The sequence below is a fragment of the Paenibacillus sp. FSL R7-0026 genome (assembly GCF_038004485.1).
GTDB classification, from domain to species: domain Bacteria; phylum Bacillota; class Bacilli; order Paenibacillales; family Paenibacillaceae; genus Paenibacillus; species Paenibacillus xylanexedens_A.
In genome coordinates, this window is the sequence record NZ_JBBORG010000001.1 from 634,386 (window position 1) to 1,557,131 (window position 922,746).

The window sequence follows — 922,746 nt, forward strand, 5'->3', positions numbered from 1 at the left end:
GCGATTTTCAGTTCACTAGCCGTTTCCTCTCGTAGTGCATCCGTATGATTGACCTCTGAACTTCCTTGGTAAATAATCTGATTCTGACCATCCACCACATAGATCTGTTCCTTAGCCGGATCATACAGCCTGCCACAGATTGCTGCAATGGTATTCATATTCAGATCAATGGCGAGTACACCCAGACGCTCGGTGGACGGAATATCCTTGATCACCCGATGCAAAGTAATGACTGTTCTTGCAGGGTCATCGGGGGAGGCGGCCTTGAATCCGTACGTGTGACTCATGTGGGCCGATTCCACCCAGATATCCGGGCTGTCACCGCCTGTTTTTCCATGAAGCGAGCCGGAATAGGCCTGTTTTCGTTCCTCCCGCTTCGGAAAGGGATTTGTAATTAAGGTGGATTGATTAGCGGCAAAAGAGTGCAAATACAGCTGGAATACATCCGGCACAGCCGCGCGGATGGTCTGCAAAGTGGTGTACACCTCGGCAACCGCACGATAATCACCAGGAATTTTTGCCAAGTTACGCAGAAAGTTCGGGTCGTTATACACAGCGAGCGACGCTCTGGCCACGTTATCCACATAGTTATTGAGATTGGTGGACGCTTGGTAGATCAGGCGTTTGTTTTCTTCCACAGCTTGTTCCCGCAGGGCCGTCTTGGTCTGGATAAACGTCATGCTGATCGAAGCGAGCAGTGGAAGTGTGGTAGCAATGAGCATAAAGGCAATCAATTTTGTGCGGATACTGTAGTATTTGGACATCGGAACACCCCTTCTGGTTGCAGGTTAAGAGAGGACAATATTTTACCCCCAACTGTTCACAAGGGTCGGTGTTTCCCTCGACGATAATGGGGTTTAATAGAAAAAGAGACCAATTTCATCCATCTATAGAAGGGGAGAACGATATGAAGCATCGCAAATCTTCACAGCTGTTACAGCAGCTTGTGTTCGTGGGTCCCTCCATCGTGTTTTTTATTCTCATCATCGTGGTCCCTTTCCTGCTTGGCATGGTGTATTCCTTCACGGACTGGAACGGGGTATCCGAGAACATTAATTGGGTAGGGTTTGATAACTTCGTGCATGTTTTTGCGAATGATCCCAAGTTCCAAACGGCGTTTTGGTTTACGGTGCGCTTCACCGTGGTTGGTGTAGTACTGACCAATGTGATTGGCTTTTTCCTGGCGTATTTCCTGACCAAACCGCTTAAGACGAGAAACATTCTGCGTACGATCTTTTTTATGCCTAACGTGATCGGTGGGTTGTTGCTCGGCTTTATCTGGCAGTTCATATTTGTGAAAGGGTTTTCAGCAGTAGGCGATGTAACCGGCTGGTCCTTCTTCAACCTTCCTTGGCTGGGAGACGAACCAACCGCCTTCTGGGGAATCGTGATTGTGTTTGTATGGCAGACCGCAGGTTATCTGATGGTCATCTACATCTCATCTCTGACAAATGTATCCCCTGATCTGCTGGAAGCTGCCGAGATTGATGGCGCAAGTCGCTGGCAGGTACTGCGGAGCATCATTCTTCCGCTCATTATGCCAGGTGTAACGATCTGTCTGTTCCTGGCGATCTCCTGGTCGTTCAAAATGTTCGATCTCAATCTGTCACTAACCAAAGGTGGACCGTTCGGATCAACAGAGTCGGTTGCACTTAATATTTACAATGAAGCCTTTGTAAATAACAGATATGGCATCGGAACCGCCAAAGCACTCGTGTTCTTCGTAATCGTTGCCATCATCACCATGATTCAGGTACGTCTGACGAAGAGCAAGGAGGTAGAAGCCTAATGGAGACGACGAAAAATTACCGCTTCAGTACCATTGTAACCGAGATTGTCATGGTACTCCTTGGACTTTTATTCCTGGTTCCGTTTTACTTCCTGTTTGTGAATTCGGTCAAAACCTTCGGTGATCTGCTCACCAATTCGGCTGCATGGCCGGAAGTATTCCAGTGGGGCAATTATGCTAACGCCTGGGAGAAAATTAACTTCCCGTCCGCGCTGATGAACTCGCTTATCGTTACCGTGGTCAGCAATCTGTTGCTTGTGCTGATCAGTTCCATGGCCGCGTACCGAATGGTCCGCAGCGATACCCGGTTCAACCGTATTTTGTTCGGCATGTTCATTGCCGCCATGGTGATTCCGTTCCAGTCTATCATGATTCCACTCGTTACTGTAACCAGTAATCTGGGATTGATCGACAGCCTTGGCGGACTCATTATCTGTTATCTCGGTTTCGGGGCACCGATGTCTGTCTTCCTGTTCCACGGATTCGTAAAATCCGTCCCACTGGAGATTGAGGAAGCAGCCCGGGTGGATGGAAGCTCTGCCTACGGGGTGTTCTTCCGGATCGTATTTCCACTCATGAAACCGATGTATGTAACCGTCATCATTTTGAACACACTCTGGATCTGGAATGATTATCTTCTCCCATCCCTGATCCTGCAAAGCTCCAACCTGCGTACGATCCCAATTGCGACCTTTGCGCTCTTCGGACAATATACGAAGCAATGGGATCTGGCTTTGCCGGCACTTGTGCTCGGCATCATGCCGATCATTATTTTCTTCCTGTTGATGCAGAAGTATATCATTCAGGGGATTACGGCTGGATCAGTTAAAGGGTGAGTGCGAGGGCAGGGTCGCTGCCGGGATCAAGCGTGGAGTGCGAGTGCAGGTCGCTGCGGGATCAAGTTGCGCTTTCGGTCGCTGTTGCTCCTCGGTGGCCTGAATGTATTAGGGCAAGGAAGCCACCGAGGTTCAAAGGCGAACGCTCCGCTCCTCCATCGCATCCTGATCCCTTTGCTCCCACCTCGCATGGAGGTGTGCAAAGGGAGCCATGCCCGCATAGCTTGGGCATGACTCCTAGGGAAGAGAAAGCATCGATAATGAGAAAAGAGCAATAAAGAGAAAAGACCAAGAAAGAAATGATTTAAAGACCAGGTTCGATAAGACAGAAGGTGAGTATGTAAGGGCAGGGTCGCAGCGGGCTCAAGCGGGGAGTGCGAGTACAAGGTCGCAGCGGGCTCAAGTTGCGCTTTCGATCGCTGTTGCTTCTCGGTGGCCTGAATGGATTGGAGCAAGGAAGCCACCGAGGTTCAAAGGCGAACGCTCCGCTCCTGCATCGCATCCTGATCCCTTTGCTCCCACCTCGCATGGAGGTGTGCAAAGGGAGCCATGCCCGCATAGCCTGGGCATGACTCCTGAAGAGAAAGCATCGATAAAGAGAAATGACCAAGAAAGAAGCTTGTATAGCCAGGGACTTCTTCTACAGAGTGAAGTGATGGTAAGCTCCTTTTTTAAAGCGCTAACGAATCCACCGCATCTTAATAGGTGGATAATCAAGGAATACAAATTGTAACGAACCTCAGTAACGTTATTTGGATGTAAAACGGCGTCAGAGCCCTAAAAATTGACCAAATCGACGAAATAACGTCGCTGTGATTCGTTAGAATGGGAACCTGTGCAAATAGGTGCGAATAACGTGCGCTCGGTTCGTTAGAATGAAAATACGCTTCAAGGGAAGGTTATTCTGTCATCGGAGTGCCAGTGTAAATATTCATTAGTTGAACTGTTATACTGAAACTACTATAGGGAGAGTGTATGTATGAAAAGAATGACAAAGTTGACGTTGCTTATGCTGATTGCTTTTTCAGTAATGCTCGCGGGTTGTGGCAATGGGGACAAGAGTGGCAGTCCGGTCAACACGGATACTCAAGGTGGTGGCGAGGCTGCTGCTGGAGATAAAACTATTAAAATCTTCCAATTCAAAGTCGAAATTGCGGAAGCGCTCAATCGTCTCAAAGCGGAATATGAATCCTCCCATCCAGGCGTCAAACTGGACATTCAGACTGTAGGTGGCGGCAGTGACTACGGTGCTGCATTAAAAGCCAAGTTTGCGGCTGGCGAACAACCAGACATTTTCAACGTAGGTGGTTATCGTGAATTGGATACATGGCTTGAATATCTGGAAGATCTGTCTGGAGAATCATGGGCCAAGGATGCACTCGAAGTAGCCAAAGAGCCAATGACCAAAGACGGCAAGCTCTACGGACAGCCGCTCGCGCTGGAGGGTTATGGTTTCATTTATAACAAAGACCTCTTCCAAAAAGCAGGTATTACCGAAATTCCAACGACACTGGAACAATTGGACCAGGCTGCACAGAAACTTCAGGCCGCAGGCATAACGCCTTTCTCGAATGGATATCAGGAGTGGTGGGTGCTGGGTAACCATAATGTAAACGTGGCATTTGCGAATCAGGCAGATCCGGTGAAATTCATCCAAGGACTTAACGAAAGCACGGAAAAAATTCCTGGCAATCAGGTGTTCACCGACTGGATTAACCTGCTCGACTTAACGTTGAAATACAGCAACAAAAACCCGCTGACAACCGACTACAATACACAGGTAACCCTGTTTGCAAGTGGAGAAGCGGCGATGATGCAACAAGGGAACTGGACTCAAGTTCAGATCGATGGAATCGATCCGAATCTGAATCTGGGTATCCTGCCAATGCCAATTAACAATGAACCGAATGACAAATTGTTTGTCGGCGTGCCGAACTACTGGGTTGTGAACAAGAATTCCCAAGTGAAAACGGAAGCAAAAGAGTTTTTGGAATGGCTTGTAACTTCGGATATCGGGAAACAATATATGACCAAAGAATTCAAATTCATTCCGGCGTTCAGTTCTATCACGGCATCGGAAGAGGATCTGGGTGACCTCGCCACAGATATTATGAAGTATAGCCAGGAGAATAAAACACTCAGCTGGAACTTTAACCGTTTCCCTGAAGGTGTTCCACAGGAGTATGGTAGCACGATCCAAGCTTACGTTGCAGGCAAGTCGGATAAAGCCGGATTACTCGACGCATTGCAACAGAACTGGGATAGTCTGAAAAAATAATCCGGATCATGGGCGGTATCCACAGGTTACCGAAAACTGTTCAGAAATTTTTGGATAGAAAAGTTAGTCTATTAGATAAATAAGTCAATTGAAACAGGTTTGCCAGAAATCTTATTCTGGTTGGCCTGTTTTTGTTTTCCGAGGAGCCAATAGCGCTCTGAAAAATTCAAAGTTAGTAATATCCCTGAAATGTGGATAACCCGAAAGTAGTTTAACGATCTCATGACGAATTTAACACAGAGTTAATACTATATGTGGATATCCTGTGTGTATAACACTCTAAATGTGGACAAGTAAGGAGGAGTTGGAGCATAAGAGCATCTTTTGTTAACAGAAATACTTGTTTTCAACTAACTAGTACTGTATAGTTCTAAATATGACAAATCCAAAAATGAACACAGGACCTGCCAAATCCAAAAGTACCAATCCGGTGAACCGGACCAAGGCAGTTGAAGTGGCGGCACAATTATTTCTGCGTAAGGGGTACAGCTACGTCAGCATGGATGAAGTCGTGCGAGTGAGTGGGGTATCCAAGTCAAATATTTATTATCATTTTAAAAACAAGGAGGAACTGCTTCAGGCCGTGGTACAATACTGGATTGCCCAGTATGAGTCGGAGCTGTATCTGCTGCTCAGTCAGCGTGAGCGAGGAGTGGAGGAGCGTATCTACTCGTTTATGGCATTGCTGTCGGCAGGTATTGAGGGCCGTAATTACGAAGGGAGCTGTCCTTTTGTTACGTTATATATGCAGACACCGGACAGTGCACCCCAAGTGAAGGAAAGCATATCCAGATTCTTTCGTGAGCTTAGACCGATGGTGGAGAAGTTGTTTCAGCAAGGTTTGGATCGCGGTGAATTTCGCAAAGAGATCGAGCCGGGACCGGCTGCGTTGTTGTTTATTGCAGCACTGGAAGGTTCACTAATCCTAGCGGGAACTGCGCGTGATGTAGGGATTATAGAACAATCGGCACGTACTTTTTGTCAGATGCTTCGTTAATCGAAGCTCTTTTTTTGAATATAACTAGTACTATATAGTACTAAAAGGAGCCGTAACAGAATGATTGTACATACTAACCGTGTAGTCAATGAAGAAAACACAGCAGCAAATTCAACAAACATGAATCAGGTAATAAGCAAGTCTGATATTGCAGAAACAACCATTTTTATGACAGGAAGTACAGGTTTTATTGGCAAAGAAACGGTCAAACAACTCACGCAGGGAGACGCACAATTGCTCTTGCTGGTTCGTTCGGAACAGCGAGCCAGAACTGTGCTGAAGGCTTATGGAGTGAAGGATTTCGACCGAATTACCTTTATTACAGGTGATTTGTCCATGTCGGGTCTTGGCCTTACCGCAGCAGATCGGGAGCGTGCTCTTGATGCGAATGTGATCATGCATGCGGGTGGAACGATGGACGTCACTTTGGAACGAAAAGTAGCCGAGCAGATATTTATGAACGGGGCCAGAGAAGTGGCACAGCTAGCACAGGAAATCCACCGTACTCATGGATTGAGACACTTTATCCACGTTGTTGGTTATATGAGTCCTTATGGAGAGCGGAATGAACAGGGGAATTATCTACAGGTTGAGCATGTGGATAACAATGAAAGTGCGTATGAAGAGATGAAGTTTCATGCCGATCTGCACATTCGCGAGCATGCAGAACAGCATCACTATCCCTTATCCGTTGTAAATCCGAGTACAGTGGTTGGACCACGTCCCACAGGTGAAACCGAGCAAACGGGTGGGATTGGGCTGCTCATTCAGGCGATTCAGAAAGGACTTATGCCGGTAGTGCCGGGAGGTTCATCCTATTGGTTACCGCTTGTGGAGAATGACATTGTTGCACAGACGCTTGTTTTTCTATCCAAGGAAGCTGCTCCAGTCGGAGGAACTTATCCACTATTGGCGCGGAGGGAAGACAGTCCCAATATGAAGGAACTGTTGCAACTCTTGGCGCAGCAATTGGACGTACCCAAGCCCAAAGGGGCTGTGCCACTACCATGGATTCAATGGATCATGAAATCAGGTGGTTCACGCATCAGTGGTGTTCCGGCGGAGTCGGTTGCTTTTATTACCAACAGGTCATTCCCGGTTGAAGAGACGGAGGCTCTGTTCACACGTATGGGGCAATCGTGGCCGGACATCCGGGAACAGCTTCCGCTGGTTACAGCCGATCTGGACTATCGTCTGCGGTATACGCCGTTACCTGAGGGTTTTCCGACAGATTATATTCGGTCACGGAGCGGAAATATGGCTATGCTTGGTTGGGAGGGTGAGGGAGAGCCTTGGATTATTGTACATGGTTTGCTTCAATCTGCGGATGAGATGTTACCGTTAGGAAAACAGCTTAGGGACCTAACCGGGAACCCGGTATGGTTAATCGATCTCGCTGGATTCGGACGGTCCCCTGTGCATCAGGGAGATGAAGCATTTGAAGGTCAGGTGGATGCGTTGCTTCAGGTGCTCGGTGAGTTTGAAGGTCCGGTGAAGCTGGTGGGGCATTCGATAGGGGCTGCTATTGCAGCTGCGGCACAGATACGTAGCGGGCGGACAAACATTCGGCTGGGGTTGCTTCAGCCAGTAGCTAACAATTCGAATCCGAATGTCCTGAGATGGATTTCCCGTTTGCCAAGAGGTGTGATGCGCTCCATGCTGCGTGGCAGATCGGAGAAAAGTTGGAAGCGAATGTTCAGTTCATTTAGCGGCGTAGGCGACAGCAGTGTTATGCCCGATACCATGGGCAAGAGAATACGCTCCAGTCTTCAGTCCCCTCGCATTGCAGGAGCACATGCAGACTTGTTGCGCTGGATCCACTCGGATCAGAGGAAAGGCGCCAGATCAACGTTGTGGGAGAAAATGGAAAGTCAGCATTATGCCAAGAGTGTATTAGTTGTATGGGCCAATCAAGATCAGGAATATCACTTTCCCCAGGATATGAACTCACAGGTCAAACGGATAGATGTACCCTATGGACATTACTTTCCGACGTTTCAGTATAAGGAAACAGCTGCAATCCTCGCCGAATGGGCCGATACCTTGAGGTGAGTTCAGGTTTGGACATGCAGGAATCCCGTGCCAATTGTCGAAAGGATCAAGTCGACTTTTGAGAGCTGAACCAAAGACAGGAGAGATGAATGTATGAGCAAGCAACGTGTGGAAATCAGTAAAAATGTGCTAACCGAATGTCTCGGACTGCGCAGCGGAGAGAATCTGGTAGTTGTCGCAGACGATATGAAACGGGATCTGGCTGAATCCATCTATGAGGCAGGCAAAGCACTTGGTGCTGAGTCGGTCCTGTTAATTATGGAGGAACGCAGCAGATCTGGAGAAGAGCCACCTGCGCCGATTGCAGAGGCCATGATTCGAGCAGATGTAGCCGTGTGTGTAACGCGATATTCATTAACACATACCCAGGCACGCAAAAAAGCCGCAGCTTCAGGGACCCGAGTGGCAACCATGCCTGGCATGACAGAGGATATGTTTATGAACGGAGCCATTACAGCTGAATATTCACAAGTAAAGGCGTTGACCGAGAAGGTAACGGATCTATTAACCGCAGGTCGCCATGTGCGAATAGAGAAGCAGGGCCATAGTCTTTCCTTTTCCATTGAAGGTCGTAACGGTGTACCAAGCACAGGTATGTATTTGAACCCTGGTGAATCGGGCAACTTGCCGTCAGGAGAAGCTTATATTGCTCCCGTTGAGGGCAAGGGCGAGGGCAGTATTGTTGTAGATGGTTCCGTTGCTGGAATTGGGGCACTCCGTGAACCGATGCTATTGACCGTTAGTGAAGGACGGCTGGTGTCAGCCGAAGGACCAGATGGGGATCAGTTACTGGAAACGCTTGGTGAGGGCGATGGTCGTTTTCTCGGCGAATTCGGGATCGGTACCAATAATAAGGCACGAATCACGGGTGTGGTGCTGGAAGATGAGAAGGTGTACGGCACAATTCATGTGGCCTTTGGCAGCAATAACACATTTGGTGGAACGATTGCCGCAGGTGTTCATATTGATGCAGTTGTACAAAAGCCGGACGTGTACATCGATGACAAGCTGATCATGCGTCAGGGTGAATTGGTCGAATAACTACAGCGAAGGAAATTGGGCATGTCCACAACGTGTCCACAGTAATGGATAACTGAAGCGAAAATTCGGATTTTACGTCAGATTTACAAACAAATACACAACATGTCCACATTAAATTAATGAATATCCACATGAAACGCCAAAGATATCCACAGCATGTGTGCAATATGTGCACAACTTATCCACAAATCAGGTATAACTCGTGTTTTCATGCGATAAAACAGTCGTTTTGGAGTAATAAAACAAGTTATCCACAGGAATAGCGCTTTTTTGTTCCAAGTATTTGAAAACATAGAAACAGATCCATAATATATGGGGATAAAAAAGACCAAAAATCGGCACAAAGCTGATCTTTGGTCTTTTTTTTGAATATCATTTTTCAATCCGATGTCAGGTTACTTACGCTCATTACTAAAACGACTGACTTCCACCACCCTCCATAACAGGGCAAATGAGCAGAGCGGAGACAGCAACTGTAATGCAACGTCTGTTGAAGTTGGCAAAATTGATCTGAAGCCTAAACATTTGATCAAAAATAACCGATACACCAAAGTAACATCTAGTGGGACGAAAGTAGTCTGATTATACGGAATGAGAGGGTATGGGGATAACTATGGACGAGGGAATGCAATATATTAATTTTTCGGTAGGAGATCAGATCTTTGCACTTCGAATTGATGAAGTTCATGAGATCATCAGAATGGTACAGGTAACAACAGTTCCATTTGGAAGTCCGGAGATCCGAGGTTTTGCTTCGCTGTACGGTAAGGTCGTTTCGGTGGTGAGTCTTCGTGTATTGTTGGGCATGCCAGACCAGGAGGATACCTCTTCTACACGTATTATTGTGGTGCCTTACAAAGGTGGATTTGTACCGCTGATTGTAGATATGGTCGATTCTGTCGTAAGTTACGATCGTTTCGAGGAACCAGCTGAGGAACACCGCCGTTTCATGCTTGGCGTTTTTGACAAAATCGGGTTCTGTGAAGATCATCGTGCAGGCATTTTGAACCTGGATGTATTACTGGGCAGCTTGATCAGATCATAGGAGTATAACGATCCGTAATTCTTTCAATATTCAGTATTATCCTTCGGTTTACCCAAATGTTCCTCATCCGCTTTTCGGGAGAAGGGACATTTTTTTGTGCCGCTAAGCATTGAAATAACCACTTTTTATGGGCAAAGGTTTTTAAATCCAGTCATTTTCGTATATGATGGAGAGTAACAATGCGAAGGGATGACGGGAGACTTTAATGATGCAATCGCTGTATGGAGTATGGCTTGGTGACGTATTTTTTTGTTTTTCCGGTGAAACATCGGAACCACGTGTGGATGCATGGAGCCACGTGGTAAGAAGGTTGAATTTTGGCGACGGGGGTCGTCTGTTTCAGCCTGCCGCTCTGCGTCTTGCGGAGCTGCGCTGGCCGAATCCGCTGAGGAACACGGCTGAAGCCAAGAACACGAAGCGGCGTCAACTGCTGGGACGCACATTGGAAGGATTGGCAGTCTCGCCTAAGGATGCCTTCAGGCTGCTGCTGCAATGGGATGACCGTTTGTTAAATGCAGCCGGAATTCAGGTTGGAGAAGAGATGCGTTACTGGATCAAGGCAGCGCAGTTCACACAGGAGCTGCTGTTGCGGGGAGCAATTGCTCCATCGGCTGAATTCGCAGCAAAGACCGGAGCACGGCGACGGACCGGGCAAGAGACATTAACAGGTGTATGGTGGCCACGCTTGCAGCAGGAGGAGGACATCGAACGCTTCCGCGATCTTGCTGAAGCGATGCCCCCGATTGGACTTTCTGCTCCTGGAGCTTATGCTTCATTGGAACCGGAAACGCGTGAAGAAGCAGGGGCTGCGGTATTATTTTCATTCATGAGTGGCATGATTCATGCTGTAGTGACAAGTGAACTGGAGGGCATGGACAGTGAACTGTCCCGTTACCGCACCCCATATCGACGCGGATCTTCGCCAGTAGCCGAACTCTGGTGGAACAGTCTGATCTCGATGTTCCGTCCTGTGACGGTGCAAGGGCCGACGGACGATATGACAGCGTTTATTCATACGTTGCAAGAAGTTGGTGGAACGTCAATGCCAATCGTGGGAGCAGAAGAGATGGCGCCTGCTGAAGGACAATTGAAGCTGGTGCTCCGTTTGGAGCCTCCACTGGGCGAACATGAAACGATCTGGGGAATAAGCTTTTGGGTGGACAGTGAGCAGGAACCAAGCCTGAGGTTGCCTGCACGGACCATCTGGGCACATCCAGAGCGAGATCTGGACCGGGGGAAGGTGTTATATACCTCGGCGGCAGAGCAATTATTGATGGCACTTGGGCAAGCAGCAGAACTGGCACCTGAACTGGAGACGGCGCTGCTCACCGCTCGTCCGGAGGAAATTAAGCTGGAGCAGCAGGGTTTCTTTGAATTTCTCACGCATGCGGTTCCGCGTTTGCAGAAGGCCGGGATAACCGTTCTCATGCCTTCAAGGTGGAGTCGTGCCGGGAAACGTCGTGCGGGACTGCGTCTGCAGATGTTGAATCGGGGAACAGAACGGTTGCCTGGAGCCACATCGGCACTGGGCATGGAACAATTGGTTGCTTTCAAAGCGGAGCCTATGCTGGATGGGAAACCGGTCACGGCGGAGGAACTGGCAGCATTGGCTGAATCCACAGTTCCGTATGTCATGTTCCGTGGTGAATGGATTGAAGTGGATACAAAAGAAATTCGCCAAGTCCTGCGTTATATGAAAAAAGAAGAAGAACAATATATGCCTCTCTCCGAATGGCTGCATCTGGCAGCGGATGAAGGGGAGGATTCCGCATGGAAGGGCCTCTCCGTCTTTGGCGCCGAATCTGATGGGATGCTTGCTTTCCTGCTCGATGGACAGGTGCTTCGCAGTATTGAGCCTCGTCAGGTTCCGGCAGAATTGCATGGTGAACTCAGACCTTATCAGGAACGAGGTTACCAATGGTTATCCGCGATGCGTGAGCTGGGCTTTGGCGTATGTCTCGCGGACGATATGGGACTTGGGAAGACGATTCAGGTAATTACCTGTCTGCTGGACCGCAAACACGAGGAACGCCAGGCGGCTGAAGAGGAAGCCCGTGAGAATGAACTGTTGAATGGATCAGATGATTCTTTCTCGGCGGATCAGAACACGAATGAGCAGCCTGTTCATCTGCCTGCACTTATTGTGTGTCCTACCTCGCTGCTTGGAAACTGGCAGCGTGAGCTGAAGCGGTTTGCCCCGGATCTGTCGCTGTACATTCATCATGGCGGACAACGGCTGCACGGGAATGATTTTCAGGCAGAAGCGCAGACGCATGACATTGTACTGACGACCTATCATCTGGCAGGCAGAGATGGCCCGGATCTGGCTTCGTTGCACTGGTCCACTATTGTGCTGGATGAGGCACAATATATTAAGAACTACCGTACCAAACAAGCGCAAAGCGTAATGCGCCTGTCTACACTTCATCGTATTGCGATGACAGGAACGCCTGTAGAGAACCGACTGAGCGAACTTTGGTCGATTTTCCAGTTTCTCAATCCGGGGTATCTGGGCACAGCTTCATCGTTCCGCCAGCGGTATACGGGACTGGGGCCATCCGAAGAAAATGCAGCATCCTTGCGTGAGCTTCATCGACTGGTATCTCCATTCATGCTGCGCAGGCTGAAGAGTGATCCGGATATTCGCAAGGATCTGCCGGAGAAGCTTGAACTGAAATCCTATTGTTCTCTGACGCCGGAGCAGACGGTGTTGTACCAGCGTGTGGTGGATGATCTGATGGGTGGTCTGGACGGCAGAAATGGCATTGCCCGGAAGGGGATTGTTCTGTCCTCCCTGACCAAGCTCAAGCAGATCTGTGATCATCCGGTGCTGGCGGACAGTAATCGGAAAGACCACGGCAAGGCTGAGGCATCCGGTAAGATGGAACGTTTGCTTGAATTGCTGGACGCCATCCGTGATAACGGGGAATCGGCACTGATCTTCACTCAATATGTTGCTATGGGAGATCTGCTGGTAGCACGATTGAAACAGCGATATGAGGAAGAGCCGTATTTCCTGCATGGTGGTGTGTCGAAGGCGCAAAGGGACGATATGGTGGAGACTTTCCAAAAAGGAGAGGGGCCGTCCATGTTTGTTCTATCTCTTCGTGCCGGAGGTGTAGGTCTGAATCTGACACGTGCGAGTCATGTGGTTCACTATGATCGGTGGTGGAATCCCGCGGTTGAGAACCAGGCGACGGACCGTGTATTCCGAATCGGGCAGAATCGCAATGTGCAGGTGCACAAGCTGATCTGTCAGGGAACACTGGAAGAACGAATTGATGAGCTGATCGAAAGCAAGAAGGCACTCTCCGAGCAGGTCGTTGGTTCGGGTGAGAATTGGCTGACCGAGATGTCGGATGATGAGCTGCGTGGCCTGATTTCTCTTCAGGGTGAGACGTGGCTGTGACCTTGAACATTCAGAGGAATATAGATGTTGAGAAAGGGGGATTATTGTGAGCGAAAAATGGAAGATCGAGCTGCATATGTCCCCCGGTGGATGGACTGCAGAACTAAATACAGCGGCGGATGCGGATCAGGAAGTTTCCGTTTCCGTTTCCGCTTCCGCTGCTGAGGGCAAGACCGGATCAGCCGCAGGCATGTTCACGGTCACGGGAACGCCGGCGCGACTGAGCGAAGCCCAGCGCGAGGCTGTGCTGGCTCAGCTGCGCAAGCGCCCGCTGACGCTGTACGCCCTGCTGCGCGGCGGCCCGGCGCCCGAGGAGCTCGCCGGGCTGCTGCCGGCTGCGCAAGCGCCCGAGGGCTCGCCAGGCGCAGCAACGGCCAGCGCGGCCGTGGCGTGCACCTGCGGCCGCCCGGGCTGCGCGCATGCCGCGGCCGCTGAGCGCGCCGTAGCCGCGCGCCTCGCGGCCGAGCCGCTGCTGCAGCTGGCGCACGCCGGCCTGCCGCGCGAAGCGCTGCTCGCCGGCGTGCTGGGGGCATGGGCGGAGGAACTCGCCCATGATCCCAGCGGCCCCGGCCGCGCAGCGGAAACGGCTGGCCGCCCGCAAGTGCGGGGCGGCGAAGGCGGCGCGGCCGTCGGCGAGTGGATTGCCGAGGCCGCCGCGGACGGCGCCATGCACCAGCCGGGGCCGGGCTTTGGCGCCGTTGAGGTGCGCCTCGCGCAGCCGGGCAAGCCGCCGGCCCTGCCGGAGCTGACGGCGTTGCTGCCGGGCGTGCCGGCCACCGCAGGGCTGGATTTGATCCGCGAGCGTGTAGCCGCGCGGATGTGGCAGGCTGTCCAGAAGAAGACGGACAGCCCGGCAACCAAATGATGCACCCATCAGAGCGGGGGAGATCTCAGATCACCCCTGCTTGTTTTTATTGCAGCATGTTGCATTATTTGATTTAATTCATTTCCGGTACAAGATGAATTTTGTCTTTATCCAACAATGCTCATTAGTAAAGTGCATCTCGGTATTATCATTTTTTTGCATAATGGATATATGAAGGCATATTCCCATTTCACTTTTATTGTGTACAGCACGGGGATGTTGCTCTAAAAGTCCAAAAAACGATCATACAGGCTGTACAGCTCGTATATGTTCATTCGGATCTCTTCTAAAGGAGGTCTTTACCGGTGGAGCTTCGCTCCCAATTAAGGTATACTGTCGCAGGGAACACTGCACGAGAGAACTATATAACATTTATATTATTGCGATAGGAGTTTTTACATGAAATCAATTACAGGAAGACAGCGTCGCATGGTGGTTATGCTGTCCTCATTGATGATATGCGGAGCATTGCTTGCCGCGTGCCAGAACGGTTCAGGCACAGAGGAGAGCCAGAATCCGAATGGAACAGGTAACACACAACAGGAGACGGACGGCACAACGGTTCATTTTACGGAGGATAAAGGAACGGATGGCGACAATGCTGGCGGGGATGACACATCATCTTCTGGCAACAGCGGTGAAGGCACGGATAGCGAGTCTGGGAATGCTTCAGCGGGTGGAGAGCAGGGCTCTTCGGACAATGGGAATGGCGCGACAGCGGAAGATCCATTACTGGAGAAACGCAGTATCAGCGCACTGCAAACAACGATTGATGCACAATCCGTGGTAACCAATGCTGAGTCTATGACCGTCATTGTGAACAAACAACGGAGTCTGCCTGACGGGTACGAGCCGGACGATCTGGTAGAGCCGAATGTACCGTTCTCCTTCGACGAACCTCACGAGAAGCGGCATATGCGCAAGGAGGCTGCGGAGGCACTGGAGAAGTTATTTGCAGGTGCAAAAGCGAATGGCATTGAGCTTCGTGCAGTGTCCGGCTATCGTTCATATCAGCGGCAGGTATCCATCTACAACAATAATGTCAAAACCAAAGGTCAAGAGTACACGGATCGCGTGAGCTCTGTGCCAGGCCGAAGCGAACATCAGACGGGTCTTGCCATTGATGTATCCAGCCCGAGTGTGGGCAATGTGCTGGAAGAGGTATTTGGCACATCGAAGGAAGGTCAGTGGCTGGCTGAACACGCTGCAGAATACGGATATGTCATCCGTTATCTGCAAGGTGAAGAAGATACCACAGGTTACGTCTATGAGCCTTGGCATATTCGGTACATCGGTACCGATTTGGCACCGGATGTGGCGAAGAGTGGGTTAACTCTGGAAGAATACTTCGATGAGGCTAATATCAAGTTGTAATTTGGATGTTTCATCCTTAATGAAAAGATACTAATACTAATTCTCATAAATCCCCGAATGAACCGTCCTTGATCTAACCAATGGGCAGTCATTCAGGGGATTTTTTTCTGTGCAAAGATGTTAATGGAGTTAAGATAGAATTAAACTTGATTCCATTGTCTGAGATGATGGGGGACTGATATAATTCATGTTTAATCTGAAGAGACAAATACAACCAAAGCGAGGGACGAGAGAATGAGCAGACAGCAGGTATTTACGGGCTCCCCATGGGAACCATTGGTGGGATATTGCCGTGCCATCCGTGTAGGGAACAGAATTGAAGTGGCGGGTACAACCGCGATGCAAGATGGTGTAGTTGTTGGGGCAGGTGATCCGTATGCACAGACAAGGTTCGTTTTGCAGACGATCGAGAATGCACTGAAAGAACTGGGGGCTGACATGTCACATGTGGTGAGAACCCGGATGTTTGTGACCGATATCTCCAGATGGGAGGAAGTTGGCAAGGCACACGGTGAATTTTTTGGACAGATCCAGCCTGTAGCCACCATGGTTGAAGTTAGCGCACTCATTGATCCCTTGTTGATGGTTGAGATTGAAGTGGAAGCGATTGTTGAAGATGAAGTCACAGCCGATTGATTTTGACGGTTATCCGGATGATTTTCTAAGGAACACAGGACGTCTTATTTGGCGATAAGGTCCTCTTTCTAAAATGTAAGGAACGTCAGACACGTTATTTCCCGAATTCCTCTGATAAAAATGCTATAAACAGCTGTTTATTCAAATTAGCGTGCCTGAGATTCCTTAGATTTCTGCGGGCGCTTCAAATCCTTGAATAAGACGCCTCAGATTCGTTAGCGCTAAATCCAATTGCTCTGACATTCAGTATGTAACCCATTTCGTATGCAGCGCACATCGCGCGTGTCTGCTCTGGACAAGTTTCAGCTACGCTTTGATTTGAAGCAGTTTGTAGACACGCTCTAAAAAACCAAAACCAAAACCCAAAAACCCAAAAAGCCCAAAAAAATAACCTTACCCGTGCTTGTCAGAAGACAAGCGGATAAGGTTATTTTGAATTGACTTCGCCGCCTGGCCGCACGGCTGAGCTCTTGATGCGCCAAACTCATGACACTGCGCGCCAGGAGCTACATGTGGATGGCTGGTCATTATGATGCTCCACACTCATGACCCCGTGCTAAGCGATGCACGCGGTCGTCTGCAACAACATATAACATGTGTTTCAGCCAGACGTTTTTCCAATCGTATTATTTCGCTTCCAGCTCTGCTGCAGGTGTTTCAACAACCACTTTCCAAGCTGTTCCGATTGGAGGCAGGCTGCGTGTCAGCATAGGGCTGTAGAACCCAATGACTTTAGCGCCTTTGGTCAGTTCTTCAGCTTTTACCGTTTCACCTTCGTGGTTCACGATCAGCGTGTCTTTAGCAATGTTCAGCACGACATGGTCAGGAGCTGTTTCGGTTAACCGTGTACCTGTAATCTCAATCTGTGAGATGCTGCCTTTAGCTGTTGTTACATTTTCAATTGTACCAGCTGTCCCCAGAACGTCTTTCAATTGTGTTTCAGATTCTGTAGCGTTATCCAGCACAGTGACTTTATAGGTAGGCGTTTGTGGTGGCAGGCTGCGGGTGGTGATGAGGGAATGCTCAGCTTCCACGTTCATGCCAATGGCTAGATCAGTCAGTGCAATCTCTTTCCCCTCAACTGAGATGAATTTGGTCTCATCGCTCAGATTGAGCACGATGCCATCCAACCCTGCACCGCCAATCTGGATGGACTTGTATTTATCTTGGTTCGAGATTCTGGTAATTACACCACGTTCAGTAACCGTCTTCACGTCCTCTTCACTAGAGATCGTCACCTGATTTCCTGTTGTGTTCACTTGTCCATGCAGAGCTTTTTCCGCAAAAGAAGCCGGTACATACAATTTGCCGCCTGTGATTTCGGGCGCCGTACCCAGCGTAAGCAGCATTTTATTCACGGAATATTGATCCTTGCCTGTAATTACCTGTGTCCACAGAGCACCACGAGTCAGCTCTGCAGTTTTAGTTTCTTTATTCCATTCCAGTTCAATACCCAGTGCGTCGGTAAGATCACGCAGCGGGATCATGGCTACTTTGCCATCTTTGTTCCAATAACCATCAGAGATGGTTGCGCCATTCACGGATACGTTTACTACACTCACTGTGTTACTATCTGCTGAAACGGATGTTTGATGGACTGGTTTTGTGTTGTCCAGTGTTGCTGCATAAGCGGCTCCACCACCCAATGCCATGGATAGGGCCATCAGTGCACTTACTTTTTTCATGTTGTTGTTCATCAATATTCATCCCTTCTAATCTGTGTACTGACGCGGTAAAATCTTCCTTAGGGCCGCGCTTCAAGTTAATAGACGGGACAAATCGTCTAAGTGTTGCAGTTGAAATGTAATGAATGTAAGCGGTAGATTAGTTTAAATTAGAAATATCGCTTGTATTGCAGGTTATCCGCAGCAGGATCAGGTTAATTTCAGGTAAGTGGCCAAACCTTTGTCCTATTTCACATTCAAGTACGAGGAGGAACGGATTAGATGAGTGATATGTTGGTAGCGCTCTATCGTTTACCGGAGCAAGAGAGTGGACTGAGAGCGTTGGAGGAATCCTCCATTGTGATTCGAAGAGCCATTGCCCCAGAGAAACAGCTTGTACTGGATTGGGTGAGGTCACATTTTAGTCAGGCTTGGGTGGATGAATGTGAGGTCGCTTTTGCGCGTCAGCCGGTGTCCTGTTATATTGCGGTTGAGCATGGGAAAATGATTGGATTTGCCTGTTACGAAGCGACATGTCGCAACTTTTTTGGACCGGCAGGTGTGAGCCAGGATGCACGAGGCAAAGGTGTAGGCACAGCCCTGTTACTGGCCTGTATGCATGCGATGAAGGCGGACGGTTACGGGTATGCGATTATCGGATCAGCGGGACCTGTGGATTTCTACGCCCGGACGCTGGGTGCCGTGAAGATTGAAAATTCAACGCCGGGTATTTACGAAGGCTTGCTGCGGGCAGACTAGACAATAATGATGTTGTGGAAGTTGTGGAAAAGGAAGGGAGGACGATGATGAGCACGAAACAAATGTTGCACATCGGAATGATCGGTACGGGATCAATCTCGGATCTTCATATGAGGTGTTATGCCAAAAACGAGGATGCCGTCATCTATGCCATTTGCGATCTGAACGAAGAGCGGGCTAAGGCTGCTGCGCAGAAGTATGATGCTCAATCCGTATACACTGATTATCGGGAGATGCTGGAGGACCCGCATGTGGATGCCGTCAGTATCTGTACTTGGAATAATACACACGCTGAGTTTGCCATTGCTGCACTGGAGGCAGGCAAGCATGTATTGCTGGAGAAACCGGTGGCAACCAATGTGGAAGATGCACTGCGGATTGAAGAAGCGGTGAATAAGAGCGGACGTACTTTTATCGTTGGATTTGTGCGTCGGTATGATAACAATATGCAGATGATGCGCAGATTCATTGATGCCGGGGAGTTTGGTGAACTGTATTATGCCAAAGCTTCCATTCTGCGGCGTCACGGCAATCCAGGCGGTTGGTTTGCAGACAAAAGCCATTCCGGTGGTGGCCCCCTGATTGATCTCGGCGTACATATTATCGACCAATGTTGGTACCTCATGGGCAGGCCGAAACCTGTTTCGGTCAGTGGTAATACGTATCGGAAGTTGGGCAATCGTGCCCATATCGAACATCTTTCTTTTTACAAAGCAGCCGACTACAGCGCAGCTGTGAATGACGTAGAAGATATGGCGAATGCACTCATTCGTTTTGAAAATGGAGCTTCGCTAGCTGTGGATGTGAGCTTTACCCTTCATGCACGCGGAGATGAATCTTCGGTAAAATTATACGGCGAGCGTGGTGGGTTCGAACTGGAGCCAGAGACACTGATCGTCACGGAGAAAAATAATACCATCCTGAATATTGAACCCCAGACGGACAATACGGGTCTCCATATTCATAGTGCATTCCAGAACCAGATTGACCACTTTGTGGATTGTTGCCTGAACGGTACAGAGCCGATCAGCCCAATTGCGGATGGTGTGGCTTCCACGCGCATGTTGTGCGGAATCTACGAGTCCGCTGAGAAAGGGCAGGAGATTCGTCTGGATTGAGTCCATTTTACATGGCAGTTGTCCTTCATTATATTAAAAAGCATGCGTCTTCCGCGTGATCTGCGGTTACGCATGCTTTTTGGCATCAGGTCATTTATTCAGTGGTGAGTTCTCGTACCCAGGGTCATCATAATCCGTATCCTGCAGCCTTGGAAGCACGTTCATGCTCTCAATTGCCTGCCGGGTATCCGGCGTGCCATGGTCATACAGAAAGGTATACAGCAAGGTCATGCCATCTGAAAATTGCTCTGTTGCCTCATCGTGGTCTGCTGATTTGTAGGGTACGGGAGCCCGTTGCAATGTATAGGCATCGTCATCCTCCAGCACCTTCATCAGATCTTTCAATCGGCCCAACTGTTCGTCATCCACCAACACTTCAAAGGGTGTAGATTCGTTCTTTGTTCGTTCAATCAGGTTATGAGTTACCGATACATACAGATGTTGTTTGCCGTCCTGCATAATCCAACCCCCATTCTGAAATGGAAAAAAGACGCTTCTACTGTTAATAAACAGCAAAAAGCGCCCTGAAACGAGCTACTGTGCTCGTGTGTTATTTACTCATCCACATGTTCAGTCACATATGACCAGCCATTACCTTTTCCTTTGAGTTATTTCCCAAATCTCCCCGTTACGGGCACCTGGCGGGTGCCGGCCTCCATCGATCCTGAACACAGGGGACAGGCGGGAGGGCCCGAGGATGCCTTCTTGGTTGCTTTTGAAGGCACAGCCGGCTTCTGTCTTAGCCAAGCTTTACAGGTGGATGAACTACACTTCCAGACCGCAACGGTCTCCGTACGCTCAGCATTACCTGAACCTGAAGTGTGCGAATGTGAACTGGAGGAACTTGTAGCTGTTGGACTCAGACCTGTGGTGCTGAATGCCTTATGGTTGCGAATCTCCCCACTGCCACGTCGTTCACCGAGGCGATCCTCATCACGTTCATTGTGGACCTCGTAGTCACGACGGTCACTGTGGCTGATGGCACGACGCTGTGCCACATCCCGACCTTCGGAACGGGCACCTGAGCCCGAGCGGGCATACTGTCCATTACCTTTACCATATGAAGCCTGACTGCTCGTCCGGCTCTCCTCACGAGGTTTGCGTTTGTCCGGAACTTCCATGCCGAAGGCTTCAAGCAGGAAGCGGGACACATCCGCTGGTTTTCCATGATGGCTCGCCGGTGAGGTGACATACAAGTACTGCTTGGCCCGTGTGATGGCAACGTAGGCGAGCCTGCGTTCTTCCTCCAGCGCCATGTCCAGTTCGGCATCTGTCTGCTGCATAGCAAGCGCAGCTTTCTGATCCTCAGGAATATCCTGACGTAGTGCGGTACTGTGAGGCACAATGCCTTCACTGGCTCCAATCCAGTACACACAAGGGAACTCCAATCCTTTGGCCCGGTGGATCGTCATCAGCTGTACCGCGTCACTATCCTGCGCACGGCGCAAAGATTCCATCTCACGGTGTCTGCGGGACAGCTCATCCGCGAATTGGATGAACTCTTCTACCGTTTCGAATTTTTTGACGGCAGCTTCGAATTCATCCAGGGTTTCCAGCATCGTTTCCTTATAATGGGTGAAGATGCTGGGATCACCACTTTCCATATACTTGTCGTAGAACTGCCTGCGCATCTCCTGAATGGCGATGATGGGCTTTAGTTTGTATAGCGATTTGATCAGCTTGATGCGTTCCTTGACCTGTTCCTGCTGGAACGGTTTCAGCTTGTCCCATTTCACCAGATGGATGAGTGGGTATTTCTTGGCCTGTTGTTGTTCACAACGCTGTATCCATTCCAGACCCGCATCGCGTGAGACGTAGAGCGGACCCAGTGCACTTGGAAGAGCATCCATGGCTCTTGGATCAAGGGACAGACGCAAATGATCCATCAGGGGTCTGATGAGAGACTGGTCATAGAACACCGGGGAAGCACCATGCTGTACAAAAGGCACATCTTTCAACACAAGCTGCTCGAATACAGCCCGGCTGCTACTTGCTGTCCGGTGAAGAATCGCAATATCGCGATAGGTGTGCTGTCCTTCTTCGACCTGCTGGCACAGCTGGTTTACCACCCACGCCGCTTCTTCCTCTGCATTAGAAGGTGTAGCGAAGCGAGGCGCATCTCCACGGTTTCCGGCGGCACGTAGCCGTTTGTCACGTCTGCGTTTATTGCGGGCAACAAGTTCACTTCCGAGTCCCAGAATGCGTGCATCACTGCGATAATTAATATCCAGCGTCACAATGCGTGCACCAGGGTATACTTTATCGAATTCCAAAATTGATTCCTGGCGTGCGCCATTAAAGGTATAGATCGTCTGGTCATCGTCTCCCACAACCATCAGGTTGCGGTGAGCGGAAGCCAGTTTTTGCACAATCTCATATTGCAGATGATTGGTATCCTGGAACTCATCAACCATAATGTACTGGAAACGCTTCTGAAGCGGCCCCAGAACAGCAGGATCACGAAGCAGAGCGGCTGCCCGCAGTAATATATCATCAAAGTCCATTTTGCCCCGCTCCTGCTTCCAGGCTTCGTAACCAAGCAGGACACGCTTGGCATCGCGTTCTTCCTGTGATTTTTCAGGCAGATCGGTTGTTTCCGATCCTTGCATCTTCCATGCGGACAGCATGGCCAGAAGACTTTCAGGCTGGAAGGCTTCACTCATGCCATTTTGGCGAAGAAGCATCTTCAGTACGGTATGTTGGGCCCGTGACTCGCCAAAGATCTCTTCCTGCACACCGTAATGACGCAATAATGTCAGCGCAAAAGAGTGGAAGGTGCGAGCCTGTACGGCTCTCGCGGCTGCCGGGCGTATGCCTGGCAATGCGGCGATCCGGTCTTTCATCTCGGTGGCGGCTTTGTTCGTGAACGTCACCAGCAGGATACTGCCTGCATGTACGCCGCTGACCTCTATGAGGTAGCCGGCTCTTGCAGCGAGTACAGTTGTTTTGCCACAACCGGCTCCGGCGAGCGTCAGAATCGGTCCTCTGCCGTGACGGACTGCCGAGATTTGTGGTGCATTTAACTTGATACCTGCCTCTTCCAGAGAACGAAAATAAAAGGCATCCTGTTGCTCATTACCCACGAGTTGCCGACTGGTCTCCAGCGGAGCAGACGGGGACTGGGGCAGGGACGCCGCCGGGGTAACCCCGAGCGGACGGGGGTAGAACGTTGAGTTCGGACTTAACATGTTTCATCCACCTCTGTATGCATTCAGGGATAGGACTATCCCGGCTAAAAGTAAACCATTTGCCCTTTTCACAATCGCATTGTAAATTGGTATGATAGAGTTAGTCGCCTAATCAGGCGGTTAAGTATGGTCAAAGCTTCATTATACCCGAACATATGGTCTTGACGAAAGCCCCCGATTTCATCCAGTATCGGTATAAAACGGGCACCTGCACGAGATTACGCAACTTTTTGGCATGATATCGTATAAGTTATATGCCTGAGCATTTTGCATGAAAGATGTAATATGCTAATTTACTATTAAATAGAAATGATAATATTGGTTTTGACGGGACAGAGGAGGAATGGTCATGAAACTGCTTCAGCGCATCAAAGACGGAGCGAACAAAGCAACAGAGCGTGCCCAACACGCCGTTGAGATTGGGAAACTGAACAACCAGATTGTGGGCTTGCAACAGGAACAGGAAGTCCATTTTACAGATATGGGTCGCATCTTCTATGAGGGTTATCGGGCACAGGATATGACGCGTGCAGAAAAAGAGATGGTGGATCTGTCGCAGCTCTGCGACGAATTGCAGGACGAGATTGATAGTCTGCGCAACAAGATTGCACAACTTAAGAACGAACGGTTGTGCGAGTGTGGACACGTCGCTTCCCTGGATGCCAACTTCTGCCCTAAATGCGGACGCAAGTTGGGTGAACTCAAGACAGCAGCGCCCAAAGTAGGAGTCGCAGGAGCCACCACAGCCGCGAGACAGGAGGCAGCTGTAACTCAGACCCCAACTCCAGAGCCGGACTTCTACGATGCGCCACCTGAGTTGGAACTGGAGGAAGACGAGCCGTACCATACGGTCATTCCGTCCATAGCGGATCTGGAAACGGAATCGGAATATAACAGTACGGAATTTACCCAGGAAGAAAAGGAAGCGTTTGATGCCGAGTGGGAACGTCGCAGAGATGAAGAGATGCAACGGGAACGTGAGCGTCAGCAGGAACTGGACGAACGCATCCGCTACTGGAAAGAAAACAACCCGATCGTGAACACGGTGGACGTACAGACCGAAGTATCACGTGAAATGGTGAATTGTCAGATTTGTGCAGCCGAGCTACCCAAAGGGTCGAAGTGGTGCCCGCGCTGTGGTGCCGAACAGATCTGATCTGATGCAGTAGAAGCACTGCCGCATCAGTGTGAGGCAGTGCAGGTTGCTGACAGCATGGGGGGACGGGAATATGGACCAACTGCTGCATCATTTGCGTCATCTCGGGTTTACCGAGATGGAATCTAAAATTATGGTGGAACTCGCCCGTCAGGGATCAGCCTCAGGATATGAGGTTGCGAAGCGGCTGGGCGTGTCCCGTTCCAATGTATATGCGACCCTGCAACGGCTGGAACAGCGTGGATTCTTGCGGTGTAGTCCTGGGGAACCGGCGAAGTATAGTGTGCTGAAGCCAGAGGAGATGACACGTATGATCTCCGATCAAATGCGTACCTCGCTGGATTATGTCCAGAGCAGCATGCCCAAGAGTGAACCGGAGAAGCCTGTCTTCTATAACGTCGAAGGTGACAAGAATGTGTTTGAGAATCTGAGCCGTGAATTGGCCGAGGCTCAGCACGAGATTGTCGTAGACGTTTGGCGTGAAGAGGCAGAGCTGCTACGTAATGACTTACAGCAGGCTGAAGCTCGGGGTGTGCGGCTGTTATGGTCGTGTGATGGTGGCGAAGGCATGCTCGATCAGCCTGTCCCTTGGCCGGGTTTGCCTATGTATGGTACAGGTAATGGTCGGAAATTTTCCCTGGTGGTCGATCGCCGCTGGTGCATGTTAGGCATGCGCGGTGAATCATGCGCCACACAGGCACTAGTTACGGAGCATCCGGTAATGACCGGGCTGCTGCTGAATCATTTTGCTCAAGAGCTGGTGTTGTACGAACTGGAACAGGATATGGGTGAGGAACTGGAGTCCCGCTACGGGCATCGGTACGAAGAACTCTCTGCGCGTTATTGGTCTTCTCCTTCAGGAGAGGGTGACCAGAGCTAGACAGATCGGCAACTAATTCACCTCTGATGGAGTGAACATGCCAGCTCATAGGTACCTATCTTGATGAAACGAATACGTGTGTACATAAAGCAGGCGCTGCCCAAAGGCAGACGCCTGTTTGTGCTGGTTTGAGATGTGACAGTGATGTTCGTCACAGCATCTGTTCCCAGTCAAGTCGATAGTAAAGGTATGAAGTTATGCTATTTTTGAGAAAATGAAGCTATGAACATTCGATTGAACTGGATCGGTTTGAACAGGATTGTACACGTCATTCTTTGGGCACGTGATACAGAGCTTCCAGCACGTCCGTATAATAAGCTGTACCATGGGGTACAAATTCCGTTGCCCGAATCTCGCGAACGATACGTTCCGGTTCATCAGCTGCATGATCACTGCTTGACGGGTCCTTATGACCGATGGAATGTGGTGGTGATATCAATGGCTGAGTCTGAACTCCTGTAGCTTGGATGACGTCGATCTCGCCACGGAACATAGCGAGTAGATCATCCAGCGGCACTTCATACAGGCTATCCACCTCGCTGGGCTGCAGAACGTAGGCTTCGAGCGGCTGGTTCAGACATAATCCATAGACGGCGCTGAATTCCCGATCTATGAATGGGACACCACGCACCTCTCCTTGGAGCTGCTGTGTAGCCGTGAGTAGATAGGTTAGTGCCTCGAATGGAGTATAAACACCCAGTTCTTCCTCCAGCTCACGACTGGCGTCTTGCAGTTGTTCACCTGCGGTAAGATGGCCTGCTGCTGTAATGTCGTAACATCCGGGAAAGGTATCCTTAATATCACGCCGCCGCTGAAAAAGAACCCGTCGCTGCTCGTCTTTGTCACGCACGATCCAGCAGTGGAATGAACGGTGCCAATATCCTTTGGCATGGACCTCGCTGCGGAGTGAAGTGCCGATCCAATTTTGCTGATCGTCATAAATGTCGAAACGTTCTGGGGTCATGAAACGTATCTCCTTATATAGCAGATTTTAAAGTTCAAAATTTCACAAAGTATGTTTTAAACGAAAGGGGAACCATCGTATGGAATGCATTGTACACTTTCAGGTGATTTATCCGCAACCTCAGGAACGTAAAAGTCTTAGAGGACTTATATTTGTAGGGCAAGGTCAGGAACCGGCTAACAGTCAGTTAAGCAGCATGTTTAAGGATATGGGATTTAATGTACGTTTGGAAGATGAGGCCCAGTTGTTGTTCAAGCCAGTGGATGCTTCGGCAAACTTTGAATATATTCGTGTGACAGAGCTTGATACTGGGGAAGAAGTTTACAAAGAAGATAAAGATCTGAAGTCGATCCTGGAGCATTTGCTGCCACGCCGTTTCTAATTCATGAGCATGGCCGCGAATGAAATTCATGGGGGAGCATATGTAATACATGTATGATAGGCACAAAAAAGGCCCCACCTTTACGGTGGAACCTTCAAACCTTTAAGCTACGCAACCCATTGTTAATGAAGCCCATATGGCTAGCTTTTCATACATAAACCCTAGCAAGTAAGAGGTTGTCCCCCGCATCAGGATTTATATCCGTAATTCAACTCGGTGCGTCTTTAAACGTTCATTGTGATTATGCTAGAGCGCCGGTGCCTTCAGCTTCGAGCTCTGAAGTACAGTGTGAGCAGCGGGTAGCCGCGGCCGGAATTTCCGATAGGCAATACTTGCAAGCCTTGGTCGTTTTTTGCGGCTCGGGCTTTTTGTGTTCTTTGCTTTTCAGATAGTTGATGCCCTTCACAAGCATGAAGATACAGAACGCAACGATAAGAAAATCAATCATGACGTTGATGAACTGACCATAAGCAATTACCGTAGCCCCAGCTTCGTTGGCTTGAGCGAGTGTGGTGATGTCCTGTCCGTTTGCTGTTTTGATATCCCGGTCCAGGTTGATGATTTTCTGACTGAAGTCGATTCCACCCATCAGTTTTCCAACCGGGGGCATGATGATATCATTCACAAGGGATGTGACGATTTTACCAAAAGCAGCCCCAATAATGACACCGACCGCCAGATCGATGACGTTGCCGCGGACGGCAAATTCCTTGAATTCGTTAAGTACGCCTTTCATGTTTGCATATCTCCTTTGATCATTCAATTCAAAATATAGGCCGCGTTTCCATTCATTCTCCGTTCAGGTTCGCGCTTCCGTTCTCATATTGTACATAAAAAACACATTCCAATCACCCCCTGTTTGCAAATTAAGACAAGTTTCCGCAACTTCCATGAAAATACTTCTTTATTTCACGCCGTCGATTCGGTATACTTCTAACATTGTCAGTTATGTTTAACCTTTTACATTCAGGTTCGCGATCATACATTGTAACGAATCATGGAGCCAAAAAATTAAATATGCCGTTACTCGTATATGTGCAGGAATAGGCCTGCATGTCTCTACCTGATCACCGGAATGATCGGACTACGGGAAAGATGTTGCAATGTTTTGTAGGGTTGGCATGAGATCATTCTCAGACAGTTTGACTGAAGAGCAGGTTCAAGTGGCTTTTATCTGTTTCTGACTACACTGTTTGAAGTTTCTCACAACAGGATTGAACTCCTGTCATTATGTCCATCCAGTACACTTGCAGCATCCATACGGCTTGTCCATATACGTACAAGTCCGTCTTTCCCGTCTCCGGTTATTCCGCAGCGTGTGAAAAGGCGGGCTTTTTGCTTTTTTACCATGCGATTGGAAGAGCATGTTAGCTTCTGTGCGGAGGGCATTCAGGGGGAAGAATTACAATGCAATTGTTAAAAGACAAGGTGAGACAGGAAGGTATTGTCCTGTCCGAGCAAGTACTCAAAGTGGATTCATTCCTGAACCACCAGATGGACCCGGTTTTGATGAAGGAAGTGGGCAAGGAGTTCATTCGCCGCTTTGAAGGCGAGAATATCACACGTGTGCTGACGATTGAGTCGTCAGGGATCGCACCAGGCATCATGACTGCGTTGGAGCTGAACGTGCCGCTAATCTTTGCACGGAAGCAGAAGTCGCTCACACTGACAGAAGATATTCTGGTAGAGAAGGTCTACTCCTTCACGAAGCAGGAGACCAATGAAATTACCGTTGCCAAGAAGTTCATGAAGCCTGGTGATCGCGTGCTGATCATTGATGATTTTCTGGCGAATGGCGAAGCAGCATTTGGTCTGGCTCGCATTGTGGAGCAGGTTGGAGCTGAAGTGGTGGGTATCGGTATTGTTATTGAAAAAGCATTCCAGCCGGGAGGTCGCTTGCTGAAAGAAGCAGGATACCGTGTGGAATCGTTGGTTCGCATCGGGGCCCTGTCGGATGGACAGGTTACATTTGCGGACGAGGAGGGCACGAACTAATATGGCACGCGAACGTATTTTTCAGCGGCATCGGCATCCAATCAAAACGTTCTCACTCGGATTACAGCACGTGCTTGCGATGTATGCAGGAGCTGTTGTCGTTCCATTGATCGTCAGTAACGCATTGGGTTTTACACAGGAACAACTAACCTATCTCATTGCCATTGACTTGCTCGCATGTGGTGTGGCTACACTGCTTCAGGTATGGGGAAATAAATATTTCGGCGTAGGGCTGCCTGTCATGCTCGGCTGTGCATTTCAGGCTGTGTCTCCGATGATCCTAATCGGGATGAACAGTGGGGTATCTGCCATTTACGGAGCAATTATTGCCTCAGGGCTGTTCGTATTAATCTTTTCCGGAATCTTTGGGAAGCTTATTCGGCTCTTTCCGCCAGTGGTTACGGGTTCGGTGGTTACGATCATCGGTTTAACCTTGATTCCGGTTGCTTTCCACGATCTGGGCGGCGGTCAGGGATCAGAAGATTTTGGCAGCGGAGTTAATCTAATGCTCGGCTTCGGCGTGCTGCTCTTTATCATTCTGATGACTCGTTTTACAACCGGTTTTATCCGTTCCATCTCAGTATTGATTGGTCTGCTTGTAGGTACGATTGCGGCAGGGTTTATGGGCGAGGTTAATTTTGCTCCTATTCGCGATGCAAGTTGGTTCCACGTTGTTCAGCCGTTTTACTTCGGTACACCGACATTTGAGATTGTACCGATCCTGACGATGATTCTGGTGGCGATTGTCAGCGTGGCTGAGTCCACAGGTGTATTTATGGCTCTGGGCAAAATTCTGGACAAGGACCTGTCGTCCAAGGATCTGGCGCGCGGTTATCGCGCAGAGGGTCTAGCCATTGTGTTAGGTGGTATTTTCAACTCATTCCCGTATACAACGTATTCGCAAAATGTAGGACTGGTACAGATGACACGTGTGAAGACACGTGATGTCATTGTGGTGGCTGGTGGAATCCTGGTGGTCATTGGATTTGTACCAAAAATTGCAGCCCTCGCACAGCTCGTTCCAGGGGCAGTACTTGGCGGAGCCATGGTGGCCTTGTTTGGCATGGTGGTATCATCAGGCATTCGAATTATCGGCAGTCAGGTTGATCTGAACCGACATGAGAATCTGTTTGTCATCGCTTGTTCTGTAGGTATGGGACTGGGTGTTACTGTTGTGCCTGAGTTGTTCGCAGGTGCACCGGCCTGGGCTCAGATTATGCTCGGTAATGGTATCATCGCAGGCAGCTTCACGGCGATCTTCATGAACCTGCTGTTCAATGGTCTGGGTACCAAGGAAACGGCTGCCAAGATGGCTGAACAACAGGCAGATGCCATCCTCGGAGAGACGGGTAAGTCAGCTTAATTAGCCGAATTAGGCTAGGGTTATCATCCAGCAGGATTGTTATGTTAACTGTTATAAATAGACGATTCACAAGATAAATAATGAATCAGGTTAATCATGATGATATACAGCGTGAATGGTTTATGACATACATCATTTATGCTATGAATATTCAATGGCATGAACAAGCCCTCTTTATATGTGAAACACCGAAGATACAGGCTCAACAGAGTCGTGTTTTCGGTGTTTTTTTTATTTTGTTTATCATCAGCATAGCGTCCAATGTGCCGCTGTACAGGAACAATACAGGAACAAGACCTTATGCCGGATGTAAGAAGTTATTCACCTAATTCGATGGCAAGCCAAGTTGAATGAAGGATAGACTGTTATCATGCACGGGGGTATACACCCAAGAGATAAGCGATCCAATCGCTTTTTGATTACATAACAATAATTTCACTGGGAGGAACGATGAATTATCAACCTGTATTAAAACAAGATCGAATGAAGTTTCTGGATTTGTTTCGAGGGTTTTCCTTGATAGGCCTACCATTCGTAAATGTATTGGCATTGTGGGTTATGTTGAAGCCGGATACTCGTGTAGATTTTTGGATCCAACGAGCATTATATTTTTTGGTGGAGGCACGTTTTTACGATATCTTCTGTTTTTTATTTGGCCTTGGATTTTATCTTTTTCTAAGCCGGTCAGCTCCCAAAGGTCAAACCAAGCTGTTTCTCTATATCCGCAGGATGCTTATTTTATTAGCGCTGGGATATATTCATCAACAGTATCAGTCTGGAGAAGCTTTATTTCTTTACGCCATCATAGGGCTGGTTGTCATTCCGTTATATTGGGCGCCTCGAACTGTGAATTTGGTGATCGGTGTGGTGGGATTTATTGCAGCAGCCGCGATAGGTGTCAAAATGCTAACGATTCCTTTTTTAATTTTACTGGGATTGTCAGCAGGTCAATATCAACTAATGGAGAAGATCCAGAAAGGACTTCCGTATCTGGGCAGAATCTGGTTCATTTCATTCATCGCTTCTATCTTGGGGATCGGTATCATGTGGTGGTTTGCTCCTCCGGATGCGATGAGTCCGTTTCTATATGAAGTGATTGGTGCGAGCATGGCTGCCGCTGAGCAAGTCAATATGGATGCTGCTTTTCGATTAGAACATATCGGTGTGGCAATTGGTCCGGTGGTATCTATCTTTTATCTAAGTTCATTACTGAGATTGAACCAGAACATGACCTTTGCCAAATTGTTAAGTCCCCTGCATGCATTCGGACGAATGGCCCTGACCAATTACATCGCACAGACCATTATTTTGTTGGTGGTATACCAACTCATATTTGCAGATGCTGCTGTATCGTATACGGTGTCTACCCTTGTGTGCATTGGTATGGTTATTGTACAAGTCATAGCCAGTAATCTGTGGATGCGCTGGTTCCAGTATGGGCCGCTGGAATGGGTATGGAGATGTGGTACCTATCTAAGTTTCATTCCGATCCGTAAAAAGCATTCTAAGCCACGTGTTCATGACACAAGGGTGAGAGGTTGACTCTTTTTCCTCGTTATAATCAAAGACGATCCACATCCGGTTGAACGGAAACGGATCGTCTTTTCTTTTTGGAACACGTATACCTTTTGTTTGAAGTTACAGATGACGCAACTGTTTTTCTGCAAAATCGCCAACCCATGGCAGTTTTAGCCATTTCCCCTGCAGGCTGGTAACGACCATAATAAGCCAGACCACTACACCAAGCAGGGATAACAGCGATGCCACCAGTGGTCCGAACAACGGAAGGAAAGCCGATAATACATGCCCGACCATAATGATGCCAAAGACCGTTACAGATTGCAGGGCATGAAATAACACGAACCGACTCCGCTTCTCCACAGCGAGAAAGACAATCCCACCTACAAAGGTAAACAGATAACAAAGCATGCCGGCAATATTTTCATCCAGACCGCTAGACGATTTCATGGGGGACATCCGGTCCAGCCTCCTTTGACCTTTTTAACTAGGTTATGAGAGAGATGGACAGAACTGAACCGATGAATTGATTTGCCTGTGAACGGATGGGGATGTAAAACATAGGAAAAAGAAAACAGGGGCAGAGTAAGCCATTGTACAGCTTACTCTGCCCCTATTATCGTTTACGTTTAAACATTGCTTTAAACGAAATCGTTATCCGCCCTCGATCTGTCTCCGAGGGTGTGTAATCTTGCCCATTTTATCGGTGTCGTTTTCTTTGGGAACCAACCGCTCATCGGTTCGTCCTTCGTGATGATTATCATATGCATATTCGGTCAGTTTCCATTCCGACTTGCCAAGAACGGGATCGGCCGGGAAATGTTGCCCCCGGTGCAGATGTTCCTCACGTCCGGCTTCATTGATGTAAACTCCGTCTACTTCCACCTTTTCATGCGAAAGGGGCAGCATATCTTGTTCTTTGCGGTCCATGAGACGACGCCTCCTTTGGATACCAGTAATTTAACTGTATGGGTTGTCCGTGATAATATCCCCCGAATAGTTCGGTGTTATGCTGGATATATTAATTCCGTATAGAATGGTGGCAATCTTAACATATGATTCGGAATTAAACTTTTTGGGCATGAAAACCGTTATATTTATTAGAGGAAATCGTCAAGTCGTAAGATACTTCCGAATATGCTACAATAAGATTATGATTCATTCCGAATCATATCGGGTATTTATAGTGTCAGGTACTTGCTTTCTAGCGAGGTTCCCGACCTAAAGCTTGCTTTAAGCCGCGCACACAACTTCATGGATGGCATTTAAGACTTATTCGGCATTCTCTAAACGGAGCATTCACTTTCAACGTTTTGGGAGGGAATTACAATGGCAACGAAAGGTCACAATGAGGTCAAAGAAAGTTTGAGGGAAATGACTCGGATTTTCCGTCCTAAAGATCCAAAAAAATTCGTGAAGGAGTACGTGAGAAAATACCGGATTACGGGTGGATACGAGGAAGAATTGACTTCTGTGGTTGAGCATGAGCTTGTCAAGATGGATTCTTCCGTGTCCTGAAACAACACACAACTCTGATTATACTGTTCCGATAATGAATAGAACCGTCTCCCGGGCGATAAGCTCCGGCAGGCGGTTTTTTTTGCGTTCCTGCTGCATATATATGGGAGTACACTTACAGCGGGAAGGATGAATGCATGTGGACCCTATTTTGAAAACCAAAGAAGAGATTGGCTACATGCGGGAAGCTGGACGAATTTTGCGAAGTTGTCACCAGCATATTGAGCAGTGGATGATACCCGGTATCACGACAACAGCGATTAATGAGCGGGTGGAAGAGTTTCTGGCAGCACGAGGAGCCACACCGGAGCAAAAAGGGTATAAAGGATATCCGTACGCGACGTGTGCCTCTGTTAATGAAGTGGTCTGCCACGGATTTCCGGGGGAAGAGGAGCTGGCGAGTGGGGATGTAGTGACCATCGATATGGTGGTGAACAAAGACGGCTGGCTGGCTGACTCGGCCTGGACATATGGAATTGGTGAAACAAGCAGATCCATTCGCAAGCTGATGAGACGCACGGAGAAGGCACTTGAGCGGGCGATTGCCCAGGCAGTCCCAGGGAATACACTCGGAGATATTGGAAGTGCCATTGAACGAACAGCCAGATTGTATCGGTACGGAATTGTGAAGCCTCTCATTGGTCATGGGATTGGTCAATATATTCATGAACCTCCAAATGTTCTGCCTTATGGCAAACGCAGAACGGGCACGATGCTCACCGAGGGTATGGTTATTACGATTGAACCGATTTTTACAAAAGGCAGTTCCGGGGCCGTTGTGTGGGATGAAGATGGATGGACGGTAAGGACGGTAGATGGCAGCTGGGGGGTCCAGTATGAGCATACAGTTGCGATTACTGGGAATGGCCCCTTGATTCTGACCGATGGCACGTGAGATGAAGTCAGTGAAGAAGAGGACTTAAGTTGAACTTTCTCCCAAATGCTCCATGCTGTTTTGAGCTTGAAGATAGCGGTATGGAGCGATAGGCATGTCTTCTGAATGGATATGGAAGAGGTTTTCCATAAATTCTGATCTTTCTTTTGCATAATAGCACATGTTTTCAATGTGAGAAAAATCACCAATAAATCGAGTTTTATCACCGAAATTTGGCAAAAATTTTCAAATGTAGAGTGTAATACTTTTAACTGAAATCGTTTGCAAATCAAGTTGTAGAGCGGTTTTTTACATAAAGTGAACAATTTGTGAACATGTGTCCAAAGATTGACAAAATCATACCCTCAACTTATATTTAATAAGTGATTGAAGCATATAGAATGAATTGGAAGAATGCGCAGACATGCCCTGAGCAGGAAATCACGGGAGTACTGGAAGCGTTGTTTTTGTAAGCGTTCTGTATGATGAAGAGGATTATGCGTATCGTGCTGAAACGTACCTTTTGTTGCCTTTCTACCGAACGACAACGGTAATCTACGAAAACGTAAAAAAGTGGGGTAGATCAATGATGAAACAGTGGCAGGTTGCAAAGCGAATTCTCCCCTTGCTGGCGGTGTTCTCTTTGCTGCTATCCGCATGCGGGCGGGAAGACTTGTCGGTAATGAAACCTCAGGGTCCTGTAGCGCAAGGCCAATATGATCTGATGAAGTTATCCATCGCGATTATGATCGTGGTGCTCATCATTGTATTTGCTATAGCGGCCTATGTTCTGATCCGGTTTCGTAGACGAGCCGGGCAGACTGAGATGCCCGAACAGGTTGAAGGTAATTTCAAGCTGGAAGTAATCTGGACAGCCATTCCGTTATTGCTGGTTATTGTTCTGGCAGTACCGACGGTCCAAACGATTTTTGCCCAAGGCGAAGATCTGTCCAATGACAAAAACGCACTTAAGGTCCAAGTCACCTCGCATCAGTACTGGTGGGAATTCACTTATCCTCAATATGACGTAACCACCGCTCAAGATCTCATCATCCCGACCGGAACAAAAATCGCATTCGAATTAAAAACCGCTGACGTGCTTCACTCCTTCTGGGTGCCGTCACTTGCGGGCAAAATGGACACAAACCCGGATGGAACACTTAACAAGTTCAGTTTCTCTGCACCGAATGAAGGCGTTTACCGCGGTAAATGTGCCGAATTATGTGGCAGATCGCATGCTTTCATGGAGTTTAAGGTAAAAGCAGTGAGTCAGGAATCCTTTGACAGATGGGTGAACCAGATGAAAGCACCTGCAGTCCTTCCTGAAGACACTCAATTGGCCGAAAAGTTCAAAACAAACTGCCTTTCTTGCCACGCTGTTGGTGATCAAGGTGGACCGGTTGCACCTAACCTGACGGGAATCGGCGGCAAGGAATCTGTCGCAGGCATTTTGCTGAATTCTCGCGAGGGACAGGAAGAAGGTAGTCCGGTACTGGATAACATGAAAGAATGGCTCCATGATCCACAATCCGTGAAGCCGGGCAATACCATGCCGAATCCCAAAGATCTTGGGTTGACGGATGAAGAAATCGACGGAATTGCCGAATATCTGGCCAACTACAAATTGGACTATGAATAGAACAGCAAGGACGAAGAAGGGGGTACACAACCTTGGCTCATGCGCATAGCGTCAAGAGGTACAGGGGCTTGATGGATTGGATCACCACCGTCGATCACAAAAAAATTGCCATTCTCTATTTGGTTGCGGGTGGATTTTTCTTTGGAATCGGCGGCATTGAAGCCATTTTGATTCGGATTCAACTGATGAAGCCTATGAATGATTTTGTATCGGCACAGGTCTTCAACGAATTGATTACAATGCATGGAACAACGATGATTTTCCTTGGTGTCATGCCACTTATTTTTGCCATTATGAATGCTGTCGTGCCTTTGCAGATCGGGGCACGGGACGTTGCTTTCCCGTTTCTTAACGCGCTGGGTTTCTGGACATTCCTGTTTGGTGGATTGTTGCTGAACCTGAGCTGGGTTATGGGCGGAGCACCGGATGCTGGCTGGACCTCATATACGCCGCTTTCGGGCAGTGAGTACAGTGGAACGCATGGTGTGGATTTCTACACCATCGGCCTTCAGATCGCGGGTCTGGGAACGCTCATCGGGGGCATTAACTTTCTCGCAACGATTATTACAATGCGTGCTCCAGGCATGTCCTACATGCGGATGCCGATGTTTACATGGACGACATTTATTACATCTGCCATTATCCTTTTTGCTTTTCCTGCCATCACGGTGGGGCTTGTACTTTTGACGTTTGACCGTATCCTGGGAGCGAATTTCTTCGATGTCGCAGGTGGCGGTAACCCGGTACTCTGGCAGCACATCTTCTGGATCTTCGGGCACCCGGAAGTATACATTCTGATTTTGCCGGCATTTGGTATTATCTCGGAGGTTATTCCGACCTTCTCGCGTAAACGGTTGTTCGGATACAGCTCCATGGTATTTGCTACCATCCTGATTGCCTTCCTGGGCTTCATGGTATGGGCGCATCACATGTTTACAACAGGTCTGGGTAATGTAGCCAACGCGCTTTTCTCCATCTCCACGATGTTGATTGCCGTACCTACCGGGATCAAAATCTTTAACTGGCTCTTTACGATGTGGGGTGGACAGATCCGTTTTACAGCGGCAAATCTGTTCGCAGTTGGATTCGTCCCAACCTTCGTTATGGGTGGCGTTACAGGCGTTATGCTGGCATCTGCTCCGGCAGACTTTCAGTTCCATGATACGTACTTTGTTGTAGCCCACTTCCACTACGTTATTGTAGGGGGACTTGTACTTGGATTGTTCTCGGGACTGCATTACTGGTGGCCGAAGATGTTCGGACGTATTCTCAGCGAAACACTGGGCAAATGGACGTTCTGGACATTTATGATCGGTTTCCAATTAACGTTCTTTGTACAGCATTTCCTCGGTCTGATGGGGATGCAGCGCCGGATCGTTACATATTTGCCGAATCAGGACTTTGACCTGCTCAATCTGGTCAGCTCCGTCGGTGCGTTTCTAATGGGTGTTGGGGTTATCATGTTCCTCGTGAATATCGTGATCACAACGAGAAAACCAGCTGGCGCGCCAAACGATCCGTGGGAAGACGGCCGTACACTGGAATGGTCTATTCCATCTCCGCCGCCGGAATATAACTTCAAGCAGACGCCGCTGGTACGCGGAATTGATGCATATTGGAAGGAAAAAATGGCAGGACATACGGAGATGACACCGGCAGAACCTGTAGGTTCGATTCATATGCCTTCAGCAACACCGTTGCCATTTGTGATGTCAGTAGGTATCTTTATCGCCGGACTTGGCTTGATGTTCAGCAAGGACGAATTTGGTAATGCATTTATGAATGTCATTTTCAACAATTATATTGTAGTTATTATTGGTCTCGTAATCACATTTGGCGCAATGGCACTTCGTTCACTTTATGATGATCATGGCTGGCATATTGAACCGGAGGATCAGGATGAGAAGGGGGCTAGAACATGACAACCTCACATGCCGAACCGGTGAACGACAAATTGCCACATGAACCGGAGAAAGCAACGCTGGAAGGCCGTAACAAGCTTATCGCCTTCTGGTTGTTCCTTGGCGGCGAGACGGTACTGTTCGGTACACTCTTTGCTACCTTCCTGGCACTTCGTGGCCAAACCAATGATGGACCTACGGCGAATGAACTGTTCCACCTGCCACTCGTGGCCGCGGCAACGTTCATTCTCCTGGTCAGTAGTTTGACGAGTGTATTTGCGATTCAGGCCATGCATAAGGGCAAGCGAGATGCACTGGCGTTGTGGCTTGGCATCACGGTAGTACTGGGTATGGGATTTCTCGCACTGGAAATTTACGAGTTCTACGAGTATGTGAAACATAAAGAGTTTGGCATGACCACGAGTGCTTTCAGTTCAGCATTCTATACACTGGTCGGGTTCCACGGAGCCCACGTTGCTTTTGGTATTGTGTGGATCGGAATCATTATCGGTCAGCTGTTCAAAAAAGGATTGACGGTCGTAACCGCACCTAAAGTATACGTCTCCGCAATGTACTGGCACTTTATTGACGTGGTCTGGGTGTTCATCTTTACGGTCGTGTACCTGCTCGGAAAGGTGGGGTAGCACATGTCGGCACAGGATAAGACAGATCAACAGCCTGTGAAACACCGTCACCGGACGGAAGGGCCACAGAAACACGTCGTGGTGTTTATCTTCTCCATTATTCTCACGCTGATTGCGTTTGCGGCTGCTTCTGCCGGAGGGGTCAACACAACCTTTATCATTATTATTTTGCTCGTCATGGCTATTCTTCAAGTATTCGTTCAATTGGGTTATTGGATGCACTTGAAGGACAAAGGGCACTTGATGCCGATTCTGTTCATGGCCTTTGGCTTTTTCGTAGCCTTTACGTGCATCATTATGGCACTCTATTGGGTCTGGTGGTAAAAGAGATGGCGGCGGCGCATTGCCGCCGTCTTTTCCCCTTTTTGGCGAATGAATCTTCACAAAGTAATGAAGGCAACAACCAAATCAGGTCACGGGGAGGTTTCCCGTATGCTCGGGTTGCAATATTTTAGCTTCAACGACTTATGGAGTCCGCTTATATTGGCTTTATTTCTGATCATTGCTGCGGCTTATCTGGTACTTGTGGGACCGTTAAGCGAGCAAATAAAGGATGCAGAACCTGCGACTGCTGCACAGAAAATCATGTTTATTACAGGGTTGTTTGTCCTGTATCTGGCTCAAGCTGGCCCATTTAATCTACTTGGTCATGTAATGTTTAGCTTCCACATGGTGAGCATGGCGTTCTCCTATCTGGTAGCCCCGCCGCTGATGATGAAAGGTTTGCCGATTTGGGTATGGCGCAGAATCGTGCGCTGGTTGCCTACACGCCAGCTATCTTTCCTGGCTCATCCGATCGTTGCGGCAGTGCTCTTTAACGGGCTGTTCTCGTTATATCACCTACCGATTGTACATGATTACGTCATGCTGAATTTTACCGTTCACCGGTTGTATTATATTGCATTGTTCATCACCTCGATGCTCATGTGGTGGACATTGCTGAATCCGTTGCCAGAAGGCAGACAAGCATCGGGGTTATCCAAGATTGGTTTTATTTTTCTGAATATGGTACTGCTCACGCCTGCGTGTGGATTGATTATTTTTGCGTCCGAGCCGTTGTATCAGACGTACAGCAACCCGGCAGTATGGGCTGAAGCAATGCGGTATTGTGTGTCAGGAGATTCTACGGCGTTACTTCGCTCATTCGGTGGGCCTGCGTTCTTCAACTTCCTGTCTTCCGCGAAGGAAGATCAGCAGGTCGGTGGCATTGTAATGAAGTTTATTCAGGAAGGAATCTTTGCCTCCATGCTGGCTTATGTCTTTTTCCAATGGTATCGGAAAGAGAAGCAGGAAGATGATGATGATTCGTATCCTGCAGGGGGCGCAGGGGGGCCGCTCAATCCGGCTGCCAAATAATGAAGTAATGTTCTGACAAGAGGGGGAACACACGATGGATATGTATTTTTGGCTACCAACGATCAGTACTTCTTTCATTGTGATTAGTGCAGTACTGGTGGGGATTGGATGGGTACTGATTATTCGGGGTAAACGTGAGGCTCATCAGTCCGCCATGGTAGCAGGTGCGATTGCAGCTCTAATCTTCTTTGTGATCTATATGTCTCGTACAGTGTTCGTGGGCAATACAGCTTGGGGCGGGGACCCGGATCTGGAGATTTTTTATCGGATATTTCTGATCTTTCATATTATCCTCGCTACCGTAGCAGCGATATTCGGCATCTCCACACTGGTTCTGGGGTTCAAAAAGAAGTTCGGAACACATCGCCGCTGGGGCAAGTTCACGTCCATGATTTGGTTCGGATCAGCGCTAACAGGTGTTGTCGTGTATGTTCTTCTGTATCTCTTATATCCTGGTGGTCATACACGTCCGGTATGGGAAGTTATCCTCGGCGTATAAAAGTATAGATATAACCTCCGGCTACTTGGGCGTGTGTCACTATGACCTTCTGAAACTATGAAAATAGACGAATCTAGTAGACGATTCGTCCACGCTCCCTCTCTCATTCATTCATAGAATGAGTTTGAGAGGGGGAAAGTAAATGAAAAAAACAGTCAATGTCAGTCAAACGTATCCACGTCTCACGGTGTATTCTGAAGAGAACTACAGAGGGAGAAGCCGCATTTATCGTGGCAACACGGGTCTTCGTAACCTGGACAATATTTTGGATGGGGTGGAGAGCCTGCGCTTTTTCTCAACAAGTTCGAATGCAACGCTGGTTGTGTTTACGCGTCCTAACTTTCAAGGTGGATTCCGTGTCTTCCGTGGCAATACCAACTTGAGAGATTTGGATGATCTGATCCGTGGCAATGATGTGGAATCCCTGATCTCCACCAATCAACGGTTAACGCTGGCTCAGATTCGTGCAATCCGCAGGGATCGCAGTCTGCCTAGTGGTTATAACCTCGTTTAATCGTAAGGCCTCTTCTGTAAACAGGTGCTAGAGAACGGCAAAGGGCTGTATCCGAATTGTGTTTACACAATAACGGGTACAGCCCTTCTTTTGTGCTTGGGGAATTTCGTTTATTCCCCTAATCCCCGCCGCCCCCACTGTCGCCGCCGCCACTATCCCCACCACTATCGCTGTTGTGATGAGAATGTGTGTCTGATGAAGAATCCGACTCATGATGTTTGTGATCCGGTGTGTGTCTGGAATGTCGATCATAGGAGTCATCTCCTGTAATGACCGGATATCCCGAAGCAGAGTCGGTATAACCGTTGTTACGACGGATGCGGTGTCTCCCTTTTTTGGCAGAATGACGGTGAGGCTCATCCCGGAGGACCAACCATATTACGACGATAAGGAAAAGGAGGACAAAACCGATCTCTACCAGCCAATCCATAGCTGTAACCTTCCTTTCTTTGATTCGTTACTATAATTTATTTTAACGTAAATCCGTACTGTGTCCCATCCCGTCTTCCTGATTCAGGAAAATTAGGGGTTGACGGGATGAGATTTCAGTCTATATACTGTGTATATTGATATACACAGTAAACACAGTGAACACAGTAAGCAAGATGAGTGAGTGAATGACAGGTGAAAGGCAGGCAGGCATATGAACGAATGGAAGCAGGCGTGGTGGCTGACCCGCAGCCAGATGAGTAAGGATAAGCTCCAATGGCTATGGTCTGCAATATTCATGATTTACACTGGCAGCATGAGCGGTGTGATGTTAGTAGGACAACAACAGACAGATTTCATTAATCCGGTGGTGGATGCCTTCTTTTTACTTATGTTGCCATTTCAAGGGTTTATGTTCTGCAGGCGCTCCTTCCGTTACATACATGAGGATTCCTATACGCAGATGCTGGCCTACTATCGCAGAATTCCTATCCCTGAACAAGCGGTGATGTGGTCCAGGTTACAGCAGTCTCTAATGGCGTTTGCTTACAACGGTATCTTTTTCTACGGATCGTTATTTGTGGTTAACCTTCATTCTGAAGGATTCCGATGGGATCAATATCTGGCCTTTAGCCTTACCTGTACAGGTTATGGACTTGTGGTAACAGGATTGTATATTTACGGAGAGTTTCTGAACAGTGGCAAGAAATATTTGCTTCTCAGTACGCTTTTTGTACCAATCGCCATTGGCATGTCCTTACTGATTCGAATGTCAGGCAGTTACGGATTACGGCTTGTACTGGATGAAAGTAAATCATGGGGGCTACTTTCCCCGATCATGTGGATTGCTCTGGTGGCTGGCGTAGCGGGACTATGGCTGTTTAGTCGCTTGACGCTGAAGAAGCTGGTTCAACGGGATTTGAATTAAAATGAAAATTGAGCTTATGTACGAATACAGGATGAAACCGGCACGGTCAGGTAACAGACTGGAGTGTACCGGAGGGCGAGGTGCAAGATGTGAAAATACCCATTCAAATTAATGAAAATAGCGCTGAACCTTTATACCACCAAATTGAAAATCAGTTAAGATCGTTAATTATTACGGGTCAGTTGGGGGAGGGAACACATTTGCCGTCCATTCGTGAGTTCGCCGGAGCACTGAATTGCAGTGTTATTACGGTTAGACGGGTCTATCAGGATCTGGAGAATGAAGGCCTGCTTCGTACGAAGCAGGGGACAGGTACATTTGTGGCCCAGGTAGAAGCCGGCGACAGAGAAAATTATAGATTGAAGGCCGCACAGGAAGCGATGCAGGCAGCGGTGCAATCCGGGAAATCGGTAGGGTGCACGGAAGAAGAGATGGAGAGCCTGTTCCGGGAAGTCCTGAAGACTATTTACGCGAAGTAAGGGAGTGATGCATACATGGAACCTATAGCAATCCAGTTGAACGGCGTATCCAAAATGCGAAAACGCAGAGTTATTGGCCCGATTGATCTTTCCATCCCGGAAGGGTATGTAGTCGCTATTCTCGGTCATAACGGTTCAGGTAAAAGTACACTTCTTAACATGCTGCAGCAAGTAGTGCTGCCAGATGCCGGACAGATTATATGGTTTGGGAAGGAACATGAGGGGCCGCTCCCCGTTGAACTGAGACAACAGATCGGTTTTGTGGCTGACAACGCTGGTTCGGAAGAGAACCGGATAACAGCACAGGAAGCAGCCCATTTTCGGTCCTACTGGTACCCGCGTTGGGATATGAAGTTGTTCGACCAACTGATTCACGATATGGAAGTCCCTGTTGATGTGAAGCTGAACAAGATGTCCAAGGGAGAGCGGCGAAAGTTTGAGATTGCAGCTGCAATTGCAGCTCGCCCAAGATTATTACTTTTGGATGAGCCTTCATCAGGACTGGACCCCTTTGCCTGGAAAGTGATGGTTGAGCAGTTCCGTACCTTCATGGCTGGGGGAGACACCACGATTCTGATAGCCACACATATTGCGGATGAAGTCAAAAGGCTTGCGGATTACATCGTATTGATGCACCGAGGTCAGTCGCTGGGGATGGCCGAGAAAGATATGGTGCTCGATCAGTGGAAGGAAGTCTGGTATGAAGGAGACTTAAGGCCAGAGAGTATCCCCGGTGTTGTGGAATCTTCTTTGGAAGAGGGAAGTCTGGTTCGCGTAATTACAACCCGGGTCAGCGAAGCGCAGGAGAGGCTGGAGCTGTCCAATAACCGGGTATTGAAAATCCGTAACTTGGAATTGGATGAAGTGCTGGCATTCTGGATTGCCGGGTATGCACCCGTACAGTGGAAATAACCGAAGGGAGACGATAAATGATGAACCGATTGGAATTGAAGCAAGTCGTCAAGCAATATGCAGACAAAACAGCCGTTAATGGAGTCACGCTCAATGTAAAAGAGGGGGAGATTTACGGACTGCTCGGAGCCAATGGTGCAGGTAAAACAACAACAATGCGTATGGTGCTTGGACTGATTCACCCTGACGGAGGGAATATCCTGTACAACGGCAAGCCCTATAATACGGAGCTGCAACAGATTATGGGTTATCTTCCGGAAGAGCGCGGATTGTACCCGAAGGTGAAAGTCAGCGAACAGATTAATTACCTGGCACGACTTCGTGGCATGAATGGTAAGGACGCAGATCAGAGTCTCAAGTACTGGCTGAATCGGTTTGAGGTACCTGAGTATTACGATAAGAAGATCGAGGAGTTATCCAAAGGTAATCAGCAGAAAATGGGCTTTATCGCGGCTGTAGTGCATAGACCGCAGATTCTCATTCTGGATGAAGCGTTCAGTGGACTGGATCCTGTGAACGTGGAATTGCTCAAGTCCACCGTCAAGGAATTGCGTGACGAAGGCACGGCCATTCTGTTCTCAACACACCGTATGGAGCACGTTGAAGAGTTGTGTCGTCAGATCACCATTCTGCATCGTTCCAACACGGTGGTACAAGGAGAGATCAAGGAGATCAAGAGCCGGTATCCGCGTGAACAGGTATTCCTGGGTACGATTGGTAGTGTGGAAGGACTCGAACAGTTGTCTGGTGTGAAGAAAGTCGAGCGGAATGAGCGTGGTTACCTGATACATATTAGTCAGGTGGAAGCGGCTCAAGAGATTCTGAGAGCAGCCATGACTCAGACGACAGTGGAACACTTTGAACTGAAGGAACCAACGCTTAACCAAATCTTTATTCGTGAGGTAGGTGAGTCGAATGAATAAAATGGGAACGATTACGGGTTTTACATTCAAAAACAAAGTTAAAACGAAATCATTCATGGTGACGACCATTGTACTTGCACTTTTAATTTCAATCGGACTCAATGTCCCGTATTTCATTACCTTATTTAATGGGGGTTCCATTGGCGGAGTTTCAAGCAGTAATCCTGTAAATATCGGTCTTCTGAGTACAGGGCAGCCTGAAGTTTCGGAGAAACTGGAGAGCTTCTCTGCGGCTCAAGGAGATCAGGCCTATCGATTCATTGCCAGTGGTGACAAAGATGAGGCTGCTCTTGCGGCGGATGCGGAAGCAGGGCTTACCGATGGTTATCTGAAGTTTGAAGCTGTTTCCGGGCAAGAGTTCCCGCAGCCCATTCTATATTCAGCAGATGACGTATCACCTCAGATCATTGCATCCATTGAAGCAGCGTTGCAGAGTGTGAAGCTGGATGTGGTTGTGAAGGATGTACTCACAGCGGAGCAGAAGGAACTGATTACAACACCTGTGAAGCTCACTGAGCAAAGTTTGAGTACAGATGAGAGCGGAGCAGGCACTGAGTCTGAAGGTGCAATGAGCCCGATTAACTATATTGTGGTGTACTTGCTAATCATCCTGCTGTTTACCTCAACGATGATGACAGGTAACATGATTGCCTCCGAGATCACAGCTGAGAAGAGCTCACGTATTATGGAGATTCTGATTACGAGTGTATCACCGCTCAGTCAGATGTTTGGTAAAATCATCGGAATTTTCATGGTGGGGATGCTGCAAATTGGGATCTTCGGAGCGGTGGTTGCCGGAAATATCTTGCTGCCGCATAACCGTGCAGTATTAGGTGATTTCAATATGAGTTTGAGTGATGTGAATAGTGCAGTTATTGTGTACGGACTCATATTCTACATTCTGGGTTACTTCCTGTATGCCGTGTTGTTCGCTGCCATTGGTTCAATGGTAAGCCGTACTGAAGAACTCGGTCAGGCTGTTCTGCCGATTACGATGTTGTCGCTTGTTTCCTTCTATATTGCGATCTTCAGTATTTCTACGCCGAACATTCTCTTGTTGAAAATCGCAAGCTTCATTCCATTCACGTCGCCGACCGCGATTCTGGTTCGAATCGGCGCAGGAGTTGCGCCAACTTGGGAGATTCTAACGTCCTTAGCGATTCTCATTGTATCCATTATCATCTTCGGATGGCTTGCAGCCAAAATCTATCGCACAGGTGTGCTGATGTACGGTAAACGCCCAACCTTTAAGGAATTGTTTAAAGCCATGAAGGCATATAAGATCTAGGTTGAGTGTTTGAAAGAGGAGGAGGAGGGAGAAAGTGCTGCTCCGTTTTGGAGTGGCACCAATTCCCACCTTTATCCGTAGTATCTAAGGATGTCTATTCTATTAAAACCGTATTGGCAACTATATTCCTTAAAGGAGAATACATAATATGAAGAATTGGAAACGCATGCTCTTATCTCTTACCATCTCGGTAGGTTTGCTCGCATCTGCAGTGCCAGCTATGGCTGCTCCACAAGGAACTTCCGTCAAGGTTAATGACCAAGCTGTGAAATATGCTACAGGAGCGCCGATCCTGGAGAAAGGTACAACATTGGTTCCACTGCGGACTACGCTGGATGCTATGGACGTGAAGCTAACAACTGCGACAGATGATACGATTACGGCTGTAGTAGATGGCAAAACGATTACACTCAAAAGCAAGCTTACACGTATCAACGGTGTAACGTATGCGCCAATCCGCATCGTCGGTGATGCTGCGGGTTATGAAGTTCGCTGGGATGCTGCAACGCGCACCGTGCTGTTGGTATCCAAAGGGGGAGCAACTGAAACTGCGCAAACCGGTGGACGTGGTTTCATGTGGGAAGTTGAAAGTAATGGCAACACGGTCTATCTGGTAGGGTCCATGCATATTGCGGATGAGAGCTTCTATCCATTGCGTCCGGAGTTTGAAGAAGCCTTTGCGGAAGCCGACTATCTCGGGGTAGAGATTGATATTAGCAAAGCCGCTGATGAAGAGCAGCAAAAGCTGGTTCTGAGTCTGGGTTCGTATCAGGATGGTACAACACTGAAAGATCACATCTCCAGTGAAACGTATACTAAGCTGGGTGATGTATTGAAGAAAAATGGTCTGGAGTCTAACGCTTTGGATGCATTTAAGCCTTGGGTAGTAGAGAGTACACTTGCAAGTTTGAAGTCTACAACTGCAGGATACGAAGCGTCCGCAGGAGTGGATCTGTATTTCATCCAGAAAGCGATCGAGCGCAAACTTCCAGTTATTGAGTTAGAGAGTTATCAATCTCAACTTGGTATGTTTAACGACTTTTCCAAAGAAACACAAGAGGAAACACTGAAAGCGACAATCGAAAACTTCGACGTGTTGGATAACAGTGTGAAAGAAATGGCTGAGATGTGGAAAACGGGTAATGACGAGCAACTGCTTGAACTGACAAACAGCTTCTCCACTAACGAGGAATATAACAAAGCAATGCTGGTTGATCGTAACATTGGTATGGCGGACAAAATCGATGGTTACTTGAAAAACGGCAAAGGTGAGGAGTATTTCATTGTTGTTGGTGCGGCACACTACTTGGGCGATCACGGCATCGTGAAACTGCTTGAGGATAAAGGATATAAAGTAGAACGTAAATAAATATAGATTACTATAGAAGGTAACCCTTTCGTCTCGAATATAAGAGTTGAGAGGGTTACCTTCTTATATATAGAAGAAAGACAGATTTAATAAAGAAGATCAAGCTGCAGGATAATACAATTGAACCTAAGAGTTCATTGTAGATTGCAGGTCCTCAATATGGTTAGATCGTGGATTTGATATGTTTTGAAATTAACTCTTTACAAGTGTATGTTCTACATGGTATATTCTATTTCCGGCCAAAAAAACACGAAATATACGGTGCGGCAAGCGAATGAAATAAGCTTCGAAAGAAACTTAAAAAAAGAGCTTGCAAAGTTGGTTCGGACATGATATTATATAAGAGTTGCTGAAGAGAACAACATTCGGTAACGAAACAAGTTTGATCTTTGAAAACTGAACAACGAGTGAGTAAACATTCTGCTTGCAGAATGAACGCAAAAGTTTGAGACGAGCCTTGGCTTGGATCGGCTGGAGCACAAATGAGATTTTTAATCTCGTCAGATTCAAAATGAGCTTATCGCTCTTTTCAATACTTTATTGGAGAGTTTGATCCTGGCTCAGGACGAACGCTGGCGGCATGCCTAATACATGCAAGTCGAGCGGAGTTGATAGGAAGCTTGCTTCCTTGATACTTAGCGGCGGACGGGTGAGTAACACGTAGGCAACCTGCCCTCAAGTTTGGGACAACTACCGGAAACGGTAGCTAATACCGAATAGTTGTTTTCTTCGCCTGAAGGAAACTGGAAAGACGGAGCAATCTGTCACTTGGGGATGGGCCTGCGGCGCATTAGCTAGTTGGTGAGGTAACGGCTCACCAAGGCGACGATGCGTAGCCGACCTGAGAGGGTGATCGGCCACACTGGGACTGAGACACGGCCCAGACTCCTACGGGAGGCAGCAGTAGGGAATCTTCCGCAATGGGCGAAAGCCTGACGGAGCAATGCCGCGTGAGTGATGAAGGTTTTCGGATCGTAAAGCTCTGTTGCCAGGGAAGAACGCTTGGGAGAGTAACTGCTCTCAAGGTGACGGTACCTGAGAAGAAAGCCCCGGCTAACTACGTGCCAGCAGCCGCGGTAATACGTAGGGGGCAAGCGTTGTCCGGAATTATTGGGCGTAAAGCGCGCGCAGGCGGTCATTTAAGTCTGGTGTTTAATCCCGGGGCTCAACCCCGGATCGCACTGGAAACTGGGTGACTTGAGTGCAGAAGAGGAGAGTGGAATTCCACGTGTAGCGGTGAAATGCGTAGATATGTGGAGGAACACCAGTGGCGAAGGCGACTCTCTGGGCTGTAACTGACGCTGAGGCGCGAAAGCGTGGGGAGCAAACAGGATTAGATACCCTGGTAGTCCACGCCGTAAACGATGAGTGCTAGGTGTTAGGGGTTTCGATACCCTTGGTGCCGAAGTTAACACATTAAGCACTCCGCCTGGGGAGTACGGTCGCAAGACTGAAACTCAAAGGAATTGACGGGGACCCGCACAAGCAGTGGAGTATGTGGTTTAATTCGAAGCAACGCGAAGAACCTTACCAGGTCTTGACATCCCTCTGATCGATGCAGAGATGTATCTTTCCTTCGGGACAGAGGAGACAGGTGGTGCATGGTTGTCGTCAGCTCGTGTCGTGAGATGTTGGGTTAAGTCCCGCAACGAGCGCAACCCTTATATTTAGTTGCCAGCATTTCGGATGGGCACTCTAGATAGACTGCCGGTGACAAACCGGAGGAAGGTGGGGATGACGTCAAATCATCATGCCCCTTATGACCTGGGCTACACACGTACTACAATGGCCGGTACAACGGGCTGCGAAATCGCGAGATGGAGCCAATCCCAACAAAGCCGGTCTCAGTTCGGATTGCAGGCTGCAACTCGCCTGCATGAAGTCGGAATTGCTAGTAATCGCGGATCAGCATGCCGCGGTGAATACGTTCCCGGGTCTTGTACACACCGCCCGTCACACCACGAGAGTTTATAACACCCGAAGTCGGTGGGGTAACCGCAAGGAGCCAGCCGCCGAAGGTGGGATAGATGATTGGGGTGAAGTCGTAACAAGGTAGCCGTATCGGAAGGTGCGGCTGGATCACCTCCTTTCTATGGAGAATCGTTTCCTGCAACGGAAACATTCAAATACGCAGCTTAGCTGCAAAAACACTCACTCGTTGCTCAGTTTTGAGAGCTCAAACTCTCAAACAGCTTGCTTTTGCATGGAGCTTGTTCTTTGAAAACTAGATATCGAAACGAAACAAACGCGAATTAGAACATTCCTTTTTAGCTGAACTTGTGTTAAACAAGTTTCAATAAAAACGGTAGATTGCTGGAGCGAGTGATCGAAATGGAGCGACTTTTGGATTTGGACGTAGTCCAAACCAAGCGGAGCGACAGCTCGAACACGAGCGCAATGGTTAAGCTACTAAGAGCACACGGAGGATGCCTAGGCGCTAGGAGCCGATGAAGGACGTGGCGAACAACGAAACTGCCTCGGGGAGCTGTAAGCAAGCTTTGATCCGGGGGTGTCCGAATGGGGAAACCCAGCTGGGGTAATTTCCAGTTACTCACAACTGAATACATAGGTTGTGCAGAGGCATACCAGGGGAACTGAAACATCTAAGTACCCTGAGGAAGAGAAAACAATAGTGATTCCGTCAGTAGCGGCGAGCGAACGCGGAGAAGCCCAAACCAGAGAGCTTGCTCTTTGGGGTTGTGGGACGTCTCACATGGAGTTACAAAGGAACCGGTTAAGCGAAGAGGTCTGGAAAGGCCCGCCAAAGAAGGTAAAAGCCCTGTAGTTGAAAGTCTGTTCCCTCCGAGACGGATCCCGAGTAGTGCGGGGCACGTGAAACCCCGTATGAATCCGGCAGGACCATCTGCCAAGGCTAAATACTTCCTAGCGACCGATAGTGAAGCAGTACCGTGAGGGAAAGGTGAAAAGCACCCCGGAAGGGGAGTGAAATAGAACCTGAAACCGTGTGCTTACAAAAAGTCAGAGCCCGTTTTAGGGGTGATGGCGTGCCTTTTGTAGAATGAACCGGCGAGTTACGTTCCCGTGCAAGGTTAAGGTGAAGAGCCGGAGCCGCAGCGAAAGCGAGTCTGAATAGGGCGATGTAGTACGTGGACGTAGACCCGAAACCGGGTGATCTACCCCTGTCCAGGGTGAAGGTGCGGTAACACGCACTGGAGGCCCGAACCCACGCATGTTGAAAAATGCGGGGATGAGGTGGGGGTAGCGGAGAAATTCCAATCGAACTCGGAGATAGCTGGTTCTCCCCGAAATAGCTTTAGGGCTAGCCTCGGAAAACAGAGTCGTGGAGGTAGAGCACTGATTGGGTGCGGGGCCCGCAAGGGTTACCAAGCTCAGTCAAACTCCGAATGCCATAGACTTACTTCCGGGAGTCAGACAGTGAGTGCTAAGATCCATTGTCAAAAGGGAAACAGCCCAGACCATCAGCTAAGGTCCCCAAGTGTGTGTTAAGTGGGAAAGGATGTGGAGTTGCACAGACAACCAGGATGTTGGCTTAGAAGCAGCCACCATTGAAAGAGTGCGTAATAGCTCACTGGTCGAGTGACTCTGCGCCGAAAATGTAACGGGGCTAAACACACCACCGAAGCTATGGCTTGATGCTTTGCATCAGGGGTAGGGGAGCGTTGTATAAGGGTTGAAGGTGTACCGTAAGGAGCGCTGGACATTATACAAGTGAGAATGCCGGTATGAGTAACGAAAAGATCAGTGAGAATCTGATCCGCCGAAAGCCTAAGGGTTCCTGAGGAAGGCTCGTCCGCTCAGGGTAAGTCGGGACCTAAGGCGAGGCCGAAAGGCGTAGTCGAAGGACAACAGGTCGAAATTCCTGTACCACCGTAAGCCGTTATGAGCAATGGGGGGACGCAGTAGGGTAGTGACGCGGACTGATGGATGTCCGTCTAAGCAGTGAGGCTGATGTGTAGGCAAATCCGCACATCGTAAGGCTGAGCTGTGATGGGGAGCGAAAATTATAGTAGCGAAGGTCATGATCTCACACTGCCAAGAAAAGCCTCTAGCCAGGTGATGGTGCCCGTACCGCAAACCGACACAGGTAGGCGAGAAGAGTATTCTAAGGCGCGCGGAAGAACTCTCGTTAAGGAACTCGGCAAAATGACCCCGTAACTTCGGGAGAAGGGGTGCCCCGGTAGTGTGAATAGCACGAGGGGGCCGCAGTGAAAAGGCCCAAGCGACTGTTTAGCAAAAACACAGGTCTGTGCGAAGCCGTAAGGCGAAGTATACGGGCTGACGCCTGCCCGGTGCTGGAAGGTTAAGGGGAGTGGTTAGGAGCAATCCGAAGCTGTGAACCGAAGCCCCAGTAAACGGCGGCCGTAACTATAACGGTCCTAAGGTAGCGAAATTCCTTGTCAGGTAAATTCTGACCCGCACGAATGGCGTAACGACTTGGGCGCTGTCTCAACGAGAGATCCGGTGAAATTTTAATACCTGTGAAGATGCAGGTTACCCGCGACAAGACGGAAAGACCCCATGGAGCTTTACTGCAGCTTGATATTGAATTTGGGTACGATCTGTACAGGATAGGTGGGAGCCTTTGAAGCATGAGCGCCAGCTTGTGTGGAGGCAACGTTGGGATACCACCCTGATCGTATCTAGGTTCTAACCTGGTACCGTAATCCGGTGCGGGGACAGTGTCAGGTGGGCAGTTTGACTGGGGCGGTCGCCTCCTAAAGAGTAACGGAGGCGCCCAAAGGTTCCCTCAGAATGGTTGGAAATCATTCGAAGAGTGCAAAGGCATAAGGGAGCTTGACTGCGAGACCTACAAGTCGAGCAGGGACGAAAGTCGGGCTTAGTGATCCGGTGGTACCGCATGGAAGGGCCATCGCTCAACGGATAAAAGCTACCCTGGGGATAACAGGCTTATCTCCCCCAAGAGTCCACATCGACGGGGAGGTTTGGCACCTCGATGTCGGCTCATCGCATCCTGGGGCTGAAGTAGGTCCCAAGGGTTGGGCTGTTCGCCCATTAAAGCGGTACGCGAGCTGGGTTCAGAACGTCGTGAGACAGTTCGGTCCCTATCTGTCGTGGGCGTAGGAAATTTGAGAGGAGCTGTCCTTAGTACGAGAGGACCGGGATGGACGTACCGCTGGTGTACCAGTTGTTCCGCCAGGAGCACCGCTGGGTAGCTATGTACGGACGGGATAAACGCTGAAAGCATCTAAGCGTGAAGCCCCCCTCAAGATGAGATTTCCCAGTATGTAAGACCCCTTGAAGACGACGAGGTAGATAGGCTGGGGGTGGAAGTGCAGCAATGCATGGAGCTGACCAGTACTAATCGGTCGAGGGCTTATCCAAATAGCAAGTGATAATTCGCATGTTTCGTTTCGAATCTAGTTTTCAGAGAACAACACTCTGAAATGTAAGCTAAGCTATGCGTTTGGTGGCGATGGCGGAGGGGTTCCACACGTACCCATCCCGAACACGACCGTTAAGCCCTCTAGCGCCGATGGTACTTGGACCGCAGGGTCCTGGGAGAGTAGGACGCCGCCAAGCAACAGGAAGACACACTTGATGATATCGAGTGTGTCTTTTTTTGTTACTTTTTTCTGCGGAGAAACAAACTAATTATATAGATAAGACAGCATCAATATTTCATTAATATGAAGACTTTCAGAATTAATAATTGGACTACGGAGTAATGCTGATATACATACTTCCAGATGATCAACTTCTGAATCTTAGCTCGTTCAGCAACCTTTCAGTTGAATTTAACGTACGTTTCAGTGGGATAGGGTATAGTGAAGCCAAGTAAAGAGGAGGAGAACCATAATGAATATATCTTCTACAGCCAGCTCCACTACATCATACATATCGACATCTTCGAGTTCGGACAATTCAAGTAGCTTGGAGAAACAAAAGACGAAGCTCGAAGCACAACTGGAGAAAGTACAATCCAGCAAGGACGATGAGAAGACGAAGGAGACAAAGACCAAACAGCTTGAACAGCAAATCAAGCAGATTGAGTCACAGATTGCACAGCAAAGCTCTCAAGGAGCCGGTACAACTGCTACGAAGGAGGCTCCACCTGCCCAACCACCATCCAATGGAATGGGCGTAGCTACCCCTAAGGAGATTGCAAACGCAACGACAGACAGCAATGGTCGATTTGATATACGCATCTAATTTACATCTAAATTTAGGATAAAACAAAGCCCTGAGCGATCTATATTGATCGTGCAGGGCTTTTGTTTATTTGTCTGTTAGATTATTTATGAGGTCTACCTACATTCTATTACGTTCCATTGATTTTCTATCTGTTGCCGTAATTATCTGGTAACTACCGTTACTCAGACTGCAACGCGTTTATTCGATCCGTAAGGGATCGTTTTCTATAGTACACGGCTATGGTTGCAAGAACCAGCATTTCGGACAGTGGTACGGCAAGCCACACACCCGTGACACCAAAGAATGAAGGGAGTATCGCAATCAACGCAATCATGATGATCATTTCACGCGCAGCTGTAATCCAGATGGCCATTTTTGCATTACCTACAGATTGGAAATAGGTGCTCATGACAAAGTTAACACCCATAAAGACATAGGCAAATGTAAATATACGTAATCCGTAAACGGCATTATCCGTTACGCCACTACTGAAGTTTCCAAAAATTTGTACGAAATAAGGTGCACCGATCTGAACAACAACCAGTAACAATAGACCGCATGCCAGAGCTGTTTTAGTGGCTAAACGTATCGTTTGTTGTACCCGTTTTATCTGATTGGCACCGTGATAATAGCTGATCAGAGGTTGGGCAGCAGACGCCAGACCCAGGAACGCTAACAGTACCACACCATGAATATAGTTCAACACGGTAAAGGATGCTACACCATCCGTGCCCGCAATGCGGTCCATCGAGATGTTATGGGAGACAGAGAAGACCGACATGCCAAGTTCAGCCAGAAAGCTGGGGAAACCAATGAGTAGAAGGGAAGCCAGCAGTTTGTTGTTCCATTTGAACCGGGTGAACGTGAGATTATTTGTTTTTTTGAAAAAATGAGTGAACAGGACAAGCAGCGCCAGAGATGCCGATATGATTGTACCGATGGCTACACCGCGTACACCCCATTCGAGTACATACAATGTTATATAATTGATGATGATATTGGCTACAGCAAACGTAATCTGAGCGTACATGGATGTGTTGGGATTCCCATCGTTTCGTACAAAGATAGAGAGTGCATTCTCAATGGTGAAAACGAACCCGAACAATAACATGATATTCATATAGTCCGAAGCAAACGGGAAGGTCTCGGCGTTTGCACCGAGGGAGTATACCAGCTTGTCTTTGAATGTAAATGCAACATATCCAATGGCTACCGTAACTATCATAATCAGCATAATGGATTTGGTGAAAATTTGTTTGGCTGATGTGATATCTTTTCTACCCATAGCGTTGGAGTACAAGGTCGCCCCGCCCATACCAATCCACAGTGACATGGCAACAAATAGTGTGTAGACAGGTGAGGCAATGCCGATTCCGGCCATCGCGGTAGAACCCAGTTTGTGTCCAACCATAATGCCGTCGATAATAAAATTAAAAGCAACTACCAGCATCCCTAATACAGAAGGCACGAGGTAACTTATAAAAGCTTTACCTACAGATTGCCCTTCCAATGGATGCGTCCAATTCGTATTCATAATGACCTCCGTTAGTAAACTGAATGTTCATTCTGTATTTAATAATACTGAACGTTCGTTCTGTATGATAACACGGCATGAATTCTCTTGGCAACTTTTACGTTTAAATATCGTTTATGTGATAGAGTAGGTGGATATTTATAAGGCGGGAGGAATCTCTTGATGAAACAAAATAAATACGATGAAGCTGAATTTTTCGACAACTATAGTAAGATGGCTCGTTCCGTTCAAGGGCTGGATGCAGCCGGGGAGTGGCATGAATTGCAGACTCTTTTGCCTGATTTGAAGGACAAGCGTGTGCTGGATTTGGGATGTGGTTTTGGGTGGCACTGCCGGTATGCACGAGAGCAACAAGCGAGTTCAGTGATCGGTGTAGATCTGTCTGAAAATATGCTTCAGCGTGCTCGTGAAATGACGGACGACCCGCAGATCCAGTACAAGCAGCTGGCGATTGAAGATATTGATTTTGCACCGGGACAATTCGACGTTGTGATCAGTTCACTGGCTTTGCATTATATTGAACGGTTAGAAACGGTGTACGCTAAGATCAATGATTGTCTCGTAGAAGGGGGCACATTTGTACTATCTTCCGAACATCCCATCTTCACCGCTCGCGCTGCCCAGGATTGGTATTACGGACCCACAGGTGAGATTCTGCACTGGCCCGTGGATGATTACCACGATGAAGGCAAGCGTGTGGCGAACTTTCTGAATCAGGATGTAGTCAAATACCATCGCACACTGGCAACGCATCTCAATGAACTGATTAAGGCAGGGTTTGCTATTCAAAAGGTGGCTGAATCCAACCCATCACCAGAGATGATTGAACAGGTTCCAGGCATGAGAGACGAGAAGCGGAGACCGATGTTTCTGATGATTGCTGCTGTGAAAGTATAACGATGAAAATGATATGTTAGACCAGAGGGCAGAAAGAAACTGTGGAAGTGGAGCGTTCGCCTAAAAGCTCTCTGATAGAGATTACTAACTAAGTAAACTTGAAGGAATCAGTGTGTTCAGCGATGTTGAACACGCTGTTTTTTTATTTTGCTACAATAATAAGAAATAATGTCCAAAACAGGGAACCAAACCACAGTAGACTCAGTCATATTAAGTGAGGTGAACAACAGTTGGATGATCAATTACTGGCACAGGCTCAGACCATAGACAATTACACACTTAGCAGCATAATGGATGACTACGGAAATGACGTGTGGAATTACGCTTATTTTCTGACAAAAAGTGCCGAACAGGCAGATGAATTGTCTCAGGAGGTATTTATTCGAGCGTACTCGGGGATCGCTCATTATCGTGGAGATTGCTCACTGAAAACATGGCTGTTGACGATTACTAGAAACACGACTTTTACATATCGAAAATCCAGATTCTTTCGTAGCAGTCTGTGGGGAGAGACGTTACCCATTGAGACAGAGCGTGGGGGTTCGGGCCAAAGAGTCATGATTGCAGAGCAGCCTGCACATCCTTCGGCCGAGATGGAAGTGATGCGTAAGGAGCATATCCATGAAATCTGGGATATTGTTCTGGCGTTGCCAAAGAAGTTCCGGGAGATTCTTTTGCTGAATCTGAAATATGAGCTTACGACGAGTGAGATTGCTGAGATGTTGAAAATCAGCTCAGGCACAGTAAAATCCAGACTATCCCGAGGTAAGGATAAGGTACGGAAACAATGGGAGGAGCGAAGCAAATGAGACACAAGGATGAGCAATGGGAGAAGGAAATCCGGAAGGAACCGTTTGCGTCGTCTCCTTTTACAGAGGATCACAAGCGAAAGGTGCTTCAACAGGTGGAGTGGATGAAGAAGTCGGAAGAGGGGAGCAAGGGAGATGGGCCAGAGAGCAGATCTAGGTTGTCCAGGCCGCAAGTAGGCAACGTATCACACAAGCGTCGCCTTAGAAGAGGGCCTCTTGTTGCCGGCACGGGTGCGGTGGTTATTGCTGCTGGATTGTTCCTATGGATCTGGGATGATGGACAGCTGGTAAAACCCGTGATCGAGCAGGTCTATCCGACAGCAGCGTTACAGTTATCCGATGATCTGAACACGAATCTGCTAACCGACAAAATGAAAAGAAGTGTTGCGACTACGATGCGAGATGATCTGGGCAGACAGCTAAAGATTACGAAAGTGGAAGACCTGCCTGTGTCCGGCAGAATATATGTAGAGGCTGGAAATGAAAGCGAGAAGGAGTATGCGCAGATATGGCTCGATGCAACAACAGGAAATCTGCGTGAGGTAGGAATGAGACGTGAGATGCAGCCAAGCGAGCTGGAACACCGTTATCTGCGTCAAGTTCCATCGCTTTTGCAAAGTATAGGCAGCACTCCAACGCTTAAACCTGCATCAGTCCAACGTTTTGTGAGTATGAAGCAAGGGGAATCGGAGCCAATATCGCATACGACATTAGCGTTAGAGAATGAGACTGGCGATGGTTATGGGGAGATTGTATGGCAACAGGACAAGGCTGTCTCAATCACAGGCGACCTTAGACCTGATCAAATATCCCAGATAGCGCTGGCGGATGCCAGAAATGCGATTGAGGCTCTGTCTGGTAAAGCCAATCTTGATCTGGTAAGAGCAAGCCGAAGCAAAGATGATGAACTCGGCAAGGATACAGTCTCCTTTTCCTTTAAAGATAACTACTTTGTACAGATGACCGAAGGAAAAGCGGGCCTGGGCTATACCGTAGGGGACGCTAATTATTATGAGCAACAAGAAATAGGCAACATCGAAGAGATGGAGGCTTATCATGAGAAATTATACAATATTGATGAGTCTCTTCTTAGAGAAAAAGTGGGACCAATAGTAAAAAAGATATTTAACATTGATTTTGACGCCTATAAACTTCGCAGAAATGCCGAGCAATTGGGAATCGTCACATTTGAATTGGAGTCGAGCACCGATGTTTTTCAGGTTGAATACAGGGAAGATGGACGGATCAAGATGATCACCAGAGGCGAGTTATAGGCCTGATCTTATATGTTACAATTTACTTCATAGATGAATGAGTATAAGGAGATAACGATGAAATATTTGGTGAGTTCATGTCTGGCGGGGGTAGCTTGCCGTTACAATGGAACAGCGAGTCTGGATGAGAAGATTCAGGAGCTGGTGGAGCAGGAGCAGGCTAAGATGGTATGTCCGGAGCTGCTTGGCGGATTCTCCACTCCACGGGAACCGGCTGAAATTATCGGTGGCACGGGCAAGGACGTACTGGCAGGCACTGCAAAAGTGATCGAGAAAAGTGGCAAGGACGTCACAGAACTGTATATCAAGGGAGCCTATCAGACGCTGGAATGGGCGCGAGAATTGAATGTATCGTGTGTGGTACTGAAGGAGTTTAGTCCGTCCTGTGGTACAAAGATGATCTATGATGGGAATTTTGCCAATCACAAGGTAACTGGAGAAGGTGTCACCTCAGCATTGCTGAGACAAGAAGGATATACCGTCATTTCTGAAAATGAATGGATGGAGCAACTATAGGTCGCACAGATATCGTTAAATATTCACAGAAAGGCCGCTGGATTATATCCTGGCGGCTTTTCTGTTGTCTCCCATTACTTTTCTCATTAAAAGAATAAAGACGATTTTCCTGAAACGCTAACAAACAGTATGTATACATACGATATAGATATAAGATATATAAGGCTATCAACTACATAAGCGGGGGAATAATCATGTCAATTCAGTCTAAGCCAAAATATAAGAAAGGAAATAAAATCAAAAATATAAAATTAACAACAACGATGGTCATCATGACTGTAATTAGTCTAATCGGCTTGTTTACTGTCTTTCTGATTGGGATTTTCGGAATGAACGAAGCAAAAATGGGACAAGGTATCCTCTACAATGACCGCTTCCAGCATCAAACCAATGTTCTTGAATTGAAAAGTAATTTCTATAATATGCGCGCCAATTATACAAAGGTTCTTGATAATGCAGAGTATACCGACAAACAGTACGATCAGGTTCAGAAAGGTAAGAAGAGTATCACGGATGGCTTGAATGAATTTTCAGCAAGAACATTGGATAACAAAGAAAAAGAGATATTTGCAGATTTGGCAGCAAAGATGGATACATATTATCAGGATATTGAGCAAATCATGGATACCAAAAAGATGTCGGGCACCTACGATAGTGAAGAGAGAGGAAGAATTAACAAAAGCAGTACAGCGATTGTGGAGACGATCACCCTTTTGAGTGCGCATAACGAAGAAGAGTCAGCCAAGCTCTATGCGGATACACAGGAAGTAATTCAGCAGCGAGCATTGGTGCTCGGTTCGGTTCTTTTGTTTTCACTTGCAGCACTCATTCTTATTTCATTTGTAGTGATTCGCAGTATACGTCAACGAATGAAAGCTATCACCCGTTATTGTGAAGAAATAACACAAGGCAACTTAACGGCATCCTTAGATCCGCATCTAACACAGGGAAATAATGAGATAAGTGTCATCGCACGAGCTATTCGTACAATGAGCGATTCCACAACAAATGTCATTCGTGGTGTAGTTCAGGAATCTCATCATATCAACCAGGTTAGCGATCTTACCAACCAGAACATGGCTGGTCTGAATGAACGGATTCGTGAAGTATCAGCTACAGTTGAAGAGCTCTCTGCTGCAATGGAAGAGGCTTCAGCCCATACGGAAAATATGAATCATTCGGCTGCTGAGATGCAACAGGGAGCTGAATATATATCGGAACAGACATCTAAACAAGCAGAGTCCGCCTATGTGACCAGCACAAAGGCTGAAAAGTTGAAGCAGGAAGCCCGCGAATCGAGCCGAGCAGCCATAGACATGTATGATCATACGAGTAAGAAGATGTCAGAAGCGCTGGAGCGTGCAACAGCTGTAGATCAGATTGGTATATTATCTCAGTCTATTTTGGATGTTACAGCGCAGACTAATCTGCTTGCACTCAATGCATCCATTGAAGCTGCAAGGGCTGGAGAAGCAGGCAGGGGTTTTGCGGTTGTAGCAAGCGAGATTCGAAAGTTGGCTGATGATTCCAGACAGGCTGCCGATCAAATTCAGCAGGTCACGGAAGAAGTTATGCAGTCTGTAACCAATCTATCCTCGAATGCCAAAGAGTTGCTATCCTTTATGTTCAATCAGGTTGGCAAAGATTATAAATTATTAGAGGATACAGCTGAACAGTATTATGTCGATTCCCTTGATCATGCCAATGCCGTTAAAGATCTCAATGCAACCTCACAACAAGTGACTGCGAATATCAAAATACTAGTGGGCTCCATTCACGAGATTGCATCAGCCAGTGAACAATCAGCCGCATCCAGTCAGGAAATCGCAGGACACATGGTCGCCTCTGCTGCGCAATCTGTGGAAGTAGTTAAACAATCTGATCAAGTGAAAGATAGTGCATTAAATCTGAATAAGCTGGTTCAAGATTTCAAGATTTAAAAGGAAAAGAGTTATAGATAATCCACTAGGCCATGTAAGTGCCCAGTGGATTATTGCTGTCTTTCGTCCAATACTTACTTTTATAAACCAAGAAACAATAATGTGCGTACTTTTAATTTATGCGCATAGGTCCTAAACTAATACTTGAGATGAAACCACTTAAACATTATTGTTCAACATAAAAAAATATATAAAAGGACGTGGAGCTCCATGGAAGTTACAGCAAAGTCAAAGACAAAGGAAGACATCTTAAAGGCGTATCATTTCCGGCATGCAACAAAGATATTTGATGATACCCGCAAAATCTCGGATGAGGATTTCCAGTTTATATTGGAGACAGGCAGATTATCTCCAAGTTCCATTGGTCTTGAACCGTGGAAGTTTCTGATTGTACAAAATCCGAACCTGCGTAAGCGTCTGTCCGAAGTCTCTTCCGGCGCTCAAAAGCAATTGGCTACAGCAAGCCATTTTGTTGTTATTTTGGCCCGGTCAGATGCCAGTTATAATTCTCCCTATGCGGAGTACATGCTGAAGGAAACAAAGGGAATGCCAGATAACGTATTTGAGCTAACAAGTGAGGCTTATGGAAAGTTCCAAAATAACCAGAAGATTCTGGATAATCCACGATCATTATTTGACTGGGCATCTAAACAAACTTATATTGCACTCGGCAACATGATGACGGCGGCAGCTCAGATCGAGATTGATTCTTGTCCAATCGAAGGTTTCAGCCGTGAGGGCGTCCACCGTATTATGGAAGAAGAGGGCTTGCTCGAAAATGGCGCATGGGGCGTCTCTATGATGGTAGCCTTCGGTTATCGGGCAGAGGAGCCCCAGCGTGAGAAGTCCCGACAATCCGTTGAGAAAATCACGCAATGGATTAACTGAATTCAGCATGAATCCAACATGAATTCAAAAACGATTAGCTAAGATCTAACATTATAGATCAGGATTAAAGTAGAATCGAAACAGCCCGATATTTTCCACATGTTAGCAGGATGGAAAGGGCTGTTTTTCTTTTTTATAAAAAAGAACTTGAAAATACATAGATGTCTATGTATAATGAGGTCATGCCTAAATATAACGCAATTGCACTGATTGCAAGAATCAGAGACCATGTCAATAAACGGATTGTACACGAATTGGAACAGCATGAGGTAACAGGGATTGTACCTTCTCATGGAGATGTATTAATGTTCTTGTACCGGGAAGAGACGTTGTCGATCAAGATGTTGGCTGAACGTATTCAACGCACGCAACCAACGGTAACGGTACTGGTCAACAAGCTAGAGAAGCTTGGCTATGTTGAACGTAGCAAGAGTGCCGAAGATAGCCGAGTGACGATGATTCGCCTAACCGAACAGGGGAAGCGACTCGAACCGATCTTCCATCAGGTATCAGAGCAGATTAATGACATCATCTATAGTGGCCTGTCCGATGAACAGTCGGAGCAATTGGAGAGCTTGTTATCCATTATTGTCCGAAAGTTATAATGAATGAACTCTTCTGTCTGCAACCCTTCCAGATTTGACTGGGATGGAGGCAGAGGAGCCCAAATATTTTTTTACCCATATACATAGATATCTATGTATATGGGAACGTATCAATATAACCCCATTTTCGCAACCTAACTCAAACCAAAACCTGGAGGGATTATCACTATGAAACATCTTATCGTATATGCTCACCCGCACACAGACAGCTTGAATAACGCAATCCTCAATACTGCTGTAGAAGCTCTCGAAGCTCAAGGCCATGAAGTGGTCGTTCGTGACTTGTACAAGCTTGGATTCCAACCCGTATTGACCGAAGCTGACACAGCTTCCATGCGTGCAGGACAGACACCACAGGATATCGCTACAGAGCAACGTTTTGTTACAGATGCAGAAGTTATCACATTCATCTATCCGATCTGGTGGACAGGACTTCCTGCCATTATGAAAGGATATGTTGACCGTGTATTCGCCTATGGTTTTGCGTATGCAGCAGGTGAAGCGGGAATCGAGAAATTGCTGACAGGAAAAAAAGGCCTCATCATCAACACACATGGTACACCAAGTGAAATTTATGATCAGATTGGCATGACTGCTGGACTGAAATTAACTTCAGACGTAGGTATCTTCGATTTTGTAGGTATCGAAGCCGTAGATCATCTGCTCTTCGGTAGTATTGGATACCTGGATGCACCCGCATATCAAGCCATGTTGGATCAGGTTAAACAGACGATTACAACCAATTTCTAATATGGATGTTGAATCCAGATACGGATTCCATATGATACCAGACCGACTCGATCATGAGTCGGTTTGTTTGTTCATGTGTTTGCAAAATGGATGAAAGGGGGTATAATCGTACCCATGGAACCTATACTTATATTCAAAGCATTATCGAACGAGACACGTAGACAAATCCTGTTGTGGCTCAAAAACCCGGAACAACACTTCCCACCGCTGGAACTATCTCAGCATCCGGATGGTGGCAAGAACGGAATCTGTGTCGGCACGATTCAAGTGAAGGCTGGACTGGCTCAGTCGGTTATCTCCAGTTATCTGCTGACCATGCTCAAGGCAGGCTTGCTGCTCTCCGAGCGAAGAGGACAATGGACGTATTATCGGCGCAACGAAGAGACAATCCGTCAGTTTGCCGAGTACGTGCAGAACGAGTTATAAGCCGGATGCCGGAACGGAAGCTAGGATGCATATGCAGGCAGGGATTCCGTCCGGATGCAAACGGCTAGTTTATCATCACATTACCATATCCAGTTGCGATTTAATTAATCTATATATCTGGATATACAAAAATATATTCATCGAGGAGATTAAACGATAATGACTACAGAAAATACGGCTTCATCCCATAAAGAACATATTAATGACGTTAAGCTTTCCATCCTGGATCTGGCTCCCGTCGTTGTAGGTGCAACACCCGCTGATGCGCTGCGCAACAGTCTCGATCTGGCACAGCATGCTGAGCGTTGGGGATATCACCGTTACTGGGTAGCTGAACATCACAACATGCCGGGTATTGCTTCATCCGCAACTTCGGTTGTTATTGGATATCTGGCTGGTGGAACCAAAACGATTCGTCTGGGTTCAGGGGGCATCATGTTGCCCAACCATGCACCGCTTGTTATCGCTGAGCAGTTCGGTACATTAGAGTCCCTGTATCCTGGCAGAATTGATCTGGGACTGGGTCGTGCACCCGGCAGTGACCGCCGTACATCGCTGGCGCTGCGTAAAGATCTGAACAGCGGGGAAGATTTCCCGGAGCTTTTGGCAGAACTTAGAGCCTACTTTGATGCTTCGGCGACTTCTTATCACGCGCCTGTTCGCGCAGTACCAGGAGAAGGACTGAACATTCCGATTTACCTCTTGGGGTCCAGTGATTTCAGTGCACGTCTGGCAGGTCAGCTGGGATTGCCGTTTGCTTTTGCCAGCCACTTCTCGCCCGATTACACCCGTATTGCACTGGAGACGTATCGAAACAACTTCCAACCATCTGAAAGCTTGAAGGAGCCGCATGTGATTGTTGGTGTTAACGCTGTTGTTGCGGATACAGACGAGGAAGCCGCATGGCTGGGTACAACGATGCAACAGCAGTTCCTGAACATTATTCGCGGCACAACGGGATTGGTACAGCCCCCGGCAGAGATGGAAGGCAAATGGACGGACCGTGAGAAAGCTGGTGTTGAGCAGACGCTGAAGGCAGCTGTTAATGGTTCACCAGAAACCGTACGTGGACAGTTGGAATCCTTCATTCGGCAGACGCAGGCAGATGAGCTGATTATTACGTCGATGATCTATGATCATAAGGCACGTCTGCATTCCTATGAGTTAATCGCACAATTGGCGGGAAAAGCTTAATCTTCATTTTTCAGCGTAAAAGCTGGCTTAATGGTAGGGTATAGCTATAAATTTACGGTTCGTCTCTCAGTGAGGCGAGCCGTTTTTGAATAGGGAGAATTTGCAAATGATTGGTGTGGGGCAGAAGACTCATTTTGGGGTAAAATGACTTTACCGGTTTAATTTGAAACGGTTAATCAGCACCATACGTATAAATCCAGAGTGTTATACATATGTTGGCTTGTACAAGGTATTTTATTTTTTTCAGATGCAAGGGGCATTTATCTAGCTTAATAGTTTAGTTTTGATTAAGGGTCATAAGAGAGGACGACACGCCTATGGAGCAACCTGAGCAACCCCGCGTTTGGCCGGAGCGGTTCAAGCGATTTTTTCTTAACAACAAGTTTGTGCTATTTCTGCTGATTCTGCTGTTGGTGGGACTGAACGTGATGGTTCTGACCAAAGTATCCTTTGTTCTTCATCCGCTCGCAGTACTCATCAAAACCATTGTGTTACCTATTATTCTGTCAGGCATACTCTACTATCTGCTGAATCCGATTGTGGATGTGATGGAAAGATGGAAAATCAAGCGTGGCTGGTCCATTCTGATCCTGTATCTTGCAATTGGAGGCATTCTGACGGTCGTTGTGCTGGCAGTCATTCCAGTTGTGCGTAACCAGATTGTAGGACTAATTGAAAACTTTCCAACGTACAGTGAGACGGTAAAACAGCAGTTTGAGGAGCTTACGGGCAGTAAATTGTTCGGTCAGTTCCAGGAGACGGTGAATCTGAATTCGCAGGACTGGTGGGGAACAATCTCCCAAAAGGCTACTGAAATTCTGAACTCGACCTGGACCAAATTGGGCGGATTCCTCGGAGCTTTCACGGAGACCGTGCTGTCCATCGTAACGGTTCCGTTCATTCTGTTCTATTTGCTGAAAGACGGCAAGAAGCTGCCAGCTAAAATTCTGTCTTTCCTGCCGATCAAGAGCCGTACAGGTGCAATGCATGTGCTGGAAGACATCAATCACCAGATCAGTTCATTCATTCGTGGACAGATTATCGTCAGCTTCTGCATCGGTATTCTGCTCTACATCGGTTATATGGTCATTGGCCTGGATTATGCACTGATTCTTGCAATTATCGCATCGTTCACGAGTGTTGTTCCGTATCTGGGACCAGCAATTGCAATTACACCTGCGTTGATCGTGGCCCTGGTTACTTCGCCAGTGATGCTGCTGAAGATGGTTGCCGTATGGACAATCGTGCAGTTAATCGAGGGTAAATTCATCTCACCACAGATCATGGGCAAAACGCTGAAGATTCATCCCATCACGATTATCTTTGTCATTCTGACTTCGGGTAATCTGTTTGGAGTCGTGGGCATTCTGCTCGCTGTTCCAGGATACGCGGTGCTGAAAGTATGTGTATCACATATCTTCAACTGGTTTAAGGACAGATCCGGCCTGTACGACCCGAACAAGAACAATCTTTTATAACCGAAGTGGCAAGCTTCAATAGATAGTTAATCAGAAGATTTAGTCACTTTGTATCCTGTATAAAACGGTACCCTTACCAAGAAGAACCCCCGTCCATCGGCATATAGTCGAGAGGCGGGGGTTCTTCTGCATGAACAGGCTTGGCTGCTGCCTAGCTGTGTTTAATATGTTGGAGCGTTTGCAGGAAAATCTGCTCAATATGAGCATCATCCAGAGAGTAGTACACGGTCTTGCCTTCCTTGCGCCGCTTGACGATCCGCATGTTGCGGAGTGAACGCAGCTGGTGTGAAATGGCCGACTGTCCCATGTCGAGCAGAACCGTCAGGTCATGAACACATAATTCTTTCTGTAACAGCGCATCAATAATACGTAGACGTGTGGGGTCGCTGAATGCCTTGAACCAATCTGCCATCTCGGAAGAGGTCTCCCGATCTATGAGTGAAGTACGAATCGTCTGCACGTCGGCTTCAGTACCTGAGCAGGCTGCATCACATTCGCTTGGTGCTTTAACCGGTTGTTCCATTTCCTATCACCGCCTATGTTAACTCAACATTTGCATAATTCGATTTAACCATTTGGTAAGTACAACAACTAGACGAATAAAACCATTTCGATCTAATTGTTGTTGATTGGAATTCACTGGTTCGGATTTATGCAAAAGTTTAACTATAGCTCTATTATATCCAAAACCCGCCTAAAGCGAAATGATTACTATTAGCATAATCTGTATGAAAAATCAACAACGATTGTTGACACTCATGTTTAGGCGTGCATATAATAGGGGTAACCAAACATATGAATGAGTGCTCATATATTGAATACAATTAAAATATAACATCGTTATTGTACTGCAAAGGGGAGAATTCACATGGGAACCGGACAGGAACAGGTGAAAAGGGAACTGCTGCTTGATGGACTGGATTGTGCGAACTGCGCATTAAAGATTGAGAATGGCGTCAAAAAAATTAAGGGCATTAACGAATGCTCTGTCAATTTTGTTACCAAAACATTATCGCTGCACACCACTTCCGATATGGATGAACAGGTAGTGGAAGAAGCCAAGCGCAAAGTGCTTCGGCTGGAGCCGCATATTCGCATTTCGGAAAAAGGAAAACACGTGAACGGACATGTGCACACCCATACAGGGAGTGCAGCCGGTACGCATAACCACGGTCATGACCATGCCGGACATAATCATGGACATTCACATTCACATGGCAAACACTCGCATACTCATGATCATGGACATTCGCAGGGCCACGCACATGATCATACACATGAGCACGGAAGTCATGCTGGACATGATCATAGCCATACCCATGATGATGCCCATGCAGGCCACTCGCATGAACATGGTGCAGGACAGACAAAAGTGTTACTTGCTCGTCTTGCTGCAGGATCTGTGTTGCTCGCAGCTGCAATCTGGTCGCCGCTGGAGGGCTGGGCACAGTTTACTCTCTATGCGCTCGCATATCTGATTGCCGGGGGAGATATCGTGCTCCAGGCGTCCAAAAACATCATCCGCGGTCAGGTATTCGATGAATACTTCCTGATGTCCGTCGCTACCTTGGGTGCTTTTGCCATTGGAGAGTATCCGGAAGGGGTAGCGGTCATGCTCTTTTATCAGCTCGGGGAGCTGTTTCAGGGCATGGCGGTTAATCGGTCACGCAAGTCGATTCAGTCACTGATGGACATTCGCCCGGACTACGCGAATATCCTGACGGGTTCGGGTGACGAGACCCGGCGTGTATCTCCGGAAGATGTACGGATTGGTGATCGTATTGTCGTGAAAGCAGGAGAGCGAGTACCGCTGGATGGTATCGTTAGAGCTGGGCGTTCCATGGTGGACACTTCTGCTCTGACAGGTGAATCGGTACCTCGTGAGCTGGAGTCCGGAAGTGATGTACTGAGTGGATTTGTGAACAAAAATGGTATGTTGACGATTGAAGTTACCAAAACGTTTGGTGAATCAACGGTATCCAAAATTTTGGACCTGGTGCAGAACGCAAGCAGCCGGAAGGCGAAAACAGAGCATTTTATTAGTAAATTTGCCCGTTATTACACACCGGTTGTTGTTATCCTTGCAGCCTTGATTGCATTTGTTCCGCCGTTGATACTTAGTGGAGCAACATTTGCCGATTGGATCTATCGTGCATTGGTCTTTCTGGTTATCTCATGTCCTTGTGCGCTGGTGGTCTCTATTCCACTTGGATTCTTTGGTGGTATCGGAGCGGCTTCACGTAACGGGATTCTCGTTAAAGGCAGTAACTACCTTGAAGCGTTGAACGATGTGAAAGTTGTTGTTTTTGATAAAACGGGTACACTAACCAAAGGTGTATTCAAAGTAACAGCCATTCGTCCAGAAGTTGGACGTACGGAAGATGAACTGATGAAGCTGGCAGCCATTGCGGAAGCCAATTCCAATCATCCGATTGCCGAATCCATTCGCGCAGCTTGGGCCAAAACCATTCCTACGCAAGGTGTGGAAGGTTATGATGAAGTTGCCGGACATGGGATCAAGGTGAGTGTAGATGGTCGGGAAGTGCTGGCAGGCAACGCCAAATTAATGAAGCAGGCGGGTATATCCTATACCACACCAGAGACGGCTGGAACGATAGTCCACGTGGCTGAAGCTGGCACGTATGTTGGTCATCTGATCATTGCCGATGAAGTGAAGGATGACGCAGCCGCGGCCATTCAGGCGCTGAAGAAGCTAGGCATCCGCAAAACGGTCATGCTGACAGGTGATGCCAAAGCCGTAGGTGAAGCGGTAGGACGTGAGCTGGGTGTGGATGAGGTCTATGCTGAATTGCTGCCACAGGATAAAGTCGAAAGACTGGAGCAACTGGAAGCTGCCAAATCTCCGAAGGAAAAAATGGTGTTTGTCGGTGACGGCATCAACGATACACCTGTACTGGCGCGCGCCGATGTGGGTGTGGCGATGGGTGGACTCGGTTCAGATGCCGCGATTGAAGCGGCAGATGTGGTCATCATGACCGATGAACCGTCGAAACTAGCGAGCGCAATCCGCATTGCTAAGCGTACACGAATGATTGTGTGGCAAAATATCGCGTTTGCTCTGGGGGTTAAAGCGATTTTCCTGTTACTCGGTGTGTTTGGCATAGCCACCATGTGGGAAGCGGTATTCTCGGATGTCGGTGTCACGGTGCTGGCTGTTCTGAACGCCATGCGTGTACTTCGTGTGAAGAATATCTAAGTTTACGAAACGATCCAGGCGGCTCTTCGTATATACGTAGAGCCGTTTTTATATTTTTTCAAGGCAATTATGTAGATAAGTCTAACTAGACATTTACACGAGAACGGAGAGGACAGGAATAACCTGAATAAGCGAAGCTACATCGGCAGGTTATTCTGTCATCGGAGTGTCAGTGTAAGCAGGTCTATGGAAGACAACAGTGAAGGGGAGAACGTTTTGACAGGAGCAGTAGCAGGGATCATCATTGGAGTGTGTTATTTCATTCTGGGGTTCATGGTGTTCAAAAAACCACCGAAAATGATTAACGGAATATATGGTTATCGGACTCCGCGTGCAATGAGTAATCCCGAGTTGTGGGACGAAGCGCAAAGTTATAGCGCCAATCTGATGATGCAATTTGGTGTGATTATTACGGTATTCGGCATTATCGGTTTCTGGCTTACAGATGTACGAGCTTTGGTGCTGAGTCTGGTTGCTACAGGGTTCTATACGTTCAGACTATTTACCAGAGTTGAAGGCCGGTTGAAGCAAATGCAACGTGCTCAACAGCAACAGCAACAGAATGAGCAGAATGTTTAAGGTAAAATGATAAACAGTTTAGAGAGGAAGACTCGCGTGTGAAGCGGGTCTTTTTTTGTTGAAGATAGAGAATGGAAGTCGATGTTCAACTCGCTAAGACTTTATATATAAAATATAACGTTGACGTTAACGTTAATATTATATATAATTATGTACATAACATTATAGATATATGGAAGAGGTGAGGGAAATGAGTTTATATAAAATCGACGACGTAGCCAAGGAATGCGGTTTGACTAAGCGAACCATTCGGTATTATGAAGAGATTGGTGTCATGCCTTCACCTCAGCGGACAGATGGCGGGACGCGATTGTACACTCGAGAGGATATCGATTATCTGAAGAAGGTGGTTCGCGCCAAAGAGGTACTTGGATTCTCCCTTCAGGAGCTACATACCTATGTGGCAACGGCAGATGCCTTGAACGAACAACGTTTTGACTACCAGCAGACGACCGAAGTGAGAGAACGGATCGAGAAGCTTACCGCGATGGAAACAACGCTGGATGGTCAGCTGCAACTGATTGAGCAGAAACTTCAGAGCATACATGCCGTACAGGCTGAACTGGAAGAGCTGCGTGAACGCGTTCGGAGTGGTATTCAGAAGTTACAGGCACATGATCCGCAGGGTGATGAAGACGGCTAACCCAATTAGCATCTAATATTTAATAAACAAAACTGTATACACATATCGCTACATGGAGTGAGCACCATAGTACCTGTGGCGATCCTGTACAAACACCGGATGTTCCGGTGTCATTTGTGCCGTTTTGTTACCTCTAATTCTGAAAATGTATAGATTGTTTTCATTATTTTCACGGTCGTTTTCAAATAAAAAGTTTCACCACATAAATTATTCACAGGAGGAATTACGTATGAAAAGAGAGCCATCATTACCGGACGAATTGCCGTCATCACGTGGGGGCCTGTTATCCCAGCCGCGAGCGGTATGGGCGGTTGCCTTTGCATGTATCATATCCTTTATGGGTCTGGGTCTGGTTGACCCGATTCTGCCCGCCATTGCAGATCAGCTGCATGCTTCCAAAAGCCAGGTGTCACTGCTATTTACCAGTTATAACGCTGTAACCGGGGTAGCGATGCTGATTACAGGTGTTGTATCCAGCCGAATTGGTGTGAAGTGGACGTTGCTCAGCGGTATATTGCTGATTATTATCTTCTCGTTCCTCGGCGGTACCTCAGACACGGTAGGTGCACTGGTTGGTTACCGTGGCGGTTGGGGACTTGGTAATGCCTTGTTCATCGCAACGGCGTTATCCGCCATTGTGGGACTGTCCACGTCGGGGACAGCCAAAGCGATTATTTTGTACGAAGCAGCACTTGGTCTCGGGATTGCGGTTGGTCCGCTGCTTGGTGGTGAGCTAGGTTCCATCTCTTGGCGTGGCCCGTTCTATGGCGTAGCTGTCCTGATGGCGATTGCCTTTATCAGCATTACATTTATGCTGCCCAAAATGGCCAAACCGAAAACACGCAGTTCGTTGTCTGATCCGTTCAAAGCATTAAGTTATCCTTCATTGAAAACATTGGCGATTACCGCCTTCCTGTATAACTTTGGTTTCTTTACCTTGATGGCTTATTCACCTTATGTAATGAATCTGGATGAGCACGGGTTGGGTTACGTATTCTTTGGCTGGGGACTGATGCTGGCGATTACGTCGGTATTCGTCGCACCAAGATTACAACGCCGATTCGGATCGGTTCCGTCCATGAGTGTCATGCTTACATTGTTCGCGATTGATCTGGTTGTTATGGCAGTAGGTACGGTGATGGGTTCACCAACTACCGTTATTGTGGCGGTCATTGTAGCGGGGATTTTCCTTGGGATTAACAACACGTTAATTACAACGGCTGTTATGGAAGCTGCACCTGTGGAGCGTTCTGTTGCTTCTGCTGCATACAGCTTCGTTCGTTTCCTGGGTGGTGCACTTGCTCCATGGCTTGCAGGTAAATTGTCCGAGTGGTTCCTGCCGGAAACGCCGTTTTATTTTGGCGCATTAATGGTTCTGATTGGTGTCGTGGTACTGCTGGTACGCCGTCATCATCTGCGGGATATTGATTCCGCCATTACATCTCATTAATTCACTGGAGGAGGAATTGCAATGCTGAAACATATATTGGTTGCTGTTGATGGTTCGGATCATGCGCATAAAGCTTTGGAGCAAGCATTGATCCTGGCTGAAGATATGAAACATCCCGCAAGTCTGTTGATCGTGCATGTTAATCCTGCCATCTCCATTAATGAACCTGCATTGGGTGTTGATCTGGAAGCACGGATTGCCGAAGAAGGGCAACATATTATAGAACCAGTGACCAGACAGCTGTCTGGACGAGACGTAGCATATGAGACACTGCTGATTGCGGGTGATCCCGTTCATGAGATCTGCCGTGTAGCGCGAGAACGAAATTGTGGAATGATTGTGATGGGTACCGGCGGGAAAGGCATGCTCGCAGAGATGATCGTGGGCAGTGTCAGTCATGGTGTGTTAAAACATGCAGGATGCCCCGTCCTGACGGTTAAATAGGTTGTGAAATCCTTTATAATGCAATAGCTCAAGATCGCCACAATGGCTCATCAGGCACGTTACAAGCTATGATTGCCGAACACCGTAGTGGGTTGACGGCACGGAAATAGTGTATAAATAGATTAAGTTCAATAGGTTCTAAAAGGATGGAGGATGCAGCATATGAAAAAACAACATCTGTTTATCGGTGGCAAACCGACCGAATCTGTAGATTATAAAACACTTCAAGCACCATACTCCGGGGAAACGCTGGCAGAAGTCTCTTCGGCTTCAGCCGAGGAAGCGGAGGCTGCTGTTGCAGCTGCGGTTCAAGCTGGGAAGGCAATGCGCCAGATGCCTGCACATCAGCGTGCAGATATTCTGTACAAGTTGTCCTCCATGCTTGAAGAACGGAAGAAAGAAGCAGCGCAAATCATAGCGCTTGAAGCGGCGAAGCCGATTACCGCAGCACTGGCCGAGGTCGACCGGACGGTGGAAACGTATCGTTTTGCCGCTGAAGAAGCCAAGCGGCTGACCGGAGAGACGGTTCCGATGGATGCAGCCAAAGGTGGGGAAGGGCGTATCGGTTATACGATGCGGCAACCTCTAGGTGTCATCGGTGCGATTACACCGTTTAATTTTCCAATGAATCTGGTAGCCCACAAGGTAGGTCCAGCGCTGGCAGCAGGCAATACGATTGTTCTCAAACCTGCGGAGCAGACGCCTCTGTCTTCCTATTACATTGCTAATCTGCTTCAGGAAGTCGGATTGCCGGAAGGTGCACTGAATGTGGTGAGCGGTGATGGCAAAACGATTGGTGATGTGCTTGTGGAGCACCCCCATGTTGCTCACATTACGTTTACAGGCAGTCCAGCGGTAGGCACGAGCATTCGTAGCAAAGCAGGACTCAAACGCGTGACACTGGAGCTTGGGTCGAATGCAGCGGTGATCGTGGATAAGGACGCAGATCTGGACAAAGTGGTTCCTCGCTGTGTGACCGGTGCTTTCACGTATCAGGGACAGGTATGTATCTCGCTACAGCGAATCTACGTACATCGCGATATCTCGGAAGAATTCATCCGGCGTTTCGCTGAAGCGGCTAAACAAGTGGTGGTTGGAGACCCGCTGAGCCCGGATACGGTGGTCTCTGCGCTGATTACCTCCAAGGATGTACAGCGTACACTCGACTGGATTGAAGAAGCCAAACAGGCCGGGGCTGAAGTAGCAGCAGGTGGTCAAGCTGAAGGAGGCGTTCTGCGTCCAACGGTACTGATTAACGTTCCTCGTGATGCCAAGGTATCCTGTCAGGAAGTATTTGCTCCCATCGTGGTGATTAATACCGTGGATTCGGTTGAAGAGGGCATTGAACATGTTAACGATTCGATATACGGGCTTCAGGCAGGCGTATTTACAAACGATATTCATACCGCCCTCCATGCTGTTGATCAGATCGAAGCAGGCGGAGTTATGATTAATGATATTCCGACCTTCCGAGTGGATCATATGCCCTATGGTGGGGTGAAACAGAGTGGTATCGGACGTGAAGGTGTAAAATATGCTGTAGAGGAAATGACGGAATTGAAATTTGTTATGTTTAACAAAGGGTGATTCTTTTCGTTTCCCGTGCTCTATATTCCGTATGCCAATGAAAACATAACCTCACACTCCTGTGCCACGATAATGGCACAGGATTTTTTTATAGAAGATCATAGAAATTATATAAGTTCAACAAAATAGTTACACATAAAGGAGAGGACAGAAATTACCTGAAGAAACGAAGTGTTCGCCTTTATCACCGGATTTTTCCCTTTAAAAAGGGAATCAAAAAAATCTGGGGATAACAGTGATCGGAAGGTTATTCTGTCATCGAGTGGCCAGTGTTAATATTATTTGGTTGAACTTATATATCAAAAAAATACATGCGGATTCTTAGCCGACTGCGGGTTCACATCTGATGAGACGGGTATAACATAGTTAACATACCGCAACATAACTGACCAAACGCCGCTCATATCACCGAAGCATGATGTACCCATCCAGAGCACGAGCGGAATGAAGCGGTACAGCATTGCCGAAAGTCTTATATTCTCTCATTATTCAAATACAATGCAGTATGAATTAAGCCTGAACTCTGGAGTTGCAGGACAGGCAGGAGGTGTATTCAAATGGCATATTCCATGGTTGACGTATCGGGAATGTCAGGCGTAAGTCTGAACGAGCTGAGCCAGTATGCGGAGACAGGTCTTCTGAATCCGGCATTTGGGGATGTAGATGAGGACATCTATTATGAAAAGCAGGAATTGTTGAGACTCCAGCAAATCCTTTTCTGTAAGGAAGTAGGTATGAAGGAGAATGAGATTGCCCCGATGCTCCGGGATAATCCTCAGGATGTCATACGCATCATGAAGCAACATCGTATTGATATTCTGGAGAAGGCACTCCGTCTGCATGGATTGATTCAGACACTGGACAAAACGATCTCTCATTTGCAAGGTGAACAGGAAATTGATGAACATGATCTTTATATCGGTTTTGTAAATAAGGGGCGTCACCAGTTGCTGAATGAATCGGGTTCTGACCCTGTAGTCACTAATGATATGAACCATGTGCAGACAGACGGTGCTCAGAGGTCCGACATCCAATCTTCCAATTCATCCACATTACCTGAAAAGCAGGAGTTGAAGTCAAAAGAAGATTATCTGGATTCCCAGGCGAAAATTGATCAAGTTCATCTGGACTTGCAACAGGCCATTGAGGATGGATTGGAGCCCGGTAGTGCAAAAGTACAACAGATTATTGGCAGGCATCTTGAATGGATCAAAGGTTATTATACACCCACAGCTGAGATCTATCGGGATTTGGCCAATCTGTATGTAGAGCATAAAAATTTCCGTCAGATGTACGATGGTTACCACCCGAGGCTGGCTGAATTCCTGCGGGATGGGATGATGATTAAAGCGGAACATGATTTATCCTAGATGCATAAAGTAACATGGGCGAGCAAGAACATGGGTGTGTATCATAATGGATAACAAAGAGCGCAGACCTCTGAGAGGACTGCGCTCTTTGTTATTACGGGTTCTTCATCATCGTGTGTGATGAGACTCCGATCACCTTATTCATCATTTCCTAAAGGGGTATGGTTGCCTCCAACTGCTCTGTGATCAGGCTTACGGCTTTCTCCAGGAAGACGCGGTCTTCGTCATCAAAACGGTTTTTGATCGGGCTGTCGATATCCAGCACCCCGTACAGTTCGCCGTTTTTGATAATAGGTACGACAATCTCGCTGTTCGATGCTGCATCACAGGCAATGTGGCCTGGGAAGGCATGAACATCGTCAACGACTAGGGTACGTTTTTCCGCAGCAGATGTGCCACATACACCACGTCCTAGTGGAATTCGGATACAAGCAGGCAGTCCTTGGAATGGACCGAGGACCAGTTCTTTTCCATCATACAGATAGAAGCCGACCCAATTGGTGTCGGTCATAAATACATTGAGCAGCGCAGCAGCGTTCGCCAGATTGGCAATCGCACTAGGTTCATCGCGGATCAGAGCACTTAACTGTCCCAGGACGGCGGTGTGCTGCTCACTTCGTGTTCCTTCATAGGAAACAGCTTGAAACATGGTAAATCACCCTCCCGAGCAAAATGGTACTTATTTTCAAGATAGTGCAGAGGATGCGGTTAGTCAAGCGGAGGATTTCGGAAAGGGAAGGGAATACCTGAAGAATCCTCCTGTTTCTCAGCTTCTTACGTGGGGTAATTACTTAGCAACCACGGAGGGCTACAACCCGGGAAGGAGCTTGGCTTATGCATGCAGAGGTACAGAATCTTTTTGTACGGATTCATCTACTATATTTCGCCCAAAATCAGGATTTGAACGTTAGCGAGGCACTGCCCCTATTGGAAGAACGGGGATATCGCGTTGGAGAGCGGGAGATCAAGCAGGAGCTTGAACACCTGACACAGGAGAACTTCCTGACCGCCCACGGGGACCAATGGAGCCTGACCGGGACTGGCATCGAAGAATTCAAGGAAATCACGGCTGTGTTTGGCCGGGTTAGCGATGAATTACTGGGGAAGGGCAAGAAAACGTCCAAAGCTTAAAATTCATTTGGACAAGCCATGATTCCGTAATTCACTCAAACTTGAATTGATCCATACGTACAACAAGACCGGGAGCGAAATTGGCCCGGTTTTTTGACGTGTGTGCATGACTGAACAGTTGCCATTCGGCGCAGGTTATGATTAGATGACTAGTGAATATTATGGTCTGCGGAGATAGATCGGATCGGAGTGTCTTTATATGTATAAATGCAAAGGAAGAATTCCCGAAATGGAGACTGCGCGGCTTCGTCTGCGTAAAATGCGTCGCCGGGATGCGGCCCAGATGTTCGCATGCTGGTCAGATCGCGAGGTGACCCGTTACATGAATCTTGCACCCATGATTGGGACAAGCGAAGCGGCGGACATGATTGGACTGCTCAACCAAATGGCAGGAGAAGAGGATGCGATCCGATGGGGGATTGAACTTAAAGAAACAGGCAAGCTCATCGGCAGCTGTGGCTTCAATACATGGCAGCTTGAAGGCGCATTCCGGGGTGAGATTGGTTATGAGCTGGGACGTGATTATTGGCGCCACGGTTATATGACGGAGGCTTTCTCCGCATTGCTGCCCTTTGGATATGAGACCATGGGTCTTAATCGAATTGAAGCGCTGGTTGATCCACGTAATCTGGCTTCCGGCGAGTTCCTGACAAACCGCGGCTTCACGCGGGAAGGCTTGCTGCGACAGGTGCAACATACGTCCACCGGATACAAGGATATGGTGATGTATTCGATGCTGTATGATGAGTTCCTTCGTAAGAAAGGTAAATAAAAGAGAGAAAGAAGCGAAGCGTTCGCCTTTATCACCGGATTTCTCGTTTAGAGAGGAGAAGAAAAAATCTGGGAATAACAGCGATCGGAAGCTTGTTCTGGTTCGTAGTAGATGTGTAAATTAACGTACCAATTATATAGAGAACAAAGAGAGAAGGGTTTGTGTGAATGCAACTGGAGGTTTAAAGCGCAGTTTCATCTTGACGGGGCTGTTGCTCGCGACATTTCTATCAGCGATTGAGGGCACCGTAATTGGTCCGGCAGGGCCGACCATTGTCAGTGAGCTGGGAAGTGTACAGCTGCTGAGCTGGATCTTCACCGCATACCTGTTGACGATGGCTGTGAGTACGCCCATTTTCGGTAAAATCAGTGACCTATATGGACGAAAGCCTGTATTTCTGATTGGCTGTGCCTTATTTTTACTGGGTTCACTCTTGTGCTGTCTGTCGCAGAATATGGAGCAGTTGATTATTTTCCGTGCTATACAGGGGATTGGTGCGGGTGCGGTAGTTCCTGTTACATTTACGATTATTGGGGACATCTACGCCATTGAAGAACGTGGCAAAATTCAGGGCTGGATCAGCTCCGTGTGGGGCATTTCCTCTCTCGCGGGACCGCTGCTTGGCGGTTATTTTGTAGATAATCTGGGCTGGCAGTGGATCTTTGGTTTTAATGTGCCATTTGGTTTGCTTGCGATGTGGTTTGTATTTCGTTATCTGAAGGAAGATATCTCTCCGCGTACGGCCAAAATTGACTATGTCGGTGCGTTGACCTTCACGGTGGGCATTACTGCATTGTTATTTGTCCTGTCGGCGGGTGGGCAGTATTATGCCTGGAGTTCTCCGTTGATTGTAGGACTGAGTGTGGTCGCCGCTCTGTTTATTATTTTATTTTTTGTGGTGGAAAAAAGAGCTCAGGCCCCTATGGTTCCACTACATCTGTTCCGAATTCGGGACATCCGTGTAGCGAATATCGCAGGACTGCTGACCAGTACCTTGATGATCGGCCTAACCAGTTATTTGCCGCTCTGGGTGCAGGGGGTTCGGGGCGGAAATGCGACGGAATCCGGGCTGCTGCTCGCGCCGATGTCGGTGGGTTGGCTCATTGGTAGTGTGATGGCAGGCCGTCTATTGATGAAAATTGGATCACGTATGACCGCATTGATTGGGTTAACCGGAATTGCGATCGGGTCGGGTGGACTCTTTCTGGTGGGTGGGACATCCCCGCAGGCTGTGCTATTTATATTGACCTTTATTTATGGTCTCGGCTTCGGATTTGCGTTTACGATCTTCACCATTATTGCGCAGTCTTCTGTAGGGTATAAGGAACGTGGCTCCTCTACGGCACTGCACACGTTCATGCGTACGTTGGGACAGACGATTGGTGCAGCGGCTTTTGGTACCTGGTTGAACTATCGGATTTCCACGTTATCCAGTGAGCAGAATCTGGCTGAGGCGGGAATTTCGGAGAATGATCTAAATGAACTGCTCGCACCACATACGGATGCTGCCCTATCGGATGACAAATGGGCGCTACTGCGTAACGTTCTGGAAGGAAGCTTGCATTCCCTGTTTGTCATTATGTTTGTCATTGCACTGATCTCGTGGGTAACGACGCTTGCTCTACGCAAACGTTTAATTGTACCCGAAGATGCAGATGCTCCACCGCAGCCCCAAGGCTTAAAGTAAAAAGAAGATATATATATACGAAAAACCGGATTCGCCGATGTCAGGCAAATCCGGTTATTTTTGTTGATGGCACATGTGCGTGGACTAGAGTGTATCTTCAAACTCAGGCAAGTGATACGTTGGGGGGATGTCCGGGTCTAAAGTATTTTGAATTACAGGCTGGCTGATCCTGGTGAATCGTCCAGACGAATTTCTAAGGAACGGAGGACGTCTTATTTGACCTTCTGCTCCTCTTTCTAAATTGTAAGGAACATGAGACACGTTATTCCCCGAAATCACCTGAAAAACACGTTGTAAACGGCTGTTTATTCAAAGATAGCGTGTGTCAGATTCCTTAAAATGCTGCGATCGCTTCAAACCCCTGAATAAGACGTCACAGGTTCGTTAGCGCTCCCGCTCTATAGCTGCTCCAGTACATTCTGTTACACTCTGGCTTTCGGCAGGTTTGAAGATACGTTCTAGCTGCTCGCTGATAAACGGTCTGCAGAATGTGCAAGCCTTCCCAAGAGTTCGGACAGCAATTCCTTGTCTTCCTCACTTAGTCCACTTACCGCCCGATCAATCTTCAACGCATAGCCTGGATAGATGTCATCCATGGTGCGCTGTCCTTCTTCGGTCAGTTCCACAAAGATGATACGTCTGTCCTGCGGACAATGTTTGCGGTGTAACAATCCTTTTTGCTCGAGCTTATCGATCACATAGGTCACATTACCACTTTGCAGCAGAAGTTGTGCGCCTACCTGTTGAATCGGCTGAGCTCCTTTCATATATAACACTTCGAGCACCCCGTATGCGGTGGGGTTGAAGCCATGCACTTTGCTTCCGGATACAGCGTGTTCATTCACGCTCTTGAATGTCTGGGCCAAGGTGCGGTACAGATGAAGTGAACGTTCGGTTCCGATTTCTTGTAATTCCAGCATGCTGATCCCGCCTTTTCAGATTAGTTTTATAAGTTGAAATGATAAAGTTACAACCTACCACTACGAGGACAGAACAACCTTCCAATCACTGTTATCCCCAGATTTTTTGAAATATTCTTCAAAGGTAAAATCCGGTGATAGCGTATGCTTCCGATGGAGCTTTCTTTCAGAAAGCTTTTAGGTGAACGCTTCGCTTTTTCAGGTTATTTCTGTCCTCTCCGTTATGCTGTTCATGTAAAAGAGTATTTCAACTTATATGAGTTGGTTAGTTATGTTTGACGATTCAGGTTGTCGCCATGGTTTAATTGTAAACTTCTATTTCGACGAAAAACATGCGATATGTCACAAGATTTGCATTTTTAGCATTTAAAATTTGATCATTCATCATGCTGAAAAATCATCCTTCAGATGTCGCTTTTTCTCCGCCTCTGGCAGGAGGTCGAGTCAAGGGCTGCTCTATATAATGAGTTCATACTGTGAATTGGAATATAATGGAGGAGAACAAGGATGACAAGTGATTTAACGTTTGAAGGACAACGACCGCTGAAGAATAACCGATCTTTTGTAACATTGATGGTGGCACAGGCCATTTCCAATCTGGGTGATTGGCTGCATCTGCTCGCAATCCTGACCCTCGTGGGTATCCGCTGGAATGCAACGCCATGGGAGATTACATTTGTCACACTCTCCGCAGCACTACCCATTCTGTTGACAGGGCCATTCGCAGGCACGCTTGCAGATCGCCTGAACCGAAAATGGCTGATGATTGTAGCTGATGGTGCACGGATCATCATTGTGGGTGCGTTAATTTTTGCTGACCAGATCTGGCACGTTTACATACTGCTTATCCTCAAATCCCTGTTCGATGTAATCTTCTCTCCGGCCAAAAACGGAAAGCTGAAGGAAATTGTACCTCGCGAACAGCTTGCGCAAGCTGTATCCATTAGCTCGGTGATCGAACAGATGTCCAAAATTATCGGTCCAGCGCTTGGTGGACTGCTGGTAGCCGCTTTTGGCATTACCTGGTGTTTTGTTCTCGATTCAGCGTCTTTTCTGATCTCCGGCATCATTTTATTGTGGATTCCTGGAACTCGGGTGATCCAAACCGCAATTCATAACGTAACAGAAGTAGAGGAAGAGACAGCTGGGGATGTTCGCAACCGCTCAAAAGGCTCTTTTTGGAAAGAAACACTGGAGGGTATCCGCATGCTCGCATCTCTCCCTCATGTAGGAACGTCTCTGATCTTGCTTGCTTCAGCCATACTTTTTCTGCAATTTGCCGATTCACAGACTGTGGTGTTATTCAGACAACTTCCCGGAATTTCAAGTGATCTGCTGGGATGGTGCGTGGCAGCAAGTGGCGTAGGTACATTAATTGCAGCGATGAGTGTACGGAAGTGGAAGCATGCAGGGCATGTTTTGAAAATGGGTCTGGGCACCATACTCATGGGTCTGGTTATCGGCGGAGCCGGAGTTATTGTTGGGATTTGGCCGCACGCCGGGTTAGGTGCCAATCTGTTGTTAGTTTCCCTCTTTGCCCTGGCAGGTGTTGGAATTGGGTTTGCAATTGTCCCCTTTCAGATCCTGTTGCAGGAACAGACACCTGAGGCGATGACAGGCAGGGTGTTTGGAACGGTAGGCAGCGTGATGACAGCCAGTAATATTATGGGCCCGGTGGTAGGCGGATTTATGGTCACCTCATTTGGTGTAGTGCCGGCTTTTGTCTGTTCAGGCATTTTGATGACCCTGCTTGGTTTGATTTATTTGATGAAACGTAGCGGGGAAAAAGCCGATCTGAATGGCTCCATTGCAGCCAAAACAATGATTGCAGGCGACTGAAAACAGGCCGGATCTGCTCAGGTTAGAACAGTTGAAATGAAGGTTTGAATTTACTTCAAATTTTAAGTTTATGATTAAAAAGCGTTTGAGTAAACGCCTTCACGTTTAATGAGGAACAGGCAGAAATCCCTGTATTCTAATTATTCCTAGGGGAAAACTCATATGCCTTGTCCCACCAACGCATTAGCGGAAAGGGGGTGAAGCAACTTGAATGTAAAGTTACCAAAATCAATTATGCGTCTTGGAAGCATACCACTGGCAATACTCGCCGGGACTTTGATGCTGGGGTTTGGATCGTCACATGTATACGCAGACGAGGCTCAGGTATCTTCTGAAAAACCGTCCAGTGGATTGTCGCTAAATTTGTTTTCACGTGATTCGGATGGCGGGTTGAATCTGACTCCGTCGGTATCGGTATCCACACCACTACTGGATGTTGAAGTTCCGTCGATCAAAGCGAATGAATCGACAGGTAAGCTGAGTGTATCTGAGCTGAAAGTAGATACACCGCTTGGATCGGCCGGAACATCAGAGATTGGGATTGATGCGAAGAAGGGAACCGTCGAACTGCCGTCAGTACAGGCGGATACACCGGTGATCAAAGCCGATGTATCAAGCAGTCAGGTGAACCTGAACGAAGGGACAGCTTCCTTGCCTGGCGTTACCGCAGAGGTACCCGAGGTGATCAAGGCAGAGACGTCTGCTGTGAAAACAGACCTTCGGCAGGGTAAGGTTGAATTACCTTCCGTGAAGGTGGATGTACCTGAAGTTACTTCGGTCAATATCTCTTCATCCCAAGCGGATCTGAGTAAGGGAAATGTCCAGCTTCCTTCTGTGAGAGCAGAGGTTCCAGTTGTAGACGTATCCGCTGAACTCAATCCTGATCAGGAAAAGGTGGAGATTCCAAGTGTGAAGCCGGAACCGCCTGTAGTCACTCCGGAAAAGCCAACGGTTGTCAAAACACCGAATGGTGAAACTTCCAATACGAGTGCACTCGCAGACCCTGTTTCACCACAGAACAACGAGGAAGGACAGGACGCAATACAGGTTACGGGCAAAGTGATGGAGGTCACACCGGAACCAGAAGTACGTCCAGAACAACCTGCTGTCCCGCAGGCATTGCCTGTGGAAGGAACCGATCTGACGCAGGATTCCGATGTTAGTGCAGGTTTGCCCGATAACGAGTTATTCCTCGTAGATCAGACAGCTGCTAAACCAGCTGTCACTGAACAAGTGCAGAGTAACCAGGAAGCCGATCTGAAACAAGATGATGTCGATGCAACATCTCCATTGCAGCCTCGCACAGAACGACCTACCAGTTGGTCTGTTGCGGCAACTTCTCCCGGAGCAGCTAATGCTTCCGCAGGGACAAGCTCCGGTTCGTCCGGTGTACCTGGAGGTGGAGCAACCGCTCCAGCTGCTGCACTTCCGGGAGCAACAACGGGTCTAGTTACGCCAGATTACGATTTTGCCTTCCGAATGGAACGGCTCGATGGGTTCAGTCAATGGTCACAGGCACCGCCTGGGCGGCCGCCGAAATATACCTCTTTCTCTTAGGCAACAATGGCGTTAATTCAACCAAAATTGAGAAGGAGTGTATATAATCATGAAAAAAGTGAATCGTTGGGTAAAATTGTCGGTATTGTCGGGTACGTTGGTGGCTGGATTGCTGGGAGCTTCGCAGGCAACTTACGCAGATAGCTATAGCAATAACAGCAGTGGCAATCTGGATCTGAATGCAGGTTTGCGTGTGGAGTTGGGATCTCTTCTGTCAGGACATCGTGACACAGGTCACGGGAACAATGGTAGCTACGGAGGTTCATCCAGTACAACTGGAGCATTGAATCTGGATCTTGGCCTTAACGCCGGCTTATCCTCAGAGAGCACAAACCGATACAATGATCGTTCTTCCGACCACACAGCTTCACGTAGCAGTTCTGGCAAGCTGGGCCTTGGTCTGAATGCCAATGTGTCGGGAGAAGGTACAACGATGAGCGACTATTCACGAGGCGGCGATGATCGGAACGTAAACAGTAGCACTACGAGCGAAAGTCGTGGAGCGCTGGATCTCGGTCTGAACGTGAATGCCGAAGGAGAGAGTGCAGCGATGACTCAATCCGAACGCAACAATAGCGTGAATGACCGTGAGCGTAACGTAAACAGTAGCACTGCGAGCGAAAGCCGTGGAGCGCTAGATCTGGGTCTGAACGCGAAAGCAGAAGGAGAGAGTGCGACATGGACTCAATCCGAACGCAATAACAGCGTGAAAGACACCGAGCGTATCACGAACAGTAGCACTGCGAGCGAAAGCGGCGGAGCACTGGATCTGGGTCTGAACGCGAAAGCGGAAGGTGAGAGTGCAACGATGGCTCAATCTGAACGCAACAACAGCGTGAATGACCGTGAGCGTAACGTAAACAGTAGCACTACGAGCGAAAGCCGTGGAGCGCTGGATATCGGTCTGAACGCGAAAGCGGAGGGAGAGAGTGCGACATGGACTCAATCCGAACGCAACAGTAGCGTGAAAGACAGTGAGCGTAACGTGAGCAGCAGCTACGCAAACGAAAGCCGTGGCACCTTGGATCTGGGTCTGAACGCGATAGCAGAAGGAGAGAGTGCAACAATGACTCAATCTGAACGCAGCAACAGCGTGAAAGACAGCGAGCGTAACGAGAACAGCAGCTATGCGAGCGAAAGCCGCGGCGCACTGGATCTGAGTCTGAACGTGGATGCGGATGCAGAGAGCGAAACTACATCTGTGGTGGAGACAAATCGGTAATATGAGATTTTCACTGTAATATGAAGAAGCAGGGGATCCGGAACCCCTGCTTCTTTTTTATTTCGAACTCAAAATAATATACAAACTGATAAAAGTTTCAGTATAATTGTTATAACAGTTGAATAGTATAATTAAGGAGGATAAATGAATGAATAGGGTGAGTGAGATGGAACGAAAAGTAACGAAATTCGGAAATAGTCTTGGATTAACAATGACAGATGCCTTCAAACAAATTGGTCTTGAGCAAGGCGATATGGTTCAAATCGAGGTAAATCAGTCTAACGGGGAGATTATTATTAAGAAGTCTACAAAAGTTAATTTGCCTAACGGAATCAGTAGTGATTTTATGGATACATTGGCTGATGTGATGGGTGAATATGATCAAACCTTGAAAGGTCTCAAGGATAGATGAGCATGACCCGGTATTTGAGTATTCAAGAGGTTATTGCGATCAACGTCGCTATGATTAAGCGTTACAGTCCTGGAGAGCAGATTGGAGTTAAAGATTCTGGTCTGCTTGAATCTGCTGTTTTAAGAGCACAATCATCAGTTTTTGGCAACGAAGCCTACCCATCTATATATGAAAAATCTGTCGCGATCTTTCAATCTTTGGGCCAAAATCATCCTTTTCATAATGCTAATAAAAGAACGGCGTTTACCGCATTAGTAATCTTTCTGCGTTATAACAATGTGTATCTTAAAATGGATCAAACTTTTGCTGAGGACTTTACTGTTGATATGGTGAAGCATAAGTATACATTTGAACAATTAGTCTCAATTATTCGTACATACTGTGTTACTGAAAATGAAATATAATACTAAGCAATAAGTCATACATTACTATGATTTATTGCTTTATTTTTTTGCCGAAATAAGAATGCTCAAAATGATCAAACAAACAACACAAAACTCTTATACAATAAAATGAGATGATCTAACAAGCCCCGAATCAGAACAGGAGTGTTCGATATGAAGATAGAGCATGAAGGTACAACCATACAGGAGTCCATATTGGACGTACATATTACAGAGGCAGGATACGAGCCGGGACAATCAACCATACGCAATATTCGAATGAATGTGGCGCGAGGAGAACTGGTGGGTATTATCGGACCCAATGGTGCGGGCAAAAGTACCACAATCAAAACGCTTCTTGGTCTGCTGGAACATGCGAACTATGAAGTGACGATTGGGGGAGATGGTCGTTATGCCTATATCCCGGAGCAACCGGTTTTTTATGAATATATGACGCTATGGGAACATCTTGATCTGGCTGCAGCGGCGTATGAAATGGAGGAAGAAGCTTTTGTTGCCCGAGCGGAGGAGCTGTTGGTTCGTTTCGGTATGGACCATGTTCGAAATGATCTTCCAGCTAGTTTTTCAAAGGGCATGCGGCAGAAAATGATGCTGATGGTCGGATTTCTGTCTTCACCGGATATCTATATTGTGGACGAGCCGTTCATCGGACTGGACCCTCGTGCAACCAAGGATTTTCTAAAATTACTTGATGATGAACGTCGCCGCGGCGCGGGTGTGCTTATGTCTACGCATGTACTGGATACCGCTGAACGAATCTGCGACCGGTTTATTCTGATTGCTTCGGGCAGATCTGCTGCCGAGGGAACATTGGATGAGATCCGTGAAGCGGCAGGATTACCGGAAGCCTCTTTGTTTGACTGTTTCGATGTACTGACGTCTTAGATAGAGAGAGGGTGAGAGAGAATGGAAACTTCCCAGCGTTATACCCCACTTCGTTTATACAGACGAAGACGCAAAGAACATTTCAAGGAACAGATGAAAAATCTCAGACTCGTCGTGGATTGGACAGTGTGGGTATACCTGCTTGTTCCGGGTCTGCTCTATCTGATTGGATGGTACACGAGTCTGTGGACCAAACCACTGCCTGCATGGGCGACAGGATTACCGCTCCCCGTACTGACTGGGCTGATCGACGTCGTTATGCTTACCGGTGGTGTGTTGATATTTGTGGAGGAAGCGGATGTATTGTTTTTGAAATCAAGGCCGTTGTGGATGCGCACGTTAATGAGGCAAGGGCTCTACCGGTCCTGTCTGCAACATCTGGGCAAAATGATCCTGATTACAGCGCTGACCGCACCCCTGTGGTCCCGTGTATATGAGATGTCGAATCTCCAGATTGCACTTATGACTGTCTGGTTTGGTGCAGTAGCTTCATTCCAAGCCATAACACTACATATGACGAAGGTTCGACATACAGGATGGCGGCGCTGGATTCAGATGATCCCTCTCGTCATTGGCATAGGTTATATGACCATTCATGCGACATCATGGATGCATGGACAGACGTGGAAAATCATATTTGGAATCGTAATTATCATGCTTCTTCTAATTACAGTTGGACAGATGAGGCTATTGATGAAGGGAACGTTTGAAGGGGATGTGCGGGAGGATGTGCGGAGCAGGCTGCAGCTTACAGCTCTAATGTTAAGCCGGGCGGTGAGCAAGCCGAAAGCCCCACGAACACGTTCTATCATCTTCCGCAAACCACGTAAACTGTTACGCAATCGTTCCATCGCGAATCGGACAGCGGAGATTGCATTCAAGTCATTTTTCCGGAACTCGGCCACGATGAAATTGTATCTGCAGCTTGGCGGACTATCCATCGCAGCAGTTGCCTTACCACCTTTTCCGGTCAATGTTATCGTGTGTGCGTTATTAATCATCATGTTGACGGTGATGTTTTATCGTTCCTGGGATGTTTTTGCCACGTCCGACTATGTTCAGCTTATAACGTATGACTCGGAGGCGCTGCATCTTGCAGGTTCAATGATGGTTCGGATGTTGTTCATCCCGATTGGTATTCTTATGGGATTCACGCTGGGATTGGCCTGGCTCGGCTGGATCGTCGGTATTCTGACAGCTGCAGGTGCGTTGGCTTTTGGACTCTGTGTCTTATCTATTGCTGGATGGGTTCGGCTGACCCGTGCTTAAAAGAATTCCTTCTAAATCAGAGCATATCGTGCGCTATATCTGCCCATGCTATAGAAGAAGAATCTCATCTATGGGTGATGAGAGATTAGCTGTAGCAAGGAGGAAGAGACGATGATGGATAATAGCGAACTACAGGTGCACTTTTCAGACGATTCAGCATTGAATGCCGCAAGGGCAACCTTGGAGGAATTGGGATATAAGCCGTATCAGTCCGGCCCGCTGGAATTGTACATCCCTACAGATCGCCAAGATCCTCAGTCTGCCGTAGAGATTGTACAATCTCATGGAGGTAGTGCCGTATTTGCCTCGCAAACGGAAGAACTGGATCAATTTCAGAATATATCAATTCCGGCTCATCTCGTGAATGAGGACTGGAATGAGGGTTATGCGAGTGGAAACCAGGGAAGTCAGACCGAGCAAGGCAGACATAACTATAGTGATGACCCGGCATACGATGATTCGGCTGATGGATTCTCAGGCAGTGTGAAAGCATAGAAGCATCACAAGCTAAGAGCAATTCGAGCCAATTTTTCTAAAATGGAACAATGCCCAAAAACCCCGATCGTCCACAATAGTGGATATCGGGGTTTTTGGCATCTGAGCTAATTCATCATGCGCTTAAAGTGTGTAATACCTATTATAGTTTAGCGTGTTTATATTCTGCGGCATGCATGCCAGCCGTATATCCTGTGGAGAATGCAGCGGTGATATTATACCCTCCGGTGTAGCCGTGAATATCCAAAACTTCACCGCAAAAGAATAGTCCAGGCAGCAGCTTGGATTCCATTGTTTTTGGGTATATCTCCTTTAAGTGGATTCCTCCCCCAGTAACAAAGGCTTCTTTGAGCGATCTTGTTCCGTCTGCACGGAAGGTAAAAGCTTTCATTAGCCCACACAAGTTGCTTAACATACCTTTGGGGAAATGGTGGAACGTGAGGTCATCGCTGATCTCTGCCCGTTTCATCATTAAGGGAATCATACGTTCAGGAACCCATGTTTTTAAAATGTTTTTGACAGCCTTGCGGGATTCTTGTTCCAATACCTGTTGCACCTGTGCTTCCAATGCACCTAGGGACAGCTCCGGGAACAGATCAATGCTCATAATGACCTGTGGGTTTCCAGACTTCATCTGAACCTTGCGGATAAATTGGCTGCAACGCAGTGCGACGGGCCCGGACACTCCAAAATGCGTGAAGATCATATCCCCGCGATGGGAGATGACTGTTTTTCCTTTGGCATCCACTACGGATAGAGCGATATCCCTCAAAGACAAACCTTGCAGTTCTTTGGACTGAATCCAACTCTCTCCAGACACAATGGGCACTTCGGTTGGATATAACTCTGTAATTGTGTGACCCGCAGCCTCAGCCCAAGGATAACCGTCTCCGGTTGATCCGGTTTGGGGGACGGATTTGCCGCCGGTAGCGATGATGACAGAGCGCCCAAGAATGGTTTTACCGGATATCAATTTAACACCCTGTATCTGCTGACCGTTCTGAATAATTTCCTTGACCGGTTCTTTGGTGCGAATCTCAACGCCGAGGGAGACAATTTTGCCTACCAGCGCATCCACGACTGTTTTCGCTTTATCGGTTACAGGGAACATTCTGCCGTTGTCTTCTTCTTTCAGGGCAATTCCGAGATTCTCGAAGAAACGCATGATTCCCTGGTTGTCCAAATTTTGAAACGAACTATATAAAAAGCGTCCATTACCCGGAATATGCCGGATGAGTTCATCCGTTTCCTTGGCATTGGTTACATTGCATCGACCTCCGCCAGAGATACCGAGTTTACGACCCAGTTGATCTCCTTTATCCAGCAGAAGCACGGAGGCTCCATGCTCGGCAGCAGCAACGCAAGCCATCAGGCCCGCAGATCCACCACCAATTACAATGACATCATACATATGTTATTACCCTCTTTTTTCATTGAATTTGTCTGTTTTACGAAAAATGTGTCTACTCCTGGCTTTTTCTGAAATATAATGGAGTTATGAGCAGTTCTATTGTGCAGTCTTAAGGGATATATTGTAATATACTGTCGCCTATGTTTTAATCAGAAATACATGAGGGAATGTGCAGGCAGAGGAGGAGATGGCATTGTGGTTGCGTTAAAGGACATGCTTTTACAAGTACTGCTGGCAGGGTCGGCGGTATTTCTGATTCCCTTATTCCGTCTGGTACTCTCCAAGCGAGCTATTGCCAAAATGGAACATGCCGGAACCGTTCATACCAGTTTTGCTGTGACAAGTGTCGCGAGCATGTTATTGTGTCTGCTGTTTACGCTCTATGCAAGCCCGATGGCCGTACCCATATCACTAAGCATCGTACCTGTGATACTTGTTATTTTGTATTGTAAGTCCGCTATAGGCGTAACGCTGTCTATTCTACATATTCTCTTCTATTTTCTTTTTGCGCATCCCTATGATCTGTACGGATTTCTCCTTCATACGGGCATTCTTCTCTATCCTATTGTATGGTTGTCTGCCAAACGATTCAAGCATAATACACCTTCGCGCAAAATGGCGATCCTCATCATCCTGATTACAATGGAACTGGTTGTAACGAGTCTGTTATGGATCGCATCCCTCCAGAATGAATCCACTTACTCTGCGACCTACATGATACTTACAGCACTTGGATATACCGCTGGAGCCATTGTTGCGGGCAGTCTGAGTCTGCTATGGCTGGAACGGATGAAGCACTATCGCGGGCTGGAGCAGCATCTCTCGGAAGTCCACCACCGATACATAGCTGAAACGGAGAAACTTCATCAGATTCTGAACGCAGTGCCTCTCTCCATTGCTACCGTAGATAAACAAGGCACAGTGATGTTTGTCAATGAGATGATGGAGCAAACGGCAAGGGAGCAGCTACCTTGTACCTCCACGCCTGATCTCATTGGACAGCCTGCCAGTCAATTTGTTGAACAAGGTCAGGCGGATAAGATGGATAAAAGCATTCGCAGAGCCATCGTTCATGGTGAGATTAGTGGGTTGACCGTTCGTTACGGTGCATACGTATTTCAGTCCCGAACCGTACCGATCTATGCTTTTTCAACAGAGTCTGCGAGAGAAGTTACAGGAGCCATGCTGATCATACAGGATATCACGGAGCTTGAGATGTTGCGAAGTGAACTGGATAATGTGGATCGTCTCAGTCTGGTGGGGCAGATGGCTGCAAGCATTACGCATGAGGTGCGTAATCCAATGGCGGTTGTGAGGGGCTTTCTTCAACTTATGCAAGAAAAGAGTCCTGACTCCCTCGATCACTATTACCGGATCGTTCTGGAAGAACTGGACCGGGCCAACAGTATCATTAATGATTTCTTGTCTTTGGCTCAGAATCGTATTGCTGAGAAAGAAGAATCCCAGTTACACGATATCATCCATGAACTCAGTCCATTGTTATGGGCGGATGCGAACCTGCGTGGTCAGAGTATAGAACTCATGTTGGCCCATAATGTGCCAAAGCTGAATCTCAATTCTAAGGAAATCAAACAGGTGGTGTTGAACCTGGCCCGTAACGGGATGGAAGCCATGAATGAGAAGGGTGTGCTTACGCTGGAGACACGGATTGTGGATGATAAGGTGGAACTGTGTGTACGTGACACAGGACCTGGTCTACCCAGAGTGAAGAAGGAAAAGCTGTTTGAACCTTTCTATACCACAAAAGCCAAGGGAACCGGACTTGGATTGTCCATGTGCCTGAGTATTGTGGAACGACATAATGGAACCATTACTGTGGAATCGGAGGAAGGCCAGGGCACGACCTTCAAAGTGGCATTTGAACGTTAGTCATTCAGCATATATTGCCAGACATTGAGACATAATATTATGGAAGAAGCCTTTCCGCAGGCGGTTTCTGAATCTTGCTTTCATTGCTTATGGATGTATAATAGGAATAGCACATCATTACATCCATAATGTTCGATATGAATGTAACGTTGTTTTGGAGAGTTTATTGGCCTTTAATTCTATCGAGATCATAGAACAACCATTTATAAGGAGTGAAACCGAATGTCGATGTCATTTGATCAATACATGAAAGATATGGTTCAACCGATGCGGGATGATTTAACTCGTCTAGGAATCCAGGAGTTGCGTACTCCTGAAGAAGTGGAAGCAAGTCTTCCGGATGCAAAAGGAACAGCGCTGGTTGTTATTAACTCTGTCTGCGGATGTGCCGCAGGTCAATGTCGCCCAGGTGTGTCCCAAGCACTGCAGCACGATATTACACCGGATCACCTGTACACTGTATTTGCTGGTCAGGACAAAGAAGCAACTGCAAAAGCACGTGAATTCTTTGCACCGTATCCTCCATCTTCACCGTCCATCGCTCTGATGAAAGACGGAGAACTCGTTCACTTTATCGAGCGTCATCAAGTGGAAGACCGTTCTGCAGAGGATATTGCGGCTGATCTCAAAAGTGCATTTGACCGTTACTGCCGTTAATTCGCTCCAATAGAACGCCCCGCCCTTCGGATCACCGATGCCGGGGCGTTTCATTTTGGATAGATAAGGTTATTGAACCATTCGGACCTTTCAAGCTGGACATCAAATTTCATTCATTTAGAAACGGGGTGTGTGAACGATGAGTTTGCAACAACAGATCATCGCTGAATTGAAGGTTAAACCAAGCATTAATGAAGAAGAGGAAGTACGCAAGCGTGTTGATTTTCTGAAGACGTATGTGAAAAATGCGGGTGCCAAGGGTTTGCTGATTGCGATCAGCGGCGGTATCGACAGTGCAGTGGCTGCGGCGTTGTGCAAAAAAGCGACGGACGAGCTCACGCAAGAGAACAACCAAGAGTACAAAACGCTTGGTGTGTTCCAACCTTATGGTGAACAATCCGATATCGATCACAGCTACGCTGTAGCCAAAGCATACGATCTGAAGCATGTTGTGGAAACGAATATTGAAGATGCGGTGAACGAGATTGCGCTGGAAGTGGAGCAAGGCTTCAAATCCTTGGGCAGCCCACGTCATATGACTCACCAAGGCAAAGGTAATGTCAAGGCGAGAACTCGTATGGTTATGCAATATGCGCTTTCGTTTGAAGAGAACCTGCTCGTTGTAGGTACGGATCATGCGTCCGAAGCCATTACAGGCTTCTATACTAAATGGGGCGACGGTGCTGTGGATATCACACCACTGAGCACGCTGAACAAACGTCAAGTACGCCAGCTGGCAGCATACCTGAACGTTCCACAGGCTATTTTGGACAAAGCACCATCGGCAGGGCTATGGGAAGGTCAGACGGACGAAGATGAGCTGGGAATTTCGTATGAAGCGAACAGCGACTATCTCGAAGGCAAACAGATCGATCCGGCTGCACAAGAGCGCCTTGAAGCGTTCTATACGCGCACACATCACAAACGCAATGCCATTCCTGGTATCTAATACGGGTGGATGAGCATGATCGTTATATAGGGAATGCAAAAAGAGTCACTGCTCACGCAGTGACTCTTTTTGTTATGTGGAACGAGAAACCGCAAAAATCCAGGTGACTACTATATTAAAGATGAGTTAGCTATTCCAGTCTTTGATCTGTTGCAGGGTTTGGGTGATGGCTTGCTCCAGTTGCGGAGTGGTTTCTTTGAATGGATGTACCGTATTAAAGGTGTGGTTCCCTTCAGGTATCTGGTGCCATGGGATATCAGGGCGTGCTTGCACAAGTGCGGCAGAACCGTCACGCAGACGCTGTGGATCTTCTGTTCCCTTAATGAGTGCGACTCGCACAGGTGAAGAAGCCAAACGGTCAATGATAGCGTAACGTTCGCTATGCTTGTCCAGGTCTTCCAGAATAGCCACGTCCAGTGGCATCTGCTGGCCTGTTCGTCCGTTAACGACATGGCTGCGGCCATGCGTACGCATTTCTTCTTTTTGCTCTGCTGTGAAGAGATCCAGATTGGTTACGCCATTCCAGGAGACGACACCTGCCACCTGCTCGGGATGATCCAGTGCATAGACGAGACTTACGCCCGCACCGCGGCTATGGCCAACCAGGTATACAGGAAGTCCAGTGAGTTCAGGTTGTGTAGTCACATGTTCCAGTACCAGGGCCAGATCGGCAAGCTCCCGGCTGTAGGTATTCACTGCGAACTTTTCAAGTTCAGAGAATTGCTCCAGATATTCGCCGATACCGTTGTGAGAGAAATTAAAGGTCAGCACATGATGTGTCTGGCTTAGCTGTGCAGCTGCATAGGGGAACATGCCCCAGTCTTTGAAGCCTTTGTATCCGTGAGACAGAACGATAACACCTTGAGCGGGTTGTTGTGCAGGGAAAAAGTCCCCGCGAATGATCGCATCTACGTCAGTGGGCAATTCAAAAGTTATGGGCATTATTCAGACCTCCTAAGAATTTCAGACGATTCCTGATTCATATTTTAGCATATATGGTAATGCGGATAGGTACTCGCTTCTGATCGCCCCTCCTGCTACAATAGAATACGTGTTCGGAGAGTTACGGATCATGTGATTGAATGGAGATCTTTTACAGTATAAAAGATTAAGCGGGTGAAGCGTTGATGATATATGGCATAGGTAATGATGTGCTGGAGATTGGACGTATGCGGAAGTTACTGTCCGGTCGCCATGCGGAAGCTTTTCTGAAACGAATTTTAACGCCAGCAGAGCGGGAGATCGCAGTTCGTCGAGGGAAGCGGATGACGGAGTTTGTATCCGGTCGATTTGCAGCGAAAGAAGCGGTGTCTAAGGCATTTGGCTGCGGTATTGGTGGTGTCATGGGCTTCACTGACATTGAAGTGCTGCCTGATGGGACAGGACGTCCCGTGGCCTCGCTGTCCAGTCAAGCCTGGGAACGTCTGCAGCTGCCATATGATAAGCAATATGACATTCATTTGAGTATTACGCATCAGACGGAATTGGCAGCGGCCTTTGCAATCGTGGAGCAGATGGAAAAGTAGTTAGCTTGGCAATAGGAGAGGACGGAAATATGGGTTTACAGGAACAGAAACAACATTTCAGCGTGAATTTGCTGGACTGGTATATGGTCAACCGACGGGATTTGCCGTGGCGTCGCCACAACAATCCGTATTTTACATGGGTATCGGAGATTATGCTTCAGCAGACTCGGGTAGATACAGTAATTCCGTATTTCAATCGTTTTATCGGGAATTTCCCGACCGTGCAGGCGTTGGCGGAGGCACCTGAAGAGGACGTCTTGAAAAATTGGGAGGGACTCGGTTATTACTCCCGTGCACGTAATCTTCAGGCAGCCGCGAGACAAGTCATGGAGCTGCACGGAGGCGAGATGCCGCAGGACAAGCCGGCTGTCTTTGCATTAAAAGGGGTGGGCCCGTATACTGCCGGGGCCATTCTCAGCATTGCCTTCAACCAGCCGCAGCCTGCGGTAGATGGCAATGTCATGCGGGTACTGTCCCGATACTTCCTCATCGATGAGGACATTATGAAGGGCAGCACCCGGGTGTTGATGGAAGAGCTCGCAGGAGAGCTCATTCCGGAAGGGCGGGCGCGTGATTTCAATCAGGCGCTGATGGAGCTTGGCGCGCTGGTGTGTACACCCAAAGCACCGCACTGCCTGACTTGCCCGGTCATGGAGCAATGTTCCGGCCGTATCGCCGGAAGAGAGCTTACACTGCCGGTCAAGACGAAGGCGAAGCCGCCGCGCCCTGAGCAGCGGCTGGTCGCGATTGTGGAGGGCCGCGGTGCTCATCGCGGCCAAGTGCTTGTGCGCCAGCGCCCAGACACGGGCCTGCTTGCCCGTATGTGGGAGCTGCCGCATGTGCTCGCGGCGCCCGCCGCAGCCAGCAAGAAGGCGGCGCCGCTGGCGGATGAGCCGGCCATGGCATTGCTGGCCGGCAGTTTATGGGCGGAAGGCTTCGCTGCCCGCCCGGAAGGGCTGGCTACCCATGCGGAGCATGTGTTCAGCCACATTGTCTGGAGCCTGCAGGTGTACAAGTGTACCGAGCAGGACCAGAGCAGTGAGCTTCCGCTGATCGCAGCGGAAGCTAGAGCCGCCTATGTTGCACAGGCGGCAACAAGGGAGGGCACAGCCTCATTATCAGCTGTGTCACCTGAGTCAGACACAATGCATTCATCGGAGCCAGGCACGCCTAATGCGCAGAACATCGTAACATCGCTTAACGATGGAGAGATGTTGGCACCATCTGACGTTAGTGACCTAGCACTGAGTACTACGACACTGACAGGTAAAGGCGATGGCTTGACCTACCGCTGGATTGGACCGGAAGATATGGATAAGATGGCATTTCCGAATATCTTCCTGAAGCTGATCAGCAGTTATTTTGCCGGGGCGTATGATCAAGTGAATGATTAAATGGGGGAGCTAACGAACTCCAGAGGTCTTATCATGTGGATATACCACAATTATAAATTCTAACGAACCTGAGTGACGTTATTATAGCCAAATCAACCCAAAAGTGCGTATCAAAGCCCATATCTGGGGAAATAGCTACTCTGAGATTCGTTAGGTTTGTGATACGATGAAATATGGAGCAATAACGTGTCCTGGGTTCGTTAGAAACAAAACACTCATTAACTATAGTGATAGCAAAAAGAGAGCCTGATCACGGTCATAATGACCGAATCAGGCTCTCTTTTATGTTAACTGTTGCATGCTAACAGTCTTATTTTGCAGAAGCGTAACGTTTGTTCACTTCATCCCAGTTAATTACATTCCAGAAAGCGGCGATGTAGTCAGGACGTTTGTTTTGGTAGTTCAGGTAGTAAGCGTGCTCCCATACATCCAGACCCAGAACCGGAGTCAGACCTTCAAAGAGAGGGCTGTCTTGGTTAGGTGTGCTAGTGATGGACAACTTACCATCTTTACCAACTACGAGCCAAGCCCAGCCGGAACCGAAGCGAGTTGTAGCTGCTTTAGCGAAATCTTCTTTAAATTTATCAAAGCCACCCAGTTCGCTATCGATAGCTGCTGCGATATCGCCTGTAGGAGCGCCGCCGCCGTTAGGTCCGATGATTTCCCAGAACAGGCTGTGGTTAGCATGTCCACCACCATTGTTGCGAACCGCTGTGCGGATGCCTTCAGGTACGCTGTCAAGGTTAGCAATCAGATCTTCCAAGCTTTTTTCTTGCAGTTCAGGAGCGCTTTCCAGAGCTGCGTTCAAGTTAGTTACATAAGTATTGTGATGGCGATCGTGGTGGATTTCCATCGTTTTTGCATCGATATGTGGTTCCAGTGCGTCGTTAGCGTAAGGAAGTGCTGGTAATTGAAAAGTCATAATGAAATACCTCCTGAGATTTTAGGTTTTTTTGAAAACAGGTACATATGTAATAATACCCTTGCCACTAATATTAAACCGCATTCGAGCTAATTAAGCAACATTTTTGTTTATTAAGTCCCCCGAGGCGTTGATCTAATGATGGGCCAGAGATAACAAACATATTTTACCCTTTATGCAACTATTTATGTGTTTTCAGGCGTTTAAATGGATGAAAAGTTTAATATTCGTATGTAAACGGTTACAATTAAGCGCTTTCAAAAGAAAATGCGTGTTTTATGGAGAAAAGTATGGTTTAATTGACGAAGAAGCGGTATTTTCTCGTTTTTTGTCATTATATGAACATTGGGTTTTTGGTAAAAAGGGATTCCCTTTTTGTAAAAAACCTCATCTAAGCTAACGAAAAGGGAGATTTAAGACATGCACGTTCGTTCCTTTCAGTTGAGTGATGCAAGCCAGATGACGGAGCTTCTCCAGGTTGCACTATCGGAAGAGTGTTATGAGAACACGATGGGCCCGTTTGCCCGTCAATTGTCATGGGATTCTGACCTGATCATGGTTGCGGAAGAAGAGGGAGACCTCGTAGGCGCTTTGATCGGTACGATTGATCACAACCAAGGTTGCATCTACCGTATTGCGGTACATCCAGACTATCGTCGCCGTGGAGTCGGCAAAACACTTGTCGAGGCTATGGAACAGCGGTTCCAGCAGCGTAAAGTCAGCCAGGTATGGGTGGCGGGTGATGAGCACAACAAAGTAGCCATGCCTCTATATGAAGCAATGGGTTACGGTGCCAATCAGATTATGAGCGCTTTCCAGACTCTTAGTATTTTGTCTAAAGCTTAGTTTGCATGTTTAAAAAGAAATAAAAAAGATTCTCATTTCATATTAGGCATATCTCTTTAACGTGTAATAACGTGAGGGATGTGCCTTTCTATTTATATGAGTGTTCTTCACGTCATATTCCTCTGGTTTCCTCATTTACTGAACATGCCTCGGTGTCTCCGAATTTTATTTAAACCACCGCGACTATCCCGGCTGTATTGACGATAACCAAGGTATTGGTGCTCATAACCAATTGTTTCACTCTCCCAAATGGAGTAGACTGAAAGGGAGTATGGTCACTATGTTACAAGTTTAATTCAACTATTTAATAAATGAGGTGTCCCTTTGAATTCCAATAATCATTCAATGGAACATGTGACTTCCGAGCAACGAAATGAACCGTCAAAGCCTGAACAACCGGGCAAATCCTGGGTTGTCGAGCTGTGGGACTGGGTCAAAACGATTGTTGTTGCTTTTGTAATCATGATGCTGCTGAACCTGTTTGTGTTCAATCTGTCGATGGTCAAGGGACAGTCCATGCAGCCGACACTGGTTGAGCGAGATCGCCTTTTCGTCAACAAAATTGTATACCATCTGGGTACTCCTTCCCGATCAGATGTGATCGTACTTCGTGATCCAAGCGAAGGCGTGGAGAAGAAGGATTTTCTGGTGAAACGGATCATTGGACTTCCGGGAGATACAATTGAGGTTAGGGATCACCATCTATATGTGAACGGCGAGCAACAAGCGGAAACGTACACCGATATTGAGGTGCAGGACCCGGATTTTGGCCCAATCACACTGGAGCCGGATCATTTCTTCGTGATGGGGGATAATCGTCATGAAGGCAAAAGTAAGGATAGCCGAGTGTTTGGCAGTATTACATCCGACCAGATTGTAGGCAAGGCTGAATTTATTTTCTGGCCGTTTTCTGAATTGAAGAAATTGTAAAATGCTGACAGGACAACAACTTCAGACTGCATTTTGCGTTAAACCATATAGACTTGTTCCGTTTGAATTCAAGTATGCAAGGCATATATAGAAATTAACGCCTGTCCTCTTACCGTGAGGCGGGCGTTCACTATTTACGGAATAAGTATCGGAAGAAGAGAGGGAAGAGAAATGACGAGCGTACAGACCGGGGCAGCACAGGATGCCTCCGTATGGGAGAAGTTAAAACAAGAGATCAAGGCAGCTGGCCCCGGACTGGGCATTGATGATATCGGATTTGCTTCGGCTGATCCCTTTGTTTCCCTGAAGTCGCTGCTGGAGCAGTCGCGGGATAAGGGGTATGCTTCAGGTTTTGAAGAGCCGGACATTGAAAAAAGAGTGCACCCCGCCTTAAAAGATGGCGAGCCCGCTTCACTTATTGCAATAGCCGTGGCATACCCATCCAAAATGGTGAATCCGCCGAAATCGGAGCCTGGTGCGTATCGAGGTATTTTTGCCCGTTCGGCTTGGGGTCAGGATTATCATCAGGTCCTGCGTGCAGCGATGGACAAGCTGGTGAATTTTATACGTGAACGTGTACCTGAGGCTATGATCGAAAGCATGGTAGACACCGGAGCATTGGTGGATCGTGCGGTGTCCCAGCGTGCGGGGATTGGTTTTAGTGCCAAAAACTGTGCCATTATCTCACCCAAATTTGGTTCATGGATTTTTCTCGGAGAACTGGTAACGAATATTCCTTTTCAACCAGACACACCTGTGACCGAGGACTGCGGTGAATGTACAAAATGTATTGATGCTTGTCCTACAGGAGCATTGGTAGGGCCGGGGCAGTTGAATTCACAGCGTTGTATTTCTTTTGTAACCCAGACGAAAGGGTTCGTGGATGAAGAATTTATGCTGAAAATAGGCAACCGTCTGTACGGTTGTGATACGTGTCAGATTGTCTGTCCGAAGAACCGGGGCAAGAACTGGGATCACCATCCCGAGTTTCACCCCGATCCGGAGATTGTGAAGCCACTCCTACTGCCGCTGCTGGACATCGGTAACCGGGAATTCAAGGAACGTTTCGGTCAGAGTTCCGCCGCTTGGCGGGGCAAGAAGCCGATTCAACGCAACGCCGTTATTGCCCTGGGCAATTTCAAAGACAAAAGTGCTGTACCCAAACTTACAGAAGTACTAAAACGTGATCCGCGCCCCGAGTTGCGGGGAACCGCAGCCTGGGCGTTAAGCAGAATTGGAGGAGAAGACGCCATGAGAGCAATTGGGGAAGCTGCCGCTAACGAACAAGATGGGAACGTACTAAGCATGCTGCAGAAGGCCGAGGAGCGACTGAGTTCGTCCGAGACCTTACCCAAACAGCCACAGGCTGGGCAAGTGAGTGAGAAGCAGCCAGAGGAACAGAACAACGAGAACAATGCCTTACGTGCATTACAACAGGATTTGAAAATGGAAGCTGGGATTGAACCGGGTAGTGAGCAGTCTGCACAGCCTGCCAAACCGGAAGCCGCAGCGTGGAAACCTTCAGCCGTTACGGGTCTTCATGGAAAGCCCGTATACTACGATGAGGTACTGACACCGATTGGTACTCTTACGTTATGCGCGACGGATGAAGGGCTGTGTCATATTGATTTTGGCGCCTTTCACGTACGCGAAGCTCATCTGCAACAATGGGCCCGCATCTGGATTGGCGAGTATCGATATGAGAAGAATGAAGAGAAGCTCAGCGAAGCTGTAAAGCAGTTAAAGGAGTATTTTGCAGGGGAGAGAAAAACGTTCGACTTGCAGCTTGATCGGCTTGGAACACCATTCCAGCTACAAGTATGGCAAGTTCTGTCCGATATATCTTATGGAGAGGCCTCATCACACCAACAGGTTGCGGAAATCATCGGCAGACCCAAGGCTGTTCGTGCAGTTCTGGACGCCATTAGCAAGAATCCGATTCCGATTATTATTCCCTGTCACCGTATCAGTGGTAAAGACGGTACCCTGGTGGGTTATGTAGGCGGTCTGCAAACCAAGGAGCAATTGCTCGCATTGGAGCAGCTATCGTAAGAGCGGGGGACGTTCATGAAGTATGTAAACGTGGAGAGCGTGGAAGCGGGGGAGCTTCTGGGCAAGACGGTATATTCCAGTAACGGCACGGTACTGCTGTCTGCCGGAGTCCAGCTCACCGTATACATGGTCAATACGCTGAAGCGTATTGGCGTGACCATGTTATACATCCAGGATGAAGCGTATAAAGATGTGGATGCAGAAGACATTCTGGATGAAACCACGAAACGGGCAATAATTAATGAAATGAGTGTCACACTCGAATCCATTCGATCCGGGAAAGACTGGAGTCCGAGAAAAGTTGCCCTCAGTATAGAGAAGTTGCTGAATGATGTACTGAACGGGCGTGAAATGCTTGTGCAGCTCACCGATATTCGTACCAAAGACAATGCACAGTATGTTCATGCGATGAATGTATGTTTGTTGTCTTCGGTCATCGGACTGAATATGGGACTCAATTATAATCAACTGAAGGACCTTGCTGTGGGGGCATTATTGCATGATATTGGCAAAGTGGGGGAACCTCCTGGCAGTGGCTCTGCAGCGAATTCTTCGCTGCACCATACATGGCGTGGATTCGAAGTGATTAAGAACAAACGGGAGTTCAGTCTGTTGGTCGCCCATACAGCCCTGCAACATCATGAGCATGTAGATGGTACAGGCATGCCGAGAGGGATCAAGGGGAGTGACATTCATCTGTTTGCGAGAATCGTTAGTGTGGCTAATATCTACGATAATCTCATTAATGGTTTATCCAAGGACAGTTTGATGCCACATGAGGCCTGTGAAGAGATGATGGCGTTGTCTGGTACAAAGCTGGATCGGGACATTCTGATTGAGTTCAACAAGAGTGTATCCGTGTATCCCAATGGTACAGCGGTACGACTGTCCACCAAAGAGACTGGAGTCATTGTGCGTCAACATCGGGGATTGCCCGGCAGACCTGTAATCCGGGTGGCGCGCGGAAGTACGCGTTATTCTCTGGATGTGGTTGAAATCGATCTGGCTCAGCATACAACCGTTTTCATAGAAGCTGTCATGACGTAGCTTGTGTGCGGTTCAACTGGAAAATCCGTTTGCTCAAGGCGTGCGGAAATGCTATGATACTTTCAGGAAATCCGGTCTGTGTCAGGTTTGCAACTTATGTGTTGAACATCATGAAGTGACACGGATTATCAGGCTTTTTAGAATGCATACAGAGGTGTCTAAGAGATGGATATTGTTATACCGATTATCACATTGATTGTTGGTCTGGTCGGGGGATTTTTCATCGGGGTGTTCTACTTGCGTAAACAACTTGAGAAAATGCAAAGCAATCCGGACATGCTTCAGAAAATGGCGAAGCAAATGGGCTACAACCTGAATGGCAAGCAAATGCAGCGTGCCCAGCAGATGATGAAGAATCAGCAGCCAGGAGCGAAAATGCCTCAGCCGCAACAGCATCCTGCGCGTAAAAGTTCGGGCCGCCGAAAATAATAGCAGTGAAGTGAATAACTGCTTACCTTATTGTGGTTCGAAAGGAGGCGTTTGGCAGTGGCTGGCGTTAAAGATTATTTGAATTCAAAAGTATCCGACAATCGGGAGAAGATCGAGTATCATGTAGAGCAGATCCTGAAATTGATCGGAGAAGATAGTACACGTGAAGGGCTGCTTGAAACGCCTGCACGTGTGACCCGAATGTATGAAGAGATTTTTGGCGGATATGAAGTAGACCCGCGCGATGTGCTCGGTGTCACGTTTGACGAGAATCATGAAGAACTGGTTATCGTCAAGGATATTGTCTACTACAGTCAGTGTGAGCACCACATGGCGCCGTTCTTCGGCAAGGTGCACATTGGGTATGTACCAAGTGGCAAGATCGTTGGTCTGAGCAAAATGGCTCGGCTGGTCGAAGCAGTAACACGTCGCCTGCAAGTTCAGGAACGTATTACTTCACAGATCGCTGACATTCTGACAGAGGCCGTTGAACCTCATGGAGTTATGGTCGTTGTGGAAGGCGAGCACTTGTGCATGTGTTCCCGCGGCGTGAAGAAACCGGGAAGCAAGACGGTGACGTCTGCTGTACGTGGTTCTTTCCGTGAGAATCCGGCACAACGTGCGGAGTTCTTGTCTTTGGTGAAAGATTAAGATCAGGTATGTCCACTTACTGGACAAGCCGGATGAGTAAGTTCCTTTGGTTTTGGAAGCAGCAGTTTCTAAGCCATAGGATGTGATATAAATAAGCCGTGTTCCCTGGGAACCGGCTTATTTATATATGCGTTGTCATTCCTATATACTGGATACATATGAATTCGTTAAGCCGGAGGTAATGGAACGATGAGTGTACCTTCCCATTCAGATCAACCGGTTCAGCCGGAAAAGGAACTACAGGCAGATCAACAGGCTACATTGCGTCTGCAAATCTGGGAGACACCACTCATGCGACAAGGTAGTAGTGTACTCGAAGCTTTTGCTTGGGAAGAAGTTATGTGCAGGCGGGTTGGGGCAGGGCATCTGCCTGTTGCACATATATGGAGACACCCAGATGCCTTTGTAGCGGGCCTGCGTGACCGCAGGTTGCCACAGGCTGTAGAAGCGATGGAACAGATTAGAAGCCAAGGGACAGCGGTCTGTGTTCGGCCTTCCGGTGGAGCGGCAGTACCCTTGAACCCAGGGGTAGTCAACGTGTCACTGATTCTGCCTAATCCCGGACATGCCATCAATATTCATGATGATTTCAGGGAGATGGCTTCGATTATTGCCGAGTCGCTAACGCCGTGGTCGAATCAGGCGCAAACTGGTGAGGTTCAGGGTGCTTTTTGCCCGGGAGATTATGATGTCAGTGTAGGTGGATTGAAATTCTGTGGTATTGCCCAGCGCAGGCAGGCAAAGGCGTATATTATTACTGCTTTTATCATCGTGGAAGGTCAGGGAGATCAACTGGCAGCGGACGTGCGACAATTCTATCAGCATGCAGCAGGTGGAGCGAGTGAAGGATATCCCGATGTTCAGCCTGGCACGATGGCAAGTCTGAAAGAATTGGCAGGTATACCTTCAGCTGCGGCATATACTGCCGCTTTGGTTCGAACACTGCGCGATCGCTATCCACAGGCGGAGACCAGCAGGGTGCTTAGCGTTGGCTCTGAAGAAGTACGCCTGACAGCTGAGCAGATGAAGCTGCGCTACGATTAACACTTTTTACTAGGGCTTGGAATTGGTTAATAGAGATGATATGATGTGATTTCGGAAGGAGAGTGTTAGGATGGACACATTGAGATATACGTATTTATATGAGGTTGTATCAACAGGCGAAAAATCCGAGTTCAGCCAAATGGCAACAAGCAAGGAAGAGGCTGCTGCACTGATCGTTGCACGTATAGCCGATCTGGAGTTTACAGATGAGTCTGATATCAAGCTGGGCGATCTGATCTCCATTAGCAAACAGGTTGGCGACAACTATGTGGCGTGCGAGGGCTGTGCTTCTTAAGTGAACATTTAGAAATAGGAAGTCTTACAAAATACAAGCAAGTCTCTTTTTACAGGAGGCTTGCTTTTTTGTATACACCAAAAGAGATATCTTTCAGTCATTCGGCTGGAGATATCTCTTTTTTCTCTAATCCATCTAACCCAAAGCTTAATAAGGCGGCCACAACAACTTGCGTGCTGTTTCGTAACGCTCGGCAACCGCGGGCCAGTAGACAACATTCCACCAATCCTCGATATACTTTTTGCGTTCATTCTGATGTTTCAGATAGTAGGCATGTTCCCACACATCCAGTGGCAGGAGCGGTACGATATCGGACTGGGACAGGTTCTGGTGTTTTTCCGCCTGCAAAATCTCCAAACGATGTGCTCTCGGGCTCCAGACAAGCATCGCCCAGCCACTGCCTTCCACCTTGTTCGCGGCTTCTGTGAATTGATTCTTAAACGCTTCATAACTTCCGAAATCCCGCTTGATCTGCTCTGCCAGCATACCGGAAGGTTTGCCGCCACCAGCAGGATTCATAATTGTCCAGAAGATCGTATGCAGGTAGTGGCCTGCCCCGTTGAAGGCAAGTTCACGTTCCCAATGTTTGATGAGTTCAAAGTTATTCTTTTTTCGCGATTCCGCCAGCTTTTTCTCTGCTACATTTAGTCCATCCACATAAGATTGATGGTGTTTATCATGATGGATACGCATCGTCAGCTCATCAATATGTGGCTCCAGCGCATTGTACGCATAGGGGAGAGGTGGCAGTGTGTGTCCTCCGATGGGAACCGGCTTCTCTTTTACGGGAGGTGCTGTAGAGCTGGGTGTGGCTTGTGTTGTTCCCGTAGAAGGCGGTTGAATGGTTACGGATTGAATCTGAGCTGAAGCGGCAGGTGCATTTACATTCCCCTCTGGAGAAGTTGGAGCTTCTGAAGCTTGGCGATGGATGCTTCCTGACTCTGACGTATGCAACGCATTTTCCAGAAAAAGTGATGGCTCCGAATCCGTTTCGCGCAAGATGCCAGGTTGGCCAAGCGTATCCAATACGCCCAGAAAATACTCCGACTCGCGGATAAAATGCAGAATGAGTACTTTGGCAAGCGGAACAGCTTGCACAGCAGCACTTTGCTCCAGAAGAACATACAGCTGTTTGATGAACTCTCTCGATTGCTGCCGAGCTGCCAACACAAGTTGATCGATACAACGAACGATGTAGGGAGCAGGCGGATGGGTTCCGGGCAATAGTTGTTTTAAAAGCTGATTGGCTACTCGCTCACTGTTTGCAAAGGTAACCTCCCATTCCTCCAGTAACTTGACGTATGGGGGCTCCAGATCAGGAACCAGGGCACGAATGACGAGTGTATGTTCTTTCTCCTGCTCTTTCCAGAAACGGATTTCCTCCAATATCCGCAGAGGAAGCAGGTGACCATATCCATACCAGTTCATCTATGTTGAACCTCCTTCAGATGTAATTCATTGCATGCAGACCGTCTGTTCATGCGTCCCAAGAGTATATTCCACGAGCTTGTTGTCCTATGAGTGCAAAAAAAAGAGCCCCTGAGGGCTCTGGAATAAATTCAATGATTGAAATTTGGTTATTCTCCATTATTCGTGTTCTGTACATCGTCACTGCTTGTTTTCGTTACATGACTCAGGAAAGTTGAGACACGGCGCAGATATTCCTTTGGATGCTCCCGGAAGATCAACTCATGATGCGCATCCTGGACAATCCATACATCCGAGTACGGATTGGTCTGGTTGGCGGCGAGTTGCTCCGCAATTGGATAAGGCGCCTTCTCGTCCTCTGTACCATGGATGAAGAAAATCGGAAACGGATAATCTTCCTTTTTCACTTCCTGGTATGGAATCTGTTGTAATCCGGTGCCATTCAGAACAGGGAACAACAGTTTCATGATCTCCAGTGTAGGCTGACGTGGCAGATCGATCTGGTTGTGAATGTTGTGGTACAGCGTATCTGGCTCCAGCAGGAACGCACTGTCCAGAATCATTGCATCCACTTCCTTCGTAATCAGTCCGGTTTGAAGCGCCGTACCGGCACCCATGGAGAAACCCCAGACAACCAGTTCCTGTGCACCACGTTGCTTGGCGAACTGGATGGCACCCAGCAATTGCTGTGACTCAGCTTTACCACCTGTGGCCACAGCTTTGTTCACCTGTGAGGCGAAGCCATAATCGAACATGACCACGTTGAACCCAAGTTGATGGGCATAGTGAGCCAGGTCATACATGGGTACCCATGTTTCTTCACGATTGGCACCATAGCCGTGACTGAAAATAATCGTTTTGCTTGCAGCATTGTCAGCAGGTATATACCATCCCTGCATCGTCCGGCTGCCATCTGCTGCCGGGAACGTGATGTCTTCGTACTTCATGTTCTTGGCCTGCATTGGATTGGAGAAGACCGGCGCTACAGTAGGATTGGATAATACCCATGCGATATAACCATGCAGTGCAATAAAACAAAACAGTAGAAAAAATACAACGGAGAGCAGCAACGCTACGATAATATGTTTGAACCGAATCAGCCTCGGTGATAGGGAAGAGGGCAGGTCGGACACTTTTGTTTGCAGCGGGGCTTCGCTCTGGGATGATTGATACATGAATGCCCCTCCTTTGAAGTTCAGTTGAAGATAACAACGACATGAAAAGAGAATTGCGTCGATTTCAGAGCCTGCTTCAGAGCGATATCTTAATGTAATATATCTTTATCGTATGTTCCAATATAGTCAAAGTCAATTGATTGAGGGCATTTGTTACGCAATTGTTATATAGTTCTTAAGATATATGGGTAACATTACCTTAGTGTGTAAATTACAGGGGATTAAGTCTTATAAAAAGGAAAAATTTACACGTTTGCCTATTTTGATTTTGGCTCTTTTTGGTTTACAGATGAGACCGTTTCTCATATAATTTATGTAACCAAGTTTCATGTGATGAAACATGAGGAGGGCATTATGCCATGGAAGATCGCAAGTTAACCGTCCGGGCTGTGGAACGGGCGCTGGATATATTATTATGTTTTACCACACGCAGTGATCTGGGACTCACCGAAATTGCCAGCCAGATCGGCCTGCACAAAAGTACAGTCCACCGTTTGATGGCTACGCTGGAGGATCGAGGGTTCGTGATCCGCGATGCAGCAACAGAGAAGTACCGACTTGGCATCCGAATCTGGGAGCTGTCAGCTCATATGTCCCGCAGTGATGATCCCGCTATACTGCTGTTACCTGCGATGGAGCGACTGAGAGATCGATTGGGAGAGACCGTGAGTCTGTACCTGCGTGATGGAAGTGAACGGATTCGGATTCAGGCTGTGCAAAGTGATCAGGCGATCCGCCGTGTCGCTCCTGTTGGCGTTAGACTCCCGCTGTCTGTGGGGGCTTCCAGCAAAGTTTTGATGGCGTTTGCCACGGACGAGGATCGTGAAGAACTGATGAACGGGCCTGAATGGCCTGTGTTTATTGATCCGGCGGTGTATTTGGCGCAAATGGGAGATATCCGGGATAACGGATATGCAACGAGTTATGAGGAACGTGAGCCGGGAGCTGCCGCGGTATCTGTACCGATTATGGATCGCAGAGGCAATATTGCAGCTGCGCTCTCGGTCTCAGGGCCTGTCAGTCGACTTTCGCAGGAGACATTGCATGAATACGCACCTGTGTTGAAGGATGCAGCTACGCAAATGGGGCTCATGTTATCCTGATGTTGAGGTGAGGTTTTTCTCCAATTGAGTTGGTGTTCTGGAATATAAAGGTTGTTTTTATGTTCCGGTTGCGCTACTCTGTAATGGACGGCCCAACGGGGCCAGCTTCATTGAACATGAACGGCGGCTTATGTAAGCCGCAACTTACTAACGTTACTGGGGGAGTCCGAATTGTCCGGACTGAGACGGAATCGCATGAGATTCCGGACCCTTTGCACCTGATCTGGATCATACCAGCGTAGGGAAGTAATCGGCGATATGACCACAACCACCACATGATGTGACCCTTGTAGGGCTCCGTTAAGGAGCTGATTGAAGGTGCATTATTGGTGATGGACATAAAAGTCGGTTCCTTCGGGGATCGGCTTTTTTATATACAGTGAACGGGCGATATAGCGCGGATTTTATGGGCTCCTTTTTCAATAACCTGCAAAAGTGGGCTTGGATGAGGAGGGAAGTCTCATAGATCGATGATCTGTGGCAGCCTCCGTCTGTTGTTATCTGTACATGAAAGGTGTCTCCCTTGGTCTGGTGTAGGATCGCTCTTTCTTCTCTGCATTGCGCATGATTGGGACAGGTACGAAATTGAGCTAATGACGAAACCAACCAAACAAGCGACGAACACTGAGGAGGAGACAAGCGAACATGAGTACAGGAAATCAAACGGGACAACAAGCGATGGAACAGCAACATAACGATCAGCAGGTGGAAAAGGAAACAGGGGCGGCCGGACGGGTTCAGCCCTTTCCCGGCAGCCGCAAAGTCTACATTCAGGGCTCACGGCCGGACATTGCTGTTCCGGAGCGTGAGATAGCCCTTCATGACACGAATACTCCCCAAGGGGTGGAGCATAACGAACCGCTGCGTGTCTACGATACGAGCGGCCCGATGACCGATCCCGCATTTCATGCGGATATCCGTGCAGGTCTACCAGCTCTGCGCACTCGCTGGATCACAGAGCGTGGCGATGTCGAAGCTTATCAAGGCCGTACGGTTAAACCGGAGGATAACGGACTGAAGCCCGGAGGGAAGAGAGCCGGCGCCGAAGAGTATCCCGGATTACGTGGCAAACCCTTGCGGGCACAGCCGGGACGCTGTGTAACCCAGATGCACTACGCGAGGCAGGGAGTCATTACGGCAGAGATGGAATTCGCCGCCATTCGTGAAGGCGTGGAACCGGAATTTGTGCGGCAGGAGCTGGCGAGTGGACGGGCCATTCTGCCATCCAACATCAATCACCCGGAGAGTGAGCCGATGTTGATCGGTCGTCATTTTCACGTGAAGATCAATGCCAACATCGGCAACTCTGCCGTATCTTCCTCCATTGAGGAAGAGGTGGAGAAGATGACTTGGGCGGTACGCTGGGGATCGGATACGGTGATGGATCTGTCCACAGGCAAAAACATTCATACCACCCGGGAATGGATTATCCGCAATTCACCTGTGCCGATTGGTACGGTGCCGCTGTATCAGGCGCTGGAGAAGGTGAATGGCGAAGCGGAAGCGCTGACCTGGGAGTTGTACCGTGACACTCTCATTGAGCAGGCAGAGCAGGGCGTGGACTACTTTACGATTCATGCAGGTGTGCTGCTACGTTATATCCCGATGACCGCCAAGCGGATGACAGGTATTGTGTCTCGGGGCGGGTCCATTATGGCAGCATGGTGCCTTGCGCATCATCAGGAGAATTTTTTGTACACCCATTTTGAAGAAATCTGCGAGATTATGAAAAGGTATGATGTGGCGTTTTCGCTGGGAGATGGACTTCGTCCAGGCAGTATCTACGATGCCAATGACGAAGCTCAGATGGCGGAACTGGCTACGCTCGGGGAACTGACACAGATCGCATGGAAGCATGATGTGCAGGTGATGATCGAAGGTCCGGGGCATGTACCGATGCATAAGATCAAGGAGAATGTGGACTTGCAGATGGAGATCTGTAAAGAAGCACCGTTCTATACGCTGGGGCCGCTGACGACCGACATTGCCCCGGGTTACGATCACATCACGTCCGCCATTGGGGCGGCCATGATTGGCTGGTTCGGCACGTCCATGCTCTGTTATGTTACGCCAAAAGAACATTTGGGCCTGCCCAACAAGGATGATGTGCGGGAAGGGGTCATCGCCTACAAGATCGCGGCCCACGCTGCCGATCTGGCGAAGGGCCATCCGCGTGCCCAACGCCGGGATGATGCATTGTCCAAGGCACGGTTCGAGTTCCGCTGGCGTGACCAGTTCAACCTTTCGCTGGACCCGGAACGGGCGCTGTCCTACCATGATGAGACGCTGCCGGCAGAAGGGGCCAAAGAAGCTCATTTCTGCTCCATGTGCGGACCTAAGTTCTGTAGCATGCGCATTACGCAGGACATTCGTGCCTTTGCCGCTGATAAAGGATTGTCCGAGAATGAGGCTGTAGCTGCCGGGATGCAGGAAAAGGCCGAGGAATATCGGACACGTTCCTAGGCGCCGGTACAGCGCAAGCTGGGCAGTCTGACATCGTTTGAAGGTGAGAATACTGCTATCATGTCTTCTTCATCATCATATTGATCAGCTTCCTGATACTTTTTATCAGCATTATGGTTGATTGTCTAGCAGATGTTTAATAAAATGAATGTAAGTAAACACCAATAAGAGTAGCCAGGCCAATGGCTACTCCTGCACAGCATTTGCGGTGGGTATTCCTCCGAGTGCAGCAAGTTCAGATGAAGTGACCCGTCAGGCCGTCAACCTGTGGCGGGTCACTTCTTTTTACGATCGATGTATGTCAGGAGCGCAATAATTAACATCGCGAACACGATTACGTCGTTAAAAGAGAAGTTCATAGGATCACCTCCCACTGGAGGCAAGCCTATTTCCCACCACAAATTGGCTGTACAAAGTGATTATACCATTTGAAATGCTCTTGTTCGAGAGCATTTTTATTTTGCAAAAGGAGTCAATATAGTAGTTTTCACATGTTTTTAGTGATTGTAATGTTTCACTCCAAATCAGCCACTACTATCGAGCCAGGCCCAAATTCTTCTCCAAATACATCGCAAGCAATGCTAGCGGGCTATGGATTGGAATACCGCGATCTACTGTAACCTGTGCAGCTGCGGGAGCCATAGACAGTTGGGCTGCCACTACCGTTTTACGCGGATACTGCTCAGCAATCTGCTGTAAGCCTTCACGTACCGCTTCGAGATACCCTTGCTGATCTCCACGCATAATCAACTCAAATGTCCCAGGGATGCACACCGCATCCGTCTGAGATGTCTTGGCAACGTGTAGTTGCCCATTCTCAACCTCTTGCTGTAATACCTGATTCATTCGTGCCATCGTGCCTTCAACGGTTGCCGGGTTGGTGAATGCTATTATGTAATCTCCTGGTACTCGCCGCATCTCCTGCAATAACGGATCATCTATGCCGATCACAGGCACAGGGACCTGTGTGGCTTCCTGCTCCAGTACTGTCGCAAACAGGGTACACGTAACCAGAATGGCATCGGCATGACACTCAGCGATCCATTGGAGCGTCTGGGCTACCTTCTCGTGAATAACGACCTTGGAAAAATCAGCGTCATGTTTAAGACGGTCCAGACCTGGATCGACGTAATGGACCAATTCAACTTCATAAGGAGCAAGCGTCTCTTCAATTAAAGCGATGTTGGAATAATGAGCGTGAAAACAACCAATGGTGATCATGTGCTAAGTCCCCTTTTACAGTTCGTATATGTCATGGATCTCGTAGATATTTTAATCATTATAAAAACATGCCTGAGGACTGTACAGTCGTTTATGGCTCAACGCCAATAACCGCCCTTCCGCCAAGCTGCGGAAAGACGGTCGATAACCTGACTCGACTAGGGTCCGGTGTCCATTTTTATCTAAGGGAAGGAGAAGCATTTTTCTTCGCCATTTTTTGCTGTAAAATTTCATGAAAGGATAGACCTTGAGTGTTCTCATTCTCCTTTTTAGGAGCAGTGGTCGCCGTGTTGCGCGGATATTGGTGATGGTACGGGATCATTTGCTGAATAGGCATGCGGATCATCTTGGTTCCTCCTTTGATGCGTTTTTTTGAATTATGTATTTCGACTGGTTACCATGCCAGGTGCGCATATAGGTACATGTGACTTGTTAGACGAAATAGAAGAGTTTAAAGCGTAATTCCAATTGGATTGTAGTGATTTTACCCGGTTTTAAGGAGATGTAAACGTTTTTAGGCAAATTCAGGAACAAAGGACCTGATATGAGAGGTTTGATATGGGAGGATCGAATCGGTTGTTATGTGAATAGTCCCAATTTTAAGGAAGTCAATGGTACCCGCATATGAGGCATATTGTCTGGTTAAATGATGCAAATCATGCTAACTAACTTGGTACCATGGTCGGGTTGTTTAGGGGGTAATGTAGTTCCGGATATAACAAAAAACTGCCGAGTGTACTCGGCAGCTTGCTTGATATGAAGATGGATGCGATGAAACTTGGATTCTGTCTGAGGTGGTATCGTGTTGGCTTTATCTACTTTGGCGAACAGCGATGTATATATCCACTTGTACACTTTCGGGATTCAGGCTGCGTTCATCATATAATTCAAAATCCCCGGTGAACGTACGATCGCTTTGTTTATCCCATGCCCACACGGCTCCCCAGGCTTCGTGAGCAACCTCTGCCATCGGTCCTTTTCTGGAAGTGAATACGGCGTAAGTTGCAGGAGGGAGTAAAATGTCGTCCAATCCTTCAGGCAATGATTCGTTCGGACTGACCTCATGCCCTACCAGTATGGTGTATTCTCCGGTTATCCCATCGGTGTAATCCGTGTAACAACCATAGCGAGCAACTTCGGTTGCAGGGAGGTGCTCTGAGGCAAAATAATTGTTCCAGAGTCCCTGAATACAGCCTTTGCCACTGATCTCAATGGCATTGGTTGTGCGGGCGGATACGCCGGCAAGACGTTTGCCTGGGAGCGTGACATAACGAACGGGCCGGGTTGAGAACGAATGATCTGTTGTTACCTGACCAGGATTAGCGGAAAAAGTAGGGTTTTCAGCGAGAGATTCTGCATGTTGATCCGTTGTATTTGTGCGCCAACGCTTCAAAAAAGGAAGCTGATTACGCAGCATCGAACGAGCGGATTCCTCATCCATGCCTTCGTCCTTCAGAATGGCAGTGCACATCTCCGTCATGCCTTCAAGTGACATACCGGGCTGCTCAAACTTGCCCTCTTTGTAACAATAAATGCAGTACTCACGGGTTGTGCTTCCATCTGCTTCCGTTCCGAATTGGGCAGGGGTTGTGAGCGGCATGCCGCAGCTTTGACATACAGTGACGTTCATGATTAGTTCCTCCTCATATATGTAGAGATTGAATATATCTGAAGTATACGAGGAGGAACTGGACAGCTGTCTGTCAGGTTTGAGTCGGGGAGATATAATTTTGTACAATTTGCTCCGCGATACGGCAGATTTCATCCCGAATATGCTGAGGTTCCAATACTTCAACGTCCGCGCCGAAGCCCAGAATGAATCCATATAACCAGCCATCCTCGGGAAAAGCAACCTGGCTGATGTAATACCCAGTCCCATCAGGCATGACGTTCTCGATCCCAAACCATTCTTCCGCAATATGACGGACGCGAGCATGGAATTTCAAGGTTAACCTAGCTTGATTGTCCGGACGGCTCCATTCCTGTTGCCAGGGTCTGTCCTGTGGGTTGATGACTTTACGCTCGAAGTGCTCATTAGCAAGTGTGACATCTTGCATGCGCACAAGCTTGAACATGCGAAATTGATTCCGCTCGTGACAAAAAGCATACAGATACCAGGAATGCTTCTTGAGTACGATGGTATGAGGGTCGGCAGTTCGGTGAGTATGGATACCTTCCGCACTGCAGTAGGTAAAGGTTACGGGGCGTAATTGATCCATCCCCTGTTCGATAAGTTCAAGCTTGATTTTCAGCGCTTCGGGATGTGTCCAGGTTGAATAATCAACGATGAATCGATTGGTATTGGCCTGAAAATCGTCATTTTTGGATTCAGGTACGATACTGCTGAGTTTTTCGACCAGAAGCTCACGCGCCGCATTAGCATGGGAAGTGGATACACTGCGCAGTGCAGTGACGATGGAAGCGAGGTCCTTGTCTGTTAATACGTTTCGATCCAGACGGTAGCCCTCTGCCAGACCAATCCCGCCGCTTGCCCCCTGATACGTCACCACCGGAATGCCAGCTTGGCCCAATGTGTCGATGTCCCGATAGATGGTTCGGATCGATACTTCGAACATATCTGCCAAGTCTTTGGCTTGTACCCGTCCACGATTGATTAGCAGCACTACGATGGCTAATAAACGCTCCAGTTTCATAGTTTTAATGTCCTTTCATTTATGGATCTATATAAATTGGACAACATTTACACTGAACACTACGATGACAGAATAACCTTCCAATCGCTGTTATCCCCAGATTTTTTGATTCCCTTTTGCAAAGGGGAAAATCCGGTGATAAAGGCGAACGCTTCGCTTTTTCAGGTTTTTTCTGTCCTCTCCGTTAAAGTGTAAAGGAAAAGTCCAACTTATATAACATTGCTTTCAATTGTTTATCTGGTACTTATCTGTTAGATTCATAGGTGTTATAATGCCCAGCATCACACATAGGAGTGGAATAAGCAATGAAGCGAATTACGATTCTGATCGCAGACGATGAAGTTGAGATCGCTGATCTGGTTGCTTTACATTTACAAAAAGAAGGATATCACACCATCAAGGCCTTTGACGGGAAAGCGGCGGTTCAAGCTGTTCAGACCCAAGCGATCGATTTGGCGATTCTGGACATTATGATGCCTGGCATGGATGGGTATGAGGTGACCCGTAAAATTCGTGAGCAGCATCATTTACCGATCATTTTCCTGAGTGCCAAAACGTCAGATATGGACAAAATTACGGGACTTGTGATGGGCGCGGACGATTATATGACCAAACCGTTTAATCCGATGGAACTTGTTGCCCGGGTCAACTCTCAGTTGCGTCGTTCGCTGCAATTCAGCCAGTCTGTGCCTGTGCAGAGGTCCATTCTGGAGAAGGGTGGGCTCATTATCACGCCAGATCAACATCGCGTTACACTCTACGGCAAACCAGTGGAACTAACACCGAAGGAGTTCGACATCTTGTATCTGCTCGCGAGTCACCCCAAGCAGGTGTTCAGTGCAGAAAACATTTTTGAACAGGTGTGGGGAGAAGCCTATTACGAGAGTGGGAATACCGTGATGGTCCACATTCGGACCCTGCGCAAAAAGCTGGGAGAAGATGTGAACAAGAACAAGTTTATCAAAACCATCTGGGGTGTGGGGTACACGTTTAATGACTAAACGAAGAAGTTTTCGCACAACCATGATTATGTTGTTAGGGTTGAGCATGCTTGCTTCTGGCGCAATTACCTATGGGATTTACAAGCTTTTACAAGCTTATTATTCGGGTGTCCGTGCGGAGGATCAGCTCGCTGAATATCGTCATTTTATGAAAAGTATCGGGGATATCTATTTCTTCCTGATCTTATTTATTCCACTGGCCATTTTATTTTTCTTCTGGTTTACCAAGCCCTACGCGACGTATTTCAAGGACATTTCCACAGGGATCAGGCATTTGGCCAATGGAGACTTTCAGCATCGTGTGCAGATCTCTTCGAAGGACGAGTTAGGTACGATTGCAGAGGATGTGAACCTGGCAAGTGAGAAGCTAAGGGACGCGGTGGAACGAGGGGATTTTGCTGAAAATAGTAAAGATCAGCTTGTCGTTAATCTGGCGCATGACCTGCGAACCCCGCTGACGTCTGTGCTTGGATATTTGGATCTGCTCATGAAGGATGATCAGTTAACGGAGGAGCAGGTGCGGCACTTTACATCGATTGCATTCACCAAATCACAGCGTCTGGAGAAGCTGATTGATGATTTGTTCGAAATTACCCGTATGAATTATGGCATGCTGCCTATAAATAAAACACAGCTGGATCTTAGCGAACTGCTGAAGCAGATGAACGAAGAACTCTATCCTGTATTTGAAAAGAACCAGCTAGTCGCCCGACTAAAAATAGACACTGACCTTACGGTCTCCGGTGATGGAGAGCTGCTGGCTCGTGTGTTCGAGAATCTGCTGATTAACGCTGCACGGCATGGCAAGGATGGCATGTACGTAGATATTAATGGATATCGGGATGCAGAACAGGTCATCATTCAGGTAATTAACTATGGTGGACATATTCGTCCGGAGGAATTGCCACATATCTTCGATATGTATTACACCGGAGATCGCGCTCGGACCCCCCAGGAGGGTGGGACAGGCCTTGGTTTATTTATTGCACGCAATATAGTGGAACAGCATGACGGGACGATTTCGGCGCAGAGTGATGTGGTACGGACGTTATTTGAAGTTCGTTTGCCCGTATTCCAATAAGGCTCGACGTCAAATTTAAGAAAAACTTTAAAATTGCCCTGCTTTTTCTTTAACTTGTGTTGTCTATCCTTGATGTATGAGGTAAAAGGAGGAACAAGCATGAAAAAGTGGGGCTTTTTAATATGTATCGTTTTGATCGGATATATCGTTACGCAATCACCGGGATGGATTCAGCAGAAGGATGAATTGCCCATCGAGATCCAGAATACGCGTGAAAATCCCGCAGGTTATACCGTATTCGTCACCGGAAACATTGAGGATCAGGTACATAAGGGGAACTTGTTACTGGTTAATAAGCAATACCCCATTGGCGCGGAAGGGGTTAAATCCGATATTGTATATATAGCGGATGAGGATGAGCTGCTTCGTGGATATGGAATCATGGATCGGAAAATCATGTTATCTCGGCAGGTGGCGCAGGAGTTTCAGAGGATGGTGGAAGCAGCAGGCGAAGAGGGAGTCCGATATTTTCTCGTCAGCAGCGGGTACAGGGATTTTGAAAAGCAGGACGAGCTATATCAGGAAAAGGGTTCAGACTATGCACTTCCTGCGGGTCACAGTGAGCACAATCTCGGATTATCCCTGGATGTTGGTTCAAGCTTGGCTGCCATGAATGAAGCACCAGAGGGTGCCTGGCTGGAGAAGAATGCATGGAAATACGGATTTATTTTACGTTACCCGAAGGATAAAGTGCGCATCACCGGTATTCAGTATGAACCATGGCACTTTCGATATGTAGGGCTGCCGCACAGTGCTGTCATGCATAAGAATAATTTGGTGCTGGAAGAGTATCTTGATTTGTTAAAAGAAAAAGAGAACATTACTGTTGAAGTAGAGGGTGAGGAGTATCATATCCGTTATTACCAGGCCACCCAAGATACGACCGTTTACATACCTGAGCACGGCCAAACTGAAATATCGGGTGATAACATGGATGGTGTCATCGTCACCGTAAAGAAATAACAGGGCAACACAAGGGAGGCGAAACAACATGAAGCACAACAACCAGAAGAAAAGCAAACATTACATCCTTTGGACTGCCGTGTTCATTATCTATGTATATCTGCTGACGAAGCTGATCCTGTTCAAAGGAAGCCCGGTCGATTTTGGCATCGTGAAGGATCGACTGATGGCGTTCTTGCAACAACCGGATCTGGTCCATACCCGAACCGTCAACCTGACACCATTTCAGGAAATCTCACGAGACTGGAACAGTCTATCGTTACATCGTCCGGGTACAGCAATCCATCTGGTAGGCAATATACTGGCTTTTATCCCGCTGGGCATCTTCATTCCCGTGTTGACGGGTAACAAGTTATTCTCCGGAGTAAAAGTGCTACTGCTGTCTGTGCTGCTCAGTTTGGGTTATGAAGTGACACAGCTGTTGACGGGCATGGGGATATTCGATGTAGATGATCTGATGCTCAATACGCTTGGCGGCTTCATTGGATATATCATTTATACCATGGCTATGGGTCTGAAAAAGGTGTTGTCGGTAGGGGAATCCCGCGTGACGACGAAAAAGTTAAATTCTAAGGAAAGTCACGTGTAAGGAGGGGAACAACTTGATGATTATAATGGCTGTACTGTTCATTAGCGCAGGGCTAATGTTTCTCGTGTATCCACACAAGGTAACGGATGCTTCGGAAAAACAGATTGCGGAGCGAGTGATCATGTCTAGATGGGTTGGAGGCTCGTTAATTGCTCTGTCGTGTTTGTTTCTGATCATGGGCACGATTCAACTGTTAGATCAAGCCACACATCACATTGGGCATTAAAAGGTAGTTGGCCTTGGAAATTGATTTTTAAACATATTCCTATTATAAAAAAGCAAAGCAAAAAAAGCTCCCCGCCACGTGCTGATTGCACGTAATGGGGAGCTTTTTTGTATAACTTCATCACATTAATGATTCATGTAATTAAGCTTTTTTCATCATTTGACGCAATACAGTTTGCAGGATACCGCCGTTATGGTAGTAATCCACGTCAACCATGCTGTCCAGACGAGCGATGACAGGGAATTCGAACTGTGTACCGTCTTCACGAGTTACGGTAACTTTCAACTCTTGTCCTGGCTTCACATCATTGCTGAGGCCAGTAATGTCATACGTTTCACGTCCGTTCAGACCAAGGCTGGACCAGCCGTGACCTTCCTGGAATTGCAATGGCATTACGCCCATGCCGACCAGGTTACTACGGTGAATCCGCTCGAAGCTTTCTGCGATAACGGCTTTGACGCCGAGCAAGAATGTTCCTTTTGCCGCCCAGTCACGGGAGCTTCCTGTACCATACTCTTTACCTGCGATAACGATCAGGTTCTGTCCTTCATCCTGATACTTCATGGAAGCATCGTAGATGGACATTTCTTCGTCCGTTGGCAGGTACTTCGTGATACCGCCTTCTGTACCAGGAGCTACCTGGTTACGAATACGAATGTTGGCAAACGTACCACGCATCATCACTTCATGGTTACCACGGCGTGAACCGTAGGAGTTGAAGTCTTTGCGCTCTACGCCATGCTCTTTCAGGTACAGTCCAGCCGGGCTGGATGGTGCAATATTACCTGCTGGCGAGATGTGATCCGTTGTTACGGAATCCGCAAGCAATGCCATAACACGTGCAGAACGGATATCTGCGATATCGTTCAACTTGTCGCCAAGCTCTTGGAAGAACGGAGGGTTCTGAATGTACGTGGAGTTCGGGTCCCACTCGTACAATTCACCTTCAGGTACAGAAATTGAATTCCAACGCTCATTGGCTGTAAATACGTTCTCGTACTTGTTGCGGAACATCTGAGCGTTCAGGGAACTTGCGATGGTATCCTTGATTTCCTCGGAGGTAGGCCAGAGGTCTTTCAGGAATACAGGCTCATTGTTCGTATCATAACCGATTGGATCGGTTTCAAAGTCAATATTCACTGTACCCGCAAGTGCATATGCCACAACGAGTGGTGGAGATGCCAGGTAGTTGGCTTTAACCTGTGCATGCACACGGCCTTCGAAGTTACGGTTACCGGACAATACAGCCGCTACGGTCATATCGTTCTCAGCAATAGCTTCGCTCACTTCGTCCGGCAGTGGGCCAGAGTTACCAATGCATGTTGCACAACCGTAGCCCGCAACGTTGAATCCGAGTTTGTCGAGATACGTGATCAGACCTGCTTTTTCCAGGTACTCGGTAACCACAAGGGAACCTGGTGTCAGACTGCTTTTCACATATCCTGGTTTGGTCAGGCCGCGTTCAACTGCTTTTTTCGCCAGCAGTCCCGCTCCAACCATAACACTTGGATTCGAAGTGTTCGTACAACTTGTGATCGCCGCGATCACAACAGCGCCTGCTTTCAGTTCACTGTTGGAACCGTCCGGATGCTTCACAGGTACAGATTGTTCGATTTTCTCATCGCTCAGACCGTAGCCGCCTTTATCTACAGGTGTGCGAATGATGCTGTTGAAGCTTTCTTTCATTTGTGTCAGCTCGATGCGATCTTGTGGACGTTTTGGTCCTGCAAGACTTGGTACAACAGAGCCGAGATCCAGTTCAATCACATCTGTGAATTCAGGGTCAACGGTGCTGGAAGTACGGAACATGCCTTGAGCTTTGTAATAAGCTTCAACCAATTCTACTTGCTCGTCAGGACGGCCAGTGTTGCGCAGATAGTTCAATGTTTCACTATCAACAGGGAAGAAACCGATCGTTGCGCCATACTCTGGTGCCATGTTGGCTACTGTTGCGCGGTCAGCCAGACCGATGTTGGCAAGACCTGGTCCGTAGAACTCTACGAATTTACCAACAACGCCTTTTTTACGAAGCAATTGGGTAACGGTCAGTGCCAGATCCGTTGCTGTTGCGCCTTCGCTCAGGCTGCCTGTCAGTTTGAAACCGATAACGTCCGGTGTTACAAAATAAAGCGGTTGGCCCAGCATACCTGCTTCAGCCTCAATACCACCAACACCCCACCCAACAACACCAAGTCCGTTGATCATGGTGGTGTGGGAGTCTGTACCTACGAGGGAATCCGGGAATACAACGGTTTCGCCGTCCACGGTTTTTGTTGCTGCCACGGAAGCCAGATACTCCAGGTTAACCTGGTGAACGATCCCTGTGGATGGTGGAACTGCACGGAAGTTGTTGAATGCCGTTTGCGCCCAACGCAAGAAGCGGTAACGCTCTTCATTACGCTCAAACTCAACTTTGATATTGTAATCAAGTGCATCGTTGGTACCAAAAGCATCAACCATAACGGAGTGGTCGATAACGAGATCGACCGGTACGAGCGGGTTGATCTGTTTTGGATCGCCGCCTGCTTTTTTCACAGTATCACGCATTGCAGCGAGGTCAACGACAACCGGTACACCGGTGAAATCCTGCAGAACGATACGTGCAGGGATGAATGGAATTTCCTTGTTATTGTCACGGCCATCTGCCCAGCCGGTCAGTTGTTTTACATGTTCTTCGGTGATAGCACGTCCGTCGAATTGACGAATTGCTGCTTCAAGCAACACTTTAATGGAGAAAGGAAGCCTGGAAAGATCGCCGTGGCCGTTTTCCTGAAGAGCATCGAGACTGTAGTAGCGGTAAGACTTGCCTCCAACCTCAAGACTGCGAGCGGCGGAGAAATGATTCTTTGCTGACATACATGTACCTCCTTGGGATGTGTCGGTGAGATGAAGAAAACGTTCATTTAGGTGAAGAACAGGCCTTCATCGTTCCGTGTTCTTGTTCGTTAGTTTCATCAGATGAAACGTAATTTCATAATCATAACTTTAGTTTTAAGTATACCGTTTTCACCTCCGTACGTAAAGGTCTTTTTGCCTGATCAAGCAAGCTTTTGAACGGATGAAGGCGTTTTCGTGAAGCGAGCAGGAACAAGATATCTTGTGTACCTGTATTTGCCGAATTTCGAATCTCCCTCCTGAGCCGTGTACATACAACCGAAGACCCTTTCATATGAATAGTAGGAGTTTATATACGCAATGAAATATTCCGGACAGAACTCATGCCAAAGGGGGACATAGGCTTGGAACGGGAATGGAAGAGTGCCTTATATACTTACGTGAACCAGTACAATCGCTGTGAGATCGACTACCGTCCACAGACCAGCGAACGGATCGTTACCGATCCTGACTTCGTGGTGGAACGGGGAGAGCGTATGGCAAGGCTGGACGAATGGTATCGTAAGCGGCGCGCCGTGCCTCTTCGCAGCGAGACCAGCGCCAAGCTTGTGCGCACGCTTATGGATGGCCAGGAAGAAGCGGTGGTGGATGTACAATTGTACAGCAGACTGTTCTACGAGAAGAGCGGTATCACCCACCGGGAGGACCGGATTGAGCGGGAGCGGTTAACCTTTCTGCGGCAGAGTGGTGGATGGGTCATTGGACGGGTCGAGCGAGAAGTGCCGGAGCGTCGCCCTGCTGGGGAAGGACGTCCGTTTCAACAAGCTGATTTTGTACAGGCGATGAATCGGCCGCTTCTGAATCGGGAAGTGTTGGGTCAAGGAAGAAGCTCACGGCAACAATCATATCGCAGAGATTTGGCGGTCGCCTATGCAGATCGGTGGTGGAATGCGGGGAATCCGGCATTTGAGGAATTTGATGTGGATTGTACCAATTACGTGTCCCAATGTCTCTTTGCAGGGGGCGCACCCATCCACTATACTGGTAGAAGAGAAGCCGGCTGGTGGTATAAAGGGTATGTGAACGGCTCCGAAATGTGGAGTTACAGTTGGGCAGTTTCCAACAGTCTGGAGCGTTATTTGTCAGGCAGCAGCTGGGGTCTGACCGCGACAGAAGTGGAGCGTCCTGAGCAGCTGATGCTCGGCGATGTTATTCTCTACGATTGGGACGGAGATGGACGATTTCAGCACAGCACCGTTGTGACCGCGTTTGATGCGGGCGGTATGCCGCTTGTTAACGCACATACGGTTAGCAGCCGTCACCGCTTTTGGGATTACCGGGATTCTTACGCTTGGACGGAGCGGACGGTATACCGGCTTTTTCATATTGCAGATGAGTTTTGATGACGAAAGATTTTCGGGATGCGGTGACGCAGACATCCAGTTCCGTGTAAAATAAGACCAGATAATGCAAGCAGAATAACAAGGGTGCTGAGCATGCAAGCATGACAGCATCAGGCACAGATAATCGGAGGGTACACATGAGTATGGATAAATTAAAAGTAGGCGTCGTGTACGGCGGAAAATCGGGCGAGCATGAGGTGTCGCTGCAAACGGCGTTTGCTGTAACAAACGCATTTGATTATGAAAAGTATGAACTGGTTCCTTTTTATATCTCCAAGCAGGGGACGTGGAAAAAAGGACCTGTCATGCATGCGCCGTTCGCGCAGATTGAAGACTTGAAGCTGGAGCAATCGGCAGGCGGAACGCAGGATGCACTGAACGCCCTGTTTGGCCGTTTGTATGGCGGAGCAGAAGCGCTGGACGTGATGTTCCCTCTGCTGCATGGTACGTTTGGAGAGGATGGCACCATTCAGGGCATGTTTGAGATGGCGGATATGCCATATGTAGGTGCAGGTGTACTGGCTTCGGCTGGCGGCATGGACAAAGTGGTCATGAAAAAGCTGTTTGCACAGGCTGGCATTGACCAATGTGCCTTTACGTATTTTAACGCGACACAATGGAAGCAGACAGAGCACGAAATGATCGTACAGGTCGAAGATCAGCTGGGGTATCCTTGTTTTATCAAACCGGCGAATCTGGGCTCTAGCGTGGGAATCTCCAAAGCACGTAACCGCGATGAGCTGAAGACAGCTGTCGAGTTTGCACTTCGGTATGATACGAAGGTTGTCATTGAGGAGTTCGTTGAAGCCCGCGAAGTTGAGGTCAGCGTCCTTGGCAACGACGAGCCCATGGCTTCCGTTCCAGGTGAGATCGTATCCTCCGGTGAGTATTATGACTATGCAGCCAAGTATATTGATGGTCAATCACAGATGCTGATTCCAGCTCCACTGGACCCAGAGGCCGCAGATCGCATTCGCGAGGCAGCTTTGCAGGCGTTCCGTGCGATTGAAGGTAACGGTATTTCACGTGCGGACTTCTTCATTCGGAAAAATGACGGCGCCTTGCTTATTAATGAAGTCAACACCATGCCTGGTTTCACACCATACAGCATGTATCCACTTCTTTGGCGTGAGACAGGTGTATCGTATGCCGAACTGCTGGATCGCATGATTGAACTGGCACTGGAGCGTTACAACCGCAAGCAGGCACTGAATTACGAGAACGGCGTACAGGCGTAGCCTGCGACCACAAGATCAGGAGGGATATGCATGGGATTTCAGACTGAATTCAATTCCGTATGCAAGTTCAAGAATGAGCAGGAGCTGTTCGAACTTCTTGAATACGGACGCGGCAAAATGGTCAAACAGGGCTTCCGGGTATTTCCTACCGGCCAGAAAGTGATTGCATACACACCGGATAACGTGGCTGTAGCCATCGTCAAGATCGTGGTTTCCATTGCAGAGATCAACTTCCAGGGGCAAGAGGTAACCGAGGTGGAGATGCAACTCATCCGCAAATTGACTGAGGAAGAATCACGCATCCAGACTGCCCTTGCGGATGAGATGTTCTTTGGGGAGCAAGCACAGGAGTAGTTGTTGACTGTAAGTGCGGGTCGGAAGGACGGATTTGCCAGAATACGATTATGGTCACTCTTTTAGGGTAAAACTTGGTTATATACAGTGACGGTACATCCTGACGGCTGAATATGCCGTGCGGGTTCTCCGCCCTAATAGAGAGGAAGAGATTCATGCTCGTACGCTTTGGTTACGTGGCAATGTCCGTGCTTATAGAGAACGCCTCGCCTTCCCGGACCATGACCATGTCGAGTTTTAACAAAATCGATGACAGGGAAGCCGCGATCCGCAAGCTCGAACGGATTGCAGCCGAGAACCTGCACAATACATTACGTTTGCTCAGGCACAACAAGGGTAGCCATATTCATGTATATCGCTTCTCTTCCAAATTGATTCCACTGGCAACACACGAGGACCTGAATGATTGGGACCCGTTCCCGGCGCTAAAGCAGGACTTTGCGGCCATTGGTGATTTTGTGAAGGAAAATCATATGCGTGTGTCCTTTCATCCGGATCATTTTACCGTACTTAGTACCCCCCGCGAGCAAGTTCTGCACAACTCGATTCGCGACCTTCGTCATCATGTTCGGATGCTGGATGCCATGGGATTGAATGCCACTGCCAAGAACAATATACATATTGGTGGTGCATACGGGGACAAGCCTTCGGCGGCGCTTCGTTTTGAAGAAAACTTTTTGAAGCTGGATCGGGACATTCAGGAGCGGCTCACACTCGAAAATGATGACAAAACGTTCAATGCGCCTGAGACACTTGCCGTGTGCCAGCGCTTGGGATTGCCCATGGTACTTGATATCCATCACCATTGGGTGAACAACGAAGGAGAACAGGCATGGGATCTGTGGCCTGATATTCTAAAGACCTGGCAGTCACCGCTTGCCCAGGCAGATTCACCGGCTGATCAGCCATTGCCACCCAAAATCCATGTCTCCAGTCCGAAGAGCGAGAAGGATCTGCGAGGTCATGCTGATGGTGTAGAGGTAGAGCCTGTGCTCGATTTCTTGCGTCATATCGCAGCAGACACCCCAAGACTTGACGTGATGATTGAGGCCAAACGCAAGGATGAGGCTCTTGTGCAACTGATGCAGAAGCTGGCATTCTATCACGAAGAGGGTGTGGAGTGGGTGGACGAGTCTACCGTCATCATTCATCCGTAGTGCCAAAAGGGGCCTGGGCAACGAGAAACTTTATGACCTGTGGGGCGTATACTTTTAACAAGTATTTCAACTTTTCGTAGATTGATATAGAAAGTAGAGTGAACGCTTTGAATGAGAAGGAAAAGACACCTTATGTCGTGACAAGCAAAAGCTATACTGCCGTTGCCATTAATGCAGCTTCCAAAGCTGGCGAATGGATCAAAAGCCGTCTTGGGACGGTAGCTGAACTTGGCACCAAATATTCACCCCAAGATCTGGTGACCGAAGTGGATAAAGGAGCGGAGCAGATGATCCGCCGCCTGATTCTCACGCATTTTCCCCACCATGCCATTCTGGGTGAAGAAGGCGTAGAACCGGGACCGGAAGCTTCGGCAAAAGCACTGAAAGAGGCTGAGGAAGAAGAGTTCCTGTGGATTGTTGATCCTGTGGATGGAACGACGAACTTTGTACACGGATTCCCGTTTTATTCGGTGTCCATCGCATTGGCTCACGATGGTGAAGTCATTGTCGGCGTGATCTACGACCCTTCCCGTGATGAGATGTTTGTTGCGGAAAAAGGGAAAGGAGCATATGTTCACGGAAACCGGATGCTTGTATCTGGTGAACAGGAACTGGCTCAGAGCCTGATTGCGGTTGGATTCCCGGCAGACACAACCTTTGCGTTGCCACTGAATATGGCCGCTGTGCAGGCGCTTGCTCCGCAAGTTCGTAACTTGCGTGCAGGCGGATCTGCCGCCCTTCATCTGGCGTATGTTGCCGCAGGACGTCTCAGCGCCTACACCGAAGTTGGCCTGAAACCGTGGGATATAGCCGCAGGTGCGCTGTTGGTTGAAGAATCAGGCGGCAAGGTGACGGATACCATCGGAACGCCTTACCAACTGTCTGTAAACCATGTCGTTGCCAGCAATGGCAAAATCCATGATGCACTGACGGATGTGCTGAAGGAAGCGAAAGCAACCGGTCTGGAGTGAGTTTATTCAACTCATCTGCTCGCCTTTATCACCGGATTTCTCCCTTGGAAAAGGGAATCAAAGAAATCTGGGGATAACAGCGATCGGAAGATGGTTCTGTACACGAAGTGAAAGTACAATAGTATGGTTAACGCAAGTATGACTTTAATTAAAGGAGCGAAAACAATGGATGAATCCAAAGAACTGGAACGACGGCTCAGTGATATGCTGACGGAAGGGGACATGGAAGAGTCCGGCGACACCGATCAGCGTGAACGCCAGCTGATTCCTCCCAAATATGAAGTGCGAATCCAGACAGAACGTGATCCAATTGTCGAGGAAACGTTAAAGTACCGGAAGATGGCACGTGAAGTGGACGATCGTTATGATCGGTATCTGGAGCGAGCTACCGGGAACAAACCGGAGAGCGACACGGGTCATTCGAACTCTAAGGACTCGAATAAGCCGCAATCTTAACTAATCACTGAACGTCATAGCTGAGCTTAACCAATAACAGGCTCCCCTTTAGGGAGTCTGTTATTTCATGTGTGCTCTCAGTAGAGAGGACAACGCCTACTTTGAAATGATAGAATAGAGTAACACGACTTATATCATTGGAATGACCGATGTACTATATATTAGTGTAATTATAGATTCGCGAGAAGGAGTGTTACCTGAATGAAGCGTAAACGTATATGGGAAAATACAGCTGCCGGTTTAACGGTAAGCATGTTGGCAGGAATGCTGCTCTTCACATCTTCTGCATTGCCTGCACACGCGGCTGACACCAAAACCGGTGTATTGCCAACGGGTACAAACGAGACTTCGCTGACAGCGAAGAAAGATGCAGTAGCCGTAACCAAGGAGTTCCGCATCGTCACATTAGGAGATTCCATAACGGTAGGTTATGAGCCCAACACAAAAGAATTGCCTTATGGTTATGTAGAACGTCTGCAGGAGCAAGGTTTGCTGCATGGACGTACACAGGTGGACAACTACGGGATTGCCGGATTGAAAACAAGTGGCCTGAAAAACTTTACTACTGCAATTAAGGATGGAAAAACGCTGACTTCTGAAGCTATTCAACCAAGTCTTCCTGATCCAAGAGCGGGACAGATCGGAGCCAATACTGCTGCAATCCGTGAGAGTGTAGCACAGGCCAATCTGGTTGCAATTACCATTGGGGGAAATGATGTATCTGAGCTTCTCGGTACAGCAGACAAACTGAGTGATCAGGAACTGCAAGCGAAGGTTAAAGAATTATTCGCAACATATACAGCCAATGTAAGTGCAACGATTAATGATATCCATGAAATTAATCCGACAGCTGCAATTGTCATCGCCGACCAGTATCAACCGATGCCAGAAGTAGCAGGCAAGGCACTCTATGCCAAACTGATGGAGGCATCCCAAGGTTTCACACAGACCATTGATGGCATTGCAGCACAATTCACTGCTCAGGGTACCGATGTCAAAGTCGCACACGTGGCCAAGGAGTTTGTTGGTGGTGAAGGCACGATGACACATATGATCAAAGATCGTGATTTCCACCCGAATCAATTTGGATATGCGGCCATTGCCGAAGTATTTGCCAAAACGATCTGGGGAGATTACACCAAGTTGACTGCACCTGCCACAGGTGAACCAATGAATATTATCGTGAGTGGCAAAACATTAAATACTCCGTACAAACCGATTATCCGTAACGGCAAAAACTTTGTGGCGATTCAAGACATCGTGAATGCGGTCGGTGCTACTACAGTGTGGGATAACAAAACTTCAACCGCAACCATTACATATGGAGACCGAAAGGTTGCTGTGAAGATTGGTGCCAATGCTGTGAAGGTAAATGGAGCATCGGTTACTGTGGATACACCTGCATTCCTGAATAAGGTAGGCAAAGAATCCAAAACATATGTACCACTTGCCATGGTGGCTGAAGGTCTTGGCTTTGATGTGCAATATGTAGCGAAGCTGAAAACTGTTTTTGTTAATCCGTAAATTGTATTTCATACTTTAACATGATGTTATTCAACAGCCAGAATACCTTGATCTGTTCAAGGTATTCTGGCTGTTTTGTGTTCTTTTTGAGTTGCTGACACACATGTATACCTTCTCTAATGACCTAAAATGTTGCATAAATATATCTTGTCAGATGACCAATGGATGTGTAAATATGAAAATAACTTACAATAAAACCACTAACCTATAGCATGACAGGCACCCCTCGCAAGCCAAAGGAGCGCTTAGGATGAACAAAATTAAGAACGCTTTCACAACACTGCCGATTCATCACAAAACGATTCTTCTCATCGGATTGTTGATGTTAATCAGCTTTACGTTTTATGCGTCCGTACTCCGATATGTGTTCAGTATCTATGACCGTCAGATCTATGAGAAATCCTCGCAGGTCCTCAATATGTCCTCGGTAGGTATTGAGAATCAACTACGTGAAGTTTCCAATCTCTCCTTCAAGGTGATGTCAGACGAGCCGCTTCAACAATATTTGCTTCAACTTGAAAAGGCCGAGACGGGATATGAGAGAAATGGTCTGCGCAAGAAAATTACCAACCGATTGGTTGCTTATGCGGGTTCTGAGAAATACGTCTATTCCATGCTATTTATCGATAATGATAATAACGTCATGGCTGCAGGGAACCGGGAAGGGATTTCGGAGTCGAAGCAAAGGGAACTGGTATCGCTGGGAGATCAATATACAGGCTCCAATGTCTGGCACACTAGCGGGGATAAACAAGCCAGGCTTTTATCTGTACGACAGGTGAAATCTTTTACTGGGGGCGCATTTACACTGGATAAGCTCGGGACTCTAATTATCCGAGTGCGTCTGGACCGAATCGTACAGGATCAGATGCAGGAACCCGCAGAGGACTCACAGTTATTGATTTCGGATGGAAAAGAAGTAATCTATCCAACCGAATCTTCGGTAAGTGAAGCTGAGATTGAATCGGAACTGAAGCGTACCCAACCCTATGGAATTGCCATGTTTGAGCAGGGGAGACACTTTGTAGCCCGTGCCAATTCTTCCTACACAGACTGGACGTACCTGTACACCACACCTTTTGACCAGATGTTTAAAAAAATTCAGTTTGTTAAACAGTTGGTCACGGTTATTTTTATCATGATTTTTCTGGCGGCACTCATAATTGGAGCAAAGTTCTCCCGCAGTATTACCCATCCGATTGCGCAGCTGATCAAGAAGATGCGTAATATCGAAAAAGGTGATCTGGATAAACTGGAGGAGGCTGCCTTAGGTAACGTTCCGATGTCTCCACAGAATGAGGTTGGGCTGCTGCATCGCACATTCAAGATGATGCTTCAGCGGATTCGTGAATTAATTGATGAGAATTATGCGAAGCAACTGGTGATTCGTGAGACTGAGTTGAAAGCGCTTCAAGCACAGATTAATCCTCATTTTCTATACAACACGCTTGAATCCATTAACTGGATGGCCAAAGTACAGAAACAACGTCAGATCTCGGAAATGGTTGAGGCGCTTGGATTCCTGCTGCGCAGCTCTGTGAATATGACGGAGAAGTGGATCACGCTGGAAAGAGAGCTGGACATTGTCCGCAGCTACGTTACAATTCAGCGCACCCGTTTTGAAGAGAGACTGGATTTTGATATGGAGATTGCACCTGAGGTGGGATCAGCACGAATTCCCAAGTTAACATTGCAACCGCTGGTAGAGAACGCCATACATTATGCACTCGAACCAAGCATTGATCCTTGCCGAATTCGAATAAGGGCGAGAGCAGAGGGAGAACAAGTCATTATTGAAGTCGAGGACGATGGTCCAGGGATGACACCGGAATTCCTCGAACAATTACAAGAAGGACGCATACAGACAAGAGGACAGGGCATTGGGTTATCTAACATCCAGGAACGAATCAGACTGACCTTTGGCGAAGAAGGCAGAATGGTGATGAGCAGCAAGCCCGGATCAGGAACTGTAGTATCGATCAGCATACCTTGGATTAGAGAGGACGATGACGATGTACAAAGTGATGCTCGTAGATGATGAACGTGTCATTCTGGAGGGGATATCCCAAGTGGTCGATTGGGCCGCAGCAGGTACGGAATTAGTGGGTACGGCGCGGAATGGGATTGAAGCGCTGGACAAAATCGGGCAGTCGAAACCCGATATTATCATTACGGATATTTCCATGCCGGGTCTGGATGGTCTGGGACTCATAGAGAAAGCATCCGAAGCATACCCGGGAGTACGGTTCATTATGTTATCTGGTTATAAAGAGTTCGAATACGCCCGTAGAGCGATGCAGTATGGTGTGAAGCATTATTTGCTCAAACCCTGCAACGAGAATCAGATCCATGATGCGTTAACTGAACTGCTGCAGGAACATCAAGATGCTCAGGTGAAGGAACATGTTGCCGGTGAGATGAAACAGCGATTGCAGCGTGTCCTTCCGCATGTGAAGGAGCAATTTCTGCTGGAGTTCATGACCAACCGCACCTATGGGCCGGTTGATCTGGAGTATTATCAGGAGCTGTTTGATCTGGAGCTTGAAGAGAACGCGGTTCGGTTACTGCTGTTCCGAATTGTGGATGAACATGATTACAGTCACTTATTTGCGATCAAAAACATTGCCAGTGACCTGCTCCCACATGTCCTGTTAAGCACAACCATTGAAGGCAAACTCCTCATCCTGCTTGCGGATTCAGTAGATCCGGCCGGACTTAAAGAAAGTATTGAAGAGGTTCGGACTGCATTTACCAGACTATATAAATTGGAAGTGACCGCTGCGCTGAGTGAAGCAGATCGAATGATTCAGTCCCGGCGGTTGTTTCGTGAGGCATTGCAGTATCTGAACCATCGCTTCTTTATCGGTGAAGGCAAGCTGATCACGAAGAATGATCTGGTTCTGGCCGGAGAATGCGACGGGGTGCATGTAGAACAGGATGCGGAGCAACTGTGTCAGTTGATCAAATCGGGTAATACCGAGGAAACAGCGGTAGAGGTGGATCGTCTGTTTGATCTATTGTCGCGTCAGCAACTGGAAATTGAAGTGACTCGCTCTTACGTAGTGCAGCTGTACTCGGCGATGGTTCATGTCTGTCCACCTGAGGAGGCAACGGAATTCACCCAGCGTATGGCAGAACTGCCGCATATCGATACGTTATCTGGTTTGAAGTCTTTTGTTGCAAGCAGTGCAGCCCGATTAACTTCCGGTTATTACAAAAACCATATCAGTCGCCAGTCTTCTGCCGTGGAGAAGATGATGGATATCGTGGATCGTCATTATGGAGAGGCGGATCTCTCTCTCAATGGGGTCGCGCATCAGATGTTGTATATGAATCCGGATTACCTGGGCAAGATTTTCAAAAAAGTCACAGGCGAGAATTTCTCCAACTACGTGAATCGCCTGCGCATTGAACGCGCATGTGACCATATTCGCAGAGGCGGGGATGTGAAAGTATTCGAGCTTGCTGAATTGTTCGGATTCGGCGGGAATTCGCAATATTTCAGTCAGGTGTTCAAAAAGTGGACCGGTATGACACCTACGGAATTCCGCAGGATCGGCATATAACAGTGGACTACCAATCATGTGATTCATGTCTGGGGAGGACGAACAGCGCCGAGAGGAGGCTGTTGTCCTCCTCTGTTTTTTGAACCAACAAGACGGTTTTGTGTATTCAACTCTGGTCGTACATTTGCGAAAATGACATTAACAAGTTTGTGAAAGCGTTATCAGTAACGAAGGGATAACTCGTTCACACAACCATATCAACATAAAAGGGGAGATTGGCATGGTGAAAAAGGCAATATTCCTGATGATGGCTGCTTTGCTCGTGTTTACAGCGGCATGTAGCTCAGGTGGAGGAACTGAAGGAGCATCTGGAGATGACTCAGTTACCCTGCGGATCGCTTGGTGGGGCTCGGATGCAAGGCATGAATATACACAGAAGGTCATCGACCTGTACAAAACGAAAAACCCGAATGTCAAAATCGACGTGGAATATGCTTCATTTGATGACTACTGGAAAAAGCTCGCGCCACAAGCAGCTGCAAATCAGTTGCCTGACATCGTTCAGATGGATATTTCCTACATCAGCCAATATGCACAGAATGGTCAGCTTGAGGATCTTGCTCCATATCTGGGCAATCAGATCAAAGTGGACGATGTGTCCGAGAACGTTATTAGCACAGGTGTAATTAACGGCAAACAATACGGGGTACCTGCCGGTGTTAACGTTCTGGGCTTCCAATATGACCCTGCTTTGCTTCAAAAAGCGGGAGCGGAAGCTATGCCTGAAAATATGACATGGGAATCATACGAAGCACTGGGTAAACAAGCCGCAGAGAAAGGCCTGTATTTGGATGGAGGGGTAGCTCCTGATATCTTCTTCCATTACTTCCTGCGTACCAAAGGACATTCGCTTTACAATGCAGAAGGAACTGGCCTTGGTTATGATGATGACCAATTGTTTGTTGAGTTCTTCGGACTTATGCGCCGCATGATCGAGCAAGGTGCAGCACCTACGCCGGATGTAGCCAACCAAACCAAAGGTATTATTGAGGAATCAGACCTCGTGAAGGAAAAAGGAATCGGCGTATGGCAATGGTCCAACCAGTTCGTAGCCTTGCAACAGGTAGCGAACCGTCCACTCGAAATCGCTCCAATGCCAGGACCGGATATGGAAAAAGGACTATATATGCAACCAAGTATGTATTGGGGTGTAACGTCTAACTCCAAAGTGAAGGAAGAAGCGGCTAAATTCATTGATTTCTGGGTGAATGACGTGGAAGCCAACAAACTGATCAAAGGTGAGCGCGGTGTGCCAATCTCAGGAGCAATCAAAGAAGCCATCGCACCTGAGCTGAGTGACGCAACAAAACAGGTCTTTGAATTCGTAGCAGCCATGGAGCCTAAGGCATCACCAATGAGTTCTCCGCCACCGGTTGGTTCACCTGAAGTAATCTCTGCTCTGGCAGATGTGGTTGAAGAGTTGAACTTTGGCAAAATTACACCTGAACAAGCAGCAGAAACATTCCGCAAGAACGCCGAATCTGTACTTGCTAACAATAAATAACAGTTGAATGATGGCTTGCTCGTCCCACCTCAGGGATGGTCGGGAATGGGGCTACTCGCGAATGCGAGGGCCTTTCCCCGTCCAGATGACCGAAGCCAGGATGAGGGAGCAAGCTGATCCATGAAGGAGGTTCGTTCCATTGAGGCAGTATTCGTCGTTACGTAGAAACTTAACTGGATATGCGTTCATAAGCCCGTTTATTATTGGATTCCTGGGCTTCACACTCATCCCCATGTTTGTGTCCTTATATATGTCGTTCACGAGTTATAACTTGTTCACTTCTCCGCGGTGGATTGGGCTTGATAACTACACCAAAATGTTTTTTGATGACCCGAAATATTGGAACTCGGTCAAAGTGACGTTTCTGTATGTATTCATTGGGGTACCGTTAAGGTTGATCTTTGCCCTCTTCGTAGCGATGGTCCTGAACACTGGCTCTCGTATGATTGGAACGTACCGGACGCTGTATTACCTGCCATCCATTATCGGTGGTAGCGTGGCTGTATCCATCATGTGGCGTAACCTCTTCAGTAATGAAGGTGTTATCAACAGTGCTCTAACGGCAATTGGGATCGGGCCTATCAGTTGGTTTGGTGACCCGAATGCGTCCCTCGTTATGCTCATCTCACTGTCTGTGTGGCAGTTTGGTTCGTCCATGCTGATCTTCCTGGCTGGTCTCAAAAATATCCCTACTGAGATGTACGAGGCAGCAGGTGTGGATGGCGCGAATCCTATACGGAAATTTTTCAGCATCACCTTGCCACTGCTTAGCCCAATCGTCCTGTTCAATATGATTATGCAGACGATTGGAGCATTCATGACCTTCGTACCTGCCTATATTATCTCCAAAGGCGAAGGCGGTCCAATGGATGGTACGATGCTGTACTCCCTGTATCTGTTCCGTCAGGCATTTATGTTTAACAACATGGGGTATGCTTCGGCCATGGCCTGGATCATGCTCATCATGATCGGTATACTCACGGTAGCTGTCTTCCTGACATCCAAGTACTGGGTGTTCTACGAATCTGAAGGAGGGAAGTAACGATGGTTTGGAGAAATGTAAAATGGCCCATTTATCACCTGTTCGTTGCAGCTCTTGCCCTCCTGATGCTCTATCCCGTCCTATGGATGCTATTCAGTTCATTCAAGGAAAGCCGTACGATTTTCGTCACAGCGGATACCCTGTTTCCTGCGGAGTGGATCTGGAGCAACTATGTGGATGGCTGGAAAGGCACAGCTGGAAGACCGTTTATGGATTACATCACCAACTCACTTGTAATCGTGGTGATTTCCACCATCGGTGCTGTAATATCGTCATCGCTGATCGCTTTTGGTTTTGCCAGACTTAACTTCAAGGGACGTACATTCTGGTTCTCCTTGATGATGTTAACGCTGATGCTGCCACATGACGTGGTATTGGTTCCTCAGTACATCATTTTCACAAAGCTCGGCTGGCTGAACACTATCTTGCCAATCGTTGTCCCTACATTCTTCGGAATGCCGTTTTTCATCTTCCTGATGGTACAGTTCATTCGAACGATTCCGAAGGAACTGGATGAGGCTGCAACCATCGATGGGTGTAACAAGTTCAGACTGTATATCCAGATTATTATGCCGCTGATCAAGTCTTCTCTGGCGACTGCAGCCATCTTCTCCTTCTACTGGAGATGGGAGGATCTGCTCGGTCCGGTATTGTACCTGAACTCGCCTGATAAATACACCGTGTCGATGGCGCTGAAAATGTTCCTCGATAGCGAATCTGCTTCCAACTGGGGCGCAATGTTCGCGATGTCCATCGTCAGTCTGGTTCCGGTTGTAGCTGTGTTCTTCATCTTCCAGAAACAAATTGTTCAAGGGATGAGCACCAGCGGATTGAAAGGATAAGCCAGATTACTGTACCTTCGTATCTTCGCCCGAATGAACGTTTACGAAAGTTAACCAAGGAGGTTATCGCTTTTGAATAAAGCTCAGGGTAGTCAGGCCGTTGCCATGGGGGCAGCGGCAGAGGGCCAGGCAGTTTCCGTGACCAGCTGGAAGTTTAACTTTGGACCGGACTCGGGAAGAGCAGATGAGACAGGGGATTATCTGAAAGTAACTGCAACAACCGCATATGAGGAACGCGGAGGATACGGATTCGAGGCAGGATCTCTGGTGTATGAGAAACAACGCATTCGTGATGACGATGTGCCGGATCCCACGAAACAACATCATAACAATTCGGGGCAGACAACCATGTCTGCCCGATTGCGTTCAGGCTTCTGTATTCCACTCAAAGCATCGTTCATCGTGGATGTTCCCGATGGAACCTACCAAGTATTACTTGTCGCAGGTGATAAATTGGCTGAGACAGTGACCCGCGTGAAAGCTGGTGAAGGCAGGCTTGTACTGCCAACCATTCGCACACTTCCCGGACAATACGCAGAGGTTAGATTCTCGGTTGTTGTTCGCGCCGGCAGACTTCGTCTGTCATTCTCCGGTCCTGCACCGAGAATTAATGCTTTGGAGATTACTCTTGCGAATCAGACCATGACCGTATTTCTTGCCGGGGATTCAACCGTAACAGATCAGCCGGAAAGTGGATATCCGTATTGCGGTTGGGGCCAGTTATTGCCAGCACAGTTCAAACATGATGTGGCAGTAGATAATCACGCCCAGTCAGGCCGCAGTTCCCGCAGTTTTATTAATGAAGGCAGATTAAGCGCCATTCTGGAGCGAATCAAGCCCGAAGATTTTCTGTTTATTCAATTTGGACATAACGATGAGAAGCCGGACCCTGAACGTGGTACGGACCCATTCACAACATATAAGGAATATTTGAAAAAGTATATCGATGCTGCACGCGAAGCCAAGGCTCGTCCAGTGCTCATCACCCCGGTGCATCGTCGCTATTTTGCGGATGATGGCACATTGACCGATACCCACGGCGATTATATCATCGCCGTGCGTGAGCTGGCAGAAGAGGAAGATGTTCCGCTGATCGATCTGGCTGAGCGCAGCCGTCTTCTGTTCGAGCAGGCGGGCGTTGAAGGCACTAAGGACGACTTTATGTGGGTGCTGCCAGGCGAGTATGTGAACTTCCCCTCAGGCGTGGAGGATAACACGCATTTTCAGGAACGCGGTGCTCGCCGCCTTGCCCAGCAGTTGGCAGAAGCCATCCGCGAGTTAAAATTGCAACCGTTGCAGATGTATCTGCGGTAATAAGTATCAGTATCAGTAGAGGATCTAATTCTATTGTTCTAGGGGATAAGTTCCCGCAGGATTTTAAGTCCTGTGCGTCTGTATTTAAGCCAAGCGAGTTAATTAAATAACGAGCCAGCAAAAGTTGCCCAGCGAAGAGCGAAGGCAATAATCTTTAAATCGGTCCGGCGAGCGTAGCAGCGAAGAAGGGCGGAATCGGGTAGAGGGAGCGAAGCGTCCGCCTTTGGAGCGGGATTTCCCCTGCTGAGGGGAAATGAATAGAAATCCCGAGCCAACAGCGGCCCACAGCCCGATCCGCCCGCCGAAGCGGCTGCCCCGCGAGCCCACGGGTTTTAAGAGTTGCCCCCGCGAATGAGCCAAAGAAATCCCGAGCCAACAGTGGCCCACAGCGCGATCCGCCCGCCGAAGCGACTGCCCCGCGAGCCCACGGATTTTTAACCTATATTGCAATCGCAAAAAAAGGAGGATGTATTTCAATGATACCTGACCAGACAGAATCAGGCACATCTGCAAGTAAGAATGTTTCAGCAGCTACAGGTCACACCTACTGGGTCATTCCGGATGGTTACATTCCCCCGGAGAGCCGGGGCACATTGGAGAGTCATGAGAGCATCTGTGTACTGAACACCAGTGCCACGGATGCGGAGCTGCATATCACGATTTATTTTGAAGACAGAGAACCACTCGAAGGTATTGTCGCTGAAGTGCCAGCAAGAAGGACAAAGCATATTCGCACTGCATCGCTACGATCCGGGGAGCAGTCTATTCCGCCAGGCGTGCCTTATGCGATTACGGTTTCGAGCAATATCCCGGTTATCGTCCAGTACAGTCGTTTGGACACGACCCAGCCTGAATTGGCTTTGATGAGTGTCATGGCGTATCCATTAGGATAACTTCCCCAATCGACAGCATAGCTGGAGATGGTAAGAAGCCCCGTAAACCTTGCATCCAATGCAGGCACGGGGCTTCTTTTTCTTCATTTATTCGCTGTATTTATACGTGCTCGCATTAAGGATATCCACGTGAACCTCCACTTTTCCAAGCTTAAAACGTTGGAGTGGATCCGCCCGATTGTATACTTCCTGTTTCCATAAGGGAAGGTTGTGGCGATATAAGTGTTCCACAAGACCGTATGAATCAATCTTGTGTGACTTGGTTTTTTCGAACGTATCTCGGATTTGGGATTCGATCTGTTTTTCGGCTTCTTGTTCCATGGCATGAGGCGTGCGTGGGGCTCCATGGTCTTCGGTGATGGAACTTTTGACCGAGGTAACCAGATCAAATGTGACGCCATCTCCTTGTTTCCTTGCCTTGATTCTAGTCTTGGGATCACGAAGCATCAGGGTTAAATCAGGAGTCTTTCGACCATTCCCATATACGTATAGTGGGTACTGATGTACGCGCTCATAATTTACGTATCGTGTACCGTCTGCGTCTGCTCCTGCAACTCTACCCTGACTTGTGCCTTTGGAAATCACATAAAATCCATCCATTCTAACAAGGGGGGGAGTTTTATCCCCGTTGAACCAAGTCTCGTTCCTCGTTGACACCGAGGGTAAAAGAACGACAGAAGCGGGCTCCCGTAGTCCATCAAGAAGCTGATGGAGCCGGATAGGTTCGTAACCGGAATGCTGTTTGTATAGCCTCATGGGCTCAAATAACTCAATGGTCTGGGCGGATTGGTTCAGCAGCGCAGAAGGGGAGAGCACGTCCGGAATGTTATGTTCTGTCGCGTAAATCCAGGGTGTATATCTCAGTTGACCTGAATGCAGCAACGTGTTAAATATATCCTCCAGCTTCCCGTCGAGAGCATTTTTCGATAAAACAATGGCTTTAACATGAGTCCAGAGCGTTTGCTGCTGTGACGTTTCATACAAGTCGTTAATAGCCATGCTCAGTGTTGTACCTTCGCCCCGTCCAATCCAGATATCCCTTGTCTCCCGGGAAGTTGGTGTTTCCTGTTTTGCGATACTGGAGAAGTCAATCAGTTGGGCATACGTAATATACTGGTTGTCCACATAGTCTATTCCTATTGCCGTGATGAAGTTAATACTTTGCACCTCTTTGGAATCCCAGCACCCCGTTAGCAGGATCAAACAGCTTATAAGAAGCCCACTTATGGATACCCATCTTTTCACGGACGCTTCCTCCGGCGGGTGGAATCCTGGGTATGAAGTGCTGCTGGACGTTTGGTTCTTTTCATAGAAGGGGGCATGGATACGGCCTGCGTGAAGTCTCCTGGAATGTAGGGAGATACGGGTGACAGATAGGATACCCCATAACACTCCAACGATACGAGGTGCACCAAAAGAGCGAACAGTCCGATCATAAATCCAAATAATCCAAGGATCGAAGACATAATGAGCATTCCGATACGAATGTGTGCAGTAGCCCCGCTCAGCACGGTGTTCACGAGAATATAGCTGGAGATGACCGAGATCGCTACCGTGACTATGATGGTGGGAGACGTAATCCCGGCACGAATGGCTGCATCCCCGATGATAAGTCCACCGACCACACTGACGGTCTGGCCCAATGCACGTGGTAACCTGCGACCGGCTTCGTTAAATAGCTCAAACATAAAAATCATTAGAAATGCTTCGAGCGTCACCGGCATGGGCAGGCCCATCCGAGTACCGGCAATCGTAGCCAAGAGAGGTAACGGAATCTGTTCCACATTGAAACTGGTCAGGCCGATGTAGAAGGCTGGGAAGAAACAGGCAATCAGCAGACCGGAAATACGCAAAATCCGTTCGAAGGTAACGATGAAAAAAGGTGTGCTTTCGTCTTCCGGAGACTTCAACTGATTGAAAAGTGTAGTTGGTGCGATGACCGCCACGGGAGAGCCTTCAATGAGAACGGCAAAACGTCCATTTAACAGGGAATCGACGACAAAATCAGGACGTTCGGTATTATCTGTAAGTGGAAAGATACTCCGAATCCCTCCCATGACAGCTCGCTCCATGATTGAGGTGCCCAGAATGCCGTCAATCTCAATCTGATCCAGATTGTGTCTTGCTTCTTTCAGAATGTCTGGGTTGATAATATCTTTTACATATAGAAGCCCGATAGATGTCTGGGTACGACCGCCTTTGACATATTTCTCGTAACACATTGAAGAGGTTTTCATTCGTTTGCGAATAAGGGCAACGTTCGTGGTGAGTTCTTCGGTGAATCCATCGCGCGGGCCTTTAACTGATGTCTCAATAGCTGATTCTTCGGGACTGCGTCCCGGGATATCAGCAATATCCACACTGCAGGACTGTACACCATTACCGAAAATGATCAGTAGTTGTCCACTAAATATCAACATATTAAGCTTGTTAGTATCTGTGAGGTCATCCAACGGATTCAATGTTAATCCCAGTTCTTTAGGATGTGATTCCTCAATGATCAGGGAGTGCTGTTCCAGACGGGGAATAATAAATTGGTTAATTTGTTTACCGTCGACGAGACCGTCACAATAAAGCAGGATTACGGGCTGATCAGATTCGTCTTTAACAGGAAAAGTCTGAATAACGACATCTGCACATGGATTGAACTGCTCTTTCAAAGAGGCAAGCAGTGTTTCATGGGACTTGGTGTCAATCGCTTGATGCTCCATGATGTTTCCTCCTCTGGTGGCGTGAATGGATAAAGGCAACCGTCGTTGCGATAATCGCAAGTCCGCTCAGATACACGAGATTGAACGGAAATATGTATTCGACCAGAAGCTTTTCGAAGGTCATATCATCCAGAGGATACAACATGGTTAGAATAAAGAAGACACCTAACGAGATACAACTGATAAGCCTTCTGGTAGAGCTCTTAATATTCCATATTTCTACTACAATATACATGGCGAGACTAATTCGGGTGAATGAGCCTGCGAGCCATTGGTAGATGGAAAAGAAGTCGGTTTGAGCGATGTATTTGCCCAAGGAGGCAATTCGCCATTCTTCAAAGGCGGGATATCGCATTTTGGCGGCTTCAAAAGGATCGAATTCTACAATCGCCCCGATGAGTGGGCCGACAGTCAGTCCCACAAGAATGAGTGCGAGCATCAGATACTGCCATACACGTATACGTTTGGTGAGATGAGGCTGGATATACCAGATGAACAGCAGTTCAAACATGCCTGCAAGACTGTAAATCATGCCATTTAACACCGGATGCCAGCCATGTTCTAACACAGGCAGGAGACGACTGTAATCCTTGTATTGAGTGTTCACAATGGCAACATAGAAGCCCAGCAGTACCACCAGTGGAAGGATCAATCCTGCCGTAAATGCCAGTGAGCGGATGCCTTTATATGCCCCATAGGCACAGAGAGACATGAGGGCAATACTGGTTACCAGAATTGGCGTTTCTGTCAGGTAATTTGTTTTGGCCCAAGTCGTGGTATCGTGCAGGGTGAAATAGATTGCGCTCAGAAAAAACAGACTGTTACCAACTCGAAAGAACAGGCCAATAGGCTTGCCGAGACGGGATGTTAACCATTCATGCAGGGTTTGATGCTGGAGGAAACGAGAGACATAGGCGAGCATTAGCGCAAATATTAGAAATGGTCCGGCTGATAGCAGGACGGAAATCCAAGAATCCCTTTTGGCCGCAGCCAAAAGGGCAGGAATAATCAGAACATGGCTGATCAAGCCAACGGACAACATGATCAACATCATAGCTTGTAAAAAAGAAGGTTGTGTTCGTTTCATGCTGAGGGGTCCCCTTTTCCCAATAGACTGTCCTCAGCAGTGTTAACGTGATTGGAGCGCTTCATACCGTCAGTCGAAATAACGAATACCCATGGCTTCTCTTACCTCTAACATCGTTTCCCGGGCCGCTTTCCTGGCCTCACGGGTACCCTCAATAAGAATCTCTTTCACCTGATCATCACGCTGTACATAATAATTCCGTCGTTCGCGAAAAGGAGCAAGCAGATCATTGATGGCTTCACCTGCGATCTGTTTACAATCTTTGCATCCAATCCGCCCCTGACTGCAACTGGCATGTATTTCGTCTGCGTTCTCCTTGCGGAAAAGCTGATGATAGGCAAAAACAGGGCAGATATCCGGGTGTCCTGGATCAGAACGATGGATGCGGGCAGGATCAGTCTTGGCCTTGATCAATTTGGCTTTTACATCTTCAGGACTTGCATTTAATGAGATCGCATTCCCCATGCTTTTGCTCATCTTACCAACGCCATCCAGTCCTCCAAGCCGCTCTCCGGTCAAAATGCGGGGTTCGGGGAGAATGGGAGCATATAACTCGTTGAACCGCCGAACCAATTTTCGTGCTGTCTCAATGTGAGGAATCTGATCTTCCCCTGCCGGAACAAGGGTGGCTTTACAGAATGCAATATCAGCAGCCTGACTGACCGGATATCCAAGAAATCCGTAGTACAGGTCGGTATATCCACGATCACGTGCTTCGCTCTTGATGGTCGGATTATGCCGGAGTGTATTGACGGTAACAAACATGGAGAAGATCACAGTCAATTCCGCAATTTCCGGAATCATGGATTGAATGAACAGGGTAGCTTTGTTCGGATCAATGCCTACGGCGAGGTAATCAAGCGTGACTTGATGAACACTATCTGCAATCAGGCCAGGTTGATCATAGTGGGTGGTGAGTGCCTGAACATCTGCCAGTAAAATATAGGTTTTGTACTCTTCCTGCAATTGCACCCGACTGCGCAGGCTGCCTACGTAATGGCCGAGATGAAGTTGTCCGGTAGTCCGATCTCCTGTCAAAATAATATCCTTGTTTTTGTTCATGGTTTATTCTCCTTTGGTTTTGTAATTTTTCAACGTTGAGCTGTCGCCACCAGCCGTCTTCCACGACCATCACCTCCTTTCAGCCTGCAAAAAAAATCAAAAAAAAGCTTCGTCTTTTATCCCATTTCCCGGTTGGGAACAGAATAAAGGACGAAGCTTGTGCCTCGCGGTGCCACCTTCATTGGCCGCTCTGTTGCGGCCCACTTGAGGGATACGGATGAGGCATCTACCAGGAGCCCGTTTATGAGCTTCCATGCCTATCGATATCCTGTCCATGGATAACGGCTGGACATGCCGCCTCGCCTACTGAAAGTGTGTATTCCTAGGAACGGATACAGACTCTGTTCAACTCGGAACTCCGAAGCCCATTTCCACATATCCGATGCACCGACTTCCACCACCCGCCGGCTCTCTGTAGCATCCTGACATACGTACTTCTCTTCATCATCGAGGATAACAAATGTTTACAATTTCCAGAATTATATCACGCTTTGATTCCACTGACCAGCCTGTGTTTGCGACCGCTCATATTGGTGCCAAGCACACCGGCGATAATCAACAATGCACCAATATAGTGATAGCTACCCACTGGTTCATGCAATATCCATGCACCTCCTACGATGGAGATGAGCGTGGACAGATTGCTGAATACACTCATTTGCGAGGCCTCCAGATGGGTCAGGGCATAGCTCGCGAGCAGGGTGGAGATCATGGTGGAGAGAATTGCCAGATAAGCGAGTGCACCCAGATAGGATGTATCTCCAAGCGGTTTGATGTAGTCCATCATGGAACCGCTGGACGCATGCCGGATCAGGGAAGCGGCGTTAAATACAATACAGCCAACCATCAGTGTGACCCAGGTTAATTCCATTGGTTTATACTTCTGGGTTAATGGTCTCGCAAGCACACCATACCCTGCAAAACAGACCGTGGATAGTAGCAATAATGCAATACCCTTCAGGTTACCTATAGACATGCCACTTCCTTGCATTATGAAAATAAAGACCACTCCGGCGACAGACAGTAGCAGGAACAGCTTCTGCATCGTTGATGTTCGTTCTTTCAGGAAAACTGAAGCGAGAACGAGTGTGAATACAGGGGCCATGGCCTGAATAATACCGGCTTCCGATGAGTTGGAAGAGACAAGTCCAAAGGCTTGAAAGGCAAAAAATAAGACGGGAGATAACAGCCCCAGTGGAATGATGCGCCACAGATCACGAAGGCTCAGTCGGATTTTGATCCAGCCAAAAATGACAGGAATGCTCACAACGATCAGCGACAGGGCGAATCGGTGGGCAAGCACATCAATCGGATGTGCAACAGTGACGGTCATTTTAACAAATAAAAAAGATAGACCGATAATAGCTGCGTACAATACAGCTGCGATATAAGCGTATCCCCGGGTGTGTGTTGTGTTCATAAATGCTCCTCCAATACAGTAGTCATAGCGTTTTATCTTTCATTATCCTGAATTATGTCAGGTTCGAGGCACGTCCTGGCCTTATTCAATATACTGCCGGGTGCATCGTGCTAAAATAGATAAAAGGTTGAACTGTATCGGTACAGTTGTTGGAGAGGGATGGGTGCATTGAGAAAATACGAAGTGATTGCCGAAGCGTTAAAGCAATGGATTCAGGAACAGATGCAGCAGCAGGATCGTCGCCAGTGGGCAGATAAGGGCATTCGACTGCCAGCCGTTCGAGTTGTAGCAGATCAATATCAATGCAGTGTAAGTACAGCGATTCGTGCATATGAGTGGCTGGAGCAACGGCATTTGGTGTACGCCATACCTCAATCTGGCTATTATGCTGTACAGAACGGGACAGGTGCTCAGGACATGGACTGGCAGGGAGCGTTGGACTTTGCTTCAGCTGCACCCGATCCAAGGGTGTTCCCTTATGCAGACTTTCGTCATTGTGTGGATCAGGCGATGGAGAAGAAACAGGCAGAGTTATTTATGTATGGCACGGATCAGGGATTACCTTCGCTTATTCTGCTGTTGCAGAAGCAGTTTGCGGATTATCAGGTGTTTGCGAGAACAGAGCAGTTCTTTATCACGTCAGGTGTGCAACAGGCACTGGCTGTACTTGCATTGATGCCTTTTCCCAATGGAAAGAGAAAAGTACTGCTTGAACTACCGACCTATCACAATATGCCCTCGCTACTGAATGGATTGAATGTGCCGATTGCCGGTGTGAGGCGTGCCTTGGATGGGCTGGACTGGGCATCACTTGAACGTCAGTTTGCTGAAGGAGATATCAAGTTTTTCTATGTCATGCCACGCTTTCACAATCCAATTGGCACATCGATGACTGTTGCTGACAAGAAGAGACTGATCCGGCTTGCACAGCGGTACGATGTCTATCTGGTGGAGGACGATTATCTGGCTGATCTGGAGGACAATACGAAACAGGACCCGCTATGGTCTTATGATACGGAAGGCCGGGTCATCTATCTGAAGAGTTACTCCAAAATTTTGTTTCCAGGTCTGCGCATTGGTGTAGCTGTTCTGCCCTCACCACTAATTCAATCTTTTGGGGCTTACAAAAAAATGCTCGATATCGACACTTCCGTTCTGTCTCAAGCTGCTCTGGAGATCTATGTCCACAGCGGAATGTTTGCTCATCACAGAAAAGTGATTCGTAACCGCTATGCTGCCCGGATGCACACGGTTCATGAGCAACTGGACTCATATCCAGACTTTGCTCCATTTAGGGAGGCTCCTCGAACAGGAGGGGAGCATACCGTATTACCTTTGGCGGGTGATATGCCGCTTCGTGTTCTGCTGTCCCGGCTTCAAAAGCGCGGAGTCATCGTTGATACGACTGAACGGTATTATCCGGAGGGAACATATCAGGTGCATCAGGATCAGATGCTGCGCTTGAACATCTCCAATGTGCCGAAGCAGCGAATCGAGGAAGGGATACAGAAGATCCGGGAGGAAATTTTGAAACTTCAGATCAGTCAGAGATAAAGACAAAGCTATAACAGCAAGGCCATTACAATAAAACGCATATAGTTGTTAAACTTAGCATCTATCTAGTCATATTGGCCACTCACCACTGTCTGTATATAACAAAAGGCGTCCACACAAGTTGATCACTTGTTGGACGCCTTTTCCTCGAGTTGCTATCTATCAACGATGCAGCTTGTACGCTACATTGTGAATGGAAATAATCTAATTTATTCCTGAGACATCGCCTTGAAGGAAGCTTCTGCGGCTTCCAATGTAGCCTGGACATCCTCGTCTGTATGAGCCGTGGTCAGGAACCAGGCCTCATATTTGGACGGAGCGAGGTTAATGCCACGGTTCAGCATGTGACGGAAGAAGGAAGCGAACAGCTCTCCATCCGTGTCTTGAGCATGATCGTAGTTCGTAACTGGGTGATTACAGAAATGGGTGGAGAATGCACCACGAATACGGTTGATCGTCAGTGCAATTCCATGACGGTCAGCAGAAGCTTGCAGACCTGCCGTCAGGTCGATAGCAAGACGTTCCATCTCTTCGTATACACCCGCGCCTTGCAGGACCTCCAGACATGCGATACCAGCCGAGATGGATGCAGGGTTACCAGCCATCGTTCCTGCTTGATATGCCGGGCCGAGTGGAGCAACCTGCTCCATAACATGTTTGCGTCCGCCGTAAGCACCGATTGGCAGGCCACCACCAATAATTTTACCAAGAGCCGTCAGATCCGGTTCAATCTCTGCATGATTATCGAGTCCGGCATACGTCTGAGTAGAACCGTAATGGAAACGGAAAGCCGTAATAACCTCGTCATAGATAACTAGTGAGCCGTTAGCACGTGTCATGGCACAGAGGCCTTCCAGGAAGCCAGGTTCCGGCATAACCATACCGAAGTTACCAACGATCGGCTCAACCATGACCGCGGCGACATCATCACCCCAACGCTCCAGTGCAGCTTTGAGGCTGTCCAGATCATTGTAAGGCACGGTGATGACTTCTTGTGCAATACTGGCTGGAACTCCCGCACTGTCAGGAATTCCGAGTGTGGACGGGCCTGAACCGGCAGCTACAAGCACCAGATCGGAGTGACCATGGTAACATCCGGCGAATTTTACGATCTTGTTGCGTTTGGTGTAGGCACGAGCGACCCGAATCGTGGTCATGACCGCCTCTGTACCGGAGTTTACAAAACGCACTTTATCCATGGAAGGAATGGCTTCCTTCAGCATTTTGGCGAGCTTGATCTCAAGCTCTGTTGGGGTACCGTACAGCACGCCATTTGCCGCTGCTTCCGTAATGGCCTGTGTAATATGCGGGTGGGCATGTCCTGTAACAATCGGACCGTAAGCGGCCAGATAATCAATATAACGGTTGTCATCGACATCCCAGAAGTGGGCCCCTTGGGCTTTTTTCATAAATACAGGTGCACCGCCACCAACGGCTTTAAACGACCGTGAAGGGCTGTTAACACCTCCTACAATATGTTCAAGTGCTTCTGCGTAAAGAAGTTCGGAACGGGAACGTGATGTATTCATAAGATAACTTCCTTTCGTAATGCAAAATATGATAAAGGTACAAGCTACAGAAAGATATGATGATTTTCTCATAATAGTATAGCCGGGCACAACGAGAGGGCAGCGTAATGGCTGCCCTCTGCATGTTTAGATTACTGAGCCGGTTGCTCTGACTTTTGATCGTCACCACTGGCTGTTTTATCTTCGGTGCTGGTTGTACTATCATCCGTTGTAGCAGGCGGGTGAATAATATCCTGAATATGCTGCTTCAATTTCTCTTCATTGGTAACCGTCAATACTTGCGCACCGCCTGCTGTACGTTCTTCTTTCAGCAGGTTCATTGGCGGGATCTGCTCACTGCCATTCATGCTGCTCTGGTAACCGAGGCCACCCAGTTTCCACATATCGGAGAGTGTCAGATTCGTATCCACATAGGGATTAACCTGTTCCAGAATGGAAGGCAGCTTGGCAATGGTAGTTGTTGACTGCATTTTCGCTGTCACAGCTTTCAGCAACTCACGCTGACGCTCAGAACGAGCGAAATCCGACATCGCATCATGACGGAAACGAACGTACATGAGGGCTGTTTCGCCATCCAGATGCTGATACCCTTTTTTGAGATCAATATCGTATTCGTTATTGTCTGCTTTACTTGTATAGTGCATGTCTTTCTCCACATCAAAATCAACACCGCCAACGGCATCCACCAGTTTGATGAATCCCTGGAAATCTGTATACACATAATACTGTACAGGAATGCCGAGCAGGTCGCCGGCAGCTTGCATCGCTGCATTAGGACCATGGGTGATGGCAGTGTTGATCCGTTCCTTGCCATATCCGTCAATATTGACGTAAGTGTCGCGCAGAATGGAGAACAGATTGATTTTTTTGGTAAGTGGGTCGAGCGATACAACCATCATGCTGTCGGAGCGGGGAACTTCACCTTTTTTCAATCCGCGCGCATCGACACCCATAACGAGAATATTTACCGTTTCTGTGCCTTCCCATTTTGGAGGGTCAGGAGTATTTACTTTCTCCACATTCTCGATACCTGCGAATGGTGATTCGTCGCCGTCTTTTGCCAAACCGTCCAACTGATTGAGAATAGAACCGAAATAATATGCCGCTGCTCCTCCGATAATTAACACGAAGGCGGCAAGAGAAATCCATATGGTTCTCTTCGTCTTTCTGGTCATGCTAGCTCTCCTTTGTATTTGAGATGAAATAAAAAAACGAGTTCGAGTATTCAAGTAAGAACTAGTCGGAGCTTTCCGTACACGTCTTTTCCCAACATACAGGGCAGGACGCAGCTCCAGACTATTTTAAAGCTTGCTGAATTTTGACTGATACCATTATAATTTCTTTTTGGGCTACAAGCAATTTCAACAAAATCCAAGTGAGGTATAATCATGCTGGCGATTGATGTCAAAGATTTGCGCAAGTCGTTTAGCGTCCAGAAAAGCCGAGGTGGGCTGAAGGGCGCGTTTCAGGACCTGTTTGCACGTCAATACCAAGAGGTATTGGCAGTAAATGATATTTCATTTCAGATTCCGCAAGGCGAAATATGCGGATATATTGGGGAGAACGGTGCCGGTAAATCAACAACGATCAAGATGTTGACCGGTATTTTGGTGCCTACTTCAGGGCAAATATCGGTTGGTGGATATGTTCCGTATCAGGAACGGGAGAAGTTTGTACAGAATATTGGTGTTGTTTTTGGTCAGCGCAGTCAATTGTGGTGGGATATTGGCGTTATCGAATCCTTCCATTTATTACGTAAAGTATATCGTGTAGGAGAGGTCGATTTCCGTAAACGGCTGGATGAACTGGTTGAGCGATTGCAGCTTCAGGACCTGTTAAGCCGTCCGGTGCGGAAGCTCAGTCTTGGTCAGCGTATGCGCTGCGAGTTAGTGGCAGCCTTGTTGCATAATCCGAGTATTGTTTTCCTGGACGAGCCAACTATTGGTTTGGATATTGTGGTGAAGTCGGAAATTCGGGATTTCCTGAAAGACATGAACAAGGAGCATGGAACGACCATTCTGCTCACCACCCACGATTTGCAGGACATTGAAGCCCTGTGTTCCCGGGTGATCATGCTTGATGCAGGCAACATCATCTATGATGGAGGTCTGGATCATCTCAAGTCCCAGTGGGGTAAGGAGCGCGAGATCCGCTTCAAGTTCGGTTCAGCTCACAACATCAGTCAGATGCAGGAATGGACTGCTGCTTTGCCTGTACGTTGGACGGTAGAGAATGAATTGTCCGCATCTGTATGGATTCCGCTGGAACTGAATGTTTCGGATGTACTCGGACGTGTCGTTGGACAAGCCGATATTACCGATATTCAGATTATTGAGATCAACACGGATGAGATTGTGCGCAGTATTTACCAATCCGGTTCCGCCGAGCGTCCCGAGATTATGGGAGCAGGGAAAGAAGCGGTGGGTGTATCCTGAGATGAATAGTGCATTTATTGATTTTATGCGCATCCGTTTTCTAACGATGCTGGCATACCGGGTGAATTATTACTCCGGCATTTTGATATATACGCTGAATATCGGCGTGTATTACTTTACCTGGCAAGCCATTTACGGTAGCAGTGGTGAACTCGGCGGCTTCACGGCAGCGCAGATGACCACTTACATCGCTGTATCCTGGATGGCACGTGCCTTTTACTTTAACAACCTGGACCGGGAGATTGCCGCAGATATACGGGATGGCTCCATTGCGATTCAATTCATCAGGCCGATCAATTACGTTATGGTCAAAATGATGCAGGGTCTTGGGGAAGGTATTTTCCGCTTCCTGCTGCTCATGATTCCGGGGATGCTCATTGCCATTTTGCTGTTCCCGGTTGAATTGCCTACGGCGCCATCGGCGTGGATTGGCTTTCTCGTCATGCTGTTCTTCAGTTTCCTCATTAATTCCCAGATTAATGTGATAACGGGACTGGCGGCTTTCTTTGTGGAAAACAATGAAGGCATGATGCGTATGAAACGCGTCGTAGTTGATTTGTTCTCTGGTCTAATCATCCCGATCAGCCTGTATCCAGGCTGGATGTCCGCGGTGATGAAGGTATTGCCTTTTCAGGCCATTACGTATCTGCCCGGTTCCGTTTTCACTGGAAGAGTGGAAGGTACCGCCATCTGGAATGTACTCGGTATTCAGGTGTTCTGGTTTGCCGTGTTACTGCTCCCGATGGTATTGATCTGGCGTAAGGCGCGCAAGCGTCTGTTCGTGCAAGGGGGATAACGGAATGTACTATATGGGTCTGATCTGGGAATATTTGAAGAATTACATGAAAACACGACTTACGTACCGTGCTGATTTCTGGGTGGAGATCCTATCGGATCTGCTGTTCCAGGCAACCAACCTGATCTTTATCTTTGTGGTCTTCCGTCATACGGATAACCTGGGCGGCTGGAGTGAGAGTGAAGTACTCTTTGTTTATGGATATTTTATGGTGCCCTATGGCATCTTCAGTTGTTTTATCAATCTGTGGGGATTCAGTGAGCGGTACATCGTCAAAGGTGAGATGGATCGGATCCTGACACGCCCTGCACATAACCTGTTCCAGATCTTGCTTGAAAATGTAGACCCGCCTGCACTCGTGGGCTCGTTTATCGGCTTGATCATCATGATCTTCAGCGGAGCAGAGATGGGCTTGATGCTGGAATGGTGGCATATCCCTGCATTGATTATTTTGGCACTCAGCTCAGTCATGATCTATGCCGGCATTTATACCACCTTGACTTCACTATCCTTTTATTCGGACGCGCCGACAGGTATTCTGCCATTGATGTATAACATTCAAGGGTATGGGCGTTACCCGGTAACGATCTATAACCGTGCCATTCAGGTGCTGCTAACCTGGATCATTCCGTTTGCCTTTGTGGGGATCTATCCGGCAGCACTGTTCCTGGAAAGGTCCGAGATGCATCGCATGGCGCTGCTTACACCTGTGATGGGATTGGTGTTTGGCTCCATGGGCTTGCTACTGTGGAATTATGGCGTGAAGCGGTATCGCGGAGCAGGTTCATAATAACGCCCTATAACAATTCATGGGGGAGATTAGGGAGGAACTGACATGACGTTAAATGTAGGCGAATTGGCACCGGATTTTGAACTTCCGTCCAGTACGGGAGAATCGGTAAAGCTTTCGGATTACCGCGGACAGCGGGTACTGCTTTATTTTTACCCCAAGGATATGACTTCGTCCTGTACGCAACAGGCTTGTGATTTTCGGGATCGACATGCTGAATTTGAAGGGCTGAACACGGTCATTCTCGGAATCAGCACCGATCCGATGAAACAACATGACAAGTTTATCGCCAAATACGGACTGCCGTTCACCTTGTTATCGGATGAAGAGCACGTTGTAGCCGAGCAATACGGTGTATGGCAGCTAAAGAAAATGTATGGCAAGGAGTACATGGGTATGGTTCGCTCCACTTTTCTAATTGATGAAGAGGGGAAATTGATCAAGGACTGGTCCAAAGTTCGGGTCAAAGGACATATCGAGGCTGCGCTTGAGGCTTTGAAGACATTGTAATAAATGATTTAGACATGTGTGAATAAATACATCCTAACCGTTTCATCATTAAAGGCTGTGCTTCGCGGAATTTCCGTGAACACAGCCTTTTTAGGTTGGCAAGCGCTTATGATTGGTTGAATTATTCTTGCTCTTGCCAGAACGAAGCCGATGCACGAGCAAAAGGAATAGCGGAATAATAAAGCTTACCGTGATATCCCAATCCACCCAAGCGGGCATGATCGTATTGGTGTAGAAAATGACATTGGGAGAAATCAGTACAGCTAAAGCGAATAATAACATGGCTGATGGCAGGATGAGAGGTTTATATGCCTTTAATCGAAATAGCTGAGCTGTTCCAACGACAAAAGAGAACATGTATAGCAGGCTTTTGAAATAGGTAGCAATTAACCAAGCGGTCGCCATGAAGGCCTCAATTCGTTCGAAAAAGTTGCCGATATTGATTTTCTGGGACAGGGTATAGGAGATGTAGATGTCGTGTTGGGTCAGAAAGGGGCCAAATATCATCAGTGAAATGACCAACAATGTGGTTAGTAACAGCCCTCCACATAAAGTAGCGAGTAACATGTCACGTTTGATATGAGGCCCGGACATCACGTAAGGAAGAACCATGGTGATTACGATGAGTTCACCAAAGGAAGTGAAAGCCCCTCTAATGACAGACTGCATCAGATGAAGCCAAGGGGTGTCCAAGTAAGGCTGTAGATTTGAACTGTCTACTTTGGGCATCAGCCCCAGAAATAATAGAATCATAAATGCAACAACGATTGGAGTCAGCATTTCACTGCTTGCTCCTATTGTATGCAAGCCATGCATAAGCCCCCAGACCAGAGCGCACATAAGGATAATTAGAATGACTCGAATGGGTGTCTGAAGGTAGATCTGTGTGGTCATAAAGTCACCGACTTCACGGATACATATGACAGCGCCTATGGCGAAATAAAATAGATATGCAGCTGCCAAAACAGACCCTGCCCATCGGCCAAGTATTTTTTGGCAAATTTCAATAAGAGAAAGATCAGGGTGCGTCTGATGAAGTTTGTATAGCACCCACATGATGAGCATGCCGATCGGTTGACCGATAAGAGAACAGATCCATGCATCCTGTTTACCGGAAGCAGTAACCACGGAGGGATAGAGTAGAATCATGTCCCCAATCATGACGAGAAAGGTAAGGACTGCAAATTGCCTAATGGTGATTTTCTCCTTAATTAACATAGACACCGTTCTCCTTCTCTATATTCAGCATGGATGATATTCATGGATGAAATCCATCTTTCCATCCACACCAGGCTCCTTCCCTCAAAAAAAGCACTCATTCCTGTGAGGGATTGTTTGGAGTAACCGATGATTTTCTGTAAGACTTGAGCAATTGTATCAGCAGAAGACAGCCCGGCAGAATGATCCCCAGTGTGGTATCCCAGTCTACCCAATATGGAACAATGGTGATCACGATAAAAGTAATGCTTGGTGAGATCAGATTGGCTAATCCGAACACAAGTAAGGACGCAGGGAGTACCAGCATCTGATACTGCTTAAGCTTGAACAGTTCCGCACAACCAACAATAAAGGCGTATAAGTATATCATCGCTTTGAAGTACGTAGAGATCAGCCAGGAAGAAGCCATAATGGCTTCAATACGTTCAAAAAAGCTCCCAATACTAATTTTCTGGGACAAAACAAAAGAAGCATATATGTTATGTTGCGTAAGAAAGGCACCCAAGACCAGCAGAGATATGGTAACGAGCGTTGCCAATACCAAGCTACCTAAACCAGCTGCAATAATTACGTCCCGTGTTCGATGAGCCTGCTTGGCAACATAGGGCAGTATCATCATGATGGGAATGACTTCACCGATCGGATATATAATGCTTACCAGAATGCCTTGTGAGATAGAGACAACACCCGTATCACTTACTGGCTTCAAATTTCTAGTATCAATCTGAGGAAGCAGGCAGACTGCAAGGACGACAATAAACACAATAACGACGGGCATCAGTAGTTCACTGCTTCGCCCCATCGTCTCTAATCCGTGAGACACTCCCCAGGCGATCACGATGACAAACATCAGAATGATGATGCGAATGGGAGTGTACGGGAAGATTTGAGTGGTCATGAAATCGCCGACTTCTCTCGTATGCGTGGAAGCACCAATAATGAAAAAGAACAGGTAAAAGCAGGAAAAGAAAGTACCTGGCCAGAACCCTAGAATGCTTCGTGCCATCTGCACCAGATTTTTTTCTGGGTGCATGCTACATAGCTTCAGGAACATGGCCATCAGTGCCATCCCCAGAGGAACGCCTATAAAAGCACAAATCCAGGAATCTTGTTTGGCATAGGACGTGATGACCGAGGGGTAGATCAGCATCATATCCCCGACCACCATCATAAAGATGAGCGTGGTCAATTGTCTTGTTCCAAGGCGCCCCTGTTCCAGCATAATGGTCCTCTCCTTTTTCTAGGTTCCCGTCAGATGTGCCAGGAATTGATTAACAGGTTCATAGATCCACATGATGATATAGAGCGGACTGGGGAAATCCCACAGGTTGGCTGCAATCACACTGAACCCTGTGGCTATGACGAGCATTCCGCTGTACACAACTGTTTCCCTCCATTCCTTGCGACGGATGAGACCTGGAAGATCAACCATGCCTACGAGGCCCCCTATGACAATGACAGTAATTGTAATCAACATCCGGTCTCACTCCTTCAAATCCTCCTTGAATGAATCATCCAGTGTACCTACACGTTTGATCTGTACATTGGCTTCATACTTAACATCCAGATTTTCAAAATATTGATCCCAATCCTTCTCAATCTTTTTGAAAAATTTGGGATCGGCATGATACACTTCCTGACCGAATCCAAAAATGTCAATATGGAACTTTCGCCGCACTGAATTCACGGAGTTTTCCATCAGGTCTATCAGTCGCTCCTCACTGTCCTTTTCCAACTCTTTGAGCGTCTTCATTGAACCAATTCTGATTCCGCACTCTACTGCACCAATGGAAGACACATTTTTGAGTTTGATGTGGATCACAGGCTGGTCGTCAATGACCTTTGCTTTTCGTTGGGTCTTGGTACGGAGAGCTTTGAACGTCACATTTCCTCCCTTTCGGCAAGGCATGTGACTGATGGTAGACACCACATTGTCGCGAATGTAGTTGTATCCTTTCGATTCATCTTCCGTTAACCAGCCGATCAGTTTGTCCTTTTTGAAGATGCTTAATCCCGTAGAATACAGTCGGGCGGGAGACTTGATTGTCGCAATATTATCTTTGCTTCCGCTTCTCGCTAAATTGCCAACAACCTCTACACCAGTGATTACAGGCTGTATTCCAGGCGTCAGCATATATTCAATTAATTGGTCTCCAGTTACGGTTGTTGTGGGAGACCAGGTCTTGGCAGACACGTCCAAAGAATTAAATAACTTCTCCGCAGGAATGTTTTCCAATGGAGTAAGTACGTCCAGTACTTTGGAAGCTGTAGTATTTCGTGCAACCATGACGTAATAATCGGGTCTAGCAGTAGGTTCTCGCATTAACGCTTCCATGACATCGTAGATGCCCTCTTTGCGTGCATATTCTTCTCCGAACACCAGTACACGGATATGTGCCATGAATATGCGGCGTGGGCTTGTCTCGGTCAGCTTTTGAATTGCTTCAAACAGCGTGGGGGCGGACGCTTCGTACAGAGTGACAGGAGTACCATTCCCTCCCCCTGATTTGGAGGATACTTCATTCGGCACGACGACCTGAGCACTCACTTTAATCAAATCGCCATCCTTGTCTACACCAAGACCCAGCATAATGCCAAGTTCATTCAGTTCCTGGCGATCCCAGCATCCGGTAAGGAGAGGGAGCAGGAATACAATGCATACAATTAATCGGAAGCACTTGTTCATACGTTGTTCTCCTTACCGAATTAACGCTTCATTTTTTTGCTGGCTTGTCGGATTTTGTTTGGGGTACCCGTAGAGAATGGACGTGTTTTCATATGGGACCAGGGTACACGAAACAGCGTATCTTTCAGATCTTTCTGAATTAGAGGTGCAAAGGGGGACATATACGGTACGCCAAAAGAACGCAAGCTGCACAGGTGTGTAACCGTAATGAGCAGAACAATTAGAATACCGTAGAAACCAAAAGCTGCCGCGAGTATCATCAATACAAATCGCAAAATTCGGACAGAGATAGACAGTCCATTCTCTGGAATGACATAACTGGATATGGCCGTTATGGAAACGATAATAACCATTGCGGCTGAGACAACTCCTGCATCTACGGCGGCTTGGCCAATCACCAGTGTTCCGACAATGGAAACGGCCTGACCGACCGTTTTCGGAATACGTATACCTGCTTCTCGCAAAATTTCATAGGTCAGTTCCATCAGTATGGCTTCAATGAATGCGGGAAAAGGAACGCCTTCACGTTGAGCTGCCAGACTAATGAGCATATTGGTGGGCAACATTTCCTGGTGAAAGGTGGTAATGGCAATATAGAAGGATGGAGCTAGTAAAGCGATAAAAAAGGACAGATAACGAATCAAGCGAATCAATGTGCTGATATCGGCCCGTTGATAGTAATCCTCCGGCGATTGGAAGAAATGCACGAACAAGGCGGGAACCAGCAGCACAAAAGGGGTACCGTCCACGATGATGGCTACTCTGCCCTCAAGCAAAGCAGCACAAACCGTATCTGGACGTTCGCTATTGTAAACCGTGGGGAATAACGTTCTGGTTTCGTCTTGTACAAGTTCCTCGATGTACCCGCTCTCCAGAATCCCGTCAATATCGATCTCATCGAGCCTGCGCCTTAGTTCCTCTACCACTTCTGGATCAACGGTATGCTTCAGATATAAGACCGCAACCCTTGTTTTGGTGATACGACCAATCTCCTTTTCTTCGATCCAGAGATGAGGGTCACGAATCCGTTTGCGAATCAAGGATGTATTTGTACGCAAATTTTCATTAAATCCCTCCATAGGACCCCGAACAACGGTCTGTGAGATGGGTTCACCAACAGCGCGGTCTTCCCACCCAGCTGCGGCAATTTTCAATCCTCGTTCACAGCCTTCGAGCAGCAGGATGGCCGAGCCGGAAAGGAGAGCATTAAGCACATCTTCCATGTCATCCACAAATGTTACATTGCTCGCAGCCAGAATGTCATTCTGGAGGTAGCTCAGATGCTCATCATCTGCAGAGAATTCCGGAAGTTCATGTGTCTTTAACAGGGATTCCAGGATGGAATGATTCAGAATCTGCACATCCACTAATCCATCAATGTACAACATGACTGCAGGCCATTTATGTAAACACTGGAGAGGGCGCATCATCAAGTCGTTGCTGTTCCCCATCACTTGCTTGCAGTATTCCATATTTTCGCTTAGATCCGGAGAGATTTGCCTCTGATCTTGGCGTTCCAGCGACGATTCACTCATGCCTTCACCTCCCTATACACCCTATATTTTCAAGTTAGTATGACCTGGATGAATTCGGATTATCACAAAAAAAGGAGCTGCGATTATTCGCAACTCCTTGCCTGTTTATTATAGATGGACTTTTGTCCGAATTTACTTTTGTCTTTGTCGAACAGGGGCTGGCTTGGATACGGTGGATCTTGCTGTCCATGCTTTGCGGTAACGATAGAGCACGGCTACGATAAGCAATAGGCCAATTCCTCCCACGATATATGCTGCATATTGATGAGCCAGATGGAATACGGCGTTCCACTGAGGGCCAAATATTTTGCCAATGCCCAGAAACAGTACAACCCAGAACAGTGCGCCTGAATAGGCGTAGAGAGCGAATTTACGAAAGGGAACAGCGGCTATGCCTGCGAAATATCCAGTGAAATGTCTTACTCCCGGAATGAAATAACCGATGAAGATTAAGGCATTACCATACTTGGCAAACCACTTTTGCGTTTTATCGAGCTTGTCCTGCTTCAGCAGAAACCATTTTCCGTATCGTGTTATAAAGGGCAGTCCTGCTTTGGCTCCAATAAAATAAGTGATGGTCATGCCAATCGTTGTTCCCAGAAAAGCCAGTATGGTGAGGATTCCGAAGTCCAGATGCCCCTTGTAGGAGAGAAACCCTGCGTAAGCCATCGTTGTTTCACCAGGAAAGGGAAGTGCGATGAATTCAAGCAACAAGCCAAAAAACAATACGCTGTATCCGTAGGACCCAAACAGATGTTGGATCTTCTCAAGCAATTCCAATAGATTTCACTCTCCTGAATACGGGGTGGGAGCTTGAATACTCTCCAAGGTGTTTTAATGTGTTCTGCCTGTCCATTATGCTACCTAATCTGAAGCGAAGAATCAATCAGGCTAGATAGCAAATTGTGAAAAAATATTAAACAAAATCACGTCTTTTTTCAATGTAGCCTCCATATAATTCTAACAAATCTGCTGAAGTCTATCAGCAAATTACTAGAGACGGTGGAGGTCGATTCGTAAATGGTACAGAGACCGGAATTCAGAATCAAGGAAAATGGGGGAAACTCTGCAACAACCATACATATGTTTTTAGCTGGAGAGTGGTCTGTCATTCTCATGCGTATTGCGATATTGTTATGTGCATTTGCTGTATATGCAGGCACGGCTTATGCATCTTCTGCTTCCGGCTCAGGTGATCCAATCCCAGAAGATAAGAATACTCAAGACAAGGTAGTTTATCTGAGTTTTGACGATGGACCGGGGAACCATACCCGTGAAGTATTGGATATTTTGCGTAAAGAGAAGGTTTTGGCTACATTTTTTGTGCTGGGTGAGCAGGCAGAGCGTTATCCCGAGTTAATCCGGACGCTTGTGGAGGATGGACATGCACTGGGTAATCATACGTTCAATCATCAATATGAACAGCTGTACAGTGATTTTAAAGTGTTTTGGAAACAGATCAAGCAGACAGAGGAAGTGCTGGAGCGTATAACCGGTTTCCGTCCGAATCTGGTGCGAGCACCAGGCGGTACCTACGGGCATTTTGATCAAAGTTATTTTGATTTGCTGCAATTGGGTGGCTACACGGTTATGGACTGGAACGTCGACAGTGGGGACTCCAAGCGTAAAGGTGTTCCAGCCAAAGAGATCCTCAGCAATTCGACCAAAGTACCTGCGGGAGCACGTTCGGTCATTGTCCTGATGCATGACGGTGGTGCACATGCTGAAACGGTAAAAGCACTTCCAGGTATTATCAAATATTATCGTGATCATGGATATCGTTTTGACACCATAAAGAGTACGGATCAACCAGTTCAATTCCGTGTACATCCAGATAGTAAGTATAAGGCCCGCAAGGCACCGGGAAAGGCCTGGATCGCAGAGCATGTAGAAGCGAATGCGACTTTGTGGCTTGCAAGCAAGAAGCTGAAGGTAGAGGTGGGTTTGGCTGCGGCTACCTTGCAACCGGGTGAGTTCCGCATGGAGGGTCAGCGAATCATGGTGCCTTTGCGTACTTTCATGAAAAAATTCGGGGGCAGCACTCGCTGGGACTCTGAAACAAGGACGGCCATAGCAGTATGGAAGGAAAGAACGATTCATGCAGACAGTGTGAGTGGAACACTGACAACAACAGGGGCAATTGAAACGGGGGCAGTACAGAGTCAAGGCGGAACCATCTGGGTTCCGTTACGTGAGTTACTGGAGCAGATGGGGTTGAGGGTGAATTCCTTAACCAGTAATGAAGCAGAGTGGACGGTGAAGGCGGGCACTTCCAGATCCATTTCGGCAATGAACAACATATTTAAGTATAAAATGATCTGAAGAAAGTCATTCTTGTAGGACTATTCTCTCTACTTCCGGGCAACACTGAATCATAGATTACTATGGTTCAGGAATGCTGATGAACGGAAGGAGATCAGAGAAATGTCTTATATCCGAATGGAACATGAACATGCTGTTGAATTGTTAAACAGGGTCATGAAACGTGTTGAGAGTGTAATTATTGGCAAAAAAACAGAGATTCGTTATGTCCTCACTGCAATGCTCAGTGGAGGTCATGTACTTCTGGAAGATGTGCCGGGTACCGGGAAAACGATGCTGGTTCGTGCCGTTGCTTCTGCACTGGACTGCTCCATGGGCCGGATTCAATTCACGTCCGATGTCATGCCGGCAGATGTTACGGGCACTTCAATCTATCATCCACATACAGCTGAATTCAAGTTTCGGCCCGGACCCGTCATGTCCAACGTTGTCCTGGCTGATGAAATAAATCGCGCTTCACCACGCACTCAGTCTGCCCTGCTGGAGGCAATGGAGGAACGACGTATTACGGTTGATGGCACAACCTATGCCTTGCCACGCCCGTTCTTTCTGCTGGCGACACAGAACCCGTTACAGTTTGAGGGTACGTACCGTCTGCCTGAAGCGCAGCTGGATCGATTTATTATGAGAATTGGACTGGGGTATCCCGATCCGGCACAGGAATTGGAATTGTTAACCCGCATGCAAGGTAGAGAAGCGCTTGATGAACTTCGCCCTGTCCTGCTTGCTGAAGAGGTCGTAGCCATGCAGCGTGAAGTCAAACAGGTACATGTTGATCCGGTCGTCAAACAGTATCTGGTGGCCGTTGCTGTAGCCTCTCGCAGCCTTCCGGCGGTCAGACTGGGCATCAGTCCGCGTGGAACACTGGCCTGGATGGCTGCGGCGCAGTCATTTGCCTATCTTCAAGGACGCAGTTATGTCATTCCGGATGATGTGAAAGAGGTAGCTGTGCCTGTCCTTTCCCACCGTATTCAATTGAAGGCCCAGAACAGAGCGGAGGTTTGGGGGCAAGTACAAGTCATTGAAGAAGCATTGTCATCGGTCCCGGTACCTGTACAGATGGCATCACAGGGAAGGGGACGGAGGCAATGACTGCGCTGGGACAACGGATTGTGAGTGCTTTCTTGGTGGTGGCTTTTGCTTCCTTGTATCAGTGGCACGGGGGCAAAGCGGCGTTGTTTCTATCCGTTATAGCTTTCTTGATGTTTACAGGAGGTCTGCTTCTCCATTGGTTCGGACCACGGCATATTCACATCCGTCGGAAAATACACACGAACCGGATTGAGGCAGGCGAGCAGGTACGGGTTCTGGTCGAACTGGAATTCAATTGCCGTATTCCATTGTTATGGATCGTTCTGTGTGAGAACACACCTGCAGGTGTTCATCGCAAATTGATTTTCCCGGGAACACGGCGACAATTTTCCTATCAATATGAATGTTCCGGGTTACGCAGAGGAGTCTACAGATGGGATACGGGCAGATTGTACTGGGGTGATATGTTTGGCTGGAATACCCTCTCCGCAGAGACCAAAGGAGGTACACCCCTAATCGTTGTTCCTCAAGCAACGGCTTGGGGGAAGGGTGATTCGGTAGAATTCGCAGCGATGATTGAAGGGACTCTGTCGGAGCGAAGAAATAGTCAGGGAAACCGTAGCCCTGAGTTTCGTGAATATCAGCAGGGTGACCCACTGGGACGAGTTCATTGGAAAAGTACAGCCAAAACGGGGAAACTTCAGACCTTTCTGCCTGATACCACGGATCTAGCTTCGCTTGGCATCCTTGTGTATGAAGGCGCGTCGGGTTATGGCGTAAAACAACGGGAGAACATGGATGCACCTGCTTTTGAAGGAGTGGTTCGTGCAGCTGCCCGCTGGATTCATACCGCTGAGCGGGATGACATTCCTTATCATCTGTGGATGGAAGGCGGCGATAAGAGCTATGATGCACAAGATCATTGGCAACATGGGCCGATCCATGCAGATGATGAGAATCATGGACTGGACAAGTTAGCGGGGGCACGAATATCCAAAGCACAATCAGGCTCTGTTTCGCTCCGAACGGAGATGTTAGATGGACTGGTGAGCGGGTCGCGAATTGTGGTTCTCACAGGTAAGATGGACCCGGTTCTGGCCGAATGGATTATAACTGCAATCGGGTCGGGTTATCGTGTAGAGGTGCAATTGACTGAAGCGAACCAGGACCAATTAGGATCAACGGATAGATTGATGAATGGATTGGGATATGACAGCTTAAGTTTGGAGCGGCTTCGTCACAGCGGAGTGCCGATCCACGCGGTTACAGACGTTGCGTTATCTTCATTGGGAAAGGTGGAGGTAACGGATGTGGGAGCGTAATGGTAACCAGCAACCCAATTCCACTGTGGCCGACTTAGAGTCAACGGACCGTACGAGAATAGAATCGGCCTATTCTGTATATAAAACTGTGAACCAGAATTCTGTGACGGACATAAAGGATGAGGGATATGTTAGCGTACCTGTCCTGTACAAAATTTTTATTTCGGCCATTTTACTTATACTGTCTCTGGAGTGGATATATCCTGTTACATCATCAGATCAGCAGGGCAGTGAACGGTTCTTGTCCGTAATGGCGGGATTAACGGGAGCATTGTTGCTCGCGGGGTTAATTCGTACAGGATGGATCACCGGAGTACTGATCCGATTATTCATTGCACTCGCTGCTTTATGTCTGATGTACGGAGGAAGTGATCCTGCCCGTTGGGCGGCTGCTTATCCGGGAATATTTTCAGCGGATATGGACACGTTTATAAATAACTGGCGATTTCATTCGATTAGTACAGAAACGAGAGGTTTGTTCATGATGTGCGGCTGGAGCATGCTCATGGCTTCTGTGCAATCCCTCGTATTGTTACGTCGAAGCGTTATGCTGTTTGGCAGTGCAACGCTGCTCTATTTGCTTCTGCTTGAATCTTTTGCGGGGCTGGATGTGTATGCTTCCGTAATACGGTCTGTCCTATGGACTTTTCTTATTCAGGCTCTGCTTCAGCTATTACGCCTCAATGGAGGAGTCACTACTCCGAGTTATCGCGGCAGCCCCTATGGCCGTTGGAGTGCCGTAACTATCGTTGCTTCCGCAGGTATGGTGCTTCTCTCCGCGTTACCTGGCCAGTTTGCTTCCATTCCTCAACCGGAACGCATATCTTTGGAGCAGATGGGTGAACGCCTAGCTCGCTGGGCAGGTTATACACAGCACAGTAGTATCCCTGCTGCAACGGCAGTCACGGGATATAGCACAGCGGACGCGCCTATGGGAGCACCGTTGGTGCAGGGGAATTCCATCTTTTTTATAGCGAAGAGTCCAAAAGTGACGTATTGGCGAGGGGAGACCCGTTCATATTATAACGGTAGTACTTGGAGTGATCCGGGTCAAAGCTTCGAAACGGCAAGTCCATCCGGAATGCTGCGTGCTGATGGTTGGGAGAATCCAACCTATTGGAGTCGCGTTCGCCAAACCGTCACGATGCAGCGAGAGTGGAAAGGACCAAATCCTCTCTTTACCGGGGGCATACCGGTTAACGTATCGTTCCAGGATAAGAACAAGGATAATCAGGAAAACATGTTTTCTTTGCTGTCTAATCGCGATTCGGCAACATTGTGGCTCGCAGGCTCAGGGGACGATAAGATCGTTAAACATTATTCGGCAGACGTCATGGTTCCTGTCGCAACACCTGAACAGTTACGTCTGCTTGAGGAAACGAATAAAGGGAAAGATCCGGCAGCCATTCGGAGGGACTATCTGCAATTGCCTACATCACTCCCTGGTCGAGTGCAGACGCTTGCCAAGGAAATCATTCAAGGCAGTGAGACCCGGTATGACGCTGTGCAAGCTGTAAAGACTTATCTGGCTGCTCATGCCGAGTATACGTTGGATACCCGTATGCCACCGCGAGGAACAGATTTTGTGGACGATTTTTTATTCGTCACACGGAAGGGGTATTGCAATCATTTCTCCACAGCCATGATTGTGTTGCTGCGTGCAGAAGGCATCCCCGCACGCTGGGTTAAAGGTTTTGGCCCCGGAGTTGCTGACCCGGATGTGCCCAGTCAGTATGTGATTTCACAGGGAGATGCACATTCCTGGGTAGAGGTATATTTTCCGGGTGCAGGCTGGATGCCGTTTGAGGCCACGCCAGGCTTCACCATGGCGCAAGGCGCGGGCGAAGGTGTTGCAGCACTCGCCGGTCCGCAGCCTGTTGCGGAGACTCCGCCGTATACGAGCGGCGGAGTGGGTTACGCGGGCGCATGGCTGCTCGCCCGCGCACGGGCCATTGCCGCGGAGCCATGGCTTGTGGCAGCGGCCCTGCTGGGCGCCGCTGCTCTGGTCCGCATGCGGCGGCTACGCCCCGCGCTGCGGATCAGGCTGCTGCTGGCGTGGCCACGCAGCAGCTTTCCGGACCGCGAGCGGCTGCTGCGTGCCGCCGCTCCGGTCTGGGCCGCGCTCGCGCGCCGGTACGGCCCGCGGCCGCCGGGTATGACGCTGCGTGAATATGCAGCGTCACCGGCTTTGGCCGCAGGCGCGGACGGGGCGGACATCGCGCGGTTTGCAGCCGACTGGGAACGGCTGCTGTACGGGCCAGACCGTCCGCTGCGCGCGGACAGCCTGGACTTCCTGCGCCGGGCACTTCGTTTGGCCCGGCGGTTGCAGGCGTTGTAACACAAGGATGTTACAACGTTACACCAAAGATGCGAAGCAGCTGCCATACAATCGCTATCGCTTTAGCTTTCCAATAGAGCTTGGCCACTTGTGGGCAGATGAAGATCGCCATTGGCTGGCGCACTGTTTTTAAACGCAGCATTTGGTTTACGCTGCATGCCATACATAAGACGCCTTTCGCGATACGCTGCGAACGAGGCGTCTTTCCACGATCATACACTTGAACCAGCATCTTGCTGCCAAGCTTTTCTATTCGGAATTTCATATTTAGAGGCATTTGGTAATCCTGTTTTGATATGTCGAAAAAAGGAGTTTCGCCTTTCCTTGACGGTATGTTTTGTCGTTGCGTATAATTAGTTTCATTGAATTGAGGGAGGCACGGTTATGAATAAGCAGAATGAGATTGTGGTTGTCCTTGACTTTGGGGGCCAATACAACCAGTTAATCGCCAGAAGAATCCGGGATCTTGGCGTATACAGCGAGCTTTTGCCGTATAACACACCGGCGGAAAAGATCGCAGAAATGGCACCAAAAGGAATCGTATTTTCAGGTGGGCCGTCCAGCGTATACGCTGAGAATGCTCCACACGTGGACCCAGGTGTTTATGACCTGGGCTTGCCAATCTTCGGTATCTGCTACGGAATGCAACTTATGGCGCAACAGCTCGAAGGTAAAGTAGAACGTTCCGAGAAGCGAGAGTACGGTAAAGCAGATCTTGAGTTTGCTGCTGGATCTACACTGGCAAAAGGCATTGAAGGCGAACATACGGTATGGATGAGTCACGGTGACCACGTGGTTACACTTCCTCCAGGTTTCAAACTGGATGCAGGTACGGAAAGTGCGCCAATCGCTGCCATGAGTGACGATGAGCGTAAATTGTATGCTGTTCAGTTCCACCCTGAGGTACGTCACTCTGTTCGCGGTAACGACATGATTCGTAACTTCCTGTTCGAAATCTGTGGTTGCGAAGGCAACTGGACGATGGAGACATTCATCGATGACACCATCAAAGACATTCGTGAAAAAGTGGGCGACAGTAAAGTACTGTGTGCGCTTAGCGGCGGTGTAGATTCTTCCGTTGTAGCTGCATTGCTTCACAAAGCCATTGGTGATCAACTGACATGTATGTTTATCGACCACGGTCTGCTGCGCAAAGGCGAAGCAGAAAGTGTAATGGAGACGTTTGTCGGCAAATTCGACATGAAAGTTGTCAAAATTGATGCACAAGAGCGCTTCATGTCCAAACTGGCTGGCGTGGATGATCCAGAACAAAAACGTAAAATCATCGGTAACGAGTTTATTTACGTATTTGACGAAGAGTCCAAGCAGTTCGATGATTTTGCATTCCTCGCGCAAGGTACACTGTACACAGACATCGTGGAAAGTGGTACAGCGACTGCACAGACCATCAAATCTCACCACAACGTGGGCGGTCTGCCTGAGGACATGAACTTCAAACTGATCGAGCCACTGAGCACGCTGTTCAAGGATGAAGTACGTAAAGTAGGTACCGAGTGTGGCTTGCCGGACGAAATTGTACACCGTCAGCCGTTCCCTGGTCCGGGTCTTGCAATCCGTGTTCTAGGTGAGGTTACTGAAGAGAAACTTAAAATTGTTCGTGATTCAGACTACATCCTGCGTGAAGAGATTGGCAAGGCCGGTCTTGACCGCGAAATCTGGCAGTACTTCACAGCCCTGCCGAACATGAAGAGTGTTGGCGTTATGGGTGATGCGCGTACGTATTCCTACACTGTAGGTATCCGTGCAGTAACATCCATCGACGGTATGACTGCGGACTGGGCACGTATCCCTTGGGATGTGCTGGAGAAAATCTCCGTACGGATCGTTAACGAAGTTGATAACGTAAACCGTATCGTCTATGACGTAACATCCAAACCACCTGCAACGATTGAGTGGGAGTAAGTTGTGAAATATTAGTGGACTTCATTGCTAGAAGCCCTGATATGGTTGGAACCCTTGAATTATTAAATAAAAGGCTCATTCTTGATAAATTGCTATCAAGAATGAGCTTTTTGTATTGGTTAGATGAATTAATCAACCCTAGTTCCGAAGTAACTCCAGTATTCGTTGGGGTTGACTGTTTGCTTGAGCAAGTATGGCTTGAGAGGCATCGGTTAGAATACTCAGTGTAGAGATCTTTATCATTTCTTTGGATATGTCAGTGTCCCTGATTCGTGACTCGGATGCTGTAAGGTTCTCAGAATAGTTGGATGTGTTGTTATAGGCGTACTCTAGTCGATTTTGATAGGCGCCTAATTTTGCACGCTCCCCTGTGACTTTATCTAAAGCCGTTTCGATATCTGTTAATGTGATATGAGGAATGACTTCATAATCATCAAAACTTGCTTCCGAAAATGCGGTGAACAATCCGGTGTAGCCTTCAAGCATGGATGTATTGGCGGAATAGCCTTCGATCTTTCCTACACCCGTAACAGAAAATGTATAATAATTGCCTACAACAGTTCCGGTAAGTTCATAGTTCTGATCTAATTGCGCAGGATCAACTACTATAGAGGTAATTAATCGATATGATCCATTTACGCGTTCTCCAATATATAATCCATCGTACTGGCTATACCAACCAAAAACTTGGTTGTTAAAGTCGTTTCCTTTAATAATTATGCCAATATTTCCATCTGGATGTGTCGTCATGAATTTTCCATTGACCGTAATGGTCATATCATTACCTTGAATTACTTCCGAGAGAATCGTTTTGTCACCAACGCCTTCAGTGGACTGTGTCAATAATCCGTTCTGGACTGTCCAGGCACCTTGCGCAGGATGCCATTGTGAAAACCTATTTTGATCGTTAAAATTCTCCCTATAATATAGGTCCAGATGCATGTCATTAATGCTTAGCGGAATTGTGTCATTACCTGTATGGACAGCAGCATTAGTAAGTGAACCATTCAAAAGGTAGATTCCATTAAATTGTGTGTTGATTGTTATATCCTCTATATTTCGGAGGTTGTGTGTAATTTCTTGATTAATTGTTTCTTTATCACTATAGGTGTATGTATCATTTACCCTTTGAACAAGTAGTTCTCTGATTCTTTGAAGTCCGCTTGTTATGCTATTGAGAGCACCTTCCGCAGTTTGAATTAATGAAATTCCATCTTGGATATTTCTGGATCCTTGCTCTAAAGCCCTAATCTGAGCACGCATACTTTCGCTAATAGCTAGACCGGCAGCGTCATCCGCAGCGCGATTAATGCGTAGACCTGACGAAAGTCTTTCAAAAGAAGTTTTTTTGGCGTTACTATTATTATTAATTCTATTTTTGGCGTTTAATGCTGGCAGATTATTGTTAATTCTCATATTTCTCCTCCTATCCTAATATTAGTATACACGTTTCGTGGAGAAAATTAATCTGCTAAGGATGGACAATTTAAACAAGAATGACCGTGTTGATGAGCTATGAAACGTAAAATGCATTTTTTTATGAAAAATTTAAAACGTCCATCGATGGTATGACAGATGACTGGGCACGTATCCCTTGGGACGTATTGGAGAAAATCTCCGTGCGGATCGTTAACGAGGTGGATAACGTAAACCGTATCGTGTATGACGTAACTTCCAAACCACCAGCAACGATTGAGTGGGAGTAGAACGTAATATAAATTTAAATGTATAATTAAAATACTCTTCTCTATCTGTGAATTTCAGCAAATAGAGAAGAGTATTTTTTGTGCTCAAGCTATTTTGTTGAGTATTAAGATTTGGAAGGATACTCTATATACAATTTCTTAGTTGCATTGCTCCATTTAATGTTTGCGCCAAGAAGAGACGGGAGATCCTTTGCTTTAACATATGAAGTTCACGAGATATTCCTAGACTGTGTCAGGGGACTGCCATAGAGCACTGGTAACTTCTTGGAGGAATCATAGCCTACGACAACACCGAAGGATTCACTGATAGCACGTAAAGGAATGTATACGGACCCACTAACGATGCGGCCTGAATCTGAAATTAGTTTGCCATTTATAATAACTTCAACTTCTATTGGCTTGGAATCTGATCTAACTACGGTAGCATATGGCTCGGGCTCTGCATTCAATATGGCGGCAGTGGCAGGTGTTACAACTTTAATCTTCTTCTCACCAGTTATAGAACCGAATGTGACCTTTATTGAGGAGGTTCCTAAGCCTACAGCTTGAATGTTGCCGTTTCCATGGAGCTGTAATACTTCTGTGTTTGTTGAATGCCATGTGACCATATCCGTTACATAGACAGCATCCCCATTTTTAAAGTATGCAAGTGCATTCAGTTCGTTGCCATCATTTAAACCGAAAATGAATGGTAGAAAGTCAGGTCGCATTGTCCCCGCAACAACGAAAATTCTTTTCGGCATAGAAACGAAGATATTTGCTGGTGTTGTGTTATAACTCTGAATCGATTCTACAGTATGATTTACCAAGAGAGTCATAGCGGGTAAAACTTCAATAGACGTTTGTTTATTCAAACTGTCCTCTTTAGTTTTTAGATAAAACGATATAAATGCTTCGCCGGAGGAAGAATTAATCGATTTACCATTTTTGGATGAAATGGAAATAATAATTTCTTGTTTACCGTCATTAGGGTCAAGATCTGCGGGTTCTGGATTTTGGATCGTGTAATCCTTGGATTCAAAATAGTCGTTAGGAATGATAAAGGTATCGTCTCTCCATATGTATTTTCCTAGTGTTTCGTCAAACCGTATTACTTCATCTTCATCCGTTGTAAAAATATTCTCATCATAGATCAAAACGATAGTCGCTGATTGGATGTCCCCTTTTTCAGGAGGATTGCTAGTGTTGAGAATCCAACGTTCACCGATATACCTTGACCCGGGATTAGGGTTGAATCGCTTGTTACATCAATAAAAACCTCCTTTGCTACGATAGCGCCCGCCAGACATCCTGCTATCAATAGAAAAGACAACATTCCCATAATTAACTTTTTTCCGAAATACATCTCATAACCCCTATAATACGTAATTTTCTTGTTTTATATCGGTAATTTTATAATGATAGTTAAGTTTGTAGTGGTAGTCAGTATCTCTTCATTTGATCCAAATAATTAGCCTCTATCTTATAGTTCAATTGGAATTTAGATTTCATCCCATTTTAAAGTTCACTTCATGATCCTTTCAGGTCCGGCCTGTACAATAAGTACATACTAAGAGCTATATGGCTACTGAAGGGAGAATTGAATGTATGCGTAAAACCGACTATATGAGCAAATGGAAGATGGGCATTGGAAGTGCGTTTCTGATGGTGATGCTGGCAGGATGCGGTTCAGGTATGCAAGACCTGGCTTCCGGTTCGGGGGACTTTCCATTTGTGAACTTAGAGGCAGCGGATGCTTCTTCCGATCAGACCAAAAACCAGGAGTTATCCTCTGACACAGCAACAAACACGAATCAGGATCGACAAGAGATACAGCACGCTCCGCAGACAGAGATTTAATTAACATAGGACTGATCCGGTAAAAAGTAGTTCCGGCGTATGTCGCAAGTTGCTCCATATACCTAATGAGTTTAAGCCTTCGGTATATGAGATACTGTTATTCCTATAACATCATTTACCTGATGCTAAAACGCATCAGAAACATAAGCTAGCCTGATTAGAGCGCTTCGCGCCCTCTGATCAGGCTAGCTTTTTATGTTATCCTGCGGAACTTTCAGTCTGAAAGAATGGACATATTCCATTGAGATCTTATTGAAAAAAGCGTATTCAATTGGGTTGTAAACCGCTGAACTGGTTCAATCTGTTAAATAATACGAACGATATTATATAAGGGCGAGATTAATATTCGTTTTTCTCATTGACAAAAACATACTGCCCTCCTAAAATAGTGATGGGAAACAAACAAATAGCGCATACTTATTCGTATAATCCTGGGGATTGGCCCGGGAGTCTCTACGAGATCACCCTAATGATCTGGCTACGAAGAGGAGAAGGCTAAGCACATGAATTCTACATGATTGCGGGGACATCACGCACATTAGAATTTTTTTTGTTCTTAGTAAAGGCATCATGCCACTCCTTGTCAGCTGAACCCTGGGTGAAGAATCTTCATCAGGGTCATTTGTCGTTTTTCAATATGGCTTCAACATCTCTAAGGGGGAGTTAGTAATTATGGATCGTTTCTTTAAATTAAAAGAAAACGGAACAAACGTTAGAACGGAGATTGTTGCGGGTCTCACTACGTTTATGACAATGGCTTACATTCTTTTTGTAAATACGTTGTTCTTGGGGCAAGCCGGTGCGGGGATGTCGGATAATGCAGTATTCTTTGCAACAGCCGTCGGCGCCGGATTAATGACTATTATTATGGGATTGTTCGTGAATATTCCGATCGCACTTGCACCAGGTATGGGGCTGAATGCGTACTTCATGACTGTCGTTCTAAGTTCGAATGGAGCGATTACTTGGCAAGCGGCTCTCGGAGCGGTATTCCTTTCCGGTATCGTGTTCATTATTTTGACCGTGACGAAGATTCGTCAAATGCTGCTTGTTGCAGTTCCACAGTCGATCAAAATGGCTATTACGGTGGGTATCGGTCTCTTTATTACCATTATTGGTTTCAAACTTGCTAATCTCGTGGCTGTAACAGTTAATGTTGCACCAGACGCAGATCTGAGTCAGCCGATTCCAGGTAGCAGTTTTAACTTGTCATTGGGCAACTTTGTAACACATCACGATGCGTTGCTGGCCCTGATTGGTTTGCTCCTTATTGCTATTCTGATGGTTATGCGCGTCAAAGGCGCTCTGCTGATCGGGATCGTAGCAACAACGCTGATTGGTATTCCGATGGGCGTTACGAATCTGAGTGGTCTTTCAGGCGCAAGCTGGTTGCCTAATTTCAGTGATCTGGCGGTTGGACAGCTGGATTTGAAAGGTGCCATCAGTCTCGGATTGTTCGAGATCATTTTCATCTTTACCTTCGTTGAATTGTTCGACACGTTTGGTACGATGGTAGGTACTGCAACACGTATGGGGATTATGAAGGATAAGAAAAAAGGCGAGAAAACGATCGGTAAAGCGATGCTCGTCGATGCAGTTGGTGTCAGCGCAGGTGCTGCACTGGGTACAAGTACCATTACAGCATACGTTGAAAGTGCTTCAGGCGTTGAGGCGGGTGGACGTACAGGACTGACTTCGGTAACAACAGGTTTGTTGTTCATTTTGGCCCTGTTTATCGCACCGCTTGCGCTTGTTGTTCCATCCGCTGCGACAGCTCCGGCATTGATCATCGTGGGTGTGCTTATGATGAGTCAAGTGCGCAGCATCGAGTGGGATGATTTCCTGCAAGCTTTCCCTGCGTTCCTTACGATTGTATTGATGCCTTTCACAGGTGGAATCGCAAACGGGATCTCCGCAGGTATCGTATCTTATGTGATTCTGGCGGTGTTCAGTAACTTGGTTACAGAGCGTAAAGTGAAAATTCACTGGCTTATGTGGATCTTGGCGCTCATTGTAGTTTGCCGATACGTATTTATTGGTGGGGAGTAAGGGTTCATTAGGTTTAATGAAGAATACGGAGATAAGTTGTTTACCTTATATATGAAAGAAGCGGAAGCCAGGGGATTTAAACCCGGAGCTTTCGCTTTTTTTTGTATTCTTTTCTTGAGCAAATGAATTTCAAAAATGTTTTCCTTCTATATAGAAGGAATGAGTATAATGTTCTATGATCTGTTGGTTGTTTATCCAATGAAATCATCGGTTAATAAGTTCTATAACGTGATGAGTATGTACTCTATACAACATGAGTTTCTCTATAATTGGATTAGGGATCATATGAAAAACCTTTTTGCGTATTTGAGTAAATTACTCCGATCATTAAAGTTAGTGCGCAGATGTATCATTTAGCTGGTTATAAGGAGATACTTGTTAAAAGGTCTACAGGGTGCTCATTTCATAAGAATATAATGTTTATTGAAAAAAGACTTGCGTTCCATAACTGTACATGGTATATTCTATTTCCGGCCAAAAAAACACGAGATACACGGTGCGGCAAGCAAATGAAATAAGCTTCGAAAGAAACTTAAAAAAAGAGCTTGCAAAGTTGGTTCGGACATGATATTATATAAGAGTTGCTGAAGAGAACGGCATTCGGTAACAAAAAAAAGTTTGATCTTTGAAAACTGAACAACGAGTGAGTAAACATTCTGCTTGCAGAATGAACGCGAAAGTTTGAGACAAGCCTTGGCTTGGATCGGCTGGAGCACAAATGAGATTTTTAATCTCGTCAGATTCAAAATGAGCTTATCGCTCTTTTCAATACTTTATTGGAGAGTTTGATCCTGGCTCAGGACGAACGCTGGCGGCATGCCTAATACATGCAAGTCGAGCGGAGTTGATAGGAAGCTTGCTTTCTTGATACTTAGCGGCGGACGGGTGAGTAACACGTAGGCAACCTGCCCTCAAGTTTGGGACAACTACCGGAAACGGTAGCTAATACCGAATAATTGTTTTCTTCGCCTGAAGGGAACTGGAAAGACGGAGCAATCTGTCACTTGGGGATGGGCCTGCGGCGCATTAGCTAGTTGGTGGGGTAACGGCTCACCAAGGCGACGATGCGTAGCCGACCTGAGAGGGTGATCGGCCACACTGGGACTGAGACACGGCCCAGACTCCTACGGGAGGCAGCAGTAGGGAATCTTCCGCAATGGGCGAAAGCCTGACGGAGCAATGCCGCGTGAGTGATGAAGGTTTTCGGATCGTAAAGCTCTGTTGCCAGGGAAGAACGCTTGGGAGAGTAACTGCTCTCAAGGTGACGGTACCTGAGAAGAAAGCCCCGGCTAACTACGTGCCAGCAGCCGCGGTAATACGTAGGGGGCAAGCGTTGTCCGGAATTATTGGGCGTAAAGCGCGCGCAGGCGGTCATTTAAGTCTGGTGTTTAATCCCGGGGCTCAACCCCGGATCGCACTGGAAACTGGGTGACTTGAGTGCAGAAGAGGAGAGTGGAATTCCACGTGTAGCGGTGAAATGCGTAGATATGTGGAGGAACACCAGTGGCGAAGGCGACTCTCTGGGCTGTAACTGACGCTGAGGCGCGAAAGCGTGGGGAGCAAACAGGATTAGATACCCTGGTAGTCCACGCCGTAAACGATGAGTGCTAGGTGTTAGGGGTTTCGATACCCTTGGTGCCGAAGTTAACACATTAAGCACTCCGCCTGGGGAGTACGGTCGCAAGACTGAAACTCAAAGGAATTGACGGGGACCCGCACAAGCAGTGGAGTATGTGGTTTAATTCGAAGCAACGCGAAGAACCTTACCAGGTCTTGACATCTGAATGACCGGTGCAGAGATGTACCTTTTCTTCGGAACATTCAAGACAGGTGGTGCATGGTTGTCGTCAGCTCGTGTCGTGAGATGTTGGGTTAAGTCCCGCAACGAGCGCAACCCTTATATTTAGTTGCCAGCATTTCGGATGGGCACTCTAGATAGACTGCCGGTGACAAACCGGAGGAAGGTGGGGATGACGTCAAATCATCATGCCCCTTATGACCTGGGCTACACACGTACTACAATGGCCGGTACAACGGGCTGCGAAATCGCGAGATGGAGCCAATCCCAACAAAGCCGGTCTCAGTTCGGATTGCAGGCTGCAACTCGCCTGCATGAAGTCGGAATTGCTAGTAATCGCGGATCAGCATGCCGCGGTGAATACGTTCCCGGGTCTTGTACACACCGCCCGTCACACCACGAGAGTTTATAACACCCGAAGTCGGTGGGGTAACCGCAAGGAGCCAGCCGCCGAAGGTGGGATAGATGATTGGGGTGAAGTCGTAACAAGGTAGCCGTATCGGAAGGTGCGGCTGGATCACCTCCTTTCTATGGAGAATCGTTTCCTGCAACGGAAACATTCAAATACGCAGCTTAGCTGCAAAACACTCACTCGTTGTTCGGTTTTGAGAGCTCAAACTCTCAAAACAGCTTGCTTTTGCATGGAGCTTGTTCTTTGAAAACTAGATATCGAAACGAAACAAACGCGAATTAGAACATTCCTTTTTAGCTGAACTTGTGTTAAACAAGTTTCAATAAAAACGGTAGATTGCTGGAGCGAGTGATCGAAATGGAGCGATTTTTGGATTTGGACGTAGTCCAAACCAAGCGGAGCGACAGCTCGAACACGAGCGCAATGGTTAAGCTACTAAGAGCACACGGAGGATGCCTAGGCGCTAGGAGCCGATGAAGGACGTGGCGAACAACGAAACTGCCTCGGGGAGCTGTAAGCAAGCTTTGATCCGGGGGTGTCCGAATGGGGAAACCCAGCTGGGGTAATTTCCAGTTACTCACAACTGAATACATAGGTTGTGCAGAGGCATACCAGGGGAACTGAAACATCTAAGTACCCTGAGGAAGAGAAAACAATAGTGATTCCGTCAGTAGCGGCGAGCGAACGCGGAGAAGCCCAAACCAGAGAGCTTGCTCTTTGGGGTTGTGGGACGTCTCACATGGAGTTACAAAGGAACCGGTTAAGCGAAGAGGTCTGGAAAGGCCCGCCAAAGAAGGTAAAAGCCCTGTAGTTGAAAGTTGGTTCCCTCCGAGACGGATCCCGAGTAGTGCGGGGCACGTGAAACCCCGTATGAATCCGGCAGGACCATCTGCCAAGGCTAAATACTTCCTAGCGACCGATAGTGAAGCAGTACCGTGAGGGAAAGGTGAAAAGCACCCCGGAAGGGGAGTGAAATAGAACCTGAAACCGTGTGCTTACAAAAAGTCAGAGCCCGTTTTAGGGGTGATGGCGTGCCTTTTGTAGAATGAACCGGCGAGTTACGTTCCCGTGCAAGGTTAAGGTGAAGAGCCGGAGCCGCAGCGAAAGCGAGTCTGAATAGGGCGATGTAGTACGTGGACGTAGACCCGAAACCGGGTGATCTACCCCTGTCCAGGGTGAAGGTGCGGTAACACGCACTGGAGGCCCGAACCCACGCATGTTGAAAAATGCGGGGATGAGGTGGGGGTAGCGGAGAAATTCCAATCGAACTCGGAGATAGCTGGTTCTCCCCGAAATAGCTTTAGGGCTAGCCTCGGAAAACAGAGTCGTGGAGGTAGAGCACTGATTGGGTGCGGGGCCCGCAAGGGTTACCAAGCTCAGTCAAACTCCGAATGCCATAGACTTACTTCCGGGAGTCAGACAGTGAGTGCTAAGATCCATTGTCAAAAGGGAAACAGCCCAGACCATCAGCTAAGGTCCCCAAGTGTGTGTTAAGTGGGAAAGGATGTGGAGTTGCACAGACAACCAGGATGTTGGCTTAGAAGCAGCCACCATTGAAAGAGTGCGTAATAGCTCACTGGTCGAGTGACTCTGCGCCGAAAATGTAACGGGGCTAAACACACCACCGAAGCTATGGCTTGATGCTTTGCATCAGGGGTAGGGGAGCGTTGTATAAGGGTTGAAGGTGTACCGTAAGGAGCGCTGGACATTATACAAGTGAGAATGCCGGTATGAGTAACGAAAAGATCAGTGAGAATCTGATCCGCCGAAAGCCTAAGGGTTCCTGAGGAAGGCTCGTCCGCTCAGGGTAAGTCGGGACCTAAGGCGAGGCCGAAAGGCGTAGTCGAAGGACAACAGGTCGAAATTCCTGTACCACCGTAAGCCGTTATGAGCAATGGGGGGACGCAGTAGGGTAGTGACGCGGACTGATGGATGTCCGTCTAAGCAGTAAGGCTGATGTGTAGGCAAATCCGCACATTGTAAGGCTGAGCTGTGATGGGGAGCGAAAATTATAGTAGCGAAGGTCATGATCTCACACTGCCAAGAAAAGCCTCTAGCCAGGTGAAGGTGCCCGTACCGCAAACCGACACAGGTAGGCGAGAAGAGTATTCTAAGGCGCGCGGAAGAACTCTCGTTAAGGAACTCGGCAAAATGACCCCGTAACTTCGGGAGAAGGGGTGCCCCGGTAGTGTGAATAGCACGAGGGGGCCGCAGTGAAAAGGCCCAAGCGACTGTTTAGCAAAAACACAGGTCTGTGCGAAGCCGTAAGGCGAAGTATACGGGCTGACGCCTGCCCGGTGCTGGAAGGTTAAGGGGAGTGGTTAGGAGCAATCCGAAGCTGTGAACCGAAGCCCCAGTAAACGGCGGCCGTAACTATAACGGTCCTAAGGTAGCGAAATTCCTTGTCAGGTAAATTCTGACCCGCACGAATGGCGTAACGACTTGGGCGCTGTCTCAACGAGAGATCCGGTGAAATTTTAATACCTGTGAAGATGCAGGTTACCCGCGACAAGACGGAAAGACCCCATGGAGCTTTACTGCAGCTTGATATTGAATTTGGGTACGATCTGTACAGGATAGGTGGGAGCCTTTGAAGCATGAGCGCCAGCTTGTGTGGAGGCAACGTTGGGATACCACCCTGATCGTATCTAGGTTCTAACCTGGTACCGTAATCCGGTGCGGGGACAGTGTCAGGTGGGCAGTTTGACTGGGGCGGTCGCCTCCTAAAGAGTAACGGAGGCGCCCAAAGGTTCCCTCAGAATGGTTGGAAATCATTCGAAGAGTGCAAAGGCATAAGGGAGCTTGACTGCGAGACCTACAAGTCGAGCAGGGACGAAAGTCGGGCTTAGTGATCCGGTGGTACCGCATGGAAGGGCCATCGCTCAACGGATAAAAGCTACCCTGGGGATAACAGGCTTATCTCCCCCAAGAGTCCACATCGACGGGGAGGTTTGGCACCTCGATGTCGGCTCATCGCATCCTGGGGCTGAAGTAGGTCCCAAGGGTTGGGCTGTTCGCCCATTAAAGCGGTACGCGAGCTGGGTTCAGAACGTCGTGAGACAGTTCGGTCCCTATCTGTCGTGGGCGTAGGAAATTTGAGAGGAGCTGTCCTTAGTACGAGAGGACCGGGATGGACGTACCGCTGGTGTACCAGTTGTTCCGCCAGGAGCACCGCTGGGTAGCTATGTACGGACGGGATAAACGCTGAAAGCATCTAAGCGTGAAGCCCCCTCAAGATGAGATTTCCCAGTATGTAAGACCCCTTGAAGACGACGAGGTAGATAGGCTGGGGGTGGAAGTGCAGCAATGCATGGAGCTGACCAGTACTAATCGGTCGAGGGCTTATCCAATAGCAAGTTGTAAATCGCGTGTTTCGTTTCGAATCTAGTTTTCAGAGAACAACAACTCTGAAATGTAAGCTAAGCTATGCGTTTGGTGGCGATGGCGGAGGGGTTCCACACGTACCCATCCCGAACACGACCGTTAAGCCCTCTAGCGCCGATGGTACTTGGACCGCAGGGTCCTGGGAGAGTAGGACGCCGCCAAGCAATAGAAGACACACTTGATGATATCGAGTGTGTCTTTTTTATTTTAATCCTAAATACTTATATAAACCTTAACAGCCCTGGTAAATAACTAGGGCTGTTTTTTTATTTCAATATTTATGACAATGTTAAATAACTTTAAATGGTTCATTTCTCTATCATCGATTTAAGTATAACAACTGTCTAGCCCTTTATTTGGTCGCAAGCCTCCGCAAGGATTGTAAGGGAGTTCTGCAATGCACGCTGGGTTTCCGAATCAATAATGACTCCTTGTTTGTTCATTTTCAATGTAATATGAGGAATAGTTAAGCAGCCCTCTTGTAAGACTTGTGCATTAATCATGTTTAGTGTAAGCAATAAGGAAGCATGGGCTTTGTCACCTCCCATGGGGCTTGGGGAAGCAGCAATGACAATGGTGGGTTTATTGAGCCATTCCCCAGAAGATACAATCCAATCTAGTGCATTTTTTAAGACCCCAGGAACGCCATTTCCATACTCTGGCGTACAGATAAGGACACCGTCCGAATGCTTAAGTTGGGCTCTCAAGTTCTGTACGGACACTGGGCCCTCCGCGAAATCGATGTCAGGGTTAAAATGCGGTAGATCATTTAATCCATCATATACTTCAAACTTAAGGTTAGGCGTAGCCAGCTTAATCATGGCGTGCATTATTAACGTATTGGAGGACTGATTGCGCAGGCTTCCGGAAATGGCAAGGATATTTAATTCTTTTTTCATGGGGATAGATCATCTCTATTCTTTAGTAATGTAGGGCAATCTGTTTATTTTCCTCCTGATGGAATGAGCTGTCTATAGAAAACGCATATAATTAAGGCATTCTTCATGTTAGTCAGGCGATATCCACAATTCTTCATCAAAAATGCATGCCATCGTTTGTATTGCTCTGGGTAATAGAATGAAGAGATCACTTTAAAATAAACAACTAACGAAAGTATCATAATAAATATTTTTTTAAAAATTAGTACCAAGTACTAAGACTTAGTGCTATAATAGTAAAAAACAAGTGAGGTGACTACCGGTATGAATCATCAATCAAAGGCAACCATCACGGCAATGGGGACGTATGTACCGGATCGAATATTAACGAATGCTGATCTGGAGAAATTAGTCGAGACAAGTGACGAATGGATTGTGCAACGTACAGGCATGAGAGAACGGCGAATTGCAGCTGAAGATCAATTTGTATCTGACCTGGCTACGAAGGCTGTAGAAGATATGATACGTCGCTATGATGTAAGTGTAGAAGATGTGGATATGATCCTTGTGGCTACAAGTACACCTGAATATGCTTTCCCAAGTACGGCATCCAGAGTACAGGCTAACCTTAAGATCCCACACACGGGCGTACTGGATTTAAATGCTGCATGCGCAGGTTTTACCTACGGGCTACAGCTAGCCGACAGTCTGGTGACCAGTGGAATGTACCGAAAAGTACTGGTTATTGGAGCAGAGACGTTATCCAAAATTACCGATTACACAGACCGCACGACTTGTGTACTGTTTGGTGATGGAGCTGGGGCCTTCTTAGTGGAGAGATCATCGGGTGCTGAAGGTGACTTTATGGCAGCCATATCAGGTACACATGGAGAAGGCGGTGTACATCTCTATAAGAGTGGCTTGTCTTCGGAGATGAATGGTGTGCCTTACAGGGCGAAGGTTGTTTAGTTCAGAATGGGCGAGAGATTTATAAGTGGGCTGTACGGACGATTCCAGAGCAATTGGGTAAACTTATAACGAAAGCTGAATTAAGCCCTGACCAGATTGACTGGTTTGTCCCGCATAGTGCCAACATGAGAATGATTGAAGCTGTTTGCGAACGTGGTCCGGTTCCTTTGGAACGTACTTTAACCAGTGTTGAGTATCGTGGGAACACATCTGCTGCTTCCATTCCGCTTGCTTTACAGCTTGCAGTGGATGAAGGGAAGTTGAAAGAAGGACAGAGCGTAGCTCTCTTTGGCTTTGGCGGTGGTCTGACGTACGCAGGTTTGGTTCTGAAATGGGGCGTGCCGGACAGGGTTCAGTAATGAATAACATCCGAATGTATGCAACGCAAAGATAAATAGAGAAAATAAAAGAGACCACCCAAACTTCATGTAGTCATGAAGAGGGTGGTCTCTTTAGTGGGTTAACTCGTTTCAAAAAAAGTGATATGATTGCATCTATTTTTTGTGTTACCCGGAATTGCTTAATCCCATAAATATTTTACGGCGTAAGCTTAGGCGCTTGGCGGTGATGTGTACCTTGTTCGTAGCTGTAAGCCAGCTTGATCAAGGTTCCTTCATCAAAGGCGCGACCCAAGAATTCCATACCTACGGGCAAACCATCAGTTGTGAAACCGGCAGGTACAGTGATCGCCGGGAAGCCGGAGAATGGACTCAGACGGTTGTTACCACCGGAGTTTTGTCCTTCGCCAATAACACCAGCGGCTTGTGTGGACGTAGGATAGATGATGGCATCCAGGTTATTATCTGCCATAACTTTCAGCAGGGACTCACGTGTAACTTGGGTACGTTTCAGGACGATGTCCTTATATTCGGTGGTCTCCAGGGTTTGGCGTGCATCCCGAGTCTTCATGGATTGTTCTTGGGACTTATCAAACTCTCCGGAAGCGATGATCTCGGACAGACTGTGATATGGAGCATCTGCACCCAATGACTCCAGATAGTCATTCAACTGGAACTTGAATTCATATCCACTAAGGCTTGGGTACTTATTGATCTCAGTTAAGTTCGGTATGGAAATGGGAACTGCAGTAGCGCCCAGTGTCTTCAGTTCTTCCACAGCTGTGTTGATCACGTCAGCAACGGCTTTTTCTTCAGCTTTGGTACTTGGGATGAGTTCTGCAGCCACACCGATGCGTGCACCTTTCAGTCCGTTTACATCCAAGAAGTCTGTATAGCTGGAAGGGATTTTTCCAACCGCGTAAGCTGTAGCGACATCTTTTTTATCATAGCCGGCTGTAGCATCGAGCATGATTGCAGCGTCACTAACGGTACGGGCCATAGGTCCACCGACATCCTGTGTCAAAGCCAATGGGATAATGCCTTCACGGCTGGACAGTCCAATGGTTGGGCGGATACCCACAAGGCTGTTGAAGCTGGATGGGATTCGGATTGAGCCACCAGTGTCTGTACCCATGCCGGCTGCGGCAAAGTTAGATGCAATGGCAGCACCTGTTCCGCCGCTTGAGCCACCTGGATAATGGTCCAGGGCGTATGGGTTCAATGTTTGTCCGCCCAATGAGCTGGATGTTGTGATGCCAAATGCGAATTCATGCAGGTTTGTTTTGCCCAAAATAATGGCGCCAGCTGCTTTGAGTTTCTTCACTTGTTCAGCATCGTGAGCTGGAATGGAATCTTTCAGACAGATACAGCCTGCGGTTGTCGGCATGTCATTGGTATCGAAATTGTCTTTCACTAGAATCGGAACGCCATGCAGAGGCCCGCGAGCACCTTGAGCTGCACGTTCTTCATCCAATTGCTCCGCAATTTTGAGCGCATCCGGGTTCAGAGTTAATACGGCGTTGATGCTCACACCTTGATCATCGTATTTCTCAATGCGGTCCAGATATTTCTGAACTAGCTCTTTTGATGTCAGTTTTCCTTGCGTCATAGCGGTCTGGAGATCCATAATGGTTGCTTCCTCCAGAACAAACGGTTTTATGTAGTTATAAATGCGATCTTTCAATACAGATAGGTCATTCTCCGTAAGTACAGCGTTTGGAAGGAAGAGGGATTCCGTATAACCTTTCATCAACCCCGCAGTGTTCAATGCACCAACAGCACCTGCGAAAGTGGCTTCATCCGGGACATCCTTGAATGATTCGGTAGTCGAATCCAGCTTGAGCCATTGTTGCAAGGCGACCGCAGCATCTTTGCGTTGTACGGTTGTGCCGGAGAGCTTGCCCATGGTAAAAGGAACACCTGCAAGTGTAGCCGCTTCTTCCATAGCCTGAACAAATGCTGCCGGAGTAGCTGGCGCTTTTCCTTTGGATACAGCTGCTACTGTTGTTTTACTCGTAGGCGTTACCGTTGCGGCTGATGCCGAAGGTACTGTTCCTCCCCATGTTGTGGCAACAACAGCTCCCGCCAGTAACAAAGCCCCACTTTTTTCAATACAGATCCATGATAAGTCATGCATCCACGCTCCCTTCCTGTGTCTCATTGATGTGTGTAGCAGCGATTCTGTTTCTATGCTTTTGACACATTGTATAGTTATGTCAGGTAATCTTACAAGGTTTATATTTATCCAAAAAAACGTATACATCAATACTTTACAGTGTTAATACTTATTCATACTTCTGTTTACATGTACTCAGAAAAACTATTACAAATTTTAATGTTAGGAAATATAACACTTTATCGATATGTTGATTAAACATGAGGTTACAGGATACGAGTAGATTAGGAAGTAGAGATGACAGAGCATACCTTTAGTGTGAAATGATATAATGAATAGATAGGAATAAAAGAGACATAACGTTCTACCAGAGAGGAAGAGATATGAAGTGAAGACATTGGTACTCGCAGAAAAAACCGTCTGTGGCACGCGAAATAGCCAGAGTTATGGGTGCGCGTGATAAACATAAAAGTTATATGGAAGGCCCGAAATATATCGTTACCTGGGCACTTGGACATCTGGTTGGATTAGCTGAACCCGAGGATTACGATAAAAAGTATGCAACATGGAATCTGGAGGACCTGCCCATTCTGCCAGAGCGTACGAAACTGAAGGTACTTAAAGAGACCAACCATCAATATAAAGCAGTACAGCAGCTGATGAAACGTCAGGATGTGGGTGAGTTGGTCATTGCGACGGATGCGGCTCGTGAGGGAGAATTGCTGGCCCGTTGGATCATGCAGATGGCGGGGTGGAAAAAACCTTTTAAACGCCTGTGGATTTCATCCCAGACAGATAAGGCGATTAAAGACGGATTTGCTTCGCTGAAGCCAGGCAGTCAGTTCGACCGTCTTTATGAATCTGCACGCTGCCGTGCGGAAGCCGACTGGATGATTGGACTTAACGTGACCCGTGCACTAACCGTTCGTTTCAATGCGCAGTTGTCTGCTGGACGGGTCCAAACGCCGACCTTGGGCATGATTATGGATAGAGAAAATGAAATTAACGGTTTCCGCTCGCAGGAGTATGAGACGTTAACGGCAGATTTGGGTGGTTTTCAGGCTGTGTGGCGGGCAGCTGGGGGAGATTCACGAATTTTCGACCCTCAAGAAACGCAAGAATTGAAGAAACGGGTAGACGGGCGCAAGGGCACGATTGCTCAAGTGAAGAAAAGCGAGAAGGTTGAGCCTCATCCACTGGCATATGATCTGACGGAATTGCAACGGGATGCCAACCGGAAGTATGGTTTCTCTGCAAAGCAAACATCAAACGTCCTGCAGCGTCTGTATGAACAGCACAAGCTCGTAACGTACCCACGTACGGACAGCCGATACCTCACTACGGACATGACAGCTACGTTGAAAGAACGGCTGGACAGTGTAGCCATTGGACCTTATGCGTCTCTGGCACGTCCTTTGCTGCGCAAAAATCTGAATATCACCAAACGTATTGTGGATGACAGTAAAGTTACGGATCACCATGCGATTATCCCCACGGAGCAGACGGTGCTTCTGAATCAACTGAATCCGGAGGAACGCAAATTGTACGATCTGATCGTACGTCGTTTTATCAGCCTGTTTTATCCGGCCGCGAAGTACGATTCAGTTGCGATCACGGTTCAAGTGGGGAAGGACTCCTTCCATGTCAAAGGTACAACGGTGAAAGAAAGTGGTTGGCGTGAAGTATACGGCGGCGATTACAGCGATGATGACGATGACCGGGCTGACGATGCAGCAGACCATGAGCGTGCGCTTTTGCCAGATGTACAGCAAGGGCAGTCGGTGACGGTTCAGCGTTGTCATGTTAAAAGTGGACGGACGATGCCGCCCAAAAGGTATACCGAAGCTGCTTTGCTTTCCCAGATGGAAAAGCATGGACTCGGCACTCCGGCTACACGTGCGGATATTATCGAGAAGCTGGTCAGTTCCGATACAATAGATCGTCAAGGCAACAGCATGCACCCGACTGGCAAAGGAAAACAGTTGATTGAACTGGCTGCTCCTCAGCTTCGTACACCGGATCTGACTGCTCGCTGGGAAGCTGAACTGGAACGCATCGCTCGTGGGCAAGGGAAACCGGGGCCGTTTCTGGATAGTATCCGATCCATGGCGAAAGAGCTGGTGTCTACGGTAAAAGGCAGCAAAGCGGAGTATAAGCCGCATAATGTGTCCAATAGCCATTGTCCGGACTGTAACGCACGGTTGTTGGAGAAGAAAGGCAAGCGCGGCAAGTTTCTTGTATGTCCTAACGAGGACTGTGGATATCGTCGTTCGGCAGAAAAAAGATTGTCCAATCGTCGTTGTGCGCAGTGCCACAAAAAGATGGAAATCAAAGAAGGCAAGGCGGGGTTATATGTACAATGTCTACCTTGTGGTATTACAGAAACGTTGGATAAGGACAAACAGCATGTGAACAAACGCGATCAGCAAAAATTAGTTAAGCAGTATGCGAAGCAAGAATCGATTGGGTCCAATCTGGGCGATCTGCTGAAGGCGGCTATGGAGAAAAAAGGGCAGTAACACGCTTGAGGTAGTTGAGATCGTGCCTCGTGCGGTATGAGCCATGCGAATGATGTACTCATTTACTCCAAAGGGACTGATTATAACTTTTCTCTACTCATCTATGTGAAGTCGTATAAGATCCTTCGTTTTCAGGCAACGTAAGCCAAGGAGGTGATACCTACATGCCGCACAACAAACCAGAGAAAATCCATAATCAGCAAAACAAAGACAGTATTCGGGAAGAGAGTATCGCTGTGCGCCCGGACAAAGCAGCCAAAAGAGCACCAAGCCTGAACGGTATTCCAAAGCAGGAGTCCTAGGTCAGAGCGAGGTTAGCGTTATTACACAAAATTGCGGTTCCCTATCCGGTGCGTTGAACATGTCTCTAATGAGGATTATAATGGAGGCAGGGAGATGTCCCGGGACAGGGGGATCGCTAGAATTATATGCAAACCGGACTTATATTGTGGTTTTTATTTATTAATGTAGTTGGTTATCTGGTGATGTCGGATGATAAGAGGCGTGCACAGCAAAGGCGTGATCGTACACCCGAACGGACGTTATTCTTATTAGCATTTATAGGCGGTGCTTTGGGAGTCTGGATCGCGATGTATAGGAAAAGGCATAAGACTAAACATCCCAGCTTCACCATTGGCATTCCATTGTTGTTGTTCCTGAATGCGGTAATCTATGGTTACTTTATTCAATGAACAGATGGAATACATGCGTAACCATTCCTTCTATGTTTTTAATTGTAGGATTGGAGATATCGAACTGGACTTACGCTGAAGTGAAGGTGTATCGTTAATTGGTCTGATATGTAAATTCATTCGTATAAATGGTTCATTGTGGCTGCGGAACGTTTAAGGAGTTATATGGTTCTGTTAGTTTATTACATGTCAGACCGAAGCTTGCTTCGCGTGCTCTACATATAAAGGAAGGGACGGGATTCACATGTTATTTTCCAAAATATTAGTGGCTTATGATGGTTCGAAAGCTTCAAATAAAGCACTTGATCGTGCGATTGAGCTAGCTAAAGTGTCCCCAAATGCAGTACTGGATGTCATTCATGCTTTTGATTTCCCGCGTGTATTCATCGGTGAGGGGTTGGCTCCACTGCCACCTTCACTTAATAATGACTACTACAATCTGGCGGTACAGACGACAGATGAAGCAAAAGAGCGAATTCAGGCTGCTGGTGTAACGGCCAATGTGGATCTGATTCAAGGAGCGGCAGCGGAAGTGCTGCTTGATTTTGCCAAAGAAAATGATTCAGATATCATTATTATTGGTAGCCGCGGACTGGGTGGTATTCGGGAATTTGTCCTGGGTAGTGTTAGTCACAATGTGGTGCAGCATGCTCAGGTTCCAGTACTGATCGTAAAATAATGGATGAAGTGTGTACGCACTGAAAAGCAGGAAGCCGGTTGTCTTCGAGAGATTGAAGAGGAGCCGGCTTTCTTTTATGGAATGAAATGGATGGCTAACCGAATTTAATGAAGCAATTCCCGAACATTATATTTGTCAATATGTTAAATGTTCGTCTTTAAGTTGACATTAGCTGTAGGGGATTGTTAGAATGTTAGATGTGTCGATCAGGTAAGAATAAGGTCGAGTAGGAACGAAATATGTAATAAGAGATTACCAAAATGAACGAAAATAGTTTGATAGATATTTGCTCGTATAACGCCGGGAATAGGGCCCGGAAGTATCTACCCGGGAACCGTAAATTTCCGGACTACGAGGAGATACGGCTGAGAGTCGCATGCAACCAGATGCGGACAGCAAGCCCCCTTTTGGCATGCCCAAATGAGGGATACGTATTTCTTGGAGTCCGGTGTCCGGAGAAAATGTGATGTTTTCGCGGGTAGCGGATTTTTTCATTTCACACGTAAAATGAATTCATTAATACCAGATGTAATCAAAAAAGCTCAGACGGGAGTTGGATGTATTCATGTCACTGCAAGTCGCTGTAATTATGGGCAGCAAGTCGGATTGGGAAACGATGAAACATGCGTGCGAGGTGCTGGACGAGCTGGAGATTGGGTATGAGAAAAAGGTGGTCTCCGCCCATCGTACACCGGATTTGATGTTTGAATACGCAGAGCAAGCAATTGATCGGGGATTCAAGGTGATCATTGCAGGCGCAGGCGGGGCAGCACATCTGCCCGGTATGGTTGCTTCCAAAACGATGCTTCCGGTCATTGGCGTTCCAGTTCAGTCCAAAGCATTGAACGGTCTCGATTCCTTGTTGTCCATTGTTCAGATGCCTGGTGGTATTCCCGTCGCAACTGTGGCGATTGGCAAGGCAGGGGCAACCAATGCAGGATTGCTGGCAGCTCAAATGATCGGTGCTTTTGACCCGGATGTCCAACGTCGCTCTGAAGCTCGCCGAGAGCGCATCAAACAAGAAGTACTCGAAAGCAGTGAAGAACTATGAGTAGTACAGGGAACCAATCCGGTATAGCAGGAGAACTGAAAAAAGTCCTGCTGCCCGGGAAAACAACCATCGGCATTCTTGGAGGCGGACAGCTCGGACGTATGATGACGCTCGCAGGAACGGCAATGGGGTATCGATTCGTTACTCTTGATCCCGCTGCGGATGCACCTTGTGGTCAAGTTGCTCGTCAGATTGAAGCTGGTTATGACGATGCCAAAGCTGCACTTGAACTGGCTCGGCAATGCGATGTCATTACGTATGAGTTTGAAAATGTAGATGCAGAAGTCGCTGGGCTGCTCGAGCGTGAGTCTTACGTTCCACAAGGAAGTGCGTTACTGTACACCACACAACATCGGTTGCGTGAAAAACGTGCGATCGAAGCTGCTGGAGTAAGAGTCGCGCCTTATCGTGAAATCACAAGTGTGGATACGATGCTTGCTGCTGTAAGCGAACTTGGAGTGCCGTGTGTACTGAAGACGGTGACTGGAGGTTACGATGGCAAAGGCCAGCGTGTAATTCGGGAAGCGAATGAGGCTGTGGCTGCGTACGAAGAACTTGCAGCTACAGGTGCGGAACTGGTGCTGGAACAATTCATCAAGTTTGAATGCGAGATATCGGTCGTTGTAGCGCGTAGTACAAATGGGGAGATTAAAACGTTCCCGCCAGCGGAGAACATTCATGTAAATAACATTTTGCATGCTTCAATTGTACCGGCTAGAGTTGCCGCAGACATCCAGATTGAAGCGCAAAAGCTGGCAGCAGCGGTGGCAGAATCGATGAAGGCTGTTGGGTTGCTGGCTGTGGAACTGTTTGTAGCGGCGGATGGAAGACTGTACGTCAACGAACTGGCACCAAGACCACATAATTCTGGTCACTATACGATGGAAGCTTGTGCGACTTCTCAGTTCGAACAACATATCCGTGCGATCTGCGGATTACCACTTGGGGACACTTCGTTATTGAGTCCGGTTGTTATGGTCAATGTGCTTGGAGAGCATCTGGAAGGTATTATCGCTAGAACAGGGCAACCTGATGCAGAAGCGATAGAGCTCGGTGTGATTCCCAAGCTTCATATATATGGTAAAACCGAGGCAAAAACAGGACGTAAGATGGGGCATGTGAATCTGCTTTGTCAGGATGTTGAAGAAGGATTGCAATGGATTGAACAAACTAATCTCTGGAGGAATACAAATTCATGATTGAACGTTATAGCAGACCCGAAATGAGAGCCATCTGGACCGAAGAGAACAAATTCCAATCGTGGCTGGAAGTTGAAATTTGTGCATGTGAGGCATGGGCGGAACTTGGTGTAATTCCTAAGGAAGAAGCGGCATTGCTTCGTCAGAACGCATCTTTTGACATCGATCGCATCTATGAGATTGAACAGGAAACACGTCATGACGTTATCGCATTTACACGTACGGTATCTGAAAGTCTGGGTGCGGAGCGGAAATGGGTGCACTACGGACTGACTTCCACAGATGTCGTAGATACGGCTCTGGGATATGTATTGCGTCAAGCGAATGAGATTTTGGAAAAGGATATCGTGAATTTCATTGAAATTCTGCGTGAAAAAGCACTGGCTTATCAGCACACACCAATGATGGGACGTACGCACGGCGTGCATGCGGAGCCAACAACATTTGGTCTGAAAATGGCGTTGTGGCATGAAGAGATGAAACGGAACCTGGAGCGTTTCCGTCATGCAGCAGACAATGTACAATACGGCAAAATCTCAGGTGCGGTAGGAACGTACGCGAACATCGATCCGTTTGTCGAAGAGTTTGTCTGCGAGAAGTTGGGCACGAAACCTGCGCCGATCTCGACTCAAACATTGCAACGTGACCGTCATGCGGAATATATGGCTACACTGGCGTTGATCGCAACGTCCCTGGACAAGTTCGCTACAGAGGTACGTGCACTGCAGAAGAGTGAGTTCCGTGAAGTGGAAGAAGCTTTTGCTAAAGGTCAAAAAGGATCTTCCGCGATGCCGCACAAGCGTAACCCGATTGGTAGTGAAAACATCTCCGGTCTGTCCCGCGTTATTCGCGGACATATGGTATCCGCATACGAGAACGTAACGCTCTGGCACGAGCGCGACATCTCGCATTCTTCCGTAGAACGTATCATTCTGCCGGATGCAACGATGCTGTTGAACTACATGCTGAACCGTTTTGGTAACATCGTGAAGAACCTGACAGTGTTCCCTGAAAACATGAAACGCAACATGGAGCGCACTTACGGGGTACCATTCTCCGGTCGCATCATGACAAAGCTGATCGACAAAGGTTTCAGCCGCGAGCAAGCGTACGATACCGTTCAACCACGTGCGATGCAAGCATGGGAAGAACAACGCCAGTTCCAGGATATCGTGAAATCCACACCGGAAATCACGGAAGTGCTGAACGAAGAAGAAATCGCAGATGCATTCAATCCATCATGGCACCTGAAGCACGTTGACACCATCTTCAAAAAACTCGGTTTGAACGATTAATATATAAGTCCCATAAGGCTATAGCGCAGAATGATGGTTCAGCAGGGAACGCAGAGGACAGAAATAAGCTGAAGAAGCAAAGCTAAAAGCTTTCTGAAAGAAAGCTACTTCGAAAGCATACGCTGTACCTTTATCAAATTTAGAACAAGTTTTACTCCCTAAAAGTATAGGTTGATTATGTGTTCACGCTGGAACGGAGAAGGCAGAAAAAACCTGAAGAAGCAAAGCGCTCGCCTTTATCCCCGGATTTTCACTTTGCAAAAGTGGAATCAAAAAATCTGGGGATAACAGCGATCGGAAGGTTGTTCTGCATTCGTAGTGGCCCCGCGTGAAGAGGGGAATTGGACGTATACTTTACATCTCCTGAAAGAAGGTGAGCCCATGGCACTGTCCACTGCGGCAGATCTCGTTAAAGCACCTCTGTTATATAAAGGAAAAGTACGTGAATTGTACGACCTGGGTGAACATTTTCTAATCGTGGTAACTGACCGAATCTCTGCATTTGATTACGTGCTGGACCCGGCAGTTCCTGAGAAAGGAAACGTACTGAATAAACTCAGCAGTTTCTGGTTTGAACTGACAGGAGACATGATGGATAACCACGTCGTTCATACTGATGTAAATCTACTTGGTGATCTCATCACGGACCCTGAATTGCTCAAAGACCGCATCATGGTAACCCGCAAAGCAGAACGCATTGATATTGAATGTGTCGTGCGTGGATACATCACTGGTGGGGGATGGAGACAATACGAGACGAGTGGTGAAGTGAATGGCATTAAACTGCCTGATGGACTTCGCAAGAACGCTAAGCTCGAAGTTCCCATTTTCACCCCGGCAGCCAAAAACGATGTTGGTCATGATGAAGACATCCCAATGGATCGTATGAAAGAACTGGTGGGAGACGCACTAGCAGTTGAGCTTCAGGAAAAAAGCTTGCGGTTGTACGAATTCGCCCGTGATTACTGTGATCAGCGTGGCATCATTCTGGCAGACTGCAAATTCGAGTTCGGCATCGTGGATGGCAAGGTTATCCTGATTGACGAAATCTTCACCCCAGATGCTTCACGCTTCTGGGCCAAAGAGAATTATGAACTCGACATCGAGATCGACAGCATGGATAAAGAGCCAGTGCGCACCTACCTTGCCGGAACCGATTGGGACAAGAACAGCAAACCCGATCCACTCCCACAAGAGGTAGTTGAGGCAACAACCGCAAGATACGTCGATATTTATAACCGTTTAACGAAATAATAAAGTTTAACGTTTGAGCGAGAGCTATGGGAAAGTTTAGATTTCGATCGCTGTTGCCCCCGGATTGTTTTGATTGGAATCCTTTTTTCAAAAGGAAACATTCCGGTTGCAAAGGCGAGCACTTCGTTTCTCCAGCTCAAATCTTTCCCTCCGCCAGTGACAAACTGGGGGATGAGGCAATTAAGAGCGGTGGCTTCCCGCAGGTAGGGGAAGCCTGAAAAATTAAGAGAATTAAATTTACTAATTATTAAAGTAACTTAAAGACCATTCACGATTCACTGTTTTGAAGGAATGGTCAGTCTAGACCATTACACACCGTGCAACGTAAAAGGTTTAGGCCTTTAAAAAACGTCGCATGGACTAGCGGAGGGGCGGAATTGTTCTTAAAGGAGCGATAGCGTTCGCCTTTGTCCCCGGGTTTTGACCGCAGAGCGGGCCAAAACAATCCAAAAAACCTGGGGACAACAAGCGACCGGAAAGAACAATCCGCCCCGGAGCAAGCTCCACACCCCATTTTTAACAGCATAAAGCATTTATCCCGTTCATTACTGAGGAGGAACATAAGGATCATGATCAAAGCAACCGTATATGTCACTATTAAGCAAAGCGTACTCGACCCACAAGGCGTAGCTGTTCAAGGAGCCCTGCATTCTATGGGATTCAACGAAGTGGAAAGTGTACGGATCGGTAAAGTCATGGAATTGAACCTGGATACAACAGATCGTGCGGAAGCGGAGAAACGACTGAAAGTCATGTGTGAAAAGTTGCTGGCCAACACCGTTGTTGAAGATTACCGCTACGAATTGGAGGGTTAATCTCATGAAATTTGCAGTTCTTGTGTTCCCTGGCTCCAACTGCGACATCGACTGTTATAAGGCAGTGGAAGATGCCATTGGGCAAGAGGTTGATTATGTATGGCACACGGCTACAGATCTATCGGCTTATGATTGTATTTTAGTTCCGGGTGGTTTCTCTTATGGTGACTACTTGCGTTGCGGAGCGATTTCCCGCTTTGCACCGGTAATGAACGAGGTAGCGAAGGCTGCTGAACAAGGTAAATATATTCTTGGTATTTGCAACGGATTCCAGATCCTGACGGAAGCGGGATTGCTTCCAGGTGCATTGATCCGTAACACTTCCCTGAAGTTCCGTTGTCACGATACAGTGTTGAAAGTGGCGAACGCAGATACACCATTTACACGTGACTATGCACCCGGCGAAGAGATTATCATCCCGATTGCTCACGGTGAAGGAAACTATTATTGCGACGAGGAGACGCTCGCGAGTCTGCAAGCCAACAACCAGATCGTGTTTACGTACGGGACCAACCCGAACGGTTCCCTGGGTGATATTGCAGGAGTCTGTAACGAGGGTGGCAACGTGGTCGGCATGATGCCGCATCCAGAGCGTGCAGTGGATTCACTGTTTGGTTCGGAAGACGGCAAACGTATGTTTACATCTATTTTGAAAGCATGGAGGGATCGGCATGACGCAGCAGCTATCCGCTAAGGAACCGACAGCAGAACAGGTCGCAGAACATAAACTTTACGCACAAATGGGCGTATCTGACAGCGAGTATGCGCTGATCTGTGAGTTCATGGGGCGCAAGCCAAACTACACGGAAATTGGTGTGTTCAGTGTAATGTGGTCCGAGCATTGTGCTTATAAAAACTCCAAGCCATTACTGCGCCGTTTCCCAACCACTGGACCACGTGTCCTGATGGGACCTGGTGAAGGTGCCGGTATCGTGGATATCGGTGATAACCAGGCCGTTGTATTCAAAATTGAAAGCCATAACCATCCTTCCGCGGTTGAGCCTTATCAAGGTGCGGCAACAGGTGTGGGCGGCATTATCCGTGATATTTTCTCCATGGGTGCAAGACCGGTAGCAATACTGAACTCCCTGCGTTTCGGTAAGCTGGAGAGTGATCGCGTTAAATATTTGTTCGAACATGTTGTATCAGGTATTGCCGGATACGGTAACTGTATCGGGATTCCTACCGTTGGTGGCGAAGTGATGTTTGATGAGAGCTATGAAGGCAATCCGCTGGTTAACGCCATGTGTGTGGGTCTCATTGATCATGACAAGATTCAACGTGGTGTAGCTAAAGGTGTAGGTAACCCTGTGTATTATGTTGGGCCACCGACAGGCCGTGATGGTATTCATGGAGCAACCTTTGCATCGGTTGAACTGACGGAAGAATCCGAGTCCCAACGGACAGCGGTTCAGGTTGGTGATCCATTTATGGAGAAACTGGTAATGGAATCCTGTCTGGAATTGATCGACACGGGCATCGTGCTCGGTATTCAGGATATGGGTGCTGCGGGTCTGACATGTTCGAGTGCAGAGATGGCAAGTAAAGCGGGTAACGGTCTGGAATTGTATCTGGATCAGGTACCACAGCGTGAAGAAGGCATGACGCCTTACGAGATGATGTTGTCTGAGTCCCAAGAACGGATGTTGTTCGTTGTTGAGCCGAAGGATGAGGCACAGGCGATGGAAATCTTTGAACGTTGGGGCGTAATATGTGCCAAAGTTGGTAAAGTAACGGATGATGGTCGTTTGAAATTGATCCACCACGGCGAAGTGGTCGGAGATATGCCGGTAACGGCTTTGGTTGACGAATGTCCAGTGTATGACAAACTCTTCTGTACCTGCCTACTACGAGCAAAGTGCTTCCATCGACACGCTTCGTTATGACGAAGTGTCGGATCTCGGCGGAGCACTTAAACAAGTGCTGGCATCACCTACAGTAGCAAGTAAAAAATGGATTTATGATCAATACGACTACATGGTGCGTACTAGCACTGCCGTTCGTCCGGGTTCGGATGCAGCCGTAGTTACGATTCGTGGCACACGCAAAGGTCTCGCGATGACAACGGACTGTAATGGACGTTATGTGTACCTTGATCCTGAAGTTGGTGGACGGATTGCTGTAAGTGAAGCAGCGCGTAACATTGTATGTTCCGGTGCTGAGCCACTGGCGATCACGGACAACCTGAACTTTGGTAACCCGGAGAAACCGGATATTTTCTGGCAAATGGAGAAAGCGGTAGACGGTATGGCGGAAGCTTGCCGTGTGCTGGATACGCCGGTTATCGGTGGTAACGTAAGTCTGTATAACGAAAACGCCAAAGGCTCTATCTATCCAACGCCAGTTGTCGGTATGGTAGGTCTCGTTCATGATACGGATCATATCACGACACAAGCATTCAAGTCCGAAGGTGATGTTATCATCCTCCTCGGTGAAACAAAAGCTGAACTGGGTGGTAGCGAGCTGCAATACGCAGTTCATGGTCAGACGGAAGGTCGTCCAGACGCAATACGCAAGGTCGTCCTCCAGAACTGAACTTGCAAACGGAAAAAGCGTTGCTCAGCACGGTGCTGGAAGCAATCCAATCCGGTCTTGTTCGCTCTGCACATGACTTGTCTGAAGGCGGCTTGGCTGTTGCACTTGCAGAGTCTTGTATCAGCGGTAACGTAGGAGCACAGGTGAATGTGGAGACTGCACTGCGTGCAGATCACGCCCTGTTCAGTGAGAGCCAATCCCGTATCTTGTTGTCGGCTACGCCAGAGCAAGCGGGTAAACTTGAAGCATTTGTACGTGAGCGCGGTGTACCTGTAGCTGTGATTGGACGTGTAGAAGGAAGTAACCTGACGATTGAATTGAACGGAACATCAGCCGTGAGCGAACCTGTAGGAGGTTTGGCTCAGGTCTGGGAGGATGCGATTCCATGTCTCATGAACTGACGACAGACCGTTGTGGACAGGCGATTATTATAATGAAGGGTCCGGCAAGGAAGGACTCGACAAATTGAAGGAAGAATGCGGCGTGTTTGGGGTGTTCAGACACCCTGACGCGGCTTCGCTCTCCTATTATGGACTGCATGCGCTGCAACATCGGGGCGAAGAAAGTGCAGGCATGTGTGTGAGTGATGGCAGCCAGTTTAACTATCATCGCGGCATGGGTCTGGTGAAAGAAGTGTTCACCAAAGACCTGATGCAGACGTTGACGGGGGATATTTCCATTGGACATGTCCGTTATTCAACGAGTGGTGACAGTAAACTGACAAACGCACAGCCATTGGTATTTAAATACCGTGATGGCGATTTGGCGGTAGCGACCAACGGGAACATTGTGAATGCACCAACGATCCGGCGCGAGCTGGAGCAGAGCGGTTCCATTTTCCAAACAACGAGTGATACTGAGGTCATTGCGCATCTGATTGCACGATCCTCCAAAGGGCTTGTGGAAGCTGCAAAAGAGGCGTTCCAGCGCATTGTGGGTGGTTATGCATTTCTGATCATGACCAACGACAAGCTGCTCGTGGCTTCCGATCCGCACGGACTTCGTCCGCTGACGATGGGTAAGCTGGGAGATGCGTATCTGTTTGCATCTGAGACGTGTGCACTGGAAACAATTGGCGCAGAGTTAATCCGTGACATTGAACCGGGTGAACTACTTGTGTTGGATGCAGATGGTCTGCACGAGGATCGCTTTGATCATCACAAACACCGCAAGGCATTATGCGCGATGGAATATATTTATTTTGCTCGTCCGGATAGTGATATGAATGGTACGAACCAGCATGCGGCCCGTAAACGGATGGGAAGCCGGATGGCCATTGAGTCGTTTGTGGATGCGGACTTGGTTACGGGGGTACCAGATTCCAGCATCTCGGCAGCAATTGGATACGCTGAACAGACAGGTATTCCGTATGAGATGGGTATGATCAAGAACAAATACACCGGACGTACGTTTATCCAGCCAAGCCAGGAATTGCGGGAGCAGGGTGTGAAGATGAAGCTGAGCGCTGTGCGTCGCGTTGTGGAAGGCAAACGTGTGGTCATGATTGACGATTCCATCGTACGGGGAACAACCTCCCGCCGGATCGTGAACATGCTGCGTGATGCAGGAGCTACCGAGGTTCATGTGCGTATTACATCACCACCTTTCAAAAACCCGTGTTTCTACGGTATTGATACGCCTGACAGCCGTGAATTAATTGCTTCACAGTTGTCGGTGGAAGAAATTTGCCGTGAAATTAATGCGGACTCCCTGGAGTTCCTCAGTCCCGATGGACTGATTGCATCGATTCAGGGAGATAATCAGGATGACCCTAAAGGTGGACTATGTCTCGCATGTTTTGATCATGATTACCCAACCCGCCTCGACTTTGGCGGCGAGGAAAAATTTGGCTGTAGCTGTTAGCCCTTAAGCCCAGCCTTGCGGAGCAACAGGGGCCAGGCAGCCAGGCGAAGCAGCTGCCCCCGGGCCTAGCCCGAGCCCTTAAGCCCCGCCTTGCGGAGCAACAGGGGCTAGGCAGCCAAGCGAAGCAGCTGCCCCGGGCCTAGCCCGAGCCCTTAAGCCCCGCTTTGCGGAGCAACAGGGGCTAGGCAGCCAGGCGAAGCAGCTGCCCCCGGGCCTAGCCCGAGCCCTTAAGCCCCGCCTTGCGGAGCAACAGGGGCTAGGCAGCCAAGCGAAGCAGCTGCCCCGGGCCTAGCCCGAGCCCTTAAGCCCCGCTTTGCGGAGCAATAGGGGCCAGGGCAGCCAGACGAAGTAGCTGCCCCGGGCCTAGCCCGAGCTCTTAAGCCCTGCTTTGCGGAGCAACAGGGGCCAGGGCAGCCAGACGAAGTAGCTGCCCCGGGCCTAGCCCGAGCTCTTAAGCCCTGCTTTGCGGAGCAACAGGGGCCAGGGCAGCCAGACGAAGCAGCTGCCCCGGGCCTAGCCCGAGCCCTTAAGTCCCGCCTTGCGGAGCAACAGGGGCCAGGCAGCCAGGCGAAGCAGCTGCCCAGCGGGCTTGCCCGCAGCGTAGCTGAGCGGGGTTCGCCGACCGATGGCTTGCAGCCAACGGAATCGGCGAACAATCCCGCGAGATCACGCATGAATCAACCATAGCAAGATCACACCAGCCACCTCTGCACCGCTTTTTTTGGCGGGTGTCCAGAGGGCCTGCCAAGGTCCTATGGGGTCCTCCCGGGCGGGAGGATTTAGGTGGGGCGAAAAAAAAGGAGATGATTCCACTTGTCTGAAGCATATAAAAAGGCCGGCGTTGATATCGCGGCAGGTAATGAAGCGGTTGAACGGATGAAAAAACACGTGAAGCGTACCTTCCGTCCGGAAGTGATGACAGATCTGGGTGGATTCGGTGCCCTGTTCGGTTTGAACAAAGATAAATACGATGAGCCGGTGCTTGTATCCGGTACAGACGGCGTAGGCACCAAGCTGAAAATTGCATTTGCCATGGACCGTCATGATACTATCGGAATCGACGCGGTAGCGATGTGTGTGAACGACATTGTGGTACAGGGTGCAGAACCACTCTTCTTCCTTGACTATCTGGCATGTGACAAAGTCATTCCTGAGAAGATTGAAGCTATTGTTGCGGGAATTGCTGAAGGCTGTCATCAATCTGGTTGTGCGCTGATCGGTGGCGAGACGGCGGAAATGCCGGGCATGTACAGTGAAGGCGAATATGATATTGCCGGATTCACGGTGGGTATCGTAGACAAAGCGAAGATCATCAACGGTACAACGATTGCCCCTGGTGACACAGTGATTGGACTGGCCTCCAGCGGTGTGCATAGTAACGGATTCTCGCTGGTACGCAGACTTTTGTTGGAAGATGCGGGACTTGATCTGCATGATGAAGTAGCGGAACTGGGCGGTAAGTTGGGTGATTCCCTGCTGGAACCTACAAAGATCTATGTTAAACCTCTGTTGTCCCTGCTGGAAAAGGTGAAAGTAAAAGGCATGGCACACATTACAGGTGGTGGCTTCATTGAGAATATCCCACGTATGTTGCCGAGCAACGTGAATGTGGATATTGACTACGGCTCTTGGCCGATCCTGCCGATCTTCAACCTGTTACAGGAAAAGGGTGCTGTCTCGAACCGTGACATGTTCACCACATTTAACATGGGTGTTGGGCTTGTACTGGTGGTTAATGAAGCAGATGCAACGGAAGCGCTGCAACAACTGAAAGCATCTGGTGAAGAAGCGTACATCATTGGCCGTGTTACTGAAGGAGATGCGCGAGTAACCTTCACGGGAGCGGATGTTTAATGGCGAACTACCGCATAGCTGTATTTGCCTCGGGTGAAGGGACTAACTTTCAGTCATTGGTCGATGCAGTACGGAATGGTGGGCTGGATGCATCCGTAGATCTGCTCGTATGTGATAAACCGTCTGCACGTGTTGTGCAGCGGGCACAGGATGCAGGCGTGGATTGTCATCTGTTTACTCCGAAAAATTATGCTTCCCGTGAAGCCTATGAGGCAGAGATCGTGGAAGTGCTTGAATCCAAAAAAATCGACTTGGTTGTTCTTGCGGGTTATATGAGATTGCTGACTTCTGTTGTGGTGGATCGTTACGCAGGGCGGTTGATTAATATTCATCCGTCCTTGCTACCAGCATTTGCAGGTAAGGATGCGATTGGACAGGCATTGGAATACGGTGTGAAAGTCACGGGTGTGACCGTGCATTTTGTGGACGGAGGCATGGATACCGGACCGATTATTGCCCAGCATCCCGTTCCCATTTTGCCGGAGGATACGCCTGAGTCAATCAGCCGTTCCATCCATGCAGCTGAACAGCAACTTTACCCTGAAGTGGTATCCTGGTTCGCTCAAGGTCTGGTTCATTTAGAAGGACGTCACGTGACTGTTAACAAACCGGTTTAATATAAGTTGAAATTTTTTTACACATTAACGGAGAGGACAGAAAAAACCTGAAAAAGCGAAGCGTTCGCCTTTATTACTGGATTTTTACCATTGAGAAATTGTTCAAAAAAATCTAGGAATAACAGCGATCGAAAGATTATTCTGGACTCGTAGTGTTTTAGTGTGAAAATCCATTTATCAACTGTATAACAGAAGTCGAATATTGGTACGCATTTTGTGATATTTCTCGGGAAATAAATCGGCTGTGTTTCGTCAGGAAACGCGAAGCCATGGGACATTAAAGGAGGAGCATATTGTGAGTATCAAAAGAGCGCTGGTTAGCGTATCGGATAAAACGGGCATCGTGGACTTTTGCCGCGAGCTGTCGCAAATGGGTGTGGAGATTATTTCGACAGGAGGTACAAGCAGCCTGTTGTCGAAGGAAGGCGTACCTGTCATCGGAATTTCGGATGTGACCGGATTTCCGGAAATCATGGACGGACGTGTCAAAACATTACATCCGGCAGTTCATAGTGGGTTGTTGGCTGTGCGGGATAACGAAGAGCACACACGTCAGATGGAAGAACTCGGTCTCGGCTATATCGATCTGGTTGTCGTGAACCTGTATCCTTTCCAAGAGACTATTGCGAAACCGGACGTAGCATACGAAGATGCCATCGAGAACATCGATATTGGCGGTCCAACGATGCTTCGCTCGGCAGCCAAAAACCATGCCTTTGTCAGTGTCGTTGTAGACGCATCTGATTACAGCCAAGTGCTGGAGGAAGTGCGCAACGATGGAGATACCACTCTCGAAACTCGCAAACGGCTTGCGGCAAAAGTGTTCCGTCATACGGCGGCTTACGATGCACTCATCTCCGACTACCTGTCCAACGTAAATGGCGATCCACTGCCAGAGCGTCTAACGGTTACTTACGAAAAACTCCAAGATTTGCGTTACGGCGAAAATCCACACCAGCAGGCGGCATTCTACCGCAAACCGCTGGCTGCTCAAGATACGTTGACAACAGCCGAGCAATTGCACGGCAAAGAGTTGTCTTATAATAACATCAACGATGCGAACGCAGCATTGCAGATTGTCAAAGAATTTGAAGAACCAGCCGTTGTTGCGGTTAAACATATGAACCCATGTGGCGTAGGTATTGGCGCAAGTATCTATGAAGCTTACGGCAAAGCATATGCTGCAGATCCAACATCTATATTTGGTGGCATTGTGGCAGCAAACCGTATTATCGACAGCGATACAGCAGGCAAGTTGAGCGAGATTTTCCTGGAAATCGTACTTGCTCCTGATTTTACACAAGAGGCACTCGATATCCTGACGAAAAAGAAAAACATTCGTTTGCTCAAAACAGGCGAACTGAATGCTGCTCGTAAACGGGAGAGCCAATTCGTAGTAACGTCCATCGACGGTGGTATGATCGTGCAACAGTCCGATGTACACTCCATTGAAGCGAGCGAACTGAACGTGGTAACGGATCGTGCGCCATCGGAAGAAGAACTGAAACAGCTGTTGTTTGGCTGGAAAGTAGTTAAACACGTGAAATCCAACGCGATTGTACTTGCTGCGAATGACATGACGGTAGGTGTGGGCGCTGGACAAATGAATCGTGTGGGTGCAGCCAAAATTGCGATCGAGCAAGCGGGCGAGCAAGCAAAAGGTGCTATCCTGGCATCCGATGCGTTCTTCCCAATGGGTGATACGCTGGAACTGGCTGCAAAAGCCGGAATTACAGCAGTGATTCAACCGGGTGGTTCGATCAAAGACGAAGAATCCATCAAAGTAGCCAATGAATACGGAATTGCGATGGTCTTCACAGGCGTTCGTCACTTCAAACACTAGAACGAAAAAGGTTTAAATAAGGGGTGTCGCCTGTCATGCTAATGACTTATGGTACACCCCCTCTTTTTTAGGTTTTTTAACACGCGATAGCGTAACAAATCCAGTTATGCACAGAGGGGGAACAGAACGAATGGATATTCTGGTAGTAGGCGGCGGTGGCCGAGAGCATGCAATCATCTGGGCACTGGCAAAGAGTGCAAAGGTAGACAAGATTCACTGTGCACCGGGAAATGCAGGTATTGCTCAGCTCGCTGAGTGTCATGCCATTGCGGTGAATGAATTCGATAAACTAACGGCTCTTGCTGTAGAGCTTAAAGTGGGTTTAGTGGTTATTGGTCCGGATGATCCGTTGGCGGATGGGATCGTGGATGCATTTGACGTGACGGGTATTCCGGTATTCGGACCTCGTCGCAATGCAGCAGAGATCGAAGGAAGTAAAACGTTCATGAAGGATCTGCTGCACAAATACAACATTCCAACCGCAGCCTATGAGAAATTCGACAATTACGAACAGGCTCAAGCATACCTGAATGAGCAAGCAATCCCGGTTGTTATCAAGGCAGATGGACTGGCAGCGGGCAAAGGTGTGACGGTAGCTTATTCGCGTGATGAGGCTGATCAGGCACTTCGCAGTATCATGGTGGACAAAGTATTTGGTGAAGCAGGAGCCAAAGTGATCATTGAGGAATTCCTCGCAGGGCAGGAAATGTCCATTCTGGCTTTTGTCGATGGGGAGACGGTTCGTCCGATGGCGGCAGCACAGGATCACAAACCTGTATTCGACAACGACCAAGGGCCAAACACAGGCGGTATGGGTACATACTCACCTTTGCCACATATCCCTGCTTCTATTATTGAGGAAGCCGTGGAGACGATCATCAAACCAACTGCCAAAGCGATGGTTTCCGAGGGACGCCCATTCCAGGGTGTATTGTTTGCCGGGCTGATGATTTCACCAGATGGTAAGCCCAAAACGATTGAGTTCAACGCACGTTTTGGTGATCCGGAAACACAGGTCGTATTGCCACGCCTGAAGAGTGACTTGTTCGATATCTTCTGGGCAACCGTTCATGGCAAGCTGGCTGATATTGAGATTGAATGGAGTGATGAAGCCGCAGTATGTGTGGTGCTTGCTTCAGGAGGTTATCCGGGTCCTTATGCCAAAGGTGTAGTCATTGAAGGACTGGATCAAGTGCAAGATGCCGTGGTATTCCACGCAGGTACAGCGCGTAGTGAAGCAGGTGAGTGGGTCACCAATGGTGGAAGGATTCTGGGCGTAGTTGGCCTTGGTGCGGATATTGCCGAAGCTAGAAACAAAGCCTATGAACAGGCGGAGCGTATCCATTTTGATGGTAAACATCAGCGGACGGATATTGCTGCCAAAGCACTCGTATAGAATGAATATAAGAGCTCGTAAAGATGTATACCGGAAAGGTATTTGCATCTTGCGGGCTCTTTGCTACGTATATAGATGTATCTTGTGCATACGGCCGGACTTATTTTATACGGGAAAGAATATGGGGAAGATTCAAAACAGGATTAAATCAGGGAGATCACGTATGTTTAATGCCCTAAAGTAAGGGGTAGTATTTTTATAAATTGGACTATACTAAACATGTGAAGATTATCACATTATGAGGTAATATCAATCATATTATATAAAGTATGTAACATACATAGAGACTAATTTGTGAACATTATACTGTAAGCTTGTGGCAAACCATAACGTGCAACTGGATGGTTGAGCGGGAAACATGGTATACTTTTCGGAAACAGGAATGAGTACGAGGGGAGGTGGATATCTATTGGGTAGGCGATATTGTAAATTGTCCAAATGGCGAATCTAGGTGGAGTTAAGCGAGGAACAATTGACAGCATGAGGGGTAACCCGATTTGAATGAAGAAGTTTCTGCAAGTCATTGACTTCATCTTGAATTCCTGTTTTGTAATTTTACAAGGTCAAACGTAAGACTTATACAAAAGATATCATTGAAATCAATTTTATATAAGGCAGACGTCGTGTTGAAAGACTAACAGTTGATGAATGGTTAACACAGTTAACGGATCACGCTGTAACTATCTCTGGAGGTGAATCCCTGAGAACCGGGGAAATCATTGGACATAATTACCATATTGAATATCGTATTACTTATTATCTTGATTGCATTGACTGCATTTTTCGTAGCATCGGAGTTCGCTGTAGTCAAAATTCGTACATCAAGAGTGGATCAACTGGTCGCGGAGGGCAATAAAAAGGCCGTATTGGCTAAAAAAGTTGTCTCGGACCTGGATTATTATCTGTCAGCCTGTCAGCTCGGTATTACGGTCACTGCTCTGGGACTGGGAGCGCTCGGAAAACCGACGGTTGAGAGATTGTTATATCCGGTATTCAATTATTTAGATGTACCTGCTTCAACCTCGTCGATTGCTTCCTATGCGATCGCCTTTATCCTCGTCACGTTCTTGCACGTGGTTGTTGGTGAGATGGCACCGAAAACGTTGGCGATTCAATTCTCAGAAAAACTGACATTAATGCTCGCCCCATCGCTATACTGGTTTGGTAAAATCATGTATCCGTTCATCTGGGCGCTTAATGGAACTTCACGTGTTCTTCTGCGAGGATTCGGTGTAAAGCCTGCCAAACATGATCAAGCCTACTCGGAGGATGAGATCAAAATCATCATGAACCAGAGTTACGAAGGTGACGAGAACAACAAGACCAAGCTTTCGTATCTGGAAAATGTATTTGTGTTCGACGAACGTGATGCCAAAGACATCATGGTGCCGCGTACGGAACTGGTGACATTAGATCAGGATATGACTTATGACGATATTATTCCTATATTGGATGAACATAACTATTCACGTTACCCTGTCATCGAGGATGGGGACAAGGACCGCATTATCGGCGTTGTGAATGTGAAAAAGATTTTGCCTGACATGGTAGCTGCAAGATCGTATCAACTAAGCGAGTTCGTTCGTGAGATCCCGTTCGTGTCCGAAGTTACAAGTATCCAGGATGCGATGATTAAAATGCAGCAGGAACGTGTACACATGGCCGTGGTCGTGGATGAATACGGCGGTACTTCGGGAATCATTACGATGGAGGATATTCTGGAGGAGCTGGTCGGTGAGATTCGCGATGAATTCGATGCCGATGAGGTGGCGGATATTCAGGAGACCGGAGAGAATCAATATCTCATTAATGGCCGGGTACTTTTGGATGAAGTGGAGCGACAGTTCGGACTTATCTTTGAAGGTAATGAAGAGATGGATACTGTGGCCGGATGGATCCAGTACCAGAAGGGTGTAGGTGTGGAAAAAGGCGATACGGTAGAACACGGCGATTATGTGTGGACCGTTGTTGATACCGAAAACTATCATATCAAACAAGTTCTTCTGGAGCGGGTAAACGGCGCGCAGGTTGAGGAAGCTACTAGCGATCTGGCGTGATCTTGCCCGGAAATCTCTTAAAACTTTAAATATTTTTGCGATAACGTAGAGGACAGAATAGACTGAAGAAGCGAAGCGTCCACCTTTATCACCGGATTTTCCCCTTTTATATAAGGAATAAAAAAAAATCTGGTGATAACAGCGGTCGGAAGGTTATTCTGTCATCGGAGTGGTCTGAGCAACCTTAATATAAATTTTACTTGGAGGTGAATCCCTCAACCTGAGGGAAATCATTGGACGGAATAATAGCCTTGAATTTATTTTTAGTAGCCGTATTTATAGGTCTGACAGCCTTTTTTGTTGGAGCCGAATTTGCAATTCTTAAAGTACGGATGTCCCGAATCGATCAATTGATCTCGGAAGGGAACAAAAAGGCAGTACTGGCCAAGAAAGTGGCGCACAACCTGGATTATTATCTGTCGGCATGTCAATTGGGGATTACCATCACGGCGCTGGTATTGGGAGCCTTGGGTGAACCTACCGTTGAGAAAATGCTGCATCCGCTGTTTGAGCGAATGGAAGTGCCGGCGGCGTTGTCTACCGTGCTTTCCTACGGTATCGCTCTGGCGATCATTACGTTCCTGCACGTGGTTATTGGTGAATTGGCACCAAAAACGCTGGCGATTCAGTTTGCAGAGAGAATGACGCTGCTGCTGGCACCACCACTGTACTGGTTCGGTAAAATCATGAATCCGTTCATCTATGCGCTGAATGGAGCTGCTCGTCTGTTGCTTGGTATCTTTGGTGTAAAACCTGCCGGGCATGATACCGTTCACTCGGAGGAAGAGCTGAAACTGATTATGGCACAGAGCTATGAGAGTGGCGAGATCAACCAGACGGAGCTGGACTATCTCAAAAACATTTTTGCTTTTGATGAGCGTTTGCTTCAGGAGATCATGATTCCACGAGATAAAATTGTTACGTTGAATAAGGAAATGCCGCTTGATCAGATCATTGAAACGCTGAATCGACACGAATACACCAGATACCCTGTTATTGCGAATGGGGATCAGGCGCACTTTGTGGGCTTTATTAACACAAAAGAAATGTTGACGAGTGTGGCTGCGGGCAGAGACTTTAATATGGAGACATTTGTCCATAACACGCCGAGTTTCTCCGAGCGTTCTCCAATCAAGGATGTGCTGATCCAGATGCAGCAAAGCCGTGTACACATTGCTACCGTGAAAAACGAGGCAGGTGCTACGGTAGGTATGGTTACGATGGAGGATATCCTTGAAGAGATTGTCGGAGATATCAAGGATGAATACGAGCATAAAGATTTGGTGAATCCACCAAAAAGAATGAAACTGGTTTAAGAAGCAGTAATACAAAATTGATACAGGAATACGAAACAACTAATCAATCGTTATAACGCTAAGCAGGTTCCCGATGTAATCGGGGCCTGTTTTTTGTATTAAATCTTAATTTTAAAATAAAAGCTTGCATCTTGAGGTCCAATGGATTAATATAAATTTAAAGAATCTTAATTTAAAGATAAATTGCAAAAAGCAATAAATAAAAGAAGCAAAAACAACCTATGATACAACTAAAACCAAGGGAGTGGAGATTATGTTCAGAACTTCAGGAATTCATCATATTACAGCTTTTGTTGACGATGCGCAGAAAAACGTTGATTTTTATGCAGGTGTGTTAGCGCTCAGACTGGTGAAAAAAACAATAAACTTTGATGCACCGGACGTGTATCACTTGTATTACGGGAATGAGCAGGGTGCACCGGGCACAATTATTACCTTTTTCCCACAGCAGAATTCAAGAAGAGGTGTCATTGGGTCAGGTCAGACTGGAGTTACCGTATATGCGGTTCCTGTAGGAAGTCTGCCTTTCTGGAAAGAACGTCTTGCTTCCTTCGATATTCCATATGAAAATAAAACCAGATTTGGTGAGCAGTACATTCGTTTCTTCGACAAAGGTGGTCTGCTGCTTGAACTGGTTGAGCGTGAAGGCGGTCAGCCAAGCAACTGGAGTTTCAACGGTGTGACACCGGAGCATGCCATCAAAGGATTTGGCGGAGCTGTATTGTTCAGCCACGTTCCTGAGAAAACCATGGACGTCTTGGTGAGCAAACTGGGTCTGGAGCAAGTCGGTGAAGAGAACGGACTTCTTCGTCTTCAGGCAAGCGGCGATATTGGTCAGATCATTGATATTCAGTCCACAGGTATCCAACGCGGGATTGGTGGAGCCGGAACGGTTCACCATATTGCATGGCGTGCCAAAGATTACGTGGAACATGAACAAATTCAGCAGGATCTTGAACAATCCGGATATCATCCAACGCCTGTCATTGACCGTCAATACTTCAACGCTGTGTATTTCCGGGAGCCGGGTGGTATACTGTTCGAACTGGCTACGGATCCTCCGGGATTTGCACGGGATGAACCAGCAGAGAGCATGGGTGAGAAACTGATGTTGCCTGAATGGTATGAACCACAGCGTGAGCAGATTGAACAATTGTTGCCACGAATTGAAGTACGTGAATGGAAAGGAGAGTCCAAATCATGACCACAACCAATACAATGAAACATGTCTATAAAGCAGGTGCTCAGCCGGATGCGCCAACAATCCTGTTGCTTCATGGCACAGGCGGAACCGAGAATGATCTGATCGGTCTGGCGGAGATGATCGCACCAGGAGCTGGCATACTTGGGGTGCGGGGTAATGTATCGGAGAACGGGATGCCCCGTTTCTTCCGCCGTCTAGCCGAAGGCATTTTTGATGAAGAAGATCTGATTGCTCGTACGGCAGAGCTGGGATCTTTTGTAGATGCAGCTGCGGTGGAATACGGTTTTGATCGGTCCAACGTGTATGCACTGGGTTACTCTAACGGTGCCAACATTGCGGCAAGCTTGATCTTCCATCAAGCAGATGTATTCAAAGGTGCAATTCTGCATCACCCGATGGTACCGTTGCGCGGACTCGAACTGCCGGATCTGAAAGGTCTGCCTGTGTTCATTGGTGCGGGCGAGAACGATCCGATTGTACCAAGACGTGAAACCGAGGAACTTGCTTCGCTGCTCAGCGGTGCAGGTGCCGATGTAAACACGCATTGGGAGCGTCAGGGTCATCAGTTGACTCGTACCGAGGCAGAAGCCGCGGCAGCTTGGTTTAAGACTCAGGCGTAAATTGGGTGGATAGACGGTTATGAAACGTATAGAGACAGCTTGATCGTGAAGATCGGGCTGTTTTCTCTTTTTATTTTGATCATCGTTAGGAAGAAGAAATGATTGACTTGTGTTATGCAACCGTTACTAACCGGGTAAACATTTGAATGTGTAGTAGATAACCTTGTATGCTTAGTGATATAGCTATGTATCAACATCATGAACTGGAGGGGTTAATGTGGAACGTAACATCAAGGAATTGGTACAGCGGATGACACTGGAAGAAAAAGCGGGCATGTGCTCGGGACTGGACTTTTGGCATCTGAAAGGGGTGGAGCGTCTTGGCATTCCATCCATCATGGTGACGGACGGACCTCACGGGCTGCGCAAGCAGGATGGAAGTGCAGATCATCTAGGTCTGACGTCGAGCGTTCCTGCGACCTGTTTCCCGTCTGCGGCAGGACTGGCTAGTTCATGGGACAAGGAGCTGGCGCGTCAGGTCGGGGTGGCTTTGGGTGAGGAATGTCAGGCCGAGGATGTAGGGGTACTGCTTGGACCGGGTGTAAATATTAAACGTTCCCCATTGGGCGGACGTAACTTTGAATACTTTTCCGAAGATCCGTTGTTATCTACGCAGATGGCTACCGGTCATATTCAGGGTGTGCAGAGCCAGGGTGTGGGTACATCTCTCAAACACTTTGCAGTTAATAATCAGGAAGAACGGCGCATGTCGATTGATGCGGTGGTGGATGAGCGGACGCTGCGTGAGATCTATCTGGCGAGCTTCGAAGGTGCAGTGAAGGATGGACAACCATGGACAGTAATGTGTTCCTACAACAAGGTGAACGGTACGTATGCAGGTGAGAATGAATGGTTGCTTACGGATATTCTGAAGGACGAATGGGGACACGAAGGTCTTGTGGTATCAGACTGGGGAGCGGTCAATGAACGTGCAGACGCCCTTGCAGCGGGATTGGAATTGGAGATGCCAACAAGCGGTGGAATTGGTGAGCGTAAAGTGATTGATGCTGTAGAGAGCGGACAACTGCCGCTGGACAAGCTGGATCGGGCAGTGGAGCGTCTACTTAAGCTGATCTTCAATGCCGTTGATCAAAAGCAAGAAGGGGCTACATATAACAAGGATGAGCATCACCAACTTGCGCGCAAGGTAGCAGCCGAGAGTATGGTTTTGTTGAAAAATGAAGAAGGTATCCTGCCGCTGGGACGTGAAGGCGAAGTGGCGTTAATCGGGGCATTTGCGCGCAAACCTCGCTTCCAGGGCGGCGGCAGTTCCCATATTAATCCGACCAAAGTGGATGATATTGTGGAAGAGATGACCCAGGTGGCTGGCGAAGGTGTAACCTTCTCGTATGCCCCAGGTTATCGGATTGAAGCGGATGATGTGGATGAGACATTAATGCATGAGGCTGTTCAGGCAGCGCAGTCGGCGGATACCGCTGTTGTGTTTGTTGGATTGCCAGATCGTTATGAATCCGAAGGGTATGATCGTGCCCATCTGCGTCTGCCTGACAATCATATTCGGCTGATCGAAGAGATTGCGAAGGTTCAATCACGTGTGGTCGTGGTGCTGAGCAACGGATCTCCAGTAGAGATGCCATGGCTGCCTCAAGTACAAGCCGTGCTTGAAGCTTACCTTGGTGGACAGGCTGTTGGTGGAGCGATAGCTGATCTGTTGTATGGTGAGGTGAATCCGTCCGGTAAACTGGCAGAGACATTCCCTGCCAAGCTCAGCCATAATCCATCTTATCTGAATTTCCCGGGCGAAGGGGATCGTGTCGATTACCGGGAAGGTATCTTTGTTGGTTACCGCTATTATGACAAAAAAGAGCTGGAGCCACTGTTCCCGTTTGGCTACGGACTGAGTTATACGACATTTGAATATGCTGATCTGAAGGTAGATCGCACAGAACTGACAGATCAGGATGAGGTGAATGTGCAAGTTAGGGTCACCAATACCGGAGACAGAGCGGGCAAGGAGATTGTACAGGTGTATGTCAGCGACGTAGAGAGCAAAGTTATTCGTCCGGTCAAAGAACTGAAAGCTTTTGCCAAGGTGGATCTGGAGCCTGGAGAGTCCAAAGAAGTGAGCTTTACACTAAATAAGCGTTCATTTGCCTATTACAACGTAGATATGAAAGACTGGCATGTGGAGACCGGAGAGTTCGATATTCAAGTGGGCAGTTCCTCACGGGATATTCATGTGCACACACGTGTGAACGTAGAGTCTACAGCAACATTCCTTCCAACCTATACGCGTAATAGTACATTGGGGGATATCCAGCGTGATCCTGCTCACAAACAGCTGTTGGACCAGGCTTTGCAACAATTTCAGGAAGCCAGTGGGTTCGGCGGTGATGATGCTGGTGATCACGCAGATATGATGGATGCGATGATGAAATATATGCCACTGCGGGCACTGGTTGCGTTTAGCGGTGGGGCCATGACGGAAGAAGCGATGAATGAACTTCTGGAGCAGCTGAACAACAAGGATCATGGTATTCGGGGATAAGGGGCTGCGCCCTTAAACCGAGTAGACATCCATCCTTTGATTAACCGATTACGATTATGCGCTACGTGCAGGAACTGTGCACGAAGCAATAAGAAGGTGTATGAGGGCCAGCGGCATAGTGGCTGGAACAGTTACCCGATCCGATCATGGATCGGGTTTTCTTTTTGCATAAGGAAAAAGGAGGGTTAACGGAACGGCGGGATGTGGGGTGATCCTACAACGTGACAGAGGTGACAGGACTGCTATAACTTGCTGAAGCAACATGGTTGTGGTAAAGGATGGATTATTCTATAATGAAGTAATTGATAATCATTTTCAATTAGATTCGGTGAAAGATGACTATGCATCTAATCAGGAGGGGAACATGAATCCTAACCCTAGCTCACATACATTTGGCTCAAGTGCGTTTGTTCAGACCCGCGATGGTCGAAAATTACATTATATGTCCAGGGGAACAGGAGATCTGACGGTGGTGTTTGAATCCGGTATGGGCGCCTCCAGATCGAACTGGGGACTGGTTGCACCAGCAATTGCTGAGCATGCACGTGCAGTCGTGTATGACAGGGCAGGGGCGGGACGAAGTGATGTGGATTCGGCTTCACGCAGCCTTGACCGAATTGCAGAAGATCTTGGGGAGCTATTGACGGCTCTGGGTCCGGGCCCATTCATTCTGGTTGGACATAGCTGGGGAGGTCCGATTGTACGGGCTACGGCAGCTGCACATCTATCTCGATTACGTGGCATTGTTCTGGTAGATCCATCAGACGAGCATTGCGAAATGTATTTTTCCAAGCTTACTAAAAAGAGCTTTGCCATCAATGGTTTCATTATTCCAATCATGGCGCGGACTGGCTTATATAAGATGCTTGGCAGCAAAGCTGGAAGTGTTCAGCCTGACGATGTGGCAGCGGATCACCTCAAGGAGGATTTCACTGTTCGGGCAGCCAGCACGATGCTTGCGGAAGGTAAAACATTTTTGGATGACATGGCAGCACTGCTGGAACATCCTCCGGCTCTGGGTGATCTGGAAGTTAGCGTGATCTCGGGTACGAAACCGGGCAAGGGAGAAGCGAAAATCAGACCTGCCCTCATCACGGCGCATCGCCAGACGGTGAGCCAGCTGTCCAATGCGAGATGGATTGGGGCCGATCAATCGGGACATATGGTTATGTATACAGACCCTCAGGTCATTATCGACGAAATTGTCCGAATGATAAATGATGTGAGCTCAGGCGCAAGAAGAGATCAAAAGTGATACAATACAAAGAAAAGCAGTGCGCGACATTGCTAGACCATAAAAGCGGAGTGTGGAGACAACATGAAACCAGTTGAACAAGAACCAACGGGAACCACAAGTCCCGGTCGTGCCAGTGTTGGCATGGAAGATATCGTGCGCGCACATCATGTGCTGCGTGAGGTCATTGTTAGAACGCCGTTGCAGCGGGATGCTGTATTGTCGGCCAAATATAACTGTAATGTGTATCTGAAAAGGGAAGACCTTCAAGTGGTGCGTTCGTTCAAAATCCGAGGCGCCTACAATATGATTCGCAGTCTGACACCAGCCGAGATGGAGAAGGGTATTGTCTGTGCAAGTGCGGGCAACCATGCTCAGGGTGTCGCTTTTAGCTGTAATGCGCTCGGAATTAACGGCAAAATCTTCATGCCGAGTACAACGCCGAACCAGAAGGTGAAGCAGGTGCGTCGCTTTGGTGGAAACAACGTTGAAGTGGTGCTGATCGGAGATACGTATGATGACGCTTATGCTGAAGCGATGCGTGCATGTGACGAACAGGGCATGACGTTCATCCACCCTTTTGATCAACCCAAGATTATTGCAGGTAATGGTACGGTAGCGATGGAAATCATGGAAAGTCTCGATGAGAATGCCGACTATGTGTTCGTGACAATTGGTGGCGGAGGGTTGGCAGCCGGCGTGGGAACCTACATGAAGACCGTGAGTCCAGAGACACGCATCATTGGAGTTGAGCCACTTGGGGCAGCTTCCATGAGTGAGGCGATGTTCCGCAAACAGGTTGTGACGTTGGATGATATAGATAAATTCGTGGATGGCGCAGCGGTGAAACGGGTTGGTGATCTCACCTTTGATATCTGCAATAGTATACTTGATGACATTGTGAAAGTGCCAGAAGGCAAAGCCTGCACAACTATTCTGGAGTTATATAATGAAAATGCGATTGTTGTCGAGCCTGCCGGTTCCTTGGCTGTTGCGGCACTTGAGCAGTATCGTGAGCAAATCGTGGGCAAGACGGTGGTCTGCGTAATTAGTGGCGGTAACAACGATATCGACCGGATGCAGGAGATCAAGGAACGTTCCCTCATATATGAAGGTCTGAAGTATTATTTCATGGTTAATTTCCCGCAGCGTGCAGGAGCTTTACGTGAATTCCTGGAGGAAGTTCTAGGGAAAAATGATGATATCACCCGGTTTGAATATACGAAAAAGCATGATAAGGAAAATGGCCCTGCCTTGGTGGGCATCGAGCTGATGTACAAGGAAGATTACCACCCGCTCATTGAACGCATGAACCGCAAAGGTATCGCCTATACCGAGCTGAACAAAAATCTAAATCTGTTCAACATGTTAATCTGATGAATGATTCCAAGATGCAATTAGATCACCAAGAAAAATCTCCTCTGATCAGACCTGCGCGCATAGAAGATGCTGATCAGGTCATTCCTTTGCTGTATCAGGCGATAGGAGACATTGCATACGCGCTTGCGGGTGAGGCGGATCATGAGAAGGCGATGCAGATTTTGCAGGAGTTCTATGTACAGGAAGACAACCGGATTAGCTATCGTCATGTGACAGTGATGGAGCAGGATGGGTTGATTGCGGGGATTCTGGTAGCCTATGATGGCGGTGAAGCAGATCGTCTGGACCAGCCGATTTTGGATCGACCTGGAAGAAGCCGGGATGAGAAGTATGCATTGGTCAAAGAAACCCGTCCGGGGGAGTATTATCTGGATACTCTCTCAGTAAGTGAAGCTTATCAGGGGCAGGGCATCGGCCGGGCACTGATGGCTGCTTTTGAGCAGCAGGGCAGAGATCTGGGTCACTCGCAGGTATCCCTGATTGTAGAACGAGACAACGGCCGTGCGCTAATGCTGTACGAACGGCAGGGATATGTCAAAGACGATGTGATTGTCATCGCAGGACATGAGTATAATCATATGGTCAAACCGATTCAATAGAGCAGGAAGCTGACGGGTTAAGTCAGTTTTGAATATAGAAGCAAGAAGAAACCGCCACAGGAGCGAATCCTGTGGCGGTTTTTGGTATGGTGAGATGTTTAAGTTTAGCCTGAATTTTAGCCCGGATATTAACTCTGGGGAACGGATTAACTCAATAATTCGCATAGTCGCTGACCGGCACATTCTGCTCAAGCCATTTCTCGACAGCAGCTGTTTTCTCGAATTTGGCTTCGGTTACGATGTCCATGAACTTTTCGAGTTTCCTCAGGAAGGCACTGTCTTCGGATGAGTTACGTTGTAAGACAGCTTTGTAACCTTTCTGGGCATTGGCTGTCATTTTGTTCGTTTCATAGTCAAATAAAGGTGTATTATTCAGGCCATAAAACGTATACAAGGTATAGTTATTCATTAGCTTCTTCACCTGTTGTAACCGATTGGACTTCGGATATTCGTTCAGGAATCGTTCCTGATTCAAAGCGCGATTGAGTATCTCCTGATAGCCAATGACCAGTGCACCATCATCGGCGGCAAGGTTGCTGGTTTCGACCGCCATGATATTAATGTATTGTTTGATGTCTGGTTTCACGTACGAGATATATTTCTGAAAAGCCATATAATTCATGATCGGATAGAGGGAACCTTCCAGCATAACCAGGCGATAACCGCTATCCCGTGCTTGCTGGAGCAGTGCACGCAGACTGGCATCGTTGGTGCGGCTCATCAGTTGGGTGAAGCTATCATTCCACTTGTAGGCTTTGATCATTTTGTCCTGAACGTTAGGAACGAGCAGGCGGTCCGTCATGGCTGTTAACGCCTTGTTGCGGGCATTCTCCAGCTGTAAGACCATTAGGGTTGCATGATGAGTTGTAACTTGATCGATATGAGATTCGAGATAAATATCCGCGGCAGGCAAGCCGTTCTTTTTGTAGAGCATGGACTGAAATGTTTTATATATCGTTGTTGAACTGGCAGTCGTGACTTTGGTATCTGTACTGGAAGATGCGGCAGCAGCGACTCCGGATAATGGAGCGACAGCCGTTTGGAGCAGCATGAGGATGGTGGTAGCTGTAATGAAGGTGCGCATGCCTTTACGTTTGGCAGATTGGAACGATGATGTCATAGATATGAACCTCCCGTAGTTGAGAAAATGATAGGTGTTGTTCACTAGTCACTATACATTAACCCAATTGGTGCAGGATGTGGTTGCGGAATGGTGACAAATTCTTCTGTTATTTTTAACTTTTGGAGGGTGGAAGATAGAGGAAGATTTCTGAGAAAATAATTTTTGTACAACTGGAAACTTTTGAGCCGATCGGAACGTCTTAGTTGTGCATAGGTAAATACAGGAATTAATGAAAAGAACAGCGAATCTATTTCGATGTTAACTAAATGCGAGAATGGGGATATGGGATATGAGGAAAGCGGGAGGAAAACAAGTGAAGAAGGTAATGTCAGCGCTGGCTGTATCGGCCATGCTGATGTCCGCACTTCCAACGTCGGTTATGGATGCAGCCGCAAGGATCAGTATATATATTAATGATGCAGAGTTATCATCTGCTCAGGCACCTGTGATGAAAGGTGGACGCGTACTGGTTCCGCTTCGGTCGATTTTTGAAGGATTGGATGCGAAGGTACAGTACACGAACAGAACCAAAACGATTGTTGCAACTCGCGACGATCAGGAAGTAACTTTGACACTTGGTTCCAAAACGGCATACATCAACGGGGAAGCGATATCGCTGGATGTACCTGCGAACACGATTAAGGGCAACACAATGGTTCCCATTCGTTTTGTCAGTGAAGCTTTTGGAGAGAAAGTATTCTGGAACTCGCGCAATCAACGTGTAGATATCAAGACAACGGCAACGCCACCAGTGGATGAGACACAATATGCTGCATGGAACATCTATGGTTCGGTATCCGGAAGTAACGGAGATGGTCGTGACCTGACGGTGAGCTTTACACGTCCAACTTCAGAGAAGGCGGTATCTGCCTACCGGATTATGTTGGTGAAAACTCGTGATGTGAATAGCTTCACGGAGTCCTCAGCAACTGCCGTACCTGCTGCGAACTATACATCCATTACACCGAATGGCAGCAACCCGAAACTGACGCTTAATGCACAGACGCGTGACGTAAACGGGGATCTGCTCAACAGCAATGAAACGTATCGCCTGTATGTACTGACTGTTGGAAACAGCAGCAATAATTATAAAAATGCATTGAACTGGTCTTCCCAAGCATTGAAGCTCAATAATGTGAAATCCACAGTACAGGCGGTTACAAGCCTGCGCGCCGCAGATATTAGTGACTATGGCGATGGCCGCGATCTGGAAATTAACTTCACGCAGCCGAGCACAACATCGAACATTACGTATTATCGTGCTTTTGTTGTTAAAGCGAAGGACTCTTCAGCGTTCAATCTGGCTGCAGCGAACAAAGTTTCCAGTGCCAACTCCACGATCATATACAAAGGAAACAGTACCGCAGTGAAAAGCCAGCTGACTTCTTCAACACGGGATACGTCCGGCGAATTGATTAAAAGCGGCACAGCGTATGTGGTCTACATCTTGTCGGTAAGCACTAATACAACAACAGACAGCAAGTTGTCCGCGGCATCCTCTTCACTTACGTTGTCCGTGAACACAGCAACATCTCCGGTAATTACGCAAGTGAGAGATAACTCGGATTATGGAGATGGTCGTGATATTCAGGTGAGTTTCAACCGTTCATCGGATGAGTCCAAGGTGGCGAATTATCGCGTCTTTGTGGTGCGCAACTCGGTTGCCAGCAGCTTCAATCTGACAACGGCAAGTAACCTGTCCTCCAGTCTGTACTATACGGTGAATAAAACAGGTAACAACATTACAACGACTTTGCCTTCATCCATGAAGGACACAAGTGGTTATAACGTAACGAATCTGCAAGATTATCGCATCTTTGTGATGGCGGTGGGCAACCAGCAAAATGGATACACCAATGCGCTGTCAGCTTCCTCCACTGTGCTGAGACTTACAACGAACGGTAACGCGGGAGTTATTAGTAACTTGGCTGTTGCTGATATTAGTGACTACGCTGATGGGCGCGATCTGCGGGTTTCTTTCAACAAAGCTGCGGATGAATCCAGAATCTCTGCCTACCGAGTATATGTCGTTCGTTCCGCTAATGTGGGCAGCTTCACACTAAGCGCAGCTAATGCGTCGAACAACTATACACAAGTAAACAAAACGGGTGGTAACCTGTCAGTTACGCTTCCAAACTATGCAGTAGATACCAATGGTTACACCATTACGAATAACGTTGCTTATCGGGTATTCGTGCTGTCGGTGAATAACAACGGAAACTCCAGTCAAAATGCTTTGTCTGGTTACTCTTCACAAATTACGCTGACACAAAACGCGGCTGTTACGGCTCCGAGCAATGTAGTACCATCTGATATTGGGGATACTGGAAATGGTAGTGATCTGCGTGTGACGTTTAATAAATCTGCGGATGAGACAAATGTGAATCATTATCGAGTGTTTGTAGTGAAGGCGGGTAGCACGTTTAATCTGAACACAGCGAATGCAGTGAACAGCGCGTATTACAGAACCGTCAGCAAAACGGGAGCTAATCAGACTGTTAATTTTACAAGTACTTCGAGAACAGTGAATAACGAACCGATTCTTAATGATGTGGCATACCAAGTATATGTAATGGCTGTGAATAACAATGCTTCTCTGACGAATGCATTGTCATCGCCTTCCGGTGCCATTACTCTAACTTCAGCTACTGCCGTGGCAGCAGTGAGTAATGTGAAGGTGACCGTCAAAGATCAGGGACAACAGGCAGGTAACCCTTCCGATGTAACTATCAATTTTGCCAAAGCATCGAATGAAACGGGAATTGCTAAATATCGTATTTTCATCGTGCCCACAAATCAGGTAAGTGGTTTCACTACAAGTACAGCACTTGGCATTAATTTCTATACTGATCTGGAGACAAGTAGTGCAGGTACTTCAATCGTATTGAACAGTGGATACCGTGATATTAACGACCGTGCGCTTTCCGTTGGACAGAAATACAAAGTGTTTGTTATGTCGCTGTCCAATAGTACATCTCGCGCATCCAATCTATCACCAGCTTCCAATGAGTTTAATATCTTTGCACAAGCAACTGCGGTTCAAACTGCCACTATAACAGGCCTTCAAAATACAAGTACTGTAGACGAGGCAAGTTATAAGCTTACCTTTACTAAACCATCTCCTGAAACTGGAATTTCTGAATACCGACTCTTTATTGTTAAAGGAACAGATAATTTGGATATTACTACAGCAAGCTCTAACACTAGCTACCCAATTGGAAATCCTGCAGCGGTTGAAGTTACTTTAACGAAATCAGCTATAGATTCAACTGGAGCCAATCTGGTGGAAGGAGGCGAGTACAAGGTGTATATTCTTTCAGTTGCTGCAAATACAACAACGAATAAACATACACCTTCAGGCCCATCGGATACATTCAAGCTTGAAAAAGCTCAGCCTACGCCTACACAGGAGCAGACGTCTACTACCAATCCACCAGCCTCAAGTGAGGGGCAAACACCTCCACAGGGGTGAATATAAAAAGTTACACTGAAACAAACTCGAACCCCCTTTCCATCCGGAAAGGGTGTTTTCATTATGTATGAACGACAATCGTCTGGCGTGAATTTCAAACTCGCTTTTTGAAAATCTTGTCGTCAAAAAGGTGCCTAAGACCATTGTTACATCGGGAACAAATAATGGATAATAAAGGGAAGTTGGCTATATAGATTGAACTAACATTTACATGAAACGGAGTGGCCAGTGTAAATATCTTTAGTTCACCTTATGTAGAAGCCTATGAGCCGAAAGGAATGATGGAATGCTTGCATTTCGTTTGACGGGCCTGCCGGATTCCCGGTTGCCGCTGTACCTGTATTGTGTGGGCACGCAGGAAGCGAAAGTTCTGCATAGACCGGATGGATTTCCGGTGTATCAGATGTTTTTGTCACGGGGTGGTGAAGGGCAGTTCAGGATTCCGGGAAAAGGGACGTGGACGATGGGAGCAGGGCAGTTATTCATCGTGGAACCCGGGATTGCGCATGAGTATGTGCCTCATTCCAAATCCAAAGGTGAACTTGGTTATATCGGTATTGGCGGTGCATCGACTGGATCGGTACTTCATAGCGCGGGTTTGCTTCAGAACGAACCGTGCCATATCTCCGGTTTTGAAGTCATCTGGTCACGCATGACCAATCTCTGGCACGCGCTGGATCAAGGAGCAACGGAGATGTGGGACACATCAACCCTCATCTACCAGCTCATTTTGGATATAGCACAATCGAAAATTCCATCTGATGTTGCTAGCGTAGGTATTGGATCATCTAGGGCACAGGATGGCACTGTAACACGTTCTAATCGGGAGTCCGATCCAAGCAAGGATGCACTCGTCCGAGCGGTTGCATTAATGCATACGCACTACCAGGATGACCTGTTATTGAAGCACATCGCTGACGCAGTTGGTTATTCGGTGCAGCATCTCAACCGATTATTTCACCATCATTATGACGTGACAGGACATCAATATATGCAACGATTACGTTTGCAGAAGGCTTCAGAATGGCTGGACAAACATCCACGAGCAAGTGTGCGAGAGGCGGCAGAGACCGTGGGGATGGAAGTGAACTATTTCATCCGGATGTTCAAGCGGGAGTTTGGAGAGACACCGGGCAAAGGAATCAAACATCGCAAGCAACTCCAAATGGAAAAAGACCTCACGAATTCGTGAAGTCCCTTAATCGATTATATAACGTGTTATGCTGCTGTTTTCTTTTGTCCAAATAGAGGCCTTACCGTTGCAAGTCCTACAACTCCGATCACGGCACTCACCCACGGAGCCAGTGCAAATACCGGAAGTTTATCACGCAGTGGATACCCGACAAACAGCACGAGTACCACGACCACGATGTAGATGACGATCCCCCGAATATTGACCTTAGGTATCTTATTTCTGTCCGCTCCTTCATCGTCCGGTCGCTCAGCAAGACGGCGAAGCATCTCCACCAATGCAATACCGCCAACTGCCGCAACGATCAGAGAGAACAGACTGATGTGTTGGAACGGCTCCGTATCTCCGCCAGTCCAACCCACGAACAATCCCACACATCCTTGAATCAACATGACAAAAGACAAAGCCGCCCAAGCGATCATGGCATACCACTTTGGTGTCCGTTTCACAGGCTCTGGATTCTCAGTTGGCTGTGGTTCTACAGCGTTGGCATTCTTTTTCGATGAAGCTGTTGGACTATTATCACGGGTTGGGCTGGATTTACCCATCTCAACGACAGCCGTCTTCTCCGGTGCTGTATTTGTAATCCCGAGCTGTGCATGGATGTCTTGTTCCAGATCAGGTCCGTATAACTCGCGAGCGGGTTTGTTATCCCGCTGAGCCTGTACGATTGCTTTTCCTGCGGAGAGTATCCACTCTTCCTGTGTTCTCTCGTCCGCTGGCGCATGACGCGCAATTGTGCTGATCTCGTCATACAGTTTCACATGTTCAGGTGTCATTCGACTCATCTCAGTTATTTGCCGATTTTGTATTTCTTTAAGCTTCTTATAGGAAATCCCCAATGATTGCTCCCCCTGTCTACACACGTTCTGATCTTCCAATTGACTGAAGACCCTGACGGTATTTTAGTATACGGGAAGGGCTCTCGTTTCGCAAAGTCATTCCTTATAAAAAAGCTGCTCATGGTGGACCCATATCCATACACAGGCCAGTATAACACAGGTGCATAACAGCACCAGTTTACCGTGATGTTGAATCCATTCCAGTAGATGTACCATGAATTCATTCCTTTCGGCAGAAGGATTCCGAGGCAGATGCTGCCTATGTTTGTTCGTTTATTTTCCCCTGTTCATGTGAAAAAATACCCTCACGCCTCACAGATCTAACGATTGTGTGAAGTATGCATAAAGAGCAGCCGATTCCATCACAATAGTAGCATTTCCAACAGAAATCCAAGATTGGAGTGTGCTTGTTATGGATAAACAAACAGAATTGACGCGGAAGCTGCTACTGAACAGCAACTCCCGTGGAGTCGTGGACGAGGTTGTATCCTTTGAAGAGAACCTGGAGGATACGGAGTATGCAGAAGAACTGACAGATGGTAATTTGAAGGGCAGAAGTTTCTGGGACAATAGTGATTCGGGTCATGAGCATGAGTGGAATGGACGGGTGGAGACCCACGAGATGTTCCGTAGAAGCTACGAATAACGATCCTGTAACACTTGATTTGAATTCCAAATGATATCCGGGCCAGCTGTCATCAGCGTGGCTCATTTTTTTGTGCTTATTATCCGATAAAATGTAGATTGGTAGTCGACGTAGAAAGGGTCCTTACTTACGTTGACTTGAAGGTTACGGGATGATAATATATGAATAACATCTTAATACACACTAAACTTATCGGATTATATATATTTAATAAATGGAAGTTAACAGGCTAAGCGTGGAAAGGGGAAATCGGTATGGAACGTCAGATCAGTATCCGTCATGGACAGGAAGAATTAACAGCCACGATTCATTATCCGGTCGTGAAAGATATCAAGGAGGAGAAGAGTCAGCAGCGAGTCCCTCTGGCGGTCATCTGCCACGGCTTCGTTGGTAGCCGGATCGGCGTGGATCGTTTGTTTGTAAAGACTGCACGGGAGCTGGCTGAAGACGGTTATCTGGTCCTACGTTTCGATTATATCGGTTGCGGAGAGAGCAGTGGGGAGTACGGAGCGGAGGGGCTGGAGTCCATGGTGCTGCAGACTCGTTCGGTACTGGATTACGCGGTGAATTGCAGTGATGTAGATCCTACGCGTGTTACGCTGATTGGTCATAGTCTGGGTGGTGCCGTTGCATTACTAACTGCTGTACGTGACAAACGTGTCAAAAACCTGGTTATGTGGTCCTCCGTGGGTTATCCATTCAATGATATCGTGAAGATTACGGGACGGGAAGTATACGATGAAGGCGTAAAACTGGGAGCGGCTGATTATCTTGGATACAAATTCACACCGACGTTCTTTGAGTCTCTTGCTGAACAACAGCCATTCCAGGAAGCAGTTAAGTTTAGCGGAGATGTACTCGTCGTGCATGGCACGTCAGATGAGATTATTCCTGTAGACTACGCATTCCTGTATCAAAAGGTATTCTGGATGCGCCAAGAGGGCCGCTGTGACAAGGAGATCATCTTCCAGGGCGATCACACCTTCTCTTCAGGTAAAGAGCGGGAACAGCTAATTACGCGTACCAGAGAGTGGCTTGGGGAACGTCAGAAGATCGAGCAGGATTGGCAGCACTGGATGATATAAGTGGTAGATTACAACTGTTTGGGGATGTCAGCTTGGAAAAGCGCCTTCTTAAGGGTAAAATAGAGGAGTAAGCATTCTATCCGTGTCTGGAGGTTGGCAGCAATGACATTACCCGCACTTTTCATTGCGCATGGTTCTCCCGCTCTGGCGGTGGAGAGCAATGACTACACTCACTTCTTGAACCAGCTTGGAGACAGGCTGCCGGCTCCGAAAGCCATTGTCGTATTTACGGCGCATTGGGATTGTCCTGAACCGTCCGTGACGATGGATGATACACATCAGACCTTGCATGATTTTTACGGATTTCCTTCTACGATGTATACGATGGAATACCCTGCATCTGGGCAGCCAGATTTAGCAAACGAGATATGTGCTTTGTTCACCCGCAGCAATCTGGCACATCAGCCGGTTCGAGGCCGAGGGCTGGATCATGGCGTATGGGTACCGCTGCTCCATATGTATCCCGAGGCTAACATTCCTGTGATTGCTGTATCTGTAGACTCGCTGCGTACGCCGCAGGAACAGTATGATATTGGCCGAATGCTAGAACAGCTGCGTCATGATGATGTGTTAATCATTGGCAGCGGTGGAACGGTACACAATTTGCGATTGCTGGGAAATACGGATGAACCGCAAGAGTGGGCGGTGGAGTTTGATAACTGGATCGGGGAGCGCTTGCAGCAGTGGAACACAAGAGAACTGTTTCAATATGAGAAAAAAGCCCCTCATGCACGTACGGCGGTTCCGTCGTATGGTACAGAACACATTGCACCTTTGTTCTACGCCATGGGTACAGCGGATATGTCCCGATCAGCGAAGCGTCTATTCCAGTCTTACCCTTATGGAACGCTCAGTTTGAACTGCTGGCAGTTTGGAGACGGCGTGTAACTTGGAACAGACAACAGCCTGATTATGGTGCTTGAAGCCAGTTTCGTTCGGATAACATAACGTGTATTAATGCATACAATTACAATATATAAACAAAAAAAGGTTACTGTACACCCTTGAAGGGCTACAGTAACCTTTTTTCAATACGAGGACTTATTCATGCAATAGATCTTTATTTGCGGATTTCAAACAATTCACAGTCTGTACGCGAATGATAAGCGAGCTCACTGACACTGGATTGTACTACTACGGTGTTGCTGTCAAAACGGATAATGATGCCACCGGAGTCAATCTGGTGATTATCTTTAAAAACTCGAACCTTATACTTCATATTCATGGCTTCCTGGAAGTCCGCATCGGTCTCGAGACGTCGCTGGGTCGGCATATCGTGTACTCCTTTGAAGTTCAACTTTATTTCATCATAATACGATTTTCTGTGGATGGGCAAGTCAGTCAGGCATTCGGGCTGATTTTGAAAAGTAAAAAACCCTGCTCTCCAGGGGGATTGGGAGCAGGGCCGAGAATTCTATGAATGATTGCTTAAGCTGTTTTTTGAGTAGGGCTAATCGTTGGTGTGTCTTTAGGCTGATTGCCTTTGTTGTTACGAGTGAACAATCCGCGAAGGTAAGGCAGTACCCAGTGATCCAGACCGATTTTACCTGCATTTGCACCAGCAACGACAAGGAAGATTTCCATTACAACCAGTTGAGCATTCGTGCTTACTGTTCCCGAGAAGAGGAACGCGAAGTTCATGACCATAGCCATCAGTGCTGCTAGTGTAGTGAAGCAACCGAGGATGAGACCCAAACCTACAAGGAATTCACCCAATGGGATAACGAAGTCGAACAGTCCTGCGTTTGGTACTGCGAATTTCTCAAGGAACGTTGCCCACCAAGCTTGGACAGCCGGGTGATCACCTGTTGCTTTTTCTACCGCACCGGCCAAGAACCCGCCAGCTTGGAATCCGCCAGTCAATTTGCTCCATCCGTGAGTCATCCAATCATAACCGATATACACCCGAAGTACTGTCAAAATCCACATTGCTACTTTGTTTTCTCTAAGCCATTGGTTTGTGCTGAACATATGAACCACTCCTTCATGGAATCTAGTGTGTGTTGTTTTTGTTTTTTCTAAGTGATCACCTTTGATGTCTTTATTGTATAGTTCAAAAGTTGTTTTGTTTGTGATTAAAATCACAATCTAGTTCAAATTTTAAGTAAGGTTTGAGAAGTTCACATTTAGGACATATTTTTCTCGCGAATCGCTGTTTCAAATGTGAATTTCAAGCTGTATCAAGGCCTTCTGGGCGCAGACAAATCGGATGGGGTGTGATTAAATGGAAAGAAATACGTGAAATGGTTGCCTAGATGAGACATATATCACAACTTAGAACCAAGCCATATCGTTCAGGAGGTCCTATATTGAAGCTTTTTAAATGGAACAAAGCAGCATCGGCTGCATCTCTGTTTATTCTCTCATTAAGTCTTGTTGCCTGCCAAAACCAGGAGGTGGCACAGATGCCAGTTCAGCCAGAACCGACACCTGCACCTGTACAAGAAGAACACGTGGAGGAATCCAACACGTCTCTCTATACAGCACCTCTGACGGGTCTGCCTGTAGATGAAGCGATTACGCGTCGACCACTCGCCGTAATGATTAATAATGCACCCGCAGCTCGGCCCCAATCGGGTCTAAGTTCAGCCGATATCATTCTTGAAGTTCTCGCTGAGGGAGGCATTACCCGTTTCATAGCCATCTTCCAGAGTGAAGGCGGTGCGGAGACGGTTGGACCCGTTCGCAGTATACGTCCATATCTAATTGAGCTCGGCGAGAGTTATGATGGGGTACTTGTTCACGCCGGAGGCAGTCCAGAGGCGTATTCCATTTTGCAAAGGCAGCAGAAACAGCATATGGATGAAATCTCGAATGGTGGACCTTACTTCTGGCGTTCCTCGGATCGTAAAGCTCCACATAATCTGTATACTTCAGCGGACAAGCTGAGAGAAGGGTCAGATATCAAAGGTTATAGCCATGATTTCAAGTCGCCGGTATACAACTATAACGAAGAAGGCGCGACATCCGCAGGAGAGACAGTGAAGCAATTCGATATCCATTATTTATTGGATAGTTACCGGGTGACGTATGATTATGATGAAGTTAGCGGACGATATATGAGAATGGTGAATGGCAAGGCAGATCAGGATCTGGATAATGGGACTCAACTTGGTGCAGCGAACATCATTGTGGCAGGTGCAGATCACAAGGTGCTCGATAGTGTAGGTCGGTTGTCCGTTAATTTGGAACAGGGCGGGGAAGCCATGCTGTTTCAGAAGGGCAAGATGATTCGTGGGCAGTGGGTGAAGAAGCAGGGGGATATTATACGGTTTGTTCAGGGTGGCAGTGAAGTTGCTCTTGTGCCGGGTAAAACCTTTATCAGCATTGTTCCCAATCAACCGGAATTTTCCAGTCATGTGAAGCTGGCTGTGCAGCAATAAAAGGATGTAATGAAAGAAAACAATGAAACATGTATTCATTTTGTCGTCGAAAAGACATTATATTTGTCCTTAGCGTGAAAAGTAGAATCGTGTCGATTTTGAATTTTGATGTCGAATTGTAAACGCAGTGTAAAATCTTGACTTGAATTTACCATTATTCCAAATAATTAAGATTCATTTCAGATTAATGTGATAAGAATATAAAAAAGGATCACACCTTTTGTACAAACCATGAAACAAATATGATAAGATATCAAAGGTTGTCATTTCATGTTTCATCGGTTGTCGGCAATTTTTCTCGTAAAGGGGATAGAGCTATGAAGCTTAAGAAGAAGAAGGATATATTTTTTGAGACACTGGAGAATATGGCAGATACGGTTGTTCAAGCGGCAGATTATTTCTCCCAGCATGTTTCCAACCTTCAGGATGTGACTCTTTTTGCTAATGAAATGAAGAAGTACGAGTCGAAATGTGATGATTATGTGCATACGATCATTACAGAACTCAACAAAACATTTATCACGCCGATCGAACGCGATGATATTATGGAGCTGACAACAACACTTGATGACGTATTGGACGGACTCGAAGCAACGGCTTCCCGTTTCTATATGTACCAACTGACAGATCCAGATGATGAGTTCGTCATACAGTTTGCTGAAATTTTGCGCCAATCGGCTTACGAAATTCAGAAGGCGATCCATCTGCTGTCCCAGAAAAAATTGCTCGCGATCCGTGAGTATACCATTCGTTTGAATGATCTGGAAAACCAAGGCGACGAAGTGCTGCGCATGTGTATCAAACATCTCTTCGCTACCGTGTCTGATCCGATTGAACTGATCAAGCGTAAGGAAATTTACGAACGTCTTGAGACAACAACGGATGCTTGTGAAGACGTGGCGAACGTGCTTGAATCCATCATTATGCGTAATTCTTAAGGAGCCAGAGAATAATGGAAACAACGATTTGGGTATTGGGTATAGTCGTCTTCCTTGCACTGGCGTTTGACTTCATCAACGGTTTTCACGACACGGCCAATGCCATTGCGACTTCGGTCTCAACCCGAGCACTGACGCCGCGTCGAGCTATTCTTATGGCAGCGGTGATGAACTTTGTCGGTGCGATGATGTTCACAGGCGTTGCGAAGACGATTGGGGGGAGTGTGACCGACCCCACCACGCTGGATAACGGGATAGAGGTCGTCATAGTCACCTTGATATCAGCGATTATCTGGAACCTGGTTACATGGTGGTTCGGTATTCCGTCCTCATCCTCACATGCACTTATTGGAGCCCTTGCAGGTGCCGTACTCGTTGGCGCAGGATCTGATAAAGTGAAATGGAGCGGATTCATTGATATCGTCGGAGGTTTGTTGTTATCACCTCTGATCGCGTTTGCCATCGGTTATGTGGTCATGACGATTCTCAAATATATTTTCGCCAAACGCAGTCCGCATAACGTGAACAAAGGTTTCCGTACGGTACAGATTTTCACGGCAGCACTGCAAGCATTCACGCATGGTACGAATGATGCACAGAAAGCGATGGGTATTATTACGTTTGCTTTGGTTGCAGCAGGTGTGCAGGATAATCTGGATGTTCCGCTGTGGGTTAAAATCTCAGCAGCAACTGCGATGGCTCTGGGTACATCCATTGGTGGTTGGAAAATCATCAAAACGATGGGTACCAAAATTTTTAAAATTGAACCGATTAACGGTTTTGCCGCGGATCTGTCAGCTGCATCCGTTATTTTCACAGCAACGTTGCTTCACCTTCCAGTGAGTACAACGCACGCGATCACATCAGCTATTCTGGGTGTTGGCTCCGCGAAACGTTTCTCTGCGGTGAAATGGGGACTTGCTGGACGTATTATTATTACGTGGTTCATTACGATTCCGATTACTGGGGCACTGGCAGGATTATTGTACTGGATTATTTTCTAAAAAGAGAAGTTATCCCGAACGAATTCGGAGTTACCAGACAATCTGTTCATAACTGTGTGAATATCGGGATATGTGGATAAATATACAACCAAAATCAAGAGACGCCTGTGCATGAACGTGTGGACAGGCTGGATATGTGGATAGCCATCCGTGGAATGATAAACCAAAAGAAGATATTCCTGTGGATACAGGGAACTGTGGATAGGGAAATGAGAGAAGCCAACAGGGTTGGCTTTTTTTGTTGTCGAGTTTGAATGCGTCTGTGGATATTTTGGACACGTGGGAGACGTACCTATGGTTAAAGTTGTACAATGACTTAAAGATACAGGACAAGGACGTGGTCTAATTTATGATTCGTACACTCGCCATTACACGAGAACATCAAGTCTCCGTTAACGTACCACTTACACAGCTGGATTTGAACGATTACGCCTGGGTATGGGCGGATTTTAACCAGCCAACGGAAGAGGAAAGCCGTTTGCTGGATACATATTTTCATTTTCATCCATTAGCCATAGAGGACTGTCTGCATGTATTGCAACGGCCCAAGCTCGATTATTATGATAATCTGCAGTTTCTTGTACTGCATGCACTGAACCCGTCCACACTGGAAGCCGAGGAGGTTGACTTGTTTCTCGGATCAAACTTCCTAGTGTCTTTTCATCATGGAGTTTTGGAGGAAGTAGATGAAGCTTGGGAACGCTTGTTGCACCATGCACATGAACGTACCATTTGGGCGCGAGGTCCGGTGGCAGCAGCCTATACGGTGATGGACAAGCTGGTCGATCATTATTTTCCGTCTCTATTTGCGATTGAGGATGAACTGGCCGAACTGGAGAACCGGGGTGGACAAGAGTCGGTTGAAGACTTGATGAACCAGGTGTTTGATCTGCGGACTCGATTGCTGAAGCTTAGAAGAACCGTAGTACCGATGCGGGATCTGCTCTATCGGGTGGTGAACTCCCAGCATGTGCAGCGAACAGGTGAACATACGGCTTATTTTACCGATATCTATGACCATTTATTGAAGCTGACGGACATGATTGAAGCCGATCGGGAGATGACCGCTGACCTGCGCGACAGTTATATTTCCCTGAACTCCAACCGGATGAATCAGATCATGAAGACACTCACGGTGATCACGACTGTATTTATGCCGCTCACACTGATCGCGGGTATATATGGCATGAACTTTGCCTATATGCCTGAGCTTCAATGGAAGTTTGGGTATGGTGCGGTGCTGCTGTTAATGTTTGTGCTTGGTGGAAGCATGGTCGCCTGGTTTGTGAAGCGGGGATGGTTTAAGTAGAAAATGTTACGCCTTACTGCTCCGTATGCAGTTCCATCTTTCGGTGATAAGCGCACGCTCTTTCGAGCAGATCATCAGAAGAAGATTGCATAGCTGAAGCAACGTTTGTTACATATGAAAAGGGCCACTGGACAAGGGTCTCAGGCAGAAATTACTGTCGGGAGATGATGTTTGCCAGGTGGCCTTTCTGATTCTTCTATTAGAAGTTTTGAAAAAAAATGTATCCACATGTGAATAACTATTCCGCTGCAATAAGCTGTGTATAACTTATGATGACTTCCTTTTACTCCATTTCAAGAACAAAAGAAGTCGTTGCTGCCTCTTTACCATTCACAAGAATGGTAAGCGTATGCAGACCGGCATAATATTTTCTCGTTGTGATGACTTTGAACGATTGTTTAGTGGCTACCTTGGTTCTGCCTGTCGGGTACATTTTATCGGAGCATTTGAATCGTTTGGGGGCCTGTTTGCCGTTGGCCTTCATATAACCCATCTCATATTCAATTCGCAGCATCTGTGACTCGCCGCTCTCATTAACGACATCAAACGAAAAATGAAGATCCTCGCCGATGCTAATCGTATCCTGGACAAGCTGAAGCTGCTCAATATGAATCGAATCCTGCTCGTTATAACCAAAAAGACTTAGTGCTTTGCTATGTCCTTTCTTCAGTAATGACCTGCTGGCATGCCGGACAATCCAGTCTGTATGTACATGTTGTCCGTACCAGGTCGTGGCCAGATCCATAACCAGTTCAGGGTGGTCCTTGGAGATGTCATTCAGATGATTGGCGACACTTTTGCGAACATAGAGGGACTCGTCCTGTTTCAATGCATGCAGAATCGGAAGTACAGGTGTTGGATCAGTGATAAAGTTCTGGAGTTTCGCACCCCATGGCAAACGTGGCCGGCTGCCCTCACTGGCAAGTCTGCGGATATGCTCGTTGTCGCTCTCTGCCCACGCCATCATATGTTTCATCGTTTGGATTGGATAATGTTCAATAAACGGGCGTACCGCGAACTCCGAGCTGGAATAAGGTGTGAAGAGGGTCAGATACTTCATGGATAACTCGTAATCTTCTGGGTCAAGTCCGTTCACTTCGATAAAATCCGGTACAAATAGATATTCAACGCCTCTCATCGTAGGGGCAGCTTGTTCGATAATATGTAATGCTTCCTCATAATTGTCCGGCAGTACCTGGGTCAAAGCCAGTGTGATTCTGCGAATGCGCGCTTTGAATTCCAACTGTTCCCAGCCTTCAGCGAAAACCAATTCATGAAATTGCTGTGTATCCAGCTTAGGGTAGAATTGACGCATCTTTTCGCCGGTCCGATCGATTAATGCGGGAGTGTATTTGTCTTTGATAAGTTCCATGGTCCGCCTCCTTTAGTTACTATCCAGTATACCTCAAATTACAGAAATAAGAACGTAAGTTCCTGAAAATTATTTGTATACGGATTAACGGTGTTAAGGCACCCGCCTTCTGTAAGGGGGTGCCTGAATTTTTTTTAACCTTTGCGACTTTTGGGACGGCGCTTTGTGGAATTGGATTTGCGACGGATTGGAGTTGTATTGCGGCGACGTGGAACATTCGTTGTTTTACTCCGACGCTTACGCGTACGTTTTCGGGACGGCTTATATTCTTCATAGTCTGCATCAGCTGCGCTGTTATTCGATTTTCCTTTTCCAAAAGGCAGAATGCCCATAACGAGTTTCATCATCGGAGCCATCTGCTGGATCCCACCAACGACCTTTTGCATTTTGCCTATTCCACTCATGATTCCATCAATACCGCCGAAGCGGTCGATCATTCCTTTTAACTCACCGATGTTGGCTAACGAAAACCCGGAACTGCCAGTAGCAGGCGCCGTTACCGGAGCTGGGGGAACAACCTGAGCTGCACCTCCATAAAAGTTCCCGCCAGCCACACCCTGCCCATAGGGTACGACTGCAGAAGCTTCGACTTCACCGAAGCCCGGGTAATGGGGCTCTACTCCAGGATACACCGGTTGGATCTGGGTTTCATTCAAAGACCGCGGAACCACACCGGGCGGCATATAGGCAGAAGTATGCGCCTGCCGATGAGCATGAGAAGACGGACGTTGCCCTGGTGCTGGCTGGCGGTGATAATAATGCTGTGGCATGAACGATCACGTTCCTTCTATGTTGGATTTCGGAATTGCGTTCCATGAGTTGCATGACAGATGTACATCATAGACCCTTGTGGAACTCCCTTTTGTTATACTGTATGTCATTCGCGGAGAGACGGCGTAGGCGGGTATCCCGGAAAACGGGATATTTGCGGATTTGGGCGCATGTATGATGGCAGGTTACCGAAGAGTAAAATGCAGTTCAGACACAAAATTGTCACATTTAGGTGGATTGAAATCCTACATAAGTAATCGGATATATACAGGTGAAAACTGGGAAATAGCGCGGTAAATTCGCCTGATGTACGCGTGGGGAGGACAATAGTACCTTTTGTAAGCGGTAACATGTATTTTTATTCTGTAGTGCGTGAAATCGGTAACGCTTGAAATACCAACTCAGGGTGAGTACAATGTAGGTACACAGTAACCGCTAGGGGATGATGATGAAATGCAGCTGAAAAAGCTAAATGATAAAAGCATTGAACAACTATTCGAGGCTATTTTAACGCTAAAAGATATTGAAGAATGTTATGTTTTCTTTGATGACCTCTGCACAGTTAACGAGATCCAATCCATGTCCCAGCGGCTGGAAGTGGCTCGTATGTTGGGTAAAGGCAATACGTATAACCAGATTGAAGCAGAGACAGGTGCGAGTACAGCTACAATTTCACGTGTGAAACGCTGCCTGAATTACGGTAATGATGGTTATAAAATGACGCTGGAACGCCTGGGACGCTAACATGAAGAAGCCGGGTGTACTCATCATCAGTCACGGTTCACAGGAGCAGACCTGGGTGGAATCCGTCGATGACGCGATCTCCCGGTTGAATCTGCCTGTTCCATTACCGATTGAAGCCGGTTTTCTTGAACTTGTGGAAGGACGCCTGATCCAGGATGGTATCGACCGACTGGAAGCACAAGGCGTAACCGATATTCTGGTCGTACCTCTATTTGTTTCGTCCGGGAGTACACATGTGGATGAAATTGAATATGCCATTGGTGCAAAGGAAACACCTGATCGCGAAACGGATCTGGAACCGTTCGATGTGAAGGCTCGGGTTCACTTCGGTTATCCAGTGGATAACGATCCGGATATTGCCGTGATGGTGTGGGACAAAGTCCGATTGTTGTCGCAGCAGCCAGAGAAGGAAACGATTCTGCTGGTAGGCCATGGTAGTATTCATGACGGTTTTCGCGAGCGTTGGGAAGCTGGAATTTCTTCCCTTACAGAGCGTGTGCAGGAAGTTAGTGGTGTAGCCCATACGGATTATGCATTGCTGAATCCGGAGAGTGTGTACGACAAAGTGAAGTACTGGAGCGAAGAGCGGGGGAACCGAGTCATTGTGGCGCCGCTGTTTTTGAGTGCCGGTTATTTTACGAGGAACGTTATTCCGGATCGGCTGCGGGAACTGAACTATGTGTACAGCGGTGAGACACTATTACCACATCCATTGCTTGGACAGTGGCTGGAGCGTCAGATCCAGATTTTGCTAGAGAGATGTAATGAAGTTAAAGCTTCTTCTTGAAGTGATTGCTTTGGCATAGGTGTGTAATCACATCGCTCGCAGTAATGTCGCATCAATTGATTTGAACTCCATAGCTTCATAAACAATCAAACCACGTCGAAGGACGTGGTTTTTGTTTGTTGTAGATCACTTGAGCGAGGATTAATTTATCTATTAATGGGTGCGTGCAATTGCAGATGTAGCTCCAGTAAACTTATTAGTTGGTCAACGATCTCCTCGGCCGGATAAGGCATGGAATTCATAATCCACCACTCCAGGAGGCCCACAGCAGCGGAAGCAAGAAACTGTATGGTGATCTCTTTTTTCATACCTTCCTGGATGCCACAGGCATCCATTTGTTCCTCCACTCCCTGGACCAACAATGTCATCAACTTACTACGGAACGCGGGAATACCTTTTTTAGTTAGAAGTGTGGTATAGGTAGAGGCATGCTGTTCCAGATAACTGAAGGTTCGGAGCAGCGCATCCTTGGCCGTAACGGGTGTTGTAGTAGGGCTTTCGAACATACAGGCATCCAACAACCGCTGCAAATAGGTCTCAATGCATTGATCCAACAGGTCGAACTTGTCTGCGTAATGCAAATAGATGGTTCCTCGGTTTACATTAGCCCGATCAGCAATATCGTTTATCGTAATTTGCTCAAATTCCTCTTCCGTCAACAACCCTACAAAAGCTTCAATTATTGCCTTTCGTGTCTTGAGTACTCGTCTGTCCATGGCCCCTCCTATAATGGTTTTCAACAATAAGGAATCATTCGTTGATTATTCAACAAAAACGGATATTTTAACGATTGAAGCACAGTAGGTGCTTTGTTACTCTTATTTTATCAACAAATGTTCATAAAGCAACGAATATTGATAAACTATGAAATTGAGGGATAACCAATGAAGATATTAGTGTATGGTGCGGGGGTTTTGGGCAGTCAACTGGCGCACATTCTGGTGCGCGGCGGCAATGATGTTACCATTCTGGCTAGAGGGAAGCGGGCAGAAGAGCTGGAGAAGGATGGAGTCGTCATCCGGCATATTTTTCAATTCAAAACGACAGTTGATCAGGTTCGTGTAGCCAGAACGTTGGAAGTGGATGACCAATATGATCTGATTTTTGTTGTCATGAAATATAACGATTTTCCTTCAGTGTTACCTATTCTGGCAGAGAATCAGAGCAGTAATATTGTGATTGTGGGTAACAACGCAGATGCGCGAAGCATGCAAAACTTTTTGGAGGTAAACAGCAGGGTGGCAAAACAGGTCGCGTTTGGATTCCAGGTGAGTGGAGGTAAGCGGGAAAAGGACCGGATGTTATCCATCGGTGGAGGCAGCGGACAAATGGTAATCGGCAGTCTGGACGGAGAGATAGGCTTTAAACCTTTACTGGACCAAGCTTTCCAACATGTGAAATACAAGTTAAATGTTCTGAGCGATATTGATGCCTGGCTGAAAAGCCATACCATCCCCATTCTGATGCTTAATGCGGTGAGTTTTAATGAGGAGCGTGAGTTGATCAAGTTGGACGGGAACAGAAAGCAAATTCAACATATGATTGGGGCAATGGATGAGGGCTTCAGCGTGCTTGAGGCTATGGGCATAACGATTATACCGGAGATTCAGGCTAAAATTATTCGCAAGCATCAACGGACGTTGTACCTCCTGTTAAAAATCTATAGCATGCTTCCGGTTCATAAGCTGGTCGCGGGTTCTTTTGGTGAAATTGAAGCCTTAAGTAACGCATTCACGGATTGGAAAAAGACAACAGGCATCCCGACTCCCCATTGGGACGTGCTGAAAAGAGATTTTACTATCCTATAATGAAGTGAACTCTTGCTCATTGACCCAATACCTACTACAATAAAACCAACTAATAAAATGGGGATAAGGAGATATAAAAATGCGAGAAGTGCCCATGCGTTATGTGAAAGCGAATCAGGTCGGTATTGTATTGTTTGTTTTACTCTCGTTTGTGTTCAATCCGCTGGTAGTTCTGGGCTTGCTGTGGATCATTCAGGTAGTTGGACTGGCTTCCAGTGGCAAGCTTAATCTGTTTGTGCAAATTGGGAAAGCTGTGTTGACTGGTAAAGGTACAGAGACGCAGGCAGTGGAACTGCAGCGATTCAACAATATTCTGGCCGTGCTCTTCCTGTCTCTGGCACTCATCTCGTTCTCGCTTGGCTGGGTAGCCGCAGGTTATGTATTCTCCGTCATGCTTCTCGCGGCTGCAAGCGCGGCGCTGCTGGGTTATTGTGTAGGCTGCACCGTCTATTTCTGGTATAAACAGCTGCGTGCAGGCAGAAAAATCGGATTTTGAGGTTGGCTGAAGAAGTGATATAAGTATCAGGGATACTACGATAACTTCATAACGAAATCCCCCTCAAGTGAGTTGTTCACTTGAAGGGGATTTTCTTTTTTTATCTTATCTGAACCAGGCTTTGTTTAAATTGTTGGTGAAATTGTTATCGTTGAAAGGCACGTTGGCGCTACCGAAGTTTGTGGTATTGAGTGCATTTCGTGCCGCAGAAGTCAGGTCGTCCCATCCGATCAAAGGCTGAGTTCCACCCACAGCATTAGTAACGCCAAGCTCATGGTTCAGCGGCCAGGTACTATTATAGGAAATCAACGGACGGTTACCTTGTGTATTGGTATTGCTCGGTGTGACGTTGGTGAACTGTCCGTGACCGGAATAGGCGATGGAGAGGATTTGGGGATTGGCTGCTGCCGGATTATCGACCCACACAACGATACCTTCCCAATCATGACGATGGCCGAGTCCGGAGGAAGGGGAGTCTTTGGGGAAATACCACGAATACATGATAGCCCACACCCCATTGTGCCAAGCGGAACGGGAGTAGATCTGTCCTGTACTTGAGCTACAGTTTCCATTCGATGACCCGGATGTATTCAAGCCAGCGCTGGTATTGCCCTGTTGATCCACTGCGGGAAAAGGCACACAACCATGATAGACTTTTAGAAATGGCTGAAAACGCTTGGCTGCTTGTTGCATTACGGTGACTGGTGTGACTTCCTGGAATCCGACAACCTGATCATGATTAATTTCTGCTGCTTCAACAACGGTGACCCAAGGAATACATGCCATAAGCGAAACCATGAGCATTAACGCGATTTTTTTCATTTACAATTCTCCTTCAAGGGTATGATGTGGTGCTAAGTAGAGGGTGCACTAAAACTATATTGGAAAAAGATTTATATTATTTATCTTTTCATCTTAAGATTTGTAAATTTGTAGCATATCTATGTCATAATCATATGAAGATCATCGAAATCGAAGACTAATTCCTGCCCAAGCGGGCAGAATGGTTGATTAATCAGACTATTTTACATAAAAGGTAGTGGAGAAGATTCAGGATCGGTGCGTGAGGTTTATTGGGTAATGGATGGATTAGTAGGTACCTATATGAAAAAATATACTTATGGATTACAGGCTAGGACATCTTTACATTTGATGATATGATAGGAGTTAAAGGCTTTGGAATGAGACGGAATTCCTGATGCATAGATATAGGTAAGACGAAAGATTAGAGCAGAATGAACGCAAAGTCATTATTGTGTAAAAAATATGCCCTTTTGTGGACTGATGCAACGTAAGAATATGAGGTCGTTTAGACTCATGGATAATGTGGAATAGGTGGCGTATGAGATGAAAAAAGCTCGCTTAATATATAATCCGACCTCAGGCCGGGAAGAAATGAAGAAACGTCTGGCTGATATTTTGCAGCGTTTGGATCAAGGTGGTATTGAAGCTTCATGTCACGCAACAACGGGTGAAGGTGACGCAACCCGAGAAGCTGAACTTGCGATTGAGCGCGGATATGACATGATTATTGCTGCTGGTGGCGATGGCACGTTGTACGAAGTGATTAACGGTATGGCCGAGCGGGAGAACCGTCCTCCGCTGGGTGTGTTTCCTTTGGGAACAACGAATGATTTTGCACGTGCACTCGGCATTCCGAGACAGTGGGAAGATTACGTGGATCTGGTCATTAACCAGCAGCTTCGCCCGCTCGATCTGGGCAAAGCGAATGATAAATATTTTATCAACATCGCCGGTGGCGGCTCATTGACTGAACTGACCTATGAAGTACCGAGTCGTCTGAAAACGATGATTGGGCAACTGGCCTATTATATGAAGGGTATTGAGAAAATGGCGAGCCTGTCTCCTCAGGAGCTGATTATTCGCGCCGACGGTCAGGAAGAGATTCATGATGAATTCATGTTATTCCTCATCGCCAATACCAATTCGGTCGGAGGTTTCGAGAAGTTGGCTCCAGGCGCAACCATTGATGATGGTCTGTTCGATGTCATTTGCGTGAGGAAATGTAATTTGGCTGATATGATCCGCCTCGTAACGCTTGCGCTGCGTGGGGAACATCTGAACGACAAGAAGGTTGTTCATTTCCAGACGAGTCATATGGAAGTTACGTCCCCGGGATATGTCCAACTGAACCTTGATGGAGAGTTAGGCGGCACGCTGCCAGCTACGTTTACGAATTTGCGTCATCACTTGATGCTGTATCGTTAAGCATGTGAGTGCTGGGGGCAATGTGGTTCGCTTGTGAAAAGCAATGTTGAGCGCTTCAGAAAAGCTATGATGCTATAGCAGTAGTTGCATAGTATCATATAACTGTTGAGGAGAGTTGGATTCAGCTCTGCCGTAAGGCGTGATGGAAGTGTATTTTCCAGTTGCTGTGTACAGTTGGATCGCGTATAATCTCATGTGGTCACTATGCGTTGAGCTGATACAGGGCACATTGTGGTGATTAAGTGAACATGAACAGTGAAGGTTAAAAGTGCTGGTCTAGTTCGATGGTACTGCGATGTGGTACACCGTGCTGAATGTAACAGTTTGGTCGAGTGCCGGCTGGCGGCTAACGAACTCAGAAAGCCTTAATGTGGTGAAATCACCGAAGCTGCGAATCTAACGAATTTCAGCGTCGTTATTTTGGAGAAAATGACCGGAAAAGATCGGAAAACACTATCTGAGCTTGATATAACGTTTCTGAAGTTCATTAGAAATTCGGAACGTTATTTTTGATGTGAATAAGGTGTGCCAGGTTCGTTAGAATCGGGAACGAAATGAAAAAGAGATTTCTCCCTCGCCTGCACAGGCGGGTACTATATAAGAAGAAAGAAGTGAATGTACGTTGTCTAATACGAACCGCAGCGGTCGTGGAAAAAACCGCCGGAATTCGGCTTCCTCTCAGGGGCAAGGGAACGCTTCAGCGTCCCGTCAGCCAAGTCAATCATCTCGTCCATCTACACGTCAGCAGGGAAAAGAGGTGCGGCCACAAGGCGCATCTCTTTCTGCCGTTCGTCCAAAGGGGAGAGCGCGTGAATCTGCACCAATCGAAGGACTGCCCGTTAGCAAAAATGAAGAGACCGTCATCGACATCATTGGCATGAATCATGACGGTGAGGGTGTAGGTCGTGCGAATGGATACACGCTCTTTGTGCAGGGTGCGCTTCCAGGTGAAACCGTGCGTGTGCGTGTGATGAAAACCAAGAAGCAGTACGGCTACGCCAAACTGCTGGAGATCGTGAAAGCCAGCCCGGATCGTGTGTCCGCGCCTTGCCCGATCTACGATCAGTGCGGCGGCTGCCAGATCCAGCATATGAGTTATGCCGGACAGCTTGCGTGGAAACGCCAGTTGGTCGTAGATAATTTGCAGCGGATTGGCAAGTTGAACGTGATGGTGGAGGATGCAGAAACGCTGGCATCCAACGTGCAGGATGACGCCTCAGTTGATGAGGCTAAGTTGGCGGAACGGTTGGAACATGATGCGAATCAGACAACTGAGCCTGGACAAGCATCTTCTGAAGCACAATTGATTGGAAGTAATCGTATTCGTTTTCGTCTCGAAGGTGTCATGAGCGAAGAAGATGCGAAGCAAGGCATTCGTGTGCTGCCTACGATGGGCATGGACGAGCCATGGCGCTATCGGAATAAAGCACAGGTGCCAATTGGAGCTGCCGAGGGTGGTCTGGTAGGTGGATTTTATGCTAAAGGAAGTCACCGGATCATCGATATGGAGAGCTGTCTCATTCAGCATGAGCACAATGACGAAGTGGTTGCGAAGGTTAAGGAGATCGGCAGCCATTTCGGAATCAGCGTATATAACGAAGAGACAGGTCGTGGCTTGCTGCGTCACGTGGTCGTGAAGAAAGCGTTCCGTACAGGCGAGATGATGCTTGTTCTAGTCACCAATGGTCGAGACATTACGTACAAAGACGAATGGATTGGCAGTATCCGTGAAGCGATTCCGCATGTGGCGAGTATCTGCCAGAACGTGAACAAGAAACAGACCAACGTTATCTTTGGCGATGAGACCCGCGTCCTCTGGGGACGTGATGTAATCTATGATTATATCGGTGATGTGCAGTTTGCCATTTCGGCGCGTTCGTTCTATCAGGTAAATCCGGTGCAGACGGAAGTGTTGTATGGCAAAACGGTAGAGTACGCAGGACTGAGCGGCAAAGAGACCGTTATTGATGCCTATTGCGGCATCGGAACGATCTCTCTTTTCCTCGCACAACATGCAGATCAGGTGTATGGGGTAGAGATTGTGCCTGAAGCGATCGAGGATGCGCGTAGCAATGCCATGTTGAATGATATGCGTAACGTTAAGTTCGAAGTGGGTGCATCCGAGGACGTTATTCCACGCTGGAAAGAACAAGGCATCGAGGCCGACGTGATCGTTGTCGATCCGCCACGTAAAGGCTGCGATCCACGTTTGCTGGAAACGATCCTGGAGATGAAGCCGGAGCGAGTGGTGTATGTAAGCTGTAATCCAAGCACCTTGGCACGTGATCTACGTGTGCTGGAGGATGGCGGATATCGGACGGTCGAGGTGACGCCAGTGGATATGTTCCCGCATACGGTGCATGTGGAGAGTGTAGCGATGTTGGTGAGGGATAATTACAGATACTAAGAACAATTGATATCTAAGAGATTATCGTCTGATGCAAATATCCTTGGTTTATATAACAGAGTACTCGAAGCAGAATTACCGCAAATATGCTTAAGGCTCTAAACCGAAGAAAACTAACAGATGATAAAGAAATGAAAGACGCTGGGAAGAAATTTACCCAGCGTCTTTTTTTTCAGTTTGTCTTTTAATCTATTCTAAATCGATTCATGAATTTATCTGCCGCGGCCTGATCGGCGGGATGAAGAGCATGTTCCATACTAGCATCAGACTTGGTATAGTGCTGTAAAAAACTAAGATTCCCCTTTAATTTGGAGTAAGAATTCTCTTCCATAAAAAATTTGGTGTGGGGGGAATACTTCGAATGAGGAAATCATTTAAGCAGGTCGTTTCCGGGTTACTCGCAGCGGCTCTGCTTCTTCCGGGCGGCTTGATAGCCTATCGGCATCTAATTCACAAATTGTGTATCAGGAAACATTCCAAAATAGCCAAGGCAAGGTAACTCAATCAGGTGGTGCTGGATTCGAAGCGGAATCGTCAACGGAAAAGGTGGCAAAATCGCACCAACTGAATTATTGACCCGCGCTGAAGCAGCGGTGATTCTGTCCCGGATCTGGGCAACTCATTGAAGCTGCTATCTGTACTTTACAGGCGGCAGCTTTTTCAAATTCCATGGCCCTCAATCATGATTGTAATAGAGATCGTTAACCAACCGATTCCATTTGCAGCTCAGCACAAATCATTCCTTCAGGCGATTTTATTATAGAAGGAACCGCTATTCAATGCTGAAAATTGTCGATTCAATCATAGACATCATAAATTTTACTTTTTTCCACTTTGCAATAAAGATGGAATCTGATAGGATAAGTTTATAAATACGATGGTTTTAGTGAGGATTAAAAGGAGGCCGCCTTGCCATGCAAGAATTAACACATCTGGATCAACTTGAGGCTGAAGCGATATACATTATCAGAGAAGTAGCAGCGGAGTGCGAGAAACCGGTCATGTTGTATTCCATCGGCAAGGACAGCTCGGTCATGCTGCACTTGGCCCTAAAGGCTTTCTACCCCGAGAAGCCGCCGTTCCCATTCATGCATATCGATACAACCTGGAAATTCAAGGAAATGATTGAGTTCCGCGACCGAAAGGCGAAGGAATTTGGTATCGAGATGATCGTGCACTCTAATGAAGAGGCTATTCAGCAAGGAATCAATCCCTTCGACCATGGTTCCGCATATACCGACATTATGAAAACCACAGCCCTGAAGCAAGGATTGGATAAATACGGATTCACGGTTGCGTTCGGTGGCGGAAGACGTGATGAGGAGAAGTCGCGTGCGAAGGAGCGGATTTTCTCGTTCCGGAACAAGAATCACTCGTGGGACCCGAAGAACCAACGTCCGGAGATGTGGAAGCTGTTCAACACGCGAATCAACAAGGGAGAGAGCATTCGAGTCTTTCCGCTGTCCAACTGGACTGAGAAGGATATCTGGCAATACATTCGTCGGGAGAACATCGATATCGTTCCGCTTTACTCCGCCGACGTAAGACCGATCGTTAATCGTGACGGGCATATCATCATGGTGGATGACGAGCGGATAAAGCTTGAGCCTGGCGAGAAGGTAGAGATGAAGAAGATTCGCTTCCGCACGTTGGGTTGTTACCCGCTCACGGGCGGAGTCGAGTCTGATGCCGTTACGCTGGATGAGATCATTGAGGAGACATTGGGTGCGTTATCTTCCGAACGGACCAGCCGGGTTATCGATCAAGAAGCGGCGGGAAGCATGGAACGACGCAAACGGGAGGGCTATTTCTAACATGAAGAGTCTACTTAAATTCATTACCTGCGGAAGTGTGGATGATGGCAAGTCCACGCTGATCGGACATATGCTCTATGAGGCCAAGCTGCTGTTTGCCGATCAAGAACGCGCGCTTGAGCTCGATAGTCGATTGGGAAGCCGAGGCGGCAAAATCGACTACTCGCTGCTCCTCGATGGTTTGCTGGCCGAACGCGAACAAGGGATTACCATTGATGTGGCATATCGTTATTTTACGACGTCTCATCGTTCCTTCATCGTGGCGGACACACCGGGACACGAAGAGTATACGCGTAACATGGCTGTAGGCGCTTCCTTTGCCGATCTAGCCATCATTCTGGTGGACGCTACCAAAGGCATCATTACCCAGACCAAACGCCATGCCCGGATCTGCGCCCTGATGGGGATCAAGCATCTCGTATTGGCTGTGAACAAGATGGATCTGGTCGGCTTCGATCAGAGGACGTTCGAGGCAATCAAGGAAGAGTTCATCCAAACGACGGCCGAATTTCAAATCAAGAGCATTCAGGTCATTCCCGTGTCGGCTACGGAAGGGGACAACATTACAACCCAGTCGCCGAATGCTCCCTGGTACGAGGGGTTAGCTTTATTGCCGTATTTGGAAAGTATAGATGTTCATACTACCGATGATACGAAGCCTTTCATGATGCCGGTTCAGCGTGTAAGCAGACCGGACCATACGTTCCGTGGGTTCCAGGGCCAGATCGAGGCTGGAAAGATTTCGGTCGGAGACGAACTCATGACTCTGCCAAGTCGGGAGAAAGCCAAGGTTAAGCGGATTTTGGTGACGGACCAAGCTCAGGATTCGGCTTATGCTGGCCAACCGGTTACGATACAACTGGACCGCGAAGTTGATGTCTCGCGGGGCTGCGTGCTCACGATAGACAATCAAGTCCAAGAAGCTGACAGCTTCGCTTCTACGATCCTGTGGATGGACGATTCCGTCCTGACTCCGGGCAAGCATTATTGGGTAAAGGTCGGAACGAAGACTCTTCCAGGCACTGTAACGGCGATTACCCATAAAATTGACATTAACACGGGCCATACCGTTCCGGCCGATCAAATTGTTAAGAACGAATTGGCCAAGTGTGAATTCACACTGTCGGATCAGATCGTCTTCGATTCCTTTGAGCACAATAAGAGCATCGGAGGTTTTATCCTCATTGATCGTGTCACCAACATGACGTCTGCTTGCGGAGTCATCGATCAAGCTCTGAAGGGAGAAAGCCGATTTGCCACGCTGGATACGGGGATCACGAGAGATGTTCGCGCCCAGCAGAAAGGACAATCTCCGCTCACGGTCTGGTTTGCTGGCTCGGATACGGTAGCTCTCGCCAAGGAAGTGGAGAAGCGACTAATGTCATCCGGTTACCATACGATGCTGCTTGAGAGCGTCAGTGGAGAAACGCTCCGCGGTACGGCGGAGATGGCAAAGGTGTTGAACGACGCCGGCCTGATCTCACTGGTATCCCATGATTCTATCAGTGCGGGCGAACTTGAGACAGCTCGAGAGATCATCGGGGGTAAAGGATTTATCGAAGTTAACGCGGACGAGATCGGCGGAATGTCCACCCAGGATGCCGCGAAATTCGTGGTTAAACGAGTCGTGCAATCCGTTATCGATCACAGTCCTTCGAATAACTACGACATTTAATAAGCATGTCCGATAAAAGCGGTTGCCGATCAGGCAGCCGCTTGTTTGTTTCGTCTAACATCTTAACGAACAGTCTGTATTCAGTGGTATGGCACCCGTTGATGTTCAAAGATGTAGAAAATCATTGGGCTAAGGATGCTGTCAATGATATGGGCTCTCGCCTCATTGTGAATGGCATTGGTAACGATCTATATAATTCAAATACGGATATGACACGTGCTGAATTCGCAGCGATTATGATGAAAGGCTTGGGACTGAAGCCAGTTGATGGCAAGGCGCCTTTTGCAGATGTGGATGCTTCCGATTGGTATCATTCCGCTGTTGCTGCAAGTATTGAGGCGGGTGTGATCAGCGGCAGAGGAGCACATGAACTGACTTCGAAAGCCAACATCACCCGTGCTGAGGTTGCAGCTATCGTCCAAAGAATATTGAAGGCTTCTGACTTGATTTAAAGCACCAAAAGGGTTCCCCCATGCAGGAAGAACTGCATAAAGGGAGCCCCTTTTTTCTTTGTTCCGATACCATTTACTAACTACAGTAGTCTAAAACTCCCATCATCCCAATTGGTAATTAATATACATGCACACCCGTACCAAGCACGGATTTGTTTTGTACGGAATTACCGGATAGATATACCTTTTGCAGATTAGGTAGCTGGCTTAGGGTCTCTATATTGGAAATGGCATTGTTCTCAAGATGAAGTTCTTCTATGGCCTGCCAGTTGATCATGAATTCGAGAGAAGCCAAATTGCTGTCTTGCATAGTGAAGGAACGCAGGGCGGACAGTTTGGCAAAGTAAGGCATCATTTGGTCAACTTCAGTAACAGAGGTGTTGTTTATGCTGAAATACGGCTGCTCTAAGGTTAAATGTTCAAGCACGCTGTTCTCCGCGGCCGCCTTTTGTTCAAAGTTCAGCCTGCACTCGGAGCACATCAGAGATTTCACCTGATTTAAACGAAATAAAGCATCGCTCTCCTTATATAGTGATGAGTCGTAAATGTTTAGGGTCTCTAGGCTGGACAAGCCGTCCAAGGCGGCAAGACGGGTTATTTCACTGATCTCCCAGAGCGAGAGTTGCTCCAGTTTCGGGAATTTACCCAGCGCAGCCAAGTTCAACTCGCCACTTCCGCCACGGAGCGTCAGGCTGGTTGCAGCTGGCGCCTTCAGGCCCGAGAGAAAGGAGGTTGGTATTTCCACTCGCTCTACTTTAGGCAGTGTCAGCGCTTCTGCATTCTCGTAGTAGCCAGACAACGTTAATTTCCGCAGAGAGGGCAGACTGTTTATGGCTTTTACCGAACCAAGCTGACTTAGAGAAGCCAGGCGCAGCGTAGTAATGGAGTTTTTACCAGCCAAGCGCTCCAGACTGGAGAAGTTTACATTTTCGATATCTAACGTTTGTAGAGCAGGCATATTTTGCACAAAGTCGATGGACTTTACGTTCGTTAAATAGGACAACTGAAGCTCCTGAAGCTGGGTCAAGGCATATAGCGGCTGCAGGTCTGTGGTTTCACTGTACTGTATAGACAAGGATGATAGCCCGGTCATGGACGACAACCATCCGAGTTCATCGACAAAGGTGAGCGACAGGGACTTGATTGGCAATTGGTTTAACAAGTGAAAATCTGTTACAGACTCATCCACATAGGTAATGGATAAAGAGTTCAGATTGGGGAATTCCAGTAGTAGGGCCAACTCCTGATTGCTGCGAAGCTGAGTGGAAAGTTCCGTAATTTTAGACTTGTCGCCAAAGTAGCTCGAAAATGTACTGAAGGATTCGTTAAAAGCGCCAGCATAACTTTTTAATCCGGGCATATGGGCCAGAGTGGTTTGGTCCGTCTGGGATATTTCATAGGTATTCGTCAGGTCCAATGCCGTCAGTCCCTTAAAAGCTTCAAAATCTCGCTGATCAATCCGCTGGCTATTCAGTTTCTTATCCTGAGTAATATAAGTGATCTTTTCGGCCTGTTCATCACTGAAGGGATCGGAGAGGCTATATGTAAACTTCCACTGATCATTCTCCGAATGCTCTACGGTTAAATAGCGAATACGAGCCAATTCCTCCTCTGTTGGCAAGGCGGCCCCTTTATCGAAGATATCTCGCAAAAATGAGAGCAGAACCTCGCTTTCAGGCATCTTTCGTACAGGCAGATTGGCTTCTGTTTTTGGATAGGTGGAGCTGTTGCTATAATAAAAATAAGTACCGATGGCGCCAGCTAGGACGAACATCAGTATCAGCATTACCTTTACGGAGGCAGTCTGCTTCGGCGTTGCCTTGGGAGGCGTTCCATGGTAATGATTAATGGTCTGGTCTACGTAATAGACATGATTTTGCTTCAATAAAAGCTCTGTTTCACAATAGGGGCACTTTAAAACCTCATCCTTCTTGTATTCAATTCTTCCGTTGCAATTGGGGCAGTTTAGCGGGATAAACGCCACGAATGTCCCCTCCTTCATTATGATGGTCATAAGATCATGCTGAACGGTCATCTGATTTCATTATACCTTGTGAATTTACGTTTGATGAGAGAAAGAAGTTTCACATAGCAAAGGAGCAGGGAAATCCTGCTCCTTTTTGATCTTTTTTAAGTATGGCTGGTGGTAGGCATCATTAAATAAATCATTAAGCGATCGAAGTAATCGGATGTTTAACTTGCACAGGGTAGAGATGTTCACCATGGGTTCTTACAAATAAACCTTCATTGGTGATCGAACTTTTTAGAACGATATCATCTGTTGCATCTGGCGTGAAATGAAAGGTTATTTTCTCCGTATCCTTATCTGCAATCTTATTCAAGATATCTTTCATATTCATTTCCTTTAAGCTAACAACGTCGAAGAGCTCAATATGATTATCTTCTTTCTGATAAATAACAATGACGTTTTCGTTTTCCAAGTAATAAATATCATCACTAAAGACATTCAGGCAATAAAACATGAGTATTCCTTGAGCATGATGGGTTGCGAAATGCTGAGAAACATGCAATCTTTCCGATGCCAATTTTTGAATAAGACGTAAATCCTCCGCGTTAGTTACATTTAGTTTTCGGATATTCGCAGGCTCGGGTGATTTTATTGCCGTATAATTCATCGAAAAAAGATGTTCTTCCACGGGTTTAAACCCAAACTTGGGGTAAAAATCAAGCACCGATTCATTGGCAAAAAGGTACATGTAATCGTACTTGTTCTCGTATTCCTCTAAAACTTTATTCATTAAACGTGTAGAGAGTCCTTTCCCCCGATAATCAGGATGTGTCATCACCGTGCCGATTTGAATCGCTTTTTTCTTCTCACCGTGAATGATGAGCTCAAGGATGTTAACGGAAACGTTGGCAATAACCTGGTCTCCATCGACATATGAATAAGGGATGTAACGCTCGCCCCAGTATCCTTGTTGATACCAATCTTCAAAATTGATCTCAAACGTGTTGACAGCAAGCTCAAAAAAACTCTTGCGCAGCACTTCATTGTTTTTATAATTCTTCATAAATATTAATTCTTGCATGGTATTACCCCCTTAATCCTCAAATGACTGTTTGTATAGTGGTACGATCCCGTATTTAACTATGTAAAATATGATTACAGGTGACAATTCTGCTTATAAGTTGTTGTTGGATAAGCAAGATTTGTAACAAGAGAAAGTGGAGTATGATACGGAAAGAGACGCGAGCGAGTTCGCGTCTTCTTTTTTTGCATGCTTTATAGGATATGCTTAAATGCAATTGAGTCAGTGAACTGTTTTTCACTATTGAGAATCTTGGTCCATTAATCTACGGCAAAATGCACGATTGCACTATATAACATCTTGTTGCGAAAAGGGTCAAATGTTACTTGATGTTGAACCTGCTTCACGCGCAGTATTAATGCTTTGTTCATTCCGATTCGCTCTTCGATCGCTCGTTCGAGTTCACGGAAGTCATAAGCCTGCAAGCATTCGACTTTGTCTTTGATCATATCCAGTGAAATTTCCATATATCATTCAGGCCTCCTTAAAATCTCGATTTGCAGGTTAAAAGCCTGTCGAGCTTCATTTTAGAGGAGCTTTTCCAGTTCGGCAAGTGCAATCGGGCTGAAAATCTAATAAAGACGTGATAAAATCGGGAAAGGGCAATTTTGAGATCATCGAACGTTCAATAATCTGAAGGTCTAATGGAAGTAATAACAGATACTGCTGTTTGAACAAAGTTACATTTGCATGGTATAAGTGAAGAAGAAGCTAGGACACCATAATGTGAATCGTAACGAAACTGCGAATGATCATGTAAATGATAGGCAAGCAGATGCATGAGTTACGAGTTTTACTATTTTAACTATTAATGAGGACAAAAACTGTCCTGGAATGTATAGAGGAGCTTTTGAGATGACAAAGGAAAACTTTTGGCGTGAATTGCCACGACCATTTTTTATACTGGCACCGATGGAAGATGTGACGGATGTTGTGTTTCGGCATGTCGTAGGTGAAGCGGGGAGACCGGATGTGTTTTTTACGGAGTTTGCGAACACAGAGAGTTATTGTCACCCGGAGGGGCACCATAGTGTGCGTGGACGGTTGACGTTTACAGCGGATGAACAGCCGATTGTGGCTCATATCTGGGGAGATAAGCCGGAGTTTTTCCGCGAGATGAGCATTGGTATGGAAAAGGAAGGCTTTAAAGGTATTGATATTAATATGGGCTGTCCTGTAGCGAATGTTGCGGAGAATGGAAAAGGAAGCGGCTTGATCTGCCGGCCAGCCCTTGCGGCGGAGATTATTCAGGCGGCGAAAGCCGGGGGACTGCCGGTCAGTGTGAAAACGCGTCTCGGATTTACTGAGGTCGATGAATGGCGGGACTGGTTAACTCATATTTTGCAGCAAGACATCGTGAATCTGTCTATTCACCTGCGTACGAGAGAGGAAATGAGCAAGGTGGATGCACACTGGGAACTGATTCCGGAGATTAAGAAACTGCGTGATGAGATAGCTCCTAATACACTGTTGACGATTAATGGGGATATTCCTGACCGTGAGACAGGCCTGAGACTCGTGGAGCAATATGGTGTGGATGGCATTATGATTGGACGCGGTATCTTCCAGAATCCGTTTGCTTTTGAGAAGGAGCCGAAGGAACACAGTAGCACGGAATTGCTTGATTTGCTACGGCTGCATTTGGATCTCCATGATCAATATTCCAAGCTTGAACCACGTTCGTTCAGCCCGCTGGCCCGTTTTTTCAAAATCTATGTTCGTGGCTTCCGGGGTGCTAGTGAGCTGAGAAACAGCTTGATGAACGCCAAAACCACTTCTAAAGTACGCGAATTGCTCGATGAGTTTAAAAGTAATGAACAGGTGGAGTAGAGTAAGACCTAATCATGGATACGGAGTATGATTCAGGTAGATTAATAGCAAAAAAAAGAAGCGGTAACTCTTCCGCTTCTTTTTTTGCTTTTCTGTTTAACGCGTATACGCAGGCTTTTCCATAGCGACCGGTTGAGGATTGGCAAGCACCCATAACACAGCCAACTCGGATAATCTGGCAGGCGCATCAAAATCGTATCCATTGCGAAGCCTGCTGACCAAGTCTGCTGCCTCTTGGAGAAGTGCGGGGGCGAGTGGCGTACCAGAGCCCAGGTGACGAATCAGCGCATCTAGCATCTTGCGATACTCCGCATCCCAGTTTCCTCCGCCATTATCTAATACTTCATGGGACACACGTCCTGTGATGCGAATGACCTCTCCCTGCACCGTTTGAGCGTGGCCCTGAGCCGGGATGAGATATTCCCACAGCTCTTGGTGCTGCTTGGGCCAGGTGGTTGCCTTTACCTGAATGGGTGCAGTTCCATCGTGCATGATCCGATTCGCTACAGGCTCGACATCAAATAGACGGTACAGTTTGATCAGCGCGTCTGAAACTCCATCGACCTTGTCCTTATTGAACTTCTCACGGACGAATTCAAAATCCTTACCGATCCGTTTCACCGATTCTTTCATATCCGGGGTGACCGATGCTCCGGCATCCAGCAGAATTGCGGCAATCTCTGCCAGATTAACTATATCGCTATTCCTGCAATTGACTAACCCCTTAGCTAATGGCGTATTACCCTGTTTATTTTCTGCGTTAATCGTAGCGCCCTGGTTTACCAACTCTTGAACCACTTTGGTTCTATACCCACTGACCGCTGCATGTAACGGTGTTTCATTTTGGTAATCCACAGCGTCCAGATCCGCACCTAATTCAAGGAACAGGGGTACATTTCCTGACCAGTGTGAGGCATGAGCATGTAGAGGCGTGCGTTGATATTTGTCACGTGCATTAATATCTGCCCCTTGATCTATCAGCCAGCGGACCAATTCATCCGAAATATGCCGAAAGCTGAGGGCCGTACCTTTGCTGTAGCCCCCGCGGGCATCCCATTCGCATTGCTCGAAGACCTCTTTTACGGTAGCGGTATCATTATCTTTAACGAGTTTTTCCATATGAGCAGGTAAGGTTGCTTTCTTCGTAGCCATTACACTCTTCCTCTCTTTTGTGAATAACAACGTATGTTCCAATGGTAGGTTATGACGATTTAATAGTAAGTAGATAATTTTCTGCAATTTTATCACATAGGGGAATTCAAAACCAATAACTGGGTTTCTTCCATCATCAATTTGGTTTGCTATGTTATAATTTAGATGAATGTTGATACTGGAGACGGATTGAAAAATATTTGAAATGATCGCCGCAATTCATGCGGTAGGCTTTTGATAATAGGAGGATTTATGTCCTGGAGTAAATTGAAGCAACAACTGGAGAGTTTTCTTAGTCCTGCGTTAGTTGGAAGGGTGGAGTACCGTGCCACCAGCTATCGCTATTCACCTGATAAATCAGGCAATTGTTATATTACTGTAGATAAAAAGAATGTACTCAACATGAGTGATACAACAACCCCAATCCGATGGTATCAGTCAGAGCAGGAGATCAAGAGCGACCCGGAAATCATGATTCCTGTGAGCGATGAAGAGATTGAAGCTATCAGAAAAGATTCCAAAGGACCCATTCCCGAGGATCGTCTTCAAGTCATGGCAAGAAGTAGAAAAATCTCCGTACATGCCAAAGAGCTTTTGTTGGCTCAGACCGCACTTAGTAAATCGAATTTTACTGTTGCAGCTACGACGTATCTATCAACTTCTATAGAGGATAATTTGGAGAGCAAGGATATCTTATTTAATATTCTGGCTTTAATGGACAGACGAGTTGGCAAAAAGCGAATTCTAAACATGTCGGAGCAGGTCAAATTAAAGCATCCAGCCGTTCAGTATTTTTATGAACTGCGTCGTCGTACGTTGTGAAAATAAAAGACTTATATTGTTGGGAGAAGATTTTTACAATTTTAGATTGAGACTAGTGTCAGCGTTAACATCAATACTTAAATTTATTGTATATAGAGTCTACACAATGCATCATGTATCACGTGTGCTGTAAGATGATGGGAGGACATCCACATGGCAAATACAAAAATTAAAACGCCAAAAAAAGACATCGTAGATTATTGGTTTTCAATTGTTGATGAATGTGGTTTAAGTGTTGATGTATCCGAGGCATTAGAGAGGTGTTGGAGATGTGGGTGTGAAGAACTATTAGAAAGGTGTCATATTATTCCTGACTCTTTAGGCGGTGAAGATAGTGCTTCTAATCTTGTTTTGCTATGTCGTAGATGTCATTTAGAAAATCCGAATATTGCCGATAAGGATGTTATGTGGGATTGGCTCCGAGCATATGGCACAACATTTTATGATACATTTTGGGTAGAACAAGGAATGAAAGAATATGAGTTTATCTATGGTAAAACTTTGAATCAAGAGTTTGCAGAGAGAAGCATAACCAACATTGATATGTTTAGTGAGATTGTTAGAGAGCAGATAAGAAACACAACATATCATTTCGGACATCCATATCTGAATTCTGCAACATTGGCGGGCATGTTTAGAGTTGCGTTGAAAAAATATAATGAAATTACTTAAAGGGACAATAGAATAAGTAGCTAATGTTATTAAGGAAATTAAAACATCTATACCTCAACGTAATCCTGTAGGCTTCTCGATCCAAGCTTAAACTCTCTATTAATCGTTTTGATATAGCTTTTAACTATAACCAGTTATGGTTTTTTAGTATCCCTTCTAACTGCTCTCAGCGTGATATGATCATTGTATACAACGAGGGGGTTTTTTACATGACTGATAAGTTCCAGATCGTAGGAAGTTTATTGCGGCCAGATGAGCTGCTGAAATATAAAACACAAATTGAACATAATGATGATATCCAATATCCGTTCTATGAAAACTACGAAGGATATGAGAAGTGTGAGACAGAGGCAATCAAACAAGTTGTCGCAAAGGAAATCGAACATAACTTGTCCGTGGTTACCGATGGCGAATTTTCCAAATCGATGTGGCATCTGGACTTTGTATGGGGATTTGGCGGAGTGAAGCGTTACATCGCGGATCACGGCTATTTTTTCAGAGATGTGGACGGAACTTCGAAATATGAAACACGCAAAGATATTGGACTGCGCATCACTGATAAATTGAGTGGAAAGAACCATCATTTCATTCAACTGTTCCAACAACTGCAAGACACGGCTGGCGAGCAACAAACCAAACTTTGCGTACCGTCTCCTTCCCATATTTTCGGTGAGCTTTCCTGGTCGGATAACATTGGTGGAACGGATGCTGTATATCAAAACATACAGGAACTCAAAGAGGGTCTTGTGATCGCGTATAAGGAATTCGTGGAGGAATTCGCTGCAGTGGGCGGTAAAATTCTACAATTCGATGATTGCTTGTGGGAACTGTTTGCAGACGACAACCCGAACTCTCCTTTTACAGGGGAAAATATTAATCAAGATGAAGTAAAGGGTCTTGCTACCGAATTCATTGATATTAATAATACCGTGATTGACTTTGGTCATAGCCTTGGCTTGAAAATGTGGACACATAACTGCCGCGGCAATTATGATTCCCGCAACATGGGTGGTGGATCGTATGCCAAAATTGCGAATCTGTTCCTGAAGCAATTGAAGTATGACCGTTTCTTCCTGGAGTGGGATGATGATCGTGCGGGTTCAATTGAAGCTCTGGAAGTGTTCAAGGACAGACCTGAAACGGAAATTGTACTGGGTCTGTTGTCATCCAAAACGAGTACACTCGATGATGAAGCACGTGTTGTCCGTTTGCTGGACGAAGCTTCCAAAATCATCGATAAGGATCGGCTGCTGTTGTCTCACCAATGCGGATTTGCATCCTGCGATGGTGGTAACGAATTAAGCGAAGCTCAGCAATGGGCGAAGATTGATCAAGGGCAGAAGATTGCAAAGCAATATTGGGGCAGCACCGTCTAGGATTCAAGCTGCATGTATTGTGACCTTATAAACACATTGCTTGATCAATAGTGTTCTGCACGATAATAAAACGGCGACTTTCCCTCTGGAATCTATCCAGGGAGAAGCCGCCGTATTTGTTGTGGAACGTACGTATGGTACGTTCTCATTTCTATAACTTTTTTAAACTAATGATGAGGCAAGCATGTCTTTCTTTATTACAGCGATTCACGCTTTGCCAGCCATTCCTTTTTCAACAAAGCATATTGATACGTATTCTCGTATTTCGGTGTGCCGTCCTCATTTTTGACAAATGAAATGAACTCCAAAAAAAGCCCTTCCCGGCGCATGCCCAGCTTCTCACACAGTTTCTGAGAACGGAAGTTATCATCCTCGACATAGGCGTACAGTCGTCTGATTCCCTGTTCCATAAAGAGATTTTCGATGAAAGCATTGGCGCTCTCACTGGCGTATCCTTTTCCTTCAAATCTTCCATTAAAATTCCAACCAATACTATACGTATCTGAATTCGAATCCTTACCTGTATCGGAATCCCGATCTTCCCTCATACCAAACAGCTCACCGATCAACTCGTTACTGTCTTTCAGGCAAACCGCGATGTGGGAATCGTCACTGCTTCTTTTTGCGACCTCTGCCGCAGCGTCTTCCAATGTTGAAATTCGTTGATCCATAAAACAATTTACTCTGGGATTTGCCGTGTATTCCAATAGTCCGGCTGCGTCCGTTACGGTGAAATTTCTCAGGATTAATCGATTGGTTTTAAGTATTTGCATAAGATGATTTACCTCCGGTTTTCATATCAATAGATTGGCTTTGTTCATGTTGTATCTCTTTTTATTTTACGAGACGCCCTATTCGTACTATAACTGGGTATTGCCTTGGGTTTGGCTTTGGTACTGTCTGACCGGGAGAACAATCCCACCAATTTCTCCCTATAGATATAACCGAGTACAAACCCGATTACAGCGATAACAGAAATAATAATGGCGATTGTGTATTGTTGCATATGAATCGTGGACCCTACAACGGTAGATGCGATGATCCATGGCAGACGACCAACGATAAGGATCGTGAAGAACCTAAACGAACTAATCGATGTAAGTGCGGCGACAAATACAAGCATGTCTTTGGGCAAGCCGGGAATTACGAAAAAGATGAATAAAAAAGCGGAGAACTTCTTCTCATCATGAATTAACGACATCCACTTATTATTTTTCTTTTGCATTAGCCGTGAAATATAGGCGCGACCGATAAAACGAGTGAAATAAAAGGCGATCGCTGAGCCTATAATCAAACCTATTGTAGTATACAAGGACCCAAGTGTAACCCCATAGATATAACCGCCTGCAATCTGTACCACTTCTCCTGGAATAGGTGCAACCACGATCTGAAGAATCTGGAATAAAATAAACATGACCGGACCCCAATGGCCTGTTGAATGAATATATGCTCTGAAGTTGTCTATGGAAGACATGATTTTAATAAGGGCAGGAGAATAATACACCAGTAGACCAATGGACAACATGATGAACAGACCCAACAATATGTTAATCATTACTTTTTTCGAAGGTTGTGGCATACCTGACGACCCCTTTGTCTAATAACTTCTACATATTTACAGTATAAGACGAAATTATTAAGAGATACCTACATAACTTCTGAAGAATTCTTAAGTCGATTGTATTTGCTGGTAGTCGCTAATAGCGCATATTATACTGAAATTAGACGGAGGGATCAGATGAGCAAGAAAATTCTAATTGCTGATGATAACAGTGAAATTCGTGAAATTGTAAGGATTTTGTTAGAGAGTGAGAATTATGAAGTGATTGAAGCGATAGATGGTCAAGATGCGATTGATAAAGTGAACGAAGAGACGGATCTCATTATTTTGGATATGATGATGCCCAATAAATCGGGGCTGAAGGCGTGTCTGGAGATTCGTGAACAAACAAGCGCACCGATCCTGTTTCTCACGGCGAAAACGCAGGATTCTGACAAACAATTGGCCTTTTCCTCAGGCAGTGATGACTTTTTGTCCAAACCCTTTTCCTATACAGAACTCGTTTCGCGGGTGAAGGCTTTACTGCGGAGGTATTATGTATATCGTGGCAAAGAGAAGACCGAAGAAAAGGACCAAATTATCGTTAAGGATCTTACCGTCCATCAGGATTCAAAAGCCGTGTTTGTTGGGGAGAAGGAGATTGCTCTGACTGAAATTGAATACCAGATCTTGCTGCTGTTGGCTAAGAAGCGACGAAAGGTATTCTCGGCAGAAAATATATATGAGAGTGTTTGGGGGCAACCCTACTTTTATACATGTAATAACACGGTGATGGTTCATATTCGTAATTTGAGAGGCAAACTAGAGGATGACCCGCAGAACCCTAAATATGTGAAGACCGTTTGGGGGAAGGGGTACAAAATTGAATAGATTATTAATCGGAAAAAAGCTGAAGATTAAACTGGTTCTGGCGGTTGTCATTTCTTTGGTTATTTCCATAAGTGCACTCGTTATTTTACAAGTTGTTGGCGAGACTGTATTGGATAGTTATTTAAGCAAATCCACTTTTGTAGAGAACAGGCAGCAAGATGCGCTTGATCGATTTGAAGCATTTGTGGATAACCAGAACGTGTCAACCCGTGATCATGAGCAATTGTCTGCTTGGATAAGACATGAGCGCTACTTAAATCTGTATATTTTTGCAAAAGACAAATTGATATTTTCCTCCAACACGGAGATTGATCCTGCCATTAATGAAGAGTTGTTAACTCAATTCGTGCCATCAAAGATACCCATCACCACCATCCATTTTGCGGATCAGGATGCCCAGATATACTTGGTTAGCTTTTATGAGTATCAATATTACAACCTCATTCTGATTATTGGTGTTTTTATAGCGGCCATTGTGTTCATTGTTTCCTTTCTACTGATGATTAATAAGAAAACATCTTATATTGGGGTGCTTGAACAAGAGATCAAAATACTCGAAGGTGGAAATTTGGATTATTCGATTACGATATCGGGAAAGGATGAACTGTCATCTCTGGCCCAGAGTATTGATGAGATGCGGAAATCATTTGTGGAGCGGCTGGACAGCGAGGAGAGGGTCAGGATGGCCAACCGTGAATTGATCACGGCGATTTCCCATGATTTGCGAACGCCACTCACGATTCTATTAGGATATATGGATATCATAGAGCTCAACAAATATAAGACACATGAGGATCTGTTGCAGTATATTCATAATAGCCGGGAGAAGGCCTATCAGATCAAAGTGCTGTCAGACAAACTATTCGAATATTTCACGGTATCCTCGGCCGCTGAAGAAGAGGAAGTAGAATTTGAAATGTATGAGGGCAGAGCACTTATCGATCAACTCATAGATGAGCAATTAGTGGTTTTGGACGATATAGATGTGCAGGTTCAGACAGATGCACATCATGAGGAGTTTTTGCTGGAAATCAATCTAGTCGCCATGCGTCGCGTAATGGATAACATATTTTCTAATATTCGAAAATACGCAGATCCAGGGCATCCCGTTCATATCCAGATTTCTTTGAAGCAACAATGGGTCATTCTTGCGGTGGAGAATAAGATTAAACATGGTGGCAAAAAGAATGATAGCAACGAAATTGGGCTCGTTAGTTGTCAGAAAATGATTCAGCAGCATAACGGGACGTTGACGGTGTCGCAGGAAAAGGATATCTTTTCACTACAGATTACGCTACCTGTCATCATCAATAAACCAACACAGACTCATATATAACGAATCTCTTGAAATGATGCTGATTGTCTTCCGTGGGATTTCTCTGGCTGTCTGATTTTGTTACCTTAGACTGCTGTAGTGGAGAAGCTTGCTAATAGGCATGGGCGAATGAACATCGCTCTACCATTCACACTATACAAAAAGAGCCATGCGACAGCATGGCTCTTACATATATCGTGAGAGGGCAAACCTCATGTTTTAAACAACAGGTGCATTCTGTTTCTTGAAATATTGTTCAATTAAAAACGCGAGCATCGGTCCGGGCTCAGCCTGCTGTAATTGAGCCTGATCGCCAAATTCCATGAGATACGGCTGTTCCGTAGTACAAGGAATCCAATGAGGCATCGTTTTTCCGGTGGAGTCCGAGCCGTTTGGGTCACCTGTAGCAATAAAGTTGGATAAATAATTGCACATCTGGCGGGCCAGATCATAATGCTTGCCTGTGAATGGCCGCCAGCATTTGGCGAGTGTTTCGAAGAAAAACCACAGATCGACGGAGTGAAAAGTGCCTGGCTGATCCCAGCCCGGAATCTCGGCGTCGAAGTTATAATAGTAGAGAGGCGTTTCAGACAGATGACCGCTGTTCGCCCGGATGGCGAGCAGAATGGCATGTTGGATCATGCGGACCGATGCTTGTTGCAGAGCATGTTCGATTTGGCCGGTATCAGCCTCACATAGCTGTAAAAAGGCAGGAGCATCCTCGCCAAACAACTCCACAGCCATCTGCTTCAGTTCTTCCAGATTGGCTGCGGCGGGACGGGTCCAAAATTCGGAAGACGTATGCCCCAGCATTACGGGTATCGCCTCGCGCTCCTGCTGAACAAAACGAGTAAACGGATCACCTGCGCAGAATTGTTCGTCGATGACGGTTCCCCAAAAGCTTTTGTATTCGAGTGCTTTGTCACGGAGATATTCAGCATCCAGTTGTCTCGCCTCAGCCAGGGAAGATACGCCCAGGAAGCCGAAAAATTCAACCCCTGCTTGCTCTGCATCCCTTAGTGTGGAACGGACAGAAGGCACGCGGACATTCGGGTACAACTCGGTAGCTACACCGCTCATGATGACGGCTCGCTGGAACAAGCCTTTATTTTGCGGAGAAGTCATCTGGCTGAGTACACTTCCTCCGCCTGCCGACTGTCCGCCGATGGTGATCTGGTCTGGATCACCGCCAAAGGCGGCAATGTTGCGTTTGACCCACTGGGTACCTGCTTGCTGATCGAGATGACCAAAGTTGGCGGGTGCATGGGGGGATTCGGCACTAATCTCAGGATGGCACAGGAAGCCAAAGGCATTCAGCCGATAATTAATCGTCACAACGACAATACCTCTACGAGCGATTCGCTCGCCATCAAATTCCATTTCGGCTGTATGGCCGACTTGTAGGCCCCCGCCGAAATACCAGACAAAAACAGGCAGCTTCTCGTCCGTACGCTTGGCTGGTGTCCAGACATTCAGATACAGACAATCCTCGTCCATGGGCAGGTCGGGATCAACGGCCCATTCACGGGTATAGATATTGTTATCATCGATGACTGTTGGGGCTTGCATGGAGATGGGGGCAAAATCAAAAGCTTGCAGTACACCTTCCCAGTACGACTGCGGCTGCGGAGCTCGCCAGCGATTCTCACCTACAGGAGGTGCGGCAAAAGGAATTCCCTTGAAGCTGGTAATCCGCGGGTCCGCCGCGGGCAGTCCTTGCAATTGTCCATGTTCTACCGTAACCATTCTAAGCATACAACAATCTCCTCTCTGGATTTAGCGTGTAAGCGTTACCGAACATCTGATCAACGTGGCATTAGAAAGGGGGAATCAAGGTTGAATCCGATTTGGCATGAGAGCAGTAGAGCCAGTAATTTGTATTTTATCAGCGGTGGTCACAAGCCAGCTAACCCTCACCAATGGGGACCAGGTGTGCGTGACGTTTATGCGCTGCATTATATTATCCGCGGCCAAGGGACGCTGGAGACGGGCGGCCGCGTTTTTCGGCTAGTTACGGGGGAAAGCTTTATCATATTTCCGCAAAAAGAGATTTACTATTATCCAGACCCGCAAGATCCATGGGAGTACGTCTGGGTGGAGTTTAGCGGTGAGGATGCCGGGCGGTTGCTGGGGCTGACACAGCTTTCAGAGGTACAACCCGTGGTGTCGGTCTCGCCGGAGACACTACAGCCTTTTTTCCATCTTGCCTGGAACGCGGGTGCATCATCCTATGAATTGCTACGGGCGGATGCACGTTTGCGTCTGCTGCTCTCCTACTATATGGAGCATTATCCGAAAGAGCCGCAGGTGGACGCCAAGGATTATGTCTGGCTGGCGAGAAAGTACATCGAGCAGAACTACTGGAAGCCGACATTGACCGTCACGGAGATTGTAAAAGCAGTTAATCTGGAGCGCAGTTATTTGTTTCGTCTGTTTAAGGCAGCAACCGGCAAGTCTGTTTTGGAGTATATTACATCCTGCCGAATCGAGCGCGCCTGTGAACTGCTGAAGACGTCGGGCCTGCCGATTCAATCGGTAGCCTATTCTGTCGGCTACAATGATCCGTTATATTTTTCCAAAGTATTTAAGAAAGCAACTTCACACACGCCAACAGCGTACATGATGCTGCACCGGACCAAAGTATAACGTTAACGGAACAGGGCGCAGTTCCCGGACTCTCGGAAATAACGGATCAGCTTCTCAATAGGCTCACGTCCACAGTTCAGCTTCACTCCTATACAATCAATGCACAGAAATTGCTGGGCAGAGCGCGAGATCAATTTGAGGTAGATGCCCACATCGTCTGAAGAGAGCGGAACCTGACAGGAGGTGCACAGGCGATGTTGAGCCATCTATTTCACCAGTTTGGCCCGGACGACGAGGCAATCATGTGCTGCGACAACGGGAGCGAAGCGTTCACGGAATACGCCAAGCTCTTGATGTTCCCAGCAGTCATACAGGGACAGCGCATAACCGGCAGCGTAAGGCAGACCCATATCCCAAAACTGCAAAGACAATTCCCGCTGGCTGTCACTCAGGTTGAAGAAGCCAATAGCTAGGTCGCCATCTGTGAGTACCTTCACTAGCATAAATACATCGTCTGTGTGAAACCATTGCGGCTCTGGTTTAATGCGGTAAGCTCCGCGCGCTTCTACATCCTGATTGATAGCGATCAGGTCAGAATTCAGGAGAATATCCTTTGTAATCTGGTTAGCCTTGCGCACGTCACATCCGATCATTAATGGGGACCCCATCATGGACCAGAGTGAGAAGTGGGTTTTATATTCGATGTCGTTGCATCCTCCGATGCTGCCAATATAATCATTGTTGCTTCCACCGTACATACCTACAATCAGCATATCCATGTCGTTATGGCAGAAGGAGCCGGTGTAGCTTTGTTTTCCCAATTGGGACAGGGCAAGTTCCTTCACTGAATCCCAATTGTCACGGATATCGCCGGTGGAGCGGTACATATGAGCCCCCGACTCCCGAATCCAATCGTATACGTCGTCAGCTCCCCAGTTGCAGGCGGAGAACAGGATATCGCGTCCGCAGTTTTTGAGCGCAAGGCTCATGCGTTTGTACAGCAGCTCTCCTGAGATATGGCGCGGCTTGAAGCAGTAATCATACTTCAAATAATCAACGCCCCATTCGGCAAAAAGGGCAGCATCCTGGAATTCATGCTCGAAGCTGCCTGGATACCCGGCACATGTATGTGTACCCACGCATGAATACATTCCGAACTTTAGTCCTTTGCTATGGATATAATCGGAAAGCGCTCTCATTCCACTCGGGAATTTCTCCGGGTCAGCCACCAGATTGCCGCTCGCATCACGTTCCTTCAGGCTCCAGCAATCATCAATGACAATGTACTCGTAACCAGCGGCCAGATAACCTTCCGACACAAACACATCAGCGACATCCCGAATTAATTGTTCGTTAATATCCCACGTAAAGGTATTCCACGAATTCCAGCCCAGGGCAGGGGCAAAGCCTAACACTTGATTGTTGCTCATGCTCTCGCATCCTTCCTCATCTCGGTTTTGTAAACAACACTAAACTGAACATAAACGATGAGCGACGTATCCTGCCATAGCTTAACGTTGCTTGGACATGGACATATGTTGCTCTGCTTGTGCTGGGGGAATTAGCTCTTCCAATCAGGCTCTCGGCAGGTATCAGAAGTTGCCGGTAGAAGCATAAGAAAGGAAAAATGTCTGTCTGCGAAGAAGTTATATCTATCTTTTCAGGGATCTGTGCGAAACAATGGTATAGATGTTATGATCGGTGATAATGCTCGAACAGGTTGTCAGAGCCACAGGGAAATTTGAATAGTATTCTGTTCTTTCAGGAAAAATACTCCAGTGGTAGTTCATCATGCGAAAGGTAACAATCTTACCAGAACGATTATTTAGGTGGCAGAATGGTTTGAATCGGATAATGAGCGATTTACCTATCCGGTTTTTCGTTAAACATAAGTGTCTGTTTGATTTGATCAGATATATAATTTATACGATTGGGAGTGTTGCAAAATGAATCTAGATGAAGTGATGCAGGAGCTTGAAGCGCTGGGCAAAGAACGAACGAAAAAAATCTATATCTCCAATGGTGCGCATGAACCGCTATTTGGCGTGGCAACCGGGGCGATGAAACCAATGGCGAAGCGGATCAAAAAGGATCAACCTTTGGCAGAGCAACTATATGCAACGGGGAATTATGATGCGATGTACTTTGCGGGCGTGATTGCCGATCCTCAAGCGATGACGGAAGCTGATTTTGACCGTTGGATTGACGCTGCTTATTTTTACATGATCTCTGACTTTATCGTTGCTGTGACGTTAGCCGAGACAGACATTGCGCAAGAGGTTTCCGATGCGTGGATTGCTAGTGGGGATGAACTGAGAATGTCAGCGGGATGGAGCTGTTACTGTTGGTTGCTCGGCAGTCGAAAGGATGCTGAGTTTTCGGAGAATAAACTGATGGAGATGCTGGAACAGGTGAAAAAGACGATTCATGAATCTCCGGAACGAACGAAATATTCGATGAACAACTTCCTGTATACCGTTGCAACATCCTATCAACCGTTGCATGATCAGGCAGTGGAAACGGCCAAGGCCGTTGGCCCTGTCGAAGTGAACAAGGACATGCCCAAGAGCAAGCTGCTGAATGCCTCTGAGAATATCCAAAAGGCAGTGGATAAAGGGCGAACGGGTTTCAAGCGTAAATATGTAAGATGCTGAAATTTTCGCCGTATCGTCAGTTTTAACATATGGAACATATGGTTATCGTGGGATTGAAATCCACAATCTCCATGTTATAATGAGGACAGAAACAGCTTATAATGCAAAGAGAGCCGTGCGGTAACACGACTCTCTGACGCAATAGCCGCTTTTAAGGGCGGTGGGCTTAACAAGCAGGGTACCGACTAAATAGACCGCAACCTTTGCAAGGGTGGGCGGTCTATTTGTGTTTTCAACTCGATATAGCAGCATCAAATCTACGTATAATATAAAAAACCGAAACCTCTACATATCGTTCCTTTTAACCATTTCTTTGGCTTGCTGCCTGCCCGCTGAGAGAAAGCTGTCGCTAAGCTCAGGATCACTAACAGAGCGTGCAAGTACAAGCGAGCCAACCATTGTACTGAACAGTGCACGACCTCTGGACACATCGATCTCAGCCAGATTGGAGATAAAAGTGATCATCCGCTCCAATTCATGGGTAAATACCTGCCGAACCTCTTCGGACGAACGGGATATTTCGCTGGAAAGGGCGGGGAAAATACAGCTCATTTCCGTTTGGTCGCGGTGATACGGACTCAAATAATAATCGATTACTTTATTAATTTTGGAATCCTGCTCTTCCTGATCAGCCACGTTCTGTAGAAGTGTAATGGTATCACTAATGGCATATTCACAGGCTTCGGCAACCAATTGTTCCTTGTTGTCAAAGTGTGAATAGAACCCTCCGTGAGTTAATCCAGCTCCCTTCATAATAAACGGGACGCTCACCTCCTGGATACCATTGGTGCGAAAAGCTCGTGCCGCACTCTCAACAATCTTACCTCGTACTTTTATTTTATGTCCTTTGGGATAGGGCATGATCACTCACTCCATAGCTTCATCGTTCTGCTTTTCTAAAATATTATAGTCATCATAATAAAGCCTGTCAATCTGGGGACTGGATATCTGTTCATTTTCAAAAGGGCCAATACGATTGTTGACGGCCTTAAAATATGATGGTTATAATATATTACGGTCATCATATTTTAAATTGACTTCAAATCGGGAGGTATCAGACTATGAGCAAGCTTGAATCTGTGGATACGTTAGTTATTGGATCAGGTCCAGGGGGATATGTGGCGGCGCTTCGTTCTTCGCAGTTGGGGATGAAGACGGTAATTGTTGAACGTAAACAGCTTGGCGGGGTCTGTACACATGTGGGTTGCATACCATCCAAAGCCTTAATTGCGGAATCGCATCGCTATGATTGGTTCAGACAGTTCAATCAAGCTGACGCGGCAGCTACATTTAAGACTGCTCAGGATTTTAAACAGGGGGTTGTGAATAAACAGGCAGGTGGCGTCCACTATTTGTTAAAGACTGCGGGTGTGACCATTCTGGAAGGAGAGGCCAGTCTGGTGGATGAGCACACAGCCATGATCCAACAAACTGGACAGGAGCAAAGCATTTCTTTTAAAAATCTCATACTGGCAACGGGGTCTCGTCCAATTGAGCTGCCAGCATTTCCAGTTGGAGGTCGCATCTTATCTTCCACAGAAGCATTATCTCTACAGGAGGTTCCGAGTAGTCTGGTTGTGATCGGCGGAGGGTATATTGGGGTGGAGCTTGGACAGATGTATGCCAAATTTGGAACCAAGGTAACGATTCTGGAGGGAGGGGCCCAAGTATTGCCTGGATTCGAGGGGGAACTTGTAGCCCCTGTAGTCAAACAATTGAAGGCGGATGGCATCCAGATCGTAACCGGAGCGATTGCTGAAAAGGTGGAGCACAAAGCGGATTCCGTTACACTGCATTATTCAAAAAAACAGGAGCAGCAACAAGTTACAGCAGAATATGTACTGGTTACGATCGGCAGGAAACCCAATACAGACGGCCAGTTAGGACTGGAACGCATAGGTTTGCCCGTAACAAACAAGGGACTGGTTGACACGGATGAACAGTGCAGAACGGTTATCCCGCACATTTATGCCATTGGAGATATTACAGCCGGTCCGGCACTTGCCCACAAGGCATCCTATGAAGCCAAAGTAGCCGCAGAAGCCATTGCGGGTCTTACCTCCAAAGTGGATTACAAGGTGATTCCGCTTGTCGTGTTTTCTGATCCGGAGCTATCCAGTGTTGGGGTAAATGAGACGGAAGCCAAAGCACAGGCCATTCCGGTGGTTATTGGGAAATCTTCTTTCGGAATCAACGGAAGAGCGTTGGCGTTAAGGGAAACCGAAGGTTTTGTGAAAATAGTGGCTGACCCGACATCAGGAATTGTCATTGGCGCGCAAATCGTCGGCGTGGAGGCATCTACACTGATATCGGAGCTCGCACTCGCAATTGAGATGGGGGCAACCGTGGAAGATCTGGCCATGACGATTCATCCTCATCCGACTTTGGGAGAAGTGATCATGGAAGCAGCCGAGAACGCGGTCACCAAAATGATGATGAAAAGTAAAAGTGCACAGCAAATTTAACTATATAAATTGAACTACACATTTACACGAAACGGAGAGGACAGAAAGAACCTGAAGAAGCGGAGCGTTCGCCTTTATCACTGGATTTACCCTTTATAAAAGGAATCAAAAAATCTGGGGATAACAGCGATCGGAAGGTTGTTCTGTCATCGGAGTGTCCAGTGTAAATATTTTTAGTTCAACTTATATACACGAGGATTGGGAATGGGAGAGATATAAGAATGAAGATAAAAGCAGGTTTGTATATCGGAATTGCGATGGTGTTTATTATTGGAGGTTCACTTCTTGCGGTTAAAGGGAAGGATGCTGTAAGTCAGGCCGAGAGCCGGAAACAAGGCATACTTGAGGCAGAGCAAACGACTTTATTTTATCAGAATAGTCCCGGGACGATTGCAGAGGTTGGTGCATCTACGGGGGACTTTGTGAAAGAGGGAGAGGTTCTTCTCAAAGTGAAATCAGCAGGGGAGGGAGATGTGGATGTACTCGCACCGTATGACGGGTTGGTTGACCGAGTTGCTGTAAAGCAGGGGGATCAAGTCCAAGCAGGAGTCCCGCTAGCAGTTGTGCAAAAGAATACGTATTACACCGACCTTTACATACAGGAAAGTGAAATTCAACAGCTTGCAGTGAATCAAAGCATTGATGTTCATTTCCCGTATTTGGATCAGCCAACGCAGGTGAAGGGGAGCGTTATTTCCATCTCAACTGCTCCTCAGTTTGCGAACTTGCGTATGTCGCGGGAAAAAGGGCAAGCCGATTTAAGTATGTTTCTGGTCCGAATATCGATGGATTCGAATACCGATTTGCTTCCGGGGATGACAGCAGAGGTGAAACTTGATGAAATCACTGATTGACGAGTGGAAGTACGTCGCAGGGAGTAAGTATATACGGCTAATTTTTATTGGGCCAATGATTGCAGCCTTATTTTTCGGATTAATGTTCTCGCAGAATCAACTTAATAAATCACCAGTTGTGGTCATTGATGAGGATCATAGCGAATATTCACGGCAATTGATCTCCAAAATAAATGCGTCACAATACATGAGCGTCAAAAGCTTATATGCGAGCCGAATGAGTCCTGAAATATTGCTTGCCAATGAGCAGGCTGTAGCGGTCATTATGCTTCCCAATCAGTTGGGATTGCGCCAACAACAAGGGAAATCGACGAATATCGGCATATTGATGGATAACACGATGCCCTCGGGGCTAACCGGTGTTCGCACTGCGATTCAGGAGATCATCCAGACGGAAAATATGACCCTTTCCATGACACGTCTGGTCCAAAAAGGGATGGATGCCGAGACTGCTAAAGGAATTGTGTCACCGTTATCCCTTCAGCAGCGGATGCTGTTTAATCCAACCTCCAGTTATGTAGGTTTTATGGTACTTGGATTTGTGAATATCGTAGTATTGATGATTACGACAAGCGCAGCAGGATCGATTGTACCTCGGCTTCGTCAGGAAGGGAAAATGTTTGCCAACGGAAAGTCACCTTTTCAACTATGGGTTCGGAGTGTACCTTACGCTGTGTTGAGTTCACTTTCACTGCTTCTATCCTATGGATTATTAAAGCAGGTGGGGGGAATGCGGTTTGAAGCAGAGGCTTATCTTTTTATCATTCCGTTAGTTGTTTATGCTGTTGCTTTGTCACTCATGGGTATGCTGATTGGATACACTGCCAAAGATATGTCGAAAGTAAGCCTACGAACCAGTTTTGTATTGTATCCCTCCTTTCTGGCTACGGGAATTCAATTAACGCCGCTGGCGTTCCCAGAACCGTTCCAAATGTTCGCATGGGCATTACCCATGAACTGGCTTAACCGTCTGATTCGTGGAATGGCGTTTAGGGACGGGGCGCTGACAGCCTACAGTCAGGAGTTGGGGGCATTGCTGATTATTATTGGCGGAGTGTCCTTGTTTATGGGATTACTGTTTTTGCGGGAAACAAGGAAAGTTTCTTCCAGCAGAGCACCCCTGTTGAATACGGATATATTGCCGAGCAGTAATTAATTTTTTAAGAATCGTTAAACAACGAAAAAAGACGCACGGGAGTCATTCCTGTTGCGTCTTTCTGTTTTCTTTTAATCTCATTCGTGCCTCCCATACGGTGAGCTATTTTCCATATTCAAAAATGGATCGTGATAAAGAGGGAAATACCATAGATTGATTCTCATTAATCGTCATCATTATATGATATAATTTTTCACTGAGAGTACAGAAATGGAGAGCAAGAACGGCTTGATCCAGCTACTCCATAGCTGTGCCCAGTTGTGACCTACTGCTCAGATGAAGACTTCCAAGGGAGCACTGGCTTTTAGGATATAGAGCTGCACGCAGATAAAATTATATATTGTGGGAGTTGTCTAACGAATCATGAATAAAAAAGAAGTCGCGCATATACGCAAGCAGTTTAAACTCGATCACGATCTACTGAATATTTACGATATTCTCAACGTGTATATTACGAAGGAAACCAATGAGGTCTATCACTGGGAGCGTCACCCGTTCGAACTGGTGGACAGAGAGAAACAGGAGCTGTACATGGGCAATTTCAAAAAATTGCTGACAGGTGATTTGGATCAGAAGTTGTTTGAATTGAAGTTCCAGGAAGCGGCGGAGGACCCGGCACAGGTACTGCTTCACCAGGCTCTGGTTACAGGTGATCCGGATGAATGGCAGGATCTGATGCTGCTGCTCGTGGATCGAATGTTGGTGGATACGAAGTTTGAGCGGGACATGGTAGCTACGTTCGTGCGTGGACAGTATTATCTGCCGACCAAGGCTAGAAACGAAGCCACGGAAGAGAGTGAGAAGAACGAGGTGTTCGCCCATCCGTTCATTCTGTGCAGCGTGAATTCCACGGAGAAGCAGCGGAAGACACTCTTGTTTGATTACGTGGAGAGAGAATTCAAATACAACATAATTATCGATCCAATTATCAAATTAAGCACGCCAGAGCAAGGGTTCCTGTATCCTAGCGTAACGGACAACTACTCCGATGTGAATCGTGTACTCTATTGTACAGGGAAATCCAATTTCCCGGATCCGCATTTTGTTGAAAATGTATTGAATGGAGAAAGATCCGTAACCGCACTGGAAGAACGGGCGATCTTCGAAGATATCGTCAAGGAAGTGGCCGGTGAACAGCTCGATTCAGCCACCATTGCACATGTATACGAGGAGATCAACCGAGTCATCGAGATTAACGAAGAGTCCCATGAGGAAGAACCTCCGAAGCTGGATTATAAAGATCTGGAACGTGTACTGACCGCAAGCGGTATAGAGGATCTGACAACGGAGAAAGTAGAACGTGCCTTCGAAACGATCGTTGATAACAAGAACTATGAGATGAAGGCAACCAGTGTTATGCCGAAGTTTACGTCCAAGTCCATTAAGATTGAGACCAAGGTTGCTACGATTTCGGTTAGCCCGCAAGACCTGAGATATGTGAAGCAGGTGAATTATCAAGGCAGACGTTGCATCATGATTGAAGTGGACGAAGATGTTGTGATTGAAGGCTTTACCCTTAATACAGAAAAACTTATAAATGAGTAATTGATTCTAGACAATGATGATGTAAAATCATCCGACCAAGACGAACGAGCGAACGTCCATCTATGTTGAAAAAAAGCCCAAGCCTAAAGCAACATTGAACTGTTCCCTGTCATAGTAGACCGTAGAAGACTACGATGGGAGCAGTTCATTATCGCCAAGGCATGGGCTTTTTTGCTATTTTATGATTGTTGCAGCAGTTGTTTGATATCCGCTGCCGGACTGGAGCCAAGCTCTTCTTGGAGCAATTCCTCCAGCACCAGATACTGGCGCTGCGCTTCGGTTCTTCGTCCAAGCGATAGGTACAACAGGATGATCTCGCGATGAATATCTTCCCGAATCGAATCAATCTGGAGGATACGTTCAAAATAATACAGCGCTCGTAACGGCTCGCCTGCCTTCGCGTGATAGTGGGCCGCAGTTTCCATCGTCATGATGAAATCCAGTTCCAGCTGTCTGGACCACGCGAAAGCCCACTCATAATGCCTTCCTTTCAGAAGTTCACCCGTATACAACGTGTCCATCCGCTCGAAGAGATCGGGGCGATGTGCCGAGGCCTGACGCATCTGTCGGAACAAAGTCTCGAACTCGTACAGATCGCAGTCAATCGCTTCCCGGTCGATACGGATACCGTTTCTGTCCTTGAGAATGATCGGCACGTCACTGTTATCGCCGATGGCACGCCGCACGTAGTACAGTGTGGAATTGATGTTCGTCCAGGCCTTCTGCGGACTGAGGTCCTTCCACAACGTATCAGCCAAGGCATCTCGGGTGGTTGATTTGGTATACAGCAAGAATGCCAGCAATTCTTCCGTCTTGGGCGTTCTAAGCTTGATGGGACTGTCTGCTCCGGCTCCGCCGAACACGGTGAATTCACCGAACAGACGAACGTTCAGTTTGGGTCCAGGCACCGCTGGTTCAGGTGTTGTCACGGACTTGTGAAGCTTTTCCTGCAACCGTTTGATGCTGCGGTTCAGTCGCTCAGCCGTGACCGGCTTGATGACGTAATCGATCACCTCTTTGTCGAAGGCCTGCACCGCATATTCCTCATATCCAGTCACCAGCACGATTGGAAGTGAAGGATGATGTTTACGCAATTCACCAATGAGTTGCATACCTGAGATGCGAGGCATCGTAATGTCCAGAAATGCCGCATCGAAGCTATTCTCTACCGCATATTCACAGGCTTCCTCCGGGTCATGAAACGCACGAGATACCTCGACTTCACCACTTTCTGTCAAAATACGATTCAGTCGCTTCAGAGACAAATCCTCATCATCCACGATGATGACTTTCATCTTCATGTTTCATAACCCCCGTTCCCATCTGTGCTTAGACGTTGATTTGGAAGATCAAAGGTAATCCGCGTTCCCTCGCCGTCCAGACTTTCCATCTGAAGGTGTCTGCCATACAGCAGGTTCAACCGGCTGGAGATATTCCATATTCCCACGCCGTTACTGCCATCGGTAGATTGCCGAATTTCATCCATCCGTTCCCTGGTTATACCAATTCCGTTGTCCTCGATGGTGAACCGTGTTTCCGTATCATTCAGATTACGTATAGACAACATGACGCGGCCCCCGTGAATGCTGGACATCAGGCCGTGACGAATCGCGTTTTCAATCAGGGGCTGTAATGTGAGCGGTGGAATGTCCATGTTCCGGTTCACGTCCGCATCCACGTCGATGATGACCTCCAACCTTGGGCCAAAGCGAGCTTGTTCAATCGCTACATAGGCCTCGATCATCTCCAGTTCGTTCATCAGGCTTGTCTTTGAGTCCAGATGTTTAAAGTGCACACTCCGCCTTAAGTAACTCGATAATTGCAAAATCAATTGTTCTGCCCGATTCGGCGCATCCACACACAATTCGGCAATGGCGTTCAGGGCGTTATACAGAAAGTGCGGGTTCATCTGTGACCGCAAAAAAGATATTTCCGCATCTCGCGCAGCTTGCACGGATGTTTTCATCCGAGTCAAACCGCCGATCCGTGCCAGCAGTTCCTCCGATTCGAACGGCTTGGATACAAAATCATTGGCACCTTTCTCCAAGGCCAACTTCAATTGATTGGCTTTATTACTCGCCGTCAGCATGAGGACAGGCAACTCGGAAGGAGAGAAGCGCTCCCTGATCCGTTCCAGTAATTCGTAACCCGACATGTCGGGCATCATGATATCAGCAATGACGAGATGCACGGCGGGAAGCTGGTCGAGCAATTCCAGTACCGAAGGTGAGCGTGAAGTGACCGCGTAACTGTATCCTTCCAGCTTCAAGAGATTCACTATTGTCTGTAAATTAGCTGAGTCGTCATCCACAACGATGATCCATTCGTCTTTATTCCCTTGTACAATCGTTGGTTCTTCGAACCGGAGTAGCCGATTATCAGGACCTGTAGGAGCGATGGTAAGTGGCATGACGTTGGAACGTTTCTCTCCTTTATTCTCTGCCAGCGGAAAGGTCAGGATGAACGTGGCACCCATGCCGGGTGCCGATTCCGCATGAATGGTTCCGCCGTGCAGCTCGACCAGCTTGCGCGTAATGCTCAGTCCTAGACCGGTGCCACCAGCAACGACTGGCCCCGTATCTGCTTCCTGCTCGAACGGCAGGAAGATATGTTCCAGCTTGTCCGTACCGATACCACGGCCGGTATCGATAATGCGTATCTCCGCTTTGCCTTGCACAACCGCAGCTTTGATGCTTACCGTGCCACGTTCCGTGAACTTAACAGCATTGCCGATTAGATTATGCAAAATCTGAATCAGTCGATTGCCGTCTGCATAGATCGGCGGGAAATGCGACGGGATGCGGTTGATAAGCTCCACCTTTTTCGCGCCAAGCAGGAAGGAGTGCATACGCATGACCGATTCGACAAACGAGTACAGATCGGTCGAAGAACGGTGGAGCGGGATGTCGCCATGTTTCATTTTCGAATAATCCAGCAATTCATCGACCAGATAAGTTAATCGTCTGCCACTTCCCGTCACGATCGCCAGATTGTGCGCTTGCTCATCGGTAAGGGGACCTTCTGCGCCTTTAAGCAGGCTTTCACTAATGTTAACAATCGCGTTCAGCGGTGTTTTGAGCTCATGCGAAGTATTGGACAGGAAGTCGTCCTTCACCTTGTCCAGCAAGAGCAACTGATCTTTGAGGGTGCGGACCGTACGATAGGCCTCGAAGAACCGAAGCACCGCCAGAAACAGCATCAGGATGCTGAACAGGACAATGGAAGCCTGCCCGATGTTCATGTTTTCCTTGAGTGAGATCGAGAAGAGATTAATGTCCAGACAGTACAGCACGATGCTTAAGAGAGCCGCATACCACAAGAAAGTAGAGAGCCGTTCGCCCTTCTCACTGGTCAGAAACTGTGATGCGCATTGATACAGCAACCACAATAGCAGCAACGTGTACATAACGACGACGTAAGGCGCAGCAAGCCCATAGACGGAAATAGGCAGAAGCGCGACCATGCATAAATAAGCTCCGAAAATGATCAGGATCACCGTTGTGAGCATACCGGACAGGATGCCTGTTTTGAATCGGTAGAAGTAAAAGGTCAATAGACCCAGACATGCCACGGAGCAGAAATCTTTTAATTTATAGAGTGTGCTAAAGGGAATTTCCGTGCCCGCCATGGATAACACACGTTCGCTGATCATCCCGTTATAGAGTGCATATAACAGACAGATTAGACCAATCAGCAGTAGGGAATCGTCCCTGTTTCGGTAGAGTGCAGACCCCACGTAACTGACGAGGAATATGATCGAAATGGTAGCCAGTACAGCGAGCGTGCCGAATTCGATAGCTGTGTTGAATTGATGTTTTTTCAGCATGGCTGCTTGTTCGCCGAAAAAGAGTGGACCCGGAATACCAGAGTCCGTGTAATCGTAATTAGCCACCCGAATCAAAATCTCAATGTCACCGCCATGATAGGGGAAAAAGCCAATCTGGGGGGAGTTGCCTGGTCGGTAACCTGCTGATTTTGCCACAGCATGCCCGTCTTCCAGCAGCTTGTTGCCATTGATGTAGATCTCGCTGGCAAAACGAATGTTCATTTTTTTGATCGCCAGCGTTCCTTCAACAGGTGCGTTACGCAGCACCAGTCGATACGTGGCGAAGCCGTGGGTTGGCAGTCGTTCGCCATTCACTTTAAGTCGATTCCAGGAGCCGGGAACGGTTGCATAGGTGTCGGGTGCTTTCGTTGGTCCAGCCTGATTCGATGTTGCAGATTCGTCAGGAAGCAATCGCTCCCAGTAAAATTCCCACTCCCCGTCCAGCTTGATCCGCTCGTCTTGTTCAGGATTCCAGGCCGAGAGGTCCAGAACACCTTGACGGGCATGAAGCACAGCAGATTGTGGTTCTCTGATCGTTGACAGCAGCAGTACGGTAATAGCGAGTACAACAGTCAGGACAACGCCTGAAATTTTTAATAACACGAAATGCTGCTCCTTTAGAGATTGTTCGCTTCGGACAAAATCTCTTGTATTCTATCGGCATTGTAGCGAATATCTCTGGGGGGCGCAATCACATTTCGACAAAATTTTTTCTGTTTATTCCTTGTTTATTGTGATCCATTATAATGCGGAAGCAAGATATGTCGAACGGACGCAGAAAAAGCATCGAAAGACCTATCTTTGCGCGACTATGGGCTGATGGAGTTGAGAGAAATGAAGAGGAGCATCACATCATGGCGTTTGCGGCGTCAGATGATTGGCTTGCTGGCTGTACTAATTGCTGTGGCATGTCTGAATGGATATACAGGTGTATCCGTTACCAAAGCCGCTGGAACTGGACAAGTGACGGTATCGGGAGCTGAAAAAGTGTATCAGTCTGCGGCGCAAGCTGTTTTTTACTTGAAAGCGTATCGCAAGGACGGAACGCTCAAAACGGTAGGTACAGGTTTTCTGATCAGTAATGGTAGAGCACTTACAGCAGCCCATGTTGTAAAGGACGGGGTTTCTTTCGAGGCTGTATTTGAAGATGGTTCCATTGAAAAGATAACGGTTCTGAGCGATGACACGGAAACCGATGTGGCTATGCTGTCTGTGCAGAATAGTAAAAAACGTCCGGTCCTTACCCTGTCAGGGGACAAGAAGCCTGCAAGATATGGGCAAAGATCGTTCGCAATCGGTTACCCGCTGAAGGATGGCAAGATCATTACGGAGGGCATCGTCAATGCACCAACCGCCGAGGTGAACGATGTCATTCGCTTGCTGACTTCCGCGCAGGTGTCTGCGGGCATGTCGGGTGGTCCTTTGTTAAATGAAGAGGGTCGCGTGATCGGCTTGATCTCCGGTTCGTTCCGGACAATGACTGGCATTCATATCTGTGTAACGATCGAAGATATTCGCAAGCTGATGAAGAAGTCGAATACATAACGGGGAAAAAGGGGAATCTCGCATGTTCAAAAAGTTATCAATCTGCCTGCTTGCTGCCTTGCTGACGTTGACGTCTGTGAGCTGGCCACACCAGCCGACCGTTTCGGCAGCTGCGGAGTACACGGATATTCTTATTCCGAATGGCGGCGGCAAAATCATCAATCGGGAAGACATGTCTTCCTGGAACAACAACGTGAAGAAGGACGAAGCGAACAGCTTTGGAATATTTGCTGGCAAGGCACAGGGGGTATCCACTGATTTAAAGAATGTAAAATCATTGGGACCGAGTTACATGACTTTTGAAAAGGGTTTTGCAATGGATACAAGATTCATCGGAACGATTAACGTTCAATCCAATCCCGTCTTGAAGCGTCTGGCTGAAAGCGGTGATGCCAAAATGCTATTGAAAATCAAACGTCTTACAGGATCCTGGACGATGGCAGCTAGTTTGGATGTTTCCGTTAATGGAGGTTCCAAATATAGGCAGGGTGCAATGCAATCAGGGGCCTCCGTAAATTCGTCATGGATTTCATTTGGCGCTAATGATACCATTCAAATTTCGATTACGGGGTTTACGATAGAGAACATCGACGACATTGAGCTCTATTTCGCCGACATCACACCTCCTACATACAACGGCAATACACTGACCCATACGGGGGCAGTTCGATTCAATGCCGATCCTACAGTACAAAAGAATGAATTGTTCCTGAAGCAAGGAAGTAACCTCAACCTGGCGCTGAACTTCAGCGAGCCGGTGTTTCCAGATTCTGCAGAGAATGCCTCTGACCGGATTGATGGCAAATTCAGCTTCATGCGTACGGAATTATTCAGTAATCCGGGTGGAGACGGCTTCGATCCGTCCGTATATTATCTAACGAGCGCAGATAACGGATACAGTGACTTTTCGCAGGGTGGACTGGATCGGAACATTCATGCACGCTCCACTTTTAACCTCCGGTATCAGGCTGCGTTAAATGATAGCACAGGCAACATTTCTATTGATCCGAAGCGCCTGATCGCGCCCTCCGAGGAGGACCGTCCAACATTGCTGGAACGGATGAATGCAGCGGGCTTCATCGATGGTGCGGGTAATCCCGTTGCAGCTTTTAATGGCATTGGAACAGTTCCTTTTGCCGATAACGCGAACCCGAGCGGTACGTTCCGTACCATTATCGACGCACGCGTACCGCAGTACTCAGCTTCCCGCAACGGCGTGCAGCCTGAAGTACTAACGGGACTTGTGCTGAACAAGGGCGACGTTGTTGATTTTACCGTGTACCTTAACGAACAGGTGATCAGCGCGTTTACCCCGACCGAGGATACACGACTCAAGTTTGCCAATGGCATGACTGCTGCATATGTCGGCGGCCAGAACACGAATACATGGACGTTTCGTATGACAGTGCCAGACGGCAAGAGCATTGAAACGTCATTGCTGGAGACTGCTGCCTTGGAGCATGCCAGCAATCCTGGCGACGGAAAGGCGTTGACGGACTACGCCGGTAACGTGCTTACTGAGCCAGTCAAGAAGATTGATTGGGCTGGATTGTCTGTGGACAATACGGCACCTGAAGTGAATTTTGTCTATGAGAATCAGGACGGAGAAGTCATTCCCGAAGGACAATACGTAGGAAATGGATCATTCACGATCAATGCATTCGATCCGGACTTGAACGGTCAGACGAGCAAAGGATTGTTCCGTCCAGGCAGTGGTTCAGGGCTCGTGTATTATGTGCTGAACCAGAGCCCGAATAATCCCTTCGCTGGGCAAAACGACAATTTTGCCGCAGTGAAACGGTATTCCCTGACGCAGAAGCAGCCTTCCGATGAACTATATGCATCTGGTTTCCAGGACGTTGTACTGATTACCGGACAGAATGGCGTGAAAGTAGAACTGCCGGATGACGGCACAGGTTTGAACGGGAACTGGTATTTGCATACATGGACTGCCGACATGAGTTGGGACTCGGCTCGTCAACGGATGCAATACGACAAAGGCAGCAACGAACGTGCAGCTTACCTTGCCCAACATCCGGATGCGACACCTGCCGAACTGGAGGAATATTATCGCTCAAGCATTCTGCCGAATCTGTCCGATTACGGCAATACAGTACAGTGGCCTTTGGCCGATTTCAAACAGGATGATTCCAATTGGTCGTACCATGTCGGCCTGTTGAAGATTGACAATGACGATCCAACCGTCGAAGTTGCGAACATCGTGGACAATAACTCCGACAATGTGAAGATTACGGTTAAGGCCGCTGATCCGACTTCTTCTATTAAAAATAACAAGGTGCAATACCAGTTCGTGGCCGTGGGCAAGAGCCCTGCCGCTTCTGGGTGGCAGGATGCCGAGCTGAACGCACAAGGTGAAGCTGAGATATCAACATTGAATGATCCGGCGATCTCCAAAGGTGGACAATACGAGCTGCATGCGAAAGCCGAGGATGTGGCAGGTCATTCAGCGACAGCCGATCCCAAAGCAGTCGATGTGCTTGTCATCTCAACCAAGTTCAAAGCCTATCCGGGCACTTATGCAATCAATGACGGCCCCGATTTCACCGTAGCCGGTGTACCGATCGATACGATTGAATATCAATATAGTGAAAGCTCTGAACGTCCTGTGGGCAACAGCAAATGGGTTGCTTTTGAGGATGAACCGAAGGAAACAAAGCTGGGGGATGTACCCGCCGAGCGCTACAGCTTCCCTGCCGACAAAACGTTGAACGGGACCTGGTACGCCCATGTGCGCATCAAGCAGCAGGATACGGGACGTTATTACTACTATTATCAGGAGTACAAATTCGACCATCTGCCACCTGTCACGAAATTCGGTTCGCAGGGTTATCTGTATCCGATGCCAGAGCAGACGGTACAGATTGATGTGTCTGACACGTTGGTGGACTTTAACGGCGTAGCAGCCAAGAACATTCGTTACCAATGGATCAAAGTGGTTGACGGGCAAGACGAGAAGGAACCAGATCCGGAAGGCAAGGGCTGGAGCGTGTCCCCTGCGGATCGTTTGATCACATTGCAGGTAGACAACAAAAAGGACAACGGTAATTACCGTCTGTACGTCCAGGCCAGCGATAGCTTGGGTAACAGTAAGCTTTACCACACAAGTGGTCTGTTCTCCGTGTTTTATCTGAGCAGTGAACCACCTGTTGGTAGCGCGCGTTTGATTCGGACGGAAGGTCCAGGAGATGACGGGTACACCGCCATCATGGAACTGACGGTTGATGTGCCAGCACAGGAAGGTTACTTCTACTCCGTTTCCACCAACGGTGGAGACAATTGGAGCACTTGGCTGCCGTATACGAACTATGTCGGCGTTCCTGTTGATACAAACGATTCGGGACAACTCAAGTCACAGGTTCGGGTCAAATTCAAAGGTTACTACGACAATATCAGCGATATCGTAACACCTGAGATCGAGCTTCAGGATGCCCCTGCATATGGACTTGCTTCATTGGAGCAGATCATGCCGGTTCGCGGAGGCGAGAAGGTGCAAGATGGTGGGAAGAACGAAGGACAAGAGATCCTGTTCGACCTCGTTGATGGCAAAACCGTGAAGCCAACGAACAGCAACCCGGAAATGCCGGAAACGCTGGAGGCGAACAAACGGTTCAAAATATACCGCAACGGAAGTTACTCCTTCACCGTGAAGGATGGCAGCAATACAGCAACCGTGTTCATCGTCGTCTCCAACTTCGATGATACGCCGCCAATGGTAAACGTGAAGTATTCCACGATTGCGGCAACGAATGGCACGGTTAAAGTAAGTCTGCAATCGAGTGAACCGATCCGCATCACCAATCTGCCGACGTCGTCCAGAACGTTCCGCGAGAACGGAGAATTCACGTTTGAGTACGAAGATGCGGTTGGCTTTACGGGTAGTGTGACGGCAACGGTGAGCAACATCGATACCACGCCGCCGGAAGCAGATATTGTCATGCACTACAACCATCCCGATCTCAAAGCGTTGATCCGCTACGTTAGTGGTACTGCTGTCGTGGATAGCGCGGGTGACGGGTACAATGCAAACGGAGAATTTACTCATTTCGCAGCACCGACAACAAGCAATGTGATCGCGTCTAATCTGATTGTGGCGCAAGTGCTGCCGAAACTGGGACAAGTTCAGGATTATCAGGTGGTCTCTAATAACTTAGGGACGAACCAATCTTCATTGGTCATGACTTCGGGCAGTAAAGCACGCTTCTCATTGGCAGATGCCGCAGGGAACAATGCAAAGCTGGAATCCGATGCGATTACAACACTCGTTGGATCGATCCCGGCTGTAGAAGAGATTACGATGGTTCGAGTAGACAACGACGGACAGACCATCGATGACAGCAAGCTGGTGCAGATCGGGGATCAAGCCTACTCCAAAGGCAAAGTGCGTGTAGGTCTTGTGATGCCATCATCTGTAGTAGAAGGCAATACGATCTATGCGGGGGCAACCCCGGTAGCAAACTTTAGCGCCGACTACGCCAGCAATGGCGAGCATTCGATTTTACTTTCAGACGTACTTGGTAACAAGAAACAGGTCAACTTTACGATTGCGGGTCTGGATAACACGGCACCAACGATCCGTCTGAACAAAGCTTCCACAACGGTTCTGCAAAACAAACCAGGCTTTGATCTGGTCACCGATCTGGGTGGATACACAGTGAGTGACAATCTCACATCTGCGGAGCAGATTCAGGTGACGGCTGCTGAATACGTGCTGGAAGGCGGACAATACGTGGAGAAACCACTGAACCTCACGGTGACGGGTAAACACACCATTCGTTACACCGCGAAGGACCAACTCGGCAATGCAGGTTACGCGCTGCAAACGGTGTTTGTTCGTTCGACAGATGGCATGTTTGTTACGGCCAATGGCATTCCGTTGTCGGATACCGAATCCGAAACAGCAATCGTGAATACAGGTACGGTCACGTTCAATGTGAACAACTTCCGTACGATCGAGACTGCTGGCGGAACCAAGCTGGAGAACGAACTCGGCACGTACGATATTTATTATTTCCCGGGTCTGGTGCGCGAAGGACAGATGAAATACATCGCTACCCGTGTGACCTATAAGGAACTGATCAGCAAAGACTTCAAGATTACACTGCCCAAAGCAGGATGGTACACCATCATTGTGCAAAATCAGGAGCGCGAACGCGTATACTCCACGCTGCTTGTTAATCGGGCCAATTAGAGAAACGGAAGGGGTTCACCCATGCGACGGAACAAAATCATTCGGATAATCGCAACGTTGATGGCCATGGTCATGCTGATCAGCGTCTTGCCACTTCACATCGCGGCAGCGGCCGTATCCTCAGCGGGAACGACATCCATTAAGAACGGATTTATCAAAGTAACAGTGGACAATGCAAGTGGGCGCTTCAGCATTCGTACAGAAGACGGCCAGCCAATCCGCAAAAAGGATAACGGCGTGGATATGATCTTTGGTGGAGATAACCCGGAGACGTCGTTCACAACATTCCGCATCAACGGAACGGATCTAATCTTTGGTAATCCGTACAAAATGGCACCGAACTGGACCTCGGAGGTTACACCTCCAAAGGTCGTTACGGGAAATGACGGTACCCAAAGCCTGGTTACCGTATGGACCGTTCAAGGTATTCGCATCAGCCAAGTGATCACTTTGCTGTTGAAGGAAGACAAGGATCAGGGCGGTAATGCGCGTGTTCAATATGTAGTGGAGAATACGACAAATGCCAAGGTAGAGATTGGGTCACGTGTATTGCTGGACACGTCGGTTGGTGGCAATGACGGCCCGGCCTTCCAGATCGGGCAGAATTATTCCGTTCCACTTACGGTGGAGCGCAAACTGGTTCATGAGCCAGAGAAGCTCGGTTATGACAAAAACGTGGACGAGCAGGCATACAATTTGCATAAACTGCCACCGTACTGGGTGATGCGGGACAAGCTTGATCTGAGCAATCCTCTGGCGACAAATGTCATTGCCTATGGATTCAACAACTTGTTCGAGGGCGGTATTAACATCGTTGATGAAATGGTAGTAGGCCATTGGGCCAATCTCGCCGGAACGAAATGGGAATATGAACCGGACGAGAATCTTGATTTTACGCAGGATACAAATGACTACGGTACAGCCGATACGGCCGTGGCTTTCTATTGGGAGCCTGATACGGTTCAAGCTGGCGCGCAGCACTCGTATGAACTGGTGTACGGTTTGGGAGAGATTGTATCCCCGGAGAAGGTATTTGATGTTCGTTTCCTGGATCCAACGCAGAAATTGGAGACCAATGAGGAAGAGACGGGTTACGTTAATGACGGCGTGTTCGAAGTGAACACGGAGATCGAGAACCTGGAGATGTTCAACACAAACCATAGCCAGATTGATGTGACTCTGACACTGGAGAACGGTCTGAGCTTTGTGGATGAGAACGGGAAGGAACTCAATGCAACAAGCCAGAAACTTACCTTCCGCAAGGATGTTCCGCCGGAACAAGCTGCACAGGGCATTGAATTCATTCCGTATAAACCAGGCGAGGTCGTCGCAGCCAAATGGCGAGTGAAGGGTACAGGTAAAGCTTGGCCTTCAACGCGCCAATATATGGTGACGGTGAGCAGCCCGGAGACAGAGAAAAAGCTGGAGACGGCTGCTCAAGAGAGCGAGGGGCTGCCGGAATCGGAAATTCGCGCAATCTATGAATCGTCAAGAGCAGGTTTTATTTTCCTGCCACCGGTTGGCGAATTAAGAGAGACGTTGGTCTACGCCATGTCACCGGAGGAAGCGTACAGCAAGGACGAGAAGTACATCACGCTGAACGTGTCCAATATCGCTGCCTACAATGTTGGTAATGAAGCAACGTCTACCGCTGCCAACTTTGACATGTATCTGGTGAACGTGAAGAACGGGGATCGTTACAAAGTGCCGGTGACCCGTTCCGTAACATCCCAGCCACTTGGAAACGGGTTCGCGGGAGATTTGAAGCTGGTATATCGTGGCGGGGAAAAGGTGAAGGCGGACGGCACAACGCTTGAAGTGCTGAACGATGCGTTCTTGCCGCTTGGGGAATATGCCGTGCAAGTGGACTATCGGAACAAGTCAATTCCCGAGCTGGCTGAAGCGCTGAGCTTCAAGACAGACCAGACTTTTGCCATAACCGAGAACGAAGAGAACCGGGTTCGCAAAGCCGGAATTCTCGCTGTATATAAAACTAAACTGGACCTAAATGCAGGTGCTGGTGAGAAAGCGACGTTTGCGAGCGTGCTGCCATGGACGTATGGTAACCTGACGGACGCGCAGTTCAAAACAAAGCTGGATCAGGATCGGGCGAGACTGACTGCTGCCAAGCAGGAAATGGTAGCAGCTTCACGCAAACTGGACCCTGCTCTCGATGTAGCTGGAGCCATCGATGCATCGGCTTCGCCGGTATATGCGGTCCAAACATTCGAAAATGAAGCAGCATTCGAAACGTTCAAAAAAGGACTTGATGATGATACCGAGCAGGAGGTTGTTCTGGAAGTGCGCGGTAAGATCGTGCAGTCCGGTACGGGGGCAAACGCCCAATATACGGTTCAATCGGATACTGAACCTGCGATTCTCAACAAGAGTGTAGCTTACAGCGGGAAAGACCTCACCATTTCAACGGGGAATTTCCCGCTCGCCAAAGACTTGAGAGCAAATACCGACACGCCGTTCTTGCAAACCCTCTTTGTGGGTGGCGATGGTACCCTAAGCGTGGCGAATAGCGGTTTCGTATTCCATTCCGGCGAATGGACCGTTGATTTCTACAACGGATTCGATAAGTCACTCGGAACGGAATCGAAGCTGACGGATGAAGAGCAGGCATGGGAGGAAGGACGCAATCCGGAAGACCCTACCCTGAACGGAACCTTGACTTGGGCTAACGGTATGCTGGGCGATGCGCTCAATCCATACCGCAATCTGCTTGTCTCCTATGTGTACTTTAATAAACATACGTTATTTTCAACACCTACCTTCTCGCTGAATGGCTTTGGGTTGAAACTCAATGACTTTGTGCTTCGACAGGATGGGGTGTCCTTCGGTGGTGCAATGAAGATGTTTATTGTAAATGGGGAAGTAAGCAACGTTATGTTCAACCAATCGGGCTTCGTGGGCATCGATTCCTCACTGGCGTTTGAACTGGATAATAGAATTGGTTTGTTCAAACCGGACTCCGAGGATAGCGTAAAAGGCGGTATCAATGTTACGCACTATAAAGACCCGAACAAATACGGCGTCATGAATTCGTACGGCGTTAACTTCGAGGCCAAACTGGAGAACTTGTTCTCCATTAGTGCGGAGCTTGCTTTTAAACGGGTTCCCGATGGACGAATTATTCCCGACGTCATTGCTTTTGGATCGGACCTTCCTGATCCGGGCATCATGATCAATCCGGCTACCAAAATCTCAAGTATTCGCGGCGCAATCCGTGAACTTGCGATGACGATTGCCGGTGGTACCGAGCGCTTACCGCTGACGCTGGAGGCAGGCATCGATATGGAGCTGGGACAGAAACCAGCTGTTTTCTCAGGTAGTGTAGACCTGACGCTCAAAGCTACCGGATTCAAAGTAGTGGGCAAGCTCGGCTTCGGTGAAGGCAGCAAAGTCATTCCGATGCTGACAGAAGCACTGGTTCAAACCCAATGGGCCAGTCCAATGTTTATCCGTGCGCGGGCACAGATTGATGTTGGTGGTTGGGATATCATTGTGGGCAGTGCCAGCCTGTTTATCGGCGAGAACCTGGAGAAGGGACGAGTCGATTTTGAAGGCATGGTCAGCTCCAAAATACAAATACCAAGTTCAGTGCCGGTTGTTGGCGGTTTAGGATTTGGAACCCGTGCAGGCGTTAATAACGATGAGCTGTGGGCGGGGATTTCCTTGTTATTCCTCACCCTGGGCATCAAATATTACTGGGGCGGCGGCATCTCATTCATGACCGATGGATCGGCATTGGATAACGAGGCACTCGCACACCTGTCGATTAATGATCCAGAACAGGGTCCGCGCCTGTTACAGATCGGAACGGGAATAGAGACGCTTGCGACCTCATGGGAGAATGAGGAGCCGGAGCGTTACGAGATTCGGTATACCGCCGTTGGGGACGGCATCGATATGATCGAGGACAGCTCGCAAAACCTCGGCATTGGCGGCATTCGTACGTCCAATGGAGGGAAAACGCATGTGATCCCGATGAGCGGAGTGACAGGGGATGCGCTGCTTGAATTGGAGTATTTTACAACAACCAGACCTACCCTGACTCTGAAACGTGACGACGGAAGCACGTACAATATTGTGTACGGAGAAGCAACGGATCGGAACGCAACGGCGTTTGAACAGATTATCAAAGCACCTAAAGAGGGTGATCTGAAGAGCGACGGTACAACAGTGACCAAAAAAGAAGAGCTTCAAGGAACCGATATCCGTCGGATCTATGTTGCGATTCCACAGGACGATGCAAAAACGGGAAGCTGGACGCTGACGTCCAGTCAATCGGTCAAGTCCAAGCTGATGAACATTCCGGTACTTCCGGAACTGTCTTCGACGGAACTTGCGATAGATACACAGGATGCGGACCAATTCACAGCAACCTGGACCGTGGACAACGCTTCGCCTGGAGATACGGTTGATCTGTATCTGTCTTCGGAACGTTTGCAGGCAACACCTACACCGGACGAATCCATTGATCCAGGGATCATGATTGCCAAAGGAATAGAGATCGAAAGTGCCGATATTGGTGCTGACGGTCGTGCATCCGGCGAGATGACCTTTGACGTGAAACAGATTGCGTACCTCGGCGGAGCAGACCTTCGTGGTTTTCTGCAACAAGGCACATATTATCTGCGTACGGAACTGAAAACGGACATGGCATTCTCTGTTTTATCTTCACAGGAAGGTTATACGCTCGTAGATCCGTTTGCTCCGAACGCCGTGCCAGTGGTGGAAACGAGAAGCATCGGTAACGGGCAGTTCGAGGTGGCCTTCCCGGCGATCACCAAAACAGCTGAAGAAGAAGCAGAAGAGTTCACTTATATCCTGACCGCTTCGGATGAGCAAGGACATCTATATGATCCGTTCGGCGAAGAAGGATACAGTGAATCCGACTTGAAAGCTACGCTCAAGGATGGCAAGTATCATGTGACCGTAGGTGGATGGAATGCACTAGGAACGCCTAAGCTGGGTGCGGACGGCAAAGTGCAGCGTAATGCAGACGGCACCATTGCCATGGAGGATAAAGAGGTACGCCATTCCGGACTGGAGCCGGGCAAATCGTATCGTATGGGCGTTACGGTCGCACGTAAACCGGCTTCCGACGAGCAAGCGAATCTTCGTTTATCCACAACGACGTATAGCGGGTCGAAGCTGCTTCCTGCCCCTACAGGGCCAGTGCTTTCGCTCGATAACAAACAAGTGGTTAACAATAAATACGAGGTTATTACAAGTTCGAATCAGGTAACAGTGAACGCGGCTTCGAATCAGCCAAACGTGGTTGTAGAGGCTTCGACGGACGATGGTTCGATCGGCACTACTAACCTTGCAACAACAGACAAGCTGAAGTTCAACTTTGAGGTAGATGGTGTATACGCAGTCCAGCTCAAAGCTCGTAATACTAACACGGGGGATACGTCAGTTACAATGCTGTATGTCACGATTGATACGACGGCTCCGATGATCTATCTGGATTCGCCTTCACAAGGCGAACGGGCACAGGGAGGCGTTGCGCTCGTACAGGGTACAACGATGACCGATGCCGAAGTGACGGTAACGGATGCCGATAGTGATCAAAAATTGGCACAGTTCAAACCGGACGAGAATGGAGTCTTTAAACATGAGGTGCCGATTGATGCGAACCGCATGAAGACCCGTCTCCGAATTAAAACCGAGGACGCGGCAGGCAATGTGAACTCTGCCCTTGTTGAGGTGTTGAACGGCGACTTCAAGCTGCCGCGCAGACTGAAACTGGTTATGCCGGAAGAACTTGTTGCCGGTGGAGAACAAGCTGCGGTTCAGACTTATGTGGAGTATACGGATGGAACTCGTGAACTCGCAGACAACAACAGCATCACCTATAGTGTGGTTATGGGTGAAGCGAACGCAGCCGTTCAGGATGATGGCCTTCTTGACGGAAAACGTGTTGGAGCTGCTCTAATCCAAGCCGATTATACATGGCAAGGTACGGAGCTTAGCACGACGGATATCGTATCCGTTGTTGCACCGAAGACGGGAGCTGCACCGCCGGATTACATGGATACGATCAAAGCATCCACAATCGGCACGGGCAAAAAGGGAGAGACACGTGTCTCGATCAGCGCTGCCGGACATAAAGGCAACATGGTTGGCAGTGAACTGGCATACCGGATTTTCACGGAACAATCGCAAGTGATGTTGCCAACATTTGAACAGGATATCAGCGGATGGAACACGCTGCCTTCCGATAAAGTCATCAAAGCAAAACCAGGCGAGTGGGTTGTTATCGCCAAACGAACAACGAGTGAGCCAAAACTCACGACAGCATCCTCTGCTGCGGTGAAGGTGAATGAGCGGATCTCTTCAAGTGTGGAACCAAGCGAGCCAAGCTTGGGCGGTAGCAAACCACTGGCATCGAATGTGCCTGTTGGTCCGTTAACGGTGGGTGGTGTAGCGATCGATAGTGCCATTGGAGGTCGAGACCTGAAGATACCTCTGGAACTGGACGCAGTGCAGAAGGATGGATTGTTGCTGGTCGATGTTACGCCAGGCGTAAGTGGCCCAACCGTGGTTGCTCATCCTGTGCGAGAAGCGCTGCTGGATGCAGTCAAGCAAGGTCAGCGAATTCGTTTGCACGTTGCGGGCCAACTGGAGCAACTACGCTTCGAACTGGATGCGGATCTGATTAAACAACTCGCTGCCAAAGACATTTCGATGGATCTGGAAAGCGATTGGGGCAGCTACCGTTTGGATTGGAATGCCATCGATCTGAACGCACTTGAAGCAGCTTTCCCGACGCAAAAGGCCGAGGATATCAAAGTAAGCTTAAATGTAGGTAAACCGGATCAGGCATACGAACGGCTTGCTGCGAAGCTTGCCAGTGAGGGACGTACGATTCCAAGAGGAACCCCGGTTGCCTTCAACATGACGGCAAGTGACGGTACCAAGTCAATCGAGATTGATAAACTTTTGAAAATGACAACCAAAGAACTGTACCTGCCGGTCGGAGAGGACGAGCGCTCCATATCGACCGTGGTCGTTCTTGAGTCTGACGGCAGCTTGCGGCATGTGCCTACTCGATTCGAAGTGCGGGAAGGGCGGATGGTTGCCATCGCAAGCAGTCTGACCAACAGCGTGTACTTGCCGATCCGATATGACACTGCGTTTAGCGACATGAAGGGCCACTGGGCAAGCGAAGCAGTTCATGATCTGGCATCACGTCTGGTTGTGAATGGCGTGTCGTCTGCTCGTTATGAGCCTTCGCGTAGTATGACTCGGGCAGAGCTTGCTGCACTGATGGTGAGGGCCTTTGGCCTGAAACCAGACACAGGCGCAAGTTCACCATTCGCAGACGTTAAGGCAGCAGATTGGTACAACGATGTGGTGCAAACAGCAACTGCCTATGGCCTCATGACGGGCTACAGTGGTAATCGTTTCGGTCCACAGGATGCCATGACACGTGAGCAAGTGATGGTCATGCTGATCCGTGCATACGAGATGGCAGGACATACTGCGCCAGCTGTGAGCAGTGCAGCTATTAGCCTTGAGGGTTATATCGATGCATCAACGTTGTCTGATTGGGCCAAAGACAGTGCCGCACAAGCGGTGAAGCTGGGTCTGATTCAAGGCAAATCGGCAACGACACTTGAGCCTAAAGCTCCGGTAACTCGTGCCGAGATGGCAACTCTTGTCCGCAGATTACTTGTAGAACTGGATTTGCTGTAAACATGAAGTTGTTGATTTGAACTGGAAAAGCCCGAAAGTCATCATGACTTTCGGGCTTTTTTGTATCTTTTTTATGAGCAGGGTTATTTCAATATGCTGTACGTGAATTCATACCCACCCCGTAAATTCCAATATCGACGCTTTTGCAGACTGTGCTTCCGTATGAGCGCCTTTGCGCCAGGCTTTGGGTGATTCTCCCATCAGTTTGGCGAAGCAGCGGTTAAAGCTAGAGATGGATCGGAAGCCGACCTGCTCGGAGATGGACAGAATGGAGGCCTCCGTGCTTTTCAGTCGCTTGCATGCCTCTTCGACCCGGGTACTATTCAGAAAATCGAGCGGTGTGGTTCCCATAATTTCATGGAACTTGCGGCGAAAATGCGTTGTACTCAGATGACACAGTTCAGCGAGGTAATCGATGGTCACGGGCATCATATAATTTTTGGTGATAAACTCCAGCACGGGTGAGATGACCAAGTCACCTTGAAGGTCCCTTTCCTGATCTTGCGCTGACCAGCTCTCGTTACTCGCATGAACTCGAAGCAGTTCGATATATAGAGACATCAACAAGCCGTACGCGCTCTCTCGATAGTAGGGGGACTGCTGCTTCATTTCTTCTACGATTGATGTTGCTAGTGTATGAATTTTGGGATACTGTTCCTTATTCAGAATGCAATTGGTTCCCTGAATGGCCCATAAATTCGGTTCAATATGAGTTTGGGCTGTTTTGAGCGAATGGCGGAAGAGCTCTTCCGGTGAAAAAAAGATATAGGCCCACAGGCTGGCGTTATTAGGCGAACTGTATGTGGTATGCGGAAGATAACGGGGAATGAACGTGATGTCGCCTGCCCGAAAAGGTACAGATTCCCCCTTAATCTCCATGATGCCTCCATCCGAATAACAGATGCCAATCTCCATGTGGTTATGGAAATGAAGATGCTCACTCTTGATATCGGATATTCTCCAGCGGTCTCCACTGAGTAAAAGGACAGGAAAATCAATGGGCAGACTGTAGTGACGATATTCAATGACCGGTTTCTTCGGTTTGGGCATTTTCGAGGACTCCTATGTATAAATGATTGAAATTGCACAGTTTTGTTGCGAATATGCTTAGATTGAGACTATTTTACTGCGTACAATGGAATAAGTAAAGCGTTTACAAAAATGGACGGACACCTCTCAGGGCGCACTTGGGGGCGTGTGCGCAGGGAGAGGGGAATAACAATGCTTCAAGTGAAATATGACAGGGAACAGATTCTAAACGTAATCGAGAGCGTTACCAAGAAAACACTGGATATGGATCTGACATGGGATTGGCCTGGTGGAGTGGCTTATTATGGTGTATCCAGAGCCTATCAAACGACAGGCAACCAAGAGATTCTGGACAGGCTGGTGAAATGGGCGGACGAATATATCGAGCTGGGTCTGCCAAGTTGGACGGTAAATACATGTGCCATGGGCCATGTGCTCATCACTTTATATGAAGAAACCGGGGATCAGAAATATTGGGATATTGTCCTCAGCAAAGTCGATTATCTCCAGAACCATGCGCTTCGCTTTGGAGACAATGTGCTTCAGCATACGGTATCCGTTTCCAATGATTTCCCCGAACAGGCTTGGGCGGACACCTTGTTTATGGCGGCATTTTTCCTGCTCCGCGTAGGTAGCAAATTAAAAGATGAGGCCATGATTCAGGATGCGCTGAATCAGTATTACTGGCATATCAAATACCTGCAGGATCCGAGCAGCAGTCTGTGGTATCACGGTTATAACAATATCAACAAGGACCATATGTCCGGATTTTACTGGGGAAGAGCAAACGCTTGGGGAGCCTATACGATGTCTCAAGTAAAACCTCAGCTCAACGACTGGTACCTGTATCCGCAATGTATGGATGTAGAGTGTGCACTTCGCGATCAGTTGGCGGCTCTCAAGCTGGTGCAGACCGAGAATGGCTTGTGGCGTACGGTTCTGGATGACGAAGATTCGTACGAAGAGGTGTCCGCTTCCGCGGGTATTGCAGCAGCCATGATCAATAATGGCAATCCACTGCATACGAAATATGTGCAAAAAGCATTGGAAGGCATCCTGAGCAACATTAGTGAAGATGGGCGCGTGCTTGGTGTATCTGGTGGTACGGCGGTCATGAAGGATCGGGATGGTTATCGCAATATTCCAAAAGACTGGATTCAGGGCTGGGGTCAGGGCCTGGCACTCGCTTTTCTGTCCGATATGTTGAGATAGGGAGGGAACCACATTGTCCAAACCAACCAAAGGCTCCTTTACACTACCGGGAGAATCCGGTTATGAGGCACTGACGCTGGAACTTGCCGATCGCTGGGGTGCCGATGTAATCCGTGACAGTGACGGTACAAAGTTGTCCGATGAGATTATTAATGCCGGATACGGCATCTATTCAACCATTTGCATTATTCGGGATCATAATGAGTGGGCATCCCGTAATCTGGATAAACTGCAGCAATGTTTTCTCATTACCAATCCCAAGGTCGCTGTCCAAGATTATGTCTCCATCTATCTGATGGAGGACTTCTTCGCTGAACAATTCAGGGTGAATGATTCCAAAGAAGCGTTTAAATATTGGCAGGTGTATGACCGAACGACTGGGGAAGAGGTACCTAGAGGACAGTGGAATTATGAAAGGGAATCTGGCAATGTTGTCATTACCGGCGTTGCTCCTTGGCATAAATACACGGTGAGTTTCATGGTTTATCGGATATGGGAAGAGATTTCCATGTACAACCATACGACGAATAACTGGGACAAAGAGCACCTGATGCAGATTGACCCGATCTATACAGACACACAAACCTATTTGCTGGATTGGATGGAAAAGTGGTGCCAAGACCACCCGGAAACAACGGTTGTACGTTTTACGTCCCTATTTTATAACTTCGCCTGGATCTGGGGCAGTGATGAGCGGAACCGCCATCTGTTCTCGGATTGGGGTTCATACGATTTTACCGTAAGTTCGAGAGCACTGGATCTGTTTGCTCAAAAATATGGGTATTCACTCTCAGCCGAGGACTTTGTAAATGGCGGTAAATATCGGGTCACTCATATGCCTGCGGATCAGCGAAAGCTAGATTGGATGGCATTTATCAATGATTTTGTCATTGAATTCGGTAAGAAATTAATTGATATTGTCCACAAACATAACAAGCTGGCGTATGTCTTCTATGATGACAGCTGGGTGGGCATGGAGCCGTACAATGATCGCTTTGAGGAATTTGGATTCGACGGTATGATCAAATGTGTGTTCTCAGGTTATGAGGCAAGAATGTGCTCAGGCGTTAAGGCTGATACCCATGAGATTCGCTTGCATCCCTACTTGTTCCCAGTTGGCTTAGGTGGGCTTCCTACCTTCAAGGAGGGCGGAGATCCTACCCTGGATGCGAAGAAATATTGGATTAATATCCGGCGTGCGCTGCTGCGTGAGTCGATTGACCGGATTGGATTGGGTGGATATTTGCATCTGGTTGAGCCTTACCCGGATTTTGTGGATTATATTGAGAAGATCGCCCATGAATTCAGGGAAATGAAGGAGCTTCATCAAGAGGGAAAACCGTATCACATCAAGACAAAGGTAGCCGTGCTGCATAGCTGGGGCAAGTTAAGATCGTGGACCTTATCCGGTCATTTTCATGAAACACATATGCATGATCTGATTCATGTGAATGAGGCATTAGCCGGGTTGCCTGTTCACGTACAGTTTATTGATTTTGATGATATTCGTCAGGGAGCATTGAAGGATGTAGATGTTGTCATCAATGCCGGCTCTGCAGGTTCAGCATGGAGCGGTGGGGAGCATTGGAGTGACCACAAGTCTGTGGACTTATTGACCCAATGGGTGTATGAGGGCGGTACCTTTATGGGCATTAACCAGCCTTCGGCAATGGACGGTTACGACAGCTATTTTAGAATGGCTCATGTGCTTGGGGTGTATGAGGATACAGGCGCTAGAGTTGTTCATGGAAAATGGTCGTATGAGGTTAGTGATGAGTATGGTTTGGTGCCTGAGGGGGCCAGCATACTTCCGAAAAATAACATTTATCTTACTGATGGCTCAGCAGCTGTAGTGAGTGAAACGGATGGTCGGATCACACTGTCCACACATGCTTTTGGAAAAGGAAAAGGGATCTATTTACCTTCCTTCGAATTCAGCTGGGAAAATACAAGACTACTTCTGAATTTGATTCGATTTGCGGGCAATGAATTCCATGAAACAAAGTACATCACGGATAACTTGTATACCGAGTGCGCTTACTATCCTGAGAGCAACATATTGGTTGTGATCAATAATAGCGATCAGGTTCAGTCCACGACGATCAATACAGAGCATGGAAAACAGACCGTGGAATTGGACCCGTACGATACGGTGATCACCAAAATTGGTTTAACAAAATCGGTGTAAGGAGCAGATATGGGTTCTATTTCATAACGAAAAAAGCTCAAGCTGCGGCAATCAGCCAATGCTTGAGCTTTTGTTGTATTCAGTATCTATTAAAGTCTGTATTCCCGACTGGATTTATAAGTTAAATGCGTATTATACAATAAATTTTATGGAAATGCAAGAGGAAAAAGATTGCTTTTACGTAGGCTATCGTTTATGCTAAAAAAAGGAAGTCTACTACATTTTAATAGGAGGTATGGGTGATGGAAAATATGATGATGATGAACATGAGTATGGAAGAAATGATGTGCAAGATGAAATCCATGAAGATGATGATGGAATGCATGGAAGACAAAAGCATGATGGAAGGCATGGACATGAATAAAATGATGTCCTGTATGCAAGAATGCGACGAAATGATGACTACAATGATGGGCATGATGAGCAACATGAAGAAAGCATCGATGTAATTATTGATGATTTATTTAATGTAAAGCTGGCGGGCTTTACATAATGCGCGGAACAGTTGACTGTACGCATCACATCAAAAGCGTAGTAAGCCTTAATCAAGGCGGGTTAATCAGACGAACTGCAGACCGGCTTTTTTCTTTATTTATATTGAAGAATCTTCCTCGACACATCGATACGCATAAGCTTTAATTTGAACCATTGCTCCTGTAGGGAATCGGTCTGAGAACCTTCGGAAGCGACCCGCAGTTTATTAAATATTTCCAATAGCTGGTTGTTAATCCGGTCATAGTTGGCGAGCAATTCACGCAGCATAACAACCTCTCGTTCTTTCTGTAGCAATTCATCCTTCTGCTCTTGAAGCTTTTCGAGAATATCTTTAGCCCATTCCGAGTCTCCTATTGTACGGGCATAATTATATAAATCCAAATAATCGTTAACCCAAGCTTGTGTCCAAGAACTCATGGCGTTATTCACTCCAGTCGGCTTCACATTTCTATATACCGAGTATTATACCCGGAATAATATAATTTACAAGTGGATTATAGGATTTTTTGGGATAAACATAGGTATTATGGTCAATGCCCTAGTCGGTAAGCAGTTTGTCGAGCTTCATATTGTCAGGAAATAAACCTTCATGAGTTCCGATGAAGTATTTCACTTCATTAAATATATATTCTGGAAAATAAATTTAAAATATACTATGTTATAGGTGGATATGATGAAGGGGTACGTTCATTGCTCAACCTTAAATATCTGGAGGGGCTGTGCCATGGTGATATGCATGGGAACAATAATGCTTCTCAACAGGGGAATCAGTTCATCCATGATGACTTTGAGTAATAACGTTGATGCTATGTAATTGTTAGAGGAGACAACGATAAGACATGAGCCGAAAGAAATACTGTAAGCGTATTCAGTTTCTGGATGATTGGAGTCTCAAAACCAAGTTGTACATATTGTTCATTTTTTGTGTGCTGGTCCCGGTCCTGGTCACAAATACCGTGTTTTACCAAAGTATCAAAGGTAACATTGAAGAGAAGGAGCATAGCCGATTCAATGAAATGCAGCAAAGGATCAAGTTCAACCTGCGGAACAGTATAGACAATAGCTTGTATGTGTCCAATTTTCTCTATACCGATGGAACGCTGAACCGGTTCATGGAGTTCAAGTATCGCGATCAGGAAGACTATTACTCTGCCTACTATGATATGCTTAGCAACAACAATCTGGTCAGGTACTATTACAGCTACCAGCAGGTGAATCAAATTACGTTTTATGTTGGCAATGATACCTTCGTCAATGGAGGAAACTTCATTAAGCTGGATGAAGAGGTGAAGAAAAGTGATTGGTATCAAGCGCTGATGAACACAAGCGACCATATCATGATCTATTCGTATTTTGACAAACAGCAGGCGGAGATGTCGCAAAGTCAGGGAGGACGCAAAGTAAGCATTATTCGCAAGCTGGATTACTTTGGGGAGCAACAGGTTGAAAAGGTGTTAAAGGTTGATCTGGACTACGCTTTCATCAACAAATCGCTTAAAAATGAGGGAGCAAATGGGAAGGTGTATGTCGTTTCGGATGGCAGGGTCATTTTCTCGAACGATTCAAAAATGAATCAGATGCGCAAGCCATTTAATCTGATTGCAAACAGTTCAATTGATCCTGTTCAATCCATGCAATCGATTCCCGTCGTATCCGAGGATTGGCAGATTGTCGTCAGCACGGAGAAATTGGACGTTCTGTCGGAGATTGTTAATTCAAAGCTTAATTTGACTTTACTAATTATTCTTAATCTGTTGGTTCCGACACTGCTGATCTGGTTGATATCCAGATCACTGGTCATCAGAGTTGATCGGATAGCAAAGCACCTGGATCAAGTGAAGCATGAGAAATTTGAGGTGATATCGGGACCTGTGGGCAAGGACGAGATCGGCAGCCTGACCCATAGTTATAACATGATGGTCATCAAGATCAAGAACCTGATTGAGATTGTGTTTAAGGGTCAAGTGGAGCGGCAAGCCCTTGAGCTCTCCAAAAAGCAGGCGGAGCTGAAAGCCCTTCAGAGTCAGGTGAATCCCCATTTCATGTTCAACACGCTTGAAACGATCCGTATGAGGAGTTTGATCAAGGACGAACTTGAAACCTCCGATGTCATTCATAAACTGGCACTGCTGTTACGTCAGACGATCAATTGGGGCGACGATCTGATTACAATTGCAGAGGAAATCAATTTTGTGGAGAGTTATCTGAGTATCCAGCAGTATCGCTTTGGCGAAAAGCTGCAGTTTGCAATCCGGATCACAGACGAATCCATTGCTGCCATGATGTTACCCAAACTAACCGTTCTCACCTTTGTGGAGAACGCTTGTGTCCATGGCATTGAGGGGACGTCGAATGATGGGGTCGTGGAGGTATTATTCGAAATTCGAAGTAATGAACTGTACATCTCCATTCGAGATACCGGAGTCGGTATGGATCAGGACAAGCTGGCCTCGCTCCGCAAAATGATGCAAGACCCGAGTATGGATCGGATGAGCGAGCTTAGCAGCATTGGTATGATGAATGCATATATTCGGCTACGGATGTATTTTGATGATTTCGTTCAGGTGCACATATTCAGTGAAAAGGGGAAGGGAACAACGATTGGCATTCAAATTCCTCTTATGCAGGCATCTCAAGAATAAGGAGCGAGGATATGATCAACGTGCTGGTTGTGGACGATGAGCCATTTATTCGCCAAGGACTTCTATTGTTAATTGATTGGGAGTCTTACGGGTTTCAGATTTGCGGTCAGGCTTCCAATGGCATGCAGGCATTGGAGTGCATACGCGCTATGCAGCCCGATCTGGTGATTTCCGACATTAAGATGCCGGAAATGGACGGATTGCAGCTTGCCAAAACCTTGTACGAGCAATATAGCGGTGACATCAAGCTGATTCTTCTAAGTGGATTCTATGAGTTCGGATATGCCAAGCAGGCGATTAAATACCAGGTGGATGACTACATTCTCAAGCCTATTGTGAAGACCGAACTGGTTCAGGTGCTTGAGGAGTTCAGGGTCGCATTTAATGCGCGGACGGAAGAGAAGCGATATCAGCAAAAAAAAGATCGGATTATTATGGCTCAGCATATGCAGTCAATCTTGCTTGGGGTGGCTGAGGAGGATGCTGTTACGAGTCTGCAGCCCCACTATCAAGATGCCGGCATACTGCGTTGCATCCTGATTGAGGCGGAAGCCGGTCCAGAACAGGGAACGGATTGGTGCGCTCGGGTTGAGGCATGGGTGGGCAAGCCTTTGCCGGGACAAATTTTGAAGCCGTTCACAGGTGATAAAAATGCGGTTCTGCTTATTGTTATGGACCTGATGGTGAACCGTGAGGCAGTGACCTTGGAGCAATATTTGACCCGATTACATGCCGATCTGAGCCATGGTCAAGAGGCGGCTATTGCTTGTTATGTCGGGAAGGAAGTACATGAGTTGGAGGCGCTGCACGAGTCTTATCAATCTTGCGGCATAATGAAAAGCTTACGTTTCTTCACCACTTGCAGGCCCATTTATTACTTCGAACTTATGGATACGACCTTATTTGTTAATCGGCCGGGACAGTTCGAAAAACAATTGTTTGATGGGCTAGTCAAGTCTATTGAGGAACAGCAGACGGATGAGTTACACAGTCATGCAAAGGCAATTTTTCAATTTTTTCTGGATGAGCGAATCGAGCCTGGTATTGTCCGCATCCACTTGCATTATTTGGCATACACATTGCTGGATCTCGTGAACAACGATACGGTTGCTCCAGATTCCGGGCTGATGGAATTGACTTTTCTGAAGGTGAACTATGCGATGTTATCCATGGAGGAAAACATTGAACATTTATGCGAATTCTCGCTTATGTGCGCAGAGAAACTGAAGGAGCAGCAAAAGTCAAATGCGATGGGCGTATTAGCCAAAATTGAGGCCTTCATTAACGAGCATTACAGAGAAAATATCAGCCTGAAGTTGCTCGGGGAGCAGTTTTACATGAATAGTGCATATCTGGGGCAGATTTTCAAAAAGCATTTCTCGATCAGCTTCAGTGATTATTTGAATCAATTGCGTATTGAGGAAGCCGCCCGGCTGTTGCGCAGAACAGATCAAAGAGTATACGAAATCGCAACAATGGTGGGATATCGGGATTCCGATTACTTTATTAGCCGGTTCGAGAAACTCATGGGGGAGACTCCTGCACAATATCGTAAAAGTGCCCATGCTGCGTACTCTCTTGATTAACATCCTGCACTCCTTGACGGAGCGGCGGGATATTTTTTTTCGCAGATGCTGGAATTAGTGGGATTCCATCTATAGTTTATCCCGTTGAGAGGGGCATGGAAGCATGATAATTTTAAGTCAGCCTTTGGAAAGCGCTTTCCAAAAAGCTTCTGTCAATATAATCGATGGAGGGGTCATGATGAAAAAGGATGTTAGAAAAAGAATCAAGTATAGTGCTCTGCTCGCTTTAATACTGGTCATCGCACTCACTGGATGTACACCGGGATCGTCCTCGAAAGGGGAAAAGACAGCAGATGGAAGGGAATTGAAACAATTTTCCGCATTTTTTGCCGTACCGGGAAAAATTGCGCCTGACGATAATCGGGTGTTAAAGGCTATTGAGGAGAAAACAGGTGTCAGAGTCACGATGGACTGGCTTACGGGCCAAACAGCCAAAGAGCGGATTGGTGTACTCATTGCAGGCGGCGAATATCCCGATTTTATCGATGGCAGTGATGGTACTCAGCAACTGGTAGCAGCAGGAGCGTTAGTACCTCTTGAGGATTACATCGATAAATATCCAAACATCAAAAATTACCTGGGCGAAGACTGGAAGAAGATGAAAAATACGACGGATGGACATATCTACTTCATTCCTCAATTCGGCAATATACAAGAGAAGTCGATGAAAGTATCCCATGACGGAGAAGCATTCTGGATTCAGAAGGCCGTACTGGAGTGGGATAATTATCCGACAATCAAAACGCTTGACCAATACTTCGACTTGATTGAACGATATAAAGCAGCTCACCCGACCGTTGATGGTCAGCCAACCATTGGATTTGAAATTATCTCCTATGACTGGCGTTATTTTGCACTGGAGAACCCTCCGCTCTTCATGGCTGGTTATCCTAACGAAGGCGCAGCCATCGTTGATAAAGAAACGCTGACGGCCAAAAACTATAATACCATTCCGGAAGCCAAGGCATATTTCAAGAAGATCAATGAGGTATATCATCAAGGCCTCGTCGATAACGAAACCTTTACAGCAAACTATGATCAATATATCTCCAAAATTTCAACCGGACGTGTGCTGGGCATGGTGGATCAAGGATGGCAGTTCCTTGACGCCGAGGCATCACTCGTGAAGCAAAAATTGTATGACAAAACCTATGTACCGTTGTCCATTACACTCTCCGAGGATGTTAAAGGGCGTTATCAGAACAATCCAATCCTTAACGTGAATGGTGGCTTGGCCATTACAAAGAGCTGCGAGGATATCGAGGGAGCACTTCAATATATTAATGATTTGCTGGACCCTGAGATGGAGGTATTGAGAACCTGGGGACAGGAAGGCGTGGATTATCAAGTCGATGACAAAGGCGTGTTCTCCAGAAATGAAGAGCAACGTGCGAATTCCAAAGATCCGGACTGGGTGCTGGCAAACACGGGAAGCCCATTGGTCTATTTCCCGCATCATGAAGGCATGACCGCTGATGGGAAGAATGCTCTTGACCCTAAGGAGCAGCCGGAGGAGTATCTTGCCACATTGAATGACATCGACAAAAAAGTGCTGAAGGCTTATGGATATACGAAGTTTACCGACTTCCTTGAGCCTGCGGAGGAAAATGAACCGTGGTTCCCAATCTATACCTATAATTTTGAACCAAATAAACCGGAGACCATCGCCAGACAAAAAATGGACGATGTAAAACGCAAATGGCTGCCAAAAGTAATTATGACTTCACCAGCCGAATTTGATAAGGCTTGGGAAGAATATCAAGCCACGCTCAAGGAAAGTGCAGATATTAAAGCGTATGAAGATGCGCTGACGGAAGAAGTCCGCAGACGTATGGAACTGTGGGGATAAAGGCCTGTCACACAGAAAGGCTATGGGGAACCCCGTAGCCTTTCTTACACGCTAGATTGGGAGATTGGATAGGAATGGAATCGATTCACCCAGACTGGGTGATATAGATAAACTCGTAAGCAAGGAGAGAAAAAACATGGCCAAAAAGGAGTTGCAGCCTTCGTTAAAAACCAGCCATATCCCAGCGGGAACAAGCTGGATCGGGTACAACCTGTCCAGAATGAAAAGTCAGCGACAATTAATGTGGATGTCATTTCCGTTTATTGCGTTTATCGCTATTTTTGCGTATGGACCATTATGGGGCTGGTTGATGGCGTTTCAGAATTATAGACCGGGCATTGGTTTTATGGAGCAGGATTGGGTTGGGGTGGATCATTTTCGAACGTTATTCACGGACCCTACATTTTTACGTGTCATTCGCAATACGCTGGCGATGAGCCTGATCAGTCTGTTTCTGGGATTTGTCGGCTCGATTGGTCTGGCGCTCTTATTGAATGAACTGCGAATGGTATTGTTCAAACGCGTGGTACAGACGGTTTCCTACCTTCCGCATTTCCTGTCGTGGATCATCGTAACAGGTATTGTTGCGAATGTATTATCAACGGAAACAGGAATAGTTAATGTGCTGTTGACGAAATTGGGCCTGATTGATGCACCGATCAATTTTTTTGCCGAACCCAAATATTTCTGGGGGATTGTAGGTCTGTCCAGCATGTGGAAGGAAATTGGTTGGGGCACGATTATTTATCTGGCGGCCATGGCGTCGATTAATCCGAGCTTGTACGAGGCAGCTTCCATCGACGGAGCCGGACGGTTTCGTAAAATGTTCAACGTCACGCTTCCAAGCATCAAACCAACGATTATTATCCTGCTTATTATTAACGTTGGTAACGTACTGAACGCAGGTTTTGAGATTCAATACTTGCTGGGGAACGGACTTGTGCAGGATGTATCCGAGACGATCGACATTTTTGTTTTGAAATACGGGATCAATCTCGGCAACTACTCACTTGCCACCGCAGCAGGCATTTTCAAAAGTGTGGTCAGTCTGGTGCTCATATTTATCGCCAACGGGATTGCCAAGTCTCTTGGTGAAGAGCGATTGATATGATAAGGGGGCAGAGCTGTGAAACGATTTAGTAGAAAACGAAGCTTGGGAGACTCTATTTTTTCCATCACCAATGGCATATTTATGTTGCTTGTCATGGTTGTTACGTTATATCCTTTTTTAAACACCATTGCCGTATCTTTCAATAACGGGCTGGATACGATCCGCGGGGGGATCTATCTCTGGCCGAGAGAATGGACGCTGCAAAATTACGTCTCCGTCTTCCAAAACCCGAATCTAACACAAGCCGCATTTGTTTCGGTCGCCAGAACTGTGGTGGGAACGGTTGTACAGCTGTTCTGTACAGCCATGCTGGCCTATGTACTGAGCCGCAAGGAGTATATGTTTAACAAATTGGTCACGACGCTGTTTGTCATGACGATGTATTTTAGCGGCGGCTTAATTCCGGGATACATGCTGATCAAACAAGTGGGGCTGCTGAACAGCTTCTGGGTATACATTATTCCCGGGTTGATCGGGGTGTTCAACATGATCGTCATTCGTACCTACATTCAGGGACTGTCGGAGGGATTGATTGAATCCGCGAAGATGGATGGAGCCGGAGATTTTCGGATTTTCATGCGTATCGTGCTTCCCCTATCCAAGCCAGTTCTGGCTACGGTTGCACTGTTTATTGCTGTAGGTCAGTGGAACTCCTGGTTTGACTCCATGTTGTACACGGCAGGAAATCGGAATTTGACCACCTTGCAGTATGAACTGATGAAATTGTTATCCTCTGCGACCTCACAGGGGGGAACCGTCAACGTGGATTCATTCAAAAATGTAACCAACATGGTGACGCCTGTATCCATTCGGGCAGCGATCACGGTTGTGACGGCAATGCCGATTGTTTTACTGTATCCGTTCTTGCAAAAATACTTTGTGACTGGACTAACCATTGGAGGGGTAAAAGAATGAAAAATGCAAATCAAGGCGAACAATGCACGTTTAACAATCCGATTATGCCCGGGTTTTATCCAGATCCATCCGTATGCCGGGTGGGTGAAGATTTTTATCTGGTGACATCAACATTTGCCTATTTTCCTGGCGTTCCGATCTTTCAGAGCCGTGATCTAGTGAATTGGAAACAGATTGGCAATGTGCTGGACCGCCCTTCGCAATTAAATCTTCAGGGAGCAGGCCATTCACAGGGGATATTCGCTCCAACGCTTCGGTATCATGAAGGCACTTTCTATATGATTACAACCAATGTATCACATGGCGGCAATTTTGTTGTAACCGCTACCGACCCGGCTGGGCCATGGTCTGATCCTTATTTTATTGAAGGCGCAGAAGGCATCGATCCAACGATTTTCTTTGATGACGGCAAAGCGTATTACCTTGGTACACGCCCTTGCTCTGAGGGAGTTCGTTATAATGGCAATTGGGAAGTTTGGCTGAGAGAGCTTGATCTGGGCAGTATGAAGCTGGTGGGAGATAGTTACGTTCTGTGGCGCGGAGCGATGGTGGATGTCATCTGGCCGGAAGGCCCGCATCTGTATAAGATCGATGAATATTACTATTTATTGATTGCAGAGGGAGGCACAGGGCCAAACCATGCGGTGACCATTGCTCGCAGTAAAAGTTTGACCGAAGGATACGTCGGGAATCCGAATAATCCAATCATTACACATCGCCATTTGGGTAAACGTTACCCTGTTGTTAATGTAGGACATGCCGACTTGGTGCAGGCTGCGAATGGTCAATGGTTCATGGTCATGCTTGCTTCGCGTCCATATGGAGGGAGCTATAGCAACCTTGGGCGGGAGACGTTCCTTGCTTCTGTCGTTTGGGAGGACGGATGGCCTGTTGTCAATGAGGGCCGCGGAATCCTGGAGGAGCAGGGCACATTGGATTTGAAGCCTGTTCCGGTAGAGCCGCAGCTGCGTTTTGACCATTTTGACAGTGATAAACTGGGCTTGCAATGGATGTTCCTGCGCAATCCTCAGGAGGATCTCTATTCATTAACCGAACGAAAAGGATACTTGCGACTGAGGCTGAAACCGCAAACATTGAAGGAAAAAGAGAATTCCAGCTTTGTTTGTCTGCGTCAAAGGCATATGGATTATGTCGCAGCTACAGCGATGGAATTTGTGCCCGGGAATGCCAACGAAACGGCTGGTCTTGTCGTCATTCAGAACGATCAGTATCACGTACGGATTGAGCGTGCTCTGGCCGAGAATCAGCAGGTGCTGCGTGTGGTGACCGTTATAGATGGTCAGGATAGCCACATTGCGCAAATCGCGCTGGAGGGTGATGTATCGCGAGTGTATATCAAACTGGCTGCGACAGGTCAGCAACTCAACTTCTATTACAGCACGGATGGAAGTCAGTATCATCTGGTGGCGGAACAGGTAGATACAAGTAGCTTGAGCACCGAAGTAGCCGGCGGCTTTGTTGGCTGTTGTATCGGAATGTTTAGCAGCAGCAACGGTACTTCTTCCGATCAGGTAGCGGACTTTGACTGGTTTGAATATGGTTCCATCTAGTAGATTCATCCACATCTGAAATGACTAGAGGCTGAATAGAGTGAATTGACGATTCGGCAGTTGTGGCGACTATGCTACAGATCATATAGAGAAAGCTCAACCATGCAGTTACAAGCGGATGGTTGAGCTTTTTCTATGATGGATATATATTTTCCGATTCCAATAACTCCCTTTCTGCTATATATTAAGAATGATATTCATATAGAAAGAAGGAGATGTTTTGATTTTCAGAAAACTTGTGAGGTGGACTTTAGTTCTAATGTTTCTACTACCTTCCATCGTCAATAGCCAGCATCAAACCGTGTATGCGGATGAGGGGCCTATTGTGGATTTGAGGTATGAACCTAACGAGGACGGCACTATTTTCATTGAAGGAGTGGCAACAGACTCAGCATATGAGAACGTGAGATTGCAGATTAGTACACTTGACGTTAATGCAAGTGGTAAAAGTGAACATGTTAGCTTGTATGAGGCACAAGTAATGACGAATAAAAATGGTTATTTTAGTGTAACCACTTTGAGCATTGACCCCTCTAAAGTAAAGAATGATTATATTTCAATCTCTTTTTATAATGAGAGAGGGAAAGAGTCAACTGTATCACCGGGATATCCTCTAGCTATGCCTAATCTTGACACGAGTCACTTATATGAAGATCCGGATTACATTAAAGTTGGTCCATTTGACAAGTTTAAAGACGGGTACACTCCACCGGTTAAGAATGAAATAGATTATACACAATATGGTGTAGGTACAGCAGCACCGACAGTAACTACAGCAAAACAGATTAAACAAATCGTTAAACCTGTATCCGTAGCAGCAAGCAATACACATGTCATTGTCTTGACTGCAGATGGAACGATATATGGTTGGGGAGATAATTTACATAACGAAATTAAGGATAGTGTTCATCCAGTACTGCCTGTAACAAAAATTAATAAGCTCTCTAATGTAGTGAAAGTAGGGGCAGGAGAACGTTTTTCACTGTATCTAACCAAGCAAGGCGAACTTTATGGCTGGGGAGACTTGAACTATTTAGGAATCAAAACAATGACGGGAACACCCCAAAAAATCACGCTGATCCCTGAGACGATAAAGGATTTAAGTGTTTACGGGAAGGGTGTCGTATTGTTAACGAATTCGGGGAATGTCTATCAGCTTGGAGGAGCCGGTGGCACAGGTATGAAACTCTTGAAGAATCATCATCGAAAAATCAATATTCGAGATGTTGTGGACGTAACCATTGGCGATCTTGATCGTGCTTACGCCGTTAAGAAGGATGGTACAGTGTGGTATTGGAACACCAATATGAAGGACAAAGAAACTACAGCTACACCAATGCAAGGATTCAAAAATATCAAAAAAATCTCATCGGCTGGAGATAACGGGCCCTATTTGATAGCACTGGATAAAAAGGGGAATCTATGGGCTTGGGGTGATAACACTTCACGTCGGTTGGGTTTCAATGTTACCCAGAAGTTGTACAAGCCTCTGATGATTAACAGAGGACCAATTCGATTGAATGGTGTAGAGATGACGTATCCTCGAGTCGATCTTGCATACAAGGCTATTTCCGCTGGGGATGAGGGAGCATTGGTAGTCACTGTTCAAAATGAAATGTTATTTATGGGATATGGTGCAGGTACAGTTAATTTTGCAAGTACTGAGGAAGCGAGAAATTCCTATAAAAACGTATCACTAATCGAAACAAGTTATAAAAATATGTATTGGGTATCCAATGGGAAGTTATGGGTCGCGGGTTATCGGAATGAATATGGACAGTTGGGATTTGGGGTTAAATTGTAGTGTGTTGTTCGTTTAACAAACCTATTAATAGATAACAACCGTCTGTTCTTATAATGGCTTAGGATAACATCTATGTTATGATATTTGCATCTTCAAAAGTTCGATTGAAGGGGCATAGCCTATGAATCAGAGCATACAACAGTTTAAAGCGGATTTTTTCAAAGCGTTGGCACACCCGATGCGGATTCAGATTCTGGAGCTGCTGAGTGAAGGAGCCAAAAACGTGAATGAACTGCAAAGCATTCTGGGATCGGAAGGCTCTGCCGTTTCACAGCAACTGGCTGTATTGCGCAGCAAAAACGTTGTCCACGGAATAAAAGAAGGGACAACCGTCACCTATTCGCTGCGTGATCCGCTGATTAAGGATCTGCTGGCAGTCACCAAACAGATTTTTGACAATCATCTGGTTGATGCCATTTCCATGCTGGAAGATATTCGTAAAGAGTCTTGACACAATAAGCAAGAGCAACTGGGTGTAATCTCCGGAGGTTCTTGTTTTTTTGTGTTAGGTTCCTGCTGGGATTGTGCGTAATCCGATTGACAGGACGTATGCAGGGGAGTAGTCTTTTAAATATATTCAAATATTCAAATATATGAAGAAAAGAAGGTTTTTGTACATGAAATGGATGGGGAGATATGCAGGGTACAATGCTGCCGCTTTTCGCAAGGATCTGTTATCAGGACTGATTGTAGGTATCATTGCGATTCCACTCGGTATGGCCTTTGCCATCGCTTCCGGGGTCAAACCGGAGTATGGATTGTATACCACAGTAATCGCAGGGATTCTCATTTCCTTGCTGGGTGGGTCCAAGTTCCAGATTGGCGGGCCAACGGGGGCATTCATTCCGATCCTATTTGCCATTGTGATGCAGTATGGATATGAGAATCTGCTGATCGCCGGAATGATGGCCGGTTTGATGCTTGTACTTATGGGCGTATTCAAGCTTGGCGCATTAATCAAGTTTATTCCAAGGCCGGTGACTATCGGTTTTACGGCAGGGATCGCCGTCATTATTTTTAGCGGACAAATTACGAACTTTCTGGGACTTCGAGGCATCGAGAAACACGAGGATTTCTGGTCCAATATGAAAGAAATCGGGATGCATATCTCGACGATTAATATATACAGTGTGCTTACAGCTGGAATCTGTCTGGCTGTTCTTCTGCTTGTGCCCAAGTTTGCACCAAAGGTGCCTGCGTCACTGGTGGGGCTGGTTCTTTCGACGGTAGTCGCGGCGTTCTTTTTTGAAGGGCAGGTGGCTACAATTGGTTCGTCCTTTGGCGCGATACCTAACTCTTTGCCTCAGTTTCATGTGCCTGAGATCACTTGGGAGCGTATCGTGAACTTGCTGCAACCCGCTTTTGTCATCGCCATGCTGGGTGGGATTGAATCGCTGTTATCCGCAGTTGTTGCCGATGGCATGACCGGAAGTCGGCATAACAGCAATCGAGAGTTGATTGGGCAGGGGATTGCTAATATGGTGACGCCGTTATTTGGTGGTATTCCTGCAACAGGAGCGATTGCACGTACAGCAACAAATATCAAATCTGGCGCAGTATCGCCATGGTCTGGTGTGATTCACGGTGTAGTGGTTTTGCTGGTACTTGTTCTTTTTGCGCCATATGCATCCCACATTCCTCTTGCCAGTATGGCTCCCGTTCTCATGCTGGTGGCCTGGAATATGAGTGAACGAAGATCCTTCATGAATGTCATGAAAACCAAAACGAGCGATTCACTCGTTCTGCTGATTACCTTTTTGCTGACCGTATTTACAAGTTTAACAACGGCTGTAGAGGTTGGGTTAATTCTTGCTGTCCTTTTATTTGTTAAACGGATGAGTGAGGTGTTAAAGGTTGCCAAAGTACTGCCCGATCCCGAGCATAAACATGAGAAAGTCATGGCGCACATGGTTCGGGAAGGACATGACTGTCCGCAAATAAGCCTGTATACAATTGAAGGGCCACTTTTTTTCGGCGCAGCGGATATGTTCGAGAAGTCGGTCATGGATTCGATTCATCGGCGACCAGGTACTCTGCTGTTGCGCATGGGCAAGGTGCCTTTTATGGATACAACAGGTGAATCCAATCTGGCCCGTGTTGTCAAACATATGGAGAGATCCGGGGGCAGGGTTTTACTTTCAGGCATTCAGGCGCAACCGTTGGAGATGCTGAAGAGAACAGGATTGATTGAACGGATTGGTCCCGATCATATGTTTGAGCACACGGGTGAAGCCATCAATTATTCATTGCAGCATCTGGATGTTCAGAAATGTAAGGGGTGCAAACATTTTGCCTTCCGTGAATGTGCTGCATTGTCGAGCACTGGCGGCGATTCGGAGCGTAATAACCTGCTGAAACCTGGAAAGCGAGTCAATGCAAATAACCTTATATAATCCCGCTGATGCGAGATGGAGCTATAGGAGTCTAAATAGTATTTGTTTATTAAAATATATATTCTGGAAAATAAACGAAAAATATACTATGTTATAGGTTGATAGGTGAAAGGATTACATCGTTCATCAGATGAGAAATAATCATATAAAACCGAAGGAGCAACCATATGTCCATTCAACCGACTGCTTTACGTTCAGTGCTTAACCCTAAGTACCTAGAGTCTGCATTGAGGAATCACTATGACATTGGAACATGGGAAGAATGTTTATTTTGGCTTAGAGGATTGAATGATACCTACCGGGTTCGCACGTCCAGTGGCATGTACATTCTCCGTATCTACCGCACTGAAATCACGGAGGCAGATGTTCAGTATGAGCTTTCATTATTGTCTCAACTCAAGAACGTAATAGGTTCTGCGGAACATACAGACATTGGAGAATACATCGAGAAGAAAGATCATACGGGATATACGGTGATGGAGGCTGCGGAAGGCAAGCGGGTTGCTGTAATGTTTCGGTATATTGAGGGTACGGAGAACAACCTGGAGAATGAGGAGTCTTGTTACGCCTTTGGTCAATCTGCGGCTGAATTGCATGAGGCTATGGATCAGGTGAACATGGAGCTGCCACGATATGAGCTTGATTTGAAATTTCTTATCGATGAACCCCTTGAGCGAATTATCCACTATATCGGTGAGAACAATGAAGCAGCAGCATTTCTCCATACGTTTGCCACAACGTTAAAAGAACGCATCGTTGCCACTTCCAGACAAGACTTGGACTTTGGTCTGTGCCACGGCGATATGCATGGGAATAACAATGCGTTTCAACAGGAACATCAGTTTATCCATTATGACTTCGAGTGGGCAGCCAAAGGCTGGCGTGCCTATGATTTAGCTCAAGTGAAAGTTCGAAAAAGACAGTCTGATGAGCGAAAGGCAGCATTATGGGATGCGCTAATGGCAGGATATCGTTCAGTCAGAAGCTTCTCTGCCGAAGATGAGCAGGCGGTTGATCTCTTTATTGTTGCTCGCCGATTCTGGGTGATGGGACTAGATGTTGCTTTTATTGAGTGTGATACGGGTGCGCTGGACTATGGTTCGGATTGGCTGGATAGTTTCGTAGAAGAGTTCCGGGATACGGGGATTATATCCTAGCGAATGATGAACATTATTTTAGGTGTAGGTTTGAATGCTTTAAGACCCTTCCGAGTCAACTTGAACTCGGGAGGGTCTTTTTCATCTTATATTGAAGGTAACAGGGGTACTTATTAGTTGGATGATGATGAAGAAGCAGCAGCAGCAGCCGATGCTGCGGCAGCTGCGGCCATGGCGGCCTGCTGGGCGATAATAATGTTTGTGATGCTGGTTGAGATGGTTGTGGTTAGAACACCGTTGCGCAGATCCTCTACATGTTGTATGGCTACCAGAGCAGACGAGAACAGGAGCAACTCCTGTTTGTCGATTGACCAGGCACCGAAGCCTTTTTGAGTCCGTAACCAGTCATTTGTTTCTGCGACTTCATCCACTAATGATTCTCTGTCCGAAGGCAGTAGAGAAAGTATCCCGAGAGAGGGTAACGTATACGTTTTATCCATTCGGAGACCCCTTTTGCGAAAAGCTTCATTTAACGCAATCACTCGAGCCCCTGCATCCGGGACATCCTCTCCAAGAACCAGGACCTGTGTTAACGCCTGCACACTGTTTCTGGAAGAGAACTCCGGTTTTAATTCGCCATAAAGTTGTTCCATACGTGCCACACCGGTATCTACTTCGAGATCGGAAAGGGCTAACATGGCAGCGAAAATGTAGTCATCCTGTCCAGTGAGGAAACGATGCTCTGCTTTCATGCCATCATAAAATGATTTGGCCCGCTCCACCGTAGGTTGAAACTGGTCAGGTGATGTCTGAGTAGCGATCTGATAGGCGGCAATAACCAGATAATCGGAGTTGCGGAATTTGATCTCTTTCATCAAGTCATAGACATGCAGGGTATCTGCCAGTCTCGTCTCTTCATCCGTTGTAAGGGAGAGCATGGCAGCAATGCTAATGGCCGAATTACCTCTGAATGCAGAGAAAAGTTTTGTGTTTTGCTTAATCAACTCATGGCTTTGACGAATAGCTTCCCCATCCGCTGGTTTATTCTCCGCTGCATAGAGCAGGGCAGCCAGACGTTGCATCATCGCATGTTGCCATTTGAACGACTTCTTGATGATCTGGGTGTTGGAAACAAATAATTCAACTCGTTCTGCATGATGCTGCTGCATAGGCACACCTCCATATTCACTGTTATTCAACAATACCCTTCCAGCTTCCTTCATTCCGTCGATGTAAACAGATTAGATGATTAGGAATATTAAATGAACTAAAGCGATTATTCCCATAGGGTAGATCAATGATCTGGAGAACCCGTTTTTAAATTCATTTCGAGGATGTTTTTCGAAAAAGAAGTGTAATACGGTATGTATGATGAAAAAGATATCCAGCACCCAAAATGTAATGGTCTGATATGAGCTAAAAAGCAGAGAGAGGATGATGGTATACATTGGCAGGTGAATCCAAGTGAAACACCTATAGGCCTTATCATCTTCCATATCTTTTAACACCATAAACAATTTCCACTCGGACCGCCTGATGGCATCCATTTCGTGAAGCAGAAAGAGAGACAGGTTAAACAAAAATAAAACCAGTAAAAAGTCAGGCATGTAAAGTCTCCCATTTTTCAATTTTATACAAGCAGGTCAATAGCGAACAAGTCACTTACGGTATTGCGACCCACATATACAATACGTGAGTTGTCCTTTGGGGGTTCCAGCAACCTCCCTGTCGAGTCATGTATTCGAAAGTCTCTGTCACTTTGTTTACACAACGCTGCAGTGAATTGTTTATTGAACTGTCTGCCATATTCATTAAGCGGTTATCCTATACCTATATGTGTAGTGAATCCGTTTCCTCACATTCCTTGTTGTATTTCTGCGGCACATCTCGTACAATTTGGTGAAGTAATTCTGCATTGCGTTAATGTGAATGTGAAAATTAAAGATTACATCAGGAAGCTGTACACAAGAAAAGGGGAGAATCGTTTGGAATCAAAGCAACTATCTAGAGGGCTAAAGCCCCGCCATGTAGAGCTGATTGCACTCGGAGGTACAATCGGCGTTGGTTTGTTCATGGGATCGGCAAGTACGATCAAATGGGCAGGACCATCCGTGCTGCTGGCTTATTTATTGGCTGGTATCGTTATCTTTTTTGTCATGCGTATTATGGGTGAAATGTTGATTCAGGAGCCGGTAACCGGTTCGTTTGCTACATTTGCTCACAAATATATTAGTCCGCTTGCCGGATTCCTGACCGCCTGGAGCTATTGGTTCCTGTGGGTTACGGTTGGTATGGCGGAAGTTACGGCGATTGGTATCTATGTCGGGTATTGGTTCCCGGATATTCCGCAGTGGCTGCCTGCACTTGCTGGGGTGCTCATCATTGCGGCGGCGAATCTGGCGGCCGTGAAGTTCTATGGGGAATTTGAATTCTGGTTTGCGATGATCAAAGTGACGGCTATTGTGGCGATGATCGTGATCGGAACAGGTCTGATCTTCTTCGGCTGGGGGAACGGAGGACAGCCAATCGGGCTGTCGAATCTGTTCAGCCATGGTGGCTTCTTCCCTGGAGGCATCAAAGGTTTCCTATTTGCACTGTGTATCGTAACGGCTGCGTATCAAGGGGTGGAGATGGTCGGTATTACAGCAGGCGAAGCGGAGAATCCGAAATACACCTTGCGTAAAGCGATCAAAAATATCGTGTGGCGTATTCTTATTTTCTACGTCGGAGCTATATTCGTTATTGTAACCCTGTACCCTTGGAACGAGGTAGGCGAGACGGGAAGCCCGTTTGTGCTGACTTTTGCCAAAGTTGGTATTGTGGCTGCAGCGGGGATCATTAACTTTGTGGTGCTCACGGCGGCCATGTCGGGATGTAACAGCGGGATCTACAGTGCGGGACGGATGTTATACACCCTGGCTGAGAATGGGCAGGCACCTGCCTTTTTCAAAAAGCTGTCCAAAGGCGGGGTTCCCCGCAACAGTATCGTCATTACAATCTCCTTGCTGCTGATTGGGGTTGTGCTGAACTACCTGATGCCGGACTCCAAGCTGTTCCTGTACATCTACAGTGCAAGTGTTCTTCCGGGTATGGTTCCATGGTTCGCGCTGGCGTTCAGCCAGTTCCGATTCAGAAAGCGTTGGGGCAACGAGATGGCGGATCATAACTTCAAGTCCAAATGGTTCCCGATCAGCAATTACATCATTATTGTGTATCTGATCCTCGTCATTATCGGTATGGCGTTTAACCCGGATACGCGCTTGCCTCTGGTTGTTGGAGCTACGTTTATGGCCATCGTGGTGGCTGGATATTTCGCATTTGGCATTGGCAAAAGACAACGGATAGATGGCGGCGAAGATCGCTAGTCTAATATTCAAAAATCAACTTATATCGTAATATCATACATGCATTCCTTGAAACGATTGGAGAACCTGAGGGTGATTCAGCGTCATTCAGGGAGTGCATTTTTTTTATCCGCAAAATTCATACTTGAATCTCCTGTAACTGGAGGTTTTAAGATTGGAGGTAGAAAGGGAGGCTTTAAGCATATGAGGGCAGTGGAATGGATTTATCTTATTTTCAACCTGCTTATATTAGTGGGGGTAATCGGGATCGGGAGACAGAGTCAACATTTTCGGAAAATGGTATGGGGTGGATTCGTCATATCGGGTGTGCTGCTGATCATCCATGGTGTGGTCGAAGGACTACGTTGGCCGATGATTCCGGTGTATCTGCTCACGTTGGTTCCACTGGTCTTGTTATTTACAAAGGCAAGACGCCAGCAACAGTCAGGTGAAACCTCGCTGAACAGCAAAGGTTCCGGGGCATCTGCTTCGAAATCACCTGTGGCGGGGAAATTCGGACGTGTTCGAATCATCGCAACGTCTTTCCTGGTGTTGCTATACGCTGTTGTGAGCATTGGCTTGCCACTGCTGTTCCCGGTGTTTTCGTTTGCTAAGCCAGCAGGTCCCTATGGAATCGGAACGGTATCCTACGACTGGACAGATAACAACCGAGAGGAATTGCTGACGAGTACTGGGGAAAAACGCGAGCTGATGGTACAGATCTGGTATCCAACGAATCCAGAAGCAGAGGGCGAAACAGCTCCTTATGTTAATAAGCCGGAAATCTACGGGACAGCCTTCAATGAAGTGCTGAAACTGCCAAAGCTTTTATTTTCCAGTCTGAGTCAGGTCAAAACGCATGCGATACAGGAAGCTCAGTTGTCTGATGCCGAAGCCAAGTATCCGGTTGTTCTTTTCTCTCATGGTCTGCATGGCTATGAAAATCAGAATACGTTCCAGGTTGAGCAGCTGGTCAGTCAAGGTTACATTGTTGTAGGCATTAATCACACGTATAGCAGTCTGGTGTCCGTATTCCCGGATGGACGTGTGGCGCAGTTTGAATCCGAAGGAAAAGAAGGCTTTGAGCAGCTGCAATTCAGTTACATGGACAAGTTGAATGAGACATGGGTGAAGGATGCACAGTTTGTACTGGATGAGGTAGAGAAGTTGGCTGAGGGGGACCCGAGTGGGCGGTTTACCGGACATATGGATCTGGACAACATTGGCATGTTTGGACATTCATTTGGCGGAGCAACGACAGTACAGATGTTAATGGATGATCCACGTGTGAAAGCAGGCATGAATATGGACGGCGTATTGTTTGGCAAGAAACGTATCCCTGTGGAAGGTGTGGGCAAGCCGTTCCTGATGATGAGTGCAGACTCAACCGTTGCAGGTACAAGTGTGATGAGTGACGAGGAAATTGCTGCGATGGGCACGACCCGCCCGGAAGCCGAGAAATATTACGAGGAAGTGTATGAGCGCTATGAACCGGTAACCGCAGGAGGGAACTTCTGGATGGAGCTGACCAACACCAAACATCTGAGTTTCTCCGACCTCTACCTGATCTCTCCACTGCTCGAATGGACACAGGGTGTAGATGCGAGGGGAGCGCAACAGTTGGTCAACGATACGACGATTGATTTCTTCAACCACTACTTGAAAGGGCAACCGCTCCATATGGACAAGGAATTGGGAGAACATGAATTCTATTCGTTGAAAAAAGGCTAAACGTATAAATGGAAGGAGACTGGAGTTCAGTCTTCTTCCATTTGTTTTAAACGTAACCGCATGCCCTCCTGTAACAGGTTAATGCCATCTACAATCTGGCTCCATTCGGGATTCATCACCTTGCACAGCTTGTTAAAACGCAAAATACGATCGGTCACGGAGTCCAGCATATATCGGGCCTGTTTACTAAAAAATACTTCAGGTGTTTCAGCATGCTCGACACTTGCATACATCAACACAAAGTCCCACACCATGCTTTGCACAGCAGGGCTATCGATTGCCCAACGCTTGTCCAGAGCTTCGGTAGTGCGAATGCGAATAGCCTCCATTTTTTTCACCCAGACGTCTGCTTCGACTTGTGGTTGATTGGCCATAATGAAGAACGGAACCTCCAGCCGAGCCAGATCGGCCCAATAGGCCGGATCATTGATCAGTTCCTGAATTTCCTTCCAGGCGAGTGTTTGCTGAGCCGTCAGTTTGGTATCTTTCATCATGTATTTATCGAAAAAGTGCAGAAACGACACTCTCCAATCCTGCGGAATGCTGTCCAGCAGATGGGATTCATCCACCTTGGCAGCAACAAATTGTTTTCGCTTGCTTGCATTGGCCGATAGCGATTCTACCAGACTGGAGATATACGTGAGAGACTGTTCCGAATGTAAGGAAGTTTCTTCTTCATGCCGCTTGGCTTGTTGCAAAATGGAGAGCATGGAACTCATCGTGCCGATCTGGGTTTCCAACGCTTCAATCTGCAGATCCAGCGCCTGTGCTACCGCCAGTTCACCGGACATGAGTTTTCGAATATCCGGTATGCTGAAATTCAGATAACGTAGTGTTGTAATGAGTTCGAGTTGCCACAGGTCTTGCATTGTATAGAGTCGATGCCCGCCTTCTGTATGACTGGAGGGTTGTAACAGTTCAATTTCATCGTAATAACGGATCGTTTTCACCGTGGAGCCGATCAGTTTGGCTGCTTCACCAATGGAATAGGGTTTTTTACTTGGGTTCAACGAGATCACCTCATGTTCTATTATACAATCTCCAGTTAGGGGAGATTCAATGCTAGACGACTGTCAGGGAATTCGGACGAACTTAGTTTAAATTTCACCCAACTCGGTTACAAAGGAAAGAGTGCAACTTTTATAAAACAACTTCTGATAATAAATTTAACATTTACATGATAACGAAGAGAGCGCAGAAATAACCTGAAGAAACGGAGTGCTCGCCTAAAAGCTTTCTGCAAGAAAGCTACATCGGAAGCATACGCTATGACCGGATTTTCACCTTAAATAAGGGAGAGCAAAAAATCTGGGGATAACAGCGATCGTAAGGTTATTCTGTGATCGTAGTGATCAATGTAAATCAGCGAGGAGGAATTGAACATGGCTAATCAAGACCAGCACACCATGCAAGATCCAACGACACAATATCCGAAGGCTACACCAGAGTGGAAACAGCAACAGGATGAGCCGGGGCTCCAGCGTGAGATGACCCCTGTTCCCGATGCGGGTGAGAAAAGTTATAAAGGCAGCGGACGTTTAACAGGACGCAAAGCAGTTGTGACCGGGGCCGACAGCGGAATTGGCCGGGCGGCAGCGATTGCGTTTGCCCGTGAAGGTGCAGATGTTGTTCTGGCATACTTGCCGGAAGAGGAAGCAGATGCGCAGGAAGTTGTGAAGCTGATTGAGGAAGCCGGTCGCAAAGCAATTACGATGCCAGGTGACCTGAAGGATGAGAAATACTGTGAAGAACTCATTGAATCTGCAGTAAAAGAGCTTGGCGGAATTGATATTCTTGCTAACGTGGCAGGTAAACAGCAGTTTGTTGAGCAGATTGCAGATCTGACCACTGAACAATTCGATGCGACGTTCAAAACAAATGTCTATTCCATGTTCTGGCTCTGCAAAGCAGCTGTGAAACACATGAAGCCGGGCAGCTCCATTATCAACACATCATCGATTCAGGCATACAAACCTTCGCCAATCCTGCTTGATTATGCAACAACGAAGGCATCCATTAACACGTTTAGTAAAGCATTGGCCCAACAGGTGGGTAGCAAAGGGATACGTGTCAACGTTGTTGCACCAGGACCGGTATGGACACCGCTCCAGGTCGTGGGTGGACAACCAGTCGAGAAGCTGGCCGATTTTGGCTCCAATACACCGCTTGGTCGAGCAGGACAACCTGCCGAGATGGCTCCGGCATTTGTGTTCCTGGCAAGCCAGGAATCCAGCTATGTGAGCGGTGAGACACTGAATGCAAATGGCGGTACGGTTAGTCCGTAAATAGTCTTAGGTAATCCGATCAAGAGGATACGGTCTCCATATTGGGGGCGGTATCCTCTTTTTTGTCGTTAAGATGAGAGAAATAAAATATTTTTATATATGAAAGCGTTCTTATATAAAACGGAAAAGGTACATGGTAATATATTCAAGAACATGATCTTCGCTCCCAGCTCTGAGAGTGCGTTGCTTATACAATGAATCTGTTCAGATCAATACACTATGCCTAGGAATCGAAGGAGGAATTCTGTAATGGCCAAGAATGTACTTAAACTAGGTGACCCTGTCATAAGCACGTACACATCATATGGGACATTAACATCCGTTATGCACGAAGATTTATGGCCATGGATTTTCAATAACTTTATACAAATCAGGTATGCACATGGATGGGGAATTTTTTCGTTTGATTCCCATCAGTTTCTGCTAAGTACCTGTCCGGGAATTTCCTTTTACAACCTGCCACAAGAAATTGTGATTAGCAAATGGGGAACATCACTTAAGCAAGTGATTAAGGAAGCGATAGATATGGGGTATTATCTATATATTTATGCAGATAGATACTACATTGCGTGTACAGACTATTATCAAAAAGAACATCTCATGCATGAATTATTGGTGTACGGGTATGACCTGGATCAAAATTTGATATACATTGCTGATAATCTAGATGATGGTAAATTCATACAAACCGTATGTAGTCTGGATGAACTTGAGAAAGGCTACTGGACCATGTCTAATGAGTACAGTTTTTGGACAGAAGTGAGATTCCTCAAGCCAATTCAGAATATCAATTATGCAATTCATGTGGAGCAGATTATAACGGCGATGGAAAACTATCTTAACTCAAGCGAGACATATGACTTAGTGAGAGATCAGAAATACGATTTTGGAATGCAAGCCATTCAACGCATCTTTACCGACATTGAGCAGGCAGCCATAGTTGGAGAAGCATTGGATTCACGAGTATTTCATCTCTTGTATGAACATAAGCTACTAATGGAGTTACGTTTATCTTACTTAATGGAGAAATCAATCATTGAACGAGATTCAACCTTTATGGAATTAAGCACTATTCTGAAACAGGACTACTTTAAATTGAGAAATATAGTTCTGAAATACAATATAACACGTGACGCAAGTACACTCAGTAAAATAAGTGAGAGATTGCAAGAGAATCTCATGAAAGAAAAAGCATTTATTTCTTCTTTTATTACCAGATTGCAACAGGTTAAATCAATGGCTTGAAGTCATCTAATAATAGACAAAAAATCCCCTTTGCTTGTTGAATAAGCAAAGGGGATTGCTGTGTAACTAAGTTACTTCTGTTCTGGTTTCGGGTCCAGAATGGCATAACTGCCTAGCGTAGCTAATTGTGCTGTGTTCAGAAGCGCTTCATCCACTGCAGCGAGGGCTTCGCCGGCAGCTGTCATCAGCTCATCAGAGTCAACAGGTGAGGCGAAACGAAGAATGACCCGGTTCTCTCCTTTTTTGAGTTCACTCTCAGCCTTGGTTTTGTACTCATTAATGGACGCGACTTCGAGACCATTCTGTACATAATAATCATTGGCATCGCTATCGCCATTAAACATCGCGAGCTCGGAATCAAGCCAGTAATCTTGATCCGCTATCGTTTTCTGACTGGCAGCAGTCTCATCATTGGCATTGTACAGGAAATACGGGATGCCGGAGTTCGTCAGGTTGTTGGTGGCATCCACATGGAACCATTCGTTTCCGATTTTGACCTTGTTCCATGCATGTGGAACGCCGCTTGAAGCTCCCGTTACAACGATGCTTTCCAGGCCCGAGAGATCGGAGAGCAATTTGTAGACGGAGGCATAACTGGCACATACACCAACACCTTTGACCAGAATACCGTATGTGGTAAACGAGTCATTGAACTGCGGATCGACATTTTTGAAGTTGTTCTGCTCCGCATTCTCCAGCGCTGCATCGTCATACTTCGCGTTATCGTTCAGATAATCGTAGATGGCTTTTCGTTTCTCGTCTTCGTTCATGCCATCCTTGATAATGGAAGCTACAACTTCGTTTGCTTTGGCAATAATCTCATCTTGCTTCTTCTGGATACCACCAGCCGATTCATTGTAATAAATGGAAAGGGTAAGTGTACCATAGTTGTATTCGAAACCTTCCACACCAAGAATCAATGGATTCTGGTACATCACTTTCAGAACAACATCTGAGAGTGTCGTGAAATTTTGAGCTTCGGGGAAAGCTTTTAACGAAATTTTATCTTGTGCCGCAATCATGTTTTTGGCTAAAACTTCTTCCAATGCGGAATCTGCATTGATCATTGCATCACCTGTAGCAGGCTGAGGCACGGTTTCCTGATTACCTTGTTCTACATTTTGCTGTGTATTGGATTTCTGTTCATCTACCAGGTTGTCTTCTTCAGCTTCGGGAGCTGGAGCAGGTGCTTCATTGGAAGCTTCTTCAGAAGCCATATCTGAAGAATTATCGGAAGCCTCAGTAGATAGAGGATCAGTTGCATCTTCTGACGTTCCAGTATCGGTTGTGGACTCTGTAGTTGGAGTTTCCGAAGCCGGTGCTTCTTCTGTTTCCGTTGCAGACTCAGGTTCATCATGATTGTTGATGATCGTTGGCACATCAGGTGCAGGGACGTAAGGTGTGTTATTCTTTGGTTCCACCAGTCCGTTGCTGGACTCGGCTACGGTTTGCTGAGTGAGTCTGTCCAGGTCTGCTTGGGTCACATTTTCTACACGTACGTAACTTTTCAGAGCTGTTCCTTTAATGTGAAAAGGAATATTTGTTTCATTGAACTCTGAAATCTCTACGCTTTTGGTATCATAGACAATGGTTTCACGGGCTAGAGATCCGTCATTGTACTCAACTGTTGCTTTCTGAGGAAGTACATCTATATTCTTTAATTTCTCCATATACAATTGTTCTTTCAAAGCTGTTGGTAACTGGGAAGCAAGCGGAGCTGTAGGGACACCTCTGCTAAAATTGGATTCTTTGCCTCCACCGATTGCAGTGACGTAATATTCTCCTCGTAAACCATGGTTCTGATGAGAAATTATCAGTTCACTATAAGTGCCGAGCCCACCTCTTCCGTCTTTCATAAAATCATTGAAAGACGTCTCTGTTGTTACCGCAATATCTAAAGGCAGACTATTACTGAAAGCGTCCTCTGCGCCAGTTAGAGGTACATTTGTATCGAAGTTGGTTAGGTCAGAACGTTCATAAATTTTATATTCGGTGGCACCCTCAACCTTGTCCCAGACCAACGTTAACCGTCTGTCTTTATCAATCTCGTATCTTAGGTTGGGCACAGGCAACTCCGATTTCACTGTAAACGGAATAATGATGGGTTGATCGAGCAGGGTTAGCTTCTCGGCATCCGGATCATAATTCAGACGAATGTAATAAATGGGGGCACCGCCCCAAGAGCCTTGATCCTTGTTCTTCATGGAATCTGAGGTTAAAACGCCCCACCCAAGAGGCCTAATGGAAACGTTGTTGCCATTGGTATCGCGAAGGGCATGTACATCGCTTGCTTTGAGTGCTTTAATATCGGTATGTACACTTATAATGTCAATAGCTGACAGGTTATTCTTCCGTAAATCTGCTTTAAACTTGAACGTAAATTCTTCATCCTGAGCTACGTTGTACATCGGCATGATCGCTTGTTCCGATTCAGAGCCGTATTTCTGCTTCAAACTTAAAATGGTAGAACCTTCTACTATTTCTGTTGGATTATTCTCGGACGGACTGCTTTCCTGCTCAGTGCTCTGGCATCCAGCCAGTAACAGGGTGAGCGCAAACATAATGAAAAATAGACGTTTCATGATACACCGCTTTCTTGTTTTTCTAAGTGACTCTAATGGCTACGTTCTACACACCGAAAGATTATCAAAATTGGTTAAAACCCATACTCGAACCTCTTAACGGCCAAACCTCCTATTAATTTCCTAATATCTTTTGCTAGTTTATGGTCATATTGACGCATTGTCAAGGTGAGAGGGTAGGTTTTAAGTCCTGTAGAACAATAGAACAGTTGTAATTCTGTAGCGGGGGGACCATGTTAAAATACAAGAGTTACTACATATTTATATATAAAACAGAATAATTTGAGGAGGCTGAGGTGGCGTATGACAGCAGAACAGATTGTCAGAACCTTTTTTGAAGAAGTCCGATCAGGCCGAAATCCTGATTATGCAAGCAGCGTGATGGCGGAACAAGTACTGGCTCATCAAGTGATATCTGAAGATGAGGTCACGGTCACCCGAAAACCTTCCGATTATGCGGATCATGTGCGAGAGATGATTGAAGCTTACGGGGAATTTTCACTCGAAATTCAAGAGATGCTGACGCAAGGTGATAAAGTCTATGTGCGCTGGAGACAAACGGGTACCCATATTGGCGAAGTGGACGGATACAGTCCAACCAACCTCCCAGTGATTGAAATTGCGAGTGCGGTATACCGAGTGGAAAACGAACAAATTGCAGAGTATTGGATACAGATCGACAGGTTGGGCATCGAAAAACAATTGGAACGTAATCAGAGCTGAGTTTTCAGCTCTTTTTTAGTTTTCAGTTCTTTGTAAGCGTTCCCGTGTTATAATGGACAAAGTTGTATACAAGTTACCTAAAACGTTTTCTGTCTTTTAACTCCATAATCTGAAAGTGAGGTTCAGTGATGATTAAAGCAACGGAAGATAATCAATATGTTGAACTAACAAGCCCGACAAGTTTACCGAAGGCATCCGGATTCCTTTGGAATGAAAAGATGATGATTCATGTGAATTGCCGGGGGTACGCGGTGGCCCAATTCATGCAGCCCGAACCTGCTAAATACTCGTATGCGCCCAACCTGGAAGCCAAGACGTTTATGCAACCGGAGCAACCATACTATGCCCACCATCCGGGACGGTTTGTCTACATTAAAGATGAAATAAGTGGCGAAATTTTCTCCGCCCCGTATGAACCGGTTCGCAAGCAGGCGGATAGCTATACGTTCGCTGTCGGTAAACACGATATTCACTGGAAAGTGATTCAGGACGACATTTGCATCGAGATGTCCCTGCGCCTGCCGAAGGAAGATGTCATGGAGCTATGGCGTGTGAAGGTAACCAATCTGTCTTCGAGAAAACGCAAGCTGAGTATCTACCCGTATTATACGGTCGGTTATATGTCCTGGATGAACCAATCCGGTTCATATGTGGAAGATTTGCAGGGCATTGTCTGCTCGGCGATTACGCCGTATCAGAAATATCAGGATTATAGCAAAATCAAAAATTACAGCGACAAAACCTATCTGCTTGCAGATCACCAACCGACTGGCTGGGAAGTAAATCATGAGACTTTTGAAGGCGAAGGCGGACTACATAATCCTTCGGCCCTGCAGTCGGAGACACTGGCTGGTGGAGATGCACGGTACGAGACACCTGTAGCTGTATTGCAATATAGAGTCGAACTGGAAGCAGGAGCGGAGCAGGCGTATCGATTCATCTTTGGTCCGGCTCATGATGAGACAGAGATTGAGGGCATTCGTCAGCATTATTTTGTGAAGCAGAATAAGGATGGACAGGATGGTTTCGTCGCAGCCGAACAGGAGTATGCTGAGTATATTGCGGAAGGGCAAGGGAACATCCAGATTCAGACACCGGACAGCTGGTTAGATAATGTCGTGAATCACTGGCTACCTCGTCAGATGTACTATCATGGCAAAACCAATCGTCTGACAACCGATCCGCAGACGCGGAATTATTTGCAGGACAACATGGGCATGAGCTACATTCAGCCGCAGATTGCACGAGCTGCGTTCTTGACAGCCTTGTCTCAGCAGCATATAAGCGGTGCGATGCCAGACGGCATTATTTTGCACCCAGACGCAGAATTGAAATATATTAACCAGGTTCCTCATACCGATCACTGCATCTGGCTTCCGGTCTGTATGAAGACCTATCTAGATGAAACGAATGACTATAGCATTTTGGAGGAACAGGTTGCTTTTACAGACAGTGAACAAAAGGTTTCCGTACTGGAACATATGAATCTTGCGATGCGCTGGTTGATCCATGAGCGTGATGCGCGTGGGTTGAACTATATCAATCAGGGTGACTGGTGTGATCCGATGAACATGGTGGGATACAAAGGCAAAGGCGTATCCGGCTGGCTGACCATTGCGACGGCATATGCGTTCAATGTGTGGGCAGATATTGGTGAACAGGCAGGGCATGCCGAGGTCGCAGCGGAATTCCGTCAGGAAGCCAACCAGACCAATGCGGTAGCCAATGAGTATCTGTGGGATGGGGACTGGTATGCCCGCGGAATTACGGATGATAACGTAGTGTTTGGTGTAAGCAACGACGTGGAAGGGCGCATCTATATCAATCCTCAGAGCTGGGCACTTATGAGCGGTGCTGCGGATCAGGAGAAACAGGAGAAGTTAATTCGTGCCGTAGAGGAGCAATTGGAGACGCCATATGGTGTCGAGAAGCTCGCGCCGTCTTTCACAGCGATGCGGGAAGATGTAGGTCGAGTTACGCAGAAACATCCGGGAAGTGCGGAGAATGGTGCAGTGTACAATCACGCGGCGGCGTTCTATATATATGCGTTGTACCTGGTGGGCGAGAAGGAGAAGGCGTACCGTCTGTTGCGTAAAATGATTCCGGGCCCCGATGCCGAGGATATTCTTCAACGGGGTCAGCTACCCGTATTTATCCCGAATTATTATCGCGGAGCCTATCGTCAATTCCCACGTACAGCTGGGCGCTCCAGTCATTTGTTCAACACGGGCACGGTGCCTTGGGTGTATCGTTGTCTGATCGACGGATTGTTTGGACTGCAAGGTCATGTACAAGGACTTCAAGTGCGGCCGCAGTTACCAGAAGATTGGAACGAGGCTTCAGTTACGCGGTTGTTCCGCGGGGCTGAGCTGCATGTAAATATGAAGAAGGATGCAACTGTCCAGCAAATTGAGGTGCATGTTGACGGTCAACGAATTGCAGGGGACATCATCAAGAATATACAGGCCGGCGTGAAATATGAGGTGCTGGTGAAGCTGCCTTTGTAGAAAAGCGCAAGGAGTAATGCTGAACGATGTGAAGAGTTTGGAAAATTACGAAGACAAATTAAAAACTGCCTTTCCTTTATAGAAGGAGGGCAGTTTTTGCTTTCAAGATGTTGTTTTGAATTGATACGTTTGTCAGACTGAATATGATGAAAGAATCCACAAGCTAAGCTTGATTAGCAAACACTCTATTCTTTGACTCTGTACCAATAGCTATAAATCTCTGAATAACCCAGCTTGGCGTAAAGTTTCAAGGCAGGTGCATTATTCGCAACCACTTGCAGGTAACTGGAGGTAGCACCTTGTTTTTTTGCCCAATGCAATAGATGCAAGATCATCTGTTCAGCAAGTCCCCGATTTCGAAAGTTAGCGTCTGTAATGATATCATACAACCCGATATAGCCACGTTCGATGACACCAAACCCACACGCGACGACTTGCCCATCGATCAACAGCGAGATGAAACCTACCTGTGTGCGGATATTGTTCAACATAAGTTCCGTCGTTTCCCGTTGCAGATCATTCACCTGATTTAACCTGCAAAAATGATCCAGCCACGCTGTGGTCAACTGTTCGTCGATCTGTACAGCCTGGTGTGCAGGCTCTTTGATCTCTTCCAGGCTCCTGATCTGGATACGAGTCAGATCCACAACAGTATACCCTTTGTCTTGCAAAAGTTGGTCGAGATGATCCGGCTGAATAAACGGTGTGATTTTAAATATGGTACTTAACTGATTGGAAGCATAGATGCGCTCACATTCTTCAATCTTTTTATGCACATCCAGAGTGGAGTAATGGATAGGTTGAACGGAGTTGGCACGTTTGGTATATCCTTTGGCAAAACGGAGTACCCAACCGTCATATAATAAGGTGGACAAGGGTTGCCAGTGGTTAAGCGATAGTTCTTCAATGGTTTTATGTTCTGAATCTATGGTATGTGTCATATCCAACCTCCGATTTCATGATTAAATAATAATACATAATTGTGTATAAAAATACAATACAAACATATATATCGCCGAACAGTATGCATTATAGCCGGAGATGGTATACAATTTGATTTGAATGAATAACTTCAGAAGCGGAGCGCATTATGTTAACTATAGAATTAAATAATCACAGCATTAACTGTCATATCCAATACGGCAAACGCAAGAAAGTGTCCATCACGATGGACTTGCCTTATATGGTAACAATCAAAGCACCCAATGGTACCAGTGAAGACATGATCCGGCAACTTGTAGAGCAGCACGGGGATGTAATTTTGAAGAAATCCGCACTGATGCAGCGGGCGCTCGATGGTCCTCAAGCCAAGGAATACGAAGATGAGGGCAAGGGGAAGTTTCTGCTTTTTGGCAAGGAGCATGCACTGCATGACTTAATCCCTGTAGAGGGGCTGACAGAAGAAGAGCTGCGAGCGAATCTGAAGAAGTTTTATTTTGCCGAGTGTAAACGCATGATTGGGGAGCGCATCGGACGCTATCAGCAAGAGTTGAAGGTGAAGCCGAAGTCAGTTGAGATCGTAGATTCTCCCACCAAGTGGGGCAGTTGTAGCTGGGACAAAAAGCTGACGTTCAATTATCGCCTGGCGATGGCGCCACTGGAAGTGATGGATTATGTCATCATTCATGAACTTTGCCATATTCACCACATGAATCATGATCGCTCTTTCTGGCGGCGGATCGGCAGCATCATGCCGGATTACAAAACAAAAGAAGATTACCTGATGCGAAATGGTCGGGCCATGACGTTGTGATTCCATACCCAAGCTTTCACTTGGACACGATACATTTCTCCATTATCATTCGTAAAATCCGCGAAGGTCCCCCTGTTGGCAGTGAGTGGCTACGCGGATTTTTTGTTATGTCTGGATCAGGAGTGGATTACTTGAACGCCGTATTGTTTGAAAAAATGAGTAACCGCATCCATGTCCATTCGATCATCAAACAGATGCTCAGGAAAATAGATGCCTGGAGCCATAGGTTTGTCCGTTGGCATCATCAGTATCTTCTCGGCTTGCACCGCAGCGCCGAGTGCAGTCATATGAGTTTGACCGAGTGGGTCAGAGACTGTCATCGTTCGTTCAACCTTGTTCCCTTTCGCATCCAGCCCTTTCAATTGAATGACGAGATGATGTGCACTCCCGGTTCCCGGATTATAGAGCAATTTCCGCCGGAATGGCTGGAAACGTTCACCACTGATCATCTTCCATACTCCGGTTTTGACCAATCCGGCGAGTGCATAGGTAGATACCTTACTATCGAATGAAATACGGAAACTGGCGGAATCGATATGACTCGTATGAGGTAATGTGACGTGATCGGGTGTATCCAATCTGTAACATGGAGTCGTATACCCGTTCGGGAAATGAACTTTGATCGGATCTGTCATGGGATAGACGAGTCGATGTGTATTGGATTCGGTTATCTGAAAAGGAATACTCATCCGGTCCATGAAGGCTGCCGAATCAGGCCCGGCTTTATCCCGCAGCGACCATAGGGCATGAATGTTTACTTCGACATGTTGCAGAGAGTTAGAAAGTATCATGGCAAAGAGTGACGCCGTTCCTGCCATCCATCCAGAGGACAGCACTACCGGAGCATGAAGCTCTTTCTGCTCTATTGTACGGATCGCTTGATTGAACACCTCAGTCCAGCGTGTTATATCGATAAGTGGAATTTTTCTCCGCACTGCCGATACCAGTAACCGATCATCCAGATCGTTCACTGCATTAATGATTAACGATATATTCTCTCCTGCGTGAATCAGTGGATCGTCTGCATTGGTATCAACAACAACCGTTTGGACACGATTGGATGGAAAAGGTGCTGCTTTACCCGCAGAACGGCCTCCCAATACCAATTCCAGATCAGGATGCCTGTCATGCAAAATGCGAGCAAGCTGTGCACCTACAGCACCATAACCTCCAGCGATAAGAACTCTTTTTCTATTCATTCGGTAAACCTCCGTTGATATGTTTATCTACTTATATGTTTAAACTATTGAACATATAGTAGTGAAGAAAAGGAATGCAGTACACCAGCGCGGTATGCGCTAGCTCTGACATTCCACTTCCACGAGATGAACGAGCTGTTTGAGTAATTCGATCGCATCGTTGAACTCCAGCTTGTAATACATCTCTGTACCTTTTTTCTGAACCGATAACAGCCCGGATTGACGCAATATTTTCAAGTGATGAGAGACCGTAGGGCGTGACATGGGGACATGCTCTGCAATCTGTGATACGTTCATGCTCTCTTGATCAATGAGCAGCGATATGATTCGCTGGCGAACGGGGTCTCCCAAACCTTGAAGATAAGGACTTAGATTCTCGAAAATATCAATAACTTTTTGGTTACCCATCGACTCGTTCATGGCTCACTCCGTTATAATGTTTAATTGTTTAAACGTATTATAAGGCTTAGTTCACTTAAAAATCAAATTTAACATTCCAAGTTGCAGGAAAATAGCTGTTCCGCTTGTCCATTTGAAGTACAATATAAGCAAATATGCCCGTATCACGAATCCATTGATGTATCCGTGGTGGAAGGAGTCCAAGATGGCTGAGAGTAACCATTATTCGGTGCTGGTAGATGAATATATCTCGGAGTTTGCACCTGATGTACAGGTGAGATTACAGGCAATAAGACAGATTATTCGTGAAGCGGCTCCGAACGCCGAAGAGAAGATAAGTTACAAGATGCCTACGTATGCACAGCATGGGAATCTGGTTCATTTTGCCGCATACCAGCATCATATTGGGTTTTACCCTGCTCCCAGGGGAATTCAAGCTTTCCAGGAGGAACTCTCCAAATATAAAGGGGGAAAGGGATCTGTCCAGTTTCCGCTGGACCAGCCATTGCCGGAGGATCTGATCCGCCGGATTGTGGAGTATCGTGTGAAAGAAAATGTGGAGATCGCCTTGGAAAAGAAACGCAAAAAGGGAGCACCGAAGTAATTAAAGCTCCTATCACAAAAGCTCATATCATAAACTATAAAAAAACAGTCGGATGCCTATGCATTCCGACTGTTTTTGTTTTTAGATTCTAGGTTTTACTCTGGTCGTACTTCATTTTACTTTAGTTTATTCCTATGCTCTTGCTTCCCTTCTATTCAAAGTAATACGTAACGTCTGAATTACTTGCTGTAGGAATCAGATACATAAAGCTTGGGTCCACTTGCAAGTAGATGGTCAGGTCGGAAACACCCAGATTAGGGACAGTCAGACTGAATCGACCGTTAGCGTCCAGCTTCACTGTTTCGGTGCGAATATGTTTTTCGTCAGGTGAAGGACCGTGGATCTGGAATGAGAATGTTTTGCCTGCATAAGCCGTGAGTGTTCCCCGTACTTTCAGCGTACGATCCGCTGTATATTCGAACTGCATTAGATGGTTATCCAGGTAATCCTCGTTCCCCGTATCCGGGTCCTGGGGCTCTGTTCCAGGGTCTTGTGGTTCTGTCCCAGGATTCTGTGGATCGGTTACAGGCTCTTGTGAAGGATTGCTAACCGAGAAGAAACGTGTCTGATATGAAATTTCTGCTTTGGACCCGTTTTTCTTTTTCAAACCGGTAATGCGAACGTTGAACGTGTCGCCTGCCTTCAAGGATTTCAAATTATCTGGGCGGAAAATAACAGTATAGTTATACCCATAACCATCGGAATTTACATTGAAATAGGCCTTTGCAGGATCACTGCTAACCGGGGTTTTTGCTCCCAGTACCCAAGTTTTCTGATCCGATGAACGCACGATCTCCACCTGTACCTCCGAATTGGAAGGCTTCGCGAAGACGTCCGGATTCAACTGTGCAGACCAGGCTTGTGACACATTGAATGCTTCAATCGGGAATGCCCCTTTATTCGGATACAAGTTGTAATTGTAATTGAGTTTTCCTGAACGGCTCGTATCCATAACTTGCATGGTGCTGAAGTGGCTCGCATAGTTTTTGTTGTCCCGGGATGCAATTCCGAATCCGACCTTTTTCAGTTGAGGACTCAAAATCCAGCGGCGATGGCCGAGTGCAGCAATGTTGCTTGCATCCGAATCATCCATATAAGCTTCAACACTTTGGACTGCAAGGTTTCCTTGAGCACCATAGGAAGCGTACAGGTTGGAGCTTGAAGCCGATTTGGCTCCCAGATCAAAAAAGTCTTTTGGCATATCTGCAGGACGGACTGGGAAATGAGTCAATTCTCCGGTAGAAACAACGACTGCTCCATGCTGGGCTTGACGATTAAGCGCAGGATCCAGAACGAGATCTCCATCCAAACCGGAGAGATACCGATAGAAGTTGGCTGCACCTAGAGCCTGCTCTAATGTGGTGTTACTTACTACACCAGCGACGTAAGGTGCTTTGGTCGAGGGTTTCTGAGTGAACGTTGCAGTTTGGTTCTTGCCACTCATCCATTGTGTCCATTTCTGGCTGATTTCTTGTTCACTTCGCTCAGGCAGCAGACTGTCGACAGGGGCCGCAGCGATCTGCTGAGTTCCGAGCAGCATAAACAATAGACCTGCCAGAGGAAGAGAGAGTAACGAGCGGATGTACCTTTTTTGAATAAACATGTTCTAATCTCCTTCTAGTAAAAAAATATTATTATGTATTCGATGTATTTTATCGACATTAAAGGTATAATTCGTTAGTTTTATGAATGCAATTGTTTATTCGAATTCAGCGATTTTTCAGCCAGAGCCATTATAATACTCACGGAATCCTGTAATCGAAAAGGAGTTTTTGCATGTCTAAGGTGCTGCATAAGTCGTTTTATCTCATTTTGCTCGTGTTTGTTGCGGTGTTTATTGCTTCGTCCTTGTTGGTACGGGCACAGTACAACTACGCCTTATATGGGGACAATCCCATTTTGGGCATGCAGCAGTGGAGTATTTTTCTCCCGGTCATTCTTTTGCTTCTTGGTTCAGGTGTCGGGTTATATGCTCTATGTCTGAAGCTGAACAAATACAGTCCGAAGGTTGTCATTCCGATTGTGCTGCTAAGTTCTCTGGTCATTCAGGTCACCATCATTTTCGTATTTCCGAGAGTGCCTACCGATGATTCGCAGACCGTTCTTTCACTGGCCATGAACATGCTGTATGATCAAGACTACTCTTCGTTTGAAACGGGTGGTTATCTGCACATGTTCCCGTTTAACTACTCGATCGTGCTGTACCTGAAGACATTGCTGTACCTATTCCCGGACAACTATCTGGTCATCAAACTATTTAATATTTTGTTTTCAACGTTAACAACGTTCATGATTTATCTTATTTATAAACAAGTGAATGACAGATCCACAGAACGTGATTACGGAGTGTTGATCTTTGCAGCAACGTACCTGCCTTCCTTGTTCCTGAACAACCTGATCTATAACGATGTGATTGCCACAGCATTTCTGACATCGTGTCTATACTTTATCATTCGTTTTGTGCGTGAAAAGTCTTGGAAAACAATCGTCATTGCCGCCGTGTTTCTCGCGATGGGCAATTACTTCCGAAGCATTGGTGTGATCGTGCTAATCGCTGCCATCATAACTATCCTGCTGAACATGAGGAGCATCGGAACGAAGAAAGTTATCATTTCCATCGGTGTGTTGGGTATGTTGTTTAATGTCCCAACCTGGACTCAGAACGCGGTTCTTCAATCCTCTGGGGCAGTGAGCGAACCTGTTGGAGACAATTCTACACCGGTCTATATGTGGCTGAACATGGGGATTAATCTGGAGCGTTTTGGCTTCTGGGACAATATGGAGAGTTATCAGATCTATCAGAGGCAGGCCAACTACAATAAGGCCGAAAGTGCAGTATTATTCAAACAAGAGATTGGCAACAAGCTGTCTGAAGCAAGTGCGAGTGACTTGGTGCAGATGTATTACAAAAAGATCATATGGACCTGGACCGAAGGGACATACCAGATGGACCGCTACGGAATCGGCAATGAAAGTTCCATCGGTGCAGGAAGAGGAAGGGGAGGCGGAATCGCAGGCTCCTATAGTTACACGAATGTGATAACAGAACTGTTGCAAGGGGATTCGGCTTATCGGACGGGGTTACTCTGGATCGTATATGTGATGAATTTCTTGATGTACTGTTTTATTCTCATCCGGTTGGTCGGTGGTATTCGTCGTAAACGGTATGACGAAGTTTCATTGATCCTGGTTATTCTCGGATTCATCGGGTTTTATATTCTGTGGGAGATTAAGTCCAGATACATCTATCCTGTATATCCGCTGTTGGTTGTTCTGTCCTATATGGGGTTCAAAGATACGTATGACTTCATATTCCATCGTAAAGGTACCTTGGAGTAATATTCCCTGAGAAAAAGGTGATCATATGCGAAAAAATAAATATTTCACATCGGTTACGTCACTCCTGCTGATGGGATGTTTGGTTATGCTGACGGCCTGCGATGTTATAACCGCCCAGAATATTACCAACACCGGTTCTGTGCAAGGTATGAACGGGTTCGGCATGCCGAATGGTGGTGGCCTGGGCATGAATGGAGGAACACCGAGAGGTGGAAGGGGTACCGCGGGCATGAATGATCGAACAGGCAGTCCAGACATGACGCAGGGGATGATGAATGCCGACATGATAGGTAGAGTCATTTCTGTGAATGGAAACACAGTCACGTTAGCGTTACTTGAGGTGCAGAACACCTCATCCCCAAGCATGGAATGGAAGGATACCGGAATGGAGATGAAATTAAATATAAGTGATGATGTTGCTATCACGGAAGGCATGGGGACGCCGCGCTCGGGCAATTCCAGCTCACGTGCGAATTCGTCCATTCAAGTGTCTGATCTTCAAAAAGAAAACATCGTGATGGTGTGGTATAAGGACAACACCGAGACGGTGGAACGGGTGATGGTTGTCCAGTAAAAAATGATGGGATTATCGTCATTTTGTAATTGCTTACATTTAGCTTATCGGCTATTATGGAAACAACTGGTTTTTTGAAGGGAGTGAGCGTCATGAAACGACGGTCTAAGATGGTATGTTCTATCACTACAATGAAGGTAAGCATAAATTGAATAATTCCGGCAGATCATTCAGATGCAGTGTGGGACACATCCAGTTTCCCATTCCGATCTGAGATCTGCCGATATATAGGGATATAACTGCTCATTTTTTCTGGCGTATGCGAGATTTATTTGCTTGTGCAAATATCTCATACACTCAGAATTTTTAAAAGCCGCAGGCATAGCCTGCGGCTTTTTGCGCGCAAAAATAGGCATTCGTTGCCTACAAGCAATGCACATAAAACGATCAAAAAGGAGAAATGCCCATGTTAAAATTAAAATATTTATTTCAACATAATGCTCTTGCCGAGATGATTCTAAAAAATTGGAACTATGATCCTGAGTCGCTGAATATGTTTCAGTATTATCGCATATCCTCCAATGCCGTGTATCCGTTCAGAGATCAGGGGGAAGTGAGATTGCTTCGTTTTGCCCCGGTAGAGGAAAAAAATCAAGTCAACCTCAGCGCTGAACTGGAGTTCCTCCGTTATCTTCGAACAAATCATTATGGAGCCATGGAGTCTGTACCTTCTCATTCAGGGACAGAACTTGTAGAGGCTCACACGCCATGGGGAACGTACTTTGCTTCCGTATTCAAGCGAGTCACCGGATCGCAGTTAGGAAGTATTGATTTGAATGACTCCATCCTGTACAGCTATGGTCAGGCATTGGGTGAGCTGCATCATCTATCGCGCGCATTCATGCCTGAGCAAAAGGAGAAACGCTGGACCTATACGGATGCTTTGGATTGGATGCAGGAGATCTTGAAGGGTTTTCCTGGTGAAACGGCTGCTCTGAACGAGGTGGAGTTTCTCCGAACATATTTTGCAGCCTGGTCTGTGAACAAGCAAAATTTCGGACTCATCCACTACGATTTTGAATTCGATAATGTCTTCTATGACGAAGATAGCCAGTCTTGTTATGCCATTGATTTTGATGACTCGATGTATCACTGGTACGCGATGGACGTGGAACAGAGTCTGGATAGTTTACGTGAGGAGATCGAGCCTGATCAATGGGAGCAGAAGAAGCAATTGTTCCTGAACGGGTATTGGTCCAAGGCGGGAGAACGTTATGATCTGGAGAGTATGTTCCCCGCTTGTCGCCGTTTTGCCAATTTGTACGGTTATGTGCGTATGCTTCGATCTGTTGCAGAGCAGTGGTCACATGAGCCGGAGTGGATGAGCGGACTAAGAGCGAGGTTAGCGAGGATAATGACAGAAAAGGCAGAGCAATTCGGTCATCCGATTTAATTTCTACACGTAAAAAGTTATATCCACCAATACACTGAACATTGAACGTATGTCATGTCTCATATCAAAATCAGTCCTCATAACAAACAAACCAGCTGGGAATTCAATGTTGAATTCCTAAGCTGGTTTTTACATGTTACTCGGTATAATCACTTATCGCAGTTCGCCCCGCCTCTACACTGATCCAGTAGGAATAATCTTCGCGCACGTCCACATAGAGGTTAAGTTCCTTTGCATCAAGGTTACTTAGCGTTAGTTTGAAATTGCCATAGGCATCTGTTGTAACCTGTTGCGTCTGGATGTGCTCTACAGCAGGCGAAGGACCATGGATTTTGATCGGCATCGTCTGGTTGGCATACGCCGGGAACGTACCTTGAAGGACCAGCGTGTGATCTGCAGAATATACAGCTTTCATGGTCTGATCCGGTAGTCCGCCGTTCTTTTCATTCTCGGTAGCTTCAGTGGCATTCTTCGGTCTGCTCCATAGTTCGAAGCCTTTTTCCTTCAGGTTCTGGAGAAAAACAACGGCTTCTGCCCGGGTCAAGGATTCATTTCCTGCATAACCTTGCACCGTAGCAGCGGTTTTGCCTGAAGAGTATCCCATGTTCAGCAGATACCGGATGGCATCTTCATCCTGGGTATAATTTTTACCGCCAAGCCCCGCCACGATTACGGCTACTTCTGTTCGGTTCAAGGCATGATTGCGCAGCTTTGGATTCTGTTTGCTGGCATCCAGATTCAGATTCAACGCGGAAGCATAGGTATAATAACGATCACTCCAGATGTTTCCTTTGACAGCTTGTCCCTCCGCAGCATCGATACTCTGAATCACATGGGAATTCGCATACAGCTTGAATACCATAGAGAGGAATTCGGCCTCACTCACCCGATTGTTGGGTTTGAACGTTCCATCCTCGTATCCACTGACCATCTCCTGTTGAACGGCCCATTGAATGGCATCTTTCGCCCAATGTGTGCGGATATCAGTTAATTGGGGAATTCCCGTTACCGTAACAGAGACAACCACTTCTTTCCCTTCAAAACGAATCCGAATTTCGGCTTTACCAGCCTGCAGTCCAATGATTTTTCCATCCTTGATGGCAATGCGATCTGACGTCGTAGTGAAGGAAACGTTAGACTGGGGAACATAGGATGTTCCGTTATCATTCACGGCAATGATCGAAGGTAGATCAATCTGTTCTCCTGCTCGGACTTTCAGGTTTGGTTGTCCTGGCGTTATACGGGTAAGTGTTGTATCTTGAACACCGTCCACATGGAAGAAACGTGTGGAGTATGAGATCTCCGCTGCTGTACCATTTTTCTTTTGCAGACCTGTAATTCGAATGTCGAACGTATCGCCGTTCTTTAACAATTGCACATCGTCCGGACGGAAGATGATGGCGTAGCCATATCCATATCCACCTGTCTCTACATTGAAATAGGCTTGATTAAACCATTGTTTATCTGCAGGGTCCACGTTGTAATAACCGGTTGGAAAGCCACTGTTCTGATTGTTGGCATTAAAGGTCCACGTACGTTGATCGGAAGTCCGAGTCATCTCGACCTGTACCTCAGATAGTGATGGTTTCGCGAATACATCTGTATTCAGTTGAACAGACCAGGCCTGTGTACTGCCAAAGGCTTCGATTGGAAATGCACCCTGATTCGGGAACAGGCTGTAGTTGAACGAAGTTCCCCCAGTTCTGCTTTTATCAAATACCTGCATGGCACTATAGTACTGATCATATGTCTTGCCTGCTTCACTACGAGTGGCGAGTCCAAATCCGATTCGTTGCAGTTGTGGACTCAAAATCCAGCGCCGATGACCGAGTCGATCAATATTGGAGGCGTCTGAATCATTCATGTAGGCCTGTATGCTTTTTGTCAGGACGTTATTCTTGGCACTGCTGGTAACGTACAGATTGGAGCTGCTGGCAGACTTTGAACCGGTGTCAAAGAAATCCTTTGGCATATCTCCTGGCTGCTCTGGATAATGGGACAGGTATCCACCCGTGGAGACCACAACAGCCCCATGTTGGGCTTGACGATTCAAGGTAGGATCAAGGACAAGATCGCCCTGTAGCCCCGTGATAAAACGATAAAAGTTGGCTGCGTTCAGCCCTTGTTCCAGATAGGCGTCACTTACCACACCAGCAGAGTAGGGAGCACTTGTCGAAGGTGTCTCTGTATACAGGGGAGATGTATCATTGCCATTCATCCACTGATTCCACTTTTGAACGATCTCTTGCTGACTTCGCTCAGGCAACAAACTGTCGACCTGTTCCGCATGTGCCGCTTGAGCACCCCATAACAGAAACAGCAGGCCTGCCAAGGGCAGAGCGAACAGCGAATGCATTTTATTTTTCCGGTATACCATGTTTCCAACCCCTTTCATATCTGAACGTACGAAGAACATATGCATGTTCAGCATTATGGTATATTCATCGACATTACAGCTGGTTTTGCTTAGAGCCAGACATGGGAAGATAAGGCCGAGCGTATGAAGGAGGGAGTTTAAATTAGGGAGTTGGTGGTTCATTTGTTGAAAAAAGAGCACAGGCCACCCCGCTGATTCGGGACAGCTTATGCTCTTTCTACATATGTATCTACTTTTTAGTCGAGACTCAGGTCGAAATCAGGCTCACACATATAATCTAATGGGTACAGATCATCTCGTGCCGAGATTAATGCACGGAAATGCAGATAAAGATTATTGGGCTGTACCACAATGCCACCAACACGATGGGGCATAAGTTCAGCCACGACGAAGACATCCTCGGCATTGTTACATTTAAAAAGAACATTTTTCGGATGAATGACTTCCTCCAGGTAACTGTACGTCATCACGTGAAATGTTTGTCCGCGCCAGTTTGTCTTGATCACTTTATAAGACTGCGTTCGCACCAGATCCAAATAACGTTCCAGCTGGAACGTATGCTCAAATTGCGTAATGTAACCTTTTTTATCTACATCAATCGTAAATTCGACATCATAGCTCACATGCATTTCATCTTTATAAGTTCCGTTCATAACCTTCATGTTGTCAAAGTGTAATCCGAATTCCGAATCTTCCACATAGGGAATGGTAATGAGTTCGGGGTCAACATAATCTGTGATCTTGCTGTTAATGGAAGGTTTGCTGTAATACTTCGATGGCTGAAGATCAATTGATCCAATCATGCTTCCTGGGAAACCGGGGCTGCAAGTTATTCGCATAGTCATCTCCTTAGTTGTTGGTCAGTATTTAGACGAACGAGTAGGGAGAAAGTTGCACCAGAATAAGGAAATGAAGGACAGGAAGAACCCAGTATGTCTATCTCCCAAAACATCGAGCAGGAACGAATGGTAGGTAAGTATTCTTTTAAGTCATGAATCGCATGTCTACTTCTGTTCCTGCTACTTTCATATGAACAGGAGTACTGGCACTATTTCCAATCTACCTACTCTTTTGATACAGTAACTGTAGGACATATCGGAGATACATATCAATTATGAGACAATGTTTTCATGAATGGGTCATGGGAAACCATGCCCCATATCGCTCTCGGAGAGGAGTCCATCTAATGAATGTGAATGAACATGTGATCGAACAACAGTCCCTTACCTTTGTGGGCGTCAAACGAACGTTCTCTTATGTGGATGGTGAGAATTTAAGAGAAATTCCTAAGATGTGGCAGGATGCATTGGCAGACGGAATTGAGGAACGTTTAAACAGGTTCAATAACGGAGCTATTCCCGGTCTGGTGGGCATCTGTGTAGATCAGCGAGAGCTGCAGGACAATCAAATGGAGTACTGGATTGCTACCTCTCACTCTGGTGAAGTGCCTGAAGGTTTGGTGTCCATCGAACTTCCCGCGTCCCATTGGGTTGTATTTGAAGCGGATGAATTAAAGCCGGAGGCGATACAACGGTTGTGGCTCCATATTATGACAGAGTGGTTTCCTTCCACTTCATATCAGCATGCAGGGATTCCGGAACTTGAAGTGTATAGAGGTAACGGCACACCTCCCCAAGTTTGGATACCTATAAAATCTGTGTGAGCAAAATTGAATTAGGAGGTCAGCGATGTTATCCATTAAAGTGATTGATCATTGTCAGGAGCAAGGCTGGTGGCATGAAGATATTCCAGCAGAATATGAAGAAGCATTACGGAAGCTTGAGATTGATCTCCAGTCGGAATTTGCACAATTTTATCTACATGCAGAGGATGGACCAACTTTCTACAGCAGGCATCAGGAGTTGTATCAGATCTGCTGGTTTATGGAGAACACCGTATATATGGAAGACATGAATGTAGCACAGCTTACACTGGGACTTCCCGAGGCGTATATTCCACTGGACAGTTTTGAAGGTGAAGGTGGATTTTTCTACAACCGTCAGACGGGAGAAGTGGTGCTGGTGGAACTGGGCGAATCGATTGAACGGTTTCTTAATGGTGAGAGTGAGCCACAGTGGGCTGATTTCAATGCTTTTCTGGAGTGGTATTTCGTTCTGGAGGAGGAGACGGTGCAATGAAAGATCTGACACCGGAACATGCCGAACTGGAGCGACAAATTGTAGAAACGGTAGAAGCCGGTAATGTGCTGGATGAGACGCAGCAGCATGAACAAGCACTTATCTATTATGATCAGGCATGGGGCATGTTGCCCGAGCCTAAGATGGAATGGGAGATTGCAAGCTGGATCGCATCCTGTCATGCGAATGCACATATCGATCTGAAGCAGTATGAACTGGCGAAGCCGTGGGCTGAGATATCGTTAAGTACGCGGAGTTCGGATAGAAATACGAGTCCGTTGATCGATCTCGGCATGATCTGCATGAGACTTGAACAGCATGACGAGGCGTATTCGTATTTGCATCAGGCGTATGAGTTCGGCAAAGAGCGGGCATTCCAGGGAAGCCCAAGGGACGTGTTGAACTATTATAAGAAAGAGCGCGCCAAGCGTACCTAGAGTGATTCCGACCATACCATGAAACAAAAAGGGTACCCCGGTTTGGCCAAACATGACCACAGGAGTACCCTTTCGAGTTGAATATTCGTTTATTACTTATTACAGGATGTTCCACTTCATCTAATCCGAAATGTTACGCGTATAGTATTCAATAATATCCTTACGACGGATAATACCGAGGAAGACACGATCGACATCCACCACGGGCACAAAATTTTGGTCTGCTGCAAGTGTCAGCATATCCTCCATTTCAGCCTCAATGAATACACATTCATTATATACCCGATTGTTAATCTCATGGACCTGAACCTGATCCATCGTATCAAAAGTCAATCCGGGTGTATTTCGCATTTTCCATAACAAATCGCCTTCGGACAGGGTAGCAACATATTTTCCATCCTGGTCAATCACGGGAATGGCGGTGTAGTGGTGCGATTCCAATTGCTCAATAGCATCTTTCATGGAAGCGGTAGACTTGATATAGGCCACTTCGGCTTTGGGGAGTAAAAAATAGCTGATTTCCATCATCGGGCTCCTTTTCAGCCTTTTGCATAGCAAAAAAGCTTTAGTATGTAATCTCACTATCCTTATTTAAACATATTATGTGAGCTTTCGGCTATTTTTAATGATAAATTCGTCAGATTTGTTTCATTGTTTAAATGGCGCTGGAAATCTATAGTGTATATTAGAGGTGATGTAACCATGAAATCCAAACGTAAATTAATGTACGGACTGCTGCCCATCTTGTTTGCAGGTGGAATCGGAATGTATCTATACATGCAGAATAACAAAGAAGCAGAGGCCAAGCCCCAGACTACCGTGGATCAATACATAGAGCATCTGCAAAAAAAAGAATTTGACCAGTTGTACACCTTGATGACACCTGCTTCGCTGCAAGAGTCGGGCATGAACAAGGAACAATTTGTTGAGAAATACAATGCGATCTATTCGGGTATGGAAGTATCCACCGTCAAGGCGGAGGTTAAACCTGTGGAGGTTGCCGAAACGGCTTCCGTTGGCAGTAAGACCGATGCAGAGAAACAAAACCCGGATACGTATGAGGTGGATTACAACCTGCAACTGACAACTTTTTTGGGTGAAGTCAGTGAGACGCATACATTGAAACTGGTCCGGCAGGAGCTTGAGGACGGGGGCAAAAACTGGCAAATTAACTGGCAGCCTTCGCTGATCCTAAATGACATGGTTAAGGGCAGTAAGGTACGAGTGAGGACACTGTTCCCGGATCGTGGAGACATTGTGGATCGTGATGGTTTGCCGCTCGCTACCAAGGGCACGATGAATGAATGGGGCATTGTACCTGAGAAACTTGGTGATAACCCGGACCAGATGATTGCTCGAATCGCGAGCCATTATCTGGTTTCGGAAGATGCCATTCGCAAGGCGCTTGCGCAGACATGGGTGAAGCCGGAGTATTTTGTCCCGATTGGTTCAACGGAGGAGTTTGACGTGCCAGAATCTTTAAGCGGGGTTACGATGCAAAGCAAGGAAATCCGCTATTATCCACTCGGCGAGGCGGCTGCGCACCTGATTGGTTATGTGCGCAAAGCCACCAAGGAAGATCTGGATAAGGATACGGAAGGGTATTATCGCGCAGAAGATTGGATCGGCAAAGCGGGTATGGAGCAGTCCATGGAGAAACAGCTGCGTGGTGAACGTGGTGGTTTGATTGAAATCACGGATGAATCCGGTAACTCCCGTTCTGAGCTTATTCGCAAGGATGCTGTAGATGGACAGAATGTTCAGCTGACGATTAGCTCCAAACAGCAAAAGAAATTGTATCAGACATTATCCAGTGGTGGAGACGCCGGTGCAATGGTTCTAATGAATCCGACGGATGGCAACCTGCTGGCGTTGGTCAGTGCACCTTCCTATAACCCGAACAAAATGGTCACAGGACTTACTCAGGCAGAGTGGGATGCTTATTCGGCGAATGAGAAGCTTCCTTTTATCAACAGAGTCACTACCCGGTATGCACCAGGATCAACCTTCAAAGCGATTACAGCCGCAGCGGGGCTGATGGAGAAGGTGACCAGAGCGGACAAAACCCATGATATCTCTGGCTTGCAATGGCGTAAAGACGATAGCTGGGGCGGTTATTATGTTAAGCGTGTGAAGAGTTTATCCCCGGTTAACATGGTCGATGCACTAGTGTACTCGGACAATATATACTTTGCCATGGAAGCGATTGAGATGGGTAGCGCCAAGTTTATTGATGGGATCCAGAAGTTTGGTTTTGGCGATAACTTTGGACTGGATGAACTGTATCTGAAGCCAAGCCAATATGCCAACGAAGCACATCTGGATCTGTCGTCTGAGGTGTTACTCGCTGATACGTCCTACGGGCAAGGGGAGATGTTAATGTCCCCGATTCATCTGGCGTCGTCATTTACACCTTTTATTAATGAAGGGAAGCTGGTGAAACCTGTTTTGATCGAGGGAAAAGAAAGCACTGAGCCTGAGGTAATTATTACTCCGGAAGCCGCAAATACGGTTAAGGATGCTTTGGGAGAAGTTGTTTCCCGGCAGGGAGGTACGGCCCACACTTTGAATTCAATTCCTGGAGGACTCGCGGGCAAGACGGGAACAGCGGAACTGAAAGCGAAGAAGGGAGAGAAGGGGCAGGAAAACGGATTTTTCGTAGTGTTTGATACCGACTCTCCGACCTTCCTGTTATCCGCTGTAATTGAAGAGGTGAACGGCCGAGGTGGAAGCCACTATGTCGTGGATAAATTAAAGCCTTTTTTGGAAAAGTTGAAGATTACGCAGTAACTCCGATTTAATATATAGCCTCGCAAGCATAATAAAAAGACCCGGTCACCATGTTATAGTTCTCACATGTGACCGGGTCTTTCTTGTTTCATTTTATTCAATATGGGATCATTTATTTCCTTGCAGTGATCATGAAGCGTGCCGAGTTGGTACGAATGCCCTTCTCGTCGTGATTTTCTTTCACAAACTGCTGGAATTGCTCAAAGTCAGTGTCTACCTTTCCGAAATCAGGAATGATGGGTGCATGGATTAGGAGAAACATCAAATCTTCGGGTGTAGCATAATGCTCCACCACATTATATTCACGGGCCTGAATGTCATGGAAACCTGCTGTTTGAAGTTCATACTTGTATCGTTCCATCAATGTGCGAGGTTGAATGCCAAGGCTCTGTCCACGGCCAAAAGTTTTTGAAATGTTGGATTTATCATGTTCGCTGACCTGCTGGGTTAGAAATATCCCACCCTGAGCAAGAACCCTAAATACTTCTGAAGCAGAGAACCCAGAGTGTCTGGAAGATACCACATTAAAGAAGCAATCTGGAAAATCCAGTTTTTCTGCGTCCATATGAAGAAAGCGTACGTTGGTATGGCCGCCCGTAGCCTGAAGATTATGCTGTGCGGTCTCAATCATTCCTTGAGCGAGATCAATTCCCACTAGCAATAAAGCTTCTTCCGCAATGGACAGAATGGCTTCTCCACCACCTGTTCCAATATCCAGCAACAGATCGGACGATCGCGTATGGCGAACAACTTCCTCATAGAAGTTCCATCCGATGTTCTCCGAGACCACGTTCATGGAGCTGAAGTTCCAGCCGTTCTTCCGGCCTACACGTTCATAAAATTCAGCGTAATCTATTTTGTTTTTCATTTTCATATTCCTCCAATGTGAGTTAGTTTGAATAGGACAAGAGAGTTGTGCCAAATCGTTCTAGTGTATATGGTCGAATAGGATCAAATGGGCAGACGTATCCCTTGATAGCTGGTACGCGTTTTGACCCAGCTCGACGACTACTTACTTCGAACAATACGGAGCAACATCCGTGTCACCTCACAAGTTGGAATGTCTCCATTATATTCAATTGACAGCGTATACGCGAGGTGTTATTTTGAGGTGGAATCTATTCTATGAGTTCGAGGTGATCCATGGTGGCTATTCGTGCCAAGCAGATTTTTGTCAATTTACCTGTTCAAGATTTGAAGAAATCCGTTGAGTTTTTTACCAAGGTGGGGTTTGAGTTTGACGCCAATTTTACGGACGAGTCTGCTACTTGTATGATCATCGGGGAAAATATTTATGCCATGCTTCTGGTGGAGGAACGTTTCCAATCCTTCATTTCGAAAAAAATCTCCAATGCCGCCGATACAACCGAAGTCATTGTTGCCCTGTCTGTAGATAGCCGTGAGCAGGTAGATGTGATTGTACAAGCTGCCCTCGATGCAGGAGGGAAGCCATCCAACGAACCACAAGATCACGGATTTATGTACGGATGGAGTTTTCAGGATCTGGATGATCACCTGTGGGAAGTTTCCTATATGGATCTCAGCGCTTTTCCTTCAGAGTGATAGAATGAAAATAACTAGAGCCTTCCTAGATTTATAGGAAGGTTCTTTTTTTGTCTGTCGCACCTTTTTCATTGCTTATATTGGGTGCATCTGTTAAAATACAGAACGAATGTTCAGTATGCATGGGACGGAGTGAAATGGAATGAATATGAATAAAAAGCAACTTCAAACCGAGCAGACCAAGAAGAAACTTGCGGATGCTTCCAAAGCCCTTTTTGTACAAAAAGGTTATAAAGCAACGTCCATTGAGGATATTGTAGCTGCGACGGGCAGCAGCAAAGGCAATATATATTACCATTTTAAAAGTAAGGAAGGTCTGTTCCTCTATCTAATCGATGAGTGGGATCGGGAGTGGGAAGAGAATTGGGCGGCCAAAGAACATCTCTATCGCACCTCCACGGAAAAGATATACGGACTAGCTGAACAACTCGTCATGGATGACATGAATCACCCGCTGACAAAGGCGGCTGATGAGTTCTTCACAGGGGAAAAGAAAGAAAATGATATTGAGGAACGGATCTCCTTAATGTTTGAGCGGCATATTCAATTTAATAAACAAATGATAGAGCAAGGCATTGAGAGCGGTGAGTTCAAAGCAGACAATGTAAATAATCTCGCACTGATATTGGAAAGTACCATTATTGGTCTTAGTCAGATGTCACGGGGGATGGAGCCTGATCAGGCTCTCGCTCTATACCGCCAGGCCGCTAGTGTATTCTTGCACGGGATTGCAAAAGATAAAGCTTAAGCAACATTTTGACAACTACGGAGGATGGAATCATGGCATTACTAACACGGAACAGGGGCGCACTGCTGCTGTTAATGTTTAATATTTTTCTTGTTTTTACGGGTATTGGTCTCGTTGTGCCGATTATGCCTGCGTATATGGATCTACTGCATATCACCGGATTCACGGTTGGATTGCTGGTAGCGGCATTTTCCTTCACTCAGTTTCTGTTCTCCCCGCTTGCGGGTCGATGGTCGGATACGTGGGGACGTAAAAAAATTATCGTTGGCGGTATGCTGATCTTTGCCGTATCCGAGTTTATGTTTGGTGCGGTCAATGCACCAGTGCTGCTCTTTGCAGCCCGGATGCTTGGTGGTATTGGTGCGGCGATGATCTTCCCGGCAGTTATGGCTTACACCGCAGATATTACAACAGAGGAAGAACGCGGCAAAGGTATGGGATTGATTAATGCAGCGATTACAACCGGATTTATTATCGGCCCGGGAATTGGTGGGTACATTGCGGACTTTGGCATTCGAATTCCGTTCTACGCCGCTGGGGTTGCCGGTTTGCTGGCATCCATCATTACATTGATTATTTTGCCGGAATCCACGCGAAGCACAGGAGAACAAAGTAAACCTATCCCTGGTTTAACGAAGGCCAAAGCTCCGGGTATGGTATCCCAATTGCTGAATTCATACCGTGAACCGTACTTTTTCAGTTTGATTATTGTATTTGTTATGGCATTTGGTCTAGCGAACTATGAGACGGTATTTTCACTATTTGTGGATCACAAGTTTGGTTTCACGACCAAAGACATTGCATTTATCATTACATTTGGTTCCATCGCAGGTGCGGTTGTGCAAGTATCCCTGATCGGTTGGTTGCTCAACCGGTTTGGTGAAAAGATGGTCATTTCAGTCTGTCTGTTATTTGTAGCCGTATTTGTACTGTTAACCTTGTTTGTAAGTACGTACTGGATGATTCTTGTCGTAACGTTTATCGTCTTTTTGGGAATGGATATCTTACGTCCGGCGATCAGTACACAGATGTCCAAACTGGCACAAGAACAACAAGGTTTTGTGGCCGGACTGAACTCGGCGTATACCAGCTTGGGGAATATCGCAGGTCCAATCGTAGCTGGAGCATTGTTCGATGTGAATATTAACTATCCTTATGTTTCGGCTGCTGCTGTTCTGGCGATCTGTTTCCTGTTATCCCTACGGGTACTCAGAGGGGCCAAAGCGATAAAGCAACCGAAGGCTGAAATGTAATTTTATAATTGGAAAAGAAAGCTTCCACATCAATGCATCAACACCAAAAAAGTCGACTACACATGTTTCATGTGCAGTCGACTTTTTTAATAGTACGTGTATTAACGAATTTCTCCGTTCGTTTCAATCAGTTTTTGATACCAATGGAAACTTTGTTTGCGGATACGTCTCAATTCCTTGATATCGAATTCCTCACGATCCACATAGATGAAGCCATAACGTTTGCTCGACCCTTGATGTGTGCTGACCAGATCTATCGCAGACCAAGGGCAGAAGCCAAATACATCCACACCGTCCGTAATCGCCAGTTGAATCTGTTCGATATGTTTATTGAAGAATTCAATACGATATGGATCGTTAACGACATCGCCTTCCTCCAGTTTATCAAAGGCACCCAGACCGTTTTCCGTAACAATCAATGGCAGATGATAACGGGAGTAGATTTGGCGCAGGGTAGAGCGGAAGCCCACCGGATCAATTTCCCAACCAAACTCCGTTTTTTGCAGATTGGGATTCACAGATCCTCTATATGCGCCCGGTTCACCTACGATTTCATGCTGGTCTCCTGTATGTGAGAAGTCATTGCCATCGTTCAGACTTTCACCAACCGTCTGGGAAGTGTAGTAGTTAAACGCAATAAAGTCAGGGTTTCCTTGAGCAAGAATATTCATATCTCCGTCTTCAATGATGGGCGTATATCCTTTCTCTTCGAGATAACTCCAGGCAATATGATTATAACGTCCATATACCGCCATATCGAGATAGAGCCAGTTACGAATGGCAGCATAGTTATCAGCTGCAAGTGTGTCTTCGGGTTTGGAGCTCGCCGGGTAAATTACACCGATATTAGGAGCTGGGCCAATCTTGGCTTCAGGTAGCATTTCATGACACAGTACCATAGCTTTAGCTTGAGCAACCAGCATGTGGTGATTTTGCTGATATAGTGTTTTTTGCGGATCAACAAGTGTTGTATCCAGTGTACCCAGAGAGCCAGGATGCAGAATTAGCATATTTTGTTCGTTGATGGTCAGCCAAAATTTAACCCGATCTCCGTAGTTCTCATATAGGGTCTTGGCATATTGTTCAAAAGCATCAATCGTTGCTCGGTTGGACCAGCCGCCTTTTTCTTCAAGCGCATAAGGAAGATCGAAGTGATACATGGTCACAATGGGTTCAATACCGTATTTAATTAACTCATTAATGAGGGAATCGTAAAAGGCGAGTCCCTTCGGATTCACCTCACCCGCTCCTTGCGGATAGATGCGTGTCCATGCGATCGAGAAACGGTAGGCTTTAAAGCCCATTTCGGCGAGCAACGCCACATCTTCTTTGTACATATGATAGTGATCACTGGTTACCTTGAAGTCGGTTACGCCTTCCACATGATTCCCCATGTCGATGACAGAAGGGCCTTTACCATCTTCATTCCAGGCTCCCTCAATCTGATAGGCAGAGGTTGAACCTCCCCAGAAAAAATCTTTAGGAAATGGTTTCAGTTGAGTATGTTTCATGGTTAGTTCCTCCTAAGTTGAATTCGTATAATATAAGTTGTGTCAGACAACGAGAGTCAGCAGGACATCATTTTTCTGTACCTGTGCCTGAGTTGTTTCGAACACATCCACTTCTTGCTGCGTTAGAGTCACAATGACAGGTGTTACGGTTTCGTATCCGGCTTCCTTGATCTTATCGATGTCAAACTGGATCAACAGATCGCCCTGTCTGACGATATCACCTTCCTGAACAACTGGAGAGAAGTGTTTTCCCTTCAGCGCTACTGTGTTGATGCCAATATGAATCAGAATTTCCGTTCCTGCGTTAGTTGTTAATCCAATGGCATGTCCAGTCGGGAAGAGGGAAGTGACAACACCGTCTACCGGAGCGACAACTTCACCAATCTCAGGCACAATCGCCAAACCTTTGCCCATAGCCCCAGTTGAAAAGGCTGGGTCGTTAATGGTACTCAGTGCTACGGCTTTACCTGTAAGTGGGCTATATATTTGTTCCTTTTTGATTTCAGTTGTTTTAGTCTCAGATACAACAGGAAGTTCTGCTGGTGTACTTTCAGTCGATGTGTTGGAGACGGATTCGTTTTTAACGGAATCTGTATCTTTGGTTTTGCTTTCGTAACCAAACATCACCGTTAATACCGCGGCTACCGCAAAGGAGCAGGCGATCGCAATCACGTAGACAACCGTTGGTGTATAGACAGGAATGGCAAATATATTGTGGAACACATAAGCAGTCATTTTAACACCAAAGTGACCATTGATGGCACCGCCGATCGCACCTGCGATGACCACGATAGGAATCACACGTTTATAACGCAGGATCAGGCCGTATACGATTGGTTCAGTGACACCTGCAAGTAAACCGGTAAGGCTGGTCGAGCCAGCAAGGGTTCGCAGGGTTTTATTCTTTTTAGCTTTCAGGAAAATACCGAAGGCTACACCGATTTGTGCAAAAACGGCCGCAGCAGCCATGGCTTCAATTGGGTCGCCGCCAACCCCGATATTCTGAATCGTGATTGGAGTAAAGCCCCAGTGGAGTCCGAACACAACCATGAAGGTCATGAATCCACCCAGTACAACCCCTGATAATATACCGCTGACACCAATGAGCCAAGTTACGCCGGAGGAGATCCAGTCACCTACCGTGGTGCCAAATGGTCCAAAGGCCATTGCGGACAGAGGAACCATAATCATCAAAGCAATCATGGGTACAAGGAACAATTGCAGGTCTTTCAAAATGATTTTCTTGAGTAACTTATCGAGAACAGCGTAGATACTAATCGATATGAAGATTGGGAATACGCTGGCTGAATAATTCATCATCACAACCGGTATACCCAGGAACGATACATCTGAGCCCTTATCCATCAGCCCAGTGAAGCTCGGTTCCATCAGAGCGGCACCAATTACGCCAGCTACATAAGGATTGGCTTTCAGCTTCATACCCAGTGTGATGCCAAGGAAGATGGGCAAGAAATAAAATACAGCGTTGCCGGCAGCGGATAAAATCAAGTATGTGTCACTTGTATCCGACATCCATCCGAGCATGGTCAGGACAGTCAGCAAAGCTTTTAGCATACCTGATCCTGCCATAGCCGGGATTAATGGCGAGAAACTTCCGGATATAATTTCAAAAACTTTGGATAATAGCGAGGTTTTTTCCCCTGTGGACTCAGCCGATGAGGAGGAATCTCCTCCGAAATCCCGGTTTTTCATAATCTCCGCATATACATGAGCCACGTTACTACCGATGACAACCTGGAATTGGCCGCCGCTTTCAACAACGGTAATAATACCATCGTGTTTTTCAAGCGTTTCGCGTTCGGCTTTTTTTGAATCTTTCAGGTCGAATCTCAGCCGGGTCGCACAGTGGACAAGACCATTGATATTGGCTTCTCCGCCGACGAGACGAACGATGTCATCCCCCATTTTTTTATGATCCATGTTCATTCTCCTTTGTTGTTAAGATTGCCTGAAAACAAAAAAATACCTAAACGAATGGCTATGATCATCGGAAAGATGACCAGTTGCCAATCATTTAGGTATCGCCTGCTTGAGCAGTAACAATCCTTGTCGTTAAGTTGTGAGACCTACTATATATGACGCCGAAATCGTTTGCAAGCTTTTTTTATTCTGTGTCGAGAAGCTCGTTACGGGAAGTGACACGTTGAATATGGATCGTCAAATACACCTTTTCATCAATGGACATGGCACTTTCAAACTTGTCTTCAAGGTACTGATTGATTAATTGGGTGCACTGAAAAGCCTTGCTATATTTGTCCTTCACCTGCTCATACAGAAAGTTATCTCCTGAAGCAAATTGCTCCTGTTCATTACTCAACATTCGCTGCACAAAATATTGAAGATGGGTAATAAACCGGGAATAATTAAATGAATTTTCATCCAGGGCGATGTGGTAATGGTTGGTCACAATGTTGAAGATATCATCAATAACTTCAGTAATTTCAACGGTTTGTTTCATGCCTTGAGCATCTTGACGAGCGTTTACAAAATGCATCGCAATAAAGCTGGCCTCATGTTCATCCATTTGGATGCCGAATTGTTCCTGGATCAGCTCCACAGCGTTCATACCAATCCCAAACTCCTTCTTGTAAAACTTCTTGATCTGCCACAAAAGCGAATTTTTCAGTCCGACTGATTTACGGTACCGGGTAATGGCAAACTGAATATGATCGATCAATGATATATAGATATTATCACTAAAAATATCGCCCATTTCCTTTTTGGCATGGCCTACAATTTCGTCCGCTAACTTCAAATATTCAACCGATGTTTCCCCAATCAGATCGATTAATTTTTGTGGTATTTTATCCGATTTCAGCACAAAGGTTTTTTCGATTTTATCCTCATCCACAGGCTGTCCGTTTTTCTTTTTGAAGCCAAGACCGTTGCCAATGACAACAAATTCGTGACCAACCTGGTTCTCAGCCCGGATGACATTGTTGTTAAAAATCTGACGGATGATCATATATGTGTTTCACCTCAATTGGTCGTAATAAAAACAAAAAACCCAAACTAAGGCTTAATAGACAGCCTTGGTTTGGGTATCGCCTGCTTACCAGTAACAATCCCGAAGAAGACGCAGCTTCCTCTTTCAATTATGTCCACTATACCGCTTTCATAACAGAATAACAATACAATGATTTATGGAAATGGACGTAAAGACGTGGATTTTTGGTATAATAAGAAATGCTGGAAGTGAATTAGATGGGCTGGGTTGCATAATAAGTTACCGAGGACGGTCATTTTTAAGCATATACAGGATTATTGGAGTGATAACATGAGCAATGCAAAAGGAAAAGGCGGCACCGGTCGTGGTACGGGTAAAAAAGGCTGGAACCGTTGGCAAGCCGCTGCTAACCGGGCGAAAAGTGCACCGAAGCCTTATAAAAGTAAAGGTACAAAGAAGAAGGACGATACCGAAACTTCAAGTGGCAAGCCCGAGTAAGTATGGCTTGACGATGCCAGAGGAGAGAGCTGCCTGACTAACGGGTGGGTCTCTTTTTGCTTGAAAAGAAAAAAAATTAAATTGACAGTAATGTAAATATGGTAATAATATAGAGCTTACGCAAATTAGATGGTAGTGCTACTATATAGAGAAAGGAGCAACAGCATGCCTGTTAATATGGATGAAAATCCACTTGGACTGATTTTGTCACGGACGTATCTGGCATACAAAAAAACAACAACCAGAAATCTGAGTGAACAGGATATTACTCCGGAACAATTTGCAGTTTTGAATGAATTGAGCAAGGCTGGAAGCCATATATCACAGAAAAGACTGGCTGAATTAACAGTGCGGGACCAGACAACGGTAGGCAAAATTATAGACAAGTTGATTCGGAAAGGTCTGGTGACAAGAGAGGAAGATCCACAGGACCGCAGAGCGGTTTTGCTTTGTTTAACGGCGGAAGGACTGGAAATGAATAACGTTCTGACACCTAAGTCAAAAAAGCAAGAGCAAGAGGCACTCGCCGAATGTTCCCCTGAAGAGCTTGAAGCATTCATGGATGTGATGAATCGGATCTATGAAAAGATGAAATAAATTTTTTTGACCAAATATGTGCATGTGCATATATATGTAGTGCAATTATTTTAATTTTAACTAACGGGAGTCGTGAACGAATGAGAAGCTTCAAAGATTTTCTTAAAGTGCCACAGACAAAAATAGGGTTGGTTTTTGCTTTGATTGTTCCGCTGTTATTTGTTGTGATCTGGATGACGGGTTATCATCAAGCCACGGAGAGAGTGGATCAACTTCAAGTTGCTCTTGTGAACGAAGACGGGACACAGGGAACAGATGTGCAGAAGCAGATTGAAACGCTCGCGCCTTTCCATGTCAATGTACTGGATTCTGCCCAAGAAGCCGAGAAACAGATGAATGCTGGTAACTATGCGATGGTTATTGTTATTCCGGAAGGATTCACTGACCGGATTGAAGGCGGTACAGAGACGAGTTTGTCCTTCTATATTAATCAGGGAAATGCTGATGTAGCCAAATCCATTGTGGAACACGCAGCGACTGGAATGACTGCACAAATGGGACAAGGGATTTTGGAGTCCAAGGTTCAAGTCACCCTTAACCAGGATAGTGTCAACAACGATGAGTTGAGTGCAGCTATTGGACAAGCGATGGCAAAGATGAATGAAGGGCCTGTAAAGGCTGAAATTAATAAAACGAATAGTGTGAGTGATTTTGCTACATCGATGCTTCCCATGATTCTGGGTTTTATCACCTACATTGCTGCGATGACTATGAACATTCAGTTTAATATTACATCGAATATCATGAAACGTAACCACTCCAAATGGGAAATCTTCTGGGGACGGCAAATGCTGTTATTGTGTATAGCAGTAATCGTTCCTCTAATAGTGGATACAGTTGCTCTTCTGTTCACGGATGTGGCGAGCTCCTTCGGCGCGTTGTATCTGTATCATGTGCTGGTGAGTCTGGCGTGTATCTGTTTTACACAGATGAGTTTTGCCCTGTTTGGCAATGCAGGCCCTCTATTTAATGTAGCGATGGTTCCACTCCAGTTGATGACAGCAGGAAATATCATTCCAGCCGAGATGCTGGCGCCATTCTACCGTTATATGGGTAACTTTCTGCCCGCTTCAAATGGGGTACAGGGATTTATGCGTTTGATCTATAGTGGAGAGGCAGTAGGTGGATACATGGTTCATCTTCTGTTGATCTCCATTATTACGTGGGGAATTACGTTGCTGCGAGTTGGTATGCAAAAAGCAGGTAATGAACAAATGACGATGACGCCTCAAGCCTCAGCACAGGCACAACATTAAGAGTTTCCTTCTATAATCTAATAACACACAAGAAAGTGGTTCACGTATGGTTTTATGCGTGCATCACTTTTTTGTTTTTTTTCTATCTATAATACCTCTACTTATACTCGTGGTAACTTACAGTGCCCAGAGTAATCTTCCATGACCTTGATAAAAGGACAACCTAAATTGAGCATATTAATGAAGCTAAAATATATGAGAGGAGATGTATGCTAATACGTTTAAAATAAATTAGACATGTATTGCGATGTATGAATGGTAAAAATGTCATTTAAGCTATAATAAACTTTACACTGGGATAGAGGAGAGCACCACAGTAAAGGTAGTTGATTTGTAGTAAATGAATTTTATTAAATTAAGTATTGTAATTAATATATATACGTGATATATTATTAATCCGGCCAAGAAAACACGGTTTACACGGTGCGGCAAGCGAATGAAATAAGCTTCGAAAGAAACTTAAAAAAGAGCTTGCAAAGTTGGTTCGGACATGATATTATATAAGAGTTGCTGAAGAAAACAATGTTCGGTAACGAAACGAGTTTGATCTTTGAAAACTGAACAACGAGTGAGTAAACATTCTGCTTGCAGAATGAACGCAAAAGTTTGAGACGAGCCTTGGCTTGGATTGGCTGGAGCACAAATGAGATTTTTAATCTCGTCAGATTCAAAATGAGCTTATCGCTCTTTTCAATACTTTATTGGAGAGTTTGATCCTGGCTCAGGACGAACGCTGGCGGCATGCCTAATACATGCAAGTCGAGCGGACTTGAAGAGAAGCTTGCTTCTCTGATGGTTAGCGGCGGACGGGTGAGTAACACGTAGGCAACCTGCCCTCAAGTTTGGGACAACTACCGGAAACGGTAGCTAATACCGAATAGTTGTTTTCTTCGCCTGAAGGAAACTGGAAAGACGGAGCAATCTGTCACTTGGGGATGGGCCTGCGGCGCATTAGCTAGTTGGTGAGGTAACGGCTCACCAAGGCGACGATGCGTAGCCGACCTGAGAGGGTGATCGGCCACACTGGGACTGAGACACGGCCCAGACTCCTACGGGAGGCAGCAGTAGGGAATCTTCCGCAATGGGCGAAAGCCTGACGGAGCAATGCCGCGTGAGTGATGAAGGTTTTCGGATCGTAAAGCTCTGTTGCCAGGGAAGAACGCTTGGGAGAGTAACTGCTCTCAAGGTGACGGTACCTGAGAAGAAAGCCCCGGCTAACTACGTGCCAGCAGCCGCGGTAATACGTAGGGGGCAAGCGTTGTCCGGAATTATTGGGCGTAAAGCGCGCGCAGGCGGTCATTTAAGTCTGGTGTTTAATCCCGGGGCTCAACCCCGGATCGCACTGGAAACTGGGTGACTTGAGTGCAGAAGAGGAGAGTGGAATTCCACGTGTAGCGGTGAAATGCGTAGATATGTGGAGGAACACCAGTGGCGAAGGCGACTCTCTGGGCTGTAACTGACGCTGAGGCGCGAAAGCGTGGGGAGCAAACAGGATTAGATACCCTGGTAGTCCACGCCGTAAACGATGAGTGCTAGGTGTTAGGGGTTTCGATACCCTTGGTGCCGAAGTTAACACATTAAGCACTCCGCCTGGGGAGTACGGTCGCAAGACTGAAACTCAAAGGAATTGACGGGGACCCGCACAAGCAGTGGAGTATGTGGTTTAATTCGAAGCAACGCGAAGAACCTTACCAGGTCTTGACATCTGAATGACCGGTGCAGAGATGTACCTTTTCTTCGGAACATTCAAGACAGGTGGTGCATGGTTGTCGTCAGCTCGTGTCGTGAGATGTTGGGTTAAGTCCCGCAACGAGCGCAACCCTTATATTTAGTTGCCAGCATTTCGGATGGGCACTCTAGATAGACTGCCGGTGACAAACCGGAGGAAGGTGGGGATGACGTCAAATCATCATGCCCCTTATGACCTGGGCTACACACGTACTACAATGGCCGGTACAACGGGCTGCGAAATCGCGAGATGGAGCCAATCCCAACAAAGCCGGTCTCAGTTCGGATTGCAGGCTGCAACTCGCCTGCATGAAGTCGGAATTGCTAGTAATCGCGGATCAGCATGCCGCGGTGAATACGTTCCCGGGTCTTGTACACACCGCCCGTCACACCACGAGAGTTTATAACACCCGAAGTCGGTGGGGTAACCGCAAGGAGCCAGCCGCCGAAGGTGGGATAGATGATTGGGGTGAAGTCGTAACAAGGTAGCCGTATCGGAAGGTGCGGCTGGATCACCTCCTTTCTATGGAGAATCGTTTCCTGCAACGGAAACATTCAAATACGCAGCTTAGCTGCAAAACACTCACTCGTTGTTCGGTTTTGAGAGCTCAAACTCTCAAAACAGCTTGCTTTTGCATGGAGCTTGTTCTTTGAAAACTAGATATCGAAACGAAACAAACGCGAATTAGAACATTCCTTTTTAGCTGAACTTGTGTTAAACAAGTTTCAATAAAAACGGTAGATTGCTGGAGCGAGTGATCGAAATGGAGCGACTTTTGGATTTGGACGTAGTCCAAACCAAGCGGAGCGACAGCTCGAACACGAGCGCAATGGTTAAGCTACTAAGAGCACACGGAGGATGCCTAGGCGCTAGGAGCCGATGAAGGACGTGGCGAACAACGAAACTGCCTCGGGGAGCTGTAAGCAAGCTTTGATCCGGGGGTGTCCGAATGGGGAAACCCAGCTGGGGTAATTTCCAGTTACTCACAACTGAATACATAGGTTGTGTAGAGGCATACCAGGGGAACTGAAACATCTAAGTACCCTGAGGAAGAGAAAACAATAGTGATTCCGTCAGTAGCGGCGAGCGAACGCGGAGAAGCCCAAACCAGAGAGCTTGCTCTTTGGGGTTGTGGGACGTCTCACATGGAGTTACAAAGGAACCGGTTAAGCGAAGAGGTCTGGAAAGGCCCGCCAAAGAAGGTAAAAGCCCTGTAGTTGAAAGTTGGTTCCCTCCGAGACGGATCCCGAGTAGTGCGGGGCACGTGAAACCCCGTATGAATCCGGCAGGACCATCTGCCAAGGCTAAATACTTCCTAGCGACCGATAGTGAAGCAGTACCGTGAGGGAAAGGTGAAAAGCACCCCGGAAGGGGAGTGAAATAGAACCTGAAACCGTGTGCTTACAAAAAGTCAGAGCCCGTTTTAGGGGTGATGGCGTGCCTTTTGTAGAATGAACCGGCGAGTTACGTTCCCGTGCAAGGTTAAGGTGAAGAGCCGGAGCCGCAGCGAAAGCGAGTCTGAATAGGGCGATGTAGTACGTGGACGTAGACCCGAAACCGGGTGATCTACCCCTGTCCAGGGTGAAGGTGCGGTAACACGCACTGGAGGCCCGAACCCACGCATGTTGAAAAATGCGGGGATGAGGTGGGGGTAGCGGAGAAATTCCAATCGAACTCGGAGATAGCTGGTTCTCCCCGAAATAGCTTTAGGGCTAGCCTCGGAAAACAGAGTCGTGGAGGTAGAGCACTGATTGGGTGCGGGGCCCGCAAGGGTTACCAAGCTCAGTCAAACTCCGAATGCCATAGACTTACTTCCGGGAGTCAGACAGTGAGTGCTAAGATCCATTGTCAAAAGGGAAACAGCCCAGACCATCAGCTAAGGTCCCCAAGTGTGTGTTAAGTGGGAAAGGATGTGGAGTTGCACAGACAACCAGGATGTTGGCTTAGAAGCAGCCACCATTGAAAGAGTGCGTAATAGCTCACTGGTCGAGTGACTCTGCGCCGAAAATGTAACGGGGCTAAACACACCACCGAAGCTATGGCTTGATGCTTTGCATCAGGGGTAGGGGAGCGTTGTATAAGGGTTGAAGGTGTACCGTAAGGAGCGCTGGACATTATACAAGTGAGAATGCCGGTATGAGTAACGAAAAGATCAGTGAGAATCTGATCCGCCGAAAGCCTAAGGGTTCCTGAGGAAGGCTCGTCCGCTCAGGGTAAGTCGGGACCTAAGGCGAGGCCGAAAGGCGTAGTCGAAGGACAACAGGTCGAAATTCCTGTACCACCGTAAGCCGTTATGAGCAATGGGGGGACGCAGTAGGGTAGTGACGCGGACTGATGGATGTCCGTCTAAGCAGTGAGGCTGATGTGTAGGCAAATCCGCACATTGTAAGGCTGAGCTGTGATGGGGAGCGAAAATTATAGTAGCGAAGGTCATGATCTCACACTGCCAAGAAAAGCCTCTAGCCAGGTGATGGTGCCCGTACCGCAAACCGACACAGGTAGGCGAGAAGAGTATTCTAAGGCGCGCGGAAGAACTCTCGTTAAGGAACTCGGCAAAATGACCCCGTAACTTCGGGAGAAGGGGTGCCCCGGTAGTGTGAATAGCACGAGGGGGCCGCAGTGAAAAGGCCCAAGCGACTGTTTAGCAAAAACACAGGTCTGTGCGAAGCCGTAAGGCGAAGTATACGGGCTGACGCCTGCCCGGTGCTGGAAGGTTAAGGGGAGTGGTTAGGAGCAATCCGAAGCTGTGAACCGAAGCCCCAGTAAACGGCGGCCGTAACTATAACGGTCCTAAGGTAGCGAAATTCCTTGTCAGGTAAATTCTGACCCGCACGAATGGCGTAACGACTTGGGCGCTGTCTCAACGAGAGATCCGGTGAAATTTTAATACCTGTGAAGATGCAGGTTACCCGCGACAAGACGGAAAGACCCCATGGAGCTTTACTGCAGCTTGATATTGAATTTGGGTACGATCTGTACAGGATAGGTGGGAGCCTTTGAAGCATGAGCGCCAGCTTGTGTGGAGGCAACGTTGGGATACCACCCTGATCGTATCTAGGTTCTAACCTGGTACCGTAATCCGGTGCGGGGACAGTGTCAGGTGGGCAGTTTGACTGGGGCGGTCGCCTCCTAAAGAGTAACGGAGGCGCCCAAAGGTTCCCTCAGAATGGTTGGAAATCATTCGAAGAGTGCAAAGGCATAAGGGAGCTTGACTGCGAGACCTACAAGTCGAGCAGGGACGAAAGTCGGGCTTAGTGATCCGGTGGTACCGCATGGAAGGGCCATCGCTCAACGGATAAAAGCTACCCTGGGGATAACAGGCTTATCTCCCCCAAGAGTCCACATCGACGGGGAGGTTTGGCACCTCGATGTCGGCTCATCGCATCCTGGGGCTGAAGTAGGTCCCAAGGGTTGGGCTGTTCGCCCATTAAAGCGGTACGCGAGCTGGGTTCAGAACGTCGTGAGACAGTTCGGTCCCTATCTGTCGTGGGCGTAGGAAATTTGAGAGGAGCTGTCCTTAGTACGAGAGGACCGGGATGGACGTACCGCTGGTGTACCAGTTGTTCCGCCAGGAGCACCGCTGGGTAGCTATGTACGGACGGGATAAACGCTGAAAGCATCTAAGCGTGAAGCCCCCCTCAAGATGAGATTTCCCAGTATGTAAGACCCCTTGAAGACGACGAGGTAGATAGGCTGGGGGTGGAAGTGCAGCAATGCATGGAGCTGACCAGTACTAATCGGTCGAGGGCTTATCCAATAGCAAGTTGTAATTCGCATGTTTCGTTTCGAATCTAGTTTTCAGAGAACGATCTCTGAATGTAAGCTAAGCTATGCGTTTGGTGGCGATGGCGGAGGGGTTCCACACGTACCCATCCCGAACACGACCGTTAAGCCCTCTAGCGCCGATGGTACTTGGACCGCAGGGTCCTGGGAGAGTAGGACGCCGCCAAGCAATAGGAAGACACACTTGATGATATCGAGTGTGTCTTTTTTATTTTAAAGTAATTCATTTTATGTAATTCATTCGTTTCGATTTGACTTGTTATATACATAAAATACTGGCGTTCCAATCCTTAAAGCTGTGATACAATAGGTGAGGTCTATATAGAAAACGGAAACACGCATAAGTACGAGGAGGAACAGTGAACACAATGAAATCAGCCCCGTTTATTGCCGTGGAAGGTCCGATCGGAGCGGGGAAAACAACGCTGGCAACGATGCTTTCCCATGAATTGAATCTTCCGTTAGTTAAAGAAATCGTAGAAGAGAATCCATTTCTGGCTTCCTTTTATCAGGATATCGACGAGTGGAGTTTCCAATTGGAAATGTTTTTTCTGTGTAATCGGTTTAAACAACTGGAAGACACGGGCGTTCATTATGTAGAGCAGAATACCCCAGTCATTTCAGACTATCATATCTATAAAAATATGATTTTTGCCGATCGTACCTTAAAGGGAACGAAACGGGATAAATATCGTCAAATCTATCATCTGTTAACAGATGATCTGCCAAAGCCCAACCTGGTGCTCTATATTGAAGCTGAACTCGATACGTTGATGTACCGCATTAACAAGCGTGGACGCTCATTTGAGCAGGATATGGACCCGGCATATATGGAACAACTGATCGCCGATTACAAAACAGGCATGGATTATCTGGCAAATAGCACAAATCCGCCAGTAATCATTAAGGTCAATGCAGAGCAACTCGACTTTGTGGAACATCCTGAACACTTCAGGCAAATTGTTAATCAGGTAAAGGAGTATATCATATGAATAACTATGGCATTCCAACGAATGCATTAATTACAGTAGCAGGTACGGTTGGAGTGGGTAAATCCACGTTAACGGCTGCGCTTGCACAGCGTTTGAATTTCAAGACTTCTCTGGAGCAAGTAGATCACAATCCTTATTTGGAGAAGTTCTATCATGACTTCGAGCGTTGGAGCTTCCATCTGCAGATTTATTTCCTGGCAGAGCGCTTCAAGGAACAGAAGAAGATTTTTGAACTGGGCGGAGGATTCGTACAAGATCGTTCCATCTATGAAGATACGGGCATTTTTGCACAGATGCATGCGGATCAAGGAACCATGTCTGCTACAGATTTTGAGACATACAGCAGTTTGTTTGAAGCGATGGTGATGACACCGTATTTCCCACATCCAGACGTGCTGATCTATCTGGAAGGCAGTCTGCCTTCGATTTTAAACCGAATTACGGAACGTGGACGCGAGATGGAAATCCAAACGGACCGTTCGTACTGGGAGCACATGCACGAGCGCTATTCCGTGTGGATTGATCAGTTTACGGCTTGCCCTGTGCTGCGTCTGAACATTGATGAGTATGATGTGCATGATCCGGCATCGGTGGATGCCATTTTGGCACAGATTGCAGCTGTCATTCAGCCTTCCAAGGAAGTGCAAAGGTAAGATAGAGCGAGTTTGCCAATATAGTTTTCTGGATTACAGAGGTTATATCTATGATATAGATACGGACAACGTCCCTTCTACGGCTAATATGCTGTTGGAAGGGATATTTTTTTATGTACCAAGGGAATGATTATGAGATGTTTGTGGACAAAACTAAAATGATATATTCGAGCGAATAAGGAAATGGATGCTTAATATATCTTTTCTATTATATAAATACATGGTCACCAAAAGTAGAAAAATGTTGAATAATAGGTCTTTTTGTGGTTTCATAGGAAAGGTGAATTCTGGAAAAGAAGCATATGCATGACTCAGGAGGGAAAGACAACGTGGAAGAGAAACAAGGAGTTAAAATCGGTATGCCGATCATTGGTGGCTTAATTGCAGCCATTCTGGGAGGCATTGTATGGGCAACTATTGCTGCAATGACCGATTATGAGGTGGGATTAATTGCGATTCTGATTGGAGCGCTCACGGGTTACGCAGTTGTGTTGTTCTCCAATAAACAAATTGCGACGGTACATAAGATTATTGCCGTACTGTTTGCGCTTGTTGGTATTTTGTTGGGGAAATATCTGACGGTCGTATATTTTACTTCCGAACTGTTTGGTGATGTAGGCGTGATGGAACTTGTGTTTGATAGCGAGATGATCAGTGCGTTTGTGGAAACCTTCCAGGAGTACTTCAGTCAACCGATTGATTTATTATTCATCGTGCTTGCGATTGTGTCTGCATGGCAGATTCCTGGCCGGATGGCGAGAACTAGTCTAGCTACGGATGCATCTTCATCGGATCACGCACCAAGAGCTTAATCGGATAGACGGTGGACGCTGGCAGCAAAATGAAGAACGTTTGACAGAAGAAACTTAATGCTCATCATCCTAAGCACTTATGAAGTTATATCGAAGGACTGGGAGCAGAAGAAAAACGTAGTAAAGAGCAATCTACTTTGAAAGATATTTATAAAGTACTCAGAGTGAGCAGCAGTTAGGCATGTTCACATTGCGGCTGAGATACTTCCATACATAGGGACGATACGCCTGAGGGTGTACGTCCCTTTTGTGTATCCACCAGGTAGGAGGTGGGATATTGCTCATAACTTTTGCAACAATTCGGATCGATTTAAATTACTTACCACATAACCCTAGTAAATATCCAGCATTTTCATAAGGTTAATTACAAGAAAGATATGTTCACCCCAGGAGGTAGGTTCAGTTATCCGAATGGTCATTTACAGCGAATAAAGCTGATGACGAGAGATTACTTTTATCACTACGGACAGAGGTTAAATTTCCAGACTATTTTTACTATCCACATCTGACGGCAATGAGAGTTGAATAATACTGTATGTGGTTGAATACAGGGTTATATTATTTGTTTTGGTCAGCAAATACAGCCATAGCATCTCTCATAAATACTGCCAACCCATCGCCAAACTGATCAATATTACGCGTGAAGCGTTCATCGTCCACGTACATCTGACCAAGTCCTCTGAAGGCTTCAGGTGAGTAGCTTCCCATCTGATTCAGCCAGGTGTACCATTTTTGAATACCGGCCTGTGCCTCGGCAGATGCTGGTTCTGTGTGACGAAGTGAAGCCAGATGTTTGTAGATTTCGTTCATTTGATCGGATAGAGCCTTTTGCTCCGTGGTTGATTTACTGTGCAGCTTCTGATTTGCGTGATCGACGGCATGGTCTCCCCAACGTTCCCGCGCTTCTTGTTCATACGGATTTTGGCTAAAATCAAATCCTTCGAATTGTTCTTTGGCTGTCATTTTAATTTCTCCTCTCACGTGTAAAACCGTTCTATCAATAGTAGCAATCATCTGGTCCAAGCGTTGGCGCTTCTCCAATAGAATAAGTCGATGCATGTTTAGTGCTTCTTCCGGATTGAAGGAGGGGTTGGTTATAATGTTTTTGATCTCCTTCAATGAGAAGTCGAGTTCCTTGAAAAATAATATCTGCTGCAACCGTTCCAGGTTGGCATTTGAATATAATCGATACCCGGCAGAAGTCACTTCGTCCGGGGTTAATAGTCCGATCTCATCATAGTGATGCAGTGTGCGCACACTGATCGAGGCAAGTTCGGCAACTTCTTTTACCTTCATGGCCATGTGTGAAACCTCCTTACAACACCGATTGTACAGTGTCACGTTACGTGAGAGTCAACCGTTGAAAATGAAAAAAACAAGATGCGAGCACAGAGGCTACATCTTGATCATGGATTGGTGACTGGATGTGAATAGGTGTGAATAGATGTGATGAAATTATTGTTATCATTCAGTCACTGTAGGGGAGCGGCTGCGCTTCTAAGTCGAAGACATAGACTGCCGCGCCGCAGGGGGGAGGCTCCTCTGTTATGGAGAGGAGAGCGAGCGGTTATGGGCTGCACCGTGTATTCAGTGCAGCCCACGGGCTGGCAGTGCAGGGAGAGCAGGGCTACGCCTGCATCCCATGCACTGCCGCAGCGAACTGCGCAGCCGCTGCGCGCACATCGGCCGCGCCCGCGATGGCGGAGATGACGGCTACGCCGTCGGCTCCCGCCGCCATCACGGCGGCCGTGGTATCGGGCGTAATGCCGCCGATACCCACAATCGGAACTGCGATGCCTGCGGCGCGCAGTTCCGTCACCCCTGCGGGGCCCAGCACAGCGTGGGCATCCGCTTTGGAGCGCGTCGGGTACATGGGTCCGACGCCAAGATAGTCGGCGCCCGCCTGCACCGCACGGCGCGCCTCATCCACGGAGTGGGCGGATACGCCAAGCATCCGCCCATCTCCAATGCGGGCGCGTACCAGCGCCGCGTCCGCATCTTCCTGGCCGACATGCACGCCGTCGGCCTCCACCGCTACAGCCAGCTCCACATCATCGTTCACGATGAACGGGACCCCGTGCTGGCTGCACACCTCGCGAAGCCGCATCGCAAGCGTGATGCGAGCTTCGCCAACCAGGGCGCCAGTTCCCTTTTCACGGAACTGGAACAGCGTAATGCCGCCAGCAATGGCCTGGCGCAGCACTTCCACCGGGTCTTGCGTTGTATTGATGCTGCCCATCACCAAATATACCTGCATCGCGCGTTGTACCGCTTCTGCATCCCAAGGGCGCATCACTGCTCATCTCGCTGTCTGCGCTGATACGCAAAATGATTCGTTGGCCCATGTCCGGCCCCAATCCCCAGTTCATCTTCAATGGCTGCCTGAATGAATGCTCGCGCGGTCGTAACGGCAACCAGAACAGGTGAACCCTTGGCTAACTCTGCGGTGATGGCAGCAGAGTATGTGCATCCCGTTCCGTGTGTATGACGTGTTACCACACGAACATTCTCTAGGTAATGAAAAGACAGCCCATCGTAGAGCACATCCACGATCATGTCACTTCCTTCATCATGACCACCTTTGACCAAAGCATACGTCGAGCCCATCTGTACAATCCGTTTTGCGGCTTCTTCCCGCTGACTCAGATTGGTGATGGACATCTCGGTAAGTAGTTCCGCTTCCGGAATATTAGGTGTTGTGATCAGGGCATGGGGCAACAGCTCCGTAACCAGCGCCTGTACCGCTTCCTGCTGGAGCAGGGGCGCACCGCCTTTGGCGACCATTACGGGGTCGATGACCAGATTAGACCAATGGTATTGCTGCCATTTCTCGGCCACTAGACGAATAATCTCGGCACTATATAACATGCCGGTCTTTGTTGCGGTCGGTTGAAAGTCTTCACCCGTCGAGTCCAATTGCTGGGCAATGCCATCGTAAGGGATGGGAAAAACGCCCTGCACACCTGTTGTATTTTGGGCAGCAATAGCCGTGATAACGGTCATGCCGTATACGCCAAGCTCCTGGAACGTTTTCAGATCGGCCTGAATTCCTGCACCGCCCCCGTTATCAGAGCCTGCAATGGTTAGCGCTTGTACAATGCTCATACTGCACCTCCACGGACCTGACGGATCTGTGCGCGTTCTGCCAAGAGGTCTGGTGTTGCTTGTGCCAGTTGATTCAACAATTCAATCTGGAAGCTGCCCGGCCCCTGATGAGCTGTCCGCTCTGCCGCCAGTTCAGCTGCTACACCATAGAAAGCGAGCGCTTCAACAACACTGCTTAGAAGATCGGCTTCTGATTCCGCTATGGCTGTAAAAGAACCAATCACCGAACTGAGCAGACAGCCAGCACCCGTGACCTGAGTGAGCAGGGCATGACCATTACTTGTGAGGAATGTTGATTGTCCATCAGTAACGATATCTTCTTTTCCCGTGATGACCACGACACAGCCAAGTTGTTGTGCTGCCCGCTCAGCAATTCCGATCCGGTCACCTTCACCTGATCCTGCGTCTACACCTTTGATACTCCAGCTTTCACCGATGACATTGGCGACTTCCGCCACATTGCCGCGCAGCACCGTGAGGCGAAGCTCACGAACGAGCATCTGCACGGTTTCCGTGCGATAAGTGGTTGCGCCTGCGCCGACGGGATCAAGCACCACAGGCACGTGATGCGCATTAGCCGATTGGCCTGCCAGACGGATCGCCTGAACGACTTTGTCATCGAGAGTACCAATGTTGAGTACCACGGCACCTGACATCTTGGCGACATCAGCGACCTCTTCATGCGCGTAAGCCATAAAGGGGGACGCACCAAGTGCGAGCAGGCCATTGGCTGTAAAGGGAGCAACGACAAGGTTGGTAATGTTATGGACGAGCGGATTTTGCGTACGAACACGTTCCAAATAAGACATATAATTTCCTCCTTGTTTTGAAGTGACCCCATCGGTAGAAGATCGGTATGAAGGGTCACTCAGCAGAATAATAGGATATGAGTCTCCTTGTTGAGTTGGGGCGCAAAGTCTAACAACAGCCAGATGCATTAATGCGGGAAAAGCAGCAACGTAAAATCTAAATCATTTACTCTCCTTGCAGATTAATAAAAGCATCCTCGGCTTTCACCGATTCAGGAATCAAATCCTTTTCAACGAGCCATGCACGTACATTCTCCCACGATTCCATCTCCTGCCGACCAAACGGTTGGCCTTCTTCATTCATGAGTGGCAGCAGAATTGCCAGACTTTTGGTTTCGATCTCCGGGTCAAGCGGTGATGTTTCATTCTCATGAGCGAGCAGAATACTCAAGGCTTCTTCTGGATGCTCAGTCACATATTTCTGTCCTTCCTGGATCGCTTTGAAGAACCGGGTAAGTTGGTCTTTTTTTGCTTCAATGCCAGCTTCACTCGCAGTCAGGACCAATTCATAATAATCAGGCACACCATAATCGACGGGGTTAATCGATTTCATGGCATGTCCTTCTTTCTCCAAAATCAATTGCTCATGGTTAATAAAACCACCCATAATTGCATCCGCCTGTCCGGAAGCCAGCGAAGGAATCAGATCGAACCCAACGTCAACCAGATTCATGTTATCTGGGTTTCCACCATCGTGGCTAATCATCGTACGTACCATCGCTTCATACAGCGGAATCGAAGAATAACCGACAGTTTTTCCTTCAAGATCTTTGGGTGAGCTCACGTTGCCATTTGCTTCGGTCAACAGATGCACAAGTGGATGCCGAACAACAGCAGCAATGGAACGTACAGGAATGTTCTCGCCACGCGCGAGCAAGATTTGGGGCTGGTAGCTTAGAGCCAGATCAATTTTCCCGGCAGCAACAAGTTTGAGTGAATCATTGGTATCCGCTGGCATCTGAATTTCGACATCTAGACCTTGAACTGCAAAGTATCCTTTTTCTTGAGCAACGTAGATGAAGGAATGTACTGCATTCGGGTACCAGTCGAGCATGATGGACAGTTTATCTTTGGTGTCTGATGCTGGTTCGGTTGCAGACGGATCTGTTTGCTGTGCATTAGTTGCAGAATCTGTTGTTGGCGTGTTTTTGCTGGTATTCGTGGTGCTGCATCCGCTAACGATCAGCAAAAGGCTAATGAGTATGATGGGAAGCAGGGAGTATATACCTTTGTTATTCATAAATGAAGTTCCTCATTTCATCGTTTTGTTTACATCTAATTGCTCTTTTTTTATCCAGCTATTTTTTCTCTCCATGACGTCGTAAGCAAAACCGTTTCTCCAGCCAGGCAATCAGTACAAACAAAACGATCCCCAGCAGGGATAAAAGCACAATAGCTGCAAACATCGCATCCGTGTTCATGTTGCTGGACATGCGACGGCTGAAGTATCCGAGACCTTTGCTGCCACCGAGCCATTCGCCAATCGTTGCCCCAACCACGCAGTACACCACAGACATCTTTAACCCTGAGAAAAAAGAGGGAAGTGCCAGTGGAACCTGGAGTTTGCAAAAAATATCCCACTTGCTGGCGCCCATGGTAAGCAGCAGTTCACGCTGCTCTGAATCGCCTTGGCGGAGTCCATCGTAGGTACTGACCACAATGGGGAAGAATGCGATTAAGAACACCACCGCGACTTTGCTCCACAACGTATAGCCAAACCACAGGATGAATACCGGGGACAAGGCAATCAGCGGGATGGTCTGACTGATCACAATGAAGGGATATATGGCCTTTTCAATCGATCGGTTCATATGCATGCCTGTTGCTAGCGTAATTCCAGTCACTATGGATAAGACAAAACCAACAACAACCTCCATAAAGGTAGCAGGCAGATGGATAGTCAACAGCAGACGACGATGCTCAACCAGTGAGCTTACGATGGCTGTGGGTGCAGGAATGATGAAGGAGGGCACCCATCCCATACGCACAATCACTTCCCAGATCGCCAGTAATAAGAGCATGAGCATAATAAACAAACCATATTGGGAAAACGACCTCGAGAGCCACTTAAAACACCACGTCCAGACGCTAACCTCAGCTCTATCATTTTGCATGCAGTTGTTCCTCCAGTTGTTTCCTCATCTGCACGAGAGCCGGTTCGTAGATCATGTCCGAATGCCTTGGGCGTGGTAAAGGAACCGTCATCTCCCGCAACTGCTGACCTTGTCCCCCTGGAGTTAACAGAATGATACGGTCACTTAACAGCAGGGCTTCTTCGATGTCATGTGTAATGAACAGCACGGTTTGGCCAAAGCCCTCCCACAGCTCCAGCAACCAGCGATGCATTTCTCGTTTGGTTAAGGCGTCGAGTGCACCGAAGGGTTCATCCAGCAACATGAGCTGCCCGCCTGTAAGCAAGGTACGCAGCAATGCCACCCGCTGCCGCATGCCGCCGGATAACTCATCTGGATAGGCCTGCTCATAACGGGACAAGCCGAACCTTGCCAATCCTGCGATGATATCGGCTCGTAGTTTGTCCTTGTCCTGTCGACCTGGTGCAAGCTCGGCAGGCAGCATGCAGTTCTCCATGACGGTACGCCAGGATAACAGCAGATCTTTCTGCGGCATATAGGCGACTCGTCCGAGCCGTTGTCCGTGCGGTACATCAGCAATATCGATGGTGCCGACGGTTGGCTCATGCAAGCCTGCGAGCAGCTTGAAGAGTGTGCTTTTACCTGATCCGCTGGACCCGATAAGCGAGACAAATTCTCCTTGTTGAACCTGAAGCGACACATTGGCGAGTACGGGTGAATCCTTTTTTTCGGAAAAAGCGAAGCTTATGTTCTCAATGGTTACATGGTTGGTCATCTGATCCTCACCCCCTTAATGCCAGACTGCTGGAATAACAACGGCATCCTATACTCTGCAAAAGGAACAAAAAAGACCCACCCATTTCCGGAGAAATGAGTGGGTCTGTAAGTTAAATCCGCAATTTAATCTTCACATACATGAAAAAATTCCGCTTACTAAAAGGCCGCTCCACTTCCCTCCGCTGGTATGATCCAGATCAGGTTCAAAGGGTCCGAATAGTCATATTCGTCTCAGCCGCAAGGCTCCCCTAGTGCAAAAGTTCAAGATATGCAGTTGTCTGTTCAGCATATATCACTTGAACATGAACTGTAAAGAGGCAGCATGATAACTGAACAATTTACCTCGGCTCATGAACCCGATATAATAGGGATGGCCCGTACAGGCCGGATCACAAAATGCAGGTGGGATTGTTCTCCCTCCTAGGCAGAATGGGGACCCGAGTTGAAAACGTTCAAAAAAGTATATATTGAGATCACGAGTATCTGCAATCTGGCTTGCAGCTTCTGTCCGCAGACGCAACGTGCCAAAGGATTCATTGACCCTGAAGTCTTCAACAATATACTGGAACAAGTTAAACCACACACCAATCATATTTATCTACATGTCAAAGGCGAACCCTTGTTGCATCCCAAAATAGATCTGTTGCTCGATTCCGCACATGAGAAGGGACTCAAGGTGAACATTACAACGAATGGTACACTGTTACCCAAGACTCAGCATAAATTGCTTGGCAAACCAGCGCTGCGGCAGATGAATTTCTCCCTGCACAGCTTCGATGGGCATGAAGGTTCAACAGACCGTGACGGTTACCTGCGTCATATTTTGTCCTTTGTACACGAGGCCGTTAAGCACAATGTCATCATCTCATTCCGGCTGTGGAATCTGACGCAGGATAACTTCACAAATGCTCAGATGAATCGAAATCGGGAGACCCTTGAAGTACTGGAACGTGAGTTCAATCTGGACTTCCGCATTGAGGAAAAAGTGGTTCCAGGCAGCGGGGTAAAAATTGCCCCGAATGTATACCTGAATCAGGACCATGAGTTCCAGTGGCCAAGTCTGGATGCACCTGAAGATGACGGCAAAGGTTTTTGCCACGCACTTCGCGGTCAGGCAGCTGTACTTGTGGATGGAACGGTGGTTCCATGCTGTCTTGATGGCGAGGGTGTAATTAACCTGGGTAATGTGCACGAGAAGTCATTCTCGGAGATTATTGAGGGTGAGCGAGCGAACAATCTGGTATATGGCTTCTCCAGGCGGGAAGCTGTAGAAGAGTTGTGTCGAAAGTGCGGTTATCGTCAGAGATTCGGAGCCTGATATCTTATATCAGCAAGCCGGAAGCCATTCAAGATCACACATTTGGAGACAAATGTAGTGGTCTTTCTTTGTTATCGGTGATTAAAGTTAGGGGTACATACGTTACAAATGAGCATACCAGAGGTTGATTTCAGCATATTGCTTGAGAGACCTGGCATGCAAAAAATGCCGATATGACAGGGATTGCAGGATGTCATGATATATCTGATCTAATGATTATTCTAGTTACCTTCCTTATTTGGTAGGATTAGGTTGTGGATCGGACAGAGGTGCACCTCTGACGAACTTCCAGGACAAGCTCAGGCTTGTACACTACCAAATAACGAGAGAATAAGGGAGGAATAAAGTTATGAAAAAAATATTGACGTTGTTGCTGTCGGCTGGTTTGGTTGCTTCTATATTTGGTGCCGTTCCGGCTGCGGCCGCACCTACCGTTGTAAATTCAACCATTGTGGTACCAAAGGGCACGACCTATGATGGTCAAGGCAAAACATTTGTAGCCAATCCTTCCACACTGGGCGACGGATCTCAAGCAGAAAATCAGAAGCCAGTCTTCCGTCTGGAGGCAGGGGCCACGCTCAAAAACGTAAACATTGGATCACCAGCTGCTGATGGTGTTCACTGTTATGGCAACTGTAATATATCGAATGTGGTCTGGCAGGACGTGGGCGAGGATGCACTGACATTGAAGTCGGCCGGAACGGTTAACATTACTGGCGGAGCAGCGTACAAGGCCTATGATAAAGTGTTCCAGATGAATGCGGCTGGAACAATTAACATCAAAAATTTCCGTGCAGATGATATTGGCAAACTGGTTCGCCAAAATGGTGGAACATCCTTCGCAGTTAACATGACGCTGGATAACTCCAATATTTCCAATGTGAAAGATTCGATTTTGCGTACAGACAGCAGCACATCACAAGGGAAAATTACGAATACCCGTTATTCCAAAGTACCAACGTTGTTCAAGGGGTTTGCTTCAGGAAAAACGAGCCAGTCTGGGAACACGCAATATTAAGAGCAGGGATATCTTGGAATACGGATTGAAGGCGTGTACGGATAAGGTAGCTATTTCACATCGTGAAGTATGTCCAAAAGGCATCCAGGGGGATGCCTTTTCCTATGCCAACTTTTGATTTTTGTAGAGACCATTGCCACAAATACCCATCTGATGTACATTAGAAGCAATGAAATAAGTGAACCGGGAGCTCAATGAAGTTGGGCTGAGAGAGTGGCCTTGTGCCGCTGACCGTACATCTGATCTGGGTAATGCCAGCGTAGAGAACATGGATTTGCGATATGTAAGGGTGAATTGTGGGAATGAACGTGGATGAACAACAGACCTCTTTGAACTGTGGTGGTGTATCTGCCATGACGAAGGGGTGCTGGCTGATATTCCGTATTTTCGACATCCATCCATTACATCATTGTGAGGATTGTACACTGTACGTAAGGCCTGCCCGGAACCGGGGAGGCTTTTTCGTTTATTTTTAGAGGTTGTTCAAAAAGTCTGCTTTTGATTACGAAGGATGCCTGACGGCATCATCAGCATCGAATATGGAATTCAGCCGAAATAAGCGGGAGGCTTACGAAGTATGTTTCCTTTGGAAACATTGCGGTTGCTCACGTAATTTTCCCTACGCTCCGCTACTCCATTTCTAGCTTCATCCCATCTTCTTGGTACTGAAAACCAGTCTTTTTGAACACATACTTTTACAACCCCCACAGGGAACAAAGGAAGGACGTAGAGAACATGGCAACAACAGCAGGCAACAAGCGATTGAAACTAACGGATATTCTGGTAACCATCGTGATCGCAGTAGTGTTTGGGGTGATTTACAAGATATGGGGACCTACATATGACTTGATGAAACCATTTGGTGTTCATGCGGAGCAGATGATCTACGGCATGTGGTTTATGGCGGGCACGTTTGCTTTTGTTATCATTCGTAAACCAGGCGTGGCTATTCTTGCCGAAGTTGCGGCCTCGACGGTAAGTGCTTTTCTGGGTAGTGAATGGGGCATGTCCACACTTGTATACGGTCTGTTGCAAGGATTGGGAGCCGAGATATTCTTCGCAGCATTTTTGTATCGCAAAACCAATCTGTTTGTCACCTGTCTTGCAGCCATAGGAGCCGCAGCGGCTTCGCTTTTGCTGGATTACCAGTACGGGTATATTGATTCACTCTCGGCCTGGAATTATACGTTATTTATCGGATTCCGCTTCATTGGAAGCATCTTGATTGCAGGAGTGTTTGCTTATTATCTTGCCAAAGCATTGGAACTAACCGGTGTAACGCGTTCGCTCAGACCGGTATCCAAACAAGATTATGAGGCGCTGGATTAGATGAACGGGGAAGGGAATTCGCAAGCGGTAAGTGTGACAAATCTAAGATGCAAGTTCCCGGGAGAGAAAGCCTTGGTATTTCAAGGCTTGTCTCTTTCTGTGCGTCAAGGAGAGAAAGTGCTGTTGCTTGGCCCAAGTGGCTCCGGTAAATCGACGTTATTGCAAATTTTGAGCGGTCTGATACCATGTTCGGTTGAGATCCCGATGAAATGTGATGATATCCAGGTTCCGACAAAGGCCGGAGTGGTCTTTCAAGACCCGGATACCCAGTTCTGTATGTCCTATACGGATGAGGAGATCGCATTTGTGCTGGAAAATCGGAATATTCCGCGTGAAGAGATGGCGGGGCTGATTGAATATTATCTGGATCAGGTGGGGTTATCCTTTGAACAAAATCGGACATTGATCCAATCGATGTCTCAGGGGATGAAGCAGCGTCTTGCAATTGCTTCGATGCTTGCCATGGACCCGGAGGTGTTGTTTCTGGATGAACCCACTGCACTGCTGGATGATGAGGGGACTTCCCAGGTATGGGATACCGTCAAAACGATCGCCAGTGACAAAACGCTAATTATCGTTGAACACAAAATAAACAAGATTGTGGATATGGTCGACCGCATCATAGTGTTATCACCTGAAGGAAAGATTGTGGCGGATGGGCCAGCACAGCAGGTATTTACGGATGAACGGGGCAAGCTGAAGGCTTATGGAATCTGGTATCCGGGTGTGTGGGAGGAGCGAGAGCAGGCAGCTAAGGAAGAAGAGGGAAGTGCTTCTGGAGAGCTTCAAGTGTGTGTGGATCACGGCATATCAAGTTTGGAAGCACAGCAATCGTCTGGCTTATCCGATACACCGGGTATATCCCCCATATCTCACGTCTCATCCTTATCGCCTGTATCACCCGCCTATCTGCCTGCACTGGACTTGCAGCAGTTCACCGGATGGCGTGGGAAAACACCCTTCATTCAGGTGGAACAGGCCAAGGTATGGCATGGGGATTGGATTGGTATTGTCGGAGCCAATGGAGCTGGCAAGAGTTCATTGTTGTTATCTCTGATGAATATCCTAAAAACAACAGGTCATTATGAGGTGGACGGTCAGCCTTCTGGCAAAACGGAGCAACTTGCAGATCGAATTGCGTTTGTATTTCAGAACCCGGAGTTTCAATTTGTGACCAACACCGTCGCGGAAGAAGTGGAATTCTCATTGCTGGGGGGCAGGCTGACAACGGAAGAAAGACTTGTCAGGACGGATCATATGTTGAATCATTTTGGACTAATAGACCTCTCCGAGCGCCATCCCTACCAATTATCGATGGGGCAGAAACGACGCTTGAGCGTTGCCTCTGCACTGGTGAGAGAGCAGCGAATACTGCTGTTGGATGAACCTACTTTTGGACAGGATGCCCGCAATACGTTTGCCATGTTAGCACAGCTGGAGCAATTGCGGAGAGAGGGAACAGCTATTGTTATGGTTACCCATGATCGTGAAATTGTAAAAAGATATTGCACCCGAATCTGGACGGTAGATGAGGGGAGGTTATCTGATGCAACTGTCGTTTCCTCACCGTGAAACCTGGCTTCATAACGTCAATCCGGGATTAAAGATGATCATTCTGACGATGATGTTTGTCATCGTTATCCTCATTCACAATCTGAATGTAATGGCCAACGTTGCGGTGGCGATGATGTTATTACTGTGCTGGACAGGTCACCCGTGGTACAGATTGATACTGTACGCATCCCCATTCATTCTGGTGTTTATCTCCACATCTACAGGTATGATGATGTTTGGTAAGGGCGAGACCACATGGTATAAGTGGGGATTGATCCACATAACCGAAGAGAGTTTCTATCGCGGTCTACACTTGGGTTTTCGCTCGCTGACTATGGCCGCGGCTGGGTTACTCTTTGGTCTTACGACCAAGCCTGTCAGACTGTTTTATTCTCTGATGCAGCAGTGGAAGCTTCCCGCAAAATACGCCTATAGCTTTCTGGCCGCGATGCGCATGATCCCCATTTTGCTGGATGAATTCCAGACGCTCCGTTACGCGATTCGCATTCGTGGAACAAGGCAACGCAGCTCTCGCTGGAACGTGTATGGAACACTCAAGCGTTATGCTATTCCGTTACTGGCACAGAGTATTCGTCGTGCACAGCGAATGGCGGTAGCGATGGAAGCGAAGGGATTCACGGATGGCGCGAGCCGAACGTATTACATTCAGATTGGCTATTCGCGAGCTGATCTGTGGTTTGTATTTTATTATATGCTCACCTTAACAGCTGCTTATTACATCGGGGTTACCTTTCCTTATCATGCTACGATGGTGGATGTAAGGTAATACGGGGAGATAGAGTGAAATATATTGAGGTAACCGGTAACTTTTTCCTGTATGCAGCGTCTATATGGAAATAACTTCTAAATGGATGGGGATGAACGAGAGTGAAGACGGGTCCTGACTGGCAGAAAACGGGGTACAAATGGATTACCATGACTGGATTATCAGCTGTGCTGTTGACGGGATGGATGCTGCTGGATTCTAAAATGGTCGCCCTTGAAGGACAAGCTTCGGCTACAACGCCACAAGCATTGGGGGCAAGTTCCCAAGTCTTAACTGCAAAGTTAGCTTACAAACAAGGAGACACCGTTACGCTTATTAATGACATACCTTTGTTCAAAAACAGAAGGGACGGCAGTGTGGCTGCTGACCAGATGGGGATTGAATACTATACAACAAAAAACGAAAAGTATACGTTGGTCTCGGTTCGAGGCGAGTGGGTACAGCTTAAGTCAACCGATCATGGAAACTTTTGGCTGCCAAGTTGGTATGCACTGAAGGAGAGCAGAAGCATGACGGAAACAGCTCCCCAAAGCTTCACACTCCAATCAGGCAGCAAGCTATATCTGGCTCCAGATAGTTCTACAACTTGGTCTAGTGAGAAAGCGCTAACAGATAAGGCTGTTATTGTTGCAAAGTGGAAAGGCTGGTATGGGGTCTCCATTGCCCCACGAGTCTGGGATAAAGAATCCTTCACGTATCGACCAGGACTCTTCTGGATCAAGGCACAGGCTATAGAACAGCGGATGAATGTGGCGGATGGTTGGTTCCAACAGGATGCATCGGTGCCAACTTCGGTTATACGCCATCTGGCAGATATTAAGCTGAACAAGGCAACCACCTCCAAACAAGTGGCTGAGTGGTTAGGCGAGCCGGATTGGAAAGAACACTCCAGCAATCTTAAAGACACTGGTTACCCGATGAGTATTGGACAGACCTGGCGATATGAGCGAGCAGACGGCCAGGTCTTGGTGACATTTAATAAGAATGGCAAGCTGATCAGAACTCGCTGGAACCTACCACAGAAGGATCGAAATGCTGTCGTTTCTGATTGGAACATCAGTCGGGCGGATGAATATGGGTTTACGACAAAAATCTATGGTACAACGCTGCCGTCTACAATACCCTGGAAATCGGTATGGACCAATCAGGGTGATATCAACTATACCTTTTTGCAAGCAGCTACAGATGATGTTCTCCTGATGAAAGGGGATGACGGTGGGTTTAGTGGGTTTCATTATGAGAGTTCAGCATACGCACTTGACCGACATTCCGGCAAGAAATTATGGGAGATTAACGCGGGATATGGAAGACAGCAGGTAGAGGTGGATGCGGGACGCCAACAGGTTACCATCTACACTGATTATGACCCTAAGAAGAAAGAATATGTAGATCGCATACGCCACCTCCAGTTGAAAAACGGTGATGTCGTATGGGAGTATGCCCCCAAGCAAAAATTCAGATTGAATGGCATCACCGCTGCTAAGAACGTTGTGGTTGTGGATAGCCCGGTTGTTGAGAGCTCAAGCAACAGTTGGTTAACGGTTCTGGACAGTGCAAACGGAAAAACATTGTGGACGCGAAAACTGGCCACAGGTTATGAATTATTGAACAAGAGTGCAGATGACCCCTATGTGTTGTATTGGGAAAAGAATAAGCTGGTTGCAGCCGATCCGCAATCGGGCCGAACCGTATGGAGCTTAAAGGGCAAACGATCCACCATAGAACAATTTTGGAATGATCCATATACTGGTGGAATTGAACGTCTTGATCCCTTTGCAACCACGAAAGCTGAAAGATGGCTATCACTAGATAATCAGTGGCTTCTGCTTGATCTGAACACGGGGAAAAAGCTTGCCCAATTCCCTGCTCGGGTAGGACAGAGATTTGAGGAGCTGAATGATGGCATGTTGTTGATCCGTGAGAACAAAAACGGCGATCATTACGGCGAATATGAAGATTTTACAACTACCCTGTATGATGCCAAGACAGGCAAAACACGCTGGACGCTCAAGGGCAAGATTGAACGAGGACTGGTGGAAGAGGATCAGTTGTATGTGATTAAGAATGGCTACCCGGCGGCTGTGGATTATAAAACGGGGGAGACGCGCTGGAATGCCAAAGATACGATTGCAACACTAAGGCATCCGACGAATCAGGGAAGTTATCTGGTCATTGATGATCAGTTACTGTTGCCCATGGACGAGAATTTGCTCGTAATGAACAAAAAGAATGGAGCACTGTTAGGTCGTGTACATGACGTTGTGATGGGAAACCCGGAGCACCGGGACCGGGATGCAAAGAATGGAATGATTAACCGGATCGGTAATGAAGTGTACGTGGGTTCGTCCAACGGACGTTTTCGTGTATATGAAGCCGGCCGCCTGCAGGAGGCAATCTCACCTTAAAAGCTTGTCTCGTAAGGGATGTTGATTTATTATAAATGAACAGGCTTGCTCGCGCTCCGGTTATCGGCTGTGCGGGCTTTCTTCATGTGTTCTTGAAGAACCATGCATGATCATTCACGGGAGGACTCTCCATGATCTCATTATATGGTGTAAGCAAACGTTATAACGAGCGCGGTTCCCGTGCAGATCAGGGATTCGAAGCATTAAGCTCGGTGTCCCTCGAAGTGGGACAAGGAGAAATACATGGCATCATCGGATCGAGTGGTGCGGGCAAATCCACACTTCTGCGGATGCTTAACGGATTGGAAAAGCCGGATGATGGTGAGGTTGTTGTGAATGGGCAGCACCTGACCCAGATGAATGAACAGAGTCTGCGTCAGGCACGAAGATCCATTGGCATGATCTTTCAACACTTCAATCTTGTCAGTAACCGAACGGTGAGTGGCAATGTCTGCATGCCATTGGAGCTTGCGGGTATGCCCCGTGCGCAGCGAGTTGAACGTGGACTTGAGGTGCTACGGTTTGTTGGACTGGAAGACAAGGCGGGTCAATATCCTGCTCAGCTTAGCGGAGGACAGAAGCAACGTGTGGCGATTGCACGAGCGCTGGCCAGTCGTCCGGATGTGCTGCTCTGTGATGAACCGACCTCTTCGCTTGATCCACAGACCACGAACGGTATCCTGGATGTGCTGCGTCATATCAATGAAACGCTGGGCGTGACCATTGTTGTAGTGACGCATGAGATGGAAGTGGCTCGCAGACTATGCCACAGGATATCCGTCATGAAGGATGGGCGGCTCGTTCGTACGTTGTCTAAAGCGGAAGTGAGTAGTATCCCTGCTCCGCAGCCTGATCTGCTGACCTCCTTGCTTGCGGGTGACGAATACGGGATGACAGGTTCGTCTTTGTTCCGTCAGGCAGAACAGGAGGACAAGTCATGAGGTTACCTGAGTCTGTGCTGAAATATCAGCATGAGATATGGCAGGCGATTGGAGAGACTTTTGTCATGGTGGGTATCTCCATTGCGGCAGCTGTTCTGATCGGGTTACCTCTGGGTACTCTGCTGTACTTATTCCGGAGAGGACAACGGTATCAGAATCAAACGCTGTCCTTTGTACTCGGTAGTGTCGTCAACATCATTCGTTCGTTTCCGTTCTTACTGCTGGTTGTATTCATGATTCCATTCACACGGATCGTCGTGGGAACGTCCATCGGTACACTGGCGGCAACCGTGCCACTCTCGGTCATTGCAATTGCCCTTTACGCGAGACTGGTGGAACAAGCGTTGCTCGATGTACCGAGGGGAGTGGTTGAAGCTGCTGCTTCCATGGGGGCATCGACGATGCAGCTGGTGGTGAAATTCCTTTACGTGGAGGCACGATCTGGCCTTGTACTGGGAATCACGACAGCTACGATTAGCTTCATCTCCTACTCGACGGTGATGGGCATTGTAGGAGGTGGCGGGGTTGGCGATTTCGCCATTCGCTACGGTTATCAGCGCTTCGAAACGGAGATTATGGTATTTACGATCATCATTATGATTATCCTGGTACAGATGATCCAATTCACAGGTAGCAGACTGTCCCACTGGCTGGATCGCAGATCCTGAACGGTTGGACCGTGCATTATCACGAATAACCAATACAGATTATACGATGAGGGGTAGACACGAAATGAAAGCAAAAATGATGCTTATGTTGCTTGCAGTGATGCTGGTTGTAGCTGCTTGTGGACAAAAAGAAGAAACACCTGCGGCAGAAGGAACAAAGGAAGATACTCAGGCAGCACAAGAAGTTACGCTGAAAGTAGCCACGTTGATTCCACCGATGACAGATGTACTGGATATTGTAAAACCGTTATTGAAGGAAGATGGCGTCAACTTGGAAGTTGTCGTGCTGTCCGATAACGTTCAGCCGAATACGGCATTGGCGAACAAGGAAGTGGATGCAAACTTCTTCCAGCACGTACCTTACATGACCCAATATAACGAAGCGAACAATGCCAATCTGGTGGCAGTACAACCTATCTATAACGCCATCTATGGAGGTTACTCCAAAAAGTATAAATCCATTGAGGAATTGCCAGAAGGTGCAACGATCGCGATTGCAAACGATCCGTCCAACATTGGTCGCTCTCTTGTAATGCTGGAGCAAAACGGACTGATCAAGCTGAAAGAGGGCGTAGGTTTTAACGCCACGCAGGCAGACATCACCGAGAATACGAAGAAATTCAAGTTCGAGGAAGTGGACTTGTTGATGCTGGCTCGTATGATGGATGATGCTGATCTGGTAGCCATGACTCCGGCATATGCCAGTCCGCTCGGTCTTACACCGAAAAAGGATGCACTGTTAACCGAGAAGGATGATTCCCATTTTGCCATCACCATGGTTGCTCGTGAGGATAATAAGGACTCCGAAGCGATCCAGAAGCTGGCTAAACGCATGGCGGGTCCAGAGGTCAAAGCCTTCTTCGAAGAGAAATATGCAGATATCGCGATCCCGGCATTTAAATAGAGAATACGTTAGTCCAATGTAAATAACCTTTAGATCTGAGCGATAACGCTTGGATCTTTTTTTTGTCGTTCGCGTGCTTATTAACAAGTATTTAGAAAGTTAACAATTTGGTCATATCCCCGGAACACTTTATTTAATAGTTTTTTCGTATAATTTGTTTGAAAATAGTTCTTTTGGATTATAAATTAAGAGATTTGTTCGAGTTTTTTAGTGTAAAGAGTGTTTTTCACAAGAAGTGAGACCTAGTTTTTTAAAAAGATGGTTTACAATCTATGAGAGCTATATAAGAGCTATATAAGTTGTATGAATCATTCAGCGATTGGCAGGTTGTTCTGTCATCGGAGTGGCACTAGTTCAACTTATAAGTAGATCAAGTAAAACTAAAATTAATCTGGAAGAGGTAGAGAAATTTGTCCCGAAAAAATAGCAAATCGACCTGGTTCAACAAGATGCATAAGAACTTTAAGACCAAGCTGGTGGTGTCCTTTATTGCTTTCCTGGCCATTCCTTCGTTCAGTATTGGAGTTTTATCGTATAACAGTGCAAAAGATGAAGTGGAGAAACAAATTTTACATAGTGCGATGGAAAATGTGAACCTTGCCAGTGCAACGATAGATCTTTCAGTCAATGCCAAGCGGAACCACATTGAATATTATGCGAGTACACTCGCGGAGCAATTGCGTCAAGAAGATGCCGAGGTTCGGGTTGTGAACGAATTGAAGGGGTATGCCGCACAGAACAAAGATATCATCACCATAGGTGTAGGCACAGAGGCAGGTATGTATCTGATGTCCTCTGATGCGGAGATGCCTGAAGATTACGATCCGCGAACAAGACCATGGTACACAGAAGCGATGGGTACTCCACAGCAGGTCATTGTTACAGACCCTTATGTTTCTGCCGAGACAAAAGAGATTACCATTACGATTGCGAAGGCACTGGAAGACCAATCTGGTGTGGTCCAATTGGATCTCAATCTGGCGGACATTAGTCAATTGGTTAGCGGAATTAAAGTAGGAGAGAAGGGGCATCTGATTCTGCTGGATGCCAGCGAAAAGTATATCTATCATCCGACGATGGAACCTGGAACAGATGCAACAGAAGATTTTTGGACACAAGTGTATACGAATGAATCCGGTAACTTCAACTATACCTTTGATCAGGTTGATAAGGTCATGTATTACGCCACGAATGAATCAACGGGATGGAAGGTCGCAGGCACCATGTTTTCTTCTGAAGTGGAGGATGCCGCTGCGCCTATTCTGAATCGAACAATTATGGTGATCGTTTCCTGTCTTGTCATCGGAATTTTGATCATTTGGCTGGTGATGCGATCGATTGTTAAACCGATTCGTCAGTTGAAGGATCAGGCGATTCAGGTGAGCGAAGGGGATCTAACCCAGACCATAACAAGTACAAGCCATGATGAGATTGGTGAACTGAGTGATGCCTTTGGCAAAATGCAGCACAATCTGCGTGTGCTGATTCAAAATGTGGAGAACAGCGCCAGTCAGGTAGTCATCTCATCGGATGAAATGACTCAGAGTGCGGAATCAACCAGTGCAGCCAGTGAGCAGGTAGCGCGAGCCATCCAGGAAATTGCGAGTGGTGCGGAGAAACAGACCCAGGGTATTGAACATAACCATCAGGCCATGAATGAAATTACGATTGGTATTACAAGAATCGCCGAACGTTCCATACATGTCGCTGATTTGGCGAAACATACAACCGTACAAGCAGAAGAAGGCGGCAACACCGTCAAGCAGACGGTGAGTCAGATGCAATCGATTCAAGAGACGGTAGAACAGACAAACCAATTGATTCAGGCGTTATATGAACGATCACACCAAATATCAGCGATCACGGAGTTAATCGGAAATATAGCCAAACAGACAAACCTGCTCGCGCTGAACGCATCCATTGAAGCTGCTCGTGCAGGTACACATGGCAATGGATTCGCCGTTGTAGCAGCAGAGGTTCGCAAGTTGGCAGAGCAATCCGGACAGTCCGTCAATGAAATCACCGTGCTGACTACGGCGGTTCAGGAAGATATGGCTGCTTCCGTTCGCATGATGGAGAAGGTGACTTCAGAGGTTGGAGAGGGCATGGACATCTCTACAGAAGCGATTCGAAAGTTTGAACGTATTCTGGATAGCATGCGGGAAACGACACCTCAGATTGAAGAGATTGCTGCCACGTCACAAGAGATCACAGCAGGTGTGCAGGAAGTATCTGCTGTATCCAATGAGTTGGCAGGTATTGCGTCAGGCAACGCCGCAACTTCCGAAGAAGTGGCCGCTTCCTCAGAAGAGCAACTGGCAGCGATGGAGCAGATTTCTTCCTCGGCTCGTGGCTTGTCTAGCCTGGCTGAAGAGCTGCAGCGCTTGATTAGACAGTTTAAGTATTAAACGGGATCGTAGAAGAGAGTATTACAGGGACAGCATCACATCATGTTTCATTAGAGGGAGTGGACAACCATGCAACTGGAACTCAAAGCCTTCTTACTGCTAACGGATGCGGTCATGATTACAGATGAGGAGGGTGTGATTCTGGATGTGAATTCCGTTTATGTAACCAAAACAGGATTCTCACGGGAGAGCACCATAGGTCAGCCTGCCCGATTGTTAATGGATACCCACTGGAGAGGAAATCAGACCTGGTCCGGCGTTGCCAAACTGATGAAGGCTGATCAGGAAGTGTGGGAAGCCCAGGTTACGATTACATCGGTTCATTTGGATGATTCTCTTTTTTATATCAGCATATTTAATGATGAATTTTCATGAAAAAAAACGTTGTTTGGTGATAAGGGGATGTTAGCTGAAAGTAGTAATTATTTTCAAAAAAATGGTCAATATCGTCAATTGAATAAGGGAGCACGGCATACTATGATTTGTGTACTGAGGAACTGCGACCGTGAATCTGACAACATTCATTGAATGCATGAAATCCTGAAGTCGTAATGTGGACGGTGACCATTTGCTACGCGATCTTGTATTAAATTTCACGCTAATTTTGATCTTTGTTTTCCTAATTCATCACTATTTGAACCATACAAATGCTACCCGTTCAACATCCATCACGACTCGGATCATTATTGGTATTACGCTAAGCATGTTGGGCACGGCGCTCTATTATTTCTCTATTGTGCTTGAGGATGGTACATTGTTGAATTTCCGGGCTAGTGTGTATCTGCTCGCTGCTTATTTTGGTGGAAGTGGCTCTGCATTCGTTACTTTTGCATTCATATGGATTTTTCGGATTAATATGGGGCTTAATCCCTTGTTGGAGAACTGGCAATATGCGTTGACAGAGTTGTTATTTGTTGTAGCCATATGCCTGATCTTTAAGTATATCAGGGGATTTATGCAGAAGTGGTTGTCCGGAGCGTTGCTGCTGATAACTGTGTATGAGTTTTTTGTACTACAGATATATTCTTCTTCTCTGCTAATGATGGGGCAGATTCTTCTTTTTCAATGTATCTGTCTGCTATCCGTTATATTATTCCTGTATTATCTGAACCAAAATCATCGATATAGGAGATTGGTCATTCAGAGGGATCAGGAAATGCTGGAGATGCTTCGTATGCAGCCGGGTTTTACTTTTAAAATCCGAAAACAGAACGGAAAGTTCGAGTATCTTGTGCTTGAAGGAGAGATGCTCTCCCGACTGGGCTTGGATATGAGTAGTCTGAAGCAAGATTACAAACTGGGCACATTGGATATTTTACCTCAGGAAAAGGTAGAATTTCTGCGAAAGCAGTTTAACCGGGCATGGGAAGGGGAATCTTTTTTTTACGAAATTGAGCATGAAGGTTACTATTCGCTGGTGAACGTTCGCCCTCTGCGAGAAGAGGGTGTGGTGAAATTTGTCGTGGGATATGGTCTTGATATTACGGAACACAGAGCGGTTAAGCGAAGGATTCAAGAAAGTGAAGAGCGATATCGAACACTTGAGCGAGTGTCGGCAGACTGGTTTGTCGGTTTGGATAACAACAGATGTATTGTGTCGGTGAATCAGAAATTTCTGGATGTTCTCGGTCTCGGCAGGCAGGAAGTGATTGGGCGTCAGCTTGAAGAATTGTTGTTCATTGAGCAGCTGGAGAACTGGTTGTTCGTTTTCCAAAAAGCCTTACATCACAATATAACACAGGATACGGAACTGAGTTTCATTGTTGGAGAAGGTCGTGAGCAGCATGTTCGGGTTCACCTATCCCCTGTTAAAGTATTAAACTCGAGTGAGAAAATCAAGGCAGTCATTCATGACATTTCGGATCACTATAGACGTGTTAAGGCTGACAAAGCAAGCCAAGCGAAGAGTGAGTTTCTCGCATTCATGAGCCACGAGATTCGTACCCCACTGAGCGGTATTATCAACTTTTCGTTGTTGCTTCAACGGACAGATCTATCTCCACAACAAAAGGATTATTTGAGTAAAATCAATGCGTCCTCCCAAACCTTGCTTACCCTCGTAAATGATATTCTTGATTTTTCGAAAATTGAGGCAGGCAAGCTGATTTTGGAGAAGGTCTCTTTTTCACCAGAGGATGTGATCAAACGTGTGGCAGATCAGATCGGTGTGGCCATCGGGCACAAAGATATCGAAGTGATCTTTACAACCGATCCCGATCTGCCATTAACGGTGATTGGTGATCCGTTCCGACTTGAACAGGTGTTATTGAATCTGCTCAGTAATGCGATTAAATTTACGGAGCATGGATATGTAACGTTGCAGGCAGAGGTTCTTTCATTGGAGGCGGAGCGAGTTCATGTCCGTTTTGAGGTACAGGACACGGGAATCGGAATGTCACCCGAACAATTGGAACGGCTCTTTGTCCCGTTTACTCAAGCGGAACCCTCGACGTATCGAACATATGGTGGCTCTGGTCTTGGGCTGGTCATCTGTTATTTTCTGGTCACCTCTTTGGGAGGAAGCTTGCGGGTGGATAGTGTGCTGGGAGAGTACAGTCTGTTTTCATTCGACTTGATATTTGAACTTGCAGATTCAGAAGAAGAAGAGAGTTTCTCCCTGCAGACACACCCTCTCCTATATGGTGCAAATGATGTGGTTATCATTGAAGATGATGAACGGATGGGCGCAAATCTGAAGCAGCTGCTCTATTCATTCGGGATGAATCCGACGCTGTATACTTCCTTGAACCATATGATTGAAAGTGATTGGTATGTCCATCATGTAGATGGGGCAAGTTCCATGATCATGATGATGGATATGGATGCAGAGGAGACCGTCAACGGATCGTCATGGGACAGTTTCATGAAGCGAATGAATCAAACCAAATTTCAAATGGTGGGTTATACCCATGCTTTTAGTGAAAATGCCCTGTGGAGTGAGGAGAGATCCTTTCGCCCGGATCTCATGATGATCAAACCGATTACACGTCTGGGATTGTTCGAAGTATTACTTGCACTTCAGGGTGAAGGGCCATTGGAGAAAAAGCGGATGATAGAAGGCGATGAATCTTATTTGCTTAAATCCAAAGGGCACATTCTGATCGCTGAAGATCATGAAATCAATCAACTGGTCATTCGGGCCATGCTGGAACATACCGGATTCAAGGTGACGCTGGCAAACAGTGGCACAGAGGTTTTGAAGAAATTGGACGAACAAACATGGGAACTGATTCTGATGGATCTCTATATGCCAGCTATGAACGGAATTGATGCAGCGCGACACATTCGCAAGATGAGGAAATATGATCGTACACCTATTATCGCGCTTACAGCGAATGGTTTAAAAAGGGACCATGAATTATATCTTGAAGCAGGTATGAATGCCATCCTGACTAAGCCCATACATGAACAGCAGCTCGCAGACATTTTGGAGATATGGATTGATCTAAAAGGCATAAGGGAGATCAATGGAATTGATGCAGATAAGGCGATCAGACAGATGGACGGCAAGCCACATATTCTGCAATATGCGCTCACGAAATTCAGGATGGAGTATGGCTCGTTTCAGCAAAAACTGTCGATTCAGCTTCAGCAACAGCAGATTGCTGATGTCATTCGTAGTGTTCATTCTCTTCGAGGCGTAGCTGCGAATCTGCATGCAGTGGACCTGATGTGTGCGGTTCTCCAATTGGAATCGCTCTTGTCCCGTCCGTTATTCAAAGATGAGGAACAGCGTTCAGTATTGGAGAAGGTACAACAGGAAATTGATAAGATTACCCAGTCTCTTCCATGGTGATCTGAATGAAGCTGTGTTGTTTTAAGGTGTGAACTTATATCCGACCCCCCAGATGGTTTGAATGTATTGGGGGTTTTTTGGATTGTCTTCAATTTTTTTGCGAAGTTTGGTAATGTGCACATCAATGGTGCGATCATTAATGTACGCATCAATACCACGAATGGCTTCAATTAGGGCATACCGACTGTAGACTTTGCCAGGATTGAGAATAAACAGCTTCATGATCTCAAATTCGGAAAACGTCATCTCCACGCGCTGGTTATTCAACAAAACAGTTCTTCGGGCCAGATCGAGAGATATTCCGGATTCCTGTTCAGTGACAACAGAGCTGTTCAATATAGAGTAACGACGCAATACGGCCTCAATACGTGCCTTCAGCTCCTGCATGCTGAAAGGTTTACATACATAGTCATCAGCCCCGTCTGTTAATGATCGAATACGCTCAGAAACCTCGGTTAACGAAGAGATGACAATGATGGGTATTGCCGTATGTTGGCGCATGAGAGAACTAGGATTCTTATTACCCGAATCAGGGAGCATCAAGTCAAGAAGCAGGATATCAGGCCGCGCTTGAAGCTGTAGAAGACCATCTCTTGCGTTATCGACACGGATAACATCATACCCTTCACCTTGCAAATACAAGGATAATGTATCGCCTAACATGTTGTCGTCCTCTATGATAAGCACTTTCGTCATGATATTCCTTTCTGAACCCCCTTCTTGTAGAAGGACTAAGATCCATGGATTACTTAATATACCTGATATTTAAAACATGCAACATGAGGATGTCAAGACTCTAACATGACTCCAAGAAGATGAGAGACTCCGATTTAATGCTTGCCAAGATGTGGATCAGCTTCACGCTCGATCAGGCGCATCAGTTTGCGCTCGGTAGCGCTCTCTGGCGCAGGGGTGTAGACACTGCAACGCAGATCGGAACTACCCTGAACCTGCAACGAAGTCAGATCAAACAACATTTTGCCTGCTTTGGAATGTCTGAATTCGATTAAAACGTCCGGGGCACTACTGACGCTGCTTTGTTTCCAAAGGGTATGAAAATCGGGATGTCTGTTCATCATGTCATCCAAAAATAAATTATACCATTCATCATCAACATACTGGCCATAGTAAGCACGAAAAATTGCCAGAAATCCGCTAACAAAATCCTCCCAGTTCACCGCGAGCCTGCGAAACTCCTTTCGATCAAATAACAGACTGATCATATTCCGCTGTTCGGGGGCAATCTGTTCAAAATCCATAAAAACATGGCGGGCTGCATCATTCCAGCCGACAATGTAACAACGCCGGTCCGAGATCACGGTAGGACAGTGATGAAGTTCTTGCAAAATTTTCTGCAAGGAAGGGTGAAGTTGAACCGGTTCTTCTTCCAGCATAGGCAGCTCCGAGTGATGCTCCATGGCGAGCGAAAACAGATATTTTCGTTCATCTGCAGTAAGCCTCAGTGCTGAAGCAATGTTATCCAACACGGAATGGGATACCTGAATATCCCGACCTTGTTCAAGCCAGGTATACCATGTTGTACTCACTCCTGCCAGTTGGGAAACCTCTTCTCTCCTCAGCCCAGGCGTTCTGCGCCGACTTCCGGTGGGCAAACCGACCGATTCGGGAGAAATTTTGGAACGCTGTGTTTTCAGAAAAGTGGACAATGCCTGTAACCTGACATCATAGTTCAATCCATCACCTTCAATCCTCGTTATCATGGTAGTCATTATACTATTATAATTGACAACTTGTAATAGGATATTCAAAAGTGCACTATTAGTGGCAGAGCGTAAGAGTAAGGTAGACAACAGCGCTGAAGGAGGATGGACATGGAACGAGTCGTGATTACAGGTATGGGAGTCATCTCTCCTTTGGGAAATGATGTACATACATTCTGGAACGGATTAATTGAGGGTAGATCAGGTGTATCACCTATAGAACATTTTGATACAGCTTCGTACAAAACCAGAATCGCTGGCGTGGTCCGTGATTTTGATGGTGAAGAGCGTTTTGGACGCAAGGAAGCAAGACGCATGGACCGATTCGTTCAATTCGCTGTTGCTGCTGCGGATCAGGCTGTATCACAATCAGGTCTTGTGATGGATGAATTGGACCGTGAACGGGTAGGTGTATATATTGGTTCAGGCATAGGCGGCATCCAGACATTGATGGAACAAGGCAAGGTCCTGTCAGATCGGGGACCTGCGCGCGTCAGCCCAACACTGGTACCTATGATGATATCCAATTGGCTGCGGCTACGATCAGTATGAGGTTTGGCTGCTGGGGGCCGACATTGTCGCCAGTAACGGCTTGTTCCATTGGCAATACCGCCATTGGAGAGGCTTTCCGGTTAATTCGTCATGGCGGAGCCGATGTCATTATTGCTGGCGGGACAGAAGCTGCTGTAACCGAAGTGTCGCTGGCAAGCTTTGGTAATGCGACAGCGTTATCAACAAGAAATGAAGCGTTCCAAACAGCAAGTCGTCCATTTGATGCAGGGAGGGACGGTTTTGTCATGGCGGAGGGCGCTGGAATTCTGGTTGTGGAATCACTGTCTCATGCACTGGGAAGAGGGGCGAATATTCTTGCTGAAGTGATTGGATATGGTGCCAGTTCAGATGCGTATCATATGGTAGCTACCCACCCGGAAGGACGGGGTGCATATCTGGCTATGAAAGCATCACTGAAAGAGGCTCAGATTGGACCTGAAGACATTGATGTGATTAACGCTCATGCCACCAGTACGGAGGCAGGTGATCTGTCTGAGACAAGAGCGATTAAGCAACTTTTCGGGACAGGTGCCTATGATATTCCGGTCACAGCGAATAAGTCCATGACGGGACATATGCTTGGTGCAGCAGGTGGTGCGGAGGCGATCTCACTTATTCAAAGTCTGCGGTATGGCATCATTCCTCCAACCATCAATCAGGAGCAGAGGGATTCCGAATGTGATCTGGATTATGTACCAAACGAGGCAAGAAAAGCAGAGCTGCGGATTGGGATGTCTAATTCCTTTGGTTTTGGCGGTCATAATGCGGTTATTGTTCTTCAAAAGTATTCATCTTAAGCCAAAAAGAAAAAGCAGCTTTAAGCAGAAAGAAAGCCGTAACCAAAGAAACAGCGCTGCCTGATGGGGCAACGCTGTTCTTTTGGTTACTTATGGATCACTCGTAAACACTGTACCTTGGTTAGTGGCCAAGTGGTTGTACGCCTCAGGAAGAGAGGGATGTCGATTCCGCCATGCCTTTGCTGCCCCGATTCAACCAGCTCACACGCCAGCGGGATTGCATGAAGAGAACCAGGAACAGGGAAGCTGCTGCAATCAGGCTAAGAATGACAAAACCTGGTGTATAAGATTGATAGCTGCTGTACAGTTGACCGAGAATCAGTGGCAGTGCATACCCGCCCAATCCGCCAGCGGCACCTACAATACCTGTCATCAGGCCAATTTCATTGCCGAAACGTTGGGGAACCAGTTGGAACACGGAGCCATTTCCGGCTCCCAGACACATCATACCGAGGAACAACATGACTACTACTACAGGAAGCGGTGGCATGAAGGATACCCCGATCAACATGATGCAGGCTCCTGTATACAGGAAAGTCAGCATACGTGTTCCGCCAATTTTGTCCGCCAGATAACCCCCTACAGGCCGGAAGAAACTGCCTGCGATTACACAGAAGGTGGTAATGTCTGCGGCACGAACAGGAGAGAGCCCATACTGGGTGTTGAAGAAGATGGTGAGATAGTTACATAATCCAACGAAACCACCAAAGGTCACACAATAGAAGGCACAAAATACCCAAGCATCTTTTTGTTTAAGCAGACTTCCATATTGGGACAATTTCTTGGGTTCAGGCCGGTTAGGGCTATTCTTGGCAAAGATAGAAAAGAGGATGAATACAATAGCGATTGGTATAATAGCAAGTCCGAACACAACTTCCCAGCTGCCAAAATGCGTAGCCAAGCGATTGGCAAACAACGTCGCGAGTACGGTTCCGCTGTTACCCGCCCCGGCAATACCCATGGCCAGACCCTGATGCTCCTTGCCATACCATTGGCCTGCCAGAGGTAGCGCAGCAGCAAAGGAGGCGCCTGCGACACCCAGCAAGAGTGCCACCACGTACAGTTGGCTTAAGGAGTCAACCCATAACCAGCCGAGTAATAAAGGAACTAAGGTGACGAGCATCCCGATCTGTGCGGTTAGTTTCGGACCAATATAATCAGACATGAAGCCAAGCACAAGGCGCAGGATGGAGCCGCCGAGAATAGGCAATGCGACCAGATTGGCCTTTTCCAGCGGAGTCATCGGATAATCCAATGCAATGACCACTGCGAGTGGACCCAGCATCCCCCATATCATAAAACTGATGTCAAAATACATAAACGCCCCGAAGAGGGTGGGCTTATGCCCGCTTTTCCAAAAACTTTTGCTCTCCATCATCCATCATCGCTCCTCATCCAATTGAGATCTTCGTGATTTGTCTATGTGCTTGTTGAGGCAGAAAAAGGCCGCAATTCGTCCAGATCTGAACGATTTGCGGCCCCGTTGCCGACAGGCGGTACACGTCATTGTGTTCCCGCATCTGAGTTGATCACAGCACTGTGATTTTGATTCAAATTATAATCAAGAGAAAATATATATGTCAACAAAAATTACATTGAATTTTGAATAATTCATTTTTCAATCGTTATTCGCTTCTTTAATGTTAATTTAGTTGACATTAGATTGAGATTCCCTTAATCTGAATCTAATATGAATCCACACAAAGGCGTGTGGATTCCGGAGGCAACGGTGCCCTTTTCCGAATCATGGAGAAGGGATTTTTCTGTTTATTTTCAGGTGAGAGAGATAGGGGGGCAGCCCATGAGTAGAAGCAAACTGGTGATTATCGGAAATGGCATGGCTGGAGTGAAGTGTGTCGAAGAGATTATCGCACTGGAGCCTGATACGTATGAGATTGTAATCTACGGCAATGAACCCCGTCCCAACTACAATCGGATCATGTTATCGAAAGTATTGCAGGGTGAGCATTCGTTACAGGATATCATTATCAATGATTGGACTTGGTATGCCGAGCATCATATACGGCTATGTACAGGTGAAACGGTACACCGCATAGATACCCGTGAAAAATATATAGAGACTGAATCCGGACTAAAAGAAACCTATGATGTTCTGATTCTGGCAACAGGGTCTTCACCGTTTATCCCACCGATACCGGGAATGGACAAAGAGCGGGTCATGTCCTTCCGAACCATTGATGATTGTACGCGCATGTCTGATTATTCTAAAACCTATCGCAAGGCCGCAGTCATCGGTGGCGGATTGCTTGGGCTGGAGGCCGCGCGCGGGTTACTGCATCTGGGCATGGAAGCTGTGGTGGTCCATAACGCACCTTACATTATGAACCGGCAGTTGGATCAGAAGGCTGCCGCGATGCTTCAACAGGAACTTGAAGGGCAGGGTATGTCCTTTCTTTTGGCCAAAAATACGCAGAAAATTACCGGGCGATCACAGGCTCAGGGACTTCAGTTCACAGATGGTTCCAAGCTTGAAGCTCAGGTTGTCATTGTGGCTGTAGGAATTCGACCAAATGTGGATCTGGCCAGACGAAGCGGAATCGCCACCAATCGGGCAATTATGGTAGATGACTATATGCGCACCAATGTACCGGATATATACGCAGTTGGGGAATGTGCTGAACATCGGGGAATTAGTTATGGTCTGGTGGCCCCCTTATACGAACAGGGGAAGGTGCTCGCACGTACGCTCTGTGGACAGGAAACGCCTGAATACAAAGGATCTATTCCCTACTCACAGTTGAAGGTATCGGGGGTTGATGTTTTCTCAGCGGGTGAGATCAGTGGGGAAGGCATGCAAACTGCAATTCAACATCTGGATGGCATTCAAGGCACATATAAAAAAGTGCTGATGCAGGCTGGCAAAGTGCGTGGAGCCATTTTATTTGGAGATACAACCGAAGGAACGGCATTGCTTGGACTGGTGCAACGAGGTACGGATGTGGCGGAATTGGCTCCGCGTGATGAGGCTCCGGACCCGGCTGAGATGGCTGCTGCGGCATTACCGGCTCAGGAGACCGTATGTGCCTGCAACAATGTGACTAAGGCTGCGATAATGAAGGCCATTCAGGAACAGGGTCTCGAAACGGCAGATCAGGTGAAGGAGCAGACCAAGGCGTCAGGTTCATGCGGTGGCTGTCGCCCGATGGTGGCTGCTCTATTGAAACATACGCATAATCTGAAAAGTACCGGGGGTACTGGCGTGGTCGCCACACCAGATAAACCTGCTCCAATGCCTGTTTGCAGTTGTACGGATCTTGGGCATGCAGAGCTGAAGGAAATGCTGGCTGACATCGATGTTCTGGAGACAGGGCTACCAGACATATCTTTGATCTTGCAGAAGCTGGGTTGGGGTTCGGAACATGGTTGCTCGGTATGTCGCCCCGTAATTCATTATTACTTACAGGTATCCGGTGGAACGATGGTTGTTCGAGAGATGGAAGGTCACTCAGAGATTCAGGTACGCTGGGATGATCAGATCCCGATGTCATCCTATGCGAGGGATGCGGGTAGCTTGGCAGCACAGCTTCGTACGAATTGGATCGGCGCAGCAATGCCGTCGCCCGTGAATGTAGGAGTCGCACCAGGGCCGGGATCATTAGTGAGCGCACTGGTGCAGGATATCGGCTTGCTGGCTTCACCAGCTGGGTGGGAGATCTATGCAGGCGGTCATGCAGAGCATCCGGTCAAACAAGGTGACTTGCTCGGGGTGGCTGAAACAGAGGTGCAAGCGGCCACACTCGCATCAGCCTGTCTTCAATGGTATCGCCAAACCGCTTGGTATGATGAGCCGTTATGGGCATGGACGGAACGATTGGGATTCATGTCGATTCGGGAAACGCTGCTGGATGACCAGTTACAGAAGGAACTGGCAGCTACACTTCAAGCTGATATATAGATGAAAGGCGGGGATGGAAAGATGGGATTATCCGTGAGTTCAGAACCAACAGCCTCCAAGCTCCATGTAAAGGAAACCCAGTGTCCGTATTGCAGTGTGCAGTGCAAGATGACTGTTGAAGAACTGGCTGCACCTGTTGCAGGCCAGCGTCGTGGTGAGTATACGGTTCAGGGTGTTCCGAATGAAGCCTCTCAGGGCAGGTTGTGTGTGAAGGGCATGAATGCTCATCAACATGCGCTCAGTGGTCAACGATTAATGCATCCGCTCATTCGTCGCAATGGCGAGCTTGAACCCTGTTCCTGGGAGGAGGCCATTCAGACCATCGCAGAGCGGTTTCAGGACTTGAAAGATTCATACGGAGCAGATACGGTCGGAGTCTACGGAGGCGGATCTTTGACAAATGAAACAGCCTACCTGCTCGGTAAGTTCGCCAGAGTTGCATTGGGGACGAAATATATCGACTATAATGGACGGTTCTGCATGTCAGCTGCGGCTTCAGCTGGCAGTAAAGTGTTCGGGATGGATCGTGGATTGACGTTCCGTCTGTCCGATATTCCCAAGGCAGGTTGCATAGTACTCGCAGGTACCAATATTGCGGAATGCCAACCTACCCTCCTGCCATACTTCAATCAAGCGAAGGAGAACGGGGCGTTCATTATCGTTATTGATCCACGCAAGACGGCAACCGCTGCCATTGCCGACCTTCATTTGCAGGTGAAGCCTGGCATGGATGCTCTGTTGGCGGATACCATGTTGAAGGTGATTATGGATGCCGGATTGGTGAACCCTCGTTTTATAGGCGAACGAACGCATGGTTACGAGCAATTGATACAAGGGTTGGCTGATCTGCAACTCGAACAGGCGGCACAAACGTGCGGGGTTGATCTGGCGCTGATTCGTCAGGCAGCGATGGCCTATGGTGAGGCAGAGACAGGCATGATCATGACAGCACGTGGTGTGGAGCAGCAGACGGATGGGCATATGGCCGTTAGGCACTTTCTGAACCTGGTGCTGGCGACTGGCAAAATTGGCCGAGAAGGCTGTGGATATGGTGCCATCACAGGTCAAGGCAATGGGCAGGGCGGACGGGAGCATGGGCAGAAGGCTGACCAGCTGCCGGGTTATCGATCCATTGAAAATGAAGCCGATCGTGCCTATGTGGCATCCGTCTGGGGTGTAGACCCTGCAAGTTTGCCAGGCAAAGGGGTATCCGCCTACGAGATGATGGAGAAGGTCCATGATCAGGAGATTCGGGCGTTGCTTGTAATGGGCTCCAACCCGGTCGTATCCAATCCCAATGTGCGTTTGGTGGAAGAAGGTCTGCGCAAGCTGGACTTTCTGATCGTGGCAGACATGTTCCTGTCGGAGACAGCACGCATGGCTGATCTGGTTCTCCCGGTTACATCTTATATGGAGAATGAAGGTACACTGACCAATCTGGAAGGGCGTGTTCTGCTCCGCGAACAGGGGCGGCCTGCGCCGGGAGAAACGCTCGATGATTGGGATATATTATGCCGGATTGCCGCGCAATTGGGTAATGCTTTTTATTTTGAATATGACACTGCTGAGGATATCTTTAATGAGCTTCGGGTGGCGAGCCGCCGCGGAGTCGCTGATTATTATGGCATTACCTATGAGCGTTTGCGTAACGAGAAAGGGGTATACTGGCCGTGTTCTGCCCTGGAGGATCAGGGAGAAGGACTGCTGTTCGGTGAACGATTCGCTCACCCGGACGGCAAAGCGGCATTTACATTTGAATCCAGCCCGGGCTGGAATGATATATCTTCGGAGTTCCCCTTAATTCTCACCAATGGGCGTGTGTTGCCTCATTATCTTACAGGGGTGCAGACACATCGAAGTCCGGCACTGGCAGCTCGTGAATTGGAGAACTTTGTTGAACTTCACCCGGCTACTGCTGCCCGTTATCGTATTCACGATGGAGAGTGGGTAGAGATTCAATCGACGTACGGAAGCTTCACGGTTCGTTCGCGCATCAAAGATTCGATTCGGGAGGATACCTTGTTCGTGCCGATGCATTGGGGCGGCATTCAGAATGTGAATCGGGCCACCAGACCAGAGCTAGATCCGTTCTGCCGAATGCCTGGGTTCAAGACGGCGGCAGTAAACATTCGACCGTTACGATTGGCCAGATGATTCATGCAGGTTTCAGTTTATAAAGGTTCTCAGGCATCATAAGCTGTTCTAATGGTAGCTAAGCCGCTGCGCAGTCCATATTTATATGAGACTATGCGGCTTTTTTTGCGTATATGTACGCAAGTAGGCCGTAGTTCCGTGGTTCCACGTAAACATGAGGATTGGCTCATGAATATGGATTGAATTTTAGTTATGATGTTCATTAGGGGTACATATGTACGTATTTTTGATTTTATTTTGAGACAGATGGTCATTTTGAGTTTAGGTTATTTCGCATCGTGGTATAGATATCGGGGCTTATGGAAGCTTCTTCAAATAGAGCAGGACATAGGGAGGGAACACGGTGAACATATGGATAACGGTAAAAAGTCTGGGTAAGCGCAAGCCGGTACTTGCCAAGCAAGCTGCCGAACTTCTGGAAACAACTCATACGTTAAGGCAGCTCATTGAGAACATGGTGGCTCTACAAGTAAAAGCGCTTCAGGACAAGAAACAACAGGCTGAATTGCTCGCCTACCTGATGCCGGATGATATTGAGGCGCAAGGAGCGGTGGGGAAAGTCGGGTTTGGCGCAGTATACAATGAGGGTGTTCCTGATCTGAATGTTGCGATGGAGACAGCTATAACCGCCTATGAGGATGGGTTGTATAAAGTATTTCTCAACGATGAAGAATTGCAGGAGCTGGATGAGTCACTTGTTGTAAAAGACGGAGATAACGTGGTGTTTATTCGTTTTACAATGCTTGCCGGACGTCTGTGGTAGAGAGCGATGAAGGAGGAGAACAGGATGAATCAGGAAGAGCAAGTACAGGTGTATATGGATGGATTGCAAGAAAGAGCCAAGTCGTTAACAGGGGTACAGCTCGAGTTGGCAAACTATGTTGTGGAGATCGCCGGGTCTACCTATTTGCGTGGAGACGAAAAGATGTTTCTGAACACTGATAAGTTGCTTGGAAGGCTGGCTGCAGAAACGCAGAAACCATTATTCGAGCCACTATTGGATGTGCTCCAGCATCTGGCGAGCGAGTCATTGGTTGCACAATTCCGTTATATCGCAGAGCGTGCGACTCGTTTCCCATACAGTAACAACTATGAACGCCGCCCTTTCCGCACATCCGATCCGGAGCAGCATGTAGAACAAGTCATCCGTAAACTGATGGGATTGTTCCGTATGGAAATGAAAAATTTCTCCCTGGAAGAATATGTGTCACTTCGTGAGTACAAGCTGGATTATCTGCATGAGATCCGTTGGGTTCTGGCGGATTGTATCGCTTATGAACTGGATCATCAGGGCGGAGATATGAAGCAGGCACTGCACGATATTATCTATGGTGACAATCAGACGGCGTTGTTAACCCATGAAATGATCAAAGGTATATTCATGAGCGATCAGGCGGATGCCTATCAGATGGTGGGTGAGCTGCTCGTTGCAGCAAGGTTGCAGGAAGGGCTGCGCCAAAGCATTGTGGAGCGGATGGATGAAGGGACACTGGAAGCCTATATTTACATATTAAAAATCATTATCGACAACAACCTGATTCGTTTCAGTTCCGTGGTAAGAGCGCTTGCCGTATGGACGGGGATCGGCATAGAAGCAGCCAACCAGCGTGTTGCCGCACAGTTGATTGAACAGGCCTATCAGGCGCTTGTGCAACCAGAAGTACGCGAGGCCTGGCAGCAGGAAGCTAACGCCAACAAACTCTTTATCAGTCTGTGGGCGACAGCGGTCATTGAAGAGAATGAATTAAAGAGCAAGATCATCGAGATTATGGATCAAGGTCAGTTATATCAGAAGATTGTTGCCCAATATGTACTGGCGAACAGCCAGAACAGGGAGCTTCGTTTGCACATTGCACGTCGTTATCTGGAGGCGCAGGATAGCGAGTTGATGCACTGGATTGTGACCAACTATGATGCGATGTATATGTACAACTGGAGTTTCGAGAATGGAGAGAATCAGCGTAGCGTCTACGTGTGGCCATTGCCTGCTCTTGGAGATAAGGCCTTGCGGCGTCAGGACTTTGATCGGTTCAAACAGATGCTGGCTGCCATTCCAAAAGGCGGGTCAGGTGGACCATCGGGTGTACTTGAGTATGTTCACTACCGGATTGATACGGATGATGTAGTCAAGAAAATGTTATATTTGGCCGCTTATGATATGGACCCGGAATGGATCGGGGAGGTCATCGCAATCAAGGACCGATTAAGCCCGGAACTGCGCGGAGAACTGTTGTCCCAGTTTGTTCAGCATCCCGATAATGAGGTGCAAAGACAGTTTGTGTTTGAGAGTTTGTCTGATAAAAGCATCAGTAATCGGGAGAGTGCACTCGCCAAAGCGAAGCTGCTCACGTTGACGGTTGATGAGATGAAACAGATGGAGGCGTTGATGAAGCTCAAAACAGGCTCACTTCGTCAGAAGGTCATTCATGTATTGTTACTGCAACCCGTGGACCAATTGGCGGTCTCGCTGAAGCGACTTTTGCAGGCCAAGAGTGAACTGCAGCGCTTGGGTGCGCTAGAATTATTGACCGAGATTGCAGCAGATCCAGAGCGGATAGATCAGCAGGAGCAATTGCAGCCATTGGCGCAGCTGATTGAGACACCCACTGCCAAGGAACAGAAACTGCTTGATAAGCTGACCGATCAGGGGAGTCGTTACACAGCCTCTAATGGATTTGGTTTATTTGATCCGAAGCGACGTGAGCCATTGCTGGATGAGAAGCGTGATCTCAAGGGCCATAATCCGAAGGATATCTTTACACTCTCTCTGGATAAGACCAGACCATTTCTGGAGGGACTTAGTGAATTAGTGCATGAACACAGGGATTATGAGTATCAAGTGGAATACTACGCTGGCTATAAAGACACATTGTTAGTCGGAGCGAGTCTTCGCTCCAAGGTTCCATATGGAGAGCGGAATGAAATGAAGCAGATGGAACAGTTCCCGCTTCATGACGTATGGGAGAACTATATTCAACATGCCGGGTTCAGCAGTGTGGAATTGATGCAGCTATACATGGCTATACAGCTCCGGGAGTTCAATGGCAATTTGAGCGACCATTACAGTTATTTCCGTGAGCAGTATGACTATGACGAATTGCAGAAGATTCCGTTATTGGAAGGCTGGCGCAAGTCGTTTGCTGAACAGATCTATCCTCTGGATGACATCGAAAAGCTGCAGCAGATGCTGGATTCGTTAACGTATAAGGATCAGGTAGTGGCACTGATATCGGCGGCATTTCTGGATAGCGATCCGATCAATACGTTTGAGATAGCTGAGAAAACCTGGGCCTCCATCATCGCGAGTATGCCTGCTGATCGACTCGAAAAAGAGTCAGGCATGCTTCATATTCTGACTGGACCTTGGAATTATGTAGTTCGTGGCAAAATCCACGACGATAACAGCTTCAAACGTTTCTTCCAGACAGCTTACCAGTTCACCAGTCTTGTAGAGAGTAGTCAACCGCTGTCTTTACTGTCACTTGAAGATTTCCTGCGTGCATACCAGTTGAACCTGATAGATGATCAAGAGATATATCGACAGGTGCTGGTCGGTGGGAATCGTCAGTTGTTTATTCGGGACTTAACATCCACTCGTACAGAAGTGATCGCAAGTGATCCCAAGCTGATTCATTTACGGGATACGGTCGTTAATCGGATTCTGGAGATCGAGCTGACCCGGGGAGAACTCTCTACAGAAGTAAGTACACTTGCCATGAAACTGGAACGAATTGAAGGCATGGAACACTGGGTACATCTGGTCTCGGCGATGGATCAGGATACATTTGTCCGTGGATATATCTACAGTTATGGGGACAACACAACACGTAAAGAGACGTTTAGCTATCTAATTCAGAATTGTCATCCACGAGATGGAGAAGATGAGAAGCGTCTTGGAGAATTGCTCCAGAAGTATCCGGTGAATGAGAAAAAATTGCTGGAAGCAGCCATGTACGCCCCGCAGTGGATGGAGATTGTAGCGAAACATCTGGGATGGGAAGGTCTACGCAGTGCAGCTTGGTACTTCCATGCTCATATTAATGAACGCTTTACTGCGGAGAAAGAAACCATCGTGGCCCACTATTCTCCAATCTCACCACAGGACTTTAATGAAGGTGCGTTTGATATCGCTTGGTTTGAAGAAGCCTATGCTGCTGTCGGGGAGGAACGGTTCAATCTGTTATACGATTGCGCCAAGTACATTTCCGGGGGAGCTAACCACCGCAGATCCCAATTGTTCGCAGATGCTGCACTGGGCAAGCTTCGATTGGACGATATGCGTGATTCCGTGTCAGACAAGCGAAACAAGGATCATTTGTTAACCTACAGTTTGATTCCATTCGCCGTAAATCGCGAACAAGATCTGCGTGAGCGATACGACTTCATTCAGAAGTTCCTGATGCAGAGCAAACAATTCGGTGCACAACGCCGTGCCAGTGAAGGTGTGGCATCACAGATTGCACTGGGCAATCTTGCTCGTAATGCAGGTTATGCCGATGTTACGCGGCTGATGTGGGACATGGAAGCACGTAAGTTGGATGAGATGAAAACTTTCTTTGAACCTCATGCATTGGATGCTGACACGACAGCACAATTGGTCATTGATGAGGAAGGCCAACCCGAGATGGTTATCGTTAGCAAAGGTAAGACACTCAAATCTGTACCTGCCCGGTTCAAAAAAGATGGATATATCGCTGAACTGAAAGAGCTGAAATCGGATCTGGTGGATCAGTATCGCCGGGCACGACAGGAGCTGGAACGTTCGATGACTGCTGGAACATCCTTTACACGTGAGGAAATTGCCAGACTGATGCAAAATCCGGTTATACAACCGCTGGTAAGAACACTTGTATTCCAGTCAGGTGACAAGACGGGAAGGTTCGATGTATCATCCAATGGTTTGGTTGCACCAGGACCGGAGGGTACGGTCCATGCACTAGCGGAACAGGATCAACTGTTGATTGCTCATCCGCTTCATCTGTATCAGAGCGGAAGCTGGAGTGAATTCCAGCGGGATCTGTTCACCCGTCAGGAGCGTCAGCCGTTCAAGCAGGTATTCCGTGAGCTGTATCTTCCTAACGAGGACGAATTGGCTAATGGTACGGTGTCTCGCCGATACGCCGGGTATCAGATTCAACCGAAAAAAGCAGTAGCTCTGCTTAAAGGACGCCAATGGACTGTCAGTTATGAGGAAGGTCTGCAGAAGGTAAGCTATGAGCATAATCTGATCGCGAATCTCTATGCCATGGCAGATTGGTTCTCACCAGCAGATACCGAAGCACCTACCTTGGAGACGGTGCAGTTCTACGATCGCAAGAGCTACAAACCTGTAGCGCTGCAAGATGTGCCGCTGACGTTCTTCTCGGAAGTTATGCGTGATATCGATCTGGTGGTCAGCGTTGCACATGTGGGAGGCGTAGATCCGGAAGCCAGCCTGACAACAATCGAGATGCGTCACGTCATTGTGAACGAGTCGTTACGTCTGCTGAAGATCGACAATGTACGACTGGACGGGAATTACGCACGAATTGATGGTGAATTGGGTGAGTATGCTGTTCATCTGGGGAGTGGTAATGTGTTTAAACAAGCCACAGGTGCACTTCATATTGTTCCGGTGCACAGTCAGCATCGGGGTCGAATCTTCCTGCCATTCCTGGATGAAGATCCGAGAACAGCTGAGATTCTGTCCAAGGTGATGTTGCTCGCCGAAGATAAAAAGATCAAGGACCCGCAGATTCTTGCACAGTTACAGAATTAGAAGTGAACGAACTAGAATTGAACCGCCCTGTGGGGCGGTTTTTTTATTTGTTACTCCGATTTTTAATGTAACTTCAAATCTCAATATAACGAGTGTAGAACAAGAATCATGGATGGAAAGTGGACAATATGGAGCAATTCCAACATAAAGGCAGCTGAAGAACCTGTCTAAAAGGGACCTCAGTTGCTTTTATATTTTTGGATATTTCAATAGACCGGATTGGTTCCGTTTTCAAATAGACTTAGGACCCAGAGCGTGTCGGTATATTCCTTAATCTGATAATTAATTGCATTAATTGGTTGATCGGGAGTGGGTCGAACCGACTGTTTTTAAAAGTAAAGAATTTGTTCGAAAGTAGTTACGGAAATGTAAATAATTCGTTTTCTTGTTTTGTTATCTGAATTATTAATATGGTGATTCCAAAGAACTAGGCTTGTTCCAATCGATCATTTACCAAATTTAAGGGGATGTAATTCGGAATCATGTCGGCTATCGTTAGGAAGCGAAATCTGCTGACTTGCTTGCAGGCTGCAGTTTCAGAAGCCATGTGCAGGACGACCTGAATGCTTGAAAGACTGGGATCAAGCCAGTTTGCATTCCCTTGTATACATGTGTTCAATATGTGCACAAGAAAAATGATCAAGAGAGAAGGAGAACTTACAACATGAACAGAAGACTCAATCTGATTTTCCTCAAACGATGGTTTATGTTATTAATCATCGTGGCGGTTGCGGCTATGCCGCTACACGCCTTCGCCGCGGAGGCGGAATCTGGGGCCAATCGGCCTTGGATGAACAAATCCTTGTCTGCGGAGGAACGTACCGAGCTGCTGCTCAAGGAGATGACGCTGGAGGAGAAAGTTGGATTCGTAACCGGTAAAGTCAATAACTATTATGGTTTCTATAATGATGGATTGGAGCGCCTCGGCATTCCGGCATTACAGATGGCCGATGGACCCGCAGGAGTACGTGTGGCTAACCCGGATGTACAGGACAAAAAGTCCACGGCACTGCCTGCACCCATCGCGCTTGCCGCTTCCTGGGACACCAATCTGGCCAAGAAATATGGCGATCTGATCGGTCAGGAAGCACATGATACAACACATAATGTAGTGCTCGGTCCTGGGCTGGATATTGCACGTACACCATGGGGTTCCCGGAACTTTGAATCTCTAGGTGAAGATCCTCTACTGGCTTCGGGCATGGGTGCAGCGTATGTAAACGGGATTCAAAGCAATCCGGTTATCGCTACAGCGAAGCACTATATCCTGAACAACCAGGAGACGGAACGTTTCACGACCAATGCGACAGCCAGCGAACGTGCGATTCAGGAAGTCTATGCACGTCCGTTCCAGGCGATGGTTGAAAAAGCGGATCTTGGTTCGGCAATGTGTTCATTTAACCAGGTGAATGGTACATATGCTTGTGAGAACAAGGAGATGCTGACCGATGTCCTTAGGGATCAGTTTGGCTTCGAAGGGTTTGTCATGAGTGACTACGGTGCAAACTTCAGCACAGCCAAGTCCGCCAATGCGGGTCTGGATCTGGAGACACCTGGGGAGCCGTATGGCAAATGGGGAGACAAATTGCTGGAAGCCGTGAACAATGGCGAAGTCAGCGAGCAAACCATTGATGAGAAGGTTAGACGTATTTTGCTTCAAATGTTCGATAAAGGGCTGTTCGATAACCCTGTAACAAATACACAAATCAATGCCAAGAAAGACGGCAAACAGGCACGTGAAATTGCAGAAGAGAGCATGGTTCTTTTGCAAAACAACGATAATGTGCTGCCACTTTCCAAGAAAAATGTAAAATCCATCGCTGTCATCGGACCGGATGCAGATAACGCATCGGCTGCTGGTGGAGGTAGCAGTCTGGTTAATCCGACGTATACTGTAAGTCCGCTGCAAGGCATTCGTAACCGTGCTGGTAACGGTGTGGATGTAAAATATGCTGCCGGAACCGATCCTATCTCTGCAGGAGATGCATTTAATGGACCATCCGCCGTACCTTCGACTCTTTTATCACCAGCGGATGCTCAGGAAAGTGAAAGAGAATATGGTACAGATCGTGCGGAATACGGTCTGCGTGCTGAATACTGGACGAATAAAGATATGGAGGGAAACCCTTCTCTGGTACGTACAGATAATCAGGTCAACATGAATCTTGGATTCTACAACTATGAAGGTTTTAACGCACAATCTTCCAAGCTTCCAGTGACACCAACGAAGTTCAATGCCAAAATGTCCGCTCGTTGGACAGGAGCATTTACGGCGCCTCAAACGGGTGAATATAAACTGTCCCTGACCAGTCTCGGTTCTGCGAAACTGTATGTGGATGACGAGTTACTCGTAGACAATCAAGGTGAAAAATTGAGTACAACAAAGAAAGAGATCACATTCAAAGAAGGCGAGTCCCACAATATTCGAATTGAGTATCGTACGGATTTCCCGGTACAGACCAATCATGATATGGGTGCACAGGTTCGTTTTGGCTGGGAAGCTCCAGAAGACGCTGTGGATATTAAAATGCAAAAAGCAGTTGATCTGGCGAAAAAATCCGATGTTGCCGTCGTGGTAACTCGTACGTATGACAGTGAAGGTTACGTCGACCGTTCCGACCTGGAGCTGCCGAATAACCAGGAGCAGCTGATCCGCAAGGTAGCGGCAGCCAATCCAAAAACGATCGTGGTGCAAATGAGTGGTCGTGCTGTTGAAATGGACTCCTGGCAAAAAGAAGTGCCATCCATCGTTCAGGCTTGGTATGCAGGTCAGGAACAAGGTAATGCAGTGGCACGTGTGCTGTTTGGTGATGTGAATCCATCCGGTAAGTTGCCGGTGACGTTCCCATCAGATGATTCCCAGACCCCTGTATCCACTGCGGAACAATTCCCAGGTGTGAATGGGGTGGGTAACTACTCCGAGGGTATTTTTGTAGGGTACAAAGGATATGACAAAGAAGGCATGACACCGGCGTTTGCTTTTGGACACGGGCTGTCGTATACCGACTTTAATTATCGTAATCTGCATGTGAAGAACACTGGCAAAGGCGATAAAGCTACCGTGGAAGTGTCCCTGAATCTGCGCAATACCGGTAAAGTTTCCGGTGCAGAAGTTGTACAGGTCTATGTTGGCAATCTGCCAACCAAAGTTGAAACTCCAGAGAAGCAGCTTGCTGGCTGGGCGAAGGTTGATCTGAAGGCAGGCAAGCAGCAGCGGGTCAACATTCAACTGGATCGCAGCGCATTGTCCTACTGGGATGAAACATCCCATGAATGGGTAATGCCTAAGGGTAAAGTCCAAGTGTATGTTGGCAGTGCATCGGATGATATCCGTCTAACAGGCAGTGTGAATATCGGAAGCAAGTCCGGTAAATAAAAGTGTAATCTGGGAGATCGAAACGTTGTTCTCCCCGTTGAATTCATCTGTGTCAAATGCAGTTTGTTTTAATTCATATAGATTAGGAAAATGAGTCGTGGCCTAATGGCCGCGGCTTTTTCCACAATGGAAGGAGAGTGAAGCGTGATGAACATACGCTGGCGAGAGCATCCCAAACGATGGATGATCCTGTTGATCGCAGCTGTTTGTTGTGTTGGTATAGGAATCTGGCTTATCTTCAACCGAAGTGAACAACCCGCTCCGCCACCGGTTGTGGATAAACAGAGAACGGCCGAAGTCTGGCTAACCATGGGAGATCAGCAAAATCTGCTTACACCACAGAATCCCATTCCAATTACAGATCACCATGATGCAGACCCAAGTTCTTTAGTTTCTTCAACGCAGGAGTCAGACACATCTTCGTCGGAGTTTACCATACAGATTGACCCGGACAAGACGTATCAGACCATGGATGGATTTGGCGCAGCGATGACGGGTTCGTCGGTACATCTGATTAATCAGCTTCCAGAGGAGCAGCAAGAACAACTACTCAAGGAGATGTTCTCGACGGAAGGGCTGAACTTGGATATGGTGCGTCATACGATTGGTGCTTCCGATTATTCGGTAGATGAATCAGGTGTGGCTTCAAGTTATACCTATGATGATATCGAGTCCGGCACGGATTATGAGATGGAACACTTTTCGATCGAAAAGGATCAGGAAGTCGTGAATATGCTGGAGCGTGTAGCTGGTTTGAAACCGGATCTTAACGTGCTGGGCACACCGTGGACGGCCCCGGCCTGGATGAAGTATGGGGAGAAGACCACTAACGGTTGGTATCTGGATTACAACGATCCCCAGGTGTATGAAGCGTACGCGAGATATTTTGTGAAATATATCAAAGCTTATCAGGCAAAGGGCATTCCCATCTACGGGATCACGTTGCAAAATGAACCGGAGTTCACCTCGGATAAATATCCGAGTATGAGTATGGGAGCTGAAGAACAAGCGATGTTCATTCAGGATTATCTCGGCCCGGCTCTACAGGATGCGGGACTGGATACGCGAATCATCACGTATGATCATAACTGGGATCAGGCGGTTGAATATACCGGCAAGGTGCTTGGTGATGAGCAGGCTGCTGCATATATCGATGGATCTGCTTTTCACTGTTATGCAGGTGATCCATCTGCCATGTCGGAAGTGCATGAGCGCTTCCCGGACAAAAATATCTATTTTACCGAATGTAGTGGTGGGGAGTGGAGTCCTGATTTTGGCGAGAATCTGAGCTGGCAGATGTCCAATCTCATTATTGGTGCACCTCGCAACTGGGCGAAAAATGTACTGCTCTGGAACATCGCACTCGATCCGCAAAGTGGACCCACGAACGGTGGCTGTGAGAACTGTCGTGGGGTTGTGACGATTGACCCGGAGAATAATGAAATCACTAGAAATGTCGAGTATTATGCGTTAGGCCACATCAGCCGTTATGTACGTCCGGGAGCTGTGAGAGTTGCTTCCACGCAAGAACAGGGCAAGATCGAGAACGTAACCTTCCGCAATCCGGATGGAACGATGGTGCTGGTTGCGGCTAACACGGGTGAGGCAGAAGTTTCCTTTGAGGTAGTCATGAGCGGAGATTCGTTCCGATATATACTGCCTTCCCAATCGGCAGCAACCATCCGTTGGAAGCCAAAAACGGAGGTAGAACGTTGACTCAAGATTGGAAATTATGGGTACAGATTGAATGATGAACATGATAAAATAAACGTAGAGTTATTTCAAATTTGATGTATTAAACAAGTCCGATCCCAGGATCGGGCTTTTACATAACTTTTTACTTTTAATAGAGAAGGAGCATACATTGGACATGTTAGTCGCTGCATATCGGGAACAGGATCATGACAAGTTGGTTGAGATCTGGGAGAGTGCTGTTCGGGCAACCCATACGTTTTTGGAAGAGCATCACATTCAGTTCTACAAAAAAGTGGTGAGTGATGTGTTGCAACAAAGACAAGTCGAGGTTTGGGAAGCGCTGAATACGGAGCAACAACCCGTGGGTTTTATTGGTGTGGATGATAACTTTATCGAGATGTTGTTTGTAGATCCGAGCCAACACGGACAGGGTCTGGGACGCCTTCTAATAAACCATACCTTCAAAATCAAAGGCCGTCACCTCAAGGTGGATGTTAATGAGCAGAATAGTGGGGCAGCCCGCTTCTATGAAAAGATGGGATTTGTACAGATGGGACGATCCGAATTGGATAGTTCCGGTAATCCGTTCCCGCTGTTGCATCTGGAGATCAAACAGGAATAGGCCGAGAGATTGTTGTAATGGATAGACCATGAGTTATAAATGACCAGAATGAGGAGTGTGCAGGATGACACAGATCAAGGTGACACCGGAACAACTGGAGACGGTCAGTGGGCAGTTCGCTCAGGCACATCAGCAATTATCGGGATTCATGTCCACATTGGACGGCAAGATGAGTGTCATGCGCAGCAACTGGGATGGCATGGAGCGTGAGCGTTTTTATAACGATTATTCAACGGCTCAAGGCACGATGAAATCTGTTCTGGAACTGGTTCTGTCCATTCAGTCGGAGCTTAAGAAGATTGCCGAGCGTTTCCGCACGACAGACGAAGAGGCGGTGAGCCAGGCAATCATGACGGCGCTGACCGCAGCGCGGGCGCTATCAACCATGGGCAAAAATAAAGGCGATGATCTGGACAAAACGCCAGGTCCTCCAAAGAACATGGATGAATGGGATGAGAAGGATGCCGAGAAATACCAAAACTATGAGGAAATGCTGAAGAAAGCCGAAGAGATGGGTGACAAAGAACTGGCGCAGCAGATTCAGGCCAGCATGAACATCATTCGGCTTCAGTATGAAGATGTAATCTATCAGACTGACCCCAATACGGGCAAGACGGTGAAAATTACCGAGGATTCCATCGTAGGTACGTATCAGGTGAAAAGCGACAAGGGCGAAACGACCACCATCAGTCTGGATAAACAGGGCAATGTGGTGGACTATAGCAAGGATACGGAGAAGTATAGGTATTCGGAGCAAACGCACACGACCAGTCAAGGCGAGCATCTCTTTGGCAAAGCAGCACAAACGGCTACAGCCTACGGGATTGGTCTGCTGCTCACAAGCAAGACGGGTTCTGCCTTTACAGAACATGCCACTGGACTTGGTTCTTCCTTCGTTGCGGACAAATTCCTGTTCTCTGTGCCGGAAGAAGGCGAGACACGTACGATGATCTACCGTACCAATAAGGACACGGGCAAAATCGAGAATATGATCGTGGTCACGCGCGGCGACAACGATATTGAATATACTCCGTGGCGGGATTACTTCTAAGCCACGGATGGGGTTGGCAAGCGGGCAACACAGGGCAACCTGATTGCGGTCTGCTTGCCGACCCACCGCATGGAGCCATGTGGTTGTGTATCACATGGCTATGCGTGTGGAGGGCAGGCTGCTTATCCGTGAGCCTGCCCATAGACAAACACCCCGGCAACCTTCTCCCTCAGATGGGAAGGTTGCCGGGGTGTTTTGGGTTGATCTTACCGATTAGCCACGGTCGACGGACCAGGCTGGAAGGAGATCTTTTTTTGCCAGAGATTAATGTGTCTCTTCATCCAGAAATGGTTTGTTCACCGCATAATACATAAAGCCCATCAGCAGCACACCACCCACCAGATTACCCAAGGTCACGGGAACCAGGTTGTGAAGCACACCTTCAAATGAGATCGTTCCCGGATGGTTAAGCACAAGTGCAATCGCGAATGTACACATATTGGCGATGCTGTGCTCGTATCCCGAGATGAAGAAGCAGAATACAAAGAGCATCATGGCAAACATTTTGGCTCCATTCTCCTTCATGAACATCGGCACAAAGAACGCCATACACACAAGCCAGTTACACAGAATTCCCCGGAAAAAGAGCTGCATGGTCGGAACTTCCATTTTGTGTTCCACCACGCTTAGCAGAAAACCGTTCACCTGGGACGAGTCGAACAATCCGGTCAGGTAGATTAACAAGGCAAACACGGCTGCACCCATCAGGTTACCGCTATAACTCGCAATCCACAGCTTAATCACTTCGAACCAGCGCAGTTTCTTGCGCAGCGCTGCATACGTGTAATAAAACGTATTGCCCGTGAACAGGTCACCCCCGCCATAAGCGATCAGAATGATGGCCGCGCCAAACGTAATTGCCGCCATCGGATAGGTAAACGGGGACTGCTCCATATAAAAGAAGTTACCTGTCTTAAACGCCACGATGACGCCGAATCCGATAAACATACTGGCCAGCATGGAGCGTGCGAGGTACCTGATTAAACTTTGTTTGTAAATCTTGTGTTTCTTCAGAGCTAGTTGTTCCACGTTGCGTAAAGCTTCCGTTTCCATAATTCTCCTCCAATAGCGTGGTGTCTTGCTTACCATTATAACGAAATTATGGAAATTGGGGAGGGGGGACTTGGTTTATTGATTATAACTTCCTTGATTCGAATGCAGTACCCGCATTGCAGAAGAGCCAAAATCAGGATCGGATTGAAGCGATTCTAACGTGGATGCTGCACCATTAACTTGTTGATGTGCAACAAGAATAGCAAAGGCAGCTCCTCTGACTAATATGTAGGCATTTCCCTCCAGAACTTGCTGAGTAAGGTGATTATCGGTTAGTTCGATCAGATCACGAAGTGCCTGTAGTTTTTCTTCACCGCTGATTTCGTTAAAATTAGGGTGTTCATTGTTGTTATTATGATTTAAATCAGACATGTCAGACATATCCTACCGTTCACCTCCTGAAGAATATTAAGAATGGGGCGGAAGCAGGATCGGACGGGAAGCCAAGGCTTCTTCCACAATCTGTTCAGGCGTCAGGTCTCGATCATCCCAGAAAATCAGATTACTGATCTCTGCATGTGGAACCTGCTGCTGTAGCTCCGTCAACATGTCATCCAACTCGGCTTCCGTTCCTTCAGAGTCCATCAGTTTGCGAACCAATTCTACCAAATGTAATCGATTGTCCATATCGATACCTCCTGAGTGATTCATAGTGTGAAAAAACTAGTCTTTCATGGGCTGATTCAAAGGATCATATATAATGATCACCGGTAAAAATTTGGGCTCAAGCATCAGACTAATGCGTTGTTCGTCTTGATCAGTATATGAAATGATATAGTTCCCGAAATGAGACTCGTAGATGAATTCTTGGAATTGAAAGGAATGTTCGGGATACTTTATCTTAACATATAACGTAGTAACTCCTCGGGCTAAGGTTTCTTTTAACATAGGAATTTGGGCCCACAATGATAATAGCAATAAGAACAATTAGTATACGTTTAGCGAGACGGGTCAGATGGATTCACCCCATTATCGTAAATCAATTTTCAACAATTCATGAAGGCCCATCTCAAAATAGATGTCACTCCATAAGTATAGCCAGATTACCCAACTGCTCGCCTTTTTCCATGCGTTTGAATGCTTTCGCTACGTCTTGCAATGGATATATGCTATCAATAACAGGATGTATGTCATGTTGCTCCACGTATTGCAGCATCTGGACAAACTCCTCACGGCTGCCCATAGAGGTGCCGATTAGACTGATCTGCGGGAAAAAGATAGAGCGAATCGGTAGGGTCAGATCATCCCCCGAGCTTGCACCATACATCACGATACGTCCACCTGGTCTGATTATATCAAAATATTTTGGGAACATGGCTTGTCCGATGCTATCCAAGATGATGTCCACAGGTTCCAGATCGTTCTGCGTACTCCAATCGGCATGACTATCCAATGCATGGGTAGCACCCAAGCGCAGTGCCTCATTTCTTTTGGCTTCACTTCTGGAGGTGACAGTCACCTCGGCACCAGCCGCTACCGCCATGAGCAGGGCATAGGTCGCTACACCACCGCCAATACCGGGAATGAGGACATGTTCACCTTGCTTTAATACGCCGCGAGTGAATAAGGCGCGATAGGCCGTCAGCGCTGAAAGGGGCAGCACACCTGCTTCCTCCCAGGATAGGTGGGCTGGCTTAGGCAGGGCATTTGCAGCAGGCAACGTTATATATTGCGCGAGTGTTCCATCCGTAGGGCCACCAACAATATCAGGTACGGTCGGCACTTCAGATGCATGTTCCCAACCGAGCGTAGGATGGATAATGACTTCATCTCCTATCGCGAACCCTCTTACGCTTTCGCCAATCGCTACGATAATACCTGCTCCATCGGAACCGGGAATGAGCGGGATGTCCTGGGTTTCGCGTTCTGCCATAATGAATAGATCCCGATGGTTGATTCCAGCGGATTTTAATTGAATCTGCACTTCCCCGGCTTCTGGTGCCCGAGAGATTGACTCTGTATATTGAAGACCTGCAAGGCCGCTCTGGCCCGAATGGACAATAGCTTTCATGTTCAATATTCCTCCTGTCTGTGTAGCCAGATTTCACTACTGAGCCTCATTGTACAGACGGAGCAGATTCACGTAAAATGAACAAAAATGATTGTCAGTATCATTGAGAATAATAGATAAGCACTTTGCATGAAGCGGATGATGTAGAATGCCGATATAACGACGAGCAGGTGATCAGGATATGGATGCAGGTGATTTGAAAATATTTCAGGCGGTTGCCCGCGAAGGTAGTATCAGTAAAGCTGCGCTCTCACTTAATTATGTGCAGTCCAATGTAACAACACGAATTAAACAGTTGGAGACTCAACTGCAAGTACCGCTATTTCATCGTTCCAATCGGGGGATGTCGCTTACACCAGCAGGCGAGAACCTGCTTGGGTATGCGGATAGAATATTGGAATTATTATATGAAGCAGAGCAGGCCTCGCAAGTGGGTAACCCACCGTCCGGCATGCTTCGTCTGGGTGCAATTGAGACAGCAGCTTCTACTTTTCTGACGCCGCTCTTGGCTGAATATACTTCATGCTATCCGGAAGTAAAACATTCGCTTGTCACGGGTGGGACCCATGAACTGAACCAGAAGGTCATCCAACATGAATTGCATGGAGCCTTAATATATGGCCCAATTGATCATCCTGAGCTGAATTATATGAAGATGTATGACGAGGAATTGGTGTTGATCGCTGAACCTGGAGTACATGAGATGTACACGTTATTGTCCAGGCCGATGTTGTTTTTTGAGATTGGATGCACTCATCGAACTCAGGCGGAATCCTTTTTGAACGATCAGGGTATCCACACGCTTAACATCATGGAATATGGAACACTGGACACGATTCTGAATGGTGTATCTGCCGGGCTCGGTGTATCATTGTTGCCGCGTTCTTCGGTTACCAAAGCAGAATTAAGAGGTGAGATCACGGTGATGTCTTTGCCTGATCCCTATTGCCGGTTGGAAGTAGGATTTGTGTATTCCCGTGGTGAACATATATCTAGTGCGCTCAGCGCTTTGGTTGAGATTATTACAGAACCAGAACTATAAGAGGTTGTTCAAAAGTCCGTTTATGAACATGCACTATAAAGGAGTGAGTGATCTTGAAAGAAACTGCGTTAACGTTGGCTGATGCCTTTAATCAGGCAGACTTTATTGTAGGCGGTCATGGCAGTCGCCAAGTGAAGGTACTTCAGAACGTACTGGACCAGATCGATGGGGAGTTGTTCAGTGACCACTACGGCAACGGCCCCCTCATTGAAGAATTTCAGCAACAGATGGCTGACGTTCTTGGCAAGGAATCAGCGGTATTTTTTCCAAGTGGAACGATGGCGCAGCAGATTGCATTACGGATCTGGTGTGACCGCAAAGATGTAAAACGAGTAGCTTATCACCCTCTGTGTCATCTGGAAATCCATGAGGAAGACGGACTGAAAGAGTTGCATCAGATTGAATCAATTTTACTTGCGGACAAGGATCGCTTGATTCGTTTGGAAGATGTACAAGCGCTTGATCAGGACATTGCCTGTCTGCTGTTGGAACTTCCGCAACGTGAGATTGGTGGGCAATTGCCAGCGTATGAAGAGTTGGAAGCGATCTCGGCCTATTGCCGTGAACGCGGGATTAAGCTGCATCTGGACGGGGCACGCCTGTTTGAGATTACTCCGTATTATGAGAAAACGCCTGCGGAGATTTGCAGTCTGTTTGATACGGTGTATGTTTCCTTTTATAAAGGCATTGGAGGTATTGCGGGGGCTATATTGGCGGGTGATCCGGATGTGATACAAGAATCAAAAGTATGGAAACGTCGGCACGGCGGAGATCTGATCGGCCTGTATCCGTATATTCTGAGTTCCCAGTATTATTTCAATGAACGGATTGGCAAAATGGAGCGTTATTTCGAACAGGCTCAAGAACTCGCCTCCTTACTGAATGCGTGTCACGGGATACATACCTTACCCGAGGTACCGGTATCGAATATGTTCCATGTGAACTTTGCGCTCGCTGCTGCGGAAGTTGAACCAATTCTTGTGCAAATGGCTCAGCAGTATGGGATAGGAATGACTTCATATCTGAACAAGACAAGTGGGAACAGCTGTGCCTTCGAATTTTCTGCGGGCGATCGTTATGAGCAAGTTCCCCAGGATAAGCTGCGTGCAGCACTAGAATGGTTGGATCAAGAGTTGCGTAAACAGGTGAGATAAGAAGTTGATTTTAATGTTCGACTCTTGTTTGGGTAAGGTGTTGCGCTTCAAGGAGAACTATTGAATTCACAACGGCTGATCAGTGGGGAAAGGTACCTTAAGGGGGAGTTCAAATGACGTCAATAGAATTGGAACCGATTCGTGATCTTTTGGTGAAGGCTTACGATACAACAATGGGAGAAGGGTGTACTCCTGAGAGGCAAGAGAGCATTGAGGAATTCGAGCAAAAGCATAACGTGAAACTGCCCGCAGCGTATCGTGCGCTTCTACTCGAATTCGGTGCGTGTAACTTCGGCGATCCTGCCCTGTATGCTGTGAAAGAACTGAACTGGGCTTATCCCGAGTTTCTGGAAGTATACCGAGAAGTTGAGAAGGAATACGAACTTTCAGCTGATCTCCAACCGTTCCCGATTGGTGGTTTTGGCGAAGGCAGTATAGCTATACTGGATCAAAATTCAGGCAAGGTGCTGATGTTGATCCACGATGCAGGGGAAACTCCTCTGCGGGAAATTGCTGTGGACTTTAATGAATTGATGACGATGCTGGCTGAGTCGGCAATCTGGGTTCAGGAACAAATGAATTAACAAGGTAGACGGAAGGATGCGCAATCGGCTTATGGATATTCGGAAGTTAAGATACTTTATCACCGTGGCAGAAGAACTTCATTTTCACCGTGCAGCGGAAAAATTAAATATGACGCAACCACCGCTGAGCCAGCAGATTCAGAATTTAGAGGATGAGCTTGGCGTGAAGCTGTTGGAGCGCACGAGGAAAATGGTTCGTCTTACCCCGGCAGGTGCCGTATTTCTGGAACAGGCAAGACTGATCATGGCCCAGCTCGAACGATCTATTCAGCTTACACAAAAGGCAGATCAGGGCATCATCGGGCATATAACCATAGCCTTTGTGGATTCGGCTTCGGGGAGCATTATGGTGGATGTTCTTAGGAAATTTCGCGCTGCATATCCGCAGATTGAATTGACGCTGCGTGAGATGACTTCATCCCAACAATTGCAGGCACTGGAAGACGGACAGATCCATATTGGATTTTTGCGATATCAGGAAGATACTCGTCATGTCTCGTTCCGTCCCTGTCAGATGGAAACGTTGATTGCCGTATTGCCAGATCATCACCCGATGGCTTCTCAGACTCAAGTTTCAATTCGAGAACTGGCGGACGAAGATTTTATTTTATTCCCACGGCATCTGGGTTCTCCGTTCCATCGTCTCGTTCTGGATTATTGCAGGGAGCATGGCGTAGATCCTCGAATTACACAGGAAGCGATCCAAATGTATACGATTGTGAATCTCGTTGCGGCGGGCATGGGCATTTCCATTGTCCCGTCATCTGTGGATGTGTTCCAGCGAAAGGGTGTAGTCTTTCTCCCATTAGAAGAAAATCCGCCCTCCGTACCGTTGTACACGGCATGGCGGACGGATATGAATCAGGAAGTGGTATCCCGTTTTATGAACTTTGTTGATGAATGTGTTTAACCCGTCTTGGCTGGATCACGCTCAATCCACGGATTCAGTATTTCATCAATACGAGACATGATCGCAGGGTCCAGTTTCACACCAGAAGCTTTTACATTCTCCAATACCTGCTCTGGCCGGGATGCACCGATAATGACGGAACTGACATACGAATGTTGTAGAACCCACGCCACAGCGAGTTGGGGGAGAGTTAGACCAATCTCTTTAGCGAGTGGAACAAGCTGTTGCACAGCGGTAAGAACATCTTCACGTAACCACTGACCAGCCAGTTTATTGAAAAAGGGTGCTCCTGCCTCAGCAGCTGCGCGTGATCCGGTGGGCAATGCTGCGTTAGGCGCATATTTGCCTGATAGTATACCCTGAGCAAGAGGAGACCATGTGATCTGTCCCAGCCCTGCTTGATCGCTTGCAGGTACGACTTCTTGCTCAATCACACGCCACAACATCGAATATTGGGGCTGACTTGCAATGAAGGGGATATGAAGTTCCTTCGCCAAAGCGGCTGCTCGTGCAATCTGATCCGCGTTCCATTCACTTACGCCAATGTAATGAACTTTGCCCTGACGCACCAGATCGGAGAATGCCAGAAAAGTCTCTTCCAGCGGAGTATTGTAGTCATAACGGTGAGCGTAATAGACATCGATATAATCAGTCTGTAGCCGCCGCAATGAACCATTGCAGGCTTCTATGATGTGTTTACGTGAAAGTCCGCGGTCGTTATGACCTGTGCCGGTTGGGTGACAGACTTTGGTGCATAGTTCAATACTTTCTCTTCGTATATCTTTAAGTGCCTGTCCCAGTACGGACTCTGCCTTGGTATTGGAGTACACATCTGCGGTATCAAATGTGGTAATACCTGCATCCAATGCGGTTCGCACACAAGCTTCTGCAATTCCATCCTCGACTTGTGCTCCATGCGTAATCCAATTGCCGAGTGAAATCTCACTGACGGTTAATCCACTGTTTCCTAATTTGCGATATTCCATTCATGTCGCCTCCCTAAGTCATCTGGACTCCATTGTAACAATGGCAGATTAATAGGTGAAATATCTTTTAACCTCATCTTTGATACGAAAAAAGTATCAGTGAATCTATATTTTCTCCTGGAGGTATTTGCGATAGAGAGCAGGCGTAATTTCTTCGAACTTTTTGAATATTTTGATAAAATATCCCGATTCATTAAATCCCAGCTCATCACTGATCTGTGAGACAGGCATGTCGGTGACCTCCAGCAATTGTTTGGCCCACTTAATTTTGAGTTTAGCCAGGTAGGTTGTGAAGTTTTCACCCGTTTCCTTGGCAAACAGTCTGCTGAAATAACTCGGACTCAGGTGGCATAGATCGGCCATTTGTTTGAGTGAAACTTGTTCACTTTTGTGACTGTGAATGTATTCAAAAGCAGGCTGAAGTACCGGACTGGAGCTTTCCGTGTCACTTGGGCTATTTTTGAGATAAGCATCCGCTATCGCATTGGTCATCTCTTTTTTGATCGACTCGATATTACGAATGGAGTAACCCGGCAGAATGGTGGAGAGGTTTAGAGTCTCCTGATTGCCTGAAGCTTTCTCGAACATTTCAACTAACAGATTTTTGTTGAGCGCTTCTTCCACAATGTAGTTGCAGAGCAGGGATAACATGTTAGAGATTTTCACAATCTCTTCATAGGTCATCACAGGCAGCTGGGCGTAATCATCCTTTAATTCCTCCAGCTTGGCTGCATGCATGGGTACGTTTTTGGACGTGACAATTTGCTCCAAGTCGTTACCCTTTTCCGGATCGGCGAGTTTCACTTGTCCTGCCATGACGGCGCCGATATATTTGCCATCAATCGTGATTGGAATCGCGATATCAATAATATTGAAATGGCATAAATACACATAAGGTTCATTCAAACGGACCGCTTCCAGACCACCGCGTGAATCACATTTTTGGCAGTAGGGGAGAAGATCCGGGTCTTTACGGACATTCTGGCAGAAAGCCTGACAGCTGCTGTGACTGGTTACGGGAATGCCTTTATAATCAACGGTGAGGATCGCCAGTTTGGTTACTGTTGCGAGAGAATCTTGTAGGCGCTTCCATTTATTAAGGTCCAGAATTTTATTGATATGCAGATATTCTTTGATCATTGGGGCAACCTCCATAGGCTAACCAGATTCATAATTTAGGCCGTTAAAAGTTAGCAAGTTGTACATATTAAGATGTAATGATGACGGGTAATGTATAATGGGAGGTCAAAATTCAACCATCTCATGACAATAAGATACCATGATTGTGCCAAAAAGCAAAAAATTACGATTGTAAATTATAATAATTTGTTATCAAAGTCCACTGTAAACCTGTTGCTCATGCGTTATATTAAGGTCAATTGTAAGAAATTAAAATTTGATGTAATCACTACACTATTTCATATCCTTAGGAGGCATATAATATTATGAGAAAAGCATTTATCAGCCCAACTAAATATGTACAAGGCGAAGACGAGTTGTTGAACCTGGGGTACTTTGTTAAATCCTTCGGAGAATCTGCTTTGCTGATTGCACATCCCGATGATGTACAGCGTGTCAAAGCAAAGCTGGATGCAACAGCCGAGAAATTTAATATTACGTTTGTTGAAAGCGGTTTTAAAGGGGAATGTTCCCGTGAGGAAGTTGCTCGTCTGCAAGCGATCGCGAAGGAAAAAGGATGTGACTCTACCATCGGTCTTGGTGGCGGTAAAGCCATTGATGCGGCCAAATGTGTAGCAGAAGGCGAAGCACTGATCATCTGCCCAACGATTGCGGCAACAGACGCACCGACAAGTCACTCCGCTGTATTGTACACACCGGATGGTTCTTTTGATGACTATGCTTACTTCAAACAAAGCCCAAGTGTGGTACTCGTTGATACAACGGTAATTGCTAATGCACCAACACGTTTCCTCGTATCCGGTATGGGAGATGCGCTCTCTACATACTTCGAAGCAAGAGCAACAGCGAAATCCTATTCCCGTGTAAACGCAAGTCTGCCAATGGGTTCCCGCGAAGGATATACCCCATCTGCAGTAGGTACCAATGCGGCGCTTGCACTGGCAAAACTGTGTTATGAAATGCTGCTGACTGACGGTGCAAAAGCAAAAGTAGCCAGTGACAGCAACGTCGTGACTCAGGCGCTGGAAAACATCGTTGAGACCAACATTCTGTTGTCTGGTCTTGGATTCGAAAGTGGCGGTCTGGCCGCAGCACATGCAATTCACAACGGTTTGACTGTTCTGGAAGGCACACATCATTTCTTCCACGGTGAAAAAGTATCCTTCGGTACAATCTCACAACTCGTTCTTGAAAATGCACCAACCGAAGAGCTGCATGAAGTCATGGACTTCTGTCTCGAAGTGGGACTGCCGATCAGCTTGGCAGATATCGGTGTAGACACGATTAGTCAGGAAGAATTGTTGAAAGTTGCCGAGATCGCTTGTATTCCAGAAGAATCCATTCACGCTATGCCGTTCCCAATTACTGTTCCTGAAGTGGCTGCTGCCATTGCAGCGGCTGACCGCATGGGCCGTGAGTACAAAGCAGCTCGCCGGGAGGTAAAATAATGAAGAAAATCATTAACCAGGCCGAACATGTTGTTATGGAAATGTGCAACGGGATTGCGCTTGCACACCCGGAGCTTGAATTTCTGAAAAAATATAAAGTCATCAAACGCAGAGAGATTCAGGCCGATAAAGTCAGCCTGATCAGTGGCGGAGGCAGCGGACATGAACCGGCTCACGCTGGTTATGTGGGTAAAGGCATGCTGGATGCAGCGGTGTGTGGAGATGTATTCGCATCTCCTTCCCAAATCCAGGTGTATCAAGCGATCAAGGCAACAGCCAGCAACAAGGGGACACTCCTGATCATCAAGAACTACAGCGGCGACATGATGAATTTCAAGAATGCAGCACATCTGGCTGAAGAAGATGGCATCAACGTACAGTATGTACGTGTTGAGGATGACATCGCTGTACAAGACAGTTTGTATACCGTTGGGCGTCGCGGCGTTGCCGGAACTGTACTGGTTCACAAGATCGCCGGAGCAGCAGCCGAAGAAGGCCGCAGTCTGGCAGATGTGAAATCCGTTGCTGAGAAAGCAGCTCAGAACGTGCGCAGTATTGGTTTTGGATTCACATCCTGTACCGTGCCAGCCAAAGGCACGCCTACATTCGAGATTGCTGAAGATGAGATGGAATTCGGCGTAGGGATTCATGGTGAGCCAGGGATTCGCCGTGAGAAATTGGTATCAGCGGATGAATTGGCAGGACGTATGGTCGAAGCATTGCTCGCAGACATGAAGCTGGATAAGGATACATCAGCTGAGATTGCGGTGCTGGTGAATGGTTTTGGTGCAACGCCAATGCAAGAACTATACCTGCTCAACAATTCCGTTCAGCGTGAGCTTGCTGGACATGCAGGTCTGAAGGTCGCTACTACGTTTGTAGGCAACTACATGACAAGTATCGATATGGCGGGTGCGTCGGTTACGATCCTGAAACTGGATGATGAACTAAAAACGCTGTTGTTCAAGGAAAGTGATACACCTGCATTTAAAGTATCCGGCCCTCCAGCAGCACAAGTGGCGTATTCCGAAGCGCTGGAAGCTGTTGTGGGTGAAGATGCTCCCGTATCTTACGAAGTGGAGACGGATGCATCAGCTGCGGTCATCAAAGGCAATCAATTTTCACTGGACAATGTCGTCTATCTGATCGATAAAATGGGTGAGATCATCATCAAGAATGAAGTACCATTCTGTGAACTGGATTCCCATGCCGGTGATGGCGATTTCGGTATGAGTGTGGCAAAAGGCTTCCGCCAGTTGAAACGCGAATGGAATCACATCATTAACGAAGATAAAAAAGACATCGGATCATTCCTCGATGCATGTTCCTTGGTCATCATGGAATATTGTGGTGGCGCATCCGGCCCAATCTGGGGTTCAGCATTCCGTGCGGCTGGCAAAGCTGTAGGGGATAAACAGCAATTAAACGTTGCTGAATTTGCTGAGATGATCCATGCAGCCGTGCAAGGGATTCAGTCCACAGGAGAACGTTCCTTCGGACGTGGTGCCGTTGTAGGCGACAAGACCTTGATTGATGCACTCGTTCCGTGTGCCGATTCCTGGACACAAAGTGCGGAGTCTGGCGATGACTTCAAAACAGCATTTGCCAAAGGTGCAGCAGCAGCCGTTGAAGGTGCGAAGAAAACCGAAGACATCGTGGCACGTATGGGACGTGCAGGTGCCGTCGGCGATCGTAGTCTGGGCTACCCGGATGCTGGTGCGTATGCGCTGGGTGTTATTTTCACAGAATTATCTGAGTCGATGAAATAAGAATGTTGGTGAAAAATTAACACATTTCGATGAGAAATATAAATGTATAAAGAGTTCTTACCGCAAAAGAAGTATCACACAGTGATGCTTCTTTTTTTGTATTGAAATGTCGATTTGTATGCATATAAATGCATACAATGGAATATTCGGTTCATAATTTCGCCATGAATTAAAACAATTAGGTTGTTGAAAATACCTTCTAACTTGTTATAATATAACCTATTGATATTGATAATCACTATCATTTGTTGTTTTGTTACTCAGCACTACCGTGAAAAGGGGTTAAGTTTATTCTCTAAATTTACGTCGGAGGAGGTATATGATACTGAGTTTATCCAACACAGTACGCTGCGTGGGAATCCAAATTTTCTAAATCTAGGGGGATATAAATTACATGAGAAAGTCTATTTCTTCAAAATTAATGTTTATCATGGTTGCGTCTTTAACGTTGGTGTTGGCAGCTTGTTCAAGTAATGAACCTGCTACGACGGATACTGCGAATACAGAGGCTGCAACTTCCGATGCTGCTACTACAGCTACAGCCACAACAGTTGAAATTACGGATGCTCATGGAACGGTAACTGTGCCTGTAAATCCAACGAAGGTTGTTGCTCTGGATAACAGAACATTTGAGACTCTGTCCACTTGGGGTGTCAAATTAGCAGCAGCGCCGAAGGATGTAATGCCTGCGGATTCACCATATGTAGCGGATGAATCGGTACAAAATATTGGGAATCATCGCGAACCAAATCTTGAACTATTGGCTTCGATACAGCCTGACCTTGTCATTGTTGGTCAACGATTTGCTGGCTTCTATGAAGACATCAAAAAATTAGTGCCTAATGCAGCAGTGATTGACCTTAATATTGAGCTTGAAGAAACAGCATCACCTGGAGATAACTTTGTTAATGGCCTTAAAGATGCAACAACCAATTTAGGGAAAATTTTTGAGAAGCAAGAAGAAGCTAGCGAACTGATTGCTGATTTTGATAAAGCTATTGAAGAAGCTAAGGCCGCTTATAACGGTGAAGATAAAATTATGAGTGTTGTCGTTTCTGGTGGAAACATCGGTTTCTCGGCTCCGCTTACTGGACGTGTATGGGGACCATTGTATGATATTTTCGGCTGGGTTCCGGCACTAGAAGTGGACAAATCTTCTTCTGATCATCAAGGTGATGATATTTCTGTTGAAGCGATCGCCCAAAGTAATCCGGATTGGATTTTCGTACTGGATCGGGATGCAGCTGTATCTGCTGAAGAAGGTGCCGTTCCGGCTCAGGACGTTATTGATAATTCACCCGCTCTGAAAAACACCACTGCTATTACTCAAAAACAAATCGTTTATGCTCCAAACGACACGTACACCAATGAATCCATCGAAACTTTCTTGGAGTTGATTAACAACCTTACGAAAGCTTTAGCTAAACAGTAAAAAGGAGTATGCTGCAGTGCAGAAAAATTTAATACCAAAATTAGCTGGGGTTGAGAATTCTCAACCCCAGCGTCATCACCCGAAAAAGCTATGGACTATACCTTTTATCATTGCGATTATAGCCACTATTATTTTAGGCATTACATCACTGCTTATTGGAGTCTATGACATACGAGGACAAGCCGATGGAATGGAGATGTTCTTCATTACTCGTGTCCCACGAACTGTTGCATTAATGCTTACCGGTGCGGCCATGGCAATGGCAGGACTGGTCATGCAGCTTATTACACAGAATCGCTTGGTAGAACCTACGACAACAGGAACAATGGAATGGTCAGGTCTGGGGATCATGTTTATTTATCTGGTCTTTCCTGCTCCGAGCTTAACGCTAAGAATGACTGGTGCAATCATTTTTTCTTTTATAGGAACGATGATTTTTTTTATGTTTCTAAAGAAAGTTAAACTCCGTTCCTCTTTGGTTGTCCCCATTATTGGGATGATGCTTGGAGCAGTCATTTCTGCATTTTCAACTTTCGTTGGGCTTGTATTCCAAATGACTCAAAATATCGAAAGCTGGTTTGCAGGCTCCTTTTCATCTGTGCAAATTGGCAGGTACGAATATTTATGGCTCATTGTATTGGTGACTATTCTTATTTTTGTTTTTGCTGATCGTTTGACCTTAGCCGGACTAGGGGAAGATGTCGCTACCAGTCTTGGCGTAAATTATGACAGGATCATTCTTTTGGGTACTGCGCTTATTTCACTAGCCGTTGGAATCGTTGCAGCGGTCATTGGGAACTTGCCTTTTCTAGGGTTAATTGTCCCCAATATCGTTTCCATGTTTAGGGGTGACGATCTCAGGAGCAATTTGCCATGGGTGTGCTTATTAGGGATGGGCAGTATCATTGTGTGTGATATCCTGTCTCGTGTCATTATCATGCCTTTTGAAATACCTGTCTCCATGATCCTTGGAACAGTGGGAGCCGTCGTATTTATTGTCATTTTGTTAAGACAAAGGCGGTCAACAAGGAGGGTAAGATGAGCGACTTAGCAAGTAGAAATCCACTAAATATCGAAATCGATTCTAGCCGTCGTCCTAAAAAAAGATCAGCTAGAGCCTTCCGTACCAAGAAAGAAGAAAAGCGTTATTGGATTTTGCTGATAACATTAATTGTTCTGGGCGTTTTTGCATCGGTTGGACTACTGGTTTATAACAATCCCGTCCCGGTGTCGTCACCTTCTTTTATACCTGTTGTTACAAGAAGGGTAGTCGCTCTGGTTTCAATGCTTATCGCTGCAATTTGCCAAAGTTTATCCACGGTTGCTTTTCAATCGATTACGAATAACAGAATTATAACTCCGTCCCTTTTAGGTTTTGATGCTATTTATTCAACCATTCATACGAGTACTATATTTTTCCTTGGTGCTACGGTATTTGTGAATTTTAGCGGTGTTGATTCCTTCTTATATCAAGTTGCTGCAATGGTCATCATGTGTTTGATTCTTTATGGATGGCTACTTTCCGGAAAATACGGCAATTTACAACTTCTGCTTCTGGTCGGTATTATCATTGGGACCGGGCTGAGATCCGTATCTTCGTTTATGAGAAGACTTCTTGCACCGTCCGAATTTGATATTTTGCAGGCAAGAATGTTTGCTTCCGTGAATAATGCGGATTCTGCCTATTTCCCGATTGCGATTCCTATCGTCATCATTGCAGCAATTCTGCTGCTTGCTAATGCCAAGAGGTTAAATGTATTGTCGCTGGGTAAGGATGTCTCGACTTCCTTGGGAACTAAACATCAAAGTAGTGTGATTTATACGCTGGTCCTGGTTTCCATATTGATGGCCATTTCGACGGCTTTGGTTGGACCACTTACATTCTATGGGTTTTTAGTTGCAATTTTGAGTTATCAGGCCGCGCAAACCTATGATCACAGATATGTTTTCCCAATGGCACTGGCGATAGGGTTTGTGATCTTAACCGGTGCATACTTTATTATGAATCATGTTTTCAATGCCCAAGGTGTTGTCTCCATTATTATAGAATTGGTTGGCGGACTAACATTTTTAATTGTGATTTTAAGGAAGGGTTCTTTATGATACAGATCAATAATGTCAAAAAAACCTATGCAGCCGAGGTAGAGATTGGCCCTTTGAATATTCATATACCCAAAGCCGGTCTTACTTCTTTAATTGGACCCAATGGTGCGGGGAAGTCGACGACACTTCTGATGATCGGAAGACTTTTGGATTTGGACGAAGGTCAGATCAAGGTTGCCAATATGGATGTTTCCACATCAAAATCAAGGGATCTGGCCAAGATTGTAACGGTTTTACGACAAGAAAATCATTTTGTCACAAGGCTTACCGTCAGACAACTTGCCGGATTCGGACGGTTTCCTTATTCTAAGGGAAGATTAACGGATGAGGATGAAGCTATTATTTCTAAATATATTGATTTTTTAGACTTAACTGATCTGGAAAATAGATATTTAGATGAGCTTTCTGGTGGTCAAAGGCAAAGAGCTTATGTCGCCATGGTTTTGTGTCAGGAGACGGAATATGTACTTTTGGACGAGCCTCTGAACAATCTGGATGTTGCTCGTTCTGTTCGGATGATGGAGCATTTGAGATATGCTGCTAATGAATTTGGAAGAACCATTCTGACGGTTATGCATGATATCAATTTTGCCGCCAAATACTCGGATCGAATATGTGCCATGAAAGATGGTCAAATCGCCGCTTTTGGAACCGTAGATGAAGTGATGGACCCCGAAATTTTAACAGATATTTTTGAAACGAAAATTGAAATTATCGATGGTCCGTATGGACCGATAGCGATCTATTAGCTATAAGTTTAATAAAAGGTCGGTTGAAAACAAATTTCAGAAAGTAGAGTGATTAATCACTCTGCTTTTTTTTATTAAAGTCGAACAAGACAGTTTGAAAGTTTATCTTAAAAACATCATAGAACGATAAGCCTTTACTAGAAGCATCTTCTTGCAAACGTTCCTTTCTCGATTAATAGCTATTTTCGCTCACAGAGTAGTCTTTTGGATATGAAAAGAGGATACTCTATGCCATAAATTGGCTTGAGGGTTCCAGATAGTGTAATCTTGAGATTATGAAAACTCATTTGAACGAGAAGGGATCGGGATGATTCAATGACGCAAAAAATCTATTATGACTCTGCTTACACAAGAGAGTGGCATACAACGATTACAGGCAGAGTGGACAAGGAAGATGGCGTATATGTCACGCTGGCGGAGACTGCTTTTTACCCGCATGGGGGCGGACAGCCTTGTGATCTGGGACGAATTGACGGCATCGCTGTTCTGGATGTGAACATTGAAGATGGCGAGGTGTGGCATAAGCTGGAACGCACCCCTGAAAAGACTGAGGTACATTGTGAGATTGACTGGGAGCGCAGATTCGATCATATGCAGCAGCATACGGGTCAGCATTTGTTATCGGCAATCACGCTAAAGCTGACTGAAGCGATGACCCTCAGTTTCCATCTTGGTACGGAGGTTGACACGATTGATGTGGCTGCGGCTGAACTGGGAGCGAATCAATTGACTGCCATTGAACAAGAAGTGAATCGTCAGATCTATCGTAACGCTCGCATCAACACGTCCTGGGTTACAACAGAAGAGGCGGCACAACTACCACTGGTGAAGCAGCCTACGGTAACGGAGGACATTCGCATCGTCGAGATCGAGGGTGTGGAGTATAACGCCTGCGGTGGAACGCATGTGTCGGCGACGGGTGAGATTGGGATCATCAAACTGTTGAAAACCGAAAAAGTGAAGGGCGGCACCCGCATTTATTTCAAGTGTGGAACAAGAGCGCTGAATGAATTCACATCCACACAAAACGTGCTCAATAGTATCATGGTAAAATTAAAGACCAGCAAGGACGAATTGTTGGAGCGCATTGAGAAAATGGAGCTGGAGCAAAAGCAGCTGCAAACCGAATTGAATGCAGTGAAAACAACCAATGATGCCTATTATGCGGAGGAACTTCTGGCCGCTCGGCAAGGGCTGGTGATTGCTCAGGTCTTTGAAGACAAATCGCTCAAGGATATGCAGAGTCTTGCTACCAAGCTGACGGCAGACCATGAGGGGCTTGTACTCTTTGCCAGCATCTCAGAGGCCAAAGTTGTTCTGGCACAGAACGGACAGCCGCCCGAATGGGCCTGTGGACCTTTCTTTAAAGGCAATCTTGGAGCCTACCAAGGCAAAGGTGGCGGCAGTGAAAAGATAGCTCAGGCAGGCTTTGCCAGCAGCGAAGATGCGCTCGCCTTTTATGAGTTCACCAAGGACCAGTTGGGACATCACTGATTCGCATTTCCCTTTATGAGACACGCAGGTATTGAAATATGAGTAAGGACAAGCACGTCACATTGTGGCGTGTTTTCCATTGCCAATAGTTGAAGGAGGTTGGAATATGACAGAACGAATTCCGTGTATACGGGAAGGGTGTGCAAATACCATTTTACCAGCAACAGCGGCGAAAACGGGTGGTTATTGCATGCCTTGCAAGCAGGAGATGGAACGCGCGGAGCGCCAGAGATACATTGAAGCGAATCGACGTGACGTGAACTTGTATGCAGGTATCACAGACCCGGTCGAAATTTTGAAAATCATGCACAAACCTCAGGTTCGCGATCCACTAATTCGTTATACACCCTATGAACAATGCGAGGAACAGGTATATCTATCTTTGTCTGTAGAGCAACAAGATCAGATGAAGGATTACGCGATGCAACGGATTCGTATAGGTGATGAAGATACGGGCAAAGACATTCTGGTATATCTGGTCTGCTACCATGATATATCGTTGACTGCCGAAATTCCTGAGCTGCTGGAACAGGAGATCTATTATCCTGCCATTTTGTATAAAAGTGCCTCGGGTGAGGTTCGTGATCGTCTCTTGCAGCAGGTGAAGACCGATGATGTAAATCGGAACCACATATTGCTCATGCTGGCCCATATCGGGGATGATGTTGTTGTGCAGCAGTTCCGGCAGTGGAGACAGTCTCCGCCATCGTGGGCGAGTGAGTTGTACGTTGCACCAGAGCATTACGCCACTGAAGCGGGTTGGGAGCTCACGAAAGACGGGCAGCGCAGGGAATTATTCATCACCCCAAGTTATTCACTCTATAAAGTAAAAGATAATGAAGGAACTAACGTGGAATCATTCGGAGATTTATTCTCGTTGCTGACCCATAGTGCCAATTGCTGTCCATGGTGTGGTAGTGCTTTAACCACCTTAATTAGTCTGGATGTTAAGCATCCAGCTCTGAAGGACGTTTCTTGGCATACTCAGCAACTTCAAATCCAGACCTGCGTGATATGCAGCAGTTACGGTGTGGTTTACATGGAGGTGGAGGGAGCAGGGGAACCGTTATGGAGCTCACATAATGTTATGCCTATGGGAATGGACGAGATTGACCTGGACGACTATGGTAAACTTGCACCGGATGTTGGCCAGCAGTTTCGGATTGCGAATGCATCGCGTCATGCATTCCATGCCAGTGAATGGGCGATGGAGCCATCGCTATCTCAGGTCGGCGGACATCCGGGATGGGTTCAGGATGCGGAGTATCCAACATGTCCGAGCTGTTCCACGAGAATGAAGGCTGTCGCACAACTGGATTGGGGCGAGGTTGAGAAACATGGTGAGGGCATGTATTACATGTTCATATGTGAGCCGTGTCAGATGACCGCCGTATCATACCAGCAATCTTGATAGTGGAAGCTAGTATAAAACATTATAAGCAATTATAAGCAGTCATCTTATTAATAATATTACACCGCTGTTAAGGTTGGAATGACAGTAGTAGACAGACTATAACAAAGGGGCATCCCGAAGTTCTTGGAACTTCATGGGATGCCCCTTTGCCCTGCGCAGGATGGATGGGAGATATCTTTGCTACAGTTAGCCGGTTATGTTATTTATTTAGCCGCCAGAGTGAGAATGGGTTTTTTTTCTACATGCAGAGGCCGCTTGTCGTACTCACACAGTCTAACGAACCTAGCACATCTTATTGGGTGAATTTGCAGCACTGTAGAATTCTAACGAATCGTAGCCACGGTATTGCTTCTATTGGCAAGGTTTTATGAAGCAAATCAGAGGTTTTTTCTGTAATAAGACTGCTGAGATTCGTTAGAATTTCATATGGTTGTTTTAATGCAACATAAGGTGCGTCCGATTCGTTAGCGCTTGGCACAAACCCAAACCTAAACTCACCCCATACATACCACCCGCACATTACGGCCTACACCATACGTTCCGCACATTACCACCTAAGTTACTAATTCGGCGTATGTACCTCTTCACTACACCCGTCTACAAGTCCGCAGATGCCTGCTTCAGCAATCCCGCCAGCCATTCATAATCAGGCGTATCTTTTTCCTTGAGTTTGATCGTTTTTCGTTCTTCCGGGCCTTCAAATATCCCATCGGGGAGATCAAGTCCAGTTGCATTGAAGATGGTGAAGGACATGGCTTGTTTGGAAGGCGAGATAACCGCAGCGTACTTTCCGTTTTTTAAAAAATGAGGTTTCTTGTATTGTACGCGTTCTTGTACGTCAGGGATGGTATCATGCACCAACTGGCGCAATTGTTCAGCGACTTGTATTTGCCAGGGGATCTGAATCTGTTCAATAAACGCAGTAACTTCTGCATTCTTGGTCATACTTGTTCACCCTCCGTATGGATCTGATTGTGTGTTTCCCATTCTGGTCTTAGGATTCCCATCATTAAACGGTCGTAACGCTTACCATCACGAAATACAGCTGAGCGTGCCCGACCTTCCAACTGAAAACCAACCTTCTCATAGGAACGGATTGCTTTGGCATTGTAGGCGATGACATCAAGGCCAACCCGGTCCAGATTCATCTCATGAAACGCATATCGTAAAATAAGATTCAACGCTTCCGTGCCATATCCCTTGTTGCGATGTTTGGCAAGTCCGATGCCAATGGCAAGCTGTCCGCAGCGGTTGTTCCATTCAATGCTATGAATGACGACAAAACCAATCAGCGTATCCTCTTCATGCGTGCGCAGTCTGAAGTAAACTTCCTTGTTCTTCGTTTCGCCCTCATCTTCCAACTGTTTCTCTGAATAGGGAATGGCAAGATCAGTATCCACATTCCGAAGGTACTCCGGGTCTTCGTTCCATTGCAGCATCGTCTGCACGTCTTCAGGACGTGGTGGCGTCATCTTTAATCGTTTGCTATAAAACAGGTTGTCCGTTGTTAGTGTCATAGGGGTCTCCTTTAAATTAAGTTAAGCTTGCTTCACCTTAGTTCCACGTTTAACTCTATGTATATTTCGCAATAGACCTCGCCCCTTTGGCATCTGATAGCCTCATCATACTGGAAATTACAGGTGAATCACAATAGCGTATTTTAGTGGATAGAAGTAACCTCTTGTCATAAAACCTAACACGGTAGTAAGATGAAATGATTGATATACATTCAGTGATAAAACCAATAAAAATGTCGGCGGGAGTGGTACGTTATGGAGATCAAAGTGGATGATTTGAGTGGAGTACAAGTTAAGGCTTTAATTGCAGAGCACCTGCAAGGGATGGCAGCAGATTCGCCTCCAGAGAGTATTCATGCGTTGAATCTGGATGGACTCAAGAAACCCGAAATCACTTTCTGGTGTGCTTGGGAAGGGGACGACTTGCTCGGCTGCGGGGCTATCAAAGAACTTGATCCAGAGCATGCAGAGTTGAAGTCGATGCGTACCGCTTCGGCTCATCTGAGAAAAGGCGTAGCGAGAAAAATTTTGGCTCATATTATGGACGTTGCAGTAGAACGTGGTTATAAGCGAATCAGTCTGGAGACGGGTTCAATGGATTCGTTTATCCCGGCACGGAAGTTGTACGAAGACTTCGGATTTGAATATTGCGAACCATTCGCGGATTATACATTGGACCCGAACAGCACGTTTATGACCAAAACAATCTAAAATGATCTACATGAGAAACCAGAATTCTGTTTTTTTACAGGATGCTGGTTTTTTTATTTTGCAACATATCGTACATTTTAAGAGTTGGAAAACGAGTAGAATAAACTCAATAATACAGCATTAAAAGCAACGTGGTCTTGTGACGAAGAGGAGGGAGTTGTCCATGATATACTGGTGGTTTGATCATATGAATCCGATGTTTGCTGTCTTGGTGTTATGTCCCATCATTGCTGTGGTGCTTGGAGTATGCAGTTTTTTTGCCAAATGGTTTAGACTCTGGGTAGCGCTGATTATTTCTTTTATGCTGCCTTTGTTGTATATCGCGAGTGATCTTTCAACATGGGGGAGTAACATAGGCGCTTGGTTCACCTATGGGGCAGGGTACATTTTGCTAACCTGGATTGCACACAGATTGCTTCGTGCCATTGTGGGGTATAAAACATAGGTTATGTCCATATATGTTTGGGATGAATTGGCCATAAGGAACTTCTGGGCTGATTGATGGACAATAGGGTATACTGGACATTATGTCTATGAAACAAGACAGCATTACAGACGTTTTTTACATCAGGAGGACTTGAATTGGCTCAGACAGAAGGAACACTACAGAAGAAGCTTAAACCAAGACACATCAGTTTTATGGCTATGGGTGGTGTCATTGGAACGGGAATTTTTAAAGGCAGTGCAGAGACGATTGGACTCGCAGGTCCGGGCGTTATTGTCACGTACATTTTTGCCGGATTATTGCTGCTGGTTGTTATGGCCGCGATGGCGGAGATGGCTACGGTGTACAAGAACAAAAATATGAAAGACTTCGTGCAGGAGGCATTTGGTAGCAGAGTATCCTTTGTTATGGGATGGATGTACTGCTTTCTATGGTTATCGGTGTGTGTTATTGAGGTGATTGCCGCCGGGAGCTTTTTGCAGTATTGGTTCAGTGAAGTACCGCTGTGGATGCTGAGTCTGGCATGTGCGGCGTTCATTATACTGGTTAATCTGTTAAGTGTAGGTGTGTTCGGGGAATTTGAGTTTTGGCTGGCCGGGATCAAAATTGCCATGATCATTATTTTTATTTTCCTGGGTGCAGGGTTGATCTTTGGCATTATCCCAAGTGACAACACGCCATATCTGCAAAATTACACGCAAGCGGGAGGGTTCTTCCCGAACGGTTGGTCATCGATCTTCTCGGCACTGCTTGTGGTCATGTTCTCTTATGGGGGATCGGAGCTGATTGGTCTGACCCTGACCGAGACGGAAAATGCAGAAAAAGTGATGCCCAAAATCGTGGGCAATTTCATGCTCAGAATTATTCTGTTCTTCACCTTGCCGATTCTCATCATCTGTGGTCTTATCCCGTGGAACGAGATTGGGCCGGAAAGCAGTCCGTTTGTACAAGTGCTTGCCTCCACGGGACTGCCGGGAGCAGCACACATAATGAACTTTATTTTGGTGACGGCAGTTCTGTCTGCTGCGAATTCAGGGATCTATGGTGCATCCCGGATGATGCACTCCATGGCAGTGGGCGGGGAAGCTCCGAAGGCATTGTCAAAGACAAATCGCAGCGGTAGCCCGGTAAATACCTTGCTGGTGTGCGCGGCTGTATTGCTCGGAGGTTCCATGCTTGGCCTGTTCGCGCAGGATCAACTGTTCCGTGTATTGCTCGCCGTTCCGGGGTTTGTCGTAATCCTTGTGTGGATCTGTATTGCCTCATCACAGTTGAAATTGCGGAAGAGATATCCGGTTCAACCGACCTTCAAAGTTTGGGGATTCCCTTACATAACCGGAGTCGTGGTACTATGTCTCAGTGTGATTGCGGTGATGTTTGTGTTTGATGAAGGTAATCGGTTCAGCATTAGCATCTGTCTTGCCGTACTTGCGTTGCTGATTATCTGGTCCCTGATTCGATTCAGGAAGACGAATGGACGAACAGTTTAATATTTGTGACATTCAAATGTAGAACACCTCAACATCTCGGCGCTTACGTCGGGGTGTTTTTTTCTATCAATTTTCACTGCAAGGAACCGAAAAGAATTCTTCGAAGTTTATCCTAAATGTAGCTCCAATAAACAAAGCTACCACAGCCATGATAGCGTTTTTATGTTAACCCAATATTTTCTTGCCTAATTCGACATATTCGTTTACTATTTTCCCATACATAGTGCTTCAAGCATGCGTTTTTTGGGTAGCGCCTAGTCAAAAAGGCTTGGGTTCACGGGAGAGGAAGAGGAGCGGATGATTGGTTTTTTTAGAAAACGTTTGGTTGTGCGCATTGTTGCAGTAGTCACACTGGTCATTACGATTATAGCCGTTGGAAGCATGCTGTTACAGGTGGCCAATATGAAACTAGCTGCGCAGGAGGCCATTTCGAGTTACAACATCCAGATTGCTCAGAGTTATGTGAATCAGCTGGATACAGCATCTTATGCCGAGTTTGCCAAGGACCCCAAGGAGAATGACGAATTCGTGAAGATTCGTGATGAACTGGATGACTTTCGCGTAAGCATTGGTGCAATGTATGTGTATTTCGTCAAAATAGATGACAAAGGTACGCCACTTATTATGGTGGACGGTATGAAGGATGCAGATAAAGCCTCGCCGATTAATGAAGTAACGGATGTCCCTCAGGAGGCTGTGCAGAAGCTGCTACAGGGGCAAACAGCCAGTTCTTCGATCATTAACAATGAGGAGTATGGCGACTATATTTCCTCATACGCTCCCATGCTGGATAGTAATGGCGCTGTAACAGGTGTAATTGGTATCGATACGGCGGTATCGGTGATCGGAAGCATTGAATCGGATATTATGAAATCGAGTATCCCTTTTTATGCCTTGTTGCTTTTAATTACACTTATAGGTATTGCTGTTGTCACGTGGTTTATCGTAAGAGGACTGCGGCCACTTCAACCGCTGAAGGCGAGTGTGGAAAAAATGGCACAGGGTGAGCTCGCAGAAGCGAATCGAATTCTGACGTCGTATCGTTTGCGCAGCCAAGATGAGATTGGAACAACATATCAAGCGATGATACATATGTCCGGGAACTTGAATAAGATTGTGAGTAACATGGTTGAAGGCGTAGCGGTAACCACAGATATTTTATCAGAATCAACGAAGGAATTTAATCGCAGTACCGAAGAGATGCTTGAGATGGGCAAGACGGTTGATCAATCTGTCGAACAGATTAGGCAGGGTGCACATACGCAGAAGCAGGGTGCAAGCGATAGCGCGCACGCGATGGAAGAGATTGCAAAAGGCATAACGGATATTTCCGAATCCTCGATGGTTGTATCGGATGCAGCAACAAGTGCGCTTTCCACGGCGGAGTCCGGTAAACAGAGCATGACAATGATGAAAACACAGATGGAGAGCATCTCAAATGTCTCAAGTGAAGTTGTAGCGATGGTTCAGGTGCTGAACAACTACTCCCAGGAAATTGGGGGTGCCCTGCACACGGTTCGTGATTTTGCGAGTCAGACAAAGCTGCTTGCGCTTAATGCATCCATAGAGGCAGCACATGCAGGAGAACACGGCAAAGGTTTTGCGGTTGTGGCGGATGAAGTTCGGAAGCTTGCTGAGGCCTCAAGCACATCCATGGAACGGATCTCCGACTTGTTGCTTCGTATTCAACAAGAATCACAACAGATTGGCTCACAGATGGGGGTTACTGCAACCGAGATTGGACAAGGGGTTACAATTACCGCAGAAGCGGAGCAAGCTTTCGCCCATGTGGTTGATGCGTTCCAACTGGTGACCCGTCGCATTCAGGAAGTCTCCGCTGCGGCAGAGGAAATCTCGGCAGGTTCGGAAGAGGCCGCAGCCTCCGTCAATACGATCTCGCAGATATCAGCCGGGGTGTCGGATCATTCGGATGAAATCTATCGCTTAATGCGTGAACAATCGGCTATGTTCAACAGGGTGGCGCAGACCTCCACCATGTTGGAGCAGCAGACGAACGAAATGAGTGAAGCCGTACGTAAAGTGAAAGTATAGTTTGAATAAGGTGTAGTAATAGTAACACAAGAGATAGTCAGAAAAGTGTTCCACTCCTGGAGAAGTTGGTGTTCATCCCAAACTTCCTTCAAAGGGTGGAGCACTTTTTTTTAGATTTAAACTTTTAAATGATCCAGCTCTATCGCCTGTCTGAAGCGTTGGGCGAATCGTTCTGCGGCTACGGCGGACTCCTTGGACTCCGTCTGCACGAAGCCAATCTGCATTTTCGGTTGATCGATTCCAGCGATCTCCACCATCTTCACCAGACCTTCTTTCCATAATGGATTTTGGTGAAAGGAAAAGTCGTGACCAATCGTGGCGGCAATATCATTTCGTAATACCATATTGATGGCTTCTGAATTATTTGTTTTAAACAGAATGGACAGAGATCCATGATCATAGGTGAATTCCTTGATGAAGTCTTCGATGAAACCATCTCGATAGAGTGCCAGCTTGTGTTCTTTTAATTGATCCGGTGTAACGCGGCTGTGCTTGGCAAGTTCAGACAGGTGATGCGTACCGACGACCAGCTTGCCCGAGTACATGGGACTGAAGTGAAGTCCATCGAATTCCCGCAATTGTTTGGCATAGATCGCGATAAACCCCAGATGAGTTTTGTTATTGCGAATATCCTCGATAATTTCCATGGACCCTTTCTCTTCAATGGAGATATTAAGTTGCGGGTGCTCACGCTTCATATCCGCAGCAGATTGGACAAGATAGGGCATGACACTTGGAAAAGTAGCCACATGAAGCTCTCCGCTAAGAGAGGAGGCTTCTGCGTTCAGGGATTTCAATTCATCAATCCGCTGTAAAATGTCCAGTGCCTTGGCAATGAATTGTTTGCCTTCAGGAGTGGGATGAGTTCCCTGCCGCGAGCGTTCGAACAGGATGATACCCAATTCTTTCTCCAGACGATGAACCGATTGGCTGATCGCCGATTGTGTGACATGCAGATGCTCCGAGGCGGCGGAGAACGATTGTGTTTTTGCAATTTCAACGACATATTCGAGCTGTTCCAGATTCATGATTTCATCTCCGTTTAGCATTAATACAACTAATGTTAACATTAGTATCTATAAATATGAATAATACATGAACAGCGATATAATATATAGACAATCATACAAAGGGGATGAACTTCATGAAAGCAGCAGTATGGTATGCCCATAAAGACGTGCGTGTGGAAGAGCGGGAGGTTCCGGTTGCTCAAGCGGGTCAGGTCAAAATCAAAGTGGAATATGCGGGGATCTGCGGCAGTGACTTGCATGCCTATCATCATGGTGTAGGAATCCAAGAAGGCGAGAATCATCCGCTCTCAGGACAGAAAGCGCCGCTCACATTGGGTCATGAATTTGCAGGAACCGTAAGTGAATTGGGGAGTAATGTAAGCGGTGTCAGTGTAGGGGATCGAGTTGTGGTAGAGCCGTTGTACCATTGCGGAAAATGTGAGTACTGTATCCAGGGGCGTTACAACCAGTGTACTCAATTTGGATTCGTTGGACTGAATGGTGATGGTGGTTTTGCGGAGTATGTTGTTGTTGAAGCATACATGGTTCATCCCATACCGGATAACGTATCTTTCGAAGAAGGTGCGCTCGTAGAGCCTACGGCAGTAGCCTTTCACGCGGTTCGTCACAGCAAGCTGAAAGTGGGGAACAAAGTAGCCGTATATGGAGCAGGTCCAATTGGATTATTGACCATTCTGTCTGCCAAAGCAGCAGGAGCCTCTGAGATCTATGCAGTCGATGTATTTGAGGAGCGTCTGGACCTGGCAGCCAAGCTGGGAGCAATTCCGGTGAACAGTGCCAAAGTTAATGCAACAGAGGTGATCTTGCAACAATCGGGTGGCATTGATGTGGCTTATGAAGCAGCGGGTGTACAACCAACGATGGATAGCGCCATTGCGGTTGTCAAAAAAGGTGGAGAAGTTGTTGTCATCGCAGCCATTCCGAACCCGCTTCAAGTGAACTTCTTCGATCTTCTGGTCAAAGAAGCGAATCTAACGGCAACGCTGGCATATCGCCACATTTTCCCTGAAGTGATTTCATTGATTGCAGAAGGGTCGCTCGATGTGAAACAAGTCATCACCAAGAAAATCAAACTGGACGACATCGTTCAGGAAGGGCTTGAGCTGTTAATGAGCGACAAGAGTCATGCGAAGATTTTGGTGGAGATTGGCGGCTAAAAAAATCAATAGCGATGTATCATTTCAAATGTTATATAAGTTGAACTAAAATTTATTTACACTGACACTACGATGACAGAATAACCTTCCAATCGCTGTTATCCCCAGATTTTTTTCCATTCCCTTTTCTCGAGGGGAAATCCGGGGATAAAGGCGAACGCTTCGCTTTTTCAGGTTTTTTCTGTCCTCTCCGTTATCGTGTAAATGATTAGTGCAACTTATATAGTTGACATTTATAAACGTAAAACAGACCGTCATGAAGATGATCGGTCTTTTTTACACTTCATTCTCTGTTCGCAGATCCCGTGTTGCTGTTACCCTCCACTAGGAATCATAACGGTAGCAGATCGCCTTGCCCCCGTCACTCTCGGAGCTGAATTCTTTATCCTCTGTAAATCCAAAACGCTCATATAAACGGATGGCATTGACCATCTGACCGCCCGTATATAAATACACCGTATTTTTGCCCATTTCTTTGGCAGAATCAACGCATTGCTGGAGCAATACTCTGGCAATCCCGTGACCTCTCCATTTTGGATCAACACCCAACAGCCGAATAAACGGATAATCGATTGGCAATTCAAAGTTTGGATAAGCCTTGCGTGCTGTTTCGAATAATTGGACTGTACCGACAATCTGATCATCAATCTTCGCGATCCATAATTGCGTCAGGTATGGATTAACCACAGACTCTCTAATGTCTTTCAGGTAGGCCTCCCATCGTTCATTTTGCTCAAAAGTCTCCCGATACTCGGCATAACTTGCAACAAGGATATCTACAATCTCTGGATGGTCTGCTTCTGTGGCAGGATGAATCGTAACGGCAGCCGTTGTCATCTTTTAATTCCTCTTCTCTTATGGGTTAAGTATGGAATATAGTTTTCTTGCATTTTACCATAACGGATTCAATCCGATTTATTCAAATTTTCTATAGGTAACTCAGTCATTTCTATAGATCAAAGCATATCAGCGATTGAGCTGTGTGGAATATAGATGATTGCGATATTCGGTTGGCGTATTGCCTTCGTATTGCTTGAATATGCGCAGGAATAGCTTGTATTCGGAGAAGCCGCATTGTCCGGCAATTTCTTTTACACTGGCATTGGTGTTGAGCAGCAACTGTTTTGCCCGGCGAATACGTTCTGTGAGGATATAGGTTTTGAGACCGGTACCTTTCTCGCGTTTCACCATTTTGGAGATATAGTCTTTATTAAAATTAAAATTTTCCGCAATCTGACTCACCGTGATGTTCGTGTGCAGATGAATATCAACCCACTTGCAGATATGGTCCACAATTGCATTGTGTGGGCGATAATCCGCCTCTATATTCCGCTCCAGTTCTCTGAACAACAATAACAAAGCAGCGTTGGCTTCCTCCGGTGAGAAGGATGACACATGCAGTAATTGCTTGAATAACTGATTGGCCATGGAAGGTACCTGGATGGTGGCATGTGTCCTAAAGCGATTGAATTCTGCCTGCACGGCATCATAGTGCACCCAGTAGAAGCTCACGGGAGCATCGCTGATCTGGTAGCCATAGTGGGTGCGACCAGCGCGCAGAAATAACAGATCGTTGGCACGAACTACATATTGTTCCTCTTCTTCCGCGATGTACATCTCACCTTCCAGCATCAAAATGATCTCATGCACAGGCATGCTGCGTCTCATGTGGCTCCAGTTGCCGTCGGATATGAATTTGCCGCACAGGTAATGTTCCAGTGGCTTTTGCATAGGACGGATTTATCCACCTTTTCTTGGATTATGAGTCTGATGTAATTGTATTTTATTTGATAATATGAGGATATTCAAGCTCTAAATTGGATTGATGAGTATTAGTCTTGTAGCTAATAAAACGGATTTTACCCCTTAAGAATGAATGGATATCTATTACATCCCGAGAAGGAGTGAGTGTCATGATTGATACGAAAAAAGGATTTCTGGGACCGGAACATGTAGATCTGTTAAATGGTGTGTTCCAAACATCACAAGAGGTGGGGGAGCGTTACCTGTTATCGCTGGATATTGATCGATTCCTGGCTCCATGCTTCGAAGCTCATGGTTTACCTGCCCGAAAAGAGCGTTATCCGGGTTGGGAGGCACGTACCATCAGCGGACATTCCCTCGGACATTATCTGTCTGCCCTGGCTGTGACGTATCAGGCAACCGGGAATATCACGTTAAAAGAAAGACTGGATTATGCGGTTACCGAACTGGCGAGAATCCAGCAGACCACGGGGAGCGGGTATATCGGTGGTTTGTCCGAAGAACCTTTCCACATGGCTTTTCGAGCAGAGAATATCGGTGGGTTCAACATCGGTGAATACTGGGTTCCCTGGTACAGTGTGCACAAAATCTACCGTGGCCTGATTGATGCGTACAAACTCACTGGCAACGGACAGGCACTTGATGTAGTTACTCGATTTGCAGACTGGGCGGTTGAAGGTTTGCTCCCGATGACAGAAGAACAGATGCAGACGATGCTTCAAAGTGAACACGGGGGCATGAATGAAGTATTTGCACACTTGTATGGGATTACCGGCAAAGCCTTATATCTTGAGATCGCTAACAAGTTTACCCATCAATTGATCCTGAGACCCTTGGAGCACAAGCAAGACGATCTTCAAGGCAAACACGCCAATACTCAGATTCCCAAAGTGATCGGTGCAGCCGAAATCTACAATCAGGACCATACACATGAGAGTTATCGAACGGCGGCAGAGTTTTTCTGGAATACCACGGTGCATCATCGTTCTTACGTGTTTGGAGCGACGAGCATTTCGGAGCATTACGAAGCAAAGGGCATGGAGAGTCTTGGCATCAAAACAGGAGAGAGCTGTTGTACTCACAACATGATGCATCTAACGAAGCAACTTTTCGCCTGGAATCATGATAGCGCCTACATGGACTATTATGAAAACGCCATCTATAATCACATCCTCGGCACGCAGGACCCCGATACGGGGAACAAAACGTATTTTGCATCAACGCTACAAGGCCACTACAAAATCTATGGTACTCACGATACCGCTTGGTGGTGCTGCACAGGATCAGGCATGGAGAACCCGGGCAAATATGCCGAGGCGATCTATTTTGAGGATGAACAGGACCTGTACGTCAACCTGTATATCGCTTCCCAACTGGATTGGGCGTCACAAGGGTTATCTCTGAAGCTTGAAACCGACTTTCCTTATTCGGAAAAGGTAACCCTGACGATCACCGGAGGCAACGCCTCGGCTCATCTAAGATTACGTGTGCCCTCATGGCTGCAACAGCCAATGACGGCAACAGTTAACGGGGATACGGAACATCCGTATACACAGATGGAACCCGGCTATCTTTCCATCGACCGCACATGGACAACGGGCGATGTCATCACAATCACACTGCCGATGTCACTCCGCCAGTACACTTCCCGGGATGATGCCCACAAGGTGGCATTCCTGTACGGCCCGATAGTACTTGCTGGTGCACTAGGAAACGAGGGTCTTCCGGAGGATACGATCGTGGACGAAACAGCGCTGAATCCCAAGACTGCACCTGTACCTGTGATCTGGACGGAGCAGGAGGATGTACAAGATTGGATCAAGGTTGTGGATGCAGATACGTTAACATTTGAACTTAGCAAAGATGTTACTTCCACAGGCGAAGCCGTGAAGCTCATTCCGTTCTATGATGTGCATCACGAATTTTATACTGTGTACTGGCCGTTTAACGATGAAGGGGATGCGCTGGAGAAAGAGTTGAACGATATCACGATCGACAGGGTTCAGGCTGACGGTCAGCAGGATGAGATCGGACATCAACTGGATAGCAACTGCCGTGGGGAGCACCACAACGGTTCAACCACAGATGGCCGTAAGAAGTTGCATATGTGGCGAGAGGCTTTTGGCGTCAGTGGGGCTTACTTCAGTTATCAACTGGCAGTGGATCGTGAGGCAACCAATTATCTATGTGTGGCCTATTGGGGCGGAGATCATTCCACGTTTGGACGGGAAGGTACGTTATATGACAGACAATTCACCATTACCGTGGATGGAACACTCATTGGTGAGCAGCGAATTCATATGAATAAAATCGGCGAAGTGTTCTATGTGACCTATGATATTCCTGAGGCGGTTACATCAGGCAAAGATAATGTTACAGTGGTGTTCCAGGCGAAGGGCGACAATGGTTGTGCCGGGAAAGTTGTAGAGGTACGCACCACGCGAAGCAAACCGGAATCCATCTTTTCGTGATAAGAGGTATGGTGTGAAAAGGCGCAAACACAATGTTATAATGAAAATAAATTACGGTTAGTTGGAAGAGGAGGTTGGAAGTGTGGCAAAACCCGATAATAAAGGTACTTATAACTTTCAGGATTGGTTAACTTGGGAGGGGGCATGGGAATTAATTAACGGCAAAGCTTTTAATATGTCTCCAGCGCCCACTTCATTGCACCAGTTTATTGTGGGTGAGCTGCACTTCTCTTTGCGGACTTTTTTTCAGAATCGGAAATGTTTCGTGTTTGTTGCCCCTTTTGATGTGTATTTTAGCGAAAATGAACAATATGACCTACCAGATCAAGTTGTACAGCCTGATTTATCGGTAGTGTGCTCCAAAGACCAGATATCTAAAAATGGCTGTCACGGTGCACCTTCATTAATTATCGAGGTGTTATCGCCTTCGACTGCGTTAAAGGATTTTAACGAAAAATTTAACTTGTATCAGAAATATGGTGTGAACGAATACTGGATTGTTGACCCCGGCAATCAAACCGTCCATGTGTACACGCTGGAGGATGGCAGTTACCAGACCCGTCATCTGTATACAGAGCAGGAAACAATTCAATCAGTTATATATCCCGAACTGGTAATCCCGATGGATTCGCTTTTCAAGTTCAGGTAGTGCGAAGCGTCAACCTGTCTGCTACAGAAGAAGTAATAAGGCGGTTGTTTTCTAATTTCTAACGAACTGCATACGTCTTATGTGGGCAATATTGATGTGGTGGAAAATGTAACGAATCTCAGCGATGCTATTTCATTCGAAATAGGCGATAAACAACGTTTTTACACCTAATACGCGAATATAACGTGTCTCAGGTTCGTTACATTTTCAGATGAGCTGAAATGCACCGAATAGGGTCACTTCAGTTCGTTAGCTGTAGAATAAGGCATCAAAATTTCAATAAGAACACCAAAAATGAAGAACCAATGCATAAGGGACAAAACCGGATGATCTCCGATTTGTCCTTTTTGCTTTGCTCCTTTTTTCAGACAAGTCTTATATAAAAAATGACACGCGTAGCTATTTTCCACGTATTACCTGATAACATTTCTTCTCCACAATCTGCCGTCTCTTAGGACGAACTTTTATGGATTGACCACAAAATTTCCTGCCAAGTTCCACGTTGTCCCTGAAAATATGAAATGGGATAAGCCCAAACCACGTATATTATGAGTATTCAAATATCCAATCATATCCACCTGAGAGCGTTAACATCATGTACAATAAGAATAAGTTGAACAGGAAAATTACGACATGAAGCACCAATATATAACATGAAAGGAGGTCGGATGATTGAACATGATCAAGTACATAAAATTGCTGGGGTTGATCTCCGGTATTGTGACTGTGAATGTTCTCGCATTCTCACCCGGCTTTATCGGGCTGAATTTCGGGGGAGGGGCTTTCACAACTGCGCTATCCGTTACCCTTCTGTTCGGCAGTGCAATGGCACTCTTATATGGAAGTTACAACTTGCTGTTCAGACAACCGGTAGTCCTGCCCGTGAAGCATATTGAAACGCATGAAGATTATGTGGAGGCACTATCTTTTTATAGACGCATTAAAGTTCTCGAAGAAGATATTACGCTGGGGCTGTCCCAACTTAGCCGGATAAAAAAGAAGAAAGAAACCCTCCTGAACGTGCTTCATCAGCGGTTTGATCCGGGTGAACTGAGCTACAAGAAATTCGCTTCGGTCACACTGGAAGTGGAGAAGTTGTTATACCTGAACATTCGAAGTGTGCTGAATCGGTTGAATGTATTCGATGAAGCTGACTATGCCAACATGATGAAATCCAAGTCCTCAACACTTCCCCAGAAGCTTTTTCAGGAAAAAACCAAGGTATACAACGATTATCTGTCTTATGTGAAAAATGCATTACACACCAATGAGGAAATTTTGCTCAAGCTCGATCAGTTGTTACTCGAGATTTCACGCCTCGACAGCTTTGAAGCCGGAGATATTGAACAGATGCCTTGTATGCAGGAGATTGATCAGTTAATCAAGCACACCAAATTATACAGACAGTGAGGGGTTGCTCGTATGGCCAAGAAGGGAAAGTTTTTTTTTATATCGATTGTAATGCTGGTGCTCGTATTTGGTCTGGTCTATGCAGGGATTACACTGACGTCGAACTTTGGCAAGTCAACCACACAGGTGAGCACAGAGAATGCAGGTAAGGAACTGGGAAAACTGTACGCGGACATTGCGCCAGCGACGGCGGAACCGGTCAAAGGACAGATTGATCTCGACCCGGTCGATGTGGCAGAATCACTGCCAGATATCTCTAAATTTGCAATTGCCGTAGAGAATACAACAAATGATTACGTCGAAATCTTCTCTTCCACGGAGAAGTCGGGCAGCGGGGTAGACGGCTGGTTAACCGAAGTGGGCGAGGAGTTCAACAAAGCAAATATTACCGTTGGTGGGAAACAAGTATCGGTCAAAATCCGCAACATTGCCTCCGGAACAGCCACCGATTATATCAAGTCTGGTAAGTATATGCCGGATGCATTCACACCTTCCAATGAACTGTGGGGCGAGATGGTTGAGGCCAGTGGGGTGAAGACAGAGATGGTATCCGAGCGACTGGTCGGGAATGTTCCGGGTATTGTCATCTCCAAAGCCAAATATGATGCACTGGTTGATACGTACGGCTCCGTGAATGTAAAAACCGTAACCGAAGCCATTGCCAACAATGAACTCGCGATGGGATATACCGATCCATTTGCCAGCTCCACAGGACTGAATTTCCTGGTGACCGCACTGAATACGTATGACAGCGCCAACCCGCTTGGAGAGAAGGCTATTGAAGGATTCGAAAAGTTCCAGACGAATGTTCCGTTTACCGCTTCAACAACGATTCAGATGCGGGAAGCTGCCAAGTCCGGCAGACTGGATGCCTTTGTACTCGAATACCAGACGTATGTGAATACCGCTGATCTGAAGAGTGGATACGTCTTTACACCATTTGGTGTGAGACATGATAGCCCGCTGTATGCATTGGGACAATTGCCGCAGAACAAACAGGAAATCATCCAAAAGTTTGCGGAATTCGTAACCCAAGCGAAGTACCAACAATCGGCGGAAGAATTTGGTTTCAACGGGTTACAGGATTACAAATCCGAGCTGGCTACCGTGGATGGCGGCACGTTGTTGTCTGCACAGAAAGTCTGGAAAGAGAAGAAGAACGGCAGTAAACCCATTGCCGCCGTGTTCGTGACGGACGTATCCGGAAGCATGGATGGCGAACCGCTCAACCGACTGAAGGAGTCCTTGCGCAAAGGTCAGAAGTATTTGGGCACAGACAACAGTATTGGCTTGGTTTCTTACTCCAGCGGCGTAACCGTGAATCTGCCGATTGCCAAGTATGATACGAACCAGCAGTCCATGTTTGTCGGAACAGTTGATAGTCTGCAAGCTGGCGGCGGTACGGCGACCTTTGACGGGATCGTGGTGGCGATGAAGATGCTGGAAGATTATATGGCTGCTGATCCAAACGTGAAGCCGTTGATTTTTGTCCTGAGTGATGGCGAGACCAACGAAGGTCATACCCTCAAGGATATCCGGGATCTGGTCGAAACGTACAAAGTGCCAATCTATACGATTGGATACAACGCGGACATCAAGGCTTTGGAGAGCATCTCCAGCATTAACGAAGCTGCAAGCATCAATGCCGATACCGACGATGTCGTGTACAAGATTGGTAACCTGTTTAACGTACAGATGTAATCTAAAGGGGGAACTGTAGATGTCATTTTCAATGGAAATACCGAGCCAGAAGGAAATTCAGAAGGTGATTGAAGAAGAGGTGAAACCCGTGCCCGCCGAGGTCGCGGAGCTTCAACAAGTGGCAAATGCCAACGTAGAGATGATCATGACACTGGACCTCGAATCCTTGGAGAAGCGCAAAGAGATTTTGCAATCCATTGACGGCTTTGGTATGAACACGATGAGATCCTCTTCTGAGAAAAACGCCTTGCTTCAAGTCTCCGTTGGACATCTTTCCAAGACGGGAGACGAGGGCGGTCAGGTCGCCAAAGGCTTGACCGAGCTGCATATGCAACTGAAGGATCTCGACCCAAGCGTGGTCGACTTTGCCAAGACCGGTTTCCTCGGGAAATTGTTCAATCCACTTCGCGCCTATTTCCTGAAATATCAGAAGGCTGACGCAGTCATCGCTGACATCGTAACCTCTTTGGATAAAGGCAGATCCACGCTACGTAACGATAATACGACGCTGGAGATCGAACAGCAGAACCTGCGAGAACTCACCAAACGACTGCAAAAGGAGATTCAGCTTGGCGTGCTCATGGATGAGTCTATCGATGCACAGATTGAAGCCGCCAAGGTCCGCAATGAGGACCCTGAAAAAGTCCGGTTTATTACGGAAGAAGTGCTGTTCCCTCTCCGTCAGCGGGTCATGGATCTGCAACAAATGCTGGTCGTTAATCAGCAGGGCATTATGGCGATTGAAGTAGTCATCCGCAATAATAAGGAACTGATCCGCGGCGTAGACCGGGCGAAGAATGTAACGATCTCGGCATTGAAAATTGCCGTTACGGTAGCAAGTGCTTTGTATAATCAGAAGATTGTATTACAGAAGATCGAGTTGCTGAACCAGACAACCAACGATCTGATTGCCGGTACTTCCAAAATGCTGAAGGATCAGGGAATTGCCATTCAGAAGCAGGCGTATGAAGCCAGCATCTCCGTGGATACGATGAAACAGGCGTTCACCGATGTGCTGTCAGCACTCGATTCAATCAGTCTTTATAAGCAGGAAGCTCTGCCAAGAATGCGTGAGACGATTAACCAGTTCCGTGAACTTGCGGATACCGGAGAGCAGCAGATTCAACGGTTGGAGAAAGGGCAGAAGCTAGGGCTGTGATCAGAAGAGAGAGAGATAAATACGCTTTATATTGTTATCTTTATTTCTATAATTAGAAAAAGCGACCGTTCCTCATTAAACATGAGGAACGGTCGCTTTTTGGGTTTCTATGAAGATAGGTACTAACTGTCATACCCCAAGCTTCTTGCATAAGCGTATAACTGTTGTTCGCATTGATCCATTAGAACACTAGCGGTGTTTACTTTGGCGTTACCCTGTTTTAGTAACGTGTAATTCACTTTGTTCTTGGATACTGCCTTTTGGTACAACAGGTACCCTTCGAGCTGAGTGTAACTTGCCTTAACAAATGTGGCGTGGATTTTCTTGATTTGCGGGTTGGCAGGTTTGATTTGTTTTGCCTTGGATACCAATTTAGTATAATTGGGGATCACCGTATTCGTAAGTTTAAGATACATGGACTTGCGGTTGGTTGAAGTTACCTGGGTGTCGATGCTTTCCAAAGCTGTGAAGGCTTTGGCCTCATAAGTTTCAAGAGAAAATAACTGATTAGTGTACTCTTTAAATTCTGCATAACTCTGATCTAAATCTGAATATGTAGAGGTTACTACTTTGGCTGCATCAGCAGAAGCGGCTGGAGAGAGAAACACTCCGCCAAGCAAAACAAAACTGGTAATCAATGATATAATCCACGACTTTTTCAAATGTAATGTCATCCTCCTTTTGTTTGTATTCCATTGGATAACCTAACATATCATTACCAAAAATTACAGGAATACATTTACATAATTTTAGTGGGAAAGCTTTCTTGAAATTCCTCTTATCATCCTACTATAGGGAATTAAGACGATTCAAAATTTCAGTTTTTTAACACGACATTATCCGGTTTGTAATGGATGATTTTGAACAACTCCTCGGCCATGTAAGCGGGGGTGTGCTTGAAATCTTGTCTGATCCACTCCATGATCATGCCAAATATCGCATGAGATTGGTAGCTTGCCAATATTTCATGGTTGATGTGCGCAGGGAAGATATGGTTCAGATCCTGTAAAGCGAGATCCCGAAGGACATCACAGATCATACGCTGGAAGTTGGAGGAAGCCTCGGATTTCACAACCAGTGTGTAGAATTGTGCGTGTTGGTGCACATGCTCAAATATAGTGATCGCCGAAGAGGGCATCAGATTGACTTCGAACTCTTCCTCATCCTGATAAGGTTTGCGGAAAGAAGTTACCAGATCCTGAATCACATCATCGATGATTTCGTTGAACAGGTCTTCTTTGTACTGATAATGCCTGTAGAAAGTTCCCCGATTCAGGTCAGCTCGCTGCACAATATCCGTAATCGATATTTCTTTAAAGGGATGTTTTTGCATCAAATGGATGAGTGCATCCTTCAGTGCAGCTATTGATTTTTTAATTCTTCGGTCCATTGAATTCAGAGTTTCAGACATCTATTTTCCTCCTCGCGAGTTCACTTTATTAGTTAAAGTACATTCGGGCTTATTAGTGTTGTTTAACGTACAACTGGACAAGCTTTTACTGATTGAAGTGAAACGCTATGACTTATTATACTAAGGATAGGAGTTAATGAACATTTGTTTGTTAACTTATTGTAAACGAATACACAAAGGAGGATACAGGAATGAAACTTCAAGATAAAGTTGCAGTTGTTACAGGTGCTGGTTCAGGTATGGGGAAAGCAATTGCCACGTTGTACGCCCAAGAAGGCGCGAAAGTAGTCGTATCGGATATTAACGAAGAATCCGCACAAGCGGTAGTGAATGATATTAAGGCACAGGGCGGAGAAGCGATTGTCGTTCTGGCCAATGTAGCCAAAGAAGAAGATGTGCAAAACCTGATCGATACGACGGTTAGCACATACGGTACAGTAGATATTCTGATTAACAATGCGGGAATTATGGATGGCATGGAGCCGGCAGCAGATATAACGGATGAGAAGTGGGAGAGATTGTTTGCTGTAAACACAACCAGTGTGATGCGGACAACACGTAAAGTATTGCCGATCTTCCTGGAAAAACAAAAAGGTGTTATCGTGAACATTGCTTCAGCAGGTGGATTGCAGGGCGGACGTGCGGGAGCGGCTTATACAGCTTCAAAACATGCGGTCGTAGGATTCACCAAAAATACAGGATACATGTATGCTGAGCAAGGCATTCGTTGTAATGCAATCGCTCCAGGAGCCGTAGCAACCAACATCAGCGCATCTATGGCTGGTATTAGCCCATACGGTGCAGGCCGGCAACAGCTTGGGATGGCAATCAACCCACGCATCGGGACGAGCGAAGAGATCGCCAAAGTGGCTTTGTTCCTTGGATCTGACGAGTCCAGCTTCGTGAACGGAACTGTCGTTACAGCAGATGCTGGCTGGAGCTCTTACTAATCCATTCAAGTGCAGTCCAGCATGGAGTACGGAAATAGTGTGTGAATTAAGGAAGCCGCATGAGTATATGCGGCTTCTTTTTTTGTACCTATGCACCTACGTACGGTGGATAACAGCATCATATTCCGTGTAGGACAAACGTTTGCACTACTACACGGATACTCGAAATGAATCAATCTGAGGGTGGCCTTGGCTTGGAAAAGAGTGAGGATTCACGCACGATCAGACGATGGGGGATGATGACCGGATTATGAAGCTGTGGTTCCCCACTAAGAATTTTTAACAATACCCGAACGGCTGTATAACCAAGCTGATAAGTCCCGATGTCGATAGAGCTTAGGGGTGGAGAAGCCAGTTCCGATAATGCAATATTGTTAAAACTGACCACACTGATATCTTCAGGCACCAGATAATGAAGCTCGGCAAGAGCTCTCAATACCCCGAAGGCCACGTTGTCATCAATGACAACAATTGCGGTGGGTCTGTCCGGCAAGGACATGAACAGTGACATCGCTCTGAATCCACTTTCCTGCAGAAATTCGCCTTCCACAATCCAATCACTATCCGCATCCAGCCCGGCTTGGGCAAGCGCTTTTTGATAACCTAACATGCGATCATGCGATAACGTAATGTCCGGAGGACCGCTGACAAATCCGATTCGAGTATGTCCCTGAGCGATTAGATGATGAGTCGCATCATAAGCAGTCTGCACATTATCGTTATCCACCATGGGGGCATTTGGATGGGCCTCACTGCGACCGATTAACACAAAAGGAAACTTTTCTGCTTCCAAAAAAGAAATGATGGGATCATCTCGTTTGGACCCAAGCAGCAAAATACCATCCACCCTTCGGCCATGCACAAGGCGGGATATCGCATGCAATTCATTGTCTGATGATGTTTCGGTTGTTAGCAGCAATTCATAATTCATACGGGTGGCATGTGTAATAATACCTCGCAGCAATTCTCCGAAAAAGTAATTTTGAAACAACTCTTCTGCAGGACGCGGGAGCATAATGCCAAGGGTGTGTGTTGTTTTGGAAACCAGGCTCTTCGCGATGATGTTGGGATGGTAGTTCAATTCTTTCATAATTTGTTTCACTTTGAGAGATGTCTTGGTGCTGATTCTGGGATGGTTGGAAATCACCCGTGACACTGTAGAAGGGGAAACACCCGCCAATTTGGCAATATCCTTGATCGTAATCATGTAAAAAATCCCTTCTGAACAATCGTATAAATATTCTCCTATGGTAATCCAAAGGATACGAGAAATCAATTGCTAACTGCCGAGTAAGGGATGCACGTGAAGTGAAATTAAGGAAGAAAGAGTCAGAACAAGGAAACAGGAAATTACTGTAGGTAGAATAAGGAAATTGGTTAAAATTGAGCAAATATGGCTTGTGCAAACGTTTGTGCAAATAAAGATCGTTATTGTATGATGTGATTGTTATTGTAGCGCTTACATCTTTGGATTTACATGCTTATTGACTTGTTTACCCCTACATATTGAACGGAGAGGTCATCTTGTCTTCCATTTGAGCAAACGTTTGTGCAAAAGTGAACATGGGATGCAAAACCTGACAACTTACGCAGACAAAAGGGTGAAAAGCGCGAACTTTGTTGGACCAAGCAGAGGGAAGGGGACATTTTACATGAGAAAATGGCAAGGGGCAGCATTGTCCGTCATGATGGCTTTTACACTGGCTGCGTGCGGGGCTGGAGGCGGAAGTCCATCTCCAACTACGGCAGGTGAGAATCCGGAGGAAGTTGTAGAACTGACAGCCGAGAACCTTCAACCGGAAGAAGGGGCAACCCTGGTGATCTGGGAGGATAAAAATCAAAGTAGCTTTATTGAGCAAAGGGTCAAAAAATTCGAAGAAAAATATGGGGTAACGGTCAAAATGGAGGAATTACCTCCAACCGATCAGGTAACCAAGCTGACGACGGATGGCCCAGCGGGTCTGGCGGCAGATGTGGTTGTTTTCCCACATGATAAGATTGGTAGCGCTTCAGAGGCGGGACTTATTCTGCCCAATGACATATTCGAAGCAGAGACCGCAGAGAACACCAGCGACAACGCACTGAAGGCAGTGACGTTCAAGGATATCCTGTACGGCTATCCGTACAGTGTGGAGACCTACGCCCTTTTCTATAACAAGGCACTCTATCCAGAAGCTCCGAAAAACTTTGATGAGATTATCAGTTTCGCCAAGACGTTCAATAATGTGAAGTCTAATCAGTATGCGCTGATGTGGGAATTGCAGCAATTTTACTATAACTATGCGTTCCTGGCTTCACAGGGCGGTTATATTTTTGGGGACAACGGGATGGATAGCGCGGATCTCGGTCTGAATAACGAAGGAGCCCAGAAGGGTGGACAGTTCTTGCAGACGCTGAAGTCGGAAGTGCTGCCGCTCAAGATGGGTGACGTGAACTATGATATCAAAAAAGGATTATTCTCCAGCGGCAAGCTGGCTATGGACATTAACGGTCCGTGGACCATTGCCGATTATCGCAATGCAGGTATTGATTTTGGCGTTGCTCCGCTTCCGGCAATCGATGGCAAACCGATGACCTCCTTCTCAGGTGTTAAAGCCTATTATGTGAATGCATTTACACAATACCCGAATGCGTCGAAGCTCTTGGCAGCGTTCCTTTCCAATGAAGAAGCTCAGATGGAGAACTTTGACCTGAATGGTACACTTCCTGCGAACAAAAACGTGGCTGCTGATCCGAAGCTACAAGAGGACCCAATCAACAAGGCGTTCCTGGAACAGTTCAATAACTCAACACCAATGCCTTCGCTTCCTGCCATGGACAGCGTATGGGGACCAATCACGTCGGCCATTACGGATATCTGGGATACCGATAAGGACGTGAAGGCGTCACTGGATAACGCTGTGAAACAGATCCAGGAAAGCCTTGCAACCGTCCAATAAGAACGAACGACGAGTGCAAAGATATGCATAAGAACTGTATAAATTGAACTTCATATTTACACAAAAACGGAGAGGGCAGAAGGAAGCTGAAGAAGTGAAACGCTCGCCTTTATCACCGGATTTTCTTTTTTGAAAAGGGATCAAAAAAAATCTGGGGATAACAGCGATCGGAAGCTTGTTCTGTCATCGGAGTGGTCAGTGTAAGTACACTTTTGTTCAATATATACAAGTTAGCAATAGGCGGGGAGGAGAGAGCGAATGCAACAGCAGCATGTCCCGGTGCCTGTTGGACCGAACAGGGAAAGACAGCACCGGATGACAGCGGCTATATGTTCCATCATACTGCAAGGTCTTGGACAGCTGTACAATCGACAATGGATTAAGGGAATTTGTCTACTGTTACTGGAGGGAGCAGGGCTTGCGTACCTGCTTCCTCGCCTGTCGCAGGCTGTATGGGGCATATGGACACTGGGGGAAAATACACAGCGTTTTGTCAAAGTGAATGGGTCCACTGTACTTCAAAGGGGAGACCATTCCATCTTTTTGCTGCTTGATGGCATTATCGTACTGCTGGTGTTTTTTGTGTTTATCCTGATCTACATCCTGAATATTCGGGATGCGTACGTCACGGGGCTCGCGAGGGAGGAAGGCAAGCAGACCCTGGGCGCAGCGGCTTCGCTTCGGAACATGATGGACAAAAACTTTCCGTACCTGTTTCTGTCCATTCCGGCATTGGGCATACTTTTCTTCACCGTTATGCCCATTCTATTTACGATCACGATCGCGTTTACCAACTATTCGGCCCCGGATCATATTCCGCCAGCCAAACTCGTGGACTGGGTAGGCTTCAAGACGTTCAGCGATTTGATTCAGCTAAAATCCTGGAGCCAGACATTTTACGGCGTGCTCACTTGGACGGTCATCTGGGCTATTCTGGCGACAGTCACCACCTATTTTGGCGGCGTGCTTGTGGCACTGTTGATTGAACAGCGGGGCATACGCTTCAAAAAGCTGTGGCGGACCATTTTCATTCTGCCTTATGCCATCCCGCAGATCATCTCCTTGCTGCTCATGCGTAATCTGTTCAACGGTCAGTTTGGTCCGATCAATACGTACATGAGAGCGTTTGGGCTGGAGGGATTACCCTGGCTGACAGATCCGTTCTGGGCCAAGGTTACCGTCATTGTTGTCAACATGTGGATCGGTATTCCGGTCAGTATGGTGCTGATTCTGGGTGTATTGACAGCCATCCCTCGTGATCTCTACGAGGCTGCCGAAGTGGACGGAGCATCTGCGTTTCAGAAGTTCAGGATCATTACGATGCCGTTCATTCTTTTTGCCACAACTCCGGTACTCATCATGCAGTTCGCCGGAAATTTCAACAACTTCAATGTCATCTTCCTGCTGACCAACGGAAATCCACTGCGGGGAGACTACCAGTACGCAGGGGCAATGGATCTGCTGGTAACCTGGCTCTACAAGCTCACGCTCGACAATAACAAATTCAACATGGCTTCAGCGGTAGGCATTATCATCTTCCTCATTATCGCTTCATTCTCTATCTGGAACTTCCGCCGCTCCAAATCATTCAAGGAGGAGGACATGATTCAATGAAGACACGTAATAATCCGCTGCGTTTGGTCCTGAGTTATGTGCTGTTGCTGATCATCGCCGTTGTCTCCATCTATCCGGTACTCTGGATCTTTCTCTCTTCCCTGAGACCCGGTGCGGCATTGTTTAGTGAACGGTTATGGCCGGAAGCTTTCACGTTGACCCATTACGGGGAGCTGTTCAATAACCCGTCCTTTATGTACGGCAGATGGTATATGAACACGCTGAAAATTGCCTTTTTCACGATGATCTTCTCTACGCTGATGGTGACACTTGGGATGTATGCCTTGTCCCGCTTCCGCTTCCGTGGACGTAAAACGATTCTCTCCACCATGCTAATTTTGGGCATGTTCCCAAGCTTTATGAGCATGATTGCAATCTATATCATTTTGCTGCAAATTAAATTGCTCGACACTCATGCTGCGCTCATCCTGGTCTATTCATCAGGAGCGGTACTGGGCGGATTTATCGTCAAAGGTTTCTTTGATACGATTCCCCGTAGTCTGGATGAAGCGGCCCGCATGGATGGTGCGAGTCACCTGCGGGTATTCACCAGCATTATCTTGCCTTTATCCAAACCAATGCTGACTTATGTGGCACTAACCAGTTTCACTGGTGCGTGGATGGACTTTATCTTCGCCCGCCTGGTGCTGCGGACGAAGGAGAACTGGACACTTGCAGTAGGCATGTGGGATCTGGTCAACAGGTATCAGGACAGTAACTTTACGATGTTTGCTGCGGGGGCGGTTTTGATCGCTATTCCAATTACCCTGCTGTTTGTTTTCCTGCAACGATTCCTTGTTCAGGGTCTGACAGCAGGAGCTTCTAAAGGGTAAACGCAGACTCAGCAAGAAACATTATAGGTCTAGAGACAATTTCATCAGCTAAGATAACGACGGCATGATTAGTCTCGATAGCGTAACACTCACTTAACTCAGGCACTTCCGTATTGTCATGTCTTTATCGACTGGCACTGCTGCGGAAGTGCCTGATTCTGTAGGGGCTCGAATCATGATTAGGGAGGAACGTGATGTATGGGCATGAACCCGTCCAGTGAGCCCGAGATTATCGGATACCAAGATGGACAAGCTGCATTGCATGATACTAAAGCTCCGCGAACACTATGGCGTAATGTTACCTTTCGCAGGATATTGTACGGCTACGGCATTTCGGTCTTTGGGGATTGCTTCAATGGGATTGCGATCAGTCTGTGGGTGTTACAGACCACAGGGAGTGCAAAGAGCATGGCAGCCGTACAGATCTGCAATATGGCCGTCAGCTTTCTGTTTGGATCGGTGGCGGGTACGGTTGCAGACCGATTGGATCGCAGGAAGCTGATGCTGGTCTCGGATGTATTTCGGGGCGTAATGGCGGTACTGATTGCGGTTAGCTTATTCGGTTGGCATGCACCGTTTCCAGTGGTGCTGCTGTTGCTCTCACTCTCCATGTTTTCAAGCCTGTTTCAGGCCCCTGCATTCCATGCCTCTGTAGCAAGTATGGTGGGCAGAGAACATATTCAACAAGCGACCGGCACCATTCATATGGTGGATAATCTTGCCCGAATCAGCGGTCTTGCTGCGGCGGGCGTTGCTGTTGCTGCATTTGGCGGATTCGTTGCCATATTAATTACAGGGGCAACTTTCTTGTTGTCCGCAGTCTGTGTACTGATGGCAGGTCGCTTTCCAGAGGTACGGCGATCCGTTAGTCAGCAGACCACGTTTGCTCAGGAATGGCGTAGTTCGTTTGCCTACATCTATCGGAATCGTCTGATCCGTTCCATCGTATTGCTCAATCCCGTACTGATTTTGTTTTTCATGTCAGCCATGATGCTGGTTCAAGTGATGGCGGTCAAGGTGTGGGAGGCGAATCCGGTGCAGTTTGGATTAATTGAGACCTGTATTCCGCTGGGATACATGATTGGCTCTGCGCTGTTGATTACTTCGGGAAAACGATTGAAGCGAAGAGGGAAATGGGTATTTATCGGTCTGATTGTATTAGGGCCGCTTTATATTTTTTTGGCGAATGTATCCTCACCAATCATGGCGTTGCCGTTCATCGTGGGCGGAGGTGCGATGTTCGCCTGCTGTACGATGCTTACCCAGATTATGCTGAGGACAGCCGTTCCGGACGAGCTGCAAGGAAGGGTCTATGGCGTAGTTGGAACAATCACCAGTACAGCGCCCATTCTGGGATTGACGGTTGTCTCCGTATTGGCAGATCAATGGGGGGCAGCTTCTGTGCTGCAAGGCGTGGGCATATTACTGCTGGCGACAGGTATTCTGGCAGCGACAACGTTGAAGTCGATCCGAACCTATCATTAGAAATGTGAGATAAAGATCCAATCTATATTAGTTGAACTATAAACATTTACATGATCACGGAGCGGGCAGAAGCAATCTGCAAAAGAGAAGCGTTCGCCTAAAAGATTTCTGAAAGAAAGCTACATTGGAAGTATACGCTAATCCCAGATTTTCCCTGTATAGAAGGGGATCAAATAACTGGGGGTAACAGCGATGGGAGATGGATCTGACCGTGTAGTGGTCAAGTGTAGAGTCATTTGTTCAATTTATATAGCATAATCCAATAGCAAAACCCGGAGCATACGCTGCTTTAGCGTAACTCCGGGTTAGCTTGTGGACAAAATATTCTACTGCCAGTTTACATTTACAGTCGCTGTACCGCTGGTTGGTGTGGTGAACGTGTGGTTGGAACCACCTTCCCACGTAATGGTTGCACCATTTTTCTTGAAGAATTTGAACTCCAGTTGTTTCCCGGCTGGCACGCTCACATCATAGTACCAAGTTGGGTAGGCGTGGATAACCTGATTGAAAGCAGGTCCAATAGCTGTTGTGCCCGTGCTCCAGTTACCCAGTTCTGCTACGTTACCCGTCAGATAGATGTTCTGACCCAGTGTGGTGGACGCATTGTTAATGACGAATCGTACAGTGACCTGATCACCCGTAAGGATGGTGAAGTTGTTATACGCATTGCTGTTGACGCCATTCGCAGCTACTTTTACAGCATAATTGCCTGCGGCAACAGCTGGGATCGTCACTTTGATCTGCGTATCTTCCCACGATGTGATCGCAGCACCGGTAACGGCTGTTGTACCGAAGTATACCGTACCTTTGGTGGAGCCAAATCCACGTCCGCTAATGGTAACGACATTACCCGGTTTGCCCATCACCGGACCTACATGTCCGATCGTTGGTGTTGTCTCGCTTGTTGTATATTGCCATACCGCTGTTGCACCGGCTGCCAGTGTGAAGGAAGAGACGTTGCCATTGGTGGAAGTGATGTTATTACCGTTCAGTGCACCGCCCAATACATCGGTGTAGTTGCCTGTTGGCAGTGAAGTGCTTAGATTCGCAATGCTTGCTGGTGTGGAGAGATTACGGTTCACTGCAACAACAGCTACACTTTTGCCAAATTTGCGTTCATAAACGTACACATCATTATTGATCCAGCGTTGCTGAGTAGAGCCATAGGCGATTGCTGGATTGGATTTGCGCAAAGGGGCCAGCTTGCTGATCACGTTGAAAGCAGTGGTTGTTTTGGAGAAGGAAGGCATTTTGGCCCGATTATCAGGGTCTCCGTTACCCGTCAGATACTGCTCGGTACCATAATAGATGGCAGGTACGCCGCGTGAAGTCAGCGTGAAAGCCAGCGCTTGTTCCAGACGACGGTTGTTGACGGCACTTGTTTTGAACCGATCCATATCATGGTTGTCGATGAACGTGACTTGGTCATTCACCTGATTGTAATCTGCCGCTGTGCCTGTAATCATCGAATCCAGAGCATACATGTTGGATGTGTTATCCCGGAAGACGTCACGTACGGCAGAGTTAAAGCGAAAATCAAGCAGGCTCATTCCAGATTCGTTGGCAAATTCCGTGTTATCTGCATCAGATGCAGCAGATCCAAGGAACCATTCACCAAAGGTGAATACAGGTTTATGTGCATAGATGGAGGACATCCAGCTCTTTTGCCAGCCGAGAGGCATATGTTTCACCGCATCAACGCGAATACCATCCACGCCCATATCAAGCCATAGCTTGATTGCATCTTTGAAATATTGATCAATAGTACTGTTATTGTGATTCAGGTCAGCGAGGTCATAGAGGTTTTTGTAGATACCATTCTCTAGGGAGGAAAAATCGGAGCCGCCGTTGTGATGGAAATATCCATTTGTATCATTTGTGTATCCGCCAACAAGATTACCGTTATCGTACAACTTGCCATTCTCTGCAAAGGAGGTATCGGTCTCCATGGCAGGAGATGTGTGGTTTGGTGCAAAGTCAATTACGATCTTGATGCCTTTGGCATGAGCGGTTGTAATCAGATTTTGAAAATCAGCCATCGTTCCGAAATACGGATTGGTCTTCTTGAAATCACGTGCCCAGTAGCCATGATACGCTGTGTTGATCACACCGCCGTAGTTGATTGTGGCGAAGATATTTTCGACCGGTTGGGAGATCCACAGTGCCGTAACGCCCAGATCGCTAAAATAGTTATCGTTGATTTTGTTGATCAGACCCTGCCAGTCGCCTCCGCAATACAACTTCAGGTTACTACAAGTGGCATCGTAGGCAGCTCCAGTCGGATTGTTGGAAGGATTGCCGTCCAGGAAGCGGTCCGTGAAGATCTGATAGATGACGTCTGTACTAAAGTTCTGCTTGTTGGTAACCGCGGTATCCGCATCGGCATAGATCGCTGAAGCAGGCAGATAGGGAAGTGCGCCCCCTGCAAGTAAACTGAGTGTCAGTGTTGTGCTGAGGAGTACACGTTTGGCCATTTGAAACATAGTAATCCACCCTTCTCGTGAATGTAGTAGTTTAGATAAACAACCAACCTGGCTCTTGAATAATAGCGCTTTCAATACAACGGAGTGTTACGCAGTGGATTGAAGACTTCCCTCCTTTTGACACGCTAACAACCCCGGCATCTCCTTCGGGAGTTACCGGGGTTGTCCTAAACCGCTCAGGTTTAAAAGCATGGCCCTCGAGTTATGATCACAACGTTATCGTAAGAAATATTGGATCTTATGTCAATAACTTTTTTGGGAGCATTTATTTTCTATTTTTATGTTTACAAAAGCATGTCCGGGGATTTAAACTATTCGCAGATTCACAATATAAGGGCTATGTATCCCGGAACACTTACGTGTGTTCTGGGACAACCCCGTCTCTTCTGAGGCGGGGTTATTTGTATTATGCAGTCGAATTGGGAGAAGAGAGGCGGTTGATGATCGTTGAGTACCCATTCTGTCATCGAATGTTTGGAAGGCATTCAGGCGTCGCGGCTGGGCAATATCCGCAACATCTATGTGTACCTCCCGCCCGGTTACCATGAGCAGGCAGCTCGGCATTATCCGGTTCTGTACGTTCATGCGGGGCAGCGGGCTTTTGGTCCATCCCGGCCAGGCAATGAAACATGGAACATGGATCAGGCAGCGGACGGGCTAATTGCCTCCGGGCAAATTGAATCACTGATTATTGTCGGTATTGCACATGTCCGTCCAGTCACGCACAACGAATTCTACCACTACATTGCTCCTGAGAGAGAGGCCGTGAGTGTGGGGTGCTCAGGCATCGACTATGAGCATTTCATCATTCATGAGCTCAAACCGCTCATTGATCATCGATATCGGACGCTGCCGGACAAGTCGAATACCGGGTTGTTGGGTTCATCTGCCGCAGCACTTTGTACATTGCACATGGGGATGCGAAATCCGGATGTTTTCGGAAAACTGATCATGATGTCGCCATTCTATGTGGATGTGCAGCTGGACGAAACATCGGAAAGCGGGCTGTTGGAAGAAAACATGTATCGCTTGCCAGAAGAGGTACCCGACGTTCGGATGTGGATGGATATTGGAGACACGGAAGGTCTGTTTCTGCCTTCCCAGGTCAGAAGAGTAGCTCATCAATTGCTTGAACGGGGAGTCAGATCGGGTGCGGAATTGGCATTTCTGGAACAGCAGGGTGCCTGTCATCAGGAAGGTGACTGGGGAGCACGCGTTCATCTCCCGTTACTGTACATGTTCGGCCACTTGGGTAAGCCCTCCTCGCTCGAACTGCTTGGAAGGGATGTCATCGGACTACAGGGTGGAATGACCGTGTGTATCAATGCACAAATGCACTACGAGAGCGGATTGGTTCAGAGTCTGCTGCATGGGAATTATACTTCGAGTGACCCGAATGTACTTCAGATTCATGCGAGTGGAGAGTTGGTTCCTGTCGGTATTGGAAGTGCATTCATTACGCTGACTGTGGGGGAACTGTCTGCTACACGCATCTACACTGTCGTTCCTGAAATGTCCACTCATGTGGAGGTCTGCATTCGTGCAGAGGTAGCTCCCGACGAAGACTCGGAGGAAACGATATATGGTGGCATGGGCATGAAGCTTGTCCGTTCTGGTAAAGGTCGATATGAAGGTAGTTACCGAGTCCCACGTGATAGTGGGTTCTCCTTCCGATTTACACGTGGTTTCCGCCGTTTCGAGACCGATGTGGATGGCAAACCTATTGCCAATCGGGTATTTCGAGCGACAGATGATATGTCTGTGCATTACCTAATCCAATCCTGGGGCAGTACGTCAGCCAAAACGGGAACAGGAGGCCCAAAATGATTATTCCTTCATTCGCTCCAGTGCTGGACATTCCCTATTATTATCCCTGCAATTTTCCTCTGATTCATGAAGTGCTCCATCGACAAGGATCCATCACAAGTCTTGCACTGTTGGCGGCAAGTCGGTTGTACAGCCTTCCTTCGTGCGGGGATAACGGACTGGTGAAGCCTTATTTTCACAAGCTGGATTATGCAGAGCCGATCTGGGAGATGTATGGTCAGCGACAGCTGGACAGCTTTGAGGAAGGCAAGACGCAGATCCGGCAGCATATTGGCGAAGGTGGGCTTTTTTTGGCTACAGGAACCAGTTATCATCTGCCTTACTGTGAGGATTATCAGAATCCCGAGTACATTCGCAAACACGTGAAGCAAGGCTCCCGACTGCATCTGGTAGACCATTGGATTGCCGTATATGGTCTGGATGATGAGCATGTTCATGTCTACGACCCCGTGCCCTCCAAGTATAAGGGGAAGGTTGCTCAAGAAGCCTTTCATGATTTCTGGAAAGGGAACCAAAGCATACCTGAGCTTGCGCAGGCCAAACGCAAAGAAGAACTCCGAACGTATGGCACCATGGACATTCGGGCGACTGTAAAGCTGGATTCTGTCGGTTACCGCGACATGTTGACCCAGGCGTTAACAACGCAGATTGAAGAATTTCTGACAGGCCGGACGATTACGCAAGGAGAACGCAATTATTATTTTGGACATGCGGTATCGCTGCAACTGTTACATGCACTGCATGAGGCGAATGAAGAGGAACAGGCCAATGAAATGCTAATATCCGGTCTGCTGTTTGATATGCGATGGAGTCGATATTTTCTTCGAGATCTTCTTCAGGAGTCTGCCTTATGGCTAGGTTCTCCACTTGATCAATATGCGAGAGAATTCAGCGACATCATTGCACGGTGGGAGAAGGCATACAATATGCTGCAGGTCAGCCGGATGAAGCAGCGTGAGCACTGGAGAGTGCAGCTAACAGGTGTCATTAAAATGTTGGTCACCGATGAATGGCAATGGTATGAGTCACTTCGACAGTCCATACCTCAGGCAGATTGCTTCCCACGTCAGGCCGTGTTGATGATTGGACAAGAACACAGGGAGGATTTGCTCCGTATCGTATTGGATAGTTGCCGGGAGTTAAACGCGTACCATAATACAACGATTCCACTTGGTGAGGGTGGTAACGCTCCACTGTACGGACGAAGTGGGCAACTGGATTCGCTGGAACTCGTGTCATTGCTTGCAGTGGTAGAGCAGGGAATTGAAGATCGATGGGGAACAGGAATGGGCGCCGCTCTGGCGGAGATGGCTGCTGCTTCCATGCCGGAAAGCCCTTATCAGACCGTAGGTTCACTTGTTGATTATCTCGCACAGCAATGGGCGCCTGCCCGTGAGGAGGATGCACAGTGGTAATCCAATTCTTGCTTGAACGATTCGCGGAGCAGGGACAGCGTCCTGCGCTGATCTGGAAGGATCAGGAGTACAGCTATCGGTGGCTGCTGGAACAGGTTGGCATCATGAGTAAGTGGATTACAGCAGAAGGACTGACTGGGCAACTTGTAACGCTGGAGGAAGACTATTCCCCCTATGCAGCGGCAGCATTGGTTGCTTTGCTCGGACAAGGGTGTATCGTGCTCCCCATGGATCGGAACCTGGTTGAAGCCAAACGAGAGGAATATATCCAGCTGGCACAGGTGAAGTGGCGTTTGGGCGTTGAAGAAGGCAAGTTGTGCATTCGGCAAACATGTGAATTATCTGGAGAGGTTCCTGTGTTGTTATCCTTGCTGGCACAAGAAGGCGTAGGCGGACTTGTACTCTTTTCATCCGGATCAACCGGAGTGAGTAAAGCGACTGTGCATCGTGCAGATCGGCTGTTACATGGTTTTCGGCGGCAGGTTCGGCCTTTGCGAACGATTCCTTTTATGATGTTTGATCATATCGGCGGTGTGAATACCATGCTGCAATCCCTGTCCAGTGGGGGCTGTCTCTGTATCATTGCGGATCGATCTCCCGAAGAAGTGTGCCGAACGATTGAGAAGTTTCGTGTGCAGGCTCTTCCGGTCTCTCCAACATTCATGAATCTGTTGCTGCTGGGCAGAAATGATGAAGGGTATGACCTGTCCAGTCTTGAGGTTGTATCATATGGTTCGGAAGTGATGCCTGAATCCGTACTGGCAGCCTGGAACCGGAGATTTCCACAGATCCGGACGATACAAGCCTATGGCATGTCTGAACTTGGCATTCTGCCAACCCGCTCCAAAGAGCCAGGCTCGTTGCTGTTTTCCATTCAAGATGAAGAGGTCAAGTATCGGGTGGTGGAAGGAGAATTGCAGATTCATACGGAAACCGCGATGATCGGATATCTGAATGCACCTTCACCTTTTACAGAGGACGGGTGGCTGCGAACTGGCGATGAAGCCGTGCTGGAGCAGGGGTACATTCGTATTCTGGGACGTCGTTCCGAGATCATTAATGTAGGAGGACGGAAAGTGTATCCTGCCGAGGTCGAGGGTGTTCTGGAAGAGATGGAATGTATTGAAGCGGCCGTAGTTTCGGGAGAACAGAGTGGTATCACGGGTCAGAGGGTGAAGGTGACTGTCCGGCTGGCTACAGAATGTACTCTCACCGATCTGCGGCGATCCATCTGGGAATATTGTCGGGACAAGCTGCCTTCATACAAGATTCCGCAGAAAATCGTAATTACACAGGGAGCTCTCGTAAGTTCAAGAATGAAGAAAATACGAAAACCGATGACTTCGATATCCTTCGCCTCGGCTGGGAAATAGGTCGCTGTCATCAATGAGTATCAGGCGGGAGAGTAGGGGGGTTAACCTATCTGGAAACGCGAAAGGGAATAGGAAAGGCGCTGCCTCGAAGAGTTTACCTCGCTTGAATCATTACCGCTAACGAACCTCAAACGTCGTATTGAGGGGATAATCAAGAAAAGTAAAACCTAACGAATCTCAGCAACGTTATTCCGTCGAAAACACGGCTTCTGCTTGCGAAAATCGACTCATTAAACGAAATAACGTCTCTCTGATTCGTTAGGCATTTAGACCGCGTATAATGAAGCGAATAAGGTGTGCTGGGTTCGTTAGAATATGACGTATAAGATACAGAAGAGGCTGTCCTTGGTCTAATATGCTACCCATACAGTAACAGGATTTTATTATTTTACCTGTCTACTTTATGGGGAGCATATGACCTGGAGGACAGCCTCTTTGAAGTTATTTTCCCTTGTTAGCTGTATTTATCTCAGGCCTCCGCTGGTTGTTTCACCTCAAGTTGCATCAGGGAGAATCCGTATGCTTCCAGATCGAGGGTCAGTTTATTTCGCCGAGCTTCCAAGGTGTTTGATGTGAACAGATTTCGCCAGACGTTACGATCTGCCAAAGGGAGTTCAAGGGTACACGGCTCATCACCCGCATTAAGAACAAGAAGCATGCGCTCACCCGTATGCGAATCCAATCGTTCGATGGCAAGACAAGGGTCTCCGGCTTTTGCATATACAATCTTCAGTTCTGTGCTGCGCAGGGCAGGGTGCTGTTTGCGAAGGGCAATCGTACGGGTGAAGAATTCCAGAAGCTCGCGGTTCTGCTTGGTCTCATCCCACTCCATACACTTGCGGCAACCCGGATCATATCCTCCATCAAGTCCCACTTCGTCTCCATAATAGATGCATGGCACACCTGGATACGTAAGCAGTAACATAACGGCAAGCTTCATCTTGCGCTCGTCTCCATCACATAAAGTCAGCAGTCTGGGTGTATCATGACTTCCGAGCAGATTGAAGGCCGCTTCTGTTACAGGCTGTGAATAGGCTGCGAGCAGTTTTCCGATCTCATTGGCAAATGCGAGTCCGTCGAGCTTACCGTGCACCGTATAGTCCAATACCGAGTTGGTAAACGGATAATTCATCACGGCATCGAACTGGTCTCCCTGAAGCCACATGAGCGAATCATGCCAGATCTCACCAAGCAAATAGGCGTCAGGTTTGATGGCTTTTACCGTCTGACGGAATTCGCGCCAGAACTGATGATCCACCTCATTCGCCACATCGAGCCGCCATCCGTCAATGTCCATCTCCTCAATCCAGAAACGTCCTACCTCTAATAGGTATGCCTTCACTTCAGGGTGTTCCGTATTCAGCTTTGGCATAAGCGGTTCAAAGGCAAAGGTGTCATAAGTTGGTATACCATCCTCCACACGTGGCGGCCAGTCTTTGATATAGAACCAGTCTGCGTAGGGGGAAGCGGCTCCATTCTTCATGACATCGACAAAAGGAGGAAACTCTCTGCCGGAATGATTGAATACCGCATCCAGAACAACGCGTATGCCGCGCTGATGACAGGCATCCACAAACGCTTTGAACTGTTCATTGGTTCCAAAGTGAGGATCAACCTTCATGTAATCGCCTGTATTGTATTTGTGATTCGTCGTGGCCTCAAACAGCGGACAGAAGTAGATGGCATTGATGCCAAGCTGGCTTATATGATCCAGATGATCAAGCACACCTTGGAGATCCCCACCGAAGAAGTTCACCGGTGTAGGTTCCCCTCCCCAGGATTCAGCATTTTTGGGACTGATGGATGGATCGCCATTGGCATAACGTTCAGGGAAAATCTGATAAAACACAGCATCCTTAACCCAAGCAGGCGGCTCAAAAATGTCGACCGGGTTCATAAATGGAAAATCAAAGAATTCAAGTGGATGATCAGGCAGCGCCTGCTCGAATCCGCGCTCTGTCATCCAGACCGATTCCTCTCCCTGAATCAGTTGGAAGCCATACCGTAATCTGCGATAGGGAGGTGAAGTCTCGGCTTCCCAATAATCGAACATTTCATCCCGGGCAAAGATGTGCATGGGAATGTGTGTAATCGTCCGATCCCAGGCATATTTGTCCCCGGTAATAGCGATTACCGCATCCAAATCACCGCGTTTTGAACGAAGTCGCAAATGCATGGTCGAGCGGTCATAAGCATAGGACCAATTGAGTTTGGGGCGATGGTAAATGGCTTCAAGAATCATGTGAATCACTCCTCGTCAGATGATGAAATTCAATAAAAGTGGCTATTAAACGCAAAAAAGGCACAACCTCAATTGTTCACGAGGTTGTACCTTTCGGCAGCATAGCCTTTTGATTATAGTGTTATTATACGAACTAACTCAGCAAAAGAAAACATTTTTTTTCCTTAAATTTCAAATTGTTTTATTCGAAATGTAGGACGCATATCTGCAATTACTGTTTTTTATAAATCAAATCCAAGTTTGTTGGCGTATGCAGAGAATTCTTTGTGAAACTTCTCGATATTTTTCTTCCCGGCATCAATTTTGGCATTGGCTTGTTTCAGGACAGCACTGTTTACCGTTGTTTTGGAGACCGCTTTTTTAGCGAGTTGGAATCCTTCCAGCTGTGTATAGCTACCTTTAATCAGGTTGGCATGGATTTTTTGCAATTCTGTATTTTGCGGTTTAATCAGCTTCAGCTTGGAAACATATTTGGTGTAGTTAGGAATCGCTGTGTTGGTCAGTTTCAGGAAAACGGACTTGCGATTGGACGATGTAATGTAGAATCCACCTCCCAAAGCATTGAAGGCTTTCTCCTCATATACCGATGCCTTATCCAACTGATCAAGGTAGCTCAGGAAATCTTCTTCTTCGACTGTAGGGATCGGTTCTTGTTCTGACGTGTCAACTTCTTCATAGTATTCGTCTTCCGAATATGTAGTGGTTGAGTCATCCGCAGCAGAGGCATAGGACCCTGCAGGTGCAAATACCCCTCCGAGCAAAACAAAACTCATAATGATTGATAGTACCCATGATTTCTTCACGTGTTAGTATCCCCTATCTATAGATGTGATTTTATTCCAATGGATAATCTAACATAGTACGACAAGAAATTACAGGAATTGTTTTACAGTAAATATCTTGGTTGAATGCATATGAATGAATAATGATCCACCAGCAAAAAGGGCATGTATTAGATGAAGCTAAAAGTAAGAAGAGAGATTTGTATATTTAGCAGGTAAGAAAAAAATTACATATATGGTTTATGTGTAGGCGTATTGTATCGATAAATATTGTATTGATTTAGTTAATATATCTTTATTTAATGTTGTTTTACGAAGTTACAGAGTTCGACAGGGAGTGAGAAGTTTTTCCAAATAAAATGCTTGTATAATGATTTCATCTCCATTACAATACAATTGATAATGAGATTCAATATCATTTACATAAAAAAGGGGAGAAGGATTTCATGTATAAAGTAAAGAAAAAGCTATACATTTATGCAGCACTTATTCTGATGATTTCGCTACTTGCTGGCTGTGCTTCGGGTGGAAGTACTGAGACAACGAATACATCCAGCCAAGCTGTAAGCAGCAATGAGAGCAATAATGAAAGTGATACAACTGCAAGTGCGACTGAAGATCAGACCCGAGTGATCAAGCATGCTATGGGTGAAACCACAATCAAGGGAACTCCGCAAAAGATTGTTACACTGTTCCAGGGTGCGAATGATGTCGTTGTTGCACTTGGCGTGAAACCGACAGGCGTGGTGGAATCCTGGGTTCAGCAGCCAGTCTATGAATATCTGAGAGCAGATCTGGACGGAGTTCCACAAGTAGGACAGGAATCGCAGCCCAATCTAGAAGAGATCAACAAGTTGAAACCCGACTTGATTATTGCTACGAAGATCAGACATGAAGAGATCTATGAGCAACTGTCGCAGATCGCACCAACGGTAGTGACGGAGACGCTTTTTGACTGGAAAGAAACGGTGAAAACTGTTGGGGAAGCGATGAATAGGGTTAAGCAATCGGATAAATTGTTGTCTGATTGGGATGGCCGTGTTGCTGATTTCAAAGAGAAAATGGGGGATCGTCTGCCAATTGAAGCAACCATCACGAACTTTAGAGCCGATCAAGTTCGTATTTTCTACATGGGATATGCAGGTAAGATTCTGAATGAACTTGGGTTCACCAGACCTGCCGGACATGACGCAGACACATGGGGAGTTGAATTGACTTCCAAAGAAAACATTCCAGATATGAATGCAGACATGATCTTTAACTTCAATTCAGGCACAGAAACAGATGCCATTCAGAAAAATTATGATGATTGGACCAGCAGTCCACTGTGGAAAAACCTTGATGCAGTCAAGAACAACCAACTGGTTCAGGTCGATGAAGTGGCCTGGAACATGGCAGGTGGATACACATCGGCCAACATGATGCTGGACGATCTATATAAGCAGTTCAACCTGAACTAACTAACAGGAGCAGGACCTGCCATGCACCAGGACATTCGTTAACGAAGTGTATGGGCAGGCAGGTCTTTTGTCATTTTACAGATGAAAGAGTGAGAGTATGTTTCCCCTTTTTACAAAGGCAAGCGCCAAGATCTATGGACTGGTTGGTTTATTCATATTACTTCTACTTGCTTGCCTAGCCAGTATGATTCTGGGACGTACGCATATCACGTTTCAGATGGCATGGGAAGCACTGCAATTCTATGATGAGAGTTCTGTGGAACATGTGGTTCTGTTGACGGAACGGTTGCCACGTACGGTTATTGCTGCTGTTGTAGGAGCAAGTTTGGCCGTGGCGGGTGGGCTGATGCAGGCATTGACACGTAACCCGCTGGCATCACCGAGTGTGTTCGGAATTAATTCTGGTGCGATCTTTTTTATTGTTATTGCCATCGTTGTATTGTCCGTATCTTCGCTCACCACCATGATGTGGTTTGGTTTTGCAGGGGCTGCTGTAGCCGCGGCAATTGTATATGGGCTAGGTTCCCTCGGTCGTGATGGCCTGACACCGATCAAGATTGTACTGGCGGGGACGGCAATCTCCGCGTTATTTGCCTCGTTCACACAGGCCATTCTGGTGCTGGATGGAACCGGATTGCAGGATGTATTGTTCTGGCTTGCCGGTTCAGTAAGTGGTCGGACGTTGGATATGTTATATCCTGTGTTGCCGTACATGACAGCTGCAGCTATTGTCTCTTTGTTCATGGGCAGAGCCATCAATCTGCTCTTGACGGGTGATGATATCGCCAAAGGCATGGGACAGAATGTACTTCTAGTCAAAGTGCTCATGGGAATTGTTACGGTATTGCTGGCGGGTGGTTCGGTTGCCGTAGCCGGTTCGATCGGCCTCGTCGGTCTGGTTGTCCCGCATATCATGCGTGCACTTGTAGGAAACGATTACCGCTGGCTCGTTCCTTACTCTATTGTGGGGGGAGCGATTCTGCTGTTGTCTGCGGATGTGGTGGCAAGGCTGGTGATTATGCCGCAGGAAGTTCCACTTGGTGTCATGACTGCACTGATTGGCGGACCCTTCTTCGTGTACATTGCCCGTAAGGGGGTGACGAAGATATGAGGAAGCTGTTGACTTTCCGCAACAAAAAAGACACCGTTTCAGTGCAAATGGAACGAAAATCATTGGTTGTCATCGGAATATGTATCCTCCTTTTTCTCGTGGCAGGGGTTGTCGGTACCAGTGTGGGCAGTGACTTTATTTCTCCGCTGGATGTGCTTCGAACGATATTTGGTCTGAATGCAGGAGAGCATGACTTCGTCGTGCTGACCTTAAGACTGCCACGGGTGTTATTATCTCTGCTCGTAGGAGCAGCCCTCGGTATGTCAGGCGCACTTCTGCAAGGCATTATCCGTAACCCGCTGGCATCACCGGATGTCATCGGTATTACTGGCGGTGCAGCTGTTGCGGCTGTAGGTTTTGTTACATTGCTGGGCGGAGCGGTGAGCATCAAGTTGTTACCACTGTTCGCCATCGCTGGCGCAATTGTGACGGCATTGATTATCTATATGCTTGCTTGGAAAAAGGGAGTCAGTCCGATCCGCCTGGTGCTGATCGGGATAGGAGTGTCAGCCATTACCGGAGCTGGAACAACCTTTATGTTGATCCTGAGTCCGTTCTACACGGCAGGTCAAGCCTATATCTGGCTGACTGGAAGTGTGTACGGAGCATCCTGGACCGATGTCCGAACCATTCTCCCGGTTATCATTATTGTTGTTCCTTTGGCGATCTGGTTCGCCCGCAGCCTGAATGCACAAGAATTCGGGGACGATCTGGCCACAGGGCTGGGTGTAACGGTACAGTGGCATCGTTCTGCATTGCTGTTATGCAGTGTACTGCTGGCAGGAATTGCCGTGGCGGTTGCCGGAACCATTGGTTTTGTTGGTCTAATCGCTCCACATATTGCCCGGAAGCTGGTTGGCCGGATGTTTGGCAGTATGCTGATCGTGTCCGGACTGGTTGGTGCTCTGCTTGTATTTGCCGCAGATCTCATAGCCCGTACGGCCTTTCTACCGCTTGACGTTCCCGCAGGGGTATTCACTGCAGGTGTAGGCGCACCATTTTTCCTGTATTTGTTATTCAAGAATCGAAATCAGTTTTGAGGAGGAGAGGGCTGTGAGTATTCTGGAAGCCAAGGAGCTTACGATCTCCTATGGAGCAGATCCCATTATTGAAAATTTGAACCTGACCATTCCCAAGGGACAGATTACCGTCCTGATTGGCAGCAACGGCTGTGGCAAATCTACGCTGCTGCGTACGATGGCCCGGTTGCTGAAATCCAGCTCCGGTTCGGTGCTGCTGGATGGCGAAGAGATTGCAAAGCTGCCAACCAAGGAAATTTCAAGACGCATGTCCATCCTGCCACAGGGCCCGACCGCTCCGGAGGGCCTGACGGTGAACCAACTGGTTAAGCAAGGACGTTATCCACATCAAACGTGGCTGAAGCAATGGTCCCGAGAGGATGAGCGTATGGTCAAGCTGGCACTTGAATCCACACATCTGACAGAACTCGCGGATCGACCTGTGGATGCATTGTCCGGTGGACAGCGTCAGCGTGCCTGGATTGCAATGACACTTGCGCAGGGTACTGAAACCTTGCTATTGGATGAACCTACAACCTATCTGGATATGACACATCAGATTGATATCCTCGATCTGTTGTTTGAGTTAAATGAACGAGAAGGACGCACGATTGTTATGGTACTTCATGATCTGAATCTGGCATGTCGTTATGCGCATCACATTGTGGCTGTTCACAACAAGTCCATCTACGCAGAAGGTAAACCGGAAGATATCGTTACACAGGACATGGTCCGGAAGGTTTTCCAGATGGAGTGTGAGATTGCAATCGATCCACTGTTCGGCACACCAACCTGTATCCCGCATGGACGGGGAAGGAAGCTGAATGGAGAACAGCGGTACACGCAGCTGGCTTGACGATCAAAAAGTCGGCTTTCGATTACTTCAATAATGATTCAAAACTCCACATCAACTGCATTGCATGAGCATGCAGATAATAAATTTAGGCAAGCCGTTGGTAAAACCATATCCCAGGCTTGCCCGGTTTGTTGTGCCTATTATTCGATAAAAACATACCTGCATTGACTCAAACCTACACTAAATTCAATCTTATTTTTCCTTAAAAGTTTATTATTGACAATATAGCTCGAATTGCCATAAAATAGATTTTATGTGATATTGATAATCATTATCAATATATAATTACAAAAAAATTGATGAAGTATGAGCTATATAAGTTGAATTCAAATTTCACACGTTAACGGAGGGGCAGAACAGATCTGAAGAAGCGTAGCGTGCGCCTTTATCACCGGATTTCCCCTTTGTATAAGGGATTCAAAAAAATCTGGGGATAACAGCGATCGGAAGATGGTTCTGACCGCGCAGTGATTTCGTGTGAAAACTATATTCAACTTATATAGGAGCGAGTACCTTCATTCGATCGAGGAGGATTTTCAGTGTTTCCGAAAGGGATTCATAATCTGCAAAACCGACTCATTATAAGCAAAGCGAGAGAAATGGGCATCACCTGTGAGCCACTTCTTGAGGGATGCGAAGATTTTCTGAAGCTGTCTGTAGGGGACAAGCAGATCATCATTAACAAAACCAGATCTCATCGTCTGCCGTTAATTGCCGGTTTGCTCGCGAAGAACAAGCAGGCATGTAATATGTTGTTGCATGAACAGGGAATGCCTGTGCCATCATTTATCGTAATCCCAGAGATGGGAAGCGATGCAGCAGATTTTCTGAAAAGGCATGGCTCCATTGTAGTGAAACCGCTGGATGCAAGCGGCAGCATGGGCGTGACGCTGGATGTGCGTACCCCAGATGAACTGGAGGCAGCCATTCATCTTGCGAGTGTCCATGGCAGCAGTATTATGTTGCAGCAATATGTGACCGGGATCGATTACAGAGTGCTGGTTATTAACGGTGAAGTAGCGGCTGTGAATGAGTATCGACCTGTCTATGTCGAGGGAAACGGGACTTCAACCGTTCGGGCGTTAATTGAGCAATTGAATCAGGAACGAATCGAGATGACGCACATAGGCGAGTATGAAGCTTTTCCTCAGGTTGATGCAGAAACGGAACGACTGCTGGAGGTATTGCGTGCACAAGGGACAACTCTGGATGAAGTTCCTGCCGCCGGAAAAGAAATCGAGCTATACGATCTCCGCAATTCTGCCGCCGGAAAAATCAGTGAATTTTACAAGGATTGTACCGAAATCATTCATCCCGAAAATGCCCGAATGATCATTCAGGCGGCAAAGACTCTTCAGATCGATGTAGCAGGGGTTGATGTTCGTTGTCGTGATATCCGCACTCCAATCTCCAGAGAACAAGGGGGCATTCTGGAAGTGAATGCTTTGCCGGATCTGACACACCACGTCTTTCCCCATGGTGGGACAACCCGTGATGTGGTTCGGTTATACCTGGAATACCTGTGTCAGGAGCAACTTGAATATAAATAAATATAGCTTATAACAACGTATAGATAACAATATATGACGGATACCGTCATGTAATTCGGACCTCACCATGATTTTGAACCAATACCATGTCATATGCAAAATGTAGAACAAGAATCACAGGCAGCAGATTCAGCCTGAATCGATTATAAGGAGCGTTAGAGGGCTATGTCAGTAGAGGTGCAGACGGAATATCTGAAGATGCAAAATGAGAAGGAATCCAATGCAAGATCGTACCCCAGACATTTCCCGCTTGTCATTAGCAAGGCCCAAGGGGTGAAGATTACCGATACGGAAGGCCGCGTATTCTACGATTGCCTGGCTGGTGCAGGAACATTGGCGCTGGGGCATAACCATGACACGGTGGTCAACGCCATTCGCGATGTTCTGGATCAGCAGATTCCGCTTCATACACTGGATTTGGCAACGCCGCTGAAGCTTGCATATATGCAAGAACTGTTTTCCATTCTTCCGGCCGAGATGCGAGACAAAGCCAAAATCCAGTTCTGTGGTCCAACCGGAGCGGATGCAGTAGAAGCAGCCATTAAGCTGGTCAAACATGCTACAGGCGGCAAGTCTATTCTTGCCTTTCAGGGAGGTTATCACGGTTCGACCCAAGCGACGATGTCGATGAGTGGCAACCTGAGCAAGAAACAACATCTGCAAAGCCTGCTGCCCGATGTTCATTTCCTGCCGTTTCCTTATGAATACCGCTGCCCATTTGGTGTTGGTGAAGGCATGACGGCCCGGTTAAGCGCACAGTATATCGAGAACTTGCTCGATGATTGCGAGAGTGGGATTGCCGCACCGTGCGGAGTCATTGTGGAGACGGTTCAGGGCGAAGGCGGGGCGATTCCGGCAGATCTCGAATGGCTGAGGGAGCTGCGCCGAATCACGGCAGAGCGAAGCATTCCACTTATCATCGACGAAGTGCAGACAGGCATCGGACGGACAGGACGAATGTTTTCGTTTGAACATGCCGGGATTGTACCTGATGTAATTGTCTGCTCCAAAGCAGTTGGCGGAAGTTTGCCTATGTCTGTTGTCATCTACCGGGAAGAGCTGGACCAATGGCAACCTGGTGCACACACAGGTACGTTCCGTGGCAATCAGCTCGCCATGGCTGCGGGACTTGCTACACTTCGTTATATTCGGGAACAGGATGTTTTACACAACGTACATCTGCGCAGTGAGCAGTTCATGAATCAACTGAATGTAATGAAAGAGCGGTATGCAGAGATTGGTGACGTGCGAGGCAGAGGACTGATGATTGGCGTTGAGGTGGTTGATCCAATGGGACGCAAGGATCGTCTGGGACATTATCTGCCTAATGGTGCGCTGGCTGAGTCTATTCAGCGTGAATGTTTCAAGAATCGATTAATTGTGGAACTGGGCGGGCGTCATTCAGCTGTTGTTCGTTTTCTGCCGCCGCTGAATATTACGGAGCAAGAATCGGGTGCAATCCTTGCGATCTTTGAGAAATCGGTAGCTGAAGCGATTGCCTTAGCAACAGCCGCATGCTGAAGCTATCCCTGATGAAAAGGCATGCAGTATTACTTGCGATTCTGATCGGTGCTTTTTCGCTGGTACTGACCAACAGTGCATTTAACCTGCTGCTACCTTATTTTGTGCAATATTATCAGATTTCTACGACAGCAGGAGGGTGGATCATAGCGCTATACATGCTCGCCATGACGTTAACAATGCCGCTGGCTTCCCTAATCGTGGACCGACTGGGGCGTAAGCAGACGTATATGCTGGGCATCAGTATCTATGGACTGTTCTCGGCAGCAGGTGCGTTGTTTTATCAGTCTATTGAGGTACTGCTACTGGTCCGTTTCATGCATGGGGTTGCTGCGGGGCTGATGATTCCGTTATCACTTGTGTTGCTGTTTGATGTATACGGACCGGAGGTAAGGGGGCGAATTACTGGAGCGTGGGGCTTGCTGCTTATGCTGGCTCCGGCTGCCGGACCAACACTGGGTGGTTTCATTATTCAGTATGGACGGCTTGAAATGTTGTTTTGGCTCAATGTGCCACTGGCTATATTCTCGTTCATCGGGTGCGGTCGAGTCATTCAGACCTATATCCCTGCTCGTAGGAAAAAATGGCATCCATCCAGTGTCATGATGCTAATCTGCGCTGTAGGTGCCCTTAGTCTGGGGGTACAGTTGTACGCAAGTCCTGTCGTGGCAGCATGGGTACCATGGATGCTGATTGCGATCGGTGTGGTGCTGCTTATTCGGTTCGTCCAGACCGAGAACGATCGCAAGGAACCACTGATCCGGTACCAGTTGCTGCGGCGTAATGCCGTCTTTCCGCTGACTGTATTGATCTCGACTATTCAGGATTGTGTCATGTTTGGCGTGATCTTTGCATTGCCACTATTGTTCCAGGACGTCTTCCACCTGTCACCGGCCCTGTCCGGTGCACTGTTCATTCCCTTATCGATCTGTACAAGTCTGTTCATGTGGATTGGCGGCAGCTTACTGGATCGTGGTCGGTCCATGCATTTTATCGCATGGGGCACATTGTTGGTGTCCATATCGATCTTGTCGTTTGCAGTTCTGCCCCTGGGAGCGTCAATCTGGATCATCGGTATACTCATGGCGTGTCGAGGAATCGGCGTTGGTCTGTCAGGCATGAGCATTTCTGCGATTGGTCTGCAAGCATTACCGGACGAAGACATGCACGAAGGGTCGGTGTTATCAACCACGATTGAGCGTCTGGCTTCTTCGTTTGCGGTGATGGGCTTGACCCTGTATTACGATATGCGTTGGCAATGGCTTGCCGGGGCAGGAACGTCCATGGAGATGGCAAAATGGGGAGCGCTCAAAGAAATCTGTATCGGACTTGGCTGCGCCATACTGCTTACACTTCCCCTGGTCTTACTTATAACCCGAAAGAAGGTTGGCATCATTGTTCGAGATGGAAAACAAGCTCCGGTCTGAAGCTGAGCAGCAGGCCCATGAACATTCGTGCAAACTGCTGCTGAACTGTTACATCCGTGAGCTTGCGCTAGAGAAGGAAAGCGATATTCGGATCAATCCGAACACGCTGACGTACGCTGTTAATTTTCAAGCCAGTAGGGTGAAGGTGACAGGACACTTGTCTTATTACTCTGCCATAGGGGAGCATGAATACCTCAGCATGGAATCTGGCGGGGAAGCGGTGCATTATAGCGACCTGGTACGTTGGATCACATCTGAGCTAAGCGGGAATGGGGAACAGGGAGCGAGTTCGGATCAACATGGAGTGAAGAAAAGTGCGATGGAAATGAAGAGTTCACTTGAGCTGGAGAATGTACATCCATGGGGTGAGAATGCGAATCGCGTCGAGGCGGCGTATGCCAGAGATTTTGCACAAAAGGTAGATAACAGTGTGGGTAACCTTACCTTGTATATCGAACAAGCGGCCGGTCTCGACATCCACGACTATCGCACATCGGAACAGTCACTGTTGTATGGTCATCCGTTCCATCCGTTTCCGAAAAACTCCAAAGGCTTCAGCGAGCAGGATGTACAGAAGTACAGTCCGGAGTTACGGACATCATTTCAACTCTGTTATATCGCCGTGAGGCAGGATGTCTACATGCAGGAATGGGTGGATGACGAGGCGGCAATGGATTTGCCTGATCTCCTGCGGAGCCATGTAGAGCCTATTTTAAAAGAAAAGAGTGGTATGTATGGGCTGCTGCCCGTCCATCCATGGCAATATGCGTACATATCACGGTTGACAGAGATACAGCACTATTTTCGAGATGAAAAATTAATCCTGCTTGGCAGTGCGGGGCCTACCGTCTACCCAACCTCTTCGGTCCGTACAGTTTATGTTCCCGAATGGAACTGCAATATCAAGCTGTCCCTGAACATGCAGATTACCAACATGATTCGCACCAATAGTGCTGAGCAGATGCGCAGAACACTGGATGCCTCCAAGTACGTCAGGCAGCATGACTGCTTCGGTGCTGATGAACCGAACACGCATATTGCGTATGAGACAGGTGTAGCGACTTGTGCTTTTGAAGATGAAGAGTTAACCAGTCTGTTTACGATAGCTTATCGGCCCATTGAGTTTGATGTCGAGAATACGTATGTCTTATCCAGTCTGGTTGAAGCACCGCTTCCTGGGATGCGGTCGAGACTGATGACCATGCTGGGTGGAGGACGTGACATTGCTGAGCGTTGGCTGGATCGTTATCTGCAATGTTCTCTGCTACCGATTGTACGGTCTGCGGGAGAGAAAGGCATTCATTTTGAAGCTCATTTGCAGAATACTCTTGTGACCTTAAAGGATGGGTTGCCAGTGGATTTTATCGTCCGCGATCTGGAAGGGGTCAGTGTGGATGAGGAACTTATAAGTGAGCGGGATCGTGCTGCGTCCGATTTATTATTTTATTCGCGAGAGAAAGCCTGGGCGCGGACATCGTACTATTTTATCGTCAATCATCTGGGCTCTCTGATTCATGCGATGGCGCGAGATGTGAACGTATCCGAGGAGCATTTCTGGAAGCAGGTACGTGAGGTACTTGTAGATGAACTGGAGCGAACGGGCAATGCATATGTGCAACATCTGCTGACAACGGATGCTTTTCTGGCCAAACAAAACTTGGTGAGTTGTCTAAGAGGGATCAGCCAGACCCCGGCCTACGTGCCGGTGAGCAATGTAATGAAACGAATGGGGAGTGAAATGCGTGGGAGTCGTGGGATACAGGGCTGAATCAGGCGGCAAGACAGAAGCAGTCTACGTGGTTGTACAGGAACGGATCATGCGGCAGACACTGGAGGCGATGTGGTTCGAAGGCATTCTGGACAGTCATGTAAGTGGGAGCGAATGGCGAACCGAGGGACTTACATCTTCCGGTCATTCTGTGGCGTACACGTGTGAAGCGGAGCGGAAGTTTTCATTTGGCCGGGTGAAGGTGAAGAAGGGTTCGATCCAAAGAGAAGGCGTACCTTGCACCAATCTGGATCTGTTTTTGGAGGAAATCGTACTGAACGCGTTGAAGGGTGCAAATGTCACGGCTTTTATCCAGGAACTGCTCGAAACGATGGCAAAGGACAGCCAGTGCCAAGCTATATTGCCCTTGAACATTCCGAATGAAGATCGGCATTATGATGCGCTTGAAAGTCACATGACCGACGGTCATCTGTATCATCCGAGTTATAAGTCGAGGTTGGGATTTTCTTTGAAAGACAATCTGGCCTATGGCCCAGAATTTAACTCGAAGGTTTCATTAGTCTGGGTTGCTGTGAAAAAAGAATTTGCTCAGACCGCTGTATCTGCAGGGTATAGCTCTGAAAAACTGGTGGGGCAACAACTGACCGCAGAGGATATGCAGCGATTTGAACAGATCCTGCAACAACAAGGTCTTACGGACCCGGGTGAGAACGTCAACGCATATGCGGCGAGTACAGATCAGTTTGGAAGTAGTGCCGAGGTTGGTGAAATAACAGCTGTTCAAGATAGCTTAATAGGCTCTAGCGTTGGCAGCAAAGACAGCAAGGTGGATGGGGAAATAGGTTCTAAGGCGGGTGATCGATATGTGTTCATTCCGGTTCATCCATGGCAGTGGGAGCACCAGTTGGAATCGGTATTTGCCCGTCAGCGTATAGATGGAGATATCGTATATCTTGGTCCATCGTCTTCGCCCTATCGTGCGCAGCAGTCGATTCGTTCGCTGTCGAATCGGGTGAATCCGGAAGCCCCTTACATCAAGCTGGCCCTTAGCATCACCAACACGTCGAGCACACGTATTCTGGCACAGCATACGACCCAGAACGCACCGCTGATCAGCGATTGGCTGGATGAACTTGTTCGTGAAGATGAGCTGTTGCAGCAGGCGCAGTTTGGCATTTTAAAAGAAATCATGGGATTGTCGTTCCGTTATGAGCAGTTGCCTGCAACCCAGTATGGACGTGCCTACGGTACACTCGGTGCCATCTGGCGGGAGAATGTATCGGTTCATCTTAAGGAAGGCGAGACCGCATGGCCTCTGAATGCATTGATGTTGGTGCAGCCGGATGGTGTTCCATTTATCCAAGATGCTGTAGAGCGACATGGTGTGGAAAAGTGGAGTGAGGCCCTTGTTCGCACAGTTACACTGCCGATTATTCATTTGCTCTATGCACACGGGATTGCGCTGGAATCTCATGCCCAGAATATTATTTTGGTACTGGAAGATGATCTGCCGAAACGAATCATTATCAAGGATCTGCATGATGGCGTTCGCTATGTACCAGATCAACTGTTGCACCCGGAACAGGCACCGAAGCTGAACCCCGAGCCGGAAACCCACCGCAAGTTCAATCGATATTCCTTCATCTATGCCGGAGATGTGTCGGAAGTCCGGGACTATACGTATGATGCATTCTTCTTTATCTGCATGACAGATATTGCGCTGGCTTTGGAGAAGTTTGGTTTGTCAGAGGAAGCGTTCTGGCAGCTGTGCGCAGGTGTAATTGTAGATTATCAGCGAGAGCACCCGGAGTATACGAAACGGTTTGTGGCATTTGACCTTTTGGCCGAAGATGCACTGATCGAAGAGATGACCAAGCGCCGTCTGTATGGGGATGGAGAGTTATATTTCCGCAAAGCGAGCAATCCGCTCAAGATATCAAAGGATGCACTTGAATCAAAGAGAACACCCGAATTAAAGGGAATCGTCGAATGAGGATTAACACGCTGAAGGAAAAAATTGCACGCAAACAGCCTGTTTATGGCCTTTTTGTATCGATCCCGCACCCGGTCATTATTGAGATGATCGGACATGCGGAATATGATTTTGTCATTATTGATCTGGAACATGCCGCAACATCGATGGAATCGGTGGAAGAGTTGGTCCGTGCGGCGGAACTGGTCGGCCTAACCCCGCTGGTACGTATCTCGAAAGTGGAGCGAGCGGAGATTCTTAAAGTGCTGGACTGTGGCGCACAAGGTATCGTCATTCCGCATGTCGAGCAACTGGAGCAGGTGGAAGAAGCGGCTCGCCACGCCTACTATCATCCGGTTGGCATGCGAAGCTTGAATAGTGGTCGTCCCGGTGTATTCGGGAAATATCCGCTTACGGGATACATTGGGGAAGCTAATGAACAGGTGATGGTAGTCCCCATGATCGAAAGTGTAGAGGGCGTGCGGCAAAGTGCACAGATTCTATCTCACCCTCAGGTGAGTTTTGTATTGGAAGGGGCAGCGGATCTGTCGCAATCTCTCGGTGTGCCATGGCAGACGGAGCACCCGGATGTGAGGCGTGCGCTGGATGAATTGCATGCTACCGCCCAGCAGTGCGGAGTACCTTATGCAACGGTTACCAGAGGTGTGGATGATATGTCGCTCTGGGCTGAACGGGGAGTACATATATACGTGCTGGGTGATGATCGGAATACGGCGTTTCGGGCGTATGCCCAAAAACGGAATGACTACAGGAATGCGGGTGGGCAGATATGAAACCAAGTGTATGGCAGGCGATTGATGAACTGCAACGCGGAATGGAAGAACCGGTATGTGCGTATGTATACGATCTGGCTGGCATTCAGGAGCAAGTACGTCAGATGTTGGGCAGCATGCCCCGAAACACACAGTTGTTCTACGCCATTAAGGCGAATCCTGATCCGCGAATCATTGAGGCGTTGCTTCCATTGGTGAAGGGCTTTGAAGTGGCTTCGATTGGAGAGCTACTCAAGGTTAGAGCGGTAAGTCGCGAGGTTCCGATTCTGTTTGGAGGTCCGGGTAAAAAGGAGAGCGAACTGAGACTAGCGATGGAACATGGCGTGAGTTACATCCATGTGGAGAGTCTGCTGGAGCTGCGGCGGATCATTGCGATTGCGAAAGAGAGAGCGATGGATCAGGAGCAGGGGAGCAGGCAGAAGCAAGAATGGGAGCAGAAACCGGGACATGAGCCGAAACACAAACAACAACAGGAGCAAGCGCAGGAGGTTCGCATACTGCTCCGAATCAATCTGCGAAGCAGTACGTTACCTCGGACGAAGATTGTTATGGGCGGTGGGCCGAGTCCTTTTGGAATCGATGAAGAGGCGGTGGAAGAAGCCATCGAACTCATTCGTGTGGAAGGCGCGGGTGTGGTTCGGTTAAGCGGGTTCCATTTTCACTCCTTGTCCAACAATATGGATGCCAGGCTGCATGCCGAGATGATCGAGCTGTATTTGCAAAAGGTGGAGCAGTGGCAGCAGCAGTATGATCTTCCTGTGGAAGTGGTGAATGCAGGAGGTGGGTTCGGTGTTACGTATGATGGCAGCCCCGGATTCGACTGGCCCTTGTTCACTTCCCTGCTGGAGCAAAGTGAAGCCAGAGAGCGCCTTGCTTCACGCGGAGGTCAGCTGTATTTTGAATCGGGTCGACTACTGGTGGCAGACCATGGGTACTACGCAGCAGAAGTTACGGATATCAAAACCTCTCATGATCAGTATTTTGCCGTGTTAAGAGGAGGTACGCACCACAATCGTCTGCCTGCTTCATGGGGGCATAACCACCCGTTCCAGATTATGGAGACGGACCGTTGGAAGCATTCATTTGCCCGGCCAGAGGTAAGAGGTCGTCGAGTCCATATCGTAGGTGAGCTATGCACACCCAAGGATCGCATGCATTCTGATGCGGAGGTAGCACTGCTGCGCGTGGGAGATATTGTTTTGTTTGAAAAGTCTGGGGCTTATTGCTGGACCATCTCGCATCATGATTTTCTGGGGCATCCGCACCCGGCATTCCATTATCTAACGGAGGACAATAATCATGTCAACACTGATGAAACGTTTCAGTCTGCAAGCCGCTGAACGCCGGATTATGGCGGATCTGATGAATTCATTTTTGTCGGAGCAATTACTCCCACTGGAGGATCACCCATTCATTGATTTTGCCGAAGCACCTGCACCGTTCCGTCGATTGTACAAGGGATATGACAGCGAAGGCATGAAAGACAAGGGAAGAACAGCATTAGCAACTTTAGATAATGGGATCGAGACTGGCATCAGGGTGGACGAGCTAGCGGAAACAAATGATTCCGACAAGACAAGTGAGGAAAAGGGCAGCGAGCATAATCAGAATGTAGCTTCTCGCTATAGATTGCACACTCAAGGTGTACTGTGTCTGGTTGAAGCAGGAGTAAGACAGGGGACTCAGTGGGTTCAGGGTTCACCGATCTACGAGGAGAAAACTGATGGAAGCTGGGTTCTCCTTGATACTCCGGCAGAAGTTGGACGTGCAATGTTACAGAGGGCTTTGTTGGATAAGGCCTATGCGCAGCCTGGGGTGGCGGAATTCCTGGTTAGTCTGGACATTGCTGTGGAGCAGTATGCTTTGGGCTGGGAACAAGTCCAGTATCTGTCCGCTAACGTCCCGGCTTCTGCGTATGAATGGTTTATCAAAGGTGAACGTGTTGCGGCATTGCGGGATCGTCCATTTCACCCTTCGTCCAAAGCCAAGGTGGGATTCAATGCAGAAGATGTAACACGGTATGCAGCAGAATTCGGGAAGGCGATTTCGCTGCGCTGGGTGGCTATACGGCTGGATGCCATGCAGCAAGGTTGTGAAGATGGGCTGTCCATTTTGGACGTGTTAGACGATGTTCAGCGCGGAGTGGTAGAAGCCGAGTTTGCCAAAAAAGGGATCACGTTGAACGAATATCTGCCGATGCCTGTTCACCCGTGGCAATTGGAACATGTGATTCTGCCTCGCTTCACGGGAGAGATCGAAGAAGGCAGCATTGTCGTATTGGACGTAGAAGTGGGCGACGTACAGGCAACATCCTCTCTACGCTCGATGGCTCCATCAACTGAATCCACCTTAATGCTCAAGCTACCGGTTAGCGTCCTGTCTCTGGGGGCTGCTCGCTATCTTCCGGTGGTCAAGCTTCTGAATGGTCTTGCTGGTGAACGGATGCTACGACAGGCCGTTGCTTGTGACGAGACGTTGAAGGACAAGGTGTATATGTGTGAAGAGCAGAACTGGTGGGGCTTCATGCCAGAATCCATGGGACTGTTCGATGATCATCCACGCCATCTGGCTGCACAGATTCGTGTGTATCCCGCTGAATTGCTGAATGAAGCCTACAAAGTCATTCCAATGGCCGCATTGGGTGTGAATCTGGAAGGGCATCATCTATTAACGGAAATTCTGGGGGATAACCTGAGCAGCACGGATGTTCTCGAGTTTTATACCAGCATAGCTACGACGTTTTATGATATCGTGATGCGCCTGTTCAAGGTGGGTGTTGTACCTGAGATTCATGGTCAGAACTGCTGTCTGGTGTTGAAGGATAATGAGGTAAAAGGTCTCTTGTTCCGCGATCATGATTCCGTGCGTTTGCATCAGCCTTATCTGGACAAACATGGCATTGCAGACCCTGCCTATCATATTCGTCCAGGCTACTCGAACAGCCTGTATAACGAGACGATTCAGAAACTGATCTTCTATGTACAGTCTTTGGGGACGCAGGTGAATCTGGCTGCGATCATGGAGGCACTTAGCGAGGTGTATCAAATCCCGGAAACGAAGTTATGGGAGATCACGGAGCAGGCTTGGAAGGAAGCGTTGCAACAAGTGCAGCTTCCCGAATCCGACCGGGCCGCGCTCGCTCATGCGATATTCGAGAGCAAGGAGTGGCCCGTGAAGTTAGTTGTCCGTCCGCTGCTTGAAGCGGATGGGGTGCCTGGCGCGATGCCATCGGGCAAAGGCATAGGGTGGAACCCTTTTTACAAGGGATAGAATGCAGAAGGTGACCCGGTTGACGGGTTGCCTTTTTGGTTTGTTGTCATCGAAAGTTACAGTGCTTGGAGGGAATAAAACGTTCATCATTATGGCTAAAAAATCTTATGAAAAGGAGTTACAGGAAAGAGACTGATGATATAATCGGGTTATGTGTTATAGTCATACTTGTGTATTACCGAAAAGGTTTTCGGAAGAAGAGACATCTACTGTTGTAACCGCAATCATAATTTACTTCAAGAAAGTGAGAAACTAACATGAATCAGAAGAGGCTTTTTAATGATGGATGGCAATTTGCGAAAAGTAAGCTGGATGTTACGGAACCTGCGGGTCTGGTGTATGAACCTGTGGAGCTTCCCCATGATTGGCTGATATATAATACGCTTGAACTGTATGAGGACAGCATTGGATGGTACCGCAAGACGTTCCATTACACGAAGGATGAGCAACAGCTTCTGCTTTGTTTTGATGGCGTATACATGGACTCTTCGGTGTATGTGAACGGGCAGCTGGTTGGGGAGTGGAAGTATGGATATTCTGCTTTTGAACATGAGATCACGAATGCACTGGTGGAAGGCGACAATGAGATTGTGGTCAAAGTAGTGCATCAGAGCCCGAACAGCAGATGGTATTCCGGGGCCGGAATCTATCGCCATGTGTGGCTGAACACGAGAGACCGCAACCATATTGTTACGGATGGGATCTATGTATCTATTAATCAGCATCCGAATGGCTGGCAGGTGGAAGTAGATACGGAACTGAACCTGGAACAGAATCAGAACGCAGAGTTGGTGCATACGATCCGGAATGAAGGTCAGGTGGTGGCATCGACGAAGACGAATGTTACGGCTTCGCTGGGTGAGAATGCGGTCGCATTGGCAGATAGCCAACAGATCATTGTGGAGAGTCCAAACCTGTGGAGCCCGGATGCACCGCATCTGTATGAACTGGTGACTGAGTTGCGATTGATCTCGGAAGATCGGACAGTTGAATCGGTATCACAGCGCATTGGATTCCGGGATATCAAACTTGATGCCAATGAAGGGTTCCACCTGAACGGAGTTAAGATGAAGCTGAACGGCGTGTGTGAACACCATGATCTCGGGGCACTGGGAGCTGCTTTTAACCTGACGGCACTACGCAGAAGATTTGTTTTGCTCAAAGAAATGGGCGTTAACGCCATCCGCACCGCGCATAATATGCCTGCCAAAGAGTTCATGGAACTTGCAGATGAGATGGGTATGCTGGTTGTGTCTGAAGCCTTTGATATGTGGGAACGTGCGAAAACGCCATACGATTATGCGAGATTTTTCCCGGAGTGGGTGCATACGGATGTGAAGAGTTGGGTGAAGCGCGACCGTAACCATGCCAGTCTGATCATGTGGAGTATCGGGAACGAAATTTACGATACCCATGCGGATGAGCGTGGACAGGAAGTAACTCGCATGTTAATGGACTATGTGCTGGAATTTGATCCAAAAGGTAATGCTGGCGTGACGATTGGTTCGAACTATATGCCTTGGGAAAATGCACAAAAATGCGCGGATATCGTGAAGCTGGCAGGTTACAACTACGCGGAAAAATATTACGACAAACATCATGAAGAACATCCGGACTGGATTATCTATGGTAGTGAGACGTCTTCTGTGGTGCAGAGTCGTGGCATTTATCACTTCCCGTTCGAACAGCCGATTCTGGCAGATGACGACGAGCAGTGCTCGGCTTTGGGTAACAGTACGACGAGCTGGGGCGCGAAGTCGGCAGAATACTGCATTTTGGCAGAGCGGGATACGCCGTATTCACTGGGTCAGTTCCTGTGGACCGGATTCGATTATATTGGAGAACCGACACCGTATCATACGAAGAATTCGTATTTTGGACAGTTGGATACGGCAACGTTTCCGAAAGACTCTTATTATATCTACCAAGCGGCTTGGACGGATTATAAGAAAAGTCCGATGGTTCACCTGTTCCCTTACTGGGATTTCAGCCCGGGTCAGATTATTGATGTACGCGTGTGCAGCAACGCACCGAAGATTGAGTTGCAACTCAACGGTAAAACCATTGGCACGTACGATATCGATCATGCCAACGGAACACAGCTATCCGGCTGGTGGAAAGTGCCGTACGAAGAGGGCGAGCTGAAAGCGATCGCTTACGATGAGAAGGGCCAGATCATTGCGACTGATGTGCAAAGATCCTATACGGATGCGAAGAAAATTCGTCTGCAAGCGGATCGGGCGCAGTTGCAAGCGAATGGAACGGATCTTATTTTTGTAGAAATTGATGTGGAAGATGAAGCGGGTAATCCCGTTCACAATGCGAACAACCGCGTGCAAGTTCAGGTGACGGGTGCAGGACGATTGCTGGGTCTGGATAACGGAGATAGCACGGACTATGATCCATACAAAGGGTTGAGTAGAAGACTATTCAGCGGCAAACTGATGGCGATCATCGGAGCGACAAATGAACCTGGAACGGTTCGGATTGAAGTTTCTTCCGAAGGGTTGGAAGGGGCTATGGCTGAGTTCGAATCGCAGGTTGTGGACGCTGAACTTGAAGTGAGCAGTGTAGTTAATAATCAAACGCAAGCTGTTTTCATGCAAAATGAACAACGTCCAGTCCTGACGGGGCGTGCTCAGGAGATTCCTTTGCGGAAAATCGAGATCATCAGTACTGCAGGACAGTTGCTCGATCCGTCCAACCCGGAGTTAATTGTAACCACCAAGCTGTATCCAGAGAACACTTCCTATCGCGACATCGAGTGGGCTGTTGTAAATGATGCTGGAATCGAGTCCAACATTGCCAAAGTGGAAGCTGTTCAAGCAGAAACAGGCGACAACGGTGAGCATCAACATGCGGTGAAGGTATCGGCTATAGGTGACGGGGAGTTCCGGCTTCGCGCAACCAGTACCAATGGTACGGATAAAACGAAACTCATCTCCCAGCTGGAGTTCAAGGCGGACGGTCTCGGTACAGCTTACAAAGATCCATACGGCTTCATCACGGGCGGACTGTACGATTACACCAAAGGTGAGGTTGGTAACGGCAACGAACGTGGGGTGGCGACAAGTCGCGACGGAGAGACGCATGTAGGCTTCCGTAATATTGACTTCGGACCATACGGCTCCGATACGATTACCATTCCGATCTTTACGTTGTCCACGGAGGAGTATTTCATTCAGATCTGGGAAGGTATGCCGGATGAAGAGGGAAGCACGATGATCGCGGATGTGGTGTATGACAAAGAGTCCATTTGGAATGTGTACCAGGAAGAGACCTACCAATTGTCCAAACGTCTTAGCGGAATTACATCGATCTGTTTTGTACTGAAACAGAAGATTCATATTAAAGGTTTCTCCTTCGAGCGCCAGAGTCGTGCCTTTGAACAGAACGCTGCTGCATGCTGTGATCACATCTACGGAGATACGTTTAAAATTGAGGGTGATCGTGTAGAAGGTATCGGGAACAATGTATCGCTGGAGTTTGAAAACATGGACTTTACGGCAGAAGGCACATCAAAGCTCGTGATCTACGGTCATTCACCAATTGATAAAAATACGATTCATATTCGCTTTGCAGGTGCGGACGGCCAGAGCAACCAACTGGTTGAGTTCACCCAGTCAGGTGGATATGAGGAGCGGGTGTTTGAGCTTGAACGCGTGACAGGTGAGCAGAAAGTAAGCTTTATTTTCCTGCCAGGCAGTCAGTTTGACTTTGGCTGGTTCCGATTCGAGAAATAAATGTGATGGAAATATAAACCCCTTCAAGCAGGCATCGGTTCATGGGAACGTGAATCTGAATCGCTTGCGTGAAGGGTTTTTCTTGTTCTTGTATGTAGGTGTGAGAGAAAACATCAATGAGACTGCTCTGCTTCAACTGAAAGATCTAAGTGATGACCTATTCTGCTATAGATGTACAACTTAATATCCGTGTCTTGTAATGCAAGCAGGTTTATCGTTTTATCACTATTTCTGTTGATAGATGTTTCCATAGGTTCACTTACTTCATCTACATACATTTTCACATATACCGTGTGGTTGCTGTTGTTTCCAATTGATATGTTGGCATGTGTCCCGTTCGAAGCAACCATTGTGAAGCTGCCGTTGTATGAGGAACGACCTTCATGTTGAGTTGGGGCAATGAGCAGAACAGATGTAGATGTTGGGAAGGAGCGCTCCATTTCATGGGCTAATCCCTTTGACTGCCGTTCGTTCGTTGAAGCTAGAGTCGCTGTATCGGCCGAATGGGTGGATATGAGTACAGATAGAGCCAGTGCTACACCGAGCATTGTTTTTAACGTCATTAAATTAACCTCCTGCTGAATGATAAATCATTAAAATTTTCGTTCCTGTTTATACATTTCTATGATTCTAAACGTTCGGGACAACGAGGGAGTTACATAAAAATGACAAATTAAGCATAATCATGCAACAAAGGATAATATTGAACCGTTTCATACATGAGGTGATGGAATGAGAAAAAGTATGCTTATCCTATCGTTAGCTTTAATGCTGTTAACTGCTTGTGAAGCAAATGATCCAACAACGAATGCTTCCGGAATTACGCAAGTTTTTCCAGAAATTATTGAGCCCCATAATCCAGAGCAAGCGGAGCAAAGCGGGGATGTGGTTGTGCTTCATGGAGGCATACGGAACGAAGATAAGTGGAACACATTTATGAAAAATGTGGAGAAAAAACAGCAGGATCAGGTTCGTGTAACGATGTATACCATTGAAGGTGGGCCCATTATCCAAGAATTGATCTATGATGGTACAGCTATTCAATCGACTTACGATAACTCAAGGGATGCCTATGGCTCCAAACAGGGAATGAAGACCGACACCTGCAAAGGGATCGGGACAATGAAGAGTGAGCAGGGACATATTTTTTACGTGTTAACCGGGTGTGAGAAGGAAGAGAACCCCTTCTGGATGCCTAAGCTTTAAATGAACCTTCGGGCCCTGGTATATACGATTGGCAATACCGGCATAGGCTAACTGTTCTCCATCGGTAAAATGATGGGTTCGGTCTACCTGAGCCGGCGATGTTCATGGCTCAGGCATATGGGGTGGAGCTTGCCATTACCCAGGTGCTGGTACTGCTCGATGTACTGATGCTGACCTCCAAAGGCGCTGCCGGAGTTACCGATTCCGGCTTCGTATCGTTGCGTGCAACGTTGAATAAGATTAATTTTGAGACAATCGGCTCCTTGAGATTGCTTTTTACAATATTTGTTTGTTATGCTTAACTACATAGAATTGCATAGTAGGTGGTGTGTGAAGCTGAGAAACGAAATGATTAAAGGATACATCGATGGAATTGTACTGTCTGTACTGAATAAGCAGGATGCATATGGATACGAAATATCCAGAACGGTGAATGACGAGACCAATGGTCAGTTTGATCTAAAAGAAGGCACGTTGTATCCGGCACTGAAACGTATGGAGGCTAATGGATACATAGAGGGTTATTGGGGAGAGCAAATTAGTGGACCGCGGCGGCGATATTACCGAATCACCCCGGATGGCCAAACTCAGCTCAACACATTGAGGACATCATGGACGGAGAACATCAAGATTATTGATATATTCTTGGGAGGGGATCTGCATGGAAGTCATTGAACAGTATTTTGATCAAGTACTTCGATTTACATTTTTAACGAAGAGGGAAAAGTCTGAGTGGAGAGAAGAAATGGCCGCTCACCTCTATTCCTCGGTGGATCATCTAAAGCGCCAGGGGTTGGGAGAGACGGAGGCCATCGAACGTTCCATTCAACAATTTGGCTCTATCTCAGAACTGCGCAAAACGGTAACCAAAGAAACGTATGGATTCAACATGAGAACGATTTTTGGCTGTGCTTTAGCAGGTTTGCTCCTATTCATTGTAACACTGGCGGGTGGACTAATCGCGAATCGATATGGTGTGCATAATCGGTATATCGAATTAATGCCTATTTTTTGGATTACGGTGTGTGCGTTAGGTGCTTGTCTTGTGTTTACGCGCAAACGTGTGGATCGCCTTTGCCTGTTATCTGTACCCCTTTTATTCACTTTAGGGTATCTGCAAGCTTATTTTCAGGTGATGTATCATTATTGGGGTGAAGGACTTACGTTTAATATGTTTGAAAAGTTATTTTTTAGTGGCGTGCTTCATACGTCTGGAGGATTGGGGTCCACCTTGATCGCCTCTATCTTCTTGGGCGCACAGGCACTCATTATGTTTGCGATAAGTAAAAATAAGTATATATCCATTCTTCCCTTTGCCTTTTCCATCATGTATACCTTTGTTCATATGCTGATGTTTAGTCTCTATTATGTATTTTTCGCCTCAGAGCAGTTCAGTTCCGCGGTGACTCAGGGGTACAGCGTTTTCCTGAGTGGGAATATGCAGCGAGTGGTGGAGATGGGGATGAGTCTGACCATGGCAGTAGCGTTATTTGTAGTATTCCAAGGCTGGATCTATTGGACAGCAAAAAGGAAGTTAAGCTCCGCTTCATAAGGGTATTCAGCTTCCCCCATAATTAGACAATGAAGCCACGCTGGCAAGATAAAGGACAACTATAGCAGGACTCTTGTCTTTTTTATTGGGCTTCCCCCATAGTTATTCGCACACTCTCCGAATGTGCTAAGGACATAGTATAGGGCATATATACTGTGTGCCTTGGCCTAAGGAGATGACCATTTTGAAGTATCTGAACAAGAGGACAGCCACCCTCAACAAATTGAGGCCCAGTCGTTCTACGTCGAAATGCAGAAACAAACACTTGGGAAAGCGAAAGAAATGCCATATTATACGTAGATCTTATCGGAGAAAGCGCTGCTCACTGAAGCGTCCATTAAGATCACAGAAAATGGCCCGTGACAAAAAAGTCATGGCATTACCGAGAGGAGGAGGCAGCAACCCGGTCTGTTGTGAGCCGGGCCCGCTGCTCGCTCCGTTGAGACAACATGAATTGGAGACTGTGAGCTTCCCTGGAACGCAAGGTGTGCCCGGTGCCCAAGGCCCCGCAGGCCCTCACGGCGGGCCGGGTCAACAAGGGGTTCCCGGAGCGCAGGGTCCCGCGGGCCCTCAAGGTGAACCGGGTCAAGTGGGGCTTCCCGGAGCGCAGGGTCCCGCGGGCCCTCAAGGTGAACCGGGTCAAGTGGGGCTTCCCGGAGCGCAGGGTCCTGTTGGTCCTCAGGGTGAGCCGGGTCAACCCGGAGTTCCCGGAGTGCAAGGTCCTGTTGGTCCTCAAGGTGAGCCGGGTCAACCCGGAGTTCCGGGAGCGCAAGGTCCTGTTGGTCCTCAGGGTGAACCGGGTCAAGCAGGACTTCCCGGAGCGCAGGGTCCCGCAGGTCCTCAGGGTGAGCCAGGTCAACCGGGAACTCCCGGAGTCCAAGGACCAACGGGTCCCCCAGGTGAGCAAGGTCCGCCGGGCACGGTACCCGGAATTGAAATCATTCCTACGGCAAACCGTTACTTCTATTTTCCGGACACAGATCTGGATTTGTCGGCCTCAGTTACAATTCCTGCCACAGCATTCACAAATGACGATGGCGGCAGCATAACCGAATTTGCAGGGATTGGACTTAACAGCTTTAACAATCTTTATATCAACGGGATCGTCCAACCAGGAAACTCATACAGTGTAAGTGCGGAGAGGTTGTTTTTTTCGTCACAAAACGGTGTGATCTTTGCAGGGACACCTATCACTATAGAGATAATTATAATAACAGCCAATATCATAAATGGTTAAAATTGGTTGTAGTTGCTGGTTCCTTTGCCTTCACTACTCCCAAACCTACCACATATACTATGTTAGGTAGGAGGTGAGAAACATGCCACTTGTGACACCATTTCAGAACAGTTTAAGATTTGTTGCAACCATTGGTGATGGGACCGGGACTGGAGCAACGTTTGCGATTGCTGCGACAGCTTTTACAAATGATGCGGGTGTAGCTGCTACGGCACTACCAGGTGCATTCAATTATTACAATCTGTATATTAACGGTATTATGCAAACAGCAGATACTTCCTCCGTTACAACCACCGCGATTACGATTCCTGGTGGAGATGCACTGAATGAAGGGATTCCAGTTGTTGTACAATTCGTAGTGTCTTAAAAAAGATTTAATCATGCTGTATCGTTATCTTGTACAAAAAGAACGACTTCTATCTGTGATAGAAGTCGTTCTTTTTGTACAAGATACCCAGTCGACTCAACGGTATTCATTCGTGCATTAATATGCAAAAATGGTTACCCAAGGATGTTGCTCTACTACCGTATAACCTCTGAGAAATGATCCTTCCGTTTGATTCCAATCCTCACTCTCACTTGTTAAAATTTAGGTACATAAACTATGGTCAGGTTGGCGGGTGATAAGGAAATGCAGCGAATCGAGGTACATCCCGATCTATTGGAGGAAAAGGCCCGGTTGGTCCAGCAGAAAAAACAGGAACTGGAGCGAATGCTTAGGGAACTGGAGAAATCCATCTATATGTTGCAATCCGAATGGTCGGGTGTAACAGGAGAGCGTTTTTTCTGGGATTTTATGCAGGTGAAAGAAGTGTTCCCGACTACACTCGGGCTGTTGGACAAAATCCAGAATGAGTTTACGTTTATCGCAAAGAACTTTAGAACAACGGACGGCTCAGGCGAGGTTGCGCTGTACATTCCAGAAGAACTAAAGCGAAATTTCGCTGTAGGGCTGCTTGATAAATCAGTAGGAGAAACAATAACGGGAATGGGCCAGACGGCAGAAGCTTTCTTCGATAATCCGTTCAGTACATTAAGCAGTGTGGCATATGCCATGACAGTGGGCAAAGTTGTAGACGTTGGGCGTGGTATTCAGTTTGCATGGGATACCTCCTGGGGTACGGGAACGGCGAGATCTGATATAGAGCAATTTGTAGAAGAGCAGAAGAAGCAGATCGATGAGAGTGGAGCAGGGTATTACGGTGGAGCGATGACCGGTCAGGCTTTGGCGTATGTTTTGTTTGGCAAAGCTTTTCGTTCGAAGGACGACATTGGGTCGGGTGGAGGCAAGCCTGAGTCGGGGAAAGGAAATGAAAGGACAGGTAGAACTCATTATTTAGAATCAGTTAATAAGTTTGAGGATCAAATTCGAAATAAACCCTTGGAACACGGGCAATTTTTTGATAAGAATGGTAATTTAATAGGAGAAACGGTTGTTGGTACTGAAAAGTCTATAAATATAAGTAACCATAAAGATGTAGCTAAAGATACGGTATTTACTCATAACCATCCAACTAACGGGCCGTTCAGTCTTGAAGATATAGCCACTGCAATAGATTTTAATATGGCTGAGATAAGAGCTGTTTCTCCAAATGGTACTAATTTGAGTATGAAACGAGGGGCAGAAGGTTGGAAAGAAAATGCAGAAGACATAGGAATTATATTCGCTAATATTCAAAAAGAGCTAAGAAGTGATCTAAAAGCACAAGAATATTTCAAAACTGGTAATAAAGATGCAGTGTGGGATATGCTATTTGACAGAGTTGCCAAAAAAATAGGTGGGGAATATACAAAACATTAAAAGGTAGGTTAAACAATGAATAAAGATTTTCTTTACACTAAGCCCTATGTTCCCGGGATAATAGACGATACACCAGTGGACCTCGAATCGTGGTTTCTAGATGATTCAAGAGAGAGAATGGAAGAGAAATTAAGAAATATTTCTCTGAATGACCTAATCATTGAGTTAATTAATATATTTAAAGACGGAGACCCGAATTATCAAGTTCTCTTAGGGTTATTAGGAGAAAAAGTGGTTAAGGAGGCTAGAGAAGATAAGATTATCTATTGTCTAGGTGATATTTTGCGTGCTGATGACGATATAAATAGAATTGAGATTGAAACTGATGATGAGGGTCTAAATATAAAGAAAATGAACATTTTTGTTATTCCAGCCGCGCTTTTGGTACTTCAAAAGGAGATAACTAGCCTTTGTGCTGATATTCAAACTCAAAAAACAAGCGATTACTTATCAATCTCTATTAAAGATAAGATGATCACCTTATTTTCAATTTAAGAGAGTAGATTGTCATACTAATTTATAATCCTAAATTGATACAGTGAAAAGATGATATGAGTTGCGCATATCTATGCACGATTTAAAGTCATATCATTAAGCACTTCTACCAAACCAAAAGTAGAGGTGCTTTTTCCTATGAAATCAAAACAACTAATGAAATCTTCCACAGGTTGGTCGATAATATAGAAGAAGCAACTTTCAGCTAACATATACATAGAGAACTATCCACAACCTTCCTAACTCTCGCGAGGTACATTCATGAAACAAGGCATATAGGAACAGCTTATCAACACAATCACCAGGCATGAGATTTCGGCGCTGGACCCGGATGTGTATAACATTGGCACCGAGAAGCTGGATGCAGAGGAAGCACGTAAACTACTGTTCACGTATTTGGCGGCGGTGACCCGGTGAGCGCTCAAGATTGTATGGGAACAGACGGAAGATAAGACAGCAGTGTTGGCGCAGATCCGAACGTGTAATGAGATTATTGCTACCCTGAAAGGCACACTGGGGGAAGAAGAATACAACGAATTGCAACTGGATGAGCAGGGGGAAGTGCTGACCCATGTGTATTCTAAGCTGAACAGCATTCGTGCGGTCCGGGATACCAAAATCGTTCGTCCAGATACGCCAATCTCCCAAAGCTCTTTATTCACAGGTGCAAAGTCCGAGCCGAGTATGTTACTGGAGCTACAAAAGGAGATCGTGACCGCCGATCGGATCGACTGGCTGGTATCGTTTATCAAATTCAGCGGGCTTCGCCTGCTGCTGGAACAGCTCCAGCAATTTACGGCGGGTGGAGGGAAGCTGCGGATCATCACGACCACCTATATGGAATTAACCGACCTCAAAGCCATTACCGAACTTAGCAAATTACCTAACACAGAGATCCAGATTTCGTATGATACCAAAACGACTCGGCTACACGCCAAAACGTACATTTTCCACCGTGATACCTGGATTCACCACAGCCTATGTCGGCTCCTCTAACCTATCCAACCCAGCGCTGACCAGTGGTATGGAGTGGAACCTCAAGGTGACGGAGAAGGATTCACTCGATGTGCTGCGCAAGATTGAAGCGACCTTTGAAGGCTACTGGAATGACCGTGAATTTACGCGATATGTAGCTGAGGATGAAGGGCATGAGGCACAGTTGAAGGCGGCTCTGAATCGCAAAAAAGATCAGTCCAACCACTTTCACCTCGACATCCAGCCTTACGATTATCAAAAGGAAGTGCTCGAACAGCTTCACGCCGAGCGTACGCTGTATGGACGAACCCGCAACCTGATCGTCGCCGACACAGGCGTTGGCAAAACAGTCATCTCTGCCTTCGACTACAAGCGATTCCGGGCAAGTTATGCGGGAGCAAAGCTGCTTTTTGTCGCCCATCGGGAAGAAATCTTGAAGCAAAGCCGGGATACGTTCCGGTATATCCTGAAGGATATGAACTTTGGCGAGCTACATGTCGGGAATCACCGAGCGGAGGCGCTGGATCACTTGTTTGCTAGCATTCAGAGTCTTAACTCCATGAAGCTGACGGAGATCACCAGCCCAGATTATTACGATTACATCATTGTGGATGAATTCCACCATGCCGCTGCCCCTTCGTACCAGAAGCTGTTGTCACACTACGAACCTAAGATTTTGTTAGGACTCACAGCAACCCCGGAGCGGATGGATGGCAAAGACATTACCGCCTACTTCGATCATACGATTGCCGCCGAGATCCGTCTAACCGATGCCATTGACCGGAAGCTGCTGAGTCCTTTTCAATATTTTGGCGTCACCGATACTGTTGATCTATCCCAGGTGAAGTGGTCGCGTAAAGGCTACGACCTGAATGAACTAGAGAAGCTCTATACCCATAACAAAATTCGTGCCAATCAGATCATCCAAAGTCTGAACAAATACGTAACCGATCTGGATGATGTGAAGGCGCTTGGTTTCTGCGTAGGCGTGGATCATGCGATGTACATGGCAAAAATATTTAACGAAGCCGGCATTCCATCCATGGCCCTGCATGGCGGGTCGAACGAACAGGAGCGTCATTCTACGAAAGGACAACTGGTGAAAGGGGAACTGCGCATGATCTTTGTCGTTGATCTGTACAATGAGGGCGTGGATATCCCTGAGGTGAACACCATCCTGTTCCTGCGTCCTACCGAGAGTCTGACCGTATTCTTGCAACAGTTGGGACGTGGACTGCGGATGGCGGAGGGCAAAGAGTGCCTGACCGTGCTCGACTTCATCGGGCAAGCGCACCAGGAGTACAGGTTCCAAGATAAATTCCGCGCCCTGATCGGAGCTACCAAACACTCCATCTCGCACTACGTTGAGAACGGCTTTTCGAACCTGCCACGCGGTACGTTCATTCAATTGGAAAAACAAGCGAAGGACTACATCATGCGTAACCTCAAGCAGATGAGTCGTAATCGTAGAGCGCTGATCCAGAAGCTGCAAACGTTCCAGCAAGACACCGGACTGCCGCTGACCTTGGCTCATTTTGTAGAGCATCACGGGATGACACTATATGAATTGTATGGTGGACGTACGGGCAAAAGGTATTTCCGTGGCATGTTGGCCGAAGCTGGATTAACAGTACCCATTGAAGGTGAGCAAGAGGAATATATCCGCCGACTGCCGTCTGTGCTGACGATTAATTCTCGAGTCTGGCTGACGTCCCTGATCGACTTTATTGAAAAAGGCAAAGAACCAACCACCGCCGATGAACAGCGCATGCTCACCATGTTCTATTACACCTTCCACCGGGCTGCGCCTGAGAGGTTGGGAATGAGCAGCATCGAGGAGGGAGTACAGCGTGTGCTTTCTTGTGAGGTATTCGGAGCAGAGCTTGTGGATATTTTCAAATATAATCTGGCTCATCTGCGATTTGTGGATAAAAGTAATTCGTTCCCGTACACTTGTCCACTGGATATCCACTGTATGTACTCGATCGACCAAGTGCTCGCCGCCTTCGGCTACTGGAACGCCCAGCAATCACCCGCCTTCCGTGAAGGCGTGAAGTATTTTGCCGATGAACAGACCGATATCTTCTTCATTACACTGAACAAATCGGACAAAGATTTTTCTCCATCTACTCTGTACGAGGATTATGCGATTAACGAGCGTTTATTCCACTGGCAGACTCAGAGCCGGGTGTCGGAGCATACGGCTACCGCGCAGCGGTACATCCATCATCGGGAGACGGGCAACCGAATCGTGCTGTTCGTGCGGGAGTATAAGGAAGAGCATGGCTATACGTCTCCATTTGTCTTTCTGGGCGAAGCGGATTATGTGAGTCATGAGGGGAACAAACCAATGAGCTTTGTGTGGCGGTTAAGGGAAGAGATGCCTGCGAAGATGGTAGCGGTGGCGAATAAGTGTATTGTATGAGTTTGAAATGAATGGACCTGCTATGTAAAGCAGGTTTATTTGTTTAATTATGTATTTAATTGTGGAATTAAGTGGTTTTTTATTGGATAATGATTCTATAAGCCTATTTTTATATTATGAAATAATCAATTTGAACTACTGATTTTAGAAGGAGTGATCTTTATGACTTTAAATAGCGAATACATAGATAAGACAGATTCAAAATTTTGGCGTGAGATTGGAGTCAAAATTGATGCTTTTAATGAACTGACTGATGCTAGATTAGATAACGAATTATTATTGATTCTGAGCTCGTTAAGTTTAGAGGCTTTAATTGAGCTTGGTACGCTTTTCAAAATAGATAATGATTTAAATGGGAAGGGTGAAATTCAAGATTCTTTTAAATCTCTTACTAAAGAACAGAAGTTGCAAATATTATTATGCCGAGATTTTCAGTTGAGAAAAAAGAAAACATTAAGAAACTTTTATGATGATAGGTTCCATAAGTCGGAAACTAAATTCATTCATACAATTTCTCAAGTTATTCATCTTTTTAATGAGAGTCATACTAATCTTATTGAAGTTTTAGCATGGCATTTATGGGACAACAAAGGATCAGATGAACAATTTACAATGAGTGAAAAGATAACAATGGAGCAAGCTCTCAAGGTACCTAGAGAGGGGAATGATAAATTAGTTGATTCATTGTATAAAAAAACTGGTCAGAAAAATAATTACAAGGTGCATTCTTACGCAACGCTACGAAATGAAAATTTGTTAGTAGTTCTGTATAGGCAAATAAATGATGCACCAAGACCAGATTTTGAGGAAGCTATTCGTAACAAAGAAGTGGCACCAGTTCTATTTACAATTAATATTTCAGATGGGACTATTCAGGTTAAATCAAGTACTAAGTTGGAAAAGGAAGCAATAAAAGAGTTTGTGTCAGATGCATTTAATTGCAAACTTACATTAGTTTCCAGTGAAATATTTACTGAGTATAGCCCTGAGAAGATTAAGGCAGCGATAATTCATGGTACTCCTGTTTCTGATGCGGATTCTATCATAAAGATTCATAGAATAAGTTTTCGAGGAAGTCAATTGAAGAATTCTCCAAATTTGACGTTAGGTTTAAAAAATATCGAAATATGGCCTTCTGTACAGCATGCTTATGAAAAAGGAATAATTGAGATGGAAAGCTTGAAAGACATCTCTTCTCTGCATTTAACTTATGGTGATGTTAATAGAACGATTAGAACCGTAATGAAAGATGATGGAAATATCATTTTTTTAATGGATGATAGCGGAATTGCTAAGCATACAAAATTGTCCATTGATTCAGAATTTAAGAATAGATTTGGCTTTCCGCTCAATACGATAATCTCTAATGAGAAGTTTGACGATGGAAAAGTAGATAAAGTTGATGTAATCATGAGTAAGATTAGTACAGATGATTTTTATACCGATGAAACAAAACAGTTATACAAGCTTCTCATAGAAGAAAACATTTTAAATTCAGTAAACAGAAGAGAGATTTCATGTGGGACTTGTGGATATAAAGAAGTTTTTGAACAGTCGAGTAGTATCCCAACAGAATGTCCGGATGATTGTGGCACTGCCTTGAGAGAAAAAAAGTTAGAGAACTATTCTGTCAATAAGAAAGAGGTCTACAGTTATATAAAGAGGACTTTGAAGTCTCTAACTGATTGGAGTGTACTTCAAGATAGTGAACTTAGTCTTTATGACAAAAAATATAAGTTTATAAACCTTTCTAATCAAATGAGTGAAAAGAAGCTCCAAGTGATTGTTGCAGAAAATAGTTTACCTAGTCGGGTCATTCGTAGAATCGAAAAAATGCTTACTCCTACTATGATTATTTTTATAGGGGAACAAGAGAAAAATATTGAAAGTTATAATGCTAATTGCATTTATCCAGTAACATTTGGTAATATATATATAAAACAGGAACGTGAGTTCTCTTATTTCGTTAATCAAATTTACGAATCGTTAGATCGTAGGACAAAGTCTATTCTATCTGATGCTGCAATCAAAGCGTACGAATCAATCGCAAAGACATCAGGAAAAGTTGATATTGACATAAAGTATAAAGATAAAGAGTTTGAAGATGATGTGTTTGCTATCCTTAAAGACATGTTCTCAAACTGTGAAAAATGGGGAAAAGAAATGAGTGGAAAGGCGGTCCCGGAAGGAATTTTTGCAATGTCCTGGACGAAAAAGAATGGTAATAATACTGATGTTGAAAGTTATGTTTTCTCCTACGATTGTAAACTAACTAAAAAAGAGAAGGGCTACGATTTAGGGAAGGATGAGCAAAGAAAAGCTCTAGATTATGTTTTAGATTTAAATAGAAATATGTTTGTTAATCGTTTTAGTAGGAAGAATCAGTTATCAGCTCATATTTTTATTTCAAATAGATTTGACGTAAATAACTTTAATACGATGCAAGAGCATTTTTATAAAATGCTTGGAGATGACTATGATACAAGACCTATCTTTTTAGATTCAGAAACTTTTGTACACATGTATAAACTGTATTTAGATAACTTTGAAGTAATATGTAATTCTCCTAATATTTTCAAAGCAAATCTGTTTAAACTATTTACTTCTGACGATTGTCTTATAACAATAGATGATATAAACAAAAGTTTTAAAAGAATATTAAGACCAGAACAAGCTGAAATAGATGTTTTATCAACGAATTTAGTAAAAGAGGAAATTCTAGATATCTAAGATTGTGAGGGAGGAGCTTATGTTTAATAGGAGTTACTCCGAATCTTCTGAATCATTGAATAAAGTTGAAATTAGTGCAGTCAGCTCTTATGTTGATATTTTTATGAATGACCTAAAGAGAAATATTTTAAGCTTATATAACCCTGAATTTGAAATCTTTAAATATGATACTTATTATAGTTATGTATTTCATGATACCAATATAATTATTTTAGAGAACAGTAGTGGTAAGATTACAAATATTAGCATTACTGATTACAATGATTTCATACCTATAATATTATTTGAGAACTTCAAGGAATTAAAAAATTTACCAGTCAGGCTGGAGCGTTTAAAAAAACTTGGACATGAGAGATTCAGAAATGAAATTAAAGACAATTTGATGTACCAACGGATACAGCAAAACGAAAAAACCTGTACAGCGTTATGGATAGATTATGGAATAGAATTTGTAATAGGTGATTCACTACAGTTACTTCAGAAGGAGTAGAAACAACATACATGAATTCAATAATATTTTTTATTGTAGGAATATTCTGTCTAGCAGTTATTGCTGGGTTATTACAACCTTCTAAAAAGAAAAAAACTAGAAGATCTAAAAGAACTAAGAATCCAGCTATTAAGAAATCTGCGAATACTGGATTTAATCGTTCCTCCTCTACGTGCAGATCTGACGAAATAATTCTAACTTTACCATTAGATAAAATGACGGGAGCAGAGTTCGAGCGACTATTGACACTTTATTTTAGAGACAATGGCTATACGGTAAAAGAAGTTGGCGTTGGAGGTAGGGATGGTGGAGTAGATTTGGTTATCACTGATAAGCGTGGCGAAAAAACAGCGGTTCAGGCAAAATGCTATGCTGATCATAATAAGGTGCAAGTAATGACTGTTCGTGAGCTGGTAGGTGCGAAAAGGAATCATGACTGTATTTTGTCTCTGATCGTGACGACATCTGATCTTACGGGTCCAGCAAGAAAAGAAGCTGATCAATTCAAAGTGGATTATTGGCACGGTGGTTTATTAGACAGCAAGCTACGCAGTTGGGGGAAATGGAAGCCTTCCAATAGAAAAGTAAAAACTACTACGACCAAGAAAGAGCAATCTTTATCTAAAACCGTGTCTAATATCAAGTGCAGTTGTGGTGCTGCAATGGTTAAACGTAAGAATAAAGCTGGGGCGGAATTTTGGGGATGTAGCAGCTATCCTACTTGTAGAAAAACGAAAGCTATCTGAGTAATTCAAAATGACGGAAAAACAAAGGCAAGGCAACTAGTTAAACAGTTGCTTTGCCTTATTTCTGATTTGTTCCGTAACTCTTTAGTATCTCTTTTAGAATGTTCCTGGATAATTGAATATTATCTAAAGATGCATCTCTCAACATGTCCACTATTTCTTGAATCATAATATCCGTCTCGGTTAATTCAATTTCATCATTCACATAAGCAAAAAGTTGAGAAACGTTTACATCCAACGCCTCTGCAATTTTACCAAGATTAATTAAAGAAACGTTTTTCTCTCCACGTTCAACTTGTCCAATGTATGTAAAATGGAATCCACCTTTTTCTCCAAGTGCCTCCTGTGATAGTCCCTTTTCTTTCCTTAAAACTTTAATTCGTGCACCGACTAATTTTAAAATTTTTCTATCTTCCACACTATGCACCCCCTATATATAAAAGTGTAGACAAGATTTCAGGGGGTAAACACGACCATTCAGATCGTATAATTTTGTAAAATTATATCTTTGAGTATTTATTTTGCTGTATAATACTGGTATTAACTCTTTGGAGGGATGACAATGGCAAAAAATTGGTCCATTACCGGAGCACATTGTAATCACCAAGTAGATCTTACCCCACGCTCGCAATACAATGATAGCTCTTTACAACCTAAGTCCAAACATACTCCTGCTTACCATATGTTACATACTACAATAATGGACTATCACCAACATGCTCAGTATCACATCAAACTTGCGATGATCATGCGTGATCATGACCAGTTCAAAGTATGTTTGATTCTCTGCGATTGGGCTTTAACCTCTATGATCAAGGCGTTACATATCCAAAGGTATCATTCAGTACTCCTACCCAAGGAAATCACCATGAACGAAATTTTGCCGCTAGTACATACTGACACTGAACCAGGATTAGATATTGCTTTGTTCATTGGCACCATGCAACATGTGTCATCTTTAGAGGATTTCCTAAATTACCAGCCATTAGATATGAACCACATTGCAAAGCTTCTTCAACGAACGGAAGAAATATTGTGCGATTTAGCTACACGATTGAAGGACGATCCAACGGAGTTCTTTTAGGATAAGGTTTGTCATGTGATCTGATATGATATGGCGTCTGGTCAGTGAACTAATGAGGAAATATCTGGGTGGATTGGAGTTTCCAAAAAGTATGGATGGTGGAAGAGTTTTTCTTGTAACTCCGTTCTCAATATTTGTACTCTCCGAGTCCAGAAAAAACTCATTACAGATAACACGGCAGACGAAATGATTACCCGGATGCAACATGCATCCGGGATTTTTTGGGCGCTGCGAGAGGTTGATTTACAAATTGAGGCATGCCCATTCGGATGTATCCCAGTAGTTGAGTTGATTTCCCCTAGATTAGATAAGGTGGTTACCCAAAAGTCTCGGTGAGAATGGAGTAATCTTTCAATGCAGGTGAGTTTTTGGGGCGAGGCATATCGCGATCGTGATCCGATGGCCGTTTACCTTATCATATAATATAAGACTGCAAGGTTCGTTCATGATAGTTCACGTTTAATGACACGCTTTACCTATATTTTTTGATGATGTGGTGCTTAATCTTTGCTCTGTAAATGAGGCAATGCGTACAAAGTTAGTTACGAGCGTTGCAGAACTGCTTGAAAAACGATAGACCTCATCTAAGGCCTAGTCGAAGAAAAAATCATGATTAATCGCCTATTAATATCAGCGGGCCTTTTAAGTAATTGTCCACCTGGGAACGTTTCTAGTACGGCTGCTGCAAAAGCTTGCATTCGAAGAATAACTCAGAGCTCTTTTTGCTCCACGAAACTAAAACCTGCCGAGAAATCATCTTCTCTTCACTTAAACCAAATCCGTCTAATCGAAGCTTAAGTCTTTCTTCAACTGAAGTTTAAATTTGTCCTTTTGAGTTTCTTAGATTGTAAATAGAATAATAGTATTTAGTTTTGGTATTTAAATACCAAAACTAAATACTATTTGACACTATGATTATGTAGTGTTATATTTTATGTGAATTACAATAAGCCGTTTTGCAAGGGGGTTATAAAGATGCGTAACGACAAGCGGATGAATCACATTTTGAATCGTTATAATGCATTGAGGGGATATACTGCTCAGTCAGAGGTGCCTACTGCATTGTTCCTTTTAAAAAAGACAAAAGAGGCGTTTGCATCAAATACAAAAAAAACTACTGAGCAGAATTCTTATGAGATGATGCTGTCTATATCGAATAGTTATGGAATCCAAAATCCATTTCCGGATTCAAAGGCGTTTTTTGGTGCATATATAGCTATGGAGGATGGAGAGATTGATTGGGAAATATCTCTTGCATCTGCTGATCAAAAAGAGATGTTTTACATACCGAAAGTGCTAGTTTCCGAATTTGAAAAATATTTCAACCCAGACACTAAGACGGTATTAATTCCTGAAGCTGAAAAATTTGTACCGTACCTTACTGAGTTAGTTACCCAACATGATGATTGCGAGTTTTTTATAACTAGCATGGATAATGTGAGTAAAGTTATTCTCGATGAAATGTTTAAAGATCATAGAAATGTAATTGTTGAACTGACTAGTATTTATGATTATGAGTTTTCTGCAAAAAAGTTTGATTTAATTCTGGCGGTACCGGTTTTTGGAGCAAGAGAACGCGGAGAAGATAATGGAGAATTCATTTGTAGGGAATATGAAATGATCGCTGTAGAGAACTTACTCTTACATTTGAATAGTTCGGGTGTATTAGTAATTGTACTTCCAGCTAGAATAACTTTTGCTGCGGGCTCAATTAAGGACTTAAGAGATTTTATACAAAGCATGTATAAATTAGAAGAAATAGCTGAGCTACCAACTGGGATATTTGCATCTACCGCTATTAAGACCTATATGCTGACAATCACAACTGGCAGAACAGAAGATGTAATAATTAAAAGGTATGATGCTGCTACAAGCAACATCAAAAAGAATGGAATCAACGAATTGGTTCTAATTGATGATACGTTTGTTATGTTGGAAGAGTTGGTGGAAATGGGCTATTGGAATGTCGATCATATCTTTGCGATGGTGGATGAAGATTGGCAACGTTATCAGAACTCAAACATTAAAAAAAGGGAATTGGGAAATGTTGCTGAAGTTTTCCGCGGAAAGGCGATCAGCAAAAAAGATGCTAATGGTAGCATTGGAGTCGTGAATATATCGAATCTAAATGATTATGACATTGATTACGAGGGTCTTGATCACATTGAAGAGGAAGAGCGTAAAGTAGCGAATTACTTACTTCAAGCTGGGGATTTATTGTTGCCAGCACGGGGAACAGTGATTAGAATAGCAGTTTTTCAAGAACAGAAGTATCCTTGCATCGCGTCATCAAACATTATTGTAATAAGACCAAATGAACAATTGCTTTTAGGTACGTATTTAAAAGTTTTCTTAGATAGTCCAATGGGGAGCAAAGTGTTAGCAGGAAAGCAACAAGGAACCGTCGTCATCAATATCAGCTATAAAGACTTGAAAACCTTAGAAATCCCGTTGCTTAGGCTTGATGAACAAAAAATTATTGCAGAAGAATATGAACAGGAACGTACCAGGTATGTAGAAAGCATTCGTCTTGCAGAGAATAGATGGAATGAAGTAATGGATCGTCTTCAGAATACTATTATAAAGGTGTAACAATAAAATGTATTGACTTAGATGAATACGATAAGATGGAAGATTTAAATGTAGAGTGCATATGAAGATAATTGTATGTTTATACTATTTTTATAAAAAAGTATAAACATAGCACCAGAGGAGATAATTACATGCTCGGAGCTATAATTGGCGATATTGTTGGTTCCAGATTTGAATCGGACAACCATCGTTCGAAAGAGTTTGACTTTATAATATATAAGTGTTTTTTCACTCATAACTCAGTGATGTCACTAGCTATTGCTGAAGCACTTATGAGTTGTAAACAGGATTTTAAAGACTTGAGCGACCAAGCTAATAAATCTTTGCAAAGTATCGGAAGGACCTATCCGAATTGCGGGTACGAAGAGAGCTTCCATAAATGGATGTACGATGATTCTCCTAAACCATACAATAGTTTTGGTAATGGTGCCGCAACGAGAGTTAGCGCCTGTGGGTATGTAGCAAACTCCATAGAAGAAACTAAAATGCTTGCGCACATGGTAACAGCTGTAACACATAACCACCCGGAGGGGATAAAGGGCGCTGAGGCTATTGCGGTTGCAGTCTTCCTTGCTCGTAGTGGAAAAAACATCTTGGAAATTCGCGATTACATTGATAAGCATTACTATCCCATGGATTTCTCGCTTGATGGAATGAGGGAAACGTATCAATTTAACGAGACTTGCCAAGAAACAGTTCCGCAAGCACTTGTTGCATTCTTTGAGTCTTTTAATTTTGAAGACGCAATTCGGAACGCTGTCTCTATTGGTGGAGATAGTGATACTTTATCGACAATTACTGGAGGTGTGGCAGAAGCCTACTATGGAATCCCGACACATATCAGAAAGCATGCATTGACTTTTCTTGATGAGCGTCTTCTGAAGATACTACTTGAATTTGAAAACATTTATAACGCAAAGACAGAAAAGATCCAAGGCTCAAGGAGCGTCAGTATTAAAGAAAATTCTGCCAGAGCTAAGATAAAAACAGGAGGTAGAGAAGAAATGATCCGATCGGCAATGAACACTGCTGATGAAGTATTAAAGCATAGTACTTCAGAGCTTGAAGAAACAACAAGTCAGAAACTCTTTTCCCATCTTTTTGAAGCCTGCAATATATTACGTGGTCCAATAAATCAGGATGAGTATAAGAGCTATGTAACACCAATTCTCTTTTTTAAACGATTATCAGATGTTTACGATGAAGAAACACAAGCTGCTTTAGAGGAATCTGGTGGTGATGAAGAATTCGCCAGTTTTCCAGAAAACCATCGTTTCATTATTCCTGATGGATGCCATTGGCAGGACGTTCGTGAAGTTAGTGAAAACGTCGGAGTAGCAATAGTTAACGCGATGAATGGTATTGAACGAGCAAACCCAGATACACTCTATGGTGTTTTTTCTAGTTTTGACGACGCAAACTGGACTGATAAAAACAAACTGTCAGATGAACGCTTAAAGGATCTCATTGAACACATGTCGGAAATTAAAGTAGGCAATGAAAACTATTCTTCTGATGTGATGGGAGATAGTTATGAATATTTAATCAAAAAGTTTGCGGATCTTTCTAAAAAAAATGCAGGTGAATTCTATACGCCTCGGTCAGTTGTAAAATTAATGGTCAAAATTCTAGATCCGAAGCCAGGAGAGACAGTTTGTGATCCTGCTTGTGGTACTGGAGGTATGTTGATCGAAGCAATTCGGAATGTGCATGATGATAAAAGCACGTATGGCAGAATCTATGGTCAAGAGAAGAACTTAGCAACTTCAGCAATTGCAAGAATGAATTTATTTTTACATGGAGCTAGGGATTTTAAGGTTAAGCAAGGTGATACTTTGAAATCACCACTTTTCATAAATCATGGAGAATTGCAAACATTTGATTGTGTAATTGCGAATCCGCCGTTTTCGTTAAAAGCTTGGGGGGCAGATCAATTTGCTTCAGATATTTACGGTCGAAATTTATGGGGAAGCCCGTCAGATTCAAGTGCTGATTTTGCTTGGTTACAACATATGGTGAAATCAATGGATAAGAAGAATGGACGTTGTGCAGTTGTTCTTCCACAAGGCGTTCTTTTTCAGGGAGGCAGAGAGGGGGAAATCCGTAAGCAACTAATTGATTCAGACAAACTAGAATGTGTAATCACATTAGTCAGTGGATTATTTTACAGCACAGGCGTCTCAGCGTGCATTCTTATTTTAAACAATAATAAAGATCAAGAGCATAAAGAGAAAGTCTGCCTGATTGATGCGTCAAAGATTTATACTCCCCAAAGGGCACAAAACATAATGACTGAAAAAAATATTGATGAGGTTTACAATCTTTTTAAAAACTACAAATCAGTAATTGAGAAATCTAAGGTGGCGACTATTGAAGATATTAAGTCGAAAGACTACACACTCTCAATGAATAGTTATATTGAAAAAGCTCCCATTGAAACGATTAGTCCTAAAGTAGTACAGAGGGCATTTTTGTTAGCGTTAGATGAAGTTGTTGAATCAGAAAAAAAATTAAAAATCTTATTAGCAGAAGGGGGATACATTAGTGAGTGATAAAAAAATTACTTTAGATGAACTAAGGTCATATTTGTGGAACTCGGCAGTATTCTTACGAACTCATATCGATGCAGGCTCATATAAGCAATATATCTTCCCACTCCTGTTTTTCAAAAGAATTTCTGATGTGTATGACGAAGAATGTGCACAGATCCTTGAGGAATTTGACGGTGATGAGGCTGCAATCGAGTGGGAAGAGAATCATAGATTCATTGTTCCGAAAGGATTTCACTGGAAAGATGTCAGATCAGTGTCAGAAAATGTAGGCGTTGCAATTGTAGGTGCGTTTCGTGCTATTGAAAAAGCAAATCCTGAAAAATTACAAGGTGTTTTTGGGGATGGTGCTTGGACTAATAAGAATAGATTACCTGACAAATTACTTAAAGACCTTATCGAGCACTTTTCATCAAAAACGCTGAGCATGAAAAATTGTCCTGAGGACGAACTCGGACAAGGTTATGAATATTTGATTAAAAAATTTGCTGATGATAGTGGACACACTGCTCAAGAATTTTATACAAATCGTACCGTCGTTCACCTGATGACAGAAATGCTTAAACCTCAGTCTGGTGAAAGTATTTATGATCCTACCTGTGGTAGCGCAGGTATGCTTATTTCAGCCATTGCTTATTTGAAACAACAAGGACTTGAATGGAGAAATGTAAAAGCATACGGACAGGAAATCAACGCTCTTACATCTGCAATTGGCAAGATGAATTTATTTTTACACGGTTTAAAGGACTTTTATATAGTCAATGACGATACTTTAAAGAAACCTGCTTTTGTAGAGAATGGTGAACTAATGCAGTTTGATTTAGTTTTAGCTAATCCACCATATTCAATTAAACAGTGGAATAGAGAAGCATTTTCAGCTGATAAGTATGGCCGAAATTTTCTCGGGACACCGCCTCAAGGAAGAGCCGATTACGCGTTTTTTCAACACATTTTAAAGAGCCTTAATCCAAATACGGGTAGATGTGCAATTCTATTCCCACATGGTGTTTTGTTTAGGGATGAAGAAAGAGAAATGCGTGAAAAACTTGTAAAAAGTGATTTGGTGGAATGTGTAATAGGGATCGGGAAAAATCTATTTTTCAATTCACCGATGGAAGCATGTATTATCATATGTCGAACGAAAAAGGCAGATTCTCGAAAAGGAAATGTATTGTTTATTGATGCGAGACAAGAGGTAACTCGAAAAAATGCAGAGAGTTATTTGGAAGAGGATCATATACAAAAGATAGCACAGGCATATACCGAATTTAAAGTTCAAGATGGTTTTTCAGCAATTGCCCCAATAGAACAGATTATCGGATATGACAGTAAACTGAGTATCCCGCTGTATATTAGTGGATCTACTAAGGTTGAAGATAGGGAGAGGTTATATTCTGTGGAAGAGGCACTGGACGGATGGCTTGTTAGTAGTGATACTTTTAGAGAGTCTTATGAGACTTTGAAATATTTGCTTCTTGAGAATGAAGGTGATGAATCTTGATAAAATATACACTTGGTGATGTAGTAAAAGTAATATCTAAACGTGTAGATAATCCATCGAATTGTGAATACGACAAATTTGTAGGCCTTGAGCATTATGTATCGGGTGAAATTGAAATTAAAAAATATGGTGATACAAGTCTTTTGAAATCGGCTATGAAAGTTTTTAAGTCAGGTGATATTTTAATTGCCCGACGCAATGTATATTTAAAAAGAGCTTCTATTGTTAACTTTGATGGGATTACTTCTGGTGACTCTATAGTATTGCGCACTGAGGATAATTTATTAAGAAGAATTATTCCATTTATTTTAAATACTGATGATTTCTGGGGGTATGCCGAGAAGTTTTCTGATGGAACAATGTCTAAAAGATTATCCCCGAAGGTTTTACTCGAATACGAATTTAGCCTGCCTGAAAAGGACAAACAAGAAAAGCTTTCTGAGCTTTTATGGGCGTTCAATAATACAAAAGAAGCTTACAAGAAGTTGATCTACTTTACAGATGAACTTATCGAATCGAAATTTATCGAGATGTTCGGATTGCCTACTGACAATGCAAAAGGCTTCGATAAAGGAACTATTCGGGATGTTGTATCGGAAGTTAAGTACGGAACTAGTAAACCAGCTAGTGATGGTGGACAATTCCCTTATTTAAGAATGAATAATATTACCTATGACGGTAAATTGGATTTAACAGATTTAAAATTTATCGACATTTCAGAACAGGAAATTGAAAAATATATTGTTCGGAAGGGCGATATACTTTTCAATAGAACCAATAGTAAAGAACTGGTGGGGAAAACTTGTATGTTCAATTTAGATAAACCTATGATAATTGCGGGATATATAATCCGCGTGAGGGTTAACGATAAGTTATTGCCAGAATATTTGTCTACTTTTCTTAACTTGAAATATAGCAAAAATTCACTTTTTGAAATGTGCAAATCTGCGATCGGGCAAGCAAACATAAATGCACAGGAACTGCAAGATATTGAGATCATAATACCACCTGTATGCTTACAATATGAATTCTTAGATCTATTGCATCGTACAGACAAATCAAAACTTGAGCTAAAACAAGCCCTTGTAGAACTAGATGCCACCTGCAAAAAAATTATACACGAAAACATTGCATAAACTGGACTCTTTAGATTTCATTTTTGAAAATAGGAGTGAAGCTGGATGTTTAATGAAGATAACACAATTGAGGAAATGCTACTTACGACGCTCAAAAGTAATGGCTGGAAGTATATCTCGGCTGATGAATTACTACGTGAACACTCTGAGGTAATGGTTGAGACAATGGTTAAGGAGGCGCTTATTCGTCTTAATCCTTCAATTGCTGAAGAACCAGCTCGCGCCGATGAAGTTATTTATAAATTGCGTACTTTAATATTGACGGTTCAACCACATAGCCTGGTAACGCAGAATGAACTGTTTAAAAAGATGGTTTTTGAAGATAACTCCTACCCATTCGGTAAAGATGGTCGTATGATTCCGATTCGATTCTTTGGAACTATGACTAAAGATGACCTAGCCCTAAACGAATATGTTGTTACAAACCAATGGGTATATCCACAAAAAGGCAATGGAAAAAGACTTGATATCGTTCTTCTGATTAATGGATTTCCTGTGGCGATCGGCGAATTGAAAACACCTGTTCGTAATTCTATAACATGGTTAGATGCTGCTGGAGACATAGCAGCTTATGAAAAGAGCATACCAGGAATGTTTGTAACTAACATATTCAATTTTGCTACAGAAGGCAAATGTTACAGATATGGTTCAGTTTGTATGTCAGTTGGAATGTGGGGTCCATGGCATACTCCGAATCATAAAAATGAGGGAAGTCTTGCGGACGTTAAAATAAGTGTTGAAGATATGATTACACCTGAAAATGTCATGGACATTTTTCAGTTCTTTACAGTATATGCGACAGATAAAAATTATCGTAAATATAAAGTCATATGCCGTTACCAACAATTTGAGGGTGCAAACCTCATTGTGGAGCGTGTAAAGACAGGATACCCCAAACAAGGCCTCATATGGCATTTTCAGGGATCTGGTAAATCATTGCTGATGGTTTTTGCAGCACAGAAACTTAGAATGATACCTGAATTAAACAATCCAACAGTAGTTATCGTTGACGACCGAATTGACTTAGAAACGCAGATAACTGCAACATTTAACGCATCTGATATCCCTAATCTCGTCGGTCTTGGCTCAAAGGATGAATTAGAATCCTTCTTTTTGGGGGACCAGAGAAAGATTGCAATTACAACTATTTTTAGATTTGGGGATGTCGAAAAAGATCTAAACCCTAGAGACAATATTATACTTATGGTTGATGAAGCTCATAGAACTCAGGAAGGTGATCTAGGTAGTAAGATGCGTCTTGCTCTTCCAAATGCGTTTTTCTTTGGCCTTACTGGTACACCGATTAATCGAATTGAAAAAAATACGTTCAATACATTTGGTGCAATCGAGGATAAGAGTGGATATATGAGCAAGTATTCCTTCTCGGATTCAATCCGTGACAATGCAACACTACCCTTAAATTTCGAACCAGTTCCAGTTGACTTGCATGTTGATAGAGAGAAGCTTGATGCTGAGTTTGAAGCACTAACAGCGAATTTATCAAGAGAAGATAAGACAGAGTTATCGCGAAGGGTCAATATGAAAGCCATTATGTACGATCGCAAACGTATTCGAAAGGTATGCGGACATATAGCCAAACATTACCAAGATAAAATTGAACCGAATGGATACAAGGGTCAAGTTGTGTGCTATGACAGACAGTGCTGTCTTATGTATAAAGAAGAACTTGATAAATTGCTAGGCCCTGATGCAACCACAATCGTTATGGACACCAACAATGACAAGGAAGATAAATATAAAGCGTATAGACGTGATAGGAACGCAGAAGGAAAGATATTAGATAGATTTAGAGATCTTAACGATCCACTGAAGCTTGTTATAGTAACTTCAAAGCTTCTTACTGGTTTTGATGCACCTATTTTACAGGCTATGTACCTTGATAAGCCAATGAAAGATCATAACTTGCTGCAGGCCATTTGTCGTACTAACAGAACCTATGATGAAGGTAAGACACATGGTTTGATTGTTGACTACGTAGGTGTTTTTGATAATGTAGCAACAGCTTTGGACTTTGATGAATCGAGTATGAAAAAAGTCATTTCAAATATTGAAGAGGTCAAAAAGCAGATCCCTGCACTAATGCGTAAGTGCTTGAGTTATTTCATGGGAGTAGACCGTACAATAGATGGTTGGGAAGGTTTGATTGCTGCACAAGAATGTTTGCCAACTAATAAAATCAAAGACGAATTTGGAGCTGATTATAGAGTGCTCAATAGAGCGTGGGATGCGCTCTCACCAGATCCGTTTCTGAATACAATGAAATACGATTTTCAATGGTTGACAAGAGTATTCGAATCGGTGAAACCTTCTGATGGAAGAGGCGGGTTGATTTGGGCTTCTCTTGGGGCGAAAACATTGGAGTTAGTTCATGAGAATTTGCATATCGGAGAAATACATGATGATATGGAAATTCTTACAATGGATGCAGATTTAATTGATGAATTTATTGAAAAACAGAAGGATTTAAGAAAGACAACGATTAAAGTTGAAATTGATTTGGTCGCAAAAATTCGAAAACACAGTAATGATGTTAAATTTGTTAAGTTAGGAGAAAAACTTGAAAATCTCCGTGAGAAATACGAACAAGGGTTAATAACCAGTATTGAGTTCCTAAAACTGCTATTAGAACTTGCACGGGAAACAGCAGAAGCTGTAAAAGAAGTAGTGCCTGAGGAAGAAGTGGACAAAGGCAAGGCAGCATTGACAGAGCTTTTTGATGGGTTAAGAAATTCAAAGACACCAATTATTGTTGAACGAATTGTTAACGATATAGATGATATCGTTATGATTATCCGTTTCGATGGTTGGCAGGGCACAACTGCAGGAAAACAGGAAGTAAAGAGAGCCCTTCGGAGTGTAGTTTGGGTCAAATACAAGATTAAAGACAAAGAAGTCTTTGATAAAGCCTATCAATACATTGAGCAGTATTACTAATTCGAATAAGTGAAATATCAACGCCAAGTGCAGGCAGCATATTATGTTTGCGTAGACGTGTACTGGAATCCCTTGTTGCTGTGAAAATGATAGTCCCGTTACGTCTTTGTGCTTTTAAAGGCTTTGTTAAGAGAGCACTTTCTAAGAGGGCTACTTTTTCAGAGATAACGGGATATTCTTTAATTGATGATCATGATGATGAATACAATTTGTGCCGGTAGGTATGCAATAATAAGATCATTGAAAGTGAAAAGGTAAATATAGTTTTCAACAAATGAATAAAGTATAATCAAAGGCCAATTTCACTCGTAAAAGAGCAGAAATTGGCTTTTATCACACTCACATTTCAGTCAGTCACTTTACAAAATTAACCCATCAACTCCCATGGCAAATGGTATAATGGCAAAAAAGGAGATTTTGGCGCCAAGGCTTGAAGGCCCTCACAGCAGAAAGGATGTTATACCACATGCCTACATACAACAAATTGGTGCGGGACAAGATTCCGCATATTATCACATCCAGCGGTAAGGAATGCCGCACACGCATTCTGGACCCGGAGGAATATAAGCAAGAATTAAAAACAAAGCTGAGTGAAGAATCGGAAGAATACATGAGTGCAGCGAGTGATCAGGAAGCCCTAGAAGAACTGGCTGACATGCTCGAAGTGATCCGGGCGCTGGCAGAGGTACACGGTGCCAATGCGGCACAGCTTGATAAGCTGCGGGCGGACAAGGCTGAGACACGCGGTGGATTTCAGGAGAGAGTGTATCTGATCGATGTCGACAAAGCTTAACGTTAAACTCATTACAGATAACTTGGCAGACGAACTGATTGCCCGGATGCAGCATGCATCCGGGATTTATATTATGACGTCCTTTATTATGCAGTCCGGGGTGAGACTGCTGGCCCCGCACTTAAAGCGGGCGGCGGAGCGTGGGGCAGAAGTACGGATGCTTGCGGGAGACTATCTGTATATCACACAGCCGGAGGGCTTACGGGCACTGTGTGAGGTTGATCCACGAATTGAGACACGGCTGTGGCGAAGTATGGGCACTTCTTTTCACCCGAAAGCGTATCTGTTCGATCACGACAACGGGGAAGGACTGCTGATCGTTGGTTCATCGAACTTTTCGTTCACTGCGCTGAGGACGGGTTATGAATGGAATCTCGCGATGAATGCGGAGGCGGAGCCGTATACGTTTCAGATGGCGTTGGACAAGTTCATGCAGAGCTTCTACCACGAGACAACCCTGCCGGTGAACCCGGATTCGATTGAACTGTATGAGGAAGAGTACCGCAAATATCACCAGAAGAACCCGGAGATGATCCAGCGCATCACGGAGATGGAAGAAGCGGAATATGGCACAGGTTTACCGGAGGACAAAGAGGAAGAAACCGCTGAGCTGTCGCTGGTGCCGATTCAACCGCGCTTTGCACAGTTGGATGCCCTCGAAGCACTTCATGGCACGATGGAGGAGCAGTACGACAAGGCGATGGTCGTTATGGCGACCGGGCTTGGCAAAACGTATCTGGCGGGCTTCTTCGCCCAGCGGTTCCAGCGGGTGTTGTTTGTGGCGCATCGGGAAGAGATTTTGTTCCAGGCGAAGAAGTCTTTTCAACGGATCATGCCGGAGCGCAGTCATGGGATCTATAACGGGCAGTATAAGGATGGGGCGGCGGATTGTGTGTATGCTTCGATCTTTACGCTGAGTATGCAGAAGCATCGGGATGTGTTTGCCGTCGATGCATTTGATCTGATCGTGGTGGACGAATTTCATCATGCGGCGGCGAAGACATATATGTCGGTGATTGAGCATTTTCAGCCGAAGTTCCTTCTGGGCATCACGGCTACCCCGGATCGGCTGGATGGCAAGGATGTGTATGCGCTCTGTGATGGGAATGTGGCGTACCAGATGCACTTTATTGAAGCGATCCGGCGAGGTTGGCTGGCGCCATTTCAATATTACGGGGTATTCGACGATACGGATTATTCGCAGATTCGTTGGATCGGGACAAAGTATGATGAGGAACAGCTCATGGCCGTTCAATTGCAAGAGGAGCACGTAGAGACGATCTATGCAGCCTGGGTCCGGCACAAGCAGACGAGAACGATTGGCTTTTGCTCTTCGATCCGGCAGGCAGACTTTTTAGCTGCGTATTTCCGAAATCAGGGCGTTAAGGTACTTAGTTTGCATTCGCGTACAACGGACATGTCGCGGGAGGAAGCCATTTGGCAGCTTGATGCGGGTGAGCTGGAGGTTGTGCTGACGGTGGATCTGTTCAACGAAGGAACGGATATTCCACGTGTGGATACGCTATTGTTCGTGCGTCCAACCGAGTCGCTCACGGTGTTTACACAGCAGGTGGGGCGTGGTCTGCGGCTGGCGGAAGGCAAATCACATTGTGTCATCATCGACCTGATCGGAAACTACCGGAATGCGGATGTGAAGCTGAGTCTTCTGGACGTACACGGAGATGAGGAACAAAGCGGAAAAACGATGGATTCGGCTGTGCCGGAAGTTCCGGCTACCTGTGGAATTCATCTGGAGACGAAGGTGGTGAACCTACTTCAGGAACTAAGCCGCAAACGGCTGCCGCGTCGCGAGAAGCTTCATCAGGATTTTCTGGATGTGAAGCGAGAGTTGGGGCGTATTCCGACGTATCTGGAGCTGCATCTGATGGGACGTTCGAAGAGTATCGGGTACCGAAACGAATTTGGCTCCTATGTTGGATTTCTCTATTGGGCGGAGCTCCTGTCCCCGACTGAGGGAGAGGTGTACGTCCGCCATGAGGCGTGGCTACGTGATGTGGAGAAGACACTCATGAACAAAAGCTACAAAATGATCGTGCTGCTGTACATGCTGGAGCGAGGTGAAGTCCACTGGATGGACCCAATCACGCCGGGGGAGATAGCAAGGTTCTTCCATACGTACCTGACGGAGAAGGAGTACCGAAAACGGAAGGACTTTTCGGATAAAGGTAAACTTGCGCTATGGGAATGGAATGAGAAGACGGCAACGGAGATTGAGAAGTTGATAATTGAAATGCCCATGTCCAAGTGGAGTGGAGCGAAGGGCAGCATGACGCGATTCGAGGATGGCGTGTTCTCGCTGAATGTGCAGGTGAAGGGTGCGGAGGAAAAGGCGTTACTGTATCGTTGGACAAAGGCGATTTGTCAGTATCGTTTGCATGCGTATTTTGAGCGGGGGACAGGTAAGTAGAGAAGAAGCTCTTATACAGTCAGTCAATCTGAAATTTTACTTGGCAAATAAAAATTTACCAAGAAGAAAAAGCAAAAAAGCGTACCAGTGGAATAACGGTACGCTTTTTGCTTACTTGAAATTAACTTTTTGTAGTTCACTTATATTATTCGAATAGGGGAACTTAACTATTTAGACCTGTTTTTTATTAAAAAGTAGATTGTGCCAGAAACTAGTCCAGCTAAGATAAGAAGGCTAACAACGAGAATAAGAATATTATTCCACACAATATGCATTGTTGAAACCCCTTTCATAATAATTTTTAAGAGGTCAATACAAAATATACTAGATAAGTATGAAGTGAACGAACCATTTTCTGAGGAAGATACACAATATTTAAAAGAAAACTCAGTTTTAAACAATAATATAACATATATTCAAAATAAAGGGGACGTATCAGTCTTTTCGGTCTCAAAGAAATTTTTCACAGGTAACAATAAAACATTAGCTTTAACTGGTTATGTAGAATACGATAACGGATTCGGTAAAAATAGTTGGAATTTCTATATGGACGCATGGGACACAGCTGGCATAAAAAGAAACATCCGAGCTGAAGTTAAAATTGATTGTGTAGGTATTTCATGACGCTTATTATATTTGTTCAGTAGGTTGGAGTACATAGGTAATAAAAGTGAGTAATTTGTCGAAATATGAAATAATACCTAAGACATATGGCTTAATTATAATGAATTTTGAATATCGTGTTAACACACTAAATTTTGTGTGTTAGGCTTTAATAGTAAACAAATCCCAATTGAGGAGTTGAGTGTAATTACAAAAGATTCGTGTCAGCAATCACATCTAGAAAGAAGGCCCTCATGATGAAGAAAAAAATTGCAACTATATTTGTTCTATTATCCTTTCTTGAATTAATCGTATTGATTATTGTTGGTAAGTCGATTATCAATAATATCATTCAGCCAGATACGTTCACAGGAATTATATCTCTTCCGTTAGCAGCTTGTTTTCTTTCTTTATGGATGTTTTTCTCCAAACAAAAACTTGAAGAACGTATCGTAGGACTGCAAATTTGCTTTATCACAGCATGTTTAACAATTGGACCGTTAGTTTGTCTATGGTTTGTAACTTGAAATTACGCAAAACTATCTAGTTATAAGTAGGAGGACTCATGAAAAGAATAGTAAAGTTTATTACAGCAGCACTTCCCCTTGTTCTTGTTTTTAATTTGATTTTTGTCGGTACAAGTAGCGCAAAAGATTCTGGTACTGAAGTGAATGATATACAAAATTTCACTTTAGAAAATCAAACTTTATTAAGTGACGGATCAGAAGCAAGTACATTTCAATTAAATCCAGAAAACGGAGAGTCTCCGATAATTTATGACGTAACAGAGGAGAAAGATACAGTAACTGTAATCGCTACACAAAATGGAGTTGAGCTAGACAGAGCCATAACTGATAAAAGAACTGGAACGATTAAGCAATTAAAAAATGGAGTAGTTGTAGAGGAATACAAAATTGAAGATCATGTAACCATTAAATCAACTGAGAGTAATAGTATAAATGAAAATGAACAATCCATTCAGTCTGCTCAATCTCAAAATCTCTTAAGATCTGCATATAATTCTGGTATTGGGCAGTATGGATATTTGTATGGTGACTTCACAACTAGATATGGCGATACTTATACGTTAAATTTTAGTGTGGGTACTTCTGTATCTATTATCGTCGGAGCACTGGCTAGTATCTTAACCGGTACTGCAATAGTTTTGGCTATAATAACGGCACTCGGCTCTACAGTTGTAGCAAATGCTATTACATCGCTTATTAGTGGGGATGTGTTTGCTCAGTTTAAAGATTATAACCTTGAGGTTCGTTCCCAGGGTAAAGTAGGCTTAGTATCTAAACAAACGATTGTCAATGCAAAGGTTAATAATTATCGTACAGGTGGATCTTCGTGGGTGTATTTACGAACTGAAGGGGACGGAAGAAGTTGGGATGATTTATGTATTATAGGAGCCTACAATGTATATCTCCAAAACCTATAATTAGAATCAAATCATGTATAAATGAATGATTAAACAGCAATAATTATGCAGGCAGCGGTTCTTTGACCTTCTAGGGTCGGTAGAGAACCGCTGTTTGTGATGTCCTTGGTTTAGATCGGATAGATAGTCGATTGAACCTGCATATTATATGCTCAAGGAGATCGACAGCATCAGGCCTGTCCAGACCCAGAAGGGCATAAGGTATGTGCCCGTTTCATTCTTTGAACCTTTCTTCAATGATGTGGTGGTGACTGATGGCAACGTTTCGATATCCGCGCAAGTGTCGACGATTCAATAAACGGGTGGCCGTAACTGGCTATATTATAAAACTCAAGACCTTTGAAACCAACCTATTTCTAGGAAACGGGTTTCAAAGGTCTTTCCCCATCCTCCACATAAACCTTAATCGCTTCATACAAAAACCTCAAAAAATCTCCATTACCAAACTGATCGAAATAACCCGCATAGCGGCGATCCGTCGTATAGGCTTCAGCGATACACCTCAAAATCTCATCATCACAGACCATAAACTGTTCCAGACAATTCTTCCATTCACGCACTAACGCTTGCACCTCACCAGAAGCAGGAGATAGATCCTGATGTTTCGCCAACTCCCGAAATACCTGCTCCATATTGACCGAGAACTGCTGGTAGGCTTGTTCTTGCTCTTCCGCAGACAGCTCGCTCACATTAGCTTCGAATTCCTGATATTTCTCGGTATCTCCGTAGATGAACTTCGCCTCGGATTCATATTGTTCTTCAATAGACAGGATGGAAGAGTCGTCAAACAGATGAAGATGAGAGATATCCGTCCCATCTACATACTCATCCAATTGATGGATGATGGTTTCGAGCTTTTGTTTGCGTTGAACGAGTGTGCTGCGGTGCTTTCTTAGGATATCTTTCTGTTCTTCTTTCGAAAGTTGCATCATGGCGGCAATGTCTTTTAATGAGAAATTCATTTCTTTGAACAACAGAATCATTTGCAGATTCCCCAGTGCCTCTTGATCATAATAGCGATAGCCGTTGTCCTCGACTTTGCTCGGTTTCAATAGATCCGTTTTATCATAATAATGTAATGCGCGTTTGGTGATGCCAGTAATCTGAATAATATCTTTAACGGTGAAATAGGGTGTCTTCATTCCAAAATTCCTTTGTTTCAGCAAGGATGACACTTGCCGGAGTGATGGTGGCTTCGGTAATCGGTGTACCTGTTTTGTTCAGATAATATTGGATTAAGTGATAACCGCAGGCATAGCCAGCCGCATAGGGCATACCTACAGGAGTGAAATTTTGCATTATGGCAAGTTCATCGCCGTATAGAAACGGATTAATCTGGTCAAATCCTGTGACATGCAGCTGATCTTTCATCTTCGGTTTAATTACGTTATTCAATGTCTCCATATCCGTTTTGGTTACCCATGGGCCTAGCAACCCTTCTCCATACAGGGATGTCGCAAAGCTCTCAGCCAACCCCTCGCTAACGACCATCTCGCCAAGCGTAATCTGTGGATTCCACTGGATATATTGATACCTCACGTTATGATTGCATTCATGGGCCAACACGGATTGCATACGAGGTAGAGTATACCCATTGGGGATCAGGTTCGCAATAATATAACCCGGGATTCCGCCATCTCCGCTGATGCCTTCGTTCATGTTGAGTGAAGGGCTATTCTTGTCGCCTAATAAAATCGTATATAGATATTCGTAGACCGAAAGCTCAATCCCGTGCTCTGTAAAGGTGGATAGACTCGTACGAACAGCTTCATGACACTGTTGCCAAAACGCTTCAGACGAGATTGCTGCTAACGATTCGTTAATCTCAGGTGTGATATCTGCGGGAGCGATATTCATAAAGTTATTCATCATAATCACGTCGAAGCCGTGAGGCTCATGAGAGCGAAACGGAATCTGTTGAATGTTCCATTTGTTCATAAAAGGACCCATCATCCGCTCGCGGTATAACTCCAATTTCTCATCGGGTGCAGCCTGTATGATCTCCTCATAGATTTGATCTGAACGTAACGCGGTAATCTTCATCCTTAATCTCTCCTTCATGTAAGCTTGAGATCATTATCAAGTATGACCTAACGTCACAGTCAAGCGTTGATGTTACGCTGCTGGCTCTCTGAGTGATTCTTCATCTTCAGTGCGAATATCAGAGCAGACAGGATGTAGATCAGGCTTAACAAGAGGTAGGGGAGTTGCAGCGAGAATACGCGATCAAATGTCGTTTCACTAACCCGCACCAATAACCCGCCGAGAAGCGTACCGATGGCACTAATTCCAAAGGACAAAAAGCGAAACACACTTCCGACCCGGCCGAGCATCTCATTAGGAACGGAGCGTTGCAGGATGGAGGAACGGGTAACATTGTAGACAATAATGAAAAATGCAGCACAGAAGTACAGTCCGCCTACCATATACGCATTTGTAGTTAGACCCACCACACCGTAGATGATTCCCATGCACAGAATGGAGGAAATAATCAATTGTTTTGTACTCCATTTCTTACGCATATATGCAACAGCCTGGCTTCCTACAATGCTGCCGATTGTTGCAATGGAGATGAGAATACCGAATGCAAAGGCATCCAGCTGAAGCACATCTCGTACAAAAAAGATCTGAGTAGCCAGAATGATCGAATACATCAGCGTAACTGTGACAGATAAAAGGGCTAATCCGCGGAGAAAACGATCATGATAGACATATTGAATACCGGACCACATCTCGCGTTTCCAATTGTTCATCGGGCGAACTTCTTTCTTGGTTGTTTCCGTATCCCCTGGATAGAAGTTTCCCTTCAAACTGATCAAAAAGAGTAGAGCAATAACAGCCGTTACGGCGTCTATGGCAAAAGGAAAAACAATATGCAGGGTGATAATAAACCCTCCCAGGGCAACGCCCAGAATATCACTCGTGATTAACTGTCCGGCGGTGAACTGCCCATTCGCTTTCTCCAATTTACTCTCATCTACCAGTTGAGGGATGACTGTCAGCACCGTACTGTCGAATACAACTCGGCTCAGGCCAATACCAAACATGAACAGAGCCAGAAGCGGAATGCTCACCCATCCTCCCCAGATGCATAACGTCAGGGCTAGCAGAAGGATCATTCGCGTTAAGCCTGCGCCAATCAGCATATGTTTGCGTGAGTAACGGTCGATGAGGACACCTACAGGAAGACTGAATAGTAGCCAGGGTAAACGAAGTGCCGTCATGGTGACAGAGGCATACAGCGTATCGCTTGTAAGGGTTGATATGAGCCAAGGAACCGCAGCAAGTGTAAGTCCATCACCCAAAAATGTAAGCGAAAATGCACCGAATAACTTGGTATAGTTTGACTTGATTTTCATCGTTCCCTCCTCCAATAAGATGTATAGCATAGTAACATTAAGTTTGGAAAATAATGTGTTTTCACTTAAACAAATTTAAGTTATTCTAAAATGGTTTTCAATCCTATTTTTACAACAAATAACTTCACAAAACGCTTACAAACTTTCAATTCTACCCTACCTTTTCCGCTACGAAGCTGAGATAATGGGAGAGGAATAAGGTATGAAACAGATGCGACAACCATGTTCACCAACAGTCTAAAAATAAAAGCTGCATATCCATAGGAGGATTATTAATGACGACACAACCATTGAATCTGATCCAATCCACGGAGGGCCAAGCATTGCTAGCCCAGATGTATGGACAATCACAAGTAGAGGAACAGACCTCACGTTACACAAAGCTGAACGCAACGTTCGAAGAGTACTTTGGCGCACAAGAAGGAAGCAAGTTGTTCAGCGCGTCAGGACGTAGCGAGATTGGCGGTAATCACACGGATCATAACCATGGTAAAGTGCTGGCGGGCAGCATTACGCTGGATACGATTGCAGTGGCAGCGCCAACTGCGGAGTCGGTTATTACGTTTTACTCAGAAGGTTATGACAAGAATTATGTAATCGATCTCACGGACCTCACGCCAAATACAGAAGACGATGGCACAACAGCATTGATTCGCGGTATGGCTGCGGGATTTGGAGAATTCGGATATAAGGTTGGCGGCTTCCAGGCGTATCTCTCCAGTAATGTGTTCTCGGCATCTGGGGTGAGTTCCTCTGCTTCATTTGAGATGTTGATCTGTACGATTTTGAATCACTTCTATAATGACGGTGCACTGGATGTTGTGACAATGGCTAAAATCGGTCAGTATGCGGAGAACCACTATTGGAATAAACCTTCCGGTCTGTTGGATCAGATGGCTTGTGCGTACGGCGGACTCATTGCTATTGATTTTGAAAACCCAGCACAACCTGTCATTGAACCTGTTCAGTGGGATTTCCAACAAAACGGCTACTCATTGGTTATTGTCAATACGGGCGGTAACCACGCCGATCTGACGGAAGATTACGCTGCTGTACCGTATGAGATGAGAGCGGTTGCTCAAGCACTGGGCAGTGAGTATGTTCGGGAAATTACAGCAGACGCAATCTATGCGAACCTCAAGAAGGTTCGTGAAGCTGCTGGCGATCGTGCCGTGTTGCGTGCGCTTCATTTCCTGGAAGAAAACAATCGTGTCGATGGTCAAGTTCAGGCGTTGCGGGATGGACGTTTTGCTGATTTCCTGAAACTGATTACGGCGTCCGGTAACTCGTCATGGAAGTGGTTGCAGAATGTATATCAGAGTGGTGCTGTGAAGGAACAGGAGATTGGCATTGCGCTGGCACTGACCGAGAATTATCTGCAAAACCTGGGTGATGGCGCTTGTCGTATTCATGGTGGTGGATTCGCAGGGGTTATTCTGACGATCCTTCCGAACGAAAAAGTAGAAGAGTATATGTCCTGGATGCACGACATGCTGGAAACGCCAATTATTGTCGTTAATGTACGGGCACAAGGCGCAGTATGCCTGAATGCATTGATCGCTAACGCGAGCTAAATAGCACTCAGTTAAATAGTTCTAACATGATTCTACGAAGTCCGGGCCATGCCCGGGCTTTTTGGGTTGTTCATTTTTTGAAAAAACTTCAAACTTTGAAGGTCTGTAATGTGTTATTTAAGTAGTGGTTTAGTTAGGTGGGTAGTGACTAGAATACAGGCGTATTGATGATGGGTCGAATAGGTGAGAGGCTGTATCTCAATAATGTTCTCAAGGGGAGGAAGGATCAGATGATTACACCTACAGTAACTGGGCAGGAAGAGACTCAATTATACGAGGAGTTGCAGCGTGCGATTGAAGATGTGGAAGAGGGCGAGCAGCGGAAAATCGTTCTCAATCGGATGATCAGACAGCTCAGGTTCGCCAAGTGGCGCAAAGATCGGATGCGCAAGGTCGATGCATACTGCCAAAAGATCAAACCCGCGACACTTTGGATCATATTAGCCACAGGCGCACTGGCACCAGTCTTGCTGTTTAGCATGTTCATCTGGGTATCGTTGTGGGTGGAATGAAGCTGTAGCGAAGAGGGAGACATTATGAAGTTTATAAAAAAGAACCGTTAACCATCGGATTATCGTATTCCGACTGTAACGATTCTCTGAACTATCTTTAGGGTTAGTGGGACATTTGCGTAGATTTACCGTCTAAAGATTGCACTTGTCCCTGGATATACTGGTGGTAATCACGGAAGCTGCTGATGTGATGCAAAGAATCGGAATTCTCGGACTGGATCTTAATTTTACCGTCCTGAGGCAGATTTTTCATCTCGGCAATGACGGATTTGGAACCTTGGATATCGCCGGACATGTCCTGAATTCGCTGTAATAATGCCGGATGTCCTTCATGTTGGAGCATTTCGGCGAGTGGTCTCATTTCCTCCAACTTTTGGCTCGACCGTTCAAGTGTGGTCATCACTTTGTCTCCATCTGTACTTGCGCTAAGCGAAACCATTCGGTGGATGTGATCCTTCTCCATACGCTCAAGCGCTTCAAGATGGGAAGCTTCCAGTCGTTTGGGATCGCTCCAACTCTCCGATCGAACGGTGTCATTCTGTTGCTGGGAAGCATTATTCGCAGTGCTATTGCCACAGCCCCATAACAGAGTTGAGCAGGTTAACACGGCTCCAACGGCGATGATACTTTTTAACCTCATGCTGTCACTCCTTCAATAATTTACTTATGGTAGTATGAGCCGTAAATTGGTAATTATGCATGTAAATAAAGCAAAGAGTAGTGACTAGCATTAAGGATTATTAATTCTTAGGGGAGTATTAAGGCCGATGGTTGGAGGTCTTTTTAATAATCAATAAGGAACGCAGTATTTATATTTCCATATATATACTGTAAAATCTTCTGATAAAGCTTATTAAGCTGAGCAATACGATCAGGAAATCAGGAGGTTACATGCGTAAGAGGAAGAATGAGAAGCTGTTCAATTATTTATTATTATTTTTAGTTTTGTATGGAATTAGTTTGTTAATTTGGCCTATAGCTCTTTTCGGACTGGGGATGTCTCTAGCTGCACCGTTTCCACATACATACGATACTTCCCGTGATATATTAGTTAAAATTCTTTTTACATATCCTTTGGGCGTATTATTTGCAATATTCTATTGTGGGATTAGTTACGAGAACGGCCGATTCAAAGCCCCTTACTGGGTTGTTCATGTTCCATTACTTTGGCCTGCTACGTGGATCATAGTCGAATATTTAGGATTAACATTTGGTTTTTAAAGAAAAATGGATTTTTCTCTTATCAACAAGTAAAAAACACAAACACCCCTTATCCGGCTCCAGACGGGCAAAGGGGTGTTTCACGTTATTCCTACACTTTCCGTTTATATTTCCCTGTATACGGGATGGTGAGGTGGATTTTCAGATCTTGAATTGAATCTTCGGTAAGCATCATCTTGCTGCCATTGTTTGATAACTTGCGCCAGAGTTTCGGATTTTTGCGATACAGCTTCTCCTGAAGACCGTAAATATCCACACCACGCTCAAGGCCGTGACGATAGGTCTGCATGATCTGCTCCCGCAACTTCACTTCACTAATCTGGATCATCTCTTCATAAGAGGTGGGCACCAGGTATTCGTAAAGGGCAGTTAGGTATTCGGCGTCAATGTTGAACTTGACCTCTTCTCCATGAATGACAGGTTTAATTTTGATCTTTGGCAATCCTACACTAAGTGCCCCGTAGATCGTTCCATCCTTCTGGACAAGTAGGGGGGCCCGCCGCATGTCTTTGATTAGCCAGTGATAACCGGGAAGCTGACTGCGTGGAAAGTATTCAAAGTCATAACCAGTCTTCTCAAAAAAGGCCCCTTCCACCAGAAACAAATCATGTTTCTTCTCATTCTCAGCCCACTGGGTATCGTTCAATGCAAGACTCGGCAGATACGTCGTGGTAGCCGGATCATTATGTGTTGCAATGAGCTTAAAGCTAAGCACAGGCGGGTACAACGATTCTTCCATGTACGTGGGGAGCGGATTGTGAAGAATGCTGTCCAGTGGCGACATATTATAGATGGACGTTGCACTTAGGATTTTCTCCAGAGGCTCGCGTGTTCCATATACCCAGGTTGTATAACGGGATTCTGGAAATCGTCCCAGCATGTCGAACACTTCTTTGATGTGTTTGCTGGTGAGCACCCCTTCAGCCATAACGATGGCTGTCACATGCCCCCAAGCCATGTGTAATTGAGCCGTACGGAACAGTTCGTTCAGCGCAAGGCTCATGGTTTTCCCTTCGGCATGTCCGACCCAAACAGGCGGTGTATCTGCACTTTTGGTTGAACTTTCACTTTTGGCGACACTGGCAAAATCCAGCGTTTGTACATACAGGTGATACATGCCGTCCTTATAATCAATCCCAAAGGCTTTGGCGTAGTCCACCTGTTGAATCTCAAAGGCACTCCAGCATCCACTTGTCATCACGCACATCGATAGGCTTAACAGACCCAGCAAACATCGCTGTAACAAGTGTTTCATCGTCCGTTTCCTTTCTTACGCGGTTCTTGAGTCTCAAGATAGACCGGTCTTCGTTTACCTAACCCCTTTGGCAGTTTGAATAATGAAGCTATCGCTTGTTTGAAATGAAGCGGTGTTAACGGCGTGAGATACGGAATGCCAAATGATTTGAGATCGGTCAGGTAGATGAGGAACAGAATCAACGACAGGATGAACCCATAGATGCCGAGGGATGCCCCCAGGACAAAACAAAGGAACCGCAGGATCAGCACAGAGCTGGTCATGACCTGATTCACAATGGTTGCACCAGCTACGACGGTAACTGCGATGATGACAATCATGAGGGGAGAGACCATGCCGGCTCGAATGGCGGAATCACCGATGATCAAACCTCCAACGACAGTTAATGTCTGGCCGATGGCACTTGGTAAACGTACCCCCGCCTCTCGGAACAGCTCCATTAGCAGCATAATGAGAAACATCTCCACTCCCGATTCCATCGGAAGTCCCATCCGCCCTACCGATATCGTGGCAACCAGTGGGAAAGGAATCTGATCCATATGAAATGAGGTCAGCGCAATATAAAAGCCGGGCAGGAACACGGTGATCATCAGGCCAAGAAAGCGCAGCATCCGCCCTACGTTGACAGCTAAGAAGGGAAAGCTGGCATCTTCCGGTGATTTGAGCAAAAGAAACAGATTGACTGGCCCAATAATGGCGCTGGGATTGCCGTCGACAATGAGGATAAAACGTCCGTTCAGGAGACATTCTGCAGCAAAGTCAGGCCTGCCCGTATAATGGGTGACGGGAAACAAAGTAATCTTCGAAGGGGACAGCAATTCTTCCAGTTCATTGGCGGTCAAGATACGTTCGGTCTCAATCTTGCGCAACCGATCCTGGACGTCTTCGATCAGATCCGGATTGGCGATATTCTTGATATACATCAAAGCTACCTTGGTTGCAGAACGTGTACCGATCAGTTCGATATTACAGGCCAGTTGGTTCGTACGCAGTCGGGTGCGTATCAAGGCAACATTGACGGCAAGGGGTTCAATGAATCCATCTCTTGCCCCGCGGATCGAAACTTCGGTGGTGGATTCCTCCGGTGTCCGAGTAGGGAGGTTAGATATATCAATACTCCACATGGTTTGCAGGGAAGGAATACAGATCAACATATGGCCTTCAAAAACACGGAGAGACATCAGTTCAGTTCCAAATGCCGGATCTTGCAGATCCATTCGGGTCCAATCCAGGCTGATGCACTTTTCAATGTCGGATGTACGAATAAAGTGTGTGTTTTCATATGTTCGTTTGAGTTCCGGGAGAATAATATCGTAGATTGCTTCACTATCTACCATACCGCTGCAATAGGTCATAAGGAGTTGCATCGGAGGTTCTCCGAACATATGACTATTGATGATGACATCATCAGATCCGGCAAAAAAGGTATTCAAGTTGTGCTCGTTCATTCGGAACGGTTCAACTTCACGATTATTCTTGGGTTGGGTTGAGATCGACATGTTTGGGAGCCTCCTTGTCCTTTTTGTGGATTAATGCAGCAATGGTTAATATCACGGTAACGACTGAGACATAGGCCAGCATGACTGGAAACTGAATATGATCCACGTAATAGTCCACGTAATCAATGCGCCACCATTGCATCGCCATAAAGCTCATGATGACGGTAATCGTGAGAATTGCGATATATCGTTTCTTTGGTCTGCGGAAATTCAGCAGATCCACGATGAGATACATGGATATGGCCACCCTTGCAAAGGAACCACTAAGCCACTGATAGATGGACAAAAAATCAACGTGTTGCAGCAGTTTTCCGATATTCACAAGCTTCCATTGCTCATAGGGACTGTTTCGTTGTTTGGCTGCTTCTTCAGGACCGAATTCCACGATGGCCCCGATGGTTGGTCCGATCGCCATACTGAGCATAAACACGCCGAGGATCAGAACATACCACCAACGAATTTTGCCTTTGACTTCATGTTGGAACAACATAAGAATCCAGATTTCCATAAGCCCGGCAAGAGAGTAGATCATGCCCCGCCACACGGGACCCATGCCGTTCTCCATAATCGGGAACAATAGACTGTAGTCTTTATATTTCATATTGGCGGACATTACAAAATAACCAAGCAAAATGACAAAGGGCAGCAGCAGACTGGAAGTCATCGCAATGGAGCGTATGCCTTTAGCCGCTGCCCACGCGGCAACCAGTGCTCCGCCACCAGCCAGAACGTAAGGTGGTGTGAATTGAAGATATGTGGACACGGTCCAGTTAGTTGTCTCATACAACGTATGTGTGCCAAGCGTGAACAGCAGAATGGAAGCGGAGATTCGGAAGATCCAAGAAGGGACCGCACCGAATTCTCGCGTAATCCAATCTGTTAGCCGCTGTCCACGTACACGCCGAATGATGATATACATCATACATAGAAACAACATGAACAAGGGAGCGGCTGCTACAACAGACAACCAGCCGTCTCTGCCGGCAGCTTCGAGAATTGCTGGGATGGACAAGACATGGCAGACCAATCCGGCACTTAATAAAATGATGGAAAAGGACAACCAAATGGTAATTTGACCTTTTTCACGACTCATGGAAATCCTCCTTTCCAATGAAGGAAGTTTCCGTTAGGTTGTACAGCATACAGGAAGTTGATTCCTTTTTCAGATTTTTTCACAGAAAGCTGCAAGCGATATGGACGGACTACGCAGAAAGCTTTAACATACAGATATAGCAATGTCGAAGACAAGCACTGAGCGAAGCATAGAGAAATAGGGAGGAAACCTGCGATGACAAATACAACGAAGGCACCTGGAGAGACAAAAGTTGGCTTTATTGGTACAGGCGTGATGGGTAAAAGCATGGCTGGGCACATCCAGCAAGCGGGATATCCACTGCATGTGTACACGCGAACTGCTGCCAAAGCAGAAGCATTGGTGAAGGAAGGTGCCGTATGGCATGACACACCAGGCAAACTGGTTGCTGCGTGTGATGTCATCATCACGATGGTAGGGTATCCGAAGGATGTGGAGGAGATCTATCTCGGTGAGGATGGTCTCGTAGCCAATGCCAAACCGGGTTCATATCTGATTGATATGACAACATCCAGTCCATTACTGGCTGCACGAATCTTTGAAGCTGCGGAAGCCAAAGGACTGCATGCACTGGACGCGCCTGTATCGGGCGGTGATATCGGAGCGCAGAACGCCAAGCTTTCCATTATGGTTGGTGGTAGTTCGGAGGCCTTTGAAGCCGTGCGTCCGCTGTTTGAGCAGATGGGCACCAACATTGTGCTGCAAGGCAAGGCAGGAGCCGGGCAGCATACCAAAATGTGCAACCAGATTGCCATTGCCTCTGGCATGATGGGCGTATGCGAAGCACTCGCCTATGCCAAGACGTCTGGTCTGGACGCGGAGACCGTGCTGAAGAGTATTGCTACCGGTGCAGCCGGAAGCTGGTCGCTCAGCAATCTCGGTCCGCGCATGATCGCAGGCGATTATGAGCCTGGATTCTATGTGAAACATTTTATCAAAGACATGGGAATTGCACTGGAGTCTGCAAAAGCGATGGGCATGAAAACGCCTGGTCTGGCTCTGGCCGAATCTCTGTATCAGGAAATAGCGAATAATGGTCTGGAAGAGAAGGGTACTCAGGTGCTCTACACCTATTATCTTCAGGCTTAACATCAAGAGAACAGCAGCGTATTCTTTTTCTATTCAGGAAAGGGTTGCGCTGTTTTTTTTAATTTTGCGGTTTGTTTATGCGTCTAAAGTCACGGAATTGGTTAAATGTTCATATGTACTTTGCGTATTGGAGAGATTTTGATCGTTTTCCCTTTATTTTTACCCCGCTTTATCCGACATAAGTAATAGAAGTTTACATAATGAATGTGTCAAAGGATGTTATTCCTCCTGTAATGGTCACCCGTAACCCACACTATAATAGAACGGAGCTTGCCCATGTTCAAGAAAATCCTGTCTCTGTTCAAGACACAGCCAGAGCTTGCGAGCCAGATTACAGCCTCCGCTTCAGCGTTACCATCGACGACAACCATTCCTCCGCGTATGGTCCGTAGTAAGCGCAAGAAAAAGACGGAAGGGGATTGGATACGCCAGCCGGAGGAGCCTAGTACAGCAGATCAGCTGATTGGTCTTCCAAGTCAATATAAAGTGCTGAACGACTTACTCGTTACCAATCCCAAGTCACGCTCCGGTTATTCGCAGATTGATCATGTCGTAATCGGTCCTCGGGCAATCTTTGTGATCGAAACCCGAAATCTGACGACAGGTGAGATTCGCGGTGGAAGAAGAGAGGCCAATTGGTCGGTCAGCAGCAGCCGGGTCAAAATGTACAATCCACTCATGCAGCATCGTGCACATGTGGAAGCCATCCATGCACACCTCGGAGACTACAAAAGAGTACGTCTCGTCTCTATGGTGACCTTCACCAATCGTTGCCGCATTAGTGTTGATCCTGCTGTGAGATATGTGAATTCGGATGAACTGATCATCTACGATCATGAATTGGTGGAAACGATTCAGCGCAAGACAGAACGACTGGAGAGTGAGGTTCCCGAAACCGTATTTCAAGAGAAGGATATCCAGGCGATCTACGCTCTGTTATCATCGGTCAATTCCACGGATCCTCAGATTCGGTCAGAGCATATGGAGAAGGCTAAAGGGATCAAATAATTACGCTTCACGAACACTGTTGTCCATACGGGCGGCAGTGTTTTTGCGTTGGTCCGAGCGGTAATGTGCAATTAGTAAAAGGCTTTAGACACAGGTATATCGTCGTATACAACCGATTTTTAACTTATGATAGAATGTAGACCATGTCCAATTGTGTGAATCAAGCATGTTATATGAAAGGATATTTTTGTAAGTGGGTGTTCAAGTCTTGAAGCAGAGGTTAATGGTTCTCAGGAATATACATACGATAGGGGAAGATTATACGATGAAATGGAATTATACGATAAAGACGTTCACAGTTATGTTCAGTTTGGCAGCGATTCTGACAGCTTGTGGTGGCGGAGCGAAAGAGGCGTCATCGCCGGAGTCTGCTTCCGGTACAGAAGTTGCTTCATCAGAAACAAGCAGCTCGAATGCTGCTGTAACAGAAACCGCAGCAACCGGTTTGAATGGGAGTGAGGAGACAGGTTCAACTACAGAAGAATCTTCTTCAGCTGACGACGGCAAGATTGGAAAGGACTCCACACTGGAAGATTTGAAGCAGCAGTATGCGGATAAACTTGGTTATATCCGTATCCCTCTGAATGATTATCCGGTGCGTCGGGTTAGTGAGGAAGGTTCCAAAAATATTAATGTAGCCAACTACAGCGATGCCGTTGTGGACATGAATGCAGGGGTGCCAATTCACTCCGATTCGCAGCGGTTGATTGATGATGCCTTTCCTTTTTTTACAACCGTACAAGCACCTGACGAATCTTATATAACTTGGGAAGAAGCAACCAATCTGGAGCGTGCCATGGTGAAAACGCTGTTTATCGCCCGTGAAGGTCTGCTGATTACCGAAGATGCGATGAAAAATAAGGATTATAGCAGTACATCGTTCCAGGATTCGATGGATTTCTTCAGGGTCACAGCGAAATTTGAATCCATGGCACCTGTTGCACAGCATCCGCGTGACATCACGTTGAGTACGCTATACGATAAAGCACGCACGTCATGGGACAAGCTTGCTGCGATGGACCCGGAGCAGGATGAAGCGGCGTTTGCCGAGATGTATAAGACGACGAGAACCGATGCCAATAATGCCATGGGGTTGCTTAATGTTCTGTTGTCTACGAATGAGGAAGAACGGATCAAAGATATTTACGGGGAATAAAAATGCCGTGATCCAGAGTTAATCTGGATCATCCCGGTAACATGTCTGGATCACATGCCTTCAAACTCTGACTACCGCTTGAAGCGGGGTCAGGGTTTTTCTGGTTTTTTCCAATAGGTGTATGATATGTTTTTAGGAGTAAGACATGTACGGAATATAGGTGAGGTGTGTGAAAGATGTGGTGGATGAACTTTTGTAAACGCTTTAAATTTAAAACGAAGCTAATCTTGTTTTTATCTACCGCAACGGTCTTAATCTCCGGAATCACAGGGTTGATCACCTATCGCATCCATATCGACCTGTTCAATGAAGAGGTCAGTCGCCAGTATAGTCTTACCGCAGAGCAGATTCTTGCACGTCTGGATTCCAGGGTACACGACATGTATAAAGTCACCGATTATATCACACTGAATCCCTCCGTAAAAAATGCCATCAAAGCACAGACCTCAGGCATCTCGTCCTATGATCAGATGAAGCTGGAAGATGAACTGGATGATCAGTTGTATCAGGTAAGGCTGGATGCACCGGAGATCATGGGGCTCCGCATATATGATCTGAAGGAAAACATATTTAATCTCGGCGCCTTTGCTGGCTCATTTCAACAGATGGATCCTTCCTATCTGGCAGAGATGGTTCATAGACTGGAAGGAACGGGCGGCGAATATGGTTGGAATCGTTTGGGGCCGGATGCCTTCTTGCAGGAGGAACAATCCAATTGGATTCTGGCGGGACGATTAATGCGGTCTGTTGATCTGGAGACCTATGGCGTCATGTTAATTCTGTTTAACACCTCGTTGTTCGAATCGTATCTCAAAGATCTGCGACTGAATGAGGAAGTTGCTGTCTACTTGTTTGACGCAGATGGTGAGCTTCTTTATGCCTTTCATAATCAGGATGCGGATCCACCACCACTTACCGAGCTAAGCCTAGGGGCGACTGAGATCAGGGACGAGCAGGGAACAACCCACTTGTATACGAAACAAACGTCAGACAAAGCGGGCTTCACCCTGGTCAGCAAGGTCTCACTTGCTCAGATTCAGAACAAGGGAAAGATCATTGTAAAAGTTGCCGTGTTCTCTGCGGTAGCCAGCATATTATGCTCCTGGTTCATCATTACCGTAATTAGCGGCAGACTGTTGCGTCCACTTGCGAGTCTAGTCAACGCGATGAAAAGAGTGCGTGATGGACAGTTCGATACACGGGTACGGATCGAGACACGGGATGAGCTCGGTTTCATCGGTGAACGATTCAATGCAATGGCTTCCCGGATTGATACGCTTATACATGAAGTGTACGAGCGGGAACTCAGTGAAAAAGAAGCTGAACTCAAAGCTATCCAGGCCCAGCTGAATCCCCATTTTCTGTATAACACGCTGAGCATGTTTTTCTGGAAGTTCTATATGCTTGGTGATGAGAAATCGGCTCGCCTGGTCACTGCCTTGTCTGAGATGCTGCAGTATACGCTGGAACCCGTGCAGCAACTGACGACCGTGCAGGATGAGATGAAGCAAATAGATCACTACCTGCAGATTCAGCAGGCCCGGTATCAGGAAGCCTTGTCGATTGAAATTGCCGTTCCTGCTGAATTGCTTCGCTGTCAGGTGATCCGACTGTTGCTTCAGCCCATCGTGGAGAATGTTTTTGTTCATGCCTTCTCGGACAAAAGGAACAACCGCCATCTGGAGATTCGTGGCTCGCGGCAAAACGGGCATGAAGGAGAGCCGGATCTGCTCATCATTGAAATTTCAGATAACGGCTGCGGCATGCACGCATCGGTCATTGAACGCATTATGACGCCAGTGGCACATGCGGATGAGGAACGTCAGCACATTGGCATGCGGAGTGTACTTCGAAGAATTGAGTTGATTCACGGTGAACCCTACGGTGTACAGATCGAGTCGACTGTGGGAGAGGGTACGCTAGTACGTCTTCGTTTGCCTTATCAGATCGGTGAGGACTCATGCCGGGAAATTCAGGTGACTGAGAGGAGTAGGTTCTGTTGAATGGACGTATGCTCGTAGTTGATGATGAAGCGTTATTTCGTCAGGGTCTGATTCATCTGGTTCGCAATAACCCCCTCGGGTGGGAGGTCGTTGGGGAAGCGGCCGATGGAGAAGAAGCGATACAGGCTGTACACAGTTGCACACCTGACCTGATCATTACGGACATCAACATGCCTGTGATGGATGGTCTAGATTTGTCCGAACGTATACACGAGAGTGGACTGGACATTATGATTATCATTTTGACAGGTTATCGTGAGTTCGAATATGCACAGCGTGCCATCCGGTATGGGGCGATTGAATTTTTGTTAAAGCCGTTCTCGCTTGATGAAGCATGTCAGGTGTTACAAAAGGCACATGAACGATATCGCCGAAAACAGTCCGACATTCGGATCAGGGAACAATACAGCCAGGTGGACCGTACCGAGAGACTGCGAGAGGAACTGACTTCGTTGCTGCTCCACCATCAATTCGGATCGATAATGAATCGGATCGAGATGTTGCTAGAAGAAGCGTCCGGGATGAGCTTGTCACAAGGCAAAGCGGAGATTCATATGCTTATGAAGGTCATGACAGACTTGCTGGTACAACAGCTTCAGCCTCAGGAATCCGGTGGGATGGACTCAACTGCCCCAGATCCACTGCTCTGGATTCATACCATGCCTGAAGTCATCGCTTGGGCCAGATGCAAGAGCGAAGAGTGGGTGGATATGCTGATGCGGCTTACTCAGGAACAGCAGGATCATGTCGTTACACGAGTTATACAGTATATTGAAATGAACTATTCCAGCACCTGCACGTTGCAGGCCGTGGCTGCCCATGTTCATGTGACACCCAACTACTTGAGCCATTTGTTCAAAAAAGAGACAGGACAAGGCTTCAGCCAATATGTCAGCAAGCGCCGAATTGATAAGGCAAAGCTGCTGCTGCATAGCACTCGGCAGAGCATGGCAGATATCGCGGAACTGACCGGGTTCGATAACTCCAGTTATTTTACAACTGTATTCAAACAGATGACGGGGGTATCGCCCCGCGAATATCGCAAGCAAGTAGCCAAGTGAAGTGCCCGGTAGCAATCCCCCTTGAACTGCTGCAGGGTCAAAATTATAGAGAAACCTCCTCTTAATATCTGTTCGTTTCCAAGTTCAACCCCACCATGTGGGGTTATTTTTGCGTAGAAAATTATAAAAGGATCGTTAAATAACAAATGTTTACGCTTACATTTTTATCTAAAATACAACTATAGTACATCAACAGCAGAGAGGAGTGATGGATGTGAAGGGGGAACTGACCGCAGGTCCGCCGTCTGGATTGCAACCGCCGGACAGTGAGATGAAGCATCGGATTCGGCAGCAGCGGCTTCGACGATTCAAGATGAATATACCGTTAATCTTGATGTTTGTTCCGGTGATTATGTTCTACCTTACCTTTCGTTATGCACCCATCGGAGGGCTGGTCATGGCCTTTAAGGATTACAACTTCTATGATGGGCTGTGGAACAGTCCATGGGTGGGCTTTCAGCATTTTCAGACGCTGTTCAGTGATCCGCGCACGGTGGAGATTATTCGCAACACCTTGTTCCTCAGTCTGTTAAGCATCATTATCGGGTTTCCCATTCCGATCATTCTGGCCATTATGCTGAATGAAGTGCGAAACATGGCCTTTAAGCGAACGGTGCAGACGGTGGTCTATATGCCACACTTCTTTTCCTGGGTCATTATTGCGATGATGATCATGACGGTTTTCTCTTTGGAGAATGGGATCGTAAACCGCTGGGTCGAGGCCTGGACGGGAGCACCTTATCCGTTCTTGTACAACAAGGGTTCGTGGGTTGCGGTGTTTGTTGGCTCAGGGATCTGGAAGGACATGGGCTTCAATGCCATCATTTTTCTCGCGGCACTAACGACCATTGATCCGAGTCAATACGAGGCTGCACAGATGGATGGGGCCAGCAAAATGCGCCAGATCTGGCATGTCACCCTTCCGGGTATACGCTCTACCATTATTCTCCTGCTGATTCTGTCGATGGGGCGGGTGATGGAGGTCGGATTCGACCAGGTGTATATGCTTCAGAATTCCAATGTCAATGAGATAGCGGATGTAATCAGTACCTATATCTACCGCACCGGTCTTCAGGGAGCACAGTTCAGCCTGACAACGGCGATGGGATTGTTCGAATCACTGGTTGCATTTATCCTCATTTTTAGTGCCAATTATATCGCGCGGCGATTTAACGAAGGTTTGTGGTAGGGAGGGAGAACAGCATGAGAAAAACCAAAGGAGAAAAAGTCTTTTATCTAATCAATTATGTATTGTTGTCATTGGTTGCCGTCAGCTGTATCCTGCCCTTACTGAACATTGTTGCCTTGTCATTTAGTGATGCGAGAGCGGTTGTTTCAGGTCAAGTGGGGTTATGGCCCGTCGATTTCACCTGGTTCTCCTATCACAGCCTAATTACGGGAACGCCGATTCTGAATGCATTCTGGAACAGTGTGGAGATCACATTGATCGGTACAGGGCTCAGCATGGCGGTAACGATTATGGCGGCATATCCGCTGTCACGTAGACATTTTTATCACCGGCGCTTCTTTACGATGGCGATGGTGTTCACAATGATTTTTAACGGTGGACTCATCCCGACTTATTTGGTCGTGCAAAATCTCGGTCTTGTGAACAGTTACGGCGCGCTTTGGCTACCGGGTCTGGTGAGCACGTACAACATGCTGATTATGCGATCTTATTTTGAAAATCTGCCGGGGGAAGTGGACGAGGCTGCGCGCATCGATGGTTGTGGTGAACTGGGGCTTTTGTTCCGAATCGTGTTGCCATTATCCAAACCTTTGCTGGCGACTATTGCTCTCTTTTACGGCGTGGGTTACTGGAATTCGTTCATGAGTGTGATGATTTATATCAATGATACGTCCAAATACAACATGACCGTGCTTGTCCAAAATATGATTATGTCCAATCTGAATGTACAGGATTTTACCGATCCAACGATGATATCGAATCTGACCCCGGAAGGCATCCGGGCAGCAGCTGTCATTGTGATGGTCATACCCATTTTGGCAGTGTATCCGTTCTTGCAGAAGTACTTCGTTAAAGGGGTCATGCTTGGATCAATTAAAGGTTAAAGCAGGCTGTGGGTTAACCCGCATGGGTTCATATTACAGGAGAGAAAGAGGGTCTTATCTATGGCGTTAACGATGAAGGCATGGATGAAGTCGGGTCTCGTTCTGGGCTTGATCGGTGGTTTGCTGGCGGGATGTACAGGAGGTAACGGTAGCGAACAGGCGGAAGGGGAAGGCAACAGGGGGAACATTACGTCAACGATCTATGATCGTGGCGCGGTCCCAAGCGGCATGGGTACGATCGAAGATAATATGTGGTCCAAGTGGATTAACGAGAATGGCCCGGCAAATGTAAAATATACAGCAGTTCCCCGCTGGGAATCCCAGTCCAAACTTAACGTATTATTCGCTTCTGGCAGCGCACCGGATATCATTTTTGAATTCGGTACGCCCATCCGTAACACACTGTTTAATCAGAAACAGCTGATGCCACTGGATGAGTTGATCGAGAACTCGAGTGTGGAATACAAAGCCTTGATGGAGAAATATCCCCAGCTCAAGAAGGCCGGCATCAAAAGCGATGGGAAGCTCTATGAAGTGGGACGTATGAACGAGGTGTTTCCACTAACGAGCTTTTTCATTCGGGAAGACTGGCTGGAAAAGTTGAATCTAGAGGTACCGACTAATGAAGAAGAGATGCTGGCGGTAGCCAAGGCCTTCACGGAGAATGATCCCGATGGAAACGGAGCTAAGGATACATACGGCATCGGTGGATTTCAGTTTGGCGATACAGCGGGTCTGTTTCGCTATATGTACAACGCCAACTGGGTGAATGTGGAGGGCGGGGAGATGGTGGTTGGTCCCAACAACATGAAGGAAGCGACAGCATTCAAACGTGCATTGTATGAAGCAGGCGTGGTGGATAAGGACTTATTGACCGACAAGGACGGGGCCAAGGCGAAGCAGGATTTCCTGAATGGCAAAATCGGTATGTACGCGGCCATGACTTCGGATTATACCGGGTTTGCAGCGAAGGAACTGGATACACTGATGCAGAATGTTCCCGAAGCCAAATTAAAGGTCATCGCTCTGCCAACCACGTCCGTAGGACAGCACACGATGGTGTGGAATAACCCGGTTCAGATGACTGCAGCTGTGAATGCACGAGCCAAAAATCCGGAAGCAGTTATGCAATATATCGATTTTCTTACCAAAGCAGAGTCAGGCCGAACCTTCAAAAATGGATTTGAAAACACGCATTATACGCTGAACGATCAAGGCTGTCCGCGTATCTCCGATCAGGAGAAATACAAGCAGGAGATCAGCTGGGCAGGCGATTACGCCATGTTGTACAGCCGTCTGGAGGAAGGCAAATGCGGGTACACAGAAATGCTGTTCAGCGAGGAGATTCCGTCCCAGAAGGAAGGACTTCGACTCTTCAAGGAAGCGCGTGAGGTATACATGACGGATCTTCCGGTGGGAGAGGGCGTTACCCATTCGGAACATATGCCGCAGTTGCCGAAGGAACTCCAGGTGAAGCTGACCAATGTGACGACAGCCATTAACGATATCTTTACCCGTTCCATCATTGGCGGAAGCAAATATACGGTGGAACAGGCTTCTGCCGAAGCACAGCAGAAGTGGGAACAGGGCGGTGGCCCGGAGATTGAAGCATGGTACAAAGACTGGTGGAGCAAGGAAAAGGATAATGTACTAGTCTGGGACGACTTCTATGAAATCTATGAACAACAACAGGCTGATTTTGAAAAAGCAGAGTGAATTCATGGATTCAAATCATTCATAAGATTTATAATTTTGGTGTTGGTAGAAATAAGCGCTCTGATCCCCTGATCAGAGCCTTTTTATGCTTGGGCTTCAAATAGGGGAATATTTGACTGAAAAATGAAGTGAATAGAAAGTTCTCGCATCTTGCTTGAAACTATATCCAGAACGATGCGTATCATAAGGTATTAATTGTTTTTTAATGTAGAATATTGCCGTATTTCAGAGTATAGTAAAGGAATAATTTAACTTATATTCAACATGATGTAGACATGAAAGTTACTGAAAAATCTTGAAAAGAATGTACGGAACACCAGGTTGAAACTATTGGAGGTTGAGTATGAGTTCATTTAAAAGCTGGTTAAATTCAACAAAACAAGGACTTGAAGAGCAAGTCAAAAAGTTTAAAAATAAAGATTTTATGGATGCCGTGGTTGCAGGTTGTGCACTGGTTGCTTTTGCAGATGGTTCCATTGACGAAGCGGAAAAGAACAAGATGGCCGGTTACATCAACCTGAGTCAGGAATTGAAAGTATTTGATATGGCTGAAGTGATTACACGTTTCAATCATTATGTCGCGAACTTTGAGTTTTCTCCAGAGATCGGGAAGCAGGAAGCGCTGAAAGCCATTGGGAAATTCAAAGCCAAGCCGGATGTAGGACGCGTTATTGTGGGTGTATGCAGTGCGATTGGTTCAGCGGACGGCAACTTTGATGATCAGGAGAAAAGAGTCGTTGCCGAGATATGCATCGTACTTGGACTGAACCCGAGTGAATTCAATCTCTAAGTAGAGTAGATATTTTACATGTGAAGGGAGGTGAAAATCAGTGGCAAGCATTAATTTGGTCAAAGGACAGAAGATTGATTTAACCAAAGGCAATGCAGGACTTACTGAGGTGATTGCTGGTCTCGGTTGGGACCCGGTAACTGCCAAAGGGTTCTTCGGAAGAAAGAAACAAGCGGATATCGATTGTGATGCATCGGCGATCATGTTGAATGAAGAAGGCAAGTTGGTTAAGGACTCCAACCTGGTTTGCTTCCACAACAAGCAAAGCGCATGTGGTTCGGTTATCCACTCAGGTGACAATTTAACAGGACAGGGAGACGGTGACGACGAACAGATCAAAATGGATCTGTCCCGTATTCCTGCTGATGTTCATAAAGTATTAATCGTTGTTAATATCTACGATTGTGTCAATCGCAAGCAAGATTTTGGCATGATTGAGAAGGCTTATATTCGTATTCTGGATGGTAAAAATTCCAGTGAGCTCGTGAAGTTCAATCTATCCGATAACTACACAGGTTCAACAGCGTTGATCTGTGGTGAATTGTATCGTCATGGAGGCGAATGGAAATTCTCGGCAATTGGAGAGGGTTCCCATGCGGTACATATCAACGAACTCGCTCGCAGGTACTCCTAAGTACAAGATTTAACCTAAATCGACAATAATCCTGATATTCATATGTCACGATAACTACAATACACTTAAATAAGCGAGGATGATCATACGATGGCAATTAATCTCTCTAAAGGTCAAAAAATCGATCTGACTAAAACGAACCCAGGTTTGACAAAAATCACAGTAGGCTTGGGCTGGGATACCAATAAGTATGATGGCGGAAAAGACTTTGACTTGGATGTATCGGTATTCTGTGCCAATGCAAACGGTAAAGTAGAAGGCGAGAAAAACTTCATCTTCTTCAACAATCCACAAAATGAAAATGGTTCTGTTGTTCACACCGGTGACAACCGTACAGGAGATGGCGATGGTGATGATGAGCAGATCAATATCGACCTGCCTAACGTACCCGCAAATGTAGAGAAAATTGCATTCTCTATTACGATTTACGAAGCTACAGAACGTAGCCAGAACTTCGGACAAGTCTCCCGTGCTTATGTGCGAATCGTCAACGAAGCAAACAGCGAAGAACTGATTCGTTTCGACCTGGGAGAAGACTTCTCCATTGAAACGGGTGTAGTTGTTGGTGAATTGTATCGTCATAGCGGCGAGTGGAAGTTCAGCGCCATCGGTAGTGGTTACCAGGATGGATTGGTTGGATTGACACGCGATTACGGTTTGCAATAGGACGTACAGAACGACTTACAGGATGGGAAGAACCGTCTCCTGGACGGTTCTCCTTTTCATTTAATCACATATCTTGGAAAGGTGGAAAAACAAATGACGATCAGTCTTGCCAAAGGACAACGTATTGACCTGACTAAAACGAATCCGGGCCTTACCCGTGTGGTAGTTGGTTTAGGTTGGGACACAAACAAATATAGTGGTGGAGTCGATTTTGACCTGGACGCTTCGGCTTTTTTGTTGTACGAAGATGGAAAAGCCAAAGGTACGGATGACTTTGTTTTTTACAACAATCCAAGCGGCGGTGCGGGTTCAGTGACACATACCGGTGATAATCGTACGGGTGAGGGTGACGGCGATGATGAGCAAGTTGTTGTTGACTTCAGCAAAATCCCTGCGCACATTCACCGGATCGGTATTACTGTAACCATCTACGATGGAGATGGACGAGGGCAGAATTTTGGACAAGTCTCCAATGCTTTTGTTCGTGTTGTAGATGCTGCAAGTGATCGGGAAGTGCTTCGGTTCGACCTCGGAGAAGACTACTCTACAGAAACAGCTGTGGTGTTCTGTGAGTTTTACCGTGCAGGTGCGGACTGGAAATTCCAGGCGGTAGGCAGCGGCTTCACAGGTGGACTATCTGCTTTATGCAAAAATTACGGACTGGATGCACAATAACTTGGCATAAGAAAGGTGAGTCTGCTATGGCGATTTCTGTCGTGAAAGGCCAGAAGAGTGATCTGACCAAAACCAACTCGGGTTTGTCCCGTCTAACGGTAGGCATTGGTTGGGAGGCAGCCTCGGGTGTGGAGCTGGACACATCAGCATTCCTTCTGGGTTCAGACAATAAAGTGGCTGGAGATGAGGATTTTATCTTTTATAACCAGCCCTCTACCGCGTTTATCACGTATATGGATGGTGGACAGGGTGGTGGCGAGAAGAAACAATTCGCTATTGATCTTGGCAAAATCCCTGCCCGAATTGAGAAAATCGCCTTCAGCCTGACGATTCATGACGGTGAAGCACGACGCCATCATTTTGGACAGGTTCAGCATGGTTTTCTACGGTTTGCCAATGCAGCTACAGGTCAGGAAGTAATGAGATATGATCTGGGAAGCGGTTTTACAGTGGAGACCGCGATTGTCATCGGTGAATTGTATCGTCATAACGGAGAATGGAAGTTCAATGCGATAGGATCGGGTTTTGCAGGTGGTTTGAATGCACTCTGCGCTAACTTTGGTGTGGATGTGGATGGTGGATCAGACCCTGCACCAACGACTTCAACCGTTCCCCCGACAGCTGTACCGACTCCGCCACCCCCGGCACCAGAGCCGACGCCTGCTCCTGTGAATTCGATCAATTTCAGCAAAATTGAATTGAAGAAGAAGGGCGACACCATTAACCTCAAGAAAAATGCGGGGGGACTTGGTGAAATCCTGATTAACCTGAACTGGAATCAACAGGGTAGCAAAGGGTTATTTGGTCGTAGCAAGAGTGTGGATCTGGACTTGGGTTGCCTGTTCGAGATGAAGGATGGTACACGAGATGTGATTCAGGCCTTGGGACAGACGTTTGGTTCACTGAATCGTTTCCCTTATATTGCACTGGATGGGGATGACCGGACAGGATCGGTTAAGACGGGAGAGAATCTGCGGATTAATGGTGCCCGTATCTCAGAAATTGAGCGCATCTTGGTATTTACCTATATTTATGGTGGTGTGGCTAACTGGTCTCAAGTAGACGGTGTGGTAACCATTCAGCAGAAGGACGGTCCCGATATCATTGTCCGAATGAATGAATATGGGAGCCCGCTTGGCATGTGTGGCATCGCGATGTTACGTAATGTGAACAATGAGACATTCAGTATTGAACGAATCGTGCAGTTCTATAATGGGCATCAGGCGTTGGACGAAGCTCATGATTGGGGAATGCAGTGGGTTGCAGGAAGAAAATAATCATTCGTAATTATTCAATATAAATGCTGTATCGGTCAGCACCATTGCAAGGATACTGTTGACCAACGTTATCCTCGATAATAGACCATCAATCCCTCCAGACTAAGGAGGGATTGGTTTTTATGCCCCGACAGCTGGAATCAACTATTGCAGATTGGCTATTGCCAAAGGTGCGAGGAGGAGACAACCCTGAAATATTTTAACTTTTTGAGTCTGGAAGAAGAAGATACTTTATTTTTCTCTTCACCCGTCTCGTTCAATCACCGGACTTCCAAAGATCTACTGGCATATGCTGTTGGGGCTGCTTTATATATGCCCGCGACGCGCACACATATCGCGGACGACATTATGAATGGTAAACATGAAGGTCTGACGACCATTATTATTGATCTGGAGGACGCTGTGGGTGACGACCAAGTAGAGTTTGCCGAGCAGTGTCTGGTACAGCATCTAACTCAACTGATGACTTATATGGAGACAGGCATGCTGAGTCAGGATCAAATGCCTCTTTTGTTTGCTCGTGTACGTTCACCACAACAGTTGGAACGTCTCATTGATACGTTGGGAGAATTGGTGTCCATGCTGACAGGCGTGGCTTTGCCCAAGTTTTGTGTGGGCAATGGAAGAGCCTATTTTGACCAGATCCGCAAGTATAATCAACGGAAACCGGAGCATTATCCCGTTCTCTATGGAATGCCTATATTGGAAACGGCTTCAATTATATATCGGGAGACACGTTGGGAGACCTTACTGGGCCTTCGAAACATCCTCGATGAAAATGTTGAATATGTGCTCAATGTACGCATAGGTGCGACCGATTTCTCCAGCTTGTTTGGACTACGCCGAAGCCCGGAATTGACCATATACGATATCGCCACGATCCGTGACTGCATCTCGGATATTATCAATCTGTTTGGACGGATGGACAAGCCGTATGTGATCTCAGGTCCTGTCTGGGAATATTTCAGTCAGCGGGAGCGCGTGTTCAAACCTCAATTACGACAGACTCCATTCGAAGAAACCCTGGGCAAATCAGGGCTGCATCTGAGAATGAAATATATTACGAACACAATGGATGGATTGATGCGTGAAGTCATGATGGACAAGGAAAATGGAATTGTAGGCAAAACGATCATTCATCCTTCTCATATTAAGCCCGTACAAGCGATGTACGTTGTTACACATGAGGAATATTCCGATGCACAAGACATCATCGCCCGTAATGACGGTAGCCTGGGTGTGTTCAAAAGTAATTACTATAACAAAATGAATGAGATTAAACCACACTTGAGCTGGGCGAATCGAATTCTAATCCGATCACAAATATATGGGGTGTTACATGAACAGCAGCATTTTGTCGGGCTCTTGCCCAAGCATGAGCAACAACACAACTACGTTCCCAATTCTTGATCAATTCAGTCTGAACATTCAGGTTACACATAACCCGCTGCAACTTCCACTAGAATCTCTATTTTCCATGGCTGCACGAATCAATAAGAAACGTTCATTTCTGTTTGTAAGCAGACTGCTGGGCAAGCACATCCCGGTTAACCCGTATACCTCGCTTCTGAGCGGCGCGGCATTGGCTGTTCTGTTATATGAGCATCTGACTGAAAAGACGGAAGAGACGAAAGTTCAGATCACCGAGTGGAAACGGGAAATGGTCGAGGGGCTGATTGACCCCCAACAAGCCCGGCAAGTATACAACATGCTGTTGCAAGAAAGCTTGAGTTTGCCGGAAACGATTCGTTTTGTTGGTTTTGCCGAGACAGCTACAGCGTTGGGACACAGCATGTACGAGATGTTTGCTGATCAAGCTTCCTATATTCACACCACTCGCGAATATGTTCCAGCGATGCATCCAGATATTCAATTTGAAGAAGAACATTCCCACGCGATGGCTCATCGTTGTTATGCGCTGGATCATGAAGCCTTTGCAGGAGAAGGCCCGATTGTTCTGGTGGACGACGAGATTACGACGGGCAAAACCACGTTGAATATCATTAGGGATATTCAGGCCAGATATCCCCGGAAGCAATATGTGATTGCTTCACTGTTGGACTGGCGTACGGAAGCGGACGAACTTCGGTTTGCCGAACTGGAAGCTGAATTGGGAATTACCATTACACCGTTAAGCCTGTTGAAGGGCCGCATTGAAGTGGTGGGTACTCCCCAGTTGGAACCAACACCCCAGGATGAGCAGCTATCTCATCCTGCCGTAACGCTTCAGTCCACTACCGTTGCCGATGCCTTCCATCAGCTTCATGCCACTTCGGAGGATGGTGAAGGTAAACGTAGCACAGCGAGCTACGTCCAGCATACGGGCAGGTTTGGTATGCAATCCCGTCATAATGGCGTACTACGTCAGGAGATTAGCCGGATTGCAGAACGACTTCGGTCGCAGCGTAAGGGAGAACGGACGTTGGTGATGGGAACAGGGGAGTTCATGTACATTCCAATGCGTGTTGCTGCCGAGATGGGGGAAGGCGTGTTGTATCAATCCACTACCCGCAGTCCAATCCATACACATCCGGCTCCAGAATATGCTGTTCGTAGTGGTGCTGGATATGCCTCACCGGAAGACGCATCCGTTCGTAACTTTATCTATAACATCGCTCCAGGACAATATGACGAGATTTTTGTGCTGCTGGAGAGACAGATGTCCGAAGAACGAATGGAACCGATGTTGAAGGTACTGGGGCAGTTGGGATGCGGACACATTCATATCGTATATTGCGGCTTGCCAGAGAAGACAGGGGACAACGAGCAATGAACTTAACTACACTGGAGCTAATCAGACAACGTGAGATTCCGTCTCCCGAGCCGATGGGCAGCTATGCTGCATCCGACGTTGTTTTCCTACTGAAGGATATCAGCCATGTGGATCTGGAAAAGGGAACGGGTGAACGGGAGCAGGCGATTCAATCCGGGGTTCATTATTCGGAGATGCTGCCCGTGGAATACCAGCCCACAGCAGAATACATCGAGCTGTTCCATCAGACACTGGAACAATCCGCTGCAAGAATCGCGCGTCATACCGCCATTGTGGCTGAGAAGATTGTAGAGCGCAGGGGACTGAATCTTGTGCTGGTATCTCTGGCTCGAGCCGGAACACCTGTGGGCATCCTGATCAAACGTTATATTGAATTGAAATACAAAGTGACGATTCCGCATTATAGCATTTCAATTATTCGTGGCAAGGGTATGGACGAGAACGCAATTTTATATATTTTACAGCAGCATGGTCTGGAAACAGCCATTCAGTTTGTAGATGGTTGGACAGGAAAAGGGGCTATTCGCAAAGTGCTGAAAGAATCCTGTGACCAAATGGAACGGACTTATGGCATAAGTCTCGATGATGATCTTGCCGTGTTGGCCGATCCGGGGCAATGCTCAGGCACCTTTGGGACAAGGGAAGATTATCTTATTCCTAGTGCTTGTCTGAATTCCACGGTATCGGGACTGGTGAGCCGTACAGTACTTCGCGATGATCTGATTGGACCGGCAGATTTTCACGGGGCCAAATGGTATCGTGAATGGTCCTCTGACGATGTGTCGACCCAATACGTGGATACTATCGCTCAGCATTTTCCGCAAATGATGGATCTGGCGGAGATTCAAACGGAGGACAATGCTACTGGTACTTCGGAAATCACCTGGAAAGGCTGGCAGGATATCGAGTCCATCCAGCAATCCTTTGGTATTGCGAACATCAATCTGATCAAACCTGGAATCGGAGAAACAACCCGGGTGTTACTGCGCCGTGTCCCTTGGAAGATTCTTGTGGACCGTCTGGATAATCCGGATTTGCAACATATCATGATGCTCGCCAGAGACAGAAATGTGCCGGTCGAGGTATATCCGGGATTAACCTATTCCTGTTGCGGCATTATTCAATCCCTGGGAGGTGGAGGAGAATGATGATCTACGCAAGTGATCTGGACCAGACGCTGGTGTACTCCCGTCGTGCGCTCCGTATTCCCGAAGATACACCGGGACTTGTTCCCGCAGAGTGGATTAACGGCAAGTTGTCCGCTTTTATGTCAGCATATGCACTGGAGCGGTTGCAGTCTTTGCCACAAGACATTGTATTTATGCCGGTGACGACACGTACCGTGGAGCAGTACCGGCGCATTCATATTTTTCAGAGCGAATGTATACCGAAATATGCGGTGACGAGTAATGGTGGCAACATCATTGTTGACGGTCAGGTAGACGATGAATGGAATCTGCATATTCGTTCTTTGCTTCGTCAGCAGGCAGCTACTCCCGAAGAGATCCTGGATTTATTTGACGATGTGCTGAGCCCGGAGTGGGTAATTAATCAGCGATTGTGTGATGAGCTGTTCTTTGCATTGCTGATCGAACGTGACAAGCTTCCAATGGAGCATATTGCGGAAAAGATTCGGGTGTTAGAGACGCTGGGATGGGAGAGTTCGATTCAGGGGCGGAAGCTCTATCTGGTGCCTTCGGCCGTGAACAAACGAGCTGCAGTGGAGCATATTAGGCAACGCATTGGCGATGTGCCTGTGATTGCTTCGGGTGATTCCTTGCTGGATCGTTGTTTGCTGGACTTTGCGCACTACGCCATTGCTCCGTCTCACGGAGAGTTACATGTGGAGAGACAGCGTGTACCTGAGCAGGTACCGTATCAATTTACGGAACAATTCGGTGCTTTTGCAGCTGATGAGATTCTCGATTACGTCCACCGTATTCATAACGATCAACAGACCCAGATAGACCATGCCGAGATAAGGGAGACCGTATAAATGAAAAAAATGAAGATTTACTTCAACCGTTGGTTCTCTGTAACGTATCATTATATGAATGCAATTCGGGACAATGAGGACGGCATGGAATTTGAGATCTACGGTACTCATCCTGATCCGGGACACATGGCATTACAGGGCTGTGATGTTGCAGAAGTTGAACCGCGTGTAACGGGCCGGGAATATGTAGATTTTTGCCTCGACTTTTGCCGTCGTCATCAGATTGATGTGTTTATTCCACGCTGGAACATGCTGGACATCAGCAGACATATCTCCCTGTTCGAAGAGATCGGTACACGGGTTATCGTATGCTCGGATACGGAATTGCTGGAACAATTGATGGAGAAAGACCGGTTCTATGAATCGGTGCGTGAGAAGGGCATTATGGAGATTCCGGATTATTTCACGGTTAATAATGCCGCACAATTCCAGCAAGCCTATGAGGCGCTGCGTGCACGTGGACATGATGTATGCTTCAAACCATGTAATGGTGAGGGCGGCATGGGATTCCGGGTGATCAACAATGAGCGTGATCCGTTGCAAGAGTTGTTCGGATATGCGCTTAACTCGATTTCATATGAAGATGCCCTGCGTGCGTTCTCTTCTGCTCCGTCCTTTCAAAATGTCATGGTGATGGAGGTACTGGAAGGATATGAATACAGCATTGATTGTCTTTCGGATCGCAATGGGAAACTTATAACGGCCATTCCGCGTAGAAAAGAAAGAGGACGTTTGCGCTTGCTTGAAGAAAACGAGGAATTGCTGGCGATTGCCCGCAATGTGGCAGAAGTATATCGAATTCCTTATAATTTTAATATACAGATGAAATATCGCAAGGATACACCGAAGCTGCTGGAGATCAATCCGCGTATGTCGGGTGGGTTGCACATGTCTTGTCTGTCGGGCGTGAACTTCCCGTATCTGGCGGTCAAGTCTGCACTTGGCCATGATATTGGACCACTTCATCCGAAGTTTGGCATACTGGGAAGTCATATCGAACAGCCATTTATAATCGACGTTCAGAAGGTAAGCGGAGTACACCACGTCTAGCTGAGAATTTCCCTCAACATTGACACCTTCTGGATGGTTTTTTTACAATACGGATGAGAGGTTATTCAAAAAGTCTACTTTTGATTACGAATAATGCCTTACGGCATCATCAGCATCGAATATGAAATTCAGCCGAAATAAGCGGGAGGCTTACGAAGTATGTTTCCTTTGGAAACATTGTGGTTGCTCACGTAGTTTTCCTACGCTCCGCTACTCCATTTCTATCTTCATTCCATCTTCTCGGTACTGAAAACCAGACTTTTTGAATATGCACTGTATGTGTTGTTAAGGCAGGAGGACAAGTAATGTTACGGAAAACGAAGATAGGTATAGGCGCATTGGTCGGTTATGGTCTCGCGGCGATCTCGAGTCCCTTTCTACCGGATGTCATCACGTGGGCAATTCCGGCACTGGCAACTGTGGTCGGGGGACTAATTCCTTCACGTTCCACGTCACGTACACAGGTCGAGGGTTCGTCATCAGCCCCTGTACCCATTACAGATATCGGAAATGAACCATCCCGCTTGAATGGGGGACAAGCGCCGAGCGAAGTGCCAACAGGGGTTAATGAGACTTCTACAGCACAGCCCCATTCGAGTTCCACTCCCGCACAACATGCGGGCTCAGAACAAGCGAAGCCTTCCCGCACCGAACCAGATCCTGTATTTGATCCGGTGATTGAATACCTGGAAGTTCTGGAGGACATGATCATCTCCGAAGGTCAGAAGAACGAGCTGGATAATGAGATCGTGGAAAAATCACTGGCTTTGTTTGCCCGTTTGCAGCGTGTGATCCCTTCCCTTCAGGAGCTAAATAACGGGGATATCAACCATACGGTGCGCAGACTGATTTTGAAAGACCTGAACGGTTTTATTAACCCATTTTTACGTTTAAGTGGAGAAGCCAAACGCAATAACCGGCGTATGTTGCTGAATGGTCTTCGAGACGTGGATTCCAAGATATCGGATATTGTATCAACGATTGAACATAAAGACTTAATGGAGCTCCAGAACAAAGCGGAACTAATACATCAACGGTATAACAGCTCTGAATTATAGGAGGGATTGGCATGGCAACGGAATGGGCTCAGTTGAAGCAGGAAGATGAGCAACGGATTAACCAGGAAGCAACGCAGCTTATTCAGAAAGTGTCCCAAAGTGATCCGGCTCACCTGGATACCTTAATGGATGATATCGGCAAGTTGGGCGTGAAAACACAAGAGAGAGCAGGACAGACTCTCAAGCTGCTTGATCGTCCAGTCAATGAACTAATGTCCGGGAATCGGGCAGAGGTATCCAACATGATCCTGAAGCTCCGTGATGAATGTGAAAGTTTGCAACAGAGTAAAAATGTTAGTTTTGTCGGGAAGTTGTTACGTAAAAGCCCGCTGAAAAACTATGTATACCGTTATCAATCTGTTCGTACGAACATTGACGCCATCATTAACGGTTTGCGGGACGGCAAGGACAACCTGGAAGAAAGCATCGTGAATATGCGTCAGTTGAAACGTTCTTCCATTCAGGAAATCTACAATCTGCAGACCAAAATTTCCTTCGGTAATCAATTGAAAGCATTGTTTGAAACTGAGATCGCCAAGCCTGAGAACGAGAATCGTAAAGCACATCTGGAGCGTGGGTTACGCAAAGTGGTGACACGTACCCAATCCATGACAGAGATGATCATGCTGTACAATCAGGCGATCGCAGCTACCGATATCATTAATGATAACAATGACAAGCTGATTGATTCGGTTAATAACGCTATTGATAAAACAGCAAATCTAATCACCGTTTCGGCCATGATTGCAATGGCACTCAATGATCAGGAGAAGGTCATTTCTGCTGTGGAAGCTACGAATAAGACGATTGAAGATCAATTCAAGGAGAACGCCAGATTGTTGAAGACAACGACTGAGAAAACAAATGAACTCTTGTCCAAACCGGCCATGTCCCTTGAAGCAGTCAATCAGGCGATGGGTGATCTAATGTCTGCGCTGGATCTGTCCGAGCAGTCTAATCGCCGGATTATCGAGAGCTGTAATGACTATACCAACAAGATGACAACACTTAACGCCAAAATGAGCGATCGACTGGGTCTGGAAGGGCCGAAGGCTGCTGCTATTCCGGAGAAAAACAAACCGGATTCCAGTGCATTAGGATCTTTCCTGGATTAGGGTAAGACTCGCTGCATATGGCATGGGCATCACTACATGGTTTTATTTTCTGCGAGGGACGCTGAGTGCGTCTCTTTGTTTCATTTATTTGATAGAATATAGCTAAAATCTGGGGTTGTGCGAAGGAGCTTGCTGAACATGCTGGACTTTTCATTCGAGATTATTGATGAGACCAAGATTAATATTCAATACAAATATGGCAGTGAGTTCTTTAACTTTAACCTGTATTATGCAAACGGGGAGTGGACGCTGCATCCATTTGACGGCATACTGATCCAAAACCGTGAAATGTGCAGTCTGATTGTATCGGAGCTGCTCCGTAACAAAGATTTTCATGTCATGTTGGCTAAAGAGAAAATCATCTTATCCCAATTACGCACCAGTGTTAATCTCCAGTCCGACGAGCCGGATGAATGGGTAGCAGATCGGAGAAACGCAGATTATTCCACACATGATGATGAGTTAATGGATTACATAGGGAACCACAGTTTCGAAGACATATTACAGCTTGAGCAAGAACAGATTGAGGCCAGAGTACAATTCTTCCAACAGATCATTCAGAGAATGTTTATGGAGGGACTTGGACCGGAAGATGCTGATTTTATCAAAGTTCAGGCCGTGATTCGGATATATAAGGAGACGTACGATCGCCTGGGCGAGTTGAATGATGACTACCGGGGTGACCGTGGACGTAGAAGATGGTAGGATGTAAAGTTGAAAAAAAGGTTCATCAGCCATAGGCAGATGAACCTTCTTCTTCTTCTTCTTCTGATATTCAAGGAAGATGAATGGTTTGGATATGATCGGTATGCATAATTAAAGAAGTCCCATCTGCTTCTACCAATGCAAGCAAGTGGTTGTCTGCATTTTTCAATAACCCTGCTCGGTAAGGCTTGCAACCGAGGTTGAGTACAACAAGTTCACCTATCATTTTATGAAGTTGCTGATCGAGTGTACGGGAGAGTGACATGGACGAAGGTTGCATAGGGAAATGTTGTTTACTAAGGGAGTAGGGTGTGCTGTTAGTAGGTGAAGGAATAATATACTTCAGATGATTAATGGAAACATAGATAGAATGATATAACGGAGAGTAGAACATAAAGTAGTCATTCATGATATTTGTAATATAACCATGCAGTGTTTTCCCTCCGATGGATATTTCACTGAAACGTCCACGGGCGTTCATCAGCATTTTGCGGTAAGAGATGTTGGTGTGATCCATCTCGGGGTCAGGTGTTGGCACAATCATACTTGTATCATCTGCTGAGTGGACATGCATGGTTTGAACATGATGAAGTGGAATATAAACAAATCGCTGGTTTCCGTAGACTACAATCAGATCCTGGCCTACATCAATGATCTCACCCTGGATCGGTAGTTTACAGCCAGACAGCTCCAATTCGACGGATTTACCCAGCCAATGCGTAAGAAGTTCCACAGTATTCCTCCTCTCAATAGAGAATAGATGTCCAAATATATAGTGAAATTAGGCTAACAATTAGACTTATTGGTATCACAATAAAGGTAACTTTCATATACTGTTTCCAGGAGATTCGAATATGATGGGTCTTTAATATATACATCCAAATTAACGTTGCCAAGGTGCCAATAGGCGTCAGCAAGGCTCCGATATCACTTCCCAGAATGTTGGCAAGATACGCAAGATGCAGTTGGGATTCACTTAGTGGAAGATCTGTAACAGCAAAGGTCCCAATCATGACGGAGGGCAAATTGTTGAATAGATTGGAAAGCAGAGTGAGCATTAACCCTGACACAGCAATGATGCTGGCATTTCCTCCTTCTATTATAGGTTTCATCCACTGAATGATCCAAGCGGTCATGCCTGCACGGTGAAGACTATCCACAATAACATAAATGCTGAAGGCAAAGAGTAGAATGTGCCAGGGCGTTTGTGTTATCACATCTTTGAGTCCAGTCCGGGTGCGATACCAACGCACAGCGAGCATGAGAATAACACCAGTGATTGCAACTACCTCCATGCGTATACCGACTTGCTCAGCTAGAAAATATCCTGCACGGATAAATACAACGATGCCTATACAGACACGGAACAGCCACCAGTCTACTTTATTCTCGGATTCAGTTGTCTGTAGCGGATGATATCCTGAACCTGATGAAGACTGCAGGGATATAGGGAAATGATGAATAACTTTGGGAATACTTCTGCGAAAATAATAGAACAGCAATACGGTCATCACCATAATCGCAAGCATGGATGGCACAAACATCATCTGAGTATAAGTATTGAGATTTAAGCCAACCATTTGCAAAGCAATCAGATTAGCCAGATTACTAAGTCCAATTGGCGCACTGGAAGCCGTAGCGATGAGGGCACCGGAGATCAGGTAGGGTAACTGTTGATGCATTTTCAGACGAAGTATAGAACAGATTCGAATAATAATCGGAGTTGTGATCAGAATACTGCCATCATTGTTGAAGAAGATGGTCATGAGAAAACAAAGTAATAGAATTAGCCAGAACAATCGAAAGCCGGAACCTCGTGCTTTCTCAATCATATTCAAAGCGATCCAGCGAAAGAAACCGATGCTATCTAGAATAATCGACATGACAATGGTAGAGAGAATTGTTACGGCTGCACCAGATACGATCCCGAAGATTCCAACAATGTGAGCATAGCTGCTCATTCCAGTTAAAATAAGAAGAAGGGCGCCAAGCGAGGTGGGTATAGATTCATTCAATCCGCCAGGACGCCACATCAGGAAAATGACAGTGATGATAAAGACCCCGAAGGTTAACCACAACTGGTAGTCAGGCATTTACTGTGATTCACCTCCCAGGGGGAGAAGTCCTGACGAAGCCTGAAGCAGATGTTCATGGGATGGAGTGGGCCTTCCGGGTGCAACGATCCAGTAAAAAGGCACACCAATCAAGATTAATGCGACGAAGATCAACATGATAATTCCCCCCTTTAAGCTGGTAGATAACTTAAGTTGTCAGTTTATTTCAGTTACTTCTTTTTACCGCCGGATTTGTTGCCACGGGACTGGTTGCCTTGATTGCCTCGCGACTTGTTACCACCAGATTTATTTCCTTGGGATTGGTTGCCTTGAACTCGTTGCCCCTGAGAACGATTGCCTTGGTTGCTCCGTGACTTGTTGCCGCCGGACTTATTACCCTGGGATTGGTTCCCTTGAGAACGGTTGCCACGAGACTGGTTGCCTTGAGCCGCCTGATTACCTTGGGCTGCTTGGTTCCCTTGACTTGTATTACTACTGTTATTGTTATTGTTGTTGTTGTTGTTCCCACCACCACGTACGAGGGATACAGATTTCACATGTTGCATCGGAATACGAACAATCTCCTGATTTTTCAACGTCATGATCAATTGGTTCTGGTTGGCATCGGCCAGGATGCCTTCCACTTTTTCAGGTCCTCCCCGGTTAATCTGAACACGGCGGAAGCGGAGTGCTTGCATAACGCCCAAAAACGTGTTGGAAGGAATAGGATTCCCCATGGCTGCATTTCGGTTACCACCGGAACGGCCTGTATCTGTTATGCTTTTTACATGTGATTCATTAACGTAGACAATTCCTTCTTTGCAGTTCATCGCCATGTAGTCCCAGCGTACGTCCGTAAGTGTACCTTGTACTGAATCAGGCCCTCCCCGGTTAATCTTAATCTCTCTTCCCAACAAACCTCTCATTCCTTGACCATTCATAGACATTGTGTTTGACCCCTTCCATGATATAAGTTCAGATGGACAAAAATGGTGGATGTGATTATGACCCCTTCCATTCGTCATTCGTGTCTGTCTGTAGTTTAAGCATATGTGACATGCCTCTTGGAGGGACTAGCCAGTTAACTATATTTATACCATTTCAGCTATAATCTATGAAAATGATGTAAATTTATAGATTAATAACCTGGTTATTCCGCATTATGACAAGTGAGTTTGGATGTGACAAGTATCAGCACTGTGCATTCGCCCGTACGACTTTCTGTGCATCTGCATAGGATGATGTAAGAGCCTACGGGCGAATCTTACAGGTACTCGAAAGGCGGATGGAAATGGCTCTACCTGTCTACCATATCAGCTTGTCTCCAACCGAATATCAACAGTTAACGTCCAATATATGGTCAGAGACGTTTGTGAATAGCACGATGCAGATGGACGGCAAGCCGTTTCCGATCCGGCTTCGATACCGTGGAGGACATACACGCGGTTATCCCAAAAAATCATTTGAGATTCGTACATCCAGCCGGACGTATCATTTTAATGCGGAGTATGATGATCCTTCGTTGTTGCGTAATGCACTTTCTTTTCGTTTTTTTGAGTCGATTCGTGTACCCGCACCGTCTACACAACACTGTGTACTCTATCTGAACGGGCAGCTTCTGGGTGTATACCTGAGGATCGAAGGAGTGAAATCCTTCTTTTTTCGCCAAAGGAAAATCCCTGTGCGCAGTATCTTCTATGCGGTGAATGATCATGCTGGTTTTACGATGAATTCGGATTCCTCTTCAACAAGTACCGATCTATTGTCAGGGTACAGCTTAATTCGTGGCAAAGATGTGGATCGCACAAGGCTACGTAACTTTATTCAGCAGTTGAACACAAAGTCCAGGCTGGAATTGTTTCGTTTTTTACAGTCGAGGGTGGATACAGACAATTATTTACGCTGGTTAAGTGGAGCTGTGCTTACAGGGAACTTCGACGGATTTCATCAGAATTACACATGGTATGAGAAAATCAAAAGCGGAAAATACGGCATCCTGCCTTGGGATTATGAGGGTACTTGGGGGAGGAACTGTTATGGAACACGAGTTGACCCCAATCTTGTTCGTATTCAGGGGTATAACAGACTTACCGGACGATTGCTGGCATTTCGCAGTTTCCGTCAACAATATAAGAAGCTGATGCGTCAGCATCTGATGAATGCTTTTACAGAGAAGCGAATTATGCCATTGGTGAATCGGTTACACAATGAGATTCGTGAAGATGTCAACAAAGATCCTTACATGAAATGGCCCATGGATGTATTTGCAGGTGAACCGGAAAGAATTCGCGAATATGTGGTGAAACGTCGGGAGCATCTAAGTGAAAAACTACGTCAGCTATAAGCACTTAACTAGCGTGGGGAAGGGAGACCTTCCTTTTTTTACTGCCAAAATGAAGAGAAGTTTATTGTATTGGGAAAAGTAGGGTAATAAGAATAGAAGCGGCATTGTAAAATACGCTATAATAACCATATGTGTACATAGAAATGATTACATATTGGACGCTGTGGAGAAAACAACATGTCTAATGGAGGCTCTGAGCTGGAACGTGTTATCGGTTTAGGGTGCTCCGAGCCGGAGGAATGCTTATGATCAAGCTGTTGTACTACTTGAAGAAGTACCGAGTTGCCGCGATTGCAGCCCTAGTCATGATGTTAATTGAGCTTGCGGTGGAGCTGGCTCAGCCTTATCTGATCTCCAAGATCATTGATAACGGGATTCAGCAGGGAGACCTTTCTGTCGTCTGGTTGTGGGGCGGTGTGCTGGTTGGCAGTGCTGTTGTGGCTTTTGCTGCCGGAATTGCGAGTTCGTTCTTTGCATCCCATGCAAGTCTGGGGTTCGGATACGATCTGCGGGAGAAGTTGTATGAGAAAGTGCAAACGTTCTCTTATGCTGTCTTTAACCGGTTCGCAACGTCGTCCCTGATTACCCGATTAACGGGGGACGTGACCCAGGTTCAGGACACCGTCTTCATGAGTCTGCGCTTCATGACACGTGTGCCCCTGGTGGTGATTGGTAGCATGATTATGGCAGTGATCGTGAACCCGAGGTTGGGTCTGCTGCTGGTTGTCATGGTGCCTGTACTGCTCATTGTTGTAGTGTGGATGATCAAAAAGGCAGCGCTGCTGTTCCGCAATGTGCAGCGCAGACTGGATGCCGTCAATGGAGTCATCCAGGAGAATCTGACAGGCATTCGGCTGATCCGTGTTTTCGTACGGATGGGCCATGAGATCGAACGCTTTGCCGGATTCAGCGGCAAGCTGATGAAAGGCACAATCTCCGCGCTGCGCCTGACGGAGACCACGATGCCATTCATGCTACTGATGATGAACGTTTGTATCATCGCCGTATTATGGTTTGGACGAGTAGATATTGCCTCCGGTAATGCAACCGTGGGTGAAGTGGTCGCCGTCATTAACTACCTGCTTCGCACAATTGGTGCCATGTCTGCGTTGTCATGGATTCTGGTAACCTTCTCCAGAGCAAGCGCTTCGGCGCAACGACTGAATGAAGTGTTTAATACGGAGGACACGTCGGAGACTGAACAGACGAAGTCGTTATCAACGTCTGCACCATCTGCTGGATCTATGAAATCTTCGCATTTTCCGCAATCTGTATACCCGGCGAAGAAACAGCGTGCTGTGCAGGGAGCGGTCGAATTCAGCAGTGTAGGCTTCAGTTATCCCAATAGTGAAATTACAGTACTGGATAACATCACATTCACGGCACAAGCGGGGGAGCGTATTGCCATTATGGGAGCAACTGGATCAGGCAAATCCTCGCTGGTACAGCTCATTCCGCGGTTATACACAGAAGATCAAGGAAAGGTACGGATTGATGGTGCCGATGCATCAGAGCTGGATCTGTCCATGCTGCGTGGTGCGATTGGTTATGTGCCTCAGGAGGTTGTCCTGTTTACCGGTTCCATTCGGGAGAATATTGCCTGGGGCCAGGAAGATGCTACCTTGGAGGAGATCGTGGAAGCCGCAAAGCGCGCGCAGATCCATGAAACGATTGAGAATTTACCAAACGGTTATGATACATTGCTGGGTCAACGGGGAGTGAATCTCTCCGGTGGACAGAAGCAGCGACTTTCCATTGCACGAGCGCTTGTACGAAGACCGAGAATTCTGATTCTGGACGATAGCACAAGTGCGCTGGATGTGGCTACAGAAGGCAGACTGCTCGATGCGTTGGAGGAATTATCGTGTACCACGTTTATCATCACCCAGAAGATCAGTTCAACTACTTCGGCGGACCTGATTCTGCTGCTTGATGATGGACAACTCATTGGGCAAGGAAAACATGAAGACCTGATGGAGTCGTCAGAGCTGTATCGCCGAATCCATGAATCACAATACGGGGAGGGTGCACAGCATGTTCAAAGCATTCATTGAGCCTTTCCGTCAGCCGCCACCGCCGATTGATCCGGAGACGTTACGATCAGGTGGTGGTCGCAAACCCAAGGCACGGGCGAAGAACTGGTCAGGTACGCTAGGTCGTATCTGGACCTATCTGGCACGTCGCAAGGTTAAGCTGTCCATGGTACTGTTGATGGTGTTTGCCAGTTCCGCACTCGCTTTGCTTGGCCCATACATGGTGGGGGTGGCCGTAGATGATTTCATCGCGGGTGAAGCCGGCTCAAGCTGGACTCGGTTTCTGATTGGATTAACCGCAGTGTATGTCTTGTTCTCTCTTACATCCTGGTTACAAAATATATGGATGATCGAAATTGCACAGGAAACCGTGTTCCGCATGCGGTATGATCTGTTCTCCCATCTGCACAAATTACCGATTCCATTCTTCGGTAAACGCCAGCAGGGGGAGATTATGAGCCGGGTAACCAATGATATCGAGAATGTCAGCGGTACGTTGAACAGCTCGGCCATCCAGATTTTTTCAAGTGTATTAACACTGCTCGGAACGTTTGGGGTTATGCTCTGGCTCAGTCCGCTACTGACCCTGCTTACCTTTATCGTTGTGCCTCTGATGGCCATCGGCATGCGTTGGATAACGCGCAGAACGGGACCACTCTTCAAGGAGCGGCAGCGTAATCTCGGTGAACTTAACGGTTACATCGAAGAGACGTTATCCGGACAGCGGATCATTAAGGCTTTCTCGCAAGAGGAGCGGGTGATTCGCGGTTTTGAGGAACGAAATACCCGCATCCGGATTTCCGGTTTCTGGGCACAGACGATCTCTGGTTTTATCCCGAAACTGATGAATGGATTGAACAACCTGAGCTTTGCGATTGTTGCGGGCATCGGTGGTATTCTGGCGATTCAGGGTTCGGTTACAGTCGGGGTGATTATAATCTTTGTGGAATATGCTCGCCAATTCACTCGTCCGCTCAATGATCTGGCAAACCAGTGGAATACGTTATTGTCCGCAATTGCGGGGGCTGAGCGCGTATTCGAGGTGCTGGACGAAGATGAGGAAGCGAAGGATGAAGGGGCAGCGGTATCTCTGGACAAGGTAGAGGGAGCCGTTCGTTTCGACAAAGTATCCTTTGGATACGATGAAGGACGTAACATTTTGCATGATATCAGCTTTGAAGCCAAACCGGGGGAGATGATTGCCCTTGTGGGTCCGACCGGAGCGGGGAAAACAACATTGATTCAGCTGTTATCCCGTTTCTATGATCCGACAGGTGGCACATTAACGGTAGATGGACGCGATATGACCACCATTCGGCGTGAAAATCTGCGGTCACATATGGCATTTGTACTACAAGATTCATTCCTGTTTCAGGGTACGATCCGGGAAAATATAAGATTTGGCCGTCTGGACGCAACGGATGAAGAGGTGGAAGCAGCCTCCCGGCTGGCGAATGCCCATTCCTTCATTGTGCGAATGAAGGACGGGTACGACAAAGTGCTCCAGGCCGACGGGAGCGGCATTAGTCAGGGGCAGAAGCAATTGCTCGCCATTGCCCGGGCAATCTTGGCAGATCCATCAATACTCGTACTGGACGAAGCGACGAGCAGTATTGATACCGTCACGGAGATTAAAATCCAGGAAGGGTTACAACGCCTGATGCAAGGCCGTACCAGCTTTGTCATTGCCCACAGGCTGAACACGATCCGTCAGGCAGACCGGATTCTGGTGCTGAAGGATGGGCATCTGTTGGAGCAAGGCTCGCATGATGCCCTGCTGGAACAAGGCGGTTTCTACAGCGAGCTGTATTACAGTCAGCTGCGTAAAAAGGCGCAATAGTCATTTTGGATAATATGGGACATGTATTAGAGAACTTGTAGGTATGTAAAAAGAGCAGGGATGAGGGCACGATGCTCCTCAATTCTGCTCTTTTTGCATATTCCCTTGAAGGAAAATGGAAAACGGAACTGTGATTGTATGTTAAAATAAGGATATATTGGAATAGGTCCGTTTTTGGACGGTTGCCAGCGGTTTTGAAGCATGAGAATGAATTTTTACACGTATGCCTGAATTCAGTCATGTGATGCATTAAAAGAGAGGAGGGCAATGCGGAATGGAATTCAAATTTGGGAATGCTGCTATTCTTCTACCCCCTGTTCACATTATTATTATCGCAATCACTATTATTTTCATTCTAGTAAGGTGGAGCAAGCAGTTAGAAACAAGACGTTTTACGGTTTTCTTTTACTTTCTGATTAGTACGTTCATTACGCCAATTTATTCTCAAAGTACAACAAATGGTGTCTTTGAACTATGGATCCCCGCAGGGTTTATTTTGGTTTTCTTTTATTTGATTCGTAGCGAAAGAAATCATCCATCTAAAATGAAAGCGAGTATCTTAGGATTTTCAATAGCATTATATCAGTTAATCCTTCAATATGTGGGATGAAGGGACAGGACAGGATAATTCAACAAGAACAAGTAAGCAATAGGTTGAAAACAAAAGAGCAGATCCTGATCACAGGACCTGCTCTTTCTCATTTAACTTCCAATAACTTTCCAGTTATTAGCCTGTTCAACCGTTAACGGTTGATGTCTACGGATGTAATCTTCCACCAGTGCGGCCATGTCCGTGGCACCTTCGTGCAGTACCTTTTTGCCCGGATACATTGCATAATCTCCACCGCCAGCAGCGCGGTAGCTGTTCATCACCACAGAGTACATGCCATTCATGTCCATTGGCTTGCCTTCATGTTCCAACTTCACAACTCGACTGCCTACAGGTTGGGAGATATCCAGCTCGTATTCCATGCCAGCCCACATATCGTAATTATAATGTTGGGGTTTGGGCTCCATATAAGCCGGATTGACTGCCACCTCGCCAGAAGCATTCACTTCAAAGTAACGTGCCGTTTGTTCCAGTGCCTCCCGGATATCCTGACCACTCAGCTCCAGTACCGTCAGAGTATTAGGATAGATGAAGTTGGATAACACGTCCCGAACGGTGATGTGACTCCCGAAACCGCGAGCTTCTTCACTCAGCATGGCGGTATTGGAGAGCTGCGCTCCAGTCGCTTCCATCTGCACTTGATGTACAAAAGCAATGAATGGATGTGCCTTGAGTCGCAGAGCCGTAGCATTGGTGATGGATAAATCCCCAGCCACCTCGCCAATGGGTTGATCAAGCCATGCTTGTGCCTCAGTTTCCAGCTCTTCCGTCAGTTTCATGACGCTTGCATCAGGTTCAACCTCATGATGTTCATCCAGAAGTAACAACTGAGCCTTCTTATCTGTAATCTGCCATTTACCGCCCGATGATTGTTCCAACTGAACGGTTACATGCCCCGCACCATTTCCACTGAAGCCCGGCTGAATGACGGTTACACCATGAATATTAGCGGTAAGCTGACGATGCTGATGTCCGGTAAGCAACACATCGATGCCTTCGATGTCCCGGCAGATGGCATAGCCTTGATTTTCCCCAGTTAACCGTTCGGTGGGCTCCCCTGTCTCCAGATCACTCTCAAATCCGCCGTGATAACTGACAACCATTACATCTGGTTGTTCATGCTCATGGATATAGCTAACCCATGCACGAATAGTTTCCAAGGCATCAAGGAACCGTAACCCCTCAATATTTTTCGGGTGCTCCCAGTTCGGTATGTAGTGCGTAGTTGCGCCCAAGAGGGCTACTTTGACACCCGTAGACAATGTTTTGATTAGATACGGAGGACCGAAGGCAGGCACGTCTGGTTGCTCATCTTTTACAATATTGGCAGACAGCCAAGGGAAATTGGAAGCTTCAACTGCTCGGCCCAACAGATTCTGACCATAGTTAAACTCGTGATTTCCCATCACCGCAGCATCATAACCGAGTTCATTCAGTACTGTTATGAATGGATGTACTTCGTTTTTGGAAACCTGTGAAGCTGCATAAGAGGCCAAGGGTGATCCTTGCAGCAGGTCCCCGTTATCCACCAGCATCAATTCAGGTGAACGTTCACGTTCCTTACGAATCAGGGAAGCCAGCAGGGCAAGTCCGGCTGGGCGGTATGCATTGGTATTGTAATGAATGGGACGGATGGCCCCGTGCAGATCACTGGTGAACAGAATGTCGAAGCTTGCCGTATGGTTTGTGGATGTCATTTTACAATCTCCTCTAATATATAAGTTCAGATATATGGAATTACCATAAAACGGAGAAGACAGAATAGGCTGAAGAACCGAAGTATATGCCGTTATCTCCGATGTTCTTCCTATATCTTCAACCATAATGAGCCTATTCTAACAGATACAAGTCCCGCTGACAGCCTGACAGGAAACTTTACAAAACTCCAAATTCCGTTTCACATCGCGCTAATATTTGGCAACTATAGTAGATAAGTACTGAAAAATAGAAACTCTTTGGAGGGTGTTCGTTTGAAGAAGTCTGCTTTATTTTTACCATTGTTGATTTTGGTTCTGTTTCTGAGTGCTTGTGGGTCTAGTAGTAGTACAACAGGTTCGGCTAACGGGGATAATGCGAGTCCGAATGCATCCGGTACGTCTACGGCAGAGACAGAGAAAGCTGTCGAAGGTTATGTGCCAACTGAATTGACGGTTCAATTTGTTCCTTCCCAGAATGCAGATACGCTTGAAGCTAAAGCGAAACCACTGGAGAAGTTGCTTGGTGACAAACTGGGCATTCCGGTAAAAGTCAGCGTATCCACGGATTACAACACTATTATTGAAGCAATGGCTTCCAACAAAGTAGACGTAGGTTTCTTGCCTCCGACAGCTTATGTACTGGCTAAAGAAAAAGGCGCTGCGCAGGTTATTTTGCAAGCACAACGTTTTGGTGTAAATGATGAGACAGGTGCTCCAACCGAAGAGTTGGCGGATTCCTATAAATCCATGTTCATTGTAAAAAAAGATTCTCCGATTCAATCCATCGAGGACCTTAAAGGTAAAAAAGTCGCTTACCAAAACGTAACGTCTTCCGCAGGTTATGTATGGCCAGCAGGTCTGTTGCTGGACAGAGGGATTGATCCATTAAAAGATGTAACACCTGTAACGTTGAAAGGTCATGACCAAGGTGTTATCGCTGTATTGAACGGTGACGTTGATGCAGCAGCTATTTTCCAAGATGCCCGCAACACGGTAGCTAAAGACTATCCGACTGTATTTGAAGATACACGCGTACTGGCGTTCACTGAGCCTATTCCTAACGATACCATTGCCGTTCGTACAGACATGAATGCAGATTGGACTGCGAAGATCAAACAAGCCTTCATCGATATCGGTAAAGATACTGAAGGTCACCAGATCATCAAAGAAATCTATACGCATGAAGGTTATGTAGAGTCCGATGATAGCAAGTTTGAGATCGTTCGCCAGTATGGCGAAAAAGTGAAAGGTGAATAATTCTGATCCAAAAGTAGTTCGGGATCTGTTCACTTTGTAGTAGCTTTCTTGGATGGGAACAGCTTAATCGTAGCAATGGACAGGCCAGTTCAGCGTGATCTACGCTGCGCTGGCTTGTGCCATTATAGCAAGGACTCATGTATGGTTGATCATTAAGAATGAAAGAAGGATATTGTCATGATTGAGCTTCATAACGTTACCAAAACTTACGCTAACGGCACCAAGGGCCTGGATAATATTAATCTGAAATTTGAGCAGGGTGAATTCATTGCTGTAGTGGGTCTGTCCGGTGCAGGTAAATCAACGCTCTTACGCTCCATTAACCGACTGCACGACATTAGTGAGGGCGAGATTCTGATTAATGGAAGTTCCATTACGAAGGCACAAGGCAAACGACTACGCATGATCAGACGTGACATCGGCATGATCTTCCAGAGTTTCAATCTGGTGAAACGGTCCAGTGTACTACGTAACGTACTCGCTGGACGCGTTGGATACCATTCCACCATGCGTACCATTATGGGTCGTTTTCCAAAAGAGGATATTGAACTGGCATTCACTGCGCTGGATCGCGTGAATATTTCGGAGAAAGCTTATTCCCGTGCAGATCAGTTGTCTGGTGGACAACAACAGCGTGTGGCTATTGCCCGTGTACTGGCACAGGAAGCAAAAATCATTCTGGCCGACGAACCAGTTGCTTCACTTGACCCGCTTACAACAAAGCAGGTCATGGATGACCTGAAACGCATCAATCAAGACCTTGGGATTACGACCATCGTCAACCTTCACTTTATTGATCTGGCGAGAGAGTATGCGACCCGTATTGTCGGATTGAGAGCAGGCGAGGTCGTATTCGATGGTCCGGTGGAAGAGGCAACGGATGAGCGCTTTGCAGAAATATACGGCAGACCAATTCTAGCTGACGAATTGTTGGACAAGCAGGCTGTGCATGAGCAGGGAGAAGTTGTGGTATGAAGGGGCAGTCCAACGTTCCACTTCAGAATTCAGGCGGAGTGGGGAAGGAACCTGGTTCCAGCCCGGCTCAGGTTGTGAATCGCCCAAAACCACCTGGGCGTACGAAACATTTGCTCACTTTAGTGATCATTCTGCTCCTTCTATGGGCCAGTGCCAAACAGACGGATGCCAGCTTTACGGAGTTGTTTGAAGGTTTTCCCAACATGTTGGATCTGCTAAAGGAAATGTTCCCACCCCGTTGGAGTTACTTTGATAATATCGTGCAAGGCATGCTGGAAACGATCCGAATGGCCCTGATTGGGACAACCATTGGTGCGATTATTGCGATTCCGGTCTCGATTATCTGTGCCGGTAATCTGATGCCAAGTCGCTGGATCTACTATCCGGCGCGCTTTCTGCTGAACCTGATTCGGACCGTGCCAGATCTGTTGCTTGCTGCTTTGTTCGTTGCTGTGTTTGGTTTGGGGCCAATCCCCGGAATCTTGGCACTGGCTGTGTTCTCGATAGGTCTGATCGCGAAGCTGACGTATGAGACGCTGGAAACCATTGATCAGGGGCCGCTGGAAGCGATGACGGCTGTTGGTATGAACCGGATTCAGCTCATTGTATATGGCGTGGTGCCGCAACTGGCTGCCCAGTTCACATCCTATGTGCTGTATGCCTTCGAAATTAATATACGTGCCGCTGCCATTCTGGGACTGGTGGGAGCCGGAGGAATCGGGCTCTATTACGAGGCCACACTTGGATTCCTGGAGTATGACAAGACCAGCGTAATCATTCTGTTTACCCTTGTCATTGTTCTGGTCATTGATTATGTAAGTACTAAGCTGCGGGAGAAATTGCTATGATGAAAAATGAAACAAGCCGCATCCGGCCTAAACCACGGAAGAACCCGCTACGCTGGGTCATTGTGTTACTGTTAATCCTTATGTATGCCTGGGCGCTTGCCGGTGTACCGTTTACCGGTTTCAAGGAAACTGCCGCTCAGATTATGAAAGCCATTGTAGCCGGAATTTTCTCACCGGATTGGGATTTTGTATATTTGCCTGAAGGAGAAGACTTGCTGCGAGGATTGTTGGATACACTGGCGATTTCCGTGCTGGGTACCGTGATCTCGGCTGTGCTCTGTATTCCATTTGCCTTCTGGTCTGCCCGTAATATGAGTGGCCATCGTTCCATCTCGGGTGCAGGCAAAATGGTACTCAGCTTCATCCGCACGTTCCCTGAGATTATCATGGCCTTGTTGTTCATTAAGGCAGTAGGTCCCGGATCGTTTGCAGGGGTTCTCGCCCTTGGGTTACACTCCATCGGTATGTTAGGAAAATTGTACGCGGATGAAGTTGAAAATATCGACTATGGCCCATCTGAGGCGCTGCTTGCCTCTGGAGCCAATCGCATGCAGCAGTTGTGGTTTGCCATCCTGCCGCAGGTTATGCCTGGATTCCTGAACTATACGTTGTATCGTTTCGAGATTAATGTACGTTCTGCGACCATACTGGGTGTAATCGGGGCAGGGGGGATCGGTACCCCGCTGATCTTTGCACTTAGCACACGGAACTGGCCGCGAGTAGGTATAATTCTGCTGGGTATTATCGTGATGATCACGATTATCGACTTGATCTCGGGGTATATTCGTAAGAAGCTGGTGTAGAGTTAATGTGGCGCTACGAATATATTAGATGATAAATTAAGATAAGTTGATAGCGTAAGAAGAGAGGGCTATTCGGTGCCAGAATATTGGCAGGGGATAGTCTTTTTTTGTGTCTGCAAATAAACAACGGTGCGTTCTTGTTGCTCAGCTAACCGTTGAGGAATAAGAGGATTCCAAGAATATGTATTAAGATGATTGAATTATTTTCCAGATACATGTAAGATTAATAGGTTTCTATATAAAGGGAATTAAGGATATTAATCAATACTCCTCTTAGATATCCATATTAAGAAGTGAGTTTTCAAAAGGAAGGTGACCTATGGAATTATTTCAATATATATGGATTGTATTTATGGTATTGATATTGCTGTACAGAATGATCTTTCAGAAGTTTAAAAAACATAACAGAGAAAATATTGGACTCAGTGCAATCCTGATTATTTTCACGGGAAGCGGTTATACGTTTGCGCACATGAACTTAATTTTTGTTATTAGTGTCATCGCCGTGGCCGTTTATTGTGCTGTATGGAACAGCATTCTATTTGTTAGAAATGGCTATGAGCCAGAACGTTTGAAATGAACCCGTTCTGCATCGGCGATAAAGAATTTAAACAATGTAGCATAGCCTTGCGTGAGCTGGGCTAACGAACCTGAGAGTCCCTATTTTGCCTCACAAGGCATCACTGGAATTCTAACGAATCGTAGTGGCGCTATTTGTTGCGTTTTGCCCGGATTAACCCTTTGGCAACTGAAATCTAGTTAAATAGCGATGCTGAGGTTCGTTATATTCTAGAAGTTGGCCAAAATGGCCGAATAAGATCTGTCAGGTTCGTTAGCACCTAAGAAGTGCAGCAATCTGAAAAGGCTGAAGCGGCATAACTATCATTAGTGCTGCAAGTGTCTACTTTCTGGGCAGAGGTTCTACATGCACGATTGTCAAAAGAAACGTAACCACTTCACCCGTTTTACCGACATATGTGCTTTCAACTAAAAAACCGAAACCAGGTTGCCCTGTGAATCAGGCAATGTTGGTTTCGGTTTTTTAGTTGCTCGGTTAAACGTCAGGCTTCGTTACTGAGACTTAGCTAGCCAAAGGCAATGCTTTGGTCACTTGAACCGTAATTGTCTCGGTGCTGGTTACGCCTGCAGCGTTGATCAGCTCAGCACGGTACGTGTACGTTCCGTTAGCGCGACCGGACAATTCAGTTGTAGCACTTTGGGAAGCTGGTGTTGCTGCGTTCAACGCTTGTGTATCAATCAATACATCATTCTCATAGAGACGGTATTCGGTTGCGTTTGTACCCCACCAGAGGTTCATGGATACGTTGTAGTTGCCGTCACCATCCCAGTTGTTTTGGGACAACGTAGCTTTGCCTGGAGCGGCATTGGTTACTTGTACCGTCAGCACGTCACTGCGTGTTGTGCCTTTGTCATTGGTCAGCTCAGCTACGTAGGTATACGTGCCGTTGGCTTTGCCTGTAATAGCTGTTTTGGAGGACTGAGCCGATGGTGAAGCCGCAGTCAACTTCTGCGTATCGATCAGAACGCCATTCTCATACAGTTTGTACTCAGAACCGTTTTCGCCCCACCAGAGGTTCATGCTTACGTTATACGAGCCTTCGAACAGGCCAGTGGTATATCCATTATCAGAAGAAAGCACCGGTTTACCCGGTGCTCCTGCAGCTGGAGTGGAAGGCACTTCGCCGCCACCTTGCTCTTCAGCAGGTACAAAATCATTCAAACTTCTAGGTTTCAATTGATATACATCTTTGAAAATAGCGGAAACGCCTGTGATATCGATTTTGTCACCAGCAGCATAAGGGAAGGAAGTCTCCGTCACACCTGTACGGGTGTCTACACGGATATGTGTGCTCGTTCCATCTGCTGCTACCGCGTCGAATTCAAAAGATCCAACTGGTGTAGCACTGATGATATTCTCAATCGTTACATTTTTCAATTGAACCAGTTGACCCTGGTTCGCATCTGAAATTGCAGTAACTTCGATTGGAGCAGGTACGGAAGCCGTACCTGTTTTTTCAATCGCGATGATATCGGTAAGCTCAAACTCGCTGTTATAGATAGTTGTTGCAGCCGTTACTTTTACCTTGTCACCAGCATGGAAGCCGCTAGTGTGCTGGAATACGTAGATTCCAGCAGTTTCATCTTGAAGATAGAAGGCTTGTCCACCAAATGCACCCGGCTCTGTCGTCACAACACCTTCGATAGTTACGGTAGTGCCAGCAGCTTTGGTACGTGCTTCAGCAACTGTGATAGCTGCTGGAATCGGTCCTTCTTCTTCCGGCAGCTGTTCTGCGGGCACATTGCCAACAGTCACGGCATTGGTGATCAGGTTGCTGCCATTCAGACGCAGACGCAAGCTCGCAGCACCAGTTGTACCCGGTTTGATGCGTACGTTCAGGTCTTTGATCCCGCGACCTTGGCTGTCCGAGGTTACACTGAATGTGGAGCTATAGCCATACGAAGTCGGCCAAGTACCACTTTCATTCTGGATCATGGCTACCTGTGTTCCGCCAGTCAGATAGATACCGGCACTATAACCAGATACGGTTGTGTTCGGAGCCATGTTCTCCACAACTACACGAATCTGGAAGTCTTCTGCATTCGGAAGGGTATCCTGTTTCACGAAGCTGTAAGCAGCGTTCGCGCTGGATGCAGGGCCACCGTAAGAACCAGCCTTGAACGTGGAACGATCGTACCACTTGTATCCGGCAGCAGGTGCGGACCAAGGTTCAGCCTGAGGTTCTGTGGAAGCAGCCGGCTCTTCGAATGGCAACAGCGCTGTAGCTGTGTCCAATTCAAGTCCGTTCACTTCAGTTAGGCTTGTGTAGTTCTCTTGTGTAGCAAGCCAGTTCACGGTGTTCACGAGCAACACGGCATCATCGGCTTCTTTAAAACCGTCATAAGTTGTTTTGCGTGTGCCTGTCTCTTCACGCAAGTATTTTGGTGATGCATCTTCTACTGGAGAGGAGTCACCGATGAAAGCAGCCTTACCTGCGCCCAGCTTGGATACAGCCACGTAAGGACCTTCTTCAATCCCGCCACCGTTGTAGACACCTTGGTCCACCGCGTTATTCCATTTTGCGTTGGTTTTTGGCAGGTATACAATACCTTTTGCCTTTTCCGGATCGGTGATTGCAAGGGTTGAACCGGCGTGCATGGCTACAGCCGATACGCCTTCTGTGATGCCGAAGGCTTGATCTGCCGGTACGACGATATTAGCGTTGATATCGCCAAGTGCGTTATAGCGGAAACGTACGCCAAAGTTATCGGACAACCAGTCCGTACTAGTTACATTTTGCATGGCATCCGAGTTACGCTCATCGGTGCTCATTCCTTTGGACGGATCTTCAAAAGCTCCCCGACGGTAGCCGTTGATGACTTCAGAGCCATCCCAGCGGTTTTTATTACGGTCTGCATTATAGTGATCTCCAACAAAGAAGATGCTGCCGCCCGTTTCAACATATTGTTTGAGTGCTGCTTGTTCGGATGTTTTGAAAGGAATTTGAGGCTCGGCAATAACGAATACGTTGTACTCTTTCAGATCATCATAGGTAAATGGAGTTGTCTTGCGAAGTTCTTTGACATAGTAACCATCATTCGCGAGTGCATTCCCGAAGTCGGAGAAACCTCCATCAATGACCCAGTCTGCAGCTCCAGCCGTTTGGCCGTGAGAGTTGTCGAACAATACTTTTTTACCTGCATTTTGGTTCACAACCTTTGCCTGGATGAACGGTGCCGGGTCTGTCGGTCCTTCCGCATGAACCGATGCATCTCCGTTCCATAATCCGACCTGAAGCGGCAAAGCCATGGACAATGCCAGGAGTGATTTTAAAAATACTCCTCGCATACCTGTTAATTTACCCAACCAAATCCCTCCCAAATATTAGTTGATTCATGAGTTCGTCCATATTCTACCACATGAAAATCTCACATAGTCATAACAATTTGTAAAAATTAACTCGATATTTGTAAAATTGGGTCTTTTGACATATCCATAGGTATTTCGGTCCCGTCATAATCCATTCATTTCTGCGTGTATATTGATTTTACGCAAATAAAAAGCCATCTCTTATGAGATGACTTTGGCCCGAATTCGATTGACGGCATGGAAGACAGAGGATTTAATCATGCCTTCACTGCGGTTCACCAGCTCTGCCGTTTCCTTAATGGAGTATCCATGGATGAGGCGAAGTTCTAATATTTTACGATGTTCGGTGTTGTTAATATGGGAGACAAGATCATGAACACCTTCGCTAATTTCAAGGTGGGATGTATCGACGTGATGGGTAGGTACCTCCAGACGGCTGTCTCGTCTGAGTGTACGGGTCCGCCTGCGGAAGCTGTCCATCGCCAGGTTACGGGCAATGCGTTTGAGATAATAGAGAATGCGATCTTCAGGGATATCCACGGTAACGTTCATTAGTCGAATGAAACAATCCTGTGCCAGATCTTCTGCATCTTGCGGTTGTTTGACGATATGAGATAGATACCTTGTGATTTCTGATTTATAGTTGATATAAGCATCATTAATTTGTGTGCTGTTCATATGATGTGAATCCCCCTTGATACAGATCAGGCTTGGGTCCGGTCTGGTATGAGTCTCTTATGATCCAAGTATATCGGGAGGTTGTTTCCAAAAGGTCCAGAGTTGTATCGGAGTTGTAACATTTCGTGCTTCCCTCTATTCAAGCATACGGCTTGGGATACAAAATAAAGGCAGATGAAGGAAATTCATAGAGCAGGGAGATTACGAAAGTATCATGAGACAAAAAGAGATTTTAATTATTGAGGACGAGGAGTCCATTCGCGATATTTTGTCCTATTCGTTACGTAAGGAAGGATTTGAGATCAAGGAAGCAGGTACGGGAAAAGAGGGTCTGGATCTGCTTCGGGATTCGAAGCCGGATCTGATCCTGCTGGATTTGATGCTGCCAGATATGAGCGGTTTTGATGTGTGCAGGCAACTATCTGTGAACTCCAAGATACCTGTCATCATGATCACTGCGAAGTCGGACATGCTGGACAAGGTACTTGGCATGGAGCTTGGGGCGGATGATTATATCACGAAGCCTTTTGATATCCGTGAAGTGGTTGCACGCATTCGGGCGATATTTCGCCGGATTGATCTCATCAGCGAGACACTGGAGAATCAGTCCTATGAGGTGGTAAGGCTAGGCAAGCATATTGAGATCCGCAAAGATGAACGGGAAGTGTGGAAAGACGGGGAACGGGCAGGACTCACGAATAAAGAATATGATCTGTTGTTATTTCTCGTGACCCATCATCGTAAGGTTCATACACGTTCTGAACTGCTGGACAAGGTATGGGGATTTGATTTTGCAGGGGATACCCGAACGGTGGATATTCATGTGCAACGGATTCGCAAGAAACTGGATAGTGGTGTGCAAGGCATTTCGATGATTGAAACGGTATTCGGTGTGGGGTATAAGCTGAATATTCAGGTACAGACATGAAGTGGACGATCCAGTTCAAAATGGTGGTGTTATTCTCGGTCATTGTATTTATCGGATTCTCCGTCCTGCTGATTCTGTCCAATAAGGTAGCTCAGGAGAATATGTACCGGGAAGTGCATGAGGATATGGTGCAATCCAAAAGAAATCTGGACATCGCGCTGAATCAGTACTTCCTGATACATAACAAACGCATGAGCAGAGACTCGCTCGAAGCAGGGAGTCGCGAGCTCGCGGAGCAGATTGGATCAGCCGTTGGTGGGGAGATTATAGTATATGGCCCCGATGCTTCACCATACGGATCTGTTGGCAGCGAGGTTAACGTTGCTAAGCGGTCTGACCATCCTGATGTGGAGGAAGCCGTACATTCCCGGATTGCTTACACCACAGTTGTGGATAAGGGTAGGGTCACAGCCAGTCTGTCCTTCCCACTCGAGATGGATCAACAATTGATTGGAATCGTACAGATGAAGAAGGATTACACGGAATTGTTCAAACGCAACCTTCGTTTTCAAAATACGATCAAGTTTTTTGCAGCGGTTATTTTCGTATTTGTATTTATCGCATCCATCTTTATTTCCCGGAAAATTACACAACCCATTCGTGTACTCACGAAACGTTCTGCGGAAGTGGCCCAGGGAAGTCTGAATGCGGACATTCAGATTACAACCAAGGATGAGATTGGTGAATTGGCTTCAAGCTTCACCGTCATGATTGATCGGGTTCGGGAGCAGATTGATGTGATTGAGCGGGAGCGGGATGAAGTGAAGCAAATACAAGCGCGAAGCAAAGTCTTTTTTGACAATGTGACGCATGAATTGAAGACACCCTTAACGACGATTCTGGGGTACGCCCAGATTTTGCGGGATAACGGATTTACCGATCAGGACTTTTTTGACAAGGGTATGAATTATATCATCAAGGAAAGCCAGCGTCTCAACACGATGGTTGCGGATATTCTGGAGGTCTCGGTCTCCTCTGCGGTCATTCAGGCATACCGGTTCGAACGTATCGATATATCAGATATTATTCGTGAAGCTTGTGAGGACATGTCGATTAAGGCGAGCAAGTACAATATAGGCATTCACTATGAGCTAGAGGAACATCAGTATTTACAGGGAGATCGGGATAAGTTGAAAGAGGTCTTCCTCAACATCCTGGATAATTCGGTCAAGTACAGTGATGTGAACTCCATTATCGAAGTACAATCCTTCCGGTTAGGTGATTCTATCGCTATTGTGATCCGTGATCAGGGGGAAGGAATCGGTGCTGAAGCGCTCCAACATGTATTTGAACCCTTTTACCAGGATAAAGGAATCAACAGGGCCGAGAAAGGCAGTGCCGGGCTGGGTTTATCTATTGTGAAGAACATCGTTGAGCGTCATGGAGGAACAGTGGAGATGAAGAGCATCATGTGGGAAGGGACACAAGTGAATATCAGTCTTCCGGGGGAAATGAACGCATGAGACATCCTGGGTTTTGGCGTAAAAACCGTGACAGATTGATGCTGTCAGGGTTGTTGATCGCATTTGTCAGCGGGATTTTTGGGATTGGGAGCCTGTTCAGTCTCGGAAATCTCAAACCAAGAACGGTGATTTTGCCAAGTGAGCAGTTCAACAGCCGTCTGGCACCACCACCGAGCAGTACGATTCAGATCGAGTCGGCTACCAAGATTCCAAATGACTTTGCGATCTTTGATTTTGAAGTGTTAGACCGGAATACGATTATATTTAATCAGCCGGAATTTTCCTATTCAGGGCTCAAGTTGTCTCTCCTGCATCTGGATGATAAGGAAGTGAAAAACATTGCGGCTAATACGGATTACGGTGTAACGATCAGCCCGGATCACAAGAAAATCATTTACTCCCAGTATCGGGCAGGTCAGACGCAGAAGACAACGTATGAGTATATGATACAGAGCGGGGAACGTCGCAAGCTTCCGTACGACAACTCGTATTATCGAGTGTTTGTAGGGAACGAATCCTACATCGGTCAGGATGATCTGTTATTTAAACAAGTTGATCTGAGCCAGGGGACGAGTCATGTCATCTACACGTATGAAGAGCTGATGAGCATGTTCACAGGACCAAAACAAGGGAAAGGTTCGAGTGATACGTTTATCGTTATGGATGTGTTGCAGGTCAGTGAGGATCACCAACAGTTTTATATACTGGTGATGCTGAAAGACAAGTATGCTATCTATCGTGTATCGCTTGAGGATGAGCATGAAGTGAAGGCGTATGCTGCAATGGAAGACATCCAACAGTACAAGTTGCTGAAAAATGGTGACATGCTCATCCAGGGAACGATGAATAAGGTACAGGGGCTGTATCGGTATCACGCAGCAGAGGAGCAGTATGATCTGTTATTACAAGGTTCGATCTGGAGCTTCGATCTGGATGCAGATGAATCCCGAATAGCTTACTTTTTCCCGATGGACAGTCAGAATCAGAAGAATGAGTTGCATGTTGCCTACCTGAATGATAGCAAGATTTCGTCGGATACGGTGATCTATCGCAATATTGATAACTTCATCAGTCTGAAATGGAATGACGATGAATTATTTGCTGTAAGCAGCTCAGTGGATAAAAGTGAAATGTACCGCTTTAGTTTCAGAGCCTGGTAAGCTGCGGAAGATATACGAGTATAAGACCTTGGTATGATGGAGCGATAGCTGCTCTGCGGACAAGGTCTTTTTGTTATGACATGTTACAAGTTGGATACAACTCCGGCCAGCCCGGATACATCTCCACCCTATAATGAAAAGGGAATGAGCTACGCGAATCTTTACATACAAGTTCAAAAAAGACTGGTTTTCAGTACCGAGAAGATGGGACTTTTTGAACAACCTCTGTACATATTTAGCAAGTAGAAAGGAAGACATGCAGTAATGCTTCAAGTTGAACAATTATCCCACTCGTTCCGCAATGGCCAGGGAACCGTGCCGGTGCTTCAGGATATCAACCTGACGATTGGAGAAGGCAAGATGGTAGCCCTGCTGGGCAGTTCTGGTTCGGGTAAATCCACACTGCTGAATCTGATGGCAGGGCTGATGAAACCGGATCAGGGCAAGATTCTAATTGCGGGACAAGATATTGTACGTTTCAGTGAAAATCGCTTGGCTGAGTTCAGGCGCAGTCATATCGGGTTTATTTTTCAATCCTATGAACTGCTGTCCAATCTTACGATCCGGGAAAATGTAGAATTACCCTTGGTGTTTATGGGGATAAGCCCTTCGAAACGCAAAGCAAAAGCATTGAAGCTGTTGGAACAGGTGGGACTGGGTGAAAAAGCAAACTTGTTCCCGTCCCAGTTGTCGGGCGGTCAACAACAACGTGTCAGTATTGCACGTTCGCTCATTACCGAACCCTCGGTGATCTTTGCAGATGAGCCAACGGGAAATTTGGATACCGAGACGGAGGAAGAGATTATTGCGATTTTGCAGCAGCTTAACCGGGATATGAATACAACCTTTGTCATTGTGACACATGAAGCAGAGGTCGCGGAGCAGATGCAAGTTGTGCTTACACTGCAACATGGAATATTGGTTGAAGAGGCTGTAAGGGAAGTTTGAGGCAAAAGGAGAGGAAATGTGAGAATACGGGATGTAGCACGTATGGCCTGGGGACAGATCATTCGCAGAAAAATGGTCACACTGCTGTGCATGATGGGGCTGTCCATCGGCTCTGCCGCCATGATCATTGCACTTAGCGTGGGGCAGTCCGTACAGACCTATAGCGAGAAAACATTGAACGACAATTACAAGATGGATGAAATTACGATTACGCCTAATGAGGGCATTCGTACCGGCAACGGCAAGGGGAATGGTCAGACATCGAAGTTTGAACGGGGAGCATTGACGTTGGAAAAGATTCAGATTATCCAAAGACTACCCCATGTTGTTGCCGTGGCTCCCATGTTAAAGCTGGATTCGCTGGAAATGGTGCTTCCGGATGGTCGCAGCACGTATGTTGAGGTCATTGGTACCCAGCTGGAGACCCTCGGTGGGTTTGGATACAAGTATGCTGAGGGGCGTGGGGCAGAGGATGGTCGTATGGCGGTAACCAGTTATGGGGCTGCATTTGGACTCGTGGACCCCAAAGTAACTCAGAAGTTATTTGAGCAGTTGAATGCTGATCCATATAACAACGAGCTTTTGGAACAGTTTACGGAAATGTCCGCCAAGCAGGATCAGCTGGTTCAGCAGCTGGTTCAGTTCCGGTATGAAGATTATACGAATGCGAGCAAAACCAAAATGAGTGGTTCTATACGCGTGTCTGGAGAGTTGACGAAGCCTTCCAACATGGATGAGATGAGCGCTCAAAACGATAAAAAAGTATATCTGCCGCTCGATACAGCTCGTGCATTGCAGGATGAGCTTGGATTACAGCAGGCCGACAGCAGTGCGGCCAAGCATCTTAACTCAGCTCTGGTCAAGGTTGAGGACAAACGTTATGTATCCCAGGTGGAAGAACAGATTAAAAAGCTGACGTTAAACACACAGAGTAATCTGTTCCAAGAGGAAGCGATGGCAGGTCAATTGGCGATGTACCAAAAAGCGGCATTGGGGATCGGTGGTTTTATCATGTTGCTGGCCTCATTATCCATTATTGTAGCGATGATTATGTCTACGCATCAGCGTCGTAAACAGATTGGTGTGATGAAGGTGCTGGGTGCAAATCTGTGGCAGATCCGTCAGATGTTTATTACGGAAGCAGCGATGCTTGGATTAATGGGCGGCGTGGCTGGTGTGGGGATTGCCTTTGCTGCCCTCGGCGGAGTGAATAGTCTGCTGGCGAGTCAGATGGCAGATCAGATGAATGGTCCGATGACCGTCGTTATTCAGCAGTCGGCTCTGCCACTTGGCATTGTTTTTGCTGTTCTGGTTGGCATTGTATCGGGTATATATCCGGCAATCAGTGCATCTCGGACCAATGCATTAACTGTGATCAAATCAATGTAATTTTATCAGCGAAAGGGAAATTGGGCACATGAAGAAATGGATAAAAATTATCATCACCGTTGTACTTTTGGCAGGTGCAGGGTACTGGCTGTATGAAAAGTACAAGCCAAAACCGGAGGCGCCTATAGAGATTCCGCCCCCGATTACCTTTGATGTGACACAGGAAACGATGACGCAATCGATACAGGTGAAAGGGAAATCCGTATACACCGATCAGACGGAAATCTTCGCTCCGTATGCTTCCAACATCAAGCAGTGGCACGTGAAAAGTGGTGAGCAGGTGAGCAAAGGCGATATCCTGTTTACCCTCGATACTTCCACGTTACAAACGGAAGTAGAACAGTTGCAGAGTGATCTGGAGAAAGCCCAGCTGGAAAATAAGATGAATCAGGTTAGCCTGGATCAAGCGAATATGAGTGAGACGCTTGGCGTGACGGAAGAGGAGCGCAAGAAGGCATTTGCAGATCGGGAAGGTAAACGCCTGACGAATGAATTGAATCAAAAAGCGTTGGTCCTCAAGGAGAAGGAGATACAGAAAAAGCAGGCAGTTATAAGTAAGTCTGTTGTGTATGCTTCCGCTTCCGGTATATTTCAGATGAATGAAGAGGATAGCAAGACACGTGCGGTGACGGAAGGACAGCTGATCGGGTCCATTACAAACATCAGCAAACTGAAATTTATGACGATTGTTGGTGAAGAAGAGATGTTCAGGCTCAAGGTGGGCATGCCAGTTAAGGTGCGAATGACAGCGCAGAAAGACCTGCAATTCACGGGGAAGGTGAGTAAGGTGTCCAAATTCGCCCGCAAGAGTACCGATACGGACCTCAAGCAGGTTTCACAGTTTGACGTGGTCATTGATCTGAAGCCGGACGCCAGAATGTATGGAGGCGTGAGTCTGGAAGGCGATATCGAGACGATGCGGAAGGATAAAGTGACGGTTGTGTCCAGCCTCGCGATCATGCGGGATCAGACCGAGCCTTACGTACTGTTAGACAAAGGCAATGGACAGACAGAGCCGCTGACCATCCAGGCTGGAATGGAATCGGGGGACAAGACGGAGGTGGTTAGCGGGTTGAAACCGGGAGACATTGTCGTTTTGCCTTAGATGTAGGAATATAAGAACGAGACATTATATGTAGTGACTAGCTAGACGAGAGGGTTAATTCGGCATTGTAAAACACGAGGTTCATTGTGGCAGATTGCCAGGATGGACCTCGTGTGTCTTTTGGAGCAAGGGATGTCCAGATTCCTGCCTGAATTATGGAAAAAAATATAATTAAATTTATATAATTCAATTTACAGTAAAATTTACATGTCGTATAATCAGAACATAAGGAGGTGACACCGAACATCATGTTTGTAGATGGATAGGCGAAGGCCTTTTTTTTAACTGTTTGAAGAAAGCGCTTACCCAATTTAGGATTCAGACATCCCATAAGTCATTTTTCACACTTCTTCATGTCTAACACACGTTCAACCACACCCACCATATTATACTCATTCACATGATTCACCCTCACACACCATTTGTTTGCTCAAGATTCCAGTGATACAACCATTTCTTTAGGAGGTGATACAACCAACTCATCCAAACGTTCTCTTCGTGCTAAGCATCATAATGACACAGAGGATCAGACATGAGTACAACCCAATCTAACTAAAGGAAAGGTGGAACTATGAAGACTAAATTGAAAACCAAATCGAGAGGTAAGAAGATCCTGCGCAAAGGTGTAAAGCAAATTATGGCAGCAACGCTGCTCGCGGCGGGGATTTTCCCTGGACTGTCTCCAGGCTTGGCTCAGGCGGCTGAAGCACATGTGGATAATCCATTTGTAGGGGCAACGGCCTATCTGAATCAGGACTATTCAGCTCTCGTGGATACGTCCATTGCACTGACCAACGATGCGTCGTTGAAGGCCAAGATGGAGACCGTCAAATCGTATCCAACCGCAGTATGGGTTGACCGGATTGCTGCAATCTATGGCGGTACGGACAACGCTGGTCGTAAAAGTGTAGAGCAACATCTTGATGCCGTTCTCGCTCAAAAGAAACCGGGTACACCGATCACCGCTTCATTTGTTATTTACAATCTGCCCGGACGGGATTGTCATGCACTTGCATCAAATGGTGAGCTTCCACTAACACAGGCGGCACTGCAGACATATAAAACGGATTATATTGATGTGCTCGCAGATATCTTCGCAGATCCGAAGTATCAGGATATTCGCATTATTGCTGTCATTGAACCGGACAGTCTGCCTAACCTTGTGACCAACCTGAGTACACCAGCTTGTGGTCAAGCCAGCTCAACAGGTATTTACGAGGCGGGTGTGAAGTATGCATTGGACAAGCTGCACGCCATTCCAAATGTGTACAACTATCTGGATATCGGCCACTCCGGCTGGCTTGGATGGGATAACAACCGTTCTGCAGCAGTCGCGCTGTACACAAGTGTTGTGCAAGGGACAGCCGCAGGTCTGAGCAGTGCAGATGGCTTCATTACAAATACAGCAAACACTACACCGCTGGGGGAGCCGAACCTGTCTAACCCTGATCTCAATATCGGTGGACAACCGATTAAATCTGCCAAGTTTTATGAGTGGAATCCGTATTTTGACGAAACCGATTTCACTGCTGCGCTGTATGCCGATTTCGTACAAGCTGGCTGGCCAAGCAGCACAGGTTTCCTGATTGATACTAGCCGGAATGGGTGGGGCGGGGTAGACCGTCCAGCATCTGCTACGGGCAGCAACATCAACGATTATGTGAATTCCGGACGTGTAGATCGCCGGGAGCATCGGGGGAACTGGTGTAATGCCAGTGGCGCAGGTATTGGTGAAGCACCTAAGGCTGCACCAGGACCAGCGCATCTGGATGCTTATGTATGGGTGAAACCTCCAGGTGAATCCGATGGCTCCAGCTCCGAAATTCCGAATAACGAAGGCAAAGGTTTTGACCGGATGTGTGATCCAACCTTCACAACTCGGGATGGTGTATTAACAGGTGCATTGCCTAATGCTCCGGTATCGGGTCACTGGTTCCATGATCAATTCGTGGCACTGGTGAAAAACGCATTCCCTGTACTGCCTGCAAGTAACGGTGGAGGCAACCCTCCGGGCGGAACAACAGCTCCGGCAGCACCAGCAGCATTGACAGCTTCTGCCGGTAACGCTCAAGTCTCCTTGACGTGGACTGCTTCCACAGGGGCTACAAGTTATAGTGTGAAGCGGGCACTGAGTGCATCAGGTCCATTCACAACAATTGCAGCTAACGTGAGTGGAACATCTTACAGCAACACCGGCCTGATCAATGGTACAACCTATTATTATGTGGTAACGGCAACAAATGCAGTAGGTGAAAGTGTTAACTCTGCAACAGCAACAGCTACACCCGTTGCAGGTGTAACGGCGCCGGCAGCACCGACTGCTCTCACAGCAACTGCAGGCAATGCGCAGGTGAGCCTGACGTGGACCGCTTCTACAGGTGCAACAAGTTATAATGTGAAACGTGCGCTGAGTGCAACAGGTCCGTTCACAACGATCGCGGCGAATGTGAGTGGTACGTCCTACACGAACACTGCCCTCACGAACGGCACAACGTATCATTATGTGGTAAGTGCAGTGAATGCAGCAGGGCAAAGTGCCGATTCCGCTGTAGCTTCCGCGACACCTCAAAGTGTCGTTGTACCAACCAGTGATCTTGTCGTGCAATATCGTGCTGGAGATACCAATGCTCAAGATAGCCAGATCAAACCGTATTTCAACATCAAAAATCTGGGTAGTACTGCTGTGAATCTGAGTGATCTGAAGATCCGGTATTACTTCTCCAAAGAAGGCTCAGCTGCGATGGATTCTGCCATCGATTACGCTCAAGTTGGCGGAGCCAATATCCAGCGGACCTTCACAGACTCGTATGTTGAGCTGAGCTTCACATCTGGCGCTGGCAGCATTCAGGCTGGTGGACAGACTGGAGACATCCAGCTTCGCATGTACAAAACAGACTGGTCCAACTTTGACGAGACGAATGACTATTCCTTCGATCCAACGAAAACATCCTACCAGGATTGGAACAAGGTAACACTCCACCAAGGTGGAAACCTGGTATGGGGTATTGAGCCTTAAACTTTATTTGTAACTGTCTTAACCGCGATCCTCAGTGTGTTAGAGGATTGCGGTTTTTTGCTATGCATTCAAGAGTCATTCTAGATTGAAGTTCTCACATGAAAATGTATTTAGAATCGTTTGGAGATCCGTAATTAGGATGTGAGAGCGGATGTATTAAGCTGGGCTGTCCTCTGGTCATGAAAATGATCAGGGGGAGGGGGCAGCCCTATTTCTTTTCTAACGAACAGAGGGCACGTTATTTAGTTGAATTGATGCATTTGAAAATTCTAACGAATCGTAGACACGCTATTCAGTTAATTTGGGTGGATTTTGCCCCGTTTAGACCCGATTTGGTCCAAATAAGGTTGCTGAGATTCGTTAGGATTCGTTGTTGGAGTTTAACGCCCCAATAGGGTGTGTGAGATTCGTTAGAAAAAACTTGGCGGTGAGCTTAAATCATCCTTCCGACTGAAGCGTCATCGGGTTGATTTTCCAAATGACTCCTAAAAACACTGATTATTGATCGTTTTGGACGGATATTTGCCTAGGGTCTGGCAGGCAGGATGTCTATAATAGAACCCGATGGGCGGGATCACCTCGCTCGGATTGGAAAGAGAATGGAAGGGGGACCGCACTCTGGTAGTCGGGCAAGCTGATTTCTCTTTTTTAATTTTGTAAGCGTAATCATTATGGATTGGGATCTTTTGTTGAAGAAGGCCTGTGTGGATTATCGAACGTCTAATCATCATCGATGTGTATATGCGTCACCTATTCTGTCTCAAGGAGCGTGAAGGTGGATGAACTCAGAAACAACAGCGCCGGTACATAAAGGATCGGTGTCAGGTCGGCAATCCGGTCGCAAGAAGGATCGTATGCCACTTGCAGCCAAGGTGCTCTCTTCGGCACTCAGCGTAGCTTTGCTCATTGGAGGAACAGCTGGCGTTACGGGAGCGGAAGCTTCCAACGGTAATGGGGCGACGGAGGCCAGCCTGCAATCACATAAAGGGGGCAGTCACGTGAAAGAGATTCAACTGGAATATCTGGATCGGGGTCTGGTGGCTGCATCGACATCTGAAGGTGTTTTTCTCAGTTGGAGATTGCTTGGTGAAGAGGCTACGGGATATAGCGACAAAGGGCTGACAGGTACGGACTTTAACGTTTATCGTGATGGTAAAAAGATCGCTACTGTCACCGACAGCACCAACTATATAGATGCCGCGGGTAAATCGTCTTCCCGTTATGAAGTGGCAGCGGTGAACAAGAAGGGCAAGGAAAGCAAACGCAGTGCATCCGTCAAACCTTGGGCGAACGGGTATGTGGACATTCCACTGCAAAAACCCGCCGATGGCGTGACGCCTGCCGGAGAAGCTTATACGTATTCCGCCAATGACATGAGCGTGGGGGATGTGGACGGGGATGGCCAGTATGAGTTTTTCGTTAAATGGGACCCTTCCAATGCCAAGGACGTATCGCAAAAAGGATACACGGGTAAAACCTATATCGACGCTTACACCCTGGACGGTCAGTTGTTGTACCGGATCGATCTTGGGGTCAATATCCGTGCAGGTGCTCATTATACACAGATGCTCGTTTACGATTTTGACGGGGATGGCAAGGCTGAGATGATGTTTAAGACCGCTCCGGGCACGAAGATTATCAAATATAACAAAAAAGGAAAAGTGACCTCCGAGAAGTACATCACACTTCCGAAACAGGATCGCAAGGCAGGGTACTCGAACGAAGATGATTATCGTTTAAGTGCTGATGGGTACTACGATCACGTGGTGGATATGTTCAAAAACTGGCATAAACACGATGAGGTTGTGAAGGGGAACTGGCCTGCGACATTGGAAGAGGCTTTTGGAATGGAGAAAAAGTATAATTACCCATTATCTCAGCAGGATGCCGAGAGCCTGGCCGACTACTTCATTGATGTATATGCGGTAGAACGCAGTAACCGAAATGAGCTGCGCAAGTTTGAAGGTTTTATCGTGGATGGACCGGAGTACGTTACGGTATTTGAAGGCAAATCAGGCAAAGAGCTGGAAACCATTCCATATGAACCCGAGCGTCATGATGATGGCCTGATGTGGGGCGATTATGCCATGGCACGGATTGAACCGGGCAATCGGGTGGACCGTTTCCTGGCAGGCGTGGCGTATCTGGACGGCAAGACACCGTCTGCAATCTTTGCACGCGGATATTATACACGTTCAACGATGGTTGCCTACAATTGGGACGGCAAGAAGCTGAAAAAGGAATGGAAAGTGGACAGCGGCTGGACACCGATGAAGAACCCGTTTAATGATGGGCCACATGGTGTGGATGGCACAGATCCGCAGTATGGCTCCATTACAACTCAGGGTGCGCACTATTTCAGTGTGGCGGATGTGGATGGAGACGGCAAACAGGAGATTGTCTATGGCTCCGCTACGATTGATCATGACGGCAGCGTGCTATACAGCTCAACAGACCTGATGCCTGCCGAGAGTGCTGCACCGGGAACCATTGCTCGACTGGGTCATGGCGACGCACTTCATGTGGCAGATATCGACCCGGATCGTCCGGGCCTTGAGATTTTTATGGTTCACGAGGGTGGTCCGTGGGCGCCGTACGGCTATTCCCTGCGAGATGCGAAGACTGGAGAAGTAATCTATGGCGGATACACGGGGAAAGATACCGGACGCGGCATGGTGGGTGATGTTGATCCGACTCGTCGTGGACTTGAGACATGGGCTGTAGGCTTGTGGACAGCTACGGGTGAAAAAATCAGTGATCAGGCGCCAGGCACAAATATGAATATCCGCTGGGCTGGTGATATGACGACACAGATCGTTGATGGTGCGATTGATGTTACACCAACCATCAAAGACTGGAATCGTGGCACGTTGCTGACGGCAACAGGCACATTGACCAACAATCACACCAAAGGTACACCTTCTCTTGTAGCTGATATCTTTGGGGATTGGCGGGAAGAGATGCTGGTGAGAACGACGGACAGTTCCGCGATTCGTATCTATCTGAGTACCGAGAAAACGGACCGCAAGTTGTACACGCTCATGCATGATGCGATGTATCGTGTGGGCATTGCCGGACAGAACAGTGGATACAACCAGCCTTCCTATCCGTCCTTCTACATGGCATCGGATATGGACTGGTCAAAAGTAACGCTGCCTAAGTTCTACACGCCAGGTAAGGGCGGAAAGTAAGCAGACTGGATGAGCAATAGCTAGCAACATAACATGTGTTCATGATCATACTGTAACGTAACGCAGCGTCGTTGATTTTAAGCGTTGGCATCGAAGCTTGGAAGCTCTGGAATTCCCATGTGTCTCGTCACATGGAGGTTTCAGAGCTTTTTTCACATAAGGATCTGGGGATAGAGCTTCGCGTGTTCCAATCCATTCGAATTTACGTCACTTCATTTTGCTAATTAGAGTCTAAATGCTCGGTAGAAGCGAACGCTTCAATGGTGTAGTTACCTTGATCATGGATCAATGTGGTGATGGAGCACTCCGGGATAAGTTGGTTCTGCATAGTTATAAAATCGGAATGCCAGACGTTAAGCTCGCGCTCGGTAAAGGTCTGCACCAGAAAATCAGTAATGAGTCCACCATGTGCAACCACAATAATGTTACTGTTCTCCGGCTCTTCATTAGCCAATTCGGTTAGGAGGGAAGCCAGACGTTCACCTGCCTGTTTGGCCGAGTCTCCCACGGGTGGAATGTAATCTGGGTCAGACGTACATCGATCCCACATCGCAATGAATTCTTCGAATGACTGATCCGGGCAATCGCCCCAATTGGCACGTTCGCGCAGGCGAGGATCTTCGGTTATATGGGAATGGGTGCGGCGGGCAATCATACTTGCTGTTTCTTGGGCTCGTCGAAGTGGGCTGGTCAGGATTTTAGTAATGAGAGAGGTGGCTTTTGCAAAATGAAGTGCTGTGGCTTCGGCTTGTAAAACCCCTTCGGAAGTAAGGGAGACATCTCCGATGCGTCGTTCTTTGAGACCATGTCTCACCAGATGAAAGGTGGTACTCATGCGTGGAAACCTCCTTAAGTATAGACAGTTTACATAAAGGATTAGATTATATACTAATTATATATTTATCTAATCAGATAATACAATGAGGCTTTTAACGAAGACAGTTTATATCCACCCGACAGAATTGTTACAATGGAGAAAAGTGAGGATCGATCGTTGCAGGAATGGAGGTATGGATATGAGCATCACGAAGCACTGGACAGGAAGCCTGTATCAGGATGCATTGCGAACTGAGGACCGCGGGCCGCGTTTTTACGCGTACTACTATAAGCAATGGGACAACTATCGTATGTCCTATCACAATCATGATTCGACGGAGATCATGTATATTATTTCGGGAATGTGCCGGGTGGATGTGCAGATGCCGGATGGGAGTGCGGAGCAGACCGTTTTGAAAAAAGGGCAATTCATTATGCTCGACGCAGGTGTCCCGCACCGTTTGCTGGTGGAAGATGGTGTGCCTTGCAGGATGCTTAATGTGGAGTTTGGATTCTCAGGCTCACCTCCTGGACAGTTATCTATCCGTCAGCTCGCGCAGGAAGAGGAAGAAGTCCATACTTTACTAACCAATGCTTCGCCATATTTGGTACTGCCTGACCCGGAAGAGGTGTATCACATTATGAAAAGTCTGGTGTTGGAACTCGATCAGCGTGGACTGCTTGAGCAAGGAAGATCAACCGTGCCGATGAAGTTCATTCCACCAGAGGAAAGGTCGCATCACCGCGAAGCCCGGAATCTGACGTCCCCGGAACAGGGCATGCTGGTGCGTACGCTGTTCGTGCAGTTGCTGGTCCGTGTTGCACGTCTGCGCGGAGAAATGAGCCGGAGTGCGCCAGATCAGGCGGAACTGTATGTCAAACGAACCATTGAATTCATGCATCACAATATGGATCGCAACATTCAGATGAAGGATATCGCGGCAGCAGTCAATCTGCATCCGGGCTATTTACATCGCATTTTTCGTCAGCACACGCATCGGACACCGACCGACTACCTGACGATGCTTCGCATGGAAAAGGCCAAGATGCTGCTTCAGCAGACGAATATTCCGATATCGGAGATCTCCGACTATGTTGGAGTAGGCAGTCGTCAGTATTTTCATATGTTGTTCAAGAAGACGACGGGCATGACTCCGGTTGAATTTCGCTCCTCTATGGAACGACATGTTAGTCAGTACCCGTCGGATGACTGAACCGATTGCAGTTATTTTCGAATACATATCGATTAGTGGAACTAACGCATAAAAGTTAGGATTTTTGACAACAAGATCTTGAACAGGTCATGATTTTGATAACGCTTCCCCATTTGCCGTTGGTACAATGATTTCATGAAGAGAGTCATTAACCGAAGCGAAAGATTCGGATTAGGGGAGGACATAGGCATGTCGTTTAAAGTGGCGTTTATCGGGGCAGGAAGTATAGGATTTACACGGGGATTGCTAAGGGATTTGCTGACGGTACCAGAGTTTAACAACATTGAAATTGCGTTCTGCGATATTAACCAACACAATCTGGACATGGTGACTGAGCTGTGTCAGCGGGATATCCGTGAGAATGGATTGAATATTCAGATTCAGCCAACAACGGATCGGAAAGAAGCGTTGAAAGATGCGAAGTATGTACTGTGTACAATTCGTGTTGGGGGACTGGAAGCATTTGCAACCGATGTGGATATTCCACTGAAATATGGGGTAGATCAATGTGTCGGCGATACGCTGTGTGCAGGCGGCATTATGTACGGACAACGCGGGATCGCTGAGATGCTGGATATCTGTAAAGATATTCGTGAACAGAGCGCACCCGACGTGCTGCTCTTGAACTATTCCAATCCGATGGCGATGCTGACTTGGGCTTGCAACAAGTACGGTGGTGTACGGACAATCGGCCTGTGTCATGGCGTACAGCATGGTCATCATCAGATTGCGGAAGCTTTTGGCTTGAAAAAGAGTGAAGTGGATATTGTCTGTGCCGGCATCAACCATCAGACCTGGTATATCCAGGCATCTCATGAAAGTAAAGACCTTACAGGTGATCTGCTCGAAGCCTTCGAGAAACATCCCGAGTACAGCCGCACTGAGAAAGTGCGGATCGATATGCTGCGCCGCTTCGGGTATTACAGCACGGAATCAAATGGTCACCTGAGTGAATATGTGCCGTGGTACCGCAAACGTCCGGAAGAGATTAACGAATGGATCGACCTGGGCAATTGGATTAACGGAGAAACAGGTGGTTATCTGCGGGTATGTACTGAGGGGCGCAACTGGTTTGAAACTGATTTTCCTAACTGGATGAAGGATGAACCTATGCAATTCATTCCAGAAAAACGGGGCGAGGAGCACGGTTCATATATTATCGAGGGACTGGAGACGGGACGTGTCTACCGTGGGCATTTCAATACCGTTAACAATGGGGTGATCTCGAACTTACCGGATGATGCAATTATTGAGGCACCGGGATATGTGGATCGCAACGGTATCTCTATGCCGCATGTAGGGGATCTGCCTCTTGGCCCGGCTGCGGTATGTAATGTGAGCATTTCCGTGCAACGGCTTGCAGTTGAAGCCGCGGTGAACGGAGACGACAAATTACTTCGTCAGGCGTTCATGATGGACCCGCTCGTGGGTGCCGTGTGTAATCCAAAAGAAATCTGGCAGATGGTCGACGAGATGCTGGTTGCACAGGCCCAGTGGTTGCCGCAGTACGGAGATGCGATTGCCGCCGCAGAAGCAAGACTTGCTGCAGGTGACCTGATTCCAACGAAGGAATATGAGGGTGCTGCTCGTCTCAAAGTGAAAACGGTGGAAGAGATGCAACAGGATCGCGATGCTGCGAACAAAAATGCGGGCGAATCCGATAAAGGAAAAGATCGCGAGAAAGTACAGCAATAGTGTTGAGTATTACCGTTGATTAGATATAGAGATCATAGAAACATCAGAAAATAGGAAAAGGCCAGATTCTCCAGACGGAGAGTTGGCCTTTTTCTACATGGAGCGCATCAATTTGTTTCCTTGATCTGTACACTAAAAGCAAATGAGGTACTCCCAAGACTGACTTGTTGATCTTCTTTTGAAGACCAATTTATAAATGCGCCGTAATAATAAATTCCCGCTTCTTGGGGAAGGTGAAATGTACCATCCTGTGAAGAAATCTCGCGCGTCTGGTCACCGACGTATTCATACATCATTACGTTGTCGGGGGGAATTGGAATATCCATCTCAATGGTCACTTTTTCTCCTGCAAGAACCGGAGTTGGCGTTGTTCCTTCCAACATGGTGATCCCACCGACATAATCAGCACATTTACTGCCCCAGCAATAGCTGCTTTGAACAGCAGGAACGGAGATGCCACTTGCAGTCTGGATAATCGGAGTAGGCAGATCCTTTGGCAAAGTGGGGTCTGGTTCCACTTCTTTTTGGTGATTTGCTGGGGCAGAGGAGGGTTCGTTGGTACTGTTAATTGGAGTAGTGTTACAGCCGGCCAACAGGAGAACTGTTGTAAGACACATAAGTGAGATGAAGTTCTGTATTCTAGTTAGCGATTTCATTCTATTACCTCCCTAATATCTTCCAGACGGAGATAAGGGGGAAAGGTTGCTTTGCTAGTTAAGGGTGTACTACACGATACATATTACCTTTACAGACATAGTAATATGTTTTATAGTATACGCAGGATGGAAGAAAGTCGGTGAAACTCGCAGATGGATGTGCAAGTGATTAACAGTGATCTGATACGGGGTAATATTGACCCCATCATTCTGAGTGTACTTATACCCGCAGATAACTATGGCTACAGCATTATTAAGGAAATCTATCGCAAGAGTGGAGAGCAGTTTGAATTAAAGGAACCCACGCTTTATTCCAGTTTGAAGAGGCTAGAGAAGAGTGGATATGTGGAGTCCTACTGGGGGGGAGAGACGCAGGGAGGACGACGCAAATATTACCGAATTACAACGCAAGGCCTTGAAGCCTATAGAGAGCAGGTTCATGCTTGGCAAGCAGCCAAGGCACTGATTGATTGCATGATTGTCACTGGAGAAAAAGGAGATGAAGACCTATGAGATTGGATGCTCGCATCACCCGTCATGTGAATCGTTTGTTCGCTCACGCACAAGATACATTAGACAATCGAGAATTAAAAGAAGAGATTCACAGCAATCTCGCTGCGCGGATTGACGATTATATCTCGCAGGGTATGAGTGAAGAGAAGGCGTTCCAGACCGCCATTCAGCATATCGCTGGTATGGATGAAGTGATGAGTGACCATCGAAGGGTACAACGTGTTCCTTACTGGACAGCGTTGTTGCAGTCTGCTCTAATTTATAGCCTCATAGCCTGGATCATTACCATTCCAATGAGAGTGCTGATGCAAGGCTCCGCCATAAACAATCTGCTTATGATCGTGAGTCTCATTGTTGGTGGAACGTATGTGTTGTATATGTTGACAAACAGGACGAATGATCCTGCAACTTCTGTTAAAATCACGGTTATTCGAATCCCTGCCTTATTACAGTGGAATCGAAGAATATGGTGGTTGTGGGCGGCATTAATACTCGTATTATGGGGAACGCAGGCAGCGTTGCGATTCGGAAGCAACATCTGGTTTAATCGACCCATTCAGGTGGATGGACCCTACCAGTTTGCTGTGATCGTCATTGCCTTTGCCATCCCGTTACTAAGCGTTATTATTCCTTTGGTAGTGCATCGGGCGTATCGGATCGTTAGCAAGTATGAAGTGAGTGATGCGTTATGAGAGGGAGGAATATATGGATTATTGCCCTCGTTGTTCTGGGTGTGGTTGGTCTCGTATTCGTTGAGGGTTTCGTTAATCCGAGGATCGAGGCAAAGCAGGATCGGTATGAAGCAGAGCAGCAGAATCCGCTGACACATGATTTTGCCGCTTTAGCCAAATATCGCAGTCCCTACATGGGGGATAATTCAAACCTTAGTCATCTGAATCAGGCTTTACCTTTACGTGAAAGATTGAATGGTTACCAACTGTACCCGGAGACGTTCACGGTCCAAGTGAATTATAGCTTGGATACGCGTGAGATGGATGCAGAGGAACTTGAGCGGATACTCGTATATAATGCGGTTGCGAACTTTGTTATGATCGATAATCTGGAGCAGGTCGTCTACCAGTTTGAGAATACCAGCCATACCTTACGTCGTGAATCTGCCCAACAATGGACAGGTACGGAATTAAAGGAGCTTCAGAACCCAGAGTTATGGAATTTGACTGTACGCGGGAAGCTGGTAGAACCAGCACAAGTGAAAGAGGTTTTTTCACAGATTGTTGACAATTAAACTACATGAAATAGAAGGAAATAGGCAAGAGACTCGACTCTTCTCCCATGCTATGTTATTATAAATCTCTGATAACGTGGTAACGAACTAAAGCGTTTGGGTTTTGGTTATAGACATGGAGGGGTTCGAGAGATGAGAAAAAAAGCGATTCTACTATTATTCATTAGCATATGTGTATTGATTGTGGCGGGTTGTTCCAGTTCCGCAAGCAAAGACGATAACACGATTGTTGTAGGAATTGATGACAAGTTTGCTCCAATGGGCTTCCGCGACGAGCAGAATGAAATTGTTGGTTTTGATATTGATTACGCAAGAGCTGCAGCGGAGAAAATGGGTAAAGAAATCACATTCCAGCCAATCGACTGGTCTTCCAAAGAGTCAGAGCTGAACAGTGGCCGTATCGACATGATCTGGAACGGGTACACCATTACGGATGAGCGTAAAGAGAAAGTACTCTTCACGAAGCCGTATCTGGAAAACAGTCAGGTAGCTATTACCTTGGCAGACTCGCCAATCACAAAGCTGGATGAACTTGATGGTAAAAATGTGGGATTGCAGGCGCTGTCCTCCGCGGCAGATGCATTGGCAGCAAGTCCGCTGAAGGATAAAGTCAAAGCTTCTGAATTTAAGGATAACGTGCTTGCACTGACGGATCTGAAGACAAAACGTCTGGATGCGGTCATCATTGATGAAGTGGTAGCGAGATACTACATGTCCAAAGAAGAGGGAACATTCAAACTGATGGATGAATCTCTTGCACCGGAACAATATGGCATTGGTATCAAAAAAGGCAATGAAGAGCTTCTGAATCAGCTGCAAAAAGCGCTGGATGAGTTGAATGCAGACGGAACAGCGGCTAAAATCTCCACTCAATGGTTGGGTGAAGATAAGGTTCTGAAATAGGCAGGTTATACACCTGATATATAGTTAGAAACAAAACGGACCCCGTATTCCATGCTGGAGCGATTTATGCCCCAGAGGAATGCGGGGTTAACAGATTAGAGGAGACAAAACAATGAGTTGGGATTATCTATCGACCATTTTAAAACCGATGTTAGAGGGTGCGCAGACCACCATTTTCATGTTCTTGCTGGCGATCGTGTTATCTGTGCCGCTTGGATTTGCGGTCACGCTCGCGATGAGAAGCCAGATTAAACCACTGGCATGGATTGCCCATACGTATGTATACGTGATGCGAGGAACACCGCTACTGCTCCAAATTCTATTCTTCTGCTTCGGTTTACCGTTGCTTCCGGTGATTGGAGAGTATCTGGTGTTTGATCGTTTTGTTGCGGCAGGGATTGCGTTCATCTTGAACTATGCGGCGTACTTCGCTGAAATCTTCAGGGGCGGACTGCTCTCCATTGATAAAGGTCAACATGAGGCAGCGAAGGTACTGGGGTTAACAAAGTGGCAGACGATGACCAAAGTCATTATTCCTCAGATGATTCGTGTAGTATTGCCCGCAACGGCCAATGAGTCCATTACGCTCATCAAGGATACGGCACTGCTCTATGCCGTGGCTGTGCCTGAGCTGTTGTATTACGCCCAAGCGGCGGTAAATCGCGACATAAAGCTGTTACCTTTCTTCGTGGCGGCGGTTATGTATCTGCTCATGACACTCGTACTCACCGTGCTGTTCAAGGCACTTGAGAAGCGGTTTTCATTTGAATAAATTAAATCTGATCAATCAAAGGACTGTCTGTATATGACACATATAATAGAAGTAAATCAATTGAGAAAATCATTCGGCACACTTGATGTGCTGAAACAGGTATCCTTCAACGTGGAACCAGGCGAAGTAATTGCCGTCATCGGACCTTCCGGTTCGGGGAAAAGTACGATGCTGCGCAGCCTGATTCATCTGGAGGATATTTCGGGTGGAACGATTCGCATTCAGGATCAGACGTTGGTTGATAATGGCCGTTACGCGGGTGCCGCAGATATTCGCAAGATGACGGATCGCATGGGGATGGTGTTCCAACATTTCAACTTGTTCCCGCATCTGACCGTACAGGCTAATCTGGAACTCGCGCCGAAGGCTTTGAAAAAAGAAAGCTCAAACGTCATTCGATACCGTAGCCTGGAATTACTCGGCAAAGTAGGGCTGTCGGACAAGGCTGATGTCTATCCAGCCAATCTGTCCGGTGGACAGAAACAGCGTGTTGCCATTGCTCGGGCACTGATGATGCAACCGGATATCCTCCTGTTCGATGAGCCGACGTCGGCACTCGATCCAGAGCTGACCGGGGAAGTGTTACGCGTAATCAAACAACTGGCGCAGGAAAACATGACCATGATGATCGTAACGCATGAGATGGGCTTCGCCCGTGACGTTGCGGATCGTGTATTCTTCATGGATAACGGGGAAATTGCAGAGGCAGGTCCACCAGAACAGATCTTCGGCAATCCGAAGCTTGCACGTACCCGGACGTTTTTGCAGCGGGTGGAAGTGGAAGGATAGAAGAAACTTCAAATCTAAGAAATGTCGATAGAACGCAATCCTATGAGTAATAAGGGATTGCGTTTCTTTTTTTGAAAATAATAGCTTATGTCCAAAGGTACATGTTCCAGATAATCAGTACAAGGGTCAACACGATATAAGTTACTATATTCCAACGTGTTCGAATTCGATAAGTGGTGTAACTCATGATTCCAAACAAAACAATACTAAAACATAATACAGCTACATTATGCTGATAAAAAGCAATAAGTACAAGCATCAAAATCATAAGTATATTCATGACTTTATCGATTTTCATCGTAGTGATCCCCCAAAGATATTCAGAAAAGTATTACGACTATAATAATATCTATATGTTAGAGGTATTCTTGATTTATATCATCACACGGATAAATGGTTCTTAAATTCAAATCCTTGAAGTACAATCTATAAGCTTATGGATTTATATGTGTGTCCGGGGATGATGGGAATAAATAAATCTAATGTTAATTCATAATTAACACAATATGGATATTACTTTTCCTATTAATCGATTATAATGAACATACTTAAAGAACAGGGAGGATTTACCTTGGAACATCGCGAAAATGATGTAGATCGTTATTATAACGATACATTGCCACCACCGCCTTATGTAGTACCAAAGACCAATAGTAAGTCGATTGTATCACTAGTTTTGGGAATTCTGTCCGTCACGATTCCTTACGTGGGTATTGTAATCGGAATCGTCGCGATTATATTTGCATCTTTGGCCTTCAAAGAGATCAGAGTTCGCATGGAGCAAGGCAGAGGATTAGCCATTGCTGGACTTGTTTGTGGAATCATCGGTACAGCGATGTATGTATTACTTATTTTGCTCGTACTATTGTTTAGTTTCGCTATCTCAAGTTCTGAAATTTACTCTACATACTAGAAATATGAAGTTAGCAAACTAAGATTGTAGCTAAAACTAAAAAAAGCGAAGGCGTACCTTAGCTCACACCTCTCGTTATCCAGAAGAGGGTAGAGCATAGGTGAACGCCTTTGCTTTTTATTTTACTTTTTTATAGGTGAAGTGCGACTTCACTGCTGACGTTTGCGTTCTCCGTGGTGCGATGCATCAGGAAATACGTTAAGGTTCCTCCAAGACCCATCACAGCGAAGATGCACAGAATGCCGATCTGATCCCAAGCCACACCGAACTGCCCACTTGAGATGACTGCTTTATATCCCGTTACCGAATAGGTCATAGGCAGCCATGGGTTGAATACTTTTAGCCAATTTGGAATCAGTTCGAGCGGGAAGGTGCCAGCGCTGGTGGTGAGCTGGAAGATCAGCATCAGAATTGCAAGGAAACGACCCGGATTCTCCAGCCATGTCACCAGTGCCTGAATGATGTACATGAAGCTTAGGCTGGTAACAAAACTGAACAAGAGGAACAAAGGAACGCTCTGAACATTCAGACCCAAACCGTACAAGACCAGCCATGAAGCAAGCAGGGACTGTACAGCACTCATGAGCGTGAAAGCCAGTATTTTACTCACAAAACGATTCCAGCCACTTGCCTCACTAACCGTGCTGCCGCGTGTGGGTACAACCAGTGTGGCAATCAATGCCCCTACAAATAGCCCGAGTGACAGGAAGTATGGCGAGAATCCTGTACCATAGTTAGGAACCTCGTTATATTTATGCTCATCGACCTGAACAGGCTCTGCATACATGGTTACCAGCTCATCGGTCTTCTTCACACTCCCCGTCTGCTCAGCCGCTTCATTCAGCTTGGTGGCAAGTTCGCCAGAGCCGTCTGTCAGCTTGAGGGTACCTTCTTTTAACTGATCAGCACCGTCATCCAGCTTATGTGAGCCATCTGCAAGGGTTGAGATGCCGTCTGTAAGCTGGCTTACACCCGCAACCAATTTACCTGCACCAGCATTCAATTGACCTGAACCATCCGCAAGTTTGGCACCTCCAGCGGCTGCTTCGGATAATTTGGAATTGAACTGTTGTAGACCAGTCGCAAGTTTTTCTTGTCCAGCGGACAACTGCGTAGCTCCTTGTACCAGTTGTTGTTGACCCTGTACCAACTGACTGCTGCCTTGATGCAGTTGTTGCTGTGCAGCGTACAGGTTTTGGCTGCCAGCGACCAATTGCTGTCCTCCCTGATACAGCTGTTCACTGCCTGCCGCTACGGCCTGACTGGCTGCTAGTAGCTGCTGCACAGCAGGACTTGCGGCAAGTTCTGGACTGGCTTCAGCTAATTGGGCAAGACCTTGCGCAACTGCTTTGGCACCCTCGCTAACTTTGCCACTGCCCTCAACAGAACTTTGCAGCCCAGCAGTCAGCTTTGCACTGCCTTCCTTGGAAGCCGCCAGTCCTGCATCCAGCCTGGCTGCGCCTTCCTGAGCAGATTGAAGACCAGCCTGTAGCTGTTTGCTACCTGTTTCAGCCTGGGTTGCTCCATCACCCAGCTTCGTGCCTGCTGCCGCCAATTGGGACAATCCATCGGACAGGGCACTGGCGCCAGTATGAAGATCATCTGTGCCTTGGGCGAGAGTGGACGTACCTTCTTTTAATGTAACTACGCCCGTTTCGAGCTTGTCGGTGCCTGCTGCCAGTTTGGACAGGTTCTCTTTTAATGTAGCAGCACCCTCATCCAGCGTGATCACACCATCATGAATCTGACCTGCGCCATCCCCGGCGTCCGCCAAACCGCCAGAGATTTTTTCGACCTGATCCAATAACGTTTCGGTATACGATTCTGTGACTTTGGCAGCGACTTTGGAGCGAATTTGTTTGACCGCCGTGCCGCCAATCTGACCTGCGAGGAAGTTGTATCCTTCATTGGGCTCATAGATCAGGTCTGCCGGCTCAGGGTGCTCATCCATCAGGGTTGTTGCTTTGGTGGAAAAGTCCTCCGGAATCACAATCGTCATATAATACGTGTTGTTTTGCATACCTTGTTCTGCTTGTTCACGAGTCACGAATTGCCAGTCGAAATCATCACTTTTTTTCAATTCATCGACCAGATTCTGACCGACCTCCAGTGATCTGTCATTGTAGACTGCACCCTGATCTGTGTTGACCACGGCTACAGGTAATTCATTCATTTTGCCATAGGGGTCCCAGAATGCGTTCAGGAACAGGCCGCTATACAGCACCGGAATGAACAGTACAACGAGAATTGGAATAAATACTTTTGGTTTTTTGAAGGCGGACTTCAGATCCTGCCCAAATACGTGGAATGATTTCATCATGTTCTCTCCCTATCCTTACGCTAATCCGTTTGTTCTATCTCTATTATGTGTGGAATCTAGTGGCATGCCTTTCTCTAGGTGGGGATAAGCCATTCTTCAGAAAGAGGCCCACAAAATCCTTGATCTGATCTTTGTGCAACGTAGGATGAGCTTTGTTCCAATCCGAGGTTAAGGTGACATACAGCTTCAGCAGGACAAAAGAAACCAACTTGGGATCATCCCTGCGAATCTGCTCTAATTCCATGGCACGGCTGACCTGACGCTCCAGATATTCAAGAATGGCTGTCTCCACTTTTTGCAAACCTTCTTTGGCTTGCGGCGTACCAAACTCGTTAACCTCCTGAAAGAGCTTGATTAACAGCTCATGTTCCTCCCGGTACTCCAGCAAAGAATCCATGCTCATATGCACGTTATCCAGAAAGGAATTCTCTTCCTTCACGGTCTGCTCTGTAATCTGTCTCATATCCGCAATGATTGAGCGCAGAATCTCGCTGAACAGTTCTTCTTTATTTTCGAAAAAAGTATAGATCGTTCCCTTGCCCACATTGGCAAGTCTCGCAACCTGCTCCATCGTTGTAGCCTTATAGCCAAACAAGGCAAAGGATTTCTCGGCAGAGTCCATCACCTGTTGCCTTCGATCTATCGTTTTCATCGCATATACACCTCCTTGTAGATTGAAAGGATAATAGTAAGGTAAATCCTTTATTGACCGATTTACTATTACAGTCAGTTGGTCGTTGATAACTGTAGCACTTGAACAGGGAAGGTGGATGTGATCTTTGTCATGGTATGGATGGGGGACGGACAGCGGATCAAGAGGGCAGGGGATTATTTCTCAAAATAAATTGTTGAAAATAAAAGGCATGTGTGATAACCATATTATTGGTCATCACACATGCCTTTGTGGACATAGCAGATATGTTAGATATCTTGTTATCTTTAATGTTCACGGCTCAAATATCAAATAGGATGGATTAATCGTGTATTCCTCCACCTGTGTTAGTAGCCCAGACAGGATACCATCCTTTAGCTATATTCTTTGTATTATACAAAACTAGATTTCCATCATTTTGCATGATTAGCAAGTCGCCCACAAGATTTTCAGGTACATTTCCCGGGCCATACCACGCATTGGCCCACGCCTGATTGTCGGATGTCCAGTAGGGAGTATTGCTATAGTCCGTCAATTTCAGTCTTCCGTTATATTGATCTATAACAAGCATAACAACTCTGCGTTCCTTGAGATTGGTGCTCCAAATCAAAGTTTTTTTCTTTACATTTCTCAACTCAACGTCACCTTGCACGTTGAAATTGAATAGATATCTAGAATTGTCCGATAATAACCTTGTTGTAAAGGTCATATTCTCAGAAACGGTAAGTCTTTCTTGAAAAGCAAATGTTGTTGAGGAAAAAGGGAGAAGTAGTAGGAACATAGCTAAACTAAGCAAAAATGTCTTTTTCATGATATCCTCTTTTCTGGTTTTATTTGCTAAATGTAGAGTAACTATATCATAGTGAAGTTTTAAAATATATCATTATTTCCATAAATAAAAATAAATTGAATTTATAGAAATTGAAACTTTCAACTCTTGCCCTGCGTCCAAAATCTAAGAGCCAAATTATATATTAGAATGAGAGGGAGTCCACCTTGAAATATTTCTCCTACCTCCTGATGATGTGTCTTGTCCTAATGGGTTGTTCCGACGCCTCATTGGATAGCAACAATACAGCAGACCGGATTCAAAGAGAGGGACAGACGATGACGGCAACCAGACAATTGGGGGAGTATGAACTCCGGTTAATTGTCCACCAATCTGGTGATCACGACTTAAATTTTCAACCGGGAATAAAATATATAGGCGAAGATGCCAATCACGAGATTTTCCATTCGAAACAGCTTTTTGATATCGATCTTCAAATGGATGAAAAGACGATTCTCCCGCCTAGGTCGGGCACCAGTGAAGAATTGGCAACTAAATTAACGAAAGATAACTGGTATTCGGAAGAAGTTGAAATAACTCTCACACCAGAACAGGTTCAACAACTATCGAATGGTGAGGGCAATGTTGTACTAAATGCTGGTTTTCGATCCGAACAATCCGGCTACAATGAGAAGAAAAAGATCATTATAAATGCAGAAGAAATACTGTCTGTTAAATGATACCGGGAAGTATAGAACTAGAACCTACCCACCTACCCTGGTAACAACAAAAAACCAAGGTTTTGAGTGTAGTCACTCATGAGCCTTGGTTTTTTACTGTGTCGTATTCTTGTTATCTGTATCCTATTAATTCTATTCTGCGCGTACTTTAAAGAATGAGATCAGTTCTTGCAGTTGCTCGGATACAACCGAGAGCTCATCGGAGGCACTCACAATGGCTGCCATGGAGGCTTCCTGCTCATCAATTGACTGCTCAATTTGTTTACTGCTGCTTGCTGCCTTACTGACATTGGCAGACAGTTCATCGGCCGTGGCAGACATTTCCTGTGTGCTTGCCGAGATTTCTTCAGTAGAACTGGAGATATCCTGAATCTGGTTTGCAACTTTATTCGTAGCAGTCAGAATATTTTCGAAAAATACGCCAGTCTCTTGGGTAACTTCCAAGCCTTTGGTGACTTCCTTGGAACCCAACTGCATCGCCTCGGAAGACTGCATGATATCCCGCTGAATTTCTTCAATTAACTGTCGAATTTGCTTCGCTGATTCCTGCGATTGCTCTGCAAGGTTACGTACCTCACCTGCAACCACCGCAAAACCTCTTCCTTCTTCACCTGCGCGGGCTGCCTCGATTGAAGCGTTAAGTGCAAGCAAGTTGGTTTGTCCGGCAATCTCCGTAATCACGTTAACAATATTGCTAATCTGATTCGAGTTATTTTCCAAAGACTGAATCGAGTTTGACGTATTTTGCACCGCACCGGAGATCAGGCGCATCTGTTCAATGACTTGTTGCATCACCACATTACCTGTGCTGGAGCGCTGCTCCATGCTGAGTGCTTCATCTGCCACATCGGCTGAGCTGCTGGCGATTGTCTGCACTACCGTTGACATCTCAGTCATGGCACGTGCGTTCTCCACAGTGGCTTTATCTTGTGACACCAGTCCAGTAGATATTTCTCGAATATTGGTGCTGATGGATTGAATGTTCACATTATTTTTCTCGGAAATGCCCAGTAGTTGTTTGGAAGACTCCGAGAGGTGATGTGAAGTATTCTGTACTTTATAGATGGTTGTATTGAAGCGATGGATCATCGCATTAAACTTCTCGTTGATGATACCCAGATCATCTCGCCCGGTATCGATGGTTACGTCCAGATTGCCCGTGCTGACTTCTTCGATACCTTTCATCAGATTGCGGATCGGAAGCAACGTTCTTTTCAGCAAAATGAATTGCAACACCATGAACAGGATCAGGAAACCGATCAGGAACATCAAACCGTACGTAAGCAATTTGTTCAGGCCTTTTGGAACGGCACTTGCATCTACATCGAAGTAAAGAGCAGCGTACATGGAGCCATCTGCGTTATTAATCGGATAGATCAGAGTGGTCCAGGTTCCGTACTCATCCGTGTAGAAATCACTGAAGGCAGGTTTTCCGTCCTTTTTCATCTGTTCCAGCACTACGACGTTATTCTGAGGCAACGGGTACATGGCACCTGCGGGCAGGTTACCTTCCTCGAATGGTTCCAACAGGTTCGTTGGAATCGCGATGATGGACGTTCCGTTTCCTTGCTCAAGTTCTGAACCAAAAATGTACGCTTGCGCGATGTTTGGATAGAATTCATGGATGGAATCGAGATAAGCTTTCATTTCCAGCTGTACAGGACCGGAATAGCTTTTTTCCTTAGCCGCTTCTGCCACTTTGGCAGTGTCGAGATCATCGTACCATTTCTGGGTGATGACGGTAGCTTGGTCGTGCAACTGTTCAACCAAGATATTTTTTTGCAATTGATACGCGGCAGTAATCAGGATTACACCGATCAACATGATGCTGCCGAATGAAATCACCAAATTTTTGATGAAGAAAGGCATGGTACTCCAGCGAAGCTTATTAAACAAGATGGTTCACTCCTTCTACGATTGTGACGAAGGACTTATCCTGGTGTTGTACACGCTATGTAATTGTTGACTTGAAAACTGTGAAATCGTCCCTAAAACACTGTCTGATCGAATTCTCTTTTGTTTCTAAAAGCTTTTCGTAATGAGTTTTGCTATTCACGTATATGAACTCCAGGTAAGTTCTACTCTTCAGATATATCGTTATATAGGCATATTAATGTTAGATATTTGCAACAAAATAGGACTTATGAACCGGTTCCAAGGTTATAATTGCGCTTTTTTTCATTATGTTTCTTGTATATCCATGAAAATTTCATAGTGATACATACTATTTATTTTTGTGGTTGATCGCGTTTAAGATTCACTAAAGGTTAGTCCTCTACCATGGTTACATAAGCCTCAGTTGCTTAACAGAGAAACCAAGAAGGAGGATTCATCATTTGAATATTTTATTACGAAAAGTTGCAGTAACGGCATTGTCCGTGACGATGGTAACGACATCTTTTGGTCTGATCGGAAGTCCGAATGCCGCATATGCTGCAGAAAGTACAGCGACAACGACGAGTGCAGGCGTGACGCAAGCTTATGAATCGTTGTTCCAGACGGATTACGTTATTGATGTGAATGTAACGATTGATGATGCAGACTGGAAGAGCATGCTCGAAAGTCCGCTCGATAAGGATTATAAGAATGTTAGTGTGGAAGTGGACGGCAACAAGCTGGACAATGTCGGTTTCTCCACCAAGGGCAATCTGACCCTGAAAGCTGTAGCCTCAATGGAAGATTCGGACCGTTACAGTTTCAGACTGAAGTTTGATAAATACGACAAAACACAAACCCTGCTTGGACTGGATAAAATGGTACTGAACAACAACTACGCTGATCCGTCGTATATGCGTGAAGTTCTTCATTATGAAGCACTGCGCAGCATTGGCATGGATGTACCAATGACGAACTATGTTAAACTGTACGTTAACGGCGAGCTGGTTGGTTTCTATACTGGCGTTGAAGCAGTGGATGATAGCTATCTGGAGCGCAACTACGGTGAGGATTACGAAGAAGGCGTGCTCTATGATACGGATGAGAAGAGTTATCTTCAATATGAAGAGGGCAGTGACTACAGTACAATCACCAAAGACTTGGGTACAGATAAGGATAAAGCCAAACTCAAAACCTTCATCCAAACGTTGAACGAGATGCCAGAAGGTGAAAAAGGCGATATTGAAAGTGTACTGGACGTAGATTCAGCGCTTCAATATATTGCAGGCAACATGGTTTTTGGCAACTATGACAGTTATAACGGCGACAAAGGACACAACTACATGCTCTACAGTGATGCCGCTGGCAAGTTCACCGTTGTTCCTTGGGACTTTAACATGTCCTTCAACGGGTACTCGGGTGGAGGTGGACGTGGCACAACAACCGGATCAACCACGACCAACACCAACGCAACAAACGTATCTGTGGACGAGCCCGTACTGGGCATTAACATGGAAAATGTACCGATGATTAATAACCTGCTTGCTGTGCCGGAGTATAAGGAAAAATATTTAAGCTACGTCAATGAACTGACAGACTATATGGAAGGCATTCAGGATCGTATTACTGGCCTTGCCGATGAGATTCGTCCTTATGTGGAAGCAGATCCAACGAAGTTTTATACGACAGAACAGTTTGAATCCAACATCGCTTATTCTGCAAATGCAGACGCGGCAGGTGGTATGGGCGGTACACCACCAGAAGGATTTGAGGGAATGACCCCACCTGAGGGTATGGAAGGCATGACGCCGCCGGAGGTTTCGAAGGAATGACACCTCCAGATGGAACAACACCTCCAACTCAGCCGGGGGCTGCAACTGGAAACGGTACAACAGATGCAACAACGGGTACAGATAATACGCAGACACGCCCTAGTGGTAACTTTGGCGGTGGGGGCGGAGGCATGGGCTCCATGGCAGCCGGTTCACTGACGACATTTGCACTGAACCGTCTTGCGAATCTGCAAGAGCAACTTGGACGTGAAGTAACGCCTTTGCCTGAGACTTCGGAAGAGACAGGTTCGAACACCTCATCCGGAACAACGGACAAAACCATTACCGTAACACTCGATGGTAAATCGATCACATTCCCGGATCAGGACCCGCTGCAGCAAAGTGGCCGAGTGATGGTACCTGTGAACGCAATCCTCGAAGCGATGGGTGCAGAAGTGACTTGGGACAAAACGGCGAAGACGGTAACAGCGGTTCTGAATGATCAGACCCTTGTGCTCAAGATCGGAAGCAGCACCGCAACCGTAAATGGGGAGACACTCGAAATTGATGCACCAGCAATCATTCAAAACAGTCGCACACTCGTGCCTGTACGCTTCATCTCAGAAGGACTGGGACTTACCGTGGACTGGGATCAAACCGCTGCACAAGTAAGCCTTACATCCAAATAATGAATCATTATTGTAAAGACTATTGTTGTAGTCTTTGATCTTAAAAATGAGTCACATTTTCTTCCGTACAACGGGAGAAGATGTGACTCTTTATTTGATTGCATTAATATTCTAATACATATTGTTATCTGAATTTTGAGCGTTTTTCTGCATTTTTCCACTCTACTAAGTTCCATTCCTCAGGGTATTCTTACACATTTACGGAAAATACGTAAAAGATTAGATTTCAGCAGGCTATTTTTGTGATAAAAGTCACTGAAACATTATAAATATTGTGAACACTCCTACCGATAAGACTATAGTGATATTCGAAACAGAATCGAAATTGGCTTGAATATCCCCACAATTACATAGGGAAAAGGGTGGCTCACACACATGCGAAGCATGAGCATCGGTACCAAAATTAGTTTGATCGTTATCAGTATATTTATCGTCTTCTCCTCAGCCGTGGCGGTAAGTGTAATCATGGAGATGAGACAGGGGATTACGACATTTGCTACAGAGAAAGCGAAGCGTGATTTGGAGATGGCGAATCATATCATTACATATAAGCATCCAGGAGATTGGGCCATTAAGGACGGACAATTATTCAAGGGAGATACCGCGCTGGATGGCAACTTTGAACTGGTGGATGAGATTGGAGAAGCATCCGGGGACACGGTGACGATCTTCCGAGGTGACGAACGTGTTGCTACGAATGTTATGGTGGACGGGGAGCGCGCTGTCGGCACGAAGGTATCGGACGAGGTCGCCCAGACCGTTTTGCAGCAAGGGGAAAAATACTTCGGTGAAGCCGTGGTTGTAGGCCAGAAATATCAGACGGCCTATGAACCAATCAAGAACGCATCCGGAGAGATTATCGGAATTTTCTATGTTGGTGCTTCTCAATCGTTAATTGATGTGATTATCTCCTCATTCCTCAAGACATTCCTGATCGTATTCCTGCTTGCGATGTTGGTCGCAATTACCCTGATCCTGCTGTACGTTCGCAGGGTGAGAGTAAGAATCGAACGGGTATCCGTAGCGATTAAACGTGCGGGGACGGGCGATTTCACACAGCCAGTTGTGGACAACGTCCAAGACGAGATTGGTATGCTGGGCACGGGATACAATGAGATGAGAAGTAATCTCCAGGTCATCATTCAAGGCGGACTTCAGGTTGCCGAGAAAGCAGAGCATTCGACCGGGCTGCTACTGAAGATTGCAGACCAAACGTCCAAAGAATCGGCGCAGATTGCATCCTCCGTTGAACAAGTCGCACAAGGAGCCGAGAGTCAGACAATTAGTACGGAAGAAAATCTGCAGGCCATGGAAGAAGTGGCGATAGCCGTACAACGTATGGCGGACAAGGCCTCCAGCATCTCGGACTCTGCTTTGTATTCACGCAAACAGGCAGAAACCGGAGGTGAAGCGGTGCAACTTACCGTTCAGCAGATGTCTACCATTGAATCTTCCGTTACCACAACGGATGAAGTCATTCGTATGCTGGAAGGGAAGTCGGCACAGATTAGTCAGATGGTTTCCGCCATTCATGAGATTGCAAATCAAACGAATCTGCTCGCCCTCAATGCATCCATTGAAGCAGCAAGAGCAGGGGAGCATGGCAGAGGATTTGCCGTCGTATCTACCGAGGTTCGTAAACTGGCTGAACAAGCCGGACACTCTTCAGATCGTATTGAAGAACTGGTCGAAGCCATGGAACAAGATATGCAGCAATCGCTATCGGCCATGTCGAGAGTGAAGGACGAAGTACAGGAAGGACTGCGATTGACCCGGGAAACGGAGCAAAACTTCAGCCTGATCAGGGATACAAACCTGCGTATGGCTACAGAGATTGAGGACATGGCTGCGACAAGTGAAGAGATGTCCGCAGGTGTGGAGCAGATTGTGGCTTCTGTCCATGAGATCGCTCGCCATGCGCAGACGGCTAGTACCAATTCACAACAGGCAGCGGGTTCTGTCCATGAACAGCTCAAGTCGGTAGAGCAGATCAAGGCATCTGCGGCTATTTTGTCTGATGTGTCCACAGAGTTGCAGACCTCACTTAGTCCGTTTAAGATTTGATATCTGTTACAATAGGGAAAAGGAGGGACTACAATATGGCCCCTGATAAAACAAAACTTTTCCCGAATGAGAATATCCGTACGGTATGTTACATTCAAAACCTGCCGCCGCGTTCCAATGTGGACATCGGTGATTATACGTATTATAGCGATAACACGAATCCGCCAGAGCAATTCTATGACCGGATACAGCATCATTATGACTTTATTGGTGATCGCCTGGTCATCGGCAATTTCTGTGCAATTGCGGAAGGTGTGACATTCATTATGAATGGCGCGAATCATCGGATGGAGGGCATGACGACGTATCCGTTCAACATTTTTGGTGGAGGATGGGAGCGTGTGACACCTACACTGGAACAACTTCCATATAAGGGTGACACGGTACTGGGGAACGATGTATGGCTTGGACAAAATGTAACGATCATGCCTGGTATCACGATTGGAGACGGGGCAATCGTTGCCTCCAATTCAACCGTTGTTAAGGACATTGAACCCTATACGATTGTTGGTGGTAATCCAGCCAAGACTGTTAAAAAGCGTTTTAATGAAGAGACGATTGCACTGCTACTGGAATTGAAGTGGTGGGATCAGGACGAGGAATGGCTGGATACGCATTTGGAACGTCTTGTTTCTACATATGATCTACAGATCTTGCGCGAACTTCTGAACAGCAAATAGGATGGTTGTGCATTGTGCATAAAAGACAAAAAAAGCTGGTTCCTGACAGAGCCGGCTTCCAAGCAAATCAGGCCCTGGACCGTTTTGAGCGGATCAGGGCCTCTTGTTGTCCAAGATGAAATGTGAATTTAGCGGGTGGGTGGTCGTAGGTTGCAATCAGACTGTACTGATGGGGGCTTTAAATGAGTATGAGCTTCTGCATGATCCGAGTTTGTCTGTTTGCCTGAGTAAAAGTTAATGATATCATCAACGGTAGTAAACACGACATTTAAATCCATATTATCATTGTGTGTTTGAATAAAAACCTCTTTTCAATGGGTTGTTACGTTTGTTACGTGGTTTAATTTAAAGCTTCTTTCATGCTTAAGCCTGCTGTGAATACAGGAACTTTACCTGCAGGTAGTTGAATTTCCTTGCCTGTTCTCCGACTTTTTCCTGTTCTTGCCTCACGCTTCTGTACTTCGAATTTCCCAAATCCAACCACTTGAACTTCTTTACCTTCTTTGAGAGCTTCGAGAATCGAATCCAGTACAACGGTTACAGCTTTTTCAGCATTCTTCTTGGAGAAACCGCCAGCCTTGGCTACTTCTGTGATCAATTGTTCTTTATCCATGGGGAATACCTCGCTTTCATTCTTGGGATGTGGAAACTTTGCTGTGAGACATATGAGTAAATAAAAAGCTGCCTTATTAATAAGGCAGCTTTCATATAATTAAAGTTTAGTAACGTTCTCAGCTTGTGGTCCACGGTTACCTTGAGTTACTTCAAATTGAACGCGTTGACCTTCGTCCAAAGATTTGTAACCTTCACCTTGAATTGCACTGAAATGAACGAATACGTCTGTTCCTTCTTCAGTTTCGATAAAGCCGAATCCTTTATCCGCGTTGAACCATTTCACTGTACCTGTTTGCATGTGATTCCTCCAAAAAATAAGTTTTTAGCCGATCATTATGACGAGTATAATTTAAAATTGACACTCACCTGGTGCATTTAAACCACGAACTTGATGTCCGCTAATGTATCGATTAATATGATAATACCATGTCCGCTAATATAAGTCAAGATTTGGAGGTATTTTCTAATGAATCAGTCATCAGGGGTTTCGGTGCAGCGGGAACCGACAGTAGAGGAATTCATACATATGCTTGCTAATGAGGGAGAATTGCATCCCAAAACCGTGAAGGAATATGCAAGTGATCTGAAGCACTTTATCGAATGGTACAAGGAAAGAACCATGCTCAGCGAAGAGTCTTCACTGCGAATTGAAGATGTGGATACATCCACTTTAGTCAGTTATCGTGAAGATGCTCATAAAGTTATGTTATTGAAACCAGCCACTATTAACCGGAGATTGATTACGCTGAAGCGTTTTTTCAAATGGGCTGTCTTGGAATCCAGGCTCAGTCATGACCCTTCCAAACCATTAAAATTCATTCCGGAAGACAAAGTAAGTCCACGCCGAATGACATTGGAAGAAGAGCAGGCATTCCTCGCGGCAGTGGAATATGGTAATTCCCTTCGTGATCAGACCATCCTGACCCTTATGTTTCACACAGGCTTGCGAACGATGGAGGTATGCAACCTCAAGCCTCATAATATCGAACTTGGTAGACGAAGCGGTCACCTGACAGTGAGCGCCGATAAACGCAACGTGCAACGTAAGATCCCTTTGAATATGCAGTGTGTTGTCATGTTGAATCAGTACTTATCCGATCTTGCTCCCGATCGTGCGTATCTTTTTCCTTCAGAGAAGACAAATGATCGTTTAACGGAGAGAGCACTGCGCCACCTGATTAAAAAAGTAATGATAACAGCAGGGCTGGAAGGACTAAGTTCACACGACTTGCGTCATCGTTTTGGCTACGCCATGGCTGAGCATACGCCACTGCACCGTTTGGCCGAGATAATGGGACACACCAACCCAGATACAACAATGATTTATTTTAAAGCATTAAGTATGAATCATCGTAAAGAACAAGAATGAAGTCTGAATTATAATCACAATCAAAACACCTCTTATTAGAAGTACTTCGAAATTTCCCGTGTTTGTATTACTTTAACCTACCTTTAGCATTCATATACGATCCTTCACATTTCACTTAGGCACTGCCCGACAGGGTTGCCTTACCCCTAATAAAGAAAGCGATTACATAACCCTGATAATATTGTATATTATGATGGCAACCTTGGAACAGATCAACATGAGCCTTTGCATTTTGCTTCAATTTGGTGAGCAATAAGAAATCAAATGATTCACAGTGCTACATATATATTCGTTGATAGGGCATAAGGCCGTCATCAAAAGGGAGGAATCCAAACGTGTACCGGGTACTGCTGGTGGATGATGAAGAAGATGTGCGTGAAGGACTTGTTGTAGAGGTCGATTGGGAAGCGCTTGATCTGCGGATTGTCGGTTTGGCTGAGAATGGACGGGAAGCATTGGAGATGGCGGAGAGGGTAGAGCCGGACATTGTGGTGACAGATATCAGCATGCCATTCATGAATGGTCTGGAACTCGCACACAGATTGAGGAAGCGTAATCCACTCGTGAAGGTGGTCATTTTGACTGGATATGATGAATTTGATTATGCGAGGCAAGCCATCTCGTTAAGTGTGGATGAATATCTGCTGAAGCCGTTCTCGGCAGGACATCTCACCGAACTGCTCACAAGACTGCGAGCCCAGATGGCGGCTGAAGTGGCTGAGCGTGAAGATGTACAGCAGCTGCGTGAGCACTATCATACCAGTTTGCCTTTATTACAGGCAGATCTGATGGCGACCTTGCTTCATCGGCAGAAATCCTCAACATATATTCATAGTAAAGCCAAACAATGCGGATTGGATCTGACAGGAGAACGTTATGGTGTGTCCGTATTGACACTGCATATGGAAGGAGATGTACAGAAGGAGAAGTCTGAGGGAGTATTCAGCGAGCCTTCACAGCGACATAACAAAACAACATCCGAGGCAGCGGATCAGTCTGAGATATTTGTTCCTGGAGGTTCCTTGCGTCAATCTGAGGATGCTGAACTGAAACGCTTTGCTGCACTTAACATTGCGGCAGAAGTCTGGTCGGAGCATGGGGCTGGTCATGCCTTTATGCATCAGGAGACGATTGTTCTGCTCTATGTGGATCGCACGGGCGGTACAGATGGTGCGAAACGGCAACAGAAGGCTTTGGAAAATGTGATGCGTAGCATCAACCACTATTTACGTATCCCGGCTACGGTGGGCTCTGGTCAGATTGTGGATACACTCGCGGATGTGAATCATGCCTATGAAGATGCCCTGCTGGCATTGGATTATCGGCTTGTGCCCGGGACGGATTCAATCATATACATTGCGGACGTAGAGCGACAGACGGCGGGTAAGCTGCGGTTCGACGAATTGAAGCAGCAGACGCTGACACGATGCCTGAAGGCAGGTACACAAGCAGAGCTGGAAGAAGCACTGGTGGTCATTTTCCGGGAAATTACAGTGGAACACGGGCGAAGTGATATTCAGCTCTATTTAATTGAAGTATTAACAACAGTATGGAAGGCAGCACAGGCATCAGGAGAAGCGATGGAAGACATCTTTGGTGCAGGGTTCCAGTTGTATGCGGATTTGTTCCGACTGCCGGGACTTACTGAGGCACAGAAGAAGGTGCAGGAGGTCTGTCTACTCGTACAACACCGCATTGCCAGCGGACGCCAGCATGTATACAAAGATATTGTCGAGCAGGCATTAGTTTTCACGAAAGAGCATTATGCTGACCCGGACCTATCCATTCAGAAGGTGTGTGGGCATTTGCATATCAGCTCCGGTTATTTTTGTGGCATTTTCAAAAAAGAAGTACAACTTACCTTCCTGCAATACCTGATGCAGATCCGAATGGAGGCAGCGCGTGAACTGCTTCGCTCGACCGAGCTGAAGTCGTTTGAGATTGCGGAGCAGGTTGGCTTTGCCGAACCCAATTACTTCAGTTTTTGTTTCAAAAAACATATTGGTGTCTCGCCCAAAGAATATCGTAAACAGGCTTCCCAGGCGGCAAGTGAAGGTTCGATCCGATGAAGTTGTTGTCCAGATGGGTGAAGTCCATGGGACTTCAATTACGCTCCCGGCTGCGTTCGTCCAGAGTCAGCAGTATCCGGTTTATTATTACGTGGTCCTTCTCTGTTTTCATTGTCTTGGTGCTGACCATCATGGCGATGCTTCTGCATGATAAGTTCACGCAGGCTGCCGAGAGAAGTGCGGAACTGACGACAAGGCAGATTGTGGATCAGGTCAGTTATAACCTAGAGGATTACGTCCGCAGTATGTCTCATCTGTACCGTGCCATTGAGGAACACATGCTGCGTGACGGGACATGGGAAGGGGAACTGGTGGACAAACAGCTTGATACACTGCTCAGCAGTCGTGAAGATATCATCTCGATTACTCTGCTTGATTCCACGGGGAAATTGCTCAAGAACCGACCTACAGCCGAATTAAAAACCAGCGCCCATGTGACACAGCAAGGGTGGTTTCAGTCTGCCCTTCGTGTGCCGGATCACCTGAGTTTCTCGTTACCTCATATTCAGAACATGTACACAGGCCCATATAAATGGGTCGTTTCCATGAGCAAAGGCATAACGATACGGCAAAATGGTCAGGATCGGCAGGTTATTTTGCTGGTCGATATCAATTTCAAACAGATGGATGAACTGAGCCGGCGGGTCAGTCTGGGGCAACGGGGATATGTCTATATCATCGATGAGAGTGCGGGCAATATCGTGTACCATCCGCAGCAACAATTGATGTATATGGGACTCAAAAGCGAGAATATCGAACAGGCTTTGGTGGCTTCCGGCAGTTACGAAGATGAAGCAGATGGGCAGAAAAGGCTGAATACCGTAAAGTCCGTTGCCAATATCGGGTGGAAAATCGTCGGTGTTGCTTATCTGGATGAGATTATGACCACTCGTCAGGAAGTGAACGGATATCTCATTCGTGTGTTGGTCGTTGTACTGGTGCTGGTCATTCTGGTCTCGCTGTTCTTATCCTCCAGTCTTACTCGCCCAATCCGGCGAATGGAGCGCAAGATGAAGGCCGTAGAGCGAGGGGACTTCAACGTGGAGTTGCCTATTGAAGGGCCGCTGGAGGTGGAACGTCTATCCCGTCGCTTCAACCTGATGGTTAATAAAATCAGGACCCTGATGGATGAGATTATCCACGAACAGGAACAGAAGCGGCGTCTGGAGCTGGAAGCCTTGCAGGCCCAGATCAATCCACATTTTCTATATAATACGCTGAATTCCGTGGTGCGCATGGTAGGCATGAGTCGCAATGAAGAAGTGATTACGATGATTACATCACTCTCGCGCCTGTTCCGCATCAGCCTTAGTCAAGGCAAAACGATTATCACGATCAGGGAAGAGCTGGAGCATGCCCAGCATTATTTGACGATTCAGCAGATGAGGTTTAAGCGCAAATTCAACTTTACCATCCATGCAGATGAGACGCTCCTGGAATGCCTTACATTAAAGCTGATGCTTCAACCCCTGATTGAAAACGCCATTGTTCATGGCATCGAGTACCACATGGACGAAGGAAGTATTGAGGTCGATGTTTATCGTGAGGACAACAAGCTGGTATTTCGCATTACAGATAATGGGGTCGGCATGACGGAAGAACAGATGTCGGGTTTATTAAGTGGTCGTCCTGTGGTCAAAAGCGGTGCAGGCTCCGGCGTAGCGGTACGCAACGTCCATGACCGAATCCGGCTCTATTATGGGGAGGGCTACGGTCTTGAATTCGCAAGTGAGCTGGAAGAAGGCACCACGGTCTGGGTTCGGATTCCCATTCAATCGCAGCAGAAGGAGGGCGAGCCTGATGACAGACAACCAAGTGAATAGGAACGATATCCACAGCCACAGAGTTGTAGGGTCATACATTCGTACGTTTTGGAAAAAGGTTGCTGCGAGTTTCCCTGGAATCCGGAAACGTCGGTTAGTAACCCTGACAGCTGCAAGCTGCTGTCTGCTCATATGCAGCGCCTGTGGCTTATCGAGTCCCGATACTACGGCAGTACCGCCACGTATCGCGCTGATTACGCCAGCTGGGACAGGGGAACTTGCGGAAGCTATCCGGCTTGGCGCCGAAGCGGCTGCCAAAGAGAGTGGAGCCGAACTGATTACCGTGGAAGCATACCCTTCCGATGGTGATGTGTACACGCCTGCCATTCCGGATTCTGCTGGAAGTCAGATGCAGGTCAAACAGGCAAACATCAACAGCCAAACGTTGTCTCGCAGTACGCGAGAGCAGGCTCAAGTGGAGGCCGCCGCATCAGCTCTGAAGCAGGGGGCATCAGCTCTATTGGTTGATCCTCTAAGTGAGAAAGCACTTAGTGACATCATTCAGGAGGCACAGACAACAAATTCCGATGGAACCATTGTTCCTGTTATTGTGCTTAACGATGAATTTCCCGTGAAAGGTATCACCAGTTTCATCTCGATGGATAATGTTGAGGCGGGAAGACAGGCCGGCCAGGCTATGGCGGAGCTTCTGGAAGGGAAAGGGCATGTGGCCTTATTGGGCCCCGATCCTCTTAATTCTGGTCTGATTCAGAGAGAGCAGGGAGTTATGGAAGCCTTGGTACAGTATCCTAATATTCAAGTGGAACCCAAATCGATATGTAATACACGGGATGGATGTTGGCAGACTGCGAAGCAATTGCTGGACCAGCAGGAGGTAGATGGTTTCATTACTCTTCAGGAACCGGCTTCTCTGGGAGCAGCAGATGAACTGAATCGACGCAACTCTGCAGACAAGGTAAGGATTGTTGGATTTGGCAGTGAACAACAGCAACTGGAGCAATTGCAAGAAGGGGTCTTTGATCATCTCATCGTCCAGAATGGATACAGTGCAGGTTATCTGGGAGTGAATCAAGCCGTTGCAAGGCTGAACAATCAACAGGTGCAAGCGAGAGTGCTACTTGAGACCAAGCTGGTTAGTACAGACAATATGTTCTGGATGGATAACCAGAAGCTGTTGTTTCCTTTTGTACAATGAACCAATGCTGGAACGAATGCCGGAACGAATGCTGAATGAAGAAATTAAGGTGTTTGTTAACTTGAGGAAGATTTCGATAGAACAGGTGAAGATATTGTATTCGAATTTAATGTAAACCCTTTCATAATAAAGACATCGGTGAAGCCGAATGAACTTGGGGGAGGTCATTAGGATATGAAGAAAACATGGATGACACTGTTGATTACGGCATGTATGGTTGTGGCGGCGGGGTGTAGCAGCGGCGGAGACAGCGCAGGTGGAAGTACGGGAACAGATACAGGAGGCCAGACAGCAGCCGGTACGGAAACGCCCAAGATTGGTGTTGCCATCTACAAATTTGATGATACATTCATGACGGGTGTACGTAATGCAATGACCGCAGCAGCGGAAGGTATTGCGACTCTGGATATCGTGGATAGCCAGAATGCACAGCCAACCCAGAATGAGAAAGTGGATCTGTTTGTGTCTAAGAAATACAATGCAATGGCCGTGAATCCGGTGGACCGGACGGCGGCAGGTGTCATCATTGACAAGGCTAAGGCAGCGAACATTCCGGTGGTATTCCTCAACCGTGAGCCGGTGGCGGAAGACATGAACAAGTGGGATAAAGTTTACTACGTAGGAGCAAAAGCGGAGGAGTCCGGTACGATCTCCGGACAGCTGATTGTGGATTACTGGAAAGCACATCCGGAAGCGGACAAAAACGGCGATGGCAAGCTGCAATACGTCATGCTAAAAGGGGAACCGGGTCACCAGGATGCAGAGCTTCGGACCAAATATTCGGTTCAGGCGATCCAGGATGCCGGTATCGAAGTGGAAGCACTGGCGGAAGACACGGCAATGTGGGACCGGGTGAAAGGTCAAGAGAAAATGCAGGCGTTCCTGGCCTCCCATGGCGACAAAATTGAAGCTGTGCTCGCGAACAATGATGACATGGCCTTGGGAGCCATTGAGGCATTGAAAGCAGCTGGATACTTCAAGGATGGCAAATCCATGCCGGTTGTAGGTGTGGATGCAACAGCTCCAGCCATTCAGGCTCTACAGGATGGCACGATGCTGGGCACGGTGCTCAATGATGCCAAGAATCAGGGTGCAGCCACGGTGGCACTGGCTTCCGTACTTGCCAAAGGTGAGACACCAACGAAGGAAAATACCAAATACGACATTACAGATGGTAAATACGTCTGGATTGCATACAAAAAGATTACAAAAGACAACATTGCCGACGCCCAATAACAGCACGAGACAGGGACGTCCGACATTCGGGTAGCGTCCCTTTTTTGCCGGTCATATGGAAGGGAGGATACAACATGGAGTCACCTTACCTGCTGGAGATGAATGGAGTTTCCAAAGCATTTCCGGGTGTGCAGGCACTAAGTCAGGTCACATTGAAGGTGAAGCCGGGGACGGTTCACGCTTTGATGGGAGAGAATGGAGCGGGCAAATCCACACTTATGAAATGTCTGTTCGGGATGTATCACCCGGATGAAGGAACGATACGCATCGAAGGAAAGGATGTGGATATTCCGAATTCTAAAGCGGCACTTCAGCAAGGGATATCCATGATTCATCAGGAGCTGAATCCGGTCCCGCATCGTCCGGTGATGGAGAATATTTGGCTGGGTCGTTTTCCGATGAGGGGAATACTGGTGGACGAGAAACGGATGTATATCGATACGCTGGCCCTGTTCAAGGACTTGAACCTGGATATTGATCCGAAGGCTCAGGCGGGAACACTGTCTGTCTCCAAAATTCAATCCATGGAAATTGCCAAGGCGGTCTCTTTTCAATCCAAAGTCATCGTCATGGATGAGCCAACTTCTTCCCTGACAGGCAAGGAAGTGGATCAGCTCTTTGCCATTATTAATGAACTGCGTAGTCGCGGCGTATCCATTATCTATATTTCACACAAGATGGAGGAGATCCTGACGATCTCGGATGAAGTGACAATCATGCGTGATGGCTTTGTTGTCGGGACTTGGGATGCTGCGGATCTAACGACAGATCTGATCATCACACGTATGGTTGGCCGTGATCTGGACGAACGTTTCCCGGAACGGACGAATGTACCTGGTGAAGTGATATTAAAAGCCGAGGGTCTGACATCAAGCCAGTCCAAATCGTTTTGTGATGTATCCTTTGAGCTGCGAAAAGGTGAAGTGCTTGGCATTGGCGGCTTGGTTGGAGCACAGCGGACAGAACTGATTGAGTCCTTGTTTGGACTGCGTGGACTCGCTTCAGGTACCATTTCGATTCATGGGCGCAAGGTGAAGATTAACTCCCCCGCAGCAGCGAAGCGTCATAACATCGCGTTGCTCACCGAAGAACGAAGAGTCACAGGAATCTTCCCGGTGTTGTCGGTGTATGAGAACACGATCATTGCCAGTCTGGGGCGCTACCGAAATCGCGTGGGCTTGTTGGACGAGAAAAAGGGCCGCGAAGAGGCACGTGAGCAGACGCAGAAGTTCAGAACCAAAACGCCTTCAGTTAACACCCTGATTCGAAATCTTTCTGGCGGCAATCAGCAGAAAGTTCTGCTGGCCCGTTGGTTATTGACCGACCCGGAGATACTCCTGCTGGATGAACCGACACGTGGAATTGATGTAGGGGCCAAGTTTGAGATTTACACCATTATTACGGAACTGGCTCGTCAGGGCAAAAGCATTATCATGATTAGCTCGGAGATGCCCGAACTGTTGGGTATGTCGGATCGCATTATGGTGATGAGCGAAGGGCGTCTCACCGGAATCGTGGACGGAGCCGAGGCAACCGAGCAGGATATTATGAGGCTGGCCGCACAACAGCGGATGGCTTAGTCAGGAGGGAAACAGATGAACACACAGATGATCAATCAAGTGAAACAATATGTAACACAACGCGCCATCTTTATTGTACTGATCCTGCTCATTATTGGTATTGCGATTGCCGATCCGAACTTTCTTGCCTTCTCCACACTGCGGGACATCTTACAGCAGTCCTCCACACGGGCCATTATTGCGCTCGGTGCAGCCTTTATCCTTGTCACGGGCGGGGTCGATCTGTCCGCTGGACGGGTGGTTGGTCTGACGGCGGTTGTATCGGCATCGATGCTGCAAATTGACGAGTATGCAAACCGCTTCTTCCCCGATCTGCCCCACTTATGGGTGGGTCTGCCGATCCTTGTCGGGATTACCGCAGGTCTGTTTGTGGGATTGGTAAATGGACTCATTGTCGCCAAATTACATGTGCCACCTTTTATCGCAACGCTGGGTACAATGGTTGCCGTGTATGGACTGAACTCCATTTATTTTGATACGGAACCCAACCAATCACAGCCGATCGGAGGATTGAGACCGGACTTCACCGTCATTGGCTCTGGATACATTGATCTGGGCGGGGGTTATTCCATCCCGTATATTGTCCTCATTGCTATTGCGGTGGCATTAATCTGCTGGGTAATCTTTAACAAAACACGTCTCGGCAAAAACATGTACGCGATCGGTGGCAACATTCAGGCAGCGCATGTATCCGGGATTCATGTAGCTCGCAACCTGGTTGCGCTGTATGCCATAGCGGGTGCATTGTATGGTTTGGGTGGTGTACTTGAGGCAGCACGCACAGGTGGAGCAACAAACAATTACGGTAACATGTATGAGCTGGATGCGATTGCCGCATGTGTGGTAGGCGGTGTATCAACGGCAGGAGGTATTGGAACGGTACCTGGGGTTATGGCGGGTGTGCTGATCTTCGGGGTTATTAACTATGGTCTAACGTTTATCGGTGTAAGTCCATACTGGCAGTTGATTATCAAAGGATTGATCATTGTTGCTGCGGTGGCTTTTGATATCCGTAAGTATATGGCGAAGAAATAAGATGAGCCTCAAGAGGTTACACCAGTCACTCCGATGACAGAACAACCTTCTGATCGCTGTTATCCCCAGATTTTTTGATTCCCTTCTAAAGAAGTGAAAATCCGGGGATAAAGGCGAACGCTCCGCTTCTTCAGGTTATTTCTGTCCTCTACGTTATCGTGTAAACAATTTGTTCATCTTATATGGAAAAGCAGCAAAGAAGCCAGCCCTCGGGATATAGAGAGCTGGCTTTAATTGTTTAACCATTGACCATCCAATCGATAACGGGGATAAATGGCCCCATCATGCACAAGAGCAACATAAATCCGGCGACGTTATAAGATACACTTGTGCCATAATGTGAACGATTTTTTTTGGCGATCAAGAAGGCTGGAGTCCAGAAGAGGGCTGCTACTACAAAAGGAATGTGAAATCCTTGAGTTCCGTTGCTATAAATAGGTATGTTTATTAAGTTAAAAAGATAATGACTGATCATAAAATTTGTTTTGCCCCATTGGAAATTAAAGGCGAGACCCATCAATAGTACGAGTAGAGAGAGCGTTCCGAGGCCCAGTGGTTTTCGTTGTGTTGTCATGTGATATCCTCCATAACCAAGTATTTATCCTAAATTAATCCATTAATGTATTGTACCACAATAATGATCTATGCGAAGAGGAATTGTTTCACTTTTGTTGATTACAATTACATCATATGTCCTATTGCCTTCATAATTTATACATTCGTGCGAATTTGACGAGCCTCCACTAATCGACAACATCAGCTAATCATAATCGATATAATACATGTACATAAGTTGTTTGATGTGAGTTTTATGTCAAAGGGGGCGAGGCTGTTTGCTTAGTTACACGATGAAAATGGTGATATTCCCGCTAGGTTGTCTGCTTGTCATTCTGTCCTCTTATGTTCTCAGGCTTACCCCTAATATGGCAATAATGTCAATTTCGGCGACATTATTGGTAGCAAGTATTTATGGGGAGAGACGATATCCTGTGCTGCGAAAATTTCAGTGGATTTTTCTCGGGATATTCCACTATTTCAGTGAACTGAACTGGTGCAACATGCTGTATTATATGCTCATTATTTCAATGATCCAGGACAAACCAAGGTTGGCGCAGACCTTGCCGATTTCGTTGCTGCTTATGCTGCAATATACGTTGATTCGGCTTTCGTATGTGCCTGTAGATACATATGCTTTGCTGGTTTCGTTATTTGACCTGTTAACCTCGGTTGTTATCATTTTTCTGTATCATACCTTAATCAACAGTGAGGTCGAGAAGCGCAGGCTTCGGGAAAAAAATCGGTTCCTGACCCTGCATGATCCGCTTACCGGACTGTTGAATTACGAAGGTTACATGGAGGTGTTACATAAGACAGTAGAAGAGCAACGGTCTTTTTTGCTTGTCCTTTTGAACGTCAATAACTTTAGCGGCTTTAAAAAAGATTCAGAAGATCCTTGGTGTACGGTAATCACAGGTACAGGTCAGATGATCAGCAATCATTTCACCGAGGCCTATGGCATATCCCGGTATGCAGGAGACCGATTTGCAGTCGTTTTGCCGGAGATACAGGATGTGGAAGAACGAATGTCGTCACTGTTATCCGTTCAGCTTCAAGGACTCCAGGTAAGCTACAGCATCTCCCTGTACCCGGAAATGTCGGATTCGTTGCAGCACTTTATGACAGTAGCCGAGGATAGGCTGCTTCAACAACAGCGCAGCAAATGGCTGAAAAATGAAGAAGAAGTATTTCGTTCCGAAAGACTAAGGGCTGTAGGTGAACTGGCCGCAGGTATGGCTCACGAAATTCGGAACCCGCTTACCGCAATTCGGGGATTCCTGCAACTGTCACGTGGACAAGCGTTTAATATCGCGCCATGGTATGAAGTGATCATGGGTGAGGTGACGAGAGTAACCGATTTGACGGCTGAATTTTTACAGTTTTCCAAACCACATGCCAATCACATGAAGCCTGAACATTTGGGTCACTGCCTTGAACGAGTGATGTCTTTGACCGAGTCAGATGCGGCATCCCGAGGGCATCAAATTACGCTTGAAATGACTAATGAGCCAGTTGTAATCATCATGGATCGAGATAAAATTGTGCAGGTATTGATCAATCTGATTCGTAACGCTTTTGAAGCAATGACAGACCCTGGTGAGGTCCATATGGATTTGTTGCAGGACGGAGACGCAGTGCTCATTTCAATTACAGATACAGGAAGCGGCATTCCGGAAAATTCGCTATCCACAATCTTTAATCCATTTTATACAACCAAAGAAGAAGGTACGGGACTTGGACTTGCGCTCTGCCAGAAAATCGTTCAGGATCACAATGGTAAAATTACCGTCCATAGCGAAATGGGGGTTGGTTCGACCTTCACGCTTCATCTGCCAATGGAGACGTAAATCATATAATTTACCCAGAGATAGCAATTAAATAGTTATTAGACAAAAACATAAACACGCCGCATGGGTCCTGAAGAACCCCGTGCGGCGTTTAATATTTCGATTAATAAAGTTAATGTGTGGAGACCACATCGGTTCCGATCATTTTAGCTATATAAGAGTGTGACTGCAAATTCAAGTAAGCAATATGATGATGGAGGTCAGCGTATAAAAGTCTGAAGTTCGAGCCGGTTGACCTGGCGAATGGGTAGTCGATTTTCTAAGGAACACAGGACGTCTTATTTGGCCTTCAGGTCCTTACTTTAATTTGTAAGAAACTTCAGGCACGTTATTTCCCAACATCCCATGAAAAAGCGCTGAAAATGGCTATTTATTTGGATATAACGTGGCTCAGGTTCCTTAGATTTCTGAGAGAGCTTCAAAAGCTTGAATAAGACGCCTCAGATTCGTTAGAGCTCGCGCATACTCTGCTCCAACAGCGCGCGAGAAGACTCCTCCGGCCTGCACCAAGCGGAAGAATTCCTCCGTCCCGCACCAAGCGGGGAGATTCCTCCAATCCCGCTTGGTGCGAAGTGGAGTTTTTCATGTGGAATGGAGAATATCCGCTTTTGTGGCGTATTGATCACTTGTTCCCACACGAAGGAAATGTTCTCCTACATTCAGGATACAGCGCACTTACTTGCTCCGTACGCGCTAAGGTCCGCTTCGGCATGCAGTAGCTTTGCAGACACGCTTTAGTTCGACTTATTGAGCTGTCCCTGATGTAACTGATAATAGAATCCTTGTTGCTGCATCAACTCGTCATGGCTTCCCCGTTCAGCGATCTGTCCATCATCAATGACGAGAATCTGATCGGCTTCACGAATCGTGCTCAGTCTGTGGGCGATAACAAAGCTGGTGCGGTCTTTCATTAAAGTGCGCATCGCTTCCTGGATCTTCATCTCTGTACGCGTATCAATGCTACTTGTTGCTTCATCCAGAATAAGAATGGCCGGATCAGCCAGAATTGCCCGGGCAATGGTCAGCAGTTGTCGTTGTCCCTGACTCAGGTTGCTTCCTCCGGAAATGATGGGGGTGTCGTAACCCTGTGGCAGTTTGCGGATGAACGAATGTGCATTCGCCAGCTCAGCCACTTGCCTGATCTGTTCATCGGTTGCGTCCGGCTTGCCATATGCGAGATTGTCGCGAATGGTACCCGAGAACAGGTAGGCATCCTGAAGTACAATGCCGAGTTGTCGACGGAGTTGATCCTTCTCCAGTTCCGAGATGTCACATCCATCAATGGTAATCCGTCCGCCTGTAATCTCGTAGAAACGGGGCAACAGGTTGATAATGGTCGTTTTGCCTGCGCCGGTGGGTCCAACAAGTGCAATCATCTCACCAGGTTTTGCAGTAAAACTGACCTTCTTAAGAATGTCTCGATCCGCACTATATCCGAAAGAGACGTCTTCAAATATCACTTTACCTTGAATCTGGTCCAGTTGTTTCTTCTGTTCCTCCACGTATTCGCCAGGCGTATCCATAATGTGGAACACACGTTCAGCACCTGCGATTGCAGCCTGAATCAGATTGTACTGATTGGCCAGATCGTTGAGAGGCCGCTCAATCTGGCGGGAGTAAGCGAGAAAGCTGACGATTAGTCCGATGGACGTCAGACCATGATAAGCCATCCATCCACCTACAGAAGCCAGTATGGCAAACCCGATATTGTTCATCACGTTCATCGTAGGCCCAACCAAACCTGAAACAGTCTGGGCCTGTGTGCTGGATGTGCGCAGTTTCTCGTTTAGGTTCTGAAAATGTTGATGTGCCTGATCCTGACGGTTATAAGCCGCTACGACTTTTTGTCCAGCAATCGTTTCCTGAGCATACCCATTAAGCTCACCAAGTAATTTCTGCTGGGCGGTGAAGTGTTTGCGTGTTCTTGACGCGATCAGGCGAGTGGCGATGGTAATCAAGGGTACAGTCACCAGACTGAGCAGGGTAAGCCGAACATCGAGTGCAAACATGATCGACAAGGAACCAACGAGCAGGATGGCACTGGACATCAATTGAGTTACGCTTTGATTCAGCGTTGTAGATACGTTATCGATATCATTGGTGGCCCGGCTCATCAGGTCCCCGCTTTGATTTTTATCAAAAAAGCTAATAGGCAGCTCTTGCAGTCGGGAAAACAACGCATGACGCAGATCTTTAACGGTCAGTTGGGACACCCCAATCATGACATAGGATTGCGCCCACATCAGGAGTGAGCCGAGGACATAAATACTCAACAAGAGGAGACATTCCTTCAGCAAACCCGCTGTTACTTTTGGAACGATATGTTCGTTAACGGCGCGTCCGAGAAGATAAGGTCCTGCCAGATTGAGCAGTGTGCCGAGAGCGGTGAGCACTAATGCAGCAATGACTCCTTTGCGATGACGTCCCATGTATGACCATACCCGAATCAGGGCGTGGCGAGCATTTTTGGCTCTGACTTTGGGAACAGGTCCTCTGCCCGCTGGTCCGGGTCTTCCGATGGGCGGCACGACGGTTTGGTGTATGGAGGAAGATGCAGGTTTAGCCAAATTGAACATCCTCCTTCCGTTGCTGCGAATAATAGATGGCTTGATAGTGTGATGAATGAGCCATAAGGTCATCATGTGTGCCTCTGGCAACGATCTGTCCTTCATCAATGACATATATACAGTCTGCATCCTTCACGGAAGAGATCCGCTGTGCAATCAAAAAGGTCGTGCTGTCTTTCATCAAGGTCTGCAAAGCCTTCTGAATACTTGCTTCCGTACGCAGATCCACAGCACTGGTGCTATCATCCAGAATCAGCACTTCCGGTTGCATAAGCAGGGCGCGTGCAATGGAAATACGCTGTTTCTGCCCACCGGACAGATTGACCCCGCGCTGACCCAGTTCCGTGTCATACCCGTCTTTCAATTTCATAATAAAATCATCCGCTGCCGCAGCTTGTGCCGCAGCACGCAATTCAGCATCCGTTGCACCGGGCCGGCCGAAGCAAATGTTATCCCGGATGCTGCCGCTGAAGAGGATGGATTCCTGGAGCACAATGGATACACGGCTGCGAAGATCCTGAAGATCCCAGTTGCGAACGTTCACTCCATTCACGAGCACTTCACCCTGCGAAGCATCGTATAGACGGGGAATCAGCTGCACCAGCGAGGTTTTGCCTGAACCTGTTGAACCGATCAGAGCCACTTTCTCGCCCGGCCGAGCCTTCAGGTTAATTCCGGTGAGTGCATGATCTCCGTCATAACGGAAAGATACGTCTCTGAACTCCACTTGACCGCCTGTGTGCGAGGGAAGGGGAGACGGTTGGTATGAATTCTGATCACGGGCAGACGGGGTTGACTGTACATTTCCGGAGTTGTCGGTTCCCGATTGGATATCCGGCTGTGTATGTAACACCTCGTTGATCCGGGCAGCAGATACCTTGGCGCGGGAGAAGCTCATCATCATCATGCCGATTGACGTGAGGGACGAGAGTACAACCGTGACATAGTTGATAAAAGCAATCAGATCTCCGGCAGCAATATCGCCTCCCACTACCTGGAAACCTCCAAACCACAGCACGGCTACAATGGTAGCGTTCAGCATCAAGCTGAGCACGGGTGCATTCAGCGTTACAATACGCCAGGCTTTGACGGCGGTTGTAGTGTAATCTTCGTTGGATTGTTTGAACCGTTTTTTCTCCAGACGTGCACGTGCAAACGCCTTGACGACACGAATGCCGGCAAGATTTTCCTGAAGCACAGCGTTGACCTGATCAAGCTTGCTCTGCACACTGGCGAACAGCGGATAGGATGCTTTTATCAGGATAAATAAAATAATAAACAGTACTGGCACAGTCGCAATAAGAATGAGTGCCAGCTTCACACTGATCGTAAACGCCATGATGATACTACCAATGATCAGCATTGGTGAACGGATAAACATCCGCAGCAGCATCTGTACAAAGGTCTGCATCTGGGTAATGTCACTGGTCAGACGGGTGATCAGAGATCCTTCCTGAAACGTATCCAGATTGCGGAAGGAGAAGGTTTGAATATGGTCAAACAGTTCCTGGCGAAGATCGGTGCCGTATCCAACGGCAGCTTTGCTTGAATAAAGTGTACAGCCTGCGCCGCCAACCCAGCCGATTAACGCAACAAGTAGCATGATCAGACCTGTAGTCACGATATGGGGCAGATTCCCTGCAAGTACACCATCATCCACGATGCTGGACATCAGCTTGGGTTGGAGCAGGTCCATGGTTACCTCAAGTACCATGAGCAACGGGGCAACGATTGCCGCCGACTTATACGGGGTCAAGAATCGTTTTAACGTCCACAATAGGAAATCACCTCAATCTTCATAGCATAAGTGAATCAATTTCATAATACCGTTAGCTGCTTCAATCGCGAGTCTGCATCACCTCAGGATTCACGCAGGTTTTGGAGCATACGCTGTGCAAGTGCAGACATGATCTCGGATTCTTCCGGTGTAAAATCTTTCTGGGCTTGCTGTTCCAACTCCTGAATCACTTCTCTCAATTCTTGTAGCGCGGAGCGCCCCTGATCCGTCAGGTATACCCGCAGACTGCGCATATCTTTTGAGTCTGCTTCGCGTCTCACATAACCGGATGATTCCATACGCTTGAGCATCACGGTTACCGTTGCGGGACTGCGCTGAAGTTGTTCGGCCAGGTTTTTCTGGGATTGGCCATCTTCCCGTTCAAGCTGGAACAGCAAAGGGGGCTGCCCCGGGTATAACTCGGGGTGATTCACAAGTTTCTCATGAACCTTGTAACGTTTCAGTTTCACGAGTTCGGATAGCTGTCCCATTAACCGATCATTTTGGACTGGGTTCATATCATCCGCTCCGTTCATATCCTTTTAGTTAGTCGACTAACTAAATCTTAAGTTTGATTTGACATATCGTCAAGTGAATGCAAGTCGTTAATTTTGGATTTAAGGTATTTTCAGGTCGATTGGCTGGAAAGTTAAACAAGTATAATAGATAAGAAAAAAACAAAAACCTCTGCTTTGAGCGGAAGAGAGTATGATAACTAACTCTGTTCCGGTCTCTAAGAGAGGTTTTTTGGTATTGTGACACGTTTAGTGTGGAGTGTACGGAAAATTATTTTTTGGAGAACATTTCTTTGGCTTCATCCATGGCCATTTTATTACCGATCGATGAGTAATCGAGCCAAGGTTGTGCGCCAATCGGGTAGACATGGCCGGCTTTGACTGCTTTCAGACCTTGCCAGATCGGATTGTTTTGCAGCTCCTTGAACATAGTTTGGGCTTCATCATCCGAATTCACAACTACAAAGATCGCATCTGCATCATAGTCTGGCAATATTTCACGGGAGACGACTTGATACGGTTTAGTCGAATCGATATCTGTGATCCCTTTGGCAGGAGTCAGACCGAGATCCTCATACAAAATGGGACCCATGGGACGGCGTGTACTGAATACACGTAACTCTTTGGCAGTAACACGGATCGCCATCACAGTCCCATCACCAATCGTGTCATGAATCAGAGATTTCACTTCTTCCGTTTCGGTCGCATAGTCTTGAATGTATTGCTCGGCTTCCTTCTCGCGATTCACGAGTTTGCCAATGTCTTTCAGATGGTCGCGCCATGTACCGTCATCCAGATTGAAGACATGCACCGGAGCAATTTTTTCGAATTTGGCAATATCACCACCGGAGAATTCTTCGTCCAGATAGATCACATCGGGTTTTAGGGCAAGCAAAGCTTCCATATCCGGGTCTTTAACCGGACCAAGTGGCGTTGTATTTTGAAGTTGATCAGCAACATGGGACAGGAAACCTTTGGCTTCGCCACCGATAACGGAACCAACCGGAGTAATGCCGAGTGACAGCAGATCATTGGTCAGATGGATCGACATGGAGGCAATGCGTTGCTCTCCCGAACTTGCACTGTTGTCCTGATTTTTGGTTGAAGTATCCGTTGACGAACCACCAGAAGTAGATGATGAATTATTGGTCGTTCCACAGGCTGCAAGCACAAGCACCAGACAGATACTCATGACAAGCATAAGATTTTTCTTTAACATGGGTAGTCACATTCTCCTTGAACATCTCTTGGATGTCTTTATTGTTTTTTGAAAAAAAGATCACTTGCTTCGTACTAACAGGTACAAAAAGTAAGGTGCACCAATCGCAGCAACCACCACGCCTGCCGGAATGGCATTAGGCTGAAAGATCGTTCGCCCGATTGTATCGGCGCTCACCAGAATAACCATACCGATAAGCCCGGCAGCAGGAGTCAGATGCCGATGCATCGGACCGACAAGCCTGCGCGCCAGATGCGGCGCTGCCAGACCGATAAAGCCGATTCCACCAGCCATGGATACACTAACGGCAGACAAAGCCACGGCACAGAGCAGCAAAATAATACGCTGGGATCGGACAGGCGTCCCGATACTGGTTGCGGCAGCATCTCCAAGATTGAAGGCATCGAGTGTTTTGGATCGACTCCAAATATAAGAGATACATAACACCACCCAAGGAAGCAAAGCTTGCACATGAATCCAATCCCGGCCCCAGACGCTTCCTGCCAGCCAGCGAGCGGCAAAGGAATAGGTGTCTTCATCCAAACGCAGGGATAGATAGAGTGTTAACGCATGGAACCCGGCCGCTACCGCAATTCCCACCAGAATCAGCTTAATGGGTGATACGCCGTGGTGCCGATCGTAAGACAACAGCATGATGATCAGGGCGGCGGCAACACTGCCTGCAAAAGCAAACAATGGAATCAGCAAGGCCACAGAACCATCCATCGTAAAGGAAAGACTAACAAACACCATTAGTCCAAATGCTGCCCCCGCATGTAATCCCAGAATACCTGGGTCCGCCAGAGGATTGCGGGTGATCCCTTGCAAGGCTGCTCCGGCAATACCAAGTCCCGCTCCGGCCAGTACAGTTACCAGGATGCGGGGCAGTCGGTAATCAAACAGTACAATCTGATCATCCGAACTGCCATTACCAAGCAAAGTCTGTAACACAGCCGCTGGGGAGAGACGAATGGTTCCCGTGTTCAGGCTGATCACAATAACTGCAATGGCGATGCAGAGCAGCGTGATACTGACGACTATCGAACGTTTACCTCGTGAAGGTGTATTAAAATTCATCGCTACAAGGCCCTCCTTTCTTTACGGGCCAGATAGAGGAAGAACGGTACACCGACAAAAGCGACCATAATGCCTACCGCGAGTTCCTCGGGCGGGTTCACGATGCGTGAGCCCAGATCGGCGAGCACCAGTAATATCGCTCCAAGCAGAGAAGACATCGGAATGATGAGTCGATAATCCACACCCACCAGTTTTCGTGAGATATGAGGGATGACAAGTCCGACAAATCCAATCGAGCCTACTGCCGACACGGACACACCAGCCAGCACAACAACCGCTGCGAGGGCGAGAAACCTCGTCCAGCGCAGATTAATCCCGAGATTAATCGCCACTTCTTCACCGAGTGACATAAGGGATACACGCCGGGCGAGTGGCATAATCAGTACTAGTGTGGCGAGCAGCACGGGAAGAATCAGCTTGAGGTGCCGCCATTCTATTCCGCCAAAACCTCCCGCATACCAGAAGGCCAGATCCTGACTCAGGTCAAAATAAATGGCAACGCCTGTGCTGAGCGAGGTTAACATGGCTGCAATAACGGCTCCGGCAACGGTCAGTCTGATGGAATTCAGGCCACCAGGTGCTACCATTCCAAGCAGGAAGATAAGCAGTGTGCCGAGAACAGCCCCCAGGAATGATAAAAACATAATCCAGCCGTACGGCAGTCCGGGCCAAAAGGCAAAGCTCAGTGCCACGACAAAAGTGGCTCCTGCATTGATGCCCAGAATGCCCGTGTCTGCCAGCGGATTACGCGTAATGCCTTGCATTAAAGCTCCTGCAACGGCAAAGGCAGCGCCGATAATAACCGCGGCAAGGACACGAGGCAGCCGCAGCTCATGAATAATCTGATGTGGTGTCAAAGCTGGGTTGTACTGAAATATGGCAGCCCATACGGTTTCCAGAGTTAACCCTTTGGCACCTAAAGAGATTGCGACAAACATACTTAGCAGCAGTATGGCTATGGCAGACAAAAACGTCAGCCCAACGGTCACTGCAGATTTTCTTGAATTAGACGGACGATGTGGCAGTCCCGGATGTTGAATACGGGTCACTCCTTTGGTACCAACAACGTATTTCATTGTTATTGATTATCATTATCAATTAGTGATCATTATAGAATCTTAATTCAGGCCCGTACATGGCATAAATTAAGATTTTGGAGATGGACATTTTTTAGATTACAAAAGTGAAGGTTTGTTCGTCAACATAGAGAGCGCTTCATCGAGCTGGATGTTGATGGAATATGGAGCATATACGACCCATGAGTTCCAGTCGATGAGATGTACACGTCCGTTTTTTACCGCAGGATGGCTGTTCCACAGTGGATTCGAAGCCATCTCTTTCAACAGTGTTGCCTTTTCATGCATAGAATTAATCGCCAGTACCAGCACATCTGCCTCCAGCCCGTCCCATTCTCCTGGTGTGAAGGGCAGCCAGTTGAATCCAACGCCGGGAGATTTGCCAGCCAGTTCGGTCCGAATGCGCTGAGGAGCGGCCAATTGCAAGGTTCGATAAAAGACATGTCCAAAGTTGCGATGGCTGTACATCCGTGGACCTTTAGGCGTTAACGTGCCAACGGCAACGGTGATGTCCCCGACGAATTCCTTGATTTTTTTGCGTGCACGCTCTGCCTTACGTTCATGTCGATCCAGCCAATCTGTGGCTGCTTGGGTACGATCCACAATGGATGCAATCTGATGCAGATGACCAAAGACGTCTGTCTGGTTCCAGGGAATCGTGATGATAGGGGCGACATCACCAATATGCTCCATCGCTTTGGCAGCTGCATTGTCCTTGGTCAGAATCAATTCTGGATTCACATCCAGGAAAGCCTGACGTCCCTGTTCCCAAGGTTCATAGGCGTGGAAGGGCAGCGTCAGCGATTTGGGCATATGAGGAAGATGGCCTTGGATCTGAGCTGCGCATGGTGTGATACCCAGTGTCATCAGGTGATCCGTGTATGGGTAGGAGAGCGACACGATATTCCGATGGACCTGCTTCGCATAGGAAGTGGGAGCATATCCAGCATGGTTCCGGAAACGTCGGCTGAAATAAAATTCGTCACGGTAACCCACTTCACGAGCCACATCACGGATACGCAGATCGGAAGTGAGCAGTAATTCCTTGGCCCGGTTCATACGCAGATGAGTGATGTATTCAATCGGATTCTTCTGCATGCGGCTCTTGAATAGCTGCGAATAATACGACGGGTGCATGTCAGCCAGTTCAGCCAACTTTTCCAGCTTGATCTCGTGCATATAGTTTTCGCGCATGTATTGCAGGGTGGACCTGAGCCACTGTTCGGGTTCATCCTGCCCAGCCACTACGTCAGTCTGGTCTTCTTGAGGCCAGAGTATATGTAACAGTTCCGTCAGGAAGAGCTGTGCTTTCAAGCCTGTTTCCAAACCTTCGTTGGTCAGTTGTGTAAGCTGTGCGGCAATGCGCTGTATACCGTAAAATGGGCCCTGAATCCAGCCTGTAACAGGTGAACTGAGCTCACGTTCGTAGATTCGTCTGGCTTTTGTTTTCTCCGTAGCCCGATACATATCAAAGCGAATGATATACAGTTCAATATCATAATCTTCATCACTAATCAGTTCAATTGCAGTTCCTGGTAGGGACAGACAAGCTGATTTGCGAACCACGTGAGATTTGATCCCATTCATGATCAGTTGGCCTGTGAATTTGTGCATGTATATGAAAGTATGATGAGCTAACTCAGTTGTGGACCAGCGCCATTTCTCACGGGTTATAATATGTTCTGCCTGACGAAGTTCGATCAGGGTATCATTCAGGAATGTATCCAGCTCTGCTCGGGTTGAGGATTCCTTTTCTGAATTGGGACTTGTCTGCTGATGCAACAGGTGTGGATTCTTGCCGCTGTGGGCGGTACCTGGGATGGTAGTCATGGTGTTATGCGTCCTCCTCTCTTTTGAACAGTTTAGGTAATGATTGAATCTGGAACGTACCATATTTTCTCGGACATGAAGGTCTATTTTAAACGTCTATTGATGCGTTTTGCATGATGTTATCATTACTGACTGTCTTGTCAAAAGCACGTTTGCAGTATAGTCAGATGTTTTATGAATAGCACAGGGTATATGATCCCGTTATCAGATGTGATCGATAGTTTAACCAGATTGTCGCTAGTTACAAGTATGTTTACGGACAAGACTTCTTGGCCCTAGTCTGCTGATAATCTTAGCAAATCTACTGGAGAATTGAAATGTACACAGATATGTTCGAGGCCCTGATGAGCTTGAATTCTATTGAAAGCACATAATCGAAATCGTTTTCTGACGTAAGCGTTTCTTTTTGGTAAAATAAAGGGGATAACATGTTGGCCTGATCTGAATCATGAACCTTTTCAACTCAAATTGCAGTAGGGAGGCTTTAATATGACAGAAGTAGTGGGACGGGACAAAGTACGTTGGGGCATTATGGGCACGGGATGGATTGCATCCCAGTTTGCAAGGGATTTGGAGCATGCGGGAAACGCTGTGAAAGCAGCGGTAGGTTCACGGACAGCGGGAAGTGCGGAGAAGTTTGCAGCTGAATATGGTTTTGCACGCGCTTACGGTTCTTATGATGAAATGCTGCAAGATCCTGAGGTAGATATTATCTATGTGGCAACACCTCATCCTTTACATAAGGAGAATGTGATGGCTTGTCTGGAGGCAGGCAAAGCGGTTCTCTGTGAAAAGCCGTTCACCATGAATGCACGTCAGTTGGAGCAGCTGGTGGAGACTGCACGGGAGCGCAAGCTTTTTCTAATGGAAGGTATGTGGACACGCTTCTTGCCACCCATTGAACAAGCCAGAGCATGGATTGCAGAAGGACGGATTGGTGAAGTTCGTTTGGTCCAGGCAGACTTTGGATTCCGTGTGGGCTGGGAGCCGGAAGGAAGGCTGCTTAATCCGGATCTGGGTGGAGGCGCATTGCTGGATGCAGGGGTGTACCCGATTTCCTTTGCTTCGATGATCTTTGGCGAACAGCCCCAGCATGTATGGAGTACGGCCAATATCGGTGAGACGGGTGTGGACGAGCAGTTTTCCGTATTATTGTCCTATTCCGAGGGGCGTTCTGCATCACTGAGTGCTGCCATTCGTCTGAACCTCAGTAATGAAGCGGTTATCTACGGTACGGAAGGCAAGATTCGTCTACCGTTATTCCTGGCGGGAAAAGAAGCTTATTTGCATGTGAATGGTCAGGACGAGCCCGAAAAGTTCACGGATGATCGAACGTGCATTGGTTATGCTTTTGAGGCAGAAGAAGCGGGACGTTGTATCCTCGAAGGTCGGACGGAGAGCAACACCATTAAACTGGACGAATCCCTGGAAATCATGAAGCTGATGGACACAATTCGGGGTCAGTGGGGATTACGTTACAAATCGGAGTAACAGACAGGAGCTGACGTGTGATGGTGAAGATTCTGATATCCGGGTTTGAACCTTTTGGCGGGGATGCGGTGAATCCGACGGGGGCATTAATGGATGCTCTTGCAAACGAAGTGATCGAGGGTGCTGAGCTAAAAACAGTACTGTTGCCCGTGCACTTTGATGAATGTGCAGACCTGCTGATTGCAGAGATGGAAGCCTATCGGCCAGATGTCGTCATCGCCTGTGGGCTGGCCAAGGGCAGAACATCCATCACACCGGAGCGGATTGCCGTGAATGTCAAAGACATTCCGCCTGGTTCCTACGCGGATAACCAAGGACAGCGTCCTGTGGACGAGCCAATTGTAGACGGCAGCCCGGACGGTTTGTTCTCCACGTTACCCATACGTGCCATGGTGAATGACATGTCGGCAGCAGGCATTCCGGCTTCGGTATCCAATACAGCAGGCACGTATATATGCAACAACACGATGTACCGGGTGCTGGATCACATTCGAGCAGGGCAACTTCCGATCCGTGCCGGATTTGTACACTTTCCCGCCTCCACAGAGATGGCTGTGTTGCAGCCTTCCGTTCCGTCGCTGCCTATTCCCATGATGCTGGATGCGCTGCGGATCATGATCCGCACGGTTGTGGCTGATTCGTAGGGGATGGTTGCGATCGTTCGGTTGCGGTTGCAGCAGATCGTAGGTGACGGTTGGTTGGATTCATAGACCGCAGTTGTGAGAGGGAGAGCAGTGGGTTGGGACAGGGTAAAGTAGGGTTCAAGATGACGTGGAGAGCATGGAGTTGCATGGGTTTCTTTCTGCTTCAATCTTGGGTTGAGTAGAGTGATAGATATGAAGTTGAACATAGAGTGAAAAAAGAGCTGTCCCATCGTCATAAGTCTGACGTTAGGGACAGCTCTTTCTATTTCGTGTGTCATGTGTAGTGTAGTCCAACATGGTTAGTGAGGTCACTAGTTTGCAGCAAAGTATCTTGATGAAAGTTTTTTGCATAGGTAAAAATTAGACTCTAAAACCGCAAACCCGAAACCCGGTAAGGCTTATATAACTTTTGCTGGAGAGTAGGGATTCAGCGAAATAGGTGCGGGGGGGTTTAAGGATAGACTCCGATTCGTGAGCCTTCTAAGCTTCTGAATACGACCTTTACTAACCCTAAGTAACTAAGCTCTTACAAAACAAGACGTAAGGACACCGCCATCATCCTGGCTAGCTAAGTGGTTTGTATCCACGAAAACCACGAATAGACTTCTCCGAAGCTTACTCCTCAGAACACCTTGGAACGGACTCAAACGAATCGAGCACACGCTATTCGCCGAGAATCCGCACACACCAATTTCTAACGAATCGTAGGATCGTTATTGGGTAGAATGAAGCGAATTTGTTGGTGATATGACCGATTTCTAACTGAATAGTGTGTCTGGGATTCGTTAGAATTTTCGTAGCATGATATTTGGCTAAATAAGGTGCACTGGGTTCGTAAGAGAAAAACCTGCGAATTTCTAGCACCCTAAGTCTACTTTTACAAACCACTTAAATTTCGAATCCCCGAATAGGCTTCTACGAAGCTTGCTCCTCAGAACACCGTGGGACGGACTCTAACGAACCGAGCACACGCTATTCTAGGAAAATCTGCACATACCAATTTCTAACGAATCGTAGAAGCGTTATTGTGTGGAATTAGGCGAGTTTGTTGACGATATGAACGAATTCTAGCCGGATACGGTGTCTGAGATTCTTTAGAATTCTCATACCACGTTATTCGGCTAAATAAGATGTGCTGTGTTCTTTAGGTATAGAGCGTACAGATATAGTTGTTAGATTCGCAACAGATCAAGGTCGAACTCGGGAACGAGTCCTTCTTTCATGGCACGTCCAAGTAGTGCAGTAATCGCACCGTAGCCATCATCGCCCAGATTGGCGCTGAATTCGTTAACATACAGTCCGATATGCTGTGCAGCTACGTCAGGGTCCATTTCTTGGGCATGTTCCATAACGTATGCTCTCGACTCATCCGGGTGCGCCCATGCATATTCAACGGAGGCGCGTGCCCATCCGGCGAGGGCATGAGCGTCCATGTTGCGACGTGCGATGATCGCTCCAAGCGGGATCGGAAGGCCTGTGTCGCTTTCCCACCAGTTCCCGAGATCTGTCATTAGTTTGAGGTCATAATTCTGGTATGTGAAGCGTGCTTCATGGATGACAAGTCCGGCATCGATCTTGCCGTCTCGCACAGCAGGCATGATTTGGTCGAATGGCATAACAACAATCTCGCCTACACCGCCCGGAACATTTTGCGCTGCCCACAGACGGAATAATAGATATGCTGTCGAGCGTTCACTTGGCACAGCAACCCGTCTTCCAGACAGATATGCTGGATCGGTCGTGCCATTTGCGGTCAGAACCAACGGACCACATCCTCTGCCAAGTGCGCCTCCAGCAGGAAGCATAGCATAGTCAGATAACACGTATGGCAGTGCTGCATAAGATATTTTCATCACTTCAGGTGTGTCGGGGCCATCCGGATTTGCTGCCAGACCATTGGTAATATCAATATCAGCATAACGGACATCCAGCTCAGGTGCGCCCGGGATCAAACCGTGCACCCACGCGTGAAAGATAAATGTATCATTTGGACAAGGGGAAAATGCAATTTTCATGATGTAATAACCTCCCGTAAAATGGAACTTGCAGCCTGAAGCGCATCGAGGGCGTCCTTGATGCGCCAAGCGTCGCGGTCGCGTGGACCGACCGCGTTGGATATGGCCCGCAGTTCGAGTGCTGGCACGCCGAACTGCTGAGCAGCTGTTGCCACGCCGAAGCCTTCCATACCTTCGGCGGCGGCATCCGGCACGCGGCGCAATAGCTCCGCGGCCGTCTCCGCTGTTCCGGTCGCCGTGGACACGGTGACCGCAGTGCCTCCGCTGACAGCGAGCCCGGCCCGCTGCAGCTCATGGCGCAGGCGAGCGGCAAGCTCCGCGTCCGCCGCCACAATGGACGAGCCGAATCCGAGCTCGTCCACACTAAGGAAGCCGTCTGGCGTCTGCGAGCCCAGATCGGCAGCAACCATAGCGTCGGCTACCACGAGGGAGCCGACGTCTGCCCGGCCGGGGAACCCGCCGCCGATGCCGGCACTGATCACCAGCATGTAGGCTGGTGAATATCCGGTCCCGGCAAGGGGCCCCGGCCTTGAAGATGTGGCAGATGCCTGTGCCACATCGGATGGGCTTGGCGCAGTGGAACCCTGCGCCAACACCCTTGTGCTTGCAGCCGCTACGGCATATGCCAATGTAGCGGCTGTTCCTGCTGCGGCCGAGGCTGGGCCAACGCCCGCAGCGATGACGTCAAATCGTTCCGCGGCTGTATCTCCCAAACCGCGGAGGACCGCATCTTTCTCCGCATCAACCGCGGTTACAATTAACACACGTTGTGATGAATTTGCTTGGACCGGACTTATATCTGAAGTGTTTATTGCCCCGGTTAAATCCCCGTGGTGTCCACTATTTTCGAATGATGCGTTTGGTTTATTATTCTGATCTTTATCCTGTCTATGTTCATTCATCTCGGATTCTCCTTATGAGGTATTAGAAGTGTAACATATGCCCTCCATAGTATCTTTCTTACAGCAAGCTTTTAGTTACACTTCTTAGGGTTCTACTTACTTCTATATTTTCGTGTAAATGTATAGTTCAGCTTATAAAAATGGAATTCGGGCATATATTTGTCCACTATAAAAGGACATTTATCTTAATTTTGTCTTTCAAAGAGTGGACACTTTTTCTAAAAAGATACTATATCCATCCAGGAATATGAAACACTACATATAGATTTTTTAGGACTTAAATTTTCAAATAATCTATATGTAGAATATCAATTCCATGGTGATTTCTCATGTCCGTGTCCACCTTTTGAAAGACATATCTACAATATGTATGCTCAGTGCGGACAGCACGAGTTGGCACTCCAAATGAGCAGATAAACGATTGAAAAGGCTGAAGTCTGCCCCGACCCATTCAACGCAAATCATATATCGACCTTCGGATTATTTACCACAAACCAAATGAATAACTGGCCGGGTCTACACCCGATCCCTATATAGTAGCTCATTTGTGCAAACCCGAATTTAAAGCAAATACACAGTTTTGCTAACTCTGATATAGCTGCCCACTTTACGGCCTACCGTTTGTGCAGACAATAGATCTATAACGCGAGACAACACAACACAACACAACTAACGCATAACAGACCCAACAATCATTCAGATTAAACGCGCCCAAAAAAGTAACAAAGATACAGTGATTACTGAACATAAGTTTATCTCCATCATAACGGAAGGGGAAAGACCTGAACAACCTTTGCATGTAATTCTGTCAAAATCGGTCAAGCAAAGGTTTTGGGTAGCCGTATCACTTCGAGTAGTCACATCTAGCCACATCGCTTCAGATAGCCGTTTTGCCTCACCTCATGTGAACGCCACCCTGATCGTGCCGCGTCCTAAGCCGGAATGAACCTGCTTCCCAAAATTATATATGTCATTTGAACCATATAAACTCTCTTTATTAACGTACTCCCAATAAAACAAGAAGTCAAAGTCAACGGTTGACAATTCGATTTAACTGTATTAATAATAGTAGTACAGTTAATACACCTAAGAGTTGAATACGTACAGCTGTACAGCTTAGGTAATGCCTTTTTACAGCCAGATAACTACACATACACCTCAGATACAGTCATTTAAACCCATAGGTTATTTCACACATGTACAGAAAGGAGGTGCGGGATGTTCGAATTAGATGTACGCAGCCGTAAGGCGATCTACGAGCAACTAGTGGACAAAGTCAAAGAAATGATCGTATACGGTATTCTAAAGCCCGACGAGCAGCTTCCTTCCGTTCGTGCATTATCGACGCAGCTGACCGTGAATCCAAATACGATTCAGAAAGCGTATCGTGAGCTTGAACGTGAAGGTTACATTTATTCTTTGCAGGGAAAAGGGAGCTTCGTATCATCGTCAGTGGAACATCCGAATGAAGCCATGAGAGATGAGATCAGAGAGTCTCTGGTGAAGTTGATTGCAGAAGCTTCGTATTCCGGTTTGACCAAAGCGGATATGACGCTTTTGTTTGAGGAAGCGATGGCCCGTATAGAGAAGGAGGAGCCTCATGATTGAGCTGAATCAAGTCGTTAAAGCGTTTGAACAGGAAAAGGCAGTGGATGGCGTAACGATGCAAATACATAAGGGGTCGATCTACGGTTTGCTCGGTTCCAACGGGGCAGGCAAGACTTCGCTGCTCAAAATGATGGCTGGCATCTATCGTCAGGACAGCGGGACTGTTCGTATCGAAGATAATGAGATTTATGAAAATATGGATCTCAAAGGCCGCACAATTTTTATGGCAGATTCGCCGTACTTTTTCCCGCAATCTTCAATAACTCAGATGGCTGCATTTTATCGTTCGGTATATCCGCGCTGGAATGAGGAACGATTCAAGCAACTGGCTACTGTGTTCAAACTGGACGTGAAACGCAAGTTACATCGCATGTCCAAAGGTATGCGCCGTCAGGCAGCCGTATGGCTGGGACTTAGCTGTATGCCTGAAGTGCTGCTGATGGATGAGCCGATTGACGGCCTTGACCCGGTCATGCGCCAGCAGATCAAGAACTTGCTTTTCCAGGAAGCAGCTGAGCGTCAGGTAACCATTGTCATCTCGTCCCACAATTTACGTGAGATCGAAGATCTATGTGACCATGTGGCAATTATGCACAAAGGCCGAATTATTGTAGAGAAGGATCTCGATGATCTGAAGGCCGATACGCATAAAATCCAGGTCGCTTTCCGCCACCCGGACCATGCGAAAGCCATGGATGAGCAGATTGATATTTTGCATGAAGAGAAACGGGGAAGTGTATCCCTGTACATTGTCAAAGGCAACCGACAACAGGTAACGGATCAATTCCGTATACATGATCCGTATCTGCTGGATGTACTGCCTTTGACGCTCGAAGAAATCTTTATCTATGAAATGGAGGACGCAGGGTATGATATTCAACCGATTGTTCTGTAACCGGGGCATCCTGATCCAAAATTTCAGACAGCATGGATGGATAGGCATTTTGTATCTCATCACATTGTTGTTCTCGTTACCTTTATATATTGGAACACAATATATAGAAGTGCCTCTGGAAATCACCAGTCTGTTTCAGGCCAATGAAATTCATCTGCTATTTGCGCTGACCTTTCCTGTCGCCATAGCTCTGCTACTCTTCCGCTATATTCAAACTGGTGCACCTGCGGACTTATACCACAGTCTGCCATTACAGCGTAAACATCTGTTAACGATGAATCTGTTGACTGGATATGTCATGATTCTGCTTCCGATCTGGATAACCACCGGGATTACCGGGTGGGTATGGGCGGTGCTCGATCAACCATCCTATATTTTCAGTGGTCATGATATCTGGATGTGGGGCGTGACGATGAGCATCTTCTCATTGTTTATGTTTACCCTGACGGTTTCCGTGGGAATGTGTATAGGCCAATCTATTCTGCAAGGACTTACAGTTTTTGGTCTAATATTAATTCCGGTGATCTTCTGGGGAGTTTATGAGCTTCATTTACAACGTTATTTGCTTGGCTTTACGTACAATAATTCGAGTAACTTTAACATGGAAAAAACATCCCTGCTCTTCCGAATGAGCTCTATGGGTTATTATCCTCCAGAATGGGGGGAATTGGGAATTTATGCGGCTATAACTTGTATACTCTTCGTGTTGTGTTATGTGCTGTATGCGAGAAGACATGTAGAGTCGGCGACACAAGCAATTACGTTCAGGATCGTCAAACCCATCTTCCGTTTTGGATTCATGTTCACATTGGTATTATTAGGAGGTGCCTACTTTACCAGAATTGCTCCTGAAGGATCAGGTGTATGGGGTATCTTTGGTTATCTGCTAGGTGGTGTGGTTGGTTATATTGGTGCTGAGATGATTATACGTAAAACATGGCTCATCTGGAGCAGCAGGTTACTCCCCCGGTTTGCAGTATATGGTATCGTGGCAGGATTAATTTTGTATATCCCTGTAGCCGATTGGAACGGTTACGCTAATAATGTGCCCTCAAAGGAAAATGTACAAATGGTACGACTGGGAGGAGACCATTACATCTATGTGAATGATAAAAGTGTAAAACTGGATGATAGCCCATTTTATTCAGATACTCCGGGTTATGTGGATGCTGTGCTTGCACTGCATCAGAAAATTGTGCACTCCGATCTGCCTTTGCTCGAAAGAGTACGTAATCAGAACAGCGGTCAGAACAGAAGCAACGATGAATATGTATTGATCGACTACCAACTCAATAATGGGAAGACGATGACACGTAGGTATCAGATTCCCGAAGAAGAATTCAGGCAGGAATTAGCAGAGGTGAAACAGTGGGAAGATTATAAATCAACGACTTATGACACCTATGCACTGGATGAAGATGTTCGCAGTATTGGTATTCGATCCAGTCTCAACTCGGAGCGTAAAGTATTCATTAGCGATCCTAAGCTGATTCGTGAATTCAAGGAACTTTTGAAGTCTGAAATACTCAATCAGACATATGAGGACCAGCTATCCTCATGGGAATCGTTCGCTTCGATAGAAGTCTATCAGGATTATCTTGATGAAGCATCTTCCAAAGAAAAGCTGGATCGACCGAGCCACAGTGTGAGTTATCAGTTCAAGGCAAGCTATGGCCGCTTGAGGGAATGGCTCAAACAGAACAATCTCTATGATCAACTTACGGTATCGGCTGAGGATATGGCTTCTGCCCAATTTGTTAAACAGGAGATTAATAATCCAGGTAAATACAGAATGGTGTATCCTGAGCCTAATTTTGTGGATGTAAATATCGATGGTAACAGACAGGTCGCTACCAAAAACAAAAAAATAATCAGCGATCTGCTCCTACGCCAAAGAACCGGTTTTTACACCGATCAGGATACGGTCTACCAAATTAAGCTTAACTCGGTAAGGGGGTCGAACATCTATATGATGTTAAAAGAAGAGGATCTGACCGAGGAAATGAAAGCTATTTTGGTCATTCAATAAGCTGAGTTGTATACGTTGTTGATTATATGCGGGAAGGGTTCTCCCGTTGATTGAAGGGTTGATTTTAGACCAGTCAAACTAGCACGACTTGACCAGATCCAATGAATGGAATATATTAGAAAAAGGAAAGATTCGAGCGACTCGTTCAATCGAATCTCATATGGAACGGCTTATGAGGGAAGCACCCGTAAGAGCAGGCAAATGCCTGACTTGCGGGTGCTTTTTTGTCGTTCGCTGATTTCGTTGGCTATTCTTCTGCGAGGAAATGGAGGTGGAGCTTCTCGAATTGGATAGAACAGAGGGTCAGACGGCTTAATATCTTCCAACTATTTTGAAGAAAGGGTGTAGGAATGCATGCAAACAGAAGTATGGAAGGGAACGTTAACTGATCAGGAGGGAACAGTATGTTGTCCTTCTTTCCTATTATTAGGAGCAGGAGGATATGACTTCATAGAACATGACGGCCTATTGGAAGAAAAAAAGGGGCGACAGCATATCGAAGATATAGCTACAGAAGATATAGCTTTAATGGAGACGAGTGACATACTATTACCTTCTCCAATAGCAGGTAGCCATAGTCACATGATGGAACAAAGTAACGTCCTGCGTGGTCAATTGTCATCGTTGGCTCATCTTATTTTCAGATCACGCCTGCTTATAGGGCTTGTGATTCTGTTCAGCGCAGGCACGATTTATTTTGCTTCAACAGCCGAGGCAGCGGGCATAGATCTTGGCGTAACAGCGCAGAAAGCCTGGGATTCCGTTTTGAACAAAGCCGACGCACAAACCAAGTTAACGTTGAAGCAAGCGTACGATAAAGTGGGGAACTGGAAGACACAAGAGCAGGTTTGGGAACAAAAAATAAAGACACTTCATGTCGCCAATACCGCGGAATTGGAGCGATTACGTGTAGAAATAAGACAAACCGATGATGCGAAGGTCGCAGCTCTAGCTGAAAAGGTAAAGCAAACACAAGCCCGATATGAACCGCTATTCGCCCTCTATAGTTCAGTCAATAGACAGTTGGATGCAGCCAAAGCCATCAAAAATAAGGAATGGAGTGCAGCAATCCGCACTCAGGCAGAGACGTTGAGACCCGTTGTGAAGCTTGCCAGAGAAGACATCCGGATCAAGAAAAAGGAACTTGCTGAAGCACGTAAACGGAAGAGCGCTGAAATAAAACGTTTACGAGCTATGCTAGCAGGGGCCGACTCCGCGAAGAAACAGATTCAAACGGCTAAAAAACAGGCAAGTCTGGCAAAAGAACGATATTCCAACGCTCTACAACAGTTCAAACAGAGTACAAAACAAAGCCAAACGTCACGTGTACTCAGCTCATTGAACACATTGGCGTCTGCAGCAGAGAAGTGGGCAGGAACAAAACAAAGTATTCATACACTGGAGCAAAACGTATCCACTACGTATGTGAAAGTCAGACAGGAAATCGCCAAGAGACCCAAATAAGAGGAAACCCGGTCCTCTCCGCAACGTACACAACTTTAGATGTAAAGACGCTTCGATGAGATGATGGAACGAGGTGGAACTATTGCAGACCAAGTTGGAAACGAAACGTACGGGGGCAAAAGGTTTTAAACGTAAACGTTACTGGATTCCCAGCGTAGTACTAATTTTGATCATAGGTTTTATTGGGATTGGTACACAATGGACACCCAAAATAACGGTATTTTTATTAAAATCATTAATTGAAACTACTAATCCAGACACAAATAGCAAGGATACTATGCTCTCGGATGGGATAACTCGTGTTGTGGATGTGCCCTATGCAGACGAAGGGCGTAATGACAGTACACTGGATATCTATTATCCTTCCGTAACATCGGAACCTTTGCCTGTTGTGTTGTGGGTTCATGGTGGTGGATGGGTCTTGGGGGACAAAAAGGATATCGCAGATTATGCCGTTCAATTAGCCAAGCAGGGTTACGTTGTGGTCAGTATGAATTATGCGCTCGCACCGGATACGAAATATCCCATTCCCGTGATCCAGACGAATCAGGCTTTGACTTACGTGAAGAACCATGTCAGTGCGTATCACGGTGACCCGGAAATCATATTTCTCGCAGGCAATTCGGCAGGTGCCCAGATTGCAAGTCAGACTGCGGCAGTGGTGACCAATCCTTCCCTCGCCAAACTGATGAATGTAACACCAGCCGCCCAGCCAGAAGACTTGCGTGGGGTTCTTCTATTCTGTGGTCCATACAATCTAAGCACAGTAGCCAATACAGGTTTTCCACTCATACGGACATTTCTCTGGTCATATACGGGAGTCAAAACATTCGAAGACTATCCACGTCTGCATGAAATGTCGACCGTGCTTCAAGCCACAGCAGCGTACCCGCCTGCATTTATTACCGCAGGCAATGATGACCCGTTGACCAGTCAATCGATTGAGCTGGCACAAGTATTGAAGCGCCTTGATGTTGAGGTGGAAACCTTGTTTTTCTCAAACTCATCAGAGAAGCTGGGACATGATTATCAATTTAATCTTGAGAGTGACGCTGGACAACAGGCGATACATTCGGCAGTACGATTCATGCAACAGTATAGTCGATGAGCAGACAAGTCTGTGGTACACTCGAAGCAAATGAGGGCGCAGGAGGAGAAGTATGGCAGATAAAGAAGATTTGACCCGGTTCGGGGTGGCGTTTCCTACACCTCTGATTGAGCAGTTTGACCAGTATATTGAGGAACAGGGATACAAAAACCGATCCGAGGCTTTCCGTGATCTTGTTCGCAAAACATTACTGCAACCTTCTGCATTACAATCCGACCAGGATGTGGCAGGCACCATTGTGATGGTCTATGATCACCATATCAGTGATCTTCCCATTCGTTTGATGGAGCTGCAGCACGAGGCGCATCATGACATCATTTCCAATATGCACGTGCACCTGAACCATGACCAATGCCTGGAGGTAATTGCCGTACGGGGTAACTTGGGGCGATTGCGTCATCTGCATCAACAGATCCAGGTGCAAAAAGGGGTATTGTATGCGGAGCTCTCCGTGACTTATGTGGATGAACTCAACAAACTGGCTCATGCTCAGAGCAGCGGTCAGGATCACAATCCGAATCAAAGCCTGAATCATAATCACAGTGCGGGTCAGCATGGTCACAGTCATCATCATCGCTCTGCGGAGTAAGACAAATACGGGTGTAATTTCTATGAAAATATAGCAAATCTAAAAAAAACAGACTATTGGTTAGATGCCAACCGTCTGTTTTTTTGTTTGTTATAATACCTGACTTTATAGAGCGCTACAAATGCTCGGTTATACAATTTTTTATTTATTAACTCTGAAATATGAAAAAATATGGATTACGAAGTTAACTTTGTTGACATATGATTTGTATTTTGTGCTACAATTTCTCTAAAAAGTAACACGAAAAAAGTGAGTGCAGCACATATTTAGAGGGGGAACGACCAGAATGGGCAGATTTTCATGGAGATGGGGAAAACGAAAAGGTAGAACAGGATTAGGCATTTTGCTTGTATGTTCCATTGGTTTATCTGGTTGTGCACAGAGCACAGCGCCAACAGCTTCATCAGCAGAGAATGGACAGTCAGTTCCAGCCTTAACCAAAGACGAATTGGTGCTGGCCGTTGGCACCGAGCCGGAAGGCGGGTTTGATCCAACAACCGGATGGGGACAATATGGGTCACCACTTTTCCAGAGTACCTTGCTGAAGCGGGATGCCAAGTTACAACTAGTTAACGATCTGGCTACGGCATACTCAGTTAGTGAAGATGGGCTGACCTGGACGATTACGCTTCGGGACGATGTGAAGTTTTCGGATGGGGAGCCTCTAACGGCTGAGGATGTGAAATTTACATTTGAAACAGCTGCCAAGAGTGGGTCCGTGATTGATTTGACCAATATGGCTGATGTGCAGGCACCCGACGATCAAACGGTTGTATTCACACTGAAGTCGCCGCAGTCCACATTCATCAGTCTGCTGACGACACTTGGCATTGTACCTGAACACGTCTATGGTGCTGATTATGCAGAGCATCCAGTCGGATCAGGACCGTACAAGCTGGTTCAGTGGGACAAGGGACAACAGGCCATCGTTGAGGCTAATGAAGAATATTACGGAAGCAAGTCCGCGTTCCACAAACTCACTTTCCTCTATCTGGATGAAGATGCGGCCTTTGCAGCTGCACAGGCAGGTACGGTGGATATCGCTGCTATTCCGGCAGCGTTTAGCAAGCAACAGGTGAATGGCATGACTTTGGAGGCCGTGAAAACCGTAGATAATCGTGGCATCATGTTCCCCATGCAACCTGCTGGTGCCAAGTCGGGCGATGGTCTTCCCGCAGGGAATGATGTGACATCTGATCTGGCGATTCGCCAAGCGGTGAATGTTGTGATTGATCGTGTGGCTTTGGTTGAGGGTGTACTTGAGGGGTACGGTCGTCCAGCTTATTCCGTCAGTGATGATCTGCCTTGGAGCAATGCAGAAGCTGTATTTACAGATGCCAATCTAGAAGAAGCGAAGCGCATTCTGGCCGCTGGTGGCTGGGCCGATGCGGACGGTGACGGTATTGTCGAGAAAAACGATGTTAAAGCCGAGTTCAATCTGCTTTATTTTGCAGGTGATTTAACAAGACAATCTCTGGCACTGGCTGCTGCGGATATGGTTGCCCAGGCGGGAATCAAAATCAATGTTGAAGGCAAAAGCCGTGAAGAGACGAAAAAGATGGCTTACTCCAACGCTGTATTATTTGGTTGGGGCAGTCATGATCCACTGGAGACGTATAACCTCTATAGCAGTACCCACAAGGGAGAAGGGTATTACAATGTGGGGCTGTACAGTAATCCTGTCGTGGATTCTTGGATGGACAAAGCCCTTCAGGCCACCAGTGAAGAAGAGGCATTACCATTCTGGCAGAAAGCGGAATGGGATGGAACAACAGGTTTCAGTTATCAGGGTGATGCGCCATGGGCATGGCTCGTAAATATAGATCATCTGTATCTGGTTACGAATGGACTGAACATTGGCGAGCAGCAGATCCACCCCCATGGTCACGGCTGGCCGGTGACAACCAATCTGGAGGAATGGTCCTGGGATAACAGTACAAAGTAGGAAACGTACCGGTAGCTTTAGCCTGAATTGGGGAGAGATTGGATGACAGGCAGGAATGGATGGGCGAGATTTGTTGGTTTTAAAATGTTGCGACTTGTATCTCTATTGGTTGGAGTCAGTGTGTTGTCTTTTATATTAATGCAATTCTCTCCTGTTGATCCGATCGAAGCCTACATTGGTGGAGACATGATCAGGGTAAGCGCCGAACAGCGCAGTTTAATCGAAGAACGTTGGGGATTGAATGAATCTCCCATGGAACGATTGCTGACTTGGGGACAAACGCTGATTCAGGGAGATCTGGGAACTTCGATGATCTACAGACAACCTGTAGCGGATATTATCCAGGAACGATTCATGAATTCTGTCGCACTTATGGCTGTAGCTTGGATATTATCCGGTATCATTGGTTTCACTCTTGGTGTAGTTGCTGCCATGAGACGGAATTCGAAGCTGGATCGCCTGATCTGTTGGTATTGTTATACGCTGGCCTCCACGCCGGTATTCTGGATTGCGCTGTTGCTGCTGATGGTATTTGGGGTGTGGCTCGGATGGCTTCCAGTTGGTCTTGGAGTACCCGCAGGGCTGTCAGCTGATCAGGTCACATGGGGAGATCGGGCTATTCATATGATTCTGCCAGCGTTGACCCTCAGTTTGACTGGGGTAGCTTCTATTGCTTTGCATACCCGGCAGAAGCTCACGGATGTGCTCGAGTCAGATTATATTCTGTTTGCGAGAGCGCGGGGTGAGCGTGGATTTCAGCTGTTCCGTCGACACGGGTTCAGACATGTTGTTTTGCCAGCCATAACACTACAATTTGCTTCGTTCAGTGAACTATTTGGTGGGGCCGTACTTGCAGAACAGGTATTTTCATACCCCGGCCTTGGTCAGGCAACGGTTCAGGCGGGGTTACGTGGTGATGTTCCACTGCTGCTTGGACTTGTGATGTGCAGTGCAATCTTTGTTTTTACAGGTAATATGGTTGCTGACATTCTGTATCGCTTGATTGATCCACGGATGAAGGAGGAGCTGATGTCATGAAGCAGACGGTAGAACGCTCCTCCGAGCAGACGGCAGAAACAGCCGAAGTACAGAAAGTGAAAACTGCGAGTCAAGAGGTACGGTACAACATTATTACCGGGTCTCTACAAGCTGAGACTGGAAAAGGAACAGGAACAACACGCCAAACGAGAAAAGATTATACGGCTGCCAGAGACCAAAATTTCCGCAACCCTCGCCAAAGAGCGGTGATCTGGGGAAGCCTCGCGGTGATCTGGATTGCCGTTGTGTGGTTGACGGGCAGGCTGCTTCCGGCTGGTTCTACGCTGACTTCATTAATGGATCGGAATTTGGCTCCAACTTGGGCCCATCCATTTGGCACAGACTGGCTTGGAAGAGATATGTTCATGCGTACGTTAAAAGGATTGGCAACCAGCATTCAAGTGGGATTGCTTGCTGCATGTGGTGGTGGAATGATCGCAATGTTATTGGGTTTGGCAGCCGCTTCAAGCAAGACTGCTGATCGGGTGATCTCATGGATTATCGACCTGTTCCTGAGTGTACCTCATCTGGTATCACTGGTTATGCTGGCCTTTGTATTTGGTGGAGGTTTGGCAGGAGTCGCGGCAGCGATTGCGCTGACTCACTGGCCGAATCTGGCCCGGATTGTACGAGCGGAGATGATTCAACTGAAATCCGCAGAATACATTCAGATTTCACACAAGTTGGGTCAATCACGGTTACAGATTGCGGTGCAGCATATGCTGCCACATCTGGTTCCACAACTGTTCGTGGGCGTATTGCTAATCTTTCCCCATGCGATTCTGCATGAGGCGGCCATTACGTTTCTGGGGCTGGGGTTGTCCCCGCAACAACCGGCAATCGGAATTATTTTGTCAGAGTCGATGAGATATTTATCTGCTGGCATGTGGTGGCTCGCCTTTTTCCCCGGACTGGCATTGTTGCTGGTTGTTCGTGCGTTTGATGTATTGGGCAACAGTCTGAAGACATTGACGGGTACAGGTAGTTCAAGGGAGGTGAGGTAAATATGGCTCTTCTTGATATTGAGGGAGTGTCGGTGTCATTTCGGCGCGCTCGTGGTTGGTTTGGGCACGAACAGACTTACGTCATTCAGAATCTGGATCTTTCCATAAACGAGGGCGAGATTGTGGCTGTTGTAGGCGCAAGTGGATCGGGCAAAAGTGTGCTGGCGCAGGCCATTATGGGTATTCTACCTACCAATGCCAGGTTGGAGGGGCGTATTAGCTATAATAGCGAGCCTTTAACCCCAGAGCGGCAGCTTCATCTGCGTGGAGACGAACTGGTGCTGATTCCGCAATCCGTCAGTTATTTGGACCCCCTGATGAAGGTGGGAAGGCAAGTTCAGCCGGTAACCCGAAATCCGGGACGGAAGCACGGCTTCATAACTCGATCCCATACGAAAAAGACGGAGCAGGAGCTGACGGAGCGATATCATCTTCCTCAAGGAACAGCCGGAAAGTACCCGTTTGAGTTGTCCGGAGGTATGGCAAGGCGGGTGTTGATGGCGACAGCGACCTCAGGCCAGCCGAAGCTGATCATTGCAGATGAGCCGACACCAGGCATCCATCCGGAAGTGTTGGCCGAGACGATGAGGCAATTTCGCGAGCTCGCGAATGAAGGCGTAGGCATCCTGTGGATTACGCATGATGTTACGACAGCCCTGACGGCAGCTGATCGCATCGCTGTATTTTATGCGGGGACCAATGTAGAGACGGCGCAGGTAGATGATTTTACGGGAACTGGAGAACGTCTGCGTCATCCATATACAAAAGCGCTCTGGAATGCGTTGCCGCAGAATGGATTTCAGTCACTCCCAGGCTCCCAGCCGTTGGCAGGTCAAGAGATCACGACAGGCTGTTCATTTGCTCCCCGATGTAATACAGCAACTGCTGTATGTATCGGTGAACGTCCAGAGCTTCGTAAGGTACGGGGCGGAGAAGTGAGGTGTTTCCATGTCACTTGAAGCACGAGATGTGAGTTACCGTTACGATCAAAAGTCGTGGGTGTTCCAGCAGATGAACTTGCAGGTGCAACAGGGAGAAGTGGTTGGCTTGTGGGGACCAAGTGGCTGTGGAAAAACAAGCCTTGGACGCATCCTTGCAGGATATGCCGAACCTGTGGCAGGACAAGTACTTCTGGATGGGAAACCACTCCCGCGTACAGGAGTATGTCCGGTTCAGCTGGTATTCCAGCATCCGGAGAAAGCTGTGAATCCACGCTGGCGAATGCGCCGCGTGTTGCAGGAGGCGTCTGTGCAGGATGAACAGTTGCTCGAAGCATTGGGTATTCAGCAGACCTGGCTGGACCGCAGACCGGGTGAATTGTCCGGTGGAGAACTGCAACGTTTCTGTGTGGCGCGAGCACTCGGTACGGCGACACGTTATGTGATCGCAGATGAGATGACAACGATGCTGGATGCCATCACTCAGGCACAGATCTGGCATACCGTGATGGAAGTGGCTCGCCAGCGTAATCTGGGATTACTGATCATAAGCCATGATCGGGATTTGCTGAACAGGTTGTGCGACAGAATTACACCGATGCCGATATCGATGTCACTGTAATTTTAATTATGGTCGAATAAATAAAATGATCAAATACAAAAGGGGTGCCCCTTGTGAAGTCATTGACCATGAATGTGAATCATGGACTTGACTACGGGGCCCCCCTTTTGCTATTTTGACAAATATTCACCATTTAACGAACAGTACACGTTTAGTTCGCAACGTACATAGATGTAACTGACAGCTTATTTGCCCGACACATTGCTTAACAACACAGATAACCTGCGCATTGCCTTTTCAACCGTGGAACGTGGACAGGCTACATTAATACGCATGAACCCTGTGCCCTCTGTTCCAAAGAAGCTCCCGTCATTGAAAGCAAGCCCTGCTTCATGAAGCAGCATATTGCATAGTTGTGCATGTGGGATATTCAGCTCCCGGAAATCCATCCATAACAGATAGGTCGCTTCGGGCAGATGCATTTTAATCTGAGGCATATGTTCCGCAACATATTGCTGTACATACGCCATATTTCCACGGATATAGGCAAGGCACTCATCCAGCCATTCCTCGGCATCATTGTAAGCAGCTTCGGTTGCAACAGCCCCCAGTGTGCTGATATTGGCAAGTCCCATCGTTTTTACACCCTGAGCGAACGATTCCCGCAACTTGGCATTGGGGATGATGATGTTGGATGTGCAGAGGCCAGGAATGTTGAACGTTTTGCTTGGAGCCGTACAGATGATACTTAGATCAGAGACGGCGTCCGAGATCAGGGTCAGTGGTGTATGAGTTCCACGCTGATGAACAAGGTCGGCATGGATTTCATCTGAAACCATCAGTACGTTGTATTGCAGACACAGTGACGTAAGCCCTTCAAGCTCCTCACGAGTCCATACCCGTCCAACCGGGTTATGAGGACTGCACAGAATCAACATTTTGACCCGACCGGTCTGCAAGCTGGATTCAAGTTGTTCCAGATCCATCGTGTAATGACCGTTATTCTCGACCAAAGGATTGGTGATCAGTTCACGGCCTTGACCACGTACTACTTCATAGAAGGGAGCATACACCGGGGTTTGGATGACCACTGCATCTCCCGGCCCCGTGAATCGTTGTACAGCAATGCTGAGTGCGGGCACGATACCTGGAGTGAATACAATCCAGTCATCGTTAATTTTCCAGTTGTGGCGCCGTTCCATCCAGCCTGCAACAGCTGCATGATACGCTTCAGTCCGCACTGTATAACCAAAAATCCCGTGCTCCATCCGTGTTTGCAGGGCCTGAATGACGGATGGTGGAGCAGCAAAGTCCATATCGGCCACCCACATCGGAAGCGCATCAGCAGCACCGAAGATATCCTCAAGCGCATCCCATTTTTCTGATCCGGTAGAGATCCGGTTAATAGGCTGGTCAAATGTACTGTTATTGTTATTCATCGTATTTAATCCCCCTTGAGTTCCGTTCCTTCGACCACAAATCGACAAATAATTATCTAATACATTGGTTAATTTCGCAACTGTTGTGCATGTATGATTAGCTTCATATGTATGGTCCGGAATTCAGGACTTTATTCATATAAGAACAACTTAACGAGCGAGAGTACAGCGGGAATACGACAAAGACTATTTTTGTACGTCCTTGGTCCTGTTTTGTCCATTTATCGTTTACAACCTCTTGTCAGATGCTATTATATTGCTAACATTTGTTGGAACAACGGGCTGTTATCCGAATAAGCTCGTACCCATACATGATGAGCATAACTACATGAGTCTTTCGCGTACATCGAGCAATCGTCTTGAATCGTATTATGCATAAGGCTGACATTTGAACTCAGGAGGCGTTTAGGGATGAAAAGCAAAAAGTGGTTGATTGCTGCGGGTGTGTTTGGCATGGTGTTAACCGGATCGGCAGGTGTATATGCAGGTACACAACTGGAGACAATCAAAGCTTATCTGAACCATGGGCTCGCCATCGAAGTGAACGGACAGAAATTTACACCGACAGGTGACCAGGGCAAAAAGCTTGCGCCAATTACATATCAAGGCAGTACATATCTCCCTGTTCGTTCGATTGCAGATGCGTTGAAGACCGAAGTGAAGTATGATTCCCAAAACAATAAAGTAAGCATCGGCTCTTCAAGCTCTTCTGGTGGGTCAACATCCACAGGCAACGGCGGATCGACATCGCCCTCAACAGGTACAAACACACAGGCGGCAGGAGTGAAGTCTAAGTATCTTCCGGCTGATTTCCCATTACCTAAGGATGCGAAGGCAACAAGTCTTATTGAGAACATAATGGATGGTAACAAAAAAGTAGTGCTCACGTACACAACCAAAGAAACGTTGCTAACCGTTGGAACATCCTACAAAGACTATTACCAGACCAAAAACTTGAGCCAGAACACTCAGGATATACAGGCAGACAGCTTCAACATCGTGGGTCGTGAAGATGGCAAATATGCCGTAACCATCACAGGTTCGGTGTCTGCAACCAACAAGGATCTGAATGAAATCACCGTAGTGTGGGGCGAAGAGTAATCCTTCCTTCTATAAAAGGTGAACAGCAAAAGCCGCCCGTTGAAATCATAACAGATTTCATTGGACGGCTTTTAGGGTTGAATCCATATCTGGTTCTATACTCTGAATTAATAGTCTAAATATTAGTCCGTTACAGGTACTCGTTAAACCATCCGGCAATATGCTCCAAACGGCGTACCCTCAGATGAGGATGACCTCCACGGGACAACTCGTGGTTTGCCCCTGGGAAACGAACGAGTCTTGTGGTCTGCTTGCGTCTTTTCAGCGCAATGAATAATTGCTCGGCCTGTTCAATTGGACACCGCAGATCCTGTTCGCCATGCAAAATGAGCAGCGGAGTACTGACGTTGCCAACATAAGCGAGCGGGGAATGTTTCCACAGCTTTTCCGTGTCCTCCCACGCGTTACCGCCAATCTGGTCTTCCGTGAAGAAATATCCAATGTCACTTACGCCGTAGAACGATAGCCAGTTGGAGATGGAACGCTGGGTAACAGCGGCCTTAAAGCGATCGGTGTGTCCAACAATCCAGTTGGTCATGAAGCCACCATAACTCCCCCCGGTTACGCCCAATCTAGATTCATCGATAAACGCATATTGGGACAGGGCATAGTCCACACTCTCCATGAGATCGCGATAATCGCCACCGCCATAATCTCCGCGACAGGCGTCTACAAACTGCTGCCCGTATCCGAGGCCACCGCGTGGATTGATATACACAACAGCGTAGCCTTGTGCGGCGAGAATCTGGAACTCGTGCATAAATGTAAAACCATACATCATGTGCGGGCCGCCATGAATCTCCAGAATGGTCGGGATTTTGACCCCGTCGACCATGCCATGAGGTTTCATGATCCATCCTTGCAGCCGCAGGCCATCTGAGGAATTAAACCAGAAGGTTTCCGGTGTACTAAGGTGGATCTCATCCTCAAGCAGTGGATTGCTGCGGGTGAGTTGAATCGGTTCTACCCCGGGATCTTCCGGTTGTTCATACATATAGAGATCACCAGGATTTTGTGTATCGGCAACAGCGGCAACGATCTGCCCGTTTTCCAACTCGGCAAATTGATAAATCTCCCGTTCGTCAGGCAATATATAGTCGGCACTTCTGCCGTCTCGTGCGAATTTGGCGATGCGTACACTACCATGAATGGTCGCTAGACAGAGGATGGATGAACCATCCCTGCTGAATACAGGCCCCGTAGTTGTCAGATGTGATCGCATGTCGCCAACAATGCTGTGATTCAACTGTACGTCCCAATCCGTGCTCAGACATACGAGTTCACCACCTGATACTGGAAGGGTGTACAGCTTCACAAGTGTGGCATTTCCATAGGAACGGTCACTGGCGAGCAGTGCAATGGATTGTCCATCCGGTGCAAAGGCCAGTCGGCTGAACGTATATCCTTCCGGGGTCAACTGCTGCACATCCGATCCGTCTGTTTTGGCAAGGTACACATGATTGGTCAGGGTGTAATCGTTATGGTTCTCGCCTTCTTGGGGCATCTGTGCGATCCAAGCGATGGATGTTCCGTCCGGGGACCAAGCGTAATCTCCAACGTCATAATGACCTGTAGTTACAGGAATTGCTTCCGCATCGATCGGTGCGAGAGCGAAGAGGTGGGAACGTCGACCGTTCCATAATCCACTGGCATCTGATTTCATGCGAATCCGGTCTACAACATGTTCTTGCAGCAGTTTGGGTTTATCGTCTACAGGATCTGTATGTTCTGATTCTTCATCTCCGCTCATATCCACGGATGATTTCACAAGCAAAGTATGACCATCCGGTGACCAGAGCAGGGAACTGACACCATGTTTCAGGTGACTGATTTGCCGTGCTTCTCCGCCATCTGTTGCGATGATCCACACTTGGGATTTCCCATCAACCTCTCTTAAAAAGGCAAGCTGAGACCCATCGGGCGACCAGGCAGGGGAAAGATCCTTCTCACCAGAGGTAAAGGGCCTGTCCTTTTGACTTCCCAGATGCAGCAGTCTCAGGTGAGAACAATAACCGTCACGTGCTTCATTCGTTTTCCGGCTTACATATACAAGTTGTCCGCTATTAGGGGACGGAGTTGGATCATTAACCCATGTAATTTGATAAAGATCTTCCGATGTTATGCCGCGCTGACTCATCATTGTTTGTCCTCCCACCATGAATTAGAATTGGTTAATTTCCTAACCTTTCCATTTATATTAACGGAAAGCAAGGGACAGGACAATATGACTAAGGATGGGAGGGGAGACTTTTATAACAGCGATCGGAAGGTTGTTCTGTCATCGGAGTGGTCAGTGCAAACATTCTTTGTTCAATTCATATAGGTGTGTTAAAAGGATTTCCTCGAAGGATGACGAATCCTAATGTTGAATAAGCGCAGAAATGACGAAAAATGGTCTTAATTCAATGTTTAACATTGGTTAATTTGGTTTAATGTACAATGCAATTCCTGTTCTACACTCAGGTAATTGGTTCATAGCCATTCGTTTATATAGAACTCGTATGATTCAGTCACAATGGAGGAGGAACGTCACGTTGAGCACATCCTATGAGCAGCATGTGGAATATCCAAACCGGAAACGAATGGCGTGGCTCACGGCAGGGGCAGCACTTTTTGTGGCAGCCGGATTTTTTTTAATTTTTGATCGTTCTTCAGTTACGAATGATTCCATCCTTTCGGATGTGATTGGACTTCTATCCATTTTGTTTTTCGGGCTATGTTTCTGTTACAGTCTGGTAAAGATGATTAAGAAGGAACCTTCTTTTGTAATCGATGAGGATGGGTTTGTGGATGCATCTTCTTATACCGCAGGAGGAGCAGTGGCCTGGAAAGACGTTGAGAATATTTTTATGTATGAATTGATGGGACAGAAAATGATCGGGGTCAAATTGCGGGACGAGAAAGCCTTTCTGGATCGCCAGAACGGGATGAAACGCAAATTGATGACGGTCAACAGCAATATGGTCGATGCGACCATCAGCGTTGCCCAAAGTAGCCTCACAGTGCCACTGGATCAATTGTATATCATGATGATGAGCCACTGGAGACATGTGAGTGATAACATGATTTATGATTCGTATAATCGTCGTTAGAGAGGTCAGAATGTCCATAAGTCTTCAGAATGGAGGAATATAGATGATGCATGGTAATCAAACACGCACGATTCTACTTCCGGATGGAACTGCCCTGCCTGCGATAGGACAAGGCACATGGAACATGGGAGAGAAGCAATCCAGTCAGCAAGAAGAAGTGCGTGCACTGCGTTCCGGTATTGAACAGGGAATGACCGTGATTGATACGGCGGAGATGTATGCAGAAGGTGGGGCAGAGGTTGTTACGGGAAAGGCCATCTCGGGCCATCGTGATGAAGTTTTTCTCGTATCCAAAGTATATCCCCATCATGCGGATCGCAAGCAGATGATTACGGCCTGTGAACGTAGTCTTAAGCGTTTAGGAACAGATCGCCTGGATCTGTATCTGCTTCACTGGCGCGGAGGAGTACCACTCGAAGAGACGGTTGAGGCATTGGAACAATTGAAGCAATCCGGTAAAATCCTTCGCTGGGGTGTATCGAATCTGGATACAAGGGATATGCAGGAGTTATGGAGTCTGCCGGAGGGGTCTCAGTGCATGGTGAATCAGGTGCTCTACCATGCAGCTTCACGTGGTATTGAACATGATCTGCTTCCCTGGATGCGGGAACGTAGCGTTCCTGTAATGGCGTATTGTCCACTGGCACAGGGTGGCAGACTTCGCAGTGAATTGTTGGAGCATCCGGTCATTCAGGAGATTGCACAGAGTCGAGGAGTTACGACTTCGCAGATCGCATTAGCCTGGGTGATCAGAGACGGAGACATACTGGCGATTCCCAAGGCGGTACAGCTGAATCATGTGGCAGACAATGCAGCAGCAGTGAACATCGTTTTGACACCAGAGGAACTGACACGGTTGAATGAGGCATTCCCTGCGCCTACAGGCAAGGTACCTTTAGATATCGTGTGAAATAGATAACAATACGATTAATAAAGTTATACAGAGCAGATCTTCACGATCTGCTCTTTTTTTGTATGGATATCGATAGCAGAAGCTTGCCCTTCAATTGAGCGAATATATATTTTAACAAATGGGCTTTACAACACTATTTCACTAGTGTACTATGTAACTAATACACCAGTACAGAGGGGAGCGAGAGCTTTGTGACTATAGAATTTGATAACAATTTACCAATCTATCTGCAGATCATGCAGTACATCAAGAGACAGATTGTAACCGGGACACTTCAGGCAGGTGACAAAATTCCTTCGGTTCGTGAACTGGCGGCTGAACTACAGATCAATCCAAATACAGTACAACGGACATTTCAGGAGCTTGAGCGGGAAGAAGTGGTCGAAACCAAACGGGGCTTGGGCAGATATGTGACCAGTGAGGAGCGGAAGATTATGACGATCAAAAAAGAGATGGCCGGTGAATTGCTGGAACGCTTTCTGACCGGAATGCAGGAACTGGGGATCGAAGAGCAGGATATCTTATCCATCGTAGCCGATGCCGTTGCGGAAGGAAAGGGAGGAACAACGCATGAGTAACATCCTTGAACTGAACCAGATCAATAAGACATATGGCAATAAGAAAGCGCTCAGTAATATTACATTGGATATTGCTCCAGGACGAATCGTAGGTCTGCTGGGTAGCAACGGTAGTGGAAAAAGTACGCTCATGAAGCTGGTTGCAGGTTTGTTGCATCCGAGTAGCGGAACGATTCAAGTTACAGGTAAGCCTGTTGGGCTGGAGACGAAGGCGTTGGTTTCATTTATGCCGGATCGTCCATTAACCGAAAAGTGGATGAGAGTGCGGGATGCGATTGCGTATTATCGCGATTTCTATGCTGATTTTGATGAGGAGAAGGCGCGGGAGATGCTGGACTTCATGAACCTTGTCGAGAGTGACCGGGTACGGCATCTCTCGAAAGGTATGAATGAACGACTACAACTAACACTGGCACTTTCTCGTAAGGCTCGTCTGTATTTGCTGGATGAACCGATTGGCGGAGTAGATCCGGTTGCGCGAGGCAAGATTCTGGATGCGATCGTCAAATTCTATGATGAAGAGAGTAGTCTGATCATCTCCACGCATCTTGTGAATGATATCGAACGGATTTTTGATGAAGTTGTCTTTATTCGCGAGGGTGAGTTGGTGATGCGAGAAGAAGTGGAAACGCTCCGTCTGAAATATGGGAAAAGTGTGGATGAGATGTTCAAGGAGGTCTATGCGGAATGATGACATTATTGAAATATGACTTTAGAAGGAACTGGAATACACTGTTGGCGGGGCTAGTTATTTTGATTATCGCGCAAGTGGGACTTTCCCTTTTCGTGTCTGAGGTCACAGGGATTGTGCTTGGCATTATGGGATATGTTGGAGTAGGTGTGGCTATTTATGTGAAAATGATCAAAACATACACGTCCAATATCCGATCATATAATCGCCGCCTTTTACCCGTAACGGGCCTGTCACATGTGTTGTCTCCCTTGATCTTTGGAGCCCTTTGCGGGTTGGGGTTAGTCATTATATTCGCGACTCATGCCTACATCTATATCTCAATGAAGCTACGAATGAACATGGCAACCAATATTGATCTTTCGGGTCTGCATGTTTCGGATTATATTAGTTTGTTGCTGTTTAGCGCATGGGTTATGGTATTCATGACCGTCATTATCTTCCTTTCGATCTCGATTGCAGGCAGCTTCCGTTGGAGAACTGGGCCATGGATTGGAATCGTTGCATTCTTTGTCATCGTTAATCTGCTCGGCTGGTTGGAAAATATCATTACGACAGGACGTTTTAGTCCAAATGAAATGTTCCGGTACACGGAAGAAAGTACAGGGATCTCGATCACAGCCAATGGCGTATTATGGTCGGACGGCATGTGGGGAAGCATTGTTTTTGAAGTCATTGTGGCGGTCATCTTGGTGTGGGCTACCATTTACCTGAACAACAAAAAAGTTGAGGTTTGATGATAGGATAACTTGAACGTGATGCGAGCAACCAGGGTTGCTCGTTTTTTTACATCCAGTAATAATCCACTTTTTGAATCCATTACCATTAATTATACGTATATATAAATATATTGTGTGCTTGATGCGAGATTAGTTTAAAGAGAACGAAAGGATATGTAAGCGAAAGGAGGAAACGTTATGGAACTATACTTCAGGGATAACTTTTTTAACGCAGGTTACACCGAGATTATGAATCCGAACCAGGAACAGGCAGGTCATCTGGATTTGAAAAGTGTCTTTGGTTCTTCGCTCGATGTATCGGATAACTCGGGATTAGTCTGTAGCGGCAAATTTCGCATGTTAACGAATCGTTGGGATATCACTGCAGCAGATGGGAGACATCTGGGTGTGTTGCGGGCCAGGTTCAGTTTCTTTAGCAAAAAGTATGAATATGACGCAGGATCACGCGGTACGTATGATGTGTCTGCCCCAGCATTTTCGCAGGAATATGATATAAGTGGCAGTGGTGGCCGCATCGTGGCCAGTTTCCGTCGTACCAGCGGCTGGTTTAGTTCAGGGGCATTTGTATTAGATAATCAGTCGGAACAACTGGACACGTATGAATTAATTGCAGTGGTCATGGGCGTGCACGCGATTAACAAAAGAAGGAACTCGGCTGCCAGCAGTGGTGGAACCTAGTTTAGGCGCATGTATAGCAAAAAGGTTTGGATGAGATCATCCAGACCTTTTTTTTCGTATATGGATATGGATATGGATATGGATTTGGCTTTTGAGCAATAGTTATGGTTAACCCACTCTTACAAAATCATTGACCATCGGCTTTCGCAAGAGAATCCTCCTCACGTTGGCGGTGCTGAACTTCATTGGAGTGTTTGGGATGCATATCAGGATCTGTCTCTGCATAACGGGCCAATGCCTTGGCAGCTGTCTCGGACATCCGTTCCCGCAGCATCGTGTGGTCAGCGATTCGAATCCGTTTGCCGAGAAAACGCATTTTGGATAAGACGTAATCCATCTCATTACGTGGAATGGTCAGCTCAATCCGATATGTCTGCTCGGCTTCCAGGTACTCCACCTGTTTCTCGAAGCAGGAGAAGGCATAGAGGATTCGGGATAACTCCTGATTAAACTCAGGCAGAACCTCGATGGTGATGGTCGTTTTACGCTTCTCCGTTATCGCAGCAATTCGGGCAGTGTAACCCGAAGCGGTATCCAGTTCAACCGGTTGGGCTTCCACGGTAACGATGCTGTGCAGCTTGGTTGACATGAGTTTGTCGAAGCGAGGCGCATACCAGAGCACGTACCATTCTTTTTTGACCATGGAATACTCCAGTTTATACGGGAAGCCGAATTCATCCTGGCTTGTGCGTCCATTGCGGACGCGACCCGTCATGCGAAATCCCTGATGATGCAAAATGATTAGCCGTAACTGTCGAAGTAGTGGGTGAGAGACATTGTTTTCTTCGCTTTTGGCTTTTTCAGTCAGGTAATCTTGAAGGTTCAGGTCCTGCTCACTATTCAACATATTGTACATTTTATCTAATGTTACAGGGCTCAGCGCTTCTCTCGCAGTAGGGTGATTCAGCATCATACGAAGCCAGGCCCGTTCCTGTGAGGTCCAGGTGAACAGTCCGGTTTCATTCAGTCGGGTCATCATCTGGTAATTGAACATCTTCTCGAACAGGTTCATAATACTCCGCAATCTCCTTCCATTCCTTGATCATCTCCTGGCGTAGTCTCTGGGGTGCGATGATTTCGCAGCTTGAGCCAAAACTCCGTAACCACGGTTTGATCTCGGTGGTACCGTTGACCTGGATTTCGTAGAGAAAGGTATGGTCCGTTTCGGGTATGATCTTGCCCCATTGACCTTGCAGACGAACTCGATCCAGAATGAAGTTGCGCTGACCACGCTCCGGGTGGAAAAATCGCGCTTGAACCGTCACGGTATTCCCCGTATCTACAAGCCAACTGTACCGACTGATGTCAGTCCATTGCTGCTTCAACTCGAGCATGTATTCCTCTTCGACTGTATCCTGTTCCTCCAGTTGGGTTATGCCTTCCATGCGGAATTTCACAAAGCCACGGCGGCCCTGATATCCAATTACATACCAACGACCATACTGATGGTCATAGATCACTTCAAGGGGCACGATCCGGTTGGATCGACCATCTGCTTCCCGTTCAAAACGTGGATTCGTATTCTGTGAACTGTAGCTGGATGGTTTTTTCGGTGAATAGTATAGGAACTGCACACGTTTGCGCTGACGAATCGCACCAAGCAGCGTGTAGAGATGAGCTTCGTCCAGGATACGAGAATAATAGTGATACTTATAGATATAGGGTTCGGTCGCTTCTTCTTGCGGAAAACTTGCCGTAATGGCTTTCTTCAGACTGTCCCGCAATAAGTACCCCTGTACGGAAGGAACTTGGGTATTCGCCATCATATCCACAAAATCATACAACTCCAGCTGTTCCTCCACGGTTAATTCGGTAAGGACATCTTGTTGTAGAGCATATCGATATGGCCTGCCACCGGGCTCTTTTCGAATAACCCCAACCTCTTCCAAATACTTCAGATCGGAGCGAATGGTTTTCTCGTCAGGTAACGCCAGATCTTCCGGCAGTTCAGCACAGCAGGTGTCCAGCAGTTCCATCGCGGTTAAGGCTTCATCTTGTAAGGTATGCAAAAGGACAGAAAGTCGCTGAACTTCAGTCTCTTTCATCGACTTGGCGCGGAAGAGGAAGAGCAGCATTGGCTCTGCCGACTCCCCGTATTGGAAGCGAACGAGATCGGCCATTTCCCGGCTTGCTTCGGCACCTGAGCGCTGGTCAGCGACGGTCTGCATGATTTCTTTTAATCTGCGATTGGTTTTATCAAAGGTATGTACGGATATGCCAAGCCGCTCGGCATATTGTTTGCGGTTATACGCACCGCTTGTTAGGGATAACATGCGTAAGAACTGAATTTCTTTGTCAAAACTCTCTCTTGCCATGAACATTCACTCCTTGTTATCCCTTCATTGTAGCAGGATGAGCAGCAGGTTTCATTTTAAACTTATGAAGATTCACTCCAATTCAGAAATTGAGTCGTCGTCATACTTTCGCCATGTTCGCGTGCAGATGTGTGAGGCATAATGAGGTTGTGAAGCGGGGCAGCAACAAGCGCTGTGGATCAAGGTTCCGAGGCGCCAGGGAGGGTTACTTCGACTGTTAATCGACCAGGTCGTTGGTTCGAATCCAATCGCCGCCGTTCATGGCGGTGTAGCTCAGCGGTAGAGCGGGTATTATACCTTCCCACCTTTTTCCTCGGGACATTTTATTATGAAAGAACAGCAAATAGACTCACACCGGGAGGTCATGTGTGATGAGCAGAGCGAAACAATTATTCAATCAACCTCAGCCAACGACACGTAATCATGGGGGCTATGGAGCCTATGAGCGATTGGTGGAGGAACAATATATACAGATGTTGATGACCAATACATTGAACAATACGTTTTATGCAGATACCCAGCAACTGATGGACGATGCGATGGTCAGCCATCAGGAGATGGCTGAGGTCGATGCAGGGTTTATGGCGCGGGCGCTGGTCTATGCTCGTAATGAAGGTTTGATGCGGTTACAGCCTCTATACGGGCTGGCACTGCTGTCCAAAGTGGATGTGGATCATTTTGCAAAGGTGTTCTCCCAGGTCGTACAGACACCGGCTGATTTGGCTGATTTTCTGACGATTCTGAGAGGATTGGGTCGGGGGCAGGGCGGCCGAGCGGTGAAGCGTCAGGTGAGTCTCTTTTTGAACGGGATCAGCGAATACTGGGCGATCAAATACAACGGACGCGGGCGTGGATATAATCTTGGCGATATGATCGCTACAGCACATCCCAAGCCGATAGATCTGAAGCAGCAAGCCTTATTCCGTTATTTGCGCGGGCATGAGGTGGATCTTACGCAACTTCCGCAGTTGCAGGCGCTGGAAAAGCTGAAAGCTACCCCAAACCCGGCAAGTCGGATGCATCTGATCGAGAAAGGTAAACTGCCGTATTCGGTGGTCACCTCGATCATGCAACCGACACGTACGGTGTGGGAGGCGTTAATGTCACAGATGCCGATTTTTGCGTTGCTGCGCCATCTGAATGCAATGGATCGTGCGGGAGTTTTTGAAAAATCGAAAAATATCGATTATGTTACACGTCGTCTAACGGATGCAGAAGCCCTGCGTAAATCGCGCATATTGCCTTTCCGATTTGCCAGTGCATATGAAATGATTGCGAGGGAAGAGCTGCGGGATGCTTTGCGACAAGCGGTGGAGCTATCCATTGGCAACCTGCCAACACTGCCGGGAAGAACCGCCATTTTCTTGGATCGTTCCGGTTCCATGCAAGGGGATTATTTACGGATTGGTTCGGTGCTGGCACTGGCGCTTTATAAACAAACACGAGGTAACGCGCTGTTCTGGTTATTCGACCATATGGTTGAGGATGCTCGTCCCAAGATGGATGAGAGCATTCTTTCCCAAGCTCACCGTATTCGCGCACAAGGTGGAACAGACACGGGTCGACCAGTGCGGGAACTTCGGGATATCGGAGAAAAAGTGGATCAGATCATTATGATCACCGATGAACAGCAGAATGAAGGCAGCCCGTTATATGCCGAGCTTGAGCGATATCGCCGGATGATGAATCCGGAGTTGAAGGCATTTATTGTGGATATAGCACCTTATCAGCAGGCAATGGTACCGCCACGGGATGGCAAAACCTTTTACATCTACGGTTGGAGTGAAACGGTATTGACGTATATTGCCGAGACTGTGGCAGGATATGATACACTCGCGAACCGGGTGAGAGAGATAGAGATTTAATTGAGGGAATTTGGAGGTGGCTGACCATGACCTACATTCATGAAGAAATGAGAGATACGATTAGACAACAGCTGAAGCAGATTGAACAGGAGGAGCAGGTACGAATCATCTATGCCTGTGAATCGGGCAGTCGAGCGTGGGGATTTCCTTCCCAGGACAGTGATTATGATGTGCGTTTTTTGTATGTAAGACCACTGGAATGGTACTTGTCGATTGAGGATAAAAGGGATGTGATCGAACGCCCAATCAGTGACCAGCTCGACATCAATGGTTGGGATCTGCGCAAGGCGTTGAAGCTGTTTCGCAAATCAAATCCACCACTGCTGGAGTGGCTGCAATCCCCCATTCAGTATGATGAACAGTATAGTGTGGCACAGCATATCCGTGCACTGTCGCCTTTAACCTTCTCGCCCAAGTCCTGCATGTATCATTATCTGAATATGGCGAAGGGCAATTTCCGGGATTATTTACAAGGGGAGCGAGTGAGGATTAAAAAGTATTTCTATGTTCTTCGCCCCTTACTGGCTTGTGGCTGGATCGAACGTTATGATGCGATGCCACCGATGGCATTTGAAGAGCTGGTACAAGAACTTGTACCTGCAGATACATCACTGTATACGGAGATTCATGAATTGCTGCGCCGGAAAAAGGCGGGCGAGGAACTGGATCTGGAGCCGCAGTTGCCAGCAATACAGGCTTTCATAGCGGAGAAGATCGAGCATTTTGAACGACTGGCTGGCCAGATGGAGAATGAGCAGATTATTCAATTTGAAGAATTGGACCGGATTTTCCGTTTTGCATTGCAAGAGGTGTGGGGCTAACGGGGGTAAGAGGAAGAAAGTTGTGTGCTGGCAACGCTATCAATGGAGTCGGAGTGAGTATACCCGCGTTTGTGAACTGTTATGTGAAAATAAATTTTGTTATTCACCTATATTGTATGGGTAATTATGGTATGATACTCTGGCTAAACTAATTGCTGGAGGTTATCCGTATGCGTATCAAAGTAATAAGCAGTTTGCTTGCCATTTTTATGATTTTTGCTACTGTTGCGTCTGCCCATCCGGGAAGAACAGATTCGAGTGGAGGGCACACCTGTCGTACCAACTGTGCAAAATGGGGGCTGAAACAAGGGGAATATCATTATCACAACGGAGGTTCCTCTTCGAGTTCCAAATCTTCATCTTCAAGTTCATCCAGTTCAGGAAGTACCAAGAAAAGTAACAAGTCTTCAACGACAACCAAAAAGAAAGCCACTCCTAAACCAGAATATATAACGTCTTCTGTTCAGGTGAAGGTGAATGGTTCCAAGGTTATTTTCACTGAATCTCCAATTGTAATGAATAACACAAATCTCGTACCCCTGCGTGAGATGGCCGGAGCGTTGAAAGCCAAAACGTCTTGGGACAGTAAGACTCAAACCATTACCATTACCAAAGATAAGTACAAGCTAATCTTTACCTTGGGCAGTAAAAAGGTGAAGGTTAACGGGAAAGAGGTCACCCTACAGGCAGCGCCCAAAGAAATTAAGGGAACGACGTACATTCCCTTCAGAGTTTTGGTAGAAGGGCTTGGGGCATCCCTCACTTCATCTGGTAATACGCTGGCAGTGAAGGTGAAATAATAAGATTAAGAAATCAGAAAGAAGCAGGTTAGGAGTTTATCCGGCCCTGCTTCTTTTTTTGTGTATGAACTTCGTTAAAGCGAGACCTCATCAGGCCATTTTACTTGGCTCTGCAACGTTGGATATGACCAGAATCAGTCGGTATGAGCAACGGCGCGAATCTCAATCAGTTGATGAGGGAAGGCGAGTCCGGATGTCCCAACCATCGTAACAGCTGGACGATGCGTACCGATGTACTCTTTATACACGGCAACACATGGCTCAAGATGCTCCTGCGGGTGAACCAAAAAAATCTCCAGTTCAGCAATATTCGACTTGGTCACGTTAAATCCTGCGAGCACGCGATCCAAGTTATCTAGTGTCTGGCGGACTTGTGCTTCAATATCATCGACACCAATAAACGTCCCCTCCATATCATGCGAAAATTGTCCTGCAATGTAGATCGTACCGTTAATGCTGTATCCCTGAGCAACACTAAATGCTTCTTCCCAGGGCACACCGTGGCTATATATTTGAGCTGTAGTCATAAGTTTCTCTCCTTTGAAATTCAAGATAAGGTTAGTATAAACGGAGAAAAACGACTTGTGCAGTACGCACTTTCATGACAGTGACTATCCATAAGGATAGTGTGAACACGGTGTTAGTAAGCCTAACGACTCATTTCGGAGAATCTTTATATCAGGATATTTAATTTAGGTATAACTAACTTAAGTCCTATATCCTTCCCCTAGAATCTGGGTAATAATTATAGTAGGCAAGTGATTAATGGAATCTCATAACGTAACGATAGGGGGTAACCTGTATGGCATCCGTGATTCTGCTGGTGAAACAGACGGAGGACGATGAGAAGGTTATTTATCGATTCGGACCGAATGAGCGAAAGATGGGGCTCATTGAGATGAATAAGATCAAGGAAAGTGTGAGGGAACTGGAACCTGTCCAGGTGGATGGGGTAAGCCCGAGTTTTTTCTTTAACCGAGCCGCGCAGCGACTGGTACGATGTTTATTCAGGGAAGGCGGCAAGTTCCCGGAACGAACGACGTTTGAATCATAGTACACACTCGTTAAAATAAAACACTCTGTATCCCATGTTGTAGACTGGATACAGAGTGTTTTTAAGTTCTATTTGCTTGAATATTTTTTAAGTGTACCATCTGCTTGTAAATCGAGATATAACCTGTGAAGAATAGTTGCTGCTTCTGCTCTTGTTATTGTTTTTCTGGGATTAAACAGGCCTTCATTTGCTGTCATTATACCTTTCTTTTGTAAGGCTGCGAGACTGCTACCAACCAAAGCTGAGTGATCATCACTAAGTTCCAGTCCTTCAAAAAGTAACGGGTAGACCTTATTGGTCCCATCAACTTCATAGTTAAAGCGTCCATCTTTCAAATGTTCATCACTATACTCGCGTTTGGGGATATCCTTCATCGTGTGTAGAATGTCGTAGACTTCTTGACTGTCATCAATCTCATCGTATAAGACAGGTAGCAGGTTTACTACTCCGATACGAGTGAGCTTGTTATCAGGATAGAAGTAGTTGTTTCCCTTCTTAATGGCATATGTTGAATATGTAAACTGTGAGAGTGCTTTGGATGTGGAACTGTAAGCCCAGTGACTAGAAGGAACATCTTTAAACTTTCGAGTTGGCATGTCATCGTTCGTTATGTATTTATTAAATAACTGTGAAAACATCGTGATGAATTCTGCTTTGGTCACACTATTATCGGGTTTAAATGTGCCATTTTGGTAACCTTTGATTATTCCCTTCTTACTCATAAATTCAATGGATTCGATAGCCCAAGAGTGTTTGTTTTGGGTGACATCCTTGAAGGTGGAACCTTTGGCACTGGCAGCTGTAGAGCCTGCGATGAGAGATGACAAGAGGAACATGATGATAACTAGCTTTTTCATGCTGACTTCCTTTCTAAATGTAGATTCAAATTTTGGAAACTCCTAAATCTTAGCATAATAAATTTCGAGCGTATACTTATTTCAGGGAATAAAGGGACTATTTATCTATTCTAAAAAGGGTGCTGTGGCATTTGCTTAATGTAATGGATGAAAAAAGGCCCATCTCCACAATGTGAAGACAGACCGTTCTATGAATGCTAAGGATATTTATTCCATTCTAAAATTTCAGAACGTTTTGGCATAAGAGATCAGCGCCGTAATCGTAATGATGTTCAAGAGCGTTGAGATTAGCACCGTCTGGGCTGCAAAATCGGGTTCGTTATCGTATTCTTCCGCCAGGATGGATGCGTTGACACCGGTTGGCATACCCGAAGCGATAATGAGTGCCTGTGCAGCGATACCTTCCAACCCAAGCAGAAGCACAATTGAAATCCCGATAGCCGGGCCAATCAGAAGACGCAAAAATGTGCTAATATACACATCAAGGCGATACAGTTGAATTGGATATTTTACAATCTGTGCCCCGAGTGTCAGAAGCGCCACGGCAACCATACTTTGCTGCGCATAGGTCAGCGGCATGGACAGGAACGTAGGCAAGGGAACCTTCCACATGTGTAACAGAATCCCCAGCAAGAGTGCATATGGAACAGGCATTTTAAGAAATCCAATAATCACCGCACGGTAATTACCTTTGAGCTTCGCGCCCTGAATGGACAATACACCATAGGTGAACGTCAGTAATGCCTGCAAAGACATGACCAGCGCCTGGATGGAAGAGGCGAGTGGATCGCCGCGGAATACCAGTGCATTGATGGGCAGTCCATAGTTGCCTGCGTTATCCAGCATAATACTGTTGTTGAAAGCAGCCTTCATGCCTTTATTCATCCGAAGCGAGCGTGCAACTACAGAACCTACAATATAGAGAATCAATACATATATCGCGTAAAAGAGTGTCACGGTCCCAAGCAGTTCGCCCGACATATTCGAGTGGTACATGCTCATAAAGACGGCTGCGGGGGTAATACAATAGAAATTGATTTTGGCGAGTGTGTACAAGTCCAGCTTGAACACCTTTTGCATCCAGGATCCGACAGCGATCAGGAGAAAGACGGGCAGGACGACTTCAAGCATGATGTCTGCAATCATTAGTTCAGCTTCCTTTTTCATGAAAATTTCAATCCGATTTCGAAAATGCTTTGCTTATTATATCATTTTATACACACACGAAAGATGTAATTAGTTAAAAAAGATAAGGGGGGCCTTCCATCATGATTCCAGATCATCTGGATGTTGGTTTATCGATATTGTTTATTGGCTTCAACCCGAGCATTACGTCTGGAGAGACGGGTCATCATTATGCTTACAAAGGAAACCGGTTCTGGCGCATCCTTGAAAGGTCGGGATTAACCCCGCGTTTATATGATGCACAGGAGGATGGAGAGTTGCTGAAGCTGGGATATGGATTCACGAATATTGTGGCCCGTCCCACCAGAGGTATGGAGGATATTACGAAGGAAGAGTACGCAGAAGGACGACAGATTTTACGGCAAAAGCTGGAGAAATACCGACCGGACATCGCTTGTTTTGTCGGAAAAGGTGTATACACCCAGTACAGCAAACGTGCCAAATTGCAATGGGGATTTCAGGACGACCCGGTCGTCAAGGAGATTCAGGAGTTCGTCGCTCCGTCGTCCAGTGGGCTCGTGCGCATGTCGATGGATGAGATTGTGGCGATCTATTCCCAGCTTGCTGATTTTGTTGCGGAGAAGAACAGGGAAGATTAAAAGGCAAGTAAGACAGGAAAGGTAAGATAGCAGGAAGAGGCTACCACGGAATGTGTGATTTGGGTTGCCATAAAGTTCACCACCAAACCTGTAGAGAATGTGCAGCGGCAATTACAGAATGTTGGTAAGCAGAGTTCACCCAATCGGCTTCGCCGAAAAGGGCGAATTCTTTTTTTTGGATAAAGTGAGAGGTTTCGGGAACGGCTTCCGTCTATATAGTACAGAACCATGCATGGAAGCTGTAGAGAAGGGGGATTACATGACTCAACAGATACCGGAGGAGGAGCTGATTCAGCGCATTGTTGCAGGGGATAAGCAGTTGTTCTCCGTGCTTGTGGATCGATATAAAAATAAAGTCTACGGCATCATGCGCGGAATGGGCGCGAGTCATCCGGATGCACAGGATCTCGCTCAGGATACGTTCATTCGCATCTATCGTTATCTCCCGTCGCGGCGGGAGGGAAGCAGTTTCTCGTCGTGGGTATACACCATTGCGGTGAATCGGATGCGGGATTTTATACGGGAAAAGAAACCCGTCATGTCTCCAGTCGATCAAGGGATCGAACCTGTCAGTAATGAAACACCGGAAAAACGTGTGCTGCATAAAGAGATGCAGCGTGAAATATATCGACAGCTCGAACAGTTACCTGAATCGTATCGCCTGGTGTTATTACTGAAGTACACAAACGAGCTGAGCTATGAAGAGATTGCAGACATTACAGGCATGAGTTCAACCAAAGTGCGCAACGCCCTTTATCGCGGGAAAAAAACGCTGAGGAAGCAAATGGAACGCAAAGGAGGTTTAGCTACGTATGAAGCCTATTTCAAGGGATGAAGATCGGTTGTGGGAGGAGCACCTGTACCGTGAGGAGCCGGATGCGGATTTTACGCTTAAGGTCATGCAGAAGCTGGATGACGTGTCTATGGAACGTGACGAAGCTGAAAGTCCATGGTCGAGAAAGGTACCCAAGACAAGATGGATATATCGTACGGGGATTGTGGCTGCGGCTGTGCTCCTGTTTGGAGGAGGTGCATTGCTGGCTTGGGATCGGACAGGTGCACCGGAGCAGCCGGTAGTGAGCGCTGTAAATATTCCTCGTTTACCCGATATACCAGTACCTACAGAAATAAGGGAAGCATTCCTCACTGAAGATTATAAGCGATTGAAGCCACCAGGGCTTGTGGTTAATCCGAACATTCAGATTGAAGATCAGGGATACACATTCGAGATCAAAGATGTGCTTGTCGATCGTTCACAAATTGTGTTTTTAACGGAGCAAACTAGCCCGGACGACATCAGGATACCAGTCGTTACTCCAGAAGCAGGGAAGATTCATATTACAGATGTACATGGTAATTTGGTTGCTGTTCCTGTAGTGAATTCCCAGCCTAGTGGTATAAATTATCGAAAATTCGTATTTCAATTAAATGATGTTATTCCAGATCAGATTGTCGTACGCGGAGAATTAAACTTTCTAAAAATACCTGATTATTATGATGCGGGTACTAACACAACGGTAAAAAATAATACAACAGTAGATTGGAGTTTCCAATTCAACATCGACATGACAAAAGCAAAAGCAATGGCTACTATGACTCCTATGAATAATACGTATACCACGCCGGAGGGGTTAAAGCTAGACATGACACAACTTGTAAGAACGCCAAGCGGAACCCGTCTTGATGTGAATGTCAGTTTGAATGATCAACTGCAGGCTAAAGTGAGTGAGGATTGGAAGGAACAGATGGATATCCTGTATCACATCGAAATTCCTGAAACCAATGAGTATAGAATATTTAACGGAAGCAGGCCTTACGCTCGACAGGCGAAGTTCCGGCTCCGTGATCTGAGTGAAGCGAACGAAAATGGCGGTTGGTTGAAACTATCCGAGACGTGGGACCCCGCATTTGTGACGGTGGACGCGAAGAATACTCGCTTTGTATTAGATGGCTACACCTTACCGGTAAAGGAAGAAAAGTCTATCGAAATTGATCTTGAACAACTCCCTCTCACGACCACAATATTTGAGCAATCGGGTGACAGAGTCGTTTTGAATGGGTATAACTTTGATCCAGAAAGAGGGAGTTATATTCCATCGGGTAGTGGAACCGATGACCAGCATCCTCTTGTATTGTTAGGAAGTGCAGAGTTCTCCAACGAAATTGCCGGGGACAAATGGGTGGCGGTTGATCGTGAAGGAATCGAATATCCCGTTTCAATTCTAAATTCGATTAAAGAGATAAATAATGACGAAAAATATGTTACAAGTGATCTCAAATTAATGGTTCATGGACTCCATCAGAATTCTGCTACCAAGTTCACCTTGAAACGAACGGTGGTTCACCGTGAGTTCCGTGATGTGAATTGGGAAGTGGATCTTCCGTCGTACGATAGCCTGCCTTGGCTGAAATAACCAGTAGTACAATTCTCAGACATGAAGTAAATGATGCTTTGAATGGATGATATAAGGATTGATCAACTGATTTAAGTGTGGATGTATAGAGACATATAAGCGTATAAGCCTAATATACGAAAAGGCCCTGCATAATGGTATGCGGGGCCTCTTTCGTATGCACCAGATTTATGGGAAAGGCAAGTACCTAACGAATCCATCCTCAGAAAAGAGCAGTTACCCTTTCTGAATTATGCCGATTCCCTTGGAATCAACGTAGTCGATAACATAACCGTCTCTTTCGGCGTTCCCGGGCGTTCGATCCGGCGTTGCAAAGCTTCCACCGCACGCTGTCCAAGTTCCTCTTTGCACAGGTTAACTGTGGTCAGGGGCGGGGAGGACGTAACGGCAGAATGTACATTGTCGATACCGATGACAAGGCAATCTTTAGGCGTGGATATGCCCATCTCCTGTAATTTATGCATCCATTGCAAAGCAATATCATCATTAACACCAATCCAGGCATCGGGACGTTTGTCATCTGGCATGTTTTGAATGGCGGTAGCCAATTGGTTAACCCATTCGCCGTTCTCATACGGAATATTCCATTCTCTGAAGCTGGTCGTATGACTGGTGTCCACATGGAAATGGTTCAGAGCCAACTCAATCCCGATTTTCCGCTGGGCGAAACTCGCAGCACGACCATCATCTGTGATGAGGCCGATCCGTCGGCAATTCAGAGACATTAGATATCTAGCGACGGTGATGCCAGCTTCCAGATTATCATGGCTGATCGTATCACAATTTAGCAGGGGTTCCTGATGATCTACCAAAATAATAGGCCGACCCGTCTGAGAAAGTCGTTGCAGAACCGTATGCGGGAAAGCCCCCATGACAATAATCCCGGCACAACGTTCCCAGTCCAAGTGAGGAGCAATAGCTTTTTCGGGAGAGGTGTTCTCGTCCGTCACTCCGAGTGAGGGAGATACAATGGCATGATGCCAACCACGCTCATTACAGGCGGAGATCATGCCTGACAGAACACGTTGCCAGTAGTGAGGTTCACCGCGGTTGAGCTGATTCATGCAAATGAGAACAAACGGGGGATCGGACGGATCTGTATGGTTTGCAGTAGCAGGACTATTACTAGCACCAGGAGTACTTTGGCGATATCCTAAAGCCCGAGCGAGTTCGAGTACCCGTGCGCGTGTCGCTTCACTGACACCCGTCTTGCCACTGAGTGCGCGGGAGACGGCATATTTGGATAATCCGAGCTGGTCAGCCAGCGTCTGAATGGATACTTTGCGTGACATATCATTACTCCTTCATTTGACGATCATCTTCTGACACAGTACACTTACAAATAATAATGTTATTATAAATTATCATAACAAAAATAACAATATAGTTATAAGGAGACGACATCCATGGAACAGTTCAGATTACCGAAAATCCCTATGCCGCATCTGGAATTGCCGCAAGCTGTGCAGGATATTCTGACTGAGGCGGACGAGCGTTTGCAACATCGACCGAGATTGCTGGCTCAGTTTCGCAATTGTTTTCCGAACACACTGGAAACGACCACGAAGCTACTGGATGATGGGACAACCTTTGTAATTACAGGAGATATTCCCGCGATGTGGTTAAGGGATTCTGTAGAGCAGGTCATGCATTATGTTCCGCTTGCGAAGGATGACGAGAAGTTGCAGCGTATCATTGGGGGCCTGATCAAACGACATACGTTCTACGCTGATATGGATATCTATGCCAATGCATTCAATGAAACGGCGAATGGATGGCATTGGGATGCCAATGATGAGACGGAGATGTCGCCCTGGGTGTGGGAACGAAAGTTTGAATTGGATTCCCTCTGTTTCTCCATGAAGCTGGCTTATACATATTGGCGGGAGACTGAACTTACGGATATATTCGATGAGCGCTTCAAGAAAGTGATGGAGAATATCGTACACCTATGGGAGATAGAACAGCATCATGCAGAGCGTTCATCTTACCGGTTCATGCGCCGTAATTGTCCAGCCCATGATACGCTACGTAATGAAGGATTGGGTATGCCAGTGAATTATACGGGCATGATCTGGTCCGGTTTTCGTCCGAGTGATGATGCCTGTGATTTTCATTATAATATTCCGGCGAACATGTTCGCTGCGGTAACCTTGCGCCAGATGGGGGAGATCGCGAAGTGGGTGTTCCGGGATGAACAACTGGTAAGCCGGATGGCTCGTTTGGAAGAAGAAATACGACACGGTATTGCCCTGTACGGTACTTACCGTCATCCAGAGTATGGGCAGATTTATGCCTATGAGACGGACGGTTACGGCAACTTTTGTCTGATGGATGATGCGGGCACACCTGGACTGATGTCCATACCGTATATGGAGTATGCTTCGATTGAAGACATGGTGTATCAGAACACTCGTCGATTTATTTTGAGCAAAGAAAATCCGTTCTATTATGAAGGGAAGGTAGCCAAAGGTATTGGCAGCCCCCATACCCCTCCGGGATACATCTGGCACATGGCGCTATCCATGCAGGGTCTGACCGCAGACAATGACGAGGAAATGCTGGCGATGATTGAATTGCTGGAGAACACGGATGCGGGTACTGGATATATGCATGAGGGCTTCCACGCCGATGATCCAAACACGTTCACTAGACCATGGTTTGCTTGGTCCAACAGCCTGTTCTCGCAGTTGGTGTACAAGGCAATGAAAAAAGGGATTATATAAAATGATGAAAGTTCAGAAAAAAATACTTACTGCTCGCGAAGCAGCCGTTCCGGTTACGAATCGTTCTTTTGATCGCTGTTATCCCCGGATTTCCTGATCGACTTTTGTAAAGTCGAAATCGGTGATAAAGGCGAACGCTTTGCTTCTTCAGAATCGATTTCGTTCCCTGCACTACTTTTACTATCGAGCGCGACTGTTTTTGAACGACATCATTTTTAGAATAAGAGTAGGTAAAAAAAACAAAAAAGCCCAAACTGCTGAACTTTGCAGTTTGGGCTTTATTTCTACTGATAAACACAGGCGCTTTGCTATGTGTTTTTCAGTAGATCGGCGATGAAGACTTTCTGGCCTGTGCGTGCGCTTTCCAGGGAAGCGAGGACCATGGCCATGCTGAACTGGTTATCGCTACAATCGGTCTCAGGTAGTCGTCCGGATTCCAGTGCAGCGAACATGTCTTCGAGACAGCCGTGATGACCTGTTTTGTCCATGACAGGCAGTTCTGCTTCAATCCGCTCACTTGGTTGGAAAAAGGATGGTTTTCCATCAGCATCCAGGCTTTGCGCAGTAACTACTTCAGCATAGATGTCATCATGACCATCCCAGATGGCGGTTCCTTTTTCACCGATTACGCGCCAGCTTGCTTCCCATGATGTGGGTACACCTTCTGCGCACCAGGACCCGCGATAGTTGAATACGGACCCGTCAGACATCTCAAATATACATAACGCCATCGCATTGCCCTGATACCAGGAACCTGGAGGATTGAACTCATGGCAGTACACCGATACTGGGTTGGCTCCGAGAATATAACGTGCCTGATCAAACGTATGTATCGCCATATCGAGCAGCAGTGGGCTATCCATCAGGTCACGGAATCCGCCGAAGTGTGGCCCGATGAAGAAGTCGGCTCCTGCGTAACCTACCTGCCCTATAGCTCCACCGGAAATGAGGTGCTGGTAGGCGCGGATACGCGGATCGAACCGGCGGTTCTGCATGACGGCTTGAATGTGTCCTGTGCTGCGAGCGGTTTGCACAATATCTGTGCAGTCTGAGAAGGACTCTGCCAGTGGTTTTTCGCCAAATACATGACATCCTTCCTTCAGCGCTGTCATGGCAATGCCGTAATGACTCGCCGGAATCGTGACATCGAATACGATATTTGCACCAGTCGTTTGAATGGCTTCACGGATATCGGTGAACGTAGGGCAGGTGAGGCCGTGTCTTGTAGCAAAAGCAAGGGCTGTCTGTTCATACAGATCGACCAGTCCCACGATTTCTGTATCCGGCCTTTGCAAGGCATAATCCGCCCACGTGTTTGCCATGGCACCGCAGCCAGCGATAATTACCCGATAAGGATGAGTCATGTTCTCATCTCCTTTGCATGGATTGTGTTATACAGCTCGCATTGTTTTGGGGAAATGAGGAATAGATAAATTAAGGTTGTTATCCATCCTCCGGCCAGCAGTACAGTAAATTAGGTATAAGTTGAGGTTGGTTTCCTATACCGGATTGGGCACAAAATCGCCGCCGCGGCATTGTTTCAAATATCGCAATGCATGCACCTGTCCGGTCATTTCGAGTTCGTCTTTGTAGACGGGATCATGCCAGCCTTCAATATCAATCGTGCCCTGATAACCGTTCTGGCGCAGAATGGTAATAATGTCTGCCCAGTTGTTATCCCCGAAGCCAGGTGTGCGGTGCCAGACAAATTCACGTGGGCCATGCACGCCATATTCCTTGACAATATCCCAGGCAATCGTGGCATCTTTGCCATGTACGTGGAAGACTTTATGAGCCCATTTGCGTAGCTGTGGAATAGGATCGATCAGGCTGGACATTTGATGGCAAGGCTCCCATTCCAGGCCTACATTTTCATCCGGAACAGCATCAAACATCATCTCCCAGGCCGTTGGGTTATGTGCGATGTTCCAGTCGCCTGTCTGCCAGGTTCCTCCCATATCACAGTTTTCAAAAGCAATGCGTACACCCCGGTCTGCTGCCCGACGTGCCAGTTCACCAAATACTTCCTTGAACCGGGGGATGGACTCGTTAATGGGTTGATCGGTCAGACGTCCGGTGAACCCGGAGACGATATCTGCACCAAAGAGCTGTGCGTGATCAATCACCCGCTCCCAGCTTGCCAATGTATCAGCGTTGTCTCCGGCTCCAGTTAGCGGGTTACCAAACACACTCACCGCTGAAATAACAATGCCTTGTTCGTCCACGATTTCACGGACACGTTTGGCAGTCTCGGCCAGATCCAGATCGCCTGTCGTTTGCCAGAAGGTCAGGTTAAATGATTCAAAGCCGTGTTGCATGATCTGCGGGATAACGCGGACGGCGTCCTGCCCGCCTACAAGGGTACCGATGCGTAATGATTTATTCATGGTTGTATTTCACTCCAATATTGGCTTATAGTACTTCGTGACACACTCATTATAGCCGTGGATTAAAGGGATGGCTCTAAACAATCTTGTGTAATAATAGTCGGATCTTGTGTAGAGGGGGAAGAAGTCGTGCTGGATCTGAAAGCGCTTCACGAAAATACCCGAATTGACCATAAATCACATCCATTTCAGCTGTTCCAAAATCGGTGTTCAGATATGAAAGCTGAAGAATGCATTCTGTATTTGCATTGGCATGAACATTTCGAACTGATTATCATGCGCAAGGGAAGTGCGCTGTTTCATATTGATAGCAAATCTTATGTGGTTGGAGCAGGTGAGGTCATCATCATTCCTGGAGGTACATTGCATGTTGGATATGCTCTGGATGAGGGGGATGTGCATTATGATTCCGTTGTGATCAACCGTGCACTGTTCCATGATTTCACTCATGATCCTGTGCATGAGCAATATGTCGCGCCGTACTTGGAAGGAAGAGTGAGATTTCCGGTCAAACCGGCAGAGGAAAACACAACCTGCACAGGCTATTATTCTTTGCTGAATGAAGCTGTGGAGGAAATGACGTTACAGCCCCCGGCTTATCAGCTCGTGGTGAAGTCTAAACTGCATGCCTTGTTCACCCTGCTTGCGCGAACCTTTATGCCGCAGCAGCTACCGGAAAAATCGGTCGGATCGTATTTTCCAAACCGCGAACGTTTCAAACAGTTAATTGCACAGATTGAAGCGGACCCCACAGGTAAGATGTCTGTTACGGAAGCGGCAAGTCATGTGGGATTAAATGCGTATCACTTCTGCAAAATGTTTAAAAAGCTGACCGGACGCACCTTTGTGGAATACGTAAACGGGTGCAGGATGAGTGAGGCAGAGCAACTGCTGCAAGGCAGTAGTCTGACCATTACGGAGATTGCCGCCAGAGTCGGCTGCGACAATGCCAACTATTTTACGAAGTTATACAAACAGTACAAGGGCATGACCCCCTCGCAGGGACGGGGGAGAAAAGAAGGTTGAGCACGACCATTTTAGCAATAGTCTCGAATAAAATGTCTATAAAGATGGTTGTAGCCATATGCAACTCGCAATCACAATTGTGAGCAGAAGCAGAAGCAGAAGCAGAAGCAGAAGCAGAAGCAGAAGCAGAAGCAGAAGCAGAAGCAGAAGCAGAACAATATTAAGAGGTAGAATAGATATAATAGATAAATTATGATGCTGCCATATGTTTAAAGTCCGATAGCTACGAAGTTGTTAATGAACAAGCATATTAGATCACAATGAAGTATAAGTAAATAAACGATATAATGCAGAACAAGAGCAGCCCCGCTTAACCGAAAGAGTCGGTGAGTGGGGCTTTTAATGCTTCTCGTGCCGCGTGTATCTCTTGCCATGGTGTAATGAAAGTAGCATTTGGTAATTTTCACAAGGCATACAGAACGTTGGAACTTCTGACATGCGGTGCAGTGAGGATTACGCATTAAGATGAGACCTTGAGTGTTCAGGGCCGTCATATTAGCTGCTAAGTTGTTTTATTTTTCGGGTGCCGGGCATCGCACAGACTGATCTTTCATCCGTATATTCATTCCAGTTTTCAATCTGGAGTGTGTTTTCACTTTCCCATTCGAGATGGTTATTTCCGTGGTGCTTGGCACGATAGATCGTTTTTACCGTGGCGTCCTCAGGGGCATTTGTCTTCTTAACATCGACCCAGATTGTAACGCCGCCTGCCGCACCACCATAGGGCACACCATAAATCTCGGCAGTATACTCACCATTCCTTGAAGGCATGGAATAACTCAATTCCCCCAGCTCGGAACGGTCAAACGTAGAGAAGTAAGGACGGAGCCAGAAATACAGGAATACGGCAACGAACAGTACAAGAATCAACAATGTAAATGTAGTGAGAATAGGGTGTCTACGTATCCAAGGTTTGCGAGAATTTGTATGGGATGAACTTGAATTAGCTTGAGTATTTGAGTCCATAAGGTTGAACCTCCATATGCAGCTTACAGTGAAATTTGCTTTGCAGGAATATAAATGTCCAACTCTCCGTAGTGGTCCTGAGCCAGACTGCCATCAATTCTTTCAAAATAGTATGGATCACTCTTCTCATACCCTGAATGGCTCTGCCAATATTCATCAATAAATGTCCAGACACTGTCCAGATGATCAATATTGATCAGACTTGGATGGAAATCACAGACAAATTTGAATACGGCATACTGGTTGGCCGGGACCTCAATTCCGTCCAGTTCTTCAGGGATATGATCCAAACTGGTTACTTCTATAGACGGCTGATATGTACTGTAATCCTCGTTAATTTCATTGGTAAATCCGATATATACGTTGGGCTGCAACACATTAGGAATCGAATGAAAGTGTTTTTCAAAAAAGTCGTTGCCTGCTGAATTAGCTTCATAGTGTTCTTCATTATCTGTATACCGAATATGGGATCGTTGCCCAATGAGTTTCATAGCCGGTTTTCGTACATACGTTGGTTTGAAAATATATCCATATGGAAGCATCGTGATCATGGACGAAGTCATGCGGGCAGTGAATTCAAGGTCTCCAGCTCCCTGTTTGCGATACTGTAGGGGTGTAATGCCAAAGGCTTGTTTGAAAGCACGTATGTAGGATTGTTCATGTTCAAACCCGTAATGTCCACTGATATCGATAATCTTCCAGTTCAGATTCACCAATTGCTCCAGGCTGCGTGCCAATTTGCGTGAGCGAATGTATTCTCCAGGCAATTGTCCGCTTACATGTTTGAACATGCGATGCAGGTGGAACTTCGATATATGAGTCACAGATGCCAGATGATCCAGCGTTAATTTGTCTTGAATATGGTCTTCTATGTAGTCGAACAGCTTATCCAATGTGCCTAGCAAATCGTGTTGCATATCAATCTCCCTACTTCTAATAGTACTTACAGCAATAAATGTTCATTTTTTCCTTATCACCGATGATATCATAACCAAGTACATAATTTAATGACAAGATTGGAGAAACCATCCATGTTTGCTGACAAAAGAACTTATACAACGTTAGGCATGTTAACTCGATTATGGACATTAACGGGCAAGTACCGTATGTTCATCATTCTGTTACTTTTCGCCGCATGTATGGTCTCCCTGATTGAGGTCGGTTATTTGGAATCGATCCGAAGACTGGTCAAAGGCGCGACTGAAGCACAGTTTTCGTTACTCTACTCAGGGTTGATTATAGGCGTTAGCATTGTCGTATTACGATTGATTGTAACCGCATTCATGACGAGGGTCGAGACGTTATTCCAGCAAAAGACATTATTGTCTGTGCAGTCTCTACTGCTCTCATCCTTTAGCAACACAGAGACACGCGATCTGGCACATTATCATACGGGTGACCTAACCTCCAGGATCTGGACTTCAGCCAAGGAAGCACAGAAGGGGATCAATCAACATGGCATTGAACTCGCCAAAAATATCATTCAGCTGATTCTTGCCTTTGCTTACTTCAGCTGGGTGAACTTGCCGCTGTCGTTGGCTATCATTGCATTCACTTTGATCTATCCTCTTGTAACGGTAGGACTTGGTAAACGTCTACAAAGACAGCATGATCAGTTGAATGCCAGCGCAGCGTCAAGAGATGAGATACTGACTGAGATCATCCAAGCCCCAGTTGAGATCCGAAGTTACGGACTCGCGGGTTATGTACACTATCATTTCAAAGATCGAATGGATCAAGTGTTCAGACATACGATGTCCGTATCTGTGTTACAACGACTTTCGGAAGCAGCCGGACGGGTCTCGACGTATGGTGGCATGATTCTGATTCTCTATCTAGGCGGCATGCAGGTCCTGAATGGACATATGGATGTAGGAGGATTGGCAGCTTTTCTGGTAGCAAGCAGTCAGTTAACTCGTCCGATTGAGTCGTTATCTGGGCTGTGGAATAATTTTATTGGTTCGGCTTCTCATGCGTCCAGAATCTTTGAGGTGCTGGATTTGGAGAGAAAGAACACGGTTGCTAATACCAGTACAAATACACATGTACGGCCCGATACGTATTTAGTGCAGCTTGAAAAACAATCTAAACCGGCTGGCATCAACGTGCAGCATGTGTCTTATAGGTATGCGGAGCAAGAAGAAGTGTTAACAGATATTTCTTTTGAGGCCAAGAAAGGAAAGCTTACTGTAATCACAGGGCCAAGTGGGTGCGGAAAAACCACGTTATTGAAATTGATAGCCGGATTAGATAGACCTGTTACTGGTTCGATCCAGGTCATGGATCAGAAGAGTTCACTGAAGGATATGCACGAAGTTCAGACAGGGAATGTCAATCAGGTGTATGTTCCGCAACAAGCCTTTATTTTCACAGGTACAGTGGAAGAGAATATTGTTTTTGGACAAGAGGGGGTATCTGCCGATCAAGTAGAGGTCGCGGCCCACATGACACATGCACATGACGCGATTATGCGTCAATCGCTCGGCTATGGGACAGAGCTTCAGCCACAGGGCGGGACGATGTCGGGTGGTGAGCTTCAGCGTATTAGTTTAGCGAGAGCGATGCTGAGGAACCCGGATATACTATTGTTGGATGAACCGACGTCATCTCAAGACCCGTGGCATGAGCATCGATTGAATGATCTCTTTGCCCGAATCACTGCTGACAAAGGCACAACGGTTATTGCAGTTACTCATCGATTATCGATGATAGAACGGGCGGATCAGGTCATCTATGTTCAGAAGGGACGCGTCGAAGATACGGGGACTCATCGTGAATTGCTGGATCGGCCAAACGGATATCGAAGCTATATTGCGGAGCAGGATACGGAAGTGGAGGGACAGCATGAGTAACAAGATTGAAGATGCAGCATATGCCGATGACGTTGAAATGAAGAGCAGTCATGAGAAAAGTGGAGCATATGAAATAAATGAAAATAATGAAAATGAAAAGTCTGAAATAGAAGCTCATCATCAGATGAACGAAAGTGATGTTCCAGATGACCCAAAGCAAGCTGTATCATTGGCAACGGTATGGCCCGTTATTTTTCGCTGGATGAAGCCTTATGGATTAGCTGTAGCGATCTTGCTCATTTTTATCGCAGTAGATGCGGTCTTTGATTGGGGACTTGCCTTTGTACAGGGATTCTTCGTGGATGCTATTCATGATGGGGGACAGGAACAGCTTAATGCCACCGCAATGATCTTTATCGCCATTCTGGCAGGATTTATTGTATTGCTCGCGATGCATCGTTACGTGCTGGTATGGCTCAAAGAATCGATGCAACGGGATATGTCCATGGATCTGTTGAAACTGTTAAACCGGATGCCTTATTCCTGGGTGCGCAGACAGAAGTCCGGAGATGTGATGCTTCGCCTCAAAGAAGACACCAAGCATGGTGCAGAAGTTGTGGAGGCTATTGCAGAGGGTGTTACGGTTGTATTCATCATTGCTTTATCGCTGGGTTACTTGTACAGAGCAGATGCATGGGTTGCGGTTATCGCCTTGGTAAGTGCAGGGGCAATCTGGTTTACGGCGAGGTTGTATGATCAGCGAATTGTACATATGTCCGATGAGGTCGAATCCAGGGAAGGCAAATCCCAAGAACAGATCCAACAGTATGTTGAAGGGATACCGGTGATTCAGATGTATAATGCTTCACCGTGGTTTCTCGCTCGTTTTCGGACACAACAGCAATCACTGAATCGTGTTCAGGCTAAGTTGCAGATGACCCTGAGCATGTCGGATAACGTGGCGATGGCGGTGTTTGGTCTGGCTCAATTGGCAGCGTTGTTCCTTATTGCTTTGTCAGCGGCTAGGGGAACTTTGTCTCCGGGCATGGTTGTTGCAAGTAGTCTGCTGTTTGAACTGGTGGTGTGGCCAGTACTCGGCTTGTCCAGCCAGTGGAGTCAGATGCAAGCCAGCGTGGGTGCATTTGGACGTATCTCTGCATGGTTGAAATTGGCGGAGAACAAGAAGACATACTCATCCAATACTAAGCACGAGGAGCTTGCACAGGGAAGTTGTAACCAAGATCAAGGGAATACACAAAAAGGGGCACATAAAGAGAACGAAATTGCCATGCTACGTCTTCAACAGGTTACGGTAACCGATGAAGACAGTGGTCGAAAGATTCTGGATCAGATTATGCTTAATCTGGTTCCTGGTGAACTGGTTGCGGTAGTTGGCACCAGCGGTGCTGGCAAATCTACACTGTGCCAAGTGTGTGCAGGGCTGATCGAGCCAACAAACGGAAGCGTATTGCTGGGTGATAAACATGTTGCAGAGTATGTAGAGATGGATGACGAGTACAGACTCACGTATATGCCGCAGACACCAACCTTCTTTTCAGGAACGATTGAGGACAATATCCGTCTGAATATAGACGCCACGTTGGAAAAGGTAAAGCTTGCGGCAGAGCAGGCAGGTTTGCATGAATATATTGAGGCACAAGAAGGACAATACGCAGCAATGTTGCATGAGAAAGGGGCCAATCTATCTGGAGGCCAACAACAGCGACTGTCGCTTGCCAGACTCTTTACGAGGTCATCTGATCTGTATATTCTGGACGAACCAACGTCATCACTGGATATTCAGACAGAACAGAACGTAATGAATCACTTGCTGAACTTTATGAAAGGCAGCATAGGATTGCTTGTCACACATCGCATGGAGGTTGCTCGCCAGTGCTCTCGCATCCTTGTGATGGAACATGGCCGAATTGCCGAGGATGGAACGCATGAACAACTGATGCATAGGAAAGGATTGTATTATCGTATGAATGCAAGAGGCGGTGATACAACATGAATGAATCTGGGGTTAAAAAAGTGAAGGATACGCTGGAGTTCTTGAGTCAGGATCGTGAAGCGCGTCGTTTGTAGGAAGAGCGCCAGAAATATTTACATGACGAAGCTTCTATGATTGAGTGGGCTACGGAAAAAGGTATAGCTAAGGGGATAGAAAAGGGATTAGTAGAAGGGAAAAAAAGAAAGACGATTGAAATTGTGAAGAACATGCTCTCACTAGGACTCGAAGTTGCTGTTATTGCAAAGGCCAGTGGCTTGCCGGAGTCTGAGGTAGAGTCGTTAAAAGATTAGTGTGAAGTTATAAGGTGTGGTAGGTTCACTAGATAATGGGTACGGGTACACTAGCATGATATGAGTGTGATTTGTGAATAAAAGTTTAATGCAATCGTTTTGTCCAACTAGGGCAGGACGGTTGTTTTTATTTTGATGAAGGGGCTTCAAACGTTTTACAGTAAAACGCGGTTGCTCATTCGGGGCTGGGCCGTTAAACTAAAGGGAGCGGCGTTTGCTTGACGGACAAGTCATGAGAACGCCATTTTGTTGTCAAGGATGCGGGATATGAGCCGCTTTCGGATGTCAGAATCGGATCGGACCAAGCTGGTGGGAAAACACCGGTGATAAGTAAGGAGTCTTTACATGAGTGTGCAAACACCTACATTAGAAGAAGCGCAGGGTCTCCTGCAAAAATATTATGGCTATCCCGACTTCCGTGAGGGACAGAAAAAGATTGTAGCCAGCCTGCTCGAACGTGAAGATACGTTGGGTATTATGCCAACCGGGGGCGGTAAGTCGATCTGTTATCAGATCCCGGCTCTGTTATATTCGGGTCTGACACTTGTTGTTTCCCCGTTAATTTCATTGATGAAGGACCAGGTCGATGCGTTGACGACCGCCGGAATTGCTGCCGCGTACATTAATAGTACACTTAGCGGCAAAGAAGTGAATGATCGCATCCGCGCGGCGCAGCGCGGTGAGCTGAAGTTGCTCTATGTCGCGCCTGAGCGACTGGAGCTGGATTGGTTCCGCGAGGAGATGGGCTATTTGCCGATCTCTTGCGTTGCCGTGGATGAGGCCCACTGTGTATCGCAGTGGGGGCATGATTTTCGGACAAGCTACCTGGCGGTAGCGCCGTTTGTGGACAGTTTGCCGGAGCGGCCGGTGGTTGCGGCCTTTACGGCTACAGCGACGCCCGAGGTCATGGGCGATATTCTGCGTTTGCTGCGTTTGCAGGACCCGCAGACGTATGTGACCGGACTTGGGCGGGATAATCTGGCGTTTAGCGTGCTGCGTGGCGAGAGCAAGAAGGATTTTGTTTTGAATTACGCGCGCGAGCATGCCAGCGAGCCGGGGATTATATACGCCGCGACCCGTAAGGACGTGGACGATCTGCATCAGCGTTTGTTGCAGGCGGGATTGCCCGCAGGACGCTACCATGCCGGCATGACGGACGATGAACGGTCCCAGAGCCAGGAAGCTTTTTTGTACGATGATATCCGGGTGATGGTGGCGACCAATGCGTTCGGCATGGGGATTGACAAATCGAACGTGCGTTACGTTATTCATAACAGCATGCCGAAGAACATGGAGGCATATGTGCAGGAAGCCGGGCGTGCGGGACGGGACGGAGAGCCAAGCCAGTGCATTCTGCTATTCGGGGCACAGGATATTATCACCCAGAAATTCCTGATTGAGCAGAATCCGATGGACGGCGACCGTAAACAGAACGATTACCGAAAGCTGCAACAGATGGTGGATTACTGTTACACAACGCGTTGTCTGCGCAGTGCGCAGCTGGATTATTTCGGTGAGGTGCATGACGATACACCTTGCGGTACTTGCAGTTCCTGTACGGACGACCGTGAGTTGGTAGACATGACGATTGATGCACAGAAAATATTCAGCTGCATTCACCGCATGCGTGAACGGTATGGTGTATCGCTGGTCGCTTCGGTGCTCAAAGGCTCCCGTGCCAAAAAAGTGCTTGATTACGGCTTCAACTCTCTGCCAACCTACGGCGTAATGGGTAATCGGACAGAGCGTGAGATATCGGAGATCATCAACGTGATGGTATCCGAAGGATATCTGATGCTGTCCGAGGGACAGTATCCGGTCGTTCGTCTGCAACCACTGGCGGTGGAAGTACTCAAAGGCCAGCGTGAAGTGATGCAGCGTGTGGTCCGCAAGACAGCCGCAACGGCTTCGGGTACGAACTACGGCGGACGTCGTGGACGCGATGCGATGCCATCTGCGGTCAACGAGACTGTATTCGAACAGCTGCGTCTGATCCGGCGTGATCTGGCGGCGAAAGAGCATGTGCCATCGTACATTATCTTCAATGACGCGACCCTTCGTGAGATGAGTGTGGTATGTCCACAGACAGAACGTGACATGCTGGATATCAAAGGGGTCGGTGAGGTCAAGTACCGCAAGTACGGACTGCCGTTCCTGGAGTTTTTCCAGAAGCAATCGGGCGAAGAAGTGGATACGGATGATGATGCGTTTTACGAGTATGAGTGAGTTGAGTATGAATTGTTAATTTTCACTTTCCAATCTTTGAAGTTGGTTGTCGTGTCTCTGTAGAGTGGACAAATGGTAGCGAATTGTCTTTCAAAGGGTGGACATTGGCGTTAGGAATGGCTGACCGTATCGTATACAACATGTAGGTTAGAGGTGTGGGTTTTATACTGTATGTTGTGGTTTGGGTTTGGCAGGGTGTATATGTCTTTTTGAAAAGAGTGTCCACTCTTTGAAAGACAAAAGTTGGATATGTCCATGAGACATGGAATGGCTAGTTCAAAAGGGGTTTAGATGAACAGCATCCGAGGCAGGATGGCTGTGCAACTTTCTTTTTACCAAAAAAATATGGTCTGGGTGTCCAGGCAAAGGTTGTGAACCATGAAGGTTATTCTTTCTACATTAAATGCAAAGTACATCCATACCTCTTTGGCGTTGCGGTGTCTGAAGGCGTACAGTGAGAAGGATTTTGATATTGACCTGGCGGAGTATACGATCAAGGACCCAGTGATGAACATTGTGTCTGATCTGTACCAGCGTGGTGCGGACGTGATTGGGTTCTCGTGTTACATCTGGAACATTGAAGAGACAATCAAGGTCATTGATAACCTGAAAAAGGTTATGCCGAACGTGAAAATTCTGCTGGGCGGGCCGGAAGTGTCCTACGACACGGAATATTGGATGAACCGGATTCCCAATGTTGATTTCATCGTGATGGGTGAAGGGGAAGAGACGCTACATCAGCTTTTGATGGAGCTGGAAGGGAGTAAGAAGTTCCACTTTGTCTATGGACTGGCGTATCGCAAAGGGGAAGAGGTCATTCTCATGCCAGGACGCCCGAAAGCGGATCTGAACGATCTGCCGTCACCGCACCGATTTGAAGAGGATATCCCGGAGCTTGGGAAACGGGTTGTTTATTTTGAGACCAGTCGGGGCTGTCCGTTCAGTTGTCAGTTCTGTCTGTCCAGTATTGAGGTCGGCGTGCGATATTACGATATTGAGCGGACGAAGTCGGATATTCTGTACCTGATCGAGAAGGGCGCGAAGCTGATCAAGTTTGTGGACCGGACGTTCAACATCAAGCGGGATTATGCGCTCGAAATGTTCAAATTCCTGATCGAGAATCATCAGGGGACGGTGTTTCAGTTTGAAATTACGGCGGATATTATGCGTCCTGAGGTACTGGACTATCTGGCAGAGAATGCACCGCCGGGCACATTCCGGTTCGAGATCGGGGTTCAGTCCACGAATGATCCGACAAATGAACTGGTGAAACGTCGCCAGAACTTTACCAAGCTGAGTCGTACCGTGAACAAGGTGAAAGCCAGCGGTAAAATCGACCAGCATTTGGATCTCATCGCCGGACTGCCGGAGGAAGATTACAATACATTCCGCAAAACGTTTAACGATGTGTTTGCACTGGGGCCGGAAGAGCTTCAGCTCGGATTCCTCAAAATGTTGCGTGGTACGGGTCTGCGTCTGGATGCGGAGAAGTACAATTATACGTACATGGATCACGCGCCGTATGAGATTCTGGGCAGTGATGTCCTGCCGTTCAGCGACATCGTGCGCTTGAAGCGGCTGGAAGATGTGCTGGAGAAATACTGGAACGCACACCGGATGGACCATACGCTGAAGTACCTGATGGAGCAGGAGTTCAACTCGCCGTTTGATTTCTTCCAGGCGTTTGGGGATTACTGGGAGGGTCAGGGTTGGCAGAAAATTGGTCACCAACTGGAGGATCTGTTTACTCGTCTGCACAGCTTCCTGGAGTCGCGGAACACGCCGCATATGGATATCGTGCTCGGCTTGATGAAGCTGGACTATTTCCTCGGCCACAAATACAAACCACGCAAAATCTGGTGGGAAGATCCGCTCCAGAAAGACCAGTGGGCGGGGTATATGAAAACGCTGGCTGAACGTCCGGAAGACGTTCGTCTGCCACGTGTTGCCGGTGCCGCTGGCACGGCATGGCTGGAAAGCAGCGGCACGGGTGCGAGTGCCGCTGGGGCAAGTTCGGCTGCTGCCGGGGAAGACTCTGCCGCAGATGCGGCGGGTGTGATCGGCAGCGAAGCCGGGGGTGCAGCGTCGCTCACTTCGGGCGACGCAACAGGGTCCGCCGCGGATGGAGCGGCGGACATGGTGGACGGCAACGCTTCGCGTGCGTTGCCGATGACCTCGGCCATGACCGCACAGACGGTCATGGGTGCCCGTGCTTTCGCCGACCTTGGTCTCGGCGAAAAGGAACTGCAGAAGCACACCGTATTGGATGTGCTTCCGTTCCGGCTTGAGCGAGTGCTAGCTGGCGCCAGCCCGCTTGCCGCGAAAGGCCGGACGCTGCTGGTCGTTGTGTACCAGCAGCATGAAGGGCAGCAGGCGCAGTATTACACGCTGCCGCTGGGAGAAGAAGCCGCTGCCATGTAGGTGCAGCGGCTTGAGATAAGCTACATGGCTAATTGGTGCCATGCAGCAAGAGAAAGCGCCACGACTATGAGGTCGGGGCTCTTTTTTTTACAACAGCAAAGCTCTCATATTAAGGTGCTGTAAAACCATAGAAGACACGGAGGCCACAGAATGGATCTGAAGACATACCTGGCAGAGCATTTTCCAAACCTGACCTTAGAACCGCCTCTTTTTTATAATTGGTATGCTGCAATACGATTCGAACTTGGCAATCCACTGATGTTTGGAACGAATACGGAGCATTACATGGAACAAGTTTATCAGCGATCAATTGAATTATTTAAGGCTCTTCATGATCAAGAAGATGAAGTCCTATTAATAACTCAAGCTTATTTTGCAGATAAGGCTAAACACAAAGTGAAGAAATTGAACCTGTACAGAAAATATATCAAGAAGAAAGGGCCGATTAGAGCCTTGAGCCTTGAGATATTTCCAGGTTTGGATTGTGAACCAGATGACATCCTAGACCCAAGGAACAACATGTATAGGTACTGGACTAAATGTAGAGTTGAGGACTTGAAATATAATCAGTTAATCAAAGCTATATGTAATCATGATGTTGGAATTAAGCCAAAGATTTATCATAGGGTGTATTTCATTAATATAAGTAAGAAAACGATATTTCATATCTATGATGATAGAGGTTGCGATGTTATTTCAGCAGCAAGGGAAGAGCTAATGGATGTCTATATAGAATATAACGATTGGATTTTAGATCATGATCGAGAGAGAATTAACAATGTATTTATAAGATAATACAGAAAAACCTAAAATTTAATTAATCACAATCCCTAATAATTGTGGAATTATCAATAAAATATTCTAGGTATTTCTGAGAAGTTAGATACAAGTTATACTGTAATATTCATGTGTTAGGCGATTCGCACTTAGTTTGATTGAGAAAAGCAAAGAAGCCGGGAACTTATCCGCCCGGCTTCTTGTAGTTAATTATTTTCAAAAAAGTTGCAATAAGAAGATTCTCTCCACACCAAAGGGTGTTGTAAATTGTTAAGCTTATCACTGTTTTATTTTATCTAAAGGTACGTTAATGCTTGCTGACTCGATTGGAGTAATGATCTTTCCGTCTTGTTCAATCAGGGAAATGGTTATTTCTATAGAGTCTTGATTATCCAAATCTATAGAGATTGATCTACGTTGAAACTCATCAAACAGGCCTTCTGTTTTAACAACGGTATCTTCTTCAAACAATTCACCATTTTTATCATGAATCGTAACTTGGAAAATTCGATCTGGAATTTTTTTTGATTTATCCGGTTGATAGTCTCTTTTACTGTACCATAACCCAAATTGTAGTTTTTTTGAAGTTGGTAGGTAGTAGAGCTCTGTAAGATGTATATTTGGATTCTTTAAATCTTGATTCTGTTCTGTAAGCTGAATTGGTTCTTCATCGTTATTATATGGAGTATCCCATTGTAATGGCAATGTCGAACCCGTTTTGAGAGCGATTAGTTCCCTGTCAGCATACCAATAAATCCCTACTAGAATTATAATGACTGAAAAAAGTGAAATAATTAGTTTTCTTTTCACATAACATCCCTACCATCTTTAGTTAATAACCTAACTGTCCTACTCCGTGTATCCAAGATTTAAATTGATTTAAAACCCCATTGTAGTTATTAATTTCCTTACTAGCAACTAGAGTGTTGGACATATCTAAAACAGAAGTTTTCAGATGTGATTGCACAGGGGTAATGTATTATTTGAAACACAGGTTTGGAAAGAAATTTAAGAGTGTTCCGATGTAAGGAGTATGGATTATGGATAAAAAAGAAAAGAAGTTTATCATTGCTATGATTGTACTTGCTGTAGTTGTATTAGGAGCTATATGGTACCTAAAAGTAGGCTATCTATTAAAGAAACCGGAGATGCCCGAAGCAAATATTGCAATTCAGACCCAAATGGTCGATGGTGGTGCGATTAGTTTACGAAATGCTGATTACACCGAAAATCAAATCAAGGTTGGATATGAAGTGAAAGGGTTCAGTTTGGAGGAATATAATATTGCTTGTAAGCTTTATCGTGACGGACATTTGATTTCAACTTCTGGCTCAACAGGTGGAGGTTTGATAGAACTGGACGAAAAGCATTATTACTTCACCGGTTATGAGAATATAACTGAAATGAATCTTCCTGAGTCTATACATCTAAACGTGGAGATTAAAGTGATACCCAATGATTTTAGGCAAAAATCGATAACTTCATCATTTGACGTTAGTCTTGAAAAAGAAGTGAAATAGATTAAAGAGGGCAGCTATTCCCGGTGATTAAGACAACTGTTAAAGGGATGAGTGTTGTATGATAAAACCTTAATTCAAATGGTACTTCTCCATAACGGAATCGCGGAAAGTTGAGTATTCTGATAACGCTTGTGCAGTGGAGGATTGAGGTAAACTATATTGAGTTATCCCTTCAAGGCTGAATTTGCCTAAGTTATAATTAATTAATCCATAATCACCAAAGGTGTTTTTCATCAAGAAAAGCACACTTTTATCACCCTTCTGCAGTTCTACATAGTCATCAACTGTATATTTGACGTCTCCTTCCAGGCTAACGGGTTCAATGATTGTTAATTCGTTCTGATCCGAAGGGAAATCTTCGGGTTTCTTCAATATCTTTTCAATCTTAATGTTTGTATTGGTGTGAAAGGATTGCATGGTCCCATCATCAAATGCAGTAATAACATGCTCTCGATCTCTGAAATCTTCTGTTGCATAACCAATAACGATGAGTTCAGCAAACGCATCCAGCTTATCTATTTCATGAAATATTAAAGAGTTGGCTGAAAGGTTGACGACTTTATGAATGGGCACGTCCGGTTTCGATTGACCACTTGCGTAAGCGATTGCAACAGCAGAGATAGCCAATACGAATAAAGAGATTAGTACAACCTTCCTTTTGAAAAAAGACATGAACTCATCCTCTCGGTTAGATTTAACTTCTTTTGAAAGCACCTTGCTTCATTTCTACTATACACATATCTGAAAATTATTGTAAATTAAATTGTCTAGCAAATTATCAATCCTGAATTAATTCAGTATCTAAAATATGGTGGCACCATGTAATTGATTTTTGGAACGGAAAGACAAAATATGTTGAAGGACCTAATGCGTGACCATAAATTTTGATAGAAGAAACTCAAGGAGGGTCCTATGAAGACCATCGTTTATATGGTAAGGCATGCGGAGTCACCGTATACGGACTGAACGGAAAGAACGAGGGGGCTTACCCTGGAGGGCAAGATGAATGCAGAACGAATAACGGAAATATTAACGAATGAAGGAATACATTCCATTGTCTCAAGTCCTTATGCCAGGGCTATTCTAACCTTAGAAGGTGTGGCAGCAGCGTTAGATTTAGATATTCAGATCATGGAGGATCTTCGGGAAAGACATTTTTCAGATGATATGATTGCGGATGAGGAGTTCGAGCCTGCTTCGAAGAAAATGTTTGATGACCCGGATTATGCATTGCCAGGAGGCGAGTCGAACATGGTTTGCCAGAATAGAGCAGTGGGCGTGTTGAAACAGATATTAGAAGAATACAAGGGCAAAAAAGTGGCGATCGGCACACACGGACATGTAATGACGTTGATGATGAACTACTTTGATTCGAGTTACGGATTGGATTTTATGAATCAAACCAAGAAACCGGACATTTATCGATTACAATTTGACGAGATGGAATTAGAGAACGAGACAAGGCTATGGAGCGAATAGGGTGAAAGTGAATAGGCGAGAACGCTTGTTCATAATTTTGGTTACAGGTAAAATATAGATATTATTAAATATGGAAGGGTTTGATTCCAATGACATTACAAAACTTGTTTCATGAAAAACCAACGAAATTATGGAATGAGAGAATGATTGAAGGCGGAGATGAGCTTTTCACAGAAGAGAGATTACTCATGTCTGATCAAGCCCTGGATACATATTTGCACCAATTAATAGCATTACAAGAAACGAAAGATTCTGAGAGCATGATGAAGGCTGTAGAAGAAGTTGTGCTTAGGTTTAATGAAATGAATGAGGCCAATGGTTACTTTATTGAGACGATGGAACGTGAAGAATTGGCTGATTTTATAGACAAGGCGGCTAGGCTGGCTGGATTAGACATCCAGGAGGATGAAGATATTACGGAAGAATGGAGAGAGTGGTAATTCGGCAGAACAGTGTTTTCCAATTTTAATGATAAGGGTGATAGATATGGAACGAGGACTCATTATATTTTTGAACGGAACGTCAAGTTCGGGGAAGACGAGCATTGCGATGGAAATGAAAAATCAGGGAGATATTCCGTTTCATCATCTGTCTGTAGATCAATTTTTGCATAATTATGATCAGTTTATCGACAATACATATCCAGATATCAAACCAACAAGAGAAGTGGAACACCATGTGATGACCGATATCCTGTTCGACCCCATCAATTCGATGTATTGTGCAACCATTAAACTGTTTTCGGAAATGGGTTTGAATGTCATCGTGGATACGGTCATCAGCAATGACAAGTGGTTTAACGGTTTTTATGATTTACTATCGGATTATCCGATATTGTTTGTAGGCGTGCATTGCTCGAAAGAGGAACTTACCAGAAGAGAGCAGAGCAGGGGAGATCGCGAGATTGGACTTGCCCATTCCCAGTTTGATTACATCTACTCCTATGATGAATATGATCTGGAAGTAAATACGGAAGAGCTTAGCTCAGCTGCATGCGCGGAAAAAATATTAAGTTATATGAAGTCTGATCAGGAATACTCGGCATTTAAGAAGTTAAGCAGAAGAGACTGAAGCTGATTGGGTTAGATCATATGATATCCATTCAGATGAAAGTTAGGGATTCGGCCAAATCTTTTTCTTAGCGTTGCCAGGACCTAATAAGTAGATTTCATCAACATTCCCATAAGTATTAGAAAATGAAATTGTGAAGTCTTTACTACCACCGATAGGAAGTTTACTGCCTTTAATCTGAATGAAAAGTGAATTGTTATGATGTGAAAGGTAGTAGCCGTGATATCTGCTAATACTGTCTGCAAATCCACCTTTTACCGTAATAAGCTCAGGAGAAACTTCAGTTCTCGTAACCATTGTCTCGTCAGGATCGACCACCTTGTTTAACATATAAAATCCAATGATAATAGGAACAACGACAATAATAACTGCGCTAACAATAAAGCTATACTTCATGTTTGGTCGCATACTCATGTTTCACCTCATAATTAGATGATATGAATCGATGTCTCAATACTCATTGGGCATCGATTTATTGTATTTAATCAGAACAGAATTCTACGTTTAGAAATATTAGGCTCATTTAAATAATATACTAATTCATTTTTTTTGTAGAGATAGGGGGAGGCCATTGATGGAAATGAACGCTATGAATCCAGAAGATCATATTCAACACATGTTACAGGCAATCATTGAAAAAACACAATCCATCATCAACGATACTGGTAAACAATCTTTCGGCTCTTTGGAGTATTTCTTGGAGCACATTATAGCGTATCGGGATGAACAGCAATACCTGACAGATGAGTGGCATATCCGCACACCGCGTTGGCTCGGGGAGTATGGCAATACGCCAGAGGAAGAAGAGCTACTTTCAGACATTTACCGACTGCAAAAGTATATCGCTGAGAAATTAAAGGGCGGATAAGTCGCTCGCCATGTCGCATTAGTCCGGCTCAAATGTCGCAAAAGTACATGGTAACGCGATGCGGAGATCGTTTATACTCTCTTTATGTTTCGATAATGAAAATCATTATCACCAGTATACATAAGGGGGATTCATCATGAATCAAGGAACAAAGGGGCAGGCTGCCGGAAGCAAAGGCTATACTGCTCACAAATCACGATTATTCATGGGCTTGATGCTGGCCCTTATTCTTGTTTTGACGGCTTGCGGTGCCGCAACAGGTACAGATAGCGGAAAACAATCTGCTGCAACGCCAGGCGAGACACCTGCGAATGCAGAAACACAGACAGATGGAGCTTTTCCTGTAACGATCAAGGGTATGAAGGGTGACATCACTCTAAACGAAAAACCACAGAAAATTGCAATTCTCGATGTTAAGTTTCTGGATCAAATGTTAGCCGTTGGCGAGAAGCCGGCAGGCAGTGTTATTGCAGGAGGGAATACCGATTTTCCAGAATATTTAGGAGACCAACCGAATGGCGTAGAAGTTCTGGGTACACGGGACGAGCCTAACCTGGAAGCCATTGTTGCACTTGACCCGGATCTGATCATCATGACCGACTTTCAAGAGAAACAGTATGAAAGTGTAAGCAAAATTGCACCTACCCTCGTACTCGATTTCTACGAAGATTGGCGGGAGACGTTAGCTACAGTAGCTAAGATTACAGACAAGCAGGACGAGGCAGAGAAAGTACGTACAACGTATGAAGACAAAATTGCCGGGCTGAAGACAAAATTGTCAGAGAAGCTGGGCGATGAAACGGTGGCGATCATTCGTCCACGAAAAGAAGGAATTCGTGTTCACGGTATTGAGCACCGCATTGGCGGTACTATGTACAATGACTTGGGGCTGAAGATGCCTGCTGTGGTACAGGAGATTAATGAAGATGGTTCCGTAGAAATCTCGATGGAAAAAGTGCCTGAGATCGGGGCAGATCGTTATTTTGTGTTGTCGGATGAGCTATTTGCGGCAGAGGCAGAGGCTATGTTGACTAATCCAGTGTGGAAGTCCCTCGATGCTGTGAAAAATAACCGCACGTATGACGTAAACTCAACTCTGTGGATCGCTTATTACGGACCGCTTGCGATTAATCTGATTGTAGATCAGGCATCGGAAGCCCTGCTCGGATCGAACTAATATGAACCCATATCTCTCGACAGACTTATGGAAAGAGACGGTAGAGGATCATTCGATTTTGCTTGGTGAGCCGCCTGAACATAGTGTCCGTACCATTGCTTTGAGTGAGTTGCATGACGAAGAGGCGTGTCGAGAGTATATCAGCTGGTTTCAGAACTATATCGATGCGCCTGACATGAAAGTCGCAGCCTCCATGTTAGCCAAGCGGCTTGGCTATCTATGGACGACTCCGCTCGTGACCGCGATGACGTTTCATCATCAGCATGTAACCTTTCAGCTGGAGAACAGCTTTCTCTATCATCCGGCGCTCTCAGATCATGAGGGCGGCACACGATTTCCTTTTCTAGCGGTGAATGGACTTCAGGCTGAAGGACTAACGGGAGACAGGGGAGTATGGCGCGAAAAGGTGCTCGAGGAGATGTTTGCGGTACAGCTTACACCTCTGTTAAAGACGCTTGCTGCGATTGCGCCTCTTTCGATGAGTATTCTCTGGGAGAATATCATGGTACGTATCGGCCGATTATTCGCTCCTGATGAAGCCGAGACTGAGCAGGAAAGTAAGATCATTCGAGAGGACTTTTCATATCTGACGCAGGTGGCATCCGGGGAAGTGTTTGGTGAGAGAAAGAATCCGTTAACCCGCTTCACCGATTGTAAGGACAATGTTCATGTTGCCAAAAGCGAGCGGATTACCTGCTGTTTCTATTACCAGATGTCAGGCGAATATTGTCTCAAATGTCCGAAAATTGACAATGAGAAAGAATCTCAACTAAAATGACAACAGCAAGAATTTTACCTTTGCTATTGTCAGGAGATGAGAGAAATGCCGCTGCAAGAACAGACAAGTCTATGGAGTGATACAACGATCAAGATGCTTGACGGGTATAGCGGTACTTTGCAGACAGGCAGCGTTTTACACGAAACGGATTTAACTTCAAATGTGCTGCTATTGGCATATGGAGGGGAAGGGGAGCTTGCAATGGATGGCGAGGGTTGCCACATTGGGGCTTCTTTTGCCTGTCATGTGGTGAAGGGGTCATCCTTTACGCTGACGGCCAGATCAGACGAACTTTATTATATCGTGATCATGTACGAGGCTTCTTCCATGGAAGGAGCCTCCCATGCCATGCCCTCGTATCGCAAACATCCGCTGCAAAATTCGTTTATTCAGAACCCTGTGACTCAGGCAGAATGGATCCAGAATGCGGAAAAAATCGTTGTCAAATGGCGTCGTGGCGAAGGACTGGAACGGTTTCATGCCCATGCGTTGCTCCAGGGGATGATCTATGAACTGATCATGGAGTATGAACGTGGTCAAGGCGGAGCAGAGTCCGACATGGTGGATGTAGTCGTGTCATATATATCATCGCATTATCGCCAGAATCTGGAGCTTAAGGAGCTGGCAGCCCTTGCCGGTTGCAGCGTAAGGCAGTTACAGCGACGATTCAAACAAGAGAAGCAGCTTGGACCGATGGAGTACGTCATCCAGCTACGGTTGGAAAATGCATCGCGGATGCTGCATCATACGGATGCGTCCATTGGAGAAATTGCTGACAAGATGGGCTATCGCGATATGTATTATTTCAGTAGGGCATTTAAGAAATATTATGGCGTTCCTCCGCTGCGTTATCGGCTTGATGCCGCTAAGGAAACAGATGCAAACTATGCTCAATCCTTGCTGCGGAATCGGATGGCTTCTTCGTACGAGTCGGACCAAGGCCCAGTGATATGCCATATGCGAGGTGAATTTCCTGTCACCCGTTCTCCACTGCGTATCGCTGTACTCGATGTGCAATATGCGGATCATTTGCTTGCGCTTGGATTGTCTCCAGCAGGAAGTGTCGGACTAGGAAGTGGAACGTTCCATTTCCCGCAATATATCAGGGTAGGACTGCAGGGTACCGAGATACTCGGAACGTATGAGTACCCTGATCTGCTTGCTGTCGAACGACTGTCCCCGGATCTGATTATTTGCACCGAGGTGCATGAACAGTACTATGAACGGCTCAGCCGGGTGGCTCCTGTTCTTATGTTTAAGCGCAATGAGAGTTGGCAGACCATTCTTGGCCTGTTCGGTGAATTAACTGGTAAACGAGCAGAGGCAAAACGTATACTTGCGGATTATCACCGACGAACCACATTGCTTTCTGAAGAACTTGCTCCAGTACTGGCAGGTAAGAGCGTGGCACTGATTCGTCCACTGGATTCTCTGGTTCGCGTACACTCTGCCTCTCATCGCACAGGTGCTGTACTGTACCGTGACCTGGGTCTGCCTGTCCCGTTATTTGTAGCAGATACCACCGACACAGCCTATCATATCTCCGTTGACAGACTACCGGCTGTGCAGGCGAGCCACTACTTCCTGCTTAGCAATGAGATCATGCAGGAGGGTATATCCGCGACCGAGCAACGTGTCTGGGGGATGCTTAATACAGATGAGCGACAGCAAATACACTCCGTAGATGCCGCGACATGGATCGGTTGTTATGGACCAACAGGCATCAATGGCATTGTGGATCAGATTGAACAGGCGTTGTTGGGATGAGAGGGAGTTCTGATGTGACTCCCTCTATTTCTTTATATTCAGAATTCATCAAATTAGTGGATAACTTCTTTAAACAGAGGTTTATCTTGATTTCAGAACACAATCATTCTATTATGTAGATCGCTTTGTTTCTTCATTTTATTGTTGCGGAGAACGTTGACAGAAGTAATTGACGAAAGATACAATCCATATATTCCCTATAGATTCAAATTGTTTATATAGATTGATCGTTTTAAAAATAACTTCAACTCTCTATTTGGAATTTGGTTTCTTGGATATACCTTCAGGAAGCGATAGTGTCTCAATACTTAAAGGATCGTAGTTAACGAAAACAAATACCTTCTTTTTCTTATCGCCTTCAATGTAGCCATGGAGGCCTAACGAATTGGATAGATCGGGAGGAGAGAATTTATACTCCGTAAAACGAACGGTTACACCGTATTTTTCGAGAACATAATTTGCAGCGAACTTCTCGGCGGAGGATACAATCATCTTTTCCTCTTTGGAGGCACATGCTCCAAGCAAGAGAGATGAGATAATTAAGATTACAAACAGGAAGAAAGGTTTTCTCAAAAGGGACACCTCTACTTTCTTTCATAAAAAGGAATAAATGCACTATAAAGATTGAATTATTACTAGTTTACATAATCATATTGAAATGTTCAATTCAGGAGGTATTTATGCGGAACGATTACATTATCGATGAGGTGTATTAGAAAATAATTGATCCTTGCTTACTAGAACAACATTCATGCCGGAAACCCTTTGAGGTGAACAGATTATGCAGGCGTTTTGGTTGGAGAGGCAGGTTTTCATGAGAAAAATAAACCGTCCCGTAGTAGGTTGAAGCGCGTGCAACCATATACCAAAGGAGACGGTTTCTTTGTACATTTTACATACTTGAATGAGGACACATTGGAATAGGCCGAGTGTTAATAATGCAGGAACGATATACGATACGAGTCAGGGGGATATGTTAAAATGATAGAAAGTTGAACCAATACGAATAACAGGAGGTATAACACATGAAATGGCAAGAGGTTAGAGAACTGTTCCCAGACCAATTTGTTCTGGTTTCTATCATTCATTATCATGAGGAAGATAACAAAAAAATTGTAGATGAAGTTGCACCAATTCGTACCGTATCAGAACAAGATGCGAATAAAGAGTTTTTTCGAGTAGAGCCTGGTAACGTTGTATATCATACGTCGAATCAAGACTTTGTGATTCATCTCCGTAAAGATCCATTAATGAGAGTGAGACGTAATACGAATGAAAATTAACTATGATGGACAGCTAATTACAACGTCACTTACCGTTACATTTAGAGGAAGAACGCTGATAATAGACGATGTTATTATAGACACTGGATCTTCACATACGATCATTAGTCCTGATATTTTAGAGGAAATCGGCGTGACTTATGAAACAGGGGATTCGATTTTTGAAGCATACGGGATTGGAGGGAGTATTCCTTTCTACACAAAAATCATGGATAGGATTGTAATAGGCACAAACTATATTGAGAATATAGAGATCGATGTAGGCATATTGCCTAAAGATCATAAAGGTCTTCTCGGGTTGGATATTCTGAAACAACAAAACTTTATTATTGACTTGAAGTTACTAGAGTTACGTAAGTGAATTTTGAAATAACGGCTATGGTGAAATCTACTTAGAGGGAGAAGCTATGAACGAAAAAGCTAAAGGGAAATTAAAAAAGCAATTCCTACTCATCGTTTTATTTGTTTTTATAATTGGAATTCAATTAGCTACCAGATACTTTGTATATCATCCTCCTGCATGGACAACTGCATTATCAACATGTAGCTTTATTATATTTTGTATACTGGGCCTTGTAATTTATCTTGATCTCAAGAAACAAGAGCAGTTCATAACGATCGGACAAATTGTAGATGTGAAGAAGAATAAAAATATCATTATAGTCAAAGGATTGGGACGAGGTAATAGCAAAGTTTTAATCAAAGATAGTCCTATTCTGAATATGATGCAGTCAAATGACCTGATTGAAATCACGAGATTAAAATATACAAAAATGATAACGAAAAAAGTGTATAAGGACGAAGAGATACAATGTTGAGCAAGTGGTGGAAGAGTTGTAGTACTTTACATAAAATAGAGGATGAATTTTGAGATACGTCTAAGGTAGAAGGAGAGAATGTAAATGAACAACATAAACTCTCATAATTGCAACCTAAATATAAGGTATGACCTGCCTGATGAGGTATGGGCTAAAGTTTCTAAAGTATATGAGCGGATGCCAGGGTGGATTGGTTATAAAAGTGGAATTCCATATTGGTTTGGAACTGAAGAGGATGATGTTTTCATTGAAGCATCCGTTGAGCCTAGTGGGTTATCATTTTATGCACAGATGAATAGCGATGTATGGATATCTTGGATAGAAACATTTAAGTTGGAAGCGACAAAAGTGTTGGGTTTTGATGTTGGTGAACCTGAAGATGGATATGTGTGATGAAAGAAGGAGGATAAAAAGAAAAAGTGATAAATTCTATTAGCATTGATGAACGGAATGGGACCACATTTATTGAAGAGATCATTATGAACCCTACATGGGCAGACAGTTTACGTTTTTTGAGAAAACTCGATGGAGATAAATTTACATTAGTTTTTTTTGAGGTATCTGACACAGGTTCAGCATTAGTTGGAGGCGGACCGGACTATTTTGTAGTGTCTATTACAATTGATGAACATATATATACGCTTATGAACGATAATCGGGGAAATAGTGAAATTTCTCTAGTTATCGGTGGTCAGTTAGGAAATTATTGCGATAACATTTGTATAGAATTAATACCCATGCTTGAAGTACTAAAGTATTTTTATGAAACTGGTAAACTACACGAATCACATCAATGGAAGCAAGAATAATAATTACTGGTCAGTTAGGGTTCTCGGGCTCGTAAACACCAAAGGTTATGTGCAATTGTATTAAAAGAGTTGGAGTAGGAGAGTTCTGTGGTGAAGCGGAAATTCAAAAGTCATTTTTTTTATATTGTTCTACTGTCAGTTCCATTTGTAGTATTAGAGGTTTTACTTTTACTAAAATATCCTAACACCGGATTAGGCAGGATTATAAGCTTGCCCATGACCTTTTTGGTGAATGGTATGATTATTCTGATCTCATCCAGTTTAGTTTATTATTTGCTTAGATACACCAGATTTAGAGTTGTTGGGCTAGTTATTCTAGGATTAACGATATGTTTAACTCTTATCGTAACAGTATGGTTGTATCCGCAGGATTCATCCAAACATATTTCAAAAACTATAGTAGAAGATATCAAGAGTTTAAGGAGTAAATAAGGAATTTAATTGTGAAACAGATAAAATCAATTTACTAAGATATTGGATGTGACTGTATGAATCATGAACTATTCAATAAAATCAATGGATATTTAGAAGGGGTAAGTAATTTAATTACTCACTTCGGAGGATGTTATGGGCACGAATATCAGTTTATAAAAATTGATTCGCCAATAGAACGAGCAATAGAACTTCATAATACTAATGGTAATTTAAAAGATCACAAAGATATTAAATATGTAGGACTAAGCGAATTAGATGATTGGAAGGATGAGATATTTAATATTACCGCAAGATGGTTTTTCTCTTTATTTCACTTACAAAATTTTGGCGTAAGTGTTAAATATCCGGACACTGATGGAGAAACGCCTGCAGAACTAAATAAAGAGTCAAATAACGTGAGTAATAAACTGATTAAACTGTTGGAAGAATTCTTTGAAGGGTCAAATGTTAAAGCTTATAGACTGGTAACAGAGGTTGAATGGAAAGATGAGTTTGATTGGGAACAGATTTATTTTTCGCTAGGTAATGAAGTATTTATCTTAGATCTATATCAGTGGGGTTAACGGACAACTTTGCACTTCTCAATCTGTCGAATCATTCCCGTTGGTATTTAATAAGTGTTAAAGGAAATTAACAAGTCAAAAAAAAAAAATAATGATAACTTGTGAGGCATTATGAAATTAATAAAATTAAAGGGCACTAAAACTGAAGAAGATATAAGAAGAGAATTAGTAGGATCGCATGAGTCATTATTTAATGATGAAATAAGATCAGGTTTGCTTTCAGTTATTAAGAGGTTTTTTCCACAAATGAAAACTGCCTATATTTTGTTCTGGATACCTGAACAAGGGGAAGATATTTTTTCGTTGCTGATTAATAACGATACAATTGCAAAAGTAGAAATCGATCGCTACGACCACGATATTAAACCTATAATTGAAAGCAAACAACTAGACAATACCTATTTAAAAGGACTTAGGAAATATGCACGGATTAGATTAGCGATTGCACTTGAACTTGCAAATATAGATCTAAAAAATGAAGAGAAAAATTAAAGGAGTTCCTGAATTGAAGAATCAAAAGCGTTTAATGATTTTACTATTTCTTTTAACAATACTCGCCCTAAGTGGATGTATTTCATACAGTGTGAAGACAGATAAAATTGTTGAGGACGGGTTGATAATAAACTCAAGTTCATTTGGACTGGGAGAGAGCGAAGAAGATGCAGGTATTACAGTCGTAACATACAATTTCACTCTTCGAAATAGAACCAATAAATCAATAATGTTAAAAACAGTTGAACCGATCTTGAGTAAGGATATTCAGGAGCGATTAATTGATAGGGATATTAAATTGGACATAAATATGAAAATTGATGGTAATAGCTCGGAAGAACTGACAGGTACTTATAAATTAGATACTAAAGGGCTGGATAAAGAAGGAATAATCAATTTAAACATTAATGTTAACGAATTTAATATAGCATTTGAACAAGTCATAGGAATGAATGAAGTAAATAACTAATTTGAGATGACTTTAAGAAAATATATCTAACAACGAGGTGTATTCTTATGGAAAGAAAAAAAGATGATAACAATCAGATGGCTGTAATTCCAGAGCACCATAGCCCTGTTCGACATATGCTTAATGAAGCAAATGGACTACCGAGCAATCAATTTATAGACAGTTTTAAGAAAGCTCAGGATACTCCAGATGCATATGTAATTATGGAAGGTGATGATGGAGGACAAATCTACTTGTCTTGCCCTATGAAACTAGTAAATTGCAGTGAGGAGACATTACATACTCTATTAAAAGATTTAGATACCATTGCATGGGACTGTAATGAGGGAGAAGGCCAAGGACTATTTTACGAAAAACTCTTTCCTGGTGATGGGATTAGTGGAGGTATGGGGGGAGGAGATGTTGAGGAAGGACTATGGATTCATGAAGAATTTATAGATTTACAATTATATGATGAAATTCATGAAGTCATATTAGGCAATAAAGAAAGAATAACAAAGTAATAGAATTAATGAATCTTAAGGGCCTTCAACATCGGATAACAAAGTGTTAATGTTGTGGATTGGCAAACTGTTGAAATACTTCATACGGTGTTAAGCAAAATATGTGAGGTGAGTTATGGGCGTAAGAAAAAAATATAAACGTAAAATCGTTCGCTCCAATCGATTATTTTATTGGTATGTTGAACCGGATATTGACGATGAAGGAATAATCAAATTACATATCGTTTCTGAGGATAAGAAGTTAATCGTTACTTATGAAGTGGGACAACACAGTATTAAGAACAAGCCCCCATTTATAGTCATCATCGGAGAAGAATTCGAAGGCTGGACGTTAGAATATATAGGATACAGAAGAGTACTAACACCGCAATGGAGCGATGAGATCATCACGCCAAAATTGATAGGAGAAATTATTGATTGGTGCCTCTTGAAAGATAAAGAAATAAACATCGTTAATTGGAAAGGTGAAATTCTTCGGCCTCTCTCCTGAATGGAGTTTAATTGCATTTGAGAATAACCTAGATATATATGGACTTTTTTTGAAAACGCATACTTGAAATCAAGAGATGTAATTAACATTTAAAATAAAAGGAGAGAAGCTAATGCAGATGAATTGTGGATATCACACTGTAAACAAAGTAATTGCTTGTGTTCTGTCATTCATGTTTATCATTATGGCAATAGCGGTACCCGCCCACGCTGAAGAGAAACAGGTGGAGACTACACCATCCAGGATTCCTTTATCCAAGTTAGAGGAAACGATTGATGCTTATGTTGCCTCGTATGAGAAGTATACCGCTGCCGTTGCGGTTGTGGCTATCAAAGATGGTGAAACTATTGTGAATAAGGCATATGGTTACGCAGATATTGAGAATCAGCGGAAGGCGGATACCTCCACTGTTTTTGAGTGGGCTTCCATCTCTAAACTGCTGGTCTATACAAGTGTGATGCAGCTTGTCGAACAAGGAAAGCTTGATTTGGATACGGATATCCAGGAATATCTGCCAGAGGGATTTTTCAAAAAGCTGAAATACGATGATCCGATTACACTATTGAACCTGATGCATCACAATGCGGGTTGGGAAGATCAAACAGCGGCCGAGGTGTTTTATTACTCCGAGAATGAAACGTTAGAATTAGGAGAGACGCTGCGTAGAAATGAGCCGAAACAGATCTACAAACCGAATAGCATAGTGGGTTATTCGAACTACGGCGTTGGTCTAGCTGGTTACATCGTGGAAGAGATAAGTGGCCAACCTTTTTATGAATATGTCGATCAACATATTTTCGAACCGCTTCATATGAACGACACTTCAATTCATCCAACGGGGCAAGATCATCCAGACCTAGTACATAGAAGAAATGAGATTGAAGGGTATACAAAAGATTTGAAACTGATTCCTGAGAACAGAGGATACGTAACATTTTATCCTGCCGGGGCAGCGATTGGGACAGCAGAAGATTTAGGCAAATTCCTTGCAGCGTTGATGCCTGTAGATGATAGCCATGTATTATTTAAGAACAGGGATACGTTAAACGAAATGTTGTCAACAAGTCTATATTATGACGGGACTTCTACTCCGCGATTTGCGCATGGGTTCGTTGAGATGGAATACTGGGTGCCTACACTGATGCACGAGGGGAATTTGAAAGCATTCTCCAGTAAACTTGTCTTTGATCCCGAATCTAAATTTGGGATGGTCGTCATGACAAACCAGTCTTTTGAAGAAATTTATGGTTATGGGCTTATTAAAGAAATTTTCGGTGATAACGCCAATTCTAATAGAGTTACTTCGGAGGGGGGAGGATATTTTCAGTCCGCACGACGGGCAGCATCTAGATTTACTAATTTATTTACGGCCCTTGATATAAAGAAATTCAAAAAAGCTGAGTTAAGTAGTTCTTATAACGTTGTCGAGCATAATGGTGTTGTTGAGAAAATCTCCTTTACTCCTTACATTGATTACTTGCCTGTATCGAATGTAAAAGTGAACTTACTTAAGATATCTCTTATTCCTGTTGCGCTAGCCATCATTTTCAGTTTAATTGCTTTGATCGGCTATTTAATCCGGATGCTTCTTAACAAGCTATATAAACGAGGGAATCCTAATACCAATTTTAATAAATATCATCTTGCAATTAACTTTGCAGGTGTGGCACTCCTTCTTAATCTTTTCATCATACAAACGAAATTGAGGTTTCCAAATTATCCTGCTTATTCTTCGTTGCGCATCAATTTAATGTTTAACCTACTATATGTTGTTCTAGCAGTGGCGTATCTTGGCTTGCTTATTTACAAACTGCGGAAGAGCAGTTACAGCAAAAAGCAAAAGGTGATCTACATCATGTCTGGCATCACGGCGTTCATCTTGGCTGCTTTTGTTGTGGGATGGAATTTGTATGTTTAGAAGGGTAAACGCTGAATATAGATATTCAAAGCATTGCAATGGCTCGCGGATAACTTCTATACATCATTGATATTATAAGTGGGGAAAATTATAAAGAGTAAAGGCAGCAGTTCCTTATGTGGGACTGCTGCCTTTGTGTTAGTATGCCCTTTGGCAACGTGTGCCTCGGCATATTGAAGGGGGATCAAGATCATCCTATTTTTTGTCTCTCAAAATAAATAATTTAATAGAACTGTAAATGACCACCAGAATATTCAATAATAATAGACCTATATATCCATCCGTTAACTTTGTTCGTTCAATCCACTTGTTCACTAACTCTCCGGTGAGAGCTTGTTTTTCTAGATACTTATTTATATCACTCTGATGGATTTCATCCATATACATTAGTGGAAACTCCATGCTGTTGGGAGAAGCAGCTAGCGGAGGATAGAACTCTACCCATTTTTGACTAGCCCATCGATCATACTTATAGTGAAGATCTGCGCTGGACTCAAGATTGTCCCACCTGAGAAAACCCAATATGATTAGAATACAAAGTGTGACAATGCTAAATATTAACTTCTTCTTATTCAAATAAACCCCCTCCTTATGTGTGTAATACTAGCCATACCGTTGTTATTCAACTGTCATATTCCATCATTAAAAGTATAAGAGCATTGGAAGTCATCTGATGTACCGTTTAACATGAAAACGACTTTATCATCCGTTTTATTCTAACAGTATTTTCCGTTATCTATAAGAAGATTGTTTTCTCCCCAATGAAATGCTTAGATGAAATAGGTTGAAAGTTCTAAGAAATAGTTCTTTAAGCACATAAAATACCTTCGCAAATGTCACGAAATGGGTTATTATGTATGTAGTTAAGGGAAATATAGTTTTTTATAGAATATGAGAACATATTAATCAGATATAGTCTAGAGTTTAGAACTCTGACTATACAGAAATTTGTTCCAAGAAGTAAAGCTAAATAAAAATTATTTATCTAATGCTGTCGACTATGAATGTCTAGAAGAGGGAGATAAAACGTGAGATTACAAATAGATCTTTTTATCATGGAGTAGCATTAGCAGGAATTACTGAACATGAAAACTTTACTTCAATTAATAGAATATCCAATATTAATTCGCTACATGCATATCAACTAAATCATGATAAAGGTTTGTATATCAAATATACAGCGAAAATGGGGAAGTCATGGAGATTTACTTTTACTCCAGAACATCAAGTTGAGGTAACAAAAGTATTTAAGCAATTTCCAATGAATACATACTTAATTTTTGTTTGTGGAGAAACCGGAGTTCGTACAGTTGATTTTGAAACATTTGAATCTTGCATTGACTTGAACCAAATAGAAAGTGAATGGATAGAAATATATAGACCGGAGGGTGGGAGCTTTAGAATAAGAGGGGCTAGTTCGGAACATAAAAGATCGATACCCTTGAACAATTTCCCTAGAATTTTATTCGAGAAATCTATACCTGTCTTGAAAAAGTAGTTTGGAATAAAGTCAGAGACAATATCGTTATTCAGAAAAAAATAGGAGTGATAACTGTGTCCAAGCATGAAAACACAAATTCGTTAGAAACAATTGTAGTTAATGCATTGAAGGTTCCAGGAGTAAAAGTAAATCGCCAAGAATTTTTGACACAAATATTAGCAAGTAAAGTGAGTAGCAGTGAACTTCTATCTGCTCTGGATAAGGGACCAGTTGATGCGGGGATTTCTGTGACTTTACTCAATAAACTAGCCAAGAGTCATATCGAAAAAAGAACATTACAGAGTACAGGGATTTCCTTTGCAACAGGAATTCCTGGGGGAATTGCAATGGCGGCAACTATTCCAGCTGATACTTTACAGTTTTTTGGAGTAGCATTGAGACTGGCGCAAGAACTGGCATATTTGTTCGGTCACGAAGATTTGTGGGGAGCGCAAGGAATAAATTCAGACAGAGTGAAATCAGAACTTATAATTTTCCTCGGAGTAATGTTTGGCGTGGGCGGCGCTAATTCCGCTCTAAAAATAATATCTGCAAAAGTAGCACAGCAAACTTTAAAAAAACTTCCCCAACGAGCTTTGATGAAGACAATTTACTATCCAATTGTAAAAAAAGTGGCTACCACAATAGGTGTTAAAGTAACTAAAAAAACTTTTGCTCAAGGTCTATCTAAAGCCATTCCTGTATTAGGTGGAGTGATCTCAGGAGGTATAACGTATGCCTCTATGAAGCCTATGGGTAATAGGTTGCGTGATGAACTATGCAAAGTAGCAAGTAACTACTCGGAGAAAGATTTTGTGAATGACATGGAAATTTTCAAGAAAGAAGTCATTGATATTGGACCAGGTGAAGAAACGGAATGGGCTGAAGTAATTTCAGCAATTCAAGAAGAGCGAGCAAAAAAAATTGGGAGCGTGGCTGATGAAATTTTGAAATTTAAAAATCTGGTAGATTTAGGCGTAATTACAGATGAAGAGTTTCAAAAGAAGAAAAACGAACTTTTGAATATGTAGAGATTAATGTTCGATAATTGAAAAATAAAAAAACCTCAATTGGATTGTATGTATGAGTGGAACAAGGTGGTTGTATATAAGTAATGATCTGAAAGTCCATAAAGTACCAAATCCTAAAAATAGTAAGTTTAAGCCTATTAAAGAGTTAGCCGGACAAGAGGTGCTCAAAGTTCTCCTATACTATGAGACGTTTGAAAAGAAGCCGTCAAAATTATTACTTTTAGAATTTCTAGAGTGATTTTAGATTCAGAAGGTTCTTATGAATTAACTCAAGAGGAAATGGAAAAGGCACTATATAACTTTAATGAATTCGGCTTTGCAACTCCAGAAGAACTTGCACAACGAGATGAACCCTTATCTTTACCGAGTACTCCTGTGTTGCCGACAAATCAAGAAAAAAAGACAATATACAACTACTTGAAGGAAAATATAAATTCGCTATCACACAATGCACCATACATCAAGGAGGAAAGGATCAGTGCTTTAAAGCAAATTCACAAAGAGCATATAGAATTAATAAAGAAAGCGGTCAAGTTAAAATAATTAAACTTATGCATAATAAGTTTTTAGTAAGCCGTTAATGTTATTTTTTTATTCTTTCTGAATACTTTGTGTGTCTTCAAACTCGAACAAGCCGAACTATAAATGGATGCACGAGTAAAAAGACGTTCCATTTAAACTGTTTGAAGAGACACCTTAGAAATGAAAAGATAATTGAATAATTGGGAAGTCATAGTGCATCGTTGAATTTGAGGTTAGATATAGAGAAGGTAGGGCTTGAAATGAAATCTACTGATGTTAAACACTCTATAGCGGGATTCTACTTTCAACTTCTGATAGCCTGCTATGAATTAGTGAATGTTTATGAATATGAAGATGCTTACGTAGGTGTAGAATGTGATGCAGATGTAAGAGTAAACTATGGTAACGATCAATTTATTGAAGCTAAATTTTATAGCGATGACTCCTTTACTCGTAATCAAGAAGCTATAACCCATACTATTTATAATTTTTATCACACATATAAGAGAACAAAAACAAGTGGTACATTCCAAATAAAAACGAATGTGCCGTTTGCTACTTCTGATTTTGATTTTTTTAATAATTGGAATACGAAAAAGTTTGATATCCCTAATGAATACATTAATTATGTGAAGGATTGTTTGGTGTACGAATATGCCGATAAAAAGGAGGGTAAAGAAGCTTATGAAGTGTTTAAAATGTCCTATAAGAAATCTAACCCTCAGCTGAAAAGACCTCAATTTAAACGTGCCTTAATTAATCACTTACACTTATATCCAGATGAATACAAGAATTTCTTATCTGAAGATGTGCTCATAAGCGATGAGGAAATTTTAGAATTTGTTAAGTTAGTTACCTTTGATACTCCCAGAAAAAAAGTTGATAAATTCAGCAGTATTTTAGCTCTTAAAGAGAAAACTGAATATCATTTGTCAGTTCATTTTCCTGGACTGAGTAACTTTGAATATGAAAATATTAGATTTCTTATTATGAATGCTTTTTTGGATACGACAGTGGATACAACTTCATTCATTTTAAAGACAAGTTCGATTAATCAAATCGTAGCAAATCACACTGAATCAATCCAAGAACTGTTTAACAAAGATGTTTTGGCTAGCTCTATTAAAGATATTGAAATTGAATTAATTAAGTATGAACTGCTTCTAAAGAGAAAAGGGCACTCTGATAGTTTAGATCGTATTTTAAAAGTAGTAGGCACATGCACTGAACAGTGGGTTCACGGAATGAAAGAATATGGAGTAACGCAGATGAACAGCCGATATCTAATGGGATCTTCTCCGTCATATGCGCTTAACATACTGGAATTATTTAAAGCAATGGGAGAAATATATGCTCTATCGGAAAAAGAGCTAGGAGATATAGATCTATTTGATCTTGAAGGCATTAATAATGTATCGTTTTCTGAATATAAAGGATTTTCTTTAAAAACTACACATCATGCTAGTGATAAGCAAGATGAGCAAATGTTAATAACTGCTTTTATCGAACATACTCTAAAAGATCAACATCTTATGAAGGCTATAGGTGATGAAACCATAATTTTTGATGCTGATTGCAAAATATGTGATCCGGAAAGATTAAATATAGAGGACATAGTTATGGATATTTCAAAACCCTACGGAACTATTTTAAACCAGGAGTTTTATCGCTCTTTTCAATATAAATGTATACGATGTGTAAGATTGCTAACACACGATGCTGATTGTCCTTTTACTAAAAGTTTTAAGGAAGGGCGGATATGATGGATAGTATAATGAATGAATTAGGAATAAAAGATTTCCTTCTTTATGAAGAACTGCCTTCCTGTAGAATAGGTAATCTTGATAAAGATAAAATATTAGTTATTTGCTTAATAGACGAGTTACCTCAAATTGATGATATCGCTAAAAAATTACCCAGTCTAAGAAATAAAATGATGATGCAAATGAATAACCCAAAGAATATTGAAGTCGTTGAAACTAAGATACCGATCTCCAAATTTTTGTGGGATATGTATATAGTAGCTCTTCATCAATATAAGGATGAAAAGAGCAGCTTCAACCCTACAGAAATAGCTAAATATGAACGTGATAGATTCATAGCCAGAAAAATTATTATTCAATATGAGCACATGGAGGAATTAAAAAGGAATTTTGTTGAGCTATTATTTCCAGAAAGAATATTGGATAGCTTCTCAGTTTTAGAAAATCTAGAGAGCGAAAAGATAGATTTTGAGAAGATTAAAGAATTACTTCAAAATATTGAAAATATAGTAAAGAAGGAGGTGTGAATGGTGTATCTGTCAAAAGTGAAAATAAAAAATTTTCGTGGATATGGTGAGAACGAAGGTTCTTCAGATCGTTGCTTTGTTTACGACGAACTGGACTCTCCCTTGGTAATATTTCATGGATATAATGGGTTTGGAAAGACATCTTTTTTTGAAGCAGTCGAATGGTGTTTGACAGATAACGTTTACCGCTTGGAAAAATTTTATCAAGAAAAAACTTATCAAGCTAATGAATTAAAACGAAGTCATTATTTGAAATTTTACCATCCTAAACATGGAAATATTGAGCGTAGAGAGATATTCGTTGAATTACTATTCACTAATGGGTTACGTATTGTCCGGAAAAGCACTAACAATGTACTTCGTACTACAGAAAGAGACACAAGTTATTTATCTAGAGTATATATGGGAACAAGTGATTTGGTTGAAGTAACTAACGAATTAGTCTTGCACCAGTTTATTCTAGAAACGAAGGATAAAGAAGCTTTTTTTCATACTCATATGTTAGGACAAGAAAGTATAAGTGATTTTTTGAGAAATAATTCACCAGCGAAACGAAGAGATATTTTCATGCATCTTTTACAGGAAGAAGAACTTAACAATGCTTACCAGTCTCTGAGTAAATATCAAGCAAAAAACAATTCGTTAACAATTAAATATACTGAGTTAAGTAAAATTATTCAGAATCTTCAGAATTTCCAAATTGGAATTACAGATTTTATGAAAAAATTAAATTTTGAAGATATGGCTCACTATATAAGAGCGATCAATGAAGATTACAATAAAATTAAACTTATTTTATCAGGTAGTGATATTAACGATTTAGAGTATGATTTTTCATTGTTAATGATGGAATCAAACATAGGCCTTAACAATTGTATTAAATATCTGCAGACAGTAAGTGTGGAACATCAAAGAGTTAGTCTATTCCGTAACGATATGAACTCCAAGTATGAAGAGTTGTTACGTCTCAGTAAGCGATTTGAAAAAGCATCTTTATTGGAGGAGGCAAAAAAACATTTACAAAGATCAGAAGCAGCTAATCGTATAAAGCGAGAAAACAGCAATTTATTAATGAAAGAAAGCGATGAAATAAATCGACAAATAATTACAGCTGAAACAGGTGTGAAATCCATTCAAAATAAAAAAGAGTCCCTTGCAGACTATAAGAATGTATTCACTTTGTTAAGAAGATTTATTTCCAACTTCGATGTTAACATTCAGTTTTGGAAAGAGTGGAGTGAAGAGGAAGAAAAATGGAATAAATTCATTCTTGATTTTTCATCAGAACTAAACATTAATTCGAAAACATTGGAAATTGAGGATATAAACAAAGAATGGTTTCGCGAAGTTGAAGAGCGATCAACAAATTTGCAGAGAACAAAAAAACAATTAAAAGAAAACTTAGAAGCGATAATTTCACAGAAAGATTCTGTTTCTCAGTTGAATAAACAATACCAAGAAGCTTTAAATCACGTTAAGAAGATGGTTAATGAAAATTTCCTAAGTATTGATAAGTGCCCAGTTTGTTTGAATGATGACTTTTCTAATTCTAAGTATACTAGTTTAGAAGGTTGGGAAGATAGTTCTACTACAGCTGAGAAGCTTGTTTTGATAATTGATTCAACTTTCTCTGCAGGTAACGAACAGATTGCTCTTATAAATAGTAGAGAAAAAAAGGTTAATGATAATATTCGTGCACTTGACAATCAATTTTTTAAAGAAGTAACTGAGCCTTTGCGTTTGCGTTTGGAAAATATATTGACTAAGTTTAAACAGCAATATGATGATGTTGAAAAACAACTTAATAAGGATTTGAATACTTATTCTGAACTAAAAAGTTCTTTGATTCTTAAAAATAATGATATTAAAATACAAATCGACAGGATTCAGGAGTCCTTAATAAGTCTTTTCGGGAGTGAAGTGAAGCTTGAAGAACTTGAAGCATCTTCACTTGATGATATTATTTCTAAATCTGAAGAATGGTTTGCTCTAAATCAAAGTTTACTTGGTTTTTCTAGTAATCTGACATTTAGTGAAATAGAAAGTGAACTTACTATGCTCAGGGAACAATATCTTAATGGCAAAGATTATGCCATAGTGAAAAGGAACATGGAGTCTATCAAAAGTAAATTTGTTGTTATTGATGATCTTATTGATTCTATGAAAGAAATCCTAAATAAGAAGCTTCCAGATGAATATGAAGCTGTAATGATTCGATATGAGAAACTGGAAGAAGTAATAAAACAATATAATGATGAAAAGCAGCAGATTGATTATTATCGGACTGAGGTAAGTAAATGGCATGGAAAATTACTTGGAAAGCAAAGACAAATTGTTAAGGAAAGGTTAGAGAACCATCCCATAATCAGTTGGGTATATGAAACAATCAATCCGCATCCATTTCACAAAAGATTACACATTACAAACACAGAGCGAGGAACTAACTTTATAGGTGAAACACAACTTGAGGATAAGGTTGATCTCTATCTTGATCAAATATTTAGCGCTGCCCAATTAAATATTCTGGCCTTAAGTATCTTTCTTGGCTTAGGTCTCACTCAACGATATAGTCAGCTTCAACAACTGTTTATGGATGATCCTATACAGAGTATGGATGATGTTAACATTCTTGCTTTTATTGATGTGTTACGAGCCATAATGGACTCCAGATATAGTAATAAACACATAGTTGTTTCAACACACGATGAAAATTTTGCTCAATTGCTTTCTATAAAAATGAGAAATAGAAAAATGGTTCAGTATAGGATTGTTGGATACACTGAAGAGGGACCTCAAATTGAAAAGATAAAGTAGACTCTTAGCTGGGGTTGATAGGTGCTCGTCTGTGATATTTAGGATTGTGTCTAGCTAATAAAGATATAGCAGGCTACGAGTCGTTGTAGATGCCTCTAATGTTTTTTTGATAATACAGATATTCCAAGAGAGCATCCTTCATTTGGATGCTCTCTTTTTGTTAGATATTCTTTCTGGAGCAAATTGTTGTAGTTCAGCGCGATCGTTTTTTTAATGTTGAAGGGGGAAAAAAGTATCGCTAGTGGATGCAGATGTTCAAGGGAACTTAACAAAATCCTTGGGTAGGTGAACTAGACATCAAGACTACTCAAGGGCTATTGGAACTTAGGAGAGATTATAAGAAGGAGATTTCCAAACGCTTTATTTTTATCGTGAATGCCACTATTCGAAGTGTACAATCTCGATTATGTAAAATATTAGAATATTTCCATAATAGGTATTTATGCCTTAAATTATATTGTCACTTTACTCATTCTTCCCCAAGCAAATACCCCACAGAAACCTCCAAGGCTTTCGCAATTACCACCACTTCATAATCTTGAACCAGACGATATTGCCCCTCCAAACGGGAAAGACTGGTTTGACTAATATCCAAACCCAGTGTTTGCAATCTGGCAAGAAATTCACGTTGTTTGATTCCTTTACTTTTACGGATAGTCACGACTCGAGAGCCGATGATGTTTTTGTCGCCGGGTGGTTCTTGTCTATGCTTCATTATGTACACCTCTCATTTCAACCAAATTGTATGAGAAATAATGGTTGTTTTAATGCGGATATCGAATTAAAATGAAATAAACCGATAATCGCATTAAAAATGACTGCTCACGTCTAGCATTAACAAGACATGGCGCAGTTTAGACCCATCAGAGAGGTGGATGTATGAGCCGGTTGCTTGACTTATTGGAAGAGGAACGGCGCAAGCTTAATCAGCTTGGTGAGGCATCCTTGAAGCAAGCGATTCCGTTATGGGACAACCCTGAAGTGCAAGAACAGAGCCGAAGGGTGGATGAACTGGTGACCCGAGTGAGTGAAATAAAGGCGAGGCATAACCGAGTTGTACGATGATGAGTGAGGTTACATAATGCGATAGGGGAGGAGAAGCAATGGATTTTCCGCCGTGGTTGCAACAAGCGATTCAGGCAAGGCTAGATGAAGTATCTGCCCGAATCGAGCATGACCCTGAATTGAGTCGTGTACGTGAAGAAAAGGACGAAGCGTTCGAAGGATTGTTTGCTGGCAAGGATATCGAGCAAACACCTGAATATGCTGAGTGGGAGAGCCGATACATTGTCAGTAAAGGAATAGAGAATGAGCGGTTGTATATGCAAGGGCTGAGGGATGGGATTCAGCTGACAGTTTCCTTGCTGAATCATTCGATGCCGGAGGAGTTTGATACGAAGGCTTGATCCACTAACGCGAATCCATAAGTCAGGGGAAGCGGCCCCGATCTTAACTTAAAAAACCAGCCGAAGCGGTAGGTTACACGCTTCGGCTGGTTTTTTAACGATTTACTTTTCCAAAATCTAATCCTTACTTCGCACTTACCGACTTAAACCATTCATTCACTTCTTGCGTGATCTGATCTCCGCCATTGGATTTCCAGTTGGCGACGAATTGGTCAAAGGCATCAATTGGCAGATTGCCGTAGATGATTTTGTTGAAGGTTTCCATCTCGGACTGGCGGAGCAGGTTCCATTTGGATACCATGGTTGGTGTTGCAGCGCCAGTGAAATAGTTTTGTTTACGGACGTCGATCTGGGACATCACGACTTTACCTGCATACCAGTTTTCCGGTTTGCGGAATTCGGCCATTTGTTTCTCGTAAGGTGTTTCAGGCTTCTCGCCGTTGGCCAGCTTCACGAGTGTTTTCATGTACAGATCCGGGATACGTGCTGGGCCGGTCAGGAATGGGAATTCGTTGGAGAAGTCTTTGATCTTCTCTTTGTCACTGGTCGGTTGTCCGTCAATGATATCCCAGTCGTAACCTTTGGCGAAGCCGTATTCATACTCACTGCCCGCTTTCGGGTTCGCAAGGTTATCGAGCAAGTAGTTGTAGTACAGGAAGATGGCTTCTGGATGCTTCGCATCCTTGTTGATCATGATACTTGCGTTGACACCAGAGTTCTGCCACTTCGTACCGATCTTGCCGTCTGGGCCAGCTGGAACAGGGTAAGCTTTATACTTTGAGCCAGGTACGTTCTTCAGCAGGTCAGGTGCAGGCCAGTCCGGTACCCAGTTGGCGCCAGGCAGAATGCCCGCTTTGCCAGCTGTCCAGCTTTCAGCGGATTTGCCTTCGTCCCACAGAGCGGAGTCAGCGTGGATATAACCTTTATCCATCCATTCAGCCAGCTTGGCAAGGGCTTGTTTGGCACCCGGGTTAACGGAGCCGTACTCGAGATTGCCGTTTGCGTCTTTGTTCCATTGCTCCTCGATTGTGCCGTATGCACCGAACAACCAGTCGAGCTGACCCATCCAGGTGTTGGTGTTATTTTTCAGTGAGATCGCCAGCGGGAATACTTTGTCTGGAGACAGACCGTCCGGGTTCTCGTTTTTGAATTTGTCCATGATGTTCTCAAGGTCTGCGATGGTTTTCGGAGCTTCCAGGTTCAGCTTCTCCATCCAGTCCTCGCGGAGCCAGAGCAGTGTATCGTCGTTATCGGTGTACTCCATGATCGGCATGTTGTATTTCTTGCCGTCCTTGGTGAACGGATACCACAGTTCAGGATGTGCTGCTGCGTGATCTTTCAGGGTCTGACTCGCGTATTTGTCGAACAACTCATCGATAGCGATGAATTGACCGGAGTCGATCAGCTGATTAGTCAGTACCGCATTGGTAGGTACTGTCACGAAATCAGGCAGCTTCTCGCCAGAGGCGATAGCCAGTTGCAGTTTTTGTCTGTATTGATCGTCATTGGCAGGATACCAGGTATCTTTATGCTTCATACCCAGCGTTTCCAGCATCCAGCGATCGTGCACGTTATTCTCTTTGGTATCTCCTTGCACGTATTTCTTCGGCATCAATACCGAACTGAACTCGATGGGTGGGTCATATTTTCCTTTAGCAAAAGCAGCTTCTGCTTCCGCTGAGCCGACTGTTCCCGGCGTATTATCGCTACCATTGTCACTGGCTTTCTCGCCACTGCCGCACGCAGTGATCGTGATGAGCGCGATAACCATGAGCAGTGACCACCATGTTTTGAATTTGATCATTGTTCAATCCCCCTACGGTGTATGATCTTTACAATGTAACTGTACCAATTTGGGCGGGAGGGCATCTATATGAGTTTGTTAGTTTCCATAGGACTCTATTAGTGAATGTGCAAATGAAGTTCAAAAAATTCGGTTTTCAGTCATGTTATTTATGCTGGTCTCTGTATTCTTGCGGCGTAACGCCGAATTGACGCTTGAACACTTTGATAAAATAGGCCGGGTCCATATAACCAATCTCCATACTGATTTCATACACTTTTTTGGTGGTCGTGACCAGCTTATGACAGGCCCGATCCATACGCAGGCGCGAGATATAATCACTGATGCCTTCGCCCGTTTCGATCTTATAGATCTTGGACAGGTGGGTCGGGTGCAGATTGACATGATCTGCAAGCACACGCAAAGATACATCCAGATGCAGGTTCTTATCTGTAAAATCCTGAATCTTCTTCACATAATCCGAACGAATATCCTTGATCTCATTGGACGTGCCTTCCTTGAGTTTGCCGAGCACGCTGAGCGACCATTTACGCAGTTTGCTGATGGTAGCGAAAACTTCGCCACTTTGCAAATCTTCGACATCGTTTCCCATTAAAGTGGTCAGAGTCAGCTTGTTCCGGTGGGCAATATTGGTGAATGAAGCCGTAATAAGAAAACCTGCCTCCATGCAATGCTCCCAGGATTCCGACCATTTCTCATCCAACTCCGCGCAGACCGCAAGAATTTTCTCTTCGGCGGCATCCCATTGTCCACTCTCTAGCAAACTAATGAAGGTGGGCGGGGTATACAGCACGTCCAGTGGACCTTGCGCCGCAGGTGTCTCGACATCACTAACGCGCATGACAAATTCGCGTTCGTCGCCAACGATCTGCCGGAAATAAGCGGAAGCCTGACGGAAGCGATCGTAAAGCTGATCCGGAAAGGTGAACCTCTCGGTGATAACGATGGAGAGTGAGCCTTTCAGAAACTGTTTTACTTTGGATTGAAGCTGAATGGACAGCTTCTCCAGAATGGTTTCTTTGCCAATATCGCCTTTCCGTTCCTTCAACTGAAGTAAAAACACCAGATATCCGTGCTCCTCCTTGACGCCCCACACTTCCATAAACTCACCCATAATCTCTTCCGCCATATTGATGATGGCATATTCGATCAGGGTCTGATCATTGCTGTCATAGTGTCCGAATTCTTCTTCCAAACGAACCAACATTAATGCGGCATCCCCGGTATGAAAGGGCAGAGCGTAATTGGCGAGCTTCCTATCCCATTCCGCAGCGGCGATTCGTTGTCCCTGTAAAGCCCCTAGGAGCAGTCGTCCCCGCAAATGGGGGAGATTCTCTCGCAACGTAAACTGCGTTCGTGTCAGTGAACTGACGAGTTCCCACTCGTTGTTCAATTGATCGATGGCCTTCTGGACAGCACCCATTAATTCATCGTCAGTCGGGGGCTTCAGCAGATAGTCCACAGCCTCGAACTGGATGGCTTTTTTGGCGTAATCGAATTCGGAATACCCGGATAACAGGATACATTTTATTTTTTTGTCCCGGATGCGGATGCGTTCGATCAGTTCAATCCCTGTCATTTCAGGCATCTGAATGTCCGAGATCACGATATCGATGGGGTGGGTGTCGATCATTTGAAGTGCTTCGTGTGCCGAGTAGGCTTTATGCACATGTTCAATCCCCAGCGTGTGCCAGGGCTTGGTCATGGACAGGTTATCGACCCAGTGTGCTTCATCGTCTACGATCATCATTTGCATTATAATGTCTCCCTTGGTGGTTGGTATATAAGGCCAATAATCAAAATCAAAGGATACGTGAAGTGAACAAAATCGCTACGGATTTGAAGGGTTCTTTCGATCGCTGTTCAAGCCCCATTTTCTGAATTAGATGATTATAATGTTAAAATGGTGCTTGAAAGGCGAACACTTCGTTTCTCCAGAATCCCTTCAATCCTTCGCTTTGGTTCACGTAAAGTTTAATCCCTTTATTTTAAAACAAGCACTATATAAAGGTTGAATTTGTAATAAAAGCGAAGCGTATGCTCCGATGCGGCATTCTTTCCAATTTGTTTTCATGAGAACACTTCCGAACGCTTTGCTTCTTCAGGTTTTTTCTGTCCTCTACGTTCACGTGTAAATGGTTCGTTCAGAATCAAATAGTCAACTTATCGTTAGTATCGTATCAATTTGTATCGGTATTACCTTTATCGGAATCTGTGTCCTCTTTTGGTATCTCCCAGATGATTTCGGTTCGGAATCCGCCAAGTGGGGATGGGCCGAATAGAAGGTAGGAATGACTGCCGAACAGGTGCGTGATTCGTTGGTACGTATTCCAGAGGCCGCAGCCCATTTCTTCTTGTAAAGGTTCCTGCATCTTCAAGTTTAGCGCTTCGTACTGTTCCGGGCTTAGGCCGGGTCCGTCGTCGTCGATATATATTCTGCCAAAACCATTCAAGCGCTCCCCGGTAATTCGGATTTCCCCGGATGAATAGGACTTCGCTACACCGTGAATCACGGAATTCTCGACCATCGGTTGAAGCATTAATCGCGGCACGGACTGGGCAAGCATATCCTCAGGGATATCGATGTGATATTCAATGCGACCATTGCGCAGCTTCTGGATATCCAGATAGTTGATCAGTAGCTTGATCTCTTCTTGTAGCGACGACGTCTCCCGTTCCATACGGGTGGTGTAGCGATAATACGCACTTAGGTTATGCGCCATGGAGACGACGGCTTGCTCGTCCTTCATCTGAGCCATGTTGATGATATACCCGAGACAATTATATAGGAAATGCGGATTGATCTGCGCTTGTAATTGCTTCAGCGTAGCTTCCCTGGCTCTAATTTTCTCATGGAATACATTCTCGATCAGATCTTGAATCTGATGAGACATATCGTTGAATCGGCGGAACAGGAATGAGAACTCATTCTGGTTTTTGCTATGCAGTCGGACAGAATAATCCCCTTGCTCGACGCGGCGTAAGCCTTTGATCAGCTTTTTGATCGGATATTGCACATTCCGGTACAGCAGGATCGACGCAGAGATGCCCACCACCAGCAGCAATATCATACAGGTGTAGAATAGATTCTGACTCAGCGAGATGGGTTTCAAAATCTGATACAGCGGTATTACATCAACCAGATGCCAATCCAAATAGGTAGACTTCACCGAGCTAACCAGATATTTCTTTCCGTTCAGTTCGACCACGTCCTGTGTGGTATCCTCTGGCGAGTGCGTATCCAGATACTGAGTGAGTGCTGCGGATAACTGCTTGTCCGCGCTGCGATTCAGAATGGGTGAATTTCCTTTGTGATATAAGAAAGGATCGCCTTGTCCGCCTGCTTTATACGTATCCAGCATATTCTGAATATTCTCATAGCTGAAGCTGGCTTCAATCACCAGATTGCTTCCAGTGAGCATTCCTGGTTGGGCAAGGGAGTCCGTATAGAACCAATAGAAGGATTTCATCTCATCCTGTGAATCTGCACTTTGGTCCCCATAGGTCCATTGTCCGCTCATATTTTTTTTCAAATACGCCTCATCATATCCTGTGGTTCGATTGTAGTTGGCGATGACATCCTTATTCTGCTGTGAATGCACTGCATATCGGGTGGGCCATATATCCGTAACGCCGGTTTGCAGCGTCATCTTCTCTTGTATCACATAACGGGTCTGCATCCGGTCATACCGATCATCCCACATGTTGAGGCCGTTGAATGCTCTGACATTGGGATCTCGGGAGAGAATCAGGCTGAAATCCATCATCTGATTGATGCGTGAGTCGATCTGACTGGACAGAAACGTGAGCTGTTTGGTGTTGGAGATCTGCAGTTCTTTGCTGACGACATCATAGGTGACGTTATTCGAGTAGGTGTACATGATCAGAATGGGGATGAACAAGACCACAATTAACAAGTTTATTTTGGCAAAAAGACTGAATCGGGATCTGGTAGTACCTTGAAAAGGCATTAAGCGCTTCCATATATGCATGAAAAGTCTCCTTCTAATTCGTGTGTAAACAACTTCTTCTAGTATGGCCCTAACAAAACACTATCAAGCCTAACAATGTTATATAGCAGACCTCAGAATGGCTTGATACTATTTATATCAGAGAACCCCATCACACACAAAAACTTTTTTTGGGAACAGGAGCAGTGCTATGGAGGCTAAATTGGAGGGTAAGCGGGTCCCGCAGGCAAACGTTGGGAACAAGCTGGAAAAAAAGAGAAAAAAACGCTATAAACAGCCATGGATTCTGCACTTCATGGTGTTGCCGGCGGCCATTATGGTCTTTATATTTTCATACATTCCGATGTCCGGGATTTTGATGGCATTTCAGGATTATAAACCTGCACTGGGATTTTTCAATTCCGAATGGGTAGGACTGAAGCACTTTAGGTACATGTGGGAAAATGATTACTTTCTGCAAATTACGTGGAACACGCTATTTTTTGCCTGTACGAAGATCGTCATGAATCTGATCATTCCGTTTGTCTTCGCCTTATTGCTCAACGAGGTACGGAAGATGGCGCTGAAAAGAACGATTCAAACGCTCGTGTATCTACCACACTTTCTGTCTTGGGTAACGTTATCCGGTATCCTGATCGACATTCTGGCCCAGACGGGTATTGTCAATCAGTTCCTGGTTTCGGTATTCGGCATCAAACCGATCTTCTTCCTGGGGGATGGCAGCTGGTTCCGGTTCACGATTATTGCGAGTGACGTCTGGAAAGAGTTTGGATTCAACACGATCATCTTCCTCGCGGCATTGTCCGGCATTAACCCTGCACTTTATGAAGCAGCTGAAGTGGATGGAGCAGGACGCTGGAAGCAAACGATGTATATTACCATCCCGGCACTGATTCCCATTGGGATCGTAATCGCAACACTGGCACTGGGTAATGTACTCAACGCCAACTTTGACCAAATCTTTAACTTATATAGTCCGTTAATTTACCAACAAGGTGATATTATCGATACGTTTGTGTATAGAGAAGGTCTGTTAAGTGGGCAGTTCAGTTTCGCTACCGCTGTGAATCTGTTCAAATCGGTCATCAGCCTGATCCTGATTGTGATCTCGTACCGACTGGCTTACCGATTCGCCGGATACCGAATTTTCTAGAAAGGAGGACGAACGAATGTATCATAAAACGATGCCTTACCGCATATTCAGCATATTCAACAATGTGTTCCTGACCATTCTTTCACTGCTCTGCTTGCTGCCTTTGTATCACTTGCTCATGGTATCTCTTAGCGCATCTGCACCTGCGAATGCTGGTCTCGTCACGTTCTGGCCGATTGGATTTACACTGGAGGCATATGCCAAGACATTTGCCAATACCAACTTTCTCTCCTCCTTGTGGGTATCCGTGGAGCGGACAGTACTCGGTACAGGGCTTGCGTTAATCGTCAATACGATTGCAGCTTATGCGCTCTCCAAAGAGACACGGGTGTTCCGTGCACGTAACATCTATCTGTGGTATTTTGTCATCACGATGCTGTTCAGCGGTGGCCTCATTCCGGGATATATCCTGATTCTGAAGCTGGGACTGATGAACACATTGCTGGCCTTGATTTTGCCAGGATTGGTTGCGGTGTTTAACATCATTCTGTTGCTGAATTTCTTCCGTACCGTTCCGAAGGATCTGGAGGAAGCTGCATTTATCGATGGCGCAGGACATTTCCAGACGTTTGTCAAAATCTATCTGCCGGTCTCCGTACCTGTTATTGCAACCGTTTCGCTCTTCATGATGGTGGGGCATTGGAACGCATACTTTGATGGTATTATCTACATCCGTGATGCGGAAAAACTTCCACTCGCCACATTCATGCAGACGATCATCGTGCAGGCCGATATGTCGAAGCTTGATCCAGAAGCGGTGAAGAACCTGTCCCAACGGACGATTCGGGCTTCGCAGATCTTTATCAGCGCACTGCCAATCCTACTTGTGTACCCGTTCCTACAACGTTATTTTGTAACGGGGATCGTGGTTGGTGCTGTTAAGGAGTAGTTGAATGTAGGGAATGAATAGGATTGTAAAATGGAGTCACTGAACTGGGGAAGGCCAGGGAGGTGGCTTCTTTTTGTGGAAAAGAACGTTGCGCATATGTAGTGTATTACCTTTATTTGAATAAAATGGTACGATGGAAAAAATGAAATGCAAGTATATCCTGATTATTCCTATCGAGGAGTTGTACATAGTGAAAAAGATGATGATGTTTACACTTGCTGTAACGTTATTAAGCTGCTCCATGGCTCATACCGTTTCAAGTGCACCTAAGAAAATCAGCGTGATTCTCAATGAGAAGGAACTGAAGACAAAGGTAGGAGTCGAAGCAAAAATGATAGACGGCCGAGTATATATCCCGGCTAATATTCTTCGAGGTGCGAGATTCTCGGTAGAGTATAAAAACTCAACGCTTCATTTGGTTAATAGCTATTTTCTGTACACCAGAAATTTGATGGAGATGCATGTGTTTAATCATGTCTTTACAACGCGATTCAACAAGATGGATCAGGAAGTGGTTCACATTTTGGGCAATGTGCTGCTGGAAGAGCCGGTAGATTTCTCGAAATTACACGAGTTCATAGCGGAAGCTGAATCAAATGCGGGAATCCGACCGGAGAACTTTACTCCCGTGCTAGACTATAATTCCTTTGATTTTGGATCTGCGAGACGAAGTGTAGAAGCATACAAAAAAGCAAGTCGAGAGTTAATCGCTTATGTCGATACTGGAGACAAAGAGAGGTTGAAGTCGTTTTACGAAGAAAGAAAACAGGCACTTGAGTACTACGATTCTTACACCAATGTGTATGATCTTATTTTTAAAGCGAGTTTTACGAGTGCAGTGAGATAGAGAAGAAAATAGTAATGATGATAAGTGCGGGAGGGAATTCAAAATGGAATTTAGAAGAATAACTTGGGATAATTTTATCGAATGTATTGAACTTAAAGTTACTCCAGACCAACAAAGATTCATATCCTCGAACCAACATGCACTTGCTGAAGCGTACGTTGCCTCAGATGAGGGGCAGATTATTATTACTTTTGCAGTCTATAAGGAAGACAAAATGGTAGGTTTTATTTCGATGTACTATGATGACGGGGATGGCAACTTTGAATATAGCAGTTATGGCATCTTCAAGATGATGATTGACCAGCGATACCAAGGTAAGGGATATGGTAAAGAAATGGTAGTAAAAGCAATTGAGTATGCGAGGACTTTTCCACGAGGAAAAGCCAAAGTTGTAGAACTCACCTACAAACCTGAAAATCTAGCTGCGAAGAAAATTTATGACTCTCTTGGTTTTATTCAAACCGGTGAAATATTGGCATGTGGTGAAGTACAGGCGGTATTAACTTTGTAATTGTCCGTTACAGCTCCAATCCTGCTCTTTCTTCATGAAATTTACACCTTGATTTGGACTATTCAAATCACCTATTCCCGAATCGGGTGAATTCCAAATTCAGAGAGGATGAATACGATGATGGATCAAAACTTGATACAAGCAATAGTCAGAGGAGAAACTTCGCTGGGCATTGAATTTGGATCCACACGAATCAAAGCTGTACTTATTGATCACCATTTTAATACCATCTGTTCCAGCAGTTATGAGTGGGAAAATCAATTGATTGGCGGTTACTGGACTTACCATATCGATGAAATGATTCATGGGTTGCAACAAGCTTATCATCATTTAAAGCAAGAGATTGAAAAAAATTATGGTGTAACGATACAAAAAATTGGCTCAATCGGATGTTCTGCTATGATGCAGGGTTATATTGCACTTGATCAAAATGGGGAGTTATTGGTTCCGTTTCGTACATGGCGTAATGCCACAACGGGGAAGGCTGCATCAGAGCTAACCGAGAAATTCCAGTTTAAAATTCCAGAGCGCTGGAGCATCGCACATTTGTATCAAGCGATTTTGAACGGAGAAGAGCATGTTACGAACATCAATTATATTACGACGTTATCGGGTTACATACATCGGCTGTTAACTGGCAGTAAAGCTATTGGTATAGGGGATGCCTCAGGTATGTTCCCAATTGATGAATCCACACTGGAATACCATGAAGATATGTTAAAGAAGTTTGACGATATAATTGCCGACAAAGGCTACACGTGGAATCTTAAAGATATTTTACCTAAAGTGTACACTGCAGGTGAACATGCCGGATATCTTAGTGAAGCTGGTGCCCGACTGTTAGACCCATCAGGTAACTTGGAATCCAATATTCCACTTTGCCCTCCGGAAGGCGATGCTGGAACAGGGATGGTCGCTACAAATAGTGTCCAAAAATGTACGGGTAACATTTCCGTAGGTACATCGATTTTTGCAATGATTGTATTAGATAAAAACCTATCTAGGGTATACCCTGAGATTGACATCGTGACTACACCTGATGGCAATCCTGTGGCTATGGTTCTTGCGAATAACTGCTCCAGCGATATTAATGCCTGGGTCGACTTGTTCCGTGAGTTTTATGAGGCGATGGGACAGAAGCCCGATATGAACCAGTTATTCAGTGTGTTGTTCAATGAAGCACTGAAAGCTGACGCTGATGGCGGTGGCTTACTGAGCTATGGCTACTATTCGGGCGAGAATATTACAGGGATTGCAAAAGGTCGTCCGTTGTTCGTACGTTCTCCAGAGAGCCGCTTCAATCTGGCAAACTTTATGAGAGTCCATCTATTTGCTGCGTTTGCTGCACTAAGGCTCGGGCTGGATATTCTTACACAGAAGGAGCACGTAACGATTGAGCACATTTGGGCGCATGGGGGATTGTTCAAAACCCCACGAGTCGCTCAAAAAATATGCGCATCCGCACTGAATATTCCCGTGTCGGTCATGTCTACCGCTGGTGAAGGTGGCGCATGGGGAATGGCTATTTTGGCTTCCTACATGGTTAATAAGCAACAGCACGAGAGTTTGGCGGATTACCTTACCACTAAGGTGTTTATTGATGCAGAAGGACAAGAGGTTTCTCCAAATAGCGCGGATGTGAATGGATTTGCCTTGTTCATGGAGCGTTACACGGAAGGACTGGCCATTGAGCAGTCAGCGGTAGATCATTTCGTGGAGAATGGGAAGAAAGCCTGAGATGTAATAATTTCTTGAACAGAGGAAATTGAAACGAAGCCCGTTGCCTACACTATGCTGCCCTGCTATAATTTCGTTATATCTATCGTATTGGGGGTTATGACGTGGCAATATGGATGATGCCGGATTGCTCGTTCGCTAGAAAGCCTTACGCAAAGCCTGAATAGGGGCGGACTTTGTGTAGGGCGCGACAAAATGAGATTGTTGCCCTGGAATCAATATCAACATAATGTTACATCCCGCAGGCTTTGCACCTTATTTGTTCTTCCAATAAAAATAAGGGGCTGAACGCCATGCAAACACTATTTATTCAGAATCATCAATTCAATTATATTCAAAAACAAGCTGATTTCCTGCTCAAAACGCTACGCTCGGTTGTGGATCGAAAAGTATTGGAAACCGTCCGTTATACGGTCGGCACAAATGCGGTGAGCATCTTCGATGAACTTACTCCGGAGCAGAAGCAACTGTTGGAGCAGTTATCCACGTATGAGACGACACATGAATTGCAGACGTATCTGAACCAGCTCGAATCATATCTGATTCCATATCCGCAAGTATCAGCGAAGCAGATTCAGAAGTTGTTTCCCAAGGCGAAGAAGCTCAAATTGCCTGATCTCGAATCCATCGATTACGCACACACAACCTATCTGAGATGGACTGACATTGCGACAAGCCGTTTGTTCATCGTGTATCCGTACGAAGGCAGATTTCTTGGTATTGAGGGACGGATTACACCCACGAACAAGAAAGGGTACTGCATGTTCTGTCATCGTCATCAGGAGCTTGGATTCTTCAACGTGAAGACCAAGGCTCATTCGCAGGACAACTTTTCTTCCATTGCCCAGTACGTGTGCATGGATAACACAGCTTGCAACCATAGCATTACCGACATCACCATGCTGGAGAAGTTTCTTCTCTCGACAGTAAAATAATGCAAGACACACAGACAGGGTCGCTCTCCGGAGCGACCTTTTTTGCCGTGTTCAAGCGTAGTTGTTCCCTTACCATAAACGCGAAAGGTTAGCGTGCTGGTCAACGCATTTTATTTTCACAAAGAAGGCTTCAAACCACAGAGATTGAAACAGGTTTTCAGACTTTATATCAGATCGTAAGATCATTTAAAGCCGTAATACCATTACAGCGTCGAAATATCGTTGGCATAGTTCAGTCCCAAGTGATGTGCATGGTTCAGCAGTGCCTCATAATGCTCTGGCTTGGATTCCAACGTTTCATATAAAAACTCAACCCTCGATTGGGACACGCCGCAGTAATCGGCAATGCCCACATTGAGCAAATTGGCGATCGATTGACCATAGTTGCGCTTGTGCATCTGTTCTTCCGTCACACCCGAAAGAGCGATCCACAATATCTGCTGATGAGGAAGTTTGTTCGCGCCATAGGCAAATCCGTTGTTCATGACACGATCCACATAACCTTTCAGCATGGCTGGCAGATGCCACCACCAGAGAGGGAACACAAAAGCCACAGCATCGTGTTTCTTCAATCGCTTCATCTCGGTTTCAACTTCAGGTGAGAACACCTGATTTTCTTGGGTATAGTCTGGTTCGTCCATCTCACGAAGAATCGGGTCGAATCTAATCTCATGCAAATCCAATATCTCATAACCGTGACCAGCCTCGGTAAGCCCCTGTGCAAAACGTTCAGCTACCTGGAAGGTCAAGGAGTCTTTTCTTGGGTGGGATACTACAACGAGTACGTTCATCTTATCTTCACTACCTTTCTGGATTGCAGTCTTGTAGCCATAAATCAGTGGCTGATGCTATTATAAACAGGTATGAAAACATCTGGAAGTACGCACTTTGATGTTCTATAGGAAGAATGAAGTGCTATAGGAACATTAAAGTACCCTAAATGGATGCCTCGAAATAGGCTCAAATAATAGAAAAAAGAGCAGTAAAAAGATTATATTTTCACTTGGGATACAGCCTGATTATGGAGGGGTTCAAAATGACGGAACATGAAGACACAAACGCTACAAAGAAATATAAAGTTGGCGTGGAAGCGGCCTTGGAAGTGATGGGCGGGAAGTGGAAACCTTTGATTATTTATCATTTGATGACCGGACGGAAACGCACGTCGGAGCTTCGAAGATTGATACCGGACATTACGCAGAAGATGCTGACAACACAGCTCAGAGGTCTGGAAAAGGACGAGATTGTACAGCGCAAGGTATATTCGGAGGTTCCTCCCAAAGTGGAATATGAGTTGACGGACTACGGCTGGGGACTCAAGCCTGCCCTGGATCATCTATGTTATTGGGGAGAAGAGCATCTGGATAAAATCCACGGAGATAAGTTTAAAGTTTTGGAGGACTTCGATTCTGAAGAGAAGGGGGCGAGAAATTGAATGGTACAGAGCACGTGAAACAGGTAGTCCCTATTCGTTGTGAAGGCGTGGCTGTAGTTCTGTTGAAGAAAAGCCTCGATCAATACCGTGTACTGATGCTGAAGCGGGCTGGTCGTATGTTGCATAACGAGTGGTGTTATGTTGGCGGCGGGATAGAAAAGGGCGAGAAGGCATGGGAAGCTGCACTTAGAGAAGTTCATGAGGAAACAGGTATTACGGAAGTCCGGTTGTATTCTGCCAATCAATTCGAACAATATTATTCACCCATGGAGGATTATATCTATACCGCTCCCGTATTCGTAGGATATGTGGATGAAGACCAGCCTGTCCGGTTAAATCATGAACATACCGAGTACCAATGGATGACGTTTGACGAAGCCAGAGAAAACGCGGCATTGCCTGGAATTGATGATATTTTGGATTTTGTTGAAAAGCATTTTGCCAGAAAAGCCCCTTCCAAGTGGCTTCGGATTAATGGTGAGAATAATTAGGAGGTGGAACTCATCACGTACAAGACGATTTATCCAAGAGCATGGTTGAGCCTACTATGTATGTTGATCATTGAAGCTATACTTTTCAGGGATGGTATTTACGGTAAAAATGGTATTTGGAAGTACTCGCTGATCGTTATATTGACCTTTATTCTCGGTTATCTCGTTTTCCTGATCTGGCGTTTGTTTTTCACTAAACCCAGTATTACGTTGGAAAGCGATCATGTGATTTCTATGAAACATCAGAGATATGATGCATCTCAGATTGAGTGTATTTATATGAATTACAGACGGATTGGCATCAAACTCTATGGTAAACGGTTAGTGCCGATGGATCTATGTTTTTATTTTCAACGAGGTCAGGAGTCCGCAGGCGTGGAAGCTGTGCATGAATGGGCGGCGCGTAACGACAAAGAAATAAAACACAAATTGTTTCAAACCTTGGGGTAGACCATTACGTCTGTTGAGTATAAGGAATCGTTGAGGCTGAAGATTTTGGAGGAGTAGCGATGCAAACAATAGAGCAGTTTCTAACGAGATCGATCTGAAGTGATCAAGGTGCTAGGCTTTACGAAATCTGTTATCGCTAATACGATTATTGAAGTAGATTTTAAATCAGCAGGAGAGATGCATATGAGATATCTAACGAAAGAATGGTATGAGCTTTGTCAGCAGACACATCTTCATTTTGGTTTAAGAGTACATAACGGAGCTTACGAGTCAGATGAGGATCTATTTTTAAGGCTGTATAAAAGAAAGGAAAAAGCACATGTGAAGCAGGAGCGAGAGCTATATAACTTGGACCCACGTTTCATGCTGGAGCATGATGGTCAGGTCATGACTCGCGTAGAGAAAGCCTTTAGCGGAAAAGAAGTGACAGAAGAGAATCAAATGGTTTTTCACATGCCGCCGGAACAAAGAGCGCATATTGAGAAACTCATTGCAGAATATGATGTCCGTCTTCCGTTTGATGAGAAGAAATGTAAGGAAGAGTACAAAGAATCGATAGAGTGGAATTTTCAATACAAGGCGGAGAATTTGCCACAGGACATCGTTGAACAAATTGCGGATATCCGTGTATTTACGTTGGGTTATTGCACGAGAGAAGTTATGCTCCAGCTGAAGAAACAGAGTGCAGAAAATAGGAGAGAGATGGAGCGTGTATCGAATGAATTTAGAGAAGTGATGCTGACACAGGATATTACAGATGAAATACATAATCGGGTTCAATATCATGATTGTACAGTGACAGAACTGCTGACAGGGGATGAAGTGGTCATTCGTTTTGACACCCGTGGGGGCTTCACCAACATAAATAAACTTACGCTGGTTGCACCCGAAATCATCAAGCAAGACGGTGGGATTGTAGGCAGTTACTGGCTGTATCAAGAGCTGTATCGGATCGATAACGGATATGAGCTTCATGTTCTATTCGGTGGTGCGAATATGCCTGAGCTGATTGTCCACTGTACTGATATCCTCGTAGAGGAAGAATGAGAGAGCCCAAGGGGAAGAATACGGAGGAAATATAGTGAAAATTAGCATGATAGAAACCAAGTTAGCTTCAAGATACGATGAGTTTGATCCTGAACAGGATGGGAATAAAAATACGAGATTTGCTGACATCATTATTGATGGTACATCGCTCTATCAAGGATTGAGAAAACATGAATTGGTACCATGTCTGGGATGGGGAAGCGATGAATATCAAAGACTTCTCATTGATTATTTTTTACTTAAGAAACCACATGAATCCATGTATTATAGATATCCCATTTTAGTATGTCCCTGGTGTGGGGATGAAGAGTGTGGATTTATTTCTGTAAAGATTGATAGGGAAGATGATGTTGTGATCTGGAGAGATTTTATATTGAACGACAAGAACCTACAGGTAGGCCCGTTTTATTTTGGTTGGGAAAATTATAAACAGGCCATCGAAAATACGTTTGGTACGGCAGGAATTCAGTAAGGAAAAAGGAGGATGAAGGAAATAGAGATGGAATGGACCACCAGTACGTTTGGTTATTTATCTACTCCCGTATTTGTCGTGGGCATTGAGTGTTACTTCTTTCCTGATTTTCTATACAAAATATTTGTCCTGATGAGATATCGAAAAATTAAACCGAATTACGAGTTTGAAGATAACCCACCTAATAGTGATATCCCTAAACATATCGAAATAATATTAAAAGTACTAGGCACCATAATGGTTATATTAGGGATCATATGGTTTTGGTTTTCAGAAGAGTGTTATAACATATTATTTTGACAGCAAGGAGTTGGACACCATTTTGGAATTTATCTGGACTTTAGTGATCTCAATTATAAGTTTAATTGTGGTTCTTATCTTTGCTGCAATTGTACGTTATGCGATAGATTCATCCAAAACATCGAAGAAGCTGGATCTACTAATCAAAGAAGTGCACTATCTGAAAACTGAAATTAAAAAGCAACAACACCATAAGCAGCAAGATGGTAGCAAGCATATTATCGATGAGAAAGTTTAGATGAACGACACGACTTGAAATTTTTCTAAGAAGGGAACAGACCATGATGAAACCACAGAGAAACGTACAAGCTGTTTTTATAGACAGAGATGGAACAATTGGTGGTACAGGTCATTTTATTCATCCGAGAGATTTCAGATTATACCCCAATGCTCAAGAAGCAATTATGCGTTTGAAACGAGAAAGAATTATGGTGCTGGCTTTTACGAATCAATATCGAATTTCTCGTGGAGAGGCAAGTGTTGAGGATTTTGAAGAGCAATTTCGCGAGTACGGATTCGATCACTCCTATATATGTCCGCATGAGCAAGAATGCAGTTGCAGAAAGCCACAACCCGGAATGTTACTACAGGCCTCAGAGGAACACGGTCTGGATTTATCCAAATGCATCGTTATTGGAGATGTAGGAGATACAGACATGCTTGCTGCCCATGCCGTAGGTGCGACCAAGATCATGGTGAGAACAGGCTGGGGGGAATCTTCATTAACCAAATTCAGAGACAAATGGACGGAGACTGAACCTGATTATATCGCAGAGGATATTTGGGATGCCGTACAATGGATCATTCATGGAAGAGAATTCAGTAATTAAAAGACAGGAGGTAACTGTGTATGGGCATGTCAGACTATTACAAAAGCCTCAGGGAAAAGATCGGCAATGAGCTTATTTTTATGCCGGGTGTAGCTGGGATTATCCGAAATGAACAAAGGGAGATTCTGTTCGGTCGTAAACATAACGAATCAACCTGGGGGCTGATTGCTGGAGCAATTGAGCTTGGTGAGACACCGGCGCAAGCGATGGTAAGAGAGGCACTGGAAGAGACAGGTCTAGTTGTTGAACCGGAGAAGATTATCGGAGTATACGGGGGTGAAGCAAGAAGGTTTACATACAGCAATGGTCATCAGGTCGAATACTTGACTATCGTATTTGAATGCAGGATCAGATCTGGGCAACTCACGCCCGATAATGAAGAGATGAAGGATCTGCAGTTTTTCCCCGAGGATCAGCTTCCACCCATGGCAAACCAGTATCCAGATTATATTTTTAGCTCCAACCAAGAAGAACGAGCCCATTTTGAAAGATAATTCAGCGTGGAGCTGGAGCTTAATGCTGACCTTAACTTATATTTACCAAATAAATCAAGATCCTAGTTATATGAGGAGAACTATATGTTAATCAATCCAACGATAAATGAGATCAATAACTTATTCAACATGCATCATATCAACGAAGAAATCACTGGAATTCAAAGTTTGTCAGGTACCACCGCTGGATGTGTTTATCAGTTAAGTACGAACCTGAATAAGCAGTATATTCTGAAATCGGATGAACCTGAGCAGATCCACATCACCCAGCAGTTTTTGGATACGTATAAGAATTCTCCGTTATTGGCTGAAGTTTTGTTGACTGATCGGGACAACACTTATTTCATTTATACCTATATGGAAGGCACGACCCATTTCAACCGTGGACAAAAAATAGACTGGTTATCTCGTCTGGTGAAAGAGTTATTCAATACATATGTGCGTTCTACAGATACGAAATCATGGGGCAGACTAGAGTTCCCGCAGAGGACCTGGAAAGAATTCAATCAGATTAGTATTCAAGAAGCAAAGATGAATATTGGCGGTATTTTAACAACAGATGATTATAATCTGGTTCAGTCCAAAGTGGATCGTCTTTTTCATGAGGAAGAAGAAAAGTTTCTTTTACATGGCGATACGGGGGTCCATAATTTTGTATATGATCAGAATGAACTCATCGGCGTTATTGACCCATCTCCAATGGTTGGACCTATCCTCTATGATTTCTTGTATGCTTTTAGCTCTTCGCCGGATGATATCAACACCGAAACATTATTTGCTACGTTCGAACTTTTAGAGCAAGTAGAAATGGATAAATCCAGATTGATAGAGGAAGCTCTGGTCCATCTATATTGCCGAACTGGGCTGAGTAACAAGCATCATCCGGATGATCTACCTGAATATTTGAAGGCATGGCAGGAATGGAAGCGATTATGTCAGGAACTTTGAACTAGCAGAGTTTTTATAGCTATCGCTAATGCCTTAGTTCAGACCATACAAGACAGGAGAGATATCACAAGTTGGATAACAAAAGTAGTTTGAATCGTCCGAATGCTTGGACGACCTCCGATGTACTTCATGGCGACTTACTTGCCAGTAAAGAACTTATCTATGACAAGTGTGGCTTTGATTGCTTCCAACCACATGAAGAAGCACAAAATGCTGAATATGGGGCATATGTATTTACGTTAAATGCTCTGAAAATTCGATTTCGCGTCGCCAAAACCACACCAACCAAGATTGGACAATTTGTTACCCTGTGGCAGCGTAGTGAGGATGGTTCGACACAGCCATATGACGTTTCAGATCCAGCAGATGTGTATGTCATTAGTACGCGCTCAGGTAGCCATTTTGGTCAATTTGTATTTCCAAAGCATGTATTGTTACAGCGAGATATCCTATCGGATCAAGGCAAAGGTGGCAAGCGAGCCATACGTGTATACCCGCCTTGGGACAAACCAACAAGTAAACAGGCTCTAAAAACGCAGCAATGGCAGCTGGAATACTTCTTGGAAGTACCTGTTACCGAACTGTTAAACTGTGCTCAAGCCAGGGTACTTTATGGCACTCAACAATTAAAGTAAGTGAAACAATTGCTCAAATTCCCCAAGTATTTTCTCCGAATCCCAGCTTTTAACCGGTCTTTTCGACAAATCTCCTCTATTCGTTATTTCCCAGTACTGAAGTGTGTGTGATGTCCTCCGTTTGTTTAAAATAGTGAACGTCAGTGAATTTAATTTTTTTAAAATTTGTGCTTGCCTTAATGTGAACATTAAGCCTTAGGATGTAAAAGAACCGGCCAATACATCCACAAATGAACATAAAGGAGGAGTCAGCATTATGGCTTTCTCGATAAAAGAAGCTTCGGAGCGGCTGGGTTGTCCTGCACATAAAATTCGTTACTACGAGAAGGAGGGACTGCTCCCTTACATTCAACGAGATCAACATGGAAATCGGATGTTCGAGGAAGAACATCTGGATTGGATGAGACTGATGTCCTGTTTCCGGGCAACGGGTATGAAAGTATCTACACTGAAACATATGGTTAGTCTGGCGCTGGATGGTGATTCAACGATTCCACAACGGAAAGCGATCCTTCACGAATATAAAGAGGAGTTACATCGCCGCCAACTTGAAATTGCCGAAGCACTTGCAGCGTTGAATAACAAATTGACCATATATGAAGACATAGAAACAGGAAAGCTTCCATCAGAGAGCAAGTTGCTAGACCAAATGGAAAGCATCGGCAAAGACTAATATTAACGGATGGAGAGATGGAGAAATGAAGCAAAGAGTGCTGGGAAATAGCGATATCGTCGTATCTTCGATTGGATTGGGAGTTATGGGTATGTCTCCGGGGATGTACGGGGAAACAATTGATGAGGAGTCAATGAAGACCATACATCACGCGCTGGAGATTGGCGTTACACTGCTAGATACAGCAGATGTGTATGGGAACGGTCATAATGAGGAACTACTGGGGAAAGCGCTGAAGGGGCGTCGGGATCAGGCCATTATTGCTACCAAATTTGGATATACTCCGAACTATGAAACGTTGAATGGCCATCCGGATTACGTGAAAAAGGCTATAGAAGCAAGTCTTCGCCGGTTGAATACAGACTATATTGATCTGTACTACCAACACAGGGTAGATCCTCAGATTCCGATTGAGGAAACCGTTGGTGCGATGGCTGACTTGGTCAAAGAGGGAAAAATCCGCTGCCTTGGCTTGTCGGAAGCATCGGCTTCCACTTTACGTCGGGCACACGCCATTCATCCGATCTCTGCGTTGCAGAGTGAATATTCCCTGTGGAGCCGGGATATTGAGGACGAGATTCTACCAACTGCGAGAGAACTGAATATTACACATATTGCATACAGTCCATTAAGCAGAGGGTTTATCTCAGGTGAGGTACGGAAATTCGAAGATTTGGCTGTTAATGATCTGCGCAGATATATGCCGAGGTTCCAAGGAGACAATTTCGCCAAAAATATAGAAGTTGTGGATAAAATCAAAGAGATCGCCATGGAGAAGAGTTGTACGCCTGCGCAATTGGCTTTAGCTTGGACTATGGTTAATAACGCATTACCGATTCCGGGAACGAAACGAATCAAATATTTGGAGGAAAACGCGAACGCTGCAACGATTGAACTGACACCTGATGACTTAGCTCGTATTGAAAAGGTAAGTCCCCAAAATGAGGTCCATGGAACACGTTATATGAAAGAAATGATGACTCAGCTTAATGGGTAAATAATGTTTTTATAAGTTATTATCCGTAGCGACGTAGTTGCTCAGTAAAATACAAATATAGAATACAAATAGAGACTCTCCTTTAGTGAAAGTCTCTATTTGTATGTATTAATTCTCAATCGAGAGATGCGAATGTTGAAAGAGCGAGTAGATTCCATAGATCATATGAAGAGCTATGATGTTTGCAAGGGTGAGTTCTATATTACAAACTTAGTGAATGTTACTGTGGTTAAGGAGTGTAGGACCTCGCAGCATTTTGATAGCGGACAGGCAGGGGGGTTGGAAAGGCAAAAAAGAAAGTATGAATTAGTGGAATATCCTGTATAATTTAGAGAATAATCATGTTGCATTTCTGTAGAGAATGAAGGATCTACGATTGGAAAATAAGGTATCCCTATTATGGGAGTGATTCTACTACCACTTTGAATATGGAGTGTGGTCATGATCGTATTAACGTCAGCAATCGTATTCACCTTCCTGATCCTAATCGTTATTCTGTTTCAGGTTGCGTTGGCTGTAGGTGTGCCCTGGGGAGAGTACGCCATGGGTGGAAAGTTTCCCGGGAAAAACCCGTTTCCATGCGGTTTGCTTGCATATTTCAGATTGCAATTTAGCATTCACGGGTATCATTGTTCTGAGTAAAGCAGGATTGCTTTGGCCTCAGTGGTCTGTTTTTGCAGAGACAGCGATCTGGTTTATCGTCGCGTATTTAGTACTTGGGACGATTTTGAATCTGATTACGAGAAGTGTATGGGAACGAAGAATCTGGGCGCCCGTAACGTTGTTGATGCTAATAACGAGTATAACGGTTGCCATTACATAACATAGCGTTGAAATATTGATTACAGATTGAAAGAGGTGATTCCATTGGTAAATCCATAAACGGAGAAAAATCCATGTAATAGCTTGAATAAACATGCGGTTTTTCTCTGCCTATGATATGAAAATACTCATATAGAGGAGATAAATTGACATGTTAAACAAATTAAGCGATTCCATTTATTATATGTCCAACGATAATGATAGAGATAGACCGGTACTAGGCTTGGTGTGTGGGGAAAAACATAGTCTGGTGATCGATGGTGGAAATTCAGTTCAACATGCCAGAGACTTTATCGAGGAGATTCGATGTTTAGATGTGCCGCCCGTTCAGTATGTGGTTATTACGCATGCGCATTGGGATCATTTTTTGGGAATGAATGAATTCGGTGCGACGATTATCGTTAATCGTTTAACTAATAAGCGCTTGAATGACTGGAGATCTTATTCCTTCGATGATCAGTCACTTCGTGAGTATGTAGATGCCGATATAATCAGCACACATTGTATGGAAATTATACAGGCGGAAATCCCGATGAGAGAGTCGTTTCTACTAGATAAGCCCGGTATCGTCTTTAAAGATTCCCTCCAGATTGATCTGGGGAACAAGCTCTGTATGCTGGAGAGGATTCAAAGTACGCACACGGATGATTCAACAATAGTTTATATTCCGGATGAGAAGACTATTTTTCTCAGAGATAGTCCTTATGGAACAACAACGGATAAAATGTTTCATTTTAAGCAATCCTTGCTAAACCCCATGATACAAGATATCCAAATGTATGATGCGGAGCATTTCTTGTTGGGTCATGAATCCATCTGTGATCGGGAAGAGATGGATGTATTCTGGAGAGAACTTACTACCAGTAGCAGAGCGGTGACATCTACTTCCTTGGAGCAGGCAATAACATCTTTTGAAAAGGAACAGCTGCGGGAGCCTAATGGGAATGAACTCTTCTTCTTGAAAGCATTTGTTAATGATCAACTGTTACAGGCACAGAAGAAATAGATGGACAGTTCGAAAGCAACTTAATACTGTGACTTTTAGATTGGTAATGCGGTTTATAAGGTCAAAGTTTCTTAAAGAGAATTTGAGCTTGAATCGAAGAGCCCTGGCATTTGTGCTAGGGTTCTAATATCCGAAAGGAGGGGAAGTATTGCGCAGCTCCAGATTCACACCGTATTTAAGTTTTATAGGTTTTGGATTAGTCATTCTCACCTTGAGTGTGAATGTAAGCTTCAAACTAGGAATGGAGAAAGGCTTGGATGAAGGTTCCCTTATGCTGTTGTCAGTTGCTAATGCAGTATTACTGGTATATCCATTGGCATGGGGAGTATTTGCTATACTTGAGTTCTACATGTTGTGGAAAGAAAAACAAAAGATGAAGTCCAAGCTGGAACGCGGAAAAATGAACAAAGAAGATTTCTTGGATCAGATCAAGAAAGTTAAGACCAGTTTGGGAATCAACATCAGTTATATTGTTATCCTGCTGTCTCAGCTTGGATACGTCATAATTAACTGGGACGAGGTTAATGTTTAGCCTTCTGACCGACCTTTTCTAATTTTGAATATAGACATACATAACCTTTAGGAGGAACATTCATTGAAAGCATTATCGATCGTCAGTCTTATTGGGTTCGTACTCAATTTTTTGTTAATGGTCGTTTTTTTAGATGGTTCGCAAGATGGTGCGGAAGTAGCGGCAGGTTTGGGACTTATGGGTGTGCTGTATGGTCTGTTTTTCTCAATTGTAGCTGTAATCATATCTAGCAAGAGAAAAAAGGCCCCTGTGAATGTTCATGAACAACTGCTACAGCTAGGTGAATTAAAAGAAAAAAATATCATTTCAGAATATGAATTCGATCAGAAGAAAGAGAAATTACTCTCCAGATACAAGTAGTCCAGAGCCCGCTACGGTTAGGTAAAGCCTATTCTATTTTCTACTCATACCAAAAAGCTGAACTTAGGAAAATAAAAACAGGGCGTTCCCTTCACCGGGGAATCTGCCCTGTTTTCATTTAGAAGCAACTAATATTTGTTACCCTTCTCAATGGTGATGATGCGCATGAGCATCTGGTGCGTCGCCTTTGACGGTACATAATACCGAGGTGTCATGCAAATGTTTTTCGGACTCCACTTGGAGCGTCACATGTTTGATTTCTTTATGCTCCAGCATATGTTCAATCTTCTGAACCAGGATCTCGGATGCATAAACATCCATCGTTCCATCTACCACGATATGAGCGGTCAGTGCGTTCAGGTTACTGGTGATAGACCAGACGTGCACATCGTGTACGCCTTTGACGCCATCGACTTGTTTAATAGTCTGCACCAGGTCATTCACATCCACATTGGCCGGAGTTCCTTCCATCAAGATGTGCAGGGATGATTTGGTGACAAAGAAACCACTTCGCAATACCAGTGCTGCGACAATCACACTCGCCAGTGGATCGGCCCAACCCCAGCCGAAGAACATCATGAGCAGGGCTGCCGCAATGGCCCCGACCGATCCCAGCATGTCGCTGATAACATGGAGATAAGCACCACGCATATTCAGGTTATTCTCTGTATCGCTACCACGCATCATGATCCAGGCCACCAGAATATTGATGAGCAATCCAATGACGCTGATGATTAACATGCCTACGGTTGCGACTTCTGGCGGGTTGATAAAACGCCCAATCGCTTCGTAGAAAATGTAGAGTGCAATGGCGATTAACGTAATTCCGTTTAACGTAGCGGCCAAAATTTCAAATCTTCTGTAGCCGTAGGTTTTGCCGGTATTCACCGCTTTTTCACCAAAGGTGAATGCCAGCAAAGCGATCCCGAGCGCAATGGAGTCGGACAACATATGGCCTGCATCCGAGATGAGCGCGAGACTGTTGGTGATGAATCCACCAACGGCTTCAACGATCATATAGATGGTAATAATAATGAAGGAAAATAACAGGACTTTCTTATTATTGGTTGTGTGAGCGTGGTTGTGTCCATGATCGTGCCCTTGGTTCTGATCGTGATGATGTCCGGACATATAAAATCCTCTCCTTTGGAGCCTTGCTCCGTTATGTAATATGATCTTGTGTGACTATAAATGTTCTTTAGCGATGGTTAATCATTAATAAATGAATATATGAGCGTTTGTTCATATGTTATGGTTTTATTATAGTTGGGCCTCATAATAGTGTCAACCAGATTCATGGAAATATAAACATGGCCGCGGTGTTTCCGGGAATGTGGCTGGCGAATGAAGTTGCTTTTATGCTACCATCTGTGCAGGATCAAAGTGAGATGTACTCGCTACATAGAAGGGCGGACAACGATATGAAACATCTGCTGCTGGCAGACGATGATGCCAATATTCGAGCACTCCTGCGGCATGTCATGACCAAGGAAGGGTATCGGGTTCATGAAGCGCAGGACGGACTGGAAGCGGTCAAACTGATGCAAGAAACACCGATCGATCTGGCAATCTTAGATGTGATGATGCCAGGCATGGACGGACTGGAGTTATGTGATTACATTCGACAGCACTACGACATTCCCATTATGCTACTGACGGCACGCGATCAGCTATCTGACAAGAGAGTTGGTTATCTGAAAGGAACAGATGAATATGTGACAAAGCCATTTGAACCGGAAGAACTGGTCTATCGGGTAAAGGCGTTGTTTCGTCGGTACCATCGCACATCCAGCGATATCATCCGTATGAACCGGATTGTCATTGACCGTAACAATGTTGAGGTTACTGACGGGCAATCCATTCTCTTTTTGCCGATGAAAGAATTTGAATTACTTTCACAGCTTGCCCAGTTTCCGGGCCGTTTGTTCTCGCGGGATGAGCTCATTCGGCTCGTTTGGGGAGCAGACTACGAAGGAGATGACCGTACCGTTGATGTGCACATTAAGCGGCTGCGTGATCGTTTTGCCGAGTATACGGACGATTTCGTCATTCAGACTGTGCGGGGCATTGGTTACAAGATGGAGGTGAAAGCACCTTGAGGACCTTGTACGTCCGGGTATTCCTCATTACAATTGGGGTGATTATGGTCAGCGGCATGCTCGGTTTTCTTTTGTCCAACATCTACTATCATACAAAGCTCAAGGATTTCAATGATGAGAAGCTGGTGGGTATCGCGACGCATATGAAGCAATTTGTGGAGCAGCAACCCGGCACGATGGAGCAGTATTTGAACAATGCCGCCGCACTCGGGTACGAAATCTATGTGACGGATGGAAAAGGCAACGACCAATTCTACGGCCGCGAATTTCGAGAGAAAGATCTGAACAAGCAAGCTGTAGAACTGGTGTTGAATGGTGAGGTATACCATGGCGTCGCCCAGTTTCCAAGCAAACCGTTCATTACCGGGTTCTTCGATAATCAATTAAGCAATACCGTGGGTGTTCATCTACAGTTGGGCAATGCCAATTACGCTCTCTTTATGCGTCCGGATGTAATCCTGCAATTCGGTGAGCTGCGTATCTTTTTTGCGCTGATTGGAGCATTTACGATAGGTATTAGTATCCTGATCTTTCTGATCAGTACACGCTATCTGGTCAATCCGATTGAACGTCTGTCCGAGGCGACCAAGCGCATTGCGCAAGGAAAATATAATCTGAAATTGCCTACCGCAAGGCGGGATGAGATTGGACAGCTGGCTCAGCATTTCATGACCATGAGTCGTGAATTGGAGAGGGTCGATCAGGCGCGGCAGCAGTTTGTATCCAACGTATCGCATGAGATTCAATCACCGCTGACCTCGATTCAGGGTTTTGCCCAATTGGTGGCGGATCGGGATCTGCCTGAACAGGAACGAGAGCGCTATGCATCCATCATTGAGGAGGAGAGCCGTCATCTCTCTTTGCTCAGCAAACAACTGCTTCTCCTGTCCTCCCTTGAACAAGGCAACGAAGATCTGTCCAAAGTAAAGTTCTCTCTGAGAGATCAATTCCGGCAAGCGGTTCAGGTGCTGCAATGGCAATTGGAAGAAAAAGAACTACTCCTTCGGATTTCGGTGCCCGATTCCATCCAGCTGGTGGGCAATGAAGTGCTGCTCATGCAGGTGTGGATGAATCTGCTGGGAAATGCAGTGAATCATCTGCCACAGGGAAGAAGCATCGAGATTCATGCCGAGCAGATGGATAACCAGTGTGTGATTCAGATTCGGGATACAGGAGACGGGATTGCTGCGGAGCATCTGCCTTTCCTGTTCGATCGATTCTATCGGGTGGACCGTGCGCGGGAACGTTCTTCCGGACGAACCGGGCTTGGACTTGCCATTGTGCAGAAAATAATTCGAATTCATGACGGTACAATCGAGGTTTCCAGTTCACCGGAGGGCACGGTTTTCACCGTGACACTTCCGCAGATGTAACCTGTTATTCATTTGCCGTTCATTTTCGCCTCCTATACTTAGGTTATCAAGAGGGAGGTCACAGAACATGTACTTGGCTATTCGGGAAATGAGGTATGCCAAAGGGCGGTATGCCTTAATTGCTACAATCATGGTGCTTGTTTCATTTCTGGTACTGTTTGTTACAGGTCTTGCACAGGGGCTGGCGTATGATAACGCAGCTTCGGTCAAAAATATGGCAGCAACCCATTTTGTGCTGGAACAGGATTCGAATCATCGGTTTACCCGGTCACAAGTGGATCAGGATCAGCTTAATCAAGCTCGCTCCGTAGTGGGGCAAGAGAACGCTGAGCCACTGGGTGTGAAAATGACAACTGTCAGTCCAACGGGCGACACAAAAAAGATCGATGTCACGCTGTTCATGGTTAATCCGGAAGGTTGGCTTGCTCCAACCGTTACCGAAGGAACTCCGATTACAGATCAGACAAAAGGGCAGGTTGTGGTGGACCATAAGTTGTCTGAATCTGGCGTCCAGATTGGCACTGTTCTCGTCGATCAAGCTACAGGAACGGAATGGACCGTTGGTGGATTTGTACAAAATGAGTCCTTCAGTCACTCCCCGGTGGTATTCCTGAATGAACAGGAATGGCTCGCACTCCAGGGAAGTTTACGAACTTCGCAAGGTTCAGCAGACACCAATGCCAATGCTCCGATTTACAATGCCATTGCTATCAAGGATGGGGGCGAGCAGGTAGACCGCTTGAGTACTGCAATGCCTAATACTGAAGTCATCACAAAGTCGGATGCCGTATCGGCCATCCCTGGATATAAGGAAGAGCAGGGATCGTTGCTCATGATGATCGCTTTTCTATATGTCATCTCGGCGTTTGTGCTTGCGGTATTCTTCTATGTCATCACGATTCAGAAAACGAGTCAGTTCGGGATATTAAAAGCCATCGGAACGCGGAATGCTTATCTGGCGGGTAGTGTTTCGTTACAAGTTTTGGTTCTGTCGGTTGGCAGTCTGGTGATTAGCGTACTATTGGTTCGACTGTTCGAGTCCATTCTTCCTGCATCGATGCCGTTTCAATTAGGCTTGTCCACCCTTGCTCTGACCTGTGTGTTATTCATACTCATGTCTGTGGCGGGTTCGTTATTCTCGGTGTGGAAGGTTACCAAAATTGATGCACTTGATGCGATTGGGAGGACAGCAGCATGAGAAACCGATTGGTATTACAGGGAATTACACAGACCTTTGAAGATGGTGGCAGTAAACGGACGATTCTGGACATGTTGCACCTTGAGGTTGCTGAAGGGGAACTTGTGGCTGTGATGGGGCCTTCCGGCTCGGGCAAAAGTACATTCCTGTCCATTGCTGGAGCACTTCTTGAACCAACGGAAGGACAGGTTTTTCTGGACGGGGCTTCTATTACGGGCAAAAGCAAACAAAATATATCCGATGTACGGCTTCAGCAACTCGGTTTTATCTTTCAAAGTGCCAACCTCATTCCGTATCTGAAAGTAGAAGAACAACTCATGGTCGTTGCAAAGCTCGCTGGAACGGATAAAAACAAGGCGGAGAAACGTGTGGATGAGCTGTTGGATACGGTAGGCTTGACCCATCGGCGGAAAGCGTATGCGGAGAAGCTGTCTGGCGGAGAACGTCAGCGGGTCGCCATTGCACGGGCCTTGATGAACGATCCGGCTGTCCTGCTCGCGGATGAACCAACAGCCAGTCTGGATGCGGAACGTGGGCTGGATATTGTCGGCATGATTGCACGGCTCGTGAAAGAGCAGGGCAAGAGTGCAGTGATGGTTACGCATGATGAGCGAGTTTTGCCGCTCTGTAGCCGGGTTCTTTTTTTGGAAAACGGAAAGCTGGTGCAGCATTAGAACGAGAATGGTCTGAGAGTCTGGAGAGAACACCGATCCAAGGCTTAAGGGCAGAGAGTATAAGAAGAGGGTCACGTATTCCCGGTGGGAAGGTGGCCTTCTTTCTGTGTTTTCGACTATAATTGGAAGAATAGTGGAATTAGATAGAGAGGATCGGGTGCGGATGAGTAGCTTAAGTTCGGAATTATTTCCGGCGCTGAGTACGTCAATTCATTGGGGAATTATTGAGGCGGAGTTCAGATTGAATGAGATCGTGGATGAAAAGCTGGTGAGCAATATTAGCATCATTCCGTTTGTCGGGGATCAATGTGTTGTTTTCCAACTGGATAATGGAGACTGGGAGCTACCCGGAGGGACGCTTGAAGCAGGTGAGCAGTATATGGATGGACTGAAACGCGAACTGATGGAGGAACTTGGGGCAGAAATTCGGTCATATCAGATTTTTGGCCAATTCCACTGTACATCCAGTGCGTTGGAACCGTATCGACCGCATATCCCGCATCCCCATTTCGTACGAATCATCGGATATGGAGATGTAGAACTTGTCGGTGATCCGCTGAATCCGGAGGATGGTGAGCAGGTGGTTGCAGTGGAAGTGGTAGAGATCGACGAGGCAATCCGAAGATTCCGGGCACAGAACAGAGATGACATTGCGGAGATGTACAAACTGGCTTATGTAATGCGAAATGAAGCTAAACAGTGAGAGGCAAGGACCAGGTATTCTAATTCCAGATAGCCTACGGAGGTAATGATGATTCGAGATAAAATTAAAGAGTTGCTGGATGATTTACCCGAATTCGAACTGAACCGAGCATACTGGGGGATTGAGCGTATCCATCAGGAATATATGTTCAAGAAGAATTTGCAGGACAAAGGGGTAGTCGTGTCCGAACTGTACGAGGAATCCGAAGGGATTGTACAGCAATGGGACAGCGTATTTGCCCATAATATCGATGATGTGGTCAAAGAATCTATCCATTTTAGCCAGTACAAGTGGCATTTGTTCAGTTATGAACAACAGAAATGTCTGACACATGATGAAGCACGAGATGCTTTCAATGCCGAGCCGAAAGATGAAGTATATGTGATGTATGAAAGTGGTGGTTGGGTGCTTTTATACGAAAACGCAAATCGGATTATTGCAGCGGATTTTGATTCGGAGCAGGATATCTATATCTTCGACCGAGCGTTTACATGGACGTACGTGCATACGCACGAATCCATGTGTGGCCCTTATTTTTATAAAATAGAACAAGCACCGAGCTTGCGGAGTTGCATTCCGTTGGATTGAATGGAGACATATCGGAGTTCGTATCTCATTTAACCTGCCGAATCAGAGAAATAGCCCCTGCCGCTCCGGCCCACTATACCTTAACGCCTGATATCGATCCAGACGCTTTATCGAAAGAACTGGTGTCACATTTGGAAGAGGGCATGTCATTCCTGCACTCGCTAACAGGGGCCAGAGATATAGTCCATTATTATATGGACAAGACAGCGCTACATTTAAGCGAAGTAACCTTCCGCTTCCTGCTAAAAGCCGGCGATACGGAAGAAGCCAAGCATTATTTACAGCAACTGCATGCCAAATACGGAGCCGAAAAGCGCTGGACGATATTAGAAAAGAAATATGCAGCCGTTTTTGCCGAGTACGGAATGTAAGTTATATGGTAAGAAAACAAGCCGAATTCATAACCTAATTTCAATTTGTTTGGAGTTGAATTTAACAATAATTAAAATTTTGCGATTCCTTCCAATAATATGTCTGAGATAAGGGTGTTAATTTGGAAGGACTGATAATCATGAGTAATATACGGGTTCTACTTTATATAATGTGTGTTCAATAGTTGGACCGAGATCATCATCCAATTGGTGAAATTTAATCCTAAAGTATAGACTCTTTAGAAAGTTTTTTATGTTATTCTTTTGCCTAAACGAGGGAAGAAATTCTGCGTCTTTCTCTACATCACCAAAACGTTGAATCCATTGCTTTATGTAAGTCTCACTAAGTATCTTTCTATTTAAGACACTAATGATGGATCTCACCATTCTTTCATCTTCCCCATCGGAGTACACGCGATCTGTGACGGTTATTTTTTGATAAACTAGGTCGAGGATAGTTAAGAGATCGGTCTCATCTAGTTCGCTACATTGAGCTAAATCATCCAAAACATCTGCTGCGTGTGCTATGGCATGAGCCCAGCCTTTTACATTGTCATATCCACGGTAATCACGCTCTTTTTGTACATTGTAGAATACGTTCTCTTTTATATGATGAATGTGTTCTTTTGAGAGAAATGGTGATTCTCTATGCCTGAATAAAAAGAGCGATATAACCAACATAGAGAAAGATCGAGTGAATACAGAGTCTGAATTTGTGTCTCCAAGCCTATAAAGCAAGTGGTTTTCATCCAAAACTATGGGTAAGATTTGTTCTAGTTCGTGCACAGTTAGAGCATTACCAGGAATCCAGTTCGACAAGGTTGTGTAAATTAATTCATCACGTAGTTGGGCATCCAGCGATCCGATGTTATGTATCATTTCTTGTACTAATGGGAATATATCTGAGGGTGCTTGGTAGTCATTCTCTTTTATTAATAACAACTTGTCTTTTAATTCCATTCTACACACTCCTATGAGTAAACTATCATTCAGGTTGACTTGGTTATATTATACAATTTTTAAGGAGTGATGCCCACATGGCAAACGATAAAGGAACACTCAGAACATGCGAACAAGGACATTCGTATTATAAAAAAAGTGATTGCCCAACCTGTCCAACGTGCGAAGCTGAACGTAAGCCGACAGAGGGATTTCTAACCTTGTTGTCTGCTCCCGCCAGACGTGCCTTGGAGAATGAAGGGATTACAACACTACAGCAACTTGCAGAGTACACGGAGAAAGAAATCCTGATGCTGCATGGAATCGGGCCATCTGCCATGCCTAAACTGCGGAACGCATTGGAAGAAGAGGGATTGCCTTTTAAGAAATAACCCTCTTCACGCTGTTCCACTAATCCAAACCAGAAGCGGAAGTAATCTCCTCCATCGTTACCCGATACAATAAGTTACCTTCACTGAGTAGCAGACGATGTTGGCGAAAATCCTGCCGTGCCTGCTTGAAGGGCTGACCATCTACATTTAATAAACCAATCTTCTGCCCCTTGCTCAATCTTCCGGGCTTCTCCATTTTCTTAAGGACAAACGTACCATGTTTACCGTACCCGGCATCGAACAAGAAATGATAACCATCCGTACTGAAGCCCGAGGAACCGGAGATGTTTGGATTCATCAATGTAACGTTGGGTTCACTGGTGCCCCCTGTGATACAACAGAGTTCAAAATCGGTATAGAAGTAGAACCAGACCTCATTCTCATTTACCACATTGAGTGCGTAACAATCTGCAATGTCAGCTGCGCGGTTTTCGTACACTTTTTTACCGTGCTCATCCCAGGCCAGCAGACCGCTTGATCCAATCGGGTCGCTCCATCCGTAGTTACCAAATACCCCTTCATCGAAGTAACTGGTCCAGATTGTTCCCTTCTCTGTGACCTGTACACTTTGGATACCGTCTCCCAACAGAAACTCGCGGATCGTATTTCCGTCTAAATCACATACTTTGGCGTTCAGATCAAATTGTTCATTTCCGTAATTCGCACACCGTGCTCCGACGAGCAGTAGATGATCATGCAATGGTTGTACGTAATGATAATTGAACGTCTGTCCCCAAATGACAACTTCCTCGATAGTTTGATCTGTCACAATGAGAACTTTGTACGTATAGCTTTGATTCAATTTACTCTGAACGAACATATCTCGTTTTCTTTCGGGAATCTGATTCATCAGCAGCACATAGACAAGGCCATCACCGCCCCACTGGGTGGAAACGATATCGAAGCCCTCGACATAGTTTGAAATGTCGGCAAAAGGCAAAAGTTTTACTTTGGGATTGGTCATATCCATATCCTCCTTTGTAGTCAAATGTAGAGTCACCATCTGCATCTTTATAAGAGGATTATGACGTACGTGTACTTTACTGAACATGGCGGAAGTATAGCGAAGGTCTTTCTTTGGCTTTTACAGTGGATGAGTATGATGTTTGGTAACCTGTGCCTTGACACTCGTAGTACAATAAGGAAGTTGTGTAAAATTCTATATAATAGGAGGGCGGAGAGATTGCTATAAGGAGAGTGTGAAAATACATACAACGCACGTGAATGAAGGGGTAAGAATCACCCGTAGATTCAATTTACAATTACGAGGAAGACTCATCTCAGAAAAACAAAACTAGTTAAGGAAGTGTTAAGAGGTGGAACCACATATTCAAGAGCAAAAGACAGACTACCGTCCACTAGGCGTATCGGGCTTAGGTGGTTGGCTGATTCTCGTCCAGATTGGATTATTTCTTACATTGATTTTCCTGGCGCTCCAATTGGTTATGTATTGTTTGCCCATGCTTACTACAGAGACTTGGGAGTTGCTAACTTCGAAGCAATCTGAATATTATCACCCGCTATGGGGACCGGTCGTTATTTTTGAAACGGTATATAACGCACTGTTTTTAGTGTTTAGCATATATACTATCATTACTTTGTATAGTAGAAAATCGATCTTTCCTCGTCTTATGATCATATTTTATAGTGTCAGTCTAGCCGTTAGTATCATTGATTATCTATTGTTGCTTCAGATTCCGATGGCGAGAGAACTTGAGGATGGAAACTCGTTAAGAGATATTGGCAAGTCGGTACTTACTTGTGCCATCTGGATTCCTTATTTTATCAAATCCGAGCGAGTTCATAACACATTTGTAAGATAAGTGGTAAGCAGGAAATGCCCGATCTTGGATAGAAGCTATCTGAGGTCGGGTTTATTTGATAAATACGAAAGTAGTTATAGATGTAAAGTTAACCTGTTCAATGTGAAAAGGAGGAGAGATCTTGAAAATTTATCTGGTAAGGCATGGAATGGACGAGGAAGGGTATCGAGGCGGATGGAGTGAGCGTGGACTTACGGAACAGGGGATCAATCAATCCAAAAGACTGGGAGAGCATCTACATCATCATGCTGAGGAGTACAACATACATACGATCATTAGCAGTGATCTTCCTCGTGCAGTACAGACATCACGAGAAATTGAGAAGAAACTAAATATGCAGGCTAGCTTAATGAAAGAATGGCGGGAGATGAATAACGGAGATTTAGCAGGCATGCTCCATAAGGATGCTGAAGAACATTACCCAGGAGTTTATTTCAACACCCTTGAAATGGATTCACCTTTTCCGGGAGGAGAAAGTCCAAGGGATTTTTATAACCGGATAAGCATATCTTTCGAGAATCTTCTTAGAGATATAGAGGAACAAACAGTCAAGTCCAATGTTCTGTTAATTACTCACGGCGGAGTGATTAATATTCTGTATTATCTGCTTGAAAATAGGGAGTGGAGCAATAAGTCCAGCTTTTATCCCATGGACAACACCAGTGTACATACCGTTGAAAAGGGAAGTCATGGTTGGAAATTTAGCAGCGCAAATGTGTTAAGTCATCTAGATTAGTTGTTTGATATGTCTAACGAAATGGGTGAACCACGGATGCTCTTGGGTATTTATTTTGAAGAAGACAATGATCTGCTTACATGGGAAGCGGAGAGTAAAGGATAAAAATAAACGGATAGTTAAATAGAAGACGGAGGCGATGACATGAGCGATAAACCAATTGAACTGCTGCAACGTTTAAAATCTTTATCTGGACCATTTCCTACGTGGGATATGGGGCAGTTGCCGGAGCGGCCAGGGAAGCTATTCTTGGATTGGTTGAGAGTGGCGGTTGAGAACGAAGTGAAAGAACCTCATGCCATGACGATCTCGACCGTGGATCACGACGGTCACCCTGATGCACGGGTGTTGATTTTGAAAAACGTAATCGACGAAACGTTTTATTTTGCCTCCAGTTCGGAGAGCCGAAAAGGGCAGCAGTTGAAGGAGAACCCTCATGTGGCTCTCACCTTCTACTGGCCTTCCCTTGGAAGACAGATTCGGATAAGGGGAATTGCCGAAGATTGTGGAGATGAAGCGGGCGCTAATGATTTCCGCAAACGTTCAGCTGGAGCGAGAGCAGTTGCCATGACAGGACATCAGAGTGAGGTTTTGGATAGCGAGGAAGTACTGGATCGTTCCATCGAAGCTCAGAAAGTAAAGATAAGTCGTGATCCCGGTGTCGTTACACCTCATTGGCGTTTATATGCCGTGAATGCACAAGAGGTGGAATTTTGGCAGGGAGATTCGGAGCGCAAGCATGTACGAGTCCGATATTCGATGCAAGATGGGCAGTGGAATACACTCAGGTTGTGGCCTTAATTTTAGAACAGATGAGTCAGGCAATATGAAGCGAGCTACTGTGTGTTTCTTTTTCCTAACAATCTGAGGGAGGATAAATCTATGAAAAGAATTGAAAGTTTCTTCGAACCATTTCCCGTGTTGGAAACCGAACGGACGTTACTCCGGTCTCTTACCTATGATGATCTGGAGGATATGTACAGTTACTGCGCTGTACCTGCTGTATCGGAGTTCACTACCTGGGACGCGCATCAGAGCAAAGAAGACACAAAAGCTTTTTTAGATTTTGTCATGAGTCGGTATGAGACCGATCTAATTGGCCCGTGGGGGATTGAAGATAAACACACCAAGAGGCTGATTGGTAGTTGTAACTATCTAGGGTGTGATAGCGATAACAGGAGAGTCGAGCTGGGATATGTGTTATCTGATCAATTTTGGAATCTGGGCTACATGACCGAGGTAGTGAAACGAATCATCCAATTTGGATTTGACGATGTGGGGCTAGAGCGAATCCAGGCCAGATGTTTGGTGGAAAACACAGGTTCCGCCAAGGTCATGGAGAAGGCAGGCATGCAATTCGAAGGTGTGCTGAGGAAGTACATGAGGGTGAAAAATGAGCTTCAGGATCTGAAGATGTATGCTATCGTAAAAGAAGACTTCTATACTAGTATTAAATAAAGAACGTGTTATTGAAAAGTCGTGTGTCATTTATCATGCTGGCGAGCCATGGATTTTCCTATAATCCTGAATTTATCAGTGGTACACAATAAAAGCAGAAGTAAGAAAGAGCTTGAATTGCTGCATCAAAAGGTCAAGGTATCGTATTTTATATTGTCTAATTCAATAATTATATGCCTAGCTTTGGCCCATTCCTGATCGTTGAGGAAATGGGTTTTATTTTTGTTTTCAGCAAGCAACGTACATAATGTCATATCGTGAACCTGATGCCTTCCGCTATAATCTTCAAGTTATCCAAATGTGGATTAAATGAAGGAACCAGGAGGTACAACGAATTGATAGCCAAAAACAAATATAAATCACTCGAACTGGAAACCCCCGGCGTATATGAGCTAGAAGGGCTTGAAGTGGGAGTGACATCGAACTGCAATTATAAATGCGACTACTGCTGCGCCTACAATCGGGATGATGGAGCGTGCATCGATAGTCAGGAAGTCATCCGTATTATTAGTGAGCTGCCTCATCTCAAGCGAGTGAGATTGTCTGGGGGTGAAGTCACTCTGAAATACCAGGATTGCCTGAAGATCGTGAAGTATTGTGCGGCACATGGCATTGATACGCAGTTGAACAGTAATGCCAGTCTGCTGACAGAAGAACGGATTCTCGCATTGCGTGATGCAGGCTTGTCCAACATTCATATCTCGTTCAATTATACGGATGCGGAGGCCTATGCTGCGTACTACCGTGTGCATCCTCGCATGTATGAGAGACTAGAGCAGAATATCCGTTTGTGTACGGAAGCTGGTCTGGAGACGGTATTGGAAACGTTACTGTTTGAAGGTAACCAAGCGAACATGCAGGCCATTAGCGATAAGGTGTATGATCTGGGTGTGCGCATCCATGAGATCCAGAATAGCATTAAGATGCCGCATACCGATTGGAGTCAGATTGTATCCAGAGAATCCCTCATTCGATCTGTAACGGAGCTGATTGAACATAAGAAGCCAGATACAACGCTCTATTTTACCTGTATGGACCGGTTCGCTGAACAGTTGAATTTGCGTGAACAACCCGGTGTGTATTTTTCGAATTGCGTGGATGGCACGAAACAGCTGCACTTGCACGGTAATGGGGATATTCTCATCTGTGAGTTATGCCATCCTGTTGTGATTGGCAACATCTACAACGGAACGTCGTTGAACGATATCTATGCCCAACAGCCACCGGCGTTAACGGAATTTTTGGAAAAGCGGCCTTGTCCCGCGTACGATGCTCTTTTTGCAGATGCATAACAGGAAGAGGTTGTTAAAGAAATGTGATATGTATGTTGAACGAGATATGTACATGATAACAGCGACATTTAAGGTTATATAGACTGAAATCAAGGTGATCTGATTTCCTAACTAGGAAAACGGATGGCCTTTTTTGTTATAGATTGAACCAGCGATTGTAGGGTTGTTCTGTCATCGGAGTGGCTAGTGTAAATAATCTTTAGTTCGATTGATATGGTTTCAGATTCATTTAAGCTACCCGGCCTAATATGGCCTTAAGACTTAGATGAAGAGGTGAGATTCACATGATGAAGATCTATGAGAAACCAACCCGGAAAGAACCACATAAACGACCGATCTCCCCAAGAAAGCACAGATGGCTTATCATCACACTTGTCAGCGTACTCTTGGTAGGTGGAATCCTGTACAGCTTGGCTGACCGTTACCTGATCCGGCATGTGCAGGTGGTTGTAGCGGATGGGAACACGGCAACGGCAACAACGAACAACGCGAATGATTCCAGCAATATTTCGACCACCGCAACTGAAGTGAATGCAACATCAGATGATTGGAATTATTCGAGTGATGATATGAAAGTCAGTATTGAAAAGGTACAGACTGGTTCAGGCTCGGATCAGATTACGTATTATGTCGCTGATGTTCAGCTAACAGATGCAAGCAGCCTGCGAACCGCGCTGGCGGACAACAGCTTTGGAACAAACATTACCGAAAACACGTCAGAGATTGCCGCAGCCAACAATGCGATTTTTGCCATTAACGGTGATTACTATGGATTCCGTGATGATGGTGTCATTATCCGAAATGGAACATTGTACCGGGACAGCCCCACGCGGGATGCACTTGCTCTGTTCAATGACGGAACGATGAAAACCTACAACGAGAACGAGATTACTTCCTCGGAACTGCTGGCCGAAGGGGCAACCAATACGTTATCCTTTGGACCGATTCTGATTCAAGATGGCGAGATCGTCAGTGATTTTAGCAGTGTGAAAATCGATAACAACTTTGGCAACCGCTCCATCCAGGATGCGAATCCAAGAACTGCGATCGGCATGATTGCTCCGAATCATTATGTCTTCGTGGTGGTGGACGGACGGCAGGACGATAGCCGTGGCATGACCTTGGCAGAACTGGCTGACGTCATGAAAGGCCTCGGAGCAACCGAAGCCTACAATCTGGACGGCGGCGGTTCATCCACGATGTATTTTATGGGCAGAGTCGTAAATAACCCGCTGGGACGCAACCAGGAACGTGGCGTAAGTGACATTTTATATCTGACGGAGGGACAAGGATCATGACGATATTAATTCCATCATATGAACCCGATGTGCGTTTACTAAATCTTGTTCTGCAGTTACAGACATTTAAGCTTGGACCCATTGTGATTGTGGATGATGGCAGCGGCCCTGGTTACCGTGGAATTTTTGAAACGGCAGAAGCCTATGGCTGTACGGTCCTGACACATCCCGTCAATCTGGGTAAGGGCAGGGCGTTGAAGACAGGATTTCAGTATATTAAGGAGTACGGACCTCAGGGCGGTGTGGTATGCGCAGATAGTGACGGACAGCATTTGCCACATGATATTAAGCGTATCTTCGAAGTGCTGCTCGCACAGACGACACCGGGAATTGTACTCGGGAGCCGTCGCTTCAGCGGTAAAATTCCAGCACGCAGCCGTTTTGGCAACACAGTTACACGGGCGGTCTTTTCACTCACGACAGGTACCAAAGTATATGACACGCAGACCGGTCTACGTGGTTTTCCCTACGCCATGCTGGACTGGTTGAACCAGATTCCAGGGGATCGGTTTGAATACGAGATGAACATGCTGTTAACGGCACATAAGGAAGGGTATGAGATTACGGAGGAGTTTATTGATACGGTGTATTTGGATCACAATGAGTCCTCCCATTTCCGCCCGCTGGTTGATTCATTCCGGATCTATATGCCAATCCTGATGTTCAGCACATCTTCAGTGTTGTCTGCTTTAATTGATTTTGGACTATTATTTGTTATTCAGTATTTCACACACAATCTGTTTCTGTCGGTTGTCGCAGCAAGACTATGCAGCTCCATCTTCAACTATACGATTAATCGGAAGTATGTATTTTCCGCTGGACGAACCTCGAAGGTTCGGCAGTCTTTGCCCAAATATTTCTCACTTGTCTTGCTGGTGCTGTTATTAAACTATGGTTTATTGTACTTTTATAATGAAAAACTGATTATTCCACTGCTCGCAGCCAAATTATTGACCGAGGTATCGATCTTTGTATTCAGCTATTGGGCGCAGCGCAGATTTGTCTATTAACCTGAAGAGAGAGTGAGCCTATGGCTTGCTCTTTTTTGGTTGAAACGGTTTCATATGTACCCCGTTATAGGTTACGATGGAGTGGGAAATAAGGAGCCTTATTTTAGGTGAAATGGATGTGGGTTGATGTTGAATCGTGTGCGCAAGGACTTGCGTTATTACCTTCAGGAGCATCAGGATCGGAACAACCGCATTTTGCATTATTTCGCGTTTTTGTCGGCCTTTGTGGCATGGATTTTTTTGTTTATTGATATCAAAGTCACGCTGCTACTCGCTGTCATCCATTACGCTTTATCCTGGACTGGGCACTTCTATTATGAAGGCAATAAACCCGCAGCTTTTCGTTATCCTCATAATTGTAAATATTCTTTAGTTAAACTTATATAAAATAAATGTGGGAGGTTGATTATGTATCTTCGAAGTGTAGAACTCATGTCGGCCAAGATCGAGAATCGAGACCAATACCCTTTTGACATCCCCGCGATCCGGTCCTTGGAACGATTGGAGCTCACGAATAACGTTACTTTTTTTGTAGGTGAAAATGGTTCAGGGAAATCTACGCTGCTCGAAGGCATCGCTCATCAATGTGGATTCAATACCGCAGGGGGCGGCAGGAATAATACCTATGAGACACATGCTTCGGAATCCTCGCTCGGGAATTATCTCAGGCTGGCCTGGTTGCCCAAAATAACGAATGGCTTCTTCATGCGCTCTGAATCGTTCTATCAATTCGCATCACATGTCGATGAGATGCCAGCATCGCTTCAATATTATGGCGGGCGTTCATTACATGAACAATCACACGGGGAGTCTTTTCTCAGTCTGTTCGTCAACCGCTTTAGTTCCAAAGGCATTTACCTGCTCGACGAGCCCGAAGCCGCATTGTCCCCAGCAAGGCAGCTCTCTTTATTGCGTATCCTTCATGATCTGTCGGGCACTTCACAATTCATTATTGCGACCCACTCACCCATTTTGCTGGGATATCCGGGGGCAGAGATTTTGAGTTTTGACGATAGCCATATTCAAGAGGTAGCCTATGAGGATACCGATCACTATCAGATTACCCGCAGTTTTCTGGAGAACCGCGACCGGATGCTGAATGAATTATTTAAGGATTAAGTTCTCAGTTTAACAAGGGAAGTTACTCAACCATGGGCGTAAAATTTATTTCTGAGGAGAGATTGGATGAAAGTAGGTTTGCTGATTGTTGATATGCAGGAGAGTATTGTGCGGAAAAAGATGGATCAGACTTCGATAGACCATGCTTGTGAGTATATTAACCATGTGGCTAATGTGCTTCGCTCGAATGATCATACGGTCGTTCACGTGCAGGATGTGGAGGGCATGGAGGAGGCACCACCGGAAGAATATCGTATTATTCCCGAGGTAGATGTGAATGAGAAGGATATCACAGTTACCAAAGAAGCTTCCAATGCTTTCTGGCAGACGAACCTGGAGCAGGTTTTGAAGAGTCATGGAATTGAATTGGTGATTATCTCCGGGTTTGCCGCAGAGGAATGTGTTCTATTCACCTACAACGGAGCGATGGAGCGAGGTTTCCGGCCGGTGATGTTGCAAAATGGAATTCTTAGCACACATCACGAAGCGGTGATTTCAACGTATAGAGATCGCAATGTGATCTCATATCCTGTGGTTGATTATCTGATTCAATAAGTGTTGGCTACATGCCAGTGGAGGTGATGGTTATGAACGTGCTTAACGTTGCTTTTGTCCTATTGATCTCATTGGCAGGAGTTGTTTTCGGTGTTCAGGGGTTGGAGAAAAAATCTCCAGTCATGATGTATATCAGTGTAATATTTATTTTCGTTCCTATACTTCTTTTCATGGATTGGTTGACGTTCTTACCTTTTATCGCTCCCGCAGCGCTTGCCAGTGGATATTTGGTGAAAAATAAAGACAAGACCAATAATCGGACTCTTTAGGGAGTCTTTTTTTGTCCAAATGTTCATGTCCACTGTGAAAGTAAGGTTACTCCATGGTTTAAACCAAACTTTGCCTATATCTGCTCGGGTTGAAACGATATATTGAGAACAGGGCACAGCAAGCTCGTTGTGGAATCGGTAAGGTTATGTATGGATCACTAGCCAACTCATTTACTAAGGGAGATGTGGCATGAAGATGAATGTACAAATTACGAGTATTTTGGCAGAACAAAAGGAATTGTTTCTCAACCTGTACAACTTGTACTTATATGATCTGTCTGAATTTTCTGGCGAAGATCTACTTGAACAGGGGAAATATGACCCAACGAACACCTATCTATATCTGGAACGTGATGAATTACATCCGTTTTTGATTCAGTATGAAGGGAAGGTTATTGGATTCGTACTGGTGTGCTCACCTCCATATGTGCCGGAAGATGTGGATTATACGGTGCAAGAGCTGTTCTTGGTGAAAAAATATCGCGGACAGGGGCTGGCAGCACAAGCGGTTGACTTGGTTTTTGCTCAATTTGAGGGTACATTCAAAGTGGAGCAGCTTGCTAACAATGCAGCAGCAGTTTCGTTCTGGAAAAGATATTATGAGCAACATCAGATTGAATATGCCGAGTCTGAATATAGCATTGAGATTGACAACATCGCTGGCAGCCACCGGATTTTGTCCCAGACTTTTGTGCGTGAAAGAGAGAAATAATATTTGAATTAGAAGGTGATTGCTCTGTTCATTATCGTAGCAACCAAGGGGAGTTTGAAGTGGATTTCAGGTGTATTTCAGGCAGAAGATGTAGCTAGACAGTACATGCATCTTATACCCGATGAGCTTAAGGCATACCAGAAATTCATTCAGATAGAAAACCTCACATATCCATTTTATATTATAGAGCGTCAGGATTCTCCATTTAGGTTTCTTGGTAAAGATGAGATGATTTCACTTTTTGATAAAACAGATGTATCAGAGGACGAAGATGCGGTGCACTTCAATATCTACACGGTGGATTCAGATTATAGATCGAACAAACCTGGAACAGATTATATGGGAACACTGAGGCATGATCATGTGACAAATGAATCTATAGAGATTTATCGAGAAGAAGGAACAGAATTTCTGAATAGACGAAGGATTTTATGAATGTAAGGAAGTTTTTTCATGGTCCTATTTTGCTTCTCCTAATTTGGGAGTTAGATAGGATCTTTTTCAATTTCCATTTACCAATACATGGGTTATGATGAATTAAGAGGAGTCCTATGGGAGTGACGTGTAAGGGGGAAGTACGTAGGAATGCCAAAGCATCATTTTGTTATCGAAAACAAATCGCAAGTAGACGGGAATATTCATACCTCCTACTCATGGGATTCACAAGGGAGAATACATGGAAGTGGATTAACCACAGAGAATCATGCGACCTTGGAAGACGAATTCATTGCGTACATCTATGATTCCCTTTGTTGGTTGGATACATGGAATCCATCTACCTGCATGAGATGTAGTGGGCTGAACAACTATGGAATAACCGTTATTGAAGAACAGGATGTTTTGTTAGAGTTTCATCAACTCATTCGGGCCTGGATTGATCTATTCAGCCATGCGGCGGATCCGATTGTTCTGACAGGGAGTTACTGTTTCGATGGAGAAGAACGGAAGGGCTGCTACGAGAAACTTGTGTACAACAAAGTTGAATTAATCAACGAATTAAACAAGCTTGCAAATATGGCAAAGTATGCTGAGGTAAATGGGAAATGTATTGTGCATTTTGGGATATAAATCGATAGAAAAGGTTCCTGATTAAAATCGTAAGCTGTTGAGGAGCAACTCAACAGAGAGGAGCAAGAGTAATGACTAGTCGTATTGTAGTTACGGGTGGAGCTATTATTCGAGATCATATGGGGAGGGTTCTGCTGCAAAAGAGATCAGATTATGGAGATTGGGGGTTACCCGGTGGTGGTATGGAGCCAGGTGAACGAATCGAAGAAACCATGATTAGAGAAGTGAAAGAGGAAACAGGGCTTGAAGTGAGCTCTTATGAATTGTCCTCGATCTACACGGGTGAGAGAATGCAGTATACGTATCCGGATGGAAATGAAGTAGTATTTGTAATGTTTTTATTTGACGTTATTGCGGAGTTGGAAGGAAAACTCTGTGATGATCAGGTAACTCTTTTATTTGAAGATGAACAAAAGGAGTCATTACAGCTTGTTTTTAAAAGTCTGGATGAGATTGATATTTCCACAATTAACAATGTGCAGAAGCCTATATTTGTAGACTTGAAGCAAGGAGAGTCTAAATTGCTACGCCAGTGATATCGTTAATATAATAGTTCAAAATGAATAGAGGTTAGATCATGGTGAAAAACATGGCAATAATTCAACCTTATATTCCAACCTTTTCTGTTCAAAATTTGGAGTGGGTTGCTGGGTTGAATCTGTATATAAAACAAGACAAATATTATGAAAATATTTCGATAGCAGATATTACATTTTTAATGAAATTCTCCAATGTTACATATGAATTATTTTTTAGATTCACTAATATTGAAAGTTTTCATTATAAGCCTCATGGTGTTCTAGTTCAGATAAGTGGGTTTAATATTAAAGATCTGAAAGACCACGGATATCATCCGATGAAATATTACGTTGAAGACTATGAGAACGGAATCTTAGGATTTTATTGTGAGGATATTGAATTGATACATGTACAAGAGAGTGAGCACTTAGCTTTGTAAATCATAGAACATCAAAGTTGAGCCTTTTAATAAAGAAAGGAGTTTTTACATTGCCTTGGCCTATGGTTCATTTTGCAATTGCATCCGAATTGATGTCCAAGCCATCCCCTGAATTGTTATTGGGAAGCCTTGCTCCTGATTCGATCCATGTAAGAACTAATCTTCGTACAGAAAAGGCAAAAACCCACCTCATGCCAGAGGCAGGAAGATTCGCAACAGACGAAGAACTTAAAGGATTTTTTGAATCCAACAAGAAGTTAGCTTATAGTGATCCCAAATTCCTGCAATATCTGTGCGGTTACATCGCCCATATCTATACGGATCGCGTGTGGACATTCGATATCTATCCTGCATATGAAGTCCATCCTAACGGAAGAAGTGAGTATACACAGGATGTCACAAAACTGGAGTTTATGATTTTACGGAATTGGAACAGGGCCAACGATTGGTTAAATGAGCTGAATGTGGGAAGAGCATTTGATTTAGGCGGATTGCTGGAATCTGAGGTGTACCAGTATAGAGGAGAGAAACTTGAGTTTCTAGCTAACCCTGACAACGAACCTTTGGGTGATTTAAATATTTTATCCATGGAAGCTATGGAAGAGTTTATACATACAACAGGATTAGCGCTAAAACAATTGTATACGAAATGGGATGTTTATAAAGATTTACGCAGCAATGAAGGCACTGCACAAATTCGTTCGCATGCTGCATTCGAAGATCAATGAGATTATTTTAGCTGTAAATGAAGGAAATACTGCGGCACAGCGGTTATATCTGAAAGTAGGTTTCCAGTTAATCTGCTTCATAGAATTGCATAAAGGAGGATGACTATGGACATCGTTATGACGCTTGAACCGCACTGATGGCTGGATATTCTGGTTCAACCTGATCAGGGAGAACAGATTGAGATTCCGGTTTCTTTTTTGTCGGATGCGGTGGATGAGATAGCACGTCAATTCGTTGCATTGCACAAAGGAGCCACGGAGGTAACCATGACTATGCAGACCGAACCTGGAGAATATCGCTTCTGGATCAAGAAACGTTCGCAGGTAATCGTTCAATTCATTGTGTATGAGATGAGTGATAACTTTAGCACGGAAGCCGTTACAGAGGGCCGTTTACTTATGTCCGAGGAGTTAACCTTGGTCAAGTTGACTAAGCTATTTTACAGAGAATTAAGCAAATTGAAGGAAATGGGACTGGAGGAATATCACAAACGGTGGAGTTTTGAGTTTCCCCTGAATGCCTATGAGCAGATAGGAAGGGGCGTCCAGATCCGATGAAATCGATTGTTTTTGACGAGAAGGAGGGGTGACGTGCCGAATATATATAAGGGAAGATACTCCGCTCAGATTGAGGGAGAATTTGTTGTTTTTATCATCGGAATGAGGATCAATCGTCTGTGGGCTATACATAAATGGCTGCCTGTCTTAAAGTCCATGGGCCCGATGATTAAAGAACTGTATATGAATCCGGAGACTGGATTTCTGAGTACAGAGTATTTTATTAGCTGGCGTGGGGTGACGCTACTCCAATACTGGCGCTCTTACGATGAATTGGAGAAATACGCACGGGGCGGACTACACTTGGAAGCTTGGAAAAGATTCAACCGCTCCATCGGTTCAGATGGAACTGTAGGGATCTATCATGAAACATACAAGGCTCAGTCAGGTTCCTTCGAGACCATATACGGCAACATGCCCACATTCGGATTAGCTAAAGCGTCTGAACATGTGCCTTCGACAGGGAAGATGGAGACATCCAGACGCAGAATGGGCGGAGAGAATGACCCCGCAGTGAAAGCACCAGAGAATCCTTAAAGTGGTGAATAGAGAGGAGCATGTTATGAAGGCTAAACTTCGACCAGAAAATATATATTCAAAGCAGCTTAGCTGGCTGTGTATTGAACCGATGCTTGTTTCGGTACGGGGCAGAGATATGGCCGCCAAAACAGAGATATACCGACAGTTACATGAAGGGCAACAAGCTTTATTTCTGTTCTATTCCTATCATAATCATACGAAGAGTCTGGCAGAATTTTATTGGTTTTCGGCATATAACATCATTGAGATCAAGAGTTGGCATGGGATTAAAAAAGGGATGCGTTTTTTTCGTATAGATGAGATGGTGACTGTATTGGACCAGATTGAAAGGCTCATTACGGACAAAAATAAAGTGGGTGAAGATTGGCGTGAGGTGCTGCCAACGGATCTGGAGAAGGACCCGATCTTGTTTCAGAGAACTGAGGTGTTATATGCGACCTATCAGACCGTGGCGCAAGCAGCTATTACACATATGAATGAGATGATCCTGCAAAATCAGGAGATGTATCTGGAGGTTGAGTAGGTTAAGGCAGCACCTTGATAAAAAAAGAATAGCTCATGCCTTGAATGCTCTGGATGAGTACATAGAAGAACTGCTCCTATGGAGTGGTTCTTTTTAGTATCTATGCAGTACCGATGCAACAAACTTGCAAAATCATGCAACAAAACGCAGTACAGTGGGATTGCCGTAACTATGCTTGTAATATGAGTTGTGAGAGGAGGGGCAAACACATGAAAGTCATTTTTGAAGAGGACACGACAGTTGAAAAAAGGTTAGCCAAGGTCATAACCCATCCTGCGGAGAAGTCGAAGTGGGACCGTATTCAGAAGGCAATCTGTGAATCGGAAACTCAATTAACGGTCATCCATGCCAAGAATAATCGCAATATACAGATCCAGTTGAGCTCGGTGGTTGCCTTTGAATCAGAGGATCGGATGTGCTGTGTCCGGGTGATCTCAGGTGAGAGGTACTTGCTTCATAAACGTCTGAAATTTGTAGAAGAGGATCTGGATGACCTTCATTTTGTAAAAATCAATAATCAAACGATCATCAATACGCGGTACATCACCGCATTCTCTGCAACAGACCATGCCCGAATTAAGGTAGACCTGAGCGATAGCTCCAGTTACTTCGTCAGCCGATTTTATATTAAAAACTTTAGGGGGAAATTATCATGATCATTCAGCTTAGGCATTCCTTTTTCCAAGTATTCACTATAATGACGCTATGGATCACACTCTTGGCTACAATATTCTTTGGTGATCTGCCCATTCAGATGTCCTATTTATGGAACATAGCGGGTATTGCTTTTATTGCAGCTTTGTTGTTTGGAATGATGTATAACATACTGTGGAACTATTTTACGTTAAAACCGATATGGAATATCGTCATTTCTTCCACATTCAATATTGCAGGAGGTATGGCGATGGTATGGTTATTCTCGGTAGACATGTTCCAATTCATCGCTCCCTGGTTCCCCGGCATGTGGTTATTATCTATCGTGCTGCACATCATCGCTTTTTATTTTTATGCTAGAATAGATAGCAGGAAAAAAGCGGAAGAGTTAAATAACATTCTCAAGTAGGTAGGGAGTACACGTATGAACGAGGAAAAACTGTTGCAGTTGTACGAATTGGAACCTGATGAGGTACACCGGGAGGCCATCCGACAGCTGCTTCAGCAAGAGATTGAGAACCGGAAGTCAGAGGATAACGAGGTTCTGAGACTGTTGTGCATCATGTTATTCTGTATTGGAAATGTGGAGGACACCACGCTGATCTGGCAAGCCAAACGAAAGAATCAGGATACGGGCAGTTATATTGATGTGCAGTTATTATGTGGTGCAGGGTATGAGGAGACCTTGTTTTACCTGGAAAATATGGACGGGGAACAGGCGCACAAGGAGTTGCTTTACCTTAAACAGTGCGAGCCGTATGACTTTGTTGATTTTTCCAAAGTGGAATGGGTCTCAGACTATAAACAATATTATGGTGTTTAATATATGAACATACGGGATGAGGTAATTCATAGGCATGGAATAAACGAGCTAACAGACATACTGGAAGGCGGGGGACTATGCCAAGTTTGCATGACAACATCATATTAAGCTACGAAGTCGATTTAGAGAACGAAAGGATAAGGATGTGTACTCGTTCGAGTCATGATGTGCCGAAAAATATGGATGTTTTATTCTCTGGTGTAATGGCCCATACGTTTGATACACCGCTGCATGGCAGTATTATTTTGGATCTCGATGATTGGGACATAGAGCATTTTGTCCCTCATAATCGAGAGTTGTTAGAGTCGGGGAAGGGCTACGGTTGGCCTGTCAGTTATGATTCCTATGACGAATTGCAAATCCGGCTGATTGAGGAGAAATACAAGTACATGGTGATCTCATCCTCGTATGGATTGAGTGGTTGGGTTTTGGCAAAGAACGTAGAGATTTCTGTTCAAGAAACGGGGTGAACGGGATGGAGCGTGAGAACACGCAGCATGTTAGCAAGAGGGGCGCGGGACTAAGAGCGGGAATTGTTGTGCTTGTTGTTCTGTTCGTTATTCTAGTAATGACCAATCCAAACGAAGAAGATTTTGTCGCATGGCTCGCAACTGAACATAACATCCATTCTTCGTATAATGTGAATGAAGGCAGGACGTTTGTGCAGAAAATCGATGGTGAGGGAAGGAATCTTCATGTTAAAGGTGGACATATACGGCATATGGGGATCTTTTCAACATATAGTTACCTTTTCTCGGATCATGAAGAAAAAGAGATCCAGATTGAAGCGGTCGGTATAATGAATATGCTATTTAATAGATAGCTAGATTGATTGTGGACAGTTACAAAATTTAGAATAAGGTTCTACTGATAACCACGCGCTTTGCATGATGTAACTCGTGCAGAGAAGTGTGGTTTTTTGCGTGAAATACGATAGAAACAGAGATGGTTAACTTCGTTTATTCGCAAATTCCACATTATGGGTTATGATGTACCTTGAGATAAAATTTTACATACATAGGAAGTCTCTATTTTAAATTATAGGCATTTAAGGTCTTTACCAGGGGAGTATTATCCATGATTGAATGGAGGGCTGACTATGAAAAAGTTAACCGTAGTTTCATTATTATTTCTACTTCTAGCGGCCTGTCAGAACAAGGGAAACACTGAAGATGCACAGCGATCAATAGATTCCTCGGTTCAAAGTGTCACAGCAAAAGTGACACAACAGGATGAAGAAATATCGACATCCCAAGAGAATGAAGACATCCCACCAGAGTATCTCGATGAAACAAACTATACAGGGGACAAATTGGAAATCGTCAAACTTATGAATGCACGTATGCGTTATTTATACGAAGAGGATGAAAAGCGATATATGAATCTTTTTGATCCAAAATCTCCTATATCAGGTATGGGAAGATACAAAGTTCTCAAGGTTACTCCCATGAGCGACATAACTATACAGGAGCAAAGGAAGCTCTTTCAGGCAGTGGTGACGGTTAATGAGTTAAAAAAGAACAACGAAGAGTATAACAATACGATGGTGTTTTGGAAAAAGAAAGAAGATGGCGATAACGCGCAATGGGTTATTGCAGATATTGATTAATAACATAGTGTCTGACACATGGAAGATCCATATCTTCACACAAAATAAAGGGTGATGTAATGATGGCAAGGCGATTAATACTGATTGAAGGTTTACCGGGTTCAGGCAAGTCAACGGTTGCCGAGATGGTTTCCGAAATTTTAAAGGGACAAGGCAAGGAGGTACAACTATTTCAAGAAGGAAACCTGGATCACCCTGCTGATTACGAGGGCGTATCTTTTTATTATGCTGGAGACTTCGAGGTTTTATTGAAAACACATGAAGAATACAGAGAGATTCTGAAAAGCAATGCGACGGTCCATGATCAAGGTTTCCTGATTCCATACCGTAAGATGAAAGAGCAATGGGGAATAAAGCTTCCCGATCACATTGTACAGGATATTTTCAGCCGAGATATTTACGAAATTCCTTTTGAGGAAAATGTTCAGCTGATCACCGAGAAGTGGCAAGATTTCGCCCAAAACGTGTTAAACACGAATGATGATTGCATCACGATATTTGAGTGTTGTTTTATCCAGAATCCACTAACTATGGGTCTCGTAAAATGCAATCAACCCAAAGAGCAGAACGTGCAGTATGTATTGGAACTGGGGCGTATCATTCATGCTCTGAATCCGCTTCTCATCTATATCGACCAGAAGGATATATCCTATACCTTTGATAAGGCGGTTAGTGAAAGACCAAAAGAATGGTCAGAAGGATTCATTAATTATTATACGAACCAGGGTTTGGGGCAGACACAGGGTTATCAGGGTGTTGAGGGTACGGTACAGGTTTTGCAGGAAAGAAAGAAGCTGGAGTCCGAAATCTTCGGGTTACTTCAAATGGATAAGGTATGGCTGGATAATTCGGATTATGACCGCGAGGCTTGTAGGCACAAACTAGAAAAGATTCTGGAGTAACCTTATTGAAATACGAATACATACATACCGGAGGTCAGTTTTATGACATTTTATGGAGTAGCCTTAATTGCAATAACCGCAATCTTAATTATTATAGGTGTTCGAAGCAAACGGAAAGTAATTCTTAGATGGGGCATAGCCAGTTTAATTTTATTGCTCGTACTCATCATTCCCTCATTCATCATGGGATTCATGGACGGATTTGCTGATGGATGGTCAGCGAGATGACCACTGCAGATAACAATAATGTATCGTATGAACAAAATAACAACAAATTCAACTTCCGTGTGGCAGGTATTGTGATGGATGCGGGAAGAGTTCTTTTGCATACGACTGAACAGGATGATTTCTGGAATCTGCCCGGAGGTCGGGTGAAATTAAACGAGACAACAGAAGCGGCTATTGTGCGAGAGATGATGGAGGAACTGGGTGTTCATGTAGAAGCGCAAAGGCTCGCATATGTTAGTGAAGATTTCTTTGAATATGATGGCCTGAAGTATCATGAAGTTGGTTTTTATTATGTCATCACATTGCCGGAAGCCCATAAGCTTTATAGTGAAATAGAATTCAAAGGTCTAGAGGATAACGGTAAGTTAATCTTCCGATGGTTTTCCTTGGACGAACTGGAGCGAATGGAAGTCTATCCTGTGTTTTTGAGAAAGGAACTGACTACTCTCCTTGATGCAAAAAGCATCAAACACTTCATTCAGAAATAGAGGAATAGAGGTCTTATGGACATTACATTTATTCGTCATGGTCATGGCGAACATTTGATGGATTACCCAAACCAATTAAATTGCCTGCATCCTGGTCTCACTGAATTGGGAAAAAGTCAGGTCATAGCGTTGCGAAAACAAATGGTTTTTGCACCTGAAGACGTCATTTTGGTCAGTCCAACAAAACGTACTATTGAAACAGCACAACTTCTGATCCCTAACAAAAATCTTGTGTTCTTAAGCCCGCTGGTTGGCCCAAGAATGTTTCCTCAGAATCCAGAGTTTGTACCTTTCGTCTGCGATCAGATCTATTCTAAGGAAGAACTCAGCCATCAGTATACTGACTTAAGAAAGGTCGAGTTGGGGTTGGATTGTTGGGAAGAGAGTATTAATCAGATGGATGCACGTCGATTCAAGAAATTAGCTGAACAGCTTCTTGAATGGTGCAGGCAACAGAGCGGCAATACGTTTATCATTTCCCATGATGGTACGATATCGAACTACAGGATGGTACTCGGAGAAGAAGGGTTAACCAAAAGTGATTTTCTTGGTGAAGCAGGGCAGTACACGATCAAGAACTTTTAAAGGAGATCCCGACAATCTCTTTTACTACACATTAGACAAGGATCTGCTTTATAAGCGACTATAACTGCACTTAGGGGGATTTTCAATGAAGTTATCGGATTATGAGTATCTAACTTTGGCTCTGGAAGAAGCAGAACAATCATTTACTGAAGGAACGTATCCGATTGGAGCGATAATCGTGGATGTGGATGGGATTGTCGTGAGTAAAGGCCGGAACCGAGTCTTCTCGGATTGCGACCCCACCGCACATGCTGAGGTGGATGCCATTCGTCGGGCAGGAAAACATTTGCTGGATGTAGAGAAGAAGAAATTCTCGAAGAAGAAAGACTTGACGCTTTATACTACCTGTGAGCCTTGTCCCATGTGTTCGTGCACCATATTAATGTCGGGGATTAAAAAGATTGTATGGGCAGCAGATGATGAAGAATATGGCGGGCTTCGACGTTTCAAGGAAGGGCCTCATTTTATCCATATGTTCGACACGCTATCCTGTGTTGCAGCACCCTATCTTGATCTGGAAAACAGACAGAGGGCTTTGCTTGCCAAATGGAATATTGGTAGAGGATTGCTTAATACAGAATGGGAGATTCCTAAGCAATGATCCTTGCAGAACGGAGATGAATCCACATGGAATTCGTGGGAGAGAAGGTAAGAATAACAACAGTCACAGAGCAGGACCTCGACTTCATAGGTCAACTTGAATGTGAAACAAACATATGGAGCTTTGAGGAAACTGTTGAAACGGATGAGGAAAAGGTCCGTGAGAAATATCGCAGCCATTTTGCTGTCGCAGATGAGAAGCAGTATGCCTATGATTTCGTTATACGCCGCTTGAATGATCCGGAAGATACACCCATTGGTATCGTTCAGATGTGGAGTTATGTGGATTACCGAAAAAGCTGGGAACTTGGATTCGCCGTACTTTCGGAATACGCAGGCAACGGATATGGGAGCGAGGCTACCCGTCTTTTGTTACAATTTGCGTTTCAAGAGTTACAAGCTCATAAGGTCGTCGGCATGTGTAATTCACAAAACGTTCGCTCAGCCGCACTGATGCAGCATGTGGGTATGACACGGGAGGCCATCTTCCAGGAAGAATTATGGTGGAACAATCAGTGGACAGACCAGTATTTTTTCTCGATTTTGGATAGAGAGTTTAAGTCAGTCTAATAGGTACGGGAGGAAATCAGATGAGTACGTTGGTTCTGTTGTGTTTCTCGTAAATTAGGGCAAAGGTGGTTATAACCATGGGGAGAATTACGGTTTATCATTATGATGCTTTCTCTAACGTTCCGGGTCAAGGTAACCCGGCAGGAGTGGTTTTTGATGCTGATCATTTCAGTGAGACGGAGATGCAGCAGATCGCTTATCAAGTTGGTTTTAATGAGACGGTATTTGTGTTGAACTCTGAAGTAGCTGACGTCCGATTACGTTATTTTACACCTGGCCATGAGATTAATCTGTGTGGTCATGCCACAATGGCATCACTGTATGGTTTGAAGACACGCGGTATGTTGGGTGACAAAGAGTTGATCACGATTGAAACCAATGTAGGGATATTACCGATACGATTTGAGCGCAATGCCGACACCATTTACATGGAAATGAAACAGGATCAGCCGCAGTTTATACCTTTCCAGGGGGATATCGAGAAGCTGGTAAACGCCATAAACCTAACTCTGGATGAGGTTGACCTTTCTACTCCAATTGTCTACGGAAGTACGGGAACCTGGACGGTATTAATTCCGATTCGTGAACTGAACTCTTTTATGAAAATGAAACCGGATTCTTCCCTGTTCCCAGGAATTTTAATTGAGAATCCCAAAGCTTCCCTGCATCCCTTTTGTTTCGAAACCCGTGATTCCGATGCGATGATGCATGCGAGACATTTCTCTTCACCGTTCTCAGGTACGACGGAAGATCCAGTGACTGGAACAGCCTCCGGGGTAATGGGTGCTTATTATTTAACCTATGTGAAACCGGAGATTGATGAGGTACAGTTTGTGATAGAGCAAGGACATGAGATTGGAAGAGATGGAAAGGTTCAAGTGAGTGTGATTCGAGATGGTGAGGATATGGATGTCAGAATGAAGGGGACAGCTGTTTTTGTGCGTGAACTGAACGTTGAATTGGACACCTGATCATATACGAAAGCAAAAAGCGTGAAGGGAGATTAACATGTTGCAAATTTTTGATATTCGGCAGAAGCCGGACGCGCTGCAAGAGGCGGTACAGTATTTCTGGAAACAATGGGGCTCGGAATCAAGCCTCCATTTCTATCGAGATTGTATAGAGCGTTCTGTGGATACAGAGAGTGATGTACCAAGATTTTATGTGATGTTGGATGGAGACCGAATTATCGGTGGTTACGCATTATTACGAAGCGATCTGAATAGCAGACAGGATCTCTTTCCCTGGTTTGCATGTCTTCATGTTGATCCAGAATATCGGGGCCGAAACCTAGGTGGACAACTTCAGACCCATGCATTAAATGAGGTGAAAGCAAAAGGGTATGCCAAGCTCTATTTGTGTACTGATCTGACCGATTATTATGAAAAAAATAACTGGGCCTATATCGGTAAAGGATATCTGCTGGATGATGAAGAGACGAGAATCTATGAATATAAGATTTGATGAAATCATTTCTCATTATTTCGAAGATACCGAGTATACCTTGGGAGCCGTTCCATTTGGCTTGACGAATACGACCAAAATTCTTGAAATACATGGACAGAGGTTTATCGTTCGTATCTACAACAGATATCTCAAAACGGTGGATGGTATTGAACTTGAATGTAAAGTGACAGCGTTTCTTGAAAGCGCACATTCTTCGTTTCAGGTCCCACTCTTTCACAGGGCTATAGACGGACAAAACTATTTATTATTAGAAGACGGGACGCTTGCGGCTATTACAAGCTTTCTGGAAGGTACTGTACCCCATTTGTCTAGCGTAGACAAATTTAAGAAGTTCGGGCAGTTGGTGGGTGAGTTTTCGACACGGATGCAGGGGTTCCCAATAGGCAAGCAAGTTTACAGGGGGAGTTCATTTACTAAAATGTACGAAATTCATCCGTTAGCTAATTATCAATCGATTAAGGCTTTTTACAAAAATTCACCTTTTGAATTATCAGTCTCAAGGGTTACCTTTTACCAGAAAATGATCACAGAAATTGAGAGTTCCAATCTGCAGTTAGAGGTGTTACCACAACAGTTGGTTCATCATGATTTGTTGATTTATAATTTGCTGGCTCAGAATGAGGAGATCACAGGCGTACTGGATTTTGATTTTATTGGTGTGGATGCTGCTTTTATGGAATTTGTAATTAGCTTCAATCATGTGGTTCAGGAATCCCAAGGGTCCATGGAAATGATCGAGTCCTTTCTTCAGGGATATGGCAGTGAACGCAAGCATTCAGCGCTTGAGTTTAGTTACTTACCTTTACTTACACAAATCTATTATATAGCAGTACTTCATTTTTATATTGGTCAGCATTATGCAGGAGCAACAATTGAGCACAACTTCACGTTTATGATTGAACAGTTTGAGAGGAACATGAATTGGCTGGAAAAGCATAATCTTAAGATTCAAGAGTTGCTTAATAGATACTTGATCTGATTACACGAATGATGTAATAATTTCTGAGCTGCCGTTATAGGAGGAATGAACCTATGATTACCGAGATTAATAAACATGAATTCCACAAAGTAAAACATCTCACGGACTCGTGTCAGAATATTGAAGTCAAGGCGGTGGCGTCTGGCTTGAATCCGGGACGGATCTATGTCGATGATGAAGAGAATATCACTGCAGCACTAATTTGGATACATGGACAATCTGGTTTTCAGTTGATTGGCAACTCTCGAAGTGAGCCCTTTCTGAATGAATTGAAAGAGTACATGCGGGAACGTATTGAACCTGAGTTATTGAACTTACATATTAATGCTGTTGAAATTGGTGTGGTGGATGAAACCTGGGAAGATGTTCTTCAACACATCTCGGGGAAAAGAGATATCTCCAGTGATATTCAGCATGTATTCAAGTTGAATCCAAATCCGATAAGTCAGCAAGTACCTCTCGATATATGTGCTTCTCAGGACGAGGAAGTCAGAATTCTCAGGATAGATGAGTACTATTAGGAGAGAAAAGATATAACAATTCTCCATTCCTGAAAGATAAAATCTCTCACTTTTGGACGACAATAGATGATTTTTTACAACATAGCTTTGGCTATATTGCAGTGCATAATGATGATATCACGAGTGTTTGCTTTTCGGCATTTACTGCAGATCAGACACATGCGGTTGAAATTGAAACGGTTGAAGTCTACAGAAGAAGGAATTATGGTGCGATGGTGGCAAAAGCTTTTGTGGAAGAATGCGGTCGTGTAGGCATACATCCGTATTGGGATTGTTCACCGGACAATGCGGGATCAATTCGTCTGGCACAGGGGATGGGCATGTCACTGGATTTTAACTATAGAGTTTACTGGTATGATCTATCCACGTAGATGGGTATCTGACATGAAGGAGGATGTGCTGTGAGCGAATCATTACAGGATCAGATTCAATTTCTCATTGAGATTGATAAACTCAAAACGATTGAACGAAAGACGAGAATTATGCATGGTGAGAGACTTGAAAATGATGCGGAGCATTCTTGGCATCTGGCGATGATGGCCTTGGTTTTGCAGAGTCATGCCAACAAGGATGTGGATATCCTCAAAGTCATTAAGATGCTTCTCGTTCATGATCTGGTCGAGATTGATGCCGGAGATACGTTCGCTTATGATACGGTGGGACATACGGATAAATATGATCGTGAACTCCAAGCGGCTCATCGGCTGTTTGGTATGTTGCCTAAGGAACAGGCTGAAGAACTACTCCAGTTATGGTTAGAGTTTGAAGCAAAGCAGACGCCTGAAGCACAATTTGCCTCATCTCTCGATCGGCTGCAGCCTCTTATCCACAATCATCAGAATGAGGGAGATACGTGGCAGAAATATAACATTACAAGCGAACAGGTGTTAAACAGAAACCGTGAGATTGCAAACGGTTCCGAAACATTGTGGGAGTATGCGCAGCAGCTTATTCAGAAATCCGTGGATCAGGGAATCTTGACCAAATCATAAGGATACGTTTTAACGTATGCACTTTGAAGATGGGGGAGAGGCATGGATGGGATATATCATGGAGCTAAGAAAACTGGTGGGCCCGCGTCCTCTAATTATGGCGGGCTCATGTGTACTCGTTTTCAACGAGGAAGGTCACCTGTTGCTACAAAAACGTACAGATAGCTTGGATTGGGGGACACTTGGGGGATCCATGGAACCCGGGGAGTCTTTGGAGGAAACAGCTGTGCGGGAATTGTATGAAGAGGCCGGACTGAGAGCGGAATCGTTCAAACTCATTAGCATTTTTTCAGGTGAGGATATGTACTATCAGTATCCACACGGTGATGAAGTTTACAACGTCATGGCTGTTTATGAAGCTGAAGGTATCAAGGGCAGCCCAACCATTATGGACGATGAAGGTCTGGAACTCCGATATTTTGATCTGAATCAGCCGATCCCTGAGATCAATCCGTTTACGGAATATGTGTTGAAGAAAGCAGGGTATATCAGAACTCACTAGTAAGAGGAGGACATGTTATGACGCAGGACTTCTATTGTGATGAGGTGCTGAGTGGTAAAACGCAAGTCAAAGTTGTCATGGAAACAAATAACGTTATGGCTTATCATCACACTCGGCCTTACTACAAGCATCACATTGTTGTAATTCCCAAGACTCATATTCAGTCCTTCATTTCAGAAGAAGAAGAGAATAATGATGAGCTACTATTGGAAATGATGCGTGTCATTAAAAAGATTGCTGCTGACATGGTGAACCAGACAGGCTCGTCGAAGATTATAACTAACTTGGGCAACTATCAAGACACGAAGCATCAACATTGGCATGTAGTCAGTGGTGAACGAACTTAGGAAAATGTATACCTGATTATAAATCTTCCACCTTTCTAACGTTCACCATCTCACACTCGAACAGAATTATCATTTTTCTCTCAGTGTTTTATCTTTCCTAATCTAGTATGATTAACGCATCAATCCAGTAAAGAGAGGGTTAATGACATGGATGCTTTTTTAGAGCAAATTAACGAGTTAAACGAGCTTCAGAAAGACTTGGTCAGCCTACATCCTTTATTTGCAGAACATTATCCAGTGGTTGTAGCCTATGAAGCTTTATTATATATCTATGATTATTCGTCCAAAACGCAGCAATACGAGTGGGTGAAGACGGTGCCGGACGATTTATATATTCCTGATGAGTGCCTTGCAGCCATGCCAGTGCCTCATATGGACGAACGAATGTGTGCGATCGTAACGGATGCAGCGTTCAAAGATCTGGAGCAGAAAGTCTATCTATTCCACGAATATGTTCATTGTTATGTATATGAGAAATATGATGAGCGGATCGTTAACCGTCTTCAGATTAAGCATAAAATGGACCAACTGAAGCGTGTAACATGGGAACTGGATTATGAGTTTCCGTATGAAGATGAAGTCGTTGTGGAGCGGATTAACTCATTGTTGTCTGCTTTGAAGAGTAAAGACCTGACACAAGTACACACAGCTAGAAAAGCGTTGTTCACTTCATTAAATGAAGAACAAGCCGAGTACTGGAGCTGGTTAGAATGGAACGAGGGTTACGCGCGTTATATTGAGAATCTGATTCGGGAAAAATTTGGGCAGGAAAGCAATCATTTTGGAGATACTGCTCCGTTTAATCGTCTGGTATTCTATGAATGTGGATCGGAATACATTAGTCTGCTTGTGAAGGAGCACCCGGAGTACCATACGGATCTGGAGCAGCTGTTTGACCGCTTGCAAGTGGAGAGAATACAGGGTTAGTCAAGCATCTACGGTGAGAAAAAGGTGGAACATCGAAGTCTCACTATTCCAGTGATCTGTACGTTGCACCAGTAGGTTATATCGTTTCTTTTTCTAAGTATAGTAGAATACTTCCCGATAAAAGGAGATCATCTCTATGCCGTTACCTATGGTTCATCTCAATATTGCTAATCTGATTGCAGACTCGCTGCAAATGCAGACTGATCGAGGTTCATTCTATCTGGGGAATATCGCCCCGGATTCCATACATATGCGCGAAGGTACAACCAGAGATGATAAGGAATACACCCATTTTAACCCGAAAGATGATGGAGATTACGTTGGTGAACTGAAGGATCTATACTCATTCTATATGCACCAACTTACCGATGAAGGATGGAAGTGGTTTGTGCGAGGATACTTTATGCATGTGCTGACAGACTATTACTGGTTCCGGAGTGTGCATCCTGAATTCGTCGAACGGGTCAACAAGGTAGATCAACATACAGGAAGTAGCAGATCGAAGGATGAACTAGCGCGTTTATATTACCAGGAGACGGACCAGATCGATTTCAATCTCTATCAAGGTTCAAGTTGGAGCGAAGAGGTATGGCAGGTGCTCAACAGTTCACCAGGTTATGACATGACGGATCGTTTAACTGCTGATGAGATTGTACGCTGGCGGGACCACACGTTTTCTTTTCTTAATGGGGAAGAACCGGGAATTACTCCTGAGTTCATCACGGGTGAGAGAGTTCAAGTATTTGTGGAAGAGACCGTAGAACGACTGATCTCTATGTTGTCTTCATGGGACCCGGAGTTACGTAACTTGATATGAATATAGATAGTTAGTGCAGTTGAGTCATTTCATTATATACTGTATTTATTACTTCTCTACTCATTACTAGTTTATTTAACACGAAGTCAGGGGGCACGCAGTATGGTGAAATATGTAGGAGTGTTGCTCGTATTTGTCATTGCCACGTTCATTGCAGGTTGCAGTAAACCGAATGAATCGAACGCGGAAGAAGGGCTTCCTGTACTGATCACTTTAACGTGTAATCCCAACCTTGCCTCGGAACCATGCCAAGATGTTGAGTTTGATCGACCTGACGAGATTCGAATCATGATGGAGGCCATACATAAGGCAGAGCGTATGCCGGGTATTATTGATTATGGTACGCAGTACAAGATGAGTATTAATAATGCAGATGGTTCGGTTACACGGTATGATTTTTCATTGGGAATGGATCCCAAGATGCAAGGCTTGTTAGTAAACGAGGATGACACGCATACTGGATATAGCATTCCTCTTGAAGATGCGAATCAACTAAGAAGACTGATTCAGAGACGTACAGATTAAGAAGGTATATGGAACGGAGAAGAACCTGTGGATGACAAAATTACCATTGAACCTATGACACGATCGGATGCAGAGGGAGCGTATCGGGTATTCGAGACAACGATCCCGGCAGCATTTGAACAGGAGGGAATAGGCTCGCTACTGGTTGATATTCAGGATGAAATAGCCCATAAAAAAGCGATGATTCACATGGCATTGCAAGCAAAGGACAACATAGAATCAAGTGTATTTTTCCTCGTCGCCAAGATGGGAGATGTTATTGTAGGCACAATCTCGTATGGACCTTGTGGTAAGGAGATTCGAGAATGTACAGAGGGCCCGCTGAACAGTATCGGAGAACTGGGTAGCCTGTATGTGTTGCCCGAGGTTCAAAGACAGGGGGTTGGTTCGGCGCTCATTCTCGCACTGGTTACTGAACTGCAACGGCTGGGGATTCAGCAATTCTGCCTGGATAGCGGTTACCAGATCGCACAGAAGAAGTGGCAACGTAAATTCGGTGAACCCTATGTCGTGGCGAAGAACTACTGGGGCGAAGGAACAGATCATATGGTTTGGCTGTGTGAAGTACAGGATTTTATAGAGGTTGTTCAAAGAGCCCGCTTTTGATTACGAAGGATGCCTAATGGCATCATCAGCATCGAATATGGAATTCAGCCGAAATGTCCGTTGCTCACGTAGTTTTCCCTACGCTCCGCTACTCCATTTCTAGCTTCATCCCATCTTCTCGGTACTGAAAACCAGTCTTTTTGAACATGCACTAAAGTAAAATGAAATGAACAAAAGAGATGACGACCTGTATTGTATAGGGGTCATCTCTTTATCTTTTTGCATCGATCGTGAACGATTGTTCGTACAGTGTATCATGTGTGTTTTTATGTACCCGAGGACAAAAGGAGTGAACATATGTCAATCCAGTGGAATACACCCGAGCAACGGCTGTCCCCTCAAGCGGTAAACCTGTGGAGAATTAGCGCCATCCTATGGAATGTGATAGGCTTTCTAATTCTTGCCGTACTCCTAATACTCGACTCCATCTATGGATGGAAGACGTGGATTGGGTGGTTGTTGTGGGGCGTTACGGCTATATCGGTGCTCTATGCAGTGTGGGATATTTTCATCCAGCCTGCATGGTTATATAAGCATTGGTACTATGATGTGAATGAGGAGTTTCTGCAACTGAAGCGTGGGGCGCTAACCAAGGTACATCAGATCATCCCCATGGCGAAAGTGCAATCGGTTACAACAAATCAGGGACCTTTGATGCGAAAATATGGACTCTATTCCGTATCGGTTGGCACGATGGGTTCATCGCATGAAATCCCGGCATTACCAGAGGAAGTCGCGCTTGCACTCCGTCATCAGATTGCGTCCTATGCACGTATTAATGAGGTGGATGAATGATCGATATGAAGCGACATCATCCATTAACCATGCTGTGGAGCTTGTGGAAACAGGTAAAGAATTGGTTCGCCATCGTCCTTTTTTTGTTTGTTTTCCGTCAGGGCTCGGAGTCCCAATGGATATTCTTTGGAAGAATCGCTTTTTATGTAGGTGTCTCCATTAGCATCCTGTCCATGATCCTGAAGTGGTTCACCTCGCGTTATGCAGCAGACGATACAGCCTTTCATATCTATAGTGGTGTGTTTAACCGTACCCGAAGAACGATACCTTATACGAAGGTCCAGAATGTGAATCGTCATACAACGCTGTTTCATCGTTTGTTCAGGGTGACGTCGATTCGATTCGAGACCGGAATTAAGGGAGAAGATGCTACCTTTCAGTTACACGTTGTTTCACTTTCCGAAGCGGAACAGCTGGAGAAAATTGTAGCAGGTCATATGGCTGAAGAAGCAGAAACAGCAGGAGCAACAGAGGAACATGATACGTTGGATGCGGTTCAGGCTATGGAAGAGAGAGAGGCGCAATCCGAACCTTTTATAACGGATGAAGCCATGTCTCTGCCTGTAAAAGAAAAACAGGAACGGGTTGTTCATTATCATTCCACCCGCAAGGACATATTCAAAGCATCCTTTACCTCGCTTAGTTTTCTCGTACTGATTCCGGTCCTGGCTACGCTTTATTCCTGGGTGAAGGACTTCTTCCCTGATGAAGAAGTAACGGAAAGTTTGTTATTAACCTGGCTCGATTCCTGGTGGATAGCCGGTTTGATGATTTTGGTTTTATTGATCATATCTATTGCTCTGGGCATAGTCAGAACCTTTGTAAAGTATGGAAATTTCCAGATCACCTCGGATGCCAAGCGGATCTATATCTCGAAGGGCATGATGGAGCAAACGTCATTTTCAATCCTGAAAGAACGCGTTCAGGCCGTGAAAATCACACAGTCACCGATGAAAAGGCTGCTTGGATTAGCAGAAGTAGAACTGACCACTGCGGGTAGTCTGGGGGAGTCCGAGCAGGAGGTCAACTCGCTCTATCCTTTCTTGCCAGTGAAGCAAGCCTATACCCTGATTGAGGAGATCCTGCCATCCTATCGGGTTACGCAGGAGATGGGAAAACTTCCACGAATATCACTATGGCTGCGCCTGCTCAAACCAAGTTGGGGGTGGATCATGATCACGGGTTTATTGTGGTACTTCAAACCATTGGTGTTTGGGCAGAAACATGCCTGGTGGATGATTTCCGCGATTCTGCTGGTGTGGATTGCAACATGCAGAGTGATGGACTTTTTCCATACCCGATACATTCTGCATCAGAATTTCATTCAACTTCGAACCGGTGCGCTCACGTCAACCCTCTTCATCTCCAAACGTGAGAAAGTCATCGAAGTGCAGATCACCCGTAATGTGTTACAGCGTTGGTTCGGTGTGGCTTCCATTCATACGGTAAACCGTGCCAAACCAGTACTGCATCATCGGGCACATGACATTTCCCTGGATACGGCGAAATCATTTCAATCATGGTACATGGGACGTACCCAAGATGTTCAGACCCGTTAATCACAAGAGCAAGTGCAGGAAGACCAAACAAGGTTATTCTGTACTTGCTCTTTTTAATTGAAGACAGAGGAGGAAGAACAATTTGATGAAAGCTGTGTTCTTTGATGTGGACGGTACATTGCTGAGCGAAATAGATCGGAGTTTATCACCGCGTACAGCTGAGTCGATCCGGGAGTTGATTCGTAAAGGCGTTCAAGTCGTACTCGTCACAGGCAGGCCCTATAATTTATGCGAAGAATTCAGAAATCTCGGAATCGATACGATCATTTCGGCTAATGGGGCATTGATCAAAGCAGGTGATGAAGTGATACATAAGTCTGTACTTTCAGCACAGATGGTTAGAGCATTTAGTGAGTTTACCGAGTTGCACGGGCACAGTATTTCATATTTTACAGAGTCATTCGAGACAAACGGGTTGTGTACTGGAGATGGTCGTGTTACTGACGCCTTAAGAGATACGCTTGGACTCATGGATTCGCCGCAGAAAATCAGTACGTTGGAACAGGACGTATATTGCATTTGTTTATATGCGGATGAAGCGGAGACGGAGAAATTCCAGTCCAGATTTCCTTCTTTACGATTCGTGAGATTCCATCCGTATGTAGTGAATGTGCTGGAAGCGAGCGAAGTCAGCAAATCTATAGCCGCCGAGAAAGTTCTCGACTACCTGAAGATATCTAGAGAGGATACAATGGCCTTTGGCGATGGGCAGAATGACGTGGATCTGCTAGTGTATGCGGGAATCGGAATTGCGATGGGAAATGGCAGAGAACGAATTAAACAAAGCGCCGATTATGTCACCCTGCTGGCAAGTGAAGATGGAGTCACCCATGCATTGAAGCAATTTAAGATTTTATGAGAATGGATCGGCTAAAAAGATGAAGGATATCCAAATTGTGGATTATAATGTAGAATGATATAGCACGTATTAAGCCCTAAAGCATAGGGTGTTGATCGAAGGGTGACTTATGAAAAAGGTTGTTATCGTAATCCTGTCGCTTGTCGTACTTGTTGGTGTATCCTCTTCCGCTTATGCTCATCCAGGCAGACTGGATAAGAACGGTGGACATAACTGTTCAGCCAAATCCAAACAAAAGGGTCTGTGCACGGGTTATCACTATCACAAAAAGAAAAAATGAGAATGAGCTGTACAAGATAAACCCGGCCATCATTCAATGTATGGTTGGGTTTGCATGTGTACCATTGATTTTAAAATGATGGAGGCGGTTACACCATGCAGATACAGGAGATATCGGTATGGAATCATGAAGAGTTAGTGGCGATGCTGGCCGAAAGCTCCAGTGAGGGGTTCAGACATATCGAGCGATTAATCCATGAATATGAGACAGGAATCAATACATTCGAGCAAGAAGATGAAGCGCTTTTTGAATGCAGAATGCACGATAAGGTGGTTGGGATCTGCGGTCTGAACAGAGATCCTTATTCTGAAGTGACGGATACCGGAAGAATTCGCAGACTTTATGTGATGAGAGAATTTCGAAGACATGGGGTTGGGCGCAGGCTGATGGATGCGGGTATTCAAAAAGCGGAAAATCATTACGCTCGACTGGTTCTGTACACGGATCAACCGGTTGCTGGACTTTTTTATCGCAACTTGGGATTTAGAGAAGTGACGAGCATGGAGAAGATAACGCATGTACTGGAATTGGGGGAGAAGAAAGATGGATCATATTAAAGCCGTTATTTTTGATTTGGACAATACAATTCTGAACAGAACGATGACCTTTGACGGCTTCGCTCGGAGTTTGATTAAAACCTATTTTGCCCATCTTGAGTCCACGGAGGATATTCTCAAAAGAATCATTGAGCTTGATGAAGATGGTTATAAGGACAAACCCTTTCTGTTCAACGAGTTGTTGCATGAACTGCCTTGGGCAGAACATCCACCACATGCAGAACTGATGGAGTTCTATGGCAGAGAGTATGTGCGAAGTTCAGTTCTGATGGAACAGGCGCGAGAAGTGGTTCAGCATCTCCGGGGGAAATATCAAACCGGGTTAATCACCAATGGGCAGACCGATATTCAGTATGGAAAAATCGATCAACTCGGTATTCGGGAGGATTACGACCATATTATTGTTTCAGAAGAGGCTGGAGTCAAAAAGCCCGATCCACGCATATTTCAGCTTGCGCTTGATCATTTCGGTCTAAGCCCAGAGCAATGCATCTACATTGGCGATCATCCGGTGAACGATATTGAAGGAGCAGCAAGCGTAGGCATGAGCACCATCTGGATGAAGGTCAACCAGCCGTGGCAGGACAGGATTACGACTAGTCCTTTACATACGATTGAGCATCTAAGTGAGCTAAAGGAATTGCTGTAGAAGGCAGTTATATAGACAAGTAGATTACTATAATCACAGTCTGGAAAGCGAGGAACATACATATGGAGATTAGACAGATGGCTACAGCGTTTTTGAGCAATGGCTCAGACATGCTGATGATGAAGAAGGCGGGTAGCAGACTATTTGATTTCGAATTCTGGGGTGGCATTGGCGGACATCTGGAACAAGGGGAACTGAACATACCCATGACCGCTAGCTATCGGGAGATTGAAGAAGAGACCGGGTTCAAGCAAGAGGATGTCGAACACTTTCGGCTTCGATATATTCTGCTGGAGGTTAACGGTGGTGAGATTTGGCAGCAGTTTGTATATTTCGGAGAGACCACGCATCGACATTTTGTGTCCTCGGATGAAGGAGAGTTATTCTGGATACCGCTGGATGAGGTACTAGACTTACATTCGTCTATTCTGATCAAAGCAACGCTTAGGCACTTTTTACAACACCCAGGAGCAGAGGACATCTGGATTGGAAACGTTCAGAGCGGAACAGACCTAAAGGGCACTCCACAGGTAATATGGAACAGAATGCAGGAAACGAAATCATTTGAGCCAAAGGGGGTTATCGATAATGTTGAAATATAGAACTGAAAGAAAAAAATGGAGATGGATAAATTACCTGTTGATCACTGTACTGATTGCTATAATTCTTCCGAGTAGTCATGTAGAGGCAGGCAGCATGATTACAGTGAAAACGAATGTCCAATATTACAAAGGACAGCCATACATACATCTAACAGGTGGTAATAAATCTGTGGCGGATAAGCTGAACAAGACATTTAAACTCCACGCAGTGAAAGCAGCTCGCCTGGACAAAGAAGAAAAGAAATCAAACAAAAATTATTTCTACATTACCATGGCCAGTGTAAAATACAATGCCAAAGAAAAGTTATCTGTGGTATATGAAGATCATGTGTACACTGGCGGAGCACATGGAATGGATGCGACAAAATCATATAACTATGATTTAAGAACGGGGAAAGAACTGAAGCTAAGCGAGTATGTTAAAGACGATACTCAGATGGAGAAGGTAGAGAAATCAATCTCCAACAGTCTATTAGCCATGTATAATGCAGGAGTCTCTATTTTTGAAGAAAATATTTATGATTTTCAGCTTGATCAGACATCTCAATTCTTTTTATATGACAAAGGGATTGTCATCCGATTCCATCCGTATGAGGTTGCACCCTACGCTAAAGGATTTGTAGATATCAAAGTCCCGTACAGTAAATTCAACCAATAGATTGTTTGCAATAAAAGGCATGATCCAGTTCAATGAGATCGTGTCTTTATCTATATATACAATCATTCAAAATACTCTAAATAATTTCAATAACTTCGGCTTCTATGTTTCTACATACCGTGTAAATAGCTTAACCCATTCCAAGAAGGAGGTTTTGTTATGAAACGTATTGGAAACATGCTTCAGGCTGACCGTAGCAACGTACGCATGGCAGCCTGAACGGGCGAGCCGGTTTAACTCTGCATAGGGCATAGGCGGTAGTTATGGGTTGTTGAAAGAAGATGATTTCATCAGACTACGCTGTAATAATTCGATCTTTCGTTTGTCTGTTCCGATGTTCTATCGCTTCCTCATAATCCCCGATCAGTGTATCAAAAATATGCTCCCACGACCGCTGCTCAGCCAGCTTTCTGCCTTCCAATCCCATCATTCGCAATTGGTTCACGTGATTTCCCCAGAGACATATCTCCCGAATCAGTGCATCAGCCTGGCCTGGCTCGAACAATACACCATTACGGTGGTGGGACACCAGATCCTTTACACCTCCGGCATTGGCCGCCACCACAGGAAGCCCTGAAGCCATTGCTTCCAGCACCACATTGCCAAATGTCTCCGTAGAGGAAGGAAACACAAACAGGTCTGCCGAAGCATACATAACAGCAAGTTCTTCTCCATGCATATAGCCTGTAAAGGTGACATTTGGTGGGGAGTGCAGACGCATTTTGGGAAGAGATGGGCCGTCACCAACGATAACCCAGTGTACACGGGACTGCATTTCCTGGGGCAACTGTTGCATCGTAGTCGTGAGCGTAGAGATATCTTTTTCCGGGGCAATGCGTCCAACGTAGAGTAGAATAAGGGGAGCGGTGATGTGGTATCGTTCACGCATATCCGGGCTGCGTTTATCAGGGGAGTACAGGTTGCAATCAATCCCGCGAGACCATAGCTTCAGACGCTGAATGCCTTGGACTTGAAGGGTGTTTAACGTTTCCTGTGATGGAGTTAGGGTTGCATCACAGGCACGGTGGAACCATTGGATATATTTCCAATAGAGAGGAATCATACTTTTCAATCGGTAATATTCGAGATAACGATCGAAGTGGGTATGGTAGGAGACAACATGCGGAAGATCATGTTTGAGCGCATACCTCAGACCAAGCAGCCCCATATTAAAAGGCGTGGCGATATGCAGCAGATCGGGTTGAAAGGTTTGCAGCTGCTTATGAGTGTTAGCTCTGTTGGGTAGAGCAATGCGGCATTCGGGATACAGAAAAAAGGGAATGTTGGCAACCGATCTGACTTGAGTCTCATGGCTTCCTTCAATGATGGAGTTCGGAGTAAACAGCAGATGTTCAATTCTTCTGCGGTTCAGATGGTTACTCAAGCGGTGGAGCGTGCCAGCTACACCATTGGTTTCAGGAAGATAGGTGTCTGTGAACAAGGCCAGGCGCATCATTATCCCTCCCAAGACTCGTGATGCCAAGATCATAACAGCGGAACATTTTCCAGAGGTCAAGTGCACGTTAACTTGACGATATTCCCTGTAAATTTGTTAAAGGATATACTATACCAACTTCCATAAGTTCAACTTATATAGCGTATTCTGATATGATGTAATAACGTGTCGGCGTATATATAGCCAGAGAGATACAGGAGGCAGAGAAAGATGAACAAGTTACAAGAAGAATTGCAGGAGTTGTTACCACTTGATCAGCTTGAAGAGATGTCAGGTGAAGAAGTGGTGGGGAGTGTTGCCATGGACCTTTATCGGGCTGAGTTCGCTACGATTCGAGAGAGTGGGTCGGAACTTCCGCAAGTATTGCGAGATATCATTCTAATCATTGATCTGGATACCGAGCTGTCCATGAACGGGATGACCGGTTTCCTTGAGAATGCCAGCGGACAGTATCTGGGTGAGACAATAGCAGCGATGGCGAGGACCGGCAATGACGCAGATGTCGTGATCCTGAAGAAAATAGAGCAGATGTTGTCCGAAAGCGGCGTAACGCACGGGCAATTACGAGATAATGTGAATGGCCTGTCCGAAGACGACATCACGACAAGCCTGCAAACACACGGGGAACAGATTCATGAGGTATTACAGGAGATTGAATTGGAAGCGGGCAATCTAAGCATGCAATCGGATAACGAAGAAAGTTTCGACATGCTGTATCAGTATGTGGACGAAAATAAAGATCGTTTGAAACAGGAGATGCAGCACATCTTGTCCAATTAAATGGAAAGAGACTTCGTATAAAGGCATCCTTCCTAACTATAATTGAGGAGGCAAAATGACAAGCATGAACAAACGATTAGCGACGGAATCCGTTCTGGTTACCCTGTTATTCATCATCGGTTTTGCAGTTTGGAATGTCGTTCAAGGCATGATTATGACTATGAATTACGTACCTGATCTGATGAACACCGCTTCTTCTGGTACCCCATTGCAATCCAAGGTTGCTTTTGGAACTATGGTTCGGTGGGATATAACATCCATGATCATGGCTGTTGCCGGATTCGTTTTGCTCGCCGCAGCATATTACGGGCTTCGATCAGGAATGCAGCGCTGGACACAGCGTTCCTGATGTTTTATCCGCTTAGAGTCCAGGTTTTGTACTTACTTAAGCTGCCTTTGCAGCGCACCATTGAAACTCATTTACAACTGCCCTGAGTCTATTAGACTCAGGGTTTTTACTATGGCTAATGTTTTTCCGCTTCGAAGGGGAAATTTTCTAGATCCAAGGTCAAGAGAGAATCCGTTACAATGATCTTGTAAGCGCTTATCGTTTTGGATAGAGAGAGGAGGAGAGACAGAGATCATGATTACAACCAATCAGATTTATCTCGATCAGACATTGCATAGCAAAGAGGACGTATTTGATTTTATATCTGCGGAGGCAGAGCGTTACAGCATCACTACAAACCGTGCACAACTTGCGGCTGATCTGTGGGAACGCGAACATGTCTACTCCACCGGACTTCAGGATCACTTTGCGATTCCCCATACCCAGAGTGAAGTTGTAACACGTCCGGCAGTGATGGTCATTCGATTACGGGAGACTATTGATTGGGAATCTCATGACGGCAAGCCGGTAAAATATATTTTTGCCATCCTTGTGCCTAAAGGTCATGTAGACGTATCCCATCTGCAAATCATCTCTTCACTTGCCACCTTATTGCTGGAAGATTCATTCAAAGAGGCCATCGCAGAAGCGGTGCAGCCGGAAGATGTATATACGTTGCTTCATCAATATACGGAAGGACTGGTGTCATAATGAAAATCGTAGGTGTAACGTCATGTATTGCAGGTCTCGCTCATACTCCGATGGCAGCCAAAGCATTGGAGAAAGCAGCTCAGCAACTGGGATATGAGATCAAAGTGGAACAGCAGGGAGCTATGGGGCAAGTCAATAAGCTCACGGAAGAAGATATTGCTGCAGCGAATTTTGTACTAATTGCAGCGGATCAAACGGTGAAGGACATGGATCGGTTTGGCGACAAAAAAGTCGTACGTGTCAAAATCGGTCATGCCGTAAGTCAGGCAGAAGCGGTATTAACCAAAGCCGTTGAGGCTGTGAACGCACAAGCTTAACCCCACCTTCTACATGAGGAGAGAGTACGATGAGAAAATGGTTCGGTGAAGCAAAAACACATCTAATGACAGGTATCTCCTATCTGCTGCCGGTCATTATCGCGGGTTCCCTGGTCGTTGCCATCTGTAAAATTATCGCACTATCGATGGGCATTACCGATCTTGATCCGTACAAAGATGGAAGCGGATTCTTGCATATTTTATATCTCGTGCAAAATGTAGGATGGAGCGGCATCGGACTATTGACGATTGTCCTGTCCGGTTATATTGCATACTCTATTGCCGACAAACCAGCGCTGGCCGCAGGTCTGATCGGCGGGGTGCTGGCACAGCAGACCAACGCTGGTTTCTTGGGCGCGTTGATCTCAGGCTTCTTTGCCGGATACATCACCTTGTGGGTCAAAAATAAAGTTAAGATTACAGGTCCGGCTGCTGGCTCGGTACCGTTAATCATTTTACCACTGATTACCGTTGGTTTAACCGGATTTCTGATGGCGGTCATTCTGGGTGGCCCGCTGGGCACACTGAATGAGTATCTGATTGCTTGGGTTCAAAACATGAGCCAGAGCGGAACGAATACCGTTGTGCTTGCCATTATTCTGGGAGCGATGATTGGGTTCGATCTCGGTGGACCCGTCAACAAAGCGGCATGGATGGCAGGCAACGCCCTGTTCCTGTCCGGTGTCTATCTGCCGAATATTTTTATCAATATTGCCATCTGCATTCCGCCGCTTGGTTATGGCTTGGCGACATTGCTGATGAAGAAACGTTTTTCCAAAACCTATCAGGAAGCGGGCAAAGGTGCAGTGATTATGGGCGTGATCGGCATTACGGAAGGTGCTATCCCGTTCACACTGCGTAACCCTGCCAAGATGATTCTGGTCAACATGTTTGCCTGTGCGACGGGTGCTGCCCTGACTGCATTGCTGGGAGCACATATCATCATGCCACCGATCGGAGGCTTATATGGAGCTGTGTCAGTAGGTACCCCAATCGCCTACCTTGCCGGAGGCATTGTCGGTGCACTAATCGTGGCGGGGGGCACCATGCTGGTGAACTTCCGTGATGAAGAAGAGAAACAACCTGCCAAGACTCAGGAAGCTTCAGTGAAGAGAAACGGGGAAGAAATCGAACTCGTTTTTGATTAAAAGTACATGTTCAAAAAGATCGGTTTTCAGTATCGAGAAGATGGAATGAAGGTAGAAATGGAGTAGCGGATTGTAGGGGAAACTACGTGAGCAACTACAATGTTTCCGAAGGAAACAACCTTCGTAAGCATCCACTTATTTCGGCTGAATTCCATATTCGATGCTGATGATGCCAACAGGCATCCCTCGTAATCAAAAGCGGACTTTTTTGAACAACCTTTAAAAAGCATCTGGAGGGATAGAGAGATATGAGTGAGAGCAATCGTACCAAAGTACATGTGATTCCACATACGCATTGGGACCGGGAATGGTATTTTACGACCTCCCGTTCCAAAGTGTATCTTGTCAAACACGTCAAGGAAGTATTGAACGCACTGGAGAATATCGAAGGATTTCATTATTACATGCTGGATGCACAGGGCTCACTGCTGGATGATTACATCCGCTGGTGTCCAGAAGATGAGGAACGTATCCGCCAACTGGTTTCAGCCAAACGACTGATGACTGGACCCTGGTATACACAGACGGATCAATTGGTGATTTCCAGTGAATCCATGGTCCGAAACCTGTATTATGGTACGAAAACGGCACAAAAGTACGGACATGCGATGAAGGTTGGTTATGTCCCGGATGCGTTTGGACAATCGGCACAGATGCCGCAGATCTATCGGGAGTTCGGCATCGAACGTTTCCTGTTCTGGAGAGGCGTATCAGATAATACGAATCCACATACCGAGTTTACGTGGGAAGGATCGGACGGTAGTCGTGTATTTGCTGTGCAGATGCCGTTCGGGTATTACTACGGCGGTAACATTCCAGAGAATGAGGAAGATCTGATCCCTTATCTGGAGAAACAGATTGGTGCGCTTGAACGGAAAGCCTCGACCAAGCATATCTATTTCCCTAATGGGTTTGATCAGGCACCTGTCCGGTTGAACCTTCCGGAGTTGATTGAACGCTTCAATGCGCTGGATACAAAACGCGAATATGTGATGAATGAACCGGAACGTTTTCTGACGGAGATCGAAGCGGATAGTCAGGATCTACCTGTACTTCGGGGTGAATTGATGGAAGCCAAGCACATGCGGATTCACAAGTCCATTTTTTCCACCCGTGCGGACCTCAAGCAACAGAATAACCGGATTGAGAATCTGATCGCCAATACGCTCGAACCTGTGCTTGCCATTAGCCATTCTCTCGGGCATGATTACCCGCATCGCATAGTTGAGGACATCTGGAAGCTGTTGTTTGAGAATGCGGCACATGACAGCATCGGTGGCTGTAACAGCGATACAACGAATCAGGACGTTGCGTTCCGTTACAAACAGGCCTATGATATCGCACTGAATCTGCTTGACCTGCATATGCGGATGATTGCTTCAACGATACAGCAGGAGGAGACATTTGCGTTCACCCTGTTCAACACGCTACCTTATGTGCGAGGCGGGGTTACCGAGATCGAAGCTTATATTCCGGAAGAATCCTTTGTGATTCGGGATACGAAGGGACGCGAGCTAGCCTATACCATTGTAGAAAAAGTAGACCAGACCGATTATGTGCTTGGACAGCACATCGATCTCAATCCAAGTCGCAAAGTGCATCTGCCGGAACGGGTATATCGCGCGAAATTGCTGGTGGAACTGCAAGAGGTTCCGGCGATGGGCTACACCCAGATTATCTTTGATTTCAGTCAGAGCGCTGCACCTGTCATTGAACGACGTAACGAGGACACGATCGAAAATGAACATTTCACCATTGCGCTGCAGGCAAACGGCACCTTGCAAATTACAGACAAGCGATCAGGCCGAGTGTATGCGGACCAGATGGTCTTCGAAGATAATGGGGATGACGGAGATTCCTACAATTATTCTCCACCCGAGCGGGATCTAATTGTTTCTTCGGCAGGCAGCCAGATGAGTGCAACGACCACACAAACGTCTGTATTCCAGACACTATCCCTGCGTTTCACGCTGGATGTTCCCTACGATCTGGAAGAGCGCGCCGCAGGCATCACGTCGGGAGCATTGCCAATGCAAGTGGAGATATCCCTTCGCAAAGGAGAGAAGCTGATCCGCTTCCACGTTCAGGTGCAGAATGAGGTGTTCAGCCACCGTCTACGTGTCCTATTTGATACAGGAATTGCTTCCGCCCTATCCATTGCAGATCAGCCTTTCGGTGTCATAGCTCGTCCAACCTCATTGCCAGAAGTGGAGGTATGGGAGCGCGAACAATGGCAGGAGAAACCGATCACCATTGAAGCGATGCAGAGTTATGCCGGGTTGAACAATGGTTCGCATGGTATGGCTGTGATGACGGAAGGTGTACGTGAGTATGAGATTGTTGGTAAGCAAATGGATACCATTGCCCTGACCTTGTTCCGCACTTTCGGTTTCATGGGTAAGGAAAACCTGTTGTATCGCCCTGGCCGGGCTTCCGGTGAGAAAATTGTAGCAACACCTGACGCGCAATTGCTCGGCGAGCACTCCTTTACCTTTGGTCTGCATATCCAGTCTTCCGGGTTCGATGAAGCGAATGTAGCCCATGCTGCGCGTGAATATTTGACACCGATCAGCAGTTATCAGCTATGCGACTTTTTGAACGGTCGACTGATCTTTGCTTTCCGCGATGAGGAACGTGTTCTTGATACAGACTACAGCCTGATGTCGTTCAGTGACGATTCCAACGTGGTGTTAAGCAGCTTCAAGAAAGCAGAGCAGAGTGACGGATACATTGTACGTGTCTTCAATCCGTATTTGTCACAGTCTGCTAACGTGAACATGCACTTCAATCAGGCTGTACATGCAGAGCGTGTATCCCTTGCGGAACAACCACTAGAGCCTCAGCAGAAGTTAACCGATGGAGAAGAGGTCGTGCGTTTGCCAGAACTTGCTCATTGTAAATTGATAACGGTACTTGTATCCATATAAGGTGAACTTTAGTTTGCCACAATCCTGATCAGAAGGGAGGTCGGATATCGATATGATTTTTCCAACTAAACGGTTGAAAAAGCTGTTCCACCTCATTCATGGTGAAGGACAGGAACAGTCTTGGACGAGCCAAGCACTTGCAGACAAGCTGGAAGTTACGGTGCGTACCATTCGGGATGATCTGAAAAAGTTGGATCATATCCTTGCGGGGCATGGCGGGAGCCTGGAATCCAAGCGTGGGCGGGGATATTCCATTCGTGTGCATGATGCGAAGCGGTATAATGAGCTATTGGAGAAACGGAAGGATGATCGGCAAAAAGGTGCGCCCGTACCTGGATCGCCTGATGAGCGTATCCGTTATGAATTGTTCAAGCTGCTTGGTGAACCGGGGCATATCAAGATGGAAGACCTCGCTGATCAGCTATTTATAAGCCGTGCAACAATGAACAATGATCTGAAAATCATTCGTCAGATTCTGGAGAACTACCAGCTTCAGCTTCAGATCAAGCCTGGACATGGTGTGAAGGTCGTCGGAGACGAGCAAAGGTTCCGCTATTGCCTTGCCGAGTACGCTGATGCGCGAGATGAGGAACTGGGACCCGAAGGCATGACTGCTGCACAGGAACGTTTGCTGTATCCAATTGAACCCGCGCACATCCGAGAGATTGTCATTCGCCATGTGGGCAAACAGGATGTTCGTATTGCAGATGTGGCACTGAAAGATTTGATTACGCATCTGGCGGTTATGGTATTGCGCATTAAACAGGGGCATGAACTGGAGCAATTCGAGAAAGTGGAGGCGAATGCTCAGGATCAGCAACTTGCACAGCAGATTATTCAGGACTTGGAGTCGTTATATTCCATTCATTGTCCAGTCGGAGAGCGAGATTATCTGCTGCTGCACATTGTTAGCAAAAATATGACCGCTACCGATTGGAATGGACTTCGAAGTGACCCGTTATATCTTGCTGTACAGCAGATGCTGGGACATATCTATGATCGGTACACCTATGATCTGCGGGATGATGAACGGTTGCCAAATGATCTCTATGCCCATCTGAAACCCATGATTACTAGATTGGAACATGGCATGAATATGCGGAATCCACTGCTGGGACATATACGTAAATATTATCCACTCGCCTATGAGATTACGATAAGTGCAGTGAAACAGCTACAGACATACGTACCTCATGAAATCAATGACAGTGAGATTGGTTACCTGGCTCTTCATATTGGTGCAGCATTGGAACGTAAATACCAGATTCCTCATCGCAAACGGAAATCCGTATTACTCGTCTGTGGGTCAGGATACGGCACAGCTCGTATTCTTGAATCCAGATTACGCTCTTTATTTGCCGAGCTGGAGGTATCTCGTGTAGTTTCGCTAAGAGAGTACGAGGAGATGGGGAGTGTGCCTGAAGATTTGGTCATTTCCACGATCCGTTTACGGGAGTCCAAAGGCAAACCGTCGGCTGTCATTGCTGCGATTCCATCGGAACGCGACATGGCAACGATCACTCATCTGGTGAGAACCAGTGATGAGCAGGAGGAAATGACGCTGCTGCGTTACTTTGATCCAGCGTTGTTCATGTTTCGGTCGGATCAGCCTGACAAAATGACACTTATGGCTGAGATGAGCGGAGCACTGTTGGAGAAGGGAATCGTGACGGAGCAGTTCTGGCCCGCTGTGCAGGAACGGGAAAAGATGGCTTCAACGGCGCTTGGAAGAGGCATGGCGATTCCGCACCCCATGGAGCTGAGTTCAACCCGTACAACTGTATCGGTATGTCTGCTCGAGAAGCCGATACCGTGGGATGAAGAGAATGAAGTACATGCTGTATTTATGTTATCTATCTGCAAAGAGGATTACGAACAGGCAATGGGGATCTATGATTTGTTTGTAGAGTTGATCCGGCAGGAGGAGCAGTTGGAAAGCCTGCGATCCTGTGACAGCTTCGATGCCTTTGCCCAACTTGTATGCGAAACGTTGAGTCTGAAAAGTACCGAAGTGTATTAGTATATATGTTCACTAAGGATAATACCACTGACACTACGAGTACAGAACAACCTTCCGATCGCTGTTATCCTCAGATTTTTTTGATTCCCTTTTCGAAAGGGAAAAACCGTCCTTCATCAGATTTGTCTGATAGAGGACGGTTTATTTCGTTAATACAAACTATAGATTAGATATGTTTGGAAATGACTTCTTCCAGTCCTTGAGCGACAGAATGCGCCCCTCGCGCCAGATGTCTTTCATACAAATGCAGGCGGACAAAGCTCTCATCCGTACCCATGGCTTCGGAGAATATTCCACTGAGTCCACGAGCGCGGCGGTCGATCTGTAATAACAGCTCCAGCGAATCGCCCATGGGATAGAACAGCACTTCCAACTCATCCAGATGCCCACGGAACTTGTTTGTTGGTACAAATTCAAATTCCTGTACAAATGGCAGATTGCCACCCAGCTTCGGTGCATAGTCGTTGGTCACTTCACGCAGCTTGAAGCCAAGGATATCAATTGCATCGAGCACGGTATTCATGTCTTTGCTAGGAACAACATGCAATCTGTCCCGGTCTGATGGGTCCACGGCGCTTGAGATATCGAGGCCCGTCTCCACCCATACCTCTGCACGATGCAGTGTAATTGGCAGATTTTCTGGGAGGTCAAATGAAAAGTCTTTCTCCAATTTGGCTCCAGGCTGTAAGGTGAATCCTTCGGTGAGCAGATATTTGGCTATAACGGCTGTTTCTTTTACTTTGCGATCATCGCGCTCCCGTATGTAATGGGTTTTGATTGAAAGATAGATTCGATCTACGTTCTGTTCCACATCTCCACCTTCAATGTACACAACCCCCGAGATGATTCCTCCAGGCGTGACCTCTGGTGTATGCAATTCCGTATTTACTTTGGCTGCTCCAACACCTACACTGGCTAACATTTTCTTGAAAAATGACATGCGCTCAACCTCCAGATTAGATGGTTTATTATATGGGATACATACGGCTTCGACCTTAATACGGAAGCTGGGAGAGAAGCGTTTCATATTTTAGTAAAGATATATCGCATATCCAAACAGGAGAATCGACTTACCTATGTCGAATGTTTAAATAAAGGGAATTTTTGTAAGGAGGAACTCTATGAGCATGGAATGGTACGATATGATTGCACAACGTAATGGGGGATACAAGGGTAGAGCTTTGTATACACTGGAAGGTTACTCTGCTGAAGATATTTTTGAAGAGCGGTTGATTAAGCTTCTGCCTCAGTATACATCCGTGCTCGATGCAGGCTGTGGACATGGGGAGTTTACGTTGAAAATGTCGGAATATACCGATCACATTATAGGGTTTGATAATTCGGAAGAGCTGATAAAGATAGCCCAAAACAGTCTTTATTCAAGCACGATAACAAATGTGGAATTTGTCTGCGTCAGCACAAAAGAAAAGATGCCATTTGAAGATAAGCATTTTGGTCTGATCTATGATCGCAGAGGTCCAACTTCCATTATTGAGCATGGGAGATTGCTGCAAAAGGGTGGAGTTATGATTGGTATTCATACGGATATAACAAAGGTACGTGAGCGTTTGGAAAGAAATGCATTTAAGGAGATCAAGATTGAGGAATATAACGAAGAACTTATGATTTTCTCGGATGAAAAAGAGTTTGCCATCTTTCTCTCCGATATCCCCGGAAACCCGGATTATACAGAGCCTGAGTACCGGGAACAGCTGCAAGTCAAGCTGAAGGAGAATCAGATTGATGGTAGGCTTGCTGTTAGAGAACGCAAGTATATTTGGCAGGCCGTAAGGAGATGAAGCCGAGTGAACACAGAATTTTCAGAACAGAAATATGGTGAAACGGGTGTCAAAACCAGCTTCGAGCAGATGGAGAACGGGGAACAGAAATATAAAATGATATCAGAAGATGGCAGTTATTATTGCAGAACCGTTGCTTCATCCCAGGGAGCTTGGCAAAACAGTCATGTACATGTCAATATAACAGAGTTTTATGTGGTGCAAACCGGATGGATTGCTTATGCCAGTTATGGAGATAATCATATGCTTTCCATCCGAGTGATGCGTGAAGGAGAGCACATCGTTGTCCAGCCGGGAGTCCACCATAATATATACATGTCTGCACATAGCGCGATACATACCATCAAGCATGGATTGAATACATCCAGTGATTGGACGGCATCACCTGAGTTGGATAGGTTAACTCAATCCTTAACAGAGAAGGAGCTGCTTCAGAAGTATGACTAACCAGACGGGAGGATCAGACAGATGCGTAAAAGTACAATATTTTGGATTACGGGAATAACGATAATCCTCTTGGTGACTCTGCTCATATACAGCTATGTTATTCCAAGTGTGAGTGCTCAGGATGTTGTGATGGCAGGCACAATCAGGCAGATTGATACGGATGTAGTTGAGGTAGAGTTAGAGATAACGCGAAAAAGAGAAGACAAGGATCAACATATGGTGTATCCCGTTGTTCCGGGATGGGAAGGGGTGACATTCGCTGAAGAACAAGATGATGCGTGGTACATGCCTTCGTCTGTTGGCAGCTCCTATCTTGATCAAGTCATTCTGGAAAAGTATCTGAAGGCACAGGGGAAAACCATGAAATCAGCTGATAATCTGATAGGATTTGCGATACCTGATGAGATAGGGAGCTACAAGTTACGGTTAACGCTCAGATCTTTGGATGGAACGACTCAGCCGCTTGAGAATCCCATGGTGTATTATGTTCACAACGAGCATTTGTTAGGGAAGGATCTGAGTTGGGTTACGGGTGAGAATCTGGAGATCAATAAGGAGTAATCAGAATGATGAATGTATATGAATTGAATGAAATCACCGTACGTTTCTTGGACACAGAAGATGAACAACATCTGGTGAAGTGGCTGTCAGACCCGGAAGTTCTTCAATACTATGAAGGGCGTGATCGGCCGAATGACCTGGAACAGGTGAGAGAACATTTTTACAATCAGAAAGATGATGCTACCCGCTGTATCGTTGAGTACGGAGGACATCCGATTGGATACATTCAGTTCTATGAGCTTGAGGAAGAAGAGCGAACGGAGTATGGTTATGGAGACACGGATGAGATCATCTATGGAACGGATCAGTTTATTGGTGAGGTAAACTACTGGAATAAAGGCATTGGTACACAGTTGATGCAATCCATGCTTGCTTATTTGATTAATGAAAAACAAGCTCATAAAGTGGTTATGGACCCTCAATCCTGGAACTTGCGAGCGATATCCTGTTATGAGAAATGTGGTTTCCAGAAGATTAAGCTGTTGGAGAAACATGAGCAGCATGAAGGACAGATGCGAGACTGTTGGCTTATGGAATATACCCTGTAGATCCTGTTTAAAGTTATTTTAAATCATACAAACAAGGAGGAATAATGGATGGATGAAAGATTTCCGATAGGACCATTTGTACACACGGGTGAAGTTACTTTGGCACAACGGGAGAAGTGGATTCAGGACATTGCTGAGTTGCCTGAACGTGCACGAGAAGCGGTAAAGGGATTGAGTGAAGAGCAATTAAGTCTACCGTATCGAGAAGGTGGATGGATGCTCAAACAGGTCATTCACCACATGGCAGACAGCCATATGAACAGTATGATTCGTTTCAAGTTGGCCCTGACAGAGGATACACCAACGATTCGGCCTTATTATGAAGAGCGCTGGGCTGAATTGAGTGATTCAAGAGACCTGGATGTTGAATTCTCGCTTCAGATTCTGGATGCCCTCCATCGTCGTTGGGTGTTTCTGTTAAACGCTTTGACAGATGCAGATTATGCCAAACAATTTTATCATCCCTCATCGGAAGAAACGACAAGACTGGATTATAATCTGGGCATGTATGCTTGGCATGGCAAACACCATGTTGCTCACATCACATCGCTTCGGGATAGACAGGGAATATAGTTAGAAAAAATATCTTGTTGAGGAGAAATTATCAATGAGTGTACATATCAGACTATTAAATGAGAGCGATCCTGTAATCATATCAAAGGCGTTTCAGGAGCAGGGTTGGGGGAGATTTGCTGAACAGTATCTTCATTACTTGGCTGAACAACGGAATGGGGAACGCGTAACGTTGGTAGCCGAGTTGAATGGAGAATTTGCGGGATACGTGAATGTATTGTGGTATTCCGGCTACCCGTCTTTTAGGGAACAAGCCATTCCCGAAATTAACGATTTTAATGTGCTGATGAAGTTCCAGCGCCAAGGTATTGGTTCACGGTTGATGGACCGAGCAGAGGAAGTTATTCTGGAACGAACGGATGTAGCAGGCATTGGTGTTGGTGTGTTTTCCGATTATGGCAAAGCGCAAGTTCTATATGCCCATCGCGGGTACATACCAGACGGTCACGGTGTACACAAACATGATCATTACATTCAGCCGGGTGAAGAAACAATTATGGACGACGATGTTGTACTTTATCTTACGAAGAAGTTAAAAGCCACGCAATAATTTCATAATATATACAATGATGAAAGATGTCATGTATACTAGTTGTAAATATCTGTTATGTGTGACTGGCGTAAACGTCGAGTGAACCACGAGGAAGCACATATATTATATGCCGTACGCCTGGGCAAAGTGTTTGATCTTTTGATCAAACACTTTATTTATTATTCAGGGAACGAAAGGACTGGTGGCGGCAATGAAAATGGCGTTTGTTTTATTTGATGGAATGACAAGCATGGATTTAGCTGGATTTTATGAAGCAGTGACTTGGTTAGCGATTCTGAAAGTAAAGGAAAACGTATCATGGACATTCTGCGCAGATAAGGAGGAAATTTCAGATGACCGCGGGCTGAAAATGAAATCCGATGCAGTATTACCTCATCTAGGGGATTTTGATCTAGTATTTTTTCCTGGTGGATTATCAACTAGAACGCTTCGATTTGATGAGGATTTTATGCGATGGGTCCGAACGGCAGAAAATGTCACTTATAAAATATCTATTTGTACCGGGGCTTTACTGTTGGGGGCAGCAGGTTTCCTAAAAGGAAAAAGGGCTACTACCAACTCATCTGCTTATGATTTATTGAATCCTTATTGTGCAGAAGTAATTTCAGCGCGTGTAGTGCGTGATGGTAATACGGTAACGGGTGCGGGGGTTACGGCTTCTATTGACCTGGGACTATACTTGGTCGAAATGTTAACGTCTACGGAGATCGTCCTTCAAGTTCAACAAAAACTAGAGTATCCATATTATGAAGCTGGTAACTTAAAAGATGTCTACATGCACACTAAGGGGTAGGGGATAAAAAGATGACTATTCGCCTTTTTCAAGCGATTGATCAGCCAGTAGTGCTGAAAATGATGACGGATCATGATTTTCAATTCCCTTTGTTTATACGCGAGCAGTATCCTGCGCGCTGGGATTCATTTTTAAAAATGACGGATGAACGTATCAGTGCTTATTATGTCATGGTTGACGAAGCAGATGTTGTCATAGGTCATGCTGGTTATATCTTTCAGCCTACTGTTAACCGATATGAAATCGTTGGCGTTGTTACAAGCAAATCACACCTTCGACAGGGAGTAGCACGTGGACTAATTACAAAAATATGTATAAAAATAGCTGAATTCGGCAGTGGTGATGTCATGCTTTACACACTTGATCATGAAGAAAATGAAGCAGCGCTCCTATTTTATGAACGAATGAATTTTCAAAAAGAAGGTGTTGATATGAATTATTATACCTCGGGGTTTCATAGACTTTCACTTGTTAAAACATTATAAGGGAACTTCAAAAAACTAATTGTACGTGGAAGCATAAAAGTGTACTTCAGTTTAAGTTGCATGTACTTGCAAAGAAAGATGATAAAAAAGCTGTCCTGCATGTTATACTCTATTGGAATTTGAGGAATGATAAGCAGGATGTTAAGAGATTAGATGATCAGAGGAGTGAATGATCCATGTTTAGCAAAGTCGGCCAGATTATGTTGTATGTCAACAATCAGGATGAATCACTGGCATTTTGGACGGAAGTTGCAGGATTCCACATTGTGGATGAAGTAAACCTTGACGAGGGTATGAGATGGATTGAGATTGCGCCTACCCCAAATTCGCAGACGAGCATTATTCTTCATGACAAAGAGTTTGTGGAGCGGATGTCGGCGGGTGTAAATCTGGGCACACCTTCGTTAATGTTCTTCACCGAAAATCTGGATCAGTTATATGCAGACTTGTCTGGTAAACATGTAACGGTTGGAGAGATTGTAGAGATGCCAACCGGGCGTGTCTTCAACTTTGCTGATAATGAAGGGAATTACTTTGCAGTCTTGGAACGGGCGAAGTAAGTTACAACTCAAAACCGCTACGCTTGTAAACGATCGACATTCATGTCGGTCGTTTTTTTGTTGGGAAAAAGCTTATATTTTTAAGTAGAAAAGCACAAGAAAAATAGAGAACTACTGGGTAAAAATGTTATAATAGAGTGTGGCTGATTTAATGAAAATGACGAGGAATGAATAGTCGGAAATGAAGGTTTGGATGGAGCAGTTAAGGAGGAATGTGGTTGTGGAAAAGACGATTAAAAGTGTACAGGACCTATATGATATGCTCGATGCGGACTTCAGATCTGCCAAGCAGTTTTGGGAACCTTTCTATGAGGATCGGAACAGACCAATCCCCTTTTTTCCAAACAAACCGGATGAGAATCTGGTAGCGCATGTGAACGAAGGTGTGCTGAGCGGCGGCAAGGCACTGGAACTGGGGTGTGGCCCGGGCAGAAATGCGTTGTATTTAACCCGCCAAGGATATCAGGTAGATGCTTATGATCTTTCGGAGACAGCTATTGCCTGGGCAAAAGAGAGGGCGGCAGAAGAGAAGCTGGACGTGCATTTTGAATGTCGATCTGTGTTCGAATTGGCACCAGAGCAAGAATATGATCTTGTCTACGACTCGGGTTGTCTGCATCATCTGTTACCACATCAGCGGATTCCCTACATAGAGATGATCCACAGTGCACTCCGACCGGGAGGATACTTTGGAATGACTTGTTTTGCTCCTGGTTTTGGCGATATTGGTGGGCCAGAGATCGTTATGAATGATTGGCAGGTGTATCAAGAGAAGTCGATGCGCGGTGGTCTTGCGTTCACGGAGGAGAAGCTTCGCTACATGCTGGAAGATGGCTTTGAATGTGTAGAGTTCCGTGCAATGAAGGCGATGGAGCAGCATGAACCGTATTTTGGTGTACCTTTTCTCTGGGCCACGTTGTGGAGAAAGAAAAACTCGTAAGAATAGTGAAATAAACATGCATTGAAAATAGAGGAGGAGTGGTATCGAAATGGAAACAGAAACAGGAAGAAGACACTTTATCATTACAGGCACATCCAAAGGGATCGGTTTACAACTTGCAGAGTTATTATTGGCTAAGGGGGATTACGTTTACGGTATTTCACGCGGGGATTCGGATCTGTTGGAATCAGGCGAGGAATGGAGCGGGCGTTACCACCATGTTCAGTATGATCTTGCTGACCTGAATGGGATCGATGATTTGATTACACGCATATTGGACCAAATACCTTCTCAGGAAGCTGAATTCATTGGACTCATTAATAACGCAGCGATGCTAGAGCCTCTAAAACCTATAGATCAATGCAGTGCGGCAGAGATAAGTCAAAGTCTCAACATCAGCCTCGCAGCACCAATGATATTGAGTTCATCTTTTATTCAACAAACAAATCACCTGTCCGCCAGACGTAAAATTGTTAATCTCTCATCGGGTTCGGGAAGTTATCCCGCGCCTTCAATGGCAGTGTACTGTACATCCAAGGCAGGCATGAACATGTTCACCCAATGCGTATCTCTGGAGCAAACGGGCCAACAGAACCCTGTTGAGATTATTGCTTTTGATCCGGGGATGGTTGATACGGAATTGCAGGCTGTTGCACGAGGCAAAAGTGCAGAGGAGTTCGCTCTTGCAGGTATGTTCAATCAAGTATATGAAGCAGGACAATTAAGATCGCCAGGAGACGTAGCGATGCAGTTGATCGAGCGGATGGACGAAAACAGTGATGCAAGCCATGTTATACACACCATTAAGAGCTAATGTGATATATGTATTTCGGATCGTTTTCTTTACGAAGTCAGGATACCTTTTGATATAAGCCCAACTTCCCTGTACACTGGAATCAGCGATCGGAAGAACGATTCGTAACGGTAAAGGTGATCCTGCAACAACAGAGTCTAATTCCCTTTTTCAACCTTAGAAGATCAGAAACGTGGTGAAGTCTCTTGTTTAAAATTATGCTCATTGAAGATGACGAATCATTATTCAGTGAAATCAAGGAACGTTTGTCCCAATGGTCGTATGACGTGTATGGTGTGCAGGACTTTGGCAAGGTATTGCAGGAGTACAGCGTAATTCAGCCGCAACTGGTCATTATTGATATTCAGTTACCCCAATATGACGGGTTCCATTGGTGCCGGATCATTCGTTCGCACTCCAATGTGCCGATTATCTTTTTGTCCTCACGGGATCATCCTGCGGATATGGTTATGTCCATGCATTTGGGTGCAGACGATTTTATCCAGAAGCCTTTTCACTTCGATGTATTGATTGCCAAGATCCAAGCGACTTTGCGGAGGGTGTATAACTATAATACAGAGCATATTGAACTCCGAACCTGGCGTGGTGCTGCTATTGAATATGTGAAAAATACACTGACCTGCGGGGATGAGTCTGTCCTGTTGACCAAAAATGAGATGTTCATTCTTAAAGTGCTGGTCGAGCACAAAAATCAGATTGTTACCCGTGAGGAACTCATCCGGAGCTTGTGGGATCATGAGCATTTCGTGAGTGACAATACGCTGACGGTTAACGTTAATCGGTTACGGAAGAAACTTGAACCCATCGGCTTGGAGCGTTACATTGAAACCAAAGTAGGTCAGGGTTACATGGCAACGGAAGAGGCAGAAGCATGATCGTAAAGTACATACGAGAAAGGGCTAGTTGGTTATGGCTACTAGTAAGCATGCAACTTATTATTTTATTGGTGGCCTACCTGGACTCGTCCATTCCATTCCAATCTGTGGTGTATATCGTAGGACTGAATGTAGTGGTATGCCTTGTTTTTATCTGGGCTAGATATCTGAAAGAGACCCGTTTCTATAAAAGATTGAGCACCTGGGATCATACCTATGATCTGGGAGAACTCGACATCGCCGAAAGTCCATATGAGCAGATTGTACATGAGGCCGTCAGTTCCCAGACACAACGGTATCGTAAGGAGTCGTCACATCATTTTATCGCTTTGGAACAGGAGAAGGACGAGATGTTGTCCTGGATTCATGAGGTGAAGACCCCACTGACTGCGTTGCAACTGATGATCGAGCGCTTGCCAGATGACAAGTTACAAAGCCAAATGACATATGAATGGTTACGAATTCATCAGTTGCTGGATCAGCAGCTTCATCAGAAGCGTATTCCGTTCATGCATAATGATCTGTTCATCGAAGAGACGGAACTTGAACCGATATTGAATAGCGAGATACGAGCACTGAAATCGTGGTGTATTTCCAAAGGCATTGGCTTTGATATGTCTTTAATGGTATCGCGCGTGCTCACAGACAGCAAATGGTTAGGATTCATCCTCCGGCAGTTGTTGAGCAATGCGGTGAAATATAGTGATTCATCGGATATCCTCATTGAAAGTCGGGAACAGGATGGACACATCATACTCATGATTCAGGATCACGGGCGAGGGATTGAGACTCAAGATCTGCCGCGTATATTTGATAAAGGATTTACGTCCACCCGAGGCAGAATGGATGGGGCGGCTACCGGAATGGGGCTGTATCTGGTTCGTCAGGTGGTCCAGACGCTTCATATGAGCATTCATGTAGAGTCTTCTCTTGGTGAGGGCACAACCGTCACACTTACTTTTCCGCGAAAAAACGACATGGTGCATCTTGCAGGCGTGTGACAACAATGTCACATGCTTTTTGGTTTTGTTCGGTGAATCACACGATAACACTGCACATTCCGCCTATGATATAGACATGAGCATTTTGCAGAAGATCTAAGAGGAGTGAGTGGGATATGTGGATACTGGAAGCCAAAAAAATTCATAAAGTCTATGGGAATAAACTGAATAAACAGGAAGTGCTGAATGGGATTGATCTTGGGGTAAGTAAGGGAGAGTTTGTTGGTATTATGGGGCCTTCGGGTTCGGGTAAAACGACGCTGCTTAATGTACTCTCCTCCATTGATCGGGTGAGCCAGGGCACGATAGATATTGAGGGCAAGGAATTCACTGGAATGAAGGAGAAACAGCTGGCTGAGTTCCGCAAACATCATCTGGGCTTTATTTTTCAGGAATACAATCTGCTGGATACCCTTACGGTGAAGGAAAATGTATTATTACCGCTCTCGATTACGAGCATTCCAAAGCAGGAGGCACACCGGAAGTTTGAACAGATCGCGCGTGAACTGGGAATCTACGAATTGAAAGACAAGTATCCATCTGAGATTTCAGGGGGTCAGAAGCAGCGGACTTCGGCAGCACGAGCATTTGTCCACGAGCCGAGTATCATTTTTGCGGATGAGCCGACAGGAGCGCTGGATTCCAAGTCCGCTTCGGATCTGCTCGGCAAGTTAAGTGATATGAACAGCGCACGAAAGGCGACTATTATTATGGTTACCCATGATCCGGTTGCCGCAAGTTATTGCAGCAGAGTGATTTTTATACGAGACGGTCAGATCTACACCCAGTTGAATAAAGGAGACGAGTCTCGGCAATCGTTCTTCAACGATATTATCAAAACCCAGGGCGTATTGGGTGGTGTACAGCAATGAGCTTGAATTATATTATCTTCCGCAATCTCAGGAAAAATCTAAAGAATTATTATCTCTATGTATTTGCGCTTGTGTTCAGTGTGGCCTTGTATTTTTCCTTTGTAACGTTACAGTATGATCCTTCCATGGATGAGGTAGCTGCTTCAACGAAAGGTGCGGCGGCTATAGGCGCATCTTCGGTACTGTTAATCGTCATTGTCGGCATCTTTTTGCTCTATGCCAATACGATCTTTATCAAGCGGCGCAGCAAAGAAATTGGATTATTTCAATTGATCGGACTGACGAAAGGCAGAATTTTTGGTATTTTGAGTGCGGAGAACAGTATCCTTTATTTTGGCTCCATGGCCATTGGTGTGTTAATTGGGTTTCTTGCGTCCAAGCTGGTATTGATGATATTGTTCAAAATTCTCGGTGTGGACGCGATTACGAAATTGTATTTCTCTCCGATGGCACTGATGCAAACGGTGATTGTCTTTACGATGATATATCTACTCATCATGCTGATGAACTACACTTTTATCAAGAGACAGAGTATTCTCTCGCTCTTTCGGGTGTCGGCCACTACGGAGCAGCAGGTGCAGAAGATGTCTGTCGGACAGATGATTGTTGGCGTCTTGGGTATTGCTCTGATTGTGTATGGATACTTCATGTCTGCACGGCTGTTCAGTGGTGAGGCAATGGATATGCAGCAGTTGATGTATACGATGATCCTGATTCTCTTCTCGGTCATACTGGGGACATACCTGTTCTATAAGGGTTCGGTAAGTTTTATTTTTAATCTGATTCGCAAAAGCAAAAACGGCTACCTATCCATTCATGAGGTGTTATCGTTATCTTCAATCATGTTCCGCATGAAATCTAATGCATTGCTGCTCACGATTATTACAACCGTATCGGCACTTGCTATTGGCATGCTGTCACTCAGTTACATTTCGTATTATTCGGCAGAGGCTCAGGCGAAGGAAAGCTTGCCAGAGGATTTCTCTTTTGCTCAGGTAAATGTAAAAGATCGCTTTGTAGCCGAGTTGAAACACAAACAGATACCATATGAAGAGAAGCACAGAGAGCCTATTTATATTGAAATTGATGCTCACGAAGTGATGGATGAGTCCATGACGGAACAGTACCTGTTCAGTAGTGTGTTGAGTGACAACATGGTAGATAACATTGATTTGCAAGCGGGTGAAGTGGTCTTCATGGGATATGGAAATGCCCTTCAGCAGTTAATTTCCATTCAGGAGAAAGGTCCAATCGTCTTGAGCGGGTTGAAACATACGCTGGCACAACAACTGATCGGAACAACCAAACTTGGAGTTCTTCCCACGTATTATACTGGGGGCACGCCTGTAGCGGTGGTAGATGAGACGGTATACCAGCAGCTGCGGCAGGATCTAAATCCCAAGCTGCAAAAATCCGAGTGGGCTGATTACTATGGTGTACGTATTCTGAACGAGGGGCAGGCTGAAGAGGCATATGCCGTATATAAGGAGCTGCAGTTGGAAGCACCGAGCTTCTCCCAGATTGAGTTCAGAAATAACCAACGTAATAATATGGGACTGATTATGTTCATTGTTGGTTTCCTGGGTTTGACGTTCTTGATTACATCGGGATGTATCCTGTACTTTAAACAAATGAATGAGAGCGAAGAGGAGAAGGGCAATTATACCATTCTGCGAAAACTCGGATTTACGCAAGGCAATCTGTTGCGTGGCATTCAGATCAAGCAGTTGTTTAACTTCGGTATTCCACTTGTGGTGGGATTGAGTCATAGTTACTTTGCCGTGAAATCAGGTTGGTTCTTCTTTGGTACGGAGCTGGCGACACCTACGGTCATTGTCATGATAGTCTATACATTGTTATATTCGATTTTTGGTCTGTTGTCTGTGTGGTACTATAAACGGGTGATTAAGGAAGCTTTATAGAATTGGGATGTACTGAACTATAAGTTGTTACAAACAGGAAGATAGGAAAAGTCATCGTATTATGGCTTCACAAAGCAAATGGTACCCTGCATTCAACGTGCAGGGCTTATTTGTCGTTGTTTCTGTTCAAAAATATATGGGGCATAACCTAGGTTCCTTGTATACTTAGAGTAACTGAATGTACATATAATGAATCGGAAAAAAGTGCACCATGGTGCTGATTCGGGAGGATCTCATGCAACAGGAACATAACGCTGGTCTTCACGGGGGCTGGCTTCAATTTATGATTTTAACAACCAAACTGGAACTGCCACCCTTGCCAGCAGATACAATGGACCGTCCACGGCTAAGTTTGCAACGCAAAGAATTGTTCCAATCCAAAGTCACTTTGTTGACTGCCCCGGCAGGTTCAGGGAAATCAACACTGTTAGGCAGCTGGGTGAGAAGTGAAGCTGTTCAAGCAGCCTGTGTTTGCCTGGATGATAAAGATCAGGACCCGCTTCAGTTTTGGCTCTACATTATTCATGCACTGGATCGAGTGATTAAGGAACTCTGCGGTGATGTACTGCCACATTTTTTGCAACGGTACCCGATAGACCCCAGGTCAGCATTGATATTATTGTTGAACCGCGTTGCCCAGACCAATCAACATACGCTACTCATTCTGGATGACTATCATGCAGTAACCCAGCCGGAGATTCATGAACAGATCCAATACTTTATTGAAAATCTTCCCCTATCCATTCATCTAGTCCTGTCTAGTCGTACATATCCTCCCTTCAAGCTTGAAAAGCTGCGTCTGAGAGGTGAATTGAAGCAATTTACGCTTCAGGAACTGGCATTTACGCCAGAAGAGGGCATTGAATTTTGCCAAGAGATTATGCAATTGGATATTGCCGGGGGAGATGCGCGTGGTTGGGTACAGCAGACGGAGGGTTGGGCTGCCGGATTGAAGCTGCTCGCTTTATCTCACGCATGGGGTGGCAACGCGTTGGTCAGCCCTATGAATTCGGTATCGTCACCTCTCTCACGTGAAGATCATGGACCAACTGGCGAGAGGACGATTTCGGATTACTTGCTTGAAGAGGTATTCCAGCGTCAGTCACCGGAAATGCAACAATTTCTGCTCCGGACAGCGATCACGAGAAGAATGAACAGCAGTTTATGTCAGGTATTAAGCGATATGCAGGAAGCTCCACAATTGTTAAGGCAATTGGAGAAGGAACATCTTTTTCTTGTTCCACTTGATCGGGAAGCGCACTGGTATCGTTATCATCATTTGTTCTCTGCATTTCTAAAGCGTGAGCTGGATCGTTGTGGTACTGAACAAGTAAATGAATTACATGCTCTTGCTGCACTTTGGTATGAACAACAGGGATACCCGGCAGAAGCGTTGGATCATTATATTCTCGGTCAGCACATGCAGGATGCAGCGATACTGCTGGAAGAGTTGTTTGCCCATTTTATTATGGGAGATTGGTGGACGCTCCGGCGATACTTTGATGTTGTGCCACTGGAGATCGTGAAATCACGTCCCAAATTATATATGTCTTACTTGTTCCTTGTTGCACGTGAAATGCCTTATGGACAGATGGTAAAGCAGCTTGATGAACTGGAACAAGTGATCCGGGTGCATCTTCAAGGGCAGCTGGAACCTGAGATCATCGGGTATTTGTTGCAAGTTATATGTGTGATGCGAGCATACATGGCCTATTTGAATAGAGATTTAGATGGGTTGGCTCATTATTTGGTGTCCTACATCGATCAGGGCTATCCTGATGATATTGCCTTTCAGTATATGGACTATGATCGGAGAGAGAGCATGCGCCTGCGCAGCTTCCATGGCGTTAATGGCTACTTGAGGCGTGGGGAAGCTTGCTTCGGAGCGATTACGGAACGTTGGTATGCTGAACATGCCTATGTAACGTCCTACTATGGTGTTGGATATGGTGAGATTTTAATGGAGCAAAATCAAATTGCAGAAGCGGTCAGATATGCGGACCGAGCGCTTGAAGTGGCTTTGCAGATCAAGGTGGCTGCGTTACTCGTTCCAGCTTATGTACTCAAAGCCAGACTTGAACTTACACTGGGTCGACCTGAAGAAGGCTTGAAACTGCTTCAGCAGGTCTCAGGATTATTATCTGTGAAGGATATGGAGTACTGGCAGCAAGCACTGGAAGCACATCAATACCGAATTTTAATTGAAATGAGTCCGGTGGAATCCGCCCACACCATTCTGGCTAAGCCTGCAAACGAAGGAGATGTGGCTGCTGAGATCAGCTGTGATCAGATCTTCCGTTCCATGGTTCGCATACGTGCGATGATCGTTCTTGAACAGTATGATCATGCACGAGAGGAACTGAGACGAATCCGTAAAAAGGCTGAAGAACGGGACTGGCTCACTGAACAGGTAGAGTGTGCTCTGCTAGAGTCAATCATGCTGAACAAGCAGGGATTCACAGATGCCAGTGTTGTGGCGTTATCCCGTGCTCTGGTGCTGGGAGGACCCGAAGGATATATCCGTTCATTTGTTGCTGAAGGTAAACAGATGAAACAGTTGCTGCAGGACTATTTCTATCTGCGTCGTACAAAGGCGATACACGATGATGGTGTGAAAATGGCTTATGTGAAGCAGTTGTTATCTGCTTTTGCAAGAGACAAACGATTGAGAGGCCCCTCATCTGCAGGAGAGGCCAAGCTGGATACAAAGGAAGTGGGACTCAGCCCGATGGAGCAAAAAATATTCGGTCACATCGCTGAGGGCCTGACCAGCAAACAGATTGCTGCCGAGTTTGGCATCTCACCCGGAACTGTTAATACACACATTCGCCGAGTGTTTGCAAAGCTGGGTGCGAGTAGTCGTGCTCATGCTGTACAAATCGCGGAGCAGCGGGGATTATTATAATTTTGTGAAACAGTGTCTACTCTTTTGTAGACTGTTTTCAAGCTAAGGTCTCTCCTACAATGAAGATAATTAAATAACTCTGACGAGTCTTTGCTGACACCAGGGTTTATGTTCATGTGGGAGGTAACGTTAAAAGATGTCAACACGAATATCCAAACGAAAAGTTCATACGAAAAATAAGATCCGTAAGGTCTCGCCTTATCTTGCAGCCCTTCTGTCTTTAGCCGTCATTTCTGTTCCCGGGACAGTGCATGCAGCGTCCGATGCAGTAAACATTCGTGACTTGCAGCAGGCAGCACCGTGGGCCAAGCAAGCCATTGAAAGGGCTGCCGAACAACAGATGATTCTGGCGGACAAAGCAGGAAATTTCAACCCGAGCGCAACGTTAACAAGAGGGGACCTTGCATACACGTTGGCTCAACTATTGGAATTGAACGTGCTGTCGTCCGTCCAACTTCCAGATCAGTTATTCAGGGATCTGAATCGTAACGCTGAGAATGGTTCCTATATTCGTGCACTTCAATTGGCTGGAATTATGAATGGTTATCCGGATGGTACGTTTCGTCCTGCTGGTCTGGTAACAAGGGAAGAGCTGGCAACAACGATTATTCGGGCTCTGAAGGCTAAAGGATATGATGAAACATTAAATTTGACCAAAGAGTTGTCATTTAAGGATACTTCCGAAATTAGTGCCTGGGCTTTGCCAAGTGTACAACAAGCTGTTGAGTTGGGAATTTTGAAAGGGGACAATGTAAACTTTGCGCCGAAGCGTTCTACTTCCAGACAGGAAATGGCCGTGATCGCATTACGTGCAACTGAAGTCATTCAAGCTCTTGATGAAGCTGCGAGTCAAGAGGGCGCCAATTCGGAATCCAAACCTGATGAGCCAGGAAAGGTAACCGAGGTACAGGGTACAACTTCAGGAGGCAATAACGCAGGGAACGGTACAGGAAACGCAAACGGTAATTCCGGGGCGGCACCAGGGAATGGAAATGGAAGCACCGGTGGTGGAGGTGGATCTGCGCCAACTACTCCGACGAATCCTTCCACTCCGTCCAATCCAGGTACGGGGAACAGGGCGCCACTGGTTATTAGTGGCGGTTTGCCTGATCAGGAACTTACACTAGATCATGCCGCATTGGACTTGAACGTCTCGACGTATTTTAGTGATCCAGATGGTGATGAATTGCAATTCAGTGTCATAGCCGGAGATGCAACCCTTGTTTCCTCTACTGTCGTAGAAAAAGTGATTCGACTTGTTCCACAGGCTACTGGAGAAACAACGCTGACGATCAAAGCAGTTGACTTCCAGGGCACCAGTGTTACGGCACAACTCAAGGTTAAGGTACAGGCCAATACGATAAGTCGCCAATTCCCTGATCCACATTTGGCTGGAGCTATTGCTTATTGGTTGCAAAAGGATGTGGATGATCCACTGACCAAAGATGAATTGGTGGAAGCACTCATTCAGACCAATGGAGGGTTGTATGCGAGAAATGCGGGTATTTCCGATCTGACAGGAGTCGAGATATTCAAAGGATTGAATGTAACCGAAATTGATCTGTCCGGAAACGCCATAAGCAAAGCGGATGCCTCTGGATTCGATCACTTGAATTGGCTTGATTTATCCGGTAACGAACTGACGCAGATTAATGTTACAGGATTGAATCAGCTGGAGTATCTGAAACTCGCGAATAATCGACTTGCTTTATTGGATGTGAGCGGACTAGATTCCTTACAAGAACTAGATCTGAACAGTAATGAGCTTGTTCATTTACCCGTTGGAATTGCTGAATTGTCTAGTCTGCAATACTTGGATGTGAGTAACAATTCCATAACCCTGAGAGAAGAGCCTGACTTCACACTGCATCACACGTTGCTGCAACGTTTGGATATGTATGATTTTGATGATGCTCCCCCTGTACTGGTGGAGGCACCTGCGGGTAATATCGCTTATGTTCATGGAGATGAGATTGAGATCGACCTGTCCTTTATGTTTGAGGATGAAGATGACGCTAGGTCGACCCTCATCCTACTAGCTGACTCTCCTGATCCACAATTGGCAGATGTCAGAATGGTTGGACAGAAACTATACGTTACTGCACTGGGGACGAGTAGTGAGCCTATTCGGATTGAGGTGAAGGCTACGGACCCTCTGGGCAGAGTTGGTGCAGGTCACGTGTACGTGGATCTGAGAGAAATAGAGTAGCGTATTTTAAAACAGCATATGTGAACTAATGCAAGTTACATCAACGTGCCTTCCGCTATGAAGGTGCGTTGTTTTTATTTTGTAAGGGATAAATTTATGTTAAAATATGCAAGAAATGAATGAGGCTGTGAGTAATGATGAAGGGGGAGAAGAGGATATCCGAAATAAATATCAATCCAAGTACTTTAGAAGATTCAGAGTATGTTCGCCAGCAATTAGTCGCATACAATGCGACCCATGTGAGCGAGGAATTAAGGCATCGGTACGAAGAATTGAATTTTAACATCAAAAATGAGGCTGGCGAAATTGTCGCAGGAGTGCTCAGTACACTTTGCTGGAATTGGGTAGAGCTTGATATCCTTTGGGTGGACTCCGATCAGCGGCATCGGGGATACGGATCCCAATTGCTGCTTGAGGTGGAGCGCATTGCGCGCGAGAAATCCTGTGATTTTATTATGTTGAATACATTCTCATACCAAGCACCGGAATTTTACAAGAAACATGGCTACCAATTGATTACAATGATCGAGAATGCACCGACTGGACACAGTCATTATTATTTTAAAAAGGACCTCACTTAAGACAAAGCATGCGAAATAGGACAAAATCAGGAGGGTTATCATGGTTACCATTAAAGGAATCGAACTTGAAGATTTACCGGCACTAAGCCAGCTATACAATGAGTTGATGGGAATGCCTACCAATGAGCAGCAGATGAAAAAGATGTTTCATTACATACAGCAGAATGGTCATTATCATGTGCTTGGGGCATTTTACAATGGCAAATTGGTTGGGTCCGTTATGGGGGTTAAGTGTATGGATCTGGTGGGGCCATGCAAACCGTTCATGGTTGTGGAAAATGTGATTGTATCGGATCAGGTACGCAGACAGGGCATTGGGCAGAGGTTAATGCTCCAGATTGAGCGGATTGCAAAAGATCTGGGTTGTGGTTACATGATTCTGGTGTCTGGCGATCAGCGTAAGGAAGCACATATATTTTATGAGAAGTTGGGTTTCAAGGATGAGAAGGTTCAGGGTTACCGGAAGCATCTTTAACAGACAGTTCAAGTGAAAATTTCTTACACAAGTGGAAGGATTACTTAAGGAACACGGCGAATAAGGCATAGTCTTAACAAAAGAAACGAATAAGAGGGAGGCACTCTCGTGCTCAAAAAATGGGCTAATGTTTTCATGATTCTAAGCCTGGTATTCACCGTATGTTCCCCAACCTCCTATGCTGCCGCCAAAACGGTTAAGGTAACCGTGACGCTGGTGAGCGCAGAGCTTGTCGAGAATAACTCTGTCGGTAATGAGTGGGCCATCGGAGCAAGTGTGAACGGCAAAGAACTGGAAGAGGGTTCATCAGTTACCTTAAACCTGAAATCCACAGGTACGTTGAAACTGGAGGCCATCGCCGAAGAACAGGACAAAATTCCCGATTACGGGGATAAAAGCACCAACGTCAAACTATCTTCGTTCTCCAAATCAACCAACAAGACACTTTCCGTGGTGGTGACCGAGAACAGAGGCCGATATTCTGGTAACACAGCGACTTGGGCGTTCAAGTTTAAGATTAGGAAGAAGTAAATAGGAACCAACCGTGAGAAAAGGGAGCTGAGCTCTCTTTTTTTATGCGTAAACAATTGGTGATCTAAAGGAAGACGACGTTTCGAGCCACGTTGATCTTTGTTAAACTAATGAGAACAACAGTTTAGAAATAAAAGATGTATTTTCAAAAAGTACATAGGAGGTTAACACAATTATGCGTATCGTAGATAACATTAAAGTCTGGGGGGAGCCGCTGGAGAACGCCGTAAGTCAGGCGGTGACTTGCTCGCAATATGGAGATGTATTGGGTGTGGCTCTGATGGCCGACCATCACAAAGGTTACTCGCAACCCATCGGTGGTGTTGTCGCTTATCGGAATATGATCAGTCCGTCAGGTGTCGGATATGATATTGCCTGTGGCAACAAGGCTGTGCGCACGAATCTGATATGGGACGATATTCGGGATCGGATTGTAACGATCATGGATGACATCAATTCGACCATTTCTTTCGGCGTGGGTCGTAACAATCCAACACCCGTGGATCATGAGCTGTTCGACGACGCGAGCTGGAAGCTGTTTGATACCATTGAACCGGGATTACAACATAAGCTGAAGACACTTGCACGCAACCAACTCGGAACCGTAGGAAGTGGCAATCATTTCGTGGATATTTTTGTAGAAGAGGCAACGGGAAAGGTGTGGATCGCGAATCATTTTGGCAGTCGCGGGTTCGGTCATAAAGTGGCGAGTGGATTCCTTAACCTTGCTGCAGGACGTCAGTTCAGTGGCAAAGCTCCTGGCGAATCGATGGATCAACCGCCTACGTTGTTTGACCTGAACAGCGAAATGGGTGATATGTATTGGGATGGAATGACTTTGGCGGGCCGATACGCCTATGCAGGACGCGACTATGTTATTGAACAGGTGCTCGGTATTCTGGGGGCAAGTGCTGAATACGCCGTACATAACCATCACAACTTTGCCTGGAAGGAACAACACATGGGTGAAGAGGTAGTTGTGGTCCGCAAAGGTGCAACGCCACTTGCACCCGGGCAACTCGGTTTTGTCGGAGGCAGTATGGGTGATATCTCGGTAATTGTGGAAGGGATCCACAGCGAGGAGAACACCGAGTCATTCCGCAGCACCGTACATGGGGCAGGGCGCACGATGAGCCGAACCCAGGCGGCTGGCAAAATGAATTACAAGCTGCGCACACGCATGGGTGGCGAGATTAGCGAAGCACAGATGCATGAGGCGATTCGTGCCTATGGTGTCGAACTGCGGGGAGCGGGCACAGACGAAAGTCCGTTTGTGTACAAGAAACTGCAAGACGTGCTGAACGCACATGCGAATACGCTGAAAATCAACCATGTGCTGCGTCCCGTTGGTGTCGCCATGGCCGGAGGTAATGAATTCGATCCATACAAGGATTAGTCATATATGTTCAACTGAACATTTACACGATAACGGAGAGGGCAGAAATAACTTGAAGAAGCGGAGCGTTCGCCTTTATCACCGGATTTCCCCTTTCCAAAAAAAGGAATAAAAAATCTGGGGATCACAGCGATCGGAAAGTTATTCTGCCATCGGAGTGCCAGTGTAAATATTCATTAGTTGAACTATATATAGAGAGGGTGAACTTCATGAGGAATTGTGCGATATATAGCTCTCAGTTTGACCTGGATCAGCTGTTTGAAGTGATTCAATCCATTTATCCTGAGGGGACGATTAAACGCCGGGAAGACAAGACTCATATTCAAGTGATTCAGAAAAAATGGCTCAGTAAAAAAACCAAAGGCTTTAATATCATGACCAGCCAGACACATCCTGAGGAATTTACGACAATGATTCAGGGGATGCTTGGATTTTTGAGTCAGATTAAAGGGCGCAATGCTTCGCTCCAGGAAAAGGTATTGATCAAGTGTTCCACATTGAACATGGTGGTTGGTATTGAGACGGAAGAGGACATATCGGAAGAATTCTTCGGCGAGTTATTGCGGTTGGCTGATGCGCTGGATGCCGTCATCTTCTGGGGAGGTGGATCCCTGCTGGATGCACAAGGCCAGCTATTGCTGGATGTGAATGGAGAATCTGAGGTGGAGGATTACACGGTGACAGCGCACACCAGTTTCCTTGACGGTAACAGACCCCAGTCGGAGTCTGGCATTCAACGTAAAGCGCGTTCAGAGCAACGGTTGACTGAACAAGGCATTCCGTATAATGCGAACTTGCCTGCAAGGGCCGGAGACGAACACACCACGATTCGGAGTAAAGAGGAAGTCGCGCGCCGTGCGGTTGCCCTATGCCTTGCCGCGCTTAAGGGTGAGTGTCTGGGAGCCGGCGAAAGTGCGGATGATACCGCAGCACTGGTTCAGGAAGTGATCGACAAGTATGAGGCTGAATCCTTTTTCTCACCCGCAGAGAAGAGGTTTATCGACCAGCACGGAGCAGAGCAGCAGGAGATCATCTCCTTCTCTTGGGGATATGAAGCCTACCACGTAATGTTATGGGCGCTTGGTTATGTGAAGGAACTGAGTGCACCAACAGAGTTGTGTAACGTAGGGAAGGATGTCGGTTATTTGCAACAGAAGGATAGCTTTACCGACTTTCTCTCCGATGCATCTCTGCGTAACAAGAGCGAGATTCTGGATGAAGCAGATCTGATCTACCGTTATAACTGGGTATGTGTCGATAGTCGTGTGAATGACAAAACACCTCCCGCTGGCCTGAATGGTGGAGTGGCTTATGAACGTCACCGTGCATTGAACTGGCTGATCTGTTATCTGGATCAGGCGTGGGATGATGTGCGTACAGATACATAAAACGGGATGATGTGACGGCCTATTATAAATAAACAATAAACATTACACAACATACAGTAATGCAAATACCCCTATAGCCGCACGATTACGGTTAAAGGGGTGTTTGGCGTGCTGTTCTATGTGGACATAAGCGTTATTCCATATATGCTTTTATCCACTATGCCTGCCGAACTGTTCACGAATAATGACGTCAGCAAGAATCAACTTTTTCTCGACGTTGCTCTCTGGATTTGCAATGCGCCATAACATCTGATCCACTGCACGCGCACCGAGCAACTCCTTGTTCACATTAACTGTAGCCAGTAATGGGATATTGTCGTATAGATTATCAAATCCCGTGACAACACACTGATCGGGTACACGAATACCCATACTCTCAAGGGCTTCTATGGTGTATAGCCCATAGAAATCATTCGCACATACAAACACTTCAGGCAGGTTATCCTCACTAATCACCGAAGTGAACGTCTGGCGGAACTCATCCAATGCCTGATTACTCAGCTCGGGAATCTGATGTATTTCCATCCCATGGCCCATAAGCACAGAGGTGTATGCAATCCAGCGTTCATAGAAGCTATGAGCATCCCCGATATTGCCAACGAACTGGAATGTTTTGAAACCCTTGCGGAGCAAATAGAGCATGATCTCCCGCATGGATGCAAAGTTATCGGTGAATATGCTGTCACTGTGAAAAACAGGGTCCAGATGATCCACCATCACAACCGGAATACTGAGACGCTTGATTTCAAGCAGAATCGGGGTCGAGATAGAACCAACGGTAATGATTCCACGAATGGCATCCGGGTTGAGCAGGGTAAATAACTGGTCTGCTGAGGGTTCCGTTAAGGTCAAAATATTAATCCCTTTTTGGTTCAGCTTGGAAGAGATCCCGTTAAAGACGGGTCCCCAGTATACGGAGTCTTGATTTTGGTACCGAACATTGGGGAACAAAATCAAGATCGTTCCGCTTGAACGTGTGTTCTTTGGTTCCTGAAGTTCATGGTTGTTATACAGTTCACCAGACAACATGCTGTTATCTTTGAAATATCCAAGTTTGCCAGCGGCCTTAAGAATGACATCCCTCGTTTGATCGCTAACGCCCGATTTTCCAGACAAAGCTCGTGATACCGCGAATTTCGACAAACCCGTAAAATGTGCAATCTCCTGAATTGTTACCTTTGTCTTCATCATACCATCCTTACACTCGTAGTTCTGCCGTATTCCTTATTTGGAGCGATATCCAACTGTTCCTAGTATAACATGATGTATTTCTCTTAATCTAATAACGGACAGAGAATTCAAAATGTTAGTGATGCACAGCATTTTACGATAGACATTGAACGTATAGATAAGCGCATTTTCAGATAGAATGACGAATTTTGTCTGCTGAATTAGTATTTTGTTATTTTATAAAAATAACAAAATAAACAAAGTTGCAATCGTGGTTTTAATAAGTGTGTACTTAGATTCCAGGATGTTGAATAAGCTTTAACACAGGCATATTACAGCTTAACCAGCATTTTATCAGAATAAATAGAAAATGTTAACAACAAAAATGTTGACGCTTACATTTTGCTGTGTTAAATTTTGTTTGTCAAAAACAAACAAGAAAATAACAAATGGTGGTGGTTGTTTATTTTCGATTGGTTGATGAATGGGGTTAGCGATTTAGGGTGAACCATGATTGGTATACACATTCGGGGAGGTTGTTAAAATCATGATGAGAAGATGGAATGTTCTACCTCTGATGTTATTGGCCGTGATGCTTTTTGTATCCGCTTGCAGTGGTGGGGGGACAGCGCAGACGGGGACCGAAGCAGAGGGAACAACGAACTCAGGTAACAGCACCGAAGTCGCTGAGACAGAGAAAGAGGGCGGAGCGGAAGAAGCTGTGGTTAATGTGCCTGATCTGGGTGGGCGTGTCATTAAGGTTGCGGCCTGGTGGGACTTGAAACCAGCGGGAGAGACGGCCTCCGATAAGGCCAGACTCGATAAAATTGCAGAGGTCGAGAAGAAATACAACGTAAAACTGGAGTTTGTTAACGTACCTTTTGAAGAATACATGAACAAATTCACAACGTCTGCACTGGCTGGCGAACCGTTCGCCGACATCGTTCAGATGGAGTACAAATCCGCACTACCCGCCATCCTCAAAGGGCAACTATTGCCCATCTCCGAATTCACTACACCTGAGAATAACATCAACCAAGAGGCTAACCTGATTGCAAAATTTCCTGCCATTGCAGGCAACGAATACGCCTTCGAATCTCCAACCAGCATTGGTCTGGGACTTCACTATAACCGTGACTTGTTCAAAAAATTATCTTTGCCTGATCCTCAAGAATTGTATAACCAAGGTAAATGGGATTGGGACAAATTCATGGAACTTGCCAAACAGGCAACCAAAGATACCAATAACGACGGCAAAACTGACGTATACGGATTTTCTGGCTGGGCGCTTGATGTCGTTCGTCATTTTACCGCTGCCAATGGTGGAACGATCGTGGATGATACCAATAGCAAAGAAGGATTGTCCGATCCGAAAACGATTGAAGCTGCCGAATTCGTCAAACGCCTGTATAACGTGGAAAACGTCGTGAAGGTCAAAACCGGCGACAAAACCAATTGGGAGGAAAGCAATACGTTCAAAGATGGAGATGTAGCTCTGTTCACCGCTGCTGAATGGCAGCTGGGCGATCTCACCTTTGCTGTTGGTGTTGTGCCGATTCCGAACGGGCCACAGGGTAGCAAAGAGGTAACGTATGCAAACAACGCGGCATCGGCGAAGTTTATTCCAAAAGGTGTGGAAGATCCAAAGATCGTCTACCAAATCTATGAAGAGACCTTCGACATCCCGCAGATTGAAGAGTATCCAGGTCAGGATTATCTGGAGAGTCGTTATACCGACGAGAAGGATATTGCCATCATTCGCGAGCACATCGCCGGAACAGGCCGCATCTTGCTGGATGATGCCTACACAGGATACCCATTCGGGGATTATGTGAACGATATCATCAAAAACAACGCTTCCGTGACAGCAACAGCCGAGAAATACAAAGCACAGGCACAAGCTGCCATTGATAAACTCGGCAAACAATAACAACACTTATCACCAGCAAACGATTCAGGCAGGGGCTCGTGTCGGCAAGGTTGCACGGAGCCCCTTTTCCTGAACCACCAAATCGGCATTGCTGGCATCAGCCTTGATGAGGAGGACTCGTAGGATGGCTGGAATTCTACAACGTAAGACATGGATATTGTCCACAGTGATCATTGTGGCGGCAGCCTGCATCATTCTATATGTAACTTCCGGCGCTGATGTGAAGAGTGCAGACATTCCACCTGGCAGTCTGCCTGCCATTGAAGTGGATGCGATCTTGCAGCAGACCCGGCAGAAAAAGGGATACGAACAGTATAGGTCTGGAACGGGCCAGGCTTCGCAGCCGAATGTGGACATCACCATTGAAGCAGCAGATTACATAAGAGCCGAAGGTGAAGACGTCCGCAAACTGACTAATTATGAGGGAATGGACGGAGTATCTCTCCATACGGGAGAGACCGGACAAGTCGATTGGACCATTAATGTGCCGGAGACCGGGCTGTATAACCTGTCCGCCATCTATTATCCCGTTGAAGGCAAGAGTTCGGCCATTGAGCGTGCATTATACATTGATGGTGAACTTCCTTTTGCGGAAGCCGCCTATTTGCAGTTTGACCGGGTATGGGCGAATGAGAAAGATGTTGTGGAGCAGGACAATCAAGGTAACGACCTCCGCCCGAGACAAGTGGAGCAACCACGCTGGATGGAAGAAACGTTTCAGGACTCCGACGGGTACGAACAGGCTCCATTCAAGTTTTATTTGGAAAAAGGGGAACACACGCTAACGCTAAAATCATCGCGTGAGCCCATGGTGATCCGGTCCATTCGTCTTTTTAATGAGAAGACAGCTGTTCCTTACGCGGAGACTGCAGGGGCACAACAATCGGATTCCTCTGGGCAGCCGAAGGATGTACTGATTCGCATTGAAGGAGAAGCCGCGATTGCCAAATCTTCACCTACGTTATACCCGACGAGCGAAAGGTCAAGTTCTGCTGTATCTCCCTATAGCGCTTCCCAGGTACGTATCAATACGATTGGCGGCTTTAACTGGCGTCTGCCAGGACAATGGATTGAATGGGAAGTGGATGTGCCGGAGAGTGGACTTTATCATATCGGTTTTACCGGACAGCAGAATTTTGTCAAAGGCATCTATTCCACACGTAAACTGACCATCGATGGTGAAGTTCCGTTTGCAGAGATGGCGAAAGCACCTTTCCGTTACCAAAGCGACTATCGCATTGACGTCATGGGCGGCAAGGAAGCATACAAGTTTCACTTGGAAAAAGGAAAACATGTGCTGCGGCTGGAGAACAGCCTCGGAGATTTTGCACCTCTTATCCGCAATGTGGAGGACAGTCTGTACAACTTGAACTCCATGTACCGACGAATTCTGATGATTACAGGTACGAAGCCTGATGAATTCCGGGATTACCGGGTGGAGAAACAGATTCCGAACCTGCTGGAAGTGTTCAGCGGGGAAAGTAAACGACTCAAAGACGTGGCTGCACAGCTTCGTCTTCTGTCAGGACAGTCCAGCGATCAGGAAGCGCTGATCAATACGATGGCGCTGCAACTGGACGAGATGATTGACAAGCCAGATACCATTCCAAGACGGCTTGCGGCATACAAAACCAACACAGGTGGTCTCGGCACATGGGTGCAACAGGCACGAGAGCAGCCTCTTGAGATTGACGCACTGTACGTCACTTCGATTGACCAAGATATTCCCGGAACAGGTATGGGGCCACTTGCCAAGCTTGGTCATGAAGCGAAGATATTCTATCATTCGTTCTTCATTGATTATAACCAGATCGGCAATGTAGCCACATCGGAAGATCAGCGTACGGTAACGGTCTGGATAGGTAGCGGACGTGACCAGGCGAATACGATGAAAGCGATGATTGACAAGACCTTCACACCAGACAGTGGCATTAACGTGAATCTGAAGCTGGTGAATATGGGAACCTTGTTGCCAGCGACTTTGTCTGGTGAAGGACCGGACGTAGCGATGCAGATCGGCAACGATCTGCCGGTGAACTTTGCGATGCGGAACTCGGCTGTAGATCTGACGCAATTCAGTGATTATAGCACTGTAGAACAGGAGTTCAGGGAAAGTGCGATCGTGCCGTATGCGTATGATTCAGGCGTATATGCCTTGCCGGAAACACAGACCTTTAACATGCTGTTTTATCGTAAAGACGTGCTCGAAGAACTCGGTCTTGAAGTGCCTCAGAACTGGGAAGATGTCGAAGCTCTACTCGCAATTCTGAGCAAGAATCATATGGAATTCGGCATGCCAATTGTGACCCAGGCGAATATGCAGGGTGTCAATATTCCGCCGAACTCGCAGTATGCCACGATGCTGCTCCAGAACGGCGGCGCCTTCTATCGGAACGATGACAAGGAGTCGGATCTGGATTCCCGGATTGGGATCGAGACGTTCAAGCAGTGGACGGAGTTCTATACCGATTACAAGCTGGAGCGGGAATATGATTTTGCCAACCGTTTCCGGACAGGACAGATGCCTATTGGACTAACGGATTACACCATGTACAACCAGTTGTCCGTATTTGCACCGGAGATTCGGGGACTATGGGGATTCGTTCCTGTCCCGGGAACCGTTCAGGCGGATGGAACCTTGAATCGGGACGTACCGGGTGGAGGCAGCGCAGTCATGATGCTGGAGGGTGCCAAGGATCAGGATGCGGCGTGGGAGTTCATGAAGTGGTGGACCAGTACACCGATTCAGGCGGAATTCGGACGGGAGATGGAAGGACTGATGGGTGCGGCTGCCCGTTATCCAACGGCAAACATCAGGGCACTGGATTCCCTGCCGTGGCCTGCGGAGGATTACGCCAATCTCAAGGCTCAATTCGAAACGGTGAAGGGCATTCCTGAAGTACCCGGTGGTTATTTTACAGGCCGCCATCTGTTCAATGCATTTTACAAAACCGTTGTTGGCCAAGTGGAAGCCAGGGAATCCATCATGGATTATACCCAATATATTCAGGACGAGATTCGCGTCAAACGTAATGAATTTGGTCTTCCGTAAGCAGAGGGAGGGTTAATCGTGCCACAAATATCACTCCGAGACCGACAAAACAGTCCTCCTGAGAAAGCGTCAAGGATGGGCATGAAATCGTGGTGGAGCTGGAAGCTCCAGGAAATGAAGGCCAGCAAACATTCCTATGTTCTGCTTGCACCTTATATGCTCCTGTTCCTCATGTTTACCGTGATTCCGGTTGTCATCTCGATCATACTCAGCTTCACCTACTTTAACATGCTGGAATTTCCACGTTTTATTGGCTGGCAGAACTACACTCGCCTGTTTCTGGAGGATGATGTATTCCTGATTGCGATCAAGAATACGCTGCTGTTTGCCATCATTACCGGACCGATCAGTTATATTGCCTGCTTTGTCTTCGCGTGGATCATTAATGAGTTAACACCGAAATGGAGAGCGTTCATGACGCTGATCTTCTACGCGCCCTCCATCTCGGGCAATGTGTACTTTATCTGGCTGATGATTTTCTCAGGAGATCGTTATGGTATTGCCAATGGGCTGTTGATCAAATGGGGTTTTCTGCTGGAGCCGATTCAATGGCTGAAGACAGAAGCCTACATTATGCCGATCCTCATTCTCGTGCAGCTGTGGCTGAGTCTCGGAACTGGATTTCTGGCGTTTATCGCTGGTTTGCAGACGGTGGACCGGACATTGTACGAAGCGGGAGCGGTGGATGGGATCAAAAATCGCTGGCAGGAACTATGGTACATTACCCTGCCTTCGATGCGTCCACAGCTCATGTTCGGCGCAGTCATTCAGCTGACAACCTCGTTTGCCGTGGCCGATGTGTCGATCGCACTGGCCGGGTTCCCAAGCGTGAACTATGCAGCAGAGACTGTGGTAACCCATTTGATCGACTTTGGTACTACGCGGTTTGAGATGGGATATGCATCAGCAATTGCCACCGTACTGTTCATGATTATGGTGGGCACCAACTTGCTGGTACAGAAACTGCTTCGAAGGGTGGGAGAATAGCTATGGCTGCAATTGCGACAGGCAAAAAGCGGGTGAATCGCTCGCTATCGGGAAGCCTCTCCCTGTTTGCCCTTCTGCTCGTATTTGGTGCCTTCATGGTGCTGCCGCTGATTTATGCAATCAACAATGCATTCAAACCATTGGATGAGATTTTTACCTTTCCACCAACGCTGTTTGTCAAAAATCCTACATTCAGCAACTTTACAGATCTGCTGAATCTGCTGAGTGACTCATGGGTGCCGTTCTCACGTTATATATTCAACACGGTATTTATTACAGGCATCGGTATCGTAGGCCATGTACTGCTAGCTTCGGCAGCTGCCTACCCGCTTGCCAAACACAAGTTTCCGGGCAAAGTATTCATGTTCCAAGTGGTCGTACTGTCACTGATGTTCACACCTGCGGTAACGGCCATTCCGAACTATATGATCATGTCATGGCTCGGATGGATCGACACGTACTGGGCCGTCATTATTCCGGCATTTGCCTATTCACTCGGGTTGTATCTAATGAAACAGTTCATGGAGCAGATCCCGGATGCACTGCTGGAAGCAGCCAAGATTGATGGTGCCAGTGAATACCGGATCTTCTGGTCCATTGTCATGCCCAATGTGAAACCAGCCTGGCTTACATTGATCATTCTGCTGTTCCAGATGTTATGGGGCAGTGATGGCAATGGGTACATCTACAGCGAGCAGCTCAAGACTCTGCATTATGCAGCAGGTCAGATTATTCAGGGCGGAATATCCCGGGCAGGAGCGGGTGCTGCGGTAGCACTGATTTTGATGAGTGTGCCGATCACGCTATTTATTTTCTCTCAGAGCCGAATCATAGAGACGATGGCGAGCTCGGGCATGAAGGATTAAGGGGGAACGATATGGCACGCACAGTGAAAAGATGGCTTGTTCTCCTGGCGGCAGTATCTCTGCTGCTGGTGAATGCCGTGCCTGCGGCGGCCTCCCCGGCGCCGTATGAGAGTTATAACTACAACTACTGGAAAGAGGCTGTTCCTTCACCAGATGCCTATCTGCCCGAGCGTACTATATCAGGCGGTGACCTCGGCATTAGTGAGTTCAAAGACCCCGGTGATGTGAACGTTTCTCCCTCCGGGTTGATCTATATTTTGGATAGCGGCAACAGCCGAATTGTTGTATTGGACCCAGACTTTAAGCTGCTGCGCGTCATTGATGGATTCATGATGGAGGGCAGCAAGGAGACCTTTAACCTTCCGGGCGGATTGTTCGTGGATGAGCAAGAACGCATATACGTCGCCGATACGGGAAACGGTCGTGTGGTTGTCCTGGATGGAGAGGGGACGCTGATACAAACCATCACAAAGCCCGAGTCGGATATCCTATCGACCCAATTCCAGTTCCAGCCTTTAAAACTGACGGTGGACCATGTAGGCCGAGTGTACGTTGTGGCACAAGGGGTCTACGAAGGGATTATGCAGTTTGACGAGAGTGGGAAATTTATCGGATACGTCGGTACGAACAAAGTGGAGCGGGACTACGGCGAATATATCTGGCGTATGTTGTCCACCAAAGCTCAGCGCGCACAGATGGTCCTGTTTGTTCCAACGGAGTTCTCCAATGCGGATATGGACCACAAAGGATTTGTGTATGCAACGAATATTGATCCCGGCTCAAATGAACCGATTAAGCGGCTGAATCCGTCTGGTGAAGATGTGCTGAAACGGTTTGGTTATTACGATGTTAAAGGCGATATCCGGTTCCGCAACAATCCGGGTCCCTCCAAACTGATTGATGTGAAAGTGCTGGGCAACGGCATGTACAGTGTACTGGATGCGACACAGAACCGGGTGTTCACGTACGACGATGAAGGTCATCTGCTCTACATATATGGTGGCAAAGGAAATCAGGTGGGCACACTCAAAACACCTGTCGCGATTGAACAATCGGGTGAGCATCACTTGGTTCTGGATCGGGGCAAGAACAACCTTGTCGTTTATGAGCCGACCCGTTTTGGTGCCCGTGTGAATGAAGCGGTGGCACTCCACTATCGGGGCGAGGACACAGAGGCCGTAAATATATGGAGAGAAGTGCTTAAGCTGAATGCCAACTATGACATCGCTTATATCGGTATCGGCAAGTCCTTATTAATGGAGAAGAAAAACGAGGAAGCGCTAGGTTACTTCGAACTTGGAATGGACCGCAAGAGTTATTCTGTCGCGTTTAAGAGGCATCGGCGGGAGATGATGAAGGAACATTTTGGTACATTCCTGACCGCTGCAATCGCGCTGATTGTCATTCTGATCCTGACCCGGGTAGCGGTTAAATGGAGACGGAGGAGGCAGGTTGATCGTGAAGCAGGATTTCATTAAGTTTCCGCTGCATCTCATTTTTCACCCCATTGATGCATTCTGGGACCTCAAGTCGGATAACCGGGGGCGGATGCTTGTTGCTTTTGCAGCATTGGCGCTTACCATTGTTATGATGATTTTGCAAAAGCAGTACGCAGGATTTCTCGTTAATTACATCGATCCTCGTACGATTAATAGCATCATCGAGATCGCCACGGTTGCAGTACCTTTCTTTCTATGGTGCATGGCCAACTGGGCAGTAACAACTTTGATGGAAGGGGAAGGCAAGTTCAGGGAAATCGTTCTGGCGACAGGTTACTCGCTCATTCCGGTTATTCTGATCTATGCCCCGATGATCGTGATCAGCCGGTTCATGGTACAGGAGGAGACTGCTTTTTATTATCTTTTTAATAGCATCGCGTTTTTCTGGTTTGTGTTGCTTCTGTTCATTGGCATGATGACGGTGCACCAGTACACGGTGATTAGAACGATCATTACGATGGTACTGACACTCATTGTGATGGGCATTATTGTATTCCTTGGTGCACTGGTCTTCAGCATGCTGCAACAGCTGTACGAATTCGGTTATAACATTTACCGCGAGTTGATTTTTCGGACCTAAAGGAGGCGGCATCCGTGAACAAAAGGCAACGATTATATACGGTGCTGGCTGGTGGTGCAGCTGTAATCATGATTGCAGCCGGGCTGCTGTATATAAACAACAGGGGGATTCCTGCCGTAGAAGCCGCGGCTTATCTGGATACGACAACCACAGCCATGCCCGTCACGGAGGACCCGTTGCAGTTCCTTAGCGACTCCTCGCAGGGTGTGCCTGGTATGCAACTGGTCGCTGAAGATCAGAGACTCGCCCTGTACTATAACGAGGAGACAACGGAAATTGCAGTACGTGACGGGAAAAGTGGAGAGATCTGGTACAGCAACCCGAAAGAACGGGCTGAGGATGGTCTTGCTTCCGCATATGAAAAAGAAGTGCTGTCCTCCCAGTTGAATGTGTCTTTCCGGGATGCGATGGGCACACTGGAGAACTTTCCGAATTTCAGTTCGAGTATTAGCAATAAACAATTCACAGTGGGTCAGATCGATCAGGGAATTCGGGTGAACTATACGCTTGGTGATACGTCACTTGGCATTGACGCGCTGCCTAAACTGATTAGCAAACAGCGTCTGGAGGAGAAAGTGCTTTCCAAGCTGGATGCTACTGTCGCAAGGTACACATCTGCCCGATATTATCCAACCAAGAACAATCCGGATGTTCTGGAACGGCTGGATGGACAGATTTCGAAGCAACTTGTGCTGAACAAGATGCTGAGTGCCTTTGAGACGGCGGGTTACACCGCGGACGATCTGGCTTTTGACAATCAGGAGAATGGAGTCGAAGGCGGAGGCGTATCGGATAAGCCCAGCTTCGTCATTTCTGTGGAATATCGACTTGAGCAGGGGGCACTCGTTGTGACCGTGCCTCTGAGCCAAATAGAAGAGAGTGGGCAGTACCGCATTCGGAATATTGATTTGCTCGCTTACTTTGGTGCTGCGGATACGAAGGGTGAGGGCTATATGCTCGTGCCTGATGGTTCCGGCAGCCTGATCCATCTGAACAACGGGAAAACCCAGGAAGAGCAGTATGTACAGCGCATATACGGCACAGACCCAAATGATAATTCGCTCAGTCGTCCTCAGGTTAGTGAATCCGCGCATATGCCTGTGTTTGGTCTGAAAAACGGAGAGAATGCCTGGTTTGCAGTCATTGAAAAAGGGGACGGCATTGCCAGTATCTCCGCGGATATTGGAGGCAGGCAGAACAGTTACAATCACGTGCATGCGACCTTCTCCCTGCGGGGTGAAGATGAACTGGAGATGTATACCTCGCAGAAAATGCAGGAGATTCAGCTGCTCAGCGAAGAGCCTTTCCGTGGAGATATTCAGGTCCGCTATCATTTCCTTCATGGAGAAGATGCCAGTTACTCGGGTATGGCCCGCCTGTATCAGCAACAGTTAATAGAGCAGGATGTACTGAAGCCGCTCGCGGAACAGACAGAGTTGCCATTCTATGTAGATGTGCTTGGTGCAGTGGACAAAAAGGCTTCGTTCCTAAGCGTGCCCTATCGGACCACTTTAGCCATGACGACGTACGAACAGGCTGCCGAAATGGCAGCAAAGTTACAGAAGGATGGTGTGAACCGCGTACAAATGCGGTATCAGGGATGGTTTGGAGGTGGCATCAGTCATCATACGCCAACCCAGGTGAAGTTGAACAGTGAAGTGGGCAGTCGTTCCGAATTGCAGGCGTTGTCCACCAAGCTGGAGCAGTCGGGTGGAGCTTTGTTCCCGGATGTGGCTTTCCAGCACATGTATCACGATGATATGCGCTTTGCTCCTTCCTCGGATGCAGCTCGGTTTGTAACGAAGGAGACAGCAGAACTGTATCCGTACAATCCTGCACTTAATCGCATGGATCAGAGTAGGGAAAGTTATTATTTGCTCTCAGCGGCCAAGCTTCCTTATGTGGTGAGTGAGTTTGCTGACAGATTCAATCAACTGGGCCTTGGTGGATTATCCCTTCGTGATCTCGGGCAGGTCCTGACTTCAGATTATCGGGATAGTCGGGTGATTCATCGGGAGACGGCGAAGAACATTGTGAAGGAGCAGCTGGGCAAGCTGGAACAGTCCTATCCGAACCTGATGGTATCCGCAGCAAATAGCTACGCTTGGGGAAGTGCACAACATGTTGTGAATGCACCCGCAGGGTCGAGTCGGTTCAATATTACCGATGAAGAAGTTCCTTTTTATGCGATGGTCATTCATGGATACATGAACTATGCGGCATCTCCAATGAACACGTCGGGGGATCAGGATCTCCGCAAACAGTTGCTGCGCAGTCTGGAACTTGGGGCAGCTCCATATTTTCAATGGACCTATGAACCATCATCCAGGCTGAAGCTGACGAATTATGATTCGGCCTACGCAACGGAGTATGCATATTGGGTGGATGATGCCGTTGCCTTGTATAAGCAGGCCAATGAAGTGCTGGGAAATCTGGCGAATGAGCAGATTCTCAAGCATGAACGCATTCAGGATGGTGTGGTCCGGATCACCTATACTGGGGGGACATCCATCCTTGTGAATTACAATGCGGATGCAGTAACCGTGGATGGAACAACAGTTGGCGGGACGGACTATGTGGTGGGAGGAGTGAACCGATGAGAACCATTCGATTATCGCTGAAGTCACGGAGAGCGCTGCTTGGACTTGCATTTATTTCTCCGTGGCTGCTCGGTTTCATCTTCCTCTTTGCCACACCACTCCTGCAATCGATTCGGTTCAGTCTGAGTAATCTGTCCGTTGCTCCGGGCGGGTACGTTCTGGACTTCGTTGGATTTAAAAATTTCAAGGATGCACTTCTGGTTGATGCTACATTCAACCGGATTTTGGTCGACTCCGTTGGAGCGATGCTGCTGAATGTGCCGATGATTTTGTTCTTCAGTCTGTTCACGGCGACACTGCTCAACCAGAAGTTCAGAGGCAGAACGATGGCACGTGCGATCTTTTTCCTGCCGGTTATTTTGGCTTCCAGTGCAGTTGCAGCAGCTGAGTCTGCGGGATTAATCAATCTGATGGGGGATGCGAGTGCGGTGGATGCATCAGCCGATGGCGGTGCTTCGTTCAACGTGGTATCCATTGTGCGGATGCTGGCGGATGTGGGACTACCGATGGCCTATGTGGATTACATCGTTGAAGCCATCATGCGAATCTATGAGATTATTAGCAGCTCGGGTGTACAGATTCTGATCTTCCTTGCCGCGTTGCAATCGGTACCGGGATCGATGTATGAGGTTGCAAAGATCGAAGGGGCGACAGTCTATGAATCATTCTGGAAAATTACATTTCCCATGGTCAGTCCGTTGATTCTGACAAATGTCATCTATACGATCATTGATTCATTTGCCGGGAGTCCAGTCACACAGGCCATCTACCAAACTGCATTCAAAACCCAGAACTTTGGCTTAAGCTCGGCGATGTCTTGGCTGTATACACTGGTGATTGGCCTTGTACTGATCGTAGTGGGCTGGGTGTTGTCACGGCGGGTTCATTATAACTGACCGTTAAGATTAAGGGAGGCTTCAGATTATGGCTGCATCAGGGACAGATCGCATGGTAGTAGTTCCCAAGCAGAATTACCACATGTATCGGGTGCGAAACAAGACATTGGACCTTCTCTATTCCATATTCAGATATGCACTGGTCATCGGCATTTCATTTATTATTTTGTACCCGTTATTTCTCAAAGTGTCAGTTGCGTTCAAGGATAAACAGGATATCTACAATCCAACGATTTATATGATTCCTCAGCATTTTACGCTGGATAATATTCGGCTAGCGGCGCAAGTGATGGATTACCTGCCTTTGCTGGCGAACACGTTATTGTTCGTTACCATCACAACGCTTCTGACAGCGATATCCTGTGCACTTGCCGGATATGGCTTCGCCCGGTTTTCGTTTCCGGGTAGTAATGTGCTCTTTGTGCTGGTAATTCTCACGATTCTGGTACCGACAAGTACGCTCATGGTGCCGATGTATCTGCATTTCCGCAGCTTTGACTTTCTGGGCATCATCCACTTGTTCACCGGAACGAATGGCATCAATCTGCTGAATACGTATTGGCCTTCCATGATTACGGCTGCTACAGCGGGAGGACTGAAGGCGGGGTTGTTCATCTATATCTTCCGTCAGTTTTTCAAGGGCATGCCAAAGGAAATCGAGGAGGCTGCATTGATTGACGGCGCTGGTGGATTCAAAACGTTTGCTCGAATCATGTTGCCCAATGCGATCTCCCCACTGATTACGGTCATTTTGTTCTCTTTTGTATGGCAGTACAATGATACATTCTATTCGGCGTTGTTTATGAGTGAAAGTCCACTGATCTCACTGAAGGTGGCTTCCTTGCCTGCACAGGCGAACCAGTTGATTCCGCAACTGATGGGCTTTGGTTCGAACTCGGGCATCAAGGCCGATCCGAACTATGTGGCCATGATCGTGGATACAGGCATTTTGCTGGCGATTGCACCGCTGATTATTTTGTATCTGTTTGTACAGCGCTATTTCGTGGAGAGTATTGAACGTTCCGGTGTCGTTGGTTAACATGGTAAACCCAATTGGAGGTGTTAGTGATGACGGTGCGTACGATCAACAGTGCTCCGGTGAATGAAGCAGCGACATCTGAAGCGAGAGAACTAATGGCGTTTCTGATCGAGCGTTATGGGAAAGGGATGTTGTCAGGTCAGCAGGATTACAGCAATCTGAACTGGATTAATGAAAACACAGGCCGCAAACCAGCTGTGATTGGCTTTGATCTCATGGAATATTCGCCATCAAGAACAGAGCGCGGCGCGGTCTCCCAGGAGATCCGGGATGCGATTGCATGGCACCGACAAGGTGGCATTGTGACGCTGTGCTGGCACTGGAATGCACCGACGGATCTGATCGATGAACCAGGTAAAGAGTGGTGGCGGGGGTTTTACACGGATGCGACCACCTATGATCTTGCCTCCGCGCTGGCTGATACTGAATCGGATGCATATCAGTTATTGATTCGGGATATCGATGCGATTGCATTTCACTTGCAAGAGTTGAAGGATGCTGGTGTGCCTGTATTATTCCGACCACTTCATGAAGCGGAGGGTGGCTGGTTTTGGTGGGGAGCGAAAGGCCCCGAACCTGCCAAACAGTTATATCGTTTGTTGTGTGATCGATTGGTTCAAGAACATCAGCTGCACAACCTTATCTGGGTCTGGAACTCGGAAAAACCGGAATGGTACCCGGGTGATGATATCGTGGATATTGTCAGTGTGGATGTGTACCCTGAAGCAGGAGACCACAGCCCGCTGGCTACACGTTACACCAACCTGCGAGAGCTTGTAGAGAACAGCAAAATCATCGCACTGGCCGAGAACGGTTCCATCCCTGACCCTAAGCAGATGAAGGAACAGGATGTGCACTGGAGTTGGTTCTGTACCTGGACAGGTGGATTCCTGAGAGACGGGACGCATAATGATGTGGCGTTTTTGAAGAAATTGTACCATAGCAAAGAGGTCATTACGCTCGATCAGTTACCGAAGTGGAGTTGGCTATAAGACCCCACTTCCAACTTGAATTGGAATCAATGAAGCGCACATATGTAAGTGGAATCCATGACCCCTAAAACATTAGAAGTTGAGCAACACTCTAGTTTGACGGGTGTAACATAGCTTGGATATTGGTATGTAAAGTCACGCTGGAAGTGAATAAAATATACGATTGATTCACTGTGCGGATCAGAATCCTCTCGCTTGTGCCATTGACTGGACCGATCCGAATGGCGGATGGTTCGCTTCCACCGTACGTATCATCCAGGGTGACCGATGTGATATGTGCGATAGGAATTTCAATTTTGGAGAACTGCCAGCGGATGACCAGTTGATCTTCTACTTTTTTCACGTTAACACCAAACATAGGATGACCTCCCTTTAAGCCTGCTGAAGATAAATACTTTTTATTAGTCTACCACTTATTGGTTAATATTTCCTTAATAATAGTGGATTTCCCCCGTGAAGTGAAGTACCCAAGTGTAACTTATCTCCACAATGAATAATTTGCTACAGATATTTCCATAAATGATGGCATGATGTACACTATGACTAACGAATATGGATACGGAACGATTTGTTGGAGGTGGTGAGATTCCTATGACGGATTTGAAGGCGTATCATTATTTTGAACAAAATCTTGGACCTTTCCGAAATCTCTCCAGCCTGTCTCATGAAGAAGCCGAAACAGTTACTCAACAAATCCGTGATCAAGGCCGGAATTTTGCCAGCCAGCGATCAGCGGATTATATGACCATCCGAAGAGCACTTGAACATCAAGCGTATGAGAAGTTTAAGGGCAAAGGCGGAACCCCCACCAATCCATATCCCCACTATCTGACCCTTGGTGCATGTGAATGGCTGTCATCCTGGTATACCGAACCGGATCAAGTGATGATTCTGTGGGAAGATCTGTCTGCCGAAGTTGTGAGCTTCACATATGGAGATCTCTTTCCAACCATGCGTTATCTGGATGATAAACCTTACCGTAAGCAGGTCTACACCAAAGATGAAATCCTGGAAGTTATTCAGGCCTATGGTTGGCCTCAAGAATGGAACCGTCAAGGTGATCAAGGTCCCGAACGATATATTGAAGTACAAGTGTGGGACGAGCGTATTATCAGACCTTATCGTTGAATCGAAGGGGTTTAGGGCACATTTTTACCGTTTCTAACAGGTGCAAAAAAGTGCAATTGCAGGAAATACGGGTGTTCGTTATAGTGAGTGAAAGCTTTGACCGGTCAGGAAGAATCTTCTTCAAGAGCCTGTCAAAGCCCCTTTTTTAATCGTTAATCCGATTAAGACTATAGGTTTAAGAGACTAAGGAGGATGGGAAAGCCTATGCAAAAAGTGGGGAAACGCAACACCCGTAATCTAGCCTGGATCATATCGGTTGTCATGGTCATGTCCGTGGTGCTTAGTGCATGCGGAAATAAAGAAGAAGGACAGATAAGTGGCAGCAGCGGCAATGCCGACGATCCGTTGGAAGTCAGCATTATGACCATCACGCCGAGTGCCGTCCCCGCTGCTGATGATAATGTAATCAAACGCGCCATTGAAGAAGCAACTAACTCCAAAATGAATATCCAGTGGGTCTCCAACAATATCTACGGAGACAAGCTCAATCTGACCCTGGCTTCCGGGGATATACCTGATCTCATCATGATTAATGATCCATTTGGAAGTACCTTCACCAAGATGGTCAAACAAGGTGCTTTTTGGGATATCACCCCTTATATCAAGGACTATTCGAACCTCAGCGGAGGCATTCCCGATATTGCTTGGGATACAACCAAGGCAGCAGATGGCAACAATTATGGGATCCCGCGGCCTCGCCCGGTCACTGGAGATTCTTTTTTCATCATCCGCAAGGATTGGCTTGACCGATTGAATTTGCAGGTGCCGGAGACCACGGATGAGTTGTTCAACGTGATGGAGGCTTTTGTAGAGCAGGACCCTGATGGTAACGGAACCAAAGATACCACCGCACTTGCAGCGTATATTAGTCCGGATGATCTCGGTTGGGGAGGTAATCTGGGCCCCGTTCTCGGAGCCATTGAGAATTCTTTTATCGGAACCAATAGCAGTTGGAAATGGGATGAGTCGCGGGGGAAGCTGGTCTACAGGGAGCTGTTGCCCGAGGTGAAAGAATCCCTTCAATATCTAACCAAAGCCTATAGCAGCGGCATGATGCCGGAAGATCTGCTTTCGCTCAAGCTAACGCAGGCCAGGGAACTGTTCAAGCGCAATCAGGCGGGCATTATCGTGGACAAGACAGGTACGATGCGCAAAATCTATGCCGATGACCTGAAGAAGGTTGATCCCTCTTTCAAATATACGGATTTCTATCCTTTGACCAATCTGAATGGATATAATCCGAAAGGTTCGGGATACAACGGTATTCTGGCGATCCCTGCTAGTGTGCCGGAAGAGAAGATGAAACGAATTCTCCAACTCGTCGATACCTGGATGAATCCGGAAGTATTTGAAATCCAGCAGTTCGGGATTGAAGGTACACATTATGAAGTGGTCGATGGCAAAAAGGTAGCAAGTAGTGAAAAGTTGACGGCGGATAACGCGTCGGATTTCAATCATATCGTTAACGTCATCGACCTGCCTTGGGATACCACGGGTGAAACGGATGAAGAGACACAGGCCAATGAACTGTTCAAAAAAGTGGAGGCAGAGCGAGACAAAACGAGCGTGGCGGATCTGGCCGCTGGTCTTCAGTCCGAGACTGGGCAGAAAGTGCTGCCTGAACTCAACAAGAAGATCCAGGATCTGAAAGCGAAAATTATTTTGGGCCGGGAGCCGATTGAAGCTTGGGATGCCTTTGTGGAAATCCTGCGGAATGATCCGAATTTCCAGGCGATGAGTGATGAGATGACCGAAGCTTACAAGAAAAGAAATGGACAGTGAATCTGAGGGAAGGAGCTGCACACCATGAGCACCCATGAGCAACGAATGAGTACGGTTAAGGGGAGGCAGACTTCATCCAAAAAGAAAGGGTTAAACCTGCTGTCCGCACTTCGGCGTGACCGGTCGTTATATTTGCTCGCATTGCCGGGCGTATTGTTCTTCCTCGTTTTCAAATACATCCCGATGTGGGGCATCATCATTGCATTTCAGGATTACTCGCCCTTTCGGGGGATTCAGGGCAGTGTGTGGGTGGGCTTGCAACACTTTACAGCACTATTTGATAATCCGGACTTTGCCTTGTTGTTCCGAAATACGCTGGCGATCAGCTTGCTCAATCTGATTTTGTTCTTTCCTTTTCCGATCCTGATCTCCCTGGGACTTAATGAACTGCGAAGTGTGGCGTATAAGAGACTGATTCAAACGATTATCTACATGCCGCATTTCCTCTCATGGGTGATCATTGCCGGGTTAACACTGCTGCTGTTCGCCAAAGGAACGGGACTGATTAATGAGTTATTCACTTTATGGGGATGGCCCCGCGTGGATATATTGACGAACCCGGACAGCTTCTGGATCATGGTCACCTTGCAAGCGATGTGGAAGGAAGCTGGTTGGGGCACGATTGTGTTCCTAGCTGCCATGGCGAGTGTGGATACTCAGCTGTATGAGGCGGCACGCATGGATGGAGCGGGACGATTGCGTCAGATCTGGCATATTACGTTGCCTGCCATCCGCAGTGTCATCATCGTGCTTTTGATTTTAAGACTGGGAGACATCATGGAGGTGGGGTTTGAGCAAATCTTCCTTATGTACAACGGCGCTGTATCTGAAGTGGCCGAAGTGTTCGGCACCTATGTATACCGCACAGGGATCGAGCAGGGCGATTTTAGCTACAGTACAGCGGTTGGGCTGTTCAAATCCGTGATTGGCCTGGTGCTCGTGGTTTTTGCAAATCGCTTGGTTAAGCGCATGGGTCAGGAAGGCGTCTACTAGTTCGTTCCGGTACCCGACCCATATCCGTACCAGCCTTTGATCAATGGAGAGGAGGTCTCGAATGCATCGCATGAAATGGAGTGAGCGGATTGGACAGTCCCTAAATGTGGTTACGCTTGGACTACTGGCTGTGGTTATGTTTTTCCCGCTATATTATGTTTTCGTCGTTTCATTCACGGACCCCGGAGAGTATTTGCAAAAGAAAATCGTACTCTTCCCGGAACGCTGGTCTGTTGAAGCTTATACGTATTTGTTATCCACGCCTGCCTTTGCACGCTCGCTGGGGAACAGTGCATTTCTGGCAACCGTCGGCACGGTGTGCAGCCTGGCTGTATCATCCTCTCTGGCTTATGCGCTGTCCCAGAAGCGATTCCAATTCAGAAAAATACTGATGTTCCTGATTGTACTAACCATCTTGTTTAGCCCGGGCATCATTCCAAATTACCTGCTGGTACGGGAACTGGGGCTGATCAATAATATCTGGGCATTAATTCTGCCTGCGCTCGCCAATGGCTGGACGGTGTTGCTGATGAAAAATTTCTTCGACAGCCTGCCCGCAGAGATCAGCGAAGCGGCATCCATTGATGGCTGTAGTGCCATCCGAACCTGGTACACGATTGTGTTGCCCTTATCGATGCCTGCGCTTGCTGCTTTTGGATTGTTTTTCGCTGTAGGCTACTGGAATCAATTCTTCGCGGCACTGTTATACCTGAATGATTCTGCCAAATGGCCCATCCAAGTATTATTGCAAAACATGTTGCTGAACGCATCCAATATCGATCTGGTTGCGCCTGGACAGCAGGTGGAGACACCGCCGACAGAAATGTTGAAGATGGCCGCGATTATTGTAGCCATATTGCCAGTACTGGTGGTGTATCCATTTATACAAAAGCATTTTGCCAAAGGAGCACTGATCGGCTCGGTCAAAGGATGAATCTGCATTCAGGCGGGTATTCCCGGAAAGGAGGGCCATACAGATGATATTCAAGCGCACAGCAGACCCATTACCCAAAGGGCGTTATTTCAGGCGCAGCCTGATGATGATTCTGTTTATCGCCTGCATTCCGGGAGTCATTACAGGTGTGCTGTTGTATGGCTGGGTCACCGTCAAAATGGAAAAGATTTTGCAGCAAACCCATCTGCATCAGTTTGAACAACGTACCGTGTGGGTTGGCGATCAATTGGATGCGCTTGAATTGACCTTCTCGCAGTGGGCCTTCGATCCGGTTTTCGATAACCGTCTGAAAGAGCTCGATTTTGTATTCAAGTATAAACAGGTGCATGAACTGTACCGATTGCTGCTGATGATTCAGAATTCCAATACATTGATCGGCAAAGTTCAATTGTATCTGGGGGAACCCCGGGCCGTGAAGATGGATTCTGAACGGTATGATTTTATCAAAGACGCTGGGGAGATCGAGAAGTATGAACGGTTGACTCACCAGCCCCAGGCCACATATTGGTCACGCTCCATGGAGGGCACATCCATGATGATGGTGAATCGACTTCCGGGTGGAAGCGACGATGCACTGGGGGCACTAACGATCACGCTGGATAACAAGCAACTGGGTAACATGTTACAGACCTTGTCTCCGTATAATGGCGGGACGACATTCCTGCTGGATGAGCAGGGGAAGCCCATGCTTCCACAAGACCAGGCGCTTGGTGGATTACAGCATGCTGTCCGTGAACATCTGTTGAACCTGGAAGGGAATCTGTCTTCATTTCTAATGGAATATGAAGGACTGACCTACTCGGTTCAATCGGGCACCTACCGCAGACTGGGTACCGATTGGACTTATGTGTCCGCGGTTCCCCTCAATGAAATTGTAGCTCCAATTGTGTCTGTACCCCGAATCATTCTTCTCGTCAACGGATCTGGACTCTTGCTGGCTCTGATCCTGTCGTGGGTCGGTTCACTGCAACTATATAAACCGTTTACGAAATTACTGCGAATATTTACCGTGGCTTCTGTCCGCCCGAATGGGTCTGTACAACTGGATGAAATCAAGCATATTGAACAGCGCTGGATTGGCGTTAATGAGGAGAGAGAATCGTTGCAGCAACGGTTGGAAGAGCAACTTCCGCTCGCTCGGGAAAGCTTGCTGATTCAACTCACGCTGGGTCATCTGTTACTGTCATCCGACCATGAATGGAAGCAACGTCTGGCACAGCTGGGCTGGGTCCTTTGGGATGAGCGGTTCATCATCCTGTTTGCTCACATTCGTCCGAGTGCAGTTCTTCTATATGGGGCTAAGGAGCGAAATCAGAGTGAATCTCAGGAGTGGATCAGTTTTGCCGCAACCGATATTTTGAACAGGCAGTTGGTGGAACTTCCTTACCGGGCCGAAACGATTAATTACCATGACATGTCCATTGCGCTGTTGCTCGCTGTCCCTCCAGAGGTCCAGCCAGAGACGCCTGAATTCAGAGAAGAATTAACTCGGATGGCTCAGCATTGGCTGGAAGCCGTGCAGTCGGAATGGAACGTTCGTATGACAGTCTCGATCAGTAAACTCACATCAGATGCCTCCCACATTCCACAGCTGGTCAGAGAATCGAGGGCTGTGTTGAGGAAGAGGCAATTCTCTTCCAATGTGACCATCATTGATATGAATGAGGAGGCAGAGCAGGATGTGAATGAACATGGAGTATATCCGCTTGAGCTGGAGCAGGCCATCATCTCGGCATTACGTAGTGGTGAACAGGACTCTGCCCTGGAACAGTTCAGCATATTTATTGGCACGTATGCTGGATCTGAAGTGCCGGAGAAGCATGTTCGTCAGGCTTTATTCCAACTGCTGGCACGCATACAACATACCCTTTTGCAATTAGGGGAAGATCCGGTCGAACTGTTTGGGGTAGGGATGTATGAAGAGGTGCTGCAACTGCATGATCTGGATGAATTGTTCCTGTGGTTCAGGGAACGGATTGTGCACGTATGTATAGAGGAATTCACAGGCAAGGAAGAGAAGCAGATACAGATGGCTGTTCATCAGATGAAGGAGCATGCGCAGCAGCAGTATGCAGAAGCGTTATCGCTGGATGAATTGGCAGATCTTCACGGAATTCATTCCTACACATTAAGCCGGGCATTCAAGCAGACATTCGGGCAAAATTTTGTGGACTATTTGACTGAGGTAAGGCTCCACCGGGCCAAAGAGCTGCTTGAATCAACAGACGTCAAGATCAGTGAAATTGCGGAGCAGGTGGGCTATCAGCCCAGTTACTTCAATCGTTTGTTCAAAAAAAGTGAGGGAACGACGCCAAGTCGTTACCGGGAAGACATTCACAAGCATACCGGGCACAATCGGGGTAACCGCTCCGTTTAAATCACGCCTTAGTTTTCAGCCCAAAGGAGAGTGGGATGTGACGTGTCACAGGACAAGCCAAATATTATTTTTCTCATGACGGATCAGCAACGATGGGACTGTATTGGAACGTTCAATGAACATATTCATACACCGAATCTCGATAAACTTGCAGCCGAGGGTATCACTTTCCGCGATGCGGTTTGCCAATCGCCGATGTGTGCGCCGAGCCGAAGCTCCATGATGATGGGGTATTATCCGTCCCAGCTTGGGGTCCGAACGAATTATGGCGGATTGTTCGAGGAAGACAAACTGCCTTCCGAACCGTTGCCGGAGTTAATGCACCGCGCAGGGTATCAGACAGCGGGATTTGGGAAAACGCATTGGAACCATAGTGATGGTGTAGATGAGCCTTCCACGCGAGGGTTCGAAGTAAGATCGATCGGTCTTTCCCGTCAAAGTGGTCATTATGAACAGGGAGCGACAATGATGGGTGACTCCCATCCCGAAGCACTGGAAGCCTATCATCAGGAGACCAAGGATTTTGGCAGCGGTGAGGAAAATGTCAACGGTTATACAGGGCTTACGAGTCAGATTCCGATGAATCAGCATCGGGATGGCTGGGTAGCCGAGCAGGCGCTGCAATTTTTGGATGAAGGGGTCGACCCGGAGCGGCCGTTATTTTTTTATCTGTCTTTCCTGAAGCCACATGCCGGGTTCAATATACCCAAAGCATTTGAAGACCTGTATAGGCTGGAAGATATTCCGGATATCCCGCAACCGCCGTGGGAGGATGAAACGCAGACTCACCTGGCAGCTTCCGATGAATTGAATTCGAATAGTCGACAGTCGTATCTCGACAAGAAGAAGGTATGGGACCAACGCAGTTCGGAGGAGCGGAGGAGGACTACGTTAAGATACTGGGCAAATTGCTCCTGGCTCGATCATTACTTTGGACTCGCTTTGGAGAAGTTGGAGAACCTGGGAAGGCTGGAGAACGCGCTGATTGTATTTGTCTCGGACCATGGAGAGATGCTGGGGGAACGACAGTTTCGCTTCACCAAATATAATCTGTATGACAGTAGCGTGAGGGTGCCGCTTATCTTGTCCGGTACCCACATTGAGGAGCAGAAGCGCGGAACGATTGACCAGGGGCCTGCGGAATTGGTGGATCTGGTGCCGACATTGACACGTGCAGCCGGACTTGAAGCGAATCTGATGCTTCCTGGTGTCGATCTGCTGGGCGATCTCAGGCATCGAGGAACGTTCTGTGAATTTCATGGAAAGGGCGTAACGGCGCCTCATTCGGCTCCGGCCTATATGTGGCGGACCACGGAGTGGAAGCTCATTCTGTACATGGAAGGCGCTGTCGCGGAATCCGCATCCAGAGTGCATGAAACGAAGGGGGAATTGTATCACCTGACGGTTGACCCTCATGAGTGGACGAACCTGTATGATGAGGAGCAGCATGCTGTAATTCGGGAGCAACTAAAGACCGAACTGCTGATGCATCTGGCTGTCAGTTGGGCGAAAGGACCCTTTTTCTATGATCGTGGAGGAACCGAGCCGTTGGAGCGGTAGATAGATCATGTTGACCGGGCAACCGGAGGCAAAGCAGTTATTGCTGAACCAGATCAGTCGATCTCATTAGATTGGCTCGTGGGGACAGAGATAACCGGCTTTGCTTTTTTTGTAAGCATATACTAACCAATCGACGGAGGGGAATTGTAAATGAAAACCAAATCAACTGTGGTCAAAGGAACAAAAGTACTATTCACATTGCTGTTAAGTGGAGTTATTGGATGGACTGATGTTGTTTCACCGGGAGAGGGCGTACTTCAGGCAGATGCCGCAGAAGGATCTGCACCACGTCTGGTTGAAAATCTGGGAAGAGGTCTCACTGCCGTATATCTGGGAGAGAACAAGGTATATCTGAGCTGGCGTCTGCTTGGGACCGAACCGCAGCAGGTTACATTTGATATCTATCGTCGGACGGGTACAGAAGAGGTGAAGCTGAATGACCAGCCTTTGACACAGGGAACCAATTATACGGACACCAATGTAGATGTAACCCAGAGCAATACGTATATCGTGAAGTCTTATGTGGAGGATAGCTTACAGGATGCAAGTGACGAGGTCGTATTGGCAGCCAATCCCGAGATCCGCAATTACTTCAGTATTCCGTTGCAAAATATAACATCCAATCCGTCCGATTATTTTGTGCAGCATGGCTGGCCTGGGGATCTGGACGGTGATGGGGAATATGAATACGTGGTCACCCGCATTCCGGTGAACGGAGGCAATAAATATGTGGAAGCCTACAGTCTGACCGAAGGTTTCCTGTGGCGGATTGATCTGGGGCCATACAGTGTCACAACGATAGATACATATAATGCGCCGCCTGCTTCCGTCAGTGAATTTGGGGTGCCGGGACTTGGAGGCTGGCGGGACAACGACAATATAACGGTGTTTGATCTGGACAGTGACGGGAAGGCTGAAGTGCTGCTGCGTACCTTTGAAGGGGTAGCGTTTGCGGATGGTCAGGTCGTTCCTGCCACAGCGGAGCGTGCACAGTATGTGTCTGTCGTGGATGGATGGACCGGAACAGAAGCGGCACGCACAACGATAAGCAATGATTATGCAGCCGATGGGCCGCTCAGTGGGCACTTTGGCATTGCTTATCTGAATGTTGAACATCCAAGCCTGATTACGGCGCTCAAGAATCGTGCGCTCAGCCGCAACTTTCAATATGTGACGTCAGCCTATGATTATGCAGGTGGTGCCCTGACCGAGCGTTGGAGACATACTGGAGCAGACGGCGAGTTTTTCCACCAGATTCGTATACTGGATCTTGACGGGGATGGGAAGGATGAAGTGTCATTCGGAGGTTGGGCGCTGGATGATAACGGAGAGACCTTATACAGTCTGCCGGGTGTAGTCCATGGCGATCGTTTTCACATTACAGACATTGATCCGGATCGACCGGGGCTGGAGCAATTCGGGATTCAGCAGGCGGAGAACGGAAACGTCAATCAATTCCCTTGGTTTTATGCCGATGCGGCGACGGGCGAGATCATTCGTACAGGGGAAATCCCGCAGGATGTCGCACGGGGAACACTGGCAGATATTGATCCAACGCACAATGGGCTTGAGATGTGGTCCAGTTCAGGCAATATCTACAATGTGGATGGCGAAGTGATCAGCTCAGTTCAGCCCTCAACCAATTTCAGAATTTGGTGGGATGGTGATGTGCTCGGCGAGCTACTGGATAAGAATTTTGTGGAAAAGTGGGATTGGGAGCAGAACACAACAACACGTCTGTTTACAGCCGATGATGTTCGCGTGAATTCCAGAAACGCCCCTGTACTCTATGGCGATCTGCTGGGGGATTGGAGAGAAGAAATTCTCTATGAAACGAATGATTTCACAGCATTGCGTCTGTATACAACAACGATACCATCCGATGTCCGCATCTACACGTTGCCACATAACCCCGCCTACCGCAATGGACTGGCGGTGAAAGGATATATGCAATCCTTGTTGACGGATTATTATCTGGGTGAAGGAATGACAACACCAACCGTTCCGAACATTCTTCCCGTCGTGTACAATGGGGATCAGGAGTCTTAAACCAAGGGAAGGGGATGCTTCAGATGCATGGTCAGATATCCAAAAAGGAAAATTCTTGCTGTTGTTCTGCAAGCCGAAGCGGCAGGATGAAAGTGAAAATTCAATCAGAGTACACGCCAGAATTGACGGCTTCCCGTGAGGTGAGTGTAGCGTCTGACCATGCATCTCCACTTTCCGTTGACCGTCTATCGCCTAGTGCGCTGGCGGGAGATGATGGATACATTGCTGAGCGAAACGACAGGAACAGCATATTAATTGACGGTGGACGTTTCCTTATGGGTACCAATGATCCTGAAGCTTTTGCAGATGATGGGGAAGGGCCTGTCCGGGAAACCCAGGTGGACTCCTTTTATATGGATGAATGCACGGTGACCAATGCGCAGTTTGAACAGTTTGTAAGGGAGACGGGTTATCCAACGGAGGCCGAGCGATTCGGCTGGTCCTTTGTTTTTCATTTATTCGTTTCTTCGCAAACGGCTGCTCATGTTCGTACTGTGGTGCAGTCAACGCCCTGGTGGTGGGTTGTTGAAGGTGCGGACTGGTCTCATCCCGAAGGACCTGACTCTGATGTAAATGACAGGGCTGACCATCCCGTTATCCATATCTCCTGGAACGATGCCAATGCGTATTGTGACTGGGCGGGTAAGCGCCTGCCCTCAGAAGCCGAGTGGGAATATGCAGCCCGAGGTGGATTAATTCAGAAGAAATATCCCTGGGGCGACGTTCTGCGGCCGGATGGACAGCACCAGTGCAATATCTGGCAAGGTACCTTTCCAACTCAAAATAATGCTGCAGATGGTTATGCGGGTACAGCTCCATCCCGATCCTTTCCTGCGAACGGATATGGATTGTACAACATGTCAGGTAATGTATGGGAATGGTGCGCTGACAACTATGTTACGGATCATGAAAAGTCTATACTTGCTCAGACGGTTGCTTCTCCCGATGAAGTCCGCAAGGTGTTAAAAGGTGGTTCCTATCTTTGCCACCGTTCCTATTGCAATCGGTACAGAGTGGCAGCACGGATTCCCAATACGCCGGATACATCCACCGGACATATCGGTTTTAGATGTGCATCCGATGTATTGCCGGTATAGCGTGCTATTGATTGGACATACCGAATACGATTATGTATATGAAAGGAATACAAGCGACTCATGTGAGTCGCTTTTTTCCTTTTACTGATCCGAAAGGATAATTCCGTTATTTCACGAATACAACAGAGAACTCAGTGAATTCAAAATCACAGACAAAGGGTGTGCCACATGACGAATCTATTCGAACAATGTTCAGGTCAAACATTATCTGCCAACCTGGGATGGCTGAACGAGCCAACAGATTGGTCCATTGAAGACGGCAAAGTAACGATAACCGTTTCGCCAATCAGTGACTTTTTCATTGATCCGGGAGGTGAGCCGGTGAAAGCTTCAGCTCCATTTTTACATACGATAGTCAAGGGAGATTTCAGCATCGTCACTCAAGTACAGGTGGACATGAAAGAACAGTATGATTCGGGCTGCCTGATGGTGAGGGTGGACGATACGAATTGGGCTAAAGTTTGCTTTGAGTATTTTGAAGAACAGCCGTCTATTCTTAGTGTTGTTACTCGTGGTAACTCGGATGATTGTGTATCAGCACCTGTAGAGGTTAAAAAGCCTTATTTACGTGTAGCCCGGGTAGGGAACAGCTTTGCTTTCCATTATTCTCAGGATGGAGAGAAGTGGAAGCTGGTTCGTTATTTCGGACTCGATTGCCCGGACGAGATCAAAGTTGGCATTGTGGCCCAATCCCCCATTGGGCAAGGGACCACGGTTACTTTTACTGACGTACAGCTTCAACATGGGGTGACCGGAAGTGTTCGCCGGGTAAAATAACAGCGATCAGAAGGTTGTTCTGTCATTTATTTCACCCGAATTAATAATCCAAACAGGCCGAGTACAGCAAAGGCCAGAAATGCCGTTGTATTGGAAAACACTTCAATCGTGTAACCTGCCATGGATGAGCCGAGGAATTGCCCCACACCCAGCGCGAGAAAGGCAAGGCTGATTCCGATAGACACATTTGGACTGAATAGTCTCGTTGCCCAAACGATAAATACACTGGTCAGGAAAATATACGTGCTGCCAAATATGATCGCAGAGATGAGACTGGCAGTTATGGATGGAAGAAGGATTACCCCCAGTGAGATAGCCAATAAAAGTATGCCTATTCGGTAGGACCACCCAATCTCGAACCGTTCAATAATGCGACCAGCGCATCCACCGAGTATCCCCATAACCCCCATCACAATCCAGAACAACACGGCTTCCGAATCGGAGGCCCCTTTCTCGTCTGTGAGGAAGTTCCGGGCAAAGGTCCAGTAGATTGCAGAACTGAAACCTGTCAACAGACAAGCCATGAGCAGAGCAGACCCTGGTCTGGTAGGTTTCATACATGTCCAGAGAGACTTGGTACAAGGCAGTGTCTTGGTTGCCGGAATAACACGTCTGTTCCACAAAAGAACCACAACACCGATTACAGCAAACAGGATGTAGGTTAGACGCCAGTAATCCGTGAACAGCCAGTAGAGTGGACCCGATATTACAATCCCGAAGCTGGTTCCGGTGTTAATCCAGCTATTGCCTCTTGCTTGAAGATCGGGTGCAAGCTCGGCATTAACCGTGTTACCGAGGGCTGGAGAGGCCCAGCCTGTACTCAAACCCGCTAAAAATATACTAAATGTAAGAACCCATGCATTCTGAGCCAGGGCAATGCCGGTTAATCCGAGCACTGCGCTGATTCCTGCCAATTGAATGACATAATGATGTCCCTTGCGATTAATCAACAATGGTGCAGTTAGAAGGGACAGACAGTAGGCAATATACGTTCCTGAGTTAATCGCACCAGAGGCTGCATCATTCAATTGTAAGGCTTCCGAAATTTCCGGCATAAACAGTCCATAACTGAATCGCCCGAATGCATAACATACAGCGATAAGTGCAATGCCTGGAAAGATAATTTTTTTCATTAAATCCACCACCTTTTAGATAGAACGATCATTATATTTCTCATTAAATAAAAAAGTGAGTTGAACTACTAACTCACCCGGAATCGCATTACTTGAAACTGGTCTGCGTCATATGGATCAGTTCACGGCAGACGTCATTTACATTTTCTGTCTCAGCAAGTGCCGTGGAACCCTCCAGCAGCAGGGAGAATCGTAATAGATCTCGATCACTTGCAGCAGGCGCCAATGTTTGAATTAAAGTTCGCATATGTCTTTTGTGCGCATTCACTGTCTGCACTATGATATGATCTGCATGACCTCCGAATTCTTCTTTGGCGCGTAAAAATAAGCAACCTCTTGATTCGTGTTCTTTCAGCCAGGCTGCATGTCCTTTAGCCAGATTGAGGAACATGGGTTGTGCTTTATTGTCTGCATATTGCCGGAGTTGTTCTAAATAACGCTGTTCGCGCCGCAGGAGCACTTGGACGATGAGATCATCCTTGGACTCAAAATGATTGTATAACGTCATGATGGCAATCCCGGCATCCGTGATAATCCGCTTCAAACCGATGGAATGGAAGCCGTGAAGGTAGAACAATTCTTCCGCCACGTTCAAAAGCATTTCCTTTTTGCTGCTCATAATCAGTGATACTCTCCCTTCAAAATAAGATAGAACGATCATTATACTTGTAGGCTATAATAATTCGTTGACATTGTCAAATTTTGTGACTTCCCTTGCCTTTGGATAGTTCAAAGCCTGGGCAGGGCGTTATATGAACAACGTCTTTGCACATTAACCGGACATATGAGAGCACAACATGACAGGTTTTTGGGTGGTTTATCCGTTATATTAGACATCAAGGAGTGATTATTACATGAACTGGATCAACGCATTACAGGTCGCTATTCAATATATGGAAGACCACTTGCTCGAAAATATGACAATGGAGCAGATTGCAGCGCAGGCCCATATCTCTCCTTTTCATTTTCAACGTACCTTTGCCTTATTAACTGATGTTACTGTAGCTGAGTACATAAAACGCAGACGATTGACACTGGCGGCACATGAGCTGCTTCAAAGTGATCACAAAATCATTGATCTGGCGTTTAAATACGGTTACGACACACCGGAATCTTTCTCCAAAGCATTTCGTAGACAACATGGGATCGCACCCAGTGAGGCTCGAAAGAATAGTAACGCTGTCCAATCGTATAATCGTCTGGTGATTCAAGTGAGTCTAAAAGGAGCAGAGCCGATGAAATATAAAATTGTTGAACATCCTGAATTTACGTTGGTCGGAGTAGAGCAAACTTTCTCATATGCAGATGGAGAACATCTGCAAGGTATCGGGAAGATGTGGCAGGAAGCGTGGACGAGCGGTACAGAGGATCGTTTATTTGAACTGAACAATGGGGTTATTCAAGGTTTACTCGGTGTCGTTGTGGATCAGAGCGAAATTCAGGAGAAACAGATGCAATACTGGATTGCTACGGCTTACGATGGTGAAGTACCGGAAGGATTATCAAGCTTCACCATGCCTGCTTCCAAATGGAGTGTATTTGAGGTAGAAGGCCCGATGCCGGAGAGTATGCAGCTTCTGTGGAAACGGATTATTTCGGAATGGTTTCCATCCAACCCGTATGAGCACGCATATATGCCGGAGCTGGAAGTATACCCGGGCCCCAATCAACCACCGCAAATCTGGATACCGATTAAATAAATTTTAACCGTTTCAAACTCGATCATTGTAGCCCATAAACACTCGGATAACCGAAGCTGTTTATGGGTTATTTGGTTGTGATTAATCAGAGATTCGAAGTTGTACAGAGGATGTTCAAGCGTTGTTCATTTTATTGCAGATAGGTAAACATGATATATTGGAACGAAGGTTAACAGCAATAAGAGGACAACGAGGTAAACCGCAGGAGGCAGATATGTTATATGAGGACACATTCATTCAGACGATCATCCAACACGAGCAATTAATGCATGACCTGCGGAGAGTTCGTAGTCTCCATTTGCCTCAAAGTTACATAGGTGCAGGATATATTCGTAATTATATCTGGGATGTTCTGCATGGATATGATCTTCGTGAACTTCACAGCGATATTGATGTTGTCTATTATGATGCGCAAGACTTGCGTGAGGAGCGAGACATACAGTTGGAGTGTCAGCTTCGTGAGTTGACAGGCAATGCCAAGTGGTCGGTCAAAAATCAGGCGAGAATGCATCTGCGCAATGGCACGGTTCCTTATCATTCTACTGAAGATGCTCTTCGCTATTGGCCAGAAGTTGTGACTGCGATAGCAGTACAGTTGGATGAAAAGGATCGGGTGAACATCTGTGCTCCGCATGGTTTACATGATCTGTATCACCTTATAGTCCGCAAAAGTCCATTCTTCACGGATGCTGACTATTATAATCAGAGAGTACAGAAGAAGTACTGGCAGGAACAATGGCCGAAACTAACGATAATAACAGTTTGAATAATAAGTGATTTGCGGAATTGCGAGTACAAGAAGGAGTGTCTACGGATTTGATAAAAAAGTTCTTACAAAAAAATGGACTGATCATTGATCTTGTCCTGTTGGCATGTTTTGTGGCATTTCTGATCTTCTGGGGCCAAAGATTCCCAGTCATGTTATTCGGAATGATCACGGTGGCTTTTATCGTTCTAAGACGAATTGACTATCAGAAGCATGTTATTCTGAAACGGATTATCCTTACCGGATTTGGCGTGGTTGCCGTCTCTTTTGTTATTATCGAAGCACTTGTATTCACACAGCTTGGTGCGAATGATCCGGAAGAAGCGGACTATGTCATTATTCTGGGTTCAGGCATCCGTGGAACGGAATTGTCATTGACCCTAAAACAAAGGTTGGATGCCAGTCTGGACTACATTCGCAGTCACCCTCAGACACCGGTCATTGTATCGGGTGGACAGGGACCCGGGGAATCGATTCCCGAAGCACTCGCCATGAAAAACTATCTAATTGAACAGGGCATTAACCCTGCTCAAGTGATTATGGAAGATCGCTCCACAAGTACACAAGAGAATCTGGCCTTTTCCAAAAAAATCATTAATGAATCCGGGTTGGAGCATCCGGAGATCATGATCGTCACCAGTGACTATCATATGTTCCGCTCCAAATATATCGCTGCCAAGAACGGTTATGCGGCAGAATACGGCATATCGGCCCCGTCACCGGGATATTTGAAACCGGTCAACATGATCCGTGAATATTTTGCTACGATTAAAACGTTTATTTAATTCACATGACAGAAAAACGGAAACAGGACGAAGCTGGAGATCTATGATCTATGCTTCGTCCTGTTTGCATATAAGGATGTTATTGCTACTTAACGGTAGGTTATTTTTCTGAAGGAGCAGGTACAGTTACTGAAACCTTATCCCCAGGGACAGCTACCATTTCGGAGGATTTGGTATTCGAAGGAACGGCTACGATTTCAGGAGATCCACCCGTAAAAGGAACAGTGGCTGCTTCTACAACTTTAGCCTCAGAAGGTTCAGTAGTAAAAGGTACAGTAGCAGACGGAACTGGCACAGCTTCGGAAACTTCATCCTCAGGGAGAGCCACAATTTCAGGAGTTTCGGAAGTGGAAGGAGCAGTTACTGCTTCGGAAATTCCGACCTTGTTGGGAGAAGCTACGATTTCAGAAGATCCATCCGTAGAAGGAACAGGCACGGTTTCAGAAGCCTCAGCCTCTACTTTAACCGTATGGTTTGATGCCCATACTGCGGTAGACGTACTTACTCCTGTAATAAGCAGGAGGGCTCCCATACTTAACATCCAATGTTTCTTTTTCAGTTTCTTTACATTAAACATAATCATCAATCTCCTTTTTAATTGTTTGCCTTCACCCGATAGGGATGAACAAAATTGAGCAGGAATTTTCTTGGTTCCCGCCATCACATTTAAAATTGTCTCACCATATCGTCTTCGTTCTTCGTGGGACATCTCTTTCACCACATCTTCATCACAGGCCAACTCGCTCCAAGTATGAATGTCCCGGCGAATCATATGAATCAGGGGATTGAACCAGTGCAGGGCACTAACCCCCAAGGTCAAAGCTTTGACCCACAGATCGTTATGTTTTAGATGTACCAACTCATGATGAATTACCATGCTGATGTCCATTTTCACCGTATTTTCGGGTGGCAGATATATCGTGGGTTTAAACAAGCCAACCAGTATAGGGCTTCGTACTAGCGTGCTGTGAGCAAGCGTGATATTACGTTTGAGACCCAAAGCCTCTTTCATTAATGGTAGCTGTATAGCTGCTTCACTATGACAGAGGACTGGGGTACGTGTACGAGATAATTCATTCAAAAATCTTCGATAACAGTACACTTGCCATGCAGAAAAACTGATGACTCCAATGCCCCATACGCATAACAAGAACCAGGCTGTGGTTACCGAAATAGTTTGTTTCGGGAAAAACGTTCCTGCAAGTACGCCCGAAGCAGTTGCATTCTCCGTACCTGGTATAGTTGATGTCGTTTGGAATGCAATATCCAAAAGCCATGAAAGGCCAAGAGATACCGGGAACAGATAAAACAAGACAGCCAGTTTACCGAGTCTGTAGAGCCACTTGGTCGGAAAAACAGATACGGGTATAAGTCGTAGTGCCAAAATACAAACAGAAACGATACTTCCCGCCACGGTCAGGCTGCACAGAATTTCAAAAAAGATGTTCATCATCTGCACCTACTTTTCCGAAAGCCATTTTTTCAGTTCTGAAATGTCATCGTCTGAAAGCTTGTCGCCATCATACATGGCCGAAACCAAATTCTTGACTGAACCTTGATAGAGTCCATCAAGAACATGCTGCGTTTCCTGTAGTTTGTAATCTTCGGGCTGTAGAAGAGGTACATAATCATTGGTTCGTCCACGTCTCGTGACGGTAAGTGCGCCTTTATCCACCAACCGTGACAAAAAAGTAGACATAGTCTGCGCTTTCCACGCTTTCCCCTTCTCAGCGAATATGTCTAATAGTTCTGTCGAGGTGACCGGTGGGGCGCATGACCATATAACGACCATTAACTCCATTTCTGTTTCGGATAATTTTTGAATCTGGTTCACAGTGAACACTCCTTAACATCGTTATGCGTCCATAACGATCGTATTACTACACTACGTAGTACGTATAAACTACTACAACTTGTAGTGGATAGTCAAGTTATCCTGATAGATGATTGCCAAACCATGTTATAATATAGGTCATTAATAGAAGAACGATGTAGGAGTGAATGATCATTACAGCATATCAATTACCTGCTCTCTATGAGCAGAAGCGAGTTTCAATGCACGAGATGGAAGAGATTGTACGCCTGCTAGCCCAGGCACCGCTATTATACGATGATGGACAGAGCATTCAGGTTCAGGATTACATGGGAGGCTTGGAGGTCGAACTTGAGCATGCGGTACGCCGTGCAGTGACCGAGTTGTATGAACTGGCTGTTCAGGCCTGCCGCGCCTTCGCTGATCCATTGGCGTACGAGCAACTTCAGGATGCGCTTGGGTTACAGGCTGAGTTATGGCAGGAGGAAGTGCTTACTATTGCGAAGTGGATGGACTGGCTGAAGCAGATCAGTGAAGGAAAGAAAACACTGCCAGAGTACAACTTTACAGCGATGCTTGGGAACTTGCCGGACGGATTCATGATCCATGATTTTTATGATGAACTCCGATATCAACTGGAACAAAACCCTGCAAACGCATGGGCTATCGAAGAGCGGGATCGCTTGTACGCAGCCCTGGGTGCGAAATAAATCAAACCAACGGGTCACCAGCGGTGTTTAAGCTAATATCTGCATTTTGCATGCATAGAAACATTCAGATCTATACCTTACGAATTCTTTACCCAGTATGGGAAATGAGGGGATACCGTGAAGAAGGTTGTATTGGCTGGTGGAACGGGATTTGTCGGACAGGATTTTGCCCAAAGGTTCAGAAAGCTGGGGTATGAGGTGTTAATTATCTCGCGTCAGCCCGGTCATATTGCCTGGGAGGATCGAGCAGGAATCATAGAGGCACTCGAAGAAGCAGAGATGTTGATTAACCTGGCAGGTAAATCGGTGAACTGCCGTTATACGGATAAGAATCGCAAAGTCATTCTGGAATCCAGAACTCGGACAACGCGCATTCTCGGCGAAGCCGTCTTGGCTTGTAATCATCCTCCCGAACTATGGATTAATTCGAGTACAGCGACCATATACAGACATGCTGAAGATCGTCCCATGACGGAAAAAGAGGGCGAGATTGGCTCCGGATTCTCGGTCGACGTTGCCAAGGCATGGGAACAGGCTTTCTTTGAATTCAGTCTGCCATCTACGCGTCAGATTGCACTGCGGATTGCGATTGTGCTGGGCGAGGGTGGCGTGATGGTGCCCATGACAAATCTGGTTCGTTTTGGCCTGGGAGGATCGCAAGGCGCAGGAACACAGCAGTTCAGCTGGATTCATATCGAGGATCTGTTCCGCATGGTGATCTATCTGCAAGAGCATCCACACTTGAATGGTGTGTTCAATGCGTCCTCTCCGCATCCGGTGACGAATCGCGAGCTAATGGCGCGTCTAAGAGAACAGATGGGGGTTCGGATCGGCCTGCCTTCTCCTCGCTGGATGCTTGAACTTGGCGCACGTTTCATACAGACCGAGACGGAACTGGTTCTCAAAAGTCGTTGGGTCATTCCCGAGCGATTGGAGAGGGAAGGATTCACGTTCACATACGGTACACTAGATGAAGCTCTTGCCGAGATTTTGAACAAGAAGAAATGACACTTCATACAAAAGAAAACACAACAGGAAGGGCAGAGGCATCTGCCCTTTATTATATATTTTAAGGTTTACTTCATGGTGTTTCGCCATTGGAGGTGGAGTACTCATTCCATTTATATATGTTCAACTAAACATTTACACGATAACGGAGAGGACAGAAATAACTTGAAGAAGCGAAGCGTGCGCCTTTATCCCCGGATTTTCCCTTTTTAAGAAGGGAATCAAAAAAATCTGGGGATAACAGCGATCGGAAAGTTGTTCTGTCATCGGAGTATCAGTGTAAATACTAATTAGCTGAACTTATATATATCAGTCAGATGAACAGAAAGAGGTTGGGGAAATGCAACTTAGAAGAGTGAGGATCGCGGGAACAGGGAAGTACCTGCCTGAAAAGGAAGTTACAGATGAGGAATTGGACCGTCGCTTGGGCGTGCCTGCCGGCTGGGTTAGCAAAGCAACAGGCGTAGGTGTACGCCACTATGCTTCGGGTGAAGAAACCTCCTCTTTCATGGGCGCGCGGGCTGCCGAAGCTGCACTGGCGGATGCAGGATTACAATTCAGTGATATCGACTGTCTGGTGTGTACCAGTGGCACGAAGGAACAACCGTTGCCAAGTACGGCGGTATTTATCCAGCAGGCCATGGGGCAGCAAGATTCGGGCGTACCTGCTTTTGATATGGATGCAACCTGCCTAAGTTTCCTGAACGGACTGGATGTGATCTCCTATATGGTAGATGCCGGACGTTACCAGCGAGTACTGCTCGTAGCTACTGAGATTGCCTCAGCCGGACTGAATTGGTCGGATAAAGAAAGCGCGGCCCTGTTCGGAGATGGAGCGGCCGCCGTTATTATTGAACGTTCGCCTGAAGGATCATCGTCACAGATCGTCCATGCTTCACTTCGAACCTACAGCCGAGGTGCTCGCTTCTCGGAGATTGCCGGTGGAGGCACACGGCTGCATGCATCTAATTACAAGGCAGATCAGCCGGAGCCCTATTTATTTCATATGGATGGACAGGCCATCTTCCGCATGGCTTCCAGACTTCTGCCCGGATTCATCAGCGACATGTTACAGGCGACCGGGAACCGGATGGAGGATCTTCAATTGGTCATTCCACATCAGGGGAGTGCCATGGCGATGAGATTGATTCGCAAGAAGCTTGGGATTGCTGAAGATCGGTTCATGGACATCACACGAAATCACGGAAATACGATTGCGGCGTCCATCCCAATGGGGTTGCATGAAGCGATTAGACAGCAGCGCATTCAGCGGGGGGATCGGGTGCTGATGATTGGCACGGCTGCCGGATTATCATTGGGAGGACTCATTTTTGACTACTAGATCTGGGGAAACCGGACATCACACATCTGCTTCTCTCCGTGTGCTGCTTACAGGCGGGAGGGCTCCCGTAACGCTCGATCTGGCACGCATGCTTCATCGGGCAGGCCATCGGGTCTATGTTGCGGAGAGTGCCGTAAGGCATCTGACCAAATCATCCAGTGCAGTGGAACGGTGTGCTGTGGTCCCATCACCGCGGCATGACACACGTGCGTATCTGGCGGAGCTGGAACGGTTGGTTCAGAAGTGGCAGATTGACCTGTTGATTCCGATGTGTGAAGAAGTCTTCTATGTGGCTCAAGGGGCAGACAGACTGCGTGCATATTGTCGTGTCCTGGTTACAACTATGGATCAATTACACGAGCTGCACCATAAATATGATTTTATCCAGCTTGCAGGGTCACTCGGTCTTTCGGTTCCAGAAACACGCCTGATCAATAGTCAGCAGGAATGGATGGAAGCTCAGTCTGTTCTGGGGAGAGTAGGAGATTGGGTATGGAAACCGGTGTATTCCCGCTTCGCAGCCAAAGTTCGCATGCCGACACTCTTGATAGATGACACGGGGGCAAGGACTGATCAGCAAGGGAATGTAAGCCAGAAGAATCATCGACATTTACGTAACGATCCGCCGGACGAAGGGGAATTATCCTCTATTTCACCTTGGGTTGCACAGGCGTTCATTCCTGGTCAGATGTTATGTACATACAGCATAGCGCATGAAGGGCAACTGGTTGCGCATTCCACTTACGACAGCCGCTATCGTACAGGTAGCGTAGGAGCCAGTGTTTTTTTTGAACAGGTGGAACATGAAGGTGCCCTTGCTTGGGTGAGACAATTTGCCCAGGCAACAGGGTTTAGCGGACAGATTGGGTTTGATTTTGTAGAAGGTCAGAATGGGCGAGTGTACGCAATTGAGTGTAATCCGAGGGCAACGAGTGGGATTCATCTGTTTCACCCCGGAGGTGACTTGGTACGTGCACTGACTGAACCTGAGACATTGATCAAAGAAAGAAAAATGATCACGCCGGCACAGGGCAGCAAAGCCATGCTCATGCTTCCCATGCTGGGAAGCGGGGTTCAGCAGATCTTCGGCAAAGGAAAGTTCCGGGCATGGATAGCAGCGTGGCGTGGCACCAGGGATGTGGTCTATGCACGACAGGATCTTCAACCTTTAATGGAACAATTCGGAGTGGTGCTGGCCGCATGGCGCCTGGCAAGATCGCAGAAGTGCTCGCTGACTGAAGCTTTGACTCACGACATAGAATGGAACGGTGAACAACAATGAACAGAGCATTGGTTACAGGAGCTACAGGATGTCTGGGTAGGCACCTCGCGATCCGACTAGTAAAAGAGGGATGGGAAGTCACCGGTATGGGCCGACAGCCAAAGGTTGGTGCTGAACTTGAGTTGGCAGGAGTCCGATTCCTGAATGGAGATATACGAGATGAGGCAGCAGTAAACGAAGCGTGTGCGGGGCAGGATGTGGTGTTTCACTGTGCGGCACTATCCTCGCCATGGGGCCGATATCGTGACTTTTATAGCAGTAATGTAGAAGGGACACAGAATCTCGTAGATGGCGGTATACGTGGTAATGTAGAGCGATTCATACATGTCTCGACGCCAAGTATATATTTTAACTACAACCCACGATATGACGTACATGAGAATGATCCGTTGCCATCCAAACCAGCCAATCATTATGCCGCCACAAAGCTTCTTGCTGAGCAGGTTGTGATGGAGGGGCATGCGAAGGGACTTCCGTCGATCATGATTCGACCGCGAGCGATCTTTGGCCCGTATGATCAGACGTTATTTCCCAGAATTGTAGCAGCAAATGCGAAATCGGGCGTGCCCATGATCGGTGGCGGAAAGGCATTAATCGATCTGACATGTGTGGATAATGTGGTGGATGCCCTATTATTGTGCCGCGATGCCTCTGACGAAGCGCTCGGCCGAGCTTACAATATCTCCAACGGCGATCCGAGGGCGTTCAGTGAGTTGGTAAGCAGCTTGTTTGGCATGCTGGATATGCCATTGCGTCGTCGCAACATTCCTTATCGGACGGCATATGGAGCGGCAGCATTGCTGGAGAGAGTTCATGGCTTTATTCCTGCGTTGGGTGAACCTCCGTTGACACGGTACACAGTCGGCTCCTTATCCATTCCACAGACATTGGATATTACAGATGCACGAGAGCGATTGGGGTACATCCCTCGGGTATCTATTGAAGAGGGTTTGCAGCAATTTGCAGACTGGTGGAGGGCTAAATCATGCTGACGACAAATCCGGTGGAACTATATTTGGGTGCGGCGGGTTACTGTACACATCCAGAGTTTCTAACGCTGCGCGGTGGTCGGTTGAGCCCAGTACCTTTCCCGGCAGGATTTGCCTGCATCATTCATCCCATACATGGACCGATGCTGTTGGATACGGGATACAGCTCCCGTTTTTTTAAGGAAACGGCTCATCTGCCCAACGCACTGTATCGTCATATTACACCTGTGGTTTATCGTGAAGAGGATAGTGCCCTTCATTTTTTGGCTGGGCTTGGACTGAAAGCTTCCGATATTCGGTATATCATCCTCTCGCATTTTCACGGCGATCACATCGCGGGTGTACGAGATTTCCCGGAGGCTCAATTCATCTATCTGCCCAGAGCTTATGATGCTGTGCGCTCACTCGGTCCGATTGCGGCTGTAAAGGCAGGTTTTCTTGCCGGGTTATTGCCCGAGGATTTTAAGGCCAGATCATTGCCTGTTATGTGTCAGCCTGAGCGATGGACGAGAGCGGGGAAAGAGTTTCCTTTTGATGAAGTCTACGATATCTTCGGTGATGGCAGTCTGCTGGGGGTGGATGTATCCGGTCATGCGGAAGGCATGATGGGACTCCTGCTGCGTACGGGAGAACACGACTATTTCCTGTGCGCGGACGCGGTGTGGTCTAGTCGGGCTTTTCGTGAACAGCGCAGACCTCATGCGCTCGCGGGTATTATTATGTCGAATCGACAGGAATACCATCGTAACTTTGACCGACTGGTTCAGCTGCATCAGCAGTTTCCCCACATTCGGATTGTGCCGAGTCATTGTCGAGATGTACTGGACGCTTGGGGTACAGGAGGGCAGGGACGATGAGCAATACCCTTTGTATTGTGGTTCATTATGCGCTTGCACGTGGGCTGCGAACATGGAAAACGCGAGAAAAACTGGAGCGCTGGCAAGAGCGCCGGGTTATTCGGCATGTCCAACAGATCCGTGCCCGCTCTCCGTTTTACCGGAAGTGGTGGGGTAGCTTGAACGCATCCGACTGGAGAAGATTTCCCTTGATTGATAAATCGATTATGATGGAGCACTTCGATACACTGAACACGGTAGGCATTACCAAGGATGAAGCGTTGGCTTTTGCAGGCGAAAGTGAAGAAACGCGTGACTTCAAACCTTCCATTCAAGGGGTGACGGTTGGACTGTCTTCGGGTACATCAGGGAACCGGGGGATATTTCTGGTGAGTGATCGGGAACAGGATGCGTGGACGGGCACGGTGCTGGCCAAGTTGCTGCCTGGTGGACTGTGGAAACCTGCCAAGATTGCGTTTTTCCTGCGGGCCAACAGTAATCTGTATGAATCGGTGCAACGTGGCAAATTGCAGTTTCAGTACTTTGATCTGCTGGAACGTGTGGAGACTTTGGTTAAGCGGCTGGAAACCTACCAACCTACCGTGTGGGTAGCTCCTCCATCCATGCTGCGTCTGTTGGCGGATGCCTATGTGGCAGGCCATCTGACTGCTGTACCGGATAAAATCATCTCTGTTGCCGAGGTGCTTGATCCCCTGGATCGCAAGGTGTTGGAGCAGGTCTTCGGACAGACCGTTCATCAAGTCTATCAGTGTACGGAAGGATTTCTGGGTGCGACCTGTCGCTATGGCACACTGCATTTGAATGAAGACATCGTGCATATTGAAAAAGACTTCATTGATCCGGCCACCCGGCGGTTCGTGCCCATTATTACGGACTTCTCCAGAACATCACAGCCGATTATCCGGTATCGGCTGAATGATATTCTGACTGAGGCGGCGCTGCCATGTGCCTGCGGTTCCCCGTTTACCGCCATTGAGCGGATTGAAGGCCGCTGTGATGACACGCTTTATTTTTCAAACATACATACGGGTGAGGCAGTACCGGTCTTTCCGGATTTCGTCACTCGTTCAGTCATTGCGGCTTCGCCAGATATTGAACATTATCTTGTGGTGCAGCAAGGGGACGGATCAATGGAAGTATCCCTTCGACTTGGCGGGAGCGCAGTGATGGCTCAGGTTGAGACCAATGTACTGCTGGAACTGATGAAGTTGGGAGAGCGTCTGGAATGTACTTTGCCTGAGGTCAGATTCGTTCCATATACGTTTGAACCGGGAGTCACGAAGCTGCGCAGGGTGGAGCGACGGCATAACGGAGTGGCGGAATATTCAGATGTCGAGAGGTATAGGTAGGAAGACAGCAAATACCTGAGGGAAGAAGGTGGAGCTATGATAATACAGGAACACAAAACCGAAGTTGGAAAGGGGCAGGGACGGATTAACACAGGTTCTGAAGTAGTGAAAAAGACGAAGGAAGGAGTCAACGCTCCTGTGGCCTTAATTACGGGTACATCCAGTGGTTTCGGTATGCTTACGGCAATCACCCTTGCCAAGCAAGGATATCTTGTTGTGGCTACAATGCGTGACCTGAGTCGAAGAGAAGAATTGGTGAAGCTGGCTGAACAGGCGGGGATATCCGAGCGTTTGCAATATGTGCAACTGGATGTGACCGATGCTGAATCGGTGCAGAAAGCTGTGAGTACCGTACTTCACAACCATGGCCGAATCGACATACTGGTGAACAATGCGGGATTTGCGGTGGGCGGATTCATTGAGGAAGTATCCATGGAGGATTGGCGGCGTCAGATGGAAACCAATCTGTTTGGATTAATCGCCGTTACACGTGCGGTTCTGCCTGTGATGCGTGAACAAGAGCAGGGGCTGATTATTAACTTGTCCAGCGTAAGCGGGTTGTCCGGTTTTCCAGGGTATGCGCCCTATGCTGCCTCCAAATTCGCTGTGGAAGGGTTTACGGAAAGTTTGCGCCATGAGATGTCTTCGTTTGGCGTTCGGGTGGTATTAGTAGAGCCTGGCTCTTATCGCACGCCGATCTGGAATAAGGGTCTGGGGGAAATTCACCGTAACGAACATTCTCCATACAAGCATAAGCTGGATGCGGTTCTTCGTTATTCCAAACATGCGAGTGAAACTGCACCTGACCCACAGGAAGTGGCAGATCTGATTGGCCGAATTGCGCGGATGCGTGCACCAAGGCTTCGATATGCGCTGGGAAAAGGTTCGCGTGTGCTGATCATAGGCAAAGCGGTACTACCCTGGAAGTGGCTGGAGCGGATCATCGCCCATGGCTTGAAGTAAAGGACACAAGAATTATGATTACGTAATTTCCAAAAGGGAGGGACTAGCCGTGTTCGAAGTTATAGTCATTATGTTACTTCTTATCATTGTGGGTCTGCTCTTTCATATCAATAGCAAGCTGCCAGCGCGTGACCGGCTGAAGGAAGCGATGGAACGTGATCGGATTCAGAAACATAACCAGGATGCTCCAAATTAAAACGCGGAGGTTACCAATGAAAATTGCATTCGTTTTGTTTGATGGACTGACTTTTCTTGATTTTGCCGGATTTTATGATGTGATCAATCGGTTGAATTTCTTTGAACCAACCAAAGGAACGACGTGGGAAACCTGTGCCATGACAGATCAGGTCACGGATGAGTCTGGTTTAACGTTGAAGGTGGATCGAGTGAAGCCTGACCTGTCGGAATATGATCTCGTGTTTATCCCCGGGGGCATGGGAACGCGCAAGCTTCGATATGACGAGGCCTTCGTAGGTTGGCTGAAACAGGCTGAGTCTGTGCCTTTGAAGGTTTCGGTGTGCACAGGCTCTCTGCTGCTGGGTGCGGCTGGGTTTTTATCCGGTAAAAAAGCAACAACACATCCCCGTGCATATGATTTACTTGAGCCGTATGTCGCCGAGGTAATTCAGAATCGGATTGTAAAAGATGGAAATGTAATTACTGCCGGTGGAGTAGCCACGTCCATTGATCTGGGGATTTATGTTGTTGGGTTGCTTGCAGGGCAGGAAGCGGCAGCGAATGTAAAACTTCAGATCGATTATCCTTATGAGATGCAGGGAGTGGTAGAAGAATGAACGAAGATCGAAAGCAAGAGACCTATATCATTCGCAATATTCAGCGAGATGAAGCAGACATCTACTGGCCCTTGCGACTGGAAGCACTGAAAACACATCCTGAAGCCTTCGGGGCTTCGTTCGAGTTGTCCATTCAGATCCCCATGAATGAAGTGCAAGAGCGCATACATAATGAGCCCGATGATTATATTCTCGGGGCATACACAGCAGAAGGAACTCTCGCGGGAATGATGGGGTTCAAAAGGGAGTATGGCCTAAAACTCAGGCACAAAGGCATGATCTGGGGCGTCTATGTTGCTCCGTCATATCGTGGAAGTGGCTTAGCTTCGCGCTTGCTCCGCGAGGTGCTGGATCGCGGAAGACATCTGGAGGGCATCAAGCAGATTAATCTGAGTGTAGTTACAACGAATGAATCAGCCCGACGTTTATACGAGCGATGCGGATTTGAAGTTTATGGCATCGAGCGTAACGCATTGGAAGTCTATGGTCAGGGATATGATGAGGCGCATATGAATTACTTTTATACGGAGCATTCAACTTGGAATGAAGATATCAGCACAGGAGGAGTCCGATGACAGATCATGTTGAACATGAGATCGACGGTGTTTCCTTTGTCTTAAAAGAGTCTCATTCTTTCGATTGGTTACAGCCCTTGGGTAGGGTTTTTCGCGTATTCGATCAGCAGGATTCAGGGAATCTCTCCTTCGGTATTGTGCAAAGGGATGGAAAGAGATTGTTTGTAAAGTATGCGGGAGCACATACAATTCATGCGAATCATACGGGAAGTCCCCCGGAAGCCATTCGTAATCTGAAATCATCTGTTTCCGTTTACGAAGATTTGACGCATGACACGTTGATTCGACTAACGGATCATTTTGCAACGGATGAGGGGTATGCCTGTGTATTCGATTGGGTGGAGGGGGAGAATCTTCATAATCACTGGAAATTTCCGCCTCCGGCTAAGTATGAAGATCCCCGTTCGCCCTATTATCGGTTCAGACAGCTTCCGGTGAAGACACGTATTCAGACGATGGAGCAGATTCTGAATTTTCATATCGAGGTGGAACGAAGAGGTTATGTGGCTGTTGATTTGTATGATGGCAGTCTGATCTATGATTTTGACAGAAACTTTATGAAAATTTGTGATATCGACTTGTATCGGAAAGGCTCTTTTACCAATACCATGGGACGCATGTGGGGATCTTCCCGCTTTATGTCACCCGAAGAGTTTGAGCTAGGCGCGCCCATAGATGTGGTTACCAATATATTCAACATGGGGGCAATGGCGTTCGGGTTGCTTGGCGGGGAGAAAGATCGTTCCTATGCCAGATGGGATGCCGGAGAAGCATTGTATCAGGTTGTGATGCGTGCAGTGAGCGACGATCGGTCCGAGCGGTATGCAACGATTGCGGAACTCGGTGAGGCATGGAAAGAAGCTGTGATGCAAGGTCAATGAGTGAGTGGGCGGAATTTTCGCAAATATGCAAAATCCATTCGTATGTGTATGTGAAATCCCGTATAATGGAAATTATTAAGGGGGTGCAGACGATGTGCAGATATGCCATGTCAGGACCATACAAAGACATCTATGCCTGCTTCAACTGTCGCAAATCATTCAAACAAGTTTCCAGATACGACGTTAGCCCTGAAGTGGCTGCAAAACTTGAATATAAGTGCCCGCAATGCGCCGCATCTTTGGTTAGCATGGGACAGGATTTTCAGGCACCTAAGCAAAATGATACCAAACAATGGACCAAAGTGATGACGCTGTATCGTCATGGTTTTACCTACCATAATTGCGGGTGCGGGGCTGGATACCGTCCTTCTGATTTACGTGAATTGCCCGAATTTCTGGAGCAGCAGGAAGCTGGTAAAGGCAGTGTAGGCGAACGATTATTGCAAAGGTTAACTTCATAGTTATGCTTCCAAAATCGAACCTGTCACCTATGGAAATGTTGAAAATACAAGCGAATACTTTATATACGATGAACGAGCAACAGCGCCTCCTAAGCATTAACGAACCGGGTGGTGGGCAGGCTCCAGCCATTTTTATGGGCATGACTTCTGCCGGTTCACTGACCTATTACCATGAGCAGTTACCGCCGAATCTAATGGATGAGTTGGGTAAGGATAGCGAGCTTCCATTGGATATTCCGAAACTGATTCGAAAGGTGGAAACCTTTGAGCCAGTTAACCGTGTGTGGATGGGACCCGCCTATGCTTTTCCTGAAACATTAGATGAGTGGGATATGAAGGTGCAGTTGATTGGTCATGAGCAACGTTATTTGCTGGCGGAGTATTTTCCTGAATTAACGGCTCACTTGCATGAAAAAAGCCCTGTTGCCGCTTATGTTATTGGGGATTCGGCAGTGACAGTGTGCTGCTCTGCAAGAGTCTCCATTCATGGTGCAGAGGCGAGCCTGTATACGGCACCTGGTTATAGAGGGCATGGATATGCAGCGGAGACGGTAAAGTGCTGGCAGTATTATGTTAAGGAGCGTGGACGCATGCCGATCTACAGTACATCCTGGGATAATCTTGCTTCACAGCATGTTGCCCGCAAACTGGGACTAATTCAGTTCGGTGTGGATTTCAGCATCACAACTGTGGATTTGAGGAAGGACTGTGATGTCTGATGATCCGCACTTTTGTACAAAAGGATCTGCAGTATGTCATTGAAGCGCATATCCGAATCTATCGAAACGAGTATAATTATGATCATAGCTTTGCTGAATTTATCACGAATGCGGTGAATTCGTTTGGACTGACGGGTAATCACTTGAGGGAGATGTTGTGGATCGTTGAGTTGAATCAGTCAGCTTCCGGCTCCATAGGTCTTACTCAGGTGAATGAAAATACGGCTCAACTGCGCTGGTTTCTGATCGAACCGGAAGCACGTGGTGCAGGATGGGGCAGGAAGCTTATCGAACAGGCAGTTTTTTTTGCAAAAGAAAAAGACTATACATCCGTGATCCTGTGGACCAATGAGTCTTTGATCGGCGCGCGTAGATTATATCAATCTGTGGGCTTTGAACTGAATGAAGTCCGCAAGCAGCTTTTGTCAGGTCAGGAGCTTACCGAAGAACAATGGGAACTTGTTCTGTAGTTGGCCGGGGCTTGAGCATGAAAGCCGAATCTGTTGTGTTAACTCGTTGTTGAAAGGAGTAGTACAGTGAATCGGAGAAGACTGATTCTGGGTTTGTTATCCGTATGCACAGCATTGACGGTAGCAGCATGTTCGACTCGGACGGGAGAACAAGAAGTATCAGCAACAATTGAAAGCAACCTGCAGCAGATGGTTAGCGACCCTGTCCTCCTGACCAGCAGCGATCCCAATGATTATATTGCTGGCAACCGGGAGGCTTACGACGACATCTTGAGTACGGGTGAGGCAGGACTGCCTTTCCTGTTACAGCAGCTCGAATCCAGTCCGGATAACGGTCTTAAGGAATGGATCATGGCTCAGGCAAGTACTGAACTGCTTGGAGAACATAACCCCGTAGAGGCGTGGCATAGTGGCAAGGACTGGCTCAGACAGTATAAAATGAGCGTAGAATAATGGCTCATCTTCTCTATAGTACCTGACTTAGCGGAAGTAATGGAGGGGGCGGAATCGATTCTGAAGAAGCGATAGCGTTCGCCTTTGTCTCCGAATTTATACAATCTATAAGGTTATTCAAGAAAATTTGGAGACAACAGCGATCAGAAGAACGATCCGTAACCGGAATGGTTCCCGCAAGCCGTCAAGCACTGTAGTGTGTGATGAGCCGGAAGTACAAACCTCACCTCCAGTCAGCATGAGCAGCATTGAGAGGTTCTTGGAACCCGAAAGAATACATTATAGAGGTGAAATCCTTGAATAAGAAAATTGCTTTTTTTGATTCAGGCATCGGTGGTTTAACCGTTTTGCATAAGGCATTACAACAGTTTTCGGAAGAAAAATTTCTGTATTACGCGGATACCCTGCATGTCCCGTATGGAACCAAGTCTGCGGATGAGGTTAGAGGACATATTTTTGATTGTGTGGAAGCCATCGTTCAGGAGGATGTTCAAGCTATCGTGATTGCTTGTAATACAGCAACAAGTCTGGCTGTGAAGTATCTGCGCGCCAAGTACGATATCCCGATCATTGGCATGGAGCCTGCAGTGAAACCAGCCGTGGAGATGAATCGTGATAGTGGGAAGAGAGTGCTTGTATTTGCCACGGCCCTCACCTTGAGCCAAACCAAGTATAACGAACTGGTATCACGTGTTGATGATCACCACAGTGTGGATTCCATTGCGTTGCCGGAACTTGTGGAATGGTGTGAACAGCTGGATTTTGATCCGGGCAAAATCGCTGATTATTTCCGGTTCAAGCTGGCAGATCTCGATCTTCATGGGTATGGCACAGTGGTGCTTGGTTGCACGCATTATCCATTCTATACGTCCATTCTGCGCACGGTTCTGCCAGATCATATACAGATTATTGATGGCAGTACAGGTACAGTGAACCATCTGAAGCAACGGCTTGGACTGGTGGCTCAACATGGAGACAGAACAGGGGAACAGGTCACTTTCCTCAGTTCATCAGGCCGACCGGAAGAGCAGGAGAAGATGTACAGTGCACTTCAATATCTTGAGAAGAACTCTATGTAGGTTACACCATAGGAGGTGATAGCTATGAAGTCCATTTACCTTATCCGTCATGCCAAGGCCACAGGGCAGGAACCCCATGCAGAGCTTACAGATGAAGGGATTAGGCAGGCCGAAAAACTTGCAGATATCCTGGCTCATCATTCCATAACGTATATTGTCTCCAGTCCATGGAAAAGGGCTGTTCAGACGGCTATGCCACTGGGCATAGCAACGCTGCAACATATACATACGGATGAACGTCTCCAGGAGAGGATACTTAGCTCTCTTGATCTGTCTAACTGGATGGATGTACTGAAACGTACATACGATGATGTGGATTGGGTGGAAGAAGGCGGGGAATCTTCGAGAAGCGCGGCTGCAAGAGGGCTGGCACTACTGGAAGAGTTGTGGAGCAGACCGGAACAGCACGGGGCCGTGGTTACACATGGGAACTTGTTATCACTGCTTATTCGTGAGTATGAACCATCCTTTGGTTATGAAGAGTGGACCAAATTGTCTAATCCGGATGTGTATGTGCTGGAGAGACAACGACCAGATGCAGGATTGTCGACCATTCGAAGAGTTTGGACAGATTAAACAGATTAAACAGTAAAAGAGTGCTCCAGCGATATTATATCAGCCAGAACACTCTTTTCGTTTATCTACAGGGCATATTTATAATGCAGCAATCATGATCATAACCCATCCAGCCAAAAATGCGACTCCGCCAAGTGGGGTAATGGCTCCCAATTTGCGAACACCCGTTACACTTAAAACGTACAGGCTGCCAGAGAACAGGATGATCCCGGCGAACATCAGCCATCCGGCAAGCATGACGAGTGAAGAGGATTCAAGACGGTCTGCCAGCAGTCCGATCAGGATGATGCCAAGTCCGTGGATGAGGTGATATTGAACACCGGTTTCATAGATTTTGATCATGTCAGCGGATAGTTTGCGCTTGAGCGCGTGTGCGCCAAAAGCACCCAAAGCAACAGCCAGGAACATCATAATACTGCCGAGTATAATCAGGGTTTGCAATGTGTTTTTCTCTCCTTTTAAGGGTAATTAGATATAACATCAAAGTGTACTGCACGAGTGTTGTCTACAGTTTGCGCAATTGAATCTGACCAATGGAGTGGTCGGCTTCCTTTTTCAGAATCAGTCTGGCACGCCCTTTGGTTGGCAAAATGTTTTCATGCAGGTTTTTGGCATTGATATCCTGCCAGATCTGGTTGGCCGTACGCACGGTTTCTTCTTCATCGATATTGGCGAATCGTTGATGGAAAAAGGAATCCGTGTTCTGGAACGCTGTATTGCGGAGTAGCTTGAAACGCTCAACGTACCAGTGTCGTATATGCTCTTCTTCCGCATCAATGTAGATGGAAAAATCGAAGAAATCACTAACCAGCAAAGGCGTTTCCTTTTTGATCTGAAGTACATTGATACCTTCAATAATGAGAATATCCGGCTGACAGATCTGCTTCTCTTCCCCTTGAATGACATCGTAGGCGAGGTGAGAGTAGACGGGTGCTTTCACTTCGGGCTTGCCAGATTTTACATCACCCATGAACTGAATCAGGGATTTGATATCATAACTTTCCGGGAATCCCTTGCGGTTCATGATGCCCTTCTCTTGCAGCACGGCGTTGGGATATAAGAAACCGTCGGTTGTGACAAGGTCAACCTTCGGGCTATTCTTACCTCTGGCGAGCAGTGCCTGTAGCAAGCGGGCCGCTGTACTTTTGCCCACGGCAACACTACCCCCGATTCCAATGATGTAGGGGGTGGGGAGGGCTTCTTTTTTCATAAAGGAGGCCGTCAGTTGATTCAGTTCTCGTGAAACTCTTGCATATAGGTCAATAAAGTGGGTAAGAGGCAAATATATATCTTCGACTTCTTGAATCGATACCTCTTCATTCAATCCCTTTAACTGTTCTAATTCGGCTTCCGTCAGTGGAAGAGTGGTCTGATGTTCTTTAAGTTCAGCCCATTCCTTGCGGTTAAACTCGATGTAAGGAGAGTATAAATTCATGAGATCCCGCTTTCTGTATGTAATATAATTGTGGACACAACCTTTAGTGTATCAAATTTCAGGAAACTGACAACACCTTTACATTGTGCCTTTCGTCAAAATGGAGCGAAAAACAACTTACTAGGAAAGTTTAACCCAATTTATGTTAAAGTCAACGTATACCATGCGGAAGGGTGACAGCACATGATCGTATATGAGAGAGAGCATGATTTTGTTTTGACCGCACAGCATGAGCATGGATTAGTAGCCGGAGAGATGGCTTCCCACTGGAAAAATGAATTATTATCCGATGCTGCGCATCGGGATGAATTGATTCTAGCGGCCAAGGAACATGACCGTGGCTGGATTGAACTGGATTCATCTCCCTTCTGGAATGATTACAGTCAATCGCCGTATTCGTTTCGTGACTTTCCATTGCGTCCGCGTTTTGTATTCTACCATAAAGGGATTGAAGAAGTTCGTCAGAAAAACCTCTACGCCGGATTATTGTGTAGCTTGATGTACACCGAGCTATTTCAGAAAAATCTGGGGGCCAATGCTCAGGATGATGATGACATCCGAGATTATCTGCAACAAGAACACGAACGTCAGCTGGATTGGGAGAAACAGCTTGGTGGTGATGCTGAAGCGCTGAAACAGAGGCTGCAAAGTGATGTGGAGATCATGCTTTTCTGTGATCAGCTCAGTCTGTTTCTCTGTATGGAGGAACCGGGAACCCCTGCTGCGCGTTATGATTTTTTTGCAGAAGGGCTCAGTTGTACGTTTGATGCCTGTTCCAGACAACCTATTCAAGCAGAGTGGTTATCCAATGAAAAAGTAGGCCTGTCGTTTTTCCCGTTTGATGAGGACTTTACGATCGTTTTGCCTTATAAATCAGTGCCGAAGGCAAGTATCCGCAAATTTGGTATGCAACAGGCTTATCGCCGGGCTGAATGGAAGGAACGCCGGGTGTTGATTACGGAATTGAACTGAGAACTGGAAACTTCAGGCTTGAGGAAAGAGCAACATAGAATATCACAAAACAGGCGGGCTTCTGATGTACAGGTGTACAGGGCGTCCGCCTTTCGTATGCATATATATCATCATAGACTATACTGTGAGACCTGTGAAAATACCAATGAATCAGAGTGGGAATAAAGAAGGAAAACACAGGTTATTCCCAGAAATGTTAGTGTACAGCAGAGAAGCGCACGTTAGCAGGAGGACGAATATGGATACTAGAATAGAGATATTAACGATGTGTATGGTATGGGACAAAATGAATGATCAGGTGTTGCTAATGAATCGGCCGGATCGCAAAGGATTTCCGGGATACATTGCTCCTGGGGGGAAGGTAGACTTTCCGGAGAGTATCGTGGATGGTGCCGTGAGGGAGGTACTGGAGGAGACGGGGCTAGCGGTCAATGAGATTACGTATAAAGGGCTTGATGAGTTCTGTGATCCCGAACAAGGATTGCGGTACATGGTATTTAACTATTTGGCGACTTCATTCGAGGGTCAGTTATTGCAAGATCCGCCCGAAGGCGAACTGTTATGGGTGCCTATGAAGCGGGTTTTTGAGCTGCCTATGCAGGATTGGTTTGCTGAACGTTTCCCGCGTTTTTTCCAAAAAGGTACTTTTGAGCGGAGCGTGATCTGGGAGAAGTCATCCGGACGTACACTGCAAGAGACATTTATGGTGTATAGCGATTCGGTACTTAAACAGAGTGGGACCCGATAAGTTAAACCGTCAGAAGGAGGAAAATCATGGGATATCAGCATGCCCTGCAAGGCTACATTGCGGCGACGAATACACATCAGTTTGATGAAGTAAGCAAATGGTTATCGCCACAAGCCGTATATTGGTTTACGGGAACGTCCTGTACTACCCCTAACGAAATTCGGGCGTATTTTGAGAACGCTTGGGAGACAGTCAAGGAAGAAGTGTATCGTGCTGAAGATGTTAAGTGGATTACGACTAGCAAAGAGCAGGCCGTTTGTATTTATACCTACCACTGGAAGGGAATTTATCAGGGAGAGCTGGCTTATGGCAAGGGTCGGGCAACGAATGTGTTTGTTGCTACACTTGATGGGGAATGGAAATTAATCCATGAGCATTTAAGCTTGGGTTAGGATAAAAATAATGCCTCATAATGTATCATCCATATCTATATATTTATATCCAAATATTATGATATAATGAAGTTTACTATTTTTATAGGAGATGACTAGTCTGTGGGTAATAGTGTGTGATTAATAGATTTAGTAAACTAGTTTGTTGAAATGAAGAATGATATATTTGTGGATTTGCCATACATAGGCTTCTGCAAACAGAACGTAAATGAATATTGTACGATGAAAAGGTGGAGATTGGCATGAAATTGTCGTTCCGGATTTTGGACTGGGAAGAAGAGAGACCCTACGAACTTTTGTTGATGGCTGATCCTTCAAAAGCAATTGTGGATGAGTACCTGAGTCGGGGTGTTTGTTTTATTGCCGAGTATGAAGGAGAGATGGTTGGGGAGTTCGTATTGTTGAAGACTCGTCCAGAGACTGCGGAGATTGTTAATATTGCCGTACAGGAAGAACTGCAGGGACAAGGTGTAGGCAAACACATGATTAAGGAAGCGATGGAAGCTGCACGTAGATTGGGCTGCCGGATTCTCGAGATTGGGACAGGCAACTCTAGTTTTCATCAATTGAAGTTATACCAACGTTGCGGTTTTCGCATTATCGGGGTTGATCGTGACTTCTTTGTGAGGCATTATGAGGAAGAGATTATAGAGGACGGTATCCGCTGTGTGGATATGATCCGTATGGCCATAGATCTGGATGCTGTTACAGAGGATGAAAACGAAAGGAAGAGCCCTTAAGTGAATCGGCATACACATATTGGGGTATATGGCTTGGTTACTTGGGAGGACCAATTCCTGTTGATTCGTAAGGCTCGCGGAGCATATCAGGGGCAATGGGATTTACCAGGCGGAAGGCTGGAATTTGGTGAGCAGCCAGAGACTGCTCTTCATCGTGAGATTGAAGAAGAGACGGGCCTGACCCAACTACAAGTGATGATTCGTTCTGCGGAGTCTACGGTACTGGAATGGGTGTATCAAGGTAAGCCGGAAGAGCTGCACCATATCGGGATGTTGTATGATGTTGTTTTGACCGCAGCCAGTCAGCCGGATCTTATCAAAAAAGAACCCGATGGTGAAGATTCGTTGGGCGCGGACTGGTTTACACTGAAGCAGGTTAGAGATCTTTCCCTAACGCCGTTTGCAGAGTATATGATTAGTCTAAGGACATCTTGATGCGCATCATCAACTATATTGTTAATTCAAACTTGCTATATCCAAAGAAGCTGCTCGGATAATTCATGTCTGGGCCAGCTTTTTACTGTTGGTCTTTTGAAGAAAACCCCAATTATTTGTTGAATGTGACGTCAAATGGTTAATGTTTAACTTGACGTTTGTTTTTGAACATAATGGACCACAATTCAATTAAGGAGGTAAAGTGGGAGATCGTATGCCTATTTTGTTGTAAATAAGTGTTCGTTGTTCTATCCAAATTGACCGATTTATTCGATTCATCTAATTTATGCATCAATTGAACTAAAAATAGGAAATGCTCCTGAGCGTAAAAGTTTATAGAATAGATATTAGAACATGGACTTCACTTGAAGAAGAGGAGAAAGTGTAACCTTCGAACGGATCAGGACAGTATTCGACATCTGTGCGACGGTATATACAATCATTGTTTTACTTTGATTTTGAAAACGCAGACAAACCTTGACGGGAGCGTCGGACTAACGTTACTACCACCAACAGCACGATTATTGGACTTCATGAAAAATTTAGCTTAAAATGTTGAACGAACGCAAATTACGGCTTAGTCAATGATTTCCGTCAAAAACTTATGACTAAATCAAGACGGAGGGAACGTCGATGACGATCGTGGAAGGCAACAAGAAGCCCTGGGAAAGTTACTATGGCCCCAATATGGGATACGTACAGGAACAATATGAATTATTCACTCAAGACCCTGGTTCCGTTACACCAGCCTATCGTGAACTATTTGAACAATGGGGTGCACCGCCGATGTCTGGCAGGGATGCACGCACAACCTTGAATTCCGGCAATGCCCAATCGGCTTCCGGAAGCGTAGACATTCAACTATTACAGAAAGCGGTTACAGCGGGTAAACTGGTATGGAACATCCGTACCTATGGTCATCTTGCTGCAGATATAGATCCGCTTGGAATCAGTGAAGATACAGACACATCTTTGCTGGAACCTCAGCATTTTGAATTAAACGAAGAAGATCTGAAAGCTTTACCTGCTTCCCTGATCTGGGAAGGTGCAGATGGGCAGACAGCAACCGGATGGGATGCAATCCAACGCTTGCGTCAAATTTACACTGGACCTATGGCCTACGAATTCAGTCATGTGCACGAAGTTCAAGAGCGTGAGTGGCTGAATCGTCGTGCGGAATCCCGGACATCACCGGCTCCACTTACGCCGAAAGAACGTAAGGCTTTGCTGGAACGTTTGGTTGAAGTTGAGCAATTTGAAGATTATCTTCACAAAACATTTGTTGGGCAGAAACGTTTCTCCATCGAAGGTAACGATGTGCTTGTACCGATGTTGGATGAAGCTGTTCGCATCATGGCAGAAGCCGGATCAAGCCACATTCTGATGGGTATGGCCCACCGTGGACGGTTAAATGTACTGGCTCATGTTTTGGGCAAACCGTACAGCAAAATTTTCTCTGAATTTCATCATGCTCCGAACAAAGATTTGGTTCCATCGGAAGGTTCGACTGGAATCAACTACGGTTGGACGGGGGATGTCAAATATCATATGGGTGCCAACCGTTTTGTAAAAGACGGGGAAACTGTACAGGCACGCCTTACTCTGGCGAATAACCCTAGCCATCTGGAATACGTTAATCCGGTTGTACAAGGGTTTGCACGTGCGGCTCAGGATGACCGTCGTGACCCTGGATATCCGAAGCAGGACGTAACGAAGGCAGCTACCATTTTGATGCATGGTGATGCAGCATTCCCTGGCGAAGGGATCGTTGCAGAGACACTTAACTTCAAAGCTCTGCCAGGATATCAGAATGGCGGAACCATCCATATTATCGTCAACAATCGTCTGGGCTTCACTACAGATAGCGGTGATTCCCGTTCAACGTACTATGCAAGTGACCTTGCTAAAGGGTACGAGATTCCGATTGTACACGTGAATGCGGACAATCCAGATGCTTGTATTGCAGCCATTCGTATGGCAGCCGAGTATCGCAATAGCTTCAAAAAAGATTTCCTGATCGACTTGATCGGTTATCGTCGCTACGGCCATAACGAAACCGATGATCCCGAAACAACTCAACCTATCGTTTATGACAAGGTGAAAAACCATCCAACGGTAAGCCACTTGTATCAGGATCAGTTGAAAGAGGAATCGATTATCGATGATGCATCCATTACGAGCATTCGCGATGGAGTAACGAACAAATTAAAAGAAGCTTATGACCAGATGAAGAAAAATGAAGTACATGAATATTATCAGCGGAAAATCAGTGAGCCGGAAGCTGTTACGATTACTCCGACTGCGGTACCGCTTGAGAATCTTCGCAGCATTAATGCCGATCTGCTGAAATGGCCTGAGAACTTCAACGTGTATCCGAAGTTACAGCGGATTTTGCAACGCCGGAGCACTTCCCTGAACGAAGGGGAAAAAGTGGATTGGAGCCTTGCGGAGACACTCGCATTTGCAACCATTCTGGCAGATGGCAAGCCAATTCGGATTAGTGGACAGGATGCCGAGCGTGCTACATTCGCTCATCGGAATCTGGTGTTGCACGATTCGGAGAATGGAGCAAAGTTCTGCCCATTACATCACTTGCCACAGGCAAGAGCATCCTTTGCAATCTATAACAGTCCGTTGTCTGAAGAATCCGTTGTTGGATTCGAATACGGATATAACGTATATTCACCCGATACACTGGTCATCTGGGAAGCTCAATTCGGTGACTTTGCCAACTGTGCACAGGTTATCTTTGATCAGTTTGTATCAGCGGGTCGTGCCAAATGGTCTCAAAAATCCAGTCTGGTCATGTTGCTACCACATGCGAATGAGGGTCAGGGACCTGAGCATACAAGTGCTCGTCTTGAACGCTTCCTGCAGCTTTGTGCAGAAGACAACATGACGGTTGCCAACTTGTCGAGTGCATCTCAGTATTTCCACTTGTTGCGTCGTCAAGCTTCGTTGACTGAAACGGAAGATGCTCGTCCACTTGTGATGATGTCACCAAAAAGTCTCATTCGGAATCCGCGTGTTGCTTCACCGGCAGTCGAATTTAGTGAAGGCAAGTTTGAGCTTGTTCTGGAGCAAGCCGGACTGGGCACACAGCCGGATCGCGTAGAGCGCATTATTTTGTGCAGTGGCAAGATTGCCATTGACCTGGAAGATGCTTTTGAAAAAGATAAAGCAGATTGGTCATGGCTTCACATCATTCGAGTGGAACAGCTATATCCGTTCCCGGCAGAAGAGATCAAACGTATACTCGCACGTTTCAGCAATGTAAAAGAACTGGTATGGGTGCAGGAAGAAAACAAAAACATGGGTGCCTGGACATACATGGAGCCTCGTCTTCGTGAAGTTGCCCCTGAAGGCACAACCGTTAGATACGAAGGTCGCCCGGAACACGCAAGTCCTTCCAGCGGTTATCAGCTTGTGCATAGTATGGAACAGCAACAGATTATTACATCTGCGTTGAAACAGACGACGAAGAATAATATTCCACTGGGGAGGTAACAGCTGTGAGTGAAATTAAAGTACCTGCAATGGGTGAGTCAATAACTGAGGGAACTGTATCCAGATGGATGGTTAAAGAAGGGGATACCGTTAATCAGGGTGATGTGCTTCTTGAACTGGAAACGGATAAAGTAAATATTGAGATCAGCGCAGAAGAAAGTGGCGTGCTGGAGAAGATCATTCGTCAGGAAGGAGAGACGGTAGAGATCGGTGAAACGATCGGTACACTCTCAGCTGGTTCTGGAGGAGGAAGCGGTGCCCCCGCTTCCGAACCAGCAGCTGAAGAGAAAAAGGCCGTTACTCCTGCATCTGAAGCTCCAACACCACCACCAGCACCTGTTGCGGCAGCACCGGAGTCATCCGATAGTGCCAAGACGGCTTCACCGTCTGCCCGTAAGCTTGCACGTGAACGTGGTATCGAGTTGGATCAGGTTCAGAGCAAAGATCCGATTGGACGGGTATACCAGGATGATGTGAAGAGCCATAACAATCAGGCGCCTGCTCCTGTTGCTCCACCTGCGAGTAAAGCTCCAGCCGCACCAAGTGCTCCGGCAGCTGGAAGTTCTACCTATACCAAACCAGTGGAGCGTCAGCGGATGTCTCGCCGTCGTGCAACCATTGCGAAACGTCTGGTAGAGGCTCAGCAGACAGCAGCCATGTTGACTACGTTTAATGAAGTTGATATGACTGCCATCATGGATGTACGTAAACGCCGTAAGGACAAGTTCAAAGAGAAACATGAGATCAACCTGGGCTTCATGTCCTTCTTCACCAAAGCAGTTGTGGGGGCTCTGAAAAAATTCCCTACAATTAACGCAGAGATTGATGGCGAAGATGTTGTACTCAAAAAGTATTATGATATCGGCATCGCCGTATCTGCGAAGGAAGGCCTGGTTGTACCGGTTGTGCGTGATGCAGATCGTCTGGGCTTTGCCGAGATCGAGAAGAGCATTGCGGACCTGGCATCCAAAGCTCGTTCCAACACGCTGGCGTTATCTGATCTGCAAGGTGGAACGTTTACCATCACCAATGGTGGAACATTTGGTTCCTTGTTGTCTACGCCAATTCTGAATACACCTCAAGTGGGTATTCTGGGGATGCATAAGATCCAGCTTCGTCCAGTGGCGATTGATGCAGAGCGGATGGAGAACCGTCCAATGATGTACATTGCGTTGTCCTACGATCACCGGATTATTGACGGTAGTGAGGCTGTTCGTTTCCTCGTGACCGTGAAAGAACTGCTTGAAGACCCAGAATCCCTGTTAATTGAAGGTTAATCCATAACGTTTGATCATGGCTATTATTCATATCGCTTAACAAGAAAACCCCTGAACTGGAGCGCAGCGTGAGCTGACATCCGATTCAGGGGTTTCTTTTTGCTCTTGGTATGTTGTCTCCGACTCTATTATATAGAGTCAGCCGTCTCGGTAGGGCTCACCGGACTAGGGTGTGTATTCGAGCCAGGGGTATTCCGCTCTAGCCAGCTCACAACGTGCTGGGCTACTTCTGTTCGGTTAATCTCATGCAGCATTTCATGGCGTCCATCCGGATACAGGCGATACTCAATATTCTCCAGGTGAAGCTTCTTATACTGCGAGACCAGATTAAGAACGCCTTTGCCATGAAGTCCGACAGGGTCCTTCTCACCTGAGAACAGGTATACGGGTTTGTGTTTGGGTATGCGCTCCATATTGTGTGGAAGATGGACTTCAAGCAGCAATTTGAAGAAGTCGCGGAAAAAGCCTGCTGTACAGACGGCTCCGCACAGGGGGTCATCAATGAATCGCTGAACCTCTTGTGAGTCCCGGGACAACCAATCAAACGGTGTCGTTGCGGGGCGGAAAGAGCGGTTAAATCCACCAAACACAATCGCGTTGAGCAGCATGCTGGGATGAGTAGCCCCCTGAATGCCGCATTGCAAAAAGGCGAGCTTCTCTCCAAACCGGAGCAGACCACGTCTGCCGTTTGTCCCGGATAAAATAAAGGCATGGTACTGCTCATGACCAGCGTACATGAGATGTTGTACCAAGAATGAGCCCATGCTGTGTCCCATTAGAAACAGGGGCACCCCAGGATTCTCTTTGGCGGCTACTTCGCCCAGATTGATCATATCACTCGCCATCCAGCGGAAGGCATCGATACCAGCATTACCAAGCAACTTGGCATTCTCCACAGTTTTGCCATGACCCCGATGGTCATTGGCATAAACCGCATAGCCATTTTGGGTAAGGATGTCGGCAAATTCGGCGTATCGGGCTGCTGTCTCGCCCATGCCGTGTGCAATTTGCACGACACCTTTAACGTTGCATTCCGGATCGGGAAGCCAGCGGTACACATGAATACGGGTACCTTCACTAGCGACCAAGGCAAAGGTAGATTCCTGCATCTCGTGTAATTCCTCCTTCACAGGTTACATATAAGCTTAATTTAGGGTAGATAAGAGCGAAGAACAGTGGTATTCCCGTTCAATGTATAAGAACCCAGATTGGCTGGCAAGAGATAACATTGTCCAGCTTTCAATTCAATGCTGTCTGATTCAGCATGTGCCCACTCCAAAGTTCCTTCTCCTTCACAGACAACCAGAATCGTGAAGCTGTCAGGATTGGTGGAGAGTTCCCAACGTTTATTCACAATACCTTTTTCAACTACAAAATAAGGGCATTCCGCAAGCTTGAGCCATTCACCAGGAGTAACGTTATTTGTTTTCATCGTTGAGGCACCTGCGCCCTCATAAGCGGTGACATTTAATGAGTCTTCAACATGCAACTCACGTGGTTTGCCATCCAGCCCTGGACGATTGTAATCGTAGATCCGGTACGTCGTATCCGAGTTTTGCTGAATCTCAGCGACAACCACACCTGCACAGAGCGCATGCACTGTTCCAGCAGGGATAAAGAACGTATCACCAGCTTCTACAGGTACCTGACGAAGGGTATCCATCACCGTGCCGTTTTCCAATGCTTCTTTTAATGTTGCCCGATCAACGCCTTCGTTCAAGCCATAGATGATATGTGCGCCCGGTTTTGCGTCGAGTACATACCACATTTCTGTTTTGCCAAGCTCGCCAGGAGGAAGTGCCTCATACTCGTCAGTTGGATGAACCTGAACGGACAGGTCATCGTTGCAGTCAAGCAGCTTAATCAGAAGTGGGAAACGGCCGCCTTTTTCAGAGACGCCTTTAGTTCCAAGCCATTCGGTGCCCAGTTGTTCACGAACTTCATCCAGACCTTTGCCAGCAAGTGATCCATTTAATACCTTGGTTGTACCGTTTGGATGATCCGCAATCATCCATCCTTCTCCGATATGTCCTTCAGGGGGCGTAAGGCCGAATTGCTCCAGCGCACGACCGCCCCACACACGTTCTTTGAATTCAGGTTGGAATTGTAATGGGTATGGCGTAGACATCAGTAATCTCTCCTCTAGTATATGAAATGGTGGATCGCTTTAATCAGTCATGGGCATGCAGTCGCCATGAGCAAACAAGTGAATACGTTTGCATATGTAGATGTAGAACACAGATCGCAGTAAGAGAAAGCCAGTAATGGCTCACCTTGCGATTGTGTCTAGTTTATTGTATTTGGTGAACAAAGGAAATTATTTTTTCTCGATTCCGATCAGAAAAGGAGAAGTTTCTCGCTGCAATTGGCGATACATCACAACCTGTGCCTGTTCCACCGGAAGGGCAGAGGACCAGTCCAATACAGCTTCTGCTTCCTGTGCCCCTCCGTCATGACCAGGGTAGAGCACAACCGTAATGATGCCGCGAGGACGTAATAAAGCGAGTGCGGCTTCGAGTGCAGCGATTGTGCTGTCTGTCTCGGTGATGATGGAGGAATCTGCACTTTCTGAAGGCAGGTACCCCAAGTTGAACATAACTGCACCAACCGCAGCAAGCCATGACTCAGGCACCGCTTCTGCCATTCGATCATGGCTGAGTTGAAGCATGGAGATGGAGCCAAGCTTGGCTTCATCGGTTTGTTTTCGAATCCGGGCCTGTGCCAGCGTGAGGGCTTCACTTTGAATATCGAATCCAATGACTTGACCACGCCTGCCTACTTGTTGTGCCAAAAATAGTGTGTCTGCTCCTGTACCCACCGTTGCATCTATGGCCAGATCACCTGGCTGCAGACGGGAAGCAATCCACTGATGTGCACAGCTGAGAACCGAAAGAAAGCCCATCTATGCTCGCCTCCAATACTTACCTTGCCATGAATCCCGCTCTCGCAGCTCACGATCAATGGAGTTCAATACTTCCCATTTGTTCATGGACCACATCGGTCCAATCAACAGATCACGCGGTGCGTCGCCTGTAAGACGGTGTACGATCATTTCCGGTGGAAGCATCTCCAGTGTATCTACGATCAGCTTGATATACTCGTCCTGATCCAGAAAACGTAAAAGACCAGCTTCGTATTGCTTCACCATTGGTGTTTTGCGCATGAGATGTAACAGGTGAATCTTGATTCCCTGTACATCCATATTGGCAACTGCCCGTCCAGTGTCCAGCATCATCTCATGTGTCTCTTGAGGCAGACCATATATGATATGTGTACACACTCGTATATTCCGTTTGCGCAGTTTCTCAACCGCTTCTTCGTAACACTTCGTGTCGTGCGCGCGATTAATCAATGTTGATGTGGAATCATGGATCGTTTGAAGCCCCATCTCAACCCACAGATAGGTGCGTTCGTTCAGTTCAGCCAAATAATCAACAACGTCATCTGGCAAACAATCCGGGCGAGTGGCGATGGACAAACCAACAACACCGGGTTGCTCAAGAATTTCTTCAAAATATTCGCGCAGCTCCTCAACCGGAGCATATGTGTTCGTATAGGCTTGGAAGTAGCCAATATAATGGGCTGTAGGCCACTTGAGGTGCTGTTTATCTCGAATTGTATTAAATTGGGTGACTAGATCTTCACGTCTGCTGCCAGCAAAATCGCCTGATCCACGCGCACTGCAGAAGGTGCAACCACCTTTGGCAATGGAACCGTCGCGGTTGGGACAGGTGAATCCAGCATCCAGCATCACTTTGAAAACCTTATTGTTAAATTGGTCTCGCATCTCATAATTCCAGGTATGGAATCGTTTATCTCCCCACAGGAGAGGGGACTGTAATGCAGGTGCATTCATCTTCAGGGTACTCCTTTGGCTGTCGAATTACCGTAATCATACGTGAACAAAAGAAGAAGCGCTATGCGATTTCCATCATAGACGATGGATAGCGATTATAGGTGTCTTCATGAACTTTTATTATTGTATCAAAAAACTCAAAAAAAAGGGAATCGAAACGCAAAAATAGGCCGTAAAATCAAGGTTTTCTCCTTGCTATAGTTTACACCTTATGTTATATTTAAATCAGCGTCAGACACCATCTAATGGGTATTATTCATCATAGCATTTGAATCAACGTTGACGTCATGGACCATACTATACCGTGAGGTGATATGAATGAATTCCCAAGTTAAAAACAATGAATTGAATCATGTGTCTGTTGAATTGACGGCAGAAGAAGCACTGGCTTTAACAGGTGTTCGTTTTAATGGAAATCCGAAAGTGAAAGCGGCTGCAAGACAAAAAGTTCGCGATGCTTTCGAAAAGACATTTGATTTTTCACACCAAGATAAGGTAGACTATGAACTACTAAAGTAGTTGGACCCCAATTCCAAATAAATCGAAGAGGGAATCTTTGAGATTTGCCCAAAGTGGCAGATCCGAAGATTCCCTTTTCATTGCTCTTTACAATTTGCCAGTTCTTCGGCAAAATAAGTCTGAGACAAGTATGGGACAAACGGAGGAATAAAATGCGTTTACGTGGCAGAAAAGGGATAAGAGAAAATCTGGAGCAACAAGTTGATCTTGTTGTACTGGACCCGAAGCAACATAAAGGAAAATGGTCTGAACTGTTTGGCAATGACCATCCGATCTTCGTGGAATTTGGTATGGGTAAAGGTCAATTTATCAGCCAAATGAGTTATAAATATCCGGAATTTAATTTCATCGGTATTGATATGTATGATGAACTGGTGCGTCGTGCCAGTGAGAAAGCTCGTAATGCGTGGAGTCAGGCTGATGTGGAGACACCCCCTAACCTGAAGCTGGCGCTGGCGAATATCGAACAGATCGAGGAAGTTTTTGAACCGAAAGAACTGGAACGCATTTATTTGAACTTCAGTGATCCTTGGCCAAAAGCAAAACATGCACGTCGTCGTTTGACGCACCCGCGCTTCCTGAAGAAATACACGGAATTGCTTAATCCCAAAGGTCAGATTCATTTCAAAACCGATTCGGAGACGCTGTTTGATTTCTCACTCAACGCCATTGCCGACTTCGGCCTGCAAATGACCAATATTTCTTTGAATCTTCATCGTGATGGTTTGAATGAAGAACATGTGATGACGGAGTACGAGCAGAAATTCATGGGTAAAGGTATGAACATTCACCGGGTTGAAGTGATTGTTGGTGAAGAGGCCTTGCGTGAGTATCAGCAGACACGTCTGGACAAGTATAAAGTTCGTGAAGCTTCGGATGAGTCTGGCGAAGATCAGGAACACGAATAAATCGAAATCTAACTTATACTCATTAAAGAAGAGCGACACATGAGGTGAATGATTCATTCTCATAGGTCGCTCTTTTTTTGCATTAACAATCCATGTGCTATACTCCATAAACTCAAGTCTGGGATGATTTCAAAAGTTCTCTGAATGAAACTCTTTGCGGCGATAGTCGTTTGGTGTAACCCCGTTGAACTTTTTGAACATGCGATAGAAGTATGAACTGTTGGTGAATCCGGTTCTCTCGGCAATGTCGGCAACGGAGTTCTCCGTCTCCACCAGCAGATGCTGGGCCTTGGCTATGCGGGTTTCGTTAATCACGTCCGTGAGCCCTTTCAGGGTGAGTTGTTTGTAGAGCCTGCTTACATAGATGGGCGACATGCCCAACTCGTCTGCGATAGAAGTTAGACATAGATTGGGGTCCGCATAGTCCCGTTCAATAATGCCATTGATTTTACGAATCAACTCTTCGTGCTTCAGTGTACGTTTCTCCTCGACTTTGGAACCAAGCTCATCAAACATTCGATAGAAGTGTTCATGTACTTCACTGATGTCTTCCGCGTCTTTGACAGGCAGCATTAGACCATCCGAGACTGAATCAAGCGTGAGTTGATTATTCTTCTTGAGGGTATTTCGTACATGGTTCAGTGTCATCGTCAGATGGGATAAGGCTAGCTGGAAGACGGTAAATGGATATGCGGCTGTCTCGCCGACGATATCTGCATAGACTTGTTTTGCTTCTCGCGTCTTGCCTGTCATTAGATGATCGACAAGTTGTCTTTCCTTACCTGCTGGGAATGCGTACTCCTTGGCGTGATAAGCCATGATGTCAGCGGTATAGATCAGACAGCCCGGTCCCATGAACAAACGATGCAGTGAGGCTTCGGCTGATCTGGTGTAGGATGCAATACTGTCTTCCAATGAATCTTCTTTCGTGCCGATCGTACAGGAGATGGAGCATTTCAGATGGGTCATTACAGCTGCCTGCATCATACGTAGCAGCTCTTCGATCCGGTTATGAGCAGGTTGCCCAAGTTCATGGCTTTCCGCTTTCTCATTGAAGATGAGTGTGATCAGATCACCGCCCATGTCCACAGCTTCCGCATTGTAGTGGAGATCAGCTGTCTCGGTGCAGATGTTCATCATGGCGTATTTTACAAGCTGGGTCTCATCACGATACGTTTCGCTGAATTCGGTAAAATGGTCAATACGCAGCAATACCAGTCTGGATGCACGGTGAACATCAATGGAGGAGCCGTAGAACTTCATCCGTTCTTCCAGCATACCTCCAGTTACTGTTTCGCGGCCCTGTAGGGCCCCTCGTAGAAAATCCTGCCGTAACAAATGAAGACTGCCACGTCGCTCTGCTTCCATCACACGTAAACGAACAAGTACCTTATCAATAGGGTGATATAGTTTGCGGGACACAAGGTAAGAGAGCAGTAACCCTGCGAAGAGAAGTCCAACACAAAACAGAACGGTATGTGTGCGCATACTCCGTATATCTGAGGTAATCAGATCATAAGGTGTTATTCTCACATAACGCCAACCCAAGTCATCGGGAGCGGTATAGGTGATGAGAGATTTTTCTCCGTCGACCTTCTCGGTAAAGTAAGCTGACTGCTCCTTATCCTGCATAATTGGCTTCATAAAAGCTTCGCTGGAGAGATTTTTCATCAATGCACGGTCGCCGAAGTCAGATAAAAGGTCTCCATTCTCATTCACGATAAAGGTTTTGCCTGGTTGATCCACAGCATTCATATTGGGACTGAGCCAATCATCCTTGATATTAACGATGACAGCATAGTTTAGCTTCGCGTTATCATTAATCGTGTCATAACAGAGATAGGTGTAGCTGTTAACCTCTGTTGCTTCGGTAGAGCCGACCTGATATGTACGCGGGATGGGGACAAATGGTTTATAGTCATGGAAGCGTTGGAGGATGCTTGTAATCCCCTGATCATCGATCTCCGAGATGGACTGCTGCCCATTGCGCACGTTGGAACTGATAAAGAATTCATTACTTTTGGAGTTATATACATAGATGGATTCGATAAAGGGAAGGGACATACGGTAGTTGTCTAGCTGCTCCATCGCCGATGTGATCTCATAGATATTTGGTTTGGAATAGAGCAGTAATGAAGAGATGGTGTAGTCTTGATAAATCTGATATGACAATGATTTTGCAGTCTCGGTCATTTTGGCCACTTCACGGCTGGTTTGAGTAAGACTGTTCATATCTGTACGATACACCTGGCGAAGAGCAATCCGATTATAGTTGACGTACAAAATAGAAGAAGCCACAAGTAAGGTAGCGACGGTACTGATAATAATGCCGATCAGAATCCGTGTGAAAACCTTCTGACTGTCCTCTGAACGTTTACGCATTCTTCTTCCCCCTCAGACCTCCTATTTTGGGTGAACAACATAGAATTTCATATACATACGTGAGGCTTCATATATGGATGAGCAGAAGAACAAGAGTAATTTGAATTATATATTATGTATGCGTTTACATCAATGCTGGACAGGCCATTTTGCCTGTTTTCTCTACATAAAGTTCAACTTTCGCTGGATTGTTCACTAGGTGTAGCCTATGCACGATATCAACATTTGTGAACGGATGTGTGTGGATGTCTGTTCATTTCATGGTTCGTTCATTTTGTTCATAGTTCATTTCGCAGAATCGTTCATTTTCTGATGGGAAGCTTCAGTATCCGTGAGTGAAGAGAGCATCTACAATAAAAAGAGAGCTCCACCACGCAGCACCGCAAGAAATTCGGGAGGGATCGAGCCATGCTCAAAGAATTGAACAAAAACAAAATCATGTTTCTGATGCTGTTGCCCACGCTGATCTTTTTTCTGATTAACTCGTATTTTCCGATGGTCGGCATCTATTATGCGTTCACCCGGTATGATTTTGAAGGCGGATTATTTGGCAGTCCATTTGTCGGTCTGGAGAACTTTAAGTTCCTGTGGCAATCCGGAATGCTGCTGAAGCTCACAACCAACACTGTGGGTTATAATCTCGCCTTCATTATATTAGGAAACGGTCTGGCGATCTTCTGTGCGATCATGCTTAGCGAGATCCGGGGCAGGTTATTCAAAAAAATCACGCAATCCGTCATGTTCTTGCCGTATTTCATCTCATTTGTACTATTAAGTGTAATCGCTTACAACATGTTTAACTACGAGTCGGGTTTTGTGAACACGGTGCTCAAACGTTTTGAGGCCGGCCCGGTCGACATTTATAACACACCCTGGATCTGGGTGTTCCTGATCATCATCTTTTATCTGTGGAAAAATCTTGGATACAGCATGGTCATCTATCTGGCTGCCATAACGGGGATCAGTGACGAGTATTATGAGGCTGCCCGAATCGACGGAGCCAATATTTTTCAGCGGATCTGGTACATTACGGTACCAATGCTGAAGCCAACCTTTGTCATCCTGTTGTTGTTCTCACTCGGCAGCATTATGAAGGGGCAGTTTGACCTGTTCTATCAACTGATCGGTAACAACGGGGTGCTGTACAATGCTACAGATATTATTGATACGTATGTGTATCGTTCACTGAAAGTCACGTTTGATATCGGGATGGCAACGGCTGCTGGTCTGTATCAGTCCTTGTTTGGATTCATTTTGATCATGACCGTCAACTATATTATCCGCAAAGTAAATGAGGACTACGCCTTGTTCTAGAACGCCCGCAGGGCAGGAGGGAGAACAATCATGAACACGCCAATGAATACTCACACTCGTACGAATACGCGTCTCAGAGATTCGGAATTCACTTTCATGTTTCAACTGATTTCCTACAGCTTCATCATCATTTTATCAATCATGTGCTTGCTACCGTTTCTGCTGATTCTATCCGGTTCATTCAGCAGCAACGAGTCCATTGTGAGGGATGGTTATCACCTCTTTCCAACGGACTTTTCCCTGGAAGGTTACAAAATGGTGTTCAAATTCCCGACTCAGGTACTCAAGGCTTATGGGGTAACGGTCTTTACAACGGTGGTGGGGACTACGCTAGGGCTGTTTCTCATCACGATGGCCGGATTTGTGCTCCAGCGTAAGGATTTTAAATATCGGAACACGTTCTCGTTTTTTATCTACTTCACAACCCTGTTTGGTGGGGGACTTGTGCCTTGGTACATTATGCTGGCGAACTACTTCAATCTCACAGATACGTATACCGTACTGATTTTCCCGGGGTTGATGACACCATTCCTCATTATCCTGATGAAAAATTTCATTCGCTCGGCAGTGCCGGATGAATTGATTGAGTCCGCCAAAATTGATGGAGCGAATGACTTCCGCATCTATTTCAGCATTGTGTTAAAACTGGCCATGCCTGGTATCGCAACCGTAGGTCTGTTTCTGGCACTGGGTTACTGGAATGACTGGTTTACCTCATCCCTCTTCATTAACAACCCGGATATGTACCAACTGCAATTTTATCTCTACAACACGATGAACACGATTACATTCATTGATCAGATGGCGATTGGCACAGGGATCACACTCAGTCAGGATGTGCCTACCGAATCAACCAAGATGGCGATGGCTATCGTTGTAACGGGACCTATTTTGTTCCTGTATCCGTTTGTACAACGTTATTTTGTCAAAGGGCTCACCATTGGTGCAGTGAAAGGTTAGAACGTGAACACGCTGTGGGTGTCAGGCCATTGACATCATACCCGGTCTGAAGCATGGCGAGTCTGCGCTAACATATAAAGGTTCACCACAAAAAGGGAGGATGCGTATGCGTAACAAAACAATTCGGCACCTGTCTCTGGTACTTGCCCTGATGTTGTTCGCCGGTGTACTAGCCGCATGTAATAACGGTTCGGGGGGATCGACGCAAGGAAGTGAGCAGGGAGGAACATCCGGGAACAAAGGCGAAAAAGTCACGCTTCAATTTTACATGCTTGGGGATGCTCCGAAAGATCTGCCTGTTATTGAATCCGAGATCAATAAGCTGGCTGAGGCTGATCTGAACGTCAATGTGAAATTCAACTACACCTCATGGACCGACTGGGATCAAAAATATAAACTGTTGCTCTCTTCCGGGCAGCCGATCGATCTGATCTTCACAGCGGATTGGACATTCTATCAGTCCTATGCCAAGAAGGGTGCGTTCCTGCCACTGGATGAAATGCTGCCTACAGCAGCGCCGACGCTGAAAGCTCATGTACCTGATGACATGTGGAATGCTGTCAAAATCAATGACAAAATCTATACTGTTCCATCCACTTGGATTGAGTATGTAACCGAGGGAATTGCGTACCGTGAGGACTTGCGCGAGAAGTACAATCTTCCGAAACCGGAATCCTTGGAGACGCTCGAAGCGTATCTGGAGGGCATCAAAGCTAACGAACCCAATATGATTCCGATTGCGGATAGCAATGCCAACCATACCCATGGTATTCGTCAATTGACATCCAAGCTGGTTAATACAGCAGGTCAACTTCCATATGGACTGGATATTATGTATGACACACCAACAACTGTGACGTCCTACTGGGGATCGGCGCAACACCTGGAAGACCTGAAAACATACAAACGTTGGATGGATAAAGGCTTTTTCCCGAAAAACGTACTGAATGTAAAGGATACTTCCAACTCATTGCTGCAAAATGGAAAAGCAGCTGTTGTTCTGTCCGGGGAGAACCCGAACAAATTTAATGCAGATGTCATCAAGGTGCAGTCTACTCATCCAGATTGGAAACTGGCTTATTTCCCGTACCCGAATGCGAAAGGGTTTGCACAACCGGTTCACCCGATCCACAATGGTTTTGCGATTCCGCGTAGCAGTAAAAACCCGGAAAAAGCATTGGCATTTTATGAGAAACTTGTGACAGACAAACGATATAACTGGTTGACTGAATACGGCGTTGAGGGCAAAAACTTCGAGGTAGATAATGGATACTACAAAATGGTCGGAGATGCACAAACAAACGGCTTCCCGCGTGAGGGCATGAATGGCTGGGCTTGGCGCAATCCGGAATTCATGCTCTATGACAAAACCTTTGATGATGTCCTGACCATGTTTGAAGATCTCGACAAAATCAAGAAGCCGGATATTTATACCGGATTTGCTGAAGACTGGACACCGTACCAAGCTGAGAAGGCTGCATTGGAGCAAGTGGAAAAACAATATCTGTATCCGCTTAATGTAGGTTTGGTGGCAGACGTAGAGGCTGGATTGAACACATTTATGGAGAAGGCTAAACAAGCGGGATTGGAAAAAATTCAGGCAGAATACACCAAGCAGTGGCAGGAGTACTTGAAGTCAGCAGGCATTCAATAGTTTGTACTTTCCTTCATAAAGAAAAGGTGCCTTCAAATCCGAAGGCACCTTTTCAATGTGGTTGCAGGCTTGTTTGAAGCCGTTGGTTAGAGGCATGATTGGACGAAGAATACAGGAAGTAATACCTTATTCGGATAAATTCATAAACGGGCCTCTTCTGCGGATGAAGGACGAACGTCCTCCAGCAGATCGATAATACTTTGAGCGCTCTGCATTGGATGAACCTTGGCGATTTCCGCCAGATGACGTTTGCGTTTACGTACAACATCCGGGTAGTGATGCAACAGCTTGTTCATCCATTTAACCACTACGTCGGGCGAAGTTATGGGTTCTCCCAACCCTCTTGCCGTAAAATAATGGACGTTTTCTTCTTCCTGACCAGGTATAGGGTTGTGGAACAACATGGGAATTCCTTTGGCCAAGCCTTCACTGCATGTCATTCCCCCAGGTTTGGTAATCAGAAGGTCGGATACTTCCATTAATTTGTCCACTTCGTTGGTGTATCCCATAATGTGAATGTTTTCTTTGCGATACATGGGGTTCTGTTCCATGCTGATCCGTACTTTATCATTGCGACCCAGACAAAAAATGATCTGAATATCTTCATGCCAGCGTGTCAGCAGCGGATGGACCAGCTTGTCGCTGAGCATTCCCCAACCGCCGCCCATCACCAGTACAGTAGGCATGTTCTTGAGGTTAAATCTGCTTCGGATCTCTTCTCGCCCGGGATGCTCCCAGAAATTTGGATGCACCGGAATGCCCGTGACTCGAATGTTGTCTGCAGGTACGCCTCGTAGCATTAGTTTGGACTTAACCTCATCTGAAGAAACCAGATAAAGGTCTACTTCACGGTTAATCCACGTCCCATGTGCATCATAGTCGGTGATGACTGTGCATAGAGGAACCTGTACACCCAGACGCTTCAGTCTGGATATGACAGCACTTGGAATCGGATGTGTACAGACGATCGCATCGGGACGTAACTGGCGCACAACGCTGCGTGTGTGTGTATAGAACAGTTTATGCAACGCCAGTGTGGTCAGCCTGTTCAATGATTTTTTATATTGGTGTCTGTATACGTATCCGAAAAGTTTGGGTTGGTTGGTAACCGTTTTTTTGTATGCTGTTATAATCAGAGGTGCAACCTTTGGATTTAAGAAACTTCCCAGTTCAAGCACTTTTGTCTGCACGTCTGGCGAGAGCTTTCGCAAATTGCTGGACAGTGCATAGGCGGCTTGAGTATGACCCGTACCAAAGCCTTCAGATAATAGTAATACTCTTTTTTTCTCCACGCTTACTTCACCTGTTCCTGCTAGGTTTTTCTGAGTCTAACATATCGGCTTTAAGACCAGAATGCAACTGTTGCAAGTGCGACTAAAGTACCTATTGTGGCACCCGCCAGAACATCGGAAGGATAGTGTAACCCCAGATAAATTCGAGAGAATCCGACAATAAGGGCCACAGGCAACAATATTAGCAATAAGATCGGATCAGTGGTCATAAAGGGAACTGTGACCGAAAAAATGGCAGTTGTGTGCCCTGAAGGAAACGAGTGATCCGTCAAGGGATTACGGAACGTAATTGTATCCGGCAAGGCCAGATAAGGTCGAATGCGGGGATACAATTTTTTCGCGATGGCTACAGGGATGTGGCTGACCGCAAGGGCGATACATGCCTGGAGTCCTGTTGTGCTCCATGGAGCTGGAGCAAGCAGCCAGATTAACAACGATATTGCAATAGATGAAGTTGCTCCACCCAGATGGGTGAAATAATACAGCCAAAAATTCATAAAACGATTATGAAGTCGGCCGTTGATCCACATAAAAACATTTCGATCATAATCTTGAAACTTTAAGAATAAACGGCTCATATTGGCCTCCTGCCAGTCAGGCCGCCCATAATGGCGGCATTATTTCCGGTGATTTTCTGCATCCGGTTTCGTCCTGATTAGTATATAACCGTTTTTCATGAACTTGAGGTTATTTCAGGTATATGTTTATCATATTTTTAAATGTTGTCCTTTTCAAGAAGAACCCATGTAAAGAACGTGAAATTCATGTTAAAGAGTGGATATATACCCATCTTAACTTTTTGACTTGGGTCAGCCAAAAAAGATACAATGATTCAACATGGCTGAAATGAGGTAAAAAAATGTGAGTTCTGTTTCAAACTTTTTGAGGTCTGTTTGCGTTATTTGTTATAGAGCCTCTGACGAAGATTATCATGCTGATGAAAAAAGCAGGGACTTTAGAAATAAAAATCAAGTAAACGGCTGAAAATAAGATATAACAGGCATGAATGCGAGGTTGTGGTATCACGAAGTGTCTATTCAGCGTTTAAAGATCACATTTCTGCTTCAAAAAGTGGAATTGGGGTTTTGACAAATGACTGAAAAGGATACAGAATCGATAAAGCAGCCAACTGATAGCAACCAAGCTTTGAAACATTGCCTGATATATTCACGTAGTACACAAAAGAACAGGGTCATATTCTGCAGATCAAAAAAAAATAAATTGCAGAATCAGGAAGAGAAATGCTTGAGTAAACTGGGTTTTGAAAAAAAGGGGGTAACAGAGAACGATGTTGGACGCTATATTCGTCACGATGCAGGTCATTCTGGCACTGCTAGCCGTGTACCAATTCACGTTTTCGCTGTTCGGTCTGATTAAGAAAAAGAAAAAGAAACATTATCCGGCGACAAAATCATTCGCTGTACTCGTCGCAGCACACAATGAGGAACAAGTCATTGGTGCCTTGATGGAGAACTTGAAACAACTTGATTATCCGGAAGATCTGTACGATGTGTTTGTCATCTGTGACAACTGTACGGATGGAACGGCTCAAATTGTCAGAGAGCATGGATTAAACGCCTGTGTACGTACCAATGCCGATTTAAGAGGTAAAGGGTACGCCATCGAATGGATGCTTAAGTACTTGTGGAAATTGCCACGTCAGTATGACGCAGTTGTTATGTTTGACGCGGATAACCTGGTTGACCGTAACTTCTTGCTTGAGATGAATGATGACTTGAACAATGGTTCGCGTGTTATCCAAGGATACATTGATACGAAAAATCCGGAGGATTCCTGGATTACTGCAGCTTACGGTGTTTCTTACTGGTACATTAACCGTCTGTGGCAGTTGTCTCGTCATAACCTGAATATGGCGAATTTCCTCGGAGGAACCGGAATGTGCTTTGAGACCAACCTGTTGAAGGAAATTGGTTGGGGTGCAACAAGTCTGGTTGAGGATCTGGAGTTTACGATGCGCAGTGTGCAACGTAATGTGTATCCTGTTTTCAACTATGACGCCAAAGTATTTGATGAGAAGCCATTAACATTCAAAGCTTCAGCGAGACAACGTCTGCGCTGGATGCAAGGTCACTTTACAGTTGCGCGTAGATACTTCTTCCCGTTGCTATGGCAGTCCATTAAGGAAAGAAGCCTGGTGAAATTTGACCTTGCTATCTACGGAGCCAATGTCTATGTGGTGTTGCTTACGTTCCTGATGACGGCTGTGATGTGGGTAGACATGGCTATATTCAGTGGTCCGCACATTGCTAATATTTATGGATACTTCCCGTTATGGGTTGGGTTCGTGGCTATTGGTTTGAACATTCTGACGTTCCTGTTGTCCATGGCGCTGGAGAAGGTTACCTTTGCCAAAGTTTATCTATATCTGATTTTGTTCCCGATCTACCTGCTGTCTTGGTACCCGATTACGTTCTACGCTTTCTTTACGCAGAACAACAAACAGTGGAGCCACACTCAACATACACGTGTTGTACGGTTGGATGAGGTGCAAAGCAAACAAGGGTAAGGAACATGCATGCGATACTTTGTTGACATCTGATATCACAAATGTGTAATTCACGAAAAAAAGTTGTGAAGAATGTTGACAATGTATTTCATAGGTGATATAGTATTCAAGTGCCTTAAAGCGAATAGCAATGGAATCACAAGTAGAAGTCCGACTTCTCACCTGATCAACAAACATGTTGGCTGGTCAACGATCCCAATAATTTATGAAGTGTATACTCATGAAGAATTGTGTTGATTACAGGGATGTCGGTAGCTTGACCGGCATCCCTTTTATTTTTGTTTAACTGGATATTCAAAATGACCTGGAGGTGGACGATTATTAGTAAAGATCACATGATTAATGATGAGATTCGGGCGAAGGAAGTACGCCTTGTCGGAGCTGAAGGAGAACAAATTGGGATTACGCCCATTCGCGAAGCACTGCAAATGGCGATTGACCTGAATTTGGATCTGGTCAATGTGGCACCACAGGCTAAACCGCCGGTGTGTCGTATTATGGACTATGGCAAATTCCGCTATGAGCAACAAAAGAAAGATAAAGAAGCCCGTAAGAACCAGAAAATTGTTGATATTAAAGAAGTATGGTTCCGTTCCAATATTGAGGAGCACGATTATCAAACGAAGCTTCGTAATGTAGTTAAGTTTTTGAACGAAGGCGACAAAGTGAAATGTTCTGTTCGTTATCGCGGACGTGAAATTGCACATGCCGCGATTGGTCAACGGATTTTGGAGCGCGTTAAGGTAGAAGTTGCAGAACTTTGTACTGTTGAACGTCAACCAAAATTGGAAGGCCGCAGTATGATCATGATCTTGGCTCCTAAAGCCTGATAACATTGGAGGAGGAAACACAAAATGCCTAAAATGAAAACACACAGCAGTTTGAAAGGACGCTTCAAAATTACCGGTTCCGGTAAGGTCCTTCGTTACAAAGCTCACAAAAACCACTTGCTTTCCCACAAATCCAAACGTGCTAAGCGCGTTCTGAACGGTAACCCAGTTATGGCTGCCGGGGATGTTAGACGTTTGAAACAAGGCTTGGCTAACTTGAAAGGCTAATTCTAATTAGTACATTCCGTATGGGGGATCGGCTACGGCCGTACACATACCACGGATACATTTATATTTATTTGGGAGGTTCTTTAATATGGCAAGAGTAAAAGGCGGTTTTGTAGTACGTCGTCGTCATAAAAAGGTTTTGAAACTGGCAAGAGGTTATTTCGGTTCCAAACACCGTATTTTTAAAACAGCTAACGAGCAAGTAATGAAATCCCTGGTATACGCATACCGTGACCGTCGCAACACGAAACGTAACTTCCGCAGACTGTGGATCGTTCGTATCAATGCTGCAGCACGTATGAATGGTTTGTCTTACAACAAACTGATCCATGGTTTGAAACTTGCTGGAGTAGACATGAACCGCAAAATGTTGGCTGATCTGGCCGTTAACGACATCAATGCGTTCAACTCTTTGGCTACTGTAGCTAAAGGCAAAATCAACGCTTAAATTGTATGATACAAGCCGCCGTACCTATATGGCGGCTTTTTTTACGGCTTGGAAGAAATTCGAAGATGAATCTCTGAATGAGTAGAGCGAATAGGCTATAGTCTGGAAGGGAACAATGAAACCAGATAACTGGTGAATAACGATCCATAGGAATACATAAAATACGAACGGTGAAATAATACAAATAAAAACAGGTAAATCCCACTCATCACTAAAGTTCGCGATATGTTTTTGTTATATAACATCACATCGTTGTAACGTTAGTGTGTTAAAACGCTAAATTATTAAGCGTTTTCAATAAAAAAAGAACAAAAATATGTGATATTTGGTGATGAAACATCTGGATTTTAACACTGGTTGATTGTATAATCACCTCTAGTAGGCTAGTCCTAGATTTTTCTCTCCATGTCATAATGTTCGGTTTTTCGACAGATGATAGGATGCTTCAAGGGTGAGAATGCGCTTTTAATGTCGAAGAAACCATACATTCTGCATAAAAGTCATTCCTGCTATCTGTTAACCGTTCAATTGTAGGCTGGATTGGAATGAGGGATATATCATTAAGGGGGAAAAAGAGAAATGAAAAAGATGCTCAGCTTGTCTTTGGTAATGTTGCTGGCGGTATCGGTTATGCTCGCAGGTTGCGGTAGCAAACCGAAAGAAGAAACAAATGCCGGAGGAGATACAGGTGGCACATCTACTGAAGCTAAATCCGATCTCAATATCGGTATGGTTACTGACGTAGGTGGAGTTAATGACAAATCCTTTAACCAATCCGCTTGGGAAGCTCTGCAAGCGACTGAAACAGAAACAGGTACTGCTGTTAAATATCTGCAAAGTAAATCCGATGAAGAGTACATTCCTAACCTGAACGAATTCGTTAAAGGTGGATATGATCTGACTTGGGGTATCGGTTTCCAATTGGCTGATGCAATCAAAACTGTAGCTGAGCAAAACCCTGATGCTAAACTTGCGATCATCGACAGTGTTGTTGATGCTCCTAACGTTAAATCCGTAACATTTGCTGAAGAAGAAGGGTCTTACCTGGTTGGTGTTGTAGCTGGTCTGACAACAAAATCCAACAAAATTGGTTTTGTAGGCGGTATGGAAAGCCCACTGATCAAAAAGTTTGAAGTAGGATTCAGAGAAGGCGTTAAAGCAGTTAACCCTGATGCTCAATTCATTTCTAACTACACAGGTGCATTTGATAAACCTGACCTTGGTAAAGCAGCAGCAGCAACACTTTACAATGAAGGTGTAGATATTATCTTCCACGCTTCTGGAGCAACAGGTAACGGTGTGTTTAACGAAGCAATTGCTCGTAAGAAACAAGGTCAAGATGTATGGGTTATCGGTGTTGACAAAGACCAATCTCTTGAGTTTGGTGATGAGATCACACTGACTTCCATGATCAAAAAAGTTGACGAAGCAGTTAAGCGCGTTAACAAAGAAGTAGTTGATGGTACATTCGCTGGCGGTTCCGAGAACCTGACTTTGAAAGAAAACGGCGTAGGTATTGCTGATACCTCTACTGCCAATGTACCTGCTGATACACTTGCAAAAGTGGAAGAGTACAAAGAAAAAATCATCAGCGGCGAAATCAAAGTTCCTACGGAGTAATTTTGATCTTAGTCGCAAATGAATAATCATTGGGGCCGGTCTTGACCGGCCTTATGATTGCAAGAACAGGAACATTTGATCAAGTCATCATAACAATTGTACAAGGTCATTGTGCACCAACGCTCCAGTAGGAGCTTTTCTTAAGATAATGGAATTGATATGTTCTTAATGAGCTGAACCATTCGATTATCGCAAGAAAAACTTCAGCTAAGCGCGGTCTGTCTTTTTTGAAAGTACGTCGATAGACGTTTTTTTTACGTTTGCGGAACCACACTATATCAGTTATAAGGGTGATTACATGGGTGCAGCAACCCCCGTCGTTGAGTTAAAACAAATTACGAAGCGTTTCCCAGGCATTGTTGCCAACGACGCCATCAGCCTTCAGCTTCGTAAAGGCGAGATCCATGCGCTACTGGGCGAAAACGGCGCTGGTAAGTCAACGTTGATGAATATTGTATTTGGTCTCTATCAGCCAGATGAAGGTTCCATTGAAGTGAATGGCAAGCCTGTCATCATTGACAGCCCTAATCGAGCGATCGATCTTGGCATAGGCATGGTGCATCAGCATTTTAAACTTGTACAGCCGTTCACGGTAACAGAGAACATTATTTTGGGATCTGAACCAACGAAGGGTCTCAATATTAACTATAAAAAAGCAGCCGCTGAAGTTCAGCGTCTTTCCGAACAGTATGGACTGAAGGTGAATCCTCATGCCAAAATTCATGATATTTCTGTCGGAATGCAGCAACGTGTAGAGATTGTTAAAACGTTGTATCGCGGTGCAGACATTCTGATTTTTGACGAGCCTACAGCTGTATTGACTCCTCAAGAGATCAAAGAACTGATGATCATCATGAAGAAGCTTGTAGCTGAAGGAAAGTCCATTATTTTGATCACGCACAAACTGAAAGAAATCATGGAAATCTCCGATACGGTAACGATTATCCGTCGGGGTAAAGTGATTGATTCGGTCAAAACTTCGGAAACGAATCCGAATGAGCTGGCTGAGAAAATGGTGGGGCGGAATGTCACATTCAAAGTGGACAAAAAACCGGCTACACCTGGAGCCAATGTGCTCGAAGTCAGTAAATTAACGGCCAAGAATAAAGAAGGTATTTCGGTTCTGAACCAACTTAACCTGAACGTACGTGCAGGAGAGATTGTCGGAATCGCAGGCGTGGATGGTAACGGTCAAAGTGAACTGATTGAAGCTCTTACCGGACTTCGTAAAGTAGAGAGCGGTTCGATTCTTTTGGAGGGCAAGGAGCTGTCCAATCATTCTCCTCGCCATATCTCGGAGTCGGGTGTAGCCCACATTCCGGAAGATCGACATAAACACGGACTTGTACTTGATTTTTCAGTGAGCGAAAATATCGTTCTGGAATCGTATTATAAAGCACCATACACCCGTAAAGGGTTCCTTAACTTCGATGCCATCAAACAGCAGGCGAAGCGGCTTGTTGAGGCTTTTGACGTGCGTACACCAAGCATCGAGACCAAAGCTCGGTCCTTGTCCGGAGGAAACCAGCAAAAGGCCATTATCGCCCGTGAGGTAGATAAAAACCCTGAACTGCTTATTGCTGCGCAACCAACACGTGGTTTGGATGTAGGGGCTATTGAGTTCGTGCAAAAGCAACTGATTGCACAGCGCGATCAAGGGAAGGCTGTTCTGCTGATTTCATTTGAGCTTGATGAAATTATCAATGTATCTGACCGAATTGCTGTTATTTATGAAGGCCAGATCGTTGGTGAGGTGCTGCCGGAAGAAACCAATGACAGGGAGCTCGGCTTGATGATGGCGGGCAGCACCCAAAAGAGAGGTACTGCGCATGAATAACGTATTGAAATGGTTTACCCGAGATTCATTTATTTTACCTGTAGTAGCTATTATTATGGGTCTTATTCTCGGTGGAGTTGTCATGCTGATTGGTGGTTACAATCCAATTGAAGCCTATGGTGCATTGTTCACCAAGGTATTTGGCGACATGTACAACTTTGGTGAAGCAGTACGGGAAATGACACCACTAATTATGACTGGACTAGCATTTGCATTTGCATCACGTGCGGGGTTGTTTAATATCGGGGGAGAAGGTCAATTTCTGGTTGGTATGACCGCTGCAACATTTGTTGGTGTTAAGTTTGCAGGTTTGCCGATCTACCTTCATGCGCCACTGGCTTTGATTGCCGGTGCATTGTTTGGTGGTCTGTGGGCCGCGATTGCTGGTTATCTAAAGGCGGCACGTGGGGTCAATGAAGTTATCAGTAGTATCATGTTGAACTGGATTGGTCTATATCTCGCCAACCTTATCGTTCGCCAATTCTTGCTGTTGAAGGGCGAGAATCGTTCCGTGGATATCAGCGAATCGGCTTCGATTAGTTTGACATGGCTCTCTGAGCTGATGGGCAATTCCCGTGTACACATGGGGACGTTGATTGCCCTTGTGATGGCTGTGCTCTTTTATATCTATATGTGGAAAACAAAACAAGGTTATGAAATCCGCGCGGTAGGTTACAACCCTAATGCGGCTGAATATGCAGGTATGCATGTTAACCGGAATATCGTAAAAGCGATGTTTATCAGTGGTATGCTTGCCGGTCTTGGTGGTGCATTCCAGGTTCTTGGTGTGTTCCAATACCAAACCGTAATGTCGGGTTCACCGGGAACAGGCTTTGACGGAATTGCGGTTGCCCTGATTGGTTTGAATCATCCGTTTGGGGTGTTATTGGGGGCAGTATTGTTTGGTACCCTCACGTACGGATCTGCAGGTATGAGTTTTGCTGCGGATGTTCCGCCTGAGATTATTCGGATTGTGATCGGTTCGATTATCTTCTTCATTGCGGCACAAGGCATCGTGCGCTGGATACTTAAACCGTTCTATTCGAAGCGTAAGAAAGAGAAGGTGTTGTAGATGGACTTGTTGACAATTGGGCAAATTATCAATACGACGCTTGTCTTTGCTACGGCATTGATTTTTGCATCACTTGGCGGAATTTTTTCGGAAAAATCAGGTGTAACCAACCTTGGACTTGAAGGTTTTATGGTCTTTGGTGCCTTTGCAGCTGGAATCGGGGCGCATTATGCTCAAGAATCGGGCATGGGCGGAACGACATCGGCCTGGATGGGGGTTTTGCTCGCGATTGTATTGGGCGTACTGGTATCTCTGATTCATGCTGTTGCGTCTATCACATTTAAGGCAGACCAGATTATCAGTGGTATTGTCATTAACTTTTTGGCAGCAGGAAGTACGTTGTACTTGGTTAAACTGTTGTTTGAAGGTTCTGGTGATTCACCGTTGGTTCAAGGCTTCAGCAAGTTTGATGTGCCATTGTTGAAAGACATTCCTTTGCTTGGAGAAGCCTTCTTCAAGAACGTATATCCAACGACATATCTGGCCATTCTGTTCGTATTCCTGACGTATTACATCATGTTCAAAACGCCATTTGGTCTGCGCCTTCGTTCTGTAGGTGAACATCCAAGTGCGGCTGATACGGTTGGTGTTAAAGTGCTTCGTTATCGCTATATTGGCGTTATGATCAGTGGTGCGCTTGCGGCCATTGGTGGAGCTGCGATTACGTTGACGACTACGGGTACATTCTCACACAATACGGTTTCCGGCCAAGGTTATATTGCCATTGCAGCTATGATCTTTGGTAAGTGGAATCCGATTGGTGCCTTTGGTGCGGCTGTCTTCTTTGGATTCTCACAAGCGATCCGAAACTATGTACAGTTGTTTGAATGGTCACAAAGTATTCCCCAGGAAATTATTTTTATGTTGCCTTACCTGCTTACCATCATCGTTCTCGTTGCAGCGGTTGGGCGTTCTTCGGCTCCGTCTGCACTCGGTGAAGCATATGATCCGGGTAAAAGGTAACAACCTTTTCCATATCAGTTTAGCTATTCAGAGTTTTGATAAAGGGTCCGCCTTGTGCGGGCCTTTTTTTTGTTTTCTTGAGCATCACCAAGCCGCTTTTTCACGTTTAACTTGGTTCTCGTGCAGATACCCATATTTTCAGGTAGGGACAAAGAAACAGGCGAATTCAGTGATGGACGAATACACTGTTTTGAACGATCCGAGGAGGAGGGGAAAGTATGAAACAACAAGTTACGCGTAATGAAGCGATGAAATTAATAGGCAAAAATATTGTTGCAATCAAAAAAGACGGCACTCGGGTTACGGGAAAGCTGTTGAAAGTATCGGGCAACAAACTGGTACTCAAGCGTTTGAATGGCAAAAAAGTACGTACAAAAGCGATTCTGCCACTGGTATTGTTTGATCTGCTCGCTATTGCCACACTTCCTTATGCTTATGGAGGTGGTCCCGGCTTCGGTCCCGGATATGGACCTGGACCAAAACCAGGCCCTGGATATGGTCCAGGCTACGGACCGGGATATGGACCTGGGGGACCTGGTGGCGGATATGGACCTGGTCCTGGATTCGGCCCTTATGGTCCAGGTCCACGCCCACCAGGATTTTTCTAGGACATTCTATAATGTTTTTTCCAATTCGTAGCAGCGGCTTATCATGATGTATCGAATCGCACTGTATCCATTTTTTTGATAAAACTGAAGCCCTTTGGTATTGCCCTCATCCACCATCACTTTAGATCTTCGACAACCCCGAGATACCGCAAAACTCTCTGCTTTGAGCAACAAAGTTTGCCCGTAACGTTTGCGTTGTTCTTTCGGACTAACGGCCATCATATCGACATAGAGCAATTCCCCATGCATGAGAAAATGGATGAATGCCACAGCAGCTTTGTCTGGCTCCGGCGAGACAACAAAGGTCATGCCCCTGTTCATTCGCAGGGGTATTTCTTTGCGGATTTTATTAATTTCCTTTTCGCTCATATGGGATAAAGGAACAAGTTGAGTGTCAATCAGCTTCATGATGGCGCCATCATCCAGCTTAGATGTGCGTTGCCGAATCACCATGCGGAGCCTCCTTTCAGGACCAGTCGTGCTGCTCGTATATCCTATGCCCGAAGCAAGATAAAAGGTGACTGAATGAAGCGCTGGGATTAGGGCAACCTTATAGGCTGAAGAGGGAGGAAGGAAGGTTCTCTGAATTTTTATGCAAAACAGGTATTGACTTATCGGTTGGAGGAATCATATAATGTTCCTAACATTTAACGAGAATATTTCATCGGCTATGAAGAGGACGAAGTTTTAAGGGCTCTTTTGCTCAGAGAGTGGCTGGAATTGCTGAAACCACCACCATTATCCCTTATATACGAGCTCACCTCGGAGCTGTTTTCCTGAAAAGCACTGGATGTCACTCCTTTCGCGTATTAGGGAAAATCGTATGTCTGCGTTACAGACAACAGGTATGGGAAACGACTATGTTCGTTTGAGCTATTCGTTTTGTTGTACCTGGTAAGGTCCGTTATTGCGAAATTTCGGGCAAAGTTGGGTGGTACCACGGAAGCGATAACCTTTCGTCCCTCGCAAGCATGAACTTGTTTGCAGGGGATGGAAGGTTTTTTTTGTAACTTTAAATGTCAGAATGGTGTAAATTCCGAGAGGAGGATGACTAATGGGAGCTCAAATTCCAGAAGTACGATCGACAGATGAATTACGTGAAAAATGGATGAAGCCGGAGGTCATTAGCGGTTCCGAGATTCTGCTGAGAAGCTTGTTGCTTGAAGGTGTGGATTGCGTATTTGGTTACCCGGGTGGCGCAGTGTTGTACATTTACGATGCAATGTATGGTTTCGAGGATTTCAAACACGTCTTAACCCGTCACGAACAAGGTGCAATTCATGCAGCTGACGGATATGCACGTGCAAGCGGCAAAGTTGGTGTTTGTATCGCTACCTCCGGGCCGGGAGCAACCAATCTGGTTACTGGAATAGCCACGGCATATATGGATTCTGTGCCGCTGGTTGTCATTACGGGAAATGTTAATTCCAGCCTGATCGGCTCGGATGCTTTCCAGGAAGCGGATATTACCGGGATTACAATGCCGATCACCAAACACAGCTATCTGGTAAAAGATGTTAAGGATCTGTCGAGTATCATTCATGAGGCATTCCATATTGCCAACACCGGCCGTAAAGGTCCTGTACTGATCGACATTCCGAAAGATGTCTCAGCCAACAAAACCTTGTTTGAACCGAGTACTGAACCTGTTACATTAAGAGGGTACAATCCACGGACAGTACCAAACAAACTGCAGGTTGACCGTTTGGCTCAGGCCATTCAGGAAGCAGAACGTCCAATGATTCTGGCTGGTGGCGGTGTGGTATACTCGGGAGGACATGAAGAACTGTTCGAGTTTGTTGAGAAGACAGGCATTCCGATTACGACAACCCTTCTGGGGCTTGGTGCATTCCCAAGTGGGCATGAACTATGGACAGGGATGCCAGGAATGCACGGAACATACACATCCAACCTGGCCATCCAACAGTCGGATCTGCTGATCAATATCGGCGCACGATTCGATGATCGGGTAACAGGTAAGCTGGACGGATTTGCTCCACATGCCAAAATCGTCCATATCGATATTGATCCGGCTGAGATTGGTAAAAACATTGCAACCGATATTCCAATCGTTGGTGATGTGAAGACCGTACTTGAAATAGCCAACAAAGAAGTTGGACGTGCAGAGCGTGCAGATGCATGGAGAGACCAGATCAAACAGTGGAAACAAGAGAAGCCTTACAGCTATACGGATTCAGACGAAGTGCTGAAACCGCAGTGGGTTGTTGAAATGTTGAATGATACAACCAAAGGTGAAGCGATTGTGACTACGGATGTGGGACAACATCAGATGTGGGCAGCACAATATTACAAGTTTAATCAACCACGTTCATGGGTAACTTCGGGTGGTCTCGGAACGATGGGCTTTGGATTCCCTTCTGCCATTGGTGCTCAGATGGCCAATCCGGACAGACTCGTTATCTCCATTAACGGTGACGGCGGAATGCAGATGTGTTCCCAAGAACTCGCAATCTGTGCCATTAACAATATACCGGTAAAAATTGTGATCATTAACAATCAGGTACTCGGAATGGTTCGCCAATGGCAGGAACTCATCTATGAGAACCGTTACAGCCACATTGATCTGGCAGGAAGCCCGGATTTTGTAAAACTGGCTGAAGCATATGGCGTGAAAGGATTACGTGCAACGAATAAAGAAGAAGCAGCGCGTGCTTGGCAGGAAGCTTTGGATACACCAGGACCAGTCGTTGTAGAATTCGTAGTACGCAAGGATGAAAATGTGTATCCAATGGTTCCGCAGGGAGCAACAATTGATCAAATGCTGATGGGGGATGCTGACGAATGATTAGACATACGATTTCAATATTGGTTAACGATCAGCCAGGCGTCCTTCAGCGGGTATCAGGGTTGTTCGGTCGACGCGGATTTAACATTGAGAGTATTACAGTAGGTCAATCGGAAGAACCTGGACTCTCCCGGATGGTTATTGTCACCATTGGTGACGATAAAACGCTGGAGCAGATTGAGAAACAATTGTACAAAATCATCGATGTTATTAAAGTGGTTGATTTCAGCCTGAAACCGATGGTAGCCCGGGAACTTGCCCTGATCAAAGTGAAAGCAGAGCCTTCCGAGCGTCCTGAGATTCTGGGTGTGGTAGAAACATTCCGCGCATCCGTTGTAGATGTTGGTCCAGGCAGCCTGATTGTGCAGGTAGTTGGAGATACGGACAAAATTGATGCTATGATTGAATTGCTCAAGCCATATGGCATTCGAGAATTGTCCCGTACAGGCATAACTGCATTGGTACGCGGCAACGTATAAAGTTATAATGAGTGAAGAGGGACGACGGTTAGCTAACATATACAGTTGATCTTATGTGAGTGTCAGTCCCTTAACAGCTGTAATTTAACATTTTAGTGATGTAACGCTTGAAAATATAGCTACATTCCCGCATTAATGGACGGGTGTCTGAACGGATCGGATCAGACCAGAGATGCTTTTGACACTCCAAGCGAGTCGGTCCCTTGAGACACCCGCTCATTAATGAAGGGTTCTTTACAATACAAAGGAGGACTTATAAACATGCCAGTAACTACTTATTATGAACAGGATGCAGAGCTTAACGTATTGAAAGGAAAAACGATCGCGGTAATCGGTTATGGTAGCCAGGGCCACGCCCAAGCTCAAAACCTTCGTGATAGTGGATTGAATGTAGTCATCGGACTTCGTGAAGGTAAATCCTTCGACACTGCAAAAAATGACGGATTTGAAGTTCTGTCCCCGGCTGAAGCAACAAGCCGCGCAGATGTAGTTCAAATCTTGCTGCCAGACGAAACTCAAGCTTCTGTATACAAAAACGAAATCGAACCAAACCTGAAAGAAGGCGCTGCATTGCTCTTCTCACACGGTTTCAACGTTCATTTCGGTCAAATCGTTGCTCCAAAAAACAGCGATGTATTGCTGGTAGCTCCTAAGTCCCCTGGTCACATGGTACGTCGTACTTATGTGGAAGGTTTTGGTGTACCAGGCCTGATCGCTATTGAGCAAGATGCAACGGGTAAAGCTAAAGAAATCGGTTTGGCTTATGCTAAAGGTATCGGTTGTACACGCGCAGGGGTTATCGAAACTTCCTTCCGTGAAGAAACAGAAACAGATCTGTTCGGTGAGCAAGCTGTTCTGTGTGGTGGCGTGAGTGCATTGGTAAAAGCTGGATTCGAAACATTGACAGAAGCGGGTTACGCTCCTGAAATGGCATACTTCGAATGTCTGCACGAACTGAAGCTGATCGTTGACATGATGTATGAAGGTGGACTTTCAAGCATGCGTGATTCCATCAGTAACACAGCTGAGTACGGTGACTATGTAACTGGACCTCGCGTGGTAACTGAAGATACGAAGAAAGCAATGAAAGAAGTACTGACGGATATCCAACAAGGTAAATTCGCACGCGACTTCATCCTGGAAAACCAATCCGGACGTGCATTCTTGACAGCAACTCGTCGTAACGAAGCTGAACACCCAATCGAAGTGGTTGGCGGACAATTGCGTGAGATGATGCACTGGATCAAGAAGTAAGCATTAACTTCTAGAACATGCACTTTAAGGTAATCAAGTAAACTTAGAGCTTAACTGGGAATAGCGGCCGTGCTTATGCGTGAGCCGCTATTGCTGGTTCAGAGAAACATATAATAACAAGTACAGGAGGTGCGAAGCGTGCGTAAAATCTATGTATTTGACACAACGCTGCGTGATGGAGAGCAATCCCCGGGAGTCAATCTGAACACTCGTGAAAAGGTGGAAATTGCCCATCAGCTCGAGCGGCTTGGCATTGACCGGATGGAAGCGGGTTTCCCGGCGGCATCTCCAGGTGATCTGGCAGCTGTCAATGCAGTAGCAAATGCGGTCAAAAATGTGACTGTAATTGGCTTGTCCCGTTCCAGAGAGCAAGACATTGATGCGGTTAAGGAAGCACTTAAAGGTGCACAGGACCCGTGCATTCACGTTTTCCTGGCAACTTCGCCTATCCACCGCCAACATAAATTGCGCATGGACAAAGCGCAGGTACTGGATACAGCTCGTTCCGCGATTCGTTATGCAAAGAAAACATTCTCGAAGATCGAATTCTCCCTTGAGGATGCAGGTCGTACCGAATATGATTTCCTCGTGGAAATGGTGAATATGGCTGTTGAAGAAGGTGCAGCCGTCGTGAATATTCCGGATACGGTTGGTTACCTGAGCCCATATGAATACGGAAACATTTTCAAACATCTCAAGGAGAATGTACACGGTATTGAAAAGGTACAGCTGAGTGCCCACTGTCATAATGACTTGGGTATGGCGACGGCCAATACACTTGCAGCCATTCTCAACGGAGCCGATCAGATCGAAGGTACAATCAATGGCATTGGTGAACGTGCCGGGAACACGGCGATCGAGGAAATTGCTATGGCACTGGAGACACGTCAGGAATTTTTCCAGGCGAAAACATCGCTGCAGTTGTCTGAGATTGCACGGACCAGTCGTTTGGTTAGCCGTTTGACAGGTATGGTTGTGCCTGGAAACAAAGCCATTGTTGGGGCAAATGCCTTCGCACATGAATCCGGCATTCACCAGGACGGCATGCTGAAGGAAAAAACAACGTATGAGATTATGACTCCAGAGTCCATCGGTCTGAAAGAAAGTAAACTTGTACTGGGTAAACATTCTGGTCGTCATGCCTTCCGTGAACGATTGATTGATCTGGGATATGAGCTGGAAGAAGAAGCATTGAATCGGGCTTTCGCCCAGTTCAAAGATCTGGCTGATAAGAAAAAAGAAGTTACTGACGAAGATCTGCTTGCCGTAATTGAAGAGAAATTGCAGGATGCACCTGAGGTGTATAAACTGGAATCCATCTTCGTAACGTACGGAGACGAATCGGTACCAACGGCCAAAGTCCGCATTGCAACGCTTGACGGGGATACGATTGAGAAGCAAGCAGAGGGTAACGGATCGGTAGATGCAATCTACAATGCGATTGACCAAGTGAGTGGGGAAGACGTAACGTTGTCTGACTACTCCATCAAATCGGTAACGCATGGTAAGGATGCATTGGGTGAAGTGCATGTTGTGCTGACTCAGAATCAGGTTTCGGTACAAGGACGTGGCGTAAGCACAGATATATTGGGTGCAAGTGCACGTGCCTATGTAGACGGCCTGAATCAATTGATTGAGAAGCGCAAAACATATACGAACCGTGTAAACGTTAACCTGTAGGCTCCGATGAAAGAAGCACACCACCTTCTTTGAACTGAACTTAAAGCTGGGACGTATGTACGCTGCTAGGAAGATCTATCTCGATCTGAATTGATTTGGTAGATCGTTCGGCTTGCTTTGTTACGTGTAGTGAGGGACGTAAAGAGTCTGACTCTCCTGTGGAGGGTCAGACTCTTTTGCTTGTAATTATATAATTATGGCAGTGAAACACAGAACCTTTTCTACGATTACCTATTGCATTGGCTTACGCCATCAAGCTATTACCACGCGTATGCATTAGGTGCCTGTCCACCTGGACCTGGGAAAATCTCATCCAGACGTTTGAGCACGGCTTCATCCAATGTTACATCCAGACATTTGAGTGCGGTCTCAAACTGCTCCAGCGTACGTGGTCCGATAATCGGGGCGGTCACTGCGGGATTGGCTGCAACCCATGCCAAAGCCACCGTATCCTGTGGTTCACCGAGATCACGACACAGTGCGGCAAAGTCTTCAAGCTGAGTTTGCTGCTGCTCAATCCGTCCAGCGATGCCCCCGCTGCGTGTTCCTTCCAGCTTCTGCAGAGCGTTACGTCCCAATAAACCACCATCCAGTGGACTCCATGGAATGACGCCGAGGCCCAGCTCTTTGGCAGCGGGCAGTACTTCCAACTCAGGCAAACGACAGTTGAGGCTATATTTATGTTGTTCGGAAACCAGGCCGAGGAAATGACGATTCTTGGCTTCACTTTGAGCGATTGCAATCTGCCATGCAGCAAAGTTACTCGATCCTACATAACCGATTTTACCCTGATGAACGGCATTCTCGAACGACCCCCACAGCTCGTCCCACGATATGGCAGGGTCTACATGATGCATCTGGTATAGCTCGATATGATCGGTCTGTAAGCGGCGGAGGGAACCCTCCAGATGCCGTCTGATTTTGTAGGCGGAGAGGCCAGCTTCGTTGTTGGGGCCGTCTGTATCATCATGCATGGAGCCATAGACTTTGGTGGCCAGAACCACTTTCTCACGTCTGCCCCCACCCTGGTTGAACCAGCGTCCGATAATTTCTTCGGTAAGGCCGGAATTTTCACCCCAACCGTAGATGTTAGCGGTATCAAAAAAGTTCACGCCTGCATCAAGTGCTGCGTCCATAATGCGGAAAGCTTCTTTTTCATCTGTAGCAGGCCCGAAATTCATGGTACCGAGACAGATTCGGCTGACCTTGAGGCCTGATTTACCCAAATACGAATATTGCATGTTGCTTATCCCTCCTGCGTACCTGATTTGAATTCAGCTATATTTTACCCCAGCGGGAGGTCAGGAACAACTTGGAAAGGCCAATCTCTATTAGCTTATAGGTAAAATCTATTAAAGTCATAGATTGTATATCTTGGTCAAATGACCTTGGAATATGATACAAAAGAGAGAGTTAATATGAGACGTTACTTTATGAATAATTAATGAATGAATATAAGGAGTGGACAACCCAATGGCAGACGTGAAAAAAATTGCAGTTATTGCAGGTGACGGAATTGGCCCAGAAGTCGTAGCTGAGGCTGAGAAAGTTCTTAAACGTACGGAGGAAGTATTCGGTTATCGTTTTGAGACAGAACATGCGCTGTTTGGTGGAATCGCGATTGATGAGAAGGGTACACCTCTTCCTGAAGAAACGCTGAGTGTATGTAAAAGTGCAGATGCAGTCCTGCTTGGAGCGGTTGGTGGTCCAAAATGGGATAACAACAGCAAGGAACTTCGCCCGGAAACAGGCCTACTGGGTATTCGCAAAGCACTTGGATTGTTCTCCAACCTGCGTCCGGCTGTCGTATTTGATTGCTTGAAAGATGCTTCAACTCTGAAGCCTGAAGTACTGGAAGGTACAGATCTGATGGTGGTACGTGAATTGACAGGTGGGATCTACTTCGGTGAGAAGTTCAGACGTGAAAGTGCACAGGGCGAAGAGGCAGTAGATACATGTGCATATAATGTAACAGAAGTGGAGCGGATCGTTCGTCAGGCATTCGAAATTGCGCAAGGACGTCGCAAAAAGCTGGCTTCTGTAGACAAAGCCAACGTATTGGAAACTTCCCGTCTCTGGCGTGAAGTCGTGAACCGGGTAGCACCGGATTATCCGGATGTTGAACTGGAGCATGTACTGGTAGACAACTGCGCAATGCAATTGCTGCGTCGTCCGTCCAGCTTCGATGTCATCGTAACGGAAAACATGTTCGGAGATATTTTGAGTGATGAAGCAGCGATGTTGACAGGTTCCATCGGTATGCTCGCATCTGCATCACTGGGAGAGGGCAGCTTTGGACTCTATGAGCCGGTACACGGTTCTGCACCGGATATCGCAGGTCAAGGCCTCGCTAATCCGATTGCAACCATTCTCTCTTTGGCGTTGATGTTCCGTACAACCTTTGGTTATGCAGAAGGTGCGGATGCCATTGAAGCAGCTGTGTCGGATGTATTGAATGCAGGACACCGCACGAGTGATATTGCTGTAGACAAGAGCACAGCGATCAGCACGACCGAAATGGGCGATCTGATCGTGGCGGCTATTCAGAAACAGGCGTAATTATATTACCACCTACAGGCAGCCCTTTGTTTCCAGTTATGGAATGTACAGAGGGCTGTTCCTTTATCATTTTTGCCACGAAAAATCCTTATTTATAATGATTATAAAAAAATAATGTTTATAATCTTGACTTTGGGAAGTCCTGATGATAACATTTTACTTGTACTTGTTATCAAGTATCAAATCATTTTAATTACAGGAAAAGCGTACGCGTTTTTCTTGATGATGAGCAATCCACAAGGATGCTTACATAATCCCAAAGGAGGAATTTTTAGTTATGGCAGAACGTTTGGTAGGTAGACCAGCACCGGATTTCGCAATGGAAACAGTATCGGGAGACGGACAAGACTTTGGTTCCGTTAAACTGTCCGATTATCGTGGCAAATGGCTTGTATTCTTCTTTTATCCTTTGGACTTCACATTTGTGTGCCCAACTGAAATTACAGCTTTGAGCGTTGCTTCCGAGCAATTCAAAGCTTTGGATACTGAAATCCTTGGCGTGAGCGTAGACTCCGTACACAGCCACAAAGCATGGATCAATACACCTGTAGACAGCAATGGTCTGGGTCAATTGAACTTCCCACTGGCTTCCGATATCACGAAGCAAGTGGCTAAAGATTACGGCGTTCTGATCGAAGAAGAAGGCGTAGCATTGCGCGGTCTGTTCATCATCGATCCAGAAGGCGAATTGAAATATCAAGTAGTTAACCACAACGATGTAGGCCGTAGTGTTGAAGAAACACTTCGCGTACTGCAAGCACTGCAATCCGGCGGATTGTGTGCAATGAACTGGAAACCAGGCGACACTAACCTGTAAGCCAGATTAACTTGAACGGTTTTTGTTCAAGCCCTCATCCCGTTAGGGATTGAGGGCTTTTTGCACCCTTTTGGCGGAAGTTATCACGAAGTTAATCAAAAGTGTTTGAACAAGCAGCTAAGCGTGTTAATAATATATTAGAAGAAAGTCTTCTTTTTATCTGTTGAAAGAGGAATTGATGGCCTTCAAGGCGAATAGGGTATGGAAACCCGGTAAATATTCCGGTGCTCTGCATTTATAATCTGTACATGAATGTGATACACTGATGGAACTATTCCTTTTCGGAAGTGCTGGAAGTGTACGGGATGGCATTTTAACAAAAAAGTCCCGGCACGTAATAAGGAGGGTGAACAAAAATGAGTTACTGTTGTGGGGCAAGTATGGTTGGAACGAAGGGCACGCTGAAGCATTACCGCACCCAGGTTCATAATGTTCCCCTGCTGTTTTGCCCGGTGTGTCACCGGGTTGAGGTGCATTATAAAGTGGAAAACGAATATGAAATTCTGGCTGAATATGCGCATGGAGATGGTGCATCCGAGATCGACTTTCAAGATTATGTGACAGAAGATGAGGATGCGATTTTTGAAAACTGTGTAAACCGTGAGAGCGAGGACGCCATGGTCATTGTGCAGCGCCAGATTGATATGGCTCTGGATTTGCTCAGGCTCGCCAAGGAAACCAAAGACGAGAAGTGGGAAAGCGAACTTAAACGTCGATTAGCTGTGATGAGTCAGCGCAGACTGAAAATTCAGCATAATAAGACCGGACTATAGATGATCTCGGATATATCACCAATTAAAGATATTAAAAACGAAGCTGATTTGCCTACTGGGTGAAACGGCTTCGTTTTTTTGCTGTATTCTGGAACTAATTCGAGGTTTTTTTTAAAATAATTTCCATTCGACACTTTCTCCGATTGACTCTCTTCTATAAACTTGTCTATGATAAAAACAGACTTGCAAAAGAGGCGGAGCAAAAAATGTTCGTGTTTGGGAATAGGAGAAGGTCAGAATGGGACAAACGTATATGATTTTCCGGATCGACTGTTGGTTACCGGGAATAGACCAGCTTGAGTTCCGGCCATGCCATCCATATTTTCGGCTCAGCCCCCCAACGAAAGGGCACCGGTAATGAAAAATAAAATCGGCCCTTCCTGTTTCTGTGATGATATGATGTCCGAATGGCAAGTTTATCATTTACGTGAAAAGGAGGAACCTGACATGATTAGTGAATTTCAGGATACAGTGCCTCAACCAACGGATGGTTTCCCGCCTGTGCATCTGGATAACAACAAGTACGAGAATGTACTGGAACATCTGGATAGCGGTATTATGTTGTTTGACAGTCACGGTGTATTGACGTTTATTAACGTTCAGATGGCAAAGTTGTTGGAACTTCCAAGAAGTCTGTTGAGCGGCTGCACCCTGATGCAAATGCTGCATCATCCGCAGATGAGCCGATTCAAGAAAAAGAAAATTTTACGTATCTATCGGGAAACTATTTTTCACCGTAAGCGCTATCATGAATTGATTGATGAATACGGAAGGCATTGGCTGGTTACTGTGACGTACGGTGATCAGATGGATGGCGACTTCTTGTTCAGCGTCAAAGATGTATCTGATTATAAACAAATTGAACAGACCGCTTATCAAAATGACAAACTTGCGATGCTGGGGCGAATTTCAGCATCTATTGCTCATGAAATTCGTAATCCGTTGACTGCAATCCGTGGGTTCATCCAACTGCTTAGGCCCCATTTGCTGCAGCTCGGCAAAGACGAGTACGCTCGAATCATACTGACGGAGATTGATCGGGCGAATGACATCATCTACGAATTTTTGAATTCTTCCAAACCGTCAGCTCCACAGAAGACCGTGATATCCGTCGACTCTTTGCTCAAAGAGGTGGTCTTGCTGACCGAAAGTGAAGGGTTGATGAAGGGATGCGAGATCGTACTGGATGAAGGGGATGCCCCGCTGAATGTATCCATTGATGTCAAACAGATTAAGCAGGTTATTTTGAATATGGTGAAAAACGCAATGGATGCCATTGAGGAAGTTGGCGAAGAACATACGGGTCTAATTCGAATATCTACCGCCACGGAAAACAAGTTTGTGCAGATCTCCATCGCGGATAACGGTCATGGGATGGACCATAACACGCTTGTACGTCTGTTTGATCCATTCTTCACGACCAAGGAGAGCGGAACGGGGCTTGGACTTTCGGTGAGTTACCGAATCATCAAGAACCATGGAGGCACCATCTCTGTGGATAGTAAAAAGGGCGAAGGCACGCGGTTTATAATTATGTTACCCTTGGTATATTGAGAAAAGCGGGGAGTCGAGGAGTTGGCCATTTGCCAACTCCTTTGTTTTATGTTGCCAATAAGGGTTATAGTTAGTAATGAATGCGAATACATAAGCTCCATAACGGAAGGATGAGATGCAGATGGAAATCCAAGGAATGGAACGAATGAATCAACAACTGATGGATCACGTGGGAAAAGTGATTGTGGGGAAAGAGCATACGATAGAGCTGGTGATGACAGCGATCATAGCGTCAGGACATGTGCTGCTGGAGGATGTACCGGGTACTGGGAAAACGATGCTTGCCAAATCGGTAGCCTCTTCATTGGACTGCACGTTCCAACGGATACAGTTTACACCGGACTTGCTGCCCTCGGACTTAACAGGGATTCATTTTTTTAATCAAAAAGAAGGGGATTTTGAATTCCGACCCGGCCCCTTGTTTGCCAATCTTGTCCTAGCCGATGAGATTAACCGGGCTACACCGCGTACACAATCAAGCTTGCTGGAGTGTATGGAAGAGCGCCAGATCAGTATCGACGGTTCAACGAGACAGCTGGAACGGCCATTCATCGTTATCGCCACCCAGAATCCTGTAGATAACCAGGGAACTTTTCCACTACCTGAAGCGCAGATGGATCGTTTTATGATGAAAATTCGCATGGGTTATCCAAGCAGTGAAGAGAGTGTAGAAATTTTGAGACGTACAGTAGCCAGTCGTTCAGTTGATGATCTCTCGGCAGTGATCAGTCGTGAAGAACTTTTGAAGGCGCAGGATACGTATAAAACAGTGCAAATCAACGAAGATTTGCTACGATATATCATTCAGTTAACCGAAGCAACAAGGCAACATCCCGAGCTCTCGCTTGGCGTAAGTCTACGAGGGGCTCAGGCATTACTCAAGGCAAGTCAGGCATGGGCTGCACTGCATGGCAGAGACTTTGTTTTGCCTGATGATATTAAAGTACTGGCGGAACCTGTGCTGGCCCACCGACTGGTATTTCGTAACCGGATCAGACAACAAGAGGGCTTGGCGGAGCGTATCATCCAGGAACTTCTGAATCAGACAGAAGTGCCTACGGAGAATCTCGCTACAAGCGGGCGTTAATCTTATGGCATTATTATGGCTTGTCCTTGTTGGAGGCATTGTCGTTGTTATACATGGTGTGTGGTTTGGACGACCTGCACTGCGAAAACTCAAGTACAGCAGACAATTCAGCAAGCTGCGTTGTTACGCTGGAGATGAACTTGAGATGGTGGAGACGATATCGAATGAGAAGCGAGTCTCCGTACCGTGGCTCAGACTTGAATCGATGATGCCAGTGTCGTTTGTATTTCGTTCCGGTTCAGGTATGGATATTAGTCAAGGCGAGATCTATCAGAACCATAAGAGTATTTTTACGTTAAAACCGTTTACTCGTATTACGCGCAAGCATCCTTTTACATGTACTCAGCGTGGAATTTATCCATTAAATACAGCAACGATGACAGGTGGGGATCTCTTTGGTGTGTGGCGTTCCACCAAACCGATTCCTTTGCAAATGTCTATGATCGTGTATCCTTCATTAGTGAATGCAGAGGATCTTCCTGCAATTTATCAGGTATGGCAGGGAGAAGTGGAAGTATCACGATGGATCGTTGAAGATCCTTTCTTGATCCTGGGTGTTCGGCCTTATGGCGCAGGCGACCCCATGAATCGTATTCACTGGAAAGCGAGTGCACGTACAGGTGAATTACAGGTCTACAAACAGGGATGGACAGCTGATCCGCAGTCCTGGATTGTAGTCAACATTCAGGAATCAGCAGATATGTGGAGTGTTGTTACTCGACCGGAAAAGATTGAGCGGGCACTCCGTTACGCTGCCACGGCTGCAGTGGATGCCATCGGTAGAGGGTTGCCAGCAGGTTTCGCCCATAATGGTTATCATGTGGGTGGAGGCCGCGATACACTTCGGATTGAGCCGGATTATGGCACGCCCCATCTGGAACGGTTACTGGAAGCTATGGCTGAGACAGAGTTGAAATGCATGGTGCCCATGGAGCAATTCCTGAATGATGAAGTACGTCTGAATGAAGAAGCACAGCAAATCCGCAGCTATCTGCTGATTACATCCTATGTATCTGCCGCTATGGAGCACGAGATTGCACGTCTGCACGAACAAGGACATCGTGTAACGATTCTCCCGGTAGAGGACGTGAAGGGTAATACGAAGGCGGTGAGTGCATGAGGAGCAGACAGGAAGCGACGACCAAAGGACTCATAGCGATGCTTGCCGTCTTGATGGCGGGCATATACCTTTTTCCGATATTTACGATCGCTTCATTCTACGCAATGGAACATTTGCCGTACACATTATTCATCCTGGTAGTTCTTGTAGGTTGGTTAGGACAGTTCATTCAGCATAAAATTCCAGGTTTTAGCGAGAAAAGTACACTCATTCGTGGATTAACGGCACTCGTCATAGGATTTCTCTTCGCACTCGTTGTTGGGATGAGCCTCATTCTCCCGTTGCCGGATATCATCACATTGGTACTGTGTGGGGTCATCTCGGCTTATGCAGGTCTGACCTTCCAGCCAGTCTTTCATTCTGTGTTGTTATGGCGCTTGCAGATTATGGGTGTAATCAGTGCAATCGTGCTTATGATTGCTTCGAACTCGTTGGAATTCATGCAGCCGATACGAACCTATACTCTATGGATCTATATTGGGGGAGTGATCAGCTTTGCCTTTTGGCTGGTTGGACGATATATGCTGCAACTGGATCAGGCAATACTCAATGACGGCAAGAGAAGATTGGTATTAAGAGATTTTGCACGTGCGAATCATCAGCGGTTCATGTGGATGTTTATTGTTATCGTTGCAATCGGTGCTTTCCCAAGTCTCGCTGCCTGGCTGGGGCCGCTACGTGACCGCTTGCTTGCATGGATCAGGGGATGGTTTGGTCCGACTTCCGGCGAGGAGCCGCTATTACCAATGGACAACCCCAATCAGCCGTTAAATTTACCGAATGACTGGAGAGAGCCGCCATCCGAGCCCTCAGTCTTCTGGAACATCCTCGGTTGGGTAGTAATGTGTGCTGTAGCAGGAGCAATTCTGTGGCTGCTTCTGAGGTTGGGACAAAAAACGATAAACAGACTTATGGACCGATTCAAGGGGATGTTACAACCAGGTGAAAAGAAGGCAGAACCACGGACGGAGTATATCGATGTCAGTGAGACGCTTGATGCGCCAGCAAAAGTCCGAAAGAATTGGTTTCGGAAAAAAGAAGCGCCACCTGCGCAGGATGCTGAACGTGTTCGCTATTACTATCGGACTTGGATTGAAAGAGCCGCTCATCGAGGCGTGGAAATACAGGGGACGCACACTCCGCTGGAGGCTGCACAGACCATTATTCAGAATGGTGTGAAGTTAGAAGAAGATGAGCTGTCTGCGAGACTGCCAGATACGTATAATACCGTTCGTTATGGTGGGAAAGCTCCCGATCGTTCCGATATGGTTGAGATTGACCGAATCTGGAGATCTTATCGAAGTAAATAAGTCCGGAATCCCTTTACTTTTCTTGTCACGTTCAAGTATCATGAGAGGAATACACAAGTTGGTCAGAAAAGGAGCAGACATTAATGAAGACAAATCATTGCAAAATTGTAGATTGTACGATCCGTGATGGCGGATTGGTGAATAATTGGGACTTTAGCGTGGACTTTGTTCAACAGCTATATGCTGGATTGAATGAAGCTGGCGTTGATTATATGGAAATTGGATATAAGAACTCTCCGAAGTTGCTTAAAGGTGCCGAGGAAGCAGGACCATGGCGTTTCCTGAACGATGATTTCCTGCGTAAAGTTATTCCTCAAAAAGGCAATACCAAACTGTCTGCACTGGTTGACGTTGGACGTGTGGACGAAAATGATATCTTGCCTCGCAGTGAGAGCATGCTGGATCTGATCCGGGTTGCCTGCTACAGCAAAGATGTGGACAAGGCACTTGCACTGGTTCAAACATTCCATGATCGTGGATATGAAACTACACTTAATATTATGGCACTCTCCAATGTTATGGAGAATGAATTGCTGGAAGCATTTGAATTGATCAAAGAAAGCGCTGTGGATGTTGTTTACATTGTAGACTCCTACGGTAGCTTGGACCATAATGATGTGAAATATCTGGTAGAGAAGTTTAAGACTCACTTGCCTAACAAACGTCTTGGTGTTCACACACATAATAATATGCAACTTGCGTTTTCTAACACATTGGTTGCGGCGGAACTTGGCGTTGAGCTGCTTGATGCTTCTGTGTATGGTATGGGCCGTGCGGCAGGTAACTGTCCAACCGAATTGCTCGTAGCTCATCTGAAAGGAACGAAATACAATCTGCGTCCAGTACTTGGTGTATTGGAACAGTTGATGGTTCCACTGAGAGAAAAAGAAGAATGGGGTTACATTCTGCCTTATATGATTACAGGTGCGTTGGACGAGCATCCACGTTCAGCGATGGCGATTCGCTCATCGGAAGACAAGGATAAGGTTGTTGATTTCTATGATAAATTAACAACACCAGAAGTGAATTTTGATAAGTAATATAGTCTGAAATACAGTTGCAAAATAGGAAAACATGGACTCTAACTGGAGATCCATGTTTTTTTAGTTCTTAATGCCTTGTTTTTCTCTATATTTATGAATAAATATTCCTAGGAGTAACTATTTTTTAGTTCACGTATACAAAATTAAATGTTATTATGTACCAGATAGCATGTGTATGCATGTGAATTGAACGTTGGTTAATATGTTTTTTGTCGAATCGTGTAGTAAGCTGTTAAGTTTGGTTAATGTAATTCAGGATAGGTGATCCCGGGAAGGAAAACACGGCATGAAGGTTAATCTGCAAGATCAGAGAAAAATAAGTTGGGTCGCTGTATGCGGCTTATTGTGTTTCCTCGCAAGTCAATGGTTTCGTTCTTCTTCAAGCTCTGATCTGACCATATCGGGTTACCCGGTTTTGACACTCTTGGGTGGATTTGCTGCGGCAGCAGCTTGTATCGGCATCTATAATCAAAGCTGGTTGTTTCGGACACAGAAGCTAACTCTTCGGAGGACATTATTGACAACACTCTTTTTATTGATTGGTCTGTTTGAACTGGTTCATATCGTTTCATTTGCAGAAGAGATTCCAAATGGAGCCATGATGGAATCGGAGTTCTCCTTAATGATGTCAACCATGGGATCTTTGGTATGTTCCGTAGGTTTACTGCTCGTGTATACCTTAAATGAGAAAGAAATTGCATTACCACGCAAATTCTTACTGTTCAGTGGGACATTGGGTACCTTTGTTATTTTGTACATACTGGCCACTCAGGAATGGAGCATGTTACCAAGTATGCTTGACGGGGAAGTGCTTGGTAATATCTTCACTCGAGTTCATTTTATGGTCGGATTGCTTTATGGCATTATTGCAGTTCTTTTGTTTGTACAATGGAAAAAAACCAAAGATGGTGATTTACCAACGATTCTATGTGGCATTCTGTGTTTCTTTTTTGGTGAATGTTATTTTGTTTCAGCAACTGGGGTGAACGATCTCAATCTGTTATTAGGATTGCTGAGTAATTGTATGGCATATTTTTTCATTCAAAAAGGGCTATATACGTCCGTAGTGGACACGCCGTTCCTGCAACAACAGGTCGCGGAAGCCAAGATGAACTATATTGCTCATCATGATGATGTAACGGGACTTCCAAACCGTCGTCGCCTTTCACAGCGGTTGAAAAAGATGATGGATGATGCCGTGGTAGAGGAACAGCTTGTTGGTGTGCTGGTCCTGAATATTAATCGGTTCAAGACCATTAATGATTCGCTCGGACAGCAAGCAGCTAACCGTGTTTTGCGTCAGGTAGGTCAACGACTGAAACAATTGTCACTTCCAGGAGAAGAAGTCTTCGGATTGGGAAGAGATGAGTTTGCATTAACGATGACAGATTTCAGTTCAACCGATACAGCGTTGCGTCGGACAAGATCCATTTTGCAACTTTTTGAGAAACCCGTCTTGGTTGATGGCAATGAATATCATCTGACACTTGGAATCGGGATGGCCATTTTCCCACATGATGGAGAGTCGCCACTGGAGATTATTCAGAATGCCGATACGGCTTTGCACAGTGCAAAGGAACAAGGAATGGAACTGAATCGTTTTGCCCATGCGATGCAGATGAAGGCACAGGAGCGTTTGCAGCTTGAGAATGATCTGCGCAAGGCGTTGGATCGAGGTCAGTTCTACCTGGTCTACCAGCCGCAGGTTAATCTGCAAAGTGGGCTAATCGTTGGCATGGAAGCATTGGTGCGTTGGCAGCATCCGCAGCGAGGCTCGGTATCTCCGGCGGACTTTATTCCTCTGGCAGAAGAGAGTGGGCTCATTGTCCCACTTGGCGAATGGGTGCTTCGTGAAGCGTGTGCACAGAACAAACAGTGGCAGGAAGCCGGTTATCGTAAACTGTGTGTTTCGGTGAATCTGTCGATGAGACAATTCAGACATTCCCATTTATTGGACAATATCAATGGCATTCTCAAAGAGACGGGACTAGAGCCTGTATGGCTTGAACTGGAGATTACAGAGAGCATGACATTTGACAAAGACCGGTCATTCGAACAGTTGCGCAAAATCAAAGAAATTGGTGTGCATATCAGTATTGATGATTTTGGAACGGGATACAGCTCGTTGCACTATCTGAAGGATCTGCCGATTGATCGGCTCAAGATTGACCGTTCATTCGTGAATGAAGTCATGGAGGACAGCAATAACGCCGCGATCGTATCTACCATCACTTCAATGGCGCATCATTTACAACTGAAAGTCACAGCTGAGGGCGTGGAGAACGAAGATCAGATGGTCTTTCTTCGCAATCAACACTGTCACGAGGCTCAGGGTTATTTCTTCAGCAAACCGATTAAAGCCGCTGAATTTGAAAAGCAGTTTTTGAGAGATGTGGATAAGCCTACAGGATAGGGAACAGCGGGGGCGCGAGGGTGCTCCTGCTTTTTTTGATGGATTCGTAATGAAAAAAATGGAAAAAATAACTTGCATGCTATAGAGGATCATGGTATATTATTATTTGTAAAATCACTGTTAAATTCCTAAGGAACTTAACAATAAATCTTCAATCATGCGGGTGTAGTTCAATGGTAGAACTTTAGCCTTCCAAGCTAATAGCGTGGGTTCGATTCCCATCACCCGCTTAATGAAGCAGTACCGGAGCCCTTGCGATGCAGGGGCTTTTTTCTATTACCTTAAAAGAAATCCCGTGGTAACAGCGATCAGAAGATTGTTCTATTTTCGGAGTGGCCAGTAAGTAAGTATTCTTTAGTTTAATTTATATACCCTTTGCTTTTTTACAATGATCTGGTACAATAACGGAGAAATTGATACTACACATGAATGAGAGGTAACCATACGTCCCATGAAGTAAAACACATGAATTGAACCCCAGTTAACTGCAGACGGTTTTATGACGCAGTCAGCCAGAGCGGCTGAGCAATGAGGGGATTCGTGTGTCCAAATTCAGCTATGGGAAAAGGTATGGAGCAAGTAAGCCATTGAGGTTTACGTGTACCCTGTATTTTGGGTTTCTTTGTTCATGCCGTAGCTTACCTTAGATCTGTCTTTGAATGCTTGATCCAACCCTGAATTGCCAAACCGCCGGCTGATGCCAGCGGTTTTTTTTGTTCAGCAAAAAGGATGCAGGAAGGATGAGGCCTCATGATGACATTGGTACGCTTACATGAAGTATCAAAAGAATGGAACGGTATTGAATTGTTTACAGGATTGAATTTGGAGATTAATGAGGGCGAACGACTCGCCATTTTGGGTCGCAACGGATGCGGCAAGACAACGTTGTTACGTATCATTTTGGGTGAGGAGCATGGTGGTGGACGGATTGAACGTCATATTCCTCAGCAGGAATGGGGGTTCATGCGCCAGCGCTCGGAGATTGAGACCGGGATGAATGTACTGGATGCGGTCCGGCGTGAGAGCGGTCAGATCTATGAAGTGAAACGGAATTTGGAAGAACTGGAACAACGTTTGAGCATGAGCACTGAAGCGGATGAAGAGTTGCTTGCAGCTTATACACAAGTGATGGAGCAATATGAACAGTTGAACGGTTATATGTGGGAGACTGAGGTAGAGAAAGTACTGACTCGCCTTGGATTATCCGCGGAGCATTGGAATAGACCCTATCATTCCTTGAGCGGTGGACAAAAAACAAAGGCTCGTTTGGCGGGGCTGCTTGTCAGCAAACCCAAATTCCTGATCCTGGATGAACCGACAAATCATCTGGATGAGGGAAGCATGCGCTGGCTGGAAGAGTGGTTATCCTCATATGAAGGTACGCTGTTATTTGTATCACATGATCGTACGTTTATTGATCAGGTAGCAACAGGAGTCATTGAGTTCAGTCCAGATGCCCTGACCAAATACAAGGGCGGATACTCCGACTACAAGATCCACAAAGAGCGTGAATTACGCGAACAGGAAACGATCTACCGTAGGCAGGAATTGGAACGTAAGGCGCTGGAAGAAACGATTCGAAATTATCAGGAATGGTTCCATAAAGCGCATAATTCGGCGACCGATGTAGAGGCGAAGATCACCCAGAGCTTCTACAAGGCCAAAGCCAACAAAAATATTTCACGTTACCATGCGAAACAAAAACAGCTGGAACGTTTGGAGCGGGAACGGGTGGATAAACCTCGTGAAGCTGCAAAGTTGAACATGGAATTACAGATGAATCCACTGGCTGCACGCCAGCTGCTTGCGCTGGAAGAGGTGAGTTTTTCATATACGGGAGACAAACCATTGCTGCGCGATCTTCGGATTGCTGTGGAACGTGGAGATCGGCTTGCTGTACGAGGTCCTAATGGAACGGGCAAGACAACACTGCTGAAGTTGATGATTGGTGAACTGGAACCTTCGCAAGGCAAGGTCACACGGCATCCACAGCTCAAAATCGGTTACTTTTCACAGGAGCTGGAAGGGCTTCCCGAGAATCAGACGCTGCTGGACAGCTTGCTTACCCTTCCATCCATGACACAAAGTGCGGCACGTACCATTCTGGGATGTTTCCTATTTTCCAGGGATGATGTGTTCAAGCGTATTGGGGATTTGAGCATGGGGGAAAAGTGCAGAGTGGCATTTCTGAGACTGTATTTTGGCGGAGCGAATCTGCTGGTGCTGGACGAACCAACGAACTATCTGGACATCGATACCCAGGAAGTCATGGAAAATGTATTAAAACAGGCTTCAGGTGCTTTGGTGCTTGTATCCCATGACCGGATGCTGACGAAGTCACTCGCGAATCGGTTATGCGATCTGGAGGCTGGTGGCACAGCAACTCTGTTTGAAGGAGGAGTGTCGGATTGGGTGCAGTCCAACAAACTTCGGGAGGTGGCGCTGGAGACCCGGGAATCCGATGACGAGCGGTTACGATTGGAGATGCGCCTATCCGAATTGCTGTCTCCTGTAAGCGCTGCTGGAAAAGACAGTCTGACGCAGCCCGAGCATTCGAATGAGCGAGCAGTCGAGGCAGCTGAGATTCGCGAAATCCAGCAGCAGCTTAAACAATTGAAAGATAAGGGTGCAAGCATAAATTAGAACATGGACGACTTGCTATTTCGATCTATTTTGCATATAATTATGAACGATCATCGATGATTACATCGATATAGGTAAGTGTTCAAAAAGATCGGTTTTCAGTACCAAGAAGATGGGATGAAGATAGAAATGGAGTAGCGGAGCGTAGGGAAAACTACGTGAGCAACGGACATTTCGGCTGAATGCCATATTCGACGCTGATGATGCCACTAGGCATCATTCGTAATCAAAAGCGGACTTTTTGACAACCTCTAGAGGTTTAACTTAAAAGCAAACGTGTTGATGGAGATAAGTAAGCAGTGCCTCTGGACAGGGAGGAAGCGCCGTAGATTGAGAGCGTTTCTGTAGAACAAGGCTGCCGAAATTCACTCCGAAGCGGTTCCCTGAACCTGTTTGTGTGCAGACACAGAGGCAACAGTAGGGGCAAACGGTTAACGGTCGTTATTCCGTACAAAGTGAGACAGAACCAGTTGCAGGCCAGAAGGGCCACGCAGCAATGGATGTCTAACAAGGGTGGTACCACGGTCTTTTCGTCCCTTCAGGGGAGAGAAGGCCTTTTTTTGTTGCAAAAACACCACAAAAAGGGGGCAATTACACATGAAAGAACGTTTAGAGGCATTGAAGATCGAAGCGCTGGAGCAGTTGTCTGGTGTGAATGATCCGCAGACGCTCGGTGATCTGCGTGTAAAGTATTTGGGGAAAAAGGGTGCATTAACTGAGATTTTGCGTGGTATGGGTGCGCTTAGTGCGGAGGAACGTCCAGTTATTGGTCAAGTAGCCAATGATGTTCGGGCTGCCATTGAGGAAGTCATCGACAGCAAGCAGGATCAGTTCCAGAAGGAAGAGACGGCGAAGCGTCTGCAATCCGAGAAAATTGATGTGACCCTGCCAGGACGTCGTGGACGTCAAGGCGGACTGCATCCACTGACCAAAGTGGTACAGGAGATCGAAGATATTTTCATCGGTATGGGATACCGCGTTGCGGAAGGTCCTGAAGTCGAAATGGATTATTACAACTTTGAAGCATTGAATCTGCCGAAGAATCACCCGGCGCGTGATATGCAGGATTCCTTCTATGTTACTGAAGACTTGTTGATGCGTACCCATACATCTCCGGTTCAAGTACGTACCATGCAGAGCATGAAGGGCGAAGTGCCTGTCAAAGTCATCTGCCCAGGTAAAGTATACCGCCGTGATGATGACGATGCGACACACTCTTTCCAATTCAACCAGGTTGAAGGATTGGTCATCAGCGAAAACATTCGTATGAGCGATCTGAAAGGAACCCTGTTGCAATTCGTACGCGAAATGTTCGGTTCCCACACGGAAATTCGTCTGCGTCCAAGCTTCTTCCCGTTCACAGAGCCAAGTGCGGAAGTGGATGTAACTTGTGTACAATGTGGCGGCAGCGGCTGTCGCGTATGTAAGCAAACAGGCTGGCTTGAAATTTTGGGCGGCGGTATGGTTCACCCGAAAGTACTGGAAATGGGCGGTTATGATCCGGAGAAATACAGTGGTTTTGCATTCGGAATGGGCGTAGAACGTATCGCGATGCTGAAGTATGGTGTCGATGATATCCGTCACTTCTACAACAGCGATCTGACCTTCCTGAAGCAATTCGGACGGCTGTAACTTTAAGACAAGAAAGATTAACCATATAGAGCAAGCGAATGAACCGGGAACACCAATTTATAGATGAAGGAAGTGAACGTCCATGAGAGTATCGACAGATTGGCTGTCTGATTATATTTCCCTTGAAGGTGTGACGCCACAGGAATTGGCAGAGAAAATCACCCGTGCGGGTGTCGAAATTGATGTAGTGGAGAACCGCAACAAGGGCGTGAATAAAGTTGTTGTAGGTTATGTGAAGAGCAAGGAGAAACACCCCGATGCAGACAAACTGAATGTATGTGTCATCGATGCCGGCCAGGAAGAAGATCTGCAGATCGTGTGTGGTGCGAAAAATGTGGATGCAGGCCAAAAAGTAGTCGTAGCCCTGGTTGGAGCGAAGCTCCCTGGTGGATTGGATATCAAAAAAGCCAAACTGCGCGGTGTTGTATCCCTTGGCATGATCTGTTCCGCTAAAGAACTGGGCATGAACGATAAATTGCTGCCAAAAGATCAGCAGGAAGGTATTCTCGTTCTGCCGGAACAAACGGAGGTTGGCACGCCAATCAGCCAGGTTCTTGGTCTTGACGATCATGTGCTTGAACTGGACCTGACACCGAACCGTTCCGACTGTCTCAGCATGCGTGGTGCAGCTTATGAAGTGGGTGCCATTCTGGGTCGTGAAGTGAAGCTGCCAAGTCCCAAAGACCAACTGGTTGAAATTGGTGATGCAGCCGCGAATCATATCTCTGTAGAGATTAAGGCACAGGAGCAATGCAGTCACTATGCAGCTCGTTATGTAACTGGCATTAAGCTGGGTGCTTCCCCGCTGTGGATGCAAAACCGTCTCATGGCGGCAGGTGTTCGCCCAATCAATAACATCGTTGATATCACGAACTATGTCATGCTGGAATACGGTCAACCGCTACATGCATTCGATGCGGATAAGCTGGAAAAGGGTCATATTGAAGTGCGGATGGCCAACGAAGGCGAAACGATTGTTACGCTGGATGGACAGGAGCGCAAGCTGGAGCCGCACATGTTGCTCATCACAGACGGCGTGAAACCTGTAGCCATCGCTGGGGTTATGGGTGGCGAGAATTCCGAGGTATCGGAAGGCACGGTGAATCTGCTCTTGGAGTCCGCCAAGTTCGACGGCGGAACCGTTCGGAAAACGTCGCGCCAACTGGGGCTGCGTTCCGAAGCAAGCATGCGTTTTGAGAAGGAAGTAGACCCGGGTGCGGTCATTACGGCTTTGGATCGTGCGGCTGAACTGATTCAGCGTTATGCTGAAGGTGATGTGCACCAGGGAATCGTGGAAGCTGGAGCAGAAGCTGCGGAGAAACGTGTAATTCAATTGTCGCTGGACAGACTGAATCGTTATCTGGGAACTGATCTGTCTTTGCTTGAGGTAAAAACGATCTTCGCTCGTTTGCACTTTGCATGTGGTGATGCTGATCAAGGATTGCTGGATGTGGAAGTGCCAACACGCAGAGGGGATATTACGCTCGATGTAGACTTGTTTGAAGAGATCGCACGTCTGTATGGATATGACAACATTCCAACCACATGGATTGAAGGACCAACGACTCCAGGGGCATATACACGCTCTCAAGCGATGCGTCGCACCATTCGTGGATTGCTCTCAGGCAGTGGCTGGCAGGAAATGATCAGTTACTCCTTTGTACACCCGGATAAAGCAACCTTGTTCCCGGCGTTGACACAAGGAAGTAAGGCCGTGAAACTCGCGATGCCTATGAGCGAGGACCGCAGTGTGCTTCGTACGAGTATTTTGCCGCAAATGCTGGATGCAGCGGTGTATAACATGAACCGTAAACAGGATTCACTGGCTGTATTTGAAGTGGGCAATGTGTTCTTCACCGAAGAAGATCAGTTGACCAAGCAACCACATGAGATTCCGGTACTGGGCTTGCTGCTCACCGGTAATCGTGCAAGCCAGCAGTGGAATGTTGGAGCGGAGAAAGTAGACTTCTTCGATCTGAAAGGTGCGCTTGAGCATCTGTTCGCCTATGTGGGTCTGGAACAACGCATTCGCTTGGTAGCAAACAGTCCTGAAGGATTCCATCCGGGACGTTCCGCATCGGTTTACCTGGAAGGTAAGGATGGCGGGGAAGGTACACTGATCGGTACATTGGGTCAATTGCATCCGGAACTGCAACAGCAGTATGATCTGAATGATGTGTACATCGCAGAGATTGCACTTGAATCGATCTACAGCGAAGCAGACGCTGACATTCGTTATCGTGAACTTCCGCGTTTCCCGGCGATGGAACGTGATATCGCGGTTGTTGTGTATGAGGATGTTGAAGCTGGAGATATGCTGCGCGCCATTCGTGAATCGGCGGGTGAATTGTTACAAAACGTACAGGTATTCGATGTGTTTACTGGCAGTAAACTGGGTGAAAACAAGAAGAGCGTGGCGATGGCATTGGTATACCGGAATCGTGAACGTACACTCACCGATGAGGAAGTTACTGAAGTTCATGCCCGTGTAGTGGCTCGCCTGGAAGAGCAATTCGGAGCGGAATTGCGTAAATAGGACAAAAGAAGATTTTTTGAACAAAGATTAGCAGGAATTGTTTGAAGTCACATCGAATCCTTAGCATTAGAGGATCGATGTGACTTTTTTGTGATTACAGCTTAGAATCAACATACAGACTTGAAGGAGGGCACAACTGTGACTACACCTGATCGTACACGCGTCACCGTAGAGATCTACGGGACTTCCTATAAACTGGTTGGCAGCAGTGCCGACTATATGAAACAAGTAGCTAACCTGGTAGATGAGCGTATGGGCGCAATCTCCAAGCAAAATTCCCGTCTGGATACTCCGCGTATTGCGGTACTGGCGGCTGTACATATGGCTGAACAGTCTCTTCAGACTCAGGAAATCCGTAATGAACTGAAGATGCTCACTGGAGAACGTACAGAACTGAGAAACGAATTGAATCGGTTAAACGCCATACAAAATGAACATCAACAAGAATTGGAACGGCGTGACCAGGCTCTTGCTGATTTGCAACAGCTGAAGATTGAAGCAGAGCAGGCGTTGCAAAAGTCCGAATCGGACAAAAATTCAGAGATAGCCAAGTTGAATAAGCTGCTGGAGCAAGAACGCGCTCAAGCAACGGAGCGAGTGCAGAAATTGCAGGCCCAAGCGACAGCACAACTGAAGGAAGCAGAAGCCAAGGGAACGAAACAGCTGAAGGAAATGGAAGAGAAAGCGGCTAACCAGCTTAAAAATGCACAGGCACAGGCTGCTTCCCAGCTCAAAGAAGCTCAGAACCGTTCTGCAGCCGAATTGCAGCAGGCGCAGGCCAAAGCTGCGGCACAATATAAAGAGTTGCAGGACAAGACTGCAGCTCAATTAAAAGAAGTCGAAAGCCGTGCCGTTGCAGAATGTCAACAGATTGAAGCCAAGGCTGCGCAGCAGGTTCAGATAGCCAAGGAAGAAGCCGAGTCGGCCATTTTGTCCGAGTTGGAGCAGGCAGAGAGCAATCTGAAGAAAGCTCAGGAAGAGGCAGCGCTGCAATATAACGAACTTCAGCAACAGATGGAACTTCGTCTTCAACAGGCTGAAGAAAAAGCGCTGCAACAGACACAAGAGCTCACGGATCAGGCGAATCAGGAACGGTCTGCCTTACAGGAACAAGCGGAGCAGAAGCGCCTGACTGAGATAAATCAGTTGAATGCGGAGTTCAAGGTGTTATCCGAGCAGTTGGAACTCGAATGGATGGAGAAAGAAGCAGCCCTCGAGGAACAATTGCAGCAAGCCAAGGAAGCAGCAGCGTCCCAGGCGAAAGAAGCCGAAGCGGCGGCAGAGGCCTTATTGCAAGAAGAACAGGGCAAGCTCAAACAGCAACTTGAGGAACAACGTAAACAGGCGGAGGCTCGACTATTAGATGTCGAAGAGCAATTGGAAGAAGTGATGACCCAGCTCATCAGTGCACAGGACATGGTTGCAGAGCAAGAACAGCAGCTTCAGCACGAGCGTGGTCAATTGGAATCGTTACGTCATGAGCATGGGGTCCGTAAACAGGAGCAGGAAGTTCAGACTCGCCGAATTACGGAACTGGAGCAACAACTGGAGCAGTTGAAAGAGGACCGTTCCCAGTTGCAGGAGCTTCTGCGTGAAACGGAACAGGCTGCCCAGCAATCCCGTGATTCACAGGAACAATGGAAGCAGAAGTATAATGAAACTGTGGATAGAGAAACCTCTCTCACAGCACAGCTACGCAAACTTCAGGAGCAACATTCACAGCTTGAACAGGAAGCTCAAAAGCTTCGTGAGGCTGAAGTGAAGTCGGAAGAGGAACAGCGCAGACTGCAAAAAGTGCTTGAACAGGCTCATGCTGCGGTGCGTACATTGCAGAATGAGATCGGCACGCTTACGGAACGTGAGCAGTCCTTGAAGGACCTTGCTGAGCAGCGATTGGCTGAGATCGGAGACCTGGAGAATCAGATTCTTGAAGTTGCTGAACAAAATGAAACGTTGGAGTCTGGTGTGCAATCCCTTCATGATGAATTGTCCGTGGTGAAGGAAGAGTCTCGTTTCAACCATGAAGAGGCTGTGCAATACCAGAAGGATGCAGAGCTTTTGGAAGAGAAACGTAATCAGCTTGAAGTTGAGCTAAATGTTGTTCGGGAAGAGCTGAACCGACTTCAGGATAACTATAAACAAATCCGTAATGATTACAGTGATGTATTACAACGTGAAGAGAATTACAGTTCCAAGCTGGATGAACTGAGCAAGGAGAAACAAGAGATTGTGAGCGCACTTGAAGAAGCGAGACAGTCTTCAGCTAAACTTTCCGAGCGTTACTCTGAGCAAGAGAGCCGGCTAGCCCAGACTGAGGAAGAAGCGTTGGAGTGGCAGATCAAATACGAAGAACTGTCAGCCAAACAGACCGAGTTGGCATCCCGTCTGGAGCAGTTGACAAGACGTGAAGAAGAACTTCGCTCAAGCGTTGAACAAGCAGAGCAGAACGACCAGGTATGGCAACGCCGTGCAGATGAATGGGCGGCTCAGGAACAAACCTGGCAGGAACGCTGGGCTGCACTTGAGAATGAACTGACGGTTTGGAAGAGAGAAAGTGCGGCAAGTAGTGAGTTGCTGGAGGGACTGGAACAAGAACGACAGCAGCTGGACAAGTTACGTGCAGAAGCGACCCAAGAGAAAGAGATCATGGAAACTGAACTGCTTGAGATGGGGGAGCGTTACGAACTAGCGGCCAATCAATTACGTTTGTTACAGGTTGAACGTGAAATGGAGCAGGAGAAGGCAGAGCAGCTGAACACGGAATATCGTCAGTTGCATGATGAATATACGAAATTGCAGACGGAATATAACGAATGGATTGAATTGATTGAACAGGACCAGACCTAGCGGAATGAATGTAGCAGAACTGGCTCGTGGGCAACGTACTCTGGTACAATTTGTTATACTAAAGAAGGAGCTCCCGTCGCTGCGGGGGCTCCTTGTCTTGAATACTATTCTTCAACGATAATTTTGGAGATCATGCTGCTGTGTCCTGAACCACAGAAGACAGAACAGGACATTTCAAACTCACCAACTTTGTCCGGGGTTATGACTTTGGAGCTATTTCTGGTATCCAGTTGAAGATTCAGCTCAGGTACAAGGATACCGTGATTTCCGTTTTCATTTTTATAAACAATGTTAACGGGAACGCCTTTTTTAAGATGGTACTCAGGTTGATCGAATTCATAGTTACTTGCCTTGATGACCAATTCTTCACTGGCTGTAACTCCAGCATCCGCATCGGATCCATTGCTGCCAGATTCTGCGGACTGTTTCGCCCCTCCACATGCAGTGAGGACCAGAATTAACATACAGGCAGCGAGCCATGTTATGCCTTTCTTCATCATGTGCCTCCTTAAAGCGTGATATGGATAAAATTTGAATGATTGCTCCAGTCATCATACCGCAATATGTGGATGCCTGTACACGCTGCGTATGTCGTTTTTTTGAAAATTGTACGTGTACGGCAGAGCGTGTGCACTGCCTGAATGAAATAAACCCCTTCCGGCCCAGGGCCTTCAGAGGTTTAGGAGAATACATGGGGACGTTAAGGTGAAGTGGAGATTAACTTTTGGAGCTTCGTCCGGCATCAAAAGGGGTGGATACCGGGATGAAGAGATCGATAATCCCGATAACCAGCGCAGCGAGAATGGCACCGAGCAGGCTGACTTCAACATGATCTACAACATATTGACCAAGCCAAATCACCAGTGCGCTAACGATAAATCCGACAATACCGCGACCAAACGGGTTGACTCTTTTGCCGAAGATACCTTCAACGATCCAGCCGAGCAGGGCAATGACAAGAGCAAGCAACAGGGCGCTCCAGAAGCCACCAACGGCGAATCCGGGAACGATCCAGCTAACCACCATTAATACAATTGCAGCGATGATAAATCGCACGACATGTCCCAGGAAATTCATGGTGTTTACCTCCTTTTATTCGGATTGAACTGAGCAGGGCAACTCCAAGGGGATGGAGAGGTTGCACAATCCTGACACCTGTAGTTTGTGGTGCTATGGTTGAAGTTATGTGTGGAAGGATTCGTTAAATAGCGTAAGAAAGTTTCTTTCGTTATAATACAGATATAGTTTGGAAGGAGTTGTACACTTGGACACGAAAATTTTACACACACTGGAATATCGCAAAATTTTAAATACATTGCTTAGCTTTGCCCAGACGACCATGGGAAAAAAGAAAGCGGAGCAACTTGAACCAAGCAGTGAACTTGAAGAAGTGAAGCGGTTGCTGCAGCAAACCGATGAAGCCTTCACATTTGATCGCCTGAAAGGCTCACCGTCATTTGGGGGAATTGTAGATATTTCGGCTTCCATCAAACGTGCTGAAATTGGAGGTACACTTAACCCTCACGAACTTTTGGGAATATCCAATACAACCTTTGCAGCGCGGCGATTGAAACGTCAGATTGGTACTTTGCATGAAGATGAGCCCATCGAATCTTTGTTCTATATCAGTGATCAACTGTCAGAGCAAAAAACGCTTGAGGATGCCATCAAAATCTGTATTGACGATAATGCAGAGGTTGCCGACAGTGCAAGCGTTACGTTGGCGCAGATTCGTCGTGAGCTGCGAGGCGGAGAAGCGCGGATTCGCGAAAAACTGGATTCCATGATTCGATCCTCTACCGTATCCAAGATGCTTCAGGATCAGCTCATCACCATCAGAGGAGACCGTTTTGTTATCCCGGTGAAAGCTGAATATCGTTCGTACTTTGGCGGGATTGTGCACGATCAATCCGGTTCGGGTGCGACATTGTTCATTGAGCCGGAATCCATTGTTGCAATGAACAACAAATTACGCGAGACCCGGATTCGGGAAGAACGCGAAATAGAAATTATTTTGCAGAAATTGACGGCACTTGTCAGTGAGCAGGGAGAGTGGCTGTTGTATGATGTCGACTTGCTGGGATCACTTGATTTTATCTTTGCCAAAGCACGTCTGGCTCGTGAACTGAAAGCAACATTGCCTCGCATGAATGACCGCGGGTTCCTGAAGCTCAAGAAAGGCCGTCATCCACTGATTCCGATTGAAAACGTGGTACCAATTGACATAGAGTTGGGCAATGATTACACATCCATTATCGTGACAGGTCCGAATACGGGTGGTAAAACGGTAACGCTCAAAACGATTGGATTGCTGAGCCTGATGGCCATGTCCGGTTTATTTGTTCCGGCTGAGGATGGCAGTCAGTTATGTGTATTTGATGCGATCTATGCAGACATTGGGGACGAGCAGAGTATCGAGCAGAATCTGAGTACTTTCTCCAGTCATATGACCAATATCATTCGCATTCTGAAAAACATGACACCAAAAAGTTTGGTATTACTCGATGAACTTGGCGCAGGGACAGATCCGGCTGAAGGTTCCGCACTGGCGATCTCCATGCTGGAGCATATGCACCAGACGGGATGTCGCATGGTTGCGACCACTCACTACAGTGAACTGAAAGCATACGCATATGAGCGTAAAGGTGTCATTAATGCCAGTATGGAATTTGACATCAACACACTGAGTCCAACCTATCGCCTTCTGGTGGGTGTACCTGGACGAAGTAATGCATTTGCCATTGCAGAGCGACTGGGACTGCCGGGTTACATTCTCGACTACGCCCGTGGCGAAGTGAAGGAAGAGGATCAACGGATTGAGCACATGATTGCTTCTCTTGAAGAGAACCGTCTTACGGCTGAACAAGAGCGTGAGAAGGCAGAGAGCTTGCGCCAGGATATGGAGAAATTACGCAGTCGTCATCAGACCGAACTGGAGAAGCTGGAACAGCAGCGTGATCGCCGGATTGAAAAAGCAGAAGAAGATGCACGCAGCATTGTGGACAAGGCTCGCGCGGAAGCGGAGAAGATTATAGCAGATCTTCGCCTGTTGGCTATGGAAGAAGGTGCTTCCGTGAAGGAGCACAAACTCATTGCTGCCCGCAAACAGCTGGACGAGGCTGAACCGGAGAAACGCAGAAAAACGGTCAAGAAGACGGCAACAGCGCCGAAGACTCGTGCTATCGGTCCTGGAGATGAAGTGCTTGTCTACAGTTTAAATCAAAAAGGCCATGTTGTAGAGATGGCGGGCAGCAAAGACGCTATGGTACAACTGGGGATTATGAAAATGAAAGTATCCCTAGATGACCTGGAACTGCAGCAATCGGCTCCCGCAGCCAAACCAAAGCAAAAACCGGTAACGGGTATGAAACGTACACGTGATGACAATGTGAAAAGTGAATTGGATCTGCGCGGTACCAACCTGGAAGAAGCCCTGATGGAGACAGATCGGTTCATTGACGAAGCTTTCCTTGCCAACCTGGGCCAAGTTTATATTATTCACGGTAAAGGTACAGGAATTTTACGTTCCGGTATTCAGGATTACCTGCGTAAGCATAAACATATTAAAAGCTACCGGCTGGGCAATTACGGAGAAGGCGGGAACGGTGTGACCGTCGCAGAATTGGAATAGCCGGTCCATGAATCAATGATATTCTGCGACCTTATTCATGAAGGTCGCAGATGGGGAGAGGGGAACGGTGCGTGATAGAAAGCATTGACCAATTGCTGTCTCATCCCTTGGGGATGGTACTCGGTTTTTTCTCGGTAGCGATTATGGAGCTGCTCGTATTTCTGGCTTGCTTCGAACTGGTGACGAAGTATAAATGCTGGACGGAGATCAAGAAGGGCAATGTGGCCGTTGCGATGGCTACAGGAGGTAAGATCTTTGGGATCTGCAACGTATTGCGGTTCTGCATACAAGCGAAATCTTCGGTGTATGAAGCCATGACGTGGTCATTCGTAGGGTTTATCCTTCTGCTCATTGCCTATTTTTTGTTTGAATTCCTGACACCCGTGTTCTCCATTGATAAGGAGATCGAATCGGATAACCGAGCTGTCGGATTGATATCCATGATTATTTCAGTCTCGCTGTCGTTTGTTATTGGCGCGAGCATTATCTAGGGGGACCGGTCATGAAGATATTGATACGGATTCTGTTTGCGGCATCGATCGTGTTTTTTGCCATCGGTGTCATCTATGTAATGAATACATGATTATATGAAAGAGAAAGGTTGATCAATATGGAAACAACAGTATGCCCTTGGTGTCAGACGGAGATTGTATGGGATGAGGAACTCGGTCCTGAAGAAGAGTGTCCTTATTGTCACAATGAGTTAAAAGGATACCGAACACTCAACATTAACATCGATGATGAAGAGAACGATGAAGCTGAGGACGACATCTATGATGTAGACGATGTAACGAACGAGAAACAGACTACGGATCTTTCTGATCTGTGGGGGGATGAAGTCGAACTCAAATTGCCAGAGTTGCGAACGTTAACCAAATACGCGGATGAAGGTAATGATCTCATTCAGTATGAACAAGGTGTACAGAAGCAACTTGATCATCAGGAAGAAGTGCCGGAGTGCCCGAATTGCCGGGAATTCATGATTCTCGCAGGTACACAAGCTGCAACGCAGGATAACTTCACACCAGTTGCTAACGCTGCTTCAGGTGTAGGGCCACTATTGGCATCACCGTTTAAAGTATTGACCTATGTATGCTCGGGATGTTTCCAAGTTCAATACAGTCTGTCTGAGGAAGATCGTCTGCGTCTGATCAAGAACCTGAGTACGCAGGAATAAACATTTCGGAGATTCTAACCAATTTCATAGCAATCCTGAAGATTCATCATGTTTTCCTCTTGCTTGGGGCACGTTAACCCTAAGACCTACCTGTACATAGTTCACTTCAGGTGGATGAAGGAGGAGCAGATGAAGATTACTTTAGGCCGACAATCCATTCTGCTTTTGGGCGTGAATGGATTGTTTGCGTTAGCCGGAGCGTTGTCGGGAACCTTTTTGAATGTGTTTCTGTGGAAAAGCCGTCCGGATTATGCCATGTTGGGGTGGTTCACTCTCAGCCAGCAACTGGCCATTGGACTGACATTCTGGCTTGCTGGCAAATGGGTCAAGGAACACAATAAAATGAGTGCACTGCGACTAGGTACTGCGCTGTCCGGCATATTTTATATGATAGTCCTCTGGGCTGGTTCCAAAGCTGTAGACTGGATATGGCCTCTGGGTATGCTACTGGGTTGTTCCTTGGGGCTATTCTGGATTGCATTTAATGTTGTGTATTTTGAAATAACGGATCGGGAAAACAGGGATTTATTCAATGGCTGGGTCGGGTTACTTGGTTCGATGACAGGAATTATAGGTCCATGGTTCTCCGGTCTGATTATTACTCGCATGACAGACAACACGGGATATCGGCTCATCTTCACGGTATCACTCGTTATTTATGTCATAGCGGTGGTTTTTAGTTTTTTTCTGAAAAAAAGAAAGGTGAGCGGTACATACCGCTGGTCGGAACCTTGGATACAGCTATCCAAACGGGATAGTCCCTGGAGGACCTTAGGCTTGGGTTTATTCGCTCAGGGTGCACGTGAAGGTGTCTTTGCCTTCCTGATTGCACTGCTTGTATATTTGGCTACCGCACAGGAGTACAAATTGGGGCAGTTCTCACTCATCACTTCTGCTGTGGCTCTAGTAAGTTATTGGGCAGCCGGGAAATGGTTTAAACCACAGTATAGATCAAAAGGCATGTTCATCGGAGCCCTCATTCTGCTCGTTGTGCTTCTTCCTCTTCTCTGGAAAGTGACCTATGGTACGCTGTTAATCATGGGGATTGGGAGTGCTGTTGCGATGCCGTTATATGTACTACCGATGATATCAGCGGGATTCGACATGATGGGCACAAGTGGCGAAAATGTGGAGAAAAGGGTTGAACTTGTCGTTTTGAGAGAGTTATGCCTGATGCTTGGCAGACTATGTGGGTTGGCCATATTTATTGTGACGGTCTTAAATGCTCCGTCTCTACGCATGTTAACCTGGCTTATTATTGTCCTCGGCGCTTCTCCGCTAATTGGATGGATCTTTATGCGCAAGTTATTGAACCGAACGGAAGGGCAAGAGCCCTCGGCTTAGCAGGCTTCCCAATATATAACCAGGGTACAGCGGCGGGAAAGAGAACTTTCCGTGTGCTGTACCCTGTTTGTATTGATTTATTTTGATGTTATACAGGAGATGGTTTACTTGTACGTGTGAGAGAGAACAGATCCATATCAGGGTTTGGTTTGCCAGTAATAGCATCCACAATTAAGGAAGCAGCAATCATGCTGTATACGGTTCCGTTACCTCCATACCCTTCTACAAAATATGAATGCGGATAATCGGGATGTGTACCGATCAGGGGGAGGCCATCATTCGTATTACCAAACACAGCGCCCCAGGCATAATCGACTTCAAGATCATCTAAAGCGAAATAGGAACGGACCTCTTCCAGTAGTGTATCTCCCCGGTGTTTTGAACGTATTTCACGTTGATCCTCTCGAGGTGTTTCTTCATCCAAACCGCCTGCGATGATTCTTCCGTCCGGTGTTGTTCGCATATACAAATATGGGCGAGCTGTCTCCCAAATCATGATGTGTTCAAACCATTCACTAAGATCAGACAACGGTTTGGTAGCAATCGCGTAGGTCGTTTTCAGATAGGCTCCGCGATCCTTTTTGATGTCCTGTGTCTCGTAACCGGCAGCAAATATGACTTTCTTGGCACGGATTTTACCGTTGGCAGTGTGGCAGACTACACCATCTTCATCGTATTCACAGTGTATCATCTCCGTCTGACCATAGATTCGAGCGCCACGCTTATTGGCGGATTCAAACAAGGCATGAACAAAACGATAGGGGTTCACTTCTGCATCTCCCATTGTGTACAGTGCAGCGGGTTTGTTGAAGGGGAAATGCTGGCTTATTTTGTCGGCATCCCACAGTTCAGCTTCAAAACCATAACGCTTCAAGGTCTGATATTCTTCCTCCAATAGGGCCACATCATCTTCACTGCTTGCAAAACAAAGACTTGTTCGTGGGATAAACCAAGGGTCTGTATCCAGGCTGTCTGCAATTTGAGCAAGTTGTTTCATGGCTTCACGACAAAGCTCATAAAAACGTACGCCTGTTGCTTCACCAAAAGTGTGGATACATGAGGTTAGTGTCTTGTCATTGGTATATTGTAAAAGACCTGTATTGGCAGAACTGCTGCCGTTGGCAATGTCTCGTTTATCAATCACAACAGTGTTAACACCCTGTTCCGTAAGTAGTTTAGATGTCAATGCGCCCCCCATGCCCCCACCAATGATGAGGCAGTCACAAGAGATGTCTTCTTGCAGAGCAGAATAATTAAATGTTGAATTGAAAGTGGAGGGCCAGAAAGGTGTGCCATAGACCAGATCCATTAGAAACATCTCCTTTATAATTTAAATTTGTATACTTTTGTGTGACCGGGTTAACAATAATTGCGCATAAACTTTATGCCGAGGAGGCCATCGAAACATGCAGAATCATACTATGCAAGCGCTGAGTCCCAAGGAATTGAACTACATTGCGGACTCTATCACCAATGAAGAACTGCTGATTAAGCAGTGTGCAGCCACAGCTTCCATCACACATAATCCACAAATTCAACAAGCTCTGAATCACTATGTTCGCTCACATGAACAACATCTGAACACGCTTGTCAATGCATTGCAGCAACATCAGTCTCTTGCACCGGCGCAAGTCAGTAATTGAAAACAACTCTAACTGTATAGGAGGAAAACGCATGTATTCTCAATCTTTATCATCTAATGGCGCTTTTATGCAGGAGCAGGATCTGCTGAAGTCGATTCTTGCAGATTTAAGACGAACCTCGCGCGAATATACGACTGCGACAACGGAAGCTTCCTGCCCCATGACACGTCGAATGTTCACAGACCTGACAAACGATACCCTAAGATTACAAGGGGAACTGTTTAATCTGATGCAGCAAAACAACATGTATTCTGTCTCGTCCAAGGCACTTCGTCAGGATGTGGACAAGCAAATTCAGTCCGCCCACCAGACCCAACAAAAGTGTCAGCAATTCATTCAGGAAAAGAATACGCAGAACAGTTCATATAGCCAAGCTCCGAATGTGCCTCAGCATCAACCGAATTACGGTAACCCTTATTACATGTAACCTTTGCAAAAGAGGTTTGAAGCACCTAACGTTAAAGGACCATACCACCGCTTGCCTGAATTCAGGGCAGGCGGTCTTTTGTCTATGCATCAACGTCAAATTCATGTAATATAAGTATTAATTCATTTTCAGGAACCTGGATGACGCTGGAGGGAAAACCATGAAAGATTTGAACGATCTGCAATTAAAAGTTCTGGATCTGCTGAAGGAAGACGCGAGAAGGACTCCCGCACTGCTGTCGACGCTGCTGGGGGAGTCGGAAGACAAGATCAAGAACGCCGTGGCACAGCTAGAACAAGACCACGTCATCGTGAAATACGCAACCGTCGTGAACTGGAGCAAAATAGATGATGAAAAAGTAACGGCCCTGATTGAGGTGCAGATCACGCCGGAGCGTGGTCGTGGTTTTGAAGGGATTGCCGAACGCATTTATCTCTATCCGCAAGTGAAGTCCGTATATCTCATGTCAGGTGCATACGATCTGCTCGTTGAAGTGGAAGGTGGCAACCTGCGTGAAGTCGCTAATTTTGTGTCGGAGAAACTGTCTCCGATAGACTCTGTACTTTCAACCAAAACGAATTTTATTCTTAAAAAATATAAGCAGGACGGGATTATTTTTGAAGACCATCAGGAAGACAACCGTCTCATGATCTCGCCGTAAAGGAAGATGTGTCATGATAGTGAATGAACAGACAACCGGGAACAACAAGAAAATGACATCTTATCTGGCACCTCTCGTGCAGCAGATACCTCCATCCGGAATTCGTAAATTCTTTGATCTGGTTGGAGACAACAAGGATATTATCACATTGGGTGTGGGTGAACCTGATTTTGTTACCCCTTGGCATATGCGTGAAGCTTGTGTATACTCGCTGGAAAGAGGTATGACCAGTTACACATCCAACGCAGGTATGCCGAAGTTGAGAGAAGCCATCAGTGAATATCTGGATAATCAGTTTGATACCAAATACGATCCCAAGGATGAGATTATTGTTACGGTGGGTGGCAGTGAAGCGATTGACTTGGCTTTGCGCGCATTAATCGTACCTGGCGACGAGATTCTCATTCCTGAACCTTCGTACGTGGCGTATTCACCAATCGCTTCAATCGGTGGCGGTATACCAGTTGGTGTTGAAACCTACGCGAAAGATCAGTTCAAGTTAACAGCTGAAGCGCTTGAGGCAGGAATCACGCCGAAGTCAAAAGTGGTTATTCTGTGTTATCCGAGTAATCCCACTGGAGCCATCATGACGTATGAAGAGTGGCTGCCTATTGCTGAAGTGATTAAAAAGCATGATCTGATTGTGATCGCGGATGAAATTTACGCTGAATTGACGTATACGCAAAAACATGTTAGCTTTGCATCTATACCTGACATGAAGGAACGGACCATTCTCGTAAGCGGATTTTCAAAGGCTTTTGCAATGACAGGTTGGCGGATCGGTTACATGTGTGGTCATCCTGAGCTTATTGCAGCCATGCTCAAAATCCATCAGTATACGGTAATGTGTGCGCCGGCCATGGGTCAGGTTGCTGCACTTGAGGCGTTGACGAATGGTTTGGGTGAGAAGGATCGGATGGTAGAATCGTATAATCAGCGTAGACGTTTAATTGTGCAGGGATTCAGAGATATTGGACTTGATTGTCATGAACCTCAGGGAGCATTCTATGCATTCCCGAGCATTCAAAAGACGGGTATGAGTTCCGACCTGTTTGCTGAACGATTGTTAACGGAGAATAAAGTGGCTGCTGTTCCGGGCAATGTTTTTGGACCTCAGGGTGAAGGCTTCTTGCGTTGTTCTTATGCTACTTCTGTAACCCAATTAAATGAAGCTTTGGAACGAATCGGAAACTTTGTTTACAAACTGCAAAAAGAGGGTTAATACTAAAGTAGAATCTTTTTACAAATGTGACATTGTTATTATTGGAAAAAAATAACTTTCTTTTACAAAATAATGTGATATAATTCAAATTTGAAATATGTTTTCATATATTTGGAAACCATTTTTCCAAGGAGGGGTTAGCTTTGTTTTGTGTTGAATATGATTTACCGACGAATCGTGGGCACTATCTGGCAGAAGGCGATCATGGCGACCGATGGTCGGTGAAACCCGATAACGCATCTTTGCATGACATTTCCTTGGAAGATGAAATTCATATGCTTCGTCGCAAGATGGAACAGATCTTCCTCGAAGAGAAATCATTCACATCCGATATTGTAATTGAAATCAGCAGTTTGCTGGATTTAAAGATTAATGAATATATGAAGGCTAACCCGATTAAAGCAAAATAACGTTTATGCTGGATTGAAACGTTTCATTAATCGAATTAGAAAGGGAGACCTGAGAGGGTCTTCTTTTTTTGTGTGTAAAGGCAAGGTGATCCCCCGATAAGCCAGGTTATTTTTTTGCGTGGAACAATTGTGATATATTGGACATAGGAGACTAAAGGGGGAACTGGAATGAAGAGATTTTGGGGGCTTACTGCAATCATTTCTATCGTTTTTCTGCTTGCTGGTTGTGGAGGTAAAGATGGTTTTTCCATATTCATCATTGATAACCAAGGAAATCCATCTGTAATCTCAGAGCAGTTACAGGCCAATCTGCAACAGAAACTGGGCGAGGAACCCAAGGTGGAAGTGATTACCAGTGCAATGTATGATGTTCAGAAAATTATGGTAGAATATGCGGCTGGAGGACATGATATCTTCATTTTGCCTGAGTCCGACATGAAACAATACGGAAGTAATGGCTCCAATGTTCCGCTGGATGATACTTTTGATCCCAAGAAGTTTGAACGGGGTGTATTTGAGGGAGGAGTATTGGTAGAGAAGGGTGAAGGAGATGGAGGTTCAGATCTCAAGCAAGAATCACATCTTTATGGCATTCCACTCGAAGATATGAAAATGTTTAAAGATGTAGAATATGCTGCGAGCAATTTGTTCGCAACCATTCCAGTGTCATCTTCCAATGTCGAAGAATCCAAAAAAGTGCTGAAGGCGCTGACAGAGTAAAGAAAATTCAGAATGGCTATGGAAGGAGGGAAGCGGATTGCTGATTACGGTCACAGGCGGCATAGGTAGTGGTAAAACCCGGTTTGCCCTCAAGTACGCAGCCGGGATTAGCCGGGAGGGTGTATATTTATCCACCGGTGATCATGATCCCGTTATTCCCGAATTGCCATCCGCTCATTATCGTGCCATTCATGCCGGGAACGGTCAGCATCTGACAGAGGTGATCACCCAGATTAATCGGGAATCCAATCTGTTTTTGGCGGATCAGCGAATTGTAATTGTAGACAGTCTGACCTCCTGGATGGCTGCCGGTTTCAGGGCAACAGAGGATCTGGATCATCAGCGTTCAGAGACACAGCTTTTGCTTGATGCGTTATTGTCTTATCAGGGGAAGTTGCTTGTGATTACCAATGAAATGCATGGCACATTGCATCCTACCGAGGAAGAACGAATATTTACAGCGAGAATGGCTTCGGTTAATCGGATGCTGCAGATACATGCTGAAAAGATGTACTTGCTGGTATCTGGTCTGGCTATCGATCTTAAGAGTCAGGGCATGCGAAATGAAGATGAACGATAGCGAGATGACATAAACGGGTGACATAAAGAAGCCTCCTTAACCACGAATTGGTGGCGAGGAGGCTTTATTTATTAAGCTATTCTTTTTATTTCTGCTTTTTGCTACGTCTGATCCACCAGATGATACATCCGATGACAATGATGGCCAGAATGACGTACACTACAATGGAATAGACGTCCATAAAGTGCAAAATGCTCTCCCATGATGCGCCAAGCGCAGCACCAACGCAGACAAGAATGACATTCCAGATCAATGTACCAATGGTTGTAAAGAGAAGGAATAAACCAAATTTCATATTGGACATGCCTGCGGGAATGGAGATAAGACTACGGACGAGGGGAACCATTCGGCAGAATAATACGGTCCACATGCCATATTTGTCAAACCATGCATCGACACGGTGAATATCCTCTTTTTTGATGCGCAGAACATGTCCCCAGCGTTCCACAATTTTCTCAAGGCGTTCGACGTCAATGAGTAGACCAATGCCATACAGGATCACAGCACCAAGGACAGAACCAATAGTTGCAGCGATAATAACTCCTGGAATAGTGAGACTGGTATAGGTGGTCATGAATCCGCCAAACGGCAAGATGATTTCGGATGGAATCGGGGGAAATACGTTCTCAAGAGCAATAATGAGTGCAATGCCTATGTAGCCGTATTGTTCCATGAAATCGGTTATCCAGTTTTGCATAATCGTCTCCTTTACTTTTGGTTTCCTTCGATTTGTCGTATACTCTGCAGAGCACACCAATTCTTATATACGTGTAAAGCGATAGACGGGTTTCTGAAAAAATGCATTCCCGTATTCATTATTATATTACCAATTGGAGGGATAACGATGGGCATATATACACGAACAGGTGACGAAGGACAGACTTCGGTCATCGGTGGACGCGTCATCAAGGATGATGACCGAGTTGAGGCTTATGGTACGATTGATGAGTTGAACTGTTTTGTAGGCCAGGCGATCAGCCTTATTGACTCGGCTCAAGGGGAATTTGAAGATCTGCGTGAACATCTGCTGGAAGTTCAGCAGGAACTATTTGATTGCGGGTCGGATCTGGCCTTCGTGAAGATTAGTGAGACCAAATATAAGGTGAGAGATGAAATGGTCACACGTCTGGAACAATGGATCGACCAGTATGATGCAGAGAATCCAAAAGTGGAACGGTTCATTATTCCTGGTGGCAGTCAGTTGTCCTCTGCTCTTCATGTGTGCCGTACTGTATGTCGTCGCGCAGAGCGTCGCACGGTAACATTGGGACAACATACGGACATTAACCCGTCTGTACGACGGTATCTAAACCGACTGTCTGATTATTTCTTCGTGGTTGCACGGACGGCCAACGCGAGACAACAGGTGGCCGATATTGAATATGTGCGGAGCAAAAAAGTCTTCCGCCGCAAAGAATGAGCCACTACTATTCGCCGATTGTCTACACGGTGACCGAGCAAGAAGATGGCTGGCTGCTGAAGACCGTGCTTCAGCGCCGGCTACTGGTGTCGCGCAAGCTTTTATCCAAAATTAAGCTGACAGAACAAGGCGTCATGCTAAATGGAGAGCGCGTGTACATTAGCGTAAAGGTAGCTGCGGGTGATGTCGTTGAAGTTCGGATGGAGCAAGAGGAATCGGATGATATTTTGCCTGAGCCTATTCCCTTTACCGTTCTGTATGAAGATGAGCACTTGCTTATTGTCAACAAGGATGCGGGCATCATCGTTCATCCGACGCATGGACATTACACGGGTACTTTGGCAAATGGCGTTGTTCATTACTGGAAAACCAAAGGCGAGCGCTTCCGGTTCAGACCGATTCATCGACTTGATCAGGAAACGTCCGGTGTGCTCGCAATAGCCAAGAACCCTTATGTGCATCAGCATGTGTCTGAACAGATGATCGCTGGAACAGTGGATAAGAAATATATTGCACTTGTGCACGGAAGCCCTGTCCCGGAACAAGGGTCGGTGGACGGACCGATTGACCGCGATCCTGAAGAGCCACACCGCCGAATCGTAACACCTGATGGTTACGCTGCAAGAACGTTGTACACAACCTTAACATGCTGGGCAGAAGACAGCGCCAGTTCGATAAGCCTCAAGCTGGAAAGTGGCAGAACCCATCAGATCAGGGTACATATGACGTCCATCGGCTGCCCGTTGATAGGTGATCGAATGTACAAGACACTACCTGTGCATGAGATCGATGAGCAGACCATGGCTGTTCGAGAAGAACGGGACAGCTGGATCGTACGCCAGGCATTACACGCTTGTGAATTGACGTTTGAACATCCAATTCTAAAGGAACGTATAACGTTCCAAGCCCCTTTTCCAGCAGATATGGCCGCGCTGGAGAAGCGTTTGAATGATGAGGCAGCTCCCAGAGAAGAACTGTAGGAAGCTGCGACGGGGCTCTTAGTTCTGCACCCTGTGTCGCAGTCTCTTGCACGGCCCGTCCTGCTTGGGAGCAACAATGATTGGCTATTCCATGTGAGGGGGGCTTAATGCACCCGAACAACATGCCGTAGGCTAATCTTTATGGTTCTATGGTTAATGTATTGATGTTTAGCAGTTTCATGTTAATTATTTCAAGAATTCAAATCTCAAAAGCTTTTAAGGATATAAAAGCTGTAAGATTTTGACCCAAAAAAATATAGCGAATGTGTTTTTGATCTCATTCGCAAAAGTCAGTAAAGTTGCATGGCGATGGTATCGATTTGGAGCAACTTTTGGATTTGCGAAGCAAACCAAGGGAAGTGACAAGTCGAGACCGGAGCCACACACTAGGAGGCAAATCAATGAGTAACTTAAAAGTATATCAATATGCCAAATGCGGCACATGCCGCAAAGCTGTAAAATGGCTTGAAGCTCAAGGACATGAGCTGGAGTTAATCCCTATTTTTGACTCACCGCCTTCAGAATCTGAACTAACAGAACTCATCCAAAAGAGCGGACTTGAAGTGAAAAAGTTCTTTAATACGAGTGGGGAAGTATACAAAGAGCAACAATTGAAGGACAAGCTTCCGGGCATGTCCACTGATGAACAGATCCGTTTGTTGGCTTCCAATGGTCGTCTGATCAAACGTCCAATCGTTACGGATGGAGAAAAGGTGACGGTTGGCTTCAAGGAAGAAACGTACGAGCAGGAATGGAATAACGCATAAACGCGCTGAATATCAGCCTTGAATTGTTCAAAATTCAGGGCTTTTTTGGCTGAACGATGGTTGGCGGAACTATGCTATAATGATAGAATTAGTTCGATATTTTATTTGCTATAGAAATTAAATTAAACATTTACACGAAAATGGAGAGGACAGAAATAACCTGAAGAAGCGGAGCGTTCGCCTTTATCCCCGGATTTTCCCTTTTGGAAAAGGGAATCAAAAAAATCTGGGGATAACAGCGATCAGAAGGTTGTTCTGTCATCGGAATGGTAAGTGTAAATATACTTTAGTTTAATTTCTATAGAATCAGGACAGGAGAGAACAAATTCAAGTGAATCAACGTAATGAACCTACTTTGTTGCTGGTAGACGGTATGGCAGTGTTGTTCCGTGCTTTTTATGCGACATCTGCAAGCGGATATATCAGACGTACAAAGGCAGGATTGCCTACCAACGCAGTCTACGGATTTATCCGTTATTTCTGGGATGCGGTTCAGACTTTTGGGCCAAGTCATGTCGTATGTTGTTGGGATATGGGCGGTAAGACGTTCCGCGGTGAAGAATATGCAGCCTACAAAGGCAACCGGGCCGAAGCTCCGGATGACCTGATTCCCCAGTTTGCTCTGATTCGTGAAGTTATGGATAGCCTGGGTATTCCGAATATAGGTGCACAAGGATTCGAAGCCGACGATTGTATCGGGACGCTTGCGAAGTATTATACCGAAGAGACCGATATGAATGTTATGGTACTGACGGGTGACCACGACATGTTGCAACTGATCAATGACCGCACAAGTATCATTATTATGAAAAAGGGCCATGGCAACTACATGGTGTACAACCCTGAAACGCTCATGGCAGAGAAACAACTGACACCTCGTCAAGTGATTGACATGAAGGGTCTGATGGGGGATGCCAGCGACAATTATCCCGGAGTACGGGGAATTGGTGAGAAAACAGCGTTGAAGCTTGTACAGGAATATGGCTCCATTGAAGGGATTTTGAGCAACATGGATAAACTGACCCCTTCGGTGCGTAACAAGATTGAGAATGATCTGGACATGCTTCATCTGTCCCGCAAACTGGCAGAGATTCATTGTGCTGTTCCGGTTGCCTGTGCGCTGGATATCTGTGAATTGCGTCTTGATCCGGATATGGTGATGGACAAGTTTGAACAACTTGAGATGAAGAGCCTTGGCTCTTGGATGGGAGTGGCAATAGGGTGAGCAACATGAAGAACGTACGAACAGGCAAAAAGTGGTGGACAGGGGCTATGGCCCTCGTCCTGGCCTTGCCCGTAATTCTTTCGGGAGCAGTAAGTGCACCACAGACAGTGGATGCCAAAGCAGCAATTAGCACCAAAGTACAGAAAGTAAAAGCAGCAGGACGTAATTTTACCGTACAGACCGTTTCGATTCCAAAGGGAACACCGGTTACCGTGGGACTCGCGAAGAAGCAAGTTGGCCAGACGGCAACATTGCCATCGATCGTGAAAGCCTATGGTGCACAAGCAGCCATTAATGGAGCATTTTTTGAAGCATATAACGGAGCACCAGATCCATACGGTATGTTAATAGCAAATGGTAAGGTCATACATATTGGAAGATACGGAACATCCATCGGATTTAAGGAAGACGGCACGGCGATCATGGATTCACTTCAGGTGAGTTTGACAGGTAAAGTAACGGATACAAAAGGTA

At 46.3% G+C, this 922,746-nt stretch carries 805 protein-coding genes, 1 tRNA gene, 9 rRNA genes, 6 pseudogenes, 6 riboswitches and 1 other annotated feature (2 of these 828 running past the window's edge); of the genes and pseudogenes, 632 read left to right on the plus strand and 189 right to left on the minus strand.

Annotated features, from left to right (window positions below; genetic code table 11):
- A protein-coding gene (locus MKY44_RS02995) for a cache domain-containing sensor histidine kinase (protein ID WP_341005987.1) crosses the window boundary here: on the minus strand, positions 1 to 764 show its 5' portion. It extends 1,066 nt beyond the left edge of the window; 764 of the gene's 1,830 nt are visible here — the first part of the coding sequence; its start codon is at positions 762 to 764; its stop codon lies off the left edge, out of view.
- Positions 765 to 907: 143 nt separating this feature from the next.
- Here MKY44_RS02995 and MKY44_RS03000 point away from each other — a divergent pair, with 143 nt between their 5' ends.
- The 11 genes from MKY44_RS03000 (at position 908) to MKY44_RS03050 (ending at position 16,322) form a co-directional block, all read left to right on the plus strand.
- Positions 908 to 1,789 (plus strand): carbohydrate ABC transporter permease, encoded by an 882-nt coding sequence (locus MKY44_RS03000; RefSeq protein ID WP_036607341.1) that lies wholly within the window; start codon positions 908 to 910, stop codon positions 1,787 to 1,789.
- Positions 1,789 to 2,625, plus strand: coding sequence for a carbohydrate ABC transporter permease (locus MKY44_RS03005; RefSeq protein WP_047840283.1), 837 nt, complete (start codon positions 1,789 to 1,791; stop codon positions 2,623 to 2,625). The genes MKY44_RS03000 and MKY44_RS03005 overlap by 1 nt, the downstream gene beginning before the upstream one ends.
- 979 nt (positions 2,626 to 3,604) lie before the next feature.
- Positions 3,605 to 4,903 (plus strand): ABC transporter substrate-binding protein, encoded by a 1,299-nt coding sequence (locus tag MKY44_RS03010; protein WP_145151910.1) that lies wholly within the window; start codon positions 3,605 to 3,607, stop codon positions 4,901 to 4,903.
- Between the two features lie 430 nt (positions 4,904 to 5,333).
- The gene (locus MKY44_RS03015; RefSeq protein ID WP_341009770.1) at positions 5,334 to 5,900 is read left to right on the plus strand and encodes a TetR/AcrR family transcriptional regulator; all 567 of its coding nucleotides are present in this window, start codon (positions 5,334 to 5,336) and stop codon (positions 5,898 to 5,900) included.
- A 60-nt stretch (positions 5,901 to 5,960) separates the two neighbouring features.
- A complete protein-coding gene (locus tag MKY44_RS03020; RefSeq protein WP_341005988.1) occupies positions 5,961 to 7,952 on the plus strand; it encodes an alpha/beta fold hydrolase in 1,992 nt (663 codons plus the stop codon).
- A 93-nt stretch (positions 7,953 to 8,045) separates the two neighbouring features.
- Complete coding sequence (locus MKY44_RS03025; protein ID WP_341005989.1) at positions 8,046 to 8,993, plus strand: aminopeptidase; 948 nt, start codon at positions 8,046 to 8,048, stop codon at positions 8,991 to 8,993.
- 613 nt (positions 8,994 to 9,606) lie between these two features.
- Positions 9,607 to 10,038, plus strand: a complete 432-nt coding sequence (locus tag MKY44_RS03030) for a chemotaxis protein CheW (protein WP_017690859.1) — start codon at positions 9,607 to 9,609, stop codon at positions 10,036 to 10,038.
- 205 nt (positions 10,039 to 10,243) lie between these two features.
- Positions 10,244 to 13,447, plus strand: coding sequence for a DEAD/DEAH box helicase (locus MKY44_RS03035; protein WP_341005990.1), 3,204 nt, complete (start codon positions 10,244 to 10,246; stop codon positions 13,445 to 13,447).
- A gap of 46 nt (positions 13,448 to 13,493) precedes the next feature.
- Positions 13,494 to 14,312 carry a hypothetical protein gene (locus MKY44_RS03040; protein ID WP_341005991.1) on the plus strand — a complete coding sequence of 273 codons (819 nt, stop codon included), beginning with the start codon at positions 13,494 to 13,496 and terminating at the stop codon, positions 14,310 to 14,312.
- A 399-nt stretch (positions 14,313 to 14,711) separates the two neighbouring features.
- The gene (locus tag MKY44_RS03045; RefSeq protein ID WP_341005992.1) at positions 14,712 to 15,686 is read left to right on the plus strand and encodes a M15 family metallopeptidase; all 975 of its coding nucleotides are present in this window, start codon (positions 14,712 to 14,714) and stop codon (positions 15,684 to 15,686) included.
- Positions 15,687 to 15,920: 234 nt separating this feature from the next.
- Positions 15,921 to 16,322 (plus strand): RidA family protein, encoded by a 402-nt coding sequence (locus tag MKY44_RS03050; RefSeq protein WP_074093334.1) that lies wholly within the window; start codon positions 15,921 to 15,923, stop codon positions 16,320 to 16,322.
- Between the two features lie 626 nt (positions 16,323 to 16,948).
- Here the strand turns inward: MKY44_RS03050 and MKY44_RS03055 are convergent.
- Entirely contained in the window at positions 16,949 to 18,019 is a 1,071-nt protein-coding gene (locus MKY44_RS03055) for a copper amine oxidase N-terminal domain-containing protein (protein WP_341005993.1), read from the minus strand.
- A gap of 249 nt (positions 18,020 to 18,268) precedes the next feature.
- Between MKY44_RS03055 and MKY44_RS03060 the strand changes: the two genes are divergently transcribed.
- Positions 18,269 to 18,745, plus strand: coding sequence for a GNAT family N-acetyltransferase (locus MKY44_RS03060; protein WP_341005994.1), 477 nt, complete (start codon positions 18,269 to 18,271; stop codon positions 18,743 to 18,745).
- 47 nt (positions 18,746 to 18,792) lie between these two features.
- A complete protein-coding gene (locus MKY44_RS03065) occupies positions 18,793 to 19,863 on the plus strand; it encodes a Gfo/Idh/MocA family protein (RefSeq protein ID WP_341009771.1) in 1,071 nt (356 codons plus the stop codon).
- Positions 19,864 to 19,953: 90 nt separating this feature from the next.
- Here the strand turns inward: MKY44_RS03065 and MKY44_RS03070 are convergent, their stop codons facing one another.
- A complete protein-coding gene (locus MKY44_RS03070) occupies positions 19,954 to 20,322 on the minus strand; it encodes a hypothetical protein (protein WP_253429688.1) in 369 nt (122 codons plus the stop codon).
- Positions 20,323 to 20,471: 149 nt separating this feature from the next.
- Positions 20,472 to 23,051: a UvrD-helicase domain-containing protein gene (locus MKY44_RS03075; RefSeq protein WP_341005995.1), complete on the minus strand. Its 2,580-nt coding sequence runs from the start codon at positions 23,049 to 23,051 to the stop codon at positions 20,472 to 20,474.
- Between the two features lie 349 nt (positions 23,052 to 23,400).
- Between MKY44_RS03075 and MKY44_RS03080 the strand changes: the two genes are divergently transcribed.
- Together MKY44_RS03080 and MKY44_RS03085 are read left to right on the plus strand one after the other, a co-directional pair.
- Complete coding sequence (locus MKY44_RS03080) at positions 23,401 to 24,207, plus strand: zinc ribbon domain-containing protein (protein ID WP_341005996.1); 807 nt, start codon at positions 23,401 to 23,403, stop codon at positions 24,205 to 24,207.
- A 73-nt stretch (positions 24,208 to 24,280) separates the two neighbouring features.
- Positions 24,281 to 25,087: a TrmB family transcriptional regulator gene (locus tag MKY44_RS03085; protein WP_340937105.1), complete on the plus strand. Its 807-nt coding sequence runs from the start codon at positions 24,281 to 24,283 to the stop codon at positions 25,085 to 25,087.
- Positions 25,088 to 25,355: 268 nt separating this feature from the next.
- Here the strand turns inward: MKY44_RS03085 and MKY44_RS03090 are convergent, their stop codons facing one another.
- On the minus strand, positions 25,356 to 26,051 hold the full coding sequence (locus MKY44_RS03090) for an NUDIX hydrolase (protein ID WP_341005997.1): 696 nt from the start codon (positions 26,049 to 26,051) through the stop codon (positions 25,356 to 25,358).
- A 79-nt stretch (positions 26,052 to 26,130) separates the two neighbouring features.
- Here MKY44_RS03090 and MKY44_RS03095 point away from each other — a divergent pair, with 79 nt between their 5' ends.
- On the plus strand, positions 26,131 to 26,433 hold the full coding sequence (locus tag MKY44_RS03095) for a hypothetical protein (protein ID WP_017690846.1): 303 nt from the start codon (positions 26,131 to 26,133) through the stop codon (positions 26,431 to 26,433).
- A 241-nt stretch (positions 26,434 to 26,674) separates the two neighbouring features.
- Here MKY44_RS03095 and mscL read toward each other — a convergent pair whose 3' ends face one another.
- The gene (gene mscL, locus MKY44_RS03100) at positions 26,675 to 27,169 is read right to left on the minus strand and encodes a large conductance mechanosensitive channel protein MscL (protein WP_036613199.1); all 495 of its coding nucleotides are present in this window, start codon (positions 27,167 to 27,169) and stop codon (positions 26,675 to 26,677) included.
- A gap of 271 nt (positions 27,170 to 27,440) precedes the next feature.
- Positions 27,441 to 27,540: riboswitch (purine riboswitch) on the plus strand.
- 300 nt (positions 27,541 to 27,840) lie between these two features.
- On the opposite strand from mscL, the gene MKY44_RS03105 reads away from it, so the two are divergent.
- The 3 genes from MKY44_RS03105 to MKY44_RS03115 all read left to right on the plus strand — a co-directional run bounded on the left by MKY44_RS03105 (position 27,841) and on the right by MKY44_RS03115 (position 31,333).
- Positions 27,841 to 28,428 carry a xanthine phosphoribosyltransferase gene (locus MKY44_RS03105; RefSeq protein WP_036613196.1) on the plus strand — a complete coding sequence of 196 codons (588 nt, stop codon included), beginning with the start codon at positions 27,841 to 27,843 and terminating at the stop codon, positions 28,426 to 28,428.
- A gap of 1 nt (position 28,429) precedes the next feature.
- Positions 28,430 to 29,791, plus strand: a complete 1,362-nt coding sequence (locus MKY44_RS03110) for a nucleobase:cation symporter-2 family protein (protein ID WP_076329702.1) — start codon at positions 28,430 to 28,432, stop codon at positions 29,789 to 29,791.
- Between the two features lie 450 nt (positions 29,792 to 30,241).
- Positions 30,242 to 31,333 (plus strand): DUF418 domain-containing protein, encoded by a 1,092-nt coding sequence (locus tag MKY44_RS03115; RefSeq protein ID WP_341005998.1) that lies wholly within the window; start codon positions 30,242 to 30,244, stop codon positions 31,331 to 31,333.
- Between the two features lie 96 nt (positions 31,334 to 31,429).
- Here the strand turns inward: MKY44_RS03115 and MKY44_RS03120 are convergent, their stop codons facing one another.
- Together MKY44_RS03120 and MKY44_RS03125 are read right to left on the minus strand one after the other, a co-directional pair.
- The gene (locus tag MKY44_RS03120; protein WP_047840268.1) at positions 31,430 to 31,768 is read right to left on the minus strand and encodes a DUF4870 domain-containing protein; all 339 of its coding nucleotides are present in this window, start codon (positions 31,766 to 31,768) and stop codon (positions 31,430 to 31,432) included.
- Between the two features lie 195 nt (positions 31,769 to 31,963).
- Positions 31,964 to 32,239, minus strand: a complete 276-nt coding sequence (locus tag MKY44_RS03125; protein WP_341005999.1) for a transposase — start codon at positions 32,237 to 32,239, stop codon at positions 31,964 to 31,966.
- 399 nt (positions 32,240 to 32,638) lie between these two features.
- Here MKY44_RS03125 and MKY44_RS03130 point away from each other — a divergent pair, with 399 nt between their 5' ends.
- The 9 genes from MKY44_RS03130 (at position 32,639) to MKY44_RS03170 (ending at position 40,254) form a co-directional block, all read left to right on the plus strand.
- Entirely contained in the window at positions 32,639 to 32,827 is a 189-nt protein-coding gene (locus MKY44_RS03130; RefSeq protein ID WP_017690840.1) for a hypothetical protein, read from the plus strand.
- Positions 32,828 to 32,960: 133 nt separating this feature from the next.
- Positions 32,961 to 33,722 carry a type I methionyl aminopeptidase gene (gene map / locus MKY44_RS03135; RefSeq protein WP_341006000.1) on the plus strand — a complete coding sequence of 254 codons (762 nt, stop codon included), beginning with the start codon at positions 32,961 to 32,963 and terminating at the stop codon, positions 33,720 to 33,722.
- A gap of 565 nt (positions 33,723 to 34,287) precedes the next feature.
- A complete protein-coding gene (coxB, locus tag MKY44_RS03140) occupies positions 34,288 to 35,340 on the plus strand; it encodes a cytochrome c oxidase subunit II (protein WP_047840266.1) in 1,053 nt (350 codons plus the stop codon).
- 71 nt (positions 35,341 to 35,411) lie between these two features.
- On the plus strand, positions 35,412 to 37,262 hold the full coding sequence (gene ctaD / locus MKY44_RS03145) for a cytochrome c oxidase subunit I (RefSeq protein ID WP_422395265.1): 1,851 nt from the start codon (positions 35,412 to 35,414) through the stop codon (positions 37,260 to 37,262).
- Entirely contained in the window at positions 37,259 to 37,885 is a 627-nt protein-coding gene (locus MKY44_RS03150) for a cytochrome c oxidase subunit 3 (protein ID WP_047840264.1), read from the plus strand. The genes ctaD and MKY44_RS03150 overlap by 4 nt, the downstream gene beginning before the upstream one ends.
- A gap of 3 nt (positions 37,886 to 37,888) precedes the next feature.
- The gene (locus MKY44_RS03155; protein WP_036613178.1) at positions 37,889 to 38,209 is read left to right on the plus strand and encodes a cytochrome C oxidase subunit IV family protein; all 321 of its coding nucleotides are present in this window, start codon (positions 37,889 to 37,891) and stop codon (positions 38,207 to 38,209) included.
- A 108-nt stretch (positions 38,210 to 38,317) separates the two neighbouring features.
- The gene (gene ctaG / locus MKY44_RS03160; protein WP_076254695.1) at positions 38,318 to 39,241 is read left to right on the plus strand and encodes a cytochrome c oxidase assembly factor CtaG; all 924 of its coding nucleotides are present in this window, start codon (positions 38,318 to 38,320) and stop codon (positions 39,239 to 39,241) included.
- A 34-nt stretch (positions 39,242 to 39,275) separates the two neighbouring features.
- Positions 39,276 to 39,740 carry a DUF420 domain-containing protein gene (locus tag MKY44_RS03165; RefSeq protein WP_036613174.1) on the plus strand — a complete coding sequence of 155 codons (465 nt, stop codon included), beginning with the start codon at positions 39,276 to 39,278 and terminating at the stop codon, positions 39,738 to 39,740.
- Between the two features lie 142 nt (positions 39,741 to 39,882).
- Positions 39,883 to 40,254 carry a hypothetical protein gene (locus MKY44_RS03170; RefSeq protein ID WP_036613171.1) on the plus strand — a complete coding sequence of 124 codons (372 nt, stop codon included), beginning with the start codon at positions 39,883 to 39,885 and terminating at the stop codon, positions 40,252 to 40,254.
- A gap of 118 nt (positions 40,255 to 40,372) precedes the next feature.
- On the opposite strand, the gene MKY44_RS03175 is transcribed toward MKY44_RS03170, so the two are convergent.
- Positions 40,373 to 40,684, minus strand: coding sequence for a hypothetical protein (locus tag MKY44_RS03175; protein ID WP_341006001.1), 312 nt, complete (start codon positions 40,682 to 40,684; stop codon positions 40,373 to 40,375).
- 213 nt (positions 40,685 to 40,897) lie between these two features.
- Here MKY44_RS03175 and MKY44_RS03180 point away from each other — a divergent pair, with 213 nt between their 5' ends.
- The 10 genes from MKY44_RS03180 (at position 40,898) to MKY44_RS03225 (ending at position 52,735) form a co-directional block, all read left to right on the plus strand.
- Complete coding sequence (locus MKY44_RS03180; protein ID WP_341006002.1) at positions 40,898 to 41,611, plus strand: hypothetical protein; 714 nt, start codon at positions 40,898 to 40,900, stop codon at positions 41,609 to 41,611.
- 89 nt (positions 41,612 to 41,700) lie between these two features.
- On the plus strand, positions 41,701 to 42,090 hold the full coding sequence (locus MKY44_RS03185) for a GntR family transcriptional regulator (protein WP_169480931.1): 390 nt from the start codon (positions 41,701 to 41,703) through the stop codon (positions 42,088 to 42,090).
- Positions 42,091 to 42,105: 15 nt separating this feature from the next.
- Entirely contained in the window at positions 42,106 to 43,002 is an 897-nt protein-coding gene (locus MKY44_RS03190; protein ID WP_341006003.1) for an ATP-binding cassette domain-containing protein, read from the plus strand.
- 20 nt (positions 43,003 to 43,022) lie between these two features.
- Positions 43,023 to 43,925 carry an ABC transporter ATP-binding protein gene (locus MKY44_RS03195; RefSeq protein ID WP_341009772.1) on the plus strand — a complete coding sequence of 301 codons (903 nt, stop codon included), beginning with the start codon at positions 43,023 to 43,025 and terminating at the stop codon, positions 43,923 to 43,925.
- Positions 43,918 to 45,213 (plus strand): ABC transporter permease, encoded by a 1,296-nt coding sequence (locus MKY44_RS03200; RefSeq protein ID WP_341006004.1) that lies wholly within the window; start codon positions 43,918 to 43,920, stop codon positions 45,211 to 45,213. Before MKY44_RS03195 ends, MKY44_RS03200 begins: the two co-directional genes overlap by 8 nt.
- 148 nt (positions 45,214 to 45,361) lie before the next feature.
- The gene (locus tag MKY44_RS03205; RefSeq protein ID WP_036613154.1) at positions 45,362 to 46,582 is read left to right on the plus strand and encodes a TraB/GumN family protein; all 1,221 of its coding nucleotides are present in this window, start codon (positions 45,362 to 45,364) and stop codon (positions 46,580 to 46,582) included.
- Positions 46,583 to 47,119: 537 nt separating this feature from the next.
- Positions 47,120 to 48,672 (plus strand): 16S ribosomal RNA (locus MKY44_RS03210).
- Positions 48,673 to 48,981: 309 nt separating this feature from the next.
- Positions 48,982 to 51,907, plus strand: a 23S ribosomal RNA gene (locus MKY44_RS03215).
- Positions 51,908 to 51,988: 81 nt separating this feature from the next.
- Positions 51,989 to 52,105, plus strand: a 5S ribosomal RNA gene (rrf, locus tag MKY44_RS03220).
- Together the 16S, 23S and 5S rRNA genes form the textbook arrangement of a ribosomal RNA operon.
- A 276-nt stretch (positions 52,106 to 52,381) precedes the next feature.
- Positions 52,382 to 52,735 carry a FlxA-like family protein gene (locus tag MKY44_RS03225; RefSeq protein WP_341006005.1) on the plus strand — a complete coding sequence of 118 codons (354 nt, stop codon included), beginning with the start codon at positions 52,382 to 52,384 and terminating at the stop codon, positions 52,733 to 52,735.
- 160 nt (positions 52,736 to 52,895) lie between these two features.
- Here MKY44_RS03225 and MKY44_RS03230 read toward each other — a convergent pair whose 3' ends face one another.
- Positions 52,896 to 54,251: an MATE family efflux transporter gene (locus MKY44_RS03230; RefSeq protein ID WP_341006006.1), complete on the minus strand. Its 1,356-nt coding sequence runs from the start codon at positions 54,249 to 54,251 to the stop codon at positions 52,896 to 52,898.
- A 162-nt stretch (positions 54,252 to 54,413) separates the two neighbouring features.
- Here MKY44_RS03230 and MKY44_RS03235 point away from each other — a divergent pair, with 162 nt between their 5' ends.
- From MKY44_RS03235 to MKY44_RS03285, 11 genes are all read left to right on the plus strand, one after another.
- Positions 54,414 to 55,148, plus strand: a complete 735-nt coding sequence (locus tag MKY44_RS03235) for a class I SAM-dependent methyltransferase (protein ID WP_341006007.1) — start codon at positions 54,414 to 54,416, stop codon at positions 55,146 to 55,148.
- A gap of 230 nt (positions 55,149 to 55,378) precedes the next feature.
- Positions 55,379 to 55,957, plus strand: a complete 579-nt coding sequence (locus MKY44_RS03240) for an RNA polymerase sigma factor (protein ID WP_341006008.1) — start codon at positions 55,379 to 55,381, stop codon at positions 55,955 to 55,957.
- Complete coding sequence (locus tag MKY44_RS03245; RefSeq protein ID WP_341006009.1) at positions 55,954 to 57,231, plus strand: hypothetical protein; 1,278 nt, start codon at positions 55,954 to 55,956, stop codon at positions 57,229 to 57,231. The genes MKY44_RS03240 and MKY44_RS03245 overlap by 4 nt, the downstream gene beginning before the upstream one ends.
- Positions 57,232 to 57,288: 57 nt before the next feature.
- Complete coding sequence (locus MKY44_RS03250; RefSeq protein ID WP_341006010.1) at positions 57,289 to 57,747, plus strand: DUF523 domain-containing protein; 459 nt, start codon at positions 57,289 to 57,291, stop codon at positions 57,745 to 57,747.
- A 194-nt stretch (positions 57,748 to 57,941) separates the two neighbouring features.
- Positions 57,942 to 59,687 (plus strand): methyl-accepting chemotaxis protein, encoded by a 1,746-nt coding sequence (locus MKY44_RS03255; RefSeq protein WP_341006011.1) that lies wholly within the window; start codon positions 57,942 to 57,944, stop codon positions 59,685 to 59,687.
- A 210-nt stretch (positions 59,688 to 59,897) separates the two neighbouring features.
- A complete protein-coding gene (locus MKY44_RS03260; RefSeq protein WP_074093362.1) occupies positions 59,898 to 60,575 on the plus strand; it encodes an NAD(P)H-dependent oxidoreductase in 678 nt (225 codons plus the stop codon).
- 182 nt (positions 60,576 to 60,757) lie between these two features.
- Positions 60,758 to 61,180 (plus strand): MarR family winged helix-turn-helix transcriptional regulator, encoded by a 423-nt coding sequence (locus MKY44_RS03265; protein ID WP_074093363.1) that lies wholly within the window; start codon positions 60,758 to 60,760, stop codon positions 61,178 to 61,180.
- Positions 61,181 to 61,348: 168 nt separating this feature from the next.
- Positions 61,349 to 61,930, plus strand: a complete 582-nt coding sequence (locus MKY44_RS03270) for an NAD(P)H-dependent oxidoreductase (protein ID WP_341006012.1) — start codon at positions 61,349 to 61,351, stop codon at positions 61,928 to 61,930.
- Between the two features lie 114 nt (positions 61,931 to 62,044).
- A complete protein-coding gene (locus MKY44_RS03275; RefSeq protein WP_036668255.1) occupies positions 62,045 to 62,356 on the plus strand; it encodes an ArsR/SmtB family transcription factor in 312 nt (103 codons plus the stop codon).
- A 159-nt stretch (positions 62,357 to 62,515) separates the two neighbouring features.
- Entirely contained in the window at positions 62,516 to 63,550 is a 1,035-nt protein-coding gene (locus MKY44_RS03280) for an LLM class flavin-dependent oxidoreductase (protein ID WP_017690813.1), read from the plus strand.
- Positions 63,551 to 63,867: 317 nt separating this feature from the next.
- Entirely contained in the window at positions 63,868 to 65,028 is a 1,161-nt protein-coding gene (locus MKY44_RS03285) for an AI-2E family transporter (RefSeq protein ID WP_036614215.1), read from the plus strand.
- Positions 65,029 to 65,179: 151 nt separating this feature from the next.
- Here MKY44_RS03285 and MKY44_RS03290 read toward each other — a convergent pair whose 3' ends face one another.
- Positions 65,180 to 65,551, minus strand: a complete 372-nt coding sequence (locus MKY44_RS03290) for an ArsR/SmtB family transcription factor (RefSeq protein WP_036614212.1) — start codon at positions 65,549 to 65,551, stop codon at positions 65,180 to 65,182.
- A 345-nt stretch (positions 65,552 to 65,896) separates the two neighbouring features.
- Between MKY44_RS03290 and MKY44_RS03295 the strand changes: the two genes are divergently transcribed.
- From MKY44_RS03295 to MKY44_RS03325, 7 genes are all read left to right on the plus strand, one after another.
- Positions 65,897 to 68,245 carry a heavy metal translocating P-type ATPase gene (locus tag MKY44_RS03295; protein ID WP_341006013.1) on the plus strand — a complete coding sequence of 783 codons (2,349 nt, stop codon included), beginning with the start codon at positions 65,897 to 65,899 and terminating at the stop codon, positions 68,243 to 68,245.
- A gap of 216 nt (positions 68,246 to 68,461) precedes the next feature.
- The gene (locus MKY44_RS03300; protein ID WP_341006014.1) at positions 68,462 to 68,824 is read left to right on the plus strand and encodes an SdpI family protein; all 363 of its coding nucleotides are present in this window, start codon (positions 68,462 to 68,464) and stop codon (positions 68,822 to 68,824) included.
- Between the two features lie 190 nt (positions 68,825 to 69,014).
- Positions 69,015 to 69,467: a helix-turn-helix domain-containing protein gene (locus MKY44_RS03305; protein ID WP_341006015.1), complete on the plus strand. Its 453-nt coding sequence runs from the start codon at positions 69,015 to 69,017 to the stop codon at positions 69,465 to 69,467.
- Between the two features lie 229 nt (positions 69,468 to 69,696).
- Positions 69,697 to 70,917 (plus strand): MFS transporter, encoded by a 1,221-nt coding sequence (locus tag MKY44_RS03310; protein WP_062837652.1) that lies wholly within the window; start codon positions 69,697 to 69,699, stop codon positions 70,915 to 70,917.
- 21 nt (positions 70,918 to 70,938) lie between these two features.
- Complete coding sequence (locus tag MKY44_RS03315) at positions 70,939 to 71,361, plus strand: universal stress protein (RefSeq protein ID WP_341006016.1); 423 nt, start codon at positions 70,939 to 70,941, stop codon at positions 71,359 to 71,361.
- Positions 71,362 to 71,523: 162 nt separating this feature from the next.
- Positions 71,524 to 72,948, plus strand: coding sequence for an aldehyde dehydrogenase family protein (locus MKY44_RS03320; protein WP_341006017.1), 1,425 nt, complete (start codon positions 71,524 to 71,526; stop codon positions 72,946 to 72,948).
- A gap of 557 nt (positions 72,949 to 73,505) precedes the next feature.
- Positions 73,506 to 74,318, plus strand: coding sequence for a MerR family transcriptional regulator (locus tag MKY44_RS03325; RefSeq protein WP_341006018.1), 813 nt, complete (start codon positions 73,506 to 73,508; stop codon positions 74,316 to 74,318).
- A gap of 151 nt (positions 74,319 to 74,469) precedes the next feature.
- Here the strand turns inward: MKY44_RS03325 and MKY44_RS03330 are convergent, their stop codons facing one another.
- Positions 74,470 to 74,967 carry a GAF domain-containing protein gene (locus MKY44_RS03330; RefSeq protein WP_341006019.1) on the minus strand — a complete coding sequence of 166 codons (498 nt, stop codon included), beginning with the start codon at positions 74,965 to 74,967 and terminating at the stop codon, positions 74,470 to 74,472.
- A 185-nt stretch (positions 74,968 to 75,152) separates the two neighbouring features.
- Here MKY44_RS03330 and MKY44_RS03335 point away from each other — a divergent pair, with 185 nt between their 5' ends.
- The 3 genes from MKY44_RS03335 to MKY44_RS03345 all read left to right on the plus strand — a co-directional run bounded on the left by MKY44_RS03335 (position 75,153) and on the right by MKY44_RS03345 (position 77,908).
- Positions 75,153 to 75,449 carry a hypothetical protein gene (locus MKY44_RS03335; RefSeq protein WP_036614170.1) on the plus strand — a complete coding sequence of 99 codons (297 nt, stop codon included), beginning with the start codon at positions 75,153 to 75,155 and terminating at the stop codon, positions 75,447 to 75,449.
- Positions 75,450 to 75,648: 199 nt separating this feature from the next.
- Positions 75,649 to 76,221, plus strand: coding sequence for a GNAT family N-acetyltransferase (locus tag MKY44_RS03340; RefSeq protein WP_076254763.1), 573 nt, complete (start codon positions 75,649 to 75,651; stop codon positions 76,219 to 76,221).
- A 163-nt stretch (positions 76,222 to 76,384) separates the two neighbouring features.
- Positions 76,385 to 77,908, plus strand: coding sequence for an MDR family MFS transporter (locus MKY44_RS03345; RefSeq protein WP_341006020.1), 1,524 nt, complete (start codon positions 76,385 to 76,387; stop codon positions 77,906 to 77,908).
- A 458-nt stretch (positions 77,909 to 78,366) separates the two neighbouring features.
- Here MKY44_RS03345 and MKY44_RS03350 read toward each other — a convergent pair whose 3' ends face one another.
- Positions 78,367 to 78,828 (minus strand): MarR family winged helix-turn-helix transcriptional regulator, encoded by a 462-nt coding sequence (locus MKY44_RS03350; RefSeq protein ID WP_017690799.1) that lies wholly within the window; start codon positions 78,826 to 78,828, stop codon positions 78,367 to 78,369.
- 507 nt (positions 78,829 to 79,335) lie between these two features.
- Between MKY44_RS03350 and MKY44_RS03355 the strand changes: the two genes are divergently transcribed.
- From MKY44_RS03355 to MKY44_RS03390, 8 genes are all read left to right on the plus strand, one after another.
- Complete coding sequence (locus tag MKY44_RS03355) at positions 79,336 to 80,667, plus strand: MFS transporter (protein ID WP_341006021.1); 1,332 nt, start codon at positions 79,336 to 79,338, stop codon at positions 80,665 to 80,667.
- A gap of 207 nt (positions 80,668 to 80,874) precedes the next feature.
- Entirely contained in the window at positions 80,875 to 82,224 is a 1,350-nt protein-coding gene (locus MKY44_RS03360; RefSeq protein WP_341006022.1) for a hypothetical protein, read from the plus strand.
- 49 nt (positions 82,225 to 82,273) lie between these two features.
- Positions 82,274 to 83,446 carry a hypothetical protein gene (locus MKY44_RS03365; protein WP_341006023.1) on the plus strand — a complete coding sequence of 391 codons (1,173 nt, stop codon included), beginning with the start codon at positions 82,274 to 82,276 and terminating at the stop codon, positions 83,444 to 83,446.
- Positions 83,447 to 83,594: 148 nt separating this feature from the next.
- On the plus strand, positions 83,595 to 83,858 hold the full coding sequence (locus tag MKY44_RS03370; RefSeq protein WP_341006024.1) for an AbrB/MazE/SpoVT family DNA-binding domain-containing protein: 264 nt from the start codon (positions 83,595 to 83,597) through the stop codon (positions 83,856 to 83,858).
- A complete protein-coding gene (locus MKY44_RS03375; RefSeq protein ID WP_341006025.1) occupies positions 83,855 to 84,262 on the plus strand; it encodes a type II toxin-antitoxin system death-on-curing family toxin in 408 nt (135 codons plus the stop codon). The genes MKY44_RS03370 and MKY44_RS03375 overlap by 4 nt, the downstream gene beginning before the upstream one ends.
- Positions 84,263 to 84,415: 153 nt before the next feature.
- A complete protein-coding gene (locus MKY44_RS03380; RefSeq protein WP_341006026.1) occupies positions 84,416 to 85,147 on the plus strand; it encodes an ABC transporter ATP-binding protein in 732 nt (243 codons plus the stop codon).
- A gap of 21 nt (positions 85,148 to 85,168) precedes the next feature.
- Positions 85,169 to 86,416, plus strand: coding sequence for an ABC transporter permease (locus tag MKY44_RS03385; protein ID WP_341006027.1), 1,248 nt, complete (start codon positions 85,169 to 85,171; stop codon positions 86,414 to 86,416).
- Positions 86,417 to 86,527: 111 nt separating this feature from the next.
- Positions 86,528 to 86,911: a hypothetical protein gene (locus tag MKY44_RS03390; RefSeq protein WP_341006028.1), complete on the plus strand. Its 384-nt coding sequence runs from the start codon at positions 86,528 to 86,530 to the stop codon at positions 86,909 to 86,911.
- Between the two features lie 142 nt (positions 86,912 to 87,053).
- On the opposite strand, the gene MKY44_RS03395 is transcribed toward MKY44_RS03390, so the two are convergent.
- The gene (locus MKY44_RS03395; protein ID WP_341006029.1) at positions 87,054 to 88,322 is read right to left on the minus strand and encodes a BaiN/RdsA family NAD(P)/FAD-dependent oxidoreductase; all 1,269 of its coding nucleotides are present in this window, start codon (positions 88,320 to 88,322) and stop codon (positions 87,054 to 87,056) included.
- A gap of 195 nt (positions 88,323 to 88,517) precedes the next feature.
- On the opposite strand from MKY44_RS03395, the gene MKY44_RS03400 reads away from it, so the two are divergent.
- The 3 genes from MKY44_RS03400 (at position 88,518) to nadE (ending at position 91,818) form a co-directional block, all read left to right on the plus strand.
- The gene (locus MKY44_RS03400; protein WP_341006030.1) at positions 88,518 to 90,212 is read left to right on the plus strand and encodes a two-component system sensor histidine kinase NtrB; all 1,695 of its coding nucleotides are present in this window, start codon (positions 88,518 to 88,520) and stop codon (positions 90,210 to 90,212) included.
- A 222-nt stretch (positions 90,213 to 90,434) separates the two neighbouring features.
- The gene (locus MKY44_RS03405; RefSeq protein WP_017690788.1) at positions 90,435 to 90,869 is read left to right on the plus strand and encodes a BrxA/BrxB family bacilliredoxin; all 435 of its coding nucleotides are present in this window, start codon (positions 90,435 to 90,437) and stop codon (positions 90,867 to 90,869) included.
- Between the two features lie 139 nt (positions 90,870 to 91,008).
- A complete protein-coding gene (gene nadE / locus MKY44_RS03410) occupies positions 91,009 to 91,818 on the plus strand; it encodes an ammonia-dependent NAD(+) synthetase (protein WP_091018759.1) in 810 nt (269 codons plus the stop codon).
- A 126-nt stretch (positions 91,819 to 91,944) separates the two neighbouring features.
- Here nadE and MKY44_RS03415 read toward each other — a convergent pair whose 3' ends face one another.
- Complete coding sequence (locus tag MKY44_RS03415; protein ID WP_341006031.1) at positions 91,945 to 92,760, minus strand: alpha/beta fold hydrolase; 816 nt, start codon at positions 92,758 to 92,760, stop codon at positions 91,945 to 91,947.
- Between the two features lie 185 nt (positions 92,761 to 92,945).
- Between MKY44_RS03415 and acpS the strand changes: the two genes are divergently transcribed.
- Both acpS and mutY read left to right on the plus strand, forming a co-directional pair.
- Positions 92,946 to 93,344, plus strand: coding sequence for a holo-ACP synthase (gene acpS, locus MKY44_RS03420; protein WP_076216711.1), 399 nt, complete (start codon positions 92,946 to 92,948; stop codon positions 93,342 to 93,344).
- A gap of 29 nt (positions 93,345 to 93,373) precedes the next feature.
- Entirely contained in the window at positions 93,374 to 94,738 is a 1,365-nt protein-coding gene (gene mutY / locus MKY44_RS03425; protein ID WP_341006032.1) for an A/G-specific adenine glycosylase, read from the plus strand.
- A 310-nt stretch (positions 94,739 to 95,048) separates the two neighbouring features.
- On the opposite strand, the gene MKY44_RS03430 is transcribed toward mutY, so the two are convergent.
- Positions 95,049 to 95,660, minus strand: coding sequence for a superoxide dismutase (locus tag MKY44_RS03430; RefSeq protein ID WP_036614138.1), 612 nt, complete (start codon positions 95,658 to 95,660; stop codon positions 95,049 to 95,051).
- A gap of 420 nt (positions 95,661 to 96,080) precedes the next feature.
- Here MKY44_RS03430 and MKY44_RS03435 point away from each other — a divergent pair, with 420 nt between their 5' ends.
- The 8 genes from MKY44_RS03435 to MKY44_RS03470 all read left to right on the plus strand — a co-directional run bounded on the left by MKY44_RS03435 (position 96,081) and on the right by MKY44_RS03470 (position 102,954).
- The gene (locus MKY44_RS03435; protein ID WP_017690782.1) at positions 96,081 to 96,506 is read left to right on the plus strand and encodes a GNAT family N-acetyltransferase; all 426 of its coding nucleotides are present in this window, start codon (positions 96,081 to 96,083) and stop codon (positions 96,504 to 96,506) included.
- A 345-nt stretch (positions 96,507 to 96,851) separates the two neighbouring features.
- Positions 96,852 to 97,436, plus strand: a complete 585-nt coding sequence (gene lepB / locus MKY44_RS03440; RefSeq protein ID WP_445670671.1) for a signal peptidase I — start codon at positions 96,852 to 96,854, stop codon at positions 97,434 to 97,436.
- Positions 97,437 to 97,607: 171 nt separating this feature from the next.
- Positions 97,608 to 99,488: a tRNA epoxyqueuosine(34) reductase QueG gene (queG, locus tag MKY44_RS03445; RefSeq protein WP_341006034.1), complete on the plus strand. Its 1,881-nt coding sequence runs from the start codon at positions 97,608 to 97,610 to the stop codon at positions 99,486 to 99,488.
- Positions 99,489 to 99,503: 15 nt separating this feature from the next.
- Positions 99,504 to 100,535 carry an HD-GYP domain-containing protein gene (locus tag MKY44_RS03450; protein ID WP_017690779.1) on the plus strand — a complete coding sequence of 344 codons (1,032 nt, stop codon included), beginning with the start codon at positions 99,504 to 99,506 and terminating at the stop codon, positions 100,533 to 100,535.
- A gap of 165 nt (positions 100,536 to 100,700) precedes the next feature.
- Entirely contained in the window at positions 100,701 to 100,964 is a 264-nt protein-coding gene (locus tag MKY44_RS03455; RefSeq protein ID WP_017690778.1) for a YneF family protein, read from the plus strand.
- A gap of 57 nt (positions 100,965 to 101,021) precedes the next feature.
- Positions 101,022 to 101,615, plus strand: coding sequence for a GTP cyclohydrolase I FolE (gene folE / locus MKY44_RS03460; protein ID WP_036668229.1), 594 nt, complete (start codon positions 101,022 to 101,024; stop codon positions 101,613 to 101,615).
- 189 nt (positions 101,616 to 101,804) lie between these two features.
- Positions 101,805 to 102,659, plus strand: a complete 855-nt coding sequence (locus MKY44_RS03465) for a lipoate--protein ligase family protein (RefSeq protein ID WP_341006035.1) — start codon at positions 101,805 to 101,807, stop codon at positions 102,657 to 102,659.
- Between the two features lie 70 nt (positions 102,660 to 102,729).
- Positions 102,730 to 102,954 carry a hypothetical protein gene (locus tag MKY44_RS03470; RefSeq protein ID WP_036614132.1) on the plus strand — a complete coding sequence of 75 codons (225 nt, stop codon included), beginning with the start codon at positions 102,730 to 102,732 and terminating at the stop codon, positions 102,952 to 102,954.
- 147 nt (positions 102,955 to 103,101) lie between these two features.
- Here the strand turns inward: MKY44_RS03470 and MKY44_RS03475 are convergent, their stop codons facing one another.
- Positions 103,102 to 104,382, minus strand: coding sequence for a Fe-Mn family superoxide dismutase (locus MKY44_RS03475; protein WP_341006036.1), 1,281 nt, complete (start codon positions 104,380 to 104,382; stop codon positions 103,102 to 103,104).
- 149 nt (positions 104,383 to 104,531) lie between these two features.
- Positions 104,532 to 105,557, minus strand: coding sequence for an alpha/beta hydrolase (locus MKY44_RS03480; RefSeq protein ID WP_036614129.1), 1,026 nt, complete (start codon positions 105,555 to 105,557; stop codon positions 104,532 to 104,534).
- Positions 105,558 to 105,916: 359 nt separating this feature from the next.
- On the opposite strand from MKY44_RS03480, the gene MKY44_RS03485 reads away from it, so the two are divergent.
- A complete protein-coding gene (locus MKY44_RS03485) occupies positions 105,917 to 106,660 on the plus strand; it encodes an IclR family transcriptional regulator (protein WP_017690772.1) in 744 nt (247 codons plus the stop codon).
- A 148-nt stretch (positions 106,661 to 106,808) separates the two neighbouring features.
- Positions 106,809 to 106,922: riboswitch (TPP riboswitch) on the plus strand.
- Between the two features lie 416 nt (positions 106,923 to 107,338).
- A complete protein-coding gene (gene thiC / locus MKY44_RS03490) occupies positions 107,339 to 109,123 on the plus strand; it encodes a phosphomethylpyrimidine synthase ThiC (protein ID WP_341009773.1) in 1,785 nt (594 codons plus the stop codon).
- A gap of 534 nt (positions 109,124 to 109,657) precedes the next feature.
- Here thiC and MKY44_RS03495 read toward each other — a convergent pair.
- The 4 genes from MKY44_RS03495 to MKY44_RS03510 all read right to left on the minus strand — a co-directional run bounded on the left by MKY44_RS03495 (position 109,658) and on the right by MKY44_RS03510 (position 112,998).
- A complete protein-coding gene (locus MKY44_RS03495) occupies positions 109,658 to 110,344 on the minus strand; it encodes an aspartate/glutamate racemase family protein (protein WP_341006037.1) in 687 nt (228 codons plus the stop codon).
- Between the two features lie 178 nt (positions 110,345 to 110,522).
- Complete coding sequence (locus tag MKY44_RS03500; RefSeq protein WP_017690769.1) at positions 110,523 to 110,690, minus strand: hypothetical protein; 168 nt, start codon at positions 110,688 to 110,690, stop codon at positions 110,523 to 110,525.
- A 465-nt stretch (positions 110,691 to 111,155) separates the two neighbouring features.
- Entirely contained in the window at positions 111,156 to 111,974 is an 819-nt protein-coding gene (locus tag MKY44_RS03505; protein ID WP_341006038.1) for a zinc ribbon domain-containing protein, read from the minus strand.
- Between the two features lie 73 nt (positions 111,975 to 112,047).
- Complete coding sequence (locus tag MKY44_RS03510) at positions 112,048 to 112,998, minus strand: helix-turn-helix transcriptional regulator (RefSeq protein WP_341006039.1); 951 nt, start codon at positions 112,996 to 112,998, stop codon at positions 112,048 to 112,050.
- Positions 112,999 to 113,303: 305 nt separating this feature from the next.
- Between MKY44_RS03510 and MKY44_RS03515 the strand changes: the two genes are divergently transcribed.
- The 5 genes from MKY44_RS03515 to MKY44_RS03535 all read left to right on the plus strand — a co-directional run bounded on the left by MKY44_RS03515 (position 113,304) and on the right by MKY44_RS03535 (position 116,858).
- Positions 113,304 to 113,999 carry a response regulator transcription factor gene (locus tag MKY44_RS03515; protein WP_211085189.1) on the plus strand — a complete coding sequence of 232 codons (696 nt, stop codon included), beginning with the start codon at positions 113,304 to 113,306 and terminating at the stop codon, positions 113,997 to 113,999.
- Entirely contained in the window at positions 113,992 to 115,080 is a 1,089-nt protein-coding gene (locus MKY44_RS03520; RefSeq protein ID WP_341006040.1) for a HAMP domain-containing sensor histidine kinase, read from the plus strand. Before MKY44_RS03515 ends, MKY44_RS03520 begins: the two co-directional genes overlap by 8 nt.
- Before the next feature lie 99 nt (positions 115,081 to 115,179).
- A complete protein-coding gene (locus tag MKY44_RS03525; protein ID WP_341006041.1) occupies positions 115,180 to 116,043 on the plus strand; it encodes a M15 family metallopeptidase in 864 nt (287 codons plus the stop codon).
- Between the two features lie 28 nt (positions 116,044 to 116,071).
- Positions 116,072 to 116,632 carry a VanZ family protein gene (locus tag MKY44_RS03530; protein ID WP_341006042.1) on the plus strand — a complete coding sequence of 187 codons (561 nt, stop codon included), beginning with the start codon at positions 116,072 to 116,074 and terminating at the stop codon, positions 116,630 to 116,632.
- A gap of 13 nt (positions 116,633 to 116,645) precedes the next feature.
- On the plus strand, positions 116,646 to 116,858 hold the full coding sequence (locus tag MKY44_RS03535) for a hypothetical protein (RefSeq protein WP_341006043.1): 213 nt from the start codon (positions 116,646 to 116,648) through the stop codon (positions 116,856 to 116,858).
- Between the two features lie 141 nt (positions 116,859 to 116,999).
- Here MKY44_RS03535 and acnA read toward each other — a convergent pair whose 3' ends face one another.
- Entirely contained in the window at positions 117,000 to 119,714 is a 2,715-nt protein-coding gene (acnA, locus tag MKY44_RS03540) for an aconitate hydratase AcnA (protein ID WP_036614112.1), read from the minus strand.
- A 362-nt stretch (positions 119,715 to 120,076) separates the two neighbouring features.
- Here acnA and MKY44_RS03545 point away from each other — a divergent pair, with 362 nt between their 5' ends.
- From MKY44_RS03545 to MKY44_RS03610, 14 genes are all read left to right on the plus strand, one after another.
- Positions 120,077 to 121,096, plus strand: coding sequence for an amidase domain-containing protein (locus tag MKY44_RS03545; RefSeq protein ID WP_405171539.1), 1,020 nt, complete (start codon positions 120,077 to 120,079; stop codon positions 121,094 to 121,096).
- A gap of 137 nt (positions 121,097 to 121,233) precedes the next feature.
- Positions 121,234 to 122,334, plus strand: a complete 1,101-nt coding sequence (locus tag MKY44_RS03550; protein ID WP_036614110.1) for a D-alanine--D-alanine ligase — start codon at positions 121,234 to 121,236, stop codon at positions 122,332 to 122,334.
- Between the two features lie 30 nt (positions 122,335 to 122,364).
- A complete protein-coding gene (locus MKY44_RS03555) occupies positions 122,365 to 122,688 on the plus strand; it encodes a hypothetical protein (RefSeq protein WP_036614107.1) in 324 nt (107 codons plus the stop codon).
- A gap of 155 nt (positions 122,689 to 122,843) precedes the next feature.
- Positions 122,844 to 123,845 carry a UV DNA damage repair endonuclease UvsE gene (gene uvsE, locus MKY44_RS03560; protein WP_074093415.1) on the plus strand — a complete coding sequence of 334 codons (1,002 nt, stop codon included), beginning with the start codon at positions 122,844 to 122,846 and terminating at the stop codon, positions 123,843 to 123,845.
- 107 nt (positions 123,846 to 123,952) lie between these two features.
- On the plus strand, positions 123,953 to 124,816 hold the full coding sequence (locus MKY44_RS03565; protein WP_405171540.1) for an inositol monophosphatase family protein: 864 nt from the start codon (positions 123,953 to 123,955) through the stop codon (positions 124,814 to 124,816).
- A gap of 165 nt (positions 124,817 to 124,981) precedes the next feature.
- The gene (locus MKY44_RS03570; protein WP_341006045.1) at positions 124,982 to 125,272 is read left to right on the plus strand and encodes a hypothetical protein; all 291 of its coding nucleotides are present in this window, start codon (positions 124,982 to 124,984) and stop codon (positions 125,270 to 125,272) included.
- Between the two features lie 201 nt (positions 125,273 to 125,473).
- Positions 125,474 to 126,796: a stalk domain-containing protein gene (locus MKY44_RS03575; protein WP_341006046.1), complete on the plus strand. Its 1,323-nt coding sequence runs from the start codon at positions 125,474 to 125,476 to the stop codon at positions 126,794 to 126,796.
- Positions 126,797 to 127,046: 250 nt separating this feature from the next.
- Positions 127,047 to 128,834, plus strand: coding sequence for a sensor histidine kinase (locus tag MKY44_RS03580; RefSeq protein ID WP_341006047.1), 1,788 nt, complete (start codon positions 127,047 to 127,049; stop codon positions 128,832 to 128,834).
- A complete protein-coding gene (locus tag MKY44_RS03585; RefSeq protein ID WP_341006048.1) occupies positions 128,809 to 130,362 on the plus strand; it encodes a response regulator transcription factor in 1,554 nt (517 codons plus the stop codon). Before MKY44_RS03580 ends, MKY44_RS03585 begins: the two co-directional genes overlap by 26 nt.
- A 220-nt stretch (positions 130,363 to 130,582) precedes the next feature.
- Complete coding sequence (locus MKY44_RS03590) at positions 130,583 to 131,866, plus strand: ABC transporter substrate-binding protein (protein WP_341006049.1); 1,284 nt, start codon at positions 130,583 to 130,585, stop codon at positions 131,864 to 131,866.
- A 139-nt stretch (positions 131,867 to 132,005) separates the two neighbouring features.
- Positions 132,006 to 132,908, plus strand: coding sequence for a carbohydrate ABC transporter permease (locus MKY44_RS03595; protein ID WP_047841423.1), 903 nt, complete (start codon positions 132,006 to 132,008; stop codon positions 132,906 to 132,908).
- Positions 132,909 to 132,910: 2 nt separating this feature from the next.
- Positions 132,911 to 133,750 carry a carbohydrate ABC transporter permease gene (locus MKY44_RS03600; protein WP_017690747.1) on the plus strand — a complete coding sequence of 280 codons (840 nt, stop codon included), beginning with the start codon at positions 132,911 to 132,913 and terminating at the stop codon, positions 133,748 to 133,750.
- A 105-nt stretch (positions 133,751 to 133,855) separates the two neighbouring features.
- Positions 133,856 to 135,064 (plus strand): rhamnogalacturonan acetylesterase, encoded by a 1,209-nt coding sequence (locus tag MKY44_RS03605; RefSeq protein WP_445670672.1) that lies wholly within the window; start codon positions 133,856 to 133,858, stop codon positions 135,062 to 135,064.
- 476 nt (positions 135,065 to 135,540) lie between these two features.
- Entirely contained in the window at positions 135,541 to 135,957 is a 417-nt protein-coding gene (locus MKY44_RS03610) for a sensory rhodopsin transducer (RefSeq protein ID WP_341006051.1), read from the plus strand.
- Positions 135,958 to 136,044: 87 nt separating this feature from the next.
- Here MKY44_RS03610 and MKY44_RS03615 read toward each other — a convergent pair whose 3' ends face one another.
- From MKY44_RS03615 to MKY44_RS03635, 5 genes are all read right to left on the minus strand, one after another.
- The gene (locus MKY44_RS03615) at positions 136,045 to 137,202 is read right to left on the minus strand and encodes a Ger(x)C family spore germination protein (RefSeq protein WP_341006052.1); all 1,158 of its coding nucleotides are present in this window, start codon (positions 137,200 to 137,202) and stop codon (positions 136,045 to 136,047) included.
- Positions 137,199 to 138,668 carry a spore germination protein gene (locus MKY44_RS03620; protein ID WP_341006053.1) on the minus strand — a complete coding sequence of 490 codons (1,470 nt, stop codon included), beginning with the start codon at positions 138,666 to 138,668 and terminating at the stop codon, positions 137,199 to 137,201. The genes MKY44_RS03615 and MKY44_RS03620 overlap by 4 nt, the downstream gene beginning before the upstream one ends.
- Positions 138,649 to 139,755: a GerAB/ArcD/ProY family transporter gene (locus MKY44_RS03625; RefSeq protein ID WP_253429951.1), complete on the minus strand. Its 1,107-nt coding sequence runs from the start codon at positions 139,753 to 139,755 to the stop codon at positions 138,649 to 138,651. Before MKY44_RS03625 ends, MKY44_RS03620 begins: the two co-directional genes overlap by 20 nt.
- A 69-nt stretch (positions 139,756 to 139,824) precedes the next feature.
- Positions 139,825 to 140,817: a tryptophan--tRNA ligase gene (gene trpS, locus MKY44_RS03630; RefSeq protein ID WP_341006054.1), complete on the minus strand. Its 993-nt coding sequence runs from the start codon at positions 140,815 to 140,817 to the stop codon at positions 139,825 to 139,827.
- Between the two features lie 143 nt (positions 140,818 to 140,960).
- Positions 140,961 to 141,274: a binding site (T-box leader), on the minus strand.
- 27 nt (positions 141,275 to 141,301) lie between these two features.
- Positions 141,302 to 142,237, minus strand: a complete 936-nt coding sequence (locus MKY44_RS03635; protein WP_341006055.1) for a DMT family transporter — start codon at positions 142,235 to 142,237, stop codon at positions 141,302 to 141,304.
- Between the two features lie 159 nt (positions 142,238 to 142,396).
- Here MKY44_RS03635 and MKY44_RS03640 point away from each other — a divergent pair, with 159 nt between their 5' ends.
- On the plus strand, positions 142,397 to 143,791 hold the full coding sequence (locus MKY44_RS03640; protein WP_341006056.1) for an aminotransferase-like domain-containing protein: 1,395 nt from the start codon (positions 142,397 to 142,399) through the stop codon (positions 143,789 to 143,791).
- A gap of 209 nt (positions 143,792 to 144,000) precedes the next feature.
- Here the strand turns inward: MKY44_RS03640 and MKY44_RS03645 are convergent, their stop codons facing one another.
- Both MKY44_RS03645 and MKY44_RS03650 read right to left on the minus strand, forming a co-directional pair.
- Positions 144,001 to 145,320: a glutamate-1-semialdehyde 2,1-aminomutase gene (locus tag MKY44_RS03645; protein WP_341006057.1), complete on the minus strand. Its 1,320-nt coding sequence runs from the start codon at positions 145,318 to 145,320 to the stop codon at positions 144,001 to 144,003.
- Between the two features lie 131 nt (positions 145,321 to 145,451).
- On the minus strand, positions 145,452 to 146,495 hold the full coding sequence (locus MKY44_RS03650; protein WP_091018703.1) for an LCP family protein: 1,044 nt from the start codon (positions 146,493 to 146,495) through the stop codon (positions 145,452 to 145,454).
- 213 nt (positions 146,496 to 146,708) lie between these two features.
- Between MKY44_RS03650 and MKY44_RS03655 the strand changes: the two genes are divergently transcribed.
- The 4 genes from MKY44_RS03655 to bcp are packed head-to-tail and all read left to right on the plus strand — an operon-like array spanning position 146,709 to position 149,851.
- Entirely contained in the window at positions 146,709 to 147,755 is a 1,047-nt protein-coding gene (locus tag MKY44_RS03655; RefSeq protein ID WP_341006058.1) for an ABC transporter ATP-binding protein, read from the plus strand.
- Between the two features lies 1 nt (position 147,756).
- A complete protein-coding gene (locus MKY44_RS03660; protein WP_062837592.1) occupies positions 147,757 to 148,551 on the plus strand; it encodes an ABC transporter permease in 795 nt (264 codons plus the stop codon).
- 4 nt (positions 148,552 to 148,555) lie between these two features.
- Entirely contained in the window at positions 148,556 to 149,341 is a 786-nt protein-coding gene (locus MKY44_RS03665; protein WP_076333833.1) for an ABC transporter permease, read from the plus strand.
- Between the two features lie 45 nt (positions 149,342 to 149,386).
- Positions 149,387 to 149,851, plus strand: coding sequence for a thioredoxin-dependent thiol peroxidase (gene bcp, locus MKY44_RS03670; protein WP_036668208.1), 465 nt, complete (start codon positions 149,387 to 149,389; stop codon positions 149,849 to 149,851).
- 90 nt (positions 149,852 to 149,941) lie between these two features.
- Here bcp and MKY44_RS03675 read toward each other — a convergent pair whose 3' ends face one another.
- The 6 genes from MKY44_RS03675 to MKY44_RS03700 form a co-directional block, all read right to left on the minus strand.
- Positions 149,942 to 151,069, minus strand: coding sequence for a GerAB/ArcD/ProY family transporter (locus MKY44_RS03675; protein WP_341006059.1), 1,128 nt, complete (start codon positions 151,067 to 151,069; stop codon positions 149,942 to 149,944).
- 97 nt (positions 151,070 to 151,166) lie between these two features.
- On the minus strand, positions 151,167 to 152,291 hold the full coding sequence (locus tag MKY44_RS03680; protein ID WP_341006060.1) for a GerAB/ArcD/ProY family transporter: 1,125 nt from the start codon (positions 152,289 to 152,291) through the stop codon (positions 151,167 to 151,169).
- A gap of 18 nt (positions 152,292 to 152,309) precedes the next feature.
- Entirely contained in the window at positions 152,310 to 152,546 is a 237-nt protein-coding gene (locus tag MKY44_RS03685; RefSeq protein WP_047841432.1) for a hypothetical protein, read from the minus strand.
- 6 nt (positions 152,547 to 152,552) lie between these two features.
- Positions 152,553 to 153,755: a Ger(x)C family spore germination protein gene (locus MKY44_RS03690; protein WP_047841433.1), complete on the minus strand. Its 1,203-nt coding sequence runs from the start codon at positions 153,753 to 153,755 to the stop codon at positions 152,553 to 152,555.
- A 20-nt stretch (positions 153,756 to 153,775) separates the two neighbouring features.
- On the minus strand, positions 153,776 to 155,290 hold the full coding sequence (locus MKY44_RS03695) for a spore germination protein (RefSeq protein ID WP_341006061.1): 1,515 nt from the start codon (positions 155,288 to 155,290) through the stop codon (positions 153,776 to 153,778).
- Between the two features lie 132 nt (positions 155,291 to 155,422).
- A complete protein-coding gene (locus MKY44_RS03700) occupies positions 155,423 to 156,070 on the minus strand; it encodes a DedA family protein (RefSeq protein WP_017690726.1) in 648 nt (215 codons plus the stop codon).
- 240 nt (positions 156,071 to 156,310) lie between these two features.
- Between MKY44_RS03700 and MKY44_RS03705 the strand changes: the two genes are divergently transcribed.
- The 4 genes from MKY44_RS03705 (at position 156,311) to MKY44_RS03720 (ending at position 162,304) form a co-directional block, all read left to right on the plus strand.
- Entirely contained in the window at positions 156,311 to 157,612 is a 1,302-nt protein-coding gene (locus MKY44_RS03705) for a polysaccharide deacetylase (RefSeq protein ID WP_341006062.1), read from the plus strand.
- A 102-nt stretch (positions 157,613 to 157,714) separates the two neighbouring features.
- Entirely contained in the window at positions 157,715 to 158,704 is a 990-nt protein-coding gene (locus tag MKY44_RS03710; protein WP_341006063.1) for an AAA family ATPase, read from the plus strand.
- On the plus strand, positions 158,701 to 159,966 hold the full coding sequence (locus MKY44_RS03715; RefSeq protein WP_341006064.1) for a DUF58 domain-containing protein: 1,266 nt from the start codon (positions 158,701 to 158,703) through the stop codon (positions 159,964 to 159,966). The genes MKY44_RS03710 and MKY44_RS03715 overlap by 4 nt, the downstream gene beginning before the upstream one ends.
- On the plus strand, positions 159,953 to 162,304 hold the full coding sequence (locus MKY44_RS03720) for a transglutaminase-like domain-containing protein (RefSeq protein WP_341006065.1): 2,352 nt from the start codon (positions 159,953 to 159,955) through the stop codon (positions 162,302 to 162,304). The genes MKY44_RS03715 and MKY44_RS03720 overlap by 14 nt, the downstream gene beginning before the upstream one ends.
- 10 nt (positions 162,305 to 162,314) lie before the next feature.
- Here MKY44_RS03720 and MKY44_RS03725 read toward each other — a convergent pair whose 3' ends face one another.
- The gene (locus MKY44_RS03725) at positions 162,315 to 162,581 is read right to left on the minus strand and encodes a hypothetical protein (protein ID WP_341006066.1); all 267 of its coding nucleotides are present in this window, start codon (positions 162,579 to 162,581) and stop codon (positions 162,315 to 162,317) included.
- 107 nt (positions 162,582 to 162,688) lie between these two features.
- Here MKY44_RS03725 and guaA point away from each other — a divergent pair, with 107 nt between their 5' ends.
- The gene (gene guaA, locus MKY44_RS03730) at positions 162,689 to 164,227 is read left to right on the plus strand and encodes a glutamine-hydrolyzing GMP synthase (protein ID WP_341006067.1); all 1,539 of its coding nucleotides are present in this window, start codon (positions 162,689 to 162,691) and stop codon (positions 164,225 to 164,227) included.
- Between the two features lie 138 nt (positions 164,228 to 164,365).
- On the opposite strand, the gene MKY44_RS03735 is transcribed toward guaA, so the two are convergent.
- Positions 164,366 to 165,643 (minus strand): flagellin N-terminal helical domain-containing protein, encoded by a 1,278-nt coding sequence (locus MKY44_RS03735; protein WP_341006068.1) that lies wholly within the window; start codon positions 165,641 to 165,643, stop codon positions 164,366 to 164,368.
- A gap of 137 nt (positions 165,644 to 165,780) precedes the next feature.
- Here MKY44_RS03735 and MKY44_RS03740 point away from each other — a divergent pair.
- A pseudogene (locus tag MKY44_RS03740) lies at positions 165,781 to 165,933 on the plus strand (GMP synthase (glutamine-hydrolyzing)); the annotation flags it as partial.
- Positions 165,934 to 166,142: 209 nt separating this feature from the next.
- Here MKY44_RS03740 and MKY44_RS03745 read toward each other — a convergent pair.
- Positions 166,143 to 167,069 carry a hypothetical protein gene (locus MKY44_RS03745; protein WP_341006069.1) on the minus strand — a complete coding sequence of 309 codons (927 nt, stop codon included), beginning with the start codon at positions 167,067 to 167,069 and terminating at the stop codon, positions 166,143 to 166,145.
- Positions 167,070 to 167,520: 451 nt separating this feature from the next.
- On the opposite strand from MKY44_RS03745, the gene MKY44_RS03750 reads away from it, so the two are divergent.
- From MKY44_RS03750 to rrf (MKY44_RS03770), 5 genes are all read left to right on the plus strand, one after another.
- Positions 167,521 to 167,772: a hypothetical protein gene (locus tag MKY44_RS03750; RefSeq protein ID WP_341006070.1), complete on the plus strand. Its 252-nt coding sequence runs from the start codon at positions 167,521 to 167,523 to the stop codon at positions 167,770 to 167,772.
- Between the two features lie 401 nt (positions 167,773 to 168,173).
- Positions 168,174 to 168,273, plus strand: a riboswitch (purine riboswitch).
- Positions 168,274 to 168,444: 171 nt separating this feature from the next.
- The gene (locus tag MKY44_RS03755; protein WP_047841443.1) at positions 168,445 to 169,821 is read left to right on the plus strand and encodes an NCS2 family permease; all 1,377 of its coding nucleotides are present in this window, start codon (positions 168,445 to 168,447) and stop codon (positions 169,819 to 169,821) included.
- Positions 169,822 to 170,594: 773 nt separating this feature from the next.
- Positions 170,595 to 172,147, plus strand: a 16S ribosomal RNA gene (locus MKY44_RS03760).
- Positions 172,148 to 172,456: 309 nt separating this feature from the next.
- Positions 172,457 to 175,381, plus strand: a 23S ribosomal RNA gene (locus MKY44_RS03765).
- Between the two features lie 81 nt (positions 175,382 to 175,462).
- A 5S ribosomal RNA gene (gene rrf, locus MKY44_RS03770) occupies positions 175,463 to 175,579 on the plus strand.
- A 180-nt stretch (positions 175,580 to 175,759) separates the two neighbouring features.
- Here the strand turns inward: rrf (MKY44_RS03770) and MKY44_RS03775 are convergent.
- Positions 175,760 to 176,314: an NADPH-dependent FMN reductase gene (locus tag MKY44_RS03775; protein ID WP_341006071.1), complete on the minus strand. Its 555-nt coding sequence runs from the start codon at positions 176,312 to 176,314 to the stop codon at positions 175,760 to 175,762.
- A gap of 303 nt (positions 176,315 to 176,617) precedes the next feature.
- On the opposite strand from MKY44_RS03775, the pseudogene MKY44_RS03780 reads away from it, so the two are divergent.
- Positions 176,618 to 177,621, plus strand: a pseudogene (locus MKY44_RS03780) (ketoacyl-ACP synthase III).
- A gap of 178 nt (positions 177,622 to 177,799) precedes the next feature.
- Here MKY44_RS03780 and MKY44_RS03785 read toward each other — a convergent pair.
- Positions 177,800 to 179,737 carry an amidase family protein gene (locus tag MKY44_RS03785; protein ID WP_341006072.1) on the minus strand — a complete coding sequence of 646 codons (1,938 nt, stop codon included), beginning with the start codon at positions 179,735 to 179,737 and terminating at the stop codon, positions 177,800 to 177,802.
- 401 nt (positions 179,738 to 180,138) lie between these two features.
- On the opposite strand from MKY44_RS03785, the gene MKY44_RS03790 reads away from it, so the two are divergent.
- The 12 genes and pseudogenes from MKY44_RS03790 (at position 180,139) to purF (ending at position 193,618) form a co-directional block, all read left to right on the plus strand.
- Positions 180,139 to 182,235, plus strand: coding sequence for a DNA topoisomerase III (locus MKY44_RS03790; RefSeq protein ID WP_445670632.1), 2,097 nt, complete (start codon positions 180,139 to 180,141; stop codon positions 182,233 to 182,235).
- Positions 182,236 to 182,399: 164 nt separating this feature from the next.
- A complete protein-coding gene (locus MKY44_RS03795; RefSeq protein ID WP_017690703.1) occupies positions 182,400 to 182,537 on the plus strand; it encodes a hypothetical protein in 138 nt (45 codons plus the stop codon).
- Positions 182,538 to 182,663: 126 nt separating this feature from the next.
- Positions 182,664 to 182,927, plus strand: coding sequence for a DUF1294 domain-containing protein (locus tag MKY44_RS03800; RefSeq protein WP_017690702.1), 264 nt, complete (start codon positions 182,664 to 182,666; stop codon positions 182,925 to 182,927).
- Between the two features lie 244 nt (positions 182,928 to 183,171).
- Positions 183,172 to 183,606: a universal stress protein gene (locus MKY44_RS03805; protein ID WP_047840488.1), complete on the plus strand. Its 435-nt coding sequence runs from the start codon at positions 183,172 to 183,174 to the stop codon at positions 183,604 to 183,606.
- Between the two features lie 270 nt (positions 183,607 to 183,876).
- Positions 183,877 to 183,978, plus strand: a riboswitch (purine riboswitch).
- A gap of 193 nt (positions 183,979 to 184,171) precedes the next feature.
- Positions 184,172 to 184,657, plus strand: a complete 486-nt coding sequence (gene purE, locus MKY44_RS03810) for a 5-(carboxyamino)imidazole ribonucleotide mutase (RefSeq protein ID WP_105602018.1) — start codon at positions 184,172 to 184,174, stop codon at positions 184,655 to 184,657.
- Positions 184,654 to 185,856, plus strand: a complete 1,203-nt coding sequence (gene purK / locus MKY44_RS03815; RefSeq protein ID WP_341006073.1) for a 5-(carboxyamino)imidazole ribonucleotide synthase — start codon at positions 184,654 to 184,656, stop codon at positions 185,854 to 185,856. Before purE ends, purK begins: the two co-directional genes overlap by 4 nt.
- A complete protein-coding gene (purB, locus tag MKY44_RS03820) occupies positions 185,853 to 187,151 on the plus strand; it encodes an adenylosuccinate lyase (protein ID WP_047840491.1) in 1,299 nt (432 codons plus the stop codon). Before purK ends, purB begins: the two co-directional genes overlap by 4 nt.
- 381 nt (positions 187,152 to 187,532) lie before the next feature.
- Positions 187,533 to 188,405: a phosphoribosylaminoimidazolesuccinocarboxamide synthase gene (locus MKY44_RS03825; RefSeq protein WP_341006074.1), complete on the plus strand. Its 873-nt coding sequence runs from the start codon at positions 187,533 to 187,535 to the stop codon at positions 188,403 to 188,405.
- Positions 188,406 to 188,974: 569 nt separating this feature from the next.
- Positions 188,975 to 189,220 carry a phosphoribosylformylglycinamidine synthase subunit PurS gene (purS, locus tag MKY44_RS03830; protein WP_017690695.1) on the plus strand — a complete coding sequence of 82 codons (246 nt, stop codon included), beginning with the start codon at positions 188,975 to 188,977 and terminating at the stop codon, positions 189,218 to 189,220.
- 4 nt (positions 189,221 to 189,224) lie between these two features.
- Positions 189,225 to 189,914 (plus strand): phosphoribosylformylglycinamidine synthase subunit PurQ, encoded by a 690-nt coding sequence (gene purQ, locus MKY44_RS03835; RefSeq protein WP_017690694.1) that lies wholly within the window; start codon positions 189,225 to 189,227, stop codon positions 189,912 to 189,914.
- A pseudogene (gene purL, locus MKY44_RS03840) lies at positions 189,892 to 192,156 on the plus strand (phosphoribosylformylglycinamidine synthase subunit PurL). Before purQ ends, purL begins: the two are co-directional and overlap by 23 nt.
- A 64-nt stretch (positions 192,157 to 192,220) precedes the next feature.
- Entirely contained in the window at positions 192,221 to 193,618 is a 1,398-nt protein-coding gene (purF, locus tag MKY44_RS03845) for an amidophosphoribosyltransferase (protein ID WP_445670633.1), read from the plus strand.
- Between the two features lie 526 nt (positions 193,619 to 194,144).
- Here purF and MKY44_RS03850 read toward each other — a convergent pair.
- Complete coding sequence (locus MKY44_RS03850; protein ID WP_341006076.1) at positions 194,145 to 194,303, minus strand: hypothetical protein; 159 nt, start codon at positions 194,301 to 194,303, stop codon at positions 194,145 to 194,147.
- Positions 194,304 to 194,431: 128 nt separating this feature from the next.
- Here MKY44_RS03850 and purM point away from each other — a divergent pair, with 128 nt between their 5' ends.
- The 12 genes from purM (at position 194,432) to MKY44_RS03910 (ending at position 210,247) form a co-directional block, all read left to right on the plus strand.
- The gene (gene purM, locus MKY44_RS03855) at positions 194,432 to 195,472 is read left to right on the plus strand and encodes a phosphoribosylformylglycinamidine cyclo-ligase (RefSeq protein WP_076329579.1); all 1,041 of its coding nucleotides are present in this window, start codon (positions 194,432 to 194,434) and stop codon (positions 195,470 to 195,472) included.
- The gene (purN, locus tag MKY44_RS03860) at positions 195,472 to 196,089 is read left to right on the plus strand and encodes a phosphoribosylglycinamide formyltransferase (protein ID WP_341006077.1); all 618 of its coding nucleotides are present in this window, start codon (positions 195,472 to 195,474) and stop codon (positions 196,087 to 196,089) included. The genes purM and purN overlap by 1 nt, the downstream gene beginning before the upstream one ends.
- Positions 196,090 to 196,384: 295 nt before the next feature.
- On the plus strand, positions 196,385 to 197,932 hold the full coding sequence (gene purH / locus MKY44_RS03865; RefSeq protein WP_036606066.1) for a bifunctional phosphoribosylaminoimidazolecarboxamide formyltransferase/IMP cyclohydrolase: 1,548 nt from the start codon (positions 196,385 to 196,387) through the stop codon (positions 197,930 to 197,932).
- 130 nt (positions 197,933 to 198,062) lie between these two features.
- Positions 198,063 to 199,328 carry a phosphoribosylamine--glycine ligase gene (gene purD / locus MKY44_RS03870; protein ID WP_341006078.1) on the plus strand — a complete coding sequence of 422 codons (1,266 nt, stop codon included), beginning with the start codon at positions 198,063 to 198,065 and terminating at the stop codon, positions 199,326 to 199,328.
- A gap of 719 nt (positions 199,329 to 200,047) precedes the next feature.
- Entirely contained in the window at positions 200,048 to 201,385 is a 1,338-nt protein-coding gene (locus tag MKY44_RS03875; RefSeq protein ID WP_341006079.1) for a hemolysin family protein, read from the plus strand.
- A 233-nt stretch (positions 201,386 to 201,618) separates the two neighbouring features.
- A complete protein-coding gene (locus tag MKY44_RS03880; protein ID WP_124118555.1) occupies positions 201,619 to 202,701 on the plus strand; it encodes a hemolysin family protein in 1,083 nt (360 codons plus the stop codon).
- A gap of 253 nt (positions 202,702 to 202,954) precedes the next feature.
- The gene (locus tag MKY44_RS03885; protein WP_074093485.1) at positions 202,955 to 203,905 is read left to right on the plus strand and encodes a ring-cleaving dioxygenase; all 951 of its coding nucleotides are present in this window, start codon (positions 202,955 to 202,957) and stop codon (positions 203,903 to 203,905) included.
- A gap of 14 nt (positions 203,906 to 203,919) precedes the next feature.
- Entirely contained in the window at positions 203,920 to 204,525 is a 606-nt protein-coding gene (locus MKY44_RS03890) for an alpha/beta hydrolase (protein WP_341009776.1), read from the plus strand.
- 217 nt (positions 204,526 to 204,742) lie between these two features.
- Entirely contained in the window at positions 204,743 to 207,034 is a 2,292-nt protein-coding gene (locus MKY44_RS03895) for a beta-glucosidase family protein (protein WP_341006080.1), read from the plus strand.
- 364 nt (positions 207,035 to 207,398) lie between these two features.
- Complete coding sequence (locus MKY44_RS03900) at positions 207,399 to 208,289, plus strand: alpha/beta fold hydrolase (RefSeq protein ID WP_341006081.1); 891 nt, start codon at positions 207,399 to 207,401, stop codon at positions 208,287 to 208,289.
- Positions 208,290 to 208,352: 63 nt separating this feature from the next.
- Entirely contained in the window at positions 208,353 to 209,645 is a 1,293-nt protein-coding gene (gene ilvA / locus MKY44_RS03905; protein ID WP_036606060.1) for a threonine ammonia-lyase IlvA, read from the plus strand.
- 14 nt (positions 209,646 to 209,659) lie between these two features.
- Positions 209,660 to 210,247 (plus strand): GNAT family N-acetyltransferase, encoded by a 588-nt coding sequence (locus MKY44_RS03910; RefSeq protein WP_341006082.1) that lies wholly within the window; start codon positions 209,660 to 209,662, stop codon positions 210,245 to 210,247.
- 151 nt (positions 210,248 to 210,398) lie between these two features.
- Here the strand turns inward: MKY44_RS03910 and MKY44_RS03915 are convergent, their stop codons facing one another.
- Positions 210,399 to 211,367 (minus strand): hypothetical protein, encoded by a 969-nt coding sequence (locus MKY44_RS03915; protein ID WP_341006083.1) that lies wholly within the window; start codon positions 211,365 to 211,367, stop codon positions 210,399 to 210,401.
- Positions 211,368 to 211,683: 316 nt separating this feature from the next.
- Here MKY44_RS03915 and MKY44_RS03920 point away from each other — a divergent pair, with 316 nt between their 5' ends.
- Both MKY44_RS03920 and MKY44_RS03925 read left to right on the plus strand, forming a co-directional pair.
- Positions 211,684 to 214,842 carry a copper amine oxidase N-terminal domain-containing protein gene (locus tag MKY44_RS03920; RefSeq protein ID WP_341006084.1) on the plus strand — a complete coding sequence of 1,053 codons (3,159 nt, stop codon included), beginning with the start codon at positions 211,684 to 211,686 and terminating at the stop codon, positions 214,840 to 214,842.
- A 286-nt stretch (positions 214,843 to 215,128) separates the two neighbouring features.
- Entirely contained in the window at positions 215,129 to 216,034 is a 906-nt protein-coding gene (locus tag MKY44_RS03925) for an AraC family transcriptional regulator (protein WP_341006085.1), read from the plus strand.
- Between the two features lie 26 nt (positions 216,035 to 216,060).
- Here the strand turns inward: MKY44_RS03925 and MKY44_RS03930 are convergent, their stop codons facing one another.
- Positions 216,061 to 216,876, minus strand: a complete 816-nt coding sequence (locus MKY44_RS03930; RefSeq protein ID WP_341006086.1) for a DUF1129 family protein — start codon at positions 216,874 to 216,876, stop codon at positions 216,061 to 216,063.
- Between the two features lie 412 nt (positions 216,877 to 217,288).
- Between MKY44_RS03930 and MKY44_RS03935 the strand changes: the two genes are divergently transcribed.
- The 3 genes from MKY44_RS03935 (at position 217,289) to MKY44_RS03945 (ending at position 219,495) form a co-directional block, all read left to right on the plus strand.
- On the plus strand, positions 217,289 to 217,522 hold the full coding sequence (locus MKY44_RS03935) for a hypothetical protein (protein ID WP_047840502.1): 234 nt from the start codon (positions 217,289 to 217,291) through the stop codon (positions 217,520 to 217,522).
- Positions 217,523 to 217,776: 254 nt separating this feature from the next.
- Positions 217,777 to 218,607 (plus strand): alpha/beta hydrolase, encoded by an 831-nt coding sequence (locus tag MKY44_RS03940; protein WP_036606057.1) that lies wholly within the window; start codon positions 217,777 to 217,779, stop codon positions 218,605 to 218,607.
- A 102-nt stretch (positions 218,608 to 218,709) separates the two neighbouring features.
- Complete coding sequence (locus tag MKY44_RS03945) at positions 218,710 to 219,495, plus strand: DODA-type extradiol aromatic ring-opening family dioxygenase (RefSeq protein WP_341006087.1); 786 nt, start codon at positions 218,710 to 218,712, stop codon at positions 219,493 to 219,495.
- Between the two features lie 172 nt (positions 219,496 to 219,667).
- Here the strand turns inward: MKY44_RS03945 and MKY44_RS03950 are convergent, their stop codons facing one another.
- Both MKY44_RS03950 and MKY44_RS03955 read right to left on the minus strand, forming a co-directional pair.
- Positions 219,668 to 219,880: a hypothetical protein gene (locus tag MKY44_RS03950; protein WP_017690673.1), complete on the minus strand. Its 213-nt coding sequence runs from the start codon at positions 219,878 to 219,880 to the stop codon at positions 219,668 to 219,670.
- Positions 219,881 to 220,035: 155 nt separating this feature from the next.
- On the minus strand, positions 220,036 to 220,578 hold the full coding sequence (locus MKY44_RS03955) for a DoxX family protein (RefSeq protein ID WP_341006088.1): 543 nt from the start codon (positions 220,576 to 220,578) through the stop codon (positions 220,036 to 220,038).
- Positions 220,579 to 220,916: 338 nt separating this feature from the next.
- Between MKY44_RS03955 and MKY44_RS03960 the strand changes: the two genes are divergently transcribed.
- The 4 genes from MKY44_RS03960 to corA all read left to right on the plus strand — a co-directional run bounded on the left by MKY44_RS03960 (position 220,917) and on the right by corA (position 225,241).
- Positions 220,917 to 221,990 (plus strand): DUF3048 domain-containing protein, encoded by a 1,074-nt coding sequence (locus MKY44_RS03960; protein WP_341006089.1) that lies wholly within the window; start codon positions 220,917 to 220,919, stop codon positions 221,988 to 221,990.
- A gap of 317 nt (positions 221,991 to 222,307) precedes the next feature.
- Entirely contained in the window at positions 222,308 to 222,928 is a 621-nt protein-coding gene (locus MKY44_RS03965; protein ID WP_017690670.1) for a DUF47 domain-containing protein, read from the plus strand.
- A 14-nt stretch (positions 222,929 to 222,942) separates the two neighbouring features.
- A complete protein-coding gene (locus tag MKY44_RS03970; protein ID WP_036668387.1) occupies positions 222,943 to 223,932 on the plus strand; it encodes an inorganic phosphate transporter in 990 nt (329 codons plus the stop codon).
- A 349-nt stretch (positions 223,933 to 224,281) separates the two neighbouring features.
- Positions 224,282 to 225,241, plus strand: coding sequence for a magnesium/cobalt transporter CorA (corA, locus tag MKY44_RS03975; protein WP_036668386.1), 960 nt, complete (start codon positions 224,282 to 224,284; stop codon positions 225,239 to 225,241).
- 283 nt (positions 225,242 to 225,524) lie between these two features.
- Here corA and MKY44_RS03980 read toward each other — a convergent pair whose 3' ends face one another.
- Entirely contained in the window at positions 225,525 to 226,613 is a 1,089-nt protein-coding gene (locus MKY44_RS03980; RefSeq protein WP_341006090.1) for a DNA alkylation repair protein, read from the minus strand.
- A gap of 134 nt (positions 226,614 to 226,747) precedes the next feature.
- Positions 226,748 to 227,383 (minus strand): tyrosine protein kinase, encoded by a 636-nt coding sequence (locus tag MKY44_RS03985; RefSeq protein WP_341006091.1) that lies wholly within the window; start codon positions 227,381 to 227,383, stop codon positions 226,748 to 226,750.
- Positions 227,384 to 227,837: 454 nt separating this feature from the next.
- On the opposite strand from MKY44_RS03985, the gene MKY44_RS03990 reads away from it, so the two are divergent.
- Positions 227,838 to 228,128 (plus strand): YerC/YecD family TrpR-related protein, encoded by a 291-nt coding sequence (locus MKY44_RS03990; RefSeq protein ID WP_017690665.1) that lies wholly within the window; start codon positions 227,838 to 227,840, stop codon positions 228,126 to 228,128.
- A gap of 1 nt (position 228,129) precedes the next feature.
- Positions 228,130 to 228,915 (plus strand): sirohydrochlorin chelatase, encoded by a 786-nt coding sequence (locus tag MKY44_RS03995; RefSeq protein WP_341006092.1) that lies wholly within the window; start codon positions 228,130 to 228,132, stop codon positions 228,913 to 228,915.
- A gap of 146 nt (positions 228,916 to 229,061) precedes the next feature.
- Here the strand turns inward: MKY44_RS03995 and MKY44_RS04000 are convergent, their stop codons facing one another.
- On the minus strand, positions 229,062 to 229,631 hold the full coding sequence (locus MKY44_RS04000) for a TetR/AcrR family transcriptional regulator (protein WP_341006093.1): 570 nt from the start codon (positions 229,629 to 229,631) through the stop codon (positions 229,062 to 229,064).
- 168 nt (positions 229,632 to 229,799) lie between these two features.
- Here MKY44_RS04000 and MKY44_RS04005 point away from each other — a divergent pair, with 168 nt between their 5' ends.
- Entirely contained in the window at positions 229,800 to 230,723 is a 924-nt protein-coding gene (locus MKY44_RS04005) for a ketopantoate reductase family protein (RefSeq protein WP_341006094.1), read from the plus strand.
- A 79-nt stretch (positions 230,724 to 230,802) separates the two neighbouring features.
- Positions 230,803 to 231,219 (plus strand): DUF4395 domain-containing protein, encoded by a 417-nt coding sequence (locus MKY44_RS04010; protein WP_341006095.1) that lies wholly within the window; start codon positions 230,803 to 230,805, stop codon positions 231,217 to 231,219.
- A gap of 105 nt (positions 231,220 to 231,324) precedes the next feature.
- Here MKY44_RS04010 and MKY44_RS04015 read toward each other — a convergent pair whose 3' ends face one another.
- The gene (locus tag MKY44_RS04015; RefSeq protein WP_341006096.1) at positions 231,325 to 232,041 is read right to left on the minus strand and encodes an NPP1 family protein; all 717 of its coding nucleotides are present in this window, start codon (positions 232,039 to 232,041) and stop codon (positions 231,325 to 231,327) included.
- A 525-nt stretch (positions 232,042 to 232,566) separates the two neighbouring features.
- On the opposite strand from MKY44_RS04015, the gene MKY44_RS04020 reads away from it, so the two are divergent.
- The 7 genes from MKY44_RS04020 (at position 232,567) to MKY44_RS04045 (ending at position 239,796) form a co-directional block, all read left to right on the plus strand.
- Positions 232,567 to 233,448, plus strand: a complete 882-nt coding sequence (locus MKY44_RS04020; RefSeq protein ID WP_047840512.1) for a diacylglycerol kinase — start codon at positions 232,567 to 232,569, stop codon at positions 233,446 to 233,448.
- A 622-nt stretch (positions 233,449 to 234,070) separates the two neighbouring features.
- A complete protein-coding gene (gene rlmD, locus MKY44_RS04025; protein WP_341006097.1) occupies positions 234,071 to 235,855 on the plus strand; it encodes a 23S rRNA (uracil(1939)-C(5))-methyltransferase RlmD in 1,785 nt (594 codons plus the stop codon).
- A 361-nt stretch (positions 235,856 to 236,216) separates the two neighbouring features.
- Positions 236,217 to 236,354 (plus strand): hypothetical protein, encoded by a 138-nt coding sequence (locus MKY44_RS04030; RefSeq protein ID WP_341006098.1) that lies wholly within the window; start codon positions 236,217 to 236,219, stop codon positions 236,352 to 236,354.
- Between the two features lie 19 nt (positions 236,355 to 236,373).
- Positions 236,374 to 236,481, plus strand: coding sequence for an S-layer homology domain-containing protein (locus MKY44_RS31495; protein ID WP_445670673.1), 108 nt, complete (start codon positions 236,374 to 236,376; stop codon positions 236,479 to 236,481).
- A gap of 288 nt (positions 236,482 to 236,769) precedes the next feature.
- Positions 236,770 to 237,669: a sulfate adenylyltransferase subunit CysD gene (gene cysD / locus MKY44_RS04035; protein ID WP_076333411.1), complete on the plus strand. Its 900-nt coding sequence runs from the start codon at positions 236,770 to 236,772 to the stop codon at positions 237,667 to 237,669.
- Position 237,670: 1 nt separating this feature from the next.
- Complete coding sequence (locus MKY44_RS04040; protein ID WP_341006099.1) at positions 237,671 to 239,344, plus strand: GTP-binding protein; 1,674 nt, start codon at positions 237,671 to 237,673, stop codon at positions 239,342 to 239,344.
- A gap of 101 nt (positions 239,345 to 239,445) precedes the next feature.
- Positions 239,446 to 239,796 carry an S-layer homology domain-containing protein gene (locus MKY44_RS04045; RefSeq protein WP_341009777.1) on the plus strand — a complete coding sequence of 117 codons (351 nt, stop codon included), beginning with the start codon at positions 239,446 to 239,448 and terminating at the stop codon, positions 239,794 to 239,796.
- Between the two features lie 118 nt (positions 239,797 to 239,914).
- On the opposite strand, the gene MKY44_RS04050 is transcribed toward MKY44_RS04045, so the two are convergent.
- The 3 genes from MKY44_RS04050 to MKY44_RS04060 all read right to left on the minus strand — a co-directional run bounded on the left by MKY44_RS04050 (position 239,915) and on the right by MKY44_RS04060 (position 243,313).
- Entirely contained in the window at positions 239,915 to 241,681 is a 1,767-nt protein-coding gene (locus MKY44_RS04050) for a leucine-rich repeat domain-containing protein (protein ID WP_341006100.1), read from the minus strand.
- A gap of 283 nt (positions 241,682 to 241,964) precedes the next feature.
- On the minus strand, positions 241,965 to 242,846 hold the full coding sequence (locus MKY44_RS04055; protein ID WP_341006101.1) for a GNAT family N-acetyltransferase: 882 nt from the start codon (positions 242,844 to 242,846) through the stop codon (positions 241,965 to 241,967).
- Positions 242,847 to 243,106: 260 nt separating this feature from the next.
- Complete coding sequence (locus MKY44_RS04060) at positions 243,107 to 243,313, minus strand: DUF2536 family protein (RefSeq protein WP_341006102.1); 207 nt, start codon at positions 243,311 to 243,313, stop codon at positions 243,107 to 243,109.
- A 388-nt stretch (positions 243,314 to 243,701) separates the two neighbouring features.
- Here MKY44_RS04060 and MKY44_RS04065 point away from each other — a divergent pair, with 388 nt between their 5' ends.
- Positions 243,702 to 244,676 carry a tRNA dihydrouridine synthase gene (locus tag MKY44_RS04065; RefSeq protein WP_341006103.1) on the plus strand — a complete coding sequence of 325 codons (975 nt, stop codon included), beginning with the start codon at positions 243,702 to 243,704 and terminating at the stop codon, positions 244,674 to 244,676.
- A 96-nt stretch (positions 244,677 to 244,772) separates the two neighbouring features.
- Here MKY44_RS04065 and MKY44_RS04070 read toward each other — a convergent pair whose 3' ends face one another.
- Entirely contained in the window at positions 244,773 to 245,828 is a 1,056-nt protein-coding gene (locus MKY44_RS04070) for an ankyrin repeat domain-containing protein (RefSeq protein WP_341006104.1), read from the minus strand.
- Positions 245,829 to 246,080: 252 nt separating this feature from the next.
- Between MKY44_RS04070 and MKY44_RS04075 the strand changes: the two genes are divergently transcribed.
- The 3 genes from MKY44_RS04075 to MKY44_RS04085 all read left to right on the plus strand — a co-directional run bounded on the left by MKY44_RS04075 (position 246,081) and on the right by MKY44_RS04085 (position 248,698).
- On the plus strand, positions 246,081 to 246,650 hold the full coding sequence (locus MKY44_RS04075) for an SF0329 family protein (protein ID WP_192136012.1): 570 nt from the start codon (positions 246,081 to 246,083) through the stop codon (positions 246,648 to 246,650).
- 153 nt (positions 246,651 to 246,803) lie between these two features.
- Positions 246,804 to 247,322 (plus strand): HNH endonuclease, encoded by a 519-nt coding sequence (locus tag MKY44_RS04080; protein WP_341006105.1) that lies wholly within the window; start codon positions 246,804 to 246,806, stop codon positions 247,320 to 247,322.
- A 209-nt stretch (positions 247,323 to 247,531) separates the two neighbouring features.
- A complete protein-coding gene (locus tag MKY44_RS04085; protein WP_076253801.1) occupies positions 247,532 to 248,698 on the plus strand; it encodes a cobalamin-independent methionine synthase II family protein in 1,167 nt (388 codons plus the stop codon).
- Between the two features lie 197 nt (positions 248,699 to 248,895).
- Here MKY44_RS04085 and MKY44_RS04090 read toward each other — a convergent pair whose 3' ends face one another.
- Both MKY44_RS04090 and MKY44_RS04095 read right to left on the minus strand, forming a co-directional pair.
- Positions 248,896 to 249,471, minus strand: coding sequence for a GNAT family N-acetyltransferase (locus MKY44_RS04090; RefSeq protein WP_341006106.1), 576 nt, complete (start codon positions 249,469 to 249,471; stop codon positions 248,896 to 248,898).
- Between the two features lie 44 nt (positions 249,472 to 249,515).
- On the minus strand, positions 249,516 to 250,277 hold the full coding sequence (locus tag MKY44_RS04095) for a TVP38/TMEM64 family protein (protein WP_341006107.1): 762 nt from the start codon (positions 250,275 to 250,277) through the stop codon (positions 249,516 to 249,518).
- 159 nt (positions 250,278 to 250,436) lie between these two features.
- Between MKY44_RS04095 and MKY44_RS04100 the strand changes: the two genes are divergently transcribed.
- Both MKY44_RS04100 and MKY44_RS04105 read left to right on the plus strand, forming a co-directional pair.
- The gene (locus MKY44_RS04100; RefSeq protein WP_341006108.1) at positions 250,437 to 251,129 is read left to right on the plus strand and encodes a response regulator transcription factor; all 693 of its coding nucleotides are present in this window, start codon (positions 250,437 to 250,439) and stop codon (positions 251,127 to 251,129) included.
- Positions 251,122 to 252,465, plus strand: a complete 1,344-nt coding sequence (locus tag MKY44_RS04105; RefSeq protein ID WP_341006109.1) for a HAMP domain-containing sensor histidine kinase — start codon at positions 251,122 to 251,124, stop codon at positions 252,463 to 252,465. The genes MKY44_RS04100 and MKY44_RS04105 overlap by 8 nt, the downstream gene beginning before the upstream one ends.
- 198 nt (positions 252,466 to 252,663) lie before the next feature.
- Here MKY44_RS04105 and MKY44_RS04110 read toward each other — a convergent pair whose 3' ends face one another.
- Positions 252,664 to 254,199, minus strand: coding sequence for a carboxylesterase/lipase family protein (locus tag MKY44_RS04110; protein ID WP_341006110.1), 1,536 nt, complete (start codon positions 254,197 to 254,199; stop codon positions 252,664 to 252,666).
- An 81-nt stretch (positions 254,200 to 254,280) separates the two neighbouring features.
- Between MKY44_RS04110 and MKY44_RS04115 the strand changes: the two genes are divergently transcribed.
- Positions 254,281 to 255,090, plus strand: a complete 810-nt coding sequence (locus MKY44_RS04115) for a helix-turn-helix domain-containing protein (protein ID WP_341006111.1) — start codon at positions 254,281 to 254,283, stop codon at positions 255,088 to 255,090.
- 2 nt (positions 255,091 to 255,092) lie between these two features.
- On the opposite strand, the gene MKY44_RS04120 is transcribed toward MKY44_RS04115, so the two are convergent.
- Positions 255,093 to 255,296 (minus strand): hypothetical protein, encoded by a 204-nt coding sequence (locus MKY44_RS04120; protein ID WP_074093540.1) that lies wholly within the window; start codon positions 255,294 to 255,296, stop codon positions 255,093 to 255,095.
- Positions 255,297 to 256,460 (minus strand): glycoside hydrolase family 27 protein, encoded by a 1,164-nt coding sequence (locus MKY44_RS04125; protein ID WP_341006112.1) that lies wholly within the window; start codon positions 256,458 to 256,460, stop codon positions 255,297 to 255,299.
- Between the two features lie 516 nt (positions 256,461 to 256,976).
- Here MKY44_RS04125 and MKY44_RS04130 point away from each other — a divergent pair.
- Complete coding sequence (locus MKY44_RS04130; protein WP_341006113.1) at positions 256,977 to 257,684, plus strand: DNA alkylation repair protein; 708 nt, start codon at positions 256,977 to 256,979, stop codon at positions 257,682 to 257,684.
- A 285-nt stretch (positions 257,685 to 257,969) separates the two neighbouring features.
- Here MKY44_RS04130 and MKY44_RS04135 read toward each other — a convergent pair whose 3' ends face one another.
- Entirely contained in the window at positions 257,970 to 258,545 is a 576-nt protein-coding gene (locus MKY44_RS04135) for a TetR/AcrR family transcriptional regulator (RefSeq protein ID WP_341006114.1), read from the minus strand.
- A 200-nt stretch (positions 258,546 to 258,745) separates the two neighbouring features.
- Between MKY44_RS04135 and lpdA the strand changes: the two genes are divergently transcribed.
- From lpdA to MKY44_RS04155, 4 genes are all read left to right on the plus strand, one after another.
- On the plus strand, positions 258,746 to 260,149 hold the full coding sequence (gene lpdA / locus MKY44_RS04140) for a dihydrolipoyl dehydrogenase (RefSeq protein ID WP_341006115.1): 1,404 nt from the start codon (positions 258,746 to 258,748) through the stop codon (positions 260,147 to 260,149).
- A 221-nt stretch (positions 260,150 to 260,370) separates the two neighbouring features.
- The gene (locus MKY44_RS04145; protein ID WP_341006116.1) at positions 260,371 to 261,003 is read left to right on the plus strand and encodes an HlyD family efflux transporter periplasmic adaptor subunit; all 633 of its coding nucleotides are present in this window, start codon (positions 260,371 to 260,373) and stop codon (positions 261,001 to 261,003) included.
- Positions 260,987 to 262,159: an ABC transporter permease gene (locus tag MKY44_RS04150; RefSeq protein ID WP_341006117.1), complete on the plus strand. Its 1,173-nt coding sequence runs from the start codon at positions 260,987 to 260,989 to the stop codon at positions 262,157 to 262,159. The genes MKY44_RS04145 and MKY44_RS04150 overlap by 17 nt, the downstream gene beginning before the upstream one ends.
- A 363-nt stretch (positions 262,160 to 262,522) precedes the next feature.
- The gene (locus MKY44_RS04155) at positions 262,523 to 263,704 is read left to right on the plus strand and encodes a DUF4317 domain-containing protein (RefSeq protein WP_341006118.1); all 1,182 of its coding nucleotides are present in this window, start codon (positions 262,523 to 262,525) and stop codon (positions 263,702 to 263,704) included.
- Between the two features lie 179 nt (positions 263,705 to 263,883).
- Here the strand turns inward: MKY44_RS04155 and MKY44_RS04160 are convergent, their stop codons facing one another.
- Both MKY44_RS04160 and MKY44_RS04165 read right to left on the minus strand, forming a co-directional pair.
- The gene (locus tag MKY44_RS04160) at positions 263,884 to 265,005 is read right to left on the minus strand and encodes a response regulator (RefSeq protein WP_341006119.1); all 1,122 of its coding nucleotides are present in this window, start codon (positions 265,003 to 265,005) and stop codon (positions 263,884 to 263,886) included.
- Entirely contained in the window at positions 265,002 to 268,133 is a 3,132-nt protein-coding gene (locus MKY44_RS04165) for an ATP-binding protein (RefSeq protein WP_341006120.1), read from the minus strand. The genes MKY44_RS04160 and MKY44_RS04165 overlap by 4 nt, the downstream gene beginning before the upstream one ends.
- Before the next feature lie 231 nt (positions 268,134 to 268,364).
- Between MKY44_RS04165 and MKY44_RS04170 the strand changes: the two genes are divergently transcribed.
- From MKY44_RS04170 to MKY44_RS04180, 3 genes are read left to right on the plus strand one after another with little or no spacing between them, the layout of a single operon-like run.
- Positions 268,365 to 269,075, plus strand: coding sequence for a S1 family peptidase (locus MKY44_RS04170; protein ID WP_341006121.1), 711 nt, complete (start codon positions 268,365 to 268,367; stop codon positions 269,073 to 269,075).
- A gap of 22 nt (positions 269,076 to 269,097) precedes the next feature.
- A complete protein-coding gene (locus MKY44_RS04175; protein ID WP_341006122.1) occupies positions 269,098 to 274,284 on the plus strand; it encodes a hypothetical protein in 5,187 nt (1,728 codons plus the stop codon).
- A gap of 21 nt (positions 274,285 to 274,305) precedes the next feature.
- The gene (locus MKY44_RS04180) at positions 274,306 to 281,997 is read left to right on the plus strand and encodes an S-layer homology domain-containing protein (protein ID WP_341006123.1); all 7,692 of its coding nucleotides are present in this window, start codon (positions 274,306 to 274,308) and stop codon (positions 281,995 to 281,997) included.
- A gap of 108 nt (positions 281,998 to 282,105) precedes the next feature.
- On the opposite strand, the gene MKY44_RS04185 is transcribed toward MKY44_RS04180, so the two are convergent.
- Positions 282,106 to 283,047 carry an AraC family transcriptional regulator gene (locus MKY44_RS04185; protein WP_341006124.1) on the minus strand — a complete coding sequence of 314 codons (942 nt, stop codon included), beginning with the start codon at positions 283,045 to 283,047 and terminating at the stop codon, positions 282,106 to 282,108.
- Between the two features lie 171 nt (positions 283,048 to 283,218).
- Here MKY44_RS04185 and MKY44_RS04190 point away from each other — a divergent pair, with 171 nt between their 5' ends.
- The 3 genes from MKY44_RS04190 to MKY44_RS04200 all read left to right on the plus strand — a co-directional run bounded on the left by MKY44_RS04190 (position 283,219) and on the right by MKY44_RS04200 (position 286,875).
- Entirely contained in the window at positions 283,219 to 284,238 is a 1,020-nt protein-coding gene (locus MKY44_RS04190) for a glycoside hydrolase family 88/105 protein (protein WP_341006125.1), read from the plus strand.
- A gap of 13 nt (positions 284,239 to 284,251) precedes the next feature.
- A complete protein-coding gene (gene gnpA, locus MKY44_RS04195; RefSeq protein WP_341006126.1) occupies positions 284,252 to 286,426 on the plus strand; it encodes a 1,3-beta-galactosyl-N-acetylhexosamine phosphorylase in 2,175 nt (724 codons plus the stop codon).
- A gap of 242 nt (positions 286,427 to 286,668) precedes the next feature.
- Complete coding sequence (locus tag MKY44_RS04200; RefSeq protein WP_341006127.1) at positions 286,669 to 286,875, plus strand: hypothetical protein; 207 nt, start codon at positions 286,669 to 286,671, stop codon at positions 286,873 to 286,875.
- Between the two features lie 139 nt (positions 286,876 to 287,014).
- Here the strand turns inward: MKY44_RS04200 and MKY44_RS04205 are convergent, their stop codons facing one another.
- Positions 287,015 to 287,338: a hypothetical protein gene (locus MKY44_RS04205; RefSeq protein ID WP_341006128.1), complete on the minus strand. Its 324-nt coding sequence runs from the start codon at positions 287,336 to 287,338 to the stop codon at positions 287,015 to 287,017.
- 422 nt (positions 287,339 to 287,760) lie between these two features.
- Here MKY44_RS04205 and MKY44_RS04210 point away from each other — a divergent pair, with 422 nt between their 5' ends.
- From MKY44_RS04210 to MKY44_RS04255, 10 genes are all read left to right on the plus strand, one after another.
- Positions 287,761 to 289,563 carry a cache domain-containing sensor histidine kinase gene (locus MKY44_RS04210; protein ID WP_341006129.1) on the plus strand — a complete coding sequence of 601 codons (1,803 nt, stop codon included), beginning with the start codon at positions 287,761 to 287,763 and terminating at the stop codon, positions 289,561 to 289,563.
- 11 nt (positions 289,564 to 289,574) lie between these two features.
- Entirely contained in the window at positions 289,575 to 291,149 is a 1,575-nt protein-coding gene (locus tag MKY44_RS04215; RefSeq protein ID WP_341006130.1) for a response regulator, read from the plus strand.
- A 175-nt stretch (positions 291,150 to 291,324) separates the two neighbouring features.
- Positions 291,325 to 292,998 carry an extracellular solute-binding protein gene (locus tag MKY44_RS04220; RefSeq protein ID WP_206537064.1) on the plus strand — a complete coding sequence of 558 codons (1,674 nt, stop codon included), beginning with the start codon at positions 291,325 to 291,327 and terminating at the stop codon, positions 292,996 to 292,998.
- 136 nt (positions 292,999 to 293,134) lie between these two features.
- Positions 293,135 to 294,109, plus strand: a complete 975-nt coding sequence (locus MKY44_RS04225) for an ABC transporter permease (protein WP_036606005.1) — start codon at positions 293,135 to 293,137, stop codon at positions 294,107 to 294,109.
- Positions 294,110 to 294,124: 15 nt separating this feature from the next.
- On the plus strand, positions 294,125 to 295,024 hold the full coding sequence (locus MKY44_RS04230) for a carbohydrate ABC transporter permease (RefSeq protein WP_017690606.1): 900 nt from the start codon (positions 294,125 to 294,127) through the stop codon (positions 295,022 to 295,024).
- Positions 295,021 to 296,595 (plus strand): glycoside hydrolase family 43 protein, encoded by a 1,575-nt coding sequence (locus tag MKY44_RS04235; protein ID WP_341006132.1) that lies wholly within the window; start codon positions 295,021 to 295,023, stop codon positions 296,593 to 296,595. The genes MKY44_RS04230 and MKY44_RS04235 overlap by 4 nt, the downstream gene beginning before the upstream one ends.
- A 220-nt stretch (positions 296,596 to 296,815) precedes the next feature.
- A complete protein-coding gene (locus tag MKY44_RS04240; RefSeq protein ID WP_341006133.1) occupies positions 296,816 to 298,399 on the plus strand; it encodes an RCC1 domain-containing protein in 1,584 nt (527 codons plus the stop codon).
- A 121-nt stretch (positions 298,400 to 298,520) separates the two neighbouring features.
- On the plus strand, positions 298,521 to 298,850 hold the full coding sequence (locus MKY44_RS04245) for an ArsR/SmtB family transcription factor (protein ID WP_017690603.1): 330 nt from the start codon (positions 298,521 to 298,523) through the stop codon (positions 298,848 to 298,850).
- A 166-nt stretch (positions 298,851 to 299,016) separates the two neighbouring features.
- Complete coding sequence (locus MKY44_RS04250) at positions 299,017 to 300,792, plus strand: SulP family inorganic anion transporter (protein ID WP_341006134.1); 1,776 nt, start codon at positions 299,017 to 299,019, stop codon at positions 300,790 to 300,792.
- A 167-nt stretch (positions 300,793 to 300,959) separates the two neighbouring features.
- Positions 300,960 to 301,949 (plus strand): phosphotransferase, encoded by a 990-nt coding sequence (locus tag MKY44_RS04255; protein WP_341006135.1) that lies wholly within the window; start codon positions 300,960 to 300,962, stop codon positions 301,947 to 301,949.
- Between the two features lie 113 nt (positions 301,950 to 302,062).
- Here MKY44_RS04255 and MKY44_RS04260 read toward each other — a convergent pair whose 3' ends face one another.
- Positions 302,063 to 303,058 carry a DUF4003 family protein gene (locus MKY44_RS04260; RefSeq protein ID WP_341006136.1) on the minus strand — a complete coding sequence of 332 codons (996 nt, stop codon included), beginning with the start codon at positions 303,056 to 303,058 and terminating at the stop codon, positions 302,063 to 302,065.
- Positions 303,059 to 303,130: 72 nt separating this feature from the next.
- Complete coding sequence (locus tag MKY44_RS04265) at positions 303,131 to 303,496, minus strand: DUF6713 family protein (protein WP_341006137.1); 366 nt, start codon at positions 303,494 to 303,496, stop codon at positions 303,131 to 303,133.
- 378 nt (positions 303,497 to 303,874) lie between these two features.
- Between MKY44_RS04265 and MKY44_RS04270 the strand changes: the two genes are divergently transcribed.
- Both MKY44_RS04270 and MKY44_RS04275 read left to right on the plus strand, forming a co-directional pair.
- Entirely contained in the window at positions 303,875 to 305,254 is a 1,380-nt protein-coding gene (locus MKY44_RS04270; RefSeq protein WP_074093579.1) for an amino acid permease, read from the plus strand.
- 183 nt (positions 305,255 to 305,437) lie between these two features.
- The gene (locus MKY44_RS04275; protein WP_341006138.1) at positions 305,438 to 306,964 is read left to right on the plus strand and encodes an alpha/beta hydrolase family protein; all 1,527 of its coding nucleotides are present in this window, start codon (positions 305,438 to 305,440) and stop codon (positions 306,962 to 306,964) included.
- A gap of 26 nt (positions 306,965 to 306,990) precedes the next feature.
- On the opposite strand, the gene MKY44_RS04280 is transcribed toward MKY44_RS04275, so the two are convergent.
- Positions 306,991 to 307,974, minus strand: a complete 984-nt coding sequence (locus MKY44_RS04280) for a MerR family transcriptional regulator (protein ID WP_341006139.1) — start codon at positions 307,972 to 307,974, stop codon at positions 306,991 to 306,993.
- A gap of 372 nt (positions 307,975 to 308,346) precedes the next feature.
- Between MKY44_RS04280 and MKY44_RS04285 the strand changes: the two genes are divergently transcribed.
- The gene (locus tag MKY44_RS04285; protein WP_017690578.1) at positions 308,347 to 309,249 is read left to right on the plus strand and encodes an SDR family oxidoreductase; all 903 of its coding nucleotides are present in this window, start codon (positions 308,347 to 308,349) and stop codon (positions 309,247 to 309,249) included.
- Between the two features lie 249 nt (positions 309,250 to 309,498).
- Positions 309,499 to 310,494 (plus strand): hypothetical protein, encoded by a 996-nt coding sequence (locus MKY44_RS04290; RefSeq protein ID WP_341006140.1) that lies wholly within the window; start codon positions 309,499 to 309,501, stop codon positions 310,492 to 310,494.
- 71 nt (positions 310,495 to 310,565) lie between these two features.
- On the opposite strand, the gene MKY44_RS04295 is transcribed toward MKY44_RS04290, so the two are convergent.
- The gene (locus MKY44_RS04295; RefSeq protein ID WP_341006141.1) at positions 310,566 to 313,076 is read right to left on the minus strand and encodes a transglutaminase domain-containing protein; all 2,511 of its coding nucleotides are present in this window, start codon (positions 313,074 to 313,076) and stop codon (positions 310,566 to 310,568) included.
- Between the two features lie 303 nt (positions 313,077 to 313,379).
- Between MKY44_RS04295 and MKY44_RS04300 the strand changes: the two genes are divergently transcribed.
- Complete coding sequence (locus MKY44_RS04300; RefSeq protein WP_253505702.1) at positions 313,380 to 313,799, plus strand: ester cyclase; 420 nt, start codon at positions 313,380 to 313,382, stop codon at positions 313,797 to 313,799.
- 128 nt (positions 313,800 to 313,927) lie between these two features.
- The gene (locus MKY44_RS04305) at positions 313,928 to 316,306 is read left to right on the plus strand and encodes a GH36-type glycosyl hydrolase domain-containing protein (protein ID WP_341006142.1); all 2,379 of its coding nucleotides are present in this window, start codon (positions 313,928 to 313,930) and stop codon (positions 316,304 to 316,306) included.
- A 185-nt stretch (positions 316,307 to 316,491) separates the two neighbouring features.
- Here the strand turns inward: MKY44_RS04305 and MKY44_RS04310 are convergent, their stop codons facing one another.
- On the minus strand, positions 316,492 to 317,247 hold the full coding sequence (locus tag MKY44_RS04310; protein WP_341006143.1) for a GNAT family N-acetyltransferase: 756 nt from the start codon (positions 317,245 to 317,247) through the stop codon (positions 316,492 to 316,494).
- A gap of 149 nt (positions 317,248 to 317,396) precedes the next feature.
- Here MKY44_RS04310 and MKY44_RS04315 point away from each other — a divergent pair, with 149 nt between their 5' ends.
- The gene (locus MKY44_RS04315) at positions 317,397 to 318,059 is read left to right on the plus strand and encodes a M48 family metallopeptidase (protein ID WP_036605988.1); all 663 of its coding nucleotides are present in this window, start codon (positions 317,397 to 317,399) and stop codon (positions 318,057 to 318,059) included.
- A 116-nt stretch (positions 318,060 to 318,175) separates the two neighbouring features.
- Here the strand turns inward: MKY44_RS04315 and MKY44_RS04320 are convergent, their stop codons facing one another.
- On the minus strand, positions 318,176 to 319,258 hold the full coding sequence (locus MKY44_RS04320) for a saccharopine dehydrogenase (RefSeq protein ID WP_341006144.1): 1,083 nt from the start codon (positions 319,256 to 319,258) through the stop codon (positions 318,176 to 318,178).
- A 99-nt stretch (positions 319,259 to 319,357) separates the two neighbouring features.
- Positions 319,358 to 319,678, minus strand: coding sequence for an ArsR/SmtB family transcription factor (locus MKY44_RS04325; RefSeq protein ID WP_017690570.1), 321 nt, complete (start codon positions 319,676 to 319,678; stop codon positions 319,358 to 319,360).
- Between the two features lie 184 nt (positions 319,679 to 319,862).
- On the opposite strand from MKY44_RS04325, the gene MKY44_RS04330 reads away from it, so the two are divergent.
- Positions 319,863 to 320,261: an iron chaperone gene (locus MKY44_RS04330; protein WP_091038905.1), complete on the plus strand. Its 399-nt coding sequence runs from the start codon at positions 319,863 to 319,865 to the stop codon at positions 320,259 to 320,261.
- 151 nt (positions 320,262 to 320,412) lie between these two features.
- Here the strand turns inward: MKY44_RS04330 and MKY44_RS04335 are convergent, their stop codons facing one another.
- A complete protein-coding gene (locus tag MKY44_RS04335; RefSeq protein ID WP_341006145.1) occupies positions 320,413 to 321,864 on the minus strand; it encodes a CAP domain-containing protein in 1,452 nt (483 codons plus the stop codon).
- 173 nt (positions 321,865 to 322,037) lie between these two features.
- On the opposite strand from MKY44_RS04335, the gene MKY44_RS04340 reads away from it, so the two are divergent.
- The 3 genes from MKY44_RS04340 (at position 322,038) to MKY44_RS04350 (ending at position 325,567) form a co-directional block, all read left to right on the plus strand.
- Complete coding sequence (locus MKY44_RS04340; RefSeq protein WP_341006146.1) at positions 322,038 to 323,600, plus strand: ArnT family glycosyltransferase; 1,563 nt, start codon at positions 322,038 to 322,040, stop codon at positions 323,598 to 323,600.
- A gap of 25 nt (positions 323,601 to 323,625) precedes the next feature.
- Entirely contained in the window at positions 323,626 to 324,174 is a 549-nt protein-coding gene (locus MKY44_RS04345; RefSeq protein WP_341006147.1) for a hypothetical protein, read from the plus strand.
- A 406-nt stretch (positions 324,175 to 324,580) separates the two neighbouring features.
- On the plus strand, positions 324,581 to 325,567 hold the full coding sequence (locus MKY44_RS04350; RefSeq protein WP_341006148.1) for a phosphotransferase enzyme family protein: 987 nt from the start codon (positions 324,581 to 324,583) through the stop codon (positions 325,565 to 325,567).
- A 136-nt stretch (positions 325,568 to 325,703) separates the two neighbouring features.
- On the opposite strand, the gene MKY44_RS04355 is transcribed toward MKY44_RS04350, so the two are convergent.
- Positions 325,704 to 327,944, minus strand: a complete 2,241-nt coding sequence (locus MKY44_RS04355; protein WP_341006149.1) for an S-layer homology domain-containing protein — start codon at positions 327,942 to 327,944, stop codon at positions 325,704 to 325,706.
- 236 nt (positions 327,945 to 328,180) lie between these two features.
- The gene (locus MKY44_RS04360) at positions 328,181 to 328,783 is read right to left on the minus strand and encodes a hypothetical protein (protein WP_341006150.1); all 603 of its coding nucleotides are present in this window, start codon (positions 328,781 to 328,783) and stop codon (positions 328,181 to 328,183) included.
- 347 nt (positions 328,784 to 329,130) lie between these two features.
- Here MKY44_RS04360 and MKY44_RS04365 point away from each other — a divergent pair, with 347 nt between their 5' ends.
- From MKY44_RS04365 to MKY44_RS04375, 3 genes are read left to right on the plus strand one after another with little or no spacing between them, the layout of a single operon-like run.
- Positions 329,131 to 329,607 carry a GyrI-like domain-containing protein gene (locus tag MKY44_RS04365; protein WP_341006151.1) on the plus strand — a complete coding sequence of 159 codons (477 nt, stop codon included), beginning with the start codon at positions 329,131 to 329,133 and terminating at the stop codon, positions 329,605 to 329,607.
- A 25-nt stretch (positions 329,608 to 329,632) separates the two neighbouring features.
- The gene (locus tag MKY44_RS04370) at positions 329,633 to 330,082 is read left to right on the plus strand and encodes a hypothetical protein (RefSeq protein ID WP_341006152.1); all 450 of its coding nucleotides are present in this window, start codon (positions 329,633 to 329,635) and stop codon (positions 330,080 to 330,082) included.
- Positions 330,079 to 330,519, plus strand: coding sequence for a hypothetical protein (locus tag MKY44_RS04375; RefSeq protein WP_341006153.1), 441 nt, complete (start codon positions 330,079 to 330,081; stop codon positions 330,517 to 330,519). The genes MKY44_RS04370 and MKY44_RS04375 overlap by 4 nt, the downstream gene beginning before the upstream one ends.
- A 120-nt stretch (positions 330,520 to 330,639) precedes the next feature.
- Here MKY44_RS04375 and MKY44_RS04380 read toward each other — a convergent pair whose 3' ends face one another.
- Entirely contained in the window at positions 330,640 to 331,044 is a 405-nt protein-coding gene (locus MKY44_RS04380) for a CBS domain-containing protein (RefSeq protein ID WP_074093601.1), read from the minus strand.
- Positions 331,045 to 331,221: 177 nt separating this feature from the next.
- Here MKY44_RS04380 and pbp4 point away from each other — a divergent pair, with 177 nt between their 5' ends.
- Positions 331,222 to 333,309: a penicillin-binding protein PBP4(5) gene (gene pbp4, locus MKY44_RS04385; protein ID WP_341006154.1), complete on the plus strand. Its 2,088-nt coding sequence runs from the start codon at positions 331,222 to 331,224 to the stop codon at positions 333,307 to 333,309.
- A 112-nt stretch (positions 333,310 to 333,421) separates the two neighbouring features.
- Here the strand turns inward: pbp4 and MKY44_RS04390 are convergent, their stop codons facing one another.
- Positions 333,422 to 334,177 (minus strand): class I SAM-dependent methyltransferase, encoded by a 756-nt coding sequence (locus tag MKY44_RS04390; protein WP_341006155.1) that lies wholly within the window; start codon positions 334,175 to 334,177, stop codon positions 333,422 to 333,424.
- A gap of 278 nt (positions 334,178 to 334,455) precedes the next feature.
- On the opposite strand from MKY44_RS04390, the gene MKY44_RS04395 reads away from it, so the two are divergent.
- From MKY44_RS04395 to MKY44_RS04405, 3 genes are all read left to right on the plus strand, one after another.
- Positions 334,456 to 334,872, plus strand: a complete 417-nt coding sequence (locus MKY44_RS04395; protein ID WP_047840603.1) for a VOC family protein — start codon at positions 334,456 to 334,458, stop codon at positions 334,870 to 334,872.
- 148 nt (positions 334,873 to 335,020) lie between these two features.
- Positions 335,021 to 335,620 (plus strand): TetR/AcrR family transcriptional regulator, encoded by a 600-nt coding sequence (locus MKY44_RS04400; protein ID WP_341009778.1) that lies wholly within the window; start codon positions 335,021 to 335,023, stop codon positions 335,618 to 335,620.
- Positions 335,621 to 335,652: 32 nt separating this feature from the next.
- Positions 335,653 to 336,873 carry an MFS transporter gene (locus MKY44_RS04405; protein ID WP_341006156.1) on the plus strand — a complete coding sequence of 407 codons (1,221 nt, stop codon included), beginning with the start codon at positions 335,653 to 335,655 and terminating at the stop codon, positions 336,871 to 336,873.
- A gap of 101 nt (positions 336,874 to 336,974) precedes the next feature.
- Here the strand turns inward: MKY44_RS04405 and MKY44_RS04410 are convergent, their stop codons facing one another.
- The 3 genes from MKY44_RS04410 to licT all read right to left on the minus strand — a co-directional run bounded on the left by MKY44_RS04410 (position 336,975) and on the right by licT (position 341,370).
- Positions 336,975 to 338,384, minus strand: a complete 1,410-nt coding sequence (locus MKY44_RS04410; protein ID WP_341006157.1) for a glycoside hydrolase family 1 protein — start codon at positions 338,382 to 338,384, stop codon at positions 336,975 to 336,977.
- 42 nt (positions 338,385 to 338,426) lie between these two features.
- Positions 338,427 to 340,325, minus strand: a complete 1,899-nt coding sequence (locus MKY44_RS04415; protein ID WP_341006158.1) for a beta-glucoside-specific PTS transporter subunit IIABC — start codon at positions 340,323 to 340,325, stop codon at positions 338,427 to 338,429.
- 184 nt (positions 340,326 to 340,509) lie between these two features.
- On the minus strand, positions 340,510 to 341,370 hold the full coding sequence (gene licT / locus MKY44_RS04420) for a BglG family transcription antiterminator LicT (RefSeq protein ID WP_074093607.1): 861 nt from the start codon (positions 341,368 to 341,370) through the stop codon (positions 340,510 to 340,512).
- A gap of 312 nt (positions 341,371 to 341,682) precedes the next feature.
- On the opposite strand from licT, the gene MKY44_RS04425 reads away from it, so the two are divergent.
- The 9 genes from MKY44_RS04425 to MKY44_RS04465 all read left to right on the plus strand — a co-directional run bounded on the left by MKY44_RS04425 (position 341,683) and on the right by MKY44_RS04465 (position 351,672).
- The gene (locus MKY44_RS04425) at positions 341,683 to 341,850 is read left to right on the plus strand and encodes a DUF3934 family protein (protein WP_074093608.1); all 168 of its coding nucleotides are present in this window, start codon (positions 341,683 to 341,685) and stop codon (positions 341,848 to 341,850) included.
- 165 nt (positions 341,851 to 342,015) lie between these two features.
- On the plus strand, positions 342,016 to 342,447 hold the full coding sequence (locus MKY44_RS04430; RefSeq protein ID WP_341006160.1) for a MarR family winged helix-turn-helix transcriptional regulator: 432 nt from the start codon (positions 342,016 to 342,018) through the stop codon (positions 342,445 to 342,447).
- A gap of 80 nt (positions 342,448 to 342,527) precedes the next feature.
- Positions 342,528 to 343,703: a YhgE/Pip domain-containing protein gene (locus MKY44_RS04435; protein ID WP_341006161.1), complete on the plus strand. Its 1,176-nt coding sequence runs from the start codon at positions 342,528 to 342,530 to the stop codon at positions 343,701 to 343,703.
- Positions 343,704 to 344,401: 698 nt separating this feature from the next.
- Positions 344,402 to 345,954, plus strand: a 16S ribosomal RNA gene (locus MKY44_RS04440).
- Between the two features lie 309 nt (positions 345,955 to 346,263).
- Positions 346,264 to 349,189, plus strand: a 23S ribosomal RNA gene (locus tag MKY44_RS04445).
- 78 nt (positions 349,190 to 349,267) lie between these two features.
- A 5S ribosomal RNA gene (rrf, locus tag MKY44_RS04450) occupies positions 349,268 to 349,384 on the plus strand.
- A 199-nt stretch (positions 349,385 to 349,583) separates the two neighbouring features.
- Positions 349,584 to 350,207 (plus strand): deoxynucleoside kinase, encoded by a 624-nt coding sequence (locus MKY44_RS04455; protein ID WP_076329815.1) that lies wholly within the window; start codon positions 349,584 to 349,586, stop codon positions 350,205 to 350,207.
- Positions 350,204 to 350,860 carry a deoxynucleoside kinase gene (locus MKY44_RS04460; RefSeq protein ID WP_036672670.1) on the plus strand — a complete coding sequence of 219 codons (657 nt, stop codon included), beginning with the start codon at positions 350,204 to 350,206 and terminating at the stop codon, positions 350,858 to 350,860. The genes MKY44_RS04455 and MKY44_RS04460 overlap by 4 nt, the downstream gene beginning before the upstream one ends.
- Before the next feature lie 329 nt (positions 350,861 to 351,189).
- Positions 351,190 to 351,672 carry a hypothetical protein gene (locus MKY44_RS04465; RefSeq protein ID WP_341006162.1) on the plus strand — a complete coding sequence of 161 codons (483 nt, stop codon included), beginning with the start codon at positions 351,190 to 351,192 and terminating at the stop codon, positions 351,670 to 351,672.
- Positions 351,673 to 352,230: 558 nt separating this feature from the next.
- Here the strand turns inward: MKY44_RS04465 and MKY44_RS04470 are convergent.
- From MKY44_RS04470 to MKY44_RS04500, 7 genes are all read right to left on the minus strand, one after another.
- On the minus strand, positions 352,231 to 352,974 hold the full coding sequence (locus MKY44_RS04470; RefSeq protein WP_341006163.1) for a MerR family transcriptional regulator: 744 nt from the start codon (positions 352,972 to 352,974) through the stop codon (positions 352,231 to 352,233).
- Between the two features lie 325 nt (positions 352,975 to 353,299).
- Positions 353,300 to 353,965, minus strand: a complete 666-nt coding sequence (thiE, locus tag MKY44_RS04475; RefSeq protein WP_341006164.1) for a thiamine phosphate synthase — start codon at positions 353,963 to 353,965, stop codon at positions 353,300 to 353,302.
- Positions 353,965 to 354,777, minus strand: a complete 813-nt coding sequence (gene thiD / locus MKY44_RS04480; protein ID WP_341006165.1) for a bifunctional hydroxymethylpyrimidine kinase/phosphomethylpyrimidine kinase — start codon at positions 354,775 to 354,777, stop codon at positions 353,965 to 353,967. The genes thiE and thiD overlap by 1 nt, the downstream gene beginning before the upstream one ends.
- Entirely contained in the window at positions 354,774 to 355,586 is an 813-nt protein-coding gene (gene thiM, locus MKY44_RS04485) for a hydroxyethylthiazole kinase (RefSeq protein WP_341006166.1), read from the minus strand. The genes thiD and thiM overlap by 4 nt, the downstream gene beginning before the upstream one ends.
- Before the next feature lie 166 nt (positions 355,587 to 355,752).
- Entirely contained in the window at positions 355,753 to 356,826 is a 1,074-nt protein-coding gene (locus tag MKY44_RS04490) for an ABC transporter substrate-binding protein (protein WP_341006167.1), read from the minus strand.
- Between the two features lie 58 nt (positions 356,827 to 356,884).
- Positions 356,885 to 357,700 (minus strand): ABC transporter permease, encoded by an 816-nt coding sequence (locus tag MKY44_RS04495; protein WP_341006168.1) that lies wholly within the window; start codon positions 357,698 to 357,700, stop codon positions 356,885 to 356,887.
- On the minus strand, positions 357,690 to 358,454 hold the full coding sequence (locus MKY44_RS04500; RefSeq protein ID WP_341006169.1) for an ABC transporter ATP-binding protein: 765 nt from the start codon (positions 358,452 to 358,454) through the stop codon (positions 357,690 to 357,692). Before MKY44_RS04500 ends, MKY44_RS04495 begins: the two co-directional genes overlap by 11 nt.
- 159 nt (positions 358,455 to 358,613) lie before the next feature.
- Positions 358,614 to 358,716, minus strand: a riboswitch (TPP riboswitch).
- A 182-nt stretch (positions 358,717 to 358,898) separates the two neighbouring features.
- Here MKY44_RS04500 and MKY44_RS04505 point away from each other — a divergent pair.
- From MKY44_RS04505 to MKY44_RS04560, 12 genes are all read left to right on the plus strand, one after another.
- A complete protein-coding gene (locus tag MKY44_RS04505) occupies positions 358,899 to 359,774 on the plus strand; it encodes a radical SAM/SPASM domain-containing protein (RefSeq protein WP_133386456.1) in 876 nt (291 codons plus the stop codon).
- A 349-nt stretch (positions 359,775 to 360,123) separates the two neighbouring features.
- Positions 360,124 to 360,792, plus strand: coding sequence for a pectate lyase (locus tag MKY44_RS04510; protein WP_341006170.1), 669 nt, complete (start codon positions 360,124 to 360,126; stop codon positions 360,790 to 360,792).
- Positions 360,793 to 361,527: 735 nt separating this feature from the next.
- The gene (locus MKY44_RS04515; RefSeq protein WP_036672660.1) at positions 361,528 to 362,121 is read left to right on the plus strand and encodes an ECF transporter S component; all 594 of its coding nucleotides are present in this window, start codon (positions 361,528 to 361,530) and stop codon (positions 362,119 to 362,121) included.
- The gene (locus tag MKY44_RS04520; protein WP_341006171.1) at positions 362,122 to 363,693 is read left to right on the plus strand and encodes an ABC transporter ATP-binding protein; all 1,572 of its coding nucleotides are present in this window, start codon (positions 362,122 to 362,124) and stop codon (positions 363,691 to 363,693) included. It abuts the gene before it with no gap.
- A complete protein-coding gene (locus MKY44_RS04525) occupies positions 363,668 to 364,462 on the plus strand; it encodes an energy-coupling factor transporter transmembrane component T family protein (protein WP_341006172.1) in 795 nt (264 codons plus the stop codon). The genes MKY44_RS04520 and MKY44_RS04525 overlap by 26 nt, the downstream gene beginning before the upstream one ends.
- A gap of 101 nt (positions 364,463 to 364,563) precedes the next feature.
- On the plus strand, positions 364,564 to 366,867 hold the full coding sequence (locus tag MKY44_RS04530) for an outer membrane protein assembly factor BamB family protein (protein ID WP_341006173.1): 2,304 nt from the start codon (positions 364,564 to 364,566) through the stop codon (positions 366,865 to 366,867).
- A 131-nt stretch (positions 366,868 to 366,998) separates the two neighbouring features.
- Entirely contained in the window at positions 366,999 to 367,808 is an 810-nt protein-coding gene (locus tag MKY44_RS04535; RefSeq protein WP_053061448.1) for a methionine ABC transporter ATP-binding protein, read from the plus strand.
- Positions 367,805 to 368,476 (plus strand): methionine ABC transporter permease, encoded by a 672-nt coding sequence (locus MKY44_RS04540; RefSeq protein ID WP_340015765.1) that lies wholly within the window; start codon positions 367,805 to 367,807, stop codon positions 368,474 to 368,476. Before MKY44_RS04535 ends, MKY44_RS04540 begins: the two co-directional genes overlap by 4 nt.
- A gap of 46 nt (positions 368,477 to 368,522) precedes the next feature.
- Complete coding sequence (locus MKY44_RS04545; protein ID WP_341006175.1) at positions 368,523 to 369,380, plus strand: MetQ/NlpA family ABC transporter substrate-binding protein; 858 nt, start codon at positions 368,523 to 368,525, stop codon at positions 369,378 to 369,380.
- A 410-nt stretch (positions 369,381 to 369,790) separates the two neighbouring features.
- On the plus strand, positions 369,791 to 371,788 hold the full coding sequence (locus MKY44_RS04550; RefSeq protein ID WP_445670634.1) for a methyl-accepting chemotaxis protein: 1,998 nt from the start codon (positions 369,791 to 369,793) through the stop codon (positions 371,786 to 371,788).
- 69 nt (positions 371,789 to 371,857) lie between these two features.
- Positions 371,858 to 372,163 carry a PAS domain-containing protein gene (locus MKY44_RS04555; protein ID WP_036672654.1) on the plus strand — a complete coding sequence of 102 codons (306 nt, stop codon included), beginning with the start codon at positions 371,858 to 371,860 and terminating at the stop codon, positions 372,161 to 372,163.
- Positions 372,164 to 372,356: 193 nt separating this feature from the next.
- Complete coding sequence (locus MKY44_RS04560; RefSeq protein WP_341006176.1) at positions 372,357 to 375,584, plus strand: hybrid sensor histidine kinase/response regulator; 3,228 nt, start codon at positions 372,357 to 372,359, stop codon at positions 375,582 to 375,584.
- A 21-nt stretch (positions 375,585 to 375,605) separates the two neighbouring features.
- On the opposite strand, the gene MKY44_RS04565 is transcribed toward MKY44_RS04560, so the two are convergent.
- Both MKY44_RS04565 and MKY44_RS04570 read right to left on the minus strand, forming a co-directional pair.
- Entirely contained in the window at positions 375,606 to 376,280 is a 675-nt protein-coding gene (locus MKY44_RS04565) for a response regulator transcription factor (RefSeq protein ID WP_076253483.1), read from the minus strand.
- A 134-nt stretch (positions 376,281 to 376,414) separates the two neighbouring features.
- Entirely contained in the window at positions 376,415 to 377,278 is an 864-nt protein-coding gene (locus tag MKY44_RS04570) for a helix-turn-helix transcriptional regulator (RefSeq protein WP_150366300.1), read from the minus strand.
- Positions 377,279 to 377,440: 162 nt separating this feature from the next.
- Here MKY44_RS04570 and fabF point away from each other — a divergent pair.
- Positions 377,441 to 378,654 (plus strand): annotated as a pseudogene (fabF, locus tag MKY44_RS04575) (beta-ketoacyl-ACP synthase II).
- A 145-nt stretch (positions 378,655 to 378,799) separates the two neighbouring features.
- Here the strand turns inward: fabF and MKY44_RS04580 are convergent.
- On the minus strand, positions 378,800 to 380,029 hold the full coding sequence (locus MKY44_RS04580) for a nitrate/nitrite transporter (protein WP_338594837.1): 1,230 nt from the start codon (positions 380,027 to 380,029) through the stop codon (positions 378,800 to 378,802).
- Between the two features lie 426 nt (positions 380,030 to 380,455).
- On the opposite strand from MKY44_RS04580, the gene nirB reads away from it, so the two are divergent.
- The 8 genes from nirB to MKY44_RS04620 all read left to right on the plus strand — a co-directional run bounded on the left by nirB (position 380,456) and on the right by MKY44_RS04620 (position 397,226).
- A complete protein-coding gene (nirB, locus tag MKY44_RS04585; protein WP_341006177.1) occupies positions 380,456 to 382,570 on the plus strand; it encodes a nitrite reductase large subunit NirB in 2,115 nt (704 codons plus the stop codon).
- Positions 382,571 to 382,591: 21 nt separating this feature from the next.
- The gene (gene nasC / locus MKY44_RS04590) at positions 382,592 to 384,724 is read left to right on the plus strand and encodes an assimilatory nitrate reductase catalytic subunit NasC (RefSeq protein WP_341006178.1); all 2,133 of its coding nucleotides are present in this window, start codon (positions 382,592 to 382,594) and stop codon (positions 384,722 to 384,724) included.
- Positions 384,725 to 385,067: 343 nt separating this feature from the next.
- Positions 385,068 to 385,487 (plus strand): hypothetical protein, encoded by a 420-nt coding sequence (locus MKY44_RS04595; RefSeq protein WP_341006179.1) that lies wholly within the window; start codon positions 385,068 to 385,070, stop codon positions 385,485 to 385,487.
- Positions 385,488 to 385,511: 24 nt separating this feature from the next.
- On the plus strand, positions 385,512 to 390,482 hold the full coding sequence (locus tag MKY44_RS04600; RefSeq protein ID WP_341006180.1) for a DUF4132 domain-containing protein: 4,971 nt from the start codon (positions 385,512 to 385,514) through the stop codon (positions 390,480 to 390,482).
- A 664-nt stretch (positions 390,483 to 391,146) separates the two neighbouring features.
- Entirely contained in the window at positions 391,147 to 393,858 is a 2,712-nt protein-coding gene (locus MKY44_RS04605) for a beta-glucosidase H (protein WP_341006181.1), read from the plus strand.
- Positions 393,859 to 394,005: 147 nt separating this feature from the next.
- The gene (locus tag MKY44_RS04610) at positions 394,006 to 395,574 is read left to right on the plus strand and encodes a glycoside hydrolase family 30 protein (RefSeq protein WP_341006182.1); all 1,569 of its coding nucleotides are present in this window, start codon (positions 394,006 to 394,008) and stop codon (positions 395,572 to 395,574) included.
- A gap of 154 nt (positions 395,575 to 395,728) precedes the next feature.
- Positions 395,729 to 396,175 carry an acetyltransferase gene (locus tag MKY44_RS04615; RefSeq protein WP_445253303.1) on the plus strand — a complete coding sequence of 149 codons (447 nt, stop codon included), beginning with the start codon at positions 395,729 to 395,731 and terminating at the stop codon, positions 396,173 to 396,175.
- A gap of 64 nt (positions 396,176 to 396,239) precedes the next feature.
- The gene (locus MKY44_RS04620) at positions 396,240 to 397,226 is read left to right on the plus strand and encodes a WXG100 family type VII secretion target (protein ID WP_341006183.1); all 987 of its coding nucleotides are present in this window, start codon (positions 396,240 to 396,242) and stop codon (positions 397,224 to 397,226) included.
- A gap of 264 nt (positions 397,227 to 397,490) precedes the next feature.
- On the opposite strand, the gene MKY44_RS04625 is transcribed toward MKY44_RS04620, so the two are convergent.
- The 4 genes from MKY44_RS04625 to MKY44_RS04640 form a co-directional block, all read right to left on the minus strand.
- Positions 397,491 to 398,279: a formate/nitrite transporter family protein gene (locus MKY44_RS04625; protein WP_017690511.1), complete on the minus strand. Its 789-nt coding sequence runs from the start codon at positions 398,277 to 398,279 to the stop codon at positions 397,491 to 397,493.
- Between the two features lie 75 nt (positions 398,280 to 398,354).
- On the minus strand, positions 398,355 to 398,660 hold the full coding sequence (locus MKY44_RS04630) for a hypothetical protein (protein ID WP_341006184.1): 306 nt from the start codon (positions 398,658 to 398,660) through the stop codon (positions 398,355 to 398,357).
- Positions 398,661 to 398,687: 27 nt separating this feature from the next.
- The gene (locus MKY44_RS04635; RefSeq protein ID WP_341006185.1) at positions 398,688 to 398,906 is read right to left on the minus strand and encodes a hypothetical protein; all 219 of its coding nucleotides are present in this window, start codon (positions 398,904 to 398,906) and stop codon (positions 398,688 to 398,690) included.
- A 394-nt stretch (positions 398,907 to 399,300) separates the two neighbouring features.
- Positions 399,301 to 400,290 carry a quinone oxidoreductase family protein gene (locus MKY44_RS04640; protein WP_341006186.1) on the minus strand — a complete coding sequence of 330 codons (990 nt, stop codon included), beginning with the start codon at positions 400,288 to 400,290 and terminating at the stop codon, positions 399,301 to 399,303.
- Positions 400,291 to 400,471: 181 nt separating this feature from the next.
- On the opposite strand from MKY44_RS04640, the gene MKY44_RS04645 reads away from it, so the two are divergent.
- The 4 genes from MKY44_RS04645 (at position 400,472) to MKY44_RS04660 (ending at position 403,980) form a co-directional block, all read left to right on the plus strand.
- Positions 400,472 to 401,332 (plus strand): LysR family transcriptional regulator, encoded by an 861-nt coding sequence (locus MKY44_RS04645; RefSeq protein WP_341006187.1) that lies wholly within the window; start codon positions 400,472 to 400,474, stop codon positions 401,330 to 401,332.
- Positions 401,333 to 401,385: 53 nt separating this feature from the next.
- A complete protein-coding gene (locus MKY44_RS04650) occupies positions 401,386 to 402,486 on the plus strand; it encodes a threonine aldolase family protein (protein ID WP_341006188.1) in 1,101 nt (366 codons plus the stop codon).
- A gap of 113 nt (positions 402,487 to 402,599) precedes the next feature.
- Complete coding sequence (locus tag MKY44_RS04655) at positions 402,600 to 403,070, plus strand: SMI1/KNR4 family protein (RefSeq protein WP_341006189.1); 471 nt, start codon at positions 402,600 to 402,602, stop codon at positions 403,068 to 403,070.
- A 31-nt stretch (positions 403,071 to 403,101) separates the two neighbouring features.
- The gene (locus MKY44_RS04660) at positions 403,102 to 403,980 is read left to right on the plus strand and encodes a LysR family transcriptional regulator (protein WP_445670674.1); all 879 of its coding nucleotides are present in this window, start codon (positions 403,102 to 403,104) and stop codon (positions 403,978 to 403,980) included.
- Here MKY44_RS04660 and MKY44_RS04665 read toward each other — a convergent pair.
- Together MKY44_RS04665 and MKY44_RS04670 are read right to left on the minus strand one after the other, a co-directional pair.
- Entirely contained in the window at positions 403,977 to 404,966 is a 990-nt protein-coding gene (locus MKY44_RS04665) for an aldo/keto reductase family protein (protein ID WP_341006191.1), read from the minus strand. The genes MKY44_RS04660 and MKY44_RS04665 overlap by 4 nt on opposite strands.
- A 105-nt stretch (positions 404,967 to 405,071) precedes the next feature.
- Positions 405,072 to 406,106, minus strand: coding sequence for a PocR ligand-binding domain-containing protein (locus MKY44_RS04670; protein ID WP_341006192.1), 1,035 nt, complete (start codon positions 406,104 to 406,106; stop codon positions 405,072 to 405,074).
- A 305-nt stretch (positions 406,107 to 406,411) separates the two neighbouring features.
- On the opposite strand from MKY44_RS04670, the gene MKY44_RS04675 reads away from it, so the two are divergent.
- From MKY44_RS04675 to MKY44_RS04710, 8 genes are all read left to right on the plus strand, one after another.
- Positions 406,412 to 407,554, plus strand: coding sequence for a glycerol dehydrogenase (locus MKY44_RS04675; protein WP_341006193.1), 1,143 nt, complete (start codon positions 406,412 to 406,414; stop codon positions 407,552 to 407,554).
- Complete coding sequence (dhaK, locus tag MKY44_RS04680; protein WP_341006194.1) at positions 407,554 to 409,323, plus strand: dihydroxyacetone kinase subunit DhaK; 1,770 nt, start codon at positions 407,554 to 407,556, stop codon at positions 409,321 to 409,323. The genes MKY44_RS04675 and dhaK overlap by 1 nt, the downstream gene beginning before the upstream one ends.
- 394 nt (positions 409,324 to 409,717) lie before the next feature.
- Positions 409,718 to 410,755, plus strand: a complete 1,038-nt coding sequence (locus tag MKY44_RS04685; RefSeq protein WP_341006195.1) for a siderophore ABC transporter substrate-binding protein — start codon at positions 409,718 to 409,720, stop codon at positions 410,753 to 410,755.
- Between the two features lie 16 nt (positions 410,756 to 410,771).
- Positions 410,772 to 411,797, plus strand: coding sequence for an ABC transporter permease (locus tag MKY44_RS04690; RefSeq protein WP_340015798.1), 1,026 nt, complete (start codon positions 410,772 to 410,774; stop codon positions 411,795 to 411,797).
- Entirely contained in the window at positions 411,794 to 412,858 is a 1,065-nt protein-coding gene (locus MKY44_RS04695) for an iron chelate uptake ABC transporter family permease subunit (protein ID WP_062837495.1), read from the plus strand. Before MKY44_RS04690 ends, MKY44_RS04695 begins: the two co-directional genes overlap by 4 nt.
- Positions 412,855 to 413,607: an iron ABC transporter ATP-binding protein gene (locus tag MKY44_RS04700; RefSeq protein WP_341006196.1), complete on the plus strand. Its 753-nt coding sequence runs from the start codon at positions 412,855 to 412,857 to the stop codon at positions 413,605 to 413,607. The genes MKY44_RS04695 and MKY44_RS04700 overlap by 4 nt, the downstream gene beginning before the upstream one ends.
- Positions 413,608 to 413,922: 315 nt before the next feature.
- The gene (locus MKY44_RS04705; RefSeq protein ID WP_341006197.1) at positions 413,923 to 415,101 is read left to right on the plus strand and encodes an alanyl-tRNA editing protein; all 1,179 of its coding nucleotides are present in this window, start codon (positions 413,923 to 413,925) and stop codon (positions 415,099 to 415,101) included.
- Positions 415,102 to 415,207: 106 nt separating this feature from the next.
- On the plus strand, positions 415,208 to 416,512 hold the full coding sequence (locus MKY44_RS04710) for a DUF1963 domain-containing protein (RefSeq protein WP_341006198.1): 1,305 nt from the start codon (positions 415,208 to 415,210) through the stop codon (positions 416,510 to 416,512).
- A 600-nt stretch (positions 416,513 to 417,112) separates the two neighbouring features.
- Here the strand turns inward: MKY44_RS04710 and MKY44_RS04715 are convergent.
- Both MKY44_RS04715 and MKY44_RS04720 read right to left on the minus strand, forming a co-directional pair.
- Positions 417,113 to 417,460: a DUF1801 domain-containing protein gene (locus MKY44_RS04715; protein WP_341006199.1), complete on the minus strand. Its 348-nt coding sequence runs from the start codon at positions 417,458 to 417,460 to the stop codon at positions 417,113 to 417,115.
- The gene (locus MKY44_RS04720; protein WP_341006200.1) at positions 417,457 to 418,032 is read right to left on the minus strand and encodes a GNAT family N-acetyltransferase; all 576 of its coding nucleotides are present in this window, start codon (positions 418,030 to 418,032) and stop codon (positions 417,457 to 417,459) included. Before MKY44_RS04720 ends, MKY44_RS04715 begins: the two co-directional genes overlap by 4 nt.
- 255 nt (positions 418,033 to 418,287) lie before the next feature.
- Between MKY44_RS04720 and MKY44_RS04725 the strand changes: the two genes are divergently transcribed.
- The 4 genes from MKY44_RS04725 to MKY44_RS04740 all read left to right on the plus strand — a co-directional run bounded on the left by MKY44_RS04725 (position 418,288) and on the right by MKY44_RS04740 (position 422,730).
- On the plus strand, positions 418,288 to 418,743 hold the full coding sequence (locus MKY44_RS04725; protein WP_315938108.1) for a GNAT family N-acetyltransferase: 456 nt from the start codon (positions 418,288 to 418,290) through the stop codon (positions 418,741 to 418,743).
- A 163-nt stretch (positions 418,744 to 418,906) separates the two neighbouring features.
- Entirely contained in the window at positions 418,907 to 419,188 is a 282-nt protein-coding gene (locus MKY44_RS04730) for a hypothetical protein (RefSeq protein ID WP_341006201.1), read from the plus strand.
- A gap of 137 nt (positions 419,189 to 419,325) precedes the next feature.
- The gene (locus MKY44_RS04735) at positions 419,326 to 420,678 is read left to right on the plus strand and encodes an amino acid permease (protein WP_341006202.1); all 1,353 of its coding nucleotides are present in this window, start codon (positions 419,326 to 419,328) and stop codon (positions 420,676 to 420,678) included.
- 297 nt (positions 420,679 to 420,975) lie between these two features.
- The gene (locus tag MKY44_RS04740; RefSeq protein ID WP_341006203.1) at positions 420,976 to 422,730 is read left to right on the plus strand and encodes a methyl-accepting chemotaxis protein; all 1,755 of its coding nucleotides are present in this window, start codon (positions 420,976 to 420,978) and stop codon (positions 422,728 to 422,730) included.
- Positions 422,731 to 422,846: 116 nt separating this feature from the next.
- Here MKY44_RS04740 and MKY44_RS04745 read toward each other — a convergent pair whose 3' ends face one another.
- Positions 422,847 to 423,758 (minus strand): LysR family transcriptional regulator, encoded by a 912-nt coding sequence (locus tag MKY44_RS04745; protein WP_341006204.1) that lies wholly within the window; start codon positions 423,756 to 423,758, stop codon positions 422,847 to 422,849.
- A 116-nt stretch (positions 423,759 to 423,874) separates the two neighbouring features.
- On the opposite strand from MKY44_RS04745, the gene MKY44_RS04750 reads away from it, so the two are divergent.
- Positions 423,875 to 424,918 carry a 2,3-butanediol dehydrogenase gene (locus MKY44_RS04750; protein ID WP_338591189.1) on the plus strand — a complete coding sequence of 348 codons (1,044 nt, stop codon included), beginning with the start codon at positions 423,875 to 423,877 and terminating at the stop codon, positions 424,916 to 424,918.
- A 324-nt stretch (positions 424,919 to 425,242) separates the two neighbouring features.
- Here MKY44_RS04750 and MKY44_RS04755 read toward each other — a convergent pair whose 3' ends face one another.
- Both MKY44_RS04755 and MKY44_RS04760 read right to left on the minus strand, forming a co-directional pair.
- On the minus strand, positions 425,243 to 425,755 hold the full coding sequence (locus MKY44_RS04755; RefSeq protein ID WP_100527689.1) for a GNAT family N-acetyltransferase: 513 nt from the start codon (positions 425,753 to 425,755) through the stop codon (positions 425,243 to 425,245).
- 129 nt (positions 425,756 to 425,884) lie between these two features.
- Positions 425,885 to 426,649 carry a helix-turn-helix transcriptional regulator gene (locus tag MKY44_RS04760; protein WP_341006205.1) on the minus strand — a complete coding sequence of 255 codons (765 nt, stop codon included), beginning with the start codon at positions 426,647 to 426,649 and terminating at the stop codon, positions 425,885 to 425,887.
- Positions 426,650 to 426,831: 182 nt separating this feature from the next.
- Between MKY44_RS04760 and MKY44_RS04765 the strand changes: the two genes are divergently transcribed.
- From MKY44_RS04765 to MKY44_RS04785, 5 genes are all read left to right on the plus strand, one after another.
- Positions 426,832 to 429,153, plus strand: coding sequence for a beta-L-arabinofuranosidase domain-containing protein (locus tag MKY44_RS04765; RefSeq protein ID WP_341006206.1), 2,322 nt, complete (start codon positions 426,832 to 426,834; stop codon positions 429,151 to 429,153).
- An 82-nt stretch (positions 429,154 to 429,235) separates the two neighbouring features.
- Entirely contained in the window at positions 429,236 to 429,802 is a 567-nt protein-coding gene (locus MKY44_RS04770; RefSeq protein WP_253430640.1) for a Uma2 family endonuclease, read from the plus strand.
- 678 nt (positions 429,803 to 430,480) lie between these two features.
- Positions 430,481 to 431,212, plus strand: a complete 732-nt coding sequence (locus tag MKY44_RS04775; RefSeq protein WP_341009781.1) for a hypothetical protein — start codon at positions 430,481 to 430,483, stop codon at positions 431,210 to 431,212.
- A 12-nt stretch (positions 431,213 to 431,224) separates the two neighbouring features.
- A complete protein-coding gene (locus MKY44_RS04780) occupies positions 431,225 to 432,913 on the plus strand; it encodes a vWA domain-containing protein (protein ID WP_341006207.1) in 1,689 nt (562 codons plus the stop codon).
- 19 nt (positions 432,914 to 432,932) lie between these two features.
- Positions 432,933 to 434,072: a toxic anion resistance protein gene (locus tag MKY44_RS04785; protein WP_017690481.1), complete on the plus strand. Its 1,140-nt coding sequence runs from the start codon at positions 432,933 to 432,935 to the stop codon at positions 434,070 to 434,072.
- A 122-nt stretch (positions 434,073 to 434,194) separates the two neighbouring features.
- Here MKY44_RS04785 and MKY44_RS04790 read toward each other — a convergent pair whose 3' ends face one another.
- Together MKY44_RS04790 and MKY44_RS04795 are read right to left on the minus strand one after the other, a co-directional pair.
- On the minus strand, positions 434,195 to 434,746 hold the full coding sequence (locus MKY44_RS04790; protein ID WP_341006208.1) for a hypothetical protein: 552 nt from the start codon (positions 434,744 to 434,746) through the stop codon (positions 434,195 to 434,197).
- 143 nt (positions 434,747 to 434,889) lie between these two features.
- Positions 434,890 to 435,483, minus strand: a complete 594-nt coding sequence (locus tag MKY44_RS04795; protein ID WP_341006209.1) for a TetR/AcrR family transcriptional regulator — start codon at positions 435,481 to 435,483, stop codon at positions 434,890 to 434,892.
- A gap of 191 nt (positions 435,484 to 435,674) precedes the next feature.
- On the opposite strand from MKY44_RS04795, the gene MKY44_RS04800 reads away from it, so the two are divergent.
- Positions 435,675 to 436,433 (plus strand): SDR family oxidoreductase, encoded by a 759-nt coding sequence (locus MKY44_RS04800; RefSeq protein WP_341006210.1) that lies wholly within the window; start codon positions 435,675 to 435,677, stop codon positions 436,431 to 436,433.
- Positions 436,434 to 436,605: 172 nt separating this feature from the next.
- Here the strand turns inward: MKY44_RS04800 and MKY44_RS04805 are convergent, their stop codons facing one another.
- Positions 436,606 to 437,640 (minus strand): LacI family DNA-binding transcriptional regulator, encoded by a 1,035-nt coding sequence (locus MKY44_RS04805; RefSeq protein ID WP_341006212.1) that lies wholly within the window; start codon positions 437,638 to 437,640, stop codon positions 436,606 to 436,608.
- Positions 437,641 to 438,085: 445 nt separating this feature from the next.
- Here MKY44_RS04805 and MKY44_RS04810 point away from each other — a divergent pair, with 445 nt between their 5' ends.
- From MKY44_RS04810 to MKY44_RS04825, 4 genes are all read left to right on the plus strand, one after another.
- Positions 438,086 to 439,372, plus strand: coding sequence for a sugar ABC transporter substrate-binding protein (locus MKY44_RS04810; protein WP_341006213.1), 1,287 nt, complete (start codon positions 438,086 to 438,088; stop codon positions 439,370 to 439,372).
- Positions 439,373 to 439,630: 258 nt separating this feature from the next.
- A complete protein-coding gene (locus MKY44_RS04815) occupies positions 439,631 to 440,986 on the plus strand; it encodes a sugar ABC transporter permease (RefSeq protein ID WP_341006214.1) in 1,356 nt (451 codons plus the stop codon).
- Entirely contained in the window at positions 440,983 to 441,819 is an 837-nt protein-coding gene (locus tag MKY44_RS04820; RefSeq protein ID WP_341006215.1) for a sugar ABC transporter permease, read from the plus strand. The genes MKY44_RS04815 and MKY44_RS04820 overlap by 4 nt, the downstream gene beginning before the upstream one ends.
- A 198-nt stretch (positions 441,820 to 442,017) precedes the next feature.
- Entirely contained in the window at positions 442,018 to 443,304 is a 1,287-nt protein-coding gene (locus tag MKY44_RS04825) for an MFS transporter (protein ID WP_341006216.1), read from the plus strand.
- Between the two features lie 326 nt (positions 443,305 to 443,630).
- On the opposite strand, the gene MKY44_RS04830 is transcribed toward MKY44_RS04825, so the two are convergent.
- Positions 443,631 to 445,787 carry an alpha-amylase family glycosyl hydrolase gene (locus MKY44_RS04830; protein WP_307414839.1) on the minus strand — a complete coding sequence of 719 codons (2,157 nt, stop codon included), beginning with the start codon at positions 445,785 to 445,787 and terminating at the stop codon, positions 443,631 to 443,633.
- Between the two features lie 447 nt (positions 445,788 to 446,234).
- Between MKY44_RS04830 and MKY44_RS04835 the strand changes: the two genes are divergently transcribed.
- Genes MKY44_RS04835 through MKY44_RS04845 form a run of 3 tightly spaced genes read left to right on the plus strand, consistent with a single transcriptional unit; the run spans position 446,235 to position 450,402 of the window.
- Entirely contained in the window at positions 446,235 to 447,614 is a 1,380-nt protein-coding gene (locus MKY44_RS04835; protein WP_341006217.1) for an alpha/beta hydrolase, read from the plus strand.
- Positions 447,611 to 449,029 carry a hypothetical protein gene (locus tag MKY44_RS04840; RefSeq protein WP_341006218.1) on the plus strand — a complete coding sequence of 473 codons (1,419 nt, stop codon included), beginning with the start codon at positions 447,611 to 447,613 and terminating at the stop codon, positions 449,027 to 449,029. The genes MKY44_RS04835 and MKY44_RS04840 overlap by 4 nt, the downstream gene beginning before the upstream one ends.
- Positions 449,023 to 450,402: an ANL family adenylate-forming protein gene (locus tag MKY44_RS04845; protein WP_341006219.1), complete on the plus strand. Its 1,380-nt coding sequence runs from the start codon at positions 449,023 to 449,025 to the stop codon at positions 450,400 to 450,402. Before MKY44_RS04840 ends, MKY44_RS04845 begins: the two co-directional genes overlap by 7 nt.
- 469 nt (positions 450,403 to 450,871) lie before the next feature.
- On the opposite strand, the gene MKY44_RS04850 is transcribed toward MKY44_RS04845, so the two are convergent.
- On the minus strand, positions 450,872 to 452,644 hold the full coding sequence (locus MKY44_RS04850; protein ID WP_341006220.1) for an alpha-glycosidase: 1,773 nt from the start codon (positions 452,642 to 452,644) through the stop codon (positions 450,872 to 450,874).
- A 221-nt stretch (positions 452,645 to 452,865) separates the two neighbouring features.
- The gene (locus MKY44_RS04855; protein ID WP_341006221.1) at positions 452,866 to 453,447 is read right to left on the minus strand and encodes a hypothetical protein; all 582 of its coding nucleotides are present in this window, start codon (positions 453,445 to 453,447) and stop codon (positions 452,866 to 452,868) included.
- 425 nt (positions 453,448 to 453,872) lie between these two features.
- Here MKY44_RS04855 and MKY44_RS04860 point away from each other — a divergent pair, with 425 nt between their 5' ends.
- The 13 genes from MKY44_RS04860 to MKY44_RS04920 all read left to right on the plus strand — a co-directional run bounded on the left by MKY44_RS04860 (position 453,873) and on the right by MKY44_RS04920 (position 473,878).
- Entirely contained in the window at positions 453,873 to 454,886 is a 1,014-nt protein-coding gene (locus tag MKY44_RS04860) for an ABC transporter substrate-binding protein (protein WP_341006222.1), read from the plus strand.
- 97 nt (positions 454,887 to 454,983) lie between these two features.
- The gene (locus MKY44_RS04865; protein ID WP_036606207.1) at positions 454,984 to 455,997 is read left to right on the plus strand and encodes a FecCD family ABC transporter permease; all 1,014 of its coding nucleotides are present in this window, start codon (positions 454,984 to 454,986) and stop codon (positions 455,995 to 455,997) included.
- Positions 455,994 to 457,037: a FecCD family ABC transporter permease gene (locus MKY44_RS04870; protein WP_341006223.1), complete on the plus strand. Its 1,044-nt coding sequence runs from the start codon at positions 455,994 to 455,996 to the stop codon at positions 457,035 to 457,037. The genes MKY44_RS04865 and MKY44_RS04870 overlap by 4 nt, the downstream gene beginning before the upstream one ends.
- Positions 457,038 to 457,050: 13 nt before the next feature.
- Positions 457,051 to 457,872 (plus strand): ABC transporter ATP-binding protein, encoded by an 822-nt coding sequence (locus tag MKY44_RS04875; protein ID WP_340019347.1) that lies wholly within the window; start codon positions 457,051 to 457,053, stop codon positions 457,870 to 457,872.
- Positions 457,873 to 458,411: 539 nt separating this feature from the next.
- Positions 458,412 to 459,422 (plus strand): hypothetical protein, encoded by a 1,011-nt coding sequence (locus MKY44_RS04880; protein WP_341006224.1) that lies wholly within the window; start codon positions 458,412 to 458,414, stop codon positions 459,420 to 459,422.
- Between the two features lie 165 nt (positions 459,423 to 459,587).
- Positions 459,588 to 460,943 (plus strand): diaminobutyrate--2-oxoglutarate transaminase, encoded by a 1,356-nt coding sequence (locus MKY44_RS04885; protein WP_341006225.1) that lies wholly within the window; start codon positions 459,588 to 459,590, stop codon positions 460,941 to 460,943.
- A gap of 11 nt (positions 460,944 to 460,954) precedes the next feature.
- Positions 460,955 to 462,370, plus strand: coding sequence for an MFS transporter (locus MKY44_RS04890; RefSeq protein WP_341006226.1), 1,416 nt, complete (start codon positions 460,955 to 460,957; stop codon positions 462,368 to 462,370).
- Positions 462,348 to 464,138 (plus strand): IucA/IucC family protein, encoded by a 1,791-nt coding sequence (locus MKY44_RS04895; RefSeq protein ID WP_341009782.1) that lies wholly within the window; start codon positions 462,348 to 462,350, stop codon positions 464,136 to 464,138. The genes MKY44_RS04890 and MKY44_RS04895 overlap by 23 nt, the downstream gene beginning before the upstream one ends.
- A complete protein-coding gene (locus MKY44_RS04900) occupies positions 464,113 to 466,092 on the plus strand; it encodes an IucA/IucC family protein (protein ID WP_341006227.1) in 1,980 nt (659 codons plus the stop codon). Before MKY44_RS04895 ends, MKY44_RS04900 begins: the two co-directional genes overlap by 26 nt.
- Positions 466,089 to 466,865, plus strand: a complete 777-nt coding sequence (locus tag MKY44_RS04905; RefSeq protein ID WP_341006228.1) for an HpcH/HpaI aldolase family protein — start codon at positions 466,089 to 466,091, stop codon at positions 466,863 to 466,865. The genes MKY44_RS04900 and MKY44_RS04905 overlap by 4 nt, the downstream gene beginning before the upstream one ends.
- A complete protein-coding gene (locus MKY44_RS04910) occupies positions 466,862 to 468,205 on the plus strand; it encodes a type III PLP-dependent enzyme (protein WP_341006229.1) in 1,344 nt (447 codons plus the stop codon). The genes MKY44_RS04905 and MKY44_RS04910 overlap by 4 nt, the downstream gene beginning before the upstream one ends.
- Positions 468,165 to 470,135, plus strand: coding sequence for an IucA/IucC family protein (locus tag MKY44_RS04915; protein WP_341006230.1), 1,971 nt, complete (start codon positions 468,165 to 468,167; stop codon positions 470,133 to 470,135). The genes MKY44_RS04910 and MKY44_RS04915 overlap by 41 nt, the downstream gene beginning before the upstream one ends.
- A gap of 257 nt (positions 470,136 to 470,392) precedes the next feature.
- Entirely contained in the window at positions 470,393 to 473,878 is a 3,486-nt protein-coding gene (locus MKY44_RS04920; RefSeq protein WP_341006232.1) for a glycoside hydrolase family 2 TIM barrel-domain containing protein, read from the plus strand.
- Positions 473,879 to 473,991: 113 nt separating this feature from the next.
- Here MKY44_RS04920 and MKY44_RS04925 read toward each other — a convergent pair whose 3' ends face one another.
- The gene (locus MKY44_RS04925) at positions 473,992 to 474,441 is read right to left on the minus strand and encodes a hypothetical protein (protein WP_341006234.1); all 450 of its coding nucleotides are present in this window, start codon (positions 474,439 to 474,441) and stop codon (positions 473,992 to 473,994) included.
- 169 nt (positions 474,442 to 474,610) lie between these two features.
- Between MKY44_RS04925 and MKY44_RS04930 the strand changes: the two genes are divergently transcribed.
- The 12 genes and pseudogenes from MKY44_RS04930 (at position 474,611) to MKY44_RS04985 (ending at position 487,535) form a co-directional block, all read left to right on the plus strand.
- The gene (locus MKY44_RS04930) at positions 474,611 to 475,084 is read left to right on the plus strand and encodes a DUF4362 domain-containing protein (RefSeq protein WP_341006236.1); all 474 of its coding nucleotides are present in this window, start codon (positions 474,611 to 474,613) and stop codon (positions 475,082 to 475,084) included.
- A 104-nt stretch (positions 475,085 to 475,188) separates the two neighbouring features.
- Positions 475,189 to 475,386, plus strand: coding sequence for a cation:dicarboxylate symporter family transporter (locus MKY44_RS04935; RefSeq protein WP_445670635.1), 198 nt, complete (start codon positions 475,189 to 475,191; stop codon positions 475,384 to 475,386).
- A gap of 28 nt (positions 475,387 to 475,414) precedes the next feature.
- A complete protein-coding gene (locus MKY44_RS04940) occupies positions 475,415 to 475,759 on the plus strand; it encodes a PadR family transcriptional regulator (RefSeq protein ID WP_315938067.1) in 345 nt (114 codons plus the stop codon).
- Positions 475,746 to 476,636, plus strand: a complete 891-nt coding sequence (locus MKY44_RS04945) for a permease prefix domain 1-containing protein (protein ID WP_341006238.1) — start codon at positions 475,746 to 475,748, stop codon at positions 476,634 to 476,636. Before MKY44_RS04940 ends, MKY44_RS04945 begins: the two co-directional genes overlap by 14 nt.
- 352 nt (positions 476,637 to 476,988) lie before the next feature.
- A complete protein-coding gene (locus tag MKY44_RS04950; protein WP_341006240.1) occupies positions 476,989 to 477,873 on the plus strand; it encodes a DUF4183 domain-containing protein in 885 nt (294 codons plus the stop codon).
- An 82-nt stretch (positions 477,874 to 477,955) separates the two neighbouring features.
- Positions 477,956 to 478,240 (plus strand): DUF4183 domain-containing protein, encoded by a 285-nt coding sequence (locus MKY44_RS04955; protein WP_341006241.1) that lies wholly within the window; start codon positions 477,956 to 477,958, stop codon positions 478,238 to 478,240.
- Between the two features lie 264 nt (positions 478,241 to 478,504).
- Positions 478,505 to 479,674: a WXG100 family type VII secretion target gene (locus MKY44_RS04960; RefSeq protein WP_341006242.1), complete on the plus strand. Its 1,170-nt coding sequence runs from the start codon at positions 478,505 to 478,507 to the stop codon at positions 479,672 to 479,674.
- 15 nt (positions 479,675 to 479,689) lie between these two features.
- Positions 479,690 to 480,169, plus strand: a complete 480-nt coding sequence (locus MKY44_RS04965) for a hypothetical protein (RefSeq protein WP_341006243.1) — start codon at positions 479,690 to 479,692, stop codon at positions 480,167 to 480,169.
- A gap of 288 nt (positions 480,170 to 480,457) precedes the next feature.
- Positions 480,458 to 483,569: pseudogene (locus MKY44_RS04970) on the plus strand (DUF3427 domain-containing protein).
- 162 nt (positions 483,570 to 483,731) lie between these two features.
- Positions 483,732 to 486,299, plus strand: coding sequence for a hypothetical protein (locus MKY44_RS04975; protein WP_341006244.1), 2,568 nt, complete (start codon positions 483,732 to 483,734; stop codon positions 486,297 to 486,299).
- 19 nt (positions 486,300 to 486,318) lie between these two features.
- On the plus strand, positions 486,319 to 486,789 hold the full coding sequence (locus tag MKY44_RS04980; RefSeq protein ID WP_341006246.1) for a hypothetical protein: 471 nt from the start codon (positions 486,319 to 486,321) through the stop codon (positions 486,787 to 486,789).
- An 11-nt stretch (positions 486,790 to 486,800) separates the two neighbouring features.
- Positions 486,801 to 487,535 carry a restriction endonuclease gene (locus MKY44_RS04985; protein WP_341006248.1) on the plus strand — a complete coding sequence of 245 codons (735 nt, stop codon included), beginning with the start codon at positions 486,801 to 486,803 and terminating at the stop codon, positions 487,533 to 487,535.
- Between the two features lie 58 nt (positions 487,536 to 487,593).
- Here the strand turns inward: MKY44_RS04985 and MKY44_RS04990 are convergent, their stop codons facing one another.
- Positions 487,594 to 487,953 carry a helix-turn-helix domain-containing protein gene (locus MKY44_RS04990; protein ID WP_341006250.1) on the minus strand — a complete coding sequence of 120 codons (360 nt, stop codon included), beginning with the start codon at positions 487,951 to 487,953 and terminating at the stop codon, positions 487,594 to 487,596.
- 144 nt (positions 487,954 to 488,097) lie between these two features.
- Here MKY44_RS04990 and MKY44_RS04995 point away from each other — a divergent pair, with 144 nt between their 5' ends.
- The 11 genes from MKY44_RS04995 to MKY44_RS05045 all read left to right on the plus strand — a co-directional run bounded on the left by MKY44_RS04995 (position 488,098) and on the right by MKY44_RS05045 (position 504,620).
- Positions 488,098 to 488,619 carry a hypothetical protein gene (locus MKY44_RS04995; protein ID WP_341006252.1) on the plus strand — a complete coding sequence of 174 codons (522 nt, stop codon included), beginning with the start codon at positions 488,098 to 488,100 and terminating at the stop codon, positions 488,617 to 488,619.
- A 975-nt stretch (positions 488,620 to 489,594) separates the two neighbouring features.
- Positions 489,595 to 491,211 carry a restriction endonuclease subunit S gene (locus MKY44_RS05000; RefSeq protein ID WP_341006254.1) on the plus strand — a complete coding sequence of 539 codons (1,617 nt, stop codon included), beginning with the start codon at positions 489,595 to 489,597 and terminating at the stop codon, positions 491,209 to 491,211.
- A 131-nt stretch (positions 491,212 to 491,342) separates the two neighbouring features.
- The gene (locus MKY44_RS05005; RefSeq protein WP_341006255.1) at positions 491,343 to 493,763 is read left to right on the plus strand and encodes an N-6 DNA methylase; all 2,421 of its coding nucleotides are present in this window, start codon (positions 491,343 to 491,345) and stop codon (positions 493,761 to 493,763) included.
- Positions 493,756 to 495,261 (plus strand): type I restriction-modification system subunit M, encoded by a 1,506-nt coding sequence (locus MKY44_RS05010; protein WP_341006256.1) that lies wholly within the window; start codon positions 493,756 to 493,758, stop codon positions 495,259 to 495,261. Before MKY44_RS05005 ends, MKY44_RS05010 begins: the two co-directional genes overlap by 8 nt.
- Positions 495,258 to 496,397: a restriction endonuclease subunit S gene (locus MKY44_RS05015; RefSeq protein WP_341006257.1), complete on the plus strand. Its 1,140-nt coding sequence runs from the start codon at positions 495,258 to 495,260 to the stop codon at positions 496,395 to 496,397. The genes MKY44_RS05010 and MKY44_RS05015 overlap by 4 nt, the downstream gene beginning before the upstream one ends.
- Before the next feature lie 45 nt (positions 496,398 to 496,442).
- A complete protein-coding gene (locus tag MKY44_RS05020) occupies positions 496,443 to 499,352 on the plus strand; it encodes a type I restriction endonuclease subunit R (RefSeq protein ID WP_341006258.1) in 2,910 nt (969 codons plus the stop codon).
- 466 nt (positions 499,353 to 499,818) lie between these two features.
- Complete coding sequence (locus tag MKY44_RS05025) at positions 499,819 to 500,145, plus strand: nucleoside triphosphate pyrophosphohydrolase (protein ID WP_341006259.1); 327 nt, start codon at positions 499,819 to 499,821, stop codon at positions 500,143 to 500,145.
- Entirely contained in the window at positions 500,129 to 502,573 is a 2,445-nt protein-coding gene (locus MKY44_RS05030; protein ID WP_341006261.1) for a DEAD/DEAH box helicase family protein, read from the plus strand. Before MKY44_RS05025 ends, MKY44_RS05030 begins: the two co-directional genes overlap by 17 nt.
- A 201-nt stretch (positions 502,574 to 502,774) precedes the next feature.
- Positions 502,775 to 503,197 (plus strand): hypothetical protein, encoded by a 423-nt coding sequence (locus tag MKY44_RS05035; protein WP_341006263.1) that lies wholly within the window; start codon positions 502,775 to 502,777, stop codon positions 503,195 to 503,197.
- A 233-nt stretch (positions 503,198 to 503,430) separates the two neighbouring features.
- On the plus strand, positions 503,431 to 503,703 hold the full coding sequence (locus tag MKY44_RS05040; protein WP_341006264.1) for a hypothetical protein: 273 nt from the start codon (positions 503,431 to 503,433) through the stop codon (positions 503,701 to 503,703).
- A 38-nt stretch (positions 503,704 to 503,741) separates the two neighbouring features.
- Positions 503,742 to 504,620 carry a hypothetical protein gene (locus MKY44_RS05045; protein WP_341006265.1) on the plus strand — a complete coding sequence of 293 codons (879 nt, stop codon included), beginning with the start codon at positions 503,742 to 503,744 and terminating at the stop codon, positions 504,618 to 504,620.
- Positions 504,621 to 504,976: 356 nt separating this feature from the next.
- Here the strand turns inward: MKY44_RS05045 and MKY44_RS05050 are convergent, their stop codons facing one another.
- Genes MKY44_RS05050 through MKY44_RS05060 form a run of 3 tightly spaced genes read right to left on the minus strand, consistent with a single transcriptional unit; the run spans position 504,977 to position 507,979 of the window.
- Entirely contained in the window at positions 504,977 to 505,762 is a 786-nt protein-coding gene (locus MKY44_RS05050) for a MerR family transcriptional regulator (protein WP_341006267.1), read from the minus strand.
- The gene (locus tag MKY44_RS05055; protein WP_341006268.1) at positions 505,737 to 506,663 is read right to left on the minus strand and encodes a DUF2268 domain-containing protein; all 927 of its coding nucleotides are present in this window, start codon (positions 506,661 to 506,663) and stop codon (positions 505,737 to 505,739) included. The genes MKY44_RS05050 and MKY44_RS05055 overlap by 26 nt, the downstream gene beginning before the upstream one ends.
- A 59-nt stretch (positions 506,664 to 506,722) precedes the next feature.
- Entirely contained in the window at positions 506,723 to 507,979 is a 1,257-nt protein-coding gene (locus MKY44_RS05060) for an MFS transporter (RefSeq protein WP_341006270.1), read from the minus strand.
- A gap of 275 nt (positions 507,980 to 508,254) precedes the next feature.
- Between MKY44_RS05060 and MKY44_RS05065 the strand changes: the two genes are divergently transcribed.
- Together MKY44_RS05065 and MKY44_RS05070 are read left to right on the plus strand one after the other, a co-directional pair.
- Positions 508,255 to 509,553: a galactokinase gene (locus tag MKY44_RS05065; protein ID WP_341006272.1), complete on the plus strand. Its 1,299-nt coding sequence runs from the start codon at positions 508,255 to 508,257 to the stop codon at positions 509,551 to 509,553.
- Between the two features lie 230 nt (positions 509,554 to 509,783).
- The gene (locus MKY44_RS05070; RefSeq protein ID WP_341006274.1) at positions 509,784 to 510,065 is read left to right on the plus strand and encodes a hypothetical protein; all 282 of its coding nucleotides are present in this window, start codon (positions 509,784 to 509,786) and stop codon (positions 510,063 to 510,065) included.
- A gap of 103 nt (positions 510,066 to 510,168) precedes the next feature.
- On the opposite strand, the gene MKY44_RS05075 is transcribed toward MKY44_RS05070, so the two are convergent.
- From MKY44_RS05075 to MKY44_RS05090, 4 genes are all read right to left on the minus strand, one after another.
- Positions 510,169 to 510,705 (minus strand): hypothetical protein, encoded by a 537-nt coding sequence (locus tag MKY44_RS05075; RefSeq protein WP_341006276.1) that lies wholly within the window; start codon positions 510,703 to 510,705, stop codon positions 510,169 to 510,171.
- A gap of 672 nt (positions 510,706 to 511,377) precedes the next feature.
- Positions 511,378 to 512,541, minus strand: a complete 1,164-nt coding sequence (locus MKY44_RS05080; protein ID WP_341006278.1) for a Ger(x)C family spore germination protein — start codon at positions 512,539 to 512,541, stop codon at positions 511,378 to 511,380.
- Positions 512,538 to 514,040, minus strand: coding sequence for a spore germination protein (locus tag MKY44_RS05085; RefSeq protein ID WP_341006279.1), 1,503 nt, complete (start codon positions 514,038 to 514,040; stop codon positions 512,538 to 512,540). Before MKY44_RS05085 ends, MKY44_RS05080 begins: the two co-directional genes overlap by 4 nt.
- Positions 514,012 to 515,133, minus strand: coding sequence for a GerAB/ArcD/ProY family transporter (locus tag MKY44_RS05090; RefSeq protein WP_341006281.1), 1,122 nt, complete (start codon positions 515,131 to 515,133; stop codon positions 514,012 to 514,014). Before MKY44_RS05090 ends, MKY44_RS05085 begins: the two co-directional genes overlap by 29 nt.
- 195 nt (positions 515,134 to 515,328) lie before the next feature.
- Between MKY44_RS05090 and MKY44_RS05095 the strand changes: the two genes are divergently transcribed.
- The 21 genes from MKY44_RS05095 (at position 515,329) to MKY44_RS05195 (ending at position 537,978) form a co-directional block, all read left to right on the plus strand.
- Complete coding sequence (locus tag MKY44_RS05095; RefSeq protein WP_341006284.1) at positions 515,329 to 516,222, plus strand: NAD(P)-dependent oxidoreductase; 894 nt, start codon at positions 515,329 to 515,331, stop codon at positions 516,220 to 516,222.
- 276 nt (positions 516,223 to 516,498) lie between these two features.
- Positions 516,499 to 517,230 (plus strand): nuclease-related domain-containing protein, encoded by a 732-nt coding sequence (locus MKY44_RS05100; protein WP_341006285.1) that lies wholly within the window; start codon positions 516,499 to 516,501, stop codon positions 517,228 to 517,230.
- Between the two features lie 265 nt (positions 517,231 to 517,495).
- The gene (locus MKY44_RS05105; RefSeq protein ID WP_341006286.1) at positions 517,496 to 518,386 is read left to right on the plus strand and encodes a hypothetical protein; all 891 of its coding nucleotides are present in this window, start codon (positions 517,496 to 517,498) and stop codon (positions 518,384 to 518,386) included.
- A gap of 227 nt (positions 518,387 to 518,613) precedes the next feature.
- The gene (locus tag MKY44_RS05110; RefSeq protein WP_341006287.1) at positions 518,614 to 520,389 is read left to right on the plus strand and encodes a cache domain-containing sensor histidine kinase; all 1,776 of its coding nucleotides are present in this window, start codon (positions 518,614 to 518,616) and stop codon (positions 520,387 to 520,389) included.
- On the plus strand, positions 520,386 to 521,450 hold the full coding sequence (locus tag MKY44_RS05115) for a response regulator (protein ID WP_341006289.1): 1,065 nt from the start codon (positions 520,386 to 520,388) through the stop codon (positions 521,448 to 521,450). The genes MKY44_RS05110 and MKY44_RS05115 overlap by 4 nt, the downstream gene beginning before the upstream one ends.
- Positions 521,451 to 521,721: 271 nt before the next feature.
- On the plus strand, positions 521,722 to 522,639 hold the full coding sequence (locus MKY44_RS05120; protein ID WP_341009783.1) for an ABC transporter permease: 918 nt from the start codon (positions 521,722 to 521,724) through the stop codon (positions 522,637 to 522,639).
- 14 nt (positions 522,640 to 522,653) lie between these two features.
- Positions 522,654 to 523,523 carry a carbohydrate ABC transporter permease gene (locus MKY44_RS05125; RefSeq protein ID WP_036606256.1) on the plus strand — a complete coding sequence of 290 codons (870 nt, stop codon included), beginning with the start codon at positions 522,654 to 522,656 and terminating at the stop codon, positions 523,521 to 523,523.
- Between the two features lie 60 nt (positions 523,524 to 523,583).
- Positions 523,584 to 525,239, plus strand: a complete 1,656-nt coding sequence (locus tag MKY44_RS05130) for an extracellular solute-binding protein (protein ID WP_341006290.1) — start codon at positions 523,584 to 523,586, stop codon at positions 525,237 to 525,239.
- A gap of 343 nt (positions 525,240 to 525,582) precedes the next feature.
- Positions 525,583 to 526,029 (plus strand): tellurite resistance TerB family protein, encoded by a 447-nt coding sequence (locus tag MKY44_RS05135; RefSeq protein ID WP_036606259.1) that lies wholly within the window; start codon positions 525,583 to 525,585, stop codon positions 526,027 to 526,029.
- Positions 526,030 to 526,069: 40 nt separating this feature from the next.
- Complete coding sequence (locus MKY44_RS05140) at positions 526,070 to 526,663, plus strand: TerD family protein (protein WP_036606262.1); 594 nt, start codon at positions 526,070 to 526,072, stop codon at positions 526,661 to 526,663.
- A gap of 90 nt (positions 526,664 to 526,753) precedes the next feature.
- Positions 526,754 to 527,329 carry a TerD family protein gene (locus MKY44_RS05145; protein WP_036606264.1) on the plus strand — a complete coding sequence of 192 codons (576 nt, stop codon included), beginning with the start codon at positions 526,754 to 526,756 and terminating at the stop codon, positions 527,327 to 527,329.
- Between the two features lie 93 nt (positions 527,330 to 527,422).
- Positions 527,423 to 528,004 (plus strand): TerD family protein, encoded by a 582-nt coding sequence (locus MKY44_RS05150; RefSeq protein WP_036606267.1) that lies wholly within the window; start codon positions 527,423 to 527,425, stop codon positions 528,002 to 528,004.
- A gap of 26 nt (positions 528,005 to 528,030) precedes the next feature.
- Positions 528,031 to 529,281, plus strand: coding sequence for a TerD family protein (locus MKY44_RS05155; RefSeq protein WP_341006292.1), 1,251 nt, complete (start codon positions 528,031 to 528,033; stop codon positions 529,279 to 529,281).
- A gap of 189 nt (positions 529,282 to 529,470) precedes the next feature.
- A complete protein-coding gene (locus MKY44_RS05160; RefSeq protein ID WP_082219178.1) occupies positions 529,471 to 530,691 on the plus strand; it encodes an HpcH/HpaI aldolase/citrate lyase family protein in 1,221 nt (406 codons plus the stop codon).
- On the plus strand, positions 530,621 to 532,054 hold the full coding sequence (locus MKY44_RS05165; RefSeq protein WP_341006293.1) for a phosphoribosyltransferase family protein: 1,434 nt from the start codon (positions 530,621 to 530,623) through the stop codon (positions 532,052 to 532,054). Before MKY44_RS05160 ends, MKY44_RS05165 begins: the two co-directional genes overlap by 71 nt.
- Positions 532,051 to 533,202, plus strand: coding sequence for a cysteine protease StiP family protein (locus tag MKY44_RS05170; RefSeq protein ID WP_127547319.1), 1,152 nt, complete (start codon positions 532,051 to 532,053; stop codon positions 533,200 to 533,202). The genes MKY44_RS05165 and MKY44_RS05170 overlap by 4 nt, the downstream gene beginning before the upstream one ends.
- Entirely contained in the window at positions 533,202 to 534,050 is an 849-nt protein-coding gene (locus tag MKY44_RS05175; RefSeq protein ID WP_127547417.1) for a hydrolase, read from the plus strand. The genes MKY44_RS05170 and MKY44_RS05175 overlap by 1 nt, the downstream gene beginning before the upstream one ends.
- Positions 534,051 to 535,100 carry an ATP-grasp domain-containing protein gene (locus tag MKY44_RS05180; RefSeq protein ID WP_341006295.1) on the plus strand — a complete coding sequence of 350 codons (1,050 nt, stop codon included), beginning with the start codon at positions 534,051 to 534,053 and terminating at the stop codon, positions 535,098 to 535,100.
- Between the two features lie 305 nt (positions 535,101 to 535,405).
- The gene (locus tag MKY44_RS05185) at positions 535,406 to 536,158 is read left to right on the plus strand and encodes a hypothetical protein (RefSeq protein WP_341006296.1); all 753 of its coding nucleotides are present in this window, start codon (positions 535,406 to 535,408) and stop codon (positions 536,156 to 536,158) included.
- Between the two features lie 11 nt (positions 536,159 to 536,169).
- Positions 536,170 to 537,273 (plus strand): toxic anion resistance protein, encoded by a 1,104-nt coding sequence (locus MKY44_RS05190; protein ID WP_036606281.1) that lies wholly within the window; start codon positions 536,170 to 536,172, stop codon positions 537,271 to 537,273.
- 138 nt (positions 537,274 to 537,411) lie between these two features.
- Positions 537,412 to 537,978: a hypothetical protein gene (locus MKY44_RS05195; protein WP_341006297.1), complete on the plus strand. Its 567-nt coding sequence runs from the start codon at positions 537,412 to 537,414 to the stop codon at positions 537,976 to 537,978.
- A 70-nt stretch (positions 537,979 to 538,048) separates the two neighbouring features.
- Here the strand turns inward: MKY44_RS05195 and MKY44_RS05200 are convergent, their stop codons facing one another.
- Genes MKY44_RS05200 through MKY44_RS05215 form a run of 4 tightly spaced genes read right to left on the minus strand, consistent with a single transcriptional unit; the run spans position 538,049 to position 540,979 of the window.
- Positions 538,049 to 538,711: a DUF2642 domain-containing protein gene (locus tag MKY44_RS05200; RefSeq protein WP_253505938.1), complete on the minus strand. Its 663-nt coding sequence runs from the start codon at positions 538,709 to 538,711 to the stop codon at positions 538,049 to 538,051.
- 13 nt (positions 538,712 to 538,724) lie between these two features.
- Positions 538,725 to 540,071, minus strand: coding sequence for an arsenic transporter (locus MKY44_RS05205; RefSeq protein ID WP_341006298.1), 1,347 nt, complete (start codon positions 540,069 to 540,071; stop codon positions 538,725 to 538,727).
- Complete coding sequence (locus tag MKY44_RS05210; protein WP_253505942.1) at positions 540,072 to 540,209, minus strand: hypothetical protein; 138 nt, start codon at positions 540,207 to 540,209, stop codon at positions 540,072 to 540,074. It lies immediately after the preceding gene.
- 53 nt (positions 540,210 to 540,262) lie between these two features.
- A complete protein-coding gene (locus MKY44_RS05215; protein WP_341006299.1) occupies positions 540,263 to 540,979 on the minus strand; it encodes a hypothetical protein in 717 nt (238 codons plus the stop codon).
- Positions 540,980 to 541,323: 344 nt separating this feature from the next.
- Here MKY44_RS05215 and MKY44_RS05220 point away from each other — a divergent pair, with 344 nt between their 5' ends.
- The 4 genes from MKY44_RS05220 to MKY44_RS05235 all read left to right on the plus strand — a co-directional run bounded on the left by MKY44_RS05220 (position 541,324) and on the right by MKY44_RS05235 (position 546,859).
- Positions 541,324 to 542,376 carry a CotH kinase family protein gene (locus tag MKY44_RS05220; RefSeq protein ID WP_341006300.1) on the plus strand — a complete coding sequence of 351 codons (1,053 nt, stop codon included), beginning with the start codon at positions 541,324 to 541,326 and terminating at the stop codon, positions 542,374 to 542,376.
- Positions 542,377 to 542,621: 245 nt separating this feature from the next.
- Positions 542,622 to 544,430 (plus strand): ABC transporter ATP-binding protein, encoded by a 1,809-nt coding sequence (locus tag MKY44_RS05225; protein ID WP_341006301.1) that lies wholly within the window; start codon positions 542,622 to 542,624, stop codon positions 544,428 to 544,430.
- Complete coding sequence (locus MKY44_RS05230) at positions 544,411 to 546,249, plus strand: ABC transporter ATP-binding protein (RefSeq protein ID WP_133386576.1); 1,839 nt, start codon at positions 544,411 to 544,413, stop codon at positions 546,247 to 546,249. The genes MKY44_RS05225 and MKY44_RS05230 overlap by 20 nt, the downstream gene beginning before the upstream one ends.
- Positions 546,250 to 546,523: 274 nt before the next feature.
- Positions 546,524 to 546,859, plus strand: coding sequence for a hypothetical protein (locus tag MKY44_RS05235; protein WP_341006302.1), 336 nt, complete (start codon positions 546,524 to 546,526; stop codon positions 546,857 to 546,859).
- Between the two features lie 92 nt (positions 546,860 to 546,951).
- On the opposite strand, the gene MKY44_RS05240 is transcribed toward MKY44_RS05235, so the two are convergent.
- Positions 546,952 to 548,556 carry a bifunctional metallophosphatase/5'-nucleotidase gene (locus MKY44_RS05240; RefSeq protein ID WP_341006303.1) on the minus strand — a complete coding sequence of 535 codons (1,605 nt, stop codon included), beginning with the start codon at positions 548,554 to 548,556 and terminating at the stop codon, positions 546,952 to 546,954.
- 258 nt (positions 548,557 to 548,814) lie between these two features.
- On the opposite strand from MKY44_RS05240, the gene MKY44_RS05245 reads away from it, so the two are divergent.
- The 5 genes from MKY44_RS05245 to MKY44_RS05265 all read left to right on the plus strand — a co-directional run bounded on the left by MKY44_RS05245 (position 548,815) and on the right by MKY44_RS05265 (position 553,019).
- Positions 548,815 to 549,813: a phosphate/phosphite/phosphonate ABC transporter substrate-binding protein gene (locus MKY44_RS05245; protein ID WP_445670636.1), complete on the plus strand. Its 999-nt coding sequence runs from the start codon at positions 548,815 to 548,817 to the stop codon at positions 549,811 to 549,813.
- A gap of 177 nt (positions 549,814 to 549,990) precedes the next feature.
- The gene (gene phnC, locus MKY44_RS05250; RefSeq protein ID WP_036606306.1) at positions 549,991 to 550,788 is read left to right on the plus strand and encodes a phosphonate ABC transporter ATP-binding protein; all 798 of its coding nucleotides are present in this window, start codon (positions 549,991 to 549,993) and stop codon (positions 550,786 to 550,788) included.
- Positions 550,785 to 551,636, plus strand: a complete 852-nt coding sequence (phnE, locus tag MKY44_RS05255) for a phosphonate ABC transporter, permease protein PhnE (RefSeq protein ID WP_036672541.1) — start codon at positions 550,785 to 550,787, stop codon at positions 551,634 to 551,636. The genes phnC and phnE (MKY44_RS05255) overlap by 4 nt, the downstream gene beginning before the upstream one ends.
- The gene (phnE, locus tag MKY44_RS05260; protein ID WP_341006305.1) at positions 551,633 to 552,439 is read left to right on the plus strand and encodes a phosphonate ABC transporter, permease protein PhnE; all 807 of its coding nucleotides are present in this window, start codon (positions 551,633 to 551,635) and stop codon (positions 552,437 to 552,439) included. Before phnE (MKY44_RS05255) ends, phnE (MKY44_RS05260) begins: the two co-directional genes overlap by 4 nt.
- 319 nt (positions 552,440 to 552,758) lie before the next feature.
- A complete protein-coding gene (locus MKY44_RS05265; RefSeq protein ID WP_341006306.1) occupies positions 552,759 to 553,019 on the plus strand; it encodes a hypothetical protein in 261 nt (86 codons plus the stop codon).
- A 501-nt stretch (positions 553,020 to 553,520) separates the two neighbouring features.
- Here MKY44_RS05265 and MKY44_RS05270 read toward each other — a convergent pair.
- Together MKY44_RS05270 and MKY44_RS05275 are read right to left on the minus strand one after the other, a co-directional pair.
- Entirely contained in the window at positions 553,521 to 556,307 is a 2,787-nt protein-coding gene (locus tag MKY44_RS05270) for a DUF5689 domain-containing protein (RefSeq protein ID WP_445670675.1), read from the minus strand.
- A gap of 222 nt (positions 556,308 to 556,529) precedes the next feature.
- Positions 556,530 to 557,006, minus strand: a complete 477-nt coding sequence (locus MKY44_RS05275) for an RNA polymerase sigma factor (RefSeq protein WP_036606312.1) — start codon at positions 557,004 to 557,006, stop codon at positions 556,530 to 556,532.
- 214 nt (positions 557,007 to 557,220) lie between these two features.
- On the opposite strand from MKY44_RS05275, the gene MKY44_RS05280 reads away from it, so the two are divergent.
- The 8 genes from MKY44_RS05280 (at position 557,221) to MKY44_RS05315 (ending at position 570,206) form a co-directional block, all read left to right on the plus strand.
- Positions 557,221 to 557,934, plus strand: a complete 714-nt coding sequence (locus tag MKY44_RS05280; RefSeq protein WP_341006307.1) for a response regulator transcription factor — start codon at positions 557,221 to 557,223, stop codon at positions 557,932 to 557,934.
- Complete coding sequence (locus MKY44_RS05285; protein ID WP_341006308.1) at positions 557,931 to 559,397, plus strand: sensor histidine kinase; 1,467 nt, start codon at positions 557,931 to 557,933, stop codon at positions 559,395 to 559,397. The genes MKY44_RS05280 and MKY44_RS05285 overlap by 4 nt, the downstream gene beginning before the upstream one ends.
- Positions 559,394 to 560,557 carry a hypothetical protein gene (locus MKY44_RS05290; RefSeq protein WP_341006309.1) on the plus strand — a complete coding sequence of 388 codons (1,164 nt, stop codon included), beginning with the start codon at positions 559,394 to 559,396 and terminating at the stop codon, positions 560,555 to 560,557. Before MKY44_RS05285 ends, MKY44_RS05290 begins: the two co-directional genes overlap by 4 nt.
- 264 nt (positions 560,558 to 560,821) lie before the next feature.
- Positions 560,822 to 561,505, plus strand: coding sequence for an ABC transporter ATP-binding protein (locus MKY44_RS05295; RefSeq protein ID WP_091015773.1), 684 nt, complete (start codon positions 560,822 to 560,824; stop codon positions 561,503 to 561,505).
- A gap of 18 nt (positions 561,506 to 561,523) precedes the next feature.
- Positions 561,524 to 562,894: an ABC transporter permease gene (locus MKY44_RS05300; protein ID WP_341006310.1), complete on the plus strand. Its 1,371-nt coding sequence runs from the start codon at positions 561,524 to 561,526 to the stop codon at positions 562,892 to 562,894.
- A 28-nt stretch (positions 562,895 to 562,922) separates the two neighbouring features.
- Positions 562,923 to 563,999 carry an efflux RND transporter periplasmic adaptor subunit gene (locus MKY44_RS05305; RefSeq protein WP_341006311.1) on the plus strand — a complete coding sequence of 359 codons (1,077 nt, stop codon included), beginning with the start codon at positions 562,923 to 562,925 and terminating at the stop codon, positions 563,997 to 563,999.
- Positions 564,000 to 564,570: 571 nt separating this feature from the next.
- Positions 564,571 to 567,015 carry a glycoside hydrolase family 6 protein gene (locus MKY44_RS05310; RefSeq protein ID WP_341006312.1) on the plus strand — a complete coding sequence of 815 codons (2,445 nt, stop codon included), beginning with the start codon at positions 564,571 to 564,573 and terminating at the stop codon, positions 567,013 to 567,015.
- Between the two features lie 854 nt (positions 567,016 to 567,869).
- Positions 567,870 to 570,206, plus strand: coding sequence for a rhamnogalacturonan lyase (locus MKY44_RS05315; protein WP_341009785.1), 2,337 nt, complete (start codon positions 567,870 to 567,872; stop codon positions 570,204 to 570,206).
- Between the two features lie 220 nt (positions 570,207 to 570,426).
- Here MKY44_RS05315 and MKY44_RS05320 read toward each other — a convergent pair whose 3' ends face one another.
- Entirely contained in the window at positions 570,427 to 571,041 is a 615-nt protein-coding gene (locus MKY44_RS05320) for a histidine phosphatase family protein (protein WP_341006313.1), read from the minus strand.
- Positions 571,042 to 571,222: 181 nt separating this feature from the next.
- Here MKY44_RS05320 and MKY44_RS05325 point away from each other — a divergent pair, with 181 nt between their 5' ends.
- Positions 571,223 to 572,236, plus strand: a complete 1,014-nt coding sequence (locus MKY44_RS05325) for an AraC family transcriptional regulator (protein ID WP_341006314.1) — start codon at positions 571,223 to 571,225, stop codon at positions 572,234 to 572,236.
- A 189-nt stretch (positions 572,237 to 572,425) separates the two neighbouring features.
- Positions 572,426 to 573,931, plus strand: coding sequence for an alpha-glucosidase/alpha-galactosidase (locus MKY44_RS05330; RefSeq protein WP_341006315.1), 1,506 nt, complete (start codon positions 572,426 to 572,428; stop codon positions 573,929 to 573,931).
- A 107-nt stretch (positions 573,932 to 574,038) separates the two neighbouring features.
- On the opposite strand, the gene MKY44_RS05335 is transcribed toward MKY44_RS05330, so the two are convergent.
- On the minus strand, positions 574,039 to 574,587 hold the full coding sequence (locus MKY44_RS05335) for a hypothetical protein (protein ID WP_341006316.1): 549 nt from the start codon (positions 574,585 to 574,587) through the stop codon (positions 574,039 to 574,041).
- A 153-nt stretch (positions 574,588 to 574,740) separates the two neighbouring features.
- On the opposite strand from MKY44_RS05335, the gene MKY44_RS05340 reads away from it, so the two are divergent.
- The 7 genes from MKY44_RS05340 (at position 574,741) to MKY44_RS05370 (ending at position 579,723) form a co-directional block, all read left to right on the plus strand.
- Complete coding sequence (locus tag MKY44_RS05340) at positions 574,741 to 575,100, plus strand: PadR family transcriptional regulator (protein ID WP_036672526.1); 360 nt, start codon at positions 574,741 to 574,743, stop codon at positions 575,098 to 575,100.
- Positions 575,097 to 575,792 carry a permease prefix domain 1-containing protein gene (locus MKY44_RS05345; RefSeq protein ID WP_341006317.1) on the plus strand — a complete coding sequence of 232 codons (696 nt, stop codon included), beginning with the start codon at positions 575,097 to 575,099 and terminating at the stop codon, positions 575,790 to 575,792. The genes MKY44_RS05340 and MKY44_RS05345 overlap by 4 nt, the downstream gene beginning before the upstream one ends.
- The gene (locus MKY44_RS05350; protein ID WP_341006318.1) at positions 575,789 to 576,346 is read left to right on the plus strand and encodes a DUF4825 domain-containing protein; all 558 of its coding nucleotides are present in this window, start codon (positions 575,789 to 575,791) and stop codon (positions 576,344 to 576,346) included. The genes MKY44_RS05345 and MKY44_RS05350 overlap by 4 nt, the downstream gene beginning before the upstream one ends.
- Positions 576,347 to 576,478: 132 nt before the next feature.
- A complete protein-coding gene (locus tag MKY44_RS05355; protein WP_036606344.1) occupies positions 576,479 to 577,249 on the plus strand; it encodes an amino acid ABC transporter substrate-binding protein in 771 nt (256 codons plus the stop codon).
- A 112-nt stretch (positions 577,250 to 577,361) separates the two neighbouring features.
- Complete coding sequence (locus MKY44_RS05360; protein ID WP_341006319.1) at positions 577,362 to 578,021, plus strand: amino acid ABC transporter permease; 660 nt, start codon at positions 577,362 to 577,364, stop codon at positions 578,019 to 578,021.
- Positions 578,022 to 578,054: 33 nt separating this feature from the next.
- Positions 578,055 to 578,810, plus strand: coding sequence for an amino acid ABC transporter ATP-binding protein (locus MKY44_RS05365; RefSeq protein WP_341006320.1), 756 nt, complete (start codon positions 578,055 to 578,057; stop codon positions 578,808 to 578,810).
- Between the two features lie 571 nt (positions 578,811 to 579,381).
- A complete protein-coding gene (locus MKY44_RS05370) occupies positions 579,382 to 579,723 on the plus strand; it encodes a DUF4190 domain-containing protein (protein ID WP_341006321.1) in 342 nt (113 codons plus the stop codon).
- Positions 579,724 to 579,853: 130 nt separating this feature from the next.
- On the opposite strand, the gene MKY44_RS05375 is transcribed toward MKY44_RS05370, so the two are convergent.
- From MKY44_RS05375 to MKY44_RS05385, 3 genes are all read right to left on the minus strand, one after another.
- Positions 579,854 to 582,040 carry a YhgE/Pip domain-containing protein gene (locus tag MKY44_RS05375; protein ID WP_341009787.1) on the minus strand — a complete coding sequence of 729 codons (2,187 nt, stop codon included), beginning with the start codon at positions 582,038 to 582,040 and terminating at the stop codon, positions 579,854 to 579,856.
- Between the two features lie 46 nt (positions 582,041 to 582,086).
- A complete protein-coding gene (locus MKY44_RS05380) occupies positions 582,087 to 582,695 on the minus strand; it encodes a TetR/AcrR family transcriptional regulator (protein ID WP_341006322.1) in 609 nt (202 codons plus the stop codon).
- A gap of 322 nt (positions 582,696 to 583,017) precedes the next feature.
- Positions 583,018 to 583,506, minus strand: coding sequence for a hypothetical protein (locus MKY44_RS05385; RefSeq protein ID WP_076319415.1), 489 nt, complete (start codon positions 583,504 to 583,506; stop codon positions 583,018 to 583,020).
- 296 nt (positions 583,507 to 583,802) lie between these two features.
- Here MKY44_RS05385 and MKY44_RS05390 point away from each other — a divergent pair, with 296 nt between their 5' ends.
- A complete protein-coding gene (locus tag MKY44_RS05390) occupies positions 583,803 to 584,204 on the plus strand; it encodes a hypothetical protein (RefSeq protein ID WP_341006323.1) in 402 nt (133 codons plus the stop codon).
- A 132-nt stretch (positions 584,205 to 584,336) separates the two neighbouring features.
- On the opposite strand, the gene MKY44_RS05395 is transcribed toward MKY44_RS05390, so the two are convergent.
- Positions 584,337 to 586,073 (minus strand): methyl-accepting chemotaxis protein, encoded by a 1,737-nt coding sequence (locus MKY44_RS05395; protein ID WP_341009788.1) that lies wholly within the window; start codon positions 586,071 to 586,073, stop codon positions 584,337 to 584,339.
- 467 nt (positions 586,074 to 586,540) lie between these two features.
- Here MKY44_RS05395 and MKY44_RS05400 point away from each other — a divergent pair, with 467 nt between their 5' ends.
- From MKY44_RS05400 to MKY44_RS05415, 4 genes are all read left to right on the plus strand, one after another.
- Positions 586,541 to 587,911 (plus strand): CotH kinase family protein, encoded by a 1,371-nt coding sequence (locus tag MKY44_RS05400; protein WP_341006324.1) that lies wholly within the window; start codon positions 586,541 to 586,543, stop codon positions 587,909 to 587,911.
- Complete coding sequence (locus MKY44_RS05405) at positions 587,908 to 588,540, plus strand: stalk domain-containing protein (RefSeq protein ID WP_341006325.1); 633 nt, start codon at positions 587,908 to 587,910, stop codon at positions 588,538 to 588,540. Before MKY44_RS05400 ends, MKY44_RS05405 begins: the two co-directional genes overlap by 4 nt.
- Positions 588,541 to 588,915: 375 nt before the next feature.
- On the plus strand, positions 588,916 to 590,604 hold the full coding sequence (locus tag MKY44_RS05410) for a methyl-accepting chemotaxis protein (protein ID WP_341006326.1): 1,689 nt from the start codon (positions 588,916 to 588,918) through the stop codon (positions 590,602 to 590,604).
- Between the two features lie 35 nt (positions 590,605 to 590,639).
- A complete protein-coding gene (locus MKY44_RS05415) occupies positions 590,640 to 591,284 on the plus strand; it encodes a Vat family streptogramin A O-acetyltransferase (RefSeq protein WP_341006327.1) in 645 nt (214 codons plus the stop codon).
- Positions 591,285 to 591,624: 340 nt separating this feature from the next.
- Here MKY44_RS05415 and MKY44_RS05420 read toward each other — a convergent pair whose 3' ends face one another.
- Both MKY44_RS05420 and MKY44_RS05425 read right to left on the minus strand, forming a co-directional pair.
- Entirely contained in the window at positions 591,625 to 591,897 is a 273-nt protein-coding gene (locus MKY44_RS05420; protein WP_074093765.1) for an HU family DNA-binding protein, read from the minus strand.
- A gap of 99 nt (positions 591,898 to 591,996) precedes the next feature.
- A complete protein-coding gene (locus tag MKY44_RS05425) occupies positions 591,997 to 592,197 on the minus strand; it encodes a cold-shock protein (RefSeq protein WP_017690333.1) in 201 nt (66 codons plus the stop codon).
- A gap of 168 nt (positions 592,198 to 592,365) precedes the next feature.
- Between MKY44_RS05425 and MKY44_RS05430 the strand changes: the two genes are divergently transcribed.
- From MKY44_RS05430 to mglC, 7 genes are all read left to right on the plus strand, one after another.
- Complete coding sequence (locus tag MKY44_RS05430; RefSeq protein WP_341006328.1) at positions 592,366 to 593,268, plus strand: tyrosine-type recombinase/integrase; 903 nt, start codon at positions 592,366 to 592,368, stop codon at positions 593,266 to 593,268.
- Between the two features lie 335 nt (positions 593,269 to 593,603).
- Positions 593,604 to 595,337 (plus strand): response regulator transcription factor, encoded by a 1,734-nt coding sequence (locus MKY44_RS05435; protein WP_341006329.1) that lies wholly within the window; start codon positions 593,604 to 593,606, stop codon positions 595,335 to 595,337.
- On the plus strand, positions 595,334 to 597,160 hold the full coding sequence (locus MKY44_RS05440) for a sensor histidine kinase (protein WP_341006330.1): 1,827 nt from the start codon (positions 595,334 to 595,336) through the stop codon (positions 597,158 to 597,160). Before MKY44_RS05435 ends, MKY44_RS05440 begins: the two co-directional genes overlap by 4 nt.
- A complete protein-coding gene (locus MKY44_RS05445) occupies positions 597,138 to 598,316 on the plus strand; it encodes a substrate-binding domain-containing protein (protein WP_341006331.1) in 1,179 nt (392 codons plus the stop codon). The genes MKY44_RS05440 and MKY44_RS05445 overlap by 23 nt, the downstream gene beginning before the upstream one ends.
- A 174-nt stretch (positions 598,317 to 598,490) precedes the next feature.
- Positions 598,491 to 599,552 (plus strand): galactose ABC transporter substrate-binding protein, encoded by a 1,062-nt coding sequence (locus MKY44_RS05450; RefSeq protein ID WP_036672480.1) that lies wholly within the window; start codon positions 598,491 to 598,493, stop codon positions 599,550 to 599,552.
- A gap of 74 nt (positions 599,553 to 599,626) precedes the next feature.
- The gene (locus tag MKY44_RS05455) at positions 599,627 to 601,132 is read left to right on the plus strand and encodes a sugar ABC transporter ATP-binding protein (RefSeq protein WP_341006332.1); all 1,506 of its coding nucleotides are present in this window, start codon (positions 599,627 to 599,629) and stop codon (positions 601,130 to 601,132) included.
- A 15-nt stretch (positions 601,133 to 601,147) separates the two neighbouring features.
- Positions 601,148 to 602,167 (plus strand): galactose/methyl galactoside ABC transporter permease MglC, encoded by a 1,020-nt coding sequence (gene mglC / locus MKY44_RS05460; RefSeq protein WP_017690326.1) that lies wholly within the window; start codon positions 601,148 to 601,150, stop codon positions 602,165 to 602,167.
- A 238-nt stretch (positions 602,168 to 602,405) separates the two neighbouring features.
- On the opposite strand, the gene MKY44_RS05465 is transcribed toward mglC, so the two are convergent.
- On the minus strand, positions 602,406 to 602,741 hold the full coding sequence (locus tag MKY44_RS05465; RefSeq protein ID WP_341006333.1) for a hypothetical protein: 336 nt from the start codon (positions 602,739 to 602,741) through the stop codon (positions 602,406 to 602,408).
- A 415-nt stretch (positions 602,742 to 603,156) separates the two neighbouring features.
- Between MKY44_RS05465 and MKY44_RS05470 the strand changes: the two genes are divergently transcribed.
- Positions 603,157 to 604,572: an ATP-binding protein gene (locus MKY44_RS05470; protein ID WP_091016210.1), complete on the plus strand. Its 1,416-nt coding sequence runs from the start codon at positions 603,157 to 603,159 to the stop codon at positions 604,570 to 604,572.
- A gap of 449 nt (positions 604,573 to 605,021) precedes the next feature.
- Here MKY44_RS05470 and MKY44_RS05475 read toward each other — a convergent pair whose 3' ends face one another.
- The 8 genes from MKY44_RS05475 to MKY44_RS05510 all read right to left on the minus strand — a co-directional run bounded on the left by MKY44_RS05475 (position 605,022) and on the right by MKY44_RS05510 (position 614,633).
- A complete protein-coding gene (locus MKY44_RS05475; RefSeq protein WP_341006334.1) occupies positions 605,022 to 605,210 on the minus strand; it encodes a hypothetical protein in 189 nt (62 codons plus the stop codon).
- Positions 605,211 to 605,306: 96 nt separating this feature from the next.
- Positions 605,307 to 607,139 carry an ABC transporter ATP-binding protein gene (locus MKY44_RS05480; protein ID WP_341006335.1) on the minus strand — a complete coding sequence of 611 codons (1,833 nt, stop codon included), beginning with the start codon at positions 607,137 to 607,139 and terminating at the stop codon, positions 605,307 to 605,309.
- The gene (locus tag MKY44_RS05485; RefSeq protein WP_341006336.1) at positions 607,132 to 608,916 is read right to left on the minus strand and encodes an ABC transporter ATP-binding protein; all 1,785 of its coding nucleotides are present in this window, start codon (positions 608,914 to 608,916) and stop codon (positions 607,132 to 607,134) included. Before MKY44_RS05485 ends, MKY44_RS05480 begins: the two co-directional genes overlap by 8 nt.
- Before the next feature lie 83 nt (positions 608,917 to 608,999).
- Complete coding sequence (locus MKY44_RS05490; protein WP_341006338.1) at positions 609,000 to 609,434, minus strand: MarR family winged helix-turn-helix transcriptional regulator; 435 nt, start codon at positions 609,432 to 609,434, stop codon at positions 609,000 to 609,002.
- Between the two features lie 268 nt (positions 609,435 to 609,702).
- Positions 609,703 to 610,650, minus strand: a complete 948-nt coding sequence (locus tag MKY44_RS05495; protein WP_341006339.1) for an iron-hydroxamate ABC transporter substrate-binding protein — start codon at positions 610,648 to 610,650, stop codon at positions 609,703 to 609,705.
- Between the two features lie 60 nt (positions 610,651 to 610,710).
- On the minus strand, positions 610,711 to 611,727 hold the full coding sequence (locus MKY44_RS05500) for a FecCD family ABC transporter permease (protein ID WP_341006340.1): 1,017 nt from the start codon (positions 611,725 to 611,727) through the stop codon (positions 610,711 to 610,713).
- A 2-nt stretch (positions 611,728 to 611,729) separates the two neighbouring features.
- A complete protein-coding gene (locus MKY44_RS05505) occupies positions 611,730 to 612,803 on the minus strand; it encodes a FecCD family ABC transporter permease (RefSeq protein ID WP_341006341.1) in 1,074 nt (357 codons plus the stop codon).
- A 99-nt stretch (positions 612,804 to 612,902) separates the two neighbouring features.
- Positions 612,903 to 614,633 (minus strand): AraC family transcriptional regulator, encoded by a 1,731-nt coding sequence (locus MKY44_RS05510; protein ID WP_341006342.1) that lies wholly within the window; start codon positions 614,631 to 614,633, stop codon positions 612,903 to 612,905.
- Positions 614,634 to 615,122: 489 nt separating this feature from the next.
- Between MKY44_RS05510 and MKY44_RS05515 the strand changes: the two genes are divergently transcribed.
- Together MKY44_RS05515 and MKY44_RS05520 are read left to right on the plus strand one after the other, a co-directional pair.
- Positions 615,123 to 616,124 (plus strand): Gfo/Idh/MocA family protein, encoded by a 1,002-nt coding sequence (locus tag MKY44_RS05515; RefSeq protein ID WP_341006343.1) that lies wholly within the window; start codon positions 615,123 to 615,125, stop codon positions 616,122 to 616,124.
- Between the two features lie 20 nt (positions 616,125 to 616,144).
- Positions 616,145 to 616,768, plus strand: a complete 624-nt coding sequence (locus tag MKY44_RS05520; protein WP_341006344.1) for a pyroglutamyl-peptidase I — start codon at positions 616,145 to 616,147, stop codon at positions 616,766 to 616,768.
- Positions 616,769 to 617,940: 1,172 nt separating this feature from the next.
- Here the strand turns inward: MKY44_RS05520 and MKY44_RS05525 are convergent.
- Both MKY44_RS05525 and MKY44_RS05530 read right to left on the minus strand, forming a co-directional pair.
- Positions 617,941 to 618,783: a 1,4-dihydroxy-6-naphthoate synthase gene (locus tag MKY44_RS05525; protein WP_341006345.1), complete on the minus strand. Its 843-nt coding sequence runs from the start codon at positions 618,781 to 618,783 to the stop codon at positions 617,941 to 617,943.
- Positions 618,780 to 619,685, minus strand: a complete 906-nt coding sequence (locus tag MKY44_RS05530) for a futalosine hydrolase (protein ID WP_445670637.1) — start codon at positions 619,683 to 619,685, stop codon at positions 618,780 to 618,782. The genes MKY44_RS05525 and MKY44_RS05530 overlap by 4 nt, the downstream gene beginning before the upstream one ends.
- A 1,218-nt stretch (positions 619,686 to 620,903) precedes the next feature.
- On the opposite strand from MKY44_RS05530, the gene MKY44_RS05535 reads away from it, so the two are divergent.
- The 11 genes from MKY44_RS05535 to MKY44_RS05585 all read left to right on the plus strand — a co-directional run bounded on the left by MKY44_RS05535 (position 620,904) and on the right by MKY44_RS05585 (position 632,925).
- Positions 620,904 to 621,293: a GntR family transcriptional regulator gene (locus MKY44_RS05535; protein ID WP_036606399.1), complete on the plus strand. Its 390-nt coding sequence runs from the start codon at positions 620,904 to 620,906 to the stop codon at positions 621,291 to 621,293.
- Entirely contained in the window at positions 621,286 to 622,188 is a 903-nt protein-coding gene (locus MKY44_RS05540; protein ID WP_341006346.1) for an ABC transporter ATP-binding protein, read from the plus strand. The genes MKY44_RS05535 and MKY44_RS05540 overlap by 8 nt, the downstream gene beginning before the upstream one ends.
- Positions 622,163 to 624,217 (plus strand): hypothetical protein, encoded by a 2,055-nt coding sequence (locus MKY44_RS05545; RefSeq protein WP_341006347.1) that lies wholly within the window; start codon positions 622,163 to 622,165, stop codon positions 624,215 to 624,217. The genes MKY44_RS05540 and MKY44_RS05545 overlap by 26 nt, the downstream gene beginning before the upstream one ends.
- 354 nt (positions 624,218 to 624,571) lie before the next feature.
- Positions 624,572 to 625,681, plus strand: a complete 1,110-nt coding sequence (locus MKY44_RS05550) for a hypothetical protein (protein ID WP_341006348.1) — start codon at positions 624,572 to 624,574, stop codon at positions 625,679 to 625,681.
- An 82-nt stretch (positions 625,682 to 625,763) separates the two neighbouring features.
- Positions 625,764 to 626,789 carry an alpha/beta hydrolase gene (locus tag MKY44_RS05555; RefSeq protein WP_341006349.1) on the plus strand — a complete coding sequence of 342 codons (1,026 nt, stop codon included), beginning with the start codon at positions 625,764 to 625,766 and terminating at the stop codon, positions 626,787 to 626,789.
- A 52-nt stretch (positions 626,790 to 626,841) separates the two neighbouring features.
- A complete protein-coding gene (nikR, locus tag MKY44_RS05560; RefSeq protein ID WP_341006350.1) occupies positions 626,842 to 627,378 on the plus strand; it encodes a nickel-responsive transcriptional regulator NikR in 537 nt (178 codons plus the stop codon).
- A 286-nt stretch (positions 627,379 to 627,664) separates the two neighbouring features.
- On the plus strand, positions 627,665 to 629,323 hold the full coding sequence (locus MKY44_RS05565) for an ABC transporter substrate-binding protein (RefSeq protein WP_341006351.1): 1,659 nt from the start codon (positions 627,665 to 627,667) through the stop codon (positions 629,321 to 629,323).
- Positions 629,324 to 629,365: 42 nt separating this feature from the next.
- Positions 629,366 to 630,361, plus strand: coding sequence for an ABC transporter permease (locus MKY44_RS05570; RefSeq protein WP_341006352.1), 996 nt, complete (start codon positions 629,366 to 629,368; stop codon positions 630,359 to 630,361).
- A complete protein-coding gene (locus tag MKY44_RS05575) occupies positions 630,358 to 631,365 on the plus strand; it encodes an ABC transporter permease (RefSeq protein ID WP_341006353.1) in 1,008 nt (335 codons plus the stop codon). Before MKY44_RS05570 ends, MKY44_RS05575 begins: the two co-directional genes overlap by 4 nt.
- A 2-nt stretch (positions 631,366 to 631,367) precedes the next feature.
- Positions 631,368 to 632,324, plus strand: coding sequence for an ABC transporter ATP-binding protein (locus MKY44_RS05580; RefSeq protein WP_341006354.1), 957 nt, complete (start codon positions 631,368 to 631,370; stop codon positions 632,322 to 632,324).
- Positions 632,314 to 632,925: an ABC transporter ATP-binding protein gene (locus MKY44_RS05585; protein ID WP_341006355.1), complete on the plus strand. Its 612-nt coding sequence runs from the start codon at positions 632,314 to 632,316 to the stop codon at positions 632,923 to 632,925. Before MKY44_RS05580 ends, MKY44_RS05585 begins: the two co-directional genes overlap by 11 nt.
- Before the next feature lie 185 nt (positions 632,926 to 633,110).
- Here MKY44_RS05585 and MKY44_RS05590 read toward each other — a convergent pair whose 3' ends face one another.
- Positions 633,111 to 634,304: a MalY/PatB family protein gene (locus MKY44_RS05590; protein WP_341006356.1), complete on the minus strand. Its 1,194-nt coding sequence runs from the start codon at positions 634,302 to 634,304 to the stop codon at positions 633,111 to 633,113.
- Positions 634,305 to 634,715: 411 nt separating this feature from the next.
- Between MKY44_RS05590 and MKY44_RS05595 the strand changes: the two genes are divergently transcribed.
- Positions 634,716 to 635,405, plus strand: coding sequence for a stalk domain-containing protein (locus MKY44_RS05595; RefSeq protein WP_341006357.1), 690 nt, complete (start codon positions 634,716 to 634,718; stop codon positions 635,403 to 635,405).
- Positions 635,406 to 635,535: 130 nt separating this feature from the next.
- On the opposite strand, the gene MKY44_RS05600 is transcribed toward MKY44_RS05595, so the two are convergent.
- Entirely contained in the window at positions 635,536 to 637,545 is a 2,010-nt protein-coding gene (locus tag MKY44_RS05600) for a S9 family peptidase (RefSeq protein WP_341006358.1), read from the minus strand.
- Between the two features lie 394 nt (positions 637,546 to 637,939).
- On the opposite strand from MKY44_RS05600, the gene MKY44_RS05605 reads away from it, so the two are divergent.
- The 6 genes from MKY44_RS05605 (at position 637,940) to MKY44_RS05630 (ending at position 642,097) form a co-directional block, all read left to right on the plus strand.
- A complete protein-coding gene (locus MKY44_RS05605; RefSeq protein ID WP_338707918.1) occupies positions 637,940 to 638,497 on the plus strand; it encodes an STM3941 family protein in 558 nt (185 codons plus the stop codon).
- 46 nt (positions 638,498 to 638,543) lie between these two features.
- The gene (locus MKY44_RS05610) at positions 638,544 to 639,407 is read left to right on the plus strand and encodes an aldo/keto reductase (RefSeq protein WP_405172940.1); all 864 of its coding nucleotides are present in this window, start codon (positions 638,544 to 638,546) and stop codon (positions 639,405 to 639,407) included.
- A gap of 194 nt (positions 639,408 to 639,601) precedes the next feature.
- Positions 639,602 to 639,988 (plus strand): GntR family transcriptional regulator, encoded by a 387-nt coding sequence (locus MKY44_RS05615; RefSeq protein WP_036606428.1) that lies wholly within the window; start codon positions 639,602 to 639,604, stop codon positions 639,986 to 639,988.
- The gene (locus tag MKY44_RS05620; RefSeq protein WP_340389302.1) at positions 639,981 to 640,679 is read left to right on the plus strand and encodes an ABC transporter ATP-binding protein; all 699 of its coding nucleotides are present in this window, start codon (positions 639,981 to 639,983) and stop codon (positions 640,677 to 640,679) included. Before MKY44_RS05615 ends, MKY44_RS05620 begins: the two co-directional genes overlap by 8 nt.
- Entirely contained in the window at positions 640,676 to 641,416 is a 741-nt protein-coding gene (locus tag MKY44_RS05625) for a hypothetical protein (RefSeq protein WP_341006360.1), read from the plus strand. Before MKY44_RS05620 ends, MKY44_RS05625 begins: the two co-directional genes overlap by 4 nt.
- 180 nt (positions 641,417 to 641,596) lie before the next feature.
- The gene (locus MKY44_RS05630) at positions 641,597 to 642,097 is read left to right on the plus strand and encodes a hypothetical protein (protein WP_036606430.1); all 501 of its coding nucleotides are present in this window, start codon (positions 641,597 to 641,599) and stop codon (positions 642,095 to 642,097) included.
- 127 nt (positions 642,098 to 642,224) lie between these two features.
- Here the strand turns inward: MKY44_RS05630 and MKY44_RS05635 are convergent, their stop codons facing one another.
- A complete protein-coding gene (locus tag MKY44_RS05635; RefSeq protein ID WP_341006361.1) occupies positions 642,225 to 643,109 on the minus strand; it encodes a WYL domain-containing protein in 885 nt (294 codons plus the stop codon).
- Positions 643,057 to 644,412 carry a helix-turn-helix transcriptional regulator gene (locus MKY44_RS05640; protein WP_341006362.1) on the minus strand — a complete coding sequence of 452 codons (1,356 nt, stop codon included), beginning with the start codon at positions 644,410 to 644,412 and terminating at the stop codon, positions 643,057 to 643,059. Before MKY44_RS05640 ends, MKY44_RS05635 begins: the two co-directional genes overlap by 53 nt.
- Before the next feature lie 371 nt (positions 644,413 to 644,783).
- Here MKY44_RS05640 and MKY44_RS05645 point away from each other — a divergent pair, with 371 nt between their 5' ends.
- The 3 genes from MKY44_RS05645 (at position 644,784) to MKY44_RS05655 (ending at position 647,898) form a co-directional block, all read left to right on the plus strand.
- The gene (locus MKY44_RS05645; protein WP_341006363.1) at positions 644,784 to 646,277 is read left to right on the plus strand and encodes a TROVE domain-containing protein; all 1,494 of its coding nucleotides are present in this window, start codon (positions 644,784 to 644,786) and stop codon (positions 646,275 to 646,277) included.
- Between the two features lie 26 nt (positions 646,278 to 646,303).
- Positions 646,304 to 647,098: a nucleotidyltransferase domain-containing protein gene (locus tag MKY44_RS05650; RefSeq protein ID WP_341006364.1), complete on the plus strand. Its 795-nt coding sequence runs from the start codon at positions 646,304 to 646,306 to the stop codon at positions 647,096 to 647,098.
- A 170-nt stretch (positions 647,099 to 647,268) separates the two neighbouring features.
- On the plus strand, positions 647,269 to 647,898 hold the full coding sequence (locus tag MKY44_RS05655; protein WP_341006365.1) for a copper amine oxidase N-terminal domain-containing protein: 630 nt from the start codon (positions 647,269 to 647,271) through the stop codon (positions 647,896 to 647,898).
- A 134-nt stretch (positions 647,899 to 648,032) separates the two neighbouring features.
- On the opposite strand, the gene MKY44_RS05660 is transcribed toward MKY44_RS05655, so the two are convergent.
- Positions 648,033 to 648,425: a RidA family protein gene (locus tag MKY44_RS05660; protein WP_340909739.1), complete on the minus strand. Its 393-nt coding sequence runs from the start codon at positions 648,423 to 648,425 to the stop codon at positions 648,033 to 648,035.
- Between the two features lie 275 nt (positions 648,426 to 648,700).
- Between MKY44_RS05660 and MKY44_RS05665 the strand changes: the two genes are divergently transcribed.
- Positions 648,701 to 648,952 carry a hypothetical protein gene (locus MKY44_RS05665; protein ID WP_047841868.1) on the plus strand — a complete coding sequence of 84 codons (252 nt, stop codon included), beginning with the start codon at positions 648,701 to 648,703 and terminating at the stop codon, positions 648,950 to 648,952.
- Positions 648,953 to 649,020: 68 nt separating this feature from the next.
- Here MKY44_RS05665 and MKY44_RS05670 read toward each other — a convergent pair whose 3' ends face one another.
- Together MKY44_RS05670 and MKY44_RS05675 are read right to left on the minus strand one after the other, a co-directional pair.
- Positions 649,021 to 649,809, minus strand: a complete 789-nt coding sequence (locus MKY44_RS05670; protein WP_338591622.1) for an S-layer homology domain-containing protein — start codon at positions 649,807 to 649,809, stop codon at positions 649,021 to 649,023.
- 225 nt (positions 649,810 to 650,034) lie between these two features.
- Positions 650,035 to 650,955 carry an AEC family transporter gene (locus MKY44_RS05675; RefSeq protein WP_341009791.1) on the minus strand — a complete coding sequence of 307 codons (921 nt, stop codon included), beginning with the start codon at positions 650,953 to 650,955 and terminating at the stop codon, positions 650,035 to 650,037.
- Positions 650,956 to 651,077: 122 nt separating this feature from the next.
- Between MKY44_RS05675 and MKY44_RS05680 the strand changes: the two genes are divergently transcribed.
- The 3 genes from MKY44_RS05680 (at position 651,078) to MKY44_RS05690 (ending at position 654,007) form a co-directional block, all read left to right on the plus strand.
- Positions 651,078 to 651,593, plus strand: coding sequence for a mismatch-specific DNA-glycosylase (locus MKY44_RS05680; protein WP_341006366.1), 516 nt, complete (start codon positions 651,078 to 651,080; stop codon positions 651,591 to 651,593).
- Between the two features lie 259 nt (positions 651,594 to 651,852).
- Positions 651,853 to 652,428 (plus strand): RNA polymerase sigma factor, encoded by a 576-nt coding sequence (locus tag MKY44_RS05685; protein ID WP_062832928.1) that lies wholly within the window; start codon positions 651,853 to 651,855, stop codon positions 652,426 to 652,428.
- Positions 652,406 to 654,007, plus strand: coding sequence for a DUF4179 domain-containing protein (locus MKY44_RS05690; protein ID WP_341006367.1), 1,602 nt, complete (start codon positions 652,406 to 652,408; stop codon positions 654,005 to 654,007). Before MKY44_RS05685 ends, MKY44_RS05690 begins: the two co-directional genes overlap by 23 nt.
- A 230-nt stretch (positions 654,008 to 654,237) precedes the next feature.
- On the opposite strand, the gene MKY44_RS05695 is transcribed toward MKY44_RS05690, so the two are convergent.
- A complete protein-coding gene (locus MKY44_RS05695; protein WP_341006368.1) occupies positions 654,238 to 655,299 on the minus strand; it encodes a LacI family DNA-binding transcriptional regulator in 1,062 nt (353 codons plus the stop codon).
- Between the two features lie 114 nt (positions 655,300 to 655,413).
- On the opposite strand from MKY44_RS05695, the gene MKY44_RS05700 reads away from it, so the two are divergent.
- Positions 655,414 to 656,733 carry a glycoside hydrolase family 125 protein gene (locus MKY44_RS05700; RefSeq protein ID WP_341006369.1) on the plus strand — a complete coding sequence of 440 codons (1,320 nt, stop codon included), beginning with the start codon at positions 655,414 to 655,416 and terminating at the stop codon, positions 656,731 to 656,733.
- A gap of 308 nt (positions 656,734 to 657,041) precedes the next feature.
- On the opposite strand, the gene MKY44_RS05705 is transcribed toward MKY44_RS05700, so the two are convergent.
- On the minus strand, positions 657,042 to 658,097 hold the full coding sequence (locus MKY44_RS05705; RefSeq protein WP_341006370.1) for a Gfo/Idh/MocA family protein: 1,056 nt from the start codon (positions 658,095 to 658,097) through the stop codon (positions 657,042 to 657,044).
- A 135-nt stretch (positions 658,098 to 658,232) separates the two neighbouring features.
- Entirely contained in the window at positions 658,233 to 659,120 is an 888-nt protein-coding gene (locus tag MKY44_RS05710; RefSeq protein WP_076214488.1) for a sugar phosphate isomerase/epimerase family protein, read from the minus strand.
- A gap of 129 nt (positions 659,121 to 659,249) precedes the next feature.
- Here MKY44_RS05710 and MKY44_RS05715 point away from each other — a divergent pair, with 129 nt between their 5' ends.
- Positions 659,250 to 660,146 (plus strand): helix-turn-helix transcriptional regulator, encoded by an 897-nt coding sequence (locus MKY44_RS05715; protein WP_341006372.1) that lies wholly within the window; start codon positions 659,250 to 659,252, stop codon positions 660,144 to 660,146.
- Positions 660,147 to 660,641: 495 nt separating this feature from the next.
- Here the strand turns inward: MKY44_RS05715 and MKY44_RS05720 are convergent, their stop codons facing one another.
- Complete coding sequence (locus tag MKY44_RS05720) at positions 660,642 to 661,112, minus strand: DUF5412 family protein (protein WP_341006373.1); 471 nt, start codon at positions 661,110 to 661,112, stop codon at positions 660,642 to 660,644.
- A gap of 23 nt (positions 661,113 to 661,135) precedes the next feature.
- Entirely contained in the window at positions 661,136 to 662,029 is an 894-nt protein-coding gene (locus tag MKY44_RS05725) for an AraC family transcriptional regulator (protein WP_341006374.1), read from the minus strand.
- Positions 662,030 to 662,143: 114 nt separating this feature from the next.
- On the opposite strand from MKY44_RS05725, the gene MKY44_RS05730 reads away from it, so the two are divergent.
- The 6 genes and pseudogenes from MKY44_RS05730 to MKY44_RS05755 all read left to right on the plus strand — a co-directional run bounded on the left by MKY44_RS05730 (position 662,144) and on the right by MKY44_RS05755 (position 671,650).
- A complete protein-coding gene (locus MKY44_RS05730) occupies positions 662,144 to 663,964 on the plus strand; it encodes an ABC transporter ATP-binding protein (RefSeq protein ID WP_341006375.1) in 1,821 nt (606 codons plus the stop codon).
- A gap of 202 nt (positions 663,965 to 664,166) precedes the next feature.
- Complete coding sequence (locus tag MKY44_RS05735) at positions 664,167 to 665,918, plus strand: ABC transporter ATP-binding protein (protein WP_445670676.1); 1,752 nt, start codon at positions 664,167 to 664,169, stop codon at positions 665,916 to 665,918.
- A pseudogene (locus MKY44_RS31500) lies at positions 665,915 to 666,208 on the plus strand (Rpn family recombination-promoting nuclease/putative transposase); the annotation flags it as partial. The gene MKY44_RS05735 and the pseudogene MKY44_RS31500, both read left to right, overlap by 4 nt.
- 345 nt (positions 666,209 to 666,553) lie before the next feature.
- Positions 666,554 to 668,434: a DNA helicase RecQ gene (gene recQ / locus MKY44_RS05745; RefSeq protein ID WP_076251653.1), complete on the plus strand. Its 1,881-nt coding sequence runs from the start codon at positions 666,554 to 666,556 to the stop codon at positions 668,432 to 668,434.
- A gap of 378 nt (positions 668,435 to 668,812) precedes the next feature.
- Complete coding sequence (locus tag MKY44_RS05750) at positions 668,813 to 670,855, plus strand: B12-binding domain-containing radical SAM protein (RefSeq protein ID WP_341006378.1); 2,043 nt, start codon at positions 668,813 to 668,815, stop codon at positions 670,853 to 670,855.
- Between the two features lie 150 nt (positions 670,856 to 671,005).
- Positions 671,006 to 671,650 carry a DUF3885 domain-containing protein gene (locus tag MKY44_RS05755; RefSeq protein ID WP_341006379.1) on the plus strand — a complete coding sequence of 215 codons (645 nt, stop codon included), beginning with the start codon at positions 671,006 to 671,008 and terminating at the stop codon, positions 671,648 to 671,650.
- Positions 671,651 to 671,911: 261 nt separating this feature from the next.
- On the opposite strand, the gene MKY44_RS05760 is transcribed toward MKY44_RS05755, so the two are convergent.
- Entirely contained in the window at positions 671,912 to 672,442 is a 531-nt protein-coding gene (locus MKY44_RS05760; RefSeq protein ID WP_341006380.1) for a hypothetical protein, read from the minus strand.
- Positions 672,443 to 672,672: 230 nt separating this feature from the next.
- Between MKY44_RS05760 and MKY44_RS05765 the strand changes: the two genes are divergently transcribed.
- On the plus strand, positions 672,673 to 673,152 hold the full coding sequence (locus tag MKY44_RS05765; RefSeq protein ID WP_341006381.1) for a hypothetical protein: 480 nt from the start codon (positions 672,673 to 672,675) through the stop codon (positions 673,150 to 673,152).
- Between the two features lie 69 nt (positions 673,153 to 673,221).
- Here MKY44_RS05765 and MKY44_RS05770 read toward each other — a convergent pair whose 3' ends face one another.
- Positions 673,222 to 673,824, minus strand: a complete 603-nt coding sequence (locus MKY44_RS05770; RefSeq protein WP_341006382.1) for a hypothetical protein — start codon at positions 673,822 to 673,824, stop codon at positions 673,222 to 673,224.
- Between the two features lie 318 nt (positions 673,825 to 674,142).
- Here MKY44_RS05770 and MKY44_RS05775 point away from each other — a divergent pair, with 318 nt between their 5' ends.
- From MKY44_RS05775 to MKY44_RS05785, 3 genes are all read left to right on the plus strand, one after another.
- Positions 674,143 to 674,631, plus strand: coding sequence for a histidine phosphatase family protein (locus MKY44_RS05775; RefSeq protein ID WP_341009792.1), 489 nt, complete (start codon positions 674,143 to 674,145; stop codon positions 674,629 to 674,631).
- An 89-nt stretch (positions 674,632 to 674,720) separates the two neighbouring features.
- Positions 674,721 to 675,071, plus strand: coding sequence for a hypothetical protein (locus MKY44_RS05780; RefSeq protein WP_341006383.1), 351 nt, complete (start codon positions 674,721 to 674,723; stop codon positions 675,069 to 675,071).
- Positions 675,072 to 675,117: 46 nt separating this feature from the next.
- Positions 675,118 to 675,702: a chloramphenicol phosphotransferase CPT family protein gene (locus MKY44_RS05785; protein ID WP_341006384.1), complete on the plus strand. Its 585-nt coding sequence runs from the start codon at positions 675,118 to 675,120 to the stop codon at positions 675,700 to 675,702.
- A gap of 42 nt (positions 675,703 to 675,744) precedes the next feature.
- Here the strand turns inward: MKY44_RS05785 and MKY44_RS05790 are convergent, their stop codons facing one another.
- Positions 675,745 to 676,116, minus strand: a complete 372-nt coding sequence (locus tag MKY44_RS05790) for a hypothetical protein (protein ID WP_341006385.1) — start codon at positions 676,114 to 676,116, stop codon at positions 675,745 to 675,747.
- Positions 676,117 to 676,276: 160 nt separating this feature from the next.
- On the opposite strand from MKY44_RS05790, the gene MKY44_RS05795 reads away from it, so the two are divergent.
- From MKY44_RS05795 to MKY44_RS05810, 4 genes are all read left to right on the plus strand, one after another.
- On the plus strand, positions 676,277 to 676,570 hold the full coding sequence (locus MKY44_RS05795; protein ID WP_341006386.1) for a hypothetical protein: 294 nt from the start codon (positions 676,277 to 676,279) through the stop codon (positions 676,568 to 676,570).
- A 136-nt stretch (positions 676,571 to 676,706) separates the two neighbouring features.
- The gene (locus MKY44_RS05800; RefSeq protein ID WP_341006387.1) at positions 676,707 to 677,747 is read left to right on the plus strand and encodes an ABC transporter substrate-binding protein; all 1,041 of its coding nucleotides are present in this window, start codon (positions 676,707 to 676,709) and stop codon (positions 677,745 to 677,747) included.
- A 1-nt stretch (position 677,748) separates the two neighbouring features.
- Complete coding sequence (locus tag MKY44_RS05805) at positions 677,749 to 678,525, plus strand: IucA/IucC family C-terminal-domain containing protein (RefSeq protein WP_341006388.1); 777 nt, start codon at positions 677,749 to 677,751, stop codon at positions 678,523 to 678,525.
- Between the two features lie 45 nt (positions 678,526 to 678,570).
- Positions 678,571 to 680,292, plus strand: a complete 1,722-nt coding sequence (locus MKY44_RS05810; RefSeq protein WP_341006389.1) for a helix-turn-helix domain-containing protein — start codon at positions 678,571 to 678,573, stop codon at positions 680,290 to 680,292.
- A gap of 252 nt (positions 680,293 to 680,544) precedes the next feature.
- On the opposite strand, the gene MKY44_RS05815 is transcribed toward MKY44_RS05810, so the two are convergent.
- Positions 680,545 to 680,865, minus strand: a complete 321-nt coding sequence (locus tag MKY44_RS05815; RefSeq protein WP_341006390.1) for a hypothetical protein — start codon at positions 680,863 to 680,865, stop codon at positions 680,545 to 680,547.
- Positions 680,866 to 681,317: 452 nt separating this feature from the next.
- Here MKY44_RS05815 and MKY44_RS05820 point away from each other — a divergent pair, with 452 nt between their 5' ends.
- The 11 genes from MKY44_RS05820 to MKY44_RS05870 all read left to right on the plus strand — a co-directional run bounded on the left by MKY44_RS05820 (position 681,318) and on the right by MKY44_RS05870 (position 688,072).
- Positions 681,318 to 681,575 (plus strand): hypothetical protein, encoded by a 258-nt coding sequence (locus MKY44_RS05820; RefSeq protein WP_062833241.1) that lies wholly within the window; start codon positions 681,318 to 681,320, stop codon positions 681,573 to 681,575.
- The gene (locus MKY44_RS05825; protein WP_062833242.1) at positions 681,565 to 681,936 is read left to right on the plus strand and encodes a retropepsin-like aspartic protease; all 372 of its coding nucleotides are present in this window, start codon (positions 681,565 to 681,567) and stop codon (positions 681,934 to 681,936) included. Before MKY44_RS05820 ends, MKY44_RS05825 begins: the two co-directional genes overlap by 11 nt.
- 46 nt (positions 681,937 to 681,982) lie before the next feature.
- Complete coding sequence (locus MKY44_RS05830; protein WP_341006391.1) at positions 681,983 to 682,393, plus strand: hypothetical protein; 411 nt, start codon at positions 681,983 to 681,985, stop codon at positions 682,391 to 682,393.
- An 84-nt stretch (positions 682,394 to 682,477) separates the two neighbouring features.
- Entirely contained in the window at positions 682,478 to 682,786 is a 309-nt protein-coding gene (locus tag MKY44_RS05835; RefSeq protein ID WP_145146568.1) for a hypothetical protein, read from the plus strand.
- Positions 682,787 to 682,812: 26 nt separating this feature from the next.
- The gene (locus tag MKY44_RS05840; protein WP_341006392.1) at positions 682,813 to 683,202 is read left to right on the plus strand and encodes a hypothetical protein; all 390 of its coding nucleotides are present in this window, start codon (positions 682,813 to 682,815) and stop codon (positions 683,200 to 683,202) included.
- A gap of 488 nt (positions 683,203 to 683,690) precedes the next feature.
- Positions 683,691 to 684,200: a hypothetical protein gene (locus MKY44_RS05845; protein WP_340019710.1), complete on the plus strand. Its 510-nt coding sequence runs from the start codon at positions 683,691 to 683,693 to the stop codon at positions 684,198 to 684,200.
- A gap of 111 nt (positions 684,201 to 684,311) precedes the next feature.
- Positions 684,312 to 684,692: a hypothetical protein gene (locus tag MKY44_RS05850; protein ID WP_341006393.1), complete on the plus strand. Its 381-nt coding sequence runs from the start codon at positions 684,312 to 684,314 to the stop codon at positions 684,690 to 684,692.
- A 13-nt stretch (positions 684,693 to 684,705) separates the two neighbouring features.
- The gene (locus MKY44_RS05855; RefSeq protein ID WP_341006394.1) at positions 684,706 to 685,161 is read left to right on the plus strand and encodes a hypothetical protein; all 456 of its coding nucleotides are present in this window, start codon (positions 684,706 to 684,708) and stop codon (positions 685,159 to 685,161) included.
- Between the two features lie 47 nt (positions 685,162 to 685,208).
- Positions 685,209 to 685,664, plus strand: coding sequence for a hypothetical protein (locus MKY44_RS05860; protein ID WP_341006395.1), 456 nt, complete (start codon positions 685,209 to 685,211; stop codon positions 685,662 to 685,664).
- A gap of 115 nt (positions 685,665 to 685,779) precedes the next feature.
- The gene (locus MKY44_RS05865) at positions 685,780 to 686,154 is read left to right on the plus strand and encodes a hypothetical protein (protein WP_341006396.1); all 375 of its coding nucleotides are present in this window, start codon (positions 685,780 to 685,782) and stop codon (positions 686,152 to 686,154) included.
- Positions 686,155 to 686,266: 112 nt separating this feature from the next.
- Positions 686,267 to 688,072 carry a serine hydrolase domain-containing protein gene (locus tag MKY44_RS05870; protein ID WP_341006397.1) on the plus strand — a complete coding sequence of 602 codons (1,806 nt, stop codon included), beginning with the start codon at positions 686,267 to 686,269 and terminating at the stop codon, positions 688,070 to 688,072.
- Positions 688,073 to 688,267: 195 nt separating this feature from the next.
- Here the strand turns inward: MKY44_RS05870 and MKY44_RS05875 are convergent, their stop codons facing one another.
- Positions 688,268 to 688,648: a hypothetical protein gene (locus tag MKY44_RS05875; RefSeq protein ID WP_341006398.1), complete on the minus strand. Its 381-nt coding sequence runs from the start codon at positions 688,646 to 688,648 to the stop codon at positions 688,268 to 688,270.
- Between the two features lie 978 nt (positions 688,649 to 689,626).
- Here MKY44_RS05875 and MKY44_RS05880 point away from each other — a divergent pair.
- From MKY44_RS05880 to MKY44_RS05900, 5 genes are all read left to right on the plus strand, one after another.
- Positions 689,627 to 690,583, plus strand: a complete 957-nt coding sequence (locus tag MKY44_RS05880; RefSeq protein ID WP_341006399.1) for an SHOCT domain-containing protein — start codon at positions 689,627 to 689,629, stop codon at positions 690,581 to 690,583.
- Between the two features lie 234 nt (positions 690,584 to 690,817).
- Positions 690,818 to 691,126, plus strand: coding sequence for a hypothetical protein (locus tag MKY44_RS05885; protein WP_341006400.1), 309 nt, complete (start codon positions 690,818 to 690,820; stop codon positions 691,124 to 691,126).
- 239 nt (positions 691,127 to 691,365) lie between these two features.
- Complete coding sequence (locus MKY44_RS05890; protein WP_341006401.1) at positions 691,366 to 692,868, plus strand: hypothetical protein; 1,503 nt, start codon at positions 691,366 to 691,368, stop codon at positions 692,866 to 692,868.
- Complete coding sequence (locus MKY44_RS05895; protein ID WP_340902994.1) at positions 692,865 to 693,395, plus strand: hypothetical protein; 531 nt, start codon at positions 692,865 to 692,867, stop codon at positions 693,393 to 693,395. The genes MKY44_RS05890 and MKY44_RS05895 overlap by 4 nt, the downstream gene beginning before the upstream one ends.
- The gene (locus MKY44_RS05900) at positions 693,396 to 696,209 is read left to right on the plus strand and encodes an AAA family ATPase (protein WP_341006402.1); all 2,814 of its coding nucleotides are present in this window, start codon (positions 693,396 to 693,398) and stop codon (positions 696,207 to 696,209) included. It abuts the gene before it with no gap.
- A gap of 469 nt (positions 696,210 to 696,678) precedes the next feature.
- Here the strand turns inward: MKY44_RS05900 and MKY44_RS05905 are convergent, their stop codons facing one another.
- A complete protein-coding gene (locus tag MKY44_RS05905; protein ID WP_340902999.1) occupies positions 696,679 to 696,924 on the minus strand; it encodes a helix-turn-helix domain-containing protein in 246 nt (81 codons plus the stop codon).
- Positions 696,925 to 697,088: 164 nt separating this feature from the next.
- Here MKY44_RS05905 and MKY44_RS05910 point away from each other — a divergent pair, with 164 nt between their 5' ends.
- Positions 697,089 to 697,274 (plus strand): aspartyl-phosphate phosphatase Spo0E family protein, encoded by a 186-nt coding sequence (locus tag MKY44_RS05910; protein WP_340903000.1) that lies wholly within the window; start codon positions 697,089 to 697,091, stop codon positions 697,272 to 697,274.
- 38 nt (positions 697,275 to 697,312) lie between these two features.
- On the plus strand, positions 697,313 to 697,615 hold the full coding sequence (locus tag MKY44_RS05915) for a hypothetical protein (protein ID WP_340903002.1): 303 nt from the start codon (positions 697,313 to 697,315) through the stop codon (positions 697,613 to 697,615).
- A gap of 124 nt (positions 697,616 to 697,739) precedes the next feature.
- Here the strand turns inward: MKY44_RS05915 and MKY44_RS05920 are convergent, their stop codons facing one another.
- The 3 genes from MKY44_RS05920 to MKY44_RS05930 form a co-directional block, all read right to left on the minus strand.
- Complete coding sequence (locus MKY44_RS05920) at positions 697,740 to 699,419, minus strand: ABC transporter substrate-binding protein (protein WP_341006403.1); 1,680 nt, start codon at positions 699,417 to 699,419, stop codon at positions 697,740 to 697,742.
- 145 nt (positions 699,420 to 699,564) lie between these two features.
- Positions 699,565 to 701,175, minus strand: a complete 1,611-nt coding sequence (locus MKY44_RS05925; protein ID WP_341006404.1) for a response regulator transcription factor — start codon at positions 701,173 to 701,175, stop codon at positions 699,565 to 699,567.
- A gap of 424 nt (positions 701,176 to 701,599) precedes the next feature.
- On the minus strand, positions 701,600 to 703,411 hold the full coding sequence (locus MKY44_RS05930) for a sensor histidine kinase (RefSeq protein WP_341006405.1): 1,812 nt from the start codon (positions 703,409 to 703,411) through the stop codon (positions 701,600 to 701,602).
- A gap of 274 nt (positions 703,412 to 703,685) precedes the next feature.
- Between MKY44_RS05930 and MKY44_RS05935 the strand changes: the two genes are divergently transcribed.
- From MKY44_RS05935 to MKY44_RS05960, 6 genes are all read left to right on the plus strand, one after another.
- Entirely contained in the window at positions 703,686 to 704,543 is an 858-nt protein-coding gene (locus MKY44_RS05935) for an ABC transporter permease (protein ID WP_179086446.1), read from the plus strand.
- Between the two features lie 16 nt (positions 704,544 to 704,559).
- On the plus strand, positions 704,560 to 705,432 hold the full coding sequence (locus tag MKY44_RS05940; RefSeq protein WP_341006406.1) for a carbohydrate ABC transporter permease: 873 nt from the start codon (positions 704,560 to 704,562) through the stop codon (positions 705,430 to 705,432).
- A gap of 190 nt (positions 705,433 to 705,622) precedes the next feature.
- Complete coding sequence (locus MKY44_RS05945; RefSeq protein WP_341006407.1) at positions 705,623 to 706,279, plus strand: hypothetical protein; 657 nt, start codon at positions 705,623 to 705,625, stop codon at positions 706,277 to 706,279.
- A gap of 43 nt (positions 706,280 to 706,322) precedes the next feature.
- Positions 706,323 to 706,790, plus strand: a complete 468-nt coding sequence (locus MKY44_RS05950; protein WP_341006408.1) for a GNAT family N-acetyltransferase — start codon at positions 706,323 to 706,325, stop codon at positions 706,788 to 706,790.
- Between the two features lie 120 nt (positions 706,791 to 706,910).
- Positions 706,911 to 708,527: a xylulokinase gene (locus MKY44_RS05955; protein ID WP_341009793.1), complete on the plus strand. Its 1,617-nt coding sequence runs from the start codon at positions 706,911 to 706,913 to the stop codon at positions 708,525 to 708,527.
- A 293-nt stretch (positions 708,528 to 708,820) separates the two neighbouring features.
- Positions 708,821 to 709,462 (plus strand): FusB/FusC family EF-G-binding protein, encoded by a 642-nt coding sequence (locus tag MKY44_RS05960; protein ID WP_341006409.1) that lies wholly within the window; start codon positions 708,821 to 708,823, stop codon positions 709,460 to 709,462.
- A 203-nt stretch (positions 709,463 to 709,665) separates the two neighbouring features.
- On the opposite strand, the gene MKY44_RS05965 is transcribed toward MKY44_RS05960, so the two are convergent.
- Positions 709,666 to 710,253, minus strand: a complete 588-nt coding sequence (locus MKY44_RS05965) for an NAD(P)H oxidoreductase (RefSeq protein WP_341006410.1) — start codon at positions 710,251 to 710,253, stop codon at positions 709,666 to 709,668.
- Positions 710,254 to 710,498: 245 nt separating this feature from the next.
- On the opposite strand from MKY44_RS05965, the gene MKY44_RS05970 reads away from it, so the two are divergent.
- The 16 genes from MKY44_RS05970 to MKY44_RS06045 all read left to right on the plus strand — a co-directional run bounded on the left by MKY44_RS05970 (position 710,499) and on the right by MKY44_RS06045 (position 720,954).
- On the plus strand, positions 710,499 to 710,897 hold the full coding sequence (locus tag MKY44_RS05970) for a winged helix-turn-helix transcriptional regulator (RefSeq protein WP_047842123.1): 399 nt from the start codon (positions 710,499 to 710,501) through the stop codon (positions 710,895 to 710,897).
- Complete coding sequence (locus MKY44_RS05975) at positions 710,894 to 711,388, plus strand: NUDIX hydrolase (RefSeq protein ID WP_341006411.1); 495 nt, start codon at positions 710,894 to 710,896, stop codon at positions 711,386 to 711,388. The genes MKY44_RS05970 and MKY44_RS05975 overlap by 4 nt, the downstream gene beginning before the upstream one ends.
- Positions 711,389 to 711,448: 60 nt before the next feature.
- Complete coding sequence (locus MKY44_RS05980; RefSeq protein WP_341006412.1) at positions 711,449 to 711,838, plus strand: hypothetical protein; 390 nt, start codon at positions 711,449 to 711,451, stop codon at positions 711,836 to 711,838.
- Between the two features lie 183 nt (positions 711,839 to 712,021).
- A complete protein-coding gene (locus MKY44_RS05985) occupies positions 712,022 to 712,885 on the plus strand; it encodes a DUF4085 family protein (RefSeq protein WP_341006413.1) in 864 nt (287 codons plus the stop codon).
- A gap of 46 nt (positions 712,886 to 712,931) precedes the next feature.
- Positions 712,932 to 713,357, plus strand: coding sequence for an oxidoreductase (locus tag MKY44_RS05990; protein ID WP_445670677.1), 426 nt, complete (start codon positions 712,932 to 712,934; stop codon positions 713,355 to 713,357).
- A 322-nt stretch (positions 713,358 to 713,679) separates the two neighbouring features.
- Positions 713,680 to 713,895, plus strand: coding sequence for a hypothetical protein (locus MKY44_RS05995; protein WP_341006414.1), 216 nt, complete (start codon positions 713,680 to 713,682; stop codon positions 713,893 to 713,895).
- A 43-nt stretch (positions 713,896 to 713,938) separates the two neighbouring features.
- The gene (locus MKY44_RS06000; protein ID WP_341006415.1) at positions 713,939 to 714,487 is read left to right on the plus strand and encodes an HAD-IIIA family hydrolase; all 549 of its coding nucleotides are present in this window, start codon (positions 713,939 to 713,941) and stop codon (positions 714,485 to 714,487) included.
- 20 nt (positions 714,488 to 714,507) lie between these two features.
- Entirely contained in the window at positions 714,508 to 714,981 is a 474-nt protein-coding gene (locus MKY44_RS06005; protein WP_341006416.1) for an NUDIX domain-containing protein, read from the plus strand.
- Between the two features lie 84 nt (positions 714,982 to 715,065).
- Positions 715,066 to 715,929, plus strand: coding sequence for a phosphotransferase (locus MKY44_RS06010; protein WP_341006417.1), 864 nt, complete (start codon positions 715,066 to 715,068; stop codon positions 715,927 to 715,929).
- 71 nt (positions 715,930 to 716,000) lie between these two features.
- Positions 716,001 to 716,564, plus strand: a complete 564-nt coding sequence (locus MKY44_RS06015) for a MepB family protein (RefSeq protein WP_341006418.1) — start codon at positions 716,001 to 716,003, stop codon at positions 716,562 to 716,564.
- A gap of 256 nt (positions 716,565 to 716,820) precedes the next feature.
- A complete protein-coding gene (locus MKY44_RS06020) occupies positions 716,821 to 717,237 on the plus strand; it encodes a MerR family transcriptional regulator (protein ID WP_341006419.1) in 417 nt (138 codons plus the stop codon).
- Between the two features lie 25 nt (positions 717,238 to 717,262).
- Complete coding sequence (locus MKY44_RS06025; RefSeq protein ID WP_341006420.1) at positions 717,263 to 718,234, plus strand: aldo/keto reductase; 972 nt, start codon at positions 717,263 to 717,265, stop codon at positions 718,232 to 718,234.
- A gap of 441 nt (positions 718,235 to 718,675) precedes the next feature.
- A complete protein-coding gene (locus tag MKY44_RS06030) occupies positions 718,676 to 718,876 on the plus strand; it encodes a hypothetical protein (RefSeq protein WP_341006421.1) in 201 nt (66 codons plus the stop codon).
- A gap of 331 nt (positions 718,877 to 719,207) precedes the next feature.
- A complete protein-coding gene (locus MKY44_RS06035; RefSeq protein WP_341006422.1) occupies positions 719,208 to 720,062 on the plus strand; it encodes an MBL fold metallo-hydrolase in 855 nt (284 codons plus the stop codon).
- A 148-nt stretch (positions 720,063 to 720,210) separates the two neighbouring features.
- Positions 720,211 to 720,594, plus strand: coding sequence for a hypothetical protein (locus MKY44_RS06040; protein ID WP_341006423.1), 384 nt, complete (start codon positions 720,211 to 720,213; stop codon positions 720,592 to 720,594).
- Positions 720,595 to 720,657: 63 nt separating this feature from the next.
- Positions 720,658 to 720,954, plus strand: coding sequence for an SHOCT domain-containing protein (locus tag MKY44_RS06045; protein WP_341006425.1), 297 nt, complete (start codon positions 720,658 to 720,660; stop codon positions 720,952 to 720,954).
- Between the two features lie 147 nt (positions 720,955 to 721,101).
- Here MKY44_RS06045 and MKY44_RS06050 read toward each other — a convergent pair whose 3' ends face one another.
- Positions 721,102 to 722,085 carry a cation diffusion facilitator family transporter gene (locus MKY44_RS06050; RefSeq protein ID WP_341006426.1) on the minus strand — a complete coding sequence of 328 codons (984 nt, stop codon included), beginning with the start codon at positions 722,083 to 722,085 and terminating at the stop codon, positions 721,102 to 721,104.
- A gap of 290 nt (positions 722,086 to 722,375) precedes the next feature.
- Between MKY44_RS06050 and MKY44_RS06055 the strand changes: the two genes are divergently transcribed.
- From MKY44_RS06055 to MKY44_RS06085, 7 genes are all read left to right on the plus strand, one after another.
- On the plus strand, positions 722,376 to 723,053 hold the full coding sequence (locus MKY44_RS06055) for a response regulator transcription factor (RefSeq protein ID WP_341009796.1): 678 nt from the start codon (positions 722,376 to 722,378) through the stop codon (positions 723,051 to 723,053).
- Positions 723,050 to 724,426 (plus strand): sensor histidine kinase, encoded by a 1,377-nt coding sequence (locus tag MKY44_RS06060; RefSeq protein WP_341006427.1) that lies wholly within the window; start codon positions 723,050 to 723,052, stop codon positions 724,424 to 724,426. Before MKY44_RS06055 ends, MKY44_RS06060 begins: the two co-directional genes overlap by 4 nt.
- Positions 724,427 to 724,493: 67 nt before the next feature.
- A complete protein-coding gene (locus tag MKY44_RS06065; RefSeq protein WP_341006428.1) occupies positions 724,494 to 725,624 on the plus strand; it encodes an ABC transporter permease in 1,131 nt (376 codons plus the stop codon).
- The gene (locus MKY44_RS06070) at positions 725,621 to 726,298 is read left to right on the plus strand and encodes an ABC transporter ATP-binding protein (protein ID WP_341006429.1); all 678 of its coding nucleotides are present in this window, start codon (positions 725,621 to 725,623) and stop codon (positions 726,296 to 726,298) included. The genes MKY44_RS06065 and MKY44_RS06070 overlap by 4 nt, the downstream gene beginning before the upstream one ends.
- A 163-nt stretch (positions 726,299 to 726,461) precedes the next feature.
- On the plus strand, positions 726,462 to 727,001 hold the full coding sequence (locus tag MKY44_RS06075) for an NUDIX hydrolase (RefSeq protein WP_341006430.1): 540 nt from the start codon (positions 726,462 to 726,464) through the stop codon (positions 726,999 to 727,001).
- Between the two features lie 45 nt (positions 727,002 to 727,046).
- Entirely contained in the window at positions 727,047 to 727,589 is a 543-nt protein-coding gene (locus MKY44_RS06080) for a DUF4275 family protein (protein WP_341006431.1), read from the plus strand.
- Positions 727,586 to 727,960, plus strand: a complete 375-nt coding sequence (locus MKY44_RS06085) for a hypothetical protein (RefSeq protein ID WP_341006432.1) — start codon at positions 727,586 to 727,588, stop codon at positions 727,958 to 727,960. The genes MKY44_RS06080 and MKY44_RS06085 overlap by 4 nt, the downstream gene beginning before the upstream one ends.
- A gap of 138 nt (positions 727,961 to 728,098) precedes the next feature.
- On the opposite strand, the gene MKY44_RS06090 is transcribed toward MKY44_RS06085, so the two are convergent.
- Positions 728,099 to 728,920 (minus strand): DUF2785 domain-containing protein, encoded by an 822-nt coding sequence (locus tag MKY44_RS06090; protein ID WP_341006434.1) that lies wholly within the window; start codon positions 728,918 to 728,920, stop codon positions 728,099 to 728,101.
- Positions 728,921 to 728,997: 77 nt separating this feature from the next.
- On the opposite strand from MKY44_RS06090, the gene MKY44_RS06095 reads away from it, so the two are divergent.
- Complete coding sequence (locus tag MKY44_RS06095) at positions 728,998 to 729,291, plus strand: RNA polymerase alpha subunit C-terminal domain-containing protein (protein ID WP_341006435.1); 294 nt, start codon at positions 728,998 to 729,000, stop codon at positions 729,289 to 729,291.
- Between the two features lie 19 nt (positions 729,292 to 729,310).
- Here MKY44_RS06095 and MKY44_RS06100 read toward each other — a convergent pair whose 3' ends face one another.
- A complete protein-coding gene (locus MKY44_RS06100) occupies positions 729,311 to 730,255 on the minus strand; it encodes a hypothetical protein (protein WP_341006436.1) in 945 nt (314 codons plus the stop codon).
- A gap of 352 nt (positions 730,256 to 730,607) precedes the next feature.
- On the opposite strand from MKY44_RS06100, the gene MKY44_RS06105 reads away from it, so the two are divergent.
- The 51 genes from MKY44_RS06105 to MKY44_RS06355 all read left to right on the plus strand — a co-directional run bounded on the left by MKY44_RS06105 (position 730,608) and on the right by MKY44_RS06355 (position 764,039).
- Positions 730,608 to 731,114 carry a DUF2569 domain-containing protein gene (locus tag MKY44_RS06105; protein ID WP_341006437.1) on the plus strand — a complete coding sequence of 169 codons (507 nt, stop codon included), beginning with the start codon at positions 730,608 to 730,610 and terminating at the stop codon, positions 731,112 to 731,114.
- A gap of 121 nt (positions 731,115 to 731,235) precedes the next feature.
- Entirely contained in the window at positions 731,236 to 731,850 is a 615-nt protein-coding gene (locus MKY44_RS06110) for a histidine phosphatase family protein (protein WP_341006438.1), read from the plus strand.
- Between the two features lie 144 nt (positions 731,851 to 731,994).
- Positions 731,995 to 732,651 carry a pyridoxine/pyridoxamine 5'-phosphate oxidase gene (locus tag MKY44_RS06115; protein ID WP_341006439.1) on the plus strand — a complete coding sequence of 219 codons (657 nt, stop codon included), beginning with the start codon at positions 731,995 to 731,997 and terminating at the stop codon, positions 732,649 to 732,651.
- A gap of 81 nt (positions 732,652 to 732,732) precedes the next feature.
- Positions 732,733 to 733,308 carry a GNAT family N-acetyltransferase gene (locus MKY44_RS06120; RefSeq protein ID WP_341006440.1) on the plus strand — a complete coding sequence of 192 codons (576 nt, stop codon included), beginning with the start codon at positions 732,733 to 732,735 and terminating at the stop codon, positions 733,306 to 733,308.
- Between the two features lie 335 nt (positions 733,309 to 733,643).
- Positions 733,644 to 734,600, plus strand: coding sequence for a radical SAM protein (locus MKY44_RS06125; RefSeq protein WP_341006441.1), 957 nt, complete (start codon positions 733,644 to 733,646; stop codon positions 734,598 to 734,600).
- Between the two features lie 284 nt (positions 734,601 to 734,884).
- On the plus strand, positions 734,885 to 735,898 hold the full coding sequence (locus MKY44_RS06130; RefSeq protein WP_341006443.1) for a phosphodiester glycosidase family protein: 1,014 nt from the start codon (positions 734,885 to 734,887) through the stop codon (positions 735,896 to 735,898).
- Complete coding sequence (locus tag MKY44_RS06135) at positions 735,895 to 736,908, plus strand: bifunctional glycosyltransferase family 2/GtrA family protein (protein ID WP_341006444.1); 1,014 nt, start codon at positions 735,895 to 735,897, stop codon at positions 736,906 to 736,908. Before MKY44_RS06130 ends, MKY44_RS06135 begins: the two co-directional genes overlap by 4 nt.
- Before the next feature lie 126 nt (positions 736,909 to 737,034).
- Positions 737,035 to 737,295 (plus strand): DUF962 domain-containing protein, encoded by a 261-nt coding sequence (locus MKY44_RS06140; protein WP_341006445.1) that lies wholly within the window; start codon positions 737,035 to 737,037, stop codon positions 737,293 to 737,295.
- A 21-nt stretch (positions 737,296 to 737,316) separates the two neighbouring features.
- Entirely contained in the window at positions 737,317 to 738,027 is a 711-nt protein-coding gene (locus MKY44_RS06145; protein ID WP_341006446.1) for an AAA family ATPase, read from the plus strand.
- A gap of 66 nt (positions 738,028 to 738,093) precedes the next feature.
- Positions 738,094 to 738,582 carry a cysteine hydrolase family protein gene (locus MKY44_RS06150; protein WP_341006447.1) on the plus strand — a complete coding sequence of 163 codons (489 nt, stop codon included), beginning with the start codon at positions 738,094 to 738,096 and terminating at the stop codon, positions 738,580 to 738,582.
- A 32-nt stretch (positions 738,583 to 738,614) separates the two neighbouring features.
- Entirely contained in the window at positions 738,615 to 738,851 is a 237-nt protein-coding gene (locus MKY44_RS06155) for a hypothetical protein (protein WP_341006448.1), read from the plus strand.
- Between the two features lie 190 nt (positions 738,852 to 739,041).
- Positions 739,042 to 739,563 carry a GNAT family N-acetyltransferase gene (locus tag MKY44_RS06160; RefSeq protein ID WP_341006449.1) on the plus strand — a complete coding sequence of 174 codons (522 nt, stop codon included), beginning with the start codon at positions 739,042 to 739,044 and terminating at the stop codon, positions 739,561 to 739,563.
- A 54-nt stretch (positions 739,564 to 739,617) separates the two neighbouring features.
- Positions 739,618 to 739,998, plus strand: coding sequence for a hypothetical protein (locus MKY44_RS06165; protein WP_341006450.1), 381 nt, complete (start codon positions 739,618 to 739,620; stop codon positions 739,996 to 739,998).
- A gap of 150 nt (positions 739,999 to 740,148) precedes the next feature.
- Positions 740,149 to 740,631 carry a hypothetical protein gene (locus tag MKY44_RS06170; RefSeq protein ID WP_341006451.1) on the plus strand — a complete coding sequence of 161 codons (483 nt, stop codon included), beginning with the start codon at positions 740,149 to 740,151 and terminating at the stop codon, positions 740,629 to 740,631.
- Positions 740,632 to 740,702: 71 nt separating this feature from the next.
- Positions 740,703 to 741,167: an NUDIX domain-containing protein gene (locus tag MKY44_RS06175; RefSeq protein WP_341006452.1), complete on the plus strand. Its 465-nt coding sequence runs from the start codon at positions 740,703 to 740,705 to the stop codon at positions 741,165 to 741,167.
- A 41-nt stretch (positions 741,168 to 741,208) separates the two neighbouring features.
- Positions 741,209 to 741,589 (plus strand): hypothetical protein, encoded by a 381-nt coding sequence (locus MKY44_RS06180; RefSeq protein WP_341006453.1) that lies wholly within the window; start codon positions 741,209 to 741,211, stop codon positions 741,587 to 741,589.
- 50 nt (positions 741,590 to 741,639) lie between these two features.
- Complete coding sequence (locus tag MKY44_RS06185) at positions 741,640 to 742,317, plus strand: hypothetical protein (protein WP_341006454.1); 678 nt, start codon at positions 741,640 to 741,642, stop codon at positions 742,315 to 742,317.
- A gap of 267 nt (positions 742,318 to 742,584) precedes the next feature.
- Complete coding sequence (locus MKY44_RS06190; protein WP_341006455.1) at positions 742,585 to 742,875, plus strand: hypothetical protein; 291 nt, start codon at positions 742,585 to 742,587, stop codon at positions 742,873 to 742,875.
- A gap of 33 nt (positions 742,876 to 742,908) precedes the next feature.
- Positions 742,909 to 743,412 carry a DUF4188 domain-containing protein gene (locus MKY44_RS06195; protein WP_341006456.1) on the plus strand — a complete coding sequence of 168 codons (504 nt, stop codon included), beginning with the start codon at positions 742,909 to 742,911 and terminating at the stop codon, positions 743,410 to 743,412.
- A 25-nt stretch (positions 743,413 to 743,437) separates the two neighbouring features.
- Positions 743,438 to 743,938 carry a hypothetical protein gene (locus MKY44_RS06200; protein WP_341006457.1) on the plus strand — a complete coding sequence of 167 codons (501 nt, stop codon included), beginning with the start codon at positions 743,438 to 743,440 and terminating at the stop codon, positions 743,936 to 743,938.
- A 209-nt stretch (positions 743,939 to 744,147) separates the two neighbouring features.
- On the plus strand, positions 744,148 to 744,594 hold the full coding sequence (locus tag MKY44_RS06205; protein ID WP_341006458.1) for a LytTR family DNA-binding domain-containing protein: 447 nt from the start codon (positions 744,148 to 744,150) through the stop codon (positions 744,592 to 744,594).
- Complete coding sequence (locus MKY44_RS06210) at positions 744,591 to 745,001, plus strand: hypothetical protein (protein WP_341006459.1); 411 nt, start codon at positions 744,591 to 744,593, stop codon at positions 744,999 to 745,001. Before MKY44_RS06205 ends, MKY44_RS06210 begins: the two co-directional genes overlap by 4 nt.
- Before the next feature lie 15 nt (positions 745,002 to 745,016).
- Positions 745,017 to 745,415 (plus strand): hypothetical protein, encoded by a 399-nt coding sequence (locus MKY44_RS06215; protein ID WP_341006460.1) that lies wholly within the window; start codon positions 745,017 to 745,019, stop codon positions 745,413 to 745,415.
- Positions 745,416 to 745,492: 77 nt separating this feature from the next.
- A complete protein-coding gene (locus MKY44_RS06220; RefSeq protein ID WP_341006461.1) occupies positions 745,493 to 745,885 on the plus strand; it encodes a hypothetical protein in 393 nt (130 codons plus the stop codon).
- A gap of 5 nt (positions 745,886 to 745,890) precedes the next feature.
- Entirely contained in the window at positions 745,891 to 746,238 is a 348-nt protein-coding gene (locus MKY44_RS06225) for a hypothetical protein (protein WP_341006462.1), read from the plus strand.
- Positions 746,239 to 746,514: 276 nt separating this feature from the next.
- Positions 746,515 to 747,024: a hypothetical protein gene (locus tag MKY44_RS06230; RefSeq protein ID WP_341006463.1), complete on the plus strand. Its 510-nt coding sequence runs from the start codon at positions 746,515 to 746,517 to the stop codon at positions 747,022 to 747,024.
- Between the two features lie 59 nt (positions 747,025 to 747,083).
- Entirely contained in the window at positions 747,084 to 747,926 is an 843-nt protein-coding gene (locus MKY44_RS06235) for a hypothetical protein (protein ID WP_341006464.1), read from the plus strand.
- Positions 747,927 to 748,150: 224 nt separating this feature from the next.
- Entirely contained in the window at positions 748,151 to 748,642 is a 492-nt protein-coding gene (locus MKY44_RS06240) for an NUDIX hydrolase (RefSeq protein WP_341006465.1), read from the plus strand.
- Between the two features lie 15 nt (positions 748,643 to 748,657).
- Complete coding sequence (locus MKY44_RS06245) at positions 748,658 to 749,227, plus strand: phosphoglycerate mutase family protein (RefSeq protein ID WP_341006466.1); 570 nt, start codon at positions 748,658 to 748,660, stop codon at positions 749,225 to 749,227.
- Positions 749,228 to 749,312: 85 nt separating this feature from the next.
- On the plus strand, positions 749,313 to 749,828 hold the full coding sequence (locus MKY44_RS06250) for a nucleoside deaminase (protein ID WP_341006467.1): 516 nt from the start codon (positions 749,313 to 749,315) through the stop codon (positions 749,826 to 749,828).
- Between the two features lie 26 nt (positions 749,829 to 749,854).
- On the plus strand, positions 749,855 to 750,397 hold the full coding sequence (locus MKY44_RS06255) for a GNAT family N-acetyltransferase (RefSeq protein ID WP_341006468.1): 543 nt from the start codon (positions 749,855 to 749,857) through the stop codon (positions 750,395 to 750,397).
- Between the two features lie 77 nt (positions 750,398 to 750,474).
- On the plus strand, positions 750,475 to 751,368 hold the full coding sequence (locus MKY44_RS06260; RefSeq protein WP_341006469.1) for a PhzF family phenazine biosynthesis isomerase: 894 nt from the start codon (positions 750,475 to 750,477) through the stop codon (positions 751,366 to 751,368).
- A gap of 37 nt (positions 751,369 to 751,405) precedes the next feature.
- Positions 751,406 to 751,861 carry a GNAT family N-acetyltransferase gene (locus tag MKY44_RS06265; RefSeq protein ID WP_341006470.1) on the plus strand — a complete coding sequence of 152 codons (456 nt, stop codon included), beginning with the start codon at positions 751,406 to 751,408 and terminating at the stop codon, positions 751,859 to 751,861.
- Complete coding sequence (locus MKY44_RS06270) at positions 751,824 to 752,843, plus strand: phosphotransferase enzyme family protein (RefSeq protein WP_341006471.1); 1,020 nt, start codon at positions 751,824 to 751,826, stop codon at positions 752,841 to 752,843. The genes MKY44_RS06265 and MKY44_RS06270 overlap by 38 nt, the downstream gene beginning before the upstream one ends.
- A gap of 53 nt (positions 752,844 to 752,896) precedes the next feature.
- Positions 752,897 to 753,364 (plus strand): GNAT family N-acetyltransferase, encoded by a 468-nt coding sequence (locus tag MKY44_RS06275; RefSeq protein ID WP_341006472.1) that lies wholly within the window; start codon positions 752,897 to 752,899, stop codon positions 753,362 to 753,364.
- Between the two features lie 62 nt (positions 753,365 to 753,426).
- Positions 753,427 to 753,735 carry a GNAT family N-acetyltransferase gene (locus MKY44_RS06280; protein WP_341009797.1) on the plus strand — a complete coding sequence of 103 codons (309 nt, stop codon included), beginning with the start codon at positions 753,427 to 753,429 and terminating at the stop codon, positions 753,733 to 753,735.
- A gap of 30 nt (positions 753,736 to 753,765) precedes the next feature.
- The gene (locus MKY44_RS06285; protein ID WP_211081242.1) at positions 753,766 to 754,356 is read left to right on the plus strand and encodes an HD domain-containing protein; all 591 of its coding nucleotides are present in this window, start codon (positions 753,766 to 753,768) and stop codon (positions 754,354 to 754,356) included.
- 46 nt (positions 754,357 to 754,402) lie between these two features.
- On the plus strand, positions 754,403 to 754,858 hold the full coding sequence (locus tag MKY44_RS06290) for an NUDIX hydrolase (protein ID WP_341006473.1): 456 nt from the start codon (positions 754,403 to 754,405) through the stop codon (positions 754,856 to 754,858).
- A 17-nt stretch (positions 754,859 to 754,875) separates the two neighbouring features.
- Positions 754,876 to 755,205 (plus strand): HIT family protein, encoded by a 330-nt coding sequence (locus MKY44_RS06295; protein ID WP_074094208.1) that lies wholly within the window; start codon positions 754,876 to 754,878, stop codon positions 755,203 to 755,205.
- A 147-nt stretch (positions 755,206 to 755,352) separates the two neighbouring features.
- Positions 755,353 to 756,132 (plus strand): hypothetical protein, encoded by a 780-nt coding sequence (locus tag MKY44_RS06300; protein WP_341006474.1) that lies wholly within the window; start codon positions 755,353 to 755,355, stop codon positions 756,130 to 756,132.
- Positions 756,133 to 756,268: 136 nt separating this feature from the next.
- Positions 756,269 to 756,949, plus strand: coding sequence for a zinc dependent phospholipase C family protein (locus tag MKY44_RS06305; RefSeq protein WP_341006475.1), 681 nt, complete (start codon positions 756,269 to 756,271; stop codon positions 756,947 to 756,949).
- 102 nt (positions 756,950 to 757,051) lie between these two features.
- Positions 757,052 to 757,474 carry a hypothetical protein gene (locus MKY44_RS06310; RefSeq protein ID WP_341006476.1) on the plus strand — a complete coding sequence of 141 codons (423 nt, stop codon included), beginning with the start codon at positions 757,052 to 757,054 and terminating at the stop codon, positions 757,472 to 757,474.
- Between the two features lie 27 nt (positions 757,475 to 757,501).
- Positions 757,502 to 758,080, plus strand: a complete 579-nt coding sequence (locus MKY44_RS06315; RefSeq protein WP_341006477.1) for a GNAT family N-acetyltransferase — start codon at positions 757,502 to 757,504, stop codon at positions 758,078 to 758,080.
- 297 nt (positions 758,081 to 758,377) lie between these two features.
- Positions 758,378 to 758,875 (plus strand): PH domain-containing protein, encoded by a 498-nt coding sequence (locus MKY44_RS06320; RefSeq protein ID WP_341006478.1) that lies wholly within the window; start codon positions 758,378 to 758,380, stop codon positions 758,873 to 758,875.
- The gene (locus MKY44_RS06325; RefSeq protein ID WP_341006479.1) at positions 758,872 to 760,434 is read left to right on the plus strand and encodes a PH domain-containing protein; all 1,563 of its coding nucleotides are present in this window, start codon (positions 758,872 to 758,874) and stop codon (positions 760,432 to 760,434) included. Before MKY44_RS06320 ends, MKY44_RS06325 begins: the two co-directional genes overlap by 4 nt.
- An 82-nt stretch (positions 760,435 to 760,516) precedes the next feature.
- The gene (locus MKY44_RS06330) at positions 760,517 to 761,293 is read left to right on the plus strand and encodes a Cof-type HAD-IIB family hydrolase (RefSeq protein ID WP_341006480.1); all 777 of its coding nucleotides are present in this window, start codon (positions 760,517 to 760,519) and stop codon (positions 761,291 to 761,293) included.
- 109 nt (positions 761,294 to 761,402) lie between these two features.
- Positions 761,403 to 761,573 carry a YHYH domain-containing protein gene (locus MKY44_RS06335; RefSeq protein WP_094030640.1) on the plus strand — a complete coding sequence of 57 codons (171 nt, stop codon included), beginning with the start codon at positions 761,403 to 761,405 and terminating at the stop codon, positions 761,571 to 761,573.
- Positions 761,574 to 761,668: 95 nt separating this feature from the next.
- Positions 761,669 to 762,130, plus strand: coding sequence for a GNAT family N-acetyltransferase (locus tag MKY44_RS06340; protein WP_341006481.1), 462 nt, complete (start codon positions 761,669 to 761,671; stop codon positions 762,128 to 762,130).
- Complete coding sequence (locus MKY44_RS06345) at positions 762,117 to 762,779, plus strand: HAD family hydrolase (protein ID WP_341006482.1); 663 nt, start codon at positions 762,117 to 762,119, stop codon at positions 762,777 to 762,779. The genes MKY44_RS06340 and MKY44_RS06345 overlap by 14 nt, the downstream gene beginning before the upstream one ends.
- A 77-nt stretch (positions 762,780 to 762,856) precedes the next feature.
- Complete coding sequence (locus MKY44_RS06350) at positions 762,857 to 763,381, plus strand: NUDIX domain-containing protein (RefSeq protein ID WP_341006483.1); 525 nt, start codon at positions 762,857 to 762,859, stop codon at positions 763,379 to 763,381.
- Positions 763,368 to 764,039 (plus strand): DUF3298 and DUF4163 domain-containing protein, encoded by a 672-nt coding sequence (locus MKY44_RS06355; protein WP_341006484.1) that lies wholly within the window; start codon positions 763,368 to 763,370, stop codon positions 764,037 to 764,039. Before MKY44_RS06350 ends, MKY44_RS06355 begins: the two co-directional genes overlap by 14 nt.
- 295 nt (positions 764,040 to 764,334) lie before the next feature.
- Here MKY44_RS06355 and MKY44_RS06360 read toward each other — a convergent pair whose 3' ends face one another.
- Complete coding sequence (locus tag MKY44_RS06360; RefSeq protein WP_341006485.1) at positions 764,335 to 765,495, minus strand: glycosyltransferase family 4 protein; 1,161 nt, start codon at positions 765,493 to 765,495, stop codon at positions 764,335 to 764,337.
- Positions 765,496 to 765,705: 210 nt separating this feature from the next.
- On the opposite strand from MKY44_RS06360, the gene MKY44_RS06365 reads away from it, so the two are divergent.
- The 7 genes from MKY44_RS06365 to MKY44_RS06395 all read left to right on the plus strand — a co-directional run bounded on the left by MKY44_RS06365 (position 765,706) and on the right by MKY44_RS06395 (position 773,726).
- A complete protein-coding gene (locus MKY44_RS06365; protein ID WP_341006486.1) occupies positions 765,706 to 766,275 on the plus strand; it encodes a DMP19 family protein in 570 nt (189 codons plus the stop codon).
- A 64-nt stretch (positions 766,276 to 766,339) separates the two neighbouring features.
- On the plus strand, positions 766,340 to 766,624 hold the full coding sequence (locus MKY44_RS06370; protein WP_341006487.1) for a hypothetical protein: 285 nt from the start codon (positions 766,340 to 766,342) through the stop codon (positions 766,622 to 766,624).
- Between the two features lie 234 nt (positions 766,625 to 766,858).
- Positions 766,859 to 767,314 carry a PTS sugar transporter subunit IIA gene (locus MKY44_RS06375; protein ID WP_341006488.1) on the plus strand — a complete coding sequence of 152 codons (456 nt, stop codon included), beginning with the start codon at positions 766,859 to 766,861 and terminating at the stop codon, positions 767,312 to 767,314.
- Positions 767,314 to 767,631: a PTS fructose transporter subunit IIB gene (locus tag MKY44_RS06380; protein WP_017689749.1), complete on the plus strand. Its 318-nt coding sequence runs from the start codon at positions 767,314 to 767,316 to the stop codon at positions 767,629 to 767,631. Before MKY44_RS06375 ends, MKY44_RS06380 begins: the two co-directional genes overlap by 1 nt.
- Before the next feature lie 29 nt (positions 767,632 to 767,660).
- Positions 767,661 to 768,779 (plus strand): PTS fructose transporter subunit IIC, encoded by a 1,119-nt coding sequence (locus MKY44_RS06385; RefSeq protein WP_341006489.1) that lies wholly within the window; start codon positions 767,661 to 767,663, stop codon positions 768,777 to 768,779.
- A 248-nt stretch (positions 768,780 to 769,027) separates the two neighbouring features.
- On the plus strand, positions 769,028 to 771,706 hold the full coding sequence (gene mngB, locus MKY44_RS06390; protein ID WP_341006490.1) for a mannosylglycerate hydrolase: 2,679 nt from the start codon (positions 769,028 to 769,030) through the stop codon (positions 771,704 to 771,706).
- A gap of 52 nt (positions 771,707 to 771,758) precedes the next feature.
- Positions 771,759 to 773,726, plus strand: coding sequence for a BglG family transcription antiterminator (locus tag MKY44_RS06395; protein ID WP_341006491.1), 1,968 nt, complete (start codon positions 771,759 to 771,761; stop codon positions 773,724 to 773,726).
- 166 nt (positions 773,727 to 773,892) lie between these two features.
- On the opposite strand, the gene MKY44_RS06400 is transcribed toward MKY44_RS06395, so the two are convergent.
- Positions 773,893 to 774,666, minus strand: a complete 774-nt coding sequence (locus tag MKY44_RS06400) for a sporulation protein (protein WP_338592693.1) — start codon at positions 774,664 to 774,666, stop codon at positions 773,893 to 773,895.
- Positions 774,667 to 774,847: 181 nt separating this feature from the next.
- Between MKY44_RS06400 and MKY44_RS06405 the strand changes: the two genes are divergently transcribed.
- From MKY44_RS06405 to MKY44_RS06510, 22 genes are all read left to right on the plus strand, one after another.
- Complete coding sequence (locus MKY44_RS06405; protein WP_341006492.1) at positions 774,848 to 775,525, plus strand: class I SAM-dependent methyltransferase; 678 nt, start codon at positions 774,848 to 774,850, stop codon at positions 775,523 to 775,525.
- A gap of 6 nt (positions 775,526 to 775,531) precedes the next feature.
- Positions 775,532 to 775,972, plus strand: coding sequence for a cupin domain-containing protein (locus MKY44_RS06410; RefSeq protein ID WP_341006493.1), 441 nt, complete (start codon positions 775,532 to 775,534; stop codon positions 775,970 to 775,972).
- A gap of 21 nt (positions 775,973 to 775,993) precedes the next feature.
- A complete protein-coding gene (locus MKY44_RS06415; protein ID WP_341006494.1) occupies positions 775,994 to 776,533 on the plus strand; it encodes a hypothetical protein in 540 nt (179 codons plus the stop codon).
- Positions 776,534 to 776,541: 8 nt separating this feature from the next.
- A complete protein-coding gene (locus MKY44_RS06420) occupies positions 776,542 to 777,081 on the plus strand; it encodes a GNAT family N-acetyltransferase (RefSeq protein WP_341009798.1) in 540 nt (179 codons plus the stop codon).
- A gap of 48 nt (positions 777,082 to 777,129) precedes the next feature.
- A complete protein-coding gene (locus tag MKY44_RS06425) occupies positions 777,130 to 777,654 on the plus strand; it encodes a YfiT family bacillithiol transferase (RefSeq protein WP_341006495.1) in 525 nt (174 codons plus the stop codon).
- Between the two features lie 34 nt (positions 777,655 to 777,688).
- Positions 777,689 to 778,204 carry a GNAT family N-acetyltransferase gene (locus tag MKY44_RS06430; protein WP_341006496.1) on the plus strand — a complete coding sequence of 172 codons (516 nt, stop codon included), beginning with the start codon at positions 777,689 to 777,691 and terminating at the stop codon, positions 778,202 to 778,204.
- 51 nt (positions 778,205 to 778,255) lie between these two features.
- A riboswitch (ZMP/ZTP riboswitch) is annotated at positions 778,256 to 778,337 on the plus strand.
- A gap of 60 nt (positions 778,338 to 778,397) precedes the next feature.
- On the plus strand, positions 778,398 to 779,000 hold the full coding sequence (locus MKY44_RS06435) for a DJ-1/PfpI family protein (protein WP_339198268.1): 603 nt from the start codon (positions 778,398 to 778,400) through the stop codon (positions 778,998 to 779,000).
- Positions 779,001 to 779,011: 11 nt separating this feature from the next.
- Positions 779,012 to 779,485 (plus strand): GNAT family N-acetyltransferase, encoded by a 474-nt coding sequence (locus tag MKY44_RS06440; RefSeq protein ID WP_341006497.1) that lies wholly within the window; start codon positions 779,012 to 779,014, stop codon positions 779,483 to 779,485.
- A 176-nt stretch (positions 779,486 to 779,661) separates the two neighbouring features.
- Positions 779,662 to 780,045, plus strand: coding sequence for a VOC family protein (locus MKY44_RS06445; protein WP_339198274.1), 384 nt, complete (start codon positions 779,662 to 779,664; stop codon positions 780,043 to 780,045).
- A gap of 220 nt (positions 780,046 to 780,265) precedes the next feature.
- A complete protein-coding gene (locus MKY44_RS06450; RefSeq protein ID WP_341006498.1) occupies positions 780,266 to 780,985 on the plus strand; it encodes a class I SAM-dependent methyltransferase in 720 nt (239 codons plus the stop codon).
- Positions 780,986 to 781,034: 49 nt separating this feature from the next.
- The gene (locus MKY44_RS06455; RefSeq protein WP_341006499.1) at positions 781,035 to 781,799 is read left to right on the plus strand and encodes an SDR family NAD(P)-dependent oxidoreductase; all 765 of its coding nucleotides are present in this window, start codon (positions 781,035 to 781,037) and stop codon (positions 781,797 to 781,799) included.
- A 185-nt stretch (positions 781,800 to 781,984) separates the two neighbouring features.
- Positions 781,985 to 782,674, plus strand: coding sequence for a response regulator transcription factor (locus MKY44_RS06460; RefSeq protein ID WP_105597888.1), 690 nt, complete (start codon positions 781,985 to 781,987; stop codon positions 782,672 to 782,674).
- Positions 782,671 to 783,675 carry a sensor histidine kinase gene (locus tag MKY44_RS06465; protein WP_341006500.1) on the plus strand — a complete coding sequence of 335 codons (1,005 nt, stop codon included), beginning with the start codon at positions 782,671 to 782,673 and terminating at the stop codon, positions 783,673 to 783,675. The genes MKY44_RS06460 and MKY44_RS06465 overlap by 4 nt, the downstream gene beginning before the upstream one ends.
- A gap of 116 nt (positions 783,676 to 783,791) precedes the next feature.
- Positions 783,792 to 784,547 (plus strand): ABC transporter ATP-binding protein, encoded by a 756-nt coding sequence (locus MKY44_RS06470; RefSeq protein ID WP_341006501.1) that lies wholly within the window; start codon positions 783,792 to 783,794, stop codon positions 784,545 to 784,547.
- Positions 784,544 to 786,469, plus strand: a complete 1,926-nt coding sequence (locus MKY44_RS06475; RefSeq protein ID WP_341006502.1) for an ABC transporter permease — start codon at positions 784,544 to 784,546, stop codon at positions 786,467 to 786,469. Before MKY44_RS06470 ends, MKY44_RS06475 begins: the two co-directional genes overlap by 4 nt.
- Positions 786,470 to 786,704: 235 nt before the next feature.
- Positions 786,705 to 789,374, plus strand: coding sequence for a LuxR C-terminal-related transcriptional regulator (locus MKY44_RS06480; protein WP_341006503.1), 2,670 nt, complete (start codon positions 786,705 to 786,707; stop codon positions 789,372 to 789,374).
- A 136-nt stretch (positions 789,375 to 789,510) separates the two neighbouring features.
- A complete protein-coding gene (locus MKY44_RS06485) occupies positions 789,511 to 791,583 on the plus strand; it encodes an S-layer homology domain-containing protein (protein WP_341006504.1) in 2,073 nt (690 codons plus the stop codon).
- Positions 791,584 to 791,717: 134 nt separating this feature from the next.
- Positions 791,718 to 792,164 (plus strand): GNAT family N-acetyltransferase, encoded by a 447-nt coding sequence (locus tag MKY44_RS06490; protein WP_341006505.1) that lies wholly within the window; start codon positions 791,718 to 791,720, stop codon positions 792,162 to 792,164.
- 40 nt (positions 792,165 to 792,204) lie between these two features.
- The gene (locus MKY44_RS06495; RefSeq protein WP_341006506.1) at positions 792,205 to 792,639 is read left to right on the plus strand and encodes a GNAT family N-acetyltransferase; all 435 of its coding nucleotides are present in this window, start codon (positions 792,205 to 792,207) and stop codon (positions 792,637 to 792,639) included.
- Positions 792,640 to 792,747: 108 nt separating this feature from the next.
- The gene (locus MKY44_RS06500) at positions 792,748 to 793,170 is read left to right on the plus strand and encodes a hypothetical protein (protein ID WP_341006507.1); all 423 of its coding nucleotides are present in this window, start codon (positions 792,748 to 792,750) and stop codon (positions 793,168 to 793,170) included.
- 175 nt (positions 793,171 to 793,345) lie between these two features.
- A complete protein-coding gene (locus MKY44_RS06505; RefSeq protein WP_341006508.1) occupies positions 793,346 to 794,566 on the plus strand; it encodes an RtcB family protein in 1,221 nt (406 codons plus the stop codon).
- A 209-nt stretch (positions 794,567 to 794,775) separates the two neighbouring features.
- Positions 794,776 to 795,954, plus strand: coding sequence for a DUF4272 domain-containing protein (locus MKY44_RS06510; protein WP_341006509.1), 1,179 nt, complete (start codon positions 794,776 to 794,778; stop codon positions 795,952 to 795,954).
- A gap of 150 nt (positions 795,955 to 796,104) precedes the next feature.
- Here the strand turns inward: MKY44_RS06510 and MKY44_RS06515 are convergent, their stop codons facing one another.
- Positions 796,105 to 797,145, minus strand: a complete 1,041-nt coding sequence (locus MKY44_RS06515; protein ID WP_341006510.1) for a LacI family DNA-binding transcriptional regulator — start codon at positions 797,143 to 797,145, stop codon at positions 796,105 to 796,107.
- Positions 797,146 to 797,674: 529 nt separating this feature from the next.
- Here MKY44_RS06515 and MKY44_RS06520 point away from each other — a divergent pair.
- The 10 genes from MKY44_RS06520 to MKY44_RS06565 all read left to right on the plus strand — a co-directional run bounded on the left by MKY44_RS06520 (position 797,675) and on the right by MKY44_RS06565 (position 811,565).
- Entirely contained in the window at positions 797,675 to 799,054 is a 1,380-nt protein-coding gene (locus tag MKY44_RS06520; protein WP_282322203.1) for an ABC transporter substrate-binding protein, read from the plus strand.
- Positions 799,055 to 799,178: 124 nt separating this feature from the next.
- Positions 799,179 to 802,106 (plus strand): extracellular solute-binding protein, encoded by a 2,928-nt coding sequence (locus MKY44_RS06525; RefSeq protein ID WP_341006511.1) that lies wholly within the window; start codon positions 799,179 to 799,181, stop codon positions 802,104 to 802,106.
- A 75-nt stretch (positions 802,107 to 802,181) separates the two neighbouring features.
- Complete coding sequence (locus MKY44_RS06530) at positions 802,182 to 803,093, plus strand: carbohydrate ABC transporter permease (protein ID WP_047842211.1); 912 nt, start codon at positions 802,182 to 802,184, stop codon at positions 803,091 to 803,093.
- 2 nt (positions 803,094 to 803,095) lie between these two features.
- Positions 803,096 to 803,959: a carbohydrate ABC transporter permease gene (locus MKY44_RS06535; protein WP_017689719.1), complete on the plus strand. Its 864-nt coding sequence runs from the start codon at positions 803,096 to 803,098 to the stop codon at positions 803,957 to 803,959.
- An 11-nt stretch (positions 803,960 to 803,970) separates the two neighbouring features.
- On the plus strand, positions 803,971 to 805,437 hold the full coding sequence (locus MKY44_RS06540) for an NHL repeat-containing protein (RefSeq protein ID WP_341006512.1): 1,467 nt from the start codon (positions 803,971 to 803,973) through the stop codon (positions 805,435 to 805,437).
- Positions 805,418 to 806,038, plus strand: coding sequence for a YIP1 family protein (locus MKY44_RS06545; RefSeq protein WP_339198309.1), 621 nt, complete (start codon positions 805,418 to 805,420; stop codon positions 806,036 to 806,038). Before MKY44_RS06540 ends, MKY44_RS06545 begins: the two co-directional genes overlap by 20 nt.
- 14 nt (positions 806,039 to 806,052) lie before the next feature.
- On the plus strand, positions 806,053 to 808,638 hold the full coding sequence (locus tag MKY44_RS06550) for a DUF5696 domain-containing protein (protein WP_341006513.1): 2,586 nt from the start codon (positions 806,053 to 806,055) through the stop codon (positions 808,636 to 808,638).
- Entirely contained in the window at positions 808,635 to 809,534 is a 900-nt protein-coding gene (locus tag MKY44_RS06555) for a carbohydrate ABC transporter permease (protein WP_341006514.1), read from the plus strand. Before MKY44_RS06550 ends, MKY44_RS06555 begins: the two co-directional genes overlap by 4 nt.
- 28 nt (positions 809,535 to 809,562) lie before the next feature.
- On the plus strand, positions 809,563 to 810,573 hold the full coding sequence (locus MKY44_RS06560; protein ID WP_341006515.1) for a carbohydrate ABC transporter permease: 1,011 nt from the start codon (positions 809,563 to 809,565) through the stop codon (positions 810,571 to 810,573).
- A 29-nt stretch (positions 810,574 to 810,602) separates the two neighbouring features.
- Positions 810,603 to 811,565, plus strand: coding sequence for a glycosyl hydrolase (locus MKY44_RS06565; protein ID WP_341006516.1), 963 nt, complete (start codon positions 810,603 to 810,605; stop codon positions 811,563 to 811,565).
- A 91-nt stretch (positions 811,566 to 811,656) separates the two neighbouring features.
- Here MKY44_RS06565 and MKY44_RS06570 read toward each other — a convergent pair whose 3' ends face one another.
- Complete coding sequence (locus tag MKY44_RS06570) at positions 811,657 to 811,923, minus strand: SunI/YnzG family protein (RefSeq protein WP_127544537.1); 267 nt, start codon at positions 811,921 to 811,923, stop codon at positions 811,657 to 811,659.
- A gap of 233 nt (positions 811,924 to 812,156) precedes the next feature.
- On the opposite strand from MKY44_RS06570, the gene MKY44_RS06575 reads away from it, so the two are divergent.
- From MKY44_RS06575 to MKY44_RS06615, 9 genes are all read left to right on the plus strand, one after another.
- Entirely contained in the window at positions 812,157 to 812,693 is a 537-nt protein-coding gene (locus tag MKY44_RS06575) for a hypothetical protein (protein WP_341006517.1), read from the plus strand.
- Positions 812,694 to 812,897: 204 nt separating this feature from the next.
- On the plus strand, positions 812,898 to 814,475 hold the full coding sequence (locus tag MKY44_RS06580) for an extracellular solute-binding protein (RefSeq protein ID WP_341006518.1): 1,578 nt from the start codon (positions 812,898 to 812,900) through the stop codon (positions 814,473 to 814,475).
- 24 nt (positions 814,476 to 814,499) lie between these two features.
- Positions 814,500 to 815,468, plus strand: a complete 969-nt coding sequence (locus MKY44_RS06585) for an ABC transporter permease (protein ID WP_445670638.1) — start codon at positions 814,500 to 814,502, stop codon at positions 815,466 to 815,468.
- A gap of 61 nt (positions 815,469 to 815,529) precedes the next feature.
- The gene (locus MKY44_RS06590) at positions 815,530 to 816,402 is read left to right on the plus strand and encodes a carbohydrate ABC transporter permease (protein WP_442956210.1); all 873 of its coding nucleotides are present in this window, start codon (positions 815,530 to 815,532) and stop codon (positions 816,400 to 816,402) included.
- 43 nt (positions 816,403 to 816,445) lie between these two features.
- Positions 816,446 to 818,800, plus strand: coding sequence for an AraC family transcriptional regulator (locus tag MKY44_RS06595; protein ID WP_341006519.1), 2,355 nt, complete (start codon positions 816,446 to 816,448; stop codon positions 818,798 to 818,800).
- Positions 818,801 to 818,842: 42 nt separating this feature from the next.
- On the plus strand, positions 818,843 to 820,360 hold the full coding sequence (locus MKY44_RS06600) for a sulfatase family protein (protein ID WP_341006520.1): 1,518 nt from the start codon (positions 818,843 to 818,845) through the stop codon (positions 820,358 to 820,360).
- Positions 820,361 to 820,510: 150 nt separating this feature from the next.
- Positions 820,511 to 822,409 carry a rhamnogalacturonan lyase family protein gene (locus tag MKY44_RS06605; RefSeq protein WP_341006521.1) on the plus strand — a complete coding sequence of 633 codons (1,899 nt, stop codon included), beginning with the start codon at positions 820,511 to 820,513 and terminating at the stop codon, positions 822,407 to 822,409.
- Positions 822,410 to 822,495: 86 nt separating this feature from the next.
- Complete coding sequence (locus tag MKY44_RS06610; protein WP_445670639.1) at positions 822,496 to 823,506, plus strand: formylglycine-generating enzyme family protein; 1,011 nt, start codon at positions 822,496 to 822,498, stop codon at positions 823,504 to 823,506.
- 168 nt (positions 823,507 to 823,674) lie between these two features.
- On the plus strand, positions 823,675 to 824,283 hold the full coding sequence (locus MKY44_RS06615; protein ID WP_341006522.1) for a DUF1349 domain-containing protein: 609 nt from the start codon (positions 823,675 to 823,677) through the stop codon (positions 824,281 to 824,283).
- Between the two features lie 26 nt (positions 824,284 to 824,309).
- On the opposite strand, the gene MKY44_RS06620 is transcribed toward MKY44_RS06615, so the two are convergent.
- Both MKY44_RS06620 and MKY44_RS06625 read right to left on the minus strand, forming a co-directional pair.
- Entirely contained in the window at positions 824,310 to 825,416 is a 1,107-nt protein-coding gene (locus MKY44_RS06620) for an MFS transporter (RefSeq protein ID WP_341006523.1), read from the minus strand.
- A gap of 88 nt (positions 825,417 to 825,504) precedes the next feature.
- Positions 825,505 to 826,035 carry a TetR/AcrR family transcriptional regulator gene (locus MKY44_RS06625; RefSeq protein ID WP_341006524.1) on the minus strand — a complete coding sequence of 177 codons (531 nt, stop codon included), beginning with the start codon at positions 826,033 to 826,035 and terminating at the stop codon, positions 825,505 to 825,507.
- A gap of 235 nt (positions 826,036 to 826,270) precedes the next feature.
- On the opposite strand from MKY44_RS06625, the gene MKY44_RS06630 reads away from it, so the two are divergent.
- The 3 genes from MKY44_RS06630 (at position 826,271) to MKY44_RS06640 (ending at position 828,667) form a co-directional block, all read left to right on the plus strand.
- Positions 826,271 to 827,116: an AraC family transcriptional regulator gene (locus MKY44_RS06630; protein WP_341006525.1), complete on the plus strand. Its 846-nt coding sequence runs from the start codon at positions 826,271 to 826,273 to the stop codon at positions 827,114 to 827,116.
- A gap of 214 nt (positions 827,117 to 827,330) precedes the next feature.
- Positions 827,331 to 827,882, plus strand: a complete 552-nt coding sequence (locus tag MKY44_RS06635) for a nucleotidyltransferase family protein (RefSeq protein WP_341006526.1) — start codon at positions 827,331 to 827,333, stop codon at positions 827,880 to 827,882.
- Between the two features lie 50 nt (positions 827,883 to 827,932).
- Positions 827,933 to 828,667 carry a YdcF family protein gene (locus MKY44_RS06640; RefSeq protein WP_341006527.1) on the plus strand — a complete coding sequence of 245 codons (735 nt, stop codon included), beginning with the start codon at positions 827,933 to 827,935 and terminating at the stop codon, positions 828,665 to 828,667.
- Positions 828,668 to 828,767: 100 nt separating this feature from the next.
- On the opposite strand, the gene MKY44_RS06645 is transcribed toward MKY44_RS06640, so the two are convergent.
- Both MKY44_RS06645 and MKY44_RS06650 read right to left on the minus strand, forming a co-directional pair.
- Positions 828,768 to 830,120 carry a M56 family metallopeptidase gene (locus MKY44_RS06645; protein ID WP_341006528.1) on the minus strand — a complete coding sequence of 451 codons (1,353 nt, stop codon included), beginning with the start codon at positions 830,118 to 830,120 and terminating at the stop codon, positions 828,768 to 828,770.
- Positions 830,121 to 830,126: 6 nt separating this feature from the next.
- Positions 830,127 to 830,501, minus strand: a complete 375-nt coding sequence (locus tag MKY44_RS06650) for a BlaI/MecI/CopY family transcriptional regulator (RefSeq protein WP_221822817.1) — start codon at positions 830,499 to 830,501, stop codon at positions 830,127 to 830,129.
- Positions 830,502 to 830,668: 167 nt separating this feature from the next.
- Here MKY44_RS06650 and MKY44_RS06655 point away from each other — a divergent pair, with 167 nt between their 5' ends.
- The 18 genes from MKY44_RS06655 (at position 830,669) to MKY44_RS06740 (ending at position 844,988) form a co-directional block, all read left to right on the plus strand.
- Positions 830,669 to 831,190: a hypothetical protein gene (locus tag MKY44_RS06655; RefSeq protein WP_341006529.1), complete on the plus strand. Its 522-nt coding sequence runs from the start codon at positions 830,669 to 830,671 to the stop codon at positions 831,188 to 831,190.
- Between the two features lie 117 nt (positions 831,191 to 831,307).
- On the plus strand, positions 831,308 to 832,198 hold the full coding sequence (locus tag MKY44_RS06660) for a TIGR01777 family oxidoreductase (RefSeq protein ID WP_341006530.1): 891 nt from the start codon (positions 831,308 to 831,310) through the stop codon (positions 832,196 to 832,198).
- Between the two features lie 340 nt (positions 832,199 to 832,538).
- Positions 832,539 to 833,540, plus strand: a complete 1,002-nt coding sequence (locus tag MKY44_RS06665; protein WP_341006531.1) for a beta-ketoacyl-ACP synthase III — start codon at positions 832,539 to 832,541, stop codon at positions 833,538 to 833,540.
- On the plus strand, positions 833,530 to 834,822 hold the full coding sequence (locus MKY44_RS06670; RefSeq protein WP_341006532.1) for an ATP-grasp domain-containing protein: 1,293 nt from the start codon (positions 833,530 to 833,532) through the stop codon (positions 834,820 to 834,822). Before MKY44_RS06665 ends, MKY44_RS06670 begins: the two co-directional genes overlap by 11 nt.
- Positions 834,819 to 835,814 carry an NAD-dependent epimerase/dehydratase family protein gene (locus MKY44_RS06675; RefSeq protein ID WP_341006533.1) on the plus strand — a complete coding sequence of 332 codons (996 nt, stop codon included), beginning with the start codon at positions 834,819 to 834,821 and terminating at the stop codon, positions 835,812 to 835,814. The genes MKY44_RS06670 and MKY44_RS06675 overlap by 4 nt, the downstream gene beginning before the upstream one ends.
- Positions 835,808 to 836,668 (plus strand): MBL fold metallo-hydrolase, encoded by an 861-nt coding sequence (locus MKY44_RS06680; RefSeq protein ID WP_341006534.1) that lies wholly within the window; start codon positions 835,808 to 835,810, stop codon positions 836,666 to 836,668. Before MKY44_RS06675 ends, MKY44_RS06680 begins: the two co-directional genes overlap by 7 nt.
- On the plus strand, positions 836,665 to 838,017 hold the full coding sequence (locus tag MKY44_RS06685) for a F390 synthetase-related protein (RefSeq protein WP_341006535.1): 1,353 nt from the start codon (positions 836,665 to 836,667) through the stop codon (positions 838,015 to 838,017). The genes MKY44_RS06680 and MKY44_RS06685 overlap by 4 nt, the downstream gene beginning before the upstream one ends.
- 36 nt (positions 838,018 to 838,053) lie before the next feature.
- Positions 838,054 to 838,980: an SDR family oxidoreductase gene (locus MKY44_RS06690; protein WP_341006536.1), complete on the plus strand. Its 927-nt coding sequence runs from the start codon at positions 838,054 to 838,056 to the stop codon at positions 838,978 to 838,980.
- A gap of 49 nt (positions 838,981 to 839,029) precedes the next feature.
- Positions 839,030 to 839,176 carry a hypothetical protein gene (locus MKY44_RS06695; RefSeq protein WP_341006537.1) on the plus strand — a complete coding sequence of 49 codons (147 nt, stop codon included), beginning with the start codon at positions 839,030 to 839,032 and terminating at the stop codon, positions 839,174 to 839,176.
- A gap of 16 nt (positions 839,177 to 839,192) precedes the next feature.
- Positions 839,193 to 839,774 (plus strand): DJ-1/PfpI family protein, encoded by a 582-nt coding sequence (locus MKY44_RS06700; RefSeq protein ID WP_341006538.1) that lies wholly within the window; start codon positions 839,193 to 839,195, stop codon positions 839,772 to 839,774.
- On the plus strand, positions 839,771 to 840,349 hold the full coding sequence (locus MKY44_RS06705; RefSeq protein WP_341006539.1) for a GNAT family N-acetyltransferase: 579 nt from the start codon (positions 839,771 to 839,773) through the stop codon (positions 840,347 to 840,349). The genes MKY44_RS06700 and MKY44_RS06705 overlap by 4 nt, the downstream gene beginning before the upstream one ends.
- Positions 840,346 to 841,230 carry a serine/threonine-protein kinase gene (locus MKY44_RS06710; protein ID WP_341006540.1) on the plus strand — a complete coding sequence of 295 codons (885 nt, stop codon included), beginning with the start codon at positions 840,346 to 840,348 and terminating at the stop codon, positions 841,228 to 841,230. The genes MKY44_RS06705 and MKY44_RS06710 overlap by 4 nt, the downstream gene beginning before the upstream one ends.
- Positions 841,231 to 841,322: 92 nt before the next feature.
- Positions 841,323 to 841,691: a hypothetical protein gene (locus MKY44_RS06715; RefSeq protein WP_341006541.1), complete on the plus strand. Its 369-nt coding sequence runs from the start codon at positions 841,323 to 841,325 to the stop codon at positions 841,689 to 841,691.
- 2 nt (positions 841,692 to 841,693) lie between these two features.
- The gene (locus tag MKY44_RS06720; protein ID WP_341006542.1) at positions 841,694 to 842,410 is read left to right on the plus strand and encodes a GNAT family N-acetyltransferase; all 717 of its coding nucleotides are present in this window, start codon (positions 841,694 to 841,696) and stop codon (positions 842,408 to 842,410) included.
- Complete coding sequence (locus tag MKY44_RS06725) at positions 842,410 to 842,880, plus strand: GNAT family N-acetyltransferase (RefSeq protein ID WP_341006543.1); 471 nt, start codon at positions 842,410 to 842,412, stop codon at positions 842,878 to 842,880. The genes MKY44_RS06720 and MKY44_RS06725 overlap by 1 nt, the downstream gene beginning before the upstream one ends.
- A gap of 66 nt (positions 842,881 to 842,946) precedes the next feature.
- Complete coding sequence (locus MKY44_RS06730) at positions 842,947 to 843,333, plus strand: hypothetical protein (protein ID WP_341006544.1); 387 nt, start codon at positions 842,947 to 842,949, stop codon at positions 843,331 to 843,333.
- A 296-nt stretch (positions 843,334 to 843,629) separates the two neighbouring features.
- Positions 843,630 to 844,412 carry a glutamate racemase gene (gene murI / locus MKY44_RS06735; RefSeq protein ID WP_341006545.1) on the plus strand — a complete coding sequence of 261 codons (783 nt, stop codon included), beginning with the start codon at positions 843,630 to 843,632 and terminating at the stop codon, positions 844,410 to 844,412.
- Between the two features lie 24 nt (positions 844,413 to 844,436).
- Entirely contained in the window at positions 844,437 to 844,988 is a 552-nt protein-coding gene (locus MKY44_RS06740; protein ID WP_341006546.1) for a histidine phosphatase family protein, read from the plus strand.
- A 78-nt stretch (positions 844,989 to 845,066) separates the two neighbouring features.
- Here the strand turns inward: MKY44_RS06740 and MKY44_RS06745 are convergent, their stop codons facing one another.
- Together MKY44_RS06745 and coaA are read right to left on the minus strand one after the other, a co-directional pair.
- Positions 845,067 to 845,429, minus strand: coding sequence for a DUF423 domain-containing protein (locus tag MKY44_RS06745; protein ID WP_076252477.1), 363 nt, complete (start codon positions 845,427 to 845,429; stop codon positions 845,067 to 845,069).
- A gap of 64 nt (positions 845,430 to 845,493) precedes the next feature.
- Complete coding sequence (coaA, locus tag MKY44_RS06750) at positions 845,494 to 846,423, minus strand: type I pantothenate kinase (RefSeq protein WP_036610217.1); 930 nt, start codon at positions 846,421 to 846,423, stop codon at positions 845,494 to 845,496.
- Positions 846,424 to 846,606: 183 nt separating this feature from the next.
- Here coaA and MKY44_RS06755 point away from each other — a divergent pair, with 183 nt between their 5' ends.
- From MKY44_RS06755 to odhB, 7 genes are all read left to right on the plus strand, one after another.
- On the plus strand, positions 846,607 to 847,395 hold the full coding sequence (locus MKY44_RS06755) for a DUF3891 family protein (RefSeq protein WP_036610214.1): 789 nt from the start codon (positions 846,607 to 846,609) through the stop codon (positions 847,393 to 847,395).
- 238 nt (positions 847,396 to 847,633) lie between these two features.
- Entirely contained in the window at positions 847,634 to 848,143 is a 510-nt protein-coding gene (locus MKY44_RS06760; protein ID WP_341006547.1) for an 8-oxo-dGTP diphosphatase, read from the plus strand.
- Positions 848,144 to 848,169: 26 nt separating this feature from the next.
- Positions 848,170 to 848,535: a YybH family protein gene (locus MKY44_RS06765; RefSeq protein ID WP_339188673.1), complete on the plus strand. Its 366-nt coding sequence runs from the start codon at positions 848,170 to 848,172 to the stop codon at positions 848,533 to 848,535.
- A 242-nt stretch (positions 848,536 to 848,777) separates the two neighbouring features.
- The gene (locus tag MKY44_RS06770; protein ID WP_036610208.1) at positions 848,778 to 849,275 is read left to right on the plus strand and encodes a GNAT family N-acetyltransferase; all 498 of its coding nucleotides are present in this window, start codon (positions 848,778 to 848,780) and stop codon (positions 849,273 to 849,275) included.
- Positions 849,276 to 849,710 carry an NUDIX domain-containing protein gene (locus MKY44_RS06775; protein WP_341006548.1) on the plus strand — a complete coding sequence of 145 codons (435 nt, stop codon included), beginning with the start codon at positions 849,276 to 849,278 and terminating at the stop codon, positions 849,708 to 849,710.
- 633 nt (positions 849,711 to 850,343) lie between these two features.
- A complete protein-coding gene (locus MKY44_RS06780; protein WP_341006549.1) occupies positions 850,344 to 853,217 on the plus strand; it encodes a 2-oxoglutarate dehydrogenase E1 component in 2,874 nt (957 codons plus the stop codon).
- Positions 853,218 to 853,222: 5 nt separating this feature from the next.
- Positions 853,223 to 854,494, plus strand: coding sequence for a 2-oxoglutarate dehydrogenase complex dihydrolipoyllysine-residue succinyltransferase (odhB, locus tag MKY44_RS06785; RefSeq protein WP_341006550.1), 1,272 nt, complete (start codon positions 853,223 to 853,225; stop codon positions 854,492 to 854,494).
- A 128-nt stretch (positions 854,495 to 854,622) separates the two neighbouring features.
- Here odhB and MKY44_RS06790 read toward each other — a convergent pair whose 3' ends face one another.
- The 4 genes from MKY44_RS06790 to MKY44_RS06805 form a co-directional block, all read right to left on the minus strand.
- Positions 854,623 to 855,603 carry an alpha/beta fold hydrolase gene (locus tag MKY44_RS06790; RefSeq protein ID WP_341006551.1) on the minus strand — a complete coding sequence of 327 codons (981 nt, stop codon included), beginning with the start codon at positions 855,601 to 855,603 and terminating at the stop codon, positions 854,623 to 854,625.
- A gap of 41 nt (positions 855,604 to 855,644) precedes the next feature.
- The gene (locus MKY44_RS06795) at positions 855,645 to 856,622 is read right to left on the minus strand and encodes a type I phosphomannose isomerase catalytic subunit (RefSeq protein WP_341006552.1); all 978 of its coding nucleotides are present in this window, start codon (positions 856,620 to 856,622) and stop codon (positions 855,645 to 855,647) included.
- Between the two features lie 189 nt (positions 856,623 to 856,811).
- A complete protein-coding gene (locus tag MKY44_RS06800) occupies positions 856,812 to 857,396 on the minus strand; it encodes a class I SAM-dependent methyltransferase (protein ID WP_341006553.1) in 585 nt (194 codons plus the stop codon).
- Entirely contained in the window at positions 857,397 to 858,350 is a 954-nt protein-coding gene (locus MKY44_RS06805) for a TIGR01212 family radical SAM protein (protein ID WP_036610193.1), read from the minus strand.
- Between the two features lie 318 nt (positions 858,351 to 858,668).
- On the opposite strand from MKY44_RS06805, the gene MKY44_RS06810 reads away from it, so the two are divergent.
- Positions 858,669 to 858,869, plus strand: coding sequence for a hypothetical protein (locus tag MKY44_RS06810; RefSeq protein WP_036610190.1), 201 nt, complete (start codon positions 858,669 to 858,671; stop codon positions 858,867 to 858,869).
- A gap of 152 nt (positions 858,870 to 859,021) precedes the next feature.
- The gene (trmB, locus tag MKY44_RS06815) at positions 859,022 to 859,777 is read left to right on the plus strand and encodes a tRNA (guanosine(46)-N7)-methyltransferase TrmB (protein WP_341006554.1); all 756 of its coding nucleotides are present in this window, start codon (positions 859,022 to 859,024) and stop codon (positions 859,775 to 859,777) included.
- A 129-nt stretch (positions 859,778 to 859,906) separates the two neighbouring features.
- On the opposite strand, the gene MKY44_RS06820 is transcribed toward trmB, so the two are convergent.
- Complete coding sequence (locus tag MKY44_RS06820) at positions 859,907 to 862,159, minus strand: AraC family transcriptional regulator (RefSeq protein ID WP_341006555.1); 2,253 nt, start codon at positions 862,157 to 862,159, stop codon at positions 859,907 to 859,909.
- A 408-nt stretch (positions 862,160 to 862,567) separates the two neighbouring features.
- Between MKY44_RS06820 and MKY44_RS06825 the strand changes: the two genes are divergently transcribed.
- The 3 genes from MKY44_RS06825 to MKY44_RS06835 all read left to right on the plus strand — a co-directional run bounded on the left by MKY44_RS06825 (position 862,568) and on the right by MKY44_RS06835 (position 866,087).
- The gene (locus MKY44_RS06825) at positions 862,568 to 863,473 is read left to right on the plus strand and encodes an ABC transporter permease (protein ID WP_017689672.1); all 906 of its coding nucleotides are present in this window, start codon (positions 862,568 to 862,570) and stop codon (positions 863,471 to 863,473) included.
- 96 nt (positions 863,474 to 863,569) lie between these two features.
- Positions 863,570 to 864,433 carry a carbohydrate ABC transporter permease gene (locus MKY44_RS06830; protein WP_370511436.1) on the plus strand — a complete coding sequence of 288 codons (864 nt, stop codon included), beginning with the start codon at positions 863,570 to 863,572 and terminating at the stop codon, positions 864,431 to 864,433.
- 100 nt (positions 864,434 to 864,533) lie between these two features.
- The gene (locus MKY44_RS06835) at positions 864,534 to 866,087 is read left to right on the plus strand and encodes an ABC transporter substrate-binding protein (protein ID WP_445670640.1); all 1,554 of its coding nucleotides are present in this window, start codon (positions 864,534 to 864,536) and stop codon (positions 866,085 to 866,087) included.
- Between the two features lie 140 nt (positions 866,088 to 866,227).
- On the opposite strand, the gene MKY44_RS06840 is transcribed toward MKY44_RS06835, so the two are convergent.
- Together MKY44_RS06840 and MKY44_RS06845 are read right to left on the minus strand one after the other, a co-directional pair.
- Entirely contained in the window at positions 866,228 to 867,379 is a 1,152-nt protein-coding gene (locus MKY44_RS06840; protein ID WP_341006557.1) for an MGDG synthase family glycosyltransferase, read from the minus strand.
- A 50-nt stretch (positions 867,380 to 867,429) separates the two neighbouring features.
- On the minus strand, positions 867,430 to 867,957 hold the full coding sequence (locus MKY44_RS06845) for a phosphatase PAP2 family protein (RefSeq protein ID WP_017689668.1): 528 nt from the start codon (positions 867,955 to 867,957) through the stop codon (positions 867,430 to 867,432).
- A 710-nt stretch (positions 867,958 to 868,667) separates the two neighbouring features.
- Between MKY44_RS06845 and MKY44_RS06850 the strand changes: the two genes are divergently transcribed.
- The 9 genes from MKY44_RS06850 to MKY44_RS06890 all read left to right on the plus strand — a co-directional run bounded on the left by MKY44_RS06850 (position 868,668) and on the right by MKY44_RS06890 (position 877,512).
- Positions 868,668 to 869,906, plus strand: coding sequence for a glycosyltransferase family 2 protein (locus MKY44_RS06850; RefSeq protein WP_036610177.1), 1,239 nt, complete (start codon positions 868,668 to 868,670; stop codon positions 869,904 to 869,906).
- Positions 869,907 to 870,241: 335 nt separating this feature from the next.
- Positions 870,242 to 870,736 (plus strand): translation initiation factor IF-3, encoded by a 495-nt coding sequence (infC, locus tag MKY44_RS06855; protein WP_017689666.1) that lies wholly within the window; start codon positions 870,242 to 870,244, stop codon positions 870,734 to 870,736.
- A 24-nt stretch (positions 870,737 to 870,760) separates the two neighbouring features.
- On the plus strand, positions 870,761 to 870,964 hold the full coding sequence (gene rpmI, locus MKY44_RS06860) for a 50S ribosomal protein L35 (RefSeq protein ID WP_017689665.1): 204 nt from the start codon (positions 870,761 to 870,763) through the stop codon (positions 870,962 to 870,964).
- Between the two features lie 88 nt (positions 870,965 to 871,052).
- On the plus strand, positions 871,053 to 871,412 hold the full coding sequence (gene rplT / locus MKY44_RS06865; RefSeq protein ID WP_017689664.1) for a 50S ribosomal protein L20: 360 nt from the start codon (positions 871,053 to 871,055) through the stop codon (positions 871,410 to 871,412).
- A 579-nt stretch (positions 871,413 to 871,991) separates the two neighbouring features.
- Positions 871,992 to 873,032 carry a BMP family lipoprotein gene (locus MKY44_RS06870; RefSeq protein WP_341006558.1) on the plus strand — a complete coding sequence of 347 codons (1,041 nt, stop codon included), beginning with the start codon at positions 871,992 to 871,994 and terminating at the stop codon, positions 873,030 to 873,032.
- Positions 873,033 to 873,330: 298 nt separating this feature from the next.
- Entirely contained in the window at positions 873,331 to 874,869 is a 1,539-nt protein-coding gene (locus MKY44_RS06875; protein WP_036610171.1) for an ABC transporter ATP-binding protein, read from the plus strand.
- A complete protein-coding gene (locus MKY44_RS06880; RefSeq protein WP_036610168.1) occupies positions 874,862 to 875,941 on the plus strand; it encodes an ABC transporter permease in 1,080 nt (359 codons plus the stop codon). The genes MKY44_RS06875 and MKY44_RS06880 overlap by 8 nt, the downstream gene beginning before the upstream one ends.
- Positions 875,942 to 876,904 (plus strand): ABC transporter permease, encoded by a 963-nt coding sequence (locus MKY44_RS06885; protein ID WP_047842245.1) that lies wholly within the window; start codon positions 875,942 to 875,944, stop codon positions 876,902 to 876,904.
- Positions 876,905 to 877,122: 218 nt separating this feature from the next.
- The gene (locus MKY44_RS06890) at positions 877,123 to 877,512 is read left to right on the plus strand and encodes a hypothetical protein (RefSeq protein ID WP_341006559.1); all 390 of its coding nucleotides are present in this window, start codon (positions 877,123 to 877,125) and stop codon (positions 877,510 to 877,512) included.
- Positions 877,513 to 877,518: 6 nt separating this feature from the next.
- Here the strand turns inward: MKY44_RS06890 and MKY44_RS06895 are convergent, their stop codons facing one another.
- The gene (locus MKY44_RS06895; RefSeq protein ID WP_036611020.1) at positions 877,519 to 877,962 is read right to left on the minus strand and encodes a GNAT family N-acetyltransferase; all 444 of its coding nucleotides are present in this window, start codon (positions 877,960 to 877,962) and stop codon (positions 877,519 to 877,521) included.
- A gap of 604 nt (positions 877,963 to 878,566) precedes the next feature.
- Here MKY44_RS06895 and ilvB point away from each other — a divergent pair.
- From ilvB to MKY44_RS06915, 4 genes are all read left to right on the plus strand, one after another.
- Positions 878,567 to 880,318 (plus strand): biosynthetic-type acetolactate synthase large subunit, encoded by a 1,752-nt coding sequence (gene ilvB, locus MKY44_RS06900; RefSeq protein ID WP_036610160.1) that lies wholly within the window; start codon positions 878,567 to 878,569, stop codon positions 880,316 to 880,318.
- The gene (gene ilvN / locus MKY44_RS06905; RefSeq protein ID WP_024628317.1) at positions 880,315 to 880,797 is read left to right on the plus strand and encodes an acetolactate synthase small subunit; all 483 of its coding nucleotides are present in this window, start codon (positions 880,315 to 880,317) and stop codon (positions 880,795 to 880,797) included. The genes ilvB and ilvN overlap by 4 nt, the downstream gene beginning before the upstream one ends.
- Positions 880,798 to 881,058: 261 nt before the next feature.
- The gene (gene ilvC, locus MKY44_RS06910) at positions 881,059 to 882,051 is read left to right on the plus strand and encodes a ketol-acid reductoisomerase (protein ID WP_036669754.1); all 993 of its coding nucleotides are present in this window, start codon (positions 881,059 to 881,061) and stop codon (positions 882,049 to 882,051) included.
- A gap of 138 nt (positions 882,052 to 882,189) precedes the next feature.
- Complete coding sequence (locus MKY44_RS06915; protein ID WP_036610154.1) at positions 882,190 to 883,731, plus strand: 2-isopropylmalate synthase; 1,542 nt, start codon at positions 882,190 to 882,192, stop codon at positions 883,729 to 883,731.
- Between the two features lie 260 nt (positions 883,732 to 883,991).
- Here the strand turns inward: MKY44_RS06915 and MKY44_RS06920 are convergent, their stop codons facing one another.
- Positions 883,992 to 884,972 carry an aldo/keto reductase gene (locus MKY44_RS06920; RefSeq protein ID WP_341006560.1) on the minus strand — a complete coding sequence of 327 codons (981 nt, stop codon included), beginning with the start codon at positions 884,970 to 884,972 and terminating at the stop codon, positions 883,992 to 883,994.
- A 232-nt stretch (positions 884,973 to 885,204) separates the two neighbouring features.
- On the opposite strand from MKY44_RS06920, the gene leuB reads away from it, so the two are divergent.
- The 14 genes from leuB to MKY44_RS06990 all read left to right on the plus strand — a co-directional run bounded on the left by leuB (position 885,205) and on the right by MKY44_RS06990 (position 906,065).
- On the plus strand, positions 885,205 to 886,290 hold the full coding sequence (gene leuB / locus MKY44_RS06925) for a 3-isopropylmalate dehydrogenase (protein ID WP_017689651.1): 1,086 nt from the start codon (positions 885,205 to 885,207) through the stop codon (positions 886,288 to 886,290).
- A 277-nt stretch (positions 886,291 to 886,567) separates the two neighbouring features.
- On the plus strand, positions 886,568 to 887,107 hold the full coding sequence (locus tag MKY44_RS06930; RefSeq protein WP_036610146.1) for a peroxiredoxin: 540 nt from the start codon (positions 886,568 to 886,570) through the stop codon (positions 887,105 to 887,107).
- 356 nt (positions 887,108 to 887,463) lie between these two features.
- Complete coding sequence (locus MKY44_RS06935; protein ID WP_017689649.1) at positions 887,464 to 887,880, plus strand: hypothetical protein; 417 nt, start codon at positions 887,464 to 887,466, stop codon at positions 887,878 to 887,880.
- 447 nt (positions 887,881 to 888,327) lie between these two features.
- Positions 888,328 to 889,434: a PAS domain-containing sensor histidine kinase gene (locus MKY44_RS06940; RefSeq protein WP_036610143.1), complete on the plus strand. Its 1,107-nt coding sequence runs from the start codon at positions 888,328 to 888,330 to the stop codon at positions 889,432 to 889,434.
- A gap of 121 nt (positions 889,435 to 889,555) precedes the next feature.
- The gene (locus MKY44_RS06945) at positions 889,556 to 890,521 is read left to right on the plus strand and encodes an AAA family ATPase (RefSeq protein ID WP_341006561.1); all 966 of its coding nucleotides are present in this window, start codon (positions 889,556 to 889,558) and stop codon (positions 890,519 to 890,521) included.
- Between the two features lie 4 nt (positions 890,522 to 890,525).
- The gene (locus tag MKY44_RS06950; RefSeq protein WP_047842250.1) at positions 890,526 to 891,641 is read left to right on the plus strand and encodes a DUF58 domain-containing protein; all 1,116 of its coding nucleotides are present in this window, start codon (positions 890,526 to 890,528) and stop codon (positions 891,639 to 891,641) included.
- Positions 891,638 to 892,951: a DUF4129 domain-containing protein gene (locus MKY44_RS06955; protein ID WP_341006562.1), complete on the plus strand. Its 1,314-nt coding sequence runs from the start codon at positions 891,638 to 891,640 to the stop codon at positions 892,949 to 892,951. The genes MKY44_RS06950 and MKY44_RS06955 overlap by 4 nt, the downstream gene beginning before the upstream one ends.
- Positions 892,952 to 893,034: 83 nt before the next feature.
- On the plus strand, positions 893,035 to 893,991 hold the full coding sequence (locus tag MKY44_RS06960; RefSeq protein WP_047842252.1) for an aldolase catalytic domain-containing protein: 957 nt from the start codon (positions 893,035 to 893,037) through the stop codon (positions 893,989 to 893,991).
- A gap of 289 nt (positions 893,992 to 894,280) precedes the next feature.
- Positions 894,281 to 896,407 (plus strand): bifunctional diguanylate cyclase/phosphodiesterase, encoded by a 2,127-nt coding sequence (locus tag MKY44_RS06965; RefSeq protein WP_341006563.1) that lies wholly within the window; start codon positions 894,281 to 894,283, stop codon positions 896,405 to 896,407.
- Between the two features lie 159 nt (positions 896,408 to 896,566).
- Positions 896,567 to 896,637 (plus strand) — tRNA-Gly (locus tag MKY44_RS06970).
- A 520-nt stretch (positions 896,638 to 897,157) separates the two neighbouring features.
- A complete protein-coding gene (gene abc-f, locus MKY44_RS06975; protein ID WP_341006564.1) occupies positions 897,158 to 899,050 on the plus strand; it encodes a ribosomal protection-like ABC-F family protein in 1,893 nt (630 codons plus the stop codon).
- A gap of 597 nt (positions 899,051 to 899,647) precedes the next feature.
- Positions 899,648 to 900,682 carry a phenylalanine--tRNA ligase subunit alpha gene (gene pheS / locus MKY44_RS06980; protein ID WP_017689641.1) on the plus strand — a complete coding sequence of 345 codons (1,035 nt, stop codon included), beginning with the start codon at positions 899,648 to 899,650 and terminating at the stop codon, positions 900,680 to 900,682.
- A gap of 82 nt (positions 900,683 to 900,764) precedes the next feature.
- Positions 900,765 to 903,218, plus strand: coding sequence for a phenylalanine--tRNA ligase subunit beta (gene pheT, locus MKY44_RS06985; protein ID WP_341006565.1), 2,454 nt, complete (start codon positions 900,765 to 900,767; stop codon positions 903,216 to 903,218).
- Between the two features lie 138 nt (positions 903,219 to 903,356).
- Positions 903,357 to 906,065, plus strand: a complete 2,709-nt coding sequence (locus MKY44_RS06990) for a hypothetical protein (RefSeq protein ID WP_341006566.1) — start codon at positions 903,357 to 903,359, stop codon at positions 906,063 to 906,065.
- A 104-nt stretch (positions 906,066 to 906,169) separates the two neighbouring features.
- On the opposite strand, the gene MKY44_RS06995 is transcribed toward MKY44_RS06990, so the two are convergent.
- A complete protein-coding gene (locus MKY44_RS06995) occupies positions 906,170 to 906,565 on the minus strand; it encodes a cytochrome C oxidase subunit II (RefSeq protein WP_373461337.1) in 396 nt (131 codons plus the stop codon).
- A 217-nt stretch (positions 906,566 to 906,782) separates the two neighbouring features.
- Entirely contained in the window at positions 906,783 to 907,142 is a 360-nt protein-coding gene (locus tag MKY44_RS07000) for a phage holin family protein (protein WP_017689637.1), read from the minus strand.
- A gap of 187 nt (positions 907,143 to 907,329) precedes the next feature.
- Between MKY44_RS07000 and MKY44_RS07005 the strand changes: the two genes are divergently transcribed.
- The 4 genes from MKY44_RS07005 to MKY44_RS07020 all read left to right on the plus strand — a co-directional run bounded on the left by MKY44_RS07005 (position 907,330) and on the right by MKY44_RS07020 (position 912,217).
- Positions 907,330 to 909,696, plus strand: coding sequence for an endonuclease MutS2 (locus MKY44_RS07005; protein WP_341006568.1), 2,367 nt, complete (start codon positions 907,330 to 907,332; stop codon positions 909,694 to 909,696).
- A 50-nt stretch (positions 909,697 to 909,746) separates the two neighbouring features.
- Positions 909,747 to 910,187, plus strand: coding sequence for a DUF350 domain-containing protein (locus tag MKY44_RS07010; protein ID WP_082219034.1), 441 nt, complete (start codon positions 909,747 to 909,749; stop codon positions 910,185 to 910,187).
- A 119-nt stretch (positions 910,188 to 910,306) separates the two neighbouring features.
- Positions 910,307 to 910,873: a hypothetical protein gene (locus MKY44_RS07015; protein WP_341006569.1), complete on the plus strand. Its 567-nt coding sequence runs from the start codon at positions 910,307 to 910,309 to the stop codon at positions 910,871 to 910,873.
- Positions 910,874 to 911,002: 129 nt separating this feature from the next.
- A complete protein-coding gene (locus tag MKY44_RS07020) occupies positions 911,003 to 912,217 on the plus strand; it encodes an MFS transporter (RefSeq protein ID WP_036610105.1) in 1,215 nt (404 codons plus the stop codon).
- 88 nt (positions 912,218 to 912,305) lie between these two features.
- On the opposite strand, the gene MKY44_RS07025 is transcribed toward MKY44_RS07020, so the two are convergent.
- Positions 912,306 to 913,526, minus strand: coding sequence for an NAD(P)/FAD-dependent oxidoreductase (locus MKY44_RS07025; protein ID WP_341006570.1), 1,221 nt, complete (start codon positions 913,524 to 913,526; stop codon positions 912,306 to 912,308).
- Positions 913,527 to 913,623: 97 nt separating this feature from the next.
- On the opposite strand from MKY44_RS07025, the gene MKY44_RS07030 reads away from it, so the two are divergent.
- From MKY44_RS07030 to MKY44_RS07060, 7 genes are all read left to right on the plus strand, one after another.
- A complete protein-coding gene (locus MKY44_RS07030; RefSeq protein WP_036610100.1) occupies positions 913,624 to 913,860 on the plus strand; it encodes a hypothetical protein in 237 nt (78 codons plus the stop codon).
- Between the two features lie 31 nt (positions 913,861 to 913,891).
- The gene (locus tag MKY44_RS07035) at positions 913,892 to 914,287 is read left to right on the plus strand and encodes a spore coat protein (RefSeq protein ID WP_062833450.1); all 396 of its coding nucleotides are present in this window, start codon (positions 913,892 to 913,894) and stop codon (positions 914,285 to 914,287) included.
- A gap of 160 nt (positions 914,288 to 914,447) precedes the next feature.
- Entirely contained in the window at positions 914,448 to 914,948 is a 501-nt protein-coding gene (locus MKY44_RS07040; protein WP_024628343.1) for an Lrp/AsnC family transcriptional regulator, read from the plus strand.
- Positions 914,949 to 914,961: 13 nt separating this feature from the next.
- Positions 914,962 to 916,170, plus strand: a complete 1,209-nt coding sequence (locus tag MKY44_RS07045) for an aminotransferase class I/II-fold pyridoxal phosphate-dependent enzyme (RefSeq protein ID WP_341006571.1) — start codon at positions 914,962 to 914,964, stop codon at positions 916,168 to 916,170.
- A gap of 188 nt (positions 916,171 to 916,358) precedes the next feature.
- Positions 916,359 to 916,580: an aspartyl-phosphate phosphatase Spo0E family protein gene (locus MKY44_RS07050; RefSeq protein ID WP_179198508.1), complete on the plus strand. Its 222-nt coding sequence runs from the start codon at positions 916,359 to 916,361 to the stop codon at positions 916,578 to 916,580.
- A 168-nt stretch (positions 916,581 to 916,748) separates the two neighbouring features.
- Positions 916,749 to 917,300 carry a hypothetical protein gene (locus MKY44_RS07055; RefSeq protein WP_017689626.1) on the plus strand — a complete coding sequence of 184 codons (552 nt, stop codon included), beginning with the start codon at positions 916,749 to 916,751 and terminating at the stop codon, positions 917,298 to 917,300.
- 37 nt (positions 917,301 to 917,337) lie between these two features.
- Entirely contained in the window at positions 917,338 to 917,880 is a 543-nt protein-coding gene (locus MKY44_RS07060) for a bifunctional adenosylcobinamide kinase/adenosylcobinamide-phosphate guanylyltransferase (protein WP_017689625.1), read from the plus strand.
- An 85-nt stretch (positions 917,881 to 917,965) separates the two neighbouring features.
- Here the strand turns inward: MKY44_RS07060 and MKY44_RS07065 are convergent, their stop codons facing one another.
- Positions 917,966 to 918,577 carry a DedA family protein gene (locus tag MKY44_RS07065; RefSeq protein ID WP_074094303.1) on the minus strand — a complete coding sequence of 204 codons (612 nt, stop codon included), beginning with the start codon at positions 918,575 to 918,577 and terminating at the stop codon, positions 917,966 to 917,968.
- A 147-nt stretch (positions 918,578 to 918,724) separates the two neighbouring features.
- On the opposite strand from MKY44_RS07065, the gene MKY44_RS07070 reads away from it, so the two are divergent.
- The 5 genes from MKY44_RS07070 to MKY44_RS07090 all read left to right on the plus strand — a co-directional run.
- Positions 918,725 to 919,300 carry a cob(I)yrinic acid a,c-diamide adenosyltransferase gene (locus MKY44_RS07070; protein ID WP_036610088.1) on the plus strand — a complete coding sequence of 192 codons (576 nt, stop codon included), beginning with the start codon at positions 918,725 to 918,727 and terminating at the stop codon, positions 919,298 to 919,300.
- The gene (locus tag MKY44_RS07075) at positions 919,297 to 920,280 is read left to right on the plus strand and encodes an RluA family pseudouridine synthase (protein ID WP_341006572.1); all 984 of its coding nucleotides are present in this window, start codon (positions 919,297 to 919,299) and stop codon (positions 920,278 to 920,280) included. The genes MKY44_RS07070 and MKY44_RS07075 overlap by 4 nt, the downstream gene beginning before the upstream one ends.
- Before the next feature lie 401 nt (positions 920,281 to 920,681).
- On the plus strand, positions 920,682 to 921,047 hold the full coding sequence (locus MKY44_RS07080; protein ID WP_341006573.1) for an arsenate reductase family protein: 366 nt from the start codon (positions 920,682 to 920,684) through the stop codon (positions 921,045 to 921,047).
- A 331-nt stretch (positions 921,048 to 921,378) separates the two neighbouring features.
- Positions 921,379 to 922,272 (plus strand): 5'-3' exonuclease, encoded by an 894-nt coding sequence (locus MKY44_RS07085; RefSeq protein ID WP_017689620.1) that lies wholly within the window; start codon positions 921,379 to 921,381, stop codon positions 922,270 to 922,272.
- A 5-nt stretch (positions 922,273 to 922,277) separates the two neighbouring features.
- Positions 922,278 to 922,746: the beginning of a phosphodiester glycosidase family protein gene (locus tag MKY44_RS07090; RefSeq protein WP_341006574.1), read on the plus strand. Its footprint extends 638 nt past the window's final position; only the first 469 of its 1,107 coding nucleotides appear in the window; it begins with the start codon at positions 922,278 to 922,280; the stop codon falls past the right edge of the window.

Bases quoted from the DNA above. Each gene is read 5' to 3' on its own strand.
- MKY44_RS03000 (WP_036607341.1), top strand. From the start codon at position 908: ATGAAGCATCGCAAATCTTCACAGCTGTTACAGCAGCTTGTGTTCGTG.
- MKY44_RS03005 (WP_047840283.1), top strand. From the start codon at position 1,789: ATGGAGACGACGAAAAATTACCGCTTCAGTACCATTGTAACCGAGATT.
- MKY44_RS03010 (WP_145151910.1), top strand. From the start codon at position 3,605: ATGAAAAGAATGACAAAGTTGACGTTGCTTATGCTGATTGCTTTTTCA.
- MKY44_RS03020 (WP_341005988.1), top strand. From the start codon at position 5,961: ATGATTGTACATACTAACCGTGTAGTCAATGAAGAAAACACAGCAGCA.
- MKY44_RS03025 (WP_341005989.1), top strand. From the start codon at position 8,046: ATGAGCAAGCAACGTGTGGAAATCAGTAAAAATGTGCTAACCGAATGT.
- MKY44_RS03030 (WP_017690859.1), top strand. From the start codon at position 9,607: ATGGACGAGGGAATGCAATATATTAATTTTTCGGTAGGAGATCAGATC.
- MKY44_RS03035 (WP_341005990.1), top strand. From the start codon at position 10,244: ATGATGCAATCGCTGTATGGAGTATGGCTTGGTGACGTATTTTTTTGT.
- MKY44_RS03045 (WP_341005992.1), top strand. From the start codon at position 14,712: ATGAAATCAATTACAGGAAGACAGCGTCGCATGGTGGTTATGCTGTCC.
- MKY44_RS03050 (WP_074093334.1), top strand. From the start codon at position 15,921: ATGAGCAGACAGCAGGTATTTACGGGCTCCCCATGGGAACCATTGGTG.
- MKY44_RS03055 (WP_341005993.1), bottom strand. From the start codon at position 18,019: ATGAACAACAACATGAAAAAAGTAAGTGCACTGATGGCCCTATCCATG.
- MKY44_RS03060 (WP_341005994.1), top strand. From the start codon at position 18,269: ATGAGTGATATGTTGGTAGCGCTCTATCGTTTACCGGAGCAAGAGAGT.
- MKY44_RS03065 (WP_341009771.1), top strand. From the start codon at position 18,793: ATGAGCACGAAACAAATGTTGCACATCGGAATGATCGGTACGGGATCA.
- MKY44_RS03070 (WP_253429688.1), bottom strand. From the start codon at position 20,322: ATGCAGGACGGCAAACAACATCTGTATGTATCGGTAACTCATAACCTG.
- MKY44_RS03075 (WP_341005995.1), bottom strand. From the start codon at position 23,051: ATGTTAAGTCCGAACTCAACGTTCTACCCCCGTCCGCTCGGGGTTACC.
- MKY44_RS03080 (WP_341005996.1), top strand. From the start codon at position 23,401: ATGAAACTGCTTCAGCGCATCAAAGACGGAGCGAACAAAGCAACAGAG.
- MKY44_RS03085 (WP_340937105.1), top strand. From the start codon at position 24,281: ATGGACCAACTGCTGCATCATTTGCGTCATCTCGGGTTTACCGAGATG.
- MKY44_RS03090 (WP_341005997.1), bottom strand. From the start codon at position 26,051: ATGACCCCAGAACGTTTCGACATTTATGACGATCAGCAAAATTGGATC.
- MKY44_RS03095 (WP_017690846.1), top strand. From the start codon at position 26,131: ATGGAATGCATTGTACACTTTCAGGTGATTTATCCGCAACCTCAGGAA.
- mscL (WP_036613199.1), bottom strand. From the start codon at position 27,169: ATGAAAGGCGTACTTAACGAATTCAAGGAATTTGCCGTCCGCGGCAAC.
- MKY44_RS03105 (WP_036613196.1), top strand. From the start codon at position 27,841: ATGCAATTGTTAAAAGACAAGGTGAGACAGGAAGGTATTGTCCTGTCC.
- MKY44_RS03110 (WP_076329702.1), top strand. From the start codon at position 28,430: ATGGCACGCGAACGTATTTTTCAGCGGCATCGGCATCCAATCAAAACG.
- MKY44_RS03115 (WP_341005998.1), top strand. From the start codon at position 30,242: ATGAATTATCAACCTGTATTAAAACAAGATCGAATGAAGTTTCTGGAT.
- MKY44_RS03120 (WP_047840268.1), bottom strand. From the start codon at position 31,768: ATGTCCCCCATGAAATCGTCTAGCGGTCTGGATGAAAATATTGCCGGC.
- MKY44_RS03125 (WP_341005999.1), bottom strand. From the start codon at position 32,239: ATGGACCGCAAAGAACAAGATATGCTGCCCCTTTCGCATGAAAAGGTG.
- MKY44_RS03130 (WP_017690840.1), top strand. From the start codon at position 32,639: ATGGCAACGAAAGGTCACAATGAGGTCAAAGAAAGTTTGAGGGAAATG.
- map (WP_341006000.1), top strand. From the start codon at position 32,961: ATGCATGTGGACCCTATTTTGAAAACCAAAGAAGAGATTGGCTACATG.
- coxB (WP_047840266.1), top strand. From the start codon at position 34,288: ATGATGAAACAGTGGCAGGTTGCAAAGCGAATTCTCCCCTTGCTGGCG.
- ctaD (WP_422395265.1), top strand. From the start codon at position 35,412: ATGGATTGGATCACCACCGTCGATCACAAAAAAATTGCCATTCTCTAT.
- MKY44_RS03150 (WP_047840264.1), top strand. From the start codon at position 37,259: ATGACAACCTCACATGCCGAACCGGTGAACGACAAATTGCCACATGAA.
- MKY44_RS03155 (WP_036613178.1), top strand. From the start codon at position 37,889: ATGTCGGCACAGGATAAGACAGATCAACAGCCTGTGAAACACCGTCAC.
- ctaG (WP_076254695.1), top strand. From the start codon at position 38,318: ATGCTCGGGTTGCAATATTTTAGCTTCAACGACTTATGGAGTCCGCTT.
- MKY44_RS03165 (WP_036613174.1), top strand. From the start codon at position 39,276: ATGGATATGTATTTTTGGCTACCAACGATCAGTACTTCTTTCATTGTG.
- MKY44_RS03170 (WP_036613171.1), top strand. From the start codon at position 39,883: ATGAAAAAAACAGTCAATGTCAGTCAAACGTATCCACGTCTCACGGTG.
- MKY44_RS03175 (WP_341006001.1), bottom strand. From the start codon at position 40,684: ATGGATTGGCTGGTAGAGATCGGTTTTGTCCTCCTTTTCCTTATCGTC.
- MKY44_RS03180 (WP_341006002.1), top strand. From the start codon at position 40,898: ATGAACGAATGGAAGCAGGCGTGGTGGCTGACCCGCAGCCAGATGAGT.
- MKY44_RS03190 (WP_341006003.1), top strand. From the start codon at position 42,106: ATGGAACCTATAGCAATCCAGTTGAACGGCGTATCCAAAATGCGAAAA.
- MKY44_RS03195 (WP_341009772.1), top strand. From the start codon at position 43,023: ATGAACCGATTGGAATTGAAGCAAGTCGTCAAGCAATATGCAGACAAA.
- MKY44_RS03200 (WP_341006004.1), top strand. From the start codon at position 43,918: ATGAATAAAATGGGAACGATTACGGGTTTTACATTCAAAAACAAAGTT.
- MKY44_RS03205 (WP_036613154.1), top strand. From the start codon at position 45,362: ATGAAGAATTGGAAACGCATGCTCTTATCTCTTACCATCTCGGTAGGT.
- MKY44_RS03225 (WP_341006005.1), top strand. From the start codon at position 52,382: ATGAATATATCTTCTACAGCCAGCTCCACTACATCATACATATCGACA.
- MKY44_RS03230 (WP_341006006.1), bottom strand. From the start codon at position 54,251: ATGAATACGAATTGGACGCATCCATTGGAAGGGCAATCTGTAGGTAAA.
- MKY44_RS03235 (WP_341006007.1), top strand. From the start codon at position 54,414: ATGAAACAAAATAAATACGATGAAGCTGAATTTTTCGACAACTATAGT.
- MKY44_RS03245 (WP_341006009.1), top strand. From the start codon at position 55,954: ATGAGACACAAGGATGAGCAATGGGAGAAGGAAATCCGGAAGGAACCG.
- MKY44_RS03250 (WP_341006010.1), top strand. From the start codon at position 57,289: ATGAAATATTTGGTGAGTTCATGTCTGGCGGGGGTAGCTTGCCGTTAC.
- MKY44_RS03255 (WP_341006011.1), top strand. From the start codon at position 57,942: ATGTCAATTCAGTCTAAGCCAAAATATAAGAAAGGAAATAAAATCAAA.
- MKY44_RS03260 (WP_074093362.1), top strand. From the start codon at position 59,898: ATGGAAGTTACAGCAAAGTCAAAGACAAAGGAAGACATCTTAAAGGCG.
- MKY44_RS03265 (WP_074093363.1), top strand. From the start codon at position 60,758: ATGCCTAAATATAACGCAATTGCACTGATTGCAAGAATCAGAGACCAT.
- MKY44_RS03270 (WP_341006012.1), top strand. From the start codon at position 61,349: ATGAAACATCTTATCGTATATGCTCACCCGCACACAGACAGCTTGAAT.
- MKY44_RS03275 (WP_036668255.1), top strand. From the start codon at position 62,045: ATGGAACCTATACTTATATTCAAAGCATTATCGAACGAGACACGTAGA.
- MKY44_RS03280 (WP_017690813.1), top strand. From the start codon at position 62,516: ATGACTACAGAAAATACGGCTTCATCCCATAAAGAACATATTAATGAC.
- MKY44_RS03285 (WP_036614215.1), top strand. From the start codon at position 63,868: ATGGAGCAACCTGAGCAACCCCGCGTTTGGCCGGAGCGGTTCAAGCGA.
- MKY44_RS03290 (WP_036614212.1), bottom strand. From the start codon at position 65,551: ATGGAACAACCGGTTAAAGCACCAAGCGAATGTGATGCAGCCTGCTCA.
- MKY44_RS03295 (WP_341006013.1), top strand. From the start codon at position 65,897: ATGGGAACCGGACAGGAACAGGTGAAAAGGGAACTGCTGCTTGATGGA.
- MKY44_RS03305 (WP_341006015.1), top strand. From the start codon at position 69,015: ATGAGTTTATATAAAATCGACGACGTAGCCAAGGAATGCGGTTTGACT.
- MKY44_RS03310 (WP_062837652.1), top strand. From the start codon at position 69,697: ATGAAAAGAGAGCCATCATTACCGGACGAATTGCCGTCATCACGTGGG.
- MKY44_RS03315 (WP_341006016.1), top strand. From the start codon at position 70,939: ATGCTGAAACATATATTGGTTGCTGTTGATGGTTCGGATCATGCGCAT.
- MKY44_RS03320 (WP_341006017.1), top strand. From the start codon at position 71,524: ATGAAAAAACAACATCTGTTTATCGGTGGCAAACCGACCGAATCTGTA.
- MKY44_RS03325 (WP_341006018.1), top strand. From the start codon at position 73,506: ATGGCATATTCCATGGTTGACGTATCGGGAATGTCAGGCGTAAGTCTG.
- MKY44_RS03330 (WP_341006019.1), bottom strand. From the start codon at position 74,967: ATGTTTCAAGCTGTTTCCTATGAAGGAACACGAAGTGAGCAGCACACC.
- MKY44_RS03335 (WP_036614170.1), top strand. From the start codon at position 75,153: ATGCATGCAGAGGTACAGAATCTTTTTGTACGGATTCATCTACTATAT.
- MKY44_RS03340 (WP_076254763.1), top strand. From the start codon at position 75,649: ATGTATAAATGCAAAGGAAGAATTCCCGAAATGGAGACTGCGCGGCTT.
- MKY44_RS03350 (WP_017690799.1), bottom strand. From the start codon at position 78,828: ATGCTGGAATTACAAGAAATCGGAACCGAACGTTCACTTCATCTGTAC.
- MKY44_RS03355 (WP_341006021.1), top strand. From the start codon at position 79,336: ATGACAAGTGATTTAACGTTTGAAGGACAACGACCGCTGAAGAATAAC.
- MKY44_RS03365 (WP_341006023.1), top strand. From the start codon at position 82,274: ATGAAAAAAGTGAATCGTTGGGTAAAATTGTCGGTATTGTCGGGTACG.
- MKY44_RS03370 (WP_341006024.1), top strand. From the start codon at position 83,595: ATGAATAGGGTGAGTGAGATGGAACGAAAAGTAACGAAATTCGGAAAT.
- MKY44_RS03375 (WP_341006025.1), top strand. From the start codon at position 83,855: ATGAGCATGACCCGGTATTTGAGTATTCAAGAGGTTATTGCGATCAAC.
- MKY44_RS03380 (WP_341006026.1), top strand. From the start codon at position 84,416: ATGAAGATAGAGCATGAAGGTACAACCATACAGGAGTCCATATTGGAC.
- MKY44_RS03385 (WP_341006027.1), top strand. From the start codon at position 85,169: ATGGAAACTTCCCAGCGTTATACCCCACTTCGTTTATACAGACGAAGA.
- MKY44_RS03390 (WP_341006028.1), top strand. From the start codon at position 86,528: ATGATGGATAATAGCGAACTACAGGTGCACTTTTCAGACGATTCAGCA.
- MKY44_RS03395 (WP_341006029.1), bottom strand. From the start codon at position 88,322: ATGTATGATGTCATTGTAATTGGTGGTGGATCTGCGGGCCTGATGGCT.
- MKY44_RS03405 (WP_017690788.1), top strand. From the start codon at position 90,435: ATGTCGATGTCATTTGATCAATACATGAAAGATATGGTTCAACCGATG.
- nadE (WP_091018759.1), top strand. From the start codon at position 91,009: ATGAGTTTGCAACAACAGATCATCGCTGAATTGAAGGTTAAACCAAGC.
- MKY44_RS03415 (WP_341006031.1), bottom strand. From the start codon at position 92,760: ATGCCCATAACTTTTGAATTGCCCACTGACGTAGATGCGATCATTCGC.
- acpS (WP_076216711.1), top strand. From the start codon at position 92,946: ATGATATATGGCATAGGTAATGATGTGCTGGAGATTGGACGTATGCGG.
- mutY (WP_341006032.1), top strand. From the start codon at position 93,374: ATGGGTTTACAGGAACAGAAACAACATTTCAGCGTGAATTTGCTGGAC.
- MKY44_RS03430 (WP_036614138.1), bottom strand. From the start codon at position 95,660: ATGACTTTTCAATTACCAGCACTTCCTTACGCTAACGACGCACTGGAA.
- MKY44_RS03435 (WP_017690782.1), top strand. From the start codon at position 96,081: ATGCACGTTCGTTCCTTTCAGTTGAGTGATGCAAGCCAGATGACGGAG.
- lepB (WP_445670671.1), top strand. From the start codon at position 96,852: ATGGAACATGTGACTTCCGAGCAACGAAATGAACCGTCAAAGCCTGAA.
- queG (WP_341006034.1), top strand. From the start codon at position 97,608: ATGACGAGCGTACAGACCGGGGCAGCACAGGATGCCTCCGTATGGGAG.
- MKY44_RS03450 (WP_017690779.1), top strand. From the start codon at position 99,504: ATGAAGTATGTAAACGTGGAGAGCGTGGAAGCGGGGGAGCTTCTGGGC.
- MKY44_RS03455 (WP_017690778.1), top strand. From the start codon at position 100,701: ATGGATATTGTTATACCGATTATCACATTGATTGTTGGTCTGGTCGGG.
- MKY44_RS03465 (WP_341006035.1), top strand. From the start codon at position 101,805: ATGAGTGTACCTTCCCATTCAGATCAACCGGTTCAGCCGGAAAAGGAA.
- MKY44_RS03470 (WP_036614132.1), top strand. From the start codon at position 102,730: ATGGACACATTGAGATATACGTATTTATATGAGGTTGTATCAACAGGC.
- MKY44_RS03475 (WP_341006036.1), bottom strand. From the start codon at position 104,382: ATGAACTGGTATGGATATGGTCACCTGCTTCCTCTGCGGATATTGGAG.
- MKY44_RS03480 (WP_036614129.1), bottom strand. From the start codon at position 105,557: ATGTATCAATCATCCCAGAGCGAAGCCCCGCTGCAAACAAAAGTGTCC.
- MKY44_RS03485 (WP_017690772.1), top strand. From the start codon at position 105,917: ATGGAAGATCGCAAGTTAACCGTCCGGGCTGTGGAACGGGCGCTGGAT.
- thiC (WP_341009773.1), top strand. From the start codon at position 107,339: ATGGAACAGCAACATAACGATCAGCAGGTGGAAAAGGAAACAGGGGCG.
- MKY44_RS03495 (WP_341006037.1), bottom strand. From the start codon at position 110,344: ATGATCACCATTGGTTGTTTTCACGCTCATTATTCCAACATCGCTTTA.
- MKY44_RS03500 (WP_017690769.1), bottom strand. From the start codon at position 110,690: ATGATCCGCATGCCTATTCAGCAAATGATCCCGTACCATCACCAATAT.
- MKY44_RS03505 (WP_341006038.1), bottom strand. From the start codon at position 111,974: ATGAACGTCACTGTATGTCAAAGCTGCGGCATGCCGCTCACAACCCCT.
- MKY44_RS03510 (WP_341006039.1), bottom strand. From the start codon at position 112,998: ATGAAACTGGAGCGTTTATTAGCCATCGTAGTGCTGCTAATCAATCGT.
- MKY44_RS03515 (WP_211085189.1), top strand. From the start codon at position 113,304: ATGAAGCGAATTACGATTCTGATCGCAGACGATGAAGTTGAGATCGCT.
- MKY44_RS03520 (WP_341006040.1), top strand. From the start codon at position 113,992: ATGACTAAACGAAGAAGTTTTCGCACAACCATGATTATGTTGTTAGGG.
- MKY44_RS03525 (WP_341006041.1), top strand. From the start codon at position 115,180: ATGAAAAAGTGGGGCTTTTTAATATGTATCGTTTTGATCGGATATATC.
- MKY44_RS03530 (WP_341006042.1), top strand. From the start codon at position 116,072: ATGAAGCACAACAACCAGAAGAAAAGCAAACATTACATCCTTTGGACT.
- acnA (WP_036614112.1), bottom strand. From the start codon at position 119,714: ATGTCAGCAAAGAATCATTTCTCCGCCGCTCGCAGTCTTGAGGTTGGA.
- MKY44_RS03545 (WP_405171539.1), top strand. From the start codon at position 120,077: ATGCCAAAGGGGGACATAGGCTTGGAACGGGAATGGAAGAGTGCCTTA.
- MKY44_RS03550 (WP_036614110.1), top strand. From the start codon at position 121,234: ATGAGTATGGATAAATTAAAAGTAGGCGTCGTGTACGGCGGAAAATCG.
- MKY44_RS03555 (WP_036614107.1), top strand. From the start codon at position 122,365: ATGGGATTTCAGACTGAATTCAATTCCGTATGCAAGTTCAAGAATGAG.
- uvsE (WP_074093415.1), top strand. From the start codon at position 122,844: ATGCTCGTACGCTTTGGTTACGTGGCAATGTCCGTGCTTATAGAGAAC.
- MKY44_RS03570 (WP_341006045.1), top strand. From the start codon at position 124,982: ATGGATGAATCCAAAGAACTGGAACGACGGCTCAGTGATATGCTGACG.
- MKY44_RS03575 (WP_341006046.1), top strand. From the start codon at position 125,474: ATGAAGCGTAAACGTATATGGGAAAATACAGCTGCCGGTTTAACGGTA.
- MKY44_RS03580 (WP_341006047.1), top strand. From the start codon at position 127,047: ATGAACAAAATTAAGAACGCTTTCACAACACTGCCGATTCATCACAAA.
- MKY44_RS03585 (WP_341006048.1), top strand. From the start codon at position 128,809: ATGTACAAAGTGATGCTCGTAGATGATGAACGTGTCATTCTGGAGGGG.
- MKY44_RS03590 (WP_341006049.1), top strand. From the start codon at position 130,583: ATGGTGAAAAAGGCAATATTCCTGATGATGGCTGCTTTGCTCGTGTTT.
- MKY44_RS03600 (WP_017690747.1), top strand. From the start codon at position 132,911: ATGGTTTGGAGAAATGTAAAATGGCCCATTTATCACCTGTTCGTTGCA.
- MKY44_RS03605 (WP_445670672.1), top strand. From the start codon at position 133,856: ATGGGGGCAGCGGCAGAGGGCCAGGCAGTTTCCGTGACCAGCTGGAAG.
- MKY44_RS03610 (WP_341006051.1), top strand. From the start codon at position 135,541: ATGATACCTGACCAGACAGAATCAGGCACATCTGCAAGTAAGAATGTT.
- MKY44_RS03620 (WP_341006053.1), bottom strand. From the start codon at position 138,668: ATGGAGCATCAAGCGATTGACACCAAGTCCCATGAAACACTGCTTGCC.
- MKY44_RS03625 (WP_253429951.1), bottom strand. From the start codon at position 139,755: ATGAAACGAACACAACCTTCTTTTTTACAAGCTATGATGTTGATCATG.
- trpS (WP_341006054.1), bottom strand. From the start codon at position 140,817: ATGAACAAAAACAAGGATATTATTTTGACAGGAGATCGGACTACCGGA.
- MKY44_RS03635 (WP_341006055.1), bottom strand. From the start codon at position 142,237: ATGAACACAACACACACCCGGGGATACGCTTATATCGCAGCTGTATTG.
- MKY44_RS03640 (WP_341006056.1), top strand. From the start codon at position 142,397: ATGGGTGCATTGAGAAAATACGAAGTGATTGCCGAAGCGTTAAAGCAA.
- MKY44_RS03645 (WP_341006057.1), bottom strand. From the start codon at position 145,320: ATGAATACATCACGTTCCCGTTCCGAACTTCTTTACGCAGAAGCACTT.
- MKY44_RS03650 (WP_091018703.1), bottom strand. From the start codon at position 146,495: ATGACCAGAAAGACGAAGAGAACCATATGGATTTCTCTTGCCGCCTTC.
- MKY44_RS03655 (WP_341006058.1), top strand. From the start codon at position 146,709: ATGCTGGCGATTGATGTCAAAGATTTGCGCAAGTCGTTTAGCGTCCAG.
- MKY44_RS03660 (WP_062837592.1), top strand. From the start codon at position 147,757: ATGAATAGTGCATTTATTGATTTTATGCGCATCCGTTTTCTAACGATG.
- MKY44_RS03665 (WP_076333833.1), top strand. From the start codon at position 148,556: ATGTACTATATGGGTCTGATCTGGGAATATTTGAAGAATTACATGAAA.
- bcp (WP_036668208.1), top strand. From the start codon at position 149,387: ATGACGTTAAATGTAGGCGAATTGGCACCGGATTTTGAACTTCCGTCC.
- MKY44_RS03675 (WP_341006059.1), bottom strand. From the start codon at position 151,069: ATGTTAATTAAGGAGAAAATCACCATTAGGCAATTTGCAGTCCTTACC.
- MKY44_RS03680 (WP_341006060.1), bottom strand. From the start codon at position 152,291: ATGCTGGAACAGGGGCGCCTTGGAACAAGACAATTGACCACGCTCATC.
- MKY44_RS03685 (WP_047841432.1), bottom strand. From the start codon at position 152,546: ATGTTGATTACAATTACTGTCATTGTCATAGGGGGCCTCGTAGGCATG.
- MKY44_RS03690 (WP_047841433.1), bottom strand. From the start codon at position 153,755: ATGAACAAGTGCTTCCGATTAATTGTATGCATTGTATTCCTGCTCCCT.
- MKY44_RS03695 (WP_341006061.1), bottom strand. From the start codon at position 155,290: ATGAGTGAATCGTCGCTGGAACGCCAAGATCAGAGGCAAATCTCTCCG.
- MKY44_RS03705 (WP_341006062.1), top strand. From the start codon at position 156,311: ATGGTACAGAGACCGGAATTCAGAATCAAGGAAAATGGGGGAAACTCT.
- MKY44_RS03710 (WP_341006063.1), top strand. From the start codon at position 157,715: ATGTCTTATATCCGAATGGAACATGAACATGCTGTTGAATTGTTAAAC.
- MKY44_RS03715 (WP_341006064.1), top strand. From the start codon at position 158,701: ATGACTGCGCTGGGACAACGGATTGTGAGTGCTTTCTTGGTGGTGGCT.
- MKY44_RS03720 (WP_341006065.1), top strand. From the start codon at position 159,953: ATGTGGGAGCGTAATGGTAACCAGCAACCCAATTCCACTGTGGCCGAC.
- MKY44_RS03725 (WP_341006066.1), bottom strand. From the start codon at position 162,581: ATGCCTCTAAATATGAAATTCCGAATAGAAAAGCTTGGCAGCAAGATG.
- guaA (WP_341006067.1), top strand. From the start codon at position 162,689: ATGAATAAGCAGAATGAGATTGTGGTTGTCCTTGACTTTGGGGGCCAA.
- MKY44_RS03735 (WP_341006068.1), bottom strand. From the start codon at position 165,643: ATGAGAATTAACAATAATCTGCCAGCATTAAACGCCAAAAATAGAATT.
- MKY44_RS03750 (WP_341006070.1), top strand. From the start codon at position 167,521: ATGCGTAAAACCGACTATATGAGCAAATGGAAGATGGGCATTGGAAGT.
- MKY44_RS03755 (WP_047841443.1), top strand. From the start codon at position 168,445: ATGGATCGTTTCTTTAAATTAAAAGAAAACGGAACAAACGTTAGAACG.
- MKY44_RS03775 (WP_341006071.1), bottom strand. From the start codon at position 176,314: ATGAAAAAAGAATTAAATATCCTTGCCATTTCCGGAAGCCTGCGCAAT.
- MKY44_RS03785 (WP_341006072.1), bottom strand. From the start codon at position 179,737: ATGCATGACTTATCATGGATCTGTATTGAAAAAAGTGGGGCTTTGTTA.
- MKY44_RS03795 (WP_017690703.1), top strand. From the start codon at position 182,400: ATGCCGCACAACAAACCAGAGAAAATCCATAATCAGCAAAACAAAGAC.
- MKY44_RS03800 (WP_017690702.1), top strand. From the start codon at position 182,664: ATGCAAACCGGACTTATATTGTGGTTTTTATTTATTAATGTAGTTGGT.
- MKY44_RS03805 (WP_047840488.1), top strand. From the start codon at position 183,172: ATGTTATTTTCCAAAATATTAGTGGCTTATGATGGTTCGAAAGCTTCA.
- purE (WP_105602018.1), top strand. From the start codon at position 184,172: ATGTCACTGCAAGTCGCTGTAATTATGGGCAGCAAGTCGGATTGGGAA.
- purK (WP_341006073.1), top strand. From the start codon at position 184,654: ATGAGTAGTACAGGGAACCAATCCGGTATAGCAGGAGAACTGAAAAAA.
- purB (WP_047840491.1), top strand. From the start codon at position 185,853: ATGATTGAACGTTATAGCAGACCCGAAATGAGAGCCATCTGGACCGAA.
- MKY44_RS03825 (WP_341006074.1), top strand. From the start codon at position 187,533: ATGGCACTGTCCACTGCGGCAGATCTCGTTAAAGCACCTCTGTTATAT.
- purS (WP_017690695.1), top strand. From the start codon at position 188,975: ATGATCAAAGCAACCGTATATGTCACTATTAAGCAAAGCGTACTCGAC.
- purQ (WP_017690694.1), top strand. From the start codon at position 189,225: ATGAAATTTGCAGTTCTTGTGTTCCCTGGCTCCAACTGCGACATCGAC.
- MKY44_RS03850 (WP_341006076.1), bottom strand. From the start codon at position 194,303: ATGGTTGATTCATGCGTGATCTCGCGGGATTGTTCGCCGATTCCGTTG.
- purN (WP_341006077.1), top strand. From the start codon at position 195,472: ATGGCGAACTACCGCATAGCTGTATTTGCCTCGGGTGAAGGGACTAAC.
- purD (WP_341006078.1), top strand. From the start codon at position 198,063: ATGGATATTCTGGTAGTAGGCGGCGGTGGCCGAGAGCATGCAATCATC.
- MKY44_RS03885 (WP_074093485.1), top strand. From the start codon at position 202,955: ATGTTCAGAACTTCAGGAATTCATCATATTACAGCTTTTGTTGACGAT.
- MKY44_RS03890 (WP_341009776.1), top strand. From the start codon at position 203,920: ATGAAACATGTCTATAAAGCAGGTGCTCAGCCGGATGCGCCAACAATC.
- MKY44_RS03900 (WP_341006081.1), top strand. From the start codon at position 207,399: ATGAATCCTAACCCTAGCTCACATACATTTGGCTCAAGTGCGTTTGTT.
- ilvA (WP_036606060.1), top strand. From the start codon at position 208,353: ATGAAACCAGTTGAACAAGAACCAACGGGAACCACAAGTCCCGGTCGT.
- MKY44_RS03910 (WP_341006082.1), top strand. From the start codon at position 209,660: ATGCAATTAGATCACCAAGAAAAATCTCCTCTGATCAGACCTGCGCGC.
- MKY44_RS03915 (WP_341006083.1), bottom strand. From the start codon at position 211,367: ATGACATCATCGTTCCAATCTGCCAAACGTAAAGGCATGCGCACCTTC.
- MKY44_RS03925 (WP_341006085.1), top strand. From the start codon at position 215,129: ATGCTTGCATTTCGTTTGACGGGCCTGCCGGATTCCCGGTTGCCGCTG.
- MKY44_RS03935 (WP_047840502.1), top strand. From the start codon at position 217,289: ATGGATAAACAAACAGAATTGACGCGGAAGCTGCTACTGAACAGCAAC.
- MKY44_RS03940 (WP_036606057.1), top strand. From the start codon at position 217,777: ATGGAACGTCAGATCAGTATCCGTCATGGACAGGAAGAATTAACAGCC.
- MKY44_RS03945 (WP_341006087.1), top strand. From the start codon at position 218,710: ATGACATTACCCGCACTTTTCATTGCGCATGGTTCTCCCGCTCTGGCG.
- MKY44_RS03950 (WP_017690673.1), bottom strand. From the start codon at position 219,880: ATGCCGACCCAGCGACGTCTCGAGACCGATGCGGACTTCCAGGAAGCC.
- MKY44_RS03955 (WP_341006088.1), bottom strand. From the start codon at position 220,578: ATGTTCAGCACAAACCAATGGCTTAGAGAAAACAAAGTAGCAATGTGG.
- MKY44_RS03965 (WP_017690670.1), top strand. From the start codon at position 222,308: ATGAAGCTTAAGAAGAAGAAGGATATATTTTTTGAGACACTGGAGAAT.
- MKY44_RS03970 (WP_036668387.1), top strand. From the start codon at position 222,943: ATGGAAACAACGATTTGGGTATTGGGTATAGTCGTCTTCCTTGCACTG.
- corA (WP_036668386.1), top strand. From the start codon at position 224,282: ATGATTCGTACACTCGCCATTACACGAGAACATCAAGTCTCCGTTAAC.
- MKY44_RS03980 (WP_341006090.1), bottom strand. From the start codon at position 226,613: ATGGAACTTATCAAAGACAAATACACTCCCGCATTAATCGATCGGACC.
- MKY44_RS03985 (WP_341006091.1), bottom strand. From the start codon at position 227,383: ATGCCACAGCATTATTATCACCGCCAGCCAGCACCAGGGCAACGTCCG.
- MKY44_RS03990 (WP_017690665.1), top strand. From the start codon at position 227,838: ATGCAGCTGAAAAAGCTAAATGATAAAAGCATTGAACAACTATTCGAG.
- MKY44_RS03995 (WP_341006092.1), top strand. From the start codon at position 228,130: ATGAAGAAGCCGGGTGTACTCATCATCAGTCACGGTTCACAGGAGCAG.
- MKY44_RS04000 (WP_341006093.1), bottom strand. From the start codon at position 229,631: ATGGACAGACGAGTACTCAAGACACGAAAGGCAATAATTGAAGCTTTT.
- MKY44_RS04005 (WP_341006094.1), top strand. From the start codon at position 229,800: ATGAAGATATTAGTGTATGGTGCGGGGGTTTTGGGCAGTCAACTGGCG.
- MKY44_RS04010 (WP_341006095.1), top strand. From the start codon at position 230,803: ATGCGAGAAGTGCCCATGCGTTATGTGAAAGCGAATCAGGTCGGTATT.
- MKY44_RS04015 (WP_341006096.1), bottom strand. From the start codon at position 232,041: ATGAAAAAAATCGCGTTAATGCTCATGGTTTCGCTTATGGCATGTATT.
- MKY44_RS04020 (WP_047840512.1), top strand. From the start codon at position 232,567: ATGAAAAAAGCTCGCTTAATATATAATCCGACCTCAGGCCGGGAAGAA.
- MKY44_RS04030 (WP_341006098.1), top strand. From the start codon at position 236,217: ATGAGGAAATCATTTAAGCAGGTCGTTTCCGGGTTACTCGCAGCGGCT.
- cysD (WP_076333411.1), top strand. From the start codon at position 236,770: ATGCAAGAATTAACACATCTGGATCAACTTGAGGCTGAAGCGATATAC.
- MKY44_RS04040 (WP_341006099.1), top strand. From the start codon at position 237,671: ATGAAGAGTCTACTTAAATTCATTACCTGCGGAAGTGTGGATGATGGC.
- MKY44_RS04045 (WP_341009777.1), top strand. From the start codon at position 239,446: ATGTTCAAAGATGTAGAAAATCATTGGGCTAAGGATGCTGTCAATGAT.
- MKY44_RS04055 (WP_341006101.1), bottom strand. From the start codon at position 242,846: ATGCAAGAATTAATATTTATGAAGAATTATAAAAACAATGAAGTGCTG.
- MKY44_RS04060 (WP_341006102.1), bottom strand. From the start codon at position 243,313: ATGGAAATTTCACTGGATATGATCAAAGACAAAGTCGAATGCTTGCAG.
- MKY44_RS04065 (WP_341006103.1), top strand. From the start codon at position 243,702: ATGACAAAGGAAAACTTTTGGCGTGAATTGCCACGACCATTTTTTATA.
- MKY44_RS04070 (WP_341006104.1), bottom strand. From the start codon at position 245,828: ATGGCTACGAAGAAAGCAACCTTACCTGCTCATATGGAAAAACTCGTT.
- MKY44_RS04075 (WP_192136012.1), top strand. From the start codon at position 246,081: ATGTCCTGGAGTAAATTGAAGCAACAACTGGAGAGTTTTCTTAGTCCT.
- MKY44_RS04080 (WP_341006105.1), top strand. From the start codon at position 246,804: ATGGCAAATACAAAAATTAAAACGCCAAAAAAAGACATCGTAGATTAT.
- MKY44_RS04085 (WP_076253801.1), top strand. From the start codon at position 247,532: ATGACTGATAAGTTCCAGATCGTAGGAAGTTTATTGCGGCCAGATGAG.
- MKY44_RS04090 (WP_341006106.1), bottom strand. From the start codon at position 249,471: ATGCAAATACTTAAAACCAATCGATTAATCCTGAGAAATTTCACCGTA.
- MKY44_RS04095 (WP_341006107.1), bottom strand. From the start codon at position 250,277: ATGCCACAACCTTCGAAAAAAGTAATGATTAACATATTGTTGGGTCTG.
- MKY44_RS04100 (WP_341006108.1), top strand. From the start codon at position 250,437: ATGAGCAAGAAAATTCTAATTGCTGATGATAACAGTGAAATTCGTGAA.
- MKY44_RS04110 (WP_341006110.1), bottom strand. From the start codon at position 254,199: ATGCTTAGAATGGTTACGGTAGAACATGGACAATTGCAAGGACTGCCC.
- MKY44_RS04120 (WP_074093540.1), bottom strand. From the start codon at position 255,296: ATGGCTCAACATCGCCTGTGCACCTCCTGTCAGGTTCCGCTCTCTTCA.
- MKY44_RS04125 (WP_341006112.1), bottom strand. From the start codon at position 256,460: ATGAGCAACAATCAAGTGTTAGGCTTTGCCCCTGCCCTGGGCTGGAAT.
- MKY44_RS04130 (WP_341006113.1), top strand. From the start codon at position 256,977: ATGAATCTAGATGAAGTGATGCAGGAGCTTGAAGCGCTGGGCAAAGAA.
- MKY44_RS04135 (WP_341006114.1), bottom strand. From the start codon at position 258,545: ATGCCCTATCCCAAAGGACATAAAATAAAAGTACGAGGTAAGATTGTT.
- lpdA (WP_341006115.1), top strand. From the start codon at position 258,746: ATGAGCAAGCTTGAATCTGTGGATACGTTAGTTATTGGATCAGGTCCA.
- MKY44_RS04145 (WP_341006116.1), top strand. From the start codon at position 260,371: ATGAAGATAAAAGCAGGTTTGTATATCGGAATTGCGATGGTGTTTATT.
- MKY44_RS04150 (WP_341006117.1), top strand. From the start codon at position 260,987: ATGAAATCACTGATTGACGAGTGGAAGTACGTCGCAGGGAGTAAGTAT.
- MKY44_RS04155 (WP_341006118.1), top strand. From the start codon at position 262,523: ATGAATAAAAAAGAAGTCGCGCATATACGCAAGCAGTTTAAACTCGAT.
- MKY44_RS04160 (WP_341006119.1), bottom strand. From the start codon at position 265,005: ATGAAGATGAAAGTCATCATCGTGGATGATGAGGATTTGTCTCTGAAG.
- MKY44_RS04170 (WP_341006121.1), top strand. From the start codon at position 268,365: ATGAAGAGGAGCATCACATCATGGCGTTTGCGGCGTCAGATGATTGGC.
- MKY44_RS04175 (WP_341006122.1), top strand. From the start codon at position 269,098: ATGTTCAAAAAGTTATCAATCTGCCTGCTTGCTGCCTTGCTGACGTTG.
- MKY44_RS04180 (WP_341006123.1), top strand. From the start codon at position 274,306: ATGCGACGGAACAAAATCATTCGGATAATCGCAACGTTGATGGCCATG.
- MKY44_RS04185 (WP_341006124.1), bottom strand. From the start codon at position 283,047: ATGCCCAAACCGAAGAAACCGGTCATTGAATATCGTCACTACAGTCTG.
- MKY44_RS04190 (WP_341006125.1), top strand. From the start codon at position 283,219: ATGCTTCAAGTGAAATATGACAGGGAACAGATTCTAAACGTAATCGAG.
- MKY44_RS04200 (WP_341006127.1), top strand. From the start codon at position 286,669: ATGGAAAATATGATGATGATGAACATGAGTATGGAAGAAATGATGTGC.
- MKY44_RS04205 (WP_341006128.1), bottom strand. From the start codon at position 287,338: ATGAGTTCTTGGACACAAGCTTGGGTTAACGATTATTTGGATTTATAT.
- MKY44_RS04210 (WP_341006129.1), top strand. From the start codon at position 287,761: ATGAGCCGAAAGAAATACTGTAAGCGTATTCAGTTTCTGGATGATTGG.
- MKY44_RS04215 (WP_341006130.1), top strand. From the start codon at position 289,575: ATGATCAACGTGCTGGTTGTGGACGATGAGCCATTTATTCGCCAAGGA.
- MKY44_RS04220 (WP_206537064.1), top strand. From the start codon at position 291,325: ATGATGAAAAAGGATGTTAGAAAAAGAATCAAGTATAGTGCTCTGCTC.
- MKY44_RS04225 (WP_036606005.1), top strand. From the start codon at position 293,135: ATGGCCAAAAAGGAGTTGCAGCCTTCGTTAAAAACCAGCCATATCCCA.
- MKY44_RS04235 (WP_341006132.1), top strand. From the start codon at position 295,021: ATGAAAAATGCAAATCAAGGCGAACAATGCACGTTTAACAATCCGATT.
- MKY44_RS04245 (WP_017690603.1), top strand. From the start codon at position 298,521: ATGAATCAGAGCATACAACAGTTTAAAGCGGATTTTTTCAAAGCGTTG.
- MKY44_RS04250 (WP_341006134.1), top strand. From the start codon at position 299,017: ATGAAATGGATGGGGAGATATGCAGGGTACAATGCTGCCGCTTTTCGC.
- MKY44_RS04255 (WP_341006135.1), top strand. From the start codon at position 300,960: ATGTCCATTCAACCGACTGCTTTACGTTCAGTGCTTAACCCTAAGTAC.
- MKY44_RS04260 (WP_341006136.1), bottom strand. From the start codon at position 303,058: ATGCAGCAGCATCATGCAGAACGAGTTGAATTATTTGTTTCCAACACC.
- MKY44_RS04265 (WP_341006137.1), bottom strand. From the start codon at position 303,496: ATGCCTGACTTTTTACTGGTTTTATTTTTGTTTAACCTGTCTCTCTTT.
- MKY44_RS04275 (WP_341006138.1), top strand. From the start codon at position 305,438: ATGAGGGCAGTGGAATGGATTTATCTTATTTTCAACCTGCTTATATTA.
- MKY44_RS04285 (WP_017690578.1), top strand. From the start codon at position 308,347: ATGGCTAATCAAGACCAGCACACCATGCAAGATCCAACGACACAATAT.
- MKY44_RS04290 (WP_341006140.1), top strand. From the start codon at position 309,499: ATGGCCAAGAATGTACTTAAACTAGGTGACCCTGTCATAAGCACGTAC.
- MKY44_RS04295 (WP_341006141.1), bottom strand. From the start codon at position 313,076: ATGAAACGTCTATTTTTCATTATGTTTGCGCTCACCCTGTTACTGGCT.
- MKY44_RS04300 (WP_253505702.1), top strand. From the start codon at position 313,380: ATGACAGCAGAACAGATTGTCAGAACCTTTTTTGAAGAAGTCCGATCA.
- MKY44_RS04305 (WP_341006142.1), top strand. From the start codon at position 313,928: ATGATTAAAGCAACGGAAGATAATCAATATGTTGAACTAACAAGCCCG.
- MKY44_RS04310 (WP_341006143.1), bottom strand. From the start codon at position 317,247: ATGACACATACCATAGATTCAGAACATAAAACCATTGAAGAACTATCG.
- MKY44_RS04315 (WP_036605988.1), top strand. From the start codon at position 317,397: ATGTTAACTATAGAATTAAATAATCACAGCATTAACTGTCATATCCAA.
- MKY44_RS04320 (WP_341006144.1), bottom strand. From the start codon at position 319,258: ATGAATAGAAAAAGAGTTCTTATCGCTGGAGGTTATGGTGCTGTAGGT.
- MKY44_RS04325 (WP_017690570.1), bottom strand. From the start codon at position 319,678: ATGAACGAGTCGATGGGTAACCAAAAAGTTATTGATATTTTCGAGAAT.
- MKY44_RS04330 (WP_091038905.1), top strand. From the start codon at position 319,863: ATGGCTGAGAGTAACCATTATTCGGTGCTGGTAGATGAATATATCTCG.
- MKY44_RS04335 (WP_341006145.1), bottom strand. From the start codon at position 321,864: ATGTTTATTCAAAAAAGGTACATCCGCTCGTTACTCTCTCTTCCTCTG.
- MKY44_RS04340 (WP_341006146.1), top strand. From the start codon at position 322,038: ATGTCTAAGGTGCTGCATAAGTCGTTTTATCTCATTTTGCTCGTGTTT.
- MKY44_RS04345 (WP_341006147.1), top strand. From the start codon at position 323,626: ATGCGAAAAAATAAATATTTCACATCGGTTACGTCACTCCTGCTGATG.
- MKY44_RS04350 (WP_341006148.1), top strand. From the start codon at position 324,581: ATGTTAAAATTAAAATATTTATTTCAACATAATGCTCTTGCCGAGATG.
- MKY44_RS04355 (WP_341006149.1), bottom strand. From the start codon at position 327,944: ATGGTATACCGGAAAAATAAAATGCATTCGCTGTTCGCTCTGCCCTTG.
- MKY44_RS04360 (WP_341006150.1), bottom strand. From the start codon at position 328,783: ATGCGAATAACTTGCAGCCCCGGTTTCCCAGGAAGCATGATTGGATCA.
- MKY44_RS04365 (WP_341006151.1), top strand. From the start codon at position 329,131: ATGAATGTGAATGAACATGTGATCGAACAACAGTCCCTTACCTTTGTG.
- MKY44_RS04370 (WP_341006152.1), top strand. From the start codon at position 329,633: ATGTTATCCATTAAAGTGATTGATCATTGTCAGGAGCAAGGCTGGTGG.
- MKY44_RS04375 (WP_341006153.1), top strand. From the start codon at position 330,079: ATGAAAGATCTGACACCGGAACATGCCGAACTGGAGCGACAAATTGTA.
- MKY44_RS04380 (WP_074093601.1), bottom strand. From the start codon at position 331,044: ATGGAAATCAGCTATTTTTTACTCCCCAAAGCCGAAGTGGCCTATATC.
- pbp4 (WP_341006154.1), top strand. From the start codon at position 331,222: ATGAAATCCAAACGTAAATTAATGTACGGACTGCTGCCCATCTTGTTT.
- MKY44_RS04390 (WP_341006155.1), bottom strand. From the start codon at position 334,177: ATGAAAAACAAAATAGATTACGCTGAATTTTATGAACGTGTAGGCCGG.
- MKY44_RS04400 (WP_341009778.1), top strand. From the start codon at position 335,021: ATGAATAAAAAGCAACTTCAAACCGAGCAGACCAAGAAGAAACTTGCG.
- MKY44_RS04405 (WP_341006156.1), top strand. From the start codon at position 335,653: ATGGCATTACTAACACGGAACAGGGGCGCACTGCTGCTGTTAATGTTT.
- MKY44_RS04410 (WP_341006157.1), bottom strand. From the start codon at position 338,384: ATGAAACATACTCAACTGAAACCATTTCCTAAAGATTTTTTCTGGGGA.
- MKY44_RS04415 (WP_341006158.1), bottom strand. From the start codon at position 340,325: ATGGATCATAAAAAAATGGGGGATGACATCGTTCGTCTCGTCGGCGGA.
- licT (WP_074093607.1), bottom strand. From the start codon at position 341,370: ATGATCATCCGTCAGATTTTTAACAACAATGTCATCCGGGCTGAGAAC.
- MKY44_RS04425 (WP_074093608.1), top strand. From the start codon at position 341,683: ATGAGCAATGCAAAAGGAAAAGGCGGCACCGGTCGTGGTACGGGTAAA.
- MKY44_RS04430 (WP_341006160.1), top strand. From the start codon at position 342,016: ATGCCTGTTAATATGGATGAAAATCCACTTGGACTGATTTTGTCACGG.
- MKY44_RS04435 (WP_341006161.1), top strand. From the start codon at position 342,528: ATGAGAAGCTTCAAAGATTTTCTTAAAGTGCCACAGACAAAAATAGGG.
- MKY44_RS04455 (WP_076329815.1), top strand. From the start codon at position 349,584: ATGAAATCAGCCCCGTTTATTGCCGTGGAAGGTCCGATCGGAGCGGGG.
- MKY44_RS04460 (WP_036672670.1), top strand. From the start codon at position 350,204: ATGAATAACTATGGCATTCCAACGAATGCATTAATTACAGTAGCAGGT.
- MKY44_RS04470 (WP_341006163.1), bottom strand. From the start codon at position 352,974: ATGGCCATGAAGGTAAAAGAAGTTGCCGAACTTGCCTCGATCAGTGTG.
- thiE (WP_341006164.1), bottom strand. From the start codon at position 353,965: ATGCGCCCTTGGGATGCAGAAGCGGTACAACGCGCGATGCAGGTATAT.
- thiD (WP_341006165.1), bottom strand. From the start codon at position 354,777: ATGAGCATTGTACAAGCGCTAACCATTGCAGGCTCTGATAACGGGGGC.
- thiM (WP_341006166.1), bottom strand. From the start codon at position 355,586: ATGTCTTATTTGGAACGTGTTCGTACGCAAAATCCGCTCGTCCATAAC.
- MKY44_RS04490 (WP_341006167.1), bottom strand. From the start codon at position 356,826: ATGAATAACAAAGGTATATACTCCCTGCTTCCCATCATACTCATTAGC.
- MKY44_RS04495 (WP_341006168.1), bottom strand. From the start codon at position 357,700: ATGCAAAATGATAGAGCTGAGGTTAGCGTCTGGACGTGGTGTTTTAAG.
- MKY44_RS04500 (WP_341006169.1), bottom strand. From the start codon at position 358,454: ATGACCAACCATGTAACCATTGAGAACATAAGCTTCGCTTTTTCCGAA.
- MKY44_RS04510 (WP_341006170.1), top strand. From the start codon at position 360,124: ATGAAAAAAATATTGACGTTGTTGCTGTCGGCTGGTTTGGTTGCTTCT.
- MKY44_RS04515 (WP_036672660.1), top strand. From the start codon at position 361,528: ATGGCAACAACAGCAGGCAACAAGCGATTGAAACTAACGGATATTCTG.
- MKY44_RS04520 (WP_341006171.1), top strand. From the start codon at position 362,122: ATGAACGGGGAAGGGAATTCGCAAGCGGTAAGTGTGACAAATCTAAGA.
- MKY44_RS04525 (WP_341006172.1), top strand. From the start codon at position 363,668: ATGCAACTGTCGTTTCCTCACCGTGAAACCTGGCTTCATAACGTCAAT.
- MKY44_RS04535 (WP_053061448.1), top strand. From the start codon at position 366,999: ATGATCTCATTATATGGTGTAAGCAAACGTTATAACGAGCGCGGTTCC.
- MKY44_RS04540 (WP_340015765.1), top strand. From the start codon at position 367,805: ATGAGGTTACCTGAGTCTGTGCTGAAATATCAGCATGAGATATGGCAG.
- MKY44_RS04545 (WP_341006175.1), top strand. From the start codon at position 368,523: ATGAGGGGTAGACACGAAATGAAAGCAAAAATGATGCTTATGTTGCTT.
- MKY44_RS04555 (WP_036672654.1), top strand. From the start codon at position 371,858: ATGCAACTGGAACTCAAAGCCTTCTTACTGCTAACGGATGCGGTCATG.
- MKY44_RS04565 (WP_076253483.1), bottom strand. From the start codon at position 376,280: ATGACGAAAGTGCTTATCATAGAGGACGACAACATGTTAGGCGATACA.
- MKY44_RS04580 (WP_338594837.1), bottom strand. From the start codon at position 380,029: ATGGAGAGCAAAAGTTTTTGGAAAAGCGGGCATAAGCCCACCCTCTTC.
- nirB (WP_341006177.1), top strand. From the start codon at position 380,456: ATGAGTAGAAGCAAACTGGTGATTATCGGAAATGGCATGGCTGGAGTG.
- nasC (WP_341006178.1), top strand. From the start codon at position 382,592: ATGGGATTATCCGTGAGTTCAGAACCAACAGCCTCCAAGCTCCATGTA.
- MKY44_RS04600 (WP_341006180.1), top strand. From the start codon at position 385,512: ATGAATCAGGAAGAGCAAGTACAGGTGTATATGGATGGATTGCAAGAA.
- MKY44_RS04605 (WP_341006181.1), top strand. From the start codon at position 391,147: ATGAACAGAAGACTCAATCTGATTTTCCTCAAACGATGGTTTATGTTA.
- MKY44_RS04610 (WP_341006182.1), top strand. From the start codon at position 394,006: ATGAACATACGCTGGCGAGAGCATCCCAAACGATGGATGATCCTGTTG.
- MKY44_RS04615 (WP_445253303.1), top strand. From the start codon at position 395,729: ATGTTAGTCGCTGCATATCGGGAACAGGATCATGACAAGTTGGTTGAG.
- MKY44_RS04620 (WP_341006183.1), top strand. From the start codon at position 396,240: ATGACACAGATCAAGGTGACACCGGAACAACTGGAGACGGTCAGTGGG.
- MKY44_RS04625 (WP_017690511.1), bottom strand. From the start codon at position 398,279: ATGGAAACGGAAGCTTTACGCAACGTGGAACAACTAGCTCTGAAGAAA.
- MKY44_RS04630 (WP_341006184.1), bottom strand. From the start codon at position 398,660: ATGTCTGACATGTCTGATTTAAATCATAATAACAACAATGAACACCCT.
- MKY44_RS04635 (WP_341006185.1), bottom strand. From the start codon at position 398,906: ATGGACAATCGATTACATTTGGTAGAATTGGTTCGCAAACTGATGGAC.
- MKY44_RS04640 (WP_341006186.1), bottom strand. From the start codon at position 400,290: ATGAAAGCTATTGTCCATTCGGGCCAGAGCGGCCTTGCAGGTCTTCAA.
- MKY44_RS04645 (WP_341006187.1), top strand. From the start codon at position 400,472: ATGGATGCAGGTGATTTGAAAATATTTCAGGCGGTTGCCCGCGAAGGT.
- MKY44_RS04655 (WP_341006189.1), top strand. From the start codon at position 402,600: ATGACGTCAATAGAATTGGAACCGATTCGTGATCTTTTGGTGAAGGCT.
- MKY44_RS04660 (WP_445670674.1), top strand. From the start codon at position 403,102: ATGGATATTCGGAAGTTAAGATACTTTATCACCGTGGCAGAAGAACTT.
- MKY44_RS04665 (WP_341006191.1), bottom strand. From the start codon at position 404,966: ATGGAATATCGCAAATTAGGAAACAGTGGATTAACCGTCAGTGAGATT.
- MKY44_RS04670 (WP_341006192.1), bottom strand. From the start codon at position 406,106: ATGATCAAAGAATATCTGCATATCAATAAAATTCTGGACCTTAATAAA.
- MKY44_RS04675 (WP_341006193.1), top strand. From the start codon at position 406,412: ATGAGAAAAGCATTTATCAGCCCAACTAAATATGTACAAGGCGAAGAC.
- dhaK (WP_341006194.1), top strand. From the start codon at position 407,554: ATGAAGAAAATCATTAACCAGGCCGAACATGTTGTTATGGAAATGTGC.
- MKY44_RS04685 (WP_341006195.1), top strand. From the start codon at position 409,718: ATGAGAAAGTCTATTTCTTCAAAATTAATGTTTATCATGGTTGCGTCT.
- MKY44_RS04695 (WP_062837495.1), top strand. From the start codon at position 411,794: ATGAGCGACTTAGCAAGTAGAAATCCACTAAATATCGAAATCGATTCT.
- MKY44_RS04700 (WP_341006196.1), top strand. From the start codon at position 412,855: ATGATACAGATCAATAATGTCAAAAAAACCTATGCAGCCGAGGTAGAG.
- MKY44_RS04705 (WP_341006197.1), top strand. From the start codon at position 413,923: ATGACGCAAAAAATCTATTATGACTCTGCTTACACAAGAGAGTGGCAT.
- MKY44_RS04710 (WP_341006198.1), top strand. From the start codon at position 415,208: ATGACAGAACGAATTCCGTGTATACGGGAAGGGTGTGCAAATACCATT.
- MKY44_RS04715 (WP_341006199.1), bottom strand. From the start codon at position 417,460: ATGACCAAGAATGCAGAAGTTACTGCGTTTATTGAACAGATTCAGATC.
- MKY44_RS04720 (WP_341006200.1), bottom strand. From the start codon at position 418,032: ATGACACTAACAACGGACAACCTGTTTTATAGCAAACGATTAAAGATG.
- MKY44_RS04725 (WP_315938108.1), top strand. From the start codon at position 418,288: ATGGAGATCAAAGTGGATGATTTGAGTGGAGTACAAGTTAAGGCTTTA.
- MKY44_RS04730 (WP_341006201.1), top strand. From the start codon at position 418,907: ATGATATACTGGTGGTTTGATCATATGAATCCGATGTTTGCTGTCTTG.
- MKY44_RS04740 (WP_341006203.1), top strand. From the start codon at position 420,976: ATGATTGGTTTTTTTAGAAAACGTTTGGTTGTGCGCATTGTTGCAGTA.
- MKY44_RS04745 (WP_341006204.1), bottom strand. From the start codon at position 423,758: ATGAATCTGGAACAGCTCGAATATGTCGTTGAAATTGCAAAAACACAA.
- MKY44_RS04750 (WP_338591189.1), top strand. From the start codon at position 423,875: ATGAAAGCAGCAGTATGGTATGCCCATAAAGACGTGCGTGTGGAAGAG.
- MKY44_RS04755 (WP_100527689.1), bottom strand. From the start codon at position 425,755: ATGACAACGGCTGCCGTTACGATTCATCCTGCCACAGAAGCAGACCAT.
- MKY44_RS04760 (WP_341006205.1), bottom strand. From the start codon at position 426,649: ATGCAAAAGCCACTGGAACATTACCTGTGCGGCAAATTCATATCCGAC.
- MKY44_RS04765 (WP_341006206.1), top strand. From the start codon at position 426,832: ATGATTGATACGAAAAAAGGATTTCTGGGACCGGAACATGTAGATCTG.
- MKY44_RS04775 (WP_341009781.1), top strand. From the start codon at position 430,481: ATGATCAAGTACATAAAATTGCTGGGGTTGATCTCCGGTATTGTGACT.
- MKY44_RS04780 (WP_341006207.1), top strand. From the start codon at position 431,225: ATGGCCAAGAAGGGAAAGTTTTTTTTTATATCGATTGTAATGCTGGTG.
- MKY44_RS04785 (WP_017690481.1), top strand. From the start codon at position 432,933: ATGTCATTTTCAATGGAAATACCGAGCCAGAAGGAAATTCAGAAGGTG.
- MKY44_RS04790 (WP_341006208.1), bottom strand. From the start codon at position 434,746: ATGACATTACATTTGAAAAAGTCGTGGATTATATCATTGATTACCAGT.
- MKY44_RS04795 (WP_341006209.1), bottom strand. From the start codon at position 435,483: ATGTCTGAAACTCTGAATTCAATGGACCGAAGAATTAAAAAATCAATA.
- MKY44_RS04800 (WP_341006210.1), top strand. From the start codon at position 435,675: ATGAAACTTCAAGATAAAGTTGCAGTTGTTACAGGTGCTGGTTCAGGT.
- MKY44_RS04805 (WP_341006212.1), bottom strand. From the start codon at position 437,640: ATGATTACGATCAAGGATATTGCCAAATTGGCGGGTGTTTCCCCTTCT.
- MKY44_RS04810 (WP_341006213.1), top strand. From the start codon at position 438,086: ATGAGAAAATGGCAAGGGGCAGCATTGTCCGTCATGATGGCTTTTACA.
- MKY44_RS04815 (WP_341006214.1), top strand. From the start codon at position 439,631: ATGCAACAGCAGCATGTCCCGGTGCCTGTTGGACCGAACAGGGAAAGA.
- MKY44_RS04820 (WP_341006215.1), top strand. From the start codon at position 440,983: ATGAAGACACGTAATAATCCGCTGCGTTTGGTCCTGAGTTATGTGCTG.
- MKY44_RS04825 (WP_341006216.1), top strand. From the start codon at position 442,018: ATGGGCATGAACCCGTCCAGTGAGCCCGAGATTATCGGATACCAAGAT.
- MKY44_RS04830 (WP_307414839.1), bottom strand. From the start codon at position 445,787: ATGTTTCAAATGGCCAAACGTGTACTCCTCAGCACAACACTGACACTC.
- MKY44_RS04840 (WP_341006218.1), top strand. From the start codon at position 447,611: ATGATTATTCCTTCATTCGCTCCAGTGCTGGACATTCCCTATTATTAT.
- MKY44_RS04850 (WP_341006220.1), bottom strand. From the start codon at position 452,644: ATGATTCTTGAAGCCATTTACCATCGCCCCAAACTCAATTGGTCCTAT.
- MKY44_RS04860 (WP_341006222.1), top strand. From the start codon at position 453,873: ATGTATAAAGTAAAGAAAAAGCTATACATTTATGCAGCACTTATTCTG.
- MKY44_RS04865 (WP_036606207.1), top strand. From the start codon at position 454,984: ATGTTTCCCCTTTTTACAAAGGCAAGCGCCAAGATCTATGGACTGGTT.
- MKY44_RS04870 (WP_341006223.1), top strand. From the start codon at position 455,994: ATGAGGAAGCTGTTGACTTTCCGCAACAAAAAAGACACCGTTTCAGTG.
- MKY44_RS04885 (WP_341006225.1), top strand. From the start codon at position 459,588: ATGTCAGTAGAGGTGCAGACGGAATATCTGAAGATGCAAAATGAGAAG.
- MKY44_RS04890 (WP_341006226.1), top strand. From the start codon at position 460,955: ATGAAAAGGCATGCAGTATTACTTGCGATTCTGATCGGTGCTTTTTCG.
- MKY44_RS04895 (WP_341009782.1), top strand. From the start codon at position 462,348: ATGGAAAACAAGCTCCGGTCTGAAGCTGAGCAGCAGGCCCATGAACAT.
- MKY44_RS04905 (WP_341006228.1), top strand. From the start codon at position 466,089: ATGAGGATTAACACGCTGAAGGAAAAAATTGCACGCAAACAGCCTGTT.
- MKY44_RS04910 (WP_341006229.1), top strand. From the start codon at position 466,862: ATGAAACCAAGTGTATGGCAGGCGATTGATGAACTGCAACGCGGAATG.
- MKY44_RS04915 (WP_341006230.1), top strand. From the start codon at position 468,165: ATGTCAACACTGATGAAACGTTTCAGTCTGCAAGCCGCTGAACGCCGG.
- MKY44_RS04920 (WP_341006232.1), top strand. From the start codon at position 470,393: ATGAATCAGAAGAGGCTTTTTAATGATGGATGGCAATTTGCGAAAAGT.
- MKY44_RS04925 (WP_341006234.1), bottom strand. From the start codon at position 474,441: ATGACGTTAAAAACAATGCTCGGTGTAGCACTGGCTCTATCTGTACTC.
- MKY44_RS04930 (WP_341006236.1), top strand. From the start codon at position 474,611: ATGAGAAAAAGTATGCTTATCCTATCGTTAGCTTTAATGCTGTTAACT.
- MKY44_RS04935 (WP_445670635.1), top strand. From the start codon at position 475,189: ATGGCTCAGGCATATGGGGTGGAGCTTGCCATTACCCAGGTGCTGGTA.
- MKY44_RS04945 (WP_341006238.1), top strand. From the start codon at position 475,746: ATGGAAGTCATTGAACAGTATTTTGATCAAGTACTTCGATTTACATTT.
- MKY44_RS04950 (WP_341006240.1), top strand. From the start codon at position 476,989: ATGGCCCGTGACAAAAAAGTCATGGCATTACCGAGAGGAGGAGGCAGC.
- MKY44_RS04955 (WP_341006241.1), top strand. From the start codon at position 477,956: ATGCCACTTGTGACACCATTTCAGAACAGTTTAAGATTTGTTGCAACC.
- MKY44_RS04960 (WP_341006242.1), top strand. From the start codon at position 478,505: ATGCAGCGAATCGAGGTACATCCCGATCTATTGGAGGAAAAGGCCCGG.
- MKY44_RS04965 (WP_341006243.1), top strand. From the start codon at position 479,690: ATGAATAAAGATTTTCTTTACACTAAGCCCTATGTTCCCGGGATAATA.
- MKY44_RS04975 (WP_341006244.1), top strand. From the start codon at position 483,732: ATGACTTTAAATAGCGAATACATAGATAAGACAGATTCAAAATTTTGG.
- MKY44_RS04980 (WP_341006246.1), top strand. From the start codon at position 486,319: ATGTTTAATAGGAGTTACTCCGAATCTTCTGAATCATTGAATAAAGTT.
- MKY44_RS04985 (WP_341006248.1), top strand. From the start codon at position 486,801: ATGAATTCAATAATATTTTTTATTGTAGGAATATTCTGTCTAGCAGTT.
- MKY44_RS04995 (WP_341006252.1), top strand. From the start codon at position 488,098: ATGGCAAAAAATTGGTCCATTACCGGAGCACATTGTAATCACCAAGTA.
- MKY44_RS05000 (WP_341006254.1), top strand. From the start codon at position 489,595: ATGCGTAACGACAAGCGGATGAATCACATTTTGAATCGTTATAATGCA.
- MKY44_RS05005 (WP_341006255.1), top strand. From the start codon at position 491,343: ATGCTCGGAGCTATAATTGGCGATATTGTTGGTTCCAGATTTGAATCG.
- MKY44_RS05020 (WP_341006258.1), top strand. From the start codon at position 496,443: ATGTTTAATGAAGATAACACAATTGAGGAAATGCTACTTACGACGCTC.
- MKY44_RS05025 (WP_341006259.1), top strand. From the start codon at position 499,819: ATGCCTACATACAACAAATTGGTGCGGGACAAGATTCCGCATATTATC.
- MKY44_RS05030 (WP_341006261.1), top strand. From the start codon at position 500,129: ATGTCGACAAAGCTTAACGTTAAACTCATTACAGATAACTTGGCAGAC.
- MKY44_RS05040 (WP_341006264.1), top strand. From the start codon at position 503,431: ATGATGAAGAAAAAAATTGCAACTATATTTGTTCTATTATCCTTTCTT.
- MKY44_RS05045 (WP_341006265.1), top strand. From the start codon at position 503,742: ATGAAAAGAATAGTAAAGTTTATTACAGCAGCACTTCCCCTTGTTCTT.
- MKY44_RS05050 (WP_341006267.1), bottom strand. From the start codon at position 505,762: ATGAAGACACCCTATTTCACCGTTAAAGATATTATTCAGATTACTGGC.
- MKY44_RS05055 (WP_341006268.1), bottom strand. From the start codon at position 506,663: ATGAAGATTACCGCGTTACGTTCAGATCAAATCTATGAGGAGATCATA.
- MKY44_RS05060 (WP_341006270.1), bottom strand. From the start codon at position 507,979: ATGAAAATCAAGTCAAACTATACCAAGTTATTCGGTGCATTTTCGCTT.
- MKY44_RS05065 (WP_341006272.1), top strand. From the start codon at position 508,255: ATGACGACACAACCATTGAATCTGATCCAATCCACGGAGGGCCAAGCA.
- MKY44_RS05070 (WP_341006274.1), top strand. From the start codon at position 509,784: ATGATTACACCTACAGTAACTGGGCAGGAAGAGACTCAATTATACGAG.
- MKY44_RS05075 (WP_341006276.1), bottom strand. From the start codon at position 510,705: ATGAGGTTAAAAAGTATCATCGCCGTTGGAGCCGTGTTAACCTGCTCA.
- MKY44_RS05080 (WP_341006278.1), bottom strand. From the start codon at position 512,541: ATGAAACACTTGTTACAGCGATGTTTGCTGGGTCTGTTAAGCCTATCG.
- MKY44_RS05085 (WP_341006279.1), bottom strand. From the start codon at position 514,040: ATGTCGATCTCAACCCAACCCAAGAATAATCGTGAAGTTGAACCGTTC.
- MKY44_RS05090 (WP_341006281.1), bottom strand. From the start codon at position 515,133: ATGAGTCGTGAAAAAGGTCAAATTACCATTTGGTTGTCCTTTTCCATC.
- MKY44_RS05095 (WP_341006284.1), top strand. From the start codon at position 515,329: ATGACAAATACAACGAAGGCACCTGGAGAGACAAAAGTTGGCTTTATT.
- MKY44_RS05100 (WP_341006285.1), top strand. From the start codon at position 516,499: ATGTTCAAGAAAATCCTGTCTCTGTTCAAGACACAGCCAGAGCTTGCG.
- MKY44_RS05105 (WP_341006286.1), top strand. From the start codon at position 517,496: ATGAAATGGAATTATACGATAAAGACGTTCACAGTTATGTTCAGTTTG.
- MKY44_RS05120 (WP_341009783.1), top strand. From the start codon at position 521,722: ATGAAGCATCGGATTCGGCAGCAGCGGCTTCGACGATTCAAGATGAAT.
- MKY44_RS05125 (WP_036606256.1), top strand. From the start codon at position 522,654: ATGAGAAAAACCAAAGGAGAAAAAGTCTTTTATCTAATCAATTATGTA.
- MKY44_RS05130 (WP_341006290.1), top strand. From the start codon at position 523,584: ATGGCGTTAACGATGAAGGCATGGATGAAGTCGGGTCTCGTTCTGGGC.
- MKY44_RS05135 (WP_036606259.1), top strand. From the start codon at position 525,583: ATGAGTTCATTTAAAAGCTGGTTAAATTCAACAAAACAAGGACTTGAA.
- MKY44_RS05145 (WP_036606264.1), top strand. From the start codon at position 526,754: ATGGCAATTAATCTCTCTAAAGGTCAAAAAATCGATCTGACTAAAACG.
- MKY44_RS05150 (WP_036606267.1), top strand. From the start codon at position 527,423: ATGACGATCAGTCTTGCCAAAGGACAACGTATTGACCTGACTAAAACG.
- MKY44_RS05155 (WP_341006292.1), top strand. From the start codon at position 528,031: ATGGCGATTTCTGTCGTGAAAGGCCAGAAGAGTGATCTGACCAAAACC.
- MKY44_RS05165 (WP_341006293.1), top strand. From the start codon at position 530,621: ATGAACAGCAGCATTTTGTCGGGCTCTTGCCCAAGCATGAGCAACAAC.
- MKY44_RS05170 (WP_127547319.1), top strand. From the start codon at position 532,051: ATGAACTTAACTACACTGGAGCTAATCAGACAACGTGAGATTCCGTCT.
- MKY44_RS05175 (WP_127547417.1), top strand. From the start codon at position 533,202: ATGATCTACGCAAGTGATCTGGACCAGACGCTGGTGTACTCCCGTCGT.
- MKY44_RS05180 (WP_341006295.1), top strand. From the start codon at position 534,051: ATGAAAAAAATGAAGATTTACTTCAACCGTTGGTTCTCTGTAACGTAT.
- MKY44_RS05185 (WP_341006296.1), top strand. From the start codon at position 535,406: ATGTTACGGAAAACGAAGATAGGTATAGGCGCATTGGTCGGTTATGGT.
- MKY44_RS05190 (WP_036606281.1), top strand. From the start codon at position 536,170: ATGGCAACGGAATGGGCTCAGTTGAAGCAGGAAGATGAGCAACGGATT.
- MKY44_RS05195 (WP_341006297.1), top strand. From the start codon at position 537,412: ATGCTGGACTTTTCATTCGAGATTATTGATGAGACCAAGATTAATATT.
- MKY44_RS05205 (WP_341006298.1), bottom strand. From the start codon at position 540,071: ATGCCTGACTACCAGTTGTGGTTAACCTTCGGGGTCTTTATCATCACT.
- MKY44_RS05210 (WP_253505942.1), bottom strand. From the start codon at position 540,209: ATGTTGATCTTCGTCGCATTAATCTTGATTGGTGTGCCTTTTTACTGG.
- MKY44_RS05215 (WP_341006299.1), bottom strand. From the start codon at position 540,979: ATGTCTATGAATGGTCAAGGAATGAGAGGTTTGTTGGGAAGAGAGATT.
- MKY44_RS05220 (WP_341006300.1), top strand. From the start codon at position 541,324: ATGGCTCTACCTGTCTACCATATCAGCTTGTCTCCAACCGAATATCAA.
- MKY44_RS05225 (WP_341006301.1), top strand. From the start codon at position 542,622: ATGATCAAGCTGTTGTACTACTTGAAGAAGTACCGAGTTGCCGCGATT.
- MKY44_RS05230 (WP_133386576.1), top strand. From the start codon at position 544,411: ATGTTCAAAGCATTCATTGAGCCTTTCCGTCAGCCGCCACCGCCGATT.
- MKY44_RS05235 (WP_341006302.1), top strand. From the start codon at position 546,524: ATGGAATTCAAATTTGGGAATGCTGCTATTCTTCTACCCCCTGTTCAC.
- MKY44_RS05240 (WP_341006303.1), bottom strand. From the start codon at position 548,556: ATGACATCCACAAACCATACGGCAAGCTTCGACATTCTGTTCACCAGT.
- phnC (WP_036606306.1), top strand. From the start codon at position 549,991: ATGATTGAGCTTCATAACGTTACCAAAACTTACGCTAACGGCACCAAG.
- phnE (WP_036672541.1), top strand. From the start codon at position 550,785: ATGAAGGGGCAGTCCAACGTTCCACTTCAGAATTCAGGCGGAGTGGGG.
- phnE (WP_341006305.1), top strand. From the start codon at position 551,633: ATGATGAAAAATGAAACAAGCCGCATCCGGCCTAAACCACGGAAGAAC.
- MKY44_RS05265 (WP_341006306.1), top strand. From the start codon at position 552,759: ATGGAATTATTTCAATATATATGGATTGTATTTATGGTATTGATATTG.
- MKY44_RS05270 (WP_445670675.1), bottom strand. From the start codon at position 556,307: ATGCGAGGAGTATTTTTAAAATCACTCCTGGCATTGTCCATGGCTTTG.
- MKY44_RS05275 (WP_036606312.1), bottom strand. From the start codon at position 557,006: ATGAACAGCACACAAATTAATGATGCTTATATCAACTATAAATCAGAA.
- MKY44_RS05280 (WP_341006307.1), top strand. From the start codon at position 557,221: ATGAGACAAAAAGAGATTTTAATTATTGAGGACGAGGAGTCCATTCGC.
- MKY44_RS05285 (WP_341006308.1), top strand. From the start codon at position 557,931: ATGAAGTGGACGATCCAGTTCAAAATGGTGGTGTTATTCTCGGTCATT.
- MKY44_RS05290 (WP_341006309.1), top strand. From the start codon at position 559,394: ATGAGACATCCTGGGTTTTGGCGTAAAAACCGTGACAGATTGATGCTG.
- MKY44_RS05295 (WP_091015773.1), top strand. From the start codon at position 560,822: ATGCTTCAAGTTGAACAATTATCCCACTCGTTCCGCAATGGCCAGGGA.
- MKY44_RS05305 (WP_341006311.1), top strand. From the start codon at position 562,923: ATGAAGAAATGGATAAAAATTATCATCACCGTTGTACTTTTGGCAGGT.
- MKY44_RS05310 (WP_341006312.1), top strand. From the start codon at position 564,571: ATGAAGACTAAATTGAAAACCAAATCGAGAGGTAAGAAGATCCTGCGC.
- MKY44_RS05315 (WP_341009785.1), top strand. From the start codon at position 567,870: ATGCCACTTGCAGCCAAGGTGCTCTCTTCGGCACTCAGCGTAGCTTTG.
- MKY44_RS05320 (WP_341006313.1), bottom strand. From the start codon at position 571,041: ATGAGTACCACCTTTCATCTGGTGAGACATGGTCTCAAAGAACGACGC.
- MKY44_RS05325 (WP_341006314.1), top strand. From the start codon at position 571,223: ATGAGCATCACGAAGCACTGGACAGGAAGCCTGTATCAGGATGCATTG.
- MKY44_RS05330 (WP_341006315.1), top strand. From the start codon at position 572,426: ATGTCGTTTAAAGTGGCGTTTATCGGGGCAGGAAGTATAGGATTTACA.
- MKY44_RS05335 (WP_341006316.1), bottom strand. From the start codon at position 574,587: ATGAAATCGCTAACTAGAATACAGAACTTCATCTCACTTATGTGTCTT.
- MKY44_RS05340 (WP_036672526.1), top strand. From the start codon at position 574,741: ATGGATGTGCAAGTGATTAACAGTGATCTGATACGGGGTAATATTGAC.
- MKY44_RS05345 (WP_341006317.1), top strand. From the start codon at position 575,097: ATGAGATTGGATGCTCGCATCACCCGTCATGTGAATCGTTTGTTCGCT.
- MKY44_RS05350 (WP_341006318.1), top strand. From the start codon at position 575,789: ATGAGAGGGAGGAATATATGGATTATTGCCCTCGTTGTTCTGGGTGTG.
- MKY44_RS05355 (WP_036606344.1), top strand. From the start codon at position 576,479: ATGAGAAAAAAAGCGATTCTACTATTATTCATTAGCATATGTGTATTG.
- MKY44_RS05360 (WP_341006319.1), top strand. From the start codon at position 577,362: ATGAGTTGGGATTATCTATCGACCATTTTAAAACCGATGTTAGAGGGT.
- MKY44_RS05365 (WP_341006320.1), top strand. From the start codon at position 578,055: ATGACACATATAATAGAAGTAAATCAATTGAGAAAATCATTCGGCACA.
- MKY44_RS05375 (WP_341009787.1), bottom strand. From the start codon at position 582,040: ATGAAATCATTCCACGTATTTGGGCAGGATCTGAAGTCCGCCTTCAAA.
- MKY44_RS05380 (WP_341006322.1), bottom strand. From the start codon at position 582,695: ATGAAAACGATAGATCGAAGGCAACAGGTGATGGACTCTGCCGAGAAA.
- MKY44_RS05385 (WP_076319415.1), bottom strand. From the start codon at position 583,506: ATGAAAAAGACATTTTTGCTTAGTTTAGCTATGTTCCTACTACTTCTC.
- MKY44_RS05390 (WP_341006323.1), top strand. From the start codon at position 583,803: ATGACGGCAACCAGACAATTGGGGGAGTATGAACTCCGGTTAATTGTC.
- MKY44_RS05395 (WP_341009788.1), bottom strand. From the start codon at position 586,073: ATGCCTTTCTTCATCAAAAATTTGGTGATTTCATTCGGCAGCATCATG.
- MKY44_RS05405 (WP_341006325.1), top strand. From the start codon at position 587,908: ATGACACCTCCAGATGGAACAACACCTCCAACTCAGCCGGGGGCTGCA.
- MKY44_RS05410 (WP_341006326.1), top strand. From the start codon at position 588,916: ATGCGAAGCATGAGCATCGGTACCAAAATTAGTTTGATCGTTATCAGT.
- MKY44_RS05415 (WP_341006327.1), top strand. From the start codon at position 590,640: ATGGCCCCTGATAAAACAAAACTTTTCCCGAATGAGAATATCCGTACG.
- MKY44_RS05420 (WP_074093765.1), bottom strand. From the start codon at position 591,897: ATGGATAAAGAACAATTGATCACAGAAGTAGCCAAGGCTGGCGGTTTC.
- MKY44_RS05425 (WP_017690333.1), bottom strand. From the start codon at position 592,197: ATGCAAACAGGTACAGTGAAATGGTTCAACGCGGATAAAGGATTCGGC.
- MKY44_RS05430 (WP_341006328.1), top strand. From the start codon at position 592,366: ATGAATCAGTCATCAGGGGTTTCGGTGCAGCGGGAACCGACAGTAGAG.
- MKY44_RS05440 (WP_341006330.1), top strand. From the start codon at position 595,334: ATGAAGTTGTTGTCCAGATGGGTGAAGTCCATGGGACTTCAATTACGC.
- MKY44_RS05445 (WP_341006331.1), top strand. From the start codon at position 597,138: ATGACAGACAACCAAGTGAATAGGAACGATATCCACAGCCACAGAGTT.
- MKY44_RS05450 (WP_036672480.1), top strand. From the start codon at position 598,491: ATGAAGAAAACATGGATGACACTGTTGATTACGGCATGTATGGTTGTG.
- MKY44_RS05455 (WP_341006332.1), top strand. From the start codon at position 599,627: ATGGAGTCACCTTACCTGCTGGAGATGAATGGAGTTTCCAAAGCATTT.
- mglC (WP_017690326.1), top strand. From the start codon at position 601,148: ATGAACACACAGATGATCAATCAAGTGAAACAATATGTAACACAACGC.
- MKY44_RS05465 (WP_341006333.1), bottom strand. From the start codon at position 602,741: ATGACAACACAACGAAAACCACTGGGCCTCGGAACGCTCTCTCTACTC.
- MKY44_RS05490 (WP_341006338.1), bottom strand. From the start codon at position 609,434: ATGAACCCAGTCCAAAATGATCGGTTAATGGGACAGCTATCCGAACTC.
- MKY44_RS05495 (WP_341006339.1), bottom strand. From the start codon at position 610,650: ATGTTAAAGAAAAATCTTATGCTTGTCATGAGTATCTGTCTGGTGCTT.
- MKY44_RS05500 (WP_341006340.1), bottom strand. From the start codon at position 611,727: ATGAATTTTAATACACCTTCACGAGGTAAACGTTCGATAGTCGTCAGT.
- MKY44_RS05505 (WP_341006341.1), bottom strand. From the start codon at position 612,803: ATGAAATACGTTGTTGGTACCAAAGGAGTGACCCGTATTCAACATCCG.
- MKY44_RS05510 (WP_341006342.1), bottom strand. From the start codon at position 614,633: ATGACTACCATCCCAGGTACCGCCCACAGCGGCAAGAATCCACACCTG.
- MKY44_RS05515 (WP_341006343.1), top strand. From the start codon at position 615,123: ATGACAGAAGTAGTGGGACGGGACAAAGTACGTTGGGGCATTATGGGC.
- MKY44_RS05520 (WP_341006344.1), top strand. From the start codon at position 616,145: ATGGTGAAGATTCTGATATCCGGGTTTGAACCTTTTGGCGGGGATGCG.
- MKY44_RS05525 (WP_341006345.1), bottom strand. From the start codon at position 618,783: ATGAAAATTGCATTTTCCCCTTGTCCAAATGATACATTTATCTTTCAC.
- MKY44_RS05530 (WP_445670637.1), bottom strand. From the start codon at position 619,685: ATGAATGAACATAGACAGGATAAAGATCAGAATAATAAACCAAACGCA.
- MKY44_RS05535 (WP_036606399.1), top strand. From the start codon at position 620,904: ATGTTCGAATTAGATGTACGCAGCCGTAAGGCGATCTACGAGCAACTA.
- MKY44_RS05540 (WP_341006346.1), top strand. From the start codon at position 621,286: ATGATTGAGCTGAATCAAGTCGTTAAAGCGTTTGAACAGGAAAAGGCA.
- MKY44_RS05545 (WP_341006347.1), top strand. From the start codon at position 622,163: ATGATATTCAACCGATTGTTCTGTAACCGGGGCATCCTGATCCAAAAT.
- MKY44_RS05550 (WP_341006348.1), top strand. From the start codon at position 624,572: ATGCAAACAGAAGTATGGAAGGGAACGTTAACTGATCAGGAGGGAACA.
- nikR (WP_341006350.1), top strand. From the start codon at position 626,842: ATGGCAGATAAAGAAGATTTGACCCGGTTCGGGGTGGCGTTTCCTACA.
- MKY44_RS05565 (WP_341006351.1), top strand. From the start codon at position 627,665: ATGGGCAGATTTTCATGGAGATGGGGAAAACGAAAAGGTAGAACAGGA.
- MKY44_RS05570 (WP_341006352.1), top strand. From the start codon at position 629,366: ATGACAGGCAGGAATGGATGGGCGAGATTTGTTGGTTTTAAAATGTTG.
- MKY44_RS05575 (WP_341006353.1), top strand. From the start codon at position 630,358: ATGAAGCAGACGGTAGAACGCTCCTCCGAGCAGACGGCAGAAACAGCC.
- MKY44_RS05580 (WP_341006354.1), top strand. From the start codon at position 631,368: ATGGCTCTTCTTGATATTGAGGGAGTGTCGGTGTCATTTCGGCGCGCT.
- MKY44_RS05585 (WP_341006355.1), top strand. From the start codon at position 632,314: ATGTCACTTGAAGCACGAGATGTGAGTTACCGTTACGATCAAAAGTCG.
- MKY44_RS05590 (WP_341006356.1), bottom strand. From the start codon at position 634,304: ATGAATAACAATAACAGTACATTTGACCAGCCTATTAACCGGATCTCT.
- MKY44_RS05595 (WP_341006357.1), top strand. From the start codon at position 634,716: ATGAAAAGCAAAAAGTGGTTGATTGCTGCGGGTGTGTTTGGCATGGTG.
- MKY44_RS05600 (WP_341006358.1), bottom strand. From the start codon at position 637,545: ATGATGAGTCAGCGCGGCATAACATCGGAAGATCTTTATCAAATTACA.
- MKY44_RS05610 (WP_405172940.1), top strand. From the start codon at position 638,544: ATGCATGGTAATCAAACACGCACGATTCTACTTCCGGATGGAACTGCC.
- MKY44_RS05620 (WP_340389302.1), top strand. From the start codon at position 639,981: ATGAGTAACATCCTTGAACTGAACCAGATCAATAAGACATATGGCAAT.
- MKY44_RS05625 (WP_341006360.1), top strand. From the start codon at position 640,676: ATGATGACATTATTGAAATATGACTTTAGAAGGAACTGGAATACACTG.
- MKY44_RS05630 (WP_036606430.1), top strand. From the start codon at position 641,597: ATGGAACTATACTTCAGGGATAACTTTTTTAACGCAGGTTACACCGAG.
- MKY44_RS05635 (WP_341006361.1), bottom strand. From the start codon at position 643,109: ATGAACCTGTTCGAGAAGATGTTCAATTACCAGATGATGACCCGACTG.
- MKY44_RS05640 (WP_341006362.1), bottom strand. From the start codon at position 644,412: ATGGCAAGAGAGAGTTTTGACAAAGAAATTCAGTTCTTACGCATGTTA.
- MKY44_RS05645 (WP_341006363.1), top strand. From the start codon at position 644,784: ATGAGCAGAGCGAAACAATTATTCAATCAACCTCAGCCAACGACACGT.
- MKY44_RS05650 (WP_341006364.1), top strand. From the start codon at position 646,304: ATGACCTACATTCATGAAGAAATGAGAGATACGATTAGACAACAGCTG.
- MKY44_RS05655 (WP_341006365.1), top strand. From the start codon at position 647,269: ATGCGTATCAAAGTAATAAGCAGTTTGCTTGCCATTTTTATGATTTTT.
- MKY44_RS05660 (WP_340909739.1), bottom strand. From the start codon at position 648,425: ATGACTACAGCTCAAATATATAGCCACGGTGTGCCCTGGGAAGAAGCA.
- MKY44_RS05665 (WP_047841868.1), top strand. From the start codon at position 648,701: ATGGCATCCGTGATTCTGCTGGTGAAACAGACGGAGGACGATGAGAAG.
- MKY44_RS05670 (WP_338591622.1), bottom strand. From the start codon at position 649,809: ATGAAAAAGCTAGTTATCATCATGTTCCTCTTGTCATCTCTCATCGCA.
- MKY44_RS05675 (WP_341009791.1), bottom strand. From the start codon at position 650,955: ATGATTGCAGACATCATGCTTGAAGTCGTCCTGCCCGTCTTTCTCCTG.
- MKY44_RS05680 (WP_341006366.1), top strand. From the start codon at position 651,078: ATGATTCCAGATCATCTGGATGTTGGTTTATCGATATTGTTTATTGGC.
- MKY44_RS05685 (WP_062832928.1), top strand. From the start codon at position 651,853: ATGACTCAACAGATACCGGAGGAGGAGCTGATTCAGCGCATTGTTGCA.
- MKY44_RS05690 (WP_341006367.1), top strand. From the start codon at position 652,406: ATGAAGCCTATTTCAAGGGATGAAGATCGGTTGTGGGAGGAGCACCTG.
- MKY44_RS05695 (WP_341006368.1), bottom strand. From the start codon at position 655,299: ATGTCACGCAAAGTATCCATTCAGACGCTGGCTGACCAGCTCGGATTA.
- MKY44_RS05700 (WP_341006369.1), top strand. From the start codon at position 655,414: ATGGAACAGTTCAGATTACCGAAAATCCCTATGCCGCATCTGGAATTG.
- MKY44_RS05705 (WP_341006370.1), bottom strand. From the start codon at position 658,097: ATGACTCATCCTTATCGGGTAATTATCGCTGGCTGCGGTGCCATGGCA.
- MKY44_RS05710 (WP_076214488.1), bottom strand. From the start codon at position 659,120: ATGAATAAATCATTACGCATCGGTACCCTTGTAGGCGGGCAGGACGCC.
- MKY44_RS05720 (WP_341006373.1), bottom strand. From the start codon at position 661,112: ATGGACTCAAATACTCAAGCTAATTCAAGTTCATCCCATACAAATTCT.
- MKY44_RS05725 (WP_341006374.1), bottom strand. From the start codon at position 662,029: ATGCAACACGATTTGCTAGGCACATTGGATAAGCTGTTCGACTACATA.
- MKY44_RS05730 (WP_341006375.1), top strand. From the start codon at position 662,144: ATGTTTGCTGACAAAAGAACTTATACAACGTTAGGCATGTTAACTCGA.
- MKY44_RS05735 (WP_445670676.1), top strand. From the start codon at position 664,167: ATGAAGCCTTATGGATTAGCTGTAGCGATCTTGCTCATTTTTATCGCA.
- recQ (WP_076251653.1), top strand. From the start codon at position 666,554: ATGAGTGTGCAAACACCTACATTAGAAGAAGCGCAGGGTCTCCTGCAA.
- MKY44_RS05750 (WP_341006378.1), top strand. From the start codon at position 668,813: ATGAAGGTTATTCTTTCTACATTAAATGCAAAGTACATCCATACCTCT.
- MKY44_RS05755 (WP_341006379.1), top strand. From the start codon at position 671,006: ATGGATCTGAAGACATACCTGGCAGAGCATTTTCCAAACCTGACCTTA.
- MKY44_RS05765 (WP_341006381.1), top strand. From the start codon at position 672,673: ATGGATAAAAAAGAAAAGAAGTTTATCATTGCTATGATTGTACTTGCT.
- MKY44_RS05770 (WP_341006382.1), bottom strand. From the start codon at position 673,824: ATGTCTTTTTTCAAAAGGAAGGTTGTACTAATCTCTTTATTCGTATTG.
- MKY44_RS05780 (WP_341006383.1), top strand. From the start codon at position 674,721: ATGACATTACAAAACTTGTTTCATGAAAAACCAACGAAATTATGGAAT.
- MKY44_RS05785 (WP_341006384.1), top strand. From the start codon at position 675,118: ATGGAACGAGGACTCATTATATTTTTGAACGGAACGTCAAGTTCGGGG.
- MKY44_RS05790 (WP_341006385.1), bottom strand. From the start codon at position 676,116: ATGAGTATGCGACCAAACATGAAGTATAGCTTTATTGTTAGCGCAGTT.
- MKY44_RS05795 (WP_341006386.1), top strand. From the start codon at position 676,277: ATGGAAATGAACGCTATGAATCCAGAAGATCATATTCAACACATGTTA.
- MKY44_RS05800 (WP_341006387.1), top strand. From the start codon at position 676,707: ATGAATCAAGGAACAAAGGGGCAGGCTGCCGGAAGCAAAGGCTATACT.
- MKY44_RS05805 (WP_341006388.1), top strand. From the start codon at position 677,749: ATGAACCCATATCTCTCGACAGACTTATGGAAAGAGACGGTAGAGGAT.
- MKY44_RS05810 (WP_341006389.1), top strand. From the start codon at position 678,571: ATGCCGCTGCAAGAACAGACAAGTCTATGGAGTGATACAACGATCAAG.
- MKY44_RS05820 (WP_062833241.1), top strand. From the start codon at position 681,318: ATGAAATGGCAAGAGGTTAGAGAACTGTTCCCAGACCAATTTGTTCTG.
- MKY44_RS05825 (WP_062833242.1), top strand. From the start codon at position 681,565: ATGAAAATTAACTATGATGGACAGCTAATTACAACGTCACTTACCGTT.
- MKY44_RS05830 (WP_341006391.1), top strand. From the start codon at position 681,983: ATGAACGAAAAAGCTAAAGGGAAATTAAAAAAGCAATTCCTACTCATC.
- MKY44_RS05835 (WP_145146568.1), top strand. From the start codon at position 682,478: ATGAACAACATAAACTCTCATAATTGCAACCTAAATATAAGGTATGAC.
- MKY44_RS05845 (WP_340019710.1), top strand. From the start codon at position 683,691: ATGAATCATGAACTATTCAATAAAATCAATGGATATTTAGAAGGGGTA.
- MKY44_RS05850 (WP_341006393.1), top strand. From the start codon at position 684,312: ATGAAATTAATAAAATTAAAGGGCACTAAAACTGAAGAAGATATAAGA.
- MKY44_RS05860 (WP_341006395.1), top strand. From the start codon at position 685,209: ATGGAAAGAAAAAAAGATGATAACAATCAGATGGCTGTAATTCCAGAG.
- MKY44_RS05865 (WP_341006396.1), top strand. From the start codon at position 685,780: ATGGGCGTAAGAAAAAAATATAAACGTAAAATCGTTCGCTCCAATCGA.
- MKY44_RS05870 (WP_341006397.1), top strand. From the start codon at position 686,267: ATGCAGATGAATTGTGGATATCACACTGTAAACAAAGTAATTGCTTGT.
- MKY44_RS05890 (WP_341006401.1), top strand. From the start codon at position 691,366: ATGAAATCTACTGATGTTAAACACTCTATAGCGGGATTCTACTTTCAA.
- MKY44_RS05895 (WP_340902994.1), top strand. From the start codon at position 692,865: ATGATGGATAGTATAATGAATGAATTAGGAATAAAAGATTTCCTTCTT.
- MKY44_RS05900 (WP_341006402.1), top strand. From the start codon at position 693,396: ATGGTGTATCTGTCAAAAGTGAAAATAAAAAATTTTCGTGGATATGGT.
- MKY44_RS05905 (WP_340902999.1), bottom strand. From the start codon at position 696,924: ATGAAGCATAGACAAGAACCACCCGGCGACAAAAACATCATCGGCTCT.
- MKY44_RS05910 (WP_340903000.1), top strand. From the start codon at position 697,089: ATGAGCCGGTTGCTTGACTTATTGGAAGAGGAACGGCGCAAGCTTAAT.
- MKY44_RS05915 (WP_340903002.1), top strand. From the start codon at position 697,313: ATGGATTTTCCGCCGTGGTTGCAACAAGCGATTCAGGCAAGGCTAGAT.
- MKY44_RS05920 (WP_341006403.1), bottom strand. From the start codon at position 699,419: ATGATCAAATTCAAAACATGGTGGTCACTGCTCATGGTTATCGCGCTC.
- MKY44_RS05925 (WP_341006404.1), bottom strand. From the start codon at position 701,175: ATGCAAATGATGATCGTAGACGATGAAGCACACTGGGTCGATAACCTG.
- MKY44_RS05930 (WP_341006405.1), bottom strand. From the start codon at position 703,411: ATGCATATATGGAAGCGCTTAATGCCTTTTCAAGGTACTACCAGATCC.
- MKY44_RS05935 (WP_179086446.1), top strand. From the start codon at position 703,686: ATGGTGTTGCCGGCGGCCATTATGGTCTTTATATTTTCATACATTCCG.
- MKY44_RS05940 (WP_341006406.1), top strand. From the start codon at position 704,560: ATGTATCATAAAACGATGCCTTACCGCATATTCAGCATATTCAACAAT.
- MKY44_RS05950 (WP_341006408.1), top strand. From the start codon at position 706,323: ATGGAATTTAGAAGAATAACTTGGGATAATTTTATCGAATGTATTGAA.
- MKY44_RS05955 (WP_341009793.1), top strand. From the start codon at position 706,911: ATGGATCAAAACTTGATACAAGCAATAGTCAGAGGAGAAACTTCGCTG.
- MKY44_RS05960 (WP_341006409.1), top strand. From the start codon at position 708,821: ATGCAAACACTATTTATTCAGAATCATCAATTCAATTATATTCAAAAA.
- MKY44_RS05965 (WP_341006410.1), bottom strand. From the start codon at position 710,253: ATGAACGTACTCGTTGTAGTATCCCACCCAAGAAAAGACTCCTTGACC.
- MKY44_RS05970 (WP_047842123.1), top strand. From the start codon at position 710,499: ATGACGGAACATGAAGACACAAACGCTACAAAGAAATATAAAGTTGGC.
- MKY44_RS05980 (WP_341006412.1), top strand. From the start codon at position 711,449: ATGTTGATCATTGAAGCTATACTTTTCAGGGATGGTATTTACGGTAAA.
- MKY44_RS05985 (WP_341006413.1), top strand. From the start codon at position 712,022: ATGAGATATCTAACGAAAGAATGGTATGAGCTTTGTCAGCAGACACAT.
- MKY44_RS05990 (WP_445670677.1), top strand. From the start codon at position 712,932: ATGATAGAAACCAAGTTAGCTTCAAGATACGATGAGTTTGATCCTGAA.
- MKY44_RS06000 (WP_341006415.1), top strand. From the start codon at position 713,939: ATGATGAAACCACAGAGAAACGTACAAGCTGTTTTTATAGACAGAGAT.
- MKY44_RS06005 (WP_341006416.1), top strand. From the start codon at position 714,508: ATGGGCATGTCAGACTATTACAAAAGCCTCAGGGAAAAGATCGGCAAT.
- MKY44_RS06010 (WP_341006417.1), top strand. From the start codon at position 715,066: ATGTTAATCAATCCAACGATAAATGAGATCAATAACTTATTCAACATG.
- MKY44_RS06020 (WP_341006419.1), top strand. From the start codon at position 716,821: ATGGCTTTCTCGATAAAAGAAGCTTCGGAGCGGCTGGGTTGTCCTGCA.
- MKY44_RS06025 (WP_341006420.1), top strand. From the start codon at position 717,263: ATGAAGCAAAGAGTGCTGGGAAATAGCGATATCGTCGTATCTTCGATT.
- MKY44_RS06030 (WP_341006421.1), top strand. From the start codon at position 718,676: ATGATCGTATTAACGTCAGCAATCGTATTCACCTTCCTGATCCTAATC.
- MKY44_RS06035 (WP_341006422.1), top strand. From the start codon at position 719,208: ATGTTAAACAAATTAAGCGATTCCATTTATTATATGTCCAACGATAAT.
- MKY44_RS06050 (WP_341006426.1), bottom strand. From the start codon at position 722,085: ATGTCCGGACATCATCACGATCAGAACCAAGGGCACGATCATGGACAC.
- MKY44_RS06055 (WP_341009796.1), top strand. From the start codon at position 722,376: ATGAAACATCTGCTGCTGGCAGACGATGATGCCAATATTCGAGCACTC.
- MKY44_RS06065 (WP_341006428.1), top strand. From the start codon at position 724,494: ATGTACTTGGCTATTCGGGAAATGAGGTATGCCAAAGGGCGGTATGCC.
- MKY44_RS06070 (WP_341006429.1), top strand. From the start codon at position 725,621: ATGAGAAACCGATTGGTATTACAGGGAATTACACAGACCTTTGAAGAT.
- MKY44_RS06075 (WP_341006430.1), top strand. From the start codon at position 726,462: ATGAGTAGCTTAAGTTCGGAATTATTTCCGGCGCTGAGTACGTCAATT.
- MKY44_RS06080 (WP_341006431.1), top strand. From the start codon at position 727,047: ATGATGATTCGAGATAAAATTAAAGAGTTGCTGGATGATTTACCCGAA.
- MKY44_RS06090 (WP_341006434.1), bottom strand. From the start codon at position 728,920: ATGGAATTAAAAGACAAGTTGTTATTAATAAAAGAGAATGACTACCAA.
- MKY44_RS06095 (WP_341006435.1), top strand. From the start codon at position 728,998: ATGGCAAACGATAAAGGAACACTCAGAACATGCGAACAAGGACATTCG.
- MKY44_RS06100 (WP_341006436.1), bottom strand. From the start codon at position 730,255: ATGACCAATCCCAAAGTAAAACTTTTGCCTTTTGCCGACATTTCAAAC.
- MKY44_RS06115 (WP_341006439.1), top strand. From the start codon at position 731,995: ATGAGCGATAAACCAATTGAACTGCTGCAACGTTTAAAATCTTTATCT.
- MKY44_RS06120 (WP_341006440.1), top strand. From the start codon at position 732,733: ATGAAAAGAATTGAAAGTTTCTTCGAACCATTTCCCGTGTTGGAAACC.
- MKY44_RS06130 (WP_341006443.1), top strand. From the start codon at position 734,885: ATGATGAAGATCTATGAGAAACCAACCCGGAAAGAACCACATAAACGA.
- MKY44_RS06135 (WP_341006444.1), top strand. From the start codon at position 735,895: ATGACGATATTAATTCCATCATATGAACCCGATGTGCGTTTACTAAAT.
- MKY44_RS06140 (WP_341006445.1), top strand. From the start codon at position 737,035: ATGTTGAATCGTGTGCGCAAGGACTTGCGTTATTACCTTCAGGAGCAT.
- MKY44_RS06145 (WP_341006446.1), top strand. From the start codon at position 737,317: ATGTATCTTCGAAGTGTAGAACTCATGTCGGCCAAGATCGAGAATCGA.
- MKY44_RS06150 (WP_341006447.1), top strand. From the start codon at position 738,094: ATGAAAGTAGGTTTGCTGATTGTTGATATGCAGGAGAGTATTGTGCGG.
- MKY44_RS06155 (WP_341006448.1), top strand. From the start codon at position 738,615: ATGAACGTGCTTAACGTTGCTTTTGTCCTATTGATCTCATTGGCAGGA.
- MKY44_RS06160 (WP_341006449.1), top strand. From the start codon at position 739,042: ATGAAGATGAATGTACAAATTACGAGTATTTTGGCAGAACAAAAGGAA.
- MKY44_RS06170 (WP_341006451.1), top strand. From the start codon at position 740,149: ATGCCAAAGCATCATTTTGTTATCGAAAACAAATCGCAAGTAGACGGG.
- MKY44_RS06175 (WP_341006452.1), top strand. From the start codon at position 740,703: ATGACTAGTCGTATTGTAGTTACGGGTGGAGCTATTATTCGAGATCAT.
- MKY44_RS06180 (WP_341006453.1), top strand. From the start codon at position 741,209: ATGGTGAAAAACATGGCAATAATTCAACCTTATATTCCAACCTTTTCT.
- MKY44_RS06190 (WP_341006455.1), top strand. From the start codon at position 742,585: ATGACTATGCAGACCGAACCTGGAGAATATCGCTTCTGGATCAAGAAA.
- MKY44_RS06200 (WP_341006457.1), top strand. From the start codon at position 743,438: ATGAAGGCTAAACTTCGACCAGAAAATATATATTCAAAGCAGCTTAGC.
- MKY44_RS06205 (WP_341006458.1), top strand. From the start codon at position 744,148: ATGAAAGTCATTTTTGAAGAGGACACGACAGTTGAAAAAAGGTTAGCC.
- MKY44_RS06210 (WP_341006459.1), top strand. From the start codon at position 744,591: ATGATCATTCAGCTTAGGCATTCCTTTTTCCAAGTATTCACTATAATG.
- MKY44_RS06215 (WP_341006460.1), top strand. From the start codon at position 745,017: ATGAACGAGGAAAAACTGTTGCAGTTGTACGAATTGGAACCTGATGAG.
- MKY44_RS06220 (WP_341006461.1), top strand. From the start codon at position 745,493: ATGCCAAGTTTGCATGACAACATCATATTAAGCTACGAAGTCGATTTA.
- MKY44_RS06225 (WP_341006462.1), top strand. From the start codon at position 745,891: ATGGAGCGTGAGAACACGCAGCATGTTAGCAAGAGGGGCGCGGGACTA.
- MKY44_RS06230 (WP_341006463.1), top strand. From the start codon at position 746,515: ATGAAAAAGTTAACCGTAGTTTCATTATTATTTCTACTTCTAGCGGCC.
- MKY44_RS06235 (WP_341006464.1), top strand. From the start codon at position 747,084: ATGATGGCAAGGCGATTAATACTGATTGAAGGTTTACCGGGTTCAGGC.
- MKY44_RS06240 (WP_341006465.1), top strand. From the start codon at position 748,151: ATGACCACTGCAGATAACAATAATGTATCGTATGAACAAAATAACAAC.
- MKY44_RS06245 (WP_341006466.1), top strand. From the start codon at position 748,658: ATGGACATTACATTTATTCGTCATGGTCATGGCGAACATTTGATGGAT.
- MKY44_RS06250 (WP_341006467.1), top strand. From the start codon at position 749,313: ATGAAGTTATCGGATTATGAGTATCTAACTTTGGCTCTGGAAGAAGCA.
- MKY44_RS06255 (WP_341006468.1), top strand. From the start codon at position 749,855: ATGGAATTCGTGGGAGAGAAGGTAAGAATAACAACAGTCACAGAGCAG.
- MKY44_RS06260 (WP_341006469.1), top strand. From the start codon at position 750,475: ATGGGGAGAATTACGGTTTATCATTATGATGCTTTCTCTAACGTTCCG.
- MKY44_RS06265 (WP_341006470.1), top strand. From the start codon at position 751,406: ATGTTGCAAATTTTTGATATTCGGCAGAAGCCGGACGCGCTGCAAGAG.
- MKY44_RS06270 (WP_341006471.1), top strand. From the start codon at position 751,824: ATGATGAAGAGACGAGAATCTATGAATATAAGATTTGATGAAATCATT.
- MKY44_RS06275 (WP_341006472.1), top strand. From the start codon at position 752,897: ATGATTACCGAGATTAATAAACATGAATTCCACAAAGTAAAACATCTC.
- MKY44_RS06290 (WP_341006473.1), top strand. From the start codon at position 754,403: ATGGGATATATCATGGAGCTAAGAAAACTGGTGGGCCCGCGTCCTCTA.
- MKY44_RS06295 (WP_074094208.1), top strand. From the start codon at position 754,876: ATGACGCAGGACTTCTATTGTGATGAGGTGCTGAGTGGTAAAACGCAA.
- MKY44_RS06300 (WP_341006474.1), top strand. From the start codon at position 755,353: ATGGATGCTTTTTTAGAGCAAATTAACGAGTTAAACGAGCTTCAGAAA.
- MKY44_RS06305 (WP_341006475.1), top strand. From the start codon at position 756,269: ATGCCGTTACCTATGGTTCATCTCAATATTGCTAATCTGATTGCAGAC.
- MKY44_RS06310 (WP_341006476.1), top strand. From the start codon at position 757,052: ATGGTGAAATATGTAGGAGTGTTGCTCGTATTTGTCATTGCCACGTTC.
- MKY44_RS06320 (WP_341006478.1), top strand. From the start codon at position 758,378: ATGTCAATCCAGTGGAATACACCCGAGCAACGGCTGTCCCCTCAAGCG.
- MKY44_RS06325 (WP_341006479.1), top strand. From the start codon at position 758,872: ATGATCGATATGAAGCGACATCATCCATTAACCATGCTGTGGAGCTTG.
- MKY44_RS06335 (WP_094030640.1), top strand. From the start codon at position 761,403: ATGAAAAAGGTTGTTATCGTAATCCTGTCGCTTGTCGTACTTGTTGGT.
- MKY44_RS06340 (WP_341006481.1), top strand. From the start codon at position 761,669: ATGCAGATACAGGAGATATCGGTATGGAATCATGAAGAGTTAGTGGCG.
- MKY44_RS06345 (WP_341006482.1), top strand. From the start codon at position 762,117: ATGGATCATATTAAAGCCGTTATTTTTGATTTGGACAATACAATTCTG.
- MKY44_RS06350 (WP_341006483.1), top strand. From the start codon at position 762,857: ATGGCTACAGCGTTTTTGAGCAATGGCTCAGACATGCTGATGATGAAG.
- MKY44_RS06355 (WP_341006484.1), top strand. From the start codon at position 763,368: ATGTTGAAATATAGAACTGAAAGAAAAAAATGGAGATGGATAAATTAC.
- MKY44_RS06360 (WP_341006485.1), bottom strand. From the start codon at position 765,495: ATGATGCGCCTGGCCTTGTTCACAGACACCTATCTTCCTGAAACCAAT.
- MKY44_RS06365 (WP_341006486.1), top strand. From the start codon at position 765,706: ATGAACAAGTTACAAGAAGAATTGCAGGAGTTGTTACCACTTGATCAG.
- MKY44_RS06370 (WP_341006487.1), top strand. From the start codon at position 766,340: ATGAACAAACGATTAGCGACGGAATCCGTTCTGGTTACCCTGTTATTC.
- MKY44_RS06375 (WP_341006488.1), top strand. From the start codon at position 766,859: ATGATTACAACCAATCAGATTTATCTCGATCAGACATTGCATAGCAAA.
- MKY44_RS06380 (WP_017689749.1), top strand. From the start codon at position 767,314: ATGAAAATCGTAGGTGTAACGTCATGTATTGCAGGTCTCGCTCATACT.
- MKY44_RS06385 (WP_341006489.1), top strand. From the start codon at position 767,661: ATGAGAAAATGGTTCGGTGAAGCAAAAACACATCTAATGACAGGTATC.
- mngB (WP_341006490.1), top strand. From the start codon at position 769,028: ATGAGTGAGAGCAATCGTACCAAAGTACATGTGATTCCACATACGCAT.
- MKY44_RS06395 (WP_341006491.1), top strand. From the start codon at position 771,759: ATGATTTTTCCAACTAAACGGTTGAAAAAGCTGTTCCACCTCATTCAT.
- MKY44_RS06400 (WP_338592693.1), bottom strand. From the start codon at position 774,666: ATGTCATTTTTCAAGAAAATGTTAGCCAGTGTAGGTGTTGGAGCAGCC.
- MKY44_RS06405 (WP_341006492.1), top strand. From the start codon at position 774,848: ATGAGCATGGAATGGTACGATATGATTGCACAACGTAATGGGGGATAC.
- MKY44_RS06415 (WP_341006494.1), top strand. From the start codon at position 775,994: ATGCGTAAAAGTACAATATTTTGGATTACGGGAATAACGATAATCCTC.
- MKY44_RS06420 (WP_341009798.1), top strand. From the start codon at position 776,542: ATGAATGTATATGAATTGAATGAAATCACCGTACGTTTCTTGGACACA.
- MKY44_RS06425 (WP_341006495.1), top strand. From the start codon at position 777,130: ATGGATGAAAGATTTCCGATAGGACCATTTGTACACACGGGTGAAGTT.
- MKY44_RS06430 (WP_341006496.1), top strand. From the start codon at position 777,689: ATGAGTGTACATATCAGACTATTAAATGAGAGCGATCCTGTAATCATA.
- MKY44_RS06435 (WP_339198268.1), top strand. From the start codon at position 778,398: ATGAAAATGGCGTTTGTTTTATTTGATGGAATGACAAGCATGGATTTA.
- MKY44_RS06440 (WP_341006497.1), top strand. From the start codon at position 779,012: ATGACTATTCGCCTTTTTCAAGCGATTGATCAGCCAGTAGTGCTGAAA.
- MKY44_RS06445 (WP_339198274.1), top strand. From the start codon at position 779,662: ATGTTTAGCAAAGTCGGCCAGATTATGTTGTATGTCAACAATCAGGAT.
- MKY44_RS06455 (WP_341006499.1), top strand. From the start codon at position 781,035: ATGGAAACAGAAACAGGAAGAAGACACTTTATCATTACAGGCACATCC.
- MKY44_RS06465 (WP_341006500.1), top strand. From the start codon at position 782,671: ATGATCGTAAAGTACATACGAGAAAGGGCTAGTTGGTTATGGCTACTA.
- MKY44_RS06470 (WP_341006501.1), top strand. From the start codon at position 783,792: ATGTGGATACTGGAAGCCAAAAAAATTCATAAAGTCTATGGGAATAAA.
- MKY44_RS06475 (WP_341006502.1), top strand. From the start codon at position 784,544: ATGAGCTTGAATTATATTATCTTCCGCAATCTCAGGAAAAATCTAAAG.
- MKY44_RS06480 (WP_341006503.1), top strand. From the start codon at position 786,705: ATGCAACAGGAACATAACGCTGGTCTTCACGGGGGCTGGCTTCAATTT.
- MKY44_RS06485 (WP_341006504.1), top strand. From the start codon at position 789,511: ATGTCAACACGAATATCCAAACGAAAAGTTCATACGAAAAATAAGATC.
- MKY44_RS06490 (WP_341006505.1), top strand. From the start codon at position 791,718: ATGATGAAGGGGGAGAAGAGGATATCCGAAATAAATATCAATCCAAGT.
- MKY44_RS06495 (WP_341006506.1), top strand. From the start codon at position 792,205: ATGGTTACCATTAAAGGAATCGAACTTGAAGATTTACCGGCACTAAGC.
- MKY44_RS06505 (WP_341006508.1), top strand. From the start codon at position 793,346: ATGCGTATCGTAGATAACATTAAAGTCTGGGGGGAGCCGCTGGAGAAC.
- MKY44_RS06510 (WP_341006509.1), top strand. From the start codon at position 794,776: ATGAGGAATTGTGCGATATATAGCTCTCAGTTTGACCTGGATCAGCTG.
- MKY44_RS06515 (WP_341006510.1), bottom strand. From the start codon at position 797,145: ATGATGAAGACAAAGGTAACAATTCAGGAGATTGCACATTTTACGGGT.
- MKY44_RS06520 (WP_282322203.1), top strand. From the start codon at position 797,675: ATGAGAAGATGGAATGTTCTACCTCTGATGTTATTGGCCGTGATGCTT.
- MKY44_RS06525 (WP_341006511.1), top strand. From the start codon at position 799,179: ATGGCTGGAATTCTACAACGTAAGACATGGATATTGTCCACAGTGATC.
- MKY44_RS06530 (WP_047842211.1), top strand. From the start codon at position 802,182: ATGGGCATGAAATCGTGGTGGAGCTGGAAGCTCCAGGAAATGAAGGCC.
- MKY44_RS06535 (WP_017689719.1), top strand. From the start codon at position 803,096: ATGGCTGCAATTGCGACAGGCAAAAAGCGGGTGAATCGCTCGCTATCG.
- MKY44_RS06540 (WP_341006512.1), top strand. From the start codon at position 803,971: ATGGCACGCACAGTGAAAAGATGGCTTGTTCTCCTGGCGGCAGTATCT.
- MKY44_RS06555 (WP_341006514.1), top strand. From the start codon at position 808,635: ATGAGAACCATTCGATTATCGCTGAAGTCACGGAGAGCGCTGCTTGGA.
- MKY44_RS06560 (WP_341006515.1), top strand. From the start codon at position 809,563: ATGGCTGCATCAGGGACAGATCGCATGGTAGTAGTTCCCAAGCAGAAT.
- MKY44_RS06565 (WP_341006516.1), top strand. From the start codon at position 810,603: ATGACGGTGCGTACGATCAACAGTGCTCCGGTGAATGAAGCAGCGACA.
- MKY44_RS06570 (WP_127544537.1), bottom strand. From the start codon at position 811,923: ATGTTTGGTGTTAACGTGAAAAAAGTAGAAGATCAACTGGTCATCCGC.
- MKY44_RS06575 (WP_341006517.1), top strand. From the start codon at position 812,157: ATGACGGATTTGAAGGCGTATCATTATTTTGAACAAAATCTTGGACCT.
- MKY44_RS06580 (WP_341006518.1), top strand. From the start codon at position 812,898: ATGCAAAAAGTGGGGAAACGCAACACCCGTAATCTAGCCTGGATCATA.
- MKY44_RS06585 (WP_445670638.1), top strand. From the start codon at position 814,500: ATGAGCACCCATGAGCAACGAATGAGTACGGTTAAGGGGAGGCAGACT.
- MKY44_RS06590 (WP_442956210.1), top strand. From the start codon at position 815,530: ATGCATCGCATGAAATGGAGTGAGCGGATTGGACAGTCCCTAAATGTG.
- MKY44_RS06595 (WP_341006519.1), top strand. From the start codon at position 816,446: ATGATATTCAAGCGCACAGCAGACCCATTACCCAAAGGGCGTTATTTC.
- MKY44_RS06605 (WP_341006521.1), top strand. From the start codon at position 820,511: ATGAAAACCAAATCAACTGTGGTCAAAGGAACAAAAGTACTATTCACA.
- MKY44_RS06610 (WP_445670639.1), top strand. From the start codon at position 822,496: ATGAAAGTGAAAATTCAATCAGAGTACACGCCAGAATTGACGGCTTCC.
- MKY44_RS06615 (WP_341006522.1), top strand. From the start codon at position 823,675: ATGACGAATCTATTCGAACAATGTTCAGGTCAAACATTATCTGCCAAC.
- MKY44_RS06620 (WP_341006523.1), bottom strand. From the start codon at position 825,416: ATGAAAAAAATTATCTTTCCAGGCATTGCACTTATCGCTGTATGTTAT.
- MKY44_RS06625 (WP_341006524.1), bottom strand. From the start codon at position 826,035: ATGAGCAGCAAAAAGGAAATGCTTTTGAACGTGGCGGAAGAATTGTTC.
- MKY44_RS06630 (WP_341006525.1), top strand. From the start codon at position 826,271: ATGAACTGGATCAACGCATTACAGGTCGCTATTCAATATATGGAAGAC.
- MKY44_RS06635 (WP_341006526.1), top strand. From the start codon at position 827,331: ATGTTATATGAGGACACATTCATTCAGACGATCATCCAACACGAGCAA.
- MKY44_RS06645 (WP_341006528.1), bottom strand. From the start codon at position 830,120: ATGATGAACATCTTTTTTGAAATTCTGTGCAGCCTGACCGTGGCGGGA.
- MKY44_RS06655 (WP_341006529.1), top strand. From the start codon at position 830,669: ATGATCATTACAGCATATCAATTACCTGCTCTCTATGAGCAGAAGCGA.
- MKY44_RS06665 (WP_341006531.1), top strand. From the start codon at position 832,539: ATGCAACTTAGAAGAGTGAGGATCGCGGGAACAGGGAAGTACCTGCCT.
- MKY44_RS06675 (WP_341006533.1), top strand. From the start codon at position 834,819: ATGAACAGAGCATTGGTTACAGGAGCTACAGGATGTCTGGGTAGGCAC.
- MKY44_RS06680 (WP_341006534.1), top strand. From the start codon at position 835,808: ATGCTGACGACAAATCCGGTGGAACTATATTTGGGTGCGGCGGGTTAC.
- MKY44_RS06685 (WP_341006535.1), top strand. From the start codon at position 836,665: ATGAGCAATACCCTTTGTATTGTGGTTCATTATGCGCTTGCACGTGGG.
- MKY44_RS06690 (WP_341006536.1), top strand. From the start codon at position 838,054: ATGATAATACAGGAACACAAAACCGAAGTTGGAAAGGGGCAGGGACGG.
- MKY44_RS06700 (WP_341006538.1), top strand. From the start codon at position 839,193: ATGAAAATTGCATTCGTTTTGTTTGATGGACTGACTTTTCTTGATTTT.
- MKY44_RS06705 (WP_341006539.1), top strand. From the start codon at position 839,771: ATGAACGAAGATCGAAAGCAAGAGACCTATATCATTCGCAATATTCAG.
- MKY44_RS06710 (WP_341006540.1), top strand. From the start codon at position 840,346: ATGACAGATCATGTTGAACATGAGATCGACGGTGTTTCCTTTGTCTTA.
- MKY44_RS06715 (WP_341006541.1), top strand. From the start codon at position 841,323: ATGTGCAGATATGCCATGTCAGGACCATACAAAGACATCTATGCCTGC.
- MKY44_RS06720 (WP_341006542.1), top strand. From the start codon at position 841,694: ATGCTTCCAAAATCGAACCTGTCACCTATGGAAATGTTGAAAATACAA.
- MKY44_RS06725 (WP_341006543.1), top strand. From the start codon at position 842,410: ATGATCCGCACTTTTGTACAAAAGGATCTGCAGTATGTCATTGAAGCG.
- MKY44_RS06740 (WP_341006546.1), top strand. From the start codon at position 844,437: ATGAAGTCCATTTACCTTATCCGTCATGCCAAGGCCACAGGGCAGGAA.
- coaA (WP_036610217.1), bottom strand. From the start codon at position 846,423: ATGAATTTATACTCTCCTTACATCGAGTTTAACCGCAAGGAATGGGCT.
- MKY44_RS06755 (WP_036610214.1), top strand. From the start codon at position 846,607: ATGATCGTATATGAGAGAGAGCATGATTTTGTTTTGACCGCACAGCAT.
- MKY44_RS06760 (WP_341006547.1), top strand. From the start codon at position 847,634: ATGGATACTAGAATAGAGATATTAACGATGTGTATGGTATGGGACAAA.
- MKY44_RS06765 (WP_339188673.1), top strand. From the start codon at position 848,170: ATGGGATATCAGCATGCCCTGCAAGGCTACATTGCGGCGACGAATACA.
- MKY44_RS06770 (WP_036610208.1), top strand. From the start codon at position 848,778: ATGAAATTGTCGTTCCGGATTTTGGACTGGGAAGAAGAGAGACCCTAC.
- MKY44_RS06780 (WP_341006549.1), top strand. From the start codon at position 850,344: ATGACGATCGTGGAAGGCAACAAGAAGCCCTGGGAAAGTTACTATGGC.
- MKY44_RS06790 (WP_341006551.1), bottom strand. From the start codon at position 855,603: ATGCAGGAATCTACCTTTGCCTTGGTCGCTAGTGAAGGTACCCGTATT.
- MKY44_RS06795 (WP_341006552.1), bottom strand. From the start codon at position 856,622: ATGTCTACGCCATACCCATTACAATTCCAACCTGAATTCAAAGAACGT.
- MKY44_RS06800 (WP_341006553.1), bottom strand. From the start codon at position 857,396: ATGGGCTTTCTTTCGGTTCTCAGCTGTGCACATCAGTGGATTGCTTCC.
- MKY44_RS06805 (WP_036610193.1), bottom strand. From the start codon at position 858,350: ATGAATGCACCTGCATTACAGTCCCCTCTCCTGTGGGGAGATAAACGA.
- MKY44_RS06810 (WP_036610190.1), top strand. From the start codon at position 858,669: ATGAATTCCCAAGTTAAAAACAATGAATTGAATCATGTGTCTGTTGAA.
- trmB (WP_341006554.1), top strand. From the start codon at position 859,022: ATGCGTTTACGTGGCAGAAAAGGGATAAGAGAAAATCTGGAGCAACAA.
- MKY44_RS06820 (WP_341006555.1), bottom strand. From the start codon at position 862,159: ATGCGTAAACGTTCAGAGGACAGTCAGAAGGTTTTCACACGGATTCTG.
- MKY44_RS06825 (WP_017689672.1), top strand. From the start codon at position 862,568: ATGCTCAAAGAATTGAACAAAAACAAAATCATGTTTCTGATGCTGTTG.
- MKY44_RS06830 (WP_370511436.1), top strand. From the start codon at position 863,570: ATGTTTCAACTGATTTCCTACAGCTTCATCATCATTTTATCAATCATG.
- MKY44_RS06835 (WP_445670640.1), top strand. From the start codon at position 864,534: ATGCGTATGCGTAACAAAACAATTCGGCACCTGTCTCTGGTACTTGCC.
- MKY44_RS06845 (WP_017689668.1), bottom strand. From the start codon at position 867,957: ATGAGCCGTTTATTCTTAAAGTTTCAAGATTATGATCGAAATGTTTTT.
- MKY44_RS06850 (WP_036610177.1), top strand. From the start codon at position 868,668: ATGTTGGACGCTATATTCGTCACGATGCAGGTCATTCTGGCACTGCTA.
- infC (WP_017689666.1), top strand. From the start codon at position 870,242: ATGATTAATGATGAGATTCGGGCGAAGGAAGTACGCCTTGTCGGAGCT.
- rpmI (WP_017689665.1), top strand. From the start codon at position 870,761: ATGCCTAAAATGAAAACACACAGCAGTTTGAAAGGACGCTTCAAAATT.
- rplT (WP_017689664.1), top strand. From the start codon at position 871,053: ATGGCAAGAGTAAAAGGCGGTTTTGTAGTACGTCGTCGTCATAAAAAG.
- MKY44_RS06870 (WP_341006558.1), top strand. From the start codon at position 871,992: ATGAAAAAGATGCTCAGCTTGTCTTTGGTAATGTTGCTGGCGGTATCG.
- MKY44_RS06875 (WP_036610171.1), top strand. From the start codon at position 873,331: ATGGGTGCAGCAACCCCCGTCGTTGAGTTAAAACAAATTACGAAGCGT.
- MKY44_RS06880 (WP_036610168.1), top strand. From the start codon at position 874,862: ATGAATAACGTATTGAAATGGTTTACCCGAGATTCATTTATTTTACCT.
- MKY44_RS06885 (WP_047842245.1), top strand. From the start codon at position 875,942: ATGGACTTGTTGACAATTGGGCAAATTATCAATACGACGCTTGTCTTT.
- MKY44_RS06890 (WP_341006559.1), top strand. From the start codon at position 877,123: ATGAAACAACAAGTTACGCGTAATGAAGCGATGAAATTAATAGGCAAA.
- ilvB (WP_036610160.1), top strand. From the start codon at position 878,567: ATGGGAGCTCAAATTCCAGAAGTACGATCGACAGATGAATTACGTGAA.
- ilvN (WP_024628317.1), top strand. From the start codon at position 880,315: ATGATTAGACATACGATTTCAATATTGGTTAACGATCAGCCAGGCGTC.
- ilvC (WP_036669754.1), top strand. From the start codon at position 881,059: ATGCCAGTAACTACTTATTATGAACAGGATGCAGAGCTTAACGTATTG.
- MKY44_RS06920 (WP_341006560.1), bottom strand. From the start codon at position 884,972: ATGCAATATTCGTATTTGGGTAAATCAGGCCTCAAGGTCAGCCGAATC.
- leuB (WP_017689651.1), top strand. From the start codon at position 885,205: ATGGCAGACGTGAAAAAAATTGCAGTTATTGCAGGTGACGGAATTGGC.
- MKY44_RS06930 (WP_036610146.1), top strand. From the start codon at position 886,568: ATGGCAGAACGTTTGGTAGGTAGACCAGCACCGGATTTCGCAATGGAA.
- MKY44_RS06935 (WP_017689649.1), top strand. From the start codon at position 887,464: ATGAGTTACTGTTGTGGGGCAAGTATGGTTGGAACGAAGGGCACGCTG.
- MKY44_RS06940 (WP_036610143.1), top strand. From the start codon at position 888,328: ATGATTAGTGAATTTCAGGATACAGTGCCTCAACCAACGGATGGTTTC.
- MKY44_RS06945 (WP_341006561.1), top strand. From the start codon at position 889,556: ATGGAAATCCAAGGAATGGAACGAATGAATCAACAACTGATGGATCAC.
- MKY44_RS06950 (WP_047842250.1), top strand. From the start codon at position 890,526: ATGGCATTATTATGGCTTGTCCTTGTTGGAGGCATTGTCGTTGTTATA.
- MKY44_RS06955 (WP_341006562.1), top strand. From the start codon at position 891,638: ATGAGGAGCAGACAGGAAGCGACGACCAAAGGACTCATAGCGATGCTT.
- MKY44_RS06960 (WP_047842252.1), top strand. From the start codon at position 893,035: ATGAAGACAAATCATTGCAAAATTGTAGATTGTACGATCCGTGATGGC.
- MKY44_RS06965 (WP_341006563.1), top strand. From the start codon at position 894,281: ATGAAGGTTAATCTGCAAGATCAGAGAAAAATAAGTTGGGTCGCTGTA.
- abc-f (WP_341006564.1), top strand. From the start codon at position 897,158: ATGATGACATTGGTACGCTTACATGAAGTATCAAAAGAATGGAACGGT.
- pheS (WP_017689641.1), top strand. From the start codon at position 899,648: ATGAAAGAACGTTTAGAGGCATTGAAGATCGAAGCGCTGGAGCAGTTG.
- pheT (WP_341006565.1), top strand. From the start codon at position 900,765: ATGAGAGTATCGACAGATTGGCTGTCTGATTATATTTCCCTTGAAGGT.
- MKY44_RS06995 (WP_373461337.1), bottom strand. From the start codon at position 906,565: ATGATGAAGAAAGGCATAACATGGCTCGCTGCCTGTATGTTAATTCTG.
- MKY44_RS07000 (WP_017689637.1), bottom strand. From the start codon at position 907,142: ATGAATTTCCTGGGACATGTCGTGCGATTTATCATCGCTGCAATTGTA.
- MKY44_RS07010 (WP_082219034.1), top strand. From the start codon at position 909,747: ATGGGGAGAGGGGAACGGTGCGTGATAGAAAGCATTGACCAATTGCTG.
- MKY44_RS07015 (WP_341006569.1), top strand. From the start codon at position 910,307: ATGGAAACAACAGTATGCCCTTGGTGTCAGACGGAGATTGTATGGGAT.
- MKY44_RS07020 (WP_036610105.1), top strand. From the start codon at position 911,003: ATGAAGATTACTTTAGGCCGACAATCCATTCTGCTTTTGGGCGTGAAT.
- MKY44_RS07025 (WP_341006570.1), bottom strand. From the start codon at position 913,526: ATGGATCTGGTCTATGGCACACCTTTCTGGCCCTCCACTTTCAATTCA.
- MKY44_RS07030 (WP_036610100.1), top strand. From the start codon at position 913,624: ATGCAGAATCATACTATGCAAGCGCTGAGTCCCAAGGAATTGAACTAC.
- MKY44_RS07035 (WP_062833450.1), top strand. From the start codon at position 913,892: ATGTATTCTCAATCTTTATCATCTAATGGCGCTTTTATGCAGGAGCAG.
- MKY44_RS07040 (WP_024628343.1), top strand. From the start codon at position 914,448: ATGAAAGATTTGAACGATCTGCAATTAAAAGTTCTGGATCTGCTGAAG.
- MKY44_RS07045 (WP_341006571.1), top strand. From the start codon at position 914,962: ATGATAGTGAATGAACAGACAACCGGGAACAACAAGAAAATGACATCT.
- MKY44_RS07055 (WP_017689626.1), top strand. From the start codon at position 916,749: ATGAAGAGATTTTGGGGGCTTACTGCAATCATTTCTATCGTTTTTCTG.
- MKY44_RS07065 (WP_074094303.1), bottom strand. From the start codon at position 918,577: ATGCAAAACTGGATAACCGATTTCATGGAACAATACGGCTACATAGGC.
- MKY44_RS07070 (WP_036610088.1), top strand. From the start codon at position 918,725: ATGGGCATATATACACGAACAGGTGACGAAGGACAGACTTCGGTCATC.
- MKY44_RS07075 (WP_341006572.1), top strand. From the start codon at position 919,297: ATGAGCCACTACTATTCGCCGATTGTCTACACGGTGACCGAGCAAGAA.
- MKY44_RS07080 (WP_341006573.1), top strand. From the start codon at position 920,682: ATGAGTAACTTAAAAGTATATCAATATGCCAAATGCGGCACATGCCGC.